The organism is Polynucleobacter sp. MWH-P3-07-1 (assembly GCF_018687555.1).
Lineage (GTDB): Bacteria > Pseudomonadota > Gammaproteobacteria > Burkholderiales > Burkholderiaceae > Polynucleobacter.
Map to the genome: position 1 here is coordinate 226,514 of NZ_CP061296.1, position 908,495 is coordinate 1,135,008.

Genomic DNA, 908,495 nt, shown 5'->3' on the forward strand with positions numbered 1-908,495 from the left:
TGACGGGAACGGATGCCAAGGTGGCGATCAATCCCAAGGATGCCGATCTGATTCTGGAGATTATTAACGATACTTCAGGTGAAGAAATTTTGGCTTACAACTCGAACGGCCAAGTTTCCGCCTATCGCCTGAATATTCGAGCAGGCTTCAGAGCTTACGATACTGCTGGTGGTGAAATCGTCCCCGATTCAGAAATTTATGTGACACGAGACTTGGACTTCTCGGTGTCAACCGTTTTGGCGGTGGACGCTCAAAAGCAGCAATTTCTCGGTGTCATGCGGTCTGATTTAGCAATTCAAATTTTGCGTCGCGTTGCTGCATCTGCTAAAGCCCCACAAGCTAAAAGTTTCTAGAGCATACGAATATCTCGCATGGTTAAAACGGATGCCTTTCAGGCTCATCTCAAGTCATTAACTGCAGCTAGTCATTTTTCTCCGCTATATGTTTTTAGTGGTGATGAGCCCTTATTGATGATGGAAGCAATGGATCAATTGCGCTCCAAGGCAAGACAGCTAGGGTATACCGAGCGTGAGGTGATGTTACAAGAGCGTGGTTTTGATTGGAGCGCACTACTCAATGCAGGCCAAACAATGTCCTTATTTGGCGATCGGCGCTGGATCGAATTGCGGATTCCGACAGGTAAGCCCGGTCGGGATGGCGCAGACGCACTGAAACAATTTGCTGCACAAGTCGCCTCTCAATCCAATCTAGACGGTCCAGAGACCATTGTGTGTATTGTTTTGCCTAGATTGGATATGAAGACTAAATCTTCAACATGGTTCGGTAGTCTCGACGAAGCAGGTATGGCGATTCAAATCGACTCTCTAGATCGTAGTCACTTACCCCATTGGATTGCAGGACGCCTCCAAAAACAGGGGCAAACCACTCAAAGCGGGCCTGAAGGTCAGCGCGCCCTGGAATTTATTGCGGAGCAGGTCGAAGGTAACTTGATTGCTGCCCATCAAGAAATTCAGAAACTAGGGCTTCTGTATCCTGCAGGTCAGTTATCAGAGGAGCAAATTCGTTCAGCGATTTTGAAGGTTGCTCGATATAACGTATTTGAGCTTAGCGAGGCGATGCTGGCAGGAGATTTGCCTCGGATCAATCGGATGCTCGATGGTCTCAAGGGCGAGGGTGAACCTTTGGTGTTGATTCTCTGGAGCGTAACCGAAGAGCTTCGGCTACTATCTAAGTTAAAGGCAGCAAGTGATGCTGGTGAGTCTGTTCAGCAATTATTGCGGGCTAATCGGGTTTGGGGTAATAAAGAAAGGCTTTATCCCGCTGCATTAAAGCGGGTTCAGGCCTCTCGATTACGTCAGGCTATACAGGTTGCGGCTGGCTTAGATCGTCAGTCAAAAGGATTGCATGCTGCCGAACTTCCGGGAGATCCTTGGGATGGTTTGCGTTTAGTCGGTAATTTATTGCGTTAAGAAAATATATGAGTACTTCTATTAAACAGATGATGCAAGAGATGGGTCAAAGAGCTCGAGTGGCATCGAGAGCGATGGCGCGCGCATCAAACGAACAAAAAAATCAAGCCCTTACTCAGATTGCTAAGGTCATACGTGAGAACGCTGCTGAAATTGTGCGCGTCAATTTACTTGACGTTCAGCAAGCAAAAGAAAATGGTCAGGATGCAGCTTTTATTGATCGTTTAACTATGACATCCAAAACGATTGAAAGTATGGCGTTAGGGTTGGAGCAAATTGTTACGCTTGCAGATCCCATTGGTCAGTTGAGCGCAGCAAAAAAGCAGCCTTCTGGAATCGAGATCTCACAAATGCGAGTGCCATTGGGAGTGATTGGCATCATCTACGAATCCCGTCCAAATGTCACGATTGATGCAGCTGCTCTTTGTCTAAAATCTGGCAATGCGGTGATATTACGTGGCGGATCAGAGGCAATTCATTCAAATACCCTTTTGGCAAAAATGATCCAAACCGGCTTAAGTGCCGCTGGTCTGCCGCAAGATGCTGTGCAAGTGGTCGAGACGGTAGACCGAGCTGCGGTTGGTGAAATGATCACCATGACTGCATATATCGATGTCATCGTACCTCGTGGTGGTAAGAGTTTGATTGCGCGTTTAATGTCAGAAGCACGAGTGCCCATGATTAAGCACTTGGATGGTATTTGTCATACCTATATTGATGCTGATGCGGATTTAGCAATGGCTGTGAAGATTTGTGATAACGCTAAAACGCAGCGCTATGCGCCATGTAATGCCATGGAAACTTTATTGGTTAATCAGAATATTGCTTCCCAAGTATTGCCTACCCTTTGCAAGATTTACCAAGATAAGGGCGTAGAGTTACGTGTCGATGCCGCCACCCGCAAGACGCTCGAGTCTGCAGGCTTTAAAGGCTTGGTAGACGCTCAAGAGGAAGATTGGTCAACGGAGTATCTGGCACCCATCTTATCGATTAAAACGGTCGCAAATCTTGATGAGGCTATGGGCCATATCGAGCGTTATGGCAGTAAGCATACCGATGCCATCATTACAAATAATCAAGCTCATGCCAATCGCTTCTTGCGTGAAGTGGATAGTGCGAGCGTGATGGTCAATGCCAGCACACGTTTTGCCGATGGCTTTGAATATGGCCTAGGTGCTGAAATCGGAATATCGAACGACAAGCTGCATGCTCGCGGACCAGTTGGCTTGGAGGGCCTAACTTCATTGAAGTACATCGTGATGGGTCACGGTGAAATTCGCACTTAAGATTAAAGGTTAAGCATGGGTAATGGGTATCTCTGGACTAAGACGATCCATATCGTTTTGATTGCTTCTTGGTTTGCTGGGCTATTTTATTTGCCTCGTATTTATGTCAATTTGGCTGAAGAAAAAAATACTGAAGCCTATGCTCGTCTTTTGGGGATGGCAGAGCGCCTGTTTCGTTTTATGACTATCCTGGCGATTCCTGCACTCTTGTGCGGTTTATTGCTATGGTTGTATTTTGGAATTGGGATGGGCGACGCCTGGTTGCACGCCAAATTATTCTGTGTGATTCTGGTGATTGGCTACCACCATGCTTGCTGGAGTCTATTGCAAAAATTTCGTCAGGGACGTAACACTCGCTCAGGCATTTGGTATCGCTGGTTTAATGAAGTGCCAGTTCTTCTCCTGCTCATCATCACTGCATTGGCAGTGATCAAACCGTAATCACTTTATAGATCGCCAGCCTCATGAGATTTTTTGTTGTTTGTCCTGGAGGCTTAGAAGCCCCACTTGCGCAAGAGTTGGCAGCCATTGCCGCGCGCCCAGATGCAAAAGCGCTAGGCAATTGGGTCATTGATCCAACACCCACCAGCCCAACGGGCGGGGTGGGTTTGGCAGGCCCGATCTCTGCCGCAATGGCTTTAAATCTTCACTCTCGAATTGCCAGTCGGGTGCTTCTACAGCTTGCTGAGGCCCCTTATCGACAGGAAGAGGACTTATACCGCCTTACGCATGGCTTGGCTTGGGAAGATTGGTTTACGCCACAGCAAACCTTGCGAGTGGATGTGACCGCCCACCGTTCTCCGCTCAAGAGTCTGAATTTTGCGACACTCAAAGTGAAAGATGCCATTGTTGATCGATTACGCGAGGTATCAGGCGATCGTCCCAGTATTGATACTGCCTTTCCAGATGTGCGCGTTCAGGTTCATTTGACTGCAAACCAGATGACAATTTACCTTGATACTTCAGGTGAAGCCTTGTTTAAGAGAGGCTGGCGTGATGAAAAAGGCGATGCACCGCTCAAGGAAAATTTAGCGGCAGGGATTTTGTCCATTACGGGATGGCAGCCTTCACAAACTTTGTTTGATCCGATGTGCGGTAGTGGTACTTTCTTGATCGAAGCCGCACAAATTGCCTTAGCCATTCCTTCTGGTGGAATCCGGGCTGGTTTATATGGAGAGGGTGCCAAACCGAGTAAGCTGGCTTATCGACCGTTGGTTACCTCGGAGCACGGCTTTGGTTTTGTGCGCCTCAAGCCATTTCAAGTAGAGGCTGAAGTCAAGAAATGGACCGCACTCAAAGAGGCTTCAAAAGCCGAAATGCTGGAGAAGCGCAAACAATTTCCCACGGCAGAGTCTTTGCAAATCAGTGGTAGCGACATTAATGAAAAACTGGTCGCGATGTTTAAAGGTAATTGGCAACGGGCTCAACTGCCAGATATGCCGATCGTTCGTCAAATTGATGCAATGGCGAGCAAGCCTCCTGCAGGTGCTCAAAAGCCCATCATGTTGCTGAACCCACCCTATGGTGAGCGTCTCGTGATTAAAGGCGGGAGGGGACGATCTGCTGCAGACGAGCAATCAGCAGAGCCAGAGGATCGCTTTAGTCAGAATTTAGAAACGGGTCGACAAATCGCTAAGCGCTCAAGTCGTGAATCCTTAAAACGTTTACAAGCGGAAGAGGAGCAGGATCCTCAGTTTGTCGAGTTCTTGCGCCAATTTGGTCAGCATTTAAAGGATGCTTTTGGAGCTTGGAGTGTTTTTGTTCTCACAGCCGATATGGCTTTACCCGGCCAACTCAGAATCAAAGAGTCTAAGCGCACCCCCTTATTTAATGGCCCCCTAGAATGCCGTCTCTTTAAATTTGAGATGCACGCTAAAAGAGACTCAGTTGCATAGTGAGCCGATTTATTGGCAATAGTGAATAATTAAGCTAAATCAAATACAAAATGGAGTGAGCAATGGAATTTAAGACCTATATGTGCCTCATTTGCGGCTGGGTTTATGACGAAGCAGCGGGATGTCCTGAAGAAGGTATTGCCCCTGGCACGTTATGGAAAGATGTGCCAATCAATTGGACTTGCCCTGAGTGCGGTGCGCGTAAAGAAGATTTTGAAATGATGGCTATTTAAGTCTGCGACAGGAATAGATCGTGGGACAAAACGAGGTTTTATTTGAGCGTGCGCAAAAAGTCATTCCAGGGGGAGTGAACTCTCCTGTTAGGGCATTTCGACAGGTAGGTGGAGTGCCGCGTTTTGTTAGTAAGGCCAATGGCCCTTATTTTTGGGATGCAGACAACAAACGCTATATCGATCTCATTATGTCCTGGGGTCCGATGATTGCAGGACATGCCCATCCTGAAATTGTGGAGGCAGTTCAAAAAGCAGCAACGAGCAGTTTTAGCTTTGGCGCTCCTACTGAAGGTGAGATTGAATTAGCCGAACGGATCTGCGGCTTGATGCCCAGTATCGAGCAGATCCGCATGGTATCGAGCGGCACCGAAGCAACGATGAGTGCCTTGCGATTGGCGCGCGGATATACCGGGCGTGATTTGATTGTGAAGTTTGAGGGTTGCTATCACGGCCATGCCGATAGCTTATTGGTTAAAGCAGGTTCTGGTTTACTCACATTTGCTGACTCTACTCAAAATGCCCCCTCTTCAGGAGGTGTCCCACAAGATGTCGTCAAACACACATTAGTCCTGCCTTATAACGATACATCTGCCATAGAGGCAGTCTTTCAGAAGCAGGGCGATCACATTGCTGCGGTGATTCTGGAGCCGATTGCTGGCAATATGAATTTGATTAAAGCTAAGCCAGAATTCTTAGCTGCGATCAGAAACCTCACCGCCCAGCATGGCGCTGTACTGATTTACGATGAAGTGATGACTGGATTTCGCGTCGCATTAGGTGGGGCGCAGTCACTCCAAGGCATCACTCCTGACCTCACCTGCTTGGGTAAGGTGATGGGGGGTGGTATGCCGATGGCGGCTTTTGGTGGCAAGCAGGAGATCATGTCCAAGCTTGCGCCACTGGGGACGGTATATCAAGCCGGCACACTGTCTGGTAATCCAGTTGCCGTAGCTGCAGGATTAAAAACCTTAGAGATTGTCGCAAGAGAAGGCTTTTATGAGTGCCTTGCTGGGCAGACAGAAAAACTGATGCTGGGATTAAAGACGGCGGCCGATCAAGCAGGAGTCCCTTTTGCAGTCGATAGCGTAGGCGGTATGTTTGGTTTTTACTTCACATCAGCAGTACCAACTTCATTTGCTGAAGTCACTCAATCAAATATTGAAGCATTCAAGCTATTTTTTCATGCGATGCTTGATGAAGGTGTTTACTTGGCGCCTTCAGCCTATGAGGCAGGCTTTACTTCTATTGCGCACGACAATGCGGTTGTGGAGCAAATTATTCAAGCGGCAGAAAAATCTTTTCAGAAGATTCAGTAAGCAGCAACACTGCGATATTTACATCCGCAGCGGGTGATCGTAGCCAGCCACTTGAACGAGTTGGAGTTTTCGTGAACTTGTCCCAGATTCTGGAATTTCTAGAGCGCTGAGTTTTCCGCCCCACACACAGCCCGTATCTAAACCAATGACATTGCCACGCTTGAGCAGTCCGAGCGTGGACCAATGCCCAAAGTAGATTAAGGCATCCTTAGTTTTTCGATTGGGCACCATAAACCAAGGCATATAGCCTTTAGGGCCAGCCTTCAAGCCTTCTTTGCTGACAAATTCCATGCGACCTGTTGGGGTGCAGAAGCGTAAGCGAGTTAAGGCGTTCGTGATGACACGCAGGCGCTCATATCCACTGAGTGAATTACTCCACTTTGTGGGAGTGTTGCCATACATATTGGCCAAGAAATCTTTATATGTTTTTTTGCGCAGCGCTTTTTCTACTTCTTGGGCATATTCAATCGTCTGATCGATGGTCCATTGAGGCAGCACACCAGCATGTACTGCTAAGAACTTTCCTTTATTGAGTGCTAAGGGGCGATTTCGTAACCAATGAATCAATTCTTTACGATCAGGCGCTGTGAGAATTTTGTCTACGGTATCAAGACCTCGGGGTTTGCGAATTCCAGCATCAATTGCCAATAGATGAAGATCATGATTGCCGAGAATGCATTCGATCCGACCCTTCTCTTGAAGCCGTTTGAGCAGACGCAAGCTTCCCAAAGAATCGGGACCACGATTTACCAAGTCTCCCAAGAAAATCATTTTTGATTTTTCAGGCAGCTTGCTAACCAATTTTTTGAGAGAAGGGGCACATCCTTGGACGTCACCCACTGCAAAGATTTTGCTCATGCCAAATTCTAAAGCGGAATCAAAAAATCATCAGACACTAAGCCGCCTTTTTAACGACGTTATAGCGAACCAGAGTCTTTTTACGAGCCTCATCATGATCGACAATCGGCATGGGGTAGTCGCGCCCTAACAGCAGTCCCGCGGCCTCAAGTTCAATATGGCCTGCTAGCCAGGGCGCATGAATCGATTTATTCGAGAGTTTCTCGAGCTGAGGCAGATAGCGTCGAATGAATTTACCCTCGGCATCAAACTTCTCAGATTGCGTGATGGGGTTGAAGATTCTGAAGTAGGGCTGCGCATCACAACCTGAAGAGGAGGCCCACTGCCAGCCACCATTGTTGGAGGACAACTCAAAGTCATTGAGGTGTTCAGCAAAATAAGCTTCACCCCAGCGCCAGTCAATACCAAGATCCTTAGTCAAAAAGCTTGCTACGACCATGCGCAGTCGATTGTGCATGTAGCCACTTTGATTGAGTTGGTGCATTGCTGCGTCCACTAAGGGATAGCCTGTTTTCCCCTCGCACCACGCGGTGAAGAGTTTCTTCGCAGTAGCGCCGCTTTCCCACTCAATCTTGTCATAGTCGGGCTTGAAAGCTTCTCCACTTGCAAGGCGAGGGTGGTTAGCCAGAATCATGAAATAAAAATCACGCCAGATGAGTTCACTGAGCCAAATGGTTGCGCCCATGCTACCTGCCAACATGCGGCGATGAGCCTCTCTAACCAAGCCTCGAATCGAGAGCATGCCAAAGCGAAGGTGCGTTGAGAGATAGCTGACACCTTTGATCGCCGGAAAATCTCGACCCATCTGATATTGATCAATGCGATGTAAAAAATCTTCTAAAAAATGTTCCCCACCTACTGCGCCTGGGGGTAAGTATGTTTCGATACCGGTTTGAGTAAAGCCCATCGATTTCAAAGAAGGAATCCCTCGGTCAAGCTTGGCGGGGATTGAAGCAAGCTGACCTTTCTGAGCAACGCAGTCATAGGGCGCCAGATCTTTTGCTTGCAAAGTTTTCAGCCAGTTATTTTTGTATGGCGTAAAGACTGAAAAAACCGTATTGGAATTGGTTAGAATTTCTTTTTTCTCAAAGATCACCTGATCTTTGAAGCTCTCGAAAGCGATCCCTGACTGAGCAAGAGTCGCCTCAATTTGCTCATCGCGAGAAATGGCTGTTGGTTCGTAGTCATGATTCACAAAAACCGTTTCAACTCCAAGCTCTTGAGCAATTTTCGGAATGCATTCGCTGGGCTTGCCAAATTGAACGATGAGTCCACCGCCTTGTTTACGAAGTGCTTGATCGAGTTGCGCTATACCCTGCCATATGAAATCCACCCGACGGTCTGCTTTGAGGCCTTGCTCATTTAAGCCCTGCTTTAGGAGCGGGGAAAGAATGGTCTGATCAAAGATAAAAGCCACCCAAACCTGTTGACTGTTCTTCAGAGCATGATGGAGGGCTGCATTGTCATACAGGCGAAGGTCACGGCGGAGCCATACAAGAGCTTTTTGCATAGGGAGTATCTTAGGGCTTATTGGTAAAAAGCGCTGAAACAGGGCTGATATTCTGTAAAATGACCCTATATGACTTCGGCCAATCAAGCTACCCCAGCTTCAGACCCAGCGTCTCCGATTTCCTATTCTGCAGACCACTTAGCGAATCAGTTCTTAATTGCAATGCCGGGCATGCTGGATGCCAATTTTGCTGGTTCCGTCATCTATCTTTTTGACCACACCGAACGGGGTGCGATGGGTCTGGTGATTAATCGACCCACTGAAGTTGATTTGGCAAGTCTGTTTGACAGAATCGAGCTTAAGCTTGAAATTACCCCCCTGCTAGAGCAACCTGTTTACTTTGGCGGGCCAGTTCAGGTCGAGCGGGGCTTTGTGCTGCATGAAACCATCCCTGAAGCCGCATACCGTTCCTCGCTAGTAGTGCCGGGAGGCTTGACCATGACTACCTCTAAAGATGTTTTAGAAGATGTCGCAATCGGCAATGGGCCTAAGCGATTTTTGATGACCTTAGGTTATGCTGGCTGGGGCGCAGGTCAACTTGAAGAAGAGATTACTTTGAACGGCTGGATGAATGTCCCTGTATCTCAAGCTCAAATCAGCGACATCATTTTTGACACGCCATCGAGTCAGCGCTACGAGAGAACCATGGGGCATCTGGGTTTTGATATCTCACATCTCTCAGGTGAGGCCGGTCATGCCTAGTCCCCTTACTGTAATGGGATTTGACTATGGCACGCGCAGAATTGGGGTTGCGATCGGAAATACATTGAGTTGTACTACGCAAGCATTAGCGGTCATTGCCAAAGATCATGAAGATGCCCGTTTTGCCGCTATTGCGTCTTTATTAAAAGAGTGGGCCCCTAATCTCTTGGTGGTCGGGCTACCAACCCACCCTGATGGAGCCGCACATGAAATGACGAGTAAAGCCCAGCGTTTTGGCAATCAGCTTGCCGGCCGGTTCAAATTGCCTGTGGCATGGGTCGATGAGCGCTATAGCTCGGTAGTTTTAGAGGGCGATTCCCAGATGCGGGACAATTTGGATGCGCACTCTGCAGCATTGCTCCTGGAGCAGTATTTTGCAGAGCACCCCTTTAACGGAAATTGAATATGACGAATGCTGAAGACTTATATGCCAAGCTACTCAAGCATTTGCGTGAGCGCAAGGCTCCCTATGAACTCGCCGGACTAGCTATGGGCGGCGCGTGGATCGCAGAGCGCTTAGCACGGGATTTGGCTTTGCCACACTACGGCGTGATTAATGTCGCCTTTCATCGCGATGACTACGCAGAGAAGGGGATGACTGCATTACGCACTGCTAGCACAATGCCTACTGACCTGCCATTTGAAGTAGCAGGCGCCCATATTATTTTGCTAGATGATGTTTTGTTGACCGGTAGAACCGTGCGCGCTGCGCTCAACGAATTATTTGATTTTGGCAGACCTGCCAGTGTTGAGCTGATGGTTTTGGCTGATCGAGGTAAGCGTGAGCTGCCAGTGATGGCGGACTTTGTTGGCGAAGCAGTGAGTATTCCGGATCACCAAATTTTGGTCTTAGATAAGAATCCATCCGGACAATTTCGTTTTCAAATTGAGGAGCGCGCTTGATGAGCGAAGCCAGTAAAACCGTGAATCAATTGAATACCGAAGGCAATTTAAGACATCTCTTAACGCTTGAGGGAATGCCAAAAGAGCAGATTATTTACATCCTGGATACCGCAAAACAATTTGTGAGCGTTACTGATCCAGCTAGAGAAGTCAAGAAGGTGCCTTTACTGCGTGGTAAGAGTGTATTTAATCTCTTCTTTGAAAACTCGACTCGCACTCGCACCACTTTTGAGATTGCTGCCAACCGTTTATCCGCAGATGTCATTAATCTCGATATCTCGACCTCATCAACTGCAAAGGGTGAGAGTCTATTGGATACGATTGATAACCTGGTTGCAATGCAGGCCGATATTTTTGTCGTACGCCATAGTGTTTCTAAAGCCCCCATTGAGATCGCTCAACATGTGCCTGATCATGTGCACGTTGTCAATGCAGGTGATGGCAGTCATCAACATCCGACCCAGGGTTTGTTGGACATGTACACGATGCGCCACTTTAAGAAAGAATTCAAAGGCTTGAAGGTTGCCATCATTGGAGACATCGTCCATAGTCGTGTAGCTAAATCCAATATCTTTGCTTTAAGAACATTGGGTTGTGAAGATATCCATGTGATCGGCCCTGAAAGTCTGTTGCCAAAAGATTTGGATATGTTGGGTGTGAAAGTTTTCCACAATATGGAAGAAGGCTTGAAGGGGGTTGATGTTGTGATGACCTTGCGCATCCAGAAGGAGCGCATGGAAGCGGGTCAAGTACCTGAGGGCGATGCCTTCTTTAAACAATATGGTTTAACGCCTGCCAGATTAGCCCTTGCAAAACCAGATGCGATTGTGATGCATCCCGGTCCAATGAATCGCGGGGTCGAGATCGATTCAGCAGTGGCTGACGGTCCTCAATCGGTGATTCTGAATCAAGTTACTTTTGGCATCGCAGTGCGGATGGCGGTCATGTCTATTGTGGCTGGTAACTAACCTGTATTTAGTAAAGCTAGCCTAATCATGTCTGCAGATCAGCGCTGGCTTATTTTGTCACATGGCTTCAACATGGATGGCCGCGCTGCGAGTCAAACCATTACTGACAAAATGCCCTATCTTTTAGAGGCCGGCATCCAGCCAATCGTTTTCAGTGCAATTACTGGTATTCAGGATCAGCGCTTTCCGCATCGACAATTTCTGGCTTGGGGGCCATCTGCTTTTCGCTTTGACTTCCGCCATTGGTTTGCAAATCAATATGGGCGAGGAATTGCATATAAAGTGATTACCGGCGCGATCTCCATCTGCCTGTCGCCCTTGATTGCCTTAGAAAAATTGTTCTTGGGTTACTCGAGCCAGTGGTCATGGGCGATGCCCGCTTTTTTACATGGACTCAAATTCATCAGAGCAGGCCAGATCGATTTGGTCTACAGCACTGGCGGCGCATGGTCTGCACATCTTGCTGCCTTATGGCTTAAGAAAGCCACCGGTGTGAAATGGTTGGCAGAGATTCATGATCCGATGGTCATTCGCAGCAGTCCTGAAGATATTGGTACTGCGATCCCCAAGAATCGGGATGCACGATTTAGACAATATCTAGAGCAGCAGATTGTTGAGCATGCAGATGAGGTTTGGTGGTTTACTGATGGCGCTTTACATTTCGCTAAGCAGCGCAATCCCGCCTTGAATACAGCAAGACATGCACATGGTTTTGTAGTCTTGCCTGGAGCCGAGCCACCCGGGGGTTTAAGTGCCACAAAGCCACACGTTTATTCCAATAAACTCAATCTGTCCCACTCTGGATCCTTGGCAAACGATCGTTCACTATCCATCATCTTGATGGCCTTGGATACTTTGTTGAAAAAATATCCTGAGGCGCGCAATGATATTCGTATTCATGCTTACGGAGCAGCTCTAGATTCACTCAGCCAGGAGGCAATTCAGAAAGGAGACTATCAAGATATTCTGATTGCCCATGGTCGCCTTGAGAGAGATCCTCAAACCGGTAAGTCTGGGCGTGAGCGCGTAGTTGAAAAAATGCAGGAAGCGGATGTTCTGATTCTCTTACATGGCAATGATGAATGGTGCGCAGAATACATTCCCTCGAAGTTCTACGAGTACCTTTGGACGGGAAGGCCGATTTGGGGAATTACGCATCACAATCCTCAGCTCGATGCCATGCTTAATGAGCGTGGCGCATATTTAAGTACAAACGGTGATGCTGATGGTATTGTCAGAACTCTTGAGAAGATCTGGCTAGACTGGAAAAATCAAGGTTTAATAGAGCCTAAATGGCAGCCGATTGGCGTTGACCAAGCAGTTGCTAGAATTTTGTTAGAAACGAAATAGACCCTTAGAGAATCCATTGAAAGAGCTTGTTCTTTACTGTAAAACTTATAGCCGAGATTTTCTCAGGGTAAAGCGCCTTCTTGCCTCTATTGATCAATTCAATGTTGAAAATATTCCCGTCTATATTTCTACATCTGAAGCTGAGCATGAGGAATTAGAGCGGCTATTAGGTGCCGCTACTCAATACCATTGGGTATCTGATGAATCGATTATTGCGGCCAATCCAAAAGTAACACTAGGTATTGAAAAAAGTCGATCGGGTAGTTTGGCTCAACAGGCTATTAAGGCTGAATTCTGGCGCCTGGGTACTTCAGAAAACTATGTTTGTCTGGACTCAGACTGTATTTTTATTAAAGAGTTTAGAAGGTCTGATTTCATTGCGGCAGATGGAAATCCTTTTACTGTCATTTACCAAAATAAAGAATTTTTTCAACTTGCTCAAAATCGAAGACAGAGCAAAGTTGTTGAAAATTTAGTCAGGGAAGGTAACATGGTCAAGGCGCTCTTTTCCCGCATTGGACCAAATTATTATTGCCCTTGCCCACCATTTATTTGGTCGGCTAAAGTATGGGCTTCTTTAGATCAGCAATACTTACAGCCAAGGGGTTTAAGTTTTTGGGATATCTCAACAAAAGATCATCCGGAGACCTTGCTCTATTTGGAAGCGGTATTGAATTACCAAGCAATTCCTTTATATCCAATTGAGCAGCTGTTCAGAATTTACTACTATGACTGGCAGTATTTCTTTCTGAAAAGAGCAGGAGAGCGGGAAAACAATCTGAAAACAAATTATTTGGGAGTGATTTATCAGTCAAACTGGGATTCTGACCTCGATTATGGGCCCCCAGCTAAGTCATTGCCGTCAAGGCTCCTCAGAAAAGCCAAGCGCTTAGCTCGATATCTGCAAAGCTATTTTTAATGACACCAGAAATACAAATTCTAGTAATTTCCTTGCGGCGTTCGCCGGATCGAAGAGAGAAGGTAAGGCAGGAGTTATCAAAAATTAACTTACCCTGGGAATTTTTAGATGCAGTTGATGGATCGCTGCTGTCGCAACCCCCCTTGGAATATAAGCCTTCTAAGGTTAAGCGATTACAGGGTTATTCCCTGACTGCCAATGAAATTGGCTGCTATCTTTCCCATAAAAAGGCTTGGCAACGTTGTGTCGATCAGAATTTACCCACTTTGGTTTTGGAAGATGACTTTACTTTGGCTGCTGACTTTGAGAATCATTTAAAGACTCTATTAGAGAACTCAGATCACTGGGATTTGTTAAGGCTACAGGGGCTCTATGAGGTTCCTTTTAACAAAGTCAGTCAAATTGGAAATATGACCATCGCCAAAAATCAGGGTGATGCTGTTGGTGCAACAGGATATTTAGTTAAGCCAGAAATTGCTCAAACGTTAATAGATGCCTCCCATGAAATTTATGAGCCAGTAGATCATTTCCTGGAACATCATCAAAAACACCACCTAGATTTTTTGGCTATTCGCCCGTATTTAATTGATATCACCAGAGCTAAATCTACGATTGATGATCGCTCTGAGAGAGAGCCGATAAAAGGGCTTACAAAAAGAATTCGCTCTGTCTACCGAGCTTTAGATAGGATATTCAGCAGGGATCCTTGGTTCCCAAGAGGCTAAAGATACAGATTTTATTATGCCCAAATCATTTCATATTCAGTATCGCCCGGACATCGATGGACTTCGTGCAATTGCCATTATTTCAGTGATCCTTTTTCATGGTTTCCCACAGTATTTTCAGGGTGGATTTATTGGAGTCGATGTTTTTTTTGTTATTTCAGGGTACTTAATTTCTACAATTATTTATGCTAACTTGGCAGCGAATCAATTTAGTTTTCAAGAGTTTTATGCTAGAAGGGTTCGTAGAATTTTCCCAGCTCTTTTGGCAGTATTGTTTAGTGTGTTTATTTTTGGATGGTTTTATCTAACTCCCAGAGAATACGAAACGCTGAATCAAGAGATTGCTGGGGGGGCTGCGTTTTTCTCGAATTTCATTTTCTGGCGACAAAGTGGCTATTTCGATATTGCTGCTGATAAGAAGCCGCTGCTCCATTTGTGGTCGTTAGCAGTTGAGGAGCAGTTCTATATATTCTGGCCATTGATTCTATGGGGTGCGAGCAAGTTAAGGGCGAATCTGCTTTACTTAACACTATTTCTTCTGCTTGCTTCTTTTGGCCTGAATATTTTTTATAGTAGTGTTGATCCGGTTGGAGATTTTTATGCTCCCTACACCCGGTTTTGGGAGTTGCTAATAGGCGCAACATTGGCTTATTTCAATTTAATTCTCCTACAAAAAATTAGTATCATTCAATCGGCAAAAGATACGTATTCAATTATCGGAATAGCTTGCATCGTCTGTTCTGCGATAATGTTCAATAAATCTCTGGTATTTCCTGGATGGTTTGCATTGGTGCCCGCATTAGGGGCTGCGCTCCTTATTTTTTCTGGTCCAGATGGCATTGTTAACCGAATGCTTCTCAAAAATAAGCTTGTAGTCTGGGTAGGGCTTATCAGTTATCCGCTGTATCTTTGGCATTGGCCAATATTTTCTCTGGCACGTATTTACTTTAATGCCCCTCTAAATTTTACTGAAACTCTTTTAGCGATCATGACTGCTACTTTTCTAGCATGGGCTACATATCAGTTCATTGAAACGCCAATTAGAAAAAGTCATAGAGGTAGTGCAAAAATCATTTTCTTGGTCTTGCTGATGGGGATAATAGGAGCTGCAGCTTATTTTGTTAAAGAAGATAGCGGATTTGCCTCACGATTTCCTGTTAAGCCATTACAAAGAGTTAGTCAATTAACTGGTTGCGACAACGTTGTGAAAGACGGAGTTCTGTATCCCTGTACATTTGGAAATATCCATTCTGAAAAAACCGTATTAATTTACGGGGATAGTCATGCAGGACATCTTACTAGCGCCCTAAATTACGCTTTGGGCGATCAAGTTAAATTCATTTTTTTGGGATATGGCGATTGTTTGATGTCTGATAAAGAGGGTGCCGATAAAGATAAGTTATGTCAGTTAATGTGGGATCAAGTGAGAAAATTGAGACATGAACAGCTATACGCTGTAATTCATGCGCAGCGTTGGGGTGATATGCAGCCAGATATATTGAAGATACGTATGAAAAAAGTATTTGAAGTTGCAGGCTTGTCGCCTAAAAAAATCGCTATCGTTGGATCAATTCCAAGCATTGATTTAGACTGCTCTATTGCAAACTACTATATCCCTGCTAGAAATAGAAAGTGCTCGGTTTATGAAGATCAGATTCAAGCAAATAAAAACTTTGTTCTTAATACAAAGGGCTTGCCAAAACCAAGCAATCTCATTTTTGTATACCCTTATGAAAAGCTTTGCCCTGAAGGAGTCTGTAAAGTGATTGAGGGGTCAACTTCAAATTACTGGGATGATGCTCACATGAGTCGGGACGGCGCTCTCATGGCAATCCCGGACCTCATTCAGTACTTGAAACAATAGCTTAGGAGTTCACGCCCTGATCAACACTGCTATCGTTTCTCCAGCAGCTGAGGGGGGTGATATTACTCAGTGCAACCGGGAATAGTGCATTCATCCGAAGTTGAAAGTCTCGATCTGAAAAGTGCACAAGTCGTTCAGATTTATCTGGGTAATATCCACCAATAGCTTGCCAAGCAGATTTATAAAAGCAGCTGCCTGAGTGGGTCATATTGATATCGTTATATTTACGATACTGTAGTGCTTTTTCGGCAGGTCTAAAGTCAATTTCAATTCGATCGAGGGGGCAGATTGCCTGAATTACCTTAGGCGTATTGGCTAATTGAGCACTAGAAAAGTGAAGGGAATGCCCCCCAAGCAAGGCGGCTTGAGGATATTTTCCTAAAAGTTGAATAGCAGTCTCAATAGAATCGTGCATTAGGTAGTCATCATCATTCAGAATCATGATGAGATCGCAAGATGAATATTCAATTCCCTTATTAAGGCTTGCGGCTTGACCAAGATTCTTTTCATTGCTGAGAAGAATTAATTCAGCATTGGTTTGGCTTTGGCGCTCCCGAATCAGCTCCTCTAGAATTTTTGCACTTGGATCAGGCGAGCAATCGACCACAAAAATAACTTGATTAGGAGTTAGGGTTTGCTGTTTGATGCTTTCAAACATTTCCTTGAGAAATGGTGCGTGCCCGTAGCAGGGGACAACGATGGCTATTTGTGGGTTGAGCGCGTTGAATAGATGGGGTTTGGGGGTACCTTTTTTACTCTTGATGAAAGCCCGAACTTTTCTTTGGGATATTTCTGGCTTAAGCCGAGCTTTGACAGCTTTTCGTAAGCGCCTATGGATTTGCTTGAGGGATTGATAAATCGAGTTCATTAACGAGATCTTATCTCAGTCGGTGAAGGTAGAATGTCTTCAGTGAGTGAACATGGGGCGGTAAAGGATGATTAATATAATCTATAGGCTATGCGAAGTCGAAATGGCTCCCCCATACAGGGATAAGCGTCTTCCATGGTTTTCTAAGCTTAATTGTCTCCAATCCTTCCTGGAATCGCTTGAGTATTCTAAGGAATACGTATCGAGCGTGACCTTTGTGCATGATGGCCCAGAGGGACTTCTAATTAAGGCGATTCCTGAGCAATTTCCAGTCATCAAGGTTAATGCATGTAGTAATGAAGGCAGTTTATTGGCAACCTATGCTGCCGCTAAATCCATCTCTGGCGATATTTACTATGTCGAGGATGATTACCTTCATTTGCCCCACTCTATTAAATTAATTGCCCTGGCATTACCTAGCTTAGGGTTGGTTACGGGGTATGATCATGAGGATCGCTATGTTCGTGATGATGATTTGAGCTTTGGTAAAGAAAAGATCTGCTTTGAGCTTGCTAGCCAACATCACTGGAGAACTGCTGAGTCAACCACTTGTACATTTGCTATCAGTGAGGCAATGCGTTCCAAGGTGCAGCCATTTGCCGATAAATTCAAGTTAGTTGATCGAGCTTTATTTAGAAAGCTTTACAAAAAAGGGATTCGATTATGGACCCCCATACCAGGTCTTGTTACTCATGTAGATACAGCTTTAGCACCTGGATTTGATTGGGCTGCCTTTAATGAGGAAATGGCCCGGCATCGAAATAAAAAAACTACTAATTAGTACTGGCTTGGAGAATCTCAAGTAAAAATAATTTAAGAGCCTCTAGCGATGGCGAATTCAGAATTAAGGCTTCAGATTGGAATTGGGCAAGCGCTTGCGAGTTGGTCAATATTTCTTTTAGACCTTCAAAGTCTGAGTTAAAAAAGGGTAGAAGATTGATGAATGCGCTGGGATTAAAGTCAGCCTTTACATTTTCATCGACCCAGGCAATGGGCAAGCATCCAGAGTGAAAAGCCTCAGGGACCTTCTCGGTGTAGTAGCCGGGATAAAGACCATTTTCTGGGCAAATATTGAAAGTGAATTGATTCAGAAGATCTTGCTTCAAGAAACCGCTTGAATGGTGATTCTTGATCGATTCATCAAAATGTGCCCCAACACCTTTCACTGAAACTATTTTATTCAGTGCCTTATAAATAGAGGCTCTAGGCTCACGTAAATGGGACGATAGGAGGATACCAGATCCACCCCTTTCTAAAAAATGATTACCTAACGGACTTTTAAGTTTTTCAAGGCGGAGTAGTCCCCCATAACGTGGATTTTGATTACCAGTCAGACCCTCATGCGACCAATCAATCATTTCCATCCAATAAGGAAAACGAAGGTGATTTTTAGAATTAACGCCTAAGTCAAAAGAAATTGAGAAATCAGCTTTTATGAAATCATGGCGCACGTTTTCTTGGGTATGAAAAAGAGTTGCTGCGGAGGATTGAATATTACCTGAGCCAATTGAGTCGTCTATGGCAGAAGCAATAGGTCTCAGAGGTTTTGGGCACCAAGAGTATTTCCTCTTGGTTTCTAGAAATGGACCCAAAATACGTAGGTCTGCTTTTGCTGGCTGCACCCACTCAATGCGATAGCCTAAATGCTGAATCACTAGAGGCAATAGACTCGTCCGGTAATCATGCGGCGTTCCCTGGGTAGAGATTCGAATATTTTTCATGAGAGCATTATCAATGCTGGTTAGTCGGGATACTGCACTAATTGCCAAGGCAATTTTCTGGTAAATGCACTTTTAAGTTTTTTCTTAGCAAGGTGATAGTAAAGTTCACCATGTGATTTTTCATAGAGAACATTTTCTACAAAATGGAGAAAAGAAGTATCAATTGAATGTATCTCCGAAGCATGCTCTACTAACTTAGTCCAGTCGTAAATATTTTGCGTTGCAGGGTAAATTTCAATAACTTTCAAATTCGAGGGATTATCAATCTTGAGTGGGTAAGTGTTATTGCCAGATTCTGTCCTGCAGACCAGCATATAGGCCTGATTGTCTGCATTGAGTTGTTTGAAGAGTTCCTCGGATCTCGGACCCGCTGGCACTGCAGACTTGGTCCAGCGATAGTCAAATGGAATGCCATATTCCTTGTAAAAAGATTCATCAAAACGTTTGATATCAATATTATGAATACCGATAGTTTGGTATGTGGCGTTAAGAAAATTCGCCAATTGTCTTGCCTCGCGACCGCTTGTAACAACGGTTGGAAAAATATTTTTTGAGCTTTCCAGCATCCAAGTAATGGAGTGGAAGTACTGTGGTAAGCAAGCAAGATAGTAGCGAATACCTGGATTATCCTCGGCGATTGCTCTCATCAAACCCAGGCAGATCAGATTATCTCCAAGTCCAAAGTGAGCTTCTATTAGGACAACATTTTTTTGTCGCCTTGAGAATAGATGCTTTAAGGCGCGCTTAAAGTTGGACTGATGAAAAGCGTTAAACATGTCTATTTAGATTCTTATTAAAAAGAGAGGCCAGAGTTATTTTAAAGAAGTAGGGAATAGTAACCTTGGTAAAGTAGGGTTTAGGCCTTTCCCATTTCTCAAAACTAATAAAGTCGTATTGACTTGAGAGCTCTTGTGCCTTCTTGGGGCTTAAAAATGCCACGTGATTCAGTAGGGTATTGCCGAAGCGCCACCATGGCCTATCACTATAAGTCACCTGATCTGCATAGTGATGAGAGATGTAGGTTCCAAGTGTTTCATATTCACTAAAACTATTGGGCTTCTCAAAATCAATTTGACTCAGAACAGCTTCGACCCATGGAAGGTGAAATTTCTCCTCCAGTGATGCGCACAGGTCATTTAGCCAAGCTACCTTCACCGGAAAGCATTGAGCAATAAAAGAGAAAGCTACTTTTTTATTGAGTCCAGTGAGTTTTTGAATTGTCTCAAAGTAAGGCAGATGATTCTCGGCACTCTTGTAGTACATTAATTTGCCATTAGAGTCGATGAAATTGAGTGTATGGATGGGGGCGGTATCGGCATCCCAGATTAAAACAATATCCTCAGGCGCATTGTCTTGAACGGCTAGCAATTTAATAAACTGCTGTAAATACCAGCCGAACTGACTCTTTTTATCCTCAGGCAGTAAATTTCTTAATTGCTGACTAAATAGTTTGGTGTATTTTGATTCGCCGTCTACCTGAAACTGAGAGGGGGATCTTTTAATAAACTCTGGGATTTCCTGATCAGGAACAATGACCCGATATCTCCTCGAAGCAATATTTTGAACAATAAAGCCAGAAGTCACTTCCCAGGCTTCAATATCTTTGAGGCAACAAACGGAGACTAGCTCACTAATTTTAGGGGGTTTTTCAGGCATAATTTGGATGATAAACCTTAATAAATTAGGCTACTAGCAATGATATTAGTGACTGGGGGCGCCGGTTTTATTGGCGGAAATTTTGTTTTAGACTGGTTGGCCAATCCCAGGGCTGAAGGCATTGTGAATCTGGATAAATTGACCTATGCAGGTAATTTAGCCACCGTAGATTCTCTAAAGCATGATTCACGACATCTTTTCATTCATGGGGATATTGGTGATAAAGAGTTGGTTGCTAATTTACTCAAAAAACATCAGCCTCGAGCGATTATCAATTTTGCTGCAGAAAGCCACGTCGACCGCTCAATTCATGGTCCAGCAGAGTTTATTGAAACCAATATCTTAGGAACATTTAATTTATTGGAGTGCGCCAGAGAATACTGGAGCAAGCTAGACAAAACTACTCAAGAACAATTTCGCTTCCATCATGTTTCAACAGATGAAGTCTATGGCTCGCTTTCACTGACAGATCCAGCGTTCACTGAAACCAATCCTTACGAACCCAATAGCCCTTACTCAGCTTCTAAAGCTGCTTCAGATCATTTGGTGCGAGCTTGGTTTCATACCTATGGCTTGCCAGTGATAACGACCAATTGCTCTAATAACTACGGCCCGTATCACTTTCCAGAGAAGTTGATTCCCCTAGTAATTCTCAACGCACTCGCAGGAAAGCCTTTACCGATTTATGGCGATGGTCAACAAATTCGTGACTGGTTGTATGTCGGAGATCATTGTTCAGCAATCCGCCAGGTTTTAGCGAAAGGTAAGTTAGGTGAGACCTATAACATCGGTGGCTGGAACGAAAAACCCAATATCGAAGTGGTGAAGGCGATCTGTCAAATTCTGGATGAGCTGAAGCCTCGCGCCGATGGCAAGTCATATGCTGAACAGATTACCTTTGTTAAAGACCGCCCAGGCCATGATCGTCGTTATGCCATTGATGCCAGTAAAGTGGAGCGAGAGCTAGGCTGGCGCCCGGCGGAAACCTTTGATACCGGTATTCGGAAAACAGTGCAATGGTATTTGAATAATCCAGTATGGGTTGAGGGAGTCGTGAGTGGCTCTTACCGTGACTGGTTGCAAAAACAATATCAATAATCGAATGAAAGTTCTCGTATTCGGAGCGGGCGGCCAGCTGGGTAAAGCTTTTCATGCCTTACTGAGCGCACGTAAAGACTTGGACGTGAAGTATGTTGGTCGCGCTGAATGCGATCTGACTGATCGATTGGCAATGACCCAGGTATTGGAGCAATCGCAAGCGCAGCTCATCATTAATGCGGCGGCTTACACAGCAGTGGATCAGGCTGAAGCTGATGCTGAGTCAGCATATGCTGTCAATGCCCTCGCTCCTGAATTGATGGCTCAGTATGCCGCTAAACATAAGGCGACCTTTCTGCATTACTCAACCGATTATGTATTTGATGGCAGTAAGTCAGGCTTTTATCTCGAAGATGATGTCTGCAATCCTCTGGGGGTCTACGGTAAGAGTAAGCGGGCTGGTGAAGTAGCGATTCAAAAAGTATTTGAGAGTAGTCCAGCAGGGCAGTACGCTATTTTGCGAACCAGCTGGGTATATGGTGATGGTGGTAATTTCATCCGTACTATTTTGCGCTTAGCTAAAGAGCGTGAAGAGCTCAAAGTGATCAATGATCAATATGGTGTACCCACTAGCGCCGCTTGGTTAGCCTGTATTAGCTTAGAGCTTGTTTTAGATGCGCATTCACAGATCAAGACCTTTCCGTCGGGTATTTACCATGCGGTTCCTGCAGGTGAAACAACTTGGTATGGTTTGGCAACTCAAGTCCTTCATAGCGCGATCGAGGCTGGCATGGTCCTGAAGCTGAAACCAGAGGCGGTCATACCGATTCCCGCGATTGAGTACCCACTGCCTGCTCCAAGACCTCAAAATTCGAGGATGGCAACGAACAAACTACGTTCGATCTTGACACACCAAAATACTGATATTGCAAACTCTTATAATGATATGACTACGGGAAACCCTTTTCCGGATTGGAAAAAAATGGTTCAAAAATATGTCAAAAGTTTGTGTGCAAAGTAGTCCAATCGATTTTTAAGGATAGGTAATGAGCTTAAAGCGTAAAGGCATCATTTTGGCTGGAGGTTCGGGTACGCGTTTGTATCCAGTGACTCAAGCAGTATCTAAACAGCTCATGCCGGTTTACGACAAGCCCATGGTTTATTACCCACTCAGCACCCTGATGCTGGCTGGCATTCGAGATATCTTATTGATTTCCACGCCGCACGATACACCCCGCTTTTCTGAGTTATTAGGCGATGGGTCTCAGTGGGGCTTAAACATTGAGTATTGTGTTCAACCCTCACCAGACGGATTGGCGCAAGCCTTTACTTTAGGCAAGCATTTCATTAATGGACATCCCAGCGCTTTAGTGTTGGGCGATAATATTTTCTATGGCCATGAATTAGTGGATCAGTTAGATAGTGCCAATGAGCGCACCAGTGGCGCAACCGTGTTTGCTTATCACGTCAATGACCCTGAGCGTTATGGTGTAGTGGAGTTTGATCAGGCCTACAAAGCCCTCTCGATTGAAGAAAAGCCACTGAAGCCCAGAAGTAATTACGCTGTTACCGGCCTCTATTTTTACGACAATCAAGTCTGCGATATTGCTGCATCTATTAAGCCTAGCGCCCGCGGTGAATTAGAAATCACCGATGTCAATCGCGTCTATTTAGAGAAGCAAGAGTTGAGTGTCGAAATTATGGGGCGTGGGTTTGCTTGGCTCGACACTGGTACGCATGATTCTTTGTTAGATGCAGCAGGATTTATTGCCACCTTACAAAAACGTCAAGGACTCATGGTAGCTTGTCCCGAAGAGATTGCTTATCGTCAGGGCTGGGTTAGTGCAGAAGCTGTTGCAAAGGTGGCGGCGCAACTCAGTAAAAATAGTTATGGTCAATATCTGAGTAAGATTTTGAATGAACTGAATACTGCATCTCAGCCCATCGGCCTATCTGCTAAGAAAGTGCGCTAATGACTGGCAGTGGAAAAATTCAGATTACATCAACTGCGATTCATGATGTTCTTGTGCTAGAGCCTAAAGTGTTCGGCGATGAACGCGGTTGGTTTACTGAGTCCTTTAATGCAGAGGACTTTGCCCAAGCCACTGGCCTTAATCTCGATTTTGTTCAAGATAACCATTCATTCTCTCGGCAGTGGACTTTGCGCGGTCTGCACTATCAACTCGAGAAGACTCAGGGTAAATTGGTCAGAGTGCTTGCAGGTAGCGTATTTGACGTGGCGGTGGATCTTCGTAAAGATTCACCTACCTATGGCAAGTGGGTCGGGCTTGAGCTGAGCGCTGAGAACCATAAGCAACTGTGGATTCCTGCTGGCTTAGCCCATGGCTTTTTGGTGCTCTCTGAAACTGCCGAGTTTTTGTATAAAACGACAGATTATTACCACCCACAAAGCGAAGCCTGCTTGGCTTGGAATGATCCTCAGATTGCCATTGAGTGGCCTCTTCCACAGGGTGTTTCACCCAATATGAATGCCAAGGATAGCGCTGGTTTGGCTTGGGAAGCAGCTCCCAAGTTTTAAGCAGAGCCAAAACCATTAGATAATGCTCTGATGGGCAATCCAAAAATCTTACTCGTGAAGTTATCTTCGCTTGGGGACGTACTCCACAACCTACCGATCGCTTGGGATTTGCGCGCCCGCTTTCCGGATGCACAGATTGATTGGGTAGTTGAGGAAGGGTATGTCAACCTACTTAAACCGCTTCTTTCAAATCAGCACTTTCGAGGTATTGACCGCATTATTCCCTTTGGCTTGCGGGGCTGGAAAAAATCGCTCTTTTCACTGAAAACTTGGCAAGCCTTCTCTGTCTTTAAAAAAGACTTACAAGCACAGACCTACGATATCGTGATTGAGACTCAGGGTTTGCTCAAGTCAGCCCTGGTGTGTGCTCTAGCGAATAAAAGCCCCAATGCAATCATTGCTGGCTTAGCAAACGCAACCGAGTTCTCTGGGTATGAGCCCCTTGCAAGAACTTTCTATAACCAGTCAGTTCAGGTGCCAACCCAATGCCATGCGGTGGATCGCTCGCGTTGGGTAATGTGCTCTGCAATGGATATACCTTTAGTAGTCCGCGAGATTAGCCCTCAGTTTTATCCCCCCGGCTTTGTTGAGCAAATTCCGAATAGCTCAATCTTTGGTTTGCATCGACCATACATCTTGTGTTTTCATTCGACAGCTAGGGCAGCAAAACGCTGGCCTCAAGAAAATTGGGTTGCGCTAGGAAAATCGTTGGCTGCAGAGGGCTATCAGATAGTTTTTCCTTGGGGCAATGCAGAAGAGCGAAGTATTAGTGAGGCCCTGGCGATGCAAGTGAGTCACTCTCTTGTGCCCCCAGCATTCTCAATTGATGAGGCATTTGCATTGATTAAAGGCGCAAGCCTGACGATTGGCGTTGATACAGGCTTAACCCATCTTGCAGCAGTTTTAGACAGACCTACTGTTGAAATCTACTGCGACTCCCCTCGTTGGAAGACTGAGGGCTACTGGTCAAAACAGATCCGGAATGTGGGTGACATTCAATCACCCCCAAGTAGTCAAGAGGTGTTGGCTGCTAGTCTTGAGCTGCTGAAGGGCTAGTGTATTAACGCAGGAGTGTATTAATTGCCATCAGATCTTCATCTGATAGTGTTCCCGCAGTCGACTTCAGTTTGATGGCATTTAAGATTGTGGAATAGCGCGCTTGGGTTAGTTGCGCACGAGTAGTGATTAAGGAATCAAGCGCTACCAAAACATCCAAGTTAATTAAGGTGCCTACTTCAAATCCGAGTTGACTTGATTGCAGAGCAGAAGTGCCTGACTTTTCTGCAGCTTCATAGGCTTTTACGCTGGCTAATCCGCCATAAAATCCGGTAAATGCCTGTCGTACATTCTGAGCAGCAGTGCGGCGCAGATTGTCATAGTCTGATTTCGCCTTATCTAATAAAGCAGCATCTTGGCGGATGACCGAGCTGTTATAGCCGCCCGAATAGATCGGAATATTTAAAGTGAGCCCTACGGTATTGTTATAGATATTGGTTTGGGATGGCTGTGTACTATAGGTTGAACCATTATTGGTGTTATAGCCTGCAGTCGCACCTAGATTTAAGGTGGGGTAGTTCGCTGCAAGTGCACCACGATAGGTTGCTTCTGCAACATTCACATTGAGCTTACCAGCGAGCACGTTGAAGTTGGCGTTTTCAGCTTGGTGAATCCAGTCATCTAGGGTTTGACCAGCAGGTAATTTTGGATTGACGCTATCGGCGACAGCGGGGCTCGGTACAGGATTTTTTAGAGTAGTACGAGGATCTTTGGCCACTCCCTCAAGCTGAGCATTTTTAGCTAGGGGCTTAACGGCGGGGACAGGGTGGCCAACCAGTTGCTCTAAGATGCCACGCTTCACGATTAAATCTGCTTGAGCAATTATCTCTTGAGAATTGGCTAAGTCGTAATTGGCTTGCGCAGTATTGACGTCCACAATCGTGGCCAGACCTGCATCAAATTTAGCCTGAGCTTGATCAAGCTGTCGCTTAATGAGACTCATTTTTTCTTGATAGAGCACAACGTTATCTTGACTGGTCAAGACATCAAAATAGGCTTGAGAAACCCGAATAATAAGATCTTGTTGGGCTTGATAAAATTGAAGGTCAGCAATTTTGGTTGTGAGGTCACCAATCTTATATAGCTCTAAAGAGGCCACATTGATCAAAGGCTGAGTCAAGCTAACGGTGTAATTCTTTTGTCCAAAGACGCGCGCATTTCCGGGATAAGTTGTCAGTGAGGAATTATTTGCAGCATGTTGGTAATAACGCGTCCAGCCCGGAGCAGCATTGACTTGGGGTAGCAAGAGTGATAAACCTTGCCAATATTGTTCTTGGTTTGCAACATACTGAAAGCGAGCACTCGTCATGACGGGGTCGCTGAATGCAGCCTCCTGGTACAGGGTGATCAAGTCCATTGCTTGCCCTGTGACATTGGCATCTTTTGCCCCGGCAATATTCGACAACACCGGCGCCTGTGGAATGGCTGGCTTGGCAATCACCATATTGGGTGGCAAATCGAGTCCAGTAAGACTCTGAGTGCTCACTGGCATCGGTAAGGCGTTCTTGGGAGCAGTCAGACTTGGGGCAGCCTGAGTCACTGTGACTGAGGTTTGTCCCAAGGCGTGCAAAGACCCAAGGGTAGACCCAGTAAACAAAGCAATATGAGCAAATCGGATTAGTAGCTTACGCAATCCGATGTGATCGAAGGTAAAACCAGTCATCTTTTTCCAAAGCGTAAATATGGGCTGAAGTTTAAGCCTAAACACGGTAAAGCAAGTATTTTCCCTCAATCTACTAGCTAAAAAGAGATGCCCTAGGGTAATGGCTTAATATCTCGACTATGGATCTCATTTTACTGACTAAAGCACTCATTTTGGGGGTGGTTGAAGGCCTGACCGAGTTTTTACCGATCTCCAGTACGGGTCACCTGATTTTGGTTGGAGACCTCCTCAACTTCAATGATGAGCGTGGCAAAGCATTTGAGGTGATTATTCAGTTTGGCGCCATCCTCGCGGTATGCTGGGAGTTCAGGGCCAAGCTCTGGAGAGTGGCTTCCACGCTTGGCAGCAGTTCGCTCTCACGTCGTTTTGTACTCAACCTCCTGATCGCTTCTTTTCCGGCGATGAGCTTAGGCCTGGTTTTTGGAAAACAAATTAAATCTGTCTTGTTTGCCCCTATTCCAGTCGCAACAGCATTTATTGTTGGTGCACTCGTTATTTTCTGGGCTGAACGCTTGCAGGCCAAAAGACCGATCCAAACCATTGTGTCCCCCTTGCATTCGGTTGATGAGCTCTCTCATTTAGAAGCCCTGAAGGTCGGTCTTGCTCAATGTGCCGCTTTGATACCGGGCACCTCCCGCTCAGGGGCCACGATTATTGGGGGTATGCTGTTCGGATTGCCGCGCGCAGTAGCTACTGAGTTCTCTTTCTTCTTGGCCATTCCTGTTATTGGCGGAGCTACGGCTTATGAACTTCTCAAATTGTGGAAGTCCCCAGTCTCTTTAAGCGTCGACGGTAGCAGCACGGGAGACTTTACATTAGCGATCATAGTGGGTTTTGTGGCTGCCTTTATTTCAGCATTTGCCTGCGTCCGCTGGTTAATTCATTATGTTGCTGGACATAACTTCATTCCTTTTGCGTGGTATCGCATTGTGTTTGGTTTGCTTGTTCTGATTAGCGCCTACACCGGCCTTGTAGCCTGGTCACATTAAAAGATGGGATATAAGTATGGATAACTCGATTGATGTCATCACGAATAATATTCAGCTGGCGCTAGCGCCCGTTTTTCTACTCACGGCAGTTGCTACTTTATTCAATGCGATTTCCACTCGCTTGGCAAGAACAGTCGATCGGATGCGAGCCATTCACAAAGAGTTGCGAGATGACAATATTTCTGAAGATGGCCTGTATCAACTCATGCTCAAAGAGGCTGATGAATCCAAGTTTCGCGGCCGTCTTTGCACCATCGCAATATTTTTTGACGTCTTAAGTGGCGTACTCATTTCTTTAACGGTTTTAGAGCTCTTCTTCTTTCAGGCTGGGGCCCTCAATACACCAAAAACGGGCTATGTGATGTGGAGCTTTGTATTCGGAATGGCCTCATTTATGACCTCGATGGTAATCATGCTGGGCGAGGTGGTCTACGGCTATCTATCTGCTGGCTGGGAAAACCGCGTCCTCACTAAATAAAATTATTTCAAGATCCATCTATGAACAAAATCCTCATCACTGGCGGCGCCGGCTTCTTGGGCTCTCACTTAACCGAGAAACTCCTTAAAGAAGGTAATGAAGTTTTAGTAGTCGATAACTTCTTTACGGGTACTAAGCAAAACTTAGCCCATTTGTTATCCGATCCTAAGTTGGAAGTGATGCGCCATGATGTGACCTTTCCGCTGTATGTAGAAACCAATCAGATCTACAACTTAGCTTGTCCAGCTTCACCTGTGCACTATCAATATGATCCAGTACAAACGACTAAGACCAGTGTGCATGGCGCAATCAATATGCTGGGCCTGGCTAAAAGAACCCGTGCCAGAATTTTGCAAGCTTCAACTAGCGAAGTCTATGGTGATCCAGAAGTACATCCTCAGCCAGAAGAGTATTGGGGTAGGGTCAATCCGATTGGTATTCGCTCATGCTATGACGAGGGTAAACGCTGTGCTGAGACCCTCTTTTTTGATTACTACCGCCAGCATCAGTTGGACATCAAAGTGGTACGTATCTTTAATACCTATGGCCCACGGATGCATCCCAATGATGGCCGTGTGGTTAGCAACTTTATCGTGCAAGCCTTGCAAGGCAAAGACATTACGATTTATGGCGATGGTCAGCAAACCCGTAGCTTTTGCTATGTCGATGATTTGATTGATGCCATGATCAAGATGATGAACTCAGAAGCGGGCTTTCCTGGCCCGGTCAATATTGGTAATCCTGGCGAATTCACCATGCTTCAATTGGCTGAAACCGTCCTCAAGCTCTCCGGCAGCAAATCTAAGATCGTTCACGAACCCTTGCCTTCTGATGATCCTAAGCAACGCCAACCCAATATTGAATTAGCCAAATCCAAACTAGGCTGGCAGCCCAAGGTCAATCTAGAAGACGGTCTTAAAGAGACCATTGCGTACTTTAAGAAGGTCTTAGCTTAATTTGAGTTCGCAGCCAGAAGGTAAGTTGGATCGTGTTGAGCGGATTCGCTCTTTTGTACTTCGCACCGGAAGAACTACGACAGCCCAGCAACGTGCGATCGACGAGCTCGGTCCTAAATACCGCATCCCTTATCAAGACCAGACCCTTGATCTGATTAAAGTCTTTGATGGATCCACCAATCCCAAAATTCTGGAAATTGGTTTTGGTATGGGCGAGACTACCGCTGCAATCGCTCAACTTCGTAGTCAGGATGATTTTCTGGCTATCGAGGTCCATCCTCCAGGGATTGGCGCCTTACTCAAGCAGATTGGTGAAATGGGTCTCACTAATTTACGATTAATTCAGCATGATGCGGTTGAGGTGCTAGAAAAAATGATCTTGCCTGAGAGTTTGGATGGCATTCATATTTACTTTGCAGATCCTTGGCATAAGAAGCGTCACCATAAGCGTCGCTTGATCCAGGAAGCGTTCGTCAAATTGTTGGTATCTCGTTTAAAGTCGGGTGGCTATCTGCATTTAGCAACCGACTGGCATAACTATGCTGAGCAAATGTTTTTGGTGCTCAATGCCGAACCATCATTGCTGAATACTTCCCAAGAAAAAGTTTCAGTGAAAACCTTCGCGCTTGAAGATGTTGCCAAAGAGGCGGAAGTGGGAAATGAATTCAAACCCAGCTTAGCGCAATTACAGGATCAGCATTTAGCCTATGTTGACCGACCCAGTTATCGGCCGATTACCAAGTTCGAGAATCGGGGCTTAAAGCTGGGGCACGGCGTATGGGACTTGGTTTATAAAAAAAGATAAACCGTTTTTATAGCCCAATACAAAGATATTTCAGTTCCAGGTATTCATCCATCCCGAAGATACTGCCTTCGCGACCTAAGCCAGATTGCTTGACTCCGCCAAAAGGGGCTACTTCATTAGAGATGATGCCGCTATTCACACCAACGATACCGTATTCCAAAGCTTCAGCGACTTTCCAGATCCGTCCGATATCTCGACTGTAGAAATACGACGCCAAACCATACTGGCTTTGGTTTGCAAGTCTTATGACTTCATCATCATTTTCAAAAGTGATGATCGGAGCCACTGGGCCAAAGGTTTCCTCTGTAGTAATCAGCATATCGCCGCTCACATTATCCAAAATGGTGGGTTCGTAATAGGTTCCACCCAAAGAAGAAGGCTTGCCACCTGCCACTAATTTGGCTCCTTTGCTCAGAGCATCGGCAACATGACGTTCTACCTTGGCAAGGGCTGCTTGATCAATCAAAGGACCCTGAAGCACGCCTTCGTCAAGACCATTACCCACCTTGATTGCTTGAATCGCTTTAGCAAACCGTTCTACAAAAAGATCATGAACCTTTTTGTGAACATAAATTCGGTTGGCGCAGACACAGGTTTGGCCAGAGTTGCGGTACTTTGAAGCAATCGCGCCACTGACGGCAGCATCAATATCCGCATCTTCAAACACAATGAAGGGCGCATGGCCACCCAGTTCTAAGGCTAATTTTTTTAATGTTGGGGCGGATTGCGCCATGAGAATACGACCCACTTCAGTGGAGCCTGTGAACGAGAGGTGCCGCACAATAGACGAAGCGCATAAAGTCTTGCCAATTGCGATGGACTGCTCTGCATCAGCCGTAATCACGTTAATGACCCCATGCGGAATTCCGGCGCGGCCGGCAAGTTCAGCTAGCGCTAGGGCAGACAAGGGCGTTTGCTCAGCAGGCTTAATCACAATACTGCAACCAGCAGCCATGGCGGGTGCAATTTTGCGGGTGATCATGGCGATCGGGAAATTCCAAGGGGTTATGGCTGCACAAACTCCAATCGGCTGCTTGAGCACCATGAGGCGCTTGTCGCCCCAAGTGCTTGAGGGGATGGCTCCTGCAACCCGTTTGGCTTCTTCAGCAAACCATTCGACAAATGAGGCCCCGTAGGCCACTTCGCCGCGGGACTCTAGCAAAGGCTTGCCCTGCTCCAAGGTCATGAGTAAGGCTAGATCTTCAGTATTCGCAATGATCAGATCAAACCACTTGCGCATCACATTGGCACGCTCTTTACCGGTCTTGCTCCGCCATGGGGGGAGGGCAGCGTTCGCTGCTGCAATTGCTAACTCAGCATCCGCAGAACCAAGATTGGCGACATGTGCAATCAGTTCGGATGTTGCAGGGTTGTTGACTGAAAAAGTTTGCTTTGCTAAAGACTTGACCCATTGACCATTGATAAAGGCGTCCTCTCGAACGAGGCTAGGATCCTTTAAGAGTTTCCGAATATCTTGGGCTGACATGGCCGAGTAAATTAAGCAGCGGAGATTTCAGCGCTACGGAGTTTTTGGGCTAAAAGGTCTAAGACGCCGTTGACATACTTATGACCATCGGTTCCACCAAAGGTCTTAGCAAGCTCGACTGCTTCGTTGATTGCTACTTTATAAGGCACAGATAGATCGATGGCGAGTTCATAGACACCAATCAGCAGGGCAGCATGCTCTACTGGAGAGAGTTCATTGATGGGTCGATCTAAAGCGGGGGTGATGATGGCTTCGAGTTCATCGGTGCGCTCGAGAACGCCCTCAAAAATACCTTGGAACAATTCCAGCTGACAGCGACGGAAGGCAGGATCTTCTGAGAGTTGTTTAGTAATCGTTACAGAGTTCGGCAGGCTGCCCGCACGGCGCATCACAAGGCTTTGATAAACCCCTTGAAGGGCATATTCGCGGGCACGTCGACGTGGTGTGAGGGAGCGCTTGGGCGTGCTTGATTTGTTCTCTTTATCGGAGCTCGGTAGTTTTGCAGTGGCGATTGTCTTAGACATTATTCTTCCTCGCCAGCTTGAAAATCAATATCTAAATCTGGTGTGAGTGCTAAAGCGAGATTAGCCATTTCAACGACTGCCTTTGCACAATCCGCCCCTTTGATATTGACACGAACTTGCGCTTGCTCATCGTTATCGCAAGTCAGAATGCCATTGGCAATGGGTAAACCAGACTCTAAGCCAACTCGCGTAATCCCTGCGGCAGATTCATTTGAGACTAGTTCAAAATGGTAGGTCTCACCGCGAATCACTGCACCTAAAGCGACTAAGCCATCAAACTCTCCAGTCTCAGCAAGTTTTTGTAGAGCAAAGGGAATTTCGAGCGCGCCAGGAACAGTTACCAACTTAATATCTGACTGCTCAACACCAAGCGCAATCAGTTCCTCTATGCAGGCTTTAGTCAGGGCTTCGCAATGATCTTCATTAAAGCGGGCTTGCACAATAGCAATACGGAGATCTTGACCGTTCAGGTCCGCGGCTAAGACCTGAACGCTAGATTGGGTAGTAGATGAGTTCATCGTGATTACGCTTTTTGATCAGGACTGAAAGGAAGGTAGCCCGTAACCTCTAGTTTATAGCCAGACATGCTAGGGACTGGGTTTGGCTTGGCGAGTAAACGCATTTTGCCAACGCCCAGATCTTTCAGAATTTGGGCGCCGATACCGTAGCTACGGAAATCAGTCTTACGGGTGAGCGCTGGATTGGCTTGGGTATTTGCAGTTTGATTGAGCTTGGTAAATTGTGAGAGCCAGTCAGCAGCTCCAGGTGCAGCGATGCCAGCAGCATTGAGTAAAACAGCTACGCCAGCAGGAGCTTGAGCCAAGGTCTCGAGGGCCTTGCCGAGTGGCCAGGAGTGATTACTATGATTTCCATCCAAGAAATCTAATACCGTCACTGGCTCATGAACCCGCACTAGGGTCTCGACCGATTCAGAGGGCTTGCCCTTCACTAAAGCAATATGCATTGAAGCGCTTGGCGTATCTTGATAAATGATTCCAGTGAATGTGCCCCATGGTGTCACAAACTCACGCTCACCTTGGCGCTTAACAATGCTCTCATGCTGACTACGGTATTGAATCAAATCGGCAATACTGCCAATCTTGAGTTGATGTTCTTTGGCAAACTCGAGCAGATCTGGTAAGCGTGCCATGCTGCCATCATCTTTCATGATCTCGCAAATGACTGCGCTTGGCGAGCAGCCCGCCATGGCAGCAAGATCGCAACCTGCCTCGGTATGGCCTGAACGAATTAATACTCCGCCGGGCTGAGCCATTAATGGAAAAATATGCCCAGGTTGAACCAGATCATTTGGCTTAGCATTTTTCGCTACTGCGGTTCTGATGGTGTGGGCACGATCAGCTGCAGAAATGCCGGTGGTGACACCTGAGGCGGCCTCAATCGAGACCGTAAAGTTTGTTCCCATTGAGGTACCGTTGTCGCGCACCATCAAAGGCAGATTCAGTTGTTGGCAATGTTCGCGCGTCAAGGTTAAGCAAATCAGGCCCCGTCCATGCTTAGCCATGAAATTAACAGCTTCAGCGCTCACATGGTCAGCGGCGAGAACGAGATCGCCTTCATTTTCTCGGTCTTCTTCATCGACCAAGATCACCATCTTGCCAACCCGTAGGTCGGCGACGATTTCGTTTGTAGGAGCAAGCTTTATAGACATAGCCTGCTATTTTAAGCTCAGGGACCCTGGATTGCTTTGTCCCGCAGAAATATCTAAGCTTTCTGACAAGTAGGGCCTCCAATTAGGGTGGCGAGGTGATGCTGTCCTTGACAGAATGGGCCATGATTTCCAAACCGAATGTTCCCAAGCCCAATGGCTTCATTTTATTAGAGGTATTAATCGCCATGAGTCTCATCGCTGGTGCATGGATAGGTCTGATCAATCAATATCAGGTCATGGCGATGCGTTTTGTTCAGTCGCAGGAAAAACATATACAAATTCGAGCGCAAATGAATCAGTTTGAGATCGCCCAAGTCAAACCCAAATGAGTTTGCTGGAATGCCTCATCGGCCTAGCAATCTCACTGATCTTAATTACCCCAGTCATTCAAAGTAGTGGTGTGATGGTGGCGAAACAGGTGCAGTATCAAAAGACCAAAAACTTGAGTAGTGAAGCCGATCGTGCTTTTGAGTTGATCGGCAGAGCCATTCGGATGGCCGGTTATCAAAACTGGGAATCAGCGCAGAATAAAGCCAAGAAAAAAATAAATCCCCAATGGATTGAAATTCACAAAGGGCGTGGCTATAACCGCTCTGATGCCATCATCGTGCGTCATGAGATCGCACATGCACCATCTTCAGGAATTGACTTTGATTGCTTGGGTAATGCCTTGAGTCAGGACCGTACAAAAAATGATTTGGCATTACAAGGCTTCCTGTTAGAGCGACAAGCGAATATTCCAAAGGGCATCAAAGTCAATGGTGGCTCACTCATCTGCCAATCTTTAGATCGTCACGCACGTGTTCAAAATACTACCCTGATGAATGGTGTGCACTATTTCAGCATTGAGGAGCAGGGGTTGGATAAAACTTCTAAAGCAAGCCTCAGCGGGCCGCGCTTATTTAAAGTCCAGTTAGAGATGACCGATGGCCAGACGCTGCATCTAGTATTCGAGCGCTATTTTTCTACTCGTAACCACCCATGATCATTGCCTGGATCCTATCGATCATCTTTTCTTTCTCGGCACTCATTTTCTATTTAGAGAGAATGAATGCCCTTGAGCTCATTCATCTAAATACTCAAGCCCAGACTCAAGAGCAATTTATTCAAGCAGAGCAAATTATTCTCGCTTGCCAATCTGATCTTTTATTAGGTGCTCATTTAGACCACCCCGATTGTGACTTTGATTCCCCTGAAAAGCATCATTGGCTAATTTCCAATCTGAATAAACCCCAGATCGAAGTTTTGGTCTTTTTTGATTCAGAGCTTGACGCGGTCACACGATTGAACTGGCGACAGGTTTTTGATTAAGCCGATACGCTCTCTCAGGAATGCAGAGAGGGGAAGTACTCTGTTAGAGCTGATGGTGGTGACCCTCATCATTGCCATCATGTCGAGCATCAGCATTCCTTTGATTCAGGAATCGCTAGCCACACGCCAGCTCGAGTCAATCTCGCGCAGTTTTATTGAGCAGGCGCACTTTGCGCGGCAACAGGCTTTGTTCTTGGGGGAGTCAGTTCAGATCGTCCCCAGAATAGGGAATGACTGGAATAGTGGCTGGGTCATCCAATCCAGTATTTCGAAAAAGGCTTGGTTTATGCAGGGCTCAATTGAGCCTATTTACTTCAAGCAGGGTGGCAAGCAATTTAGTGATCCCAATGCCTCGCAAAAAGGGATCCTGTTTAATTCTGCTGGTGCAGCAAAGACTGCGCATGGGGGCTTTGTAGCTAATCGCCTGATCTTGGGGCATAGACGCCTCGCAGACCTAGAGCGACACCTGATTTTGGGGAGCGGCGGACGCTGGCGGATTTGTGACCCACGGACTGATTCGAAGGCTTGTCGCTAAATCGGTTTTAATAGAGCCATGAACTCAGGGAATCTCCAAACAGACCAGCATTGGATGAGCGAGGCTTTGGCTGAAGCTCACCAGGCCCTCTACCTGGCTAACCCCAATCCCCGAGTAGGTTGCCTGATCGTCAAAAACGGACAAGAGATTGGACGGGGGCACACACAAGCAGTAGGCGGACCTCACGCTGAAGTCCAGGCATTAGCCGATGCACGTAGCAAGGGCTTTGATCCGACTGATTCCGTCATCTACGTCACCCTAGAGCCCTGCAATCACACCGGAAGAACCCCGCCTTGTGTAGACGCCCTGATTGCTGCTAAGCCTCGCAAAGTCCTTGTAGCAATGATTGACCCGAATCCTTTAGTTGCGGGCAAGGGACTAGAGCGTCTGCAGGCGGCAGGCATCGCAGTAGAAACGGGTTTACTTGGAGCGGAAGCCGCGGCATTGAATCGAGGATTTATTTCTCGGATGACGCGTGGCTTGCCTTGGGTGCGCTTAAAGATTGCCGCCACGCTTGATGGCAAGACTGCTTTACCCAATGGAACGAGTCAATGGATTACTGGGCCACTAGCCCGTGCTGATGGACATCATTGGCGTGCGCAAGCTTGTGCTGTGCTCACGGGCGGTGGTACTGTCAAAGAAGACAATCCCAGTTTAAATGTGCGTGATGTGATTACCCAAAGACAGCCCTGGAAAGTGATTGTGGATTCCAAGCTCGAAACCCCGCTTGATGCCAAGCTATTTGAGGGAATGGATCAGTCGGGAGTGATGATTGTTTGTGCGCGCTTGCAATCACCTGAGCAGCTGACCAATGCCAAAGCGTTTCGTGAGCGTGGAGTAGAAGTGATCGAGATGCCCAATGCACATGGCAAAGTCGATCTCGCTAAGCTATTTGCTTATCTTGCTCAAGAGCGCCATATGAATGAAATCCACGTGGAAGCGGGCGCCAAATTAAATGGATCCTTGCTACGTGAAGATTGCGTTGATGAACTCTTGCTCTATTACGCCCCATTTTTCATGGGAGAGGGTTTAGGAATGACCAGCCTATCTGCCCTGAATGCATTGCAAGATCGACTGACATGGGATTTGATAGACCAAGCTACTTTCGATCCTGATATCCGTTTGCGTTACCAAAAAACCTGAAGTCAATTACTCGAAAGAGAAAAAACAAATATGTTTACCGGAATCATCACTGCAGTGGGTCAGATTAAAGACATCACACCGAAAGGCGATGGCTTGCATTTAAAAGTAGAGCTCCCTGCTACAGAGGCTCACTATTTAGATGATGTTGTACTGGGCGACAGTATTGCATTGCAAGGCGCTTGTATGACCGTCACAGAGAAAACAGAACATTCTTTTAGCTTTGATGTCTCTCGAGAGTCACTCAACAAAACAGTAGGCTTAGATCAAATGGGCCCAGTCAATCTGGAAAAGGCTCTGCGCTTTAATGATCGCTTGGGTGGACATCTGGTGAGTGGACACGTTGACGGCGTTGGGAAAGTGACCCATTTCGCTGCGCTCGCAAACGATACTTATGGTTCTTGGTTATTGAAGATTGCGGCCCCCCTTGAGTTGGCCCCCTTCTTGGCCTACAAAGGATCGATTGTGGTTAACGGCGTGTCTTTGACTGTCAACTTCGTAGAGGATCAGTCGGATGCCTGCATCGTCTCTATCAATATCATTCCCCATACTTTGCAGCACACCACTCTCGGAAGTCTTCAAGAGAGCAGTGAAGTGAATTTAGAAGTCGATTTGATTGCGCGCTATCTTGCACGCATGTTAGAGGTAAAAGCGCTTTAAGTTATTTCTGTTGATAGCGGGTAGGATCAGCTACCTGCGCTTGGGCAAAGCCTGCTTGTCTTAAACGGCAAGATTCACAGACACCACAGGCATGGCCTGCATCATCGGCTTGATAACAAGAGACGGTTTGCGAGTAATCGACTCCTAGTGTAGATCCTAAGCGAATAATTTCTGCTTTACTCATTTGAATAATCGGCGCGTGAACCCGAAAGCGATTGGCATGGTTCAGTGCCTCAACCCCTGCTTTAGTGGCAAGGTTGGCCATGCTTTCAAAAGCAGCAACATACTCCGGACGACAATCTGGATAGCCGGAGTAGTCGACTGCATTGGCGCCATAAAAAATATCTAACCCACCTAAAGCCTCTGCCCAGCTCAGCGCAAGGGAAAGCAAGATCGTGTTGCGAGCAGGCACATAGGTAACGGGGATTTCATCGGCCTTACTCGGGATGGTTGGTAAGGCAATCGAGGCATCAGTTAAGGCAGACCCACCAAAGCGGGTCAGATCGAGCTGCACCACCTCATGCGCAAGCACACCCATCTGCTGAGCGATCTTCTTGGCGGCAGCCACTTCAGAAGAATGGCGTTGTCCATAACTTACCGATAAAACATAGGGTGCATAGCCAAGGTCTTTAGCAAGAGCCAGGATTGTGGTGGAGTCTAAGCCACCTGAAAACAGAATGACTGCTGGTGCATTAGGGGTGCGCGGTGCGAAGGGTTTAAATGCAGCAGAAAGACTAGACATAAATGCTGTTCAGAAATTACTTAGTGGCGCTTAATAACTGTTGCGCATCTTTGGCTGCATCCGTATCGGGATACGAAGCAATGATGTCGCTGAAGGTTTTCTTGGCAGTAGCTTTATTGCCACTCTCAAGCTGACAGTTGCCTAGGGTCAGCATCGCTGCTGGGATACGAGGGTGCTTGGGATATTTTTTAATCAAGGTTTGGAGTTGAGCAGTTGCACCAGCGTAATCCTTGTTAGCGTATTTGCTATTTGCACCCCAATAGAGCGCTAGTGGCAAATAGGGGCTGCTAGGATATTTGCGAATAAAGGCTGAAAAACCATCATCTGCCTTTTTGAGGTTGCCCGCCTGAAAGGCTTTGAGAGACTCGTCGTAAGCTTTTTTCTCACCTGGTTGAACGGTACCAGTAACGCCCTCAATGGTGGTTGAGCGGGGCTCAAAATTACCAAGGCGATTATCTAAATCTTGGTAATAGGTCTTCTGACTATTGCCGATATCTTCAGCCTGCTTCTCAAGCTCTTCCACTTTGCCACGCAGCTCAGCATTATCGGCTTTGAGCTTTTCAATTTGCTCTTGTAAATCGAGTTGTGTAGTTGCGAGTGATTTGCGTAAATCCAAAATCGCCTTACGCGCTTCATCATCGGAGAAGAGTGCCCAAGCACTAGAAGAGACAGTCAAACAAATGACGGCACTACTTAAACAAAACGCTCGTAAGAGCGTTTGTTTGAAGGGCTTATGCAACTTCATCATTAGTTGCTGATATAAACAATGTCAGCGCGGCGGTTTTCTGCCCAAGCGGATTCAGTATCGCCTTCAGCTTTCGGTTTCTCTTTACCAAAACTCACTGCTTCCATCTGGGCATCAGGAACACCCATGAGCGCTAAGGCTTTGCGAACGGCGTCAGAGCGACGTTGACCTAGCGCCAAGTTGTATTCTGCAGTACCGCGATCATCGGTATTACCTTGAATGATGATTTTCTGTTGTGGGTGCGCTTTGAGGTATCCAGCGTGAGCGGAGAGCATGTTTTGGTATTTGGTCTGGACGGTATATTCGTCAAAGCCAAAGTAAACACTTTTCTCAAATAATGGGCTCTTAGGATCATTCCAAGGCTGTGAGCTGAAGTTTCCATTGCTTGAGCCACCATCGACATCATCTAACTTAACGCTGGAGCAGCCTACCAAAAAAGTGGCTGATAGAGCGGCTAAACCGAATAGCAGTGAAGTCGTAAAACGACGTGTAATTGAGATTGTCATGGGGATTTCCTTTTCCTACAAATAAGCTAATACCCCATATTATGCGCCTAAAAAGGGGAATTGCAGCCCGCAATAGCCCCCGAAAGCGTTGGGGCTAGTCCATAAATGGGCCCCAGGATGGCTGACGTACATCCGATCCTGGAATGGTGAGAACCTGCTTAGAGTTGCCGTCTACTGACACTGCAGCCAAGACGCGCTTGCCATTCACCTTGGTGGAGTAAATGATATAGCGACCATTGGCAGCGAAGGAGGGAGACTCATCACTTGTGCCGTCAGTCAGCGCTTGACTATCCCCCGTTGCCAAATTGACGATATAGAGTCGATATGCCCCACCAATGTTGGCGATATAGGCTAAATATTTTCCGTCTGGAGAAATGCGAGGAGAGGTCACAAAGCCTTGCTTGTAGCTAATGCGTTTAGCGCCTTCAACTTGTTCGCCTTCAGCGCTCATCCGATAGATCTGAGGACTGCCGCCTCGATCACTCGTGAAATAAATATAACGTCCGTCCGGCGAATACTGCGGCTCGGTATCAATTGTGTAACCGCGACTCAGACGATGCAAACCTGTCCCATCACTATTGATGCCGTAGATTTGGGTATTGCCATCTTTGGAGAGTGAGATGGCTAACTGCTTACCATCGGGCGTCCATGCAGGGGCGCTGTTATTCCCCTTTTGATTGGAGAGCATGATCCGTTTACCAGTCGCAAGCTCATGAACATAAATCACCGGTTTGCGATCTTCAAAAGACACGTAGGCCACTTTCTTGCCATCTGGTGACCAGGATGGAGAAATAATGGGGTCAGCACTATTGAGTGCATTGCGAATATTTTGACCATCCGCATCGGAAATCACCAAGCGATAGCGCTTGCCGTCTTTAATTACATAGGACAATCTGGTTGAGAAGATGCCACGTTCACCCAGTAATTTATAAACAATGTCATCGGCAATTTTGTGAGCGGCAGCACGCAGATTATCTGCGCTGGAGTTAATATCCAAGCCGCCCAAAGCTTGGCTCTTGCGAATATCAAATAATTTGTAATGAATCTCAAACTGAGTTGGGCCACTTTGCACAACCGAGCCCAGGACTAATGCATCAGCGCCACGCGCTGCCCAAGATTTGTAGTTCGGTGTCCCGGAGGGATTCTCGGTGGCATTGCCGTTCTCGGTATTTTTAAAGTAACCACTGCGGAGTAAATCCTGGCGAACGATTTCAGTAACGCTAGTGGGTAATTTATTTTCATCTTGAAAGCGCATTACTGCGATGGGATACAAGGATTGACCAACACCGGTGATCTCGATATTCATTTGAGCGAACGCGCTGGCAGAGACACCCAGACTGAGGATGGCAATGCTCAATAAGGAGATCCAATTTTTGACAAGCTGCAGCATGTGTTAATCCTTGGGTTTAAATGTCAACTTCACTTGGCGTTGCGGAATTTTGCCACTGTCATCTTTCGGCAGGCTTTGGGCGCGCGAGAGTGCCAAGAGCACAGCACGATCCCAAGCATCGTTACTACTAGAGGTGATGATACTGGTGCTCAGAATAGCGCCATCGGGTGCCAAATCAACCTTGATCACGGCCGCCGGATTACCGCTCACTGACTCCGCATTGAACACAATCAAGGGTTTTACTTTCTTAATGACTTTGTCTGTCCAGCCCGGAGGAGCGTTGCCGCCACCGCCAACACCGCTGCCAGAGCTACCACCGCTACCACCCTCCGCACCCGCAGCTGCCCGTAAGCGGGCGAGTTGATCGGCGCGCACTTTTTCAGCTGCTGCATTGGCTTTGACCTCCGCTGGAGAAGGGGTAGCCACTTTAGGAGGCTCAGTTTTTTTCACTACCGGTTTTTCTGGAGGGGGCGTGGGTTTCGGTTTGACCACTTCCTTCACAGCTTCTTTTTTAGGAGGCTCTTTTTCAAGCTTCTTTTTCTTGATCGCAATATCTGCCGCTTCTTCTTTGGCTTCGGTTATGATCTCTGGCGTAGGTGGTGTGACGACTTGGGGCACAGAGTCCCACAGTTCGACCTCGACACCTGCAGGAGTCGAGCTACGCCACTGAATACCAATCATCAGAAAGGCGAGCAAGCCCAAGTGAGCAATCAGCGAAAACGTGAGTGCCCGCTTAGTGCTCTCAGTTTTACCAAAGCGATAGCGAGAAAACGATTGGCTTGAAAGTGGCGCGCTATTCATGATGAAGGGCGAGGCTTATTGGCTCTTGACTGCTAGGCCAACCCGTTTGACACCATTTTCTTTGAGCTTCGACATTACATCCATCACCACTTCATATTTGACGGATTTATCTGCAGCCAATACCAGGGGTTGATCGGGCGAGCGTTCTGCTTGATTGCGAGCAAAGCTGCCTAACTCCATTTTGTTCAGTGTCTGGGTTGACTCACCATCTTTGCGCACGATGATATTTTCATCAGCATCAATCGTGAGGAAGACTGGAGGCAGTGCTTGCACCTTAGCGCCACCGACAGTCGGTAAATTGACAATCCCGGGATTCACCATGGGTGCCGTGACCATAAAGATCACGAGCAGGACCAGCATCACATCAATATAGGGAACCACATTGATGTCGGACATGGCCCGACGTTTACTAGTGCGAAAAGAAGATTTAGCCATGAGTGGAAATTAGCGACTCGCTACTTGGCGTTGCAAAATGTTAGTGAACTCTTCAATGAAGGTTTCAAAACGAATCGCTAAGCGGTCTACATCAGTGGCGTAACGGTTGTAGGCAATCACCGCTGGAATCGCTGCAAATAAACCAATCGCGGTCGCTACCAAAGCTTCAGCAATACCAGGAGCAACTGCAGAGAGGGTTGCATTTTGCACATTCGCTAAACCCCGAAACGCATGCATGATGCCCCACACGGTGCCAAACAAGCCAATGTAAGGGGACACTGAACCTACGGATGCCAAGAAGGGAAGGTTCGCTTCAAGCATATCCATCTCGCGCTGATAAGTTGCCTTCATGGCGCGACGTGCAGCATCGATCTCTTTGAACTTGAGAAACTCCTGCATGCCTGCCTCGAAAATATGCTCAAGGACAGCATCGCTGCGTGTATTACGCTGAGCCGCTTCCAATAGGGTATTGAGATCGCCGCCAGACCAGAAGTCACGCTCAAAGCGCTCGGTATCGCGTCTAACGCCACCCAAAATGGCCCCTTTTTTGAAAATAATGGTCCAAGAGGCGATTGACATGCCAAGCAATAAGAGCATGACGAGCTGTACTAGTGTGCTGGCATCGAGGACGAGGGATAAAAAGGAGAGGTCTTGAGTAGGGTTCATGGGGGATTTTGTATGATGTAGGGGTAGATTTTACTTAAGCAGTCCAATTACATCAGGATTATCAACATGTTTGACCGTCAAAACACCTTAGCTAAGACCGACCCCGAATTATGGGCCGCCATTACCGATGAGAATCGCCGTCAAGAAGACCATATTGAGCTCATTGCTTCTGAGAACTATACCTCTCCAGCAGTCATGCAGGCGCAAGGCTCCCAATTAACTAATAAGTATGCTGAAGGCTATCCCGGCAAGCGTTATTACGGCGGTTGTGAGTTTGTTGATGTAGCGGAGCAGTTGGCGATTGATCGTGTCAAAAAGTTATTTGGCGCGGAAGCGGCAAACGTGCAACCCCATTGTGGCGCCTCAGCAAACCAAGCAGTCTTTTTAGCCTTTTTAAAGCCCGGCGATACCTTCATGGGAATGAGTTTGGCCGAAGGCGGACATTTGACCCATGGTATGCCTTTAAATATGAGCGGCAAGTGGTTCAATCCCATTGCTTACGGTCTAGATAAAAACGAAGTGATTGACTACGAGCAAATGGAGCGTTTGGCGCGCGAGCACAAACCTAAACTCATTATTGCTGGTGCTTCTGCTTACTCTCTCAAGATTGATTTTGAGCGCTTTGCCAAAATTGCTAAGGAAGTGGGCGCAATCTTTATGGTCGATATGGCCCACTACGCTGGCCTGATTGCTGCTGGTGTGTATCCCAACCCCATACCCCATGCCGATATCGTGACTTCAACGACTCACAAGGGTTTGCGTGGTCCTCGTGGCGGCATCATTTTGATGAAGGCTGAGCACGAGAAGGCGATTAATTCCGCAGTCTTCCCAGGCTTGCAAGGTGGTCCTTTAATGCATGTGATTGCCGGTAAGGCTACTGCTTTCAAAGAGGCTTTAGAGCCGAGCTTTAAGGACTATCAGCAGCAAGTGATTGCCAATGCCCAAGCGATGGCTGAAGCCTTGATTGAGCGCGGACTGCGCATTGTCTCTGGCCGGACAGAATCGCATGTGATGTTGGTGGATCTGCGGGCTAAGAAGATGACGGGCAAAGAAGCGGAGCGCATCTTAGGTGAAGCCCACATCACTTGTAATAAGAACGGGATTCCGAACGATCCTGAAAAGCCAATGGTGACCAGCGGTATTCGTTTGGGTTCACCGGCAATGACAACCCGAGGCTTTAAAGAATCTGAAGCCAAGCAAGTAGGTTATCTCATCGCTGATGTTCTGGACAATCCGCATGATGCGGACAATATTGCGCAGGTGCGCGCTAAGGTCACCGAGTTGACCAAGCGTTTCCCGGTGTATAGCGCAAGCTAAGACGACTTAGTTAACAGAGAACATTCTTGCGCTGCCCTTTTTGCCATAACGACGATACCCAGGTGATGGATACCCGGGTATCGGATGAGGGCGACACCAACCGTCGGCGCCGTCGCTGCGCCAAGTGCGATAAGCGCTTTACAACCTATGAGCGAGTGGAATTAGCTCTGCCAGCCATCGTCAAGAAAAACGGTAGCCGGGTTGACTACAACCACGACAAATTAGTGAGCTCGATTAAGTTGGCACTGCGCAAGCGTCCCGTTTCATCTGATTCAGTTGAAGAGGCGATTACGCGTATTGAAGAAAAGCTCTTAAGCCTTGGTGAAAAAGAAATCCCCAGCGAGCGGGTGGGAGAGTTGGTCATGCGCGAGCTGAAGCGCTTAGACAAGGTGGCTTACATCCGCTTTGCTTCAGTCTATCGCAGCTTTGCGGATATTGAGTCCTTTGAGAGCGCGCTCAAAGAACTGAAGTAAAGCGCTTACTTCAGTTCAGCAAAAATCGCTGCAGTAATCGCCTCAACATCACCGGTACCATTGACCTTGCGATAGGCGGGCGCCTTCACTTTGTCGCTGGCATGGCTTTGCTGAGCCCAAGTAGAGTAGTACTCGACTAAAGGACGGGTCTGGTCGTTATAAACCTGCAAACGTTTGCGTACCGTTTCTTCTTTGTCATCATCGCGCTGAATCAAGGGCTCACCGGTGACATCATCAATGCCTGCCACTTTAGGCGGGTTGTATTTGATGTGATACGTTCTGCCTGAAGCAGGATGAACGCGACGACCGCTCATGCGATCGATGATGGCGTCAAACGGAACATCGATCTCTAAGACGAAATCAATGGGAACGCCTGCGTCTTTCATCGCTTGAGCTTGGGGAATTGTTCTTGGAAAGCCATCAAACAGATAGCCTTTAGCGCAATCGGCTTGGGTCAGGCGATCTTTCACTAAACCAATAATGATGTCGTCTGATACCAGGCCACCGGCATCCATAATTTTCTTAGCGGCAATGCCTAGCTCGGTACCGGCTTTAACGGCTGCGCGCAGCATATCCCCAGTTGAGATTTGTGGAATCCCAAATTGCTTGCAAATAAATTGTGCTTGAGTTCCTTTGCCAGCACCTGGTGCTCCGAGCAGAATTAAGCGCATTGTGTTTTCCCCTTAGTAGAGTTGCATTGTCCCGTATTTTTTCGGGATCATTTATCACTTCTGATTAGGATTATCCCCGAAAAAAATGGGAATTAGCCGTTTAAAAGGCTTGGCGGATTCGCTCTAGGTCTTCAGGGGTGTCCACTCCGGCCGGTGGGGTCTCTGGAGCGATGTACACGGCGATCTGATAGCCATACCAAAGGGCGCGCAGTTGCTCTAGCGCCTCAGCTTGCTCGGCTGGGGCCGGCTTGAGTCGGGCATAAGCATGCAAAAACGCTGCACGATAAGCATAAATGCCAATATGGCGAAGATACCCGCTACCCTCTTGCGAACTGGCATCAGGATCACGCACAAATGGAATCGCCGCTCTGGAGAAGTACAGGGCGTGATTACTACGATTGAGGACCACCTTCACCACATTGGGGTTGGCGATCTCTTGAGGGTCACTAATCGCTACTGCAACCGTGGAGATGGCGCAATCTGGATTGCTGGCAAGGGTGAGTGCTACTTGATTAATCAGCTCTGCTGGAATTGCAGGTTCATCACCTTGTACGTTAACGACCAAGGTCTGTTCTGGTAGTTTGAGTAGATGGGCTACTTCCGCAATGCGATCAGTGCCCGTAGCGTGATCATCCCGCGTCAAAATGCATTCAATCTGATGGGCCTGACATGCCGCAAGAATTTCTGCAGAGTCAGTAGCCACCACCACTTGCTTGGCAAGGGACTGTTTAGCACGCTCGGCAACACGCACCACCATCGGCTTACCACCAATGTCTGCTAAAGGCTTACGAGGTAAGCGAGTGGATCCCAGTCTTGCCGGAATGACGACCAAAAATTCAGGGGCGCTTGCGGAGGTCAAGGTAATAGATTCGAAAGTGATGACTTAGATCACTTCATCGGCCGCAAGAGTGCGGGCCTCATCAATGATCATGACCGGAATATCTTCTCGGATCGGATAAGCCAAGCGATCCGCTTTACAGATGAGCTCACGCTTTTCAGGGTTGAGAGTAAGCGTGCTTTTGCAGAGAGGGCAAACCAAAATTTCGAGCAGACGTTTATCCATGGCGATCTTGAGTGAACAGGCAGATTACAAAGTGTAGCGGTTAGGATCAGGTCTATGCAAAATGGTTTGCAACCACTCCAGTAAACCCTCTGGAATATTGAGATGCATGGGGATTACCCAAATGCGAGCATCGTTAATACCTTTACATTTTACGGCGTCTTTTTCGGTAATCAGAATGCAATCCGCATCGATCCCTTGGAAGAACTCTGGAGTAAAGCTACTGTGATCAGGTAGGCCAATCCCTTTGATCTTGAGACCATGCTTTTCCAGATCACCAAAGAAGCGCTTAGGATTGCCAATGGCTGCAACGGCAGTAATGCGTGTGCGACCTTGTTTGGAGTAGGCAAGAGCGATGTCATCCAAGGTTTTATAGGCTTCCGGATGATTGAGTTGATAAGGTCTGCCAAAGTGTGGTCGCAGGGTAAAGGCGCGGCGACCCAAGAAATACTCATCGGCTTTAGCGCTGAGCGCTGATGGGCTCCCCATCATGAGGGTAGCATCACGCTCGCGTGTCACAGGTTCACGTAAAGGTCCTGCGGGTAAAAGGAAGCCATTCCCTTCGCCACGTTGATCGCGTACCACAAACTCCACGTCACGACCGCCTTCACGTGAGGGCCAGCGCACTAAGTCCGTGTGCTGCAGACCATCATCACTGATGATCACGTCCACTTCAGGGTGTTCTTGCAGCAACACAGCAATACTGTGCTTGCGCTTGGGAAAAACATAGAGCGGAAATTGGTTCTTGGTTCGCTGTGCAATTAGGACAGGTTCATCACCCACGACGCTTGGATCCGAATCGCTAGTCACGAGTAGAGGGGCGGCTTGTGTTTTTGCACCATAACCACGGCTAATGATGCCGGGGTGCCAACCAAGGGCTGCTAAGCGCTCAGCCAGTGAGATGACGATGGGAGTTTTACCAGTGCCGCCAACCCGAATATTGCCCACAATGATGATGGGCACACGAGCTGTTTTTTTATTACTCAGGTCGAGCTCATTGAATAGCTTGCGAGCCCGCAAGAGCTGACCAAATACCAAAGATAAAGGCCAGAGCAAGAGACTGGTGGGACCGCGACGCTCCCAGAAGGTCGGAGCCTTACTGAATAATTTAGGCATGCGCAATCGATTTACTTTTTGGTTTGAGTGCTAAAGATAATATTCGACAGATTAGCATCTCTTGCCGCTTCGAGTGCGCTCATGACGGCTTGATGAGGAGCTCTAGCATCTGCGTCGATACTGACTTGCACCTCTTTATTGGGACTGTTCTGATTGAGAGCGCTGGCTAGCTGACTGCGCTCAGTCACTCGGCCATTAATGGCAAATCGTCCGTCGCTACTCACCGCCACATGAATTTGCTTCACCTCAGGGGCATTGTCACTAACGCTCGCAGTCGGTAGGGTGATGGCCAGTTCCTGATAGTGCGTAAAGGTTGTTGAGATCATCAAAAAAATCAGTACTACCAAGAGCACATCAATAAAAGGAATGAGATTGATCTCCGGTTCGGGGCTTGGCGTGCTCCCCCCTAAGGAAAATCCCCGTTGCTGAGAAGAAGGGTTTGAGAGCCAGCCCATGTAGTCTTAAGCTGGAAACAGTTTTTTAAATAACTGGCGGGTAAATTCTTCGCACTCGCGTTGGCGTTGGTTCGCCATTGCTCGTAGACCGCGCCAGGCTGCTAGTGCAGGAATCGCAATCAGTAGTCCAAATGCTGTGTTGTAGAGCGCAACTGAGATGCCATGTGCAAGTTGTTGCGGGCTCGCTGCGCCACCATTAATTGCACCTTGGCTGCCGAAGATCTCAATCATGCCAACCACGGTGCCAAAAAGTCCCAAGAGCGGTGCAACGGTCGCAATCGTAGCCAAGGCCCCAAGATAACGCTCAAGCTTGTGCCAGGTCGCTTGCGCAATGGCTTGCAATTCTTCTAAGGCTGCCTCATTGGATGCGCCAGAGATTTTCTCTTGTAAAACCCCTGCTAAGAGTGGCATTGCTGGTGAAAGCCGAGCCAGGCGATCTATTTCGGAGGTGGGGACAGTTTTGCCGCTTTCTAGCTGGCTTGCAAGGGTAAAGGCGATTTCAAGCGATCCTGAGGGGAAAACTTGGATTTTGCGCAAATACCAGGTGCGCTCAATGACAATGGCAAGCCCGATAATGGAGATGATGAGTAGAGGCCAGATCGGCCAGCCAGCCGTAAGTAAGATGGTGTACATAGACTGGTACTTTAGCCCAATTGTCTTGCCCCTTTCTGAAAGCTGTCCTGTGGATAACTCTGTGCAAAACTTTTCTAGAGCCTTGATCTAGGTCAAGAGTCGGTCTTGGCTTTGGGGTTTTTACCGATTTGAGCCCGATTTTTGCTTGAATAAAAAGAACATATAAATCAATTACTTACAGATTAACTGTTGGAATAATGAGACGCTCTGGGTCAGCGATTACTTACATCGGACTTTGCCTATTGGCTCTAGTATTGTGCTGTGGATAGTTTATGGCCTGTAAAGCCTCATGGTTTCAGAAATAGCGAGAAAAAATGTCGGAAATATCAAGGGAAGTCCTATCGGTTGGCGATCTGAACCGCGCCATTGCGAGCTCGCTAGAGGCCCAGTTCGATACCGTCTTGGTTAGCGGGGAGATTTCCAACTTCAAAGCATATGACAGCGGGCACTGGTATTTCTCACTAAAAGACGAAGAAGGGCAAATTCGTTGCGTGATGTTTCGTGGTCGCAATGGTCAAGTGGGCTTTATGCCTCAATCAGGGGATTTAGTTGAAGTCAGCGCCAGTTTAGGAATGTACGTACCTCGTGGTGATGTGCAGCTCACCATTCAAAGCTTACGCAAAGCTGGCATGGGTGGACTCTATGAAGCTTTTTTGAAACTCAAAGCCAAACTCGCTAAAGCAGGTTTATTTGATCAAGAGCGCAAACGAGCAATTCCAAGCCACCCGCGTGCGATTGGCATTATTACCTCACCACAAGCCGCTGCACTCAAAGATGTACTGAGCACACTTCAAAGAAGAAGCCCGCATATTCCGATTGTGATTTACCCCACACTCGTGCAAGGTCCCGATGCACCCGCGGGCATTATTGCTGCAATCCAGAATACCAATCAAGAAGCAGCGGTTGATGTCATTTTGTTGGTACGCGGTGGTGGCAGCATCGAAGACCTTTGGGCATTCAATGATGAGCAGCTTGCCTATGCGATTGCGGACTCTGTAATACCGATCGTCAGCGGTGTTGGTCATGAAACCGATGTCACCATTGCCGACTTTGTAGCTGATCTCAGGGCGCCCACACCAACAGGCGCAGCGGAGCTGTCGGCCCCACGTAAAGATCAGTTGCTACAAGAACTCGAAGCAATTGAGCAAGCACTCTATCAGCGCCTAATGCAGCGCGTTGAGCGGGAAGCCCAAACCTTAGATCAATTGGCGCTACGCCTTGCTCACGCTCTTCCAAACCCGGATCGGATGCGCGAGCAAATCACTTCTTGGCAAACCCGTTTGCAACAAGCGTGGTCAGTGCAAATAGATAACTTCAAGCGCAATCAAAATCACTATCAGTTACAACTAGAGATGCTCAACCCACAGCGCACCCTAGAGCGGGGCTATGCCGTGATTCTGAATCCCGAAATGCAAGCGATTCGCAAACCTAAAGACTTAAATACGCAGCAGCCATTTGAAGTGCGCCTGGCAGAAGGTGTCGCGCAAGTGCAGTTTGAAAAAATTAACACTTGAATCTTGAACCTTTGCATTGTAATGGTTATGTTGACATTGTAATTAATTACATTACAATGTTAAAAAAGGGTCAGTATGATCAGTTCGTTTAGCCACAAAGGCTTGGAAGGATTTTTTAAAAGGGGAAGCTATAAAGCCATTCCCGCTCAGTCCGCAGCTAGATTGGAGAGAATGTTAGATAGATTGGATTCAGCCATTTGCCCTGAAGATATGGATATCCCTGGCTATAAGTTTCATCGATTAAGCGGTAAGAAAAAAAATGTTTATGCCGTGTCGATATCTGGAAATTGGCGATTGACCTTTAAGTTTGATGGCGATAACGTGATAGATGTTGATTTAGAGGATTATCACTAATGAAGAAAATAATGAGAAGTTTAAGAAATCCAAACCGCAGACCTACACATCCTGGCGCTATTTTGCGTGAGGATATCTTGCCGCAGCTAGACATTACCCAATCTGTTTTTGCTGAACACCTAGGTGTTAGTCGCTTGACGGTCTCTGAAATTTTGCTTGAAAAGCGGGGTGTGAGTGCCGAGATGGCAGTGAGAATTGCAAAGGTGATTGGCGGTACACCAGAAAGTTGGCTTCATATGCAAGAAGCAGTGGATCTCTGGGAAGTGGAGCAAAAATTCAAAAATAACCCAGCAATTGCGCCTACGGCAATAAAGCCCCTATTGGCAGCCGCTTAGTCCATGGACATAGTCTCTCTTTAGACTCGATTTATCCTCAAAACCATTCTGGTCAAAATTTTTAAAGGATATTTGGCTCAATCTGTAACTGCACGCCAAAGGTTTCATATACCTTATCTTGAATCTGTTTTGCTAGACCAAGAATATCTTGCGCGCTACCGCCACCATAGTTCACTAAGACTAAAGCCTGCTTGTCGTAGACCCCTACAGGCCCTAAACGTTTGCCTTTGAAGCCGCATTGATCTATCAGCCAACCTGCAGCAAGCTTGCGCTGACCGGCTGCATCTGGAAAAGATACTATTGCGGGATATTGCTTTGCAAGCTCGATGTATTGCAGTTCACTCACAATCGGATTCTGAAAAAAGCTGCCTGCGTTGCCTAGGACCTGGGGATCAGGTAATTTACTGGAGCGAATGGCGCAAACGGCATTGAAAATTTCTTGTGGAGTGGGGGTCTGATTAGCAAACTGTTTTGCTAGTTCGGCATAACTGAGTTTGGCTGACCAGACTTTAGGAAGCTTGAAGATGACCTGCGTAATGATGAAGCGACCAGGGTGTTGCTTAAAGTGGCTGTCACGGTAAGCAAACTGACATTCTGATTTGTTCAGGGTCACAAATTTTTGCGTCTGCGTATCAAAGGCCTCAACACACTCAATAAAGTGAGCGACTTCCGAACCATAAGCGCCAATATTCTGAATCGGCGATGCACCCACTGTCCCAGGAATAAGGGCAAGGTTTTCCATTCCGGGAAAACCTTGCGCAAGAGTCCACTGTACAAAATCGTGCCAAGGTTCACCAGCACCTACTCGAATTAATGTCTCTGTCTCGTCGCTAGAAATAACTTCCTTGCCAGCAATATCGATAAGAAGGGTGACTCCAGGTAATGCGCTTGGAAGCACCACATTGCTGCCACCGCCCAAGACTTGCCAAGGCAAACCATGCGCTTTGATATTCTGCAAAAGCGAGGGTATTTGCTCGGATTTCGAAATCACCATTGCTTGCTCAGCGTAAGACTCTATCCCCAGGGTGTTGCGCTGCTTGAGCCCAAGCTTGGGCGTGCAGTTTGCGAGGCTTAGGTCTTTTGAGGCTGAGTTCATGCCACAATCTTATTCGTGTTCGGCTTTTTGGGAAAAAATCCCAGAAAATGCTGAAAAGTGCAAATTAAAAGTATTTATACAGGAGTGAAAAATGCCCTCATTTGATGTGGTTTGTGAACCCGACATGGTTGAGCTCAAAAATGCGATTGAGCAGTCCAATAAAGAAATTGCCAATCGCTTTGACTTCAAAGGCTCTGATAGCCGAGTCGAGCAAAAGGATGAGGCCTTGATTCTTTATGGTGACGATGACTTTAAATTGGGTCAGGTCAGAGATGTACTGGTGGGCAAGATGGCCAAGCGCAACGTCGATGTGCGTTATCTGAAAGACGATAAGACTGAGACTATTGGTGGCGATAAGCGTAAACAAACTATGAAGATCCAAAAAGGAATTACCTCCGACTTGGCTAAAAAAGTGGTGCGCATCATTAAAGATAGCAAGATCAAAGTGCAAGCGAGTATTCAGGGGGATGCCGTGCGCGTCACTGGTGGGAAGCGCGATGATTTGCAAGAAGTGATGACAATGCTCCGCAAAGAAGTCACTGAGGCCCCTCTGGGCTTTAATAATTTCCGTGACTAAGGCATTGGAGGTTTGACCACTTTACTTGGTGGGTTATGTATATTATAGTAATATACATAAATGATTGATTTTGAGCTAATATTAGGGTTCCAGTGGGACGCAGGAAATGCTTATAAAAATAAGGATAAGCATGGTGTATCGCAGGTGGAGGCTGAAGAGATCTTTTTTAATCAGCCGCTATTGATTCAGGATGATGCTAAACACAGTATTGGGGAAAGTCGGTTTCTTGCTCTGGGTATCACTGCAGGCGGTAAACAGTTATCGGTAATTTTTACCTTGAGGGTTCAAAGCAGCTTGATCCGTGTGGATTCGGCAAGGCCGATGAGCAAGAAAGAGAAGGAATTTTATGAAAAAGTCCAATAAAGTAATTCCACAATTTAAGAGCGAGAAAGAGGAGCGCGCATTCTGGGAAAAGAATGATGCTTCGGAATATTTTGATTTATCCAAAGCGGTACGTGTGGTCATGCCCAATCTAAAGCCAACGACAGCCTCAATTTCTTTGCGTTTATCTCAAAGTTTTCTAGAGGGGATTAAATTACAAGCAAATAAAATGGATGTGCCTTATCAGTCGCTTATGAAAATCTGGCTAGCTGAAAAACTAGAAGAGGCAACCAAATAAGGAAGGTTGTTAATCCGCTTTTTAAGGTTGAATACCTTGATTAATCAATCAAGCCAACAAGCCATTGACCAATTTTGTGATGCTTGTTGGTTAGAAGATGGCTTGTCACAAAACAGCCTAGCGGCCTATCGGCGTGATTTACTGCTCTTTGCGCAGTGGCTCTATACCCAAAATGGCGCAATCGATTTATATGCCATTGGTGAAAAAGAGCTCACTGCCTATATTGCTTCCAAGCGAAGTGACAAGGCGACTACGGCTAATCGACGCTTAACCGTCTTTAAAAGGTTTTACCGTCATGCGCTACGCATGAATTTAGTAAAGGCAGATCCTTGCTTGGGATTGCGAGCCGCTAAGCAAGCCTTGCGTTTTCCGAAGACACTCTCTGAGGCGCAAGTCACTGATTTACTCAATGCCCCAGATATTGATACGCCTTTGGGACTGCGGGATCGCACGATGTTAGAACTAATGTATGCCAGTGGCCTGCGCGTCTCCGAAATCGTTTCCTTAAAGACGGTTGCCTTGGGGCTGAATGAAGGCGTTGTGAGGGTGGTAAATGGTAAGGGCGGTAAAGAACGTCTTGTGCCATTTGGTGCAGAAGCCGGACAGTGGTTGCGTCGCTACTTGGCTGAAGCAAGAACACTCATCCTGGAAGGCAAAACTAGTGATGCGGTGTTTATTGGCAGACATACGGGAACAGCACTCACTCGCCAAGCCTTTTGGGCCTTAATTAAACGCTATGCCTTGGTTGCCAATATCTCGGTTGCGCTATCACCGCACACCTTGCGTCATGCCTTTGCTACCCATTTACTAAACCATGGCGCTGATTTGCGGGTCGTCCAACTCCTGTTGGGTCATGCTGATATCTCGACCACCCAGATCTATACGCACGTGGCACGTGAACGCCTCAAATCAATTCATCAGCAACACCATCCGCGTGGTGCTTGAGCATAAGTGGTTAAGATAGGGCTATGAACTTATTGCTCTGGCTATTAATCCCCCTTGCTTACTTGATCGGCTCCATCTCCTTTGCCGTCATTGTGAGTAAAAGCATGCAATTGCCGGATCCCTACTCCTATGGATCGGGTAATCCAGGCGCTACCAATGTATTGCGTACGGGTAATAAAAAAGCAGCTGTCCTCACTCTGGTTGGTGATGGGTCTAAAGGCTTTATTGCCCTAGTGTTAGCACGCTGGATCTTGGGTGATAACTCTTTAGCAGCAACCCTCAACTCTTGGGTGCTCTGTGGCGTTGTCTTGGCGGTCTTTTTAGGACACCTCTTTCCAGTCTTTCATGGATTTAGAGGAGGCAAAGGGGTTGCTACCGCCTGCGGTATTTTGTTTGGCATCAACTGGATATTGGGCTTAGCCACATTAAGCACTTGGTTGATTGTGGCTTTCTTTACCCGTTACTCTTCCTTGGCAGCCATGTGCGCCGCCATTTTTGCACCGGTCTATTGTGTCTTTCTATTCGGAGTTGAGCCAATGGGTCTGACTCTAACCTGCCTGTGTGTATTAATGCTCTGGCGTCATCGGAATAACATCGTCAAATTATTAGATGGATCCGAAACCCGGATTGGTTCAAAGAAAGCCTAAGAGAGAATATCTATGACCATCGCCTATGCTTGCATCCTCTTTATGGGTTTGCTACCTTATGTCGCCGCTGGAATTGCTAAAAAAGGTTTTCAGAACTACGACAACAGCCGGCCCCGTGAGTGGCTCTCAAAACAAGAGGGCTTTCGGGCCAGAGCGAATGCTGCGCAGGCCAATTTGTTTGAATCGCTTCCCCTCTTTTTTGCTGCAGTCATCATTGCGTCCATTGCGCATGCACCGCAAGCCTATTTAGATCTTCTAGCCTTAGCCTTCGTGGCTACCCGCATTATTTATCTTATTTGTTATGTTGGAAATTGGCCTACTGCAAGATCCATTGTGTGGGCCTGCGGTATTGCCTGTATAGTCGCGATCTTTTGTCAAATCTAATTTACTCACCACCTCATCTTTATGCCCACTACACCTATCCCTAAAAAAACGGTTGCAAAGAAGCCAGCTACCAAGCTGGCGCCTGCTAACAAAGTGGGCACTAAGAAAACTGTGGGCGCAGCATCTAAGAGTGATGCTGGTACCCCCTTATCAGTGATTATTCGCCGCCGCATTGAAGCGCAAAAGGCGCGCTTTCATGCCAATGACAATATTTCTGCTTTCATTCAACCTGGTGAGTTAGAGCAACTGGTTGATGAGGTTGCCCAAAAGATGCAAGGCGTTTTGGAGAGCTTGGTGATCGATACTGAGAATGATCACAACACTCAAAAAACGAGTGAGCGGGTTGCCAAGATGTTTGTGCAAGAGGTATTTAATGGACGCTACGTAGATCAGCCCACCTTAACTAAGTTTCCTAATGTCAGCCATCTAAATGAGCTGATGATTATCGGGCCGATTACTGTACGTAGTGCTTGCTCGCACCATCTATGCCCAATCATGGGCCGTATTTGGATTGGCGTTTTACCAAGCAAGACTTCAGCCTTAATTGGCTTATCAAAGTACTCCCGTCTGACTGAGTGGGTAATGTGTCGCCCGCAAATTCAGGAAGAAGCGGTGGTCGAGCTAGCCGACATGCTTGAGAAAAAGATTAAGCCCATTGGCGTCGCAGTGGTGATGGAAGCTGATCACTTTTGCATGCAGTGGCGGGGCGTGAAAGATCGTGACTCCAAAATGATCAATAGCGTGATGCGCGGCTCTTTCTTGAAAGACTCTAATTTGCGTCGTGAGTTCTTGGCATTGATAGACAGGCGATGAGACGACAAATGTCGCTTGTGCACCTTCTGCTTCCATGCGCATTAGCGTTAAGCCTGATCGCTTGTGGAGGACCGCAATTTCCCAAGACTAATGGCGATCCAGCGAAAAATAATCCCAAAACGTTTAATCAAGACCTTAATGATTGCATTGAGGTTTATCCAGAGTCATCTGGCGGTGTACAGATTAAGCAACGCATCTCTTGTATGAACCTTAAGGGTTGGCACTAGGACTGGCAATCCAAGCTCACCGTTTTTTCCTTTGAGAACAATTCTCAAGTAAATAGTCAATGAAATCATGCTCTTAAGCGAGCACTAACAGTTAAAAATCTTCTGTTTTATGATCTGTCCAGTTTCTTGTGTTTTCACTTAATTTTCTGGAGATCGTATGCAAAACAGTCGTCGCCAATTCATGATTCTTTCCGCTGCTGGTGCTGCAACTTTGGCTTTGAATGGCAAAGTACAAGCGCAAGCAATGGTTGCCCCTACCGATCCTCAGGCTGTTGCATTGGGTTATGTGGCTGATGCCTCTAAGGTAGATAAAGCAAAGTACGCTAAATTCGTTGCCGGCTCCCATTGTGGCAACTGTGCCTTGTATCAAGGTGCTGCAGGTTCTGCTGCTGGTGGCTGCGCATTGTTTGCCGGTAAGCAAGTTGCAGGCGCTGGCTGGTGCTCGGCTTACGCTAAAAAGGCTTAAGTTAGACCCTAGAGCAATTGATTTATCACCTTTGATGGTGATGATTGAAAAAGCCACCCCAGGGTGGCTTTTTCTTTGGCAAACCACAACATGCTAAAAAGAAGGCTATGCGCACCCTTAAAGAAGCATTCAAGCACTATTCCTTGTACCTAGGTGGAGACCAGCCTGCTGTGAGTTGGCAGGAGCGCGCCAGAACTGTTTTTGGGGCGTTTATTGGCATAATGTTAGTGCTCACTATCGCTAGGTACCTTGGTGAGACAGTAGGTATTGATGAGTGGCTAATGGCCTCTTTGGGGGCGAGTGCATTGCTGGTTTTTGCACTTCCGCAAAGTCCTCTAGCCCAGCCTTGGGCGGTGATTGCTGGTAATACGCTCTCAGCTTTAGTGGGCATCAGCTGCGCCCACTTTACGGATTTACCCATTTCAGTGACTTTGGCGCTCGCCGTTTCGCTGTCGATTTTAGGGATGTTTATGCTGCGCTGCCTGCACCCACCAGCTGCTGCAGTTGCCCTCATTGCTGTACTTGGGCATGTTTTGCATTACCGTTATGCTTTTTTTCCAGTGATGGTCGATTCGGTACTGCTGATTCTGGCAGGAGCCATTTATAGCAATCTGACGGGCAAACCTTACCCCAACCACCCCAAATAAGGGGTTAGGAATAGGGCAATCAAATTCTATTGGACTTTGCCAGCAGCGATTGAGGCTTTACAGTCTTTAATGCTGTAGTTTTGAAATTTGCCAAAGTTCTCTTTACGAACCGATTGACCGCATTCTGAGACCGAATTGCGTAAATTGATTTTGGGGATATTGCCTGTGCTCATGAAAATCTCCTCTATTTTTTATCAACAGCCTACAAAATTGAAATACCTGCCCCTAAAAGAGTTTGCCCTAAAACGGGATTGACCCCATCAAAATGATGCTATATACTTATGCTATATACAAAGGAGGCGTTCATGGCTATTACTACTTCCACAGTTTTTACCAACAATCGCTCTCAAGCAGTGCGTCTACCCACTGAGGCTCGTTTACCTGATGCGGTGAAAAAGGTCATTGTGCGCACCCGTGGCCACGAGAGGATCATCACCCCTATTGAAAATACCTGGGACCATTTCTTTCTTAGCGGCCCACTAGTGACTGACGACTTTATGAGCGAGCGTGGAGAGCAAAAACCTGCAGTTCGAGAGTCTCTCTGATGATCAAGTATTTACTTGATACCAATATCGTGATTTATGTTCTCAAGCGCAGGCCCATTGAGGCCCTGGAAACCTTTAATAAAAATGCCAATCGTATCGCAATTTCAAGCATCACCCTCTCAGAGCTCATCTATGGCGCTGAAAAGAGCGCCAATGTCGATAAAAATCTTGAGGCTGTTGAGGATTTTGTGAGCCACCTTGATGTTTTTTCCTATGACGCTAAAGCATCCCAGCAGTATGGGCAAATTAAAGCTGGCTTAGAGAAGCGTGGGGAACTTATCGGAGAGAATGACATTCATATTGCTGCCCATGCAATTAGCCAGGGCCTCATTCTAGTCAGTAACAATTTAAGAGAGTTCAAAAGGGTGCCAAACCTTGCGTTAGAGAATTGGGTTTAAAAGCCTATAAAATCGATCCATTCAGAAAATTAGGATTAATCAGCCTTATGACAAGCGTTACCCCCGTTATCCTTTGTGGTGGTTCCGGCACTCGTCTTTGGCCTTTATCACGCTCGGGCTTTCCTAAGCAATTTTTAGTTCTGTCTGGCGGCGACTCAAAACTCAGTTTGTTTCAAGAAGCGATTGAGCGCATTAATGCAATTACCAATCAAGATATTGATTTAGGTCCAACCTTAATCGTGACTAATGAAGAGCATCGCTTTTTGGCTTTAGATCAATTGCGTGAATTGCCCAGTATCAAAGCCACGCTATTACTAGAGCCTATCGGTCGCAATACTGCACCGGCCTTAACTCTAGCAGCCTTTCAGGCGCGCGATGGCGGACCCAATACTGAGCTTGATCCAATTTTGGTGATTACCCCTGCGGATCAAACTGTACAAAACACGGCTGCATTTGTTAAAGCTTTGCAAGAGTGCATTGCAGTAGTTAGTACAGATCAAAGCAAAAAGACGATTGCCATTTTAGGGATCACACCCACAGCGCCTGAGACGGGTTATGGCTATATTGAGCGTATGCAAGAGCAGGGCGCTCATCATGAATACACCGTTGCCAAGTTTGTAGAAAAGCCAGATAGCAAAACTGCGCAGAGTTATTTAGCTGATGGAAACTATCTGTGGAATAGCGGGATGTTTGTCCTGCGCGCGAGTACTTGGTTGGCAGCTTTAAAAGAATTCAGACCCGATATTTTTGGCGCTACAGAAACTGCTTGGCAAGGTAAAACAATCGATCAATCTGGAGATGTGGGTTTTTTTCGTCCTGATAAAGAATTGTTCAACACAATCCCGAGCGAGTCGATTGACTATGCAGTGATTGAAAAATGCCCGGGCACCAGTTTTAGTGTCAAGATGGTAGAGCTCAATGCCGGTTGGAATGACTTGGGTGCTTGGGATGCCGTTTGGCAAGTGGGTAGCCAAGATGGTAATGGTAACGTCACGAGTGGCGATACCTTACTCTCCAATACCAAGAACTCTTTAGTCCACGCCAGTACCCGTTTAGTCAGTACCGTGGGTATTGATAATTTAGTGATTATTGAAACAGCGGATGCCGTATTAGTAGCCGATAGAGCCAACAGCCAGGATGTGAAACACATCGTCTCTCAATTAGATGCGCAAAAGCGGGAAGAGAAGAATCTCCATCGTAAGGTTGCTCGGCCTTGGGGTTGGTATGACAGTGTGGACGAGGGCGAGCGCTTTAAAGTGAAACGTATTCAGGTAAAGCCGGGCGCCAGCCTGTCCTTGCAAATGCATCACCACCGCGCAGAGCATTGGATCGTGGTTAAGGGGATTGCGCAGATTACCAATGGCGATCAGGTAATCACCTTACAAGAAAATCAAAGTACGTTTATTCCCCAGGGGCAGACCCATCGCTTGGCCAACCCTGGCAAAGAGCCTTTAGAAATTATCGAAGTACAGTCGGGTAGTTATTTAGGCGAGGACGACATTGTGCGTTTTGAAGATACCTACGGACGTAGTTAGAAAATACAAGATTACAAGCAAGAGAAATTCATATGACGAACGATAAAACTGCGAAACAAAAAGTCGCCCTAATCACCGGTATTACCGGACAAGACGGATCCTATTTGGCTGAGTTCTTATTGGAAAAAGGCTACATGGTCCACGGTATTAAGCGCCGCGCCTCTTCGTTTAATACCGAGCGCGTCGATCATCTTTATCAAGACCTACATATCAATCATCGTCACTTTGTATTACATTACGGTGACTTGACTGATTCCAGTAACTTGACCCGCATCATCCAACAAACTCAGCCAGATGAGATCTACAACTTGGGTGCCCAAAGCCACGTTGCGGTTTCTTTTGAATCGCCCGAGTACACGGCAGATGTGGATGCGATTGGACCCTTGCGGATTTTGGAAGCTATTCGTATTCTGGGCTTGGAGAAGAAAACCCGTTTTTATCAAGCTTCTACCTCAGAGCTCTATGGCTTAGTGCAAGAGATTCCCCAAAAAGAAACGACACCGTTCTATCCCCGCAGTCCTTATGCCGTAGCCAAGCTCTATGCCTACTGGATTACTGTGAACTACCGCGAAGCCTATGGCATGTATGCCTGTAACGGCATTCTCTTTAACCATGAATCTGAACGCCGTGGTGAAACCTTTGTTACCAGAAAAATCACACGCGGTTTATCCAATATTGCCCAAGGCCTAGAGCAATGCTTATACATGGGCAATATGGACGCCTTGCGTGACTGGGGTCATGCTAAAGACTATGTCCGTATGCAATGGTTGATGTTGCAACAAGAGCAGCCTGACGATTTTGTCATTGCTACGGGTGTGCAATTTAGTGTTCGTGAATTTATTATCCGTAGTGCCAAGCAATTGGGCATCACCATGCGCTTTGAGGGCAAGGCAGAGCAAGAGCAGGGCATCGTTGCTGCTGTTGACGGAGATAAAGCCCCTGCACTCAAAGCCGGTGATGTGATTATCAAAATTGATCCTCGTTACTATCGTCCAACAGAGGTCGAAACTCTTCTGGGCGATCCAAGCAAAGCCAAGGCGAAACTGGGTTGGGTGCCTGAAATTACGATTGATGAGATGATTGTTGAGATGGTAGCGAATGACCTTGATCAAGCTAAACAACATGCGCTTCTAAAGAAGCATGGCTTTAGTGTGGCGATTGGTAAAGAGAATTAAAAATAAGAATAAATTCAAAAGAAAAGCAAAAAGAAAAAACATCGTGCCTACTGATTTAAACCAAAAGATCTATGTTGCTGGCCATCGGGGTATGGTTGGGTCAGCCATTGTGCGTAATTTAGTAGCGCACGGTTATAACAACATTGTTACTCGCACGCATGCTGAACTGGATTTAACCAATCAAGCACAAGTAAAGGTCTTTTTTCAACAAGAAAAGCCTGCCCAGGTTTATTTAGCAGCAGCTAAGGTCGGCGGTATTTATGCAAACAATACCTACCCAGCTGAATTTATTTACCAAAACCTCATGATGGAGGCAAATGTTATTCATCAGGCATTTGCGGCAGGGGTAAAAAAGCTGCTTTTTTTAGGCTCAAGCTGTATTTATCCTAAGCTTGCTCCACAGCCCATGGCTGAAAATGCCCTACTCACTGGAACGTTAGAGCCCACTAATGAGCCTTATGCCATTGCAAAGATTGCAGGTATCAAGTTATGCGAGAGTTATAACCGCCAGTACGGGCAAAGCCATGGGATTGACTACCGCTCGGTCATGCCAACCAATCTCTATGGCCCAGGCGACAACTACCATCCTGAAAATAGTCACGTGATCCCTGCGCTGATTCGACGCTTTCATGAAGCCAAAGAAGCCAATGCTCCAGAGGTACTCATCTGGGGAACGGGCACTCCAAAGCGTGAGTTTCTCTATGTAGATGATATGGCCGCTGCTTGCGTCTTTGTGATGGAACTGTCTAAAGATATTTATGACCAACATACCGAGCCGATGCAAAGTCACATCAATGTAGGCTATGGTGACGATGTGACCATTGCACAATTAGCTGATGCTGTAGCAAAAGCCACTGGCTATGCTGGCAAGATTGGGTTTGATACATCAAAGCCCGATGGCACCCCTAGAAAGTGGATGGATTCAGGTAGATTGAATCGTCTGGGGTGGCAAGCCACAGTAGATTTAGAAGTGGGTCTCAAACAAGCCTATGGCGATTTCTTAAAAATGGATTCAGATGGCCCAGTAGGAAGAGTGTCTTGAGAATTGGCTTTCACACCAATAATTTGTCGTTCCGCGGCGCAGAGATTGCCGTCTTTGATTACGCGCTACACAACCAATCGCTTTTACAAAATGAATCACTGGTGTTTTACAAAAGTAAATTGCCTAGTGAGCCAACCGTCGTTAGTAAGTTTGAGCAGCATTTTAAAATCTTTGCTTACCAAGACACAGAGTATTTAGCACGTCTTGCCGATCAAGAAAAACTCGATTTGCTGTATTTCATTAAATCGGGTGAGCGTGATGGCGACATCATTAGCAATGTGCCTTGTGCAGTGCATGCGGTATTTCCAACCAAGGTAGAGCAGTTTCATGGGGATAAATTAGCCCTTGTATCAGAGTGGCTGTCTAAAGAGTATTCCAATGGCAAAGTACCGTTTGTGCCGCATATGATTGATTTGCCAAATGTAGAAGGCGACCTTCGTAAAGAGCTCAATATTCCAGAGGAAGCTACAGTGCTGGCGAGTTACGGAGGGTCAGATAGCTTTAACTTACCTTTCGTGCACGACACTATTTTGAAGGCGCTGGCTAAACGCACAGATCTGTATTTTGTCTTCATGAACTTTGCGCCTTTTGCAAAACATGAACGCTTGATCTTCTTGCCTGGTAATTCAGACATCCATTACAAGATGCGCTTCATTAACACTGCTGATGGCATGATTCATGCAAGGGGTATTGGTGAGAGTTATGGATTAGCTTGTGGAGAATTCTCTATTAAGAACAAGCCGGTGATGACCTACGCTATGTCTCCACAGCGCAGTCATATTGAAATCTTAGGCGATAAGGCGCTACTCTATAAAGGCAGAAATGATCTAGAAGAGCTCCTCCTAGGGTTTAACCGAAAATGGCAATATGAGAAGAATTGGGATGCCTACAGTTTAGATTTTTCTGCGCAAGCGGTGATGCCAAAATTTGATGAGGTATTTATCAAAGGCGCAAACTTTGATCCTAAGTCGATTAATGCACTGGATAAGCTGGCAATTGAAGGTTATCGCTTTGAGCGAAAAATTCGCAATCTTCTAAAAAAACGCTATTTATAAAATGACTTGTATGCATCTACGATCTCGGTTGACCAGGGCAGACTTTTTGCTACTCGCTCAAGCGATTTTATTTGCCATTTTATTTGCCATTTGGGCATTACCGAAGACGATCTTTATGCGCAATCTCTGTTTAGGGATGGGTGCTTTTATCGGTCTTTATCAGATCTACGCTTGCCGTACCTTTTTGGCTAATAAAAAAATCACACCCCTTTATTTAATCATTGCACTATTTTTCTGGGCTATATTCCATTTACTTTTTCTGAGTAATAACTTTACTTTGCAATGGGGTGAATTTCAAAGCATTTGGAAGCGTAGCTTGATCGGTGTGATCTTTGCTGTAGGCTTTGGTTTAAGTATTCCCGCTGCTTCATTTAAGGTGCGGCAATGGCTTTGGCCTATTTTTTATCTTGGCTTACTATTGCCAACTTTAATATACATACTCAAGTTTGGATTGCTTTATTACGAGAAAAAGAGTGGCTTGAATGTGGGCGCGTACTGGCATATTTATGTTGCAAAGACAGCCTATATGGGTTTTTGCATACCCGTACTTGCGGTAGCACTTGGGCAGATTTATCTCCAAACTACAAATGGAAAATGGTTGACATGGTCAAATTTTGCGTATGCATGCACGATCCCGGCAGTCTTATTTGTTTTTTATGCTGAGAACATTAAAAACGGGGTGCTCTATTCCTTTGTATTTACTTTGGTTTTTATTGGACTGATTATTTACAGATACTTTAAGGCTGCCCCCATCAAGATTTTGGTTTTAGTGGCCACCACCATTTTAGGATTTAGTATTTTTATCGGTAATCACATTAAGCAGAATCATTCTTGGGAGACTTTTTTAGCCGATGCTAAGGTGGCAACCCAAGCTGAAAATAGTGAGTCTTGGAAGTGCCAGGTTCCCGGAAAAAGTTTGCCTATAAATGAACTCGGCGAGCAAGTTTCTGATACTAATTACTCACGAGTTGCTTGGGGTATTAATGCATTGAAGTTAATCCCCCAATACCCCTTGGGTTATGGTCTGGTAGAGCGATCCTTTGGGCATATTGGCAAAGAAGTGTGGCCCGACTCCTGCCTGACTCAAAGTCATAGCGGCTGGTTGGATTTAACATTAGGCATTGGCATACCTGGGATGCTACTTATATTTGGGGCCATATTTACTTGCCTGAAGGGGTTGTTGGAGTTAAAGCCATCCGAAGTTGATCATTTTGGCCAATGGAGATTGATGGCGCTCTGGACGCTAATGAGCTTTGTTTTGATTTGGTGTACTGCTGAGATTAGTCAAAAAGTGTTTTTTGATGAAATGATGTTTTTTATAGCATTATCGGGAGGTCTGCTGGTTGCAATAAGGCAAATCCTGCCATCCCAAAAACAAACAGGAATTGGGCCTTGAATATTTTATTGACAGGTGGTGCTGGGTATATTGGAAGCCATACTGCTGTTGTGTTGATGCAGGAAGGTCATGAAGTAATTATTTTTGATAATTTTTCAAACAGTAAAAGAAGTGTTTTAAATCGACTGGAGAAAATTACCGGTAAGCTAATTGTTTGTATTGACGGAGATATAAGAAATCGATCGCTAGTCAAACAAACATTACAGTATTACAAAATTGATGCTGTTTTACACTTTGCAGGCCTTAAGGCGGTTGGTGAATCATCAGAAGATCCGCTTGCTTACTACGATAACAACGTAGCAGGCACCATTTCTTTGTTAATGGCAATGAAGTCTTGTAGCGTTAAGATTCTTATTTTTAGCTCCAGTGCAACTGTTTACGGAGTGCCACACTACTTGCCAATAGATGAAAAGCATCCAACCGATCCAGAAAGTCCTTATGGAAAAACAAAACTCCAAATTGAACAAATCCTGAGTGATTTAGCTAAGTCAGATAGCAGTTGGAGAATTTTTGCCTTGAGGTACTTTAATCCTGTTGGGGCCCATGAGTCTGGTTTGATCGGCGAGGACCCGAATGGCACGCCTAATAATCTTATGCCCTACATTTCCCAGGTGGCCTATGGCATTTTGGATAAATTAAAAATATATGGGAATGATTACGATACGCCCGATGGGACAGGGGTTAGAGACTATATCCATGTCATGGATTTGGCCGAAGGACACTTGGCAGCCTTGGACTACGTCGGCAATCATAATGAAGCGTTTTCTGTCATGAATTTGGGTACCGGCAACGGCTGCAGTGTTCTTGAATTAGTTAATTTGTATGAGTATGAAGCATCCAAGAAAATACCATATGAGATCAGCGCAAGAAGGACGGGCGATATTGCAGCATGCTATGCCAATCCTGAAATGGCCTTTTTGAAGATGGGCTGGAAGAGTAAAAAAACATTAAGAGAAATGTGCTTCGATTCCTGGCGTTGGGCCTCTACCAGTTTACAGAAGCATAAAGATTAAATTCTTTGATGATTCTGGTGAAGTATTTAGAGTGTTTTAGGTTTCAGTGTTCAGATAGGAGTGAGCTGAAATGCTGTTAAAGCGCCCCCTAACCTGGTTTAATTCTGGGTTTTTAGTATTGGTGTTGTAGGACGGTCTTACAGAGCATTCGTTTGGATGGCGTAACAACATCCAATTGGCATAGGTTTCATATTCAGAAAAACAGGCATGCGAATTTAATGGACGAGTTTTTGCAATTACCTCATGCCATGGGAGGCCATGTAATGACTCTAGTTCTGAGAGCATTTGCAATACATGCTGCCTGTTAAATATCATCATATGCGCTGTTCTAGACCACAGCGCTTTATGCTTCTCATTAAATATTAGAAAGAAGGCCGCGAAGTATGGTGGCCACCATTCTTCGGTTCCAAAAAAAACAAACCTATCCGATTTATCAAAAAAAGAAATAGGCTCTATAAAATGCGTGTCTGCATCAATCACAATATAGTTTTCGGAAGGGGATGTATAGGCCCAGCCTAATTTAAGAAATTGCTGATAAAGCCAACCAGATCTATTTGGTAGTGCTGTAAATTCCAGTGGATATTGGTAGTGATTAACGTTAAAGCCCAAGACCTCTATTTCGCTTATAAAGCTGACTCGATCATCTCTGACAAGACCTTTAAGCATTGTTGCATCATTTGTGATGATAAAAATATTGTTGATGGTGATATTTTTTATGAGCTCTAGACTCTTGATTGATTGAGCCAATGTCCCGGCATCTTTGTTGTGAACAACATAAACTATGTCCACCCCTTTACTCAAGCAAAGATCTGGAAAATGAAAGCCAAGCATAAGTAATTTGCAGAGCTTTAGTAATAGGAAATGACTGTATTTCCAAGGCCCTCGCTCTTGTAATAGCTTAATTTGTTTCATTAACTTATGCATAGGGTAATAATGCCATTAATCAGCTCTCAATTCTCAAAAGTTAATCTAAAATAAGGGCAATATTCTCTTAAAATGTAAATACTGTGCTTTCTATTATTATCCCAACCTATAACAGCGCCGAAACTCTTTTAGAGTCATATTATTCTGTGCTTAATAGCGGAGTAAGAGATCAAGAAATTATTTTTGTCGATGATGGGTCCAAAGATGCAACCTCTCAAATAATTCAAAGCCTTCTTGGTGACAACCCTAATATATCTTTTCTGGCGAATGATCAAAATTTAGGTGGTGGGGCAACGCGTAATAAAGGAGTAGAGTTTGCAAAATATCCACTGGTTTTCATATTGGATAGTGATGATGTGCTTGCTCCTGGCTCCTTAGGGCGCGCAATTGAGGAGCTCAACTTAAACAATGCGGATGGCGTAGCAACTTCGCAGTCAGTATTTTTTTCCTCCGACATTAAAAATCCCTTAAAAATCATTCAATATAAGTCCGGCTTTGCTCGATTTGAAGATTTAGTCTCACATATACCAAGCCCAGTTACGGGAAACCTCCTCTTTACTAAACAAGCTTTTCTCGATGTGGGAGGATATCCCAGTCATCATAGTTTTGATACTCAGGGGTTCGGTTTCAGATTGCTGCAAAATAATAAAAAAATCTTGGTTGGTAGTTCGTTTATGTACTACCAAAGGTTGCCGCTACAGCCATCTTATTATTCTAGAGAGGCGAGGGCTGGCAATATAAATAGAAATTGGTTTTATATTTTCTTTGAAAGCCTTTACAAGTTCACCCCGAATGTCAGGAGGTTAATCTTGGAATTTCCGTGCTCCAACCCTTCAATGCTTGCGAAGGGGCATCATCTTTTTAATGTACTGGCTGACAAATCAAAAAATGAGGGATTCTATTGCGAAGAAGCAGAATTTTTAGATGAGCAGGGCGCTTATCGTGCTTATAAAAATTCAAATGATTATACTTTGAATGCATGGTCTTTTGGCTATGAGCTTAGGCAACAAAATTATGAATCAGCCTTTAGAAGAATTCGAGGCATGGAGATGTCCCCGAAATCCATAAGATTGTTGTATCCGCTAATCGCAGATCTATTTGGACCAAAACTTTTAGAAGAGGATATTCGCGACTTTTCTTATTTTTTTGCTTTTCAAAAAGACTTTACATGGCGTATGAAAATTTTAAAGCAAAAAATTTTAAACAGATTAAATATATTTAGGCATTTTTAATATGAGTCTTATAGAGAAATGCAGGTTAATTAACCTGCCCAAGATTGCTGATGAAAGAGGAAATCTAACTTTCATAGAAGGAAATAAGCAGATTCCTTTTGGTATTGAGAGGGTCTATTATTTATATGATGTTCCTGGGGGTGCTGAGCGAGGTGGGCATGCCCATAAACAACTTGAGCAGTTAATCATTGCCTCATCTGGAAGTTTTGATGTTGTTTTGGATGACGGGAATCAGAAAAAAAGATTTCATTTGAATAGGCCATATTTTGGGCTTTACGTATGCCCCTATATTTGGAGGGAGCTGGACAATTTTTCGTCGGGCTCGGTATGTACCGTTATGGCATCAAGACCATATGAAGAGGATGATTATTTTCGGAACTATAAAGATTATTTGCTAGTAAGGTCTCGGAAATGAACATCCCTTTTTTAGATTTACAAGCGACGTATACCGAGCTAAAGATTGATATAGATGCTGCTGTAAAACGAGTCTTAGATTCTGGATTTTATATTCTTGGACCAGAGGTTGAGACGTTTGAAAGTGAGTTTGCTCATTTCTGTGAAGCTCAATTTTGCGTAGGAGTGGGCAATGGTTTGGATGCAATTTATATTGCCTTGAAATCGCTTGGGATTGGGTCAGGCGATGAGGTTCTAGTTCCTGCAAACACTTATATCGCAACTTGGTTGGCCGTAAGCCAGTGTGGCGCTATTCCGGTTCCAATTGAGCCGAGCATAGATACAAATAACATAGACCCATCTTTATTTTCAAAATCAGTTACCAAAAAAACCAAAGCAATTATCGCCGTTCATTTGTATGGTCAACCAGCTCCGTTAGATGAAATATTAAAATTTGCAAAGGAGTTTAATCTCAAAGTTATTGAGGATGCTGCTCAAGCGCACGGAGCCAGTTATAAGGGTCAAAGAATTGGAGCACATTCTGATATGGTCACCTGGAGCTTCTATCCAGGAAAAAATCTAGGCGCATTTGGTGATGGTGGTGCCATCACTACAAATAATGAGGGGCTGGCTAAAAAAGCTGCGGTAATGCGTAACTATGGCTCTGAGCGTAAATATGTAAACGATGTTAAGGGCTTAAATAGTAGGCTCGACCCACTCCAAGCTGCTATATTGAGGGTAAAGCTTTCAAAACTTGATGAGTGGAATGTGCGGCGCACAGAGATTGCAAAAACTTATGATGATGCGTTTGGGCCCGCCGGATTTTATATCCCTAAACAAGGAAGTGGTTGCAGATCCTCTTGGCATCTCTATGTATTGCGTCATTCAAAGAGAAATGACATTGTCAAAGCATTGGATGATCTTGGTGTAAGCGCTCTCATTCATTACCCAATTCCTCCACACCTACAGAAGGCATATAGCTCTCTTGGATATGTGCGCGGCGATTTTCCGATAGCTGAGAAACTCTCTGATGAGGTATTTAGTTTGCCAATTGGACCACATCTATCTATCGAAAATATGCATAGAGTGGTTGAATCGGTGTTAAAAGTAGCTTCATAAAATTATTCAAGATGAGCTACGTAAATACCAGCCTAGAAAAAATAATCGCCACTATTTGGAGCTTATTGGAGTCAGGTCAAAAAAAGTCAGCAAAACTATTTGTTTGCCTGAGTGTGGTTGCAACCCTTCTTGAAATGATGAGTTTGGGGATGATTATTCCTTTGCTTTATACGTTTACATCCAATACACATTCTCAAGCTACTGGAGTTTTGGGATATCTTTTTGATTCCTCTTTAATTAAAAATTTGAGCCTGATCAGTATTTTGGAATTGATGATCATCCTTTTTGCTATTAAAAATATATTTCTTATTTTTCTAGTACGCTTTCAAGCTAAATTTGTATTTGGAGTTGAGGAGGCACTGTCAAATAAAATTTATAGGCTTTATCTTAACCAGCCTTATCCATTTTTCTTGAAAAATAATTCTGCGCAACTTTTAAGAAATGTAATTCGCGAGCCTAGTCAATTCGCATATAATGCACTTTCTCCCTTGTGCCTTTTGATTACCGAGTTATTTATTTCATCTGGTGTAATTTCTTTATTGATTGCCATAAATCCCTTGGGCGCAATAAGTTCCTTTTTGTTGTTTGGTGGATTAGGCTATATTTTTTATGCTTTTGCCCATCAAAAGATAGCTAAATGGGGAAAGGATCATCAATTCCATGAGGGGAAGCGACTGCAAAACCTCCAAGAGGGGTTTGGGTCAATTAAAGAAATCCTGATTGGTTCTCTTCAAAATAAGTTTGCTGCGGCATATGCCGCACATATGAATGCTGGAGTAGTTGCTGGTGTCAAACAGCAGTCAGTACAGGCAGCCCCGAGGTTATTTATTGAAATCTTTGCGGTAATTGTATTGGCAGGAGTAGTAGGATTTTTTAGTGAAATTGAGCCCACTATGCTGCTGCCAATCATTGGTCTTTATGCGGCCGCTGCCTTTAGGCTCATGCCAAGTGTCAACAGAATTATCAATGCCCTGCAATCGCTTCGGTATTCTGAGTCTAGTGCTCATCTTCTTGCTACCGAGTTAGCTCAAAAAGATATATCACCTTTTGAGGTAAAAAGTGGTGAGGTGACCTTCAATCAATGCATCGAATTGAAAAATATTTCATTCCAATATGAATCTAGCACTAGCCTCCTATTTCAAAATATAAGCTTCTCCATCAGCAAGGGGGAGGTTATATTTTTATCTGGTCCTAGTGGCGCAGGAAAAACAACTTTAGTAGATATTATTTGCGGATTGCAGCGCCCTACAAGCGGACGGTTGCTTGTCGATGGGATTGAGGTGGAAGCTTTTATTAAAGATTGGCAAAAGCATATTGCATATGTTCCGCAAACAACCTTTCTTTTGGATTGAACGATTAGAGAAAATATTGTATTTGGCCAACTCAATCAGGATATCGACGAGCAGCGCCTTGATGAAGTATGTAAAGCTGCCAGGCTAGATGAGGTCATAAATGGACAACCCCAGGGCATTGAGACTAGAGTGGGCGAACGTGGCAGTAGTCTTTCTGGTGGACAACGCCAAAGGGTAGGAATTGCAAGGGCATTGTATCGCGGAGGATCTTTATTGGTTCTCGATGAAGCAACAAATGCGCTTGATGCAAAGCTTGAGGCTGAGATTGTTCTCAATATTCTTGAGTTTACAAAAGGTATAACCAAGATTTGGATTGCACATAATGATGATTTATTGAGAAATGTTAAAAAGGTAGTTGTTAAAAATCAAGGTATTGAAATAGCATGAATGATTCTTTTTTTAAGATGGCGGAATCAAACTATAGATAATTTATCTCTTCATTAGAGAGCATATGAAAAAAATATTATTGGTTGGAACCAGCTTCAGCGCAGCTCCCTTAGCACAATTCATTAAGAGTTTAGGATATGAGTTGGAGGTATGCGGCAATAAGCCAAGTGATCCGTGTGTAAGTTGGGCTGGCAAGTATCATTGCCTGGACTATTCCAATGCTGAATTTCTGTTGGATCTGGTTGAGAGAGAAAGTTATTGCGCGATCCTACCAACATGCAATGATGATTCCTATCTTTCGGTTATCAAAGTCGCAGAGACTTTAGGGCTGCCAGGACTTGATGACCTCGCTACAACACTAAAACTGCATGATAAATTTGAATTCAGAGGGTTTGCTGCAACACATGGAATTCCAGTTCCAAAAATTTGGACTTCCGACCCCGGGGGGGTTATTCCGCGACCTGCTAACTATCCCGTCCTAGTTAAGCCGGTGGATAGTTTTAGCGGAAAGGGAATTACAAAAGTTTCGAATTTAAATGAGCTATCTATGGCGATTGATAACGCTAAATTAAATTCTAGAACTAACAATTATGTTGTCGAAGATTTTTTGGATGGTACATTGCATAGCCATTCGGCATTTCTTAAAAACCAAAAAATTTACCATGATTTTTTTGTGGATGAATTTTGTACTATTTATCCCTACCAAGTTAATTGTTCCAACAGTCCATCTCGGATAAGCCTGTCAATACAAAAGAAGATGCAAGCTTCCGTTGAGAAATTGGCAGCATTGCTGAACTTGTCTGATGGTTTACTTCACACACAATTTATTATTTCTGGTGGAGAGCTATATTTAATAGAATGTATGCGCAGATGTCCAGGAGACCTTTTTTATTACCTGATCAGTTTTTCAACTGGAAATTCATACGTTGGCAATTATCTAAGGCCATTTATAGGTGAAGATTTTGATTTTTCTAAAATAGATGAATCGACTCCATGGTCACGTCATACTATTTCACTTAAAGAAGATGAAGTAATACATGGATACTCAATTGACGTTGCGGCCGAGGAGCTAAGACTTTTTCAGTTGAGTGAATCTGGTGAACATATTAAAAAAGCCCCATTTGGAAAAATTGCCATCTTCTTTATGCGCTATCAATCTACGGCACAATTATTTGAATCCACAGAAAAAATGGCCGATAAAGTGCATTTTTTTACTAACCGGAATATTCCCTTATGAACAAAAATCTTAAAAATGACTCTCATCCTGTCTTGAGAGTTGGCATTGTGGGAGGGGGGATTAATTCTGCTGTTGGGCGGGCGCATATGAGCGCCTTAAATGTAGATGGGCTATTCAAAGTTGTCGCCGGCTCCTTCAGTCGCAATCATGAAACTAATCTAAAATCTGGGATTAATTTTGGGGTGGATCTATCTAGAGTTTATGCAGACCATACCCAACTTATTCGCAGTGAAGCGGGAAATATAGATGTAATAATCGTATTAACTCCAACCTCCTCACATACCTCTCCCGTTATGGATGCCTTAAATGCTGGGATTCCAGTCGTATGTGAGAAAACACTTACAGCAAATATTGATGATGCCGTACTCATACGAGATACCGAGAATAACAAAAATGGATTTTTGGCTGTTACATACAACTATTCTGGTTATCCTGCTGTACGAGAGTTAAAGGAGATTGTTCGCTCAGGGCAGATTGGAAAGGTTCTTCATTTCGCTGCTGAAATGCCTCAAGAGGGGTATTTACGATTAAATGCAAGCGGACGACAGCTTCAACCTCAAAATTGGAGGCAAATGGATGGTGAGGTGCCCATGATTTATCTGGACCTGGGATCGCACCTTCATCAGCTAACTTCTTTTATTCTAGGGGTGAGACCTTTGTCTGTTTTTGCTACCGAGCAAAAATATGGTTTATACCCTGTTATTGACTCAGTATCTGCATTAGTTAACTATGAAAATGGTGTCAATGGCAACTTCATTTTTGGCAAAACAATGCTTGGCTATCGCAATGGCCTTAAAATTAGGATATTTGGCACTAAAGGTGCATTAGAATGGACTCAAACAGATCCAGAGAGAATCCAATTTGCCCATGCTGATGGACGTATTGAATTAAGGGATCGTGGTTATGAGGGCTTGGAATTTTCATCATCAAGATACGCCCGCTTCAAAGTGGGGCATCCTGCTGGTTATGTTGAGGCATTCGCAAACCTATATTTCGATATTCATGCCGCTCTGACACAATACCTTAAACTTGGAACCTGGTCTTCGGAAAATGTTGTTGGTTCTAAATTTTCCTTAGATGGATTGAAATTAATGCTGGAAATGCATCAATCTGCTTTGAAGGGTTGTATTTCTCATTTAGATTAATCCTAAGTCATCCCGCTGAAAGGGTGATTTCGGATGGGTAACTATGTTGAGAACTACAACCATTACTGAGAAATTTAAGATTTCTCTCTACAGAAAATAGGGCTATAAAATGAGTTTTGATGTTGATGGGGTATCTCAAAAACTTGATTGGCCAAAATCATCAATTGAGTTTTGCGAGAATTTTTTTTACTCAAATAGGCCGAAATATATTCTCGGAAGAAATATTTATGCTGAGAGTGTTGCTAAGCTTATCGAGGTAAACGGATTTATTGATGACTTTTCTAGTGAGCAGTCTTTTTTAAAGAAGCCCATCGTTAAATCAGCTCAAGTACCAAAAAACTCCTTAGTTTTAAATGTTGCTGGAGGTCGACCACTATCAGCTCGAGAAAAATTAAACCAATTGAGCCTTCAAAACCTGGATTATTTTGCTTTTTCAAAAATTTCTAAATTTCCTTTTCTTCCTCTGCGTTTTAATGAGGGATTTCAGGATGAGTTTTTATCCAATAAGCAAAAATACAATTGGATCTATCAGCTGCTAAAGGATGAAGAATCAAGGTGGATTTTTGAAAAGCTTGTTGCATTCAGATATGATCACGACATATCTCATCTTGAGGGATTTACTCAGAGAGAGGACGTTCAATACTTTGAGGAATTTTTATTACTAAATAAAGAAAATGAAGTTTTTATAGATGTTGGTGGATTCAATGGTTATACAACCTTAGAGTTTATTAAACGATGCCCCCAATATTCTGCTGTTTATATATTCGAGCCTGATAAAAATAATTATCAATTATGCGTGTCTGCGACTTCTAAATTGCGCGATATTTATTGCTACCCACTCGGCCTTGGAAATAAAAAAGAAACATTGCATTTCAGTACGAATGGATCTTCCTCTACTATTGCGGATGATGGTGATGCAATGATTGATGTAGATCAACTTGATAATTTAAGTCATATTGCCCCCAGTTTTATAAAAATAGATATTGAAGGCGGAGAATTTTCCGCAATCCAGGGGGCGAAAAAAATTATTTTAAGAAATCATCCAAGATTGGCGATATCTGTTTACCATAACTCAGGTGATTTTTGGAGAATTCCAGAGTTAATCTTAGGCATCCGAAATGACTATGAGGTATTAATTAGGCACTACACTGAATCTATTTATGAGACAGTAATGTTTTTCTTGCCACGAAAATGAGCATGAAGTGTAATTTTAGAATGCTTTTCATTAAATGCCTGCCCCTTGATTTTTAATGCGGGCGATAAATAGAATTTGCTATTAAAACATTCAGAAAATTATACATTCGAAATATATTATTATTTATAAATGTTATAGATTATTATGACAAATATAAATAATTTCATGGAGCAATAGATTGAGTTTTTACTTTTACAATCCAGTTAAATTAATTCATGGTAAAGATTCCCTTAAGAGAATGATTCATGAGATACCCGATGGGGCAGTTTTGGCCATAATTCATGGTAATACACTGTCACACCATAAAGATTTGCTGCAATACCTGGAGGGCTTGCCCAAATGTACTTCGGTGGATTTCTATAAATATCCAGAATCCGAGCCTACTGAGGCTATAGTTGATGAATTAATATCGAAGCTTAAATGTGGCACCAATTTCATTATTGGCATAGGCGGCGGTAGTGTAATGGATGCCACCAAAGCGGTTGCGGTAGCATATGGAAATAAAATTGAAGCTGGTACATTAAAAAATAAAAATCCAATGGACTTGGGGTCATCGATAAAGTTTGGATTGGTAGCGACTAAACCGGGTTCTGGATCCGAATTGAATAATGCTTATGTATTGATGGACGAGGGCGATCATTTGAAGCGATCATATTTTGGCCCACATTCTTTTCCTCAGTTTAGCGTTCAAGACCCAGTTTTTTATAAATCTCTGCAAGCTAAGGATTATGCATCTGGGTTAACGGACGCAATGTCACATGTTATTGATCAATATTTAGTAGAGAGACCTGCAGATCTTGTGCAGGATTTAATGAGTTTAAATTTTCTGAAGATCGGCAGCAGTCTAGCTGACTTTTCAGACGCCCCTCGGGAAGAGGATTTTTCTAAATTGGCTTGGTTTGCTTCCATCGTATCTTCCGGTCTTCTCTCTAGGGGGGTTAAGGCTGGATGGGTGGTTCATGAGGTCGCCCACTCCCTTTCTAGTGCCCTAGGGATTGGACATGCTGAAAGCATTGCCCTTTCTTTTGAGAGGGTTATGTTACTTAAAAAAAGTCCATTAGCAAGATTGCGCTTAATTGATCAGGCAATTAATGGAGCTCAAAATCCCTATCTTGGCACCGCGAAAGATCACGTTTTGCGGATAGTTGAGTTTTTTAAAAAAATTGGAATGCAAACGGATATAAATACACTAACAACCAAGCAGCATCAGGTGTGGAGAAGTAAAATAAAGGGGCTATGTCAAAATTTGAATAAAGACGAGCTGGAGGAAATATGCAGTCAAACATAAGCTTTTACCCCAGATCATCAAAAGTAGAAATACGTAAAGACTCTTTGATTGAATCCGCGCCGGTCGGATATGAAGATTTTATCAGTCTGGCAAGAGGAAAGAACATCTATATACTTTCCGTAAACTTAGAGGGGATTGGTTTATCTAAACGTCTCCGCTCCCTTGGACTCAATGTAAAAAGTTTTCTTGATAGTAGGTTTTCTGGGTCTCGACATGGAATACCAGTCATGCATCCAGAAAGCTATTTTCAGTCATGTGACTCATCGTCGGATTTATTGCTGATTTGCACTAAAGATCGAGAATGGAAAGAAAATTTCTTGCATCTTGCCGCTACATCCGGATTTGAAAGATATAAAACTTTATTTACCCCATTGGATATTTGCCGATATTTTCCAACCATCGAGGTAGAAGGTAAATGTAATTTAGTATGCAAAACATGTGATATGGGCTTGCCAAGCGCAAATAAAGGCAGGGGTCATATGGGTATTGATTTGTTTAAAGATGTTCTTGACAAAATGGTTCAAGAGATTCCTTTGATGAATTCGGTTGCGTTATACACCTGGGGTGAGCCGCTCTTAAATCCTGATTTGCCGAAAATAATCAGGGAATGCAAAAGGCAAGGAGTTGCAAGCGAGGTTTCCACGAACCTGGAATACCACAAATATCTAGAGGAATTTTTGCTGGCAGAGCCAGATCAAATAGTTGCGCCTTGTGCTGGCGTTGGAGAGAGATATGAAAGAGGGCGCACCGGTGGAACATGGGATCAATATCTCAAGGGATTGGAAAAAATTGCTGAGTATAAAAATAGGTTTAATTTAGATTACAACGTTCGAATTATGTATCACCTGTATAAGGATAATCTGGATGCTGATCTAGACTATATGAAAGATTTATCGAAAACATTTGGATTTTCTCTGATACCAATAGTCGCTCATATTTTCCCTGGGCAGGTTTATCAATATGCTGTCAATGGCGTTGATATTCCAGATGTAATGCAGGAAGCCTCGGCCAACCTTATTTTCCCTTTAGAAGACCAGCTTCAATTCGCGCGCACAAAGAAGAGTAGTAAGTGTCATATTACAAATGCATTTCCTACTATCACATGGGATGGCAAGGTTCTTCACTGTTGCAACATGCAGAAGCCAACAGTAGGAAGAAGTAATTATCTTGATAAGCCCTTGAATGAATTTATCGAACAAAGAAATTCATCTCCTTTTTGTACAAAATGCATGAATGAGGTCGTCCATAAATTTTTTGACGTTAATATCAGTTTCGAGGAGTTTAATGGCGCTAGAAATGTCATACGCTTATGATGATTGCGAATTATCCAGACCATTTGAATTTGAATGGGTAAATAAATTCAAAAAAAAAATACAAGACAATAAACTAATCCTAGTTGGGAATGGTATAACTGCAGATGAATTTGCGGTAGTTTTTAAAAAAAATAAATTAAATTTTGAGCAGATCACACCGCAGAAATTTCTTGAATTTATAAAAATTGATTTAATAAATCAGAATTGTGGAAATTTTTATTTATTCGCTTCTCCAAGTATGGCGAATGAATTAAGAGGTAGTGCTAATGCAGTGGGATTGGTTTCGGGGGTGGATTATTTCACCTATACCCAGACCATCAGAAATAGATTTATTGTTGATTTAAGGGTCCCATATTCCCTTATTGATCTAGAAGGGTTGACTAGAGCATTCCACTTTATTTCAAAAATTCCCACCATGGCAGGTGTAGATATTATGAGCGCAGACTCCAGATCAGTAGCTGATATTGAATCTGTCCTAAAGTTATTTAGGAACACCCTTCATATAAAGATAATATTATTTCCATTGAACGAAAGTCACATAGATACTTCAATCTTAAAGTCAGCTGAAGTTATTGAATTAAATTGTTCGGCAATAAATATTGAAGAAAAAAAAGCTGCAAAATTGTTAAAAAAATTGAAATATACGCTCAAAGTTGATAGGCGAGTTTTGCTGTTGGCAAGTGCTAGGTTAAAAGCAGTTGCGGATGAGGGTAATTGGGGTGCTGTATTTTATGAAAAAAATCACCCAAAATATTATGATCAGCTTTTGATGAAGTTGGAGTCAGGATCTAATATAGACGGCATTGAATTTAAAATGGGCGATATGTGCTTATCACGTAGAATGTTTCCAGTTATTGATAAGAGGTTAAAACTAAAAACTTGTTCTCTTTATGGTGATATTGCAATGACTGATCATGCTATAGACAATTTAGATGCACCAGATTTCATTGGCAAAAGAGAGGCATTGTGCAATAGATGCATAAATAAAAAATTACACAGAATGATCTAGAAGACTTGATAACTATGGGTATTAATGATATTAGACATAGCATTGTTATAGTTTCTTATAATCAAGAGAAATATATCCTTAATGCTATTAAGTCTATATTTGAGCAAGAAATCCCTCCATATGAGCTAGTCATTTTAGACGATTGCTCAAGTGACTCTACTGCCAAGCTAGCAAGAGAGTATATTGCGGCCAATCCGCATAGCTTCCACTGTCAAGTAATTGTCAATGAGAGCAACTTGGGTATTCCCAGGAATATGCAAAAGGCAGCTGTAGTTTCGTCTGGAAATGTGTTGAGTTTATTGGCTGCGGATGATGTGTGGTTTTCAAATGGCACGCGCTGCGTAAAAAATGGAATTGAGAATAATCAGTTAAATCCAGATAAAGATAATTTTGTCTGTTTTGCTCCAACTTTATCAATGAATCCAGATGGTAGCAATCGGTTTGTTACAAATTATGTAATTTATAAGGACTCTCCATTACGAACAATGATTCGTAAATGTGCACCTTTTGGAAAAATTGGTTTTTCTAGATCGGCTTTGATAGGAGTCGATTATCCGGTTGACATTGGTTTATGGGCCGACTGGGTTTGGGATGTAAGCATTTGTGACAAAGTAAATAAATATTATGAAATAAATGAACTGTGTTTTGTTCATTACGGGCAGATAGGAGTTTCATCAAATACTGATGTAAATGAAATTGATGAGTCCTATTTGAGGGCATGTATCTATCTCCTGGAGAAGTATAAAAAAGAGTTTAATTTTTTTGACCGAATGTATTTGGTTGGAGAGAAATACTATTTACTTTGGAAGATCAAAAAAGAATACCAATTTTTAATCTTGAGTTTATTTCTTATGATATTAAATTCTTTTAACTGTGGCAGTCTCACTTCATTTAAGTCTATGATATCAAGATATATGCCAGAAAAGATCATAGAATTTGTAAGAAAATTGAGTAAAATATTATAGATTTCACATGTATTTAATTTTTTTCTGCTCTTTTTTTGAGGTATTTATTAAAAAAAGATATATCTTCTTTCGTTGCTTGCAACAATATTTACTATAGGCTATTCAAATTTTTATATCAAGAGTTTTCTGGTTTCAACATGATTAGTTCAGCATGTCCAATACTATTAATTTTTTTTAATAGACCAGATATTTTGTCTCGTCAGCTCTTAGCGTTGAGGCAATTTAAGCCAGCCTCTATATATTTAGCCGCTGATGGCCCAAGAGTTTCGAATGAAGAAGATCTGCAGAAATTGAATCTGTGCAAGCAGATGATTGCTACAAAGATTGACTGGGCTTGTAACTTACATTTCAATTATTCTGAAAAAAATTATGGCTGCGATCAATTTGTCCCTAAAGCAATTGACTGGTTTTTTTCTAATGAAGAGGCTGGCATAGTACTTGAGGACGATTGCTTGATTTCAAACGATTTCTATACATTCTCATCTATTTTGCTCGATAAATACGCTTCTGACGATATGGTAATGAGTGTTTCAGCTTCGAACTTTCAGAGTAAAAAGTGGGGAGAGGGTGATTACTATTTCTCTCGCTACCCTGCTAATTGGGCTTGGGCCACTTGGCGGCGCGCGTGGCAACACTTTGATTTCAGCATGCAGGATTTGGATCAATTTACTGCTTCCGATGGTGGATTCAATCGGATTAAATTGTCAAGTGAGGAAAAGCGCTATTGGCTGAAGTTTTTTCGTGGACTTCAGAGTGGTAAATATACGTTTTGGGATGCAAAGTGGTTGTATTCCATATGGAAAAGAAATGGTGTTTCCATTACCCCTAACTTTAATTTATCAACCAATATTGGATTTGGTGAAGCCGCAACCCATACTAAGGAGCGTACCCAAACCCATGTTTTGCCGATCCATCCTCTAAGGTGCGCATTAAAAGATCCCTCCTCTCTTGAGATTCAGACAGCCGCAGATCATTACCTTTACCTTAATTTTTATAAACCAAGTCTCAGTGGTTTATTTAAGTCAGCAATGGTTAAGATGAAGAAATTATTTCTATGAATATCTTGACTATTACTGCAAGCGATAACTCAATGGGCGGTGCGTCAAGAGTAGCTATGGATATTCATCAAGGCCTATTAAAAAGAGGGCATGAATCCTTTGTGTTTTCAGGAAAGTCACAAAACTACGATGTGAGCTCTCGAATACAAGAAATCAAGAGACCTTTTTTAACCAAAGTACTATCAAGAGCTCTATCTAATGACATTGATTTTTTTCAAACCGACTATTTGCTTGATACCCCTGAATTCAAGGCTGCAGATGTAGTGCATTGCCACAATCTTCATGGATGGTATTTTAGTTTAAGAACGTTAAAAAAGATGGCGCAAAAAAAACCAGTGCTATGGACCTTGCATGATATGTGGTCTATAACACCACATGCCGCACATACATCATCTTCCATTATTCGAAATGGCATCTACCAGATTTCAGACAAGAGTTTGTATCCAAGTACCATTTGGGACAACGATAGATATCTAACGCATCGTAAGAGCCAGATCTATAAGGACATGAGGGTTAATTTAGTTAGTCCATCGCATTGGCTGATAGAAAAGCTGAGATTTTCTTGCTTATCATCTAAGCAAACATTTCTCATTCCAAATGGAATTGATTGCAACCAATTTCAAATGGGTTCTCGTAATGAGCTTCGAAAAAAGTATGGTTTTTCAGAGGGCCCTATGATTCTATTTATTGGGGCAGATGCAGAAAACAATATTTACAAGGGGTATCAAGATTTTGTATGGCTTGCATCATCAGATGATGATCCGAAGAATCAGTATGTATGCTTAGGATCTCAAAGCAGTGGCCTGAGAGGCTGCGTTAAGCATTTACAGGCATCTTCTGACAAAAGCTACGTAGCTGAAATCCTTTCTTGTGCGGATGTTTTAGTTGCAACCTCGAAGTATGAAAATTTTCCGCTAGTGCTATTGGAGGCAATGGCGTGCGGTGTTTCGGTAATTACTTATGATGTTGGCGGATCTGCTGAGGCAATCGTTGGAGCGCCAAACTGTGTTGCCACTCCATTAGGTGATCGAAATCTCTTGAAAAATACTCTTAAAAATATAATTGATAATGCCTTGATCGGAGGAAATCATCTAAGGCAAGAGTTGAGGGCGCATGTAAAAAATAACTATGATCTTGAGAAAATGTTAGATTCATATACTGAAGTTTATAAGCAGCTTATTGCCAACCCGAGGTTAGCTTGATTATCGTTAGGATAAATGGGGGCTTGGGAAATCAGCTTTTTCAGTATGCTGCGGCTTGCTCACTTGCGAGCAAAAATAATGATATTTTAAAGATTGATGTTTTAGGTTACCAGCCTGGTAGAAATCAAAAACAAATCTATAGAAATTTAGATATTACTGATTTCTCAATTTCAGCTGCGATTGCAACTTCTGAAGAAGTTAATAAAACTAAAAATCGCTGGGGATTTTTTTCAAAAGTACTTCGCTTATTTAGACAAAAAATACTAAAGCTATATTATGTTGACTGGCACCCGGAAATACTGGATCAAGCGGGAAATATTTATCTAGACGGCTATTTTCAGAGTGAGAAGTATTTTCTAGGGCGAGTTGATCAGATCCTTAGCGAATTTACTTTAAAGCCTGATTTATGTAATGAAATCGAGCCAATTGTGCAGCTTATTAAATGTAAGCCTATTTCGGTAAGTCTGCATATCCGAAGGGGAGACTATGTTGAAAATCCTAAAACGATGCAATATCACCTAGTATGTGACATTGGGTACTATGAGCGCGCAATTGCTTATATGCAGCAAAAGTATTCAAATTTGCACCTATTTATTTTTTCGGACGATCCAGACTGGGTTAGGAAAAACCTTTCTGTCACTCACGCTACATTTATATCCTCTGATAAGGGGGCGGAAAATTCTTTAAAACCATCTCAAGAGTTAGTTTTAATGTCTAAATGTGATCACCATATCCTCTCCAATAGTTCCTTTAGCTGGTGGGGTGCTTACTTAAACCAATCTACCTGCAAAACAGTTCTAGTGCCAGACATTTGGAATAATGGGTACATTTCGCAGCCCAATATAGTTCCCGAGAGTTGGTTGCGATTTCCCGTTTTGAAAGACGCATAGCTTCTCCATGCTCGCTCCTGTCAGCGTTATCATTCCGTGCTATATGGCTTCTGCTTTTTTAGAGCAAGCAGTAGACTCCGTTCTAGACCAAACATTGTTACCAAAAGAATTACTCTTGGTTGATGACGCAAGTTCTGATGGCGGGAAAACTAAAGATCTAATTGAGAGTCTTAAAAAAAAGATCCTTGAAAAAAATAATGGCATTACTGTTCTAACCCTTTATCATGACATCAATACTGGGCCTGGTGGTACTCGAAACAGTGGGTGGAATTTGGCTACTCAGCCGTGGCTTGCATTTTTAGATGCGGATGACGCATGGCATCCGCGCAAATTAGAGATTTCATGTAAGTGGCTCAAGGATCATGTGGATGCAGTTATGTTGGGGCATTTAACTCAAGCCTTAGCCAAAAATGCAGGCATACCTCAGCTTAAGTCTTCCCACTCAATGCAAGGTGAACGGATTTCATTTTTGCAGATGGTGATAGCGAATCGTTTCTTTACCCGTACTGTAATGATTAAACGAGATATTTCACTTCGCTTTAAAGATAAGCTATTCACTGAAGACTATTTACTCTGGTTGGAAGTTGTTTTAGCTGATATGCCTGCTTATGTTTTAAATGAGACACTTGCATTTAGTTTTCGTCCTGAGTTCAGTGCTGGAGGGTATAGTGGACAGCTATGGGCACATGAAAAAAAAGAGCTTCGTACGTGGGTTTATTTATATAGCGCAAATAAAATTTCATTCCCAACTTTGTGTATTGCCATCCCTTGGTCTTGCATTAAATATATACGCCGAGTATTAAATGGGTACTTTAGATGAGTGAGCCTAGAAAGAAAATTTGTATGTTGGTGGCAACTCCGCTAACGATCCATTTTTTTCTTAAGCCACATTTGATGGCATTGTCAAAAAATCATGATGTAACTTTAATGGTTAATTTAAAAAGTGATAGCTATGTTCTTCCATTAGGACTGCCGATTGATATCATTGATATCGGGATTTCTAGAAAGATGGCGCCCATTTCTGATTTGATATGTTTAGTGAAGCTATTTTTTTTATTTCGTAAAGCCAAATACGATTTACTCATCACCGTTGTACCTAAGGCTGGCCTATTGGGAATGTTGGCTGGCGTTGTTGCTAGAATTCCTCAGCGCCTTCATATTTTTCAGGGTGAGGTTTGGGCTCATCTTGATGGCTTTAGTCGCAAATTCTTTAAAACTTGTGATTGGATTACCGCAACCTTAGCAACAGATGTATTAGCTGTAAGTCAATCAGAAAAGCAGTTCTTGATTAGGCAGGGGGTGATACTGCCCGATAAAATTAGTGTAATCGGCAAAGGCTCTATTGGGGGTGTCGATATCGAGCGCTTTTCAAATGGTCTTTCCTTAAGAAAAAAGGTCCGCTCAGATTTGAAAATTCCGGAAGATGCGGTTGCATTAATTTTTCTAGGGCGCCTTGTAAGGGATAAAGGAATTTATCAGCTAGTTACTGCATTTAAGAATATTGCAAAATTTGATCGCCGATTATGGCTTCTTTTGATTGGGCCAGATGAGGAGCTAGAGTTTGATAACTTATGTTTGGGGAATCTTGCTGTTCAATCTGTGAGGGCGCCTTTTACTGCTAACCCAGAAGTGTATTTAGCTGCCAGTGATATATTAGTGCTACCCAGCTTTAGAGAGGGTTTTGGTGTTGTGATTATCGAAGCGGCAGCTATGGGTCTACCTTCTATCGGTTCCAACATTTACGGTATCAGTGATGCAATTATTGATCAAGAGACTGGTTTATTATTCGAGTGTGGTAGCTCAGCGCAACTTCAATATTGCATACAGTCTTTGCTAGATAGTAAAAATTTAAGGGCTAGAATGGGGGCTGCAGCATATAGAAATGCGAAAGAAAATTTTAAAAGTAACGAGGTCGTTGCAGGTTACGTGAGTCATATATCAAATTTATTAAAATGAAGTCTGTAATATAAAATAATGAAACGTAGTATTGACCTAATCATTGCGGGAAGTGCATCAGCAATCCTTTTGCCGATGATTTTATTGATCTGCCTATTGGTAGCATGTACATCCCGCGGTCCAGTAATTTATTGGTCAAGGCGCGTTGGTAGAGCCAATAGAATCTTTATGATGCCAAAGTTTCGAAGTATGAAATGCGATACACCAATTTTGCCGACAGATTTATTGGTGAACCCCAGCATGTATTTGACGCCAGTTGGTAGTTTTATCCGAAATACTAGCTTAGATGAGCTTCCTCAGCTATGGAGTATTCTCAAGGGGGATATGAGCTTTGTAGGTCCAAGGCCGGCATTATTCAATCAACATAATCTAATTAAGCTTCGATCGAATTTTGGTATTGATGGCTTGACTCCTGGTTTGACTGGTTGGGCACAAGTAAATGGACGCGATGAAGTTTCAGATTATGAAAAAGTTAAATTTGATTTGGAGTACCTTCAAAATGCATCGCTATTATTTGATCTTAAGATCATATGGCTTACTTTCTCAAAAGTTTTTTCAGGTAGCGGGGTAAGTCACTAATGATAAGAGAAGGTATAAACCATATTTTAAAATGGCCGCGCTGGCTTAAGAGGTTAGCGGTCATTGGACTCGATATTTTTCTTTGCATTACTACTACTTGGGTCGCATTCTATTTGCGACTAGGTCTGTGGGTTGGCCTTAACAACTTTCAGTTAACCCCTGACATAATATTAAGACCATGGTTAGCAATCCTGCTTGCATTAATCATCGCAATTCCCCTCTTCAAGTCTTTTGGCTTCTATAGAGTAATTTTTAGATATTCTGGATGGTCTGCTGCGCTAATAATTGCTCGTGCAATTGCTTTGTACGGCGTTCTTTACGCAATGATTCTGACGGTAGCGGGGGTGCATGGTATTCCACGGACCGTTGGTTTAATTCAGCCTTTGTTGCTATTTTTGGCTGTGGCAGGCTCGAGATTAGCCATTAGCCATTGGCTTGGGCGTCTACACAAAGAGCGTATTCCATCCCTTAGCATGCCAAGGGTCCTAATTTATGGGGCTGGAGCAGCAGGGAGAGAGTTGGCTGCAGCTATTCGTGACAGTAGAAAAATGCAAGTAGTTGGATTTATTGATGACGACAAACATTTGCAAAACAACGATTTAAACGGCATAAAAATTTACTTCCCAATCGAAATTGATGATGTTATAAATGCTCTCAAGGTCACCGATATACTTCTGGCCATTCCATCTATTAGCCGTACAAAGCGAGCAGACATTATTGAATCTCTCGCTAAATTCAAGGTATCGATTCGTACTCTACCAAGTTTACAGGATTTAGCTAGCGGAAAAATTTCTGTATCGGATATTCATGATCTAGATATTGAAGATCTTTTGGGTCGTGAGCCCGTAATACCCGATTCAATGTTACTTGAAAAAAATATACTGGGTAAGGTAGTTTTAGTTACTGGTGCTGGCGGAACAATAGGATCTGAATTATGTCGGCAAATTGCCCGGCAAAAACCTGAGCATATTATCCTTCTTGAGCAGAGCGAATTCGCACTTTACAAGATTGATCGGGAGCTTAGACAGATCAATCACAATAGTAATTGCGATAATTTTTTAGTTACACCTATATTAGGCTCTGTTCGTAGCGAGAATTTAATCAGAAGTCTTCTCGGCCAACATCGTCCACATATTATTTTTCATGCTGCAGCCTATAAGCATGTACCGCTGGTTGAGGAAAACTCTATCGAAGGCATTCTTAACAATGCTTATGGTACTAAAAATATTGCAAATTTAGCTAGTGAGTTTGGGGTATCAAACTTTGTTTTGATTAGTACAGATAAGGCCGTGAGACCAAAAAATATCATGGGTGCGAGTAAGCGCCTGGCAGAAATGATATTGCAGGCTATGGCAAAAGATTCAGTTCAATCAAAGCGCACAATTTTTTCAATGGTACGTTTTGGAAATGTCCTTAATTCATCCGGGTCCGTCGTGCCACTTTTTCGAAAACAAATTCAAGATGGCGGCCCAGTTACCGTAACGCATCCTGAGGTTACGCGCTATTTTATGATGATTCCAGAAGCTGCACAATTGGTTATTCAGGCCAGTGCAATGGCCAAAGGCGGCGATGTATTTGTTCTTGAGATGGGTGAGCCAATTAAGATTTTTGATTTAGCAAAGAAGATGATTGCATTGTCGGGTCTAAAAATAAAAGATGAAATAAATCCTGATGGTGATATAGCTATTGAAGTGGTTGGACTAAGGCCTGGAGAAAAACTTTACGAGGAATTGCTTATCGGGGGCGAGCCCATCAGAACAGGCCACCCGTCAATATTCAGAGCGCACGAGGAGTTTATATCTATGCAAGAGTTGAGCTATTTTTTAGATGATCTTGAGAAAGTTCTCATATCATCAAGCTCTCTGGAGTCAATAAAAAAATATCTTCAAAAAGTCGTTACAAATTATGATTATCAGAGTATTTAATCTTAATTTGTAAAACTACTACTTTTCCCTGATTTAGAATTAATATATTCATAAAGCCTAATGGATCATGGCTCAAGTAGTGACATATAATAAGATATTATTATGAGCCAAAATAAGAACAATTTTATTTCTTATAGGTATTTGAGGATTTGATATTTTCAACAAGTGAAGTTAAATTTAGGTGAGCGGAAAAAATAATTGAATATTAATGATTTAAGAATTGCTGAAATAATGATTAAGTCCAATCTTAAAATAAGATACAAGAGGACTATTTTGGGTTTATTCTGGTCACTGCTAAATCCACTGCTCTCAGTTTCATTTATATCACTAATATGGTCTGCACTTTTGGGGCAAACCTACTCTACATATTTTTTGCAGCTTTTTCCAGCATACTTGTCTTGGCAGTTATTCTCGAGCTTACTGACGGGGGCAGCAGGTTCCATGACTGGTAATGAAGGTTTAATTAAAAAGGTGCCTATTAATTTAGAAATATTTCTTCTCGTAAATCTTGGAAATCATTTAATAGATTTTTTTGTGTCAATATTCACCTTAACATTATTAGTGGCGATTATTACTTTTGCATCCAGCAGCCTACCTGACCTTGGTTTTTTATTAGCCACATCAAGTTTAGTAATTTTTGCTTACAGTGCTGGCATGATTTTATCCGTCTTAAACGTTTATTACAGAGATGTGGGATATTTGCTTGGCATCGCGCTTCAAATACTTTTTTTTATGACTCCAGTTCTGTATACAAAAAGAATGTTGGTTGGCGATCGCACTGTGGCAGATTTAGTTGTATCACTCAATCCCCTTAGTTATATGGTAGAGTTTATTCGCGATGGTTTTTCAGGAAACACCACGAATTATCCAGTGGTTATTTTAGTATTATTGTGCTGCATATTATTTTATATGTTTTCAAAGTATATATTTTCTGTATACCGAAGCAAAATTCCCCTATATTTATAAAATGTCAAAAATAAATTTCGAAAATGTATCGTTGTGCTTTAACAAGCCAACTAATATTAAAAATACAATAAAAGAAGGTGCTTTGAAATTTATTTTAAATTTTGGAAAAAATTACTATAAATATAATACATATGATGTATTAATGGATATTAATTTTTCACTATCTGACGGTGATCGTGCTGTCATAATCGGAAAAAATGGCGCAGGTAAAAGTACGTTACTTAGACTTATTGCGGGAATATATAAGCCAACAAGTGGGCGAATATCTCATCATGGCTCCATAACCTCTCTAATTGAGGTGGGTGCGGGCATGAACCCTGAGTTAACGGGGCGTGAAAATATTATACTTTCAGGATTGATTTCCGGCTTTGACATCCGGGAACTTCGCTCTCGCGAGAATGAAATAATTGATTTTGCGGATATTGGTGATTTTATTGATGTTCCAATGAAATACTACTCAACTGGCATGTGTTATCGATTATCTTTTTCTCTTGCCTTAATGGTGAGGCCTGATATTTTAGTAGTTGACGAATTATTTGCGGGTGGGGATATAAATTTTATCAGTAAATCAACAAAGCGAATTGAAGAGTTGAAAACTGAATCTTCTATTTTCATTGGGGTAACCCATGATTTAAATTATGAAAAGATTTTTTTTAATAAAATTATATACCTTAAAGATAATAAAATTTCATATGTAGGGGGTGACATTGGGGGCTGTTTAGACCGCTACCAAGATGAATCAAATTTATGAAAGGGTTTGTTGATGGAGAATAAATTATTGAGTCTATATCAGCATTGCCGAAAAAAAATAGTATTTTTAGGCAAAGAAACTTATAGAAATAAGTTTGCAAAGTATAGTTTAGCTAGGATCGTGAGAAATACAATCAAGCTAGAACTTAGAAGAAATTTAAATGAATTTTCAATTCTTTTTCCAAAACTTACGCTTTTTTACAAATTAACTTTTTGCCGTGTCTCAAAACATAAAAAAATTGGTATAAATTCTTTTGTAAGAGTAAAAAATTTATCAGTTAGCACGCTATTTAATGAGTATAAATATGATCCCAGCCCTTTTTGTGCTGAGCCCGCGATCTATGAAGGACTCTATTCAATTGAGCTTGATACTGGTTACTTCCCAAAGGTTGTAGCATTCACTGTCTCATCCGGATTCATTTTAGGCGGATCAGATTTTATCTTTACTGAGCAATACTGCGTTCATTCTGATCTATTGGATTGGAAGAGGGAGGCTCTGTTTGCAGTCACTAATAACGTGGTGATTGATTACGGGGATTCAATCTTAGTGCCTTCTAAAGGGGATATATTGGAGATTGAGAGCGGGATACATCTCGTCAATGGATTGAATGGAAACTTTGCGCATTTTTTGACTGAAACGCTTCCAAAATTGAGCGGTTTTATTCTCTCTGGCTTATATAAGAATCAGCCTATTCTTATAGATGCTGGGCTTCATAAAAATATTTATGAAGCAATTGAATTGTTGGTAGGGCAATCTATTCATATTATCAAAGTAAAAATTGGACAAAAAATTGTTTGCCAGAATTTAACTATAGTGTCGCCTACTGCACATGTTATCTATAATCACTTAGAAGTAGATTTATCTAAACCCCTAGTTTTTTCAGATAGTTATTACAATGTTAATGCTATTAAGGCAATGTCTAACCATCTAATTCAATGTCTTGGAGATTTTGAAAATAAATCAGAAAATCGCAAAATCATTTTTTTTGATAGAACTGTAGAGGGTCGAAAATTAATTAATCGAGAAGATCTCATTAGCACTCTAGTATCAAGGTCGGTTGTCATCATGGACCCCCTTCAGATTTCTTTCCGGGAGCAGATCTTTCTATTAAATAATTGTGAGGTTTTCATAACACAAGTGGGCGCTTCGCTTGTGTCTGTGTTATTTTTAAAGGTTGACGCAAAAGTTTTAACTTATGCGGGTTGGGCGGGAAATGGCGGAAATTGCCATTTCTTTATAAACCTTAGAGATGACCTCAAAAATCCAATTAAATTTTTGATATTTCCCCCACTTGCTGAATCACATTCACACGTTCACAAAGATTTTTACATGGATATTGGTTTATTTAATACTTGTTTTAATGCTTGTGCTGTTGATGAGTTGATTTAGGAAATTTTGTATCTAGAGGCGTTAATAACATTTAATGTTAACGGAGTCCTAAGGTACCAAACTTAAAAACAAATACTCAAAGAAAATAATTAGATGGACCACGCCTTGCAGGAGAGTGGTTCTGCTGTAGTATCCCCATAGATTCGTACATTTAAAAAGTTGAGTTTTCTGTTGTTTATGGCAGTATTTACAACAGGAGAATCAATATGAAGAAGTCATGATTTACAGAGACCCAAATCGTTGGGATTTTGAACTTAAACGCGTTAAGGAGCTAGAACAGCAGCTATCAGAATATAAAACGATGGTTGCTGAGCTGACCCACGATAACCGAGCGCTAAAGAACCTCATTGAAAAAAAGCTCTAGCGCCAACCGGTAAAAGAGATGCAGTCGATTACCTGGTTGGCGAAGAAGCGGTACCCATTACACGGGCTTGCGCTCATTTGGGGCTGGCCAGGTCATCGTATTACGAGCGCCCAAGGAGCAAAGCTAAAGCCGATGAGCATGTTATTGAAATACTTAATCAAGTAGTTGCCAAGAATGGGCGCTGGGGATTTAGATTATGTTTTGATTGGATGCGCAATCAGGGTTACGAGTGGAATCACAAGCGGGTATGGCGTATTTACAAGGAGATGGGCTTGAACTTGCCCAGAAGAACTAAGAAGCGCATCCCCAAGATGCCCAGAGTTCCGCTCATTGCGCCAACCCAGTCCAATACGATGTGGGCCTTAGATTTTATGTACGACACCTTGCATTACGGCAGGCCCTTTAGGACCCTGAACGTCATTGACGAATCCAACCGTGAGATCTTGGCTATTGAAATTGATATTAGTTTGCCAGCAGCCAGAGTAGTCAGAACATTGGAGCATCTGGAAGAGATCCATGGTTTACCTCAGGCGATACGTCTGGACAACGGGAGTGAACTGAGGTCTGCCGTGTTTATGGGTTGGTGCGAAGAAAAAGGGATTGAACTGAAATTTATACAACCGGGTAAGCCTCAACAAAATGCGTTTATTGAACGCTTTAATAAAACCTACCGTCATGAAGTACTCAACGCGTATTTATTTGAAAACCTCAGGGAGGTACGTGAAATTACAGAAAACTGGATCACGATTTACAACGAAGAAAGACCGCACAGCTCTCTTGGCAGAATATCGCCTAGAGACTATCGAGCAAAGGCAGAAAACAACACTTTAGGAATGTCGGCTTGACGGGGGATACTATAGCATCAAGGGCCTATGTTTTAGATTCTATCGGTAGTTGTCGGGAGATTTAAAGGTGATGCTTAGACATCCCATCCCAAAGTCGGTGAAGTTGAAGCTAAAGAGATGGTTTGGTTTGCCTTAGGGAACAACACTCGAAAACAAATACTCAAAAAAGATTGCTAGGTGCACTGCGCCTTGAAGTGCAGTGGTCTTGCCTAGACTTAGGGTAAGTCCCCCAACAAAGATGCTCAAAAAGAGCAGGGTAATATTGAGATTGCTGATACCCAGACTGAGCGGCAAGTGAAACCAGATCGCAATTGCGGCAACGGCTGGAATCGTCAGGCCAATGGTTGCAAGTGCTGATCCAAGAGCAAGATTAAGACTACTTTGCAATCGATTGGCTTTTGCTGCACGTAATGCGGCAAAACTCTCGGGGAGTAAGACCAATAATGCAATCACAATACCTACAATAGTTTTGGGCAGTCCTGCTGCTTTAACTCCGGATTCAATGGCAGGAGAAAGTGCTTTTGCCAGCCCCACAACCACGATTAAGCAAATGACGAGTAGGCCTAGGCTGGTGAAGGTTTTTGCATTGCTAGGCTTTTCAGCATGAATACTTTCATCATGCTGTTGGCTCTTTTCTTGCGGCAAGTAGTAATCGCGATGTGAGACCGATTGAAAGAATAAAAAGCCGCCATACATCACAAAGCTAGCAATACCAGCAAAGGCAAGTTGACTAGTGGTGAAGTCTGGCCCCGGAGTGCTGGTAGTAACAATGGGCATCACCAGTGTAAAGGTTACCAGCGTGGCGAGTACCGATAAAGAGGAAATTGCACCATCACTACGAAAGCCCATTTCATAGTGTTTACGGCCGCCTATAAAAATGCAGACGCCAATCACACCATTAAGAATAATCATCACCGTTGCAAAAACGGCATCTCGGGCAATAAATTCAGAGCCCTCATGACCGGCAAGCATCATCGAAGCAATTAAGGAAACCTCTATTACAGTGACAGCCAAAGCTAAAACTAGAGAGCCATATGGTTCACCTGTCTTATGAGCAATCACTTCAGCATGATGAACGCTTGAGAGCACAGCACCAATGAGGGCTGCAAAGAGAAAGCAGTTAAACCAAGCAGAAGTTAGCAAATTTGCCACTAGTTATATTCCTTTATGGTCAGAGCGCTAGAACTGTTTTGATATTAATCCCATTTTTACTTAGAAAACTTTCGCCATCAAGCGTATTAATCTGAGCGATGGTTGCGGCGCCAGACACCTTTCCACCAGCCTTTTTAATGAGTTTTGCGGCAGCCAAAATCGTGCCACCAGTTGCTAAGATGTCATCTACCATAAGTACCTTGGCTTCTTTTGGTAAGGCTGATTGCTGAATTTGGAGGGAGTCTGATCCATACTCTAGGCCATAGGTTTCGCTATAGGTGGCTAAAGGTAATTTATTGGGTTTACGAATCAGAATAAAAGGCTTTTGGCAGTACAGGGAAAAAGCGGAACCAAAGATAAATCCGCGGGATTCAATACCTGCAATATGTGTAAATTCATGACTGCTAAAAAGTGTACTTAAGCATTCAATGGCATACTTAAATGCAGCTGGATCCGGTAGCAACGGAGAGATGTAGCGAAATAAAATCCCTGGTTTAGGAAAATCTTCAACAATTGGCAGATAATCAAGCAAATTCATAGTTAGATACCTTATGACCTCAGAAATTGTCATTATCACCGCTCTAGATAGCGAATTAGATAAAAACTCTCTTCCCAGTGGCATCGATATTATTTATAGCGGGATTGGAAAAATCAACGCTGCTATAGCTACCTTGAATGCGATCCATGAGTTTAACCCCAAATATATAGTGAATTTTGGAACTGTTGGCACAGTTAGGCCAAGCATCCGGGGACTCATTCAGATAAAAACAGTCTTGCAAAGAGATATGTGCGCAGAGCCTCTAGCTCCTAGAGGTAAAACCCCTTTTTGTACTCGACCAGCGGAATATCATTCAATAGGTGGAAAGTATATTTGTGGCACTGGTGATAGCTTTGTGACGACTAGAGATCCATGGCTTGAAGAGCAAAAGGTTGATGTGGTGGATATGGAACTATTTGCAATTGCAGCCATAGCTCATGAGAGTAAAGTTCCTTGGTATTCATTTAAATACATTACCGATGATGCCAATGAATCTTCTGGAGCCACCTGGAGTGAGGCGGTAAATCATGGAGAGCAGTTATTTTTAGATGTATTGAAGACTAAATTTTTATAAAAATCATTCGAGTTCATAAATGAAAGCCATCATCCTCTTTGGCCACGGTGCCCGTGATACTCGCTGGCGTGAGCCTTTTGACCGCCTAGTTGCCCTCTGGCGTAACCAGCAGGGCCAGACTCCAGTCGAGTTGGCTTTCCTAGAAATGATGCAACCATCCTTATCCGAGGCCATTGCTAAGTTAACTGCTGTAGGAGCTTCTGAAATTATTGTCGTGCCAGTGTTCTTCGGCCAGGGTGGCCATCTGCGTAACGACTTTCCTAAACTACTTGAAGAGTGCCGTAGTCAATATCCCAACATTGCTTTAAGCGCTACGCCTGCCGTTGGAGAGGATGAGGCCGTCCTGCAAGCCATCATCGACTTTGGTGCCAAGGTACTGTAAATTGGCATCTATTGTTTGTACTGCTTTTATCGTTTCTAGAGCTTGGCCAATCAGAATCAATGCAGGCGAGCTAGGATCAAACCAGTGATCGGCTTTACCCTCGGCTAGTGCAATTAAATTACTTTCCCAATGACGCTCTTTTGTAGTGGAAACTGCCTCAAGAATATGGACTGGCGTATCATCTTTGTGATTCGGGTTTGAGTCAATCAATTGCTTGGCAATTTTGGCTGCATCCTTGCGCCCCATGTAATAGACCAAGGTATCGGCACTCGGATTAGGAATCGGTTGCTTCTGCTCCGTCTCCGCGCTCTCGCTAGCTTGCGCCAGAGTTATAAATGCCACACTTCTTGAGACGCCCCGCAGAGTAAGCGATTTACCTAGACTAGCAGCACCTGCTAATGCTGCAGTAATTCCAGGTACGATTTCAAATGAAATACCCGCATTAGATAGAGCAGTGATTTCTTCATCAGCTCTGCCAAAGAGCATAGGATCACCACCTTTAAGTCTGACGATAATTTGATACTTGTGCGCAGCATCGACTAAACGCTTATTGATAAATTCTTGAGCAGAAGACAGTTTTCCGCAACGTTTACCTACGGGAACCTTAATCGCATTTGGGCAAAGAGCTAACATCCCTTCGTCGACCAAAGCATCATGAAACACAATATCGGCTTTAGCCAAAAGCTTGGCGCCTCTAATCGTAATCAGATCAGCCGCTCCAGGGCCAGCACCCACCAGATAAACAGTTCCTAATATAGACATGATTACGAGCTTAGGTGACCATTGAGTCGCTCATTTAGCTGACTGCGCCTATCACGCCAGCTGTTCTGGGACGTTACGGTAAAGAGATCAAATTGCTTGAGGGCCATATCCAAGTTCTGATCAGCACGTAAGGCAAAGCTATCAAAGCCTGAGCGTGCCCCTAAAACCAATTGATCAATCAGCACATCGCCAATAGCGCGGATTTCACCTGACCAATTAAAGCGCTCACGAAGTAAAGCAGCAGTACTAAAGCTCCTACCGTCTCTAAAGATTGGAAAGTCCGCCGCTACTAATGCCCATGCAGGTTTACCTGCCTCAATCACTTCATGATGCTTCAGAATGTCCTCATCGGCAGCAAACCAAACCCCGATAGTCTTCTTTTGAATGCGTTTAGTAACTTCTGAGTCGGGATCTTGCGCTTGAGCTTGACCATGACTTAGCCACCACTGAAAAGGGGCTAAGACCTTTTGGTCTTGGTTAATCTGAGCAAGGCTGGCTTCAGCTTCTATTCCATTCCAGACTTGCCATTCATTGGCAATGATGGAGGGTTTACCACCCTTGGGATAGAGCAAGACGCTGTTGACTTGAATACTAGATTCCTTAATTGATGGGTTCTCACTCATACAACAGCTCCAGTAGTGCTTTCTTTAGATCTATTTAAATAGGCAGCTTCTTTAAAAGGCATTACACCCAAGCGGCGATAGGTCTCGATAAAGGGTTCATCAGCAGTGCGATGCTTCACAAAGGTATCGATGATGTCCGCCATCACATCGGGGATTTGCTCGGCACCAAAAGAAGGACCAATCACCTTACCAATAGATGCATGATTACCTTGCTCGCCACCCAAAGTAATTTGATACCACTCTTTACCGTCTTTATCGACACCCAGTACGCCAATATTGCCTACGTGGTGATGACCACAAGAGTTAATGCACCCTGAGATATTGAGCGAGATCTCGCCTAGATCGTGCAAGTAATCCAGATCATCAAAGCGTTCCTGAATCGCTTTCGCAATGGGGAGTGATTTAGCATTGGCTAGTGAGCAGAAGTCGCCACCAGGGCAAGCAATGATGTCAGTTAGCAGTCCAATATTCGGCAGTACCACATTTTGTGCTTTAGCCTTGTGCCACAGCTCAAGAAGCTTAGCTTGCTCAACATCAGCGAGCACTAAGTTTTGCTCATGCGTGACGCGCAGTTCACCAAAACTATATTGGTCAGCTAAATCAGCAATTGCTAGCATTTGTTCAGTGGTGGCATCTCCCGGTGCTACAGAGCCATGGGGCTTGAGGGAGAAGATTACACTGGCGTAGCCTGGTACTTGATGGGCTTTGACGTTGCGCTCTAACCATCGTGCAAAAGCGGTTCTTTCATTCTCAAGAGCACTTTGGATGAGATCTTCAGTACTAATTTGTTCTGCAGTTTTGTAAGTAGGCTTGGTAAAGTGCTTAGCAACTCGATCCCACTCCGATTGCTGGAAATTGTCATCCCCGTCTTTAATGCTTGCCCATTCACCCTCAACTTGGCGTGCGAATTCTTCTGGACCTAGGGCTTTGACCAAAATCTTAATGCGAGCTTTGTAAATATTGTCGCGTCTGCCAAAGCGGTTGTAAACGCGCAGCAGAGCAGTTAAATAAGATGGCAATACATTCCAAGGCAGATTCTCTTTGATGAGTGAGCCTAGGATGGGGGTGCGGCCCATGCCGCCACCAGCATAGATGTCTGCTACAAGTTCGCCATTCTCATTTTTCTTCAGTGAAATACCCACATCGTGACACAAGAGGATCGTACGATCCTCTTTAGCGCCACACACGGCAAACTTAAATTTTCGTGGCAGAAATGCAAACTCGGGATGCAATGTTGACCATTGGCGGAGTAATTCACAAACGGGGCGAGGATCGACATATTCATCAGCGGCGACTCCAGCAAAAGCATCGCTCGTAATATTCCGAATACAGTTGCCTGAAGTTTGAATGGCGTGCATTTGCACTTTAGCCAGGTCAGCCAAAATCGCTGGCGACTCTTCTAGCTTGATCCAATTAAATTGAATGTTCTGACGGGTCGTAAAGTGACCATAGCCACGATCGTATTTATCGGCAATATGGGCTAAGGTTCGCAGCTGATCTGAGCTAAGTAAACCATAAGGAATGGCAACTCTGAGCATATAAGCATGGCGTTGGTGATACAAGCCATTTTGCAGGCGCAGTGGCCGAAACTCTTCCTCAGGCAAAGTGCCGTTGATGCGGCGGTCCACCTGGTCTTTAAATTGAATAACCCGCTCATTGACCAGGGTTTGGTCGATATAGTCGTATTTGTACATAGCCTATGATTTTCAGGGATTTTTGATATTTCTTCAAATAATCATAAATTCAGTTCATATATGCTTTTTGATATATCAATCCCTGTCCTGATTTGAGTCAAATTAGCTATCGCGATGAGGTATATTTCTTCAATGACTAGCCCTCAACCCCCTCAAAATATTGCCTCTAACCCCTATGATGCGGAGTTTGAAGACTACCAAGCTACCAGAAGTCAGTTTTGGGATCAAATTAATGACAAACGCTCCTTATCTTTGGGCGGCTACTACCAAAAGAGGCTAGCCCACATCTATCAAAATATCGTACCCGCTGACTCTCAGGTGCTAGAGCTTGGCTGCAAAGACGGCAAATTACTCCATGCCCTAAAGCCCTCAATTGGAGTGGGAGTCGATTTTAGTAAGGAGGCTATTAGTCACGCTAAAAAACGTTATCCCACCTTGGAGTTTGTTCAAATCGACGCCCATCAATTACAACTAGGTGCTCTAGGTGGACGCCAGTTCGATTACATCATCGTCTCAGACTTGGTCAATGACTTATGGGATGTGCAAACCGTATTGGATAGCGTGCGCCCGTTTTGTCATCCTCAAACCCGCTTGGTCTTTAATTTCTTTAGTCATGTGTGGAATTTGCCCTTACGAGCTGCTCGCGCACTGGGTTTAGCAACACCCAATCTGCCGCAAAACTGGCTGACCAAGCATGATATGAATAACCTACTAGAGATTGCTCAATACGAGACCCTACGACAGTGGCGTGAAATCATTGCGCCACTCAATATTCCCCTTGTCTCTAATTTCTGTAACCGCTACCTGGCCAAAATTTGGCCTTTTGAATTGCTCGCCATTACTAATTTCATCGTAGCAAGACCCGTCGGTATGCAGCTGATTAAAAAACCTACAGTCTCAGTAGTGATTGCAGCGCGTAATGAGTCTGGCCATATTGCTGAGCTGATTGCACGAGTACCGGAGATGGGTGGCGGAACGCAAATTGTTTTTGTAGAAGGCAATTCAACTGATGACACCTATGATGTGATTGCTAGCGAAATCGCCAAGCATCCCGAACGCAATTGCATGCTACTGAAGCAAACCGGCAAAGGCAAAGGCAATGCAGTACGGAATGGTTTTGATGCGGCAACCGGCGATATTTTGATGATTCTCGATGCTGACATTACTGTGCCACCAGAAGATCTTGAGCGTTGCTATTTAATTATGGCTAGTGGTTTAGGTGAGTTTGTGAACGGCGTCCGCCTGGTCTATCCAATGCAAGATGAAGCGATGCGATTTTTAAATCTACTGGGTAATAAGTTTTTCTCCTGGGCATTTAGTTGGTTAATTGGACAGCCGATCCGCGATACCTTATGCGGTACTAAAGTGCTCTGGAAAACAGACTACCAGCGCATTGCCGATAACCGCAAGTACTTTGGTGACTTTGATCCTTTTGGCGACTTTGACTTACTCTTTGGCGCCGCGCGCTTAAACTTGAAGATTGTCGAAGTACCCATTCGCTATAGAGCTCGTCGTTACGGAGAAACCAATATCTCGCGCTGGAGCCATGGGTGGTTGTTACTCAAAATGGTCGCATTTGCAGCCCGCCGGATTAAGTTTATTTAATTCAGTTTTCTTTATTTTTGGATTAGTGCTCAGGCCCAGGTTGAGCGCATGCCTCAGCAATTCTGGTCTCACTCATTTGCACATGAGTATGCACTACCTCAGAATGGCAGAAGGGGTGACTACCTTTCCGAATCAGCCAATTGTAGTAATGGGTATAAGGCACCAGATTAGCCAGAACGGTCAAAAAGATTAAACCACCCAGCACTTTAAACTGCAAAGTTTTTGTCATTTTGCTGATGAGCAAAAGCGCATAAGTCAGTAAGAAGAACTCGGAGAAGATACGGTACTGTGGCGCATCGAAGTAGCGACTCTTGTTGACCAAATTGACAATATAAAAACTCACAAAACAAAAGATACCAAACCAAAACTCTTTTTTACTGAGTTGATCCCTTTTGAGAAACATCCAAATCGTGCAAAAAATAATCAGCAAGGTGGATGATGAAATTTTGCCAAAGGTCTCGACCAAAGGGCTGAGGAAAAATATGCTAGCAGCCTGCAGCTTATCGCCTAGAGAAGGGCTAGCAATGAGATTACTTTGGGGGTTCAGTATTTGACTACCCCCCGATTTAAACAGGAAGCGACTCATACTCATCGGGTCAGCAATATTGCCAAAAATGGATACACCTTCATTGACCCAGGTGCTCAAAGCATTCGTCAAGTGATAGGCCAGCCAATAGCCAATATTGAAAAGGCTTAACGCTTTATAGCGATTAATCTTCTTGTGGCAAAAGCAGATCAGCAACAAGAGGCCATTAAAGAAAGTGACTAAGGCGCAATTAAATAAAAATCCTTTACCACTTGATTGCAGGCTATAGAAGTAGAGCAATCCCAGGTATGACAAAGGTGCTAGCAATGCATAGAGCCATTGAGGAAGACCTACTACTTGCTTGCTATTCTGATCTGGATTGATGAAATAACTAGCCCAGCAAAAGTAGAAGGGGGCTAAAACCAGAATCTGTGCTTTATTTAAGGCCCCGCAGAAAAAGAAAATCAGCGCAAGCAATAGCTTGAATGGAGCAGGGGCAGGGATTGCCTTAAAGCTCTCAATAAAGAAGTAAATAGCGAGCAATAAGAAAGCAAAAGCAATTGCTTCGGTGCGGGTGGCGGTGAAATGATAAAAAACACCATTGCTCACAAAGACTAAGAAAGCCACCAATAATGACCCGCGTACATTCTGAGTAAGCTTTTGGCTCACGTAATAAGTGAATGAAACTAGCGCAATCGTGGTCACGAGCGCGGCATGCCTTGCAGTGATCACCAAATACCGCATCGAATCAAAAAGGGATTCTGATTGGTTAAAGCCATCGATCGTCTGAAGGTGAGCTAAGCCCAGCCAATTGGCGATCTTCTGTAAAAAAGCAATCAGTTGGATTGAAAAAAATCCCGGGTGATCGATGTACTCTTGATTAAAGCCGGAGTTGATCAGTAAGCCGTTATAACCTAAGGTGAGCTCTTGATCGGCCCAAAATGACCAGTTGCGATCAAAGCCAATACCGTAGAACAAAAGCGTGAGCACGCTGATGATCAGGAGGTAAGGCCAGACCTTGTATAGTTCACCTGAGATTTTGGAAGGCATGATTAAGGCTTTTGATAATGACGGTATAGGTTTGCAATCGCTGAAAAGCCTAGCACCACTATCAAGACTGCGACCAGGTACTCTTGATTGAGGTATTGGAAAACTAGGCCCTGGTAAACCAAAATGCTGGCAATGACGAAAGCACTTAAGCATCCTAAGATAACAAGCCCAAAATTCGTAATAAAAGCACCAAGCGTGATAGCTACAAAGACCAAAATCAGATCAGAGACCAGTTGATCTGCGCTAACAAAAACACTTTGAGTAAATTGCGGATAGGTGCTCTTACCAATTGCGATGAATAGGAGAATGGCTGCTAGAACTGCAAAGTTCAGTTTGGACTTGAGAAGAATGGCTTTCACAACTTACCCTTGCTTAAGCTTGATTGCTAAATACCAAGCTCATACCTAGCCAAAGCACGATGAGCGCGACTAAAGCAGTCAGGCCAATTTTCTTTAAGAAGTATTCCAGACTATCCATATAAGCTTCATCGTTTCTGCCAAAGTACTGATCAAAGCGCTTCCAAACCAGACGGCCTGCCAGGATGGGTAGCAAAATGGCTGCAATGCCAAAGACGATGGTAAGGGTGTTATCCATATTCAATAGTGCTTTCTCAACAATGAACGGTAAGCATACTGTTTTTCTCAGACTCCAAGTGGGAAGAGCCTTAAATACTGGTAAATAGCTAGCGCAAACCCAATTTCAGGGCAATGCCATCTTTTATTGATACAGTTGGGCATGGAAATACTTCATATTAAAACTTTAAGGGGGAATTGAGCATGAGTAATACAACAACCGGTTTATCAATGGATCAGATTGCAGCGATGCGCACACAGGTCCTAGGCGCTGTTGCTAAAGCACCTGGCATGCTAATTGCCTTAGGCATTTTGTTTATTGCGCTGGGCATGATTGGTGTGGCTGGTCAAGTGATGTTCTCTTTTGTCACGATTAATGTATTGGGCGCCTTTTTAATTATTGGCGGCGTTTTGCAAGCCATTCATGCATTTCAATCGAGCGGTTGGAAAAGCGTTGGAATTCAGATCATATTTGCCATTTTGTATATCGTTGCGGGTCTTTACACTTGGCTCTTTCCAATCCCAGCGCTTGAAGTCATTACCTTGTGGCTAGCAGCGATTTTCTTTATCACTGGTTTTCTACGCTTGATCGCCGCTTTTCATCACCGTCCTTTTGGTCAGTGGTTCTGGTTGGTTCTGTCTGCCATCATTTCCATCTTGATGGGCGTATTGATCATGAATAGTTTCCCAGCTTCGAGTTTCTGGTTACCTGGATTGTTGATTGCTATTGAATTGCTCTTGCAGGGTTGGACATTGCTTTTTATCGGTATTGCAGCCAAGTCTCACTCAGCAAGCTAATGGATTACTGAGCAATTACTTGCTTGGTATTACAGTATCGGTATGAAGAAAACAGATTTATACAAGAATCTCGGTTTGGCAGTCTCCCATCGCATGAAAAATGCGAGCAAGGTTGCCAAACCTGTTGCAAATGAAAAAGCCAAGACCAAAAAAGAGCTCGCCAGCAGTAATCCACTGCTGAGCTCTTTGCTGGGCAAAGCAAAATCCAAGTAGTTGTATTCGCAAGGCATGTTCAGGCAATGTCAGCGTGGTTTATTGGCTGTACTTTGCCTGTTTTCGTATAGTGATGTCTTGGCACAAATTGCACCTCCACTGAACTATGAGAAAAATTTAAGTGAGGTCATCGTTACGGCAACGCGATCCGACACCCCGCTTGATCAAGTGCCGCTGAACACCACGATTCTGACTAAAGAGGTACTAGAGAGCTCACCCGATCAAACGATTGATCAGGTACTCAAAAATGTTCCCGGGGTTTTCTTAAATGATGTGCCGTACTATCAAAAAGATCCCACGGGTCAAAGCATTAATGTGCGCGGTCTTGGATATGGTCGCACGCTTGTTCTGATTGATGGCCTGCCTGCTAACGATGCTTTTTATGGCACTGTTCAATGGAGCTTGGTCCCAATGTCTTCGATTGATTCGGTTGAGTTTGTGCGCGGTGGCGTCTCAAGTCTGTATGGCAATTATGGCATGGGTGGGGTCATCAACATCAATACTCGTACGCCGATGAATAGCCAGCAAGAGGTTTCGGCAAGTTATGGCACATTCAATACTAGTAATGTTTCTGCATCCAAGGATCTCATTGCTTCAGATGCTTTGCAGCTACGTTTTTCTGCTGATTCTTTTAATACCGATGGTTATCAGAATTACGCATCGATCTCTCCTGGATCTCCTAGCAATATCAAAAATGGTATGGGAACCGGAACCTCCAGCAGCTCCAATGTCAGGCTACAAAGTTATTTCAAACCCACGCAAGACACCAAAGGCTTTTTCCGTGTGGGCTATAGCAGCATGAGCGATTTGAGTAATAACTACAGCATTGCACCGAACCTAGTTCAAACTACGGATATTGCGGGCGGCACGACCACTAAATTGGCCGAGGACAAGAAAGTTCAGGTCAATGTATTTTTTCAAGATACCAATTTCTTTAAACAGACAGCTAACAACCTGACGGCCAGCCCCTACAAGCCCTATATCAATGCCAACTACACTGATCCCTACACCACCTTAGGCGGATCGGCGCAATATACTCATGATCTCAAAATGGCCGGGGTCGATCAATACATCCTGGGTATCGACGCTCGCAACATTAGTGCATCCAATCAAACCAATAATCTCAGTAGCACCGGTTCAGGCGCAGTAAGTTCCGTGAACTATGCGCAAGGTCAGCAAAATTTTTACGGCTTATTAGGACAAGTTAAGTCAAGCATGACCAGTATTCCTTTGGAGGCGACTCTGGGTGCTCGGGTTGATAACTGGAATAGTCAAACCCCAACCTATTACAACGCGACTGCAGGCGGCACACCTACCTACCAAGCGATCGCCAATCAAAGCAAAACACAGCTCAGTCCTTCATTAGGTCTGATGTACAAAGCCACACAGGATTTGGATTTTCGGACAGCTGCGTATCAGGCATTTCATGCGCCGAGTATGAATAACACTTTGCGTAGTTATGGTAACTCTGTGAGCGGCTACTCATTGGCTAACCCCAATCTAACTCCAGAAACAATGACTGGTTACGAGGTGGGATCTGATTACCGCTGGAGAGGGGGTTTTGCCCAGCTCACGGCCTTTAGTAACTATATTCAAAATGCGATTGCCAGTTACAAGATTACAAATGCCAATGCCGCCTATGCAAGCAGTTTATGTAGTGCTGCAGGGATTTCTGGTTGTGCAGCTGGATCCAGTGGCTACACCAATGTGAGTTATTACACCAATCAACAAAACTTACTGAGTCGCGGACTGGAATTGCAATATCAGCATGAGATCAATCCACATTGGATGCTGGATGGAGGCTATAGCTACACAAGAACGATCCTGACATGGACTGCGACTACCGATCCTACGGGAACTCAGGTGGGGGGCGTACCAATGAATATGGCTAATGCCGGAGTGACTTATTATCCAGTCCCTCAAGCCAGTTTGACTACCACCGTTCGATACGTAGGCAATTCCTGGATGTCAACGGGTTCCTTACCAGTCCCAGCTTATGCGATTGTGGGGCTCAAAGCCAATTACCAAGTGACACCTCAAGCGAGCATTTTTGCCTCAGTCATTAATTTATTGAACCGCCAATATGTGACCTTTAATATTGCCTCTCAGGCTAGTAGCTATCAAGCTGGGATGCCCCAAGCGATTAATTTGGGCGCACGCATCACTTTTTGAGGAATCCTGCCAGCGTTTTCCCTCATTTAACAAAAATGCTTTAGGATTGTGCAGTTAGTAAAGCAGTAAAACCAGACTGATAAAAATAATTCCTAATAGGGAGACAATGAATGAAAAGCAAACTGATTTATTCCTTGATGCTGCTAGCAGGTCTCAATTTGATGAGCCTAGCGAGTGCCCAAACACCTGCACCAGCCGCCGGAGCAACACCTGCCATTCCGCCAACCTGGGCCCAGGGTCGTACCGCAGATGGTATGAATCCTTCCTTGTCACCAAATCCTCCTGGTATTTCTGCATTACCTGCTGATGAGATTCCAGTCAGCAAGTTAAAAGTTCCACCTGGCTTTAAGGTCGAGCTGTGGGCTTCAGGAATGCCAAATGGTCGCTCTATGACTGAGTCCCCCAGTGGCGTTGTGTATGTTGGCACTCGCTTTACTGGAAACGTGTACGCGGTAGTCACCAAAGATGGCAAGCGTGAAGTCAAAACGATTGCCAAGGGTTTGCATCGTCCAAATGGCGTCGCTTTTGCAAATGGCTCTTTGTATGTTGCCGAGCTCTCACGCATCATTCGTTATGACAATATCGAAGCCAACCTGGATAATCCACCAGCGCCAGTAGTGGTATTCGATGCATTGCCCAAGGATGAGCCTCATGGTTGGAAATTCCTGACCCTGAGCCCTGATGGTCAATACCTCTATTTCCAGATCGGTACACCAGCCAATATCGTGGTGCCGCCCTATACTCATGCCGCGATAGTTCGCCTGAACTTGAAAACCAATATTTTGGAGTACGTGGCAACGGGCGTTCGTAATAGTGTTGGTATGGACTTCCAAAAGGGCACTAAAGAACTTTGGTTCACCAATAACGGCCGTGATTGGGCTGATGAAAATTTACCGAATGACACCTTAAACCGCCTGGCACATAAGGGTATGAACTTTGGTTATCCGTTCTGCCACCAAGGTGACTTCTTGGATCCCGAGTTTGGCAAAGGCCGTTCGTGCGATGAGTTTGACAAGCCAGAAATGAAATTGGGCGCTCACGTTGCAGCTTTGGGTATGCGTTTTTACAACGGCAATATGTTCCCTGCCGAATACAAAGGCAATATCTTTATTGCTGAACATGGCTCCTGGAATAAGACTAAAAAGTCTGGCTACCAAGTTGTACGGGTTGTGCTTGATGCAAAGAACAAGCCTGTCAAACTCGAGCCTTTCATTACAGGTTGGCTGGAGGGCGAGAGCTTTTGGGGTCGCCCAGTTGACGTCCAGGTTCTCAAAGATGGATCGATGTTGGTTTCCGATGATGAAACTGGTGCGATTTTCCGTGTGAGCTATAACAAGAAATGATGAAGTTGAAAAATACTAAGGCCATCCTCGGGGTGGCCTTTTTTACTACCTCCGCTTGGCTAAGTATTCAGCTTACCCAAGCGGCACCACCGGATCCGGTGGCTGGGAAAGCGAAGGCAGCCATGTGTTTTGCCTGTCATGGAGAAAACGGGATTGGCAGTTCTCCTGAGATTCCTAATCTAGCAGCACAACCGGCCTTATCTATTACCTATCAATTGATTCAGTATCGAGGTCAACAGCGAAAAGGTGGTGGCATGGACGGCATTGCGCAAGCCTTGAGTGATCAAGATATGCGTGACATTGCGGCTTACTATTCGGCTCTGCCTCCTCCGCCAGCTAAAAGTGGTAACGCACAATTGATTGAGCAGGGTAAGCAGATTGCGAGCGCACAATTTTGTAACTCCTGCCATGGCGCGCAGTTTCAGGGACAAAAACATATTGCTCGATTAGCTGGTCAGTCCGAGACTTACTTGATCACTCAGCTGAAAAATATCCGCTCAGGTGAGCGGGTGGATATGGATGGCACCATGGGTAGTGCTGCCAAAGGCTTAAGTGATGAGGATATTAAAGCTTTAGCTGCTTATGCTGCTGCTCTTAATTAATCCTTTTTTTAGAATTAAGTTAATTGCAAACCAAAACCCACTTTCTGCTGGTTGATTTTTTAAAGACCTTTGCAGCCCTGACGATCATTCTTCACCATCTGTCTAGTTACGGACAGATTGCAGAAGATGCGCGCACTGTTTTGCCCAATGTCATGGCGTGGCTCTTTAGCTATGGCCGTTATGCAGTGCAGATCTTTTTGGTGATGGGTGGCTATCTAGCAGCGCAATCACTGCTTAAGCAAGAGAAGTTGCGCACTGTTCACGCAGTTCTCAAAGTCATCATCAATCGCTATCTGCGTTTGTTTGCACCTTATGTCATTGCTTTATTGCTGACGATCGCCTGCGCATGGGTGGCGCGCTTTTGGGTCAAGGATGAGTTTGTCGGCCAGTCAGAAACACTGGCTCAATTTTTATCGCACCTTTTCTTCTTACAAGGCATTCTGGGCCTTGATTCAATTTCTGCTGGGGTTTGGTATGTCGCGATTGATTGGCAGCTTTATGCCATTCTCGCTTTGATGTTAGGTATGTTCCCCGGCTTTCGTTCGCTGATTTGGATGCTGGCGATTTTCTGCGTTGCATCCCTGTTGTACTTCAATCGTCTTGGCACCTATGAGAACTACTTTATTTATTTCATGGGCCCGTATGGTTTAGGCATATTGGCTCAGTTATCTAAAAACTATGCCGATCCCAAGGTCAACCGTTTAGCCAGAATCTTTTTAGGCATTGTGACGGCAGTGATTGTGCTTTCCAGTTTTCAGCAAATTTGGATGCGCAATATTCTGGCTTTAGTAGTGTCTTTAGCCTTGATTATTTGGGGTGATCGCGCCTACCAAGATCACAAGCATATGAAATACCATAAGCTTGTTAATGCGATTTTATGGAGTAGTCGCCGATCCTATTGCGCCTTCTTACTGCATTTCTCATTCATCCTATTGGCAAACACACTCTACATTGCTTGGGGTGTGGATCGGCGTCACGATGGAATGATGGCCATCGCCCTCATGTTGATTTCGGTATTTATGAGTTGGCTTGCTGCTAATTACTTGTATCGCTGGGTGGAAGTACCATCACGCACTTTGAAACTGAGCTAGAGGACTAAAGCCCTAAGTCTTTGAGAGCCTGAAAGATCTCGCGATAGGATTTCGGTGGTTTATTAGATTCACGCTCTTTTCTGGCATTACGAATGAGTGTGCGCATATTCTGAATATCCATATCTGGAAACTGCTCAATCAATTTGGTGAGCGCATTGTCATCAGCGAGAAGTCGATCGCGGTAGTTCTCGAGCATATGTAGCTTTGCTGTCTCGGCTTTACTGACTCCTTGAATCGCATCCAAACGCTTTTGAATCGCATCAAGTTCAGATTCATCCAAAAAGCGCATGAGTTTGCCAAGGTATTGCTTATGACGCCGAATCCCTTCAAAGCTCTTGATCTTGGGTGTCTCGGCAATGGCATCTTTGATAGCCTCATCCATCGGGATCGATTGCAAAGCATCGCTACTGAGGGCTGCCAACACCTCGGCGAGCTTCTGACGCTCAGTCATTTGGCGCTTGAGCTCAGATTTACTAGGTCCGTCGTCAGGATCCTCTAGTTTGGGGGTACGATTCTTTTCATTAACGTGCATGACTCTATTTTAGAGGGGATTGCCCCTTGGGCACCCCGCATTGTAAACTAGTAAATAATAGAGTCCTAAAGTTATGAAGCCTGAGAGCCATGAACCAAGCCAATTTCTACGACTACATCATCATCGGCGCCGGTAGCGCTGGCTGCATGCTGGCCAATCGCTTGAGCCGGGATTCTCAAAAGCGGGTTCTTTTGATTGAGGCTGGCAAAAAAGATAACTACGTGTGGATTCATATTCCGGTGGGATATCTGTATTGCATTGATAACCCTAGGGCCGATTGGCGTTTTCGTACTAGCAAGGAAGCAGGGTTGAATGGCCGCTCGCTTTTATATCCTCGCGGCAAAGTTTTAGGGGGTTGCTCTTCCATTAACGGCATGATCTATATGCGTGGTCAAGCTGCAGACTATCAGTCTTGGGTTGAGGCTACTGGTGATGCATCATGGTCTTGGGATGAGGCACTGCGTCGCTATAAATCCTTTGAGGACTATCACGGCCCAGCTAATCAATGGCATGGCAAAGGTGGTGAGTGGACGGTTTCGCGTCAGCGTTTACGTTGGCCCATTATGGATATTTTCAAAGCAGCCGCAGTTCAGGCCGGCATTCCGGCATCAGATGACTTTAATCGGGGTGACAACTTTGGCGTGGGCTACTTTGATGTCAGCCAGCGTAAAGGTTGGCGTCTGAATACTGCCAAGGCATTTTTAAAAGATGCGCAGCAACGTCCTAACCTGACCGTCGTCACTGAGGCGATAGTCAGTAAGCTGATCATTGACCCCATTACTAAAAATTGCCTTGGTGTTGAATATATTCAGGGCGGTCATACTCAACAGGCCCATTGTGCGATAGAGCGGGGTGGCGAAGTCTTGCTGTCTGCCGGTGCGATTGGTAGCGTACAAATTTTAGAGCGCTCTGGCATTGGCAGCGCTGAGCGTTTAAGTCCATTGGGCGTTCCGGTAATGAGTGATCTGCCCGGCGTCGGTGAGAATCTACAAGATCACTTGCAGTTAAGAATGGTCTACAAAGTTAACGGGATTGCGACCCTGAATACCAAAGTGCACTCTTGGTTTGGCAAGATCATGATCGGTCTAGAGTATCTCTTCAAACGTTCAGGTCCGATGTCAATGGCGCCATCTCAGCTGGGCGCCTTTGCCTACAGCTCACCAGCACAAGAGCGGGCAAATGTGGAATATCACGTTCAACCTTTATCGCTGGAAAAGTTTGGCGATCAATTGCATCGCTTTAATGCGTTTACAGCGAGTGTCTGTAATTTACGTCCGACCTCACGAGGCAGTGTGCATATCAACACATTAGACGTTAATGCGCCACCGGTGATTAGTCCGAACTACTTATCGACTGATGAAGATCGCCAAATTGCAGCAGAGTCTTTGCGTCTCACAAGAAAGATTGTACAAAGCCCCGCTTTAGCGCCTTACTCACCAGAAGAGTACAAGCCTGGTATGCAATATCAAACTGATGCTGATCTAGTGAAAGCCGCAGGAGATATTGGTACGACGATTTTTCATCCAGTGGGCACTTGTAAGATGGGGCGCACTGATGATTCGATGGCAGTCTTGGATTCAGAATTGCGTGTTAGAGGAATTCATCACTTGCGGGTGGTTGATGCCTCTGCCATGCCGACCATTACCTCTGGAAATACTGCGGCGCCCACCATGATGATTGCGCAGCGTGCGATCGAGTTGATTACTGGTAAGCAAAGTTAAGAGCGGTTACTTAAAACTTTTGTCAAACACCAAAATAACTACCCTGCCATTTACCCACTTATTGGTGGCCTTGGCGATCGTCGCGATTTGGGGTACCAATTTCGTGATCATGAAATATTGCTTGGCAGTTTTGCCACCATTTCTGTTTGCTGCGCTACGCTACACCTTTGCTTTCCTGCCGATGGCCTTATTCATTCCCAGGCCTAGAGTCCCGCTTTGGAATCTTGCACTCTATGGATTATTCATTGGAGTAGGGCAGTTCGGGGTGGTGTATTACGCAGTCAATAGCCAAATCTCACCAGGCTTGGCATCTCTGGTCATTCAGGTGCAAGTCTTCTTTACGATCGGCTTCGCGATGCTTCTGACAAAAGAGCGTTTGCGTCGCTATCAAATGTTCGCATTATTGTTGGCCATTCTCGGCTTACTGCTGATTGCATTGCATACCGATGCGACCACCACCTTACTGGGCTTAGCCCTCATGATATTCGCTGGTTTTTCTTGGGGTGCGGCCAATACCGTGGGTCGCTACGCAGGTATTAGCAATCCAGCTCAATTATTTGCTTATGTAGTGTGGGCCAGCGCATTTTCTGTTCCTCCCTTACTGCTGATATCGGCTGTCTTTGAGGGTGGAGTGGAGCACTTGACCCTCGTTCTAGAGCAAGCGCCACTCGGGGTCTGGTTAGGGGTCTTCTGGCAATCCTGGGCAAACACTCTATTTGGCTATGCAGCCTGGGCTTGGCTCCTCTCAAAACACCCAGCTGCAGTTGTAGCTCCGATGCCTCTCTTAGTACCCATCTTTGGAATGGGGGCTTCTGCGATCTATTTGGGGGAAGGCCTGCCAGCCTGGAAGTTATTTGCCGCTGGCTTGGTCATGGTGGGGCTTTTGATTAATGTGTCTTGGCCAAGGCTAAAGGAACGCTTTGCCAGGGTGATTTAAATACTTGTCAGAACCTGATGAAAACCCCTATAGAAAGCCCTTTTTATGGGTTTGCAAACCCTGTAAGATGAATATTCGATTCAGTTTCACTAAAAAAGATTTTTTAATTTAAAGCTTTATTCACGGAGACATCATGAAAATTCGTCGTCACATTTTTGCAATTACTACCGCTGCAATGTTATCTGCCGGCGCACACGCTGCTGATATCAAAATTGCTGTGCAAGGCCCCTTTACTGGCGGCTCCTCTTCAATGGGCGTGAGCATGCGCGATGGGGTTCGCTTGGCTGCCAAAGAAATTAATGCCGCTGGCGGTATTAATGGCAACAAGATCGTGCTGATTGAGCGTGATGATGAAGCGAAAAATGAGCGTGGTGTACAAATCGCTCAAGAGATGATTAATAACGAGAAAGTGGTTGTAGCCTTGGGTTACGCTAACACTGGCGTTGCTTTGGCATCCACCCGTTTTTACCAAGACGCAAAGATTCCAGTGATTGACAATATTGCCACTGGATCATTGGTTACTCGTCAGTTCCCAAATGCACCTGAGAACTATGTCTTCCGTATTGCGGCTGCCGATAATATCCAGGCTCCAATGATTGCCAAAGAAGCGGTTGAGAAGCGTGGCTTGAAAAAAGTGGCGATTTTGGCTGACTCCACCAACTATGGTCAATTGGGTCGTGAAGACTTAGAGAAGGCCCTGAAGGTTTACGGCGTTACACCAGTTGCTGAAGAGAAATTTAACTTGGGCGACGTCGATATGACTTCCCAGTTACTTAAAGCGAAAAATGCAGGCGCTGAAGTGGTGCTCACTTATGCAATCGGACCCGAGTTGGCGCAAATTGCCAACGGTATGGCTAAGCTGGGTTGGAAGAAGCCGATCATCGGAAGCTGGACTTTATCGATGGCTAGCTTTATTGATACCGCAGGTAAGAATGGTGACGGCGCAGTGATGCCTGAGACTTTTATTCAGCAACCAGCCAATACGCCAAAACGTAAGGCATTTGTGGATAACTATCTGAAGGATTTCAAACCTAAAAATGGCATCATCGCTTCTCCAGTATCTGCAGCCCAAGGTTACGACTCCGTTTACGTCTTAGCCGCAGCGATCAAGCAGGCTAACAGCACAGAAGGGCCAAAAATCTTGGCAGCATTGCAAGATTTGAAGACCCCAGTTGAGGGCGTTGTAATGACCTATAACAAGCCATTTAGCGCTACTGATCACGAGGCTATTAAGGCCAAGGATGTCGTGATGGGCGTAGTTGAAAGCGGCCGCGTTCAGTATTTGAATGCTGAAGACGCTACAGCCAAGAAGAAGTAAGACAGTCCTGGAGCAGCGCTTTTTCTGCGCCGCACCATGAGCTTGACCAAAACGCCGCCCTCCAGCGGCGTTTTGCTTACAATGACGGATTCGACAATTAACCCTTTTTCGGTACTTTTAGGCTAATCACAATGGACATGCTTGCTCAAATCCTCTCAAGCGGTATCGCAGTGGGGATGATTTACGCGGTTATCGCGTTCGGTTTCCAGCTTACCTTTGCCACTTCTGGCACCTTGAACTTCGGTCAAGGTGAGGCCTTAATGTTAGGTGCCTTAGTGGGTCTGACTTGTGTCGACACCTTGGGCATGAACTACTGGGCGATGATTCCGGTGGTTTGTCTGTTTGGTATGTTGCAGGGTAGCTTTGTAGAGTTGATTGGTGTGCGTCCAGCCATCAAGATTAAGTCTGAGTTTGGTTGGATCATGTCCACCATTGCCCTTGGCATTATTTTTAAGAACGTTGCAGAAAACGTTTGGGGTCGTGATGCTTTGCCATTCCCGCCTCCTTTGCCAATGGAGCCAATGTCCTTCTTGGGCGCGAATATTTTGCCAATGGAAATCTTGGTGGTGGTAGGTGCTTTAGTGATGATGTTGTTGGTGGAGTTTTTCAACCGTAAAACGATTTACGGTAAAGCGGTGGTTGCAACCGCGAATGATCGCGATGCGGCTGGCCTGATGGGCATCAACACTAGTATGGTGATTACCTTTTCTTATGCGCTCTCATCATTGACTGCAGCATTTGCTGGTGTACTCATTGCACCTTTGACATTGACGGGTGCCACCATGGGCGGCGCTTTAGGCCTCAAAGCTTTTGCAGTCGCGATCATCGGTGGCCTCTCAAGCGGGATGGGCATTATCGTCGGCGGTTTGATCTTGGGAATTGTAGAAACCGCAACGGGTTTCTATTTTTCGACGGGTTACAAAGATGTACCAGGCTTGATCTTATTGTTGCTGGTGCTCGCATACAAACCCTCTGGCCTCTTCGGCAAATCTGCGATTAAGAAAGTTTAATGATGAAATTGAAGTCCCACCTTCCTCTATTAGCTGCCATAGTTGGCTTAATTGGTTTGCCGCTATTTGTTGAGAATCCATACTACATTCACTTAGCTGAAACGATCCTGATCTACACCATTTTGTTATTCGGTTTAGACATCGTGGTTGGATATGTTGGCCAAGTTTCCTTGGGTCATGCTGGTCTCTTCGGTATTGGTTCATATACCGCAGGCATCTTGTTCTTTCATCTAGGCTGGCCAGTCTGGGCAACCATTCCCGCTTCGATTATTGTGACCGCGATCTTTGGCGGTATTCTGGCCTTGCCAGCACTCAAAGTGATCGGGCCTTATTTGGCGATGGTGACCTTGGCATTTGGCACGATTGCGCAGATTTTGATTAACGAGATGAGCTGGTTAACAGAGGGCCCATTGGGCATCAAGTTAACGCTCCCAGAGCTCATGGGAACAACCATGACGGCATCTGAGTATTTCTGGTTAGTGGCTGCCATTACGATTCTGGCTTTGATCGTAGTTGACCGTTTTGTGAAGTCTCAAATGGGTCGTGCTTTTGAAGCCTTGCGTGATAGTCCTGTGGCCTGTGACTGTATGGGTGTCTCGGTATATCGCTTTAAGGTGATCGCCTTTGTGATCAGCGCTGGCTTTGCTGGCTTGGCAGGTTGCTTGTATGCCTATTCAGAGCAATATATTTCTCCAAACACTTATAACAATGAATTAGCCGTTCTCTTCTTGTTGGCCATCATCATGGGTGGACGTAAATCCCGTCTTGGCGCAGCGATTGGTGCAGCCATCATTGTCTTGTTACCAAAATTACTCGACGACATTAACCTGTTCCGCATCGTTGCATCGATTATTGCAATCGTTGTTACGCTCGGTGCAGTGCTCGCATTGTCTAAAAAGATTACGACGCCTAAACGCGTTGCAATCCCTGTAGCAGGTGTAGTCGGTTTGGCAGCCTTCTCATTCTGGCTCAATAGCATTGCCGATTGGCGCTTGAGTATTTTTGGCTTCATGATTTTGTTGGTGGTGTACTACCTACAAAACGGTATCGTTGGTTTTGCTAAGACCTTCTACTTAGCGGTTACTGGTAAAACTAAAACCACTGTTGGTGAAGCTACTGCTGAAAATACCGACTCTTCAGTCGACTTCATTAGCGCGGTCGGTAATAAAAATGCTGGCGCTGAGTTATTAAAGGTCGAGTCTGTCCTGATGCAGTTTGGTGGACTTAAGGCGCTGAACAACGTAGACCTCAGCATTAAGCGTGGCACCATTCATGGTCTGATCGGACCTAACGGCTCTGGTAAGAGCACGATGATGAACGTGCTCACGGGTATTTATATCCCTACCGCCGGTAATGTGCTTTACGCCGATGAGAGCGTAGTGGGTAAAACCTCATCTGAGATTGCGCTTTCAGGTATTGCTCGAACTTTCCAAAACGTGCAGCTCTTTGGCGAGATGACCGCTCTACAGAATATTTTGGTTGGTCTGCACCACACCTTCAAATCCAATATGTTGGATATCGCTCTGCATTTACCTCGCTACTTAAGAGAAGAGCGTGATGCCCGTAATCGTGCCATGGCCTTGTTAAAGTTTGTAGGTCTCGAAGATTTGGCCAATGAAGAAGCCCGCAATTTGCCTTACGGTAAACAGCGCCTGCTCGAGATTGCGCGTGCCTTAGCACTCGACCCAGAATTGCTCTTGCTCGATGAGCCAGCCGCTGGATTGACTGCTCCTGACATTAAAGAGTTGTTGCGCATCATTCGCAAAATTCGGGATAACGGCATTACCTTTATCTTGATTGAGCACCATATGGATGTGGTGATGTCTGTTTGCGATACGGTTTCAGTACTCGACTTTGGTCAGAAGATTGCGGAAGGTAAGCCGGCTGAAGTGCAGGCGGATGAGAAAGTCATCCACGCTTACTTAGGTGCTTAGTCAACATTCATTATTAAAATTTATTAAATCGGTAAATACCATGTTATCTATTCAGAATCTCGAAGCAGGCTACGGTAAGGTTAAAGTCCTTCATGGCATCAGCATCGATGTACCAAAAGGGCAAGTGATTACCTTGATCGGCTCTAATGGTGCAGGCAAGACCACTACTATGCGTGCCATTACCGGGATGATTAAGCCCACAGCAGGTGAAGTGACCCTGAGCGGCCAAAGAATTGACGGTTCGGATTCACACAAAATCGCCCGTCTAGGTTTGGCTCATAGTCCTGAAGGCCGTCGTGTCTTCACGACGATGTCGGTTACTGATAACTTGCTCTTGGGAGCCTTTCCTCGCTTTACAGGCAGTCGTCCTAAAGGCGATATCCAAAAAGACCTGGAGCATGCCTTAGAAATGTTCCCCCGCCTCAAAGAGCGCCGTAATCAATTGGCAGGCACTTTATCTGGTGGCGAACAGCAGATGTTGGCAATGGCGCGCGCAGTCATGCTCAACCCTGAAATCATCTTGCTGGATGAGCCTTCAATGGGCTTGGCGCCCATTTTGGTGGAAGAGGTCTTCAGAATTATTTCTAATCTGAAGTCACAAGGTGTGACCATGCTATTGGTTGAGCAATTCGCCGCCGCCGCTTTGAACGTAGCAGACTATGGCTACGTGCTTGAGAATGGCAAGATCGCTACTCATGGACCCGCTAGCAAACTCAAGGATGATCCTGCTGTAAAGGCTGCATACTTGGGTGGCAGCGGACACTAATTCAGTCAAAAAATCTGCCTCTCTTGATTCAGCACAAAGCCCTCAACTGAGGGCTTTTTGTTTGCAACTGATATGCAGCATATGACCCAAGAAAAAGCCCAAGAAAATGATACCAATCATCCAATGTGCTGTGATGGCATGCTCTCGAAGCTCTGCTGGTCCGTAATAGAGTAGGGCGGCAGTCAAGATGAGCGCTAACATACATACGAGTTGCCCAAGTCCGCTGACCATTTGCCGCTTTGCCTTCAATCCGGCCTTAAGGTGAACAGTCAAAACGGACCCCAAAGCCATTGAGGCTGCCATCGCAGTAAGGCCATGCCAACTCAAAATGGTGTACGGCCGAAATATCAATGGAGTCAAGTGGAAATCATTCACTAGTAAATACATCAAACCGGTAATTGAGCACAGGCAAATACTGCTAATCACAAAGTATCTCTGCCATGTTGGCATTTTTCCTAAGCGGGAAGCCATAAAGATTCTGCCTGGTAGTTTTTGAAAATCGGGTGGTGGGTATCCTGCGACAAAGCCAGTACTTTAGTAAGTGCATCGGCATAGATACATTCTTGAGCGATGATGGAATACGAACCTTGAATTGGAGTGCTGCCTTTTTGGGGGTGGAAGATCGTGTGATTACTTGAGGTGGCAATCGCCCCCTCCCGTAAGCTGCCAATCTGAATTAGTTCATTGGCTTGCCTGGGGCTGCGCAGTAAGACAGTATGAGATTGTCTGCCAAAGACCCTGAGGTCGCCGCCTGCATTGACAACACCATTTTGGATACCGCAAAGCTTGAGTGCTCGCACTGCCTCATCTACCGCAAAACCCTTAGCGATACCTCCGAGATCAAGGCAAACCGCTTGGGTCAGACGAATGATTTGATTGCCTAAAAATTGGATACTGAGAATACTGCTTTCATTGGAGGGAGCATGGTTTATCTGATGTAGTGGTAATAATTTTTTATTGACGAGTTGTCTCCCCACCCCACAATCAAATAAACCATGCGACTCCTGACAAATGCATTGTGCAGTCTTCAATACTTTTTCCGTCCAAGGATGAATCTCTAGTGACTCATCGGCTCGATAACGATTAATCATCGAAAGCTCGCTATGCCGATCATGAAAACCCATCAAGCTTTGGACTAAGGCAATCGAAGCAAATGCTTCATCTATCGCAAGATGGGTTTGTCTTGAAGTGAGCCCCACCTGCGCTTCATGAATTTGAATCTCGACATAGGTGCCAAGCATCGGTTTACAGCGGATCATTTGCTTACAGAACTCTTGAGTGCCAGCTCATGCAAGACCAAGACGCGTTTTACGCCATCAGTAAGATGTTTTGAAGATAAGGTAGCGCCGCTAATATTCTGAATATCTTGGTTAAGCTTGACGGGATCGCCTACCGTTTTGCCAATAAATTGCTGACGCCATTGGCTGTCTGCGACTTCATAGCCATAGGACTCGACGTATTCGAGGATTTCAAGGCCTTTGACACTGCCATTGGGCGCAATACCAACTGCATAAGTAATCATTTCATGTTTACCCACAACCTCATCAATAATCAGCCAACTCCCATCACTCGTCTTCCAGATACGCTCTCCAGTAAAAGGATAGCGAATGCTAGAAGCTTGTCGCATTCGCTCTTGGAGTGCTTTGCTAATGATGATGGGGTGTTTGACTAAACGCTGATTGGGAAACAAAAGCTGTTGCGCTTGCTCAATCGATACATAAATCTTGGCCTGCGCTAGGATTGGGCTAGCAGTGATTGCAAGCCCAGCGATGCTCAGTAAAGTGGGTTTCCAATACATCATGACTTAGTTCAGCGGAAAGCCAACTTTTACGATGTATTCATTCACGGTATGGCTGTCCCATACGCGGGCATTAGAGCATTCTGCCTCGCCACCGTTCATGCAGTTGCCACCCTTGAGCTGATAGCGCCAAGCCCCAGTAACCCACCAGTCTTTGGCGGCGTAATGGAGATTAGGCCCCAGAAAGGTAGCGCGTTGCACTTGGTTGCGTAAGTTCAACTCAGAGTAATCATTATGAAAGCGCGCCTCTACACCAGCAGACCATTTTGGAGCAAAGCGATAACTTGCCCCCACTAAAAAGTCGAGCATCGATTCAGGGACGTTACCGTTCTCAATAAACTTGAGTCGTTCATTGGCCGCTACGACGTTACCTGCCAAGATCAGGCGATCGTCAATGAAGTTAGATTGCAAGAGCAGTCGCGCTTCTAGCTCATCCTTGTTCCGACCCCAGGTAGGTTCTAAATACAGGCCAAGGCCTACGGGTGAGGTTACAGGATTCGTAATGCGATAAATCGCCTCTAAAGACGCGCCTTCTACTCCGCCCTTGACGTAAGCAGAGTCCGGATTGTGACTAGAGGGAACGCCATAGCCACCAGTGCAAGTGGGGCTCTCACCACAGGCTTCTGGATTGGTGTAGTTTTGATTGGCATTGGTGTAGCCCGAGTTGATGTATCCCGCAATTTGTAAATCATTCGTTAAGCCATACTCGAGCTCAGTGCGTGCAGTCCATTGTTCAAAAGTACCTGCTGCTTGCTGTTGATTGAGTTGCAAGCGCTGTTCAAATTCCCATTTTTCCTTTGGCTGAAGATCGAGTGTATAGATCCACCCAAATACACCCTCACCAGCGTGGGCAAGAGAAAAGTGGAGCGCTGCAGCAATGACGAGAGAAAAAGCAATGAGTCGTTTGATGTTGGATTTCATGATGTTGAGGGGGTTGGTTGAAAATTTCTAATTGAGAAAGGTTCTCAATATAAACCAACAAATAAGAATCATTCTCATTTGAGAAAATGACCTTATACCCTTTAATGAAGTGTTGGAAAGTAAAAATAGATACAAATACCGCTACAAATTACAAACTTGTAAGATGCAATGTATGAATCCCGAATCTTTAGAAAAACTCGTTACGATGAAGATGCCGTTTGGCAAATATGCCGGCCGGCGGATTGCCGAGCTGCCAGGAAATTACTTGGCGTGGTTTGCGCGTGAAGGATTTCCCAAAGGGGAAATAGGTGAGCTGCTCGAGCTGATGCACACTTTGGATCACAACGGCTTAAGTGGACTACTCAATCCCATTAAAGAAAGACTCGGTGTACTTTTGAGAAATTCAGAGAGCTAAGCGCTCACAGATTTTTATTCTGAGTAATTTCGAAAACCATGAAATGATCGCGTTTGATTCCAGCGTTCAGGTCGAGTGTGGATCTGCTTGGTTGATGTTGCTACATTTGCCGGTAAATGAAAGTCAATTCCCGTTTTCAGAGCAAGATCTTGATACGAGATCGGCGCCATCATCGGTGCATCATCGGTATTCTGAATCCAATATGCCCAAGCCAGATTGCGAGAGGGATCGTAGACCAACTTGAAGAGATACTCGGGCACCGTCACATGATTGCTGCCAATACTTCCGGCATGACCAACTGAGCCTGTATAAACATAAATATCGCCACGGATTCTTTTGGCGTACTGACGAGTAGGCCCCTCAATTTCTTTGGCCCAGATCCCCTGATTGTTTTGACGAGCCTGAGGCATCATATTGGCTAAAGAGAAAGATTGAGCCATCGAGCGCTCATCCCCCATGTCACCAGCAGGTGCGTTATGCCCTCGGTCATACCCGCTCCCTCGGTAGTCAGAGAGGGTGGCTCGCTCAGCAGCGGGCAAACGGGCTTCCTCATAAAAGAGATTGGTTCGCGCTTGCTTGGGCTTAGTGAGCCTTTCCCGATTCAGCTTTTCGATCACGTAGATTGGTTTTTTGTCACTGGGGGAGTAATAGACGGCAAAACCATCAAAACAGAGATCCCTGCCAGTCTGAGTCACACTCGGAATCTCCCCTCTGGGAAAATACTCAACGCAGTCATCAAAAATAGCCCATGCCCAGAGCGGGTAGGCAAGGCAAACCAGGATCAAGGCTCGAGCAAGGGATGGCATGGCTGTAAGTGTAGGGTGATGCCTACTGAATTGGGGTTTACCCAGGAACTTGGAGGATTATTTGCTTGGGCAATGCGTCCTCAGATATGAGTTACCAGCTTCCTCGGCGGCGCAGATGGGGACACTATCTGTAGGAATTTGAGGCGATTGAAATACTAAATGTATGGTCTAAACCAACATTTTTTCATTTCAAAATGTAAAAAAAGTGGTTTGATAGAAAATTTCTATTAAATTAAATTAGTGCACCCTAACATTTATAACTTATTGATTTAAATAATATTTTTATCAAAAAGCGAGCCCTAGGGTGAATATGACAGTATTGTCATACTTATAAGTTATTGAATCGACCACCCTTATTCTTGACTTGATATAAGAACCTTCATAGGATTGCCCATGTTCTACAAATATTGCACTGCAACATATCCTGAGCTTCAATTGATTAGGTTCTGTAGCGATGCAAAAACTGAATGAGTAAATGCTTAACTAACAATTCGAATGCTTCACAGCTTGGGCAATCCTTTATTGGGTTAGCCCAAGCAGCTCTGATCCGATTTATGGATCCAGTGTATCGGGGCGTGCACGGTCTGCTGATCGTGGGTGCATTCCTCATCGTGGGTCTATGGCTATCTGGTAATGGTACAAACGCAGGCCCCTTTGATTTAGCCCGCATTCTGGTGCCCGATGAGGCGCGCCAAATGTTCTGGCAGGGCGCAACTGGTAGCAATCAGTCTGGCTTGGCGGCCTTAGATTCTCAAACATCTGAGCAAGATATCGCCCATATTATTTATGGTCGTGCCTCTTTCCCAATGCTCAAGCAGGAAACGATTGCGTTGCTCAATCCTGAGGTTGCCCGGATTCAGGTGAAATCGATCTCCCATTTAGCAGACCAAATCCCGACCTCAAAAATCGATCCTCTGGCTTTGGATAGCAACTTAATGAGCCCTGTGCAAAACCAAAGAGCGGTTGCAGAGTTCTTTGAGAAAAAGTACGGCCTAGATAAAAGCAAGATTGAAGAATATGTTTCGAATGCAGTATTGATCTCGCGCGAAGTCAAAATTGATCCAGTCTTATTGCTAGCAGTGATGTCGGTTGAATCCAATTTCAACCCAATGACTAAGAGTGAAGCTGGAGCCGAAGGCTTAATGCAAGTGATGACCAATGTGCATAAGGAGAAATATGCGCCTTATGGTGGAGTTGCTGGCGCAGTCAAGCCTGAAGTCAATATTCGGATTGGTGCGTATATCCTGAAGTACTTGATCGCGACTTCTGGCTCACTGCGTAATGGCTTGAAGTTCTATGTTGGCGCAGGTAATGCTGATAATGATGGCGGCTATGCCGATAAAGTGATGGCAGAGCGTAATCGCATTATTGAGCTGTGCAAATCTAGCCAGAATAATAAGTTGGCCTTGAACGGAAAAAAAGAGCGCTCATAATTCTCGTAGGATATTAAAAGACTCAGGCCACTTCTGCATCACTGCACAAGTGGCCTGAGTCTTTTTAAAGCAAACCTGTTTAATGCACGCCGTGTAACTCGACCTCAAAGACCAAAGTCGCATTGGGTGGAATGACTCCACCAGCACCGCGCGCACCATAACCCATTTCAGAAGGGATGATTAAGGTCCGTTTCCCACCGATTTTCATGCCCGCAACGCCCTGGTCCCAGCCCTTAATCACATGACCAGCTCCCAAAGGGAAACTAAAGAGTTGGCCTCGATCCAGCGAGCTATCAAACTTTTGCCCTTTGTGATCCGTCGCTTTCTCGTCATATAGCCAGCCGGTGTAATGCACATCAACCTGTTTGCCAGCAGTCGCTTCGACTCCGTCGCCCAGAACGGTATCAATTTTTTGGAGTTCGCTCATCTTTCTATTCCTTTTAGCTTAATCAGCACGACAGTATATGCGTGGCTCTAGATGGATACATTGACTCTGCTGGCTCTCGGTGAAATCCCTTACAAGGGGAGCTTTAGCATCTTTATTGGGCAAAAACGGCCTATTTTTCAATAGGCAATGATTTAAAATCAATGGTTCTGATTCATGACATCAAATCGACATCAGAACGACATCACCAGACGTGAAAATAGCTTCGGATTATCAAAATTGAGGAAATAGTAATGGCTGCAGGGAAATCAAAAATTATCTACACACTGACCGATGAGGCACCATTTTTAGCCACCGGTTCATTTTTACCCATCATTCGCGCTTTTACATCCCCCGCTGGGGTTGAAGTTGCTGAAAGCGATATTTCTGTAGCCGCAAGAATCTTGGCTGAATTTTCTGACTGCTTAACGCCAGAGCAGAAAGTGAATGACAACTTGGCTGAGCTTGGAAAGCTCACCTTATTGCCAGATACCAACATTATTAAATTACCGAACATTAGCGCATCCGTTCCGCAACTATTGGCTGCGATTAAAGAGCTGCAATCCAAGGGCTATGCTTTGCCTAATTTCCCAGAGGATCCTCAGAGCGATGCAGAAAAAGCGATTCGTGCGCGTTATTCAAAATGCTTGGGTAGTGCCGTCAATCCTGTACTGCGTGAGGGTAACTCCGATCGTCGCGCACCGAATGCAGTAAAACAATTTGCCCGTAAGCATCCTCATTCCATGGGAGAGTGGAGTCAAGCCTCCCGCACACACGTTTCTCATATGCATGGCGGTGATTTCTACGCTGGTGAAAAATCCATGACTTTGACCAAGGCATGTGAAGTCACAATGGACTTGGTCACTCAGAGTGGTAAGACCATTTTACTGAAGTCCAAAATGCCTTTACAAGCTGGTGAAATTATCGACAGCATGTTCATGAGCAAAAAAGCCTTATGCGAGTTTTACGAAAAAGAGATCGAAGACGCATACAAAACTGGCATGATGCTCTCCTTGCACGTGAAGGCCACTATGATGAAGGTGTCACACCCCATCGTCTTTGGTCATGCAGTGAAGATTTTCTACAAAGATGCTTTTGCGAAACACGCTAAGTTATTTGAAGAATTGGGTGTGAATGCCAACAACGGCATGAGCAGTCTGTATGACAAGATCAAGACCCTTCCTGAATCCAAGCGTGAAGAAATCATTCAAGATTTGCACGCATGTCATGAGCACCGTCCTGCTTTGGCAATGGTTGACTCCGCCAAGGGTATTACCAACCTGCATTCACCGAGCGATGTGATCGTCGATGCATCGATGCCTGCCATGATTCGTGTCGGCGGTAAGATGTGGGGTGCTGATGGTCGTTTGCATGATACAAAAGCAGTGATTCCAGAAAGTACCTTTGCCCGTATTTATCAAGAGATTATTAATTTCTGTAAGACCCATGGCAATTTTGATCCCACCACGATGGGTACCGTACCTAATGTTGGCTTGATGGCTCAGCAAGCCGAAGAGTATGGGTCACACGACAAGACCTTTGAAATTCCTGAGGCTGGAGTGGCACGCATCGTTACCGAAGACGGCACTGTCTTGCTTGAGCAAAATGTGGAAGAGGGTGATATCTGGCGGATGTGTCAAGTCAAAGACGCCCCCATTCGGGATTGGGTCAAACTGGCTGTTAATCGTGCTCGCCTTTCGAATACTCCTGCTGTCTTCTGGCTCGATGAGTACCGCCCCCATGAGGCTGAGTTGATTAAGAAAGTGAAGACCTATCTCAAAGACTACGACTTGACTGGTTTAGATATTCAGATCATGTCCCAAACACGCGCAATGCGCTACACCTTAGAGCGCGTCATTCGCGGTAAGGACACCATCTCCGTCACTGGCAATATCTTGCGCGATTACTTGACGGATTTATTCCCCATCATGGAGCTCGGCACCAGCGCCAAAATGTTATCTATCGTGCCTTTGATGGCTGGCGGCGGCTTATTTGAGACGGGTGCAGGTGGTTCAGCTCCTAAGCACGTTCAGCAGCTTGTTGAAGAGAATCATTTGCGCTGGGATTCACTGGGTGAGTTTTTGGCCTTAGCGGTATCTCTTGAAGATATCAGCGACAAGACCGGTAATGCGAAAGCAAAACTCTTGGCCAAGACTCTTGATGAGGCGACTGGTAAGTTACTCGATAACAATAAATCACCTTCTCCTCGCACTGGTGAATTAGACAATCGTGGCAGTCAGTTTTATTTAGCTATGTATTGGGCCGAAGCGCTTGCTGCGCAAACCGAAGACAAAGAGCTGCAGGCGCACTTTGCTCCAATTGCAAAAGCATTGGCCGAGCAGGAAAGTAAAATCATTGATGAGCTCAAAGCGTTACAGGGCAAGCCGGTAGATATTGGCGGTTACTACAAGCCAGATCCAGTCAAGTTTGCTGCAGTAATGCGTCCTAGCCCCACTTTGAATGCCATTATTGATCAGGCTATAGCGTAGTTCTCCAGGGAAGATGGATTCCTGTATGAAAAAGGCAAGCCTCTGGTTTGCCTTTTTCTTTATTAGAGAGCCATCCGCTTCATGAAATTCAAAATGGGCGCAAAATAGACCAAAGACTTTTTAAAGGTGCCAGCCATGTCTTACAAAGATCCGCAGATTCTGCCAAGCGATATCACACCCCAAGCCGTTTATGAAAAGCGTCGCCAATTAATACAAGCTGCTGCGGCAGGTAGTTTTGGCTTGGCATTAGCGCCGTGGTTTTCTAGAGAGGCCTTAGCAGCGAATCCACAAAGCTTAGCTGCAACGCCCAATCCACTCTATGCTGGTAAGGATGACTTAACGCCCCTTAAAGATGTGAAGGGCTATAACAATTTTTATGAGTTTGGAACGGACAAGAGAGACCCTGCTGAAAATGCTGGGAGCTTACAGACCAGGCCTTGGACTATTACGATTGATGGCTTGGTTAAAAAACCCATGACCTTTGATATTGATGCGCTCTTAAAGCTCGCGCCTATGGAGCAGCGAGTGTATCGATTGCGCTGTGTTGAGGGATGGTCGATGGTGATTCCTTGGGATGGCTACCCACTTTCCAGTCTGCTCAATAAGGTTGAGCCCTTAGGTTCTGCTAAGTATGTAGAGTTTGTCTCTTTAGCGGATCGCAAACAGATGCCTGGCGTCAATAGTCCCATTTTGGATTGGCCTTATCGAGAAGGTTTACGTCTTGATGAGGCTATGAATCCCTTAACCCTGCTTACTTTTGGTTTGTATGGCGAAGTATTACCTAAGCAGAATGGTGCACCGGTTAGGGTAGTGGTGCCTTGGAAGTATGGCTTTAAGAGTGCTAAGTCCATTGTCAAAATTCGTTTCACAGAAGAGATGCCAGTTACCAGTTGGTATAAATACGCACCAAATGAATATGGTTTTTACTCGAATGTAAATCCCAATGTGGATCATCCCCGCTGGAGTCAGGCAAGCGAGAGACGCATTGGAGATCCCAAAGGGATTTTTGCGCCAAAGATCAAGACGCAAATGTTTAATGGCTATAGCGATCAAGTTGCCAGCATGTATGCCGGCATGGATTTGAAAAAGTTTTACTAAATCGTTTGCAATGAAGTTGGTCATTTTCCTCTTGGCTTTATTGCCACTGGATCGCCTGATCTACCTAGGGTTTACCGACGGCTTGGGTGCTAATCCGATAGAGTTCATCACCAGATCTACCGGCACTTGGGCGCTGGTATTACTTTGTATGACTTTGGCGATGACGCCATTACGATTGATGACGGGATCCAGTCAGCCGATTAAATGTCGAAGGATGTTAGGGCTCTTTTGTTTCTTCTATGCCTGTCTACATTTTATGATCTGGTTATGGCTTGATCAAAACTTTGATGTAGTCGCCATGCTCAAAGATGTGGTGAAGCGACCCTTTATTACGATGGGTTTCTTAAGTTTGGTTTTACTTATGCCGCTTGCTCTGACCTCTACGCATTGGGCGCAAAGAAAGTTGGGGCGACGCTGGGCACTTCTACACAAGCTGATTTATGTGATTGCGATCACGGTCATTTTGCATTACTGGTGGCACAAAGCGGGCAAGAATGATTTACAGACGGTATGGATTTATGCGGGAGTGGTATTGATTTTGCTGAGCTGTCGGATTCCGATGATCAGAAATCAGATCCAATGGCGTAAAGCGAATTAAAATTTAATAATCAGTCTGTATCAATTTGAATTTCAATCAATAAGAGAAGAATATGGAACATACCGTACTAGTGACAGGGGCAACCGCGGGATTTGGTGAGGCTACTGCTAGACGCTTTTTGAAGCATGGTCATAAAGTGATCGCAGCTGGTCGCAGAATCGACCGTCTGGCGGCTCTCAAGAAGTCCCTACCAAGCGAGCAGCAAGACAAATTGCTGACTCTTGTTTTAGATGTCTGTGACAGCGATCAAGTAGATCAATTAGCAGTGAATTTACCTGCCCCTTTTGCACAAGTGAGTATTTTGGTGAATAACGCTGGCTTAGCGCTTGGACTTGAGCCTGCGCACAAGGCTGATTTATCCGACTGGGATCGGATGATTGATACGAATATCAAGGGATTGGTACACATGACCTGCGCTCTTTTGCCTGGCATGGTTGAGCGCAAGTTAGGGCATGTGATTAATTTAGGTTCGGTAGCTGCAAACTATCCTTATCCTGGCGGCAATACCTATGGTGCAACCAAAGCCTTTGTTCAGCAATTCAGTTTGAACTTACGGGCAGATTTGATAGGCACTCCTATCAGGGTCACCTGTATTGAGCCTGGGATGTGCTCTGGTACAGAATTCTCTAATGTGCGTTTCAAGGGTGACGATGCTAAAGCGGGCAATGTGTATGAGGGTGTCCATGCTTTGAGCGCCGATGAAATTGCTGAAACAATTTATTGGTCTGCAACCCTACCTTCGCATATGAATATCAATGTGCTTGAAGTGATGCCCGTTCAGCAAAGCTTCAGTGCATTCCAGATTCATCGCGGCAAGCTGTAAGTTTCAGTAAGATCGTATTGATGGCTAAACCCCTTAGCTTAGAAAAAATTCTGTTTAGTCAGGGCTTTGGCACACGCCGTTACTGCAGTGATTTGGTTTATGCCGAGCTGGTAAAGGTCAATGGTGTCTTGGCCGAGGATCCAGAAGAACGAATTGCTACCGAAGGTCTTGTTCTGAATGTAGAAGGTCAAGATTGGGAATTTCATGAAAAGGCTTACATTGCATTTCATAAGCCTGCCAACTATGAGTGCTCGCATAAAACTACGCATCATCCCAGTGTCTACAGTTTGCTGCCCAGGCCCTTCGTTGAGCGTGGCCTCCAATGCGTGGGTCGTTTAGATTTTGATACAACTGGGCTATTACTGATCTCGGATGACGGTCAATTTATTCACAAGATGACTACACCCAAGAAGAATATTGGTAAGGTTTATGAAATCACTACAGCCGAGCCGATTCAGGGTAAACAACTGGATCATTTACTCAAAGGTGTAGTGTTAGATGACGACCCGAAGCCTTGCTTTGCCAAGGCCTGTGAACAGATAGATGAGCATCATCTAGCGATGACCATCGTTGAAGGGCGTTATCACCAAGTCAAGCGCATGATGGCCGCTGTCGGAAATCACGTAGCACAATTACATCGTACCCAAATTGGCGCGTATTTAATGCCAGACGATTTGGCTGAGGGCCAATGGCGTTGGCTCTATGAATCTGATTTACAGCAACTTGCAAAGAGCGTTGAATGAAAAATAATCTAGACCTTACCCAATTTGATTTCAAGAAAGATTTGCCAGATTGGCAGGTTGATCTCATTACCAAAACCTTGTCACGCAATTTTGTTTTTAAGGATTTTGAAGCTGCTTTTGCTTTCATGACACTCTGTGCAGCATATGCAGAAAAAATCGACCATCACCCCGATTGGTCTAATAGCTGGAATCAGGTGAAGGTCCAATTAAGGACGCATTCAAAGAACGACATCACGCTATTGGATGTTGAGTTGGCAAAAGCAATGGATGCGTTTGCCAATCAAATCCAGAAACCTGCTGAGATTTAGTGCTCTTCTTCGTCGTTATCTTCAGAGGTAATGCTCATCAAGATGGTAGCCAGGAGGCCGTACACAACTTCAGTAGAAATCATGCCATCTTCATCTAGCTCATCAATCAGATCATTGAGACAATCTTCAGTAGGTTCGTTGAGTAAAGTCATGGCGCATTCGCAGCCATAATCAAAATCTTCATCGCCAGGGTTTTGAGTCTCGGTAGTCATGGGGTCCCTAATAGAGTGTTGGATGAGGCTAATTCTTAACCCAGCATAGCAAAAAAAGATGTCTTTAGCGAAGGCTTTTGAGGAATATCTAGCGCTCGCTGGGCCTTAAGGCAAATTTGGGTGCAAAAAATGAACAAAATTGCTAAAATAACTCCGTGATTAAAAAAACTGATACTTCCAATGTTGTAGATTTAGAAGTGGTGAAGTCGACAATCCAGTCTGCTGCAACGCCTGCTACAAAGTCTACCCCCGCCACTAAGAAGGTGCCCCAGCCTCCTGTTGTAGAGACCGAAGCTGAAGAGGTCTATCAGCCTAAATCGGTATTTCAGGATCGTAACTGGAATAAGGGTCTCAAGTAAGTCCTCTTGATCTCCTGATTCTCGCTGGATTGACACAAAATACTCCTACTGGGGTATTAAGATGCACTCATGGATGACTTAATCGAAAACCCCGAAGACGCATCAGCGGATAAATACAGTGCTGGCAAAAAAAGCACGCTGGTTAGCGTAGTTGTTAATCTCACCCTGACAATATCGCAAGTGTTTGCGGGTCTACTCTCGGGCTCGCAGGGCTTGGTTGCAGACGGCATTCATTCTCTAACGGACTTGGTTGCCGACTTTGTAGTCCTCTTTGCAAATCACCATAGTGCTAAAGATGCAGATGAAGACCATCATTACGGACATCAGCGTTATGAGACCGCCGCTTCATTATTTTTGGGAGTCTCCTTACTAGTCGTTGGCCTAGGGATGCTCTGGAGTGCGGGGCATAAGATTGTCAATCCCGTTGGCTCCACTCAAATATCGCTCTTGGCTTTGTATGTTGCATTAGGCGCGCTCGCAGCCAAAGAACTCCTCTTTAGATATATGCTCGCCGTTGCAGAGCGTGTGCGCTCTAGTATGCTGGTAGCGAATGCTTGGCATGCACGATCTGACGCTGCTTCGTCATTGGTTGTTTCAGTTGGCATCGTGGGGGCTCTATTGGGTTACCCCATTCTGGATTCTGTAGGCGCATTAATTGTGGGTTTGATGATTGTGCGGACGGGTTGGTCCTTTAGCTGGGATGCCTTGAATGATTTGATGGATCGAGCGGTATCCGAAGAAGAGCATCAACAAATTGAGCAGATCGTTCTAGCAACCCCTGGTGTTCTGGGTTGTCATGACCTAAGAACCCGCAAGATGGGCGACATGATTTTGGTCGATGTGCATATTGAAGTGGATGCCGATGCAACTGTTCAAGTCGGTCATGATATTGCGCTGACTGCTGCAAATCGGGTAAAGGCGAAGTTACCCGTCCTCAATGTCATGACGCATATTGATCCTGCATGAGCGCTTCTATGTATAACGGACGTCTTACCTCTTTATCCCACGGTGGTGGCTGTGGCTGCAAAATTGCACCTGGTGTATTGAGTGAGATTCTGAAGAGTTCTCCGCTAGGTAATCTTCGGAATATTCCAGCGGCTTTGTTAGCGGGCTCTGACAATAATGAAGATGCGGCCGTCTATCAAATTAATGAGCATCAAGCGATTGTGGCGACAACCGACTTTTTCATGCCGATTGTGGATGACCCTTTTCAGTTTGGACGGATTGCTGCAACAAATGCAATTTCAGATATTTATGCAATGGGTGCGCAACCCCTTTTTGCACTTGCATTATTAGGTATGCCGGTTAATGTGCTGCCCTTAGATGTCATTCAAAAAATTACGGCTGGCGGTGAATCGGTTTGTACCGAAGCAGGCATTATGGTTGCTGGAGGCCACTCCATTGATTCAGTCGAGCCAATCTATGGTCTAGTAGTGATTGGAATCATCGATCCTAAAAATCTCAAGCGCAATACCGGATCTCAAGTTGGCGATAGTATTATTTTGAGTAAGCCCTTAGGCGTCGGAATTTTGTCGGCGGCACTCAAAAAAGAACTGCTATCAGAGCAGGGTTACCAAGAAATGCTTGCACTGACCACCCAACTCAATCGTCCTGGGCAGGCTTTGGCACAAATGCCAACCGTACATGCTTTAACCGATGTGACTGGCTTTGGATTAGCTGGTCACTTACTAGAAATGGCTCGTGGTGCAAAGTTACAAGCCAGGATTGATTGGAGCTCACTACCTATCGTTCCCGAAGCGCTTGAGCTAGTGAAGCAGGATATCTTTACCGGAGCTTCGACTCGCAACTGGGCTAGCTATGGAAATGAAGTGCAGTCAACCAGTCTAGAGCCATGGCAGCGCCATCTCTTGAGTGATCCTCAGACCAGTGGTGGATTATTGATGGCTTGTGCGCCAGATGCTGAAGGGGAAGTTTTGGAGCTTCTGAGCAAATCTGGCTTTAGTGCCGCAAAAAAAATTGGGAGCTTCACTGCAGGAAGTGGCTTGTTAGTCAATACCTAACAACCCAACTGATCCGCTAGATCTAAGAAGTTCTTAGCATGATATGTTGTAAAACTCTCTATAGCGAGATCATTGCGTTGCACCTGTTTCCCAAACTCCAGCGGTCTTTCAACGAATGCGGTTTGTAGGCCACATTTGCTAGCAGACAGTAAATCATCTTTGTGCGCTGCTACCAACATGACTTCTTCTGGAGCAACATCGAAAATACTGGCAACGCCAAGATAGGTTTCGGGATCGGGTTTGTAGTGGCGGAAAACTTCAGCAGACAAGATTAAATCCCAAGGCAGTCCTGCATTCTTTGCCATATTGGCCAGTAAACCCAGGTTGCCGTTGGAGAGGGTTACTAAAGTGAATTGATTCTTTAGACGTAAGAGGCCGGCGATGGTGTCTTCCCAGGGTAGCAGACGATGCCAAACCAGATTGAGATGTCGCTTTTCTGCTTCAGTCAGGTGGTTGATCTCAAACTGCTTTAAGACATCATCCAAGATTAGTCGATGTAAATCATCAATCTTGGTCCAGGGCAGCTCACCTGATCGCACTCTAGCCATAGCGGGGCGGTAGCCATTTCTCCAGGCGGTAGCAAAAGCATCGGAGTCGGCATCAAGGCCAATCCGTTTGACTTCAGCTGCAATCGAGCCATGCCAGTCAACAACAGTTCCGAAAACATCAAAAGCAAGGACTTTAGGGGTGGTATTCATCTTTGGGTCGGCTCTTCTTACGTAATGATTTTGATTAATATACTCCGTGGGTGGTTGGAGCAAGATTTAGTGGTTAAATGGTAGTAAGAAAATCAGTGTAAGAACACAATGGAGTTGATAAATGGGTGAGATGCATCGGGTTGTCATCGTTGGCGGGGGCGCAGGGGGTTTAGAGCTGGCCACCAAGCTAGGTGATCGTTATGCCTCACGCAAGAGCAGCGGCAAAAAAGTGAGTGTGACCCTGATTGATCGGAACCGCACGCATATTTGGAAGCCCAAGCTACATGAGATTGCGGCAGGCAGTATGGATCTGGGTGATCAAGAGCTCGACTATATTGCGCAAGCCCATTGGCATCATTTTTCATTCCGACTAGGAGAGCTAGTCAATATCGATCGTAGTCAGCAGAAAATTCAGATTTCGGCATTCATTGATGAGTCAGGTGAGCTGGTTACTCCGGAGCAATGGATTCCATACGACACCCTCATCATTGCGATTGGTAGTCTCACGAATGATTTTGGTACGCCAGGCGTTGAGCAATACACCATCCGTTTGGAGTCACAGACCGATGCTAAGCGCTTTCATTTAAAGATGATCAATGCCTGCTTGCGTGCTCAAACCCAGACTACACCTTTACTACCCGGTCAGCTCCATGTTGCCATTATTGGCGCAGGGGCTACAGGAGTAGAGTTAGCTGCTGAATTGCATCGCACAACTAGAGCAGTGATCTCTTACGGTTTAGATCGTGTGGATCCTAATAAAGATCTCAAAGTGATTTTGGTTGAAGCCGCCCCCAGAATTTTGCCAGCGCTCTCAGACCGCATTTCTGATGCAGCAGAAAATCTATTGAGTGATCTTGGTGTAGAGGTAATGACCAATGCTAAGGTTGAAAAAATACTGCCCCAGAAAATTTGTCTGACCAATGGCACTGAAATTCCTGCGGAATTGATCGTTTGGGCCGCTGGAGTCAAGGCGCCCGCGTTCTTAAAAGATTTTGGTGGTCTTGAAACCAATAGTAGCAATCAACTACTTGTGCTGCCTACTTTACAAACGACGCGCGATCCTCATATTTTTGCGATGGGCGACTGTGCCGCATGCCCTTGGCCAGAAGCCAAAACAGGTCTTGGTACGATTGTGCCGCCCAGAGCGCAAGCCGCTCATCAACAAGCCTCCCATATTTTTAAAGAGATGGAAAGCATTATTGCTGGCAAGCAGCTGAGAGCCTATCACTACCGTGATTTTGGCTCCCTCGTTTCTTTAGGAGAATATAGCAGTGTGGGTAGCATGATGGGAGGCTTGATCGGAGGCAGCTTGATGGTAGAGGGCCTCTTTGCCAAACTCATGTATTTAAGTCTCTATAAATTACATCAGCTGGCACTCCATGGTTGGGTGAAAGTCACCCTCGATACGATCAGTAGATTAATTCATCGTCGTACCGATTCGATTGTTAAATTACATTAAGTTTAAGGTCGGCATGAAACTCAACTCAGCATATCTTCTTGCAAGCAGTTTTTTAATTTTGGCTACGAATGCGTTTGCACAAACTCCAAAGTACGAGGTGAGTGTTAGTCATCTACGTAATGAACGCTATTGTGAAGTTTTATATGGCAACCGGGATTGGCTGAGCCTGAAGATCAAGGTATTTAGTACCGAGGGTCTCAATGATTGTCCGGAGAAGTTGTGGAAGGGCGTGACAGAAAAAACGATTACAGATATGCACTCGGCCTCATTTGTGAAACTCAATGGCCCGCGTTACTGGACTATCGACGGCATTAAGGCTACAGGTGCCAATACCGTGAATCATGAGCGAGAAAGTTTTGGCGGCATTGAAATGAATTTGCGCGCAGTGATTGACATTAATCTCTGGCAGCTTTTTAGATCAGGTCATTACAAAGCAACGCCGGTTTCTCGAGAGACCAAGTGGGTCTATCAAGCTGGCAAAGAGGTGTATGAACTGGTTTCACCAGAGGGTCAAACCTATGTCATGCAGTCGTATTCTCAAATTGTGAATCCCACGTTGACCATGAAAGACCTTCCCACGCTGGGGGGGCAGTTGAAGCTACCAAAGGGGTGGACTTATCAAGCCCGCTTGCTAAAAGAAGATCTCAATCTCGAAGCGAATGGGACGGCGTATGTTCTTCAGGACAACCTAGAGAATAGCTACCAAAGAGAGTAGGGGCTTCAGGGGACTGCCCAAGTCACATTCAGCAAGTTTTGGAAGGGGGTTGGCTGTATCGCCATTGGCCCTAGGAATGGATGAATGTACAGAACCAAAAAGTACAACACGCCAACAATGGTCAGTCCCAAAAATAGAATGAGCACTGAGTGAATTTCTCGCGACCGCATTTCAAATAAGCAAGAGAAAAACAGAAAGACAAGAGCGCTACTCACTAAACCTACCCAAGCTGGAGGATCTAATGCGAACTTGGCGTTGTAAACACGGCTTCTCCTTAACTCAGCAGAGTCAGTGATTAAGCGAAGCATTTGTTGGTGGGCATTAATTTCACCAGCAGTCTTGGGCTGGAAGCGAACGATATCGCTTTCAATCTTGAGAAACTTGCGATAACTATCGATACTAAATTCATCCTTACTTAGGAGAGGCCAATCTTCCTCTATGACTGAATGTGTGTAGTCACGAATGGCTGCCTTACCTGCTTTATCAATCGCCGGAGGAAATGCTGAGTAGAGACGATAGATATTATTTAAATTACTCGCCTCTTTCGTGACCGCATCATTTACACCGTTATAGTTTTGCCAAACAAGCACGGTAATGAATGCAAAGACTAGGCTAAACACCACGCCCATAGCGTTATAGATATAGCCGGCGTAGGATGAATGATCTCGATTAAATAAATACCTTTTGAAAACAACCTGAAACAGGTAATAGAACGCAAAGCAAACAGAAAGTACCAGTATCACCAAGGCTACTCTGAGGCCTAGGTCAGATAAGCCTAGCAAAAAGCGCAAGAGGGGCAAATTTAGGGATAGATGAGGATCTGGATTCATTTATTACTTGTTCGTATGTTGATTTAGTGTAATGAACATTTTCTAGGGTGGCTAGCGCTATTTAGGTGTTATCTTGGTTTAAGCCCACCCGTTTTTGCTCAGCCAATACATAGGCTTTGCAAGCTTCACCTGCAGGTCTGGCACAGACAATATCTTGGGCGTCTATTCTGTGGTCGATCAGTTTCTGTAAACGCAGGATATCGCCATCGGCGCCAAAGTGGGGTAGCCATGCTCCCCAAAAGAACCCGAGGTCCTCAAGTCCTTCAATCAACTTCACTGAGTCTGGATGATGAATTGGGATATCGATATAGATTACAGGCGCTTGAAGGGATTCGGATTGCTGAATCTGATCCCGAACATCATCAATGACATCGTTGCCATCAACCCGAATATGGAGATATTCAACTGCGCCAGCACGATTGCTAGATGCCGCGATACTACCTTGATTGCTTGGCGCTTTACTGCTACTGGCATCCCCGATTGTTCGTGGCAATCCTAAATTGGCATTGAGAGACTCAAAAAAAGCATGATGATGTTTGGGCAAGAAGACTTCAAGGGGTTTATTTTTGAGCAAAGGTATAAAGAAGGGAATGAGCGAGTGTCTTACTTCGGCAATATTGTTCAAACCTTCCATATGCACGCTACTGGGCTGCCCATTGACCAATAAGCCTGTTTCATAACCACCAGTGGCAATGATTTCATCCTGACTAAAAGGGTGGTTGGTTACACAAGCAGACCAATACCCTGGAATCCCGAGTGCGATTGCTTCCTGATGCCTGACTTTGGATAGCTGGTCTGAAATGTGGTGTCCGCGATAGCTGGGATCTACCAAGAGCTTGCCAGCTTCAGGGACGGGGTCACCAGGCTCATCAAAGCTCAAAGCGCAATGACCGATGAGTTCATTTCCCTTGGGGTCAAGGGCAATTACTGAATGGAGTAGTCCTTGATTGAGGGCGCTACCCAGTTTCTGGGGATCATACAGAATTGGGTTGGGGTAGCTTGACCCGTAGCAACGGTGGACGCATTGGACAAGGCCATCAGCATCCTTGGGCTCCATTTTACGGATTTCAAGCTGAAGGGCTTCAGGACTGGGGTTTGATGGATCATTTGCGCTCATAGAAATATTCTAAGCTAATAAATTTGTTAGTATCAATCAAAGTATGTTGTCATCAACTTGCCCGTAAATAATCCGTTTTCATATTTGAAATGAGATACAAAAGATCTATGTCAGTCCTTGTTCAAAAATTGATTGGGGCGAAGAATCGCTTTCTAGTATTAGTCGGGATTCTCTGCTTAGCTGCTTGCTCTGCACCATCGCCTAATTTTGGAGAGATGTCTGAAAAGTACGCAAGCACTTTGGTGCAATATCAAATGAATATGCAGTTGGCCAATATTGTGCGTGCTTCAACACAGCGGCCAATGAGTTTCTTGGATATCCCTAACATTACTGGAGTGGGTACGATTACGACCACTGTTGGAGCCTCTGGATCTTTTTACACAAACGCAAGAAGTGCAACGAGTTCATTATTTACTCCTTCAGCATCGATAGCCGCTGCCAATCAATTTAACTTTTCGCAATCCTCTTTGGATAACTCTGTTTTTTGGAAATCATTCCTAGAAGAAATTCCACCGAGTTATATGAAGTACTTTATTCATAATCACATTCCCCGTGAATTGATGCTCAGTCTGGTAGTAGATTCCATTGTGATTACTGATCCCGATGGTACAAGACACTTCTACTTTAACAACCCCTTGCTACCAGGCTACCCGGAGTTCCAGAGACGTTTATATAAGCTAATTGACGCCAATTTATCGGTTAAAGAAGTTCCCGAGGAGATTGAAGAGGGCGGTCCCTACTCTAAAGAGCATATGGTGAAAACCTATGGAGCTAACTTTAAGCAGGTCTTATCCAATCAAAACAAAGGTGTTCGTCCAAGCTTAATCGGTAATCAAACGATGTATAGCATCGTTGGCTTTAGTAAAGTATTTAAGCTGTGTATTGATAATGATCACTACGAAAACTTTGTTAAAGAAGAGTTTGGCCCCAAGCTTTACTGTCAAGCGCCACCTGGCCAAGCATCTTTATCCAAGAAAGATCTCAAGGTCAATATTCGTTCAACCAGAAACATCTATGACTTCTTAGGACAGGTGGTCGCTGCCCAGCTAAGTGAACATCCCTATATGGTGACTCTGCCACCTACCGCCTATACCAATAATTTGAAGACGGGGCAGTCTAATCAATATGCTTTATTGGTCGTTGATAAGAATCGCGTGTACTCACCAAATGAGCCCAAGCCTTTTGCCTCTATCGAGTCAGAGGATGATGCGTTCTACTCGATTCCATCCCAAAATAACGGCTACTCTCCGATAGTGATTAACTTACTTTCACAGTTCTTGACCTTGTCTAAATCGCCTGGTGCTATACCGGCATCGCCAGCAGTCTTGATTCATTAATGAGAGCAGGACTTCGGGTATGACTTCCCAATTTTTGGGTTTCAAGCCCGAAGCGCTTCAGTTCTTAGAGGCGCTAACTGAAAATCAAAATCGTGTCTGGTTCGCTGAGCATCGCGAGGAATATGAGCAGTATGTTCGTGAGCCTATGAAAGCATTTACTGTGGCACTTTCTGATGCACTCGCCAAGAAAGATATTCCACTATGGGGGGACCCCAAAAAATCCTTATACCGAATTAACCGTGATGCCAGGTTCTCCAACGCTAAACATCCCTACAATATGCATGCCAGCGGCTTATTTACACGAACTGGTGATAAGCATTCTTCAGGCGTTTTATATTTTCGTCTTGATCCTTTGGGTAGCAGAGTTGCGGCAGGATATCTTCAGCCTGAAAGCCATATTCTCAAAAAATTACGTTTAGGGATTGTGAATCATCCGCAGGCTTGGCTAGCAATTGAGAAGACCTTGAAGAAAAAAGGCTACGCCTTAGATTATTCCCATAGCCTCGCTCGTATTCCTAGAGGTATCGAAGATATTCCAAGTGAAGTGGAAAGTGCTGTCAAGCTTAAAGGCTGGATTGTGCGCAAACAATTACCACGCTCCAGTATTTGTTCCAAAGAGCTCTTACAAGAGGTCACCAGCTTCGCCTCAGATCTGTTACCCCTGCTGAGCTTTGGATGGCATGCTTTAGAGGCCATGCCATAAATCATTTGCGCATTTATGGTCTATTATTTAGATCATGCCTAAGCCTTTAAATCTCCATTTACCGATTCAGCCTGCTGGTTCTGCGACGGATAGTCAGGGGCAAAAACTGGATGTGCCTAAGCAGTTAAGTGCATTGGTTTTGAATATCGCCAATCACATTGAGACTAAGAAGCTGAAGTCTCTTCCGGTTATTTCATTGGCACCCTTGACGGTGCGCCTACCTTCGGCTGGTGCAGCAGTCATTTTTCGCTTTGGCTGTGTCGTATTATTCGCCTCAAGCGAGAGTGATCGAGAGTGGTTGCTTGAACTCCTAAGCCCATTTTGCTCTGGCATGATGGACAACTTCTTAGAAGACTCTGTCAGAATTTTGATTGATTCAGCGCATCCTGAAGGTCCTGATGGGGATGATATTTACTTAAAAACTCCTGATTTGGACCGTATCAAAATTGTGGCGGAGATCTTAGCCAAATCCAATCAAATTGATTTTTTAGAGAGTCGCCTCAGTAGTGAGTTCGATAAGATTGAGCCACTAGCCTTGGATTTGGTGGATGACGGCGCATTCTCAGTCAATACCCGCAATCTCATGAAAACCGTTGGCACGATGTTGCTTGCCGAGCAGCGCATGGCCAATCGTGGGGATGTTACCGATCGCTTTAATTCTTTGCTGACGAATCCAGATCTGGTCTTATTGCATGCCCGTCTCGAAGATGAATATGAGCTGACGGAGCGCTCTTTACTGATTGAGCATAAGTTATCTACGATTGGAAGAACTGCAACTACTCTATTAGAGACAATGCGTTACTCGAGCTCTCATAAGGTGGAGATCTATATTCTGATATTGATCTTTATAGAGCTCTTGCTGTCGGTATACGGTTATTTCTTCCACTAAGATTCCCTTTTCAAGGAGCACTTTATGCACGCTTATCTCTACACTGCATTCATTACTCTTTTAACGGTGGCTTTATTGTTTGCCGTTACTTTTAATGTAGGCCGAGCGCGCGGTAAGTATCGAATTCAAGCTCCCGCCACTGCTGGTCACGAGATGTTTGAGCGAGCCTATCGTATTCAGCTCAATACCATTGAAAATGTACTCATGTTTTTGCCTGCACTTTGGCTCTACGCCATGTTCATTGGCGATAAGGGCGCGGGAGATTCCGGCATGATTTGGTTGGTGGGTCGCATTTGGTATGCAATCGCTTATCAAACGAATCCTGCCAAGCGAGGCTATGGCTTTCTGATTTCGCTCTTGGTGATTGCGGGGCTGTGGCTGGGTGCTGCTTATGGCATCTACGGCGCGTATCTCAAAGCCTAGCCGCTACTTGTAATATGAAAATTTGGCGAATGCAGCGCAACTGCTCACTGACACCAAAGCAGCTCTTCCAGTTTTATGCGGTTCTGGTGTTTTTCTCGCTACTGGTGGGGATCGGTTTTTTGATTGCCGGTGTCTGGGTAATCATCATTTTCACTTGTATTGAGTTGTGCGCTCTGACTTTAGGCTTCTTAATCTACGCACGTCATGCTCTCGACTATGAGGAGATTCAGCTGGATGGCACGGTTCTGAAGATCACTAAATTCATTGGTAGCAAGACAAAGACTTACGAATTCAATAGTCGTTGGACCCAAGTGCTGCTACCTGGGGATAAGCCCAAAATCTTTGTACTGAGTTCTGAGAATATCAATATTGAACTAGGGCAGTTTGTCAGGCAGGATCAAATGCCCCAGTTAATTTCAGAGATTAAATCCCGCCTAGGCTAGACCTCTACTCATGTGTTGCTAGTCTGATTTTTTAATCCGATCACTTTTCGATGTTCTCTGATAAAAAGAATCTGGCTTAGTCTTGACCCAGGCAATAAATCTTTGCATATCGGGATGCTCTTTAAGCGACTCTGCAGTATTCAGTTTCCGGGCCAGTTCAGTTTCATTAAAGAGGGCATGAATTTGTCTATGACAGATACGATGAAGATACTCGGTCGACTTGCCCCCTTTAGATTTTGGGATGAGGTGGTGGGCATCCATCTGGGGCTTCGGGATTACTCTTTCACAAATAGGGCAAACAACGGTCTCGACCTGTTTAATGGGGCCAATCTCAGCCGCGATCATTTTTTTACGAATCTTGCCGAGCATATTTTTCTATTGGAAAGGATTACTCAGTGCTTTCACTCGACGACTGCAAATTGCTTTAAGGTCTCTAGAGACACAGTCTTGAGTGCATTGATATGTGTGCTCTCTAACTTGATTTGCGGAGCGCAGTTGGCTGCTAGAGCTTCTGCCCAGCGATTAATGCACAGACACCATTGATCGCCTGCTACTAGCCCCGGAAACTGATATTCCGGTCTTGGGGTGATCAGATCATTGCCTTTTTCAAGGCTAAATTGCAGGAATGCCTTGGTGACAATCGCGCAGACTAGGTGTCTACCAATATCGTTGTCATCTGTTTTGCAGCAGCCATCCCGAAAGAACCCGGTTAAGGGGTCAAAAGAGCAGGGCACTAGGGGCTCTCCTAGAACATTGAGGGCAACTTCTTTGGTCATGAGGGCTTTCGGTGGATTAAAGCGTCGTTTAGGATGATCTAAGTGTAAGAAAAAATGCCTAAATTTGCTTGAAGTCGGCATTACTGCAAGAATTGTGGGTTCGCTTCATAATTGAGGTAGATATATAAAGCCTCGAGGCTTTCAGGAGAGACGGAATGATTAAGACAATTCGGATTAAATTAGCGCGCTGGATTTTGGGGCATCACTGCCCTTGCTACCAAATGGGCTATCACTCGATGGTCGATTTTCAGCAAAGAAGTGCAGATAAGCTGCAAGAATGCAAAAAGAATAGCCATTAAAGCTAGCTGACCTGCCAATGAGAATAGAAGATACCGACCCAGCAAGACACGCTGCTATTGAATACCCCATGGAAGTAGGGGCACCTGTCTTTGCTCCGATCAAGGTAGTTGAGGAGAAAGATAAGGCAGTCAATGTTGCTCGGCAAAACGCTAAGCTCGAGTACGACCGCATCATGGAGCAGGCAGAGGTATTAATGAAGCAGGCGCGAGCCTTGCAAGCTAGGCTAGATGCCACTGAAATGGTTCACTGTGCCAAGTTTGGTTTTAATCCCATTCATGGCAAAACCTACTACCTTTATTACGATGGCCGCAACGCAGTCAATATGCTGATTCAGAATGCACCCAATAATTGGAGTTGCGGTATTCCCGATAACTGGTCTTATTTGATGGCAGTCAAAAAGTTGGGTGACAGCACCTGGGCTATTGTTGAAGAAGAGCAATAAGAAACTCGTTCTCATCCTTGGGGATCAACTCGATTTAAACGGGGCAGCCCTCCAGGGATTTGATCCGCAGCATGACCAAATCATCATGGTGGAGTCAGCAAATGAGGCGCAGTATGTTTGGTCTCATAAAGCCAAGATTGCTTTATTTTTATCTGCGATGCGGCACTTTGCGCAACAGCTCAAAGATCAAAATTACCCCCTTGCTTATTATTCAGAATCTCCCCATACGATTACCGAGGTATTGCGAGAGCATCTGACAAAACACCAGATTCAACATTTGGTATGCGTTGAGCCTGGCGAGTGGCGTCTCAAAGAAGCTATTCAAGATTTGGCAACGGCACTCCAGATCCACTTAGAAATCCGAGAAGATACCCATTTCTTTTGTTCCCATAGTGAGTTTCGTGAGTGGGTTTCGAATAAAAAAGAATTGCGTCTGGAATACTTCTATCGCTTGATGCGTAAAAAGTATTCCATCTTGGTAGATGCTGATGGTAATCCTGAGGGCGGCCAGTGGAATTTTGATCAAGATAATCGTAAGCCCTATCCCAAGAAGGGTCCGGGGATTACCGATGCCCCTGCTGAATTTAAGCCCGATGCCATTACGCAAGCAGTCATTAAATACGTAAATCAAGCTTATCCAAAGCACCCTGGTTCATTGGAGCAATTCCACTGGCCCGTGACTCGTGAGCAAGCATTAAAAGCACTCGATTATTTTGTTGAGTATCGGCTGCGCAACTTCGGGATTTTTCAAGATGCGATGTGGACAGATACGCCTTTTGGTTGGCACTCCCTGCTATCCAGCGCATTAAATCTGAAGCTGCTCAATCCCCGTGAAGTCATTGATGCAGTACTTGAGGCCTGGAAAAAATACTCCCTAGATCTATCGACCATTGAGGGCTTTATTCGTCAGATTTTGGGCTGGCGTGAGTTTGTAAGGGGTATGTATTACCTTGATATGCCACAGATGGCTCAAGAGAATTTTTATGATCACCAGCGCTCACTGCCTAAGTGGTATTGGACCGGCGATACCCAAATGCAATGCATGAGGGATACGATTGGGCAGACTATGGAGTATGGCTATGCTCATCATATTCAGCGCCTGATGGTTACCGGTAACTTTGGACTCTTAGCGGAGATCTTGCCTTCTGCGGTATGCGATTGGTACCTCGCGGTGTATGTTGACGCGATCGAGTGGGTGGAGTTGCCCAACACCGCGGGCATGGCCTTATTTGCCAATGGTGGGCGCTTTACCAGTAAGCCCTATATTGCCAGTGGTGCATATATCAAGCGCATGAGCAATTACTGCAGCTCTTGTAAATACAAACCGGATGTGCGCTTTGGTGAAACCGCATGCCCGGTAACCAATTTGTACTGGAATTTCTTGATTAAACATCGCAAGCAATTTGATGGCAATCCCCGCACCCGATTGATGACTGCTAATCTAAACAAGATTAGTCCCGAGGATCAACAACAAATTGCCTTGCATGCAGATCAAATTCTCAATCATTTGGATGAACTATAAGACGATCCGATGAGCACATCCTTCAAAGGTAATAAATCATTCCTCCCCAGCAAGCTCTGCGTAGTATGCAAAAGAGAAATGACGTGGAGAAAATCCTGGGCCAAGAATTGGGAAGAGGTGAAGTATTGTTCTGAGGCTTGTAAAAAGAAAAAGCCCAGCAATAGCTAGGCTTCTTCTGAAAGCTTAAACCTAATTTAGTGGATAGCTAACTCAGGCTCTGGAACAGAAGAGCGAATCAGGTAATCAAACGCTCCCAAGGAGGCCTTGGCACCTTCACCCATTGAGATGATGATTTGCTTGTAAGGTACGGTAGTGCAATCACCCGCAGCAAAGACCCCTGGCATCGAGGTCTCGCCCTTATCGCTAATCAAAATCTCACCGCGGGGTGATAAATCAATCGTGCCTTTGAGCCAATCGGTATTCGGTAACAAGCCAATCTGTACAAAGATACCTTCCAACTCAATCACATGCTCGCTCTCATTGGTGCGATCTTTATAGCGCAAGCCATTGATCTTCTTGCCATCACCCAATGCTTCGGTGGTGAGTGCGCTAGTCAAGACGGTGACATTAGGCAGGCTATTGAGCTTGTTTTGTAGAACGGCGTCTGCACGCAATTTGCTATCAAACTCAATCAGGGTCACATGGCTAACAATACCCGCCAAGTCAATCGCAGCTTCTACCCCTGAGTTACCACCACCGATGACCGCGACACGCTTGCCTTTATATAAGGGACCATCGCAGTGAGGGCAATAGGCCACACCTTTATTGCGATACTCATCTTCGCCTGGGACATTCATCGATCTCCAGCGCGCGCCGGTACTAATGATCATGGATTTGCTTTTGAGGACAGCACCATTCTCAAGCTCGACTTCCAATCCTACATCGGTCTTACGCAGCGCCTTCGCACGTTGTAAGTTCATGATGTCGACATCATAGCTTTTGACATTTTGCTCAAGAGCCTGTGTGAGCTTAGGCCCTTCGGTTTCTTTAACCGAGATGAGGTTTTCAATTCCCAGGGTATCCATCAACTGGCCGCCGAAGCGCTCAGCAATAATGCCGGTCCGAATGCCCTTGCGCGCCGAATAGATTGCGGCAGCAGAGCCTGCAGGACCACCACCAACAATCAAGACATCAAATGCATCTTTGGCACTCAACTTCTTTGCAACTTCCTTAGCATTGCCGGTATCCAGTTTGGCTACGATCTCTTCAACAGTCATGCGCCCCTGGCCATACACTTCACCGTTGAGAATCACGGTTGGAACAGCCATGATTTGGTATTGATCGACCAAACCTTGATACAGAGCGCCATCGATCATTTCATGTTCGATATTCGGATTGAGCGCTGCCATCAAATTAAGGGCCTGAACTACGTCTGGGCAGTTGTGGCAAGACAGAGAGATAAAGGTCTGAAAGCGCATCTTCTCTGATAAACCACGGATACTGTTGAGTACCTCTTCTTCCACTTTAGGTGGGTAGCCACTTGCTTGCAAGATGGCCAAGATGAAAGAAGTCATCTCATGACCCATGGGCAAGCCGGCAAAGGTGATACGTGCTGCATCTCCTGCCTTGGCTACGGTAAAACTGGGCTTGTGCTCAGCATTGCCATCAGTATTAACAGTAATTTTGTCTGACTGCTGCGCTACCTCATTCAAGAGCTCGAGCATTTCAGCGGATTTGGGGTCGTCATTCAGGCTCGCTGTCAAAACGATCGGATCGACGATTCTCTCGAAATAGGCCTTTAACTGGGCTTGAATATTGCTATCTAACATGGTGCTTTCCTTACGGTATTGGTGCTGGTGAGTCTATTGGAGAGGACTTTTGATCCTCTCCAATAGACTCTCCGAAGAGAGTCTGACTGGGTAATACAAAAGACAACTAACTACTAGAAACCAATACTTAGATCTTGCCTACGAGATCCAAAGATGGTGTCAAGGTTGCTGCGCCTTCTTTCCATTTCGCTGGGCAAACTTCACCTGGGTGAGCAGCGGTGTACTGAGCAGCTTTCAACTTACGTACTGTCTCGGAAACATCGCGAGCGATTTCGTTAGAGTGAATTTCTGCAGTTTTGATGATGCCTTCTGGATTGATGATGAAGGTGCCACGCAATGCTAGACCAGCTTCTGGAATGTGTACGCCAAATGCATTGGTCAAAGTATGGGTTGGGTCACCAACCAATGGGAACTTGGCTTTACCTACTGCAGGTGAAGTCTCGTGCCACACTTTGTGTGAGAAATGGGTATCAGTAGTGATGATATAAACTTCGGCACCCATTTTTTGGAATTCAGCATAGCTATCAGCAGCATCTTCAATTTCAGTAGGGCAATTGAAAGTAAAAGCAGCTGGCATAAAAATGAATACAGACCACTTGCCTTTGATGCTCTCATCAGAAACGGTAACGAACTTACCGTTGTGGAAAGCTTCAGTCTTAAATGGCTGAACTTGGGTATTAATAATGGACATAGAGTTCCTTTCAGGGTTTACAAATGAGTTACAACGGGATCCATTCTGCGGGAAGGGTGCCAAGCCGTCCAATGAATAATATTTATGGAAGCTATCAGTTATTTATATTGATAGCTAAAAACTATAATTATGACAGATTTGTCATGAGGGAGAAAGCTAAGCCCTTGTTATCAAGGGATTTTTTGGTGGATCTTTAGTCTTGCAGCAGACTTCTGAGCATCCAAGCCGTTTTCTCATGGATGTTCTGGCGCTGAGTTAGCAAGTCTGCGGTGGGCTGATCGCCGGCTTTTTCGACTAAGGGAAAGAGCTTACGGGCTGTTTTAGAGGTCGCTTCCTGAGCCTTGACCAGAAGTTTGACCATTTCCATGGCCTTGGGTACCCCAGAGACCTCTTCAATAGATGTCAGCTTGCTGTATTCCTGATAGGTTGCTGGAGCAGGCTCACCCAATGCCCGGATACGCTCAGCGATGAGATCCAATGCAGCCCACTGCTCGGTGTACTGCCCCATGAACATTAAATGCAAGGTATTGAACATCGGCCCGGTCACATTCCAGTGAAAGTTGTGTGTCATGAGATAGAGGGTATAGCTATCGGCTAACAGTTTTGATAGACCCTCAGCAATCGCTTTGCGATCTTTCTCATCAATACCAATATCAATTTTTGTGCTCATGACAGCTCCAGTTTTTAAGTATCAAGTTTCATTATGAATCATTCTCTTTGACAAATGCAGGATTAAAAATATATAAGCGAATTAGTCAAATTTAGGTCGAATCTAGGAGTAAGCTAGCTATATAAAATAGAATCATCAATAACAAAACAAAAACCAATTCACAAATTACAAAACACTAAAGGGGTAGGTATGTCAGCAAATCACGTCGTCATTTGGGTGGACCATAGAGAAGCCCATATCTTGTACTTTGATGCGAGTTTGAATCAAATGATTAAAACTGATGGCGCTCACCCCCATCTGCATCACAAGGCTAACGAAATCGGTAGCGGTAATGCTCCTGAAGAGCATGCCTTCTTCCATCAAGTGATTAGCGCAGTAAAAGACGCGCATGAAATTTTGATTGTCGGTCCAGGCTCAGCTAAGAATGAATTACAAAAACATGCAGTAGCGCACGATCCTGCGATTGCTCAGAAAATTGTCGGTGTTGAAACAGTAGATCACCCAACCGATGGTCAGGTATTGAATTTTGCTAAGCAGTTTTTTCACAAGGTCGACCAATTACGGGGCATCTAGTCATCTTTCCCTGAATTGTCATTTTGATTTAGTGCACTATGAAACCATTTTTCGCTAAGCTATTTGATGTTTTCACAATCATTGCCACTTTCTCTTTTGTGGCCGGAGTAGTCTTATTTGCGGTAGATGGTAACAACCGAAACGGTAACGGCAACCAATCCACCTTCTTTATAGGGGAAGTCATTTGGTTTGCGGTCATCATTGGCTTGAACTATCTGGCACTGGGGAAGGCTACTTTGTGGAATGGCAAGCAGCGTCAAGATCAGGATCCAAAATAAAAGCCACCCAAGGGTGGCTTTTTACTGACAAACACTGCTTTACTTCATCCAGCGGATAAAGTGATCCTTAGTACGTCTCACTTTTTGGAGTTTGACCAACCAATCTTCATCAGTCTTGCGATAACCCAAAGGCAGCATTACGACGCTGCGTAAGCCTTGGGCCTGGAGATTCAAAATGGCATCTAGCGCCTTGGCATCAAAGCCCTCCATAGGCGTGCTGTCGACTTCTTCATAGGCTGCCGCAATTAAAGCAGTACCCAAACCAATATAAGCTTGCTTGGCGGTATGCGTGAAATTGACTTCTGGATCTCTGGTTGGGTAATTCTTCAGGAGCATCTGGCGATAAGCAGTACCGGATTCCGTTTTCAGATTGCGAATCTCTTCAGTCATATCGAATGCCTGATTGATGCGATCTGCTGTGTAGTTATCCCATGCGGCAAAGACTAATAAATGAGAGCAGTCAGTCACTTGGGATTGGTCATTGGAGATCGCTCTAATTTTGCTGCGGATCTCTGGGTTAGTAATCACGATGATTTCGTAGGGCTGCAGGCCACTTGAGCTCGCAGTCAAGCGAATCGCTTCTAGAATGTGATCCAGCTTCTCTTGAGGAACCACTTTGCTTGCATCCATCTTCTTAGTGGCATAGCGCCACTGTAATTTCTCAATCAGACTCATTTTTTCCTTTGGGTGGGGTTAACGAAGGGAAGGTTTTAGTGTAGAACATCCTCAGGTGTGGTGCTGCAGGTTGCTGAGTGCAAGGTGTGTCAGATAAACCTATAAATCCTGCATTTAAGAGAGGGTTTGCCCTTATGGGGGATTCATAAAAAATAGTTATTCTTATCTCAACCATAAATCATTGTGGAGGAGGCATTTATGAATTCAGAAAACTTTACCAATAGACGTAAAGTCATTACAACTGCCTTAGCTGGTGGGGCTAGCTCTTTATTACCATCTTGGGCTTTGGGCGCCGATAGAACGAATTTGCCAATTGCCTATGGCGAGCGCGAACTCATGGCATTTCCTGAGAAGAAGCCCATGATTGTGCTGACTTCTCGCCCCCCTCAACTAGAGACCCCATTTCAGTATTATGACAATCATGTCATTACGCCAAATGATGAATTCTTTGTGCGCTATCACATGGCTGGTATTCCAACTTCGATTGACCCTGCAACATATAAATTAAGTATCAGTGGCAATGTTGAGAAGCCCTTAGAGATTTCTCTGGAAAGTCTGAAGAAGAATTTTCCTTCCCAAAGAATCGTTGCAGTAAATCAGTGCTCGGGTAATAGTCGCGGTTTATTTGAGCCTAGAGTCAATGGTGGACAGTTAGGTAATGGTGCGATGGGAAATGCCGCATGGGTTGGCGTTTCCTTAAAAGACATTCTCAAGGCCGCCAATCCTGGTCGAGGTGCCAAGCAGGTGACATTTAATGGCTTAGACCAACCTGTTCTCCCAAGTGATTCTGATTTTGTCAAAGGTCTTGATATTGATCACGCCATGGATGGCAATGTGATGGTTGCCTACCAAATGAATGGCACTGATATTCCATTCTTAAATGGTTATCCAATCAAGTTGATTGTCCCTGGTTACTATGGCACCTATTGGGTGAAGCATCTCAGCGAAATTAAAGTAGTTGATGATGTCTATAACGGATACTGGATGAATCCAGCGTATCGAATTCCGGACAATGACTGCAATTGTGTTGAGCCTGGTACAGCACCTTCGAAAACTATTCCCATTAATCAATTCACAATCCGTTCTTTCATTACCAACTTTACGGATAGCAGCGTAGTGACTGTAGGCAAACCCATTCAGGCTCGAGGGATTGCTTTTGATGCGGGTTATGGCATTAAGAAGGTATTGTTCTCACAAGATAACGGCCAAAGCTGGACTGAGGCCAGATTGGGCCAAGATCTGGGACGTTTCTCCTTTAGAGAATGGCGTACTGAATTCACGCCCAAACAGAAAGGCACGCTGAATTTGAGGGTGAGGGCATTTAACCATGCTGGACAAATCCAACCGATGACTGCTTCGTGGATGCCTGCTGGATATATGCGAAATGTGGTCGAAACTGTCAAAGTTACAGCAGTTTAAGGAGAGCCAGATGAAAAAAATGATTTTGCTTCTCGCCCTCTTCGCAATCACATCAATGGCTCAGGCTAAAACAATTGAGCTGCCATCCGATACGGTGTTATGGAGGCCGTCTGATTTGCCTGGCTATGAGTTGACTTTGCAGAAATGTTCTACCTGTCATTCAGCTCACTATGCCGAATATCAGCCGCCCAACACAGGACCGGGGTATTGGAATGCTCAGGTCTTGAGAATGAAGAATGTGTTCAAGGCACCCATTACCGATGAAGAAGTGCCAGTCATTGTGGATTATCTGAATAAGACTTATGGCGCCAATAGGAAGTAAAACTGCAGTCAACCGAAATGGAGAATGAATTGAATATTAATCAAACAATGCTGAAAGCGTTATTTGGAGCATGTATTGGCCTAGCCGCATTAGCGGCATCAGCGCAATCCATGAATGTCACTCTCAATGGGTCACAAGAAGTGCCACCTGTCATGACCTCGGCTTCTGGAGTTGCTGCCATTACCGTTGGTCCTGATGGCTCAGTCAGCGGTACGATCACCACGACTGGCATCGAGGGCACAATGGCGCATATCCATGAAGCGCCAATGGGTCAAAATGGACCGGTCATTGTGCCGTTCACAAAGACGGCAGACAATATTTGGTCTGCTCCTGCTGGCGCTAAATTCACTGACGCACAACTTCAAAGCCTCAAGAGCGGTAATCTTTATCTGAACGTTCATAGCGCGACTAATAAAGCAGGGGAAATCAGGGGGCAACTAAAACCCTAAACCTCTGCTTGCGTAGATTACAAGAAACCACCCTCGGGTGGTTTTTTATTGCCTTCATTCTTGATGAGCTATGAAGTGGGTAGGCTTAAGCAAAATTTAGCGAATAGATTGATAATTTCTAGATCGTGATTATCAAAATAAACAAAGCTGCCCGTAAGTCAATCGACACTCTGATCGATATTGCCGCACACTCATCGCTAATGCAACCGGTGCAGGCAAGTGAAATTAGTAAAAGACTGCAAATTTCTAAAAGTCGTCTCGAGGTCTTCCTTGCGAACCTAAAGTCTGCTGGTTTGGTTCTATCGGTAAAAGGTCGGGGAGGGGGTTACCTGCTCGCAGAAAAGCTTGAAACGCTTTCCATCGATGATTTCATGCAAAGACTGAAAAATCTTAATTATGGGAAGTCAAAGATATCTGAGCTCGCAAATGATGTTTTATTGAACATTGAAAAATATATTCAGGAATGTTTGGCCAGAGTATCTTTCGAGGCCTCTATTCAAAAAGCAGTGCCAGACTTTAACGAAATTACCGAGGCTCCAAAGTTACAAAAGATAGCAGTCGGAAAGCAGAGCAGAACACGCCAATCCAAGCCTAAAGCTCAAGCAATTGGCATTCCCTTAGTGCGTCATGCTGAACCTGAAGTTAGGGGGCCAAACTCTGTCTTTAGTTTTGGTCAATACTTGTTGAATGATCATTGAATTGTGATGGCTAGTAGTAAAGCTTATCCACCGCTAGCCTTTGTTGATATTGAAACGACGGGCTCCAATTTCGAACGAGACCGCATCACTGAGATTGCAGTCAAAACGCTTTATGAAGATCGCGTTGAAGTATGGGAAAGCTTGCTTAATCCACAAGTATTTATACCGAACAATATTCAGCAGCTCACGGGGATTTCTCCGCAGATGGTGCAGAATCAACCAGAGTTTTCGGAACTGGCCAAAGAGATCTATAGTCAGCTAGAGGATAAGGTTTTTGTGGCACACAATGCCCGCTTTGATTATGGCTTCATTAAAGCCTCCTTCAAACGATTAGGGATCGACTTCAAGCCCAGGGTACTCTGCACCGTTAAGCTCTCAAGGCATCTCTTTCCAGAACAAAAAAGACATAATCTAGATACGCTCATTCAGGTTCATGACCTCAAAGTGAGCTCCAGACACAGGGCCTTAGGTGATGCAGAGCTATTGCATCAGTTTTGGCAGGTCTGTGAAGCGAGATTCGGTAAGGAAAAATTACTCAGCGCGATTGATGCATTGACTGCAAATGCGAGTTTGCCAAGCCATATAGACAAAGACTTGATTAATCAAATTCCAGACAAACCTGGCGTCTACATTTTTTATGCTGAAAATAAAGCCCCTCTATATATTGGTAAAAGTATCAATATGCGTACTCGGGTATTGAGTCATTTTCATAGCAACCTTAGCAATCGTAAAGAGATGAAGCTGGCTCTGCAGGTGAAAGATATTGACTGGATTGAAACCAGTGGAGAAATGGGAGCCCTGCTACTGGAGTCTCAACTGATTAAGGAGCGACTACCTGCCCTGAATATTAAATTAAGGCGCTCTAAGGATTTATGCGCTTGGCAATTGCAAGATCATGATGGGGTCATGACCCCCGTCTTAGTCAGCCACCGAGATCTGCAACCAGGGGTTCAAGAAAATCTATATGGACTCTTTTATAGCAAGAGAGAAGCGCATCAATGTCTCCAGTCCTTGGCAAAGCGCCATCGCCTCTGTGAGCTTACGCTGGGGCTAGAAAAGTCTGTCGATAAAAAAGCCTGCTTTGGTTATCACGTGAAGCAATGCAATGGAGTCTGCGTGGGTCAAGAAGAGGTCAAACTGCATAATCTGCGACTCATGACCGCCCTCGAAGCCTTCAAAGTGAAGATTTGGCCTTATCCTGGCCCAATTGCCATTGTCGAGGGAGAGGCTATGCACGTTGTAGATCGTTGGTGCTACCTAGGCTCAGCCATCAATGAGGCTGAGCTCTATGAGCTTGCAACCGAGGGTGAAGCGGAATTTGATTTGGATATCTACAAGATCCTTAAAAAACAGCTGAGCTCTATCCCAAATCATCAGATTGTTGCTTTGGCACGTACGCAATGAAAAAAGTATTCAAGCCACTACTTACTTGGATCTCTCAATTGAAGATATTCTTCGATGACGTATTGAGCTTCATTCGTTCAAATCTGCGCTAAACATGAAATCGATCAATCTAGCCCTCAGTGCTGAAGACTTATCTCGGGTAATAGAAATGGCCTGGGAGGACAGAACTCCTTTTGATGCTATTGAGAAATCCTTCGGTTTATCTGAGTCGCAAGTCATTGCACTCATGCGTAAATCCCTTAAAAGGACTTCATTTAAGATTTGGCGTGAACGTGTTTCGGGACGAGCGACTAAGCATCAGGCTTTGCGCAGCAAGCTCGTTACCAGAGCATATTGCCCCACTCAATACAAGCAAAAGTGAGTCACTAGCAAATGCTACCAGGGAAGTTTTTCACCTGAATAGCTTAAGAAAGAACCGCTATCGCTTTTCTCAAGAGCCAAAAGCACATTCAGCATATCGCTAGCAGCCTCAAGCGCAGGCCTGCCTTTCAGTTCACCACCAAAGGGTTTAGATAATCTGGATTGAACTGTGCCTGGATGCAAAGCAATTAAGGCGGCATTAGGCTTGGTGCGAGCCAGCTCAATTGCTGCTGTCTTGATGATCATATTCAGAGCGGCTTTTGAGGCTCGGTAGCTATACCAGCCACCTAGTCGATTATCTTCAATGCTACCTACCTTAGCTGAGAGTGTCGCCATCACGCTGTGTTGGGGGTCTAACAGTTTGACAAAGTATTTCAGGGTGAGGGCCGGACCAATCGTATTGGTATTGAGTAGAGCGCTGAAGCTATCAGCAGTGAGGTCATCTAATCGTTTTTCTGGGGTGAAGTGCTCACCATGTAAAACACCGATGGTATTAATAATCAATTGAAAGGGACCTTGCGCAGCTAGTGCTTGCGCAGCATCAGCAATCGAATCTACATCCTCATAGTCGATTGATGGGACCGATTGACGGTGGATGCCAATCACTTTTTCGCATAAAGGGTGTTGCTGTAATAGATCCATCAATGCAGTACCAATCGATCCTGAAGAGCCGATGACCAGTGCGTTAAAGGGATGATTGAGTATTGGCATGAATCCTTAATGGTAGCGATGGGGGTGGTCAGCAGGCTTTATTAATAAGCCTTAATATAAGCTCAAATGAATCCACTGGAAAAACTGACCTTATTTTATGACGGCGCCTGCCCACTGTGCCAGGCCGAGATCCTATTTTTAAGTAAACGTAATCAAGCGGGATTATTGGCTTTTGTGGATATCAATTCAGCAAACTATGACGTCAATACCGTGGGGGTTTCATGTAACGAAGCTTTAGCCTCCATGTATGCTCAATATGAGAGTGGGGTACTCATTAATGGTGTTGAAGTGTTCTTGCAGGCTTACAAAAGAGCGAACTTACCTGTACTGGTATGGCTATTCTCGCGACCTTATTTAAGGCCAGCGTTGAATCTGAGTTATCGACTGTTTGCTCGATTTCGTCATCCAATTTCGAGATTGTTGGGGCCTAGCGCTCTGTCCCTGGTTCAAAACTCAAGCAAAGTCCGTTAATGTCCAAGATTCAAAATATCGCCATTATTGGCACTGGGATGGCTGGTATCTCCTGTGCCAAGGTTTTGCAGGCCGCAGGCAAGACAGTAACTTTGTTTGATAAAAGTGCCGGCCCAGGCGGTCGCATGAGCTCAAGGCTATTTGAGCAGTGGGCTGCTGATCATGGAGCGCAATACTTCACTGCAAAAGATGAGCCATTTAATTGTGTTGTTAATTCCTGGCTCGCGCAAGGATTCATAGAGCCCTGGCTAGGAAAAATTGTTTCCATCCATAAAGATAAAATTGAGCAAGTGGAGAACTCTGGCCAACGTTTTGTTGGCGTTCCCAATATGAACTCTCTCGCTAAATATCTAGTTGAAGATTTAACTGTGAAATATTCACACACAATTAATAAAATAGAGCGAGATGGTAATCATTGGAAATTATGTTCTAAAGAGCACGGTCCAACTCAAGATAGTTTTGATTTGCTTGTGATTGCCATTCCGGCGAAGCAAGCTTCAGTCCTGATCCCAAGTAAGCTGACCAGCCTTCAAAAAATCTGCACATCAGCACAAATGCTCCCATGTTGGACGCTGATTGCTTATCAGGACAGCAAAATTGACCTGCCGTTTGATGGCGCATTTATAGATGAAAGTCCATTTTCTTGGATTGCAAGAAACAACTCTAAGCCTGCAAGGTCAAGTTATGAGTCTTGGACTGCGCAAGCAAATTCCGAGTGGTCAAAAGAATATATGGAGTGCAGCAACTATGAGGTTGAACCTCTATTGGTCAGTGCATTTGAAAAGATCACTGGCCAGCCCTGCAAACTGTATCAAAGCCATTTGTGGAGATATGCCAGAGTAGAGCACCCACAAGAACAATCCTTTATCTTGGATCAGAAGCATGGCCTTGGTATCTGCGGCGATTGGTTATTGCATTCCACGGTAGAGGGGGCATGGACTAGCGGGTACCTACTGGCAGAGCAAATTCAAAACCTTGGCACCTTACCACCTACCTACTAAAACATGTTAACTACCAGCAACCAAGCGGAGAAAAAGAATGAGCAATACTGATAAACGTTGCTGTGGATCGGGTGTTTGTATTATTAATCAGCAAGGCGAATGCTGGTGTGGCCAAGCTTGGAATGGCAGTAAGATGGCGCCGCCAAGCTTCATACCACCAGGAATCAACGCTGAGAATAGCGAAGTCACACTATCCAAACAAGATGAGTTAAAGCCTAAAGAATAGGAGTTATCAATGGAAAAAATGCATTTCACCAGAATGGACGAAGGGACTCCGGCTGATTTTGCACTGATGAAAAAGGTTCACGAGCACACATTGGCAGCTTTGCCGGATAAGCTCTATGCACTCTTGGAGAATCTTGCTAAAGACACAGCCTATAACATCACTCGAAAAGAGCATTCTTTACAAGCGGCTACTCGGGCGCTACGTGATGGTAAAGATGAGGAGTATGTTGTTGTGACCTTGTTTCATGATATTGCTGAGCCTTTAGGGCCTTTTAATCATGGTGAAGTGATCGCATCCATATTGCATCCTTTTATTTCTAGAAATAATTATTGGATGTTGGTCCAGCATGGTTTATTCCAAGCCTATTTTTATGGTGACAAGATTGGTGTAGATCCTAATGCGCGAGATCAGTTCAAATCTGATCCGGCATATGATCAAACTGTCGAGTTTTGTGCCAAGTATGATGAGATCTCTTTTGATCCCAATTACAAAAGCGAACCTTTATCGACCTTTGACCCGATGGTTAGGCGGGTGCTGCAGAAGCAATGGGTTGCTCCGTAAACACTGTTGCTAGCTAATTACTTTAGTTCGCCAATTCTTGAACCAGAGCCTCAAATTGCGCTGGATCAAAGTGGAGATTATCAAAGCGATATAGGGCAGGATGATTGGGGGGATCTATTCGTCTTGTAGCGTATTGATCCCAGTGTTCAAGTTTCCACTGATCTCTAGGATCGCCACGTCGTTGCATTCTTCGTTTAGCCTCCTCTTCAATCAGATCAATCCAGGCAATCTGAATGTGCGTTTCTCTTGGGATGCCGAGTTGTTCCGCACTAAACACCTTGCCTGCTTGAATCTCTCTTGAGAAAGGCCCAACCAACAGTACGTTGATGCCTAAGCTTAAGTTCTCCCGAGCTAGATCAAGGAGTCCGGAATACTCCCAATCACGCAGATTTTCCAGATAGAAGGGGCTGTCACGGTCATTGGGGTTATTGGTACACAATTGCATAACGTGTGAACTAAAAGCCCCATAGACAGTATCTTTATCTAAAAAGCAAAAATCTTGACCAGTCTTTTCAATTAAAAGAGGTAATGCTTTTTTAGCCAGTGTCGACTTACCGGTTCCAGCATGGCCGGCAAACACAATTAAGCGTGGTGGATTAGAAAGTATTGGCATTCGCTCAGTCTACGTTCATTAATAACCCGACAACATGAAATTAATGTGGCCCATTTGCACATCCGTTGAGACAAGTTGCACACGAACTTTATTGCCTATGGTGGCATTTTTGGGCAGTTTTAAAAGCATACCCTCTGCTGGAGGATTAAAAATACGAACCCACCCATAGTTAGGAGTGATGCCCGTGATAATCCCATTAAATTCTTTTCCGATATAGGGCTCTAAAAATAGGGCGGCATCTGATTTACGCATTCTGCGCTCCACCTTACGAATCGCATCTTCCTGGGTGGTGCAGTGAAGTGCAAGTGCATAGAGCTCTTGATTGTCATACAGGCTGCGCTGACCAATGAGGGCCTGCTTAATCATGCGTAGCGTAATTAGATCCGGAAAGCGGCGATTGGGCGCTGTGGAGTGCATATAGTCCTGCACCGCTAGGCCAAAGTGGCCAATGGGTTTTTCTCCAGGGTGCTCCAGCACATATTCTCCAGGTCCCATGAGTTTGACTATGACCAAAGAGAGGTCAGGGAAGCGTTCTGGGTCGGCCACATGTCGTTTAGATAAGAATTCAGAAAGTGCTTTTGAATCTGGGGAGCTGGGCAAAAGCGCTCCGTACTGTTTGGCTAATTCCACAATCCGCAGCCAGCGTTCGGGACTGCGGACAACGCGACGTAGGGAGGGAATGCCTTTCTTCAGTAAAAATCGAGCAGTGGATTCATTAGTGGCAATCATGAACTCTTCTATCAGTTGCCGGCCGCGATTTTGAATTTGCTCTGCAATATCAATAATTTTCTCCCCAGCAAAAATCGCCTTGGGTTGGAAGATTTCAAATTGCAATGAGCCTGCTTGGTGGCGCCTCAATCTTAATTTTTGGGCAATGGCATCTTGAGTTTTAATTTGTAGATCCATACCCGGTAAATCAGCAATGGCTTTGGGGGCGTGAGTTTTTCCGTCGATCCAGTCTGAAGTAGCATCGTAAGCGAGTTTGGCTTTATTTCGAACCTTAGCGCGATAGATGGTTGAGCCCAGAATTTCACCGGTAGCCGATACCGCCATTTCAGTGACTAATGCAAGACGGTCTTCATTGAAATTCAAAGAGCTCAGATTGGTTGACAGCTTCTCTGGAAGCATCGGGAAAATACGAGAGGAGGTATAGATTGAGGCTGTGTTGAGTTTGGCGTGTTGATCGATTGGACTATCTTTTTTGATCAGGCCATCAACATCAGCAATGGCAACATAAATTTTGTGCTGACCATTACCAATATCTTCACAAGCACTGAGTTGATCGAGATCGAGGGAATCATCATTGTCTAAGGAGCACCATAGAAGGTGGCGGAGATCTTGAAGGCTGGGATCGCTCTCTTCAGCTGCTGATTGAATTTGAGTGAGCTGATCCTGAACTGCTTCTGAAAAATCAGGCTCGAGCCCATGCTCTTTCATCACTACCACAGCAATTTTGGCTAAATCAGCGCGAGTGAAATGCTGATGATGCATAGAGTATGGGTTTAGATAGGGCGTATTGATGACATGAAATCAGTATATAAGCATTAAACACGCTAGCGGCTATCAAACTGAATAATCAAGTTTAGCGAGGACATAGCCTAGTATTCATCGACTAGTTTCATAGTGAAGGATCCATCATTGCTGTCATCCTTGGACGGGTGGTTAACGGTATCAGCGACAAGGTAAGCGATGCTTCCGGGGTCTACAAAGTTGACAGCGATGCCCAGGTTGTTTGGTGAAATAAGAAATCGATAGGTTTTACCACTTTCGAATTGATAGGCATGAGAAAACGTGCCGAAATTGCCATCCGTAAAGCTGAATACTTTCAGAACATGTCTGCCTGCTGGTATGTTGACCTGACAGCTATCGCCATTTGGAATGACGCATACATCAGTTTCACCGATATAAACCCTTGCTCTATCAATGCTGGTTAGCATCGTATTTTCTCGATTAAAAATGAGAGTAACGTCTCCCCCGGGATTTACTAGCGTTGGGACTTGTATAGATGCACTTTGGCATCCAGCAATCAGTGCGAAAAAACCAACGCACAGTAATATTTTGTATGACATATTTAGCCCGAAAGTGTGTTTCATTACAGGAGAACCTTACCTCAATTATGTCTACATCTTAAAAGTAATCTAAGGTACTTAATGAGCTAAGATAGGAATGCATATAACGATTTACTCCACAATTTAACCATCTAAACTATGAAAATATTGAACCCATTTCCTTTTTTCGTATTTGGTGTCGTGCTCAGCATTTTTTCTGGTGTTGTATGTGCAGAGCCACCAGTCCCTCTTTTTTATGCTTCTGTCATGAAAATGACCCCCGAAGGTAAATTGGGGCAAGTGATCAAGCAAGAGGCAATAGCAACATCCGTCAAGGGTGTGCGGGCTTGGAGGATTGCCTACATCTCTTCAGATATCTCGGGACGCAAAACTATTGCAACTGGTTTAGTGGTTGCGCCAATGGGGCCGGCTCCTGCGGGCGGTCGTCCGGTGATGTCTTGGGCTCATGGCACAACAGGCGCGGCACAAAACTGTGGGCCATCACAAGTGATTGATCCTGCAGTTCCTTTGAATGAATATTTCTTGGTTGGTGGAAATTCCTGGACCGACTATGGCATTCCATCTGTAGAAGAGTTTATTAAAGAGGGTTATGTATTGGTTGCCACAGATTATCAAGGTCTCGGTGGTGGGGGTAGACATCAATATAGTGTTTCAGCAACCAACGGGATGGACACACTCAACGCAGCTCGTGCTGCAGTTTCCATGAAAGAGACTGGAGCCAACAAAAAGACTTTGATTTATGGTTGGTCTCAAGGTGGTGGCGCAGTAATTGCGCTAGCAGGCATGTCTGAATACATAAAACAAACAGGCACTGTAGCTGACAATCTCGATATGATTGGTTTTGTTGCCATGGCTCCTCAAGATCTCTCTATTCTTGCTCCAGCAGGAAAACTGGATCAGGCCGCTGCAGATCAATTCTTCCAAGACTTCCAAAAGCTGTTTTTGGACAATGTCTTTAACTTCACCCATGCAACGATGTATTACTGGGGAACCCAAGCTGCCTTTTCTAACCTCAAGTTATCTGACATCTTTACAGATGAGGGTGTAAAAGTGGCTAATGAGATCTACGGTAATAAATGTATGCATGCATCAAGCGATACATTCAACTTTAACTATGGTGCAAGCTACGCAACTTTACTAAAGCAAACTCCTGCTAATACTTTGGCTTGGGTGCAAGCAGTACAAAAGGGCGGTGTTCCGGTAGCAAAACCCGTTGCACCCGTTCAAATCTACTTTGGAACAAAAGATACTGCTGTTCCGCCAATGATGCATCAGATGTATCAAGATCAAATATGCAAGTTAGGTGGTAACGTTGGCAGAATGCAATTGCCTGGTGAGCAGTCCCACTTCACCACTCCTGGATCATCTAAGCCGTTTTATTTAGCTTGGGTTAAGGATCGCGTCGCAGGTAAGCCGCTGGCAAATGCATGTCCTCAAAAATAGGAAGGTCAACTAGATAATCAAAAAGCCACCCTAGGGTGGCTTTTTGATTGCCGTGATGCGGTTTCGACACAGTTTTATTGGTTTAACTGACAAAGTGCCATAAAACCTTATTTCATTTGAGTTAGTATGTTTTAAACCAAATAAAGGTATTGCCAATCTCACAGAGGAGTAGGGAATGCAGACAACAAAGCCCGAGGTGGTGGATGTTAGTAATGATCCTCAAAACCCTTCTAGACGAAATCTACTTACATCTGGGGCAGCGGCATTAGGCGCTACTTTGTTGCCTGCTGGGATACAAAATGCAGATGCTCAATCGCATTCTGATAAGCCTGATCCAGTTGCACCAAATTCGCCTCCTGCTGGCTACAACATTCTTTTTGTTCTAGTAGATCAAGAGCATTTTTTCCCAAAATGGCCCATGCCTGTTCCGGCTCGCGAAGCGATTAAAAAGAAAGCAATAACTTTTACGAATCACCAAGCGGCAACTATGCAATGTTCATCTGCACGTTCAGTGATTTATACAGGCCAGCATATTCAGCATTCAGGCATTTTTGATAACCTTAATTTTTTATGGCAGCCTGATTTATCGCTCAAGGTAAAGACGATTGGACATCGCCTTCAAGAGCTGGGCTATCACTCTGCCTATCAAGGTAAATGGCACTTATCAGCCAATATGGATACAGTCAAGAAAGCCTATGACGCTCCGATGGATACCTATCGGAAGATCATTAAATCTTATGGCTTTGATGACTTCTTAGGCGTAGGCGATATCGTCGATCAACAGCAGGGTGGTTATACCTTCGATAAGCTAACACTGTCATCGGCGATTGGTTGGCTACGCAATGAGGGGCAAGAGCTCAGAGCAAAGAAGCAACCTTGGTATTTAGCGGTCAATATCGTGAACCCTCATGATGTGACTTACGTGAACTCGGATTTGCCAGGTAAACCTGTGCAAGGTGCCAAGCATGCAATGACTATCTTGCCTCCGCCCACAACTGAGCTTTATCAAGCGACATGGGATAACTATCCTCTACCAGAAAGTCGTCACCAAGCACTAGATGCACCCGGCAGACCAAAAGCGCACAAACTATATCAAGAGATTTGGGATTTGCTCATGGGTTCATGGCCTAATGAGGATCGCCGCTGGAGATTACTCCTTGACTATTACTTTAACTGTATGCGTGATAGCGATGAGAATGTTGCAGCAGTAATGCAGGGCTTAAAAGATAGTGGCATGGAAGATAACACTATTGTGATCTTTACGGCTGACCATGGTGAGTTGGGCGGATCACATCAAATGCGGGGCAAAGGAACCACTGCCTACAAGGAGCAGAACCATATTCCGCTGATGATTATTCATCCAGCATATCCTGGCGGTAAAGAGTGTCAGGCAATCACTTCGCAATTAGACCTGGCTACTACGATATTGGCGATGACAGGTAAGGACTCTAAGAGCGTTGCAAAAGCAGCGGAAGGTCTCAAAGGCAAAGACCTTACTCCACTATTTAAAGAGCCTGAAAAAGCTAAAGTGGATTCAGCAAGACCAGCCTCATTGTTTAATTTTAATATGTTGATGTTTACTAGCTGGTTCTGGGCTGAGAAAACCTATTCTTGGTTAATGTCTGGTAAGTATGACTACAAAGCATCTGCCAAGATACTGGATCAACACCAACCTAACTTTGCCAATCGGGTGGGTATTCGAAGTATCTTTGACGGTAGATACCGTTTTTCACGATACTTCTCTCCACTGCAATTTAATACTCCAACGACAATGGAGGAACTCTTAGCTAAAAATGATTTGGAGCTATTTGATCTACAAAATGATCCAAATGAGATGAATAACTTAGCAATGGATCCCCAAAAGAATGGTGGTTTGATCATGGCTATGAATAAAGTCATGAACGAACGAATCGCCCAAGAGGTTGGAATTGATGATGGTAGCTTTCTGCCAATTCGGAATGGTAGATGGCATATGGCCAAACAAGATCGGCGATGAGAAATTCGCTGTTTTAGGCGCACTGAAAACTGCAAAGGAAAAAGCCACCCAAGGGTGGCTTTGGTATTGCTGGTGGGTCGGACGAGATTGGCTTGGTCTTTGGATTGTTGTGCAAACCGACAAAATATCTTATGCACCAGTCTTGATCATTCTTGCACCAAGATAGTTAAGTGATTTAGTTTTTATTCTGAGTGAAATGTAAGTATTAGTACCTACTTCCTACTTACTTAATCGGAATTTATTAATGTCAAGCAGCGAAATTCAGCTCTCAATTAATGGTATTCACAAGTCTTTCCCGAGCAAAGCGGGCCCTGTTGAGGTGCTTAAGGGTTTGACTTTTGATGTGCATGAGCAAGACTTTATTAGCATCATTGGGCCCAGTGGCTGTGGTAAATCCACCATTTTCAATATCATTGCTGGCCTTTTGGAGGCCGATGATGGCTCCCTTATTTATCGCGGTGAGAAGACCAAAAGTCTGAGGGGGCGGATCGGCTACATGATGCAAAAAGACCTTCTTTTCCCATGGAAAACAGTGTTAGATAACGTGCTGCTGGGTTTAAAGGTGCGCGGCGAAACAGGGCAATATGCAATAGATACTGCTAGAGAATATTTATCCACTTTTGGTTTATCTGGCTTTGAAAAGGCATACCCGCAAACTTTATCTGGCGGCATGCGCCAAAGAGTTGCGCTAATCAGGACGCTTCTGATGGATCCTGATATTTTATTGCTGGATGAGCCATTCTCAGCATTGGATTACCAAACTCGTTTGTATTTAGAGAGTGTCCTACTGGATGCAGTTGCTACCTTCAAGAAGACGGTGATTTTGGTGACTCATGACATCGATGAGGCAGTAGCTCTATCAAAGAGAGTTGTTGCTCTCAGTACGCGTCCAACATTGGTTAAAAATGTGCATGAGATTGAGATTGAACGTACTTCTCCAATTGATGCTCGGGCTCATAAACATTTCTCTGAATATTTCAATTTACTTTGCTCTGAATTAGACATTCAGACTAAAAAGGATGCCTTGGTATGAGTTCGAGCAAGTTAAAAAGCACTGCTTGGCTAGAAAGCCATTCAGGTAAATTTTTTATTCAATTCATTTCGGTGGTTGGATTTTTCGCCATTTGGCAAATCGCCGCCCAAATGGGCCTAGTCTCTGAGTTTTTGATTGGGACCCCATTAGGTATTTGGAAAAAATTTATAGCTAGTGTTCTGGACTACTCGATTTTTATCGATACTGGCTACACGCTTTGGGAGGCTTTATTGGGCTTTGTGATCGGTACAGTTGTAGGTACGATCTTAGGTTTAGCGCTTTGGTATTCTAAATGGGCTGCGCAGATTACCGAACCATTTATTGTGGCGATTAACAGCGTTCCAAAAATTGCACTCGCACCAATCATTTTGCTTTGGTTTGGTACTGGCTTGGGAGCCAAGGTTGTCCTAGTGGTTTCGATGACAGCAATCATTGCTTTGATAGCTGCGCATCAAGCATCAAAAGATGCCGACAAAGATCTTCAGTCCTTGTTGTTCTCTATGGGGGGAACGAAGAACCAGATATTTTTTGAGGCAATTGTTCCTTCATCAATGCCAGCAATCGTCTCTAACTTTCGAATTAATGTGGGTTTTGGCTTAGTCGGTGCAGTTGTTGGGGAATTCATTTCCTCTAAGGCGGGCTTGGGGCACATGATTTACAACGCATCTAGCCTTTATGAGCTCAACTCAGTTTGGGTTGGCTTGTTTACTCTGATGATTGTTGGATTCTGTCTCTATCACTGCATTGATGCATTGGAGAAGTATTTATTTCCTTGGCGTTCGGATGACGGGCGCACTCAGATTCGGATGTAATTCTTATGATGTCTTTTTCTTTCAGCGGAGGTATTTCAAATGCATTCCATTAGTAAAAAACTGGGTAGTTTGTTGATAGCAGCAGGTATTGGCTTTGCGTCGCTGTCTGCGCATGCAGAAGTCAAAACAGTGACCATTTCCCAGGCATTTCAATCTATGCTCTATTTGCCTCTATACATTGCAATCGATAAGGGTTTCTTCCAAGATCAAGGTTTGAGCGTTATTAAAGAAACTGCAGGCTCTCCCACGGCCGCACTATCTTCTGTTTTATCTGGCAGCTCTCAGTTCTCGATTCATGGCCCAGAGTGGACCGCCATTGCAGCTTCTAAAGGGGCCAATGTCGGCATTATTAGTAATGCAGTGAATGGCGCTGCAGTGTGGATTGCTACAGCACCCGATGTCAAATTTAACAACATTAAGGATATCAAGGGGCAAAAAGTAGTTACAGGTTTAATGCCCACCACCAGCACATCGCTTTTTCTGAAATTGTTAAAAGAAAATGGCATGAGTGAAAAGTCAGACATCGACATGATCCAAGTGCCATTGGGTACAGAGCCTGCAACATTATTAGGTGGTCAAGCAAAAGTTGCTGTTTTGTATGAGCCCGGCTTAGATCAAGTGGCCATTAAGGGTATGAAAGTGGTGCTGGGTTTTCCTAAAACATACGGACCTTATGCATTCTCGTCTATTACTGCGATGAAAAACGTCGATCCAGTTTCTGCGCAGCGCATGGTTAATGGTATGGAAATGGCGCTACAGTTCATCGCCAAGGATCCTAAGGGCGCTATTGAGGTAGCCAAGAAAGAGTTTCCATCACAAGACCCTCAAGTTGTTGAGAATGCCGTCAATCGCATGATTAGTGAAAATGTATTTCCAAAGACTGTTCAGATTACTCCACAGGCATTAAAGATTGCGATGGATACTCAAATTGCTTTGGGTAATCTTAAGGAGCAGCCTGTATATGAAAATTTCATTAATGAGACATACATTAAAAATGCTCTAAATATGAAGTAAGCTGTTGCAGTAGCATGGACAGCTTTTTTCTGGGCATCGAAAGATGCCCAGTTTCCTAATAAACTTTAAGTGATGTGAGTAAATATGAGTAAAAGTCTGGGCTTAATTGAAGCCTGCTCTCTAATACAGAGTAAAAAACTTCAACCTAAAGAATTACTTGCTGACTGCTCTAAACAAGCGGATGCTCTGGAGCCCACCTTAAAAGCATTTTTAGTCAGAGATTCTTTAGAGCAAATGAGTCAAAAATCACATACTGGTCCGTTAGAAGGTATTCCAGTTGCAGTCAAAGACATTATTGCTACAAAAGAATTTGTGACCACTAATGGTTCACCAATATATAAAGACCAGATACCGAAAGAAGATGCTCCTATCATTCGCAAAATAAGTGCTTTGGGTGGCGTTATTTTTGGCAAGACCGTCACTACAGAGTTTGCTTGGCGTCATCCAGGCCCAACCACAAATCCCTGGAATAGTGAACATACTCCCGGTGGCTCGTCTAGTGGTTCTGCAGCGGCAGTTGGGGCAGGCATTGTGCCCTTAGCTCTGGGTTCACAGACTCAAGGCTCGATAGTGCGACCAGCTGCATTTTGCGGAGTAGTTGGATTTAAAGCTAGCTTCGGGGCAGTTCCAAGGGATGGGGCACACCCACTTTCAGGCTCTCTTGACCACATTGGTTTTTTTACGCGCTCAGTCGATGATGCTGCTTATGCATTATTGATGCTGAAAAATGATGACTTGGCTGAAGAAGATTCCATTATTCTGCCCGACTTTACGGTGGATATTCATCAAGGTATTTCTGCATATAAAGCCCCAAAGATTGCCGTTCTAAGAACGCCCTTTGATCACATGGTAAGTGGCGAACAAATGGATGCCTTGCAATTGAGCGTTCAAAGACTTCGTGCTGCGGGAGCTACGGTTGAAGAGTTATCCATTCCCCAGGAGTATTGGGACGCAATTGTTGATATGAATTTAATCATGGACTGCGAAGCAGCCGTTATCCATCAAGACCACTTAAAACATCATGATGATCTTTTAAGCACCCATATTAAAGATTTGGCAGATAGAGGATTGAAGCATTCGGCTCCAGCTTATATCAATGCCTTGCAGAAGCAGAAGAAATTGCGCAAAACGATTGCTAGTTTCTTTAAGCAATATGATGCATTTTTATCCGTACCTGCTAGCGGAGAGGCGCCTAAAGGTTTGACATCAACTGGTGATCCTATATTTTGTGCATTATGGAGTTTCTTGGGCGTACCTTCGATTACAGTGCCCTTAACAAAATCGAGTAATGGTCTGCCTTTAGGTATTCAATTAATCGGGGCCTATACAGAGGATGCAAAGCTGCTTAGTGTTGCAAAATTTGCTGAGTCGGCATTCAAAAATTAAAGCCAATTAATCGGCTACCCCAACCCAAAGAAAAAGCCACCCGAGGGTGGCTTTTGTATTACTGGTGGGTCGGGCGAGATTCGAACTCGCGACCAACGGATTAAAAGACTTAAGAATTGTGTCGAACAGTAATCAAAACATTAGCTTAAACCTATCTAGAAAGTTGTGCGGCATAGGCGGGTGGTCATGTGGATCGGATTGGTACGAGGTGGAGGTCAGTTGGTTTCGACGGGGGTGTCACGAGAAGTGACGGTTGAATGTCGGGTTAACCGACAACTTGAATGGCAACTGTCGGCCATAAACAGCCATATCCCAGACGGCACCTAAAAGCATTATTTTCAGGATTTTTATACAAATCCACTCAAATCTTTATAACTTTTTTACACACTTCTTTATAAGATCAAACCATCTAATTGGATAGAGGTGGATATGAGCTTACTGTTTCTCGGCTGCATTTTTATATTTCTTGCGTTGACCATTGGTCTGGCTAAGGGTTGTGCACGATTGAGGGGTGAAAAATGAACTTTATTCAGATCATTAGTGGCTTAGCCGCTGCATTGCTTTTAATTTATTTAGTTGCTGCACTATTAAATCCAGAGGACTTCTCATGAGCACCCATGCAATTTTGACAATTGTTCTGTATGTTGGGGTCTTATTGCTTTTAGCTTATCCCCTTGGAGGCTTCATTAACAATGTGATGAGCGGTCAAGCCATTGCCTCTAAGAAACCTTTTAGATCAATAGAAGGTTTCATATACAAGGTATGTGGCATTGATCCAGATGTTGAAATGAGCTGGTTAAGCTATGCAATTGGTTTAATTGTCTTCAATATCCTGGGTGTTCTATTTGTCTTTGGATTGCAGTTATTTCAGGGAGTCCTGCCGCTAAACCCTCAAGGTTTTGCAAGCGTTTCCCCAGACTCATCCTTTAATACTGCCATTAGTTTTGCCACAAATACTAACTGGCAGGCCTATGTAGGTGAGGGGACAATGAGTTATCTCACGCAAATGCTGGGGCTCACCACACAAAACTTTCTCTCTGCAGCAAGCGGTATCGTGGTTGTAATTGCACTTATTCGCGGCTTTGCTAGAAATAGCATTAAGACAATTGGTAATCTTTGGGTAGATTTAACCCGCATTACCTTATACGTGTTGGTACCCATTGCAGTTGTATATGCAATCTTTCTAGTTGGTCAAGGCTCCATTCAGAACTTTGATGCATACAAGGATGTCAAAACGGTGGAGGTCACTAAGTTTGATGCGCCTAAGCTTGATGCTGATGGTCAAGCGCTCAAAGATGAAAAGGGCGTAGCTTTAACTGAGCCAGCCTCGACAGACCAGCAAACTTTGCCGATGGGGCCGGTGGCTTCTCAAGAGGCAATTAAGATGCTCGGCACTAATGGTGGTGGATTCTTTAATGCTAATTCTGCACATCCATACGAAAACCCAACACCTTTATCTAATTTCATTCAGATTCTTTCTATCTTTTTGATTCCAGCTGCATTGTGTTTTACCTTTGGGCGAATGGTTGGAGATAAACGACAAGGATGGGTAGTTTTAGTAACTATGCTGCTCATTTTCTTAACAGTGACTTTTACCGCCGTTCATTTTGAGTCTCAAGCGAATCCAGTTATTACTAGCTTAGGTGTAGATGGCGCTATGGGAAATATGGAGGGCAAAGAAACTCGCTTTGGAATCGATGACTCCAGTATTTTTGCAAGCATAACAACGCTTGCTTCATGCGGTGCAGTCAATTCAATGCATGATTCTTTTATGCCAATGGGCGGCTTTGTTCCTCTTTGGAACATGATGCTTGGTGAGGTCGTATTTGGTGGTGTAGGGACAGGCCTGTATGGAATGCTGGTCTTTGCGATCCTAGCAGTATTTATTGCGGGTTTAATGATTGGTCGCACCCCCGAATATCTTGGCAAAAAGATTGAGTCCTACGAAATGAAGATGGTTGCAATTGCAATCTTAGTTACTCCTATCTTGGTATTGGTAGGCACAGCAATTGCGGTGATGAGTGCCGATGGGGTTGCGGGAATTGCCAATCCTGGCGCTCATGGTTTTTCTGAGATTTTGTATGCGTTTACCTCGGCCGCTAATAACAACGGTAGTGCCTTTGCAGGTCTCTCGGCTAATACCCCTTTCTATAACAGCTGGTTAGCGATTGCAATGTGGTTTGGTCGTTTCGGAGTCATCGTGCCAGTGCTTGCGTTAGCCGGGGCATTCGCAGCCAAAAAGAAAATAGCGGTGAATGAGGGGACTATGCCTACGCACGGACCACTTTTTATTGTCCTCTTGGCCGGTACTGTGATCTTGGTTGGAGCATTGAACTATGTGCCAGCCCTTGCTCTTGGCCCCATTGTTGAGCAGTTAATGCTCCCAGTGATTCATTAATTAATCTCGGAGATAAAAATGACTAAAAGAAAATTAGGCATGTTTGATGCCGAGTTAGTAAAACCAGCCATTGTGGATAGCTTTAGAAAGTTAAGCCCGTCAATTCAATGGCGAAACCCAGTGATGTTTGTTGTCTATATCGGCAGCATCCTGACCACCTTGTTGTGGATTCAATCTTTAAATGGCGAAGGTGAGGCTTCTTCAAGTTTTATCCTCGGCGTCATGCTTTGGCTTTGGTTCACAGTGCTCTTTGCGAATTTTGCTGAAGCATTAGCAGAGGGTCGTAGTAAGGCTCAAGCAGCATCGCTGAGGGGCTTAAAGAAAGAGACATGGGCTAAGAAGGTAAAAGCGGCCAATATTCCTGAAAATTGGGATAACCGTCCAGCATCAGAGCTTGTTTCTGCAACACAGTTGCGTAAAGGCGATATTTTTATTGCTGAGGCAAATGATGTAATTGCTGCAGATGGTGAAGTGATTGCAGGGGTTGCCTCTGTTGATGAGTCTGCTATTACGGGTGAATCAGCCCCGGTTATTCGTGAGTCTGGAGGAGATTTTTCTTCAGTAACTGGAGGTACTCGCGTTTTATCGGATTGGATTGTGGTTCGTGTAACCGTTAATCCAGGGGAGACCTTCATTGATCGAATGATCTCAATGGTCGAGAATGCAAAACGTCAAAAGACCCCCAATGAAATCGCCTTAACAATTTTATTGGTGGCACTAACGATTGTTTTCTTGGTGGTGGTTGCAACTTTGCTACCGTTTTCTATGTTTAGCGTTGCTGCAAGTGGTAGCGGATCACCAATTCAGATAACAGTACTCATCGCGCTACTGGTTTGCTTGATTCCAACAACTATCGCGGGTTTATTGTCTGCAATTGGCGTCGCCGGAATGAGCCGTATGATGGCCGCCAATGTCATTGCAACGTCTGGCCGCGCCGTGGAAGCTGCAGGTGACGTCGATGTGCTCTTGCTAGATAAAACAGGCACTATCACCTTGGGAAATCGTCAGGCATCCAATTTTGTAGCTACATCTGGAGTAACCGAGGCAGAACTTGCTGATATTGCTCAATTAGCATCATTGGCAGATGAAACTCCCGAGGGCAGAAGCATCGTTGTCCTCGCTAAGCAAAAATTTAATATCAGGGAGCGGGAAATCAACTCTATTGGCGCACAGTTTGTGCCATTTACTGCTCAAACACGTATGAGCGGCGTAGATATAAATGGAGAGCAAATTCGCAAAGGTGCTGCCAGCGCAATTCAAAAGCACATTGAATCATTAGGCGGTCAATTTCCTCAGGAAGTTCTGAAAGCGGTTGATGACGTATCTCGACGTGGCAGCACACCTTTAGTTGTATCGCAAGGTACACGTGTTATGGGCGTAGTTGAGCTCAAAGACATTGTTAAAGGCGGCATCAAGGAGCGCTTTAACGAACTGCGTCAGATGGGTATTCGTACCATCATGATTACTGGTGACAATAAATTGACTGCTGCTGCTATTGCTGCTGAAGCGGGGGTGGATGATTTCCTGGCCGAGGCAACACCAGAAGACAAGCTTGCTTTGATTCGCAAACATCAATCAGAAGGCCGTTTAGTGGCGATGACTGGAGACGGAACAAATGATGCTCCAGCGCTAGCGCAGGCAGACGTAGCTGTGGCGATGAACTCTGGTACTCAAGCTGCTAAAGAAGCGGGCAACATGGTCGATTTGGATTCCAACCCAACAAAGTTAATTGAAGTGGTTGAGACTGGTAAGCAAATGCTGATGACCCGGGGATCATTAACGACATTTAGTATTGCTAACGACGTAGCAAAATACTTTGCCATTATTCCAGCAGCTTTTGTGGCGACATATCCGCAGCTTGAGGCATTAAATGTGATGCATCTCTCTAGTCCGTCATCGGCTATTTTGTCTGCAGTAATCTTTAACGCCTTAATCATTATTTTCTTGATTCCATTGGCGCTAAAGGGAGTTGCTTATAAGCCCTTGGGCGCAGCCGCACTCTTGCGCAGAAATATGACGATTTATGGCTTAGGCGGTCTTATCGCTCCATTTATTGGCATCAAGATCATTGATTTAATTATTTCAATCATTTGATCGCTAGACGTTATATTAAGGATAGAAAATGAAATCCATCATGAGAAGTTGTTTAGGACTATTTGTTTTGTTAACTGTGATTACTGGTGTTATCTATCCAGTATTTGTCACGGGATTAGCGAAGACGCTTTTTCCAAGTAAGGCGGCAGGAAGCATTGTTTATCAAGGCGATCAGGCTATTGGTTCAGAGTTGATTGGGCAAAACTTTACTGATGCTAAGTACTTTTGGGGTAGGCCATCAGCTACTGGGCCCCAACCCTACAATGCCACCGCATCTAGTGGATCAAATCAAGGCCCATTAAATCCAGCCTTGGCAGATGCCGTTAAAGGAAGAATTGAAGCATTGCAGAGCGCTGACCCTGCTAATAAATTACCAATACCAATGGATTTGGTCACAGCATCAGCTAGCGGCTTGGATCCTGAAATCAGTCCCCAGGCTGCACAATACCAGGCATCTCGAGTAGCAAAGGCTCGCAAAATGAGTATTGATCATATCAATCAACTCATAGTAGCAAATACACAAGACCGCCAATGGGGAATTTTCGGAGAACCTCGTGTTAATGTATTAAAGCTTAATCTTGCTTTAGATGGAAATTAAACTGAATGCCTGAGTCACGACCAGACCCCGATCAATTACTTGCTCGTATACAGAGCCAAGAAGTTCAGTCTGGTCGAGGTAAATTAAAGATCTTCTTTGGAGCGAATGCTGGGGTAGGTAAAACCTATGCAATGCTTTCTGCCGCTCATGAGCAAAGCAAAAACAAGCGAGTGATTGCTGGTGTCGTAGAGACACACGGTCGAAAAGACACTATAGCAATGCTTGATGGCATAGAAGTTCTACCCTTAAAGGAAATTGACTATAGGGGCAAGAAACTCAAGGAATTTGATCTTGACCAAGCCCTGATTGAAAAACCTGATCTAATCCTAATAGATGAGCTTGCTCATTCAAATGCGGCTGGCTCGAGGCATCCGAAGCGCTGGCAAGATGTTGAAGAGCTCTTGGCAGCTGGTATCGACGTCTACTCCACAATCAATGTTCAACATATTGAAACTCTGAACGATATTGTTGGTGGGATTACTGGGGTTAGGGTTTGGGAAACGGTACCAGACCATATATTTGACTCTGCAGACGAAGTTGTTTTAGTTGATCTGCCTCCCGACGAGCTGCTTCAAAGGCTTAAAGATGGAAAAGTGTACCTTCCACAGCAAGCTGAAAGAGCAACTCAAAACTTTTTCCGCAAAGGAAATCTAATTGCGCTACGAGAATTAGCGCTACGTCGCTCGGCTGATCGTCTGGATGGCGAAATTATTAAATACCGTAAAGATAATTCGGTATCCAATGTTTGGAAAACGCGTGAGTCTATTTTGGCTTGTATCGGCCCTGGAGATGAGGCAGAAAATGTCATTAGAAGTGCTGCAAGATTTGCTGCACAACTTCAGATTCCATGGCATGCAATTTATGTTGAAACTCCTAAGTTACAAAATCTCTCTCAAAAGTCTAGGGAACGCATTCTAAAAACTATCTCTATGGCAGAGGAGATGGGGGCAAAAGCAGTGACTGTTGGTGGAAATGAAGCGGTTGAGTCCATCATTAATTACGCAAGAGAAAATAACCTTTCCAGGGTCATTGTGGGTACCGGCGCCCTTAGTGGATGGCAAATTTGGAGAAGGGCGTTTTCAGAATCAATTTCTAGACATGCCCCTGATTTAGATGTGCTCAAAATTGCTCAGGGCACAAACTCGACAAGCATTACGCGTGATGGCTTTGATATTGAATCCTTAGTTTGGCAACTAAAAGCTCCTTGGCAATCCTATGCATTGAGCTTGCTAATCTGCGGTATTGCCGGAGTTGTCGCAACACCTCTTAATACCATAGTGGAGTTACCAAATATTGCTATGCTATTTTTGCTGGCAGTCGTTTTGGTATCCGTTAAATTTGGCTTGGGACCATCTTTAATGGCCTCAGTTGTTAATGTACTTGTATTTGACTTCTTCTTCGTGCCGCCACGTTTTTCATTTGCAGTAACCGATGTCCAGTATTTATTTACCTTTGCAGTAATGTTAGTTGTTGGTTTGATTACAGCAAAACTGACTACTGGATTGACTTATCAAGCTAAAGTTGCAAATCGACGCGAACAAAGAGTGAAATCTCTTTACGAGATGTCTAGAGATTTATCGGGTGCCTTGATGCCAGAGCAAGTGGCTGAGATTAGCCAGCATTTTGTTGAAATTGAATTCAAAGCTAAATCTACCTTGTTATTGGCCGACGATGATAATCAGTTGTTAGAGATTGTTATCGATAAGAAAGCCAATATTCAGGCAGATTTATCCATTGCCCAATGGGCTTTTGATAATTCTAAAGAGGCTGGCAATGGCACTGATTCTTTGCCAGGTGCGCCTTTGCTGTACATTCCTTTGCGAGCACCAATGCGTACTCGTGGAATCTTGGTGATTGATGCTCCAAGTTCTACCCGCTTAAAGTCCCCTGAGCAGCGTAGATTACTCGATACATTTGCTCGTTTGCTGGCAATCTCATTAGAGCGAATTCATTATGTTTCAGTCGCCCAAAGCTCGACAGTGCAAATTGAATCAGAACGCTTAAGAAACTCTCTGTTATCGGCTATTTCACATGATTTACGAACTCCACTCACGGCATTGGTTGGGTTGACTGATGCGTTGGAGATGTTAGATGCACCGCTGACTTCCGAGCAAAAAGAGATTGCAGTACTTTTGCGTGAAAAAGCTTTAAAAATGAGTTCACAAGTAAGTAATCTATTAGATATGGCCCGACTTCAGTCTGGTACGGTCCAATTAAATAAACAATGGTTTCTGATTGAAGAGGCAATTGGTGCCGCCATCAAGGCTGTTGAGTCGGCGAGTGAAGGTAGGCATGTCACAGTGACGTTACCTCCTGATTTGCCCCTATTAAATTTTGATGCGGTTCTGATAGAGCGTGTCTTTATTAATCTTCTAGAAAATGCTTATAAATACACCCCTAAAAACAGCAGCGTATCTATAGGTGCTTCAGTCGCTTCTCCACACTCTGTCGAGATTTGGGTGCAGGATAATGGACCTGGTCTTCCCAGGGGGAAAGAAGAAGATATTTTTAGAAAATTTGAGCGAGGCAATAAAGAAGGTGCAATTTCTGGTGTTGGCCTGGGGCTCACTATTTGCAGGGCCATCATTGAGGCGCATGGCGGCAAGATCACTGGAAAGACAATGGAAGGTGGCGGTGCGCGGTTTACCTTTAGCTTGCCCCGGGGTAATCCCCCTAAAATTGATGTAGATGATCAGTAGAAGTTGATAAAGTAGCTAGATGTCACAACCAATTCCCGTCGCAATCGTTATTGAGGATGAGCCAAATATTCGTAGGCTTATCAAGATGGCGTTAGAGGCGGAGCAATTTCAGGTATTTGAGGCAGCCACAGTTTCTCGTGGACTAATAGAGGCGGGCTCACGTCAACCGGATGTAGTGTTAGTTGACTTAGGTCTGCCTGATGGTTCGGGCATTGACTTCATTCGAGATATTAGAACTTGGTCAGACGTGCCAATTATTGTGGTTTCTGCAAGAACCCATGAGGATGACAAAATCGAGGCCCTAAATATTGGCGCCGACGATTACCTATCAAAACCTTTTAGTCCTGGGGAGCTAGTGGCTAGGGTCCGAGCGCAGCTACGTAGGCGTTCGATGGCATCCGATAAGGGTGAGACGGTTTTCAAATTTGGAAATATCAATGTTGATTTGACAACAAGGATCGTAAAGCGGGAAGAGGAAGTTCTTCATTTAACCCCCATTGAGTATCGTTTGCTAGCATTTCTAGTAACGCATCCAAATATTGTATTGACCCATAGACAGCTTTTGCTGGGTGTATGGGGGCCGAACGATGTTGATAATCATCACTACGTGAGAATTTACATGGGGGCGCTTCGTAAAAAAATCGAAGATGATCCTGCGCAGCCAGAGCATGTCATTACTGAAACTGGTGTTGGATATAGGTTTCTCTTCTAGGATGGCTTGCCGTGAGCGTCCGATATGGGTCGTTAGCTGCCCACCAGATATCCACATATAAAATGTCGGTTTACCCGACAAACTAGCGGTCGCCCAAACCCCAATCTGAAGTTAAGCTACAAGTGTCCCCAAACACGACACTTGTATGCAAAATCTGAGCGAGCTTTTCTTTAAATCTAGTACATCCCAATCTGCTGATGTAATTCACCTTCACCGAGGTTTAGTAAGCCTCTTTAAGCGATCAGGCAGCAACCAATGGCAATGTCGTTTTAAGTTGCCTAATGATCAATGGCATTCTATGAGTACGGCACAGGCAGATCTTGAAGAGGCCAAGCAGTCCTCTATTGCGCTATATGAGCAGACCATGGCTAAGATAAGCCAGGAATTAAGTCTCAAATCCAAGTCATTCAAGCAGTTAGCACAAGAAGATCTCGTGGCAATGGATATTGCCAATAAAGAAGGTAATGGCAAAGCTATCTTTAAGGATTACAAGTTTGTTCTCAATAAATACCTCATCCCGTTTTTTGGAAAATTCCAATTAAAGGAAATCACTCCAGAGCTGGTTAAGGATTTTGAATCTTGGCGCTTATCCCAGATGGGTAGAGATCCCCAGGCAAGCACTAAGCGCACCCATGCAACGAGCTATAACCGAGTCATTGCCTTAGCTAGAGAGCAAAACTTGATTGCTGATACTTATCGGGTTCCTTTATTAGATCCCCATGGCTCTCCCAGTCAAGCAAGACCCGCTTTTAGTAAAGAAGAGATCGCTCAATTATTAGCCTATATGCCCAGCTGGGAGAAGGTGGGAAGATCATCTCGCACTAAGGAGATGCGACAGCTATGTCGCTCTTATGTGGAATTCTTACTTTATACAGGGGCTAGGCCGGGAACTGAGCTCAAGCCCATGCGCTGGATGCATCTGCAATGGCACTGGATTGGTGATCAGCGGTATCTCAAGGTCTGGCTTTCCGGTAAAACAGGCCCTAGGTACTTAATTGCCAAACATTTAGTAGTTGATTGTCTGGAAAGATTAATTGCTTGGCATCAATTGCCATATAAAGATCTAAATGCCGTCATAGAGGCTAGGTTAGATCGTCTGATATTTACTTTCCCAAGAGGGGTTCAGCCTTATAACTTTAATCCTCAGTTTGAGAATCTCTTAAAAGAATGTAATTTACTCAAAGATGTAGCGGGGCGTAATCGCAGTCTTTATAGTCTGCGCCATACCTATGCCACATTTGCACTGGCTGAAGGTATAGATATCCACACCCTAGCTAGGCAAATGGGTACTTCTACAATAATGATTGAGCGTCACTACTCAAAACTCACCCCAATGATGGCAGCCGCTAAGTTGGCTTAGATCTCAAATTTTCCAATATGCAATTCTTCACATAAAAAACCTTCAATGTCGGCCCGCAGTTCAACTTGCGTATGTCCATCAATAATGTCGGAAATCAGCTGGGGAAAATCATCGCTTGATATGTGCGTGGAGTCAGATAATGCTTGATAACGATCTCTGGATTTGGTGTAGTAGTAAAGCGCCTCGTTAAATAAGGCTTCCATTTCATGAAGATCAAGCAGGGCACCTAAAGCTGCGCGAATGCTTAAAGCGGAATTCTTATTCATGAGCCAATAGATGGAGCAATCCTTATCTGCTAGGCTAGTGGCTATAAATTCGATATGTTTTAGATTGCTAATGACCATATAAGAGCGATTTGGTCCCGTAAAGTTGAGATACCCATCCAAAATTTTGATGGCATCAAGCTCAGAATCAATTGTCCCGATTGGTTTTGAATGCCCGCGTATATAGATCTTCTGTGAGGATGAGCTGATCTTCTGAAAGTATTCTTGATCTACACCATGGTTAGGGGTATCAAAAACAAAGACTGTTCTAGGGTAGCGCATATTGATTCCTTATAAGTACTAGCCACTAGGGCTAGTACTGGTGTGGTCAAGCAGCCATCAAGGGGTTAATGGGTTCTGATGAAGGTGATATCTCAAGAACCCCGCCAGGATTACTCGGAGGATTGCGAACGGATCTAACAAAGTCCTCAAGACGCTCTAAGAGTTTGCGGTTACTGGAGCTCACTTGCAATTGCGTAGTGAGAATCTTGAGTAATTGATCATCTGGCAGAGCAATACCTTCTTGCTGCAAAATCCACTGCGCTCGGGAAAGCCAGTCTTTTGCTGTTACTGGAGGCACAGCCAAGCAGTTGCTGCGATCACGTAAGGCAATGTCGACTTGATCGATGTAGTTCGTTGTAAAGATGAACTGGGTATGACCGATCATGTCATCGATTACATCTCTAAAAGCTATTGCTGCTTTAGGAGTGAAGTTAATTTCATTAGAAATGATGTAGTTACGTTTTTGATCATTGATCGTAAATACTTGATAAAACATGGTGTGATCTTCAAAAGTCTGCATGACATCATTGATGGAATTAAATTCCACCGCTTTAAGACGGGTAACTTCTGCCTTTTTACTTTCGATGGCATCAGGCAATAAATTGGCAATGGTAGTTTTCCCAGTGCCAACTCCGCCATGAAGTATTAAAGGCTTTAAGTCACGCCCATTAATGTATTCAGCTAGCTTGTTTTTGAGGGTGATGCCGCCTAGAACAACCTCATCGAGAGTTTTAGGTGCATATTTGAGTGCGAAGCTCATGGTATTTCCTTTCTAATTGGGTAAAAGCAGGGGCGGTTGATCAGTCCTTAACCCCTGTCAAATAATGAACAATGACTTATGCCATCTCTTTGAAGTAGGCTTGATTGGCTGCTTCAGTGATCGCTGCTTGCGCTGCGAGTTCTGCCTGGGCTTTGACATGCTCCTCGACCTTATTGAGCAATTCTTGTGCGATCTTGCGAATTGCTTGCTCAATCATGGCGCCAGAAGAGCCTGGAACTACGCTTAATACCTGCGTTTGACCGCTGGCTAACATCTTGCCAATTAAGAGCGTGTATTCGGCAGAGTCAGCTGGATGCGCCAAGGCAGTTTTTGGTACCAAACACAACGGGTGTTGCAACTGGTTAACCAGTAATTGCTTAACCTCGGCAACCTTATTATCCAGCTGACTACGTTTTTTAATGGTCTCATCGGTAATGCCCTTAGTACTGGCAACTTCCTCAATGCCACCAACCTTGGTTACCCATTCAGCGAAATTACCCACTGAAATAGCTTCTTTAGCTGCTACCCGTAATGCCCGGGAATAAGCACTAGCTCTGCGACGCTCAGCATTAAACACGTACTTGACGAGTAAGGTTAGCACTGGAGTGCTGGTTTGTACCTTAATGCCACGTCCTTCTAGGTTGGCTTTAATGCCTTCTAAAACAACTTTTTCAGCAGAGCTGCCTTTAATCTCGTAATACATGCCTAGGCAGTCTGAGAGAAGGGCGTAAAGCGCCTTATTGGATTTATCGTAAAAGTCCCGTTGCCAAACTTGACGACGATTTGCTAATGCATCGAGTTTTACCAACGTTGCGCTAGCGATTTCATGCTTTTGATTTGCTGTGATTCTCATGGTGATGCTCCTTCATTTTTAAAAAATTATCAACACGGTTTTGGCGAGATTGCCGGTGATGCGGTTGTGTTGATAGAAGCAGTCTAATTTTTTTCGTATTTTTCGCGCAAATTTTGCTGTTGTTTTATTTCCTTGACACAAAAATACAAAAAATCAAAGCCCCATGAACAGGGGCTTGTAGGGCGATTTTATTTTTAAGAAAAAATCACCAAAAAAACTCTGTTTGAAAATTTTATGAAAAATAAAAATGTAATTGCGTGATTATTTTTCTTAAATTAATTCAACGGCGTTTCTCTTTTGCTCATCATTTACATCGATATATCTTTGCGTTACGGCAATCGATCGATGACCTGCCAAAGAGGCTAAGATTCGCACGCCAATGCCTTTATTAGCCAAAGTGGTAATGAAAAATTTTCTTCCTGAATGACTACTGCCTCCGCTAATACCGACATTCTTGTATAGCTGATGAAACCATACGCATAAGCCATTGGGACTAAAGCGTAAGCGATGATCGGTATGAAAAAAGGGGATATCAGCGCCTTTGGCATGTCTTGTTGTGAGGTAGTTGGCTAATTCCACCTGTAAGCGCTGAGAAACAAATACAGTTCTGGGGTATTTGCCTTTAGTCTGCGCTGCACTGAGGCGAATTTCATTCTTAATCGATCCATCGGGGTTCACTACATCACCCATGGTTAAGGAGGCAATTTCGGCGACGCGAAGGCCTCCGAGAAAGCTAGTGAGGATGATTGCTCTGTCGCGTAGAGCATACTTTTTGGTGCCGACGTAATTAAGAACTTGATCAAGTTCAGCTTGGGATAAGGTTTTTGCTTGTGCCATTTGGTTTTCCTGTCATAAATAAAATGTGCGTTTTAAGTATGTTTCCTTAAGGAAAAAAGGTCGACCTCAACTTGTTTGCGAAGTGTCACGTAACAGGACAAATTGACAGTACAAATAGCTTCCAAGAATCAATGACTTACAAGTTCGGGTTAAGAAAATGCTACTTTTCTTAACCCTTTTTTCTTATAAGTATTTAGCAAAGATCCCCAAGATCTGTCGTCTTTAGACGACGACCTTAGCTGCTGCTTCAAATCACTGGATAGCGTACTTTTGTAGGTTCTCAAGTGCTTGCTTATGTCCGCCGACAAATACCCCGTTTGTAGACGGTTTTTGAGGGGAATTTAGCTCGGATTGTGTTGTGGCTATCAGTGCTGGGGTGGGTTTACCGGGAATTCTAGCGATACAGCTTCTAACGGGTAGCTCCCAGTATTCATCGATTCCGCGCTCAGAATCTTTAATTTCAATATAAATTCTGCTGTAGTTCATGTCTAGCGCAGCATACCCCTCAACAGCACTCTTAACGCCATTCTCATAGCGATAGATCCAGCTCATTAATACTCCGTCTTCATTTGCTGGGATATTGCTTAGTCGAGCTGCCATTTCAATGTGTATTGGGCTTTTAGGAAAGTGAAACCAAGTTTCAACTTCCTCAAAATCAACTAAATACTTGGCATAAGGACTTGGGATCTCCAATGTGCCGTTGTAGATGGCTTTGCGATATTGACCTTTGCCGAAGGTTGTTCCGTACATTTTGTTTTCCCATAAGCGGGCTGTGATTTCTTTCATTTTTAATCTCCTTTAATGTTGAAAGGAGTCGCGGTGTTGCTTTGAGATGCAAGGAGTAGCAGAGACAAAAGATAGTTGCTGTTGCGTGAGTTGCTGTTCAGAGCTACTCATTTGTCCCAAATACAGCAACTAACTGCATCTCTTACAGCAACTGCAACTTGTTTCTTATTCGCATCTCAATGCAACTCATTACGCGACTCGTAAATATTTAGCCTTTGTTAATAAAAACCATATTTTTTATGTCCAAAATGAGCCGATTTTTCTAATTAGGCAAAAAGAGGTCGACCAAAGCGCTATATCGAAAACACACTTAATGAGCCCATTAACTACATAGGAGAATTCAAATGAGCCAATTAAGTCACTTAAAGCTAGTGGCCGTTAAAAAACCCCGCAATATGCCAGCCATTGTTATTAGGAGAAATAAGCTGGGATCAAAACTCTGGGAGCAGATCCAACTCGCTAAAAGTCAGCTAGAGGGCACCCCATTTGTAGTCATGAAGTACAAAAGCGTGAAAGATAGTGAAACTGGACTGCGCAAGCAAATAGAGGTGCCTAAGCGTATAAAACCATGGTGGTTTCAAAGTGATGAAGGAAAAGTCTGCGTTTCCGTTAAATATGGAAGCTGGACACTAGAGCTAGCCAAAGGCAAACCCAGTGTGGAAGTGGCTAGTGGTGAGGCATTAATTAAAGCCCTTGAATCTATTAAAGCAGCAGTAGAGGCGGGGGAGTTAGATGAGCAGATTGAGACTGCAAGTGCTAGTTTGAGGGGTAGTTTTAGGCGTTAGGTATTGGCTATTTCTTTTTATGTGAACTAAGCTTTCTTTTAGATTCTAGAGAGATTACGCGAGACTTCAAGTTCTCTTTTACTGAATCGCCGGTCCTTAGCGCCAAAGCTAAAGTCCAGTGAAATGCCTTTATTGCTTGATCTACCTCTTTTTTGGTAATTGCTAGATCCTCAATCTTTTTGGGATGAGTAATTCTATTTCTTACTTCGATATTTGCAATTAGCGCATCCCACCCTTTGTTATTAAAACTTTTTTCATGAAGGGACTTGGTGTCTTTATCTACAATTTTCACAATAAGCTTGATACTTGTCTTTAAAGGGATAAGCATAGTTTTTTTCTGGACAACTCCGTTTTCGTTTACCGAGTATGTCTCCTCTTTTAGGGCGGCAACCTCTAAATCAGAATAGAGTTCCGGAAAACTTGTGGCTTGGTTTAATGCAATATTTTTTAGGTGAAAGATGATTCCCTCAATAGCAGCACCAATAGTTCTAATTGTTGATCGTCTTAAATGCTGTTCATCGGCTTTTCTCAAATAACTTAAGCTTGAGGTAACGTCTTTAATCAATACTTCAAAAGCGTGAATGTCTTTTGTATCAGATGCTTTGCTTTGCATGCTTGTTCCCTTAGAGTCGCATGGAAGAATGATATTTGCTAAATATCTATATGAAAAGATATAAGGCAACAGTTAATGCAGCAGGAATGTGGGTTGAAACCATTCTGTATGCCCAAAATCAAGCTCAGGCTTATAAGTTGTTTCAAGCCATCTTTGGATCAAGCAATGTGCCACACCAGCCATTGCAGATTGGATAACTATGAGATTCGACGAAATCACCCCGCAAAAGCCGCTAAGCCCAGAGCAAGCTAGACTTAAATCCATGAAAGACCGTGTAAAGCGAGATCAGCAAGCGGTTAAGGCTGAGCGTGCTAGGCAGAAGATTAAGGCTGGGCAGGCGGAACTTACAAAGATTGACGAGATACTAGACTCAAATTAAGTTGGCTTGCGCATCATCAGATTTTTTAATACGTTTTTTCTTTAATGTTGTGGACGGTAATAGACTCGTCAATTCTTCATATTTTTTAAACAAAAATGCCACTCTGCTTGCATCATCATCTGCGCCTTTATAGCCATAAGCCTTATCTACAGCTTTATCTAATTCTCTGTGCGCCTTAATCAGTTCAACTGGCATAACAATTGTCTTATATGCATCGCCAACATTTGTTCCTGCTAGGCCGTTTCTTATATCTAAAATATTCTGCGAGCAACGCTCAATTTCTGACTTATCTTCATCGTTTAAATCAGTAACCCAAATAAAATTGTTATAAACAATATTGGATGAATATCTATATCTACTTTCTAATCTGCCGGCAATGGCCCTCATCCAGCTGTTATGCATAGAGCTATTTAATACGCCAAAGTGATAAAGACTTGCATTCGGCAAGGCATAAGCAGAGTCCGCACAAATGACATCCTTGGAAACATATGCAATTGGTAAGAATTTCCGATTCTCAGAGGAGTGTCGTGGGATTAGTAAATAGTCAGCATTAGGCTGTCTAATATCGCCAAATAAAGAGGGAACATCTTTTTTGGAGTTAATCGAGGCGGTAGCACTTTCTTGCCTATATTTTCTTACTCTTTCCACCTTATCTTTAATGATCGGCAAGCTCAAAATTTCAGAAGGCGTGGCGTCCTTGAGCCAAATACAATATCTCCAATCATTGGTAAGCATTTCTTTTGCGCCACCATACTTCTTAATAAACTTCGATGCATTCGGCTCTCTTCTTATGATTTCGTTTTTTTCATCTTCTGAGAGTAAAAAATTACCATCATCATAAGGAATACTTCCGCGAACCAATTCTGGCAAGCCGGGACATAGAGCTGATGATCGTTTTTCAATTAATAGATTTTCAGCATCAACCAAATACGCATTAATTTGTTTTGCTTTTATTTCAGTTGGCTCAGTCTCCACCCCGTCTTTGTAGTCATAGACAATGCAGTAAGGCCAATCTTGCTTGCCAAAGCCAACAATTACGCATTGGACTACGGCTGATGCTCTTGCTTCGTTGGTCCATTTAAATGTGCGATGTGCAAATTTAATTTTTATATGGTTTGCAAGTAAAGGTTTCCATAAAATTGGAGGCTGCTCACCCTGTACTATAGAATTGGTGGACACAAATGCAACAACTACATTGGTGTTTTTGGTTATGTATTTTGATGCTATCAAATACCAAGCACATACATAGTCAAGTTTTCCGTAGTTATCAACACTATCGAACAACAACTTCATATCGGCTTGCTGCTCTTTGCTCTTTAGGGCAGCACCAATAAACGGCGGATTGCCAAATATATAACTGCAGTCTTCTGCTTTAACTACATCTTCCCAATCTTTACGCAACGCATTATCACAATGTATATGCGGCGTTGTCACCAGAGGAACTGTTGCACGCGTTTTGCCAAACTTATTAGCCGCTTCTAAGTTAAGTTGATGGTCAGTTATGTATAACGCTACACGTGCAATGTGTGTTGCTGCTTCGTCAATCTCGATTCCGTAGAACTGTCCAATATTTACGCGGCATAACGTCGCAATATCTAATAAACCACCCTGTGCTTGACCCTTAAAAAACAATTCGTTGATAACATCGTTTTCTATCCTACGTATTTCTCGATAAGCTATTACTAAAAAGTTACCACATCCGCAGGCTGGGTCAAAAAACTTTAATGTGGGTAGCTTGTCATATAAGGTAGTTAGCTTAGTTTTATTGCCCTTAGCCTTATTGAATTCTTCGTGCAACTCATCTAAAAATAATGGTTGGATAACTTTGAGAATATTACGTTCACTTGTATAGTGGGCGCCCAATTCTCTACGGCTTTCTTTTCGATGTGCTGTATCACTTGCACCTTCTTCCAGTACAGCCTGAAACATAGCCCCAAAAATAGCCGGGCTAATACCGCTCCAGTCAATTTGTACGCACTTAAGTAGGATTGAGCGTAAGTCAAAATCAAAGTAGGGCGTTTGTATATTTTCAGCAAATAAGCTGCCGTTGACGTATTCAAATGCTTGTAATGCTTCATCTAAATTAGTTTGTCGCTTATCTTTTGGTGTATTTAGAACTTGAAATAACAAGCCAATTGAACTGCCTAAGTCGCTACCATCTTCCTTAGTGGCTTCCACTAAGCGTCTAAATATGCCGTCTTCGCCAAATATTCCCGTGTCATCTGCAAATAAACAAAACAAGAGACGAGTTAAAAAACTTTCTAAATCTTTACCCTTATAGTTAGCCTTAAGCAAGGCATCGTGTAACTTGGCAATCTGTTCTGCGGCTTTGCGATTAACCGGCAATTCTTCACTTACAGCATGAACACGCTTATCAACTAAAAACATAAACCAATCTGCACGTTTATGTAATTCATCTAGCTTGCAAGTTAGAGGTTCTTTAGCGTTATTCTGTAAGTCATAAAGTTGGAAGTTTTGAAAGTCGCAAGTAATTATGTATTGAGGCTTTTCAAATTCATTAGCAATTGCGTGAAAATATGCCTGTGCTTGTACGTATGCATCATCTAAGTTTCTGCCTAAACTCTTTTGTTCTACCAACAAGACCCCGGGTATAAAGCTATCTATATAGCCACGTGCACCGCCAACTTTTAATACACGAGCCTCAAACATGCTTGCTGAACTTTTGCTAAGTCCAAAGCACGTATAGAAATCACGCCAAAATTGCTGTGCATGTTGCTTTTCATCGCTATCTGTAGCATGTTCTTTTGCAAATAGCTGTAAGCGTCTGCGTATTTCGTTAATGGTGATATCTGGCATAGATTTAATTGCTTAGGACTGGGTGTATCAATAATACCCATGTGCTATAAGCCATTGCAATTTTTGGCTTTTGGTGCAAGTGAATGCGAAGGTTTAGGCTATTGAGTATGGTTTGGGGATTGAAGTTGAATTGAAAGTGTCGCGTTTCGCGACACTTGAATACCAGATGTGCGTAAGCAGCTGCTCACCGTGAAACCATTGACTATTAAGGTTCTAAAATTTACGCACCAAAATCACTCTAAATTTAAGCAAAAATACTTATAAATTTTTACTAGAAATGCCTGCAAAAAGCCATGCAAAACACTAAAATCGGGGGTAACGCATCCAAGTATCACTAGATATAGTGTTTTTGGGTTTGGAGGGGCAAGAAAAAAGCGGTATTAGCTCGAACTAACACCGCTTCCTGTGATTAAGCGTACTTAACAGGTATGCGTAGTCTATACCAAAATGATTTGGCGAAAAGGGTCTTGTGATTAATAACCCTTTTTTGGAGTCCATTATGGCCACTAAGAAGACTGTAACTACGGTGAATAAAAGCGCTGTAGATGGAAGGTTCGTGAGTGCTAAAACCGCTAAGAGTAATCCATCTACTACTTTTAAACAAACTGTAGTCAAGCAAACTAAACCTAAGAAGTAATGGGTTGGCAGCCAGAGCAATCTGGCTGTTTTCCCTCAATCAGACCTACATGCATTTACTTTATTGTGATGAGACAAACTATCAAAAAGTTCCTAATGACTTTTTCCTTTATGGCGGAGTAGTCATAAAGGCGGAAAATGCTCTTGCTTTATCAAATGAAATTATCGATATAAGAAAACGATTTGATGTGCCCGATGATTATGTTTTGAAATTTAATCCCGGTCCTAAAGATCTTGAGCATAAGCAATTTATCGAGCTTAAGAAAAATATTATTGCCGCAGCAGTAAAGTATGAGTGCAAACTGCTCGTGAACTTGATTCTTCATGACATAACAACCTCTTCCGAGGATGCCAGAAGAAATAGCGTAGATACTCTATGCCATCACTTCAACGAATATCTTGAGCATCCAGACGGATTCGGATTGGTGATGATTGATAGATTTCAAGATAAGTTAATAGAGGGGGAATTAATCAATAAGTTATCAAGCGGAATTTCAAAGCGATTACCAAATGGGGTTGCTTTCAAAGTGAATCGAATATTGGGCTACCACTTCACCGCCATTGGCCAGTCGCACTTTTGTAGCGTAGTAGATGTTGTTATAGGATCTTTGCGATTTGCTATTAACTCATTTACTCAGCAGGATGATCGGTATGATGTTTCCGCTAAGGCCATTTTTGGCCAGATATCACCATTATTTTTTCGTCACATAACTAATAAAGTTCAACCAAGTAGCCTCTGGTTCAGCCCCGCATTTGTGAAGCATGACCCATATAGGGCTAGATATGCTGAATTAGTGGAGTATTTGATTGACCAGGGGATAGAGCCACAGCAGAAATTTAGGGCTACCTCGTTTGGCTAATGAAGAGACGTTTACGGTCAATCAGTCTGAACCAGCGTCTGCCATCCCCACTCGAAACTTCCAATAGATCATCTATTGTTACCAGCAGTCATCCACATTTGACCAACCCAGAAAGACAAAACCCCCACTATTGCTAGTGAGGGTTTCTTGATACTGGTGGGTCGGGCGAGATTCGAACTCGCGACCAACGGATTAAAAGTCCGCTGCTCTACCGACTGAGCTACCGACCCGGTAAAACGGAAATTATAGCAAGACTTGTGACTTCGTCCTGAGCTCTTGCTGCTCCTGCCTCGTATAGCCCGATGCTTAGGAGTTCACCCGTCTGGCTACTGGCGGATTCTTCGAGAAATACTCTTTAATTCCCTTCAAAATGGCCTCAGCAATTCGGTCCTGATAGGCGTCATCATTGAGTCTGGCTTCCTCTTGGGGATTGCTGATAAAGGCAGTCTCAACCAGGATCGAGGGGATATCTGGGGCCTTGAGAACGGCAAAGCTGGCCTGCTCTACTTTGCCTTTGTGTAAGGCGGCAAAACCACCAATTTGCCTTAAAACCGAGTTGCCGACCTGAAGTGAGTCATTAATTTGCGCCGTGGTCGACATATCCAGTAAGAGATTGGCCACTTGCCGGTCTTGGGTTTTGATATTGATGCCACCAATCAGATCCGAAGCATTCTCTTTATTGGCCATCCATCTGGCAGTCGTGCTCGAAGCCCCCATTTGGGAGAGTGCAAAGACGGAAGCACCCTTGGCATCTCTTTCAATAAAAGCATCTGCATGGATTGAAACAAATAAATCCGCTTGGACTGCGCGGGCTTTTTGCACTCGGACATGTAGGGGTACAAAGTAATCACCGTCTCTGGTTAAAAAAGGGCGCATATAGTCTTCGCTTTCAATCTTTTGATTGAGGCGTTTGGCAATCGAAAGCACTACGTTCTTTTCTCTCGAGCCTGCTGCACCAATTGCACCAGGATCTTCGCCACCATGGCCGGCATCGATAGCAATCGTGATTAGACGTTTATATTTAGCGGCTGCCTTAGGGGTCTTCACATCCGGAATGGCCTGTGCAACTGGTGGACCTTTATCAGGCTTGCTAGCAAACTGGGCAATTTGGTCGATTTCTTCATTGGATTTAACTAGGGCCTGCTCTTTGCGAGCACTACTTTTGACTAACTCCATTAAAGGGTCGGGCGGGGTAGTTGGGTAGAGATCAAATACCATGCGGTATTGGTACTCACCAATTGGGTCAAGGGTAAAGAGCTGCGGCTTAATTGGCTCTTTGAGATCAAAGACTAAGCGCACCACATTGGGTTGATATTGCCCAACCCGAATTTGTGAAACATAAGGATCATTGGGCTTGACCTTGGCAACGATGTCTTTGAGGGTGGAATTGAGTTCCAGGTTTTGGACATCCACTACCAATCGATCTGGGTTAGTTAATACTTGCTGCGTAATGGGTAGCGGAGTATCTGACTCGAGTGTTATGCGGGTGTAGTCTTCAGAGGGCCACATCCTTACACCCAGAATCTTGGCGCCCCAAGCGATCTCAATTTCTCCTAAGAGGAGGACAAAGCCTAGAAGCTTGGCCGAAGTCTTGAGATGCTGTCTTCTTGAGAGATTGGCAGGGCTAGAGTGCTTCATGTGGATGCTAGATTTGGTCGAGTAATTGCTTGCCAGCAGTACTTTTGGCACTCAGGCTAATGACTCTCTCAGCCTCGGTGTCACCGGCGGTCAATGTCATTACGAGATCAAATGACGGTAAAGTATTCTCAGCCTTCTCGGGCCACTCAATTAAACACAATCCTGGTGTATCAAAGTACTCGGCAAAGCCTGCCTCTTGCCACTCGAGCGGAGAGCGCATGCGATAGAGATCAAAGTGATAGATGGTGACGGGGTTTTGATCAATCTGGATTGGATAAGGTTCACAGAGGGTATAGGTGGGACTCTTCACCTTCCCCGTATGTCCTAGCCCTTGAATGAGATAGCGTGCAAAAGTGGTCTTGCCAGCCCCTAGATCACCCTCTAGAGCGAGATTGAGGTGAGCGCTTGGATTGGCTGTCCAGATCTTAGCGATGGCTTTGCCTAGACCCTGACCGAGGGTCGCAGTCTCGCTTTCTTGCCTACAATGCTTTATCTGGGTTTGGCTCTGTGTCATGGTATTTGCCTAGTTTATTCAATTATTGCGCTACATTCTGAATTCATGAGTTCAACTTCATCTACCCCCTCTGCCTTGGATAGCACTCAGCTATCGTCCCTACGCCAATGGCTTGATGGCGAGGCTAAGGCTATTGGTTTTGATGATGTCCGTGTGACCGATACCCATTTGGGGGATGCTACTGAGAAGTTACGAGAGTGGCTCGCTGCAGGGCGCCATGGCCACATGGAGTATATGCAACGGCATGCTGCGCTGCGTTCGGATCCCCAACTGCTCTTGCCTGGGACAACCCGTGTGATTTGTGTGCGCATGAATTATGTGCCACCCGAAGTGAATTTTGATCATGAGTGGCAGCGTCTTGCTCAGTCAGATCAAGCAGTGGTCTCTATCTATGCACGAGGTCGTGACTATCACAAGATCTTGCGCCAACGCTTACAAGAGTTTGCAAAGGCCATTGAGGCCAAGATTGGTTCTTTTGGGTATCGCGTTTTTACTGATTCTGCGCCACTCATGGAAGTCGAGTTAGCTCGCAAAGCAGGATTAGGTTGGCGCGGTAAACATACTTTATTGCTCAACCGAGAAGCGGGCTCAACTTTTTTCTTGGGCGAGATCTTGGTTGATATTCCGCTACCGCTGGATGAAGCAATCGAAGAGCATTGTGGTAGCTGTAGTGCATGTATTGATATCTGTCCGACACAAGCGATTACAGCGCCGTATGCCCTGGATGCAAGACGGTGCATCTCTTATTTGACGATTGAGAACCCCGACGTTATACCGATAGAGTTTCGTAAGGCGATGGGTAATCGCGTCTATGGCTGCGATGACTGCCAACTGATCTGCCCTTGGAATAAATTTGCCCAACGCAGTGCCTTGCCTGATTTTGCTGCGCGCCACGGCTTGGGTAGCGCCTCATTGCTGGAGTTGTGGTCATGGACAGAAGCACAGTTTGAGCAACGCCACGAGGGTAGTGCGATTCGGCGCATTGGCTATACAAAGTGGCGTCGCAATTTAGCAGTTGCCCTTGGTAATGCATTGAGCTCGGGTATATCTGAAGATGAAAAAGAGAATATTCGGGAAGCGTTAATAGAGGCTTTGGATACTGCAGCTCATACTTCCCCGTTGGTGATAGAGCATATCGAATGGGCTCTCGCACAATCTGCAAGCGCTTGTTAAGTCCTCTTACAATAGTCCGATGTCTTCATTAACCCAACACCAGCACTCCGACTCTGCCGACAATGGGCGCGATGGACCAAGTCAGAATCGCTATGTCAATCGTCAGGATGCGTTTTGGTCAGGCATCAAACATGCTGCGGGCGCTCCAGCCATTGTTTTGTTTGCTGGCATGGTGGGTTTTGGAGCCATGGGTAAAACCAATGGCTTTGATGTATGGTTCCCCGCGTTGACTAGCTTGTTGATGTTTGCTTTGCCTGGGCAAGTTGTTCTCATGGAAATGGTGATGACAGGATCCTCCGTCATTGCAATTGCTTTAGCGGTGACCTTAACTTCTACACGCTTCATCACGATGACGGTGACGCTCTTTCCTCAATTGCATGAAAAAGATCGCAATCGTAATTTATACGCATCAGTCCATATGCTTGCAATGACAGTATGGTCCATGACCATGCGCGAGTTTCCTTCGATAGAACGCAAGCATCGACTCAATTATTTCTTGGGATTTGGTTTGGTCTGCTGGTTGATGAGTATTCCGGGAACGATCTTAGGTTACTACCTCGCTGCATGGGTTCCTGCCGCAATCACTCTGGGTCTGATTTTTATTAATCCTCTATTTTTTCTCTTGACTTTCACGGATGTGAAGCCTTGGGTGAATCGGATTGCGATTGCCCTGGGCTGCATACTAGGGCCGATCTTTTATTTTGTTGATCGTGATTCCAGTTTGTTGGCTGCCGGAATTATTGCTGGAACCTTGGCCTATTACATTGATCGTAAGATGATTCGTAAACGTCCAGGAGTCATCGGATGATGCCCAACGTTATTCATGGTTGGCAGCTGGCCCTTGCCTTAGGCGGAGCCTGTTTAGGGACCTACTTCTGTCGCGCAATTGGCGTGCTTTTATCAGGACATATCAACCAAGATACCGAATTTTTCCGCTGGCTTGCCGCAGTGACCTATGCAATGGTAGCGGCCTTGACCATTCGGCTAATTTTGCTGCCCGTCGGAATGCTCCAGAATGTATCGTTGTGGATGCGTATCCTCATATGCATTATTAGCCTCGGGGTCATGGTTTCTAGGCCCCAGCGCCGTTTATCGGCCGCACTGCTGGTAGGAACGGGCCTGATGGTCTTATACGGCGCAACCCACTAGCCCTTATAATTACAGCAATATTTGTTATTAATGACATATCAATAGAACTTGAAAGAAGAACGATGTTAGCTACCAAACCTTATTTGACACAGGCCGACGCACAGAAGATTCTGGATGCAGCAAATCAGTACGCAGCAGAAAATAATTTCGCGGTCACCATTGCGGTTTGTGATGACGGTGGCCACCTATTAGGCTTGATTCGTCGTGATGGCTGCGCGCACATCTCCTCCTACATTGCTCAAGAGAAAGCGCGTACTGCAGCAATGGGCAAACGTGAAACTCGCGTTTACGAAGAGATTATTAATAATGGCCGTACTGCTTTTGCATCGGTTCCCCACAGCATGGGAATGTTAGAAGGCGGAGTCAATATCGAGGTAAATGGTTTTACCATCGGCGCAGTCGGCGTTTCCGGCGTTAAATCGGCCGATGATGCTGCTACTGCAAAAGCAGGCATTGCTGCCATCCTTTAAGTTACCTTGACTAATACCCCTACCGAAATTTCTACTGAAACGACTCCTCAAGCAACAATCACCTTTGCTGATTTTGGCTTAGACCCGCTCATTCAAAAAGCGGTATCTGAACAGGGCTATACCAGCCCAACTCCCATTCAAGCGCAAGCGATCCCCCATGTTTTATTGGGGCAGGATCTGATGGGCGCTGCCCAGACCGGTACTGGCAAAACTGCTGCATTCGTATTGCCTATTATTCAGCGCATTTTGCGTCATGCAAGCAGTAGCGCTTCACCGGCTAGGCATCCCATTCGAGCTTTAGTTTTGACGCCGACTCGCGAGTTAGCAGTGCAGGTTGCAGAGAATGCAGCGAACTATTCTCGTCATACCGATTTACGTTCAGCCGTAGTCTATGGTGGTGTGGATATGAAAGAGCAAGTCGCCACTTTGCGTGGGGGTATTGAGATTTTGATTGCCACGCCTGGTCGTCTCTTGGATCACATTGGCTCTAAAGTGGCCAACCTCTCTCAAGTAGAACTCTTAGTGTTGGATGAAGCGGATCGGATGCTGGATATGGGTTTCTTACCCGATCTACAGCGCATCATCAATTTGATTCCAGCGCAGCGTCAAACTTTATTATTCTCAGCTACTTTCTCGCCAGAGATTAAAAAACTGGCACAGAGTTATTTGCGCAATCCCGTGACGGTTGAAGTTGCGAGACAAAATGCTGCTGCCGATACCGTGCGCCAAGTGATTCATATGGTGCGATCGGGGGATAAAGAAAAAGCGATTGTGAAGATTTTGGCGTCGCGGACAGAACAAGGTTTATCCCGTCAGTGCATTATCTTTACCAATAGCCGGATGGGTTGTGGCAGATTGGCACGGGCTCTAGAGCGTGATGGCATCAAAGCCGGTGCGATTCATGGTGATAAGAGCCAAGGCGAAAGAACTTTAACTCTGGATGCCTTTAAGTCTGGTGCAATTGAAGCCTTGGTTGCAACCGACGTGGCAGCACGTGGCTTAGATATTCCAGCGATGCCGTGTGTGATTAATCACGAATTACCATTCAATGCCGAAGACTTTATTCACCGGATTGGCCGCACTGGACGTGCGGGTAGCACTGGTGATGCGATTGCCTTAGTTGACGAGAGTGAAAAACGCTTGCTCGACGATATCGAGAAGTTAATGAAGCGCAAGTTAGAGATTGTTCCATTGCCTAATATCGATATTCCTGGCGGTCAGGAATCTGACTATGAGCCTAGACATCGGTCGCCTCGATCGACTCGTGAGACTTCTCAGAGATCGTATTCAACACCGAAACCATCGCCAGCTGCTGCTGATCCTTTCTTTTCTATGCCTTATGAATCTTCGAAGACAGTCAATCAAGCAGAAAATACGGATCCTCAGCCAGAAGTCAAAAAAGTGGGCATTGTTCCAGCCAAAGCTCCAGTAGGCGCCTTGCTCGGCGGCTTTAAGAAGAAGTAAATCAGCAGTACCGGTCTTTCCAATTAGCCGTAGCTGCTACTAAGAACGCATGAATGCTGTGAAATCTCTCTTTAGTCACTGCTTGTAAACCCAAATGATTGGCCGCTTGCTCCAGCGCTTTGAGGGCATGAGTAGGGGTACTGGTATCAATGGCACTGGCGAGAGTTTGTTTACTCAGCTTTTCACCAAATTCATCCAGCACCAGGGGTAAATGTAAATATTTTGGGGTCGGGTAGCCCAACGCTTTTTGTAAATAGATTTGCCTTACCGTATTACTGAGCAAATCTGCTCCACGCACCACGTGCGTAATGCCTTGTTCTGCGTCATCAACTACCACAGCCAATTGATAAGTAAATAAGCCATCACTTCTTCGTAAGACAAAGTCGCCTACTTCCTGATTGAGATGCTGGGTCTGATGGCCTAAGGCACGATCCTCAAATGCAATAGTGCAGTGTTCTGGAAGTGCAATTCTCCAAGCAGCGAGGGTATTTTCCTGTTTTAGTCCAAGTTGCGATCGACAGCTTCCTGGGTAGATCAATTCTTGATGGCGCTCGGTCTGAACACCTAGGGCCTTTAAGGCAGCAGTAATCGTTTGGCGGGAACAGTTGCAGGGGTAGAGCTGACCCTCGTTAATGAGCTGAGTGAAGGCCTTTTGATAGGCTTCTTGCCGCTCGGATTGCCATACCGGCTCCTCATCCCATTGCAGGCCACAGGCTAGCAGTTGACCCTGAATTTGCTGGGCTGCCCCAGGAATGCTGCGGGGGGTATCGACATCCTCAATCCGAAGTAGCCACTGACCCTGATGAGCCCGTGCGTCCAGCCAGCTGCCAAGTGCTGCTGCTAGGGAGCCAGCATGCAGAGGACCAGTCGGGGAAGGCGCAAATCGCCCACGATAGGCTCTGGCTGGGGAAGGAGGATTTTGAAGTTTGGACACAGCTAAAATCATCTCATGGCTTCACCACGTTATGTTCATCTTCGTCTCCACTCCGAGTTTTCAATTACGGACGGAATCGTGCGAATTGATGATGCGATTGCCGCAGCTGCCAAAGATGAGATGGGCGCCCTAGCTATCACGGACCTGAGCAATTTATTCGGTTTAGTGCGTTTTTATTCTGGGGCTCGCTCTCAAGGACTTAAGCCGATTGCCGGCGCTGACGTCTGGATTAGCAATCCTCAAGATCCTGATCAACCCCATCGTCTGTTGCTCTTGGTGCAAAACCAATCGGGCTATCGGAATTTATGTCAGTTACTGAGCCGCGCCTCATTGGACAATCAATCACGTGGACGAGCAGAAGTGCATCCTCAGTGGTTTACTGAGCCTGCTGCCAAAGAGGAGGACCGTAAAGCGAAGAAGACCCTTGCTGATGGTCTGATTGCGTTGTCAGGTGCTCGTATCGGTGATGTGGGTACAGCTCTCCTGGGAGGTCAAGCTGATCAAGCGAGAGAACTAGCAAAGCGTTGGAGCAAGATATTCCCTGGTAGTTATTTCATTGAAGTACAGCGTGGTGGTCACCCACAAGACGAGCAACACCTTCAACTCGCTTGCCATTTAGCAAGCGAGTTGGACCTGCCGGTTGTGGCAACCCATCCAGTGCAATTCATGCAAAGAAGTGATTTCACGGCGCATGAGGCGCGAGTATGTATTGCTGAAGGTGAGTTACTCGGTAACCCTCGTCGGCAAAAGAAATTCAATGAGGAGCAGTATTTCCTCAGTCAAGCAGAAATGGAACAGCGCTTTGCGGATTTGCCGGTTGCTTTGGCAAACTCAGTGGAAATTGCGAAGCGTTGCAATCTCTCGCTGACTTTAGGCCAACCGCGTTTACCGAATTTCCCGACACCGCCTGGCATTACGCTTGACGACTATTTACTGCAGCAGTCCGAGATCGGTTTGAAGCGCCACATGGAGCGTAATTTTCCCGATCCAGAAGAGCGCGCTAAGGAAGAGGGTCGTTATCACGATCGCCTCGTCTTTGAAGTCAAGACAATCTCGCAAATGGGTTTCCCTGGCTACTTCCTGATCGTTGCTGACTTTATTAACTGGGCCAAGAACAACGGCGTGCCTGTAGGCCCTGGGCGTGGATCTGGTGCAGGCTCGCTCGTTGCATACTCCTTGGGTATTACGGATCTCGATCCCTTGCGTTACAACTTGCTCTTTGAGCGCTTCCTCAATCCTGAGCGTGTCTCGATGCCCGACTTTGATATTGACTTCTGTCAGCACGGTCGTGACCGTGTAATCCAGTACGTAAAAGACAAGTACGGCAAAGACGCGGTCAGTCAAATTGCCACCTTCGGCACCATGGCGGCTCGAGCCGCGATCCGCGATGTGGGTCGGGTACTTGAGCAAGGCTATAACTTCGTTGACGGCATTGCCAAACTGGTGCCGAATAAGCCGGGTCAATACATGACGATTGATATGGCTAAAAAAGAAGAGAAGCAATTAGCTGAGCGTGAGAAGAATGAAGATGAAGTCCGTCAGCTGCTCTCTCTAGCTGAACAATTAGAGGGCATGACCCGTAACGTGGGTATGCATGCGGGTGGTGTATTGATTGCGCCTGGAAAGTTAACGGATTTTTGCCCCCTCTATACCCAAGAGACAAAAGAGCAAGACAGCAGTTCAGTCATCAGCCAGTTTGATAAAGATGATGTGGAAGCGATTGGTCTAGTGAAGTTTGACTTCCTAGGCTTAACGACACTAACCATTCTGGCAGCAGCCGAGCGCTGGATTAAAACCCTCCATGCGGATCGCAAGGACTGGAGTATTGGTGATATGGCGCTCGATGATCCTGCGGCATTTGAGGCTCTCAAAAAAGCCAATACCGTCGCCGTCTTTCAGTTAGAAAGTCGCGGCATGCAAGGCATGCTCCGTGAAGCCAAGCCGGACCGCTTTGAGGACATCATCGCTTTGGTCGCTTTATATCGTCCAGGCCCAATGGATCTCATTCCAGACTTTATTGAGCGCAAGCATGGCCGACAGAAAGTAGAGTATCCCGATCCCCGTATCGAACCGGTTCTTAAAGAAACCTACGGCATCATGGTCTATCAAGAGCAGGTGATGCAGATGGCGCAGACGATTGGAGGCTACTCACTCGGTGGTGCTGATTTATTGCGTCGCGCGATGGGCAAGAAAAAGCCGGAAGAGATGGCACAGCATCGCAAGATCTTTAGTGAGGGCGCCAAAGCCGGCGGTATCTCTGAAGGCAAGGCCAATGAAATCTATGACCTGATGGAGCGTTTTGCAGGTTACGGTTTTAATAAATCCCACGCTGCTGCCTATGCTTTGCTGGCCTACCAAACCGCTTGGTTAAAAGCCCATTACCCCGCAGAATTTATGGCAGCCAACTTATCGCTCGCCATGGATGACACCGATAAGGTCAAGATTTTGTATGACGATTGCTTAGCCAATCACATCAGGGTGTTTTCTCCAGATATCAATACTGGTGTATATGAGTTCACCCCCTTGAGAAGTCCCGATGCTGCACCGGATGCGCCACTTAGTCACATTCGTTATGGTTTAGGGGCTGTGCGCGGAACGGGTGAGGCGGCAATTGAATCGATTGTCAAAGTACGCGAAGCGGGTGGACCCTTCAGAGATATTTTTGATTTCTGTATGCGAGTCGATCGGCGTCAAGTCAATCGTCGCGCAATTGAAGCCCTAATCAAGGCTGGGGCCTTTGATAGTTTGTATCGAGATCAGCTCCAAACGGGCGGCAATTTATTTGATATCCGCTCTACCTTGCTAGCCTCGCTTGCGCGCGCGATTGAAGCTGCAGAGCAAGCAGAGGCCTCCGTCAATCAGGTCAGCTTATTTAAAGTTGCTGGCGAGGAGGATCGCCATCTTCCAGAGTTGGTTCGTGAACCCATCTGGTCTGAGAAGAAACGCCTCTCCGAAGAAAAAACGGCACTCGGACTTTGCTTAACAGGGCATATGTTTGATGCCTATCGTGAAGAAGCGAGCCATTTTATTCGTCAGCCCTTGGCCAAAGTGACTGAAGGTAAAGATCAATTAATTGCCGGGATCATTACTTCCGCTCGCATGCTCACTGGTCAGCGTGGTCGCATGATGATTGCGACGATCGATGATGGTAGTGCGGCCATTGAGGTGACGCTCTATAGCGAAGTTTATGAGCCCAATCGATCGTGGCTCAAAGAGGATGAGCTGCTGGTTGCTAAGGTGAATGTCACGCCAGATAAGTTTTCAGGTGGTATGCGCGTTGTTGCCGAAGCTGTTATGGATATCACGGGTGCCAGAATGCGCTTTGCTCGCAATGTGCATGTCTGCATTGATTCGGCGATTGATGTGAAGATGCTGCGAAGTCAAATCGGACCTTATTTAATGGCCAATCGGACCCGTGAACCTAAATTTGGCGCTCCTCCTACGACAAGCGCTAATGATGGAGTGAAGGGTTTAATTCTGACGGCGGCGGTCACTACAGCAGGGGGTGCTTGCTTAATTCAGTTTCCAGAAGACTTGCGAGTCTACCCAGATGACGCCTGCTTACATAGCCTGCATCAAGTACTCGCTTCCAAGCAAGCCAATCCCGTACAAGTTCAGTACCACTAAATTTATTGAGGGTTTACTGAAGGCTTTGCTCGATAGCCGCAATCACCTGAGAAGGCTCTAGTAAATCTAAGCATTCACTCAGGCTATTGGGATGATCATCGCAGCCTGCTTTGCGACACGGTACGCATTCTCCAGGACCTTGCAAAATCGTTACATAGTCACTGGTTTGAGTACGGGCGCGAAGTACATAGGGCGCAGTACCGACAAAGCCATTCGGCCATGGTCCAAAATTGGTCGGTGGAGTAGGGCCGAAAAGGGCAATAGTCTTGGTATTACAAGCTGCTGCCAAATGGGTGATCGAAGTATCGACTCCAACATACAGCAGTGCGCCTTTCATTAATCTTGCTGCTTGTGGGATGGAAAGCTGGCCTGCAGTATTAATCACTTTTTGCCGCGTGCCCTCATCTAACAAAGAGAGAATGTCTTGATTGAGCTGCAGATCCTGTTGTGCAGGAGAGGCGCTCAGAACAACTTGCCAACCTTGGGAGGTCAACCAAGTCATTAAAGTCTGCCAATACGATAGTGGCCAGCGTTTGTACGCTGTCAAGGGACCGGGATGCACTACAACATAAGGGGATTGCAGTTGACTGGCAATCACTGGGGTAAGTGCTTCCTCTTTAGGAGGAGTCACCGAAATCGGTTTGCTAAATAGATCTTCGGGATTTTTGTAGAAAGGCTCCAGCAAGCGGAGCTTTTCTACAATGACATGTTGCTGAAAGTAATCTACATTCACCGTGTGCATGCAGATGGCTTTCTTCCACGCATTTTGACGCTCAGCCTTGCGGTCTGTATTGTCCATGCCAGTCTGACCTTGGGGATGCCCGCCCAGAACGCCGACTCTTCTGAACGCAGCCAATAATCCATACAGATAGGCGCGATCACTGGGCTGGGTGACGATTGCCAAATCGTATCGCTGAAACAAACGATTGAAGAGAGATAGATATTCAGGAAGGCGAGGGCGATCTGAGGTTTCAATGATCTCGGCAATATCAGGATTGCCTTTGAGCATATCGAGCTTGCCCCGGTAGCCCAGAAAATGAAACTCTGCCTCAGGCCATAATTCACGGGCTTTGGAGATGAGTGGTGTAGTCACTAGTACATCACCAATTTGTCGTGTGGCAATGAACAAAACCTTCTTGGGTTTAAAGGACGAAAAGTGGGTCATGGTGCTTCTGATTGAGCTTTTGCGAGGATCTTTTCACGCACACGGCGGGCGTTCTCAGCGGCATTGGATTGATCATGAATGTGGTGAAAGAGATGAAACACCTCAGTCGCCCATGCGCCGGATTTCCGAATGATGCCGTTTTGTTGTAGACGGAATATAAAGTCCGCATCTTCATGGCCCCAACCTGTCATGCTTTCATCAAAACCATGGATTGCTAGCGCATCCGTCTTCCAGCAGGCCATATTGCAACCCTTGATGCGTCGCCAAACAAATTTTTTGTAATGACGCCAGCTACCATCACCCAGTTTGATCTTGATGGGTAGGTATTTATTGATCCCCCCGCTCAGGCGATAACTCAGGAGGCTGGCGAAGAAGCGACTTGCATCCCAGTGGAGCCATAACAAAAGTGATTTAGTGAGAGCCTCATTGAGAATGACGCGACTGCCGGTCACCAGATGTCCTGGCTGTGCAAGCTCACGGTGTTTGGCAACAAAGTCGGCTTGCACGATGCAGTCACCGTCTAAAAAAACCAGATAGTCTCCTTTAGCAGCTGCAATCGCTTGATTAAGGATGCGCGTCTTACGAAAGCCAATATCTTCTTGCCAGAGATGGGTAATCGGTACTGAAAAAGCAGTGCTTATAGAATCAATCAGCGCCTTGGTCTCCTGCTTTGAGCCATCATCGGCAATGATGACCTCAAAATCCTGGTCTGTTTGTTGATTCAGGGATTCTAGGCAGAGCTTCAAGGCTTGCGGCCAGTTATAGGTCGCCAGTAACACGGAGATCATTCTTTAGTACCCTGATGATCAGAATGTCGACTGAGCTTATTGAGTTGCCACAGCTTGATGTAACGATAGTAGGTGCCTTGCCCATTGGAAATGGCTAAAGCCAATCCTTGTGGACCATCTAAGAAGCCTGCTCGCAGAATATAGGTGCGCAAGAAGGACCAAGCGCCATGCAAAACCGCTTTCAGAGGACTGCTGGTTTTGCCTTCAGCAAATGCTTGTTCCGCAGAGGCAGTGGAGTAGCGATCAATCTTTTGCAGAACTTGGGAGTAGTTCATAAAGCTATAGTGCAGCATCGGATTTTTCAGGCGGGCTACTTGACCATTTGGGATCAGGCGCTCATGCACCAAATCATCTGAGAAACGGGCGCTACCTCGCTTGAATAAGCGATCAACATAATCTGGACTCCAGCCAGAGTGGCGAATAAATCTCCCGCAGTACCAAGACAGCCTGGGAATGGCAAAACAGTCGACCTGCGCTGAGTGATTGATGGCGGTCACGATCTCGGATCTGAGGGCTGGAGTCAGTCTTTCGTCAGCATCGAGGGACAGCACCCATTCAGAGGTAGCAAGGTCCAAAGCGCGATTCTTTTGGGGGCCAAAACCAGGCCAATCGGCGGGCTCGGCAATGATGGCACCATAGTTTCGGGCGATTTCTAGGGTGCGGTCTTGGCTAGCGGTATCAACCACAACAATCTCACGGGCAATGCCTTCCAGGGAGGCTAAACAATCCCCAAGATTGGCCTCTTCATTGCGGGTTATGACTATGACAGATAAGGTGGGCATAATTCATTATATGAATGCTCAAGACCGTACCGCCCTAAACCGCTTAATTCAGTATCTCAGACCGCATATTCGCTTGATTATGGGTTCCTTATTAGCCATGGCAGTGGTTGCTGGAGCCGAGACTTCGATCCCTGCCTTGATGAAGCCATTGCTCGATCGGGGCTTTACTGGGCAACTCAACTCTAAGCTCTGGCAGGTGCCAATTTTCTTGATTGGTCTAGCTATGGTGAGAAGTCTGGCACAGTTTCTCTCCAACTACTTGCTCACTTGTGTCATTAACTCAGTCTTACTCAAACTACGTGAGCAAATGTTTGAGACTCTATTGCATGCCCGAACAGTTTTTTTCCAGAAGAACTCTGCCTCGATTCTGATCAACGCTGTAGTCTTCGAAGTGAACAATGTACTCTCCGTTATGGGAGGTATGTTAATCAGTCTGGTGAGAGACTCTTTGACCGTGATTGGTTTAATGGGTTATTTGATTTACCTCAACTGGCGCTTGACATTGGTGGTTTTAATTATTTTCCCAATCATTGCTTTGATCATGAGCAAGATTAATCGACGTCTGCGCTCGCTTAACCGTGAGCAGCAAGGCCTAACCAGTGATTTGGCTTATATCGTTGAAGAGTCTGCAGCAGGTTACAAAATCGTTAAGGTACATGGTGCCCATGAGTATGAGATGCGCCGCTTTAAAGAGAAGGCGGAACGCTTGCGCCAATTTGCGCTGAAATCTGCTGTGGCAGGTGGCCTGAATCAACCGATCACGCAACTGATCGCCTCTATGGCGCTCTCGGTCGTATTGGTGATTGCCTTGATGCAATCCGCTACCGAAGGTACTACTGTGGGTGGATTTGCAGCCTTCATTACAGCCATGATGTTGGTGATATCCCCCTTGAAGCATTTGGCTGATATCAATCAGCCTTTACAGCGGGGCTTGACCGCTGCAGAAATGATTTTTGGCATGATGGATGAACCCATTGAAGAAGACGAGTCCCGCAAAGCCAACATGCAGTCATTGGATAAAGCCAAAGGTGCAATTCGGTTTGAGGATGTTGGTTTCTCTTATGAGCAAGAAGTCGGACGCCAAGATGCTTTGCGTCATATCAATTTATCGATTCAGCCAGGAGAGATTGTGGCTTTCGTAGGCCCATCTGGTGGTGGTAAGTCAACCTTAGTCAGCTTGCTGCCTCGATTCTTTAAGCCGACTAGCGGTGAAATTTTCTTAGACAATATCCCGCTGGAAAATATTGCTTTAGCTGATCTTCGTAAGCAGCTCGCCTTTGTGAGTCAGGACGTGATTTTATTTAATGACTCGGTTGCCGCAAACGTTGCTTATGGTGCTGTGGCAAGCGAAGGCATTGACCGTGGCCGTGTGATTGAAGCGCTTGAGGCGGCCAATCTAGGTGCCCTCATGAAAGAGTTGCCAGAAGGCATTGATACCATGATTGGCGATAATGGTAATCGACTCTCTGGTGGTCAGCGCCAACGTCTCGCCATTGCGAGAGCGATCTATAAAAATGCCCCAATTTTGATTTTGGATGAGGCAACTTCTGCCTTAGATTCTGAATCTGAGCGCCAAGTTCAAGATGCATTAGAGCGATTGATGGCTGGCAGAACCACGCTAGTGATTGCTCATCGTCTCTCAACGATTGAACACGCGGATCGTATTGTGGTGCTAGATCAAGGCCAAGTGGTCGAAAATGGTTCGCATGAAGATCTGATCAAGCAAGATGGTTTGTATGCCAATCTGCATCGTATTCAGTTCTCGAATGCCTGAAAGCCCGTTCTCAGTTAACTAAGAACAATATCGTATTGCTCTTGTCGGAAGCTCGCTTCGGCTTGCAGCTTGATGGGCTTAGCCACGAAGTCTCCCAGCCTAGCTAGAAACTGGCTCTCTTCCTCAAGAAAGAGGTCAATCACATCAGGGGCAGCCACAATACGGAACTCTTTGGGATTAAATTGCCGATGCTCGCGCACAATCTCTCTCAGAATCTCATAGCAAATCGTTTGGGGTGTCTTCACCTCACCTTTGCCAGAACAACTGGGGCAAGGCTCGCAAGTAATGTGAGCCAGAGATTCGCGGGTACGCTTGCGGGTCATTTCTACGAGACCTAGACTAGAAAAATCATTTACCGAAGTCCGAGCATGGTCACGCTCTAAATTCCGTTTGAGCTCATGTAAAACAGACTCTTGATGCTCCTTGTTCAGCATGTCAATGAAATCAATGATGATGATGCCGCCAAGGTTGCGGAGGCGTAGTTGACGTGCAATCGATTGCGCTGCTTCTAGATTGGTTTTAAAAACGGTGTCATCGAGATTGCGAGCCCCAACATAGCTACCCGTATTGACATCGATGGTGGTCATGGACTCTGTTTGGTCAATCATCAGATAGCCACCAGATTTGAGGTCTACTCTTCGACCAAGTGCTTTATTGATTTCAGCATCGACATCAAATAGATCAAAGAGGGCGCGCTCGCCACGATGCAGGGTTAGCTTGCCCAAGAGATTTGGCATGTAGCTGCTTGCAAACGTATTGAGCTTCTCAAAATTCTCTGCCGAATCTACCCGAATCTGGGTCGTCTCCTCGCCAGCCAGATCCCTGAGAACGCGCTCTGCGAGACTAAGATCTTGATAGAGCAAGGAGGGCGCTGATTTGATTTTAGCGGCCTCAAGAATATTCTCCCAGGTGGTCCGCAGATAATGCATATCGTGCTGTAGCTCGCTATCGCTAGCCTCTTGTGCACTCGTACGCACAATAATTCCACCCTTTTCGTCGGCGGGCATGAGGCCGGCAAGACGGTTTTTGATTGCCTCACGCTCCTCCGGCTCTTCAATGCGCTGAGAGATGCCAATGTATTTCTCGGTGCTGGGGTCATTGCTATTCGGGGGCAAATAAACCAAGTTACGACCTGCAATACTTAATTGGGTAGTGAGTCTTGCCCCTTTGGTACCCAGCGGGTCTTTAAGGACCTGCACCAACAGGGTTTGGCCTTCAAAAAGAAGTTTTTCGATCTGAGTTTGAGAATGATTTTGCAGAATATCGGCTACATGCATAAATGCAGTACGCTCTAAACCAATTTCAATGAAAGCCGATTGCATGCCAGGTAGAACGCGGGCTACTTTTGCGAGATAAATGTTGCCGACAATCCCGCGCTGACGAGTACGTTCGATTTGAAGTTCTTGCACTGCTCCCTGCTGAATGAGGGCAACCCGCGTTTCTTGCGGAGTAATGTTAATCAGGATTTCTTCATTCATGGCTAGTGCTTAATGAGTATGTCACTTGGGCAAGATTGAATAGCTTAGCGGTTTCAAAAAGAGGTAGGCCCATGATACCGCTATAGCTTCCAGTAATGGATTCAATGAAGGCGCTACCGAGTCCCTGAATCCCATAGGCACCGGCTTTACCAAAGGCTTCACCAGAGGCAATGTATTTGGTGATTTGATCTTCAGATAATGGGGTAAAGGTGACTTCAGAAATTTGGACTGTTGAGACGGGTTCGCTAGTGGGGCTGATTCTCAGGGCAATCGCAGTAAGGACTTGATGGGTTTGACCACTCAGCAGTTTGAGGATGCGTTCTGCATCCACTGCATCAAACGGCTTACCCAGAATTTCTCCACTAATATGGCCTGAGAGACTCACTGTCGTGTCAGCACATAAAATCGGGGCCCAAGGTAGGGCTCTTTCGATATGGCGCTCCAGGGCAGCAGCACTTTTGGCTAAAGTGACACGCTCAACATAGTCGCGGGCTTTTTCATGAGGGCGACTGGCTTCAATGCTTTCACTATCTTCACCTGGCGCGGGCGCGAGCATTTCAAACTTAACACCAATTTGCTTGAGTAGCTCTTGGCGACGAGGGCTTTGAGAGGCGAGGTAGATAAAAGGAAACATGGCAGACCGGGTTAAGAGTGCAAGGTAAATGGATTACTCTCGATGATACGGGTGTCCTTGCAAGATGGTCCAGGCGCGGTATAGCTGTTCAATCAAGATCAGTCTGGCCATGGCATGTGGGAGTGTGAGACTGGACAGTCGCCACATTGCATGAGCACTTTCTTTGAGACTAGGGTCCAGACCGTCAGCACCACCAATCAAAAAAGTCATGTCTAAACCATCTTGGCGCCAACTAGCCAGTTGCTTGGATAGCTGTTGCGTAGTTTGATCTTTGCCACGCTCATCTAATGCAATGATTTTTGAACCCTTTGGTATCGCCCCTAAGATCTTGACAGCTTCTTTAGCAGGACTGAGATCAGGTTTAATCTCTTTGACATCAATCGCACAATCAGCCGGCATCCGTTTGATGTAATCATGGCTTGCCGTGCTGACCCAGTCCGGCATTTTGTGGCCTACTGAAACAATCGTCAGTCGCATATCAATTGCAACTAGGGTGCGATTTAATCAGACTCTTCGTCATCATCGCTAGCCTTCACTAAGCCTTTGCTAGCAGCGAGTTTGACGCGCACAGGTTTTGCGCCCCACATACCTTCGAGTTGATAGTAAGAGCGCAGCATCGGCTGCAAAATATGAACCACAATATCGCCGCAATCGACCAAGACCCATTCACCAGTCTCCAAACCCTCAATGGAGATAACTTCTCCACCTTTGGCGTTCACCTCTTCTTTGACCGACATCGCGAGTGAGCGAGTCTGCCGATTACTTGAGCCAGTGGCGATGATGACGCGATCAAATAGCTCACTCAGCTTAGCAGTGTCATAGACGCGAATATCTTGCGCCTTCACATCTTCTAGAGCATCAATAATGACACGTTGTAATTTACGTAATTCCATAGTTTCTCTTTAGTAATGGGTCAATCTTAGCTTGATTACTTATACAAGCCTAGATTACTGATGATTTCAAGTGCATGTGATGGTATGGATGCTGTGGCTAGATCATACGTTGCGGGATTCTGTAGCTGCTCTCGTAAGGCGGTTGAGGAGACATCTACTGCCAGTGTGTCATCAATAAAAATCTCGCCACAAGGATGATTCTCGAGCTCGGCGGGAGATAGGCATTGGTGCTCCGCTAAAAGCTCTGCTAAGACAGGAGTAAGCTCTGTCTCAATCGAATGCTCAGGGCGACTGGCAACGGCAAAATTCATAAAGCTTAATAAGTCTTGCCAATGCTTCCAGGTTGGTAAATTAGTGAATGCATCGGCACCCATTAACCAAATCAAATTCGCTTCGGCGCCAAAGCGTTGACGCAGTTCTTTGGCAGTATCAATGGCATAGCTTGGGCCCGGACGATCTACTTCAATTTGATCGATGCCAACTCGGGTTGGGATTTGCAGATATAAAAAAGCGCGGGCCAAATCAATCGCTGCTGCTTCAGTTAAACGTAAACGGACGCTCGCTGAGGTAATGACGTTTTCTTTTTGCCAAGGATGACCGCTGGGGATTAGCAATAGCGCATCGAGCTGAAATAATTTCGCAAAGTGGGTGGCGAGCTTTAAATGCCCAAGATGAGGGGGGTCAAAAGTGCCCCCTAGTACCCCAATCTTTTTCAAAGTACCCATTTAGAGTAACCAGTCTCGGGCTTTGAGATAGCGCTCATAGAGGACAGCCTCAGGAGAGCCTGCTTCAGGTTGCCAGTTGTAGTGCCATTGCACGACTGGTGGCATAGACATCAAAATAGATTCTGTGCGACCACCCGAGTGAAGTCCAAAGATGGTGCCGCGATCGTAAATCAGGTTGTACTCGACATAGCGTCCACGACGATATTCTTGGAAAGCTTTTTCAGCTGGCGTGAAGGATGTTTCATAACGACGCTTCAGAATAGGGAGATAGGCTTCAATGAAAGCATCACCCACTGCACGCGTCATGGCAAAGCTCTGCTCAAACGGCAATTCATTAAAGTCATCAAAGAAGACGCCACCAATCCCTCGAGGCTCTTCGCGGTGCTTGAGGTAAAAATACTCATCACACCATTTCTTAAAACGGGGATAGAGGGCTTGCCCAAATGGATCCAACGCGTCTTTGGCGGTCTGGTGAAAGTGTCTGCAGTCCTCATCCACGCCGTAGTAGGGTGTTAGGTCAAAGCCGCCACCAAACCACCAAATTGGCTCCTTGCCTTCAGCACGCGCAATGAAGCAGCGCACATTCATATGGGTAGTTGGTGCATGAGGATTGTGAGGATGAAATACCAAAGAAAGCCCCATGGCTTCAAATTCTCGTCCGGCCAATTCAGGGCGGTGATGGGTTGCTGAGGGCGGCATTTGCTTGCCATGCACATGAGAAAAGCCAACTCCACCTTTTTCTAGGATATGGCCTCCTGCGAGGATGCATGTTCGCCCGTAACCCTGAAGCTTGCTATCGGCAGGTTTTTGCCATTCATCGGTAATGAAGGCTTTGCCATCAAGCTCACCAAAGGTCTTGGTAATGCGATCTTGCAGCCCTAAAAAATACCTTTTGAGGGCCTCAGTATCCATTTGGGTTTGAGTAATGCTCAAGCGTTCGCTTTCTGTTTATTTGATTGCACGATAGCCAATATCTTTGCGATATTGCATGCCATCAAAATGAATCTGATCGATTGCTGCATAGGCTTTTTGCTGAGCGCCACGCACCGTATCGGCGAGTCCAACAACACAAAGAACGCGGCCGCCTGAGGTGACTAATTTGCCATCCTGTAATTTAGTGCCCGCATGAAAAGTCACCTGATCATCACTATCCTCTGGGATACCTTTGATGACATCCCCATTGCGGGGAGTATCGGGGTAGTTATGGGCGGCGAGGACAACACCTAATGCAGTACGACGATCCCACTCGAGCTCTACTTCATTGAGTTTGCCATCTACCGCTTGATTTAAGGTGTGCACCAGATCACTGCGTAAACGCGCCATAATGGGTTGGGTTTCAGGGTCACCCATGCGGCAATTGAATTCTAGAGTCTTGATCTTGCCATCGGGCGTAATCATGAGGCCTGCGTATAGAAATCCAGTGTAGGGAATTCCGTCGGCTTGCATTCCTTTGACGGTAGGCATGATGACTTCACGCAAAGCCCGCGCATGGATTTCTGGGGTAACAACTGGGGCGGGAGAGTAAGCACCCATACCGCCAGTGTTCGGTCCTTGATCCCCATCCAATAAGCGCTTGTGATCTTGGCTAGTAGCCAATGCCAACACATTCTTACCGTCAACCAACACAATGAAGCTGGCTTCTTCGCCAGTCAGAAATTCCTCAATCACAACGCGGGCACCAGCATTACCGAGTTTGTTATCGGCGAGCATCATGTCTACTGCAGCATGTGCTTCAGCAAGGTCCATGGCAACGACCACACCCTTACCAGCGGCCAGACCATCAGCCTTGATGACAATGGGTGCCCCCTTGGCATCAATATAGGCATGCGCTTCTAGTGCGCTACTGAAGGTTTGATAATCTGCAGTCGGAATGCCGTGGCGTTTCATAAACGCCTTCGAGAAATCTTTAGAGGACTCTAGTTGAGCGGCCAGTTGAGTTGGCCCAAAGATGCGTAAACCATTCTGTCTAAAGACATCAACCACTCCAGCTGCTAAAGGGGCTTCTGGACCAACAACCGTTAAACCAATCTGTTCGCGCTTAGCAAAATCCGCCAGTTCCTGCAAACCTGAGATCGGTAGGTTCTCAATTCCGGCAGTAGTTTGTTTGGCTGTTGCAGTGCCACCATTACCTGGAGCCACAAAGACGGTTTGCACTTGTGGGGATTGGGCGAGTTTCCAAGCTAGCGCATGTTCGCGTCCACCAGATCCAATAAGCAAAATTTTCATATGTGAGAAAGATTAAAAGGCAGCGTTAGTAAAGACTTCTTGAACATCATCGAGGTTCTCTAAAACATCAAGCAGTTTTTGCATGCTCTCCGCTTGCTCTCCCTCGAGGGCAATTTCAGTTTCAGGACGCATCGCAATTGTGGCTAACTCCGCCTTCAGGCCTGCCTTTGCAATCGCATCCTGTACTTTGGAAAAATCCGGCACAGGAGTAAGTACTTCGATGGAGCCATCCTCATGGGTAATGACATCTTCGGCGCCAGCATCGAGCGCAAGTTCCATCAGCTGATCTTCATTCACTCCGGGAGCGAAGAGCATTTGACCGCAATGTTTGAATAAGAAAGCCACTGAACCTTCTGTGCCCATATTGCCACCATGCTTGGTAAAAGCGTGACGCACTTCAGCGACGGTACGAGTGCGGTTATCGGTCATGCAATCCACAATCACTGCAGCGCCATTGATGCCGTAGCCTTCGTAACGAATCTCTTCATAGTTGACGCCCTCTAAAGAGCCGGTGCCTCTCTGTATAGCCCTTTGCACATTGTCATTAGGCATATTGGAGTCTTTGGCTTTATCAATCGCCAAGCGTAAGCGGGGATTGGTGGCAATATCACCGCCACCCAGTTTGGCTGCAACAGTGATTTCTTTAATGAGTTTGGTCCAAATCTTGCCGCGTTTTTCGTCTTGTCGACCTTTGCGGTGCTGAATATTGGCCCATTTTGAGTGGCCGGCCATCGAGGTGAGTCCTTTAAGAATTTGGCTATAAGCCCTAATTTTAGGCAAATTCAGGAATGGCAAGCCAAAAGCCAATGAAATCGGGCTAAGAAGGGGTCAAGTATGACTTTTTTGTTACACTCTCACCTCTTAGTTCATTTGCTGCAGAGTTAGTTCACTGCACACACCTGCCTCGGTGATGGAATTGGTAGACGTGCCGGACTCAAAATCCGGTGCCGCAAGGCGTGGCGGTTCGAGTCCGCCCCGAGGCACCACATTCAGTATTAAATCTCGTAGTTCTCAGACTCACTCGACATCGCCTGCTCCACAATCTTGCGGGTGAGGGTTGGCGAGAAGAGTTCAATGAAGGTGTAGACGAAAGATCGCAGGTAAGCGCCTTGCTTAACGCCAAGGTGGGTGACGTTGTTACCAAAAAGATGTCCAACAGGAAGTACCTTGAGATTACGATCTCTATCGGGATCGTAAGCAAGCCCAGCAACAATGCCTACTCCCATGCCAGCCTCAACATAAGTTTTAATCACGTCGGCATCAATGGCTTCGAGCAAGATATCGGGGGTTAAGCTTCTTTGTGCAAAAGCAGCATCAATCTTGCTTCGGCCCGCAAAGGCTTTGTCATAAGTAATGATGGGGTACTTAGCGAGTTCTTCGAGAGTGATGCTGGCTTGATTCAACAGGGGGTGACTGAGTGGCACCATGACTACGTGTTGCCATTGGTAACCGGGTAGGGCGAGAACGCCTGGTGTGTTGGCAATGCCTTCGGTAGCAATGGCAATATCTGCGCGGTCCTGGGTTAATAGTTCAGCGATCTGCCCAGGGTTACCCTGCTGAATGCTCACACGCACTTTCGGGAAACGTTTTGTAAATTCGCTTAAGACTTTGGGTAGGGCATATCGCGCTTGCGTATGGGTAGTCGCAATGACGAGATTGCCTTGATCTTGAGTGGCGAATTCTTTGCCGACCCGTTTCAGGGTTTCTACTTCATCGAGAATGCGTTCGATCGATTGCAGGATTCTTTTGCCTGGCTCGGTGAGTGAGCGAATTCTTTTGCCATGGCGACGAAAGATTTCAACACCAAGTTCATCTTCTAGCTCAATGATGGCTTTTGACACCCCAGGCTGCGAGGTAAATAAAGCCTTCGCCGCTGAAGTGAGGTTGAAATTTTGTCTAACCGCTTCTCGTGCAAAACGAAATTGGTGCAGATTCATAGGGATTCCAATCTTATATATCTACCGAGATATAGGAATCAAATTCTAAATTATTTTTGGGTATTAAGCCCGAGAAACGTAGCGCAGGGCAACAAAGGCTAGCAGGAGATATAACAAAGGGGGAATCAGGGCGGTCAAGAGTGCTGGCCAAGAACCTAATAGCCCGACATTTGAAAAGAGTGAGTTAAATAACTGAAAACTCATACCCAGCATAATGCCGCCGAACACTTTTACGCCAACGCTTCCTGCGCGCGCTCTTAAGTAGGCAAATGGAAGAGCGAGGGCGAGCATCACAAAAATGGTGAAAGGGTAAATCACTTTTTTCCAGAATGCGATTGAATGACGTTGGGCATCTTGTTTGTTTTCTCGCAAATGCGAAATAAATTGCGAGAGACTAAAGATCGACATTTTTTCTGGGCTAATCAGGAGAACGCCCAAAATTTGGGGGGTGACTTCTGACTCCAAAGTGAGCTGAGGAAGACTCAGAATTTGAGTTGAATAAACAGGATTGAGTGGATCTGTTTGCTTGCTTTCTTTAAAGCGTGTTTCAGTGACATTCTCTAAGGCCCACATGCCCCGATCCTCGAAGTGTCCAGACTCAGCGCTACGAATCGATAGCAGCCGATAGTTGGGATCAAACTCATACATCCGAATGTTATGGGCTTGATTGTCTTTATCAACGTTACCGACATTGACATAGCGCACCCCAGGACGAATTGGCCCATTACCATCCTCATCGTGGAGGCGGTCTTTAATCCAAACACCGGTTTTGAGTTCAGAGCCATAGGATGCTCCCAGCGCCTTCATGCGCACTTGCTCCGATATCGCCTCCGTATAAGGGCCCAGCCACTCACTCATGATCAGAGTCAGAACAATTAAGGGTAGTGAAATTTTTGCCAAGGTAATTAAGCCGCGCCGGATATCTAAACCCGCAATACGCAAAATAGTGAACTCGGATTGGCTGGCCAACATGGCGAAGACATAAATACTGCCGATCAGAGCGGCAATCGGAATGATCTCCGAAATTCGTCCTGGCGCTTTAAGCAAGATCCGTAATAGCGCGATTGGCAAAGTGTATTGCGCATTAACAGAGCCCAGCTCGCTCAAGATATCGAAGAATAAGAAGAGGGCAACGAGGGCAAACAAAATAAAGCCAAAAGCAGCATAAATTTGCTTGGCCAAATAGCGCTCGAAGATGTATGGAAAAAGCAGTTTCATGACTTAACCATGCTGGCTGGTAATTGACGTTGCCACCATTTGAGGGAAGGGTTGATACGATTGCGAATCAATGCAGTGGCGATGATCAGGGCCAAAAGATGAATCGGCCACACTCCAATGAACACATTGATCTTGCCTGAGGAAACAAAGTTTTGCGTCAGGTTCAATAGGTTGCTGTAGATCAGATAGATGAGCACTGCGTAGAACATCGCTGTGTAACTACCAAGCCGCGGATTGACATAGGCCAGTGGAATTGCAATCAGTACAAGGCCTAAAGCCATCAGTGGTAAGCCAATGCGCCATAAGAGTTCAGCTCGATTGGCATTCTTGCTGTTGGGATCTTGATCGGTAATGAGCTCAAGAACACTTTTTTCTCGATCGCGGGGCGCGGGTGCAAGTGCTTCTTTGCTGCGAATCTTCGTGCTGTATTCATCAAACTCCAGAATCCGAAAATCAGGCTGAGTCGGAGTTCCTTCGTAGCGCCTACCGTTATTCAGGATGATGGATTTTTCACCACCCCCAGAGTTCTGAATATAGCCAGTTGCCGCAACAGCCACACTCAAGCGACCATTTTTGTTATCAGCAACAAAGACGTTCTTGACTTCACTCTTCTTGAGATCTAATTCTTCTATAAAGAAGACTCGTTGGGCTCTGGCGGATTCTTTAAACTGCCCAGCGGCGATCATCGAAACATCATCTCGTTGCTGAAAACGCTGGCTAATCAGGGTGGTCTCACGATTGGCCCAAGGCCAAACAAAGAGTGCCAATAGGGCAATGATGATGAGTAGGGGGGTGGCAAATTTCAGAATGGGCTTAATCAGATTGGTGATGCTAAGGCCGCTCGCGAACCACACAATCATCTCTGAATCTTTATACCAACGTACCAAGACAATCAGCACTGCCACAAACAAAGACACGGTCAGTAAGACGGCTAGGTAGCTCAGGGTCGCAAGCGTAATGAGAACCAAGACGTCTTCTGGATTGACATTGCCATTGGCCGCCATCCCCAGAACCCGAATCACGAGAGTGGTGATCATGATCGTCACGAGCACCAAGAAGACCGCACCAGTTGTAAAACTGAGCTCGCGGCGAAGGGCTTGTTTGAATATCATGCAGATTGTTCAGGTAAATATGGCATTCCCGCTAGGATAAAGCCTTCGCCTTGGTCTCGGAGGATAATAGGCAAATCACCTAATTCATCTCAACGATCTAACCAAAAAACACCGTAAGACATCATGACCATTCAATTTAGTAGCAAAATTTTTGCCCAAGCCGATTTATCCAGCCCCAAACTGCTCAAAGCAGGCTTAACTACCTTATTGGCTCAAAGCACCGATTGCTTGGTTTTGGGGTATTCCCAAGCGCAATGGGGCGCCTTAGCCAAAAGCGGATTGCTCAAGGAGTTGGACGGTCTACTCGGAGGCGCGATCAAGCTTGCTAAGGAGGCTGGAGATCTGGAAGATAAGCAAAGCGCTTTATGCCTCTTGCGAGCAGATAAGTCTTGGCCTGTGAGCATCAAGGCTAAGCGGGTCTTATTGGTTAGTTTGGGTGAGCTTGCTACAAAAGAAGCCAATACTTTGCTGGCCTATTCCAAGATTGCTCGAGCAGCTTTGAAGGCGCTGAGTAACGGCCCGATTACCAATGCCATTTGGTTTATGCCCAGCTTGGTTGTTGAAGATCATCAATTTAGTGAGCAGGTACGCGTGACCATGCAATTAGCAGGCGATCAAGCCTATCGTTTTGGGGTTCGTCAGCCCGCGATGAAATTTAAGGCTAAAGACAAAGCGGATCCATTTGCCCATTTGAAAATAGCGAGTAATAACGCTTTTGCAAAAGAATTGAAGTTGGCAGTGGCAGAAGGGAGTGCCATGGTCGAAGGAATGAACCTGGCAAAAGATTTAGGAAATCTGCCTCCGAATATTTGTACACCAACCTATTTGGCAAAAACTGCGCAAGGTCTAGTCAAGAAGACCTCTCTGAAAGTAGAAGTATTAGGTCAGAAACAATTAGAGGCTTTAGGAATGGGTTCTTTTCTGTCGGTTGCAAAAGGTTCTGATACGCCACCGCAGTTCATCATCATGCGCCATCAAGGTGGTAAGCCAAATGAGGCGCCAATTGTGTTGGTCGGCAAAGGGATTACCTTTGATACCGGCGGTATTTCACTCAAGCCTGGTGAGGCGATGGATGAGATGAAGTACGACATGTGTGGCGCAGCATCGGTCATCGGTACGCTCTACGCAAGCGCCTTAATGAAGCTGGGTAAGAATGTCATTGGTGTGATTCCGACTTGCGAGAATATGCCATCCGGTCGCGCCTCTAGACCCGGCGATATCGTGAAGAGTATGTCTGGACAAACGATCGAGATTTTGAATACTGATGCAGAGGGTCGCCTCATTCTGTGCGATGCTTTAACTTACGTCGAGCGCTTTAAACCCAAGGCCGTGATTGATGTTGCTACATTAACCGGAGCATGTGTGATTGCCTTAGGTCATGTGCATAGTGGACTTTTCTCAGATGATCAAGGTTTGGTGGATGGTTTAACAAAAGCAGGCTACGCCTCCTTAGATACTGTTTGGCGTTTACCTTTAGACGCAGCGTATCAAGAGCAACTGAAATCCAATTTTGCCGATGTTGCCAATATTGGCGGTAGACCCGCTGGGAGCGTCACAGCAGCCTGCTTCTTGGCGCGCTTTACCGAGAAATACAAATGGGCGCATTTGGATATTGCAGGCACTGCATGGAAGAGTGGTGCAGCAAAAGGCTCTACGGGTCGACCAGTTCCACTCTTAGTGAACTACCTCTTAGAGCAATAAGCCGAGTAAGAGCATAGCTGATATGGCGCGCATTGATTTTCATTTCAACGTGAATGACAAGTTTGACTATGCTTGTCGCTTAACACGCAAAATTTGGAGTGCTAGTGCAGTGGGCGAGCCAGTGCGCAATATTGTGATGGTTGCGAATGCGGCTGATTTGAAAAAACTCGATGCTGTACTGTGGAGTTTTAGTCCAAGTGATTTCTTGCCACATTGCTTCATCGATGATGAATCGGCTGCCGAGACCCCGATCGTGATGACAGAAGATTTTGCTTCCCCGTCTTTAGCACACATTCCACATGCAGATGTCTTGATTCATTTAGGTATGAGCATGCCCAAGGATGTTGCAGCAATGGTTGAGCGCTTTCCTCGTGTTGTGGAATTAGTGACTGTCAATGAGGCAGAGCGGCTAGCTGGGCGAGAGCGTTACAAAGCCTACCGTGATCTAGGGCATGAGTTGCACAACTTTGATCAATCTAAACCCGAGAGCAAGTCTTAATTTCTTTTATGTTGATCCACCCCCAGTTTGACCCAGCCGCCATCCGCATTGGCTCTTTTGCAATTCATTGGTATGGCTTGATGTATCTCATGGCCTTTGTCCAATTTTTACTCTTGGGGCGTTTGCGGATTCGCTCCCCCCAATATCAAGCCTTGGGATGGTCTTACAAAGACTTAGAGGATTTACTGTTCGCTGGGGTGCTTGGTGTCGTTTTAGGTGGTCGTTTGGGCTACACCTTGTTCTATCAGCCCAGCTTTTATCTCGCACATCCTTTCAATATTCTCAAACTATGGGAAGGCGGCATGTCTTTCCACGGCGGTCTCTTGGGGGTGATTCTGGCAATGCTCTGGTTTGCCCATCGCCATAAAACCACCTTCTTTGTGGTGAGTGACTTAGTTGCGCCACTCGTTCCCTTTGGCCTGGCCTTTGGTCGACTCGGCAACTTTATTAATGGCGAACTCTGGGGTAGGCCGACAGATCTGCCGTGGGCCATGATCTTTCCTCAGGTAGATATGCTGCCGCGCCATCCTTCGCAAATTTATCAGTTGTTTGGTGAGGGACTTTTGCTAGGAATCATTCTGTGGATTTTTTCTAGTAAGCCTCGTCCACTGGGTCAAGTTTCAGGCCTGTTTTTGCTTGGATATGGAGTCTGTCGCTTCTTGGCAGAGTTCGCGCGGGAACCCGATGCCTTTTTGGGCTTGCTGGGAATGGGTTTATCGATGGGGCAGTGGCTCTCACTACCCATGATTTTTTTGGGTTTTTACCTTATAGTGAGACCAAATACCCAAAAAGTTGGCTAAAAGCTGCTAAAACCTCAAAGTTTTGCCTAGACTGCCGCAAATTTTTGGATTGAATTGTTGCAAGCGCGTTTAACCATTTATTTATCGATTTAGAGAGACTGCCATGCTGGAAAAGATCGCCAAAGCCCGTAATTTATCCCGAGCGAATAATGCGGTGAAGCGAATGATTTCCGAACGCGGCGAATCAAATGCACTGAGTATGGCCGATGATGTGGTGAACAGTTATCGCAAGCTCACCAAAGATCAGCACGTTGCCTTTTTCACTTTCCTGTTCGAAAAACTCAATCCCGATACTGATCTGGTAATGACTGCAGCACAAAATTTTGCTGCAGACTCCAATGCCCGAAACTACATTCGTTTGCAACGCGTAGTTGAGTCTCCACGCCAAGAATTATTCCGTCGTTTAAATCGTGCGAGCGAAGGCACTGCTGCAGTTGTGCAAATGCGTCGTGACCTCTTGCAAGTGTTGGATAAGAAGCCGGAATTGACCGCAGTCGATTTTGATATGCGGCACTTGTTGTCTTCTTGGTTTAATCCTGGATTTTTGAAGATGCATCGCGTGGATTGGAAGTCTCCGGCCGAGGTGCTAGAGAAGCTCATTCAGCACGAAGCGGTTCATGCGATTGATGGCTGGGATGATTTGCGTCGCCGTTTACAGCCTGATCGTCGTTGTTTTGCATTCTTTCATCCACAGCTGCCGAACGAGCCCCTCATCTTCGTTGAGGTCGCTCTGCTCCCAGAAGTTCCTGCAGTGATTACACCCTTGGTCGATAAGAAGGCTGAGACCAATGATCAGGTATCGCAATTTAAGGTGGCTGCCTTTTATTCCATCAGTAACTGTGAGCCCGGTTTGCGTGGGGTGTCGATGGGTAACTTCTTAATCAAGCGCGTAGCCGAGCAATTGCATGCGGAGTTCCCGGGTTTAAAAACCTTCGTAACCTTGTCGCCGATTCCAGGCTTTATGGATTGGGTAGTGGCAGGCGCCAATCTTGGACAAGGCGTTCCAGAGGATCGTTTGAAGCCAGCCATTAAAGCCACACGTGATCAAGCTTTGGCAACCTTGAAGTTGGATAGCCAATCTTGGGCAGAGCGCCTGAGTGCTGGCTGGCATCCTGATCAGGCCTCCGAGAAAGAAAATGAAGCCCTGATGTCCTTGGCGAGTATCTATTTGGGTCTCGCTTCAACGGGACGTGACGGCAATCCGGTAGCCAAGTTTCACTTGGGGAATGGGGCAAAGCTGCATCAAATTAACTGGGCAGGGGATTTGTCCCGTAAGGGGCTGCGTCAATCGGCTGGCCTCATGGTCAATTACCTTTATGACCTTTCTTCCGTTGAGGACAATCATGAGCGCTTTGCCAATGGCGAGGTGATCTATAGCAGGGCTGTTGGTAAGTTAATGACGGCATAAAGAGGGATTTCAGACCGATTTGGGCTGCTTTAGCTGCAGTAGGTCTGAATTGATCGGATCCCTGGAATCAAGTTTAGAATGACAGAATTATTAAAAGTGGCAAATCACGTTTCATTATTTGATAAAAAACAGGGCTGCTATTAGCAAAGACCCATAGGAGAACAAGATGACAGATTCAAAAGAAATTAGTCAGTTACGCCGCCAGATTCTTTTAGGTGCTGCTGGAGCTTCTTTGGCAGGATATAACTTGCCAACTTGGGCTCAAGGTGCGTCACAGACCCTGAAAATTTCCCATCAATTTCCGAGTGGCACGGATTTCCGTGATCGTCTCTGTAAAAAGTTTGCTGATGAGGTGAGCAAGAGAACGAAGGGCGCGCTGAAGTTTGATGTGTACCCTCAATCATCTTTGATGAAAACCAATGCGCAATTTAGTGCTCTGCGTAAAGGCGCATTAGATTTCACTTTCTATCCCCTTCCTTATGCTGGTGGAGAGGTAGTCGAAGCCAATATTGGCTTAATGCCTGGTCTTGTGACCAGCTACGAGCAGGGCGCCAAATGGAAGAATGCCGAAGTCGGCAAGATTTTGAACAAGGTGATGGAGTCTAAGGGCGTCATCATCGTGAGTTGGGTCTGGCAAGCAGGTGGCGTTGCAACCCGCTCAGGCCCCATCATTGTTCCTGACGATATCAAAGGCGTGAAGTGCCGCGGCGGTAGTCGCGAGTTTGATGCGATGCTCAAGGCGGCCGGTGGCTCTGTGATGACCTCAATTCCTTCGAATGAAGTCTATCAAGCCATGCAAACCGGTTCACTGGATGCAGCCTACACCTCCTCTGCCAGTTTGATGTCATTTAAGTTAGCTGAGTTGTCCAAGAACTTTACGAGCGCCAAGAACAAGTCCTATTGGTATATGTTGGAGCCACTCATGATGTCCAAAATGGTCTTTGATGCATTACCGGCAAACCAGCGTGAAATCATCATGTCGGTTGGAGCGGATATGGAAAAGTTTGGTACTGAGCAAGCCAAGCTAGACGATATTGACGCTTCGATTGCTTTTGCAAAGGCGGGTAATAAAGTATTTGAGCTCGATAATTCGGTGGTGGAGAAATGGAAAGCCGTTGCCAAGTCTTCAGCCTGGAAAGAATTCTCTGAGCGTAATGAAACCTGTGCGGCTATGATGGCCTCTGCAGCAAAAATCAGCGGATAATGTTTAAGCTCCTCGAAATGGCTGACAAAGGCATGTCAGCCCTCAATAAATGCCTAGTCCTGTTGGGGTCAATTGCCTTAATGGCGGCCGCTCTGATTCTGAGTTACAGCGTCATCTCTCGGGGTCTCTTTCACGCAGCGAATGATTGGCAAGATGAAGCTGCTCTTTTTTGTCTAGTAGGGGTCACATTTATGTGTAGCTCCTACGTGCAAGAAAAGCGTGGCCATATTGGGATCTCTGCGATTGAGGGTCTTTTACCCCATAAAGTGAATCAGGTTCGCGCAACAGTAATTGATATCATTTCCTGCTTATTTTTCGTCTTCTTCTCAATGAAGACTTGGGATTTACTGGTTGAAGCTTGGGTAGATGGTCAAGTTACCAACTCCACTTGGGCGCCTTCTCTGTGGATCCCTTACTCAATGATGTTTGCCGGCATGGTACTACTCAGCATCCAACTATTTTTACAAATCTTTGTCAGGAAGCATGTGGCTACTGATGTTCTAAGTAGAGGTCACTAAATATGTCTATTCTGACAATCGGTTTGATCTTCGGCCTGGTCACTCTATTAATTATGTTCTCGGGCATTTCTATTGCTTTTGCTTTGGGAATCGTTGCGATCATCTTTATGTATTTTTTCATGCCTGCATCTTCTTTAGATACGGTGGCACAAAACGTCTATGAAGAAATGTCCAGTATTACCTTAATGTCGATTCCGCTCTTCATTTTGAAGGGCGCGGCAATTGGACGCTCTCGGGCTGGTAAGGATTTATACGACGCATTGCATGTTTGGATGGGTAAGGTCCCAGGTGGTTTAGGTGTTGCTAACGTCTTTGCTTGTGCCTTATTTGCTGCGATGGCGGGTTCTAGTCCTGCAACTTGCTCAGCGATCGGTAGTGCCGGTATTCCAGAAATGCGTAAGCGTGGTTACTCACCTGGCTTTGCTGCAGGCATTATTGCGGCAGGTGGTACCTTGGGTATTTTGTTGCCACCATCGATCACGATGATTTTGTATTCGGTGGCATCCGAACAGTCGCTTGGTCGCTTGTTCCTAGCCGCGATCGGCCCCGGCGTGATGTTGGTCATCTTCTTTTCGATTTACACCATCATGCGTTTCCGTAAGGAATACGCAAGAGCGTATGAGGCGTACAGCCTCAACCCTGCTGCGACTTCACCGATCCTGGATCGTCACACTTACACCATGCAGCAAAAGATCAGCGCCTTACCACGCGTTCTGCCGTTCTTGGTGCTCTTGATTGGCGTGATGGTGGCTTTGTATGGTGGTTATGCGACTCCTGCTGAGACTGCGGGTCTGGGTGCCGTGTTTGCTTTTGTGTTGATTGCCTTGATTTATGGGATGTGGCGTTTTAAAGACTTATATCCATTGCTGGATGTCACTATTCGCGAATCCGCCATGTTGATGTTCATTATTGGCATGTCTTTGCTCTTTGCTAACGTGATGAGTTATTTGCATCTGAGTCAGTCTGCAGCGCAAGCAATTGTGGATCTGCACACCTCCCGCTGGTTGCTCTTGGCCGCGATTTTGTTAATGGTGATTGTGCTCGGTTTCTTCTTGCCACCTGTTTCAATTATTTTGATGACCTCACCCATTTTCTTGCCACCATTGCGTGCGGCTGGATTTGACCTCATTTGGTTTGGTGTGGTGATGACTATCGTGATGGAGACTGGCTTGATTCATCCGCCTGTAGGCCTGAATATTTTTGTGATCAAAAATATTGCGCCTGACATTACTCTGCGAGAGATTATTTATGGTGTGATGCCTTTTGTAGCCATCATGATTTTTTCTGTAGTACTTCTGTGCTTCTTCCCAGAAATTGCTACCGGTCTCTCTGATTGGGTAATGGGACCACCACTGTCTTAATCTCGATTTAAATCCTCAAGGAATTTTCATGAATTTGTATTCGTTGTTAGAAAAAGGCTTTCCGAAAGATAAAAAAGCCTGCGCGATTGAAACGCACGATGGCCTCTATTACTCCTGGGGTGACCTAGAGCGTTCTACCGCCATGATGGCCAATCTCTTGAAGAACCTCAAGCTCCCTAAAGGTTCTAGGATTGCAGTGCAGGTTGAAAAATCTCCTGAAGCACTATTTCTGTATTTGGCAACGATTCGTGCGGGTTATGTTTATCTGCCGCTAAACACGGCTTACCAGGCTGCTGAGATGCAGTACTTTATTGAGAATGCAGAGCCTGCATTGGTGGTTTGTAGTAGTAAGAATTTCGCCTGGGTATCCAAGGTGGCTTTCAAAGCGGGTACCAAGCATGTCTTAACTCTGGATGACAACCGGACCGGTACTTTGCTCGAAAGAGCTGCTGTACAAAGCGATCAATTCAAAACAGTTGCTGCTAAGGATGATGATTTGGCGGCGATTTTGTATACCTCTGGTACCACTGGTCGCAGTAAGGGCGCCATGCTGACCCATCAGAACTTGGGCAGTAACGCTGCAGTGTTACAAAAGTTTTGGGACTGGCAAAAAGGGGATGTCCTCTTGCATGCTCTACCCATTTTCCATGTCCATGGTTTATTTGTGGCAGCCCATGGTGCATTGATCAACGGTAGCAAAATGATTTGGTTGCCCCGTCTGGATGTTTTGCAATTGATTCATCACATGCCACAGGCAACAGTCATGATGGGCGTGCCTACTTTCTACGTACGCTTATTGGCAGACAAGGGTTTTAATAAACACGTTGCTCGTAATATGCGTTTATTTGTTTCAGGTTCAGCACCTTTGCTAACTGAGACATTTAACAGCTTTCATGAGGTGATTGGTCAGCCGATTCTGGAGCGTTATGGCATGAGCGAGACCGTGATGTTGGTCTCCAACCCCTACAAGGGTAAACGCGTGGGCGGTTCTGTCGGATTACCTTTGCCTGGCGTCAAAGTCCGCGTTGTTAATGAAAACAATAAGCCATGTGCTGTTAATGAAATTGGTAGCATTCAGGTAAAAGGCCCGAATATTTTTGCTGGCTACTGGCGTATGCCTGAGAAGACTGCGGAAGAGTTCACCAAGGATGGCTGGTTCAAGACTGGTGACGTAGGTCGCTGGGGTGGACCCGCTAATGGGGGCAATGCTCCTGATAATTATCTCTGTATTGTTGGCCGTAGTAAGGATTTGATTATTTCAGGTGGCTATAACGTCTATCCTAAAGAAATCGAGAGCTTCATTGATGATATGGATGGCGTTGACGAGAGCGCAGTGATCGGCATCCCTCATCCGGATTTTGGGGAGGCGGTAATGGCAGTAGTAGTAGCCAAAGCTGGCGCTAAATTGGATGCCCAGGCCATGATCAACACCTTGAAGACGCAGATTGCCAATTTCAAAGTACCAAAACGCTTAGAGATTGTTTCTGATTTACCTCGCAATGCGATGGGTAAAGTTCAGAAAAACGTTCTGCGTGAGCAGTACACCCAGAAGTAATTGAGCTCTTAGAAACCAAATGCCTTGCGGCTTTCATTAAACATGAAGGCCGCAAGCAAGAGCAAAATAAATCCAAAGATCCGTTTGAGTTGCGCAACGTTGAGTTTGCGTGCCATCTTTGCGCCCCAAGGTGCTGTAAAAACACTCACAATCACAATGCAGGCGACTGCAGGTGTATAAACATATCCGATTGAGCCTGCTGGTAGATTGGGGATACCCCAACTGCCATACATATAGCCCAAGGTTGCCGATAGTGCTACCGGTAAGCCCAACCCAGAAGAGGTGGCCATAGCGGTGTGGGGTTTGACGTTGCACCAGATCATAAATGGCACTGTTACAAAAGCACCGCCGGCGCCCACTAGGCTCGCAAGGGCGCCCACAAAAGTACCAAATGAAAATAATCCCGCCGTGCCAGGCAGCTCGCGACCCGGTTTGGGTTGTTTGTTGCGCAGCATTTGTATGGCGCTATAAACAATAAAGCAGCCAAAGAATAAGGAAAGCCATGAGGTCTTGAGTGCTTCAAATAATTTACTTCCGCCAATCAGGGCACCAAATACCATGCCTGGGCTAAGCAACCCAATCAATTTCCAGTTCACCGAACCATGCTTATGGTGAGCCCAAATCGCCGATGAAGTGGTGAACAAAATGGTGGCCATGCCACTAGCAATCGCCATATGCACAACTAAATCCTGTGGAAACCCCAAGTGATTGAATACCAAAATCATGAAGGGCACCAAGATCATCCCGCCACCAATGCCCAGAAGTCCAGCTAGAAATCCAGAGATGCTTCCACATAGAAGCAGCATGGCAATATCGTTTATGAACATAGAGGATTCCCCGCCTTAGCCGCTAGGCCGTCATCCTGAACCCTAGGGTTCAAGGTGGAACGGCTACTCTGCTTCGGGTGCATTAAGCTCCTCAGGGAGTGAACAGCGCGAGGCTGCCACTGTGAAGTATCAAAACGCTCACGCCCACAAGGTAAAGATCGTTCCGGATGCTTGCGCATCGGTTCAAGGAACTATTGGCCTTGGCGAACCAGGCAGGGAAAGGGTTTGCATCAGTGCATCAACCTGACTCTCTAAAGCATGAATTTCTGCTTGGAGGCGGGATACATCTTCCGATTGAAGACTGCTTGGCGCAGCCGTATTTTGCTGTTCGTTTTGTAGCTTAATGAAGTCACCAGCAATTTTGAGAGCTGCCATCATGCTGGCGCGCTCAATACTGCGATTGCCACCATTAATCGCTAACTGAATTTGTTCGTCAACGAGGGTGCAGGCAGCGCGCAGTAGGGGCTCATGCTCAGCGCTAGTTGCAAGCGCAATCTTTTGACCGGCAATCGTGACTTCAATGCGTTGTTGGCTCATTACCATCCTCGGGTTCTGGGGCGTTGCTCTCACCAAGTAAATTCATTTGACGCCCGTCAGTTTGCTCAGGTAGTCTACTTAAGATGTGTTGAATTCGTTTTTGCGCATCCTCAATCTTCTCTTCCAGCTGAACTCGGTCTGCCGCCAGTTTTTGGACGGCGGTTGCTACTAGGGCAAGCTTTTCAGTAAGTCGCTGAATCGAGGCTTGTAAGGAGCCCAGATCGTCAGAAGAGGAGGGGAGTTGATCACTCATATTGCCATTGTAGCTTTTTGAGACAGAAGTGTGAATTCCCCTCTACCCAGTCATATTCAGCGCTAGGGGGCTAAAAAGAATATTTAGTAGTTAAATAATAGGCTCTGCGATCACTGGGGTAGTAGTAGTAATTATTCACAAAGGAACCGCTAGCAACTTGGGTGGAGGCATAGCCCCCATAGGTTGCATACAAGGAGTTGCCTACATTCTTGACTGTAAATTTGGTATCCCAGCCACTATTCTTGTAATTTAAATAGACATCTCCGACAGTATAGGAAGGCATTAAGGCCAGGGAGTTGTAGATGGTTGTATTGGTCCCTGCATCGTAATGTTGAGTACTAACGTAATTCACAACCCCGCCAAATGACCAATTTTGATCAATTAAATAGTTAGCTCTCGCATTGAGGAGCAAATCAGGTGTCATTGCGATTGACTGACCCATATAGGGTCCGTCCGCATAGTAAGACCGTTGGAATTTGCCACCGCCAGCAATGCTAAGATGGTTCGTAAGGTTAGCGGAGGAATCTAAAACAATTCCTCTTCGATTCACGTTGTATGGAGAGTTGTAGTTTGCTCCAGTTGTGGGGTTGTAAGTAATTTCATTCTGAGACACTGAGGAGAATAGTGAGCCATTTATCCTTAGGGTATTAAGCACCCAGTTACCCCCAGCAGAATAGGTTTGAGCCGTTTGAGGTTTTAGGATGCCATTAAAAACTTGAGCGCCCGTTGTTGGATCGGCACCCCAAAACTCATCAATATTAGGAAAGCGGTAGGACTGATCCCACTTAATGAAAAGATTCTGATTTTTTGCGTAATTGAAATTGAATGCCGCATCTCCAGCGTTAGCAGAAAATGTTTGATTCGCTGTCGTAGCACCATTTATTGATCCTACTGCTGAATAGTAGGTGCTGGCTTGCTGAGTTTGATGTCTTGCCCCACCTGTAAAGCCAACGCCATCAGTCAAGGGTAATTTTAGAATTCCGTAAGCGGACTGATTTAATACATACGCATTTTGAACATTGTTGGTTTGATTGGTTGGATTATCAACATACCCCTGGGGAATCATATAGTCATTAAGTTGATTTGATCCGTACGTGCCAATCGAACCTTGTGATGCTTTATTAAATTCATACCCAATGATTGTTGTGCCTAGAGGGCCAAAGTTAGCCTTTACACGAGGAGAGAGGTTAAATTGCCAGCCCGAAAGAGTGTTGTTGGTATTTGACCAGACTGGGGTTCCGCTAGAAGTATTAATTGCTGCGGTGGTGTCATAAAAAGGGTAGTAGTTAAAAGCAGTTTTATTCGAGTAGGAGCTATCGAGCTCACCAAGAAATCCATCGGCTAACTCCTTGGTGCCGCCAAAACGAAGTCCAGAGTTATTGACTGTATTAGTGGCGCCTATATTTTTGAAGAATGCTGACTGCGGATTTCCGCTTCCTACTTGCCCAATCACGGCGCCAGGCACTCCCTCATTGGTATAACCATAGAAAAAATCGATATAAGCCTTATCAATACTATTGAATTTCTGGGTTACCTTGGCATCGAATGCGTAAGCATTTGCTCCAGAATTTTGACGCCACCCTTGGCTGTTGGATGTGTTTGCAGTGAGTTGATAGGTGGTGTCCTGGTATGTGTCTCGCAGAATGGCATTATTGATGAGCGTGTTATAGCTGCCATAACTGACGCTTGCCTGATTTAGGGCCGAGCTATTGCCATTGGTAATGATGTTAATGACTCCACCCACTGCGCCGTTACCATACTGCACGCTAGCGCCACCCTGAAGAACCTCAATGCGTTCAATAGAGTCGATTGGAACAGATTCCCACATCACAGAAGAAGAATCAATCGGATTGATTCTTTGACCATCTACCAGAACGAGGGTGGTACTTCCTGCAGTCATGCCATAACCGCCCATATCAACCGTGGCATCTAAGTTGAGTTGACCGCCACCATTGATATTGCGGACATTTAGCCCGCCAATTTGTGAAAGTACATCTGGAATATTTTGCGATGTTGAATTTGCTATTTCATCACGCGTAATGACTTTGATATCAGCAGGTACTTCATTGAGATTTTCCTCAAAGCGTGATCCCGTCACAATCACGGTACCACCTGTGGTTTGGGCTTGGACTATCTGATGGTTGCCGATTATTAGTAAAGCTACACCAAAAAATAGGGCGGCTATTTTCTTATTACTCAGCTGCGGATTCATGCTGCACTTTCTGTTGTCGAATACCCGCGCCAACTTCCCCGTTAGCAGGGTCGAACAGAATTTCACGTGCGAGAGATCAGGCGTCAATAAAGATCCAGGCTTTACGGGCGAGGACAATCATCGGCGCGCGAAGGTCCCCGTCCGCAAAATTCCACCTGTCTTGGCCGGTATCCGGGCTGGTAAACATCAGAATCTAGCCTTCCCATGCAATTGACGTGCACAGTGGCTTTTGAGATTCCTTGCCCCAGATTGTGAAATCGGGGGTGCATTTACTTACCGTTGCGGGGGCAGCACACGTTTAGTGTTTCCCGTTTAACTTTATTGCATTGCAATAGAGCACCACGACAAGGGGAATTCTATCTCAAACAGCTTCTAAGGCGCAGAATCTACAGGCTTTAGGGTCATAAAAAGCCTACAATAGAGTGCTTAGGAACCCAGAATTCATGACCGCATTAGATAAGCATCCCGAAAAAAACCTGATACGCCTACAGCTGAGTCAGAACTCCGTTTTGCAGAACCTGGATCCAGGCGCAATGGCCGATTTAGAGGCGCATTTAGAGATTGCAGATCTCAAAAAAGGCGACATTCTGCTGCATCAGGGCGATCACCAAATGGAGCAGTACTTTGTCCTCGATGGGATCTTAAAAAGAATTGTCTCTAGTGCGGATGCCAAAGAGATGATCTTGCGCTTTGCGATCGAGAAAGATATTGAGACCAGTTATGCAGCGTGGCGACTCAAGACGGCTGCTCCTTACAGTATTGCTTCAGTGACTAAGGCTAGGGTTGCGCGGATGCCTCTCAAGGCTTGGGCGGAATTTTTGAATGCCCACCCCGCTCTCAAAGAGGGCTTTGAATTTGAGGTGATGCGTTTGATGAGCGAGATCATGGCGCACACCATTACTTTGCATATGCTCGATGCGCCTGGCAGGGTAGAGCGCTTCTTGCGTAAGTATCAGTATTTGTTCGAATTACTGCCCAAAAAAGAGTTGGCCGCTTATCTCAATCTTTCCCCTGAGACCCTGAGTCGCCTCAAAACCAAGCATAAAGAGCTCTTCGTTTAGGCTCCTACAGGCCCAATAAATTGGGCATTTCAGTGGAAATTGACCCAAGTCAATGATCCATCTTCTCCCCAAGCCTAAGATTCAGTTCTGCTGTGGAGGAGACAAATTTTTACCTCTCGCATTGTTTATAACTTTAATAATCATTTATGACTACAGATACTCAAAACACCCAGTTAACCGATGGCTTTCATTTAGTCATTGATGCCCTCAAGGCAAACGATCTCAACACGATTTTTGGTCTCGTTGGCATTCCAATTACCGACTTGTGCCGTTTAGCTCAAGCTGAAGGAATGCGTTTCATCGGCTTCCGTCATGAGCAACACGCAGGTAATGCTGCTGCAATCGCTGGTTACATGACACAACAGCCTGGTATCTGTATGACCGTTTCCGCTCCCGGATTCTTGAACGGCTTGACTGCTTTAGCAAACGCTACCGTGAACTGCTTCCCAATGATTTTGATCAGCGGTTCAAGCGAGCGTGAGATTGTTGACTTGCAACAGGGCGATTACGAAGAGATGGATCAGCTCAATGCTGCTAAGCCATATGCAAAAGCGGCTTATCGTATTAATCACATCGAAGATATCGGTATCGGCTTTGCTCGTGCGATTCGTGCGGCAGTATCCGGTCGTCCTGGTGGCGTGTATCTGGACTTGCCTGCTCAATTGCTGGCACAAACGATGCCTGCTGCAGAGGCTAAGAAAACCATTTTCAAAGTGATCGATCCAGTTCCTCGCCAAATCCCTGCAGCTGATGCAGTCGAGCGCGCGCTCAATGTCCTGAAGGGCGCAAAGCGTCCATTAATTCTCTTGGGTAAAGGCGCAGCATACGCACAAGCTGATAGCCAGGTTCGTGATTTGATTGAGAAGTCTGGTATTCCATATTTGCCAATGTCGATGGCAAAGGGTTTATTACCTGATAACCATCCACAGTCAGCATCTGCAGCGCGCTCATTTGTTTTGGCTGAAGCAGACGCAGTGTTGTTGGTTGGTGCCCGTTTGAACTGGTTGCTCGCACACGGTAAAGGTAAGACTTGGGGTAAAGAGCCTAAGAAATTTATTCAGATCGATATTCAGGCAAACGAAGTTGATAGCAACGTACAAATTGATGCACCATTGATCGGTGATATTGGTTCATGCGTAGGCGAACTCTTGAAGGGTATTGCTGCAGTTCCTAAGCCAAGCGCTGAATGGATCAATGCCATCAACGAGAAGAAAGACAAGAACATGGCGAAGATGGCAGAAACACTTGCCAAAGAAGCTACGCCAATGAACTTCCATGGCGCATTGCGTGTCATTCGTGATGTTGTAAAAAAGAATCCTGATATCAACTTAGTCAATGAGGGTGCAAATACCCTTGATTACTGCCGTGCGATCGTGGATATGTACAAGCCACGTAAGCGTTTTGACTCAGGTACCTGGGGCATTATGGGTATTGGTATGGGCTATGCTATTGGCGCTGCTGTGACTAGCGGCCTTCCAACTCTGGCGATTGAGGGCGATAGTGCCTTTGGATTTAGCGGTATGGAGCTCGAGACCATTTGTCGTTACAACTTACCCATTACTACCGTAGTATTTAACAACAACGGCGTGTATCGTGGTACAGACGTGAATCCTACTGGTGGCGCCGATGTTGCCCCTACTGTGTTTGTTAAGGATGCACGCTATGACAAGATGATTGAAGCGTTTGGCGGAGTCGGCTATTACGTCACCACCCCTGCTGAATTGGAAGCTGCCTTAACCAAAGCGATTGCCGAGGGTAAGCCTGCTTTGATCAACGCAGTGATTGATGAAACTGCTGGTACCGAAAGCGGACGTTTAACCAATCTCAACCCATCTACTGCGGCTGCTAAGCACTAAGCCAACGGTAATTGATTAGTAATATTGACTAGCTACATTAAGTAATACTTTAAGGAGAAACAAACATGACTAAACCATTAGACGGTATTCGGATTATCGACTTCACCCACGTACAAGCGGGTCCTGCCTGTACTCAATTGTTAGGCTTTTATGGCGCTGACGTGATCAAGGTAGAGCGTCCAGGATCTGGCGACGTAACCCGTAGTCAGTTGCGCGATATTCCTGGTGCTGATGCTCTGTATTTCACCATGCTGAACGGTAACAAGCGTTCTTTAACTTTAGATACTAAGACTCCAGAAGGTAAAGAAGTTTTAGAGAAGATGATTAAGACTTCAGACGTCATGGTTGAGAACTTCGGCCCAGGCGCTTTGGATCGAATGGGTTTCTCTTGGAAGCGAATTCAAGAATTGAATCCAAAGATGATCCTCGCTTCTGTTAAAGGTTTCAGCGATGGTCACTCTTACGAGGACTTGAAGGTCTATGAGAACGTTGCGCAATGTGCTGGCGGCGCTGCTTCTACAACCGGTTTCTGGGATGGTCCTCCTACTGTTTCTGCTGCTGCTTTGGGTGACTCCAATACGGGTATGCACTTGGCGATTGGTATTTTGACTGCATTGATGCAGCGTCAGAAGACCGGCAAGGGTCAAAAAGTTTCTTGCTCAATGCAAGATGCTGTTCTGAATCTGTGCCGTGTGAAGTTGCGCGATCAACAGCGTTTGGACAAGATTGGTTACTTGGAAGAGTATCCACAGTACCCACACGGTTCATTCTCTGATGTTGTTCCACGCGGCGGTAACGCAGGCGGTGGTGGTCAACCAGGTTGGGTCTTAAAGTGTAAAGGTTGGGAAACTGATCCGAATGCGTACATCTATTTCACCATTCAAGGTCATGCATGGGAGCCAATTACCAAAGCTTTGGGCAAACCAGAGTGGGCAACTGATCCAGCGTACATGACTGCTGAAGCACGTCAAGATAAGATTTTTGACATCTTCGCAACGATTGAAGATTGGTTAAAAGACAAAACTAAATACGAAGCAGTGGATATCCTCCGTAAGTTCGATATTCCTTGCGCGCCAGTGCTCTCGATGAAAGAGTTGGCTAACTCACCAGACTTGCGTAAGAGCGGTTCGATTGTTGAAGTCGACCACAAAGTACGCGGTAAGTATTTGACGATTGGTAGCCCAATTAAGTTCTCTGATTTAGAGATCGAAGTGAAGCCATCACCTGTATTGGGTGAGCACACCGATGAGGTATTGGCCGATCTGGGTTACGGTACAGAAGACATTGCCAAACTGCATGCAGCTAAAGCAGTTTAAGTAGAGTCATCTGCTCTTAGAAGGCGCTCCTAGTGGGCGCCTTTTTTTACGTCTAATGGTTCTCCCTGCCTAAAAAATAGGCAATTATTTTTACACTGATTTCTCACTGGTAAAATCGAAATAATTCAAAATTTCAATCTTCCTAGGACTTTAATCATGGCAAAAGCATTAGACGGGGTCAAAATCCTCGACTTTACGCACGTTCAATCCGGCCCAACCTGTACTCAATTGTTAGCGTGGTTTGGTGCCGACGTCATCAAGGTGGAAAAATCGGGTGAGGGTGATGCGACCCGTGGTCAGTTACGCGACATTCCCGATGCGGACAGTTTGTATTTCACGATGCTCAATCACAACAAGCGATCGATCACGGTCAATACCAAAACCCAAAAGGGTAAAGAAATTCTGGAGCGCTTGATTAAAGAGTGTGACGTATTGGTCGAAAACTTTGCACCTGGCGCCTTAGATCGTATGGGTTTTTCTTGGGAGCGGATTCAGGAACTCAACCCACGCATGATCATGGCTTCTGTTAAAGGCTTTGGCCCAGGGCCCTATGAAGACTGCAAAGTCTATGAGAACGTAGCGCAATGCGCTGGTGGTTCAGCTTCCACAACCGGATTTGATGATGGCCCTCCGATGGTGACTGGTGCTCAGATCGGTGATAGTGGTACAGGTCTTCACTTAGCACTTGGTATTGTGACTGCTTTATATCAGCGGACCCAAACCGGTCGAGGACAAAAGGTATTGGCGGCGATGCAAGATGCTGTCCTCAATCTCTGCCGCGTTAAATTACGTGATCAACAACGCCTGGAGCGCAATGGTGAAATGCGTGAGTACCCACAATACCCCAATGGAAAGTTTGGCGACGCTGTGCCGCGCGCCGGTAACGCCTCTGGTGGCGGGCAACCTGGCTGGATTCTGAAATGCAAAGGCTGGGAGACCGATCCCAATTCTTATATCTACGTAGTAGTTCAAGCGCCTGTCTGGGAGGCTATCTGCAAAGTGATTGGTCGCGAGGATTGGATTACGGATCCTAAGTTTGCGTCGCCTGCTGCCCGCTTGCCCCATCTGATGGACATCTTTGCAGGTATCGAGCAATGGACCATGACGAAGACCAAGTTTGAAGCCATGGATATCTTGAATCAATATGATGTTCCTTGTGGCCCGATTCTCTCCATGAAAGAGCTGGCTGAGGAGCCTTCTTTACGCGAAACAGGCACAGTAGTTGAAGTAGATCATCCTGTGCGCGGCAAATATTTAACTGTCGGCAACCCCATTAAGTTATCGGATAGCGAAACTGAAGTAACCCGCTCCCCATTGCTGGGCGAACATACTGATGAGATCTTGAGTGAGCTTGGCTACAGTACCGATGAGCTCATTGAACTTCGTCACGACAAGGTGATCTAATGCGTGTTGCTTTAATTGGGAGCGCGGATTTTGGTAAGGCGGCATTAGAGGCTTTTTTGGATCGAGGTGATGAGCTCGTTGCCGTCTTCTGTCCACCAGATAATCCAAAATCAATTAAACCTGAAGCATTGAAAGAGGCTACCCTAGCAAGAGGCCTTACTCCTTTGCAGTTTGCCTCTCTGAAAAGTCCCGAGGCTGCTCAAGCTATGATCGATAGCAATGCCGATATTTGCGTCATGGCCTATGTTTTGCAGTTTGTGCCGCAAGAACTGGTGAAGATTCCGAAGCACGGCACGATCCAGTACCACCCATCCTTATTACCTAAATACCGTGGCCCCAGTGCGATTAACTGGGCCATTGCATTAGGCGAAGAAAAAACGGGCTTAACGATTTTTCGTCCCTCGGATGGTTTAGATGAAGGCGCGGTGATTTTGCAGAAAGAAGTGGTCATTGGACCAGACGATACTTTGGGTAAAGTCTATTTTGATCATCTTTTTCCATTGGGTGTGAGTGCATTATTAGAGGCTGCGGATCTTGTCGTAGCCGGTAAGTATCAAGAAGTCGTTCAAGATGAATCGCTAGCGAATTACGAGGGTTGGTTTGATGCGAATGCGGCTAAGATTCATTGGACAACCCACATTCATCAGATCTATAACTTGATTAGAGCGGCCAATCCTGCACCAGGTGCATGGACTCGCTTTGGCGAACAAAAAGTACAGATCTACGACGCCCATAAACATATTGCTCCGACCTTTGGCTCTGTCAAAGGTAAGCCCGGGGAAATCATTGAGATTAGCTTGAACTCATTTTCCGTGGCATGTCACGGCGGGCAAATTGAGGTGCTCAAAGCCAAAGGTGCTGCAGGGAAGGTGACGGGCGCTGAGCTTGCCAAGGAGCTCAATCTGGCAGTCGGCCAATTCTTCGAGCTTTAATGATTTTATAGGATCAAATGTGCATCTTTTTATCTTTAACTTATCCGAAATTGCTCTTCTCATTATTTTGCTGTTTGTTTCTATTGGCTCGAGCTTAGCTTGCTTTTTTCTTGTTCAAAAATATTGCACTTGGTTAAGTCTCAGAGATGGTGGAATCTTTGGCACTATTTTCGCTAATACAATGCCAACTTTAGTCGGCTTCATATTTGCTTTTGTAACAGTTGCCGCCTGGCAAAACCATAATGCTATTAACGATAGCGTTTCAAAAGAAGCTCACACATTATTTGATTTGTACCAAACCCTGGGAGCCTACCCAAGTGAAACTCAAAAAATCGGCCAAGAGGAGATTATCAAATACAGTAAATTAGTCATTAATCAAGAGTGGCCAACTCTTGGTCAAACGGGGTTTGATATAGAAACATTTAAACAACTAGACCGCATTAATTCACTATTTCTTAATTACAAGCCAGCGAACGTGTCTGGATTTGCTCTTCACAACGAAGGTTTGCGTTTGCTCTCTAGTTATAGAGATTTACGCAGAACCCGCGTAGAAAATGCTAACTCGTATATTCAAAAGCCTATGTGGGGCGCTCTCGTTGTATCGGCACTATTTTTAATTTTATTTTCAGCCTTTTTTAAAACACGTAACATACGTATTCATGCAGTAATGATGGCCTTGGTTGGGGGATCCCTTGGGGTCATGTTTTTCTTGCTGACGCTTTTAGATAACCCATTTTTAGGGCCCAGTGCAATACAGCCGATTCCATTTGAAAAAACATTGGAATCTATCTTAATCATTCAAAAATAGAAATACTATTTGATTGTCAGCCTTGAGTTCTAGGAGGCTAAATCTCTAGATTATCGATCAAGCGAGTTTTGCCAAGCTTGGCCGCAGTCAGAATGACTAAAGGCTCTTTGGCATCAAGCGCAGTATTGCTGGGGCTAGCCAAATCACTTTGCTGCCGAATCGCAATATAGTCTGGCTGCCAGCCCCTATTTGTGAGAATCTCAAGCGCGCTAGCTTCAATCTTTTTCAATTCCTCAGGGCTCTGTTGCTTGAGCCCCATCACTTGCTCGCGAACCTGTTGCAATAGTTTCTGTAACTCAGGGGCTTCACGACGTTCATCTACTGATAAATAACCATTGCGAGAAGAGAGGGCAAGGCCATCTTCTGCGCGAATAGTTTCTGCTGGAACAATATCGACTGGTAACGCAAACTGTTTTGCCATTTGACGAATAATCATCAACTGCTGGTAGTCCTTCTTACCGAATACGGCAACCTTGGGTTGTACGCAAGAAAAGAGTTTGAGCACTACGGTGCAAACACCTTGGAAGAAACCGGGCCTGAATTCTCCTTCGAGAATATTGCCTAACTGATTGGGGGGTTCTACTCGATACTCTTGAGGCTGGGGATAGAGATCTTTTTCAGTAGGCGCAAATAATACATAGACACCTTCTTTTTCTAGTTTCTCAATATCGGCCTGCATTGTCCTTGGGTAGCTATCGAAATCCTCATTGGGACCAAACTGCAGGCGATTCACAAAGATGCTAGCGACTACGGGGTCGCCGTGCTGGCGCGCTAAGCGCATCAGAGATAAATGCCCCTCATGGAGATTGCCCATGGTGGGCACAAAGGAGGCACGGTTTTGACCGCGCAAGTGGTCGCGCAGCTCTCCAATATCGCTAATGATTTTCATGCGCTGGGGGTATAGGCTAAGCGCACGTAGATGGGAGCGTAGGGCTCGGCTTGGGTAATCTCAATTAAGGCTTCACGAGAGAGCTCAAGCATCGCAATAAAGTTCACAATCACGACAGGTACCCCTTTTCCAGACGCAATAGCATCTTCAAAGAGTTCGCTGAATTCGACAAAACGGGTATTTTGCAGACGACGCAAGATCCGCGTCATGAAATCGCGCACAGACAATTCCTCGCGAGTGATGGTGTGATGTTGATTGAGTTTGGCACGGTGGAGAACATCGCGCCAAGCCATTTGCAGATCTTCTAAGTTGACTTCGGGCCAGGTGACTGCGACGGTAGTATCGACATGGCCATGTGCAATCTGGAAATCACGCCCCTGTTGCGGGATCTGGTCTAGTTCTTGAGCTGCCAGCTTCATACGCTCATATTCCAGCAAGCGACGAACCAGTTCTGCGCGTGGATCTTCTACTTCTTCCTCGCTATCAGCCTTCTTCATAGGCAACAGCATGCGAGATTTAATTTCAATCAACATCGCTGCCATTAATAAGTACTCAGCGGCCAGCTCGAGATTATGGTGACGAATCTGATCGATATAGCTCAGATATTGCTGGGTAACCTGTGCCATCGGAATATCCAGCACATTGAAATTCTGTTTGCGGATGAGGTAGAGCAATAAATCCAGCGGACCTTCGAATGCCTCTAAGAAAACTTCTAAGGCATCTGGTGGAATGTAAAGATCGGTTGGGAGTTTGAAAAGCGGTTCACCGTACAGCTTGGCAAACGCCTCTGACATCCCATCAGTCACTGCAGGAGTGCTATCTAGTAATTCCGATAGGGGTGCTGCGCTCGGTTCAGTCATTCGAATACACGTAAGCGCGCTGTTTCAATTTCGCTGCTTTGGCGCGGCGCATATCTTCCACGCTCTGGGGTTCTTGATCCCAAAGAAGGGCGCGACCCTCTTGCTGAGCTGCCTCAAGATTGGGTTTCTCAGTTTTCATTTCGTTTAAGAACTTGGTGAAATCAGATTCGTAGCGGGCCATGGTATTTCCTAAATTCTCAATTAAATCAATAACTTATAGTTTTATTGGCCAAGGATTTTTGACCACACAAACATCATTATTAACGATTTTTAGTCGCTCTCGACCAATTTCCCACTTCTAGAGATTTGCTGCCAAGAGGCTGTCAATTTGGGTGGGCTCAACCCGAGTCATCAGGTGTTGATAAGGCTGGACTGGGTTCTGGCTGTTCAACGGTGTATTGATATCTTCCCAGTGCATTGGCTTGAGAGATAAAAAGGTTTCTACGCCTTCGGCCACTTTAGGCAATACCGGTTTGAGATACAAACTCAAGGCACGGAATGCTTCTAGGGTAACGCTGCAGACGCGCTGCAGATCCGCTTCGCGTTCTGGATTTTTGGCAATTTCCCAAGGTTTATTCTCATCGACGAAGGCATTCACTTTATCCGCTAGCTCCATCACACTTCGTAAAGCTTTAGCAAATTCACGACCTTCATACAAAGCGGCAATTTTTTCACTCGCTCCTCTAACCTCCGTGAGCAGAGGGTCATTCATCGCCTCATCGGAAACCACTCCAGAAAATCGTTTCACTAAGAAGCCTGCGCTACGACTTGCAATATTGATGTACTTACCCAGCAAGTCGCTATTCACTCTAGCAATAAAGTCTTGCAAGTTCAGATCCAAGTCTTCCATGCTGTCATTGAGCTTGGTCGCAAAGTAATAACGGAACCATTCGGGATTGAAGCCGGATTCAATGACGCTGTGCGCAGAAATCAGAGTGCCACGGGATTTACTCATCTTTTCACCATCGACGGTTAAGAAGCCGTGAGCAAACACATTCGTAGGCGTGCGGTAGCCAGCAAAGTGCAATGTAGCTGGCCAAAAGAGGGTATGGAAATACAGGATATCTTTGCCGATAAAGTGGTACTGCTCGGTTGTGGTGTCAGGCTTAACCCACTCCTCGAAATTCAGACCCTTTTGCTGGCAGTAGTTCAGGAAGCTGGCGTAATAGCCGATGGGGGCATCAAGCCAGACATAGAAATACTTACCAGGGGCATCCGGAATCTCAAAACCAAAGTAAGGCGCATCGCGTGAGATATCCCAGTCACCTAGCTTACTATCGCCCGCTTCGCCAACCCACTCTTTCATTTTGTTGCGCGCTTCTGCTTGAAGGGGAGTCTTGACTTGAGTCCACTCGCGTAAGAAGTTCTCACACCGAGGGTCAGATAGTTTGAAGAAGTAGTGATCGGAAACTTTTTTAATGGGCGTGGCGCCACTGACCACAGAGTAGGGATTCTTTAGATCGGTAGGCGAGTAAGTTGCACCACACTTCTCGCAAGAATCACCATACTGATCTTTAGCACCACACTTAGGACATTCGCCCTTGATGAAGCGATCAGGTAAAAACATTTCTTTGACGGGGTCATACGCTTGCTCAATCGCGCGTTTCTCTATCAGACCGGCATCACGCAGTTTGAGATAAATACTTTGAGAGAGCTTCTCGTTCTCAGGGCTATCAGTGGTGTAGTAGTTGTCAAAGGAGATTAAAAAATCATCGAAGTCGCGCTTATGTTCTTTCCAAACATTGGCAATCAGTTCTTTGGGGGTGAGCCCTTCTTTTTCAGCGCGGAGCATGATGGGGGTGCCATGGGTATCGTCAGCCCCAACGTAATGTACCTCGTGCCCCCGCATTCTCTGGAAGCGGACCCAGATATCGGTTTGAACGTATTCCACCAAATGGCCAATATGAATCTGACCATTGGCATATGGCAGGGCTGAGGTAACAAGAAGGCGACGCGGAAGGCTACTCATGCAAAACAGGCTTGATCAAATAAGAATGAATATACGATTATGCTGGCTTAGGCTGATGGTTCTGCAGTAATTTTAGTCTGCGGTTAAAGTTAAGCCCGATTGTTGACCTAATAGAGAAGGTGTTTTATGGCTGATTCAAGCCCCATTCAGATGTCTAATGCTTCAGTGCCCCTGGTGCACGAGGTCCAGATTGTGGATGAAGCAGGGCGCCTGAAAACCACCTTTATCCCTGGCGAGCGGCCCTTGACTATCTATCTTGATAAGCGCGAGATCGTGACCCTAATGACCTTAGGAAGCGCGCCAGAAGCCCTCGTTTTGGGCTATCTACGCAATCAACGCTTGGTGGAGTCGATCGCTGATATTGAGAGTATTCAGGTGGACTGGGAGACAGATTCAGCGGCAGTTAAAACCTATCGGAGCTCGGTTGATATTGATGCTCTGACGAGTAAACGGGTAGTCACTACTGGCTGCGGACAAGGGACGATGTTTGGGGGCTTGGTAGAGGAGGTTGAGGCAACTCGCTTACCCGATGGCCCTAGCTTGAGCCAGGAGGCGATTGTGGCCCTGATCGATACAATTCGGACCCACGATACGATCTATAAGCAGTCCGGTTCAGTCCACGCCTGCGCAGTCTTTGAGCGCTCGGGCCCAGATCAGGTGCACTTGCTCCATTTCATTGAAGATGTTGGTCGCCATAACGCCGTTGATTCAATCTCGGGTTTGCTGTGGCTAGACGGTAAGCCAGGCAAAGATCTGATCTTTTTCACTACCGGACGCCTCACCTCGGAGATGGTGATTAAAGGGGCGCAGATGGGCATTCCTTTTCTGATGACTCGCTCTGGCATGACCTTAATGGGGCTAGAGGTGGCTCGTAAAACCAATCTCACCCTCCTGGGGCGCTGTTCTGGCAAGCACTTTGAGATCTATAACGCCCCGGAGCGGGTGGTATTGAGCAAAGTGGCCTAAGAGAGGGATAAAAGCCGCCCAAAAGGGTGGGAAATGACTTGCGAAGGTTTTACAATCCCGCCATGACTATTAAATCAGACCACTGGATCCGCCGCATGGGCGCACAAGGCATGATCAGCCCATTTGAACCCGGACAAGTTCGCCAAGATACTGCCGGCCAAAAAATCGTGAGTTATGGCACTTCAAGCTATGGCTACGACATTCGTTGCGCGAATGAGTTCAAGATTTTTACCAACATTAACAGCACTATTGTTGACCCAAAGAACTTTGACGAACAATCGTTTGTTGATTTCAAGGGTGATGTTTGCATCATTCCGCCGAACTCCTTTGCTTTAGCAAGGACAGTAGAGTTTTTCAAGATCCCTCGCAATGTTCTAACCATTTGCGTTGGCAAAAGTACTTACGCGCGATGCGGAATTATCGTGAACGTAACGCCATTCGAGCCTGAGTGGGAAGGCTATGTGACGCTGGAGTTTTCTAACACCACCCCATTGCCAGCCAAAATTTATGCTGGTGAGGGTTGTGCCCAAGTTTTATTCTTTGAAAGCGATGAAGTCTGCGGTACCTCTTACAAAGATCGCGGCGGCAAATACCAAGGTCAAAGCGGCGTTACGCTGCCTAAGACCTAATCTATCCCATTCTCTAATCGCTTGCGAACCTAAAGGGTCCTCATGAAATTCCGTTTCCCTATCATCATCATCGATGAAGACTTTCGTGCTGAGAATATCTCTGGCTCGGGTATCCGCGATTTGGCTGAAGCGATTGAAACCGAGGGCATGGAAGTCATTGGCTTAACCAGTTATGGTGACTTAACTTCTTTTGCTCAACAGGCTTCACGTGCATCGACATTCATCGTGTCGATTGATGATGAAGAGTTTGTCTCGGATTCTGAGGACAATGATTTACCCGCATTGAATAATTTGCGTGCCTTTATTGCCGAAGTACGTAAGCGCAATGAAGATATTCCCATCTTCCTCTATGGCGAGACCAGTACTTCACGCCATATGCCTAACGATATTCTGCGAGAGCTGCATGGCTTCATTCATATGAATGAAGACACTCCTGAGTTTGTGGCACGCCATATCATTCGCGAAGCGAAGGTCTACTTGGATTCTTTGTCCCCCCCATTCTTCAAAGCCTTAACGCATTACGCTTCAGAAGGTTCGTATTCATGGCATTGCCCCGGTCACTCTGGTGGCGTGGCATTTTTAAAGAGTCCTGTCGGCAGAATGTTCCATCAGTTCTTTGGTGAGAATATGCTCCGCGCTGACGTTTGCAATGCGGTTGAAGAGCTAGGTCAGTTGCTTGACCATACCGGCCCAGTGCTGGCGAGTGAACGTAATGCTGCCCGCATCTTCAATGCAGATCATCTGTTCTTTGTTACTAACGGCACTTCGACTTCCAACAAGATTGTTTGGCACTCCACTGTTGCCCCGGGCGATGTGGTCTTAGTGGATCGTAACTGCCATAAGTCCGTGATTCATTCAATCACCATGATGGGCGCGATCCCGGTCTTCTTGATGCCAACCCGAAACCACCTCGGCATTATTGGTCCAATCCCGAAAGAAGAATTCGAGTGGGCCAATATTCAGAAGAAGATTGATGCCAACCCCTTCATTAAGGATAAGAAAGTCATTCCTCGTGTGATGACCTTAACCCAGAGTACATACGACGGCATTATTTATAACGTCGAAATGATTAAAGAGATGCTCGACGGTAAAGTGGATTCTTTGCATTTCGATGAAGCTTGGTTACCTCATGCGGCATTTCATCCTTTCTATAAAGACATGCATGCGATTGGCTCAGAGCAAAAGCGGACTAAAAAGAGTTTGATGTTTGCTACCCAATCGACTCATAAATTGTTGGCTGGTTTATCTCAAGCATCGCAAGTGCTAGTACAGGACGCTGAAGAACGTAAATTGGATCGCGACTGCTTCAATGAATCTTATTTAATGCATACCTCGACTAGCCCACAGTACTCGATCATCGCTTCTTGCGATGTATCAGCAGCCATGATGGAATCCCCAGGTGGTACTACTTTGGTGGAAGAGTCGATTGCAGAGGCAATGGACTTCCGTCGTGCCATGCGTGAAGTCGATGATCAGTTTGGCGCCGATTGGTGGTTCCAGGTTTGGGGTCCTGATCATATTGCTGAAGAAGGTATCGGCGAGCGTTCGGATTGGGTGCTAGAGCCGAATGCACCGTGGCATGACTTTGGCAAGTTGGCTCAAGATTTCAACATGCTGGATCCGATTAAGGCCACGATTGTGACGCCTGGTTTGGATATTGATGGTAAGTTTGGTGAGATGGGTATCCCCGCCAGTATCGTGACTAAGTACTTGGCTGAGCACGGTGTGATTGTCGAGAAGTGCGGTTTATATTCCTTCTTCATCATGTTCACCATTGGCATCACCAAGGGTCGCTGGAATACCCTCGTGACCGAGTTACAGCAATTCAAAGATCATTTTGATAAGAACATGCCGCTCTGGAAGGTGCTTCCTGAATTTGTAGCCAAGCATCCTCGCTATGAGCGGGTTGGTTTAAAAGATATCTGTCAGCAGATTCATGAGTTCTACAAGAGTCGTGATGTGGCGCGCATGACTACTGAGATGTATACCTCAGATATGGTGCCTGCAATGTTGCCAGCAGAAGCTTGGGCTAAGATGGCGCACCGCGAAGTAGATCGTGTGCCAGTCGATAAGCTCGAGGGCAGAATTACTGCCATGCTAGTGACTCCTTATCCACCAGGCATTCCCTTGCTCATTCCAGGTGAGCGTTTTAACAAACGCATCGTTGACTATCTCTACTTTGCACGTGATTTCAACGAGAAGTTCCCTGGCTTCGAGACTGATATCCACGGCTTAGTCAAAACCGAAGCGAACGGACGCACCGAGTACTACGTTGATTGCGTCAGAGCGTAAAGAGCAAACTACTTTAGATCACTACGCGCCTGCTTGATCGCGCGTAGTACTTGCTCAGGAGCAGTGCCACCAGCGTGTTGACGTGATTGCACGGAACCTTCAACCGTTAGTAGCGCAAAGACATCGTCACCCAAAAGCTCTGGACGACTATCTAGGCCACAGGCAAAGCGCAACTCAGCCAGACTAAGATCAGTCAACATGCAATTTCTGCCAACGCAGGCTTTGACTGCATGCGCTACAGCTTCGTGCGCATCACGGAAAGCCAACCCTTTTTTGACTAAATAATCAGCCAAGTCGGTGGCAGTCGCAAAACCTTCTTCAGCAGCCGCTTTCATGATGTCTGCTTTGACTTCGATATGGGGAACCATGTCAGCAAAGATACGGAGAGTGTCTTGCACGGTATCTACCGCATCAAATAATGGCTCTTTATCCTCTTGGTTATCTTTGTTGTAAGCCAAGGGCTGGCTCTTCATTAAAGTTAGGAGAGATATCAGATCACCATAGACGCGACCAGTCTTGCCGCGCGCTAATTCAGGGACATCAGGATTTTTCTTTTGCGGCATGATCGAGCTACCCGTGCAAAAGCGGTCGGGCAAATCAATGAAGCCAAAGCGTGGACTCAACCAGAGCACCAGCTCTTCAGATAAGCGGGAGATATGCATCATGAAAATGGATGCAAAGGCGCAAAACTCAATTGCGAAGTCTCTGTCTGAGACGGCGTCTAGAGAGTTATTGCAAATGCTATCGAAGCCCAGAGAGCGTGCAACATGCTCGCGATCGATTGGATAAGTAGTCCCGGCTAACGCTGCTGCACCTAGGGGTAGGCGGTTCAAACGCGCCCGTAAATCCGCTAGGCGGCCAGCATCACGCGTAAACATCTCGTAATAGGCCATCAAGTGGTGGCCAAATGTAATGGGTTGCGCAACTTGGAGGTGAGTGTGTCCAGGCATGATGGTGCCCGCATGCTGCTCAGCCAAGTTCAAAAACGCAGAACGGAAGAGGGTTAACGAAGTATTAATTTCATCTACGCTGGCCCGCAGCCAGAGACGCAAGTCGGTAGCGACCTGGTCATTACGCGAGCGACCGGTATGCAAACGTTTGCCAGCATCACCAATTAATTCAGTGAGACGAGCTTCAATATTGAGATGGACGTCTTCCAAGGCAAGCTGCCAATGGAATTGACCGGCTTCGATTTCTGCCTTAATTTGCGCCATCCCTTTTTGAATATCAGCCAGATCTTGGGCGCTAATAATCTTTTGCTTTGCCAACATTTCAGCATGGGCGAGGGAGCCCGCAATATCGACTAAAGCGAAGCGCTGGTCAAAGCCAATCGAGGCGGTATACCGCTGCACCAGTTCGGAGACGGGTTCATTAAAACGGGCCGACCAAGCTTGGGCTTTGTTGGCGAGAGAATTTTTAGTTGAGCTCATAAACACAGTATATTGCTGTAGGTCTTTAATTATTTTAAATGTGATGTCCCAAACCCCTCATTCTTCTCCTCAGCCCAGCCGTTTGGTTATAGCTTCCCGCGAAAGTCGCCTGGCCATGTGGCAGGCAGAATATGTCCGGGATTGCCTCAAAAAGTGCTACCCCGACTGTGAAATCATCATTTTGGGCATGACCACCAAGGGCGACCAGATTTTGGATAAGGCGCTTTCCAAGGTTGGCGGTAAAGGTCTTTTTGTCAAAGAGCTGGAAGCCGCTTTAGCTGATGGCCGAGCAGACTTGGCGGTGCACTCCTTAAAAGATGTGCCCATGGTGATGCCGCAAGGTTTCGAGCTTGCTTGTGTGATGACTCGTGAGGATGCGAGAGATGCTTTCGTATCCAATGATTTTGAAGGTTTAGAAGACTTGCCCGAGGGTGCGGTGGTAGGGACGTCTAGTCTGCGCCGTGAATCGATTTTGCGTGCCCGCTTTCCCCATCTGGTGATCGAACCCTTGCGAGGCAATCTAGATACTCGTTTAAGCAGGTTAGATCGAGGCGAGTACCAAGCCATTATTTTGGCTGCAGCCGGTTTAAAACGTCTTGGCCTAGAGCATCGGATTCGGGTATATCTACCAGCCGATATCTACACCCCAGCAGCAGGCCAGGGTGCCTTAGGAATTGAGACCCTTGCGAGTCACCCTCAGATCAAGCAATGGTTAGCGCCCTTAAGTGATTTACCCACTTTGCTGGCAGTTTCTAGCGAACGGATGGTATCTCGTCAATTGGGCGGGTCTTGTGAGGTACCCCTTGCAGCTCATGCTGTCTTTGAGAATCAGCAAATGCAAATTCGCTCATTTGTAGCGAGCGTTGATGGCAAAACGGTCTGTAGAGCGATTGCGAATGCACCAGTGCAAACCGTAGCTGAGGCAGAAGCTTTGGGCTTAGTAGTAGCTCAAGATCTCATATCTCAAGGTGCGGCCGCTTTATTACCCAAGTAAAACTCTGACAATCAAAGTGAATACAAAAACTATTGTTATCACGAGGCCAGTTGGTCAAGCACGTCACTTAATGGAGTTGCTGGGGGCAGCCTTATCCAAGCATGTCACTCCTCAGTCACCGCAAATTCTGTCACTGCCTTTATTGACGATCATTCCTAAGACGGATGATCGGCTGAGTTCCGAGATCATCGGCGCTATGCAAGATACAGATCTCGCCATCTTCGTGAGTCCGAATGCAATTGAATGCACCTTACGATTAATTGAGTGCGCATGGCAAGACTTGGCTAGAGACATTATTCCTATTGGTGTGATGGGTGGTAGTAGTGCGCTGGCTTTGCATCATCACGGTATTGGCTCGGAGGAGACCCTCACACCGATTCTGATGCCTGAGCAAAATGGGCAATGGGATTCAGAGGGGCTATGGCAGGAGTTGCAATCACTTGCTTGGGATTGGTCCAGTAAAAAAGTGGTGATTTTCAAAGGCGAGGGTGGTCGGGACTGGCTTGCAGAAACCCTCCAAACTGCAGGCGCAACAGTAGAAGCGATATCGGTCTATAGCCGCATACCGCTTGCCATTGATAACCCTGCATGGCTACCGATTCATGAAATGAATTTCACTGACTCGCTATGGGTCTTAACTTCGTCAGAAGCAGCTCGGTATTTAGGTAATGTGATCGAGGATCAATTTCGGCAAAGTTTGAACGATGCCAATGCACTTTGCTCTCATGACAATATTGCCGATGCTGCTGGAGCAGCAGGCTTTTCTAAGGTCCTGATGTCTGAGCCCGGCGATGAGGCTTTGATTCGGGCGAGTATTGCTTGGCTCGCTAGTTAGCGATCACCCAACAGCGCAGGTAGGAAGACTTCACAAACTAAGATTGGTTTGCCTTTCAATTGATAGACCGTCCGTCTTGCCCACAATTTTGATGGTAGTTCTGGGTGGACCTTCTTAAATTGCCTCCACAATGGATCACGTTTTGATAAATAGATGATCTCTCGCAAGACTTTGCGTTGGGATGCATGCGGCATCTTGGCAAAGAGAACAGCGCCAAGTGGTTTACTGCCTAGGCGTAATATGCTCTGATTACCACCTTGAGCGCTACTAGTGGGTATGACGCTGCGGGCAATGACTAAAGGGGTATCCCCCTGGCATAGCAAGACTTCCCGAATACGGCAACGTCTTGGACGCAAATGAAAATAGCGACTCTCGTCGCTATTGAGGGTTTGACGGCTATCCCGCAGAACCCGAACTTCGAGTCGCTGCGCAATATGCCTTTCAATTTTTTGAGTTAGTGAGCCAGTGTCACTAAGCCATGCTTGCCATCTGCGAGGCGCAAGATGAACTTCACCAGAATCGACTCGATTCCATTCAGAAAGGAGGCGACGCTGGTGAGGCATTTTTAGCTACCGCTAAAGTTCTTGCGTTGACCGCCAGACTTTGCTTTAGCAAAGCGAGGGCCGGCTGGACGTGAGTCACCTGATCGTGCAGGACGTGAGTCAGCAAATCGGTTGCCGTTACTTGGACGCGAGTCTCCAGAGCGAGAATCCGATTGGCCACCTGAGCGCGCCTCAGAGCGAGCACCGGAGCCATAACGACCACCACCGCCACCACCTGAGCGACCACCACCAGGGCGTCCGCCACCACCACCACCGCCACCACCAGGGCGTCCGCCACCACCACCAAAGCTAGGTTTGGCTTGTGGCTCAAGACCTGCGATGACTGAGGCTGCAATATCTTGCTGTGTAAAACGCTCAATATTACGGATCTTGGCACGATCGCGATGCTCAACTAGGGTAATCGCAACACCGCTGCGGCCAGCGCGACCAGTACGACCGATACGGTGCGTATAGTCTTCTGGTTTCATTGGCAGGCCAAAGTTAATCACATGGGTGATACGGGGTACATCAATACCGCGAGCTGCTACATCGGTTGCTACCAAAATCTTGGTATGCCCTTTGCGCAAAGACTCTAGGCGACGCATCCGCACAGCCTGAGGCATCGCGCCGTGGAGGGCACTTGCTTCATAGCCATTAGCACGTAAAGTGTCAGCAATTTTTTCACTTTCAATTTGAGTGCTTGCAAACACAACGGCTTGATCTAATGTGGCATCCGCCAAAATATGCTCAAGCAATTTATGTTTATGGGACATGCTGTCAGCCCAATGCAACTTCTGTTCGATATTGGCGTGCTTTTCACCTGCATGAGCCAGTTCAATACGCTGAGCATCTGTAGTCAACTCGTTAGCCAAAGACATAATCTTTGGAGCAAAAGTTGCAGAGAACATCAACGTTTGGTTACGACCGGCACAACGCTTATCAATCGCTTCAAGGTCATCGGCAAATCCCATGTCGAGCATGCGATCAGCTTCATCGATCACGAGTTGTTTGACATCATCCAGACGAATAGCTTTGCTGTCGCATAAGTCGAGTAAACGACCTGGAGTCGCAACGACGAGCAATGCACCTTTAAGCGCCTGAATTTGTTTGCCATAAGGCATACCACCCATGACGGTGGCAATGCGGATTCCTTTGAAGCCGCGCACGAGGTTTACGGCATCAGCGGTAACCTGCTGAGCTAGTTCCCGAGTAGGGCAGAGCACCAACACTTTAGGTTGTGCTCGACCTGGTACTGGTGAGCTATTGGGATTGCTCTCGATGAGTTGGTTAATCAATGGCAACAAAAATGCTGCCGTCTTGCCGCTACCGGTTTGGCTACTGACTAACAAATCAACACCAGTTAAGGCCGCAGGAATAACCTGAGCTTGTACTGGAGTTGCGTGAGTAAAGCCTAATTCAGCAACGTTCTTGAGGAGTGGTGCCGCGAGGGCAAAAGACTGAAAAGTACTTTCAGCGTGTTTTGAGTCCGTAGACTCGAGTTTCGTTTCTTTAGAAAAAGTCATGCTATTACACATCCCCTTTAAGGGATGTCTCCGTTTGTGCACCCAATGTTTTTTAGGGGTGCGATGGTCAAGGGCATCGACCATCAGACAAGCGGCAGCGTTGGTATGTTTATGACTTCTAAACGAATCGCTGAAATATAGCTGGGGGGCGATGAATCAAATTGCTTTAAAAAGCCTCCCATTATGGCAGTTTGGGGGCGTTAATACAAGGGTTTCCCCGACTTATTTCATTAAACGCAGTAAAAGCTCGGTTTTCTTGCCATAGGGAGGGCGCGCCATATTCGTGCCTTTGAACATCTTGATCCCTAAAACACTGTGAACTTCTAAAACCGATTTTTGATGACTCAATGCATCAAAGCCGGTTTTACCTCGATAGGCACCCATGCCACTGGCACCGATACCACCGAAAGGTAGTGTCTCGAGTGCAGCGTGTAAGAGTGTATCGTTGATGGTCACTCCACCAGAGCGCGTTTCATTGATCCAGCGCGCTTGATTTTGACGATCGCGTCCAAACCAATACAGGGCTAAAGGGTTGGGTTTGTGATTGACATAAGCAATTGCACTATTGATATCGTCAATCACGACGAGCGGCAGAATAGGCCCAAAGATTTCTTCTTGCATGACTTGCGCATCTTTGCTGACATTGAGTAATGCGACTGGCATGAAGCGCAGATCTATTTCATTCGATAACAAAGGAATCACTTGGGCACCGCGATTGGCAGCATCTTGAACTAAGAATTGCCAACGGGCTAATTGTTCTGCATCGATTGGGCCGGTTAATGGAGTATCGCCAGAATATTGCTTTTGAGCAGCTTGCTTAAGCTCTGCAACAAATGGATCTAGTTGATCTTGTTGTAACAACACATAGTCAGGAGCAATACAAGTTTGACCTGCATTCATCAACTTGCCGTAAACAACGCTGGCAGCAGCATCCGCAAGTTTGGCTGATGGATCAATCACTGCTGGGGATTTACCGCCAAGCTCTAGCGTTACTGGTGTCAGGTTTTCTGAAGCAGCACGCATGACTTTTTTGGCAATCACTTCTGAGCCAGTAAAGAATAAGTGATCAAAAGGGAGTGAAGCAAAAATCTCAGCGACATCGGGGCCGCCAGTGGTGGCACAAAATTCGGTAGGATGAAAATATTCTTGAATGAGTCCTGCCAAGAAACCCGAGGTCCGTGAGCTACGTTCTGAGGTCTTAAGCCAGACCCGATTGCCCGCAGCGATGGCCGCGATGGCGGGCAGCAGGGCTAGTTGAATCGGATAATTCCATGGGCTCAGAATGCCAACCACACCAATAGACTGATTTTCAATCCAGGCCTGTGATGAGCCTAAAAATCCTGGTACCTCGACTTGGCTTGGTTTCATCCACTCTTTAAGATGCTTGCGGGTGTACTTGCAAGCTTGATAAATCATGCCAAATTCAGCTAAACGGGTTTCCATCGGGTGTCTGAAGCCAAAGTCCGCCTCAAGCACCTTGCAGATCTTGTCCTCATTAGCTGCAATCATCTCCTCAATTTTGCGAATTCGCTCTAAACGAATCTCCAAACTGGGATTGGGTTCTGCAGCGTAGGCTGTTTTGATTTCTTCGAGCTGGAGGGTAAAGCGATTCATTGGCTATTGAACTCTGCAAATAATGGAATAAAGCAGTAGGATAAAGCTATGAACGATATTCTGAATCAAAACAGGGCAAAACTAGAGCGGGCAATCTTAGGGGGTGGCTGTTTCTGGTGCTTGGAGGCGGTTTATCAGCAAGTACGAGGTGTAGACCATGTCGTTTCTGGTTACGCGGGTGGGCCTAATCCTAACCCCACCTATGAGGCAGTTTGTTCAGGCACTACCGGCCATGCTGAAATCGTCGATGTCTACTTTGATCCTCTGCAGGTTTCTTATCGAGATCTTTTGGAGATCTTCTTTGTGATTCATGACCCAACGACGCTGAACTATCAGGGCAATGATCACGGTACCCAATATCGCTCAGTCATCTTTACCCATGGAGCTGAACAAAATCGTATTGCTGTAGAGATTGTTGCGGAGCTAGATGAGGCTGCGATCTACTCCGGTCCGGTAGTGACGGAAATCCTTCCTGCCCCAGTGATTTATCCAGCAGAGGACTATCACCAAGATTATTTCAATCAACATCCAGGTCAAGGCTATTGCATGGCAGTAGTCGCGCCTAAATTAGCTAAATTTAGGGCAAAGTTCAAAGCGCTCATAGCGCCCCAATTCTCCTAAGGCGCAAGTCGGCTAATACGCCAAGTCTGATCTTGTCGTTGATAGCGGATGCGATCATGCAGGCGCGAGGGACGCCCTTGCCAAAATTCAATTTCAGAAGGGTTCAGACGATACCCGCCCCAATGGGCTGGGCGCGGTGGGTTGTCACCATGCTCACTCAAGAATTGCTTTTCGGCCTCTTCTAGAAATTCTCGACTCGGGATTTCGGCGCTTTGTGGTGAGGCCCATGCCCCAATGCGAGATGCAGGAGGCCGAGAGTGAAAGTACTGATCGCTCTCAGCAGCATCGACTTTGGTGACGCTACCTTTAATGCGAACCTGACGTTCTAATTCATGCCAGTGAAACAATAGGGCAGCTTCAGGTCGTCCAGCCAACTCTTTACCCTTTTGACTATCGTAGTTAGTAAAGAAGGTGAAGCCGTGATCGTTCGCGCCCTTTAATAGGACAATACGAACTGAAGGATTGCCGGACTGATCTGCGGTTGCCAGTGCCATGGAATTCGGTTCAGGACAATTGGCTTTGACTGCTTGGTCGAACCACAAGTGAAATAGTTCCAGCGGATTGACGGGAACTTGAGTCTCAGAGAGTTGGCCCAAGGTGTAGTTTTTGCGCAGTTCAGCAATCGAGTTCATTTATTCAGTATAAAGAGAAGCTATGGCAGAAGACAACTTAGATGATCGTCGGTTTGGTGGGGTAGCCCGACTGTATGGGGAAGAGCTGCGCGAACGCTTTCTGAAGGCAACCGTCGTTGTCGCTGGTCTAGGAGGGGTGGGGTCTTGGGCGGCGGAAGCATTGGCTAGAACTGGGATTGGGCATTTGGTTCTGGTGGATTTTGATCATATTTCAGAAAGCAATACCAATCGCCAAATTCATGCTTTAGAAGCGAACTATGGCAAGTCCAAAGTGCTCGCAATGTCAGAACGAATTCTACAAATCAATCCCGAGATTGAATTAACAGTATGCGATGAATTCTTAGAGTCAGATAATTTAGAGCGCTTGATTCCTGCCGATGCTTTCGTATTGGATGCAACAGACTCAGTCCCAACGAAAATTGCGTTAGCAGTATGGTCAGTAAAAAATACGCGTGACTTGGTCATGTGTGGTGCTGCTGGTGGCAAGGTAGATCCCACATCAGTGCGTTGCAGTGATCTTTCTAAAACCGAGCAAGATGCTTTGTTGGCGAAAGTTAGATTTGGACTCAGAACAGATCACGGATTCTCAAGAGATCTCAAGAAGAAGATGCATATCCGTGCGGTGTTTTCCCACGAACCTCGTGCCGGTGGTGCCTCGGGAGGTCTGGCCTGCTCAGGCTATGGCTCTACTGTGATGGTTACTGCCGCTGCAGGTTTAACGGCAGCTGCAGAAATTCTGAATCTGATTGCTGCTAAAAAATCGTAAAGAGACAGTTTTATCTCAGAAAGCACTAGGGCTTTCCCTGTCAGAAATTACGGATTCTGTTGTCATCCCTAATTAATTTAATGCAAGCTCAGTTTGCTCTGATGAGTAATTCATCCATTTAATGATTCACTCTTAATACTTCTAGCACTTTAGTTATTTTTTACCTCTAGTGCTTTCGCAGTCTCCTCCCTAGACTTTGCTCGGTTGGCAAATCGCCAATGACAAATCGAAAGGAGGTCTCTTTTGCAGACTGAACACACTGGCTTAAAGCGCCATCTCAAAGTTCGACACATTCGCTTGATGGCTTTAGGCTCAACGATCGGTGTAGGTTTATTTCTAGGGTCAGCGAGTGCAATTCAATTGGCTGGCCCATCTATTCTCTTGGGTTATCTATTAGCGGGCATCGTTGCGTTTATTGTCCTGCGCACCCTTGGTGAAATGGCAGTCCATCAGCCTGTCGCCGGTTCATTTGCAGCTTATGCCAATACCTATGTTGGTCCTGTAGCAGGGTATATGGTGGGTTGGGGATATTGGACCTACTGGATTGTGGTCGGTATAGCAGAAGTCACGGCAGTCGGTATTTACATGGGTATCTGGTTCCCCGAAACGCCTCAGTGGATTTGGGCTTTATCGGCTATTTTGATGATGGGCTTGATCAATTTGATTGCCGTCAAAGTATTTGGAGAGTTTGAGTTCTGGTTTGCTTTGATCAAAGTCGTTGCAATTGTTGCCATGATTGGTTTGGGTGGGGCCGTGATCTTTTTTGGCTTTACGAATGGCTGGCAGCCGATTGGTTTAGGTAATTTGTGGAGTCATGGTGGATTTTTTCCGAATGGCATTTCTGGCATGCTCCTCTCGTTGCAAATGGTCTTATTTGCCTATGTCGGAATTGAGATGATTGGCCTGTCTGCAGGTGAGGCCGAGAACCCTCAGAAGACTATACCAATGGCGATTGATTCTCTAGCCTGGCGTATCTTGATTTTTTACATGGGTGCGATTCTGGTCATCCTCGCCATCTTTCCCTGGAATCAGATTGGACAGCAAGGCAGTCCCTTCGTGGTGATGTTTGAGCGGATTGGTTTGCGTGAGGCAGCTGGCTTAATTAATTTTGTCGTCATCACAGCCGCACTCTCATCTTGTAACGCCGGTCTTTTTAGTGGCGGAAGACTTTTATATTCCTTGTCGATTAACGGCTATGCCCCCGCATCCTTTGCCTGCTTATCAAAGTATGGGGTCCCTGCAAGAGCCGTCGCTGCGACAGTCGCAGTGTGTTTGACTGGTGTGGTACTGAATTATTTTGTACCCGATAAAGCATTTCACTACATCATGGCTGCGGTCACTTTTGTGGGCTTGATGGTTTGGATTGCGATTTTGTTGACGCAAATTCAGTTCCGTCGCTCACTGACGAAAGCCCAGGTTGCTGAACTATCGTATCGCGCACCGTGGTGGCCTTATTCCTCGTGGTTTGCCTTGGCATTCATTGTCTTGGTTGTAGTGCTCATGGGCTTTCATGAGGATGCCAGGGTCGCTTTGATCTTAGGACCTTGTCTATTAGCGGTCTATCTGGCGATGTTTTATATCGCTGGCTTACATCGCAAAACGAAGTCGAATTCCATATCTAAATAAAGGAGATTGATATGATTATTGGCGTACCTCAGGAAGTAAAAAATAATGAGTTTCGGGTTGGTCTTACCCCAGGTAATGTGAGCGGACTCTGTAAGCAAGGGCATTCAGTTTTATTGCAACGGGGAGCTGGAGCGCAAATTGGTTTAACCGATGAGTCTTATCGAATCGCGGGCGCCACCTTGGTCAATAGTGCGGCTGAGGTTTATGGAAAATCAGAAATGATTGTCAAAGTAAAAGAGCCACAGGCGCAAGAGTGTGCAATGTTGCGCGAAGATCAAATTCTATTTACGTATTTACATTTAGCACCAGATCCCAAGCAAACTCAGGCCTTAATTGATTCTGGCGCCACTTGCATTGCCTACGAGACAGTGACATCGCGTTGTGGCGCATTGCCGCTCTTAGCTCCCATGAGCGAAGTTGCAGGGCGGATGTCCATTCAGGCGGCAGCATCTCATCTCGAAAAAACCAACGGCGGTTTGGGGGTCTTGATGGCAGGCGTACCGGGCGTCGCGGCTGCAAAGGTCGTGATCTTGGGTGCTGGCGTTGTCGGCCGCAATGCTTTGCAGATGGCAGTCGGCCTGGGTGCCAATGTGAGTATTTTTGATCGAGATCTTGAGCGCCTAAGGCAAATCGACGCAATCTTTGGTAACCGAGTCAAAACACTGTACTCAGATTCGCTGTTGGTAGCGCAAGAAGTTCATGAGGCGGATGCTGTGATTGGCGCAGTCTTGCTCCCGGGCGCTGCTGCTCCTAAACTCGTTAACCGCGACATGATTCGGAAAATGAAAGCAGGTGCAGTCGTAGTGGATGTGGCGATTGATCAGGGTGGCTGCTTTGAAACTTCGAAACCAACGACGCATGCTGACCCTACCTATGAGATCGACGGTGTCATTCATTATTGCGTAGCCAATATGCCGGGTGCAGTCGCAAGAACTTCTACCTTTGCGCTCACCAATGCCACATATCCTTTTGTTGAAGCCCTTGCCAAGCGGGGAGTGATTGAGGCCTTGAGGAAAGATCAGTACCTACGTCATGGTTTAAGTGTGCATCGCGGAGTGCTGACTTCAGAGCCAGTGGCTGCAGCCCAAAAGCTGGACTTTGTGCCAGCCGAGGAGCTAATAGCAGCCTAAGCCTTGCTCTGCGCGGAGTGGGTGTGGCGCCGATCGGGCCACTACCCACTCTCATTCAATCGCTTGGAGACTTCCTATAAGATGGACACTTATCTCAAAAGGCATTCAATCTGATGGATTTTTCTGTAATCTCCCTGTCTGCTGGTGTCGTTGCTTTAGCGGAAATGGGCGATAAAACCCAACTGCTATCACTCATGTTGGCGGTTCGTTATCCCAAGCAGGCCTGGCCCATTATTGGTGGCATCCTAATAGCCACTTTGGTGAATCATGCTGGAGCTGCTTTTTTAGGTCAGCTCTTGGCAAGCTTTATCCATCCTGAGATCTTGCGCTGGATTTTGGGCGCAAGTTTTATTGTGATTGGCGCTTGGCTATTGGTGCCTGATCAGCTGGAAGATGAGAATCAATCCAAAAAGGTGCACGGTGCTTTAGCCGTCTTCTTGCTGACAATGATGCTCTTCTTCTTGGCCGAGATGGGGGATAAGACTCAAATTGCTACGATCGCACTCGGTGCCCGCTATAACGACGTACTTTCAGTCACAGCAGGAACTACCTTGGGCATGATGTTGGCTAATGCTCCGGCAGTATGGATTGGGCAGAAATTTACCCAACGCGTCCCCTTAAAGTGGGTTCATGCGATTGCTGCAGTTGTTTTTATCGCCATAGGCCTCATTACTCTGATTTGGTCATAAGCTAGCGCCCTGCAGATTCTTGCCGGACGACTAAAATAGTCAAATGAAAACGGATCTACCCCAAAGCTTTCGCCGGCTGGAATACCAGCCCCCAAATTACACTTTTCGTCATGTTGAGCTGGATATTGCATTAGATCCGGCGCGAACCATCGTTAAAAGCCGTATCGAGGTCTTACCTGGCGCCTCACATAAAGCTGGAATGCCCCTTGTGCTTCAGGGTCAGGAGCTGGAATTCGTGAGCTTGCGCATTGATGGTGAGGCGCATAAACATTTTGAGCTGACCCCTGCAACACTGACAATTCATTCTTTACCAGAGGGCGGTAAAAAAGCCTTCATCATTGAGATTATTTCTGTTTTCTGCCCAGAGAAAAATACTAGCTTAATGGGCTTGTATGTGTCGAATGGGAATTTCTTTACTCAGTGTGAAGCAGAGGGTTTTCGAAAGATTACCTATTTCTTAGACCGTCCCGATGTGATGGCGCGTTATAAGGTGGTACTGAGGGCGCGAGAAGCTGAGTGCCCAGTCCTGTTGGCTAACGGCAATCTCATTGCTCAAGAAAAACTCCCAAATGGTTGGCATAGCGCAACCTGGGAAGACCCCTTTCCAAAGCCATCCTATTTATTTGCGCTGGTTGCAGGTAAGTTGGAATGTATTGAAGAAACGATTACCACCAGCAGTGGCGCGAAGAAGTTATTGCAGATCTGGGTAGAGCCCCATGATCTTCCAAAAACGCGACATGCGATGGACTCTCTTGTTGCAGCCATTCATTGGGATGAAAAACGTTTTGGTTTGGAGTTAGATCTCGAACGCTTCATGATTGTGGCGGTGAGTGATTTCAATATGGGTGCGATGGAGAATAAAGGCCTCAATATTTTCAACACCAAATTTGTTCTTGCTCAGCCTGAGACAGCAACAGATGTTGACTTTGCCAACATCGAGAGCGTAGTTGCTCATGAGTATTTCCATAATTGGACTGGTAATCGCGTTACTTGTCGTGATTGGTTCCAGCTTTCTCTTAAAGAGGGATTGACGGTCTTCCGCGATCAAGAATTTTCTGCTGATCAAATGGGTAGCGAATCTGGAAGAGCGGTTAAGCGGATTGAGGATGTCCGTTTATTGCGCCAAGTGCAGTTTCCGGAAGATGCCGGCCCAATGGCTCACCCAATTCGTCCTGATGAATATCAAGAGATCAATAACTTCTACACCGTAACGGTTTACGAGAAGGGTGCCGAAGTAGTCAGGATGTATCAGACCTTGCTTGGTAAAGAGGGCTTTCGGAAAGGGATGGATCTCTATTTCCAGCGCCATGATGGCCAAGCAGTTACTTGCGATGATTTCCTGGCTGCAATGGCGGATGCCAATCAGCGTGATCTGAGTCAGTTTAAGAATTGGTATAGCCAATCCGGTACGCCGCATGTCAGGGTTCAAGAGCGATACGATGCCGAGAAAAAGCAATACCACTTACACCTTTCTCAAAGTTGCGCGCCAACCCCTGGACAGCCTGAGAAAAAGCCTTTCTTGATTCCTCTGAAAATGCGCCTGATTACAGAGACGGACAATCCAGCAGAGATCTTGCTAGAGCTAACACAAGCTGAACAATCTTGGACTTTTGATCACATTGATCAATGTCCAGTGCTGTCGATTAATCGGAATTTCTCAGCCCCGATTCAACTGGACTTTAATCAGAGTCAAGATGATTTGTTGATATTGTTCTCGCATGACGACGATGCGTTCAATCGCTGGGAGGCTGGACAAAAATTAGCAATGCAGATGATTCTAGACAATCGTTTGCCCGATCAGAAGCTCATTGAGGCTTATCGAAGTCTTCTGCTGGATCCACAGTTAGACCCGGCTTTTAAAGAGCTTGCATTAACTTTGCCAGCAGAGAGCTATCTCTATGAGCAAGGTCAAGATGTCGATCCCCAAAAAATCTACCGAGCTCGCACTGCATTTCGTCATGCCATCGCAAGCCAGCTCAGAATGGAATTCGCGGCGATTTATCAGCAAATGCAGACCCCTGGACCATTCAAGTCGGATGGCGTCACAGCGGGTAAGCGGGGTCTGAAAAACTTTGCACTGAATATGTTGCTTGAGGCTGATGTCAATGTCTGGGCTCCCATGGCCGTAAATCAATATCAGCTTGCAGACAATATGAGTGATCGTTATGCAGCCCTAGCTGGTTTAGTCAATCATGATGCTAAGGCCGCCAAAACTTGTTTAGTAGATTTCTATGAACGTTTTAAAGATGACCCATTGGTTATTGATAAATGGTTTGCATTGCAAGCCATGCGCCCACCTTTGGAAAATGCAGGATCTACCTTGAATGAGGTGCGGTATCTGCAACAGCATGAAGCATTTAAGCTCAATAACCCAAACCGAGTGCGCAGCCTATTTCATGCTTTTTGCATGAGCAACCCAGCCAGCTTCCATCAGATTGATGGAAATGCTTATTCCTTCTGGGCAGAAAGTATTTTGGCTTTGGATCCCGTCAATCCTCAAGTGGCAGCCCGTCTTGCGAGAGCTCTAGATCGTTGGCGTTTATTTGCAGAGCCCTATCGCAGCAATATGCATGCCGCACTAGAGCGGGTTGCCCAATGCAATACCCTCTCATCTGATGTGAGAGAGGTCATTACTAAGGCTTTGGGTAACTAAATGCTAATGTGACTTATTCACAAAACTAACTTTGAGTTTAGTTGCTAGTGCCCCCAGTTTTTTATCTAGAGTCCATAACTGGGCGTTTTCAGATAACAGGGTTGATGCAAGTAAAGAGATATCAATTGCCCCACAACCCGTATCGAAGAGTTTGTATTCTTCAATGAAATACAAAATCTCCTCAGTTCCAGCGATAGCTGCTTGACGTAAAAATCCCATTTGTTCAATAGTTTTCGCTCGCGGGTTAGGCGGAGTGCCACAAGCAATTTCTAAAATGACTAATGGGTGACAAATAACCCGATCATTAATTAGCAATGATTCTAATAAGGGGTTATTTTTTCTGAAATGTTGTATCCATATCGATGTATCGGCTAGCACGAAACTCATGATTATTTTTCGGCTCCCGGTTTTCGACGAGGAATATCTTTCATTTGAGGACTTTTACCCCCTAGTGCAGCAAGGCGCTTTGCTACCTGAACCCTGACGAATACCTGTAAAGCCTCTCGAAATAGATCCGATTTATCAATGCTAGGGTCGGCCAGCTCTAGGGCCCTTTGATAAAGGGCATCATCAATGGTTACGGTGGTGCGCATGTTTTCATCCTCATCAAATTTGATGTATATTAGCATCAAATTTAGCATCAATCAATCGTGGCGCATTTTCCTAAAAACTGAGTTTCCTAATCCAGAAAAGGGCAAAATAGAGCACATAAATCAATTTGCTTTATTTCGGAGAATTTTCTTTTGAGCACCCATATTCATTTAGAGCAGTACCTCAAAACCGCTAAGCCAAAAGGCAACTCTATTCCTTCTGGGTTACAAGAGCTCTTGATGGCTGTCGCCAATACCTGTAACACACTCAGTCATGAGGTTGCACAAGGCGCTTTAATTGGTTTGCTGGGCTCAGCAGGGACTGGCAATGTGCAGGGTGAGGTCCAGCAAAAGTTAGACGTCATCGCCAATGACTTATTGATTGAAGGTGTTCAGGAGTGCAAGGCTCTGGCTGGTCTTGCTTCTGAAGAAATGGAATTACCGATGCCTGTTCAAGGAACGGGCGATTACTTGTTGCTCTTTGATCCTTTGGATGGTTCGTCCAATATTGATGTCAATGTATCGATCGGCACTATTTTCTCAATCTTGCATAAACAGAATCCAACGGCACCATTACAAAACAGCGATTTCTTGTTATCTGGCCGTCATCAAGCTGCCGCAGGTTATGTTGTTTATGGCCCGCAAACCACCATGGCGCTTACTTTGGGTGATGGGGTGGTGATGTTTACTTTGGATAAAACGATTGGTCAGTTTGTCCTAATCAAGGATAGCGTCGAGATTGCCCACTCCACGAAAGAATTTGCTATCAATATGTCCAATATGCGTCATTGGGCTCAGCCTGTGCAGCGTTATGTTCAGGAATGCCTCGATGGCGTTACGGGTGCGCGGCAGAAAGACTTTAATATGCGCTGGATCGCCTCAATGGTGGCTGATGTCCATCGTGTCTTATCGCGCGGCGGTGTCTTTATGTATCCATGGGATCAACGAGAGCCCAATAAGCCCGGTAAGTTGCGTTTGATGTATGAGGCTAATCCGATGAGCTTTTTAGTTGAGCAGGCAGGTGGAGCATCAAGCAATGGAACGCAAGTGATTATGGATATCCAGCCTCAAGACTTGCATGAGCGGGTATCTGTGATGCTCGGTTCTAAAGAAGAAGTTGAAAAACTACAGAGCTATCACGCCTGAACTTTTTCTTTTAGATAGGCGAGGGATTCTTCTACTTGGTCGATGAGGATCAAGCAAATATCACCTGGCTCTAAATCATTCAGCGCAGTATCGATGGCCAAGAACTCGCCGTAAATCTCTTTGACTTGCTTGGCTTTCTTGGCACCTGACAAGCCATCTTGCAATAACTTCATCACTTCACCATCAGCACGTCCGCGCTGACATTGGTCTTCGTAGAGGATCACATTATCAAAATGGTTTCCCAAGATGCGGGTGAGGTCGCGAATATCTTCATCGCGTCGATCGCCTGCACCGCTAATGACCACATGGCTCTTCTTGGGCATCATCGCCTCGATGGCACTAGCTAAAGCACGCATAGCATCGGGATTGTGACCATAGTCTGCAATCACGGTAGCGCCACGATGCTGGAATTGATTAAAGCGACCAGGCACCGCGTTGGCTGAACTCTCAAAGCTATTGAGGCCTCGAGCAATCTTCTCGGCATCCAAACCAAGCACCCAAGCAGCACCAATAGCAGCCATGGCGTTTTCAATCTGAAAACCCAGCACTCCATTTTGAGTCAGCGGAATTTCACTAACAGGGAAGCGATAAATCACTTTTGACCCTTTGGTGGCCACGATGTAGGTGCCATCACAAAAGATCACTTTTTTGTTCTTGGCGCGGTGCGCAGCGATCACGGGATGATGTTGATTTTGAGCAAAGAACACGACACGTCCCTTACAGATATCTCCCATTTTGGCGACGATGGGATCCGCAGCATTCAGGACCGCTGCACCAGTGGCGGCCACATTTTGAACCACAACGCGCTTCAAAATAGCCAAGTCTTCTACACTCGAAATAAAGTTCAAACCAAGGTGGTCGCCTTCACCGATATTCGTAACGACTGCGACTTCACAGCAGTCAAATCCCAGACCTTCGCGCAACATACCGCCACGTGCAGTTTCTAAAACAGCAGCATCAACGTCAGGATGCATGAGAACATTGCGGGCGCTCTTGGGTCCGCTACAGTCGCCAGAATCAATTAAGCGATGATTGACATAGACACCATCAGTCGTGGTCATGCCCACGCGCAGACCGGTTTCACTGAGGAGGTGGGCAATCAGACGAACCGTCGTCGTTTTGCCATTAGTGCCCGTTACAGCAACTACTGGAATGCGACCGTCTTCACCTTGGGGGAACATCGTATCAATAATGTATTCACCAACGGGGCGACTTTTTCCGTAAGAGGGCTTGAGGTGCATCCTGAGTCCTGGTGCAGCATTGACTTCAACAATGCCGCCACCTTGAGCTTCCAAGGGCTTATAAATTTCTTCGCACAGGATATCTACACCCGCAATATCGAGACCAATCATTTGTGCAGCAGCAATCGCGCTAGCAGCAACATCGGGGTGAACATCGTCAGTAACATCAGTTGCAGTTCCACCAGTGCTCAGATTGGCGTTATTGCGTAAGAGTACCCGTTCTCCTTTTTTGGGGATATATCCCGGCGTGAGATTAGAGCTGGCTAAGTGCGCTAAAGCAATATCATCAAACCGAATTTTGGTAAGGGCAGTAGCATGGCCATCACCACGCAGCGGATTTTGATTTTCTATCTCAACCAATTGGGCAACGGTATGGCTGCCATCGCCAACCACTTGGGCGGGCTCGCGTCTTGCAGCGGCAGCGAGTCGGTTGCCAACCACCAAGAGACGATAGTCTTGCCCTGGGAGATAACGCTCCACAATCGTTTCATCACCAAAGGCTTGGGTAACCATAAAGCCAGCACGAATTTCTGCTTCAGTTTGAATGTTGGCAACAACACCCTTACCTTGGTTGCCATCTTTGGGCTTCAGGACGACCGGGCCACCAATTTTTTGAGCTACGCGCCAGGCATCATCTGCTGTAGTAACAACATCACCAATCGGAACAGAAACACCAGCAGCTGCCAATAAGTTTTTAGTGAGCTCTTTATCTTGTGCAATCGCTTCAGCAATGGCGCTGGTATCGCTGGTCTCGGCAGCTTGAATACGCTTCTGTTTGCTACCCCAGCCAAACTGCACCATACTGCCTTCCGTCATGCGACGGTAGGGGATATTGCGTTGGATTGCAGCATCGACGATTGAGCCTGTGCTGGGGCCGAGACGGACATCTTCGTAGAGTGCCTCTAGCTCGGCAAGGGCTGCAGTCAGATCAAAAGGTCCATCATTGAGAGTGGCTTGCACTAAAGCAAAAGCGAAGTCGAAAGCCATGCGGGCAACCAACTCTTCGGTGTACTCGACAACCACTTGATAAACATCCGCTTCGATCGTTTGGACTGTTCTGCTAAAAGTTACAGGACAACCCGCCTGGGATTGAAGACCCAATGCAGCGTACTCTAAGACATGAGCTAAAGAGAGCACCTCGCTTTTACCGCCCCTGCGCATATTGCCCAATTGTGGAAAGCGAGAGCGAATCTTGGATTCAAATTGAGGAATGAGATCAATGGAGCGCTCTGCAGGTTCGCAAGAAACGACTGCCTCTAAGGCGGTGTGACGTGACCATAAGTTGGGGCCACGCAGAATACGGATGCGAGTGATTTCCAATTAAGCCTCGATTGGGTGAAGCGCATCAGGTACAAAAGTTTCTGTACCGGCCTCGATGACGTTAAAAGGGATGCCTAAACCCCAGGCGGCTGCAATAGCAGCACCTAAATTCAGTGAATGCCACTGGGGATCGATAGCAACAGGAGAGGGTGGTGGCACAGGAATATTCTTTTGATCCTTCAGCCCCCATTTTAGAGCGATCTGCTGTTGGCCAACGATGACTGCACGCCCACCATTCTCGAGGTGAATATTGACCAATGCGGAGTTGTGATCCTGGGTAAAGAAAATCACTTCACCATCGGATAGCTCTGCCATCTTCGCAACCCACGCATCGTCTGCATTCAGGACCGCAACTCCAGTTGGCAAAACAACATCCACTTGCGTGCGCGTAATGCTGAAGACTTGGTCCTCATCATAGATCGCATATTGTGGAAAGTTAGCCTTGGGGTTGAGGTTAAGAACCACGCCGACCTGACAGCGGTCATAAGCCAATCCCTCTATCAACATAGAGAGCGCATTATTTTCTATCACGGCGGCTTCGACCGCACGATTCAATAATGTTCTTCTCGCATCTTCCCAATTCGCTGAATCCGTTCTTTGTACAGCGCGATTACCAAAATACAAACCTTTGCTACAAGCCAAGCCCACATTGACATTGGTTAGTCGTAAGAAATAGGCAATCATTTCTGCTACAGAGGTTTTGCCTTTTTCGCCGGTGATGCCAACTAAAGGAATGCGGAAGTTCGCACCAGGAGGGAAGAGATGGTCTGTAATAGCTTTGCCAACAGGCTGAGGACTTCCGCTAGCAGGTTTCAGATGCATTAATAGGCCTGGGCCAGCATTGACCTCGACAATCGCAGCACCTTGTTCTGCTAGGGGTTTGCTGATGTCCTGAGCAACCAAGTCGACTCCTGCAATTTCTAGGCCAACAACGCGAGCAGCTAAGGCAACTTGGCTCGCTACATCTGGATGGACTTGATCAGTGACATCAAATGCGACATTGCCATTACTTTGTATCAGCACCTTTTGGTCAAGGTGAGGAATGCTATTGCCTGTGAGCTGTTGACGGGCTAACTCGAGTTCAACGGCAGAGTCTATTCGAACAGGATTCAGAGGACACTCTTCGGCAGTCCCGCGACGGGGATCCGAATTGATTTGAAGTTCAATCAATTCCTTGACCGTGTGTTTGTTATCACCAGTAATCCAGACAGTTTCGCCTTTGGCAGCAGCAACCACCTGATTGCCAACCACGAGTAAGCGATGCTCATCGCCGATGATGTGTTTCTCAACCAGCACTTCGCTACCTTCGTTGATAGCGACTGCATAGGCCGCTTCAATCTCAGCTTGGGTATAAAGGTTAATGAAAACACCGCGACCATGATTGCCATCAATCGGTTTAACAACTACAGGCAGGCCGATATCTTCAGCAGCTTCCCAGGCGTCATCGGGGCTGGTCACGGTTCTACCTTCGGGGGTGGGAACACCAGCACTGGCAAGCAAACTCTTGGTTAAGTCTTTATCACGAGAAATCGTTTCGGCAATGGCGCTGGTTTGATCGGTCTCAGCTGTCCAGATACGACGTTGCTTTGCTCCATAACCAAGTTGTACTAGATTTCCCGAGGACAAACGAATCGATGGAATGCCACGCTCTTCTGCTGCGTTGACGATACACGCTGTGCTGGGGCCCAACAATAGATCATCGCCGAGCTCGCGAAGATTTTGAATAATGGTTTTGACTTCAGCAACGGGATCTTTGGTGTCTTGCGCTAAGGCCAAGTACAAATCACGGGCATATTTCAGGGTAGTGAGCGTCACTTCTTCATTGATTGCACTGACGATCACTTTGTAGACGCTGCGACGATCACCATCACGTGCCTTGCCAAAGCCCCCAGGAATGCCTGCGAGGTTTTGCAGTTCTAGGGTCAGGTGTTCCAAAATATGGCCGGGCCAGGTGCCTTCTTCTACCCTTTTGAGAAAACCACCCGGTTCGCCATAGCTACAGCGATGCTCTTGCAGACTAGGCAGAGCTTTAACGAGGCGATCATAAAAGCCGGGAATGAGATTTGAGGGATAGTCCTCTAAATCTCCAATATCGATCCAAACCTCAATAACGGGGTGGTAGGTCCACATATTGGGACCTTTGAGATGCTTAACGCTCAGAATCTCAATGGATTTATCAAGTAATTGGGGCATCGTGGGGTATGGAGCTGGGCTTGAGAGGCTTAGCCTAGTCCGACTGTCTTCCTGTTTCTAGTTTTAATTAAATCCACAAAATCAGCAAAAATACACAAAACGGCTTAGTTGCCTAATTTAACGGCTTTAGGCTCTCTAAAGTTGACAATTGCCATAAATAGAAAAGACCCACGCTCCACTATACTTTTATAGTTAATGAAACCTGAAAATTCCCCTCAAACCCTGAAACTTCCCAATGATTGGGACGGGGTGCTGGGCGAACTCCCATTTTCGATTGCAGATTTTGGCCAATTACTAGCCTGGGCTGAGCTCGATCTAGACCAACATCTGCGCTTTGAAAAGAGTCTTTTGCTATTGCTGGAAAAAAGTCTAGTTTGGACTAATGGCAAGGAAGCTCTCCAATGGCCCATTACTGCTGAGTGCACTTTGGTCCATGGCGACCATGCTGGGGTAGGGCATCTCAAATTAGAAACTCCCCAACACCTTGAAAAGATTTGGTATTTCACTTTAGCCGTCAATCCGCATGTTCTGCGTTTGCAAGCCAGTTTCAAAAAGATGAATGCAGCGCATCATGTGCATGAAGAACATATTGTCAATGAGTACGACAAACAAATATGCCCCGTTTGTTTAAGTCCAAAACCAGCCAACTCCGATTCATGCCCAACTTGTGATCCTGAAGATGATGCACCACCGTCTACTTGGACCTTATTTAAATTATGGCGCTTTGCTAAACCCTATAAAAACAAACTCCTCTTAGGATTTGTGCTGACGCTATTGTCGACGGGTGCCACTCTAGTGCCACCGTATCTCACGATGCCTTTGATGGATCATATTTTGATCCCTTATGAAAAAGGTCAACCCATTGATTTTCATTTGGCCAGCCTATATTTGCTGGCGCTCTTTGGTGCGGCCCTCTTGGCTTGGGGCTTAGGTTGGTGGAAAACCTATTTGCTGGCCTTGGTCAGCGAACGGATTGGTGCCGATCTCCGCAATACCACTTTCGAGCATTTACTCAAATTGTCCTTAGAGTATTTTGGTGGCAAACGGACTGGCGACTTAATTGCACGGATTGGCGCTGAGACTGATCGTATCTGCGTTTTCTTGTCGCTGTATGCGCTCGATTTTGCAACCGATGTCTTGATGATCACGATGACTGCTGCCATCTTGGTTTCGATTGATCCATTGCTGGCTTTGGTTACTTTAGCGCCCTTGCCTTTCATCGTTTGGATGATTCATGTGGTGCGCGATAGATTGCGCTTTGGTTTTGAGAAGATCGACCGGATTTGGTCTGAGGTGACGAATATTTTGGCAGACACCATCCCGGGTATTCGTGTAGTCAAAGCATTTGCGCAAGAGGATCGTGAACTCAAACGCTTTGTTGACTCGAATAAACACAATCTTCAAATCAATGATCGTGTCAATCGGATTTGGGGGTTATTTTCGCCAACCGTCACTCTGCTCACTGAAACAGGCCTGTTGGTAGTCTGGGGTTTTGGTATCTGGCAAGTTGCCCACCGCCATATCAGTGTGGGCGTCTTAATCGCTTTCTTGGCTTATATCGGCCGCTTTTATATCCGCCTAGATTCAATGAGTCGAATTGTTTCGCATACCCAGAAAGCGGCAGCTGGAGCTAAGCGTATTTTCGATATCTTGGATCACGTCTCGAGTGTTCCAGAGCCAATTAACCCAGCACCGCTTGCAAAGGTTGAGGGCCGCATCAGCCTGAAAGAAGTCGGTTTCCGTTACGGTAATCGCGCAGTGACCAAGGGGATCAACCTAGAAATTGCTCCCGGTGAAATGGTGGGTCTGGTTGGGCATAGTGGCTCAGGCAAAAGCACTCTCGTCAATTTGATTTGCCGTTTCTATGACGTGAGTGCTGGATCGATTGCGCTGGACGGCCGCGATATTCGTAGCATCGGGATTGCAGACTATCGCAAGTGCATTGGCCTAGTGTTACAAGAGCCTTTCTTGTTCTTCGGCACGATTGCCGAAAATATTGCCTACGGCAAACCTGATGCGACTCGTGAGGAAATCATTGAAGCTGCTAGAGCGGCTCATGCCCATGAATTTATTCTCCGTTTACCTCTGGGCTATGACTCCCTGGTAGGTGAACGTGGCCAGTCTTTATCGGGTGGCGAGCGTCAACGAATCTCGATTGCGCGAGCACTGCTCATTAATCCAGCCATTCTGATTTTGGATGAGGCCACCTCTTCGGTTGATACCACTACTGAAAAAGAAATTCAGAAGGCGCTCGATAACTTAGTCAAAGGCCGCACAACGATTGCGATTGCCCATCGTCTCTCTACCTTGCGCAAGGCAGATCGCTTAGTAGTGTTGGATAAAGGTGAGATTGTGGAGATCGGTACTCATGAGTCTTTGATGGATGCACAAGGTAGCTATTACCAACTCTATCAAGCTCAAATTCGTCAGGCTGCGGAGTTAGTGGAGGGTGGCGCCATAGGTGACACTGTTGAGGAAAACAACGATGTCCTCCAAGAAGAGTCTTTGCAAGTGATTGCAAAAAATCTCGGGGCAGGGGTGTGATGATGCATACACAGACGTATCAATTAGAGCGTGATGATCTCGGCAGATTAGTGTTCATAGATCAGTCAGGTAAACGCCATGTGGGAATTTACCCTGTGCGCGCTTTTCCGATTACCGCCATTACGGCAGGAATCAGCCTGATGGATTCCTCTGGTAAGGAGTTGTGCTGGTTTACTGATACTGCATCCATTCCTCAAAACGAACTTGCACTGATTGAAGCGGAATTGGCGACCCGCGAATTTATGCCGGTGATTGAGAAAATTGTGAAGGTCTCTACTTTTGCTACTCCCAGCATCTGGGACATCGAAACTGACCGTGGTCCAACACGCATCCGACTGAAAGGGGAGGAAGATATCCGCCGGATTGCTGGCAATATTCTCTTGATCTCTGATGCTAATGGCTTGCAATTCCTCATCAAGGACTCAACCACCTTGGATAGAGGCAGTAAAAAGCTTTTAGACCGCTTCCGTTAAAATCATCAGTTCAAATCGCCGCTTTAGCTCAGTTGGTAGAGCAGTTCATTCGTAATGAAAAGGTCGCCAGTTCGATTCCGGCAAGCGGCACCACCTAAAATAAGATAAATATTAATTAAATCAAGCACTTAAATGTTTGTGTGCACTCTCTTTTGGGAAATTCCCATGGATTGGCAAGGGAATTTTATTAGGGTTATAATCTAGGTATTAACCCTTAGGAGATTCCAAATGACCCAACTAATCAACATGATTAATCAACTTTTCACAGAAAAGACAGCCGCTGAAAAGCAAGCTCGTCACTATGATTTTGATGGCGCTTATCGCGGCATGTAATTCCTAGTCAAACTAGATTAATTAAAAGCCACCTTCGGGTGGCTTTTTTGTTGCCACTTTCTCGGTTGAGCGATCAAGGGTAATCACTAATCCTGAATTTGGTAATTCTTGATTACTGTCAATACTATCTAGGTTGGATTGATTGAGAATCAATCGAATCTTTTTAATGGCAACTTTAATACGTGAAGCCATTATAAAAATTACAAAATAGTAAAAACATTTTTGGAGGAGACAGTAAGTGACTAAACCTTGGCATAACCGCTGGGCACAGCTTTTTTTCGGCATCATCTGCATGGGCCTTGTCGCTAATTTGCAATACGCCTGGACTTTATTCGTTAACCCCATTCATGTGAAAACGGATTGGGCGCTTTCCGCAATTCAACTTTCATTCTCCATTTTCATTGTGGTTGAAACATGGCTAGTGCCAGTTGAAGGATGGATGGTAGACAAGTTTGGCCCCAAAATTGTGATCATGATTGGCGCAGTTTTTGCTGGCGCTGGTTGGGTCATGGATAGTATGGCAACTTCTTTAGAGATGCTCTATGCCGCTGCAGTGGTTGCAGGTATTGGCGCTGGTTGCGTTTATGGCACCTGCGTTGGTAATGCGCTCAAATGGTTTCCAGATAAGCGCGGTTTAGCTGCTGGTCTTACTGCCGCTGGTTTCGGTGCTGGTGCTGCAATCACTGTTATTCCCATTGGCAATATGATCATTGCTCAGGGATACGAGCAAGCCTTCTTCTTCTTTGGTATCGCTCAAGGTGTATTGATTTTCATCTTGGCTTTATTGATGACTAAGCCTACTCCACCAAAAGGCATTCAGGCTGCGCCACGTGTTGTTACTACTAAAGTAGATTACACCGCGGGTCAGATGATTAAAAAGCCACTGTTCTGGTTGATCTATGTGATCTTTGTGGTGGTTGCAGCTGGTGGATTGATGGCAACAGCCCAAATCGGCCCAATTGCAAAAGACTATGGCTTGGCTACTTTACCAATGATGCTCTTTGGTACAACCTTGCCTTTGCTCACCATGACCTTGTCGATCGACAATCTCTGCAATGGTTTCACACGTCCTCTGTGCGGATTTATCTCTGACAAGATTGGTCGTGAGAACACGATGTTTATCGTGTTCACTGGTGAGGGCTTAGCCATGCTCGGTTTGATGAACTATGGCCATGACCCAGTCCTATTCATGACCTTTGCAGCTCTGATCTTTTTGTTCTGGGGTGAGATTTTCTCCATCTTCCCAGCAATTTGCGCAGATACCTTCGGAGTGAAGAATGCGGCTGGTAATGCCGGCACTCTCTACACCGCCAAGGGAACAGCATCTTTAATCGTGCCGTTTGCTTCAGTACTTTCTGCTGGTGGCAACTGGAACACGGTCTTTATAGCGGGGGCAGTAGTGACTATCACCGCAGCCTTTACTGCCAAGTTCATTTTGGCACCAGCCCGCAAGCGCTTTATTGATGCCGCTAATGCACGTGGAACGCCTTAATTGCTTGATTGAGGGGTAAGTAATCAGCAATCAGGGGCCTACGGGCCCCTGATGCATTTTCGGATAAAATCTTTTCACCATGACATTCCGCAATCGCAAACTTGTTCACTGGATCGCTGCTGCATCGATTCTGATGAGTGCGCTTGCCCCTGCGATTTCTTTGGCGGCAGTCAACGATGTCAACGGATTTGCAATGGAAGTGTGCTCCAGCTCCGGCAGCAAGATGGTACAGATGCCGTCGGATGATTCTGGTAAAGCGGATATCAAAATGCAAGCTTGTCCCTACTGTCTTGCTCATGCCAGTATTACCCCATCATTTGAGAGTCACATCTCCGTTAATGCACCTCAAACTTACGCTGTATTTCCAGCGCTTTTCTATCAATCACCCAAGCCACTCGCGAATTGGGTAAGTCCCCCTTCAGCAGCTCCTCCAGTACAAGCCTAAATTAGTCATTAGGGCATAGCACTTGCTATGCATTGGGTAATTCTTGTTGGAGCAGTAAATGAAATTAAAGAAATTAATATTGGCAATGGCATTTCTTATGCCAGTAGCAGAAGTGTTAGCTTGCGCTAGTTGTGGTTGCAGTCTGAATACCGATATTGGTACTCAGGGAATGGGCATGTCTGGTGGTTGGACTCTAGATGTGCGCTATGACGTACTCAATCAAAACAAGCTTTGGTCTGGGACCAAAAGCATTTCTCAGCAAGCTGTGAACGCTGCCAATCCCAGTGCTGAGGTTGAGAACTTTACTCAGAATAACTATCTAACCGCCTCTCTGGATTACAACGATGGAGAGGCTTGGGGAGTCACCACATCCTTGCCATACATCATGAGAACCCATAGTACTTTTGGCTCTGGTGACGGTTCGCCTGATGGTGCGGCAAATGCAAGTAATCCATCCGGAAATGGTTACCTTTCTCAAGCTTCAGGTTTTGGGGATATGAAAATCATTGGGCGCTACTTTGGGTTTTCTGAAGAAAAAGATTGGGGTTTTCAGTTTGGTGTGAAGCTGCCGACAGGAAGCAATTCCCAAGTCACAACAAATAATGCAGGTCAGACGCAAGCAGTTGATCCAGGACTGCAGCTAGGTACAGGTTCAACCGATTTAATCGGAGGCATTTATAAATTTGGTTTTATCCCCCGGACTGAAAACTGGGGTTACTTTGCCAACCTACAGTATCAAGCAGCGGTTAAGCCGACCAATGTGCCTAGTAGCTTCGCTACGCTTGGTAACCCAAGTTCCGGATCTTATCGGCCAGGCAATGCATTAAATGTAAACATTGGTACTAATTACCAAGGCTTTGAGAAATGGGTGCCCACTGTTCAAATCAATTTCTTAAATAAGAAAGTCGATAGCGGAACTGCCGCGGATACTCTATCAACTGGCGGCACATTGGCATATCTAACACCTGGCGCTTTGTATAACCTAAGTGATAAAACCCAGCTCTATGCAAACGTGCAGCTACCGATTTATCAAAACGTGAACGGCTATCAGTTAGTACCCACCTATATTGCATCAATGGGTGTACGAGTGCGTTTCTAATTATTGGGCGTTTAGTAGTGGGGTAACGAGTTCTTCAAGAAGTTTGGTATCGACAGTAGCATCACCTTTCATACCATTCTTCCTGAGGATGCCATTTTTATCAATAATGAAAGTACTCGGAATACGCCAGATTCGCCCGTAGTCTGAGTAATCCATTTGTTTTTTCTCGGCAAACAGAAAGGAATAATTTCGCGTGATTTGTTTTGCTTGTTCCATATCTGAAGGTTTATCCATTGTGATCGCTAGGACCTCAAATCCTTTGGATTTATTCTTTTTCAGAAAGGCTTCGATAGCGGGCATTTCTTCGCGGCAGGGCTCGCACCAACTTGCCCAAAAATTGACCAAGACCACTTTGCCTTTATTGGCTTGGAGCGAGAAGGGCTTGCCATCAATGAGTGTTCCTTCTATATTGGGTGCGGGCTGGCCGACTTCAATTGCAGCAAGCGCATTTTTCGCTAGAGCAGAAATGAGCAATATAAAAAGAATTTGATAGACGCGTTTCATTTGTATGAGTATTTCATGAAATTCCATTTAAGGAGAAGGTAATGATAAAGAATCAAACAGGCTGGCTATTCAGCATTGCGTTAATGGCTTTGGCTGGGAGCATCCAGGCACAGGAAGCCAAAGTAGGCTCTATCAAGATTGAGAATGCCTATGTTCGTGCTACCGCACCAGGACAACCCGCTGCTGGCGCTTTTATGAAGATTGAAAATAGTGGCACTGCAGATCAATTGGTTTCAGCCAGCTCTCCTGCAGCTGGCGAAGTACAACTGCACCAAATGTCGATGGAAGGTAATGTGATGAAGATGGGACAGGTTAAAGATATCGCTGTCCCAGCTAACGGCTCGGTTGATCTCAAACCCGGCGGCTATCACATCATGCTGATGAATATCAAAGCACCATTGAAGGCGGGTGAAACTGTGCCAGTCAAACTCAAGTTTGCTAAGGCGGGTGAGGTGGAGGTGAAGTTGCCGGTTAATGCAGTTGGCAGTGGCATGAATATGCACTAAGTCATTCAAACCTAGTGATGAAAAAAGCCCCTATTGCTAGGGGCTTTTCTTTTGCTGATCAGGCAATCAACTTAGAGATCTAAATCGAGATCAGTTACCGCACCTTTGCTAGCAGTGCTGGCTAAGCTGGCATATTTCGCCAGCAGGCCACGGGTGTAGCGTGGCTTGGGTTTTTTCCAAGCAGCGCGACGTCTGGCAATTTCTTCTTCACTGACATTGAGCTGAATCAGTAGCTGGTGTGCGTCAATCGTGACTGAATCACCTTCCTCAATCAGAGCAATCGTGCCACCGACGTAAGCCTCAGGAGCAACGTGACCTACGACCATACCCCAGGTGCCACCAGAGAAGCGACCGTCAGTGATGAGGCCCACGGTTTCGCCCAGACCTTGCCCGACAAGAGCGGAGGTGGGAGCAAGCATTTCGCGCATGCCAGGACCACCTTTAGGGCCCTCGTAGCGGATGACAACAACATCACCATCCTTAATCTTCTGCGCCATAATGGCTTTCATCGCATCATCTTCAGAATCAAACACGCGTGCAGGACCAGTAATGGAGGGGTTCTTTAAGCCAGTGATCTTCGCTACGCAACCTTCAGGGGAAATATTTCCTTTTAGGATGGCTAAGTGACCTTGCTTATACATGGGGTTATCTAAAGTACGAATCACTTTTTGATCAGCGCGGGGTACCGAAGGAACATCTTTTAATACTTCTGCAATGGTCTTACCAGTAATCGTCATGCAATCACCATGCAAGAGTCCGCCATCGAGCAAAATCTTCATAACTTGGGGAATGCCACCGGCTTCATGCAAATCGGTAGCCAAATATGTACCAGATGGTTTCATATCGACAATCACTGGTACGCGTTTACGAATTCTTTCAAAGTCATCAATCGACCAATCAATCTCAGCTGCACTGGTGATTGCCAGGTAATGCAGAACGGCATTGGTTGAGCCACCGACTGCCATGATCAAGCTAACCGCATTCTCAATCGATTTTTTGGTGATGATGTCTCGTGGACGCAGATTGTTTTTAATGGCCTCTACCAATACACGCGCAGACTCTGCGGCGCTGACCACCTTCTCTTCATCGACGTTAGACATCGTGGAAGAGTAGGGCAGGCTCATACCCAATGCTTCAAAGGAGGAGCTCATGGTGTTAGCGGTATACATACCACCGCAAGAGCCGCTACCTGGGCAAGCATGCTGCTCTACGCCTTTGAGATCCTCTTCGCTTAAGCGTCCTGATGTAAATTCACCAACGGCCTCGAAAGCAGAAACAATATTGAGTTCCTTGCCTTTGAAATGACCGGGCTTAATCGTTCCGCCATAAACATAAATCGCAGGCACATTGGTACGCGCGATTGCCATCATGCCGCCAGGCATATTTTTATCGCAGCCACCAATGACAACCACGCCATCTTGCCAAAGACCATTTACACAGGTCTCAATGCTATCGGCAATCACTTCGCGCGAGATGAGGGAGTATTTCATACCCTCGGTGCCCATACCAATTCCGTCAGAGACGGTTGGTGTTCCAAATACCTGGGCTTTTGCGCCAGCCTCTTCAAGGGCCATGATGGCAGCGTCTGCCAGTTTTTGGAGGCCGCTATTGCAAGGGGTAATCGTGGAGTGGCCGTTCGCTACGCCTACCATGGGTTTAGAAAAGTCTTTTTCCTGATAACCCATCGCGTAATACATGGAACGGTTCGGAGCACGTGCTACTCCCTCGGTTACGTGGCTTGAGCGTTCGTTAAGACGTTTCATCTGCTAAGTACTCCAAAAGTAATATTTGCTGAATTTGTAAAGGCTCTATTGTGCCGTGATGTGTATAAAGCCTATTATGTTGCACTGCAATATAAAAAGGGGTGGGTCGCATCCTCCCAACGGCTACTTTGAAATGAAACACTTATCGCTTATATTTCAGGGAGTTATCTTTTGATTGCATTTCGAGGAAAAAGAATCTTTAGTGCCCATGTTTAGCAAAGTCCTAGATTGATCTGATTTGATGAATATAACCACAGAATTTTTAGAGCTTGATCAGGCCGCCTTCATTAAGGCGCGGGAAGCGCTTGGCTTAAGTATTCAGGAGTTGGCAGCCAAGGCATGTCTATCTGTGCGGCAAGTTGAGCAAATTGAAAATGGTGGACAAAGTTCTTTCTACAGTTTGAAGATTAAAAATACTGCTGCTAAAAAAATAGCCAATCTCTTAAAGTTGAATGAGGCATTGATTTTTAAAAGCGCCGATATTGCAGGTGATCAAGATTCTCAAATGGAACAGTCAGCTGTTGAGCCTACACCACAAGAAACTATTGAAGCCAGCGAAAAAAGAGAAGCAACTCGCTCTACTCGATACCATAGCTCTCTTTTGCGGCGCGACAAATATACAGCCAGGCTTTAACTAAATGAAAAACGCAGTTGTACCACCGATGATTTGCAAAGAAGCGTTTACTGCTGCAAGGGAGAAGCTTGGTCTGAGTATCAAGGAGTTATCCCAAAAGACTTGCCTATCCGTGCGCCAGATTGAGCAAATTGAAGACGGGGGGCAAAACTCTTTTTATAGTACCAATATTAAATTTACAGCAGCCAAAAAAGTTGCAGAAATTCTGAAGCTCACCCCAGAAGAAGCGTTTGATTTCGGCGATCTGGTCTCTGCTTTACCAGTTACTAAACAGTCCGAGCCTGCAGTTGCAGTGAAGTTGGAGGAAACCCCCGCCCCAACCATAAAAACACCAAAGCTTTCTGACAATCAATCACCCAAAGTGAAACATCGTTTAGCGATGCTTGGCTTAGTTGCGATCGCTGGGTTTGCCTTTGTGAGTTTGCAGTCTAGTTTATTTGGTCTAAATAGCGAGACTACACAAACCCCTGCTCAACAGGTGAAGGCAGAGGTCGCAACCCCTGCTGAATCAGCTTCGCCAGCAGCACCAGAAAAAATGACGGAGACTGTTCCAGCACCTACTACCTCAGCAACTCCGCCCGCAGCTTCATCTGCAGCCCCAAGCACGGCGCTAGCAATTGCTTCTGCAGAATGTCCTGTAGCGGATACCAATGTTGCTAGTTTTAAAACTGATGTGCCCAAGAAATCAGCTGATATGGTTTATCTCGTCGCCAAGACTCCGCAGGTGGTTTGTGTTCTTGATGCTACTGGCAAAAGCCAGCCCAAGCAATTAGAGCCCGGAATTGGGGCTAGTGTTTATGGCAAAGCACCTCTAAAGGTTTTGACTACCGGATTAACACAAGTCGATCTGTATTTTCAGGGTGTGAAAGTTCGCCCTAGCAATCCAATTGCTAACACCGTCATGCTAGAGCCTGCACCACTCAATGTAGTCAAGGGCGAAGCTGATTCAGAGCTGCGTTAAGTAAAGCAACAGTTTTATACTGCCGCTTCACCCGTCTCGCCAGTGCGAATGCGGATAGTGTGATCAATCGGAATCACATAAATCTTGCCATCACCAATTTTGCCGGTATGTGCGGCTTTGGTAATTGCCTCGAGGGTAGCTTCCAATTTATCGCTGGCAACCACCACTTCAATTTTGATCTTGGGTAAAAAATCCACCTGGTACTCTGCACCCCGATAGAGTTCGGTGTGACCTTTTTGACGACCAAAACCTTTGACTTCAGTAGTGGTGATGCCGCTGACGCCGACATCAGCAAGTGCTTCACGAACTTCTTCGAGTTTGAAGGGCTTAATAATGGCAGTAATGAGTTTCATAGATCCTCCGGTGTGATTTCATCATACTCATAAGAGCTGAGATTGCCAATCGTGTTTGACAGTAATAAGTCAGTGCTATTTAGGCTCTAAATTGTGAGGTAATAGGGTAGCGCCAGTCGCGCCCAAATGCACGGGTGGTCACCCGAACCCCTGGCGGCGATTGGCGGCGCTTGTATTCATTAAGCTTGATGAGGCGGGTTACTTTTTCAACGCTTTCTGGATCAAAACCTGCGGCGATGATTTGGGCAATAGATTGGTTTTGCTCCATATAGCGCTCTAGGATCCCATCCAATACTTCATAAGATGGCAGACTATCCTGATCGGTTTGATCAGGACGCAATTCTGCAGAGGGCGCACGAGTCAAAATGCGTTCTGGAATGACTGCCTGAATATGATTGCGATAAGCACATAGACGATAGACCAGAGTCTTGGCAATATCTTTAATCACAGCAAAGCCACCAGCCATATCGCCGTAAAGCGTGCAGTAGCCTACGGCCATTTCACTCTTGTTACCGGTGGTGAGAACAAGCCTACCCGTTTTATTGGAGAGTGCCATCAAGAGAGTGCCGCGGACTCGTGCCTGAATATTTTCTTCGGTTGCATCGGGTTTCATGCCTTTGAATTGGGCAGCAAGTGCATGCTCTAAGGCATCGACGGATCCGCTAATCGGAATTTCATCGTATTGCACGCCCAAGTTCTGAGCAAGCTCACGAGCATCGACCCAGGAGATCTCTGCGGTATAGCGTGAGGGCATCATCACGGCCCGGACTTGATCTGCACCCAAAGCGTCTACTGCAATCGCAAGGACGAGGGCAGAGTCTACGCCGCCTGATAAACCAATGATGGCGCCAGGAAAATGATTCTTGTGAACATAATCTCGTACGCCTAAAACCAGGGCTTGATAGGCTTGTGCTTCGATGCTTAGTGATGGGGTGATCTTGCCTAGCTCTAAATCATGAGCTGCATTCATTTTGACAAAACCTAAACCCGTTTCAAACTGCGGCATGGCCATCACGAGCTCACCCTGAGAGTTAAGTGCAAATGAGCCACCGTCAAAGACCAATTCATCTTGGCCGCCTACTGAGTTCAAATAAATGAGGGGCATGTGGGTCAGCGCAATATGTTGACGCAATACCTTAATCCGTAAAGTTTCCTTATCGAGGTGATAAGGAGAGGCGTTGGCCACCAATAGGATTTGTGCTCCTGCAGCGTGAGCCTGTTGTGCTGGACCAGCATGCCATGCGTCTTCACACAGAATCAGTCCAAAACGAACGCCATCGACTTCAAATACACAAGGCTGATTACCCGGTGTGAAATAACGCACTTCATCAAAGACTTCATGATTGGGTAATTCTTGTTTGGCATAGCATGCTATGACTTTGCCATTACGCAGAACCGATGCCGAGTTTTGTAAGCCCTGCGTAGACTTTTGTGGATGTCCCACAACGACGGTGAGATCAGCAAACTGCGCCAACGATTTTGTAAGCTCTTGCAAAGTCTGCTCACAGGCCTCAATGAAAGCAGGGCGGAGCAATAAATCTTCAGGGGGGTAACCCGTTAGCGAGAGCTCAGGCGTTAGTAATACTGTTGCGCCTTGAGTAAAGGCGTCTTTAGCAGCTTGAAGAATGAGCTCAGTATTCCCCTTCAAATCACCCAAGAGCGGGTTGATTTGGGCGAGGGCGATTGGTCCTGAGCTCACTCCAATGGCAAGTTAGCCTTAGGCTGACTTGTTTTCCTTGTTGTAGCGCTCAATACCTTCAAGAATTTCTTGATGGGCATCAGCAACACCGCCCCAGCCTTGTACCTTGACCCATTTCCCTTTTTCTAAATCTTTATAGTGCTCAAAGAAGTGTTGGATTTGGTTTAAGCGCAGTGGATTGATATCTTCAGGCTTTTGCCAATGGGTATAGATCGGCAGAATCTTATCTTCTGGAACGGCTAATAATTTGGCATCTTGACCGGCCTCATCTTCCATTTTCAGAAGACCAATCGCACGGCAGCTCACGACCACACCAGGAATCAGTGGGAAGGGAGTAATGACGAGAACGTCAACTGGATCTCCGTCACCTGCAATGGTTTTATTGATGTAGCCATAGTTGCATGGATAGTGCATTGCAGTACCCATGAAACGGTCTACAAAAATTGCGCCACTCTCTTTATCGACCTCATATTTAATTGGATCGGCATTCATCGGAATTTCAATAATGACGTTGAAACTCTCAGGGATTTTCTTGCCAGGTTTGACCTTGTCTAAACTCATAAATACTCCAATTAAAGATTAGTAAATACCCTGATCTTATCAAACTAGCAAAGTCATAATTCTGTTAGATACTGATGCAGCTTATTGACTCTGAGCAAAAGCCTTAAAAATCAGGTTCCGATAGGCGCAAGTAACAAAACAAATCAACTTTAGGGAGTTCAAGCATGAGTAATGTCACTTTAGGCTTGTATTTTGCCTTAGCGTGCGGTGTGATAGCCGTGATTTACGGTTTTGTGATGCGCGGCTGGATTTTGCGCCAAAGCACTGGTAATGCCAAGATGGTGGAGATTGCTGAAGCTATTCAACTTGGTGCAGCAGCCTATTTAGCACGTCAATATAAAACCATTGCGATTGTCGGAATTATTCTCACGGCGCTGATTGTCTTCTTCCTTGATATTGCGACTGCCATCGGTTTTGTGGTTGGCGCAGTTCTGTCAGGGGCCTGCGGATTTATTGGTATGAATGTTTCAGTCAAGGCCAATGTCCGGACCGCACAAGCGGCCACTATTGGTATGAATGAAGCGCTCAATGTTGCCTTCAAGGGCGGCGCTATTACCGGTATGTTGGTCGTGGGCCTCGGTTTGCTTGGTGTAGGCCTCTTCTTTATGTTCCTCGTTTCGATTGGAGCAGGTAGAGATCTGAACGCCGTATTGCATCCTCTGATTGGATTAGCCTTCGGTTCTTCTTTGATCTCGATCTTTGCACGTCTAGGCGGCGGCATCTTTACTAAAGGTGCAGACGTTGGCGCTGACTTGGTTGGTAAGGTGGAAGCCGGTATTCCGGAGGATGATCCCCGTAATCCAGCCGTGATTGCGGATAACGTCGGCGATAACGTGGGTGACTGCGCTGGCATGGCGGCTGACTTATTTGAGACCTATGCAGTGACACTCATTGCAACCATGGTACTCGGCGCCTTGATGGTGACTGGCGCTCCGATTGCGGCCATTATTTATCCATTGGTATTAGGCGGAATTTCTATTCTGGCTTCGATCATTGGTTGCTCTTTTGTAAAAGCTTCGCCTGGGATGAAGAATGTCATGCCTGCTTTATATAAAGGCTTGATTATTGCTGGTGTGCTTTCTTTAATTGCCTTCTACTTCGCAACCAACTACATCATGCCGGATGACTCTTTGGGCATTCCTGGTAGTCAGTGGCGTTTGTTTGGCAGCACAGCGGTCGGCTTAGTCTTAACTGCAGCCTTGGTTTGGATTACTGAGTACTACACCGGTACCCAATACAAGCCTGTTCAGCATATTGCTGAAGCCTCTACTAAAGGTCATGGCACCAACATCATCGCTGGTCTTGGTATTTCCATGAAATCTACTGCCTACCCAGTGCTATTTGTATGCGCCGCAATTTTTGCTGCCTACTACCTGGCTGGTATTTATGGCATTGCCGTAGCAGCGACTGCAATGTTATCGATGGCAGGCATCGTGGTTGCACTGGATGCCTATGGTCCGATTACCGATAACGCGGGTGGTATTGCAGAGATGGCAGGCTTGCCACAATCGGTACGCGACATCACCGATCCATTGGATGCGGTTGGTAATACCACTAAAGCAGTGACCAAAGGCTATGCGATTGGATCTGCTGGCTTAGCGGCCTTAGTCCTCTTTGCCGATTACACCCATGCGCTAGAAGCCATTGGTCAACAGGTCTCATTTGATCTTTCCAATCACATGGTGATCATTGGTCTGTTCATTGGCGGCATGATTCCGTACTTGTTTGGCGCGATGGCGATGGAAGCAGTAGGGCGTTGTGCTGGTGCGGTGGTGGAGGAAGTGCGCCGTCAGTTCCGTGATATCCCTGGAATCATGGAGGGCACATCCAAGCCTGAGTACGGCAAAGCAGTTGACATGCTGACCTCTGCAGCCATCAAAGAAATGATCGTGCCATCATTGCTCCCCGTAGTTGCCCCGATTCTGGTGGGCTTGATTCTCGGACCCGCTGCATTAGGTGGGCTCTTGATGGGTACGATTGTGACGGGCCTATTCGTCGCCATCTCCATGTGTACTGGTGGCGGTGCTTGGGATAATGCTAAGAAATATATTGAAGAAGGTCACTTTGGTGGCAAAGGTTCCGAAGCTCACAAAGCTGCGGTGACTGGCGACACGGTTGGTGATCCTTACAAAGATACCGCTGGTCCTGCTGTCAATCCATTAATCAAGATCATCAACATCGTGGCACTGCTCATCGTGCCTTTGTTGCCAATGGTGCATTAATGCAATTCGCTTGACTCACCACTGTGTGAGTGGCAAAAGAAAACGCCTAGCAATGCTAGGCGTTTCTCTTGATAGAATCTGAGTGATTATTCAAGCGTCTCTAGATAGCGCTGCGCATCTAATGCCGCCATACAGCCAGTACCTGCACTGGTAATAGCTTGACGATAAATGTGGTCTTGCACGTCACCTGCAGCAAATACGCCAGGGATATTGGTTGCAGTTGCATTCCCTGTCAAACCTGAGTGGGTCTGGATGTAACCATTATTCATATCCAATTGACCAACAAAGAGTTCGGTATTCGGTTTATGTCCAATCGCAATGAATGCGCCCATCACTGGAATATCTTCAGTGATGCCATCCGCTTTTTTAATTCTGACGCCAGTAACCCCTTTGTCATCGCCCAAGACTTGCTCGAGCGTGGAATTGAGTTTGAGTTCTACTTTGCCCTCAGCAACTTTCGCCATTAAGCGATCATTCAGAATCGGCTCAGCACGGAATTTATCGCGACGATGAATTACGGTGACCTTCTTGGCAATACCAGTGAGATAGAGCGCCTCTTCGACTGCAGTATTGCCGCCACCAACGACGCACACATCTTGATTGCGATAGAAAAAGCCATCACAAGTTGCGCATCCTGATACCCCTTTGCCCATAAATTCTTCTTCGCTGGGTAAGCCAAGATATTGAGCGGAGGCACCGGTACAAATAATCAGGGCGTCGCAGGTATAAGTGCCAGAGTCGCCAACCAGCCGGATGGGTTTCTCGGACAGGGCTGCTGTATGGATATGGTCAAAAATGATCTCGGTATTGAAGTGCTCAGCATGCTTCAAAAAGCGGTCCATCAGCTCTGGGCCCTGGACCCCATTGGGATCGGCTGGCCAGTTCTCGACATCAGTTGTGGTCATCAATTGACCCCCCTGAGCCAGGCCAGTAATGAGGGTAGGCTTGAGATTGGCTCGGGCCGCATAAACCGCTGCGGTATACCCTGCAGGGCCAGATCCGAGAATAAGAACTTTGGAGTGTTTTGGATTATTAGTAGTCATATTCAAATTATAGGTTTGCTTGTTTACAATCGGTAGAACATGGCAAGAACCGCATATCCAAAGCCTCAGAAATCCCTACCCCCAGATAATGTCGGGCCAGGCCGGATGCCCCGCCTCCTGATGGAGGTCCGCTGGTTCATTTCCCTGGGCTTGTGCCTGGGTTTATTGGCCATTTTGATCACCTATTCCAAGGCAGACCCCGCTTGGTCACACGCCAGTTTTGAAACCCCCCGCAATCTGGGAGGCCGCTTTGGTGCCTATATTGCCGATTTAATGCTTTATATCTTTGGTATCTCCGCCTATTGGTGGGTGGTTCTATTTGGTCGGCGCGTCCTAAATGGCTGGAAAGAGCTCTGGAGCATTCCTCTGCCGTCAGATCCAAATGCTAAACCGGATTCGATCCTGATGCGCTGGTTGGGCTTTGGCATCACATTAGTGAGCAGTATGGGCTTGGAATCCATTCGCTTGCATTCGTTGTCCTGGCAGTTGCCAAGACCCCCTGGCGGGATCTTGGGTGAGCTGATTGGTGATCCCTTACAAATGGCGCTGGGCTTTACTGGCGCAACCCTGATTTTGTTGTTTGGACTCTTTGCAGGACTCTCTTTGTTCTTGCATTTCTCATGGTTGGATGTTGCAGAAAAAGTCGGTCGTTTTGCCGAGCTCAGTTACCACCGGATTCGTGAGCGACGCCAAACTCAGGAAGATCGTAAATTGGGTGAAGCTGCTGCTGAAGAGCGCGAAGAATTCGTAGAGGAATTTCGTGGCCGTGTAGTTGAGGCTGCACCCGTCCAGATTGTGCGAGCACCAGTTGAGATTCCCAAAAGCTCCCGGGTGGAGCGTGAGAAACAGCAACCACTCTTTGTGGATATTCCAGATTCAGAGTTGCCACCCTTGGCATTGCTTGATCCTGTTCCTGAGGCAAAAGAAACCATCTCTGCTGATGTGCTGGAATTTACTTCCCGTTTGATCGAGCGCAAGCTGGCAGAATTTAATGTCGAGGTGAAAGTCATTGCTGCTTACCCCGGCCCGGTAGTCACTCGTTACGAGATTGATCCGGGGGTGGGCGTGAAGGGTAGTCAGATCGTCAACCTCTCGCGTGACTTAGCCCGTTCACTCGGCGTAGTGAGTATGCGGGTTGTCGAAACCATTCCAGGTAAAACCTGCATGGCTTTGGAATTACCTAATCCAACACGTCAATCGGTTTACCTGTCTGAGATTCTGACTTCGCAGGTTTATAACGATAACCACTCTTTACTCACCTTGGCTCTCGGTAAAGACATCTCGGGCAGCCCGATGGTGGCTGACCTAGCTAAGATGCCGCACTGTTTGGTAGCCGGTACCACCGGTGCTGGTAAGTCAGTGGGTATCAATGCCATGATTCTGTCCTTGCTCTTCAAGGCAAAGCCTGACGAAGTACGCTTGATCATGATTGATCCCAAGATGTTGGAGATGGCGATGTACGACAAGATTCCACATCTGCTATGCCCAGTAGTCACAGATATGAAACATGCCTACAACGCACTCAATTGGGCGGTGGTGGAGATGGATCGTCGTTACAAACTCATGAGTAAGTTTGGTGTGCGTAATCTCGCAGGCTTTAATAAGAAGATTTCTGAAGCCGAGGAGAAAGGTGAGAAGCTCACTAATCCATTTAGCTTGACCCCAGAAGATCCAGAGCCCATCTATAAAGCACCAGTCATTGTGATTGTGATCGATGAGTTGGCAGACCTCATGATGGTCTCCGGCAAAAAGATTGAAGAATTGATTGCGCGGATTGCTCAAAAGGCGCGTGCGGCAGGTATTCACTTGGTATTAGCAACACAACGTCCTAGCGTCGACGTGATTACGGGCTTGATTAAAGCCAACGTACCAACGCGAATTTCCTATCAAGTGAGCAGCAAGATTGATAGTCGAACCATTTTGGATCAGCAGGGCGCTGAAGCTCTCTTAGGTATGGGCGATATGCTGTATATGGCTCCAGGTACCGGTTTGCCGATTCGGGTCCATGGTGCTTTTGTGTCGGATGATGAAGTGCATCGTGTCGTAGAGTGGCTCAAGGAGAAGGGCGAGCCTAACTATATCGAGGGTGTTCTCGAAGGCGCTGATGAATCTAATATGGATGTCCTTGGCGGTGGCGGTGGTGGAGAAGCCGATCCTTTGTACGACCAAGCCGTTGCTATCGTTCTAGAAAACAAACGTGCTTCGATCTCATTAGTACAACGCCATTTACGCATTGGATACAACCGCGCTGCTCGCCTGCTTGAGGATATGGAAAAAGCCGGCTTGGTATCGAAGATGAGCGGTAGCGGTAACCGTGAAATCCTGATGCGCGCTCCCGAGTAAAGAGATCCCTTGTTCAAAATCATTTCAGCAGTATTTCTTGCGGCAGTATGCGCCTCTGCTAATGTGTATGCAGATGATTCCGCTGCAGATCAACTCCGTCAATTTGTGCGCAACTCCAAAACTGCTGAAGGGGATTTTGTGCAGCAACAACTCCGCACGCCTCGTGGTGATGAGCCCAAAGATAAAGGGTTAAAAGTGGTGCGCCAAACCCAAGGTCATTTTGTATTTCAGCGTCCCGGGCGTTTTATTTGGGATACACAAAAACCCTATGAGCAAAAACTAATTGCTGATGGCAAACAACTTATTTTGTGGGATAAAGATTTAAACCAAGCTACCTTCAGACCGAGCGGTCAGGCACTAGCAACGACTCCAGCAGCTATTCTGTTTGGCGAAACTTCCCTCGATCAACACTTTGATTTAGTCGAAGGGCAAGAACGCCTCGGCATGAAATGGGTCGACCTGCAACCCAAGAAAGATCCCAATACCAAAGGTGGTGACTTGCCGTATACGAAGATTTCTATTGGCATGGTCGATGGTTTGCCAAAGGCGCTAGAGCTGACCGATGGCTTGGGTAGCTTGGTTTTAGTGACCCTGAGCCAAATTCAGCTCAATATCAATATTGCCCCCAGTCGCTTTGTGTTTAAGCCACCCCAAGGCGCTGAGGTCTTGCGCTTAAACTAGAGCCTGATGAGGCTATCAAGACTAATAAGATAAATTCAGTATTTAAAGATCGTAAAAAATGATTGATCCCCAATTACTTCGTAAAGATATTGCTTCGGTAGAGGCGCGCTTACTAGCGCGTAAATTTAAGCTCGATGTTGAGAAATTCAACACCCTAGAAACAGAGCGCAAGTCTTTGCAAACCCGTACCGAAGAATTACAAGCCAAACGCAATCAATTGGCAAAAGCCATTGGTATGAAAAAAGGCAAGGGCGAAGATGCTAGTGCGGAGTTGGCAGAAGCTGGCCAAGTCAATACTGACATGGAAGCAGGCGCTAGCCGCTTAGCTATTCTGCAAGCTGAAATTGCGGACTTCCTCATGGGTATTCCGAACTTACCCGATGAGAGTGTTCCAGCTGGCAAGGACGAAACTGAGAACCAAGAAGTCAAACGTTGGGGACAAGAACCTATTTTTGATTTTGAGATTAAAGACCACGTGGATCTCGGCGCACCTTTAGGTTTGGACTTTGAAGTCGCAGCCAAAATTAGCGGCTCTCGCTTCGCAGTGCTGAAGGGGCCGATTGCGCGATTGCATCGCGCCTTAGCGCAGTTCATGCTCGATACCCATACCTCTCAGCATGGCTACCAAGAGATCTATACACCCTATATGGTCAATGCTGCATCGATGCGTGGTACTGGTCAGTTACCGAAGTTCGAAGAAGATCTCTTCAAAGTTCCCAGAAAAATGGGCGGTGCCCAATCAGCAGAAGGTGGCGAAGAAGAGCGCATTGAAAACTTTTATCTCATTCCGACAGCTGAAGTGCCCGTCACCAATTTAGTCCGCGATGAAATCGTCAATGCTGATCACTTGCCAATGAAGTATGTTGCCCATACCCCATGCTTTAGATCTGAAGCTGGAAGCTATGGTCGAGATGTGCGCGGTATGATTCGGCAACATCAGTTTGACAAAGTGGAGTTGGTGCAAATTGCAAAACCCCAAGATTCAATGCAAGCGCTTGAAGAGCTCACAGGTCATGCCGAGAAAATCCTGGAACTGCTGGAGTTGCCCTACAGAAAAGTATTGCTCTGCACTGGTGATATGGGATTCGGTAGTACGAAGACTTACGATCTGGAAGTATGGGTCCCTTCACAAGGTGCTTATCGAGAAATTAGCTCATGCTCCAATATGGGCGACTTTCAAGCAAGACGTATGCAAGCCCGATTTAAAGATGGTCAAGCAAAACCCGAACTAGTGCACACCCTAAACGGCTCTGGCTTGGCAGTGGGTAGAGCATTAGTGGCTTTGCTCGAGAACAAACAGCAAGTGGATGGCAGTATCGCCATTCCTAAGGCATTGCAGCCGTATTTAGGTAATCAGGCCATTCTGAAGCCAATCTTCTAGAGAATCCCCCAAAAGCTATAATTGCCTTTCGGTTCGGAGAGGTGGCAGAGTGGTCGAATGTACCTGACTCGAAATCAGGCGTAGGGTCAAACCTACCGAGGGTTCGAATCCCTCCCTCTCCGCCAACCAATTGACCCCCTTATTACTTCTAGCTTTTGATAGCAGATAACCCCAAATCCTACTAAAATAGTTTAAAGAGCAGTGTCTGCTTAATTATCCCATTTGGCTGTCATTCTCCAACAACAGCATTTGCTAGCGCTTTGTGAAAAGACGTACTGCATTAGACATATTTAGTCAGCTTCAAAAGTTTTGTACTCAGAATTTATCGTGCTTAAGAAAACTGCACGGCAATCGTGCCTCTTCCTTATTTCTCTTCTTGCCTTAGATGTCGCAATGGCAGGTGGGTCAAATATTGCCCCGAATACCCTGCCAACTGGTGGACAAGTTGCCGCAGGGAGTGCAACGATTGCAAGTACAAGCACTCCACAATCTGCTGTCATGAATGTCAATCAGACCTCACAACGCGCAGTGATTAATTGGAACTCCTTTAACGTGGGTTCTAACGCTACCGTTAACTTTAATCAACCCAATGCACAGGCAGTTATTCTCAATCGAGTCACGAGTGGATCTGCATCAGTCATCAATGGCGCTATTAATGCCAATGGTCAAGTTATCTTAATAAACAGTAGTGGAGTGACATTTGGTAGAGGCGCGGAAGTTAATGCGCCTGGCGTTGTTGCCTCTACTCTAAACCTGGCTGATAAAGAATTCATGGCCGGCAACAACACCTATTTCGGTGACGGTACTGGCAAGATTGTGAACAAAGGTACGATTACCTCTACTGCAGAGGGCGGCTATATCGCGCTCTTGGCTCCAGAGGTGCGTAACCAAGGCTTCTTGATTGCACAAAAAGATTCAACAGTAGCCATTGGTGCCGGTAAACAAATTACTCTGAACTTTCAGGGGCAAGCACTAATCTCACTGAGGGTCGATCAAGGCATTTATAACGCCATGATTCAGAATAAGCATGCGATCGAGGCACCCAGTGGTCTGGTCATTATGGCTGCAGGAGATGCCAATCAACTGATGGCTAGCGTGATTAATAACACTGGCACGATTTCTGCATCGAGTATTGTCAAAAATGGTGGTGTGATTGAGATTGTTGCTGCTACGCTGAATCAAGCAGGCAATATCTCCAGCAATGGTGCGGGTGCTAATAGCACTGGTGGTCAAATCAATTTGGTTGGTAACAACATTACTTTGGCAAGCAACTCCACGACTAGTGCCACTGGAGTGAGGGGCGGTGGCCAAGTCAATATTGGCTTAGGTAATACCGCTGTGACAGGTGGTAGCCAAGTGAACGTTGCTAGCCCTAGCGCTTTAAGTATTGCCCAAGCCCAAGCGGTCTCAGCAAACAATGCTGCGCTGGCAAGCCAGAACAATACGATGGCGCAGACAGTCACCATTCAGAGTGGTGCAGTAGTCAATACCTCTGCAACGCAAGCCGGTAATGGCGGCATCATTTCGATTTGGTCGCAAGTCAAGACCTCCGTTGCAGGTATCTTGCAAGCCATGGGTGGTGCTTTATCTGGTAACGGTGGATTTATTGAAACCAGCTCAAAAGGCGCAGTAGATTTTGCAAGTACTGTACAAATGAATACCAGCGCCCCTAATGGTAAAGCTGGAACGTGGCTGCTTGATCCTACCGATATTTTCATTAATACCCTAGGTGCAGGTACTATCGGGGCTGCTTTAGCTAACAACAACGTTGTGGTTGATGTGAATAGCTCAACAGTCTGCGGCCAAGGGTATGGCGCATGTTCAGGTAGTACAGGTAATCTCACTGTAGGTGCGGATATTATTAAGCTAGGTCAAAACTTGACTACCCTGACATTAACATCCACGGGAATCTTTAACCTAAACGCAAACATTAGTGGACAGAATTTAAATGTAATCATTAATAGCTCTATTGCTTATTTAAATTCTGGATTTAGCATTTCTGCTACTCAGGTTACAGTGCAAGCTGTCACCTCGATTACTGCTTCAGGATCTATTCTGACGACGAGTCAATCTGGTTCGTCACTTCTAAGCCTGATCTCTCTGATGGCTCAAGCAATCTATATTAACGGCACCTTGTCAGCGACCAGCGTTAACTCATCTGGCGGCTCAATTACTTTGAACGCTAATCAAATTACGATTAATAATGGCGGCGTAGTTTCTGCAGACGGTACTGCAACAGGTGGTGCCGTCGGAGCAATTTATATTACTAGCACTGGCTCGTTCGTTGATCAGGGAGTTATCGAAACTAATGGTGTCAATACTGGGGGCGCAATTAATATCACGTCTGCGAGCGACAGTAGCTTTACAAATGCTTCTTTAAAGGCTAATGGTTCTAATGGAATGGGGGGCTCAATATCCGTTACATCCAGTAACGGTAGTATCACTATTCAAAACACGGGTTTACTCGCCATTGGCGCTAACGGAATTGGGGGTAATGTAACCTTGGATGCCTATGGCAACATCACTTCAAACACGGGTACGTTCATAACTGATGGTGTCAGCTTAGGCGGTAGTGTTAACTTGCATGCCCGCACTGGGCTCCTCTGGTTAACAAACTCTGTATTACAGGCTCAAAGTGCGAATAATTCCGCAGGAAGTGGCGGCGGTCACATTAATATTATTGCGGATAGTGGGAATATTCAATTTCATACCTCTGATCTATTGGCTCACGGATACTTGGGTTCGGGAAGCATTTCAATCAACACTCTTACATCAGCTGGTGTATTAACAAATGCTGATTACTTTGGTATTGATGCTTCATCAATTATTGATGCAACTCAGTATGTTGCTGGCAGAGCAAGTCAAGTGACGGGTACCTTAGCTACTCAAGCATCCGCTTATCTCCCTCCAATAACAACTTTAGTTAGCCAAGGTTTGCAGCAGAATCTACCTAACCCAATGACATTAAGCGTGGTTTCATTGAATCCTATGGGACCTCAAGGTCCTCAAGGATCTCAATCAGATCCAACCTCGAACCCTGCAAACAGCTTGATCAGTTTGTTGTTTGGCCCACCCCCTGGGGCTAATGGCCCCGGCACAACACTTGGTCCTCTTGGCCCCAATCTTGGTTTTGCACCGCCTCCAGCCGCTCCTGCGCCAAGCCCGCCCGGCGGCGAGCCTACTTCAATGGCTGGCGGCCCTCCTGGAGCTAGCGGTTCCCAGGGCTCTGCCCCACCACCTCCTGGCTCAACAGTAGTCGCTGCAAATGGGCAGGCTGTGAATGGGCAGCCTGTGAATGGCCAAACCCCTAACGGTCGTCCTCTAGCACCCAATGGACAAAGCAATAGCCAAAACGGACCTAACCCAAATGGATCCAATCCACCACCTCAGGGTCAGCCCAATGCCAATAGCCAAAACGGGGGCAAAGATCAGCAGGGCGCTCCGAAACCAGCCTACGCGGGTAAATATGCCAATGGTCTACCAAGCAGCAATCAAGCCCCTACCAACAAGCCAGCTCCAGCTCAGGTCAATGCTTATCAGGGCAAATATGCTGCTCGGGTCCAGACTGCCACTAAAAATCCAGGATTTCCGGTCAATGCAGCCAATGACCCTCTTGGCGGCATCATGGGTAACGCAGGACCTGCTTTAGCGGTAGTAGGATTGCCCACCTCTGCGTCTGATGGTCTATCCGCGTCCTATGACAGCGTGCCATCTACAACAAATTCAGGGATCAACCACGTAGGCCAATCCCATCTTTCGAATGCTTATAAGGAAAGTCTGGAGTCCACGAACCTTACCGCCACAATGAATATACTGATTGGACTGTAAGATACAGATCTAGTAGGACTTTATTCACTTAAATGGTTCTTTTTGAGCATGATTCAATTTCTGCATTCCGCCTCCAATATTGTTGATGGCTTACTCCTCATCTTGGTCGGCTTGCTGTTCTCAACGGGTATTCCTTGGTACATCCGTTGGAAATATCAACTCAATCCCAGTGAGCATTTTGCAAAGGGTGCAGAGGAGGGCTTTAAGCTCTTCACCTCGATTACTTTACTGTTAATTGCTTTCTCGTTGGTACGAGTCCAAGGGGATCACCGCAACGTAGAAGATTTGGTTTCTAGAGAATCCGCAGTGATTGTGAAGCTTAATCGAGCGCTCGTGAGCTATGGCGGCAGAGATGCTGCAGAACTGCGTAATGATCTAAAAGATTATGCGAATTCATTGGTGGTTGATGAGTGGCCTAAGATGAGTCAGCGTGAGAGAAGTGAAGACTCTTCTAATAAATTAATTGATCTGACTCAGGGCATACGGCTATTGGATCCGAAAACCTCAGTGCAGCAACTGGCTCGCTCTGAAATCTTAAGCTCCTTAACGCAACTATCGGATGTACGAGAAGCGCGTTTATCCGCTAGTCATTTAGAGTTACCCCATTATTTATCGCAAGCCTTAATTGTCTCGATCACGATGCTCATCGTGTTTGGCTGGTTTCAGAATCCCTTACAGAAAATGGTGGCCCATGTTGCTGGAGTGAGTATTGGCGTCTCGCTATTGCTGACTTTATTGATTGCACTAGAGGGGATTTTCTTGGGCGAAAGCCAGGTGACTTCAGAGCCGATTGCACGCATCTTGCCATTGCTGGGGGCCTAGATGACCGACGTCAGCGCCGGCAACGCCATTACGCAATACATTCAGTTACGAGGTTCAACCACCTTGCTCGGCCCCATGCAAGCCGTTGGTTTGCAGTATATGGATGAATATCCCAGTGTCGGTTTACCTTTGTTGGGCGGTGGAACCAGCGCTGGCTATAAGTCTGTCTTGGATGGCACAGCAGACATTGGCATGGCATCAGGCGCTATGCCTGAAGATATGGAAATTTGGGCTAATGCCCATAAGCACGCAGTTCGATCGATCAATATTGCTTATGACGGCATTGCTGTGATTGTGAATGCATCGAATCCCATTACCAATCTGACTTTGGTTCAACTGAGAGATATTTTCACAGGCAGACTGAATAACTGGAATGAACTCTGTAAGTTATCAGGCAAGATTAATGTGTACAGCCATCATCCGCAACGGGGCACCTATGAGCCCTGGAAAAGACTAGTAGTAGGCAAAGAACACATTACCCTGGGCGCGCAAATTGTCAACGACCATAAAGAGTTGTTTGCCAATTTACTGAAAGACCCCTTGGGTATTAGCTATGTCAGTACAACATTCTTAGGTAAAGCGAATCTGAAAGTGCTATCTGTTAATGACTTTCTGCCAAGTTATGAGAACCTCAGTACTAATCAGTATCCGATTCGTAATAATCTGATGTTGATTGCTCCTGAGCAAACCTCGGATCACGTGAAGCAATTTATTGATTACTGCTTGAGTCCTACCAAGGGGCAGGCCTTAATTAAACAAAATGGCCTAGTGCCCATCGTTACTGGATAGGGCTTCAATTTCATGGAACGTAGAGAACTTCTGAAGCGTGTTGGACTGGGATCCTTGATTGCGGTTGCTGGTGTGGGTGGCTTATATTCCTATCCTTTAATCTTCTCTAAGGCACACAAAAGTCTCATGATTGCTGGATCTTCAGCAGTCAGTCGATTTGTATCCTTCTTGGTCGAGTCTTTCTTGAAGCAAGATCCCAATGTAGACATTGCGCTAGAAGGTGGTGATTCTTTAACGGGCTTAGTCAGTCTTGTGAATGGCGGTATTGATATTGCCATGATGTCGAGAGGGCTCACGTTTGATGAGTACAACCCAGACTTGGTAGTGAATCTCTTGGGTTTCGAGGGGGTGGCATTGATTGTGAACCCCAATAATCCTGTGCAAGGATTAAGCATTGAACAAGTCAATGGCATCTTGCGTGGCCAAATTAAGAATTGGTCTGAGCTGGGCGGGATTGCTGGGGAAATTCAGGTATACGGCAGAAACGAAAGCTCGACCACGCGAGGCTTAATTCAATACTTTGTGATGAAGGGCGCTAGCTTTTCTAGTAAGACCAAAAATGTAGAGAGCGCTAAACAAGTGGTTGATGCGGTTGCTGATGATCGAAACGGTTTTGCTTATGTCACTGCAAAATATTTAGATAATCGGATACGCGGTCTTGCTATCGGCGGGGTTGAGGTAAGTAATAAGTCATTATTACTAGGTCTATACCCCTTACGTAGAGAAATCTTCCTGGTGACTAAAGCGCCCAGTACGGCAGTGACAAAACAATTCATTGCTTTCAGTCTTGGCGATACTGCACAAGATATTCTGGAAGATCGTGGCTTAACAAGAATTCATTAAAACCTATGGCCAAAGAAACACTCGATAAAGAATTTGAAGACTATGTTCATGATGGTCTCGAATGGCTTCGTAGTAAACACCATATTCGAAAAGGCTTGGCCTTAATCGCGATTGCGTGTTTGGTTGGAGTTGCTGGCAAGTTTGCTTATGAACTCTATCCCCGCCACCACAAGCTGACGGTCAGTGGCGGTGGCATGCTAACCAAAAGCCATTACCTCACCAAAATCATGGAGGAGGAATCATCCCAGCAACGTTTATCTCTAAAAGTAGTGCCAACACCCGGTTCTTATGAGGCGTTACAAGCACTTGATAACGGCACTTTAGATTTAGCCTTTGTTCAATCGGGTATCGATACATCGAATTACCCTAATGTTCGTTATGTGGCCTCCATTGAGCCTGAGCTGGTCCAGTTCTTGGTTAAACCCAACATCAAACAAATTGCTGACCTCAAGGGTAAGACTATCAACCTTGGCAAAAAGCATGAGGGTGTGAGTGTTATCTCTAATCAGATTTTGCATTTCTCAGGATTTGTCCCTGATGTGGATTTCACTGAGACTGACTTCAGTGATGAAGAGCTTCTGAGCATGAAATCGGATTTGCTGCCTGACGTGATTGTGCAGGTGGCTTACGCTCCCTCACCAGTGGTCGATTTCTTGGTACAAAAGCGCGACTATCGCTTATTAGAAATGCCATTCCCGCCATCTTTGGCTACGCGCTTGGGATGGGTAGCGGACAGCAAAATTTTGGCTTACATGTATCGTATTGTTCCGCCTGTACCCGCAACGGATATCCAAGTGGTTGGGGTCAACTTAAATGTGCTGGCTGGAAAAAATGTCGATCCGAGAGCTATCGTGAAATTCTTAAAAGTTCTTTACAGCCCCTTTACGGCAGCGCGCTTTGGGATTCCGATTCCGGAGGATCGCTTTTTAACCTCATCCGGTTTTCCACTCTCGTCTGGAACTGAAGCCTTCATAGAAGAAAAGCAACCCTTGATTAACAATGCCTTGCTTGATCGCATTAAGGCCACGATTGGTTTAATCATGAGCTTAGGATCTATTCTCTTGGTGGTATTTAAGTGGTTTAAGAGACCCGAGGACGAAGAAGAGGTAGAGGTCGCCAGGGAACCCAATCCAATTGAGCCTGCAACCCAACATGAAGTGGCGGCAACCCCGGTTGCGACTGGGGCGGCTACTTCCTCTGTGACCGATCGCCTTAACACAGCGATTAGTAGTGTGGAAACCATCGATAAGTAATGAGCCTGATGAAGCTGGGTTTAGATCGCTCGCTGAGTAGGCAGATTCAATGCTTGGGTCTTGCGATCCTGCTGATGGGTCTAGCGCCACATGCATTCGCCCAAGTCGATGCAGGCGCCTTGCAGCAAGGACTTGAGAGGCAGCTGCCGTCTACCAGCCCCTTAGCATTGCCGCAGATTGAAACTACTAAGCCAGTGCAGCCAAGCGCCCCTACTGGGAATGAGGTTCGCTTTACACCGACCCGTTTTGTTTTAGAGGGAATTCATTCTCTACCAGAATCCGAAGTGCAGGCTGTGCTGCAACCCTGGCTCAATATTCCTGTTAGCTTTGAAGACTTAAGACGTGCATGCGATGCGATTCAAAATCTCTATCGCGATAAAGGTTTCACCGTTCAAGCAGTCGTTCCACCCCAAAAAGTGCAAGACGGCGTCGTGAAGATTTTGATCACCGAGGCCAAGTTAGGGAAGGTGACCATAGAAACTCCCAAAGGAGAAACCCGCTTTAGTAAAGAGCGTGCGGCAAGCTATATCACTTATGCCAATCCTATCAATGAGCCGCTCAATATGGAGTCGCTCCAAAGAGCGATCATTATTCTGAATGAGACGCCTGGCGTTGCTGCAAACGTGCAGTTACAGAGAGGGGCAAATAAAGGGGATGTTGATGTCAACGTCCAGCTCACTCAGCCTGAACTTTTACAAGGGCGAGTTGAAGTTAATAATTTTGGCAGCCGTACAACCGGAGCTAATCAGGCGGTTGTTTCACTAAATCTCAATGAACCACTGGGTATTGGCGACTTCGCTTCGCTCAACACGATTTCATCACAGGGCTCGCAATATCTGCAGGGATTAATCTCTCTGCCAGTAGATGAGAATGGCTTACGTTTTGGTATATCCGGGACTTACTTGCAATATATTGATGTAAGCAACTATACCGATAACGGAGGGAAGGGCACTGCATGGACAACCGGCTTAAGTGCCGCCTACCCCGTTCTCCGTAGCGCAGGTGCCAATCTCAACGCCAGCCTCAATTACGACATTAAAAGTTATAACAACATTAACTTCCTGACGGATACGGTCACTAGCGCTTACAACATCAATAATCTCTCTGCTGGATTATCTGGCAATGTAGCTGACAATCTATTTGGGTCGCCAGCAGTTAGCGCCGGCACTGTGACATTGGTTTTGGGACACTTACAAATGCTAGCAACTAGCCCGGTCAGTTATGGCGCCTATGATGTTCCGAACTCTTCTCCGACTGCTTACGCGCCGATTACGCCATCTAATTTTGCTAAAGCAACATTCTCCGCTTTACGTAATCAACAGCTCTTTGGTGATGACATCACATCGCTGTACACATCACTCTCAGGCCAACTGGCTTCCGTAAACCTCAACTCTGCTGAGCAGATCTATCTCGGCGGGCCTTATGGCGTGCGTGCCTATCCTCTATCTCAATCGGGAGGTGCGCAAGGCGGGTTATTTTCATTAGAGCTTAGACAAAAGCTGGAAACAAAATTGATGGTGTATGGTTTTTTTGATGCTGGCGTTGTTCAGCAATACAAGGCCCTCTATCCGAGCTGGCAAGGTGAAACCAATGCCAACAATACTTACTCGCTCATGGGGGCGGGGTTTGGGGTGAAATGGGATTATGTTGGTTGGAATCTAGGTGCGATGGTGGCCTGGAAGGTAGGCATCAATCCTTTGTATAGCTCTACTGGACAAGCAGTGAATACCGACGGAACGACAACGCAGCCGCGCGGCTGGGTCACTGCAGCCTACGCTTTCCAATAAAGCCCCCATCAAAATCGTCTAAACTCAATGCCTAGGTTAGGTTCTGGATCTACCCAAAGTGATTTCTGAGGAATAGTTATGAAGCGCATTATGTTGTTGTCCAAAATTCATCGTGCTGTTGTTACTGAGGCTGATCTTCATTACGAAGGTTCTTGTGGTATTGATGAATCTTTGCTGAAGGCAGCGGATATGCACGAGTTTGAAAAAATTGAACTCTACAACATCAATAATGGCGAGCGTTTCTCTACCTACATTATCAAAGCGGCTGCAGGATCTGGCATCATTTCATTGAATGGCGCTGCTGCACGAAGAGCGCATGTTGGCGATCATCTGATCATTTGTACTTATGGTGCCATTGACGACACTGAAGTTGCGCAACATGTGCCTAAGATTGTTCTGGTTGGCGATAAAAATGAGATCACCAAAATCAAGAGTTAATTGCTTTTGATTTAGTTCTCGAGCACTACAATTTCCCCTAGGGAAGTCTTTTCTCGAAACTGCGAGAAAGAGAAAAGCGCTTTGATGCTTGAAGTTTTAATAATCTCAATCATTCCCTCAGGAGTGAGCACCGCAGGGTATTCGCCTGGTGGAAAGATCGTATCTAAAGCCTCAGTAGTTGGCTTCCCTTGAATGCGTAGGATTAAGTTCTTAGTGATTTCAATGCGCATGGCTCATGTTAAGTTCTAAGAATTAGAACAATCGATAGCTCTGCACAATTTCAGTTCAGTCATGCACCAAGATGGGTTCTTTGCGGACCGATTATTTTGAAATTGATTCGATCCCAATTTGATGCACAAAATCAGGGCAATTATTTCATTGACACAAAATCGTCACAATGATTGAATGGGGTTTACTCCACCATTCATCTTCCTACGTCATGAAACTCATTACTGCAATTATTAAACCTTTCAAGTTAGATGAGGTTCAAGAAGGGCTTGCCCATATTGGGGTTGATGGCATGACAACATATGATGTGCGTGGCTTTGGTCGTCAAAAGGGACACACCGAACTCTATCGTGGCGCAGAGTATGTGATTGACTTTATTTTGAAACTCAAAATTGAAGTTGCTGTTGAGGATTCCAAATTAGAAGAGGCGCTCAACATCATTTCTCGTGCGGCCTACACCGGAAAAATTGGTGATGGAAAAATCTTTGTGACGCCCCTCAATGCAGTAGTCCGAATTCGTACAGGAGAGAGCGGACAGACCGCCCTCTAATAAATTCTTAGTTACCTTGCTGAGATTTTTTATCTGCTGCATCCATAAAGCCAATAATGTAAGGTGAGGGCACGAAGAGCACACTTTCACCGCCACGCTGAGCGTGGATGTTGACCTGGAAGCCAGTCTTCGCATGCTGAATTAAGAAGTCTTCTGTGAGGCTGATAGCCATCATTTCTCGCATGAGGCAGCGACCATTGATGCATCCACCATCTTCTCTCGAGACTACGTTAAAAGTGACTTTATCTTGATTGACTAAGCTAGCGGAGTCGTATAAGCGCCAGTTGTTTGGATAGACTAGTAAGACCATGAGCTGATAATTCTTAGTGCCTTGAGCAGTTTTTTGAGCCTGCAGACCAAAAGTTTGATCAGTATTGTTGGCATCCATCGTGTTAATTGTGGGGCCAACATAGCTTTGGGTATTGGAGTTGCCGTTGTTTACTAAGCTAGTGGCGAAATAAACGGCTTGCGCTTCATCCGCTTTAATCTGAGGATCATTATTATGAGAGCAGGCACAAAGTCCTCCAATGAGTACCAAGCAGAGGGCAAATCGTTTCATATTTAAATTCCTTGTAATTGCCAGCAGTATGCGGCGGGGCTCTATCAAGCCAATGCTCTAGAGTATATTAGACGTCAGTGAATGCGCTAATAAAGAGCCCTATGAATAACTACCGAATCATTCGTCTTGCCCTGTTGAGTAGCCTTTTATTTGCTTTGGGGGCCTGTGGCACCCCAGCAAGCGAATTTGGGGTCTATCGGCAATCAGACGGTACGATTGGGGTTCATGCTCCTAAAGATGCCAAAGAATCCGAGGCACAGGCAGCCGCCTTAGAAGAATGTAAAAAGGATGGAAAACGTTTCGTCTCCATCCTTGAACAGCGTAAAACCGTGAATAGTAATTTCCCAACAACCTATCTTTACAGCTGTCGATAGGCCTCTGGTTGCGCTACGTGCTTAGCTAAGCAACCACTTCTTCACTGACTTATCGACGCACATCGCATCAAGGGCAAGACCAAAGAAGGCTGAGCCATTGGTGACCATATTTTCGATAGCCTCAACCTTGCCAGACTTGATGCCACGTAAATACGTAGCAGCACGGTATCTCAAGAAGTGCTCGTTTTCATCATTTTCATTCAGAGTGGAGCAGATTTCGATACTGCCGTAACGGGTCTCTGGATTAATGTTGAGCAGAGCAATGCCTACTGCATTAATGAGATTATCTGGTACTGGAATTGGTACATAGGAGTAGAGCGATACCAGCATCTCTTCTTCATCAACTTCAATAATGTGGTCGATATCCAAAGCGTCTTGTTCGGTAAGCTCAGTCTCTCCTGAGTCACCACCACCAAAAGTCGATTCAAACTGCAACATCGCAGTATTGCTATCTTTAGAAATCTCAATCATGTCAGGGTAGCCCAATAGTCCTTTCCACCAATACATCAATGAGAAAGTGCAAGGCTTGACTTCAACTAAACCTTCATCGGTTGACTTTGCAAAATACAGACCGTAAAACTCATCATCTTGCTCTAGACCATATTGATCTACTTTAGGGGCTTTGACAGCAGCTTTCTTGGAAGCAGGTTTCTTTGCCACTTTCTTTTTGACCGCAGGCTTTTTAGCGGGAGCTTTGCTGACTTTTTTAGCCGCTACTTTTTTCTTGGCTGCTAGCTTTTTAACTGGCTGCTTCACTATCTTTTTAGCCACCAGCTTTTTCTTGGCAACAGCCTTTTTTGGAGCAGCGGATTTTTTAACCACTTTCTTAGCTACTGGTTTTTTCTTGAGCGCTTTCTTTGTAGCCATGATGAATTACCCTTATTTTGGTGGTGAATATGTTTCTTACAGCATTTGATATTACTGCAATTTACAGATCAATTGGATCTCAACTGCTGTGTCAATAGCAATAATATTTGAGCAAGAATATTTGACAGTTTTATGGCTTTGATACACTGGTTCTGATGATGAAGAAAATCCAATTTGGGCTGATTGCCTTGGGCCTACTGATTAGCCTGGCAGGTGCTGGCGCTTATTATCTGGCCCACTTGATTAATCCCGCTCAACTGACTAGTCTGGTGGCTTCGGCTGTGAAGGATGAGACGGGCAGAAATCTTCGTATTGCTGGGCCCATTGAACTCCATTTTTTCCCGAATATCGGTGTAGTGGCCCAGGACGTCTCATTCAGTAATGCGCCATGGGCTAGCGAAGCAGACATGCTCAAGGTTCAAAAAATCGAACTGAACGTCAAACTTCTGCCACTTTTGAGAAGGCAGCTTGAGATTAATCGGGTTCATCTCAGCGGTGTCGAGCTATTTTTGCAGTCTGACTCTCGGGGTCGTGAGAATTGGGATTTGTCTGTGCCCGCAGAAAAAGGACAAACTCCTGCCACCTCGAATGCATCTGATTCAGCAGCGGCGGGTGCTGGGGTTTTCACCACGATCGCCCATTTCAGTTTGATCGATGGGATCATTCACTATCAAGACAGCAGAGGATCGAAAAGTCAGTATTCGATTAAAGATTTTTCTGCCGATAAAGATGGTGGTAAGACGGCTATCAAGTTAGAGGCACGCGATGGCGCATTGCAATTCGGCTTGCAAGGAAAAGTGACCTCACTCAGGGAGATTGCTAGTCAGTGGAATATCGCGCCACTCAAGATTGAAACCGATTTTGAAATTACCCTAGATGGTAAGTCTCTTGATTTGGCAGGCAATATTGATAAGCAACCGGGTCATGAAGCGCAGTGGGATCTGAAGCTGAATTCCAAAGCCTTTGATTTAGCGCCACTGGCTGGTGGTGCAGCTTTAGCGGCTTCAGGAGTGGCTCCAGTAGGGCAAGCGAGTTCAGGCTCAAAAACAAAGTCTGCCTATTTCTTCAGCGATACCCCTTTACCTTTTAGTCAGCTACCTTCAGCTCAAGGCAGCATTCAGATTGATATTGCCAAACTGGGGCTTCCTAGCCTTACCAGTTTGCAAAATGTAAAAGGTAAAGTCGTTTTAAAGGGCGAGCAAATGGATTTATCTGATTTGCATTTTGATTGGGGGGGTGGCCATGCCAAAACTGCGATTCATCTTGCTCAAATCCATTCAAATAATCCACAGCTTCGGATTCAGGGTGAGGGAAGTGGTTTTACCCTGGAGCAATTGATTTCGGCGGGCAATCCTAACTCTAAGGTCAGTGGTGGTGATACCCGCTTTGCTATCAATATTCTGAGTTCTGGAAACAGTTTGCATCAGATTGCCGGTCGTGCAACTGGGCGCGCGCAAATCACGATTGGACCGGCCCGTATTGCGAAGAATTTCCTCAATGCAGGCGGTGATTTCATAGTGAGTCTGCTAGATGCAGTCAATCCCATGCGTAAGCAGTTTGACCAGAGCATTTTGGAATGTGCGGTAGCCTATTTACCGGTTCAAAATGGGTTAGTGAATATTGCAGACTCCATTGGTTTTAGGACTGATCGCTTGGATATCATCCTCGCTGGCACATTAAATCTGAATAATGAAGCCATTAATCTGGACATTCATCCTAAGGAAAAATCAGGCTTGACTACCGGCGTGAACTTAGGGGGGATGGTGAAAATTCAAGGAACGCTAGAGCACCCAGGTTTAGGGGTAAACAAGACTGGCGTCTTAAATAGTGCTGCATTAGTGGGCCTAGGCTTATTAACAGGTGGAGCCTCGATCTTGGCGGAGAATGCTAAATCCATTGCCACCAAGACCGATCCTTGCAAAACCGCTTTTCATCCGTGGGATGAAATTACTCAATAGCAAGCTTAGCGGGAAGCCCGCTTAGAGAATCATTCCGCTAACAAACAAGCTAAAGAGCGAAATAAAGATACTGGCGAAGAAAGCTGTCCAGAAGCTGGAGATGGTGAATCCACTAACAATAGAGGACACCAACATCAATACTAGGGCATTGATCACAAGCAAAAAGAGACCCATCGTTAATACCGTGAGTGGCAGTGTAAAGAGGATCAATAGGGGTTTCACAATCGCATTCGCAAAACCCAATAAGAGCGCAGCAATCAGCAGGGACCCACCATCAGCAAAACGAAGCCCAGAAAAAATATAACTAGCAACCCATAGTGAAAGAGAGGTTAAGCCCCACTGGATTAAAAATGGCATTAGATTCATGATGACCCCCTGTGATGAATATTGATAACTATAGTACTAGTTGATTAGTAGTGGGGCGGGATTTCATCGCGAAGATTGCTGCCGGGGGTGTTATTTGAGCCACCCTGTTCTTTGAGTGATTTCAGTTCACGGTATAAAAACTCAATTTGTTGCTGTTGCTCATAAACCCGATGATTGAGATTTTCGATGAGGTCTTCCGCAAAGCTGAGTTTAATTTCAAGATTAGTAATCCGCTCTTCGCTCATTTCATTTCCTTCTCAGAAATCACGACAAACCGCCCATCTTCCATTTCTGCTTGAGGTCGAATCCAAAAGCTCTGATTTCGTAAGGACTCATAAACATAGGCAGGTTGGAGTGTGGCTTCTATATTGGCTAGCATCACTACCCGATAAAAACCGCCAGACTTGAGGTGCTTTAAGAAATCACCAGGCTTAAATAGTCCGTTATCCGGTGAGAAACAAGAGTTGGTATTCATCAAGAGCTTAATTCCAGGCTGTGTAATCGCTAGTAATCAATATATCCTCTTTGGCTGCCCGAGGGGCAATTTTGAGTAACTCAAGATCCTTGCTCAATAAAATGCATGGTCTTAGGCTATAGGCGAGATCTAAAAACACCTGGTCATCAGGGTCTTGGCACAGCCAGGGTGCTTTTTGGATTTGCGAATCATTCATCATGAGGGCAATGCCTTGCCATTGAGTCAGGATGGATGATTGGGTTACTTCATCTAAAGCAAATAGCGGTCTGGCAATCACATCTGCAAACTCATCTAAGGTTTGCTGGTTAGCGTAGCTAGTCACCTTTTTATCCAATAGGGCTGCTTTGAGATGAAGTGCCTTGACATCATGAAAGACAAAGAGGTCTAGCAAAACGTTGGTATCAAAAATGACGGATTTGCTCATTGCGCAGAACGCCATACCTCTGGAGTAATCGTCACTTGTCCTTGCTCTGAGGAGATATAGACTTCACCATCTTGAATATTGATGTGCAGAACCATGCTGCGTTCGACGATGTCATTGAGTTGCTTGGCTTGCTCAGCCGGAATGGATATCACTGCTAAATTTTTGGCACGAGTCAGCTTGTTGCTGATACCGTCCCACCAGATTTTGCTAGTATGGCCGCCATAGCAATACACGATCACCTGATCTGATCTGCCGCATGCCTTCAAAATGCGCCGCTCATCGGGTTGTCCGATTTCGATCCAAAGTTGGATGGCATCGGTTAAGTCCTTGACCCAGAGATCAGGTTCATCGGTATCGCTAAGACCCTTAGTAAAAGTCAGATTCTCCTGGGCTTGCAGTGCGAAGGCCAGAATGCGAACCATCATCCGCTCCTCGGTCTCCGAGGGGTGCTTGGCAATTGTGAGGGAGTGACTGCCATAGTAGTGGCGGTCAGAATCGGAGACGTGAAGGTCAGCTTTGTGAATAGTTGCGCGAAGAGCCATACCGTATTATCGCCTTGAAGTGCCGTGTCCACTATGATTGGGTCAAATCCTCACCAATGAATGTGTATCCTAGCTCCATGATTCGCCTGACTGAACTTCGTTTACCGATTGACCATACTCCAGAGGCCCTTGAGCTAGCAATCATCAAGCGGCTTCATTTGGAGTCAAAAGACTTAGTCAATTTCTCGGTATTTAAGCGAAGTTATGACGCCCGCAAAAATGTGGCCTTGTCATTGATCTACACCGTTGATATCTCCGTCAAGGATGAAGAGAAAGTCTTGCAGAAGTTTTCAGGTGATCAGCACGTGAGAGTCTCGCCAGATACTCGTTATCACTTTGTGAGCGATGCAGCCCAAGCAAAGCCAGCGGATCGCCCCGTTGTGATTGGCTTTGGACCCTGCGGAATCTTTGCAGCGCTCGTCTTGGCACAAATGGGATTCAAGCCAATCGTTTTGGAGCGCGGCAAGCCTGTTCGAGAGCGCACACAAGATACTTGGGGTTTATGGCGCAAGAAGATCCTCAATCCTGAGTCCAATGTGCAATTTGGTGAAGGGGGTGCGGGTACTTTCTCAGATGGAAAATTATGGACTCAAGTAAAAGATCCTAAGTTTTATGGACGCAAAGTACTCAATGAGTTTGTGAAGGCAGGCGCTCCTGCAGAAATTCTGTATGTTGCCAAACCGCATATCGGCACCTTCCGTTTGGTCGGTGTAGTTGAAAAAATGCGTCAGGAGATTATTGAGTTAGGTGGAGAGATACGATTCGGACAAAAGGTCAACGGTTTTGAAATTGCTCATGATCAAATTCAGGCAGTCAAGATTGAAGGGCAGCCCGATTTACCGGCTTCACATGTGGTGCTGGCCTTAGGGCATAGCGCGCGCGATACTTTTCAAGCCCTGCATGATGCCGGCGTCTATATGGAGGCTAAGCCTTTTTCAGTGGGCTTTCGTATTGAGCATCCCCAATCCTTAATTGATAAAGCGCGTCTAGGCCCTCATGCAGGCAACCCCTTGATTGGTGCTGCAGACTATAAATTAGTGCATCACGCTAAAAATGGCCGCTCAGTCTATAGTTTTTGCATGTGCCCCGGAGGGACAGTCGTCGCAGCCACTTCAGAGCCTAATCGTGTTGTAACGAATGGCATGAGTCAATACTCACGTAATGAGCGCAATGCTAACGCAGGTATCGTGGTGGGTATTACGCCCGACGATTATCCTGGTGGACCAATGGCTGGCATCGAATTTCAACGTGCTCTGGAGTCAAAGGCTTATGAGTTGGGTGGGTCGACTTATGAGGCTCCTGGACAGCTCGTTGGCGACTTCTTAGTGGGCAAAGCTTCAACTGAATTTGCTAGTGTGCTGCCATCTTATAAGCCAGGCGTTCATCTCACTGATCTTGCCAGTAGTTTGCCCGATTACTGTATTGAAGCAATTCGGGAAGCAATTCCGGCTTTTGAAAAACAGATCCCTGGTTTCTCATTTAAAGACGCCGTCCTGACTGGGGTCGAAACGCGTACTTCTTCGCCCTTGAGAATTACCCGTGGCACAAATTATCAAAGCATGAATATCAAAGGCCTTTATCCAGCAGGAGAGGGCGCAGGTTATGCAGGCGGAATTATGTCGGCAGGAATAGATGGCATTAAGGTTGCCGAAGCAGTGGCGCTGGACTATCAGGCCAAATAATTTCAGTAGGCTTTTCAGCTCAACTGAACCTTATTCAAAAAAAGCCAGTTTTTGCGCTCTTGGTAGGCGCTTTAGTTTGGCCTCAGCTTTAGACGCCTCAGATCGATCGGGGTGCTCTTGGGTTGCCAAAAGGATGACAGGTCTTCGAGATCTCGTGTAGCGAGCCCCATCCCCTGAGTTATGAGCCTCTAGGCGATGATCTAGGCGATTTGTAATGCCAGCATAGTAAGTGCCATCAGCGCATTCCAGTAGGTAGACTAGCCAAGACATTAAGCAGTAAAAATCAGGGTTTAGGTGGCCTTGCAGACCTTGAAATATGTCATATAGTCCTTATATTCTATAGATAGAAAAGAGTTCTAAGGAACTCATCACCATTTTCAGATTTAAGCTGAGTTTTAAACCGAGATCAAAAAATGCGAATAGAGAAACTAACCACTAAATTTCAAGAAGCCTTAAGTGAGGCCCAAAGTTTAGCTTTAGCTAAAGACAATCAATACATCGAACCAGCCCATCTTTTATTAGCCATGTTGCGTGATTCCGATGGTGGCGCTAAGAGTCTGTTAAGTCGTGCAGGTGTCAATGTTCCTGGTTTAGAAAAGGGGCTAGATAAGCTCATTAGCAACTTGCCAGAGGTACAGGGAACTAGCGGAGAAGTTCAAGTTGGGCGCGATTTAAGCAATATGCTCAATCTGACTGAGAAAGAGGCGACCAAACGCGGTGATCAATTTATCGCTGGTGAACTTTTTCTATTGGTGGTCGCAGATGACAAAGGCGAACTCGGCAAAGTCGCACGTGAGAGTGGCTTAAATCGGAAATCATTAGAGGCGGCTATTGAATTAGTGCGCGGAGGGGAATCAGTGAATAGTGCAGATGCTGAAGGTCAGCGCGAGGCCTTAAAAAAATATACTGTTGACTTAACTGAGCGTGCGCGTTTAGGTAAGCTAGACCCTGTGATTGGGCGTGATGATGAGATTCGTCGCACGATACAGATTCTGCAACGGCGTGGCAAGAATAATCCGGTTCTTATTGGTGAGCCCGGTGTTGGTAAGACAGCGATTGTCGAAGGCTTGGCTCAGCGCATCGTCAATGGTGAAGTGCCAGAGACACTCAAAGACAAACGTGTACTGGTCTTGGATATGGCTTTGCTCTTGGCGGGTGCTAAATATCGTGGCGAGTTTGAGGAGCGCCTCAAGGCCGTATTGAGCGATGTTGCCAAAGACGAAGGTCGAACCATCATCTTTATTGATGAAATCCATACGATGGTGGGCGCTGGTAAGGGTGATGGCGCCATGGATGCCGGCAATATGCTTAAGCCTGCCCTAGCGCGCGGCGAGTTGCATTGTATTGGTGCGACGACTTTAGATGAATACCGCAAGTACATCGAAAAAGATCCTGCCCTAGAACGCCGCTTCCAAAAAGTGATGGTCGAAGAGCCCAGTGTTGAGGCAACCATTGCGATTTTGCGAGGCTTGCAAGAGCGCTATGAACTCCATCATGGAATTGAGATTACCGATCCTGCTATCGTGGCGGCGGCTGAGTTATCGCATCGTTACATTACGGATCGCTTCTTGCCCGATAAAGCGATTGATTTGATTGATGAGGCGGGCTCACGCATTCGGATGGAGATCGACTCTAAGCCTGAAGTGATGGATAAATTAGATCGTCGCCTGATTCAACTCAAGATTGAGCGTGAGGCGGTTAAAAAAGAAAAGGATGAGGCCTCTCAAAAACGTCTAGCCCTGATTGAGGAAGAGATTCAGCGCTTGGGCGCCGAGTACGCTGACTTAGAAGAGATATGGAAAGCTGAGAAGAGTGCTGTACTCGGTACTGCCAATGTCAAAGAAGAGATTGAGAAAATTAAAGCAGAAATTGTGAAGTATCAGCGTGATGGCAAGTTAGAAAAGGTAGCCGAGTTACAGTACGGAAAATTACCTGAGTTGGAGGCTAAGCTCAAGTCAGCTGCGGCAGCAGAAGCTAAAGGCGGTAAAGATGGTGTGGTGAAGAATAAGCTTTTGCGCACCCAAGTCGGCGCAGAAGAAATTGCTGAAGTGGTCTCACGCGCCACTGGTATCCCTGTATCCAAAATGATGCAAGGTGAGCGCGACAAACTACTGAAGATGGAAGAGCTCTTGCATAAGCGTGTGGTTGGACAGGATGAGGCCATTCGGGCCGTATCTGATGCAATCCGTCGCTCTCGTGCAGGCTTAGCTGAGGAGAATCGACCATACGGCTCTTTCCTATTCCTTGGCCCTACGGGTGTTGGTAAGACTGAGTTATGTAAAGCCTTAGCGGGATTCTTATTCGATAGCGAAGAGCATTTAATTCGGATCGACATGAGTGAGTTTATGGAGAAACATAGCGTGGCTCGCTTAATTGGCGCGCCTCCAGGTTATGTTGGCTACGAAGAGGGTGGTTATTTAACTGAACAAGTCCGTCGTCATCCTTATAGCGTGATCTTGTTTGATGAGATTGAAAAAGCCCATCCTGATGTATTCAATGTACTCTTACAAGTATTGGATGATGGCCGCTTAACGGATGGTCAAGGACGCACTGTTGATTTTAAGAATACGGTGATTGTGATGACCAGCAATATTGGTTCACATCTCATTCAGTCGATGGTTGATAAGAAACAGTCTGAAGTGAAAGAGGCTGTGTTTGGTGAGTTGAAGAATCATTTCCGTCCCGAGTTCTTGAATCGGATTGACGAGATTGTGGTCTTCCATGGTTTGGATAAGAAGAACATTGCCAATATTGCCAAGATCTTGCTCAAGAATTTGTCGGATCGCTTGGCCAAAGTGGATATGCAGCTTGAAGTCAGTGATGCAGCACTCGATAAGATTGCTGAAGTCGGCTTTGATCCTGTGTTTGGTGCTAGACCACTCAAGCGGGCTATTCAACAACATATTGAAAATCCCGTATCGAAGATGATTCTCGAAGGCAAGTTCGGGCCAAAAGATGTTGTGCCTGTAGATATCGATAAGCAGGGGGAGTTTAGCTTTACCCGCCAAGTGCATTAGTCAGCAGCTCTGCGTCTACCGAGAACCCGGTTTTGCTCTGAAGCACTACCGGGTTTTTATTTCATCATATGAAATCACATTTCCATCCATAAAATGTGCCGCAGCAATGAGGGCCAGTTGGTATTTCAATTGCTGATTCACTGTTCCACAATACGGAATATTTAATCTAAGTTATTGAAAATATTGAATTAAATGACTCTATGAATTGATCCAAAAAGTCTTGCAGGTTTCCCCTAGATGCCTAAACTCTTATATAAGACATAAGACTTGAATTACCAGTTCTGATGGTCTCAATCATTGAAGTTTCATTTTTCTTAGGGAGAAGAGCATGACCGATCGCAAAGCTGATATTGCTGCAATTCAAAAAGACTGGGATACCAATCCAAGATGGCATGGCATCAAGCGTGGGTATACCGCGGAAGATGTGGTTCGTTTACGGGGATCTTTGAAGATTGAACACACCTTGGCCAAAACTGGCGCGGAGAAGTTGTGGAACCTGGTGAATAACGAAGCGTATGTGAATTGTCTTGGAGCGCTAACAGGCGGCCAAGCAATGCAACAAGTGAAAGCAGGTATTCAGGCGATTTACTTATCTGGTTGGCAAGTAGCTGCTGACGGTAACTCTTATGCAGCGATGTATCCAGATCAATCCTTGTATCCAGTTGACTCAGTTCCAAAGATGGTTGAGCGGATCAATAACTCCTTCCAGCGTGCCGATGAAATTCAGTGGGCTAAAGGGATTAATCCCGGTGATGCTGGTTACATCGATTACTTCGCACCTATCGTTGCGGATGCGGAAGCAGGCTTCGGTGGTGTATTAAATGCGTTCGAATTGAGCAAGGCCTTAATCAAGCAGGGTGCAGCAGGTGTCCACTTTGAAGATCAACTGTCATCTGTCAAGAAATGCGGTCACTTAGGCGGCAAAGTGCTATTGCCAACCTCTGAATCTGTTCAGAAACTGATCTCAGCTCGTTTAGCCGCTGACGTCATGGGTGTTCCCACAATCATCTTGGCGAGAACCGATGCTGAAGCGGCTGACTTATTGACCTCTGACTATGATGAGAATGACAAACCATTCCTCACAGGCGAGCGCACTCCAGAAGGTTTCTATAAAACCCGCAAAGGTCTTGATCAGGCAATCTCACGGGGCTTAGCTTACGCCGCCTATGCAGATATGGTCTGGTGTGAAACAGGCACTCCAGATCTAGACTTTGCTAGAAAATTTGCTGAAGCCATTCGCGCAAAATTCCCAGGCAAGATGTTGGCTTACAACTGTTCTCCTTCCTTTAACTGGAAGAAGAATTTGGATGATGCAACGATCGCGAAGTTCCAGCGTGAATTGGGTGCAATGGGTTATAAGTATCAGTTCATCACTTTGGCTGGTATTCACTCCATGTGGTACAACATGTTCGACTTGGCGCAAGACTACGCTCAGCGCGGTATGACTGCTTATGTTGAGAAAGTGCAAGAGCCAGAATTTGCTGCTCGCGATCGTGGCTATACCTTCGTATCGCATCAGCAAGAAGTGGGTACTGGATACTTTGACGATGTCACAACCGTGATTCAGGGTGGTAAGTCTTCCGTAACTGCATTAACAGGCTCTACCGAAGAAGAGCAGTTCCACTAAGCGGAATTTCTCAGTAATACCGGCATCTCATTCGCCTCATAAGGGTGACTTAGATGCCGTTTTCGTTTACATTCACTTCATGAGCAATTGCGTACTTTGTAAAGATGTCTTGAGCCCTGAAGAGGGCGAGTTGATTTGGCGTGGTGATGACTGCCGCGTGATTTTGATTCACGATCCTGACTTACCCGGCTTTTGTCGAGTGATTTGGAATCGTCACATGAGTGAGATGTCTGAGCTTACCTATGGCGAGCGCGATCTCTTAATGAATCTTGTCTTTGCAGTCGAGCGTGCCATTCGTCAGACGATGCAGCCCCTCAAAATGAATTTAGCCTCTTTGGGCAATCAAGTACCTCATCTGCATTGGCACGTAATACCCCGTTACGAAGACGATGCCTTTTTTCCGAATACCGCCTGGTCAACAAGAATGAGAGAAGCTTCTCCAGCGGTGATTGCTGAGCGCAAGAAACTGGCTACGGAGTTGCCCAAAGCTATTCGCGCAGCAATCGCTGAGCTCGCCTAGCTCAAACCAGCTTCTTTAGAGCCTCTAGGTATTTTTCTGGGCTCAGCTGAGCGCCTTCTCTTTGGGCCTCCCACATCACTTGTCCTAGGCATTCCATCATCAGGTGTTGGGCTTCATGTGCAGTGCCTAATTTCTTAATGAGGCTGTCGGCAATTTGTCGAATGCCGGGCGGTTGATCGATCGAGATTTGCTCGCTAATCGATAAATGCATTGAGAGATGGAGGAAAGGGTTCGTTTCTCCTCGTTCCGGCGTGTAATCTTGAGCGAGTGCGCCTTCAGGATCTGCAAGCAGGCTATGGTATTCGGGGTGTTGTTCCATCCAGTCACCCGCAATCGTTTCGATAGGAGCAAGAATATGGCCTTCAGTTTTCTTTTTCCAGGTATCACAGAAAAAGCGCCGCACTTCTTCGCGAGTTGGGTTAAAGATCGCCACGCACTTTTCCTTTTCCAGTTTTTTGCTTGAAACGACACAGCGGCTCAACAATACATTCTTGACAGTGTGGATTGCGAGCCGTACAAGTGTATCTACCGTGCAGAATAAGCCAATGATGGGCATCCTGCAGAAATTCCTTTGGGACACGTTTCATGAGCTGCTCTTCTACTTTAACGACATCTTTTCCTGGCGCTAAGCCAGTTCGGTTAGAAACTCTAAAAATATGCGTGTCGACAGCAATGGTAGGCTCTCCAAATGCCGTGTTCAGAATGACGTTAGCGGTTTTTCTGCCAACGCCAGGCAAAGCCTCTAAGGCCTCACGAGTGCGAGGTACTTCACCTTGATGTTGCTCAAGCAAAATTTTGCAGGTCTCTTGAATATGCTTTCCCTTGGTCCTGAATAAGCCAATATGCTGAATATAAGGGCGGACACCTTGCTCACCTAAATCCAACAAAGCCTGAGGAGTATTCGCAATCTTGAATAGTTGTCGCGTCCCTTTATTCACAGAAACATCCGTGGCTTGCGCCGAGAGCAGTACTGCAATCAAGAGTTCAAAAGGGGAGCTGTATTCCAGCTCGGTGGTGGGCTGAGGATTGTTCGCTTGTAGTAACTCAAAAAAGCGGCGGCGCTGCTCAAGATTCATTTGGATTTCTGAGCCCTAGCAATGGCTGCTGCAATGATTTTACGTTTACGCTCCTGTTCGGCAAACTCAACTTCTGATGATGCAGGTTCTGCATTGAGGGCCGATAACTTAGCGCTCGCTTTCTTGGCAAGGCGCTCTTGGTTGTCGCGTTCTTCTCTAGTCAAGCGGCTTTCTCTAGCGTGGTAGCGTGTTCGAGCTTCATTGGCTAAAGAGGGGGTCCAAGCATTCCAGCCAGTCTTTTGATTAGTGACATCTACCATCGTTATGCAGTCCACGGGGCAGGGTGGCAAACATAAATCGCAGCCAGTACACCAATCGTCAAGTACGACATGGAGTTGTTTTGATGCGCCCACAATAGCATCAACGGGACAGGCTTGAATGCATAAAGTACAACCAATACAGCGCTTTGGATCAATCACTGCGACAGGTCTGGGACGTTCTAATCCGCAACTAGCATCGATTGTTGAATTGAGTGCGAAAGCATCTTGAGGAAAGTAGGACTCCAGAATCTGACTGAGCCTCTGAATACCCTCGACACCACCGGGAGGGCAGCGATTAGGTCTAACATCTCCTGTCGCTAAAGCCTCAGCATAGCCTCGGCAATCTGGATAGCCACATTTAGTACATTGGGTTTGAGGAAGCGCATCCTCTAAGCGATCGGTGAGCGCACCCACTTCTATGGAATTCATTACATGCGCCACCAAATTGAAGCTGATTAGTCTGAGCTCTTGCTGCCTAAGGCTGGCGGTCTAGCTTTTGTCTTCTTATGAATTTCTTGGTGATCGCGAATAAAGGATTTGACCTTGGGGTAAACCTTCTCGCGCCAACGGCGACCTGCGAAGATGCCGTAATGGCCAGCACCAGCAACTTCATAGTGATCTTTACGCTCAGTGGGTATACCTTTGCAAAGCTTGTGTGCCGCGCGAGTTTGCCCGCTACCGGAGATATCGTCTAGCTCGCCTTCAATGGTCAACAGAGCAGTATGCGAAATATCTTGAGGTTTAACCAATGCATCGCCAACCTTCCAGGTGCCATTGGGTAGTGCATAGTCTTGGAAAACCGTCTTAATCGTATCTAAGTAAAACTTCGCATCCATATCGAGCACTGCGTTGTACTCATCATAAAAACGAATATGTGCATTAGCGTCATCTTCATCGCCCTGCATCAAGCTCTTGAAGAAATCCCAATGCGATTGCATATGGTTTTGTGGGTTCATGGCCATAAAGCCCGCATGTTGCAAGAAGCCAGGGTAGACCCGTCTGCCTGCGCCAGGATGGGGTGGCGGTACCTTATAGATGACATGGCTTTCGAACCAGTCATAAGATTTTTGATCGGCTAAGTTGTTGACGGCGGTAGGTGATTTGCGCGCATCAATCGGACCACCCATCATGATCATCGATGCTGGTGTTTGCTCACCAGCAGATGCCATCAAAGAGATGGCGCCCAAGGTGGGTACAGTTGGTTGGCAAACAGAGATCACATGAAGATCTTGCGCGCCGATCGTACGGATAAACTCTTGGATGTAGTGAACATAATCATCTAAACCAAAGTCACCGTCTTCTAAGGGAATCAGGCGGGCATCCACCCAGTCCGTAATGTAGACCTTGTGGTCTTGCAATAAAGTGCGCACGGTATCACGTAATAAAGTGGAGTGATGCCCAGACATGGGTGCCACAACTAAAACAACGGGATCTTCCTTCAGCTTGGTAATTACTTCTACATCATCGGAGAAGCGTTTGAACCGAAGCAATTGGCAGAATGGTTTTGCAACCACCACCGTCTCGTGAATAGCAACATCACGGCCATGAGCATGGACTGTCTTAATGCCAAACTCGGGTTTCTTGTATTCTTTACCAAGGCGATGGAGTAACTCATAGCTAGCAGCTAGACGCGAAGAGCCTGGAATCTTTGAGAGCGGATTGGAGGCATTCATGAAGGTTTCGGATGCCGCACGCGCCCAAGCGCTCAGCGGATTTAACAAAGCTTTTTGAAACTCATGTAACTGATATAGCATCCTGCCTCCTAAAAATCAGTTGTACTGCTTAAATCGCCCAATCGTTATGACGCCAAAACCCGAGCAATCGCTTTAGCCACTTTATCAATATTTTTGGTATTAAGGGCAGCGACGCAAATACGACCCGTAGAGAGGGCGTAAATACCGTCTTCCTTCTGCAAGCGCTCAACTTGCTCGGCTGTTAAGCCTGAATAAGAGAACATCCCGCGCTGATTTTCAATGAAGGAAAGATCTTCTTTAACGCCAGCTTCAGCCAATTTAACAACGAAATCGTGACGCATTTGTTTAATGCGGTTACGCATGCCACCAAGCTCTTCTTCCCACATTTTGCGGAGTTCAGGTGTATTCAGAACTGCGGCCACAATGGCTCCACCATGGGTAGGTGGGTTTGAGTAGTTGGTGCGAATGACGCGCTTCAATTGCGAAAGAACTCGGACAGACTCTTCCTTACTTTGGGTGATGATAGATAGAGCGCCGACACGCTCTCCATAGAGAGAAAATGATTTAGAGAATGAGCTTGAAACAAAGAAGGACATACCTGATTCGGCAAACAGACGAACGGCGATACCGTCTTGTTCGATTCCGCCAGCAAAACCTTGATAAGCCATGTCTAAGAAAGGAATGAGTTCCTTAGTCTTACAAATTTCAATGACTTGGCGCCACTGCGCTTCAGTAATGTCGGCGCCAGTAGGGTTGTGGCAGCAAGCATGTAAAACCACGGTGGTGTGCTTTGGATAGGACTCCAAGGATTTCACCATCCCGGCAAAGTCAACACCATGAGTTGCACTGTCAAAATAGGTGTAATCGAGAACCTCAAATCCAGCAGCCTCAAAAATGCCGCGATGGTTTTCCCAGGTTGGATTGCTAATTGCAGCAGGGGCTTTGAAATTCAGACGCTCAATAAAGTCAGCGCCAACGCGCAATGCGCCGGTACCGCCGATACATTCGGCTGTGACAACTCGCCCATCCTTAATGAGGGGGGAGTCAGCACCAAACAATAAATTCTGCACGGCGAGGTTGTAAGGGTTAGGGCCATCAATCGGGATGTAGCCTCTAGGTAAATGCTTGGCAACCAATTCTTCTTCTGCCTTCAAGACTGCTTTTAATAAAGGAATTTTTCCATCATCAGTGAAGTAGACACCCACACCAAGATTGACTTTATCGGGCCGTTGATCGGCAGCATAGGCTTCAGTTAAGCCAAAAATAGGATCTTTAGGGGCTAGCGCAACAGAGGAAAACAGGGTCATTTGGTCGGTGAGGTAGGTTAGTTAGAGGTACTTTTGGGCTTAATTCAGGAATTTTTGCATTTAAGCTGACTATTTTTGAATAAAAACGGCAAAATCATCCTTTGTACAAAATTCTCTGTAATCAATCTTACAGATGAAATGATAGCTGAGATGCCCCCTAAGTCCCCGAAAACCTCCTCCAAAGCCCCTGCGGGCGAGACTCTACCCGTCATCGTTGCAGATCCCTTGGGTCAGGCTGGGCATGAGCTGGATCCAGCGAAGTTTGTGACCTACCCAGATTCACCATATCAGCTTTACCAGCCTTTTCCACCAGCAGGGGATCAACCCCAGGCCATTGAAAAGTTGGTCGAGGGGATTGAGGATGGTTTGGTATTCCAAACGCTCTTGGGGGTCACAGGTTCCGGCAAGACTTTTACGATGGCCAATGTGATTGCCAGAACGGGGCGCCCAGCCATCATTTTCGCCCCAAATAAAACCCTAGCTGCACAGCTTTACAGTGAGTTCCGAGAATTCTTTCCTCGTAATGCGGTGGAATATTTCGTGAGCTACTACGACTACTACCAGCCTGAAGCGTATGTGCCGCAGCGCGATTTATTTATTGAAAAAGATTCCTCGATCAATGAGCATATCGAGCAGATGCGTTTGTCAGCCACCAAGAGTTTGCTCGAGCGACGCGACGTCATCATTGTTGCCACGGTATCGGCGATCTATGGCATCGGCAACCCAGGCGACTATCACAGCATGGTCATGACTCTGCGCCCTGGTGACAAGATGAGTCAGCGCGATATTTTGGTGCGCTTGATTGCCATGCAATACGACCGAAATGAGCTCGATTTCAAGCGTGGCGTCTTTAGGGTTCGTGGCGATACCATTGATATTTTTCCGGCTGAGCATAATGAACTTGCGATCAGGGTAGAGCTCTTTGATGATGTGATTGAGAGTTTGCAATTCTTTGATCCATTAACAGGACGCACTCGTCAAAAGATTCCCCGCTTCACGGTTTACCCAAGCTCGCACTATGTCACTCCGCGCGAGACAGTACTTAAAGCGATTGAAACGATTAAGACGGAGTTACGTGAGCGCCTTGAGGAATTTGTAAAGGATGGCAAGCTGGTTGAGGCGCAACGTCTTGAGCAGCGCACTCGCTTTGATCTCGAGATGCTCAATGAGCTGGGCTTCTGTAAAGGGATTGAGAATTACTCCCGCCATCTCTCTGGAGCTAAGCCTGGCGAGGCTCCGCCGACCTTAGTCGATTATTTGCCTAACGATGCTTTGATGTTCTTGGACGAAAGTCATGTCCTCATTGGACAACTTAATGCGATGTACAACGGGGATAAGTCTCGTAAACATACGCTGGTTGAGTTTGGCTTCCGTTTGCCATCGGCAATGGATAACCGCCCCTTAAAGTTCACCGAATTTGAAACTAAGATGCGTCAAACCATTTTTGTTTCTGCAACACCAGCCGATTACGAGGGTCAACACACCGGACAAGTTGTCGAGCAAGTAGCACGCCCAACCGGATTAGTGGATCCTGAAATTGAAGTCTTACCTGCCAGCTCACAAGTGGATGATCTCTTGGGGCAGATTCATGAGCGGGTGAAGGTCGGTGAGCGTGTTTTGGTAACCGTACTGACTAAACGCATGGCCGAGCAACTCACTGACTACTTATCAGACAATGGTGTGAAGGTACGCTATGTGCACTCTGATATTGATACCGTAGAGCGGGTTGAGATTCTGCGCGACCTGCGTTTGGGTGTGTTCGATGTCTTGGTCGGAATTAATTTATTGCGCGAAGGTCTGGATATTCCTGAGGTATCTTTGGTTGCGATCTTGGATGCTGACAAAGAAGGCTTCTTACGTTCTGAGCGTAGTTTGATTCAGACAATTGGACGAGCTGCCCGCAATGTTCGTGGCAAAGCAATTTTGTATGCTGATCGGATCACCGATTCCATGCGGCGTGCGATGGGGGAGACAGAGCGACGCAGAACGAAGCAAATTGCATTTAACAAAGAGCATGGTATCGAGCCACGTGGAGTCACTAAGCGCATCAAGGACATTATTGATGGTGTTTATGACGTAGGTGAGAAGCGGATTGAGCTCCAGGCGGCCGAAGAGCGCGCCCGCTATGAGGATATGTCTGAAAAAGACCTGGCCGCCGAAATTAAACGCTTAGAGAAGCAAATGAACTCGGAAGCCAAGAACCTTGAATTTGAGAAAGCAGCCAGCACCCGAGATCGTCTCTCCAAAGTCAAAGAAATGGCATTTGGAGCTCTTTCTCATGACTCCCTTGGCTAATCTCCCTACAGCCCAAATATGTATTGGAGGGGCAAAAAACCGCCATTTCTGTTATAGTTGAGTGGATTGGTCGGGTATTACCCATCTGACCAATAGCTGTCCATAACAATCCATTACCAAGGTGACATATGAGACTTACAACTAAAGGTCGTTTCGCAGTAACCGCAATGATAGATTTAGCCCTCCGTGAAGCACATGGGCCTGTAACTTTGGCTGGCATCAGTCAGAGGCAAAAAATTTCCCTTTCCTACCTAGAGCAATTGTTCGGCAAATTGCGCCGTTTCAATATCGTCGAAAGTACCCGCGGTCCAGGTGGGGGATATACCCTTGCACGCAAATCCGATGAGGTGAGCGTTGCAGACATCATTGTGGCGGTCGACGAGCCTTTGGATGCGACTCAGTGCGGCGGCAAAGGCAACTGTCATAGCGAGGAAGATCATCTGGGTCGCTGCATGACTCACGACCTTTGGGCCAATCTGAATTCAAAGATGGTCGAATACCTCAGTTCCGTTACCTTACGCGATTTAGTAGAGCAGCAATCTGGTCGTGGCCTTGTGATTCAGGACATGCGCCACAAGAAGATCAAGATTGATGCTGGCAAACCTGAGAAACAAGTAGCCGCATCTGTGGCTGCTAAGAAGGAGGTGGCGCCTAAGCCACCATTGATTAACTCCGTATTTAATTTAGCTCAGCAGAGCTAAAGCACACCCTAGGGCATTACAAAAAGTACACCATGAACGCACCTCAAGACATTCCTCAACAACCTGTTCCGATGTTTAGTCCTAAGCACTTTCCGGTGTACATGGATTATTCAGCGACAACTCCAATAGATCCGCAAGTGGTCGACAAAATGTTGCCTTATTTGCGTGAACAGTTTGGTAACGCCGCATCACGCAGTCATGCGTATGGTTGGGCTGCTGAGGAAGCCGTTGAGTGGGCGCGTTCAGAGGTGGCGCTACTGGTGAATGCAGATCCAAGAGAGATTGTTTGGACTAGTGGTGCAACAGAAAGTATCAACCTTGCTCTTAAAGGAGCGGCCCATTTCTATCGAGAAAAGGGTAATCACATCATTACTGTCAAAACCGAGCACAAAGCAACTCTGGACACTTGTAGAGATTTGGAGCGCGAAGGCTTTGAGGTCACCTATTTAGATGTGCTGCCAAGCGGCTTAATTGACTTTGCGCAATTAGAGGCAGCAATGAAGCCTGGAACCATCTTGGCTTCCGTGATGTTTGTGAATAATGAAATCGGCGTGATTCAAGATATTCCTCGGATTGGCGAGCTATGCCGCTCACGTGGTGTCATCCTACATGTGGACGCTGCTCAAGCCACCGGCAAAGTAGAGATCGACCTGAAGACTCTCAAAGTCGATCTCATGAGTTTCTCAGCACACAAAACGTATGGTCCTAAAGGAGTTGGCGCTTTGTTTGTGAGCCGCAAACCACGCGTTCGCATTGAAGCCCAGATTCATGGTGGTGGTCATGAGCGCGGTATGCGTTCTGGAACTCTGGCAGTGCATCAAATTGTGGGCATGGGTGAGGCTTTCCGTATTGCCCGTATCAGCATGTCTGAGGGCAATAAACGCATTCGTGCTTTGCGCGATCGCCTCCTGAATGGCTTAAAAGATATTGAAGAGGTCTACGTTAATGGGGATATGGAGCACCGTGTGCCACATAACCTCAACATCAGCTTTAACTATGTTGAAGGCGAGTCGATGTTGATGGCGCTTAAAGAGTTGGCGATTTCGTCTGGCTCTGCTTGTACTTCGGCCTCTTTAGAGCCTTCCTATGTGTTGCGTGCCTTAGGGCGTAATGACGAGTTGGCACACAGCTCCATCCGCTTTACCCTTGGGCGCTTTACTACCGAAGAGGAAGTAGATTTCACAATCAAATTAGTAAAAGAAAAGATTGCCAAGTTGCGTGAGTTGTCACCACTTTGGGAAATGTATAAAGACGGAATTGATTTGAGCACCATTCAGTGGGCTGCTCACTAATTAACCAAGACAGATAGAGAGAAAATACCATGGCATATAGCGACAAAGTAATCGATCATTATGAAAATCCTCGGAACGTGGGTTCATTCGCCAAAGGCGATGACGCAGTCGGTACCGGCATGGTTGGAGCGCCTGCTTGCGGCGACGTGATGAAGCTCCAGATTCGCGTGAACGATCAAGGCGTAATCGAGGATGCGAAATTTAAGACCTATGGTTGCGGTTCTGCGATTGCATCTTCATCACTCGTAACAGAGTGGGTGAAGGGCAAGACTCTGGATCAGGCTTTAGAAATCAAAAACTCTTTGATTGCCGAAGAGTTGGCTTTACCACCTGTGAAAATTCATTGCTCCATCTTGGCTGAAGATGCTATCAAAGCAGCAGTTCAAGACTACCGTGAAAAGCACCCCGCTAAATAAGTATTCATCCTATGTCTATTACTCTTACCGAAAAAGCAGCCGCCCACGTTAACCGCAATCTAGAGAAGCGCGGTAAGGGATGTGGCCTGCGCCTTGGTGTTCGTACTACTGGATGTTCTGGCCTGGCTTATGAACTCGAGTATGTCGATGAGCCAAATGCAGAAGATCAGTTGTTCGAGTCAAATGGCATCAAAGTATTTGTAGATCCCAAAAGCTTGGCTTATCTAGATGGCACTGAGCTAGATTTTGTACGCGAGGGCTTAAACGAAGGCTTTAAGTTTCAGAATCCCAACGTCAAAGATGAGTGTGGTTGTGGTGAATCCTTCCGCGTCTGACGATTACTTTCGTTTCTTTGGCTTAAACGAACAATTCACACTGAATTTGTCTGCCTTAGATCAGGCATACCTTACGATTCAAAAAGAAGTGCATCCCGACCGCCATGCGCGCGGGAGTGATTCTGAGCAGCGTATAGCGATGCAAATGGCAACGCTAGCCAATACGGCATACCAAACCCTCAAGAATCCCGTCCAACGTGGTTTATATATCTGCCAGCTTCACGGCGTTGATGCCAAGCTCGAAACCAATACTGCTATGCCAGCTGCATTCCTAATGCGTCAAATAGATTGGCGTGAAAGTTTAGATGAGAATGAAGAGGACATCGCTGCTCTGGAGGCTCTAACTACAGAGGTTGAGGAAGCTAAAGCTGACGTTATATCTGAAATTGCTCAAGCGATTGATTCTGCGCATCAGTATGAGCGTGCCGCTGAATTACTCAGAGGTTTATTGTTTATTGATAAGTTTGCCATCGAGCTTGATGACGCAATCGCTGCATTGGCGTAAATTCATGGCCCTTTTACAAATTTCCGAACCCGGTAAATCCCTTGCGCCACATCAGCGCCGCATTGCGGTTGGCATTGATTTGGGAACAACAAACTCTTTGGTAGCAGTGGTAAGAGATGCTTTACCAAAGGTTTTGCCTGATGCGCAAGGCCGAGAACTACTACCTTCCGTAATTCGGTATTTACCGAATGGGCGAACACAGGCAGGATTTGAGGCGATTGACAGTATTGCGCTTGATCCTAAAAATACCATCGTCTCTGTTAAACGCTATATGGGTCGCGGTCTAACTGACGTGGAGCATATTGAGAGTGCCCCATATGATTTTGTTGATCAGCCCGGCATGCTCAAGTTGCGCACGGTTGCTGGTGATAAGAGCCCCATTGAAGTATCTGCAGAAATCTTAGCCCGTTTGCGTCAACTTGCAGAGGATTCTCTTGCTGACGATATTGTGGGCGCCGTGATTACTGTGCCCGCTTACTTTGATGATGCACAGCGCCAAGCCACTAAGGATGCGGCCAAGCTAGCGGGCATCGAGGTGCTTCGTTTATTGAATGAGCCTACAGCTGCAGCAATTGCTTATGGTTTAGATAATGCTTCTGAGGGTATCTATGCTGTCTATGATTTGGGCGGCGGCACTTTCGATATCTCCATTCTCCGGATGACTAAGGGTGTCTTCGAGGTGCTCTCCACTGGCGGAGACTCTGCCTTAGGTGGCGATGACTTTGATCATCGTCTCTTCTGCTGGGTGATTGAACAAGCCAAGCTTCCCCCTTTATCAATTCAAGATCAGCGTTCTTTATTGTTGGCATGTAAAGAGGCTAAGGAGCACTTAAGTCATAGTCCTTTGGTGCGAGTTCATCAAAAATTGAGTGACGGTACAACCGTCAATGTCGGCGTGAGTCAGGCTCAGCTCTTCGAGATTACCCAAAACTTGGTTAACAAGACCTTAGTCGCCTGTCGTAAAGCCTTGCGTGATGCAGGACTCAAGGCGGATGAGGTAAAAGGCGTCGTGATGGTAGGCGGTTCAACGCGGATGCCCAATGTCCAAAGAGCGGTGGGTGAGCTGTTTGGTACTGAGCCCCTGAATAACCTGAATCCTGATCAGGTTGTAGCGCTCGGCGCTGCCATGCAGGCAGATTTGCTAGCCGGCAATCAAGGTAAGAATGATGAATGGCTCTTGCTTGATGTCATTCCCTTATCTCTTGGGATTGAAACCATGGGTGGCCTAGTTGAAAAGATCATCCCTCGCAATACGCCAATACCCGTTGCGCGGGCACAAGATTTCACTACTTTCAAGGATGGCCAAACGGCGCTAGCCCTTCAAGTAGTTCAAGGCGAGCGCGAACTTGCTCAAGATTGTCGATCACTTGGTAAGTTTGAACTCAGAGGCATTCCGCCTATGGCTGCGGGCGCCGCACGAATTCGGGTAACTTTCCAAGTGGATGCCGATGGTTTGTTATCTGTCAGCGCAGTAGAGCAGGGCTCTGGAGTGCAAGCTTCAATTAATATAAAGCCATCTTACGGACTTACCGATGGCGAGATTACCAAGATGCTCCAAGATGGATTTGCTTCCGCTAAGATGGATTTGCAAGCCAGATCACTTCGTGAGGAACAGGTCAATGCCCAGCGCTTACTAGATGCTGTCCAAACAGCTCTAGACGCCGATCGCAATTTGCTGAGTAAAGACGAGCAAATCAATATTGAAAAAGAAATGGCTCTCTTGCAGAAAGTCCTTCATCAAGAAACCGATAGCGCCATGCTGCGTAAGGCAGTTGACTATGCGGCTAAAGCAACAGATGATTTTGCTCAAATCCGCATGAATGCCAGTATTCAGAAGGCCTTAGCCGGCAAGAATGTCGCTGAAATTTAACATACTGATAATTAAAGAAGAATATGACCCAGATCGTTGTTTTGCCCCATAGTGAATATTGCCCTGAGGGTGCGGTGGTAGAGGCCTTACCGGGGACTTCAATTTGCGAGGCTCTACTCGAAAACGATATTCCAATCGAGCATGCTTGCGACATGGTCTGCGCTTGTACCACTTGCCATGTACTAGTCAAAGAGGGCTTTAACAGCCTGAACGCCCCCGATGAAAACGAGGAGGACATGTTAGATCGCGCTTGGGGTCTTGGTCCTCAGTCACGCCTATCTTGTCAGGCAATCATTGCGCAAGAGAATTTGGTGATTGAAATACCGAAGTACTCAATCAACCACGCCAAAGAGAATCATTAAAAATTACTGAGCAGAGGTTTGACGAATCATTCCTGCTGCAACAGTATGGTTACTGACCTCATCAATCAGAATGAATGCCCCGGTAGCTTGGGATTCATCAAATAAATCTGCGGCAATGGGTTTTTGCAGAATCAGACTAACTCGACCGATCTCATTGGTATTCAGAGGATGTGTCTCACTAGCATGAGATAGGGTTTGGACATCAAGCACCTCTTCAATGGCTTTGACCTTAGCTCCAACCGTATTGGTAGTGTGACGCAGGGCGTATTTCCGACTCATGGAGAGTGGTTCGCTATCGAGCCAGCATAGATCAGCAGAAATTGCTTTACTCAAACTGGGTGGCGTAATATCGTCAGCGCTAATAAATAAGCAGCCTCTCGAGATATCAATATCCTCATTGAGGCGAATTGCAATCGCATCGCCGGTAGTCGCTGAATCCACTCCATTATTAGAGCCATCGCGAGTTGAGCCATTACCAAGATAGATTTCAGCAACGGTCGCTTCAGTATTGCCAGGCAATACTTTAATCTTCTGACCCTTGCGAATGCTACCAGCCTCAACTTGACCAAGATAACCCCGAAAATCATCCGAGGCACTACCGTCTTGACGAGCGACATATTGCACCGGAAAGCGAAAGCCTGTTTTCTCTGACGCTGGGCTCGTATCTAAACTTTCAAGCCAAGCGAGGAGGGTAGGACCTTTATACCAAGGAGTATTGAGGCTGGTATTCACTACATTAGCACCCAGCAAAGCCGAGATTGGAATCAGCGTTGGTTGAGGTAGACCAATTTTTTGGCACAGATCCTCAATCGCTTGCGTAATGGTGTTGAAGACTTGTTCATCAAAGTGAAACAAGTCCATTTTGTTGACGGCAAATACAACGTGACGCAGGCCGAGTAAGTGAACAATAGCGGCATGACGCTTTGTTTGTGCTAACAAGGTTGCTGGAGACGTTTTAAGATCAACTCTACTGGCATCCACCAAAATAATCGCAACGTCGGATTGGGATGCACCGGTCACTAAGTTACGTGTGTATTGCTCGTGACCGGGAGCGTCTGCCACGATAAATTTACGTTTTGGTGTTGAGAAGTAACGGTAAGCGACGTCGATCGTAATACCTTGTTCACGTTCGGCTTCTAAGCCATCAGTCAGTAAAGCTAAATCAACGCCAGCATCTGATGAAGTGACGCGAGCATGTTTGGTTTTAGAGAGGGACTCAAGTTGGTCCATCAAAATAGACTTGGTGTCATATAAGAGGCGACCAATCAAGGTGCTCTTGCCGTCATCCACGCTCCCGGCCGTAATAAAACGGACCACGTTTTGGTGTTCTGCAGATTGATTCGCTTGGGTCATTAGAAGTAACCTTCTTTCTTGCGGCGCTCCATGGAGGCCTCATTAGTTTGATCATCCATCCGGGTAGCACCACGTTCTGTGATTTCTGTAATTGCAGTTTCGGCAATGATGTCGAGTGGATTAGCAGCAGTACTTAATACTGGGCAGGTGCAGCTAATGTCACCAACGGTTCGGAAACGTACATCAAGAATCTCGCTGATATCACCAGGCGCCTTGGGGGTGATATCCGTGACCGGAACCAGTAAGCTATTTTTTCTGACGACTTCGCGTTGATGGGTGTAGTAAATGCTGGGAAGATCTAAATTTTCACGAGCGATATATTGCCAAATATCGAGCTCAGTCCAGTTGGAGATAGGGAAGACGCGCATATTCTCGCCTTTAGCGATACGGGCGTTATAGAGGTTCCACAGCTCAGGACGTTGCGCTTTTGGATCCCATTGACCAAAGTCATCACGGAAAGAGAAGATGCGCTCTTTAGCGCGGGCTTTTTCTTCGTCACGACGTGCGCCACCCATCAAGGCATCGAATTCATATTCCGCAATGGTTTCAAGTAAGGTTACTGCTTGAGCCGCATTACGGGAGTCAGTTTCCTTGCGCAAACGCACCGTTCCCTTTTTGATAGAGTCTTCTACATGCCCAACAATCAGTTTCACACCAGTCTTTTTGACGACATCATCGCGATACTGGATAACCTCAGGGTAATTGTGACCAGTATCAATATGCAAAATAGGGAAAGGAAGTTTGACAGGACGATCGCCAAACTGAAACGCTTTACGCGCTAGGTGAAACATCACAATCGAATCTTTTCCCCCAGAAAACAGCATGGCAGGATTGGCGCACTGCGCTACGACTTCGCGGATGATGTAAATCGATTCAGCTTCAAGCCAATCGAGATGATCATCTAATAAGGTTTGTTCTTGCATTTAATCAGTCATTCAATTATTGGTTAACGTGCAGGCCACATTCTTTGCTATTGCTTTGGAGCCACCACCAACGACCCGCACGAATATCCTCACCTTGTTTTACTTGGCGGGTACAAGGCTCACACCCAATACTGGGATAGCCTTTTAGATGGAGCGGATGGATCGGGACATTCTCTTGCTTGATATAAGCCCAAACATCGGCTTCAGACCAATCAAAGAGCGGGTTGAACTTTTCGATTCCTCTAGCATCGTCATGCTCCGCGAAATTTAACTCGGTACGCGTAGTGGATTGCTCTCTTCTTTGACCGGTCAACCATGCATCTGCACCAAGCAAGGCTGCATTCAGCGGTTTAATCTTGCGTGCTCCACAACAGGCTTTTTTGGCTGCTTCACCCTCGTAGAAACCATTGATTCCATATTGATCAATAAAGGCTTGTATGTCGGATTCTTCGGGATATGCTTTGGTGATAGCAATTTGATAATGATCTTCAGTAGTCTTGACCATATCTACAGTCTCTTGATGTAGGCGACCTGTTGCAAGAGTAAAAAATTGGATTGGTAGCTTTGCTTGTGCAATTGCATCGGTGATCACCATGTCTTCAGCAGCAAGACTGGTAGCAAAGCGAACATCATTATGAGCCTTGCAAATAGAAACTAAGCGCTCGGTGAGCGCTTGGCTTTTTTCAGCTAATTGGGAGGGACTTAGCTTGCTAGGCGGAATGGTCCAAAATTGTGGGGCATTCATGAGAGCACCAATTTTAGACCAACCAAAAAGAGTGTTGCTGCAAGCGTATTACGAGTGATTTTTTCAGACAGAACACTCGATAATTTTGCTCCTAACCAAATCGCAGGAACAGAGCCAATCAAGAGGCCTGCCAATAGATCAAAGTGCACATTGCCGAGCCACCAGTGGCCAAGGCCTGCTAATGCGGTGAGCGGTACAGCATAGGCAATATCGGTACCTGCAACTTCAGCCGGCCGAAGGGTGGGGTAGAGCACCAAAATCAAGGTAGCGCCGATAGCGCCCGCGCCGATTGAGGAGATGGTCACCAAAACTCCAATCACTGCTCCGACCAATGCCGTAGCCACTTTGAGAGGAGACCCGCTTGGTAAACGTTTGGGGTTAGCGTGAACCCATTTCATAATCTTCGCTCTAAACAGGAGTGAGCCGGCAGTTAATAAAACGGATACACCAATCGAAAGACTAATGATGTGATTCCAATCTTTTGATACTGGACCCACATATTTCAGTGCGATGATCGACAGTATTGCGGTGGTCAGGCTGCCCAAACACAGCAGGCGAACAATGTCCCACCGAACGTTGCCATGTAAGCGATGAGCTGCAGTACCAAAGCCTTTGGTAATGGCAGCAAAAGCCAGATCGGTACCCACTGCTGTAGTGGGAGCAACGCCAAAAATGATCGTTAGCAAGGGCGTCATGAGCGAGCCACCACCTACGCCGGTCATGCCGACTAGGAGTCCAACCAGTGCGCCAGAAATAATAAAGTGTGATGAATCGATGAAGAACTGGGCCATGATTTTTTCTGATTATGAGTATTGGGCTTCTTCAAATTCCTGGAATTTGATCGTGTTCATCAAAAATAAAATACGACGCTGAATTGATTTGCGGTTTTCTACTTGCTCAAGCGGTAATTGGTCATGCTCACGCAGCAGGCTGGTGATGATGGGGTTGTATTGCTCCCGAACTGGTGACATTGCGATTCCTCTATTAATCAAGCGTTAGAGGAGACTTTAGCAATGACGCTATATATCCACAAGGAATATATAGCGATATCTATATTACATACGGATATATAGATTATTTTTCGACGAAGGCACGCTCAAAGACATAGTCGCCCAAATGACCTAGGCTTGGGGAGACTTTGAAGCCCCGACTATCGAGCATTTCACAGGTTTCTTTGAGCATCGATGGGCTGCCGCAAATCATGGCGCGATCTACGGCAGGATCCAAAGGCGGTAAACCAATATCTTTGAAGAGTTGGCCAGTTTCAATAGCAGTGGTGAGGCGACCGGTGTGTTTGAAAGCCTCGCGCGTCACCGTAGGGTAGTAGATGAGTTTTTCACGAATGAGTTCACCCAAATATTCATCTTGAGTCAGTTCGTTCTTGATGTAATCGCCATAAGCGAGTTCACTAACTAGGCGCACACCATGAATCAAAACAACTTTCTCGAATTTGTCATAGGTTTCAGGATCACGAATGATGCTCATAAAGGGCGCCAAGCCAGTGCCAGTGCTAAATAAGTAGAGGTGTTTGCCAGGATTGAGGTCATCAATCACTAAAGTTCCAACCGACTTCTCGCTCACGAGAATGGGGTCTCCAACCTGAATTTTTTGCAGACGGGAAGTGAGGGGTCCGTCTTGAACCTTAATACTCAAGAACTCCAAATGCTCTTCGTAGTTTGGACTTGCCACGCTGTAGGCTCTGAGTAGCGGTTTCCCTTCGACCTCTAAACCAATCATGAGAAAGTGCCCGCTGCGAAAGCGTAAGCCCTTGTTGCGGGTGGTCGTAAAGCTAAATAGGGTGTCATTCCAGTGATGAACTGACAGAACGGTTTCAGTGTTGCAAGTAGCCATAAAGCGGTGTGATTTTCAGTAAAGCCGTCATTATCCCATTCTTGGGCATGTCCCGAGGACTGCGGAGGCAATTAACTTTTTATATACCCTGAACTTTTAGTAATAAGGACTATTGCTCGATAGAGTCCAAGCTTCGCTATTATCTAAGCATGAATCGAACTTTTTACCTCCTAATGGGCTTTCTGAGTCTTGGTCTTGTGATGGTTGCGCTCATCCTCCAGCAATTTGGTTACCAGGGGGTCGCATTCTTGCCATGCCCTTTATGCATCATGCAAAGAGTGGGCTATTTGGGAGTTAGTTTTGCTTGTTTTATCGCGATGGCATTCCAGCCCAGCAGAAAAGCTTTCCATGTATTGGCGACGCTATTTACAGTTTTTGGCTTGGTAGTTGCTGGACGCCATATCTGGGTCTTGTTTCATCCCGATACTTCCTGCGGTATTGACCCCCTCGAAACTTGGATCAATCAGTTTGAGCTGGTTCGCTCCTTGCCATGGCTATTTAAAGCGGATGGCCTTTGCTCTGCTCAACTACCAACTATTCTTGGTTTGCAAGTACCTGAATGGTCCTTTGTTTGGTTTGCGATTATCTTGATCGTACTAGTACAAAGACTTTTTAAAAAGCACTAATTACTCTTCTTCGCGACGCAAGTGCGGGAACAGAATCACATCCCTAATATTGGGTGCGTCAGTTAAGAGCATTACCAAACGATCGATACCGATACCGCAACCACCAGTAGGAGGCATACCGTATTCCAGGGCGCGAATAAAGTCATGATCGAAGTACATTGCCTCTTCATCGCCAGCTTCTTTTTGCTCTACCTGTTTACGAAAGCGATTCGCTTGGTCTTCTGCATCATTCAGCTCTGAGAAGCCATTAGCAATCTCACGACCTGTGATGAATAATTCAAAGCGTTCGGTAACGCCTGGACGAGTATCAGACTCTCGTGCAAGGGGGCTTACTTCAATCGGGTAATCAATAATGTAAGTTGGCTCCCAGAGATGTTCTTCGGCAACCAATTCGAAAAGAGCGAGCTGAAGGGCGCCGATACCCGCATTCTTCAGGGTGGGGGAGTCAGGATTCTCGCCACCTTTCTTCAACTCAGAGCGAATAAAGTCTGCATCCTCGAGTTGCGCAGCTTGATATTGTTTATTGGATTGAGGGCCATATTTCAGAATCGCCTCTGTAATCGTTAAGCGCTGGAAAGGTTTGCTTAAATCCAGCTCGCGACCTTGGTGAGTTAACACTGCAGTGCCTTGAGCATCGATTGCTGCAGCACGAATCAGTCCTTCAGTAAAGTCCATCAGCCAGCGATAGTCAGTATAGGCCGCATAAAACTCCATCATTGTGAACTCAGGGTTATGGCGGGGGCTCACACCTTCATTGCGGAAGTTGCGATTGATTTCAAAGACGCGTTCAAATCCACCCACAATTAAACGCTTGAGATAGAGCTCAGGTGCGATACGCAGGAACATCTGCATATCAAGAGCATTATGGTGAGTTATAAAAGGCTTTGCTGTTGCACCACCAGGAATCGGATGGAGCATGGGTGTCTCTACTTCCATGAAGTCAGCATCAAGCATGTGACGACGTAAGGAAGCAATGGCGTTACTTCTTGCCTTGAACGTATTACGACTTTCAGGATTGACGATCAGGTCAACGTAGCGCTGACGGTATTTAGTCTCTAAATCAGATAGCCCATGGAATTTATCTGGCAGAGGGCGTAATGATTTGCTGAGCAAACGCAGGTTGCTACTCTCAACCGAGAGCTCGCCCTTATTGGTCTTAAAGAGATGGCCCTCAGCAGCAATAAAGTCACCCATATCCCAATGCTTAAAGGCAGCATGCGTATCAGCCCCGCTGATTTCATCGCTGATATAGAACTGAATTTGCCCACTTCGGTCTTGAATGGTTGCAAAGCTAGCTTTACCCATCACACGCTTTAGGACCATGCGACCGGCAACCTTGACATGAACTTTTTTGGCAGCCAATTCTTCTTTAGTCAGGCTATCGTAGTGCGCGTGTAAATCCGCTGATAAATGCGTTGGCACAAAATCATTCGGGAAAGGAACGCCAGCTTCCCGAAGTTTGGCTAATTTTTCACGACGCTCTGCAATGATGTGATTTTCATCAAGGGGTTCTGCGTTAGCTGGTGGGTTGGCTTTATCGTTCATATCAAAATGGGTTGCTGTTAATGGAATTAAACGCCTTGTTTCAGGCTAGCTTCAATAAAAGCATCAAGATCACCATCAAGCACCTTCTGGGTATTGGAAATCTCAACGTTGGTACGTAAGTCTTTAATACGGCTCTGGTCTAGAACATAAGAGCGAATTTGATGACCCCAGCCTACATCGGTTTTACTAGCCTCTAACTTATCTTGCTCAGCACGACGCTTTTGCATCTCATGCTCATAGAGGCGTGACTTGAGCATACTCATTGCCTCAGCACGGTTGCGGTGTTGGCTGCGGTCATTCTGACACTGAACCACGATGCCAGTTGGAATGTGCGTAAGACGCACTGCAGAGTCTGTTTTATTAATATGTTGACCGCCAGCACCTGAAGCGCGGTAGGTATCCGTCCGAATATCCGCTGGATTGACTTCAATTTCGATGGAGTCATCAATCTCAGGATAGACATAGATGCTGGCAAATGAGGTGTGTCGACCATTAGAGGAGTCGAAGGGCGACTTCCGTACTAAGCGATGCACTCCCGTCTCAGAGCGCAGATGACCGTAGGCGTATTCACCATCGACTTTGATGGTCGCGCTCTTGATGCCTGCTACATCGCCATCAGACTCTTCAAGAATTTCGGTTTTGTAACCTTTGCGCTCACAATATTTTAGATATTGACGATAGAGCATGCTTGCCCAATCACAGGCCTCAGTCCCGCCTGCACCGGCTTGAATATCAATGAAGCAGTTGCAAGAATCCATTTCATTGTGGAACATCCTGCGGAACTCCAGATCACCAATCAGCTGACTATAGCTCTCTGTGTCTTTTTCAATTGCGGAGATCGTCTCAAAATCATTTTCCTCTTTAGCCATCTCAAATAACTCGAGTGCACCCGTAATATTGCTATTGAGATTGGTGAGGGTGGCAACAACACCGTCAAGCAATTTCTTTTCTTTGCCAAGAGCTTGAGCTTTTTTTTGATCATCCCAAATTTTGGGATCTTCGAGAATGGAGTTAACTTCAGTGAGGCGGCGCGACTTTACATCAAAGTCAAAGATACCCCCGAAGGGCTTGCTCGCGCTCGAGCAGATCAGAGAGGGTATTGGAGATGGTATTGAGTTGTTCGGCTTCCATCCCCTCATTATAAGGGGGTTATAGCTGGACCTTGACGAAGCCTAATTAGCGGGATTGTCGTCGTGCGCCTCAATCATCAGCTGAATACGAGCCTGCCCTTGATAGCGGTCGGTGACTAGGCGATAGGCCAGCTTGGCGCGGTGGGGCAGGGTTTGGGTTCGATTGAACCAAACTCCAGTGATGGCTCTGCTAGCAGTGCTCCCAATCGGACGTAACTGCAAACGCAAGTGCTTCTCTTTCATGAGGCTTTGTTCTGAGATCTCAAATTCTCCATAGAAAACTGGCTGCGGAAATCCTTGACCCCAGATTTCTTCAGCCAGAAGATCGCCAAGCTCAGGAGTAAATTCATGTGGGGCTAAGCTGCCATCATGGCTATGGCTGCGTTCTAATAAATCATCAGTAAGTAGTTCATCGGCAACTTTTTGAAAAGCAGCATCAAACTGAGCAAAGTCTGCTTTATGAATGGTCAGTCCTGCTGCCATGGCATGACCACCAAACTTCAGAATCAAACCAGGCTCACGTTTAGAAACCAGATCTAGGGCATCACGCAGGTGAAAGCCAGCAATCGACCTACCAGAACCACGCAATTCATTGCTGTCAGCACCATCAGCTGGTGCAAATACTAGGGCGGGGCGATTGAAGCGCTCCTTAAGGCGAGAGGCCACAATTCCAATCACCCCTTGATGCCAAGCCTCGTTCCATAGGCAGATGCTAGGCATATCACGCATGGCATCAGTAAGTTGATCATCGGCCAGTAATGCGAGAGCTTCTTCTTGCATGCCCGTTTCAATCACGCGACGCTCTCGATTGATGCGATCAAGTTCCTGAGCAATCGACAAAGCCTCACCCTGATCATCAGTCAAGAGCAGGCGAATACCCAAACTCATATCAGCAAGCCTACCGGCAGCATTGAGTCTGGGGCCAATAGCAAAACCCAAGTCAAAAGCGTTTGCTTTACGAACATCTCTCACTGCGACCTGGAAGAGGGCTTGAATACCTGCTTGGCAAACGCCATTTCGAATGCGTTTTAATCCATTCGATACCAAGATGCGATTATTGCGATCGAGCTGAGCAACGTCTGCTACTGTACCCAGCGCTACTAGGTCTAGGAGATTTTCAATCTTAGGTTGAGTCTCGGTGGTAAATTTTCCCCGCTGACGCAACTCTGCACGTAATGCCACTAAGAGATAAAACATCACACCAACGCCTGCAAGTGCTTTACTTGGAAATGGACAGCCTACTTGGTTTGGATTCACAATTGCCGCCGCATTGGGAATGATGTCTGCTGGTAGGTGGTGATCGGTCACGATGACATCGATACCAAATTCACGAGCACGCTCAACACCTGCAGCACTTGCGATACCGTTATCAACGGTAATGAGATAGCGCGGCTTGGGTTTGAGCTCTGCCGCGAGCTCCACTACCTCAGGGGTCAGGCCATAACCCATCGTGAACCGATTGGGAACCAGAAACTGTATTGAGGCACTTTCTGCACCGAGTAGCTTGAGGCCACGCATCGCTACCGCACATGCCGTTGCGCCGTCGCAGTCATAGTCGGCAACAATTACGATGGATTCTCTTTTTCCCAGAATGTCTGCCAACAGACTGGCCGTACTTAAACAGTTCTTGAGTTCACTCGGAGAGAGTAGGTTTTTGAGTTCGAGAGATAAATCATCTGGCTTTTCAACACCTCGCGCTGCAAATAATCTAGCAAGCAATGGGTTTAAACCACTTTGCTCTAACCACTTGGCAGCCCTCTCAGAGTAGGGGCGGTGCTGAAAGAGGCTCATGAACCTGTTCCAATCATGTCTTGCCAGGATATTTTTTTAGCTTTTCGCCAGAACATCCAGGACTGCTGATGCAATGATTTGCGAGTAAATGTGCGTTCACGAAAACGACCATTGGGAAAGTCAATCAGGATCACTTCATCGAGTTGTTTATTTTCTAGAGCAGTCGATAGCATTCCCCAAATCGATTCTGGATCATCTGTATAGGCAAATCCCGCTTCCAGTTGGTCTGGATTAATATTAGCCGACTGAGGAATATTCAGAAACTTCGCGAGCCCCATGAGAAGCGGTTTGTTGCTGTAAATGGTTTTGATTTCCTTGAAGCAGTTGGGAGCCTCAACATCGGCTAATTTTCCAATTCCGCTAATCCAAATGGAGTTGATACTGGATTTACCAGATTGTTCACGAACCTGATTGATGGCATCGATATGCCAAAGCATCTGGATTTCATTTTGGAGCTTGCGCCATCTTTTGGATACACCTTCTTCATTGCTGTCACGCGGCATCCACCAGTCAATATTGCGCCCGTGGGATTGATCTAGACTGTGCGTTGCGAGACTGGCGAACGGTCCGGCAGGTATGAAATAAAAAGAGGCATTATGAAAAAGCAGGGGACTTTGAAAATCTTCCTCTAGTAATGGCAGGATCGGCTTAAGTAGTGCGTTAGATTCTTCTTGCGTCAGTCCAAGCTGAGTTTGGTTTAGGAGCACTAGGTGATCTCGTGTCGCATGAAGATGAACTGGCTGTAGGCAAGCAATCGACAGCTGGGGATCTATGACAAGATCAGACTGTCCCAATAAGAGAATCGGGGCAATCGGCACCCGCTTACCCAGGAGAAAACGCTCCTGCGGCAGTCCACAGGGCGGCTGTTCAGCCTGAGGGTCGAGAGCATCCTCCCCGCCGATCATCAGGGTAAACCGGCGGACAGGTTTGGAATTGGTATTGGGTTCGATGGCCATTTCCTTGATTTTAGGTGGGATTTGATTATTCCATCGGTTTAGCTTGGTAATTCACTAAACTGTTGGGATGTTGAAATTTCCCCTTGAGCTCGAAATTGGCTTGCGCTACACCCGTTCTAAGCGCCGCAAGGCGATTGGTAAGCGCGACGGCTTCCTTTCCTTTATCTCGGGCATCTCCACGATTGGGATCGCCTTGGGAGTAGCATCCCTGATTGTGGTGCTCTCGGTCATGAATGGCTTCCAAAAAGAGGTGCGGGATCGGATGCTATCCGTTCTTTCCCATATTGAAATTAGTGCGCCTGATGGCTTGGCGAACTGGCAGCCCTTAGCGCTGACTGTTGCCGCTCAGCCTCATGTTCTTGGGGTTGCTCCGATGGTTGGCTCTCAGGGTTTGTTGAGTCGCGGTGGGGCAATGCGTGGCGTATCGATACGGGGTGTCTCACCCAGCGAAGAGATCAAGGTATCGGATTTACCGAAGCAATTTATTTCTGGAAGTATTGATGATCTCAAGCCGGGGAGTTTTGGGGTTGCCTTAGGCTCACAACTGGCAGCCATTATTGGTGCCAATGTGGGCGATCGAGTGAACTTGATTGTTCCAGAGGCTGATCTCACACCAGCAGGCGCCTTACCGAGAATGCGCACCTTACAAGTCGTGGGTATTGTGGATAGTGGCCATTACGAATTCGATAGCTCATTAGTCATCCTGCATTGGCAAGATGCTGCGGCTTTGTTGCGGATGCGCGATCCCACGGGTTTGCGGGTCAAGGTTGACAATATGCAGCGAGCACCTGAGATTGCCAATCAAATAGCTGCAGTATTGCCTGATTCGGTTTGGATTTCTGACTGGTCCCGCACCAATCGCAATTGGTTTGCAGCAGTTCAAACCGAGAAAAAAATGATGTTCATTATTTTGACTTTGATCATTGCGGTAGCTGCATTCAACTTAGTCTCCACCTTAGTCATGACTGTGAATGAGAAGCAAGCAGACATTGCCATTTTGCGAACCATGGGCGCTAGTCCTGGAATGATTCAGCGCATCTTTTTAGTTCAAGGTTTGGCCATTGGCTTATTGGGTTCTTTGGCTGGGGTTGCCTTTGGATTATTAATTGCGCTCAACATTGATGTCATCGTTCCAGCAATTGAGGCGATCTTTAGGGTGCGCTTCTTACCCCGCGATGTGTATTTCATTAGTGAGCTACCATCGGATGTTCATCTTGCAGATGTTCTGACAGTGGGATTGATGGCTTTTGGTTTATCAGTATTAGCTACCCTATATCCAAGCCGTAGAGCCTCGAAGGTCCAGCCTGCGGAGGCGCTGCGTTATGAGTAATACGAACTCTGTAGTTCTCAGCGCTAACGGCTTAGCGAAAACCTACGGTCAAGGTGATTCTGCGGTTGAGGTTCTCAAGGCAATCGATTTACAGGTTTTTCCCTCAGAGAAACTCGCTATTGTGGGATCTTCTGGATCTGGAAAAAGTACGCTCTTACATCTATTGGGTGGTTTGGATAAGCCCACTAGTGGCACAGTCACTTTGGCTGGAGAAAACCTCAATCAACTTTCGACCAAAAAACTCGATCAGCTCCGCAATCGTAGTCTAGGCTTTGTATATCAGTTTCATCATCTCTTGGATGAATTTACTGCTCTAGAGAATGTAGCTCTGCCACTTCGCATCAGAGGTCTAGGTGGCGACGAGTCTTTAGCCCGTGCGAGCGCCATTCTGAAGCAAGTAGGTTTATCAGCTCGAGAAAAGCATACCCCTGGCGAATTATCAGGAGGAGAGCGCCAACGGGTTGCGGTTGCGAGAGCCTTAGTTGGTAACCCCGCCTGTGTGTTGGCTGACGAACCGACAGGCAATCTCGATACTGAAACCGCTGATGGTGTTTTTGACTTGATGTTAAGTATTGCTCGGGAGCAAGGGACCGCATTCGTGATTGTGACGCACGATCCTATTCGCGCTCAACGTTGCGATCGCATTATGCAACTAGAGCGCGGAGTATTGAGGACCTTTGCTGGATGAGCGTAAGCCCTTCGTGGGTTGATACTCACTGCCATCTAGATGCCCCTGAATTATTTCCCAATCTTCTGACGATCTTGGAGGAGGCCGCTCAAAAAGGTGTCAAGGCGATTTTGATTCCTGCAGTTCAGGCCGGTGACTTTGATCACGTTAAAGCTTTAGCCCATGACTATGCAAAACAAATCCCGGGTTTGGTCTATACCCTAGGAATTCATCCTTTGTATATTCAGAAAGCAAAGGAGAGTGATCTTCTGGTGTTGAAGGAAAAGATTGAGACTAATCTTGAGGATCCTCGCTTTGTTGGGATTGGTGAAATTGGCCTAGATTATTTTGTAGAGGGTTTAGACCCATTAAGGCAAGATTTTTTCTTTCAAGGGCAGTTGGATTTAGCACAGCAGTTTCAATTGCCCGTCGTACTTCATATTCGGCGTTCTCAAGATGCAATACTCAAAGCATTGCGTCAAAGAACTTTACCAGGAGGGATTGCGCATGCCTTCAATGGGAGTTTCCAGCAAGCCGAACAATTGATTGGGATGAACTTTAAGCTTGGTTTTGGTGGCGCAGCTACTTACACGCGAGCACTGCAAATCCGTCGCTTACTAACAGAGTTGCCACTCGATAGCATCGTTACTGAAACTGACGCTCCTGATATTCCTCCAGCATGGCTAAGAGATGAGGGAGCAGAATGTAATTCACCAAGCTATTTGCCCAGAATTGCGTCAGAGTTGGCGGATATTAGGGGCATTAGCCACGATCAGTTTGCACTGGCTGTGAGGCAAAATGCATCACAAGCTTTGCCACGCTGGTCCTCATTCCTCTCCTTCTAAAGATCCTTGCGTTTAGCTATTTCGGCGTTTATCGCCGGGGGATCTCTTCTTCTATTTTTGCCTGCGGTGCCGGCAAACTATCTCTCGATCGCATCAGTGTTGACAGCGCTATTGTTGCTAGCAATCTTTTACCTCGGTCATCCTCAGATCAAGCTTGTATTAGTCATCATTCTGGCTTTTACGCTTGGGTTCTGTTGGAATGCCTACTATGCTGATCAACGGTTAGACCATGTTTTGCCTAACTCATTGGATGGCGCAGAGTTCGAGCTGATCGGCCGGGTAGATGCCTTGCCCCAAGGGAATTCGCAGGGAAGCAGATTTGCGTTTGAAGTAGAGAAAAGTACTTCGCGAGAAAACACAGAAGTATTTACTCCGCGGATTTATCTTAGTTGGAATCCTGCTTGGAAAAATACGAATACCATTCCTGAAATCATTCCGGGGCAGCGTTGGAAATTCAAGGTGAAGTTAAAGCAGCCCTATGGTTTGCTCAATCCCCATACATTTGACTTTGAACGTTGGGCATTTCAACAGGATTACGGTGCTACTGGATCGGTTCGGTCAGGTGAGTTACTGGAGACTAATGCGATTGGCTGGTTCGATTTTCGTTTGGGTATGGAGCGCAAGCGGTGGCAGTTGCGTGAGAAAATTCAGCGTTTACTGCCTAAGGATGCCCGCTACCAAGGAGTGTTAGTGGCTCTGGTGCTAGGTGATCAAAATGCGATCGAACAAGATGATTGGCGAATATTCAATGCAACCGGCATTGGACATTTAATTTCAATCTCGGGCTTGCATGTCACTATGTTAGCTGGGGTGGGGGCAGTGATCGCAGCTAAGGTATGGCGCAGGAGATCATTACCGCTTTATATCCCGGTTGCTAAAGTCGCAGCAATCATCGGCTTTCTCACTGCTTTTATCTACACCTGGTTGGCGGGCTTCCAGATACCAGCACAAAGAACGATGTATATGGTTGGGGTAGTAGCCTTTGCTTTATGGAATGGCCGCAATCCCCGATCGTTTGATATTTGGTGGTGGGCCCTCTTTTTTGTTTTGCTGATTGATCCAATGGCGCCCTACACGCCTGGCTTTTGGCTCTCCTTTGGTGCTGTAGCTGCCATTCTCTATTCCATGAAAGACGCAAAGGGCTTATTGGGTATTCCCACTGGTAAAGAGTTTGATAGTGTTTGGCAAGACCGTATTAGGATGGCCTTATCGGAAGCTTGTCGGGTGCAAGCAGTGGTAACCATTGCCTTGCTCCCGCTTACTTATTATTGGTTCTATCAAACCTCGATTGTGTCGCCCATTGCAAATACTTTGGCGATTCCGGTGGTGAGTTATGTAGTCACTCCTTTTGCTATCGCCGGCGCTCTTTTACCCGAGTGGTTGGGAGAATGGTTTTTAAAACTAGCTCATTTATCAATGGAGTATTTGGGGATCGCATTAACAAAATTTGCTGGTTTATCGTGGGCAGTGCACCGCTCCCACGAGCCTACTATCTGGGCATTAAGTATTGCCAGCCTTGGTGTGATTATGGCGATTCGACCTGGAGATTTGCTGGATAGCTGGAAGTCACGGGTATGCGGAGCTTGCTTATCCAGTGTTTTATTTATTCCACCATTACCCCATCTCAAGCCCGGGCAGTTTAGGGCAACCGTCTTAGACATTGGGCAGGTAACAGCAGTGTTGATTGAGACAGCGACAAAGACGCTGCTCTATGACACCGGCCCAACTCACGGAATGAAGGATGATGCAGGTAGGCGGGTCATTATTCCTTTTTTACTAGGAAGTGGCATTCATGAGATTGATCGCTTGGTAATTAGTCACAGCGATAGCGACCATATTGGTGGAGCTACATCCTTACTCAAGGAGATACGGTTTCGTTCGATGATGGGATCATTACCAGAAAACAATCCCTTATTAAGCAATCTGAATAGAAGATCTATTTCAGCCCTGCCATGTCGTTATGGTCAGCAATGGGAGTGGGATAGGGTGACATTTAAAGTATGGCATCCAGAGGAGGGCACCAACTTTGAGCTTGAGTATCCGATGAAACCCAATGAAATGAGTTGTGTTTTGGAAATCAGTAATGATCGCTATTCTTTATGGATGACTGGAGATGTTGAGAAATATGGCGAAGCGGAAATTGTCAGAAGGTTGGCCAATGAGGGGTATTCGAAAAGTAATGACAAGGAAGTGATTTTCATGGCGCCTCACCATGGGAGCAAAACATCCTCTTCAGTTGGTTTGCTTGAGGCGCTTAATCCAAGTCAAGCATTTGCTCAAAACGGACATTTAAACCGCTATGGACATCCGCATCCAACAGTTACCCAGCGCTATCAGGGCTTGAATATTCCGTTTTATCAAACGCCAAAGACGGGCGCTCAGATTTGGAGTTTCGGATCGAGTGCAATCTCAAAGATCGATTGGCGATTTCAGGAAGCAAGGATATGGCATAGGAAATAAATCCTAAGCCAAAATTCTGATTACTGTTTTGATCGTTTAACCGTCATTGGGCAGGTTGTTCTGAACAATTCTGTTTTAATGAAGATGGGTTTTCCAGTTGCGGCATCAACCCCAATTCGGGTAACCCCATCACTTAAAGAATAATCAGCTGTGTTGTAGAGCAATTGCTCTTTTGTTCTTTGCAAATTGGGATATTCAATTTCTCTATAGCAATTAAGTACCAAGCCATCTTTGACGCAACTCCTCTCAGACATTTGATTGGCATCAATCTCGTAGTGTCGCTTCTGTTGAGTTGTGCGGATGATAGATCCGGAGTCTGATATTTCGGTGTAGGTGCCTTCACAGTCGAGTGAAAAGCTAGTTTGCGAGCCCTTTGAGCAAGCAAGCAATAAAAAGACGGATAACAGTAAATATTTTTTCATCTCAGCCCCTAGTCTGATTGGGTCAAACGGATATTGATTATTCTTTTTGTAATCATATCTTAGACGAGCCCGAGATGAATATCTAGGCTAGGATGCTATATATGCAGGAATAGAAAAGGGATACTTTCGTATCCCTCTGTTCTATATAGCTAATTTGGTTGCGGGGGCAGGATTTGAACCTACGACCTTCGGGTTATGAGCCCGAGAAAGTGGCTCTTTTCAAGTCCTTATAAAACCTCAAATCCCCAGTAAGTATAAGCCTAAACCAAATAAATACATGGCTTATAGGTTATTCCGAATTATTCCCCAATTTTCCCAAATGTTGCTAGAATTTGCCTACACAGTGCCTACACAGCCAAAAAGGTCTAAATTCGATGGAAACCACCCTTAAATTCACTAGAGCCAACATCAAAGGACTTATCTGGCGAGAAGGCACTAAGCAGACCCTTTATTGGGATACCGAGCAAAAGGGGCTTGGTTTGAGGGTTACCAGAAGCAAGCAAGCCTTCATCTATGAACAGCGATTGCATGGCAAAACCATTCGCCTTTCTTTCAAGAATGAACTAGACCTTGATTTGGCTAGGGCATGGGCTACTGAGCAGAGGGCTGAATTTAATAAAGGCAATGACCCTAGAGACATCCTCAAGGAAAAAGAAATCCTTGGACATGAGAAAAGGGCAAAAGCCAAGGTTCAGGCAGATAGAGAAAAGGTCTTGGTCAAAGATGCTTGGGATGATTACATCAAACATCAAAAGTCACTTATGCCACTAAAGGGTTTGGCTAAAGGTAAGAAGTGGGGCGAGAGGCATCTTCAAGACCACCTCAATATGACTCAGGAAGGTGGCATCCCTCACAAGAGGGGGAAAGGGGTCACAGTCCAAGGAGTTCTATATCCATTACTGCAATTAAAGCTGTCTGAAATAACTCCAGAAGTCTTGAAGGATTGGCTCAACACAGAAAGAACCACCAGACCTAACAATGCAAGGCAAGGCTTTCAAATGTTTAGAACTTTTTGGAATTGGTGTGCCAAGGATAAAAATTACAAAGACATTGTGAATAAGGATGCAGTAGCCGAAGATAGTCTCTTGGCTATCCTACCCAGCAAAAACAGCAAGAAGGATGGCGATGTCTTGCGAAAAAATAATATTGCCGACTGGTTTAAGGCAGTTCAAAAAATATCCAATAAGGTTATCTCTGTATATCTCCAATGCCTATTGATTACAGGGGCTAGAAGGGGCGAATTGATTGCCCTTAAATGGGCTGATGTGGACTTCAAAGCCAAGACAGTTTGGCTAAAGGACAAGATTAAGACTGAGGGTCGCTATATTCCATTAAACCGATACATGGAGCAGTTGATTGACTCACTACCAAGGCGAAATGAGTTTGTATTCAGTAGCCTAGAGGCGAAAGATGGATTCATTACCGAGCCAAGAATTGCTCACAATCAAGCCATAAATCTGGCTGGCATCCCCCACTTATCTATTCATGGTCTAAGAAGGTCTTTTGCATCTTTATTTATTTGGGCTGAACAACCTGATGGTGCTGGGGCTAGGATTCAAGGTCATGCTCCACAAAGTATTAGAGATAAGCATTACTTGGAGATTCCAATTGAGTTGCTTGCGAAGTGGCATGATGGTTATGTGAATTGGCTTTTAACTGAGGCTGGTATTCCTTTGCCAACAGAAGTATTACAAGAAGTTAAGCAAACTTAATAAATTATTTTTGAAATAAACATGACCAGACATTGAAAAACTGGAATAGTTGTTTACAATTAACCCATGGCATGAAGTGATATGCCTACATAAGATAAAAGTTTCATCGAAGTAGCACTTCTTTAAGTGCCTTCACACAACAAGACAAGACTAGATTCCCCCATGTGGCGAGGAATCAACTGCTTTATGTGTGGAGTAAATGATGAACACAGAAATTCCAGATGGTTTGCGAAAAATTGCCAATGGTAGAGATTTGCTATTGGCGACAGAGGTCGGACTGGTAACCAATACCCAAGTCCAGACAATTAGAAAGAAGATTTGCCAGACAGGCTCTTTTCATGGTGCAAAGCCAGTAAAGATAGGCGGTAGATTGCAGTTTGCAGTTGAAGATATTGCAAAGTTGCTAAGAGGGGAATCACTATGAGACCCCAAATAAAAAAGCCTAGTGGCGGACTAGGCTTAGTTACTACAACTAACAGTCTCAATTTTAAAGCAAAACTCAAACAAGTAGTAGTGCAATTGGCTTGCTATGGATTGATTCCATTGTGCCTAGCTGACTGGTTAATTTCAGTCGGAGGTTTGAGTGATGAATAACTTCCAAGATTTCATTCGGTCTCATGGGTTTGAACCAAAGTCTGAAATTCATGCTGGCAAATTCATTCGATTTGGTCGCAACAATTCAGTCTCAGCAAAATTATTTGATGATGGTCTTGCTGGCTATCTGCATGATTGGCGAACCAATGAGAAATTCTTTTGGTTTGCAGACCAAGATTCAGCCAACCCAAGTGATTATGCAAAGCGAAAGCAAGAATCAGAAAGGCTTAAACAAGCCCATGATGCGAAACAAAGAATCGCTTATGCCAATGCTTCAAAAGAGGCAGTAGAACTCTTTAGCAAGGCTTTAAATGCCCCTGAGAGTCATCCCTACTTGGTTAAGAAGAAGGTTAAGCCTTATGGAATAAAAGCACTTGATGGATATTTGTTGATTCCTGTTTATTCAGTCTTAGGCGACTTTCAATCTATTCAATTCATTGATGCGAATGGTGGCAAGAAGTTTCTAAGGGGTGGACAGATGCAAGGTGGATGTCACTTTATTGGTGAGATTCGGCAAGGCAAGCCCATTTACATATGCGAGGGATATGCAACTTCTGCCTCTGTTTATGAAGATACCCAATGCCTAACTATTGTGGCTTTCAATGCTGGCAACTTAATTAAGGTCGCAACCGAATTAAGAAAGCAACTTCCACAAGTCCAGATTGTGATTGCTGGAGATGCTGATTCTGTTGGTAGGGAATATGCAGAAAAGGCATCCAAGGCAGTCAATGGCTCAACCCTAATTCCAGAGTTCGGTGAAAACCCACAAGGCTTTACCGATTGGAATGATTACTTCTCTCATGGGGTGACTTTATGAGCCAACTTGAAAAATTACTGGAGCAAAAAGTTGTTTTTCTAAACAGCGACCCATTTAAAGGACTTTTATCCATGGAAGTTACTGAAGAAATTATTCAAAACATTGCCGATGCCAAGTTTGCATGGCGACAACTCATCCCTGAAGGGCATATGGTGGTTATTTGCAGCAAAGCCAATGGGGGTAAAACCACCTTAATGGTTCATATTGCTGGAGAGATGGCAAAGGCTGGTTACAGGGTTATGTATATCAATGCCGATGCCTCAGCCAGTGATATTAAGGATTACAAGTTTCATGCGATGGAATATGGATATAGCCTCATCAATCCAGACCTAACCAATGGGACTGCCGAAAAGGTCACAGAGGAATTGCGACAAATATCACTTGCTGAAGGCGACTTCTCAAAAGTGGTCATTGTCTTGGACACCCTAAAGAAATTTGGGGACATGATGAATAAGACCAAATCTAAGCAATTTAATTCTCTGTTAAGAACATTGACTGCCAAAGGCATCACAGTTATTTGCTTGGCTCATACCAATAAGCATGATGACAAAGAGGGCAAGCCAATATTTGAAGGCACGGGCGACCTTAGGAATGATTTTGATGAGTTGATTTACCTCATCTCTGTTAGAAATCCTGATGGGACTATTACAGTCTCCACCCTCAAAGATAAAACTAGGGCTGATATTCGAGATGAAAGTTTCTTGATTACTTCAGATAGAGAGGTTAAGAGGCTTGACCACCATGTTGATACCTTGGCAATCAATGAGTATCAAAAGAACCTAGCAGATGACCAACAAGTGATTAAGTTCATCTTGGAGCATATAACCCCTATATCCAAGACTGCTACTGAGTTGCGAACCATTGCAATAGATAACAAGGTTGGCTTTAGTCGAAGTCGCATTGATGCAGTTCTTAGAAGATATTGTGCTGGCAAGTCTCCAGACCCAAAGTGGACAGCAAGCCCAGCCTCAACTATTGGCTTTAAGTATGGAGTCATTGACCCAGACTATGCAGAGCAGTTGCGGAAAGAGTGGGGGGTCTAAAAACATGGAACTTCTACAACTTCTAAAACCTCTAAAACTTCTAAAACTATCAGTAGATATAAGGAAGTTTCATAAGTTTCAGGACTTTCAATACTTTCATAAGTTACTGAATATTTATGTTTTGACTACACCCCCATCCATTCAATCACTAATGGCTTGGAAGTTAAAAGACAGGCTAGAAACTAAAAAATATTGGGGCAGTTTCTTAAGCAAGTCGGCTACCAATCTTCTGCAAATGTCCAATTCAAGGAAAAATCATGCGATATAAAACACCCATCGAAATTAGAAAAGCACTCAACATTAGAGTCAAAACCAAGTTAGCTGAAATTCCAGCCGATATGAGAAAGCCTATCCCCAAAGCTGATTGGGTTGATGACCCAAAAGCCTTTAATAAGTTGAAATTTGTAGAAGAAACAATGAATTTCATTGATAGGGTCTATGGTTTTGAACTTCCATCCCACCAATATCAAGTCTATTTCTTGGCTTGTGAGATGCAAACCTACTGCGATGCTATAGCTGGCTTTATTGATGCTGGCTCTGAGATAGTGGTCAATGGCAAGAAGAATCCTTGGCTAAAGGTTGCAGATATAGCAACTCAGAACATTATCAAGTTAAGCAGAGAGCTTGGCTTGACCCCAGCAAGCAGACTGCCAACTACAACCATTCAAATGCCTGAAAAGTCGGTATTCGACATCCTGCCATTCCCATATACAAAAAAAGATAAGACCTAATTAACCCAAGTCCTTGAGCCTTTCTGGGACTTAAATTTAAAGGATTGTTTTATGAAATTAACTCACCTAGAAGAAGTAAGCCTGATGAGAAGAAGTTGTGCCATTCATGGCATTACTGTTGCTGAACTCAAAAGGTTATTGGAATCGAAAAGTAAGGCTGACTCTGCCAAGGCTGATGCAGTAGCCAAGACAAATGCTCAACTCAAATCCATGCAGATGCTTAAAAAGACTGAGATTCGGTCTGACAAGCAATCGAGAACCATAGTCAAAGCCTTATCTAGCAAATTAAATCCTTATGAGGAGTTTGTTGCTCAGACCAAAAGCCCAGAGGAGGTTAAGAAGTATGGATGGGTTAAATCCATTTTTGAAAAAGGGAAGGCAACTCAAGCCGAATCAATAGCCTTGCTAACCCAATCTTGCATCTCATCAATGAAACAACTTGACCCCTATCAAGTTCAAAGAGTTCATCTGCATTGTGATGAGGGAATTAAGAGGGTGGCATTGAACTTCAGCAAAAGGTTCAACTTACTTTAATAACTAGTGCTTGCCTGATGTGCTTTTAGGTTTTTTTGATATTCCTTACCTAAAAAGCCCAAGTGAGTGATTCACAAGGGCAATCGGGCAATAATAACTAATTGGAGAAATTATGAATAAGCAAGAATTTGAAACATTGAAAAAGATTTTTAGTGCTGGTGAATTTGATGGTGTGAAAGTCAATGTAGTGAACACCCCCAGATTCTATGTAAAGGTTGGTGCAAATAATGAAATGTGGCTTGATGGTAAGCATGGTCTGGCTAATAGTCGAGACAACAATAGAGACTGGGTTCTTAAAAAGCTAAAAGCTGCCCTGACTACTTCTCATCACCTTGGCGAATCGTTTGCTTGGGTATGTGCCGACAGGGTTACTTCAGAAACAGAAAATGGTTCTTTGCAACTTGTATTGGGTCACTATGGCGTGGATGAATATAGTGGGACTCTAAAGACTAAAAGGCTTGCAACTCTAGTCGCATTAAATGAGGGCTCTATTGAAAGCGTTGAGGCAACCATTGGGCTTAATCAAAGCCAGAACAATCGACTGGTATTTAATCTGGCTGGTAGTGAAGCTTGCTCTACCAAGACAGGCTACGACAGGGTGAAGAGGGGTAGGTTTGCAATTGTGTATCTCAACTCCAATACTGGTGATTATTGGGCTGAGAAAACCGAGGCTTGCAAAAAGGAATATGCACCTTTAGCCCATCTAAAGGCTTCCGATATATCGGATGAGGATTTGGTTAGGGCAATGGGTTTTGCACCTAGCTCTGAAATCTATCGGGTTTGATTTGTAGACCAAGGGGGGGAGACCCCCTTATTCCAATACTTGTTTTTCAGTTGCCATGATTAGTTTTGATGGCTTGATATTTAGTGCTGATGCAAGTTTGAAAACTACTGAAATTGATGGCTGATTTCTGCCTAATTCAATGAGGCTGACATAGTTTCTTTCAATTCCAGCCTCAAAAGCTAACTCCTCTTGGGTAAAGCCTGCCTTTTTTCGGAATTCCCTCAGGGAAATACCAAAAGCCGTAGTGGGGGAGGATGGTTTATTTTTGCCCAACATAATGGGCAAACTTTGACTTAGTTGATACACTAAGTCTTCACAATATATTGTGAATTAAAGAATTCATTATTAATTAGCCAAGGTTTTCAATATGAAAAAACTTATCTGTTTATTTCTGCTTGCATTGACTATTGGTTGTGCGACTACAGAGCAGAGAATGATGGAGTATCTGACTAGATACAGTAATGAGAATCTTGCCAAAGCCGAAGCAGGGCAAATTCAATGGAGCGATTACTACCAAGGGATGTTAGAAAAGGTTCAAAGACTTCCCGATACTGTCCCAAGCAAATCATTCATGGTGACTACATATTCAGAGGGCATCGTGATGGCTAAGCAGTATGAGTCTGGAAAAATGAGTAAGGCTGATTTTTATACTTGGCGACAAAATGCCAATCAACAAGGAAAAGATAAAGGCTCTCAGATGGCTAGATTTCAAGCTGAGTGCCAGTATGAGGCAGTATCCAGAGCCAATCCAAATAGTTCGGTTGAATACAACGGAGCGAATGTAAATAGACAGTTCAGTTCTGCAATTGTTGGTGGGATTGAGGTGGGTATGCGACAGAATGAAATTTTTAATCTTTGCATTAACTCAAAGATGAAGGCTCTTGATAATGAGGCAAGTGTATCTAAATCAACGGCAAGCTCCAATACTGCAAGCATGGAGCAAGCAAAGGGGAAGTGTATTGAATTAGGATTTAAAGCTGGCACTGAGTCTTTTGGTCAATGTGTTTTAAAGATGGCGAAATGAAATTCAAGCCCTCCTTAATCGGCCTATATATTCTGCTTATGCCAACCCTCTTTCTTGGCAATGCAAATGCCGACTGGAAAAAAGAGACCTCAACCAATTTCAAGGGTGAGAAAAATACCTTCTTAGTTAAAAAGGCAGGCAATGGGGCTGAGATTTGGATTGACCCCCAGCAAGAGCAGATTGTCTTTCGGCATAGAGGAATGGTGCTGAATTCGTTAAAGGGCATTAAGGTCGATGGTAAATACTTTGAGGACTATGTAGGCTCTCAGGGCGACAAAATGGACACCTTAGTGTTTTGTGGTCGTTCTTATATGCCTGATTGCTACGATGCCATCCTAGGGGCTAAAAAAATTGAACTTCAGACCGACTACTTTAGGCGAGGTGAAATTGTGAATACTTTCTTTATAAAGTAACAATATTCCCAAAAAATGCCTACACTGTGCCTACACAATGCCCAAAAATCAAAAAAGGCTTCCAAGTCGATTAACCTAGAAGCCTTATGAATACTGGTTGCGGGGGCAGGATTTGAACCTACGACCTTCGGGTTATGAGACCTGTTATAAATGAAATTCAAATCAATAGAAATCAACCCTGTAATTCCATAAATAACTGATTTATCTGATTATTTTTGAAATAACTGGAATATTTGTATTCCCGTGAATTCCTAAGTTACTCCAATATAAGGTTACTATAGGGTTACTTTTTGGAGTTTAGTATGGCTAATTGGGAAAATTTCACTGCAGGACGAGTAGCAGCATTTGCCTGCCCTGAAGGGAGGGCTGATTGTTTTTATTGGGATGGGAAGGTTCCATCACTGGGAGTGAAGGTTTATGCCTCGGGTCGGAAGTCATTCATCTTTCAAACCAAAGCTTCAGGCAGAACTATCCGCATAACTATTGGCGATGTTCGAGTCTGGTCGATCGGTAAGGCGCAGGCTGAAGCAACTAAATTAAAAACGCTCACGGATCAAGGTTTGGACCCTAGAGAGTTAAATAAAACTAAAAATGCCGAATCAGCTTCAAAGCGTGCCCACGAGAAAGCTAAGACGTTGTTGGTCCAGGATGCTTGGGGGGTGTATTTGGCCTATCAAAAGGACAAAATGTCACGCCCTCACATAGAGCGAGGAAAAAAGTGGGGAGAGCGCCACCTCCAGGATCACGAGAGACTATCCCAAAAAGGTGGTGAATTAAAGATTAGAGGCAAAGGATTAACCAAGCAAGGTGTCCTCTATCCGATTCTGTCTATGAAGATGGGGGATATATCTGCCGATGTTTTGGTGCATTGGCAACAACAAGAGGCAAAGGAGAGGGCGAATAAGGCTCGTCAGGGCTTCGAGATGTTCCGTACTTTTTGGCGGTGGTGCGCCCAAAATCCCGAATACAAGCTCATCATTGATGCTGATGCTATTGATGCTCGGGCTTTGCGTGATGAGGTACCAAGCCGAAAGAGCAGGCGAAATGATTCGCTTGAGCGGGGGCATTTAGCTTTATGGTTTCAGGTTGTTTGTAGTCTTGAGAGCCGAAACTTTAAGAGAGGTGAGGTCGAGCGCCAATCAGGTGGAGCAAGAAATCAAAATAATCAGATTGCTAAAACTTATCTCCAAGCCCTTCTCCTTACCGGTGCGAGAAGAGAGGAAATGGCGCCTTTACGCTGGGAGGATGTCTCCTTTGAGCGTAACTCTTTATGGATTAAAGATAAGGTCGAAGGTGATAATAAGGAGGCGGGAGAGGGTCGTAGGATTCCTCTTACTCCCTACCTCAAGACATTACTGATGGCTTTACCAAAGCGTAATAAATACGTCTTTAGTTCACTCGGTTCGAATTGTGGATATATTACTGAGCCATCAAGTACACACAACCGCGCTCTAGATAAGGCCATAGCAATCTCAGCTGATTTTCCTCGGGTAACCGTGCACGGACTTAGGAGATCATTTATTTCTTTAAGTGAGTGGGTGGAAATTCCTGTGGGGGTTATTGCGCAGATTGTGGGGCATAAACCAAGCGGAACAGCAGAACGACACTATAAGCACCGTCCTCTGGAGTTGCTTGAGGCTTGGCACTCGAAATATGAGAGTTGGTTACTTAAAGAGGCAGGCATTGAATTTAAAAATAATTTAGTTGCGTTGAATGAAATAGGGTCAATTAATAGCGTCGCAATAGATTGAGAAATCCGTAAGAGTAATATTTTCCTAAAAGCGATCCCAGGGAATGCTTAACTTTTCTAGGCCGAATGATTGAGTTCATACTTCAGGCTTGAGCTACAGTCCCTCTACTGAATAAATACTGTCATCCCGTCCTATTCCGGATGGCTAGATGGCAATATCTTAGTAGATCACTAAATTTGGGATTTGAACGAGCGTTGATTGGTAGTGATTGGGATTTCTTTTAATTCACTCGATTAAATATTCTATCCAGCAATATCCCAAAATTGGTATAGCATGCCCCCAAATTTGACCCCCTATTTTTTTTGAATTGCTGGGTAATTGACATTGCTCGGTCTTTTATTGGCAAGACTAAGAATCGAGTGGCAGTAATGGCCATATTGCATTTGGGTCTAATAAAACTAACAATCTTGTATCAATGGTGGGTTCAGCTTTGTACGCACAAGACACTTTTTCGCAACCCCCTTACAACCCCGATGAATAGTCGCAAAGTCGTGGCCACGCTTTTTACGACCGTCTAGAGCCCCTCAATTTCATCATAAAAGATAGGCGATCAAATTATTTTAAGAAATAGTGCAAATTAAATTAAAGTTTTTGGAAATTATGCCGTTAAGGAGAGTATGGAGCTAGGTAAAACTAGCTCCCAAACTTTCATAAACGGGATTGGATAATAAAAAAATGAATCAAGTCATTGGCGATAAAAAAGCAGCCCTATTAACTAAAGGCAACAGTGCTGCTAGCAATTTAACAGCTCCAGAAACGCAAGAGAAGGACTTAGAGTTACCCGAGTTGCTAACTACAAGTAATGCAGCAAAATATCTCAATCGAGCTCCCCAAACTCTTCGAAAGTGGGCGTGCCTCGGAATTGGTCCAATTCAGCCAATTAGAATTTTTGGACGCTTATCTTGGAGAAGATCTGACTTGCTCGCGCTGCTTGGGGGGAACCATGGGGGCTGATGTTAACGAGAGATCCTACAAAAAAGATAAATTCTCGAAGCATAAGCAGAAAAAAAGGACAGATCCGTTCGTCATGATCGGCTCAGAAATATTGAATTCGAGCGCCTACAAGGACTTAAGTTATTCGGGCCGATCAATGTTGGTTGAGTTATTGCATTTCTATTCTGGCACGAATAACGGACAAATTTGGATTGCGCCAACCATGCTTGATGAGAGAGGGTTTTCAAAAAATACGGCCACGCGAGCGCTTAAGGAATTGCGTGTCCATGGATTTATATATATGACAAAACGCGGCGGAAATCTGCGTGGGGGGTGTTCTTGGTTTGCATTAACTTGGCGCCCCATTGACAGGTCTGATGGGCAACATCTAGAAAACTATAGACCTAATGCTTATTTGAAATGGGCTAAAAGTCCAGAAAATCAAATCGGCATTAATGGGAGTAGTGGGTGTATCAAGTAGAGATTTTAGTTGTTTGACTCTGTCGTTGTGGTCTAAGTTACTACTCGCTGATGTCGTTATGGATTACTGCATTTAGAGCGCCGCTTTGGAGTCGATGCAGCATCATCATTTTGAGAGCAAAATTAAATGAATTATTTGGATATGAACTACGAACAAGCAAAAGAGAAAGAAGTATTTTCAATTAACTCGGAAAATAAAATTGAAGTTTGCAGCTTCAAAGACTACTTAATTAACCTGATGCAGGGAAGAAATAGTTTAGTTCCTGTGGTGGAGATAAATGACGATACTTGGTTAGAAGTCAATTATTTTGACGAAAGCAATGATCTCTATAAGGCTCCTGCCCTTTTTATGTGCGCAGACCAAGCAAAAATGAAGGCATTGCAAATTGAGGGAGCCGGCAGTGTTCCCCCTCAAATAACGAAAGTTAGTCGAGTATCCGAATATGACGGCGAGGAACTTATTCTTATAGATATTGAGGAGAAGTTATTTAATTACTTTTCAAATATTTGTAACGCAGAATATTGGGACGAACCTGGATTTTTAAGGTGCACTGAGACAAGAGAAGAGCAATATTCGATGATGCAAGTAGCTTATGCAGAGGATGATTTGCATTACCAAGATTTCATACAAAAAAATAATAGACATCGTAAGAATGCATTCATCCTAGCTTTAATATTAGCTATACAGGCGCCAGATGAAGAAAGAGCTAATCGTGCCGTCGATTTAGCTGAGCAACTAGCGATTGAGTTGTCTACGGCTGAAGTTGAATCAGGAAAGAGCGAAGCCCTTTTGCGCCTAGAAGCCGATGACTGGCCAAAGCTTAGTTAAAAACTAAGGATGGCGACTGAAGGTACTCAGCGCCATCTGACTGCTTTTCAGTTAATTGCAGTCCTTCAAATTAGTCCTTTTAGGGGCTCGTAAAGGTCAAAATTCGGCCAATAAGAGGCGGTAGTGTCACCTCTTTTTTACTTCACGGGTAGCGATAATTTATTTAAGATCCCGCAGTGTGCTGAGTCCTGATTCGCATGACATTGTTTTCTGAGCAGCTTTAATTGTCGCTCAAGTTGGCGTAGCTCATTAATTCGATTGCTTACACCTTCAATATGGGCATCAAGCAATTCATTTACTGCATCACAGTTTTCATCGGGCAAATCTTTTAAGCGAAGTAATTGACGAATTTCACTTAAGGTCATGTCCAGCGAGCGGCAGTGGCGAATAAATGTAAGGCGTTGCAGGTGCTGATCCCCGTAGATTCGGAAGTTACCCTCAGATCGAGCCGGTTTTGCTAACAAACCCTCTTGCTCATAAAACCGAATAGTTTCCACTTGAGTGCCTGTGGCTGTTGCTAGTTCACCAATTCTCATTTGACCTCCAAGTTTTTACATTTTTATTCTAATCCCTTGACTCTATAGTTACTATAGGGTGTTAAATGTTCTATGTCTTCATCATTTAGGTTTCCGCTATGAGCGAATGCAATACCTCCTGTAGTTGTTCTACATCAACCCCTGTGACAAAGGCTTCTGAGATACGGAGCAAGAATAAGGCCATCTATCGCATTGAAAATATGGACTGCCCAACTGAAGAGGCGCTTATTCGCAAAAAGCTAGTTAGTGTAAGCGGCATTGAGTCGCTGGACTTTAACTTAATGCAAAGGATACTCACGGTTGGTCACAATCTCAACTCACTTGACGCTATCGAGTCCGCTTTGGGTTCAATTGGAATGCAGGCGGTGCTACAAAGTGGTCAGACTTCTACAAAGGACAGCTCGATTGAGCCTATACCTAAAACAAATTGGTGGCCATTGGCTGTTGCAGGTATCACTGCAACCTTGGCTGAAATCATGGAATTGCTGCAACTTGGTAATCAGTGGATTGTCATTGCTCTAGTAATCGCCTCAATTGCTTCAGGTGGCCTGACCACCTATAAAAAGGGCTGGATTGCATTAAAGAATGGCAATCTCAATATCAATGCCTTAATGTCAATTGCAGTCACAGGCGCGATGGCGATTGGAAGTTGGCCAGAAGCCGCCATGGTGATGTTCTTATTTACTCTAGCTGAAGTAATTGAAGCCAAGTCATTAGATCGTGCTCGTAATGCGATTCGTGGCTTATTAGACCTCACCCCTGAAACCGCAACCGTTCAGCAAGCCGATGGCTCTTGGGTGCTAACGGATGTAAAGGCTATTGCTTTAGGTGCTTTAGTTCGAGTGCGTCCTGGAGAGCGAATAGCTTTAGACGGCATATTAATAAGTGGTAACTCGGCAGTAAATCAAGCGCCAATCACGGGTGAGAGCCTACCCGTCGATAAGATAGTTGGCGATGAGGTATTTGCAGGAACGATCAATCAGACAGGATCGTTCGAATACAAAGTTACTGCAGAAGCGACTCATTCAACGCTAGCTCGAATTATTCATGCAGTTGAAGCAGCGCAAGGAAGTCGTGCGCCCACCCAGCGTTTTGTTGATCAATTCGCCAAGATCTATACGCCAGCTGTTTTTTTGCTTGCGGTATTAGTCGCTGTTTTGCCTCCATTGTTAATGGCGCAGTCATGGCAAGAGTGGATCTATAAAGCATTAGTCATGTTAGTGATTGCCTGCCCTTGTGCTTTGGTGATCTCAACACCAGTAACGATTGTGAGTGGCTTAGCAGCCGCTGCAAGAAAAGGCATCTTAATTAAAGGAGGCGCTTTTTTAGAAGCAGGACGGAGCATGAAGGTCTTAGCAGTAGATAAGACAGGGACACTAACCTACGGGAAGCCTGCACAAACGGACTTTTTTGCATTAAGTAGCAATGACAAGCATATTCACGAAATTGCCATCAGTCTTGCAGCGCGATCTGATCATCCCGTATCTCTAGCAATTGCCCATGCTAATCAAGAGCAAAAGAATGATTTAAAGACTGTAGATAGCTTTGAGGCGATTCTGGGTCGCGGTGTCAAAGGCGTTATTGAGGGTAATTTGTATTACCTTGGCAATCATCGACTGATTGAAGAATTGGGTTTGTGCTCTGATGATATTGAGAATCGTTTATTACCACTAGAGCAGCAAGGCAAAACGGCCGTATTGCTTACCAACCAAACAGAGGTTTTAGCCATTATTGCGGTGGCCGATACTGTTAGAGAAACAAGCAAGCAGGCTATTGATGAGCTTCACCAATTAGGCGTGACTACCATCATGCTCACTGGTGACAATCAGCACACCGCTAAGGCAATAGGTAAACAGGTGGGTGTCGATGAGATTATGGGTAATTTATTGCCTGAAGATAAGCTCAAAATAATTGACAGTCGCCTAAAAAAGGATCCCAATGTAAAGGTAGGCATGGTTGGAGATGGCATTAATGATGCCCCCGCTTTAGCAAGAGCAAGTATTGGATTTGCGATGGGGGCGGCTGGAACCGATACTGCGATAGAGACTGCTGATGTTGCGCTAATGGATGATGATTTACGCAAGATTGCTACCTTTATTCGGCTATCCAAATCAACCGCTCTAATTCTGACTCAAAACATTGTTCTTGCTCTTGGCATTAAAGCTATTTTCCTTGTGCTTACCTTTACAGGGCAAGCCACGATGTGGATGGCGGTATTTGCGGATATGGGTGCGAGCTTGCTAGTAGTGGCAAATGGATTGCGGTTATTAAGAAGCTAGGTGTTAGTTCATATCAAGCAGTTAACTCAAGGAGTACTAAAATGAAAAAGCTAGGATGGGTTGCGATTTTAAGTTTAGGTGTTTTACTAAGTGCGCCCGTTTTGGCGCAAACAGCAGGGGCGGGCACTAAAGCCTCACAGACACAACAAAAAAATGTTGATGTAGCGGAGTTTGATAAGCAAGCCGCTCAAATTCAAGAGAACTTTAAAAAGATGCAACAGCAGATGGATCAGATCCGTGCAACTCAAGATCCGCAAGAAAGGCAAAAGCTGATGCAGGCTCACTGGAGCACAATGCAGGGCAACATGAATATGATGCAAGGCATGTGGGGTTCGGGAATGATGGGTTGTTGTGGTGGTAACGGCGGCATGATGGGTGGACACATGATGGGTTGGAATGGTATGGGCCCCTATTACTCTAAATTAACACCTGAGCAGTTAAAGCAACGCCAATACATGATGGATCAATACATGGGTATGCAGCAGAACATGATGAACCAAATGATGCAGCAGAACTATATGTGGATGGATCGGTCAAGGTAGTAACACACTAGGGGGATGAGTTACTGGACTTGTCCTCCAAGGTCTCCCTTGGGTCGGATTGAGCCTATCGCTCATTAAGCCGGCAACTGCCCGCTTTTAACGCATAAGCGGACAGTTTCCAGATGGCTCTCTAGGCTAATTCCAGCTTAGACGGTGTTTGCAACGATATGCGCTACAACATGGTCAATTTGCAGAGGGGAGGGGTTAACAAGAATGTATCGGTTTGGTATTAGTGGCGCTGAACCAGGGGCCTCCCAATTAATAATTAAATGACTACTCATCAAAATGAGTAAACGACCTACGAATAATCGAGCTGCTTGTTCGACACCTTTAGTATGGCTTTGAAGGATATCTTTCGAGCCAAAAAAGAATGCTTTTTGTTCCCACTGAACGATATAAGTGGAATAATTCCTAGACTTCATTATCTCGCCATCTATACGAGGTATAGCACGTCTGTAATTCATCCCAAATAATCCTAATTGACCCATCGATGAGTTTTTCTCAAGGTAGTGCATCACCCAGTCTGGATAGCCTTCGAGATTGACTTTGTTTTCAGCGTTGATTGTGGCTAAATAGTTAATAGCATTAGCAAACGATAAGAAGCTAGAGCCCTTACCATTTTTAGAATCGGCAAAATGTGCGCTCATTGGAGATGGAAGTATTCTACGTAACTGCCAAGAGCCATCGGTCGTAAGGCGGCTCAAACCAAGGAGGGTTTCATGTGGCAGAGAAAGTTGCGTTAGGGATGCAGTAGCACTTTGCCCATTAAGCATCAAATCATGGATTTTCTCCAAGTTATCAGCGCTAATGTGAAAACTATCTGATGCCTTTCTAATTAGTTCAGCAGACTGGGTTTGGTACCCATTACTCATTGGTGAGTGATCCTTGCATAGGCGCGCTATTAGAGGGGTGATGAAACATTTGTCATTTACATCCACTTTGCTTAGATGCAGGATGGGGGTTAGCTCTGCTAATGCATCCAGGATAAATTGCCCGAATGATTTTGACCTACCACTAATATTGCTGACTTCTAGTGATAGAAATTTGTCGCCAAACTTTTCAGTTTTAAATAAATCTATCTTTCGTTGACGGCGAGCCAGATAGCTTGGCCTTGCAGATGCAAATCCACCGCCATCCACAAATTGCGAATCAGGGCGAAACGAAAAGACTTCAACCCAAATTGATAGGTCACCCAATTGCACAACAAAATCACAGCTTAGAGGTTGTCTTGCATTGTTAAGTCGCTTATTAAATGGATAGGGCGCTTGGCAGGTAAAACTAGCTCCCTCTGGCAATAGTTCTGTGAGTAGGTTGGCCACGATGAGCTCGTATTTGGACCGGCAAGCATGTCCACCAGAGCTAATGGAGTATGCCGTCATAGGAAATAACTGAAGAATTTGATTCTTCCAGCCCTGGGATGTAATCCATTCATTGAGTTTGCTGGGTAATTTAGCAATACCATCAATGTTGTGCTTTTCAATGAACCCGCATACCTCCTTATAAGTCATGCCATGATAAATAGTTGGCTTGCCATCCGCAATTCCAGATTCAACATAAATTTGTTTTCTGGCATTCTCAATTTCACGCCATGTAGTATTTGGCATGTGCTTATTAAAAAACTCCTTCATCCTAGGATGTAATGAGGGATATTCTTTATTGAGATAACTAACATTAGGTGCAAGTTGATTATTCTCACTCTTGTACTGTGAAACTTTAGAAATTAACTCTCTAATAATGAGTTCACGGTATTCAACCAATGTGAGGTTGGACATATTGTTACTGCAATGGGGTAAGAATGAGGACATATTGTGTTCCTATATAAAGGGACTGCATTAAAAAACATAGAGTTAATACTTGGGTGGGATCTAGTTATCGATCCGTGGAGTCCTCCGAAGTTGCGGCTGCAATACGTATCAATGCAGCCTTCGTTTCTGGATCTTTAAGATTTTGAGAGAGTGACTGAGTCAAGATCATTGAGTCCAACCTTGTTCTAGCTTTTGCGATTAGGCTACGAAGGTCATCTAGAGCTCTTTTTTGGGTAGCTAAAGATGACTGGAGTGGGGGTAGTTCCTTAGTGGCGGTACTAATTGCAGCATCAAGCGCTGCCCACTCCTTGCGTTTAATATTCTCAAAATCAGACAGAATCGATTCTTTGGCCGCTAATTTTTTGTCGATTGACTCAGTCTCGCTATATAGCTCTTTCTGGTTCTTTCTCAATATAGAAACAGCTTGATCATGATGGGTACGAATTTGCACCTCAAGTTTCTTATAGTGCGCCTCTAAGCCATTAAAGATCGCAATGGCAGGCCCGAGGACAAAAACTAGGAGAAGCCAACCAGCGGCAAGTATTGATAGCGCAAGACAAGTCAACACGAATATTTTTAAGCCTAATATTGGCCCGGCTATCGTTGTATTGCCACTCGTAAAGCCCGCACGTTTTGCTGCAATACCTGTAGCCATGACTGAGCTAGGACAGACTGCTAGATATGCCTCACAAGCCTCTAGCTTGGCAACCTCAATCTCCATTTCTGCTCTATAGGCGCGGTCGCGTTCCAGTTGAAGTGTGAGGTATGAGTTTTTAAAGCGATCCTCAGTGTTAGACACCCCCTCGTTGAATCCCTGTTCGTAGGGTGTGAGTGGTTTTGGTGGGTGAGAAGATTGATCGCATCCAGTTAGCGATAGCATGGTTGCCAGCACTAGAGATGTTGTAATTACAGTTTGGATTTGTATACGCATATCAATTTCTCCAGAAGGTGTTTTGGGATTGAGAATGACTGGGCTTTAAGAGTCCAACGCCCTTGTTGGTTTTTGAACCAGAGTGGAACTGAGCCTGAGTTCATGGCCGCGGTATATCTATCGCAAATAGATTGGCGGTCAGTTAGTAATAAAAAACGATCCACTTTTTTATCGATTAGAGCAACGCAAACGTTGTAGATAAATTGGTCAAGAGATCTTCCAAATTTAGGCGTTAATTCAACCTCTAAACCAGTTCGAGTTCCATCCGCATGAATCCAAATGCAATCAGCAATTTTTGTATTTTCTTTGTGCGGCACGGTATTTAGGTGCTCGGGAATGTAATCAGAAATATTTCCGTCACGCAAATTTTCAAATGTGAAGTCTTGTGCAATTAAGTCATGACGTAATTTGTCTTGACGAATTTTTGCCGGGTCAACTAATTTAGAAATAATGGATTCATCAAGGCCACCTTGCTGTAAAAAATCTAAGCCCAATTTTGTGAGAGTGGTAATGAAGCGGGCGGTGCCTCTAACGTAACCACCACTGGCAGTTTTAGTTTTTTTAAGTAACCCCTTCTCGACTAGCTTTTGACAGACGCCTAGACGGGTCGCCCCTGAAACTTTGTCTATCAAAGATGGCGTGCTTACGCCCCAACGCAATACCCAGTAGCACATAGCAAACGCTCTCTTGCGGCTGTATTCCAGCGTAGTTAGCCCATTCAGTGCTTTGGTACGGCTAGCCAATAGCGCCATTTGATTTTCGCTGATGGCCTTGGCTCTATCTACCATAGTCTGACTCCGCAGCAGATTGAGTCGACGCTGCCACTTGGTAAGTCCTTAAGTCATCGAAATCAATTTTGGTTTGCTGATACCAGCTGTCGATAGCTGATGAAAAGCCATTCTTTAGGCTACTCGGTAGCCATAAAGGCCGGGTTTGGTGTCGATCTAATTGCATAAAGGCGCTCCAAGGTTTTATGTAAGAGTTTTCCAAAAGCAGATGCTTCGGAAATCACCCACCGATACTGTCTAGTGGATGCACTTCATAAAAATCCGGGAGGCCGGGTATTACTGCATATTTCTTATTTATGGCTTGGTGACCATAAATTTAAAAATTAGCCACATACTTACTTAACGGCTATTTTTCCGAAAACTTTAATTTATTTTTCATTTATTTTTAATAAGAGATATTTGAGCTAATGTTTTCTGCCCACTTACTTCTAGTGAGTGATCAAAAGCAGGGGAGCCAAAAAGTGTGGTCACGGCCTAGTGGCTCACGACAGGAAAAATCACCCAAGTGATTTAGCAGTCCCAACTGCGATTTTCTGTTTTGGGGGCGCAGCCCGCCGCGCGAGTAAAGCCGCGCAAAGATAAGAACAGAGTCGGATGATCACCCTAAGGTGAGATGGCCAGCGTACTCGTTTGAGGAGTATCCGAAAAGCGAGGCTGATTCTTGTCTTTGCGCGGCTTTAGACGGCGGCCTGCAAGCTGGCTTTTTCAGCGCGCAACTTTGTGAAGCTAAATTGGATGAGCGTCCAGCGTGAAGGGTAATTAAACTCCTTTGGAGCGCGTCCAGCGTGGCACAGCCATTAATTTACCGACCAATTGCCTTTAATGCATCTCTTTAGTGAGTGCAAATTCGATAGCATTTTTTTTTAAGAAGTAATAGCATTTTTGCTAGCATGTCCAAATGCTATGAATATGCCAGGAAATAATCGTGATTTAGAGGAGGAGTTGGCGATAAATTACTCGACTGAGTGATGCAGAATACTTTGCCAAAGTCCCTTTTATAGTAACTAGATTGCGCGCATGGCGTAGATTAAAATCATCCGAAGGGGTGACTCAACCCAATATGACAATTACAAAGGTTATTGCGCTGGCATTTGCAAATAGCGTTTTAAATAGTGTCATCAAATGCTGTCGTGATTATCGTAATAATCACGACACAGAGACGGATAGGAGTAGCATTAACACATGTTAAAACCTAATTCTTATATTCGGTTTCTCAAGTTGGTTGATGCATTAAATACTAAAAGTAGCATCCGCAAATTGGACTCTATTGAGGCCTTGCTTCTAAATTGCATCATGATCGATGACCAGGCCGGCCGTTCTTTTCTTGTCGGGGATCTGATTAATCTAAAATTATTGGGCTCTCAAGCTACTCTGCACAAACGAGTAACGAATCTTCGGTCACTTGGCTACATCAGCCTCATAGCTCAGAGTGATGCTCGCAAGAAGAGGGTGATACCAACAAAACTCTCGTACAAGAGGCTTGAATCTCTTTCAAGTTGTCTGGAGCGAGCTACAAAAGCTCTTACTTCTAGGACTTAAAGCGCTGACGCACTGTTTTTTCGACTGGGATTGCTTGCGCTCTCCCCCTGTTTTCTCTTTGTTGATCTTCTACCGCTTTTGCGAACTCAATCTCAGAAATTGCTTTTTGTTCAGCCTGCTTGCCTAGTTCTGAGGCTGGGATAACTTCGCCTAGGGCTTTAAGCGTATCAACGGTAGGTTTCCCCGTCTTAATTATTCCGGAAGGGGGATTCATCATTTTATGTAGTGTTGTCGCAAGGATCTTGCCATCTGCATCCAGGACTGATTCCTGTACTCCGAACCAGTTGTTGATGACTGTCGCACCTAGAGCCTCAATGCTCTCAAGAGTTCTGTAATAAATCGAATGTTCTTCTTGACCAGTTTTTGGGTTGATTCGTTTCGAAGAGTAGACGCGAATGGTGTTAGCTGGACTATTCATTATTAAAAAAGATCAATAACTAGCGGGCAATAGCTACTTGACCAGCAGCGATTATCTTAAATATTCTATCTAGCTCTGTTCCTATGCCCATTGAGCTTCCATCAGGCTTAGCTAGTGGCCAAGGCTTATTTAGATCCCAGTCAGCGGGCGATAGCCAGTGAGCCTGTTCTCGATCGGATACTGTCATTAACCATGCTTTCTCAGTCTTGCTTAACTTAGCTGCCTCTAATTGCTGCTTGCTTGATAGGCCAACAACCCACGTATTGATATCTTCATCGGAAGGTGCATCTATTGGCCGGCGCAATCGTAGTGAAACATACGCATCTCTTGTTCCAATCCAGACAAATGCATTCTGAGAATATTTATCGGATAAGTGCTCAGCTTGGCTCTCCGTAATGCCGAGAATCAGTACGCTATCTTCTTTTGGCCATTCTTCAGCTACATCCTGTCCGTAACCATCAATATATTTGAAACCAAGAGCAACTACATCGCGAATTAAGCTGGATTGAGCCTTTGCGTTGTCGACATCCGTGAACTTGTCGCTGTAAGGGTTGTGCGCAGTGATAAATGCAGCTGTAGTAACGCCTTGCGCGATAAGCAGTCTAGATAACTCAAGATTACTTTGCCCAACGAATAGGGCTAATGGCTTTGAGTCATTCACTACAAACTTAGCCTCGCGATAAGCGCGAATTAGGAATGGTGGGATACCTGAAATAGGTGAGGTCATACATTTCTCCTGTTTAGCCATTTTGACAAAAGTCTGGGTATGGCAATTCGGAATAACTCCACCCAACGGCTAAATCTTATATGGTGGATTCAACTACGAAGTGCAACTTTGAACAACTAGTTAAGGAGGCTAAGGATGTTTTAGTATCCAAAGCTTCTAGACCTGCAAGTCAAAGTAGCCATGACCTATCAACACCTTAGCCAAACTGAACGATATCAGATTTATATCCTCATGAAAGACGGAAAAACCCAAACTCAAATAGCCCAACTGATGGATCGGCATAAGTCGACCATTAGCCGAGAGCTTGCTCGCAATACGGGGCTCAAAGGTTACCGTCCCAAGCAAGCCTGCCTGTTGGCAGAAGAACGCTCATTAGGCTGCCGTAATGCCGCCCAAATAACAGCCGATCAATGGAATCAGACAGAAGATTGCCTCTTAGCTCAGTGGAGCCTCGTCCAAATTGCCAATCAGGTTGGCATTAGTCATGAGACCATCTACCGCCATGTCTACGCCGATAAAGCCGCTGGCGGCAATCTTTACCAGCAGCTGCGTTGCCAAAAAAAGCGCAAGAAACGCTATGCCAGCGGCCGTGATCGCAGAGGCCAAATAGTAGGTAGGCGGCCGATCAGTGAGCGCCCAGCGCACATTGAGACAAGATCCCAAGTCGGCCACTGGGAAGGCGATACTGTAATTGGAGCGGCCCACAAGCAAGCTGTTGTGACCTTGGTTGAGCGCAAGAGTGGCTATGCCGTTTTGGCTAAGGTCAAGAACAAGACGTCGGATTTAGTCAGTAGCGCCATCATCACTAAATTAAACGCCGTGACCCCACTCGTTAAAACCCTGACTTTTGACAACGGCAAGGAATTTGCCGAGCACGCCAGGATTGATACAGCTCTTCAATCAACGACGTACTTTGCGGATCCGTTTGCTAGTTGGCAACGTGGATCAAATGAAAACTTCAATGGTCTATTGCGGCAATACATCCCCAAAAAGAGACCGCTATCTACTGTGACCGATAAGGAGCTTAGAATGATCCAAGACCGTTTAAACAACCGACCTAGAAAACGATTAGGATTTAAAACCCCCAATGAAGTATTTATGCAGTCCTTAAACCGTGTTGCACTTCGTGTTTGAATCTACGTATCAATACTATTTTCTAATCAATCTAAATAGCTTAAGGACTACGAATACGGCAATGCTCACTACAAAGATAAATAGGAAAGAAAGTGGATACGAAACTCCAGCTACGATTGCGTCTTGATCGGTGTAATTCGGCGGAAGAATTCTATATTGATTCTTAAAGATATACGAGAGAGCGCATAAGATTACAAACAATATTATTGAATAGCGAAGGGATCTATCTGGTTTATTGATCATGAAAAACTCAGTGAGAGATGTTGCAGCGGTATTCGGGTCAAATCTTCTATATTTCGCAGGGCATCATCCTTGCAGTCTAGACGCATCCATAAACTTAGCTCCCTGTGGCTGCGCAATGCAGTAGCGATGCCATTCAAGTACGGCTCACTTTCTACTCGAAGGAAGACGGAGGCTATTAACTCATCTTTACTCCTGGTAAGAGTTAGTTCCTGGCAGCTATTTTTACCAGCAAACTCAGCATGCCCACAGTAAGCAACAATCTTTAAAGGTAGATCACTAAAGAGCTTTGCAGCATTGGGACAACTCTCGTTGGGCGGAGCGATTAATAAATCCGCTATCTCAAGCCAGGCGCCTTGTCTGTCGATCTCTCTAACTGCATTTTTGGCTATAGAGTCAAATACATAGGGGGTTAGTTCTGCTTCAATTAGCAACTTTTTGAAGATGAGACTAGCTTCGTTCATCACCATCCCTTCATTACTGGAGCTTGTGGAGCTTGGCGGGGAGTATTGATCGTGGTATTCGGCATAGCGGGGGCCGGGGTAGCCGTGGCAGTGCCTTGATAGGCGCCAGCGGGTGAGTAGTAGTTAGTCTGTCCGTTATCCACCTGAGAAGACCCAACGCTTTGTCCTTGGGGGGTATAAGTTGTAGTTACGCCACTCGGGGAGGTCTGCTGGTAGCCTTTGTAGGCTCCGTTAGCGTCATAGATTGCTTGTGCGCTGGCAATGACGGGGCTAAATGCAATTAATAAACCAATAACGTATTTCATGGAGGGCTCCAGGTTAGAAGTAGCTACTATCGCTAAAAAAAGATACGTATTTTTAGGTAATGAACTATTTATAGTTATTAGTCTAATCCGTTCCCCCTAAGTTAAACTAAAAACCAATAATTAATACTCAAAAGTGGGCTTATTTAACGCATGGCAATTAATCAGGCAAACATCCTTATCGATTTAGAAAAGCTCGTGAATCCAGTGGATAAGAAGGAGTTTGCTTATGGGTTCTTAACTGCATACGGCTATTCAAAGGCTACGATTACCCGATTACGCAGTTCCGATGGTAGAAACCTAGCAGCAAATCCTGAATTTGGTGAGATTGCCTTTAAAAAAGGCGTTTATTTCAAACCAGTAGAGCCCGGACATAATATTCACGAAATTGTTGACCATCTGAGAGTTAGCGCTGATGTAACAAGAAATAATATTAGATTCGTCATTGCAACAGATTGGATTGATTTTGTTGCCTATGATCTAAAAGCAGATGAGCGCCTAGAGTGCTTGCTGACCACACTCCCAGAGAACTACACGTTCTTTTTACCATTGGCTGGCTTTGAAAAAGCGACTATCTATTCAGAGAATCCAGCAGATGTTAAGGCGGCTGAGCAAATGGGGCGCCTCTTTGATTTAATTAAAGAGAAGAATCAGCCGAAGTCCCCCGAGGAAGTTCATGCTCTAAACGTCTTCTTAACTAGACTCTTATTCTGCTTTTTTGCTGAAGATACGGGGATTTTTGAAAAATCTCAAATGAGTAATTCGGTTGCCTCATTTACCAGCGAAGATGGATCAGACGTTGCGACGTTCTTCAAAGAATTGTTTGAGGTGCTAAATGAAAATGATAGCTCTTCGATTCGTAAATCCAAGCCCGCATATCTGAAAAGTTTTCCATATGTAAATGGCGGATTATTTAAGAGCAAAGTGCCCGTTCCAGAATTTGGCGCAAAAGCTCGCAGGGTTCTCCTAGATTGCAGCACTCTTAAGTGGTCTGAGATTAATCCTGATATTTTCGGCTCGATGTTTCAATCTGTTATCGACGAAGATCAGAGGGGTAACTTAGGACAGCATTACACATCGGTTACCAATATCATGAAGGTTATACAGCCTTTATTTTTAGACAAGCTGGAAGCTGCCTTAGAAGATTCAAAAAAGAGTGAGTCAAAACTAAAGACATTGCTGGATAGAATTTCGAAAATAAAAATATTTGATCCAGCTTGCGGTTCTGGTAACTTTTTGATTATTGCTTATAAAGAGTTGCGCAAAATTGAGATGGCTGTTTTTAAGGCACTTAATGAAGTGAGCGAGCAGGATGTGATGTTCATGAGCAACATTAAGCTATCTCAGTTTTATGGGATAGAAATTGATGACTTTGCTCACGAAATTGCCTTGTTGTCTTTATGGCTAACAGAGCATCAAATGAATCAAGCATTTAAGGGTGAGTTTGGTTATGCCCCCCTTCCTTGCCCCTTAGGGATTCTGGCAACATAGCATGTGACAATAGTCTGAGGTTGGATTGGGATAAGTTCTGTACAAATATTGCATCAGAAGTGTACGTCTGCGGAAACCCGCCGTTCTTGGGCTCTAAGAATCGCTCCGAGGAGCAGAACAATGATATGGATGAAGTCTTTAGTGATTTTGAAAAGCATCGCTATCTTGATTTTGTTGCCTGTTGGTTCTGGAAGGGTGCGCAATATATTGCAGGCACAAATTCTGAGCTTTCATTTGTAGCCACGAATTCTCTATGCCAAGGCGAGCAGGTTGCATTGTTATGGCCAAGGATTTCTACTCTGAATATATCAATGCATATAGCCTACCAATCCTTCCCCTGGAAAAATAATGCAAAAAATAATGCGGGTGTACACGTTGTAATTATTGGCCTCTCGTGTTTTGCAAGGAAAAAATTTATATTTAGCAATCAAAAAGATATTTTTTTATCAAAAGAGGTTTCTGAGATAAGCCCATATTTACTTGAAGGAAATAATAGCTATGTAATTAGCAGGGCTAAACCTTTATGTAGTGTGTCTCAAATGGTTTATGGAAATAAACCTGTTGATGGCGGACACCTGATACTGGATAAAAGACAATACGAGTCTCTTATAGAATCCGAGCCAAGCTCTAGAAGATGGATCAAAAGATTATACGGAGCCGATGATTTTCTTAATGGAAAAGAGCGATATTGTTTATGGCTATTGGGTATATCGTCTGATGAAATCAATTCCATGCCAGAAGTATTACGTAGAGTTGAGCAGGTGAAGTTGACCAGGCTTGCCAGCCCGAAGGCCGCAACCAGAAAGCTCTCAGAGGTTCCCCATTTATTTGGCGAAATTAGACAGCAAATGGGCGGGCACTATATCTTGATACCTAGAGTTTCTTCAGAACGACGAATCTATATGCCAACTGCTTTTCTGGATTCTGAAATTATTTCTACTGATGGAAATCAAACAATTCCCAATGGAACTCTCTATGATTTTGGAATCATAAATTCGTCAATGCATTTAGACTGGATGAGAACAGTTTGCGGACGACTGGAAAGTCGATTTAATTATTCCGCCACAATTGTTTACAACACTTTTCCTTGGCCAAATGCATCATCGATACAAAAGAAGGAAATAGAAAGTCTCTCTGAGAAGATTTTACTGGTACGAGAGAATTTTCCTCAAAAAACTTTAGCTCAATTATATGATCCAGACTTAATGCCTGCCGAATTGCTAGAGGCTCATCAAGCCCTGGATGTTGCGGTTGAAAAGCTCTATCGAGAGAGGCCATTTAAAGGCTCTTCTGAGCGTCTTGAGCACTTATTTAAACTTTATGAGAAATTAACCTCCAACAATTCTGATAATCAAGCTAATGGTGAATTATGGTAGATCTAGTTAGAGTTGAATACGCCCAAACAGGCAAGAGCTCATCGCTTAATCCGATGGGGATGCGTGAAATGCAAGCCCGTGCATACGAGGCTAGATATGCGCAATACTTGCTATTAAAGGCGCCACCAGCATCTGGAAAATCACGAGCCTTAATGTTCCTTGGTTTGGATAAGTTAAAAAATCAAGGGATTAAGAAGGTAATTGTCTCTGTACCTGAAACTTCTATCGGCAGCTCATTCAAAGACGTGAAGTTAACTAACGATGGCTTCTTCTCTGATTGGCATGTTGAGGATAGAAATAATCTATGCGTTGGCGGAGAGTCTGGAAAAGTAAACGCTTTCATAGCATTTCTCAGGCATCCAACAGATGAGATCTTAGTATGCACTCATGCAACATTACGATTCGCATACGAAAAGCTTACCCCGTCCGACTTTAACGATACATTAGTTGCTATTGATGAATTTCACCACGTCTCTGCGGGTGAAGAAAGCAAATTAGGGCAACTCATTGACGGCCTCATTAAGGGCTCAAACGCCCATATCGTAGCGATGACCGGCTCATATTTCCGCGGTGATGCTGTACCTATCTTGCTCCCTGAAGATGAAGCCCTATTCAAGCAAGTTACATATTCTTACTACGAACAATTAAATGGCTATCAATATCTCAAGTCTCTTGGCATTGGTTACCACTTTTATAAAGGGCGTTACCTCGAGGCCTTGCACGAGGTTCTAGATCCGAATAAGAAAACTATTATTCATATTCCCAACGTAAATGCTATTGAGTCTACAAAAGACAAGTATCGGGAAGTTGATGACATCTTAGGTGTCATCGGTACTGATCCAGTTAAGAACTCTCAAACTGGAATAATTACGATTACGGCCCCCAACGGAAAAATACTTAAAGTTGCCGATCTGGTTGATGACAATGAGATGCGACCTGAAGTTCAGAAATACTTAAGAGGTGTTGAGTCAGCAGATGATATTGACATCATCATTGCCCTGGGTATGGCTAAAGAAGGTTTTGATTGGCCGTGGTGCGAGCATGTCTTAACTATTGGCTATCGCAGCTCAATGACGGAAATTGTTCAAATTATTGGACGCGCTACTCGTGATTGTAAAGGCAAGTCTCATGCTCAATTCACGAACCTAATTGCGCAGCCAGACGCTGAAGATGGAGACGTTAAGGTCTCTGTAAACAATATGCTCAAGGCCATAACAGTTTCACTGTTGATGGAAAACGTATTAGCACCAAACATTAACTTCAGGCCACGCTCAAGACTGTTGCCTGACGAGCAATTGCCTCCCGGCACTGTCATCATTGAGGATGTAACAGCCCCTGTCTCCGATAGCGTATTACAAGCCCTAGATAACTTAGATAATATCAGGGCCGCATTGATTCAAAAGCCTGAAGTAGCTGCGGCAGCCGTAGTCCAAACTCCGCCAGAGGTGATTAATGAGTATGAGCTCCCTAAAATCATTGAAACAATGTATCCGGATCTCACCCCTGCCGAAGTGAATACTGTTAAAGAGGCAATTCTTACCCAAATGGTTGTGCAAAATGGCGGAGGTTTATTTGAAGGTGGAGACTTGCCGCCTGGTGCAGAAATATTTGTTCCGCCTGGCACTAAAACACACACAGGCGATCCTGTGGATGTAAATAGCCTGCCCAAAGCTGGTCAGCAGTTCGTAAAAATGGGCAATAAGTTCATCAATATCGAACATCTAAATATTGACCTCATTGGCCAAGTCAACCCTTTCCAAGGAGCCTACGAGATTCTTTCAAAAGCATTTACTGCTGAAATGCTTAAATCCATCCAGGAGGTCGTTGTTGGGATGCGTGCAACGGTTACCGACGAAGAGGCAGTTATTTTTTGGCCGAAGATTGAGGAGTTCTTTAGAGAGCACGGCAAAGAGCCGAGCATTACTTCTAGCAATCTTTTAGAGAAGAGGTATGCAGAAGTATTAGCGTTCATGAGGCGTAAAAAACAAGAGGGTATGAGTAAGAATGGTGATTAAGCATGATGGCGCCAATGGCACTAAAAGGCTGACGCTAGATGAAATATTCGATAGGCCAGATGAGTTTGGTTTATTGATCGTAAAACAAAAATCAAGCTCCTCTCCAAAATCCATTGAAGCTGCTAAGTTCGAAGAGATTAATCAATTTATTGATAAGAACCAAAGACTCCCAGAAGTTGATGCAGACAACATTATGGAGAAGCAGCTTGCACATAGATTCAATAGCTTTAAAAAATCCAATGTATCTGAGGCAATACGAGCCTTAGACAGACACTCAATCCTTCCGCCAATAGCTGAAGCTGCGGTAGAAAGTGAACCAGCACCGATAAAAAAAGAAGTCACTTCTATCTCAGATATATTAAGTTCGGATAGTTTGGGATTACTCAATACACCTGATCTAGGTATCTTTGACTTAAAGCATGTGCCCGCAATACCAAGAGAAATGCCGGATGAAATTGCGGAGAGAAAGAGATGCGAGGATTTTTATAAGTTCCAATCGATTTTTAGGCAGTCTCACGAGAGATTAGATACTCGTCAGGTTGAGGTTATACCGTTCAAGCAGGGCTCCCAAATCAACGAGGGGGATGTGTTTATCCTGCGCGGAATGCTTTGTCTAGTTGATGAAGTAGGTGAATTTAGTAGCTCTAGTGAGCCATACAACCCGCGCTTAAGGGTTATTTTTGAGAATGGTACCGAGTCCAACTTGCTACTTCGATCCCTTGCCGCAGCCCTTTACAAGGATGAGCACGGACGTAGATTGCTAGGTAGTGCAGAAGATGTTGAAAAGAAACTCAACAATATTACCCATAAAGACAAGCGCTCGGGTGTGGTTTATATCGTTAGAACGTTAAGCGAGAATCCGGTTCTAAAGAATGTGCCAAATTTATACAAGATTGGTTATACAGAGCTAACTGTTGAGGAGAGAACCAAGAATGCTGAGCGAGATACGGCATTTCTTGAGTCGCCCATTAAGATTGTTGCCTCTATTGAGTGCTTCAATATGAACCCCCAAAAATTTGAGAGCCTAATTCATGCCTTTTTGGCTGCTCAACGCCTGGTCATGGAGTTGACGGGCAGGGATGGAAGGAAATACCACCCCAAGGAGTGGTTCTCAGTTCCGCTGGATACCGCAAGGGAGGTCATACGACGAATTATTGATGGAACCATCATTCAATATCGTATTGACAATACAACCGGCCAAATAATTCAGAAAAATAACCTGCTACCAAAATAAGCGACGTCTGATCTAAAACGTTTTAACTGCTGGCGAATCGGTGGCTCGAAATAATTTGCCTATCAATAATAAGGACTAGTATCAACAGTATTACCTAGAAAATTGGGTCCACGCATCAGTTTTGACTTGAAAGCGACCCGATCAATGCTTAAATTTCTACTATTAACTCCGTTATTGCTTGTTTTTGGTTGTGCAACACACGTTGTTAGCTCATCCCCGCGCTCTGTAGTTGTTGAATCCCAATCTCTAAATGCAGCTGAGGCTCAGACTCAGGCGGATCAAGAATGCGCAAAGTATAAAAAGTTCGCTCAAATGACTTCAAAAGGGAGTTACTGGGAGCGAAATTACATCTTCACTTGTGTTGATTGATCTACGGCTTTATTTAGGCTGAACTGGCCGGCTCCAGACTCCATAAAAGGGAAAGTAAATGGGATTTATCAATAGGCATCGCAGACCTGCTTCATATTCACTATTTGGCAAGCCGAAAAAATCAAATACCAAGAAAGCTGAAGCGCCAAGCTCAACAGGATCGTCGGGGACGCGTCCGGGGCTTTTGGTTATGGTTGCATTCGCTGTAATTTCCGTCATATTAATAGTCATCTTTAGTGGCAATACTCCGCCCAAGGTTATGCGTGACAAGACTCTGGGGGAAATGTCGGCCTCTGAATATGCCACTTATTTACAGGAAGAAAAGCAGGGAGTAACACTTAGGTTTTCCGATCCGGCAGAAAAGGCACGCTACATCAGAGAATCCAAAGAGGTCATGGGCAACTTAAGGGGTGCGGAATACAGGTTAAATGACATCTCTTCTAATGAATCAACGAAAGCGCGGCAAGAGCGATATGAAAACGCTCTTGAGGCAGTCAAGGAATTTAACAAAACCTATCGGCCTCTAGTTGAGGCGCATTAAGAGCAATAAGAAGCTTTGCATAAAAAGTGCTCTAAATCTGCATAATAGAACTAGTAGCAAACCAATAGAAACAAGGGGTTACGAGCCCCTGATGACTAATTCTATTATGCAAATTAATACTTGTAAGTCATTAATTTATATGAAGAAAGTGTCACTCAAGTACATTGGCTACGAACCAAGGGGTCGTGGGTTCAATTCCTGCCAGCCGCACCATACTACATAAGGGTCTCCCGTCAGGGAGGCCCTTTCTATTTGCATAATAAAATGAATTTTGCATAATAGAATCTACTTTTTAGGTCTCTATTGCCTAATTTACCGCCTGCAGAGCCATATAGAATATGAGCCCTCTATTAATCTTGCTTTAATTGGCTTGCATAATAGAATTAATCTGCATTTTAAATTTCCCACAATTATTTTCTTCAATCTCCCAAGAATTAAGTCCCATGCTTTGGTGATTATTTTTGTTATTTTTAATTGCATCACGACTACATATGGCCGCTTTTGTATCTAGAGCAGTCTTTCAAAGTAGGTGATTTTTAGGGTTCTGACGGGCAGAGAACGGCCAATAACGGCCTGTCGAAACTTTATGGTCTACTCTTAAATAACAAATTTAATGATTCGGAATATTGAGCGGAATCAATTGCTTTTTCATCCATAAATACGCTTTGTACACTAAAGCCGGGTATGACCAATCCAAAGAGGGCTACGGATAGCTGTTGAGTATTTTTATTCTTTTTCATCTTGCCTTTTTTCATTAAGAGAATAATTTTTTGCTCTAAGCCGCTACGAATCTGTTCAAAGTAGATCAACATGGTTTTACGTACCTCAGGTTCAACCATCGACATTGACCATACATGAAACGCAATCCCCTTACCGGGACCTTTGGTAATTTCTTCGGCAAAACTGGCTAACTCTTCAATGATCTCTAATAAGCTCAAATCACGCGCATCGGATTCTTTGAGAATGGTCTCGATACGATCACTGAATCGACCTAGGTTCTGCTCAGTAATAAGTTGAACAATTTCTTCTTTGGCTTTGAAGTGGTGATACAAGTTTCCACGGGAACAGTCTGCGGCCAATTGAATATCTTTCATGGAGGTGCCAGCAAAGCCTTGTTTGGCAAAGCAGGCCCGAGCCGCCATCAAAATCTTCTCTCTGCCTTTGATAAGGTCTTCTTTTGTGGCATTTAGTAGACGCTTTTTAAGCGTGGTGCCTTGACCTGTTCTAGCAACAGGAGAGTTTGATTTATGTAGGGGTTTGGATACTTTTTGCTTACTTGCCATAGTCACTTTCTCTCAAAACCGACCGCTTGATTCAAATTTAGTAATTGTTCCCAGTATTAGCCTTAGTAGCCTTATTCGGCTACCCTTCATGGCTAAACCGCTTAAAAAACCGACCGCTTGATCCTAAAAATTAAATTGACCTTAGTTTATATATATATTTTAATCGCATTAGCTCTAAAGCAAATAGCTTTGAGGCTAATATTTGACATAAATAAACCTAAGGAAAAACATGTCTAAGATATCCAAATATTGTGTTGCTGCTGCAATACTTTTTCCTGTACTTGCTTTTGCTGGTGGTGGTTATGGAGGCGGTGGAAATGTAAAGTCTGCTGCAGTGCAAAATACTGTAGTCACTTCCGCTTCTGGTGGGGGTACAGCGGTAGCTGGGGGTCTTGGTATCGCCTACGCCGGTCGTACGCCAATTGCCGGTAGTATTGGTGCCGCTCAATCTGATACTAGCAAATGCATGAGCCCATGTACTGCAGCTGCAGCCGTTAACACAACCACTGTATCTACTAATGCGTCTGGTCTTCATTCTCTGAGGGGTTTATATCCAGCTAAGATTGTCTCTATTGGCGTTGTAACTAACTTAGCCCCAATTGCACCAAATTAAGCCAACTTATCAAGTGTTGTGCCCAGTAGTCCTCACGGATTAATGCTTAGGTATCTCTTTGCCCTTTTTTGTTTGTTGATTGCACATCATGCAGTTAGTCAAACTGCAAGCACAGTCGGGACAGCCTCTGGGACTGCGAATTCATCTTTGGGGACGCAGGCCTTAAGTAATAGCTTTAGCACTACAACCAATGCATATTCGAGTGGAGCTGTTGCTTATTCCGGCTCATATACTGCTAGGACTACCGGCGCAGCAATGTTGGGTGGTTTTTCAGGCTCATTTAGCTCGGATTATTGTGGTGCAACTGCTCAAGCCGGTGTTGGTGGAATTGGTTTTTCTTTTGGTGCTGGCGGTCCGGTAATCGATAACGGCTGTTTAATGCTTCGCAGTTTTGAGCGAATACAGCAAGCAGCCTCAGCACTTGGCCCCAGCGATCCTGAAGGAGCGGCCTTATTGAGGAGTGCATCTTTAGAGGTATTGGCAGAAGTTGATCCTAGGATTCGTAACATTTTTGTTAACAAAGGTCTCATAGTTTCTCCGGAAGTAAAAGCACTTGCCTCTAACGGCAGTTCGCTTGTTGGAGCGGATCCTCAGTTGGGGAAGGATCTCACGGTAAAACAAATTCGGCCAATTAATCAACCAGCAATTTCCTCGATTAACAAGACTGGGGCTGATGAAAATGAAACTAGCAAAATGAAATCTTCAGCTGCATTTGCAAAATAGTTTAATTATTTGAATAAGTTGGACTTCTTCTGCTACTAATATAAAGACCACTACATGAACTGACCCCTGGGGTCAGTTCATTCGGGTGGTTTTTCTTTGATAGTCTGCTTTGGGTCGGACTCTGCCGATTAGACTTGGATAGGGTGATGGCCTGCTTTGGATTTAAAAGCCGCCCGATGTATTCTTTGCGCGTCCAACATTGAGTGTGAGTCTGAAGGAAAGGGCTAACTCTTACTGCCAATTTAAATGCACTAAAGAAAAGGGAATGCTTGCATAAAAAAGTGCTCTAAATCTGCATAATAGAACTAGTAGCAAACCAATAGAAACAAGGGGTTACGAGCCCCTGAGCGCCAATTCTATTATGCAAATTACTACTTGTAAGTCATTGATTCATATAGATAAAGTGTCACTCAAGAACATTGGCTACGAACCAAGGGGTCGTAAGTTCAAATCCTGATAGCCGCTCCAAATATGAGAACCTCCTGTCCGCATCCTTAATATCTCTTCCTTATTAACCATCGTGCTTATAGCGCCCGGTGGTTCAGTAAACCAAATGCCCCACAGCAAAGAAAAACCAGTCTTACGCCAAGTTATTACAACCTCGAACGGGGTCTTAAGGGTTAAGCTAAGTCCTGAGGGTCCGAATTTGGTCGTCTTTACCTTGGAGTTGATGTGGCAGGAGAGGTTGCGACGGCTGGTTAATCTCTTACTTTCGGCTTACTTAAGCCTAGAAAAGTAAAAAGGCTTTCAAGCCGATTGACCTGAAAGCCTTATATATACTGGTTGCGGGGGCAGGATTTGAACCTACGACCTTCGGGTTATGAGCCCGACGAGCTGCCAGACTGCTCCACCCCGCGTCTGAGCCTTAGATTCTACCATTTTTCCCCGCACCCTGTCCAGCTACCCCGCCGTACTTGGTCTAAGGCTACCCTAAAAGATTGCGTTTTTGACTGGCTAAAGCGCCTTATTTCAGGAGTAATATATCGCCACGCAGCATGATGATCATCAATCTCCTTGGGAAGACCTATGTCAGTTAGCAAACCTGAATTTTCAGAATCTGATCTACTTAATCCAGTAGCAATTGAATATGCCGAAGTAAATAAAAAGAGTGGGCTTGCTACCTTAGCACTGGGTGCAATAGGAGTTGTTTTCGGAGATATCGGTACCAGTCCGCTTTATGCGCTTAAAGCCTGCTTTGACCCCACAACTGGGATTCCGATGACACAAGAATCCATTTTTGGCGTGATCTCGATGGTCTTTTGGGCCTTCATCGTTGTGGTCTCTTTAAAGTACGTGTGGTTTGTGATGCGCGCCAATAACCATGGAGAGGGCGGCATTCTGTCATTGATGGCCCTAGCGATGAGAACCTCCAGAACGGATACTAAGAGAGGCTTTCTTTTAATTCTGATTGGCGTCCTCGGGGCCTGTCTTTTTTACGGCGATGCTGTAATTACACCTGCGATTTCTGTTCTTTCGGCAATTGAAGGGACGGTAGTTGTCTCTAGTGACTTTACCCCTTATGTGCTTCCGATCACGATTGCGATTTTATTTTGCCTATTTTTGATTGAAAAGAAGGGCACCTCGGTGGTTGGCGCTTTATTTGGACCAATCATGTTGGTTTGGTTTTCGATCATCGCCCTAATGGGGCTTTACCAAATTCAAGATGCCCCACAAATTCTGCAGGCATTAAACCCCATATACGCCATTACCTTCATGTCCAAAGACGCCACGATTGCATTTGCTGTTACTGGTTCCATCTTTTTGGTGTTGACTGGAGCGGAGGCACTCTACGCAGATATGGGCCACTTTGGTATTCGCCCCATTAAGCTGGCTTGGTTCGCATTGGTGATGCCATGTTTATTGTTGAACTATCTGGGACAGGGCGCAATGTTATTAACGCATCCTGAGACCATTTCAAACCCTTTCTTCTTGATGGTTCCTGAAGCCTATACCTTTGCATTGGTGATATTGGCTACCATTGCTACTGTCATCGCATCTCAAGCCTGTATTTCTGGGGCTTACTCAATGACGAGCGAGGCGATTTTGTTGGGCTTTTTGCCTAGAATGAAAATTCTATTTACTTCTGCCAAAGAAAAAGGCCAGATCTATGTTCCATTCATTAACTGGATGCTTTGCTTTGTAGTGATCGCTATTGTTTTGTCATTCAAAAAATCTGACAATCTTGCTGCTGCTTACGGAATTGCTGTTTCCACCACGATGTTGATGACGACGATTTTGGTGGCAGTTGTGATGAAGTCGGTTTGGAAATGGAATCCTATTTTCATTGCCCTTGTCATCGGTACATTTCTGATTGTTGATTTCGGCTTCTTCGCAGCCAATCTCGGTAAGGTACTTGAGGGCGGCTGGTTCCCCTTGGTGATTGGTTCAATCTGCTTCTTACTGATGATGACTTGGTATCAAGGGCGTCAAATTGTTCGTAAACGCCTTTTGGATGATGGTATTCGTCTCGATACCTTCATTACTAGCCTGCTAAAAAATCCTCCACATCGTGTTGAAGGCACCGCAGTCTTCTTGACTGCTCATGTGGATTACTTGCCGGTTTCCTTTTTGCACAATCTCAAACATAACCATGTCTTACATGATCGGGTGTTCTTCCTCAAGATCAGCATTTGGGATGTGCCCTATGTTGCTGATGAAAAGAGGCTCACCTTAAAGGAGCTTGGCCCCAATATTTATGTTGTCCGTGCAGTCTACGGCTTCAAAGAGACGCCAGACTCTAACCAAATTCTCGACTTGCTTGAAAGTCATTTCGGTATGAAGATTGATAGGATGAATACCTCTTATTTCTTATCGAGAGATACGATTGTTCCAACCGAGCTACCAGGTATGGCAATTTGGCGCGAAGTGCTCTTTGCTTGGATGTACCAGAATGCTGGCAGACAATCCGACTTCTTCAGAATTCCAGCAAACCGTTTGGTTGAGTTGGGTTCAAAGGTTGAGATTTGACGAAACTGACTGGCCTGCGCTTAAGGGTATTTCTACTCTTTGCTTCTTGCTGCCTTAGTGCTCTGGCATTCGCAACGCCCGAGGAGGAGGCTCAGCTTGACTCTCTCGATAAAATCGATCAGCAGCTTGAGCTGCAGCGTGATTGGGCCAAGTATCGCTGGGAAAAAGCGCAAAACGAATGCTATAAGCATTACTGGGTGAGCTATTGCCTCAGTAGTGCCCGCTCCGATTATCGTAAGGCAATTGATCCTATCGGCACTCAACAAGTTGCCCTGCATGCTGAGCAAAGAAAGATCCGCGAGAGCGTAAAGGATCAACGAGATGCTCAAAAAATCGCTGATCGAGCTTCCCCAGAAAAAGCTGCTGAACGAGCTGAAAACAAGCAGAAGTATGAGCAAAAGCAAAAAGACGCTGCAACGAGGGCAGCAGATTTAGAGCAACGCCGCAAAGATGCACCCAAGCGTTCTCAAGAAAACAAAGCTGGCACTCAGCTTGATTAATCTGTAAATACTTTCATCCTTTTTATTAGGTTATTCCTTGGCTAAAGCTAAAACGATTTATATCTGTCAGTCTTGTGGCGGCACTTCTGCCAAATGGCAAGGGCAGTGTCCTGCTTGTCAGGCTTGGAACACCATGGAGGAGGGGCTTCCAGAGTCCAGCACGCCATCCCGTTTTCAGGGCTTAGCCCAATCCTTGCCCAGACAAAAACTGGCGGCAATTACTGCGGAAGATTTGCCCCGCTTTAGCACGGGAGTTGAGGAGTTTGATCGGGTGCTCGGCGGCGGCTTAGTTCCGGGTGGTGTCGTTTTGTTGGGCGGTGACCCTGGTATCGGTAAGTCAACTCTGTTACTCCAAGCTTTGGCCGAGATGAGTTCGGCCGGCATGCATGTGCTGTATAGCAGTGGAGAAGAATCTGCTGCGCAAATTGCATTGCGGGCTAAACGGATTGCTTTAGATGCGCCTGCGCTTGAAGTGCTGGCTGAGATTCAGTTGGAAAAACTATTATCAATTATGGAAACAGTGAAGCCTCAAGTGCTGGTAGTAGATTCCATTCAAACTCTGTATTCAGAAGCCTTCAGCTCTGCGCCAGGTTCGGTTGCTCAGGTTCGCGAGTGTGCTGCGCAACTTACTAGAGCTGCTAAATCTAGTGGGATCTGCGTTTTGATGGTGGGGCACGTGACGAAAGATGGCCATCTTGCTGGGCCTCGAGTCCTAGAGCACATTGTGGATACGGTTTTGTATTTTGAGGGAGATACCCACTCTTCATTTAGATTGGTGCGCTCGATCAAGAATCGCTTTGGTGCCGTCAATGAACTCGGTGTTTTTGCGATGACTGAAAAGGGTCTGCGGGGCGTATCGAATCCATCAGCGATTTTCTTGTCACAGCACGAGCAGATGGTGCCCGGCGCTTGTGTCTTAGTGACTCAAGAAGGCACAAGACCGCTCTTGGTAGAGATTCAGGCGCTCGTCGATACTGCGCACATTCCTAATCCAAGAAGATTGGCGGTGGGTCTAGAGCAGCATCGTTTGGCGATGTTGCTGGCAGTCTTGCATCGTCATGCTGGAGTCGCTTGTTTTGATCAAGATGTATTTCTGAATGCAGTCGGCGGAGTCAAAATTACTGAGCCTGCTGCTGACTTGGCGGTATTGCTAGCCATTCAATCCTCCATTCGTAATCGCGCACTGCCAAAAGAGTTGATTGTCTTTGGCGAAGTAGGTTTAGCAGGAGAGATTCGTCCTTGTCCTCGTGGTCAGGAGCGACTCAAGGAGGCTGCTAAATTAGGCTTTAAGTTGGCGATTATTCCAAAAGCCAATATGCCCAAGAATAAAATTCCAGGACTCAAGGTGATCCCTGTAGAGAGAATCGATCAGGCAATTGCTGCGGCGAATGAGCTTAGTTAAGCTAGTAGATCTTCTGCCTGAATGAGTAAGACCTGCTGATCACCTGCTGAAACCTCCATCCAAATTACTGGGATTTGCGGAAAGGCATTCTTAAAGTGTTCATATTCATTGCCAATTTCAAGCAGAAGTGCGCCACGATCAGTTAAATAATCTGGAGCGCCAGCAATAATCTTTCTAATTAAATCCATACCGTCTTCACCACCCGCTAGCGCAAGAGCAGGTTCAGCCAAGTATTCTGCGGGGAGCTTACTCATTGAATCAGCATTGACATAAGGAGGGTTGCAAATGATGAGGTCAAAACGATCCTCTTCATTGGGCTCAGGCAATGCTTCCCACAGGTCGCCATTGAGCAAATCAATCTGCTCGCTTAGACCATGACGATCTAGGTTACGTGAAGCTAAAGCCAACGCTGGTAGGCTGATATCGCAAGCGCTTACCTGAATATCGGGACAGGCCAAGGCCAGCAAAATCGCAAGTGAGCCGTTGCCAGTGCAAAGATCAAGAGCCCGGCCATCAGCAGGCAACCAGGGCTCAAGATCTCCATTGACGATCAATTCTGCAATCCACGAGCGCGGCACGATGCTCTGTTCGTTGCTATAAAAAGGGACACCCATTAACCAGGCTTCCCCCAAGAGGTAGGCGAGTGGTTTTTGTGAATCAATTCGGCGTTGTGCCAGCTCAAGGGCTTTTGCATGGCTCTCGGCAGTAATCACTTGCTCAAGTTGATCTAGGGCATCGGTGGGACTGAGATCTAGTTGCTTACTAACAATCCAAAGGGCCTCACTTTGAGCATCGCTGGCTCCATGTCCGTAATGGAGCTTTGCTTTTTCCAGTAACTGAGCGACTTGCTCAATACTGTGATCGACTGTTAGTTGGGGCTGAGGCTCAGGGTCCATGATCGAGAGTGTATTGAAGAGGGAATAGCTTAAGCAACCAATTGCTCAAGTGTGAGACGGTAAATATTTTTGAGTGGCTCCACATCATCCACATTGACGCACTCATCGATCTTATGGCTCGTGGCATTGATAGGGCCGAATTCAACTACTTCTTTGCAGATTTTCGAGATGAAGCGAGCATCGCTGGTTCCACCAGTAGTCGATAGTTCTGTTTCTATATGCACTTCTTTTTGAATAGACGAGCGCAAGGCATTGGCTAGCGCGCCATCGCCAGTCAGAAATGGACTTGCACCGAGATGCCAGTCAAGCGCATAGTCCAGATTCTCCGATTGAAGAATCTGCTCTACTTTTGCCTGCAATTGTTCAGGAGTGCTTTCAGTAGAGAAGCGGAAATTGAAATCAATTTTCAACTCGCCTGGAATGACGTTATTTGCGCCAGTTCCAGCATGAATATTGGAGATCTGAAAACTGGTGGGTTGGAAGAAAGTATTTCCCTGATCCCACTTTGTCTCACTTAACTTTTGAATTGCCCCTGCCGCTAAGTGAATCGGATTTTTACCTAAATGAGGATAAGCAATATGAGCCTGGACCCCTTTGACGGTTAGCTTGCCGGAGAGGGATCCGCGGCGACCATTCTTAATCATGTCACCGAGTTGATCAACGGAAGTTGGTTCGCCTACGATGCAGTAGTCCAAATTTTGTTTATCTCGTTTGAGGCGCTCACACAAAATCACAGTGCCATCATGGCCGGGACCTTCTTCATCGCTAGTGATTAAAAAAGCAATTGAGCCAGCGTGATGAGGATGAGCGGTAATAAATTCTTCGGTAGCAACCACAAAGCTAGCAAGCGAGGTTTTCATATCGGCAGCTCCGCGGCCGTATAAATAACCATCACGAATCGTCGGGGTAAAAGGGTCGTTAGTCCATTTTTCGAGAGGGCCAGTAGGGACTACATCGGTGTGCCCAGCAAAGACAAAGACTTTGCCCTGGTCACCTAACTGCCCTTTTTTGATTGCCCACAAATTGGTGACTCTGAAGTCATCTGGCCCGCTCACAATGCTCTCAGTATGAAAACCAAGCGCTTGCAGACGCTGGGCAATCAGCTCTTGGCAGCCACCATCGGCTGGGGTGACTGATTTGCAGGCGATCAGTGCTTCGGTGAGGTCAAGGGCTGCGCTCATCGTAATTTAGTCGCGGAGCAATTCGTTAATAGCAGTTTTGGCGCGGGTTTGCGCATCCACTTTTTTCACAATGATGGCTGCATAGAGGCTGTACTTTCCATTGCTCGCTGGAATAGAGCCCGGCACCACTACTGAACCGGCTGGCACACGACCGTAATGCACTTCACCCGTCTCGCGATCATAAATTTTGGTGCTTTGACCAATGTAGACGCCCATCGATAAAACGCTATTCTCTTCAATCACTACACCCTCGACTACCTCGGAGCGAGCACCGATAAAGCAGTTGTCTTCAATGATGACGGGGCCGGCTTGAATCGGCTCTAAAACACCGCCAATGCCAACGCCGCCAGAGAGGTGGACATTCTTACCAATTTGCGCGCATGAGCCCACGGTTGCCCAGGTATCGACCATTGTGCCTTCACCAACATAGGCCCCAATATTCACGTAAGAGGGCATTAAAACAGCGTTCTTGCCAATAAAGGAGCCACGGCGAGCTATGGCAGGTGGAACGACTCGAAACCCGCCTGCAGCAAAGTCTGCTTCAGTGTAGTTCTCGAACTTGCTGGGAACCTTGTCATAGAACTGGGTATAGCCGCCAGCAGCCATTGGCTTGTTGTCTTCGAGGCGAAAGGACAATAGGACAGCCTTCTTTACCCACTGATTAACCTCCCACTTACCGACGCTTTGACGTTCAGCAACCCGAATGGTCCCTGAATTAAGGCCTTCAAGCACGGCATTCACAGCCTGGCGGATATCTGCAGAAACGGCCTGTGGAGAGAGGTTGGCGCGGTTTTCCCAGGCTTGTTCGATGGTGTTTTGGATGGATTGGCTCATGCTTTTTAGTTAACTATAGGATTGTTAAGGGATTTTGCCCTGAATGTCGATTTATCATTATATCGATGGGCCAAAAACGGGTGTAAACACCCCCAAGCTTGCTATCATCATCCCACCTTAGCTGTAAATTTTTGACCCTTTATTTAAACCCCTTTTTATCCTGCAAAGTACGCCGTGCATCTGAAATCCATCAAACTTTCCGGCTTTAAGTCATTCGTAGATCCAACCCATTTTGAAATGCCGGGACAGTTAATTGGGGTGGTTGGCCCAAATGGTTGCGGAAAGTCCAACATTATTGATGCGGTTCGTTGGGTTTTAGGTGAGTCTCGTGCGAGTGAGCTGCGTGGCGAATCGATGCAGGACGTTATTTTTAATGGCTCCGGTTTACGTAAGCCAGCTGGTCGTGCCAGTGTCGAACTAATTTTTGATAATTCAGATGGACGCGCACAAGGCCAGTGGGGCGCATTTACTGAGTTATCAGTCAAACGCGTGTTGACCCGCGATGGCAACTCGAGTTACTACATCAACAATCAAGTAGTGCGTCGTAAAGACATTCAAGATATTTTCTTAGGCACCGGCATGGGTCCAAGAGGGTACGCCATTATTGGTCAGGGTACGATCAACCGCATCCTAGAATCCAAGCCTGAAGAGTTGAGAGTCTTCTTGGAGGAGGCTGCAGGGGTTTCTAAATATAAAGAACGCCGCAAAGAAACTGCATCCCGACTGGAAGATACCAAAGAGAACCTTACCCGGGTTGAAGATATCCTGCGTGAACTCGATCAACAACTCACCCGCCTTGAGAAGCAGGCGACTGTAGCTGAACGCCATGCCCAGCTGTCTGGAGAAATGAAATCACAGCAGCAGTTGTTGTGGTTTGTGCGCCAAACTGAAGCTGGTAAAGAGCAGGAGCGTCATGCTAATGCGATTCGAGATACTCAAGTCAGCTTAGAAGAGCAGACAGCTAAGTTAAGGCATGCAGAGACCCAGCTAGAAGTGATGCGCACCGAGCAATACGCATTGCAAGATAAGGTTTCTCAAGCGCAGGGCGATCTTTACCAAACCAATTCAGATATCGCTCAAGTAGAGTCACAAATTCGATATGTGCAAGAAGGTCGTCAACGTCTTGCACAACAAATTCAGGATTTGCAGTCGCAACTTCAGCGTTGGACTGTGCAAGAGACGGATGCTGCACAAGCCCAACGTACCGCTGAACATGAACTCGCTGCGACTTCAGAAAAAGAACAGGCTTTGGTAGCCGATTTGAATGGCTTGCAAACCCAGTTACCTGGGCGCGAAGCGTCATATCAATCAGCGGTTCAAGCGCTGAATGTTGCCAGAGATAGTTTGGCAATAATTGAGCAGCGCTTAGCGAGTTTGGGTGAGCGCACGAAGGCATTGCTAGCAAAACAAGCAGAATTACAGAATCGTACAAGTCGACTAAATGCCGAGTTAGATGGGATGCGCAAGCCTGACCCTGAGGCCTTGCAGATGGCTTTGGATCGTCAAGTGATGGCTCAGCGTAAGGTGGAAGAGTCTAAGCAACGCGCCCTTGAAACTCAACAGCGTGTACCTGCCGCCGATGAAGCGCGTAACGCTGCGCAACAACAAATTCAGACAGCTAATCAAGACCTCGCTCAGACTGAAGCTAAGCTGACTGCGTTGACAGCTTTACAAGCCAGCGTGCAGGCGCAGGGGAAGATTGGACCTTGGTTGGAAAGTAAGGGTCTTAAAGAAAGTAAACGCCTCTGGCAGGAGCTGAAGGTCGAGTCTGGATGGGAAACTGCCTTAGAGTCCGTATTGCGCGAACGTCTTGCAGCAGTGACTGCGAAGAGTGTGCAAGAGACGCTGGCATTAGCAAATGATGCGCCACCAAGTCGCCTCGCAATCTTATTAACTGAAGAGATTGCACCCGCCACCTCTCCAGTTCCGGCTGATTTCATTGCCTTGGTTTCTCGGGTGCAAAGCGCAGGGGCACCTCGTTTATCTACTGTTTTACAAGAATGGCTTGATAAGATTTATATCGCCGATAGTCTTGAAGATGCATTGCGTCGCCGTGAAAAACTCCCAGCGGGTGGGGCATTGGTAACGCAACAAGGCCACCTAGTCAGCCGCGTTGGCGTTCAGTTATACGCAGCAGATTCTGAGCAGGCCGGAATGTTGGCTCGCGCTCAAGAGATGGAAGGTCTTGAGAAACAACTACGTGCTCAAAAATTGATCCAGAGCGAACTCCAGGGTGAGATGGATCAGTGCATTGCAAATTATCAAGCAGCACATCAGGCGGCTGAACAAGCCCGCCTCAATGCTGAGCATGCAGTCAATGAGGCTCATGGCTTTGAAGTGGAGAGGATGCAACTGACTCAAGCTGAAGAGCAATACAGTCAAAGAGCTGCACAGATTCAGAATGATTTAGGCGAGTTGGCCAAGCAGCTTGAGCAGCTCACGGCCGAGCAAAACCAGGCAACTCAAGAGTTGCAGACTTCGGAGAGCGCCAAGCAAGACCTTCAACATAAGCTATCTGAAGCGAATCAACAACTAGAGCTTGCCAGTCAGCAGCGCGATCAACTTCGTGAAGCCTTGCGTGCTGCTGAGATGTCAGCCCAAGAGGCCGCTTTTGCAACACGCTCTCTTCAGCAGCGGATTGCAGACTTACAGCGCGATCAAAGTACTGCGCGTACCCAGATCATGGAGATTCAAGATAAGAATGCTTTAGCAGAGGATGAGCTCAAGGGCTTAAGTGACGAAGCTGCCCAGGAGCAATTACAAGGTCTATTGCTGACACGCAGCGAAAGAGAAGCTTTGTTGGCTGCTGCAAGAACGGAGCAGGATGCTTTGTTGCATACGCTGCGCGAAGCAGATGAGGAGCGTCTCCAGATTGAGCGCACCCTACAGCCAATGCGCGATAAGGTGGTGGATCTGCAGTTACGAGAGCAAGCAGCTCGTTTGAACTTCGAGCAGTTTGCCACCTTATTATCAGACGCTGAAGCGGACTTAATTGCGCTCGAAACCAGTTTTAGTCCAGACCTCAAGGTTGGAGCCCTGCAAACCGAAGTGAATCGCTTAAATACCGAGATTCAGTCGCTGGGCCCAGTCAATATGGCAGCCTTAGATGAGTTAGCAAGCTCTCGCGAGCGTAAATCATTCTTAGATGCGCAGTCAGCAGACTTGAATGAAGCAATGCAAACCTTGACTGATGCGATTGCCAAGATTGATGCTGAAACACGTGATTTATTGCAAGGTACCTTTGATGAGGTGAATAAGCATTTTGGCAGATTGTTCCCAGAGCTATTTGGTGGTGGTCACGCCGAGTTAGTCATGACTGGCGAAGAAATCTTAGATGCTGGCGTTCAGGTTATGGCTCAGCCACCCGGTAAGAAGAACAGCACGATCTATTTATTATCTGGTGGAGAAAAAGCCCTTACTGCAATTGCCTTGGTTTTCTCTCTCTTCTTGCTCAACCCAGCCCCATTCTGTTTACTCGATGAGGTTGACGCGCCATTGGATGATGCGAATACCTTGCGCTATGCTGAAATGGTTGCCAGGATGGCAGATAAGACGCAGTTTGTCTTTATTTCACATAACAAGATCACCATGGAAATTGCCCATCAACTGATTGGTGTCACGATGCAAGAGCAGGGTGTATCCCGCATTGTTGCGGTCGATATCTCTTCTGCGGTGTCGATGGTAGAGGCGGCCTAAGTGTTCCTAGAGCAGATCATGACAAGCTTGGGTTTGTCAGACTTGCAGTTTGCTTTAGCAGTTATTGGTCTAGGTATTTTGATCCTGGTTGCATTGCTCAATTTGCGATATGCGCACCTCCGTAAAAAAGCAAAAACTAAGCATGCGCTAGAAAAACGTTTTGCCCCTGGATTTGCAGATCCCAACTCTACTCCGGTTGAGTTTGAACAAGAGCAGACTCAAGCCCCAATCATGCCGAGCCCGGAGGTGGCATCAATCGACCCGAGAATTGACTGCGTTATTTCTTTGCGTTTTGATGAACCCATTAGCGGCCAAGAAATTCTGAAAGAAATGGATGACTGGCAAAATATTCCAGGTCCAGCAGGGGCTCAATGGATGTGTGAGGGCTTAAATGCGAATGCACATGAGATGGAGACTTGGGAGCCTCTTCAGAGCGAGGCAATGTACTCTGAATTGCAACTAGCGATTCAGCTAGCGAGTCGGCGAGGCCCAATTGGGGTTTTGGAGCTATCGGATTTCTGTTCGCACGTCCAACTGCTTGCCGAAACCTTGGGCTCCCAAATTGATATGCCAACTGTTAGCACGATGCTAGAGAGTGCCGCAGAGCTTGATCGAATGGCGGCGGAGAGTGACATTCAGCTCAGCATTAATGTGGCATTTGATGAGCCCTGCTCTTGGAAAGATTTGGCGATTATTTTGCGTCAAAGAGGCTTTCAATTAAGTCGTAACGGACGATCCTATGAATTTGGCGGGCCTGAAGCCCTATTATTTAAAAGTGCCGAGCTCGTTCCCAATGAATTGGTGAAGCAATTTACTTTATTGTTGGAGTTTCCATTGGTACCTGAGGCCTCGCGCGCATTTGAAAGAATGTTAGCCGAAGGTGTCGCCATCGCTCAAACTGCGCATGGTCGTCTAGTTGACGATAGTGGTATGAATTTGAGTGAAGCAGCGGTAGCGAGTATTCGCCAGCATTTAGATGCTCTCTATATCAAGTTGGATCAGAGTGGCATCCCTGCTGGCTCATCCACTGCTATTAGGTTATTTAGTTAAGGAAGCGCTTTGTCGTCTAATCATCCGATGAATCTTGCGGATCGTTACGCCTTTTTACAAAAAGAGCTTGCGCGACTCGAGCATGCCTACTATGTCCTTGATGCTCCGCTATTGCCGGATATTGAATACGATCGACTGTATCGAGAGCTGCTGGAGATAGAGGCTGCACACCCCGAATGGATCACTCCAGAATCTCTGTCCCAGCGGGTTGGCGGTACTGCACTTAAAGAGTTTGATTCGGTAGAGCATGTTGTCCCAATGCTTTCTCTTAATAATGCCTTTGAGGATGCCGAATTAATTGCGTTTGATCGCCGCTGTAGGGAGGGCTTAAACGTCAAACAGGTCAGCTATGCTGGCGAGTTGAAGTTTGATGGTCTGGCGATCTCTCTGCGTTATGAAAATGGCTCCTTAGTCCGAGCAGCAACTCGAGGCGATGGTGCAAGCGGAGAAGATGTTACTGCGAATATCAAAACCGTTCGCGCCATTCCTCTGCGGCTACTGGGTAAAAATATTCCAGCTGTTTTGGAGGTCCGTGGCGAAGTTTTCATGTATCTGGATGATTTCCAAAAAATGAATCAACAAGCGGCTGCTCAGGGCGAAAAAGAGTTTGCTAATCCGCGTAATGCTGCTGCCGGTAGCTTAAGGCAGCTTGATTCGAAGATTACCGCTAAGCGCCCATTGTCTTTCTTCGCTTATGGCCTAGGCGCCTTAGAGCCCCAAGGATGGCTTCCCGCAACTCATGAAGAGTTGCTCAATCGCTATGCAGATTTAGGCTTGCCGGTTTGCTCAGAACGAAAAGTATTGAAATCAGTAGAAGAGATGCTGGGTTTCTATCATGCGATAGAAGCCAAACGCGATACCTTGCCATACGATATTGATGGCATCGTTTACAAGGTAAATGCTTTTGCAGAACAAAATACCTTGGGCTTTGTTTCAAGAGCCCCCCGTTTTGCTTTGGCTCATAAATTTCCTGCTCAAGAGGCTCTGACTACCGTCTTGGGTATTGACGTTCAGGTGGGTCGAACTGGTGCCATTACACCCGTTGCTCGATTGGCCCCGGTAGTGGTGGGCGGTGTCACAGTCACCAATGCAACCTTGCATAATGAGGATGAAGTTAGGCGCAAGGACGTGCGTATCGGCGATACCGTCACCGTGCGACGGGCTGGTGATGTGATCCCAGAGGTGGTCTCAGTCATTCAGGAGCGCCGCCCTGAGGACGCCACTCAGTTCGTAATGCCTACCCGTTGCCCAATCTGTGATTCCCATATTGAGCGTTTAGAAAATGAAGCAGTGGCACGTTGTAGCGGGGGTTTATTTTGTGGAGCGCAGCGTAAGCAGGCTCTCATCCATTTTGCCCATAGAAGGGCGCTCGATATTGAAGGTCTCGGTGAGAAGATTGTTGATCAATTAGTGGATCAAAATCTTGTTAGAACTCCAGCAGATCTTTACAGGTTGGGACTCGCTGCTCTTGCTAATCTGGAGCGCATGGGCGATAAGTCAGCGGATAACCTCATTCAAGCTATTGATCAATCTAAAAACACTACCTTAGCCAGATTTATCTTTGCTTTGGGCATTCGCCATGTAGGTGAGACGACTGCAAAAGACCTTGCTAATCATTACCAGTCGATGCACGCTCTGATGGATGCTAGGTTAGAAGATCTGCTGACGGTGAAGGATGTTGGGCCTGTAGTCGCAGATTCGATTGTGAGCTTTATGCAAGAGACCCACAACCGCGAAGTGATTGAACAGCTATTGGCTTCGGGCATGCAATTATCCTTGGAAAAGAAGGTCATCAGCGCTGCGGTAGCCGGTAAAACTTTTGTGCTCACAGGAACTTTCCCTAGCCTGAGTCGCGATCAAGCTAAAGACCTTTTGGAGAAGGCGGGTGCCAAGGTGGCAGGCTCAGTTTCTAAGAAGACGGATTATGTTGTTGCCGGTACAGATGCTGGCAGCAAGCTGACTAAAGCAGAAGAGTTGGGCATTACAGTGATTGACGAGCAGGCCATGCTCGCATTACTGGGTTCAAACTAGGTACCCAGCACCTCTAATAATTCAGTTTCTAATTGGATTTGTAATTTCGGATTCTTACTCAAGTTCACGGCATCAAGCAGTAAAACGTCTTCTACTCTTTCGCCTAAGGTATTAATTCGGGCGGTATGAAGAGAAACCTGGTGTTTAGCAAGCACTCGTGAGATGGCATAGAGCAGGCCTGTCCGATCGCTGGCTGAGAGCGAGAGGGCAAAGTATTGGCCACGCTCATCTGGCATTACCCGCACCCGAGGTTGAATCGGGAAGCTACGAGACTGTCTAGATAGGCGACCCATACTGGGGTCTGGCAATGGAGCTTCACTCTGAAGTGCCTCCGTAAGTTCGTATTCAACCAGCTGGATGAGATCCCGATAGCTGCCGCCTTCGGAAACTAAATTACTTCCCGAGATTTGGAAAGTATCCAATGCGTATCCATTGCGAGTGGTATGAATGCGGGCATCCCAAATCGAGAATCCGTGTCGCTCAAAGTAAGCGCAGATACGTGCAAATAAGTCTTCCTGATCTTTGGTATAGACCGCAACTTGCAAGCCATCACCGATGGGAGAGAGTCTGGCTCGCACAATGGGGTCGGGACTATCTACCTTAGTAAACAGTAGGCGTGTTAGCCAAGCAATATCTGCAGCATCTTGCCTAAGGAAGAAGGGGACATCAAGTTGTTTCCAGAAATGAGCATAAGAGGCATCTTCCAGACCGTATAAACGGAGCTTGGCGCGAGACTCTTCTTGATGTTGGGCCAACTCCGATGATGCGTCTGACTTCGAGCCACCGAGCACTCGCAGGGTGGCGCGGTAAAGATCCTCTAGCAATTTACCTTTCCAGGCATTCCATACTTTTGGGCTGGTGCCACGAACATCAGCAACTGTCAACAAATATAGCGCAGTTAAATGACGTTCATCGCCGACATGCTTGGCGAAAGCATTGACGACTTCTGGATCGGTAATGTCTTTCTTTTGCGCGACTTGACTCATATTGAGATGCTCAGCAACCAACCATACAAGCAACTCTGTATCGGTCTTATCGAGACCATGCTCTTTGGCAAATTTGCGCATATCTGCTTTGCCAAGTTGAGAGTGATCACCACCGCGACCTTTAGCAATGTCATGGAAAAGGGCCGCTATGACAAGTAACCAAGGCTTATCAAAATGGGCAATCAGGCTGCTGCAGAAAGGAAATTCGTGGGCATGTTCCACTACCATAAAACGGCGCACATTACGTAAGACCATCAAGATATGCTGATCAACGGTATACACATGAAAGAGGTCATGCTGCATTTGGCCAACGATTCTGCGAAATGCTGGTAGGTAGCGACCCAGCACACTTGTTCGATTCATTAGCTGAAAAGCGCGGCTGACACCCTCTGCTTGCTTCACAATCTCAATAAAGATCTGTCGATTGAGGGGGTCGTTACGCCACTTCTGATCCATTAATTGGCGGGCGTTATAGAGCGCTCTGAAGATCGTGGCAGATAAACCCTTGACGCTGGGAGTCTGCGCAAAAACCAAAAAGGTGCGCAAAATCTGTTCAGGATGCTTTTCATACAGGAGCGGGTCGACAATATCTAAAAGGCCTTGACGCTCAATAAAGTGCTGATTCTCTTCGCCAATAATGGCGTGGGTAGTCTTGGATTCTTGTGGAAACAGTAAGGCCTCAATATTTTGCAGCAAGATATCGTTCAGCTGCGTGACCGCTTTAGCTGCCCAATAATATTGGCGCATGATTGCTTCGCTTCCTAAGCGGGCGGATGCTTCATGGAGTCCCATTGCAGCTGCTAAGGGATTCTGAAGATCAAAAGCCAAAACATCTTGCCTACGACCAGCAAGCAAATGCAAATTAGCGCGTAAGGTTTCTAGAAACTTTTGGTTCCGATTCAGTTCAGTCAATTCCCGCTTGGTGATGAGTCCTTGGGAATTGAGATCCTTGAAGGTCTTTCCAAGTTGAGCCGCCTTACTGACCCAAGAGATGACCTGTAAGTCTCTCAAACCACCGGGACTCTCTTTGCAGTTAGGCTCAAGGGAATAGGGGGTATCTTGATATTTATGGTGGCGTTGGATTTGTTCTGCAAGCTTGGCTTGGAAAAATGTTTTAGGATCCAAAGCTTTCTCAAAAGCAATCGTAAATTCTTTAAAGAGTCCTTTTTGTCCATCTATGAAGCGTGCTTCTAATAGGGAGGTGCGCACCGTAATGTCTTGCTCAGCTTCGCTGACACACTCACTCACAGTTCTCACTGAAGAGCCAATCTCTAGACCAGTATCCCAACAAGAGGCAACAAACTTTTCTACTTTTCTGGAGAGGGTCTCCGGCATCGGATCCTGATTGCCGGGTAGCAAAATTAAGATATCAATATCTGAGTAAGGAAAAAGTGCGCCTCTACCAAATCCGCCAACCGCCACGAGCGCAGCCTCTTTCTCCAGATTGCTCTCTTTCCATAACTGAATGAGCAGTTGGTTACTCAATTTACAAAGCTGCTTAGTCAGCTTATGAATCTGCTGATCACTTTTAAATTGATCGAAAGCATGATCTCGTGCGCTACGAAAGCTGGCTGCATTGGAAACCAGGGCGGCAGGTGCGTTCATGGCCAGAGTCTCAGAAGACTATGCGCTAGCGGTTTCAGGCCTAAACACGAGACCTTTGACGCAATCGGGGGGAGGGTTGCTTCCAGAAGACCAAGTGAGGACCTCAACACCAGTTGCGGTCACTAAGAGTGTGTGCTCCCACTGTGCAGACAAACTACGGTCTTTTGTTTTCACTGTCCACTGATCAGGCATGGTCCGGATTTCACGACGGCCCGCGTTGATCATCGGCTCAATAGTGAAGGTCATACCTTGTTCTAATTTCTCCCCAGTTCCTGGGCGACCGTAATGCAAGATTTGTGGGTCCTGATGAAACACTTTGCCAATGCCGTGGCCACAATATTCCCTAACAACAGAGTAGCCCGCATTTTCAGCATGCGTTTGAATTACGTGGCCAATGTCCCCAAGCGATGCGCCAGGTTTTACTTGCGCAATACCAAGCCACATGCATTCAAAGGTAATTTGGGTCAAGCGTTTTGCCATAACAGACACTTCGCCCACCATAAACATGCGGCTGGTATCGCCGTAGTAACCATCGGGGGTAATCACAGTGATATCTAAATTGACAACGTCGCCAGTTTTAAGGATCTTCTCCCCTGGAATGCCATGACAAATCACATCATTGACTGAAGTACAGATGGATGCCGGAAAAGGCGGGTAGCCAGGAGGCTGGTAATTGAGCGGAGCGGGAATCGTCTTTTGTACATCCCGCATATAGGTATGGCAAATCCGATCAAGTTCAGCAGTGCTGACCCCTGCCTTGACGTGAGGGGCGACGTGGTCTAAGACTTCACTCGCTAAACGGCCTGCTTCCCGCATGCCTTGGATATCTTTTTCTGCTGTAAATACGCTATTCATGCCTTGATTATCAACGACTTGCCTTGCTGTGGTTAAGCGGATTTGCCCAATTTTGAGGCTTAAAGCCGACTCAGCCATCAATGGGAGTGAGCTAAACCTTGCTAGAGGCTTGATATTTAAGCTATAATTTCGTTCTCAGGTCAGTCTGGACTCATTAAAAACAGTCCAAAGTGATCTGAAATAGCGAGTTAAGCCTTCCAGGGTGGCGCTTTTGAGCGCAGCTAGGACTTAACTTAAGAACCAACCCTTAGGAGAATTACATGTCAGTGACTATGCGTCAAATGCTGGAAGCCGGTTGCCATTTTGGTCACCAAACCCGTTTCTGGTCCCCAAAGATGGCCCCTTATATTTTCGGCCATCGCAACAAGATCCACATTATCAACTTGGAAAAAACTTTGCCAATGTTTCAGGACGCCCTGAAATTTGTCAAACAAGTTTCCGCTAATCGTGGCACCATTTTATTTGTTGGCACCAAGCGTCAGTCTCGCGAAATCATTGCTGAAGAAGCAACTCGTGCAGGCATGCCCTACATCGATAGCCGTTGGTTGGGTGGCACACTCACCAATTTCAAAACCGTTAAAGGTTCCCTCAAGCGCTTAAAAGATATGGAAGTTGCTAAAGAGGCAGGTGATTGGGAAAAGCTGTCTAAGAAAGAAGCTTTGACGAATGATCGTGATCTCGATAAGTTGCAAAAAGCTTTGGGTGGTATTAAAGATTTGAATGGCGTACCCGATGCGATTTTTGTAGTTGACGTCGGTTATCACAAGATTGCGATTACTGAAGCGAACAAGCTTGGTATTCCTGTTATTGCAGTTGTGGATACCAATCACTCTCCAGAAGGAATTGATTACATCATTCCTGGCAATGATGACTCCAGCAAAGCGGTCACCTTGTATGCACGTGGCGTTGCTGATGCCATCCTCGAAGGTAGAGCAAATGCAGTTCAAGAAATTTTGATCGCTGCTAAAGAGGGTGAAGAAGAGTTTGTTGAAGAAGGGAAGGCAGACTAATGGCCGCTATTACCGCTGCAATGGTTGGCGAATTACGCGCCAAAACTGACGCACCCATGATGGAGTGCAAGAAGGCTCTGACTGAGGCTGATGGCGATATGGCTAAAGCAGAAGAGATTCTGCGTGTAAAGCTTGGTAGCAAAGCCGGTAAAGCCGCTTCCCGGGTCACTGCTGAGGGTATCGTGGCTTCATTCATCAACGGCACTACTGGTGCCTTGCTTGAAGTGAACTGCGAAACCGATTTCGTTTCTAAAAATGATGATTTCTTAGCCTTTGCTAATGCGTGCGTGAAGTTGATTGCTGAGCACAATCCTGCTGACGTCACTGCTTTATTGGCGTTACCAATGAATGGTTCTACGGTTGATGAAGTACGTAGCGCCTTGATTGGCAAGATTGGTGAAAACATCATGCCACGTCGTTTCAAGCGTTTTGCTGGCAGCAATCAATTGGTTTCTTATCTCCACGGCACCCGCATTGGTGTCATGGTTGAATTTGAAGGTGATGAGACTGCTGCGAAGGATGTAGCAATGCATATTGCTGCCATGAAACCAATCGCTTTATCAATGGCTGACGTTCCTGCTGAATCGATTGCTGTGGAGCGCAGTGTTGCTGTGCAAAAAGCCGCTGAATCAGGCAAACCACCAGAGATCGTTGAAAAGATGGTTGAAGGTTCAATTCAGAAATACCTTAAAGAGGTTTCTTTATTGAATCAGACTTTCGTGAAGAACGATAAGCAAACTGTTGAGCAAATGCTCAAAGCAGCCAACTCGACCATCAAAGGCTTTACGATGTTCGTTGTAGGCGAGGGCATTGAGAAGCGCCAAGATGACTTTGCTGCTGAAGTTGCAGCTCAGGTTGCTGCTGCCAAAGCCACTGCTTAATCTCGGTAATCAGGCTTAGCCCTATCAGGCTTAGCTGTAGTATCCAAAGGGCATAGAAACCGTGTTTCTATGCCCTTTTCTTTGATCCTTGCCAAGCCCTTTATAATCTTTCCGAGATATAAAAAACACTTAAAGATCAATAAGCTAAGTTCAGTACCGACTTAGTTAATACGGAAGATAGAAGAAAATGCCAGCCTACAAAAGAGTACTCTTAAAACTATCTGGTGAAGCCTTGATGGGAGATGATGCCTTTGGTATCAATCCAGCGACGATTGATGCAATGGTTGGTGAAATTGCGCAAGTGGTCAATAGCGGTGTCGAGTTAGCAATCGTGATCGGTGGCGGTAACATCTTCCGCGGCGTAGCGGGCGGTGCTGCTGGCATGGATCGCGCTACTGCAGACTACATGGGAATGCTGGCTACGATGATGAATTCTTTGGCCCTGCAAGATGCCTTGCGTCAAAAAGGGGTCGAGGCTCGCGTGCAATCCGCTTTGAGAATGGACCAAGTTGTTGAGCCTTACATTCGTCCACGAGCGATCCGAGCAATGGGCGAGGGCAAGGTCGTTATTTTTGCCGCTGGTACAGGAAATCCATTCTTTACTACCGATACTGCTGCCGCATTACGAGGCGCTGAAATGGGTGTGGAAGTCATGCTCAAGGCCACTAAGGTTGACGGTATCTACAGCGCTGATCCTATGAAGGATCCTAGTGCAACCCTTTATAAAACGATTACATTTGATGAGGCTCTCATCAAAAATTTACAGGTGATGGATGCTACTGCCTTTGCACTTTGCCGCGATCGCAAGTTGCCTATCAAAGTATTCTCGATTCTCAAACCAGGCGCATTGATGCGGGTGGTTCAAGGTGAGTCAGAGGGTACCTTAGTACACGTTTAACAGGAGGTCGGATGTCTGCAGCAGAAATTAAAACCAATACTGATCAAAAGATGCAAAAGTCTCTCGAGGCTTTAAAAACCAATTTAGCCAAAATCCGATCGGGTCGTGCAAACCCTGGAATTTTGGAGCACATTCAAGTTGACTACTACGGAAACCCCACGCCCTTAAGTCAGGTCGCTAGCTTAGGCTTGGCCGATGCGCGCACGATTAACGTTCAGCCTTTTGAAAAAACGATGGTTGCCGCAATTGAGAAGGCGATTCGTGATTCTGATTTAGGATTAAATCCAGCCTCACAAGGCACGGTGATTCGCGTGCCAATGCCTGCCCTTACTGAAGAGCGCCGTCGTGAGCTCACTAAGGTCGTTAAATCTGAGGGTGAAGAGACTAAGATTGCAGTACGTAATTTACGTCGTGATGCTAACGAACATCTCAAACGCTTAACCAAAGATAAAGAGATTTCTGAGGATGAAGAGCGTCGCGCTACTGATGAAATTCAGAAGATGACGGATAAAGCGGTGGTTGATGTCGATAAGATCATTGCTGATAAAGAAAAAGAGATCATGACGGTTTAAGACCGACTCTTTTCAATCTTCTGATTACTTATAGATGACCCAGTACACGAGCTCTACCCTGGCGATCCCAGAGGTCAGCGCTGTTCCACGTCATGTTGCCATCATTATGGATGGCAATGGGCGCTGGGCTAGCAAGCGACATATGCCCAGAGTAGCAGGGCATTCCGAAGGCCTCACTGCAGTTCGCAAAATTGTTGCAGAGTGCCGTCGTCTCGGCGTGGAGTACTTAACGGTTTTTGCTTTTAGCTCAGAGAACTGGCGTCGACCACCTGAAGAAGTTGGCTTTTTGATGAAACTCTTTTTGAAGTCTTTAAAAGGTGAAGTGACTCGTTTGGCTGAAAACGATATTTGTCTCAAGTTAATAGGGGACTTAGAGCGCTTTGATTCTGACATTCAAAAGATGGTCTCATTTTCTGAGGAAAAAACGGCTCACTGTCAGGCGCTGATATTTACGATTGCTGCTAACTATGGTGGCCGCTGGGATATCTTGCAAGCGATGCGCAAATGTCTTATTGCCCATCCTCACTTAAAGCCAGAGCAGGTGAGTGAAGAGTTGATTCAGCCTTTCCTGTCGATGTCCTATGCCCCTGAGCCGGACTTATTCATTCGTACAGGTGGTGAGCAACGGGTAAGTAATTTTTTGCTATGGCAACTTGCATACACAGAACTGTATTTCACAGACGTTTTATGGCCAGACTTTGACGAAATCGAACTTCAGAAATCTTTCGAATGGTTTAGTCAACGCGAACGGCGCTTTGGCAGGACTAGTGCGCAAGTCATGTCTCAGAGCATGAGTGATGCGGTTTAAAACTTTGCAAACTTTCAAATGCTAAAAACTCGAGTCATTACAGCAATCATTCTGCTCATGATTCTGCTGGTAGTTTTGTTTATGCTACCCCCTGTTTATTTAGGCGGATTTTTCCTATTACTCGTAATGGCCTCCGCATGGGAGTGGAGTCGATTAGTATTTCCTCATCGACCTTGGCTAGCGTATTTGAATGCTGGTGCTTGTCTATTGCTCATTGCTGGCTTAATGATCTTGCATCAACCTTTGGGGCCATTCTCTCTCATGTCTACTGCCGGTATCTTCTGGTTGCTAATCGCCCCCTTGCTCTTATCTAAGGGCCTGAAGATCAATTTCCAAAAATGGTCAGTTCCCTATTTTGTCTTGGGGCTTGTTTTGCTCCCAGCAACTTGGTTTTCAGTCATGTTCCTCCGCGAAATCGGCTTGTTGTTTCTATTATCGACCATGGCGCTGGTTTGGATTGCGGATATTGGTGCTTACTTTTTTGGGAAGGCATTTGGGAAGCGCCGTCTTGCCCCAGAAATTAGTCCTGGTAAATCGATCGAAGGCGCTCTTGGTGGTCTTGCCCTTTGCTATGTTTATGCGGCCCTATGCGCTTTTTATTTAGCACCTACTGTGACTTTGTTTGGTGTTTGGGCATATCGCTTTGGTTGGTTGCCCATGTTTTTAATGGTCACTGCTTTAACTTGCCTCAGCATCTTTGGGGATTTATTTGAATCTCAACTTAAACGGTTGGCTGGAGTCAAAGACAGTAGTCATTTATTGCCAGGACATGGTGGCGTATTAGATCGGGTTGATGCATTAATCCCTGTAATGCCGATTGCAGTTCTGCTGATGGGATTTTTATGAGCAGTAAACAGCGTGTCACTATTTTAGGGTCCACTGGCTCCATTGGTACGAATACTTTGGATGTGATTCGGGCGCATCCCGAGCGCTTCGAAGTCGTTGCCCTCACAGCGGCAAAACAAGTCGAGCGCTTGGCAGAGCAGTGTATTGAGTTCAAACCGCGACTTGCAGTAGTTGGTGATGCCGCATCAGCTATAAAACTTTCTGAACTTCTTTTAGCAAAGCAAATCAGCACTACCGTTTTATATGGATCAGAAGCCTTGATTTCTGCGGTGCTCGAATCGGATTGCGATACCGTAATGGCGGCAATTGTAGGGGCGGCAGGCTTGCTGCCCACTTTGGCTGCCGCTAAGGCCGGCAAAAGAGTCTTGCTTGCGAATAAAGAAGCGCTCGTCATGTCCGGTAAGTTATTTATGGATGCAATGCGCGAAGGTGGCGGAGCATTGCTGCCCATTGATAGTGAACATAATGCGATCTTTCAATGTTTGCCTGTCCATTTTTCAAAAAGTCCAAGCCTGCACCACGGTGTTGAAGAGCTATGGTTAACCGCCTCTGGCGGACCATTCAGAAACACACCTCTCTCTGAGTTGGGCCAAGCAACCCCCGAGCAGGCCTGTGCCCATCCAAATTGGGTCATGGGTAAAAAGATTTCTGTGGACTCGGCAACGATGATGAATAAGGGTCTAGAGGTAATCGAAGCTTATTGGCTATTTGGTTTGCCGATCGAAAAAATTCAGGTCTTGATTCATCCTCAAAGTGTGGTGCACTCGATGGTGCGCTATTGCGACGGCTCAGTGATTGCTCAGATGGGTCAGCCTGATATGCGAACACCTATTGCTTATGGACTTGCCTGGCCCGACCGCATCGTTGCAGGCGTTGAACCATTGAATTTGACTCAATTGACTGCCCTCAATTTTACGGAACCTGATCTTCTGCGTTTCCCTTGTTTGTCGCTGGCATTTCAAGCGGGTAAGCAGGGTGGACTAGCCCCGGCGGTATTGAATGCAGCCAATGAGATTGCGGTCGCAGCATTTTTAGATAATGCGCTCGGATATGTGCAGATATCAGAGGTAGTGGAGCGGGTACTTAATGGGATTGAGCCTACTGTTGCGAGCTCGCTCGAAGATATTCTTGAGGCGGACGCTAAAGCAAGAACCATGGCTATTGATGTGATTCAGCATCTGCACTCCTAATGAGGACATTCCTTTGCAGGCATTGATTACCTTCGCTGCATTTTTGTTAACCCTCTGCATTGTGGTTTGCTTTCATGAGTTCGGCCATTTTTTGGCTGCTCGCCTATGTGGCGTCAAAGTCTTGCGTTTTTCACTCGGTTTTGGCAAACCAATATTGACTTTCAAGTCAAAGCATTCTGCTACAGAGTGGACATTGGCGCCGATTCCTTTGGGCGGCTATGTCAAACTTCTGGATGGCAGGGATCCTCAACAAACCATTAGGGAATCAGAGCAAAGCCAAGCTTTTGATGCCAAGCCACTATGGAAACGATCATTGATTGTCTTCGCAGGCCCCTTAGCGAATTTCATCTTAGCTATCTTTCTATTAACGAGCATTTACGTTGCTGGAGTCGTTCAGTTACCAGCGCGTTTGCAGGCGCCTCCATTGGATTCTGTTGCTGCGAGCTTAGGCATTGTCCAAGGAGATCAAGTTCTAGCTTGGCGTATGCAAGCCGACAACGATTTTGAACCTGTGATCAGTTGGAATGCGCTCCGCTGGAATGTGATGGATGCCATTACCTCAAAAGAGGGCTTTGTATTGAGGGTGCAGGATCCCTCAGGACGGCAATTTACAACTGAATTTTTACCTTCCCAATTACCCTCGATGTCCTCGTCGGGAGACCCTTTTTCCCAGCTTGGCATTCTTCCAGTAATACCGCCAGTTTCTGAATACTGGAACCTTAAATTAGATCCTATGAGTGCCTGTCGATATGCCACCAGGCGGGTTTACTTGATTAGCAAAGTCTCTCTGAGGCTAATGGCGGGTTTATTGACTGGCGAGAGCTCTCTAAAACAGCTCGGGGGACCGCTCAGTATTGCTAATATGGCGGGGAGGACGGCCCAAGTAGGGTGGCAGGCTTACTTGGCATTCTTGTCGATTTTGAGCATTAGTATTGGCCTGCTGAATCTGGTGCCATTGCCAATGCTAGATGGGGGTCAGCTCCTGTATGATGCATGGGAGTTGGTCTCTGGGAAGCGGATTTCGACTTCATTGCAGGAGCAGTTCCAGAAAGTGGGCTTTATCTTGCTGATTTCCATTTCCCTCTTGGCCTTGTTTAATGATTTACAACGCTATTTTTCGCCTTGATCCATCTGAATCCTTTTTTCTCTCGGTTTGCCCGATTTGCCGCACAGGTTGCACTGGTTTTTGCTAGCGTTTGTATCAGCGCTCACGCAGCCGACTCTTTTGTCATTAAAGATATTCGTCTTGAGGGTCTTCAGCGCGTAGAGCCGGGAACGGTTTTTAGTTATTTGCCTGTACAAGTCGGCGATACCTTCACCGATGAAAAGGGCGCTGATGCCATTCGGGCTCTTTATGAAACAGGCTTTTTTAGGGACGTTCAGATACAGGCTCAGGGCGATGTCCTGATTGTGATTGTGGAGGAGCGTCCAACGATTTCCCGCATCGAATTTACCGGCATGAAAGAGTTCGATCAAGAGATCGTTCGCAAATCCCTCAAGTCAGTTGGCGTAGCAGAAGCCCGTTTTTATGACAAAGCACTGATAGATAAGGCTGAGCAAGAGCTCAAACGCCAGTACGTGAGTAAAGGGATGTACGCCGCTGAGGTGGTGGCTACCGTGACACCGGTTGAACGCAATCAAGTGGCTATTTATTTCAATATTGATGAAGGCCCAGTGGCTAAGATTCAAGAGATTAATTTTATTGGTAACAAGGTATTTAGCGAAAGCACCTTAACTGGCATGATGCAGTTGCAAGTTGGAGGCTGGCTTTCTTGGTATACCAAAGACAATCTCTATTCCAAGCAAAAACTCACGGCTGATCTTGAAACCATCCGCTCTTACTATATGAATCGCGGTTATCTGGAGTTTGTCATCGACTCAACCCAGGTTTCGATTACACCAGATAAAAAATCAATTTATCTAACAATTAGCATTAAAGAGGGTCAGAAATTTACGGTGAGTAAAGTCAGCTTTGCAGGCGAACTGCTGGGGAAAGAGGCTGAGTTTATGCAATTGGTTCAACTCAAGCCCGGAGATACTTTTTCTTCAGCAAAATTAACCGAGAGCACTAAGGTGATTGCTGACTTGCTAGGTTCTTATGGCTATGCTTTTGCGACGATTAATCCTCAACCTGATATCCATCGCGAACAAAGCGAAGTAGATTTGACCTTAGTGGTTGATCCTGGACGTAGGGTTTATGTTCGCCAAGTGAATATTTCTGGCAATGCAAAAACCCGAGATGTTGTTATCCGCCGAGAAATGCGTCAGTTCGAAAGTTCTTGGTTCGATGGCGACAAGATTGAGTTATCTAAAAAGCGATTAGGCCGCCTAGGCTACTTTACTGAAAATAACGTAACTACTCAAGATGTGCCTGGCTCCCCAGACCAAGTCGACGTTAACGTCGATGTAAAAGAAAAACCTACCGGCGCTGTCTCTTTGGGTGCCGGTTACTCCAGCACTGAAAAAGTCATTTTAACAGCGGGTATCAATCAGGATAACGCCTTTGGAACTGGGCAGTCGATTGGCTTAAACGCAGCCTTGGGTAAGGTGAACCAAAGTTTAGCCCTCTCCAATTACGACCCTTACTTTACTGAGGATGGAATCAGTCGCTTTAGCGATATCTACTACCGCACTTCGAAGCCTTTGTATTACACGGGCGACCCCTCCTATCAAATAAGATCTGTGGGCACGGACCTCAAGTTTGGGGTGCCTTACAGTGAAGTGGATAGGATCTTTTATGGAACGGCGCTTGAGTACTTCCAAATTAACACTACTTCAAATACTCCGCAGCCATACCTAAACTATGCCCAGTCTTATGGGGTGCCAGCCCCGGGCTATCCTGGAACCTTAAACACTTACAACATTCCTCTGACCGCGGGCTGGTCTCGCGATGGCCGAGATAGCGCCTTAATTCCTTCTGAAGGTTCTTTGCAGCAATTGACTTCGGAGGTGGGAACGCCAGCCGGGAATATGACTTATTACCGTATGTATGGGCAGTATCAAAAATATCACTCTTTTAGCAAGGGAAATATTCTGTCTTTCAATGGTGAGGTAGGTTATGGCCAAGCCTACGGCACTTACCCCTTCCCAATTACTAAAAATTACTATGTCGGCGGTATTGGCTCTGTAAGGGGTTACGCCCCTGGTTCTCTGGGCCCCACCTACTACAACACCACCTATAACTCTTATCAACCCACTGGCGGTCAGTCGAAGATTGTTACAAACGTAGAGTACACGGTGCCAGTACCAGGGTCTGGCACCGATAAAACGCTGCGGATGTTTACTTTCGTTGATGGCGGCAATGCTTTCGGCGAGAATATCAACTTGGTGTTGAGGTATTCTTACGGGGTGGGTATATCATGGATATCACCCCTTGGCCCCTTGAAATTTAGCTATGGTATTCCAATAAATTCTCAGCCAACGGATAATATTCAGCGTTTGCAGTTCCAGATCGGTACCGCGTTTTAATTGTTAAGGAAAGTTTCATGAAGCTCTATCACTCTTCTAAATGGATATTATTAAGTCTTATTGCTCTGGCATCCGTCGCTTGCTTGCCTCAGGCATTTGCCCAAGAGGTTGGCACAAAAGTAGCGGTCGTTAATTCAGAAAAAGTTTTCAATGAATCTAACTTAGCCAAAGCAATGCAGACCCGTTTGCAAAATGAATTCACAAAGCGTCAGAATGATTTACGTGACAGCGCGCAAAAGATTAAATCCGCTGCCGAGAAGCTGGATCGCGATGCTGCCGTGATGTCTGAAGCAGACCGTATTCGTCGTCAGCGTGAGCTTGCTGACCAAGATCGTGAACTGCAGCGTAAGCAACGTGAGTTCACCGAAGATTTAAACCAGCGCACTTTTGAGGAGCGTGCCAAGATTGCTGAAAAGGCTAATCAGGTGCTCAAGCAAATTGCAGAGCAGCGTAAGATTGATGTCATTGTTCAAGAAGCGGCCTATGTTAGCCCTAAGTCCGATATTACCGATGATGTCATCAAGGCTTTAAATAACTCCAAATAAGTTTTATGCCCACCGCCATCGAGCTGGCCAAACAGTTTCAAGTGAGCTTGGTGGGGGAGAGCTCCCTCGTATTTGATAGCCTTGCTCCATTGGAGGGGGCACAATCAACCCAGATTGGTTTTTTATCCAATCCTCTATATCGCCAAGAAGCAATACAGAGCTCTGCTGGCGCATTAATTTTGAGCCAAACGGATTTTGATTTCTTAAAAGATCAGACTCAAAGTCAAAACCCCAATCGGGTTTACTTCATATCCAATAATCCCTACGCGACCTTTGCCAAAATAGCGCAATTCTTTGCTAAGGTGTCGGCAACACAATATCCAGCCGGTATTCACGCTAGTGCTGTGATAGATCCCTCTGCTCAGGTACCAGTCTCTTGCCATATTGGGCCCTTTGTTCAAATTGGTCCAGGGGTGCAGTTGGGTGAGCGGGTTTGTATTTTAGGAAATACCGTGATCGCCGAAAATAGTGTGATTGGCGCAGATAGTCTTGTGTATCCCCAAGTCTCCGTCTATCACAATGTTCACCTTGGCGAGCGTTGCATTATTCATAGTGGCGCAGTCATTGGTTCTGATGGCTTTGGTTTTGCACCGGATTTTTCTGCCAATGGCGGCGAGTGGGTGAAGATCCCCCAAACGGGTGGCGTTCGGATTGGGAGCGATGTTGAAATTGGTGCCTCCACTACGATTGATCGTGGAGCGATGGCAAATACAGAAATTGGCGCGGGCACTAAGATCGATAATCAAGTGCAAATCGCACACAATGTCATTATTGGTAAGGCCTGCGTGATTGCAGGTTGCGCCGCAATCTCAGGTAGCACCAAAATCGGCAACTTTTGTATTATTGGCGGGGCAGCCAATTTTGCTGGACACCTGACCATCGCTGATAGAACAACAGTTTCTGGCAATACTTCTATTATTCGCTCGATCAATGAGCCAGGGCAGCACTTTACAGGGGTTTATCCCTCTATGTTGCATAGCGCCTGGGAGAAAAATGCTGCCATCTTGCGCAGTCTAGATAAAATACGGCAACGCTTGCGTTTCATGGAGCAAAAGAAAAGTGATAACTCAGCTGTAGATTGAATTGTTTTGAATTGGGCAAATTATGAGTAAATCAACTGGAATCGACATCAACAAAATATTAAAGTTGTTGCCGCACCGCTACCCATTTTTATTGGTAGACCGTGTATTAGAAATTACCCCCCGCGTAAGCATTACCGCTCTCAAGAATGTCACCATGAACGAGCCATTCTTTCAGGGGCATTTTCCGGATTTCCCGGTGATGCCTGGGGTGCTGATTATCGAGGCCTTGGCTCAAACAGCAGCGCTACTGACTTTTTCTGAAGAGCGCGCTGAAGATGCAGTCTATTACTTTGCCGGTATCGATGGTGCACGTTTCAAAAAACCCGTATTGCCTGGTGATCAACTCATCATGACAGCAACGTTGGAGCGTGAGCGGGCAGGCATTTATAAGTTTCAGGTTCAAGCCACGGTGGATGGTGAGCTTGCTGCAGAAGCCAATATTACTTGCGCAGTCCGTTCGAAAGGCGCGTAATGAGTTTGATTCATGCGACAGCAATCGTCGACCCAAAAGCTGAGCTGGCTCAGAACGTAGAGCTCGGCCCGTATTGCGTTATTGGCCCAAACGTCAAGATTGGCGCAGGCAGTAAGATCGGATCGCACACCGTGATCGAAGGTCACACGACTATCGGTAAAGACAATCATATTGCTAGCTTTGCGGCAATCGGTGGAGCTCCCCAAGATATGAAGTACCGTGGCGAGCCTACGCAACTCATCATTGGCGATCGCAATACCATCCGTGAGTTCACAACGATTCATACAGGTACAGCGCAAGATGCTGGTATTACCCGTATCGGAAACGATAACTGGATCATGGCTTATGTGCACATTGCACATGATTGTCAAATTGGTAACCACACTATTTTTTCAAGTAACGCTCAGATCGCTGGACATGTACAGGTCAATGATTGGGCCATTATGGGTGGCATGTCTGGGGTACATCAGTTTGTGCGGATAGGCCAGCATGTCATGCTGGGTGGCGCATCTGCCTTGGTTCAGGACATTCCACCGTTTGTGATTGCGGCAGGGGACAAAGCAACTCCACACGGTATTAATGTCGAAGGCCTAAAGCGCCGTGGTTTCTCAAGTGAAACAATTTCTGCATTACGACAAGCTTATAAAACCTTATACAAGGATGGCCTAAGCTTTGAAGAGGCAAAGGTGGAGCTGCAAAAGATGGTGAGCAATCATGCAGCCGACCCAGCGACAGCAGAGAAGCTTTCTGAGTTTCATGACTTTATTGCCGCATCTACCCGCGGCATCATTCGGTAAAGTGACTTGCCCAAATTAGCTTGCGTTGCTGGTGAGCCCTCTGGTGATTTGCTGGCAGCACCAGTGCTGAGTGCTTTAAATCAAATTCCAGATATGGCGGGTCTCGAGATGTATGGAATTGGGGGCCCGCTGATGCAGGCCCAAGGGTTTCGTTCCGATTGGCCAATGGAGACCTTGAGTGTCCGCGGCTATGTCGAAGCCCTTAAACAACTACCAGCGATCTTAAAAATTCGTAAAGCATTGGTTCAATCTTTGCTGACCTCGAATCGGCCCGATATCTTCTTAGGCATTGACGCTCCTGACTTTAATCTGGGTGTTGAAATGCAATTGCGCGAAGCGGGCATTCCGACTCTGCATTTTGTATCACCATCCATCTGGGCATGGCGAGCAGGACGTATTAAAAAAATTGCCAAAGCAGTGGATCGCATGCTGTGCATCTTTCCCTTTGAGGCCGAGATTTATGAGCGTGCTGGTATAGCTGCTACTTATGTTGGGCATCCTTTGGCGAGTGACATTCCTTTACAGCCTGATACATCGGGCGCTAGACAAAAGCTCTCTCAATTGATGCACTTTAGTCCAGATAAACTCGATGGGACTGTAGTCGCCGTGCTTCCTGGCAGTCGTGCATCCGAGATTGAATTAATTGCCCCTGTATTTTTTGAGACTATGGCTGTTTTAGCAAATAAGCTAAAAGGTCAAGCGCTCCATTTTTTAATTCCAGTGGCAACGGCTCGCTTGCGAGCTCCCCTTGAAACTCTCAAATCCCAATTACAAAATCAATATCCTGATGTTCAGATTCATCTGATCGATGGACAGGCTGACCTCATTCTTGAGGCTGCCGACGTTGTCCTGATTGCCAGTGGTACGGCAACCCTGCAAGCGGCGCTCTGGAAAAAACCTATGGTGATTTCATATAAGGTACCTTGGTTGACTGGACAAATAATGAAGCGTCAGGGATATCTTCCTTATGTGGGTTTGCCAAATATCCTCTGTGGTGAGTTTGTTGTGCCTGAACTGTTACAAAATGAGGCAACCCCAGATGCCCTCGCAAAGGCTTTAATGGTTTGGCTAGATCATCCTGCTAAAGTGACTCAACTACAAAGTCGCTTTGCCCAGATGCATGAAACCTTGCGCAGACCAACCGGCCTTTTGGTGGCACAAGCTGTAGCTCAAGAAATTAAATTCAAACAGACCAAAGCAACATCAATATGAGCACAATATGGATTTGTGGCGTTGATGAAGCGGGGCGTGGCCCCTTGGTGGGTTCTGTAGTAGCTGGAGCAGTGATTCTCGATCCGCTTCAACCTATTTTGGGTTTAAAAGATTCTAAGAAACTGTCTCCAACAAGGCGCGAGTCGCTCTACGCAGAAATCATGCTTAAAGCAAAAGCTTGGGGAATTGGTGAAGCCAGTGCCACAGAGATTGATGAAATAAATATTCTGCAAGCTAGTATGCTGGCGATGCAGAGGGCAGTGGAAGATCTTGTGAGGCGGTTTGGTCAGTGGCCAGACAAAGCATTAATTGATGGCAATCGCTGTCCTCAATTGCCGATTGCAGCGGAAGCGATTGTGAAGGGTGATGCAAAAGAGCCCGCAATCTCAGCTGCCTCCATCTTGGCAAAAGTGACTCGCGATCGTCAAATGCAAAGCCTGCATGAGCTTTATCCGCAATATGGATTTGCGCAGCACATGGGCTATCCAACCGAAGTGCACTTTGCAGCCCTCAAGCAGCATGGAGCATGCCACGAACACCGTAAAACCTTCTCTCCAGTACGCGCTGTGCTGGAAGGATCTGCCAAATGAATCTGGAACCGATTAGCTCCAAAGAAAATTCGCTGTTTAAAGAGTTGCGCTTACTGCAGGCTGCTGGTGCCAAGGGGCAAAAAGCAAGACTTGCAAGCGGGCAGGCAATATTAGAAGGGATTCATTTAATCCAGACCTGGGCGGGGGATCCAGCACTGAAGACTCTGTTCACCTCCGAGCAAGGCCTGGTGAATCCTGAAATTGCTGAGGTGCTATCGAACCATCTTGACGCATGTCCAGATACTAAGGTGTATCTATTGGATACCAAGCTATGGGATCTATTGAGTGAATTGGTTAATGCGCCACACTTGGCGGGATTATTGTCCTTGCCGACATCAATACTCAATCCAGGAGCTATCTCAACACTGAGTGGCGATGTGTTGATCTTGGATCGAATTCAGGATGCAGGCAATGTTGGATCGATCTTGCGAACCGCAGCTGCCGCAGGCTTTACTCAGGTGTTAGCCTTATCTGGTACAGCGCATCTTTGGTCTAGTAAGGTATTGAGAGCTGCCATGGGCGCACATCGTTTATTAGATCTTCATGAGGGTTGGTCCAATCAACAAATGTTGAGTGCCATTGAGGCACCACTACTGGCGACGAGTGCAAATGGACAAAGTGACTTGTATCAAATCCATAGCACGCTACAAAAACCAGTCGCATGGGTGATGGGTAGCGAAGGACAGGGGGTTTCAGAAGAAATCTTGGCACAAGCCAAAACGGTATCGATTCCGATCGACCCCAGAGTAGAGTCTTTAAATGTTTCTACTGCGGCAGCAGTTTGCTTGTTTGAAACCCTCAGAATTCGTCGAAGCTGAGTCTTAGCCCAAGATAGTTTTATCGGCCTTAATTGCTTGCAATACTGTAGTGGCGATTTCTTCGATAGATTTGCTGGTGGTGCTGACCCAAGGAATAGACTCTTTCTTGAGCATCGCTGTTGCTTCATTAATTTCATAACGACAATTTTCTAGCTTGGCATAGTTGCTACCTGGACGCCGTTCATTGCGGATTTCCGAAAGACGCTCAGCATCTATCATCAGCCCAAAGATTTTCTGGCGATATGGGAGCAAGTCCTTTGGTAATTGCCCTCGTTCAAAATCCTCCGGAATGAGGGGATAGTTTGCGGCTTTCAGGCCATATTGCATAGCCAAATAGAGGCTGGTTGGGGTCTTGCCCACTCGAGAGATGCCGACCAAGATGACATCAGCCTCGGTGAGCTTGAGATTAGACTGTCCGTCATCGTGCGCCAAGGAATAATTAATTGCCTCAATCCGATTTTTATAAGCCGCTGTGTCCGCATTGTGGTGTAGACGGTTCATGGCATGGGTGGACTTGATGCCTAGGGCTTGTTCAAGGGGTGCCACAAAGGTCTGAAACATATCCAAAATCAGGCCATTGGCTTTTCCGACAATCGCGTTGAGCTCTGGGTTTACTAGGGTAGTAAAAACAATGGGTTGCACGCCATACTTAGACGCCGTCTGATTAATGCTGCTAACCGCCTCATGGGCTTTTTCAGAGTTATCCACAAAAGGTATGCGAACCTGCCTAAAAGTGGCCTCAAATTGAGCCAAAATCGATTGACTGAAGTTCTCGGCGGTAATGCCGGTGCCATCTGAAACAATGAAAACGATGCGGGATTCGGTGGACATGATTTTGGGTCTTAGGGTCGGTGTCAGCACTACAATAATACGTGAATGAAGTATGCCGTACCTTATACGGCCGCTCGACCAGTTTCCTTATCCTTAGAGAGTATTTTATGTCCAACCAACAGTATGAAAATAGCAGTTTGGCGCAAGCCTACGTTTTACCTTTTGAGCAACTCCGCATGACTGACGTTGAATCTGTCGGCGGTAAGAATGCCTCCTTAGGGGAAATGATTTCACAATTGGCAAGTACTGGGGTACGTGTACCCACCGGTTTTGCCACTACTGCACTGGCCTTTCGTGATTTCTTGCAGCATAACAATCTCACCGAGAGAATTCAGCAGCGTTTAGAGCATCTGAATATTGATGATGTTCGTGCTTTAGCTGAAGCGGGTGCAGAGATTCGTCGCTGGATTGAGACTGCCCCTTTTCAGCCTCGTCTAGATGAAGAAATTCGGGTCGCCTTTAAGAAGCTTGATGAATCCGGGAAGGGCTCTTTTGCAGTCCGCTCTTCAGCGACTGCAGAGGATCTGCCAGATGCTTCATTTGCTGGTCAACAAGAAACTTTCTTGAACGTCGAAGGGATTGACGATGTTTTAAAGAAGATTCGTGAAGTCTTCGCTTCGCTTTATAACGATCGTGCGATTTCCTATCGGGTTCACAAAGGCTTTGCCCATGCTGAAGTTGCTTTATCTGCTGGTATTCAGCGGATGGTGCGTTCAGACTTAGGTGCGGCCGGCGTGATGTTTACCTTGGATACCGAATCGGGTTTTGAAGATGTGGTCTTCATTACTTCCAGCTATGGCTTGGGTGAGACCGTTGTTCAAGGCGCTGTAAACCCGGATGAGTTCTATGTCTTCAAGACCACACTTGCTAAAGATAAAAAAGCAATTATCCGTCGCTCATTAGGATCAAAGCTGATCCAGATGCAATTTGCTCCTGCCGGTTCAGCAGAAAAAGTAGTCACTGTCGATGTATCTCCAGAGAAGCGCAATCGTTTTTCTTTGGAAGATGCGGATATCACCGAGTTGGCCAAGTACGCTGTCATCATTGAAAAACACTACGGTCGCCCAATGGATATCGAGTGGGGCAAAGATGGTCAAGATGGTCGTATTTATATTCTGCAAGCTCGTCCTGAGACAGTGAAGAGTCAAGCTGCTGGCCAAGTAGAAATGCGTTACAAGCTCAAAGGTAGCTCTAAGGTTTTGGCTAAGGGTCGTGCGATTGGTCAAAAGATTGGGGCTGGTCCAGTCCGTATCATTCGTGATCCTAGTGAAATGGATCGCGTACAGCCTGGTGATGTATTGGTTGCCGATATGACCGATCCCAATTGGGAGCCAGTCATGAAGCGCGCTTCTGCGATTGTGACCAATCGTGGCGGTCGTACTTGTCACGCTGCGATTATTGCGCGTGAGTTAGGTGTTCCAGCAGTGGTGGGTTGCGGCGATGCTACTGATCAACTCCAAGATGGCATGGTGGTGACGGTATCTTGTGCTGAAGGTGACGAGGGTCATATTTATGATGGTCTGATTGAAACGGAAGTAACTGAAGTTTCTCGTGGCGCTTTGCCTGAGATCCCAGTCAAGATCACGATGAATATCGGTAACCCCCAGTTAGCATTTGATTTCTGCCAAATCCCGAATGCGGGTGTCGGTCTCGCGCGTCTTGAGTTCATTATTAATAACTACATTGGCGTTCATCCCCGTGCAGTCTTGGAATACCCTAATGTCGATCCTGACCTCAAGCGTGCGGTTGAAAGTGTGGCACGGGGTTATGCAAGTCCAAGAGCGTTCTATGAGGACAAACTTGTCGAGGGTGTAGCTACTATCGCTGCTGCTTTCTATCCCAAGCCCGTCATTGTGCGTTTATCCGACTTCAAATCCAATGAGTACAAGAAACTGATTGGCGGATCACGTTATGAGCCTGATGAAGAAAACCCAATGCTCGGTTTCCGAGGTGCCTCGCGTTACGTCTCAGAGGATTTCGGTGAAGCATTCGCCTTAGAGTGTGCTGCGATGAAGCGGGTCCGTGAAGATATGGGTCTCGATAATGTGGAGATCATGGTGCCCTTTGTGCGCACCATCAAACAGGCACAGCGTGTGATTAGCATGATGGAGAAGTTTGGTCTCAAGCGCGGTGTCAATGGCTTGCGCTTAATTATGATGTGCGAGATTCCTTCCAATGCAATTTTGGCTGATGAGTTCCTCGAGTATTTCGACGGTTTCTCTATTGGTTCAAATGATATGACCCAGCTCACACTTGGCTTAGATCGCGACTCTGGCATGGAGTTATTAGCGATTGACTTTGATGAACGCGACCCTGCGGTTGAGTTCATGATTGCGCGCTCCATTGACGCCTGCCGTAAGCAAAACAAATACGTCGGTATTTGTGGTCAAGGACCTTCTGATCACCCAGACTTTGCTCGGTGGTTGGTTGCTAAAGGCATTACTTCTATTTCCCTCAATCCAGATAGCGTTGTAGCTACATGGGAGATGTTGGGCAAGCAGTAAGTCTTACCTTAGAGCCAACAAGGCGACTATCTTAGGCTTTTGCCTTGGTGGTCGCCTTTTTTGCTACCTTCTTCTTTGCTGCTGGCTTTGACTTCTGGATTGGCTTGGCAGGCGACACACTTTTTTGCAGGCGCTTATGCACTGGCACCGGTCCCATTTTTTTGGTTGGGGCAGTAATGGACGGTCCACGGCCTGAATTATTCCAGCTAGGCTCAACAATGGCATTAAAGGCGGCACGAAGTTTTTCGCCCCAGAGCTTATGAATCATCTCGAAATAGGGATTGGCATCATCGATAGTTACAAGCTTGCTGGCCTTCAAAGCGTTCTTTTCGTATACCAATAAATCCAGCGGCAGACCAACCGAGATATTACTTTTCAGGGTGGAGTCCATCGAGATGAGGGCGCACTTCGTTGCCAGATTCAGTGGGGTATCAAACGTAATGACGCGATCCAGAATGGGTTTGCCATACTTGGATTCACCAATTTGGAAGTAAGGTGTCTCAGGTGTTGCCTCGATGAAGTTACCTGCGGAGTAAACATTAAAAAGACGAGGACGCTCACCTTTAACCTGTCCACCAAAGATGAAATTGCAATTAAATTCAATTCCAGCCTTTGTCAGGGCTTCATGATCTCTCTCATACACTTGCTTGACAGCTTCTCCAACCACGACTGCTGCGTCATGACAGCTTTGTGCATTCCATAAATTGATGCCGTCAAATAACTGACCTTGGAGCAAGATTTCTTTTACTGCTTGGCTTATTGCGAGATTACCTGCGCTCATCAATGCAAAAAAACGATTTTGGTCTTTTTGAAAGAGCGCCATTTTGCGGAAGGTGCCAATTTGATCGACACCAGCATTGGTTCTCGTATCAGACAAAAATACTAGACCATCTTTTAAACACAGCCCCACGCAATACGTCATAGCAAAATTCCTAAAATGATTTTTGAGGATTATCGCCTAAGATAGAGAGAGCGGCTCGTAGGTGATCTGCTGTATCGAAATACTGGCACTGAGCTCTTCTCCGCCACCACCAGAACGCACCCCTTTCACGGGGGCAGCAGAGTAATAGTCGCGCCCGATAGCTAAACGGATATGTCTAGCATCGACTAAACAGGCATGCGTGATATCAACGCTTTGCCAGATGCCATGTTCGATATCACTACAAAAATCGATCCAGGCATGGCTGGCAAGATTAGGGGATTCCTCGGCAAAGAAATAGCCGCTGACATAGCGGGCAGGAATGCCGGAAGCTCGGCAAAGACCCAGCATGACATGGGCGTGATCCTGACAAACTCCAGATTTCAAGGCAAAAGATTGGGCCGCAGTGGTAGCAAAATTGGTTTCACCAGGACGATATGCAATCGTATCTTGTACAGCACTCGCTAGTTTAAGAACTGCTTCAGTTGTATTTTTTTTAGGCAGATGCTTCTCGAAGAAAGACAGCATTTCGGGAGTGGGCTCTGTCAAATGGGTTTGCTGAAGCAAGTAGAAAGGGGATACGGCTTTTGGTGTATCAATGAATTCGTAGGCATCCTGGGTATAGATCTCACCCTCAGCCTCAATCATCATTGAGGTATAGGGACTTTCTTGGACAAAGATATTGCAGAGGTTGCCAAAAGCATCTAGTGAATTGCTTGCCTTAATTGGCGTACCAAGCTTCCAGCGCTCAATCTTCTGCCCCGCAGTTTGCGGAGGGGTCAGACGTAGTTCCTGAATGGAGTAGCGTACAGGTGTTTCGTAGCGATACTCAGTGCGATGGCGGATTTTTAAATGCATAGTTTTGTTTAATTCGAGGCCAGTGGAATCAAGTATGCAGTACTGAACTCATCGGCGATATGGTTAATTTTTTCGAGAAAGGATTCAATAAACTCCTCCAGGCCTTGTGAAAATACTTCATCAATATCAGAGTAGTCCATGCTTGCTTTGAGCTTGCCAAGCAGCCGTTCAATTTCTTTGGATTGCTGATTTTTAACTTCAGAAATTAAGGGAATTAATTCATTGACGCAACTGACCAGTGAGCGTGGCATTTGCTTATTAAAGATCAATAATTGAGCCACTTGTTTTGGTACGACTTGGTCAGAGTAAATTTGACGATAGATTTCAAAAGCTGAGACAGAGCGTAATAGAGCTGCCCAGTGGTAGAAATCAAAAAAGCTTCCACTATCTTCGTTGTCGTCACCCGCATTTTGAGCCTTTAACTCCTTTAGGCTGACCTGATCCTCATATTTTGTTTCTAAAATCCGGGCGGTATTATCGGCGCGCTCTAGGAGGGTGCCGATATTAATAAAGTAAAAGGCCTCATTTTTCAGCATCGTACCGTACATGACTCCGCGGAAAAGGTGGCAGCGATGCTTAACCCATTCGAGCAGACGGCTGGGATCCGCTTGGTCTCTAGCCTCTAGGATGCGTTGCAGTTCTAGCCAGGTTGTATTTTGAGTTTCCCAAACCTCAGAGGTAATTTTTCCTCTAATCACTCGAGCATTCTCACGCGCTGCATACAGACAAGAAACGATGCTGGAGGGATTGCTGGTTTCATAAATCATGAAGTCCAGAACATTCTCGCGATTAACGACATCGTATTTACTCAAGAAGTCTGTTTCTAATTTAGAAATCGTGAGTAACTTTTTCCAGCTCTGCTCTAAGAATTCTGCTGGTTGAGGAAGTAAAGAGGTTTGATGATTGACATCGAGCATGCGGGCAGTATTCTCTGCGCGCTCGGTGTAACGAGCCATCCAATATAGGCAGTCAGCTGTGCGGCTTAACATGGTTCGATCTTCCTCATTCTTCCAGGACCCAAGTATCTTTGGTGCCGCCACCTTGAGAGGAGTTCACCACTAGCGAACCTTCTTTTAAAGCAACTCGCGTCAGTCCACCTGGAACCATCTTGATGGTTTTTCCAGATAGAACAAATGGTCTTAAATCAATATGGCGAGGTGCTACGCCTGACTCGACAAAGGTTGGGCAAGTTGAGAGAGCAAGCGTTGGCTGGGCAATATATTTATCCGGATTGGCCACAAGATGTGCTCTAAATTCTTCAATCTCTGCTTTAGTAGAAGCAGGTCCAACCAACATTCCATAACCACCGGCACCATGCGTTAACTTCACCACCAATTGATCCAGGTTGGCTAAGGTGTAGGCCAGATCATCCGGTTTACGACACTGAAAAGTCGGCACATTATTGAGAATGGGCTTTTCACCAAGATAGAACTCAATCATGTCGGGCACATACGGGTAGATAGATTTGTCATCTGCGATACCCGTGCCAATCGCATTGGCTAAAGTGACATTACCAGCTCGATAGGCGGATAAGAGTCCTGCAACTCCGAGCGTGGAATCGGAGCGGAACGATAGTGGGTCTAGGAAATCATCATCAACTCGGCGATAGATCACATCGACTCGTTCTGGGCCCTGGGTGGTGCGCATAAAGACCTGCTCGTTCTTCACAAACAGATCCTTCCCTTCCACTAACTCAACACCCATTTGTTGCGCTAAGTAGCTATGCTCAAAATAGGCTGAGTTATACATGCCGGGAGTCAACACAACTACGTTAGGTTTCTTGACATCGTCAGGCTTAACTGATTTGAGGCACTCCAATAAGAGGTCAGGGTAATGCTCAACTGGGGCGACACGATATTTTTGGAACAGATCAGGGAAAAGACGCATCATCATCTTGCGATCTTCGACCATGTATGAGACCCCCGACGGAACGCGCAAGTTGTCTTCTAAGACGTAGAACTCACCTTCACCTGCGCGCACAATATCGATCCCGGCAATTTGCGCATAGATATCTCTGGGGATATCCACATTCCGCATTTCAGGGCGGTACTGCGCATTGTTGAAGATTTGTTCAGCAGGAATAATTCCAGCTTTGATAATCTCTTCTTCGTGATAGACGTCATAGATAAATCGATTGAGTGCCTTGACGCGTTGACGTAAACCTTTTTCTAATTGCTCCCATTCCTTAGCTGCAAAGATTCGAGGCACTTGATCAAACGGAATGGTTCTTTCAGAACCCAAGTCGTCGCCATAGACAGCAAAGGTAATGCCAACCCGACGGAAAATAAGGTCAGCCTCAGCTCGCTTGAGACCCATGAGGGTATCGCTTTGCTGTCTTAGCCAGTTATGGAATATCTGGTAGTGGGGCCGCGCTTTACCTGCGGCATCGAGCATCTCATCAAAAGGCAATTTCATAGTCACAAACTAACGCCTTCGAGATGACAACAATGTAAAGAGTGGTGCGGCTTGGTGCCTTAATGCACCAATATGGTGAAAATTGCTCTAATTTCCTAGTCTAAGTGATTTCTAGCCATTTAGGTCACCCCGAGCAATACGACCCTTTTGGACTTCCCATTCACGCTCTTTGGTGGCTGCGCGCTTGTCATGCTGTTTCTTGCCCCTTGCCAATCCAATCTCGCATTTCACATTCCCTTTGGAGAAGTGTAGGTTGATTGGGACTAAGGTATACCCCTTTTGCTCGACTTTCCCTATGAGTTTGCGGATTTCAATGGCATTGAGGAGTAGCTTTCGGGTCCGCGTGTTATCGGGAACGATATGAGTTGATGCTGAAAGGAGGGGGGCAATATGCGCACCAATCAGAAAAAGCTCCGCCTGGCGAATGACCACATACGCTTCTTTAATTTGGGCACGACCTGCACGAATAGCCTTGACTTCCCAGCCTTCCAGAACCAGACCTGCCTCGAACCGTTCCTCGATAAAATAATCGAAGAAGGCTTTTTTGTTATCGACGATACTCATATTTTTACCTTCTCACGATCGATTATGGCAGACGTCCACAAGACCGTTTTAATTGGCCAATCTGCTGAGCGCATGTATGGCTTAGTCACTGATGTTGCAAGCTACCCCGAGTTTTTGCCTTGGTGTGGCGGAGTGGAGATTTTTGAGCAAACCGACACTGTCTTGGATGCCAAAATCAATATTCAATTTAAAGGGATTTCCCAGTATTTCCACACCCGTAATACCAATCATCGCCCAGACTCCATTGATATGGTGTTTGTAGATGGCCCCTTCAAGCGTTTTTCTGGTCAATGGAAATTCATTTCTTTGCGGGAGGATGCCTGCAAGGTGGAATTCACTCTGGAATGGGAATTTAAGAATGTCCTCCTAGACAAAGTCATTGGACCTGTTTTTGGTTACATTGCTGGAACTTTTGTCGACTGTTTTGTGAAGCGTGCCGAGGATCTCGATGCTTGAGATTTGGATTTGTGATGCCCGAGGAGAGGCACCCAAGACCACCCTATTTCAATTGGTATTAGCAGCAAATGAGGTCGCTACTGTGGGCTTGGCCTTGCAAAAGGCTGGAATTGCGAATGGACCTGATGACCCTGTTTTAAGCAGAAAGGGCTCCTTTGGGGTCTTTGGCAAGCGCAAGGATTGGGATAGCCCAATTTATGCGGGTGATCGCTTAGAGCTCTATTCCCCCTTGTTAATTGACCCCAAAACCGTCCGTCGAAAAAAGGCCAATCAGAACCAAGATGCCAAATTTCAGGCTGCAGCAGCTAGAAGAAAGGCAAGAAGGCTATAATCTGTTTTTGCGACTAGGGGTTTTGCATGCGACTCATTCAAAAAGCACTCACTTTTGACGATGTGCTCCTCGTGCCGGCTTATTCATCGGTACTCCCACGTGACGCCAGCTTGGCGACTCAACTTACACGAGACATCTCACTCAACACGCCTTTAGTATCCGCAGCAATGGATACGGTTACGGAAGGTCGATTGGCGATTGCCATGGCCAGCGAAGGCGGTATTGGCATTGTTCACAAAAATCTCAGCCCTGTTGATCAGGCGCGTGAAGTGGCTAAAGTCAAACGCTATGAATCTGGTGTCTTACGTGATCCGATTACGATTGCGCCAACAGTGACCGTGCGCCAAGTGATGCAGTTATCTCGTGAGCATGGCTTTTCTGGTTTCCCAGTGCTTGAAGGCAAAACCGTGGTTGGCATTATCACCAACCGTGACCTTCGCTTCGAAGAGGATTTAGATGCTCCCGTTAAATCAAAGATGACTCCTCGCGAGCGCTTAATTACGGTTAAAGAAGGCGCTAGCTTAGAAGAAGCTAAACGCTTGATGAGTAAACATCGCTTGGAGCGCGTACTGGTAGTCAATGATGCGTTTGAATTACGTGGCCTGATCACCGTTAAAGACATTCTCAAGGCTACCGAGCATCCCAATGCCTGTAAAGACAGCGAAGGCAAATTACGCGTTGGCGCCGCAGTGGGTGTTGGACCCGATAACGATGAGCGAGTTGAGCTTTTAGTGCGTGCAGGCGTTGATGTCATCGTGGTCGATACTGCTCATGGCCATAGTCAAGGTGTGCTCGATCGTGTGAAGTGGGTGAAGCAGCATTACCCTCAAGTCCAAGTGATTGGCGGCAATATAGCAACTGGTGAGGCTGCTAAAGCTTTGGCCGATCATGGTGCTGACGGCGTTAAGGTTGGTATTGGGCCTGGATCAATTTGCACAACGCGTATCGTTGCCGGTGTTGGTGTTCCCCAAATTACGGCCATTGTGAATGTATCGAATGCCTTAAAAGGCACCGGCATTCCCCTGATTGCCGATGGAGGTATTCGTTACTCTGGCGATGTTTCTAAAGCATTAGCCGCAGGCGCGAATTCCGTCATGATGGGTGGCATGTTCGCGGGAACAGAAGAGGCGCCTGGCGAAGTATTCCTCTATCAAGGACGCTCTTATAAGAGCTATCGTGGCATGGGCTCATTGGGCGCCATGACGGATGGTTCTGCAGATCGGTATTTCCAAGGTGATATCAGTGCAGCCAATGCTGACAAACTGGTTCCTGAGGGAATTGAAGGTCAAGTTCCATACAAGGGTAGCGTCCTCACGATCTTGCATCAACTGACTGGTGGTATTCGATCTTCCATGGGCTATCTGGGTTGCAAAACCATTGCAGAGCTGCATGAGAAAGCCAATTTTGTGGAAATCACCAGTGCAGGGGTACGCGAGTCGCATGTCCATGATGTGAAGATCACGAAGGAAGCACCGAATTACCACATTGACTAAGACTTCATAAGGCTGTTTTCTCCGTGCACGACAAGATACTGATTCTCGACTTTGGTTCACAAGTTACCCAACTCATTGCTAGGCGTGTACGTGACGGAAAAGTCTATTCTGAAATCCACCCTTACGATTGCGATCCTGAATTTATTCGTCGCTTCGTTCAAGAAGAGGGCTGCAAAGGCATCATCCTCTCGGGCGGTCCAAGCTCTGTAACAGAATCAGGCAGCCCAAGAGCGCCAAAGATTGTTTTTGAATTAGGAATTCCTGTCCTGGGTATTTGCTATGGGATGCAAACCATGGCCACGCAACTGGGCGGCGCAGTAGCATCCGCAGAGTCTTTAGGCAAAGCCCGTGAATTTGGTTACTCGGAAGTCAGGGCCCATGGCCATACAGCTTTGCTGAAAGGTATTCAAGACTTCTCGACGAGTGAAGGCCATGGCATTCTGAAAGTCTGGATGAGTCATGGTGATTCCGTCACCAGCTTGCCAGAGTCTTTCAAGCTCATGGCTTCTACAGATTCCTGCCCGATTGCCGGTATGGCGGATGAAGAGCGTCAGTTCTATGCCTTTCAGTTTCATCCCGAGGTTACTCATACGCTGCAAGGCACCGCAATCATTAACCGCTTTGTGCATGAGATTTGTGGCTGCAAACCAGATTGGGTTATGGGTGATTACATCAGCGAAGCTGTTGAAAAAATCCAGAAGCAGGTTGGGAATGAAGAGGTCATTCTTGGTTTATCCGGCGGCGTAGACTCCAGCGTTGCTGCTGCTTTAATCCATAGAGCGATTGGCGACCAGTTGACTTGTGTATTTGTTGATCACGGTTTGCTGCGGCTCAATGAAGGCGATATGGTGATGGAGATGTTTGCCAGAAATCTGGGCGTTAAAGTCATTCGGGTCGATGCAGCTCCAAAGTTCATGTCTGAGCTTGCTGGAATAGCTGACCCAGAGGCGAAACGCAAAATTATTGGTAAAGAATTTGTGGAAATCTTCCAGAGTGAATCAGCTAAAGTTAAGAATGCGAAATGGTTGGCTCAGGGAACAATTTACCCGGACGTGATTGAGTCTGCAGGTAAGGGCAAGAAGGGCGCGCATACGATTAAGAGTCACCATAATGTGGGCGGTTTACCAGAAGATATGCATCTCAAATTATTAGAGCCCTTGCGCGAATTATTTAAAGATGAAGTCAGAGAGCTTGGCGTTGCGCTTGGCTTACCCAGGGAGATGGTCTATCGGCATCCCTTCCCAGGTCCTGGCCTTGGGGTTCGTATCTTGGGCGAAGTGAAACAAGAGTTTGCCAAATTACTACAACGTGCTGATGCGATCTTTATTGAAGAGTTGCGCAACACCGTGGATGAAGTTAGTGGCAAAAATTGGTATGACTTAACCAGTCAGGCTTTTGCCGTATTTCTCCCCGTCAAGTCTGTTGGTGTAATGGGCGATGGCAGAACCTATGAATATGTTGTTGCATTAAGAGCGGTGCAAACCCAAGACTTTATGACAGCGCATTGGGCTCACCTACCGCATGAGCTCTTGGGCAAAGTTTCGAATCGCATCATTAATGAAGTGCGTGGCATTAATCGAGTCGTCTATGACATCAGCGGCAAGCCGCCAGCTACCATAGAGTGGGAGTAGGAACTCAGGCTGTAACCCGCATAAATGCTGGGTTTCAATGTTACACAAAAGTTTCACAGCTTAAATAAGTGCTTGATTTTATTGGCTACTGAATTTAAAGTTACACACATTCCTACACAGCAATGCAGCTATTCAAAACAGTAGCCACTTGAGCCTAAAAAATGACGCTGAAAAAAAAGATATTTAATGATGGCGAAATATTAATTTACGATGAAGCCATCATTTACAAAAGAGGGGACATTTGGCAATTTAGACTGTGGCTTAAAAAAGAAAATAGATATGCGAGATTGAGTTTAAAAACTCAAAAGGTATCGGTTGCTGTTGATTTGGCAAAAAAACACTTCACAAAAATAAAAGCTCATGTTGATTCGGGTAAAACTTATTACTCACGAACCACAAAAGACGGCGTTGAAATGTACTTGGAATATAGAAAAGGACATATTGACGGGAAGACAACTAAGGGTATCGTTAAAGGTCGATTTAGTACGATCAGAACACACTTAGAGCATTGGCTTGATTACATCGATAAAGACGTAAAGCTAAAAGAGCTAGACCGCATGAGTGGCGAAGGTTACGCTGAAGCAAGAGAAAGACCCGACAGCAAAAACCCTATTAGCCTGTCCACAATCTTAAATGAGCAAAGCACCATTAATGCAATGATGAAATGGCTGCACAAAAAAGGTGAAACTTACATTGATGGCTTTGATTTTGAGACCATCTCGAAAAAGAATAAAACGGAAGAGGATGTAAAGCGTTCATCATTTACTGATGAGGAAGTTGGAGAAATAAGGGATGCAATACCAAAGTACATATTTGAAGCTAAAAAAGATATGACGAATTTAGCTAACCGATCAAAAGTGTTAGCCGGTTATTACTTGTTGATTGCATCAATATCGGGTCTACGTACTGGCGAGCAAAAGCAGCTAAAGTGGAAGGACATACATTTTGAAGAAGTCCAAAAAAATAAAGTAGATATCAGTGTAGTAAAGATAAGTGTTCGCAAGGAAACTTCAAAAGTGCGCAAAGCTCGAAAATTTTATGTGCGCGACAAGGAGTATTTTGATGATCTCTATAAACTGACAATACCAAATCACAAAAAGAAACCATACGCGAACAACTTTGTGTTTAGCTACGATGGGGAAGCGGTCGTTAGCCAACGTGCCATTCTTTATCACTTTAAAGAAATTTTAAAGTTAGCTAAAGTGAATCGCAAGAACCGTGAATTAGTTCCTTATAGCTTTAGACATTACTTCATCACACATCGAATAAAAAGCGGCTTGAGCTATAAAGATATTGCTGATATGTGCGGTACAAGCATTACTCAGATTGAGAAAACCTACTATCACATAGATCGTGAAATCATGCTGACCCAAGCATTAGCTGATTATATTGTTACCGATGATGGAATCATAGTTCCTCAGTAACTCTATCAATTGTCAAATTAATTTACAAATAAATCTAGATCGAAAGATTTGGATGGGCTCTAAGTATTTTTGCTTTTATGTCGTCCCAGTCATAGTAGGGAGTTATCACTTTAGATTGAACTGGAAAGTTGTCAATTGATGCGTGTTCGGCAATGTATTGAGCAGCTCTAATTGCTCTGTTGACATGTGCTGCCAACTCAGATTTCATAAGAGCTACGTTGGGCTTATCTTTAGTTTGGTCTAGTTTTTTGTCGCGGTAAGAACTGCTGAATTCAACCATTTCACCTAGTTGCCATAAGGTTCGTTTGGGGTAAAACGCCTTGCAGATGAGTAATTTTAATTTTTTTACTAATGCATCTGGCCTTTCTCTTTTAACAGCGAGTAATTTCCGCCTTCTGTATTCAGCCCCTTGTACTTTTAATATCATGTCGTAGTGCATTTGAATTAGAAAAGTAGTGTGCTCAATAGCTATTCTTTTAGGCAAACTAGTTGGAACAGCTATCAACACAGTTTTAGGCCAAGCTTGATTGTTGGCAATCATCTTTATGTATTGGAGGGCTTCAGACATTACTTTAGGATCGCTTAGATTTGATATACCAGGATGATTAGATGTCCCTAAAAATTTCACGTCCTCTCTATTTGTCCAATTGTCAAAAATATACCTCCCTTTATCTGCATACCAATCAAAGTAACGGCGATGTATGTCGCCATACTCAGCATGCGTGTTTAGCATTTTTGCAAACACTGCTTCAATGTGCTTTTCATCTTCCTTGCTTAGCTTTTTGGATTTCGGATTAACAAGGCTTCGCTGCTTAATGGTTTCAAGGTTGCGAATGTACAGGCTCTTAAAGCCATCAAACAACTCCTGTTCGGATTGTGATACTTGATCATTTAAGTAGCTAAAAGAGGGGCTTATACGCATGAACTCAATGCGCAGCTGATCCATATCCGCTGCTTCAAGGTCTTTAAGGCTGTAGAACTTTGGAGCCTCAAGTATCAGATCATCTGTTTGATCAAGGTAATTTGCTGCGGAATCAATTTTTTTGTTCATTTTTTATAGTCAAATAAAAACATTGTTTTTTTGGTAAAAGACTATATCACAAATAAATGGCACATTTCACTTCACAGCAATTTCGCTGTTATTTGAAAAAAGGAATTGAAATGAAACACATTGAACTCTATTTAGATGCCATGCCTGCTGATGTTGATGTGGACTTAGTAAATTTATCTATACCCCCTGTAACAACATTTCGTGATTTTTTTGCAGTGCCTGATGTGGTAATTGTTAAACAACCAAGCATGGGGGAGAAAAAGAAAGCACTTGTAGATGAGTTCATTCAGTCTGCAGATAAATTAGCAGCGAGATTTGAAATTATTGATGATCAGCTCTTATCACGTGGAAATAAGGAGTTATATGAGTGGCTGGCAAATATTTATGATTTAGGCTTGGATATTGAACAATCAAAATTGCGTGAAGATATTGTTGACTCACTACGTGAAGCTATTAAAGAAGCTTCAGCAACTGTTGGCAATAAAGGCAAGATGCCATCGAAAAAAACTTCTGTAATGAAACTTGTGCTTAAGCACACTCTCAAAAAAATCGACCGTCAAACAATACATAATTACGGTCGCGTTTTAGACACAGCTTTTAAAGATGATATTCCAGCTGTAAAGTTAGTTAATTACATTGAATCTAAAGGGGGAATTGCAAAAATAAAAAGTAATAACGCAGAATCTGAAAAACATGAGAAATTACGAGAAGAGATGCAAGAGCGGGCAAAATTAATTCGACGTATTTTTTTAGTTGATTGCAAAAAATCAAATAATTGCATTAAGTACGACGATGGGCCTCGTAAATTATCAGTATTCCCTCTCGCTAATAAATCGCCGAGAAGTGTTAAGTCAGAAGATCTTGGCGATTTTCAAGTTTTTATTTCGCAATATGACTCAAAAACTGAGGAATATCGCATTGCCAATTGTTTTCAATTTGGATCAGCTGCTGAAAACTATATTTTCAAATATATAGCAGAGCGTATTAATACGGAAAATAATGAATTACTTGAGTACGCTCAGCTTAAAGAAATTGAAGTTTTTGGCAAATCGCGTGAGCAGGCTATTGAGCAGAATAAAATCGAGGAGCTAAAGCGACAAAAGGCATTTGATGATATTCAAATTGCTCGTTTAGAAGAGCTTGAGAAGCCTGAATTTTATGATACGCAAGAACTTGCGTAACCAATAGGTTCAGTCAAAAAGTCCGCCATTTATTTGGCGGGCTTTTTTAACGTCAAATGATTTGACGTTAGACCAATTCAACAGCGTTACGTAAGACACCTGGGCGCAGGTCAATGTAACGTTGTGTAGTGCTCATGTTTTGATGTCCTGCTAACGCCATCATTACCCGAACGCTAACGCCTTTTTCAGCTAGGTTAGTTAAGAAGCCACGGCGACCACTGTGGCTTGAACATCCGTCAAAGCCAGCGTTTTTGTAAATCCCATTAATAACTTGGGTAAGCGAATTGGCTGAGAAGCCTGCGCTGCGTTGGCTTGGAAATAAGGGCTGCTTTGGGTCACGTACACGCACAGTAAGTAAATAAGCGCCCAGTTCAGCTTGCATGCGCTCATTTAGCAGCACAGTTCGACTTTTATCGCCTTTAGTTTGCGCTGCACTTAATTGCACTTCTTTGCGCACAGTTCCATCGCTAGCCAGTACATCGCACACCCGTGTTGCAGCAACTTCGCCAATTCGCATGCCGGCTAGGTGAGTAAGCAGCAGGATTGCACGGTTGCGTTTTTGGTTTTTGGTTTTGGTAACGAAATCGAGTAAACGTTGCAGTTCGCGCTCATTCAAAGTTTTAGCTTGCTTGGTCATCTTGAAACTCCTTGTCATATGGAAACAGTGCTAATAGTGTGTTTTCATATGATGGAAATTCCTACCCCTAAATTTCCCATTTAATTTCAACTAGTTAGCTGCACTGATAATGTTTTGTGTAAAACATGCGCAGTTGTATTTAGCTCGAGCCTGTGGCGGATCTGCCACATGAATCTATCAACTTGCTAGCTTGCCGTGCAAGCGTTTTTAGGCTACTTGGGCTGGCTTGTGTAGCTGAGCATTGCTGTTTGCAGCTTGTAGGGCTTGTACGCAAGTCTGCAGCTAGCCCAAAATGGGTTCTGTGGCCCTAGTTTTTCAGCTACGCAGTTTTTTTAGCCCAAGTACTTACAGATTTCAGCTGGTGATTTTGCGTCTATACCCACCTGCTGTAGTGTGATAAAGTGGATACACATTGGAGACACGGGAGGCAGCATGAAAGACGCAGGAATGCGAATACGGGTTGAGCAGGACTTGCGAGAAGAGTTCATTGCCGCTTGCCAAACCCAACATACACCAGCAGCACAAGTGCTTCGCCAGTTTATGCGTGGCTTTGTTGAGCAGACTAAGACCAAGGCAACCAAAACTGAAACCAAAACCAAAAAGGCTGCGGCGTAACTATGACTCTTAGTGTTTGCCAAACATGTTTACTACTTCCAGTTGACTTAACACGCAGTGAATGTGCGGCTTGGGTTCAGGCATTTGGTTCAATAGCGGCTATTTTTGCGGCTATTTGGATTGGAAATAGGCAAACTAGGTCTGTAATGCAACAAGCTAAAGATGCTAAGTTTGCAACTGCAGAGGCATTGTGCGAGCTGTCTAAAGCAGCGTTCAACCTCCAAAAACACTTTGAAAAGAATTTGAGTTGTAGGGATGCTGTACACGAAGCTGGAGAAACAGGGTTGGTGTTCGATATGGCAATGCTTGAAGGGCTTGAAAAATCCCTAGCTGCAATTCAGTTTGATCAACTGCCTGCATCACTTGTGCGGCTAGCCCTCATATTGTCATCAAGTGTCACTCAATTACGGATGAAGGTGCAAGTTGCCATTAGGCTACATAGAGAAATGGATGCCGCTGCATTTGATGATTTTTTTGAAACTCTAAAAAAGATAACTGCATCACTTGATTTAACTATTGCAGACATTGAGACTGAAATGAGAAAGATTAAGGGTCCATAACAAACTATGCGCCCGTACTCATCCTATCAGTCGAAGCTATTTGCCACGCAACTTACGTTGAGGCAACCAGCTAACAGCATTGACAAGCTCAGTCATGCAATAGCCTCAGCACGAGTTGACTTGAATCCACATCAAGTTGATGCGGCGTTGTTTGCTGTTCGCAGTCCGCTAAGCAAGGGTGTAATTCTTGCTGATGAAGTTGGCTTGGGAAAAACAATTGAAGCAGGTATTGTCATTTCGCAAAAGTGGGCTGAACGTAAACGCAAGCTGTTAATCATTGCGCCCGCAACATTGCGTAAGCAGTGGCAACAGGAGTTGATGGACAAGTTCAACATTCCAAGCACTATTTTGGAATATGGCACGTACAAGCAATTAAGAAAAGAAGGCACCTTGCTAAGTGGCAACAGCCTACTAATCTGCTCGTACAACTTTGCCGCATCAAAAGCTGATGTGCTTGAAGGTGTTGCTTGGGATTTGGTTGTTGTTGATGAAGCGCACAGGCTGCGTAACGTTTACAAGGTTGGCAACAAAATGGCATCTGCAATTGCAGGTGTTGTAGCTGATGTGCCCAAGTTGCTTCTTACGGCTACGCCATTGCAAAACAGTTTGCTTGAGCTGTATGGATTGGTGAGCATCATCGACCCGCATGTGTTTGGCGACATTACTAGCTTTAAAGAGCAGTACATACGTGGCGTGAATGAAAACTTACGCAACTCAAGGCTGAAAGAGCGCATCAAGCCGTTCTGTCAGCGCACACTCCGCAAGCAAGTGCTTGAGTACATCAAGTTCACACAGCGTGTGGCAATGACAGAAGAATTTGTCCCAAGCGATGACGAACACAAGTTGTATGAGCAAGTGTCAGCGTACTTACAGCGTGAAAAATTAAATGCACTTCCACGTAGCCAGCGCACACTGATGACACTTGTGCTGCGTAAGCTGCTTGCTTCTAGTAGCTACGCTATTGCAGCAACACTACAAAAGCTGGTTGAGCGCCTTGAACAAACTCAAGCTCGTCAAAGTGTTTTAGAGCTACTTGACGGCGAGATTGAAGGGCTTGACGAGTTAGCAGATGAAATTGGTGCTGATGCAGTTGAAGAAGCAAGCGGCAAGTTAACGGCAGAAGAGTTGCAAGACTTGCGCCTTGAGCTAGCTGAGCTAAGAGACTATGCAAAACTTGCAAGCGGCATACGTGACAACGCTAAAGGAGCGGCCTTACAAAAGGTACTAGCTACGGCATTTGAGAAGCTGCAAGGCATTGGTGCAGCAAAGAAGGCAGTAATCTTTACGGAATCAACACGTACACAGCGTTACTTAGCTGAATTGCTTTCGCAGTCTGGTTACGAAGGCAAGATTTGCATGATGAACGGGACAAACACAGACCCGCAATCAAAAGCAATTTACGCTGAATGGGCAAAAAAACATGCAGGAAGTGACAAGCTATCAGGTTCAAAAACAGCTGACATGAAGGCTGCAATTGTTGAACACTTTAGAGACACAGCCACAATTTTGATTGCAACTGAAAGTGCGGCAGAGGGTGTTAACTTGCAGTTCTGCTCACTTGTTGTTAATTTTGATTTGCCGTGGAATCCGCAGCGAGTTGAGCAGCGCATTGGACGTTGTCATCGCTACGGTCAAAAATTTGACGTAGTTGTCGTTAACTTTTTGAATAAGCGCAACGCAGCCGACCAGCGTGTATATCAGTTGCTTGCTGAAAAGTTTAAGTTGTTTGACGGTGTGTTTGGCGCTAGTGATGAAGTACTTGGTGTTATTGAAAACGGTGTGGATATTGAAAAACGAATCGCCAGCGTTTATCAAACATGCCGTACAGAAACCGAAATCCAGTCGGCATTTGACGAAATACAGCAAGAGCTGGATGAGCAAATCAAAGCGGCACTTGAAACAACACGTTTAAAGTTACTTGAGAACTTTGACGAAGAAGTAAATGCACGTTTAAAAGTTAGCCACGACCAAACAAAGGCAATGCTTGATAAACGTAGCAGTCTTATGCTAATGCTTGCTAAAGCAGAGTTAGCTGATGTTGCAGAGTTTGAAGGTAATGGCACTGTGTTTAACTTGCACAGTAGCCCAAATAACAGTGGTGCAGCAGTAGGCATGTACAACTTTGATTGGCGGGCTGCTGACAGCAAGGACCAGCACTTCTTTGCGGAAACAAGCCCTCTTGCAAGTTGGGTTGTGAACAATGCGCTTGGGCGAGACTTTGATAGCAGCGTTACGCTTGAGCTTGACTACAACGCATACCCATTCAAAGTAAGCGCACTTGAGCCTTACATAGGTAATAGTGGTTGGGTGGCTGCTGAGAAGATTACCGTTAGTAGCGTTGAAGATGAAGATTTCTTGGCTATCACTGCGGTTACAGACGCGGGTGAAGTTCTGGATGCTGAGTTATCGGAACGGTTAATGGCGATACATTGCAGAACTGTTTCTGATTGCAACAGTCAAATGCCTAAAGTGCAGCTTGAAAAGACAATCGCTAAGCAACGTGATGCAGTAGCGAGGCAACTGGACGAGCGTAATGCCGTTTACTTTGATGAAGAGACTGGCAAGTTGGATAGCTGGGCAGATGATTTGAAGTTTGGTCTTGAAACTGAAATCAAGCAGCTAGACAAAGACATAAAAGAGGCAAAGAAAGCAGCGTCTGTGTCAATGTCTCTTGCTTCAAAACTAGAACATCAAAAACGATTACGTGAGCTTGAACAGAGTAGGAATGCTAAGCGCAGGAGCTTGTACGAAGCGCAAGACAGTATTGATGAACAACGTGATACGTTGATTAAAAAAGTTGAAAAACAATTGCAATGCACAGTGAGCAACACAAAACTTTTCGCTGTGCGATGGAGCTTGAACTAAATGACAAAAAAACAAAAACTAGAGTTAACTTGGATTGGTAAGGATGATGTTGCCAAATTGGAGCCGCGCATACTTATTGAAGATGCAGAGCTTTCCTATCATGCGTCAAGCGCCGCGCTGATTCAGATTTGTTTGATAACAAGCTGATTTTTGGTGACAACCTGCTGGCTTTAAAGGCTTTGGAGCAAGAGTATGCAGGTAATGTGAAATGTGTCTTTATTGATCCGCCTTATAACACTGGTTCAGCTTTTGAGCACTACGACGATGGTATTGAGCATTCACTTTGGCTTAGCCTAATTCGCGACAGGCTAATCATCATTAAAAATTTGTTAAGTGCTGATGGAACATTGTGGATAACGATTGATGATAACGAGGCTCATTATCTGAAAGTTTTAAGTGATGAAATTTTTGGAAGAAATAATTTCTTGGCTAACGTCATCTGGGAAAAAGCTGACAGCCCAAGAATGGATGCCAAAACCTTCTCAACACGGCATGACCATGTTTTGGTTTACTGTAAAGACATTAATTCAGTCAATCTAAATCGTCTTGAAAATCCTGAAGAAAAGCAAGCCCATTACAACAAGATTGATGAGAGCGGAAGGCGTTACTATTTGAAGCCGTTGAGGGCTATGGGCGGTCAAGGCGACAGCAGGGAAGCTCGTCCATCCCTTTACTATGCATTAATAGCCCCAGATGGTACGGAAGTTTTCCCAAAAAAACAAGATGGAACTGATGGTGCTTGGCGCTGGCAAAAAAGTAAGGTCGAAGTGGAAAAAAGTCGAATCGAATGGATTAAAACAAAAAATGGATGGAGTGCAAATTCACGTTTGTATTTAGATACCTCCAATGGTAGACCTCCAGAAACTATTTGGTTTAATAATGAAGTAGGAACAAATAGAACCTCAAAGGCTGAGATTAAAAATTTGCAGTTAGGTGAGAAATCATTTGATACACCAAAGCCAGAAAAACTTCTGCAAAGAATATTACAAATTTCAACAAATGAAGGTGATTTGATACTTGATTCATTTGCTGGCTCTGGAACCACAGGTGCAGTTGCGCACAAAATGAAGCGACGCTGGATAATGATTGAATTAGGTGAGCACTGCCATACGCATGTAATACCTAGGATGAAAAAGGTAATTGACGGTGATGATGGAGGAGGAATTTCTGATTCTTGTGAATGGAAAGGTGGTGGTGGGTTCCGTTACTACAAACTTGCACCGTCACTGCTTGCTAAAGACAAATGGGACAACTGGGTTATTAACAAAGACTACGATGCCAACATGCTTGCTGCTGCCGTGTGTAAGCATGAAGGCTTTACGTATAGTCCGAGCGAAACTGAATGGTGGGCACATGGATACAGCACTGAAACAGATTTCATTTACGTCACAACTCAAACGTTGACGGAAGAGCAATTGCTTGCATTGAGTGAGGATGTGGGAAATGAACGCACATTACTTGTTTGTTGTGCTGCTTTCAAAGCTAGTGCAGCAATGCTAAGCGACAAGCTATCAAACCTAACGCTCAAAAAGATGCCACATGCACTTCTATCGAAGTGTGAATGGGGCAAAGACGACTACAGCTTGAGCATTTCCAAATTGCCAGTAGCGGTGCAGGATGATGACGAGCAAGAAGCAGCTCCCAAAAAGAAAGCAGCTAAAAAAGAAGCTGACTTGTTTGGCGAAGAATAAAGAGAGCAAACATGACAGCCTTCTACAGCCTTAACGAACAATCCAAACGCAGTGTGAACGCAATCAGTTCACGCCTTAGCCTTCGTCAACCTCAGCGTGATAGCCTTGAAATATTGGCGCACATACTTGAGAAAAATCCACCCGTAAAAGGTGGTGACTTAGTTGCTGAACTTGCCAAGGTGCAAGAAGCGTATCCAAATGTTGCTAGCTTCGACCGTGAGTTTGTTTCACTGTGTTTTGCATTAGCTACGGGTGTTGGTAAAACACGTTTGATGGGTGCATTTATGGCACTGCTGTACACGCAGTACGGGGTGCGTAACTTCTTTGTGCTTGCGCCTAACTTAACCATTTACAACAAGCTGATTACAGACTTTTCGCCTGCATCACCTAAGTACGTGCTGAATGGCTTGCAGGAATTTGCCAACAATCCACCTCTAGTTATTACTGGTGACAACTATGACAGTGGCATTGACGTTGGCAGTGGCAGACTAAACCAAGATGAAGTAACTATTAACGTCTTCAACGTCGCCAAGATTAGTAGTGAAGTGCGTGGTGGCAAAGCGCCTCGTATCAAACGCTTGAGCGAATACATTGGACAGAGCTACTTTGAGTACCTAGCTAGCCTTGAAGACTTGGTAATGATTATGGATGAAAGCCATCGTTACCGCGCTAGCGCAGGCTTCAAAGCGATTAACGAATTAAAGCCAATGCTTGGCTTGGAGTTGACTGCTACGCCTCAAATTGAGAGTAGCACAACACCTGAGCGTTTTAAAAACGTTATTTACGATTACCCCTTAGCCAATGCAATTGCTGATGGCTTTGTAAAAGAACCCGCCGTTGCAACACGCGAAGACTTTAACGCTGACAACTATGGCGAAGAAGAGCTTGAAGACTTGAAAATTCGTGACGGTGTAGTTGTACACGAAGACACAAAGATTGAGCTGGCTACTTTTGCACGTAACCACAACTTGCCAATCGTTAAGCCATTTATGCTTGTTGTGGCTAAAGACACAACACATGCGGACAACATTGTTGAGCGCATTAAACGTGATGACTTTTTTGGTGGGCGCTATAAAGATAAAGTCATTACAGTGCACTCAAACCAAAAAGGCACAGAGAGTGATGAAACCATTGCCCGTTTGCTTGCAGTGGAAGACCCAACCGAGCCAACAGAAATTGTTGTGCACGTGGATAAATTGAAAGAAGGCTGGGACGTTCGTAACCTCTACACCATCGTTCCGCTTCGTGCTGCTAATTCGTCAACGCTTGTTGAGCAAAGTATTGGGCGTGGCTTGCGATTGCCGTACGGTAAACGCATGGGTGTTGCAGCAGTAGACCGCCTAACCATTGTGGCGCACGATAAGTTCGATGCCATCATTAACGAGGCTAACAAGCCAGGTTCAATCATCCGTGCTGTTGTTCGCATTGGCAAGGACATTAATTTGGTTGGGAAGAAGGCTGTAACAGTAACAAATACTGCAATTGAACAGTTAATCGGTCGTCCCACTGTTCAGCCTGTGCCATCGCAGCAGTTTGATTTGGGAGTGCAAGCTAAGCCCGCACTTACAACGCGAGAAGAACAAACTGTTGTGAATTTGATTGTTGAGGCAATTAAGGAAAACGAGCGCAGGGTTACGGATGTTCCAAACCTTGAAGCGTTGATTAAGCCTGACGTTCAAGCTCGCATCGCCAAGAAAGTGACTGAGGCATACGAGACAACGTATCAACCAGCACAAGCTGAGTTTGCTGAAACAAGCACTATGCCTGACATTGCCGCTATTGTTAAAGACAGCTTGAAGCGTTATTTGGACTTGAACATCGGCATTCCCCGTATCAGTGTTCGACCGAAGGGCACAGTACGCACGGGATTTAAAGACTTTGAGCTTGATACCAGCGCAGTCAATCAGCAGCCTGTAGACCAAAACATCCTTATCCAACATCTACGTACTAGTGACAGGTCGAAGATTCATGCCGACTTGGCATACGCAACAGAAGAGCGTTTTGAGGACTACATCGTCCGTAACTTAGTGGACTTTGACGACATCAGCTACGACGAACATGCTGACATTTTGTACAAACTCTCAAGCCAAGTTGTTGCAAAGTTGCGTAGCTACTTGAGTGCAGATGCGGAAGTGCTAAACGTTATCCAATTCAATCAGCGCCAATTTGCAACGTATATCCATTCCCAAATGCAAGCGCATTGGTGGCAAGAAGCTGACGAAGGCTATGAAGTAACAGTTAGCCGTGGCTACCAAACGTTTACTGATACAAGCTATTCAGCAGATGGCAATGAGAAACTGCGTAACGTGCATCAACCCCTTGCAACTGGTGAGCGTGACAGGATTGGCGGAATGTTATTTGGTGGCTTTGAACGCTGTTCGTATCCAGTTCAAAAATTTAGCAGCGATAGCGAGCGTATGTTTGCTAGCTTGCTGGAAAAGGATTTGGACGCAATGAAATGGTTTAAGCCAACCCGCGACCAATTTGCCATTAGCTACCGTGATGCAAGTGGCAGCACTGCAACGTATGAACCAGACTTTGTTGTGGAGACAGCCACGCACAAGTACATAGTCGAGCCTAAGCAAGCAAGTTTAATTAATGATGTAAACGTTCAAGCCAAGAAGCAAGCTGCTGTTACTTGGTGTGAGAACGCTAGTAAACATGAGTTGAGTAATGGCGGTAAAGAGTGGTCATATGTCCTTGTCCCCCATACTGCAATATTGCCTAGTGCAACATTAATTGGATTAGTTAAGCAGTTCGGCGCTTAGTTACCTAGAGTTAATTAGCTCTTCAAACATAAATAAGTTTGGAGAGCTGATATGAAAATAATTAAAATACGACCGAACCCAAACGCCAAACTCAATACCAAAACATCCCCACTGACTAGCCAAAACCCCACGTGGGAAGCTAGTTTATGAGCGCAGTAGAGCGTGATAAAGACTTATGGAAGTTTCTAGTGGTAGCAGCGGATTCCAAGCTAACAATTCGTGATATCAAGCGGCTGACTAAAAGCAAGTCCCTTTTCCAAGTCAAGCAACTAAAAGCCAATCCCAACAAAGACGTTGCAGAAATGCTGAATGTAATTGGCATGGCTTTGGACTGCATTCACATTCAGGGCGACTTTGCACGCAAGTTCAAAGTTTATAGGGTTGATCCCAACGCGATTTCAACCTTTTACTCGGTAGCTGACCCAGCCTTCATCGCTGCACTTGAACTCGACCCCTATCAATATGCCGAGCTAGCTGCTTGTATAGCTGTAATGGTCGGAGTGATGGCTGTATGGGAAAAGACTGACGAAATGCTGGAAGACTTTAGGCGGGTATACACAGAAGCTAATACTGCCAAGATTGAATTGAGCGTATTAAAGCATGAATTTCAACATCTTCACTTGATGCGCAACAAGCTGGGTAATACGGCTTTTAAGGATGCAATGGCAAGTGTTGAGCGTTTGACCAAGTCCAAGTGGTAATGGGCTACAGCGGGGCCTTGGTGGGTCATGAGTCAAAGTGCTCTATTGGTTCAATAGAGCGGTTTGAAACCCTCATAAACGTCAAATCATTTGACATTTACTTTGGCATTTAAGGCATAGCTTTTATAGATTCAGATTGTATTAGTCGCACATGTAATTACTCAGAACTTGAAGTGCTCCACCCACCACAATCATTGCTAATCCTAGCTTTGATAGTAGTAATGTCCTTTTAAATTTTTTGACATCTTCAGGCGTTGGACATGGAATCGTCATACTCCCTTTGCCCTCTAGATATACTTTTTTATCTGCAAAGTTTAATTCAGTCAAATACTTCCAAACTAATAAAGAACCAATTGTTGCAAGTATTATTCCTGCTGAATTTACATGTGTTTTCATAATGTTAAGTGAAGTATTGAATTGATTAATGATTGCACTTCGCGCAATCAACTCGACGCAATCTTCATTTCACTAACGTTCATGAAGATTTACATCTCGTATTTTATTTCAAAAGCATTTAATCCCCATCGCTAGGAAGATCATGCCATGCCCTGTTACGGGCATGACAATTTTTAACTCATCGCTGAGGTTATTTCATTCAATACAACACAACTTGCAATTGCAAGATAAGGTAGGTTTTGCGATCATCCTTTTACGTGCCAGTCTTACGCTGTAGCCCTTCGCTGTATTGATAGCTTCAGGGCACATGTGGGTTTAATTATGGCTTCCCACTCACTTTTCTAGCATTTATTATTTGCTAGCAACCATGTAAAACATCACAAACGTTTCTGCAGCAAAGGTGCGACATTTAAGGCGTCCGGTTAAGGATAGTGTGATGAGTGCGAATAGCAAGAAATTCGTCGAGCGGTTCCGTTACATACACGTAGAGAACGGATTTCGCAGCACCATACAAACGGCGTGCCAACCTTAACCTTGCTTGTATGTTTATTTAGCATTACTGATAATTTAAAGCGGAGATTTAGAGTGAAATCGTATCAATACATATCTTTTTGGTTGTCCATAATATGTCTTGAAAATAAAGTTGTGTTGCCCTGTTAAACACGAAAGGAAACACAATGGCAACTTTAAGTTCACTCAAGCTCGTAGCAGCTAAAAAGCCTACTAGTCAAAATCCAGTTCATCATCGTCGTAAAAAGCTCAGTTTAAAAGTTCTAGAGCAGCTAGCTTTAGCAAAGGCTTTGAAAAGTGGCGAAACGTATTCACCCACCCGCACTAAAATGATTACTAACGCTGATGGCGAGCGTGTGCAAGTAACCCAGCCTAAGCGAATCAAACAGTGGTGGTTTGTTGACGGCAATAAAGTATTGCTACAAGTTCGTTATGGCGCAAAGGTGCTGAGTTTGAATGGCAAAAGCAATGCTATTGAATGCGCTAATGCTGAAGGATTGATTACGGCATTGACTACGGTAAATGAGATTGTCTTAGCAGGAGAGCTTGACGATCAAATTTCAGCTGTATCGGGTCAAATTCGCGGCGCATTTGGAAAATGATCGCCAGTTGGTATGCTAGCCACTTAATTGTGACGGCACACTAACCCGCTCAAAATATTATGAATAAGAACGCATCACAGCTGGTTAATGAACTGGCGCAATTTACAGGTACACAGCACTACTACCAGATTAGTCCTTATGCAATGCTAACTGACGGGACAAAGCATCTGGCTCATGAGGCGGGTGCATATTGGCTAATGGATGCTATTGCTAGCTATTTGCCGCAATTTAATGGACGGGAAGAGTTCATTGTTGCCAAACTATCAGTTGATTATCCCGAAGCTCGCTTAGTGCTAGATAACGGCAATGGGCGACTTCTGGATAGGCAATATTTTGAGTACACCAATTTTCCTATATCCAATTTGCAGTTATATGCCTGTTGGGGCGGAGAGTATTGGGTAATTATGCTGACAAGCGAATATTGATTGGCTTGCATTCATGCTCAATCCAAATCCAAACCAAATAAGTGGAGCCAAGCTCATTAAAATGAACACTTATGAAGCTGTGATCCGTGTTGCTGGTACAGATACGTTCTTGTGGACGCATATTGAGGCTTCAAATGACCAAGATGCATTTTGGTTGTTAAAAGACCTATATGGCTCGAGTAATGTAATTACAGTTCCACACCTTTTTCAATGTAAAAGTATTTGACGTTTCCATTTGTCAAATATTTGACGTTGCAAATGATTTTTAAGGTAACATAACCCGAAATAAGTCACGCAGTGTGTAACTTTTCGATTATGAATCTCAACTAATTCAAGTGGTTACGCAATTCGCCAAGATCTTAAAATGACCTTAAAAACTTACACAAATGTTACACAAAACTACGAATCACCCGGAAAGCCTCATGAATGCTGGGTGTTTTTTAGAGTAACTATTAAGTGGGAATAATGCTCATGCGTCTGATACGGAATCTTTCAGCTATTAGTCTGATATTGTTGCTTACAGCTTGTTGGACCCCCTTAGGCTACGAGAGCGGTAAATCGATATCCACACCCAATCCTTTGCCGACTGTACGTGCTCCTCAAGTGGGTCAAGAATGGGTTTATTCAAAAAAAGATGTCTTTGATAGCAAAGAATTGGCAGTCATTACTGAGCGAGTTTCTAGAATTGGCTCCAGCATTGTTCTTTCTCGTACTGATGCAAATGGATATCAGCTGCCATCTGAAATTCAAGACCCATGGGGAATGATTTCAACAGATCCACACTGGTCAAAATTAATTACTTACAACCCAGCAATTCCCTTGTGGCCGCAAAACCTCTCGGGGGGTTGGAGCAAGCAGATAAGCACCCAATATACAGTCGCTGGATATCCAGGTAACGCATATCAATGGAATTTATTGATGAATTCAATGGGCTGGGAAAGTATTACAGTTCCAGCAGGTACTTTTAATGCTTTGAAATATGAAAATCTGATTCATTTCGATAGCCCTGATCCTGGTAAATCAGATTGCACCAGAAAAGAAACAATTTGGTTTGTTCCTCAGATCGGGCATTGGGTAGCACGTGAGTCAACTGGCTCATGCATCCTCGAGGGTGAAAACAATTCTTTACGTGGAAATACTACCCAGTGGCAACTGCAGAGTTACAAGTAAACCTCCCGCGAAGAGCTTTAATAGTAAGTGCGGCCGGCTTGCCGGTTGCATGCCTCCCATCTTTGCCTTTTCCGCAAGGGGTAAACGAACCCCAGCCGAGCGATGTTCGTATCCGACCTCCGCAAATTGGTCAACAGTGGGTTTACAACATCAAAAATGTTTTTAATAGCCTATCGATTGATACGCTCACCGAAACAGTAGTTTCAGTAAGTGACCATGTTCGTATATCCCGCTTTAGTCAAAAATTTGGTGCTTTACCAGATGAGATTCAGAAACCTTGGGGATATATTTTGCAGGACCCTCATTGGAATCCGCCCCAAAAATTTCAAAAGACGGTACCCCTCTGGCCAGAAGAATTAAGAGTGGGCTGGTCTGGCTTTTATCGAACCCGTTACGAGGTAGTTGGCTATCCTGATAATTCATATTATTTGGGGGTTAATATCAATGCCCAAGCATGGGAAAACATTCAAGTGCCTTCGGGTGACTTCCTCACGCTTAAGTACCATATTAACGAACCCGAATTCCAAAGTAATGATTTTTCTCGTTTAGCTAATTGGCGTGATGAGGATGTATGGCTGTCGCCTAAAATTGGTCGCTGGGTCATTCGAAGAAGCTCCGGCCGATACGTCCTGTCCGGCTCAACAATTGCTACCGCACTTTGGGAAGATTATTTAGAGAGTGAGCTGATCTCTTGGAAATAATCCAACTTCTACTTGTTTGATTATGTATACCGTTAAAGAACTTTTTCCAACTCTGCAAGGCGAGGGTGCTCATACAGGCCGAGCTGCAATCTTTTGTCGCTTTACTGGATGTAATTTATGGAGTGGACGCGAAGAGGACCGTGCCACAGCCCAGTGTCAATTTTGCGATACTGATTTTGTGGGTTTTGATGGTGATGGTGGCGGAAAGTTTGAGACTCCCGAGAGTCTTGCCAATGCAATTGAGCTCGCATGGCTCTCAACCAGTGCTGGACCTCAGCAACGTTATGTTGTCTTTACCGGTGGCGAGCCTTTACTTCAGTTGGACAGAGATCTCATTGATGCGCTTCACCACAAAGGTTTTGAGGTGGCGATTGAGACGAACGGAACACTTAAAGTTCCTGCAGGTGTTGATTGGGTTTGTGTCAGCCCTAAAGCCGGATCCGATTTAGTGGTGTTGCAAGCAGATGAGATTAAGCTGGTCATTCCTCAGTTTGGACATGAAAACTTAGAAAATCTACTCGCCCGCTTTGAGAAGATGGATTACCGCAACCGCTATCTGCAGCCGATGGATGGTCCTCAATTAAGAGAAAATACCCAATTAGCGATTCAACTGTGTCAAAAACGCCCTTTATGGCGCCTGAGTGTGCAAACTCATAAGATAATTGGCATTCGGTAATTATTTCAAGAAAAGTATCTCCTCATGAAGCCAGCACCCATTTCCATCACCCGTCGACTTGAGTTTGATGCGGGTCATCGCATCCCGAATCATGACGGCCAGTGCAAACATCTTCATGGGCATCGCTATGCAATTGAGATTACATTGTCTGGTGAGATTGCTAATCATCCAGGTCAAGCTGATGACGGCATGGTTTTGGACTTTGCTGATATCAAGCGTTTGAGCAATCAGCATGTGGTTGAGCCTTGGGATCATGCATTCTTAGTGGCCAAAGAAGATACAGGCCTTGTGGATTTTCTCAATACTCTACCTAATCACAAAACAGTGGTGATGGAGCATGTCCCGACAGTTGAAAATTTAGCGCAAGCGGCTTTTGATATCTTGTCACCTTTATTTGATCAAGCTTTTGCTGGGCGTTTACATCTCACGGCAATTCGGCTTTATGAGACCCCTAATTGTTGGGCAGACGTCCATCGCTCTTAATGATGTCTACCGAGCTTGATCACCAGTTCATGATGCAAGCTTTAGAGCAGGCTAAGTTGGCTGCTCAGGCTGGAGAAGTTCCGGTGGGGGCCGTCTTAGTCCATGATGGGGTAGTTATCTCTAAGGCATTTAATCGCCCAATCGGTACTCATGATCCCAGTGCCCATGCTGAAATGTTGGCCCTCAGATCTGCCGCTGGAGCGCTGAAAAATTACCGTTTACCGGGTAGTACTCTGTACGTAACCCTAGAGCCCTGTGCGATGTGTGCTGGAGCAATGCTCCATGCTAGAGTGGATAGAGTCGTTTATGGCGCGCGCGACCCAAAAACGGGCGCTGCTGGGAGTGTGGTGGATATTTTCTCGATCAATCAATTGAATCATCAAACCACCGTTGACGGCGGCATATTAGAGTCAGAGTGTGGGCAGGTGCTGAGGGATTTCTTTAGGGAGCGGCGTTGAAAAAAATTCATGTAATTGCCCCTTCTGGCGCAAATCCTGATCAAAAAAGTCCCCTTGGAGCTATTGAGTGGTTCAAGCGACAAGGTTTTGAGGTTCAGAATACCGATTGCATTGAGCGTAGGCATCAACGTTTTTCTGGAGTGGATGCAGAACGTTTAGCTGAAATCAATCAGATTGGTAAACTTTCAGGCGATCACTTAGTGCTAGCGATGCGCGGTGGATATGGTTTGCATCGTTTACTACCCGATATTGAATGGCAGCACATTGCCAATGCCATTCAAAATGGACTTCAGGTATGTGGCCATAGTGACTTCACCGTGTTCCAGCTCGGCTTATTGGCTAAAACAGGAGCAGTCTCTTTGGCTGGCCCAATGCTGAACTATGATTTCGGCTCCAAAGAAGACCAGTCAGATGTTAATCCTGATGGCTTTATGTGGCAACACTTTCAGGCGGCCATTCAAGATCGTGAATTGGATTGCACGGTAGAGGCGCAGCAAGCTTATCTTGGTAGATCTACCGCAGGAGAGCTGACTGGAACCCTCTGGGGTGGCAATTTAACGATTTTGTGTAGCCTGGTGGGAACTCCGTATTTCCCAGCACCAAAGCAAATACAGGGCGGCATTCTCTTTCTGGAGGATGTGAATGAACATCCTTATCGAATCGAGCGCAATCTGATGCAATTGCTCGACGCGGGTATTCTGAGCTCGCAGAGTGCAATCTTAATGGGTGGATTTTCTGCCTATCGTCTTTTCGACCATGATCAGGGTTATGATCTCAATGCGGTCTACGAACATCTGCGTAAGCGTCTGCCAGAAAATATCCCACTCTTAACGGATTTACCGTTTGGACATCAGGCAAACAAAATTACTTTACCTGTTGGAGCCAGCGGTAAATTAAGTTACAAGCCCTCTGGCTTTATCTTGCAGTCCAAATGGTAAGCGAGTCCCAAATGCGTCAAACCATGAAATTACTCCAAACCGGTTTAGTCGGAATGATTTTCTTCTCAGGAGTTGCGATGGCAATTGAAGAGCCAAAATATGCCGTGCTTGAGCAGTCAGGCCCTTTTGAAATTCGAGCCTACGAACCCAAGATCATCGCCGAAGTGAAGGTAAAGGGCGATATGAGTGAGGCTTCTAGTGCAGGCTTCAGACTCATTGCGGCTTATATCTTTGGCAAGAATCAATCCAAAGAAAAAATTGAGATGACTGCTCCGGTAACGGTGCTGCCCCAAGCTGAGTCCCCCGCGATGGGTTCGCCCGTTTTAATTAATGAGGGTACCAATGAATGGTTAGTAAGCTTTGTGATGCCAAGCGCTTTTGAACTCAATACTTTGCCAACCCCTGTTGATGAGCAGGTGCACCTCAAAAAGATCCCTGCTGAGAACAAGGCAGTAATCACTTTTTCTGGGTTTAATACTTATAGCAAGGTGGAGACCAAGACCAGTGAGCTCAAAGAATGGATGGCAAGCAAGCATCTGACACCCATAGGGCCAGCGCAATTTGCGCGATACAACCCACCATGGACTCTGCCCTTCTTGCGCCGTAGTGAGATCATGTTTGACTATCGATCAGAGTCGAAGTGAATCTAGACTGATTTAAATGGCAGTGCTTTAGGCTTCAACGCTTTTTAAGACAAATTCAGCCCCTGAGTTTTGACCCAAGACCTTAACAAGAGCGGGTAGCGTCTCCTTGAGCTTGCCTTCAAGGGTCCATGGCGGGTTCAGAACAAACATCCCGCTGGCTTGCAGACGTCGCTCGCCCGGTGAGTTCTCGACTCTAAGCTCAGCTTGAAGCCAAGACCGTTTATGGACGGTAGCGATTTTTTGTAACCTGTCTGGTAGCGCCGCTGCTTCTCTTCTCGATAATATGGGATACCAAATTGCATAGCAGCCTGTAGCAAAGCGGCTTAGGGCTTCCTCAAGAGTAGATTCAAGATAGCGATAGTCTTGCTTATCTTCATAAGAGGGATCAATCAAGACTAGCCCACGGCGACTAGGAGGAGGTACCAAGCCTTTTAAGCGACTAAAACTATCTGCATGGTAAAGATCAATCTGCTTGTTTTGCGGCAGCTGTTGAACATTGTGTCGGAGCAAGTCAATCTCTTTAGGGTGAAGCTCAAAGAGCTTTAAGCGATCTTGTGGTCGCAACATTTTCGCGATGATAAAAGGAGACCCAGGATAAAAAGCAAGCTCTTCGCTGGGATTTTCGGCAGTAATCGCTGCCATATATTCGCTAATACTGTCAGTGATTTCTATCTCTTGATTATTGTGCCAATAGCGACTTAAGCGAAAGATGCCGCCCTCAGCCTCTTTGCTCACGGCCGCAAAGCCATCACTCAGGCTATAGATACCAGCCCCAGCATGAGTATCAATGATCGTTAGGGCGCCTTCTTTTTCTTGAAGATAGCGAATGAGTTGAATGAGCACAATGTGCTTCAGGATATCTGCATGACTGCCAGCATGAAAAGCATGTCGATAGCTAAACATGGATTAGTGGTTGGATTTGGTGTGCTGCGTTTGCACAAAGAGTGCCAGCGTGAGCGCAATCAGCAGGGCAGAGGCATATTGCAAAGGTTGATTTAGATCAGAATCCATGGTTTGCGTGAGTAATGGGTAGATTGCGAACAAACCACACAGTGCAATACAGCGGGGCCACCATTTATCTAGAGTCAATTGATTATCAGGGATAAAGCTAGCCAGTAATGAGCCCAGCATTCCGCACCATAGACCAATAGCTGCCGCTACAAATTCATCGCTTAACCAGTGAGCACCCACAGCGCTTCGTGATAAGCCAACTAGTCCTGCTAAAACGAATAAGCCAAGCAAAGACTTATGCTTGTTCATACCTACTGCAAAATAAAGCCCGCTTGCTACAGCAAAAGCGGTTAAGGTATGACCTGAGGGCATGGAGTTGTAGAGCAATGCCTCGCCAATTTGATGAAAGTCTCCGCTAGCGAGAATGCTTGCGGGCCTGGGCAAATTCATGAGCGGTTTCAGAATCGCAATGACCATGCCACCCAGTAGCCCAGAAAAAATTCCAGCACTCAGTAAACGAGGGGCTAACAAGAGTAAAGGAAAAGCAAGTGCAAATGTGCCCCAACCATTACCTAAAAAAGTGAGGCCTGCCCAAATGCGGTCTGGAACATGCTGAGTGATTTGATTGATGAATAAAAAACTACTGCTTTGAATTCCGCCAAAGTAAATAAATAAACCCAAAGCTAATGGCAGAATGGGTAAGCAACATAGCAATACAGAGGGGCGTTGATATCCCATGAAATTAGGCTTGTTTGGCGAGATCGGCGCTCTGCAGTTGCAGCTCAACCTTCTCCATCACTTGAGCAACGCTAATAGATTGCATGCAGACGTTATTTTGACAAGGGGTCTTGCGATGGTTAGCCGCACTGACGCAGGGTGAGCAAGCTAAGTTGGCTGTAATGGAGATGGAGTTTCCTAGGGAGCCATACAAAGCAGGGGTTTCAGGGCCAAACAAGACAATCGTTCTCAATGGTGTGACTGCAGAAAAGTGGCCTGGACCAGAATCGTTCGTTACCATCACATCCGATAGGGTGTAGAGAGCGGGCAGCTCCGAGAAGCTGACTTGTCCTGCAAAGTTCAATGCATGCGCAACATTGGCAACAGAACGTACAGTTTCCACATAGGCGATTTCAGCCGGGGAACCAGTAATCAGAATCACATCATTGGGATAGCGTTGAGCGATCCGCTGGATCAATTCTGAGAAACGTGCCTGAGCCCAGCGACGCTGTGGCAGCAAATCACTCGCATTAGGATTGATCAGAATCAGTCGTTGTTTACCATGAACAAAAGGAATACCAGCATCGCGTGCGAGCTTCTCAATTCGTTCAATGACTGTATATTTAACTTCAGGATCGATGATGGCCTGAGCAAGCTGTACTTCAGAATCGGCAATATGAATCTTGCTATAAGGAACTTCAATTTCTTTAGCAAAAGCCGCATGAATCAGCGATAGAAAATTCTTAGTAATATGAATGTGCGGGTTGTAATGCACTTTGCGGGTCAACATCGTGCCACGCCATAGACCTTCGCCATGGAAAATGTGATAACCGACTCGGTGCCGAGCACCACACAGGCCTGTTAACAGGGCGGTAAAGCGGGAGAAGAGTTCGAGATCAATGACGGTATCAATTTTGTGACAGCGGGCGATCCATAGAAAACGCAGCGTGTCCTTAATCAACCCACCCAGACTAGAGGAGTCAATCGTAAAGATATTTTCAGGCTTGACTGTATTGAGAAGGGATAAGCTGGCGCGGTTACTCTTAAAGATCAAGAAAAATAATTCTGCTCCACGAGCTTGCGCATTACGCATCGCTGGATCAACCAAAATGGCACTACCCATTTCTGATAATTCAATAAAGAGTAATTTTTTTGGAGCATCAAGCTTTGGTAAGAAGATGCTTTTAATGCGATCTACTAATGCGATGAAGGGGCTGACTATGGCGCATAAAGGAACCCCGACCCAATGGTCGATGGCACGCATGGTATTGACGCTAATACTCATAATAGGGCTCTAGAGAGAAGACTTTCGTTTGAATAGAATAAATGCACCAGGTAGCACGCACAAAACTGTGAGTGCGCCATAGCTAATTGAGGCGAGTACGGTGATCGATGGGTTAACTGCCCAAAGGGTCAGAACGGAAGAGAGGGTAGCCTCCCTTAGTCCCCAACCAGAAATGCTGATGGGTAGCATTAGCAATAAGCTGAGTGCTGGCAAGCCGATCATCAAGCCGGCTAGCGGTGCTGAAGCGCCGTATGCTTTAAGACAAAAACCGAGCGCCAAGATGGTAAAGAAATGAATGCTCATGGCGACAAGCGCTTGCACAACATTGATGGGCCAAGCAAAAGCAAAACGAATGCCAGGAAGGGCATCGCCCATATTCAATTTCACGAGAAACTTTTGTAAAAGACTGCGCGATGGCGCCCAGGCCAAAATACAGGCAACCAATAAGCCTGAGGCGAGCATGATGGCCATCAGGACATAGCCCAAGGTGGTTCCCCAGCTAGCTAGCGTTGCGCCACCCATGATTAAGCCTAGAGCCCCCAGTAAATTATTGCCAGCAAGGCCTAAGAGTCTATCGACAAAGACCATCGCAAAGCTCAAGCGCAATTTGGGTTTAGCGTGCTCCAAGTCCACTGCATGGTGCAGCTCTTCGTCTAAGACTTTCTGCTCAGTAAAGTGGCCTTGAGCGTCTAGATGACTTGCTGTAATGGCTCTGTAGCTATCTCCACCTAAGGTGCTAGGCAAGCCTTGATTGATCAGTCCGCCTGCAAAATAGAGCGCAACATAATCTTTGAGGCTGGCTCTAAAGCCTGAGCGTTTCATTAAGAGACCCCAGCGCAAACCACCGGAAATAAAAGCCAATACGATAGCTATTCCTGCTGCTACAAACCATAAAGGCTGCATTTGAATCTCGGAATGAATCAAGGCATCCCAGTCAATTCCGCTAGTCGCCTTCCAAAGTAAGGCGACCGAAAGCAAAATCCGGATGGTGGGCCAGGCTTTCTTCAGCAGGGATTTCCACCCAGCAGGAGGATTGGGGGTGGCCACAGATTGAGGATTCATAGGCCTAAGGATAATGCTTTAGACAGCTTAACCCTTGAATTTAAAGAATTACTGCCTTAAACCCGTTTTCTGCCAATTAGTACATAGGCTAAATTCAAAACTGGATAAATGTTGGCCAAATCGCTCAATGGCAATCTGATCCAAGGGCTTGCATTCCGCAAAGGCAAATTGTTCGCCTGCCGGGCCGCTGATGGGTTTATCCCTGGTTGGCTGATGAAATGACATACCAGTCCAGTTCACTAATAGAACCGAGCTACCCAGTGGCAGTTGCCCAAACCAAAGATCAAACTGATCTTGACGTTGATCGAGGATGAATACAGGTAGGGGATGGGCATACCAAGCAATGCGGCTACCTAAGGTCCAATTCTGAACGGCAATGCCTTGAACTTGATTGGCTTTAGCCAGCTCCGTTGCTTTTTGACCGGCTAATTTCCAGCCATAAAGGTCAGCAATCGGATTGCTCTTAATCGCAGCCGTATTGATGCCGCCTGATAGGACATAAGCAAAGCCCAGCAGGCATAGTGTGATCTGAAATATCCATAGCAGCTTAATCCAGAAACGGTGCCGCATGGACCAGGCTTTTGCTAAACCAATGCCGGCAAAAGGCGCCAGACAAAACCATGCGGGGCTGGTCCAGTGCGGTAAGCCCCCGCCACCAGAGAGCGCGGCAAAAATCCCAAAAGGAATGACAAAGAAGCCCAAGAGCGCCAGTATTGAGCGACGACCAGTATGTAAACAATTTTTACAAAATAAAAAAGTCCCGATGATGATGAGAGGACCAAAGCAGAGCACCTGCAGACCTAAGAATGCTGCAACCCGGCGCCAAGCCCATGAAGATCCCCCACCATGAGCGATTTGGTATCTGAAAGAAATCCAGTCATGGCTTCCATTCCAATAGATCACTGGGCTGATGAGGATTAGAGCAAAGACTGCGGCGAACCAAAACCCGCGCTGACCAATCCACGTTTTTCTGGGATGAACCAGAAAGACGATCAATAAAGCCAAGGCAGTGAAGCAGGCTGTGTATTTGCTAAGTCCTGCTAATCCCAAGAGGATGCCCAACACTATCCAATCCCCAGTGCTGAAAGTGTCCTTACGGATCCAGCGTAAGGCCATCAACATAATGCCAAGACTCAAGGGAATTAATAAAGTATCGGGCAGTAAGCCAATCGCTAAAACATGGGGCAGTGGTGCAGCGATGACGCAGAGCACTGCCATCAAGCCGCAGGAATTGGCAGAGGGTAATGCGCTAGTGAGAAAGCCAGCATTGCGACCTTGGATGAGACGGTGAAGCTCTTTGCTGACTAAAAAAACACCGTAGCAAGATAGCACCCACAACAACTCTGGTACCAAGCGAATGATTCCTTCATTCGCGCTGAGGCTAATTAAGGGCCACTGAATCCAACCAACCAAGGGAGGGTGATCAAAATAGCTCAGCGCTAGGTGTCGCGCATACAGGGCGTAATGCGCTTCATCAACTGAAAATTCAATCGCAAATCCCAAGCCAAAGTGAACTAGTGCAGCAATCAAGATGCTGATGATGACCCAGACAGTAGGGGGGTATTGACGCATGAAGTTCGATCCAGATTTAGCTTCATCGATTTTAGACTCACTAGGCGCAATTTTTGGGACAATTCATCAGATGTTGATCACCCCTACCCTCCGGACTGCTTTTGCGATTGCCTTAGTGCTAATCATTCCTGCTTGCTCTACCGTGAATCAGGATTCCTCGAGCTCGTCTCCAGCAGAGGCTTTGCCGCTTCATGAGAACTTACCTCAGTTTTCTAACCAAGGTAGCGGTGGGATTGCAGCATCTGGCTGGAGCTTTTACCGAATCGCACCGTTTAAAAAGAATACGGTTTATCGCTTAGAGAAATATCAAGGTAGAACCGTTCTGAGTGCGAGTGCAAAAACAGCAGCCTCGGGATTGGCGGTCAAACTCGTTCCAAGATCAGCTCAAAACTGGTGGTTGCGTTGGGAGTGGAAAGCAACCGAGGCTATTTCGACGGCCGACAATGCCGATCAACAGAATGACGACGCCCCATTGCGCATCATGGTGGCCTTTGATGGCAATAAATCAACACTCTCTTTAAAAGAAAAAATGAACTTTGAGCTGGCTAACCTCATTAGCGGTCAAGAAATGCCCTATGCCACTCTGATGTACATTTGGTCAGGCAAGACCCCGGTTGATACCATCCTTGATAATGCCCGCACTTCACGGATCAAGATGATCGTGGTGGATTCTGGGCAGGGGCATATTGGGGAATGGCGCTTGCATGAACGCGATTTATCGGCTGATTACCAAAAAGCGTACGGAGAGGCCCCAGGTAAAATCATTGGCGTAGCTTTACTAACGGATACAGACAATACCCACTCTGAAACTCGCGCCTACTATGGCGACATTGAGTTAATACGCAAATAGTGCGCAAGGATTAAGATATCCCCAATAAACTAGTTTGCTCACTCGAGCAAGACCCTCAGGAGAGTATTTTGGCAGTTACAGTAGAAAACGTGCAGACAGTATTAAGCAGCATCATGAATCCAGATACTCAAAGCGATTTAATGGCTTGCGCCTCCATTAAAAACCTGAGTGTCAGCGATAACAATATCCATGTTGATGTAGTGCTGGGTTATCCCGCTAAAAGTCAGTTTCAAGCGATCAAGGATTTGGTAGTTTCGCAATTAAAAAAGATTGCGGACGTAAAAAACATTGAGGTAAATGTCAGTAGCGATATCGTTGCCCACACGGTTCAGCGCGGCGTCAAATTATTACCTGGCGTGAAAAATATCATTGCAGTCGCTAGCGGTAAAGGCGGTGTTGGGAAATCCACAACAGCAGTCAATTTGGCCTTAGCCCTCTCTGCTGAGGGTGCCAGCGTTGGAATTTTGGATGCAGACATCTATGGCCCAAGTCTGCCCATGATGCTCGGCATTAGCGGGCGACCAGAAAGCAAAGCAGAAAATACTATCGAGCCCATGGCAGGTCACGGCTTGCAAGCCAGTTCTATTGGTTTTTTAATTAATGAAGATAGTCCGATGGTATGGCGTGGCCCGATGGTCACTTCTGCCCTTGAACAATTACTGCGTCAAACCCGTTGGCGCGACCTAGATTATTTAATTGTGGACATGCCACCGGGTACGGGGGATATTCAGTTAACGCTCAGTCAAAAAGTGCCTGTCACAGGCGCTGTGATTGTGACGACCCCTCAGGACATTGCCTTATTGGATGCGCGCAAGGGCCTCAAAATGTTTGAGAAGGTTGGTGTGCCGATTATTGGCATTGTGGAAAACATGAGCACCTACATTTGCCCAAGCTGTGGACATGAAGAGCATGTCTTTGGTTCGGGTGGTGGACAAAAAATGTGCAGTGATTACGGAGCTGATTTTCTTGGATCCTTACCCTTGAACATCTCGATTCGTGAGCAATCGGATGCGGGTCGCCCAACCGTCGTTGCTGAGCCAGATGGCCCAATCAGTATGGTCTATCAGCAGATCGCCCGACAAATTGCGATTCGTATTGCAGGACTCGCTAAGGATATGAGCAGTAAGTTTCCGAATATCGTGATCCAGAATACTTAAGATGAAGATCTCAAGTGCGCACTAGCTCTTGAGATAAAAAGCGTTCTGCGGCTGGTGTTTTGGGATTAAGGAAAAACTCGGCAGTTTTTCCAATTTCTTGGATTTGACCTTCAGCAATAAAAACAACCTGTCCTGCCAGTCTTTTCACTTGGGCGAGTTGGTGAGAAGAAAAAATGACCTGAAGAGCATCTTGCTGATATTCCTGCATCATCATCTCCACTTGCTCAGTAGCATGAGGATCGAGATTGGCTGTAGGCTCATCTAGCAATATCAGACTGGGCGACTGTAAAAGTGCGCGAGCCAAACAGAGCCTCTGCCTTTCACCTGCAGATAATTTTTGGGCTGGCGTATCAGCCAAGTGCTGCAGTCCTGCACGCCCCAGAGCTTGTTCGATATCAGCATCCGAGATCTTGGAATCAGTATCTCGAACCAAGGCCAGATTAGTTCTCGCAGATGCCTTAATCATGGCGGTGTGATGCAAGACTAAAGCTTTGCTCAGAGCGGAGTCAGAAAAGCGCAGGCTCCCGCTATCAGGTGCGATCAAACCATGCAGTAGTTTTAGCAGGGTGGTCTTGCCTGCGCCATTTGGACCAATCACGGCAGTCATCTGATCAAGATGAAGGATGGCATGTGGAATATTGAGGATGACTTTATCTCGATCTTTGACCAGAATATGATCAAACTCAACCCACTGCTGCGTATGAGTAGATGGATTAAGCATAGCGACGCTCTGCAATTTGGCGGACCATCAATGTGAGGAGGTTTGCCAATAAGACGACGCCCATCAGCACCATGCCCAGAGCAATAGCTAAAGGCAAATCTCCCTTGCTGGTCTCTAGTGCAATCGCAGTTGTCATTGTGCGAGTAGCGTGATCGATGTTGCCGCCGACAATCATGACAGCGCCCACCTCTGAAATCGCTCTTGCTAAACCAGCCAAGATGACAATAGTGAGGGAGAAGCGGCAGTCCCAGCAAAGCCATTTTAGAGTCGATCGATAAGGTAGTTTCAGTGCCATAAAAGAATCACGATGGGAGCGCCACGCATCTTCCAAAATTTGACGACTGAGAGCGGCAATCAGCGGGGTTGTGAGCAGAATCTGTGCCACGATCATGCCAGGCACAGTAAACAGCCACCCTAAAACACCTAGTGGGCCAGAGCGAGATAGGAGAAGGTAGACTAGGACACCTACGATGACGGTTGGTACCCCCATCAGGGTATTTAACAAGACCACGACGATTTTTTTACCCTTGAATTCTTCAACTGCAAGAATGGCTCCTAAGGGCAGACCAAGCAGCGCTCCCACCAAAAGGGCGGCCAGACTCACTTGCAGGGAAACCCATACGATCCCCATCAGGGCTTGATCCTGGTGGGCGAGAAGGGCGAAAGCCCCTTGAAATGCAGTGAACATAACTCGATTCTATCAAGGGGGTGGCAAAATGGCTTTAATGCGATTGATTCCACAATTCCGGTAAATGGCCCAAATCATTTGTCTATGCAATGAGATCTTGGATCTGGATCTCCGAGACTATCTCGATAGCCACAGCATCAATTCGATTGATGAGTTGCGAGAGGCTGCCTCCATCTGTAATAAATGCATGCAATGCCAGGAATTGGTTGAGTCAGAAATCTATTCTGCCCGCATCCGCCGTCAAAATGCAGAGGCTTCCAAAACGTGAGCTCACCCCAGCGATTTAGCGTACTCAGTATCAATATGCATAAAGGAGTTTCTCCACTGCACCGTCACGCGACGGTACATCAATTACGACAGAAAATTCGGATCCAACATCCTGACCTATTATTTCTCCAAGAATTACAGCAAGAGCATCGCACTCGTGCGAATCGATATCGCCATTGGCCTGAAAACGAATTAACCCATTTTTTGTCAGAAGATTTTTGGCATGATTGGCATTACGGTAAGAATGCAGAATATGCAAACGGTCATCATGGCAACGCCATCCTCTCCAAACATCCTTTGCAAAAGGGTAAAAATTACGATATTTCTGCTTACCGCTTTGAGAAGCGCGGCCTATTGCATAGCGCGATCAAGCTACCCGGGCATCAACAAGCGATTCATTGCTTCTGCGTTCATCTTGCGCTCTTTCAGAAAGGCCGAGAGCGGCAATTGGAGGAAATTATTCATTACATCAGTCAACTGACCCATCATGAGCCTACGATCGTGGCGGGAGACTTTAATGATTGGCGCAAAAGGGTCAGCGCGCCAATGCTAGATGCCGGATTTAGCGAGGTTTTTGAGGTTCTCACTGGATCGCCAGCCAAAACATTCCCGAGCTTTAAGCCCATGTTAGCCATGGATCGAATTTATGTACGCGGTATCAAAATTCATTCAGCACAAATCTTGCATGATTGGTTGCGTTTGTCCGATCACTTGGGCATTACCGCTGAATTGGAGTGTTTATGAATCATCCCTGGAATTACCTGCTGCAATCCATGCTGGGTGTCACCTCGCTTTGGATTACTTTACTTCATGTATTGGTGGTGGGTGTCTTTGCGATCCAATTACTGTTAGTGAGAAGACCGGTTGCCGTTGCTTTTGCTTGGCTCTTTATTGTGGCGACTTTACCACTGTTCGGAATTCTCTTGTTTTTCATGATTGGTGAGCGCCCAGTAGGCCGTAAGCTGCGCAGAAAAATCACGCGCATGGAAGAGCACTATGCACAGATTACCCAAACCATGCGGGAGCGTTATGCAGGAGAGAAGCAGTTTCTGCCTCAGGAAGCCAAAGCCTTAAGCCTGCTCGTCGAGGCGAATAACGGCACTCCAGCTGTTGCCGGCAATCGGGTGACATTGCACACCGACTCCTTGGTGATTTTGCAAGCAATGATCGAGGATATTGAGAGCGCTAAAAAATCACTCCATCTTGAGTTTTATATCTGGGCCGTGGGCGGTCAGGCAGATCGTGTCTGCGAAGCCCTTATTAGAGCCGCAAAACGCGGGGTTGCTTGCCGTGTCTTGCTTGATTCACTGGGTAGTAAGGATTGGTTTAAGTCTGGTTGGCCAGCAAGATTTAAAGCTGCAGGGATTGAATTGACTGAGGCACTACCGATTCAATTGGGGCGCTTTCAATTTCGTCGGGCTGATTTACGTCTACATCGCAAGATCTTCGTGATTGATGGTGCAGTAGTGTGGACCGGTAGTATGAATTTAGTTGACCCCCGTACCTTTAAACAAAATGCGGGAGTGGGTGAGTGGGTTGATGCCATGGTACGAGTAGAAGGCCCTATCGCTTCTCAGTTCGAGTTAACCTTTTTGTTCGACTGGAGTGTGGATAACACTGCCATCTACCAATTTTCTGACCCTGAGCCACTGGGATCACCAGATGTGGGGCATGTATTAGCACAGTGCTGCGCCTCAGGCCCTGTCTATCGTGATGACATCCTGTATCAAATGCTGCTTTCCACCATCATGGATGCACGCGAAGAATTGACTATTACTACGCCGTATTTTGGGCCCGATGAAGGCTTGATTCAGGCGCTTATTGCTGCAGCAAGGCGGGGCGTCAATGTCACCTTAATTGTTCCCAAGCAAAATGACTCAACGCTCGTTGCATTCAGTAGCAGAAGTTTTTATGGGGACCTCATGAATGGTGGCGTCAATATTGCTGAGTTTCATGGAGGCCTTTTGCATACCAAGTCGATGTTGGTAGATCGCCGTATTGCGGTTTTTGGATCGGTCAATTTAGACCAACGCAGCTTGCGCCTCAATTTCGAAATCAGTCTCATTGTTTATAACGAGACCTTCTGTGCCAATCTCCAAAAACTCACCGAGAGCTATTTGCGGCAATCGAATTTGGTTAATCCCGTCATCTGGGCCAAGCGTTCACGCTGGCACCTCATTCTGGAAAACGTAGTGCAGCTGATGTCACCCTTACTCTAATGGAAGATCTTCTTCACTCTTTTTTCCATTGGTTTGGTATGCCTGCAGTTGGACTACCCATGGTCTTTGTTACGGCTTTCGTTTCAGCAACACTCTTGCCGATTGGCTCTGAGCCAGTGCTATTTGCTTACATTGCAGTGAACCCTGAATGGTATTGGCTTGCTATCGGAGTAGCTACTTTGGGGAACTCCTTAGGCGGCTTATTTGACTGGTGGCTTGGGTTAATCAGTCGTAATGGTTTTGAGTCTTTAAAGGGGCCAACCAATAGCCGCGTCCAAAGCTGGCTTGAGGCTCGTGGACCTAAAATGCTCTTGCTGTCTTGGCTGCCAGGGCTTGGTGACCCTCTTTGCATCGCCGCGGGATGGTTACGCCTACCTTGGTTATCTTGCTTGGTATACATGGCAATTGGAAAATTTTTGCGTTATGTGACTATCACTTGGCTGCTGACATTAATCCCGCACGCATTTTGGGAACATTTAGGGCATTTCATTTACCGTATTTAAATGCAATTCCTGTATCCTCGAATTTCCTTCCAGTACATTATTTATTGCGAGAAATAACATGTCCCAATTAAAAGGTAAAACTGCATTAGTAACTGGTTCAACCAGTGGCATTGGTTTAGCAATGGCGATCGGCCTAGCAAAGCAGGGCGCTAACATCATGGTCAATGGTTTTGGTGAAAAAGATGATGCGATTGCCCAAATTCAAGCTTGCGGTGTTGAGGTGGACTACCACGGCGCTGATATGAGTAAGCCAGATGAAATTGCGGATTTAATTCGCCAGACTGAGAAACGATTTGGCTCATTAGATATATTGGTCAATAACGCGGGCATCCAACACACTGCCAATGTTGAAGACTTTCCTGCGGACAAATGGGATGCCATTATCGCGATCAATCTCAGCTCGGCATTTCATACCACGCATCACGCTCTGCCTGGGATGAAAAAACGCAATTGGGGCCGAATCATTAACATTGCTTCGGTACATGGTTTAGTAGGCTCCGCCCAAAAGTCAGCTTATGTAGCGGCCAAGCATGGCATTGTGGGTTTAACTAAAGTGCTTGCGCTCGAGAATGCACATACGGGAATTACTTGCAATGCGATTTGCCCAGGCTGGGTTTTGACGCCCCTAGTTCAAAAACAAGTCGATGCGAGGGCGGAGCGCGAAAAGATTTCGAATGAGCAGGCCAAGCATGATTTGGTGGCCGAGAAACAGCCCTCAGGTAATTTTGTTGCTCCCGAGCAGCTCGCTGCACTAGCGGTATTCCTCTGTGGCCCAGATGCTTCAGAAGTGCGTGGGGTGGCCTGGAATATGGATGGTGGCTGGACTGCCCAGTAAGCTGAGCGCATAGATAAGGCATAAGTACTTGTTTTACATCATAAAAAATGTATTACGAGATGATGACGGCAAGCGCTAATTCCGAGACCATAGAATGGTTTATAGTTAGCACGCATTCAGATTAATAAAGGAGATCCTGACATGGCTTCAATTTTGACTTCTCTTGGGCGCACTGTATTTGCAGGCTGTGTGCTCCTCGTTTTGATCCTCTTGGCACTAGGCGCAAACTTTAGCGCACCCGAGTTGCCATTTGTATTCCGTTGGTTACATGTGATGTGCGGAATTATGTGGATTGGTTTGCTCTGGTACTTCAACTTTGTACAAATTCCATCCATGCCAAAAATTCCTGATGAGCAAAAACCAGCGATTGGCAAAGTCATTGCCCCTGCAGCGTTGTTTTGGTTCCGTTGGGCGGCACTGTTCACTGTGTTGACCGGCATCATCCTGGCTGCGTTGAATGGCTATATCCACCAAGCGTTTACATTGCAGGCTCCATTCCGTGCAATTGGTTTGGGCATGTGGATTGCTTTGGTAATGGCCTTTAACGTTTGGTTCATCATTTGGCCAAATCAGAAACGCGCCCTCGGCATCGTTGCTGTGGAAGCTGATGTCAAAGCAAAATCGGCTCGCGTTGCAATGCTGACATCCCGCATCAATACTTTGCTTTCGATTCCTATGTTGTTCTTGATGGTTGCACAATCCTGGAGCAGAGTCTGGTTAGTCGTAGCTTCCTAATCGCTACTGGTTTCTAGAGAAGGCCCGCACAGCGGGCCTTTTTATTTGTATCGACATCATCCATCAGTAAGTTAAGTTATCTCAGCAAAATTCATCAAAGTTTGCTACTCTCATAGAGTTAGTCAACCTCATCAGAAAGAGTGCAATGTCCGGAAAAGAAATCATGTTCACCCCAACTCAACTTGGTGCTATTGGCATCAAAAATCGTTTGGTGATGGCACCCCTCACCAGAATGCGTGCCGTTGCTGGTGATGTTCCTAACCCCTTAGCAAAGACCTATTACAGCCAAAGAGCGAGTGCGGGACTCATCATTACTGAAGCGACTCAAATTTCTCCCCTGGGTATGGGTTATCCAGCGACTCCTGGTATCTATTCCCCAGCACAAACTTCTGCATGGAAAGAGATTGTGGATGCCGTCCACGCCAAAGGGGGTGCCATCGTGGCGCAACTATGGCACGTAGGACGAATTTCTCACTCTTCCTTGCATCCTCAAGAAGGATTGCCAGAGGCGCCTTCAGCAATTGCTCCTGCAGGCCAAACCTATGGTGCAGATTGGAAGCTGCACGATTATGAGACTCCAAAAGCGATGACCGAGGCAGATATTGCCCGTCTCTTACAAGAATTTAAGCAGGCAGCGCAGAATGCAAAGGCGGCTGGTTTTGACGGCATTGAAATTCACTCTGCTAATGGCTACTTGTTAGATCAATTCTTGCAAGATAAAACCAATCATCGCTCCGACCAATACGGTGGCGCAATTGAAAATCGGATTCGCTTACTCGGTGAAATCATCGAGGCGGTATCGACGGTTTATCCAAGTGATCGTATTGGTGTACGTCTCTCGCCTTATGGCAGCTTCAACGATATTGCAGATAGCGATCCAGTAGCCTTATTCACAGCAGTGATTCATAAACTCAATACTGTTGGACTCGCTTATCTTCATATGATCGAGCCCCGTTCTACCTCTGCTGGCGGTAATGACAAGCACGATGAGGCCGCTCCAGTTACTTCTGAGTTATTTAGAGCTTTATTTAAAGGCAAGTTCATTACTGCTGGTGGGTATGACCAGGCCTTGGGTGAAAAAGTATTGGAAGAGGGTTTGGCAGATGCGGTTGCCTATGGCCGAATTTATATTGCCAACCCGGATTTGGTGGAGCGCTTCAAACAGAATGCCCCACTCAATCCTTATGACCGTAAGACTTTCTACGGCGGTGGTGAGGCAGGGTATACCGATTACCCCAGTCTGTAATTAGCTAAACAGGAAACAATAAGGCCCAGTTTTCTGGGTCTTATTTTTTGGTTTGATCAGTATTGTCTTTGATTAGGCCGTACTGATTGGCAGCAATGATGAGCGCAATAGACACGCATCCCAGTGCAAAAAATTGCCACTGGTGCAGAATGGCTGTGCCGATGACGGTCATCAAAATTGTCCAGCCCATGACGAGCTTGGCTTTGGTATTGAAAGGCTTCATTTTGATCCTTGAGGAGGTTACTCAGACAGTGAAGAATGACGATACAACATGCGCTGCAGTGTATCGTTTTTTAAGACAAAGTGCTGCCAAATGGCACTGAAAGCGTGCAAACCAATCACATAGTAGAGCGCATTGCCCAGCCATTCGTGAGCTGCTTTGAAGGTCTTCTTCACGGCGGGGTTACTTTGAATCAGGTTGGGCAGCTCCCATCCCAGCCAATCAACGGGCTTATTGCCCGCTTGTAAAAAGATTACTCCGAGTATTGGTAGGGTGAGCAGTAGGCAATACAGCAGGGTATGCATGACTTTTCTTAGCAAGGTCATTACACGGTTGGCTGAAATTGATGGGGGGTTGCCAAAATAGTATTTAGCAAAGAGCCTGAGGACAACGCTGATCAAAATGAGTTGCCCTAAATAGCCATGAATCGTTTTACAAAGCTCGCGGGGCGGACTACCTTTAATAAATTGGGCCTTTAATTCAATCGAGGCCAGAGCTAAGACGACTAAAAGAAAAATAAACCAGTGAAAGAAAATCAGGACAGGATGATAGCGTTGAATAGTCATGTGAACACAAAAAAGATAATGTGTGTTCATGATAGTAAAACTCATTGACTATGATTCTTGCATGGTCAATTTACGAACCAGAAACAATTACTAAATAGGCATTCTCATTTTGGCGCTTAAATTGCTGAGAACGCCGAGCTTATCTAGTTGCGATAAACGCAGGGCTTCTGCTTCGAAGTCGAGTTGCGCAGGGTGAAACTCAGTGTTTCCTAGATGAATGACATAGGTCCAGACAAGATCTCGACCTCGATTCTTAAATACATCAACAACTCGCTTCATGTTTACCGCCTATTGGGTAAGGGGTTATAGCAATCAATGGCTAAGGCTTGGGGGAATGCTATTTTGTTGAGCTTGCAGAGATGTTTGAAGAGACAGTAGGTTATGCGCCTTAATTCGAATAATGCCTCGTGTTGGGCTATCAATATCAGCAATCAGAAAAAAAGCTACAGAGACAATCAGTGGGAAGATCAGAAACAGCCCGCGATTTTTCTTAAAGTCATGAGCTCCATAGCCGACTAAGGCATTGGCAAAGACTGCTATAGCAACCATGAGGCACCAGGCTGCGATGGGGATGCGATTCCACCAGGCTGCTTGGGTGTAGCCTTCGGAGTTCAAGACATCATTCATGCCCGAGGCAATCAAGGCAGAAGTGGCACCATTCTGTGTTTTGATAAAGGGAAGAATCTCATTCCAAAGGGCCATTTGGGCAATTTCAGTCTGATTGCGAAGCGCTTCCTTCTGGTCATCACCTCTGGTGGTGTAGAAAGCGATACGTTGGTCAAGGTATTGCATTAATAGCGCCTTGGTATGAACTGCAGATTTTGCCGGCAATAAATCCGCTCGTAAATATTCAGTACCGATGGCGTTGGCTTCTGATTCTTCCAATGTTTGTCTCAGGTCGTAACGAGTGATTGCCATTGAGAAGGTAAAGCCAATAATCAAACCCAAGAGTGTTAGCGTAGCTGTTTGGATTACGCCTAAATCAAACACAGAGTCCGTGTCCTCATCACGGTATTTACTCAGATAACGTGAACCAAGCCATGCCGAAGCACTCAGCAGGATGAAGCTCAGAACAAAAATCAGTGAGGGCCAGTCAAGTAGGTGTATCAATTAGAAGGTCCCTGGGTACAAAATATCTTTAGTCACATTTTGAATGTCTCGATGACCTGTAAATGCCATCGTAATATCCATTTCATTGCGGATAATTTCTAAGCATTTAGTGACACCCGCTTCGCCCATTGCGCCTAAGCCGTACAAGAAGGGGCGACCGATCATCGTGCCGCGAGCACCAAGGGCCCAAGCTTTAAGAACATCTTGACCAGAACGGATGCCGCCATCCATCCAGACTTCAATATCTTGGCCTACTGCATCCACAATCCCTGGCAAAGCTTTAATACTAGAAACAGCGCCATCGAGTTGACGACCACCATGGTTGGAAACGATTAAAGCATCTGCGCCAGAGTCGGCAGCAAGGCGTGCATCTTGCTCATCCAAAATGCCTTTGATGATGAGTTTGCCACCCCATAATTTTTTAATCCATTGCACATCATCCCAATTGAGGCCTGGATCAAATTGCTCGGCAGTCCAGGAGGAGAGGGAGGACATATTGCCCACGCCTGTGGCATGTCCAACGATATTACGAAAAGTTCTGCGAGGCGTCATCGCCATACCCAAGCACCATCGAGGTTTGGTAGCCATGTCGATCATATTGGCGATCGTGAGTTTGGGAGGGGCTGATAAGCCATTCTTCAGGTCTTTATGGCGTTGTCCTAAGATCTGTAGATCTAAGGTGAGCACTAAGGCAGAACATTTAGCTGCCTTCGCCCTTTCAATCAATCGTTCAATAAAGCCACGGTCTTTCATGACATAGAGCTGAAACCAAAATGGCTTAGTGGTTCTCTCAGCAACATCTTCAATGGAGCAGATGCTCATGGTGGATAAGCAGAAGGGCACACCAAACTTTTCAGCAGCTTTGGCAGCCAATATTTCTCCGTCGGCGTGCTGCATGCCAGTGAGTCCAGTGGGAGCCAGCGCCACAGGCATTGTGACCTTTTCGCCAACCATGGTGGTTTCCAGAGTGCGGTTAGTCATGTTGACGGCGACTCTTTGACGTAACTTGATTTTCTGGAAATCAGACTCGTTTGCGCGATAGGTTGATTCGGTCCAAGAGCCAGAATCGGCATAGTCATAAAACATCTTGGGGGTACGCTTTTGATGAAGAACCCGTAGGTCTTCGATATTGGTGATGATTGCCACTGGGCTTCCTCTTGCTAAATTTGGCTCTATCTTAGCAATACCCCAGCTTTCTTTCTACAATCGAGCTTTTCAACGGATTTTCCTGCCTCTAGACCCAGTGATGTCACAGATTCCCTTATCCACCATCTTCTATTTGGTAAGCGCTACCGCACTTTGGGCTGGAAATGCTATAGCGGGCCGTTTATTGGTTGGTAGTGTTTCACCGATTACGCTCAGCGCAGTGCGTTGGTCACTTGCGGCGCTCATCTTGTTGCCACTGGGTTGGAGAGTCTTTAAGCCGGGTAGTGCCTTGTGGCTCAACAAAAAACGTTTTCTGCTTTTGGGATTATTTGGAGTCGGCAGTTATAACGTTCTACTGTATTTGGCTTTACAGACCTCAACCCCAATTAATGTGACTTTGATTGGGGCCAGTATGCCGATTTGGATGTTAATTATTGGCGCACTCTGGTATCAAACGCGACCCAATCCATTACAACTCTTCGGGGCTTTGGTTTCGCTCTTAGGGGTTGCGCTGGTTCTCTCACGGGGAGAGATGGCTATCTTGCTCAATCTTCAGGTGGTGATTGGCGATGTGTTGATCATGCTTGCGACGATCTTATGGGCGCTTTACAGCTGGATGCTCAGTCGCCCTGGTAATAGTACGGAGCGACAGTGGCCCTGGGCTGAGTTTCTGATGGCGCAAGTTTTCTCCGGTCTCTTATGGACCGCTTTGTTCGATAGTGTTGAGGTGATGGCAGGACACGCTTTTATTCACTTCACGCCTTTCAGTGTTTTGCTGATCCTTTTTGTTGCAATCGGTCCATCGTTGATTGCTTACCGTTGTTGGGGTCTTGGCGTGAATGGGGCAGGGCCGACGGTCGCCGCTTTCTTTGCAAATCTGATCCCTTTATTTACTGCACTATTTTCTGCCGCTATGCTGGGTGAACCTCCACACCTCTATCATGGGTTTGCCTTTATCTTGATTGCTTTGGGGATAGCAGTATCATCAAGCTCGAAAAAGAGCTGAAGTTTAAGCCAATACATTTTTAAGAAGATATGAGACTAATTACTTTTACACGACAAGGCAGTACAACACCTGAAATCGGAGCGCGACTTCCTTTGCCCGCCGGCGATCGTATCTTGCCATTTGCCGATGTGGCTAGGCTTGACTGCCAAGCAAGCTTTCCAAGCTCAATGAAAGCGTTTTTAAATGCTGGAGCAGGAGTGATGAACAAGGCTCAGCAATGGGTTTTAAACGCCATCACACAGTACTCTGAATTATTAATTGATGCTGATTCAATTACCTATTTACCACCGATGATGGATGCCGAGAAATTTTTATGCGTTGGCAAAAATTATCGAACCCATTTAGAAGAACTGAAGCGTACTAATTTAATTAAAGAAATTCCACAAGAGCCAACCTCTTTTATTAAATTAAATTCTTGTTTGTCTGGACATAATGCTAAGGTGATTCGACCTAAGGGAATCACGAAACTAGATTACGAGCCTGAACTGGTTTTTGTGATTGGTAAGCGAGCACTTGGGGCAAAAAAAAATGAAGCCATGAGTTATGTTGCAGGTGTCACTATCCTGAATGACCTGACTTGTCGTGATCTGCAACTTAAAGAAGTGGCTTCTGGCTCCCGTTTTTGGACGGGCAAAAATATTCCAGGATTTGGCCCTCTGGGCCCAGAAATTGTGACGATTGATGAAATACCAGACGTATATAACCTTTGGATGACTTGCTCGGTTAATGGTCAAGAGCGGATGCGCGTCAACACTCAAGATCAAATCTGGAAAATATCTGACATTCTTGAGCACTTTTCTAGGTTTATTCCAATTGAGGCTGGGGACATGTTCTCCACCGGAGCGCCAGGTGGGGTTGCAGTCGGAAAAGATAATGCTGATGAGCTTTATCTCAAGCCTGGTGATGTAGTGGAGTGCTCCATTGAGGGTATTACGACCCTAAGAACTACTATTGTTGAGCCAACTTAATTTCCAAGCGTAATGAAACAATATCTATCTCTGCTACTGTGCTTTTTCAGCTTACTTTTCAGCATCAACTCAGTTGCGGAGCTAGCAACAAACTTTCCTGTTAAGCCAGTAAAAATCATTGTGCCTTTTCCTCCAGGCGGGGGTGCCGATACTTTAATTCGCATCATGACACCAGCCCTTTCTGAAAATTGGAAGCAGACCCTGATCATTGAAAACCACCCTGGTGCTAGCGGTCTTATTGGCTCGGATTTAGTAGCTCAATCTCCCGCTGATGGGTATACATTACTAATGGGTTCAACTGCAGCCGTTACTGATAAAAATATCGGGCAATTTACACCCATCGCCTTAGTTTCTGCATCGCCCTACATTGTTACGATAAATCCGAAACTCAACATCACCTCAATACGTGGTTTGATTTCTTATGCAAAAGCGAATCCCGGTAAGTTGCGTTTTGGCTCATCGGGTTTAGGTTCTGCATCACATTTGGCCGGAGAGCTCTTTGCATCTATGGCTGACATTGATATTCTGCATGTCCCTTATAAAGGGACTGGACAGGCCCTGACAGATTTATTGGCCGGCCATATTGATTTGATGTTTGCTCCAGCGCAAACTGTCATATCGCAGATTGAGTCCGGCAAATTGATTTCTTTAGCTCAAACGGGGTCTAAACGTTCTGCAGCTTTGCCCAACATTCCAACAGTCGCAGAATCTGGTCTGCCAGGTTACAGTGCGGTGGGATGGTTTGGACTTTTTGCCCCAGCCAAAACTCCGCTGCCGGTGGTCCAGAAAATTAATCAGTCTGTAATGACCGCACTCTCTGATAAGTCCATTCGGGCTGCAATGATGGAGCGGGGAAGTGATCCAGCTAGCGGCTCCGCATCTGATTTTGCAGCCTTTTTACGCTTAGACCAGGCTAAATGGGCAAAATTGATCAAGCAAAATGGGATTGCAGTGCAATAAAGCCAAGAATCGGTATCATTTAAGGCTATTTACAGAATTGCTAGGAAAAGAAAATGCCAGGTCTATTGCCCAATGTTGATCCTGATGGTCTATTAGAGTTTTCAGTGGTTTATACCGATCGCTCTTTGAACCACATGTCAAATGAGTTTAAAAAGGTGATCGTTGATATCTCGAGTATCTTGAAAGATGCGTACAACGCAAGCTCAGCAGTGATCGTTCCTGGTAGTGGTACTTATGGCATGGAAGCTGTAGCTCGCCAGTTTGCTACCAATCAAAAATGTGTGGTTTTACGAAATGGCTACTTTAGTTATCGCTGGACACAGATTTTTGATTTGGCCAACATCACTAACGACATCACCGTGATCAAAGGTAGGCAGCTAGACAATTCCACTCAAGGTGTATTTGCTCCAGCTCCTATCGAAGAGGTTGTGGCGCAGATTAAAGCGCACAAGCCCGCAGTGGTATTTGCTCCCCATGTAGAAACTTCTGCTGGAATCATTCTTCCGGATGACTACTTAAAAGCAGTAGGTGAAGCGGTGAGATCGGTAGGCGGTTTGTTTGTGCTCGATTGCATCGCCTCTGGTGCAATGTGGGTTGATATGAAAGCCTGTCATGTTGATCTCTTGATTACTGCACCACAAAAAGGGTGGAGTAGTTCACCTTGTTGCGCAATGGTTGCGATGAGTGATCGTGCCCGTGAAAAAATTGAGAGCACTCAGAGCAGTAGTTTTTCGATGGATCTCAAAAAATGGTTGCAGATCATGGAGACCTATGAAAAGGGTGCTCACGTTTATCACACCACCATGCCAACTGACGCGCTCAAAATTCTGCGCAATGTCATGAAAGAAACCCAAGACCTTGGTTTTGATTCGCTAAAAGCCAAGCAGGTCGAATTGGGAACTAAAGTGCGCGCTTTACTCGAGTCAAAAGGTTATCCATCAGTTGCAGCCAAAGGTTTCCAGGCTCCTGGCGTAGTGGTTAGCTACACCAAGGATCCAGAGATTCAATCGGGCAAGAAATTTATTGCACTCGGTTTGCAAACTGCTGCTGGGGTTCCCCTTCAGTGTGACGAGCGTCCCGATTTCCGAACCTTCCGTATCGGCTTGTTTGGTATTGAGAAGTTAGAGCATGTTGATCGTACGGTTCAACACCTTGAGGCCGCTTTAGAGAAGATCGTCGAGACTGAGGCAGTGCCTGCTTAAGTCCAGTTACTAGAAGCAAAAGGGTCATCTTAGGATGGCCCTTTTTCTTTCCTAGACTTTCATTGTCGAAGCCAAACCCTATCCAAAACCCTTAAATTGGCATATTTGTTGATTTATTAGGTATGATTCATTCATCACTGAATGTTTTGGAGATATAAATGACTCGTACTTCCCGCCTTGCTTTAGCCGCTTTGGTTTCCGCCTCAATTGGCTTAAGCCCCATGATGGTCTTGGCTGCAGATCCTGCCCCTGCACCTGTAGCTGCTCCAGCAGCAGCGCCTGCAGCAATGCCTGCAGCAACCACGCCTGCGCAAGATAAGGCTGCTGCTAAGGCAGAAAAGAAAGCTAAGAAAAAGGCAGAAAAGAAAGCTAAGAAAAAGGCCAAGAAGAAAGCGAAAGCTGCAGAAGCCGCTGCTCAGTAATGTTGATTTAGGAGTGATCTCATTTCTAAAATGAGTTCGGAGGGTGTTAGGCCAAGCGGCCCGACATCCTGAGCGACTAAAGCATCAGCAGCGCTCGCATGCAACTCTACTGCTAGGCAGCTTGCATCCCATAAGTCCAATGTATGGCGCACGCCTTGTGCTGCTAAGGCGGCAATGCTTCCCGTCAAGACATCCCCCATCCCGCCTGTCGCCATACCTGCATTGCCTTGTAAACACTGCACGGGCGCATCAATCGGTGAGGCAATCAGTGTATGTTGACCCTTGAGAATCACAATGGACTGAGTTAACTTTACCAAGGCATGAATGGAACCAAGCCGATCTGCTTGGACTTGCGCGCTAGTAGAGTTTAGTAGTCGAGCAGCTTCGCCTGGATGAGGTGTTAATGCTGTTAACAGCGGAAAAGTTTGATTGCGATGACGCAAGAGAGTTAACAAAGATTCATCTTGACTGATGAGGTTAAGGGCATCCGCGTCAATGATGAGCGGAACGGCAGGGTAGCTTAGTGCTGTACTGAGCCACGCCTGTGCAATTGAAGTATTTCCAAGGCCTGGACCAATTGCAATGCAGTCTGGTTTTAACTCTGAGAGTTGAGCGGCTGCATCAGGCTTGGCTAAGCGAACCATCAGTTCAGCTTGCTCAGGTATGCAATGGGCTGAAGCAGGATCTAGCATTTCTAATATGGTCCAGCCTGCACCCAAATGGAGACAGGCTTTTCCGGCTAAGACAATCGCCCCAGCCATACCCGGGGCGCCGCCAATCAGCACCACTTTTCCAGCATCAGATTTGCTTTCTGCTGGATCGCGCTGGAGTCGCTTAATCAGTGCAAAGTAATTTAAAGGCTCGGGGGCTGTAGTGTTGGGCATGAATAGAAATAGATGGCTCTCAATAGATGTTACTACCAAGCCGTCAAATAAAGGCATTAAGATGGAAGCACTGAATATTTTGAAGGCAATCGATGAGCCCTAAGCTCCCCGTTAATAATTCTCAGACCATTACCGAGTTCTTCAATCTTCATAAAGAGGATATTCATGAAGAAACTACTGAAGAATCTTATAAGTTTGCTTTTGCAGACGAAGCCTTCTTGGCTCGCAAAGAAACGATGGGAATTCGGTTTGAGTTGGAATTGCTAAAGCCCGACATCCTATTGCGAGAGCATGGCATTGAACATACCATCACGGTCTTTGGCTCAACGCGTTTTATTAGTCATGATGAAGCAGAAAAACGAGTGGCAGAAGCCAAGACTCCTGAAGAGCAGTTTGAGGCCAAACGGGCAATCGACAATAGTCACTTTTATGAGGAAGCCAGAAAGTTCGGTACTTTAGTGGCCCAATACAATGCGACCCAAACGAGCGCTAATAACAAGTTGCATATTTGTACTGGTGGTGGTCCCGGCATTATGGAAGCAGCTAGCAGAGGTGCTTTTGAGAGTGGCGACCAAACCATTGGCTTTAACATTAGCCTGCCGCGTGAGCAAAGACCCAATCCCTATCTCACTGAAGGCCTCAGTTTTCGCTTTCATTACTTTGCACTGCGCAAGATGCACTTCATGCTGCGTGCGAGAGCCATTGTGGCCTTTCCTGGAGGATTTGGTTCCATGGATGAACTGTTTGAGGTGCTCACATTGATGCAAACGCATAAGGTGGCCCAACTCCCCATCATCCTGGTCGGTAAGTCATTTTGGGAGTCTACGGTGAACTTCGATCTCATGATGGAATATGGAGTGATTGAGCGTTCAGACATGAAGCTACTGCATTTCACCGAAACTGCAGAAGAAACTTGGCAGATTATTCAGCAGTGGTACCAGTTGGCCTAAAACTTCAGATTTTAAGATGATGCAAATACCAACCAATTCCCTCGCAGTGCAGCTTGATATCCCTGCCTATACCTTTGGTATTGCCATATTGATGCTAGTCATGATTTTTCATGGTATTTGCCTACTCCAGACTGCTAAACGCTATGAGGTTAAAGCTTATCTGTATTTAGCAGAGAAAAGGTATGCTGAAGTCACTAAAGTTTTTTACCAGGCTATTCTCCTGCTCTTAATTACACATCTCTTTGAAATTTTGATTTGGGGTTTATTTATTTACAGCTTTGGGTTGATTACACATTGGTCACAAAGTGTTTTATTTAGTGGCAGCGCTTATACGGCAATCGGTTTTATGGATGACACCTTGCCTGAAGGTTGGCGCATGCTTGCAGTGATTATTGCTTTCTCCGGTTTATTCTCTTTTGCCTGGACAGCTTCAGTCATGATTTCAATGACAAGAAGTTTTCGGAAGGCTTATACACGCATGCATATGCATAAACTCAATCTATCCCAAGAGATTATCGATCGGTTTGAATAATTAATGAGTACTCAATGGGACGCCATCATTATTGGTGGAGGTGCAGCTGGCCTTTTTTGCGCAGGGGTAGCAGGGCAACTCAATAAGCGGGTATTGGTGCTTGATCATGCCGAGGTCTTGGGGGAAAAGATTCGGATTAGCGGGGGAGGCCGCTGTAATTTCACAAACCAGCATAGTAGCCCAGCCAATTTCTTATCACTCAATCCCCATTTTGTGAAGAGTGCTCTTGCACGTTACCCTGCAAAAGCCTTTATCAAATTAGTAGAGTCCTATGGCATTGACTATCACGAGAAACATCAGGGCCAACTGTTTTGCGACCACTCTGCGCAAGACATTATTCAAATGCTATTTGCTGAGTGCGCTAAAGGTAAAGTAGTGATCCGCAATCCCGTGTCTGTACTCAATATTGCGCAAGAGTCAGGTAGCTGGGTGGTCAATACCAGTGCAGGATCAGAAAAAACAAAGTCTGTTGTCATGGCAACCGGCGGCTTACCAGTGCCTGCGATTGGTGCCACTGCTTACGCACTGGATATTGCCAAACAATTCAACCTGAGTGTGGTTGAACCTCGTCCAGGTTTAGTACCTCTGTCCTTTACTGCAGACTCATTTCATCATCTCAATGAATTAGCAGGTCTGAGCTTGCCAGTCCGAATTAGTTCAGGATCTAAAGGTGATCGCTATGGTGCCTGCCGCTTTCAGGAAGACTTATTACTGACGCACAAGGGCTTATCTGGACCAGCTGTTTTACAAGCCAGTAGTTATTGGACTGAAGGTGAGGGCATCCACATTGATTGGCTTGGCTCAGTTGAAGTGGCTGGCGGCTTTCATTGCGATACTTTGTTTAATGATGAGGACAATCGCTTAAAAACTGCTGAGACAATTTTGGCTTCCGTGCTTCCGCAGCGTTTGGCAAAAGCCTTTGCGGAACAGAAAAATCTTGGAGGACGCAAGTGGGCAGAAGTTTCTAAAAAAGATCGCCAAGCACTTAAAGAATTAATAACCAACTGGTCGGTGAAGCCTGCGGGTACCCTGGGCTGGAAAAAGGCTGAAGTGATGCTGGGAGGAGTAGATACCAACGATCTAGATGGTCAAACGATGATGGCTAAATCCCATCCTGGTTTGTATTTCATCGGCGAGTGTGTTGATGTTACTGGCCACTTAGGCGGCCATAATTTTCAGTGGGCTTGGGCTAGCGGCTTTGCTTGTGCGCAAGCTGTTTAGCTCGAGCGCGAATATTGAGTAACTCAACCCCCAGAGAAAAAGCCATCGCAACATAGATGTAACCCTTAGGGATATGCAATCCCATCCCTTCGGCAATTAAGACTACACCCACGACGGTCAGAAAAGAGAGCGCCAACACTTTGATGGAAGCATGGCGGCCGACAAAGTCTCCGATCGGTTTAGCAGCCAGTAGCATGATCAAAACCGAAGCGATCACAGCAGCAATCATGATCGCAATCTCATCTACCATGCCTACTGCAGTAATGACACTATCTAAAGAGAAGATCATATCGAGTAGCGCAATTTGCCCTACTGAAGCAATGAATAATTTCTGGATAGATTCTTTGGGGCTGATCTGCTCAGCTTCTGAAGGGGTATTGGAGTCATGATGGAGCTCCACTTCAGAATAGATTTCCTTTGAGGCTTTCCAGATCAGGAAGAAGCCGCCGAGTAATAAGATCAGATCTCGACCAGAGACCGCATGCTGAAAAAAGCTAAAAATGGGTTCTGTTAAGCCCATCACCCATGACAAACTCAGCAACAGTAGGATACGGGTGATGAGTGCAAAAAGGAGGCCAATCCGCCTAACCTGTTCGCGGATACTGACCGGTAAGCGACCTGCAATCACACTTATAAAAATAATGTTATCGATGCCCAGAATAATTTCGAGTGCAGCTAAGGTGAAGAAGGCCACCCAAGCATTAGGGTTTACAAGTAGATCGAGCATGAATGGGGTTTCTTCTAATGAATTTAAAAGGACGATCTCCATTTTAACGATTCAAGGAGTGCTTATTGGCAAGTGTCGAATTTGGGTATAGAGTAGGGTTTATCAGGCAAGCATTCTTAAATTCCGAATTTTCTACCGCACAATTGATTAAAGGAAGGCACCATGAATCCAAAAGATTTTCAGGACTGGCAAAGAGAAAAAGCGAAAGAGCTGTTCACTTTCTCACACAAATTACTCGAAACCGCTAAAGAGATTGGCGATCATCATCTGGCTGAAGTTGAGTACAGCATGAAAAATGCCATGGCTACTGCTAAGTCAGCTGCCAAGAATGACCTTGGTAAATTAAAAGATCTACAAGAAGAAGCAACAAAAGAAGCTGCTAAGCGTGCAGCAACTTACCAAAAGAAGGTTAAATCCTTGCTGAAGGATTTGGGTGAGAATGCTGCTGATGAAACAGAGAAGCATTTAGAGAAGGTGCGCCATTCATTGGTCAGCTGGCTTGAGGATGCAGAAAGCAAAATGCCAGCCCATGCAGACAAGTTATCGAAAGTGGTTCATGAAATGTCGACCACTGGTCAGCAGATGTTTCAGGAGGGCCGTCGCATTGTGAATCAAGTGGCTGATACTGCCGAAAAGAACCTGGATGAGTTGGTCAAGAAAACCTCGGCCGGTAAAGGCAAATCAAAAGCAAAAGAAGCCGGTTCTGAATAAGATCACTTCACTTTAATAACAGCCACCCTAGCGGTGGCTTTTTTACTTCCAACCCTGGAGCCAGACATTACCATCAGTTAGCTCTCGCCAAGGAATGACTCGACTCTTTTTGCTATACACCGCTTCAAGCTCAACTGATTCTGCAAGCAATTCTTGCTCGGGGTCAGAGTAAATCACCTTAGCAACCAAAAAATGTTTCTCTTTGTTTACGGGGTGGACCGCAGTCCATTTGCTTAATAGGAGTTTCTTTGGGCTTAGTGGGTTCATCTGATCGCCAATTAGAGTGCAGAGCATTGATATTCTTTACCAGCGATATTGAGCTTACCTTGGCTGGGTATGAATCGTACTTCAGCATCCTGGGTGAGGGTAGGGCATTGAGTGGCGAAGTAAGTCATCTCTCCCAGAGCGCCACAATGGGTGTACCTGGTGTTTGGCAGAATCATTTGAGCCTGCTTCAGAATCATTGAGAGCTTCTGCCCATCGCCATCTTGACATGTCCAGGTTGTGTAGTCGACCCTGCCGCAGGCATAGAGCAGGACGATGCCTAAAAGGGGAGTGAGCAACTTCAATAGGGTTCGCACACCCCAAGCATAGCGAAATTTTGGGCACTTTGCGTTTGGTATTAAGATTTATCTAGAGTGATATTAAAAAGATAAAAATCTTAAAGGAGACAGTATGGATACAAATCGTCGCGATATTCTCAAGATGGGTAGCAGTGCTGCCTTAAGTAGCTTGCTGCTCTCTGGCACTGCAGAGGCTGCTAGTAGTAGTTCTCCAGTGGTAGTTGAGCCATTGACTGGAAAAGCGGGTTACCGAGTAGCAAACTACCTGCCACGCATGGGCGCTACATCCCGTCTAGGATTGGTTACTAATGATGGCATGGTGATTGATATCCCCGCTGAGGCGGCTCGTCAAAAACTGACCCTATCTTTCGACCCTACTTCCATGATTTCTTTAGCGGGCTCTGGCAATCAAGGGCTCCTGGATTTGGCCAAGCTTTTTAAGAGCCGGGGTCAAGCCACTCAAAACGTGAACCAAATTATCTTGCTCTCACCAATCCCTAAACCTCAGAGCAATATTTACTGTGTTGGTTGGAACTATCTGGATCACTTCGAAGAAGGTTTAAAAAGTCGCGAAGATAAAAATATCAAAGAGTATCCAAAGGTACCCGTAATCTTCACTAAGGGCACTCAGACCATGAATGGCCCCTTTGACAAGATTCCTTACGATGGTGGTATTTCCACCATGATTGATTGGGAAGCTGAGCTTGCCGTCGTGATTGGCAAGAAGGGTAAGAATATTTCCGAAGAGAATGCCATGGAATACGTTTTTGGCTACTCTGCCTATAACGACACGACTGCTCGCGACATTCAGCAGAAGCGACAATCTGGCCAGTGGTTTAAGGGGAAGAGTTTGGACGGTCATGGACCCATGGGTCCTTGGGTGGTGACGGCTGGCGGCGTAGATCTGAAAGACGTGCGTGTGATTTGTCGGGTCAATGGGGTTGAAAAACAAAATGCCAGTTACGCGCAAATGTATTTCAAAATTCCGGCGATCATTGCAGAGTTATCGCGCGGCCTCACTCTGCTGCCAGGCGACATCATTGCGACCGGCACCCCTTCAGGAGTGGGTTACAGCCGGAATCCTCCCGAGTTTTTAAAGCCAGGCGATGTCATGGAGTCTGAGGTGACCGGTATTGGGATCATTCGCAATACCATCGCTTAATTCCCGAAATAAGAAAAAAGCCCATATTTTTCAATAGCTTATATCGATTTAGGGGAAGCAACTCTGTAAGAGTTTTCCCCTATCTAGGCTGTCAATAACTCTACTTTTTATAGAGATATACTTGATCGCGTAGTGGGTATGGAATCATTTTTTGAATATGAGGAGACAAGATGTCACAACACGATACATTGCTAGCCGCTTTCGAGAATTACATCGCTGAAAACGAAAAATTCATTGGTAAGGGCGTTAAGGCATCCGCAGCTCGTGCTCGTAAAGCATTGCAAGAAATTGCTGGTGCCTGCAAAGAGCGTCGCAAAGAAATTACTGCTCATAAAGAAGCAATGGAAGCAAAGAAATAATCTTCTTTAGCTATTTCTGTTGGATTAAAAACCTAGCTCATGAGGCTAGGTTTTTTACTTTTGGGGATCCGCTGAATCGACTAAAGGAAATAGCCAATCTGGAAGACCCTTTGGCTTCAGTGTTTTTGTATCTACTGCAACCAAATGAATCAATGCGCTAGCTAATAAGGTGGGCTCTTCCGCTGGATTCGCTTCGTTGATTTTCTTGGCTGTTTGCTTAATCGCAATTTGAGTGCGACCGCGATGCTCAATGAGTTGATCGATCACCAGTAGGTCATCCAATCGACCTGGACGATAAAAGTTCATAGTGAGCTCTCTCACAGGAAAAAGAATCCCGAATTCTTCTACTAGCCTTAAAGGGCCAATGCCGAGACCATGAAGCCAGGCAGCTCTGCTACGCTCAAAGATTTCAAGATATCGGGCATGGTAAATAAAGCCTGCGGTATCGGTATCGGAATAGCAAACACGAAAGGTATAGGGAGTGGTAGTCATTTATGGCGCAGTAGGGTTCAATACCAACATCATAGAGCGATGTGGAATCCCTGCTTCATCGTAAACGGGGCCATGGGCTTGAAACCCCAATTGCTCATAAAAAGGAATAGCCACCATCTGCGCATTCAGAATAAAACGGCGAATTCCTTGAGCTTTGCCAAAACTGATTAAAGCGCCAAGCAGTTGCCTGCCATAACCCTGTCTTCGATAGGGGCTCAAAATTGCCATACGCCCAATTTTGCCCGCGCCATCCGTTTGGAGAACTAGACGTGCGGTGCCGATACATTGCGAGTCTTGATATAGGAGGGCGTGATGTGCTTGCCCATCATAGAGGTCAAGTTCCATTTCTTCAGGAACGGCCTGCTCTTCAATGAAGACTGCTTTGCGAATTCGATAGGCATCCGGCTCTGCTTCAGCCCAACTCTTTATCAGTATCACTAGATATTCTCCAAAAACTCCACTTACCCTAGTACTACTACCAATATAGAGCATCAATTAAGACTTTTTTGTCTTAAAACGGATAATGATCATGGTTACAATCAAAAAGCGGTTTACACCTGCATCTACAAACCTCATTACTAGGAGTTATCTTGAAGAAATCTGTCTACGCTTTATTCGCCTCAATTGGCCTTGCTTTATCTGCTTCTGCATCGGCTCAAATGCCAGCTAAGATGGTTCCTTTGGCAGCTGACGTCATGGTGTTGACTGCAACGGTTGACTCGGTTGATATGAAAACCCGTGTTGTGACTTTAAAAGATGCGAATGGTAATTTGGCTCAGATGAACGTTGCTAAATCGGTACATGATTTGGGTAAGGTAAAGAAGGGCGATGTTTTTGTGGTTGAGCATGCTCAAGCGATTGCAGTTGGATTGACTGCAGCAGGTAAAGATCAGAAGCCTGGCGCATCTGGAGTTCACTCTGTTGTGATGGCTGGCAAAGGCGCTGCTAAACCTTTTGAAGAAACTCAAGATACTGTTTATGCGACGGTGAAGATTTCTACTATTGATTACAACAGCCGTGTTGTGACTTTTACACTCCCATCTGGCGAGAAGCAAAAAGTGAAAGTGGCTCCAAGCGTTTTAGGTCTTGAGAAATTCAAGGCGGGTGACGATGTGATGGTTGAGTTTGTTGATGACACCATCATCACCTTTGAAACTCCAAAGAAATAATTCAGTTCAGACTGAAGTAATTAGTACTCAGAAAAAAGCCCATCAATTGATGGGCTTTTTCTTTTATCCCTTTCGCTTACTTCCTACTGGGCTTGGCATTCGGGAAAAAGAGTTGCTCTCCATCAATCTTGTAAGAAGCAATAACGGCTTGACCCTCTTTTGAGATAAGCCAGTCAATAAAGTTTTGTCCTAAGGTTTTTTTCACCTGCGGGAATTTCTCGGGATTGACCAGCATCACACCATATTGATTAAATAATTTAGGGTCACCTTGCACGAGGATGATGAGATCACCACGATTCTTAAAGCTAAGCCAAGTCCCCCTATCGGCCAGGATGTAGGCATTCATTGCTGAGGCAGTATTGAGAGCAGGGCCCATGCCAGAACCTGTTTCTTTATACCAAGATCCGTTAGTAGGATTGATGCCAGCACTCTTCCAGTAGCGGAGCTCAGCCGCGTTCGTACCACTCTTATCGCCACGCGAAATAAAGGGTGACTGTGCTGCGGCAATTTTCTGAAAGGCGACATCAATCTCTTTGCCGCCGGCAATCTTGGCTGGATCACCTTTAGGTCCAATCAAAATGAAATCGTTGTACATCACTTCATAGCGCTTGCTTGAGAACCCCTCAGCAACAAATTGCTCCTCAGCAGGTTTGTCATGGACAAAGACCACATCGGCATCACCACGGCGGCCAATATCTAATGCTTGACCAGTGCCTACCGCGACGACTTTGACATCGATGCCGCTTTTGCTTTTGTAGATGGGTAATAAATAGTTAAACAGGCCCGACTGTTCAGTTGAGGTTGTGGATGACACCACAATACTGTTTTCTTGCGCAAAACCAAGACTAGCTAAGCCACTCAGAGTGAGGAGTAAAAATGAATTGATGATGTTGCGTTGCACATAATTCATTTGCGGGATAACCCTTAGTTGTGTTGATGAAGTGTTATTACTAAATGCAAAGTTTTTAAATAAGCATTATAAATGGGGGGTATTGCACAACAAGGAGACAAGATGTTCCATCTATTAGACAAAGAACGAACCATTGCAGGTTCTGGTTTTAATCGTTGGCTGGTTCCACCAGCTGCCCTCGCTATTCACCTCTGTATTGGTATGGCTTACGGCTTCTCTGTTTTCTGGTTGCCACTCTCAAAAGCGCTGGGTGTTTCTCAGGGCGGCACAGAAGCGATTAAGTGTCCAGCAGATGTGGGCTTTATTGGACAACTCTTTACAACCACCTGTGACTGGCAGATTTCCACACTGGGTTGGATGTATACCTTGTTCTTCGTATTCCTTGGTATCTCAGCTGCAATTTGGGGTGGTTGGTTAGAGCGCGCTGGTCCTCGTAAAGCAGGCGTCGTTGCTGCCTTCTGTTGGGGTGGCGGCATGCTCATCTCAGCACTCGGCGTCCACCTGCATCAGTTCTGGATGATGATCATCGGCTCTGGTGTGATTGGTGGTATCGGTTTGGGATTGGGTTATATCTCACCAGTATCCACATTGATTAAGTGGTTCCCAGACCGTCGCGGTATGGCAACCGGCATGGCCATTATGGGCTTTGGTGGTGGTGCCATGATCGGCTCTCCATTAGCGGCGATGTTGATGAAAAACTTTGCCTCTCCAACGAGTGTTGGTGTGGCGCAAACCTTCGTAGTGATGGGTCTGGGCTATTTCGTTTACATGATGTGTGGCGCTTTTGGCTATCGCATCCCAGCCAGCGATTGGAAGCCTGCAGGCTGGACTCCTCCCGTTTCACAGGGCAGCAATGCCATGATTACCAACCGCAGTGTGAGTGTTAAAAAAGTGTGGGGCATTCCTCAGTTCTGGTTGGTGTGGATGGTGCTGTGTATGAACGTCTCGGCAGGTATTGGTGTGATTGGTATGGCATCACCAATGCTACAAGAAGTATTTGCTGGTAGTTTGATTGGTGTTCAACAAACCTTTACCGAACTCGATAAAACACAGCTCACTGCAATTGCTGGAATCGCTGCTGGCTTTACAGCCTTGATTAGCTTGTTCAACATTGGTGGCCGTTTCTTCTGGGCTAGCTTGTCTGATAAGTTAGGTCGCAAGATGACCTATATTGTCTTCTTCGTCTTAGGTGGCGCAATGTACTTTAGCGTGCCAAGTAGTGCTCAAGCAGGCAATCTGGCCTTATTCGTCGGCGCCTTCTGCATCATCTTGAGTATGTATGGTGGTGGCTTCGCGACGGTGCCTGCTTACCTGGCGGATTTGTTTGGTACACAGAACGTGGGTGCGATTCATGGCCGTTTATTAACGGCTTGGTCTACTGCCGGTATCTTGGGTCCAGTCGTTGTTAACTATATGCGTGACTACCAGTTAGGATTAGGCTTGCCACGTGCTCAGGTTTATAACCAAACCATGTACATCCTCACAGGCATGTTGGCAATTGGTTTGATCTGTAACTTGCTGATTCGTCCGGTAGCTGATAAGTGGTTCATGACGGATGCTGAGTTGGCTGAAGAGAAGCGCTTAGCACATGAAAAAGCCTTAAGCTCGGTTGTAACTGGCTCTGGTGGTAATGAACAGACTTCATCATTGACAGTCTTGTTAGCATGGGTTGCTGTAGGTATTCCATTGGCTTGGGGTATTTACAAAACAGTCTTAAGTGCAATGAAACTCTTTGCATAAGCTGTACTGCTCTCAGAAAAACGGCTCCTCGTGAGCCGTTTTTTTATTTCTCTTGCATCAACTTGAGCATCGCCTGCAGATCTTCTAGGGAAGATTGTTTGAGGTTCTGAATCACTCCGCCATATTCAGCGGGGGTGCGATTCTGGCTCAGCTTAAATTTACCAACCAGACTCGAAATCTTGATTTCAATTCCAACAATCGCTTTGAGCATCATTTGGACATAATCTTCGGGGGCATCATCGAGCTTCCAATCGGATTGGTAAGTGGGCTCATGAGTGTCGGTGAGTTGAGAGACATGTTGACGAATCCATTGCGGATCCTCTTTCAGGCTCAGTGTCCCCTGAGCATGCACCACGGCGTAATTCCAAGTGGGAACCACTTTGCCGGTTTCATATTTGGATGGATACCAGGCCGGGGTAATGTAAGCCTCTGGACCATGAAATATAGCGGTCAGTTGGACGTCACCCATTTGGGCTAATTTAGCTAAAGGGTTCATTCTGGCGATATGGCCATGTAAATATTGGCCATCTTTGCTCGCCATCAAAGGGATGTGATTAATTTCTAGCTCACCAGCGGCGTTGGCAATCAGGGTGGCGAGGGGATATTCACCCATGACCTTGAATAAGATCTCACGATCCTCAACTAAAAAATGCTTGGGTAGGTACATAAGTGTCTCGACTGAATTGGTATTTCTCACAGTGTATTACTACCACTCCCCATAGCTTGCTTACTTGCCCCAGATGAGAATTATTCTCACTTTATCGCTATAATGAGAACCATTCCCATTAAATGCCAAAAGTGCCATATTCATGCTTTTAGACCAGGCTTCCTTAGGTACCCTTTTTAGGGTTAAAGGCGTTCTACCTTCGACAAGCACCCCTGAAGTGAAGGGGCAATTGGAAGACATTGGTTTTTTGACTGGCGAGCAGGTCACCGTCTTACGCAAAGGTCTTTTTGGTAAAGGGCCAATTCTGGTGCGGGTGGGCTCTTCCACTTTTGCCTTGCGTGAGAACGAAGCCAAGCTGATTGAGTTAGAAGCGATTGCATCATGACAGAGTCACGGATTCATTTCTTCGCCAAAGAACCTTTAGTTGCGTTATTGGGTAATCCCAATTGCGGTAAGACCGCACTTTTCAATTTATTGACCGGTAGTCGACAAAAGGTCGCTAATTATTCTGGTGTGACAGTGGAGCGCAAAGAGGGTAATTTAACTCTCGCATCTGGCAAGGTCGTTCGGATCTTAGATTTGCCAGGTGCTTACAGTTTGTATCCCCGTTCACTGGATGAGCGTGTGACTTGCGATGTGTTGCATGGGAGAGCCGCTGGGGAAAAAAGACCCGACCTCGTGCTTTGTGTGCTCAATGCCATGAACTTACGCGCCAATCTGCGTTTAGTCTTGGCCGCTAAGCGCTTGGGTTTGCCTTGTGTGGTTGTGCTCAATATGGTCGATATTGCCAAACGTCACGGTTTGCAAATTGATGAGCAGGCCTTAGCAAAAGAGTTAGGTATGCCGGTAATCCCTACGATCGGTATTCAGGCTAGAGGGGCTGATGATCTCAAATCCTATTTAGCGCAATTGGATTGGCGTAATCTCGCTGCGCTCTCTAACACCTCGCTTGATCAAGGTGATGAAACGGTCATTGCACACTCTGAGCATATCGAGTCAGACAATATTCAAGTTCATCGCATTCTCAAAAAACTTAATCTAGATCATGTGATTCCAGACCACTTCAGCGATCGTCTGGATTCTGTCTTGTTGCACCCGATCATCGGCCCAATCATTTTGACGGTCTTACTGTTCTTTATCTTTCAGGCAGTCTTCTCTTGGGCAGTCTTTCCAATGGAGCTCATTAAGCTTGGCCTTGAATACTTGGGCGGCTTGCTTACTCAGTTCCTGCCAGACAATTGGTTCAGAAGTTTATTGATCGATGGCATTTTGGCGGGGGTAGGGGGTGTATTGACCTTCCTGCCACAGATTCTGATTCTATTCTTCTTCATCCTCGCTTTAGAAGAGTCTGGTTATTTACCCAGAGCTGCTTATTTATTAGATCGTTTAATGGGTCGAGCTGGCTTATCAGGCCGATCTTTTATTCCCTTGCTATCAAGTTTTGCCTGCGCAATCCCAGGCATTATGGCGACGCGGAGTATCTCGAATGCCCGCGATCGTTTAATTACCATTCTGATTGCACCGATGATGACCTGTTCAGCGCGTTTGCCGGTTTACGCTTTGCTGATCTCTGCATTTATCCCGCATACCAAGCTCTGGTTTGATCTCGACTTGCAAGGTCTAGTCTTATTTGCCCTTTACCTTGCCGGCATTCTTGGGGCAATGGGGGTAGCTTGGTTGCTTAAGCACTTCACTAGTAAGCAATTCAAAGTGAATGCACTGATGATGGAGTTACCCAGTTATCACTTACCCAGATTGAGCAATCTTGCAATTAGTCTATGGCAACGCGCAGAGATTTTTCTGAGACGTGTTGGCGGAATCATCTTGCTAATGACCGTTGCCTTATGGGCGCTGTCGAGTTTTCCATTACCACCTGAGGGTGCAACAGGAGCACCGATTCAATACAGCATCGCGGGCATGTTAGGCCATGCTTTATCGATTGTGTTTGCGCCGATTGGCTTTAACTGGCAAATCAGTATTGCCTTGGTTCCTGGTATGGCAGCGCGTGAAGTCGTTGTCAGCTCATTGGCAACGGTATACGCCTTATCCAGCACTGGCGCTGATGCAGCCAGTGCGCTCGTGCCTTTAATTTCTTCTACCTGGAGCTTAGCGACTGCACTGTCTTTACTGGCCTGGTTTGTGTTTGCTCCTCAGTGCCTATCGACGATTGCGACTGTCAAACGGGAGACTGGCGGCTGGAAGATTCCCATCATCATGCTCAGCTACCTTTTCGTTCTAGCTTATCTGGCTTCTTTGATTACCTACCGAATTGCCTTGTTCTTCGGTCTAGGTTAAACCCTGATCTACCCGTTTTAAGCCTCTTTTTCCTCTAGTGTGCGGTAAGATATTTGCAGATGTATCGCAGCAAATAATAAAAATACATTACAGGAGATAGTATGAGTTCACGTCGTCAATTTATGAAGACAGTTTCTGCATCCGGTGCAGGAATCGTAGCGGCTTCTACAGTGGGTTTAATGCCAGAAGCCTCAGCACATCCAACTTCCCAATGGGGTGGAGAAATTTATAACGGACCTCATGAAATGGTGAAGAATTGCAAGATTCTCACCATGATGAATGCCGATGGTACTGAGAGTATGGGTGTCGTTACGCCCAAGGGCGTCATCGATGTGCGTGCGGTTGCTAAGAAACTCAAGATTGCAGCCCCAATTACCCTCGATCAATTATTGCAAGAGGGTAATGCCGCTGGCTTTAATAAAGTGGTCGCGGGCGCAGATCGGTCTGGCGTTCCTTATTTAGATGAATCCAAGATCTCTTATGGTCGTCTATTTGTTAATCCAGGCAAGATTGTTTGTGTTGGTCTTAACTATCGTCAGCATGCTGATGAGATTGGTATGGCTCGTCCCCGCGTGCCACCGCTCTTTAATAAATACAACAATAGTCTGACCTCACACAATTGCATCCTCAGAATACCGCCACCAGAAGTCTCTTATAAGCTTGACTACGAGACAGAGCTCTTGATCGTGGTTGGTAAGCGCATGCGCAATGTTCCAGAGGCAGAGACGCTGAACTACGTTGCTGGTTATTGCACTTCGAATGATTTCTCCTCACGCGATCTACAACTTGAGACCCCCAGTGTTCAGTGGATGATTGGTAAGACCTTGGATCAATATGCACCAATTGGACCTTACTTTGTGAGTGCTGATCGAGTAGGCGATCCCAATAAACTACAAGTACAAACCTTTGTGAACGGAGAAATGCGTCAGAACTCGAATACCTCTGACTTTATTCACAATACCCAAAAGATGTTGTCCTATATCAGCACCTATTGGGCATTAGAGCCAGGTGATATTGTCTTTACAGGTACCCCTCAGGGCGTGATCTTGGGTTATCCAAAAGATAAACAAGTGTGGCTCAAGAAAGGCGACGTAGTAGTGAGCGTCGTCGAGAAACTGGGTGAATTGAAGTTCACCTTGGGTTAACTGCTCAGCACTGTAGAGAAGCCACCTTAGGGTGGCTTTTTTATTGCACTGGGTTACTTCAGCACACAAATCGATTCATTGCTAAACTCTCGCATCATGACGATGCGCGCTCGCTTTCTCTCTCAATGTGTAGTTTGTTTGATGGCCTTAGCGCCTCTGGCAAGCTATGCCGTATTGCAAGATGAGATTCAGGTCTATGACGATGAGATCAATGCTAAGGGCGAGCAAAGTCTCGAGCTGCATATCAACAATACCCCCAATGGCTTAGTGACTCCGAGTTACCCAGGTGAGGTGATGAATAATCACAACACCCGCATTACTCCTGAGTATGCCTATGGCCTAGGACACGATCTTGAAGCTGGTTTTTATATCAACTCCGTGGTGAGTGGTGGAACATGGAACTACGCTGGCGCTAAAGTCAGAATGAAATACCTTCCCATCATGGAAGATAAGGGCTACCCCTTTTTTGCTGGCGTTAACGTCGAACTCTCAAACACTCTGCCGCAGTATGAGCAATCTCGCTATAACGGTGAAGCCCGTTTCATTTTGGGCAAGCATGTTGATAAATGGCTATTTGTGATTAACCCGATTTTTGATCAACAACTCTCACAGCCCTATGTTCATCAAGCGCCTGACTTCAATACAGCGATTCGGGTCTCAAGAGAGGTTGCTCCAGATTGGGCAGTGGGTACGGAGTTCTATTCCAATTACAACCAAATTGGTAGCGGTCCGATTGCCAATCCCAATACTCAACAGTTAGTCTTTCTCAAAGTGTATTGCGATGCAGGGCCGATGCCGTTTCAGGCGGGTGTTGGTAGAGGCTTTACCAACAGTAGTGATACTTGGACTGTTATGACGATTCTGTCGATTCCATTGCCATAAACATGCAAATAGAAGCCCACCAAGTTGAATGGATTGGCTACTTAGCTGCTTTTTTAACCACCTGTGCCTTTGTTCCACAAGCGGTTCAGTCCTGGAGGACGCGCGATCTTTCTGGGATTTCTTTGGGGATGTATTCCTTATTTACCCTGGGAGTGGGGCTTTGGCTCGTGTACGGTCTGATTATTGAGAAGTGGCCCTTGATTCTGGCCAATGCGACTACCTTTGCTTTGGCGCTCAGTATTTTGGTTTTAAAGCTGCGTTATTTGCGTAAATAAACCCAAAAAGCGCATTTCACAATCCCGTTAATGATCTGCGCTAGAATCATCGCATGTACATGTTTCTGCCATTTCTGACAGCGTTCTTGGGCTTGCTATTGGCCTGGTTTGAGAAGCGCTTTGCTGCATTAGTATTTCTGGCAATGACCGTCGGAATTCTGATGTATTGGTTCCACTATCACGCAACCGACGCTCTGAATATCAGCCTGTGAGTAAATCGCACTTACCTTCTCTCTCTTTATTAGGCAATCAGCTATCGCTGCTAGCGATTATTGGCATTCTGTCTTATGCCTTTGTAGACCAGCTCTACTTTGGTGAATTGCCTTGCCCACTCTGCCTGATGCAACGCATGGGCTTTGTCTTGATGGGATTTGCAATTGTGCTGAATCTGCGCTTTGGTGCGCATTCCTCTCATTACGGTTGGGCTATCTTTAGCGGCTTAGTTGGCATGATGATTTCATTGCGCCAAATTTTCTTACACATTGCGCCAGGTGACCCTGGTTATGGCAGTCCTTTCCTGGGTCTGCATTTTTATACTTGGGCTTTTGTTGGTGCACTGGGTTTATTGGGTGGACAAGCGATTTTGCTGATGCTGCCGAATGGGGAAGTGCGCTCCCGTTCTTGGTTTAGCAATCTCCTGGTGGCCGTTTTTATCCTCCTCGTTTTTGCTAACCTCACTTCCACTTTGGCTGAGTGCGGCTTTGGTCCTTGTGCAGACAATCCAGTCAACTATGACGGGTGGACTTTGCTGCGTTTCCGTTTCGGTTTCTAAATCCCCGATGCATTACCTGATCAAGGCTGTCAAAAGCCTGTGTTTCCTTTTCTGCTTTGCGTTTCTGATTACAAACGTAGAGGCAGCTAATTGGCCTAAAAATCCCATCCGCATCATAGTGACCTTCACCCCGGGTGGTGCGCCCGATATCTTGGCCAGGGTGCTGGCACAAAGTTGGCAAAAATCCTTAGGCGTCCCAGTATTGGTGGAGAACAAGCCAGGCTATGGCGGCAATATCGGTGCAGAGTTGGTTGCTAAAAGTGAAGCAGATGGCTATACCTTGCTGATTGGTACCGTGGGTATTCATGCGATTAATGGCGCTCTATACGAGAAGATGGCTTTTGATCCGATTAAAGACTTCACGCCCATTAGTTTTTTGGCCAGCACTCCCAATGTGTTGATTGTCAATAAACAGCTTGGCATCACTAATCTGCACCAACTGATTGAGTACGCCAAAGCCAATCCCAATCAACTCACTTATGGTTCTTCAGGAACCGGTACTTCATTGCATATGTCCGGAGAGCTCTTGCAAGAGATGGCGGGTATACAGATGCGGCATATTCCATATAAGGGTAGAGCGCAATCCTTACCCGATTTAGTGAGCGGCCGAATCTCGATGCTGTTTGATAATTTATCTTCCGCTTTGCCCTTGATCCAATCTGGGGATGTGGTCGCGCTAGGAGTCACTACCTTAAAACGCTCACCCGCCGCCCCAGACATTCCGACGCTAGCCGAGCAGGGCTTGCCGGGTTTTGAGGCCACTTCTTGGTTTTGCCTCATGGCCCCAGCCAATCTTCCACCGGCTTTAGTAAAGCGCCTCAATACTCTGACGCGTAGTGCGCTGAATCAGCCAGAAGTCAGACAAAAATTGCTTGCGAGCGCATTAGAGCCTGCGCCGAGCAGCCCCCAAGATTTAACAAAATTGATTCAGTCCGAGTCGGCTAAATGGGGTAAGCTGGTTCATAAGGCGGGTCTTAGATCAGAGCCTTAAGAGCTAAAAATATTCTCAAAAAAGACCTTTTTGTTGTCAGCCTGGATTCATTTGAGGCGTTAATAGGGTAAGGGCTTTAAAAGCCTAGGGGTAGTAAGATAATGATACAGAGACCAAAAATGAAGGGGTCCATCATGAAAAAGATTCAACAATTTCTCGCGCTTGGCGCAACCATCGCTTTGCTTGTTATATCTCCGCTCTCAATTGCTCATGGCGGTTCATATGTCGGCTGGAATGTCTCGGTTGGCAGCGGCTATCGTCCTGCAGCCTATGGTCCCGGTTGGGGTGGTTGGGGTCCAGGTTGGCGCGGCAATTGGGCATACGGCGGACCGTATTATGGCTACCCATATGGTGGCTACTATGGCCCACCAGCAGTCTATGCTCCGCCTGCAGTAGCTTATGCTCAGCCTGCTGAACCTATGGTGCTCGCAGCGCAACCTCAGCCTCCAGTTTGGTATTTCTGCCCAAGTAGTGGCAAGTATTTTCCTTACGCACAAGAGTGTGCAACGGGTTGGCAGACCCATCCCGCAATGCCACCCACTGGCAAAGTAACTACACGGCAAAACTAAACAGCTAACCTAAATAGCAAACCCATTCAGCATATTGATAGAAAGATTTAGTATGAAACGCATTATTTTTTCGCTCACCATCTTGAGCACGTTGGCAGCGTGTACTTCAGCGCCTACTGGACCAACCGTAGCGATCATGCCACGCGAAGGTAAACCCTTTGAAGTATTTCAGGCTGAAGATCAGCAGTGCCGTTTGTACGCTACCAATGCTGTAAAAGATACTTCCGATGCTGCTCTTAAAGAGGGTGTGACTAGTGCAGCTGTCGGTGCGGCTTTAGGTGCTGCGGCCGGTTTAGTGATCGGTGGCGGAAGTCATACTAACGTTGGAACTGGTGCTGGTGTCGGCATGCTCGGCGGCGCTGGTCTAGGTGCGATGAACGCCTCGGGTAAGCAGAACCAAGCTCAAGAGCAATACAACATTGCTTATCAACAATGCATGTACGCTAAGGGCAATCAAGTGCCTAGCTATAAATCACACTAATTGAGTTGCAAAGCTCGGCACTAGACTTCAAGCGGCGGATGCGTTCTTTCATAGCGCGCCGCCGTTTTTCTGAAGAGGTAGAGCAAGAGACAGGCAGCTAAGCCCAGGCTAATGCTATTAGCCGCCCAAAAGCCATTCGCACCCTGTAAGAAGTAGGGGATGTTGCCGAAGATATTAAAGCCCATCAGGTAACCACCACCCAAGCCGACTCCCCACAGTGAGCCTGCATAAATCAGCATGGGCCAGAACGCAATTCGATAAGCACGCAGGATGAATGCGGCAGTCACTTGCAAAGCATCAAACATTTGATAGAAGGCAATAAATAAAAATAGTGGGATGGAGAAAACCTTCACTGCTTCAGGAGGGTTATATAAGTCAAGTAACTCAAGCCGGAAAGCCCATACCGCAACACCAATGGTGATGCATAGGGTGCTGGTAAAAAAGACCGATGACCAACCAATCTCCTCGGCACGTTCTGGTCGATTGGCGCCGATTGATTGAGATACCAGAGTCATGGTTGCAATCGAGAGTGAGAGGGGAACCATATACATCACGGTGCCCATATTGGCGATGATTTGGTGCCCTGCTAGCGCGGTGGTTCCGAGGCGCGCAATAAAAAGAGACATGAAGGTAAATGAGGTTACTTCAATGAGGTAGCTAAAGCCAATGGGTGTCCCGAGTTTGAGAAGAGTCCAGATGCGATGCAGGTCAGGCTTGCTGAATCGACTAAAGATTGCAAAGGGGCGATAAAAGCGATTGAACAGCACATAGCTCAAGGTCAGTAGTACCCAAAACCAATTAACGATCACAGTCGCAACTGCACAACCTGGGCCACCCATCGCAGCAATGCCTAAGCCGCCGTAAATGAAGAGGAGGTTCAGTGGTAGCTTGAGTCCCAAGCCAATAATCTGAATGACGGTAATCACGGCCGGCCTGGAGATGGCATTATGCAAAGCCATCAAGACTCGCATGCCCATGCTGGCCGGTAAACCCAGCGCCAGAATGCTGAGATAGAGGCGAGCTTTATCTTCAATCTCAGGGTTAATATGCGAAATGCTTAAGAGGGCATCAGCATGAGTCAGAATGAGGCAGCCCACAATCGATAAGACGATGGCAAGCCAAGTTGCTTGCCTCACTTCCTCACCGATTTCATTAAATCGTTTTGCGCCAAAGAGTTGTCCAGCAATAGGGGCTAAGGCAGAGACAACCCCAGTTAGACCAACATAGATACTAATAAAAATGGCTGAGGCCATGGCTAAGGCAGCAAGGTCAGCAGCAGAGTAGCGCGCTGTCATTGCAGTATCTAAGACACCAAAGGCAATGACTGCCAACTGTCCCAACAAGATCGGTCCAGCAAGTTTGAGTAGGGCGGGGATATCCTCGCGTAAACGCGATAATTTAAAGTGAATCACGGATTATTTCGGGCTAACTTCGTAAAGGCGCAGACGCTCGTCGCGGTCTGCAGCGCGACGATCTTCCCAAATTAAGATCAATTTCTTGTCATTGAGGCTGGCAAAAGCCTGAGCCTCGGATTGGCTATGGGTCAGCATCCAAGGGCAATTGGGATCATCACGTAAATTTAACTTGGTGAAGTAATCAAATGAAGCCAGTTGTGAGAGACCGAGGCTACTGGTATTGACACAACCCGCATGCGCAGAAACGACTTGAGAAAGACGTGCTGCTACATAGCGATAGGTTTTGGCGTAATCAATCGTGGGAAACCACAAGGTCATCAACAAAACCCACATCAAAGTCGTACCCGAAGCCGAGATGATGAGGCAGCGCCAAATTTCTTTGGGAGCGCGCGAAGTTCTCCAGCGCACAATCGCCAGCCAAAGACCCGTAATCACAATCGCAATCACAAAGGCCAGCCAATTCAATTGAGCCTGAAAGCCCGGTAATAAGCGTGCGAAATTGGCAGCAGTGCTCTCTGGGTAGCCAGTCACCTTAGCAAACCAAATCACCCAAACCGCAATCGCAATCACTGTGAAACTCAGCATCGCAAACCAATCAATAAAACTGATTAAGTTGCGCTTGAGAATCGGCAGACTAAAGGCTGCAATGATTGCGAGACTCGGAGTCAGAATCATCAAGTCGTGCTCATTGGCTTCGACTCTAAACAAGACATAAATGAGAGAGCCGATAAACAAACTCAGAGGAATGGCCAGATGGGGTGCACGCCAAGCGCCTGCCGCCTTATTGCTACCCCAATGCGCAAGAGAGATTGCGGCGAGAGGCCACAATGGCCATGCATAGACCCAAAAGTTCACACTCAAAAAACCAATGGAGTCGAGAGAGACGGTCGAGCGCATCACGGGCATATTGCGCCAACCGACTTCAGCGACATGGCGCATCTCTGGGGAGAGATCAAACCCATACCAAAGGGCGGGCCAAATCGCAAACCCAATGAGTCCCATTACGGTGCTGGTGAGGGTCCAGCGAAAACGCAACTGGGTATTGCTGGCTAAAACAGCAATGATGGTGGAGCTGACCATGATGAGGCTGAGGGTTAAATTGCTCGACAAAATCACAATCATTAAGCCTAGGCCAGTCCATAAGCCGCCTTGCCATGGTTTATCGAGACCGCGCACAGTGCCGTAGAGGACTAGGCCAATACCCATCAGTTGCGCCATCATTGGCGTGGTTTCATGAGCGTTCTGCGCTAGACCAATACACGCTAAGAAGATAAGTAATGCGCCATCAGCCAAGGTCATGCCATAGCTCTTGCGATCGGGTTGACCACCAACTGCTAAAGCCATCGGTTGTACTTCGGGGCGACGACCTAAAAGATAAGTGGCATACCAAATCGCTACCGCAGTTGCAAAGAAGCAAATGGCAGAATACAAACGGGCGGCATTAGCAGCGCCAATCCAAGGGCCAAAAAGATGAATGAGTGTGCCGCCTAACCAATACGGAAAAGGTGCACCTAGCGAAAGTTCACGGCCAGCTAAGTGGGGAACAATCCAGTCGAGCGTATTGCCCCTGAATAAGGTCCACATTCCACCAAAGCCAATGGCATCCTCGTTCTTCCAAGGATCCCGAAAGAATAGACCAGCAAAACCATAGACCAAGGTCAGCGCAAAAATCACGATGCGCGGTATGGAGCGGGTGGCGGCGGCGGTAAGTTTAACCATGCGTTAGTGGATAGAGGTGCTCTAAATACACAAAAACCAAATAAAAAAGGCAGCAAACGCTGCCTTGATTATCTCGCAAGTATTGCGTACTTGAAGAATTAAGCTTTCTTAGCAGCAGGCTTCTTCGCTGGCTTTTCAGCCGCTTTCGCTTCTGCAGCAGCCGCTTTTTTCTCAGCAGTCTTAGCAGCGCCATCACCGGATGCTTTAGCAACGGCTTTGGTACCAAACTTCTGACGGAATTTCTCAACGCGACCTGCGGTATCCATAATCTTCTGGGTACCAGTGTAGAAAGGGTGTGACTCAGAAGAGATCTCGATTTTGGCTAATGGATATTCCTTGCCATCTTCCCACTTGATGGTCTCTTTAGTAGACATAGTGGAGCGAGTCTTAAAGCTGAAGTTATTGGAAACGTCAACGAAGACGATTTCACGATATTCTGGGTGGATGCCTGGTTTCATAATGATTCCTATTAGCGGGTAGCCGTTTAGGTTAAACAACCCAAATACTTGCCCAAGTTAAAAGCGCTTCTGACAGCAGCAAAGGCAAAATTATGCCATGAAATCAATCAGAAAGCGCGGTTCCTAAGGTGGAAAAAGGGTAAAACAGCCCCTTTTTAGCCACCACGACGCATTAAATCGAAGAATTCACTGTTGTTTTTAGTCGATTTGAGCTTATCCACGATGAAGTTCATCGCCTCAATATCGTCCATATCGGCCAACAATTTACGCAATACCCAGATCTTCTGGAGGTTCTCGGCCTTGACCAAGAGCTCTTCACGACGGGTGCCAGACTTATTCAGGTTGATCGCAGGGTAAACACGGCGCTCAGCCAAACGACGCTCAAGGTGGACTTCCATATTGCCAGTACCTTTGAATTCCTCGTAGATCAAGTCATCCATACGGCTACCGGTTTCAATCAGGGCAGTTGCGATGATGGTGAGTGAACCACCTTCTTCAATATTACGAGCCGCACCAAAGAAACGTTTTGGACGTTGCAAAGCATTGGCATCCACACCACCGGAGAGCACCTTGCCTGAGGAAGGTACAACGGTGTTGTAAGCGCGCGCTAAACGGGTAATCGAATCGAGCAAGATAATCACATCTTTACCCATCTCAACTAAACGTTTGGCTTTTTCGATCACCATCTCGGCAACTTGAACGTGGCGCACTGCAGGCTCATCAAAAGTAGAGGCGACAACTTCACCGCGCACCGAGCGTTGCATTTCAGTAACCTCTTCAGGACGCTCATCTACGAGTAGAACGATCAAGATAGCATCGGGATTATTGGCAGAGATCGCATGCGCAATGTGCTGCATCATCACGGTCTTACCAGACTTAGGTGATGCAACTAAAAGGCCACGCTGACCATAACCAATCGGCGAGATCATATCGATGATGCGGCCAGTAAGGTTTTCTTCTGCCTTGATATCGCGCTCTAAAGAGATCACACGATTAGGGTGAAGTGGTGTGAGGTTCTCGAACATGATGCGGTTCTTGAGGGCCTCTGGTGCTAGACCATTGATCTTGTCGACTTTGACTAAAGCAAAGTAACGCTCACCATCTTTAGGGGTCCGTACTTCACCCTCAACGCTATCACCGGTATGCAAGTTAAAGCGGCGGATCTGCGCAGGGGAAATATAGATGTCGTCTGGAGAAGCCATATAAGAGGCTTCTGGAGAGCGTAAGAAACCAAAGCCATCCGGCAATACCTCTAAGGTGCCATCACCGAAGACAGTCTCGCCAGACTTCGCGCGTTTCTTGAGAATGGCAAACATCAATTCTTGTTTGCGCATCCGTTGGGTGTTTTCAATCTCCAGGCTGGCTGCCATTTCAAGCAGGGCGGATACGTGGAGGACTTTAAGTTCAGTTAATTGCATAGCGTTCTTCGGGGGTGATAAATGGGGTATGGATAAAAGGAAAGGGTTTGGCTTGGGTTTTGTCTAGATGAGATCTGACAAGCGCTTGTTACCGGAAAACCAATTTGGGGAATGTGTACTAGAAAGAGATCAAGAAAAGTGGGGGAGATGAATCAGAAAATCGAAGCACAGATGAGTGCTGGATTTGTACTATAGAGAAATACTACACCAAAACAGACCTAAAAACACAAAAAGGGTAAAACACCACCATCACAGGCTCAGTCAGAGAGCCTGTGACCCGGGATGATTAGATATTGCTGTCAATAAAGGCGGATAACTGGGATTTAGCCAGGGCGCCTACTTTTTGAGCAGCAACCGTACCGTTTTTAAACAAAATGAGGGTCGGAATGCCGCGGATATTAAATTGGGCTGGAACACCTTGGTTCTCATCCACATTCATCTTGGCGATTTGCAATTTATCGCCGTATTCACCTGAGAGCTCCTCAAGGATAGGGCCGATCATTTTGCAAGGACCGCACCATTCAGCCCAGAAGTCGAGCAATACAGGTTTATCGGACTTGAGGACGTCTTGCTCAAAAGAAGCGTCTGTTACGTGTTTAATGCCGGCACTCATGAAAATTCCTTATCTAGACTTATTTAGTAATCGAGCTACACCGCTTATATTAGCAATAAGCCACACTTTCTGCCCAAAATACCGATTTAGACCAAAACCGAGCCCTAAAACATCAGCCTAATGCCGCAACCTTTCCCAACCCTCAATGCTGAAAAACAAGTGAACACTTGGGCTATCGAACCCAATGCCAAGGCATTGGAGCAACTGGCCAAGGGCATTTGGGAATGCGCCATCAACACCAATCAAAGACCCTTGGTCGTTCTCAGTACTGCAGGACCGCTCATTGGACTGAGAAAAGTTCTAGAGCAGCAACGACCCAAAGATCTCAATCCCCAGATTGCACTCTTGCCACAAGTAATCAGTATGAGTGACTGGCTAGAGTCAGCACCCGGAGCATGGAAGTTCTCCAAGAAACCATCTGATCTGGAGCGCTGGCTCAGTGTCTATGTCAATCTGCGTAAACACAAAATCTTACAAAGCTGGTTCAAGGCGGAGAGTGAAGCCGGAGCGTGGGGCTTAGCGCAAGCAGTGATTGATGCCTGTGATGCCTTAACGGAAGCCGTCATCCCACAATTGCAAAACGAGCTTAATGCATTAGTGCAAGGGCAATCGATTGATACCGAGCAATGGCTCAAAAAAGTAGAGCTTGTCTTAGATCAAGCCATTGCTAAAGCGTATGTTGGGCTATCGCGTAACGTCGTTGATCAAGAATCTGCAGTGCTGCTGACATTCTGGCGTTATCTCAGCAGCGTGCATGATCCTGTACTTCGTAAACACTTGGCGATGGCAGCACATCTGCAAGCAGCAAAGAATCATGTAAATACAAAAGCGCAGGCCAGACCCCTAGTTTGGGTACAAACCGCTGATCCCAAACCCATTGAACAAGAGCTGATTGCTCGCTATTTGGAGAGCTACGCTCAATATGCACCAGTAGTCAAAATTGATCAGGATTGGCAAACAGTCGCATTGTGGTCTGAGGCGCTTACAGGCGAAGATCAAGAGGGCAATATTGCACCCGCTAATGAAACAATCGATTCACAAATTCGTCAGAACCTAAAAATCCAGCGTCATGATGAGTGGCAACTCTTGGCAGCTAGACGTTTTGAAGAGCTCGCTTGGGCAGCAGCCAAATCCATTGAACAACACTTAATCAATGGCAAACAAAATATTGCATTGGTTGCGCAAGACCGTTTAGCAGCCAGAAGAACACGCGCGCTATTAGGACGCTTCGGAGATGGACTACGCATTCGCGATGAAACCGGTTGGAAGCTATCGACCACGCGAGCCGCGGCAGCCTTGGATAGCTGGTTGGAGTTAATCCGAGCCCCCAAAGAAGGTCCTAGTGCTAGTGCCTTATTGGAGTTCTTGCAAAATCCATACTTTGATTTGGCGCTCACACTCAAACAAGCACCCGAAACCTGTACAGGATTGATTGCTCAACTTGAAGATATTCTGATTGCGAGTCAAGCCAAGTCCGGTTGGGAGACTTTCAAGATGGCGATCGAGCGAGCCAACCTCTACGCCTCTGCTAATGGCGGCTCAGCTAACCAAATACTGTTAGATTTAATTGAAGCCATTCAGAAACGACACCTTGTTTGGCAGCAGCCCCAACTCGAGTGCGCGAGTGCTTATCAACACTTACTCAAAAATCTTGAAGATCTCGGGATGGCACAAGGTCTTCAACACGACTCAGCAGGAGAGCAATTACTCAAAGTACTCGAACAATTTAATTTGAGTAATGGCCCATTCCAAGCAGTGAAGATGAGTTTGTCGGAATGGTTAAGCTTGATCAAAACCGTCATTGAAGACGCATCGTATGAAGAGGCGGGCAAAGAAGCGCTGGCAACACTGAGTATCTTGCCGCTGAGCTCAACTCGACTCAGACAATTTGATGCTGTTGTATTAGTGGGTTGTGATGAGCAACAGCTTCCTGCATTTTCACAGCCACCACTATTTTTCTCGGATACGCTCAATCGCTATTTAAAGTCTTCTACGATCAATGCGCAATACGTTCAGCAAGCCCGAGACCTCTCGAGTCTCTTAGTGTCTTGTCCCAATACCGACTTGCTTTGGCAGAGTAAGAGTAAAAGTGGTGAACCGCTCAGACCTTCAGCCTGGATTCAGCGCTTGCAGGCTCAGATTGATTGGCCAACGCAGGATGTCTGCCCTGAAACCTATGAAGGAAAATCGAATCCGATTCAGATGGCAGTCAGCCCCCCCGATCCGAATTTAGCGATTCCAGTGACTGTTACACCCAGTGCTTATAAAGCCTTGCGGGATTGCCCCTATCGTTATTACGTCAGCAGCCTATTGGGTTTACGTAAAGCCAAAGAATTCGAAGAAGGTTTTGATGCTTCTTTAGCGGGCCAGATCTTGCATGCTTTATTGAAAAACTTCTTCCAAGCACTGAAAACGGAAGAGGGTAAACCCCATTCAATCATTGATCAAGGAACAGATGCTCGTCGCCAGTGGATGGAAACACACTTAAATCGATATTCTGAAAAAGAGTTCGAACGTCTGATTGCTGGTGATGCCAGAGTGTTGGGAACGCTACGCGATTGGCAAAAACAAATCCCAACTTTTGTGGACTGGCAGCTCAAACGTGAAGCTGAGGGCTGGCAGTATCACGACGCTGAATTACCGATTGGCTTTACGATCCGCTTGACTGATCCCGATGGAGTCGAGCGCGATATTCAAATAGCAGGTCGGGCTGATCGATTCGATATCCATATTCATGATAAGACACTAGCTGCTGTCATTGACTACAAGAATCAAGCCATCAAAAAGATTGTTGAGCGCTCCAAAAATGTCTTAGATGATCCTCAGCTCCTGATTTACGCTCGAGCAGCTAATGAAAATCCCTCAGCAGCTCACTTATCTGGAAGAACCGTAGAGCAAGCCGAGTGGGTCACTCTCAAGGTAGATTTAAAGAAGTCTGAAGAGAAGATGGTTAGAGATCATCCAGTAGAAGAACTCCCGCTGAAGATGGAGGAGTTCTCTAAACAACTGAACAAGGATCTTGAAGTGTTGTGGGCGCGTAAACCCATGAAAGCTTTTGCACCCGACAGCGTATGCCAATACTGCGAAGCGCGTGGCATTTGCAGAAAGGGGATGTGGTGAGCGAAGAGTTCAACTACCCAATCGCTTGTGATCCAAATCAATCGGTGATTGTTTCTGCTTGTGCAGGTAGCGGTAAGACCTGGCTCTTGGTCGCTCGCATGATGCGTTTATTGCTAGCCGGCACCAGGCCAGCAGAAATTCTGGCACTGACCTTTACCCGCAAAGCCGCGCAAGAGATGCGCGATCGCCTGTATAAGTTACTTGAAGACTTTTCTCAAGCGGATGATGCCACCCTGACTAAAGAGCTCAGCAAAATGGGCCTTGAAGAGGCTGAGGCTAAAAAGTATTTGGCTCAAGCCAAGGGGCTTTACCTCAAGGTGCTCGCAAGCCCACAAGCGATTGTGATCGATACCTTCCACGGCTGGTTCGGACGTTTACTAGAAGCGGCACCAGTCTCTGCCGACATTCAGCCAGGCTTTAGTCTGCGGGAAGATGCTAAGCGACTCCAAGAAGAGTGTATGCAGGATTGGTGGGGCGATTTACCCCAGCATTTGAGGGAACACTACGACACCTTATTAAATGCATTCGGTGCTCACGAGACCCAGAAATTTCTGATGGGTAATTACAGCCTCTTTAAGCAACGCGGCGCCTGGACCTTCTTCCTAGATGCCTGCCGAGCACAGGGCTTGAGCCCAGTCGACTATCTCAAGACCTGTTTGCCACACTTGGGAAAACCTAACCCTCTCGAGTTGTTCTGGAAAGAGCCACAAACCAAAGCCAATCTCACAATGCTGTATCAGTGCTTTAGTAATGGCACTGCTACACAAAAAGGCAAGGCGGCCCTCATCGAAAAAGCCATGGAACTCCATCAAGCTGGTGGATCCATCATGGACCTTGCTCATGAATGGCAAAGTCTATTCCTGACAAAAGACAAAACGCCATTAGCCGACATTGCCAAGATGAGTGCGCCGATGGCGAGCTATCACACCAAAAATAGTATTGATCCCACGATCATCACTCGGATACGCAATGATTGGGTAGAAGCCTTCCATACCTTCTTTGACTGGGAGAGTGAACATCACATGCATGACATGAATGTGGCCTGGTTTGCGATGAGCGAAGTGATGCTCAGTCACCTAGAAAAAGTCAAAGAGTCGATGCGGGTGCGCGATTTTGATGATTTAGAAATCGGTGTGAGCAAGCTCATGGCCGAATCCACTAATGCAGCTTATCTGCAGGCGCGCTTAGATGCGAAGTACAAACAGATTTTGGTCGATGAGTTCCAAGACACTAATCCATTGCAGTGGCAGATTCTGCGATCATGGCTCGCAGGCTACAGTGCAGGCGACGATAAACCTAAAGTGTTTATCGTGGGCGACCCTAAGCAATCGATTTACCGATTCCGTAGAGCTGACCCCAGACTATTCGATAGTGCCCGTGAGTTTCTGGTGGAGTACCTCGATGCCAAAGCACTCTCGCAAAATAAAACCCGCAGAAATGCACCCGCAGTAAATAAAGCGGTCAATACCGTTTTCTTAGCGGGACCATTGCCAGAGACTTATCAGTTCAGCGAACAAACCACGCTCTGGAAAGCGCCGCCCGCTGAGGCTTCAGCACCTGTATTCGTCACGCAAGGAGAAGCCCAATTACTGCCTTTAATTGAGCGAGTCGAAAAAGAACAGCCCGAGCGTATCGGTACGGCTTTAGATAAACCCATTCAAGATGCTGGACAAACGCTAGGCGTGCAACAGCGCTACGAAGAAGGGAGGCACGTAGCCAAGCTGATTCATCACATCATGGCCACTCGACAAGTCGTTGATAAAAAAGACGGTCAAGAGTATTGGCGGCCAGCCCGTGGCAGTGACTTCATTCTCTTGGTTAAGCGCAGAGAGTATTTGCCGCAATTTGAACAAGCTTTGCGAGAGGCCGGCTTGGCTTATGACAGCTCTCGTCTAGGCGGTCTACTCAATACCCTCGAGATTGATGATTTGATTGCTTTACTCACGGTCTTGGTCTCGCCACGACACGATTTACCATTAGCGCAAGTATTGCGTAGCCCCATCTTTAGCTTTACCGAAGCGCAGATGCAATCACTCAGTATGAGTATGCAAGATACCTACAGCTCATGGTGGGATACATTGCAAGCCAGTCAGGACAAGCAGATTCAGAAAGCAGCGCGCTATTTAGAGCATTGGCGCAGTCTCGGAGAAGTGCTGCCTGTTCATGACTTACTAGACCTGATTTATCAAGAAAGTGATTTACGAATTCACTATGCAGTGGCTGCCCAGAACCTTGCACGGGCTCAGGTCCTAGCCAATCTTGATGCTTTCCTTGAACTTGCGTTAAATCAAGATGGTGGTCGTTACCCGAGTTTGAGTCGCTTCATTGAAGAGATCAATGCGATGCGCCGTGGTGACGATGATGAAACCCCTGATGAGGGCGACGTTGAAGCTGAAGCAGAAATGGATGAGGATATTGGTGAAGTCGATCTCGATAGCGAGATGAGTGAAGAAGAGCGGCATAGAAGAGTGCGCTTGATGACGATTCATGGTGCTAAGGGATTAGAAGCGCCATTTGTGATCATGCTCGATGCTAATAATACGGAGTGGAAAGCACCCCATCGCGGGGTATTGCTGGACTGGTCGCCTGAACACGCTGCCCCCAGTCATCTCTCGCTCTATACCAAGAAGACCTTAACGGGTGAGCGCGAACGCATTCGTCAAAAAGAGAATGAAGTGAGTCAAAATGAAAACTGGAACTTGCTCTATGTTGCCATGACCAGAGCCAAGCAAGGCTTCTGGATGAGTGGCGTGCAATCGAATACCAAAACAGGAATTAATGAACGCTCTTGGTATGGAAGAGCCCTCACTGCTGGTATAGAGGTTCTGGATATCGATACTCTGGACCTACAAGAGAAGATAGAGCATCCAGCCCGGGATAAAGCTCAAATAGAGCTTGGTAGCATGCCATTTAAGATCGACCACTTTGACATCGTTTGGGATCAAGCCAAACAAAGTCATCAAGAGAAGATTGCCCAGATTGAGAATGGGACATTGAATAAACCCAAGCAAACTAAAGCTGAAACCCCCGATCCAGAGCTACTCGATGAAGGCACCTATTTCCATAAACTGCTTGAGTTCCTCACTACCCAAACTGGTACCAATACAAAGCCTGAGATTCCCAATGCTCAAGAGATCATGGCTTGGCTCGGTACTGACCCGGTCATGGCGCAAAAACTGCAAGGGCATGTCCAAACCGTACTCAATACCAATGAACTCAGGCCCTACCTCACGGAAGGCAAGTGGCTACAAGCCTGGAATGAGCTCGATATTATGAGTGAGGAAGGTAGGAGCTATCGTATGGATCGCTTAGTAGAGTTCGATGATCACTTGGCGATCTTGGATTACAAGCTGAGCATCCCAGAGGCGGGTAGCGAGAAGTACAAGCAATACCAAGCTCAGTTGCAGAACTACCAAAAAGAGTTAGAGCGTATTCGGAAAGATAAGCCCAGCAAAGCCTATCTCATCTCAGCGACTGGCCAGATCACACAAGTAGCGTAATCAAGGCGTAGTCAAGTCGGATTACACTTAAAAACTCGTATTTATGTAACAACCACCAGGAGTAATACAAATGGCTTTATCAATGTACCAAGCATCGATCCCCCAATTTAAGGCAATGTTGACCAATCTGTCAGCGATTCTCAAAAAAGCAGAAGAGCACGCCACTGCCCACAAGATTGACCCTAAAGTCTTTATGGAGGCCAGACTCTTTCCTGACATGCTGCCATTGACCAAGCAAGTGCAGATTGCTTGTGATCAGCCTAAGAATGGCTTTGCCCGTTTAGCTGGAATTGAGCCACCCAAGTATGAAGATAAAGAAGCGAGCTTTGCTGAACTCTATGAGCGCATTGCCAAGACGATTGCATTCATTGACACCATCAAGCCAGAGCAAATCGACGGCAGCGAAAAGAAAGAGATTAAGTTCTCCATCTTTGAATGGAACTTCGAGTTTGTAGGCGATCAATATCTTCTAAGCTGGATCATCCCCAATTTCTATTTCCACGTCGCTACGGCACATGACATCTTGCGCCATAACGGGGTACCAATTGGTAAGAACGATTACTTGGGAAGATAAGTTGCCACTCCACCAATTAAAGACTAATTTTTATCTCAGACAATCATCCTAAGGAAAAATATGAATACATTTGATGCAATCCGTGAACGCAGGGCAGTGAAGCACTTTGATCCTAGTCATCAATTGACTCAGCAGGAGGTTGATCAGCTCATTGAATTGGGAATGCAGGCTCCATCCTCTTTTAATATCCAACATTGGCGTTTAGTCAATGTCACTGATAAAGCCCTGAGAGCAAAATTACGCGAAGCGGCGAATGACCAAGCTCAAGTGACTGATGCATCTCTGTTGTTTGTTGTGACAGTAGATATCAAAGCATGGGAAAAGGATCCAGCAAGATATTGGGTTAATGCTCCAAAAGAGGCGCAAGATATTTTGGTGCCTTGGATTCACCCTTTTTATGCTGGCAAAGAGCAACTCCAGCGTGATGAGGCTATGCGCTCAGCCGGCATTATGTTGCAAACCTTGATGTTATCTGCCAAAGCGATGGGCTATGACTCTTGCCCAATGGTAGGTTTTGATTTTGACAAGGTTGCAGAGTTGATTCATTTGCCTAAAGACCATGCCATTGCGGCAATGTTAGTGATTGGCAAGGCTATTAAACCTGCTTGGCCAAAGCCTGGATTTATTCCTAAATCGGAAATGATCATTCAAAATCATTTTTAAAAAAGCCACCTTCGGGTGGTTTTTTATTGCCTAAATATGGGCAAATCAGCAAAAAACCAACAAAAACACCCCCAGTTTTGGAGTTTTTGCCTATACTGTATAAACATACAGTATATTAACGAATATGACGATTCAGAGCCAAACCCAAAAAGTGACCCTCAGCCAAGCCCCGCAAGGCTTAGCAGTCCATTTTGACGACTACGAGCTCAAGCTCCTGAGCCACCGGATTTCGGCTGGATTCCCTAGTCCAGCGGCTGATTACGCTGAAGATGGCCTGGATTTGAACCGCTATCTAGTCCAGAACAAACCCGCCACCTTCATGTTCACCGTGAAGGGGGATTCGATGATGGGGGCAGGCATTTGTGACGGCGATAAGGTTGTCGTCGATAAGGCCCTCAAACCCAAACATAAAGACATCGTGGTAGCTGTAGTCGATGGCGAGTACACCATCAAACGCCTCTACCAAGCTAGAGGTCGTATTGAGCTCCAACCAGAAAACCCCCAATACGAAGCCATTACCTTTAATGAAGGTAGCGAGTTACAGATTTGGGGTGTAGTCGTAGGGGTGGTGCGCAAGTACAGCTACGCTAGCAGCAGGGGCAAGTTATGACCAGCAAGCAACTCTTCGCCCTTGTCGATGTGAATAACTTCTATGTTTCATGCGAGAGGGTCTTTCAGCCTAAGTTAGAAGCTGTACCCATGGTGGTGCTCTCGAACAATGATGGATGTGCTGTAGCGAGAAGTGCCGAAGTCAAAGCACTTGGCGTCAAGATGGGAACGCCTTGGTTCAAGATGAAAGATCTTGCAGAGGAGCACGGCATCCAAGCCTTCTCCTCAAACTACACCCTCTATGGTGATATGAGTGAGCGGGTTGTGCAAACACTGAAACGCTATACCCCCAATCTTGAGGTCTACAGCATTGATGAGAGCTTTCTGCGTATTGAATCCGTACTGCAGAGTTATCCAGATGCAACACACTTAGGCCAAACCATTAAGCAAGACGTGAAAGACACAACCGGCTTACCAGTTTGTGTTGGCATTGGTGCTAGCAAGACCTTGGCTAAGTTTGCGAATTTCTTGGCTAAGAAGCAGTCCCAGTTTGCCGGTGTATGTGATGTCGATAGCATGCCCAAAGAAACCCTCTATCAATGGATGAGTGAGACCCCTGCAGCAGAAGTGTGGGGTATTGGTCAGCAGTTGGCTAAAAAACTCCAGGTCATGAAGATCAATACGGTCTTTGATCTCTTGCAAGTCTCACCCCAAACCATGCGCCAACAGTTTGGTGTCGTGATGGAAAGGCTGTGCTATGAGTTGCGTGGTGTGTCTTGCCTTAAGCTTGAAGAAGTCGCGCCCGCTAAACAACAAATCATTGCCTCACGCAGCTTTGGAAAATTAGTCACTAGCTTAGAAGAGCTTGCTGAATCCGTTGCCACCCATACCGCCAGAGCAGCCGAGAAACTCCGTAGCCAACAATCAGTCACAGGCGCGATCAGTGTCTTCATTAGAACCAATCCACACAAGCAGAACGAGCCCCAATACGCACAGAGCATCACCATCGCTTTAGAGAACCCAAGCGATAACACGCTCAAACTGACTGAAGCCGCGATTGATGGACTCAAGCAAATCTATCAAAAAGGATTTCGGTACAAGAAAGCCGGCATCGTACTCAATCTGCTCTCCGGCAAACCGACCACCCAGCAATCCCTATTTGAAGACATGGAAACCAGAGGCAAGTCGGCCGATCTCATGAAAGCCATGGATGCAATCAACAGTCGATTTGGCAATGGCGTGATACGCAGCGCCACCACCGGCACCAAACAACAGTGGCAAATGAAGTCTAGTAACCGATCACCCAACTACACCACCCAGTGGGACGAATTACCCGTAGCACGATAAATCAACGACACAAAAAGGAGCATCAAATGGAACTACTAAACAACATTAACGGCCTATCACTAGTCATTGTGATGATCCTGTCCTACTTTGCTGTAGCAAAGAACACAAAACATGACGCATATGAAAAGAAACAAGTTGCGATGAATCGCCACTATCAGTAAGAGTAAGCGGGAAGGGAAATCAGGAAATCACGGATTCCTGATTTCCTTGATGGATAACGCATCAGTCAACGCTTTAGGTGGGCCCACTTCTTAAATCCTTTGTATGATGAAGGGAAGTGCTTAAGAATAAAAGTAATGCCCAAAGAAAAAACCTATCTGTGTTTGTGCCTTGATTGCGGGGGACAACGCCAATTAATTGGTAACTGTCGTCTATGCGATAGCACGCAAACTCCAGAGGCGATAACTGAAACACTGATTTTCAATATGGAGCTTGGTTATCCAACCATAGAAGACGCTATTGATAAGTTCGAGACCTATCTTGATGCCGCCTATGAGGCTGGCTTTAAGTCGATGGTCGTCATTCATGGCTATGGATCTAGTGGGTCTGGCGGCGGGATTAAGCAAACTATACGACGCCACCTTGAGGGAAATTACTACATCCCCAAGGTCAGCAACTATTACTTTGGTGAAGACCTCAAAGCAGGGAATGAAGCCTTTGAAGAATTACTCAAGGCCAGAAGCAGTATCAAAAAACAGCAGTCTCACTTTTTAGGTAATGCCGGAACAAGCGTTCTACTCCTCGGATGAAAATCATCGGACCTTTCCTGCACTCTTTTCAACCTTTCACTCTACCAATTCCTAATCCAAGCTAATACGCTGAACCCTTCTAAACAGAGGAGGGTTCATGCAAGTTGCATTGGAATGTACTCACAAGCAGGCGCGGTACTTTAGGGTTGTGCTCGACGGTCGAACCGTCCTGGTCTTAGTTCTTATCTGGATCGTCTGGCAAATCTTAGCCATTCTGCACATCATTTAATTGTTTGTTACTACAAATAAATACTTGATTGCTGAATAATTTGTTACTACAATTAAATAGATTAATTGAGTTTGACCCTATAAAGAGAGCTCAAACATTGGAGTTGCGTGGCTTGGACTTTGCTCGAGCATGGGAAGTCTTAAGTCACACCACTCACACCATTGAAGATCTGCGAAAGAGTTACGGCGAGAGAAGATTTATAGCCATTGGATTTTTGGATGATCGATTAACGGTAGTGGTTTGGACTCCGAGAGGTCGAAAGAGAAGAATCATTTCAATGAGGTATGCAAATGAACGTGAAATTAAAGAATACGCAACAGGAGTCGATTGATCCTGATGATGCTCCAGAAATTAGTGCTGCAGATTTACAGCGTGGTGTATGGAGTGTTGAGGGAAAGATCGTTTCAGAAAAAGAAGGTCGTAAAGCCTTTGCAAAAAGATTGCGTGGAAGACCGGTTGGTAGTGTGAGTAAGTCACCCAAAACACTGACAACCATTCGATTGTCTGCTGAAGTCATTGAACAATTTAAAGCCGCTGGTGCAGGATGGCAGACAAAAATTGATTTAGCACTGAAAGACTGGCTGCTAACCCATCGGCCATAAGATCTTGAAAAGAAGGGTGGATGAGCCAAACCCCCGGCACTGGCAGAAATTGGGTTTGGCTGCTTCGTTCCCGACCTGACCAGGTTATCCAACCCACCATGCGGGGAGGCCCATCCAATTCCATTTTAGCTTGTTAGAATGGAGAATATGACCGCATTAGCCTTAGCCCGTTCGTGGCGCCCTAAAACTTTTTCCGAATTGGTAGGACAAGACCATGTGGTTAAGGCTTTGACCCATGCCTTGGATCAGGGACGTTTACACCACGCATGGCTCTTTACTGGCACTCGCGGTGTGGGTAAAACGACGATTGCCCGCATTATGGCCAAGGCGCTTAATTGCATCGGTGAAGATGGTCAAGGAAAAATGACCTCCACACCGTGTGGCAAATGCTCTGCTTGCACGGCAATCGATCAAGGTCGCTTTGTTGACTATATTGAGATGGACGCAGCGAGTAATCGTGGCGTTGATGAGATGGCTACTCTATTAGAGAAAGCCGCCTACGCACCCAGTAACGCTAGGTATAAGGTCTACATGATTGACGAGGTGCACATGCTCACCAATCATGCCTTTAATGCCATGCTCAAGACCCTTGAAGAACCACCCGAGCACGTCAAGTTCATTCTGGCAACTACCGATCCGCAAAAGATCCCCGTCACTATTCTGTCGCGCTGCTTGCAGTTCAATCTCAAGCAAATGCCAGTACCCCTGATTGTTGAGCACTTAGAGAAAGTGCTTGCCGCAGAAAAAGTCGATTACGAAACCAATGCACTGCGCGTGATTGCCAAAGCTGGGCAAGGCTCGATGCGCGATGCTTTATCCCTAACAGACCAAGCGATTGCCTACGCCGCCGGTAAAGTCACCGAAGAATCGGTCCGCGGCATGCTCGGCACACTCGATGATGCGTATTTGATTCAGATTCTGGATGCACTCGCGAGCAAAGATGGCGTGACCTTACTCAATATCAGTAATGAGATGGGTGAGCGCAGTATGTCTTTCTCATTAGCTCTGCAAGATCTATCGAGCTTGATCCAAAAGATTGCTGCTGCACAAATTGTTCCTGAGTCGGTATTAGAAGATTGGCCAGAGGCAGCAGAAGTGCGCCGTTTAGCCAAAGTCTTTACCAAAGAAGAGATTCAGCTCTTTTATCAAATCAGCATCACTAGCCGACCTGACTTATCGCTTGCCCCTGATGAGCAAACGGGCTTTGCCATGACCTTGCTGCGCATGCTCGCATTTAGACCTGCCGGCTCAGAGCCTCAAGCTCTTAAAGCCAATGGAGCAAATACCACTCCCTCGCGGCCTGCAGCGCCACCAGCCAGAACAGCAATGCCAAGCAATCGTAGTGAACCCAGAGCGGCTGCTCCAGCACCAATCAAAACTGCTGCTCCTGCTGCTTTCACTCCCGCTCCTGCCGCCCCAGCTAGCCCAAAGCCACCGGCCGCATCGAGCGAGCGACCTGACTGGCATACCTTGATGCGTGCCTTACCGATTAAGGGATTAGTGCAGCAGCTCGCTTTTCAGACTGAGTTGCAAGATTGGGCCGATTCCGCGGCAGGGATTAAGGCCACAATTGTGACTCCCACACCTTCGCTCGCATCGGATGCTTCTGTAGCTCGTTTAACGGAAGTGTTGACTGCGCACTTTGGTAAACCCATCAAGCTCACAATTGAAAAAGGTGAAGTCGAAGGTAAGAGTGTGGCCAAGATTGATGCAGCGATTCATCAAGAGAAAAGACAAACTGCCGAACAAATGATTGCAGCCGATCCGTTTATCCAAGCGCTAGAAAAAGAGTTTGGCGCGAAGGTGGTTGGTGGTTCTGTAAAGCCGCTATAAATCAATTGCTACTGATACGTACTAAGGAAGAATACGATGATGAAGGGTGGAATTGCGGGTTTGATGAAACAAGCCCAGCAGATGCAAGAGAAGATGAAAAAAGCGCAAGATCAACTTGCTGCTTTAGAAGTGACTGGCCAAGCCGCGGGTTTAGTCAAAGTGACGGTCTCAGGTAAGAATGAGCTTAAGCGGGTACAGATCGAACCCGGCGCCATGGATGATCGCGAGATGCTTGAAGATCTCATCGTGACTGCCTATGCCGATGCCTTCAAACAAGTTGAAGCAGCGAGTAGTCAATTGATGTCCGGTGCAACGGCAGGGATGCCAATGCCACCCGGATTTAAGTTGCCCTTCTAATTACTCATTGATCAACCCTGATGGCTCGCCCTGAAGTTCCTCAAGACGCATTGCACCGATTAATCGAGGCATTGCGTGTTTTGCCTGGAGTAGGGCCTAAGTCTGCGCAGCGCATGGCCTTCTATTTATTGCAGCATGATCGCAATGGTGCAGCAGTACTGGCTCAATCTCTTGGTGAAGCAGTCGAGACCGTAGGGCACTGCGCGCGCTGCAATACCTTTTCTGAAGACCAGATTTGCTCTACCTGCTCGGATGGACGGCGTGATCCCTCTTTGCTCTGCATTGTGGAGACACCTGCCGATCAAATCATGGTGGAGCAAACCCTGAGCTTTAAGGGAAATTATTTTGTGCTGATGGGTCGCATCTCACCCCTAGATGGCATGGGCCCCAATGAAATTCATTTTGATCGTTTGATGATCCGAATTGAAAACCCCGATGCCGGAGTGCCTGTCAGAGAAGTGGTACTAGCTACCAATTTCACGAGCGAAGGGGAGGCCACTGCCCATTACATCGGTGAAGTACTCAAGGCCAAAGGCATTAAGGTCACCCGCATTGCCAGGGGCATACCGGTGGGTGGTGAGCTCGAGTACGTCGATGCGGGAACACTCGCCCGAGCCATGATGGATCGCCGCACATTAGGCTAAATAGCCCACCAGTAGTGCACTGACAGCCAGTCGATGCCCTTTTTTAATGTAAATTAGGCAACTTTTCACAAATTAGACATATTTTCTCATTTACAATGAGAATCATTCCTATTTACAAGCAAGGTTGTTTTGAAGCGTTTCCACCTCTATCTCATTGCCTGCTTGCTCAGTACGCTTTGCTTTGCTGCTTTTGCCCAAAAAGCAGGGACTGGCGCCGATCAAATATCGAGTATCGAACAGCCAATCAGTTGGTTTCCGACCGAGTATTCCATCGGCAGCATGCCGGTGAATGTTCACGGTCAAACAACCTATATCAACCAGCGCTATAACAATTTCACGGCATCCTATTCTGGACTGAACAGTATGTCGGCCCAAAAGTCGATGAGCTACACCTGGTCTGGCACATTGTTCTTTGGCGCTCGAATCTTGCCGGATACCGATGTGTATTTCAACCCAGAGGTCTTTTCAGGGGTGCCATTTTCAGGATTGGTTGGTTTAGCTGGCTTTACAAACGGTGAAGCCAATAAAGCGGCCGGCTCTCAAGCGAAGTTTTACTCAGCGCGTGCCTTTGTGCGACACACTATTAATCAAGAGGGTGACAAAGTCGAGCTGGCAGATGAAGCTAACCAAATCTCTCAAATTGTCAGTAGCAATCGCGTAGTGCTGACGGGCGGACAGTTTTCTGTTCTCGATATTTTTGATGACAGTACTTACGCCAAGGATCCCCGCATTCAATTCATGAACTGGGGTAATTTGACTTATCTAGCTTATGACTATGCGGCGGATGCCCGAGGCTATAGCTGGGGCTTAGCGGGTGAATGGTATCGAGATAACTGGGTCTTGCGTGCAGCTCGCATGTTAGCGCCTAAAGATCCGAATGGACGCGATTTGAACTGGCAAATCTTCCAATCGTACGGCGATCAGGTGGAGGTCGAGCGTCAGCACAATATTGGCGGTTTGCCCGGCAAGGTGAGTGTTCTAGCTTATCGCAACAAAATGGTCTTGGCACGCTTTCAGGATGCAACGAATTACGTCCTGCAAAACAACGCCCAAGGTAGCCAAGCGATCAACAATGTCCGCACCAATGAGCAATTCAAAACTGGTATCGGTATCAATGGTGAGCAGGCTTTAAGCAATACCGTTGGTATCTATGGGCGCGCCTTTACCTCCGATGGCCATTCGGAAACCATGTCGTTTACAGAAGCTGACAATTCTTTATCGGTAGGCGCCAGCATTAATGGCCTGAACTGGAATCGAGAGAAAGATACGATTGGTATCTCGATGATGCAAAACGGCTTATCAAGCTACCGACGTCAATATCTGCAAGCAGGCGGGGTCTCTTATTTCATTGGCGATTACGCCAGCCCAAGCCAGACCATTACTTATAAGTCTGAGCAAATTGCCGAGCTTTACTACAACGCCTTATTGGTCAAGAACGTCCTGCTTGGAGTGAACTACCAACATGTGAATAACCCTGCCTACAACTCGGCTCGAGGCCCAGTGCAGATCTATTCCTTTCGGGTCCATGCCGAGTTTTAATTATTGTGTTTAGAATCAATAAGTTAAGAATTTACTATTAATCGGAAATACATATTTCTACCTTATAATCCGTGCACTATAGGCCTTAATTGCTGGATTTGATCACTATTACGCAGCTAGAGAGACCATTGAGCTATTTATTAAATAAACAAAACTTGCAAAGTTCGCAAACACTGCGCGCTGGTTTTGTCCTTGCTCTCACCTTTATCTCATTTACTGCTTTTGCTCAAACCGATCCCTTCGCCATCACCACGCCGAGCCCATCGACCAATAATGTCGGCAAGGCATCTGTTGAAGTTCGCTCTGGTGCAAATCTTGCTGCTCCAGCAGCGGAACCCGAACGCAGAGTATTAGCAGACTCAAAAACACTCGATGCCAAACGCAATGCCAGCGAGATGGATTTACGCCAGCTGTGGAATGAGTTGCGTGCCAACAATCCGCAATTAATCGCTGCGCGTGAATCCTACTTTGCTGCTAAAGCCACCGTACCGCAAATCGGTGCACCAGCCAATCCCCAAGTCGGCTTGATTTGGTCAGGCATGCCAGCCGGTTCCCCTTTGGCATTAGGGACCGCAGGTACCAATCCGAACGGACAGAATGGTTACTCCTTTGCCCAGCCGTTTCAGTTTCCAGGCAAGAAGAGCTTAGCGTCTGAGATTGCCGACAAGGGTGCTGAATCGATTCAGGCACAAAACGATAATTTGTATTTACAACTCGGCTCACAGTTAGCCACGATGTATTACAGCACCTTAGCTGCGCAACAACAACTCAAAGTCTTAAGTGATACCGTCATTCGTACTGAACTAATTAAGAATATTGCCAAGGCGCGTTACAGCAATCACGCCGCTGCTTATGTCGAGTATCTCAATGCCCAAGTTGCGCAGAGCTCTGCTGAGTCTGACAAGTTCAATCTTGAGCGTCAATTGAGTGTGGCTTATAAGAGCATCAATGTCATGATCGGGCGCGACCCCCGTCAAAAGATTGCTTTACGCGGTGATGCCGGTGCAGCAATGGGCAAGATTCCTTCACTGCTGGAGCTAGAGTCTTACGCAGAAGGCTTTCATCCCATTTTGAAGAGTACCAATTTGCAGCTCGAAGCAGCGAAGAAGGGCGTTACCCTAGCTAAAGCAGCTTACTTGCCCGACTTTCAGGTGGTGGCTTCTCAGTACACCCCGAATCGTGGGCCGTTTACTTCCAATAATGGTCAGATGTATTACCAGATGGAATTTGATATCGTGATTCCGCTGTATTTCTTCACCAAAGAGAAGTATGGTGTTGAGCAAGCCCTGCGTAACCAAGGTGCTGCCGAAGCGAATGATGTTGCCGCCAAACAGCAAGTGGTTCTGGGGGTCGATTCTGCTTATGCTACCTATGAGCAAGCCAAGAAATATGTTGAGTTCTTAAGAGACCGTCAGGTGCCTCAAGCGGATGCTGCCTATCGGGTCGCGATTACCCAGTACGCCAACAATGGTCAAGGATTCAGTGATTTACTCACAGCCCAAACTCAGTTAAGAACCTTAGAGATTCAATTAGCCCTTGCAAAAAGCAATTTACTGCAAGCTCAGGCAGCTTTATTGGCCTCAGCTGGTAAAGACCCCATCGAATAGGTGAACGCCCATGTTGAAAAAATACCTAGAGAAATTACAACCCTATCTCGATAAGCTCAAACCTTATTGGGAGAAGGCTCGCCCTCATGCTGAAGCAGCTTTAGCGAAAGGCCAAGATTTCTACAAGCATGCTGAAGAAGTTGCTAAACAAAAATGGGCGCAGCCACGCTTTCGATTGATTGCCTCACTAGTTGCCGCTTTAGTGGTGGGCGTCATTATTGGCATGATCTTTGCGCCAAGCAAAGATGACAGCGCTACTGCACATAAAACGATTTCAGTAGATAAGACCGGCATCATTAATCTTTCATTGCCTGGCGTAACGCTCTCACCGGATGTATTTGAGTTTTATCAGACCGGCGAGTCGACTGCCCCCATCATGCTGTCTGTACCAGGACGTTTGGCCTATAACGCCGAGCGGGTTAAAGTCATCTCAGCCCGCGCGCCAGGAAGAGTAGAGCGCATTTACGCCTTTGATGGTGCTGTTGTAAAAGAGGGCAATGCCGTAGCGGACTTCTACAGCCCAGATTACGTATCTGCCCAAACGGAATACATTCTGTCGTCCAAGATGGTGGCAGCACTCAATAAAGCAGATGTTGGCACTTTGTATCAAGATGCTAAAGATACCCAAGAGGCCGCTGCTAATCACCTCCGGATTCTGGGGGGTAGCAATCAAGACATTCAAAGACTCAGAACAACTGGCCTTGCTAGTCCGACATTCCCGATTCGGGCACCGATTCAAGGTGTAGTGATTAAGCGTGCTGTCGATCCCGGTGCTTATCTCAATACAGGCGATGTTCTAGCAACGATTGCTGATCCTAAAAACCTGTGGTTTGTTGGTAATGTTTATGAGCAGGACATCAGCAAGATCCATGTGGGCGATATCTTCCATCTGAAAGTGGAAGCATTTCCTGAGCGGGACTTTGTAGCGAAAGCCAATTATGTGGGCGCATCGATTGACCCAACAACCCATGCCTTAGTGATCCGTTGTGAAATCGAAAATGCGGATGGCTTGCTCAAGCCTGAGATGTTCGCAACCGGCACTTTGGAAGTGGGCACAACGACTGCCGTTGTCATTCCGACTTCTGCTTTGATCCAAGCGCGCAATGCCCGTTTTGTGATTATCAAGACCGGCCCAGAATCCTACAGCCGCTTGCCAGTGTATGGCTTTGAGTTGAATGATCACGAGTTTGCGGTGACCGATGGCTTAACTCCGCACCAAACGCTCTTGATCAAAGGCGCTACTTTGCTTAACCAACGCTTTGCTCGAGAAGAAGATTAAGGCTGAGTCATGAACATCAATAACGTCCTCAAGCGACGCTTACTGATTCTGCTCCTTGCCGTAGGTTTGCTTGCGGCAGGTATCTCGAGCTTTCTGAAGCTCCCACTGCAGGCTTATCCTGGTGTAGCCCCGTTAACGGTGCAATCGATTGCCCAATGGCCTGGTGCCAGTACTGCGCAAATCGAGCAACAAATTACGATCCCGGTTGAGAACAGCCTGGCTGGTATTGCTGGCGTCCAAGTCTTCCGCTCTGTTTCTTTATTTGGCTTATCGGTAGTGACTGTGAAATTTAAAGACGGCGAAGATAGCTTTAAAGCCCGTCAACTGGTCAATAGTGCAATTAATAATTTGACCCTGCCGGCGGGAGCATCGATTGCGATTAGTCCAGATTCTGATGCCACTGGTGAAATCATGCGTTATGTGGTCGAGAGCACCTATGCCTCACCAATGGCGCTCAAGACCTTTCAGGATTACGAGATTTACAAAGAGCTCAAGCATGTGCAGGGCGTGCCTGATATTTCCTCATTTGGCGGTAAGACACGTCAGTATCAAATCATCATTACCCCTGGAGCACTGCTAGCGAAAAATGTGACGCTACAACAGTTGGTGACTGCGGTGACTAACTCCAACGTGAACGTTGGTGGTGGCTTATTGCCGGTAGGTGAGCAGCAGCTCGTGGTGCGTGGGGTTGGTTTGCTGCAATCGATTGACGATATGAAGCGCATTGTGATTGCGGTGAATAACGGAGTAGCAGTGCGGGTTGGTGATGTGGCGGATGTGGTGGTCGGTAACGCATTGCGCCAAGGCATGTTCCAGTATCAAGATAATCCAGATGCCGTAGAGGGGGTGGTGCTACTCAAGCGCGGTGAAAATGCCTCCGAAGTGCTTAAGCGGGTGAAGGAAAAAATTCAGGAGCTCAATACCTCCTTATTGCCACCTGGTATCGATATTTTCCCATTCTATGATCGCCAAGTTCTGTTGGATATCACTTTGAACACGGTAAAACACACCTTGTTCTTTGGTATCTCATTGGTTTTGATCATTCTGTATATCTTCTTGGGTAACTTCAAGGCAGCCGGAGTAGTTGCTGCAGTGATTCCGCTAGCGTTATGCGTTTCTTTCTTCAATATGGATCAATTCCATGTGCCTGCCAACTTAATTTCCTTAGGGGCGATTGACTTCGGCGTGATTGTGGATGCGGCAGTGATCGTGATGGAAAACGTCATGCGCCACTTAGAGGAGCGCCACACCAAGCTCAATCAAAGCATTGTGCTGGGTACCAGCGAAGTGCAGCGCGCCATGGTCTTCTCTACCGGCATCATCATTACCGCGTATTCACCATTGTTCCTCATGGGTGGAGTAGAAGGCATCATCTTCCGTCCAATGGCCTTTACGATGGGCTTCGCACTCTTGGCCTCGATCATCTTGAGCTTGACCTTCGTGCCAGCGATGATCTCGTACATCTTCAAGGAAGGCGAAGAGCATCATCCTCCTCAGTTTGTGGAAAAGATGTTGGGCGTTTACAAACCCTTGCTGCGCCATCTAGTAGATCGCCCTAAACAGGTGTTAATGGCTGCAGTCGGCTTGCTCTTGTTTACGATCATCAGTGCTACCCAATTAGGTACCGAGTTTTTGCCTACCTTGGAAGAGAATAATCTCTGGGTACGTGTCACCTTACCTAACACGGTTGATCTGAAATACTCAGTTGAGCTAGCCAATCAAATTCGTGAAGAGTTTAAGAATCAGCCTGAAGTGAAGTATGTTTCAGTACAGATTGGTCGTCCTGACGACGGTACGGATCCTACGGGTGTGTTTAACCAAGAATTCGGCGTTTACTTTAAGGCGCCTCAAGATATGCCAGCAGGCGCCGGTAAGAAACAGTTGGTCAAGAGATTGGAAAAATATCTCAATGGTTTGCCTGGCGTGGACTACACCTTCTCGCAATACATTCAAGACAACGTCAACGAGGCTCTCTCAGGCGTGAAGGGGGAGAACTCCGTCAAGATTTTCGGTAATGATCTCGAGGTTTTAGATCAACAAGCCCGCGATGTGATTAAGCAATTGCGCAGGGTGAACGGTATTGTGGATGAAGGTATCTTCACCGAGCTGGGTCAACCCACGCTGAACGTTGAGATCGATCGCGCTAAATGCGCTCGCTTTGGTATTAATGTCAGTGATATTCAAAATCTCGTTGCCTATTCCATCGGTGGCACACCCATCACCAATGTTCTGGAAAATGAGAAAACTTTTGGTTTGGCGGTTCGTCTCAACGTCGATAGTCGCAACACCGTTGAGTCAATTCGTTCTCTATTAATTGATACTGCTGATGGCAGTCGGGTTCCTTTAACGATGGTGGCTAATGTTGCTGTCTCAGATGGTCCTTTCTATATCTATCGAGAATCTGGCCGTCGTTATATTGCGATTAAGTTCAGTGTACGTGGTCGCGACTTGGGTAGCGCTGTAAAAGAAGCCCAACATCTTGTTGATGAAAATGTCAGCGTACCGAATGGTTACAGAATTACTTGGGATGGCCAATTTAATCAGATGAAGATTGCTCAGAAAAAGTTAATGATGATTGTTCCATTAACACTGCTTGCGATTGCCTTATTGCTCTATAGCGCCTTCGGTAATTTCCGTGATGCACTCGTTGTGCTCTTGAACGTGCCATTTGCAGCGATTGGCGGTATTTTGATTCTCTTGATTACGGGTGAGACTTTCAGTATTTCAGCGGGCATTGGCTTCTTGTCACTCTTCGGGATTGCGATTCAGGATGGTGTGATCTTGATTTCTTATATTAATAAGCTGTCGCGTTCAGACAGCCATGACATCAAAGATACGATCGTGGAGGGTGCCTCTTTGCGGATGCGCCCCGTCGTCATGACGGCCTTACTTGCTGGCTTGGGTCTCTTGCCTGCTGCGATTTCTCATGCGATTGGTTCAGAGGCGCAGCGCCCACTGGCCTTGGTGATTGTGGGCGGTATGGTCACTACCACCTTGCTGACTTTGCTGGTTCTGCCGGTTCTGTATGCTTGGATTCGTTCCCGCGAGCTCGATAAGCGCCGCCTTGCCTAAGCTTGGCTGGACTCTTCCCCTAGAGCCCAGCTAAATACTTGGCATAATTGACCGATGCATATCTTGATCTCCAACGATGATGGCTATTTGGCCCCAGGCCTATTAGCCCTCGTAAACGCTATTCGCCCTTTGGGCAAAGTTACCGTGATTGCTCCTGAGCAAAATCATAGCGGTGCCTCCAACTCCTTAACCCTCTCTAGACCACTCTCGATTCATCGGGTGGCCGGTGGTGAGCGTGATGGCTTTATCTTCATCAACGGCACTCCAACCGATTGCGTGCATATTGCGATGACCGGTTTCTTAGATGAAAAGCCCGACCTGGTGGTTTCCGGAATTAATCAGGGCGAGAACATGGGTGAAGACGTTTTGTATTCTGGAACTGTTGCCGCTGCAGTGGAAGGGGTGATGTTTGGTGTGCCTGGCATTGCCTTCTCGCAAATTGATCGGGGCTGGGCTCGGATTGATGATGCCGCTAAAGCAGCGCATGACATCGTCGCGCAAATGATTGCTAATCCCTTGAGTAAAGAAGAGGGCAATGCAACCTTGCTCAATGTCAACATTCCCAATCGTTCCTATGCTGATCTCAATCGCTGGCGCGTCACCCGTTTGGGTAATCGTCACCATTCTCAACCGGTGGTGGTGCAACAAAACCCCCGTGGTGAACCGATCTATTGGATCGGTGCTGCTGGTGATGCCAAAGACAGCTCGAGTGGGACAGACTTTCATGCGATTGATGAAGGCTGCATCTCGATTACACCAATGCAGCTCGATTTAACCCATCATGCCCGTTTGGCTGCAATGCGAGCCAATGGCTGGGATCGCGGTTGAAATCAGCGGCTGAACGTTTTGCCGGGCATCGCCAAGCCTTAGCGGCTAAGGTGCACGCTGCAGGTGTCAAGCATGGTAAAACCCTTGAGGCCATTGCCACTGTGCCACGCCATGCTTTTATGGATGCCGGCTTGCATCCTCAGGCCTACGAAGACTCTGCATTACCGATCGGCCATCAACAAACGATTTCTAAGCCATCGGTCGTCGCCCGCATGATTGAGATTCTGCATAAGCCTAAACATCCCCTGGGTAAAGTGCTTGAGATTGGCACCGGCTGTGGCTACCAAGCAGCGGTCTTAAGTCTGCTTGCACAAGAGGTCTATTCCATTGAGCGCATTCGGCCTTTGCACGATCTGGCCCGAGAAAAGCTACGCCCCTTTCGGATTAAAAACTTGCGACTCATCTATGGTGACGGCATTTTGGGCTTGCCCCAAGCGGCACCATTTGACGGAATTATTCTCGCTGCTGCCGGCTTGGGTATCCCAGATGCCTTGCTAGATCAACTCGCTATTGGAGGGCGCTTGGTTGCCCCCGTAGCCAGGAATGAGAAAGAGCAACAATTGGTGATGGTGGAGAGAATGAGTTCCCACCGCTATCAAAGGACTGTGCTGGACGAGGTCTTTTTTGTCCCCTTACAATCAGGGGTAGTATGAAAATATTCCTTTTAAGGCCTTCTTTCATGTCCAGGTCAGTCTTAGCGCTATTGCTCTCATCTGCCATGATCTTCATGGTTGGTTGTTCTGTGCCTCGGACTAAACCTGCTAATGTGGTCGATCGTTCTGGTGGGGCGAGTGAGCCTGCGCCTCCGGGCTATTACCGGGTGAAGAAGGGCGACACCCTAGCGCGCATTGCTTTGGATAACGGCCAAGCGCCTCGTGATGTAGCGCAGTGGAATATTGCAGAAAATCCCAAGTTCAATCCCAATCTGATTGAGGTGGGTGATTTGGTGCGGGTAAAAGCGCCTACAGGATCAAAAATGGCTGCTAAGCCAATGGAGAAGAAAGCCCCAGTCGATAGCTCGAAAGCGGATAGCAGCAAAGCCGAAACTAAGGCTGATGACAGCAAAACCGAAATGGTTGCTGAGCCTGGCATTCGTTTAGCTTGGCCAGCCAAGGGCAAGGTGACACAGGACTTTAGCGAAAGCAATAAAGGGATCAATATCGCTGGTAAGCTCGGCGAGCCAGTGACAGCCGCTGCCGATGGCAAAGTGGTCTACGCTGGGAACAGCTTGCGCGGTTACGGCAATCTCGTGATTGTGAAACACGACAACACCTACTTAACTGCCTATGCTTACAACAAAACCCTCTTGGTTAAAGAGGGGGATATTGTTAAAAAGGGTCAGAAGATTGCTGAGATGGGTGATACCGATACCAATGCAGTGCAGCTCCACTTTGAGCTGCGCGTCAATGGCAAGCCAGTAAACCCTACCCCTTATTTGCAATAAGTCTTGCTGATTCATGGCAACCGTTCTCGTCTTTGATATTGAAACCATTCCGGATGTAGCGGGCTTACGTCGCCTAGATGATTTACCAGCCTCACTATCGGATGCTGAAGTGGCTCAAAAAGCCATGGCTGATCGCTTGGCAAAGACGGGTAGTGATTTTCTGCCCTTGTACTTACAGAAAATCATCGCTATTTCTTGTGTGATTCGTCGCACGACTAAAGAGGGTCTGCCACAAATAAAGGTTGGCACCTTAGGTGCACCACAAGATGATGAGAAGGTATTGGTACAGGCCTTCTTTGATCTGATTGAAAAATACACTCCACAACTGGTCTCTTGGAATGGCAGCGGTTTTGATTTGCCTGTCCTTCATTACCGTGCTCTGGTAAATCACATTCAAGCGTCTCGCTATTGGGAGATGGGTGAGAGCCAAGAGAACGATAGCCGCGACTTTAAGTGGAATAACTACATCAGTCGTTATCACATGCGCCATCTCGACATGATGGATCTCTTGGCTAAATTTAATGGCAGAGCGAACGCACCGCTCGATGGTCTAGCCAAGCTGTGTGGCTTTCCAGGCAAGATGGGGATGGATGGCAGTCAGGTCTGGCCTGCTTATCAAGATGGCAAGATTGATGAGATCCGCGCCTATTGCGAAACCGATGTGGTCAACACTTATCTCATGTATTGCCGCTTTCAACTGATGCGCGGTGGTTTCTCATTGGCTGAGTATCAAGAAGAGATTGCTTTTGTGAAGGCCTATCTCGAAACCCAGTCCAAAGAGCCTCATGGTTCGCAATGGCAAGAATATCTCCAAGGTTTTGCTGGAGATGCCTGATCCAGTTTGGGTCGAGTCACTCGACCTAGAAGCACAAGGCATTGCTCGCCTTGCTCCCACTGAGGAGCAGCTAGCCGAAGGGCAGAGTGGCAAAGTGCTATTTATTCAAGGGGCACTCCCTACCGAGCGAGTTACTTACACCGTCACCCGAGAAAAAGCCCGCTTTAGCAAAGCCAAGGTCGACCAAATACTCAAGCCTGCCGTATTTAGAGCAGAGCCAAAGTGCAAAGCTTTTGGAGTGTGTGGCGGTTGCACCATGCAACACTTAGACATTCAAGCACAGATCGCCATGAAGCAACGGGTGCTTGAAGATGATCTGAAGCACATTGCCAAAACCCAGCCTGAAGAAATTCTGCGGCCTCTGGGTGGCCCGACTTGGGAGTATCGCCATCGTGCTCGATTCAGTGTCGTGAACCGCTCCATCAAAAAAGGCACAGTGCTGGTAGGTTTTCATGAAAACAAGAGTGGCTATGTTGCCGATATGACCGCCTGTGAGATTCTGCCTAAGCGAGTCTCTGAGCTACTCATCCCGCTGCGCAAACTCGTGATGGAACTATCGATCGTGGATGATGTGCCACAGATTGAGTTAGCGGTGGGGGAGGATGACGTTATTGCCTTAGTCTTTCGGATTCTTAAACCGCTCACGCAGTCTGACGAGCAGATTCTGAAAACCTTTGCTGATGAAAACAAAGTCTGGATCTGGCTACAACCCAAAGGCATCGATACCGTCGCGCCGTTCTTTCCCCAAACGGGCAAGCTGTGCTATCGACTCCCTGAGTTTGAGATTGAGATGCCCTTTAAGCCGGCGGATTTTACGCAAGTCAATCACTTGATGAACCGCGCATTGGTCAGCAAAGCCATCAAACTCCTAGAGCCACAACAGGATGAGCGGATTTTGGATCTCTTCTGTGGCATTGGCAATTTCACACTCGCATTAGCGAGAAGAGCCAAGAGTGTGATGGGTATCGAAGGTCTAGCGAGCTTGACTGAAAGAGCGAAAGCCAATGCCATCCACAACGGCCTAGAGCATCAAGTCAGCTTCATGCAAAGTAATTTATTTGAAGTCACGCCAGAGATAATCCAAGCTTGGGGCAAAGCAGATCGCTGGTTAATTGATCCACCCCGTGAAGGCGCAATGGAAATCTGTCAAGCATTGGCGAACATTCATGAGCAGCAGGGCGAAGATATCTCACTCTTGCCGAAGCGGATTGTGTATGTCTCCTGTAATCCCAAAACCTTAGCAAGAGACATCGACATTTTGTGTAATCAAGCTGGCTACACACTTAAGAGTGCGGGCATCGTTAATATGTTCCCTCATACATCTCATGTGGAATCTATTGCTGTGTTTGATAAGAAATAAAGCAAGAGAAAAGGTAATCAAATAGGCAACAAAAAAGGCACCGCAAGGTGCCTTTCTGTTAGATCACTCCATGAAGAGAATCTAATTAACGACGATCACCGCCAAAGATGCCCAGTAAAGCGAGCAAGTTGGTAAAGACGTTGTAGACGTCTAGGTAGATCGCTAAAGTCGCCATGATGTAATTGGTCTCACCACCATTAATCACCCGCTGGACATCCACCAAGATGAAAGCAGAGAAGATGGCGATAGCTAGAACCATGACGGTCAACATCAGAGCAGGCAATTGCAACCAGATATTTGCTAGGGAGGCCACGATCAAGAGCAGTACGCCAACCATCAGCCATTTACCCATACCAGCAAAATCACTCTTGCTGACTGTAGCAATCGTTGCCATCGTGGCAAAAATAGCGGCAGTGCCGCCAAAGGCCAACATGATCAGTGCAGCGCCATTGCTATAGCTGTTGAGCGTAAAGCCCACCAAGCGAGACAACATGACCCCCATGAAGAAGGTAAAGCCAAGGAGGAGTAGAACGCCTACGCCAGTGTCTTTATTTTTCTCAATCGCCCAGAAGAAACCAAAGGCAATCGCCATAAAGACGATGAAGCCCATAAATGGACTACCAGCAAAGAGACTGAGATTGAGGGTAATACCGAGCCATGCGCCAATCACTGTTGGGATCATGGACAGCGCCAAGAGGGCATAGGTATTGCGCAGGACGCGGTTGCGAACTGCGGGGGTGCTAATCGAGCTGGATTGCCCAAAGCCGTAAGAGTTCAGATCACTCATATTGACTCCTTCTTTGTAATAAATACACAAGTTCATCAAGAACTATTGACATTAAGTATAGACAAAGGAGGTGAATTTCAAGCCCTAGAGTAGGAGTACCCCACTAGCCAGTGAGGAATAGGCCCTGATATCCAGTAAATTCAATGGCTTAGCCCTACTAGACTAAGGGTAAATACCCCTTTGGGATGTATAATTCGGGGGTCGTTAAAGCGTCCCTCGCGGAATCTCGCTTTAACCCCAATTTATAAAATTACAAATGGAGTTTTGCATGGCAATTGAGCGCACCCTTTCTATTATCAAACCAGATGCAGTAGCCAAAAACGTGATCGGTAAGATCTATGACCGTTTTGAGCAAGCCGGTTTGAAAATCATCGCTTCCAAAATGGCGCATCTGTCACAGTCTGAAGCTGAGCAGTTTTACTCAGTACATAAAGAGCGTCCTTTCTTCAAAGACCTCGTGAGCTTCATGATTTCCGGTCCAGTGATGATTCAAGTGTTGCAAGGTGAAGGCGCGATTGCAAAGAACCGTGACTTGATGGGCGCTACTGATCCTAAGAAAGCAGAGAAGGGCACCATTCGTGCTGACTTTGCAGATAGCATTGACGCAAATGCCGTACACGGATCTGACGCTCCTGAAACGGCTGCTGTGGAAGTGGCTTTCTTCTTCCCTGGTATGCAAGTATTCAATCGTTAATCCGATTGCATTATTGATATAAAGTTTTTGCATTGACCTCCCCGCGCGTAAATCTCTTGGATTTTGACGCCGACCAAATGGCGGCGTATGTCGCGGGGTTGAACGAAAAGCCCTTTCGGGCAAAGCAACTGATGCAGTGGATACACCAACGCGGTATATCTGACATCAATGAAATGAGTGATCTGGCTAAAAGCTTCAGAGCGACACTCCTCGATAAAGCCGAAGTTGTTTCACTACCCGTTATCAAAGACGAGCACGCGCATGACGGCACCCGTAAGTGGTTGCTGGATGTGGGGGCTGGCAATGCCGTGGAATCGGTTTTCATTCCGGAAGATGACCGCGGAACTCTATGCATCTCTTCGCAAGCAGGCTGTGCGGTCAATTGCCGTTTTTGCTCCACCGGTCATCAAGGCTTCTCTCGTAACCTTACTTCAGGCGAGATCATTGGCCAGCTCTGGTTTGCAGAGCACCTACTGCGCAATGACCCTGAAGCGATTCGTCGCATTGAACTCTACCCAACCCCAGGCTATGAGCATACGGGTAGGGTGATCTCCAATGTGGTCATGATGGGTATGGGCGAGCCTTTGCTCAATTACGACAATGTCGTGAGTGCCTTGCACCTGATGCTCGATGATCGTGCTTATGGTTTATCTCGTCGTCGTGTCACCGTATCGACTTCTGGCGTAGTGCCGATGATTGATCGACTGGCGCAAGATTGCCCAGTAGCCTTGGCAGTTTCCTTGCACGCACCCAACGATGCCTTGCGTGATCAGCTCGTACCTTTGAACCAAAAGTATCCGCTCAAAGAGCTGCTCGATGCCTGTGAGCGTTATCTGCCTTTTGCTCCCAGAGACTTCTTGACCTTCGAGTACTGCATGCTCGATGGTATTAACGATTCAGATATTCAGGCAAAAGAACTCGTGCGCTTGCTCAAAAACATCAAGTGCAAAGTCAATCTCATCCCTTTTAATCCTTTCCCAGAATCTGGACTAAAGCGTTCTACTAATCAACGCATTCATGCCTTTGCCAATATCTTGCTTGAGGCAGGGATGGTTGCTACGGTCCGCAAGACCCGCGGTGATGATATCGCTGCAGCATGTGGTCAATTAGCTGGTGATGTGGTCGATCGCACCAGAGTGCGTGAACGCGCTGTGCACGATAGTGAAATTGTTCCATCCAAGGAACACAAAATTGAATGGCTGGATCGCTTGGATTCTGAGTAATCATGACTGATCCCTATATGCATTGCTTACCCCCATTACCGCTTGGACCTAGTCCCAAGAGGGCGACCCGCCAAGCAACAGTAGCTTGGAAAACCAACCTCATCACCGTCGGTGGCGATGCCCCAGTGCGCGTGCAGTCAATGACCAATACGGATACTGCGGATGCAGTTGGTACGGCCATCCAAGTGAAAGAATTAGCACGTGCTGGTTCTGAGATGGTGCGGATTACCGTGAATACTCCTGAGGCTGCAGCAGCAGTTCCCTATATTCGGGAGCAATTAGACAAGATGGATGTCTTGGTGCCATTAATCGGCGACTTCCATTACAACGGCCATACTTTATTAAAAGACTTCCCAGAGTGCGCGAAAGCCTTATCCAAATACCGTATTAATCCCGGGAATGTCGGTAAGGGCGCTAAGCGCGATCCGCAATTTGCCCAAATGATTGAAGCGGCTTGCCAATACGACAAGCCCATTCGGATTGGTGTGAACTGGGGGAGCTTGGATCAAGAACTCTTGGCCAGCATTATGGATAGCAATGCCGCGCTAGCCAATCCGAAGTCGGCACAAGAGGTGATGATTGAAGCATTGATTCAGTCGGCATTGCAATCGGCCGAGAAAGCAGTTGAGCTTGGGATGAACCCCAATCAAATTATGTTGTCTTGCAAAGTCAGTAATGTGCAAGACCTCGTTGCCGTCTATCGTGATCTCTCACGTCGCTCTGACTATCCTTTGCATCTTGGTTTAACCGAGGCTGGCATGGGTAGCAAAGGGATTGTGTCTTCTACTGCAGCCATGGCGATTCTCTTGCAAGAGGGCATTGGCGATACGATTCGTGTTTCCTTAACTCCAGACCCAGGCGCGCCGCGTGAGAATGAAGTGATCGTGGCTCAAGAGATCTTGCAAACCATGGGATTGCGCAATTTCACACCCATGGTGATTGCTTGCCCCGGTTGTGGCCGCACCACAAGCACTACTTTCCAAGAACTGGCTGCCGATATTCAGTCTTACTTGCGTCAGCAAATGCCGGTTTGGAAAAAGACCCACCCTGGCGTTGAGAATATGAACGTTGCGGTAATGGGCTGTATCGTGAATGGCCCTGGTGAGAGTAAGCACGCCAATATCGGTATCTCCTTGCCGGGCACTGGCGAAACCCCCGCAGCCCCAGTATTTGTGGACGGCGTTAAAGTGAAGACGCTCAGAGGTGACAATATCGCTCAGGACTTCCAAGTGATCGTAGAAGAATACGTGGCACAACACTACGCCACCAAATAGAACTTGCAAAAACATGACCGATTCAAAGACCAATAAGCTCACTAAGATTAATGCCGTACGCGGTATGAATGATTTATTGCCTGCCGATGCTCAGGCTTGGCAACATCTCGATCACGTCTTGCAAGATCTCACCCGTGCCTACGGCTATGAATACCTCCGTACTCCTATTGTCGAAATGACGGCCGTCTTTCAACGAGGTGTAGGCGAGGCAACCGATATTGTTGAAAAAGAAATGTATTCCTTTGAGGATCGCCTTAACGGTGAACAACTGACATTACGTCCTGAGGGAACTGCTGCGATTGTGCGAGCCGTGATTGAAAATAATTTGATCTACGAAGGCCCTAAACGGCTTTGGTATACCGGCCCCATGTTCCGTCATGAGCGCCCACAACGTGGCCGCTATCGTCAGTTCCATCAATTTGGGATCGAAGCGCTGGGTTTTGCCGGCCCCGATATCGATGCTGAAATTATTCTCATGGGTCAACGCCTCTGGGATGAGTTGGGTCTCAAGGGCGTCCGCCTGGAAATTAACTCACTAGGTCAGGCTGATGAAAGAGCGCAACATCGTGCTGCACTGGTCACTTACTTTGAGCAGCATAAAGACAGCTTGGATGAAGATTCACAGCGTCGTCTATTGACTAATCCCTTACGCATTTTGGATTCGAAGAATCCCGAGATGCAGAGTTTGGTTGAGGGCGCTCCTAAATTATTGGATTTCTTAGGCGAGCAATCCTTAAAGCATTTTTCATCAGTACAAGACTTGCTTAAAGCAAACAACATCCCTTGCAAAATTAATCCCCGTTTAGTGCGCGGCTTGGATTATTACAACCTGACCGTATTTGAGTGGGTGACCGATGAGTTGGGTGCGCAGGGCACGATCGCCGGCGGTGGACGTTACGATCCCCTCATTGAACGTATGGGTGGTAAAGCAGCTCCTGCTTGTGGTTGGGCAATGGGCATGGAGCGCGTCCTCGAGTTAATGAAGGTCTCAGGCTCATTACCGGAATCCACCCCTCAATGTGATGTCTACCTATTGCATCAAGGTGGAGAAACCCTGAAGGCCGCATTGGTGATTGCGGAGCGTCTGCGCAATGCGGGTATTGATACGATTTTGTTCTGCCCCCCAGATGGTGAGTCGGCCAGCTTTAAATCGCAGATGAAGAAGGCAGATGCCAGCGGAGCAGCCTATGCCCTGATTATTGGACCCGATGAGCTCGAGAAAAATGAAGCCCAATTGAAGGATTTACGCGGTAGTGGTGAGCAGCAAGCCGTAGGGCTTGAGCAGGCTGTTGAGGCCGTGATTGATGCCTTAGTAGGCTCCACAGAATAGAATAGCTCTTGTACAGAGTATCTTTCTCTTTATTAATGAAATAAATAGTCCGGATTGTTATGCCTTTAGACCTAGAAGAACAAGAACAAGTTGACCAGCTCAAAGCATTCTGGGCCAAATACCGCAATATCATTACGAGCGTATTGACTGCCGTCTTGGTGATCTACGCAGGCTATACCGCTTATGAATGGTGGCGCAATAATCAAGCCGCAGAGGCGTCTAAGCTCTACAACACTCTCGTCACTTCAATTGGCAAAGGCGATAAAGAGCAGACTCTGCGTGCAGCAGATGATCTCGAGAAGCAATACTCTCGGACGACCTATGCGTCGATGGCCAGTCTGGTTGCGGCCAAGGTATCTGCAGATAATGGCAATACGGATAAAGCAATCGACTATTTGCGCTGGACAGCAGACCATGCTTCGAATGATGCTTATGAAGCACTGGGTAAATTGCGCCTCGTTACCCAGTTGATTGAGCGCGGCACTGCAAAAGATTTTGCAGAAGCCGATAGCATCTTGAAAGACAAGCCGGTCAAAGGCTTTGAGGTCCTGTGGTTAGAGCGTCGCGGTGATTGGTATTTGGCTCAGCAGAAAATTGCCGATGCAAAACAGTCTTACGAAGCTGCGTGGAAGCAATTGGATCAAACAAAAGAGTTTCCAGAGGAAGGGCGTCGCCTCCTTAAGGTCAAATTAGATGCGGTTGGAGGAGTAACTCAGTGAGTTCCTTAATGAGATCCAGTATGAAGTTCCTCTCTAGTGCATTGATGCTGGCATTGGCTGTCAGTCTAGTGGCCTGTTCGGGAAATAATCGGGTTCGTAAGCCCGCTGAATTAACTGAAGTCAAGAATCAATTTGAGCTGACTCCGGTATGGACTGCCAAGGTCAGCTCTTCAGATCCCTTTAACTTTCACTTAGCCGTTGCAGGCGATGGTGTCTATGCTGCATCCCATAACGGTGACTTGACTAAGCTGGACGTGATGAGTGGTAAAAAAGTCTGGTCTGTCGATGTTCCTGAAAAACTTTCCATTGGACCTGGTTCAGATGGCAACACGACTGTGGTGGTCAGCGGTAAAGGAACGGTTTACGCATTTGATGACACAGGAAAGCGGATCTGGGATGTCAATATCGGTAGCGAGGTGCTCACCGAGCCAGTAGTTGCAGCGGGAGTCGTTGTCATTCGCGCTTTGGATAATCGCTTTATCGGATTGGATGCGAAGACTGGTAAACAGAGATGGATCTATCAACGTCAACAATCTTCATTGTCATTGCGCGTCGGCTATGGCATGTTGGTGATTAGCGACCAAGTGATCGTGACTGGCTTTGCAGGCGGACGTTTTGGCATGATTGCTTTGGCGAACGGTGGTCTAATTTGGGAAACACCGATTTCCTTTCCGAAGGGATTCTCAGAGATCGAACGTTTAAATGATGTGACTGCGAAGCCCAGCATGGAAGGTGATGTGCTGTGTGCAGTCTCTTATCAAGGCCGCATTGGCTGTGGCCAAGCACGCGGCGGAAATTTACTGTGGTTTAAGGATTTCTCCAGCTTTACTGGCACCGCCCAAAGCCCAGATATGGTTTTCTCGGCCAATGAAAAATCAATCGTGACTGCATTTGCATCTAAGGATGGCAGTCAAATTTGGGAAAACACCAAACTACAAAATCGCGATGTGGGTGAACCACTTGCAATTGGTAGGGTGTTATTAATGGGTGATGCGCAAGGTTACCTGCACGCCTTTGATCAAACCAATGGCGAGGTGGTCTCACGTATTCGTCACGACAGTAGCCCCATTACCGCTGCGCCAATCGCAGTGGGTGGCTTGATCCTGGTGCAATCCCAGAGCGGAAAAATCGCAGCGTATAGCCCTAAATGAACCCAGTCATTACGATCGTCGGTCGCCCCAATGTGGGGAAGTCCACTCTTTTTAATCGCCTCACTCGCTCACGCGATGCGCTGGTTGCGGATTTTTCAGGTTTAACCCGTGACCGCCACTATGGCAAAGGCCGCATTGGCGAACGTGCATTTATCTGCGTTGATACCGGCGGCTTTGAGCCCGTAGCCAAAACCGGCATTGTGGCCGAGATGGCGAAGCAGACCAAACAAGCCGTCGCAGAATCGGACATCGTGATCTTCTTGGTGGATGGTCGCTTAGGCATGGCGCCACAAGATCGGGTGATAGCGGATTTCTTGCGCAAGACGGGTCGCCCCATCATTCTGGCAGTAAACAAAACAGAAGGCATGCAGGCTGGTGTCGTTACCGCTGACTTTCATGAACTGGGATTGGGTGAGCCATTTCCGATTTCATCGGCACATGGTGACGGCGTCAAGGGCTTGATTGATGATGCACTGGACTCGCTCGGCATTGCAGAGCCCGAGCCAGAAGCAGAGGGTGATGCAGCCAATCGCCCAGTGAAGATTGCGGTTGTAGGTCGTCCTAACGTTGGCAAGTCAACCCTCATCAATAAACTGATTGGTGAAGAGCGCGTAATCGCATTTGATATGCCGGGTACTACGCGTGATGCGATTGAAGTACCGTTTGAGCGCAATGGTAAGCCCTTCATCTTGGTCGACACTGCAGGCCTTCGTCGTCGCGGCAAAGTGTTCGAAGCGATTGAAAAGTTCTCAGTGGTGAAAACCTTGCAAGCCATTGCGGATTGCAACGTCGTGATTTTGATGCTCGATGCTCAGCAAGATATTTCAGAGCAAGATGCCCATATCGCCGGTTTTATTGTAGAAGCGGGCAGAGCGTTAGTGGTTGCAGTCAATAAGTGGGACGGGATTGATAGCTATGTCAAAGAACGTGCTCGTTTAGAGATTGCCCAAAAATTGCGTTTCTTGGATTTCGCGAATGTGCACCCCATCTCTGCCAAAAAAGGAACTGGGCTCAAGGAGCTTTTCAAAGATATCGATGCTGCATACGCAGCAGCAATGGCCAAGTTACCAACCCCGCGTTTGACTCGTATTTTGCAAGAAGCAGTCGAGCACCAACAGCCTAAACGAGTGGGTATGGGTCGTCCTAAATTGCGTTATGCACACCAAGGGGGCATGAATCCTCCGATTGTGGTGATTCATGGCACCTCATTGAGCGGTGTGACCGACAGCTATAAGCGCTATCTCGAGGGTCGTTTCCGAGACGTCTTCAAATTGCGGGGCACTCCACTCCGAATTCAGATGAATACCGCCAAAAACCCCTATGTCGATACGGATAAAGGCAAAAAGGGCAATAAACGGTGATGTAAAAAACGCCCAGATAGGCGTAAGATAGATACTCCCGCTGTCGGAAGTAAGCTGGAAAACAGTAGGAAAACAGCAGGAAAAAGCAGTCAATAAAAAAGCAAGACTCCCAAACTAAAAGCAAATCAATAATCGGTAAGGAGCAGTATGAGCACTAAACCCATTCAGTTATTACAAGACCCATTCTTAAATACCTTGCGTAAAGAGCATGTACCGGTATCGATTTATCTCGTGAACGGCATCAAACTCCAAGGCAATATTGAATCATTTGATCAGTATGTTGTGCTATTGCGCAATACTGTGACTCAGATGGTTTACAAGCATGCCATCTCAACCATTGTTCCTGCCCGTGCCGTGGAATTTCGTTTAGAAGAAGGTGGCTCTGTATAACACCGGAGTCGATGCGGCACGCGCCGTTCTGGTTGGAGTCGATACCGGACGCGAAGATTTTGCAGACAGCATGGCCGAGCTCAGTCTTTTGGCTGATAGCGCAGGCTCGATTCCGACCGCTAGTGTCATCGCTCGTAAGGGCAAAACCGATCCTGCTTTATTTATTGGTTCGGGTAAAGTCAATGAGCTCAAGCGCGTCATGGAAGAGCATGATGCTGAGCTGGCCATCTTCAATCATCCTTTATCACCCACCCAGCAGCGCAATCTTGAGCGTCACTTAGGTCGCCATGTGATGGACCGCACGGGTCTGATTCTGGATATCTTTAGTCAACGTGCGCAAAGTCATATTGGTAAGACCCAAGTCGAGTTAGCGCAAGTGCGTTATCGCATGTCACGCCTCGTGCGTGCCTGGAGCCACTTAGAGCGACAGCGCGGTGGTATTGGTGTGCGAGGTGGTCCAGGCGAGACTCAAATGGAGTTGGATCGCCGGATGCTGGCAACCAAAGCCAAGCGACTGGAGAACGAGCTTGAAAAGCTCCAGCGTCAGCAAAGAACCCAAAGACGCGCGCGTAATCGCCAAGCGGTCTTTTCAGTTTCCTTGGTGGGATATACCAATGCGGGTAAATCCACTCTATTTAACGCACTCACGAAGGCAGGGACATACGCTGCCGACCAACTTTTTGCGACTTTGGATACCACCTCCCGTCGAGTTCACCTCGATGGGGTTGGATCGATTGTGGTCTCCGATACCGTTGGATTTATCCGTGAACTACCGCACCAACTGGTGGAGGCCTTTCGGGCCACCTTGGATGAGACGATTCATGCGGATCTGATTCTGCATGTCATAGATGCCTGCAGCCCAGTAATGAAAGAGCAAATTGCCGAAGTGGAGGCTGTTTTGGCTGAAATTGGGGCCGATGAGATCCCCCGGATTGAGATCATGAACAAGATCGATTTAATGCCCCAAACCTTCACGAAAGGCCCTCTTTTAGTGAGGGATGGGCAGGGCATCCCCAGGCAGATTTTCCTATCCGCCCAGTCAGGCATGGGCCTCGATTTGCTGAGATCCGCCCTAGCGGAGTGCTCAGAAATGACTGATAAAATGAGGACAGAACAGAACCGTGCCAAGCAGCAGATGGCCTCGGACGAGTTTTTAGCCCCTTTGCCAGAACGACCAGAAACTGCTGAATTAAATCCTATTCCAAGCATTATTTATTCACCGAATGACGCGTAAATTTCTTAACCTCTTTGCAGTAAACGATTCAGGCGAAAGCCAGGGATCAAAAGAAGCTAAAGATGAGCAGGGGAATGAACAAGCTCTGAAAACTAATCTGCCACCCAGTTCGCCCGATCGCCAGCCTGAAAAACCTGATGGTCCTCCTGATTTAGATGAGTTGTGGCGTGACTTTAATCATCGCCTGAGTGGCTATTTTGGCGCTAAAGAAAATGCTAATCCACTAAGTCGTTATGCAGGATATGTAGTGATCCTGCTAGCCGTAATCATGCTGTGGCTTGGTAGTGGTTTCTATGTCGTCCCAGAAGGTCGTACTGGTGTGATCAAAACCTTTGGTAAAGATGCCACCCCTGCCAGCGAAGGATTGCATTGGCATCAGCCTTGGCCGATTCAGAGCATGGAGCTAGATCCCTTGCCTGCAAGTACTAGCCTGACTCAGTCGGCTGATCAAGCGGTGACTGCACCAACCCCAAGCGAGAACGCTCCCAAGGCGATGACACCGAATAGCCCAACAATAGCAAGCCCTGATGTAAAGCGTGATCTCCTCAGAAGTCGCGATCGTGATTCCCGTTAAGCGCTCGATATAAAACAGAACAAGAACAGAATACATATTATGAATCGTTGGTTACTTCCTGAAGATATTGCTGATGTATTGCCAGCCGAAGCTCGCAAGGTCGAGGCTTTGCGCCGCAATATTTTGGATCTCTACCAATCCTACGGATATGAATTAGTTGCACCTCCAATACTAGAGTTCCTGGATTCTTTATTGACCGGTACTGGTTCTGACCTCAATTTACAAACCTTCAAACTGGTTGATCAGTTATCAGGTCGCACCTTGGGTTTGCGTGCCGACATTACTCCCCAAGTCGCGCGGATTGATGCTCACTTACTTAATCGCGAGGGCGTGACCCGTCTTTGCTATGCCGGTTCTGTTGCGCATGCGCGCACCCCGGTGGGGAGTACCGCTAGAGAAGAGTTGCAGCTCGGTGCGGAGATCTATGGCTGCGCAACCTGGCAGGCTGATTTAGAAGCGATTACCTTACTGCTCAAGACCTTGAGTTTGGCAGGTTTGGATCAGGTTTATCTAGATCTCTCACACGCCGGCATTCTGAATGGCATTCTCGCTCAAGAGAATCTCCCAATCGCTGAGATGGAAACACTGTATGGTTTTCTCCAGAGTAAAGATCGGCCTCGCTTGAGTGGGTGGGCCCAATCGCTCCCAGAGCAAACGGCCAAAGCCTTGCTTGCCCTCACTGAACTCAACGGACCTTGTGCAGAAGTCTTAAGCAATGCGAAGAAAGCCTTGCCGCAAACTCCAGAGGTGAAAGAAGCGCTGGCGCAGTTAGCCCATTTAATTGACTCTGCGAATGATTTATCGCAAGGGCTAGAACTCAGTATTGACCTTGCAGATTTACGCGGTTATCAATATCACAGTGGTGTGATGTTCGCTGCCTATGTCGAGAAACTTCCTCAGCCTATCGCCAGAGGCGGGCGCTATGATCAGGTTGGCAAAGCCTTTGGTCGTGCACGTCCAGCAACGGGTTTCTCATTAGATCTATTAACACTTGCTAGTCTCTCGCCCAATCCAAAGCCAAAGAATGCGATTCTGGCGCCTTGGGATAACGATGCCCAACTGAAACAAAGCATCGATGCTTTACGTCAGGCAGGTGAAGTCGTTATTCAGCAAAATGCTGGTGAGCCAATGCAGTCTGCTGAATACATCTGTGACCGCGAGTTAGTGAAGCAAGGCGGCAAGTGGACAGTGAATCAAAAGTAAACCCCGTTTAAGAAAACCCTATTTATTAATCTCGATTTGGAATGGTTATGTCTGTAAAGCAAGAAGCACATGGTCGTAATGTCGTTGTCATTGGCACACAGTGGGGTGATGAGGGCAAAGGCAAAGTCGTTGATTGGCTGACCGATCATGCGCAAGCAGTGGTGCGCTTCCAGGGCGGTCATAACGCCGGCCATACCCTCATTATTGGCGATAAGAAAACCATTCTGCGTTTGATTCCTTCTGGGATCATGCACAAAGATGTCATTTGCTATATCGGCAATGGCGTAGTGCTTTCCCCAGAGGCCTTATTTAAAGAGATTGGCGAGTTAGAAGCTGCTGGTCTGGATGTGCAATCCCGCTTGAAGATTTCTGAAGCAGCCACTTTAATTCTGCCGTATCACGTTGCCATTGATCAAGCCCGTGAGAAAAAACGCGGTGAGGCGAAAATTGGGACAACCGGTCGCGGCATTGGTCCTGCTTATGAAGATAAAGTAGCGCGTCGTGCACTGCGCGTGCAGGATTTGTTCTACCCAGAAAAATTTGCTGAGCAGCTGCGTGAGAATCTTGAGTTCCATAACTTCATGTTGACTAACTACTATGGCGCTGAGCCAGTAGACTTTCAGAAGACCTTGGATGAGGCGATGACGTACGCCAAGCGCATTGCACCGATGGTGGTAGATGTCTCTAGCGCTTTGTATGCGGCTGAGCAAGCTGGTAAGAACCTATTATTCGAGGGTGCGCAAGGCACTTTGCTCGATATCGACCACGGCACCTATCCTTATGTCACCTCAAGCAACTGCGTAGCGGGTAATGCTGCGGCAGGCTCGGGCGTTGGTCCAGAGTCCTTGCATTACATCCTTGGTATTACTAAAGCCTATTGCACCCGCGTCGGTGCAGGCCCATTCCCGAGTGAGCTGTATGACCATGACAATCCTGCCAAACAAGATCCGATCGGCATTCGTCTGGCAGAGGTTGGTAAAGAATTTGGCTCGGTCACCGGTCGCCCTCGCAGAACCGGCTGGCTTGATGCTGCTGCCCTCAAGCGCTCAATTCAGATTAATGGTTTGACGGGTCTTTGCATTACCAAGTTGGACGTTCTTGATGGCCTAGAGACCATTCGCTTATGCGTTGGTTACAACTTAGATGGCAAGCACCTCGATGTGCTCCCTCGTGGTGCGGAGTCCGTGGCCCGTTGCGAACCGATTTATGAGGACTTTCCGGGTTGGAAGGGCAGCACTTTCGGCATTCGGGAGTGGAAGAATCTTCCTTCTGAAGCCCAAGCATTCTTAAGCCGGATTGAAGCGGTTGCCGGTAAGCCGATTGCGATGGTCTCAACTGGACCAGAGCGCGATGAAACGATTTTGCTCCAGCATCCATTTCAGGATGCATAAAGATTTCTAAAACCATTTTTCATTTTCAATTTCACATTTACTTAGATACATAGGTTTAATCATGACAGCACGTACTACTTGCAATAGCTTACAAGTTGCAACCCCCTTATATCGTTTCATTGAAGACAAAGTCTTGCCTGGAACCGGAATCAATAGTGCCGATTTCTGGAAGGGCTTTGATGAAATCGTACAGGACCTCACTCCCAAAAATGCAGCATTACTCGCTAAACGTGATCGTATTCAGGTGGATTTAGACAAATGGCACCAAGCCAATCGTGGTCCGATTAAAGATATGTCAGCCTATCGCAAGTTCCTCAAAGAGATTGGTTACCTTGACGATGTGCCTGGCAAGGTGGCTGGTACAACCCAAAATGTCGATGATGAGCTAGCGCTGCAAGCCGGTCCTCAACTCGTTGTGCCAGTCCTGAACGCCCGTTATGCCTTAAACGCGGCTAACGCCCGTTGGGGTTCTTTATATGACGCCCTCTATGGCACCGATGTCATCTCTGAGGAAGATGGCGCGACTAAAGCGGGTGGATACAACCCGATTCGTGGTGCTAAGGTCGTAGCTTATGCACGTAACTTCTTGGATCAAGCTGCACCTTTAGCTAAAGGCTCGCATCGGGATGTGACAGCCTACACAGTCAACGGTAATCAGCTTGCGATCAAACTCAAAGACGGTAGCACTACTGCACTTGCAGATGAAAAGCAGTTTGTCGGTTATCAAGGTGATGCTGCAAGTCCATCTTCAATCCTCTTGCGCAATAACGGTATTCATATTGATATCGAAATTGATAAGAGTAAAACCATTGGCTCTAGTGATCCTGCTGGTGTGAATGATGTGGTGCTCGAAGCCGCTTTATCCACCATTTTGGATTTGGAAGACTCGATTGCAGCAGTCGATGCAGACGATAAAGTACTGGCCTATGAAAACTGGTTAGGCATTCTCAAAGGTACCTTGGTTGAAGAGGTGAGTAAGGGCGGCAAGACCTTTACCCGTGCCCTCAATCCAGATCGCCAATACAAAGCGGGCATTGGTGCTGTGAATGCCAAAGATGGCATCGTGACTTTACATGGCCGTTCACTCTTATTCCTGCGTAACGTGGGCCATTTGATGACCAATCCAGCGATTTTGACTGCTGATGGTAAAGAGATCTATGAAGGTATCTTGGATGCGGTGGTGACTGTCTTGATTGCTTTGTATGACATCAAGCGTCCTGCCTCCCAAAAAATCGGTAATACCCGTAAGGGCTCGGTCTACATCGTCAAGCCCAAAATGCATAGCCCTGAAGAAGTTGCTTTTGCTAGCGAACTTTTTGCTCGAGTCGAGAAACTCCTCGGCTTACCAGTAGATACTGTGAAACTGGGCATCATGGATGAAGAGCGCCGCATGAGTGCCAACATCAAAGCAGCGATTGCTGCTGCTGGTGCCCGCGTGGCCTTTATTAATACTGGTTTCTTAGACCGCACTGGCGATGAAATGCACACCTCCATGCATGCCGGCCCAATGATGCGTAAGGGTGATATGAAAACCAGTAAATGGTTATCTGCCTATGAGCGGCGCAACGTCTTTGCTGGCTTGGATTGCGGTCTACGCGGCCGTGCTCAAATTGGTAAAGGGATGTGGGCGATGCCCGATCTCATGAAAGCCATGGTCGAACAAAAGATTGTGCATCCTAAAGCCGGTGCCAATACTGCTTGGGTGCCATCACCTACAGCAGCGACCTTGCACGCTTTGCATTATCACCAAGTCAATGTGGCGCAGATTCAGCAAGAGATGGAAAAACTCGATACTGCTGCTGAAGCCGAAGCGCTCCTCGATGATTTATTAACGATTCCAGTAGATCCTAAGGCCAGCTGGTCTAAAGAAGAGGTTCAGCAAGAGTTAGACAACAATTGCCAAGGTATTCTTGGTTATGTAGTGCGCTGGATCGATCAAGGCGTAGGTTGCTCAAAAGTACCAGATATTCATAATGTGGGCTTGATGGAAGACCGCGCTACCTTGCGTATCTCTAGTCAGCATATTGCTAACTGGTTATTGCATGGCATTGTGACTGAGGCACAAGTGAACGAAACCCTACAAAGAATGGCTAAGGTGGTAGATGGTCAAAATGCTGGCGATCCACTTTATATACCCATGATGCCGAACTATCAAGACTCCTATGCTTACAAAGCGGCCAGTGATTTGATTTTCAAAGGACTCGAGCAACCCAACGGCTATACCGAGCCATTGCTGCATGCTTGGCGTTTGGTGGTGAAGAAAGCACAGGCTTAAGTTACTCCCGAGTAATTGCATTCTTTGTTTGGATTCTTAAAACAGTTTCTGTCGCCACTCCATTCCACTCGCTTTGAGTGGAATGATGGCGGTAGACTAGCTGCAGGATTTCAGGGTGGAGCAGGAGATTGCGTTGTTAGGGCGATCGCGATAGCCGCTGATAAACCCTATCTAGAAGTCTACGAAGATCTGCGTGAGGCCAATGCGTCCTATGCAGCCAATAAAAAGAATCGATTAGCCAGAAGTTTGAACGCTAGGGGCTCATCGCCGCGTAATGGTAATCATCGTGATGTCTTTCATGATTACATCCTCAAGCAGGGGTTTGCTTGGGTGCCTACTATGCAAGTTGGTGGTGGTTGCCAAGTACACCTAAGGGCAGGGAACTCCCCCATGGCAAACTCATTGTGAGATTATCAAAGCACCTCACGGCAGTGATTGATGGTGTGATTCAGGATACGCACGATCCTTCTAGGGGTGGCAAGCGTTGCGTTTACGGCTACTACATCAAGCAATAAACATTTAGAGCAAGAAGAACTTCTTGCCTTCATATTTCTTGCGCCAAGCCGCTTTATAAGTTTGCGTCATATCGATCATCGCTGAAGTGGTCCAGGCCAAGCAAAAGAAACCCGATAAAGCGATATAAAACGCAAGACTCTTTCTGCCATAGGGCAAAACATCCTCAACAAATCCAATGGTGGTGTAGCAACTGCCAGCAAATAAAACCGCTTTGACGACATTGGGTAGAAATCCTAAGACAGCCAGATAAAATCCCCAGACATAAATTTCAAACACATGAACTAGGGCAATACGGATAAAAGAAAGATAAAACTGGACAAAGACCCAGTTATATTTTTTATCCTCTATATGCTCAATAGAATATTGATCAAAACGCATCAATAAGCGATTCACAACGGTGCCATGAATCATCAGAGTGCCAATCACGCCCAGTACACCAATCAAAAGATCGGTGAATATATAGCTTGGCGCAAGGTCGCTAATATCAATAGAAAGATTGAAAAAAGGCATTTTTTGTCTGTCTCAATAAATGAATGGTTTACAGCATTTTTAGCGCTAAAGCCTGATAATAGGGTATTCCATTAGTAGAGTAGCTTATTGTGACCCATCATCCTCATCCTGGCGCTGCCAACAATAAAGAACGCTTCTTTCTTCTTGCCCTAGCTGGAATCCAGTTCACCCATATTCTGGATTTTATGATCATGATGCCCCTGGGCCCGATTTTCATCAAAGTCCTCAATATCAATACCCACCAATTTGGCCTATTGCTCTCTTCATATACTTTTGCTGCAGCTGCCTCTGGGATCTTTGCTACTTACTATATTGACCGTTTTGAAAGACGCCAGTTATTGCTCAGTCTGTATGCCTGCTTCATTGCGGCTACGGTGATTTGTGGCCTTGCCCCCAGCTATTCCATCCTATTTATTGCTCGGGCATTTGCTGGTGCCTTTGGCGGCATTTTGGGATCTTTAGTGCAAACCATTATTGCGGATGCCATTCCATTTGAGCGCAGAGGTAAGGCCTTGGGCACAGTGATGGCCTCATTCTCGGTATCGACAGTTGCAGGAGTGCCGCTGAGCTTGTTCTTGGCAAACCATATCCCTTCATTGGGTTGGCGTGCACCATTCTTTTTTATCGCCATCGTCTCCTGCGTGATCTTATATTTAGCTTATCGCAATATCCCCAAGATCGAAGGACACCTCGCTCACGTTCATGTCGGCAGTCGTTTCCAGCAGATCTATCAAATAGCCTTTGCGCCTAAGCATCTCAAAGCCTTTGGTTTCATGTTCCTCATCATGATGACGGGCTTTACAGTGATCCCGTACATTGCCCTTTATCTCACCACGAATGTGGGAATTGCGAATGACTACATTTCTTTGGTGTATCTGTGTGGGGGAGTGGCAACGCTAATCACCTCACGTTATATTGGCCATCTGGCTGACAAATATGGCAAGGTATCCGTATTTAAAGTTTTGGCCATTGTGAGTTTGGTACCACTGCTGGTGACAACGAACTTAGTGCCAGTTCCACTATGGTTGGTACTCATCAATTCCACTTCATTCTTTATTCTGATTTCTGGTCGGATGATTCCAGCGATGGCCATCATTAGCCAAGTGGTGGATGCCAAGATTAGGGGGACTTTCATGAGTCTGATTGGTTCAGTGCAAATGTTTGCATCAGGAGTTGCATCAGTCGTTGCCGGGGCAGTAGTGACGATTGGGGCGGACGGGAATATGCAACATTACAATCTGGTTGGATTCGGGGCGGCGGCCTGTGGTTTGTTAACCTATTACTTAGTTGGTCGTATTCATTCAGATCAACAACCCGCTCCATCGAGCCATTAAGATTACTTTCTATAGAAGAGTGAAGTCATGATCCAATATCCAAGACCCGATGGTCAGATCGTTAATGCCTATCTCGCTGAACCTGCCAATCCAAGTCATGCGCCTGGAATTGTGGTGATTCAAGAATGGTGGGGCTTAAATGAGCAGATTAAAGGAGTGGCTGATCAATTAGCCCAGGCAGGCTACCGAGCCTTGGTCCCTGATTTATATCGCGGTCAGCTTGCTTTGGAAGCCAATGAGGCAGAGCACTTAATGCAAGGACTGAATTTTGGCGATGCGGCGGGGCAGGATATTCGTGGGGCGGTGCAATACCTCAAAAAAACAGGCAGCCCCAAAGTGGCTGTTACTGGATTTTGTATGGGTGGAGCACTGACTGTTTTATCGGCCTGTAATGTTCCTGAGCTAGACGCAACAGTAGTTTGGTACGGCTATCCACCTCTGGAGTTTGTCAACCCTAAAGCGATTACCAAACCGATGCTTGCGCATTGGGCTCTGCACGATGATGCTTTTGCGATCAGCGGAGTAGATCAACTCGAAAATATGCTCAATGATGCAGGATCACCAATTGAGTTTTATCGCTACGATGCCAAACATGCATTTGCTAATGAAGAAGCAGACGCTCGTAACTTGCCGTATCTGAAATATCATGGCGAGGCAGCCACGCTTGCTTGGGAAAGAACCATGTCCTTTCTCAAGGCCCAATTAAGCGCCTAAAACGAAGATTTTGTATGCATCTCTATTCTGAAAACCTCGCTATCGAAATCGCAGACTATTACCGTAATCTGAGCTTAGGTCATGGCGTCATTCCCAAAGTATTTACATTGGTAAACGGCGATGGTGATCAATACCTCTTTTTCATCGATGATTTGCGCATGGAAAAGCAGGAGGAGACCCAATTCTTATCCTATATTGTTCAGGCCCATGATGCAGTCTCTTATGCACGTGGCACACTCATTATTCTGGATAAAAAACAAGAGCTGATTGAGTTTGCGGTGATCGACCGAGATAGTCCAGAAGCAATCGTTTGTTCGGCTGAGCTCACCCGCGATATGGATGAAAAGCCCATTGGCCTAACTGAGTTTGAAAAGACGCTAGTACCCAAGGGCAGTATTGTATTTAATGGACTTTTTGATCCCATCAAACTATCTGATCGGACAATTGAGGACTATGAGAGCCTCTGGGATGAGATGAAATCCAAAATCTTGCATCGCTCAATGGCAATTTAAGGACTTACATGCTGCTCTTGTATTATGGGCTTATCAACTTACTGTAACCACCAGCAGCATCCAAACACTAAAAACCACATACCTATGAAACATCTCAATCAATTACTGATCCTCATTCTTCTGAGCTTGGCAAGCAACTTTGCCATTGCACAAACTGGAGGAAATACTGTTTTAGTGCTTGTTAATGGTGCCAAGATTACCTCGGGTCAGCTCAATGATTGGGTCAATGTGGCTGTTTCCGAAGGGGCAAAAGATAGTCCTGAACTGCGTCAATCGATTATGAATGACTTGATCTTGCGTGAGGCCGTTTCACAAGATGCCAAAAAAACTGGGCTACTCACTGCTGGGAACAATGCTTTCAAGATTAAAGTGGCAGAGCAAAATGCTGTACTTGAACTATGGTTTGCACAGTACTTCAAGGCGCATCCTCTATCAGAGGCTGATGTCAAAGCGGAATATGAAAAACAAGTTGCTTTGAGTAAAGAACCGCAAAACAACAAAGAGTACAAGCTCTCACAGATTGTGGTGGGTAGCGAGTCGGAGGCAAATCAAATCATTGCACAACTCAATAAAGGCACATCCTTTGCAAGCTTGGCCCAAGAGAAGTCGCTTGATAAAAATTCAGGATCAAGAGGCGGAGTGATGGGCTGGGCCTTGCCAAGCCAATTAGTGCCACCAATTAATGAGATTGTTGTCAGTATGACGAAGGGTCAGTTCACTCTTAAGCCAATTCAGACCAGCAATGGTTGGCATATCGTGATGGTCGACGATGTTAAGCCTTTCGTAATCCCCAGCTTTGACGATGCTAAGGCGGGTATTGCGCAAGCCTTGGTGCAACAAAGACGCCAAGAGGCAGTGGGTGCGCTGATGAAGACGATCAAAATTAGCCAACCCGGTAAGTAAATTGAGAGCAGGGCGAGAATAGGCGAGGCAAGGACGATGTTGGAGACTACCTTAGGTTTAGCTCAAATTATTCGCTATGTCAGCGATGTGATGGATGCTTTAGGGGTTGCCGTTGTTTCCTTGGGAGTTCTTTGGGGCTTATTGGGCTTCATGAGAAACATCGCCCAACGACCTATCGATGATTCCTATAAAGCCTTCCGAGATCAGATCATTCGTGCCTTATTGCTTGGCTTAGAAATTCTGGTAGCCAGCGATATTATCCGTACTGTTGCGATTAACCCGACCTTAATGAGCGTTGCCATTTTGGGCGCCATTATCACTCTGCGGTGTTTCTTGAGTTGGTCTCTGACTCTCGAAATGACTGGCAGGTGGCCTTGGCAGACCACTGAAAAATAGAAGTTTGGTGCCCAGAAAGGGACTCGAACCCCCACAATCTTTCGATCGCCAGCACCTGAAGCTGGTGCGTCTACCAATTTCGCCATCTGGGCGTGCCTCTATTATAGGGGAAGCTGACTTTCTGATGTTTTGAGCCCCTTTGGGGCTTTTCCAAAGAGGACACGCTGATTTGATACAGTTGGTCTAGTAAATAACAAAAATGGCTTTAAATTAGCTGTATACGGCAAGTAATGCCAAAGGAAATCAATGCGTAAAGCAGATCATGTGGTGCCACGCGATGAGAATCGTTTAGGTACCGTTCAAGGCCACAGAGATGGTTTTGGTTTTGTAATCCCCGATGATGGTGGTGAGGATATCTTCCTCTCCGAAAAAGAGATGTCCCGCGTCATGCACGGTGATCGTGTCCATGTCAAAGTTTTAGGGACCGATCGTAGAGGTCGTCCAGAAGGTCAAATTGTTGAAGTTGTAGTGCATGCCAATAAGCTCGTCATTGGTCGTCTATTGAATGAAAACGGAGTACTCATTGTTGCACCCGAAGATAAGCGAATCGGCCATGACATTCTGATACCGCCTAAGGGTCAGGGTATTGCTAAACTCGGTCAAGTGGTTAGCGTTGAAATCATCGACTATCCAGATAGCTATCGCCAAGCGGTAGGGAGAGTTGTTGAAGTATTAGGTGAGATTGACGACCCTGGTATGGAAATTGAGATCGCTGTCCGCAAGTATGGTGTGCCCCATGAGTTTTCTGCTGCTGCCATGAAAGAAGCAGCAGCATTGCCCGATACGGTTCAGCAAGCTGACCTAGAAGGTCGAGTCGATCTGCGTGACGTACCTCTCGTTACGATTGATGGCGCCGATGCCCGTGACTTTGACGATGCGGTCTATGCCGAACCAGTGATGTACGGCAAGAGTAAAGCCTGGCGACTGATTGTGGCTATCGCTGACGTATCGCACTACGTTAAACCTGGCCACCCATTAGATGATGATGGCTTACTACGAGCAACCTCAGTCTATTTCCCAAGACGCGTCATTCCGATGTTGCCTGAGAAGATCTCGAATGGTCTGTGCTCTCTGAACCCTGGAGTTGATCGACTCTGTATGGTTTGCGATTCTGTAGTGGATAACAACGGCATCGTATTGGCTTATCAGTTTTATCCAGCGGTAATGCATTCTGCGCAACGCTTTACCTATGACATCGTCTGGGAGATTCTCTCAAACAGCAAAGGACCCGAGGCGGCGCGCTTTGCTGAGTTCCGACCATTGCTCATGAATTTGTATTCTCTTTATAAGATCTTGTTATCTGCTAGAGAAAAGCGTGGCGCGATTGAATTTGAGACTACCGAAACCCAGATTATCAGTAATGAGCTGGGTAAGATCATGCGCATTGAGCCCCGTACGCGGAACGACGCACATCGCTTGATCGAAGAATGTATGTTGACGGCCAACGTCTGTGCTGCCGACTTTATCGAGAAAAACAAGCACCTGGGTTTATATCGAGTGCACGGGGAGCCTTCTGAAGAGAAGCTCGTGACCCTACGCCAAGTTCTGCGTACTTCTGGCCTTTCATTAGGCGGTGGTGATAAACCTAAGCCACGCGACTTTGCCAAGTTGATTCAGGAAGTCAAAGAGCGCCCCGATGCCAATATGCTGCAGTCAGTGGTTTTGCGCTCGATGCAACAAGCGATGTATCAACCCGATAACGAAGGTCACTTTGGTCTAGCCTATCCTGCGTATTCTCATTTCACGAGCCCGATTCGCCGCTATCCCGATCTATTAACCCATCGGGTGATCAAAGCGATTCTGCAGAAGAAGCCTTACGTTCCAGTCCTGCCACCCAAAGTGCCTCTGAACTTAACCTTGCCTCGTAAAGGTAAAGCACGTCAGAACGCAGTCGATGCTAAAAAATCCCATACGGATGCGAAGACTGCAGCAGAGAAGGGCACTAAGCTACCAAAAGGTGCTAATGCGGCATTACCCATTTGGGGTCAGTTGGGTGTGCACTGCTCATCGAATGAACGCCGAGCTGATGAGGCATCCCGAGACGTAGAAGCATGGCTCAAGTGCTATTACATGCGCGATCATCTAGGTCAAGAGTATGCTGGCACCGTTACTAGTGTGGCTAGCTTTGGTTTATTTATTCAGCTGGAGAACCTCTTTGTTGAGGGCATGGTCCATGTCACAGAATTGGGTGGGGATTATTTCCAATACGATGAAGCGCGCCAAGAATTGCGTGGTGAAAGAACCGGCATTCGCTATCGCTTAGGTGACAGAATGCATGTGTTGGTTAGCCGGGTGGACTTAGACGCCCGCAAAATTGAATTTAGCCTCATGAAGACCGTTGGCGCTGAGCCCGGTAACAATTTCAATCGACGCTCGATGGTCTTAGCAACTGAAACTGGTAGACCAAATAAAAAAGCCGCCTCCAAGAAATCACGGCCTCAGAGTAAAACACCTCAGAAGCCTAGTGGCATTAATACCAACGCAGCGAAAACTGCAGGTAACCTTGGTGCCTCTCAATCTAAAGGGAAGTCAAACCGTAAGAGTGGTAAGGCCAAGCCAGCCGGCACTGGACGGATACCCGGTAAAGCTGCCGGTAGCAAACCCCCAGTGCGCAATACCAAAGCGCGACGTAAATAAGTAGAACCAATATGAAACAAATCTTAGTAGGATTTCATGCGGTGCAAGCTCGCTTGAGAGTGGACCCTGACAGCTTGAAGTCTGTTTATTTTGATCCCAGTCGGCGTGATCGTCGTATGGGGGATTTTCTGAAGCAGGCGGAAGAGATCTTGGGAGAGCGTCTGCATGCTGCAGATGCAGAGCGTTTACATAAGCTGACAGGGCACGATCGCCACCAAGGCGTCGTGGCTTTGGCAGAAAAGATGACAGTTGCTCGGACAATTACCGAAGTTGTTGAGGATGTCGAGGCGCAACAAGAGAAAGCACTCTTCTTAGTATTGGATGGCGTGACTGATCCCCATAACTTTGGTGCCTGCTTGCGTGTCGCTGATGGCGCTGGCGTTGATGCCGTAGTCATTCCAAAAGATCGGTCTGCCTCAATTAATGCCACGGTGAGTAAAGTCTCTAGCGGTGCATCAGAAGTGATGCCCGTCATTACCGTCACCAATCTGGTGCGCAGTATGAAAGAGATGCAAGAGGCCGGTGTTTGGTTGATTGGTACAGACGACGAAGCCGAAAAATCCATCTACGATATTGATCTCACAGGCCCCATTGGGATTGTGATGGGTGCCGAAGGTGAGGGCATGCGCCGACTCACCAAGGAAACCTGTGATGAGTTGGTCCGAATTCCGATGCAAGGCGTTGTGGAAAGCCTCAACGTTTCGGTAGCGAGTGGCGTTTGTCTATACGAGGCCCTGAGGCAGCGCTTAGCTAAGCAAGTTCTCTAGCTTTTCAGTATCAATACAGAAGTTCCGAATACCCTCAGCTAACTTCTCAGTAGCCATCGCATCATTATTGAGTTGCAGTCTAAAACTAGACTCATCTAGCTTCAATTGGACTATCTCGCTTGAGGGATCACTTGAGCTAATCAATTTGCGCTTAACCAGTTGCTCGCTATTTTGCAGTTCTGCCAAGAGCTCAGGGCTGATTGTGAGTAGATCGCAACCCGCTAATTCTAAAATCTGACTGGTATTGCGAAAACTGGCACCCATGATTTCAGTTTGAATGCCGAAGTGTTTGTAGTATTGGTAGATGCGCTTTACAGAGAGCACGCCAGGATCATTAGCGCCGGTATGATTTTCATTCCATTCACTTGCTAATTTTGCTTTGAACCAATCGGTAATACGTCCAACAAATGGAGAGATCAACTGGGCATTGGCGGAGCCACAAGCGGCAGCCTGCACTAAAGAGAAGAGCAAAGTCATATTGCAATGAATGCCTTCCGCTTCTAAAGCTTTTGCTGCCTGGATGCCTTCCCACGTTCCCGCTAATTTAATCAGTACGCGATCACGCTTGATGCCATGGGATTCATAGAGGCTGATGAGATGTTTGGCTTTAGTAATCGTTGCAGCAGTATCAAAAGAGAGGCGTGCATCGACTTCAGTAGAAACTCGTCCAGGAACAATCTTCAGAATTTCCAGACCAAAGGCGACCAAAATATAGTCAACTAAGTCAGCAGGTTTCATACCGGGATGAGCGGCTTTAACCTGGTCGACCAATGCCTGGTAATTGCTCTGTTGGGCAGCCTTCAAAATCAAAGAAGGATTCGTGGTCGCATCTTGTGGCAAAAATTGGCGCATCCGCTCAAAATCCCCGGTATCGGCGACGACGGTTGTAAATGCTTTGAGTTGTTCTAAGGCGGATGGCATATTGGCGACTCCTGTATGGTTTATTGGACTGCTTTATCGATATCATATGATATTAATAATGCATTCCTATGCCATCAGTTAGCCTAACCCAGCAATCACATTACTAAGGACCCTCAGAGTCATGACTCAAGATCAATTAAAGCAATTAGTCGGCGAAGCTGCTCGTGATGAGGTTCTGAAGCTTCCTGCAGGGCAAATTCTGGGTGTGGGTACCGGTTCAACGGTGAACTTCTTTATCGACGCTATCGCACCTCACAAAAGCCATTTCGCTGGTACGGTATCGAGTTCGAATGCCAGTACCGAGCGCCTCTTAAAGCATGGCTTCACGGTGCTTGACCCCAATGATGTTGTCCAATTACCGGTCTATGTAGATGGTGCCGACGAGATTGACCCTCAGGGCAATATGATCAAAGGCGGGGGCGGTGCTTTAACGAGAGAAAAGATCATTGCCTCAATGGCCAATCAGTTCTTGTGTATTTGTGATTCCTCAAAACAAGTCCCGGTATTAGGCCACTTTCCGCTCCCCATTGAGGTGATGCCCATGGCCTGCGCCATCGTGACACGCGAAATGGAAAAGCTGGGTGGCAAGGTTGCCCTGAGATTACAAAAGAGTGTTCGTGAAGATTTAAACCAAACCCCCAGCCAAGCTTTCGTGACCGATAACGGGGGTTGGATACTCGAGGTGAACGGTTTAAGTATTACCAATCCTGCAGCGCTTGAGGCACAGATCAATCAAATCGCTGGTGTATTAACCGTCGGCATTTTTGCCAAAGAAAAGGCCGATGTCTTATTAGTCAGTAATACCACTGGGGTTAGTCGAGTGCTTCTGTAAGTCCTTAATATAAAACCCGACGGGGTATGCCCATCGGGTTCGATTGCCACATTCAATGTGACAAGGAGCAAAGAAGAGTTTGATGTCTCCGATGCCCAATAAGCATAGAGATATGCTTACGTTAGCAGTCTAAATTCACTTAGACCAATGTGGGTCACACACCTGCTGTAACACCACGCTTTCATCCTATGCCTCTAATATTTCTTCGTCAAGCCTAATTTGGAATTTATTCCGATGGTGGAACGAAACCCTGCGCTGCATCAGCACCACCTTCATAAAAGTACTTTTCTACCTGCTTTAGAAGGTACTGGCGAGCACGAGGATCGGCCATATTGAGGCGATTCTCATTAATCAGCATAGTCTGGTGCTTTAACCAGGCAGCCCAAGCTTCTTTTGAAACCTCATTCCAGAGCTTTTTGCCCAATTCACCAGGAAGTGGAGCGAAATCCATGCCCTCAGCTTCTTTATTGAGTTTGATGCATTGAACCATGCGTGCCATGAAATACCTTTCTTATAAATCTTTAGTTAAAACCATGGACTTGCGATCCCAGTTATAGATCTGCTTTCTTTCTTCCGGCAGATCATCGACTGTGGCGCGTTTGAAGCCACGCTTGAGAAACCAGTGTTCCGTTCTCGTTGTGAGAACAAACAGTTTCTTAATATTTTCCTGCTTAGCCCGCATCTCAATGCGTTTGAGGAGACGCTCACCGTCACCAGAGCCTTGGACATCTGGATCAACTGCGAGGCAGGCCAATTCTCCTACGCCATTAGGGAAGGGGAAGAGGGCCGCGCAACCAAATAGCACGCGGTCATGTTCAATAACCGAGAAGCGCTGAATATCCCGCTCAATCACATCTTGGCCGCGCGCTGCCAAGATGCCTTCCTCTTCTAATGGCATGGTTAGTTGCAAAATACCGCCTACATCATCTTGATTGGCTTCTCTGAGGTTCTCAATATCGGAAGAGGCCAGCATCATGCCAATACCGTCGTGCGTAAAGAGCTCTTCCAGGAGCGCGCCATCTTGATTGCAAGGTAAAAAGTGCACACGGCTAACACCGGAGCGTACCGCTCTACCGGAGATATTGAGTAGACCCCTGAGACCGATCTCGAGTTCTTTATGGGCAGACATGTAATCTTGTAGCTGAGGCAAAGAAAGCTCAGTGATCAGCTCACCATCAGCATCTCTTAAGCCGCTATAAGGACTCAAGAAAATCAGCTTGTCTGCTTTAAGTGCTGCAGCAGTAGAAGCCGCTACATCTTCATAAGCCAAATTAAATGCTTGACCGGTTGGCGAGAAGCCTAAAGGTGAGAGCAACACAATCTTATTGCTATCGAGCGAGAGTGTAATTGAGGTGGAGTCAACCTTACGCACTAAGCCAGTATGAATGTAGTCAACCCCATCCACCACACCAACGGGCATCGCTGTAATAAAGTTACCTGAGATCACGGAGATCCGTGAACCCGCCATTGGGGTATTGGGTAAGCCGCGACTGAATGCCGCTTCAATGTCGAGACGCAATTCACCAGCAGCCTCTTTAACGCACTCGAGTGCAGCAGCATCAGTAATACGGTAAGTATTTAATGCGCTGGTGCCAAACTTGCTTTTGATCTTTCTGAGTTTGAGCTGTTCTTCAATCTGAGGACGGATACCGTGCACAAGCACAATCCGCATGCCCATTGCATGGAGCATGGCAATATCTTCAATGATGTTCTCAAGCCCGATTTCTTTGACGAGTTCGCCAGCAAAGGCGATGACAAAGGTCTTTTCACGGAAGCTATGAATGTAGGGCGCAACGTCACGCAGCCAGCCCACGAAGGGAAAGTTTGAGGTCGATTCTTCGTCGCCAGAGGCGGGGTTTGGTGCATTTGTGCTCATAGTGAGAAAATTATAGGGTGCAAGAGCCTAAAAACAAACAAAAACTCCCAGAAAGACCTAAAGTCGAGCCCATCGCTATCCCTGCCCCCAACACTGGCAAGCGCATGGAGATCAGCTTTCCGGAGCAATTACCCGTCTCTGCCCAGCGCCAAGTCATTGCTGAGGCACTGTTAGCCCATCAGGTCGTGATTGTCTGCGGTGAGACAGGTTCGGGCAAAACCACTCAGTTACCCAAAATTTGCCTTGATATTGGTCGAGGTAGCATGAATGGTGGCAAATTGATTGGTCACACGCAACCAAGACGGATTGCAGCAACTGCGACTGCCAAGCGCATTGCTCAAGAGCTGGGAACGCCAATCGGAGTAGATGTAGGCTATCAAGTGCGGTTTGCCGATAAAACCAGCCCAGGGGCATCGATCAAGTTGATGACCGATGGCATCTTGCTCGCAGAAACTCAGCGCGATCCCCAACTGCGCGCTTATGACACCCTCATCATTGACGAAGCCCACGAGCGCAGTCTGAATATTGATTTTCTCTTAGGCTACCTCAGACAGTTATTGCCCAAGCGACCCGATCTCAAACTCATTATTACGTCAGCGACTATTGATGCCAATCGATTTGCTGAGCATTTTGCTTTAGGCGGCAAACCGGCTCCTGTTATTGAGGTTAGCGGCAGACTCTTTCCGGTAGAGCAACGCTATGCGCCTTTAGAAATCAATGAAGGTAAAAAAGAGTCCAAAGAAGTTCTGGATATTCCTGATGCAGTAGCTCAAGCCATTAATCAAGTGTGGCGTGAGGGTGCGTCTGGTGCAGGCGATGTTTTAGTCTTTTTGCCCGGTGAGCGCGAGATTCGGGATTGCGCCGAAGTCTTGCGTAAGGATCATGTTCTACAACAGCGTTTTCATCCAGAGATTTTGAGTTTATTTGCCAGACAGTCAGTCGCAGAGCAAGAGCGGGTCTTTAGTTCGGGTAATGGCAGGCGGATCATATTGACCACCAACGTCGCAGAAACCTCTTTAACGGTGCCCAATATTCGCTATGTCATTGATAGTGGCCTAGCTAGAGTCAAACGCTACTCCTATCGCAATAAAGTAGAGCAACTCCAAGTGGAGCCCATCTCTCAAGCGGCTGCTAATCAACGAGCTGGTCGTTGTGGACGGGTATCGGATGGTATTTGTATTCGTCTCTACAGCGAGCAGGATTTTCAATCTCGCGACCGATTTACGGATCCTGAGATCCTGCGCAGTTCTTTAGCCGCAGTGCTGCTGCGCATGAGTGCCCTGAAGCTCGCGAAGATTAATGAGTTTCCCTTCTTAGATCGTCCCTTGGGCCGAGCAATTGCCGATGGTATCCAACTCTTGGATGAGCTTGGTGCAATTGAGTATGAAGCTAATGAAGATGACCAAACCCGCTTCAAGCTCACTCCGATTGGTAAGCAGCTATCAGACCTACCTCTGGATCCGCGGATTGGCCGAATTTTGCTGGCGGCCAAAGACCAGCAGGCGCTGCGTGAAGTCACAATTATTGCTTCTGCTCTGGCAACCCAAGATCCGCGAGAGCGACCCCTTGAGCAAGCGCAAGCTGCAGATCAAGCACACCTACAGTTTGCTGATGAGCGTTCGGAGTTTCTGAGTTTCATTAAATTGTGGGATTGGTATCAAGATGCGCTAACGCATAAACATAGCAATCGACAGTTGGAAAATTTGTGTCGCAGTAAATTTCTCTCACCACGGCGTTTACGAGAATGGCGCGACGTCTATGGTCAGCTCCACGTCATGTTAGGAGAGAAGGGTTGGAAAGAAAATACGAGTCCGGCAACGTATGAGCAAATCCATCTTGCCTTGCTCACTGGCCTATTGGGTTTTGTTGCCAAAAAAGAAGAAGATGAAAAATCTCAAGAGCGGGGCAGCAAAACCGGCGGCTATTTAGGGGCGCGAGGTATTCGGCCCTTCATTTGGCCAGGCTCAACGATCGGTAAAAAAGCAGGAGCATGGTTCTTGGCTGGCGAGATGCAAGAGACGACGCGGATGTACGCACGCACCATCGCCAAGATTGAACCGCAGTGGATTGAAAAAGTCGCTGCGCATCGCTTAATTAAATCCTTGAGTGACCCCTTTTGGGATAACCGTCAGGGTGAGGTCATGGCCTTTGAGCGAGGCACTTTATATGGCCTACCAATCTATCATGGCCGTCGTGTCCGCTACGAGTCGCATGACCCCGAACTGGCTAGAGAGTTATTTATTCGTCAAGCTTTGGTTCAGGAAGAGCTCTTTGGGCGCATGGAAAGTGCTGCGCTAGAGCGAGAAATTCAGGCAGAGGCCAAGAGAAAATATCCCGATAGCTTTGGCTTCTTTTGGCATAACCACCAACTGATTAAAGAGATAGAGGCTTTAGAGCATCGCTCCCGACGTCCAGATGTATTGGTCGACGATGATTTGCTTTTTGCCTTTTATGATTCGCGACTGCCTAAAACAGTACTCAATCGAGAAGGCATGAGGACTTGGCTTAAAACCCCTGGGGCAGACAGTCAAATGCGTTTGGCTAAAGCAGACTTGATGCGCCATGAGGCAGCGGGCATTACCGTCGATCGCTATCCCAAAAAATGGCTAGTCGGTGGAAGTGAGCTCAGTCTGACCTATCATTTTGAGCCAGGTAGCCCCAAAGACGGCGTCACTTTAGTAGTGCCACTAACTCTACTAAATCAAGTCGATGGGCGTCGCTGCGAATGGCTAGTACCAGGGATGTGCGAAGAGAAAACCCAGCTCTTGCTGAAGTCCTTGCCGCAAAAATTACGCCGTCATTTAGTTCCCCTACCAGCATATGCCCAATCTTTTCTAGAGCGTTGCCTTGACTCAGACCAATTTGGTATCGGAGATTATGTAGAGCAGCTAATACGAGATATTCAGAAAGAGCGGGGCATTGAGATTGCACGGACCGATTTTCGTCCCGAGGCCTTGCCGCAACATTTGTTCATGAACTTCCGATTGATTGATGAGCATGGACGGCAGTTAGAGCTCGATCGCAATCTTGTTAAGTTGCGTGCGGAGTTTGGTGGGATTGCGCGCGACGCATTTCAGGCCCTTGCTCAAGAGGGTGCTGTCACTGCCAAAGTAGAGACTTCCAAATCCGATTCAGAAAAACCCACGATCGAGATTAGTCAAGGCGGATGCCGATCATGGGACTTTGGCGATCTTCCTGAAACGCTGGAGATCAAGAAGGGTAACAAGCTCCTGTTTGGTTATCCCGCTCTAGTCGATCGCGGAGAGTCTTGCGACCTTGAGGTCTTTGATGATTTACAAGAGGCACAAAAAATCCACCATCAAGGATTACGTAAGCTCTTTGCGATTGCCAATAAAGACACGCTCAAATCTCTGCAGAAGCAGTTGCCGGGTATTCGTGAACTAGGCTTGCTATTTATCAATATTGGCTCCGTCGATGCGCTGGTAGAACAAATTCTGAATGTAGCGATCGAGCGGGCTTTCATGAGTGAATCTTTGCCGACAAATGGTCAGCAATTTCAGGAGAGACTGCAGGCTGGTAAACCCAGAATGGCTCTAATAGCCCAAGAGATTGCCAAGCATGCTTTAAATGCCTTACAGGCAAATCTGGATGTGCAGAAAAAAATAGCACAAGCGAAAGCATCATCAGCGAGTGCATATGCCGATATTCAAAATCAATTGCAGGGCCTGATATTTCCCAAGTTTGTTTCTGACATCCCCTATGCGCAGTTGGTGCATTTACCGCGTTATCTCAAAGCCATTCAGATGCGGATTGATAAGCTGAGATCAAATCCCGCTCGTGATGCTCAATGCCAAAAAGATTGGGAGTCTGTTGCAAGACCTTGGCAAAAACTATTACAGGGCTCTAAAGGCTCGGCATCCTATGTCATGGCTGAACATCAAGGCCTTCAAGACTTTCGTTGGCAGTTGGAAGAGCTGAGGGTGGCTCTTTTTGCTCAAGAACTCAGGACACCCAGCCCCATGTCGCTCAAGAGGCTCGAAAAGGTTCTGGCAAGCCTGCGGTAGGTGCTTACAATATAGGGATGCACTTATCTTTGACGAAGACGGTTCACAGTCTTGCACTTCCCTTATTTTTGATTTTTCAGATCCCATTGGGCGTGAGTTCAGTCATGGCAGAACCAGCTCAACCCAAACTGGCCATCATCTTGAATTCAGCCGATGCTAGCGTGAGCTTGATTGATATGAATACCCGTCAAGTGATTAAAACCGTGCCCGTTGGGAAAGAGCCGCATCACTTAATGATGACGCCTGATCAAAAGATCCTAATGATTGCCAATGCTGCTGGTAACGACGTTGTTCTAATGGATCCGACGAGCGGTGAAATTACTGGGCGCATTCCACACATCATTGATCCTTACCAAGTTGGATATTCACCGAACCATAAATGGTTTGTTGCGAATGGTAATCGCCTTAATCGCGTAGATGTCTATGCAGCTGATGGCTCTAATCTCACTTTGGCCAAATCCTATAAGCTTGGTAAAACTCCAAGCCACGTTGCCTTTACATCGGACAGCAAAATTGCTTTTGTGAGCTTGCAAGATTCGAATGAGCTTGCGGCAATGGATCTTGAATCCCAAAAAATCTTATGGAAAATACCGACTGGTAAAACACCTGCTGGATTGTGGATGACCCCGGGAGATCAATATCTGCTGGTTGGTCTAACGGGTGAGGACAATGTGCAAGTGTTCGACTGGAAAACGCAAAAAGAAGTCAAGCGGATTACGACCGGTAAAGGTGCTCATAACTTCCGCCCTTTAGGCGACAAGAAGCATGTGTTTGTGAGTAATCGAGTCGCCTCCAGTATTACTTTGCTGAATATGCAGACCCTAGAAAAAGAGGGTGAAATCACCGGCTTGCCTGCAGGACCAGACGATATGGAAATTACCCCAGATGGAAAAACCATGTGGGTGACCTTTCGTTTTGCCAAGAAGGTTGGTGTGATAGACCTTACCACCATGAAACTGGTCACCGTCATTCCGGTAGGTCGATCGCCACACGGAGTCTTTTTCTATCCTCGTGCGGCTTGGGAATAAAACAGCATGAGCAATCGTTCATTACTTGCTCTGATATTGTTTTCTTTACTGAGTTTTTCAGCGCTGGCTCAAACGAATACAACGGCAGGTTCCTGCAATAAAACGGTTTACCTGACTTTTGATACCGGCAATATGTCAGTCGCAGAAACGGTTGCCGAGATTTTGAAGCGACACAATGTGAAGGCGACTTTCTTTTTGGCCAATGAGAAGACTTTTAGAGGCGATTACGCGCTCGGTGATTCTTGGAAGTCGTTTTGGCAGACGATGGTGCAAGAGGGCCATCACTTTGGCAGTCACACTTACGATCACGACTACTTTGTTAAAGACGGCCCCCGCAATGAGGTATTTATTAAGCCTCAATTTGGTCCTGAGGCCGGTAAGACCATGTTGATGAGTGAGGCCAGTTTTTGTAAAGATATCCGCGAGGTTAATCAGCGCTTTGTTGAATTGACTGGAGAGCCGATACAAAAAATCTGGCGTGCACCGGGTGGCAAGACCTCGCCCCGTCTCATTAGTATGGGTAATTTATGTGGTTATCAGCATATTGCTTGGGCCCCTGCAGGCTTTTTAGGTGACGAGCTCAATTCGGATCGATATCCGAATGCCATGCTTTTAGAAAAAGCGAGTCAGGGCATAAAGGATGGTGATATCACCATGGCCCATTTAGGCATCTGGTCCAGAAAAGACCCTTGGGCTCCTGCGGTTTTAGAGGCTCTGATTGTGAATCTTAAAAAGCGGGGCTTTTGTTTTGCAACCCTGCCCAAGACTGGCTCAAATCAGTCAAAATAGGGCATGGATCTGAGTCTAACCCTCGCCGCTGTTGCTAATGCTATTTCTGCTGCCTATGCCGCTATTCAAGAGCGCATTTTTTCAGGCGTAGTTGAGCCTTTACTCTATCAACTCGATCTGACCGGATGGTCTGAGGACTTCTTTGATGGCATTGATTGGTTCTTATTTGGCTGTATCCAGATCGCGATGATTGTCGTGCTACTACGAACCTGGGAGCGCTTCAACCCTGCAGAGCCTCAGGAGAAATTTTCCAAAGCAAGCAAAGCCGATGTGGTTTATTCCTTATTTCACCGTCTTGGCATTTTCCATGGCTTGTTCTTTATTGCTTTGTCGGGGTTCTTTTTCCAGCTGGATTCTGTATTGCATGATTTTCGCTTCGCTCGACTCAATGTCGAGGATTGGTGGCCTGGCGTGACATCGGTGCCCATCATCAGTTTCTGTATTTATTTGATCTTGCTGGATTTGGTGGAGTATCTATACCATCGAGCAACCCATGCATTTGATTGGTGGTGGCAATTACATGCCTTGCATCATAGCCAAACGGTGATGACTGCATGGTCTGATAATCGCAATCACATCTTGGATGATATTTTGCGAGCAGTTGTTTTCGCTTTCTTCGCACTCTCGTTTGGCGTGTCACCAGGCCAATTTATTTTTCTAGTCGTGATTAGCCAATTTATTCAAAGCTGGCAGCACGCGAATCTCAATATCGATTTAGGAATCGGTAAGTATTTATTGGTATCACCCCTTTTCCACCGCATGCATCACTCCGTAGGCTACGGACATGAGGCGCTTGGTAAGCCAGGGGTATTGGGTGGTTGCAACTTTGGTGTTTTGTTTCCCTGGTGGGACATGCTCTTTAAGACCGCCGTGTTTAGTAAAGCGGTTTACCCTACGGGTGTGCGAGATCTTCAGCTTTCTCACAATATCCTGAGCCAGCAGTGGCAAACACTTCGCTCTTCTGCAAGAGCAATCTTTAAATCATGATTGCTGTCCAGCAGTTGGTCCGCGCATTTGGTTTAGCTTTGGTCGGCAGTATGCATCCCCGTATGTTGTGGTTGAGTTTGCGCCCCTTCCTCATCATTTCTGTTTTTTGGGGTTGCCTAATCTGGCTCACTTGGACTCCTGCATTGGCAATACTCGGATCGTTTCTGACCAATTCTATTTTTACCAATTGGATACAAGATGGGTTGATTTGGGCTGGCTTTGATCATGCGCGCGCTTGGATCGCACCTTTCTTTTTTGTCATGTTGGCAATCCCTTTGATCGCCATTAGCCTCTTGGTTTTAATTGCTTTCTCAACGGTGCCCACCATTGTCAATAATTTATGCAGACATTCGCAATATAGTAGCCTGCAATGCAAGCAAGGTGGTAGCTTGATTGGCAGCTTGGCTTATACCTTTTGGTCTGCTTTCATTTGCTTGGCTCTAGTGATGCTGACCTTGCCAGTCTGGTGGATTCCGCCTCTATTTGCGATCTTGCCCCCTTTGTTATGGGGCTGGTTAACGATGCGCCTAATGGCTTACGATGTGTTGGCTCGTCATGCGAGCAGCCAAGAGCGTGATACTTTGATTCAGCAATATCGCTGGTCTTTATTAGTCATGGGAATCGCTTGCGGAGTGTTAGGGGCAGTGCCAACTTTCTTTTGGGCTAGCTCTGCCTTGGCTTTAGTCCTATTTCCCATTGTGAGTTTTATGGCTTTGTGGATCTATTCTTTAATCTTTGTTTTTGCGGGTTTATGGTTTTCTCATTTCCTATTGGATGCACTTCAGACTTTAAGAGAAGATGAGCTCAATCAAGCCCTTGTTGTAGAGGCTCGTGTAATGGATAGTGGAGAGCAGTGAGATGGCTGATGCTTTAAAAACAGTAGAGATTGATTTGCCAAGCGATGCAGCAAAGAGCTCAAGACGGTTTGGCTTGATTGTGATTGGCGATGAAATTTTGTCAGGTAAGCGTCAAGACAAGCATATGAGCAAAATGATTGAGTTGCTTAGTGAGCGAGGTTTAAGCTTGTCATGGGCTCATTATCTGCCTGATGATCCTGCGCAAATTACCGCATGTCTCAAAGACACTTTTGTGAGTGGTGATGTGGTGTTTAGCACTGGTGGTATTGGGGCAACTCCCGATGACCATACTAGGCAGTGTGCAGCATTAGCACTAGGCACGAAAACGCAATTACACCCAAGCGCCCAAGAACTGATTGCGGGACGCATTCAGGCGATGGCAGAAGGTGATCCCATCAAGGCCGATCTCAATACACCCGAGAACCAACATCGCTTCAAGATGGGCGAGTTCCCGATTGGTAGCGAGATCATCCCTAACCCCTACAACCAGATTCCGGGTTTTCGGATTAAAGAGCATTACTTTGTCCCGGGCTTTCCGGTGATGGCTGCCCCAATGATGGCTTGGTGTCTTGATCACTTTTACAAAGACTTATTTCATCAAGAGAATTGGTCCGAGCGAAGCTTCATAGTCCCTAAGGGGATTGAATCCACCTTGACCCCGCTGATGGAGCGGATTGAGGGGGGTTTTCCTGGGGTAAAGGTCTTTAGCCTTCCCTCTGTAGGTGATCCTGCTAGAGGGGGTGTGTTTGCAGAGCGCCATATCGAACTAGGCATTAAAGGTAATGCCGATTTGCTTGAAAGTGCTTGGCTGGCCCTCAGAACTGGAACTGAATCTCTCGGTTATGAAATTCATGATCTCCATCCTGCATAATTGCACTTATTTGGTGCATTTATAGGCCCTAGAGCCTGATAGAGATCCTTTTTAGCACTTAAATAGTGCAATAATGATGTTCACTAATCGCTTGCTTGAGTAAATTAGCTGCATCAAATGGGTGTTTTTGACCTACTTATTGAGATTCCGAAATTAGATAACACAGGAGAGTTGCATGACCAAGACCGTCGCCGATGTAATGAAGTTAGTTAAAGAAAAAGAATGTACTTTTGTTGATTTCCGTTTTGTTGATACCAAGGGTAAAGAACAGCACGTATCAGTACCTATTTCTGCATTTAACGAAGACAAATTTGAAAGCGGTCATGCATTTGACGGTTCCTCCATCGCAGGTTGGAAGGGGATTGAAGCTTCTGACATGTTGTTGATGCCAGATCCAACCGCTGCATACATCGACCCATTCTATGAAGAGTCCACTTTGGTTTTGACTTGCGACGTGATCGAGCCATCTGATGGCAAAGGTTATGACCGCGATCCACGCTCCATTGCTAAACGCGCTGAAGCTTACTTAAAGAGCAGTGGTTTAGGTGATGCTGCTTACTTTGGTCCTGAGCCAGAGTTCTTTGTATTTGATGGCGTTCAGTGGAATGTCGATATGCAAGGCTGCTCAGTCAAGATCACTTCTGAAGAAGCGCCATGGTCATCTGGTTTAGAGATCGAAGGCGGTAATACTGGTCATCGTCCAGGTAAAAAGGGTGGCTACTTCCCTGTTGCTCCAGTTGATAGCTTCCAAGATATGCGTTCAGAGATGTGTTTGATTCTCGAATCTTTGGGTATTCCAGTTGAAGTGCATCACCATGAAGTTGCTGGCCAAGGCCAAAACGAATTGGGCACCAAGTTCAGCACATTGGTACAACGCGCTGATTGGACCATCTGGCAAAAGTATGTTGTGCAAAACGTTGCTCATGCTTATGGCAAGACAGCAACGTTTATGCCAAAGCCAGTCGTTGGCGATAACGGTTCCGGTATGCACGTTCACCAATCCGTTTGGAAGAATGGTGAGAACTTGTTTGCTGGTAACGGCTACTCAGGTTTGTCTGAGTTTGCTCTGTACTACATCGGCGGCATCATCAAGCACGCTCGTGCTCTGAATGCGATCACCAACCCAGGCACCAACTCCTACAAGCGTTTGGTACCAGGCTTTGAGGCGCCAGTGAAGTTGGCTTACTCAGCTCGCAACCGTTCTGCTTCGATCCGTATTCCTTATGTTTCAAATCCTAAGGGTCGTCGTATTGAAACTCGCTTCCCAGACCCATTGGCTAACCCATACTTGGCGTTCTCCGCCTTGTTGATGGCCGGTTTGGATGGCGTACAGAATAAGATTCACCCAGGTGAAGCGGCTGACAAGAACTTGTATGACTTGCCACCAGAAGAAGATGCAAAGATCCCAACCGTCTGCCATAGCTTAGATCAAGCTTTGGAGTGCTTGGATAAGGATCGCGAATTCTTGACCCGTGGCGGTGTGTTTACCAATTCGATGTTGGATGCCTACATTGCATTGAAGATGGAAGAAGTCACACGTTTCCGTATGACTACGCATCCAGTCGAATTTGAAATGTATTACTCCCTGTAAGAGAAGGAAAGAACTTGAGCGCAGGTTTATTGCGCAATTCGTTCAAGGGAGCAGCTTCGGCTGCTCCTTTTTTTCCGACATTGCTCGATCAAATTCCCAATGCCATCGTGATTTTCGAGGCAGATAGTCAGCAGCTGGTATATGTCAATCCTGCTGCTGAGTCTGCTTTAGATCTTTCACGCAAATCGCTGGAAGGTCACAACTTCCAAGATTTATTTGGCGATAACCTGCAACTCAAGGAAATGATTGATGAGGTCAAGAGTGGCCAAGTGACTGCTCAACGTCAGGAACTTTTGCTCCATTCTTTACCAGGCAGCATTCATCAAGAGACGATACCGGCGCATGTCGTTATCGCTCTGATGGATGACTCTGAATTCATGTTGATGGAGTGGTTTCCAATTGATCAACAGTTGCGAACCGAGAGAGATGAGCGGGTAACGCAACAGGTGGAAGCGAATAAAGAACTCATGCGCAACTTGGCTCATGAAATTAAAAATCCGCTGGGCGGCATTCGAGGGGCTGCTCAGCTTTTGGAGTTCGAGCTGCCTGAAAAAGGCTTGCGTGAATACACCCAAGTCATTATTAAAGAGTCAGATCGCTTGCAGACCTTAGTTGATCGCCTCTTAGCACCGCATCGAAAAGCACATGTCATGGAGTATTTCAATGTTCATGAGGCTTTAGAGCGTGTGCGTAGCCTAGTGTTGGCGGAGTTTCCTAAGGGCTTGAAGATCGTGCGCAATTACGATACCAGTCTGCCAGATCTTCTGGGCGACCGTGAGCAGTTGATTCAGGCTGTACTCAATATTACTCACAATGCGGCTCAAGCACTCAGCGATGAAATTGAGGCGGGGGTTGCGCAAATCGAATTACGCACTCGAGTGGCCCGTTCGGTAACGATTGCTAAACAGCGTTACAAACTGGCTATGGACCTGGATGTGATTGATAACGGTCCTGGGATACCGGCTGATATTCGGGAGCGAATTTTTTTCCCACTCGTTTCTGGGCGAGAGGGTGGCAGTGGCCTAGGACTCACGCTTGCACAAACCTTTGTTCAGCAGCACCAAGGCTCAATTGCTTGTGAGAGTAAGCCAGGCTACACCCATTTTCATATTCAAATACCGTATCGCAGGCAGGAGAAATCAGAATGAAACCAATTTGGATCGTCGATGATGATCAATCTATTCGTTGGGTTCTTGAAAAAGCCCTAACGCGAGAAGATATACCTCACCGCAGCTTTACGAATCCCAATGATGTCCTGAATGCACTTGAGAAGGATACGCCCAGTGTCTTGATTTCAGATATTCGGATGCCGCGAGGGAACGGCTTAGATCTTCTCCAGCATGTGAAGGTGAGTCATCCTCATTTACCTGTCATTATCATGACCGCCTACTCGGACTTAGACTCTGCAGTCTCCGCATTTCAGAGTGGCGCCTTTGAATACCTCACTAAACCCTTTGATTTGGATAAAGCGCTTGAGCTGATTCGACGCGCTATTGAGCAGGGTGATCGCGTACAGTCTGGTAGCAAGGTTGCAGATGATTGGAAGCTTGATCAATCTGAAATCATTGGTCAGGCACCAGCAATGCAAGAGGTATTTAGAGCCATCGGCAGATTGGCACAGTCCCACGCTACTGTATTAATCATGGGTGAATCTGGCACCGGTAAAGAGCTACTAGCCCAGGCCCTGCACAAGCATAGCCCTAGAGCCAAAGGCGCTTTTATCACCTTCAGTAGTACGTCAGTACCTAAAGAATTGCTTGAATCAGAATTATTTGGTCATGAAAGAGGGGCCTTTCCAGGTGCTCAGACTCTAAAACGCGGTCGGTTTGAGCTAGCAGAGGGCGGCACCTTATTCTTAGATGAAATTGGCGACCTCCCTGCTGATTTGCAAACCCGTTTGCTCAGGGCGCTTACTGATGGCCATTTCTATCGCACTGGTGGGCAAGATCCGATTAAAGCAAATGTGCGCATCATTGCCTCGACTCACCAGAATCTCGAGGCAAGAGTGTTAGCTGGACTTTTCCGCGAAGATCTTTTACATCGCTTGAATATTATCCGTTTGCGTATGCCACCCCTGAGAGAACGCACTGAGGATATTCCGTTGTTAGCGCGGCACTTTATGCAAGCTTGTGCAAAGTCACTTGGCGTTGAAGCTAAAAAGTTATCGGATGAAGCCCTACAGCACATGACGAATATGTCTTTCTCGGGCAATGTGCGTCAATTAGAAAACCTCTGTCATTGGCTTACCGTCATGACACCCGCCAGCATAATTGGAGTGGGGGATCTTCCCAGCGATTTATTCACGGCTACTAATGAACCTACCGTGATTGTGCAAGGCGAGTCTACATCACTTGCACCTGTGGTCAATCGTTCCAATACCAGTGATTGGGAAAATGGCCTGAGTCGCCTCGCTGTCAAGATGCTGCAGGATGGTGATCAGTCGGTATTTGATGCCTTGACCTCACGCTTTGAGAGGGCCGTTCTCCAAGCGGCACTTGAAGTAACCCGTGGTCGTCGGGTTGAAGCAGCACAGCGTTTAGGTATCGGTCGTAATACCATTACCCGTAAGTTGCAGGAATTGGGTATCGATGACTAGCTCTGTGCGCATCGCTGCTTGGAATGTCAATTCATTAACGGTGCGCTTACCGCAGGTGATACGTTGGTTGCAAGATCAAGAAAAGGCAAATGCCCCGATTGATGCACTCTGCTTACAAGAGCTCAAGCTTACGGATGAAAAATATCCCCATCGTGCGCTTGAAGATGCGGGCTATCTTAGTTTGGCAGCTGGGCAAAAGACCTATAACGGAGTTGCTATCCTTTTGCGTAAAGCAGCGCTAGCTCCTATTGCTAGTGATATCGATACGGCATTCTTAAAACCGATTCGCAATATTCCAGGTCATGTGGATGAGCAACAACGCATTCTGGCAGCAACCGTCTGCTTCAAAGGGATGCAGCCCATTCGGATGATCTCAGCATATTTTCCGAATGGTCAGGCGCCGGATAGTGAAAAATTTATTTATAAACTCAGCTGGCTGGAAGCACTACAGCAATGGCTAAAAGCAGAACTTGCTCAAAGTGAGCGCTTGGCTTTATTGGGCGACTTCAATATCGCTCCAACTGATGACGATGTCCATGATCCCAAAGCATGGGAAGGGCAGAACTTGGTTTCACCAGCAGAGCGGGGCGCTTTTCAATCTTTACTTAACTTAGGCTTGGTAGATTCATTTCGACTGTTTGCGCAAGCACCGAAGACCTATAGCTGGTGGGACTACCGCATGATGGGTTTCAGAAGAAATGCCGGCATGCGGATCGATCATATTTTGCTCAGCAAAGCCCTAGAGCAAAAATGCAGTGCTAGTAAGGTCGATAAACAACCCCGCGCATGGGAGCAACCCTCAGATCATGCTCCAGTCATTGCAGAAATTCAGGCTTAGTTAAAACCGCTCAGAGTTTTAAGCTAAGCCGCCATGACGCAGTAGAGCATCGATTTGCGGTTCTCGTCCTCGAAACGCCTTAAAGGATTCAGCGGCAGGACGACTGCCGCCCACCTCTAAAATCTCTTGACGGTAGCGGGCTCCAGTCTCTGGATCTAAGACGCTCCCAGTCAGTTTCGCGGCGTCTTCAAACGCAGAATAGGCATCCGCTGAAAGTACTTCAGCCCATTTATAGCTGTAGTAACCAGCAGCATAGCCGCCGGCAAAAATATGGCTGAAGGTATTTGGCCAGCGAGAAATTGCTGGCTGCGGGATAACATTACATTGGTCTGCAATGGTTCTAGAAAGATCTAAGACTGTTTGACCATGAGCGGATTTGGGATCAAAAGTAGAGTGCAATCGCCAATCGAGTAAGGAGAAAGTAATTTGACGTAAGGTTCCCAAGCCATTCTGAAAGTTCTTGGCTGCCAGAAGTTTGTCAAACAGTTCACGCGGAAGTGGTTTGCCAGTTTCTGTATGAGCCGTCATCTTTTCTAAAACCTCCCATTCCCAGCAGAAGTTTTCCATAAACTGACTAGGCAATTCGACGGCATCCCATTCAACACCATTGATGCCTGATACGCCTAAGGCGCCTACTTGAGTCAGGAGGTGATGCAAGCCATGGCCACTCTCATGGAAAAGGGTAATCACATCGTCATGCGCAATAGTGGGCTGACGCAGTTGACCATCTACCGTGACTGGGGGTGGAAAATTACACACTAAATAGGCAACCGGGGTTTGGATTTCACCACTGGGTAATACGCGACGGCCTCGGGCATCATCCATCCATGCGCCACCGCGCTTGCCTGGACGTGCATATGGATCGAGATAAAAGTAGGCTACGATATTTTTTTGCGTATTCCGAATCGCAAAGGATTGCACATCTTGATGCCATGTTGGTAAGTCCGCCGGTTCAATCGTGACCCCAAATAGAGTTTGTATGACCCTGAAAAGTCCTTCTAACACTTTGCTCAAAGGGAAGTATTGCTTTAGTTCATTTTCAGAAAAGGCATAGCGTGCTTGCTTCAGTTTTTCTGAGGCAAACGCAATATCCCAGGGCTGTAGACCGTCATCAAGTTGAAGATGGTCTTTAGCAAACGAGAGCAATTCTTGCCAATCTCTTTCTGCAAAGGGTCTGGCACGTTGAGCAATATCACTCAGAAAGTGGTCTACTTCAGCGACACTGCGCGCCATTTTGGGAGCCAAGCTCAGGGCAGCATAATTTGCAAAGCCCAACATCTTCGCCTCTTCAGAGCGCAAGCGCAACTGATCCAACATATTTTGGGTGTTGTCCCACGCCGTTTGACCCTGACCATACTGAGGGGCTAATTCTGAAGCTCGGGTGATATAGGCTTCATACAAGCGCTTTCGCAAAGCCCGGTTCTCCGCATACTGCATTACTGGGTAATACGATGGAAAGTGCAGCGTAAATGCCCAACCCGTTAAGTGTTTTTGCTTGGCGGTATCTGCCGCAGCAGCGATGGCATCATCAGGAAGGCCAGACAACTCGGCTATATCGGTAATCAGATGTACAAACCCATCTGTCGCGTCTAAGACATGATCCGAAAATGCTTTGCCGAGCTGGGCTTGCTCATCTTGGATTTGAGAGAAGCGGGGCTTATCCGCAGGGCTGAGTTCAGCGCCTCCCAAACGAAAGTCTCTCAAAGCGTTCTCAATCACTTTTTTCTGAGCAAGACTTAAATTGGAAAACTCCTGACTCTTACTCAACAGCTTAAATTTTTCATATAAGGCGAGGTTTTGCCCAAGACTAGACATAAAGGCGGTCACCTTAGGCAACATCTCTCCATAGGCAACACGCAGTTCTGGTGAATCAGCAACACTATTTAAATGTGAGATAGCCCCCCAAGCGCGACTGAGTGACTCGGTTGCATCTTCCAAAGGCTCAGCCAAATCTAACCAAGTGCTAGGAGTCTCTGCAGCTACCGCATGATTTACGGCTAAGTCGGCTTGCTCAAGAAGATGGTGAATGGCTGGAGCAATATGCTCAGCCAAGATTGCCGAGTATTGTGGAATACCAGTACCAAAGGTAATAAGGGGGTTGTCTTGAAGATTTTGCGGGATTGATCGTTTCATCCCTCTAGCTTAATGTAAGCCAAGATTATTTGCCCAAAAATAGGCAGGATATTTAGTGCTTAGGCGCTTTCTCAGCCGCCTCCAAAGTATTCATGAGCAACATCGTAATGGTCATGGGCCCTACGCCTCCGGGAACCGGAGTAATCCAGCCTGCGACATATTTGGCAGTATCAAAGTCAACATCTCCACAAAGCTTGCCATCAGGAAGACGGTTAATGCCAACGTCAATGACAACCGCACCTGTTTTAATCATGTCACCCGATACCATGTGAGGCTTGCCTGTAGCGACCACCAAGATATCAGCATCTTTAGTATGGTGTGCTAAATCTCGAGTTTTGCTATTACAAATCGTGACCGTTGCTCCAGCCTGTAACAGTAGCATTGCCATCGGTTTACCAACAATATTTGAGGCTCCTACGATGACTGCACGCGCACCACGAATAGGATAATCAATACTCTCGAGAATTTTCATGCAACCGTAGGGAGTGCAGGGCTTGAACTCAGGCTTACCAACCATTAAAGCGCCGGCATTCGCGACATGGAAGCCATCGACATCTTTTTCGGGGGCGATTGCCTCGAGTACACGCTCAGCTGCAATATGCTCAGGTAAGGGTAATTGCACTAAGATTCCATGAATTGCTGGGTCTGCATTGAGAGTGGCAATCCGAGCCAGTAATTCTTCTTCTCCCAGTTCGGCAGAGTAACGCTCTAGAACAGAATGAAAACCAACATCTTCGCAGGCCTTCACTTTATTGCGGACATAGACCTGACTTGCAGGGTTATCGCCAATCACGATCACTGCAAGCCCAGGCCGAACACCTTTCGCAGTCAGAATCGCGGCACGTGCAGCAATTTCTGCACGGAGTTTTTTCGAAAGGAGATTTCCGTCTAATAACTGCGCAGGCATTATGTATTTGGCTGAGGATCGGATAAGGCTAGGCGGAGCAAATCAGCAACGGTGTTCACGTTGAGCTTCTCCATGATATTGGCCCGGTGTGCTTCTACGGTTTTAATGGAGATGCTTAAGTCATCCGCAATTTGTTTATTCAAACGACCAGCCACAATCCGCTCAAGCACTTGTCTTTCGCGCCCAGTTAACTTGCTGAGCAAGCTTTGCGTAATTTTGCGGTGATTCGCTTGTGAGTAATCAACGCGTGCTTTAGCAAGCATGCGATCAACTAAGCTGCAAAGATCATTTTCTTTAAATGGTTTTTCGATGAAATCAACGGCACCACGTTTCATAGTAGACACAGCCATAGAGACATCGCCATGACCGGTGATGAAAGCGATTGGCATGGGATAGTTTTCGCTGATCAAGCGCTCTTGTAATTCAAGGCCGGACATACCTGGCATCCGGACATCCAAGATCGCACAAGAAATGGTCGATTTATCGGTGCTTTGTAAAGATTGCATAAAACGCTCTGCACTGGCGTGGCATCTCACCACATAACCATTGCTTTCTAAAAGCCAAGTTAGGGAGTCACGGACAGCTTCATCGTCATCTACGACATAAACCACTTCAGCTTGGTTTGGTTTGGCTATTACGTTCATTTTCAGTTTCCCGACTTTCGGAAGATTCTAAGGGTAAGAGTATTGTAAAGGTGCAGCCCGAGAGCTTGGTCCGCTCGGCATCCATCTGGTTTTTGGCCCAAAGTCGCCCATGGTGGGACTCAATAATCGAGCGGCAAATATTCAGCCCCATGCCCATCCCTTCGGCTTTGGTACTAAAGAAAGGCTCAAACATGCGCTCAATGACCGCCTCTGAGATGCCGCCGCCAGTATCCGAAACCTGAATCCGTAGCATGGCTGGGAAGGTGCTGGTGTCTAAATCAGCCGTAATTTTGACGGGAGGGGCTGACCAGCGGGAAGACGATGGATAAGCTTCACGCATGCTATCAAGGGCATTTTTCAGGAGATTGACCAAGACCTGAAGAACTAATACCGGATCGACAGGGACTTCGGGAAGATTCTCTGCAACTGAGGAGACGATCGATAGGCGATGTCGATTGGCCTCGATTTCTACTAGGCCGACTGCATCATTAATAATGTCAGCAATTGAGCAGAGCTTACGTTGCGGCTCGCTGCGTTTAACAAAGCCACGAATACGTTGAATAATGGTGCCGGCTCGCACTGCTTGCTCAGATGCTTTTTCTAGTGCGGGCAAAATGTCGCGCGGGATATCCACCTCGGTTGAGCCTTGCAACCGTTTCGCAACCCCCATGCAGTAATTCGAGATGGCCGATAGGGGTTGATTTAATTCATGGGCTAAAGACGAGGCCATTTCACCCATCGTAGTCAAACGGCTAGTGAATTGCATCTTCTCTTCTTGCTGGCGAGTTAGCTCATCGGATTCTTTGCGAGCGGTGATGTCTGTGGCAATTAAGAGTTGAGCCAAGTTCTCATCAACCCAGGGAATGAAGCGTCGACGAACTTCATACCATTTCGACGAATCGCCAATGAGTTGGATTTCTTCAGATTCGGATTCCTGGTAGAGGGCGGATGGCGGGATGCCTGGATTCTGATCGGAAGATTCTTCAGTCAGCTCTTGCATTGCATGATGAGCCATTTGCCCACCCACTAGATCAAAGTGTCCCTTCGAGTCATCGCCAAAACGTTCCCGATAGAAGCGATTCGCAAATAGCAGGGCGCCTGTTTCGATTGACACCACTGATACAGCAGCATCTAAACCCTCAAGGACGGTAATAAAGCGCTCTTGAGAGGCGGCTAATTTTTCCCGCACTTTCGTTGACTCAGTAATATCAATGACTGTTGTTACCCAGCCAGTCTGAACACCTTTCTCATTGACCAAAGGAGCAATAAAGGTTCTGGTGTCTATGGGTGATCCATCATGTCGAACAATGATGCCCCGAATTCCCTCTTTCATCTCATGGTAATGCTTGGGATTTAAGGCTAAATTCATCTGCTCCTCTTGAGCATCTTTTTTGTCTTCAGGCCAGAAGGGGAATGGGGGCTTTAAACCAATGAGGTCTTTTTCTTTCCAGCCGGTCATTTCACAAAAGGCTTTATTGACATAGGTGATGCGTCCATCCATAGCATGACCCCGAATTCCTACTGGTGTGGAATCCTCCATTGCATTTCGGAAGTTTGTCTCGGCTTTCAGGTTGGCCTCCGCTTCCTGACGCACTTGCATTTGTTTTAGCACTGACCACAAACTCCAAATCACGAAAGCACTCAGGCCTAAAACAACGCCAACGAGCATGCGGAAGGTGAGATTGGTTGGCGCCGGGTAAGTGTCAATTCGTAAAGTGAGATTAGGGCTGAGCACCCCAATATCAAGACTGGTTTGATTGCTAAATGCCCGTTTGGGTGTATCTCGATCTGAAGAAATGGCGAGCACGCGATCGTTATCCGTCATCAAGGTAAAGCGATACTGGGCCTTTAACTCCGCTGGAATCACATCGAGGATCCCTTGAGTGCTGTAGAGCGCTGCTATCACGCCGAGATTATCAAGACCATTTGAAATGGGCACTACCTGCCAAAAAATAATCCTTTTTTCTCGGACGATAGGATCTACCTGTTTGTCATCAAGCGCTACAAACTGGCTATAAGCAGGTTGGCCGGTTGCTTGACTGATATTGATCGTTTTGCGTAACGACTCTTTGACAAGGTTGACTTGCTCAGCACTTTGCCCGTCACCGAGTCCCAGGTCTTTCTTATTTCGGTTGGCCTGCGCCACCCATTGCACTTCATTATTTTTATTGAGCCAAAATAACTTACGGATTTCATGTTCATCGCCCAATAAAGTCTCGGCTTGTTGCAATGCGTTGGCCCGAACCTTCATTTCATCATTGCTGGCGGCAAGTTCTCGGCTGATGGCCAGAAGGCTATCGGTATTGCTATTAAAGCGCAGTTGTATGCGCTGCTTGGCGAAGACGAGTTCCCGAAATAGGGCTGCCTCTTGCTGATTTTTTTCTTGTAATTGCAATGTTCCTAAGATGACTCCCATCACGGCAGTGAACAACACAATTGCCATGAGGGGGGTGTAGACGAGTCTAAAACCCCGTATTTTTCGGATCCATCGCAGGGGTTTTAATAACCCATTCGAAAGCAGTGCTGGTATTTTCATTAATGACTCATTTTGCCTCATCATCCTGTTGTATTTAATCCAGGATGCATCGCAGCATAATTCCATATTATGAGAAATATTATCATTATGTGGAAAATTACTTGTTCATGAAATAAACCCCTTCTAGAATCCCAAACATAAATAGAGTGTTTAATAGATAAACAAAAAGATATACACAAAACAAAGATTAAAGGGAGACCATCATGGCTGCGATACCAGATCAAATCTTAGGTTCGAGTAAGGCATCTGACCAAGATCCTGTTGAGACTCAAGAGTGGCTCCAAGCGCTGGATGGTGTGATCCGCAATGAAGGTGTTGAACGTGCCGCCTTCTTAATTGATCAGCAAATTGCGCATGCTCGCGTCAATGGCGTTGAGCAAGCATTTCATGCAGAGACTCCCTACATTAATACTATTCCGGTTGAGCAGCAGGCAAGATTACCTGGTGATCAGAACATTGAGCACCGGATTCGTTCTTACACACGCTGGAATGCGATGGCGATGGTGTTACGTGCCAATAAGGACACGAACGTTGGCGGCCATATTTCTTCATTCCAATCCGCGGCAACTTTATATGACATTGGCTTTAACCATTTCTGGCATGCGCCATCCCCAGAGCATGGCGGTGATTTGATTTTTGTTCAAGGTCACTCAGCCCCTGGTGTCTATGCCCGTGCCTATATGTTGGGGCGCTTGACGGATGAACAGTTGAACAACTTCCGCCAAGAGGTAGGCGGCAAAGGGATCTCGAGTTATCCACATCCCTGGTTGATGCCTGATTTTTGGCAGTTCCCAACTGTCTCGATGGGCTTAGGTCCAATCATGGCGATTTATCAAGCCCGCTTCATGCGCTACTTGCGTGATCGTGGTCTGGCCAAAACCGATGGCCGTAAAGTTTGGGCCTTTTTAGGTGATGGTGAAACCGATGAGCCAGAGTCTCTTGGTGCGATTGGGATGGCCGGTCGCGAGAAACTCGACAACTTGATCTTCGTGATCAATTGCAACTTACAACGCTTAGACGGACCTGTTCGAGGGAATGGCAAGATTATTCAGGAGCTCGAGAGTGAGTTCCGTGGTGCAGGTTGGAATGTGATTAAGGTCGTTTGGGGCGGACAGTGGGATGCACTCTTTGCTCGAGATAAAAAGGGCATCTTGATGCAGCGCCTCGGCGAGATCGTGGATGGTCAGTATCAAACCATGAAATCGAAGAATGGTGCTTATGTTCGCGAGATTGTATTTAACACTCCTGAACTGAAAGCATTGGTCAGCGATTGGAGTGATGAAGAAATTTGGCAGCTCAATCGTGGCGGTCACGATCCTCACAAAGTCTATGCTGCCTTCCATGCGGCAGTAAATCACCAAGATGAGCCTACTGTGATCTTGGCGCATACGATTAAGGGTTACGGTATGGGCGGCTCAGGTGAGGCGATGAATATTGCGCACCAAGCCAAGAAAATGAATCCGGATGATGTGCGTCGCTTCCGCGATCGTTTTGAGATTCCAGTCAAGGATGCTGACCTCGAAGAAATTCCGCTGGTGAACTTTGCTGAAGGTAGCCCAGAATTAGAGTACATGAAGGCGCGTCGTCAGGAGTTGGGCGGATATCTGCCACAACGCCGCATGAAAGCAGAAAGTTTGCCAGTACCAAGCCTGGAAGTATTTGCACCTATGCTTGAGGCAACCACTGAAGGTCGAGAAATCTCAACGACCATGGCTTTTGTTCGTATTCTCAATACGATCGTACGCGACAAGACCATCGGCCAGCGAGTGGTTCCAATCGTGCCGGATGAATCTCGTACCTTTGGTATGGAAGGGATGTTCCGTCAGCTCGGTATTTGGAGTCAACTTGGACAACTCTACACCCCCGAAGATCATGATCAATTGATGTTCTATAAGGAACATAAGACTGGCCAGATTTTGCAAGAGGGCATTAATGAAGCGGGCGGCATGTGTGATTGGATTGCTGCAGCGACCTCTTACTCAACCCATGGCGTGCCCATGTTGCCTTTCTATATTTTCTACTCCATGTTTGGTTTCCAGCGAATCGGCGACTTAGCTTGGGCAGCCGGTGATATGCGTAGCCGCGGTTTCTTGCTGGGCGGTACTGCTGGTAGAACAACCCTGAACGGTGAAGGCTTGCAGCATGAAGACGGCCACAGTCAAGTGTGGAGCGCTGCAGTGCCCAACTGTATTAGCTATGACCCTACATTCTCATTCGAGCTTGCAGTCGTCATTCAAGATGGTATGCGTCGCATGCTGGAAGTTCAAGAAGATGTGTATTACTACATCACTTTGATGAATGAAAACTATGCCCATCCTGCAATGCCTCAGGGTGCTGAGCAAGACATCATCAAGGGCATGTACAAACTGAAATCAGTTGGCGAGAGCAATGCAAAGCTACGTGTACAACTTTTAGGTTCTGGCACGATCTTCCGCGAAGTGATCGAAGCAGCAGAAATCTTGCATAAAGAGTGGGGTGTTGCCTCTGATTTATGGGGTTGCCCAAGCTTTACAGAATTAGCCCGTGACTGGAATACGGTACATCGTCATAACTTACTCAATCCAACCACTGAACCATCGCTCTCTCATGTTGAGAAATGTCTCAAGGCAACCTCTGGACCTGTGATTGCCGCTACAGACTATGTTCGTGTATTTGCCGAGCAGATCCGCCCAGCGATTCAGCATATCGGTCGTCAATATGAAGTCTTGGGTACGGATGGCTTTGGCCGTTCCGATACGCGCGAGAACTTACGTGATTTCTTCGAGGTAGATCGCCGTTGGGTTGTATTGACTGCCTTGCGTTCATTAGTCGATGCTGGCCAGCTTGATCGCCAGAAATTAGCCGAAGCTATCAAGAAGTATGGGATTGATAGCGCTAAGCCAAACCCCATGACAGTCTGAACAAGACACTACATTACAGATCAAGACTATGAGCCAATTCATTGAAGTGAAGGTCCCCGATATTGGGGATTACAAAGATGTCCCAGTTATCGAAGTGCTAGTGAAGCCAGGCGATACGATTGAAAAAGAACAATCCATCGTCACTCTGGAGTCTGATAAGGCGACGATGGATGTCCCTTCATCACATGCTGGTGTAGTCAAGGAAGTCAAAGTTAAGGTTGGTGACAGCATTTCTGAAGGGGCAATCGTAGTGCTTCTAGAAGAGAGTGCTGGGACCGCTGTTGCGCAAAGCGCCCCAGCTGCACCTGCAGCGCCAGTTGTGTCGGTACCTCCTGCAAAAGTAGCTGCTGTCGAGCCACCCGTCAAATTGGCGCCACCACCTCCACCTGTGAGCAATATACCTGCGCCCATTGCTGATAATGTTGGCCATGCAAGCCCATCGGTACGTAAGTTTGCTCGTGAGCTTGGCGTCACAGTTACCCAAGTAACGGGTTCTGGTCCAAAGGGACGTATTACCCAAGAAGATGTACAAGCCTTTGTCAAGGCTGCCATGAGTGGTGGAGGAAGTCCTGCAACTGCCTCTGGTGCTAGCTTGGGTGGCCTCAATATTATTCCTTGGCCAAAAGTTGACTTTACAAAGTTTGGTGAAGTCGAGCGTTTACCTCTCAACCGGATCAAGAAGCTGACAGCGGCCAATCTAGCGCGTAATTGGATCATGATTCCAGCGGTGACCTATCACGAGGATGCAGATATTACGGATCTTGAGGCATTTCGCGTAGCAACCAATAAAGATAATGAGAAGCAGGGCCTCAAAATTACGATGTTGGCTTTCTTAATGAAGGCTGCTGTAGCAGCACTCAAGAAATACCCCGAGTTCAATAGCTCCTTAGATGGAGATGAGCTGGTGCTCAAGAAGTATTTCAATATCGCCTTTGCGGCAGATACCCCTCAAGGTTTGGTTGTGCCAGTGATTCGTGATGCAGATCAGAAAGGCATCTTTGAGATCGCACGCGAAACTTCTGAGCTCGCAGCCTTAGCCCGAGATGGCAAACTCAAGCCCGAGCAAATGCAGGGCGCTAGTTTCACCATCTCTTCTTTAGGTGGTATTGGCGGTACTTACTTTGCGCCGATTGTGAATGCCCCAGAAGTCGCCATTTTGGGCGTGAGCAAAGCTGCGATGAAGCCCGTTTGGGATGGCAAGCAATTTGTGCCCCGCTTAATTTGCCCACTTTCGCTCACTGCAGACCATCGCGTGATTGATGGCGCATTAGCCACACGATTCAATGTGTACATGGCTCAGTTACTTTCTGACTTCCGTCGCGCCACTTTGTAAAAGGGAATCATGTCAAAGCAAAACATCACCGTTCCTGATATTGGCGATTATTCCGATGTCCCTGTTATTGAAGTCTTGGTCAAAGTGGGTGACGTAATTGAAAAAGAGCAGGCTCTCTTGGTGTTGGAGTCTGACAAAGCGACTATGGAAGTGCCTGCTGATCAGGCTGGCAAAATTCTGAGTCTTGCAGTGAAGGTCGGCGACAAAGTGAGCAAGGGCAGCGTCATTGCTGAAATCGAGGCAAGTGGGGCAGTCGCCCAAGTATCTTCTGCATCGCCCCCCGCGCCAACCCCAGCCACTCCAGCAAGTGCACCAGTTCCGCAGCAAGCACCACAGCCTGTTCCAGCGGCTGGCCAATACAGCGGTAAGGTGGATCATGAGTGTGAACTTCTGGTGTTAGGGGCAGGACCTGGTGGCTATAGTGCCGCCTTTCGTGCAGCCGACTTAGGTCTGAAAACCATCTTAGTAGAGCGTTATGCAACCCTCGGCGGTGTTTGCTTAAACGTGGGATGTATTCCCTCGAAGGCGCTCTTACATACTGCTGCAGTAATGGATGAAGTAAAGACCATGGCAAAGCATGGCATTACCTTTGGCGAGCCCAAAATTGAAATTGATCAGTTGAGGGCCTATAAAGATTCCGTGATTGGCAAGTTAACAGGTGGCTTAGCTGGTATGGCGAAGGCGCGTAAAGTGCAAGTCGTTCGTGGCTTAGGGCATTTTTTAGATGCCAATCATGTCGAAGTGGATTTAACGGATGGTGCAGGCCAAGATCTCAATGGCAAAAAAGAAGTGATTCGTTTTCAGAAAGCCATCATTGCAGCTGGCAGCCAACCCGTTAGCTTGCCTTTCTTGCCAGTGGATCCCCGAATCGTTGACAGCACAGGTGCTTTGTTGCTCAAGAGTGTGCCAAAACGCATGTTGGTGATTGGCGGCGGCATTATTGGTCTTGAAATGGCGACGGTCTGCAGTACCTTGGGCTCCAAAATTGATATCGCAGAGATGATGGATGGCTTGATGGCTGGCGCTGATCGCGATCTTGAAAAAGTGTGGGAGAAGTTCAACGCAGGGCGCTTTGAGAAGATTATGCTCAAAACGCGTGCCGCCAAAGCGGAAGTGAAGCCGGATGGTATTCAAGTGACATTCGAAGGCGAGAATGCACCAGCAGAGGCTCAGACATACGATTTGGTTTTAGTGGCCGTTGGACGCACTCCGAATGGTAAGAAGATTGATGCTAGCGCGGCGGGAGTGCACGTTGATGAGCGAGGCTTCATCGCTGTCGATAAGCAAATGCGCACGAACGTAGCTAATATTTTTGCGATCGGCGATATCGTGGGTCAGCCGATGTTGGCTCACAAAGCTGTGCATGAGGGTCATGTTGCTGCTGAAGTGGCGGCTGGCCATAAATCCTATTTCGATGCAAAACAAATCCCTTCAGTTGCCTATACCGATCCAGAAGTAGCTTGGGCCGGTTTGACCGAGGAGCAATGTAAAGCTCAAGGCATCGCCTATGAAAAAGGTTTATTCCCTTGGACGGCCAGTGGGCGAGCGATTGCTAATGGCCGTGATGAAGGTTTTACCAAGCTTTTGTTTGATGCCAGCACGCACCGCATTATTGGTGGCGGGATTGTGGGGACACATGCGGGTGATCTGATTGGTGAAGTTTGTCTCGCGATTGAGATGGGAGCCGATGCAGTGGATATTGGTAAAACCATTCACCCCCATCCAACCTTGGGCGAGTCGGTTGGCTTGGCTGCGGAAGCTGCTGAGGGGCACTGCACTGACTTACCGCCGGTTAAGAAAAAGTAGAGCTATTCAGCTTCTTCTTCTGGCTCTTTAAAGTGTTCTGGTAGGCCGGCTAACATGAGCAATATGTTAGCCGCTTTAAAGGTGCGAACTTTGCTATCAACCGGAATGTAAATGGTAGTGATAGGGGAGTACCAGAGATCATGATTTCCTCGGTGTCCAGGCCTGACAAATTGGCAACCAGCAGCCTTCAGTAATTCAATAATCTGCTGAGTATTCGACGCTCCCATGGATTGGGTATATACAGTAGCCATATTATTCGCTCATTGCTTGGGTTTTGACGTACTTGCGAGCGATAATTTCAATGATAATTTCTTCATCAGTTTTGCGCTCATTCAGAAGTAGTAACTCAGGTACCATCGATTGCAATTTAGTGGAAAGTGTTTCGATACTTTCTGCTTCGGCAATAAAGCCGGGGATATCGTTTGAAGAGGCAATCCAAACGTTTTCTTCATAGTCCCACTCTGCATAAACGAAGAGGATGTGCTTCATAGAGACCTATAGTGGTTTAATTTTGACAGTTTCACTCATCACTTTATTATTCTCAATCATGAGTTCATTATGTTTCAGCATGGCGTTATAGCGAGCAAGACTTTGTGCTCGTTCTTTGGCAAAAGCTCCATAGCTTAACTTACCAATGTAGAGTTTCTGAATAGCATCCTCAAAGTTCTGATGCATTTCGTTTGCTGCTGTGACCATCAGCGGAGTAGAGTGCTCTTCACATTTCAATATATGACGATGGAGAGCCCTCTTTTTTGTCAGAGAAACGATGGTTGTCGTTATTCATATAAAGGGGCTACAAATCACAAAAATAGGGGGTTTATTGATCTTTATTCGCTCAGGCATGGTTGGAATCTAAGCATTTTTAGCGATTATGTCAGATTTTTACTTACAAAAAGTACATAAGTTGTCTTATTTAGCTTTTTACTCAAACTGACAAACTACGCATCCGGAATTCTTTTTTATTCCCAAACCGAATCGAGGCCATAAATGCAACTAATTGATAAAGCACAAGAAGTCCTTCTCCAGGAAATTCGAGACGCCAATCTTAATTATTTAATGCTGGCTCAGCAGATGATTCGGGATGATAGGGCGCATGCCATTTTTCGCTTAGGCCTCAGTGCAGACTTGCTAGGCACCTTAAGTAATGCCCAAATTATTAAATTAGCCAGCGCAAATATGATGTTGACTCGCTTCCGCTTTGATGACGCTGTGATGTTGGGTATGTTGACAAGCAATCAAAAGGGGCAATCCCAAGCAATTGCGCATAGCTCAATTTTGATGGCTGGGCAGCAAGTCGAAGCCATTTCTTAATTTATTATTAGCCAGGGCGAATCGCATGAAGGTCAAAAGTATTGTTGATGAATCAGCACAATTACAACTGGCTATCGAGCTCATAAAGTTAGGTGCCCGTTTGCAGTTATTGGAGTCGCAAACGGATTTATCTCGCGAGCGCTTAACTAAGCTATATAAAGAGATGCGTGGTTTTTCCCCTCCTAAAGGGATGTTGCCTTTTTCTACAGATTGGTTTTTAACCTGGCAACCCAATATTCATTCTTCATTATTTTTGAATATCTATAATTTTTTAAAAGAGCACGCAGGCTTAACAGGCATTCAAGCATTGATTAAGTCCTATCAACTCTATTTAGAGCAATATCACAGTATTGAGCAGACCGATGACCATCCTGCAAGCGATGAGCCTGTATTAAGTTTGATTCGTGCATGGACCTTAGTGCGATTTACAGATCAGAAATTGCTAAAAACTGAATCATGTTCTTGCTGTAAAGGTAAATTTATAGTTGATGTGTATGACTTAAATGAAGACTATCTGTGTAATCTTTGCCATGTTCCATCAAGGGCTGGAAAGTATCAAAAGAACAAAAAAGAATTATTAGCAGCCTAAATTAGCAGCCTTGCAATGAAAAACTATGGCTATTGTTTGCTTTTTATAAGCCTGCTGGCAAACGCATCTCAGATGGATGATCTGCTGGGACGAGGTTTTAGCACATCGGATGTATGTAGCCCAATCAATACCTCTGACCCAACAATTTTTCTGAATCGACTCTCAACAGAATCAATCCGGATTGCTAAGGCCCAGCAAGCATGGCAAGCCAAGGCTTATCAATCAACCGGTCAAGCACAACAGTATGCCCAAGAGCAAGTTACTGAGGCATCAAAGTCATTGCGTTACATCGATAATCTTAAAACTTTTTTTAATAGTAATTGTTTACGAAAACATTAGAGAATTACAATCTTAGTAGGTTGTATCTGATCGGTTTTTAGTCGATGCTATTTCTTGGTTTTACTTGCTTTATGAACTTCCGTCATAACGGACTCGGATGCTTTGCTTAAATTGTTTTGCGCAAGCTCTACGGCATGCTTCACCGCTTTTTGACTTGTCTCGTAAACCGTATTAGCAGAGGCAATGGCTTGTTTCATTGCTTGAACTGCAGCTTCTGATCCTGCAGGTGCATTTTTTGTCCAGCCCTCAACTAAAGCATTGATTTTTTGTTGACTAGCCTGAAATTCTTTTTCGGCAGACTGAGTAAATGAAGCTTGGGTCTCATGGGCTAATTCATAGAGGTGACGGCTATAAGCCATCATTTTTTCAGCCATTGGCTTCACAGCTTCAGCTTGGTGAGTGAGTAGTTGTTGGATATCTTTAATTTCCATCGCTTTTTTGGCATTGCTCATGCTGTCGCTCAAACTTTGTTTGGCAATATGCATATTGAGCTCCACTAATTTCTCAATACTTTGAAGGGCTTGATTGGTCAGGCCACTGAGGGTCTCTAAGTTGGCTTTTTGGGCGGCTGCCATTTGTTCTGGTGTTAAGTTCATTTCAATCCCTTTCATTGGATCTTGCAAGGATGACTATGCGTCGATTATTTAAATAAATCAATTGGGTGAAGATCCTATCCATTTATGATGCAATGCAATATTTGTTTGTGAATGCATTGCTCATGGGGTTCTGATATTAAATCAGCCTAAAATTGACACTAATTTCTAATTAACCATTACTTCCCATCTTTTAGGCCGGCATGGATTTCAAGCTCGATAGAGTCATAGCACCTGTTTTTGTCTTTCTCTGGAGTACCGGTTTCATCATTGCCAAACTAGCAATGCCATATGTGGAGCCAGCCACTTTTTTGTTTTGGCGTTTCTGCGGTGTTTTGCTTGTCATGGCGCTATTAAATTGCGTTTGGAGAATAGTTTGGCCTAGCAAAGAGCAAATCAAGCATATTGCAATTGCAGGAGCTTTTTTACAGTTCGGCTATGTATTCGGGGTTTGGTCTGCGGTCAGATTGGGTATGGGCGCAGGTCTGGTTTCGATCATGGTGGGTCTGCAACCCATTCTCACGGCATGGTTTGCCTCTTGGGTTTCAGAAAAGGTTCATCCAAAGCAATGGATCGGTCTTGTATTTGGTTTTTCGGGGGTGGCCTTAGTTGTTGCTGAAAAGATCGGCTTTGCTCATATTCCATTTGCAAGCTATCTCTTTGCTTTAGCTGCCCTGTTTTCAATCACCTTTGGTACTTTGTATCAGAAGAAGCATTGTCCAGTCTTTGATTTGCGGGCTGGATCAGCCATTCAGTTTGGAATCTCTGCCTTTCTAGCATTTTGGGTCATGTATTTCTTTGAGTCTTCTCAGATGGTTTGGAATTTTTCGGTTATCGCAGCCTTATTTTGGGCCGTTATTCCACTCTCGATTGGATCCATTAGTTTGTTATTTATGATGATTCGTAAGGGCGCTGCAACCAAAGTGACCAGTCTTCTATATCTGACCCCACCAACAACTGCAGCGATTGCTTGGCTCATGTTTGATGAGCCATTTAATGTCTTGATGATCTTAGGACTTGCTTTGACAATGACAGGTGTTCTTCTGGTCAATAGCGGTAAAGCAAACGTAGTCCCATCTGTCGCAGAATAGGGCGCAAAAAGTCGAGTTTGGTTGACAGTTTCTTTATCATCATGGTTGTTGACAGTTTAGGAAGGTATTTGGGATGCATTTGAATCAATTTTGGCGAGTGTGCTTGAGCAGCCTGTTTTTGGCTGTCATCACTTGCCATGCGCAAACCGCATCAACGTCTGCTTCTGATAAAAAATCCAAACTGAAGACCAAAACAGTGTCGGCGGCTAGTAGCAAAAATAGTAATCCAGCCCCAACTGCGCCTACAGCCAATGCGAATAAAACTTCTACAAAAACTGCCAAGAAACCTAGGGGCGTTAGGGTAACTGTCACCCGCAATACGGCCCCAGTAGTAGAGGCCAGACCCTCATTTGCTACTGCGATGGGTTTGCGAGGTCAGCGCGATGAACTCAGTCTAAAGTCTAGCGTGGCGATCGTCGTCAATCAAAATACGAAGGAAGTGTATTTCGAGAAGAATCCCAATGTGAGCTTACCAATTGCTTCGATCACTAAGCTGATGACAGCGATGGTGGTATTGGACTCCCAGCTACCATTAGATGAAAACTTAACCATTAATGCTGACGATGCTTATATTTATAGACATTCCCGCTTGGCTGAAGGCACCGTTTTGAGTCGTGAAGATGCCTTGCATCTGGCCTTAATGTCCTCCGAGAACCGCGCTGCTTACACCTTGGGTCGCAATTATCCAGGCGGTATCCCAGCTTTTGTTGATGCCATGAATCGCAAAGCCAAAGAGATTGGGATGGAGCATTCGCACTATGCAGATCCAACCGGCTTGCTTAGTGAGAATGTGTCTTCTGCCGAGGATTTGGTTCGGATGCTCAATGCGGCTTACCAATACAAAATAATTCGTGAGTTCTCCACCTGGCCTGACTTAACGATGACGATTCGTAATCGGCCGCAAAAATTCTTGAACACCAATCGCTTGGTACGCTCTGGAGATATGGATATTGGTTTACAGAAAACCGGCTTCATTAATGCTGCGGGAAAATGTTTAGTCATGCAGGCTCGCGTCAATAACACTCCGTTATTGCTGGTGTTCTTAGATTCCGTCGGGGCTCAGTCCCGCTTTGCTGATGCAGTGCGGGTGCGTGATTGGTACTCTCATATCCCTCCTGGCGAGGTACAGCCAATTCGTCGCTTAATGTGAGACCTAAGCTTCTTTGCTTGCGCCTTTAAAGCCGATCCCTTTTGAGATTTGTAGGGCCGTTTCTTGAAGCGCCTTAAGCCAGTCGGGTTGTATCCGATCAGTAGGCGCACTTAAAGATAGTCCGGCCACCAGTTTGCCTGTGTCATCAACAATTGCTGCTGCGACACAACTCACACCCAGTTCTAACTCTTCATTGTCTTTGGCGCTGCCCAGATCGCGCACACGAGTGAGTTCTGTCTCGAGGGTCTTTAGATCAGTGATGCTGTTTTTAGTATGACCCGATAAACCAGTTCGAGTGACATAGGCTCTGACTTGGCTGGGATCATCATGCGATAGAAAGAGTTTGCCAACCGAGGTGAGGTGTAGCGGAGCACGACCGCCAATCGCTCGTACGACTTGCATACCCGAACGCTCGCTATAGGCACGATCGACATAGACGATTTCATCGCCTTGACGAACAGATAAATTGATGGTTTCGCCAGTCAGTTTATGTAATGCTCGCATCGGTCCTTGAGCTGCTTCCCGGACTGAGAGTCGCGCTTTAACCAGGTTACCGAGCTCCAATAAACGCAGACCCAGCCGATACGTCCCGCCATCGCCCCGTTCAACTAGTCGACAGGCAACCATATCATTCAGGATGCGATGCGCAGTAGAGGGGTGTAAGGCGGTTTTTTCTGCCAGTGCTTTGAGGCTGCTGGATTCTTCGTGCTCAGCTAAGGCATCGAGCAGGTTCATCATGCGTTCTACTACTTGGATCGCCGTTTTACCGACTTCACCAGTTTTCTTGGCGTCCGCTATAGTCTTTTTGGTATCCATGTTGCAATTGTAGCGATTCTCAATCAAATTGCATATTATGAAATATTCATGACAAATCCCTCATGTACGAGGGAAAAAGAGGCCACCAGCAGGGGTTAAATGCCTTTAAGAGCCTTTGCGCACTCAGCAATTAATCCGGGGCCTCGATAGATCAGCCCGGTATAGATTTGAACTAGACTGGCTCCGCCTTGTATTTTCTCGAGCGCATCATCTCCAGACAGAATGCCACCTACGCCAATAATGGGGAGTTCGTCTTGAAGTCTTGCCTTCAGTATTTTGAGTACATGATTGGACGGATTTTTTACTGGTGCACCAGACAAGCCGCCGACCTCTTCGCTCGAGGGTAGACCTTGCACAGCAGAGCGATCAATGGTTGTGTTGGTGGCAATTACGGCATCGATGCCAAATTCCATCAATAGGTCCGCAATCAAATGAATATCGGCCTCGTCTAAATCAGGCGCAATCTTTAAGAAAAGCGGTTTGCGCACACCAAAACGATCGCTTAATCGCTTTCTGGCAAGATCTAAAGTACTAAGCAAATTGCGTAACATTGTCTCGCCTTGTAATTCACGCAGATTTTTAGTGTTCGGAGAGGAGATGTTGACGGTAATGTAGGAGGCAATTTCATAAACGGCATTCATGCCCAAGACATAATCATCAGCGGCTTGATCAATTGGGGTGATGGCATTCTTGCCAATATTTAAGCCAACAATGCCACCACTTTGCCAATATGGGGATTGACGAACACGTTGCACACAAGCCTCTACGCCATCGTTGTTGAAACCCATGCGATTGATGAGCGCGTTGGCCTCACTGAGTCTAAACATGCGGGGTTTGGGATTGCCAGGCTGGGGAAGCGGGGTAACGGTACCGATCTCTAAGAAACCAAAGCCTAAGCTAGCTAGTGCATCAATGTGTCTGCCATCTTTATCAAGACCAGCTGCTAGCCCGATGGGATTGGGTAAATGAAGGCCACAAAATTCACGTGGATCAGGGGCTGGTTTAGTAATGCAGTGTTGCAAAAGCCCCCATTGTTGAGTCTTATCGAGTGAAGCGAGTGTGAGATTATGGGCCAGCTCAGGGTCTAGAGCAAATAAGAAAGGCCGTAGGAGTCGGTAACTATCGAGCATGTAAGCTGATTATCCCTCAGTGATTAACTGCCAATGGTCATCAATTAAACCTTCAATCGGTTTGTAATTGATCTTGTAGGACATTTTTTCACTGTCTTTAATGTAATACCCCAAATAAAGATAAGGCAGCTTGAGATCTACTGCCTGTTGAATCTGCCACAAAATGCTATAGCTTCCATAGCTGGCGCCGGGATCACTCGTATCGTAGAAGGTATAGACCGAAGAGATGCCTTGATCCAGTAGATCGATCATGCTAACCATCCGTAATCGGCCAGGGTGAGCATCATTTGGCCCATCGCGAAATTCAACGATACGAGAATTCACGCGACTCTGAATCAAAAACTGCATGTATTGATCTTGATCCTCACGATCCATCTCACTACCGGCGTGCCTGGTATTTTGATACTGTTGATAGAGTTCGTAATGCTCTGCTTGATAACCTAAGTACAACACATTCGCTTGCAAGCCTTCATGTCTTTTGAGTGCCCGTCGCTGACTGCGATTGGGAGTAAATTGATTCGTTAAGATGCGAGTCGCAATACAGGCCTTGCAGTGATCACAGTAAGGACGATAGGTATATAGACCGCTACGACGAAATCCGGCGTTGACTAACTCGCTGTAAACATCCGCATGAATGAAGTGTGAAGGCGTAGCAACTTGGGAGCGGGCCGTCCGATTGGGAAGATAGCTGCATTCATAGGGGGCAGTGGCATAAAACTGCAAAGTAGTTAAGGGAAGTTCTTTAAGCTGCGTCATAGCCAGTGCTGAAGTATCTGTTTAGTAAAGTTCCAAGATAACGCTATCTTAGATTGATTTAGCGACGTCTGCAGTGATTGTAAAAAGGTCTTCCGTTCGATTGGGGCCGCGCCTAGCGAGCGCAGATGAGCAGTTTCTTGTTGGCAATCGATCATAGGGATGCCATTTTGGACACAAAAAGCGCTTAGGGCAGCTAGAGCAATCTTTGAGCCATCTGCTTGCCTGCTAAACATGGATTCACCAAAGACGGCCTTACCAAAGCAGACGCAGTAGAGACCACCAACCAAGACCCCAGCGTCCATTACAGCAATGCTATGGGCTCGGCCTTGTTCAAATAGGGCGGTATATGCATCCACAATCTCATGGGTGATCCAGGTACCATCTTGGCCTTTACGTTCATTGGTTGCACAAGCGCGCATGATTGCAGAAAAGTCTTGATCAACGACAATGGCCTTTGATTCATCGGCGATGAAGTGACGTAAAGTTTTCTTTAAAGAATCGCTACATTTAAATTGATCTGGGATCAGCACCATGCGGGGGTCGGGCGACCACCACAATACGGGTTGATTATCTGAGTACCAGGGAAATACGCCCACTTGATAAGCAGATTGCAATTGACCGGGGTATATACGCTCGCTAACGGCAAAGAGGCCTGGAACATTGGCATCTGGATCGCTTGTTATTAATGGATCTGGGAATGGCTCGTTTGGGCCCAGCCAAGGAATACGATTCATCAATCAGGAGACTTCAATTTTTTCACCACGGGCAATATCGCGGGTGTGAACCATCATTGCGTCAAGTTGATTTAAGCGTCCTGCAGCTCGATCAGCGAAATACCACTCCAGTGTTTGCTTGACAGTAGGGAAAGCTAATTCTTGCCAAGGAATATCTTTTTCTAAAAATAATGCCACTTCTAAACTTTCAACGCCAGCCTCAAACTCGGGGGTTCTCATTCGAGCCAAATAGAACAGATGAACTTGCTCGGCATGCACAACATCTAATAGAGAAAATAAGGGGCCAATATCTACAGTTGCACCAGCTTCTTCCATGGTTTCTCTGACAGCGCCCGCACTGCAGGTTTCACCGATTTCTAGAAAACCTGCTGGGAGGGTCCAATATCCGTAACGTGGTTCGATAGCTCGTCGACATAATAGGACTTTATCGCCATACACTGGAATGCTACCCACAACGTTGCGGGGATTTTCATAATGGACTATCCCGCATTGTTCGCAAACATAGCGTTCGCGAGAGTCGTCTGCAGGTATACGCAGAATCAGTGGTGAGGCACATTCGGAGCAAAACTTCATGCAGTCTTTCTAAAAATGGGCAGGAACAACGCCGCGCAACGCATTGGTGATGACTATTTTATCTGCCTGGAGTACATCATCGATGGTCAGGTCCATCTCACGGGCATTCCAGCGAGGGTCGCTCAGAATCTGAGCGCGCATTACCCCCGGAAGCAGTCCTGCACTGACTGGAGGGGTAAACCATTCCGTCATATTGGGCTTTTGAATAAAGAGACTACTTCGACCGCCTTCAGTCACAAAGCCGTGTTCATTGAGGAAGAGGGCATCAAATCCGCCTTTTGCTTCGGCCAATTGCCATGCACGGTCGTACCAGGTCCGAGAGTGCGATTTATGTTGGAGCAAGACATTTTGTGATTGCATCACTGCATACCCTGGATCAGGTAGTAAATCACTTGCCCAAAAGAGTTTTACAGAATCAGAGAGAGGGCTCAGTTCCGAAATGCTATGCGATAGCTCACCAGTAGGGCTTAAATCCAATCTGAAGCGGTATAGCTGTGATAACGATGAACCCCACTTGTTTCCGTCGAACATTTTTGCAATGTATTGCTCAACCCCATTACGCTCAAACGGGATGCCTAAGTATTTTGCTGAATGTTGAAGTCGGTCTAGGTGTCGATCTAAAAGCTGTGCTGTGCCATGCTGGATGAGAATGGTTTCAAATAAGCCTACGGTGCTCGTGAGTTCAGTCAGAAAAGCAGATTTAATCTGACATTCTTCCCATTCCTCATCCGCTTTAGACTCAATGGTGATACCAGCACCAACACCCATAGTCAAAGTGGAAGCCTGTTCACGCTCTGAATGTGTAATTTCTAACGTGCGAATCGGTACGCTTAAGGCAAAGCGTTGATCGGGATCCAACCAACCAATTGCTCCGCAATAGTAGCCACGTTCAGGCTCAAGTTGCTGAATCACTTCCATGCTCCGTTTTTTAGGCGCTCCTGTAACAGAGCCACAAGGAAAAACAGCTCGTAGGATTTCTTCGAAAGAGACCCCCTTTTTTAGTGTGGCCTCTACCGTTGAGGTCATTTGCAAGACATCTCCATGTCTTGCTACCTCAAATAATTGAGAGACTTTCACCGAACCCGTTTGTGCTACTCGCCCCATATCGTTGCGGAGCAAATCCACGATCATGACATTCTCAGCTTGATTCTTGGGGTCTTCAGCAAGCTCTGACCCATTGCTATTGAGGGCACTTGCAGTACCTTTCATTGGCATAGCAAGCAAAGTATCACCATTGCGCTGTATGAATAACTCGGGGGAGTGCGACAAAATAGCGTGGTTCTCAGATTGGATGAAGGCACCATACCGCCCCGGTTGTCGTTTGCGCAAGCGATTGTAGAGAGCTAAGTCAGAACCGTATGGCTGCCCCCGAAGACGATAGGTGTGATTGATTTGATAGACATCGCCCGCCAAGATCCATTCTCGAATTTGATCTAAATCAGATGAAAATTGGGCAAAATTAATTGAGGTATTGAGATTTGTAACGCCTGAGTAGGTCTCGTTTTCGGGTAGTCGATTGATCTTCGATACGATGAACTCATCTACGGCTGTCTTAGAAAGCGCTTCATAATTCTCATAGGACCATGCCTCAATCAAGGGATGCTTGCTTACTGGCAGATTGAGTCCTTGAAAATGCAGCCCTAACTCATAGGCTAGGGCGACCACCAGATATTCTCCTCGGGCAGAGGCCTTGGCTAAATCTGTGAAAACGCCTTCAATAGCAGTTTGATTCTCTTCAGCTTGCTCGCTGGGATAAATACACCAATAGTGAAGGGCGTCTTGATAGAGACGACTAGTGGGATTGCTTGCAGTACTTTGCGAATCATCTAGGAGAATCACGGCAAACAATCCCTGGGCGCAATGATCAGTGCGATTATTTCAAGAGGGTTGCGGACTCAATCATTACTGTCTTGCTAGGCACATCACTCATGCGACCCATGCGCGGAGCATTAGCAACCATGGTTGGAATTTGACGAATGGCATCAATCGTTTGAGTGCCTGAGATCACCTTGCCAAATACGGTATAGCCATTACCCATCGCATTGGGATAGTCGAGTCCTTGATTGTCTTTGACGTTGATAAAAAATTGGGCCGTAGCAGAGTCAGGATCTGAAGTGCGGGCCATCGCAATGGTATACGCTTGATTCTTTAAGCCGTTTTGTGCTTCAGAGACAACCGGAGCATTAGTTGGCTTTTGCACGAGATCAGGTGTAAATCCACCGCATTGAATCATGAATCCATCAATCACCCGATGAAAGATCGTGCCATTGTAAAAACCACTTTTTACGTAGCTTAAAAAGTTTGCCGTGGTCTTTGGTGCCTTATCTGCATCCAGCTCAACTACAAAGTTACCCATCGTCGTTTTAAATTCAACCTTAGGCCCCGCTAAAGCGAGTTGGCTTGTGAAACAAGCAATAGTCAAAATAAAGCCAGCTAGTAAATTACGCATCATGTTTCCTTTGGGTGTTGGATGGGTGGATTGATCAATTGAGTTAAGAGTTTATTGTTTCTTTGCGTCAGTATCGAGTTGGCGTAAGAAAGCCATCTTCTCCGCAATTTGACTTTCTAAGCCACGATCAACGGGCTGATACCAATTGGGAGCAGCCATTCCCTCTGGTAGATAGCTTTCACCAGCAGCATAGCCGTGTGCTTCATCATGGGCATAGCGATAGGTTTTCCCGTGGCCGAGTTCTTGCATCAGTTGCGTAGGGGCATTGCGTAAGTGAATCGGTACTGGTCGAGTCGCATCTTTGGCAACAAACGCTTTTGCGGCATTAAAGGCTTTATAACTCGCATTACTTTTCGCAGCCACCGCTAAATACACAATTGCCTGCCCTAAAGCGAGTTCGCCTTCTGGAGAGCCGAGCCGTTCATAGGTGAGGGCGGCATCATTGGCCAACTGAATAGCCCTAGGGTCGGCCAAACCGATATCTTCCCAGGCCATGCGAATAATGCGTCTTGCAAGATAGCGAGGATCGGCGCCACCATCCATCATGCGGCAAAACCAATAGAGTGATGCATCGGGATCGGAGCCGCGAACAGACTTATGTAGGGCAGAGATTTGATCATAGAACTGATCGCCGCCTTTATCGAAGCGTCGAGTCTGCATACTGAGTGCATTGGTGATGAACTCATCATCGATTTTCTGAGTCTCTAAGTTGGATGCCGAGCTTGCATTCCGGATCTGCTCCAGCAAATTGAGCAAACGTCTAGCATCACCATCAGCATGAGCAACCAAGGTATCCAAAGCAGATTCTTCAAAGTCTATCTGCGGCATTGATGTTATCCGGGCTCGCTGAATCAGTTCTTTCAACTCAGAAGGAGATAGCGATTGCAAGACATACACTTGTGCACGAGATAACAGTGCTGAATTCACTTCAAATGAAGGATTCTCCGTTGTAGCGCCGATAAAAGTAAATAGACCTGACTCGACGTGAGGTAGCAATGCATCTTGTTGACTCTTGTTAAAGCGATGAATTTCATCTACAAACAAAATGGTTTGTCTGCCGTACTGCGCCATATTGTGTTCGGCACGTTCAATGGCCTCTCGAATTTCTTTGACACCCGCTAAGACGGCGGATAGGGCAATAAATTCTCGATCAAACGCTTTTGCGGATAAACGGGCTAAAGTGGTTTTGCCTACCCCAGGTGGACCCCATAAAATCATCGAGTGCGGTTTTCCTGAGGCAAAGGCGAGATTAAGTGGTTTACCTGGAGCTAATAAATGTGTCTGGCCAATGACCTCTTCAATACTTTGCGGACGCAATGCCTCAGCTAACGGCGGCGGTGGATTGCTTTCAAAAAGACCGCTCATGAGGATCTAAATCAACCTTGGATAAATAGGATAACTAATGCTGCCCAGGTTAAGCAAGCTGCAGCAACGTAGCTCAGGCGTGTGCGCATAGTCATAAACGCGATACGTGCCGCATCATCATCAAAGTAGTAGGTATACGTATCTTGATCAATATTGCGCTGTATCACTAAAGTTGCAGCCAAAATAATGAGGCTGACAGGAATATAAATATGGAGTGCAACCCAAGCGATCAGAGCGGGGGTGATGCCCCAAATCCAGGCATTACGATCAATCCAGCGGTCACCGCTCGGTGGTTTACCAAGGGCATGTAGATTAGCGCCCCAATGCAATGCCCCCATAAAAGCCACAATGATGGCGCCATAGCTCGCAATCGATTCAGCGCTAAGATAGTTCAGCGGAGTCGGTGCCAATTGCACCATTAAGGCAAGGCCAATAAACGGGATCAAACCTGCATAGGCTAAATAGCGTACGACTGGCGGTAGTGGATTCACAAACTTTCCTTCAGATGTTGATATCAAGCTTACTGCTCATAGTGAAAGACGCCACGCCCGGTCTTGCGCCCAAGATAACCGGCGGCGACCATCTCACGCAGAAGCGGGCAGGGGCGATATTTTGAGTCACTAAAGTTTTCAAAAAAGACTTCCATGACTGCAAGACAAGTATCCAAACCAATGAGATCGGCCAAAGCGAGCGGGCCAATCGGCTGGTTACAGCCTAGCTTCATGCCGGCATCAATATCTTCAGGACTGGCCAAACCCTCTTGCAAAACAAAAAAGGCTTCATTAATCATCGGGATCAAAATGCGATTAACGACAAAGCCAGGAGAATTTTTGACCGTAATCGGTTCTTTGCCAATCTGTTTGGCCATCTCGATGATGGCATGGTGGGTAGCATCGCTCGTTTGAAGTCCGCGTATCACCTCAACTAAAGCCATTAATGGGGGTGGATTAAAAAAGTGCATCCCAATAAATCGCGCAGGATCGGAATTGAGTGCTGCGAGCTTGGTGATTGATAGTGAAGAAGTATTGGTTGCAATGATGGTGTCTTTACCCACGATTGCATCAATCTGTTGCAGAATTTTTTCTTTTACGGCTTGGTTCTCGGTTGCTGCTTCGATCACCAAATTCAGACCCTGAAGATCTGCATACGAGGTGCTACCTTGAATGCGTTTAAGTGCTTTATTTTTATCATCAACACTTAAGGTTTCTTTCTTGATTAATCGATCTAGACTTTTACTGATTTGGCTCAGGCCGCGCTCGACAGCAGCATCGTTCATATCGATCATCACAACATCTAGGCCAGCCATTGCACACACTTGGGCAATGCCGTTACCCATTGTCCCGGCACCAATAATGCCTACGGATTGAATAGTCATCTCACTTCCTTTTTTGATACTGGCTCGCGCCGAATAATAGGTCTCTAGCTTTATCATCTGTCAAAGGCTTGCGCAGATTGGTGAGCACTTCAACACCCCGCCTAACCGCTGGCCTAGCAGAAATCTTTTCGAACCATTTCTTGAAGTGGGGGAACTCATCGATCTCAATCCCTTGATTTTTCCAGTTACGAGTCCATGGAAAGATCGCCATGTCAGCAATGGAATATTCTTTACCAGCAATGAACGGATGTTTGCTCAGTTGTTGATCTAGTACGCCGTATAAACGTTTTGCCTCATTGGTGTAGCGATTGATTGCGTACTCAATTTTTTCTGGGGCATAGATGCGAAAGTGATGGTTCTGTCCCAACATGGGGCCTAGTCCACCCATTTGGAACATTAACCATTGCAAGACCTCATACTTTGCACGCGTACTCTTTGGGAGAAATTTGCCAGTCTTCGCTGCAAGGTAAAGCAAAATTGCACCTGACTCAAAAATGCTGATGGGTTTACCATCGGGACCATTTGGGTCAACCATGGCCGGAATTTTATTGTTAGGGCTAATGTTTAAAAACTCAGGCTTAAACTGATCGCCTGCGCCGATATCAATTGGATGGGCAAGCCAGTCTTTGCCGAGACGGTAGCCACATTCCTCGAGCATGATGTGAACCTTGTGGCCATTTGGAGTGGCCCAACTATAGACATCAATCATTTGCTGGGCTGGTTTTTTACTCATATTGAAATTCCTTGGTTACTTTAAGCTCACGAATAGGGTAGTTTAGGCAGTTACGGGCACTTAGGTTGAGTAATCGCTAGAATGGTATAAATATTCTTAAATTGTGCCATGTTGATCGTCCTTTCCCCAGCAAAATCCCTTGATTACGAGACTCCCGCCAAGGTTAAGTCAAGCACCTTGCCTGAATTTGTTACCGAATCAGCAAAGCTGATTGCCGATCTCAAAAAGCTCTCCCCACAGGAGCTTGCCAAATTAATGGGTGTATCAGACCAACTAGCCGCCCTCAACGTTGGTCGTTACCGGGATTGGTCAAAGAAGTTCACTCCGGAGAACAGTAAGCCTGCGATTTATGCCTTTGATGGGGATGTCTATGATGGTTTTGATGTCAAAACCCTCAGCCCCAAAGCGGTGGAATTTGCACAGGACCATATCCGGATTTTGTCGGGACTATACGGTGCTTTGCGCCCTTTGGATCTCATGCAGCCTTATCGTCTAGAAATGGGCACGAGCTTTCCGAATGCCAGAGGTAAAGACTTATATGCTTTTTGGGGTAAGCGCGTAACTGAGGCACTCAAAAAGCGACTTGAGCAAGAAAAGGAGCCATGCCTACTGAATCTGGCTTCCGAGGAGTACTTCAAGGTGGTGCAGCCAAAGGATTTGGCTTGTAGGGTGATTTCACCGGTCTTTCAAGATGCTAAAGACGGTAAGTACAAAATTATTTCTTTTTATGCCAAGCGAGCACGAGGCTTGATGGCGCGCTATGTTGTCGACAATCGCTTGACCAAGTCGGCTGATCTCAATGGCTTTAATTTGGATGGTTATCAATATTGCGCCAGTGAGTCTAAACCCGATAAACCGGTCTTTCGACGTGCGGAGAAAAAATAAGCATGGCTATTCATCGCAGTAAAAGTTCACAAAGAAGTTCGCCTGAGACTGAACGTTTAGTGGCTGACTCTATTTCTTTAGCTGCCTCAGGGAGCCAAGTAGAAGATCGTTTTTGGGAAAACCGACTCGACGATAGACTGCTACGCTTGCTCAAAAGTCAAAATCAAAATGTGATTGATGCCGCGCTTGACCAAACCTTCCGAATTAACACGATCGCATTTGAGGTTCTGGCAGATACTGCAGAAACTTTAGCCGAGTCCATTAGCATTCAACACGAAGGTCAGCAATGGGATGCCTTATTACTAGCAATTCCCATTGTTGCGCATACGCGTTATCAAATTCCTTCTGGTCCATTACCCGCCACGGTTGTAGAGGCTACCGCTCAGGCACTTCACAATACCGTGATTGCGCCAGACACGCGCTTGGCCATTATTCCTTGGTTGTATAGCATCGATCAAATGCCTCAGTCGCATTGTCAAACACGAGTGCTAACAGAAACGCTCGCCATGGCAGCAGTCACTGGTAGCGAGATCAAGCTTGAGCTGAAAAGCATGTCTGAAACCATTGCTGTGCTGGCTGACCCACGCTTCATTGTGGCGGTGGTTGCCGCCCCAACAGGGTCAGCTTTATTTCGGTGGCAGGCGGAGGCTACTCTGCGGCAAGAGCGGGGCGTAAGTCTCATTGGTTGGCAAAATGCAATGCATGATCCGATCGCCTCTTTATTGCCAGGGTGTGAGTTCGAGCTTTTGTTGCCAGAAGCGTACTTTACCAACTGTCGTTTAGCTGATAAGCATGTTCGTCCCTTAAGTATTCGTGCTGCAGTCAATTTCTTAGAGTCAACCATGGGTGTTTTACCTGCGGGTCTCTCTTCAGTGGTTGGCGCCTTTGGTGAAGAGCAGGCTGATGAATATCGGATCTCTTTCAGCATCAAAGGGTCACCTGAAATCAACTACGGCGTCATCTGGCCTTTATACGATCGTGAGAGTGTTGCTAATGACGCACTCAATGATTTGTCAGATGATGAAAGCCCGATTAAACGTATCTGTGATGCCTTGCGCGATGCTGGTGTAGAAGATGTCTTTCGTCATGCGATGCTTTTCGATCCTGAGCTTTGCGATGATTGCGGTGCACCACTTTTCCCTGACCGCCTTGGTGAGCAGGTTCACGCAGAGATGCCTGAGGACACGCCGTCACAACAACCGCTATTTCATTAAACAAAAGGCCGAGAATGCTCGGCCTTTTGGATTGTATTGCGAGCTTAAAGCTTTACTTCCCCGGTGTGAACGGCTCAGCTCCTGCAAAAAGATGCGGTAGTTGTCCAGTGCGCATCTCTGCTGTCTGACAAGAGTCTGCCAAGCGTGTACCAGAGCGAATATTAAATAACATCGCCTTGTTTGGCAGCACTACTAAATCAAAACCAGAGCTTGTATTTTTGTAACGCAAGCTGCCAGGCAGAGAAGTTTCACGCCTCATCTCATAGCTCTTAGAGTCCCAATTCAACACGAGGTTATCGGTGCCACCAATCGTTTTGAATTGGTGGTTATCACCGCAACTCCAAGTGAAGGTTTCGTCTGCAGCTTGGACGATGCTGCATGATCCAAGAATGGCAAACGCTAGGGAAACTTTGAGTAGTGTGCTTTTCATATTCTGAAAACTTTTTAAGAGAGCAAATGTTTAACGCCAGCCTGTTCCTCAAGAAGCTCATTGAGGGTGTGGTTCATGCGCTCGCGTGAAAACTCATCAATCTCTAAGCCCTCAACGATTTTGTACTCACCATTTTCACAGGTGACTGGAAAGCCATAGATGACATCCTTAGGTATTCCATATTCACCATTGGAAGGAACGCCCATCGTGACCCACTTGCCATGCGTACCGAGCACCCAATCGTGCATGTGATCGATGGCCGCATTGGCTGCAGATGCTGCAGAGGAAAGACCGCGGGCTTCAATGATGGCTGCACCACGTTTACCTACTGTTGGAATATGCACTTCTTTATTCCAAACTGGATCATTGATCAGCTCTTTAACAGACTCGCCGCCAACGGTTGCAAAACGGTGGTCAGGGTACATCGTTGGACTGTGATTACCCCAAACAACCAGTTTCTCAATATCGCCAACAGGCTTGCCCATTTTGGCTGCGAGCTGGGAGAGTGCGCGGTTGTGATCTAAGCGCAACATTGCTGTGAAATTCTTAGCTGGTAAATCAGGTGCGGATTTCATCGCAATGTATGCATTGGTATTGGCTGGATTGCCAACAACCAACACTTTGACTGTGCGTTTCGCAACCGCGTTGAGTGCCTTACCTTGCGCAGTGAAAATCTGGGCGTTGGCTGCAAGCAAATCTTTGCGTTCCATGCCGGGGCCACGAGGACGTGCGCCAACTAAAAAGGCAATATCCACATCTTTAAATGCGGTCATAGGATCAGAGTGCGCTGTCATGCCTACGAGCAATGGAAAGGCGCAATCTTCGAGCTCCATCATGACGCCTTGGAGTGCCTTTTGGGCTTTTTCATCCGGAATTTCAAGTAATTGCAATATCACTGGCTGATCTTTGCCAAGGACGTCGCCATTGGCGATGCGGAATAGAAGGGAATATCCAATTTGACCGGCTGCACCGGTCACGGCGACACGCATTGGGGCTTTTGCCATTACTTTTAACTCCAAAGGAAGGTTAATTGAGGGTTGATATCAATTCGAAAACTTTTCTATTATCCATTCAACTGAATGAAGTTTAGATTTACACTGTCACAGATGTCTTATATAAGACTTCGACATTCTGAGATTTTAGCGAATTCAAGTGTGAAATTGGAGATCTTGTGCCCGAGGCATTAACCGCAAGCGCGTCATTTAGCCCCCTTTATCAGCAGATCAAGGCATTAATTCTGGCCAGTCTGCAGGCTGCAGAATGGTTGCCAGGCTCCCTGATTCCCAGTGAAATGGAGTTAGCTACCCGTTTTTCAGTAAGCCAGGGTACCGTTCGCAAGGCAATTGATGAGTTGGCCGCCCAAAATCTTCTGGTCAGAAGACAGGGTAAGGGTACTTTTGTCGCAACTCACCACGAAGAGGACTGGCAATATCGCTTTCTGCATTTAGTGCCAGATGAAGGTCAAAAGTTCCCCTTAATGAGTCAGTTTCTGGCATGCAAAAAGGTGAGGGCCAATGCAAAAGATGCTCAATTGCTTAAATTAAAGACGGGTGATGCCTTAATAGAAGTTCAACGAGTGCAAAGCTATGTTGGCAAACCCATTGTTTTTGAACACATTTTACTTCCAGCAACACGTTTCAAAGACCTTGATTTAGAAATGCTGACCTTGTGGTCTGGCCCCGTTTATGCCCTGTACGAAACCCGCTTTGCAACCCATATGGTTAGAGCAGAAGAAAAGATTAAGGCCATTGCTGCCGATGAGCTGCTGAGCACCCATCTTCATGTTCCGATTGGACATCCCGTCTTATTGGTTGAACGTCTCGCTTTTACCTATGGAAATAAGCCGGTGGAAATCCGTAGGGCACGTTATGACACAACTCAGCAACATTACCAAAATATGCTTAACTAGTTAACCCATAAAACTTAGTAAAAACCACTAAAACCTTAATTCCACCTAAAATACCTACACTTTCTGTGGTTTCCAATAGAATATGTTGCGACACAGCAAGACTGAACTGAACCTCCACCTAAATATCGAGATTGCCCATGGTTGATGCACAGCAGGACGTTAAAAAAGATAAGCCCGTGTTTCGGAATATTGGCTTAGCCCAACTGATTCATTACCGACTCCCTTGGGCGGGTAAGGTGTCGATTCTTCATCGCATCAGCGGTGCTGTTTTATTTCTATTGCTCCCATTTATTTTGTATTTGCTCGATCAAAGTCTGGCATCTGAGCAAACCTATCAAGCATTTCAGGGTTTAACTAGCAATGTCTTGGTCAAACTCATTTGTTTGGGGCTGATTTGGTGCTTCTTGCATCACTTTTGCGCCGGCATTCGGTATTTGTTGCTGGATCTCGAGATTGGCATCAGTAAAGCTGAATCCAATCGCTCTGCGATCATCGTTTTTTTCCTCGGCTTGGGTCTAACAGCAATCGTTGGCCTCAAAATGTTTGCCATCTACTAAGGAAATCCCATGCCTCAATATCAAATTGGACCTAAGCGCTTAGTCGTTGGTGCGCATTACGGCCTTAAAGAGTGGATCATTCAGCGCATTACGGCGATTGTGATGGTGGTGTTTACCGTCGTCCTTTTAGTTGACTACTGTGTGACTGGTGGCACTGGTTATGCAGCATGGTCAAGCCTCTTAAGCAATCAATTCATGAAGTTGCTCACCCTGTTGGCTTTATTGAGCCTGTTCTATCACGCCTGGATTGGTATTCGGGATATCTGGATGGACTACGTTAAGCCGGTGAGTATTCGTTTGGGCTTACAGGTATTAACCGTCTTGTATTTGGTGGCTTGCGCCGCTTACGCTGTACAAATTTTGTGGAAAGTGTAATTCGATGACCGAGATTAAAAAAGCTTTGCCACGTCGCCGTTTTGATGCAGTCATTGTCGGCGCAGGTGGTTCTGGCATGCGTGCCTCATTGCAACTTGCTGAAGCCGGTTTGAATGTTGCCGTCTTGACTAAAGTATTTCCAACTCGCTCCCATACCGTAGCAGCGCAGGGCGGTATTGGCGCAGCGCTTGGCAATATGAATGAAGACAATTGGCACTATCACTTTTACGACACCATCAAAGGTTCTGACTGGTTGGGCGACCAAGATGTGATCGAATTTATGTGTCGCGAGGCGCCAAAAGTAGTTTATGAGTTAGAGCACTTTGGTATGCCGTTTGACCGTAACCCAGATGGCACGATCTATCAACGTCCCTTTGGTGGACATACTGCGAACTATGGTGAGAAAGCCGTGCAACGCGCTTGTGCAGCGGCAGATCGAACCGGTCATGCCATGTTGCATACCTTGTATCAACGTAACGTGCGTGCCAAAACCAATTTCTTTGTTGAGTGGTTGGCTCTCGATTTGATCCGCAATGACGAGGGCGACGTAGTTGGCGTTACCGCTCTCGAAATGGAAACCGGTCAGGTCTATATCTTGGAAGCTAAGGTAGTGATGCTGGCTACTGGTGGCGCAGGTCGTATTTGGGCAGCCTCAACCAATGCCTTTATTAATACTGGTGATGGTATGGGTCTGGCTGCACGCGCAGGTATTCCATTAGAGGATATGGAGTTTTGGCAATTCCATCCAACTGGTGTAGCGGGCGCTGGTGTTCTATTGACCGAAGGTTGTCGTGGTGAAGGTGCTATTTTGCGTAATAAGCATGGTGAGCGCTTCATGGAGCGTTATGCGCCAACCTATAAAGATTTAGCGCCACGCGATTTCGTATCCCGTTGTATGGATCAAGAAATTAAAGAAGGTCGTGGATGTGGTCCTAATGGTGATTATGTCGAACTCGATTTGACTCACCTTGGTGCAGACACCATCATGAAGCGTTTGCCATCGGTTTATGAGATTGGTATTAACTTTGCTAACGTAGACGTTACCAAACAAAATATTCCTGTGGTGCCAACCATCCACTATCAAATGGGTGGTATTCCAACCAATATTAATGGTCAAGTGGTTGTGCCAAAGAACGGCAAGCCAAACGAGATCGTGCATGGTCTCTACGCGATCGGTGAATGCTCTTGTGTGTCCGTGCATGGCGCGAACCGTCTCGGTACGAACTCATTGTTAGACCTCTTGGTCTTTGGTCGCGCCGCTGGCAACCACATTGTCGCTGCTGATTTGAAAAAACAAGAGTTCAAACCATTGCCTGCTGATGCCGGTGAGCAGACGCTTGCACGGATTGCTAAGTTGGATAACTCCAGCTCTGGTGAGTATGCGCAAGACGTAGCCAACGACATCCGCAAGACTATGCAAACCTACGCTGGTGTTTTCCGTAACCAAGAGTTAATGGATGAAGGTCTGCGTCAGATGGCTCAGCTCACTGAGCGTGCAAACCATCTCTGGTTAAAAGACAAGTCGGAGATTTTTAATACCGCACGTATTGAAGCTCTGGAAGTGGCCAATTTGATTGAAACTGCCAATGCTACGATGACCTCTGCAGCTGCCCGCAAGGAAAGTCGCGGTGCTCATTCCCACGATGACCATCCTCATCGCGATGATGATCACTGGATGAAGCACACCCTCTGGTACAGCGAAGGTAACCGCTTAGATTACAAACCCGTCGTGATGAAGCCCTTAACGGTTGAATCTGTTCCACCCAAAGAACGTACTTTCTAAGTTAGAGATCGATAAGAGAGATAAAAGATGAGTGATACCCGGATTTTTGAAATTTATCGTTACGACCCAGAGGTTGATGCAGCGCCTCGCATGCAACGCTATGAGCTGGAATTAAGCGGCGAGCGCATGTTGTTAGATGCACTGATCTCCCTAAAGAAACAAGATGAGAGTATTTCGTATCGTCGTTCATGCCGCGAGGGTGTTTGCGGATCTGATGCGATGAACATTAACGGCAAGAATGGTTTGGCCTGCTTAACCAATATGTTGACCTTGCCTAAAGTGATTACTCTGCGCCCATTACCTGGCTTGCCAGTGGTGCGTGACTTGATTGTTGATATGACCTTATTCTTTAAGCAATATCTCTCGATCAAGCCTTATTTAGTCAATGACAATCCAGCGCCTGAGAAAGAGCGCTTGCAGAGCCCAGAAGAACGTGAAGAACTGAATGGTTTGTATGAGTGCATTCTGTGCGCCTCTTGCTCTACTTCATGCCCATCTTTCTGGTGGAATCCTGATAAGTTTGTTGGTCCCGCTGGCTTATTACAAGCTTATCGTTTTATTGCCGATAGCCGTGACGAAGATACCGCACAGCGTTTAGACAATTTAGAAGACCCATATCGTTTATTCCGCTGCCATACCATCATGAATTGCGTGGATGTCTGTCCTAAGCATTTGAATCCAACTAAGGCGATTGGTAAGATTAAAGAGTTAATGGTTCGTAGGGCTGTCTAAGCTCATGAATTTGAGTAATGCAGAGTTATATCGGTTAAAGAGCGATGCTCGCCGAGGATTGTTGGAAAACGATTTAATTCTGCAGCGATTTTTTGACCGATATGCTGATGATCTCAATGCAGAAGACGGTCAAGTACTAAAGCAGCTACTGGCATTGGATGACAACGACTTGATGGACTTATTAATTGGTCGCAAGGATGAGTTGGCTGTATTGAAAGAAATTTCTTCAACTACCGCTTATCAAAAGATGATGATGCGTTTGAGAGAAAAGTAGTTTTAATTAAAAAGCAGTACTTTATTTGCTGTACTTCGGAGTTTTGAATCTCAACAGATTGAAAGATTAGAGGCTAGACATGAATGAATCGAATATCAAAGCAAAACTATCATTTTCCGATGGTTCGCCAGACATTGATTTGCCAATTTATCAAGGCAGCGTTGGTCCTGATGTCATTGATATTCGTAAGCTGTATGGTCAGACTGGTAAGTTCACCTATGATTCCGGATTTTTGTCTACAGCCTCTTGTAATAGCAAGATAACTTATATCGATGGCGATAAAGGCGAGCTGCTGTATCGTGGTTACCCCATTGAAGATTTAGCCGGTAAATGTGACTTCATGGAAGTTTGCTATTTGCTGATTAACGGCAACTTGCCAAACAAAGAACAGGACGCCGATTTTAAGGAAATGATCTCGCATCACACCATGGTGCATGAGCAGATGCAATTTTTCTTGCGCGGTTTCCGTCGCGATGCGCATCCAATGGCTGTTTTAACTGGTCTGGTTGGTGCGATGGCTGCTTTCTATCACGATCAGATCGACTACACCGATCCGAAGGCTCGCCAAATTGCTCAGATTCGTCTGATAGCTAAGATGCCGACTTTGGTTGCCATGGCTTATAAGTATTCTGTTGGCCAGCCCTTTATCTATCCTGATAACAGCTTGTCCTACACCGCAAACTTCATGCGTATGATGTTTGCCACTCCTTGTGAAGAATACAAGGTCAATCCCGTGCTGGTTCGCGCTTTAGATCGCATCTTTATTCTGCATGCGGATCATGAACAAAATGCTTCTACTTCAACAGTACGCCTTTGTGGTTCCTCAGGCACCAACCCTTTTGCAGCAATTTCTGCAGGAATCGCCTGTTTGTGGGGCCCAGCACATGGTGGTGCGAATGAAGCTTGCCTACAAATGCTCAATGAGATTCAGGCCAATGGTGGTGTCGAGAAAATTCATGAGTTCATTGCGCAAGTGAAAGATAAGAACTTCGGTGTTCGCTTAATGGGCTTTGGTCACCGTGTTTATAAGAACTTTGATCCCCGTGCAAAACTGATGCGTGAAACTTGTTATGAGGTCTTGAAGGAGATGGGTCTTGAAAATGATCCTTTATTCAAGTTAGCGATGACCTTGGAGAAGATCGCGTTAGAAGACGAATACTTCGTCAGCCGCAAACTGTATCCAAACGTCGATTTCTACTCAGGTATTGTGCAGCGCGCTCTTGGTGTGCCAACTGAAATGTTTACCTGCATCTTTGCATTAGCAAGAACCGTAGGCTGGATTGCCCAATGGGAAGAGATGATTACTGATCCTGAATATAAAATTGGTCGCCCACGTCAGCTCTATACTGGTGAAACATCACGCAAAGTGCCAGCTTTAGCAGATCGTAAATAAGGTTTTTATGTCACGTACGCTTTACGATAAATTATGGGATGACCATGTCATCTACTCCGAAGAGGATGGCACGGCGACGATCTACATCGATCGTCAGTTATTACACGAAGTGACCAGTCCTCAGGCATTTGAAGGCTTGAACTTAGCGGGTCGGCCTGTTTGGCGTATTTCTGCCAACCTTGCGGTATCTGATCACAATGTGCCAACGACTGATCGTTCACAAGGCATTAGCGATCCGATTTCTAAATTGCAGGTCGATACTCTCGATCAAAACTGCGATGCTTTCGGTATTACGCAATACAAAATGAATGACACTCGTCAGGGCATCGTTCATGTGATTGGACCAGAGCAGGGCGCCACCTTGCCTGGCATGACCGTTGTCTGCGGTGATTCTCATACCAGTACTCATGGTGCATTTGGTGCCTTAGCGTTTGGTATCGGCACTTCAGAGGTTGAGCATGTTCTTGCCACTCAAACCTTACTCATGAAAAAGAGCAAGAATATGTTGGTCCGTGTCGACGGACGTTTACAACCCGGCAGCACTGCAAAAGATATCGTATTGGCCGTCATTGGCAAAATTGGAACAGCGGGTGGTACTGGTTACACAATCGAATTTGCTGGCGAAGCTATTCGGAATTTATCGATGGAAGGCCGGATGACCATCTGCAATATGGCGATTGAGGCTGGCGCTCGCGCCGGCTTAGTTGCTGTTGATGAAACGACTATTGACTATCTCCAAGGCCGCCCTTATGCACCAAAGGGCGAGGCTTTACGTCATGCCCTACAGTATTGGCGCACCCTGCATTCTGATCCCGGTGCTCAATTTGATTCAGTGGTTGAGCTGCGTGCAGAAGAAATTGCTCCGCAAGTCACTTGGGGTACTTCGCCAGAAATGGTTTTACCCATCAGTGATCGTGTACCCGATCCCGAGAAAGAACGGGACCCTAATAAGCGTGATGCGATGGAACGGGCTTTGCAGTACATGGACTTGACGCCAAACACACCGCTAAGCAATATTACCGTCGATAAAGTATTCATCGGCTCGTGTACTAATAGTCGCATTGAAGACCTGCGGGCTGCCGCTAAAGTGGTTGATCGAATCGGCAAAAAAATTGCACCGAATATTAAGCTTGCTCTCGTAGTTCCCGGATCCGGTTTGGTAAAAGCTCAAGCGGAGCGCGAGGGACTGGATCGGGTATTCAAAGCTGCTGGCTTTGAATGGCGCGAACCCGGTTGCTCGATGTGTCTTGCTATGAATGCCGATCGCCTTGAACCAGGCGAGCGTTGCGCCTCTACCTCGAATCGCAATTTCGAGGGTCGCCAAGGCAATGGCGGTAGAACCCATTTAGTGAGTCCAGCGATGGCGGCTGCTGCTGCGATTGAAGGCCACTTTGTTGATATTCGGAAAATTTCTTAAGCCTGCTATGCGTAAAACTTCTCTCATTACTAGACTCATCTTGGTTGGCCTATTTGGCATGATCTTGGCAGCTTGTGCAAATACCATGGAAGGTGTTGGCAAAGATCTGCAGAATATGGGGACTTCGATGGACCCCAAATCTTCAAGCAATAATTCTTCCCAAACTAAAGGGAAAGATGTTGTTGTTACACCGGTTAAATAATTATGGATAAGTTCACCGTCTATCAGGGCTTAGTTGCCCCCTTGAATCGCGAGAACGTGGATACCGACGCGATCATTCCGAAGCAATTTCTGAAATCGATTAAGAAAACCGGCTTTGGTCAAAATCTGTTTGATGAGTGGCGCTATCTTGATCATGGCGAACCCGGTCAAGATTGCGCTAACCGTCCAATCAATCCAGACTTCGTTCTAAATCAATCTCGCTATCAAGGCGCTGGAATTTTATTGGCTCGGAAAAACTTTGGCTGCGGAAGCTCGCGCGAACATGCCCCATGGGCTTTGTCTCAATTTGGCTTTAGAGCCATTATCGCCCCTAGTTTTGCAGACATTTTTTACAATAATTGCTTCAAAAACGGTCTATTACCGATTGTTCTCTCTGAAATTCAAGTTGATCATTTATTTAATGAAACCCAGGCTTTTAATGGTTATCAGCTGACAATTGACCTAGACAGTCAGCAAGTCATCCTGCCAGGCGGCACAAGTTATGCATTTGAGGTCGCCCCCTTCAGAAAATATTGCCTTCTCAATGGTTTGGACGATATTGGGCTAACTCTGCGCCATGCAGATAAAATTATGGCTTACGAAGCCGAGCGCATTCTTAAAATGCCTTGGTTAGCCACCCAGTTGCCGTAGTTTTATTGAGTTAAAGGCTTTTCATGAAAATTGCAGTCCTACCGGGTGATGGTATCGGCCCGGAAATCGTTGCTGAAGCTGTTAAGGTTCTCAAGGCGCTAGTCCCCCAATTCACCTTGGAAGAGGCTCCAGTTGGTGGAGCTGCTTATGATCTGCATGGTCATCCATTACCTCCTGCTACCTTAGAGTTGGCCAAACAGGCTGATGCCATTTTGTTTGGAGCGGTTGGTGACTGGAAATATGACACCTTAGCCCGGGAGTTTCGTCCAGAGCAAGCCATTCTGGGTTTGCGCAAACACCTTGAGTTATTTGCCAACTTTCGTCCAGCCATTTGCTATGCAGAACTGACTGCCGCGTCAAGCTTGAAACCCGAAATCGTTGGTGGCTTAGATATCTTGATCGTTCGAGAGCTGAACGGTGATATTTATTTTGGTCAACCGCGCGGCATTCGCAGCTCAGAGTTGCCATTGTTTAAAGGTGCGCGTGAAGGTTTTGACACGATGCACTATAGCGAGCCAGAAGTGGAGCGTATTGGTCGAGTGGCTTTTGAAGCGGCTCGTAAGCGTAGCAAGAAAGTTTGCAGCGTAGATAAAGCCAATGTATTAGAAACATCGCAACTTTGGCGCGATGTCATGATTCGGGTATCTGCAGAATATCCCGATGTAGAGCTATCCCATATGTATGTTGATAACGCAGCAATGCAGTTGGTCAAAGCACCTAAGGCATTTGATGTCGTCGTGACTGGAAACCTCTTCGGAGACATTCTTTCGGATGAGGCTGCAATGTTGACAGGCTCTATTGGCATGTTGCCATCAGCCTCTTTGGATAAGAACAATAAGGGCTTATATGAACCCAGTCATGGTTCTGCGCCCGATATTGCTGGCAAAGGTATCGCTAATCCATTGGCGACCATTCTTTCGGCTGCAATGATGCTGCGCTACTCATTGGGTATGCCTGAGCACGCGAATACGATTGAAGTCGCAGTGCAGAAAGTCCTTTCGCAAGGTCTTCGTACAGCAGATATCTATACCGCTGGAACAACGAAAGTGTCTACGGTTCAGATGGGTGACGCTGTTCTAGCGGCACTCGCTTAATTCATTCATTACTTAATACAGATTTGTGGCTCATATGGGAAATCAAAATACACCAGTTGTTGGACTCGTTGGCTGGCGCGGTATGGTCGGCAGCGTTCTCATGGAGAGAATGCTGGTCGAGAAAGACTTTGATTTGATCGAGCCGGTATTTTTTAGTACCAGTCAAGTTGGCGGTGAAGTGCCTGCCTTCAATGGTCAAAAAGTCACCAAGTCTGAAACCACTTTGCAAGATGCAAATGACATTGCTTCGCTAGCTCGTTGCGACATTATTTTGACCTGCCAGGGTGGCGACTATACCAATGCCATCTTTCCAGAGTTGCGTGCTACTGGTTGGCAAGGACACTGGATTGATGCTGCTAGCGCCTTGCGCATGAAAGAGGATGCCGTGTTGATATTGGATCCTGTCAATCGTCCTGTGATTGATCGTGCTTTAGCTGCCGGTGGTAAAAATTGGATTGGTAGTAACTGCACGGTGAGTTTAATGATGATGGCCATGGGTGGCTTGGTCAAAGCGGATTTGGTCGAGTGGATCAGTGCCATGACTTACCAAGCTGCTTCTGGAGCTGGCGCTCAGAATATGCGTGAGCTTTTGCTTCAAATGGGTGCTTTGCGTGACAGCGTTGCTGCAGAGTTAGCTGATCCTAGCTCTTGGATCTTGGATATTGATCGCAAGGTTACCGCTACTTTACGTTCTACTGATTTTCCCAAGCAGAACTTCCGTAATACCGCTCTAGCAGGTAGTTTAATTCCATGGATTGATGTCCCTGTCGAAAATGGACAGACCAAAGAAGAGTGGAAGGGCGGCGCTGAGTTCAATAAGATTTTAGGTAAACCCGCTTTTCGGACGCCTGGCAGCATTCCCATTGATGGGCTCTGTGTGCGAGTGGGTGCAATGCGTTGCCACTCCCAAGGATTGACCGTCAAACTCAAGAAAGATATTCCCCTCAAAGAAATCGAGAGTATTTTGGCTAACGATAATCAGTGGGTCAAAGTAGTCCCCAATGATCGAGAAATGACTGAGCGCGATCTATCGCCTGCAGCAGTGAGTGGAACCTTAACCGTACCGATTGGAAGACTCCATAAATTAGCCATGGGCCCTGAGTATCTTGGCGCCTTTACTGTTGGTGACCAGCTGTTGTGGGGCGCTGCCGAACCATTGCGTCGTATGTTACGTATCCTCTTAGATCACTAAGGATGGAAGTGCGCTTTAGAAGACTGCTGCTAATCCGCTTTATTTGCGGGTTCTTGTTGAGCTGGTCTGGTGTGGCTGGAGCGATCACTTTGGGTTCCCCCCAAGTCCAGTCTCAAGCTGGGCAACCGCTTCGAGTTGAGATACCTATTCGAGTTTCTGCTCAGGAGCAGGATGTATTAGAGAGTCTCAAGGCGCAGGTCCCCAGCGCTGCTGACTATGCTCGTCTTGGAGTATCTGGCAAGGTACTCAATTTCAATATGCAGTCGATGGTATATCGCACGCGCGACGAAAGGTTAATGGTGTTAGTTGAGACTGTCGACCCCATCCCTGTAAGTGATGACCCCTTCGTCGACGTACTGATTCAGCTTAATTGGGCTAGTGGCAGTCTAAGTAAGACCTTTACATTGCTCTTGGGCGATACACAAAAAGTGATCGTTAAACCAGGGCAAAACTTATCAGAGATTGCAGCTCAAATGGCTCCTTTTTTAGAGGGCGCTAGCTTGGATCAAGCCATGATGGCGCTTTATAAAGCGAACCCTGATGCATTTGCGAGTGGCTCAATCAATTTGCTTGCAGCTGGTGCTGAGCTGAATAAACCCAGTCAAGCTCTTCTCAGATCGATTAGTCCTGTTGAAGCAAGCCGTTTTGTGGCCGAGGCCAATGCGGAATGGTTAGCCAATCATTCTGATGCGGCTGGTGGTGAAAAAGGAAATCAAAAGATTGATTCCAAGCAAACCGTCAAGAGCAAAGAAATTCAAGATCGCTTGAAAATTGGTGCTAGTACTACCGATGCCCAAGAAAAGGCTTATGCAGAAGAACTTGTTGCTAAAGAAAAAGTATTGGAGCAGACCCGCGCTAAGGTTGTGGAGCTTGAAAAGAATATTGCTGAACTACAAAAGCTAGTGGATCAGGCAAAAGGTAAAAAATCCCAAGACCAAAACTATGGTTTAGGTACATTTGGTCCTGCATTAATTGGATTAGGCCTTATTGCCTTGACTGGCACACTACTATGGCTATTCGCTCGCCATGCTCGTCGATCTGAGATACCTACAAACTCCTCACATATGGTTCATCAGGTGTCTCCAGTGATGCCCGTACCTGAGCGTGCAAAGTCTCTCTTTGCGGGCATTAGTCTTGATTTAGAGGCGCCCTCTAAAGTCAAGGCTACTGACCATGTTCTTGTGGATACACTCCGAGTCAAACTCAATTTGGCCAAGGCCTACATGACAATTGAGGACTATTCTGCAGCTAAAAAATCCTTAGAAGAAATCGTGCTCATCAGTAATACAGTAGATCCTTTACTAACCATTGAGGCTCAGGGCTTGTTAGCTGAGCTTGCTCAACGAAACGTTTAGATCGCAATCGTGAGAATTGCATTAGGTGTGCAGTATGAGGGCAGTCAGTTTTGTGGTTGGCAAACCCAAGCACCCCCCATTCGCTCAGTTCAAGCTGAATTAGAAAAAGCCATTGAATCTTTCATTGGTGGCGAGGGCGTTGCCAATAATCCCGTGAAGACAATTACAGCAGGCCGAACTGATACCGGCGTTCATGCCTTGGGTCAAGTGGTTCATTTTGATACTTCAGTCGAACGTTCTGATTGGTCTTGGGTCAGAGGCATCAATTCCTTTTTACCCTCTGATATTGTGATCAATTGGGCTAAGCCAGTTTCAGAAGATTTCAGTGCGAGATTTTCTGCTTATGAAAGAACCTATATTTATGCGCTGCATGCTAGTCCTTGCCGCGCTCCGCTAGTTGCTCACCGGGCTGGCTTTTATATGTTGCCGCCCGCTACTTGGTTTGATATACCCGCGATGAAAAAAGCAGCCGAGTGTTTAATTGGCGAGCATGACTTCAGCTCTTTTCGCTCCGCGGAATGCCAAAGCAAAACCCCCATCAAAACCCTGTACTCGATCGACATTATTTCTGAGCAACCTTGGTTGTATTTCCGGATTCGCGGCAACGCCTTTTTGCATCATATGGTGCGCAATTTGGTTGGGTCATTCTTGATGATTGGCATTGGTAAGCAAGATGCTTCTTGGATGCAGGAAATCTTGGAGGCAAGGGATCGAAAAGTGGCTGCACCCACATTCGCTCCTGATGGTCTATATCTTGCCAAAATTGCCTATCCAGAGGTATTCCAGATCCCCGATCCCTGGCTACAGAATTCTTTACTACCGAGCCAGCTCCTCGACTATTAGGCTTGCCTAGGGCTTATTATTAGGCTTATGGGACTACTTCATTTCACGCCAGGCCATACTAGGGTCAAAATCTGCGGTTTACGTACCGAGGCAGATGTAGATGCGGCAGTCCAAGCAGGGGCAGATGCGGTCGGTTTTGTCTTCTATCCCCCCAGCCCCAGAGCAGTTACCCCAAAAACAGTAGCCCAGCTTATCAAGCGCTTACCAGCTGGAGTAGATGCGGTAGCTTTGCTTGTAAACCCTAGTCAGGCCCAGGTAGATGAGATTCGGTCAACAGCCCCAATTAGCCTCTGGCAATTTCATGGAGATGAGTCTCCATCGGATTGCGCCCTGTTTGCTGAGGGTGAGCCTTGGATCAAAGCAGCCAGAATAGGGCCTAAGTTCGCTTTTGACGAATTTTCTCTACAATATGAGGCTGCAAATGCTTTTCTCCTCGATGCTTTAGTTGAGGGTTATGGAGGAGGGGGCATCCCTTTTGATTGGCAAGGAATTCCGCAAGCATGGCTAAGCGTAAACGGGCCTCGGGTCGTTTTGAGTGGTGGGTTAAATGCGCACAACGTCGGCGAGGCGATTGCGCGTCTGCATCCTTGCGCGGTTGACATCTCAAGCGGTGTCGAAATCAGCAAAGGTGTAAAAGATCCTGCACTGATCAAGCAATTTATTGAAGCGGTTCGTGCAGCAGATGTGAAGCTGTCATCCCCCTAATTGCTGTAATTTGATTTAAGAGGTAGCCATGTACGACAAACCTGATGCAAGAGGACACTTTGGTCCTTATGGTGGTGTGTTTGTATCCGAAACATTGATGTTTGCTTTGGATGAACTTAAGGCCGCTTACGCAAAATATCAAAATGACCCCCAATTTCTTGCTGAGTTTCATAGCGAGCTGAAACATTTTGTTGGTCGTCCATCACCGATTTACCACGCTAAGCGCATGAGTGAGATTCATGGTGGTGCGCAGATCTACTTTAAGCGTGAAGACCTGAACCATACCGGTGCCCACAAGATTAATAACGTCATTGGCCAAGCGATGCTAGCCAAGCGGATGGGTAAGCCCCGCATTATTGCCGAGACAGGAGCAGGGCAGCATGGTGTCGCTACGGCAACGATCTGTGCGCGCTTCGGTCTAGATTGCACTGTGTACCAAGGTTCGGTAGACGTTGCACGACAAGCGCAAAACGTCTATCGCATGAAGCTGCTGGGTGCAAAAGTTGTCCCCGTTGAGTCTGGGACTAAAACTTTAAAAGATGCTCTCAATGAAGCGATGCGCGATTGGGTAACGAATGTGGAAGATACCTTCTACATCATTGGCACTGTTGCTGGACCACATCCTTATCCAATGATGGTGAGGGATTTTCAGAGTGTGATTGGCGAAGAGTGCAAAGTGCAGATGCCAGATCTGACTGGACGTCAGCCAGACTATGTTTTAGCTTGTGTTGGCGGTGGCTCAAATGCAATGGGTATCTTCTACCCCTATATTGATTTTCCAGAAGTGAAGCTGATTGGAGTCGAGGCTGCTGGTCACGGCCTCAATACCGGCCTTCACTCAGCGGCGCTCTGTGTCGGTAAGCCTGGTGTCTTGCACGGTAATCGTACTTATCTTTTACAAGATGAGAACGGACAAATTGCAGAGACCCATTCTGTTTCGGCTGGCATGGATTACCCTGGAGTAGGTCCTGAGCATGCTTGGTTGAAAGACTCTGGTCGGGCTGCTTACGTAGCAATTGATGACAAGGAAGCTTTGCAAGCCTTCCACGATTGCTGCCGTATTGAAGGCATCATTCCTGCACTGGAATCTGCTCATGCGATTGCCTATGCTTGTAAATTGTCGGCTACCCTTGGAAAAGATAAGACCATTCTGGTCAATCTATCCGGACGTGGCGATAAAGATATGCATACCGTGGCTCAAGCAACAGGTTCTGAAGGCTAAAGATTCATGTCTAAAATTACTGCTCTTTTTAATGAACTCCGAGCTACGGGTAAAAAGGGATTAATTCCTTTTATTACTGCTGGCGATCCCCACCCAAATCAAACTGTAGAACTGATGCATGCATTAGTCCGCGGTGGTGCAAACGTGATTGAGTTGGGCGTACCGTTTTCAGACCCCATGGCGGATGGACCGGTGATCCAGCGTTCTTCTGAAAGAGCCCTGTCACATAAAGTTAGTCTGCATCGCTGTATTGAGATGGTGAAGACCTTTCGTGAGAAGGATCAAAAAACGCCTGTTGTTCTGATGGGCTATGCGAATCCTGTAGAGCAAATGGGAGCAGAGCGCTTTGCTCTAGAAGCCAAAGCTGCGGGTGTGGATGGTGTTTTGGTGGTGGACTATCCCCCTGAAGAATGCACCGAATTTGCTGCACTCATGAAAGCGGCTGGTGTCGATCCGATTTTTTTATTAGCCCCAACTTCTTCCCCAGCTCGGATTCAAGAGGCAGCCAAAATAGCATCTGGTTACATTTATTATGTTTCCTTACGCGGTGTCACTGGCGCATCGAATCTCAACACTCAAGATGTAGCCAGCATCATTCCGCAAATTCGTGAAGTAAGTGACATTCCGATTGCGGTAGGTTTTGGTATCCATGACGCCGCAAGTGCCAAAGCAGTTTCACAGACTGCAGATGCCGTTGTGATTGGTAGTCGTATCATTCGCCTCTTAGAAGAAGCCCCTGAAGGCGAGGCAGTACAATCTCTAGAGAAATTTATTCAAGAGATTCGGACAGCCTTAGACAGTTGAGATCAATATGAGTTGGATCGATAAGTTACTGCCACCCCAAATTCAGCAAACAGATCCTGCTAATCGCAAGTCTGTTCCTGAAGGCCTCTGGGTTAAATGCCCGGCATGTGAAACTGTGCTCTACAGCACCGATATCGAAGCCAATCTTTCGGTTTGTCCTAAGTGTAATCACCATATGCGGATTTCCGCTCGCCAGCGCTTGGATAGTCTTTTAGACCCCAAGGGGCGTTATGAAATCGGTGCCGATATCTTTCCAGTAGATGCGCTTAAGTTTAAAGATTCCAAGAAATATCCCGATCGACTTAAAGAAGCGGCTGATGCTTCAGGTGAATCTGAAGCATTAATTGTGCTGGGTGGAAAAATTGAGAATATTCCAGCGGTCGTTGCATGCTTTGAATTTCAATTTATGGGTGGTTCAATGGGCTCGGTAGTGGGTGAGCGATTCACTCGGGGCGCCCAAGAAGCGATTGACAAAAAATGTGCCTTCATTGTGATCACCGCTACGGGTGGCGCACGGATGCAAGAGAGTCTCCTTTCGCTATTTCAAATGGCTAAAACCAACTCAATGCTGACATTGCTCTCTAAAAAGGGTCTGCCTTACATTAGCATTCTGACTGATCCCACCATGGGTGGTATCTCAGCCAGCTTCGCTTTCATGGGGGATGTTGTGATCGCAGAACCCAAGGCCTTAATTGGCTTTGCTGGTCCGCGCGTCATCGAGCAAACCGTGCGCGAGAAACTCCCCGAAGGTTTTCAGCGCTCTGAATTTCTCATGCAAAAGGGTGGCGTCGATATGATCGTCGATCGTCGCCAGCTTCGCTCTGAAGTGGCGCGTCTACTGGCGCTTCTTCAGCAATTGCCTGAGCCCGACAGCACAGATTCTCACTAGCCATTCTCACACCCGCTAATATCGCCGCATTTGTCGAACGTTCAAAATCCATCCTTGTTTACCAGCCTCTCGGCTTGGCTTACTTACCTTGAAACGGCCCATCCTGTCGGCATTGACATGGGGCTTGATCGGATTAATCGGGTTAAAGCTGCTTTAAATCTCCAGTTCAACTGTCCTGTCATTACCGTTGCCGGGACGAACGGTAAAGGCTCAACTTGCGCCTATCTTGAGGCGATTTTATTGGCCGCTGGTTATCGTGTTGGCATGCACACCTCTCCCCATTTATTGCGCTTTAATGAGCGTGCACGAATTAATGGCGCTGAAGTCTCTGATGAACTTTTGTTGGAGTGTTTTACAAAAGTAGAGCAGGCGAGAGCTAGTCTGACTGATGCCCCTTCATTAACCTACTTTGAGTTCACAACTCTGGCCATCCTTATGCTGTTCTCAGAAACCTCTTTAGATGCAGTTATCTTGGAGGTGGGTATGGGAGGGCGTTTAGATGCCGTCAATTGCGTTGATGCCGACTGCGCGATTGTGACCAGCATTGATATTGACCATGCGGATTTCTTGGGCAATACCCGTGATGCGATTGCATTAGAAAAAGCGGGGATATTTCGTCAAGGAATCACAGCCATTTGTGCGGATCCAGTTCCACCCCAAACCCTAATCGACTATGCCGAAAATTTAGGGTGTGACCTGTGGTTGCAGGGCCGCGATTTTCAGTTTCTGGGTGATAAACAGCAATGGGGCTGGAGCGGCAGAGGCAAACGCTTCAGTGGCTTAGGTTATCCAGCCTTGCGTGGCGCCAACCAAATTCTGAATGCCAGCGGAGTTATAGCCGCCTTGATGGCCTTACATCAGCGTTTACTAGTGGGTGCGCAGGATATACGCAATGGATTTGCCTTAGTGGAATTGCCAGGGCGTTTCCAGGTTCTACCAGGGCAACCAACGGTTGTGCTGGATGTGGCTCATAACCCCCATGCTGCTGCCACTTTGGCGCAAGGTCTGGACAAGATGGGCTATCACCCCTATACCTATGCCGTATTTGGGGCGATGGCAGACAAAGATATCGCTGGAGTCATTAAGCCCTTCCTGGGGATTGTGGATTTCTGGTATTGCACCGATTTACCGACCCCCCGTGCTGCAACTGCTCAGGCCTTAGCCAGCCAGCTTGAACTCCTCGGTGTCAAGGAAAAAAATGGTCAAGATGGCGGTATCGAAAGCTTCCAAAACCCTGCTTTAGCCTATCAAAAAGCGCTTTCTGTGGCCGGAGAGGGTGATAGAATTATCATCTTCGGATCCTTCTATACCGTTGCAGGCGTAATGGCTTATCGAAACAACCAGGCGCATTGATCCATGATTCGTTTACCGAAGCTTTTTAAGCGAAACTCGCAGTCTGATGACCTCCAAAGAGGCTCAGTAGGAGTGCGTCGCACCCCTAAAAAATCTACAGCCCGTTCCTTTATTCGGGCCCAAGAAAATGAAGAGCCGGCTTTAACTGAAGATCCTGAAACTCAGCGCGCGCGCCATCGCTTGATCGGCGCCAGTATTTTAGTAATCCTCGCTTTCATCGCCTTGCCACGTATTTTGGATAGCAGGCCCAAGGCAGCTAGTAATGATATTGCTGTGAATATTGTCACAAGCCTTCCTGTTCCAGGTATGAATTCTGAGACACCAGCAAACATTAAATCCAATGTGGCTCCCCAAGCAACTCCACCTGCAGTCGCTCCGGTTGCACCAATTCCAGCTCCAGTGCCAGCACAGAACAATAAAGCCGAACCCAAGCTCGAAGCGAACACAAGCGCATCTCAAAGCCAAACACCCCCCACAGCAAGTGCTGCCGATACCAAATCTAGCCCGCCACCAGCTCCTGCCAAGTCTGCAGCATTGGGCTTAGCAGCTGGCGAAGAAGTGGTCGCTTCTAGCAATAAACCAAAAACCAACGCAGATCCCGCTACCACTAAACTTGGTGCCAATCCTGCGGGTAAATTTGTGATTCAAACTGAAGCGTTTAAGTCAGAAGATCGACTGAATGGCTGGTTAAGCAAGTTGAAGGCTCAAAAGATTCCAACCTATGTGATTAATAAAACCACATCTGATGGCACTAAGCTCTTTGTACTAAGAGCAGGCCCATTCCCGGATAAAGACGCTGCTGAAGCAGCAGAGAAGAAGATCAAGGCGCTGGGACTCAATAGCCGCATTGTGGATGCCGGTAAATCCTAATGGACCTCATATCCACCTTAAAGCTAACAACGGTGGATTACTTCACCCTAGTGGTATTGCTCACATCCGCTTTAATCGGAATCTCTCGCGGTTTATTTAAAGAAGTGCTCGCGCTCGCTTCATGGTTTGTAGCGGCTTGGGTAGCTTACCGTTATAGCAATTACCTATCTACAGAGTGGCTCTCCAGCTTTCATCTAGAAGAGTTGGTTAGCCTCGGTGCAAGCTTCTTGATTCTCTTTGTCCTTACTCTGATTGCCTGTGGACTTTTAGGTGGCATCGTTCAAAAAATTATTCTATCGGTGGGATTGAGTTTGACAGATCGTTTCTTGGGTCTGATTTTTGGTTTGATGCGGGGCATTCTGATTGTTGTGGTCTTAGCAACATTGGCTTTATTAACCCCGATCCCCCAAACCATTGCTTGGCAACAGGCTTTGACAAGACCGGCGATTGAGACCGCAGTGGGTTTTATTAAAGCTTGGTTACCAGAAGACTGGGCGAAGCAATTAAATGATGCAGTACCGAAAATAGTTATTCCATTAACCATAGGGAATTAGGCATATGTGCGGCATAGTCGGAACAGTCTCCCATGCACCAGTAAATCAATTACTGTATGACGCTTTGTTGCTATTGCAGCATCGTGGTCAAGACGCTGCAGGCATTGCAACGATGAATGGCAATTCTTTTACGATGCATAAAGCAAATGGCCTAGTGCGTGATGTTTTCAGAACTCGCAACATGCGTAGCCTGGTTGGTAATGCGGGTATCGGTCAGGTGCGATACCCAACTGCCGGCTCAGCCAGCAGCGAAGAAGAAGCGCAACCTTTTTATGTGAGCGCACCTTACGGCATTATCTTGGCACATAACGGCAATCTGACCAACGCACCAAGCTTGCGGGTTGAAATGGCCTATCGTGATCGTCGTCATATCAATACCAGCTCTGATACTGAGGTTCTGCTCAACGTATTGGCTGATGAACTTCAAAAAGAAACGAATAGTGCTGCTTTAGACGAAGGCGCCATGTTCAATGCCATCACCGCTGTAACCAAGCGTGTGAAAGGTTCTTACGCTGTTGTTGCTTTAATTGCTGGTTATGGCTTGCTAGCATTTCGTGATCCATTTGGGATTCGGCCATTATGTATCGGCCGCAATGATACTCCCAAGGGTCCAGAGTGGATGGTTGCTTCTGAATCCGTTGCCTTAGAGGGTCTAGGATTTACTTTTGTGCGTGACGTGAATCCAGGCGAAGCAATTTACATTGATCTTGATGGAAACTTCTACTCTAAACAATGTGTTACAGAAGCCGTGCTAACACCTTGCATATTTGAGTATGTCTATATGGCGCGTCCTGATTCAACTATTGATGGCGTTACGGTTTATAACGTACGGATGCGAATGGGTGACTACCTAGCAGAGAAGATTCGTAAAGAAACGAATGTCAAAGAGATTGATGTTGTGATGCCTATTCCAGATTCCAGTCGTCCAGCCGCGATGCAAGTGGCTAAGCGTTTAGGAATCGACTATCGGGAAGGCTTCTTTAAGAACCGCTATATCGGTCGCACCTTCATCATGCCAGGCCAAGCGGTACGTAAAAAGTCTGTACGACAAAAGCTGAATGCGATGCGCATTGAGTTCAAAGATAAAACCGTTTTGATTGTGGATGACTCTATTGTGCGTGGCACCACTTCTTATGAGATTGTTCAAATGGCCCGCGAGTCTGGCGCCAAGAAAGTGATCTTTGCTTCGGCAGCGCCGCCAGTCCGTTTTCCCAATGTCTATGGCATTGATATGCCTACTCGTAGCGAGCTCGTGGCTTATGGTCGCACTGATGAAGAGATCAACAAATTGATTGGTGCCGATCAGCTCATTTACCAGAGCGTTGAGGATATGAAACAGGCAGTTCGCGATATCAATCCAGAGATTAAAAACTTTGAGGCATCTTGCTTTGATGGTCATTACATCACTGGTGATATCAACGAGTCATATCTGGATGCGCTAGAGGCAGCGCGCAATACCAGCACCGCGAAGGCAGATCGCGCAGGAGACCCGAGTGACTTTGCCCGCTCACAACTGCACTTGCATCTTGCAACCGAAGACTAAAAACGACAAGAAATGCCTCAAATCGAGGCATTTCTTGTATTTGGTGTCAAAATAGCAGTATGAAAAGTAAACCAAAACGACCCTCAGTTGACCTATCTAAGCTAGCTCTAGAGACTATTGCCGTCCGTGCGGGTACACGTCGCACCGAAGAATTTCATGAGCACTCTGAAGCACTGTTCTTAACCTCCAGTTTTTGCTTTGATAGTGCAGAGCTTGCTGAAGCAGGTTTTGCAAATGCCGATAAAGGATTTATCTACTCGCGCTTCACCAATCCGACCGTGAGTATGTTTCAAGATCGTTTGGCAGCATTAGAGGGTGGAGAAGCTTGTATTGCAACCTCCTCTGGTATGGCCGCTATATTGACCACCGCAATGGCCCATCTTCAAGCAGGCGATCATGTGATTTGCTCTCGCTCGGTATTTGGTGCAACCATTCAGCTATTTAGCAATATCCTTGGTCGTTTTGGCATCACCACAACGTATGTTGATTTAGTAGATACCAAAGCGTGGCAGGCTGCTGTGCAAAGCAACACCAAACTTTTTTATCTTGAAACACCATCCAATCCATTAACTGAGATTGCTGATATTAAAGCGATCGCGGCAATTGCGAAGAAGGCTAAGGCCTTATTTGTGGTGGATAACTGTTTTTGCACACCAGCTTTACAAAAGCCTTTAGCCCTTGGTGCAGATGTCGTGATTCATTCAGCTACGAAGTATCTGGATGGACAAGGTAGGGTCGTCGGTGGTGCGATTGTTGGTAAAAAAGATTTTATTAACGGCAAGGTCTTTCCTTATGTCAGAACCGCGGGCCCGACACTCTCCGCCTTTAATGCATGGGTTTTCCTTAAAGGGCTAGAGACTCTTGAGTTGCGGATGAAGCAACAGAGTCAAAATGCTTTGGCTCTTGCGCAGTGGCTAGAGAAACAGCCTGGGGTTGAGCGCGTTTATCACCCTGGCCTCAAATCCCATCCTCAACATGCATTGGCGAAGCGTCAGCAGAAAGAGGGTGGCGCTATTCTTTCTTTTGTTTTAAAGGGCGGTAAGCGTTCTGCATTTCGGCTGATTAATCAGACCAAACTTTGCTCAATCACCGCAAATTTGGGCGATACCAGAACAACCATCACCCACCCAGCAACCACGACGCATTGCCGAGTTTCTGCTGAGGCAAGAAAAGAGGCTGGAATTGTGGATGGTCTCGTTCGCATTGCCGTCGGCCTTGAAAACGTCAATGACCTGATTAACGATCTGAAGGGTGGCTTTAAAGCGCGCTAGCTTGACTAGGGGCTTTCTTGAAGACGCCTTGGATCGTTGATGGGTCTTAAAGGCATGATGTGAATTTGCTTGGTGTCAAACTCAATGTGGGCTTCACTGCCAAGCTGTATTGATAAGCGCTTGACCTCTGCAGAGGAAGCTTCCCAATTCACAAAAACATCGCTGTCTTTAATCTGAAATTGAATTGATGCAATCTGACCAATGCTGCTGAGCTGATGAACAGTAGTAACTAGCCTGTTAGGCTTTGCTTGTTCGTGAACGCTGATGCCACTTTGGGGAATCACCCACGCAACTTTCTGACCAGCTGGAATTTTTCCTTTATCAAGCACCTGTAAGACTCGGTTGCATCCATCCCAGCTTAATGATCCAGCACTAAAGATACCGGTGTAAATATTATTAATGCCGACTAGTTGCGCTACACGGCTATTGCGTGGTTTTTTAAATAGTACTCTTGGACTAGCGGTTTGTAGACTAATGCCTTGATCAATCACAGTGATACGATCCGCTAATAAGCTAGCCTCTTTCAAATCATGCGTGACAAGCAGGATGGGAATACTCAGCTCTTTTCGAATGCTTGCCAAAGTTTTATACAACTCTTGACGGGTGGGAATATCAATCGCTGAGAAGGGCTCATCGAGAAGCAACACCTGAGGCTCACGTGCCAATGCTCTTGCTAAGGCAACCCGCTGTTGTTGGCCACCCGACAACTCATGTGGCATCCGTTGCGCTAGATCATAGATGCCTAACTTTTCTAGCCATTGCTGAGCAATGACGCGCCTTTCTTTGGTATTTGGGTATGCATTTTGTAGTGCAATGGCAATATTTTCTAAGGCACTGAGATGGGGAAATAAGGCATATTGTTGGAACAGAAATCCACACGAACGTTTGGCTGTTGGGATATTGATTTCTATTTGGGCATGAGCAGCGCTAAACCAATTCATATCAGCACATTGAATGTGGCCTTCATCGGCTTGCATCAATCCAGCTATCACTCTTAGGGTGCTAGTTTTACCGCTGCCAGAGGGACCTACTAATGCGTGGAGCTCACCAGGCAGACATTCCAATTGGATCTGCAGCGGCATTGGATAGGTTTGCTTAATCTGAACCTTCAGCATTAGGGCCTGCCTAACTGATTTTGTCTATAACGCGGATTAAATAAGCCATAAGATAGTGCAATAGCAATGAGTGAGATGGCCAAGAGGAGTAGGGATAGCATTCCAGCGCCAGCAGTATCAAAACTTTGAACCCTATCGTAGATCGCTATCGAAGCAGTTTTTGTTTCTCCAGGAATGGCTCCACCGACCATTAAGACCACGCCGAATTCTCCAAGGGTGTGGGCAAAGGTGAGAGCAGAGGCGCTCAAAATACCGCGCCAGATGAGTGGCAGCTCTATTAAACGAAAAGCTTGCCAGGGTGAAAGGCCGCAGACTTTAGCGGCTTCCCGAATCTGGGGATCGATGGATTCAAAGGCACGTTGAATCGGCTGGATGGCAAAAGGGATATTCACAATCAGGGATGCGATCAGGATTCCGGTGAATGAAAAAACCAGCGAAATACCTAAAACAGTTGTGCCTCCGAAGCCAACTAAAAAGTAGTAACCCAATACCGTTGGGGGCAAAACCAAGGGGAGGGCGAGGCCGGCCTCAAGCCACACTTTGAATGATCCAGCATTTACAAGGCGATATGCACACCAGACCCCAAGGGGGATCATGAGCGCTATCGTCCATAAAGCCAGCTTTAGGGATAAAAAGATTGAGTCAAAATCGATCACCACCTGATTGTATTGCGGTATTTGAGGAATCTCCTCGGTCAAATTAAGCTAATATTAGGTAATAAAATCAATTATTTGGATAACATCCAGTTACTTAGGAAATCAATTGCAATGGGTATTAATCAGCAACGTAGAGCATTAATTAAGTATTCCGCTGTCTTTGGCTTGATGTCTGCAGCGGGTTTGATATCGCTTGCACAGGCTGCGGAATGGAATAAGGCCGCTTTTGAAGGGAAAAGTCTAGATGATGTATTCAAGGCTTTAGGTACTTCAAGTCCTGATAAATCAACAACGGTAGTCTTAAATGCTCCCGATATTGCTGAAAACGGCGCTGTTGTCCCCGTCAGCATCACCAGTACTTTAAAAGCGGAGCAAATGGCTATTTTGGTGGAGAAAAATCCTGCGGTATTGGCTGCGCAATTCTTTATTCCAGCGGGCACCGAATCTTTTGTGACTACGCGCATCAAGATGGGTCAAACCTCAAATGTGTATGCCTTGGTTAAGGCTGATGGCAAATGGGCCATGGCTGTTAAGGAAATCAAAGTCACTTTGGGTGGCTGTGGTGGCTGATCACTTTCAGTGAAGCCACGCTCAAGACCAATCAATTTAAGGAGAACACAGAATGTCTGATCCAATGCGCATCCGAGCCGCCGAAAAAGATGGCATCGTTGACGTGAAGATTTTAATGAAGCACGATATGGAATCAGGGCAGCGTAAAGATGCTAGCGGAAAAATGATTCCTGCCTGGTTTATCAATATGCTCAATGTAAAAGCACAAGGTAAAGATGTATTCAATGCAGAGTTTGGACCTGGCGTCTCAAAAGACCCTTTCCTAAACTTCAAATACAAGGGATCCAAGGGCGATAGGTTGGTAGTCAGCTGGATCGATACCAAGGGTGATAAACGTACTGATGAAGCCACTGTTTCGTAATAGTGATTCTTATGTCTAAGCATGCAGTAACACTGCTCAAATGGATTTCAGTTCCAGTAATGATGGCCTGGAGTGTGCAGGTCTTTTCGCAATCTACTGCCGACGATATCGCCAAATACCGCGAGATGATTGCTGATGGCAATCCATCGGAGTTGTATGAGATGGCTGGTGAAGAGTTGTGGAAAAAACCTTCGGGCCCTAAAAATGCCTCTCTTGAAAAATGCAATTTAGGTTTGGGGCCTGGAGTAGTCGATGGTGCTGCAGCCCAACTCCCCAAGTATTTTAAAGACACCAATCGGGTACAAGATCTCGAGTCTCGCCTGATGACTTGTATGCAAACACTCCAGGGAATTCCTTCACAAAGCATTATTGATGCAAAGTTTGGCGAAGGACCCAAGAAGGATATGGACGCTATTGTGGCCTATGTGGTGACCCATTCTAAGGGGCAAAAAGTCCATGTGAGCACATCTCATCCGCAAGAAAAAGTAATGTACGAGTTAGGCAAGCGGGCTTTTTATTATGAGGCTGGTCCATTTGATTTCTCATGCGCCTCATGCCATGGAAGTGATGGTAAACGGATTCGTTTACAAGACTTGCCGAATCTCACTACCCATGATGGAGCAATAGCAGGGTGGGGTTCATGGCCAGCTTATCGAGTTTCTAGTGGTCAATTTTGGACTATGCAACAGCGTTTAAATGATTGCTTTAGACAGCAGCGTTTCCCCTTCCCGATTTACGGCTCTGAAGTGACTATTGCCTTATCGATGTTCATGGCCAAGAATGCCAACGGCGGCATTATTCAAACCCCAGGCTTGAAGAGATAGCACGATGAAATTATTCCTATCGATTTTGATCGCTGCGCTATTGGGCTCTACAGCTGCCTTAGCCCAGCATTCCTCGGATTTGCAATTTAATCGCATGATGAAAGAGAGTTTTAGGTCTCAGGGTATGGCAGGAGTTGATCGAATCATCCAAGATGCTACGCAGCGTTTTTGCTCAGACCCTAAATTGGTCTCTACTGCTGCCGGGATGAAGAAAGCTGAGGAGATTCAAAAGCTCAATATGGCGTCCATAGCCCCGCCTTCAGATGGCCAATATTTAGGCGACTGGAAGAATGGTGAGGCGATCGCCCAAAGTGGGCGTGGTGATACCTGGTCTGATACTGCATCTACTCCAAATGGAGGAGGTTGTTATAACTGCCATCAGATTAATCAAAAAGAGATTGCGCATGGCAATATCGGCCCCAGCCTCTGGAATTACGGCAAGAACCGAGGCTATTCCCAAGAGGTGCTGGTCTATACCTGGAATCGCATCAGCAACTCAAAAGCCTATAACGCTTGTAGCAATATGCCACGTTTTGCCCATTTCAAAATTTTGGATCAAAAGCAAATTCAGGATCTGATGGCTTTGTTACTAGACCCAGCATCACCAGTAAATCAGTAATTCATGTCGGTTAATCGAAGAGAGTTTTTGCAAACGCTAGCAATTGCATCTGCTGGTGGTTTAGGACTGCATTCCTCTCTTACCGCTGCACAAAAGTCTGCACAGCAATTCTATGAACTGCCTAAGTTCGGCAATGTCCATCTACTGCACTTTACAGATTGTCATGCGCAGTTGCTGCCCATGTATTTCCGTGAGCCCAATGTTAATCTCGGCGTCGGATCCCAAAAAAATACTATGCCGCATTTGGTTGGCGACTTCTTTCTTAACGCCAATCACATGCCTGCCAGCACCCGTGATGCGCATGCTTTTACTTACCTTCACTTTAATGATGCAGCCCATACCTACGGTCAGATGGGTGGCTTTGCTCATCTATCTACCCTCGTTAAACAATTAAAGGCATCAAGACCTGGCGCTTTGCTTCTGGACGGTGGAGATACTTGGCAGGGTTCTGCAACAGCCCTTTGGTCTAATGGCCAGGATATGGCTAGTGCCGCATTGGCTCTGGGGGTTGATGTGATGACTGCCCATTGGGAGATGACCCTAGGCGAGGCTCGGGTAATGGAAATCATCAATACAGACTTCAAAGGGAAAATCGAATTGATTGCTCAGAACGTGACAACGACTGACTTTGCTGATCCTGTCTTCCCATCTTATTCACTGAGAAGTATGAACGGTGTTCAGGTCGCTATCATTGGTCAAGCCTTTCCTTACACCCCAATTGCTAACCCAGCGTATTTCACCCCAAATTGGACCTTTGGCATTCAAGAAGAACGACTTCAAAAGACAATCGATGAAGTGGTGAAAAAGGGTGCCAAAGTCGTTGTCTTGCTGTCACATAATGGCATGGATGTGGATTTAAAACTAGCGTCACGCGTGCGAGGGCTACACGCTATTTTGGGAGGCCATACTCATGATGGTGTGCCTATTCCAGTTAAGGTCAGCAATGCTGGTGGTGTCACCTTGGTGACCAATGCCGGTTCTAATGGAAAATTTTTAGGTGTGCTCGATTTTAATGTCAAGGGCGGAAGGCCCGTTGACTTTAGATATAAGCTGCTACCGATTTTTTCGAATCTGATCCCGGCAGATTCGTCCATGTCAGACCTCATCCATCAGATGCGAAGCCCATATGAACATCGCCTCCAAGAACCATTGGCAAGAACAGATACGCTCTTATACCGACGCGGAAACTTTAACGGCAGTTTTGATCAAGTGATATTGGATAGTTTATTGGCTCAGAAGGATGCGGAGATTGCCTTCTCACCAGGATTTCGGTGGGGAACAACATTACTGCCTGGCCAAACAATCACAATGGAAGAGCTGCTCGATCAAACAGCCATTACCTATCCATACACTACAGTTAACTTGATGACAGGGTCAACAATTAAAACCATCCTCGAGGATGTGGCGGATAACTTATTTAATCCCGATCCGTATTATCAACAGGGCGGTGACATGGTTAGGGTAGGTGGTCTTCAATACACCATTGATCCCAATGCCTCAATGGGCAATCGGATATCAGAGATGTATCTCAATGGACATCGACTCGATGCGGACAAAAAATATAAAGTAGCTGGCTGGGCTCCAGTAAGCGCAGACTCCAGAGAGGTGGGTGGGGAGCCAATATGGGATTTGGTTGCACGTCATCTGAAAGACATCAAGACAGTCAAAGCAGCAAAATTAAACACGCCGACCATCCTGGGAATCCAAGGAAACCGGGGAATTGCTGATATTTAAGCCTATTGCTAAGTAGCCTTAAAATAGGGGCTTTAGTCCAGCCTTGGATCCTTTAGCAATTGAATATCTGATTCCATGAACACACCAGACATTATGTCGCAGAGCCATCTTATTTTATGGCTTACCTTCGCTATCACTTTTGCCCTTGGGGCGGTAATGCAACAGACCTCGTTTTGCACGATGGGGGCTATTGCGGATGTATTTTTGATGGACAGCTGGGATCGATTGAGACAATGGTCTCTCGCGATTGGCGTTGCGATCATCGGCTTTACTGTGATGGCTACTTTGGGAGTAATCGACCCACTTAAAAGTATTTATACCTCTAGCAAATTACTTGTTGTCTCTACTCTGGTTGGGAGCACGCTATTTGGTCTGGGCATGATGCTAGCCTCAGGCTGCGGCAGTAAAACTCTGGTCAGAATTGGTGGGGGCAATCTTAAATCCTTGATTGTATTTTTAACTTTAGGCCTCAGTGCTTACATGTCACTGAAAGGGTTCTTGGGTGTGATTCGAGTCAATACGCTGGATACGATATTCATATCCCTTGCCACCCCACAAGATTTGCCAAGCATAGTCAGCAATCTCACTGGCATTGCTCGTGATGAACTGCATTTAATTCTTGGACTGCTGATTGGTGGCGCTTTTATTTTGTTTGCACTCATTCGTAAATCGTTTTGGACAATCGAAAATGTACTTGCTGGAATATTCGTCGGCCTAGCGATCTGTGCTGTTTGGTGGGTATCTGGACATCTAGGGTATTTGGCTGAAGATCCGAATACCCTCGAGGAAGTATTCCTGGGCACTAATTCCGGAAAAATGGAAAGCCTGTCTTTTGTTGCACCCTATGCATACACGCTGGATTGGTTCATGTTTTATAGTGATATATCCAAAGTGCTCACCATTGGGATTGTTGCTGCATTTGGAATGGTATTAGGATCTGCAAGCTTAGCAATCGCAACCAAGTCCTTCCGCTGGGAATCCTTTCGGAATCCTGAGGATACCGCCAATCACCTGATTGGGGGAGTGCTAATGGGATTTGGAGGGGTAACTGCCTTGGGTTGTACTATTGGTCAGGGGCTCAGCGGAGTTTCCACTCTAGCGCTTGGCTCATTCATTGCTTTACCTGGTTTTGTCTTTGGCGCCTTTTTAGGGCTAAGATATCTTCAATATAGGATGTCGCCAAACCCGTGCGATTAACTTTGAAAGTGAATAATGCATATTGATTGGCTAGCCTTCACTCCGGGACCCTCATTACTAGGGGGAGTTTTATTAGGGATTGCTACCTCAGCATATGTTCTGCTTCATGGTCGCATCTTAGGTATTAGTGGAATCATTGGTGGCTTATTGCGCCCAGTCAAACAAATGTGGATTTGGAGAATCGTGCTTCTCCTTGGCATATTGTCCTCCCCGCTTTTGGCAATCTTTTTATTGGATATGTATCCGGTTCAAATCATTGATGCCGGCTGGCCTGCAGTCATCCTCGCAGGTTTGCTAGTTGGCTTTGGTGCTCAGTATGGATCAGGCTGTACTAGTGGCCATGGAATCTGTGGGCTATCCCGTCTATCACCTCGCTCTTTAGTTGCGATTATTTCATTCATGTTCTCAGGATTCGTCATCGTGTACGTGCTGCGTCATCTTTTGTGAGGCTGTGATGAAAAAACATTTCAGCTTATTAAGTCAATATCTCATTGGCGTTCTCTTTGGCTTTGGCCTGATGATTTCAGGAATGAGCAATCCTCAGAAAATACTCAATTTTTTGGATATCACCGGCGACTGGGATCCATCCTTGCTATTCGTGATGCTGGGCGCTGTCTTAGTTGGTCTTTGTGGCTTTTATGTAGTCTCTAAAAGATCGCAGTCTTTTTTTGGTGGAACTCTTCACTTACCGGCGAAAAAAGAAATTACTCGACCATTAGTCATTGGCAGTCTTATCTTCGGCGCAGGCTGGGGCTTGGCTGGTTTCTGCCCCGGGCCAGCTATCGTCGCTCTCGGTGTTGGGCATCTAAAGGCCTTGGTCTTCATTCTTGCGATGTTGGCTGGGATGGAAATCTGTGAGAGATTCTTTATGAGTAAAGCCGTACAAGACTGATTTAAAATCGATCTTTATTAACTAATTGAGTATATTGAGGTTTTTATGAGTCTCGCAATTGCTTGTCACAATGATGCCTTTGGCACAGCGCCTCAAATTGACCCTACGCAACTTGAAGAAATAGTTGCTCAAGGTTATAAAAGTGTTATCAATAATCGTCCTGATTTTGAAGGCGGCCCAAGCCAACCCTTAAATGAAGTGATCGAAGCCAAGGCGAAGAGTCTGGGTTTGCATTACGCCTATCTTCCCGTAGTCAGTGGTTCAATTACCCCTGAACAGGTTATTGAGATGGCGCGCTTGCTAAAGACGCTGCCTGGTCCAGTTTTGGCCTTCTGCCGCTCTGGTGCGCGCTCTACCAATTTGTACCAGCTAGCCCAACAAGTTCGCTAAGGCTGCTTCGAATGCGGATCGACATCCCTGAAAATAAAAAACTGGTGCATGAAACGGTGATGCCGATTCGTTGGGGCGATATGGACGCCTATCGTCATGTCAACAATACGGTTTACTTTCGTTATATGGAGCAAGCCCGGATTGAATGGATTGCGGCACTAGGATATCCAATGGATACCACCGTGGAGGGCATGCTGATGGTCAATGGTTTCTGTAATTTCATTCAGCAACTGACCTATCCCGGTGATTTATTAGTGAAGACTTATGTTGGCAACATTGGCAAATCCAGTGTGGATGTTTTTAACACCATGGCCCTAAGCTCTGAACCTGAGGTTTTGTGTGCTGCTGGTGGGGCAACTATGGTGTGGGTCGATTTACGGGCCAATAAGTCTATGCCTTGGCCTAAGCATGTTTTAGATAAGCTCTCTTAGGAAAGCGCTTGCAGCCCAAGAATTCACACATTCTGGAAATTGCTCAATTCACAAAAGAGCGCAATCAATTCGACGCCATCATTGATGTCCGCTCACCTGCTGAATTTGCCTTAGACCATATTCCAGGGGCAATCAATTGCCCCGTCTTGAATAATGAAGAGCGCGCTGAGATTGGCACGCTATACAAACAGGTTTCTCCATTTGCCGCCAAGAAATTAGGTGCTGCAATTGTTTCACGTAATATCGCGCTGCACCTAGAGCAATCTTTCCTCGACTTTCCTCGTGAATGGCGTCCTCTCATCTATTGTTGGCGTGGCGGTGAGCGCAGTGGAGCATTGACCCATGTGCTCAATCGGATTGGCTGGAAGGCGATGCAATTAGAAGGGGGTTATCAAGGATTTCGTAGGGTAGTGATTGATGACCTTGAGCATGCTGCGAAACAATTTGATTTTCAGGTGATCTGTGGCATGACTGGCTCTGGTAAGACGCGGATCTTGCAAGAGCTCAAACTGCAAGGTGCACCAGTATTAGACTTAGAAGGCTTGGCCATTCATCGTGGTTCGGTGCTTGGCAATGAACCTGAGATTGAGCAACCATCTCAGAAAGGCTTTGAGACTAGGCTATGGAATGCACTACAAAATCTTGATTCAAGCCATCCCATCTTTATTGAATCTGAGAGCAAGAAGGTGGGGGGTGTCCACATTCCGGACGCTCTGATGGAAAAAATTCGGCATGGGCATTGCATTGAGCTCAGATCAAGTCTCCCCACCCGAGTCTCTTGGCTGCTACATGAATACCCCCATTTTGTACAAAATCCAAATCAATTCAAAGAAAAGTTATCTCTATTAACTTCACGTTACGGCAAAGTACAAATCGCCGAGTGGTGTGAACAGATTGATGCAGGGCGTTTCGAAGAATTGGTGACGGACTTATTGGTTAAGCATTACGATCCCTCTTACCAGTCCTCAATCGCTAGAAATTTTCCAAAATACCGTGCCGATTGCTTTGTAGAGCTTGACAATGAGAGTGATGCTGCATTTACATCTGCAGCAAGTCAAATATTGAAGCAATTTACTCCGGGATAAACCAAGATATGGATCAGATCATGGCAGAAAAGAAACGCCACCACCGCTACTATGATTTGATCTTGGCTGCCTTTGTAGTAGTTTTGCTTTGCTCAAACTTTATTGGAGCGGGTAAAGCAGCCGTCATTCATTTGCCATATTTTGGCGAATTTATTTATGGGGCCGGGATTCTGTTTTTCCCCATTTCCTATTTCTTTGGCGATATTCTCACTGAGGTTTATGGCTATGCTTATGATCGCAGGGTAGTTTGGGCAGGCTTTGCGGCGCTAGCATTTGCTGCCATCATGGCGCAGATTGTCATTGCATTGCCACCTGGACCAGGCGCTTACATGGAAAACTACCAACATGGAATGGAGGCTGTATTTGGTAATTCTTGGCGAGTTGCTTTGGCTTCGATGATGGCTTTTTGGTCAGGAAGTTTTGTAAACAGTTATGTTCTAGCCAAATTGAAGATTAAGACACAAGGGCGTTACCTGTGGATGAGGGCCATTTGCTCTACAGCCGTCGGCGAATTAGTTGATTCATCCTTGTTCTATATGCTGGCTTTTTATGGCTTGTGGCCAACAAGTGAAGTGATTCAGGTGGCTTTTGCGCAATATTTCTTGAAAACTTCTTGGGAGGTATTGGCCACCCCATTGACCTATTTGGTGGTCAATTTCCTCAAGAGGAAAGAAAACGAGGATTATTACGATATCAATACCAACTTCACCCCATTTAGGGTAAAAGTCTAATTTCCATTCAAAATTGCTAGACCCGTTAAAATAGCGGTCTTGTCTGCCCTTAGGGCTAGCAAAGTTAAAAATCCACATTTTGTAAATCGTATCTCTTAAGGTTAGAAACATTCGTGCTTACTGCATCTAATATCACCATGCAATTTGGGGCAAAACCCCTGTTTGAAAACATCTCTGTCAAGTTTGGTGGAGGCAATCGCTATGGTTTGATCGGTGCCAATGGTTGCGGTAAATCTACCTTTATGAAGATCCTGGGTGGCGAGCTTGAGCCTACTAGCGGAAACGTTAGCCTAGACCCAGGCGTTCGTTTAGGCAAATTACGGCAGGACCAATTTGCCTATGAAGATGTCCGGGTTTTAGATGTTGTCATGATGGGGCATGAAGAAATGTGGAAAGCGGCCGCTGAGCGCGACGCAATTTATGCCAACCCTGATGCTAGCGATGAAGATTACATGCGTGCTGCTGAGTTGGAAGGCAAGTATGCAGAGTATGGTGGCTACACTGCAGAAGCCAAGGCAGGGGAGCTCTTATTAGGCATCGGCATTCCGATCGAGCAACATACCGGTCCAATGAGTAATGTGGCGCCTGGTTGGAAGCTGCGCGTTTTGCTGGCTCAAGCTCTGTTCTCAGACCCGGACGTTCTGTTGCTAGACGAGCCAACCAATAACTTAGATATTCATTCGATTCATTGGCTTGAAGATATTCTGAATAATATTAAGAGCACTATTGTCATTATTTCCCACGATCGCCACTTCTTAAATGAAGTCTGTACGCATATGGCGGACATGGATTTCGGCACTCTGAAGGTCTATCCTGGTAACTATGATTCTTATATGCTTGCTTCTGTGCAAGCACGCACACAGCAGCTGAGCTCTAACGTTAAAGCTAAAGAAAAGATTGCTGAATTACAGGCTTTCGTGGCTCGATTTTCTGCCAATGCCTCAAAGGCACGTCAAGCTACTTCACGTCAACGTCAGTTAGAAAAAATCGAGATTGTGGAAGTCAAGCCATCTTCGCGCCAGAACCCATTTATTCGTTTCGATACTGAAAAGAAATTGCACAATATGGCCGTAGAGTGCAATGGGCTGACAAAGGCATACGATCGTGTGATTTTCAAAAACCTCAAGCTAGGTATTCGTGCTGGTGAAAAGATTGCGATTATTGGGCAAAATGGCGCGGGCAAAACAACCCTCCTCAAAACCATTCTCAGCAAACGATTTGAAGGTATTCCTGCAGATAGCGGTGACGTTAAATGGGCTGAAAACGCCAACGTCGGTGTGATGCCTCAAGACAATACTGAGATGTTTGCCAAAGATGAACTGCTCATGGATTGGATGAACAACTGGCGTAACACTGGTGATGATGACCAGTCTATCCGTGGAACTTTGGGTCGCTTACTTTTCTCAGGCGATGATATTGGTAAGTCTGTCAAAGTGCTATCAGGTGGTGAGAAGGGCAGAATGATTTGGGGCAAACTCATGCTGCAAAAATATAACGTCCTTGCCATGGATGAGCCAACCAATCACATGGATATGGAGTCTATTGAAAGTTTGCAAATCGCTCTTGAGAAATTTGATGGCACTCTGATTTTCGTCTCTCATGACCGAGAATTTGTTTCTGCTTTGGCCAATCGCATTCTTGAAGTGAAGATGGATGGCACTGTGAACGACTACTCGGGTACATACGAAGAATATCTGCGCAGCCAAGCGCTAGCGGGTTAATCTAGCTCTTATTTTCTTTAGCTTGGCGCTGAAAGCGCATCGCGGTTCCCTCTGCGCGAATTCTGTTCCAGACCTGTGCTTTTTCATCAGGGTCAAAAAATACCCAATTGCTGACTTCGGCTAGGGTGCGTCCACAGCCTTGGCAAATCTCATCATAGAGAGTGGTGCAGACTCCAATACAAGGAGAATCCGATTCTGCATCGCCTGTTGATAAGGAATTGGCGCTATCGCCCGCATTTTGAATGTAATTATCGTTGCTCACGACAGTACTGTATTCGATTTCAGAGGACTGTGCTCGGAGAGCTCATCTACGTACGCTGCCATTCCGGCACTTTCTCTTGTTAAATAGTGTTTTACAGCTTGTGAAAACTGAGGGTTTGCAAGCCAGTGAGCAGATTTTAAGGTTTTGGGTAAAAAGCCTCTAGCCATCTTGTGCTCGCCCTGAGCTCCTCCTTCAAAGGTCTGAATTCCCTCGGAGATACAGTAGTCAAGGGACTGGTAATAGGCAGTCTCAAAGTGTAGGCAGGGAATGTATTTGAGTGCACCCCAATAGCGTCCATAGACTTTACTTGCCGCTTTATCTACGACCAATAATGAGCTTGCAATCCGTTTGCCTCCTTGGCTAGCGATGATGAGATGCAAATAACTTGGCATGTCTTTAGATAGCTTTAGCAAGAATTCAAGGTTTAAATAGGGACTCGAATGATGCTCTAAATAGGTTTGTGCATAGCACTCATAGAAGAATTCCCAATCTGCTGCAGTAGAGTGTTCGCCAGAAATGTGCTCAAACTCGACTAACTCTTTACCTACTTGAGCTCGTTCATGACGAATATTCTTGCGCCGTTTTTTATTCAAGGCCGCCAGGTATTCCTCAAAGTCTTTATAGGCCTGATTTTTCCAATGAAACTGAACAGAATCTCGCAACATAAAGTCTTCCGCTACCAGCAATTGAACATCATCGTCGCTGGGAAAAAGAATATGAATTGAGGATAGATCATTATCCAGTGCAATCCCTTTTAAACCAGCAACCAATAATTTTTGGATGGCTTTTTGGTCTTTGCCTACCTTAGCCAAGACTCTGGCTCCCTGAACAGGGGTAAAGGGGATCGCACTCAGCAGTTTGGGGTAATAGGATTTACCGAGTTGATGATAAGCCTCAGCCCAAGCCCAATCGAACACAAACTCACCATAAGAGTGTTGTTTTAAATAAAGCGGTATCGCCCCTACAAGCATTCCATGAGGGTCTTTGGCAATGAGGTGCGTAATTTGCCAGCCTGTATCCGACCCAACACATTCCGCTTCTTCCAAGTTCCTCAGAAAGGCATGCTTTAGAAAAGGGCCGGCATGATGAAGCAGCAGGGCATCCCACTGCTCGGGACTCACTTTAGAGAGACTATTGAGAAGTTCGAGACGATAAGGCGTCTCAGTTAATTCCGTTTGCACTTCACTTATTCTTGAATTAACTCAATTTTGTATCCATCAGGATCTGTCACAAAGGCAATGATGGTATCGCCACCCTGAACGGGGCCGGCTTCACGAGTAACCTTACCACCAGCGGCTTTAATCTTTGCGCAGGCTGCATAGGCATCTGGTACCTGAATCGCAATATGTCCATAAGCAGTTCCCATTTGGTAGGAATCAACCCCATAGTTATAGGTGAGCTCAATCTCCGCTTGTCCATCTGCATTGCCTTTGCCAAAGCCAACAAAAGACAATGCGTATTTTTGCTCTGGTCGTTCAGTGGTGCGAATCAGATTCATACCTAAGACCTTAGTGTAAAAATCTACTGAGCGCTGCATATCACCGACTCGAAGCATTGTGTGGAGGATCATCATGTGTTGGCTCACTCTATTAGGATGGAATTTCATCTGGCGCAAATGCATGAATACTCAGCGCATGAATTTCTGAGGGAATGTGATCTTTCAGTGCAGCATAGACCGCACGATGTCTTGCGACTGCATTGAGTTGATTAAATTCAGGGGCCACAATATGAATTCTGAAATGACCACCACCACTGGCTGCCCCAGCATGTCCTGCATGTAGGTGGCTCTCATCTTTTATCTCAAGGTGGGATAGTTTGAAGGCTTTCTGCAAATCATTCGTGAAGCGCTCGATTCTCTGTTGATTCAGCTTCATTCGCTAACGTGCTCCATGTGTTTTGATAGCCATACGCCTTGCAAGATGATGAAGACAATCAGGAGGCCGGTGCTGCCAAAGAGCTTAAAGTTAACCCAGGTATCTTCAGAATATTCAAAGGCAACATATAAGTTAAGAGCACCCATCAAAAAGAAGAAGAGCGCCCAAGCGTAATTTAATTTTTGCCATGCAGACTTTTGACTATGGGCTTTCAGGGTGATTTGCTTACCCATCAAAACTTGGATCCAATTTTTTTGAAAAAATTGCGCACTGATTAATAGAGTGCCTGAAAATAACCAGTAGAGCGCAGTAGGCTTGAGTTGGATAAAGGTTTTGTCATGCAGGAAAATGGTGAGACTACCGAATACCACAATGAGTACTAAGCTAACCCACTGCATGGCATCAATTTTGCGATGACGGTAGTAGACCCAGAGAATTTGACCAATGGTCGCTACCATCGCTACGATCGTTGCCGTATAGATGTTTGCCAGCTTAAAGGCAATAAAAAAGAGGATGATGGGAAAGAGGTCGAATAAGAATTTCATAAGCAGATTATGCCGTTATTAAGGCGCTGCTTTGTGATCTGTCTCTTGCGCTAGATCACTCGGCTCGAAACGGAGTGAAGCAGAATTTATGCAGTATCTTAGGCCAGTAGGGGCAGGGCCATCCTCAAACACATGCCCGAGGTGCGCATTACAGTTTGAGCAACGCACCTCTGTTCGAATCATGCCATGGCTTGTGTCTTTAAGTTCTTGGATGGCCGATGCGTTCTCTGGAGCGCTATAACTTGGCCAGCCACAGCCTGCATCAAATTTGGTGCTAGACATAAATAGAGGGGTATGGCAGCAAACGCATTGATATTGACCTTGATCCCAATGGTCCCAATACTTTCCAGTAAATGGCCTCTCAGTTGCCGCCTCTCGAGTGACTTTATATTCAATCTCGCTTAAAGCAGATTTATATTCGGCATCCGTTTTTTTCATATTCATTCCTGTGATTAAGAGGAGCAACTGACTTCAACAGCACGATGCTCTGCAGTAGGGGGGTTTGCATAGATTTCAGTATGTTCCTGCTCATCATAAGGGCGTTCCAAAATAGCCAACAATTTACTAATCTCTGAAAAGTCCTGCTGTTGAGCCTTTTCAATGGCGTGTTGAGCTAAATGATTGCGCAAAATGAATTTCGGGTTGCAAGTATTCATGAGAATTTTTCTCTCTGCATCTACGCTATTCTCAGATTGAAGTCTCAAACCATACTCTCTAAACCAATCGTCGATTACTGCGAGATGATTAAAAAGATCGCGAGCCTCTTGCGGTGGCTTGAGATGAATAGAATCGTATTCAGCCAGTTTTCTGAAAAAGAAGGTGAAGTCAACCTTCGCATCATGCATGATTTGTAATAATCTTTCGATGAGACTGATATCGTCTTCTTTTGCAGTCTTGAGTCCCAGCTTGGCCCTGAACAGGCGCTGCCAACTGTCAGCGTAGCTTTGCGGGTACTCTTCTAGAGCGGAGCGTAATAATGCTTGTGCTGTTTCGCTTGGGTGATTTATCTCTAGAAGGGGGCACATCGCACTGGCTAAACACGCCATATTCCAATGCATGATTTGGGGTTGGCGATGATACGCATAGCGCCCACTGGTATCGCTATGGTTACAAATATGATCGATTTGAAATTGATCCATAAAACCAAACGGTCCGTAATCAATCGTCAGACCCAAGGCGCTGATATTGTCTGTATTCAATACGCCATGGCAGAAGCCGACAGCTTGCCATTGCGCTACGAGATCGGCGCTTCTTGCGGAGATAGCCTTAAATAGCTCAAGATAGGGATCTTCATTAACTCGGCATGCTGGATAAAAATGATCGATTAAATAATCGGCTAATTCCTGCAATCGTTCTACTTTTTGTAGTGCAGCGTAATGCTCGAAATGTCCTATACGTATAAAGCTAGGGGCAAGCCGAGAGCACACCGCAGCAGTTTCGATGGTTTCTCTTCGGACTGCTTGGTTAGAACCCACCACAGCAAGTGCACGACTGCTTGGAATGCCCAAGCCATGCATTGCTTCGCTACAGAGAAATTCTCTGATTGAGGAGCGCAGTACTGCTCGTCCATCCCCCATTCGGGAATAGCGTGTTTTGCCGGCGCCTTTGAGCTGCAGCTCCTGGCCATTGATTTCACCAAGCAAAATGGCTCTCCCATCACCCAACTGCCCAGCCCAAATGCCAAATTGGTGACCACTATAGGCAGTAGCAATAGGATGGTGGAATGCTTTGTACTCTAAATCTAGTCGGTTTCCAGCAAGCACTTCAAGCCATTTTGGATCGGCTGGGAGTTGAGTCAGCCCCAAAGGAATCTGGATCAGCTTAGCTGCAGAAGGCGAAAAAGCAACCCAATATGGATCGGGTAAGGGGGTGGGATTGACTTGATGCAGAACATCATCGCCTTGCAGTAAAAATGCCATAGTTTTACTATTCTATGGGGTTTCTAGAAACTGGGTTGCCTCTATAAAAACGGGTAGCAATAGGCTTAAAATTAGCTCTATGACATCGCCATTACAAACTCAAACCTCCTCTCAACTAGCTAATTTAGGTGAGGAGTTAAACGTCCCTTTTTTAAAGCTATTGGGTGTTCGTTGTATCAGTGCAGAAATGGGCAAAGGCGAAATCCTACTCGCGCTCAAGCCAGAGCACAAGAATACTTGGGAGGTCGCGCACGGCGGTGTTTTATTGACACTAATGGATGTTGCAATGGCTGTCGCTGCACGCTCAGCTGATCCTGCCGATCGTAGTGTGGTTACGATTGAATTAAAGAATAACTTTATGCAAGCAGCGAACGGCATCTTACGTGTGAAAGCGGAGACTGTTCGTAATACTGCCACGATGGCTTTTTGCGAAGCCAAGCTTTATAACGATCTGGGTGAGACCTGCTGTATGGCAACAGGCACCTTTAAGTACCTAAAGCGCTTACCATCACGCAATGCTGCAGGAGAGCGCGTGATTAACGACGATCTTCGTTGGGAATAGGCTCGATTTATACCGACAAATTGGAGCCGGATGTGTTGCTTAGTGCGCCCGTGATGACATCATGACCAATCGTTCCATTGGCATCAAAGCGGCGCTCCACCATTTCAAAAGCACCGTCTTTGCGAACCCTTAAAAGCGTACTGGATCGCGTGCCATAGGAAGAGGTTTTGATAAAAGCAGGTGAGAGGGCTTTTTCCCAATCCTTACTCACGCCAGTAGAAGGCAATTCATGGTCATTGGCCTCATGAGTGTCAGCCAATAAGCGCAAATACTGATCAGCGTTTTTGAGTCCACCATGATCCATCGCCAATGTTTGAGCAAATGCCGCTATCCGGTGATTGACTTTAGGCCATGGTGTATCCAGCATGGCATTGGAGAGCCCGTAGACTCCCGGGCTTAGAGGGTTTTCAGGAAACACCTTCCGCGGACGAATTTGTTGACCCATCATGAGACGATTGCTAACCCAGTGCATCTCAGCGTTTTCAGGATTGCTGAAATCAGCCATGAGGAGATTAAAGCCGTTGTATTGGTCAAAGCGTTTCCCATGAGTCTGGATAAATTCCTGAGGGCGATCCTTGCCCGCTAAATACATCAGGGATAGTTCGCCACGGGTTCGCGTATCCGGTCTTTTTTCACTGGGGGCTCTGACATTGGTTAAGGCAGCAAAACGACCAGTTTTGGCAAAACCTAACCATGTTCCTGGGCTGCCAAGCACATCGGCTTTATCCCTGCCTGCCAAGACCTCCGGATGCTCCGGCCACCAATGCATCGCTTGGGTATCGCGCTCATAAAACTCATCACGATTTGCAGCGACCACCAAAGGGTAGTCTGGATGCGACTTCCAGGCAAAGAGGATTAGGCACATATACGCAAGCTAAAAGGATTAGATTTCGATCAAAGGGTAAGGCAACGAGTCTATTTTTAACACAGGCCCATCGATACTTCCCAAATGGATATCCCCATTTTCGAGCGCCTCTAGCTTTATCTCTATTTGCAGATCAATCCTGGAGGGTGCAAATGGGTTTTTTGCAGAAAGCACAACCATACCGGCTGGTTGGTTTGGGTCTTGAGATTGAAAAACTTCTGTGCCAGGGGCATAGGCGACAGTGTCTAGATCGTGATCTAGAAGCCGAGCTAAATGAAGACGTCTCTTGATTGCGCCCCGATATTGGCTCCTCGCTACGATTTCTTGTCCTGGATAACAACCCTTTTTGAAATCGATACCTGCAACAGATTCAAAATTGATCATTTGAGGCACAAACTGCTCTTGGGTTGCCATCACAATTCTGGGTATGCCACTTAATACCTCCAGATCATTCCAGAGTTCTAAATTTTTGCTTTGCTTATGGGTATTGAGATCGGGCTGTTTTGGTCGGGCAGAAATAATGCGCTCAAAAATATCTCCATCTACTGTAACCGAAGGTAGTTGCAGGGAAATTTCATCAGGATTACCTTGGTATGGTGTTTTAGCATCGCATATTAGGTGACTCTCTACCTCCCAGCTATCCGAAACATCTTTAACAGTCAGTCTAGATCGCAACACATACATGCTCAGTCGCTTTGCGGTACTTGCCGCAATATCTCTGGAGATCAATAGCCAATACCGCTTAATTTCCTCTCCGCCCTCTGTATTTGCCTGCAAGAGTAACCATGCGCTGGCCAATAAGCGGCCTTTGGGGCTACAGTAGCCCACCAAACGAACTTGAGCACTGCCATGAGCAACTTGACTGCCTTTGGCCGACTCTAAGCCTTGAACGGAATTGGTGAGCTGGTTTTGCAGGAATTGCTCTGAATCAGGTCCCTCGACCAGAATAAGGCCCCAATCGGATAAGGGGGTGCTCTCCCAGAGAGCTGAGTTGTCTGTTTTTGTAGTTGAAATAGGGTTCACGCTTTTATCATAGCGTGATGAGTCAAAAATTTCAGAAAATGAATTTATTAAACCTTAAAAAGCAACCAACATGGGTGTTCTGGTTGTTTGGCACATTGATTGGTTTATTAGTCCTTTTTTATGCCGCGATATTCCTCATTACTGTTGTTCCGGCAAATCCAAATTTTTCAGATGGTTCAGGCTATAAAGTCAAAATTCAACCCAAATCTGGGCTCAATTCCATTGCGATGCAAATGCAAGATCAGGGTCTTGCCGTCAATCCTGTGGCGTTTCACATCAGTGCCCGAGCACTATTTGTCGGCTCAAGGCTCAAACCGGGCACCTATCTTTTTCCTCTAGATGCCGGACTTGGAAAGATTTTGTTACAAATGGCTAGGGGCGATCGGGTGCGTGAGAGCGTTTCAATTATCCCAGGCATGACTATTTGGCAGGTGAGGGCATTAATCGATGCGCATCCTGCTTTGAATCATCAAACCCGGTCAATGAGTTCTAGAGAGTTGCTCGCTCAATTGCATTTAACTTACCCAAGTTTGGAGGGGGCATTTTTTCCCGATACCTATGTGTTCGATCCAGATGAAATGGATCTCATGATTTATCAGCGAGCAGCACAAGCAATGCAAAAACAGCTTTTATCCGCTTGGTCCGAAAAGACTGCAAGTAGCCCACTGAAGACGCCTTATGAGCTCCTCATATTGGCTTCGATTATTGAGAAAGAGACCGGCAGGGCTAGTGATCGCAATTTAATTGCTGCAGTATTTTTAAACCGCCTCAAGCTAGGAATGAAACTGCAGACGGACCCATCGGTGATTTACGGGATTGGCCCTAAATTTGATGGCAATCTGCGTAAAACCGACCTGACCCGAAACAGTCCCTACAATACCTATATGCACAAAGGTCTACCCCCTACGCCGATTTCGATGCCAAGCAAGGAGTCTTTGCTGGCAGCCGTTACACCTTCCAATAGCAAGGCACTTTTCTTCGTGGCGAAAGGGGATGGCAGTAGCCATTTCTCTGCGACGCTCTCTGAACATGAGGCAGCGGTTGATCAATATCAACGCAAAAAATCATTGCAAAACTCGCCACATTAATTGATATGACTACTGCCTCTTATCCAGGATATTTCATTAGCTTCGAAGGTATCGATGGGGCAGGGAAGAGTACGCATATTGATGCCTTTGCCAATCTTCTGAAACAACGTTTTCCTGAGCGCAAAATTGTACTGACTAGGGAGCCTGGTGGAACTGAACTAGGCGAACAATTACGCCAGTTGCTTCTGAATGCTCCAATGAATTTGGAGACTGAAGCTTTGCTGATGTTTGCGGCGCGGCGCGAGCACTTAGTTCAAATCATTGAGCCAGCTTTGTTGGCCGGAAAGATTGTGATCTCCGATCGTTTCACGGATGCTAGCTTTGCCTATCAAGGCGGAGGGCGAGGTCTAAGTATTGATAAATTAAATGCGCTTGAGCAGTGGGTACAAGGTAAACAAAATCAAACCATTTTGCAGCCCAATCTCACCATCTTGTTTGATCTACCAGGATCGATTGCTGAGGCGCGTCGCTCTAAAGTGCGCACACCTGATAAATTTGAGCAAATGGACCTTGATTTCTTTGAGCGTGTTCGTCAAGAGTATCTGCGTCGTGCTAAAGCAGATATGAATCGTTTTCACATTGTTGATGCAACTCAAACTCAGGATGTGATTTGGCAGGGCCTCGAGCTGCTCTCTTTACCAATCTAGTTCATGCTTAATTCATCATCTAAATCGGATGTAACAAGACCTAATATCCCACCTTGGCTCGAGCCACTATGGGGTAGTGTGGATTTAAATCATTTTCCGCATGCGGTTTTATTTCATGGTCAACCCGGTATTGGGAAGTTTGAGTTAGCGATTGAGTTAGCAAAGGCACTACTTTGTGAATCCACCTTAAGCACAAAACCCTGCAATAGCTGCGAGGCGTGCCATTGGTTTGATTCTGGTAATCACCCTGACTTTATCGCCTTAGTGCCCGAAACACATCTGAAAAGATTGCCTAAAGGTGATTTTGATTTTGATGCAGAGGCGCCAAAGAAAAAAATAGCTAGTGCTGATGATGATGAAGCGTCAGATAAAAAAGCAAAGAAAAATGTCACGATTGAAAATACGCGTAAGGCAATCGAAGGGCTCTCCATCGGAGCGCACAGGGGTGGCAATCGAGTGATCTTGATTTATCCATTAGAGTCCCTTCGACCAGACTCTGCTAACACCTTACTCAAGTCTTTGGAAGAGCCGCCTGCTCAGACGATTTTTCTGCTGCTCGCTGATCGCCTAGAAAGGGTGCTTCCCACTATCCGCTCTCGTTGTCGCTTGATCGCTGCCCCAAGACCAGATCGCGAGACTGGTTTGGCTTGGTTAAGAGTTCAAGTACCTTTGGCTACTGGTGCTAAGTTAAATGAAGATGAGCTCGAATCAATCTATGACGAGCAGGGTGGTGCGCCATTCTCTGTATTGAACTCCTTGCTGGCCAGACATCATCAAGACGATAAGGATGAGCTCTCTATTTCTATTCAGGCATCGAGAGTTTTGCTACAGGGTTTATCGCAAGGGGGACGCATTCATTCTTTAGAAATCGCTGAAAAAATTCATAAATCACAAATGGGCCCCTTGCTCACCTCAGCGCAACGTTGGGTTGCCGATTTATTAGCAGTGGTGGAAGGAGGCAATGCGCGCTATTTTCCCAAGCATCAAACGCAGCTTCTCACCCTCAGTAAACAGGCCCGCCTGGATAAATTGCTTCGCTTTTGGAAACTCTTAACAATTACCCGTCGTCATGAAAACCACCCTCTAGCAAATCGGATTCAGCTAGAAGCTTTGCTTTCTAACTACCAGCAGATCTTTGAAGATTAAAATTCAAACCCATGTTTATAGACTCACATTGCCATCTCGATTTTCCTGAGTTTCAGTCTAGATTGCCTGAGGTTCTGGGAAACATGGAAAAAGCCTATGTGAAGCATGCCTTATGTGTTTCAGTCGACCTGCCTGACTTTCCCAAGGTACTTAAGCTGGCTGAAGACTATCCTCATCTCTATGCTTCGGTTGGGGTTCATCCAGACTATGAGGACACTCCAGAGCCTAGTTTTGAATTTTTAGTCGAGACTGCCAAGCATCCTAAGATTGTTGCCATCGGCGAAACTGGCCTAGATTACTACCGAATGGGCGACCGGAGCTATGAGTCAATGGAATGGCAGCGTGAACGTTTTAGAACCCATATACGGGCCGCTATTGCCTCTAGACGCCCACTCATCATTCATACTCGCTCTGCCTCTGAAGACACTCTCAGAATTCTTGAAGAGGAGGGCGCTAGTCAGATTGGCGGGGTAATGCACTGCTTTACAGAGAGCCTGGAAGTAGCTCAAGCAGCTATAAAAATGGGCTTTTTTATCTCTTTTTCAGGCATTGTGACTTTTAAAAGCGCAAAGGATCTACAAGAGACTTGTCGTCAAGTACCCCTTGATAAATTATTGATTGAGACGGATTCACCATATCTAGCCCCAACTCCATATCGTGGAAAAACCAATGAGCCTGCATGGGTTGCCCACGTTGGTGAGTTTGTGGCTGATTTAAAGGGTGTTTCTGTTGATCAATTGGCCAAACAAACTTCTGATAATTTCTTTGAATGTTTTCAGATAGATAGAGAATATTCTTGAAAAATTACTTTAGATTTTTTATCTTCATTATTTATATCGCCTTTTCATTATTTGGGCTTGCAAGAGCTCAAACACCATCCCAGATTACCGATTTCACTAAAGCAGCCAAGTTTGATGACATTTCTGAGGTGAAGTCCCTTGTTAACGCTGGTGTTAGCGTCAATACTGTAGACCCTAAAGGCGAACCCATGTTGGTCTTGGCGGTTAAGGATAAGTCCCTAAAAGTCTTTGATTATTTGCTATCAAACGCGAGTATTGAGGTAAACAAGCCCAATTCCAATGGAGAAACACCGCTAATGATGGCGTCAATTGATGGCGATCTTGAAATGGTGAAGGCGCTGGTTGAGAAAAGTAAGGCTGATGTCAATAAAAGCGGCTGGAATCCCTTGATGTATGCCTGCTCAAAAGGTCAGCTTGAAGTGGCCAAATACCTTGTGCAGCACGGGGCTGAAGTGAATACCACCAGCCCTAATGGTAGTACACCCTTAATGATGGCGGCTATGTCTGGCAATGAATATGTTGTTAAGTACCTGCTCGATCAAGGTGCCGATTTAAAGCTACGTAATTCTTTGGGCTACAGCGCCATTGATATGGCTGTCCAATATGATCATCCATGGATTGTGGAAGGTTTGTCATCACGTTGGCAAAAGCTCTACAAAGAGCCATATCCAGGCGGCCCTAAGCCATATCGTGCTAATTGATCATCCCTTTAATTTGCGTATAATCATTATTATGTCAAACAAGATTAATCTCTATGAATATTGAAATACTCCACTCCTTGGATAGCTTTAAAACAATCTATACCCAAGTCGTACAAGAATCAGGCAACAGCGACATCTGGATTATTGCTCTTGCTACTGCTCTGACACTAGCTATTCATAGTTTCATTGTCTTAGCCATAGCTGCCTTATTTCATACTCTCGATAAAAAAATGAAGAGTCGCCATATTTACGGGGGAAATTTCGTGGCTTATTTTGTAGCGGTCATGCTGATTGTTTTAAGCCACTTATTACAAATAATGACCTGGACTTATATTTGCTTGGTTTTTGAGGTGCTTCCAGATAGCGCTAAAACCTTCTTCTTTGCTGGTGAGATGTACACCACCGTCGGATACGGAAGTTATCATTTGAGTCATAAATGGGAAATACTCCCCATTTTTATCGCATTCACTGGTTTATTTGCAGTATCTACCTCTGGTGCAGCCCTCTACTCGATGATGGGTGCTCTGGTAGATCGCAGCAACAATCAAAACACCTAAGATCTTAAGGGATCTTAATCCCAGTGGATGCCCGGACTTTCAAGGCTTTCAAGTAAGCGGCTATTTTTAGGTAAGTTTGCTGCCAAAAAATCCATTTGATCCGCAAGAATATTGCGGCCCTTCAGAATCATGTCCTCATACAGGCTTGGCATATATGGGGCATAAAGTAAGCTCATCCCCGCATTTTCCGGGGTGCGATTCCCCTTCTTTTGATTACATGGTCTGCAAGAGATGACGAGGTTCATCCAGGAATATTTGCCGCCACGACTATTGGGGACAATGTGCTCAGCTTCAGCATCCCCCTCATGAATGCGCTCACCACAGTAGGCACATAAACCCCTGTCTCGACGAAATAACTTGCGTTTAGTAATGCCGGGAATAACGTCAAAAAGGTTGATTTTGGCAGAACCTTTGACGGCAATAATGGAGTGCAATTCAATAACGGATTGAAGCCCAGTTGCGCGAGAGATGCCACCGCGCATTTTGAGAATGGGGTCACCGAGAGTCCAAAGCACGCTGTTATCAGCGTAATGCTTGGTAGCTTCTTCTGCATTGACCCAGCACTGAGGGATACCCCCAGCATCTAATTTCAAAATGCTCAGCACAACCTCTCCTTTCTAGACCATGGCGTATTAGCCATCTGTCGTTTGATTCATCTTACCGAAGAATCATGACCTAAGCAATAAAACTGCCTGGAGAAAGTTTATGCTGCAATAAACCGAATCACTTCAGGCAAATACTCTGCGTATTCGGAGATGCCATGATCGCTACCCTCAAGAACTAATTGGCTAGCACCGGGATAAAAATTGACCATTTCTCGCCAATCCAAAAGCTCATCGCCCTTCGCTGCAATTAAAAAATATCGATCTGGTCGAGTAATCTGAGCTACTTGCAGAGCTTTCAACTCATCAATATATTCAGGCCGAAAATCAAATGGCTCATCACTATCGTAGGCTGTCATCATTCCGACATGGGGAGCCAGCTCTCTGGGGGCATAGACTGCAGGATTCAGGACAACTGCTTTCGCTTGGTATTTCTCAGCCAGATAATTGGCATAAAAGCCCCCTAAGGATGAACCAATAATGACCAATCGGTCTGCACTACTGTCATCAATATGCTGGGTCACCATCTCCATGCTGAGTTTTGGTGAGGCTAGTAATTGAGGACAGTACCACTCATAGGGGTGTTCAGGGGATGAGATGACTTCAATCCCCTGCCCTGTCATAACGGCCTTACTCGATCTGGGTGATGAGCGAAAGCCATGCAAATACACAACGAGAGTAGATGGCATCACTTATCTAGTAAACAAACCATTACGCTTTTTGACCGATTTCAAAGTTAGCCAGTTTTTCTAAGGCCTTCACCATTGCAGAGTGATCCCAAGCTTTTCCGCCATAGGCTGCGCAGGAATTAAACAAGGCTTGAGCGGTAGCGGTATTTGGCAAAGAAACACCTAACTCTTTAGCGCTATTGAGGGCTAAATTCAAATCCTTTTGATGGAGCTCAATGCGAAAGCCAGGATCAAAGGTTCTCTTAACCATACGTTCGCCATGGACTTCCAAAATTTTGGAGCTAGCAAAACCACCCATCAGAGCTTGGCGAACCTTAGCTGGATCAGCACCTGCTTTTGCTGCAAACAAGAGCGCCTCACCAACGGCCTCAATATTCAGGGCAACAATAATTTGATTGGCGACTTTAGCAGTTTGGCCATCGCCATTCCCGCCAACCAGATTAATATTTTTACCCATGAGTTCAAAAACGGGCTTGATGCGTTCAAATACAGCTTCGTCGCCACCCACCATGATGGACAGGGTTGCATTTTTAGCGCCAAGCTCGCCACCGGAAACAGGTGCATCTAAATAGTCACAGCCAAGCGCATTGATCTTCTTAGCGAATTCTTTAGTCTGAATTGGAGAGATTGAGCTCATGTCTACAACAACCTTGCCTTTAGACAAGCCAGAAGCAATACCGTGATCACCAAACAATACTTTTTCTACATCTGGTGTGTCAGGTACCATCGTAAAAATAATATCGGCATGTTGAGCAACTTCAGCCGGAGTTTTGCATTGAGTTGCATTGGATTGAGCAATGTCTGCTGGTACCTTGCTTCTAGTGCATACAAATACCTCATGCCCAGCTTTAATTAAGTGTCCAGCCATAGGCGCACCCATGATGCCCAAACCAACAAAGCCCAACTTTAATGTATTACTCATTTCTAAAAACCTCTTATAAATTGTGGAGAAAAAATCTGCTCAAGACCCATTATTCTAGTGCCATAGACCAAATAAGCGCATGAAAAAAGCGCAAGATGGTTAGTCTTGCGCCCATGAATCACCAGGTAAGATGGACTTATTGAGATTCGGCTTTCTTTTTGTTTTGGCGATAGATGAATGCTGTCAAAATCGGCGTCAAGACGGCTGTAACAATGACAGATGCTGCCACTTGGATGGTTGCAATTGGAGCAATCGCAGCAAATGTGGGGTCGGCTAGAGCAACGGCTTGAGGCGTACCAGTTGCGTTACCTGCGGTACTTGACGCAGCCGCACCAGCAACTCCAGAGCCACCGAGTAATCGATCAGCTAGGATGCAAACAATCCCCGTAATCACTAATACAGACAAACCTAACAAAATTCCAGGAATGCCAGCTGTGGTTACTGCTGAAAGATTGATGCCCTGACCTAGTGTGAAGGCCATAAAAGGAATGATGATTGGCTCATGCTTGCCGAAGAAATCACGTAAATCTGAGTCAAGATTGCCGAGGATCGCACCAGCAATAATTGGTGCAATAACGGAGAACATGGTTAACCAAGGAATCACAGCTAAGCCTGCGCCAACGAGAACCAACATGGTAAGGAATGGTCCTGTTTCGATACTTTGTGGCACATAGGTTCCAGCATCTTCTTTGTTTCCAAAGGTACTAGTAAGGGCAAGGAACATGCCCCCATTTGTATCATTCATGGCTGCTAATACGGCTAGAGTTGTTAGGCCAATGATGTCGCCATTAAAGAAGTGGGCAATACTGAGTGCTACTGCGATGGCAATACCAACTTTTGCAAACAAGATGCCAAAGCCACGCTTGAGCATGGTTGGCGCTGCGTTTAAAGTCATTTTGGTACCAACAGTAAAGAGGTACATCGCTAAAAAGGTTGGATAACCTTGATTGGTCAGCGCTTGAGTGAAGCCGCCAATCTTCATGGCATTTGGTGCAAACGTATTCAGGAGCATACCGATAAACAATGGTACGACCATCAATCCGCCTGGCACCTTATTAATCGCTTGATAAATTTTCATATAAACAACCCTTTAAATAAATTTGTCCCAGAGGCAATGTGCCTAGTTTTTATTATTCATACTCAGTACTGCAGGGGTTTAATCCCCACTGCAGTTCTATTAAATATGATTTGTACTGGTTTATTTATTGATTTAGGTCAATGCCTAGCGAAAACACCTAGTAAATAACTGGAATATCTATAGTGCACTGCAACAGGTTATGAAGGGATAAAACTACTTCAACTGTTCAGTCATCCAGCTCAGACCGCTTAAGGTGTCACTGGCTGGCTTATATTCGCAACCAACCCAACCTGTGTATCCGATTTTTTCAAGAAAACGAAATAAATAAGGGTAGTTAATTTCACCGGTTCCAGGCTCATTTCGCCCAGGGTTATCTGCTAATTGCATGTGTGCAATGCGATGAAAGTATTTTGTGATGGTATTAGCTAACTCCCCTTCCATGCGTTGAGCATGATAAATATCGTATTGAAGGAAAAGATTATCTGCGCCTACCTCATCCAAAATGCTGATGGCTTGCTGAGTGCTGCACAAGTAAAAGCCAGGGATATCGTATTGATTGATTGGCTCAACGAGTAATTTGAGGTGATGCTTTTTGAGCTCAGCAGCTGCGTAACGAAGATTGCTAACAAAAGTTTGATGTAGCAGGCTGTGGTCAACACCAGCAGGGACTTTACCAGCAAGGCAATTTAACTGCTCCACGCCCAAAATCCCGGCATAGCGAATAGCCTCGGCAACCCCAGTCTTAAATTCCTCGATGCGATCAGGTAAACAAGCAATACCTCTCTCCCCACCATCCCAATTACCAGCGGGTAAGTTATGGAGTACCAGTTTTAAATGGTATTGATCCAGCTTCGCCTTAATTTCCTCTGCAGGTATGCCATAGGGAAACAGGAACTCAACGGCCTTAAATCCTGCTTTTGAAGCTTGCTCAAACCGCTCAATAAAAGGAAATTCAGTAAACAGCATGGTGAGATTAGCGGCAAAGCGGATCATAAGAACCTTTAAAAATAGGCGTTAGAGTAGTCCTGATCTTATCAAATAAAGCCATTCCACTTAAAAAGGTCGGGACTGAAATGCGCTAAGATCTAAATATATCTACATGTTTCCCATAAGGAATTTTATGAAAGCCGATCAACACCCACTTACCCTCTTATTGGCATCGACATGTCTTTTTACGTCCTTGGCATTTAGTCAGCCCCCTGCCCCTGCTGACAAGCCTATGGAGATCGATGCGGCTGTGACCCAAAACCATTATCAATTATTTGAAGGTGATGTCATTGGCGTTAATTCCAAAAGCAGAACGATCACATTTAAAAATAAAGATGGAGTTTCAAAGTTTGTAGCGGGCCCTGATATCAAGAACTTTGATCAGATCAAGAAAGGCGATCACCTGAGTATGACCTATGAATTAGGCGTTGCCATTGATTTAATTAAAACAAAAAGTGATGGCGTTCGCAGCAAAGTAGAAACCACCACCATGTCACAAACTAGTGGCGACAAGCCCTCTGAGAGGCTGACCAATAAAACCACTATCATTGCTGACATTGTTGCAGTAGATCGTGAAAACAAACTCGTGTCGGTAAAAGGGCCAAGTGGGAAAGTAACCACAGTGAGCGTTACGAATCCAGCTTTGCTCAATGATGTCAATGTGGGCGAACAAGTTAAAGTTGTTTATACCGATGCTATGGTTGCTTCAATTACCCAATCCAAGAAATAATTCGTAGTAGATGCAATTAAGGCAATCTCTCATGAGGCTTTTTATAAGCCTCATTTTTATTACATGTCTAATGGCATGCGCCAATACAACTAGACCAGGCGCAGTAGGAATTAATCGCTCACAATTCATGGTGGTCTCTTCTGCTGATGTCAATAAATTGTCGGCCGCCGACTTCGAGGAGCAGAATAAAAAAGCCAAGCAAAAGAATGCCTTGATTACTTCAGGCCCAACCTACGATCGCCTAAAAAATGTTGCTGATAGGTTAATTCCCCAAACAGTAGTATTTCGGGATGACACCCGAACATGGGATTGGCAGCTGAGTTTGATTCAATCCCCCACCCTCAACGCAAGCTGCGCGCCAGGCGGAAAAATTACCTTCTACACGGGCATCATTGAACAGCTTAATTTAAATGATGCTGAAATAGCAGCCATCATGGGACATGAGATGGCGCATGCTCTTCGTGAGCATGGTCGAGAACGCATGTCTGAGGCAATGACGCAAAGTGCACTAACTAACGTCGCTCTTGCGGTCGCAGGCGCAAATTACGCCACAGGGATCAATGCAGCAAATCAGCTCGCGCAATATGCCTTGGTACTGCCTAATTCAAGGCAAAATGAGTCCGAGGCAGACGCGATCGGACTTGAATTAGCAGCGCGGGCAGGATATGACCCACATGCTGCTATTACCGTATGGGAGAAAATGCTCAAAGCTACTCAGGGCAAAAATCCACCAGAGTTTTTATCTACCCATCCATCTGGCGAAACCAGAATTGAACAATTAAACGCATTGATACCCGCAGTAGAGCCTTTATATCTCAGCGCCAACAAAGCACCTAAAACACAGCAAAGCAAAACAAGCGTTAAAACGAATTAATTTTTTGCAGCTGGAGTAGCCGGAATAGCAGGTCCCTGCTTTGATTTCACAGGTTGAGCTCCAGGAGAAACTGGGGCTGTGGGGGCAGGTTTTACAGGCTGACTTGCAGGCCCCGAAGGACGGCTGGTGCTACCTCCGGCAGAAGTCGGCGATTTACCAGCAAAGGGATCATAGCCAAAGCCAGCCGCTTGGGCTGCAATGGACATAGAAATGCCAATCAGGATCGCTAGTAAAGACTTCATCACGATATTCTCCCATAGGAAGCCGGAATTTGCCAAGATTTACCAGATATCGAGGTTTGAACCCCTTTAATCGCGCACTTCCAGCTCGCGTGCTTTCTTGAGGGAGAGGCTGGCTTGAGTCAAAAGGCGAAAGTTACTATCACTCACTTTAGAGATCAGAACAGCCTTGTAGCGCTCTCGCTGGAGCCATTCCACAATCGCAACGGCGATAAACGCGATCAAAATATAAGAAATAAAAACAAAGCCGTCTTGTGGCGTTGGCATGTCATAAGAATCAAATGGCGGCACAAAGAAGAAAAAGGCAATTGGTACAGAAAGAAAAATCGTCAACAGGCTGGGGATGAAGCCATAAAACAAGGCAATGATGATGGTGTTGAGGATAAAAAAGGTCATTGGAATATTGCCCTGCAAGAAGTCATGCAGGCTATACCGTATGCTAAAAGCGACAAAAACGCCGAATATTGCAAAAAAATAGGCTTGAATACCGGAATGGGCCCACCGTTTCGAATTCTTAATCTGCATAAGTAATAATGGCGTAATTAATTAAAAGGCATCTAATTCGACTCAATGACATCCATAGCCGAGCAAACAGACCGATACGAGACATTCTATCAAGGTAATTCAGGCCATGCGGTAGTTTTATTGCCAGGCCTCTGCGGATCAGAACTGGAAATGGGGGCGATTCCCCGACTCTTAAAACAGTCAAATCATACCTATACGGTCCCCAAGATCCATGGTTACTCTGCACACACAGGCCTTTCAAACTATCAAGAGTGGATCGATAGCGTAGACCAATTTATTACTGACCTTGCCCAATCGCATAACTCTGTTTCTGTTGTTGGGCTCAGTATGGGCGCCACACTTGCCCTAGCGGTTGCGGCTCGCAATAGCAAAGTGCATAGTCTAGTTGCGCTCTCGCCCGTTTTTTTATTCGATGGTTGGGCTGTGCCTTGGTATCACCCTTTCCTCGCCCTGGTATTTGCGTTGGGAATCCGTAATTGGCACTACAAAGAAAGAGAGCCGTTTGGCGTCAAAAATCTTGAATTAAGACGCCATATCCGAAAAGCGGTCATGGCTAATAGTGTGAGCGAGCTTGGCGCTGCCCACTTGCCAGCAGTTCACCTCTATCAGTCCTTGGAGCTGATTAAGGCAACTAAAAAAGAACTCAGTTCAATCACGGCCGATACTTTAATCATTCATGCAATTGATGACGAAACTGCATCGCCAAAGAATCCAGAAATGATCCTAAAAGGAATTTCCTCCGAAACCTGCCGCATGATTTGGCTTGGTAATTCTTACCACATGATCACTGTGGATAATGAACGAGAAGTGGTCGCAAATGAGGTCAATAATTTTATTAATCAGGCACTTGAAAAAGAAAAGATCGTTGATAGGCTTGCTGTAGACACGCCTAATCTCGTGATCAAGAATCGCTCTAGAAGTTAATTGAAGATGAAAAAAATTTCTATCTCTATCTATAGCTTTCTATTCGCATCATTTTTTGTAACGGGGGTCCATGCTCAGTCCTTGCCCCCTTTCAAAGCAGGCAATACCCAATATAGAAGCGTCAGTTTGGGCAACTACCTTAGCGAGCTAAACGAAGAAAATGCCAACCTCAAAATACGCAGGCTGAATATTGCCTCTGCCGACGCAAATGCTAAAGATGCTGGGATGCCCTATCTCAGTCCGATTCTGACCTATGCTCGTGGCAGTATGTATACCCAGGCTCCATATGCTGGTTATACCAACCCCGCCTCCAACACTTTGGGCGCCATGGTCACAATAGAGGGCTGGGGAAAGCGCTCTGCACGCGAGGCTCAAGCCCAAGCGGATGCCAAACGCAAATTGGCTGAGATGATTACGGAGGGCAAAGCAATTGAAACTGAAGCGATATTTAACTATATCGACGCACTACGCACCAAACTCTTATGGCAGTCCTACCAAGAGGCTATCGATGCGCTAAATCAATATCGCGCTAGCGGATCTACTCAGGCTGCAGAGTTTATTGCTGCACAAAAGGTTCTTGCAAACGATTTGAAGTACTACTCCTATGGCATGGCCAATTTTGTTGGCAAGACAGGCTCCGAACTGATCATGCCGGTTGGCACCTTAAATATAGAAGCAAAAAACTTTAAAGTGGAAGATTTAATTGCTCGCGCTCAAGAAAATCGAGCCGATATTGCTTCAGGTCAGGCAGCTGTTGAGTCAGCAGCAGCCAATTTGGAGGTAGTCAAAGCAAGCAAAAATATTGATTTTTTACCTGGCGTTTACTATACCCAAACCCCCTCTTATGCATCCAGCGGCATCAACTATGGAACTCAACAAGCCTTTAGCTTTTTATTGAACGTCCCCCTGGGTAATGGTTTTCTGGTGAATTCCGATGTAACCACTGCTGCCAACAGTCAGGCTGAGCTTGAGGTTAGCTTAATGGCAACAAAGGCCAAAATCGTAACCGAGATTAATCAAACTTATCTTCAATACCAGTCTGCAAAAGAGCGTTTGGAGTCAGCCACTAAGGCTTATAACCAAGCCAAAATGAGCAAAAACAACATCCAGGGAATTTTGCGATTTCGCGATGCGGAATATGAGCTTTTTGATGCTCGTACTGTGCATGCCAAAACTCTGATACTCTTGGAAAGACTAAGCGGCAATTTTGAAGTGCCTAATTTGCACTAGGAGCAATCATGAGACCGATTTCATTTATATCTGCGGCATTACTAGTAGCTTCCATTGGAGCAATGGGTTCCAGCGCATTAGCCGTTACAGAGACTGCAGCCCAAAAGGCTGCTGCTGCTGCCTTACTTGCCCAACAACAGGCAGCAGCAAAAACAGCCGCCTTGAATGCCGCTAGTAAAACTACCACTTCTTCTGTATCTAGTTCAGTGGCTAAGCCTGCTTCGGCCACTACTAGCTCGACTGCTAGTAAGACGAGCGCTACTTCTGCAAGCTCTTCAACCAGTGGTTCAACGACCACTTCAAGCGGTACAAGTAAATCTTCAACATCATCTACAACGTCTTTAGCAAGCACTGCCAAGACAAGCCCATCCAATGCAGTTACATCAGGCGGTACAGGCTCCTCTAAAGCCAATGCCTCTTCAGACAGTGCTAGTTCGAACGCAACTGATAGCTCTAATTATTTAAGCGCTTCGCCGACAGACAATAAAAAGTAATTCCTCAGAATTGGAATGTAAAAAAGCCCTTCTAAAAAGGGCTTTTTTATTGAATTTGGCGGAACGGACGGGACTCGAACCCGCGACCCTCTGCGTGACAGGCAGATATTCTAACCAACTGAACTACCGCTCCAAATTACATCAAGTAATACCAATACAGCTTATGCTACAACCAGAAAATCTGGCGTCCCCAGGGGGATTCGAACCCCCGTACTCACCGTGAAAGGGTGATGTCCTAGGCCTCTAGACGATGGGGACCTGGAACACTACGATTATCTCGCAGATTTATTGGTGGAGATAAGCGGGATCGAACCGCTGACCTCTTGCATGCCATGCAAGCGCTCTCCCAGCTGAGCTATACCCCCTAAATCTCGCAAAATAACCACAAGACAATCAAAACAATCCAAGATTTTATCCTATTTTGTCCATGAGAGGCAATTTACCTAGCTGGCAACCTTAGCAAGGCGTTTTAAGCTTTCTTCTTTACCCAAAACGACCAAGACCGAATCAATGGCAGGCGTTTGGGTAGTGGCGAATAAGGCATACCTCACTGGCATGGCAAGTGCCGGCATTTTTAACTGGTGTTTTGCAAGCACCTGTTTGAAGGCGGCTGAATAAGCTTCCTTGCTAGTCTCTGCTTGTTCAATTGCCACTATCAAGTCTTGAATTACGGGCTTAATCGCATTCGGTATATTTTCGGCTATCTGAGCTGCTGTTAGCTCAGGTGCCGGCGAGTAAAACAGTTTTGCACCCTCTGCAATTTCAATTAAGGTATTTGCTCTATCCTTTAACAAGGAAACCACTTGAATAAAGTTTGGACCCTGCTCTATATCGATACCACGTTCATCTGCGAACGGTCTGACAGCCTCCGCTAATAACTTTGGATCAGCCTCTTGAATATAGTGATGATTAAGCCAAAGTAACTTTTCAGGATTATGTTGGGCTGGAGATCTGCCAAGATTAGCAAGATCAAACCAAGCGACAAATTGCTCTTTAGTGAAAACCTCTGCGTCACCGTGCGACCAACCTAAGCGAGCAAGGTAGTTCAAAATAGCTTCAGGTAAATAGCCTTCTTTTTGGTAATCGCGCACACTCATGGCGCCACTGCGTTTGCTCATTTTCTCGCCCTGGTCATTTAAGACGGTCGGTAGATGGGCGTAGATCGGTGGGTTTGCGCCAAGCGCTTTGAGAATATTAATTTGCCTTGGCGTGTTATTCACGTGATCATCACCTCGTATTACATGGGTGATTTTCATATCAAGATCATCAACAACGACACAGAAATTATAGGTTGGCGTCCCATCCGGTCTGGCGATTACGAGATCATCTAGCTCATCATTGCTGATTTCAATTCTGCCTTTGACGGCATCTTCCCAAATGACGGAGCCCCCAATAGGATTTTTAAACCGGATCACTGGAGAAATATCGGGTGGAATAGCGGGAAGTGTTTTGCCGGGCTCTGGACGCCATAAGCCGTTATAGCGGGGCTTCTCTTTATTTGCCATTTGCAGATCACGCAAACGATTGAGCTCGTCCTCACTCATATAACAGGGATAAGCCAAACCACGATCGAGCATTTGCTTAATCACTTCGCGATAACGATCAATGCGCTGCATCTGGTAGATTGGCCCTTCATCAATATCCAAACCTAACCAAGCCATACCTTCGAGAATCACATCGACTGATTCTTGGGTTGACCTCTCTACATCGGTATCCTCAATTCTTAATATGAAGTCACCGTGGTGATGGCGAGCAAAAGCCCAAGGATATAGAGCGCTACGAAGATTACCCAAGTGAATAAAGCCCGTTGGACTAGGGGCGAAACGTGTACGAATTTGCATAATCCCTATTATCTCAGGTCAGGCTTAATCTGAACAATTCTGAAAAACGTGGATACTTTAGGGTATGAATGAACTTCTTGTATTTATGTGTGATGGCGCCCCTGTCCGGGGTGAAATTGTCTCGATTGGCACTGCCTGGCAGGCCATTCTAGAGAGACGCAATGATCCTCCTGCGGTTCGTAAGGTATTGGGTGATTTTGTTGCTGCAGCCACCCTGCTAAGTGCTAGCCTCAAGTTCGATGGAACCCTCATTATTCAAGCCCAAAGTCTTGGACCAATCTCCTTGCTAGTAGTCGAATGCAAATCCGATCTATCCATGCGTGCTACGGTCAAACTGTCCGTAGATCCCTCTGAAATTCCAGATGATGCCAGCCTTGCTCACATGCTAGACGCCAGCAACAGTGGCCGATTGGTCATTACGCTTGATCCAGCTGACCGTCAAGCCGGCAACCCCCCATATCAAGGCATTGTGGCCTTGCAAGACCATCAAGGTGCAGTAATAAGGCCAGTTGAAAGCGTATCGCAGGCCATTAGCCTCTACATGCAAAATTCTGAACAATTGGATACCCGAATTTGGTTGGCCTCCAATGCTTCTCAGGTGGGCGGCCTACTCTTGCAACGTTTACCTGATTCTGGTGGTCACGCTCATTTGGATCCCCATACTGCGTCAGAAGGCTGGACCCGCATTCAGGCACTCGGTGAGACCATTACTGATGAGGAGCTTTTAACACTGCCCCCAGAAACAATCCTACGTCGCCTTTTTTTAGAAGAGTCATCGCACTATGGCGTACGCAGCTTTCCGAGCAGACCCATTCAGTTTGCTTGTCGCTGCTCTCGGACTAAAGTCGCAGATATTCTGAGAATGTTGGGCGAGGATGAAGTGGAGAGCATTTTGACTGAACAAGGCAAGGTAGAAACCGCTTGTGATTTTTGCGGTAAGCAATACGAGTTTGATGCCGTTGACTGTCGCCAAGTGTTCAGTACTAGCTCTCTGAGTGATGCTACCCGTCCACCATCCAGCGGGCATTAAAGACTATTTGCTTTTACTAGCTTTTATGCCATCTGCCGAGTCTTGATTTGGTGTAACTGCCTCTTTTGGCAGAATTTGCACAAAAAACTCGCCTTCCTTGATCATGCCGTGTTCTACACGGGCACGCTCTTCAATTGCCCGAGTACCATCTTTTAAGTCGGCAACATCGCCAGCAAGCTTAGCGTTGCGCAGCGCTAAAGCGCCATTCTTAGCCTGTTGGAGTTGAAGTTGCTTCTCCATCTCATAAACCTTAAGCCAGCCACCCTTACCTAACCATAGCGGATATTGAATTACCAGAAGCAATACCAACATGGAATAAACAATAATGCGCATGGTCGTATCAGGAGACTTATTGAACTATCGCTTGAGATTATAGAAAACAGATTTACCTGGATAGCTGGAAACATCGCCTAAATCTTCTTCAATGCGGAGTAATTGATTGTATTTAGCGATGCGGTCTGAGCGAGAAAGTGATCCCGTCTTAATCTGACCAGCATTGGTACCAACTGCAATATCCGCAATCGTACTATCTTCAGTTTCGCCAGAGCGATGCGAGATGACCGACGTGTAATTGGCACGCTTGGCCATTTCGATGGCAGCAAAGGTTTCAGTTAAAGTGCCGATTTGATTGATCTTAATTAAAATGGAATTGGCAATACCTTTATCGATCCCCTCCTGCAAAATTTTGGTATTGGTAACAAAGAGATCATCGCCCACCAGTTGAATCTTTTTGCCAAGCTTGCGGGTAATGTCTGCCCATCCATCCCAATCGCTTTCATGCATACCATCTTCGATCGACACGATCGGAAATTGATCGGCGAGCTGACCAAGGTAGTCGGAGAACTCGCTTGAGGAAAGCTGCAAACCTTCACCCGCCAATTGATATTTACCATCCTTGTAAAACTCGCTAGCAGCACAATCTAAGGCCAGTAAAACGTCATTGCCAGCTTCATATCCAGCCCCTTCAATCGCTTTGAGAATCGTACTTAAACATTCATGATTGCTTTTGAAGTTTGGGGCAAAGCCGCCCTCATCGCCCACCGAGGTCGGCATGCCTTGGGCGCCGATGATTTTTTTGAGTTCATGAAAGATCTCCGCACCACAGCGCAAGGCTTCTCTAAAACTTTTCGCACCAACCGGCATGATCATGAATTCTTGAATATCTAGACTGTTGTTGGCGTGCGCACCACCATTCACGATATTCATCATGGGTACTGGGAGCTGCATAGAGCCAGAGCCACCAAAATAACGATATAAAGGCAGGCCAGCTTCTTCGGCGGCTGCTCTCGCAACGGCCATAGATACCGCAAGAGTAGCGTTAGCACCCAAGCGCGCCTTATTGGGTGTGCCATCCAATTGAATTAAGGTGTGATCTAGAAAAGCTTGCTCTGAAGCATCAAGGCCCAGAATCGATTCAGCAATTTCGATATTGATGTTCTGAACGGCTTTCAAAACACCTTTACCTAAATAGCGCGTTTTATCACCATCACGCAATTCAATTGCTTCACGTGATCCAGTAGATGCGCCAGAAGGCACTGCTGCGCGACCCATCACGCCAGATTCGAGCAGTACATCACACTCAACGGTGGGGTTACCGCGTGAATCTAAAACTTCCCTGCCGATGATGTCAACGATGGCGCTCATGTAAATCTCCTAAAGACAATGTGAATTATTTAAAGCTATTTTCTAGAAAGGAATTGCCCTTTTTAACCACGGTATCGATTGCAACCAATGATTCCAGAAGCTCTTTCATGCGATTTAAGGGAACGGCATTAGGGCCATCCGAAAGTGCTTTAGCAGGATCGGGATGGGTTTCCATAAAGAGGCCGCTGATGCCAACAGCAACCGCAGCTCTAGCAAGCACGGGCACAAACTCTCGTTGACCGCCACTGCTATTGCCTTGACCGCCAGGTAATTGAACCGAGTGGGTTGCATCGAATACCACTGGGGCATTTGCTTCGCGCATGATAGCGAGGCTACGCATATCAGAAACTAAATTGTTATAACCAAAAGAAGCGCCGCGTTCACAAACCATAAACTGATCAGGTAGGTTAACCTCCTTTGCGGCTGCTCTGGCTTTCTCAATCACGTTCAGCATCTCGTAGGGGGACAAGAACTGACCCTTCTTGAAGTTGACTGGCTTACCGCTTTGAGCGCAAGCGCGAATGAAATCAGTCTGTCTGCACAGGAAGGCTGGAGTCTGGAGCACATCCACTACTTTAGCCACTTCAGCAATTTCGGTAATGTCGTGTACGTCAGTTAGCACTGCTACGCCGATTTCGCGCTTCACCTTGGCTAGAATTTCTAACCCCTTCTCCATGCCCAGGCCACGAAATGATGTGCCAGAAGAACGATTGGCTTTATCAAAAGAAGATTTATAGATAAAAGGAATATTGAGTGAACTCGTGATCGCTTTTAACTCACCGGCAATATCCAAAGCAGATTGTTCTGACTCGATAACACAAGGGCCGGCAATTAAAAAGAAGCGCTGATCTAAACCAACATTAAATCCACAGAGTTTCATGAAAAGTCCTTAGATATTCTGATGTGGCATTAGGCTACTAACTTCTGCGAAGCATCGTGGTGAGCAAGTGCGGCTTTAATATAGGCAAGAAATAGGGGGTGCCCATCACGTGGCGTTGAAGTGAATTCTGGATGGAATTGCACACCAAAGAACCATGGATGCATGGCTTGCGGCAGCTCCATCATTTCAGGCAAGGACTCGCTTGGTGTTCTAGCGGAAATTATCAGGCCGGATTTTTCAAGGCGTGGCACGTAAACGTTATTCACCTCATAGCGATGACGATGTCGTTCATTTACTTCGGCTCCATAGATCTTATGAGCCAAGGTATTGGGTTGGACTGGGCAGCGTTGCGAACCTAAGCGCATTGTGCCGCCAAGATCAGAGTCATTGCCGCGTTTTTCAACTCGACCTTCACGATCTTTCCATTCTGTAATTAAAGCCACAACGGGATGGTCGGTATCAGGATCAAATTCGGTACTGTTTGCTTGCTCGATATTGGCAACATGACGTGCAAACTCAATCACAGCCAATTGCATACCAAGACAGATTCCCAAATAGGGGATTTGATTTTCTCTTGCATAACGAATTGCCGCAATCTTCCCTTCGGTACCCCGTTTACCAAAACCACCAGGCACCAGGATCGCATCTAAATTACTGAGGCAGTCAACACCATTGGTCTCAATCTGCTCTGAGTCGATATAGGTAATATTGACTTTAGTGTGATTGTGGATACCTGCGTGACGCAAGGCCTCTATCAACGACTTATAGGATTCAGTTAGATCAACGTACTTCCCAACCATACCAATCGTCACTTCGTGTTGTGGGTTAGCCATCTCATAAACTAAGTTGGCCCACACGGAAAGGTCTGCAGGTTTAGCCTGGATATCCAGTTCGCGGCAGATTAAATCATCCATTTTTTGTGCATGGAGCATCTCTGGAATCTTATAGATCGTATCTACATCCCAAACAGAAATGACGGCTTCTTCTCGTACGTTAGAGAAGAGTGAAATTTTCGCCCTCTCATCTTCGGGTATGGGCCGATCCGCACGACATAACAACACCGTTGGCATGATGCCGATCTCACGTAACTTTTGTACAGAGTGTTGAGTCGGTTTCGTTTTTAACTCGCCTGCGCTGCTGATATAAGGCACTAGAGTTAAGTGGACGAAAGCGCAACTGTGCGCCGGCAAACGTAAACTCATCTGTCTCGCAGCTTCCAAGAACGGAAGTGATTCGATATCACCCACAGTCCCACCGATCTCGCAAATTGCTACATCGGCCTTTCCATCATGACTAGCAAGGGCACCACGCTCTACAAAGGCCTGAATTTCATTTGTAATATGGGGAATGACTTGAACCGTTTTACCTAGGTACTCACCGCGGCGCTCTTTACGAATCACGGATTCATAAATTTGACCAGTTGTGAAATTATTGCTCTTACGCATCTTTGCTGACACGAAGCGCTCATAGTGACCCAGATCCAGATCTGTTTCCGCGCCATCTTCTGTAACGAAAACTTCGCCATGCTGAAACGGGCTCATGGTGCCTGGATCAACGTTAATGTAGGGGTCTAATTTTAGGAGGGTGACTTTCAGGCCGCGGGATTCGAGAATCGCGGCAAGCGAGGCAGCTGCAATTCCTTTCCCTAGAGAAGAAACCACGCCACCAGTGACAAAAACGTATTTAGTCATCGCTTAAGCTCTGTTGGAAAAAGTAATTATAACGATAGCTGAGGAGCAAGTTGAGATTTTAAGCAGGTTAAGATGACAGAAATGCACCCCAAGGGAACCCTAAAATTCATGAAAAATCTCCTTAACATTGCTGATCCAAACGCTATATTCAAAGCAAGCGCCTTATTCGCCATTAGCGCACTGATCTTGATGAACTCATTAGCCCTAGCCCAAGATACCGGCTCCATCGTCGGACTCTGGAAAACCTTTGATGACGACACCAATCAACCGGCGGCACTAGTCCAGATCAATGAGCAAAATGGTGTTTTTGTAGGCAAAGTGAGCAAAATTTTGGATCCCAGCGGTTTGCCAACCTGCGTCAAATGTAGCGACTACCGCAAAGACAAACCCGTAGTGGGCATGGAAATACTCACTGGTTTAAAAAAGGATGGCGATAACGCCTACTCCGGCGGAAAGATCCTGGATCCAGACGATGGGGAAATCTATAGCGCAAACATCAAATTACTTGAGCAGGGCAATAAACTGGATCTGCGCGCCTACCTAGGCATACCCTTAATTGGAAGAACTCAGACCTGGATTCGTGAAAAGTAAGCAGCTATGCGCCTCTTTTTTGCCATCCTGCTTAGTATTGGCACCCTCTTCTACCTTCTGCCTTTTGCCATTGCCTTCAACAAGCGCCGTGCCAATACTGGGGCTATTTTTGCCTTAAATCTCTTTTTAGGCTGGTCATTATTGGGATGGGTTGCAGCACTCGTTTGGGCGCTGAAAGAAGAGACTGTGATTTAAGCCTTTTTTTGGTGAATTTCCCAAAAAAATCAGTAGTAAAACCCATATTCACGACACATATGTGGATTTACAATGAATGTGTTCAGGTATCGAGTTTGATCGATCCTGCCTGGCTTTTCCAATAGTTCACTTCATTTCATAGGAAATACGATGTTAGATGCCTACAACGCCCAAGTTGCTGAACGTGCAGCCCAAGGGATTCCAGCCCTCCCCCTAACTAAAGACCAAACTGCCAAGCTGGTTGAGTTATTAAAGAACCCCGTAAAAGGCACTGAGTCAGAACTCGTTGAGCTCATTACCCATCGTGTGCCTGCAGGTGTGGATGAGGCTGCCATGGTGAAAGCCGAATTCTTAGATGCCATTGCCAAGGGTACAGAAAAATCCCCCTTAATCTCGCGCATCAAAGCAACTGAATTACTGGGCACCATGCTTGGTGGCTACAACATTAAGCCCTTGGTAGATTTATTGTCTGATTCTGAGTGTGGTGTAACCGCTGCAGAAGCTCTCAAGAAAACCCTCTTGATGTTTGACTACTTTAATGATGTGCATGAACTGGCTGAAAAAGGCAATGCGAATGCCAAAGCTGTCATGAAAAGTTGGGCCGATGCAGAATGGTTTACCAATCGACCAGCAGTGCCAGAGAGCATGAAGCTTACCGTCTTCAAGGTAACCGGCGAAACCAATACCGATGACCTCTCTCCTGCGCCTGATGCTTGGAGCCGCCCTGATATTCCTCTGCATGCCACGGTGATGCTCAAGAATCCACGAGCTGGCATTGAGCCAGATGAGCCTGGTGTTCGTGGACCGATGAAACAAATTGCTGAGCTCCAGAAAAAAGGGAATCTCATTGCTTATGTTGGCGATGTAGTCGGTACCGGATCATCACGCAAGTCTGCTACCAACTCGGTTTTATGGTGGACTGGTCAAGATATTCCATTCGTACCTAACAAACGTTTTGGTGGGGTTTGTTTGGGCGGTAACATCGCTCCAATCTTCTTCAATACTATGGAAGATTCTGGTGCGTTACCGATTGAGCTCGATGTTTCCAAAATGCAAATGGGTGACGTGATTGAATTACGTCCTTATGACGGCAAGGTATTTAAGGATGGTCAGGAGATCACCAGCTTTGCTCTCAAGTCACCAGTAATTTTGGATGAGGTTCGTGCTGGCGGTCGCATTCCCCTTATTATTGGTCGTGGTTTGACAGCAAAAGCACGTGCTGCCTTGGGCCTGCCTGCTTCAACAGAGTTCCGTCTCCCAGTCAGCCCTGCTGATAACAAAAAAGGGTTCACTCTCGCCCAGAAGATGGTTGGTCGGGCTTGTGGCTTACCAGAGGGTCAAGGCGTTCGCCCCGGCACTTATTGCGAGCCACATATGACTACTGTCGGTTCTCAAGATACCACCGGCCCAATGACACGCGATGAGCTGAAAGACTTGGCTTGCTTAGGCTTCTCTTCAGACCTGGTGATGCAAAGCTTCTGTCACACATCGGCCTACCCAAAGCCAGTGGATATCCGCACTCAGCATGAGTTGCCTGCTTTCATGACTAACCGCGGTGGTGTTTCTCTTCGTCCAGGTGACGGCGTGATTCACAGCTGGTTAAATCGTTTGCTGCTACCCGATACCTGCGGCACTGGTGGTGATAGCCATACCCGTTTCCCCATTGGCATCTCCTTCCCCGCTGGTTCTGGTTTAGTGGCCTTTGCTGCTGCGACTGGCGTAATGCCTCTGGATATGCCTGAGTCTGTATTGGTCCGCTTCAAAGGCAAGATGCAGCCTGGAATTACTTTGCGCGATTTAGTAAATGCGATTCCTTTGTACGCGATCAAGCGTGGTTTACTGACCGTAGAAAAACAAGGTAAGAAAAATATTTTCTCAGGCCGCATCTTAGAAATCGAAGGATTGCCAGACCTTAAAGTTGAGCAGGCATTTGAATTATCCGATGCATCAGCGGAACGTTCAGCCGGTGGGTGCACAGTGCACCTAAATAAAGAGCCCATCATTGAGTACATGCGTTCGAACATTACTTTGATGAAGTGGATGATCGCCAATGGCTATGAAGATAAGCGCACTTTATCGCGTCGCATTAAAGCCATGGAAGCCTGGATTGCTAATCCTCAGTTGCTCAAAGCCGATGAGAATGCCGATTACGCTGAGATCATTGAGATTAACGTTGAAGAAATTAAAGAGCCTATTTTGGCCTGCCCTAATGATCCAGACGATGTGAAGTTCCTGTCTGAAGTTGCTGGTGACAAGATCGATGAGGTATTTATCGGCTCTTGCATGACTAATATTGGTCACTTCCGCGCGGCAGGCCAGGTGCTTCAGGGTAAGAAAGATATGCCTACCCGTTTATGGATAGCGCCTCCTACCAAAATGGATGCGATGACGCTGATGGAAGAAGGTTATTACGGCATGCTTGGCAGCACCGGTGCTCGTATGGAAAGCCCAGGTTGCTCTCTTTGCATGGGTAACCAAGCTCAAATTCGTAAAGGCTCAACTGCAGTCTCTACTTCAACACGTAACTTCCCAAACCGTCTTGGTATCGACACACGAGTGTACCTAGCCTCCGCTGAATTGGCTGCTGTTGCCGCATTACTCGGCAAGCTCCCTACCCCTAAAGAATATTTAGAGCAGGTGCAGAATTTGAGCAGTAAAGCGGAAGAGGTTTATCAATATATGAACTTTGACAAGATGAAGTCATTTAGTGATGTAGCTGATACAGTAACTGTCTAGCTTTAATACAGTTGCAATGCAAAAGGCGATCGATTGATCGCCTTTTTCTTTATCAAGATTTCAGTACTTATATTCTGAGATGAGCCTCTTGTCGTACATTCGCCTGGCTTAGTCCTTTTACCCAGATACGTGTTGGTAAGTCTGTTTGCTCTTCTAACAATTGAGCACGTTTCTTCACATCTTGCCATTGGGCTTCTAAAGGCGGGCCTTTAAAGGCGATTGCAACTACATTGCAATCATGTGACTCAGGAAATAATAGAACACGGTTATTAAATGCTTCGCAGATGTTATTTAGATTGATATCGAAACTCTGATGGCGCGAGAATAAGTTCACCGTCATGATGCCGGGAGCTTTTAGTGCTTGATAGCAGTTACGGTAAAACGTTAATGAGCTTGCTGCTGGACCATCACAAATCGCATCATATAAATCAACCTGAAGTGCGTCGAATTGTTGATGATTCTTTGAATCAGCAACAAAGACTTTGGCATCAGTTTGGATTGTCTTCAAACGACGATCATCGTCGGGAGTGCTGAACATCGTTCTTGCAGCAACAATCACCGCCGGATTGAGCTCAACAACGGTATTGATGACAGATGGGCAGTGACGATAGGTAAATTTAGTCAATGCCCCCGTACCCAATCCAAGCTGAGCGACCTGCATCTTCGGTTTGGTTTTAAGAAATAAGAGCCAAGCCATCATTTGCTGGTTGTATTCAAGATAAATCTCATCGGGATCGCGGATGCGCATTGCCCCTTGAATTAGTTCGCTACCAAAATGGAGATAGCGAATACCGCCACTCTCCGAGAAAGTAACGGGTTCCATAGCCAACAACTTAGTTGGCCCAGCGTCGGGCATTGCGGAACAAGCGAAGCCAAGGGCTTGCACCGTCCGGTGTATCCAGCCACTTGGGCGGGCACCAGCTCATTTGCACAGCTCTAAATACGCGCTCAGGATGCGGCATCATGACCGTAAAACGACCATCTGCAGTCGTTACACCCGTTAAGCCACCTGGGGAACCATTCGGATTTAGAGGGTAAGTTTCGGTAGCTTGACCGTAATGATCTACAAAACGTAGCGTGGCCAGATTTTGATTCAAAATCGTTTCAAGATTCCCTTGTTGGCTAAAGTTTGCATAACCTTCACCATGGGCGATTGCAATCGGTAGTTGGCTGCCAGCCATGCCTTGAGTAAAGATACTTGGTGATGGCATGACCTCAGCCATTACCAAGCGCGCCTCGTACTGCTCTGATTGATTGCGAGTAAATTTAGGCCACGCTTGCGCTCCGGGAATAATGCTCGAAAGATTACTCATCATTTGACAGCCATTGCAAACGCCTAACGCAAAGCTATCTTGACGATCGAAGAAAGCCGAAAATTGATCTCGCAGAGCTGCATTAAAGAGGATGGTTTTAGCCCAGCCCTCACCGGCGCCTAATACATCGCCGTAACTGAAGCCACCGCAAGCAATCAGGCCGCGGAAGTCTGCCAATTGCGCTTTTCCAGATAGTAAGTCAGACATATGCACATCATGGCTATCAAAACCAGCTGAGTGCACTGCATAAGCCATTTCTACATGGGAATTGACGCCCTGCTCTCGCAATATAGCAACCTTCGGCCTCAGATTTTTTTGAATGAATGGTGCGGAAACATTGTCTGAAATATCAAAACTCAGTTTGGGGGACATACCTGGATCTGTCAGATCATCTAAGCGCTGAAACTCACTGTCAGCGCACTCGGGGTTATCACGCAATCTGGCAATTTGATAGCTGGTGTTACTCCACATTTTTTGGAGTACTTGACGAGGTTCAGAGAAGATTTTTTTGGCGTCACGCCAAATCTCGATATTGCCATTGTGATTTGGCGTCGCAATCACATGACTATGCGCACTTAGGCCATGATCGCGAAGTGTTGAGAAAACTACGTCACGTTGCTCACGGCGAACCTGAATAACAACGCCTAACTCTTCATTAAATAGAGCTCGCAAAGTTTGTTCATGGCGACGTCCTTCAATTTGTTGTGCCCAATTCTTCGCATCGCCGTAATCAGGCTCGTGATCGCGATCCAGGGTAATCATATCGACATTGATTGAAACGCCGCAGTGACTTGCGAAAGCCATCTCTGATATGCAAGCAAATAGACCGCCATCGGAACGATCGTGGAAGGCCAAGATTTTGCCGTCCTGCTTCAAAATACCGAGAGCTGTTACAAGAGACTTTACATCTTCAGGATGATCTAAATCGGGGGTCAAATTACCGGACTGATTGAGGACTTGAGCCAAAATGCTGCCAGCCATACGATTTTGACCTTTACCGAGGTCGATCAGAATCAATTCACTCTCAATGGGCTTTCCATCAGAATCATTGAGCAATAGTAATGGGGTGAGAGTTTTGCGAACATCGGCCACTGCCGAAAAAGCAGAGATGATTAGTGAGACCGGGGCAGTTACCTTTTTGCTATCTGAGCCATCCTGCCACTCAGTCGACATAGATAGAGAATCTTTGCCAACTGGAATAGAAATTCCGAGCGCTGGGCAAAGCTCCATTCCGATCGCTTTAACTGACTCATACAGTTTGACATCTTCGCCAGGAGAGCCGCAAGCTGCCATCCAGTTTGCGGATAACTTGACACCATGAAGATCTGAAATATCTGCCGCCAATAGATTGGTTAGCGCCTCACCCACTGCCATGCGAGCTGCCGCTGGTGCATTGATGACAGCTACAGGTGTCCGCTCTCCCATGGTCATGGCTTCGCCACGGTATCCCTGGTAATCCATCAAAGTGACAGCACAATCAGACACGGGTACTTGCCATGGACCGACAAAAGGATCGCGAGCATTTAAGCCGCCAACCGTTCGGTCGCCGATCGTAATTAAGAAGGATTTACTCGCTACCGTAGGTTGCTGTAAAACCCAGGCAATACAGTCAGCCAACTTAGCGTCGGTGAGATTGAGGTCGGAAAAATGCTGCTCAACAGTTTTCACTTGGCGATGCATACGGGGTGGTTTACCCAGCAAGACTTCCATCGGCATATCGATTGGTAAAGCAGCCTCAGGATCATCAGATTGTTTGCTATCGCTGAGCTGAAGCTGTCGCTCATCTGTTGCAACCCCAACAATGGCATAGGGACAGCGCTCACGCTCACAAAGCGACTTCAGTAGGTCAATATCGTCTTCTGCAATTGCCAGTACATACCGTTCTTGAGATTCATTGCACCAAATCTCAGCTGGACTCATGCCGCTCTCCTCGAGCAGAATATTCCTAAGCTGGAACTGCGCACCTAAATTAGCGCCATCGGCTAATTCAGGAAATGCGTTTGAGAGACCACCGGCGCCAACATCATGAATCGAGACAATTGGATTATGTTCACCCATGGATCGGCAGGCATTAATCACTTCTTGAGCGCGGCGTTCCATTTCTGGATTGCCACGCTGTACTGAGTCAAAATCCAGATCGGCAGTATTTGTACCAGTGGCTACCGAGCTACCTGTTGCCCCACCCATACCAATCCGCATTCCAGGACCACCTAGTTGCACTAGTAAGTGCCCAGCCTGAATCGGTTTTTTGTGTGTATGAATTGAATCGATCGCCCCAATCCCGCCCGCAATCATGATGGGCTTGTGATAGCCTCGACGCGAACCAGCTAAGGTTTGCTCAAATACGCGGAAATATCCGCCCAAAATTGGTCTACCGAATTCATTATTGAAAGCGGCTCCACCTAAGGGGCCATCAATCATAATTTGCAGAGGGGTCGCGATCCGCTCCGGCTTCCCGTAAATTTCTGCTTCCCAGGGTAAATCTGTTCCTGGGATATTCAGATTCGACACAGAAAAACCGGTTAACCCTGCTTTCGGCCGTCCACCAATTCCCGTGGCACCTTCATCTCGTATCTCGCCACCTGCACCAGTTGATGCACCAGGAAATGGCGCAATTGCCGTTGGGTGGTTATGGGTCTCCACTTTCATCAATGTGTGGACCAAACGAGTCTCTTTTTGATATTGCTGTTGGTGTCCCTGTGGCTGCCATACTTCGGCTTCGCAACCTTCCATAATCGCCGAGTTATCCGAATATGCCACCACCGTACCTTCTGGGTGGAGTTGGTGTGTGTTACGAATCATGGCAAACAAAGAGCGATCTTGTTCTACGCCATCAATTGTCCAGCTAGCATTAAAGATTTTATGGCGACAGTGCTCACTATTGGCTTGAGCAAACATCATTAACTCGACGTCGCTAGGATTACGCTCCAGACGTTGAAAGTTTTCTAAGAGATAAATAATTTCATCCTCAGAAAGCGCTAAACCCAATTCTTGATTAGCTTGATCGAGGGCTCGCTTGCCCTCACTCAGGATGGGGATGCGTTTGAGGGGACGATCTGACAAGCTTTGATACAGAGGATCAACAGCGACAATATCCCGAACCACAGCCTCGGTCATACGGTCATGAAGTGAAGCCAAAATGGCATCAGTTTGTTTGACATCTAACTCTTGACTACTTTGCCAAGAGTACTGAATGCCTCGCTCAATCCGCAGAATGTCCAAGCCACATTGACGGGCTATCTCTGTGGCCTTACTGGCCCATGGAGATACAGTACCAAAGCGCGGTATCGAAATGGCTTGATATTTTTGATTGGAATCTTTGTTGAACCAACTGCCCTGCGCTTTTAAATGACTAACAAAAGGGTCGCCATAAGTTAATAACTGACTTAATAATTGGCGGTTGTTTGGTGATAACTCTGTATCAGTCCAAATGAAATGAATATATTGCGCTTCGATAGCCTCTAACTGGATGGCTTGAGCGGAGAGCGAAGCTAAAAGTCGCTGTTGGCGAAAGGCTGAAAGCGCATCGGCCCCGGGTAGAAAACTGAAAAATGACATGCTTAGATTATAAGGTTAAACTAAGCAATTACCCTCCAGCATTACCGGTATTAACGGGCTTTAAAGGGTTGATGATCTTCACATTAGCCGCATCGCGCCAATAGCTCATAAAGCCAGCAAATTCTTCCTGCGCCGCTAATGCCTGAATTTGTTGCGCCTGAGCTTTATGGAGCGCAGGATCTGCACCACCAGCCTGCCTGACCTGATCAATACGATATAGGGTTGTACCAACGCCCGGATTGGCTACTGAAACTACTGCCGGTAACTGCTTGCTGTCAACCGTCATGATCTGGTCCAAAGCAGTGCCTGCAAGACTTCCTGGCTTATTTCTAGAAATCCAGAAAGCTTTCGTAAATCCGGTTGAATTTTGTGGATCTGCTTTAAGGGCAACTAACTTTTCTGCAGCAGCATTCATAGCCAGCTTTTCTGCTGAACGTTGCGTCACTTGACGCTTGATTTCGCCACTCACCTCATCGAAAGCGAGCGTTTGCGCCGGATGAAAAGCAATCACCCGCGCAGATACATATATGCCAGGAGATACCTGAACCGCTTCAATATTGCGTTTATTTTTTACTGCATCATCGCTAAATAACGATTGAATAACTTTAGGATTTGTTAAAGGATGCCCATAACTTAGACCAGATGCACCGCCACGCGTCAAGCGTTGCTGTTTTTGGATGTCGAGTTTTAACTTATCTGCAGCAGGCTTGAGGCTATCGGGTTGATCGTAAGTCAGGTTAGCAAATTGATCCGCCTTATCGGCTAAGACTTTGGCATCACCCTTTGGGTCTAACTTCAAGACGATGTATTCAACATCAATATATTCAGGACTTTGAAACAGCTGTGTATTGGCAGCATAAAAGTCTTTTAGCTCTTGTGCAGATGGATTTACCTTACTCAAATAATCCTTGGCAGTGAACTCAAGGGTTTGAACTTCTCGCTCTGACTCATACAAAGAAGAAATGATTTCCGATAGCTTAGGGCTCCCAAGTTCAGTCCGTGCAACAGAACCAACCAGTTGCTGAATCTTGAGATCAAAACTTTGGCTGGCATAGAACTGCTCTTCATTCATGCCATTGCTAGAGAGTAATTGCTTAAAACGGACATCATCGAAGCTACCGTCTTGTCGATATAAAGCCCGAATTTGAGGAATACTTTGAAGGCTACGAATGAGCTCTTCCTTGCTAACCTGTAAGCGTAATTTAGTTACAGCAAAACCGAGTAATTGTTGCTGTAGAAGTTCATTCAGAATAGCCTGGCGAAATGGCTGGCTTTGAGCAATTTGAGGGCTGCCACCAATCCGTTGAGCTTGTCGCTTGGCTGCGTTATCTACTTCTTGAGCGGTGATTGGGCGACCGTTCACTTTAATTAGGTCGGTTTCTTTATCGAAGAACCCGGTGTAACTGGAAATCCCGAACATCAAGAATGAAGGGACAATGAACAGCATCAGAACGATTTGCAGAATCTTTTGATGCTTACGAACGGTATCGAACATGAAGGTATCGCCGGTGTACTAGGCTAGGAATGGGGGGCTGGTGGGCGCTGACGGGATCGAACCGCCGACATTCTGCGTGTAAGGCAGACGCTCTACCATCTGAGCTAAGCGCCCCAAATTATTACAGTCGAGATTGTAACCCAGGAGCCCTAACTTCGGTACTTTAGACCGAAATTAGTGCTTGAGGACTTCCCCAACCGTTCCCTTTTCAGCTGCTTTACTCGCCTCACTAGCCTTTTTGGCCAACTCTTCGGGGCTTGGCTCAGGCAATGCCTCAGGTTTACGCTCCAAGGCAAGTTCGAGGACATTGTCGATCCAGCGCACCGGAACAATCTCAATTGCATTCTTGACGTTGTCAGGAATATCAATCAAGTCCTTTACATTTTCTTCTGGTATCAATGCCAACTTGATGCCACCACGATGGGCAGCCAAGAGTTTCTCTTTGAGACCGCCAATGGGCAACACTTCGCCACGCAAAGTAATCTCACCGGTCATTGCCACGTCTGAGCGAACTGGAATGCCAGTCAGAACGGATACCAAAGCAGTAGTAATGGCAATACCAGCCGATGGACCATCTTTGGGAGTAGCACCTTCAGGAAAGTGAATATGGATATCTCTCTTCTCGAAGGATTCATCTGTGATCCCCAAGCGTCGTGAGCGTGAGCGCACCACAGTTCTGGCAGCCTCCACCGACTCTTTCATGACATCACCCAAAGATCCGGTGCGAGTAATAACGCCCTTACCTGGCATGACTGCCGCCTCAATAGTCAAGAGATCGCCACCAACTTCAGTCCAGGCTAAGCCAGTTACTTGACCAATTTGATTCTCTTTTGCGGCTAAGCCAAAGTCATACATGCGTACAGAAAGGAATTTCTCCAAATTATCCGCATTCACAACAACAGGCGCAGACTCTTTTTTAAGCAAGAGAAGCTTAACGACCTTACGGCAGATTTTGCTGATCTCACGCTCTAAAGACCGCACACCAGCTTCACGCGTGTAATAGCGAATCATGCTGCGCACTGCGCTTTCCTCAATCTTCAACTCATCTTTCTTCAAGCCATTATTTTTGACCTGCTTTGGAATGAGATAGTTCACGGCAATACTGGTTTTTTCATCCTCGGTATAACCAGCTAGACGAATAATTTCCAAGCGATCTAATAAAGGACCAGGAATATTTAAAGAGTTTGCGGTAGCAACAAACATCACATCTGAAAGATCAAAGTCCACTTCAACATAATGATCTTGGAAAGTATTGTTTTGTTCTGGATCTAAAACCTCTAGCAAGGCGCTAGCTGGATCACCTCTGAAGTCCATTCCCATCTTGTCTACTTCATCCAGTAAGAACAAAGGATTACGCACGCCAACCTTAGTTAGGCTAGTCAGAATCTTGCCAGGCATCGACCCGATGTAGGTGCGACGATGACCCCGAATCTCAGACTCATCTCGCACACCGCCTAATGCCATCCGCACAAACTTACGATTTGTCGCACGCGCAATTGATTGGCCTAAAGAAGTCTTACCAACGCCAGGAGGGCCTACCAGACAGAGAATAGGCGCTTTGACACGATCAACGCGTTGCTGAACAGCAAGATACTCCAAGATGCGTTCTTTGACCTTATCCAAACCATAGTGATCCTCATCCAAAACCTTCTCGGCATTGGTTAGGTCATTATTGATTTTACTTTTCTTCTTCCAGGGCAAGTTCACCAAGGTGTCGATGAAGTTACGAATGACTGTTGCTTCAGCAGACATGGGTGACATGAGCTTGAGTTTTTTCAACTCGGACTCGGCTTTTTTTAACGCCTCTTTTGGCATGCGAGCAGTTTTGATCTTCTTCTCTAACTCCTCCAGATCAGCGCCCTCTTCTCCTTCGCCCAATTCTTTTTGAATGGCTTTGACTTGCTCGTTCAAGTAGTATTCGCGCTGACTCTTCTCCATCTGACGCTTCACACGTCCACGAATACGTTTTTCAACTTGCAAGATATCAATCTCACTCTCGAGGTCAGCTAAGAGACTTTCGAGGCGTTGAACAACATCATTCATTTCAAGCAAGCGCTGTTTCTGCTCAAGCTTGACTGGTAAATGCGCACAGATCGTATCCGCTAAACGGCTAGGCTCGTCAATCCCCCCTAATGAAGACAAAATTTCTTGAGGAACTTTTTTGTTGAGCTTAACGTACTGATCAAATTGAGCCATGATGGCACGACGTAAGGCTTCTGTTTCATGAGCATCTAGAGCGTTAATCGCTGTTGGTGTTGCCTCACAATTGAAGTAACCAAGACTATCTTCAATTTGACTCACTTCAGCGCGCTGGACGCCTTCAACCAATACTTTGACAGTGCCATCAGGTAACTTGAGCATTTGCAGAATATTGGCGATACAGCCCACTTCATAGAGGTCTTCTACGGAGGGCTCATCTTTAGCTGCCGCTTTTTGGGCAACCAAGAGTACGCTCTTGCCAGTTTCCATAGCTGCCTCAAGGGCCTTAATGGATTTAGGGCGACCCACAAACAATGGGATCACCATATGGGGGAATACAACCACGTCCCTTAAAGGGAGCAATGGGAGTTGAATTGGTTCAGAGGGTAGTAATAAGTGGCCAGGCATGGGGCAAATCCTCCAAAGTAGTCAATTCTCGATAAATACCCAAAATAATATAAACACTATATGGGGTAGGTATTTCTGAATAGGATACTACCTATATGGGTCACACTTTGTGAAAAACAAGGGGAAAATAGCCATAAATGAGCAAAAAAGGCTCAAAAAAGGGCAAAAAGACGAAAAAATTAGGCTTTTTTACTTAAATCAGACTGTTCGGCAGTTTGTTTGTAGACCAAAAGGGGCTTACCGCCCTCTTGAATGCTGCTTTCGTCGATCACCACCTTTTGGACATTCTTTAAAGATGGTAGGTCGTACATCACGTCCATTAATGAACCTTCAAGGATCGATCTAAGGCCACGAGCGCCGGTTTTACGGGCAATGGCCTTCTTGGCAATAGCTGATAGCGCCGCAGGTCTGACCTCAAGTTCAGAGCCTTCCATAGTGAGCAAGGCTTGATATTGCTTTACCAAAGCATTTTTGGGTTCGGTCAGAATCTGGATCAATGCTGCTTCATCCAATTGCGACAGAGTAGCCACCACAGGCAAACGACCAATTAACTCTGGGATCAGACCGAATTTAATCAAGTCCTCAGGCTCAACTTCAACCAATAAATCAGTAATACCGCGATCATCTTTACCAGGAACGCTGGCATTGAAGCCAATGCCAGTCTTAGCAGTGCGTTGTTGGATCACTTTTTCTAAGCCATCAAATGCACCGCCACAAATGAACAAAATATTGGTAGTGTCGACCTGGAGAAAATCTTGATTAGGATGCTTGCGGCCACCTTGAGGTGGGACCGATGCCATCGTACCCTCAACCAATTTCAACAGAGCCTGTTGCACACCCTCGCCTGAAACATCACGAGTAATGGATGGGTTATCTGATTTACGAGAGATCTTGTCAATCTCATCGATATAAACAATGCCGCGTTGCGCCTTTTCTACGTTGTAGTCGCAGGCTTGCAACAGCTTTTGAATAATGTTTTCTACATCCTCACCCACATAGCCCGCTTCAGTCAAAGTAGTCGCATCAGCCATCACGAATGGCACATCAAGCATGCGAGCCAAAGTTTGCGCAAGCAAAGTCTTTCCCGAACCCGTAGGACCAATTAGCAAAATATTACTTTTGGCTAACTCGACGCCATCCACAATGGCTTTACCTGGTTTTGGCGTTTCTTTTTTATCAGTTGCCTCGACGGGTTTGCCATCTTTATCCAGCTTGGGGGTCTTGGGTTTAGGTAAATACTGCAAACGTTTATAGTGGTTATAAACCGCTACAGCCAAAGTTTTCTTAGCGTGATTTTGACCAATTACATATTGGTCTAAATTCTCGCGAATCTCATGGGGTGTTGGTAAAGCCGCTTCGCCATCATCTTTAGGAAGCTTGGCAATCTCTTCTTGAATGATGTCAGTGCAGAGATCAATACATTCATCGCAGATGAAAACAGATGGACCAGCAATCAGCTTCTTGACTTCGTGCTGGCTTTTGCCGCAAAAAGAGCAATACAGGAGTTTTTCTGAATCGCTGTTGGTTTTTTTATCAGTCAAAATCGTAACCTGGCTTAAGGACGCTTTTCAATGACTTTATCAATCAGGCCATAATCTTTTGCCTGTTCTGCAGACATGAAATTATCGCGATCGGTATCCTTTGCAATCGTTTCAATCGACTGACCTGTGCGATCCGCAAGAATTTGATTCAAACGTTCACGCAGATACAGAATCTCACGCGCTTGAATTTCGATATCTGAGGCTTGGCCACGAGCGCCACCCAAAGGCTGATGAATCATGACGCGTGAGTTTGGTAAGGCGTAACGCTTGCCTTTCTCACCAGCACACAATAGGAATGCACCCATGCTTGCAGCCATACCCATACACAAGGTACTGACATGCGGCTTAATAAATTGCATCGTGTCGTAAATCGCCAGCCCAGCAGAGACGGAGCCACCAGGAGAATTAATGTAAAGAGAAATTTCTTTATCCGGATTCTCGCTCTCCAAGAAGAGTAATTGCGCGATCACTAAGTTGGCAGTTTGATCATTCACTTCGCCAACCAAGAATACAACTCGCTCACGTAATAAGCGTGAATAAATGTCATACGCACGCTCACCACGGCCAGAAGTCTCGATCACCATCGGCACTAAACCTAAACCCTGGGGTTCGATATGTTCAGAATGCATTTGATTTTGACTCATGATGATGACCTTAGACATTTGGTGTAATTAGTTCAGTTTACTCAGTTCTTCAAAGCTCACTGGCTTTTCGCTTACCTTGGCAATAGAGGTGAAGTGTTTGATCACATTATTCTCTAAAACCAGATTTTCAATTTCTTTTAAACGAGCGGGATTGCTGTAGAACCAACGTACCACCTCTTTAGGATCTTCATAGGTAGCAGCCTGCTCTTCAATTTCAGCCTTAATTTGATCGGCGGTAGCACTAAGATTCTGCTGCTTAACCAGATCACTCAAAATCAGGCCTAAGCGAACGCGTTTAAGAGCCTGTTCTGCAAACATTTCGACAGGGATTGGCGCATCCTTAGCATTAGGAATACCGCGCTGCATTAGGTCTTGTCTAGCAGACTCTACTAAGCGCTCTTGCTCTGAAGCCACTAAAGATTTAGGCACATCCAATTCGCACAGTGTGTTGAGCTTATCCATCACCTCATTTTTGAGCAAGGAAGTAATGCGACGATTGACTTCACGATCGAGGTTTTCTTTTACTTCAGCACGCATCTTTTCAACGCCACCTTCTGTTACACCCAAAGATAAAGCGAAGGCTTCATCAATCGCTGGAAGATGAGGCCAATTGACTGACTTAACAGTGATTGTGAAGTCGGCGGTTTTGCCTGCAACATCTTTACCATGGTAATCAGCTGGAAATGCTAATGGGAAAGTCTTGCTCTCACCCGCCTTAAGGCCTAAGGTTGCCGCCTCAAATTCGGGGAGCATTCTGCCCTCACCCAAAACATATTCAAAGTTCTCTGCTTTACCACCAGCAAATTCAACACCGTCGATCTTGCCAACAAAATCAATGACGACTTGGTCGCCAGATTGAGCTGCGGTGTTCGCACCGCCATCACCGTGGGCACTTGCGGTGCCTCGTGGGTGGTAATGCACTTGCTGCTTGCGAAGAACGTCCAAGGCGCGATCAATCTCAGCTTCGCCAATGGTAGTGGTGTATTTGCTGACTTCAGCCTTACTGAGATCACCGATTTTGACTTCAGGCAACACTTCGAAGTAAGCATCAAAGACAATCTGGTCTGCATCAAGTTCGCTCTTGGGTTCCAAGCGTGGCTGTCCTGCTAATTTGACTCCCTCTTTTTGACTCAACTCAAAGAAGAGCTCAGAGGCTTTATCAAACTGGATCTCAAAGTCCACTTGCATGCCATATTGTTTTTCAACAATATTTTTAGGTACTTTGCCGGGACGAAAACCAGCCATCTTCATCGTTTTGCCTAGCTTGGCTAAACGCTCATCGCGTGCTTTAGCTAAATCTGCACGGGGGAACTCTAAGGTCATTTTTCGGTCTAACTGACCTAAATTTTCTATTTGCAAAGCCATTCTCGTCTCATCAATGAATTACAGGATATGAAGTCCAAGCCAAGTAACAAACTTGTGGTGCGAGGAGGGGGACTCGAACCCCCACACCATTTCTGGCGTCAGGACCTAAACCTGGTGCGTCTACCAATTTCGCCATCCTCGCGAACTCCGTTGAGCGCTACCGAGCTTAAACTTCACTCTAAAGACCCCAATTCTACAATGCTCAGCCTATTCGAGCCCTACAGAGGGGGTTTAAAGCTTGAAAGAGGCAATTTATGAGGGCTTGTAGAGCAAGGCAACTGCATGAACAGCGATACCCTCGCCTCTCCCCAAATGACCAAGAGCTTCATTCGTCTTGGCTTTTAGGTTGATGTGGCTGGGTGTTACAGCCAGATCAGCCGCAATATGCTCAATCATCTCTGGTAAAAAATCTGCCAATTTAGGCTTTTGACAAATAATCGTTGCATCCACATTGCCGACTTGAAAACCGGCAGCCTGCACTTTTTGTAAAGCAGCTCGCAATAAGATCCGGCTATCCATCCCCTTAAATTGAGGATCAGTATCCGGAAACAGCTGGCCAATATCGTTTAGCCCTGCCCCTCCAAGCAAAGCATCAGTGATGGCGTGGAGCAAAGCGTCTGCATCTGAGTGTCCGAGTAGGCCCTTTTCATAAGGGATATGCACTCCTCCCAAAATGAGCTTGCGATCCGCCACTAAGGCATGAACATCGTAACCTTGTCCAATTCGAAATGGTGGCGGATTCATGTGATTACTCATATTGATCTCAATGTATGGTTAGAGAATCGTTATTGATTAGGTGAGGTACTCAATACTCTTTGCATCAGGTCCCAATCGGCTGGATGGGTTACCTTAAAATTCCGTGTTGCTCCCTCGATCAACAAGGGCCTCTCACCTTGTAGCTCCATCGCGCTTGCTTCATCGGTCACATCAGCATCGTTACGAATAGCATCTTCAAGCGCATCAAAGAGTTTTTTTACACCAAACATTTGTGGAGTTTGCGCTTGCCATAAATGATTACGAGAGACTGTGGCTTCTGCTCGAGTGAACTGATTTGCTACAACTGAACTTAAATCGGCTCGTTTCAGGGTATCGGCAACAGGCAGCGCTAATAGCCCGCCGCAATGATTTTCAACTACCGCAGAAATGAGCTTTTGAATTAAAGCCGACGTAATGCCTGGTCTTGCTGCATCATGAACCAATACCCAATCATCCTCAGAAATTCCACCCTGGAGCATCGCCTCGAGAGTGTTCTTCACAGTCTCTTGTCTAGTGGCGCCTCCCGTAGGCAAAAAAGCCAGTGACTTGGTGTTCTGTTTGAGTTCATTCAAGATCGGGTTATGCGCAAAATGCGGATTAATACCAACCCAAATAGAATGAATCTCAGGTGTATTTTGAAACGCCTCAATAGCATAGGCCAGCATCGGCTTACCCGCTAGGTTTTGGAATTGCTTAGGTAAATCACCCCCAAGACGAGAGCCACTTCCAGCTGTAGGAAGTAAGGCATGGCATTGGCGACCATTTAATGGAATCGGGCTGGCTTTAGGCATACCTGATTCTATAATGAGCCTAGATGTCTGATGCAGTAAAACCAACACCCCCTATCCCCGCCCCGCGGGTTGGGCAGCGCTTTACCTTTTCAGGCCTGGTTGGCTCCTCTGATGCGGCTTTAATTGCCCAAGCAGCCCAACAAAATCGTGGCAAATTTTCAGTGATGGTGATTTTTTGTGCTCAGGCGCAAGAAGCTCAGCGCCTCTTAGAGGAAATCCCTGCCTTTGCCCCTCAACTGAAGACACGCTTATTACCGGATTGGGAAATTCTTCCCTACGATCATTTCTCGCCACATCAAGACTTGGTTTCAGAGAGGTTGGCGACCTTATATGAATTCCTGAATGCGAGCTGCGACATTGTTTTAGTACCTGTAACTACTGCATTACAAAGGATGGGGCCACCTAGTTTCTTGTCAGGTCATACCTTCTTCTTTAGACAAGGCGACCAACTCAATGAAGCAGCGCTGAAATTACAACTGCAGCAGGCTGGCTATGACCCAGTCAGCGCGGTAATGCGACCCGGTGAATACAGTATTCGTGGTGGTCTGATTGATTTATTCCCAATGGGCTCTAGCCTGCCCTATCGCTTGGATCTTTTTGGCGATGAAATTGAGCAGATACGCTCTTTTGATCCCGATACCCAACGCAGCCTATTTCCCGTCAAAGAAATCCGATTACTACCTGGACACGAATTTCCATTTGACGATCACTCAAGAACAGCGGCACGAGGGCGATGGCGAGAGGTCTTTGAGGGCGACCCCACCAGGTGCTCAATTTATAAAGATATCAATCTTGGGATCCCCAGCGCGGGTATTGAATCTTATTTACCCATCTTTTTTGATGAGACTGCCACCCTCTTTGACTACTTCCCTCGCTCGGGAGATCCAGTCTGGTTAGTCAACATTGGCGATATCGAATCCAGCATTCGCAGTTTCTGGAAAGATACCCAGCAGCGTTATGACTTTTTAAAGCATGATTTAGAGCGGCCCATTCTGCCGCCAAAAGCCTTGTTTCTCGATGTAGATCAATTTTTTACCTACGAGAAAGACAATGCAAGACTCGTATTAGAACGAGATCCCAATGAGGCACTCGTCTTTTTACCGACCCCTGATGTGGCCATTCATCGCCGTGATGCAGATCCCATCAGTCGCTTACGTAATCTGGTTGAGCATGGACAATCGCGAGTATTAATTTGTACTGACAGTGCTGGTAGGAAAGAATCGATCCGTCAACTTCTAGAAGAGAGTAATTTCATAGTCGATGGTGCAAGCACCGCCGTCTATCAGTTAAAGCCTGATAGCGTTGAAACCATTCCAGAATTCTTACAAAGCTCATCACGCTTTGGCTTGGTTAGCAGTCCTTTATATGGTGGCTTTGCCTGGCCACAAGAGCAGGTCATCCTCATTACTGAGGCTGAGCTATTTACCACTACCGCTCGCCAAAGACGCAGGAGTAAAGGGAATGAAAACGCTGATCCAGATATGTTGTTTAAGGATCTATCTGAGCTAAAGATTGGCGATCCCGTAGTTCATGCTGAACATGGTATTGGTCGTTACCAGGGCTTAGTTCTTCTGAATCTTGCACCACCAAAGCAGGAGCCCATATTTGAGGAGTTTTTGCATTTGGTTTACGCCAATGAGGCGACCTTGTATGTGCCTGTTCAGCAATTGCAGCTAGTCACTCGTTACGCCGGCTCTGATCCTGATACGGCCCCATTACATCAGCTTGGGTCTGGGCAATGGGATAAGGCCAAACGCAAAGCAGCTAAGCAAATCCGGGATACCGCGGCAGAACTTTTAGGGCTTTATGCTGCTAGAGCGATTCGCAAAGGTCATGCTTTTGAATATTCCCATCATGATTACGCTGCATTTGCTGAGAGCTTTGGTTTTGAGGAAACGCCTGATCAGGCTAGCGCAATTAATGCCGTGATTGGTGATATGACAAGCGGCACGCCAATGGATCGACTCGTCTGTGGCGATGTTGGCTTTGGTAAGACTGAGGTCGCCTTACGAGCCAGCTTCATTGCAGTAATGGGTGGCAAGCAGGTGGCGATCTTAGCACCAACCACCCTTCTTGCTGAGCAGCACGTTAGTACTTGGAAAGAGCGCTTCGCTGATTGGCCAGTCCGCATTGTTGAACTGTCACGTTTTAAAAGTACCAAGGAAATTAATGCTGCTCTGGAAGCGATTGCCAAAGGTGAGGCGGACATTATTATCGGCACGCATAAATTGCTTTCTAAGGAAACCCAGTTTGCCAATTTAGGTTTGGTGATTGTGGATGAGGAGCACCGCTTTGGTGTTCGTCAAAAGGATGCACTCAAAGCCTTGAGGGCCGAAGTCGATATCCTGACATTAACAGCCACCCCGATCCCTAGAACGCTGGGTATGGCCATGGAGGGCCTACGAGAGTTTTCGATTATCGCCACTGCACCACAAAAACGCTTAGCCATCAAAACATTTGTCCGGCGCGAAGGTGATGGAGTTATTCGAGAGGCAGTCTTACGCGAGATTAAACGTGGTGGTCAGGTTTATTTTTTACATAATGAAGTTGAGACGATTGAGAATCGTAAGCATGCATTACAAGAGCTTATCCCTGAAGCACGCATTGGGGTAGCTCATGGGCAAATGCATGAACGTGATCTAGAAGCCGTCATGCGTGACTTTGTGACACAGCGCACCAATATTTTATTGTGCACCACCATTATTGAAACCGGGATTGATGTGCCGACTGCCAACACCATCATCATGCATCGAGCTGACAAGTTCGGCTTAGCGCAATTGCATCAGTTGCGTGGTCGAGTCGGTCGCTCACATCACCAAGCCTATGCTTATTTGATGGTGCCAGATCCTGAAGCGTTGAGTAAACAAGCTCAATTGCGTCTCAATGCTATTCAAGCGATGGAAGAATTGGGCTCCGGTTTCTATTTAGCAATGCATGACCTAGAAATTCGGGGCGCTGGCGAAGTGTTGGGTGATAAGCAATCAGGGGAAATTCATGAGATCGGCTTCCAGTTGTATACCGAAATGCTCAATCGCGCAGTTAAATCTCTACGTAGTGGCAAAGAACCTGATCTCTTGTCACCATTGCAATCCATTACGGATGTGAATTTGGGTGTACCTGCCCTTTTGCCTCAAGATTACTGTCCTGATGTGCACGAGCGCCTCTCCCTCTATAAACGGTTTGCTGCTACCAATGATTTTTCTGAGCTCATGGGTTTGCGTGAAGAATTGGTTGACCGCTTTGGTGATTTGCCAGATCAAGCCAAATCCTTTTACGAGACCCATCGCTTGCGCCTTGAAATGACAGGCTTTGGAATTAAGAAGATTGACGCGTCTGCAAGTGCTATCCAGATACAGTTTGTGCCGAACCCCCCTATTGATCCATTGCGAATTATTCAACTCATACAGAGTTCGAAACATATTCAGCTAAACGGCCAAGATAAGCTCAAAGTTCTTCCTTTAAAGACGGGTGGCTTTGATCGTTTAGAGCAGCGTTTAGATCAAATTCGCCAAATCCTAAAGCGCTTAAATGAGGGCGCCGCTGTAGCGAACGCTTTATGATTTAACTATGGCCGATATTCACGCTACCACTCTAGTTGCTATCTCTAAAGAACCGATTAATCCGGCTTTAGATAGTGCTCTAAAGGATTTCTCCTCAAAGCAAGGCATGGAGATCACCAATACACATCCGAATGAATCCAGCAGTCATTATTTTTCAGAGCGCTGGTCCGTGCCTTTCTTACATGAAATCCATCGTACCGTCCTGAGAAATATTGCCGCTGAACATGGCTCTGATTTAGCTTTTTTATCACCATTATTTGATCCAGCAAACATACGGGTGCTGGCCATGGATATGGATTCCACACTCATCAATATTGAGTGTATTGATGAAATTGCAGACTTCGCAGGAAAAAAAGCGGATGTAGCCAAAATTACCGAAGCCACCATGCGCGGTGAAATCAAAGACTTTAAAGAAAGTCTGCGTAAACGCGTCGCTCTTTTAGAAGGCATCTCAGTCGATGTATTGACATCGGTTTATCAAGAACGCTTACGACCCAACCCAGGCGCAACCGAATTATTAGCTGCGGCTCATCAACGCGGTCTGCACACCCTCTTGGTCTCTGGCGGATTTACTTTTTTTACAGATCAACTTCGCGAGCAAATGGGTTTTACCCAAACCCAATCTAATACTTTAGAAATCGTTAATAACAAGCTGACTGGCAAAGTGCTCGGCAATATCGTCGACGGTGCTGCGAAGGCCTCTTATCTAGAGCAAGCTTGTGCATCATTGGGCGTAAGAAAAGTTCAATCGATTGCCATGGGTGATGGTGCAAACGATTTACTCATGATGGATGGAGCTGGTTTGAGCGTAGCCTATAAAGCAAAACCGCTTGTTAAAGAAAAAGCCGACGCGGCTTTTGACCGAGTCGGCTTAGATGCAACCTTGTTACTGCTGGATTAGATTCGCTCGAATATAGTCGCGATACCTTGGCCACCGCCGATACACATGGTTACCAGAGCGTACTTTCCATTTACACGTTGCAACTCATGCAGGGCTTTGGTTGCAATTGCAGCACCAGAGCAACCGATGGGGTGACCTAAAGCGATTGCGCCACCATTCACATTGGTCTTGGCAGGATCTAGGCCTAACCCCTTGGTCACTGCTAAGGCTTGAGCCGCAAAGGCTTCATTGGATTCAATGACATCGATTTGATCTAACTTCAAGCCTGCTCTAGCCAATGCCAATTTTGATGCGGGGATGGGACCTTCACCCATGATGTGATTTGGAACACCCGCAACTGCATAAGAAACCAATCTTGCGATGGGCTTATGACCTGCTTTCGCTGCAGCGTCGGCTGCTGCTAAAACAAAGAAGGCTGCACCATCATTAATTCCTGAGGCATTACCTGCGGTGACCGAGCCACCCTCTTTTTTGAAAACGGCTTTCATCTTGCCAAGCGTTTCCATAGTGGTTTCCGGTTTACAGTGCTCATCGGTATCAAATACGATGTCGCCTTTGCGAGACTTGACGGTAATCGGTACGATTTGAGATTTGAAGCGCCCCTCTTTAATTGCCACTGCGGCGCGGCGATGAGATTCGCAAGCGAAAGCATCTTGCTCTTCGCGGGTGAGCTGCCATTTCTCAACCAAATTCTCGGCTGTGACACCCATGTGACCAACGCCAAATGGGTCAGTTAATACTGCAACCATCAAATCAATCATTTTGCTATCACCCATACGCGCACCGCTTCGCATCGCAGGAGATCCATACATACCGCGTGACATCACCTCAACGCCGCCACCAATACCGTAATCACAATCATTGAGCATGATTGCTTGTGAGGTGCTCACAATCGCTTGTAAACCTGAACTACACAAACGATTTAAGGCCATCGCTACAGACTCCATCGGCAAGCCGGCCTGAATCGCTGCCACACGAGCAACGTAGGCATAACGGCTGTCGGTCGGAATGGTATTGCCAACGGTCACATAATTGATTAAAGCAGGATCCACTCCAGAGCGCGCAACGGCCTCCTTCATCACGATTCCGCCTAGTTCGGCTGGCTCAAAAGAGCTTAAGGAACCACCAAAGCTGCCAATGGCAGAACGAACTGCGCTTAAAACGACGACATCACGGCTCATATCAATTCCCTTCTCTTACCTCGTTTGAGGCTTCATTAATCAGCAAAATCGTATTTTGATTGACTTAGTCAAGTCTCGGCTATTAGGTCATGCCCTTGGGCCTCAATTACCGTCGCACGGACAAAATCGCCAGCGCGATAACGCTTAGAAGGCTTGCTTGGGGGCAAAACCCTCACCAAACCATCAATTTCAGGGGCATCCCCAGCGGTTCGACCGATTCCGCCTGCTTCATCTACTCGGTCAATCAGGATCTGAATGCGTTTTCCAAGCTTATTTGTTAAACGGCGAATCGAGATTTCTTCGGCTTTTTCCATAAATCGGGCTTGCCGTTCATTGCGGATTGCCTCCGGCACGGGGTTAGCTAAGGCATTCGCAGCGGCACCTGCCACTGGTGAATAGGCAAAACAGCCAGCGCGATCAATCTCGGCCTCATCCAAGAAATCCAATAAATACTGAAACTCTTCCTCAGTTTCACCTGGAAAGCCAGCGATGAAGGTACTGCGAATCACCAAATCAGGACAAGCAGCACGCCATGCCTGAATGCGCTCGAGGTTTTTCTCACCACTAGCAGGTCGCTTCATGCGTTTCAGCACATCAGGATGAGCATGTTGCAAAGGAATATCTAAATAAGGCAAGACACCATAACCATGATCTGAAAACTCTGCCATCAAGGGCAGGATCTCATCAACATGGGGGTATGGGTAAACATAGTGCAGTCTGACCCAGGCTTGATGTTTACGAGCAATCGTATTCAAGGCATTGACTAAATCAAACAAGCGAGTTTTGACTGGCTTGCCATCCCAAAAACCTGTTCGATATTGAATATCGACACCATAGGCACTAGTGTCTTGAGAAACAACGAGCAATTCTTTAACGCCTGACTCAAAAAGTCTATCCGCTTCCAGCAATACCTCACCAATCGGTCGAGAAACTAAATCACCCCGCATGCTCGGAATAATGCAGAAGGTACAGCGATGATTGCACCCTTCTGAGATTTTCAAATACGCGTAGTGCTTTGGGGTTAACTTGACACCGATCGGTGGTAATAGATCAGTAAAGGGATCATGTGGTTTAGGGAGATGCAGATGAATAGCTTGCATGACCTCATCAGTAGCGTGAGGGCCCGTTACTGCAAGAACCTTGGGATGAATACTCTGAATGAGATCTGAACCATCCGCATTCTTACGGGCGCCAAGACAGCCCGTCACAATCACTTTGCCATTCTCAGCAAGGGCTTCACCAATCGCGTTTAAGCTCTCTTCAACGGCAGAGTCAATGAAACCACAGGTATTGACCACAACTAAATCAGCACCAGCATACTCCTTAGCCGTCTCGTACCCTTCGGCGCTTAATTGCGTGAGGATGAGTTCGGAGTCTACTAATGCCTTAGGACAACCTAAGGATACAAAGCCAACTTTTCCTGCCACGTTATTCTTTTTCTGCTGATTTGGTTTGGGGGGTAAAGGGGAAGTTGCCAAATAGGCCCTGCGATCCTTGCATTTGCTCTTGCATCTTCACGAACAAATCTTTACTTTGATCCATATAGGTACCCATTAGGTTCTGCATGAGCGGATTTTGCATACTCAGCAGCTGAGACCAAGCATCGGGAGCGTTAGAGCCCATTCCCTTAGATTGGTCACTGAGCTTGTTATGGATATCAACAAAAGACTGCATGGTCTTTTCGAGGTAATTACCCATAAGACCTTGCATGGAGTTTCCGTAAAAGCGGATGATTTGAGAAAGCGTTTGGCTTGAGAAGACAGGTGCACCACCCGCCTCCTCCTCAAGAATGATCTGTAGCAGAATATTGCGTGTCAGATCTTCCTCAGTTTTAGCATCCAGCACTTTGAAGACTGCATTGGCCATCACCAGACCTTTAATGTCACTTAAGGTCACGTAGGTGCTCGTTTGAGTATCGTAGAGGCGACGATTCGGATACTTCTTGATCAATCGCTCTTCACCAACTCGTTTTGCGCGGGTAGCCATAAATAGTCCTCAGTCTGCTTTGTCTTTACTGCAATGCAATAAAGGGGCTAGTGTAGCCCTAGTTTGGATCAGGGTAAAGAGCCAGGAGCAGCTACTTAGCCAGTATGAATACCGCCATTCAGCGAAAAGTCTGCGCCAGTTGCATAGCCACTATCGCCAGAGGCAATCCAGCAACAAATAGAAGCGATTTCATCTGGGGTGCCCAAACGCTTCACTGGAATGCCAGCTACGATCTTTTCGAGTACATCTTCACGAATGGCCTTAACCATGTCTGTGCCCACATAGCCAGGGGAAACTGTATTGACGGTTACACCTTTAGTGGCAACCTCTTGTGCCAAAGCCATAGTGAAACCATGCAAACCTGCTTTAGCGGTGGAATAGTTACACTGTCCAAACTGACCCTTTTGTCCATTAACAGAAGAGATATTAATAATTCGACCCCAGTTGTTGTCGCACATGCCATCGATCACTTGCTTGGTGACATTAAATAATGAATTGAGGTTGGTATCGATCACGGCCTTCCATGCATCAGGCGTCATCTTACGAAATACACCATCGCGAGTAATGCCAGCGTTGTTGATCAATACATCAACACGGCCGACTTCAGCCTTGACCTTGTCAAAGGCTGCGACAGTACTATCCCAATCAGCTACGTTACCCTCGGACGCAATAAAGTCAAATCCTAAAGCCTTTTGCTCACCGAGCCATCGATCTTTGCGTGGCGAGCTCGGACCACAACCCGCAATCACTTTGAAACCATCCTTGGCCAGTCTTTGGCAAATAGCTGTACCAATTCCACCCATACCACCTGTAACGTAGGCAATTTTTTGTGACATTGTGTTCTCCCTATTTTTTATTTCTGTTCTGATATTTTTTCTTTTACATACTTCCCTGGTGCGGCAATTAATTTTGGATAGCTTTTGTTGCCAAGTATTTTGGATGCCGCTTTTTTCTCACCACCAAATGGCGCCAACCAATTGATGTAATCGGGCCACCAACTACCGCGCTCATCTTTCGCAGCAGCAAACCAGGCATCGGCCGTTTTAACTAATTTCTCATTGACAAAATAATGACGCTTATTTTTACTTGGCGGATTAATCACACCAGCAATATGGCCAGAAGCGCCCAAGACAAAACGGTTTTTGCCCTTCAACAAATGAGTAGACTTATATGCGGACTTCCAAGGAACGATGTGGTCATCGTGTGAAGCATAGATATATGCTGGACAATCAATCGTGCCTAAGTCCACCTTCTCTCCACAAATAGTAAGTTTGTTGGGTTGAATTAGCTCATTCTGAAGATAGGTGTGACGAAGATACCAGCAGTACATCGCTCCAGGTAGATTGGTGGAGTCTCCATTCCAGTAAAGCAAATCGAATGGCGGCGGGGATTTACCTTTTAGGTAATTTTCTACAACGTAATTCCAGACCAAGTCGTTAGGGCGCAAGAAGGAGAAAGTATTACCAAGCTCGAGGCCCGACATCATGCCAAAGTTACCGGACTGACCCCCAATGGTGTTCTCGCGTAACTTAACACTACCCTCATCAATGAAGATATCGAGTATTCCAGTATCACTGAAGTCTAAAAGTGTGGTGAGGAGCGTTAGGCTGGTAATGAATTTCTTTTTGCGTGCTGCAAGCACCGCTAAAGCAGAAGCTGTTAAAGTCCCGCCCACGCAAAAGCCTAAGACATTAATTTGCTCAGTGCCACTGATTGCTTTGGCAACTTCAATTGCTTGGATCACTCCTTCACCAACGTAATCATCCCAGGTGACTTGACTCATTGCATCATCGGGATTTTTCCAGGACACCAAGAAAATCGTATGGCCCTGCTCTACTAAATAACGGACCATAGAATTATCGGGTTGCAAATCCAATATGTAGTACTTGTTAATACAAGGCGGGACCATTAGCAAAGGCCGCTCATAAACAGCTTCAGTCAGTGGCGCATACTGAATCAGTTCAAATAAATTATTGCGAAATACAACCGCACCCTCTGTGGTTGCTAAGTTCTTGCCAATCTCAAAAGCGGTTTCATCGGTCTGTGAGACTTTTCCTTTTTTAAGATCACCTAACAGATTGCTAATGCCATTCTGAATGGATTGGCCTTGCGAACTAATAATATTTTCCAAGACTTCTGGATTGGTTGCAATGAAATTGGCAGGCGACATTGCGTCAATCATTTGCTCAGTGGTGAACACAATGCGATGCTTCGATTTATCGTCGGTCTCGACTGCATGAGCTAAAGCCAATAGATGTTTTGAGTTCAACAAATAACTAGCCGCTATGGTTTTGCTCCAAGTGGAATGCCATGCTTGTCCTGAAAAGCGGCGATCTTTGATTTCAATGGCATCGGGATTGGTAGCTAGATGCGATAACTCTTCAAAATATTGTTTTTGAATTTCAACCAAACGCTCGGGCGGAATGAGGGCCATATGATGAGGGGCCAAGGCAGGTGAGGTAGTTTGATTCATTCCAGAAAGCATGGTGATCTCTTATTAATGAAAACATTCTCCTTCTATAAACACAGAAGGGTTATACGCACTAACCCTAGCACCGAGCGGATTTAAAGGTCAAGGCTCTATCCAGATTAGTGACGCGAAGCGTCCTGAAACCCCATCTCGACGGTGTGAAAAGTATTGACTGGACTGGGTATAGGTACACAAGCCCCCACCATAGACATTCTGTACCCCAGCCCTTTTTAGGGCCTGATGGGCTAGCAGATCCAGATTGGCTAAATACTTCCCCGGCTTTTGGAGGATTGGCTGAAAAGTTTGCAGGTTGATCTCAAAATCCTGTTGGTCAAATGACTCAAGCACCTCTTTACCTACCTCAAAATGGTTTTGACCAATGGCCGGTCCAAGCCAGGCGAGCAATGCTGATGGCGTTAAGCCCACTGACTGCTGAATTAAAGCACTCACAGTATTTTCTAAAATGCCAGCACAAAGACCGCGCCAACCTGCATGCGCTACCCCGATCTGCTTGCCATCTGCACTACAAAAAAATACGGGCAGGCAGTCTGCAGTTAAAACGGCTAATACCTCATTCGCACGGTTGGTCACTGCTGCATCTGCGTCCGGAACCAAGGACTCCCTCACGCCAGATAGAGACATGCTCACTAGAGTGCCATGAGTCTGCCGCATCCAAAGAGGTTCACTGGGCAAAACTGCTCTCAGTAATTGACGGTTGAGTAATACCGCATTCGGATCATCCCCCACATGGTCGCCTAAATTCAATGAATCATATGGACTTAAACTGGTGCCATGGGTCCGCTGCGTGACCATGGTGCGCACCCTCTTGGGGGCCGGCCAATCAGCTGAAATGAAGTCCATTAATTGGCATTACCCATGGAGGAAATCGTAGCCGACTCAGCAGGCAAGTCTGTCTCGCTCAAGTGGAGTTGTGTCAACAATCCCATTAAATCGTCTGGGGGCAACTGAAACCAAGCCATTGCTTGATGCGTTGCGGGGTGCTCTAAGCCCAGAGCGAATGCGTGGAGAGCCTGTCTTTCAAGATCAATGGCCTTCGCAATGCCTGGAATTTTTTTCCGATAGACAGGATCCCCAATTAATGGAAAGCCTAACGATTCTAGGTGCACCCGAATTTGATGTGTCCTGCCTGTCTCCAAGCGACACTCCAATAGTGAAATTGGGTGATCTTGAAAGTGGCCCTGTGCTAAACGACGAAATTGCGTAGCAGCTGGCTTGCCCTGGGAGACACCTGCGGCCATTTTGAGTCGATCTCGTTGATCGCGCCCCACTGATGCAAGTACCTTGCCTTGACTTGGTGTACTGCCCCATACCCAGGCTAAATAGCGACGGCTTACAGTTCTCTCTTGAAGTTGGCGAACTAATGCCGTTTGCGCTTCTGCGGTTCGTGCCACCACCATCAGGCCGGAGGTATCTTTATCCAATCGATGCACTATCCCTGCCCTGGGTAAATGCTTCAGCTCTGGGTAATGAAACAGCAAGGCATTGAGCAAGGTTCCACTCCAATTACCAGCGGCTGGATGAACTACTAAGCCCACTGGTTTATTGATCACAATCATGCTTGGATCTTCATAAACCACATCAAGCGGAATATCCTCTGGAGTAAAAGCAAACTGCTCGGGCATTTCTTGCGGAAACACCTTAATGCTCTCGCCACCACGCAGGATCAATCTTGCCTTAGTAACCTTGTCATCGACCGTAACCGCCCCTGCTTCAACCCAGGACTTCAGTCGATTTCGAGAATATTCAGGCAATAAGGTCGCCAAAGCCTTATCCAGCCGTTCCCCACCACCCTCCATGGGGATTTCTAGGGCAATGAAATCCTCTTCATCGATATAATCAATGGGATTCGATTCAGGAGTTTCCGGCAATGCCACGCTTAAAAGGCCTTTTTGTTATGTCCGACGTAATTTCAGACGCCAGTTTAAGGCTTGCCGCTGCTATTCAGAAAATTGTTTCTACACAACAGGGTCGTCGGTCGCTATCTCTTGTCTTTGTTATTAGCGGCACTTTATTGCTAGGTGCTTGCGCTGGTAGCGATGGTCAAAAAGATGATGCAGATATTTGGTCTGAATCGCGCTTATATTCTGAAGCTACCGACAAACTCAATGATGCCGATTACGCGAAGTGCGGCAAGTATTTCGACAAGCTCGAGGCACGCTTCCCATTTGGGCCATATTCACAACAAGCACAAATTAATGCAGCCTATTGCTACTGGAAAGCTCAAGAGCAAGCCCAAGCATTGGTAGCGATTGATCGATTTATTAAGCTTTATCAAGGCAGCCCTAATTTAGATTACGCCTATTACCTCAAAGGCTTAATTACCTTTAATGATGATTTGGGTTGGCTAGGTAAATTTACTGGTCAAGATCTGAGTGAGCGTGACCCAAAAGCAGCCAAAGAGGCTTTTGAATCTTTTAAAACCGTTGTTGTCCGCTTCCCTGATAGCAAATATGCGCCCGATTCTATCGATCGGATGCGTTACATCGTCAATTCATTGGCGGAAGCTGATGTGATTGTGGCTCGTTATTACTATCAACGTGGTGCTTACTTAGCTGCAGCAAACCGAGCACAACTTGTTATCCGAGACTACGACCGCGCACCTGCTGTTGAAGAAGCCCTGTACATCTTGATTAAGTCCTACAATAAATTGGACATGCCGGATTTAAGTGCGGACGCTGAGCGTGTCTTTAAATTGAATTTCCCAGATAGCCAGATGCTGATTACAGGTCAGCGTGTCAAAAAAGAAAAAAGATGGTGGCAAATCTGGGTTAAAGAGAACGACGGTCAAATTAAATAATCTTGACTGGGACTCTGGGCGCAACTGCACAGATCAGCTCGTACCCAATGGTGCCACTATGATGCGCCAGTACATCAACGGGTACATGCTTACCCCATAGCTCAACGTTTGTCCCTATTTGCGCGTTTGGTACGCCCCTCAAATCGATTGTGAGCATGTCCATTGATATTCTGCCCACGATGGGGCAAATCATTCCGCCATTCTTCATCGTTGGATCGGAGACCCAAACTGGACTACCTTCTTTGGCATGTCGTGGGTAACCATCAGCATAACCACAGGCAACAATACCAATTCGCATTGGCTCAGATGCTTCATAAATTCCACCATAACCAACGCGATCACCAATTGCTAAATCTTGTATAGCAATAATTTCGCTCGCTAAAGACATTACCGGTTTGAGCCCGCTATGCTCTATATCAGAGTAAATGCCCGTAGGTGAAACGCCATACAAAATTACACCCGGCCTGACCCAATCCCCTAAGGTATTGCGATGCCAAAGAACCGTAGCTGAATTACCGTAGGAGGTAGACCCTGGTAAGCCATCAATACCGAGATGAAAAGATTCCAATTGCTCATCTACTGTAGGGGAACGATTTAGTTGATCGGCATTCGCAAAGTGCGTCATGTGATGCATGTGATAGCCAGCAGCATGAAGACGATGAAAAGCAGTTCGATAGGCATCAGGTTTAAAACCCAGACGGTTCATTCCGGTATTCATCTTCAAAAATACATTCATTCTGGAATGTGGCTGCACCTCAAAACCCTCCAGCCAAGTCACTTGATTTTCGCAATGAATCACCACATCACAAGTCAGCTCATGGGCAAGACTGAGCTCATTTTCATGAAAGAGGCCCTCTAACAGCAAAATTCTGCCTTGCCAGCCATGATCCCTAAGAAAGCGGGCATCCTCTAAATCCAGAACGGCAAACCCATCAGTAGAGCCTAGGCCCCTGAGGGCAGCCTCTAGACCGTGGCCGTAGGCCCTGGCCTTAATCACGCACCAAATCTTAGACTCAGGAGCCAAGCCCCTTATTTTGGCCAAATTATGCTCAAATGCAGCAGTATCTATAGCAGCCAAAATAGGTCTGGTCATTAGGCTATTAGCCGAACTGCCCATGTAAAAAGCCCCTTTCGTGTTTTAATTGATGCAATGACTAGATTGTACGAATGAACCGTAGTTTTTACACCATTATGGCGGCGCAATTTTTTTCGTCGCTCGCCGACAATGCCTTGCTCATTGCAGCAATCGCTCTTCTGGTCCAGCTTCAAGCTCCGGCCTGGATGACCCCTTTACTGAAATTATTCTTTGTCTTGTCTTATGTATTGCTGGCCGCTTTTGTTGGCGCCTTCGCTGATTCGAGGCCCAAAGGCAATGTGATGTTCATTACCAACACCATTAAATTTATTGGGTGCGTCTTCATGCTCTGTGGCGCACACCCACTGCTCTCATATGCAATAGTAGGCTTGGGGGCGGCAGCCTACTCACCAGCCAAATATGGAATATTGACTGAACTATTGCCACCAGAAAAACTGGTTGCGGCGAACGGCTGGATTGAAGGCTTAACCGTTAGCTCGATCATTTTGGGCACTGTTTTGGGCGGCATTCTGATTAGCAGCGGCGTCTCCAGCTCACTTCTGAGCTTTGATATGCCCATGATTGATACCGGGATCGATACCCCTGCTGAATCGGCGATCTTGATCACCATGTTTATCTATCTGATTGCAGCACTGATTAATTTACGCATTCCTGATACGGGAGCGCGTTACCTGGCGCAAAAAACCAACCCAATTGAGCTGATTAAAGATTTCGGCCACTGCTTTGTGACACTCTGGAATGACCGTTTAGGACAAATCTCGCTAGCCGTGACAACGCTCTTCTGGGGTGCTGGCGCCACTCTGCAATTTATTGTCATTAAATGGGCAGAAGTTTCTTTGCATATGAATTTATCGCAAGGCGCTATTTTGCAAGCCATCACTGCTGTAGGAGTCGCTGGTGGCGCAGTTTGGGCTGCTTGGCGTGTACCTTTGCGTAAATCTCTAACAGTGTTGCCTTACGGCATCGCCATGGGTGTGGTGGTAAGTACTCTCGCCTTGTATAACTCCGACATGTTGCCTGATCTTGTCTTGGTCAATTTTTACTCCTTGAAGCTTCATCTGAATCTGTTGCCAGCGTATTTCTTGCTCATGCTAGTGGGTTGTTTAGCAGGATATTTTGTCGTGCCAATGAATGCACTGCTACAACATCGAGGTCATGTATTGATGTCGGCCGGACATTCAATTGCAGTCCAGAACTTCAATGAGAATATTTCAGTGCTATTGATGCTGGCAAGCTATTCACTACTAATTTGGCTTGATTTTCCAGTCAAGTACGTCATCATTGGCTTTGGTCTAGTGGTCTGCTTAATCATGTATTTGGTCATGCGCCGACATAAAGCAAACCAAACTGAATACGACTCTCTGCACCTGATTGGTGAGCACAAGCACTAAATCAACAGGAATTCTCTACAGGCTATGTAAAACAGATTTGGCTAGTAAAAGGTCTTGCCATAACAATCTTTTATCTTGCGGCCTAGCGATGAAATGTTCTAGGGTAAAAGAAGGAACCAAGGGAATCTCTTCAAGCCCCTCTCGATTTAACTCTAGGATGGTGTCTCGCAACTCTTCTAGAGGATCTCTTTCTCCAGTCATCGCTTGGACTGCTTGACCGCCAAAGGCAATTGAAATTACGGGTAAGGCTTCATCTGGTCTAGCCAGCTTCGCCTTATTAGCAGGCTCACACCAGAGCCATTCTTTGGAATCTAAACCCAAAACGCGAATGAGGTTCTGAAACAAAATCTCTGCATCACCCTTTGGTTTGATCCCAAAGAACCACCATATACCCCGGGGCTTGGCTTGAGAAGAAACAGGGGTAGGCTCCTCAATCTGAGGAGCTTGAGCAGAGTCTTTGGCAACCCATTCAGAAATACCCATCTCTTTTAAAAGGGCTGAGTTGGAATTGCTTAATGTATTCATTGCGCTAGATTAATCGATTTGGCCATCACCTGGGCATCTTCTCGTTGACCAGTGGTCTGATCGGCCGGATAGTAGGCTTTACGAACCCCAATAGTTTGATAGCCAAGGCTCTCATATAGGGTAATTGCCGGAATATTGGATGGCCTAACTTCCAGGATAATCCGAGGCATTAGGCGACTAGCGGCAATGCCCTCAATAGCATTCATGATTCTTGCCGCTATACCAAGACGTCGTAATTTAGGCGAGACGGTGATATTGAGGAGATGTAGTTCATCTACTGCCGGGTAGAGAACGCAATAAGCCCACAACACCTTGGGATCTAAATAGGTGCCCGGCTGAGCGCCATCTGATTCAGGCCTGATGCAATAAGCCCAATGACCAGCCGCTAATGAATCATTGAAATTGCCTCTAGTCCAAGGATGTGCATGGGAGATTTGCTCGATAGACAAAACCTCATCTAGATCGACGCCTTGCATTGGCAAAAAAGCCAACTCAGCAGTCCTAGCCATTATTTGAGCAGGCCATGATGCAAGCGCTCTTCGGTTGTAAATGCAACTTTGTTACGGACATAGAGAGGCTCTAATTGAGCTACGGGTATTTGCATTCCTTGATCCCACATTGCTTGGGCACAGATGAGCACACCTAAGGCATGCGCACCAATTTGATCTTGCTTGATGATGGTATCTGGTGTTAGCAAACGATCGCCATACTCTAAGATCGCACTCCCTATCACGATATCTGCCTCGCTTAGCTCAACCAATTCTGGTGCGCTAAGGTGCGCATCAGAGATGCGCTCAGCCTGCGCGTTCAGCTGTAATTGATACTGGGCCCAGTAAACCTCATCCATTCGTGCATCAATCGCCACCACCAGATTGGTTGCCTGATGGTTGGATAATCTGCCCTGATGAAATTGGGCTGCGATTGCATCCAAGCTCATTACCGGTATTACTGGCAAGTTTGCGCTGAGCGCTAAACCTTGGGTAACCGCAAGCCCTAAGCGAACGCCTGTAAAGGCACCGGGTCCGATATTTACCGCAATCGCATCTAAATCCTGGAGCTCCAGCTTCGCCTCTTGCAAAAGCGCATCAATCCAGGGCAAGAGATGCTGACTGGCGGCTGACGATAATTTTTCATGACGAAATAATGGCTGTTCAGACCCAGTGCTGAGGGCGACTGAACACCAAGAGGATGAAGTATCAATTGCAAGTAAACGCGACAAGCGAAGCCTATGAATAAATAACTAAGGGCTCAAGCTCTGAATAATCTCTGCTGGAGCCTGTACCAGCTCAATTAGAACACCTTCACCGCCATAGGGAAATTCTTCATTCCCTTTGGGGTGCACGAAGGTAATGTCATGACCCGCAGCCCCTTTACGAATACCGCCTGGAGCAAATCGCATCCCTTGAGCACTGAGCCATTCAACCGCTTTAGGTAAATCATCGACCCAAAGGCCGATATGGTTTAAAGGGGTTTGATGAACGGCAGGCTTTTTATCAATATCAAAGGGTTGCATTAAATCAACTTCCACTTGATGTGCGCCCATTCCGATTGCGCAAATATCTTCGTCCACATTCTCCCGCTCCGAAACAAAAGTGCTGAGATATTCAAATCCGAGCAGGTCAATCCAGAGTTTTCGCAGGCGATCTTTGTTCTCACCACCAATGGCGATCTGCTGAATCCCAAGAATACGAAAGGGCTTTGTCATTTTTACTCTTTACTCGAAACGGATAATCAATTGATCTACTGCCAAGCTATCACCCTCTTTCGCACATATCTCAGCGATGATGCCGTCTTGAGCTGCGCTCAGGGTGTTTTCCATCTTCATTGCTTCGATTGCTGCGAGCTTTTGCCCTGCAGTGACGCTCTCACCTGCTTTAACAAATATTTTTGTTAGTAGACCCGGCATGGGAGATAAAACCAATTTAGAGGTATCGGGTGGAAGCTTGATAGGCATACGACGCTGCATTTCAGCGCCGAAGGAGCTCAGCACCATACAGTCATATTGAGCTCCATCAAGGACCAGATGGTACTTCACACCACGACGCTCTACTTGGGCGGTGATCTTGCTGGTGCCATTGATTCTGGCATGCAAAGTGATGTCACCAGGACGCCAAGCACTCTCGATATCGTAGCGACTCAAGCCGTCGGCGGCATTGATATAAACAGAATAGACACCTTGTTTTAACTCAATGCGGGCTGGAAGCTCATATGGAGCTTCACTTGCGCCGACCCGTTTACCAGTAACAATCACGAATTCTTTTGCAATGACCATCTCGTGCCCAGCTAACTGACCATCAATCAACTTGATGTGTTCAAGATAGCGGTAACGCATGAATGCTGCTAAAGCCGCCAATCTATTGGGGTCGGCGGGTTGAACAGAATCCTTTTTAAAGCCCTGCGGATACTCCTCTGCGATAAAACCAGTTGTGAAGTCACCAGAAACAAAGCGAGGATGTTGCAATAAAGCAGCCTGGAAAGGAACGTTTGAATGAATCCCCCGAATCACAAAGTTGTTCAGGGCATCACGCATCTTTTCGATTGCTGTTGCACGATCCTTGCCATAGACAATCAACTTTGCAATCATTGAGTCGTAATACATGGGGATCTCGCCTCCCTCATACACACCAGTATCGACACGCACGCCATCTTGCTCTTCCGGTGGACGATATTTAACAAGACGGCCCGTGGAGGGCAAGAAGTTTCGGAATGGATCATCCGCATTGATACGGCATTCCATTGACCAGCCATTGAGTTTGATGTCATCTTGCTTAAATGCCAACTTTTCGCCAGCAGCAACCCGAATCATCTGCTCAACTAGATCTAAACCAGTGATTCCCTCTGTAACTGGATGCTCTACTTGCAAGCGTGTATTCATCTCAAGAAAGTAAAAGGACTTGTCTTTGCCAACCACAAACTCGACCGTACCAGCGGATTGATAGTTAACGGCCTTAGCTAAAGCTACCGCTTGTTCGCCCATTGCTTTACGAGTTGCGGGATCAATAAATGGGGATGGTGCTTCTTCGATGACTTTTTGATGACGGCGCTGAATCGAGCAATCGCGCTCCCCTAAATAAACCGTATTACCGAACGCATCACCCAAAACTTGGATTTCAATATGGCGCGGGCCCTCAACAAATTTCTCGATAAAGATCCGATCATCACCAAAACTATTCATCGCCTCAGTTTTGCAAGCTGCAAATCCCTCAGCAGCTTCTTTGTCATTGAATGCAACGCGTAAACCTTTGCCACCACCGCCGGCAGAGGCTTTGATCATGACTGGATATCCAATAACCTGAGCGATCTTTACTGCCTCTTCAGTTGTTGCGATTGCCTCGTTATGACCAGGAATAGTGTTGACTTTAGCTTCGAGTGCTAATTTCTTGGAGGCAATCTTGTCTCCCATCGCTGCAATCGACTGATGCTTTGGTCCAATAAAGACAATGCCCTCTTCTTCACAACGCTTAGCAAACTGTTCGTTTTCGGATAAGAAGCCATAGCCTGGATGAACTGCTTCAGCGCCGGTATCCTTGCAAGCCTGAATAATGCGATCCATTACCAGATAGGATTCACGTGACGGTGCTGGTCCAATCAACACAGCTTCATCCGCCAGTTGTACATGGCGAGCCTCTTTATCAGCCTCCGAATAAACGGCAACTGTTTTGATGCCCATTTTTTGAGCTGTCTTGATGACACGGCAAGCAATTTCGCCGCGATTGGCAATGAGAATTTTCTTAAACATCTTCGTAGTCATGATTGGCCGCCTTACAAAGGAATATTGCCGTGTTTACGGGCGGGGTTCTTTAATTCTTTATCTTTCAACATGGCTAAAGATCTCGCAATCCGTTTACGCGTCTCGTGAGGCAATATCACATCGTCAATATAGCCCCGGCGTCCTGCTACAAAAGGATTGGCAAACTTGGCTTTGTACTCTGCCTCTCTTGCTGCAATTTTGGCGGGGTCGGATTTTTCTTCACGGAAAATAATTTCTACCGCACCTTTTGGACCCATGACAGCAATTTCTGCCGATGGCCATGCAAAATTAACGTCGCCACGCAAGTGTTTGGATGCCATCACATCATATGCACCACCATAAGCCTTGCGAGTGATTAAAGTCACCTTCGGCACTGTGCAATCTGCATAGGCATACAGTAGCTTTGCGCCATGCTTGATAATGCCGCCATATTCTTGTGCAGTCCCAGGCATAAATCCTGGCACGTCAACCAAAGTCACGACAGGAATATTAAAGGCATCGCAAAAGCGCACAAACCGCGCTGCTTTGATGGAAGCTTTGATATCGAGACAACCTGCTAGCACTAAGGGCTGATTCGCAACAATACCAACGGTTGAACCTTCGATACGGGCAAAGCCAATAATGATGTTCTTAGCAAAATCAGGTTGCAGCTCAAAGAACTCGCCATCGTCGACCATCTTATGAATCAGTTCTTTGATGTCATAAGGCTGGTTTGGATTCGATGGCACCAAGGTATCTAATGAATAATCAGGCTCTTCATGCCGATTGGGGATCTTGACAACCGGAGGCTTCTCACGATTTGAGAGTGGTAAGTAGTTAAAGAAGCGTCTGAGCATCATGATTGCTTCAACATCATTCTCAAAAGCAAGATCACAAACTCCGGATACTGTGGAATGGGTCACTGCACCACCCAACTCTTCTGCGCTGACATCCTCATGCGTGACGGTCTTCACCACCTCAGGACCCGTCACAAACATATAAGAGCTATCTTTGACCATAAAGATAAAGTCAGTCAAGGCTGGCGAATAGACTGCGCCACCGGCAGACGGGCCCATAATTAAGGAAATTTGCGGAATGACGCCGGAAGCGGTGACATTACGCTGAAAGATTTCTGCATAGCCGCCCAAAGAGGCAACACCCTCCTGAATTCGTGCACCACCAGAATCATTCAAGCCAATTACTGGGGCGCCAACTTTCATGGCCTGATCCATGATCTTGCAGATCTTTTCTGCATGAGCCTCTGAAAGTGATCCTCCCAATACGGTAAAGTCTTGCGAGAAGACAAACACTAAACGGCCATTAATCATGCCGTAACCCGTTACTACACCATCACCGGGTACCGTTTGTTCATCCATACCAAAATCATGGCAACGATGCTCAACAAACATATCCCACTCTTCAAAAGAGCCCGCGTCGAGCAGTAATTCAATTCGTTCACGAGCGGTTAACTTGCCTTTAGCGTGTTGAGCCTGTATTCGTTTTTGCCCTCCACCTAGTCGTGCTAATTGACGCTGATCTTCGAGCTGTTGGATGATTTCTTTCATAACATTTCCTTAGAAAAATTCATGGCCCATCGCCTCAAGCAAGCGTCGCGCCGCTACCGAGGCAGCCATGGTTCCAGCATTTACCTCAGCACTGAGTCTGGGTAATAGTGCTTGCACTTCAGGATGGCTTCGGAAGGCGTGCTTTAATCCGGCATCGATGCGTTCCCACATCCATGAGCCTGCCTGTTGTTTCCGACGCTCCTCTAACTTGCCATTCGCAGTCTGCAATTTCTGAAAACGCAGAATGTTGTCCCAGAGTTCTGGAACGCCTTGGCCATTGAGAGCACTCAAACTCATGACGATGGGGTGCCAATAATCCGCTTGGTGAGAAGCATGGTCCGGATTGCCCTGAAAGCCAAGTAAGCGCAGTGAGCTCGTAATAAAGGCTTGCGCTCTCATTGCGGCATTCGGATCAATATCTGCTTTATTAATGACAATCAGGTCAGCCAACTCCATCACACCTTTTTTAATAGCCTGGAGATCATCACCAGCATTGGGAAGTTGAAGCAAGAGAAATAGGTCTGTCATGCCCGCTACAGCAATCTCACTTTGTCCTACACCGACAGTTTCAACGATCACCACATCATGACCAGCCGCTTCAGCAACAAGTAGCGCTTCACGGGTTTTTTCTGCAACACCACCTAAAGTCCCTGACGAGGGGCTTGGCCGAATAAAGGCATGCTCATGAACTGACAGGCGCTCCATGCGAGTCTTATCACCCAGAATCGATCCGCCCGAGATGCTGGATGAAGGATCGATTGCTAAGACCGCAACCCGATGTCCTTTGTCGATCAAATAGAGACCCAGGGTTTCAATTAAAGTAGATTTACCAACTCCTGGAACACCTGAAATTCCCAAACGAAAGGACTTTCCGGTCTTGGGCAACAGTGCATTGAGCACTTCGTCTGCGCGCTTACGGTGATCTGAGCGCGTGGATTCCAAAAGAGTAATGATCTTCGCCAGTGCACGACGTTGCGCTGGCGATGGTTGACCAGTGAGATCCTCAATTAAGGATTGATCAGCGGCATTCATCATGGGTTTTGATTCCTAGACTTAGCTAGGATTAACCTGTTTTCGAATTTGCTCAAGCACATCTTTCGCTGAAGCTGGTATCGGTGTACCTGGTCCGTAGATACCCTTCACCCCTGCGTCGTATAAGAATTCATAGTCTTGGCGCGGAATCACACCACCCACAAACACGATGATGTCATCAGCACCCTGTTTTTTGAGCTCTTGAATAATCGCAGGGACTAGTGTTTTATGGCCAGCAGCTAAAGTAGAGATTCCTAAAGCATGCACATCGTTCTCGATTGCTTGACGGGCGCACTCTTCAGGTGTCTGAAATAAGGGGCCAATGTCGACGTCAAAACCCAGATCAGCAAAAGCTGTGGCCACCACCTTGGCACCACGATCATGACCATCCTGACCCAATTTGGCAATCATCACTCTAGGACGCCGACCAAAGTCTTTTGCGAAATCACTAATTTCTAATTTGAGTTTTTCCCAGCCCTCGGCTGAGTCATAGGCAGCTGCATACACTCCGGTCACCTTTTGCGTATCGGCGCGATGGCGCCCGTAAACTTTCTCTAATGCGTCTGAGACTTCACCGACCGTGGCACGCAAACGCATTGCATCCACAGCAAGTCCTAATAAGTTACCAGTGTTTTCTTCTGCGGCTTTGGTTAAAGCATCAAGCGCTACATCGACTTTCTTCTGATCGCGTTTGGCTTTGATATTTTTTAAGCGAGCGATCTGGCTATCACGCACCTTATCGTTGTCGATCATTAATACATCGACCAAATCTTCTTTAGCAAGCTTGTATTTATTCACCCCCACGATAACATCCGAACCAGAGTCAATCTTGGCTTGCTTTTCTGCTGCAGCGGCTTCAATCTTCAGTTTGGCCCAGCCACTTTCTACTGCTTTGGTCATACCACCCATGGCTTCGACTTCTTCGATAATTTCCCATGCTTTGTCAGCCATCTCTTGCGTGAGGTTCTCCATCATGTATGAGCCAGCCCAAGGATCGATCACACTAGTGATATGGGTCTCTTCTTGCAAAATGAGTTGGGTATTGCGAGCAATGCGGCTTGAGGTCTCAGAGGGCAAAGCAATTGCCTCGTCAAAGGAGTTGGTGTGCAGCGACTGCGTTCCGCCGAACACAGCTGCCATAGCCTCAACCGTAGTGCGAACGACATTGTTGTAGGGGTCTTGCTCAGTCAAAGACCAGCCTGAGGTCTGGCAATGCGTCCGAAGCATCAGCGACTTCGGACTCTTAGGCTCGAATGATTTCATGATGCGCCACCATAAAAGCCTTGCTGCGCGTAACTTGGCAACTTCTAAATAGAAGTTCATGCCAATTGCAAAGAAGAAAGACAGACGACCGGCAAATCCGTCAATATCCAAGCCTTTGGCTAGCGCTGTTTTCACATACTCTTGACCATCTGCCAAGGTGAACGCCAATTCCAAGACTTGATTGGCCCCTGCTTCTTGCATGTGGTAACCCGAAATGGATATCGAGTTGAACTTCGGCATGTACTTAGCGGTGTACTCAATGATGTCGCCAATAATGCGCATCGATGGTTCAGGCGGATAAATGTAGGTGTTACGCACCATAAACTCTTTCAGGATGTCATTCTGAATGGTGCCGGAGAGTTGATCTTGCCTTACCCCTTGTTCTTCTCCAGCCACAATATACCCAGCCAAAACCGGTAATACCGCACCGTTCATCGTCATCGAAACAGAGACCTTGTCCAATGGAATGCCATCGAATAGGATTTTCATATCCTCGACCGAATCAATCGCAACACCGGCTTTACCGACATCGCCCGTCACACGCGGATGATCCGAGTCGTAACCACGATGCGTTGCCAAATCAAACGCCACTGAGACGCCTTGGCCACCCGCGTCTAGCGCTTTGCGATAAAAAGTATTCGATTCTTCCGCTGTTGAAAATCCCGCATATTGACGTATGGTCCATGGGCGCACTGAATACATCGTTGCCTGTGGGCCACGCACAAATGGCTCAAACCCAGGTAAGGTATCGGCATAGCTCAACCCCTCAAGATCGGCAGAGGTATACAAAGCCTTTAAGTGAATTCCATCGGGTGTTTGCCAGCCCAATTGATCAACATCGCCATTAGGAGCGGATTTTTGCGCTGAGCCATTCCAATCTTCCAGACTCGCTTTTGGCACATTAGGCCAAGTCGAGGCATTGGTTTTTTTATCGCTAGCCATCAATCGCTCCCATAAGGCTGTATTCATCTCACAAAGTAATTATGGTCATTTTGCTTGACAAATCCTGGTTTGTCTAGATATTGTATACATAATTATGAATACAAAACTAATTAATCGCCCCCTATATGAGGATGTCGCAGACCGCCTCAGAGGGCAAATCTTTGCCCATGAACTGACTCCAGGGAGCTGGCTAGACGAGCAAAGTCTGGCTGTTCAGTTTGGGATTAGCAGGACTCCGATGCGAGAAGCAATCAAATTGCTGGCTGCTGAGGGCCTGGTAACCATCAAACTCCGCAGAGGAGCCTACGTTACCGAGGTGGAACGCTCTGATTTAGAAGAAATCTTTACCGTACTCTCCCTACTTGAGGGTGAAGCAGCAAAAGAGGCCGCCCTAAAGGCAAATGAAGCTCAATTAAATCAACTTGACGATATTCACCACCGGCTAGAAAAAGCGGCAGCAGATCGCGATATTGAGCAATTTTTTGAAATTAATGTGAAATTTCATGAGCTAATCCTCGATATCGCTGGGAATAAATGGTTGAACGGCGTTATTGCTGATTTGAGAAAAGTTCTCAAGCTGCAAAGAAAAGACTCCCTAAATAGAACCGGGCGTTTGCAAAATTCTCTGTTAGAGCACAGGCAAATACTGGAGGCTATCCTGAAAGGAGATGCTAGAGCAGCTGAAATGGCAATGCGCAAACATCTAGCCCAAGGTTTAGAGGCGGCGAGGTAGATTTCGAGCTCAATGCTAAGATATTACCCATAAAAAACAATGGCTTAGGAGATCATCCTAAGCCATTTTGATATGCACTACAGCAATTACTTTTTAATCACCAAAGTACCTGGCAAAGAAGATACATAAGCAGCGATATCTTTTAAGTCCTGTTCTGAGTAGGATTGAACTTGGCCTGCCATGATGGCGTTATTGCGACCGTACTTCGCATTGCTGCCACCAACTTGGTAGGCATGTAAAGCATAGTAGAGGTAATCGGCAGGTTGACCAGCCAAACGAGGATAGACCGGCAGAATTGGCGCATTGAGTCCAGCACCATGACAGGAGGTGCAATTACCCTTCTCTACCAAAGCCTGACCTTTTTCAATATTGGCGGCATTGGCCAAGCCAACGCAACAAAACACAAGAGTTGTGATGAATGCAAATTTCATAGACATATCTCGATTACTTCAATGGGTTGATCGGTGAGCTGGATGTTTGAGCAGCATAGTATTCGCCAATATCAGCCATATCCTGATCGGACAGACTTCCGGCAATCGCTCTCATCGTTGGGTGCTTGCGCTCGCCCTTTTTATATTCAGACAAGGCAACCGCAATATAGCCGGCATTTTGACCGCCCAACATGGGTACGCGATAGACCAAAGGGTAGTCAGCACGATAGTCAGGAATGGAATGGCAACCAGTGCAAAGCCAGACTTTGCCTGCACCAGCTTGAGCAGAACCCTGGACGTCATCGGCTTGCGCTGCAAGTGCGGTAAAAGCCAAACCAGCGCAAAGGGCCAATTGGGAAATCAAGTGTTTTTTCATAGAAATCATCAAGAAGCAGATTGATCAAAAGTTTGAGAGAGTATAGCGGAGACTGCTGGCAAACGGCCTGGAATGCGTATTTTTGGTGAATCGGCGGTACTAGGCAATATTTTTCCCTATACTTTCCGCTATTCCCATTCAACGAGAAGCCCATGACCACCCTAGCCTCAGATCGCCTTAACACTTTAGGCATCGAATTACCCCCAGCCGGCCCTCCCGCCGCCGCTTATGTAATGGCCACTACCTCAGGAAATACCGTCTATCTCTCTGGGCATATTGCAAAACAAGCTGGCAAGGTTTGGGTTGGCAAACTCGGTCAAGATATGGATACCAAAACAGGTCAGAATGCGGCACGCTCGATAGCCATCGATTTACTGGCTACCCTTCAAAATCACCTAGGCTCGATTGATCGAGTCAAACGCATTATTAAAGTGATGGGTTTGGTTAACTCCACTGCAGACTTCACTGAACAACACTTGGTTATCAATGGATGTTCAGAATTGCTATTCGAAGTGTTTGGCGATGCTGGCAAACACGCTCGCAGCGCCTTTGGTGTCGCTCAAATTCCTTTGGGTGCCTGCGTCGAAATTGAACTCATTGCAGAGATTTAAAGCAGCGCTTTAGTTGGCTTTGAGCTTTCCGTCTTTCAGACGAGGCTCAACAAAGTGGCCTTTGCGGGCACGATTACCGACAAATGTCTTGAGCGTCTTGGCATCCAAATTGAGCTCGGTTGGTTTGCCGGCTCGACCCGCACCACTATACGTTGCGCCTTCGGCACCGACTGCAATCGCGGAAGCCAAAGTCTCTTTAGCATCTAAGCCCATCAAGATCACACCTTTACCACCAGCAGGTAAGCGCTTGAGCTCATCCAATGGAAATACCAAGAGCTTTGCACTCTCAGACAAACAAGCAACCTGTTTCATGCCGACTGATACTTTGGCGGCACCAAGCGGAGCATCTCCACCTGGGAACTTAGCATCAACACCCACAAAAGCTTTACCGGCTTTATTGCGGGTCATCATGTCGCTCACATTAGCCAAGAAACCATTACCTGCTCGCGTTGAGATTAAAACCAAATCATCGGCATGGCCTGCGTAATACGCCACCATTTGGGATCCGGCGGCCAGATTCACAAAACTGGTGAGGGGCGATCCATCTCCACGCGCACCCGGGAGCTCGCTCACCGGCACTGTGTAAACGCGACCATCACTACCAAAGCCTTGCATTACATCGACCGTGCGGCATTCGAAAGTGCCATACATGCCATCACCAGCCTTAAATGCAAACTGGCTAGGGTCGTGCTCATGACCTTGACGCACTCGTACCCAACCTTTTTGAGAAACAATCACAGTCACGGGCTCATCAACTACCTTGGTCTCGGCTACAGCACGCTTATCTTCTTGGATGATGGTGCGACGATCATCACCAAAGCCTTTCATATCGGACTCAATCTCTTTGATGATGCGCTTACGTAAATTGCTATCGTTTTGTAAGAGTCCTTCAAGATCATCGCGCTCGGTTTTCAGCTCCTTGAGCTCTTGCTCGATCTTAATGCCCTCTAAGCGAGCCAACTGACGCAAGCGGATGTCCAAAATGTCTTCTGCTTGACGCTCAGTGAGTTTGAAGGCGGTAATCAAATCCGCCTTAGGCTCATCGCTATTACGAATAATCTTGATGACCTTATCAATATTGAGAAGCACCGTTAAACGGCCTTCCAAAATATGCATACGGTCTTTGACTTTACCCAAACGGTACTCAGTACGCCGGGTAACGGTTTGCACCCGGAAACCAATCCACTCAGAAATAATATCTTTGAGGCCTTTTTGACGGGGTCGACCGTCAGTTCCAATCATCACCAAATTCATTGGAGCATTGGATTCTAAAGAGGTATGGGCTAACAAAAGATTGACGAACTCGTTGAGATCGATGTTCTTACTCTTAGGCTCAAACACTAAGCGCACTGCTGCATCTTTACTTGACTCGTCACGCACCCCATCTAATACCGCCAAGATCGTTGACTTCAGGTTGTTTTGATCAGTCGTGAGGGTTTTCTTGCCAATCTTGACTTTAGGGTTGGTAATCTCTTCAATCTCTTGCAAAACCTTTTGGGAAGAAGTTGAAGGCGGTAATTCATTTACTACCACTTGCCACTGACCGCGAGCCAACTCCTCTACAGACCAACGGGCTCGGACTTTTAGGCTCCCGCGACCACCCTCATAGATCTGGGCAATTTCGTTAGCCGGGGAAATAATTTGACCACCGCCAGGGAAATCAGGGCCAGGGATGATCTCCAGCAGTTCAGCGGTCGACATCTTGGGCGACTTCATTAAGGCAATGGCTGCGCTAGCGACTTCACGAAGGTTGTGCGAAGGTATTTCGGTTGCCATACCCACCGCAATGCCTGAAGCCCCATTCAGGAGCACAAAAGGTAAACGTGCGGGTAATAGTTTGGGCTCTTGAAAAGATCCATCATAGTTCGGGGCAAAATCCACCGTACCTTCATCAATCTCACTAAGCAATAAACCAGCAATCTTGGTTAAGCGCGCTTCGGTATAACGCATGGCAGCTGCGCCATCACCATCGCGAGAACCAAAGTTACCCTGACCATCGATTAAGGGATAGCGCAAGGAAAAGCTTTGTGCCAAACGGACCAGCGCGTCATATGCAGATTGATCACCATGTGGATGGAACTTACCCAATACATCACCTACCACCCGCGCACTCTTAACAGGTTTCGCATCAGCACGGAGACCCATCTCGCTCATCGAGAATAAGATCCGGCGTTGAACTGGCTTTTGTCCATCTGCGACATCCGGTAAAGCGCGGCCCTTCACAACGCTAATGGCGTAATCTAAGTAGGCGCGCTCGGCATAGACTGCTAGCGTGAGGCTGTCTTTATCATCCTCATTAAGCTCAACCTTGTTGGGATCATGTGGGGGTGGATTGCCACCTGACTGTAAGGACTTGGGTGAAGCTAGTTCAAGCTCAGTTATCTCAACCTCATCGATATTCGAAAAAAGATCCGCCTGCTCTACTGACTTAGCCGTTTTCCCTGGAACCGTTTTATGAATCGGTTTCTTAGTAGCCATTAGATATCTGCCTCAACTTCATTACCGCGCTCCTCTAACCAATCGCGCCGCGCGCCGGATTCGGATTTACCCATCAACATATCCATAGTTTTAATGGTTTCATCCTGAGTCCACTCACCGAGTGTTACAGGCAGCAAACGTCGAGTGTCGGGGTTTAAAGTGGTATCCCACAATTGCTCTGCACTCATTTCTCCCAAACCTTTAAAGCGGGAGATCTGCCATGCGCCCTCTCGAACGCCGTCCTTGCGTAATTTGTCTTCAATAGCCTGAAGCTCATTCGCATCGAGGGCATAGATTTTTTGAGCAGGCTTCTTGCCGCGGGCTGGAGCATCGACTCTAAATAAAGGTGGCCTTGAAATATAGACATGACCCAAATCAATCAGTTTGGGAAAGTGCTTATAGAACAAAGTGAGCAGCAATACCTGAATATGCGCTCCATCAACGTCCGCATCAGAAAGTATGCATACCTTGCCATAGCGTAGATTCGATAAATCGATCTCATCATTGGGGCCATGAGGATCAACGCCGATCGCTACCGCGATATCGTGTACTTCGTTATTCGCAAAAAGACGATCGCGCTCTGCCTCCCAAGTATTAAGCACCTTACCGCGTAGAGGCAAGATTGCCTGATATTCCTTATTGCGACCCATCTTCGCTGAACCACCTGCTGAATCTCCCTCGACTAGGAAAATTTCATTCATAGCGATATCTTGACTCTCGCAATCGGTTAACTTCCCCGGCAGCACAGCTACGCCAGAAGATTTCTTCTTTTCAACTTTTTGACCGGCACGTGTTCTAGCTTGTGCCTGTTTAATCACGAGATCAGCAAGCTTACGACCATAGTCGACATGCTGGTTTAACCAAAGCTCTAGAGCGGATTTGGAATAGGCCGAGACCAATCGAACGGCGTCGCGTGAATTGAGGCGCTCTTTAATTTGCCCCTGAAACTGGGGGTCTAGCACTTTGGCAGACAGAATAAAGGAAGCTCTCGCAAATACATCCTCAGGCATGAGCTTGACACCTTTAGGTTGTAGGGCATGCATTTCGATAAACCCTTTGACAGCATTAAAGAGGCCTTCGCGTAAACCACTCTCATGAGTTCCTCCTGCTGGAGTAGGAATCAGATTGACGTAGCTCTCACGCACGGGTGCGCCATCTTCAGTCCAAGCCACGACCCAAGCGGCGCCCTCACCTTCAGCAAAACCATCTTCATCACTGTTGCCGGTGGCATATTGCTCACCTTCAAATGGAGGAATGACCTCAGCACCATGACCTGCTTGGGCGATTGCTTCATTGAGATAGCCGCGTAACCCTTGAGCATATTGCCAAGTTTGACTGTCGCCCGTTTTTTCTTGAATGAGAGTGACTTTGACCCCAGGCAGCAATACAGCCTTAGATCTGAGTAAACGAATCAACTCCGGCATCGGAATTGCTGCACTATCAAAGTACTTTGCATCAGGCCAAGCCCGTACTCGCGTGCCGTGTGACTTATCGTCTTTGCTGGATGCTTTGGATTTGAGTTTCTCAATCACCTTGCCATCAGCAAAAGTCAAGGTAGAAACTTGCCCATCACGCCAAACTGTCACTTCCAATCGTTTTGAAAGTGCATTGGTAACCGAGACGCCAACCCCATGTAGACCGCCTGAGAAGGCGTAAGCGCCACCACTGCCCTTTTCAAACTTACCGCCAGCATGCAATTGAGTAAATACGATTTCTACAACGGGAAGTTTTTCGGTAGGATGCATTCCCACTGGAATCCCTCGACCATCATCTTCGACACTCACGCTGCCATCGGTGTGCATGGTCACAATGATGTGTTTGCCAAACCCGCCTAGCGCCTCATCCGATGCGTTATCCAAAACCTCTTGAATGATGTGCAAAGGATTATCGGTACGGGTGTACATACCGGGCCGTTGCCGGACAGGTTCAAGGCCTTTCAGGACCTGAATCGATGATTCGCTGTATTCGGAGGTTTTACGTGTAGCCATTCGCGCAAATTGTAGCCATGTCTGACTGACACCCTCCAATTTCAGTGATTAACCCTGTATTCATGCCAAAATTGGCTCATGGGTGCTTTAAGTCATATTCGTGTTTTAGATCTAAGCCGAGTGCTAGCGGGACCCTGGTGTACCCAAAATCTAGCCGACCTTGGTGCAGACGTGATCAAAGTAGAAAAGCCCGGTGTGGGAGACGATACCCGTCATTGGGGGCCACCCTTTGCAAAAGATGCTCAAGGCATCGATAGCAGTGAGACAGCTTATTTCATCGCTATTAATCGGAATAAACGCTCGATCACGGTTGATATCAGCACCCCGGAGGGGCAAGCCATTATTCGCAAGCTAGTCGAGAAGTCTGATGTTCTGATCGAAAACTACAAAGTCAGTCAGCTGGTGAAATACGGCCTTGACTATGCATCACTCCAAAAAATCAAACCCGATTTAATTTACTGTTCGATTACTGGCTTTGGTCAAACTGGCCCTTATGCCAATCGCCCAGGTTATGACATGATTGTTGAAGGGATGGGTGGCTTTATGAGTGTGACCGGGGAGGCCGAGAATGTGACAGGATCTTCACCTCAAAAAGCAGGCGTTCCGATTGCCGATATTCTGACTGGTATGTATGCCACGAACGCCATCTTGGCAGCCGTCATCCATCGCGATCGCACTGGCGAAGGCCAATCCATCGATATGGCTTTACTCGACACCCAAATTGCGATCATGGCCAATGCATCCAGCGCGTATTTATGCTCAGGAGAAATTCCGAAGCGTTTGGGAAATGCATCGGCAACCATCGTGCCCTATCAAACCTTCCCAACATCCGATAGCTGGATCATTGTTGCCGCGGGTAACAATAGTCAGTTCAAACATTTTGTCACCGTGGGTGGTCAAGCCCACTTAGCAGATGATCCCCGTTTTCATGACAACCCCGAACGGGTTAAGCATCGCGACCAGCTCATTCCCCTCCTAGAGGAAATGACACGCCAAAAGACCAAGGCGGAATGGATCGCACTACTTGAAGAAGCCAAAGTTCCCTGCGGCCCGATTAATAATTTCAAAGAAGTATTCGAAGACCCTCAGGTGAAAGCAAGAGGCATCGAGCTGACCGTGCCACATCCAGCAGTAGGTCAAATGAAATTAGTCGCTAGTCCGATGCATTTATCCAAGACTCCTGTCGATATCAGAATGCCTCCACCAATACTGGGACAACATACTCGAGAAATTTTGCAGGAACAATTGCAGCTGGATGCTGGCACAATTGAGGCGCTAAAACTGAAGGGTGTTGTTTAGCCAATCTCTTGCAGCAAAGGCTTGTATCTATTTAGGCTCTCGTGGTGTAATTTCGCTACCGATTCTTGATAGCCCGCTGTAGCACAATGGATAGTGCAACCGCCTCCTAAGCGGTAGATCCAGGTTCGACTCCTGGCGGAGGGACCATCACTTTTAGCAAAGTTATCCACAGCATCTGTGGATAAATACTGAAATGTTTTGCTAAGTCACCGATTTATATAGACCGAGCTGGCTTGCCTAATATTTGAGCAGAATATCTTGCTTGACATTCCGCATAGTTCACCCGCAATTTCTCTTACACTCTGCTGATGCAAAAAATAAACGACAGTACCTTAGCCGCCTTAGAGGAGATGTTGCAGAACTCCGCTCGCTCTGCACCGCTCGATTTTTTACCGGTCTTCTTCAAAGGTGCACAGGCAGAAAAGCAAGCGATTGGTCATCTCAATCCTGAGTTCCTGCCTTTTATTCAGTCCTCTCTGCAAGAAAAGCGTATTGCTAATATTGAACTGAATCATCACGGCCTGTTTATTGATAATGGCAGTCCATCTCTCATCTCTGCCAGCATGAGTGAGTTAGCCAATCGACTTCGCCAAGGTGGATTTATACCGGGCTGGCGTAATGAAGAGTTTTCTTGGATTGATCACAATGGTCACGCCTACTTTCGCTTAGAAAGAGCCGCTTTTCGGACTTTGGGTTTGCGGAGCACTGCCAGCCACATCAATGGTTTTACTAAAGAAGGAAACTTATGGCTTGGACGCCGCAGTGAGAGCAAAAGGACTGATCCAGGTCTCTTAGACAACTTGGCAGCTGGTGGTATCTCCGCTGATGAGACCCCTTGGGTTTGCGCTATGAGAGAGTTGTGGGAAGAAGCTGGCGTACCGCCACAATTGGCCAATGACATTGCACCCGCTGGTAAGGTTCATATGCGCCGCCCTATTTTAGGGGGTGGTTTTCATGATGAGCAGCTGTTTATCTACGACCTCGCACTACCAAGCCACTTTATTCCTACTAATCATGATGGTGAGGTGAGCGGCTTTATTGAGACCTCGCTAGCAGAGGCGGCGGCCAGAATTTTGGCTGATGAATTCACAACCGATGCCGCCTTTGTCACGGCGGACTTTATATTGCGGAGCAATAAAGGAAGTTTTCTCCCCTGAACACCATTTCATGGTTAAATTAGCACAAGGATGAAACAGGGGTGCCCTTCACATGAAGGCGCTGAGAAAGACCCTCTTACCCGAACCAGGTAATGCTGGCGTGGGGAGTTCCATCAGACCGGCACCCGGTTTCGTCCATCTAAATATGTCAGGAGATGGATATGAGTAGCAGCAACCCAAAAGTAAAACCCGAAATTCCAAGCCTAAAGAGTCTTGAGCGCGACTTTGGTCAAAAGTTTGCCTATCCAGCCTCAAGCAAAACCTATTTAACAGGATCGCGGCCCGATATTAAGGCGCCGGTTCGCATGATTGAACAGTTTCCCACTCGCGTTGGGGAGCAAATGGTATCCAACCCTCCTATTCCTGTCTATGACACCTCAGGCCCTTATAGCGATCCTGAGATTGTCATCAATTTAGAAAAAGGTTTGCCAGCATTACGTGAGACTTGGATTGCTGAGCGCAATGACACCGTACAACTCGCAGGGCCCTCTTCTGACTATGGCGTTGCTCGTTCAAAAGATGCTGGTACACAACATTTACGCTTTGCCCATATTCGCGCACCCCGGGTCGCAAAATGCGGTCAAAATGTGAGTCAAATGTATTACGCCCGCAAAGGGATTGTGACCCCAGAAATGGAATACGTTGCCCTGCGTGAGTCTATGGGTTTAGAGCAACTACGCAAAAATCCAGAGTACACCCAGCTATTAAAACAACATCCTGGTAAGAGTTACGGCGCTAATCTTCCCGAAAACATTACCGGGGAATTTGTCCGTCAAGAGATTGCTGCTGGTCGTGCGATTATTCCAGCCAACATCAATCACCCTGAATTAGAGCCGATGATTATTGGCCGCAATTTCCGCGTCAAGATCAATGGCAATTTGGGTAACTCTGCTGTGACCTCTTCCATCAACGAGGAAGTCGAGAAAATGGTTTGGTCAATCCGTTGGGGTGCTGACACCATCATGGATTTGTCGACTGGAAAACATATTCATGAAACCCGTGAATGGATTATTCGCAACTCTCCTGTACCGATTGGCACAGTGCCAATCTATCAAGCGCTAGATAAAACTGGTGGCATCGCCGAGGATCTCACTTGGGAAATGTTCCGCGATACATTGGTTGAACAAGCCGAACAAGGTGTCGACTATTTCACGATTCATGCTGGCGTATTACTGCGTTATGTCCCACTAACTGCCGACCGCATTACCGGCATTGTGTCGCGTGGTGGTTCGATCATGGCCAAGTGGTGCCTAGCCCACCATAAAGAGAACTTCCTCTACACCAAGTTCGATGAGATCTGCGAGATCATGAAAGCGTACGACGTTTCATTTAGTCTTGGTGATGGCTTGCGCCCAGGCTGTATCGCCGACTCTAATGATGCTGCTCAATTTGGTGAACTACATACTCTCGGTGAGCTCACTGCGAAAGCATGGCAGCACGATGTCCAAGTCATGATTGAAGGTCCTGGCCACGTTCCAATGCAGCGTATTGAAGAGAATATGACCGAAGAGTTGAAGCATTGTTTGGAGGCCCCCTTCTATACTCTGGGACCCTTGATTACCGATATTGCACCTGGCTATGATCACATCACTAGCGGTATTGGTGCAGCTCAAATCGGTTGGTACGGCACCGCAATGCTCTGCTATGTCACACCAAAAGAACACTTAGGCTTGCCAGACAAAGAGGATGTCCGCGAAGGCATTATTACTTATAAGATTGCCGCTCATGGCGCTGATCTTGCTAAAGGTTTGCCGGGCGCCCAGATTCGGGATAACGCCCTTTCGAAGGCCCGCTTTGAGTTCCGCTGGGAGGATCAATTTAATCTGGGTCTGGATCCAGAACGTGCGCGCGAGTATCACGATGCCACTTTGCCAGCCGAGGGAGCCAAAATTGCCCACTTCTGTTCGATGTGTGGACCTAAATTCTGCTCCATGAAGATCACCCAAGAAGTGCGTGACTATGCGGCAAACTTGAAAGCTGAAGGCATTGATCCGAATAAAGGGATGGAGGAGAAATCCATCGAGTTCCGCAAACGCGGTAGCGAGATCTATCAATAAGCGCATTTAAGCTGACGATGTCTTCATTCGGAAGTATGCGCTTTGGGATCATTGGTGCCGGCCTTATGGGCCGGCTCCTCGCCGTCGAGCTCGCCAGAACCGGTGCCCATGTTGATCTTTATGATCAAAGTGGTCCTGATGCGGCATTGTCAGCAGCTCGCGTAGCTGCAGCAATGTTGGCGCCGTTAGCAGAGTCAGCGATCACCGAGCACAATGTGGTGAGTATGGGTGTGCATAGTTTGACGCGCTGGCCAGAGTTACTTGCAAAGCTTGCTAGTCCGGTGTTCTTTCAGAAAAATGGCAGTCTCATTTTGTGGCATCGCCAAGATGCGCATGATGCAGAGCGCTTTATTAAGCATTTGCAGAAGAATCAGCGCAGTAACCCATTGCTGACCGAGCCAGAACTACTGGATTCTGCAAGGCTGATGGAGATTGAACCAAGTGTTACCGATCGATTTAGTCAAGGTCTCTATTTGCCCAATGAGGGTCAACTCGATAATCGGCAATTGTTAAATGCTTTAGTGGTAGAGCTTTCTACCTTGCCCGTCAATTTGCATTGGAATCACGCAATAGAGCCGCAGGCTCTAGAGCAAAGCGGTCGATACGATTGGGTAATCGATTGTCGCGGCCTAGGTGCTAAAGCGGATTGGCCAGAAATCCAAGGAAACTCCCTGCGTGGAGTGCGGGGGGAAGTGATTCGGCTTTACGCCCCAGAGGTTCAGCTTCTAAGGCCCACCCGTTTAATACATCCACGCTACCCCATCTATATTGCGCCAAAGGAGAATCACATTTATGTAGTTGGTGCTACGGAGATTGAGTCGGATGACCATTCAGAAATGAGTGTGCGCTCTGCGATGGAGCTACTCAGTGCGGTCTATACAGTGCATAGCGGTTTTGCTGAAGCTCGGATCTTGGAAATGGCCACCCAATGTCGACCAACCTTAAAAAATAATTTACCTGAAGTTCACATTGATAAAGGTAATAGTCTCACTAAGCATATGTCCATCAATGGACTCTATCGACATGGCTTCATGATTGCCCCAGCCATTTTGGATAGCGTGATTGAGCTACTAGAAAATGACACGAGTAAAACAGCGAATCAATTGGGATTCCAGGTCGTTCAATCATCAGCTGCAAAGGTAGCCGCATGCGCGTAATGATTAATCAAATTGAACATCAACTACCGCAAGGGGCAAAGCTTGAGAATGCTCTAGCAGCTATACAAGCTCAGGCACCATTTGCAGTAGCCATTAATTTGCAATTCATTCCCAAATCCCATTATGGTCAATGCACGCTTGCTGAAAATGATCAAATTGAAGTCATTTCACCGGTAACTGGCGGCTAGTTTTTATGAATACGAACACCCTTAACGAGCAACAAGCCTTGAGCAAAGATGATCTGGTGCTCTATGGAGAGCATTTCTCTAGTCGCCTATTGCTAGGAACATCGCGCTACCCTTCTCCACAAATCCTAGAGGAAGCTGTTCTCGCCTCCAAACCGGCGATGATTACCGTCAGCTTGCGTCGCCAAGGGGCTACAGGTCAAAGTGAAAATGCTTTTTGGGATCTTCTAAAGAAAATGTCAGTGCCTGTTTTGCCAAATACGGCTGGCTGTCATAGCCCTCAAGAGGTCATCACGACAGCACAGATGGCCAGAGAAGTATTTGAAACACACTGGATTAAGCTGGAGTTGATTGGTGATGATTACACCTTGCAACCAGATACTCTGCGCTTAGTGGATACGGCCAAGATCCTCATTAATGATGGTTTCAAGGTACTACCCTATTGCACTGAAGATCTGATTCTTTGTCAGCGTCTCGTCGATGTTGGCTGCCAAGCTGTCATGCCTTGGGCCGCCCCAATTGGAACGGGTCAAGGTCCGCTCAATCCATTTGCCATGAAGCTCCTGCGAGAGCGCCTACAAGTTCCGCTCTTAGTAGATGCTGGTCTTGGTCTGCCATCGCATGCCTGCGCTGTGATGGAATGGGGATTTGATGGCGTTCTCCTCAATACAGCTGTGGCACTGGCTGATCACCCCATCGCCATGGCTAAAGCATTTGCATTGGCGACTCAGGCTGGTCGTGCAGCGTATTTATCGGGAGCCATGCCTGCTCAAGAGTCTGCTCAAGCCAGTACCCCATTGGTGGGTACGCCCTTTTGGCATCAATCCTAAGTGGTTGATCGATTGAGATGAGTTTAGTTCGCGACCTCGCCGATCAAATTGTGGCTGCACATCGAGCCGATGATGTGAGCCTTCCGCAGCCTATCTATAGCCTCAACTCACCACCGCCTCGAATTGATAATGAGCATGCTGTTGATCACTATGAACTCGCTGCTACTGTAGCTGCAGTTTCTATGGGATTTATAGAGGCCGATGCCGCAGTCCTTGGTAAAGCTTGGTCAAGAATGGTTCAACACGATGGCAATTTTGATCCACTGAGATGGCCAAATCGCCCTGAGTACTTTGATTTATTGCCCTGGACCCGCATCATGAATCCCAAAGCCTTTCCAGAATGTCCTAAGCGCTTAGGGCTCTATGGAGTGATGCCAGATGCTGATTGGGTTAATCGCATGGTCGAAGCAGAATTACCAACCGTTCAACTCAGATTAAAGAGTGACGATGCAAATTACATTCGTTCAGAAATCAAAAGATCAATAGCGGCAGTTAAAGGTAGTAAGACTGTGCTCTTTATTAATGACTACTGGCAGGATGCCATTGAGTTAGGCGCTTATGGTGTGCATCTCGGTCAAGAAGACTTAGTCACCGCTGATCTTGATGCCATCAGAAATGCTGGCCTTCGTTTAGGCTTAAGCACCCATGGATATGCTGAGATGGTCTATGCAGATCGCTTCTGCCCCAGCTATATTGCCATGGGAGCGATATTCCCAACAACACTTAAACGCATGCCTACCGCACCTCAAGGCCTGGGGCGCTTATATAAATACGCTCAATTAATGCAAGCCTATTCATTAGTGGCGATTGGTGGCATCGATGAGGGCAGTATTCATGCTGTTGCTCAGAGTGGCGTTGGATCCGTAGCGGTGGTTAGAGCCATTACTGGATCGAATGATCCGCGGGCTGCCGTCAAGCGACTAAAGGAATTAATGCAGGCCTAGCAGTATTGAGAATCTATCGATCCTCTTGAGGCAATGATGTTGGGTAAAACTCAAACATTGGCCAAAGCGGTCCCGACCCTTCTCCGATCGATAGGTAACGCCCCGCCTCAAGCCCTGCTTCAACATAGGCAATAGCTTTTGCTACAGAATGAGCCAAATCATGCCCATCCGCTAGATAAGTTGCAATTGCGGCCGAAAGGGAGCAGCCTGTGCCATGCGTATTTTCTGTATCAATACGACGGTGCTTAAACTCTTTTGATTGAGTAATTTCTAGGCCGTCTTCAATACTGCGCCACATCAAAAAATCGGTGAGTTCATCATGCTTTGCATCCAAATGGCCGCCCTTAATCAAAACCGCCTGAGGACCTAAGGCTAATAATTCATCTGCGGCAGATTTGAAGTCATCAACTTGATAGATATCACGGCCCAGCAGTAAAGAGGCCTCTTCTAAGTTGGGTGTTACTAGGCTAGCCATCGGAAATAATTCACTGATCATCGCCTGCGCAGTATCGTCGCCACCCAAACTTGCCCCAGATGTTGCTCGCAACACAGGATCTAAAATGATTCTGGTAACACCATGTTTTCGCAAGGATTTGGCAACCAGCTGCACAATTTCTGGACTAGCCAACATTCCAATTTTGACTGAATCAGCGCCGATATCACTGAGGACTGCATCAATTTGAGCCTCGATAATCTGCAAATCAATATCCTGAATCGCAGTAACGCCCAATGTATTTTGGGCGGTGATTGCCGTAATCACTGACAAACCATAAGCGCCTAAGGAGGTAATGACCTTGAGGTCCGCCTGGATCCCAGCACCTCCCCCGCTATCGGAGCCAGCAATGGTCAGTACTTTGGGGATCTGGACGGAAGTCGGAAGCAGGGTCTTCATATTGCTATAATATTCGCTTATTCCTCGATAGCTCAGCGGTAGAGCAGCAGACTGTTAATCTGTTGGTCCGTGGTTCGATCCCACGTCGAGGAGCCAAGTTCTTGCAGAAAAGCCACCCTAGGGTGGCTTTTTCTTTTAGCACATTATGTTGGGTTATTTTTGAACGGTAGGTTGAGCTGGCGGGCTAGTCGCCTGCGGATTGTTGGATGCAGGAGCAGTTTGAGCTGGAGACGCATTACCTGCACCCGGAGTTAAATTGGTCACCTGGTCAACGCAATCATTGCTGTCATAAGTCACTTCATAGACCATTAAGTTGCCATCGGCAAGCGATTCAACTGGAGTAGTAACAACCTCACTAACACCTAAAGTAAAGACGTCCGCCGTTCCTTCGGCAAGTGCTCGCGCAGTTTTCGCACCTTCAGTGTAGCCTTGCGTGAATCTATAAATCTCATACTTCTTGCCGTCTTTAACGCCACTGGTTACAGGTACGCCAAATTCTGCGATTAAGGCATCTCGTGGTGTGCCTACTCTAAACAGAGAGACATCTTTTTTGGTTGGTTGATGTGCCGCCATATAGACAGAGCAACCACCTAATAAAAAAAATATGGAGGCGATAGCGCCGATTTTTATAAACTTCATTGAATACCTTATGTTTAACAGTGAGGGAACAACTTAGACTAATTTATTCCATAGCGTTTCATGACTTGGGCTACGTGCTCCCTGAGGTCGTAAAGGAGATTGGTATACGAACTGGGAATTTTTTCTTGTTTAATCAAAGCATCAATCTCAGCGCGCAAGCTTTCCAGTTCCTGCTGCGCTATCTCTCGCTTGCCACCTTGATCAAAGCGCTTCTCAATTTTGACTAACATCAAATAGAAGCGATTCACTCTACGGGTATAGAACCATTGGGTTAATGCTGGGTACGCTTGTGAAAATGGATAAATAATGGCCAAGAGAGGAACGAGCACCAAAAGCAACTTTCCAACAAAGCTGGCTGCCCAGTATGGCAAATGTTTTTGTAAAAATGGTTTGCCGCCCTTGGCGTAATAGTTTTGGGCATCAGAACTTAATGGAAAATCGACATCACGATCGGCCGGAAACTCATTCTCACCATGTAAAAAACTGGGTGGCTGATGAACATCATCCATGATCCCCATCATGAGATAAATTAATGCCGAATGTGTCTCTTTTTGGGCAACCACCGTAAAGGTAGTTGCTAGCAAGTTCATATTATTAGCTGGTTTATTGTGAATGAGATCAATCGTCCCCATCGGCAATGTAAGAACATGAAACTCTCGCATATTGCGTGAGATTCCCTCTGCATCAGGCCAATTAAGGACCTCTATACCTGGGCTATTAAAGAGCTTTTTAATTAAAGGGTCTTCGGCTGGGGCCGAGGTAAACATGGCATCAATCTCATTAGCATCAAGCGCTTTGAGCGCATCTTGGCGACCAAGATCCAAAAATTGGCTATTTTGCGCCGTGATCCCTACTGCTTTGAGGATTTGAGTTGCATTAGCGTGTATCCCCTGGGTAGGAAAGCCAATCGCAATGCGCTTTCCTTTTAGATCATTAATGTCCTGAATTTTTCCCAATTTGCTTTGGTAAAAAACCCAGACAGGGGCATAAACAATGCTACCTAGTGATTCAAGATTCGGATAGTTCGCACTATTAGCCGCACCACCTTCAATAAAACCAAATTCAATGTTTTTAGTATCGTGATTAACTAATGCAATATTTTCAAGGGTGCCGTTCGTTTCAATCACATTGACCTTAACCCCAGCCTTTTCAAACTCTTGGGCATATTTTTGGGCTGTCTCATAGAGAAAGGTTCCCTTTGGCCCTGCCGCAATATCGACAGTATTTGGGGGCAGCAAGAACAACTCCACCACTGCGACAGCGATAGCAATCAGAATGCCTAAACCGGCTATATAGAGGGCTGCTTGTTTTTTAGTCATAATGTCTCATTAAAGCATATGCACCAAGGGGAGATTATTACAAAATGAACAATCTAAAGACTCATAACACTATTGTTCATACTGGCTCTTTCGAAGATAAGTTAAAGAGTGAGTTCAAAAAAGGGGTCTCCCTATCGCTTTACTTTGGTATCTGGTTCTGTGCATTGGCATTTTTGGGAGCCACAACCCTAAGAGAATGGCCTATTCCATGGCGGATGTTTGGTTTTGCCCTGATTAAGGCTGGCTTATGCGCAAAATTTATGCTGATTGGTGAAGCAGCTTTCCCACTAAATCCCAATCGTCGACTAGGCATTGTCCCCTCGCTTTTGGCCCAATCTATTATTTATCTTGCCATTGTTTTATTGCTAAATTTCCTCGAATACGGTATTGATGGCGTCATTCATGGCCGAGACTTTGTGAGCTCTCTGGCGAGTTTTGGCAATGGAGACCCCCTGCATATCGTGGCTCTTTTAATTGTTTACTGGTTAATTGTTTGGCCCTATCTTTTATTTACAGGGATGAGTATTGTTTTAGGAAACACCCATACGATTGCCATCCTGTTTGGACCGCCCAAGAGTCCTCATTAAGCATGACGATCTTGATTTGAGGGGTCCTCTAACTTTCTCACTTCACGACGTAAGATTTTGCCTACGTTTGATTTAGGTAGCTCCTTTACGAACACAATCTTTCTGGGGCGCTTATAACTGGTCATCTGTTCTTTGCAATATTGCAAAACATCTGCACTAGTGAGTTCATGTTTGTCTTTCACAATAAAAGCTTTGACAATTTCCCCAAGCTTGCGATGCGCCACCCCAACTACAGCACATTCGTGAATACCGGGCATCAAGGCCAGCACTTCTTCAACCTCATTGGGAAAGACCTTGAAGCCACCAACCACAATCATGTCTTTGATACGATCAACAATAGTGATATAGCCCTCACTATCCATAAAGCCAATATCACCTGACTTAAAGTAACCGTCTGAGGTAAATGCGGTTAGATTTTCATCGGGCTGATTCCAGTATCCCGCCATGACTTGTGGCCCTTTAATGCAAATCTCTCCCACTTCGCCAAAAGGAAGTCTTTCACCGCCTTCTCCAAGAATGATCAGGTCTGTGCTTGGTAAAGGTAAACCAATATTTCCGGTAAATTGCTTAATCAATGGCGTATTGACACAGACTACTGGAGAGGTTTCAGATAGTCCATAGCCTTGCGCAATCGGATTACCTGTAATTTCCTGCCAATGATCCGCTGTCTTCTTTTGCATTGCCATTCCGCCACCAATCGTGACCAGTAGGTTGGACAAATTGAGTTTTTTAAATTCAGGGCGATGTACCAGTGCATGGAAAAGTGTATTGACGCCTGGGAAGATATTCACATCCGGATGCTTATCCAGTAATTTGATTAGGCCTGTGATGTCCCTCGGGTTAGAAACCAAGAGTAGTAAGCCACCCTTGCGTAAGCCCAATAAGGCACAGGCAGTGAGGGCAAAGATATGGTTTAAGGGTAAAGCACATAAAAATACGAGTTGTTTTTCTTGCTTACCCTGAAGTGCGGGCTCAATCCAAGCTTCTGTTTGCAAAACATTTGCAAGGATATTTCGGTGCAATAAAGTAGCGCCCTTGGATATGCCGGTAGTGCCGCCAGTGTATTGGAGAAAAGCAATCGCATTCGGATTAATCGAGGGTTTTCTAAAAGGATGCCGGTTCCCTAACTTGAGCGAATCCGTAAAACGCACATGCGGAAACGCCCACAGTGGAATCATCTTCTGAATATAGCGAGCAACAAAATTGACGATCCAACCTTTTGGACCCAATAAATCACCCAAACTACTGACGATGACCTGCTTTAAAGTAGTGTGTCCGGCTATTGGTTGATAGATATGAGCAAAGTTTTCAGAAAGAACGAGTACCGATGCTTGACTGTCATTCAGTTGATGCTCTAGCTCTCTGGGTGTATAGAGTGGGTTGATATTAACGACAGCAAAACCTGCTCGCAATACTCCTAGCATTGCAACCAGATATTGCGTTACGTTGGGAAACATAATGGCTACTCGTGAACCCTCAGGCAAGTTCAGTGATTGCAAATAGGATGCAAATTGAAGGGAAAGTCTGTCTAACTCGCCATAGCTAAAAGATTGGCCCATAGACTCAATCGCAGTGCGCTTTGAATACCGCGCAAAGGACTCATCCAATATGTCTACTAAAGAAGCATGAAGAGGAAGAATAATCTCCGTTGGAACCCCTGCTGGGTAATTCTTCAGCCAAGGCTTAGCCATATTCATATGAACAGAGAAGCTTAGAGAATAGACTTAGCAGTTTTGACTAACTTCATTGCACCCCAGCCAAGAGCCAAAACTTTACTAGCCAATTTCGGCTTAAAGTGAGCCAATACCGCAAACGCACTAGTCCACAAAATGGGACTGCTCTTGATAAACTGCACAGCCTCAAGGCCTTTATCAGCCCAAGAAAACGGTTTCTTGAGGACTGTGAAATGGGAGCTGATTTCCTGACGCTCTTTAGCGGCCTGAGCTTGCAGGACGCGCTGACGCGCTAGAAGAGTTTCAAGTGATTGACTCATCAAGAATTAGTCTGATTAATGATGATTAAGAGCGGAGCGATCTTTTTCTAGCTCGGCGATCGACGCAGCAAATAGTGCCGGCATCGTTTTGATGGCACGCATTATCATGAGTCCAAATACTAGACCAGCCAGCAAAAATCCACCGGTTAAGAAAGCTAAGGCAGCCATTCGGTTGGTCTCGGAGCTATAAACCACAATCCAGAGTGCCAGCATGACTAGGCCAAAGAACAAGCAAAATAAGCAAAACAGAATTAATACGAGCAGCTTAATGAACTGAGCCCGAGCAACAGAAACATCACTGGAAAGTAATTCAAGACGAGTTTGGGCAATCGAAGTTGCACTAGATAGTAAGCCCTTCAGAGAGCTTAATAGATGCTCTGTTGCCATGGATTTTTAACGACGACCGATTAAAAGGCCAATCAATAGGCCTGCACCTGCAGCGATACCAACTGCTTGCCAAGGTTTCTCGTGCACAAATACATCCGCTTCTTGGGCCGCTTCTTTTGCTTTTTCAGCAATCACATCCTGAGCCTCAGATAAGCTTTCTTTAGCGGTACTCAAAGTTTGTTGAGCCTTGGCTCGGACAGAGTGCATTGCTTCACCGCCATGCTCTGCACTGGCCTTGATTAAGGCCTCTGCATCTGAAATTAAGGCCTTGAAATCATCCACGAGCTTATGGGAAGCATGCTCAGCAGATAGCGGGGATTGATGATTCGTCATGGTTACTCCAATAAATGGTTATTGCCTATTCTAAGCAATTCTTGTGGCATCACCCATCATGCCACCTTTTCCCTTCCCCGCCACCTTAAGAACAGTATTTACGCTCTAAGGTGCTGATATCCCTTGTTTGGTCATCCACCATGCGATTCATGGCCTTTTGCGCTCTTTCTCTATTTTCTGGCGCTTGAAGATTGGTATTAATCAATCCACTCACGTCCTTGCGGATGGAGGTATTTCCATACTGAAGGCCTTTCAGCATGGCAACGGTTTCTGCCGAAAGCTTGCATTGCTGGCTCACTAACTCCGATGAATCTGGTGAGGAATTCGCAAAAGCAAATGCAAATATGGAGATCGACAGTATTCCTATGATCGTCTTTTTCATTTTATTTCCTTATTTTTTGACCACACGTTGGACAGCAACCTAAATCTTTTGCCTTGAGTTTCCTCAGGGCGGCATAAACACTGGATTCTGAAATCTCCATCTTCCTGGCTGCTTGGGCAGCTGTAAGACCTTTTCCAACCCACTCCACTGCTTGATATGTCTTTGGTATCGCTCTTTTCATATTGCTTTCTCCATAACGTTACTATACTACAGAAGTTGTGAAGTTGTGAACTTTATTTATAAAAATATATTCTGTTGTTTTGAGGCAATAAAAAAGCCCCTAAAAAGGGGCTTTATGCAATTGTGAGATCGTGAATTAAGGAGAAATTTCGGGCTCGGGGTGTTTTTGATCGTGGTGATCAGCGCCGAGGAAGAGGTACATAGAAGGAACCACAAAAAGTGTAAAGAGCGTTCCAATCGATAAGCCAGTGAAGATGACTAAACCCATCGACTTGCGCCCTGCAGCACCCGCTCCCGAAGCAATGACTAGAGGAAAAACTCCCAACACCATTGCAAAAGTAGTCATCAAAATGGGTCTGAGTCGCACTGTGGCAGCTTCAATGATTGCCTCTAACTTTGTTCTGCCAGCAATTTGCAACTCATTCGCAAATTCGACAATCAAAATACCGTGCTTACTAATCAAACCCATCAGAGTTACTAAGCCAACCTGGGTATAAATATTGAGCGTTGTGAAACCAAGATTGATGAAGATCAAGGCGCCAAATAAAGCCAACGGTACTGAAACCAAAATCACAATCGGATCCCTAAAGCTCTCAAACTGAGCTGCTAAGACCAAGAAAACGATCAGAATTGCGAAGAACATGGTTCCCAAGAAACCACCAGACTCATTGGCAAATTGACGGGATGGTCCTGCATAGTCAACTGAGTAACCATTGGGGGCGACTTCTTTTACCGTGTCAGCCAAAAACTTCAGGACCTCCCCTTCAGAAATAAACGGAGTACTGACCCCAGAAATTGTTGCTGAATTCAGTTGCTGAAAGTGATTAATGGACTCAGGCACCACCTGCTTTTGAATGGTTGCAAATGTTCTGACCTGTATCAAATCCCCCTTCGGTGTTCTGATGTAGTAATCCAAGATCTGGTCTGGATTCAAGCGATTGACCTGCTCTACTTGCGGAATGACGCGATACGAACGCCCTGCGATCGAGAAGTAATTCACGTAGCCACCACCCAAGGCTGCCGTTAAAGCACCGCCTACTTGCTGTTGGGTCATGCCGAGGGAAGAAACTTTATCCTTGTCGATCACCAGCATATCCTGAGGTTTGTCGATCTTTAAGTCTGTATCCACAAAGAAAAAATTACCACTTCTCCTGGCTTTATCAAGCACCGCTTGTGAGACTTCATTCAAAGCTTGGTAGGGTTCAGTTGTTTTAATGACAAACTGAACGGGCAAGCCCTGCGAGCCCGGTAAAGCCGGGAACTGGAAGGCCGCAATCCGAACACCGGCAATCGCGTTCCACTTGTTTTGGAGAATCTGCTGCAGAGTCATTGCGCTGCGGCTACGCTGTGAATAGTCTTTTAGATTGATACCGCCAAAGCCAGTACCTGGACTCGTAATTTGAAACGATGCGGCAAACTCAGGCTCCGTTTTAGCCATATCAAAAACTTGGTCTGCATAGAGCTGCATCTGCGCTACGGTGCTGTTGGGCGGACCAGTCAAATTCATCAAGACAATGCCTTGATCCTCTGTGGGAGCCAATTCTGCTTTGGAGGTCGAGTATAGGTAAGCTACGCCACCAAGTAGGATGACACCCATTACGATCACAACCTGCCAGGTTCTCAACAGACTCCGTAAGGCTGTTTCATAGGTGTGATGAACCTTCTCAAACACACGATCAATCTTTAAAGCAAATTCTGTCGTCTCTTGATCCGCTTTAAAGATACGTGAACACATCATGGGCGATAAGGTCAGCGCAATGAGTCCCGAGACGGCTACGGCACTCGCCAACGTAAATGCAAATTCAGTAAACAATGCGCCGGTCAAGCCACCCTGAAAGCCGATTGGGATATAAACCGCGATCAAGACCACGGTCATCGCTAGAATTGGGCTACCAAGTTCTCGTGCAGCAATAATCGCAGCATCAAAAGGTGATTTACCCTCTTTCATATGGCGGTCGACGTTTTCCACCACGATGATGGCATCATCAACCACCAGACCAATGGCGAGCACCAGCGCCAATAAAGTCAGTAAATTAATCGAGTAACCCAGCACCTGCATGAGGAAGAAGGTGCCGATTAGCGACAAGGGCATCGCAATCACTGGAATCGCAACAGCCCGATAGCTTCCTAAGAATAAATAGATCACCACAGTCACAATGATCAGTGCCTCAAACAGTGTTTTGACAACCTCACTAATCGAGCTCGTAATAAATTCAGTAGAGTCATAAACAATCTGACCGGTCATACCAACTGGTAATTGCTTTTGAATACCGGGCAACAGTTTGCGCACTCGGTCAACTACGTTCAATATATTTGCTTGCGGCGCTACTTGAATACCAATAAAAACAGATTGTTTGCCGCTAAAGGCAACGTTAGTGTTGTAATCCTCTGAACCTAAAGTGACAGTAGCAACTTCACCGAGGTGTACTAGATTAATACCATCACTCTTAATCACCAGCCTGCGAAATTCTTCAACTGTATGCAAATCAGTATTGGCCATCAAATCGACCGAGACCATATCACCCTTAGTGGTACCAACGGCCGAGAGATAGTTGTTTGCAGATAAGGCGTTATAGACATCGTCAGCAGCAACTCCAAGGCCCGCCATTTTTTCCCGATTAAGCCAAGCACGTAATGCAAACTTTCTGCCTCCGATTAACTCTGCGTTCTGAACCCCATCTACAGCATCAAACTTCGGTTTGACTTCACGTAGCAAATAGTCGGTGACGCTATTGCTCGGTATGTCCACGCTTGAAAAGCCCATATACATCGCATCGGTGGTTTGACTCATTTGGACTGTAAGCACAGGCTGCAATGCTTGGGGAGGAAGCTGATTTCTAACTGAACTAATTTGTGTCTGTATCTGCGTTAAAGCTGCATTCGAGTCGTAATTCAGCTTTAGATTTGCAGTGATAGTAGAAAGGCCGCTAACGCTGGTGGATGAGAGGTAATCAATACCCTGCACCTGTGCAATCGCCTGCTCCAAAGGTTGAGTAATAAACCCCGCCATGGTTTGTGCATCTGCACCGTAGTAATTCGTTGTGATAGTGACAACCGCATTTTCAGTTTTTGGGTATTGGCTCACTGGTAAAGAACCAATTGCCTTAAAACCAAACACCAAGACCAATGCACTAACCACCAGCGATAAGACTGGCTTATTGATAAAGAGATCAGTCCATTTCATCGTTTACTGCTCTTGTGGCTTAGGATCAGGCAGGTTGGTAGGTTGAACCGTGTTGTTGATATTCAGAGGGCTACCATTTTTCAGCTTAAGCTGCCCGCTGGTAACCACTGTCATACCCTCTTCAATGCCTTTCAAGATTGCTACTTGATCACCGCGAGTTTGTCCGGTAGTGACAAAGACCTGTTGGGCTTCATAAATCGTTTTGCCCTCTTTATCCTTCTTGCCAGAGTCTTTACTGATGAATACAGTTGCTCCATAGGGGTTATAGGTCACCGCAGTTTGTGGAACAGTGATGAGGTTAAGTTGGCTGCCCACTTCAATATTCACATTGGCAAACATTCCTGGGAGAATCTTCTTATCCGGATTATCAATCTGCGCTTCGACTTGAAGATTGCGGGTATTGGTATCCACCTTAGGGCTCACAGCCGTGATCTTGCCCACAAAGGTCGCATTCTTAAATGCATCCGTCGTCACATTAATCGACTGCCCTACCTGAATATTGGCTGCATCACTCTGAGGTAAGTTGAAATCAATAAAGATGGGATCTAAAGTCTGCAAGGTCATCAGCTTGTCACCAGGATTGATATATTGACCTGGGTTAATCGTGACGATGCCAACTCGACCGCTAAACGGTGCTCTAATATTTTTCTTTGCTACTAAGGCAATTTGCGCTTCCACTTGCGCCTGCTTGGACTTTGCATCGGCCTTAGAAGTATCGTACGTATTTTTACTAATGGCTTGAATCGCCAACTGTTGGCGATCCCGCTCATTAATCACTTTAGCCAATTCAGCCAGAGCTTTGAGCGAATTCAATTGGGCAACATCCGAAGCGTCATTCAGCTTCACCAGTAAATCACCCTCTTTGACATCCACTCCAGATTGAACGGGGACATTGACTACCAAGCCCCCGATTTCTGTACTCAAATCAACGCCCCGATAAGCACGAACACTGCCGACGCTGGTCAGTTTAGGTTGCCATATATCTGCTTTAGCGACCATGGTAGAAACTGACTGAGGAGGCATGCCCATGCCAGCGACATACTGCTTAATCATGAACGTCTTCAACTGATTGAAAGCAAAGATGAGTCCGAGTAGTAGGAACACCCCAATCAACATGATGACCATCCGTCTTTCCATCTCAGGTAATGCCATGAGTTTTGCGTAGGCACGGGTGTTCTTGAAACGTTCTTTAAAGCGCCCTATCAGACCTGCCAAGTAAGTCTTGATCTTCAAAAGGTGTTCTTGCATATGCCAAACTGCCCATTGCTGGATCGCCCAAGCTTGTACCTTTTTGGCAGCTTCAATCAGTCTGAGCTTTAATGTATCAAGGCGTGTCATTTTGATTTTCGTTTAGGATTGCTTTAGGTTGAAAGGCCGGCTCTGTCCGATTCCACCAACCACCGCCAAGTGCGGCGAATAAGGCAGCGGTATCTGCAAAGCGGTTAGCTTGTGCTTGAATCGACTTGATCTTTGCTTGCTGATATTGGGTCTGATAATAAAGGACCTGGAAATAACTGGTGGTACCCAGCTTGTACTGAATCTCCGATAACTTTAGCGTTTCATAGGCATAACGTTCAGCATTCGAGGCTGAGCGCAAGGCTCTAGCGCCAGTTTCCAAGGCCTTTAAAGCGTCTGCTACCTGCTGGAAGGCGCTGAGCACTGTAGCTTGGTATTGATAGACGGCTTGTTCATAGTTCGCCACAGCTCCTCTACGTTGCGCTAGCAACTGACCGCCCTGGAATAAGGGCTGAAAGACGCCCCCACCTACAGACCATAGGGCAGCGCCAGGCCCAAACAATGCGCCAGTAGTCAAAGCCTCAGTGCCCATTGCGCCGGTGATATTGAACTGCGGCAATAAGTTTGCTGTGGCTACACCAACCAAGGCATTGGTGGACTTGATATTCGCTTCAGCAGCCTTAACATCGGGGCGTTGACGCACCAGACTCGAGGGTAAAGAGAGAGGAATCTTCTCTGGCAGGTTCAGAGTACTTAAGTTAAATGCAGCAATATTGGCATTGCTAGGCTGTTCTCCAACATACACAGCCAACTGATTACGAATGATGGATAAATTCTTTTCGTAGTTAATTAAGTCAACCTCAGAGGTAGATACCAAGGTTTCTTGTGATGACACATCAATTTTTGATGCCGTACCGATGATTAATTGTTTTTCAGTAATCGCAGCCTGCTTCTTTTGTGCATCCAAAATATCTTGAGTTGCTTGAAGCTGGGCTTCTAAAGCCGCCTCTTTAACAGCAGAGGTCACAATATTCGAAGTGAGCGATAGGTATGCTCCCTCGAGTTGATATTGTTGATACTCAGCTAGCGCTCTGGCGCTTTCGACAGTGCGGCGCGCACCACCAAAGACATCCAATTTATAAGTCACGCCAACGTTGGCGTTGTACAAGTTATAAATACTCGTTGGTCCGCTCTGCCCATAGGCAGCTGGTGGGACTTGTTGTCTTGAGCCTGAACCATTTAGGCTAAATGCAGGAAAGTACTGTCCGCCAATCTGCGCATAGAGATTTTCTTGAGCAGAACGTAAGGCAGCATCTGCTGCGCCAAGCGTGGGATTTTGTTGTAAGGCTTTTTCAATCAGCGCCTCTAACTCGGGTGACTTGTATAAAGCCCACCATTGCGCAGGAATATCGGCATTCTCTTCGAGCACTTGCTCAGTGCCGCCAGGAACATCGGGTGCAGTAGCCAATGTCGTTGGAATGGGCTTTTCGGTATAGCGAGATACTTTTGGAGCTTCGGGCTCTTTAAAGTCTGGGCCTACTGCACAACCATAAAGACTGGCTAGCACAAGTAGCAAAAGACTTAAAAGCCGAAAAAATGAGAAAGAAACAGACATGGAGCTCATTATCAAGGAAAAAAGGGGGACCTTGTAGCTGACGATGCTCTGTAAGCCCGCAAAATGGGCTCAAAGCCTGATTTTCGATTGAAAAGTTGGCGGAGACGAGAGGATTCGAACCTCCGATCAGAGTTTTAGCCCCGATGCTCCCTTAGCAGGGGAGTGCCTTCGACCAGCTCGGCCACGTCTCCGTATTTCTTAAAGCTTACTTCTAAAGCGCCCACAGTTTAACGGATAACCGCTAAATACGGAACTTACTACTGATCTAGCTCAAATGCCTTGTGGAGTGCTCTAACGGCTAGCTCAAGGTATTTCTCATCTAATACGACAGAGATCTTGATCTCGCTGGTTGAGATCATCAATATATTGATGCCCTCTTCCGACAAGGTGCGGAACATTTTGCTGGCAACGCCCACATGGGAACGCATGCCAACCCCCACAACGGAGACTTTGGAAACTTTAGGGTCACCAGTAATCTCTTTAGCCTGAATGTGGGACTGCACTTTGTTTTTCAACAAATCCATGGCTTTTTGATAATCGGCACGAGGGACGGTGAAGGTGAAGTCAGTAATGCCGTCAACCGACTGATTCTGAATAATCACATCAACATCAATATTTGCATCGGCTACCGGACCAAGAATTTGATAAGCGATACCAGGACGATCCGGAACACCCAATACGGTGATCTTGGCTTCGTCGCGTGCAAAAGCAATACCGGAAATAACGGCGGCTTCCATAGTGCTGTCCTCTTCAAAAGTAATTAAGGTGCCTGACTTCATCTCTTGATCAAGCGGCATCAATGGGTCTGTCAAGGAAGACAGAACCCGGGTTTTCACTTTGTACTTGCCGGCAAACTCAACTGAACGAATCTGCAGTACTTTCGATCCCAGACTGGCCATCTCTAGCATCTCTTCAAACGTGATGCGATCAAGGCGTCGCGCATCCTCACACACCCGAGGGTCCGTGGTGTAAACGCCATCAACATCGGTGTAGATCAAGCACTCATCTGCTTTCAGGGCAGCGGCCATTGCAACCGCGGAGGTATCAGAACCACCGCGACCTAGGGTCGTGATATTGCCCTGTGGATCAACCCCCTGAAATCCTGTTACAACAACTGCTCTACCAGCGTTGAGATCTGCCAGGATTTTTTGATCATCAATGCCCATGATGCGGGCTTTTGTAAATGCGGAATCAGTATGAATGGTCACTTGCCAACCGGCATAACTAATGGCATCCACACCTTCCTTCAGCAAGGCCAAGGCGAGCAAGCCAGAGCTCACCTGCTCTCCGGTTGAGGCAATTTGGTCTAACTCTCTTGGATTAGCTTGAGGATTGATTTCTTTTGCTAAGCCCAATAGGCGATTGGTTTCTCCTGACATAGCGGAAGGCACAACCACGACTTGATGGCCCGCACGCATCCACTTGGCTACGCGTTTCGCCACATTCTGAATGCGCTCGACCGAGCCCATTGAGGTACCGCCATATTTGTGAACAATTAAAGCCATAAAACTCTATATAACCGTTTGTATAAAGGGTCTATTTTACTCGGTTTTGAGCTGTATTCGCTGGCTTCCACTCGGGCAAAACCCTTTTGCCGCTGGTCGACAGATGGGGGAAGCTGGTGCCAAGCCCCGCTACGGCAATCAGCTCCCCATGAATAAAGAGTAATGGGGCCTGACGTTGCCATGGTGGGACGTCATTTTCTTGAAAGAGATTTTTGAGCGTTTTGCGAGGGGTATTTGCCCTCAGTTGCAAGCGCTCTGCGCCCGACCGCGGCCTCTCCTCAATCCCTTCAGAAGCGATGGCCTGATTCACATACTCAAGGGACAAACCCAAGGCTTTGCTTCTCACTGGGAGCGGAGTAAAAACCCATTGACCCCAACTTTGATGTGAAGCAGTTTGAAGGACGCTTAGTTGATTGCGCCAAAGCACGATTTCGTGATCATCATGCAACCACTTCAGCTGAGCATGGGCTTCGACTTTTTTAAGATCATTCCACCAAGCCTGCAATCGTTCTTGAGATGGCATTGCCAAGTTTTGCTGCTTAAGCCAATAGCGCACAACATTATTTGCAGCTGCTAAGTCTTGCTTTTCTAATTGCAGTAAAGGTTTCAGTTTGAGATGGTCTTGATTCAGAATGGTTTTGCCATCTGTTTGAGCAAGACGATCGAGCAAGACTTGCGCATCACCGAGCAGCTGCGCACTGCGTGCCAGATTGCTGACTGCTTCTGGCTGAATTTTTCCGAGACGCGGAATAATCTCTTGACGAAGGGCATTGCGTCGATAGCGGGTATGGAGATTGCTGGGATCTTCAATCCATTTCAAACGATGTGTCTTTGCATAAACTTCTAGTGACTCCCTGCTCTCTCCGAGTAAAGGTCGCCAAATCGTAATAGGGCTATGACTTTCTGTCATCAGCCGCTCGCTAGGCATTGCCGATAAACCCGCTACACCGGCCCCACGCAATAGCTGTAGCAGAATGGTTTCCGCTTGATCATTTTGATGGTGAGCAAGCAGCAGATCTTGGATGTGATGTTCTACACATAAATCTGCAAGGGCTTCATAGCGTGCCGCTCTTGCTCTTGCTTCAATATTGCCATTCTGCCCGTCACCTAAATGCAATAGACGAAAGTCAAAGGTAATTGGATATTTTTTCTTTTGATATTGAGCGGTCAGTTTTTCACAAAACTCGAGCCACTGATCGGCAGGTTTTTGCAACCCATGATGAATATGAAATACCCAAATATGCTCGATCTTCTGCGACTGAAATACTTGAGCCTTGCAAACGGTGTCGAGCAAAACCACCGAATCGAGGCCGCCACTTAAAGCAACCGCGATACGCTTACCTGACTTATGGTTTTGGGGTAATTTCCTTGAACTTGCCATAACTCATTAAGCGTTCATGGCGGCGCTCTAGTAAAGCATCCACTTTCATGCCATCAAAGGTTTTTAAAGATTCCGTTAAGGCTTTGCGCATCTGGCTCATCATGCCATCGTAATCCCGATGCGCACCACCAATGGGCTCTGGAACAATCTTATCAATCAAACCAAGCGCTTTCAGTCTCTGGGCGGTCAAGCCAAGCTGCTCTGCAGCTTCAGGCGCTTTATCGGCCGTCTTCCACAAAATGGATGCACAACCCTCAGGAGAAATCACTGAGTAGGTCGAGTTTTGCAGCATCAGCACCAGATCACCCATCGCAATTGCTAAGGCGCCACCGGAGCCACCCTCACCAATGATGGTGCTGATGATCGGCACTTCGAGCTCGGCTTGTACATACAGATTGTGCCCAATCGCCTCTGATTGATTGCGCTCCTCAGCATCAATCCCAGGAAATGCCCCAGGGGTATCCACAAAGGTAAACACCGGTAAAGCAAATTTCTCGGCCAGACGCATGAGGCGCATTGCCTTGCGATATCCCTCTGGACGACTCATGCCAAAGTTTCGCAAAGCACGCTCTTTTGTGTCCCTACCCTTTTGGTGACCAATCACCATGCAAGCTTTGCCATCGAATCTAGCTAGACCACCAATGATGGATTGGTCGTCAGCAAAACTACGGTCGCCATGCAGTTCATGAAAATCGGTGAAGAGCGCTGCGACGTAGTCTAGGGTGTAAGGTCTTTGTGGATGACGAGCTACTTGCGATACCTGCCAAGGGGTGAGATTGGCGTAGACATCTTTAGTGAGTTGAAGACTTTTTTCAGAAAGGGTTTTGATCTCATCGGAGATGTCCACCGAGGATTCGTCTTGAACAAAACGCAGCTCCTCAATCTTGGACTCGAGTTCAGCAATCGACTGCTCAAAATCTAGAAAAGTGGTCTTCATAATGTGATTTTAGTATTCCACGGGGATGGGGTCGATACTTCGCCATAAATACCAGGTTGCCACGGTCCGCCATGGTGCCCAATTGGCCGCTACCTCTCTCGCCTCATGACGGCTCACAGGCTCGCCACTAAAGTAACTGAGGGAAATGGCCTTAATCAGACCAATGTCATCTAAGGGAAGAATATTGGGTCGCGTCAGATTAAAAATCAGGAACATTTCAGCAGTCCAGCGCCCAATTCCCCGAATTTCACTCAATTCCTTAATGACAGATTCGTCATCCATCTCTTGCCATTGATTAGCGTGCAATCGGCCAGAAATAAAATGCTCGGCTAAATCTTGTATATATTCAACCTTACGCCCAGATAATCCGGCAGCACGTAACTCTTCCACTGTAAGAGCCAAAATATTTTTAGGATTCACCTTCTTTTTTGAGGCAAGCACCACGCGATCCCATACAGCCTGCGCTGCTGATACCGAAATCTGTTGACCCACTATCGACCTCGCTAAGGTAACAAATGGATCGCCACGGGTCATTAAAAAACCACTGCCAAACTTCGGAATCAATTTGCGCATGATTCGATCGTTTTTCATTAACTCCGTACAGGCTTGTTCCCAATAGTGTGGCGCAACTGCTTCAAGCACGGTTTGATTCGCATTACTCACTATAGTCTGCGCCATTCAGTAATACCGCCAGGTTTATCTTCCAGAACTACGCCCTGCTCTAATAGCTGTTTGCGAATCTCATCCGCCTTAGCAAAATCCTTTGATTGCTTGGCATTTGTTCTGGCAGTAATTTGCGCTTCGATCTGCTCAGCCCCCAAGCCATTCTCAACATGGCGAGTGCCAGCTTGTAAAAATTGATTGGGGTCGCGCTGCAAAAAGTTCAGGCTTGCAGCCATGGATCTCAAGATGGCAGCGAGTCCTTCTTTTTCTTTGCCTTGGGAACGATTGATTTCGCTAGCCAGTTCAAATAGGACAGCAATCGCCTCAGGCGTATTGAAGTCATCATTCATGGCAGCAGTAAATTGCTTAACCCAAACTGAATCTGAATCGAGCGAGATTGGATTAGTAGGCGTATGAGCTAACGCAGTATAGAGGCGGACTAAGCCTGCATGGGCCTCATCCAATTGGGCGTCACTGTAATTAATTGGGCTGCGGTAATGGGCTCTTAACATGAAAAAACGGAGCACCTCGGGATCATAGGTCTTCAGAACATCGCGAATCAGGAAGAAGTTACCCAAAGACTTGGACATCTTCTCTTGATTGACTCGAATATGGCCGTTATGCATCCAATAGTGAACAAAAGCTTCATCACTGGGAGCGCGGTCTTGGCCATATAAAGCACCTTCACTTTGAGCAATCTCATTTTCATGATGAGGAAACTGTAAGTCTGATCCACCACCATGAATATCAAAATGCTCGCCAAGGAGATCACAGGACATGGCAGAGCATTCAATATGCCAACCAGGTCTACCCTCGCCCCAAGGAGATTGCCAACGCGTATCTGCTGGTTCCTCTGATTTAGCGCTTTTCCAGAGCACAAAATCCAATGGGTCACGTTTACTTCCACCAATCGCTACTCGCTCGCCAGCTTGTAACTCATCCAAACTTTTGCCGGACAATTTACCGTAGCCCGGAAACAAGCGAACTGCAAAGTTCACATCACCATCATCAGCCTGATATGCCAGTTGTTGCTCCATCAGGCGACCAATCATCCCCTGCATTTGCTGAATAAATTGAGTGGCACGGGGTTCTTGATCAGGATGCATTAATCCCAAGCTATCGGAATCCGCATGCATTGCTTGAATAAATCGATTGGTTAATGCGGCAATAGATTCTTTATTTTCAATTGCACGCTGGATAATCTTGTCATCGATATCGGTAATATTGCGCACATACAGTACCTCATAGCCGCTGGCCCGCAACCAGCGCACCACCATATCAAATACGATCATCACTCGCGCATGACCGATATGGCAAAAATCATAGACTGTCATGCCACAGACGTAAATCTTGACCTTGCCAGACTCAATCGGCTTAAAGACCTCTTTTGAGCGACTTAGGGTGTTATAAATTTGCAGCATAGGCAGATAAAAGGCAGGCAATTCACTCGAATTTGTTAGACTGATGAGTATATCGAATGAGCCCGCAGTTTTACCCCCTTCTACTTATGCAAAACGACCCCCCTTTGGTAAACATGTCGCTCTTGGCCCGCATCGGCCAGTCAATTGCGATTGCGCTCGCTTTTTTAGCCCTTGCAGGCTGCAGCACTCCAGGGCAGCAGAGGGCTGATGCTGAAATTCTGGCGGTGAATAAAGCGGAGGTGCAGCAAAGCAGCGCCTCACCTCAGCCCTATTTAGGGTCTTATGGCCCAAGCGACCCTCAAAGACTCAGTACCAATCCTGCCTATGAGCCTTTAATGCCCTCTTTGGCAGATTCAGTTGCAGTGCCCTACCTTTCTTTCTTGATTATTGAACCCGATCCTGTCAACCGCAATGGTGTGCCCTCCGATATTGAGAAGCTCGTCAAGGCCAGGCAGTTTCCAGCAGCCATTGATTTAATTAACGAGCGACTTAGCAAAACACCTAAAAATGTTCAGCTGCGTTATATCAAAGCCAGAATTCAAATTCAGATGCGAGACTTTGCTGCTGCCAAAAAAACCTTGATTGAAATTACCCAACAATTCCCAGAATTACCGGAGCCCTATAACAACCTAGCAGCCCTAGCTGCTAACCAAGGCCAATGGATTGAGGCGCGAGATTACTTAGAGTTAGCACTCAAGCTCAGACCCACTTATGCAATCGCCTCGGCCAACCTCGGTGAAGTCTATGTGCGTTTAGCAGCACAAGCTTATGAAAACGCCGCTCAATCGAATAGCAATCAGCGCTTTTATAGCAATCGCGCTAAGGCGCTGAATGAAATCCTGAAACAAAAACCCCAGAGTACATTGCCTCAAGCCAATATACCGGTACAAAATTTACAACCGACCAACCCTAAAGAAAGCACCTCAAGTAATGGCGAAAGTTCTTCTCAAAACCAATAAGGGTGATATCACCCTCAGTCTCGATGCGGTGAAGGCTCCTAAGACCGTGGCGAATTTTTTACAGTACGTCAAAGCCGGTCATTACGATGGAACCATTTTTCATCGCGTCATCAATAATTTCATGATCCAAGGTGGCGGCATGGGTGTGGGCATGAAAGAAAAATCCACTGGCGCCCCCATTGAAAATGAAGCCAATAACGGACTTAAAAACGAGCGCGGTACTGTTGCCATGGCTCGCACTAGCGACCCCCACTCTGCAACGGCTCAGTTCTTCATTAATGTCAATGACAACGATTTCTTAAACCACACGGCTCCTAATGCGCAAGGCTGGGGTTATGCTGTTTTTGGCAAAGTGACCGATGGTCTCGACGTCGTAGATACGATTCGCAAAGTCAAGACTGGCAATGCAGGCTTTCATCAAGACGTGCCTGCAGAAGATGTCATTATTGAAAAGGCAAGCGTTACTGAAGAATGAGCGTTCAATGTCGTAGCGCCCTGCTGATCTCCGATCTGCACTTAACGCCATCAATGCCTCTGACGGCTCAGCGTTTTTTTGACTTTTGTCTAAAAGAAGCTGGGTCTGTTGAGGCAGTTTTTATTATGGGCGATTTGTTTGAGTACTGGCTCGGAGATGACGCTAATGCGAGCTCCCCTTTTCAGCAAGAGGTACGTAACGCTCTAGCGAATCTATCAAGCAAGGTAAAACTCTTTTACCTGCATGGTAATAGGGATTTTTTACTGGGACCTGACTATCTTAAGAAAACCAGTATGACTGCATTAGCAGATCCCTCAGAGGTCCGCATTGCAGGTCTTGAATATATCTTGAGTCATGGCGATGTTTTATGTACTGCAGACTTGGGTTATCAAGCATTTCGTAAATGGACTCGCAAGCCTTGGGTACAAAAACTGTTTTTACAGCTCCCTTTGCAATGGCGCCGATCCATTGCAAACCAACTGCGTCGTAATAGCGCCCAAAAATATCAAAGAGCAAGTCGCTACACGCCAGCGAGCCGATTGATGCAGATGGATGTCACTACTCATGCTTGCGCTGCACTTGTAAAAAAGCACTCGATTAATCGATTGATTCATGGACATACCCATATGCCAAAGCATCACCAGGAACAACTGGGTGAGCTTCAATGGCAACGCTGGGTTTTATCTGATTGGGACCTCGACCATCCTGAAAGCGTTACCCCAAAAGCCAGCGCCTTACTAATCGATGAACACGGTGTGCGTTATTTAGACTTGGTGAAGTAAAGTCAGTTTGTTGTTTACTGAGAGCGTAACTTAGTACTTGGAATAGCGCGATAAAGTTTGTGCCATTTGAGCAAAGATGCGCGGGTTAGCACACATCACTTCACCACTCTCTAAATAGCCTTCTTCACCGCGGTAATTGCCGATTAAGCCGCCCGCCTCGGTTACTAGCAAGGCTCCAGCAGCCATATCCCAGGGCTTGAGATCGCTCTCAAAGAAACCATCGTAGCGACCCGCTGCAACATAAGCCAAATCCAGCGCAGCTGCACCAGGACGCCGTAAGCCAGCACATTGACGCGACATCTCAGCAAAGATTTTCAAATAGGTTTCGAGGTCTTGATCTTGTCGATACGGAAAGCCTGTGCCTAATAATGTATTTGCTAGTCGATCTTGCGTGGCTACGCGCAAGCGGCGCCGATCTAAATACGCACCAGCACCGCGAGTTGCGGTAAAGAGTTCATCACGGGTGGGGTCATACACAACCGCTTGTTGCGTAACGCCATTCACAGCCAATGCAATCGATACTGCATATTGCGGAAATCCATGAATGAAATTGGTTGTACCGTCCAGTGGGTCAATAATCCAAATATGATCTGAGCCACTATTTTGAGAGCCGGTCTCTTCTGCCAAGAATCCATGTGTAGGATAGGCTTCGCTGAGGGTTTCAATGATGGCTGCTTCTGCAGCTTTGTCCACTTCAGTCACAAAATCATTGTGCTGTTTACGATCCACTTGCAAGCGCTCTAAATTGAGAGAGGCTCGATTAATTACGGTACCGGCACGACGGGCAGCCTTAATGGCCACATTTAACATGGGATGCATAGTGTGTATGGACAAATTAAATAAGAACGGACCCGAAATAGTACGAACTTCAGCAAAAACTGAAGGACAATATCGAGCTAATAGCTTGATTCTAAACGATTGCTCATATTGCTAGCCAACTAAGTCCATGATTTCTCACAATACTGAACTGATTCGCTGGGTACTGGTGGAAACCAGCCACCCGGGTAATGTAGGCTCTGCAGCTCGGGCACTCAAAACCATGGCTTTTGACCAATTGCTCTTGGTCAAGCCTAAAAAGGCGCAGATTGCTCAAGATCCTGAGGCAATTGCACTTGCCAGTGGCGCTACAGATGTCTTGCAATCAAGTCAAGAACTTCAGTCCCTCGATACTGCTGTGCAAGGCTGCGCCCTGGTCTTGGGACTCACGAGTCGAGATCGAGAATTTGGTCCACCAGCTCTCCATTGGCAAGCAGCTAAAGACCTCATCACCGCGACTGTCCAAGCGGGCCAATCGGTGGCTTTGTTGTTTGGCCCCGAGCGGACCGGGCTTGATAACAGCCATTTAGCCTTATGCACTCACCGAGTCTGGTTGGATGCCAACCCTGCCTATCCTTCACTCAATTTAGCCCAAGCGGTGATGGTCTGCGCCTTTAGCCTCAAAGAAGCTTTCAGCAGGCTAGCAGACTCAGGAAATCCCCTATTTTCAGGCTCTCGTGAGGATTTGGCGGACTTTGCAGACCCCGCTGCCATTGCTGCGATGCTGGAGCACTGGCAGAAAGGTCTCATTGCCCTGGGCTATCTTGATCCCCAAAATCCCAAAAAACTGATGCCCCGCTTACAAGCCCTTTTTGCAAGGGCCAGACTCCACAAAGAGGAAATTGATCTGCTGCGTGGCATTGCAAAACAGATGCTCCTGAGGAAATAAGCTCAAACCATTAGAATCAAACTATGCTGAATACCCTTTTTGAGACTGTTGATTCCATCATTACGCGTGACCCTGCGGCCCGCAATCGCTTCGAGGTCATCACCTGCTACCCAGGTCTGCACGCTATTTTCTTATACCGTATCTATCATTTTTTCTGGGTCATTGAGCTCAAGTGGCTGGCTCGCTTTTTGTCTTTGCTTGCACGCATCATTACCGGCATTGAAATACATCCCGGCGCCAAAATTGGACGCCGTGTCTTTCTAGATCATGGCCTTGGGATTGTGATTGGTGAAACCACCGAAATTGGCGACGACTGCACGATCTATCAAGGCGTAACACTTGGCGGCACATCGCTTTCTAAAGGTGTAAAGCGTCACCCTACTTTAGGCAAAGGGGTTGTTATCAGTGCCGGCGCAAAAGTATTGGGTGGCTTTACGGTTGGTGACGGAGCACGCGTTGGTTCGAATGCCGTAGTCTTAAAAGAGATTCCTGCAGGAGCAACTGCAGTTGGTGTGCCTGCTCGCATTCTCCATCCGGATTTACCGCAAACTCATGACACGGAGAGCAAAGCCTATTTCTCAGCCTATGGGATCACACCCAATGTTGACGATCCGGTATCGATGGCGTTAAAAGGTTTAATTGACGCCAGTCTTGAGCAAGAAAGCAAAATTGCAGCCTTGGAAAAAGCCTTAGCTCAATTGAGCAATACTGCTGTTTCCTCTGAAAGCAATCAGACTCAGAGCGATACCAAGCGTGATCTTGGTGCCATCAAAGAATGGCTTAAAGAATAAATTAGTGCAGAGTGCGAGGATTGCTTCTGCCTGTGCCAGAGGCAATCGAAATGAAGTCATCAGTATCAGATTCATCACCGTCCTCTTCATTAGGCATACCAAAGGTAAAGCTTTCGGCACCGGCTGGATGACGATTCGCAATTTCTTCATCACTAGCCGCACGAACATCTTGTACTTGCACCCAGAAGCGAAGAGCCATGCCCGCCAAGGGATGATTGCCGTCCAAAACCACTTGGTTATCAGCAACGTCAGTAACGGTATAAATGAGTGACTCTTCGTCATCCTCATCTTCAGCCGCCAACAGATCAGCATCCTCTTCGCCATCCTCTTCAGGCACACCTTCGAACTGCATGCCGACCTCAAGAGGCTCCGGAAAACGGGTGCGTGGCTCAATCTTTAATAACTCGGGGTTGTACTCACCAAAGGCCTCAGTTGGCTCGAGTTGCACAGTGGTTTCAAAACCAATATTCTGGCCGTCCAAGAGCGCTTCAATTTTCGGAAAAGTCCCTTCGTAACCCCCATGCAGGTATACCATCGGAGAATCAGGTTCTTCAATGACATTATTTTGTGCGTCGGTTAATTTATAACGCAGCGATACAACGGTATTTTTTTCGATCTTCATGCGGACATTTCAGTGCTATTACAGTACTACTTTTGACATAGGAATCATTTTACTTGAGTAAGCCCTACGAACCACCCATCCCCCCAAAACTGCTACCGATTGATCAAAAATGGGCTCTACTGGGCAATAGAAGCCCTCAGGAGTTTATGAAGGAGTTCTGGCATAAAAAACCTTTGCTGGTTCGAGCTGCTATTCCGGCCTTTGGCCTAGCAGCCTTGGATAGCCCCATTTCTGCAGATACCCTCTTCAAACTCGCGCAATCGGAGGATTGTGAGGCCCGTTTAGTCCGCTCCAAGCCCTGGAGCCTTGATACGGGACCATTGGGCAAAAAAAATTTACCCCGCTTGGAAGATCGCAATTGGACCCTCTTACTGCAAGGTATGGAGGCAATGCATCCGGCTTGCGCCAAGGTGTTGTCATGGTTTCGGTTTATTCCCGATGCACGGCTAGATGATTTGATGATTAGCATCGCAGGCCCCGGTGGTGGTGTTGGCCCGCACTTTGATTCCTATGACGTCTTTCTCATTCAAATGTCTGGCAGAAGACGCTGGAAAATTTCACAGCAAACCGATTTAAGTCTGGAACCATCACTACCTTTGAAGATCTTGAAAAACTTCAAAGCGGAATCGGTTTGGGATTTAGAGCCTGGTGATATGCTTTACCTCCCCCCGCACATTGCGCATGAGGGAGTGGCACTTGACCCCGGCTGCCAAACTTGGTCAATCGGGTTTCGCTCCCCCAGCTACAAAGAGCTACTACAAGAAGGCTTGTGGCGTCTTGCTGAGTCTTTGGAAGATCTACCAGAATTAGAAAGCCGTTTCGCCGACCCCTCACAAACAGCAAGTCACGAGGCAGAACAATTACCAATCGAACTTATCAAACAGCTTGAGGCCAAACTCAGTGATCTCCAGCTCCAAGACATCCATACATTTCTACCAGGAATAACGGCCTACTTGAGCGAGCCTAAGCCACAAGCCATTTTTGTGGGCAGGGCTAATATCAGCCCGGCAGCATTTGCTAAAAAACTATCCAAGAATACTCTGCAGCCTCATCCACAAACTCGGATTTTGAGCCTCGGTAAATCTGTGTTTTGTAATGGGGAAAATATGACCCAAAATGAGCCTCAGGAAACTCGAGAGGCCTGGAAAAAACTGAGTAAATTCAAGGCTCTTCCCGCAGGCTTTCCGATTGGCAAAGAAGCTCAGACCAGCCTGCTGCAAGCCTATAGATCCGGCTGGCTAGAATTTACGAAGGAGCAATAAAGAGCTGGCTATAATAAATGCTGGAAAGTACTTAGGGATTTTCCCTGCGTATAGTCCATCACCAATTACCGGTAATTGATGTTTATCTTTTTAAGAGGAAATTACAAATGAAGAAGTCACTCGTATTCGCTGCTATGTTGGCAATCGCTTTAGCTGCTTGCGGCAAAAAAGAAGAACCAGCTCCTGCTCCAGCTCCTGCTGCTGCACCAGCTCCTGCTGATAATGCTGCCGCTCCTGCTGCTGCACCAGCTGCCGCTCCTGCTGCTGCTGACAAGAAGTAATTTCCTTCTTGAAGAAAAAGCCGCTTTCAAGCGGCTTTTTTTTACGTCTGCGTTACCTTGAATTCAAGCCAAGTTCAACGACTCAACTGATCTGTTAATAAAGTTAAGAGTTGAAATCCAGCTGGGGTATTTTCTGGCTTTCCATCAGCGTCCTGCACGTATACGCTACAACTTGCATCACCAGTTGATTTAACGATCACGCGATATTTTTTCGCCTTCAAAGCAGAATCATCCTTGCTACTAAACAAGTTAGAGAAGAAGCCTTTGGTTTCAGTGGTCTCTTTTTGATTCACATAACGCACGAAATAGATTCCATTTGAGCGATCACGGTCCTCAACAGTGAAGTTGGAGCGATCTAAAGCCAAGCCAACATCACGCCAGGCACGATCGAAACTATTGCCTAGGTCAATATGCGCAGCACTCCCCTCTTGAACTAAAGTTGCTTTTGGTGTTTTGACTACTGCAGGAGACGCAATTTGAGCCTTCGCCATTTCTTGGGTCATACCCAAACGTTCCATCAAACGCTGCAAAAATACTGCCTCCAGCTCTGGATCCGTTGGGCGTGTAGTCCAGATGGTGTAAAGGCAGTCACCTGAGCTATCAGAAACGCATTTTTCAATTGCGCCTTTTTGGGTGATGTAGACCTCGGTCTCGTCGGGTTTAACAACCTCCAGGCGAGTTTTGTAGCGATCGCGCTCACCAGTATCCGAAATCGAATCCAGAGCGCTATTTAAGGCTGAACGAATCCAATCCTGCTCTACCTTGGGCCGATTCTCAGCCCAATCGGTTTCCATAATCCCTGTTGAAGGGGAATCTGTGGTCAGCAAAAAGCCATTCTCTTGCCAAAAGTCCTTAATCTGAGGATATAACTCAGCGGCAGGTTTTTCGACCACCAGCCACCGACGCTCACCATCGCGAGCGATGCGCATGCCTGGAATGCCAGTCATGACGCTGGCTCGCAACTGAGCCGTCTTCTTGGTAGCGGCAACATACTCGGACATCGTTGCCGTGCCATCCTGAACAACATAACGCCGATCAGCTTGCGCGGTAATTAAATCAGGCGGATAAGACAAATTCGGCCCACGCACTTCGCCCGAGCTCTTCTTATAGTCAACTGTATCGCTGCTTGTCACGGTCTTGCAGCCGACTAAGGCAGAAAGCATCAGCAGCGCTGCAAGAAAAAACGAAATATTACGATTCAAAAATGGCATAGCGCTCTTCATAGTAAACCGACTTGTTTCAATGCAATCTTTAATGGCTCCCGCAAAGCAAGGCTCAACGGAGTCAAAGGTAAACGAATACCGGGGCCAATCTTGCCCATCTCGTATAAAGCCCACTTCACAGGGATGGGGTTAGCTTCGATGAACATCGCCTTGTGTAATGCGAGCAATTGGTATTGCAACTCACGAGCATGGGTAAGCTCGCCAGCCATAGCAGCCTTACATAATTTGTGCATTAAACGGGGTGCAACATTCGCTGTTACTGAAATATTGCCCTTACCACCCATCAGCATTAATAGGACGGCGCTTAAATCATCACCTGAATAAACAGCAAATTGTTCTTGTCCAGCGCGCTTCAAATCTGCAATCAAAGCCATGCCCCGCTCTAGATTCCCAGTCGCGTCTTTGATACCAATCATGCCAGGCACTTGCGCCAAGCGAACAACGGTCTCGCCCGCTAAGTCTGCAACAGTGCGGCCTGGCACGTTATACAAAATCACTGGCAAATCGACAGACTCTGCAATCTTTTTAAAGTGGGCATACATGCCATCTTGAGTTGGCTTGTTATAGTAAGGCACCACCTGAAGACTGGCATCTGCACCAACCTTCTTAGCATATTGCGTTAGTTCAATAGCCTCACTAGTCGAATTACCACCCGTACCCGCAATCACTGGAATTCGGCCAGCAATGTGCTCGACGCAAACCTGAATCAATTCACAATGCTCTTCAACTGAAACGGTTGGTGACTCACCACTAGTTCCTACAATCACAATGGCATCGGTACCTTCAGCCACATGCCAGTCGAGCAAGGAACGCAAGCCTGGGAAATCAAGACTGCCATCTTCCAGCATGGGTGTAACAATAGCGACCATGCTGCCAGCAATGGGCTTTTTATTGGATGAATTTGAAGTAGTGCTGCTCACTATGTAGATGTCGTATAGATAGGTGTTTAAGCTCGAAATTGTAACGGAATGTGCCCCTGCAAAGCGCCTTTTACGGCGCAAAGCCTCTGAATCATGGCAGGTTTGGGGTAGTCAATATAGAGATCCTCATAAGCCAGAACTTTCAGACCATTCTGAGCAGAAAATGAGAGCAATTCCCCTGTTTTTAAGAGGAAATCGGGGTTGGAAGGCTTCCCAAACTCGCCGTTGCCCTGGGCAAAGGTTTCATAGAGCAAAACCCCTCCATCGGTCAGCATTTTTGGCAATTCCGCTAAGTAAGGTCGATAAAGATAATTAGTCACCACAATGGCTGAAAAAACTTTACCCGTCAGGGGCCAAATCTCACCCTCCAGATCCATGCGTGCTACTTTAAGACTGGGGTACTTTTCTTGGCTGATGGCATCGATATTTTGATCGACCGCGAGAACGGCAAATCCCGCGTTCAATAAAAAATGGGTATGCCGACCGGCGCCACAAGCTAAATCCAAAACGACACCATTTTTTGGGATAGCAGAAACGAAGCGCCTAATCCAGGGTGACGCCTCTTCAAGAGCGGTATGACTATTGCTCAAGCTTAGTCGTACGCCAATCCCATGGCTTCGCGTACTTCGCGCATAGTTTCTTGAGCAACCTTACGCGCTTTATCGGAGCCATCCGCAATAATCGAGCGCAACAAACTGGGATCATCCAAGTATTTCTGGGCACGCTCAAACATTGGCTGTTGCTCAGCCAAGATCGCATCGATCACCGGCTGTTTACATTCTAAGCAGCCAATACCAGCAGTTTTGCAGCCCTTCTCAGCCCATGCTTTAGTGGCTTCATCGGAATACACGGTATGAAATTGCCAAACAGGGCAACGGGCAGGATCGCCCGGATCGGTTCTGCGAACCCGCGCAGGATCAGTTGGCATCGTACGCATGGAACGAATGATCTCTTCCGGTTTCTCGCGAATGCTAATGGTATTGCCATAAGACTTCGACATCTTTTGACCATCAAGACCCGGCATTTTTGAGGCAGCAGTTAATAGCGCTTGTGGCTCTGGAAGAATAATTTTGCGCGCACCCTCCAAAAATCCAAATAATCTCTCACGGTCAGCCATCGATAGGCTTTGTGAATCTTGCAGAAGGGCTTGGGCTTGCTCAAGCGCACTATCATCACCACGCTCTTGATAAGCAGTTCGAAGTTCTGCATACATTTTGGCGCGTTTGCTGCCCAGCTTTTTGACTGCCTCTAAGGCTTTTTCTTCAAAGCCTGCCTCACGGCCGTAAAGGTAGTTAAAGCGACGCGCTACTTCACGCGTCATCTCTACGTGCGGTACCTGATCCTCACCAACAGGAACAAATTGGGCACGGTAGATCAGAATATCGGCAGACTGTAATAAAGGGTAGCCCAAGAAGCCATAGGTCTGCAGATCTTTTTCCTTGAGCTTTTCAATTTGATCCTTGTAGGTGGGCACTCTCTCCAACCAGCCCAATGGGGTTCCCATTGCTAGTAATAAGAATAGCTCTGCATGTTCAGGCACCTTGCTTTGAATGAAGAGCGTCGCCTGATTTGGATCAACACCCGCAGCCAACCAATCAATTACCATATCCCAAACGGACTGCTCAATCACATCTGGGGTTTCATAGTGAGTAGTGAGGGCATGCCAATCTGCAACAAAAAAGAAGCAGGGATACTCTGCTTGCAAGCGGACCCAGTTTTTTAATACGCCGTGATAGTGGCCAAGGTGCAAATTGCCCGTAGGGCGCATGCCAGAGAGAACGCGTTCAGCAAACATGGTGATCTTTATTGATATCGTGAATGATTAGTGAAATACCGACCATACCGGTGTTAGATTACTCGGTAATAATGGTAAAGAGCCCAGATCCATATGGCTCTCACCTGGGTCATGAAAATCTGAACCCCGTGATGCCATGAAACCATATTTCTGGGCAATCTTGCCGTAGGTTTGATACTGGTCTGGAGTATGACTTCCGGTGATGACTTCGATCCCGACTCCGCCAAAATCTTTAAAGCGCTCATAGAGTTGATCCATTTGCATGGCTGTAAAGTCATAGCGGCCTGGGTGCGCTATCACTGCCACACCGCCCGCTTGCTTAATCCATGACACAGTATCTTCAAGGTTAGCCCATTGATGAGGCACAAAGCCTGGCTTACCCTCCACGAGATAATTCTGAAAAACAGTTTCGGTATTGCGACAGATGCCCTGCCCTACCAAAAACCGAGCGAAGTGCGTACGTGAAATCAAATCGTGATTACCTGCAAAATGCAAGGCACCTTCATATGCACCTGCAATGCCAACTTGGGATAAGGCATCTGCAATTTGCTGAGCGCGTTTGCCGCGACCATCACGGGTTTCGCGCAAGCCCTCTACCAAAACGGGATTTTTTGCATCGATACCAAGGCCAACAATATGAATGGTTTGCCCCATCCACGTAACCGAAATCTCAACCCCGCCAACATAGTCCATACCAATCGCCTGAGCCGCAGCGCGAGCCCGCTCTTGACCGCCTAACTCATCATGATCGGTTAAGGACCAGAGGCGCACACCATTAGCATAAGCGCGTTGAGCCAAATCTTCTGGGGTCAAAGTGCCATCTGAGATGACAGAGTGACAATGAAGATCAGCGTTAAGGTCAGATATGTGGGACATCAGTCTATTTTAGGTCAAGGCGCTCGAATGCACTCGTCGTGGCGCATCTAAATAGTCCCTAGACTGCATCTCAAGCAATCTAGAGACCGTTCTTGAGAATTCAGCGGTAATTTGACCCTCGGTATAAAGCTCTGCTGGAGGTACAGCTGCTGAAATAATTAGCTTATTTTTATTGTCATATAGAACGTCAACCAGCCAAATAAAACGACGGGCTTCATTCGTTAAACGCGGTGGCATATAAGGTACGCCAGAGAGAATCACGGTATGAAACTGCTTGGCAAGCTCTAAATAATCGTTTTGAGAACGCGGCCCACAGCAGAGCGTTTGAAAATCAAACCACACCACACCATCACCCATATGCAATGGCAGTAATTCACGGGATTCAATATAGAGAACCGGATTTGGATCTTCAGCTTGATTGCCGATCAAGGCATAAAACATGTTGAGAAGCTTCAGATCAGTTTGCGAATCAATGGGTGTCAAGTAGGCCTCAACTTGCTCCATTTGTACCCGGCGATAATCGTTACCTGCATCGACATTCAAAATATCCAATTTATCTTCTAGCAGACGAATGGCGGGCAGTAGACGATCACGGTGCAAGCCATCGGGATAGAGCTGATCGGGTCGGTAATTCGAAGTCATGACAAACTGAACGCGATCCTCAAATAACGCTTTTAGCAATCGATACAGAATCATGGCATCAGCAATATCGTTGATGTGAAACTCATCAAAACAGATCAAGCGATAGCGCTTAGAGATTCTTTTGGCTAACTCATCCAGTGGATCAGAGAGACCAGATAACTCATGCAATTCACGATGAACTTCTCGCATGAATTCATGAAAATGAATCCGAATCTTTTTTTCTAAAGGGGATGCCGCATAGAAGCAGTCCATCAAAAAGGATTTACCTCGACCAACGCCACCCCACAAGTAGATGCCGCGAGGTAAAGCAGGTCTAAACAGTTTCTTTTTGAGTTGATTACTACGAACCTGCTTATAGTCTACCCACTGATCCTCGCAGGCTTGCAAACGCTCGATTGCACGCAGCTGCGCGGGATCAGTGTGATACCCGCGCGCTTTTAACTCTTGCTGGTAATACTCGATCGCTTTCAATTACATATTTAAGGCGCGTTGATCTGCCGCAAGTGCCGCCTCACGAACCACCTCAGACAAGCTAGGGTGTGGATGGCATATCCGAGCAATATCTTCCGCTGCAGCCTTAAACTCCATGGCGACTGCCGCCTCAGCAATTAAATCCGATGCATTAGGGCCAATGATATGAACGCCCAAGATTTCATCAGTCTTGGCATCGGCCAACACTTTCACAAAACCATCAGAGCGCCCCATGCCTAATGCGCGACCATTGGCAGCAAATGGGAACTGACCTGCTTTATAGGCACGGCCCTCGTCTTTGAGTTGCTGTTCGTTCTTACCAACCCAAGCGATCTCAGGATCGGTATAAATGACCCATGGAATGCAGTTGTAATCAATATGGGGTTTTTGACCAGCTATGATCTCAGCAACCAAAACGCCCTCATCTTCGGCTTTATGAGCCAGCATTGGGCCGCGCACAACATCTCCAACCGCATATACGCCTGGCGCCGAAGTCGCACAAGTATGATCATCAATCGGAATGAAACCACGCTCATCAACCTTCAGGCCGATTTTATCTAGGCCCAACTGATCAGTATTAGGTACGCGTCCAACGGAAACAATTAAACGGTCACAATCCAGCTTTTGCGCTTTACCAGTGTTATCGGCATACTGAATCGATACACCCTTCTTATCAGCCTTCACTTCACCAATCTTCACGCCGGTCTGAATATTTAAACCTTGCTTCGCAAATAACTTCTGGGCTTCTTTGGCGATACCAGGGTCGCATGCGCCTAAGAAAGTTGGCATGGCTTCGAGGATGGTGACCTCAGCACCTAAGCGGCGCCAAACTGAGCCTAACTCAAGGCCAATCACGCCAGCACCAATCACGCCCAATTTCTTGGGAGCGACATCAAACTTGAGAGCGCCTTCGTTATCACAGATCAGTTTGTTATCAACAACGATGCCTGGCAAATGACGGGCTTTAGAACCCGTAGCAATGATCACATGCTTTGCAGTAAAAGTTTCTTGTTCCTTGCCATCAATTTTGACTTGATAGCCATCGGTGCTCTTGCCTTCAAATGAGGCATGGCCTTTTAACAAAGTAATCTTGTTCTTCTTGAACAGATACTGAATACCACCAGTCATCTTGGTCACGATCTCATCTTTACGAGAAATCATTTTCTTGGTATCCATACTGACAGAGCCAACCTGAATGCCGTGATCCGCCGCATGGAGCTCGATCTTCTCAAACTCTTCCGATGAAGCAAGCAATGCCTTGGAAGGAATACAGCCGACATTCAAACAAGTACCGCCTAAACGAGGCTCGCCCTTGGGGTCGTCATAGGCATTGGATTCAGCACAAGCAACATTAAAGCCCAACTGCGCCGCACGAATGGCTGCAATGTATCCACCAGGACCGCCACCAATGACGAGGACATCAAATGATTTACTCATAGAGTCCTCGCTTACAGATCAAGTAAAAGACGTGAAGGATCTTCTAAAGCTTCCTTCATGGCGACTAAGCCAAGTACTGCCTCGCGACCGTCAATAATGCGATGGTCATAAGAGAGCGCCAAGTAGTTAATTGGACGAATCACAATTTGGCCATCCTCAACAACAGCACGATCTTTCGTCGCATGAATCCCCAAAATCGCGGATTGAGGAGGATTAATGATTGGCGTTGAAAGCATTGAACCAAACACACCACCATTGGAGATCGAGAAAGTACCACCAGTAAGCTCTTCGATCGTCAATTTACCTTCGCGTGCTTTAGCACCAAACTCAGCGATCTTCTTCTCAATATCAGCCAGATTCATTTGATCGACATCACGCAAAATCGGCACAACCAAACCTCGTGGCGAGCTCACTGCGATACCAATATCAAAGTAACCGTGATACACAATATCATTGCCATCTACTGAAGCGTTCAATAAGGGGAACTTCTTCAAAGCATGTGTAGCGGCCTTCACGAAAAAGGACATGAAGCCCAATTTCACACCATGGGTCTTTTCAAAAATGTCCTTGTATTTATTGCGCATGGCAATCACCGGCGCCATATTGACTTCATTGAAGGTCGTCAAAATAGCGTTGTTGGCTTGGGACTCGAGTAAGCGCTCCGCAATACGGGCGCGCAAACGGGTCATGGGAACACGCTCTTCAGGACGATCACCCAAAGGAATCGACACTGCTGGCAAAGGGGCTACGCTAGATTTAGCGCCACCAGATACGGCATTAAGAACATCACCCTTAGTAATTCGGCCATCACGACCAGAGCCTGCCACTTGGGCTGCACTCACGTTGTTCTCAGCCATTAACTTGGCTGCAGAAGGTGCTGCCGCGGGAGCAGTAGATGCAGGGACGCTGGATGCGGCAGGCTTCGCAGCTGGTGCAGCAGCTTTTGCTGCCGCGGCTGGAGAAGCACTTGCTACTGCAGTGCTATCAATCTTGCCGATCAATTGCTCGGCAACGACTGTGCCACCATCGCCAACCAAAACTTCCGTCAGCACTCCAGCAGACGGAGCAGGAACTTCTAGTACGACCTTATCGGTTTCAATTTCGATCAAGATTTCATCTTGCGCGACTGCTTCGCCGACTTTCTTTTTCCATTGCAAAAGGGTTGCTTCGGCAACGGACTCAGAGAGTTGGGGGACTTTCACTTCAAATATGGCCATGATGATTCCTAGAAAATATGGGTTGAGATTATGTGGACGATTACTTCGTAATCACATAACCTTTAAGTTTGGCAAATGCTGCATTGATTAATGACTTCTGTTGTTCTTGGTGGAGATGTGCATAACCCACTGCAGGTGAAGCAGAGGCAGGACGTCCGGCATAAGCCAACTTCATACCCTCAGTCATATTCTCCAAAATATTGTGCTGAACAAAGAACCAGGCTCCTTGGTTTTGAGGCTCATCTTGACACCACACCACCTCTGCAAGATTGGGATACTTCTTCAATTCTGCTGTCAGCGCTTTATGTGGGAATGGATAGAGTTGCTCGAGGCGAATAATCGCCACATCACCAATTTTCTTGTCAGTACGCTCTTTAGCCAAGTCATAGTAAACCTTGCCTGAACACATTAAAAGACGCGTCACCTTCTGGGGATCAATACTCTCATCACGTTCGGAGAGAATTGTATGGAACTTGCCTTTTGTAAATTCAATCAGTGGTGAAGAGGCTTCTTTATTCCGCAAGAGCGACTTCGGTGTCATCAATATCAACGGTTTGCGGAACTGACGAATCATCTGACGACGCAAAACATGGAAAATCTGCGCTGCAGTCGTTGGCTGAATCACCTGCATATTGGTATCAGCACACAATTGCATAAAACGCTCAAGACGGGCAGATGAATGCTCAGGGCCTTGACCTTCATAACCATGGGGCAACATCATCACCAAGCCATTGGCACGACCCCACTTCACTTCACCTGAAGCGATAAATTGATCGATCACAACCTGAGCACCATTGGCAAAGTCGCCAAACTGCGCTTCCCAGATGGTTAGAGTATTGGGTTCTGCAGAAGCAAAGCCGTATTCAAATCCAAGCACAGCCTCTTCCGACAGAATGGAATCAATCACAATAAAGGGGGCTTGATCTTTGGTGACATGCTGTAGGGGAACATAAGTTCCGGTATCCCACTTCTCGCGGTTTTGGTTATGCAATACAGCGTGACGGTGCGTGAAGGTACCGCGACCACTATCTTCACCCGATAAGCGCACTGGATAACCGCTCGCTACCAATGAGGCAAAGGCCATGTGTTCGCCCATACCCCAGTCCACATTCACTTCGCCACGACCCATAGCAGCGCGGTCATTCAGCACCTTCTCCACCAAGGGATGTACTTTGAAATCATTTGGCATTGCAGAGATCTTCTCCGCCAAACGCTTCCACTCAGCCAGCGGAATGGCAGTATCAGCTTCGTCAGTCCATTTCTTATTTAGAAATGGTGACCAGTCCACGGCATATTTGCCAACAAAATTACTCAAGACTGGATCTGAGGTTTGCTTACCCTCATCCATCGCAGCACGATACTCTTTGACCATGAGGTCACCGGTACCCGCTGTAAGAACACCCTGCGCTTCTAACTTGTCTGCATACAACTTGCGGGTGCCAGGATGAGCGCCAATAATTTTGTACATCAAAGGCTGAGTCATCGCAGGCGAATCTTGCTCGTTATGACCCAGTTTGCGGAAGCAAACAATATCAATCGCTACATCTTTGTGGAACTGAGTGCGGAAGTCTAAAGCCAACTTGGTCGCTAGTACTACTGCTTCAGGATCATCGCCATTGACGTGCAATACCGGGGCATCGATCACTTTCATGATGTCGGTGCAATAGAGGCTTGAGCGCAAATCACGCGGATCAGAGGTGGTAAAGCCAATCTGGTTATTGATCACAATATGCACTGTGCCGCCCGTGGAATAACCACGTACTTCAGACATCGCGAGCGTCTCTTGCACTACGCCCTGACCGGCTACCGCAGCGTCACCATGCACCAATACAGGCAACACCTGCTTGCCTAGCATGTCGCCACGACGCTCCATACGGGCCCGCGCAGAACCCTCAACCACAGGATTGACGATTTCTAAATGGGAAGGATTGAATGCCAAAGACAAGTGGACGGGACCACTTGGTGTGGAGATGTCGCTGGAGAAACCTTGGTGATACTTCACATCGCCAGCAGGTAGATTTTCTGGGCCAGTATGCTCAAACTCAGCAAACAAATCTTTTGGCATCTTACCCAGTACGTTCACCAAGACATTCAAGCGGCCACGATGCGCCATACCAATCACAATCTCTTGCACGCCCTCTGCACCAGACTGACGAATCAATTGATCCATACATGGGATGAAGCTGTCTCCACCTTCTAGTGAAAACCGTTTTTGCCCGACATATTTTGCCGAGAGATAGCGCTCCAAACCTTCTGCAGCAGTTAAGCGGTCTAAGATTTGGCGCTTCTCATCCACATTAAATTGGGGAGCCGAACGAATGGATTCCAACTGCTCTTGCCACCACTTCTTGATCTTTTGGTCAGCGATGAACATGAACTCAACACCAATGGTGCCGCAGTAGGTTTCCCGCAAAGCCTGCAATAAATTACGCAAAGTCATTTCGGACTTGCCGAAGAAAGTATTGCTGGTATTGAAGACGATATCCATATCGCCATCGGTAAAGCCATAAAACGCTGGGTCTAATTCAGGAATATCTGGACGCTCAGAGCGTTTTAAAGGATCGAGGTCTGCCCAACGATTGCCCACATTGCGATAGGCGGCAATGAGCTGTTGAACTGCGACACGCTTGCGACCCATCTCGGAGTCGGCAGAATCGGAAACCGTTCTAATCGGGCCTTGTTTGGCGCGCTCGGCAAAAGAAGCCACGATAGGAGCATGAGCAATATCCTTCATGGATGAGCCATCAACGGCTGGCACTTGCTTCACGCTGTCGAAATAATTTCGCCAATGATCCTCGACTGAGCCAGGATCTAGCAAATAGGATTCATAGAGTTCTTCTACATAGGGGGCATTCCCCCCGAAGAGATACGAGTTATCTCTTTGGTCCTGCATCATGATGCTCACCTTTCATCGGGTTTCCCGAATAAAAACTGTGGTTATAACCTCTCGTTTTCTGGCTTCACCAGTCCACGAATTGATCTATGCAAATACGTTTACTACTGCGTTAATTTAACACGGATAACCCGTCAATTACTAAGGCTTTTCCCTATTTCTGGCTCGTGAATCAGAACTTTCCTACTCAGTATTCAGGAATGGATGACAGATTCAAATGAAATTGATTTTTATTCTTTAAATCTCCAATTCACACCTTAAATGAAGGAAATATGAAAGAAATCACACCAGGAATGGAATACCTCAGCACCCGTCAGAGCGCAAAAGTCCTCCAAGTCTCCCTAGGAACGGTCCAAAAAATGGTGGAATTAGGCGAGTTAATTGCCTGGAAGACCCGCGGAGGTCATCGTCGCATTCTGGCCAGTTCCTTGGAACAGCAATTGCAACGACGGAAACGGGCAATGCGACAAAAATCCACTCAAAAGTGCATTGCTATGGGGATTTTTAGGCGAACTGAGAACAGCTTGGAGCTTTTAGAAGCACTCCAGACCTGGCAACTCAAAGTTGAAATGGAAATTGCTATCGACAGCTTGGAGGGATTGATGAAATCCGTCTCGCTAGCACCCGATCTCATCTTTCTAGATGCGCTGATACCGCCGGTTGAACAAGTTCATTTAATTCACTATTTAAGTAAAAGCAAAGATACCCAACATACCCCGATCTTAGTCGATGAGGGATTTATCAAACTTCACCCTGGGGTTGTGAGCTTGGCAGAAGAAAATACCGGTGTTAGGGCAGCATTGCACCCTAAAGATACCCAAGATATCCAAAAAGAACTGGAGAGAGGGCTGATTGAGCAAAATCCCTTAATCATCCCCTATCCAGCGACAAATGGGGATCTGGATAATACTTTTACTAATAAATCGAGACTAGAAAACCTAGAAACGGTATTTATTGAAGCTTTAGCGAGAAAATGCCTTAGTTCTTAATTGGCTTTAATAAGCAAAAAGCCATCAACCTTGGGGGTGATGGCTTTTTAAAACATTGCACTAGAAATAAATAGTGCTAATAATTCAATAACTTAGATCAAAAAGCTAGAGCGATCTCTACCTTCGATCCACTTGGGGGCTTTGCCTCTACCAGTCCAGGTTTCACCGTTAGCAGGGTTGCGATACTTTGGGGCCACCTTGCCACCACTGCGGGTACCAGAACCTGCTTTACGACTGAATAGATCCGCTGCACTCAACTGATATTGATCAATAATCGCTTTTGCCTTGGCAATGCCATCTGCTTTTTCATGGGCAATCGCCTCTTTAATCTGTTTATCTAATTGCTCGCGCTGAGCTAATAACTCTTTATATGATGGCATATTTTTGGCTTGCTAGATAATGAATGAAAGCAAGATTATAAGCTAATTATCTGGATAATCAATTATTCGCTATTTAGCGATTAAAACTGTATAAATTATGTGGTTTTATATTACTAATATTTATTATTAATATTATAGATATTAATAAGTCAATTTAGGCCTTTAATCTCAAGTTTACTTAGCCCTGAGCATAAAACTGCCGCTACTTTTTGCTGTGATTTCTCCAGCAGCATTGATCACAACTGCCTCGCAATACTGAATGGATTTGCCGGACTTGAGTACCTTACCTTCCACCAATAACTTGCCGCGACTAGGGCGCAAGAAACTGGTGGTCATATCCACGGTGGTAGCGCCAAGAGGATGATTAAAGGTACTCCTAGCAGCGGCAGACATAGCGAAATCCAAAATAGCCATGATTACCCCACCCTGTGCGACCTGAAAACTATTGAGGTGCTCAGGCTTGAGATCTAAGCTAATGAGCGCCTTACCCTCTTTGGCATATTCTGGAACTACGCCTAAGTGAGCCAGAAATGGAATCTCCAAGCCAAAATAATCAACTGAAGGAATGGAGACTGGTGAGGGTTGTGTGGAGTTCATATCTATGGGTAAGGATCGGTCTTGAATAATGGTCGGGGCGAGAGGATTTGAACCTCCGACCACTTGCACCCCATGCAAGTACGCTACCAGGCTGCGCTACGCCCCGACGAAAGTCAAAATTGTATCAGTTCGGAAACGTCTTAAATGATGCTTATTTAGCCAGAATCTGCAAAACGGCCTGCAACTCTTCGCGAAGTTGTAGCTCGCCACGTGCCTCTTCAAGACGATTCCGGGCGCCACTGATCGTAAAACCTTCTTCGTACAAAAGTGCCCGAATTCTGCGAATCAAAACGACTTCATGGTGCTGGTAATAGCGCCGATTACCGCGGCGCTTTTGTGGGCTTAATTGGGTGAACTCTTGCTCCCAGTAGCGCAATACATGCGAGCGGACTCCACATAGATCAGCAACTTCACCAATGGTGAAATACCGCTTAGCAGGAATCGGGGGCAGCTGCGCGCTAGTTAGCGTTGCGCCGCTGGCGCTAGCATCAAACTCTGTTTTCTCGAGCATGTGACTCCACTACATCCTTGAGCTTTTGACTAGCGTGGAAGGTAACTACACGGCGAGCCGCAATCGGAATCATTTGACCAGTCTTTGGGTTGCGCCCTGGACGCGCAGACTTGTTGCGTAGCTGAAAGTTACCAAAACCCGAAATTTTGACTTCTACACCCGTTTCGAGTGACTGACCAATACGATCAAAAAAGGCGTCGATCATGTCTTTCGCTTCGCGCTTATTGAGACCTACCTGATCAAACAAGGCTTCAGAGAGCTCATTCTTCGTAACGGTGTCATTGCTATTTACGCTGTTCATTGCAAGAATCTTTCGCAATACTTTTATTAAATTTTCAGAATTAGTAATACTATACCTAGCGCAAGCGCGCGGCACATTTTTTTTCTAAGGCAACTAGTAAACCGCTCATTGCAGCCTCAATTTGTACATCCTGTAACGTGTCCTCAGGATTGAGCAATGTAACGCGGAATGCCAAACTCTTTTCATCTTCTGCCATTGATGCCGATCCTGCCTTGGGTCGGAACTCATCAAACAATTGAATTGAGCGAACAAATTGTTGCTTGCTAGCTTGCATTGCATCCAGCAGCGCCTGGGCTGGTATATTTTGCTTCACCACCACAGCCAAGTCACGTTGGACTGCAGGAAATTTACTGAGCTCTTCAGGCTGCGGAAGGCCAATATTACGTAAGGGCTCTAAGTCCAACTCGAATAATACTGGGGCCTGTGGCAACTCATAAGCCTGTTGCAAGCCAGGATGTAATTCGCCGATCCAACCCAGTATGACCGGACCCTCAGTAGTGTGCAGCATGACTTGCGCAGAACGTCCGGGGTGTAATGCAGGATGCTGAGCAGCTCCTGTAAGCAGGTGCAAGGGATCAAAAACCCGCTCGAGATCGCCCTTCACGTCGAAGAAATCCACTAAGCGATTTACATTAGCCCACTGTTCAGGAGCAAAACTGCCATAAGCTAGACCGCCGATGCGTTGCGGCTGATCAAATCCAGCCACTTTGCCGGACTGCTCAGTGACGCTTGCATCCCGCTTAAATACCCTGCCCGTTTCAAATAAACGCACTCTCAATGCACCACGGTTGAGATTGGCTTTGAGGTTGTTTAACAAGCCGCCCCATAAATTACTTCGCATCACCCCAAACTGACTTGCGATGGGGTTGAGGACTTTAATGAGAGCAGCATCGCTTACACCTGTTAAGCGCTTTTCACTTTCAGCATCAATAAAGCCAAAATTCACTGCCTCTTGATAGCCTTGCAGAGCAAAACGCTGACGCAATAAATGGACTGCCCGCCTTGCTTCAGGCTTAGCGCTCATTTTTAAGCTGGCTACTGGCGGATGGTCAGGGATGTTCTCAAAACCGTACATCCGCGCAACTTCTTCGATCAAGTCTTCTTCGATCTCAATATCAAAGCGATAGCTCGGTGGTGTCACAACATAGACATCGCCAGCCTCGAGCTTGTAATCAAAATGTAAGCTCTTAAATACCTCGCCCACAATTTGAGTTGTCAAAGGAATGCCGATGACCTTGGCAGCTCTCTCGAGACGCATCTTGACAGGCTTACGTTCTGGAGTGGCCAGGACTTGATCATGAATTGGTCCAGCTTGTCCGCCGCACACTTCAATAATCAAGCTAGATAGATATTCGAGGCAATCAACGGTAGCTTGTGGATCCACTCCACGCTCAAAACGGTGGGCAGCGTCGGTACTAAAGTTGAAGCGACGTGCACGACCCTGTATTGCGCCAGGCTGCCAGTAGGCTGCTTCTACAAAAATATTGATGGTGTCATCAGTCACGGCGCAATGATTGCCACCCATGATCCCAGCCAACCCAAGTGGGCCATTTTGATCGGCAACAATACCAATGGGCAGCGCTTTGGAGTTATTGACGTCAGTCAGTTGAACTGTCTGACCATTGAGGAGTTCTAATTGTTCGCCGGTTTTGGCCCAGCGCACGATGATATCCCCAGTAACTTTATCTAGATCAAACACATGGGTAGGTTGACCCATTTCAAGCATGACATAGTTAGAGAGATCTACCAAGGCAGAGATACTTCTTTGTCCTGCTCTAGCCAAGCGTTGCACGATCCAATCGGGTGTTTTAGCTTTTGCATTTACACCCTGAATGACGCGACCAGCAAAGCGACCACAGAGATCTGTGTTCTCAACGGTAACTTGACGTTGTTCTTGAATGGAAACGGGGACAGCTTTCCATTCCGGCTTTTTGAGCTCTGCTCCGGTAATCGCCGACACTTCTCTTGCCATGCCTATTAAAGACAAGCAGTCCGCTTTATTAGGAGTGAGCTTGATGACAAAAATCTGGTCGTCTAAATCCAGGTACTGTCGAATATCTTTACCCACTGGAGCATCAGACGGGAGCTCCAAAATACCCTCATGATCCTCGCCTAGGCCAAGCTCTCTTCCAGAACACAACATGCCCTGGCTTTCTACACCACGTAACTTGCCCACCTTAATCTGAAATGGCTTTCCCCCGGCTTCGGCAGGAGGTAATTGCGCTCCAACTAAGGCGCAAGGAATTTTGATTCCAGCTCTTGCATTGGGTGCACCACACACAATTTGTAATTCTTGGCCAGTACCGGCATTCACTTTGCAGACTCTTAAACGATCGGCATCGGGATGTTGTTCAGCAGACAGAATTTCGGCAACCACGATTTGTGTAAATGGCGGTGCTACTGAGTGTTGCTCCTCAACTTCGAGACCAGCCATCGTCATAGCGTGACCAAGGGCTGCGCTATCAAGCTCAGGATTGACGTACTGTCTTAGCCAGGATTCAGAAAATTGCATACTGTGTCCTGTTCTTAAGCGGGGAACTGTTCCAGAAAACGCAAATCGTTTTCAAAGAAGAGGCGTAGGTCATCGATGCCGTAACGCAACATCGTCAGACGCTCTAAACCAGATCCAAAAGCAAAGCCGGTATAGCGCTCTGGGTCAATACCCATATTACGCAATACCTTCGGATGCACTTGTCCTGCACCCGAAATCTCCAACCAGCGTCCGGCAAGCTTGCCGCTTCCAAAGGCCATGTCGATCTCTGCGGAAGGCTCAGTGAATGGGAAATAGGAAGGACGGAAACGCACTTGCAATGCATTGGTTTCAAAGAAGGTTCTCAAGAAATCGGTATAGACACCCTTGAGATCGGCAAAGGAAACGCTTTCGGCAATCCATAAACCTTCAACCTGATGAAACATTGGTGAATGGGTTGCATCACTATCAACGCGATACGTTCTGCCGGGAGCGATTACCTTAATCGGAGGCATCACATCAGCATTAGCATATTTTTTGACATGCTCACTTGCATAACGAACTTGAATTGGACTGGTATGGGTGCGCAATAACAAAGGCTTACCTTGCTCATCTTGCCCATCAATATAAAAGGTATCTTGCATGGAACGTGCAGGATGATTTTCAGGGCTATTGAGAGCGGTGAAATTAAACCAATCGGTTTCAATTTCAGGGCCATCAGCAACATCAAATCCAATCGAACGGAAGATCTCTTCTACCCTTTCCCAGGTTCGCATCACAGGATGCAAGCTACCAACAGCCTGACCGCGACCTGGTAAAGAAACATCAATCGACTCGGCAGCTAAACGTTGTTGCAAAACGCCATCAGCCAATGCTTGGCGTCGCGCCTGCAGGGCTTCCTCTACTTGAGTCTTGATTTGATTAATTTGGGCGCCGGCACTCTTGCGCTCTTCAGGCGACATTCCACCAAGCGCCTTGAGACGCTCAGTGAGAACACCTGATTTACCGAGATACCTGGCTTTCGCGTCCTCTAGAGCTGCCGCATCGGCAGCTCCGAGGAAATCACGTTTGGCATCCTCGACAATGTGGTCGAGAGAAACCATTGCGGCTGAATTCTTTTAGTAAAGAATTAAGCAGCAGCGCTGACTACGGATTTAATCCGAGTAACCAAAGCAGCAAAAGCCGCTTTGTCAGCAATGGCCATATCGGAAAGCACTTTACGATCGAGATCGATAGACGCTTTCTTCATACCATTCATGAATACGCTGTAGTTCATACCATGCTCACGCACAGCCGCATTGATACGAGCAATCCACAAAGCGCGGAATACCCGTTTCTTATTGCGACGGTCACGGTAAGCATATTGACCAGCACGCATAACCGCTTGCTTAGCAATACGGAATACGTTTTTACGACGACCACGATAGCCTGTTGCGGCATCAGTGATTTTTTTATGACGGGCTCTTGCGGTAACCCCACGTTTGACTCTTGGCATTGAATTCTCCTAATTTAGTCTGAGGTTAAGCGTAAGGAAGCATAGAGCGAATGGACTTAACGTCTGCTTTCGCAACTTCAGTAGAACCACGCAAATGACGCTTGCTCTTGGTGGTCTTCTTGGTGAGGATATGGCGTTTGAAAGCCTGTCCTCGTTTAATCGATCCGCCTGCGCGAACCGTGAAGCGCTTTTTAGCGCTACTCTTGCTCTTCATCTTGGGCATAAAGCACCCCTTCTTTTTTTGCGCAACATAGGTGGTAACCGACGGTTACTCTTCCTGTACCCAGAAGCACATTACTGCCTAAACCACAAGTTGCAATAACTTGTTACTTAGCTTTACGAATGGGAGCCAGCACCATCACCATCTGCCGACCCTCCATCTTTGGAAACTGTTCAACTTGACCAAACTCTGCTAGGTCTAACTTCAAACGTTCCAACATTCTGGCTCCGATTTCTTGATGGGCCATTTCACGACCCCGAAACCGCAGCGTAATCTTTGTCTTATCGCCATCTTCCAAAAAGCGGATTAGGTTACGTAGCTTCACACCATAGTCACCATCATCTGTGCCAGGACGGAATTTGACTTCCTTCACCTGAATCACTTTTTGCTTCAGCTTGGCTTCATGCTGTCGCTTGGCTTCCTGGTACTTGAATTTGCCAAAGTCCATGATCCGGACTACTGGGGGTTCAGCTGTCGGAGCAATTTCCACCAAATCGGTTTCTTTCTCTTCTGCTAAAGCCAGGGCTTCACTCAACTTAACTACACCGATGGCTTCACCATCGATTCCAATCAAACGCACTTCAGGAGCAGTTATTTCCCGGTTAATGCGCTGCAATTTTTCAGTAGCGATCTTCTAATTCCTCTAAAAAAACAATAAAAACCGTCTCACCCCTAGCTAGGCTCGGGTCCGACTTTCTGGGATATATCCTGCTGGAGTCGGGCAACGAAGGCATCAAGAGGCATTACACCTAAATCCACTCCGCCACGGGCACGAACGGCCACCGTATTACTTTCACGCTCTTTATCGCCAACAACTAGCAAAAATGGGAGCTTCTGTAATGCGTGCTCGCGTATTTTATACGTAATTTTCTCATTTCGCAAATCCGATTCGACTCTAAACCCTTGTTTTTTCAGAGATTGCTGCACTTCTTTAGCATAAGCAGCCGAATTTTCGGAAATATTGAGGACCACAGCCTGGGTCGGCGCAAGCCAAACTGGCATGTTTCCAGCGTGGTTTTCGATCAAAATCCCGATAAAACGCTCTAAAGAGCCCACAATGGCGCGATGCAACATGACTGGCGTCTTACGACTGTTGTCTTCTGCCACATATTCGGCCCCTAAACGGGCTGGCATCGAGAAATCGACCTGAATCGTGCCACATTGCCAGGTTCTGCCAATCGAGTCTTTGAGGTGATATTCAATCTTAGGGCCATAAAAAGCCCCCTCACCGGGTAATTCTTCCCATACTTGACCTGATGCTTTCAATGCACCGCGCAATGCTGCCTCAGCTTTATCCCAAATAGCATCATCACCCACCCGCTTGGCTGGACGCAATGCCAACTTGACGGCAACCTCAGTAAAGCCAAAATCCTGATACACATGACGCACTGCTCTATCAAAAGCAGCTACTTCTGACTGAATCTGATCTTCGGTACAGAAAATATGACCATCATCTTGGGTAAACCCGCGCACGCGCATCAAGCCATGCAATGCGCCCGATGGTTCATTGCGATGACATTGTCCAAACTCGCCGTATCGTAATGGCAACTCGCGATAGCTATGTAAGCCAGCATTAAAAATTTGGACATGACCAGGACAGTTCATCGGCTTTAATGCATAAGCCCGATTCTCTGACTCGGTGGTGAACATATTCTCTTTGTAGTTATCCCAGTGGCCTGATTTTTCCCAGAGACCACGATCCAAAATTTGAGGTGCTTTGACTTCTTGATAACCTTCTTGCTGATACACGCGACGCATGTATTGTTCGACCTCTTGCCAAATTGACCAACCCTTAGGGTGCCAAAAGATCAGACCTGGCGCCTCTTCTTGGAAATGGAATAAATCGAGCAACTTGCCTAAGCGACGATGATCACGCTTCTCAGCCTCTTCCAACATATGGAGATACTGGTCTTGGTCTTCTTTCTTGAGCCAAGCCGTACCGTAGATCCGCTGCAACATTTCATTCTTGCTATCACCACGCCAGTAAGCGCCGGCGAGCTTCATCAGCTTAAAGACCTTCAATTTGCCAGTCGATGGTACGTGGGGGCCACGACATAAATCAGTGAACTTCCCTTCGGTATAGAGTGAAACATCTTCACCCTGCGGAATGCTGCTAATAATTTCGGCTTTGTAATGCTCGCCCTGATCTTTAAAGAATTTCACTGCTTCATCACGAGGTAAAACTTGACGAACAACCGGCTCATCTTTTTTAGCCAATTCCGTCATCTTCTTCTCTAGTGCAACAAGATCCTCTGGCGTAAATGGACGGTGATAAGAAAAGTCATAGTAGAAACCGTTCTCGACGACGGGGCCAATCGTGACCTGTGCTTCTGGAAATAGTTCTTTAACAGCGTAAGCTAACAAATGGGCGGTCGAATGGCGCACGATCTCAAGGGCCTCGGGACTTTTATCCGTCACGATCGCCAGTTGAGCATCTTGATCAATGAGATGGCTTAAGTCCACCATCTTCCCGTCAACAATTCCGCCTAGTGCTGCTTTGGCGAGACCACTTCCAATACTCTGTGCGACATCAACCACGCGCACTGCGTTCTCAAACTCGCGCTTTGATCCATCAGGAAGAGTAACTACAACCATAACAACTCCGTAACATGTGCTTTATTACAAATGCTTACAGACCAAAAATAAAGCGCGGTCGCTTTTTGGCAACCGCGCTCTGGGTCTAAATTCGTTGGTAGGCTCGATTGGACTCGAACCAACGACCCCCACCATGTCAAGGTGGTGCTCTAACCAGCTGAGCTACGAGCCTAAATAAAACAAGAGTTTATCACCGGCGGCGTACCAGCGTCACTCCTTTGAGCTCTTCTAGGCTGTTTTGCACTAGGCGTAAGGTCTCTGAGTCTTTTACCTCAACGGTAAACAAGATCTGTGCAAGACCTTTTCGCACTGACTTGCGCAAGTCAATGACATGAATACCCTGTCTGGTCAGGACCTCAAATAGCTCACGCATCAGCTCTGGGCGGTCTAAAGCACTCACCGCCAAATCTGCTGGAAAAAGCCGTTTCTCATGATCTTTCCCTTCACCTGTAGCACCAGCATTCCAAGCGGTCTGAATCACGCGCTCAGGAGCACGCTCCAATAGTCCTCGAAAGGTTTTGCATGAACGACGATGAATTGACACCCCTCTGCCCTGCGTCACAAATCCAGCAATCGCATCCGGAGGAACAGGCCGACAGCAACGCGCCAACTGAGTGAGAAGAGAGTCGACACCCACTACTAATACATCGCTAGCATACCCCGATTTGCGAGTGCTTTGGCGCAGAATAATTTCAGCTTCGGGAGCCGCAGGTTTAACTTCCGCTTTATGAGCGTCTGTCTTCTCAGGCGCTTTTTCAGCTTGCTCATCATCCAAGGCATTGAACCAAGCCCTGACTCGAGTGCGAGCCCGTTGTGAACGAAGGTAGTGACGATCCGGGCTAATCCAATCACGTGATGGTCCACCATGTTTGACTGCAATGATTTCAATGGTCTGACCATTTTGTAGTGGAGTATCTAGCGGCACCATCGCGCCATCCACTCTTGCGCCTCGGCAACGATGGCCCAAATCCGTGTGCACAGCATAAGCAAAGTCAATAGGAGATGAACCCTTCTCTAATGAAATCACTTTCCCGAGAGGAGTAAGGACGTAAATATGATCGTCAATTTCATGGTGCTTGAGTTGCTCCCAAGCATCTTCTTTCCATGAAATCAGTTGTCTTGCCCAAGCAATTTGTCTTTCGTACTCAGCTGCAGCGCTATGCGTCCCCGTCTGCTGACCTGCTTGATAAGCGCCCTCTTTATAGCGCCAATGGGCTGCTAAACCATACTCAGCCTGTTGGTGCATCTCATGCGTACGAATCTGAATTTCAAAAGCAGTACCCTCATCGTCCATCACTACCGTGTGTAGAGACTGATAACCGTTGGGCTTAGGGCGTGCAATGTAGTCATCAAATTCTCTAGGCACGGGCTGCCAAATGTTGTGCACCAAGCCTAAGCTGGCGTAGCAGGATTTGACGTCCGGCACCAGAATCCGAAACGCCCGCACGTCATACAGATTGGCAAAGTCAAGTGACTTACCCTGCATCTTTTTCCAGATACTGTAGATGTGCTTAGGGCGTCCATAGACATCCGCCTCAATATGGGATGCACTCAGCTCATCCTGAAGTTGCTTGACGATTTGCGTAATGAAAACCTCTCGCTCATTCCGCTTAGCATCTAACATCTTGGCAATGTCTCGATAAGTATCACCAGAGGAAGCCCTGAAAGCCAGATCTTCCATCTCCCACTTCATTTGCCAAATACCCAGACGATTGGCGAGCGAAGCATCGATATTCAGAATCTCTTGAGCCCAAGCTGCAGGCATAGCGATCTTTTCTTGCGTGACCCAACGGAGAGTTTGCAAACGGGATGCGAGGTATAGCAATACTACTCGCAAGTCATCTCCGAAAGCGAGCAACATCTTGCGCAGCATCTCTTCCTGGCCGGAAATACTTAAGCCGCCATCTGCATTCAATAATTTAGCCTGGGCCTGACGTAGGCCACGATAGCCAATGATTAACTTCGCCGATTCCTCACCGATTAATTTAATCAGCGCCTCTTTGCCATGCGTCCGCCCAATATGGCTAGCAGCAGTTAAGGTGGCCTCGTCTAAATGTAAAGTTTGCAGGATCTGCAAAACACCAGCCGAATGTTGCTCGGTTGGTTCGCCATACCAAGCGTCTATGAATAATGGTTTTTTACTAGGGCTAGGGGCATTTGCCATTCGTACATTTAATCACGAACTGAAAAATTCTTTGGCAAGGGCAATCTGTTCGGGCTTGATAAAGGCTGGCGCATGGCCTACATGCGGTATCTCAATACTTCTCGCGTAAGGATTCACCTTGCACATCTTTGCCACCGTTGCAGCGGATAACAAGTCTGAGTCTCCGCCCCGCACAATTAGCATCGGAATATGAATTTGTTTGAAGGTATGCCACATCGCCATCTCACCCGCTTTAGCCATCATCGAGTTGACTGAGGTGAATGGCACAGCAATATTAGGGTCGTAATGTAAGCCCCAAACCCCATCTTTTTCTTCCAACTGAGGGCCGTTTAATATTTCCCACTCTTCGGGCGTGTGATCCCCAAAGGTTGCACAAATCCGATTCAGCGCTTCTAGAGCTTCTGCGCGACTCTGAAATGCAAAAGGCTTGCCGACATAAGAGCTTAAGCGCTCAATTGCAGCAGGCTCAATGAGCGGTCCTACATCGTTGATGATCATGCGACGAATCGGTGAATTAGGCAAGGCCGCGAAAACAATCCCAATCAGACCCCCCATCGAAGTTCCGATCCAATCGACTTGATTAACGCCTAAATGAGCCACCAAGGCCTTCATATCAGATACATATTGAGGCACTGAATACATAATGGGATTACTCAAGCGATCTGACTCGCCCCTACCAACCACATCAGGACAAACAACATAGTACTGACCACAAAGCGCCTTCGCTAAGCTTGCAAAGTCACTACCCCTGCGGCTCAGGCCATGGGCGCAAATCAAGACGCGCGGATTTTGAGGATCGCCCCAGGCGTGATAAGCCATGCGGTGCTTACCTTCGCCACTACGACAAACCAGATAATGGGTAACAGGATGCATCTCAGTTTCTTTCGGGCTTAATGCATCCACCATCGGAGCAGCTTTGGGCACTTCCTCAGGGTAATGATCGTGACTGTCTTCCTCAAGTAAAGATTGCGACTCTTCGGGTTGCAAGGTCACATGATCAATACCATGTTTCGAATACAACATATCATGAATTCGTGACATTGTTTGCGGCCACTCCTTCATCATGTCTACTTCAATATGGCCGATCAAAGCTGGGAAACTGGGTGTCATTTCCCAAATGTGTAAATCATGCACAGCAACCACACCAGGAACCGCTTTAAGATCACTACCCACTTGCAAGTAATCAATATGGGGTGGCACACCCTCCATTAGAAAGTGATAGGACTCATGCAAGATGGAGAAAGTGGATTTCAGAATTAATAAGGAGACCAAGATCGAGAGTAGCGAGTCAATCGGCATCCAGCCGGTGTACTGGATCACCAGGCCGGCAACCAAGGCAGCAACCGATCCTAATAAATCGCCCATCACATGCAATAGCGCTGCACGGGTATTCACGCTCTTTTGATCTTTAGAAAGCACCCAAGCAACTACAACATTCATCAGCAAGCCTAATGCTGCAACAATGGTGACGGTCATACCGTTCACGATATGCGGTGTGAAGAAACGGGTAATGGCTTCAAAGACGATCCATCCAACCAATGCCAGCATGGCAATGCCATTGACAAAAGCAGCAAGGGCCTCTGCCCTTCCAAAACCAAAGGAATGTTTAGGCGATGGTGGGCGACGCGCAATCATCTGCGCTAAAACAGCTAAGCCCAATGAAGCTGCATCCGTCACCATATGACCAGCATCCGAAATCAGGGCTAAAGAATTCGAGAGATAAGATGCAATCATCTCGACTACGGAAAAGCCGAGGGTCAGAATTAAAGCAACAATGAGTAGATTCTGATTAGAGACTTCTTTGGTATGAGAATGTTTTGCATCACCCTTTTTGTGGGCATGCAACTCATGTGCCTCTCCATCACTCAGATGGCTAGATGAGTGACTGTGCCCGTGATGATGTGAGCGATGATGGTGATGGTGAGAATGGGATCCTGACATAGGTGTCCCATTATTTCATCATCTAGTGTGACAGTCTAAAAACCGTTCGTGTTGACTGGGGCACCCGTTTTAGCGATGACCTCTTCTTTGGTTACACCAGGCGCTAATTCCACCAGGAATAAACCATCTGGAGTAATGTCTAAAACACACAAATCAGTAATGATGCGATTGATGACCTTGACACCGGTTAAGGGTAAGGTGCATTTAGGCAAAATCTTGATCTCTTCAGTACCATCTTTTTTCTTGGCAACGTGCTCCATCAGAACAACAACATGCTTTACACCGGCCACCAGGTCCATTGCACCACCCATGCCCTTGACCATCTTGCCTGGGATCATCCAGTTCGCTAAGTCACCATATTCACTGACTTGCATGGCACCCAAGATCGCAATATTGATCTTGCCACCGCGAATCATTCCGAAAGAATCAGCTGAAGAAAAAATAGATGAGCCCGGCAAAGTCGTAATGGTTTGCTTGCCTGCATTAATCAAATCCGCATCAATTTCTTGTTCGGTTGGGAATGGTCCAATTCCAAGCAGGCCATTTTCAGATTGAAGCCACACTTCCATATCCTTAGGCACATGATTCGCAACCAGGGTTGGCATACCAATACCCAAGTTGACATAGTAGCCATCTCGTAATTCTTGAGCAGCACGGGCTGCCATCTCATCTCTGTTCCAAGCCATTTCGATATTCCTTTGATCTACTGGTCTATTTAGGCCGCACGCAAAGTGCGCTGCTCAATACGTTTCTCGGGCAATCGATTAATCACTAAGCGATGCACATAAATCCCTGGCGTATGAATTTGATCGGGGTCAAGCTCGCCGTTCTCAACAATTTCTTCCACTTCGGCAACCGTGATCTTGCCTGCCATGGCAACTACTGGATTAAAGTTACGCGCGGTATAGCGATAGACCAAGTTACCAGAGCGATCTGCTTTCCAAGCTTTCACAATAGAGATATCAGAAACAATCGAGCGCTCCATGATGTAACGCTCGCCATCAAATACCTTTTCTTCCTTACCATCGGCAACCAAAGTACCGACACCCGTTTTTGTAAAGAAAGCGGGAATACCGCAACCACCTGCGCGAAGTTTTTCTGCCAAGGTGCCCTGCGGAGTAAATTCCAGCTCAAGTTCGCCAGCTAAGTATTGGCGCTCGAATTCTTTATTTTCACCAACATAGGATGCAACCATCTTCTTGACTTGGCGTGACTGTAAGAGAATGCCAAGACCAAATTCATCCACACCCGCATTATTCGAAATCGCCGTGAGGTTTTGCGCACCCAATTCCTTAATCGCCAAGATCAAAGCCTCTGGAATGCCACAAAGGCCAAAACCGCCTACAGCGATTTTTTGACCGTCCTTCAAAATGTCCCGCAAAGCGTCCGCTGCGGATGGGTAGGTTTTGTTCATTAGTTAAGTCCCAAGATTGCTAAAAATGGAGAAAAGCTCATCATAATGCCTCTCCGATCCTGATTGGCTCTGGCTCAAATTGACGGGCTTTCAGCCCAATACCCTGCTTAGAACTAAACTATGGTCTAGATCCCGGAGAGATGGAATGAATTCCCAGCAGTTGCTTGAACAATTTGGCCCTCGAGAATCGATGGACTATGACTTAGTCATCGTCGGCGGCGGTCCTGCTGGCTTATCTGCCGCAATTAAAGCCAAACAACTTGCCCAATCCTCAGGCAAAGATTTCAGTGTTTGCGTCCTCGAGAAAGGCTCTGAGATCGGAGCCCACATTCTGTCTGGCGCCGTTATGGACCCCAAAGCCCTAGGGGAGCTTTTCCCAGACTGGCAAGCGCTGGGTGCACCTTTAGAAACACTAGTTAGCCAAGATCAATTTCTATTTCTGACAGAAGATCGCTCGTATTCTGTTCCAGAATGGGTTTTACCTGAATGTTTTCAGAACAAAGGCAATTACATTGTGAGCTTAGCCAATGTCACGCGTTGGCTAGGTCAGCAAGCAGAAGCGCTTGGTGTTGAAATCTTTCCAGGATTTCCTGCGGCAGACATTTTGTATGACGCACAAGGCGCCGTCTGTGGAGTCGTCACAGGCGCCATGGGCCTGGATAAAGCAGGCAATCCCACTGAACAATTTCAACTGGGAATGGAATTGCGTGCAAAGTACACTCTCTTCGCCGAAGGCTCTCGCGGCCATCTGGGCAAGCAACTCATCAGCCGTTTTGCGCTTGATCACGATTGTGACCCCCAAACCTATGCCATTGGTATTAAAGAACTCTGGGAAGTGGATCCAGCTCAGAGTAAACCTGGCCTCGTTGTTCATACTGCAGGTTGGCCTTTAGAGTCCGATACTTATGGCGGCTCTTTTTTATATCACCTAGGCAATAATTTGGTTGCAGTCGGTCTGGTAGTGGGCCTCGCATACAAAAATCCTTACCTCTCTCCCTTTGAAGAATTCCAACGCTACAAATTGCATCCCAACATTCGGGAAACCTTTGTCGGCGGTAAACGCTTGGCTTATGGCGCACGCTCTCTGACCGCTGGCGGACTCAATAGTTTGCCTAAGACTATTTTCCCCGGTGGTGCATTGATTGGTTGCGATGCTGGCTTTCTGAATGCCTCTCGCATCAAGGGCAGTCACGCCGCAATTAAAACCGGCATGCTAGCTGCAGAAGCTGCAGTGGCCGCCCTATCTGACAATCGCTCGCATGATGTCTTGGCTGCTTATCCGACGGCCTTTCAAAATAGCTGGCTTTATACCGAACTGAAGCAGGCTCGCAACTTCAAACCTTGGATGTCTAAAGGACTTTACCTGGGGACTCTCATGGTGGGTCTAGAGCAAAAAATCTTTGGCGGGAATGTACCTTGGACGATTCACAATCAATACGCTGATCATGAATGCTTAGAGCCTGCGAGCCAACATCAAGAGATTCAATACCCTAAGCCTGATGGCAAGATTAGCTTCGATCGCCTGTCCTCCGTATTTCTATCGAACACGAATCATGCTGAAAATCAACCAGCGCATTTACAGCTACAAGATGCAGCCATTCCAGTCAATCTGAATCTCAAGACTTATGCTGGACCAGAGCAGCGCTACTGCCCTGCTGGCGTTTATGAGTACCTGGAGAAAGACGGGCAGCCCTGCTTACAAATTAATGCCCAAAACTGTGTCCATTGCAAAACCTGCGATATTAAAGACCCGAGTCAAAATATCATCTGGGTCACCCCTGAAGGCGGTGGCGGCCCCAACTACACTTCAATGTGATGTGATGGGCTGTTGATCCAGAGTTTGTGGTCTGAGTTTCTGTATCGCCATACCGGCTAAGCCGCAAGCAAAAGCGGCCATTACGAATACATCGCGGGGTTGCGCTAAGTCCCAAATCCAACCAGAGCACAGTCCCCCGAGGGTACCGCCCAGACCGTATGACACTGTTGCCATCAAGGCCTGACCTCTCGCCTGCAATGGTCCTGTAAACCAACGCTGTAACAACTTGGTTGCCGCACTATGGTGAGCTGCAAAAGTTCCAGCATGCATCACTTGCGCAAGAATCAAAACCCATGTCAAAGGGAAAAAGGCAATCAAAATAAATCGCAATACCCCGACCCCAAATGAGGCTTGCAAAACAATCTCGGGTTGCAAGCGGCTAAGGACCTTACTCTGAAAGTAAAAGAAGATCACTTCAGCAGATACACCAAGCGCCCAAAAAAGGCCGATCTGAAATTTGTTATAGCCAAGCTTGCTGAGATAGAGAGAATAGAAGACGTAGAGCGCTGCATGCGCAAAGATCATGAAAAATCCGGAGAGCAGAAACCAGCGCACATCGGGATTCAGTAATACGGACAGCAATTCTCCCTTCACCATCTTATGACGCTGCACCTTGGGCTCGTGCAAACGAAAGGTGACGATAGCCAAAAGTAGAAGAACCACCGCACCAACGATGGGATAGAGCGCAATACTCTTGCGTTGAAACAGCTCACCTGCAAACAGCACCATCGCAATAAATCCCAAAGATCCCCACAAGCGCAATCTTCCATAACGCTTATCAAAAGAATTGTCTTTAAATAAGGCATGCACTGTCGCTGACTCTCCCAGTGGCATCAAGCTACTGAGAATGGTGTGCAGAATAAACATCCAAACAAAAAAGGCAATGTAGCTGTGAAGATAAAAAATAGCCAAGAAAGCAAGACTTGCTAAGCAAGCGCAAAACCGAATAATGCCAATCCGGTTAGAGAGATAGTCGGACAACCAGCCCCAAGAAAAGGGGCCAATGATGCGGGTGATTTGCAACATCGACATCAAAACCGAGATTTGAATGACGTTAAAGCCTTGGTCAACAAAGAACAAACTCGCGTATGGGGAAACTAAACCAACGTAAGCGAAATATAAAAAGAAAAAGGACCCGAAGGCCCAACGCACTGAAGGTGTCATAGTCTTGTGCGAGACCTACTTTGCGCCAGGTCTGGCTGCGGCTACGGCGGGAACCGATACTTTGACATCACCACACTGTGCGCGATGACGAAGAGCGTGATCCATTAGAACCAGCGCTAACATAGCCTCGGCAATCGGTGTTGCCCGAATACCAACGCAAGGATCGTGACGTCCCTTAGTTTGTACAGTCATGGGTTTGCCTTCTAAGTCCACTGATTGCTTCGGGCTCAGAATGCTTGAAGTAGGCTTGATTGCAATTGAGACTCTGAGATCTTGGCCGGTGCTGATACCACCCAGAGTGCCGCCGGAGTGATTGCTGGCAAAACCATCGGGATGCATTTCATCGCCATGCTCACTACCCTTTTGCACTACCGACTGAAAGCCAGATCCAATTTCAACGCCTTTGACAGCATTAATTCCCATCATCACATGGGCAATGTCCGCATCCAATTTATCAAACAGAGGTTCACCTAAACCCATGGGTACATTTCGTGCGCGCACTTCAATCCGTGCGCCACAAGAGTCCCCCGCCTTACGCAAGGCATCCATATAGGCTTCAAGCTCAGGAATAATCTTGGCATTCGGAGCAAAGAAAGGATTGCTCTCAATCTGCTGCTCATCCTCAAATGGAATGGTGAGCTCGCCCAATTGGCTCATATAAGCAAAGATCTCAGTGCCATACTGTTGACGCAACCATTTCTTAGCAATGGCTGCAGCAGCAACCACTGGCGCTGTCAGGCGCGCAGAAGATCTGCCGCCACCACGCGGATCACGCAAGCCATACTTATAGTGGTACGCATAATCTGCATGGCCTGGTCTAAAGGTTTGCAAAATATCGCCGTAGTCTTGGCTGCGTTGATCGGTATTGCGAATCAATAAAGCAATTGGAGTACCCGTAGTCTTACCTTCAAAGACTCCCGACAGAATTTCAACCTTGTCCTCTTCTTTGCGCTGGGTAACGTGGCGAGAGGTGCCTGGCTTGCGCCGATCGAGATCAGTCTGTAAGTCTGCTTCTGAGAGGGCCATCCCTGGAGGACAGCCATCGACCACCGCACCAATTGCTGGGCCGTGTGACTCACCAAAGGTGGTTACGGTAAAGAGAAGACCTAGAGTATTTCCTGACATAGCAACATTATGGCATCTGTCAGAGAGAGTGTTTAGTTTGTAGCTTTCGTCGTGTCTTCTGGCCAATCCCGAATATAGGCCTTGAGCATGGAGTTTTCAAAATCCTGCGCTTCAACTACCGCATGGGCTACGTCATAGAAAGAAATCACGCCCATCAGCATTTTTTGATCAATGACGGGAAGGTAACGGGCATGCTCAACCAACATCATGCGACGAACTTCATCCATTTCAGTTTCCATATTGCAAGTCAGGGGTTTTGAGTTCATTACTGAACGCACCTCGAGACCACCCAAACTGCCGTGGTGTTTTGCGAGTGCCTGCATCACCTCACGAAAAGTCAAAATACCAGCCAATTGATCGCCTTCCATCACAATCAAGGAGCCAATATCGTGATCACTCATGGTCAGTACAGCTGAACCTAGGGCTGTGTTGGGTGGCACAGTGAATAATGTCCCGCCTTTTACTCGCAAAATATCCCGAACCTTCATACCCATCTCCGTTATTTTTGTTCTCTTATGGGATTCAATATAGTCTGAAGCCACTCTCAAATCAAGGGCAGAGAACGCGGGATCAGTAGCGAATAACCCTAACTAAACCCGCTTTGATAGGGGGAAGATTAGCGACAATCACAGCGCCAGCCAAAGTGATCCACCACGTGAGATAAATCCAAATTAGCGCCAAGGGCAGAATCGCAAAGGCGCCGTAAACCGTTCTATAAAAACGGGCATTAGTCAAAAACAAACCAAAGCCAAATTTCATCAACTCAAAAAAGAATGCGGCAATCAAGGCGCCTGCAATCGCATCGCGCCAAGCCACAGTGGTGTAAGGTAAATATTTATAGGCCACCGTAAATACGGCTACTGCCAATAAGATGGGAGAGATCGTCGCAAAGGTGGCGAAGCCCATGCTCAGGGTATCGATCCAGCCCTCAGCTGCACCTAAGAGCAGACTGCTGAGATAAATTCCAAAGCCCAGCAAAAAAGGGCCAATCAATGTTGCCCCTGAGTAAATCAGGATTTGATTCAACAATGGCCGGCGCCCTGAGAGCTGAAAGATCCGATTAAAAGCCTGCTCTACCCCTGCGATTGCCATCACACTGGTGACGATTAAGCCCAAGGTACTCACCAAGGTCAAACCTTTTGCTTGGCGAGAAAACTGATCTAAGTAAATAAAGACCTGCTGGTTCAAACCACCAGGCATATAGGTATCCAATAGCCAGGACTGAAAAGCCACTTTCATTCTGACAACCTTGGGCAAGGTCCCCAGCAAAAGGGATGCCACCGTAAACATCGGCACTAAAGCCAAGGTAGTGGTGAAAGCCAAATTACCAGCGGCTTGCGATAAATTTTGATGGCGATTACGCTCCCAGATCTCTTTAGCTAGAGCGAGCCATAATTGAGGATTCCGAAACAGGTGCATCGCCTTATCATAAGAGAATATGAGCCAACACGATATTTTAGTTTTGTACTACTCCCGCCACGGCGCGACCCGAGAGCTTGCCCGCCTGATCGCTGAAGGTATTGAGAGCGTGCCCGGCGCAAATGCACGCCTAAGGACAGTCCCTACAGTCTCCGCTGTATGCGAAGCTACTGAAGCAAGCGTCCCCAATGAAGGCGCACCCTATGTGGAATATTCTGATTTACAAGAATGCGTTGGCTTGGCTTTGGGTTCCCCCACCCGCTTTGGCAATATGGCTGCCCCCATGAAATACTTTTGGGACGGCAGTTCTTCACAATGGATGAATGGCGCCCTGATCGGCAAACCAGCCTGCGTCTTTACGAGCACTGGTAGCTTGCATGGCGGTCAAGAGAGCACCCTCTTAACCATGATGATTCCCCTACTGCATCACGGCATGGTGATCATGGGTCTTCCTTATAGCGAGCCTGATCTCATGAGCACCCCCAATGGTGGTGGCCCGTACGGTGTCAGTCATTTAGCCCATGCCGATGGCCGCGCTCCAATCAGCCCAGAAGAGCAACGTCTTGCCAAAGCACAAGGCAAACGCTTGGCTGAATTCGCCCTCAAGCTTGGCAAGAGCTAATACCCAATCCCATGTTTAAATTGCCCGCCAATAAAAACCCCTATCAAATCCTGGCCTTAGCAGCCTTCATCGATTTGTTCATTTTGTGTGTCTGTTGGGAGTGGTTTCTCTCCCCATTGCGCCCAGAAGGTTCATGGCTCATCCTCAAGGCTTTACCTTTGCTGCTGCCCATGCGCGGCATCTGGAAGGGCAATGTTTACACCATGCAATGGGCTTCCATGCTGATCCTGCTTTATATCACCGAAGGTCTCGTCCGTATTAGCGAATCGGGCTGGAATTTCTACCTAGCAATCCTAGAAACCCTCCTTGCGACCATCGCCTTTATATGCCTTTTGATGTACTTGAGGCCGATTAAAGCCGAGGCCAAAGCCAAAAATAAGGCTCAATCTGAGGTCTAAATCCCCTTTTTTGACCATTAGAAGCCCTATTAAAGGAAAAACTGCCCTATTTTGAGGATTTTTTTGTAATTCGTGTCATCTTTGCCCATTTAAGGGGCGTTGTATAGGGCATGGAGGTGACATATATGTCAACAAGACTCAAACGTTGGGCCCGCGCAATTCAACAAATTGATTTAGCTAAGAGAAGCGATCCTGAGACCGCCATTGGCTATCTCGATAGTAAATACCGTGATATCGCTTGGCGCTACATCCGAATTCTGGGCTTCGAGCACACCATTAGCTTTATGGCCAGTAATAATTTCCATCCTGAATAAGCTTTTCCAGGATCCCATCAAACCCTAGAGCTTCTGGTCTAGGGTTTTTTGCTTTATGGATGTCATAAAAGCTTGAAAGCCTATGCAATAAATCGTAGGATTAGCCTAAACCCCGCCCTGCTGTTGTGAGCGCACCCCATTAACAAGGAACATCATGACCAAAAAATCGATTAAGAAGCTCACCAAGAAACTTCATAAATTAGAAGTTGCAAAAGAAAAAGTCGTCAAGAAGCTCAATAAAGCTTCTGTCAAACCCGCTAAAAAAGTAGCGGCTAAGAAGGCTGTCAAGAAAGTGGCAGCCAAAAAAGTAGCCGCTAAGAAAGCGCCTGCTAAAAAGACTGCAGCAAAAAAAACGCCTACCAAGAAAACAGTAGCTAAAAAGGTAGTGAGAAAAGTGGCTGCTAAGAAGAAGACTGTTGCTAAGAAAGCCGCTCCAGTAACTCCTGCAACCACCCCAACTAGCAACACATAGTTTCTTGAAAAAAGCTGCTGCTTTAGCAATCAAGCCACTCAAGATTAGCAAAAAGGAATTAACGTACGAGGCGGAGCTCCGGCTTTTGCAGATTGAGTTAGTCAAACTGCAAAAGCGGATCATCGCTAAAGGTGATCGACTGTTGGTCATCATGGAAGGCAGAGATACAGCCGGAAAAGATGGCACGATCAAGTGCATCACGCAAAACTTAAGTCCGCGCGATACCCATGTCGTCGCTCTTGGTAAGCCGAGTGACCGCGAAGAAGGCGAATGGTATTTCCAACGCTATGTCGCAGAGTTACCTAGCGCAGGCGAATTCGTAATCTTCAATCGGAGTTGGTACAACCGCGCTGGTGTTGAGAAGGTAATGGGATTTTGTACTGATGCCCAGTACAAAGAGTTCATGGCGTCAGTCAATGACTTTGAAAGCCTGTTGGTGACCTCCGGAATCCAGATTTTTAAATACTATCTCGATATTGATAAGGCAGAGCAAGCGCATCGTTTAGCTGATCGCGCCAAGGATCCCCTGAAGCAATGGAAGATCAGCCCTATCGATCAGCAGGCTCAGAAGAAATGGCACGCTTATAGCGTTGCTCGTGATCTCATGCTTGAGAAAACAACCAGTCCTGATGCGCCTTGGACTGTAGTCAATGCCAACGATAAAAAACTCACCCACCTCAATCTCATTCGAGATTTGCTTTCCAGAGTTGACTACCCTGGCAAAAATAAAAAATTACTGATGACTGATCCTCAAATTATCATGCCCTGCCTAGCAACGGCAATCAAGCTCCCTAAACTGGCCCCATAGGCCATTGTAGAAACCGAACAAACCCTTCAATTGACTGACATTGAATGGTGTTATAAACATTAAATATACCCACTGGAGATTTTATGAACCGTCGCAATCTACTCTCACTCTGCTATTTCATTCCGGCGCTTCTTTTAATTGGGGCCTGTAGCAATACTTCGAAATATTTAACGGAGCCAATGCCTGAGTCTGGCTTCTTACCGAATTACAAATTGTTGCAAGCAGTTACAGATACTCCACAAGATATTCGGATGTGGCGCTATCGTGATGCCAATATTGATCCAAACAAATATACCGGCGTTATTTTGGAGCCGATTTACTTAAATCAAACCCAAACACAACAAGTTTCTGCTGAAACCCTCGCGCAAGTAAAGGCGACATTACAAGCCTCGATGGTCAATGCAATTAATGGCAAAAGCAATATCTCGATTGTTCAGAAGCCAGGTCCTGGTGTTGCCCGCGTTGCAGTCGGCATTACTGGTGCAGAGATGTCAGCCAATAGTTTGCAGCCTTGGAACTTCACGCCGATTGGTCTGGCAGTCAATGGCGCAGCCTATGCTGCAGGTATGAATGCCAAGACCCCTGCCTTAGTCATCGAGAACAAAATTACGGATAGCCAAACTAATCAGCTGCTCGGCGAAGGCTTGATTACGATTCAAGGCGAATCTTTCAGAACAGGTTCTGGCTCAGTAGAGGCGTTTACCGAGATGGCTAAAAAAGCAGTTCGTCAGGCTCTACAGTTATCCGCCAAACAGTAAACAAGGTAATTCATGAAAACGCTATTGCATTGTGCTGCTGTGCTAGGTTTTGCTCTTGCGGGCTCGGGAGGTCAAATCACCGCCCAGGCTCAAACGCAAATGAGTGCTGAAGACAAGGAGATCATCGCTAAATTTAAGGCTGCCGATAAGAATCATGATGGCAAGCTCACTTTGGCAGAAGCTCAGGCTGGCATGCCAAGGGTTGCAGCACACTTCAGCTATATCGATAGTCAAGGTCGCGGTTACGTGACTCTTGACCAGATCCTAGCCCTAGCCAACAACTAAAGCCCCTGCAATACCCTCTTACGGATTAGGACAAGGCATCAAGGCACCGGTCTTTTGATGCAAGACACCCTTGCACTCAGGATTAGCTGTAATGCTTGGTGAACTTGGTGCGGTGGCTTTGGCTGGAGACCCAGAATTACTCACGCTGACTTGTGGCGGGTTATTCACCGTGTTTTGTGGCGTATTGAGGGGCCCCGTAGCACTCATACCGCTTGCTGGAGCTTGGGTTACAGCACTGGAAGGCTGAACATTTTTCTGACTTGTCACGGCGGGCTGTGGCTTTGGTGGAGTCGGGCAAGGCATCAGGGTACCCGTCTTGGCATTCATGACCGGCGGGCATTGTGGGTCGGCCTCTAGTCTTGCTTGTAGCTTATCCATGCTCGTGCAGGCGCTTATACCCAGTACAGATGAGATCGTTAGAGCCAAAGCGAGCAGTTTTGTCATAGTGAACCTATTTTACGCAAAGACAACTAAGCACATCTGGAATTCAATCGATCTCATCCGAGAGGGATTGCTCCATTCTTTTAGATGTGGTTTTGGCCTCTTGCTTTGATAAGCCTCCAGCCTGAATGCGATAGCTACAGTCCTTGGCATGATTTTCTAGTAGTCCAAATATCTCAGTCGTCGGAATCTTGCAAAAGGCACATTGATAAGCATGTAGATGCCCCTCGATCTTCTCTTGAGGGTAGTCAATGTAAAAAGGTTTCATCGTTTTATTCCTCTCTTTTGATTCTGAACTGGAATCATTCTGTCGCTTTTGCACATCAATAGCAATCTTTTTTAGTGAATTGATAGACAGGTCATCTGGGCTTGATCACACTGCGCACAACTTATGGATAAACGGAGCGAAATAATTCATCACCACATTAATTAGATTGCTCTGCTAGTCCTTAGGCCACAAACCTAAAGTGAGGAGGTAATGATGAAGATCCACCATTACGTTGCTGAAGCTGATGATTATTTTGATGAGTATGCCGATTCGCTGAAATACCAGTTACTGAAAGACCGTTTGATTTGGCAGCATCAAACTCGCAAAGAGATTCATCTGGAATATCAGATGTTTGATGATGATTGCGACTTTGATTGAGCTAAAACGGGATATTTGTAGCCTGTATTAGCCTCGTGCTTGGGGATTTTTGTATCCCTACAAAAATATGTCATGATCATGAACTTGATCAGTTGACCTATTGCGCAGCCCATGAATACCCAAGATTACGCCTTTGTTAGAGGCAAATTACTCGATAAAGAAGAAATTGCTTTTCTCGATGTGCGTGAGGAAGACCCTCATGCACAAGAACATCCCCTATTTGCGGCTAACTTTCCACTCTCCCGCATCGAAATCGATGCCTATACCAAACTCCCTCGGAGAGATGTTCCGATTGTGACCCTAGATGACGGTGAAGGTGATGCGCAATTAGCGGCTAATCGATTGATGGCTTTAGGCTATTCCGATGTGTCCGTCTTTTTTGGTGGCGTCAAAGAATGGAAACGCTCTGGCGGCGAAGTGTTTCGTGATGTCAATGTTCCCAGTAAATCCTTTGGTGAGCTCGTCGAGTCCAAAGTCCACACCCCTTCCCTATCCGCTCAAGAGGTAAAGCGGCTGATTGATTCAAAGGCAGATGTAGTGGTCGTTGACGTCCGTCGCTTTGATGAATACCAAACCATGAGTATTCCAACGGGTATGAGCGTACCGGGTGCCGAACTGGTGCTGCGACTTCCAGAAATTGCACCAGACCCCAAGACTAAAGTGATTGTCAATTGCGCCGGACGAACCCGCAGCATTATTGGGACTCAGTCTCTCATTAATGCAGGCATTCCAAATCCAGTGCATGCCTTGCGTAATGGCACGATTGGCTGGAAATTAGCTGATCAAGCTTTAGACCACGGTCAATCCCGCAAGTTTTCTGATGTTAGCCCCGCTACAGCCCAAGCCGCTCTCCATAAATCCAGAAAAGTGGCTGATCGAGTACAGGTCAAACGCGCTAGTAAAGCAGATCTAAAGGAGTGGCAACAACAATCCGTTCGCACTACGTATTTCTTCGATACCCGCACTCCCGAAGAATATGCAGCAGGCCATCTCCCAGGATTTCGTTCTGTACCTGGGGGTCAACTTGTTCAAGAAACCGAGATGTACGCGCCAGTTCGAGGCGCCCGTATTGTTCTGGTGGATCCCAGTGGAGTGCGTGCCAATATGCCAGCCTCATGGCTTGCTCAAATGGCTTGGGATGTTTATGTGCTTGACGATATTCAGATCAGTGATCTGACTGAGACAGGTACGCCAGCTTTAGCCCTCCCTCCTCTTCCCAAAACCCAAGAGGTCGATGCTCGCACACTACAACAATGGCTCAGTGAGTCCAATACGGTTGTAGTGGATTTCAGCACTCATAAAAATTATTGCCAAAAGCATATTCCGGGTAGCTGGTTTGCACTGCGTTCTTTACAGAAAGAGGCTCTCACCAAATTACCCAAAGCAGAACGCTATGTTTTGACAAGTAGCCCAGCTGAGTTGGCCAGCTTCACCGTCCCTGAATTTACCGCCCTGACACAAACTCCTGTTTATGTCTTGATTGGTGGCAATAGCGCTTGGCTTGAGTCTGGCTATGCAATGGAATCAGATCGACTGAATTTAGCCTCACCCACCATTGATCGCTATCAACGCCCCTATGAGGGAACCAATGCGACTGCAGCCAGTATGCAAGCCTATCTTGATTGGGAATTCGGACTTGTCGAACAGCTAGGGAGAGATGGGACCCATCATTTTTGGGTGATGGATCCCCATTAGGCCTTATTTCTGACCTAGCCCCAAACTCTCTGCCATCACTTTAAAGACTTTGGTGTTATCCATAAAGCCTTTGAACTTATCTGCATTCGGGCCAGTAGCATTTAGCACCGCATCATCTGCCGTATGCACCCCAGTCTCTTGGTTGACTGGTAGATTGCCTCCCACATGAATCGCATCTTCTTGTTGCTGGAGATATTTAGGATTTGCTACATAAGCACCATCAGGTGATTTGATCGCAGGTACGAAGGTGCCGTCCAATTTAGGGTGCATGGTTTCGTAATGGTCAGGATAGTTGCCATAAAAAAATGCAAGGCGCTTGGAGACATCGATCTGATTGGGATAGCCCTCGACATTGGCTTTTGGGTAATTGGGGTAACCCGCCTCGGCATATGTTCCAACCTTCTCTCTGAGTGGTCCTGGCTTAGCGTCGTTGACTACCCCGCTAATCGAGCCACTGTGTGTATGGTCAGGAGTCACAATAATTAAGGTATCGGGATGGGTTTTGGCAAAGTCCTTTGCAATCTGCACGGCATTACTGAGCATGATGGTGTCAAACGCTGCACGCTCCCAATCCAATGGATGGTTGAACTTATCAATCAATGCAGCCTCAACCATCAAGAAGAAGCCATTCTGGTTTTTGGAAAGCACATCTAATGCCGCTTGAGTCATTTGGGTTAAATCAGGCTGGTTGGGATACTCCATCACGGTATTCTTTTTCAGGAAGAATCGGTCTAGAGATCCATCCATATTGTCTGGATGAAAGACGCCAAAAAGTTTTTTGGTTGCGGGATTTTGTGCCTCGCTCATTAACTCTTGTTTGGTAAACGCCAATTCATAGCCCTTGGATTTAAACTGATCCACAAGATTATTCTCATCTTTACGCTTTGATCCCTTAGATGACTGGGGATAAAAGTAAGCTGAGCCGCCACCAAGAATGACCTCAGCACCGCTAGCCAATAGCTGGTCGGCAATGTATTGCTTATCTGCGCGTCGGCGGGTATGTGATACCACTGCGCCTGGGGTTGCATCCTCTAACTCAGCATCCGACACAATACCGACCGACATTTTGGTCTTACGTTTAATAATTTCAGCAATGGTCTCAACCTTGGGATGAGAGAAATTGTCGCTTGCTCTAGAGACATATAGGCCCATAGCATTGACTGCTGTTTTATGACCAGTCATATAGGCGCTCATCGAGTTGGCTGAGTCTGTAATTAATGAGTCAGAGCCCGATGTACCAATCAACGCAGTATTAGGCATATCGTCAAATGACAATACGTTTTGATATTTACCCTGGGTAATTCCTTTGGAAAGAACCCGAGCAGCAGTTCGATTGGCAATCGTCATACCATCGCCAATAAAGAGAATCACGTTCTTCACCTTGCGTGGGCCACTGGCATACACGTCCCAAGTGACTTTAGCGACTTCGTCACCTGCTTTAGCATCAATCACAAATTGACCTGCCTGCTTCAGCTGAACATCACGATAAATAATCGAGCTGCCCTTCCCGTTTTCGTTGGCAATAAATTCGGGGGCGACAGAAACCACACTCTTTAATGGAGCGCCATTCACAGTTAGAACAATAGCATCCTGTGCGACAACCGTATTGAACTCGACCTTGATATCAAACTTGGAGCCCAACAAAATTGCGGCATCGTTAATGGGATAAATCGTAGCCGCATCAATTGCAAAGGATTGGAAAAGTACCAATGCAGAAACAGCAAACTTCAATACAGATGAAATCTTCATAGGATGGATTCGACTTAAAATGAGAATAGAAATTGATCTAACTTTCAGCTATTAATATGACTGAAAGATGACAGCAGGATATTGGTGGCCTGCATAAGCGGGTTCAACCCAAAGGCCTAGATCTTAGATAGGATTAAGCTCTAATCTTAGACTCAGTCATCACTATCAACTCAGCCTCAGGGAGCTTGGAGCCAACCACATCCCTCATCAGATACACAATCACTTCGCAGGCAAAAGCTCTAAGCCTCTCTCGAGTGGAGAGATTCAATCCACGAGATAGAGAAATCAAAATATCGTTAGGATTAATGTTGCGTAATTTAGGGTGATCCATCTTACACATCTCCATCATGTGGACTAAGGCCTCGCCCGCATTGGCATTCTTGCTGAAATGAGCGTTATAGGCTTGGCTCATGTTTTGAATGAGATTGGCTTCAATGTTGGCGGCCATAAACTATCCTAAAGAGAATTACCGATTTAATTCAATTACGTTCATTTTATCTAAAAGTTGAGTAAAACCTAGAATCGGGGTTTTGGCCTGCCCATGTGGATTCGAACCACAGACCTACGCCTTAGAAGCTTAAAAAATGAGCAAAATCAATAGCTTAGACAATGGTTTAAGCCTTACAAGATCAGGTGTTCGATCGGCACCGAGATCCGTGGAATCATGTGGAACTGACCGTGTGGTGTGTGGCATCCGCAGGTGTGGAGTCGGTCGAACCGACACTAAATAGTGTCGCGTTACGTGACAGTTGAGAAGATCTAAATATCATCCTCATCAGTGACTGGAATCTTAACTTTACAGGTATGGCACTTCATATATTGCTGCTCAGCCTGATCTAATCCTAGTTGATAAAGTCCTCTTGAATCTTTGACATTATTCATAAAGCACTCTGGGCAAGGGATGGGGATGGCCACTAAAGAGCCTGGGTCATCACTACATTCCCACTGATCTACAAATTCAGTAACTTTCTCCATTGGAAAGCCTTTAACCTGACAGTATCGAATCAGATCATCAAGAATTGGGGGTAATGCCATATATGAGACCTTTATAAGTAATCTATGAGTTCAAGATGGTTTAGCGATACTCTCAATCACCTCCACTTTTTGTCGTAAAGTTTTCTTACGTTTTTAATAATGTAACTATTGAGGCCCTGGCCGTTTTTTGCCAACAATTTCATTTGAGCAATATTTGCGCTACCAGCCTTTACGCTTGAATACTGATACAGCCAGCCATCATCAAATAATATGGTGATCGAACCATCCGCAAGCTCAAATGCATCAATACTTGAGTTACAACTCAGATTTTTATACTTTTCCATAGTCCACCCATTGAAATTTGATTTATTAACTATAAGGAATAAATCCTTACTTTGCAGGCTCTTTTACCTAAAATCTGAAAATATTTTTATTGATCCAATATCCCTTAAAAAAGTTCAATACAGGTAGCCTAGAATGCATTAATACCGTTATCACTACAATTCATAAGGAAAGTAAGCATGTTTAATGACATCCTGGAGAAACTCGAAAAACTAGATCTCAAACTTACTCGAGGTTATGAAAATAATCAGGAAGCCACACGCTTACTGATTGCAGAGGCTGAATATTATTTAAATTATGAATATGGGATGATTCCCCCTTGGGAAGCAAAAGAGTTGGAAGCAGCTAAAAACTTTGCAGACTGCAATTGGCTCAAGGCAGCAACTCAAGCAATTGCAATAGCCTTGGTTGTGTCTGAGTATGATGATGAAGAGTACTGGGGTGGCTATACCTACACAAACAAGGATGCCGCTAGAACTGCGCGACGGATTTAATCCAACTCAACTTAACTGAGTTAGGGCTTTCTGCCCTGCCTTAATCTTTTGCCTAGCCCGCTCAGCCTTGACAGCCGTTTGATCACGCTTTACACGATCCTTCATTGATTTAAGCCTAGCTTGTTCTGGGCTTAGTGGCTTTTGCGGAGCAATTTCATCGAATCTCATAGTTAACCAATCTGTAGAGGTTGATGTGGAACATTACCGCTCCCGAAGATTGCCTTGAAGAGTGCATATGCTTGGGCTTGATTCTGTGCATAGAGAATGGTTTCTACCCACATCCCCGCCGCATTGACTGTTGCCTTATATCTTTTCATACAAGTATTTAGCGTCCAGCGTCTAGTAGCTGGACGCTTATGTTGCTATCGCTTAAATCCACTTCGCAAGCTAGCACTTGCAGTTTCTATTTGAGAATCCAATTCACCAGCCTCAACAGCTGACTTAATAGACTCTAAAGCCTTTACTAGTTCCGGGCCACTTGCTACCTCAACGCTCGGCTTACCCTTTGCCAATTCAATTGTCCAGCTTCCATATTTCACAGATACACAGACTTTCCCCTGTTCTGATTGGAACCACCAAGGCTTTAATCGCTTTGGCATTTCTACCTGCTTACGCAACCCCGTCTCTTTGTCTTTAATAGTTTTGAACTTAGTCACAACAAAGGGCGTTCCATCCATCTGACTTTTGGCTAATTGGATCTGCTCCCACAGCTTGCTAGAAAGCTTATTCCTACGAATTACGATTGCAGGCATATGGGTTGGTTTTTTAACTGCTACTAACTTTAAGTTACTTAATGCGCTCATTGTTTTCTCCTATGTAGTTAATGGGCATAAGTAGTGTGTTTTCAATTAAGCATTTTGGTCGACCTCTTTTTGGTTATTAGTGGAAATCGGCTCATTTCGGATAGAAAAAATATGGTTTTTCTGTGGCAGTCATAAATATTTTTGCGAGTTGCTTGGTTACAAAGTAGATGTCGCATAAAGAAAAAGAAGTTGCAAAGTTGAGTTTGAGTAGTTGCTAGTGAGTTACTCGTAGTGGCAAATGAGTAACTACGACTAGGCAACACGACTTCGTAACTCCTCTTTTGAGATCTGCGACTTTTACTGCAACTGATCTCTTCTGATCTCTCTTGTAACCAACCAAGCGACCAGCAACGAGAACTCAAGGAGAAAATAAATGAGAGAAATCGCAATCAGAGGTTTTATTAACGAGAAGTACAACACCCCATTTGGCAAAGGATTATTTCGCAGAGCAATCTACAACGGCTCTGTGGAATTACTCAACCCCAATCAAAAGTACCTGGTGGACTTTTATGAATACGAGCAATTTCAACATAGCGCCAAAACGGATGATCAAATCAGAACACTTAAGAAATTAGATGCCTGCGGTATTGGCAGAACACCAGACTTGGTGATGTCGTGGATTGTGCATTACGAGCCTTTAACCAAATCTAAAGAACTGGTCGATGGATATTGCATCTACCTACAAACAACGGGTGAAGTGCATATTGAGATTGATGATGTTCTAAATGGAACAAAAGATGAATGGGACTTAAAGGCCCATCACTGCAAGGCTATAGGTGCCAATAAGCCTGTATTTGTTGCTACCAATGTGGATTTAAACACCAAGCATTAATTATGCAAAAGCCCTACAAGCGCTGATCTTCGAGCATCACAGCGTCTAGCTGCTGGACGCCAGTCAAATAGCGTGTAGGGCTGATTTGAGCTGCTGCCCAAATTCGTCGTCTAAAGACGACAAAAGACATAAATATTTAAAGCAAAGCAAGGTTAAGAAAATCACACTTTTCTTAACCCTAATTGCTAAGTCATTGATTCTTGGAAGATCTTTATTAAAAAGCTTTCGGTCGCTTTATTTGCAATAAGAAAACACACTTATATGAGCTTTTTTATTTATGAAAGGTAATAACAAATGGCTCAAGCAAAAACCCTAACCCAAGCAGAACTAGATCAAGTACTGCGGTTTGCCAGTACCAAGAAATACCCCGAGCGCAATCGCGCCATCATCCTCACCAGTTTTTTAACTGGAATGCGTGTCGCCGAAATCGCCTCACTAAAGATGGGTGATGTAGTTAACGAGGATGGCACCATCAAAAATGAAGTAAAGCTATCGGCAGCGCAAACCAAAGGCGGGCATCCCCGTACTGTCTTTATCTCTACCAAGCTCAAAGCTGAACTAGAGGCTTATTTACGCACTAGACACATCAAAGACCCAACAATTCACTTCTTCCATACGGGCAATAAGCTCAAATTTACGCCCAATGGCTTGTGCGTCTGGTTCTTTTCACTTTACAAAGGTGCTGGTATCAGTGGTGCCAGCAGCCATTCGGGAAGACGCTCGATGATCACTTCACTCGCGCAAAAAGGAATCGGTGTGAGAGTCTTAGCTGAGATTGCAGGTCATCGTTCGATTGCAGTAACGCAAAAGTATATTGATGCCAACCCTGAAATGTGTCGCAATGCGATGGAATTAATTTGATCTATGGCTAAGAATTAAATCACTATATTTTCTTAATTACAAAAATGTAGTGATTTTTCTGAAAAATTAAAATCGCCTGCAAAGCCTTTATTTATATGGCTTAGATTTTTCGTATTTTTGTGTCAAGGAAATAAAACAACGCTCAAATTTGCGCGAAAAATACGAAAAAAAATATACTGACTCCATCAACAAAGCAAAACCAAGGCACTTTCGCCATTACCGCTAAGTTGATTTTTAAGGAGCTTTAAAAATGGAAAACGCAATTGCAGTGAATAACCAATCCGCTAATAATGTAGTAAGTACTGCGGCAACTGAAGTAGCAATACCTTCTATCGATATTCGTGGCATGAATGCGAATGTGCTGACAGAAGATACTTCCACCTTTGATGAGGTATTTGAAGTAGAGGGTGAAGAAAAACCTGCTCAAGCACCGCAACCTACCCAAGCTGAGCAGGAAAAGGCGGTGCGAGTGCAAGCGATTTTGGATAAAGTGAAGTTGGAAAAATCCAAAGCAAACACTGGATTAGTGCAATATGAGCGCAAGCTCAGCTTAGAGGCTGCCACATCAGATACAACGGCAATCATCCCAAAAGAGCGCAAGGAATATGTTGTTGCCTTTAAAGCTGGAGTTGAAAAAACTGCTCGTAGTACTTTGGAAATGTGCCGCGTTGTCTACGAGGCAGAGCAATCGCTAGATAAGTTTCAATTTAAAACCTTTTGCGAAGAAGTCGGACTTAAGGACTACAGCAGTACGGTTCGAAAATTCTCTGCAATTGGTCGGGTCTATCCACGCTTTATTCAATATGTGGATCAATTGCCGGCAAGCTGGACCAACATCTACTTGATTACCCAAATTCCAGCAGATGCATTTGAGGAATGTCTATCAAAAGGTTATGCGTTAAATAAGCTAACAGGCGCAAAACTGGATGAACTGGTCAAAAGCACCAAGGACATCAACAAGATTGAAGACCCCTTAAGTTTTGATAGCAAAAACTCTGGCTATGTGTTTGCCAAGCTCTTGTTTACCAAAAAACCCGATGACACTGATTGGCGTGCCATGGAAAAAGCGTTGGCGGAGATCTCTGCTCGCTTGCCAATCAAGTTTGTGATCAACAAGGAGGCTGCGGAGTTTGTTAAAGCTCGTCGCGATCAACGCTACGAGCAGATCAAACAAAAGAGCAAAGGCATTGATCTCAAACCTGATCTTTGGGACTTAGGCGCCGAGGCCAATGCCGCTTATAAAGTGGCAGAGCGTACAGTCAATCCAGCTCAAGGCACCGTAATTACTGTTTAAGACGACCGCTACCACTGCAGGGGTAGCCGTTATTTTGTAGTTTGTTCCATTTGGAACAGTTTTAAGCCAACTTCTCAGCATTCATCATAGGAGTGAGCTTTGAGTAATGTTTTTCAATCATTAAAGTCGAAGTACCCATTTGCCTGGCTAAGGTATGTATGTCAATACCTTCAGCTAGAGCAAAGGTTGCATAAGTATGGCGTAGGCTATACAGGGTTCTGTTTTTACCAGTAGCATCCTTTAATAAATTTGATTCAATCATTAGCCGCTCAAAGACATCATCTAGACTATGCGGAGCATCCCCTTCTGGAAATACAAATACTTTCTTATCCAATTTGGCCTCAATCACAGCCTCTAGGTTCTTATAAGGTAGCTTTTGCCAAGCAATCAACCGCTCTAAAGCCTCAATCACAAAATGCCTTGCTATTAGGTATCTAGGCCCCGTTTTGCCTGATACCCAAATTCTTAGGTAACGCTGCTCACCAATCCAATGCCACTGCAGGGCCTTCCAGCGAATTGGCATACTCTCCGTTCCTTGTCTAATGCCTGTTCCTAACAAGAACTCCACATACACACGGCACAACCTTCTCATATGGTTACTGCGTTGATTGCGGCCAAAACGCTCCCAGTCCCGCATGTATTCCTGTAAGTAATTGACCTCCTGTTGACCAAAGGCTGGTCTAATTTCTGCCCTATCGGCAGAGACCTCTAATAATGGAATGGTTCGATGTCGATTGATTAAGCCTTGATCTCTGGCTCGTTCAATTACTCGCTTATAAAGCCCAGCATGACGTCTTTGAGTATAGGTCTTGGGATTCTTGCCCATCCGAGATATGCGCCACGCCACATAGTCATCGACTAGCTCTTGGGTAATGTCATTAATCTGGTAGTTACCAAAGAATGGGATCAAGTACTTGGTATAGATGTGAATGTAGTCAACATGGGTGCGTTTATTGGGATTGGCATGGACTACTCGATCAGCTGCAGCCAGCTCTTGGTTAGCCAATTGCCGAAAGGTCCGAGTCTTAATGGCTAAATCACTGGCCAGCTTGACCTTGACGGTTTCGTAGATAGCAATGGCTTGGGTAGTGGCTTCGGCTAACTGGTCAGATCCAGTGCTAGCGGAATGCCAAGCGCCTGTAGCAAGCTTAAAGCGGCATTGCCACTGGTGACTATGAGGTCTCTTATAGAGAGTCAGATCTCCATCAAGGAGTTTGATGGAATCTTCATTAAGAGTAGTGGTGGCAAATAAAAACGATAGATTATTCATAACAAGCGTCCTTTTAAGTGACGCTTGTAGCTTAGTTTCAGATTTGCGTTTGGGCGACCTGAATTATTTACTGTCGGTTCGACCGACACCACAGCGTCAGGGCTGCGATAGACTGTTGCTGATCACAAAGCTGCCATCACCCTACTTGCTAATGGCAGACTCAAATCGACCCAAAGCAGACTCTCACAGTCAACAAAAAACCCGCTTGCTGCAACTTGCGGGTTCTTGATTTAGTTAGATTAGTTTTTCTTACAAACCAATCGTGTAAGTAAGCATGGTTGTTATGCCGTTACTAGTATTAAGTGATTGCTTATTGTAATAAGCACTTAGGCTAACTCGTTGATTTTTCTCTATCCAATAATCCGCATTGGCACTGACAAAAGGTCTTGTCTTTTGAATGCTGGGCGCAGTCAAGCTAAAGGCGCCTAAGTAATAAATGGATCCGCTGTAGTTGCTGATATTGCTACTGAGATCTTGCTCTACTCCTGCACTGGCACCTACGCTTACTGTTGGAGTGACATAACCCATCACCTTAGCTCCTGCATACGCAGTCGTGGCGGATTGGGTCACAGAGTTATACGTAATCGGAAAAGTGGCTCCCGCAGTTTCGGTGTAGCCGTTGCGAACAACTGAAGTCGCTCTCATACCTACTAATGGTGAAGCAATCCAACTATCTGCAACAGCAAAACCATAAGCCGTCTCTAATTGACCGCCTTGGGTAGTCATGGTAGAAGTTCCCTGACCCGCTTCGGTATTGGCTAAAGTAGTGCGAGTGACATTAACGCCATTGCTGCTGTAGGCGGCTGAGGCTTTGACTTGCACTCCTAAGTTATTACCACTAGGAGCGTAGACTGCAAAAAGTCCTGCTAAAGGTTGAGAGTTTTTGACGGTGTAGTTATTTGGAGTGGCATTACTAATGCCTTGGTCTAAGAACACGCCAGCCCTAAAGCTAGGATCAAAGCGATAGCCTATTTGAATATTGCCCGCTGTTTGACTTGTTGTTGGGCTACTCACATTGGTATACCGACCACCCACTCCAACGCACACATTATTAGCGCCATACACTGTGCAATCACTATTGAGATTTACAGCTAAAGCGGTATTTTGAGCGTTTAGTAACGAGTTCAGTTGATAGCTATTGGTGACTAATGCGCTGTAAGTATTGGGTACATCAACCATCACACCGCCACCACCACTATCAGTAACACCGCCACCACCACTATCAGTAACTCTGTAGACAAAAGCATGGGTTGTGCTATCGCCCGTAATATCGCTATACCCCACAATCACTTTGCCATCAGCAGAGACGCCATTGGCGGAACTATAGGTTCCCCCTAAAGTGCCTAGGTCAGACATCGTAGTGCCAGTGTATTTAAAGGCATGTTCTGCGCTATCGCCCGTAATTTGGCTAGATCCCACAATCACTGAGCCATCAGCAGAGACGCCATTGGCGGAACTATTGGTTCCCCCTAAAGTGCCTAGGTCAGACATGGTACCGCCAGAGTATTTAAAGGCATGGGATGCGTTATTGCCCGTAATATAGCTATACCCCACAATCACTTTGCCATCAGCAGAGACGCCATTGGCGGAACTATTGGTTCCCCCTAAAGTGCCTAGGTCAGACATGGACTGCGCCACGACTCCACCCGATAGGGTGATAGCGAGAGCAGCGAAAAGGCTTAGGCGAGTTTTGTGAAGCTGTAATGGTGGGGTTTTCATTGTGTAAATTTGGTTGTGTTGATTGAACATAATACGCATAATCCACATCAATTTTTTTATACTTACTTCGTGTCAACTACGCTCTAAAGTAGTGCCTATTTCAATAAATAGTGCGGGGGGGGTAAAAGTGGATCTTTATACTCAAAATAGCTGTTTTTTGAGCAAAATGAATTGAGTCGTGATCGTCTCCTATTGGCCGTTCTCTGCCACCCAATCTGCCCTATTTCCGATTTTTCAATGTCCGCATAACCCCTGATAAAAGCCACCCAACTGTCACGCAACAAGACACCTCTGTGTCCTGTCTAACCGACACCACAGGCTCAGCACCTAAATTTCATTAAAGTCGCCGAGTCGCTAATAGTCACACAGGATCCTCCACGCTAGACTCAAGGGCACCCTCACGCTAGCAAAGCTTGACCATGATTGAGTCAATAGACCACAATCGACCAGCCTGAAATAGTATTAAATGGGGCAAATTGGCCTGCCCAGCACGATTCGAACGTGCGACCTACGCCTTAGAAGGGCGTTGCTCTATCCAGCTGAGCTATAGGCAGATTGCTGGTATTAGTTTAGGACTAAATAGAGAAAGTGGTCGGAGTACAAGGATTCGAACCTTGGACCCCCTGCTCCCAAAGCAGGTGCGCTACCAGGCTGCGCTACACTCCGACGGAATCGATATTTTACACGGATATCGATAGTGCAGGCAATTTCCTGAGTTTCAGTAAACCTCTGGGACGTACATCTCAGGCGGGACGGGGCCGCGCAGGTAGTCTGGGTTGTGTACTCGCTCAGGCAAATGAATCTCTGGATGCGGAATTTCGGTATAAGAAATCTGTGAAAGCAAGTGATTGATGCAATTCAGACGCGCTTTTTTCTTATCATTTGCGGCAACCACCCACCATGGTGCTTCAGGAATATGGGTTCTCTCCAACATGGTTTCCTTCGCCTTGGTATAGGCTTCCCACAAACGACGTGACTCCAAGTCCATAGGACTTAACTTCCACTGCTTGAGTGGATCATGAATGCGCATCATGAAGCGGTTGTACTGCTCTTCATCGGAGATTGAGAACCAGTACTTGATCAAAATGGTTCCGGAGTTGATGATCATGCGCTCCAAATCAGGCACCGTTCTTAAGAATTCTTCGTACTCTGCATCTGTACAAAATCCCATTACATGTTCAACACCAGCGCGGTTGTACCAGCTGCGATCGAAGAGGACGATTTCTCCGCCGGCTGGCAGTTGAGAAATGTAGCGCTGGAAATACCACTGGGTTTTCTCACGCTCATTCGGTGCTGGTAATGCAACAACTCGGCAAACGCGCGGGTTGAGTCTTTGGGTAATGCGCTTAATTGCACCGCCCTTACCTGCTGAATCACGCCCCTCAAACAGTATTGCGACCTTCAGCTTATTGGCGACGACATAGTCTTGTAACTTCACCAGCTCGCCCTGAAGACGAAACAGTTCTTTGAAATAGGTTTGTCTTGGAATAGAAGAAGTCGTGCCAGAGTCGGCGGAGAGACGCTCATCGTCCATCTCCATCTCTAGTTCTTCATCCATGCTGTCAAGAATCTCTTCTTGCGCACGTTGATACCACTCAGCCATCTCTTGATGTTTAGCGCTCATTTTTTGCCCTTTGTCCTCTGTGTTTTTATCTGAGGAAAGTGTCAATATTGTTACATACCGCATTTGTATTGCTTATATAGCGGCAGAGATCAGCTGATAGCTGTGCTGGCAGAGGAGCTTTCGATCCAGCACTTGACCTGCCTCGGCTTTTAAGGGTGGCAAGAAATGCAGCGTCACACCCAGATCAGGGCTTTTGAGGATCAAGGCCATCGATTCAACTAGGCCCATATCACCAATAAAGGCAGTTGCCAAACTCCGCTCGCCCGTCTTACGCGAATGGTAAGAAATCGCCAATGACCAAACTGGAGTGTCGGAGATTGCAGCAGGCTCAAACAGATTGGGCTTGAAGGGCAAAACGCTCTCGCCACTAGATGAGGTTCCCTCTGGGAAGATGCAGACCGATTCTGTTTTGAGAACATCAGCCATTTGATCTACGACCTGACGGGCATGCCTAGCGCTATCGCGGCGAATAAACACAGTGCCCAGTTGTTTTGCCATCCAACCGAAGATGGGCCATGAGGCTACTTCAGACTTAGCCACAAAACGCACTGGCTTAAATGCATTAATGACATGGATATCGATCCAAGAGATGTGATTCGAGACCAATAAGTAAGGAGTGCTTGGCAGGAGCTCACCCCCCTCCACCGTCAGATGCAGACCAAATATTTTCAGCAGCCTTTTGCACCATCGGCGGATGTGATGGTCTTTTTGCTGTCGATTCAGAAAAGGAAATAAGATCGAGAGTGTCAGCACTCCCCGAATGGTGTGAAGAACAATCAGCAACCACAATCCCAAGCGCAGGATGTATGGGGTTTGCTTTGTTTGTGTTGTGTAGTTCATGACAGGTATCAATATAAAGCAAGTCACAAAAGTGACATGAAACTGTCACGATCGTTTCATGAAGGGAGGGCTTAATACAACCTCATGATGCATTACCGCGCTATCTGGATTTCAGACGTGCACCTCGGAACAACAGGGTGTCAAGCTAACTACCTCCTCGATTTCTTAAAGCATAACGAAGCAGACCAGTTTTATCTGGTTGGTGACATTATCGACGGTTGGCGCCTTAAGAAATCCTTCTACTGGCCACAAGCCCACAATGACGTAGTTCAAAAACTACTGCGTAAAGCTCGTAAGGGAGCTGAGGTAATCTATGTGCCCGGCAATCATGACGAAAGCGCACGCCAGTTCTTTGGCCTGTCTTTTGGTGATGTCAAAGTCGTTGAGGAAGTGATCCACACTACCCTCGATGGTCGAAAGCTCTGGGTCACCCATGGGGATTTATTCGATGGCGTGATGCAGTACGCCAAATGGCTCGCTTATGTCGGCGATACCCTCTACTCCTTCATTTTGTACGTCAATCGCTATTTCAATATGATTCGGGTCAAGATGGGTCTGCAGTATTGGTCCCTCTCCCAATATTTGAAGCACCAAGTCAAGAATGCAGTCAGCTATATCGCTGACTTCGAACACATCATGGCGCGCGAAGCCCGCTTACGCGGTTGTGATGGTGTCGTGTGTGGCCATATTCATAAAGCAGAGATTCGGGAAATCGATGGCCTGCTGTATTGCAACGATGGCGATTGGGTCGAAAGCCTCACTGCCTTAGTTGAGACACATGAAGGTGAACTCAAGATTGTGCACTGGCCCTTTATTAAAGGCGAGCCGGTAGACAGCTTTGCAGAAACCGACAATGAACCCGCTTTGGGTCAACTGATTCCCAACTTTGCTAAAGAGGCAACACTATGAAAATCATGATCATCACCGATGCATGGGATCCGCAGGTCAATGGTGTTGTGAGAACCCTAAAGCAAACGCGGGCAGAACTGATTGGCATGGGTCACGAAGTCGAAATGATCACCCCCAATGATTTCAAGACTATTCCTTGCCCTACTTACCCCGATATTTCTTTATCTTTATTCCCGGGCAAGACTGTTGCCAGAAAGATTAAAGAATTTGCCCCCGATGCAATGCATATCGCCACTGAAGGCCCCTTAGGTTTATCTGCGCGCGCTTATGCCGTCAAGAACAAGTTGCCCCTCTCTACTGCGTATCACACCCGCTTTCCAGAGTACGTTAAAGCCCGTACCGGTATTCCATTGGCTTTGACCTACGCCTTCTTGCGTTGGTTCCATAAGCCTTCCATGGCAGTGATGGCCCCAACTGTGGTGGTTAAGCAGGATTTAGAAAAGTATGGCTTTCAGAATGTGGTGCTTTGGTCCAGAGGGGTTGATCTGGATATCTTCAAGATGCAAGAGTCTAAGCGGCTCAATTCTGCTCACCCAATCTTTCTGTATGTTGGTCGCGTAGCAGTAGAAAAGAACATCAACGCCTTTTTAGAAATTGATTTGCCTGGCTCCAAATGGGTAGTTGGTGATGGTCCGGCCATGGAAGGGATCAAACACAAGTATCCCGAAGTCAATTATTTGGGTGTTCTCAATCAACATGAGTTAGCCGAAGTCTATGCAGCAGCGGATGTATTTGTTTTCCCTAGTAAAACCGATACCTTTGGTTTGGTCTTGCTGGAGGCAATGGCTTGCGGTACTCCCGTCGCTGCCTACCCAGTGACCGGTCCAATTGATGTCTTGGGTGACTCTCCGGCTGGCGCGATGAACGAGGATTTGCGCGAAGCTTGCATGCAAGCTCTGACGATCCCCCGTGAAGTTGCCCGAGCCCATGCTGAGAAATTCTCCTGGCGCGCTGCCTCTGAGCAATTTGCACGCCACCTTAAGCCGGTGCCCTCTACCGAAGTGCATGTGACCGCGCTTGCCTGAGTGATTCACCTAGCAATTAGTCCAGCACTGTCACACTCTATTTAGGGGATTGCTTTGAGTAGCTATCACATCGACCAAAACCCCCACAAAGGCAATAAGGGGCTGACCAGAGCATGGCATGCCGCCAAGAATTCATGGTGCGGGGTGGTCTATGCCTTTAAAGAAGAAAGTGCATTTAGGCAGGAATTAACACTGCTGATTATTTGCACCCCGATTGCCCTCTTTCTGAACGTCAGCATTCTGGAAAAAGTAGCTCTGATCTGCTCGATCATCATGGTCTTGGTTGTGGAGCTCCTCAATTCCAGCGTGGAAGCAGCGATTGATCGAATCTCCTTTGAACACCACGATTTATCCAAAAGAGCCAAAGATTTTGGCTCAGCAGCTGTCATGCTGGCCCTATTAGTGGCTGTTTTGATCTGGTTAGGGGTCTGCGCGCCCCTTGTCTCAAAACTGTAATAAAACCGTAATACGATCCTATTTACTAAACGATCAAGGTCTACCCTTATGTCCGACATTCCAAATCCACTAGCGGCCTTTGATATCTTCAATTCCAGATTCGAAGATATGCCTAAGAAATTCAGTAAGTTACGCCCTCTAAAGAAGCTATTTTCTAAGAAGATTGCCAAGAAGCTCTTTGGTAAGAAATTTGCCCTCAAGCCCCGCGCCTTGACCCCAGCGACTCAAGATCACGTTGCAGCTAAGCCAGTGAGCAAGCCGAAGCGCCCTGCTTTTCAGATTACTTGGGCTACGACACCCAATGAGGTGAAAGAAGCGCAGAGATTGCGTTATAAGGTGTTTGCTGAGGAAATGGGTGCGAACCTAGCCCAAAACAGCGAAGGTCTTGATGTGGATGAATTCGATGCCTATTGCGACCATTTGTTGATACGTGACCAAGAGACTTTAAAGGTAGTAGGTACCTATCGTGTTCTGCCACCCCATAAGGCCCAGGAAATTGGTCGCCTCTACTCTGATTCTGAGTTTGATCTGTCCCGTTTAAATCACTTACGTCCAAAGATGGTTGAATTGGGACGCTCTTGCGTGCACGCTGACTATCGTTCTGGCGCCGTCATTATGTCCCTGTGGAGTGGTTTGGCGCAGTACATGCAAAAGCATCAATATGAAATCATGCTGGGTTGCGCCAGTATCCCAATGGCAGATGGCGGTCACTTTGCAGCGAGTCTTTATAACTCCCTCTCAGAAGAGCAAATGGCCCCTACCGAGAACCATGCCTTCCCTCGCCTACCGTTGCCATTAGACAAACTCAACGGCGGCTTGGATGTTGAGCCTCCACCATTGATTAAAGGCTATCTGAAGTTGGGCGCCAAGATTTGTAGCGCTCCAGCCTGGGATCCTGATTTCAATACTGCTGACCTCTTGACGATGTTGCGCCTGTCTGAAATCAATCCGCGTTACGCGAAACACTTTCTGAATATCTAATCCAGCTTGACCTGCTTTACTTGAGGTCAAGCTGATATGTGCGGCCGATACGCTCCCATTCGGCCGCTTCTTTTAGTAAGCTAAATTCAGTCAGGGGATGCGCACCTGCCCATTCCCGAGATAAGCTCACTAAATAAGAGCCGTCATTTTCAGAGACTTTTACTTTAGGAAGATTGGCATCACTTCTGCCACGGCAGAGAACTTGGGCTAAGCGCAGACAAAACAGCATGCGCCAATCCTGAAAACTCGCATTGCTAGCAAGCTTACCCAATTTACCGGCGTGGCCAATGAGCAAAGCCGCAAGACGCGCCTGATCATTTTTGGAGAAACCAGGCATATCAGCGTTACCAGCGATATATGCAGAATGCTTGTGATAGCCGTTATGCGAGATGGATAGACCGATCTCATGTAAATTGGCAGCCCACTGTAAGAGAGCAATATTTTCTGCACGACTTTCTAGTTCTGGCTTGGGTAATTGGTCTAAAAATTCAGCCGCTAAATTACCGACTCGGGTGGCCTGCTCACGATCAACGGTATAGCGTTGCATAAACTGCTCTACCGTGACATAGCGCATATCAGAGTGTTGTGAACGGCCCAATAGATCGTATAAGACTCCTACCCTTAGGGCAGCATCAGTCACTTCCATTGTCTCAATGCCGAGCTCATCAAAGACTGCCAGCATGATTGCCAAGCCGCCAGGCCAAACCCCGCGGCGCTCATCTTTAAGACCGCCAAGCTGTATGTCATTTACATGCTCATATTTCAGGAGATGTTTTTTCATGGCACGCAAACCTTCACGCGTAATCAAGCCGCTGCCAGCATTGACTCGACCCATAGTTAGAGCATCGCCCTGCCCATTGAAATTATTTTCTGCAATGATGTCAGCCAGAGCCCGTGCAGTACCTGAAGACCCAATCACTTGCTTCCAGCCACTCTTCAAATAGTTTCCAGAAATGACTTGGAGTTCGCGACGAGCTGCGAGCTCAGCTTCTTTGAAAGCATGAGCATCAATATTTCCTCTGGGGAAAAAACGCATGCTATGCGATACGCAGCCAATATATAAACTCTCCATCAGTTTAGGTTCATACCCTTTACCAATAATGAGTTCGGTTGAGCCGCCGCCGATATCGACTACTAAGCGGTTGCCTTGGACTGCAGAAACCTCGTGTGCGGCACCAATGTAGATCAAGCGCGCCTCTTCAACGCCTGCGATCACCTCAATCGGAAAACCTAGAGCTTCTTGCGCGTCACTGACAAAGTTTTGGGCATTTTTAGCCACCCGCAAGGTATTGGTTGCGACTGCCCTGACTTTACTGGGGTCAAAGCCACGAATCCGCTCGCCAAAGCGACGGATTGCAGAGAGGCCCCGCTGATAGGCATCATTCCCTAATAATTTATTTTCGGTCAGACCCGCTGCCAATCGAACCGACTCCCGCAGGGTGTCGATAGGTCGTAACTGGGTACCCGAAGGCGTATGAACAACTTGGGCTACCAGCATCCGAAAACTATTTGAGCCTAGGTCAACCGCCGCAACAAGATCGTTTGCGCCGGGGATAAGCTCGACTGGGTTAGCTGCCAAAGAGATTCCTTAAAGAAAAAACCAGATGAATGTGACTATTTTATGTAAAAAAATGACACATTCATGAAACTACCGCCAAGTCTACTGCATCAGGACTAGGCTGCGAGGTTTTTCTCGGAACTACTGCAGTCAGTATTGCCAAAGCTGCAGAAGATGCAACAATCCCCCGATTTGGGCTTAAGGATGGTGCTACAAGCTTTACAGCGGTAAAGGTGCATTGATCCATCGGGGATCTCGACAGGCTCTTGAACCAAACAGCTAGGGCAAGTAATAACAGATACAGTTGGGGCAATTAAGGTATTCACGTAGCCATTTTGACCAGCAAATATTGCAGGAATAAGACATCTGATTTACTTCGACTTAGCACCCTGTGCTTTGGGCTGAGCTACTGGTAGGCGCCCTGCTTTAACCGCTTTGCAAAAGAGCTCATAGTCTGCTTGGTTTTGTTTTGCATAAGCCTTAGCAAATCGATACAAAGCTTCATCAAGTTTCTTGGACTGGCCGCAGTAGCCTGAGATGACTGCTGAGTCTCCTGAGCGCGCATGCCCTAATGCTAAAGCCCAACCAAACAGACGAGCGTAATCCGGAAAATTCTTTAGCGACACTCCATCAGGACCAAAGACAATACCGCCCTTCATATCCCGTAACTGTCGTAGATAGAAACCTTGCCTACTGCCAATTTCATATTCAAGGTCTCCGTAGTTCAGAAAGATGTCTGGTGCACCCTGCAACAAGCGCTGGCCAGATACAACCCGTCGACCCATATTTTTATACACAGATTGGCCAAGGTATGGCGTTAGCACTGAATGCTGTGCTTCTTTGTATTGCAAAAACAAAGGATCGTTTGGTGAATCACCTTCAAAATAAATCACCATACAGTTTGTGCCCACACTACCGACTCCAACCACCTTGCGTGCAAAGTCTTTTAATGAGTAACGCTCGAATAGCACTTTCTTATCGGCCAATAAGGTACTGGAGTAATTCATTAAAGCGTTATTCACCAAATCCATCACTGGACGCCCCTTAAACAGCGGAGAAAAGTGCTGAATCAAGGGTGGCTGATTGATGATCTTGCGATCTTTACCCACCAAGGTGGTTAATTTTTGTAGCACCTGAATCTTGGTTTGTCCTTTGGTCTGCTTCAAAAAAGCATCTAAGGTTTTTTGATGAGACTTGCTAAAGTGTTTGCGAATATCCTCTTCACCGATAAATTGCTGAGCAATTTGAATATAGGGCATCTGGGCATATTCAGCCATCCGCTTTTGATACTCAGAAGTAATTCTTTGAACCAGTAACTTGCTGGTTTTTTCATCACCGCCGAGTGTTTCACAAGCAATCACAGCGCTAGCAACTAGGCGCTTCATGTCGTACTCCCAACTTCCAGGCAGTGTTTCATCAAAGTCATTGATGCCGAAAACCAGCCGATGCTCGGTGGTCGCAAACAAGCCAAAGTTAGAGACATGCATATCACCGCAGAGTTGCACGGTCACATTCGTGGTGGGCTGGTTTGCCAAGTCCTGCGCCATGATGGCTGCACCACCTCGAAAAAAGGCAAATGGTGACTGCAACATGCGCTCATATCGAATCGGAATCAACTCTTTAATACGACTTTTGGCTTGCCTCTCAAGAATGATGATGGGATCAAGACGATGCTGCAAAGGCGTATAAATGCCCTGTTGCTCAAAGCTCACTTTTTTGCGGAGCGCCTTACCATCAGAGATGCGTTTTTTAATCGATGGTCGGGGATTTTTGAATGACTCAATCGAATTGAGAATGGCTATCTTAGTTTGGGGGATATGCTCACTAGCCTTCTTTGCAACTGACATGCGGACTCCGATAGATGGATTTTTTCCATCATACCGCTTATTAACAGCCCCAGAATGGTCTTATTGAAATTGCTGATGAATACGATGCAAGTGATCTTTGATCTCAAGGTGGTCGAGCTTATCGACCGGCAGATTGATTAAATGCTCGATGCGGTTACGCAGACCCATTTCCACCTTTCTAAAGGCTTGAAGCTGAGCTTCATAGCCCTCGACTGTTGACGGATCGGGAAATCCCCAATGGGCTGTGGAAGGATGGCCGGGCCAATAGGGGCACTCTTCACCTGCGGCCTCATCACACACTGTAATGATGAAATCCATATGGGGAGCTCCTTCTCTGCCGAACTCATCCCAACTTTTGCTGCGCAGTAAATTTAGGGGATAGCCCATATCCTTTACCAACTGTAGTGCAATCGGATTAACCGTACCCATCGGTTTTGAGCCGGCAGAATATCCGATAAATTGCCCATGACTCAGAGTCGTTGTGAGGGCCTCACCCAAAATAGAGCGTGAGGAATTGCCGGTGCATAAAAATAGGACGTTGTAAGATTTCATGAGTTGTGAGAATTAAATGATTTCGTCAATTTTCAAAGCATAACGACTATCGACCAAAAAAGAAACGAGTCTGTCTTTCAGCAATTGGGAGCGCGCTTGCAACATTTGTTCTTTTACATCTAGGCCAGAGGCGCGCAAAAGGGCATCCCTCTTTTCTGGATCCTGACCCATGATGGTGTCGCTCACATTGTTCATTCCGCCCCCTCAATTTATAGATTTGTGACATCGTACAAAGGGGATATTTCAGAATGGTGAAGCTTTGATGACAAACTTGCTGACGACATTTAATTGCAAGCCAACTGCCCTAGGGCGTCCTTCTTCTGGTAAAAATTGCTCGCCATTGCTTCAAAGCGACTGCGGATATTGTTCTTAATAAAGTATTGCGCCACAAAGGCTGGTACCAGGGTATCAATGGCAAACTCGCTCTGATACAGCACTCTTACCCCATTATTTTCAGGCTGAATTTTCCAGGTTCCCCGGTAGTAATCGACATCCCCTGAAACTTGACGAAAAGTCAGCAAATTAGTGGGAGTCTCTTCGTACTCCACAATGGAGTGGAGATTAATCGGAAATAGCAGGATTCTCTCTTTGACATCCCGCTCAACTTGAACTTTATTACCGTCTCGGCTAATAACCACCGACTTCTTAATGCCCGGAATCTTGGCAGCGCTTTCGTAATCGGTCAGCATCGTATAGGTTTGGCATTCGGTAGCGGGCATCAGGAAGCTGGCTGAAACCTGAAAAGCATCTCCTGCCCTTTTTACTGCGACTTTAAGGTCAAAATCGGGGTTGGCAGTCTCAGCAGAAGCCATTTGCGGGGAGGCAAACGCACTCCACAGACTCAAGCATATGAGCAATATATACAGCAAGCGTTTCATTCGGCTACTTTACGATTCGTACAGATTAAAAAAATGCCCAGATTTCTCTGGGCAAAATTGCATAGGAACAAGCATGTGTCAAGCAGCTGTCTGCCCAACCATTTCAATGTAAATGGCTTGCGTGACAGCTACATGACAAGCCAGACAAATACTGCAAAATCCCTGAGATTGCATTATGGTAATGCTATATCTTAAATAGGATTATTGAATGCCCCGTCTAGCCAATCTCATCCCTCTATCCCTGCTTTTTATAGCCTTTACTGCGTATGGTGAATCGATTCGCTTTGTCGCCCTGGGCGATATGCCCTATTCCTTGCCGAAAGACTTTGTCCGTTATGAGCGCCTGATTAAAGCAATTAACGCCGATAAACCGACGTTCAGTATTTTTGTGGGAGATACCAAGTCGGGCGAAACACCTTGCACAGATGAGTATATGGAGAAGACCACAGGCTACTTTAACTCCTTCGATGCTCCGCTGATCTATAGCATTGGTGATAACGAGTGGACCGATTGCCATCGCACTTTAGCAGGTAGCTATGATCCCATCGAGCGACTGGATCGCATTCGGAAAACTCAGTTCGTGGATCAACACAGTTTTGGCAAGCGTCGTATGACACTCACTCGGCAATCGGATGTCATGCCCCAGTTTGCAAAATTTGTAGAGAACTCACTGTGGGTGAAGGGGAAATTTGTATTTGTGAGTCTGCACATTCCGGGCTCAAATAATAATTACGAGAGAACGCCAGCATCAACCCAAGAGTATCTTGAACGCAATACTGCCAATTTGGCTTGGATTGAATATGCTTTTCAGCTGGCGCAAAAGAAAAGTGCCGCAGGCATTGTGTTTGCATTCCAAGCGGATATGTTTTACTCGCCACCAGGCGTCGTGAACAACCAAAATAGCGGCTTTGTAGACACCTTGAGTCAATTCAGATCTTTGGCAGAGAAAACCACCCTCCCTATTCTGCTCATACATGGTGATAGCCATCGTCTGAGAATCGACCAACCGCTATTGGATAGCAGCAGACGAGTTCTAGAAAATGTATATCGCCTGGAAGTCATGGGGGCAGATGAAGTGCAAGCTGTCGAAGTGACTGTCGACGATAGCAAGTCAAGCCCCTTTAGCTTCAGACCACTCTTAGTTCCAGAAAATCTGAACCCGCAATAGCTGGTGGCCTAGCTACCGAGTTGATGGTGTAAAAACCTATTAGCGTAATGGATGCGGGCCTCATACCAAGCTTGCCAGTACTTCAAGATCATTTTTTTCATCACAATCTCCTGCTGGGTTGAACTGATTCAGAGTTTGACTCACTAGCGTGACATCGGCATGGCGCTTTGATGACTGCTTTGTCTTAATGCTTAAAGCCCTCTGATAACTTAGGCTAAACTCAAATAGAGTTGTATTTAATCTACACCTTGGAAAAGGCAGAAAATGGCACATTGGGATTTTTCATGGGATTTTGCCCTGCGCTTAGGCTTGGCCTTAGTGGTTGGGAGCATTCTTGGACTCAACCGTTGGCTTCACCACAAATCTGCCGGCATGAGAACACACGCATTAGTGTCGGTTGGTGCCGCAACTGCACTGATGCTGAATAGTCAAATCCCGAATTACGATGCCCAGGCTGTGAGCCATGTATTGCAAGGTTTAATTACTGGTTTAGGATTTCTGGGAGCGGGTGTCATCATCCAAGAAGGCACTTCGCAAAAGATTCATGGTCTAACCACTGCAGCTAGCATTTGGTCTTGCGCCTTGATTGGCGCAGCCTTTGGTGCTGGTGAGTTTGCAGTTGGCTTTCTATCCCTTGGCGCTATATTGCTAGCCCTCATCTTAGGCGGCCCCTGTGAACGCTTGGCACGCAAGTTAACGGGTAGCAAACTCGGCTCTGAAATTCCACCAGAGCAATAGGGTTCATGATCCCAAAACCCCTATTTTGAGGCTTTCTAGACCAAAAATAGAGTTTTTGTCATATTAGTTTGGTAGGATCTGCTCATCCTTAATCATGACAGCTTTTGCTTATCCAATTTATGAGCCAATATAAGTACGAAGATGCCGTAAGACAGTTGCAAGAATCTGGGGCTATCAGCCTCGTTGATTTTAAGCAACTCTCCTACGAGGACTTGGTTGAATTACTAGAAGAAATTAAAGTCTGGTGTCTTTACGCCAATGGCAAGCCAGAAAAGCTTGCAAAAGAATCCAAGAAAAAGAAGAAAAAGAAGAAAGACTAAGCCTGAGATTAGGCCTCAATAGCTGAGAATAAGTCAGACTCAGTATTGGCTATCCGCTCCTTAGGGAAGCGCAAAGTAAACGTACTGCCCTTGCCTGGCGTACTCTCAATTAATAGCTGTGCCTGATGTCGATTAGCAATGTGCTTCACAATCGCCAAGCCCAACCCAGTGCCGCCAGTATCCCGTGAGCGACTACGATCCACACGATAGAAACGCTCGGTTAATCTGGGCAAATGCTCTGAAGCAATTCCGGGTCCAGTATCGGTTACCGAAAACTCTCCCTGTCCCTGCTCATTCAATCCCCACCGCGCACTAATCGAACCACCATGCGGCGTGTAACGGATCGCATTAGAAACGAGATTGCTAAATGCAGAGAGCAGCTCGCGCTCATCACCAAAAAGATTCTGGCTGGTTTTTTGTTCAAAGCTAAAACTATGACTACCCTGCGACAGTGCTTCCGCATCGTTTTTAATGAGTGCCATCAAGGTATTAAGCTGCACCACCTGGGTCGATGCAGGAGCGGCATTTGCCTCTAGATTGGCCAAGGTTAAGAGATCCTCTACCAAACTCTTCATGCGTTGCGCCTGCAACATCATCAAATCAAAATAATGATCTTGCTGCGGCTTATCAAGATCAATCGATTGCACAGTCTCTAAAAACCCCATCAATACCGTAATGGGCGTTCTCATCTCATGAGATACATTGGCCACGAAATCACGCCGCATCGCATCTGCTTTTTGCAAATCAGTGACATCTTGTATCAGTAATAGGTGGCGTTTCTCGCCATAAGGAAAGGCCTGAATTAATAAACTTAAATTACTATCCGGCCCCATTCTTTCGATAATGATCGATTCCTCAAACTGCCGCTTACCCAGATATTGAATAAACTCAGGTCTCCTCAGCAGAAAGTTAATCCGTTGACGGGCATCGCGCCGAAAATGAATACCGAAGAATGTCTCTGCTAAAGAGTTGCACCATTCAATTTGATCTTCATCATCGAGCATCACAATGCCATTGGGAGATGCCTGAAAGGCCTCAATAAAGCGATTGTGTTGCTGATCAATTGCTTGAGCGCGCGATTTTAGACCCTGAACCAGACGCTGTAACCTGAAAAAGACATCCTCCCAAAAGCCGGTGGGAAGTGGCATATTTTCAATGTTATCCGCAGCTAGGTATTTACCGAGGCGGCTCAGATTGATATAGGAATAAATCAGGGGAATGGAGAGGACGGCGATTGCTGCTGCGATGCCAAAGTATGCCCCCCAATGAATTAAGGCAAGATAAGCGGCAACAATCGCCACAACCAATAGGAGGCTAAATCGGGATAAGGCAGTTAACATGCTGCCATCTTATTGCATCCCGTAAAAAAGCCCTAAAAAGGACTTCATGGGGGTCAGAAACCGGTTTTAAGTTTCGGTTGGGGTCTTAGTAATACGATAGCCACTACCCCGTACCGTCTCAATAAAGCGGTCGCAGTCCAAAGGGGCTAAAGCAGCCCTTAAGCGCTTGATATGGACGTCTACGGTACGCTCTTCGATGTAGACCTCACTGCCCCAGACCTTATCCAGTAGGTTCGCACGAGAATGCACGCGCTCTGGATTAGCCATAAAGAACTGTAGCAATCGATATTCAGTTGGTCCAAGCGGAATAGGCTTGGACTCTTCATTTGGCCTGAGTGCTAAGACCCGATGGGAAATCGGATCCAGTTTCAAGGGGCCTACACTCAATGGCCCAGTATCTTGAACTGGAGACTGGCGACGCAATAATGCCTTCACGCGAGCAACCAGCTCTTTGGGCGAAAAAGGTTTGGTCACGTAGTCATCTGCACCTGAGTCAAGACCCAAGACCTTGTCGGCCTCTTCACTCTTAGCAGTAAGCATCAAAATGGGTAAAGAACGGGTCCGCTCGTTTGCACGCAACTCCTTTGCAAATTGCACGCCAGATTTACCAGGCAACATCCAATCCAACACGATCAAGCTAGGTAGATTCTCACGCATGGCATTCATGGCGAGATCGGTTTGCATTGCTTTTTCTACTTCATAACCAGCATGTGACAAGTTCACCGCAATCAACTCTGCGATAGAAGGCTCATCCTCAACAATTAGTATGCGGTGAGTCATCAAAGGCTCCGTGTAGTCGCTTGTTTACTCTTTGGTGGCCGCTCGCAATAAATCTGCATGCGGGATATGGCGAACATCATCACCCTTGACGATATAAATTACAAACTCCGCAATGTTCTTAGCATGATCGCCAATCCGCTCAATCGCCTTGGCAATCGTCAGCATATCCAGCCCTGTTGTAATCGTATGGGGATCTTCCATCATATAAGTAATAAGCTTGCGCACAAAGCCTCTGAACTCTTCATCAATTTGACGATCTTCTTCCACTACTTCAGCAGCCGCAATCGTATCGAGGCGCGCGAACGCATCCAAGCTTCGACGCAATAGCGAGATTGCCATTTGACCTGACAGACGAATTTCTGAAACATTAATGTTGTGGCTTGCGCCAGCCTCAATTAATCGTTTGGTACGCTTAGCTACGCGCTCTGCTTCATCACCAGCACGCTCTAGATTGGTAATCGCTTTAGACACTGCCATCACTAGACGCAAGTCGCGGGCAATCGGCTGACGACGGGCAATGAGTTCGGTACAAGCTGAGTCAATCTGAATCTCTAAATCATTGACGAGCTTTTCATTCTCGATCACGACATTACAGGTTTCGAGATCCATCTGAGTAAAAGCACGCATCGCAGTAGCGATTTGGGACTCAACTAAGCCGCCCATTTCGAGGAGGCGACTAGACAAGGAATTTAAATCGGCGTCAAACTGTGACGATAGGTGTTTATCTGGCATATTCATCTCCAATTAACCGAAGCGGCCGGTAATATAGTCTTCTGTTTCTTTGCGCTTAGGTTTAATAAACAACTCATCGGTCTTACCAAACTCAATTAAGCTGCCAAGATACATATAGGCAGTGTAATCCGATACACGCGCTGCCTGCTGCATATTGTGGGTCACAATGGCAATGGTGTAATCGTTTTTCAGCTCAGAAATCAATTCTTCGATCTTGCCGGTAGAAATTGGGTCCAAAGCGGAGGTAGGCTCATCTAAGAGAATGACGGAAGGCTTCACCGCAACACCACGAGCAATACACAGACGCTGTTGCTGACCACCAGAGAGGGACAAACCGCTTTGATTCAGCTTGTCTTTGGCTTCGGTCCACAAGGCCGCCTTATTCAAAGCCCACTCGACGCGCTCATCCATTTCGGAGCGATTGAGGTTTTCATAGAGACGCACACCAAAGGCAATGTTCTCGTAGATGGACATTGGAAATGGGGTAGGTTTTTGGAAAACCATACCAATGCGGGAACGCAATAGATTCAAATCCTGACCAGGATTCAGAATGTTGTTGCCGTAGAAATTAATCTCACCCTCAGCACGTTGACCTGGATAAAGGTCATACATGCGATTCATGGTGCGCAGTAAAGTCGACTTGCCGCAACCAGAAGGTCCAATGAAGGCAGTCACTTTGCCTTCTTCGATATTCATATTGATATCTTTTAGGCCCTTGAAAGAACCGTAATAAAAATTGAGATTCCGGATTTCTAGGGCATTGACTGCTTCACTAGATTGCGAATTATTTTCTGTATTCATATTCACTTTACTCCCTAAGCCTTCACTATCAATCTGATTTAAGTTGAACATTGTTTTCATATCACTCATCCTTGCGCTTTCTCACGGAATACCACACGGGCAAGGATGTTCAAGCCCAACACTGCAAACGTAATGAGTAAAGAGCCGCCCCACGCTAGGTCAACCCAGTTGTCATAAGGGCTCATCGCAAACTGGAAAATCACCACTGGCAAGTTCGCCATCGGCGCATTCATATTGGTAGAGAAAAACTGATTGTTCAATGCAGTAAACAACAATGGCGCTGTTTCACCGCTGACACGGGCCAGAGCCAACAAGATACCAGTCATGATGCCGCTCTTGGCAGCGCGTAGGGTGACGTAAAAGGCCACCTTCCATTTTGGCGTTCCCAAGGCATAGGCGGCTTCACGCAAACTGCCTGGAACCAAACGCAACATATTCTCGGTAGTACGAACTACTACTGGAACCGCAATTAAAGCCAACGCAATCGTTCCCGCCCAACCAGAGAAGTGCTTTACTTGCGCCACAAATAAAGCATAGACGAACAAGCCAATCACAATCGATGGAGCCGACAACATAATATCGGTCACAAAACGGGTTACCGCTGCAATCTTGCTGCGATCACCGTATTCAGAAAGATACAAACCAGCAAGCACGCCCACGGGAGTACTAATCAATGTACAAGACACGATCAACATCAAGCTACCAACGATGGCGTTTGCCAAGCCCCCACCCTCTGAGCCCGGTGCAGGCGTACTCATCGTGAACATGTTGAGATTAACCGCAGCAAAACCTTTAATAAATAGGGTTGCCAAAATCCAAATCAAGAAAATCATGCCCAAAGTCATGGCAAGCATAGACAAAGTAAGACCGATTTTGTTGGTCCGCTGCCGACGAGCAAAAACGGCTTGATTAATATTGGCGATTTGACTCATGATTTGACTCCTTTAGCTTTTTCCATACTGAGCAACATCCACTTAGCTAAAGCCAATACCACGAAGGTAATAAAGAACAGCGCCAAACCTAAGGCAAACAGTGATGAGAAATGCAATCCTGCATCCGCCTCACCAAATTGGTTAGCCAAGGTCGAAGCAATTGAGCTGCCGGGAGCAAATAAAGATGGCGAGATGCGGCTCGCATTACCAATCACGAAGGTAACGGCCATGGTTTCACCCAGGGCTCTACCCAAGCCGAGCATGACACCGCCAACGACACCCGCTTGGGTGTATGGCAAAACAATTCGGGTAACTACTTCCCAGCGCGTACAGCCGATACCATAAGCTGACTCTTTTAAGACTGGGGGGACGATTTCAAATACGTCGCGCATCACGGATGCAATAAATGGCAGGATCATCATGGCCAGAATGAGGCCAGCACACAACATACCAATGCCGTTGGTCGGGCCTGAGAAAAGAATCCCTAAGAGCGGGATCTTTCCGAGCGTGGCCTGAAGTACAGGCTCAACATAGTCGCCAAAGATAGGAGCGAATACGAATAAACCAAACATACCGTAAATAATCGATGGCACAGCGGCCAAGAGCTCTACAGCAGTACCTAAGGGACGCTTCAAAAAATCTGGGCACATCTCTGTCAAAAACACAGCGATGCCAAAACTGAGGGGTACAGCAATTGCCAAAGCAATAATCGATGAAACGAGTGTTCCATAGATCGAAATTAAACCGCCAAACTGATCGTTAACAATATCCCACTCGTCGTCCAAGAAAAATCCAGGGCCGAATGTCTTTAAAGCTGGCCATGCATTGATCAAAAGAGATCCGATGATTCCAGCCAAAACAAATAACACCAACATCGAGAAGAATTGGGTGATGGCATGAAAGAGAAAATCTTGGATACGCTGCCTACGGGCGATCTGAACCGCTTTAGCGCTTGGTAGACCTAGTGTGGAGGATGTCGATTGCATATTGACTTTATATGTATTGCGTGAAGATAAAAATGGCCCCAAATTACTTTGGGGCCGAATTTATTCTATTAAGAATTACTTAACATCAACCTGTGACCAAACACTCTTACGAATGAAGTTGGTTGTTGCTTCAGGCATTGGAACGTAATCGAGTTCAGAAGCCATCTTGCCGCCATCTTTGAAACCAAAATCAAAGAACTTGATCACTTCAGCAGCATTTGCTTTGTTATCAGGCTTTTTGTAAATGACAACGAAAGTTGCGCCAGTAATTGGCCATGAAGCAGCACCAGGAGCGTTGGTAATGAATGTTTCCATACCTGGGAACTTAGACCAATCAGTACCAGCAGAAGCAGCAGCAAATGCAGCAGCGGTAGGCAATACGAACTTCTCGTCCGCATTCTTCATCTGGGTGTAGCTCATGTTGTTTTTCTTAGCGTAAGCAAACTCAACATAACCGATTGAATTCTTGATACGGCTTACGTTAGCTGCAACACCTTCGTTACCTTTACCGCTTACTGTGGAAGCAGCTGGCCATTTAACAGCAGAGCCAAAACCTACAGCATCTTTAAAGCTCTTGTTAACTTTAGAGAGGTAATTTGTAAAGATTGCAGTGGTACCTGAACCATCGGCACGGGTTACAACAGTGATTTCACCAGCAGGAATCTGAACGCCTGGGTTCAACAAAGCGATACGCTTGTCATTCCAGTTAGTCAAAGTGCCCTGGAAAATATCAGAGAGAACGTCGCTAGACAATTTCAATTGACCTGGCTTGATGCCGTCAATGTTGACTACAGGTACTACACCACCAATGATGGCTGGGAACTGAACCATGCCACCAGCTTGGAGTTCTTCAAAGCTCATTGGGGCATCAGTTGCACCAAAATCGACGGTCTTCGCTTTAATTTGCTTGATACCACCGCCAGAACCGATCGATTGATAGTTCAAGCTGTTACCAGTTTTAGCTTTGTAAGCCTCAGCCCATTTGGAGAGTACTGGGTAGATAAAAGAAGAGCCAGCACCGGTCATTTCGGTAGCCATTGCAGCAGAAGATACTGATAATGCTACGGCTCCAGCAACTAAAGCCTGCTTAAAAGAGAGTTTCATTTGAGGACGTCCTTGTAGAGAAATCGAGAGATAACAACACATGGACGATACGATTTACGTATGACGCTTTTATGACATTAGGTCATCAAAAAGGCCTAAATCTGGGATTTTGGGCCTCAGAATGCAGTTTTAGACATTGGGGACTAAATCAGCAATGCTTTTTGCGCTCTTGAGAGCGATAGCCTGATCCTGAGCCTCAACCATGACTCTTAATACAGGTTCGGTACCAGATGGACGAATCAGCACCCTACCGGTACTCAGAAGATTAGCCTCAACTTGAGCAATTTGAGCCTTGAGCTTTTCATCGGCCTTCCAGTCATAACCAGGCTTCATTTTGATATTGAGCAAAACCTGGGGATAAATCTCGACTGAATCCAAGAGTTGTACCAGGGTTTTCTTTTGCTGACTCATTGCAGCCAAAACCTGTAGGGCGGCAATAATGCCATCGCCGGTCGTGTGCTGATCGAGGCAAAGCAAATGCCCAGACCCCTCGCCGCCTAGCTTCCAAGAGTTTTGCTTGAGCAACTCTAGTACATAACGATCACCTACTGCGGCACGCTCAAATTGAATGCCCAATCCCTTAATCGCATTTTCTACGGCTAAATTGGTCATTAAGGTACCCACCACGCCACCCAGTGGTGCTCCGCGATCGAGTCGATCCTTGGCCAGTACATACAACAATTCATCGCCATTAAACAAGCGACCGGTTTGATCCACCATCTGCAAACGGTCCGCATCACCATCTAAGGCAATCCCGAGGTCCGCGCCCACCTCTTTCACCTTGGCTATTAAAGCGCTCGGTGCCGTTGCACCACACTGATCATTAATATTGCGCCCATTGGGCTCTACGCCAATCGCAATCACTTCAGCGCCAAGCTCCCGAAAGACATTGGGGGCAATCTGGTAAGCCGCGCCATTAGCACAATCAAGCACCAACTTCATGCCACGCAAGTTCAGCTCATCTGGAAAAGTCGATTTACAAAATTCAATATAGCGTCCAGCTGGGGCACTCAAACGAGATACCTTGCCTAAATGTTCGGAACTCAGGCAGCCCAATGGTTTTTCCAGCTCAGCCTCAATCGCGAGCTCAAAGTCATCCGAGAGCTTATCGCCCTGTGCGGAGAAAAACTTCACTCCATTATCTTGATACAAATTATGCGAGGCGGAGATCACGACTCCGGCAGATAAACGTAAAGCCTTAGTGAGATAAGCAACACCTGGAGTTGGCATGGGACCACATAAAAGAACATCGACACCAGCAGAGACAAAGCCAGCCTCTAATGCGGACTCCAACAAATAACCAGAGACGCGAGTATCTTTACCAATCAATACCGTACAGCGTTCACCAGGCTTAGCTTGCCGAGTAAGCACAAGGCCAGCAGCATATCCAAGGCGAATCATGAAATCCGGAAGAATCGGAAAATTACCTACTTCTCCACGAATCCCATCAGTACCAAAGTATTGTTTTTTCATATGAAGGAATTATAAGACCGCTTCCCAGAGCTTAAGCGCATCGATGGTCTCGGGTACGTCATGCACTCTCACGATACGTGCACCCCGATCCGCTGCCATGACCACAGCAGCAATACTGCTGGCCAAGCGATCATCCGACTCGCGCCCAGTAAGTTTACCTAGCATCGATTTACGAGAGATTCCTGCGAGCACAGGAAAACCCAATTGTGAAAAATGTTCGAACTGCGAGAGCATTATTAAGTTATGCTCCAAACTTTTACCAAAACCAAAACCGGGATCAAGAGCAATCCGATTCGCTACAACCCCGTTAGCAATTAAAAGATTAGCGCGCTCTATCAGAAATGAACTGACCTGCGCAATGACATCATCGTAATGTGGATCAAACTGCATCGTCTGAGGATCGCGCTGCATGTGCATCAGCACAATGCCACATTGGGGATGATTCGCAACCACCTCAACAGCTCCCTCTTGGCGTAGCCCCCAAATATCATTAACGCAATCAACGCCAGCGTTAAGTGCTGCCTGCATCGTTGCAGATTTATAGGTATCAATCGAGAGTGCCACACCGCAATCGCTCAATAACTCAATCACTGGCATCACGCGATCAAGCTCTTCTTGAAGTGGAACCGGTTCTGCACCAGGCCTAGTAGACTCACCACCAATGTCGATGATGTCCACTCCACTCTTAATCATCTGCTCAGCATGAATCAAGGCAGCTTTAGCTGATTGGAACTGACCACCATCCGAAAAAGAATCCGGCGTCGTGTTCAGGATACCCATGACTAATGGGCGTTTACGAGGCTCAAAAAGAAAACGCCCGCAACGCCATGTTGCGGGCTGAACTACTGACTCAGAATTACGCAGTTGCTGGTGCACTTCCCGACGCTGGTCCGTTACCAAATGCAGTAGAAGATGCACTCTCCACTACTGGTGCAGTGGTCCCCGCTGAATTACCAAAAACCGTTGTTGGAGGTGGTGGCTTTGGTGTGCGTGGTGGACGACCTTCCATGATGTCCGTAATCTGATCTGCATCCAAGGTTTCCCATTCAAGCAGGGCAGCGACCATCGCCTCAACCTTGTCACGATTCTGCTCCAGAATCGAACGAGCCAGAGCGTATTGACTATCAATCAAGGCTCTGATTTCTGCATCGACTTTTTGCTGAGTGAGTTCAGAAACTGTTTTGGAACTGGTGCGACCAAAAATACTTTCAGACTCAGTGTCAACGTAAACCATGGTCCCTAAGCTATCACTCATACCAAAACGGGTCACCATGTCGCGGGCCATTTTGGTAGCACGCTCAAAGTCATTGGATGCGCCTGTACTCATGGAGTGCAAGAAGATTTCTTCTGCAGCTCGACCACCAAACAAAATGGCCAACTCTTCCAACATCCGATCTTTATACAGATTGACGCGATCAAACTCAGGCAATTGCCAAGTAACACCCAATGCCATACCGCGCGGCATGATGGTCACTTTATGAACGGGGTCTGCTTTAGGCAATACCTTGGCGACCACAGCGTGACCGGACTCGTGATATGCCGTATTACGACGCTCTTCTTCACGCATGACTGCAGACTTGCGCTCAGGACCCATGTAGATCTTGTCCTTAGCATCTTCAAAGTCTTTCATATCCACTGCGCGTTTATTGCGACGCGCTGCAAATAGAGCCGCCTCATTAACAAGGTTAGCGAGATCTGCACCAGAGAACCCAGGGGTGCCGCGCGCTAATACGGCAGCATTGACATCTGGATCAATCGGAACCTTGCGCATATGCACTTGCAGAATTTGCTCACGACCCCGAATGTCAGGTAAGCCAACATGCACTTGACGGTCAAAACGACCTGGGCGCAATAAGGCACGATCCAGAACATCGGAACGGTTAGTCGCTGCAACCACGATTACGCCGCTGTTGCTTTCAAAGCCATCCATCTCCACCAACATTTGGTTCAGGGTTTGTTCACGCTCATCATTACCACCACCCATACCAGCGCCACGGTGACGACCTACGGCATCAATCTCATCGATAAAGATGATGCAAGGGGAATTTTTCTTGGCGTTCTCAAACATGTCGCGCACGCGGGATGCGCCCACACCCACAAACATCTCAACAAAGTCTGAGCCTGAGATGGAGAAGAAAGGAACCTTTGCTTCACCAGCAATAGCACGGGCTAATAAGGTTTTACCTGTTCCAGGAGGCCCCACCAGCAATACACCATGCGGAATACGGCCGCCCAACTTCTGAAATTTTTGCGGATCTTTTAAGAAGTCCACCAACTCAAAGACTTCTTCTTTAGCTTCATCGCACCCTGCCACATCAGCAAAGGTAACCGTATTACTGTTTTGATCAATCAGGCGGGCTTTGGATTTACCGAAGGAGAATGCACCGCCTTTACCACCGCCCTGCATCTGGCGCATCATGAAAAACCAAAAGCCAATAATCAGTAGTGTTGGACCAAGGTAGTACAAAGCGGAAACGAACATATTGGGTTCATCGTCAGCTTTACCCGTAACCTGAACGCCGTATTTCATCAAGTCGCCCACCATCCAAATATCGCCTGGAGAAATAATGGAATATTTCGCGCCATCGTTTGGTGTGACTTGTAATGTTCGACCCTGCACGTCAACGCGCTTGATCTTTCCCGCCTTGGAATCTTCCATAAACTGCGAGTAAGTCACTTGCGGCTGATCTTTGGGCTTATCAAATTGCTTGAACACTGTAAATAGGACGAGGCCCACAACGAGCCAGATACCCACTTTTTGGAACATATTGCTATTCAAAACGAGGCCTTTGCCGGATTAATCCGGGAGTAATTGCATTGCTGATACCTAAGTATTTGATTCTACTACCAGGCTTTTTCAAGGGCTTGGAGTGGGTTTATTTAATAAACCCATGTAAATCGGGGGGTTATTGCCCTATTTAGGAGTCTTTAGTGTGCGTCCAAGGAGAAAGGTTTCGGAGGAGCGATCCCGGGAAGCCTTAGGCTTACGGGAGGCTACCGTTTTGAAAACCTTTTTAAAGGTCTCCACAATCTGGCTATAGCCACTGCCATGGAAGCACTTGATTAATAAAGCCCCATCAGGCTTAAGGTGATTTACCGCAAACTCCAAAGCAATTTCAGCCAAGAAAGCCATCCGGGCTGAGTCTGCCACGCCAACACCAGATAGGTTCGGCGCCATATCTGAAAGAACCAAGTCCACTCTGCCATGATCGGCGGCGGGCAACAATGCCTCTAAGGCTTTTAGCCCCTCATCCTCCCGAAAGTCCCCCTGAATAAAGCTCACATCGGCAATATCTTCCATTGGCAATAAATCAATCGCAATGATGGTGCCATCGGGCTTGCCAGATTCAATCGCGGGATTGCTCTTGCCAAGCTCAGTCAGGCGATTACGAGCGTACTGAGACCAACTACCTGGCGCACTGCCAAGGTCAACAATGGTCATGCCAGCCTTGATGAGGTGATCTTGTTCGTCAATTTCAGAGAGCTTGTAAACCGCACGTGCGCGATAACCCTCTTTTTGAGCCATCTTCACATAGGGATCAGTTAGATGATCTTGTAACCAACTTTTATTAAATTTATTTTTTGCCACAGCTTGTCCACTTTCAGAGGGCTATTTTCCTTGTTTATAGGTCACAAGGCAAAGAATCTGTACAAAATCGGCTCAAATAGCCTCATCTAAGCTGAATTCAAGGCTGCATGCTCTATCATCCACACCATGACTGCTCTTACTCTCACCCCCGCCCAACGCAAAGCCCTCAAGGCTGAAGCCCATAGTCTTAGCCCTGTCGTGATGATTGGCAATACCGGCTTAAGTCCTGCCGTCGTTAAAGAAGCCAAATTAGCCATTGCTAGTCATGGCTTGATCAAAGTGCGCGTCTTAGGCGACGATCGTGAAGCACGCATCGCGATGTATGAAACACTTTGCGATCAATTGGATGCGGCTCCAGTTCAACACATCGGCAAACTATTCGTGCTCTGGAAGCCCAAACAAGAAATCGATGAACACCTTTTGCATTTAGGTCGTTCTAGCAAGCAAACTAAAAAGACTTTGCAAGCACCTCGCAAATCTACCGCCGGTAAACGTACGAGCACTTCTGAAAGATCTGACCGTCGCTCAAGCGCCAGTAAATCTCCTTTCGCACGTGCGGCTGTTGTCAAGACAGCGAGTAAAACACCCAAGAAGCGAGTCTTACGTTCAGAAGCTGCTGAATCCAAAATTGGCTGGTCATCGCCCGGCTATCGCAAAGCAGCTGCAGCACCTGCCCCTATCAAGAAACGTAAAGTCAGAATGAGTAGCACCAAGAAAAAACTCTTAGGCTAAACGCTGAATACCGTTATTTGGCGGCATCCCAGACAAGCTTGATACCCAAGAGGCTTTGAATCAGATAAACGATGCTGGAAACACCATGGAGGCGACCAAACATGGTTGCCGCAGGTGATTGCATGACAGGCATCCCTTCAAGCAAGGTCTGATCTCTTAAAGCACTCATCCAAGGTAATAGGACAACACTACCAATCAGGCTGCACATTAGCATTGCCAATAAAAGCCAACGCATGGATTGGTACTGTAATTGCCCCTGCTTCACGAAGCGGTTCGCCATGACCAAGAGCACCAAGCACACTACAAAGCTCAAGTAGGCTTCAATTCTGAAAATATCGCCAGCAATCATGCCGGCCACCTGATGGTCAGTCAGAATGGTGAACAATGCTGGGGCAACGAGATAGCCAGCCGCCAACATGCTGCCAACCCAGAGGCCAGCGACGACAGTAAAAAATCTTGGCGCTTTAGATGCGGACACTGATGACAGGTAGGCTTAGATATAACGAATCGCTAAGATTTCAACTTCCCGATTTCCACCAGGAGCTTGCACTGCAACCACATCACCCTCTTCTTTGCTAATAAGTGCACGTGCGATTGGTGAGCTAATCGAAATCAGGTTACTGGCGATATCTGCTTCATCGTCGCCCACAATTTGATAGGTAAATTGAGTGCCGTCTTCTAAATCTTCAAGATCAACTGTTGCACCAAAGACTACTCGACCGTTGACATCTAATGAGGCGGGATCGATCACTTGGGCGGCGGACAATTTGCTTTCCAATTCCTGAATGCGTCCCTCAATGAAGCCTTGCTTTTCTTTGGCCGCATCATATTCAGCATTCTCAGAGAGGTCGCCTTGTGCACGCGCCTCAGAGATTGCATTGATGACTGCAGGACGCTCAACATGCTTGAGGCGATGCAACTCCTCTTTCAGAAGTTCTGCACCACGCTTAGTAATGGGAATTGTGCTCATACCGCTAACCTAAATAAGAATCGAATACCTTGCGCAAATCGCGCAAGGCCTGATTTTAGATTAATTCAGCAGTAGATGTAAATTCTGTAAGGCGTACACCTCAAGCGACTCATTTCCGCCATGCTGAGATGCCAGCAAGCCATCCATCACCGCACGCGCTGCACTAATCGTGGTGTAGTAGGTAATCCCTTGCGCCTGAGCACTAGTCCGAATCGAACGTGAATCCGCAATAGCAGCACGGGTTTCATCTACCGTAGTGAATACAAGGGAGATTTCACCGTTCTTAATCAAATCCACAATATGCGGACGGCCATCTTTTACTTTATTCACCACTCGAACAGGCAATCCAGCCGCTTCAATTGCCGCTGCAGTGCCTTTGGTAGCAACCATTGGGAAGCCCAGTTGATGTAATAACTTAGCGACTTCAACTGCCTTCGCCTTGTCACTATCTTTAACAGTCAGAGCAACCGTTCCAGTCTTGGGTAATTTTGTTCCAGCACCCAGTTGAGATTTAAAGAGCGCCTCACCAAAGGTTTTACCTACACCCATGACCTCGCCGGTGGAGCGCATCTCTGGTCCTAAGATTGGATCAATTCCTGGGAATTTGTTGAATGGGAAAACCGCTTCCTTGACAGAGAAGTAAGGCGGTTTCACTTCAGCCTCAATACCCTGCTGGTCAAGTGATTGCCCCACCATACAACGGGCAGCAATCTTAGCGAGCTGCAAGCCCGTAGCTTTGGAGACAAAAGGAACGGTCCGTGAGGCGCGAGGATTGACCTCAAGCACGTAAATCACATCCTGACCATTGACATTCTGAATCGCAAACTGGACATTCATGAGACCAACAACATTAAGGCCTTTTGCCATCGCAGCAGTTTGACGCTTGATCTCGCTGACGGTTTCCTCGGAGAGAGAATACGGTGGCAAGGAACATGCAGAGTCACCAGAGTGAACTCCAGCTTGCTCAATATGCTCCATCACTCCGCCGATAAATACCCGCTTACCGTCGCTGATGCAATCCACATCACATTCAATCGCATCATTCAAGAAGCGATCGAAAAGCACAGGAGAATCATTAGATACTTTGACAGCTTCACGCATATAGCGTTCGAGATCTCTGCCATCGTGCACGATTTCCATGGCACGACCACCCAAGACATAAGAGGGACGAACTACTAATGGATAGCCAATTTCTTCAGCAAGCTTGAGCGCCTCATCTTCAGCGCGCGCAGTCCGGTTGGGTGGCTGACGTAAGCCCAAATCTTGCAGGAGCTTTTGGAAACGCTCACGATCTTCAGCCGCATCAATCATGTCAGGCGAAGTACCAATAATCGGCACGCCATTCTTCTCCAGATCCAATGCCAACTTCAATGGGGTTTGACCGCCATACTGAACGATCACCCCTTTAGGCTTTTCTTTAGCCACGATCTCTAAAACATCCTCCAGCGTCAATGGCTCAAAGTAGAGTCGATCTGAGGTGTCGTAGTCGGTAGAAACGGTTTCTGGATTGCAGTTGACCATGATGGTTTCAAAACCATCATCACGCATCGCTAATGCAGCATGGACGCAGCAGTAGTCAAACTCAATACCCTGACCGATGCGATTGGGTCCACCACCGAGCACCATGATCTTGTCGCGATTCGTAGGATTGGACTCGCACTCGCCATGCTCAGCTTCATAGGTCGAATACATATAAGCCGTATTGGTAGCAAATTCTGCTGCGCAAGTATCTACCCGCTTATAAACCGGCGTGACTTTAAGACGATGACGTGCGGAGCGGACGGATGACGCGTCGACGCCGAGTAATTTGGCAAGCCTACGGTCCGAGAACCCTTTCTGTTTCACAAAGCGCAGTTCCGCTGCTGACAGGCTATCAATCTTGCGCTGCTTGAGCTCAACCTCTATGGTAATGAGCTCTTCAATTTGCTCTAAGAACCAAGGGTCCACTTTAGTTTCGGCATAGATCTCATCTAAGCCCATACCCATCCGGAAAGCATCCGCGAGATACCAAATGCGATCTGGGCCAGGTTCACCAATCTCTTGAATGATGTCGTCTAAATCAGTAGACACTTCATCTAAACCATCTACCCCTACCTCAAGACCACGCAGAGCCTTTTGAAAGGACTCTTGGAAAGTACGGCCAATCGCCATGACTTCACCAACGGATTTCATTTGAGTGGTTAAGCGTGAATCTGCTTGGGGGAACTTCTCAAAAGCAAAGCGCGGAATCTTAGTCACGACATAGTCAATTGATGGCTCAAAGGAGGCTGGTGTTGCACCCCCAGTGATGTCATTCTTCAACTCATCGAGGGTATAACCCACCGCCAACTTAGCAGCAATCTTAGCGATCGGGAAACCGGTTGCTTTGGAAGCCAATGCCGATGAACGCGAGACCCGTGGGTTCATCTCAATCACAATCATCCGACCATCAACCGGGTTGATCGAGAACTGCACATTCGAACCGCCTGTATCGACACCAATCTCGCGCAGGACCGCAATCGATGCATTACGCATGATTTGATATTCTTTATCGGTCAATGTTTGAGCAGGCGCAACCGTAATCGAGTCGCCCGTGTGGACGCCCATCGGGTCTAAGTTTTCGATCGAGCAAACGATGATGCAGTTGTCAGCGCGGTCACGCACCACTTCCATCTCAAATTCTTTCCAACCCAAGAGCGACTCTTCAATCAGTAATTCATGGGTCGGCGAGAGATCTAAACCGCGTTTGCAGATTTCTTCAAACTCTTCGCGGTTGTACGCAATACCACCGCCTGATCCACCCATGGTGAATGATGGACGGATCACTACCGGGAAACCGGCGCTACCAGTTTCTTGTTGAATGCGTTGCTGCACTTCATGTGCTTCATCTAGTGAATGGGCAATCCCAGACTTGGCAGAACCTAGACCAATTTTGGTCATCGCCTCTTTGAACTTTTGACGATCTTCTGCCTTATCAATTGCCTCGGGTGAAGCGCCAATCAATTCACAGCCGTATTTTTCTAATACACCGTGGCGATGTAAATCCAGTGCACAGTTCAATGCGGTTTGACCACCCATCGTTGGGAGAATCGCATCTGGCTTCTCGGTAGCGATGATGCGCTCTACCACTTCCCAAGTAATCGGCTCGATATAGGTTACATCCGCCATCTCGGGGTCGGTCATGATGGTCGCAGGGTTGCTATTGACCAAAATCACTTTGTAACCCTCATCGCGCAATGCTTTACAAGCCTGTGCTCCAGAGTAATCAAACTCACAAGCTTGCCCAATCACAATCGGGCCAGCACCAATAATCAAAATGCTCTTAATGTCGCTACGCTTAGGCATTATTTGCCCCCCTTGCTATTACTACTTTGGGTAGCATTCATAAGCTCCACAAAACGATCAAATAAATAGGCAATGTCATGCGGTCCTGGTGATGCTTCTGGGTGCCCCTGGAAGCACAGTGCAGGCTTATCTTTCCAAGCCAGACCCTGTAGTGAACCGTCAAACAATGAAATGTGAGTGACGCGCACGGTATCAGGCAAGGTATTGGGGTCCACTGCAAAGCCATGGTTCTGAGAAGTAATGGCAACGCGCCCGCTGTCTAAATCTTTGACAGGATGGTTGGCACCATGATGACCAAATTTCATTTTCAATGTTTTAGCGCCGGCAGCTAAACCCATTATCTGGTGGCCTAAGCAAATACCGAAGGTAGGCACACCCCTCTCAATGATTTCTTTGGCAGCCGCAATTGCATAATCGCATGGGCCAGGATCGCCAGGACCATTGGAGAAGAACACACCATCGGGATTCATAGCCAATACCTCTGCAGCACTAGTTTGCGCAGGAACTACGGTGAGCTCACAACCGCGCTCGGCAAGCATGCGCAAGATATTGGACTTCACTCCGAAGTCATAGGCCACTACTTTTTTGAGGGCCTTGCTCTGATCTAAGTTGCGATAGGCTGGTTTACCGTTGGGGCCATGAAGCTCCCACTCGGCCTCACGCCACGGATATGCCTGTTTAGTAGTTACGACTTTTGCTAGGTCTAAGCCAGACATGCCAGGGAAAGATTGTGCCAACTGCAAGGCCTTTTTACCTAGGGCCTCAATATCGTCGCCCAACTTGCCAGCCACAATGGCGCCAGATTGAGCGCCCTTATCACGCAAGATGCGGGTGAGCATACGAGTATCAACGCCGGAGATACCCTGTACTTTGGATTTGGTCAGATAGTCCTCGAGACTGCCTTCAGAACGGAAGTTCGAGACACGTCTGGATAAGTCTTTAACGACTAGACCAGCGGCATGAATTTGGGTTGACTCCGCATCTTGAGCATTGACTCCGACATTACCAATATGCGGATAAGTCAGCGTGACAATTTGACGCGAATAACTGGGGTCAGTAATGATTTCTTGATAGCCAGTGAGTGCAGTATTGAAGACTACCTCCCCAACGGTTTCGCCGGGAGCGCCAATACTATGGCCTGGAAATAAAGTGCCATCGGCTAGAGCCAACACGGCGGGAGGAAAAGAAGGAAGCAAGGGTGACAAACCATCTCCAGTCCCTGCTCCATCCGACGCTCAACACCCCACAAAAGACTACCCCGAGGCTGTTTTTGCGGGAGGTGAGTGTCTTTAAGCGCTAGGGTAATTATTGAGTTTCGAACCCTGTAATGATACCAGCTCGGCCACCCTAAAAGCAGAACTGGACTTCGCTCCCCTAGCTACTAGGCTGGCAGGCGCTTAACTTAAGACTTCATGGGATTTTGCTCAATAATTTGCTTGATTTGCGCCAAGACAGTTTGGTCTTCCATCGTGCTGATATCTCCAGGATCACGGCCCTCAGCAACGGCTTGTAGTGCGCGTCGGACTATCTTTCCTGAACGGGTTTTAGGTAAAGCCGTGACGATATAGACCCTGGCTGGACGCGCAATTGCTCCCAATTGCTGATCTACCGTCTTCATCAACTCCGCTTCGAGCGTCGCTACATGAGCAGCATCTTTTGGGATCGCAAAACCAATCGCAACTTGGCCTTTTAGCTTGTCTTCAACACCTACGACTGCCACCTCGGAAATATTTGGATGGCTAGAGAGCGACTCTTCAATCTCACGAGTGCCTAGCCGATGCCCTGCCACATTGATCACGTCATCGGTTCGACCCAAGATAAAGAAATAACCGTCTTTATCTTTGATGCCCCAGTCAAAGGTGGAATAAATTGTCTTACCCGGAATCGTTTCCCAATAGGTACTCACAAAGCGTTTGTCATCACCCCAAACCGTTTGCATGCAACCTGGAGGCAAAGGCCCTTCAATCGCAATCACCCCTTTTTGGTCTGGACCGAGCTCTGCAGAGCTCGCATCATCGAGCAACTTCAGGTTATAGCCAAATGAAGGGACGCCTGGTGAACCAAACTTGTGGGGCATGACTTCGACACCGCGCTGAATTGCCAGCATGGGCCAACCTGTTTCGGTTTGCCAGTAGTTATCCACAATCGGCTTCTGAATTGCATCATGAATCCAGCTCGCGGTTGGCTCATCCAAAGGCTCGCCTGCCAAAAACAGTGCACGCAAACTCGAGAGATCATATTTACTCAAGAATGCAGGGTCTTGCTTCTTCAGCACCCTCACTGCGGTTGGCGCAGAGAACATCACTGAAACTTTGTATTTCTCCACCAACTGCCACCAGATGCCAGCATCAGGACGCAATGGTGTGCCCTCATACAAGATGGTAGCCATGCCATGAATTAGTGGCGCATAAATAATGTAGCTATGCCCTACTACCCAACCAATATCTGAAGTACAGAACATGGTCTCACCGGGCTTGCCACAAAAGATATGGTTCATGGTGGAAGCTAAAGCGACGGTATAACCGCCGGTATCGCGTTGCACGCCTTTCGGTTTACCAGTAGTGCCCGAGGTATACAAAATGTATGAAGGGTGAGTCGAGTCAACCCACTCAACCGGCACGATATCGTTCAAATGGTTTTGACGCTCTGTCGCGTAATCTAAGTCGCGCCCTGTAACGGGGGTGAAATCAACCAAGCCTCGATTCACTATCAAGACTTTTTCAGGTTTGGCGGTTGCTAAGGCAATCGCCTCATCTAGTAATGGCTTGTATGGCACCGCTTTACCACCGCGCATTCCTGCCTCAGCCGTGATGATCATTTTGGGTTTAGCGTCATCAATTCGAGAAGCTAAGCTATGTGAGGCAAAGCCACCAAAGACCACCGAGTGAATTGCACCGATACGAACACAAGCCAGCATTGCAAAGCAAGCTTCGGCAATCATTGGCATGTAAATTAATACACGATCGCCCTTCTTCACACCATTGGCTTTCAGAATCGCGGCGAGCCGATTGACCTCTTCATACAACTCTTGGTAGGTATAGGTTTTTTCGATATTTGTTTCAGTAGACACTGCGACCAAAGCGGTTTGGTCGGCTCGATCTTTTAAGTGACGATCTACGGCGTTGTAGCAAAGATTGGTTAAGCCACCTTCAAACCATTTTGCAAATGGTGGATTAGCGTAATTGAGAACGGACTGAAATGGCTTTTCCCAATGAACTAATTTGGCCTGCTCTCCCCAGAAACCATCTGGATCTTGAATCGAGCGTTCATGATGCGCTTTGTAGGACATGTTTAACCTGACAGTAAAAAAATTCCTGACACTCAGACCAACCAGAGGGTTCTCTTAGTTGCTAGAGGTCTTAATGGGATCTTTTTTCGCAGATTTTGCAAGTCCTGTCGATGCGGATTTATGCTGAGTTGCGGCGTTATTGGAGGAGGAATTACCCTTAGAGGCCGACTTAGACTCTTTGGTTTTACCCGAACCCTTCCCTGCTGCACCTTTCTTGGTCTTTTTAGGGGGTGGTGGCTTCTCCAAGCTCAGGCTAGCGGTCTCAGCTAATGCAACTGAAATATCACCAGGCCGTCGGCTGGTTTTTGGAATGATGACAGTAGACCCCGCCTTAATTCTCATCCCCTTGGGAATGCCATTGATCTCCCGCAAGGTAGCCAAATCCACGCCCAAACTTTGCGCAGTAGCCTCAGCACTTTGGGTTTGCGCCACCTTCACAGCCGTCCATGTGGAGAGGGGCTTGTTGTATTTTTTGAGGTTCTCTTGATAGACCTCTGCATGTCCGAATGGTAAGAGTATTTGCTGATTGGCTGCGCTGAGAATCACGGGCTTATTAAAAGAAGGATTGAGCGTCTTAAATTCATCAACAGACATTTCAGCCAACTTGGCAGCAAGCGCGACATCAATATCGTTATTGACATCAACCGCAATAAAGTAAGGATGATTCTCCAAGTCCGGCAAGGTCACTCCAAATGCAGCAGGATCTAAAACCAGGGCACGGTAAGCCATCAACTTGGGCACGTATGCTCTGGTCTCCAGCGGCATACTTAAACTCCAATAGTCTGTTGGTAAGCCAGCAGCCAGATTTCTTTTTTGAGCCTTGAGAATATTGCCCGCCCCCCAGTTATACGCTGCTAGAGCCAGCTCCCAACTTCCAAATTGAGTATGCAGACGATTTAAGTAATCAAGCGCTGCATCGGTTGATTGCAAAACATCGCGTCGTTCGTCACGGAAGACATTCTGAGTTAACTGAAAATCTTTTCCAGTCTTGGGCATAAATTGCCAGATTCCCATAGCCTTAGCGCCTGACTTGGCTTGTGGATTAAAGGCGCTTTCTACAAATGGGAGTAAGGCCAGTTCAGTCGGCATATTGCGCGCATTCACTTCCTGAACGATATAAAACAAATATGGTGACGAACGCTTCATCGAGCGCTGAACATAATCTGGCCGGCTCGCCAACCAAACCGTTTGATCAACAATGAGTGGTGAATCCACTGGCTCCATTTGGAAGCCATCTCGAATCCGAAGCCAGAGATTATCTGAAGGCGCACCCAAGTCGCTGACGTTTTGTTTATTTAAATTGACGCGCGTTGCGCGGGATAGCTTGGCACTTCCTTTGGTTGGGGTATCGGAGGACCAATCACCCGTCGCGCAACCTGTCAGCACAGCAACCATCACGATCGCCGCATAAGGCCAACGGATCAAAACCGATCCTTCCAAGCCCGAATCACTGCTAATACATGGGCAGGACTGGGCAAACTTGTCTCACCAGAAATCGCCATCGCTGAAGCAACTACCTCAGCCTGGTTACAGCGCATGAAGGGATTGACTTGTAATTCATGGCCAATGGTTGTTGGCAAGGTAGGCAAGCCTTTCGCTCGCAAGGCTTTTGCTCTCTCAGCCCAATCGATCAAGTTGGTATTGTTTGGCTCTACAGCCAAAGCAAAACGGATGTTCGATAAGGTGTACTCATGGGTACAAAACACGAGTGTGTTTTTGGGCAAGGCCGCAAACTTGGCAAGCGACTCACTCATCTGGGTAGGAGTGCCTTCAAACAATCTGCCACAACCCGATGCAAACAAGGTATCACCACAAAACAGCATGGGCTCAAGTACATTGGCCTGCATGTTCGCAAAGTAGGCAATGTGGCTCAAGGTATGTCCTGGCACTTCAAAGACCTTGAGACTTAAGCGTGGATGGGCAATCTCTACCTTATCCCCTTCTAAAAGTCCTTCGGTTCTGCCTGAGATATCAATACTCGCTGGACCATAAACCGGAATTGGATGCGGCTTCATGGCGTCAATTAATTGCAATACACCGCCAGTATGATCAGCATGATGATGGGTAATGAGAATGCCTGTTAAGTGCAATTGCTTTTCAGCCAGGTAATCTAAAACGGGCGCTGCATCACCTGGATCTACTACGAGAGCAGAATGACCATCATGGATACACCAAATATAGTTATCCTCGAAAGCGGGGATGGGCCAAACCTGTAATAAAGTATTCTTGTCCATAGACTCATGATACCAACCCCGATCCCCCCTTCCCAAGCCCCCGCACCACCATGGAGTTCATGGGAAAAATGGCTGGAGTCACCCCCCGGAAAGTATGTCCTGAGCTGGGAGCAGCGCTGCTTTGATCAAATCGTGGCCGACGTTTTTGGTTTTCATGCTGTCCAAATTGGGTTACCGCAGATCAACTCCCTAGCAGAAAATCGCATGCCATTGCATGCTTTATTGATTGGTCGGCATGACACTCAAGAAAACCTGCCTTCAGCGCAATGGCACATCATTGAAGGTGAAAATCATGAACTCCCTTTTGCCAGCGAGAGCATTGATTTATTAATTCTTCCGCATGTTCTGGAATTCGCTGCAGACCCCCATCAAGTTCTGCGTGAAGTGGAGCGTGTTCTTCGCCCTGAGGGTCGTCTGATTATTTCTGGATTTAATCCGGCCAGTATTTGGGGAGTTAGGCAGTATCTCAGTCGCTTAATTGGCAACCCTTACCTTCCTCGAGACGGACAGTTCATTGGGCTGATGCGGATTAAAGACTGGCTGCAATTACTCAATTTCTCATTAGACCGCGGTCACTTTGGCTGCTATAAATGGCCACTCCAGAGTATAAGCGGGATGGCGCGCATGGATTTCTTGGAGTTAATGGGTAACCGATGGTGGCCTATTTTTGGGGCAGTGTTCTTAATCTCGGCGATCAAAAGACAGGCTGGCATGCGTTTGATTGGTCGAATCCCCAGCAAAATTCTGCCAGCAATCCAGCAATTGAGTCCGGCTGCAGAGCGAAATCAGCTAAAGTCCAAATAAACCTCATCAGCTAACCATGTCAGACACTAAACACGCTCACCACATCGTCATTTATACCGACGGAGCCTGCAAAGGCAATCCCGGCCCCGGAGGCTGGGGAGCAGTGCTGCGCTCGGGCGGTCATGAAAAACACTTACATGGCGGCGCAGAGCACACTACCAATAATCGCATGGAAATTAGCGCTGTCATTCATGCTCTCAAAGCCCTGAAGCAGGCTAGCTCGGTAGAGCTCTGGACAGACTCCCAATACGTCCAAAAAGGAGTAACCGAATGGCTAGAGGGATGGAAAAAGCGAGGCTGGAAAACGGCTAGTAAAGAGCCTGTTAAAAACGCTGACCTGTGGCAAGAATTGGATGAATTGCTCCCTAAACATCAAATCTCGTGGCATTGGGTCCGGGGACACAACGGCGACCCCAGCAATGAACTGGCTGATCAGCTCGCGAATCGTGGGGTCGAAGAGTACCTGCCCTAGCTACCCCCTAGCTTGGAAGCCTTTATTAAGGGGTTTATGAGAGAATGGTCGGATTCTGAGAACTACTTAAACTGCCTTCGAGACCGTGTCCAAAATTCAACTATTCGTTAGCAAACTTCCCCCCAAGATTCAGCCCATTGCCCAAAAATGCATTGAGCAGTTGCAAAGACTTCAATCTCAGGTCGAGGAAAAACTGCGCCCCTACTGGGAAAAGTACTCCCCTCAAATCAAGCAACTGGATTACGCTCAAAGCAAGGCTTTTGTGCTCAAGTACAAATGGCGAATCATTGGAATTTTGTTTGTGCTTTATGCCGGCTCGAAGATCGTCAATTATTTCTTCCCCGCTACTGACAAAGTCGGCGGACCAGTCACTGTCACGACGGTCCTAGTGGAGCCCAAAGACGTTCCCTTAGTCATTGAAGCCACCGGCACGATTGTTTCAAACAATATCGTTGATATTCGCCCCATGATCACCAATACGGTTGCGAAAATTTTGGTCAAAGATGGTCAAGAAGTGAAAGCGGGTGACTTGCTGTTTCAATTGGATGATCGCAATGACAAAGCCAACTACGACAAACTCAAAGCACTGGCAGATGACGCTCAAAGCCAGTATTTGCGTGCCAAGGAACTGGTTGCCAAAAACTTTATTTCGAAAGCGGGCTTAGAAACCTCCAATGCGAATGCCAAGTCCGCCCTTGCGGCTGCTAAAGCTGCCGAAGTGCAACTGTCTTTTGATTACATCCGCTCACCGATTGATGGTCGCGCGGGCATTGTGAATGTCTTCCCTGGCTCCTTGGTACAAGCAGGTAATGTGGTTTCCACCGCCACTAATTCAACTGCTACCTCTAGCGTTGGCTCCATGGTCACTATTACCCAACTGAACCCCATCAATGTGCAGTTCATCATTCCGGAAAAAGATATTCCGACCGTTTTAGAAAATCAGCTTGATGGCGACGCGCTTACTGTAAAAGTCACTGTTGGTGATGCTAGCAAACGAGTCTACGCAGGTAAGGTCTTAGTGATTGATAATCAAGTAGACCCCTCCATTGGCGCTGTCCGAGTGAAAGCACAGATTCCCAATGACGAGATGACTTTGCTACCCGGTCAATTTGCGCGTGTCTTCTTAGAAGCCAGCACCCTGAAAGGGGCTCTGCAAGTCCCTTCTCAAGCAGTGATTTTGAGTCCTAATGGCAAACGGGTATACATAGTCGATAAAGACGATAAAGCAGTTGCGAAGGCCGTTAAGGTTCTTTATGAATATCAAGGTCAAGCGGTAATCGATGGCATTTCAGCTGGTGATCGGGTTGTCGTTGAAGGCAAACAAAATCTCCGGCCAGGGAGCAAGATTAAAGAATCCAAGCTTGTTCTCCAACCAGTAAACCCTAGCTAAGTAAAAATCACATGACGCTATCCGAATTATGTATTCGGCGTCCCGTAATGACGGTGCTGCTTTCAGTATCGACCGTCATTGCAGGTGCCGTTGCCTATCTCCATATTCCTGTTGCTGCGCTTCCCAGCTTTAACTCTCCCGTTATCTCGGTTAGCGCCTCACTCCCTGGTGCTTCACCAGAAAACATGGCAGCCTCAGTAGCCCTTCCTCTTGAAAAAGAGTTCTCAACAATTGATGGCATTACGGTAATTAGCTCAAGCAACTTTCTGGGCACAACCAGCATCACTCTCGAATTTAATAACGATCGAGATATCGACAAAGCCGCAGTAGACGTTCAAGCTGCGCTCTTGCGTGCTCAAAAGCGTCTGCCGATTGAGATGACATCTCCACCGTCTTATCGAAAAATTAATCCTGCTGATACACCAGTTCTAGTAGTGCGGATGAGCTCACCCTCCATGAATCTCTCTGACCTCAACGACTACGCAGAGAATTTACTGTCACCCAATCTTTCTACTATCAGCGGTGTTGCACAGGTCATTGTTTATGGCGCCAAACGTTATGCCGTTCGCATCCGCGTCCATCCAGATGCGTTAGCTAACCGTAACCTGACGATGGATGACGTGGCTACTGCTGTGAATAAAGCCAATACCAATAGCCCGGTTGGCGTTCTAGACGGCCCTCGTCAGTCCATCACCATTTATGCCAACCCACAACTGGTCAAGCCTGAAGAATTTGGCAACCTTGTCATTAGTCAAAAAAATGGTTTGCCAATTTATCTGCGTGATATTGCAGAAGTCAGCCAGAGCTATGAGGATGTCAAGACCTGGGCAACCTCTGGTGGCGAACGCTCAATCGCGATTGCTGTATTACGTCAGCCAAATGCCAATACGGTCGATGTCGTCAATTCGATTAAAGCCCTGCTGCCTCAATTGCAAAAGCAGATGCCCACTTCAATCAAATTAAGTCTTTTAAACGACCGTTCACTGTCGATCTTGGATTCGATTCATGACGTCAATATCACCCTAGCATTGACTGTACTCCTAGTAGTGCTGGTGATTTTCCTGTTTCTAAAACATATCTCAGCGACCATCATCCCAACAGTTAGCATGCCGATCTCTTTGATAGGCGCCTTCTTCCTGCTCTACTTTATGGGTTACAGCCTGGATAACATTTCGCTCTTAGGTATTACGCTAGCAGTAGGCTTGGTGGTCGATGATGCGATTGTGGTACTTGAAAATATCATGCGTTATGTCGAAGAAGGCATGGATCCACTCAAGGCATCTCTGAAAGGCAGTAAAGAGGTGGGCTTCACCATCATCTCGATCTCGATTTCATTGGTTGCCATTTTTATCCCCCTCTTCTTCATGGCGGGTCCCATTGGCTTGCTCTTTAGAGAATTTGCAGTAATCGTAACCTTGTCGATTTTGGTATCGGCCGTTGCTTCCCTGACGATCGTCCCCCTGATGTGTAGCCGCTTCCTACCAAAACCGGGTGAACACCCTAAAGAGTTTGAAATTAATAAAAAGTTTGATCGTATTTTTGACTGGATGCTGAAGACCTATATCCACTATCTAGATATGGCTCTTCGCAATCGCAAGAAGGTCCTATGGGGCGCAATTTCCACTTTTGTGATTACGATCGTATTGTTTATCCAAACACCTAAGGGCTTCTTCCCTGAAGAGGATATTGGGCAAATCTCTGCCACTACCGAGGCCTCAGAGGACATCTCCTTTACCGCAATGCTGGCACTCCAGGATCAGGCCGCTGCAATTGTGAATTCCGATCCCAATGTAGATAGCTCCATCTCTGTGATTGGCGGTGGCGCTAGCTCTGGCACAAATACAGGCCGTATGTTTATTATTCTTAAACCAAAGGGTGATCGACAAAAAATGGCGCAGGTCTTAGAGGGCTTACGCGCCAAATTCAAAGAGTTGCCTGGCCTTCAGGTCTATATGCGCCCAACTCAAAACCTTCAGCTGGGAGGTAAAAGCAGTAAGAGTCGCTATCAATTTACCTTGCAAAGCGTTGGCTTTGAAGGTGTTAATGACTGGGCTGAGAAGCTCATGCAAAAAATGAAAGCGGACCCCCTATTCCGTGATGTGACCAGCGACTCGCAACTGAAGGGCTTGGATATTCAGATTGAGATCAATCGAGAAAAGGCCGCTAATGCTGGTGTGACGATTGCTGATATTCGAACTGCGCTCTACTCTTCATTTGGCGAGCGTCAAGTTTCGACTATCTATACACCCGTCAATACCTACTACGCCATCTTGGAAACAGCAGCTGAAGACCGTCAATACGAAACCGATTTGAATAAAGTCTATGTGCGCGGTCGCGCTACCGACAAACTGGTACCACTATCGAGTGTTGCTAGCTTCGTGCGTAAGGTTGGACCCACAGCGGTTAACCATCAAGGCCAGATCCCTGCGGTCACACTCTCCTTTAACCTGGCGCCAGATGTTTTCTTGGGCGATGCCACTAAAAAGATTGAGTCTTACTGCCGCGAAATTGGTTTACCCCCTTCTATCATCACCAGCTACGGCGGCGATGCTGCAGTATTTAAGAGCAATCAATCGGGTCAAATTATTTTGATTCTGGCTGCCTTGGGTGTGATTTACATCATCCTTGGTGTTCTATACGAGAGTTACATTCATCCCTTAACCATTTTGGCAGGATTACCCTCGGCAGCGATTGGTGCCATCCTAGCGCTGCGTCTCTTTGGCTTTGAGCTCACCGTGATCGCATCGATTGGCATCTTGCTCTTGATTGGTATTGTGAAGAAGAATGCGATTTTGATGATCGACTTTGCTCTGCAGGCACAACGGGGTCAAGGCATGACTCCAGAAAAAGCGATTCGCGAAGCCTGTATCTTGCGTTTCCGCCCCATCATGATGACCACCTTCGCTGCCTTGATGGGTGCCCTACCGATCGCTCTGGGTCTGGGTGCAGGTGCTGAACTTAGACAACCGCTGGGCATTACGGTTGCAGGTGGCTTGATCTTCTCTCAATTTGTGACCTTGATTATTACGCCCGTGATCTATCTCTACTTAGATAAATATGCAGGCAACGGGCCCATGGAAATTCCGGAATCTGTCTTAGAGGGAACCTAATATGCGTCAAGTTATTCTCGATACTGAAACAACGGGATTAAACCCCGCTACCGGTGATCGCATTATTGAAATCGGCTGCGTTGAAATGATTGGTCGACGTTTAACAGATCGCACCTTTCATTACTACATTAATCCAGAGCGCGATATTGATGCAGGTGCTTTTGCAGTCCATGGTCTTTCAAGAGAGTTTCTCTCTGACAAGCCAGTCTTTGGCAATATCGTTGACCAATTGATTGAGTTTGTTGATGGCGCCGAGATCGTCATTCACAACGCTGCATTCGACTTGGGCTTTTTGGATAATGAATTTGCCCTCCTCAAAAGACCAGCATTTAGATCTTTAGCTGCCAAGATCACCGATACCCTGCTCGATGCGCGGCAAATGTTTCCGGGTAAACGCAACTCGCTTGATGCTCTGTGTGAACGCTTTTCTATCAGCAATGAGCACCGCACTCTGCACGGCGCTTTATTGGATGCGCAATTACTTGCCGAGGTTTATCTAGCAATGACCCGGGGTCAAGAGGATCTGACGATTGATCTGATTGACTACACAGTCAATAACGATGATGCAGGCCTACCCAAGGCCTTACCTACCAATCTCAAACTCATGACTGCCAGTGCAGATGAATGCAAGCAGCATGAGCAAATTTTGGCAGACATCGCCAAGGCTAGCAAAAAAGATCCCGTCTGGAGCGCTTAAATCGCTGCAGCGATTGCTTTACCTAAATCATCGGTCTTAGCAGTGCCACCCAAGTCTGGGGTCAGAGGTGAGTTCTTGGGTCCACCAGCAAGCACCTTCTCAATTGCAGTAAAGATTGCTTTACCAGCCTCAGGGTATCCGAGATGATCCAACATCATAGAGCCACTCCAAATTTGCCCAATCGGGTTAGCAATCATCTTGCCGTAGATATCGGGTGCTGAACCATGCACAGGCTCAAACAAAGATGGGAATTTCCCTTCGGGATTAATGCTGCCCGATGGCGCAACGGCAATCGTGCCGGTGCAAGCAGGACCCAAATCAGACAAGATATCGCCGAAGAGATTGCTGGCAACGACAACATCAAAACGGTCAGGGTTCATAACAAACTGTGCCGTCAAAATATCGATGTGGTACTTGTCGGTTTTAACATCAGCAAATTGTTTTGCCATGGCTTCAACCCGCTCATCCCAATACGGCATGGTGATGGCAATGCCATTGGATTTGGTAGCTGAAGTTAAATGCTTTTTTGGACGACTCTGCGCCAAATCATATGCGTACTTCAAAATACGATCTACACCGTAACGGGTAAATACAGATTCTTGCACTACAAATTCACGATCGGTATCGGGGAACATCTTGCCACCGACGCTCGAATACTCACCTTCCGTGTTCTCGCGTACGACGAAGAAATCGATATCACCAGGCTTGCGATTTGCCAAAGGACATGGCACGCCAGGCAAAAGACGCACAGGACGCAAGTTCACGTATTGATCAAAACCTCTGCGAAACTGGATCAAACTTCCCCACAACGATACGTGGTCAGGAATGATATTTGGCATGCCAACTGCACCAAAGAAAATCGCATCGTATTGCATTAAGGTTTCAAACCAATTGTCAGGCATCATCTTGCCGTGCTTTTGGTAATAGTCACAGCTAGCAAAATCAAAATGATCAAATTGCATGCCAATGCCGAATTTCTGGTTAGCCACCTCTAAGGCACGAACGCCTTCTGGCATCACTTCTTTACCAATACCGTCACCGGCAATCACAGCGATTTTAGGATTCTTGAAGATCTTTTTTGCGTTCATCAGTTTTGTCTATTAGTTAGTTATGTTGATTTATTTTACTAGCGATAAAGTTTAGCTAATCGCCCGGCGAATATCATCACCGCTGGTCTTGCTACCCCGCTCTACGCTCTCAGTATCGTGCTCGCTTGTATTTTCAATGGTTTCTGGCACGGCCTCTTGCATCCGAATATTATCCTTTGGGCAGATCGGCGCACCATAGCTAGCCCAGCGCTTGAGTAAAGTGACTTCATAGCCACACTGGCTGCACTTTGCCTTACTGCGACTGGCGTTGCTTGGACGAGGGGGCGGGAACACAATCGCCTGATGAGGATAAGGGCCTAATTCTTGACTAATCATGGAGAGCTTGACCATCAACTCCTCAGTCGCATGCGCCATTCGAGCAGGACCCTCAAGCCCTACAGTTTGAGCAATGCCTTTGAAGTCCTCACCATGACCACTAAAACAGTCATCGACTGCGTGGCATAACTCATGTACCAAGGTATCCAACAATTGCACTGGATCATCTAATTTAGGAGAGATGAAAATCTCATTGACGCCACCACCCGATCGCTCGCGAGGCCAGCACTGGCCCAAGGTCGTGCGAGGACTACTCGAGGCCGGAAAACCACAAGAGACTCTCACGGGTGGAATTGCATAACCCGCTTTAGAAAATACCGGCTCTAAATGCCTTACTGCATCTTGGAGCCAAGATTCGCGCACAGCATGCTGCTTTACTTCTGATGTCATGTTTAGCGCTGCCCTACTTTAACGCCACCAAAGATAGCTTGGGCTTCGCGTGGCAAGCAACGCCAATAACGCTCATTCGCAGGAACCGTAGCGCCCAGGGCGGCGGCAGCTTCCCAAGCCCAACGTGGCTTGTAGAGAAATGCTCTAGCCAAAGCAATCAGATCTGCATCACCATCTTGCAGAATTTCTTCAGCTTGATGTGGATCAGTAATTAAACCAACCGCCATCGTTGGCAGGCCGGATTTCTCTTTAACAATCTTTGAAAACGGTATTTGATACTTGGGTCCAATCGCAATCTTTTGCAATGGAGAAATTCCTCCGGAAGAGATGTGAACGTAGTCGCAACCAATCGCTTTGAGTTGCACCGCAAATTCTGCAGTCTCTTCTGGTGTCCAACCACCCTCGACCCAATCATGCGCAGAGATCCGAATGCCTAATACACCTGAGTAGGCAGCTCTGACTGCTTTGAATAGCTCCAAAGGAAAACGAATGCGATTCTCAAACGAGCCGCCGTATTCATCTTTACGCTGATTGGAGATAGGCGATAAAAATTGGTGGAGCAAGTAGCCATGTGCGCCATGCAATTCAATACCTTCAACACCAATACGAGCGGCTCTTTCTGCTGCCGTTACAAATGCGGCAATCATCTTGTTGAGCTCATGTTTAGTAAGCTCATGGGGCAAACGCTCCCCCTCAAGCTGGGGAATGGCTGATGGCGCTTCGGTTTCCCAGCCGCCCTGATCTACTGCCAAGAGTTGGCCACCATCCCATGGTGTTGCACTAGAGGCTTTGCGGCCAGCGTGTGCTAGCTGAATAAATACGGGAGTAGCAGGAGCCAACTTACGGGCTCGACTTAGTTTGTCTTTTAGAGCTGCTTCGGTGCGGTCATCCCACAAACCTAAACAGGCTGGTGTAATTCGCCCCTCTGGAGTGACTCCAGTAGCCTCAATAATGAATAGACCTGCGCCGCTATTTAAGAGGTTGCCCCAATGCATTAAATGCCAGTCTGTTGCCTCACCATTCACTGCAGAGTACTGGCACATGGGTGCAACGACGATGCGATTGGCGAGGCTTACAGGGCCTTTTGGTGAGGGTAAGGAATAACTAGAAAAAAGCAGGCTCATAGGTACCTTTAAGGGCAAAAATGCGGTTATCAGACTAAAAACAGCGAAAGCGATAGAATACCTAAAACAAGAATAGGAGACCCTCTTTCGTGGCCCTCACGATCCTGGAAACCTTCTTTTTGCCGACAAACCCTAGGATCAAAAAATACACATTATGAAGAATGCACCCCAAGCCTTTGAATCTAAAGAAGATGTTGGACACTTCCTTGGTGGCACAGTAGTAAGCCCTAAAGATAGTCGCTTTGCCGACGTCTACAACCCCTCTACCGGCTCAGTAGCCCGTCGGGTTGCCTTGGCCAGCCGCAAGGACGTAGATCAGGCCGTAGCGGTTGCAGAGACCGCATTTCAGACCTGGAGCCAGACCTCGCCATTGCGCCGGGCTCGCATCATGTTTAAGTATCTCGAGCTCCTCAATGCTCACCGCGATGAGTTGGCTGCCATGATTACTGCCGAGCATGGGAAAGTATTTACCGATGCCCAAGGTGAGGTGACCCGCGGTATTGAAATCGTAGAATTTGCTACAGGTATTCCTGAGCTGCTCAAGGGTGATTACACCGAACAAGTTTCGACTGGTATTGATAACTGGGTGATGCGCCAACCTTTGGGTGTTGTAGCCGGCATTACGCCTTTTAACTTCCCCGTCATGGTTCCCATGTGGATGTTCCCAGTCGCGATCGCCTGTGGCAACACCTTTATCCTCAAGCCCAGCCCAACCGACCCTTCCCCTGCCTTATTGATGGCTAAGCTTCTCAAAGAAGCAGGTTTGCCTGATGGGGTATTTAATGTGGTGCAAGGCGACAAAGAAGCCGTTGATGCTTTGATTGAGAACCCAGACGTTAAGGCAGTCAGCTTCGTCGGTTCAACCCCGATTGCTAATTACATTTATGAGCGCTGTGCACATTTTGGCAAACGCTCACAAGCATTGGGTGGCGCCAAGAATCACATGGTGATCATGCCGGATGCCGACATGGACAAAGCAATTGACGCCCTCATTGGTGCGGCCTATGGTTCTGCTGGTGAACGCTGCATGGCGATCTCGGTAGCAGTCTTGGTTGGCACTGCTGCTGACAAGATCATGCCTAAGCTGATTGAGCGTACCAAAACCCTGAAGGTTAAGAATGGTATCGAGCTGGACGCTGAAATGGGTCCAATCGTTACTAAAGCAGCGCTCGACAGAATTACTGGCTACATCGAGAGTGGCGTTGCCTCTGGCGCTAAATTATTGGTGGACGGTCGCGGTCTCAAAGTCCCAGGCCATGAGAATGGCTTCTTCATTGGTGGCACTTTATTTGATAACGTGACGCCCGATATGAAGATTTATCTCGAGGAGATCTTTGGGCCAGTTCTCTCATGCTTACGCGTAGCGAACTTTACCGATGCCTTGAACTTAGTCAACTCCTGCGAATACGGTAACGGCGTAGCCTGCTTCACCAGTGACGGCAATATCGCGCGTGAGTTTGCCCGCCGCGTTCAAGTGGGCATGGTAGGCATCAATGTACCTATTCCTGTGCCGATGGCATGGCATGGCTTTGGTGGTTGGAAAAAATCCCTCTTTGGGGATATGCATGCCTACGGTAAAGAAGGTGTTCGCTTCTATACCAAGCAAAAGAGCGTGATGCAGCGCTGGCCTGAAAGTATCGACAAAGGTGCAGAGTTTGTGATGCCGACTTCCAAATAAGTCGGTCAATACGGTAGTAATCAAAATAGCGATCTTCGGATCGCTATTTTTTTATCCTCAATAAGAGTGCATCCGATCTATTGCAAGGTATCTTTGAATGCAGGTAACAATGGCATCGCCATTACCTCGATACCCTCATCTCGCAAAGCTTCGGCTTCATCCAAGGTGGTTTGACCACGGATGCTCCGCTCAGGTGATTCTTTATAGTGAATTTTTCTCGCTTCTTCTGCAAATGCAGAGCCTACATCCTCAGAGCGCCCCATCAGCTCACGCATACCTTTCAGAAAAGCAGCTTGAACTTGAGCTTCCAGTTGAGAGTGGTCGCTACCAGCTAAAGCAACGACATCACCACTAGGGCTAGCTTGCTGAATTGAAGTCTGAGCCGTATTGGCTAACTCCATGCTCTGGCTTGAGCTTGATTTTGCAATGTGTGGAGCGGATGGCATCCGAGTAATCTCGGTGCTATCGCACAGAGGGCACGCCAAGATACCTTTTGCTTGTTGGGAGAGACAATCTTCTTCAGATGCAAACCAACCCTCGAAGCGATGATCTAAGGGGCAGGATAAATTGTAGACTTTCATAAAACCTAAATGGGGGCAAATATGCCAAATTCAATAGCCCCTATTTTATCGGGTTTATGCAGGGCTAGCTAAGAACCCAGGGCGCTGGGTTTAACGAGATTGCGGCGATAGCGATCTAACCAATAAATCGCAATAGTGGTTTTGACGTCGGTAATGACACCCTGCTCTACCCAGGCCAAGATTTCATCCAAAGGCGCGGCGAAGACATCCAGAAACTCTTCTTCATCTAAGCGGCTCTTACCAGCTTGCAAGCCTTCCGCTAAATAGATATCGATAAACTCAGTGGAATAGGAAATCACGGGATGAATTCGGCGGATATAGCTCCACCTACTTGCCGAGTAACCTGTTTCTTCTTCAAGCTCTCTTTGCGCACAAACTAAAGGATCTTCATTGGGATCCAATTTACCCGCAGGAATTTCCATGCAGACTTTGGCTATTGGGTAACGATACTGGCGCTCCAGAAGAATTCGGCCATCATCGAGTATTGCCAAAATGGCAACCGCACCAGGATGTGTCAAATACTCGCGGACCGCTTCTTGGCCATCGGGCAAGCTAACCCGATCGCGCTTCATATTTAAGAAAATGCCGCCGTAGATATCTTCTCCCGAGATTCTTTCCTCACGAAGATGCTGATCCCCTGGGGGTAAGTCGTGAAGGGATTTTTCGGCCATGGCTGGACCTTAGGGAGCTTAAGAGCCCAGCAAGGTACGACGCATTGCGTCGAGGCAAGTCGCCATCAGGCCACCAGGGAAAATTCCCAAGACCAGCACCAGAATGCAATTGAGACTCAAGAGTCCTTTAGCAAAGGTGGATCCCGATATGGTGGTCTCATGCAAGGGCTCATCAAAGTACATGACCTTCACCACTCGCAAGTAGTAGAAAGCACCGATCAAAGAAGCAATCACCGCGATGATTGCGATGAAAGTATGTTGAGCATCTACCAAAGCCTCAAGGACCGACAGCTTTGCGGCAAAGCCGACTGTTGGCGGAATACCGGCCAAGGAGAACATCATGACCAAACCAATAAAGGCAAACCAAGGGTGCTTCTTGTTGAGACCTTTTAAGCCATCTAAGGTTTCGCAGTCGTAACCCTTACGTGACAGTAGCATTAATAAACCGAAGCTACCTAGCGTAGTTAAGACATAGGTAATAACATAGTATGTCGATGCACTAAATGCGTGGTCATCAAATACAGAAAGCATACCGAGCATCACAAAGCCCATTTGCGCAATAGCTGAGTAGGCTAACATCCGCTTCACATTGGTTTGGGCAATCGCCGTAACGTTACCAACCACCAGCGACAGAATAGATAAGAGCACTAGCATAGGCTGCCAGTCACCCAAAAGTGGCAACAAGGTATTCACTAGCAAGCGGAATAACAATCCAAAAGCAGCAATCTTCGGCGCAGCGGCAATCATTAAGGTCACCGCAGTTGGCGCACCTTGATACACATCCGGCACCCACATGTGGAATGGCACTACACCCAACTTAAAGGCCAAGCCAGCAACAATAAATACCAAGCCAAATGCCATCACCAAATGATTTACACGGGGATCAGCCACTGTTCTGAAGATCTCAATCAGATCGAGTGAGCCAGTTACTCCATAGAGCATCGACATGCCGTAGAGCAAGAAACCGGAGGCCAAGGCCCCCAAAATGAAATACTTAATGGCAGCTTCAACACTCTTCTCACTGTTATGACGCATCGCTACCAAGGCATAGGTAGGGAGAGCCATCAACTCAAGACCCAGGTAAAGGGTCAGTAGATTTGAACCAGAAACTAAAACCAATTGACCTAACAAAGCCAATAAGCTCAAAACAATAAAGTCAGGCCGGAATAGACCGCGATCCATCAGGTATTGCTTAGAGTAGATCAAGCTGACGAGTACAGCTCCGCAAGAGCAGGCTTTTAAGAGATTAGAGAATGGGTCAGACTGAAATAAGCCATTCATCGCCACAAGTGACACATCGCCAATGCGGCTAGCAAAGGCAATGACTAAGTAAGCCAGCAAAATAATCGTGAAGAAATAAACAAATCCAACCCCGCGTGGGGTGTGGAAGATATCTTGCTCTACTCCAGCCTGGGCGGGCTGACGCTCTCGAACATAAACACTGGCAACGAGAAGAGCACAGGTCACTACGAGTAGTACGAGTTCAGGCAGGATGGCGAAAAGGTCAAAGGCTTGCATGTGCTTTTACTCAGATTTTGCTAACAGCAACATGCTGCAGCAGATTAATCACAGCGGGATGAATGATGTCGGTAAACGGCTTGGGATAGACGCCCATACCCAGTACACAGATTGTTAATACAGCCATCATGAAATATTCACGGCCGTTGAGATCTTTAAGATCCTCAACGTGCTTGTTGTGGATTGCGCCGAAGAACACCCGCTTAACCATCCAAAGAGAATACGCTGCACCCAGAATCAAAGCGGTGGCTGCCAAAATACCAATCAAGAAGTCGTAATCGACCGCCGCCAGAATCACCATGAACTCACCCACGAAACCAGAAGTCGCTGGCAAGCCGCAATTGGCCATTGCCATCAACACAGCGAATGCAGTAAAGGCTGGCATCTTGTGCACTACGCCGCCGTAATCCGCGATCTGACGGGTATGCATGCGGTCATACAAGACACCAATGGAGAGGAACATTGCGCCGGATACGAAACCGTGCGAGATCATTTGAACAATACCGCCCTCTACGCCCAGGGGGCTGAAGAGGAAAAAGCCCAGAGTAACAAAGCCCATGTGTGCCACTGATGAATACGCCACCAGTTTTTTCATATCCTTTTGAACCAGGGCCACGGTACCAACATAGATCACTGCCACCAAAGACAGGAAGATCACAAAGGGGCCAAGATACTGACTGGCATCTGGGGCAATGGGTAATGAGAAACGTAAGAAGCCATAAGCACCCAGCTTCAACATGATGGCCGCCAAGACTACGGAACCGCCGGTAGGAGCCTCAACGTGTACATCAGGCAACCAGGTATGCAATGGCCACATTGGCACTTTCACAGCAAAAGCCATGAAGAAGGCAAAGAAAATCAAAACTTGCTCAACAATATCCAATGGCGCTTTTTGCCAAGTCAAAATATCAAAGGTGTTGGTTGCGTTGTACAGGTACAGCATCGCGATCAAGGTCAATAAAGAGCCCAGCAAGGTGTACAGGAAGAACTTGAACGCGGCGTAGATTCGGTTTTGACCACCCCACACACCAATAATGATGTACATCGGAATCAGGGTGGCTTCAAAGAACACATAGAAAAGTAAAGCATCCAGTGCAGCAAAAACCCCGATCATTAATCCAGAGAGGATCAGGAATGATGCCATGTACTGCGAGACCTTCTTATCAATCACTTCCCAAGCAGCAATCACCACAAAGATATTAATGAAAGCAGTCAGAACAATGAACCAAACGGAAATGCCATCAACTCCTAAGTGGTAGTTAATGTCATAACGGGGAATCCAAGAAACATTCTCAACAAACTGCATGCCTGCATTGGCAATATCAAATTGCAAAATTAGCGGCAGAGTTGCAATAAAACCAATGATGGACCCGATCAAGGCAAGCCAACGCACACCAGCGCTGGGATGCTCAGACCCATAGAACAAAATAATGAGTCCAAAGAAAATCGGGATCCAGATGGCGAATGAGAGAATCATGATGGCTACTTAAGTAACAAAGGCCTAGCGAACAAAAGGCAGGTAAGCGTACAAAACCCAAGCGAGCAATACCGCTAAGCCTGCAATCATTGCAAAGGCGTAGTGATAGAGATAACCGGATTGCAAATGGCGAATCACACCGGCAAAGCGCCCAACAGCATGCGCACTGCCATTAACCAAGAAACCATCGATGATCTTTTGATCACCGCGGTGCCATAAGATACCGCCGATCCACAACAAGCCTTTAGCAAAGAAGGCTTGGTTGAAAGCATCGAGGTAGTACTTATTGTCGAGCAGCAACTTGATGGGGGCTAAGGCCTGAGCAAACTTCTCAGGAAGTTTGGTTGCCCATAAATAGCCAATCGCAGCAGAAAGCACTCCAAGCACAACCAATAAGAGCACTGGAGAAGTAAAGGCATGCAAAGCCATGGCAATGGGGCCATGGAACTCTTCAGCCAATTCCATCATCGCTGGGTGCTTGCTGATATCGACAAAAATAGAGTCGCCGAAGAAAGTACCAAACAACATCGGTTCAATGGTGTAGAAGCCAATAATGACTGAAGGGATGGCCAACAAAATCAAGGGCAGTGTCACAACCAGAGGGGACTCATGGGGTATCTCGCCGGGGGCAAGACCATGGTGAGCATGGTCATCGCCCTCTTCTGCGTGATGGTGATCGTGCGCATGTGAATCGTGATGGCCCCAACGCGCCTTGCCATGGAATACATAGAAGTAGAGGCGGAAAGAATATAGAGCAGTAACAAACACACTCGCCATCACCGCGAAGTAAGCAAAACCTGATCCAGGAATGTGGCTCGCCGCTACCGCCTCAATGATGGAATCTTTTGAATAGAAGCCAGAGAAGAATGGAGTACCAATCAATGCCAGATTACCCAAGAGCATCATTAAGCAAGTGATTGGCATGTACTTCCAAAGCCCGCCCATCTTGCGCATATCTTGCTCATGGTGCATGCCCAAAATCACGCTACCCGCTGCAAGGAACAACAGTGCTTTAAAGAAAGCGTGAGTCATCAAATGAAAGATGGCTACTGGATAAGCGGAAACACCCAATGCGACGGTCATATAGCCCAGCTGGGACAATGTGGAATACGCTACTACCCGCTTGATATCGTTCTGGACAATACCCAGAAAGCCCATGAATAGTGCTGTAATCGAACCAATAACCAAGATGAAGCTCAAAGCGGTATCAGACAGCTCAAAGAGGGGCGACATCCGTGCCACCATGAAGATGCCCGCAGTAACCATAGTTGCCGCATGAATCAAAGCAGAAATTGGAGTTGGGCCTTCCATAGAGTCTGGCAGCCAAACATGCAATGGAAACTGGGCTGATTTACCCATCGCACCAATAAACAAGCAAATACAAGCAACTGTCACTAAGTTCCAGCCTGTACCAGGTAAAGTTTGTGCAGCTAAAGCGCTATTTTGCGCAAAGATGACGTCATACTGCATCGATCCTGTGCTGGCCAATAACAAACCAATGCCAAGAATGAAACCAAAGTCACCAACGCGGTTGACCAAAAAGGCCTTCATATTGGCAAACACGGCAGACTGGCGCTCAAAATAGAAGCCGATCAAGAGATAAGACACTACGCCCACCGCTTCCCAACCAAAGAAGAGTTGCAAGAGGTTATTACTCATGACCAGCATCAGCATGGCAAAGGTAAACAAGGAAATGTAAGAGAAGAAACGGTTATAGCCCTCTTCTCCAGCCATGTAGCCAATGGTGTAAATGTGAACCATCAAAGAGACGAAGGTGACCACACACATCATGGTGGCAGTTAATGGATCGATTAAGAAACCAATATCGAGATTGAGCTCACCCAATTGCATCCAGTGGTAAACGGTGCCATTGAAGTAGAAACCATCCATCACCTGCACTAAGACAAAGCAAGATAAAACAAAGGCAATCATCACACCCAAGATGGTGACAAACTGACAGGCCCCGTGACCAATACGATCACCGCCCAATTTAGTACCGAAGAATCCAGCGATGACAGAACCAATCAGCGGAGCTAATGGCACGGCACAGAGAACGGGAAGAGTTAAAGTGAATTGCATGACTAGCCTTTAAGGTGGTCTAAGTCTTCAGCATTGATCGTATCCACCTTACGGAAGAGCACGACCAAGATTGCCAAACCAATCGCTGCTTCAGCAGCGGCCACGGTCAGAATGAAAAATACAAATACTTGACCTGCCATATCACCCAAGTAATGGGAGAAGGCAACAAAGTTCAGATTGACTGAGAGCAGCATGAGTTCGATCGCCATCAATAGCACAATCACGTTCTTGCGATTGAGGAAAATACCAATCACGCTTGTTGCAAATAAAATTGCGCTCAGTACAAGGTAGTGGGCCAGGGTTACAGTCATTTCTTTTCTCCCCGTGCATCTTGCTTGGCAGCCATATCCGTATTCATTTTGACGATCCGCATCCGGTCTGCAGCTTTGACATTAATTTGCTCAGCCACGTTTTGGGGTTTCGCATCCTTACGATTCCGCAGGGTCAATGCAACGGCAGCAATGATGGCAACCAACAAAATGATGCCGGCGACTTCAAAGGCATAGACATAATCAACGAAGATCAACATACCCAGTGCCTTGGTATTGCTCATGGTGGATTCTTCTAACATGGGCTGCACGGGAGAGCTAGTACCAATGAAGCTCCGAATCAAGACAATTGATAGTTCGAGCACAATCACTGCGCCCATCAAGAAGGCGACTGGAAGGTATTTCTTAAAGTCACGGCGCAGATGCTCTAGATCAAGGTCAAGCATCATCACCACGAATAGGAAGAGCACCATCACCGCGCCAACGTAAACCAAGATCAGGGCCAAACTGAGGAACTCGGCTTTGAGCAGCATCCACAAGCCTGAAGCACAAAAGAAGGCTAACACTAGGAACAAAGCCGCATGAACTGGGTTGCGAGCTGTAATGACTCGCAATGCAGAAATGACCAATAAGCCAGCAAAGGCGTAGAAGAAAACTGAAAAGATGGTGGAGGGATCGAATGTCATGGTCTTATAGCTCGATTCGATTAACGATAAGGTGCATCAACTGCACGGTTAGCTGCAATGTCTTTTTCATACTTATCGCCGACTGCTAGCAACATGTCTTTTGTGAAATACAGGTCGCCCCGCTTGTCACCAAAGTATTCAAATATATTGGTCTCGACAATCGCATCTACTGGACAAGCTTCTTCGCAAAAACCGCAGAAGATACATTTAGTCAGATCAATGTCGTAACGGCTCGTGCGACGCGTACCGTCATCACGCTCAGCAGTTTCAATCGTAATAGCATAGGCAGGACAGACTGCTTCACACAGTTTGCAACCAATGCAGCGCTCTTCCCCGTTCTCATAGCGACGCAAAGCGTGCAAGCCACGGAAGCGAGGAGACTGAGGCGTTTTCTCTTCTGGATACTGAATCGTAATCTTGGGCTTAAACAGATAGCGGCCAGTAATCGACATCCCGGTCAAAATATCTTTGAGCATCAAGCTATTGAGAAATTGGTTGATTTTCTTAATCATTGTCTTTACCTATTTCCAAATATTCCATGGGGATACAACCCAAGCACCAATTACCATGACCCAGAATACAGAGATGGGAATAAAAATCTTCCAACCCAAGCGCATGATCTGGTCATAGCGATAGCGCGGCAAAGTGGCACGCAACCAAATGACACAAGACAAAAGGAAGAAGGTCTTAGCAAACAACCAGAAGAAGCCGGGAATATCGCGCAAGATTGGTAAATCCACAATCGGCAACCAGCCGCCTAAGAACATTGTCGATGCCAAGGCAGCGATCAATATCATATTGGCGTATTCAGCTAAGAAGAACATCGCAAAGGCCATACCCGAGTATTCAACCATGTGGCCCGCAACAATTTCTGACTCCCCTTCAACCACGTCGAATGGGTGACGATTAGTCTCAGCCACGCCGGAAATGAAGTAGATCACAAACATTGGTAATAAAGGCAACCAGTTCCAGGAGAGGAAGTTCAAGCCTTTACTTGCGAAATAACCATGCATCTGGGATTCCACAATCGCACTCAGATTTAAAGAGCCTGAAGTTAACAAGACTGTTACCAAGGCAAAACCCATCGCAATCTCATAGGAGATCATCTGGGCTGATGCACGCATCGCGCCAAGGAATGGATATTTTGAATTGGATGACCAACCAGCCAAGATGACGCCATAGACTCCAATGGAAGAAATCGCCATCACATAGAGCAAACCGGCATTAACGTCGGTCAATACCATTTTGGCCTGGAAAGGAATCACAGCCCAAGCAGCAAAAGCCGGCATGATCACCATCACAGGGGCAATGATGTAGAGCACCTTACTTGCTTGCGCAGGAGAAATAATCTCCTTCATCAAGAGCTTAAGTGCATCAGCTATCGGTTGCAGTAAACCCAAGGGACCTACACGATTAGGTCCAAGACGGATATGCATCCAACCAATCAGCTTTCTTTCCCATAAGGTTAGATAAGCCACTGCACCAAACATTGGCAGAACAATAATCACAATCCGTACTAAAGCCCAAACTAATGGCCATAGCGATCCCAATAGGGCTTCGCCTTGGGTATTAATCAGATTTAAGAAATCAGTCATCTCTTAGACCTTGCTCAAAGTAATTGGGCCGAACATGGCGCCTAACTTAGCGCTAGCTTCTGTACCAGCAGAGATGCGCACTGCCCCTGCTGCTAAATTTGCTTCTAGCGTAACAGGCAGTTGTGTCGACAAATTCCCTTGGGTAATGGAAACGACATCACCCTCTTTAAGACTTAGCTCATTCATCGCAGCCTGGTTTAAGCCAATTTGATTGCCACGCTTGGCATCAGCAGTTCTTTGCAAGGCTGGGGCACGACGAACAATGGGATCCACCGAATAGATATTGACATCCGATACGCGCTCAAAGCCGTTTGTGGGAGCAGCATTGCTATTGGATACAGCAGGTGTTGCAGTGAACTGATTGTTGAGTTTGCCAACAAAGCTCTCACCCAAGGCATCGCCCAACACTTCTTCAGGCATATTGAATAAGAAACCATCTAGACCAAGCAAGCCACCAAGCACACGAAGGACCTTCCATGCAGGACGCGAATCACCCAAAGGTTTGACTGCTGGCTGAATGGTTTGTGCGCTGCCTTCTGCATTGATGAAGGTGGCAACGGTTTCGGTAAAGGCGCTAATAGGCAGGATGACATCCGCAGCCTCTAACAAGTCAGGGCTAGTGAATGGTGTCAATGCAATCACCGTATTGGCTTTGGCTAAAGCAGACTTCGCTTGTTCAGGATTAGGTAAATCACGAGTAGGCTCAAGGTTCATGAGAATCACGGCGCGACGCTCACCAGACAATACTGAGTTCACGCCTGCGCCATTGGCATTAACCAAACCTGCGCCGACTGCATTACCACCCACTGGTAAGAAACCAAAAGTAGCGCCAGTTTGCTCAGCAATAAATTGTGCCAAAACATGCAAATCACTTGCATGAGGATGAGCGATAGCAGCAGATCCCAGGAATACTGCACCAGCCTGACCGGAAAGGAGGCTGTCAGCGATTGCTTGAGCCGCTGGGGAAACACTGCCAGCAACTCCGGCTGGAGCTGAGGTGGATTTTGCTTTTGCAACTGCCATAGCAACTTCACCAAGACTATTAACCCAAGCGCTAGGCTTAACATTCAGACTCTTTGGTGCATCAATCAACCAATCATCGCCACCCGCATCGATCCGATGCAGAGCAAGGCCACGTTTAGCAGCTGCGCGCAAACGCACTGCCATCAATGGCAAGTCTTTACGTAAATAACTGCCAATCACGAGCGCGCGATCTAACTGATCAAGCTTGGCGATCGGCATACCGAGCCATGGTGCCTCAGCAGCGCCGTCAATATTGGATTGCAATAAACGGGTTTCAATTTGATCTGAACCCAGTCCACGCACAATCTTTTGCAAGAGATGGAGTTCTTCTGTGCTCGAAATCGGATGGGCCAATGCAGCAATCGCTTGTGGGCCATTCTCTGCCGCAATCGTTTTGAGTGAGCGGGAAACGTAATCTAAGGCAGACTCCCAATCTGTCTCCAGCCACTGACCCCCCTGCTTCACCATTGGCGAAGTCACGCGCTCTGCACTGTTAATACCCTCATAGGAGAAACGATCGCGGTCGCTAATCCAGCATTCATTGATTGCTTCGTTCTCCAAAGCAACGACCCGCATCACTTTATTCGCTTTGGTTTGAATCGTTGTGTTGCTACCCAAACTATCGTGTGGGCTCACAGAACGTTTGCGAGCCAATTCCCAGGTACGAGCAGCATAGCGAAATGGCTTACTGGTCAATGCGCCAACTGGGCAAATATCAATCATATTGCCGGACAGCTCGGAATCTACAGTCTGACCAACAAAGGTGGTGATTTCAGAATGCTCGCCACGGTTAATCATGCCTAACTCCATCACGCCAGCAATCTCTTGACCAAAGCGAACGCAACGGGTGCAATGAATACAGCGGGACATTTCTTCCATTGAAATCAATGGACCGACATTCTTATGAAACACCACGCGTTTTTCTTCTTCGTAACGCGAGTTTGACTTACCGTAGCCTACTGCCAAATCTTGCAACTGGCACTCACCACCTTGATCGCAAATTGGGCAATCCAGGGGGTGATTAATCAGCAAGAACTCCATGACAGAGCGCTGCGCCTCTACTGCTTTAGCAGAGTGAGTGAAGACCTTCATGCCCTGAGTTACCGGTGTGGCGCAAGCGGGTAATGGCTTTGGTGCCTTTTCTACTTCAACCAGGCACATGCGGCAGTTAGCAGCAATCGAGAGCTTCTTGTGATAACAGAAATGCGGAACGTAGGTGCCCAACTTATTCGCGGCATGCATCACCATCGAACCCTGAGGAACCTCAACTGTCTTACCGTCTAATTCGATTTCTACCATGCTCACTTTAAGAAGTCCCGTACTCAATATCTTTTATAAAGGCCGCGCAGATTCTAAGCAGTGCTTATGTTCTACGTGATATGCAAATTCATCCATGTAATGCTTCAACATACCTTTCACAGGCATCGCCGCTGCATCTCCCAATGCACAAATCGTCCGACCTTGAATATTGGCCGCGACATCATTGAGCAAATCCAAATCTTCTGGACGACCTTCACCGTGTTCGATGCGATTCACGATGCGCCATAACCAACCGGTACCTTCACGACATGGGGTGCACTGACCACAAGACTCTTCGTGATAGAAGTAAGAGAGGCGCAGTAAAGCGCGCACCATGCAGCGGGTGTCATTCATCACAATCACAGCGCCTGAACCTAACATTGAGCCGGCTTTTGCAATGCTGTCGTAATCCATTGTGAGATCCATCATCTGCGCACCAGGAATCACTGGGGCAGATGATCCACCCGGAATGACCGCCTTAATCGCCCTGCCATCGCGCATCCCACCAGCCAACTTCAAGAGCTCAGCAAATGGCGTGCCCATGGGGACTTCATAATTTCCGGGATAGGTAACGTCACCAGACACAGAGTAAATTTTTGTACCACCATTATTGGGCTTGCCCATATCCAAATACGCTTGACCGCCAATCGCCATAATGAATGGCACAGCGGCAAACGTTTCCGTATTGTTAATGGTGGTGGGTTTGCCATACAAACCATAGCTTGCTGGGAAAGGTGGCTTATAACGCGGCTGACCTTTTTTACCTTCGAGCGACTCGAGCAAAGCAGTCTCTTCACCACAAATGTAAGCACCCCAACCTGGCGCAGCATGCAGTTGGAAGTTAAAGTCACTGCCCATGATCTTGTCGCCAAGATAGCCAGCGGCACGGGCTTGCTCAAGCGCCTCTTCAAAGCGAGTGTAGTCTTGCCAAATTTCCCCGTGGATGTAGTTGTAACCCACCGAGATCCCCATGGTGTAAGCACCAATGATCATGCCTTCAATCAAGGCATGGGGGTTGTAACGCATGATGTCGCGGTCTTTAAATGTTCCTGGCTCACCCTCATCAGAGTTGCAAACCAAATACTTCTGACCTGGGAACTGGCGGGGCATAAAGCTCCACTTCAACCCTGTTGGGAAGCCTGCACCACCTCGACCCCGAAGGGAGGAAAGCTTTAGCTCGGCGATGATGGAGTCCGGTGTGACTTTATCCGCCAAGATACGACGTAACTGTTGATAGCCGCCACGGCTCTCGTAATCCTTCAGACCCCAATTATTGCCATTGAGACCCGCCAAAATCAGGGGCTTAATGTGACGATCGTGCAAACTGGTCATGCTGACTTCCCTTCTGCACGTAGCTCGGCTAAGAGAGCATCAATCTTTTCATTGCTCATAAAACTACACATCCGCTTGTTGTTCACGAGCATGACTGGGGAATCGCCACAAGCACCCATGCACTCGCCCTCTTTCAGGGTAAAAGTGCCACAAGGTGTGGTCTCGTTATAACCAATGCCGAGTGTTTCTTTTAAGTGAGTTGCTGCAGTTTCACCGTGAGTGAGTTGGCATGGTAAGTTAGTGCAAATCACCAACTTGTATTTGCCGACTGGCTTGGTGTCATACATATTGTAGAAAGTCGCAACCTCTTCTACTGCAATGCGAGGCATGCTCAAGATAGATGCAATTGTTTCAATCACATCAGAAGAAACCCAACCGATTTCAGTTTGAGCTGCAATCAGAGCAGCCATGACGGCAGATTGCTTTTGCTCTGGAGGATATTTGGCGACATTACGCTCAATGTCGGCCATAGTTTGAGGGGATAGTTGAAGAATAGTCATAAGTCAGTGGCACGCTGTTATCAGCGGTCAATCTCTCCGAACACAATATCTTGGGTACCAATAATGGTGACGGCATCAGCAAGCATATGACCGCGAGACATCTCATCCATGGCTGCCAAATGCACAAAACCAGGAGCACGAATCTTCATACGGTAAGGCTTGTTTGCACCATCGGAAATTAAGTAGATACCGAACTCCCCCTTAGGATGCTCAACTGCGGAGTAAGCCTCGCCATCCGGTACGTGAATACCTTCGGTAAAGAGTTTGAAGTGATGAATTAATTCTTCCATATTGGTCTTCATGTCCACACGCTTCGGTGGAGAGACTTTATGGTTATCACTCATTACTGGACCGGGATTGGCTTTTAACCAAGCGATACATTGTTTGATGATGCGATTGGATTGATACATCTCTTCCATGCGCACTAAATAACGATCGTACGAGTCGCCATTCACGCCCACTGGAATATCAAAATCAAGGCGGTCATAGACTTCATAAGGCTGCTTCTTACGCAAATCCCACTCGATGCCAGAACCGCGGAGCATTGGGCCAGTAAAGCCCAGCTGTAATGCACGCTCTGGAGATACAACACCAATGCCTACTAGGCGCTGTTTCCAGATTCGGTTATCCGTTAAGAGATTGCAGTACTCATCGACATTGGCATCAAAGCCATTCGAGAACTCTTCAATGAAATCTAATAAAGAACCACTGCGATCTTCGTTTAATCGCTTAATTGCAGAAGCACTACGCACTTTAGAGGCAGAGTACTTAGCCATCTGCTCAGGCAGATCACGATAGACTCCACCTGGACGATAGTAAGCTGCGTGCATACGGGCACCAGAGACAGCCTCATACATATCAAAGATGGCTTCACGATCTCGGAAGGCATACAAAAAGACGGCCATCGCACCCACGTCTAGCCCGTGACAACCAATCCACAAGAGGTGATTGAGTAAGCGGGTCAGCTCATCAAACATCACCCGAATGTATTGAGCGCGCACTGGCACTTCAACACCTAAGAGTTTCTCGATCGCCATCACATAGGCATGCTCATTGACCATCATCGATACATAGTCCAAACGATCCATATAAGGAACGTTCTGAATCCAAGTACGAGTCTCGGCGAGTTTTTCAGTAGCGCGATGCAATAAACCGATATGGGGGTCAGCACGCTGAATGACTTCGCCATCCAGCTCGAGCACTAAACGTAAAACGCCGTGCGCAGCGGGATGCTGAGGACCAAAGTTGAGGGTGTAGTTCTTAATTTGTGCCATGACTTAAACCGGGCCTCCGTACTGCTCTTCACGCACAATGCGCGGAGTAATCTCACGCGCTTCAATGGTGACAGGTTGATAGACCACACGCTTGAGCTCTGGGTCATAGCGCATTTCCACATTACCGGTAATTGGGAAATCTTTGCGGAATGGGTGGCCAATGAAGCCATAGTCAGTCAGAATGCGACGCAGATCTTCATGACCGTCAAACAAGATCCCATACAGATCAAATGCTTCACGTTCAAACCAATTGGCGCTGGCCCATACAGGTGTAAGTGAAGCAAGTACTGGGTACGAATCATCTGCCGCAAATACCCGCACTCTTAAGCGCCAGTTATGCGCGATCGATAAGAGGTGTGTAACAACCGCAAAGCGCTGGCCTGACCAAGCTCCATCACGGAATTCTTGGTAATCAACGCCACACAAATCAATGAGCTGCTCAAAAGCCAAGGCAGGATCATTACGCAGTAAGAGTGCCGCCTCAGCATACGTATCCGCATTCAGCACTACGGTCACCTCACCCAAAGCAATTTCAATGGATTGGGCACGCCCACCAAGAACGGGTTCAAGATTGGCAGCAAGTTGATTTAAGCGATCTGACATCTTAAGCTTTCCGTGCAATCGTGCTGGTGCGCGCAATCTTCGATTGCAGCTGAATGATGCCGTAGATCAATGCTTCAGCGGTTGGTGGACAGCCCGGTACATAAATATCGACTGGCACAATGCGATCGCAACCGCGCACTACTGAATAGGAGTTGTGATAGTAGCCACCACCATTGGCACAAGAGCCCATGGAGATCACCCAACGAGGCTCGGGCATTTGGTCATAGACCTTACGTAAAGCGGGAGCCATCTTATTGCACAGCGTTCCAGCAACGATCATCAAGTCTGATTGACGTGGTGAAGGACGGAATACGACTCCGAAGCGATCTAAGTCATAACGGGAAGCACCTGCGTGCATCATCTCTACAGCGCAACAGGCCAGACCAAAAGTCATTGGCCAAAGCGAACCATTACGAGTCCAGTTGATTAACTGGTCTGCAGTGGTAGTAACAAATCCTTCTTTGAGAACGCCTTCTAGTGCCATATTGATTACTCCCAGTCGAGAGCGCCCTTCTTCCAGATATATACAAATCCCACAATGAATTCCAATAAGAAGGTCACCATGGAGGCATAACCAAACCACCCAATATCCCGCAGAGCAACGCCCCAAGGGAACAAAAAGGCAGTTTCTAGGTCAAATAAGATAAATAGGATTGCGATGAGGTAATAGCGCACATCGAACTTCATACGCGCATCTTCAAAAGCTTCGAAACCGCACTCGTAAGGAGACAGTTTTTCAGCGTCCGGCTTTGAAGGAGCCAAAATTTTTCCGAGGAACATGGGGACTAAACCCACCCCAATACCTACAAGGATGAACAGCAGAACAGGAAAGTAATTAGCGAGATTCAAAGTAATCCTGAGTTGTTTCTGAGTCGATTAGCCAGTAAAACCTATAAGAGTTACAAATTATCAATTATTCCTAAAACAAAGACATTTTTACTGCTTTTTTGGTGCCGACGGCGAGACTCGAACTCGCACAGCCTAAGCCACTACCCCCTCAAGATAGCGTGTCTACCAATTTCACCACGTCGGCATCTTGTAAAACTTGTCAATTCTACTGCATTGCACCCATTATCTGCTGAGCACAAAGCACTCAAATGGGCCCAAAAACACCCTTTTGAGATTACTTTGGTACTGCAGGTTTGCTAGGATCTTGCGCTGGCGCGACCGGAGTCGCTGGAGCTACCTGAGCAGGCGCGACGGTGCCAGATAAAACGCTTTGGGGCGCCGCCTTGTGACTACCAATCCAGGTAATACCCAGAGTACAAATGAAGAAGACTGCGGCAAATACAGCAGTTGTGTGGGATAGGAAATTAGCAGAGCCACTAGCGCCAAATAGGCTGCCAGAAGCACCTGATCCAAACGCAGCACCCATATCGGCGCCCTTACCCTGCTGGAGTAGCACCAATAAGATGACACCCAAAGCAGAAACTACCTGCAATACCACCAATAAAGTCTTTAGCCATTCCATGACTTATCTCCAAATAAAAATTTATGCCTGACAAATAGCCAGGAATTGCTGGGGATCCAATGAAGCACCCCCAATTAAGCCGCCATCAATATCCGGCATCGCAAAAAGTTCAACCGCATTATCCGGCTTGACACTGCCCCCGTACAAAATGCCAACATGAGATGCAACGTCTTCATCAAACTCAGCCAACTGAAATCGAATCGCACGATGCATATCTTGGGCAATTTGAGCACTCGCCACTTTGCCAGTGCCAATTGCCCAAACAGGCTCGTAAGCAATCAAGCAATCCGCTAACCGGTCTTGCAAAACCGCTACCAGCTTGGCAACTTGGGCACGGACGACCTCAACCTCTCTGCCTGAATTGCGTTCATCGGCAGTCTCACCGACACAAATAACAGGGGTCATACCATGATCTAAGGCTTGTAGCGCCTTCTCTGCAATCACGGCATCACTTTCACCGTGCATCTGACGACGCTCAGAATGGCCTACGATCACATAAGCACAGCCAAATTCTTTGAGCATGGCCGCACCAACTTCACCAGTAAATGCACCAGCCTCATGACGCGATACATCTTGTGCACCCAGACTCAGAAAGGCTCCAGAGCAATCCTGAATCAAATCAGCGCATTGAGCCAAATAGGGAAACGGTGGACATACGACATACTTGCGACCTGCAGGCATCCCCTTTTCCATGCCACGGCAAACCAATTGCACCCAATCTTGATTACTCTTCAGACTGCCGTTTAATTTCCAATTGGCGATAACGATCAATGGACGCATATCTTTAGCTCATTAAACCGTTAACACAATCTTGCCGACATGCTCCGAAGACTCCATCAAGCGATGGGCATCAGCCGCCTCTTCCAATGAAAAGGTTTTATAAATCACTGGCTTGAGTTTGCCTGCATTTAACAGTGGCCAAATGCGCTCATGTAATTGATGGGTAATTTGCTTCTTAAATGACACTGGGCGAGGACGCAATGTAGAACCCGTAATGGTGAGACGACGACGCAAAATCTGCCCCGTGTTCACTTCCGCTTTCGAGCCACCCATAATGGCAATAATCACAATCCGACCATCATCAGCCAAACATTCCAGCTCACGCTGCACATAAGTGCCGGTCACCATATCGAGGACAACATTAACGCCTTTGCCGTCCGTCGCTTTTTTGATCTCTTCAACAAAGTCTTGGGTTTTGTAATTGATCGCTAAGTCAGCACCCAACTGCAAGCATGCAGCGCACTTCTCATCTGAGCCCGCAGTTACAAACACCTTATGACCGAGTGCCTTCGCAATCAAAATGGCAGTCACACCAATACCACTAGAGCCACCCTGCACTAGCAAAGTTTCACCTTCAGAAAGTTCACCGCGCATGAAAACATTGCTCCATACGGTATAAAACGTTTCAGGCAAAGCGGCTGCTTCTAAATCAGTAAATCCTATGGGATAAGGCAAGCACTGCGCAATTGGGGCGGTACATAACTCGGCATAACCACCACCTTGTACCAAGGCACAAACCTTATCGCCGACTTTCAATCCAAGTGCGTTATCGGCATGCGCTAAGTCACCGCCAATAATTTCACCCGCAACTTCAAGTCCAGGAATATCGGATGCACCTGCAGGCACTGGGTAATGGCCCTTACGCTGCAATACATCCGGACGATTAATGCCAGCAGCAAGAACCCGAATTAAGACCTCACCCGAGCCCGCAGCGGGAGCTGCAGGATCTGGGCGAGCGGCTGACACCAGCATTTCTGGTGCGCCAAACTCTTTGATTTCCATTACGCGCATGACAAACCCCGAATGAAAAAAGACTTATTTAGACTCTTCCGAGATTGGAGCGGCTTCTGCACCTTCAGCAGCAGTGCTACCAGCTAAGGGCTCGATCGTACCGCCCTCATCTGCCATGGCCGCTTTGAGTGAGAGACGTAAACGACCACGCTCATCTGCAGCCAACAGTTTCACGCGAACCACCTGGCCTTCTTGTAAATAGTCTTTCACTTCTTTTACACGCTCGGTAGAGATCTCAGAGATGTGGAGCAAGCCATCTTTACCAGGAAGAATATTGACCAAGGCGCCAAACTCGAGCAACTTCACTACTGGGCCTTCATAGATCTTACCTACTTCAGCTTCAGCCGTAATGCCTTCGATGCGGGCTTTTGCTTCAGCCATGCCTTCAGCACTGGTAGAGGCGATCGTTACAGTACCGTCATCTTTAATGTCGATGCTGCAGCCAGTCTCTTTGGTCAATGCCTGAATGGTTGCGCCACCCTTGCCGATGACTTCACGAATCTTATCTGGATGAATCTTGAAGCTAACCATCCGTGGTGCGTGTGCTGATAATTCAGTGCGAACTGAACCCATCGCTTCTTGCATCTTGCTCAAAATATGCAAACGGCCCTCTTGGGCTTGCGCCAACGCAACTTGCATGATCTCTTTGGTAATGCCTTGTACTTTGATATCCATCTGCAAAGCAGTAATGCCGTTAGCGGTACCCGCTACTTTAAAGTCCATATCGCCTAAGTGATCTTCGTCACCGAGAATGTCGGTCAAGACTGCAAAACGATTACCGTCAAGGATCAAGCCCATTGCTACGCCAGCAACGTGCGCCTTCACTGGAACACCAGCATCCATCATGGCCAAACAACCGCCACAAACAGAAGCCATGGAGGAAGAACCATTGGACTCAGTAATTTCTGAAACCACACGAATACTGTATGCAAAGTCTTCTGGACTTGGCAATACTGGAATCAATGCGCGCTTCGCTAAACGGCCGTGACCGATTTCGCGACGCTTGGGACTGCCAACGCGACCGGTTTCACCAGTAGCAAATGGAGGCATGTTGTAGTGGAACATAAAGCGATCACGGTACTCACCTTCGAGCGCATCAATGATCTGCTCATCACGCGCCGTACCTAATGTTGCAACAACGAGCGCTTGGGTTTCACCACGGGTAAACAATGCTGAACCGTGAGTGCGTGGCAATACGCCATTCCGAATTTCGATTGGGCGAACAGTGCGAGTGTCGCGACCATCGATACGTGGCTCACCATTCAAAATCTGGCTGCGCACAATCTTGGCTTCGATTTCGAACATGATGTTACCAACCGCAACCTCGTCCACTTCACCATCTTGCGCCAACTTCGCCAATACTTCTTTGGTAGTGGCTTTAAGCTTCTCAGAACGAGCGCTCTTTTGACGAATCTGATATGCCTCGCGCAACGGACCTTCAGCCAAGGCAGTGATCTTTGCGATCAAGGGCTCATCTTTAGGTGCAGGCTGCCAATCCCACTCAGGTTTGCCAGCTTCGCGCACTAAATCGTTAATTGCATTGATGGCAGTTTGCATTTGCTCATGGCCAAACACTACCGCGCCCAACATGATCTCTTCAGACAATTGATTGGCTTCTGATTCCACCATCAAAACTGCAGCTTGAGTACCGGCAACGATCAAATCGAGTTCGCTCGTGGTTTGCTCAGTACGAGTTGGGTTCAATAAATATTGACCATTGGTGTAACCCACGCGAGCTGCGCCAACTGGACCGCTGAAAGGAATGCCAGATACCGCCAAGGCTGCAGAAGCAGCGATCAAAGCGGGAATATCCGATGGCACTTCAGGATTAATCGAGAGTACGTGAATAACAACTTGTACTTCGTTGTAGAAGCCCTCTGGGAATAATGGACGAATCGGACGATCGATCAAGCGGGAGATCAACGTCTCACCTTCTGAAGGACGGCCTTCGCGACGGAAGAAACCACCAGGGATCTTGCCTGCTGCGTAAGTCTTCTCTAAGTAATCTACCGTGAGTGGGAAAAAGTCTTGGCCTGGCTTAGCGGTCTTAGAAGCAACCACAGTACCCATCACCACCGTGTCATCTACGTTAACGATCACGGCACCACCAGCTTGGCGAGCAATCTCACCAGTCTCCATAGTGACTTGATGGTTGCCCCATTGAAAACTCTTTACTGCTTTTTTAAACATCGTCATTCTGATCTTCTCCAAATTGTTCACGCCATACTCACATGAGCATGACGCTTGTCGCGGGATAAAGCAGTGTCACGACAACACTGGAGCGTTTGCAGATTACAAGGGATGCCATTCCAGGGAGACTCTAAATACGGTACTCAGAAACTCATTGGAATGACACGATCCCCTACACAAATAATCTTGAAGCGCTCAAAAACATGCCATCTGCTTAAGACCGAATCTAGAAAGAAACAATCCCAAGGAAGATGGCATAGCAATACTAATAAGAATTACTTACGGAGACCTAATTTCTCAATCAATGCGCGATAGCGTCCCAAATCTTTGCCCTTGAGGTAATCCAAAAGGCGACGGCGACGTGAAACCATCTTCAACAAGCCACGACGGCTATGATGGTCTTTAGCGTTAGCCTTGAAATGGGGAGTTAATTCATTGATGCGGGCTGTGAGCAAAGAAACTTGCACTTCAGGACTACCCGTATCGTTTGCGCTGCGCGCATTGTCTTTGACGATTTCCGCCGTCTTGATATCAGCAACTGCCATTTTTCATACTCCTTACTTGCGATCACCTGAGCTTTCACCCATCTGGTGTCGTGCGATTAAAAAACAAAAAAGCTTTAAAAATCAAAGCCATCGAATTGTAGCAGAGCCTAGAGCTCTAAAACTAGCGCCATGATGAAAAGAAAGATTGGTATTCTGATGTCATTAAACCCAATAAATAATAAATATTTCAATTTAATCAAGGACTTATAAATGATCCCTCTGCGCACACTCCTTCAGAAACTGGTTTTGGTAGGGTTTTTGGGCCTTTTAATGACTAACACCCCTGCTTTTGCCCAGTTTTCCTCTATTTTGGGCAGCGATAAGACCGTAGCCCAGCAACGAGATGAGATTCTGAAGAAGAACCAAGAGATCCTGAATCGGCTCTACAAAACTGAGCCGAGCGCCAAGAGCGCCATTGAGAGTGCGGTTGCCTATGCGACTTTTAGTAACTTTGGCATGAAGATCCTCATTGCTGGCGGTGGCTCTGGCAGTGGCGTTGTTATCAGCAAAAACGGGGCCAAGCCCATTTATATGAAGATGGCTGAAGTCCAAGCGGGGGTTGGCCTAGGAGTGAAATCTTTCCAAAACATCTTTGTGTTTCAAACTCAAGCGGCTTTAAATAACTTCATTAATTCAGGTTGGACTTTCGGGGGACAAACCACGGTAGCCGCTAAGTACGATCAAGATGGCGCCGCTTATGCTGGTGCAGTAGTAGCTGCTCCAGGCTTGCTAATGTATCAATTGACTGATTCAGGCCTTGCCGCTGAAATCACCGGCAAGGGCACCAAGTATTACAAAGACTCTAACCTGAATTAAGGCGTCATCTGAGCATTGAGTTTGGCCTGACTTGGATCGTGCAATTTATTCAAAGCGGATAAGTAGGCCTTGGCTGAAGCTGCGATGATGTCAGGGTCAGTGCCCACGCCATTGACGATCCGTCCACCTTTGGACAAGCGCACTGTGACCTCGCCCTGTGACTGTGTCCCGGAGGTAATAGCATTGACGGAGTAGAGCAACTGCTCTGCTCCACTCTGCGCTTTTGCTTCTATGGCATTCAGGCTCGCATCAACTGGTCCATTGCCTTCCGCTTCAGAGCTTACTTCTTGATCGCCCATTCGGAAAGTAATGGTTGATTTAGGCCGAGCACCTGTTTCAGAATGCTGACTCAAAGAAATGAATTGGTAGTGTTCTGCTTTATCTGCTGCAGCAGAGTCAGACATGATGGCAATAATGTCTTCATCAAAAATATCTACCTTCTGATCAGCCAAAGCTTTGAAGCGCACAAAAGCTTCATTCATTGCTTCTTCGGACTCAACCGTAATACCCAAATCTTGCAAGCGTTGCTTAAAGGCATTACGCCCAGACAACTTACCCAAAACAATCTTGTTTGCAGACCAACCCACATCTTCTGCACGCATGATTTCATAGGTCTCGCGGGCTTTTAAGATTCCATCCTGATGAATGCCTGAGGCATGCGCAAAGGCGTTCGCACCCACTACGGCTTTATTAGGCTGCACCACAAAGCCAGTAATTTGTGAAACCAATTTAGAGGCAGGCACAATTTGCGTCGCATCGATACCGCAAGTCAAATCAAAGTAATCCTTGCGGGTACGCAATGACATCACGACTTCTTCTAAAGCCGTGTTGCCGGCACGCTCACCCAAACCATTAATGGTGCACTCGACCTGACGTGCCCCGCCGATCTTCACACCAGCCAAAGAGTTGGCAACAGCCATCCCTAAATCATTATGGCAATGCACAGACCAAATCGCTTTGTCAGAGTTCGGGACTTTAGTGCGCAAGGTGTGAATAAAGTTGCCATACAACTCAGGAATTGCGTAGCCTACGGTATCAGGAATATTAATGGTGGTAGCGCCTTCATTAATCACGGCCTCCACTACCCTTGCCAAGAAATCTATCTCGGAGCGATAACCATCCTCAGCAGAGAACTCCACATCGCTTGCTAAGTTTCTGGCAAAACGAATCGAGCGTTTGGCTTGCTCTAATACTTCTTCAGGTGATAAACGCAACTTGACTGCCATATGCAAAGGACTGGTAGCGATAAAGGCGTGAATTCGTTTGGCCTTGGCTTGCTTCAAAGCATCTGATGCACGGGTGATATCTTTTTCATTAGCGCGAGCGAGTGAGCAGACAATCGAATCTTTCACAGCAGCTGCAACAGCAGCAATCGCTGCGAAGTCGCCCTCTGAGCTGGCAGCAAAACCGGCCTCGATGACATCGACCTTGAGTCGCTCTAATTGACGGGCAATCCGCACCTTTTCATCTTTGGTCATGGAGGCGCCAGGCGATTGCTCGCCATCACGCAAGGTGGTGTCAAAAATGATTACTTTGTCATTCATCGCTACTCTCCGGTTCAAAACTACGCTCTTAAAAATAAAAAACCCCAGCAAATTGCTGGGGCTGGTATGTCGTGGTTAATGAATGTTTAGTGTCTCATCAACTCAGGCCTTACCCGCCCCAAGCTTTAGGCTTAGTGCTAGAAGGAGACCAGTTAAAAGTGAGAAATTCATCAACATGGAATTACTATAACCCAAAATTTGGGGATTAGCCAAATCGTTTGGGATTCATCATTTCCCAAGCCCAGATCACATAACCTGAGATGGAGTAAATGACGAAGAAGCCAAATAGGGTCAGCGGTGGGTTTGTGGAGATCAAAACAAATCCCAAAATCATCAAAACCATCACACCAAAGGGCACTCGATAGCGCACGTCCAAGGCCTTCCCGCTATAAAACTTGGCATTAGAAACCATGGTTAAGCCGGCATAAACCGTAATTAAAAAAGTAACCCAAGGAATTGCGTAATCCTGGACTGGGATCTTATTGTCATCAGCCAACCAAATGAAACCGGCTAAGAGCGATCCAGCAGCTGGGCTTGGCAAACCCTGAAAGAAACGCTTATCTACTACATGAGTGTTGACGTTAAACCGAGCCAGACGCAAGGCGGCACCAGCACAGTATGTAAAGGCAGCCAACCAGCCCCACTTACCCAAGTCTTTTAAAACCCATTCATACGCCACTAAAGCAGGCGCCACACCAAACGAGACCATGTCCGCCAAAGAATCGTATTGCTCGCCAAAGGCGCTTTGGGTATTGGTCATGCGAGCGATTCGACCATCCATCCCATCTAATACTAAGGAAGCAAAAATCGCAATTGCCGCAATACCAAATTCATGATTCATCGCATTCACAATCGCAAAGAAACCACTGAATAAAGCTGCAGTAGTAAATGCGTTTGGCAATAAATAAATCCCTTTATTACGTGGGCGCCGGTGCTCTGGATGCACCTCTTCAACTTCGTAATCGAGGGGATCACCAAGCTCTGCTGCTAAGCGGTCTTCGGGATGCCTAAAATGGGAACGCGAAGTGCGACTGCGCTCGATTCGGCCACGACGTCTAAAGGTAGGCATTCTCAAGTCTTTAATCTAAGCCTGGTAAGCGAGCCAAGGCAGTATTGGTAGCAAAAACCCGATCACCTACGCTCACCATCGGTACCGCTGTTAAAGGCAGATACACATCGACCCGCGAGCCAAAGCGAATAAAGCCGTAGCGCTCACCCGCCTTCAGGCGATCACCCACGTGTACATAACAAAGTATGCGACGTGCAATTAATCCAGCCACTTGAACCAAAGTCACCGTCTGCCCATTGGCATCAATCACCATGGCATTGCGTTCATTCTCTAAGGAAGCCTTATCAAGATCCGCATTCACGAACTTACCAGGGAAATATTGAATCTCCTTCACAAGACCGTGAACGGCGCTGCGGTTCGAGTGCACATTAAACACATTCATGAAGACGCTAATCTTCAAGGCCTCGCGTTTAGCGTAAGGATCTTGAGTGACTTCAACCACCACGATACGACCATCGGCAGGAGAAAGCACAAGATCACGCCCAAGGGGAGCGATCCGTTGTGGATCACGAAAGAACTGTAGAACAAAGAAAAACAAAATCCAGAGGGGCCAAGACCAAGTAAAGCCACCTAGAGAGTGGACTAATAATGTCACGACTCCCAAGACTGCCAAATAGGGCCAACCTTCTTTAGCAATCAGGGGGTGTGGATACATCATCTTTAAATAGTCTCTTTAGTGATCTGGTGACTTAGTTCTTGGATTGGTCAACTAATTTGTTCTTGGCAATCCAAGGCATCATGGCACGCAGTTTAGCGCCCACAATTTCAATATCGTGCTCGGCATTCAAACGACGACGAGAAATCAAAGTAGGTGCGCCCGCTTTATTTTCCAAGATGAAGCTCTTAGCGTACTCACCGGTCTGAATATCTTTCAAACACTGACGCATGGCGTTCTTGGTATCTTCGGTCACAACCCGAGGACCAGTGACATACTCGCCATACTCTGCGTTATTAGAGATGGAGTAGTTCATATTGGCAATACCGCCTTCATAGATCAAATCCACGATCAACTTAAGTTCATGCAAGCACTCAAAGTAAGCCATTTCAGGAGCGTAACCCGCCTCTACTAAAGTCTCAAAGCCTGCTTTGATCAACTCAACAGCACCACCACACAGAACAGCCTGCTCACCAAACAAATCCGTTTCAGTTTCTTCGCGGAAATTGGTTTCAATGATGCCGGCGCGACCACCGCCATTGGCAGCTGCATATGACAAAGCGATATCGCGAGCAGAACCTGATTTATCTTGGTACACGGCGATCAAATGGGGTACACCACCGCCCTGAGCATAAGTTCCGCGCACAGTATGGCCAGGTGCCTTAGGAGCAATCATGATCACATCCAAATCAGCGCGGGGTTGTACTTGACCGTAATGCACGTTGAAGCCGTGGGCAAATGCCAAAGCAGCACCCTGCTTGATGTTGGCATGCACTTCTTTGTTGTACACATCGGCAATTTGCTCATCTGGCAACAGCATCATGACGATATCTGCATCTTTAACCGCTTCAGCCACTTCTTTAACAGTTAAACCAGCATTTGCTGCCTTTTTCCAAGAGGCACCGTCTTTACGTAAGCCCACTGTAACTTTGACGCCAGAATCATTCAGGTTCAATGCGTGTGCATGACCTTGTGAACCATAACCAATGATGGTGACGTTCTTGCCTTTAATCAGGGACAAATCAGCGTCTTTATCGTAAAAAACTTTCATGCTATTTCCTTGTGTGAAAAATATGGACTACTTTGTAATGAATCAGTTAAAAAAATTAGACCTTCAAAATTCGTTCGCCACGACCGATACCAGAACCGCCCGAGCGAACAGTTTCCAGAATCGATGCACGATCAATCGAATCAATAAATGCATCAAGTTTCATGCCATCACCCGTAAGCTCAATCGTGTAACTCTTATCGGTGACATCAATAATGCGGCCACGGAAGATGTCAGTTGTCCGCTTGAGCTCTTCACGCTCCTTACCAACTGCGCGCACTTTGATCATCATCAGCTCACGCTCGATATGAGGACCTTCGGTCAAATCAAAGACCTTTACCACTTCAACTAAGCGGTTCAGATGCTTTGTGATTTGCTCGATGATGTCTTCAGAACCAACTGTCACAATCGTCATACGCGACAAAGAAGAATCCTCGGTTGGCGCAACACTCAGTGTCTCAATGTTGTAGCCCCGTGCCGAGAATAAGCCAACCACACGCGATAAAGCGCCTGGTTCGTTCTCTAATAAAACCGAAATAATGTGTCGCATTAGAGATCCTCGCTACCCAAGAGCATCTCACTAATGCCCTTACCGGCCTGCACCATAGGCCAAACGTTTTCTTCCGGATCGGTCTGGAAATCCATAAATACGGTGCGGTCCTTCAAACGAATGGCTTCCTTGAGTGCGCCCTCAACATCAGACTTCTTCTCAATGCGCATGCCAACGTGACCAAAGGCTTCAGCCAATTTCACGAAGTCTGGTAAAGAATCCATATATGAACTGGAGTAGCGCTTGTTATAGGTCAGCTCTTGCCATTGACGAACCATACCCAAGTAGCGGTTGTTCAAAGACACAATCTTCACCGGCGTGTTGTATTGCTTACAGGTGGACAGCTCCTGAATACACATCTGAATCGAACCCTCACCAGTCACCGTGAAAACGTCTTTATCTGGGAAGGCTTTCTTGATGCCCATAGCGTATGGCAAGCCAACGCCCATGGTGCCAAGACCCCCTGAGTTAATCCAGCGGCGGGGTTTATCAAACTTGTAGAACTGGGCAGCCCACATTTGATGCTGACCAACGTCAGAGCAAATAAAGGCGTCGCCACCAGTAAGCTCCCAGAGCTTCTGGATCACATACTGTGGCTTCACAATTTGGGACTGCTCGTCATACTTCAAGCAATCTTTTTTGCGCCATTCATTAATCTGCGCCCACCACGCTGCCAGCTTGGCATCATTCTTGAGCGGCCCTGCTGCTTTAAGCTGCGCAGTCATCTCTTGCAACACTTCTTTGAGGTTGCCAACAATGGGCACATCCACCTTCACCCGTTTTGAAATCACAGACGGGTCGATATCAATATGGATGATCTTGCGGGGATGGCTTGCGAAGTGTTCGGTATTACCGATCACACGATCGTCAAAGCGCGCACCAATCGCAATCAACACATCGCTGTGCTGCATTGCCATGTTGGCCTCGTAAGTACCGTGCATACCCAGCATGCCTAAAAACTGTGGGCTGGTTCCAGGAAAACCGCCCAAGCCCATCAAGGTATTGGTGACGGGATAACCTAGGAGGTCAGCGAATTCTTTTAACTCTGGCGCAGCATCGGCCAAGATGATGCCGCCACCGGTATAGATATAGGGACGCTCAGCCTCTTGCAATAAAGCAACGGCTTTGCGGATCTGTCCGCTGTGGCCCTTCACTACCGGGTTATACGAACGCATCTCTAGGGTTTCGGGGTAAACAAAAGGTCCCTTGGTTGCTGAGATATCTTTGGGAATATCGACCAAGACTGGGCCAGGTCTTCCAGTGCGTGCAATATGAAAAGCCTTCTTTAACACCAGAGGCAAATCTTTAATGTCTTTGACCAAGAAGTTGTGCTTTACGATTGGACGCGTAATACCAACGGTATCTGCTTCTTGGAAAGCATCTTCACCAATCGCATAAGTGGGGACGTTACCGCTAATGATCACCATCGGGATCGAGTCGGTATACGCGGTCGCAATTCCGGTAACAGCATTCGTTACGCCAGGACCGGATGTGACTAAAGCAACGCCAACCTTGCCGGTTGCGCGTGCATAGCCATCAGCCGCATGCACTGCTGCTTGCTCATGGCGAACCAGGATATGTTCAAACTTATCCTGTTTAAAAATTTCGTCGTAGATAAAAAGCACTGCTCCACCGGGATATCCCCAGACAAATTCAACGCCTTCTGCGTGCAAAGCATGCACAAGCATTTCGGCACCGATCATTTCTGGTGGAGGGGTTTTGGAGCTGGCTGAGTCTGGATTAGCTGTTTTAGCTAAAAATTCTGCGCTGCTTGTATTCATTTTCTTTCGTCCTTTGCAATTTTCGGCAAAAAATTGTTTGGTCTGTTCTGTCCCTGGCTTATGACCGGGGTTCGAACGGCGCTGCTACCAAAGAAAGCCACTTCTTGAATGATTTTCTCGGCAGTAAGCCCTCTATTCTATAGCAATCCCCTAAAATGACTCAATCCTTACCGACTCAGGTCTAAATCTTTGCATGGCATCAGCCCAAGAACTATCTGATTTTCTGAGCAGTGTTGAGCAGCGCGCTTTTAAACAAGCGGTCTACGCTGTGCGAGACGACGATGCTGCGCTGGACATTGTTCAAGATGCGATGATCAAATTGGCTGAAAAATACGGCGATCGGCCAGCCGCCGAACTCCCCCTGGTCTTTACTCGTATCCTCCAAAACCGGATTCATGACTGGTTTAGAAGGCAAAAGGTCAGAAATGCTTGGGTGACCCTATTTTCTAGTATGGGTAAAAAATCCGAGGAAAACGATGATTTTGACCCTTTAGAGCAACTTTCTGCCCCAGATGACAGCCAAATTCATCAGGATGGGTCTCAACGGCTGGAACAAAGTCAGCTTTTACAGGCCCTGGAGTCAGAAATATCTAAATTACCCGTCCGTCAACGAGAAGCCTTCCTCATGCGTTATTGGGATGAGCTCAGCATTTCTGATACCGCAAAAGCAATGAATTGTAGTGAAGGTAGTGTAAAAACACATTGTTCAAGAGCAACTCAGTCTTTGGCTAAAGCATTGAAATTAAAAGGAATTACCCTGTGAACCACAGCAAAATTGACAATTTGACCCCACTAGAAGCCGATCGCTTTGGTCAGGCCAGCGCTGCTCTTTTGCGTCAGGGAACCCAAAACTTACCTGCAAACATTAAAGACCGTCTTTATGCAGCACGCATGAAGGCGCTGTCACTGAGCAGAGCTAAAGTGCATGCTCGCTCTAACGTATTAGCCACTAATGCTGGTAACTGGTCATCACACTCGAGCACGCTCTGGGATGGCTTCAGATGGGCTGCACCCGTCGCCTTTTTGGTTCTGGGTCTTTATGGTATTGCTCAGTGGCAGCAAGATTCACGAATTAATGACATTGCCCAAGTCGATGCGGCCTTATTAACGGACGATGTTCCACCTGATGCCTATGCAGATAGCGGCTTTTTGAGCTTCTTAAAGAATGGCCCCCTATCAGACTCGGACTCTGATAGCGTAGATCCTTCGACTCACTAAGCCCATACTGGCTAAGCCAGCTTAATTCTGCGTATGCCCCACTCCCTCAAAAACCATCTTGCCAGTAGCCTAGTCCTGCTGGCTCTATGCTTTCTGGGGCCCGTTGGCTTAAGCAGCGCACAAGCCCAAAGCGCTGGAGCTGCCGGTGGTGCTCATGCAAAAGCAACTGGCGTTCCCGAGAAAACACCAGATGGCACTTGGGAAAACTTAAAACCGAGTCAACAATCAATGCTGGCCCCGCTAGAGGAAGACTGGGATTACCTCAACCCTGAAAGTCGCAAACGCTGGATTCAGGTTTCCAATCTTTACCCAAAGATGAGTGAATCAGAGCAACAGCGCCTGCAATCTAGGATGAAGAGTTGGTCAAATTTATCGCAAAAAGATCGTCGTACTGCCCGCGAGAACTACCTTGCCAGCCTGAAGTTTCCTGCAGACAAAAAAGCAGAGGCCTGGAGTGCCTATCAAAAACTGAGTGAGGAACAAAAAAAGAAATTAGCCAAGCTCGAAGAGGGGAAAAAGAAACCCAATGCCGTGAGCTCTCCAACCCTGACACAACATCCGGTAACTCAAAAGTCCGACATTGTCATCAAAGCTCCGCACAATCCGGCTAGCACGAGCACCGCCCCCGCTGAATCTAACAGCGAAAGCTCCTCAAACTCAAATCCCTATTGAGCTATTTGCATGACCCCTTCTGAGTTGAATGCATTACCTGCACCCCAGTTTTGGCGCAGAGTGTTTTGCAGCCTTTATGAACAGCTCGTTTTATTGGGCGTTGTGGCTTTGACTTTTTTATTGCCGAACCTAGCCCTAGGCATTTTGTTCGGAATTTCTTTGCCGAGCTGGCTGACTTTTTTATATCTGTATCTCGTGCTTGGGTTTTACTTTGTTTGGTACTGGACCAAGACGGGACAAACTTTAGCGATGCAAACCTGGCGCATCAGACTGATTGCTCTCAATGGAATGGCGCCGACCCGCATTCAAGCAATACGGCGTTACATTTATGGATCACTATGGCTTGCGCCTTGTATTGGTATCCAATACTGCTTTGATTTACATCGCTGGCAAATTATTGAGATGCTATTTTTTGTGGCGCTCTTTTTGTGGCCACTCAGCATCTTCTTGGATCGAGTAAGTCCATTACAGCGTCAAGGACTTCCCGATCGGTTGGCAGGTACGCGTCAAGTCGTTCTACCAACAAATCGGGTCACACTGATCTGACTTACTGCCCCAAAGGCTTTGGCAATTTCGCAGCGTACTTATTCAGCTCTACTTCGTATAGCTTCAAGATCTGCGCCAAGGCTTCTTGCTGACCCTGAACAAGTGCTTCTGGGGTGTTATTCGTCAAAGCAACTCGCTTGGTATAGCGATTATTTCCAATCACCGGCTTTTCATTACCTGCTGTTGTTACGGTGAGGAAGAACTCGACTGTTACAACAGCCTCTGGTCGAACTCGGTAGTCACCATAAAACTCTTCTACGCTAGCCTGCAAGGTATAAAAAGGAAAGAAGCTGGTGTTCTGCCCCACTGTCATTGCAAACATATTGGCCTGGTTCATCCACTGACGAGTAGCATTGGAGACCATCTCATTTGGTAATGTGGCATAGACGTTATAGAAGTCTTTCTCATAACGGTTATCACCCAAGCGATAGACCAGAGATTTACCATCAAATGGTGGCGTTACTGAAACTGTGCCCATCCGTAACCAAATATCCGTACGAGCTTGATAAGTAGGGCCCGTTCTCACAGGGGCCACTAACCAGCTATTGGTCTCGATGGGTGGGCGATTTGGTAAAGAGCAGGCCAATAATGTGCAGGCCGATGCAGCACAGAGGATGAACTTCAACGTATTGGCACTCATGATGTGATTGAATCTCATTTTTGACCTCCCGCAGCGCTACCGCTTTGTGTTCCATTCATGGGCAGAATAATTTTTGGTGGAGGCTCCCCCCAAATAAGGGTGGCAGGCGAGCGACTGGCAATCCGCGACAACTCATTGAGTTGTTCGGTCGTTTGACGAATATTTTCCATGGAGATTTCTGTATTGCCTTGAACACTCGTGAGAGTCTGACGCAAAGAGACCATTGAGCCAATCAGCTCTCTGGTTAAGACTTCTAGCTCACCTTTATCTGTCACCTTAGCAATCCGTTCCAGGACGACATTGAGTTCTTGCACCGACTTCACAACACCCTGATTTCCTTTGCCATCGCCAGCCATCAGCACGTTGAGGTTGGTCAATAAGGCGTTAAATTTTTGCTGGGTTTCTTGTATGTCGGCTTTGCTCAATGAATCCACAATCTTCTGTAGCCCAGAAAGAATTTCATCAGCCTGACTTGGCAATGAAGGGATCTCAAAATACTCCGGTTTCCATGGAAATTTTAGCGGTGGATACATTTCTGCAGAAGAGTGCGATGCAAAGTCAAACTCAACATAGTTCACACCCGTAATCCCCATCGACTTCACGCGAGTACGAAGACGATCCTGTACAAAGGTATTCAGACTTTCTTGATCGATCTTATCGCCAAAGATTTGCATCCGGATCACCACATATTCTTTGCGCTCCGTAATCGGAGTTTCTTTCTCATACATATCGCCAGATAAGCCGACTAAAGTAACTTGTCCAATCTTGACCCCCCGAAAACGAACGGGAGCACCAACATCCAAGCCAGTGACAGACTGTTTGACGTAGGTTTCCACCATGAAGGAGGGTTTGAACAAGCGCCCGCCGCCAAAGATCAGAATAATGGCAATCAAAACAGCGATGGCACTGAGTACAAACGCACCTAAGCGAAAATAATTGGGATTGGCATTGTTAGTCATGCGACTTCCTTACTCATAATGCGGTTAAAGAATTGATGGACGCGAGGGTCGGGGCTGGAATCTCGTAATACCTTGGGATCACCCTCGGCAATAATACTTTTGGTCTTTTTATCTAGCATGATGACTTTATCGGCAATGGCGTAGATGCTCGCCAACTCATGAGAAACAATCACAAAGGTAAAACCGAGATTTTTAGATAAATCCAAGATGGTACTGTCCAGATCTGCTGAGGTAATTGGATCAAGACCTGCAGAAGGCTCATCCAAGAACAGAATCTTCGGATCCAATGCCATCGCACGCGCAATGGCAGCGCGCTTTTGCATACCACCACTAATCTCGTTTGGCATATAGCTTTCATAGGGCAGCAAACCAACTAAATCGAGCTTACAACGTGCCAAGAGCTTCATTTGGTCTTGCGTCAACTGGGTGTACTCTTCCATAAAGAGTGTCACGTTATCCAAGAGATTCATTGAGCCAAATAAAGCGCCTTGCTGGTACATCATGCCAAAGCTCGTCATAATTTTTTGTCGCTCGGCACCGACTGCAGTCGTAATGTTCTGCCCTTCAATCAAGACATCACCAGCCAAGGGTTGATGTAGGCCGTTGAGATTGGTTAATAGGCTCGATTTTCCACAACCCGAGCCGCCGAGAATCACAAAGATTTCGCCAGCGTTCACGGAGAAATTGAGGTTCTGGAGCAAAATATTTGAGCCATAACCTACGGTCAGGTTCTGCACATCAATGGCTGGTGTGTTTGTCATCAGAAGCCCGTCTTATAAGAAATGAAGGCAAAGATGCCATCCACCAACACGATTAACACAATACTGCTCACGACTGCCCGCGTTGCAGAGATACCCACCGCTGCAGCGCCAGTGCCCGTTTGCATGCCGCGCAGACAGCCGACCGCTGAAACGACCACACCAAACAGCGTCGCCTTAATCAAGCCAGAGAAGATATCTTCTATACCAACTACCTGCAGCATGCCGTTATAGAAATTCACCATGGGTACGCCATAAATAACGAGGGTGAGCGCTGAAGAAAAGACGCTCACAAGATCAGCAAATAAAGTCAGAATTGGTGTTACCAAAATACCCGCCAACACCCGGGGTACGATCAAGAAACGGACTGGGCTTAGACCGCCGGTCACTAGAGCATCCACTTCATTGTTCACCGTCATCGTGCCGATCTCGGCAGCAAACGCAGCAGAGGAACGGCCAGCCAATAAGATCGCGGTGATCAATGGTCCGAGTTCGCGGAAAATGCCGAGAGAAACTAAGGGCCCCACAAAAGAGATGGCGCCAAACTGTTGCATACCAATGGCGGATTGAAAGGACAAAATCACGCCAATCAGAAAGGCCACTAAACCTACAATCGGCAAGGCCGCAATACCAGCTTGAACAGCGGCATTCACAAAATCGCCCCAACGGACTTTAGCGGGATTGCATACCGACCACACTAAGTCTGATGCGAGGTGTCCAGTAAAAGAAATTAAGCCTACTGAATCATCCAAAAGATTTTGGGTCGCCATTCCGGTGCTGACTACAAAACTTCTTTTTGGCTTTACAGCTGCAGGGGGGAACAAATTACCAATCGGCTCAAATTCTTTGAGGAGCGGTTGATAGCGCGCATCCAGTCCAATGATCTCAAATTGACCACTGGCATTTTTTTGCGCCTGCTCAAGATCGATCAAAAAAGCAAATCCGGAGCCATCCAATGAAGTGACTTGGCTGGCATCAAATGAGAGTGCAGGATTTTTAGCCTTGGTCTGTGCTAACCAGAGATCCTGCTTTTGGCGAATGTCTGTCCAAGTGTGCGCCAAGGTGTAGACATTGACCTGCCCTTTCAGGGCCACTTTGGCATGCAGGGGGTCGAGTAAAGTCCATTCAGCTACTGGTGAATCGAGGTTTTGTTCTAATGGGCCGGGAATGGTCTGAGAAACGCTCATGGCCTAACTATAAGGGATCTCGATGACTCCCATAAGGAAAAGGGCCCAGTTTTTACACTAGGCCCTTGATATTTTGGTGCGGCTGGCAGGAATTGAACCCACGACCCCTTGGTTCGTAGCCAAGTACTCTATCCAGCTGAGCTACAGCCGCAACAGCCATAATTATGCCATGGAAGAGAAGAACTACATCACACCCACTGGTCACGAACGGATCAAAACTGAGCTTTTGCAGCTTTTAGACGTCGAACGTCCCGAGATTGTGAAGGTAGTCCATTGGGCAGCCTCCAACGGAGATCGCTCTGAAAATGGCGACTACATCTATGGAAAAAAACGTTTACGGGAAATTGATCGCCGAATTCGCTTCCTGAATCAACGACTAGAATTCGCCGTGGTGGTAGATAACGCTGCCCGCAAATCGGGAGAAGCTGATGCAGAGCAGATCTTCTTTGGCGCCACTGTGAGCTATGCTGCACTCGAAGGAAAAGATGCTGGGAAAGAAACCCGCATCACGATTGTCGGAGTAGATGAAGTCGATTTAGATAGAGGCAATGTGAGCTGGGTCTCACCGATTGCAAAAGCACTGATCAAAGCCAGATTGGGTGACTGCGTCAAGATTCAGACACCTACTGGTCTGACTGAGATTGAAATCTTAGATGTGCAGTATCTTTGACACTGCCTATTTATTCTGAGCGTGTCCGTATTACGCGCATGACATCGTGATTAGAGCGCAAGTTGCGCATCACCTTAGATAGGTGCAAACGGTCAGATACTTGAATCGTAAAGCGGATCACTACAGAATCTTCTTTATAACGATCGTCCATCGAGACATTCAAAATATTGGAATCGGCTGAGGTAATGCTACTGGCCACTCGAGCGAGTACGCCCTTGCCTTGGTGAGTATCGACCGCCAGATCGACTTCGAATTCGCGATGAATATCCTTACCCCACTCCACCTCAACCCATTTATCGCCATCTTTCGAGAGCATACGCAAGGCATGGGGGCAATCATTAGTATGAATGCGCAGACCCTCGCCTTTACCGAGGTAGCCAATAATGTTGTCACCGGGGATGGGATGACAACAGCTCTGGAAGCTAATGGAATTGCCTTCGCGGCCATCCACAATGATGGCTTGACGCTGATGAGAATAGGAAGGCTCAATCTGGGTAGCAGCCCAATCGGCAGCATCTAAACGCATTTGCTCGCCCACACCCTCCTCATCGAGCAGAATCTTCAAACGAATCGCAAGCTCTTGGGGTGAGCGTCGTCCGAGTGCGATATTGACGCAGGCCTCTTCGCGAGTTTTATCACCCGTCCAATGGAGTAATTTTTCCCAAACCTCGGCAGTCAATAAAGCAGCATCCACTCCTTGCTGGCGTAAGGCGCTCATCAAAAGCCGCTCGCCCAATTGCAGGGATTCAGAATAATGTTTGGTTTTTAAGGAATGACGAATGGCTGCGCGTGCTTTACCCGTGCGGACAAAGGCTAGCCAGCCAGGGTTAGGTTGTGAGCTAGCGGAAGTCACCACCTCAATAATATCGCCGTTCTTAAGCTCACTGCGCAGCGGTAATTGCAGACCGTTAATCTTGACTGCGACACAGGTATTACCAAGATCGCTATGAATCGAGTAAGCAAAGTCAAGCGCAGTGGCACCACGCGGTAAGGCACGGATATGCCCCTTAGGCGTAAAGACATATACCGCATCGGGGAACAAATCAATCTTGACATGCTCCAGGAACTCTTGCGGGTCGCCACTGCTATCCTGAATATCAATCAGCGATTGCAACCATTGGTGGGCTCGGTTCTGCACCTCACTCATATCAGGTGCGCCATCTTTATAGGCCCAGTGGGCTGCGACGCCAGCCTCGGCTACCGCATGCATATCACTCGTACGAATCTGAAACTCTACAGGAACACCTGAGGGTCCAATCAGGGTCGTATGCAAGGATTGATAGCCATTGAGTTTTGGGATGGCAATGTAATCTTTGAACTTCCCTGGCATGGGCTTAAAGAGTGCATGCAAAATACCGAGAGCGCGGTAACACTCGTCGATGGAGCTGACAGTGACGCGGAATGCATAGACATCCAGCACTTGAGAAAAATTCACATGCTTTGCGCGCATTTTGGAATAAATACTGAACAGGGTTTTCTCGCGCCCCTGTAAGTCGACTACTAAATCGGATTTGGCAAACGCCATACGCGTGGATTGCAGAATTTTTTCCACCATCTCTTTGCGATTACCACGCGCCCGTTTAACGGCCTTCTCAATAACTCGGAAACGCATCGGCATTGAGTAGCGGAAACTGAGATCTTGTAATTCACGATAGATGAGGTTGAGGCCCAGGCGATGGGCAATCGGCGCATAAATTTCAATTGTCTCGGCAGCAACTCGGCGGCGCTTTTCCATCGGCACTGCATCCAAGGTCCGCATATTGTGAGTGCGGTCCGCTAGCTTGACCAAAATGACCCGCACGTCCCTAGCCATCGCCATGAACATTTTGCGAAAGCTCTCTGCTTGCGCTTCTGCATGACTTTGGAACTCGAGTTTGTCGAGCTTAGTTAAGCCTTCAACGAGTTCCGCAACCTTCGCCCCAAAACGCTCAACCAATTCCGCTTTGGTTGAACCGGTATCCTCAATGACATCGTGCATTAACGCAGCCATGATCGAGGCTGCGTCTAATTTCCACGAGGCACATAACTCAGCAACAGCAACTGGATGGGTAATATAGGGTTCACCGCTATGACGGTATTGACCTAAGTGGGCTGCATCAGAATACTGAAATGCCTTTTTGATTTGGCTAATCTCATCAGGCTTGAGATAGGTCAACTTATTGAGAAGGCTCTCAATGGAAACAACTTGGTGCTTGAGTGGCAGAGCAGGCGCAGAAGTCGGGCCAAATAAATGGCGACTCGATTGCGCCAACAGAGTCGCAATAATCGATTTCTTACCTGCCTGTGCTTCTAATGAATTTTGGGGATCAAGCAATTCTGCTTGCCCAGAAACTACGCCGGAGGATTCCGAGGCGCTTGAGGCCCTGCTTTTAAGACTGAGAGGGAGCTCCACACCGGAACTCCTAATTTATAGAGGTACTTTGGTCAACATGTCACGGTCGGTTACACCAGCGGCAACTTCGCGTAATGCAACTACGGTTGCTTTATCTCTGGACTCAACGCGTGGGGAGTGACCTTGAACCAATTGGCGAGCACGATAGGTGGCAGCCAGAACCAGTTCAAAACGGTTAGGAATGGTTTTAAGACAATCTTCTACAGTAATACGGGCCATGCTGAACTCACTTCGTTTTTAGCTTCAATACCGATAGGATAACTGATTACACCCCAAGGCGCCTTAAAAGCACGGGGTTGCGCGCCATCACAGGGCCTGAGCGTAAGCGACTCGCTGCCAGAATATGGCGTAAATCGGCCAAGGCTTGCTCAAAGGCATCATTGATCACAATGAAATTGGCTTCATGGGCGTGCTGGAGCTCGATATGGGCGGCAGCCAAGCGTCTTTCAATGGTCGCCTCATCATCCTGCCCTCTTTTACGCAAACGCTCCTCAAGGGCTTCGATGGAGGGGGGAAAAATAAAGATCCACTGCACTGCTGGAATTAACTTGCGTATTTGCTGCGCACCTTGCCAATCAATTTCCAAGATCACATCACTACCGGCTTGCATTTGGTTTTCAATCCAAGTTTTGGAAGTGCCGTAGAAATGGCCATGAACTTCAGCCCATTCCAGAAACTGCGCCTGATCCCGCTCCTGCTTAAATACTTCAGGAGTCACAAAGCGGTAATCCCTGCCATCCACTTCACCAGGTCGGGGTGAGCGCGTAGTGGTCGATAGCGAGAGGGTTAAGCCGGGCTCACTCTGCAATAGCGCATTGACCAAAGAGGATTTACCGGCGCCCGAAGGAGCCACAATCATGAGCATGCTGCCTTGGTAAGCGTTATTTAAGGTCATCACTTAATTGTATGCAAAGGTTTTGCTTATTCTAAATTCTGGACTTGCTCGCGCATTTGCTCTATCAAGAGCTTCAGCTCAAGCGCTGCTTGGGTGCACTCTTCAGCTACCGATTTGGAGCTCAGGGTATTGGCTTCCCGATTAAGTTCTTGCATCAAGAAATCCAAACGTTTACCAACGGGTCCCTTGCCTGCTAATGCTGCATCGACTGCTTGTAGATGGGTTTTCAAACGCGCAAACTCTTCGGCCACATCAATCCGAACGGCGTACAAGACGACCTCCTGCCGAATCCGCTCCATCAGCTCTACGCCACTTTTAGCTTGGGCTTGAGCAGCCAAGGCTTCTGATAAGCGCTCTGTGAGCTTTGCTTGATACTGGGCTACATAGCCTGGAATCAGGGGCTCAATTTTGGCAACAATCTCGCGCATCTTTTGGGTGATATTCAGGAGCACCTGAACTAGGGCTTGACCCTCAGCAGCTCGACTCTCCATGAGGGCAGTTAATGCAGCCCTGCCAGCTTCAGTGGTTGCGGCTAACCAGCCATCTTCATCCCCGCGTGGCTCAGATAGCACCCCTGACCAGCGCAAGACTTCAGCAACGCTCATCGGTTCGGCTTGCGGAAAGCCAGCTTGGACTTTTTCTTGGAGACTGTATAAGGCATCTAGGGCAGCTTGATTGATGGCACCTAAGGCATGGGGGTTTGATTTACTCGCAGTTGTCCCATTCGAGTTAATGCGCCATGCTGCCCTAAATTCGACCTTACCCCGACCCAGGCTTTGGGTCACCATTTCTCTGAGGGCTGGCTCGGCAGCCCTGCATTCGTCTGGCAAACGAAATCCGAGGTCTAAAAAACGGCTATTGACCGCCCGACACTCCATTTGCAGATCAGCAACTACCCCTGCGCCCAAGGAAACTTGGCGAGAAGCGCTGCCATAACCGGTCATGCTCGATATCATATGAACATTGTAGATTGATCCACCCCTCAGGACTAAAGAATATGAATACCAAAAACCAGACCCCTATCAGCCGCCCCAGCGGTCGCGCGCCTAAGCAATTGCGTGAGGTATCCATTACTCGCTCATTTACCAAGCATGCTGAGGGATCAGTCCTCATTGCTTTTGGGGATACCAAAGTCCTTTGTACTGCTAGCGTCTTAGAGCGAGTGCCCCCACATAAAAAAGGGTCTGGTGAGGGTTGGGTTACCGCTGAATACGGCATGCTGCCCCGCTCCACCCATACCCGCAGCGATCGAGAGGCTGCTAGAGGTAAGCAAACGGGGCGTACTCAAGAAATTCAGCGTTTGATTGGGCGTGCCATGCGCAGCGTTTTCAATCTCGAAATTTTGGGCGAGCGCACGATTCATTTAGATTGCGATGTTTTGCAAGCCGATGGCGGCACACGCACCGCAGCGATTACTGGCGCCTATGTTGCAGCCCGTGATGCTGTCAACCATCTTTTAAGAGCTGACATCCTCAAGCAAGACCCCATCATTGATAGCGTGGCAGCAATTTCGGTTGGCATCTATCAAGGTCAACCAGTACTAGATCTTGATTACCCAGAAGACTCTTCCTGCGATACCGATATGAATGTGGTGATGACTGGTAAAGGCGGCATGATTGAGATTCAGGGGACTGCCGAAGGAGCGGCTTTCTCACGCGCCGAACTGATTGAGCTATTGGATTTAGCCGAGCAAGGTATTCAGGAATTAAGCAAACTGCAATCCCAAGCCCTCAAGTAATTTATTCGTAATGCATAAACTGGTTCTTGCCTCAAATAATCCCGGAAAGCTCAAAGAGTTTTCAGAATTATTGGCGCCCTTCAAGTTTGAAGTAATCCCACAGGGGCAATTGGATATTCCAGCTGCAGAAGAACCCTTTCATACCTTTCTGGAAAATGCCCTAGCCAAAGCCCGTAATGCGAGTCAACTCAGTGGGCTACCTGCTTTAGCAGATGACTCCGGTATTTGTGTGAATGCATTGCATGGCGCTCCAGGAGTGCATTCTGCGCGTTATGCAGGTGAGCATGCTAACGATGCAGACAATAACCAAAAATTGCTAGCAGCTCTTGCCAATCAAACTGATCGCAGTGCTTATTACATCTGCGCTCTCGTACTGCTGCAAAGTGCCGATGATTCAAACCCCATCACAGTAGAGGCCCGTTGGGATGGTGAGTTCATCGACATTCCCAGAGGGGAGCACGGTTTTGGCTATGACCCCTACTTTTATATTCCTGAGTTAGGCAAAACCGCGGCAGAGCTCTCACCCAATGAGAAGAATGCATTTAGTCATCGCGGTCAAGCATTACGAACCCTCATCACTGAGTTAATCAAGCTGGATCAGCGTGTCTAGCTCAATCCTATTGCGCCCGCAGTTCACAGCGCTCCCTCCCCTGGCTTTGTATATTCACTTTCCTTGGTGCGAGCGAAAGTGTCCTTACTGCGACTTTAATTCTCATCAGATTAAAGCAGGGAAAACCGGCTTCGATGAAGCCCGTTACATCAAAGCCCTTATTGCAGATTTAGAAACTGAACTTCCACGCATTTGGGGTAGACAAGTTCACAGCATCTTTATCGGTGGCGGGACGCCCAGTCTACTTTCTGGATCAGGCATGCAAGAGCTGCTCTCGGATGTGCGCGCCCGCATCAAGCTTGAGCCCGATGCAGAAATTACGATGGAAGCCAATCCAGGCTCAGTCGAAACAGAAAAGTTTGCCGCCTTTGCGCAAGCGGGTATCAATCGGGTTTCTTTAGGCATCCAGAGCTTTGGTGATGAGCAGCTCAAAGCTTTGGGCCGGATTCATAGTGGGAAAGAAGCTAAGGCTGCAATTGAAATTGCCTTACAGCACTTTAAGTCTGTCAATCTGGATTTGATGTATGGCTTACCAAAGCAAACGCTCGAGCAAGCCCATGAAGATATCGCAACTGCACTTTCATTTAATACTCCACATTTATCGCTGTATAACCTCACACTGGAACCCAATACCTACTTCGCTAGCTTTCCACCGCAGCTCCCAAGTGAAGAAATCATTGACGCCATCTTCGAGCAAAATGTTGCCTTACTGACAAAGGCGGGGTATCAACGCTACGAAGTGTCAGCGTACGCCAAGCAGGGTCAAGAATGCAAACACAACCTCAACTACTGGCGCTTTGGTGATTACATTGGGATTGGTGCTGGGGCGCATGGAAAAATCTCCTTCCCAGATAAGGTCACACGTCAATTAAGAGAAAAGCATCCCGAGCAATATATGAAAACAATGGAGACCCAAGGTCATGCATTGATTGAAGCGCGGGAGATTGCTGCAGAGGACCTGCCTTTTGAATTCATGCTCAATGTATTGCGTTTAAGTGAAGGCGTGCAAACCATCACCTTCAGTGAGCGCACCGGCCTACCGCTCAGTATCATTTCTAGAGAGCTCAGCCAGGCAAGTAATCAGGGCTTACTCGATCCCAACCCCGCACTCCTCAAAGCCAGCGAACAAGGGTATCGCTACTTAAATAACTTACAAGAAATCTTTTTGGCTTAGAAGCTTTTGGTGATCTGGGGGCTCAGCGGAACACTTCCGCCCCCCTCTAATTCTTCAGCCTCTTTTTCTCCAGCAGACTGGGCGCCCGAAGGTGCCTGCATTTTCTGATTCATACGCCCATTGCGAGTAGGGCCGGTTTCAGTGCCATCCAACTCAGGCACTGAAATCTTTGGTGATAAAGGTTGAGAGTTAAATTGTTTTAATTCCTCAGGCGATAAAGCAGGCATTACGGTATTTTGAGCGATGCTTGGTAAGGCCATAATTATCAGACCAGCAAATAAAGACAATTTTGCAAGCTGCTGAGTCAATCGATTCATGTGATCCTAAAGACGCTATTGAAGATGATGCAGATGTTGGCGGAAGAGGTGAGATTCGAACTCACGGAGGACTTTCATCCTCGCCAGTTTTCAAGACTGGTGCATTCAACCGCTCTGCCACTCTTCCTACGCAGTGAAGTGGCAAATTATAAAGAACTTTTACCCAATCTTGCCTAAATCTGCGTATTTTCAGACATTTAGGGCTTTGGTCACCCCGTATTGATAAAATCGATTTATGCCCCTTAAAGACGCTTCAAATACCATCCATACTGCCGTTGATGTCATTTTAGATACTGCTTATCAGGGCATTGATGATCAGGCATGGGTAGGCCTATTTGCACAATCTCGTAAAGCTGGTTTAGAGCAATTTATCGCCGATCTCTTTGCTGGCAAGCATGTCAATGCTAGCGAAGATCGCGCCGCTCTGCACTCCGCCCTACGTAATGTATCAAAAACTCCTGTTCTATTGGATGGGCAAGATGTCATGCCCGCAGTCAATGATGTCTGGCGTCGTATTGATAGTCTCTGCAATCAATGGGTTGGTGTTACCGATGTGATTCATATTGGTATTGGTGGCTCCGACTTCGGACCCCGCTTGGCAATTGAGGCCCTCTCTCACGTGCCGGGACTTCAAAGCCGCGGCATGCGTATGCATTTCTTATCGAATATCGATACTGCAGAATTGGCTCGTATTTTGCAACGTGCCCAACCAAATAGCACCCGGGTCATTATTGTTTCGAAGTCCTTCACGACTCTGGAAACTACTATGAATGCCAAAGCAGTGGTTGCATGGCTCAAAGATAGCAATTGCACTAGCGGACAAATTGCACACTCCTTGTATGCAGTTACCGCTAACGTTGCTGCCGCTAAAGCTTTCGGGGTTGAGGAAGACAATATCTACCCATTTTGGGATTGGGTGGGTGGTCGCTATTCCGTTTGGTCTGCAGTAGGCTTACCAATTGCCTTGCAATACGGATTTAAGACCTTTCAAGATTTCTTATCTGGCGCACATGCAATGGATTTGCATTTTAAGAATACGCCACTAGAAGAAAACCTCCCTGTCATCATGGCGCTCGCACTATTGCATCAGCAAGAGAAGCACGATATCAAAGCCTTTGCTGCGATTCCGTATGCCGATGCGCTAGATTGGTTTCCGAAGTGGCTACAACAATTGGATATGGAAAGTAATGGCAAGAGCGTTGGGCGTGATGGTAAGCCAGTCAAGTTTTCATCGCCAGTGGTATTCGGTAGTTCGGGCAGCAATGCGCAGCACTCCTACTTTCAACTCTTTCACCAGGGCACGGAAACCATTCCAATTGACTTCATTGCGGTTCGCAAACCCATGAGTGATCGTCCTGAGGCGGTGGCGCATCACCGCATCCTGCTCTCCAATTGTTTAGCACAAGCGCAAGCCTTGGCACACGGCAAGGATGCTCAAAATCCAAATGATGTGTATCCAGGCAAGCGTCCGAGTAATCTCCTAATACTTCCAGAACTTAATGCCTTCTATCTTGGTGCGCTACTTGCTCTATATGAAAATCGCACCGTCACTCTAGGCGCTCTTTGGAATATCAACAGTTTTGACCAGCCTGGGGTTGAGTTTGGCAAGGTCTTAGCTAAGCCGATAGAGCAAGCGCTAGCTAGTGGTTCAAATACATTAACCGCAGGCGATAGTATTGACGCTGTGACTGCGACACGGATTAATTTTCTAAATTCTTAAGCCTTGAGGGTCAAATACCCAATTGCATTGACTTTCGAATTGACTTTATTTACGCTATTGTTTAAACTTGTATAAACATTATTTTAGGAGTAAATATGGCTCCAGCTCTCAAAGTTGAGCAAACTGTTCAAGAGTGGGGTAACGGCCTAGGCGTTAGGATTACCTCCCCAGTAGCTAAGGCTGCTCATTTGTCCCAAGGTGTTCCAATTTCCGTAGAGGTAGTCAAGAACGGAGTGCTGCTGCGTATTGTTGGCAAACCTAAACTCAATCTTAATCAAAAGCTCAAAGCATTTGACCCTGAGCAACATGGTGGTGAAGTAATGACCTCAAAACCAATTGGGAAAGAAATCATTTGATGGTAGAAAAATTAAAAGCCTGGGTGCCTGAACGTAGAGAAATGATTTGGATCAACTTTAATCCCCAATCAGGCAAGGAAATGAAAGATGAACACCCAATGCTTGTTATTTCACCAAAAGCATTTAATGAAAAAACTGGCATTGTTATTGGCCTGCCAATGACGCATGCAAAATCCAATGAAACCAATCCGTTTGCCATTAAGTATTCTGTTGGCCGTAGCGAGCCAGTCTATATTTTGACTCACCAACCTAAATCCTTTGATTGGCGTCAACGCTCTGCAAGACCCCACCCTTTGAAAGCTTTGCCTCCCGCCCTTTTTCATGAGGCTTGCGAAGGACTCAATTCGATCATTGAGATCTCTCACTAATATCACTAGGAATACAAGTGCAACTCTCCCCTTCTATTTTTAAAGCCTATGACATTCGCGGCATCATTGATGAGACGCTAGATCCATCGATTGCCAAACTCATTGGTCAGGCACTTGGTACTGAGATGCGCGAGCTGGGCGAGACTGAAGTCGTGATTGGTCGTGATGGCCGCTTATCTGGCCCTAGCTTAATTAGCGCCTTAACCGAAGGCCTGCTTTCGACCGGCATGAATGTGATTGATCTTGGAATGGTGGCCACCCCAATGGTCTACTTTGCCGCTAACCAGACGCTCAATGGCAAGAAACCCAAGTCTGGGGTGATGATTACGGGTAGCCATAACCCACCGAATTACAACGGCTTCAAGATGGTACTTGGTGGTGCGGCGATTTATGGCGAGCAGATTCAGAAACTGCGTAAGCGAATTGAAGATAAACAGTTTGTAGCTGGCCAAGGGACTCGCAGTGAATTTGATATTTTCCCAATGTACTTAGAGCGTATTACCAGCGATGTCAAACTCACTCGCCCCATGAAGATTGCTGTTGACTGCGGTAATGGGGTTGGTGGTGCGTTCGCTGGCAAACTATTTCGCACTTTGGGCTGCGAAGTCCAAGAACTCTTTTGTGAGGTTGATGGCAAGTTTCCCAATCACCATCCTGACCCTGCACATATTGAGAACCTGCAAGACCTTATCCAGAACTTACAGACTACAGATAATGAAATCGGTCTAGCCTTTGATGGCGATGCCGATCGTTTAGGGGTGGTCACTAAAGATGGTCAAGTGATTTTCCCTGACCGTCAGATGATGCTCTTTGCAAAGGATGTTCTTAGCCGCAATGCAGGCGCTCAGATTATTTATGATGTGAAATGCACGCGTAATCTAGGCAAGTGGGTCAAGCAGCATGGTGGTGAGCCCCTAATGTGGAAAACGGGTCACTCCTTAGTGAAAGCCAAGCTCAAGGAAACTGGCGCCCCACTCGCTGGTGAGATGAGCGGTCATATTTTCTTCAAAGACCGTTGGTTTGGATTTGATGATGGTCTTTACACTGGCGCGCGTCTTCTGGAGATTCTGTCTAAGGAACAAGATCCGAACAAAACCTTGAATGATCTTCCCAACGCGATTTGTACCCCTGAATTACAACTCGCTTGCGCTGAGGGTGAACCATTTGAATTACTCGAAGTGATTAAGGCCAATGCCAAGTTCCCCACCTCAGAAACAATCAATACCATTGACGGTGTCAGAGTTGAATACCCAGATGGCTTTGGTTTAGCAAGGCCATCAAACACTACTCCAGTCGTGGTGATGCGTTTTGAGGCAGATACTGAGGAAGCAATTGCCCGCATTCAGGCGGAGTTTAAGGCAGTACTACTGGCTGCCAAGCCTGATGCCAAGTTGCCGTTTTAAGGACTCTTAAAATACCCCTATCATTTATGCGCATATTGATTGTGTATTAATTATGCATATAATTGAGCCATGATGACCTTAGACTCTACCCAAACCCAGGGCCGCACAACTAAAAAAGCGACCAATCTCACTCTGAATATTGAAGTTTTGGCTGAAGCCAAGAAGCTCGGCATCAATATTTCTAAGGCTTGCGATGCATTCTTGGAGTCTCTAGTGAAACAAGAAAAAGAGCGCCGCTGGAACGCAGAGAATATCGAGTTTATTAATGAATACAATCAAATCACTGAATCCGAGGGTCTGCCACTTGAGAAGTGGAGAACTTTCTAATGGCAAGATTTAGCATTTACGAAAACTCTGAAGATCCCACTAAAACAACGCCATTCGTTCTAGATGTTCAAACTGACTTACTTAGCGGCCTCAATACTCGAGTAGTGATTCCTCTTCGAAAAGGCGGAGTCTATAAAAATATAAGGTCTACTCAGGATCTAATGCCTAGCTTCTTTATTAAAGGCAAGGAATTCACATTGGATACCCCGCGAATGGCTGCCGTACCAACGAAATTTCTTAAAAAAGAAGTTGGCACCCTAAAGGATCAGCAGCACATCGTAATCAATGCTATTGATCGTTTATTTCATGGCTTTTAGGAATTGTTAGTGCATTAAGGGCGTATTGGCCTTTGGAGCATCTGTTTCGGAGTTTGAATAAGGTTTTATTTAGAAGTAGCATATCAATTTTATGAATTAATGCTTGCGATACATGAGGGTCAAAAGTGAGAGCATTTTAATCATTTTGGCTACTTTCTACTGAATTTATGGGTCAGGTTAAGATTGCTGCATGCCCAATGTGATTGACACCCCAATTTCCTTTGATTACCCCCAGCAGGATGCCTCTGGAGCAACCTGTATTGCTCAAGCTTGGGCAAAGACCCCTCCCCAACTAGAGGGTGTCCAAAAAGCGACTGTGATTGAAAAGATTAAGCAACTTTTGGTGGAAAAAGATGCTGCTTTGGTAGCTCACTATTACGTTGATGGCGATATTCAAGATCTGGCGCTAGCCACCGGTGGTTATGTAGCCGATTCCTTAGAGATGGCCCGCTTTGGTAAGAACCATTCTGCCAAGAATTTGATTGTGGCAGGCGTACGCTTTATGGGTGAGACTGCAAAAATTCTCAGCCCTGAGAAACGTATCTTCATGCCCGACCTAGAGGCCACTTGCTCTCTCGACTTGGGCTGCCCCGCTGATGAGTTTGCTGCTTTTCGAGCCAAACATCCTGATCGAGTAGTCGTGGTCTATGCCAATACCAGTGCTGCAGTCAAAGCCCAAGCCGATTGGATGGTCACCAGTTCTTGCGCCTTAGCAATCGTGCACCAACTCAAGTTGGAAGGTAAGAAGATTCTGTGGGCACCGGATCGCCATTTGGGCAGATACATTCAAGAGCAAACTGATGCAGATATGTTGCTATGGAATGGCGCCTGCATCGTCCATGATGAGTTCCGAGCAGAAGAGTTGGCAACCCTAAAAGCCAAACATCCTAATGCCATGGTTCTGGTTCATCCTGAGTCACCTCAGGCTGTCGTGGACTTAGCGGATGTCGTAGGCTCAACTTCTGCCATGATTAAAGCGGTTGTTGAAGGAAGCGCCTCTGAATACATTGTGGCTACGGATAATGGGATCTTACATCGCATGCGTCAACTGGCGCCCCATAAGAAACTGATTGAAGCCCCAACTGCGGGTAATAGCGCCACTTGTAAGAGTTGTGCTCACTGCCCTTGGATGGCCATGAATGGTCTTCAGGGGATTCTGAATTGCTTAGAGAACTATTCTGGTGAGATTCTGGTTCCAGAGCCTACTCGCTCAGAGGCCCTAGCCTGTATTGAACGCATGCTCGCCTTTACTCAGAACCATCCTGATCTACTTGCTAAAGCCCAGCATGGCTTTGTCAAAAACATTGGCGCAGCTTAATCAGCATGTTTGATCACAACGAAACCTTAGAACAAGCACGTCAACGCAATATTGCCGATGCATTGATGGAAGACATTGGTGTTTGTGACTGGACGGCCAAACTCGTTCCCCATAAAAAGGTGCATGCACAGTTGCTCGTTCGTGAGCAGGCGGTGCTGTGTGGGGTCGATTGGTTTGAAGGTGCACTCAAGAGATTAGATCCTGCAGCAAAGATCACTTGGCATTATCTTGAAGGCGACGAAATGGCGCCCGATACTTTGGTGTGCGATATCGAAGCAGATGCTCAAGCCTTGCTGTCTGCTGAACGCCCCTGCATTAATTTCTTACAAACTTTGTCAGCTACTGCTACCCTCACCCGTGAATACGTCAATGCGATTGCGGGTGTTAGCCCCAACCCAAATGGCTGCGCAGTGCTGGATACCCGTAAGACCATCCCCGGTCTACGTCAGGCCCAGAAATACGCAGTTCGGGTTGGCGGCGGTCAAAATCAACGACTGGCTTTATGGCATGGCATTTTGATCAAAGAAAATCATATCGCTGCGGCAGGTAGCATCACTGCGGCCCTTCAGGCTGCTACCGCTCTGAATGCGGATGTGGATATCCAGATTGAGGTAGAGAACTTGGCTGAGCTCGATGAAGCGCTTGCCGCTGGAGCCAAAAGTATTCTGCTAGATAACTTCAACCCGATTCAGATGAAATTGGCCGTCTCGATTAATCATGGCCGCGCATTACTAGAGGCCTCAGGCGGCATTGATTTAGAACAGATTCGGGAAATTGCTGCTACTGGTGTAGACCGCATCTCTTTAGGAAAGCTAACGAAAGATATTGCTGCGGTCGATTTCTCGATGAGAATTCTCTAGGTTTTTTCAGTAAGCTCCTATCTAAATTACAGACATTCCTGACAGATTTAATGTATCCTATAGGCTACATTAATGCATGCTCGAAATAAGGAAAACGGAAGAATTTAAAGCCTGACTAGACTCCCTTCATGATTTGATGGGAAGAGCAAAAATTCAAGCCAGAATTAAACGTTTAGTCGAAGGAAACCCAGGAAATACAAAATCCGTTGGCGGTAAAGTTTTTGAGATGAAGATTGATTTTGGGCCTGGCTACAGGATTTATTACACAAAATATGAGGATGTGATGTATCTATTACTGATCGGAGGCAATAAAAGAACTCAGAGTAAAGATATTCAGATTGCAAAATATTTAGCCAAAAACATACAGGCAATGAGATGAAAAAGACAATTATTAGTCCTTATGATGTAGTGGAGCACTTACGTACCCCAAAGGAAATGGCGCTTTATCTACAAGCATGTATTGAAGAATCCGATGGGGATGCGGCGTTTATAGCAAAAGCACTTGGTGATATAGCGCGCGCAAAAGGAATGGCTCAGGTAGCCAAGGAATCCGGGCTCTCAAGAGAAAGTCTTTATAAAGCTTTGTCTGGCGATCGAATACCGGGGTTTGATACTGTATTAAAGGTGCTGGCAGCTCTTGGTCTGAGCCTCCATACAAAACCCACTAGTAAAGCTCGTGCTTAACTTTACTTAATCTACTCAGAGTCATTGGATACGAAACCGCCCAAGTACCTTGGCTACATCTATTCACTCAGTTCTGATTTACGGTCTGCACTCAAGCTTTGGTAGATCATTTCCTTTTGAATTGCATCCCGAATAAATTGAATATTATTTCTGAGGGTATAGCAGTCAGCCGTAGCAATCTTGCTAGCCTTTGACTGTAAAGCCTTCAACTCAATCTCATTGAGCTTCTCTAAATACTCTTGGCGTTTAAGGGGATCAAACTCGCTGAGGGTTTGATGCTCGAAAGCATCCAACTCTTTGTACATTCCACCAATTTGCTTGCGTGCCAAATTGAGTCGATAGTTTGGAATCGTACGAATGACAGGATAAGCAAAAGCTGCAAATGGCAATAACAGTAGGAACATTCTCTCGAAGAATTCTGCTAACCAGAAAGGCAGGTAACGCATCAATGTAGGCGGGCCTTTATCGAAGAAATAGCGAGCTTCTTTGCTCAGGTGTAATTCACTATTTAAGTACGCAGGGAAATCACCCGCCTTTGAGAAATAAGTGCGGGCCCCATTGATCTCAGTAGCAGCTTCTAAGAGTAAGAGTTGAATTGCTGGATGTAAATTTTTATCAATAACTAAATTAGTTGTGGTTGAAATCAAATCAATCTGATGGTCTGGAGAGTTAGTCTCGATATTAAAGCCGCCCATCGGAATCGAGAGCTTCTCAAAGTACGGCAGCAGATGGACATAAGCATCAGCCCGCTTGAAAGACACCAGATGAATATCTGGATGATGAATCAAGCGCTGCACAATCGCAGACTCATAACCATCCACTACCAGTAATGCCTCAAGCTCACCTCGGTACAGTTTTTGCTCCCCCTCAAGGTTTGAGCTAATAAGATAATTAGGACTCAAGCGGGGTAAGCCATTGAGCTGTAAGACATTGAACGCCTCGGTGTCTGGCCCAAGACCAATCCGAGCATTTTCTAATTTTTTCTTATCAATTAAACGGTTATCACTAAAAGCGTCATTTCGGTAAAAGAACCAGACAGGCTCGTAGTCAATACTCCCAAGGGTTTGTAATCCTTTTTTCTGATCATCCGCAATCATTCCGCCTTGGACAAAAGCAACCTGAATGGGATCATTTTTATCTAGCAGGCGGTTGAGATTTTCTTTCGAGCCACTGGTTGGAACTAGTTGAAGATCAATACCTTTTCTTTTGAAGTACTCACGGTACTTTTCCCCGAGGGTTCGATACGAACCCTCGCCTGTTGCCATATAAACAGTGTTGGGCGGAGCAGGCTTAGCGAACCAAATTAAAGCAATGAGAGCAATCAGCAAAAGGAGTAGAAAAGGCCAAATTTCCTTAGCATGCTCACACCAACTTTTGAGCTCGTCAACTACTGTTTGATAAGCTGCTGATAGATGCTCTGCGATGTCTTCTTGAATACTGGACATTGTGGTCTCCGCTGGAAGAGTCCAAGCTTATCACCAAAGACTAGGCCTCAGGGGTATTCTCTAGGCCTTCGGCTTGGGGAGTCAGAATAGTTGGATAAGAAACCGCCCAAGTGCCCGGGTAATCGCGGCTGTAATGCAGACCCCTGCTCTCTTTTCTCATGAGGGCGGATCTCACAATCAGTTCTGCACATTCGAGCAGATTACGGAGCTCGATTAAGTCTCGCGATACTTTGAAGTTAGCGTAATACTCCTGCACTTCATAGCGCAATAGTTTGATCCGATGCAATGCACGCTCTAAGCGACGATTGGTTCTCACAATACCGACATAGTTCCACATCAATGAGCGTAACTCATCCCAGTTATGAGCAATGACTACTTGCTCATCAGCATCATCTACCTGGCTCTCATCCCATAACGGCAGATTGGGTAAAGTGACATTCTTCATCTCTGAAATATCTTGTGCAGCGGCCTTACCAATTACCACGCACTCGAGGAGCGAGTTACTGGCTAGGCGATTAGCGCCATGCAGGCCGGTGTAAGTAGCTTCACCCACCGCATAGAGTCCGGGCAAATCAGTGCGCCCTTTGAGATCGGTCACTACGCCACCACAGGTGTAGTGGGCTGCTGGCACTACTGGGATCGGCTCCTTGGTGATGTCTAGGCCCAGGGTTAAGCAACGGGCATAGATCATCGGAAAGTGTTCTTTAATGAAATCTGCGCCCAGATGCGTTGCATCAAGATGCACATAATCGAGGCCGTGCTTTTTCATCTCAAAGTCGATGGCACGGGCAACAATGTCGCGCGGAGCTAGCTCATTACGCTCATCGTGTTCCGACATAAAGCGCTCGCCACCTGGAATCTTGAGAAGACCACCCTCACCACGCATTGCTTCCGTAATCAGGAAAGTACGATCACTGGGGTGATACAAGCAGGTTGGATGAAACTGAATAAATTCCATATTACCTACCCGGCAACCGGCGCGCCATGCCATGGCAATACCATCACCGGTAGCAGTATCTGGGTTGCTGGTGTAACGGTAGACCTTACCTACTCCACCAGTTGCTAAGACCACTGATTTAGCAGGAATCGTTTCTACACGATTATTTTTGATATCTAGTGCATAGACGCCATAACAACGATTCGGCTTATTGCGAACCGTCTTGGGGTCTAGCTGACGATTAGTAATTAAATCCAACGCAATCCAATGCTCTAGTAATTGAATATTCGGATGTGCTCGCGCTTTATCCAGCAAAACTTCATGAATCGCCTTACCCGTGGCATCTGCTGCATGCGCAATCCGACGATGGCTGTGACCACCCTCGCGAGTGAGATGCAAACCCATGGGACCAGTTTCATCAGCAGTGAAGGGAACGCCCTGCTCGACTAACCACTCAATTGCTTTAGAGCTTTCTTCTGCAATATAGCGTGCGGTGGATTCCACTACCAAGCCGGCGCCTGCATCTAAAGTATCAGCTACGTGCGAATCAATACTGTCGTGTTCTTTATCCACTACACCCACGATACCGCCCTGCGCCCATGCCGTTGCCGCCTCACCTAAGCCGCGCTTTGCCATCACAATCACGGGCTGAGACTCAGCCATATGTAAAGCTACTGTTAAGCCTGCAAGACCTGCTCCGATAATCAGAACAGGTAACTCAGCTTGGGAAGGATTTTTTGAGGAGGGTTGAGCGCTGGCCATAAGGGCTTAATTCTATAGGTCTATTCGAAAGTGCGTTTGAGTATGAAGGGATGTAAATGAAAAAACCGCCCGTAGGCGGTTCTTTCAATGTAGTGGCTATTAAGCCGTCGCCACTACTGTCTGACGCTCAGGGTCGTTAGTGCCGTAACCTAGAACGACTGCAGCCTTACCGCCTTTAACCAGCTTGACAGCGCAGTACTTGAACTCTGGAATCTTACCTACAGGATCCAAAGCCGGATTGGTCATCATATTCGCAGCTGCTTCATAGTAAGCAAATGGAATGAAGACTACGCCACGTGGTGTGCCATCGTCTCTACGAACGTGAATACCGACTTCACCACGACGTGACTGCACAGTGATCACATCACCTGCAGAAACGCCAAGCTGAGTCATATCTTCACCATTCATGGAGACGGTAGCCATAGGCTCAATCGCATCCAATACCGTCGCACGGCGCGTCATACTGCCGGTATGCCAATGCTCTAACTGACGACCGGTAATCAACACAAATGGATAGTCGGCATCAGGACGCTCGTTCGCAGGAATGATATCTGCAGGGACAAGCTTCACTTTTCCATCAGCGGTTGCAAAGGCGTCATCAAATACGATTGGACGACCTGGATCTTCTGGAGTTAAGCATGGGTAAGTCACGCTGGACTCACGCTCCAAACGATCCCAAGTAATGCCACTAATCGCTGCGTGCATTGCTTGACGCATTTCTTCATAGACTTCAGCCACACCAGCATCAGGACCTTGATAGTTCCAGTTCAAACCCATGCCTTTAGCAATTTCCTGAATGATCCACAAATCAGGCTTAGCATCGCCGGGAGGATTGATTGCTTTTTTACCCATCTGCACCATACGGTCAGTATTGCTAACCGTACCCACCTTCTCAGGCCAAGCGCTAGCTGGCAAAACTACGTCCGCAAGCAAGGCTGTCTCAGTCATGAAAATATCTTGAACAACTAAATGCTCCAAGGAAGCCAAAGCATGACGGGCGTGATTCAAGTCAGGGTCGCTCATCGCAGGGTTCTCACCCTCGACATACATACCGCGAATCTTATCTGGGTCGCTATCCGGCGCAGTAATCTTGTGCATGATCTCAACCACGGTGTAACCAGGTTTCTTATCTAATGGGGTGTCCCAGAACTTCTCGAACCAAGTGTGCGCGGCTTCGTTATCAACACGCTGATAGTTCGGGAACATCATTGGGATCAAGCCAGCATCACTTGCGCCCTGCACGTTATTTTGACCACGCAGTGGATGCAAGCCAGAGCCTGGCTTACCAATTTGACCGGTGATACTGACCAAAGCAATTAAGCAGCGCGCATTATCGGTGCCATGTACGTGCTGGCTAATGCCCATGCCCCACAAAATCATCGCTGACTTAGTGGTTGCAAATTCTCGAGCTACTTCACGCAAGAGCTCGGGTGGGATGCCACAAATCGGCGCCATGGCTTCTGGGCTGTAACCCTTGATATTTTCTTTGAGGGCCTCGTAGTTGTTAGCACGATCATTCAAGAACTTTTGATCGACTAAGCCTTCTTCAATGATCGTATAGATCATGGCATTGAGCATGGCCACATCAGTATCAGGCTTAAATTGCAACTTACGCCAAGCGTGTTTGCTGATCTCAGTCATACGGGGATCAGCAAGAACAATCTTAGCCCCGCGTTTAGCAGCATTCTTAAACCAAGTTGCTGCCACTGGGTGGTTTGCAGTTGGGTTTGAGCCAATCAATAAAATCATGGTGGAATGCTCAACGTCGTTCACCTGGTTACTTACTGCACCAGAACCAACGCCTTCTAGCAAGGCAGCCACTGAGGATGCATGGCAAAGGCGTGTGCAATGGTCGACGTTATTGCTACCAAATCCAGTACGGACTAATTTTTGGAAAAGGTAAGCCTCTTCGTTGCTGCCCTTGGCAGAACCAAAGCCTGCCAATACCTTATTGCCGTATTGGTCTTTGAGCTTCTTCAGACCGCCGGATGCAAATGCTAAGGCTTCTTCCCAGGTGGCTTCGCGGAAGATCTCTGACCAGTTCTGTGGATCTTGAGTCGCAGTTTCGTCTTTAGGTACGCCTGCTTTACGAATCAGTGGCTTGGTTAAACGCTGAGGACTATGAATGTAGTCCATACCAAAGCGTCCTTTAACGCAAAGACGCTCGTGGTTTGCTGGGCCATCACGACCCTCTACGCTGACAATCTTGTCATCTTTAACGTTATAGGTAATCTGGCAACCGACGCCGCAGAATGGACAGACTGAATCCACCTTCGCATCGACAGTTTGTGAGCCAATCAAACCCTTAGGCATCAATGCACCAGTTGGGCAAGCCTGGACACACTCTCCACAACCCACGCAGGTACTGTCACCCATAGGGTCATTCAAGTCAAATACGATCTCACTATGGTGACCACGATTGGCATAACCAATCACATCATTAACCTGCTCTTCGCGACAAGCACGCACGCAACGATTACATTGAATACATGCATCCAAATTGACTGCCATCGCGGGGTGAGATAAGTCCGCACCCACCTGCTCACGGCGGATCGCCTTGAGTTCAGGACGTACTGTCACGTCCATACGGGTAGCCCAAGTACTGAGTTCACCGTGCTGCTGCTTTTGCTCCTCTGCGGGAGTGTCTCCTACCCATTTAAATCCTTCGTCCGGCATATCGGAGAGCAACATCTCCAAAACCAGTTTTTGACTCTTGATTGCGCGCTCGCTTTTGGCTTTCACTTCCATGCCAGCAGTCGCACTGCGGCAGCAGCTAGGGGCCAAGGTGCGCTCGCCATTAATTTCGACAACGCATGCTCGGCAGTTACCATCTGCGCGATAGCCATCTTTAAAGCACAGATGGGGAATATCAATGCCGTGACGTTTAGCCGCTTTGAGAATGGTCTCACCCTCATATGAAACGATGGTTTGGCCGTCAAGCTTGAACTCGACGGTTTGCAGTTGGAGTTCTTTTGGATTAGTTGGTGCGTTCATATTCTGTCTCTTCCCGTTCTTTAAGCAACTTCTTGTGGGAAATATTTATTAGTGCAACGAATTGGATTGGGAGCCGCCTGACCTAAACCACAGATCGAGGCATCGACCATCACTGTCGCAAGATCCTCTAAGGTGGCGTGGTCCCAAGACTTCGCTTCCATGAGTTGGGCTGCTTTACCAGTTCCAACACGACAAGGGGTGCATTGACCGCAGCTCTCGTGTTCGAAGAAGCGCATCACATTGAGAGCAACATCGCGTGCGCGATCTTTATCACTAAATACGACTACTGCAGCAGAACCAATGAAGCATCCATAGGGTTGCAAAGTATCAAAGTCGAGCGGAATGTCATTCATACTGGCTGGCAAGATGCCGCCTGAAGCGCCTCCAGGAAGGTAACCATAGAAGGTGTGGCCTTCTTGCATGCCGCCACAGTAATCATCAATCAATTGCTGAATCGTGATGCCGGCTGGCGCCAACTTGACGCCAGGGTAGTTCACGCGACCGCTGACGCTAAAGCTACGTAAACCCTTACGGCCATTTAAACCAAAGGCACTAAACCAATCAGGGCCACGTTGCACGATATCGCGCACCCAATAAAGGGTTTCCATATTGTGCTCAAGGGTTGGACGACCAAATAAACCAATTTGTGCAATGTAAGGAGGACGCATCCGTGGCTCACCACGTTTGCCCTCGATACTCTCGATCATGGCGGATTCTTCACCGCAGATATAAGCACCTGCACCACGACGCAATTCAATTAAAGGCAACTTGCAAGGCGGATTGGCTTTCAGCTTCTCCAGCTCGGCTTCGAGCAACTCTCTGCAACCATGATATTCATCGCGCAGGTAAATGTAGCAAGCATCAATTCCAACTATTTGTGCAGCGACTAATAAACCTTCTAAGAAACGATGGGGATCGCGCTCTAAATAAGTGCGGTCCTTAAATGTTCCAGGCTCACCTTCGTCGATGTTTACTGCCATCAATCTTGGGGCTGGATAATCTTTCACAATGCGCCATTTGCGACCCGCTGGGAAACCAGCGCCACCAAGACCGCGCAGCCCTGAGTTTTCCATCGCCTTAATCACACTCTCCGTGCTGTGCTTACCTTCCGCTACTTCTTTAGCTAATACATAACCACCTTTAGCTTTGTAGGCCTCAAAGCCTACATAGTTTGGCGACAGTAATTGATCAGTGCCTTTTGGAGAAACGCTCTTCTCCGCCAAGGCTGCAGGATCAAATTGAGCATCATCACGCGCCATTGGCTGAGTGACCATATCGTTTTTGACAGCCGCAGTGATTTTATCCAGCGTCGCAAATAAGACAGGATGCTGATGCACCACTGCGATGGGGGCTTGCTCACAACGACCAACGCAGGGCGCTGGAATGACCTTCACCTTAGGATTACCTAACAGTGCAGGCAATTTTTCAAGGAGATGTTTAGCTCCTGCTAACTCACATGAAACACCATCACAAACGCGGACGGTGATATCTGCTACAGGATCATCGCCACGCACCACTTCAAAGTGGTGATAGAAAGTCGCAACTTCGTAGACTTCCGACATGGGGATATTCATCTCTTTAGCAAGAGCAGTCAAATGACGATCATGCAAGGCACGATATTCATCATTCAGTTTGTGGAGATACTCGATTAAAAGATCGCGGCGATGTGGTGCATTACCAATCAACATCCGCACCTCTTGCAATGAACTATCGTCGGCTTGACGGCCCTTCAATTTACTTTTGCGACGAATGGTTTCTCTTAGATCATCGGCCGTTGCAATGGCGACGGCTTTGACTGCGTCAGAGGGCTTTGGATGATTCATATTGTGCGGTCTTTAAATAAATTAATTTGTGGCGCTATTTTCGTGATTTTTCACAAAAATTGCTGTGCATATGCGAATTATTGCCGATATGTGACAGTTTTGTCAGAATCGGTATTTTTGGGGACCCTTATCCCCTTCCGCCATCAAAACAGCGAGGGCTATATTTAGGGTTAACCCTTATAAAAGAGAAGGTCTTGGCTGATCGCCCGGGGGATTGGAATAGTCCATATTGCGCTCATTCACCCGATCCTTGAAACAACGGTCATAGCCAGGAGTTCCAACTTGCCAACCAATCGAAGTGCAATCGTCTTTTGCGGCGGATTCTACGGTGCCACAAGCACTTAAGCAGCAGCCCAGAGATGCTAGGGCGAGGATCAGGGGGAATTTCGTAATGTTCTTCATGTCAGCAGTCTACTCGATTCTGAAGGCGAAATAGTGCCGGCCAAACCTAGCGTAAAGCCTAGTTGTCTTCAGTCCAAAAGCTCAGGAACATGGGTTAGCTAAAGAAACAAACATAACCATTAAAAAATCGGAGACTTTGATGTTCGCCAACACCACTAAATTATTGGGCGCCCTCGCCTTTTGCACGCTAACTGCATTTAGCAGCATCACACTCGCACAGACTGACAAAGACGGTTTTATCAATCTCATTGATGGACAAAGCTTAAATGGTTGGAGCATTATCGGCAACGGGAGCTGGGTAGTTGGAAATGGCATTGTGGAGGGCAATAAAGCGATGGGCTTCTTGGTCAGCGATCAATCCTATAAAAACTTTGTCATTCGAGCTGAGTTTTGGGCGAATGAAGACGCGAATAGTGGCATCTTTTTACGTTGCCAAGATCGCACTAAGGTAACTTCGGATAACGCTTATGAAGTCAATATTTTTGATAAGCGCCCCGATCAAAAACTATGCGACTGGCGCCATTGTGGATGTTGCCAAAGTAAATCCTGTACCAAAGGCAGCTGGCAAGTGGAATACTTTTGAGATCACCGCAAATGGCTCTCACTTCAAGGTTGTGATGAACGGGGTGGTAACCGTAGCCGATGGGCAAGACTCTAAATTTACTGAGGGACCCATTGCCCTGCAATCCGCTGGTGGGATTGTGAAATTTAGAAAACTACAGATTAAACCCCTTAATTAGTCTTCCTTCATATTGGAGCGCTTGACGATCGGCTCGAGCCGGGCTTTCTCATCAGCCAGAAACTTGGCAAAAACTGCACGACTTCCTGGAGCAGGCTCGATACCCTGAGGAATCAGGCGACTTTGGACTGCTGTTGTTTTTAGCGCTGCGTTAATCGCTTGATTCATTTTTTCCAAGATGGCATCGGGCGTTCCTTTGGGCGCAAACACCCCAGCCCAGTGACCGATGAAAATCTCAGGGTAACCCTGCTCTTTAGCAGTTGCCACATTCGGTAAAGCCGTAATCCGCTTATTCCAGGTTGAGGCAATCGGCTTTAGTTTGCCACCCTGAATTTGCGGAATGACCACTACACTCGCCTCAGAAGTCGCATCCACTTGGTTGGAGATCACAGCCACCATCCCTTCTGAGCCACTCTTGTACGGAATGATTTCATACTTACCGCCACCCTTGATCGATAGCATTTCAGCTACAAAGTGGGGTGTACTTCCAGTGCCGGCGGTAGAGAAATTAATACCCTTAGGTGTCTTAGCTTGAGCAAAGAGATCCTTGATGCTATTGATCTTTGAATCGCTAGACACCACGATGATCGAAGGACTGATCGTGAGCAAACCTACCGGCACCAAGTCACCCTCTTTGTAAGGCATCGAAGACTTGATCATGGGATTGGTGATGATGCCACCAGCACTTACAAAAAAGGTATAGCCATCTGGCGCACTCTTCGCCACGATATCGGCACCTAAAGTAGATCCTGCTCCTGGCTTGTTCTCAACAATCACCGTTTGATTCAGTTGTTTGGATACCCCTTCAGCGACAACTCGAGCCACCAGATCATTTGCACCGCCCGGCCCAAACCCTACGATAAATTTCACAGGGTGATTAGGCCATGCTTCCTCAGCTTGAACTGGCAAAAAAGCGAGACTTGCCAAAATAGCAAAAAACGGTTTTTTCAGAAATCTCATAACAACTCCTTTGCATAACTCACTTGTGAGGACTCGGGTAGCTTCACCCCATTCTTGACTGCCAATATTTCAGCCATGACACTCACGGCTACCTCTGGGGGCGTCTTGCTCCCAATGTAAATTCCCACTGGGCCTTTGAGTTTAGCGATGGACTCTTCAGTATGACCAAAATGCTCAATCATTCTCTGGCGTCTGGCATCACTATTTCTGCGTGAACCAATCGCGCCCACATAGAAGGCTTCAGTTTGCAAAGCGTCTAATAAGGCAAGGTCATCTAACTTGGGGTCATGGGTTAGCGCAACTACACAACTACGACTGTCAAGCTTCATCTCTTGCACTAGATCATCAGGCATCTTTGAGCTGAGGGTAACACCAGAGAGCTTCCAGCTGCCACGGTATTCTTCACGAGGATCACAGATGGTCACACTAAAGCCATTGAATAAGGCCATGGTTGCCAGATACTCCGATAGCTGACCGGCACCGATAATGAGCATGCGGTATTCAGGTCCAAAGGTGTTACTGAGTACCGTCTCATTAATTGACAGCGCCGCAGGCTGAGCAATCACCTGCAAAGTGACTGTCCCTGTTTTGAGTTCTGTCTCACGCGCAACCAGCTTGCCATCCATTAACTCGTTGATGAGTTTTTCTAGTGGTTCTATATCCACATTGAACTCAAGCAGGATTTCTAGAGTGCCGCCACAAGGTAAACCAAAACGATGGGCCTCATCTGCTGTCACACCATATTTAAGAAATTGGGGTGCACTTTGCTGGTCGAGCGGAAAATCCTTCAGCCCGCTGTAGTTCCGAATCAGATCATCCTCAATGCAACCACCTGAGACACTACCAACCACGCTTCCGTCTTCGCATAAGGCCATGATTGATCCCACGGGCCGAGGGGATGAACCCCAGGTTCTCACTACGGTTGCTAGCAGCACTTTTTTACCAGCGCATCTCCAATCAAGCAGTGCTCTCAGTACGATGAGGTCTAGATTTTCCATAGCAAGAAATAATAATCCGATTCCTAGAGGCTGCCGGAATTTGGAAGACTAAAGATCAAGCCCGTATTTTTAGAAAGTGCTTTCAGATCTTCGGGTGTATCAACATCCACCACATAGTGGTCGTTTTGAGTTTGCCATTGATGAACCAACTCAGGATGTTGATCCATGAAATTACGGCATACCATTTTTGCTCCGGATGCCAAAATGGTTTTGATAACTGAGCCACTCAAAATAATGGGATTGCCTCTTTGTCCATTAAACATTGGCAAAATAATCTCGCCAACAGTTCTTTTCTTGAAAGTGGCAATCAGTGCTTTGATGTCATGAGAGTCAATGAAGGGCTGATCAGATAGCGCCATGATCACTGCATCAAAATCACTCCCCAAGGTTTCTATACCTAGTCGCACTGATGTAGCTTGCCCCTCATTCGCATGCGCATTTCGTATCACTCGCATTGGGTTTAGTGATTTCAATGCCGCCAGCTCGCGCTCTACAGCCAGATGATGATGACCACTCACGACCACCACCTCATCAACACCGGCCTCTGATAACGCAATCAGTTGTCTTTGCAACAGTGTCAGGCCATCAAGCTGAATAAGGCACTTCGGGATATTGCCCATCCGACTACCCTCGCCTGCAGCCAGCAATACGGCGCCGACTCGAATCTGGGTATAAGGCTTACTTTGGGTCATGAGGTCTGAGTGGATAACAAAACAGCCCAAAGTGGGCTGTTATTGGATGCTTACTTAGGCTGCTTCACAATTCGTAAATAAGGCTTTGGTGCTTTCCATCCCTCAGGAAACAGGGTCTTCGCATCCTCATCTGAAACAGAGCCCGCGATGATGACATCATCACCATGATTCCAATTTACAGGGGTAGCCACTTTATGTTTGGCAGTCAACTGAATGGAATCGAGTGCACGCAAGATCTCATTGAAATTACGACCTGTCGTCATTGGGTAAGTCATGGTCAATTTAATTTTTTTATCTGGACCAACAATGAATACCGAGCGTACGGTAGCATTGGTTGCAGCAGTTCTTCCATCAGAGGCCACTTCACCCGCAGGCAGCATGTTGTACAACTTCGCAACCGCCAAATCCGTATCACCAATCATGGGGTACTTGACTGCATGGCCTTGCGTCTCTTCAATATCTTTTGCCCAGCCACTGTGATTTTCTACTGGATCAATCGACAAACCAATCAGCTTGGTATTGCGCTTAGTGAACTCTTCTTCGATCTTCGCCATATAACCCAACTCAGTGGTACAAACGGGTGTGAAATCCTTGGGATGCGAGAACAAAATCGCATAAGAATCGCCAATCCATTGATGAAAGTCGATTTCGCCATGGGTGGTCTTGGCCTTAAAGTTTGGGGCAATATCATTAATTCTGAGGGACATACGATCTCCAGGTAACAAATCCTAAAAATTGACTTTACTATAAATTGATAAGCGCTTCATGCCGCTTTACATATACCCTTAGAACAATAAATCATGCAAGGTTTAGCGAGGCCTATTGCTGATTACTAGGCAGGCTATAGCCGGATTGGAGCAAAATCTGCCTTGCTTTAGTAGATTGCATGAATTGATAAAGATCGCTGACCTCTGGCGGCGCGCCCTTGATGAGAACCATGCGTTGCTTAATAGGCTCGTACAGGCTCTCATCAAGCAAAAGGTAACTCGTCTCTTTTACAAGCTCAGGTGACTTGGCGAGCGATAAGGCGGTAAAACCCAGATCAGCGGCACCAGTCGAGACAAACATCGTTGCCATGCCAATATTGTCTGCATAGACCAGTTTATCTTTCGCAACATCCCATAGACCTACTGCCTTGAGATATTCCACCGCCGCTCTGCCATAAGGTGCAAGCTCGGGCTTAGCAATCGCAATCTTATTGGCCTTAGCAATGACTCTTGCTAGCTCAGTTTTATCTGTATTGAGTTTGATGCCACTAGAGCTCTTGGTCAACATCACTAACTTACCAATTGCATAGACTTTGCCTGCATCGACTGTCTTGCCATTTCTATAAAGCTCAAGTGGATAACTTTCATCTGCAGAGATGAATAGATTAAATGGAGCGCCATTCATGATTTGAGAGGCAAAGTTGCCAGATGAGCCATAGACGATTCGCATCTCCGGTTTACCGCTAGCAATGAATGCACTGTTAATCGCAGTAAAAGCATCTTTCATATTGGCAGCGACAGCTACAGATGCAGTTTGTGCTGAGACGGGATTACTTAGCAGTAAACAAAAAGACAAAACCCCCAAGTACTTGCCGATCGAAAAAGATTTCATGGAAGCTTAGGGGTCTGATTAATTAAATATGGCGGAAGGGGCGGGATTCGAACCCGCGGTAGGCTATTAACCTACGCACGCTTTCCAGGCGTGTGACTTAAACCGCTCATCCACCCTTCCGGAACCCACGATTATACGGTTCCCGAAAGGGTGTGTCTGAGAAAGACTTATAAAGACTGCTTGAGCTGGTCCAAAATCGCTGGATTCTCAAGGGTAGAAGTGTCTTGAGTGACCTCTTCGCCTTTAGCGATCACACGTAAGAGACGGCGCATGATCTTGCCAGAACGGGTCTTAGGCAAGTTATCACCGAAGCGCACATCCTTGGGTTTAGCAATTGGCCCAATCTCTTTACCAACCCAATTACGCAACTCGGTTGCAATCTTCTTGGCTTCATCGCCAGTGGGTCTGCCACCTTTCAGAACCACGAAAGCACAAATCGCTTCGCCAGTCATATCGTCAGGACGGCCCACTACCGCTGCTTCAGCAACCAACGGATTAGCCACTAGGCAAGATTCGATTTCCATCGTACCCATGCGGTGTCCAGAAACGTTCAAGACATCATCGATACGACCAGTAATCGTGAAGTAGCCCGTCTCTTTATTACGGATCGCACCGTCACCAGCGAGATACAAAGTACCGCCCAACTCTTCTGGGAAGTAAGACTTCACAAAACGATCGGCATCATTCCAAATCGTGCGAATCATCGAAGGCCATGGACGCTTCACAACCAAGATACCGCCACTTCCGTTTGGCACATCATGCCCAGCTTCATCGACGATCGCCGCCATAATGCCAGGCAGTGGCAAGGTGCACGAACCTGGAATCATTGGAGTTGCACCAGGCATTGGAGAAATCATATGACCACCAGTTTCGGTTTGCCAGAAAGTATCGGCAATCGGACAACGTGATCCGCCAACATGCTCGTAGTACCACATCCATGCTTCAGGATTAATTGGTTCACCCACTGAACCTAGAAGACGGAGTGAAGACAAATCGTAGTTCTTAGGATGAACAGACTCATCTCCGCTAGCGGCCTTGATTAAAGAACGAATTGCGGTTGGTGCGGTGTAGAAAATGGTTGCTTGGTGTTTGGCAATCATGTCCCAGAAGCGACCTGCGTTGGGATAGGTTGGCACACCTTCGAACACAATCTCAGTACAGCCTACCGCTAATGGGCCATAGGTAATGTAAGAGTGGCCGGTAACCCAACCAATATCGGCAGTACACCAGAAGATGTCACTAGGTTTAATGTCAAAGGTCCACTTCATTGTGAGAATCGCCCACAATAAGTAACCGCCAGTGGAGTGTTGTACGCCCTTGGGCTTGCCAGTTGAGCCTGAGGTGTAGAGCACAAACAAGGGATGTTCAGCGCTCACCCACTCTGGTTCGCAAGTGGTAGATTCGTTGGCAACCACGTCATGCATCCAAGCGTCGCGCCCAGCGGTCATCGGAATATTGCCACCGGTACGTTTGTAAACGATGACGTTCTTCACTTTCTCGCACTCGCCTAAGGCCAATGCTTCGTCCACGATCACTTTGAGTGGCAGTGCTTTACCACCACGCAATTGTTCGTCAGCAGTAATCACCGCAACTGCGCCAACGTCAACAATACGCTCTTGCAAGGATTTGGCGGAGAAGCCGCCGAAGACTACCGAGTGGGTTGCACCAATACGGGCGCAGGCCTGCATCGCCACAATGCCTTCAATCGACATCGACATATAAATAATGACGCGATCGCCAGACTTGATACCCATCTTGCGCAAAGCATTTGCCATTTTGCAAACACGATCGAGTAAGTCTTGATAAGTGGCCTCGGTTACGGTGCCATCATCGGCTTCAAAAATGATGGCCTTTTTGGCGCCATTTCCTTTTTGAATATTGATATCTAAACAGTTATAAGAGGCATTCGTTAGGCCATCTTCGAACCACTTATAGAACGGTGGCTGGGATTCATCTAGAACCTTAGTAAAGGGCTTTTTCCAGTAAATATTCTCTTTAGCCAGGCGCCCCCAAAAACCTTCGTAGTCTTTCTCGGCCTCAGCGCATAACTTGTTATAGGCCTCCATTCCAGGAATGGCGGCACCCTTTACAAAGTCCTCGGGTGGGTGAAAAACACGGTTTTCGTGCATTAATGGTTCCATGCTGACTGCCCTCTATGAATTAACACTAATTAGCCACTGGGGAGATGTATCCTCTAGACCCTAGAAGATAAGTGAAAAAACGGGGGATTTGCTCTATGGCAAACCCTTAAAATATGGCAAACATGACAAATTTGGGTAGAAAACCATGACCAAGATCAAACAAAACGACCTCATTCAAAGCATCGCCGATGCCTTCCAATTCATTTCTTATTACCACCCTAAAGACTTTATTCAAGCTATGGGTCGCGCCTATGAGCTAGAGCAAGGAGCTGCCGCTAAAGACGCGATTGCTCAGATTTTGACTAATAGCCGTATGTGTGCAGAAGGTCATCGTCCGATGTGCCAGGACACTGGTATTGCCGTAGTCTTTCTCAAAATTGGCATGAACGTGCAATGGGAAGATGCCAAGATGAGTGTGAGCGATATGGTCAACGAGGGTGTACGCCGTGCTTACCTTAATCCCGACAACATGTTGCGCGCTTCTGTTCTGCAAGATCCTGCGGGCAAACGTCGCAACACGGGTGATAACACCCCAGCAGTCATTCATTATGAAATCGTACCGGGTGACGGCGTTGAAGTCATTTGCGCTGCCAAAGGGGGCGGCTCTGAAAACAAAGCCAAGATGGTGATGCTTAACCCTTCGGACTCCATCGTCGACTGGGTGCTCAAAACGGTCCCAACAATGGGTGCTGGTTGGTGCCCTCCTGGAATCCTAGGAATTGGTATTGGCGGCACACCTGAGAAGGCGATGCTGCTCGCTAAAGAATCTTTAATGGGTCCAGTTGATATTCAGCAACTGATTGCTGAAGGCCCTAAAAATCGTGTTGATGAATTGCGTCTGGAGTTATACGAGAAGGTCAACAAATTGGGTATTGGTGCACAAGGCCTGGGCGGTCTCGCAACAGTGCTCGATGTGAAGATCTTGGATTACCCAACCCATGCGGCTTCTTTACCCGTAGCAATGATTCCGAACTGTGCCGCAACACGACACATTCATTTTCACTTACATGGCGATGGCCCTGCAGTATTTGAGAAACCGTCACTTTCAGATTGGCCGGATGTGACTTGGACGCCCGATGTTCAAAAATCCAAACGCATCAATCTTGACACCCTCACTCCTGAGGAAGTTGCAGCTTGGAAGCCTGGCGATACCCTATTGCTGAACGGCAAAATATTGACAGGCCGCGATGCTGCCCATAAACGTATTCAGGACATGCTAGCCAAGGGTGAAGAGTTACCGGTGAGCTTTAAGAATCGGGTGATCTACTATGTTGGTCCAGTGGATCCTGTCCGCGATGAAGTCGTTGGCCCAGCAGGCCCAACCACCTCCACCCGCATGGATAAATTTACCGAGATGATGCTAGCCAAGACGGGCTTGATTGCCATGATCGGTAAAGCTGAGCGTGGCCCAGTTGCGATTGAAGCGATTAAGAAACATCACTCTGCTTATCTGATGGCCGTTGGTGGCGCAGCTTATCTCGTCTCTAAAGCAATTCAGAAGTCACGCGTGCTTGCCTTTGCGGACTTAGGGATGGAAGCAATTTATGAGTTCGACGTCAAAGATATGCCAGTGACTGTTGCAGTCGATTCTCAGGGCGTATCAATGCACATTGAAGGGCCCAAAGAGTGGTCAGCAAAGATCGGCAATATTCCGGTCACGATTGCTTAAGCCTGTAACTTCTTTGGATCAATCATTTGGCACTCATCGGCGTATTTGATTCTGGTGTAGGGGGCTTATCCATTCTGGATGAAGCCCTCCATCAATTGCCCGAGCATGACTATATCTATTTAGCTGATTCGCTTAACGCCCCTTATGGTGAAAAATCCAGCGAGTGGATTAGCGCAAGAAGCCTGGCCCTTTGTCATCATTTAGCAAAGCAAGGTTGCGATGCCATTGTGGTGGCTTGTAATACCGCTACTGCTGAGGCTATTGCACAGATTCGGGCCGAGTTAAGTGAGATTCCCATCATTGGGGTTGAGCCAGGCATCAAACCTGCTGCGATGCAAAGCCAAAATGGTGTTGTTGGAGTCTTAGCAACCGAGGCCACCCTCAATAGCGATAAATTCAATGCCTTGCTTGCCACCTTACCTGCTCACTGCCGAATCATCAAACAAGCCGGTGCTGGATTAGTGCCCTTGATTGAAGCGGGTGCCGCAAATGATTCTGAAACCCTAGAACTATTGGCAACTCACTTGCTACCGATACAGGAAGCAGGAGCAGATACCCTTGTCTTGGGATGTACTCACTACCCTTTTTTAAGGCAGTCGATCCGCAAACTCTTGGGTGACTCCATGACAATCATTGATACCAGCGAAGCGGTAGTTCGTCAGCTTAAAAGACAGTTAGAGGCAAGATACCCTGCAAAGGAAAATGAGAGTAGCAGATCTACCCTCGGAGCCGTCTGTTTTATTAGCAGTAAAGATGAAGCCAAGCTGCAGCAAATGGCTCAAGAATTGATGAATGCAGACCTAGCGGGTCATGCGCTTAGTGCCGCTCGATTAACAGCGCTGGAATCCTGATGGCATCTCTACTAAATCGACTCGATGCCCATCTGCCGTTTAATAAAACGGAGCGCACCATTATTGTCATCGTGCTCTTATTACACTGCTTGCCCTTCCTCGGTTTGCTTCATTTTCATTTTGCTGCCGATACCCCAAATGAAGAGCGGGTTGCGATTAGCTTGACCTCGCCTGAAGCTGCACCACCTGCCGCCTCCAAAGCAACGACCCCGCCACCTAAGCCAGTCACCCCGCCAACGCCACCAACCCCCAAGCCCCAGCCCAAAGAAAAAACGACTCAGGACAAATCCAGTAAAGCGCCTAAGCCCCCAGAGACCCAACAACAAAGTTCGCCACCCACACCGCAAAGTAGTCAGCAGGCTCCTAGCAATAGCCCTCCCAATGCGGCAGTTGCCCCCGCCTCCTCGGCAGGTGCGGGCGGCACCCCCATTCAAACTGACATTGGTAAACTGGAAGTCATCTACGAGCCTGATGCCGACGCTTACTATCCATCCTTCTCGAAGCGCTCTGGAGAGCAAGGTGCAGTGGTTGTGCGACTGATCATTGATCAAGCTGGTAATGTGGAGAATGTGGCCTTATTGAGGTCTAGCACTTTTCCGCGTTTAGATCGTGCTGCAATGGAAATTGGTCAGCGCTATCGTTTCAAACCGTATTTAGTCAATGGTGTACCGAACAAAATTTCTACCAACCTTTTAATTAAATTTAATCTCAAGAATTAATCTTATGCATACTCCATTCGGCATCGCAAATCTTTGGATCACAGGTGACTTCGCTACCCGCTTTGTCGGCATTATTCTGTTGACGTGCTCAATCATCACTTGGGTCATCCTCTTCAATCACCTCTGGGATCTTCGTAAATTACGCAAACTGATGCCCGAAGTAGAACGCTTTTGGCGCGCCACTTCCTATGAAGATGGCCTACATAGCTTTAGCAATGACAGCTTTAATCCCTATTACAAGATTGCAAAAGAAGCCTCATCAGCATCAAACCATCACCAAAGCCAATCCACCAATCATCGCGAGTTATTGCAAACCCTCAACTACTCTGAGTGGATGGCTCGTAGCATTAAAAATAGTATTGATGGTGTGGCAGCCCAATTTCAGAAAGGTTTAACTTTTCTGGGATCAACTGGCTCCATCGCTCCTTTTATAGGCTTATTCGGCACCGTATGGGGCATCTATCACGCACTGATTTCGATCAGCAGCTCCGGTAGCGCACAGATCGATCAAGTTGCAGGGCCGATTGGTGAGGCTCTCATCATGACTGCCCTCGGCTTATCTGTAGCAATTCCAGCAGTACTGAGTTTTAACGCAATCAATCGTGCCAATAAATTACTGATTGCCGATCTCAATCGCTTTGGCAATGATCTGCTGGCGTATTTTGTGACTGGTGCGCGCGTGAAGTCCGGAGAATAAATATGTCGTTTAATATTCAAAACGATCAAAACGAAGACAGCATCATGTCGGAAATCAATATGACGCCGATGGTGGACGTCATGCTGGTGCTCTTGATCATTTTCATTATTACCCTCCCCGTCATTCAGCAAGCTGTAAAAGTAGAGTTGCCTAAGGCCAGTAGTGCGCGTAATGAAGTAAAGCCGGAGTCAGTGCAAGTGTCTATTGATGCAAAGGGTCAAATCTATTGGAATAGCACTCCAGTAAGTCTCAAAACCTACAATGAGAATGCGGATAAAGCCTCACAAGAGGATCCGCAACCTGAAATTAATCTGCGCGCAGATAAATCCGTGCAATATGATTATGTGGCCAAGGTCTTAGCTGCTTCTAAACGAGCTGGTTTAACGAAGTTGGGGTTTATTACGGAGCCGGATTAAGCACTGCTTGACACTGTTCGGTATAAACCTTGGTGCCCTCGCCCAAGGTTTTTGCCAAGATACCACCCGTAACCGTTTCCACTTTTTTGAGTTGTCCAGTATCTCGCTGGATGCTTGTGATAGCGACCACTGTTCCGGACGCATACTTCACACCATCTAATATCTCTGGCTCAAAGAAAGTGTCCGTCATAAATGACACAGCACTTTTAGTGATTTGAACGTTCTTGATCTCCTGATAGCCTTGTGCATCATGTTGATCTAAATCACGACCATCCAAGAAGACCTTCGCTTTATCTTTGGGGTTTTTGGGATTAGCTGAAACGATCTTGAGATCGTATTCCTCAGAGTAAGCCCCATTCGATCGCACGCATGTGAATGCCATGGTCTCAGCTTTGGCAATTCCAAAGCCCAATACCAAGCCAATCAAGCTCATCTGTATTGCGAGGGGAGGAATGCGCTTTTGTAAACTCATATCGAATGGTGGTGCCCGAGGCCGGAATCGAACCGGCACGACTTTTTTGAGTCGGCAGATTTTAAATCTGCTGTGTCTACCGATTTCACCACTCGGGCTCGCACTAGCAGAAACTGCAGCGCTAAATAAATCAAGACCATCGAATTTTAGCATGCAGGAGGGGTTTTCTCCTGTAGAGCCCCGTCTAGAGGGCTTCCTGCAAGGGAGAAGAGTTCTAAAACCACTAAACTAAGGACATGAAACGCTTTTTAGAATTCAAAGGAATTACCCCCATCATCAGGATCATGCTCTTGGCGGTGGGAGCCCTGCTAGCAATCGCTGCTTTTGCGATTGTCTTTTATCTAGTCTCGGCTCAGTCTAACGTTTCTGGCAAACGGACCCTCAGGGGTTTAGGTGACGATGTTGTCATTAGCTTTGATCAGGCCGACATTCCTCATATCAAAGCCAATAACTCTGCCGATGCCTTATTTGCACTTGGCTATTTGCATGCCACTGAGCGCTCATGGCAAATGGAAATGAATCGCCGTATTGCGAGTGGTCGCCTCTCTGAAATTCTGGGAAGTGAAACCGTTCCCGTCGATCGATTTTTAAGAACCCTTGGCATTAAACATGCTGCTGAAAGACAGTACGATCGATACCCTGTTGCAGCCAAGCGTTTGTTACAAGCCTATGCCGATGGTGTTAATACGGGGAATGCCCAATTGGGCTGGGCTTTACCCATTGAATATTTTCTCACTGGATCTAAACCGGGTTACTGGACTCCCAGCGATAGTTTAGCTTGGATGCTCATGATGAGTTTGGATCTTGGAGGCAATTGGCAACGTGAAGTGGAGCGCTTCGAGCTTGCACAATATCTCAGCACCAAAGAGGTCTGGGATGTCATGCCGCCCTACGACTCTGGTGAGCAAGTTACTAAGATGGACTTTGCTAAGTTGTATCAAGACCTGGGCATCTATAAGCAAGCGAAACAAGATCAGCAAAGCAAAGTCCCCATGAGTTCTGCCATGAAGATGGCAATGGAATATTTTCCAGGGGGTCAAGAAGGCATCGGTTCAAATAACTGGGCGATTGCCGGCAAACATACCGATACCGGAAAACCTTTATTAGCAAATGACCCACACCTGGGCTTATCAGCGCCATCCGTCTGGTACTTTGCTCATCTCGATGCGCCTGGACTGAATGTCATGGGCGGCACACTACCAGGCATTCCGGCGGTGATTCTGGGTAGAACTGACAAACTGGCGTGGAGCTTTACCAACACCAATCCCGATGTACAAGATCTTTATATCGAGCAGATTGATGCGAAAAATCCCGTGATGTATCGGGGCCCAGATAAACAACTTCCCTTTAGAGTTCGTCAAGAGATCATTGATGTTAAAGATTCTGAGCCCGTGCGCTTCTTAGTCAAAGAGACTCGTCATGGTCCAGTCATTTCGGATAGCTTCTCCAAACTCAAAAACATTATTAATACCGACAAGTTTGCAATGGCCTTACGCTGGACTGCGCTTGATGAAGAAAATCAATCCGTTGCTGGTCTGCTAGAAATGAATCGTGCTGGCAGTATCGATGAGTTCAAAAAAGCCTTGCGCCAAAATTACGCTCCAATGCAAAACGTCGTCCTAGCAGACCTTGAAGGCAATATTGCTTATCAGGCTGCCGGCGTGGCACCCAAAAGAATTCTGAATCAAGGTCTGTACGGTGTGGCTCCAGCGCCTGGCTGGGACAAGCAATATGACTGGACTGGCTATATTCCATTTGATCAACTGCCTGCTAGCACCAATCCTGAGCAAGGTTGGATTGCTACAGCCAACCAAGAGATTATTGCAAGCAACAACCCTAATCCACTAACAGCAGACTGGGATTTTCCAGCGCGCTATGACCGAATTGTTCAGCTAATTAAGGCCAAAGACATTCACAATATGGATAGCATGAAAGCCATGCAGAGTGATACACTCTCCTTGGGCAATACGCCAATGCTGGGGCTCTTTAAGTCGATTCAATCCAATCATCCTCTGGCTGCACAAGCGCAAGCTCTCAGTAAAGATTTTGATGGTGACATGAAGAAAGATAGTGTTGGAGCGCTCGTCTTCAGCGCCTGGGCAGATCAACTCACGCGTCAACTCTTTGGGCGCTTAGGTAATTTGTTTACTGAATATTACGGTCCACGCAGCTTTAGACAATCTCTACTCGTGCAACTGAGAAACCCCGATAGCCCATGGTGTGATAACTCAAAAACAGCCAATGTCGAAACTTGCGCCGACGCTGCCAATATTGCTTTTGATAAGGCCTTAGATCAACTGAGCAACCAATTTGGCAATGATCCCAAAAATTGGATCTATGGCAAGGCGCATATTGCAATCTCAGAGCATCGCCCTTTTAGTCAAGTACCATTTCTGGCGAAGATCTTTGATCTAGAGATCCCTGTGCCTGGCGATAACTACACTATTAATGTCGGGCGTCTAGAGTTAATGAACTCTTCCAATCCATTTGAAACCAAACAGGCGCCTAGCTTGAGGGCCATTTATGATTTATCGGACCTAGAAAAGTCTCTTTTTATTTACCAGACCGGCCAATCAGGCTGGGTCCAAAGTCAACGATATCGCAATATGCAGCCGCTCTGGGCCAATGGGGAGTACCTACCCTTGCAGATGAAACCAGAGAAGATCGATCGTCAGCTTGAACTGAATCACCGCTAAAAATTGGCGATGCGTCATTTAAGCTGTTTAGAATAAGATCATCACACTAATAACAGAAATTACCATGAAAAAATTGTCATACCTCACTACCTTTGCCGTTCTCTCAATGCTCCCAATCATGAGTGCTGTTGCCGCTTGGCAAGAGCTGGGTTACAACGAGCTCATGAGCGTGTCAGTAGATGTCGAAACACTCCAACGCACTGGTGATAAAGCCCAAATCATGTCGCTGTTGAATTTCAAGAAACCTGGTGAAAATCAGCAGACTAAAGCGCCTGTGAATTCCATCATTGGCTTAAATGAATTCAATTGCTCCAACGCAACTTATCGACCAATTGAGTTCAAAGAATTCGGTGGTAAGAATGGTGGCGGCAAACTGGTTTCTACCAACCCTACTCCTGACAGTCCTTACGAAGCTGTACCTCAAAACTCTTGGCAAGCTGGAGTCTTTAACGTTGCCTGCCGCAGCAAGTAACAACTGCTTCGTTCGCGTCCTGGTCATCAGGCTATGGGTCCCTCTGCTATGTATCGCTCTCCTCAATGGCTGTGCTGCCCCACTTGCCGCTATTGGTAGCTCTGCTGGAAGCACCGTCACTGCAACAGCGGCAGCCTACCCAGTAACAACTGCCAGTGCAGCAACCTCAGTGGCTACTGGTAAGTCGCCGCTAGAGCATGCTGTCTCTGCAGCAACTAAAAAGGAATGCAATTTTTTCAATGTCGTGGACTCAAAGCCCATTTGTATTGATAAAGCATTCCCGCCTATTACCGATAAAAGCGAGCTTTACTTGGGGCCAGCAGACACTAGCTCAAGCGCAAATTCTCAATAAGCCCTGCCCAAATTACCTACCTAGGTCTAAAATCATCCTATGACATCTGAAAACTACTACCTCACACTCACCTGCCCCAATAAACCTGGCATCGTTGCCGCTGTTTCTACCTATATCTTTCAAGCTGGTGGCGATATTGAAGAAGCGCAGCAGTTTGATGACAAGGCTTCCAAGCGTTTCTTCATGCGCGTGAGCTTTAGTTGTCCTGTAGATGCCGCTACTTTAAGGGCTGGTTTTGTTGAGATTGCCAAGCGCTTCGAGCTGACTTGGAATTTGCGTGCCGTTAAAGACCTCAAGCGCGTCTTAATCATGGCCTCCAAACTCGACCACTGCCTAGTTGATCTGCTTTATCGTTGGCGCATTGGTGAACTCCCCATGATTATTTGCGGCATCGTCTCTAACCATCCGCGCGAGGTGTATTCCAGTATTGATTTCTTTGATATTCCCTTTTATCACCTGCCCGTCACCCCAGAAAACAAGCCCGAGCAAGAGGGCAAGCTACTCGATATCATCGCCAAAGAAAAAGTCGATATGGTGATTCTGGCGCGCTATATGCAAATTTTGTCCGATCATCTTTCTAAAGAATTAACGGGTCGTTGTATTAACGTGCATCACTCATTCCTGCCTAGCTTCAAAGGGGCTAAGCCCTATCACCAAGCCCACGCGCGAGGCATCAAGCTGATCGGGGCGACCGCTCACTTTGTCACCAGTGATCTTGATGAGGGCCCTATCATTGAACAGGACGTCACACGCGTCACCCATGGTGATACTCCAGATGATTTAGTGCGCAAAGGTCGCGATCTAGAGCGCACAGTTTTGTCTCGTGCTCTGCGCTATTACTTGCATGACCGCGTCTTGAATAACGGAGCTACTTCAGTGGTTTTCTCAGACTAAGGCCGGACTGCGGGCGTTTCGAGCGGCATACCTCTCGCCCGCAACATCAGAAACAGCTCTAGCTGAGCCATTTCAGTAGAACCGTATTCAAAGGGCTGAGCACGAACTCCATTCATACAGTTCCGCAAGCGCCGCTCTAGTGAGCCAAGACTTTGCCATTCAATGCGGTAGATGGGGTATCCAGTGGGATGGGCTTGTGGAATGATGCTCCCTCCCAGCTTCAAACCAGCACGCTCTTCATGGCACTGAGCGCAAGAGAGATTGAGCTGACCCATGCGTTGATAGAACCAGTCATGCCCCTTTTTAAGATCGACCCGATTAACAGCCGTCTCATCAACGGCGATCGGCAATCCTTTGGACTGGGTTGCCACAAAAGCGGTAAGCGCTAAGAGCTCCTTGCTTTCGTAAGCAAACTTCGGTAGACCTTGATTGAATGCACGGCATTGATTGATTTGCCCCTCAAGGGTTTGCAATTTTCCAATGATCACCTTCGGGTAGTGGGTTGCTACTCCCTTCATGGATTGCGCAGATTCACCATGACATGAAGCGCAAGACTTTTGTTTAGGCCCAAGAACTTCCTTCCAAAGCGTTTGACCATCCATCAACCAGAAGAGCGCAGGATTGGCACTAGGATCATCCTGTAAGGCTTTATTTTCTGCAGACATAGATTCATAGCCCGATTGTCTGGCTGGAGTTTGCGCATCGGCAGTCACTAGGTAAGCGCTAGCAATCCCAATACAGCAGGCAATGATGCGGATGATTCTCACGTAACCGTAATCTGAGCTTGATTCAGCGCTTCATAACCATCATCACCGGTCCATTCGAACTGGAGGGTTCCACTTTCGGTGGCGATCGTAGTGAAGATCACCATCGGGTTAGCACCAACGCCTGGATAAAAATCGGATTTGAATACCTCAACGCCGCCATAGGAGCAGGTGAAATTTCTGATGATGTCCCGCGGAATACGTTTACCGGTTTGGTCGTAACGAAAGCCGGTCTCCATATCATGTTGTGCAATTGCCCGAATCTCAATAATCTCACCCCGCTTGGCTTTATCAGGCATGGTGATGACGGTACGAGAGGTTTTGCTCATGGCTCCTCCGTACAAGCAGAAGTAGTGACCATGGTTTGCACAGAGCTCTGCCAAAAACTACCATCGCTTAACTGAGCAATTGCCCAAACTTTCTGTGACTCAGCCAAGCGGACCCGAGTCGTAATATTGGCAGTACCTGAGCGAGGCGTTAGATAGGCGCTAAACACATTGGGTAGTGGATTACCCTCGGCAATGATATGAATCGCCTTAACGTAGTTTTGCTCGGTCATCGGGTTATCCACACCCACCTTCAGAACGACCAGATTGCCATTCTCTATCAATGGGGGAAGAACAAGTTTGACCTTGCCCTCATTTAAAGCATTCGATCCAATGATTTTTTGAATGGCCTCTAGCGCTTCAGGCTTTTTTGCTAGAACCAATGATGGCTGTAAGCAGAAGGAAACACCAAGCAGCAATGCTTGAGTGAGCCAATCACGCCTTCCTACATTTTTTTTAGTCTGTATTGCACTCATGTTTTTACTCAGTAGCTTTGGTTTTCAGGGTTTGTAAAAAGGCGATTACGTCTTCGATCTCTTGTCCTGATAGTATCGTCTGACCTGCATATTTTGGTGCGACACGAGTGAATCCCTCGCTTCGGTAATACGCAGGCATGATGGTATTGGGATTGAAATAAGCTGGATTAACCAAGCGCGCCCTTAGTTGAGCTGCACTATAGTGGGCCACACTTGCCCCAAGCTCGGGAGCCAAATTTCCCTGAAATTGCTCCTCCGGAAACGGGCCGTTATGACACAAGATGCATAAGCCACTTTGTCTACTTAATACAATGGCGCGCCCTCGAGCGGGATCGCCTGCTTGACTTGAAAGGGGTTCGCTAATCGCGCCATTCACAATCGTGACTGCAGATACCAACTCTGCATAACCAAAGAAAAAGAGCGTGACTAGTAAATAGATTACTAATACACGCCCTGTTCTCATACCAACTTCTAAAAAATGGCTAAGCTAAATTAAACCAACTTAATGCCGCTATTTTTCAGAGGAACATCCCGATACCGTTTGCCAGTAGCACGATACAGCGCATTTAATACTGCTGGGGCAGCAACTGCAATCGTAGGCTCACCTACTCCGCCCCACTCGCTTCCACCACCCTGAATCAAGATGGTTTCTACTTTAGGCATCTGCCCTAAACGAATCGAGTTAAAGGTATCGAAGTTCTTTTGAACCACAGCACCATTCTCGATGGTGATTTCTTCTTCGAAAAGTGCAGATAAGCCAAACACGAATGAACCGGCCACTTGACGCTCAATCTGCGCAGGGTTCACGGCATAGCTTGGATCAGTTGCTGCCACAATGCGATGAATCTTCACTTCATTGCCATTCTTCACAGAGAGCTCACAGGCTGCAGCGACATAGCTACCGTAGGCCTTAATCTGTGCAATTCCGCGATGTACACCAGGAGCCGCAGGCTTAGTCCAGCCGATACCGTCTGCAGCCGCTTGGAGTACCGCCATATTACGGGGATACTTTTGCATGTGCTTCAGGCGGAATTGAACTGCATCCATACCGACTGCTTCAGCCAACTCATCCATAAAAGTTTCGATATAGATAGCGTTCTGATTGACGTTCACACCACGCCAGAAGCCTGGGGGAACATGGGTATTGCGCATCGCGTGGTCGACGTTCAAGTTATCAAAGCTATAACCAAAACCGTGCTCACCTTGTGGGTCGTAGCCTTGGAATACTGCTGGGTCTTTTCCTTGGTTGGCTTCCAAAATAAATGGGCGCACTGCTGCCAGAATCGACTGACCTGAGATACGGATGTTCAGCGCAGTGACATTCTTCTTATCATCAATCGCTGCAGTTAATTTGGCCATCGTTGCAGGGTGATAACGACCTTGGGTCATATCTTCCTCACGAGTCCAGATCAATTTAATAGGCGTACCTGGCATCTGCTTGGCAATCGTTACCGCCTGTACCGCATAGTCCTGGAATGCACCACGACGACCAAAGCCGCCACCAATATTGACCTTATAGACTTCGCATTTTTCAGCAGGAAGGCCAGATGCCGCAATCACTGCCGCCAAGGAGGCTTCGCCATCCTGGGTTGGAACCCATGCCTCACAAAGCTCAGGCGTCCACTTCGCAGTGGCATTCATAGGCTCTAGGGTTGCGTGGTTTAAGAATGGGTAAGAGTACGTTGCCTGAATCACTTTGCTGGCACCAGCAATAGCAGACTTCGCGTCGCCATTACTGTTGTGCACAAAGGCATCGTTTGCATTTAAACCTTCTTCGAAGATTTTTTTGATCGATGCGCTGGAGACATTGGCGTTAGCGCCGTTGTCCCAAACGATCGTCACTGCATCCATCGCGGTTTTTGCTTGCCAGAAAGTATCAGCAACTACAGCCACAGCTGAATCACCAACTGGAACAACCTTCTTGACGCCCTTCATGCTCATCGCTTTAGTAGCGTCGTAGCTTTTGACCTTGCCACCAAAGACAGGCGATTGCCGAATATTAGCAACCAACATGCCTGGCATCTTCAAATCAATGGCATAGACCTGGCGGCCGGTTACCTTATCAGCTACACCGTCGATACGATTGACAGGTTTGCCGATCAAAGTCCAATCCTTAGGATCTTTTAAAGGAATATCCGCTGGAACTGGGAGCTGTGAAGCAGCTACTGAGACCTTACCAAAAGTTGTCTTACGACCAGATGGCGTATGGGTAATCACGCCGTTCAAAGCAAGGCACTCAGAAGCGGGGACACCCCACTGATTTGCAGCCGCCTGTACTAACATCATGCGCGCTGCTGCACCACCCTTACGAACATACTGTTCGGAAGTACGGATACCACGGCTACCACCGGTTGAGAAACTACCCCAAGCTTGTTTACGACGCAAACTTTCGCTTGGTGATGGATATTCGTAGCTGACTTTGCTCCAATCACATTGCAACTCTTCAGCAACCATCTGCGCTAAACCGGTGATGGTGCCCTGGCCCATTTCTGAACGAACCACACGAACGACGACATCATCATTGGGCTTGACTACAACCCAGACTCCAATCTCTGGTGATGAGAGTGGCGCCATGGAGGTCATGCCAGAGCCCTCAGCAGCAGATGCTGAAGACATGAAATTCAAATCGAAGCCAATAGCCAGGCCAGTCGCAATGGCTGCTGAACCGACAATAAAACTTCTACGGGAAGGGTTTGTTGTATTGATAGTCATCGTTTTCCCCTTAAGCCTTAATCACTGCGTGAATAGCATCACGAACTTGTTGGAAAGTGCCGCAGCGGCAAATATTGGATACCGATGCGCTAATTTCTTCATCGCTTGGCCTGGGGTTGTTCCGCAGTAATGCGGTAGTTGCCATCACCATGCCGGACTGACAATAGCCACACTGGGGCACTTGCTTTTCTACCCATGCTTTCTGAATCTTCGAAAGCTGGCCGCTCTTCTCCAAGCTCTCAATCGTTTCAATCTTCTTGCCTTCAGCAGCAGAGACTGGCAAAGAGCAACTGCGCATCGCCTGACCTTCGAACAGCACTGTACAGGCGCCGCAGGCACCGATACCGCAACCGTATTTCGTTCCGGTCAAACCCACTTGTTCACGAATGACCCATAGCAAGGGGGTATCTGGATCGACATCCACCGCATATTTTTTGCCGTTGATATTTAAATTAGCCATTCGTTATCTCCTGTGGATTGACCCTAATTGAATACAGTGTTTTTATAAAAGCGCTTCTCGCAGAACTCTATAGAAGCCCTACTTTAAGTGGTCTTATCTTAATCAATAAAAATGATATTGCGGTGCAACAATCATCGACCTGTAAGATCTCAACATGATCTGGGGTCTAGTACAAATTCTGCTGTTTCAAGGTATCGGTGAGCTGATTTCGCAGTTCGCCTTGCCCACCCTGCCTGGGCCGGTGATTGGCCTGGTTTTACTGATCCTTTGGCTAGTCTTGCGCAAGGGCATTAATGCCGATTTAGCCATGGTCGCGGATGGCTTCAGTCAATATTTTGGCCTCCTATTTGTCCCCGCTGCGGTTGGAGTAGTCTTATTTTTGCCTCAATTGAAGGCCAATGCCTTAGCGATTATTTGCGCCTTAGTGGGTAGCGTGATTCTGACGATTGCCTCTGCGGCTGTTGTGGTTCGCTTTCTGAGTTCAGAGAAATCATCCCATGACTGAGAAACACTCCATCGTCGAGATTTGGGTCTATCTCTCAGGTAGCCCCCTCTTTGCTTTATTCATTACTTTGGCGGCCTATCAAGTAGGTCTATGGATTTATCACCACTTCAAAAATAATCCTTTGGCTAATCCCGTAGCCATTGCCATTCTCGTGGTGTGTTGCGTGATTCAGGCAATCGATATGCCTTACTCAAGTTACTTTGAGGGCGCCCAATTTATTCACTTCTTATTGGGCTCGGCAACAGTGTCTTTGGCAATACCGATTTACCGAGGGCTTCATAGTCTCAAGGGAAGGTCCCTGCCACTGGTCGCTTCTTTACTGACTGGTGGATTAGTCTCGATCATCAGTGCAGTCGGTATCGCAAAGCTACTCGGAGCTGGATCAGAGATCACGGGGGCGATGTATCCCAAGTCGGTCACCGCACCGATTGCCATGGGTATTGCTGAGCGTATTGGTGTATCGCCAACCTTGACTGCGATCTTCGCTGTTGCTACCGGAATTTTAGGAGCGATCTTGGCGCCCTTTGTGCTCAATACTTTGGGTATGAAAGCCTGGTGGCAAAGAGGCTTTGCAATTGGCATTGGTGCGCACGGCATTGGTACCTCACGCGCTTTCAGCATTCATCCAGAAGCAGGAACTTACGCCAGTCTAGCAATGGGCATGAATGGTGTGATCAGCGCGATTGCCATTCCGATTCTGTATCACTTACTCAATCGCTAGACTAAAAATTCACTGTGGCAGAAAGTTGAGGTCCTGCATTGGTCCAGTTAGAAGACCCAGTGTTGTCCTTTAAGTGAAAGCCCATTGCACGATAAGCCAATGTCACATCACCCCAAGAAAAAGCATCGCCCACTCCAATCAAAGCCTGCCAAGTACCATTATTTGAACCAGGGCCCTTGCCACCATCAACATAAAAGGGAATAAACCAACTACTATCCATCACTCTCATGCGTCCTTTGAAGCCAATCACTGGATCAGTAGTTTGATTAACATAGGATGGGTTGCCAGCGTGAGCACGAACCACCCTTCCATCACGATCGACAGAAACAGCATCTGAGATAGTAGTTGTAGATGAAATATATCTGGCACCCAATAAACCATCAATGTACAAAGATGAAGATTTAATGGCGGTATAGGTGACCGCAGAGGTCAAGTCTGAGTGACTGCAGCGTTGTACCCATAATCCAGCGTGTTATCCCTACCCCTAAGAGTGCGTAAGGTATTGCTACTCCCCGTGGATTGCCAGTACACCAAATCTTCCATTAGGCCCCAATCTCCCTTATGCGCCTCCAAAGTAAACATAGCCATTCCACCAGATCCGCTAATGTTTTGATTAATAGAGGAATCAGATATAGCAGAACGATTACCCATTGTGTCAGTAGTCCAGCTTGCTGGTGCCCAAGCACTGACGGTGGCAGAGAAACGCCAATCATCGGTGACTGTTGGAATTGGATTCACAGTTTGCGCCTGCCCTGAGGCTATAAAACTCACCATGAATGATGTAACCAGTAGCAACGCAGTTTGGAGTTTCATAATCAACCAATAAAAAGTTAGGGAAAATTAAACAATACAAAATTATATCGATTAGGAAAAGCTTTCATGCAGGCAATTTGCCCTAATTTAAACAATTTAGATAAAAACGTTTGATTTCTTCATCACAGCTCACATCTTTGGCTTGAATAGGTCTTTGTAAAGTGATGCCCTCAATTGATCTGCAACGACTCAAAGCGACGTATACTTGACCAGAAGCAAAGGTTCCAGACGATAAGTCCACTTTGACTTTATCCAAAGTTTTGCCTTGACTCTTGTGAATGGTGACTGCCCATGCCAACATCAGCGGAATTTGTTCATAGGTGCCAATAATCTGAGGAGAAATCTTCCCTGACATCATGTCGTGCTCATAACGATAGGATTCCCATTGGTGGGTCGTGACCTCAACCGTATTGCTATAAGGGCCCTTCTGTACCAGTACCTTCACTTTGTCGGGTAGCAATTCACGCACCACTCCTACCGTGCCATTCACCCAGCGTTTTGGAAAAGTAGGATCAGTGGCCGTAAACATCACCCGCGCGCCGACCTTTAATCCGAGCTTTGCTGCTGAAGGAAGATTACGCTCATCTACATTGAACTTACCCGTCGACTTACTGGCATAGGTTTTGATTTCAGTCTCTAGAGCTCTCAGTCCTGCCCCATTAATTTGATCTGCTCGTGCATTGGTGGTCGTCAGCGTAATGGTTTGATCATCGATCTCTTTGGCATTAGTAAAACACTCATGATTGAGAATATCTAAAGCTTCATCGATGTCTTGGTTAATCCGAATGCGATTGAGCAATTCAGCAAAGCGTTCATCTTTTTGCCGAAAGATCTTGCTCAACTCAATCATGGTGACATCTTTCCGATGGAGGGCCATGGCATAGAAGAAATAAGGACCTTCGTAACCGCGCTGCGAGAGCACTTCCATATCGCCACTGGAGACTACTGGCGGCAACTGAAATAAGTCACCCACAAAGAGTACTTGTATGCCCCCAAACGGTTTACCTTTATGGGGACCGTTTTCTCGTAAGAAGAGATCCATGGCATCCACTAAATCAGCCCGCACCATGGAGATTTCATCAATGATGAGTAAACGGATATCTTTATAGAGTCGTTTATCGCGCAATGGCTTGATATCTTCCTCAGGAAAGATCAAGCGCGGAGGGAGTCTAAAGAAGGAATGAATCGTGACGCCCTTCACTTGCAAGGCAGCTACACCTGTTGGGGCAACCACGACAACATTGCCAGGGATATGCTCCCTGAGATAGCCAATCAAGGTCGTCTTGCCGGTACCGGCTTTGCCGCTCACAAAGATATAAGGATCTTGCCGCTCAATCGCATCAATCACGGCCTGGTAGTCAGGGGTGATCTCAATTTCGGATGAATCGGGGGTGCTAGGTAAGGACATGCCCTATTGTTTCACGCTCGAGCAACCCTAGAGCCCATTTGATAGCGCGCACTGATTTCTGCCTGCTGTTTTAGCCTGATACATAGCTTGATCACAGCCTTGATAGTATTGTCTAAGGATATTTGCAGCAAATTCATCATGCTTCTGTTCGGGGTCGAACACCGCAATTCCAATGCTGATGGAAATGTGAATTTCAACGCCGGCAACATTGGCAATCGCTTCTTTAGCTATATGTTTGCGAAGGCGTTCTGCAACTTCGAAAGCGTGAACTTGGTCGGTGTCTGGAAGTGTTACCAAGAATTCTTCACCACCTACTCGGCCAAAAATATCAATTGCCCTCAATTCCGCTTGACAACATTTTGTGAGGTTTAGTAGTACGGTATCACCAACCCAATGCCCATGGGCGTCATTAATCAGCTTGAAGTGATCAATATCAATCATCAAAAAAGCTAATGGATGTTTAGTTCGAATACTTCTTTCAATCTCTAATAAGGTTCTTGAAAATGTCTCTGGACGACTGAGTGCACCAGTTAAAGAGTCTGTCTTATTAATTTGCGCAAGCGTTAGATTGGTATTTTCTAAATCATTTAGCAAGCGCTTAATATAGAGAGTGCCTAACAAAATGAGTGAGGAAATCACTGTAGCAAGCGCTGCGTCTAATAAATTCAGATTGCCATCATTCAAGAAGTCAAATAATGGGGTAACGCGTCTTCCCAGCATCAGAGTGTATGCAATAGAAAGACATGCAAAAGTTTTACGGTAAGACTGGGTTTTTAACAGCAAGTAAATTGAAAATCCAACCGCCATCAATTGGGCAATGAACGCTAAGAGATAGAGTCCAATACCCGTCATCATGATTTATTTACCCTCAAGAATTTTTTGCAAGACTTGCTCACCCTCAAGCACAAATGCTGCATCAACTACAGAGGCGTCTAATTTGCTACCGGCTTCTGCACGAATCTCTTTCATGGCTGCATCCAAGCCCAAGCCTGGTCGATAAGGTCGATGTGAGGACATTGCCTCAATGGTGTCTGCCACCGCCAGAATTCTGCCCTCAATACTAATCTCATCCCCCTTCAAGCCTTGTGGGTACCCACTGCCATCTAAACGTTCGTGATGCTGTCGGACCATATCAGCAATGGGCCATGGAAATGGAATGTCTTTTAAGATTTGATAACCAGAGTCTACGTGCCCCTGAACCAATTGCATCTCGATACTTGTCAAGCGGGATGGCTTAGTCAAGATCTCGGAGGGCACTGACATCTTGCCAATGTCATGCACCATAGCCGCCATGTACAAAGCCTGCACCCGCTCTTCAGACCAGTGCAATTGACGAGCAATCGCCATCGAAATTTCTGCAACTCGTTTTTGATGGCCTGCAGTGTAGGGGTCTCTCCACTCCATTGTCCTGGACATTGCCTCAATAGTGGCTCGCAACGATGTAGCAAGACGCTCTTGAATCAACTCTTTTTCATGAATCTGATCGTCTAATTGATGTTGACGCTCAATCGCCCTGAGACCAAATCCAATTTCCTTTGCCAGACTTTCAAAAAGAATGACATCCGTGGGAGCAAAAGCGCTGGGAATTTTTGAGTAGACCAGCAAGACTCCGAATGGATGATCGCCCCCATCGGGAATGGGTGCGCCCAGTGCGGAGCGGATGCCGAATTTTTCACTGAGTTTGCGCCAAGCTAAAAAATTGTCATCTGTTTGTGTATCTTCAATAATGCAAGACTGCCCAGTGCGAATGACCACTCCCGCTGGACCAAGGCCGCTTGCCTGCTGATCTGACCAGCTCACTTGAATTTCATTGGTATAGGCAATGGCCTCACCAGCGGCGCCTAAAAATCTGACTGTCTTATTTTCATCATCCTCTGCCTTGCCAACCCAAGCCAAGACATACGGTCCTTGCGCTGCAATCGCAGAGCAAACTTCCTGAATCAGTAAATTGGTTGACTCTGCCCTCGCCAATGCTGCCGCAGCTTCCGCAAAAGCCGATAAAGCCCACCGTTGTTTCTGCAAATCAAATGCAGGAATACTCGGGGCTGGGCTAGGTGCGATATCTTTTAAATTGCTCATTTATTCATTATGAATCTAAAAAAGCACTATTAATATTTATTTAAATTCAAGGTATATATTTGATCTAGAACGAGTAAATGCCTTGTAAGTTCAATTAAAAAGGCTAGATACTGAGAGAGCCAACAAAGCGAGAACAAAAATGACTAGCGAAATTGAAAAAATTTATACCAAATTACTGAGCCTAGAAGCTGAAGTAAGCAATCTGCGTCAGGGATATATTGTTGTGAATCAACGATATACAGAGGCTGTTGGCGCACTAAAAACCCTCACTAACAGCGCCTTAGAGGCTGCCAAACGTGCCGCCATTGCAGCTGAAAAGGCATTAATCGCCGCACAAAAATCGTCGGATGCGGCCAATTTAGCCGCCTCAAAGCAAGCGATTGACGCTGCTGAGGCAGCAGCAGATGCAGCAGCAGCATCAGCCCAGGCAGCAATTGAAGCAGCAGCAGCAGCGGCGGCAGCAGCAGCGGCTGCGGCTGCGGCGGTCGCTCATCAAGCCGAGGAATCCTCTATCCAGGCTTCTGCCGAAGCTGCCGAGGCAACCAAAAGAGCTGCTGAGGCTGCAGCCGAGGCTGTCAGAATTTCCAACACGACTTTTGAAAGTATTCGTTCGGCCCGCAACAAAATTTAAATAAAGTGATAGTCGTTATCGATATAATCCTTTAAGTCTTTGTTCTATATGATTTATTTTGATTAATTACTAAATGGAATTACGGGCCAATACCGAAATACTCTTTGGTCCAACACCCTTTGCCACAATATGCCGAAGATCCTCATTGTTTGTGGCACCCGACCTGAAATTATTAAATTAGCTCCGGTCTACCATTACTTAAAAAAACAGTCTTGGGCTGATGTCCTTTGGTTGCATACGGGGCAACATGACGAGATGTCGAAAAAGATCTTGGCCTGCTTCGATATTAGTCCCGACATTACTTTAGTGCGAGAGGGAGAAAACCTTTCTGACTTCACTATTGGTCTGCGCAGACAACTCGACAAAGCACTACAAGAATTGCATTGCGATATGGTGATCGTGCAAGGTGATACCGAGAGCGCATTCGTTGGCGCCCTTGCCGCTTTCTATCAAAGAATTCCAGTGGCTCACGTTGAGGCCGGTCTGCGCACCTATAACCTCGACCGCCCCTTCCCCGAAGAGGGTCTCCGCCAGATGATCACCAGAATTACCGCCTTGAATTTTGCGCCCACCCCAGGAGCAGAAGCAGCACTCCTGAAAGAAGACATTAAGCCCTCCGCCATCTTTTTGACCGGCAATACGGTGATCGATGCGCAACACTGGATTATTGAGCACCACCATATTCAAGCCCGGAAACTAGAGCAGAAACAAATATTAATCACGATGCATCGTCGTGAAAATTGGGGCGATGAAATTGAGCAAGCCTGTCGTGCGATTGCCCATTTAGCCAGGCAGCATTCTGCAATGCAATTCCTGTTTCCGGTCCATCTCAACCCCCTTGTGAAAGACCAGGTTTATCCCATACTCGGAGAGTTAGCCAATGTGCGCCTGGTTGCTCCATTGGATTACTTGGTGATGCAACAAGCGATTGCGAATGCTTGGCTCATTCTGACTGACTCTGGTGGCATCCAAGAGGAGGCCCCCACCTTTGGCGTGCCTGTACTGGTTCTCAGAAAAGAGACTGAACGGCCTGAGGCAATTGATGCTGGTTGCGCCAAAATTATTGGCACCAATCAATCGAACATCATCACTGAAGTCGAGACGCTGTGGAATAACAGTGAGCTCTATAGCTCAATGCAAGCTAAGCAAAATCCTTTTGGCGATGGTAAGGCGAGCGAACGAATTGCAGACACAATTCGTCAATACCCATTTAAAAAACCGATCTAAAAGCAAGCATTGATTTCTGATATCCAAATTTGGCTAGTCGATCTTGTATCGATCTATATGTATGGCTTGAAGTATCTTGCCATGACAATAGCCGTCATCATTTTTTTTAGTAGCATTGATGATGTATTCATTGATATCACCTATTGGATCAGGCGAGCCTGGCGTTCACAAACCATTTATAAGAAAAATGAGCGTCTTCAGTACACCGCACTCAATGAGGTCCCTGAAAAACCCCTAGCCATCATGGTTCCTGCCTGGAACGAAACTGGCGTAATTGGCAAGATGGCTGAGTTAGCAGCTACCACTATGGAGTATGAGAACTATCACGTCTTTGTGGGTACCTACCCCAACGATCCCGATACCCAAAAAGATGTGGATCGCGCTTGTGCCATCTTCCCCAATGTGCATAAAGTCATTTGTGCACGACCAGGTCCAACCAGCAAGGCAGATTGCCTCAATAATGTCTTGGATGCCATATTGCAGTTTGAGCGTCAAACCAACCTCGAATTCGCTGGATTTATTCTGCATGATGCAGAAGATGTTATTTCTAGTATGGAGCTCAAGCTCTTTAATTATCTAGTGAATAAAAATGATCTGATTCAGGTTCCTGTTTATCCATTTGAACGCAAATGGAATAACTTCACCAGCATGCACTACTTAGACGAATTCACTGAGCTGCATGGTAAAGACATTCCCATTCGTGAAGCGGTAGCCGGACAAGTCCCCAGCGCAGGGGTTGGAACCTGCTTTAGTCGTCGTGCAGTGCTAGCCTTACTGGCTGATGGCGATGGCATTGCCTTTGATATCAAGAGTCTGACGGAGGACTACGACATTGGCATTCGTCTGAAAGAAAAAGGACTGAAAGAAATCTTTGTACGCTTTCCCGTCCTGAAACCAGAAGAATTGGAAGATGAAACATCTAAACCATTTGGACAAGACATTACGGATGCCAATGTGATTTGTGTCCGAGAATATTTTCCCGATACGATTGAAACAGCTGTGAGGCAAAAAGCTCGCTGGATTACTGGTATTGTTTACCAAGGCTATAAAACGCATGGCTGGACTAAGAATTGGTTACTGAACTATTTTTTGTGGCGTGATCGCAAAGGCGCAGTTACCAACTTCATTAGCTTTGCAGCTACATTGATTTTGATTCAGCTCACCTTTCTCTGGCTCTACCAGCACCTATGGCCAGATGCTTATCACTTCCTCTCCATATTCTCGGGTGACAAGTGGTTTGTTGCTGTGTTGATGATCAATCTCTATCTCATGATCAATCGTATGCTGCAGCGAATTTATTTTGTCTCCAGCTATTACGGCTTAAGAGAAGGGCTAATGTCTATTCCTCGTCTATTTTGGGGAAACTACATTAACTTTGTTGCCAATTGGCGGGCGCTCAGAGCCATCATCAAACAAGGGGACCCCCATCGAGTAGCGTGGGATAAAACCATGCATGACTTCCCTTCCCTAGGACAAGAAAATCACGAACGCCAGATGTTGGGTCAAATATTGATTGAGCAAGGTGCCATTAGTGAAGCAGAATTAAATACTGCGCTACTCAAGAAAACAAGGGGTCTTAAGATTGGTAACTGGTTGATTCATACCGGTAAGATTAATTCTGAAGAATTAGCCAAAGCCCTATCTACTCAATCTGGCGTGAGCTCTGAATCGGTCGATGCGTATGCTATTCCTCCAAATATCATCAAACTACTACCCCAAGCACTCGCCTTGCACTACGCAGCTTTACCGGTTCGCAAAGAGGGCAGTAAATTAGTCTTGGCCTCGGAGTCGAATATCGATCCCGTTTCCCTAGCTGCGATCGCTCGCAAGCTCAAGATGCCAGTCAAAAATGTACTAGCAAGGCATGGTGAAATTACCGTCGGCCTCAGACACTGGTACGCCAATATTAAAACGGAGGATCCCAAGCAACTGCTTGAAAATGCGATTAGCGCTGGAAAAATTACCAGAGCCCAAGCAGATAAAATCTGGGATTATTTTGTCCCGCGTCAATTTTTGTTTGCTGAAATCTTAATGTCTCTTGGACGCATTGACAAAGCCTCATTAAATGCCCTACTTCTTCAGCATGAAAATAGCGCGGAAAACTTAAGTCAATTCTTGGTTGGAAACAATATTATTTCTGACGAGACTCTAAAAGAAGCGCTAGATCTCCAAAAAGAGTTGCAGCCTAACATCAAGGACTTGATTGAAAAAGAGGCCGGAGCCAGATGAAGCTCGATCTTAAAGTCCTTGTTCTTCTCTCTCTCATCGCCTTGCCAAGTGTTTTTCACCTAGCAAGTGCAGAGAGCGCTTCGGAAGAGCCCCGCTCTTTTCAAGAGTTCCTCACTTACCCGCATGTGGAAAAAGGCTTATCTGCTATTGCGAATCATGATTACGTTAGAGCAGTAGCAGAATTCAAGCAAGCTAGGTCTTGGTCAACCGAGAGTCCTGAGTCTGCGCTGTATTTGGCAAATGCCTATAACTTGGATGGTCAGTATCAAAATGCAGTCGAAGTCCTGGAAGCGCAATTGATTTATACCCCCAAAAATGCTGCCATCGTAAGCGTGCTTAGCAATAATCGCAAAGCCTACGATCTCCAAATACTCGAAAAGGGTCGCGCACTAGAAAACCATATTTCCGAACTTCAGGCCTATCTCACTGATACCAAGCCTTATTTCTATGATGCTTTCGACGAACATGGCTGGGTTGATCTATTCGCCAAAGCTTTCGCCAGAGAACCTGAACGCATATTGAGTTTCACTCCACGCTTTACCTCTAACCAAGCATATCAGGACCAGATCGTATTAGAAGCTGCTGTCGCCACTGGAAATACAGTCTTTGCCTCTGCTTACATCAAAGAACTTGCTTCAAAACTCAATCAAGATCCTCAGCTTGTTGAATTTCTGAGTTATCAGCTTGCTAAGGATGGAGGAAGCGCGCAAGCCTTTCAAATTTTGATGCAGGCTTATCCTTTTGCTGATGCTAGCCCCCTACTACAAAAGAAGTTGGTTCTCCGTTTAGCAACTCTGATTGAACAAAATCCCAAACTGGTGAGCGTCACCGAGCTGGGTATTCTAGCTAAGCCGATCAATTCCTCTGACCTAAGAGGCATACAAGCCAATTTATTTGCTGCACTCAAAAACTGTAGCGTAGTCCGGTCTCTCTTAAGCGATTATTCAACTCCGCACAGTGAAACTGAATGGCGCCTACTTGGACAATGCTATCAAGCCAACCAACCGGGATTGGCTGAATATGCCTTCCAAAAAGCAATGGCGATGAACCCCAATATCGTCAATACTCGTGCTTATGCCTATCAAGCATTTGCGGTTAAAAATTATTCTCAATCACTTTCGGCATGGCGCTCAATGGATACCAAAGAAATGTCCAATCGAGATCTTGAAAGTGCCGCCCTCACTGCAATCAGCGCACAAGAACCGCAATACGCTTCCGACTATCTTGGTCAACTCGATCAACGCAATGCTCCAAAAGATGCGCTCTATTGGTGGCTTGAGGCACAACTTGAACTCAAAGAGCATCCCAGTATTGCCGCTGAAGATCTAAAAAAAGCGATTGCGCTTAATCCTACGGTGACCTATTACAGTCAACTCGCCTCAATTCAGCAAGAATTAAATCAAACTGCTGAAGCCACCAGCTCCTTGGAGGCTGCCCTCAAGCTTGATCCCAGCAATACCAATACCCAAGCGTCTTTAGCTTATGCTTATTATCAAAATGGGCAGATGGCTCAGGCACGCACACTCTTTCTGTCGGCAAACCAAGCTCAGCCTGACGACTCTCGAACTATTAAGCAACTCGCTTATACCGATCAAAAGCTAGGCCTCAATGAGGAGGCGCTCAAGTACACCGAACTTGCGATTGATGATTACCATCTCCAAGCGCCAGGGGATTTAACTGCTGATAACCAAAATCAGCTATTTGGCTTGCAGCGCATGCATGAAGATCTGACTCGCCGCTGGACATTCTCAGTAGATGCTACAGGTGGAAATCAAGTAACTACCGTTCCCAACTCTGGTCAGCCAGGCCTCACGTCTCGGAGCTACTCACAAGCTGAGGCTGCCTATCGACTAGGAGATCCTGCCATTGATGATGGCAAAACCATTTCGGCATATTCCAGAGTATTTGCAGGAAGTGGAACTTTAGATACTGCGCTTCCCCTATATGCACCAATGGCTGCTGCAGGCCTGCGATGGAAACCGATCGGCAGTCAAAACATCAATCTTGCTGTTGAAGAGCAAACTCCGCTAGATCACGTAGCAGGTAATCAAACTCAGGCCATGCTGAGAGCAAGCGCCTCTTTCTTCAACAGTGGCGCCTATAGCGATGATTGGCATCCAACTGGACCAGGCTGGATTGCTCAAAACCTCTATCTCGATGCAGCTCACTATGTTACTAGCGGCCTGACATCCCTCACCTCAGATTACCGAATTAGCTACCACGACAAAATTGAAATAGGGCAAACGATTGAGCCTTATACCCACCTACAATTAAACACACTCAATAATCAAGTGAATCATGATTTACGAGCTGGACTAGGGGTACGCTGGAACTACTGGAGCGGGAATACCCAATACAACGCATACCCCAGCAAGGTGTATATTGGACTTGAGGCTCAGCATGCTTTCACTACCTACTTAAATGAAAAGAATGTGATCTTTCTATCTTTAGGGGGTAGATGGTGAAAAAGTTCAGCGTACAAATCCTATTACTATTTGCCCTCCTCTTACCACTCAGCACGATGGCTGTTACAGCCATTTTTTACCAACCCCAAGAGTCTGATAAACAGATTGCCCCTCAAGAATGGCAGAGTATCTTTCATCTCTTGAAGAAAAAGGGATTTGATACTTTAGTCATCCAGTGGACGCAATACGGAGACTTTCTCAAAAGCGCAGAAAATCAAACTTGGCTTAAAGAGCGCGCAGATCAAGCAGCTGCAGAAAAATTGCAATTGATTATTGGCCTCTCAGGTGATCCAGAAATGTTTAATCGCTTAAAAGAGCCCTCCGCTGCGAGTGAAGACTATTTGATGAGGCTCAGAAGAGCTGATCTTCTCTTAGTGGAAAATTGGAAGAAGAATGTCGCACAAGACAAAATAGTAGGCTGGTATCTGCCACTAGAAATTGATGACCGTGCTTGGCGCGATCCAAAAGCATTTGATATTCTTAGAAAACATCTTCGAGAAGAGATTCAAAGAATTCGGATGCAATCAGAAAAGCCGATTTATATTTCGAGCTTTTTTACCGGGAATATGTCGCCTGATGATTACAGCAAGATGATTGCAAGCCTTCATGAAATCACAGGTCTGCATATTTGGATCCAAGACGGCGCTGGTACGGGCAAGCTGAACCTTTCTGAGAGGGCTTTATATTTGACACCGCTCACGAAATGCAACGCACCAATTGCTTCAGGATTAATTTTTGAAACCTTTAAACAAACACAACATGACCAGACCTTTGCGGCTGAGTCTCTACCGCCACAATTACTGGCGCAAAGATTAAAGCTCAGAGCACCTTGCCAGCTTGATAGCGCTTTCTTTGAATTACGCTATCTATTCGAGGACAGCTTTAAAGCGAGGAATTAATTGACTTAGATCCGCTATAGATTTGAATATTATTCTTGCCAGTATTCTTAGCGAGATACATTGCGGCATCGGCATTCTTCATCAGTTCAGCATCATCCAAGGCATGATCAGGGAAAAGTGCTATCCCGATGCTGACCGAAGTATGCAACACTAAATCATCCAATGTAATCGGCATCGATATTGCAGAGCGAATTTTTTCAGCAACAATATAGGCGTCTTTTTCGGACTCAACCTTTGGCAAGAGGACAACAAACTCATCTCCCCCTACTCGACCGATGATATCCGCATCACGTATAGAGCCCATCATGCGCTTTGCGACTGTAATCAATAGGCTATCGCCAACGCTATGGCTGTAGACATCATTCGTTGCTTTAAGGTTATCTAAATCAATAAATAAGAGTGCAAGTTTTTCATTATTTTTTCTGGCCTGATCCAAAGCTTGCTCAAGGCGATCAGAGAAAAACAATCGGTTAGGTAACTTAGTTAGAACATCATGATGCGCGAAATACTGTGCTTTTGCATTACGTTTATAGCCCCGAATTAGCAAGTAAGCACCCAAGCAAATAATGGCGATACTGAAAAGTGTTGTGTAGGCCAAACTAATGAGCGCGCTATACCAACGCGCTAAATAAATCTTCTTGCTGACAATAGCTCCAACAATGAGTGGGTAGCCCTCAACCTTACGGTAAGAGAGCATCCGCTCACCCGGATTGCTACCCCGCGTAAATCCCGGCAAATCAGTAATGATGACTCCATCATCGATATTGTCTTGGGACAATGAGGACTGAATCAGACCTCCCGTATTAAGCCCCCCAATCAGGTTATCCACTAATGGCCATCTAGTCAGAAGGCGATGGTCATCTCGATATAGCACAACTGATGAACCCTCCCCAAGACTCATGCCAATCTTTTCATAGAGAGAAGAAAAAATTTCTACAGAAACACCAACCAATATCAAACCCAAAAACTCATCTCTTGCACCATTCACTCGTTTAGCAAGATAAAAAACCCATTTGCCAGTTCCCTTATTTCTGACGGGTAGACTGAAAAATGTGGCTTGGTCATCGTGCTTGCTTAACCATTGAAAGTAATCTCGATCGGCGAGATTGATGTCTGGGGGCGGGAATGATCTTGAGAAATTGAGAATCTTGCCGTTTTTATCGACAAAAGTTGCCACATCAAGTACTGGGTTTGATTTCACCTTACTCAATAGCAAGGTGTATTGCTGCTTTTGAGAAGCAAAGTGTATAAATTCTTTCTCGGTAGAGATCTCCGAAAACCTTTCAATTTCATCCAAACTTTGCAATGCAGTATTCGCCGAATAAATCGTTTGCGTTGTGTGGGCAGACAAAATTTCAGTCAAGTTGGCCATTTGCTCAATGCGGCCCTTGATGATGTTATCGCGCAAAATCAGAGCAGAAATTAACGCATTGAGGATAAATATGGAGATGAGAACAGCACCCACTAGGGTGATGAGCTTAATGTTTCTGCGTACCTTTTCTTGTGTAGCGTAATCCATTGCCAATTGCTCTGCCATTACTACTTACCCCTCAGCATACTGCTGGGCAATGCGATGAAAAAATGGCTTTTCCAAAATAAAGGCTTCCACCACAGCTGGGTCGAAAATCTTCCCTTTATGGCGCGCGATTTCTTCGCACGCCGCTTCATGCGTCCATTTTTCCTTATAAACACGCTCACTGACTAATGCATCGTACATATCTGCGAGACACATAATGCGAGCTGCCAAGGGAATGCTTTCACCAGCGAGGCCGCGAGGATAACCGCTGCCGTCCCACTTTTCGTGATGACCCCCAGCAATATCAATTGCCATCTCTAAAACCTTCAAGCTTTTGTCGCTATCTGCATTGGCGGCTTTTAATACTCTCTCACCCAGAGCGGCATGGGTCTTCATCACTTCCCACTCTTCGGGATTGAGCGAGCCATTTTTTTTCAAAATGTTATCGGGGATACCGACCTTGCCAATATCATGCAGGGGAGCTGCGTTAACCATATGCTCGATATCAGACGGGGTAAGTTGGTCTTCGTATATCCCCATACTTTTTAGTCGCTCCGCCAATCTTTGCACGTAAGCTTGTGTCCTGAGGATA

At 46.5% G+C, this 908,495-nt stretch carries 913 protein-coding genes, 23 tRNA genes, 2 other RNA genes, 6 pseudogenes and 2 riboswitches (2 of these 946 running past the window's edge); of the genes and pseudogenes, 521 read left to right on the plus strand and 423 right to left on the minus strand.

Features of this window, described 5'->3' with window-relative positions:
* The 7 genes from lptE to hemL all read left to right on the plus strand — a co-directional run.
* On the plus strand, positions 1-353 hold the 3' portion of the coding sequence (gene lptE, locus ICU98_RS01215; RefSeq protein ID WP_215352335.1) for an LPS assembly lipoprotein LptE. Its footprint begins 208 nt before the window's first position; only the last 353 of its 561 coding nucleotides appear in the window; its start codon lies beyond the left edge, outside the window; its stop codon occupies positions 351-353.
* A gap of 18 nt (positions 354-371) precedes the next feature.
* A complete protein-coding gene (gene holA, locus ICU98_RS01220; RefSeq protein ID WP_215352336.1) occupies positions 372-1,430 on the plus strand; it encodes a DNA polymerase III subunit delta in 1,059 nt (352 codons plus the stop codon).
* 8 nt (positions 1,431-1,438) lie between these two features.
* Positions 1,439-2,716, plus strand: a complete 1,278-nt coding sequence (locus ICU98_RS01225; RefSeq protein ID WP_215352337.1) for a glutamate-5-semialdehyde dehydrogenase — start codon at positions 1,439-1,441, stop codon at positions 2,714-2,716.
* 15 nt (positions 2,717-2,731) lie between these two features.
* Complete coding sequence (locus ICU98_RS01230) at positions 2,732-3,157, plus strand: CopD family protein (RefSeq protein ID WP_215336939.1); 426 nt, start codon at positions 2,732-2,734, stop codon at positions 3,155-3,157.
* Positions 3,158-3,180: 23 nt separating this feature from the next.
* Positions 3,181-4,611, plus strand: a complete 1,431-nt coding sequence (locus ICU98_RS01235; protein ID WP_215352338.1) for a class I SAM-dependent RNA methyltransferase — start codon at positions 3,181-3,183, stop codon at positions 4,609-4,611.
* 62 nt (positions 4,612-4,673) lie between these two features.
* Positions 4,674-4,844: a rubredoxin gene (locus tag ICU98_RS01240; protein ID WP_215352339.1), complete on the plus strand. Its 171-nt coding sequence runs from the start codon at positions 4,674-4,676 to the stop codon at positions 4,842-4,844.
* A 20-nt stretch (positions 4,845-4,864) separates the two neighbouring features.
* Positions 4,865-6,160, plus strand: a complete 1,296-nt coding sequence (hemL, locus tag ICU98_RS01245; protein ID WP_215352340.1) for a glutamate-1-semialdehyde 2,1-aminomutase — start codon at positions 4,865-4,867, stop codon at positions 6,158-6,160.
* An 18-nt stretch (positions 6,161-6,178) separates the two neighbouring features.
* Here the strand turns inward: hemL and ICU98_RS01250 are convergent, their stop codons facing one another.
* Both ICU98_RS01250 and ICU98_RS01255 read right to left on the minus strand, forming a co-directional pair.
* Positions 6,179-7,018, minus strand: coding sequence for a symmetrical bis(5'-nucleosyl)-tetraphosphatase (locus ICU98_RS01250; RefSeq protein WP_215334851.1), 840 nt, complete (start codon positions 7,016-7,018; stop codon positions 6,179-6,181).
* A gap of 37 nt (positions 7,019-7,055) precedes the next feature.
* Positions 7,056-8,528 carry a deoxyribodipyrimidine photo-lyase gene (locus ICU98_RS01255; protein ID WP_215352341.1) on the minus strand — a complete coding sequence of 491 codons (1,473 nt, stop codon included), beginning with the start codon at positions 8,526-8,528 and terminating at the stop codon, positions 7,056-7,058.
* Between the two features lie 117 nt (positions 8,529-8,645).
* Between ICU98_RS01255 and ICU98_RS01260 the strand changes: the two genes are divergently transcribed.
* Genes ICU98_RS01260 through ICU98_RS01295 form a run of 8 tightly spaced genes read left to right on the plus strand, consistent with a single transcriptional unit; the run spans position 8,646 to position 15,959 of the window.
* On the plus strand, positions 8,646-9,230 hold the full coding sequence (locus ICU98_RS01260) for a YqgE/AlgH family protein (protein ID WP_215353039.1): 585 nt from the start codon (positions 8,646-8,648) through the stop codon (positions 9,228-9,230).
* Positions 9,223-9,633: a Holliday junction resolvase RuvX gene (gene ruvX / locus ICU98_RS01265; RefSeq protein ID WP_215352342.1), complete on the plus strand. Its 411-nt coding sequence runs from the start codon at positions 9,223-9,225 to the stop codon at positions 9,631-9,633. The genes ICU98_RS01260 and ruvX overlap by 8 nt, the downstream gene beginning before the upstream one ends.
* On the plus strand, positions 9,630-10,133 hold the full coding sequence (gene pyrR / locus ICU98_RS01270) for a bifunctional pyr operon transcriptional regulator/uracil phosphoribosyltransferase PyrR (protein WP_215334857.1): 504 nt from the start codon (positions 9,630-9,632) through the stop codon (positions 10,131-10,133). The genes ruvX and pyrR overlap by 4 nt, the downstream gene beginning before the upstream one ends.
* Entirely contained in the window at positions 10,133-11,101 is a 969-nt protein-coding gene (locus ICU98_RS01275) for an aspartate carbamoyltransferase catalytic subunit (protein ID WP_215334859.1), read from the plus strand. The genes pyrR and ICU98_RS01275 overlap by 1 nt, the downstream gene beginning before the upstream one ends.
* Before the next feature lie 27 nt (positions 11,102-11,128).
* Entirely contained in the window at positions 11,129-12,451 is a 1,323-nt protein-coding gene (locus tag ICU98_RS01280; protein WP_215352343.1) for a glycosyltransferase, read from the plus strand.
* A 16-nt stretch (positions 12,452-12,467) separates the two neighbouring features.
* On the plus strand, positions 12,468-13,370 hold the full coding sequence (locus ICU98_RS01285; protein ID WP_215352344.1) for a DUF6492 family protein: 903 nt from the start codon (positions 12,468-12,470) through the stop codon (positions 13,368-13,370).
* On the plus strand, positions 13,370-14,095 hold the full coding sequence (locus tag ICU98_RS01290; protein WP_215352345.1) for a glycosyltransferase family 25 protein: 726 nt from the start codon (positions 13,370-13,372) through the stop codon (positions 14,093-14,095). The genes ICU98_RS01285 and ICU98_RS01290 overlap by 1 nt, the downstream gene beginning before the upstream one ends.
* Positions 14,096-14,111: 16 nt before the next feature.
* Entirely contained in the window at positions 14,112-15,959 is a 1,848-nt protein-coding gene (locus ICU98_RS01295) for an acyltransferase family protein (protein WP_215352346.1), read from the plus strand.
* A gap of 1 nt (position 15,960) precedes the next feature.
* On the opposite strand, the gene ICU98_RS01300 is transcribed toward ICU98_RS01295, so the two are convergent.
* On the minus strand, positions 15,961-16,617 hold the full coding sequence (locus ICU98_RS01300) for a glycosyltransferase family A protein (protein ID WP_251365360.1): 657 nt from the start codon (positions 16,615-16,617) through the stop codon (positions 15,961-15,963).
* Between the two features lie 418 nt (positions 16,618-17,035).
* Between ICU98_RS01300 and ICU98_RS01305 the strand changes: the two genes are divergently transcribed.
* Positions 17,036-17,608, plus strand: a complete 573-nt coding sequence (locus tag ICU98_RS01305) for a hypothetical protein (RefSeq protein ID WP_215334871.1) — start codon at positions 17,036-17,038, stop codon at positions 17,606-17,608.
* Here the strand turns inward: ICU98_RS01305 and ICU98_RS01310 are convergent.
* The 3 genes from ICU98_RS01310 to ICU98_RS01320 are packed head-to-tail and all read right to left on the minus strand — an operon-like array spanning position 17,601 to position 20,204.
* A complete protein-coding gene (locus ICU98_RS01310; RefSeq protein WP_215352348.1) occupies positions 17,601-18,548 on the minus strand; it encodes a glycosyltransferase family 10 domain-containing protein in 948 nt (315 codons plus the stop codon). The genes ICU98_RS01305 and ICU98_RS01310 overlap by 8 nt on opposite strands.
* Before the next feature lie 20 nt (positions 18,549-18,568).
* Positions 18,569-19,324 carry a hypothetical protein gene (locus ICU98_RS01315; protein WP_215352349.1) on the minus strand — a complete coding sequence of 252 codons (756 nt, stop codon included), beginning with the start codon at positions 19,322-19,324 and terminating at the stop codon, positions 18,569-18,571.
* Positions 19,317-20,204, minus strand: a complete 888-nt coding sequence (locus ICU98_RS01320) for a DUF6492 family protein (protein ID WP_215352350.1) — start codon at positions 20,202-20,204, stop codon at positions 19,317-19,319. Before ICU98_RS01320 ends, ICU98_RS01315 begins: the two co-directional genes overlap by 8 nt.
* A 39-nt stretch (positions 20,205-20,243) precedes the next feature.
* Here ICU98_RS01320 and rfbB point away from each other — a divergent pair, with 39 nt between their 5' ends.
* From rfbB to waaC, 5 genes are read left to right on the plus strand one after another with little or no spacing between them, the layout of a single operon-like run.
* Positions 20,244-21,302 (plus strand): dTDP-glucose 4,6-dehydratase, encoded by a 1,059-nt coding sequence (gene rfbB / locus ICU98_RS01325; protein ID WP_215352351.1) that lies wholly within the window; start codon positions 20,244-20,246, stop codon positions 21,300-21,302.
* 4 nt (positions 21,303-21,306) lie between these two features.
* Positions 21,307-22,263, plus strand: coding sequence for a dTDP-4-dehydrorhamnose reductase (gene rfbD, locus ICU98_RS01330; protein ID WP_215352352.1), 957 nt, complete (start codon positions 21,307-21,309; stop codon positions 22,261-22,263).
* 25 nt (positions 22,264-22,288) lie between these two features.
* On the plus strand, positions 22,289-23,215 hold the full coding sequence (gene rfbA, locus ICU98_RS01335) for a glucose-1-phosphate thymidylyltransferase RfbA (protein WP_215352353.1): 927 nt from the start codon (positions 22,289-22,291) through the stop codon (positions 23,213-23,215).
* Positions 23,215-23,781, plus strand: a complete 567-nt coding sequence (rfbC, locus tag ICU98_RS01340; RefSeq protein ID WP_215352354.1) for a dTDP-4-dehydrorhamnose 3,5-epimerase — start codon at positions 23,215-23,217, stop codon at positions 23,779-23,781. The genes rfbA and rfbC overlap by 1 nt, the downstream gene beginning before the upstream one ends.
* Positions 23,782-23,811: 30 nt before the next feature.
* A complete protein-coding gene (gene waaC, locus ICU98_RS01345) occupies positions 23,812-24,837 on the plus strand; it encodes a lipopolysaccharide heptosyltransferase I (RefSeq protein ID WP_215352355.1) in 1,026 nt (341 codons plus the stop codon).
* A 4-nt stretch (positions 24,838-24,841) separates the two neighbouring features.
* Here the strand turns inward: waaC and ICU98_RS01350 are convergent, their stop codons facing one another.
* Positions 24,842-26,500 (minus strand): TolC family protein, encoded by a 1,659-nt coding sequence (locus ICU98_RS01350; RefSeq protein ID WP_215352356.1) that lies wholly within the window; start codon positions 26,498-26,500, stop codon positions 24,842-24,844.
* Positions 26,501-26,619: 119 nt separating this feature from the next.
* Here ICU98_RS01350 and ICU98_RS01355 point away from each other — a divergent pair, with 119 nt between their 5' ends.
* Genes ICU98_RS01355 through trmB form a run of 4 tightly spaced genes read left to right on the plus strand, consistent with a single transcriptional unit; the run spans position 26,620 to position 29,728 of the window.
* A complete protein-coding gene (locus ICU98_RS01355; RefSeq protein ID WP_215352357.1) occupies positions 26,620-27,489 on the plus strand; it encodes an undecaprenyl-diphosphate phosphatase in 870 nt (289 codons plus the stop codon).
* A 16-nt stretch (positions 27,490-27,505) separates the two neighbouring features.
* The gene (locus ICU98_RS01360; RefSeq protein ID WP_215352358.1) at positions 27,506-27,967 is read left to right on the plus strand and encodes a DUF2721 domain-containing protein; all 462 of its coding nucleotides are present in this window, start codon (positions 27,506-27,508) and stop codon (positions 27,965-27,967) included.
* 20 nt (positions 27,968-27,987) lie between these two features.
* Positions 27,988-28,923 carry a UDP-glucuronic acid decarboxylase family protein gene (locus ICU98_RS01365; RefSeq protein WP_215352359.1) on the plus strand — a complete coding sequence of 312 codons (936 nt, stop codon included), beginning with the start codon at positions 27,988-27,990 and terminating at the stop codon, positions 28,921-28,923.
* Position 28,924: 1 nt separating this feature from the next.
* Positions 28,925-29,728 carry a tRNA (guanosine(46)-N7)-methyltransferase TrmB gene (trmB, locus tag ICU98_RS01370; RefSeq protein WP_215352360.1) on the plus strand — a complete coding sequence of 268 codons (804 nt, stop codon included), beginning with the start codon at positions 28,925-28,927 and terminating at the stop codon, positions 29,726-29,728.
* 7 nt (positions 29,729-29,735) lie between these two features.
* Here trmB and ICU98_RS01375 read toward each other — a convergent pair whose 3' ends face one another.
* Genes ICU98_RS01375 through ribBA form a run of 4 tightly spaced genes read right to left on the minus strand, consistent with a single transcriptional unit; the run spans position 29,736 to position 33,407 of the window.
* Positions 29,736-31,214 carry an NAD-dependent succinate-semialdehyde dehydrogenase gene (locus tag ICU98_RS01375; protein ID WP_215352361.1) on the minus strand — a complete coding sequence of 493 codons (1,479 nt, stop codon included), beginning with the start codon at positions 31,212-31,214 and terminating at the stop codon, positions 29,736-29,738.
* Between the two features lie 11 nt (positions 31,215-31,225).
* The gene (gene nusB / locus ICU98_RS01380; RefSeq protein ID WP_215352362.1) at positions 31,226-31,738 is read right to left on the minus strand and encodes a transcription antitermination factor NusB; all 513 of its coding nucleotides are present in this window, start codon (positions 31,736-31,738) and stop codon (positions 31,226-31,228) included.
* On the minus strand, positions 31,738-32,256 hold the full coding sequence (ribH, locus tag ICU98_RS01385) for a 6,7-dimethyl-8-ribityllumazine synthase (protein WP_215352363.1): 519 nt from the start codon (positions 32,254-32,256) through the stop codon (positions 31,738-31,740). The genes nusB and ribH overlap by 1 nt, the downstream gene beginning before the upstream one ends.
* A gap of 5 nt (positions 32,257-32,261) precedes the next feature.
* Positions 32,262-33,407, minus strand: a complete 1,146-nt coding sequence (gene ribBA, locus ICU98_RS01390; RefSeq protein WP_371818428.1) for a bifunctional 3,4-dihydroxy-2-butanone-4-phosphate synthase/GTP cyclohydrolase II — start codon at positions 33,405-33,407, stop codon at positions 32,262-32,264.
* Positions 33,408-33,505: 98 nt separating this feature from the next.
* On the opposite strand from ribBA, the gene ICU98_RS01395 reads away from it, so the two are divergent.
* Genes ICU98_RS01395 through ICU98_RS01420 form a run of 6 tightly spaced genes read left to right on the plus strand, consistent with a single transcriptional unit; the run spans position 33,506 to position 37,053 of the window.
* Positions 33,506-33,736, plus strand: a complete 231-nt coding sequence (locus tag ICU98_RS01395; protein WP_215352364.1) for a hypothetical protein — start codon at positions 33,506-33,508, stop codon at positions 33,734-33,736.
* Positions 33,733-34,392 carry a PilW family protein gene (locus ICU98_RS01400; RefSeq protein WP_215352366.1) on the plus strand — a complete coding sequence of 220 codons (660 nt, stop codon included), beginning with the start codon at positions 33,733-33,735 and terminating at the stop codon, positions 34,390-34,392. The genes ICU98_RS01395 and ICU98_RS01400 overlap by 4 nt, the downstream gene beginning before the upstream one ends.
* Entirely contained in the window at positions 34,389-34,718 is a 330-nt protein-coding gene (locus ICU98_RS01405; RefSeq protein WP_215352368.1) for a hypothetical protein, read from the plus strand. Before ICU98_RS01400 ends, ICU98_RS01405 begins: the two co-directional genes overlap by 4 nt.
* The gene (locus tag ICU98_RS01410) at positions 34,711-35,253 is read left to right on the plus strand and encodes a Tfp pilus assembly protein FimT/FimU (protein ID WP_251365361.1); all 543 of its coding nucleotides are present in this window, start codon (positions 34,711-34,713) and stop codon (positions 35,251-35,253) included. The genes ICU98_RS01405 and ICU98_RS01410 overlap by 8 nt, the downstream gene beginning before the upstream one ends.
* A gap of 18 nt (positions 35,254-35,271) precedes the next feature.
* Positions 35,272-36,396, plus strand: coding sequence for a bifunctional diaminohydroxyphosphoribosylaminopyrimidine deaminase/5-amino-6-(5-phosphoribosylamino)uracil reductase RibD (ribD, locus tag ICU98_RS01415; RefSeq protein WP_251365362.1), 1,125 nt, complete (start codon positions 35,272-35,274; stop codon positions 36,394-36,396).
* A gap of 30 nt (positions 36,397-36,426) precedes the next feature.
* Complete coding sequence (locus ICU98_RS01420) at positions 36,427-37,053, plus strand: riboflavin synthase (RefSeq protein WP_215352370.1); 627 nt, start codon at positions 36,427-36,429, stop codon at positions 37,051-37,053.
* A gap of 1 nt (position 37,054) precedes the next feature.
* On the opposite strand, the gene queC is transcribed toward ICU98_RS01420, so the two are convergent.
* From queC to tolQ, 7 genes are all read right to left on the minus strand, one after another.
* A complete protein-coding gene (gene queC, locus ICU98_RS01425) occupies positions 37,055-37,795 on the minus strand; it encodes a 7-cyano-7-deazaguanine synthase QueC (RefSeq protein WP_215352371.1) in 741 nt (246 codons plus the stop codon).
* Between the two features lie 16 nt (positions 37,796-37,811).
* Complete coding sequence (gene ybgF, locus ICU98_RS01430) at positions 37,812-38,543, minus strand: tol-pal system protein YbgF (protein ID WP_215352372.1); 732 nt, start codon at positions 38,541-38,543, stop codon at positions 37,812-37,814.
* Positions 38,543-39,046, minus strand: a complete 504-nt coding sequence (gene pal / locus ICU98_RS01435; protein ID WP_215352373.1) for a peptidoglycan-associated lipoprotein Pal — start codon at positions 39,044-39,046, stop codon at positions 38,543-38,545. Before pal ends, ybgF begins: the two co-directional genes overlap by 1 nt.
* A gap of 94 nt (positions 39,047-39,140) precedes the next feature.
* A complete protein-coding gene (gene tolB / locus ICU98_RS01440) occupies positions 39,141-40,436 on the minus strand; it encodes a Tol-Pal system beta propeller repeat protein TolB (RefSeq protein WP_215352374.1) in 1,296 nt (431 codons plus the stop codon).
* Positions 40,437-40,439: 3 nt separating this feature from the next.
* Positions 40,440-41,237 carry a TonB family protein gene (locus ICU98_RS01445; protein WP_215352376.1) on the minus strand — a complete coding sequence of 266 codons (798 nt, stop codon included), beginning with the start codon at positions 41,235-41,237 and terminating at the stop codon, positions 40,440-40,442.
* Between the two features lie 15 nt (positions 41,238-41,252).
* Entirely contained in the window at positions 41,253-41,672 is a 420-nt protein-coding gene (gene tolR / locus ICU98_RS01450; RefSeq protein ID WP_215334927.1) for a protein TolR, read from the minus strand.
* Between the two features lie 9 nt (positions 41,673-41,681).
* A complete protein-coding gene (tolQ, locus tag ICU98_RS01455) occupies positions 41,682-42,338 on the minus strand; it encodes a protein TolQ (RefSeq protein WP_215334929.1) in 657 nt (218 codons plus the stop codon).
* A gap of 66 nt (positions 42,339-42,404) precedes the next feature.
* On the opposite strand from tolQ, the gene glyA reads away from it, so the two are divergent.
* Both glyA and nrdR read left to right on the plus strand, forming a co-directional pair.
* Positions 42,405-43,655: a serine hydroxymethyltransferase gene (glyA, locus tag ICU98_RS01460; protein ID WP_215352378.1), complete on the plus strand. Its 1,251-nt coding sequence runs from the start codon at positions 42,405-42,407 to the stop codon at positions 43,653-43,655.
* A gap of 26 nt (positions 43,656-43,681) precedes the next feature.
* Complete coding sequence (nrdR, locus tag ICU98_RS01465; protein ID WP_215334933.1) at positions 43,682-44,128, plus strand: transcriptional regulator NrdR; 447 nt, start codon at positions 43,682-43,684, stop codon at positions 44,126-44,128.
* Between the two features lie 5 nt (positions 44,129-44,133).
* Here nrdR and adk read toward each other — a convergent pair whose 3' ends face one another.
* From adk to ICU98_RS01495, 6 genes are all read right to left on the minus strand, one after another.
* Positions 44,134-44,799 (minus strand): adenylate kinase, encoded by a 666-nt coding sequence (gene adk, locus ICU98_RS01470; RefSeq protein WP_215352380.1) that lies wholly within the window; start codon positions 44,797-44,799, stop codon positions 44,134-44,136.
* A gap of 100 nt (positions 44,800-44,899) precedes the next feature.
* Positions 44,900-45,658: a 3-deoxy-manno-octulosonate cytidylyltransferase gene (gene kdsB, locus ICU98_RS01475; protein ID WP_215352381.1), complete on the minus strand. Its 759-nt coding sequence runs from the start codon at positions 45,656-45,658 to the stop codon at positions 44,900-44,902.
* A gap of 24 nt (positions 45,659-45,682) precedes the next feature.
* The gene (locus tag ICU98_RS01480) at positions 45,683-45,862 is read right to left on the minus strand and encodes a Trm112 family protein (protein WP_215352383.1); all 180 of its coding nucleotides are present in this window, start codon (positions 45,860-45,862) and stop codon (positions 45,683-45,685) included.
* 24 nt (positions 45,863-45,886) lie between these two features.
* Entirely contained in the window at positions 45,887-46,975 is a 1,089-nt protein-coding gene (gene lpxK / locus ICU98_RS01485) for a tetraacyldisaccharide 4'-kinase (RefSeq protein WP_215352385.1), read from the minus strand.
* Between the two features lie 11 nt (positions 46,976-46,986).
* The gene (locus ICU98_RS01490; RefSeq protein ID WP_215352386.1) at positions 46,987-47,430 is read right to left on the minus strand and encodes a biopolymer transporter ExbD; all 444 of its coding nucleotides are present in this window, start codon (positions 47,428-47,430) and stop codon (positions 46,987-46,989) included.
* Between the two features lie 6 nt (positions 47,431-47,436).
* Entirely contained in the window at positions 47,437-48,063 is a 627-nt protein-coding gene (locus tag ICU98_RS01495) for a MotA/TolQ/ExbB proton channel family protein (protein WP_215352387.1), read from the minus strand.
* A 314-nt stretch (positions 48,064-48,377) separates the two neighbouring features.
* Between ICU98_RS01495 and xseA the strand changes: the two genes are divergently transcribed.
* The 3 genes from xseA to ICU98_RS01510 all read left to right on the plus strand — a co-directional run bounded on the left by xseA (position 48,378) and on the right by ICU98_RS01510 (position 50,266).
* Positions 48,378-49,577, plus strand: a complete 1,200-nt coding sequence (gene xseA / locus ICU98_RS01500) for an exodeoxyribonuclease VII large subunit (RefSeq protein WP_215352388.1) — start codon at positions 48,378-48,380, stop codon at positions 49,575-49,577.
* 75 nt (positions 49,578-49,652) lie between these two features.
* Complete coding sequence (locus ICU98_RS01505; protein ID WP_215352389.1) at positions 49,653-49,931, plus strand: type II toxin-antitoxin system RelE/ParE family toxin; 279 nt, start codon at positions 49,653-49,655, stop codon at positions 49,929-49,931.
* An 11-nt stretch (positions 49,932-49,942) separates the two neighbouring features.
* Positions 49,943-50,266 carry a HigA family addiction module antitoxin gene (locus ICU98_RS01510; RefSeq protein ID WP_215352390.1) on the plus strand — a complete coding sequence of 108 codons (324 nt, stop codon included), beginning with the start codon at positions 49,943-49,945 and terminating at the stop codon, positions 50,264-50,266.
* A gap of 61 nt (positions 50,267-50,327) precedes the next feature.
* Here ICU98_RS01510 and murB read toward each other — a convergent pair whose 3' ends face one another.
* A complete protein-coding gene (gene murB, locus ICU98_RS01515) occupies positions 50,328-51,362 on the minus strand; it encodes a UDP-N-acetylmuramate dehydrogenase (RefSeq protein WP_215352392.1) in 1,035 nt (344 codons plus the stop codon).
* A 91-nt stretch (positions 51,363-51,453) separates the two neighbouring features.
* Here murB and ICU98_RS01520 point away from each other — a divergent pair, with 91 nt between their 5' ends.
* The 10 genes from ICU98_RS01520 (at position 51,454) to ICU98_RS01565 (ending at position 56,687) form a co-directional block, all read left to right on the plus strand.
* Positions 51,454-51,939, plus strand: coding sequence for a YajQ family cyclic di-GMP-binding protein (locus ICU98_RS01520; RefSeq protein ID WP_112208823.1), 486 nt, complete (start codon positions 51,454-51,456; stop codon positions 51,937-51,939).
* A gap of 60 nt (positions 51,940-51,999) precedes the next feature.
* Complete coding sequence (locus tag ICU98_RS01525; RefSeq protein ID WP_215284412.1) at positions 52,000-52,302, plus strand: BrnT family toxin; 303 nt, start codon at positions 52,000-52,002, stop codon at positions 52,300-52,302.
* On the plus strand, positions 52,286-52,558 hold the full coding sequence (locus tag ICU98_RS01530; protein WP_215272107.1) for a BrnA antitoxin family protein: 273 nt from the start codon (positions 52,286-52,288) through the stop codon (positions 52,556-52,558). Before ICU98_RS01525 ends, ICU98_RS01530 begins: the two co-directional genes overlap by 17 nt.
* 39 nt (positions 52,559-52,597) lie before the next feature.
* Positions 52,598-53,503 carry a site-specific tyrosine recombinase XerD gene (xerD, locus tag ICU98_RS01535; RefSeq protein ID WP_371818442.1) on the plus strand — a complete coding sequence of 302 codons (906 nt, stop codon included), beginning with the start codon at positions 52,598-52,600 and terminating at the stop codon, positions 53,501-53,503.
* Between the two features lie 23 nt (positions 53,504-53,526).
* A complete protein-coding gene (gene plsY / locus ICU98_RS01540) occupies positions 53,527-54,150 on the plus strand; it encodes a glycerol-3-phosphate 1-O-acyltransferase PlsY (protein WP_215352394.1) in 624 nt (207 codons plus the stop codon).
* A 12-nt stretch (positions 54,151-54,162) separates the two neighbouring features.
* Positions 54,163-54,534 (plus strand): MAPEG family protein, encoded by a 372-nt coding sequence (locus tag ICU98_RS01545; protein WP_215352395.1) that lies wholly within the window; start codon positions 54,163-54,165, stop codon positions 54,532-54,534.
* Between the two features lie 21 nt (positions 54,535-54,555).
* Positions 54,556-55,347: a GTP cyclohydrolase I gene (gene folE, locus ICU98_RS01550; protein WP_215352396.1), complete on the plus strand. Its 792-nt coding sequence runs from the start codon at positions 54,556-54,558 to the stop codon at positions 55,345-55,347.
* An 8-nt stretch (positions 55,348-55,355) separates the two neighbouring features.
* The gene (locus ICU98_RS01555) at positions 55,356-55,574 is read left to right on the plus strand and encodes a hypothetical protein (protein WP_215352397.1); all 219 of its coding nucleotides are present in this window, start codon (positions 55,356-55,358) and stop codon (positions 55,572-55,574) included.
* A 157-nt stretch (positions 55,575-55,731) separates the two neighbouring features.
* Positions 55,732-56,040 (plus strand): high-potential iron-sulfur protein, encoded by a 309-nt coding sequence (locus tag ICU98_RS01560; protein ID WP_215332538.1) that lies wholly within the window; start codon positions 55,732-55,734, stop codon positions 56,038-56,040.
* Between the two features lie 44 nt (positions 56,041-56,084).
* Positions 56,085-56,687: an HPP family protein gene (locus tag ICU98_RS01565; RefSeq protein ID WP_251365364.1), complete on the plus strand. Its 603-nt coding sequence runs from the start codon at positions 56,085-56,087 to the stop codon at positions 56,685-56,687.
* Between the two features lie 26 nt (positions 56,688-56,713).
* Here ICU98_RS01565 and ICU98_RS01570 read toward each other — a convergent pair whose 3' ends face one another.
* The gene (locus tag ICU98_RS01570) at positions 56,714-56,860 is read right to left on the minus strand and encodes a hypothetical protein (RefSeq protein WP_158526005.1); all 147 of its coding nucleotides are present in this window, start codon (positions 56,858-56,860) and stop codon (positions 56,714-56,716) included.
* Between the two features lie 132 nt (positions 56,861-56,992).
* On the opposite strand from ICU98_RS01570, the gene vapB reads away from it, so the two are divergent.
* The 8 genes from vapB to galE are packed head-to-tail and all read left to right on the plus strand — an operon-like array spanning position 56,993 to position 64,846.
* On the plus strand, positions 56,993-57,232 hold the full coding sequence (vapB, locus tag ICU98_RS01575; protein ID WP_193441908.1) for a type II toxin-antitoxin system VapB family antitoxin: 240 nt from the start codon (positions 56,993-56,995) through the stop codon (positions 57,230-57,232).
* A complete protein-coding gene (locus tag ICU98_RS01580) occupies positions 57,232-57,630 on the plus strand; it encodes a type II toxin-antitoxin system VapC family toxin (RefSeq protein WP_215352398.1) in 399 nt (132 codons plus the stop codon). Before vapB ends, ICU98_RS01580 begins: the two co-directional genes overlap by 1 nt.
* 47 nt (positions 57,631-57,677) lie before the next feature.
* A complete protein-coding gene (locus ICU98_RS01585) occupies positions 57,678-59,165 on the plus strand; it encodes a mannose-1-phosphate guanylyltransferase/mannose-6-phosphate isomerase (protein WP_215352399.1) in 1,488 nt (495 codons plus the stop codon).
* A 32-nt stretch (positions 59,166-59,197) separates the two neighbouring features.
* Positions 59,198-60,340 (plus strand): GDP-mannose 4,6-dehydratase, encoded by a 1,143-nt coding sequence (gmd, locus tag ICU98_RS01590; RefSeq protein ID WP_215352400.1) that lies wholly within the window; start codon positions 59,198-59,200, stop codon positions 60,338-60,340.
* Between the two features lie 43 nt (positions 60,341-60,383).
* Positions 60,384-61,382, plus strand: a complete 999-nt coding sequence (locus tag ICU98_RS01595) for a GDP-L-fucose synthase family protein (RefSeq protein ID WP_371818429.1) — start codon at positions 60,384-60,386, stop codon at positions 61,380-61,382.
* Positions 61,383-61,405: 23 nt separating this feature from the next.
* Positions 61,406-62,437, plus strand: a complete 1,032-nt coding sequence (locus ICU98_RS01600) for a hypothetical protein (RefSeq protein WP_251365365.1) — start codon at positions 61,406-61,408, stop codon at positions 62,435-62,437.
* A gap of 10 nt (positions 62,438-62,447) precedes the next feature.
* Positions 62,448-63,833: an O-antigen ligase family protein gene (locus tag ICU98_RS01605; protein ID WP_215352406.1), complete on the plus strand. Its 1,386-nt coding sequence runs from the start codon at positions 62,448-62,450 to the stop codon at positions 63,831-63,833.
* Entirely contained in the window at positions 63,830-64,846 is a 1,017-nt protein-coding gene (gene galE / locus ICU98_RS01610) for a UDP-glucose 4-epimerase GalE (protein ID WP_215352408.1), read from the plus strand. The genes ICU98_RS01605 and galE overlap by 4 nt, the downstream gene beginning before the upstream one ends.
* 36 nt (positions 64,847-64,882) lie before the next feature.
* On the opposite strand, the gene ICU98_RS01615 is transcribed toward galE, so the two are convergent.
* Positions 64,883-65,758: a DUF6492 family protein gene (locus tag ICU98_RS01615; protein WP_215352409.1), complete on the minus strand. Its 876-nt coding sequence runs from the start codon at positions 65,756-65,758 to the stop codon at positions 64,883-64,885.
* A 95-nt stretch (positions 65,759-65,853) separates the two neighbouring features.
* On the opposite strand from ICU98_RS01615, the gene ICU98_RS01620 reads away from it, so the two are divergent.
* From ICU98_RS01620 to ICU98_RS01730, 22 genes and pseudogenes are all read left to right on the plus strand, one after another.
* Positions 65,854-67,002 (plus strand): glycosyltransferase family 2 protein, encoded by a 1,149-nt coding sequence (locus tag ICU98_RS01620; protein ID WP_215352410.1) that lies wholly within the window; start codon positions 65,854-65,856, stop codon positions 67,000-67,002.
* Between the two features lies 1 nt (position 67,003).
* Positions 67,004-67,417 (plus strand): FdtA/QdtA family cupin domain-containing protein, encoded by a 414-nt coding sequence (locus ICU98_RS01625; RefSeq protein ID WP_215352411.1) that lies wholly within the window; start codon positions 67,004-67,006, stop codon positions 67,415-67,417.
* Complete coding sequence (locus ICU98_RS01630; protein WP_215352412.1) at positions 67,414-68,514, plus strand: DegT/DnrJ/EryC1/StrS aminotransferase family protein; 1,101 nt, start codon at positions 67,414-67,416, stop codon at positions 68,512-68,514. Before ICU98_RS01625 ends, ICU98_RS01630 begins: the two co-directional genes overlap by 4 nt.
* A 272-nt stretch (positions 68,515-68,786) precedes the next feature.
* Positions 68,787-70,253: pseudogene (locus ICU98_RS08960) on the plus strand (ABC transporter ATP-binding protein).
* Positions 70,254-70,317: 64 nt separating this feature from the next.
* Positions 70,318-71,490 (plus strand): acetyl-CoA carboxylase biotin carboxylase subunit family protein, encoded by a 1,173-nt coding sequence (locus ICU98_RS01645; RefSeq protein WP_215352414.1) that lies wholly within the window; start codon positions 70,318-70,320, stop codon positions 71,488-71,490.
* Positions 71,487-72,635 (plus strand): Gfo/Idh/MocA family protein, encoded by a 1,149-nt coding sequence (locus tag ICU98_RS01650; RefSeq protein ID WP_215352416.1) that lies wholly within the window; start codon positions 71,487-71,489, stop codon positions 72,633-72,635. Before ICU98_RS01645 ends, ICU98_RS01650 begins: the two co-directional genes overlap by 4 nt.
* A gap of 109 nt (positions 72,636-72,744) precedes the next feature.
* The gene (locus ICU98_RS01655) at positions 72,745-73,830 is read left to right on the plus strand and encodes an FkbM family methyltransferase (protein ID WP_215352417.1); all 1,086 of its coding nucleotides are present in this window, start codon (positions 72,745-72,747) and stop codon (positions 73,828-73,830) included.
* A gap of 178 nt (positions 73,831-74,008) precedes the next feature.
* Positions 74,009-75,118, plus strand: a complete 1,110-nt coding sequence (locus ICU98_RS01660) for an iron-containing alcohol dehydrogenase (protein ID WP_215352419.1) — start codon at positions 74,009-74,011, stop codon at positions 75,116-75,118.
* On the plus strand, positions 75,103-76,431 hold the full coding sequence (locus ICU98_RS01665) for a radical SAM protein (RefSeq protein ID WP_215352420.1): 1,329 nt from the start codon (positions 75,103-75,105) through the stop codon (positions 76,429-76,431). The genes ICU98_RS01660 and ICU98_RS01665 overlap by 16 nt, the downstream gene beginning before the upstream one ends.
* Positions 76,403-77,440 (plus strand): hypothetical protein, encoded by a 1,038-nt coding sequence (locus ICU98_RS01670; RefSeq protein ID WP_215352421.1) that lies wholly within the window; start codon positions 76,403-76,405, stop codon positions 77,438-77,440. Before ICU98_RS01665 ends, ICU98_RS01670 begins: the two co-directional genes overlap by 29 nt.
* Before the next feature lie 14 nt (positions 77,441-77,454).
* Complete coding sequence (locus tag ICU98_RS01675; RefSeq protein WP_215352422.1) at positions 77,455-78,405, plus strand: glycosyltransferase; 951 nt, start codon at positions 77,455-77,457, stop codon at positions 78,403-78,405.
* 137 nt (positions 78,406-78,542) lie between these two features.
* Positions 78,543-79,463, plus strand: a complete 921-nt coding sequence (locus ICU98_RS01680) for a hypothetical protein (RefSeq protein ID WP_215352423.1) — start codon at positions 78,543-78,545, stop codon at positions 79,461-79,463.
* Positions 79,460-80,665, plus strand: coding sequence for a glycosyltransferase (locus tag ICU98_RS01685; RefSeq protein WP_215352424.1), 1,206 nt, complete (start codon positions 79,460-79,462; stop codon positions 80,663-80,665). The genes ICU98_RS01680 and ICU98_RS01685 overlap by 4 nt, the downstream gene beginning before the upstream one ends.
* A gap of 23 nt (positions 80,666-80,688) precedes the next feature.
* A complete protein-coding gene (locus ICU98_RS01690) occupies positions 80,689-81,555 on the plus strand; it encodes an alpha-1,2-fucosyltransferase (RefSeq protein WP_215352425.1) in 867 nt (288 codons plus the stop codon).
* 43 nt (positions 81,556-81,598) lie between these two features.
* Positions 81,599-82,375, plus strand: a complete 777-nt coding sequence (locus ICU98_RS01695; RefSeq protein WP_215352427.1) for a glycosyltransferase family 2 protein — start codon at positions 81,599-81,601, stop codon at positions 82,373-82,375.
* A complete protein-coding gene (locus ICU98_RS01700) occupies positions 82,372-83,511 on the plus strand; it encodes a glycosyltransferase (RefSeq protein ID WP_215352429.1) in 1,140 nt (379 codons plus the stop codon). Before ICU98_RS01695 ends, ICU98_RS01700 begins: the two co-directional genes overlap by 4 nt.
* Before the next feature lie 18 nt (positions 83,512-83,529).
* Complete coding sequence (locus ICU98_RS01705) at positions 83,530-84,090, plus strand: sugar transferase (protein ID WP_215352430.1); 561 nt, start codon at positions 83,530-83,532, stop codon at positions 84,088-84,090.
* Entirely contained in the window at positions 84,090-86,015 is a 1,926-nt protein-coding gene (locus ICU98_RS01710; RefSeq protein WP_215352431.1) for a nucleoside-diphosphate sugar epimerase/dehydratase, read from the plus strand. The genes ICU98_RS01705 and ICU98_RS01710 overlap by 1 nt, the downstream gene beginning before the upstream one ends.
* A 198-nt stretch (positions 86,016-86,213) precedes the next feature.
* Positions 86,214-86,981 (plus strand): ABC transporter permease, encoded by a 768-nt coding sequence (locus ICU98_RS01715; protein ID WP_215352432.1) that lies wholly within the window; start codon positions 86,214-86,216, stop codon positions 86,979-86,981.
* A gap of 1 nt (position 86,982) precedes the next feature.
* Positions 86,983-87,732, plus strand: coding sequence for an ABC transporter ATP-binding protein (locus tag ICU98_RS01720; protein WP_215352433.1), 750 nt, complete (start codon positions 86,983-86,985; stop codon positions 87,730-87,732).
* Between the two features lie 12 nt (positions 87,733-87,744).
* Positions 87,745-89,121 carry a DUF563 domain-containing protein gene (locus ICU98_RS01725; RefSeq protein WP_215352434.1) on the plus strand — a complete coding sequence of 459 codons (1,377 nt, stop codon included), beginning with the start codon at positions 87,745-87,747 and terminating at the stop codon, positions 89,119-89,121.
* 441 nt (positions 89,122-89,562) lie between these two features.
* Positions 89,563-90,330 (plus strand): IS3 family transposase, encoded by a 768-nt coding sequence (locus ICU98_RS01730; protein WP_371818430.1) that lies wholly within the window; start codon positions 89,563-89,565, stop codon positions 90,328-90,330.
* Positions 90,331-90,462: 132 nt separating this feature from the next.
* Here the strand turns inward: ICU98_RS01730 and ICU98_RS01735 are convergent, their stop codons facing one another.
* Both ICU98_RS01735 and ICU98_RS01740 read right to left on the minus strand, forming a co-directional pair.
* Positions 90,463-91,482, minus strand: a complete 1,020-nt coding sequence (locus ICU98_RS01735) for a calcium:proton antiporter (RefSeq protein ID WP_215352435.1) — start codon at positions 91,480-91,482, stop codon at positions 90,463-90,465.
* A gap of 19 nt (positions 91,483-91,501) precedes the next feature.
* The gene (locus tag ICU98_RS01740; RefSeq protein WP_215352436.1) at positions 91,502-92,020 is read right to left on the minus strand and encodes an adenine phosphoribosyltransferase; all 519 of its coding nucleotides are present in this window, start codon (positions 92,018-92,020) and stop codon (positions 91,502-91,504) included.
* Positions 92,021-92,033: 13 nt separating this feature from the next.
* Between ICU98_RS01740 and ICU98_RS01745 the strand changes: the two genes are divergently transcribed.
* Together ICU98_RS01745 and ICU98_RS01750 are read left to right on the plus strand one after the other, a co-directional pair.
* A complete protein-coding gene (locus tag ICU98_RS01745; RefSeq protein WP_215352437.1) occupies positions 92,034-92,594 on the plus strand; it encodes a 5'-methylthioadenosine nucleosidase in 561 nt (186 codons plus the stop codon).
* A 19-nt stretch (positions 92,595-92,613) separates the two neighbouring features.
* Entirely contained in the window at positions 92,614-92,976 is a 363-nt protein-coding gene (locus tag ICU98_RS01750) for a sirohydrochlorin chelatase (RefSeq protein ID WP_215352439.1), read from the plus strand.
* Here ICU98_RS01750 and cobA read toward each other — a convergent pair.
* From cobA to ICU98_RS01765, 3 genes are read right to left on the minus strand one after another with little or no spacing between them, the layout of a single operon-like run.
* Positions 92,899-93,738 carry a uroporphyrinogen-III C-methyltransferase gene (cobA, locus tag ICU98_RS01755; RefSeq protein WP_215352440.1) on the minus strand — a complete coding sequence of 280 codons (840 nt, stop codon included), beginning with the start codon at positions 93,736-93,738 and terminating at the stop codon, positions 92,899-92,901. The genes ICU98_RS01750 and cobA overlap by 78 nt on opposite strands.
* 2 nt (positions 93,739-93,740) lie before the next feature.
* The gene (locus ICU98_RS01760; RefSeq protein ID WP_215352441.1) at positions 93,741-94,361 is read right to left on the minus strand and encodes a DUF934 domain-containing protein; all 621 of its coding nucleotides are present in this window, start codon (positions 94,359-94,361) and stop codon (positions 93,741-93,743) included.
* On the minus strand, positions 94,358-96,055 hold the full coding sequence (locus tag ICU98_RS01765) for a nitrite/sulfite reductase (protein WP_215352442.1): 1,698 nt from the start codon (positions 96,053-96,055) through the stop codon (positions 94,358-94,360). The genes ICU98_RS01760 and ICU98_RS01765 overlap by 4 nt, the downstream gene beginning before the upstream one ends.
* A 132-nt stretch (positions 96,056-96,187) precedes the next feature.
* Here ICU98_RS01765 and ICU98_RS01770 point away from each other — a divergent pair, with 132 nt between their 5' ends.
* Positions 96,188-97,660: a glycosyltransferase gene (locus ICU98_RS01770; protein WP_215352443.1), complete on the plus strand. Its 1,473-nt coding sequence runs from the start codon at positions 96,188-96,190 to the stop codon at positions 97,658-97,660.
* Positions 97,661-97,682: 22 nt separating this feature from the next.
* On the opposite strand, the gene ICU98_RS01775 is transcribed toward ICU98_RS01770, so the two are convergent.
* From ICU98_RS01775 to ICU98_RS01785, 3 genes are read right to left on the minus strand one after another with little or no spacing between them, the layout of a single operon-like run.
* A complete protein-coding gene (locus ICU98_RS01775; protein WP_215352444.1) occupies positions 97,683-99,236 on the minus strand; it encodes a hypothetical protein in 1,554 nt (517 codons plus the stop codon).
* A 2-nt stretch (positions 99,237-99,238) separates the two neighbouring features.
* A complete protein-coding gene (locus ICU98_RS01780) occupies positions 99,239-99,595 on the minus strand; it encodes a hypothetical protein (RefSeq protein ID WP_112238545.1) in 357 nt (118 codons plus the stop codon).
* A gap of 13 nt (positions 99,596-99,608) precedes the next feature.
* Positions 99,609-99,830 carry a hypothetical protein gene (locus tag ICU98_RS01785; RefSeq protein WP_112313704.1) on the minus strand — a complete coding sequence of 74 codons (222 nt, stop codon included), beginning with the start codon at positions 99,828-99,830 and terminating at the stop codon, positions 99,609-99,611.
* A gap of 182 nt (positions 99,831-100,012) precedes the next feature.
* On the opposite strand from ICU98_RS01785, the gene ICU98_RS01790 reads away from it, so the two are divergent.
* The 6 genes from ICU98_RS01790 to ICU98_RS01815 all read left to right on the plus strand — a co-directional run bounded on the left by ICU98_RS01790 (position 100,013) and on the right by ICU98_RS01815 (position 106,027).
* Complete coding sequence (locus tag ICU98_RS01790) at positions 100,013-100,606, plus strand: HdeD family acid-resistance protein (protein ID WP_215272995.1); 594 nt, start codon at positions 100,013-100,015, stop codon at positions 100,604-100,606.
* 42 nt (positions 100,607-100,648) lie between these two features.
* A complete protein-coding gene (locus ICU98_RS01795) occupies positions 100,649-100,819 on the plus strand; it encodes a hypothetical protein (protein WP_158525527.1) in 171 nt (56 codons plus the stop codon).
* 78 nt (positions 100,820-100,897) lie between these two features.
* Positions 100,898-102,991: a TonB-dependent receptor gene (locus tag ICU98_RS01800; RefSeq protein WP_215352445.1), complete on the plus strand. Its 2,094-nt coding sequence runs from the start codon at positions 100,898-100,900 to the stop codon at positions 102,989-102,991.
* A 110-nt stretch (positions 102,992-103,101) separates the two neighbouring features.
* Positions 103,102-104,334: a sorbosone dehydrogenase family protein gene (locus tag ICU98_RS01805; protein WP_251365366.1), complete on the plus strand. Its 1,233-nt coding sequence runs from the start codon at positions 103,102-103,104 to the stop codon at positions 104,332-104,334.
* Positions 104,331-104,936, plus strand: a complete 606-nt coding sequence (locus ICU98_RS01810) for a cytochrome c (RefSeq protein WP_215352447.1) — start codon at positions 104,331-104,333, stop codon at positions 104,934-104,936. Before ICU98_RS01805 ends, ICU98_RS01810 begins: the two co-directional genes overlap by 4 nt.
* Positions 104,937-104,959: 23 nt before the next feature.
* Positions 104,960-106,027 carry an acyltransferase gene (locus ICU98_RS01815; RefSeq protein ID WP_215352448.1) on the plus strand — a complete coding sequence of 356 codons (1,068 nt, stop codon included), beginning with the start codon at positions 104,960-104,962 and terminating at the stop codon, positions 106,025-106,027.
* 4 nt (positions 106,028-106,031) lie between these two features.
* Here ICU98_RS01815 and yjgA read toward each other — a convergent pair whose 3' ends face one another.
* Entirely contained in the window at positions 106,032-106,559 is a 528-nt protein-coding gene (gene yjgA, locus ICU98_RS01820; RefSeq protein WP_215288953.1) for a ribosome biogenesis factor YjgA, read from the minus strand.
* Between the two features lie 89 nt (positions 106,560-106,648).
* Between yjgA and ICU98_RS01825 the strand changes: the two genes are divergently transcribed.
* The 6 genes from ICU98_RS01825 (at position 106,649) to ICU98_RS01850 (ending at position 114,245) form a co-directional block, all read left to right on the plus strand.
* Positions 106,649-108,280, plus strand: coding sequence for a GMC family oxidoreductase (locus ICU98_RS01825; protein WP_215352450.1), 1,632 nt, complete (start codon positions 106,649-106,651; stop codon positions 108,278-108,280).
* Between the two features lie 43 nt (positions 108,281-108,323).
* Positions 108,324-109,217 carry an EamA family transporter gene (locus tag ICU98_RS01830; protein WP_215289128.1) on the plus strand — a complete coding sequence of 298 codons (894 nt, stop codon included), beginning with the start codon at positions 108,324-108,326 and terminating at the stop codon, positions 109,215-109,217.
* A 133-nt stretch (positions 109,218-109,350) separates the two neighbouring features.
* Positions 109,351-110,535, plus strand: coding sequence for an ABC transporter substrate-binding protein (locus tag ICU98_RS01835; RefSeq protein ID WP_215288957.1), 1,185 nt, complete (start codon positions 109,351-109,353; stop codon positions 110,533-110,535).
* A 131-nt stretch (positions 110,536-110,666) separates the two neighbouring features.
* Positions 110,667-111,545, plus strand: coding sequence for a branched-chain amino acid ABC transporter permease (locus ICU98_RS01840; RefSeq protein ID WP_215335091.1), 879 nt, complete (start codon positions 110,667-110,669; stop codon positions 111,543-111,545).
* 2 nt (positions 111,546-111,547) lie between these two features.
* Entirely contained in the window at positions 111,548-113,479 is a 1,932-nt protein-coding gene (locus ICU98_RS01845) for an ATP-binding cassette domain-containing protein (protein ID WP_215353046.1), read from the plus strand.
* Positions 113,480-113,519: 40 nt separating this feature from the next.
* Entirely contained in the window at positions 113,520-114,245 is a 726-nt protein-coding gene (locus tag ICU98_RS01850) for an ABC transporter ATP-binding protein (protein WP_215352452.1), read from the plus strand.
* Between the two features lie 42 nt (positions 114,246-114,287).
* On the opposite strand, the gene ICU98_RS01855 is transcribed toward ICU98_RS01850, so the two are convergent.
* The 4 genes from ICU98_RS01855 to ICU98_RS01870 are packed head-to-tail and all read right to left on the minus strand — an operon-like array spanning position 114,288 to position 116,964.
* Positions 114,288-114,716: a hypothetical protein gene (locus ICU98_RS01855; protein ID WP_215352453.1), complete on the minus strand. Its 429-nt coding sequence runs from the start codon at positions 114,714-114,716 to the stop codon at positions 114,288-114,290.
* Positions 114,701-115,504, minus strand: a complete 804-nt coding sequence (locus tag ICU98_RS01860) for an FAD:protein FMN transferase (RefSeq protein ID WP_215352455.1) — start codon at positions 115,502-115,504, stop codon at positions 114,701-114,703. Before ICU98_RS01860 ends, ICU98_RS01855 begins: the two co-directional genes overlap by 16 nt.
* The gene (locus tag ICU98_RS01865; protein ID WP_251365367.1) at positions 115,501-116,046 is read right to left on the minus strand and encodes an FMN-binding protein; all 546 of its coding nucleotides are present in this window, start codon (positions 116,044-116,046) and stop codon (positions 115,501-115,503) included. The genes ICU98_RS01860 and ICU98_RS01865 overlap by 4 nt, the downstream gene beginning before the upstream one ends.
* 3 nt (positions 116,047-116,049) lie before the next feature.
* Complete coding sequence (locus ICU98_RS01870) at positions 116,050-116,964, minus strand: DUF6662 family protein (RefSeq protein WP_215352457.1); 915 nt, start codon at positions 116,962-116,964, stop codon at positions 116,050-116,052.
* Positions 116,965-117,136: 172 nt separating this feature from the next.
* Here ICU98_RS01870 and ICU98_RS01875 point away from each other — a divergent pair, with 172 nt between their 5' ends.
* On the plus strand, positions 117,137-117,379 hold the full coding sequence (locus tag ICU98_RS01875; protein WP_215352459.1) for a DUF3820 family protein: 243 nt from the start codon (positions 117,137-117,139) through the stop codon (positions 117,377-117,379).
* 14 nt (positions 117,380-117,393) lie between these two features.
* On the opposite strand, the gene ICU98_RS01880 is transcribed toward ICU98_RS01875, so the two are convergent.
* A complete protein-coding gene (locus tag ICU98_RS01880) occupies positions 117,394-118,185 on the minus strand; it encodes a DNA/RNA non-specific endonuclease (protein ID WP_215352461.1) in 792 nt (263 codons plus the stop codon).
* Between the two features lie 467 nt (positions 118,186-118,652).
* Here ICU98_RS01880 and ICU98_RS01885 point away from each other — a divergent pair, with 467 nt between their 5' ends.
* Positions 118,653-119,618 (plus strand): transglycosylase SLT domain-containing protein, encoded by a 966-nt coding sequence (locus ICU98_RS01885; RefSeq protein ID WP_215352463.1) that lies wholly within the window; start codon positions 118,653-118,655, stop codon positions 119,616-119,618.
* Positions 119,619-119,697: 79 nt separating this feature from the next.
* Here ICU98_RS01885 and ICU98_RS01890 read toward each other — a convergent pair whose 3' ends face one another.
* Positions 119,698-120,045: an FKBP-type peptidyl-prolyl cis-trans isomerase gene (locus ICU98_RS01890; RefSeq protein WP_215352465.1), complete on the minus strand. Its 348-nt coding sequence runs from the start codon at positions 120,043-120,045 to the stop codon at positions 119,698-119,700.
* Between the two features lie 251 nt (positions 120,046-120,296).
* Here ICU98_RS01890 and ICU98_RS01895 point away from each other — a divergent pair, with 251 nt between their 5' ends.
* The 6 genes from ICU98_RS01895 to ICU98_RS01920 all read left to right on the plus strand — a co-directional run bounded on the left by ICU98_RS01895 (position 120,297) and on the right by ICU98_RS01920 (position 126,101).
* Positions 120,297-122,531, plus strand: a complete 2,235-nt coding sequence (locus ICU98_RS01895; RefSeq protein WP_215352466.1) for an NADP-dependent isocitrate dehydrogenase — start codon at positions 120,297-120,299, stop codon at positions 122,529-122,531.
* 135 nt (positions 122,532-122,666) lie between these two features.
* Positions 122,667-123,629: a protein-methionine-sulfoxide reductase catalytic subunit MsrP gene (gene msrP, locus ICU98_RS01900; protein ID WP_215352467.1), complete on the plus strand. Its 963-nt coding sequence runs from the start codon at positions 122,667-122,669 to the stop codon at positions 123,627-123,629.
* Between the two features lie 10 nt (positions 123,630-123,639).
* Positions 123,640-124,227 carry a protein-methionine-sulfoxide reductase heme-binding subunit MsrQ gene (gene msrQ / locus ICU98_RS01905; protein WP_215352468.1) on the plus strand — a complete coding sequence of 196 codons (588 nt, stop codon included), beginning with the start codon at positions 123,640-123,642 and terminating at the stop codon, positions 124,225-124,227.
* 52 nt (positions 124,228-124,279) lie between these two features.
* On the plus strand, positions 124,280-125,050 hold the full coding sequence (locus ICU98_RS01910; protein WP_215352469.1) for an SDR family oxidoreductase: 771 nt from the start codon (positions 124,280-124,282) through the stop codon (positions 125,048-125,050).
* A gap of 20 nt (positions 125,051-125,070) precedes the next feature.
* Positions 125,071-125,793 (plus strand): pseudouridine synthase, encoded by a 723-nt coding sequence (locus ICU98_RS01915; RefSeq protein ID WP_215352470.1) that lies wholly within the window; start codon positions 125,071-125,073, stop codon positions 125,791-125,793.
* On the plus strand, positions 125,790-126,101 hold the full coding sequence (locus tag ICU98_RS01920; RefSeq protein WP_215335120.1) for a 4a-hydroxytetrahydrobiopterin dehydratase: 312 nt from the start codon (positions 125,790-125,792) through the stop codon (positions 126,099-126,101). Before ICU98_RS01915 ends, ICU98_RS01920 begins: the two co-directional genes overlap by 4 nt.
* Here the strand turns inward: ICU98_RS01920 and ICU98_RS01925 are convergent.
* Positions 126,098-126,313 carry a hypothetical protein gene (locus ICU98_RS01925; RefSeq protein ID WP_215335122.1) on the minus strand — a complete coding sequence of 72 codons (216 nt, stop codon included), beginning with the start codon at positions 126,311-126,313 and terminating at the stop codon, positions 126,098-126,100. The two genes, ICU98_RS01920 and ICU98_RS01925, sit on opposite strands and share 4 nt — an antisense overlap.
* A 155-nt stretch (positions 126,314-126,468) precedes the next feature.
* Between ICU98_RS01925 and ICU98_RS01930 the strand changes: the two genes are divergently transcribed.
* From ICU98_RS01930 to selD, 3 genes are all read left to right on the plus strand, one after another.
* Entirely contained in the window at positions 126,469-126,672 is a 204-nt protein-coding gene (locus ICU98_RS01930) for a hypothetical protein (RefSeq protein WP_215352471.1), read from the plus strand.
* A gap of 69 nt (positions 126,673-126,741) precedes the next feature.
* Positions 126,742-127,638: a cation diffusion facilitator family transporter gene (locus ICU98_RS01935; RefSeq protein ID WP_215352472.1), complete on the plus strand. Its 897-nt coding sequence runs from the start codon at positions 126,742-126,744 to the stop codon at positions 127,636-127,638.
* On the plus strand, positions 127,635-128,693 hold the full coding sequence (gene selD / locus ICU98_RS01940) for a selenide, water dikinase SelD (RefSeq protein ID WP_215352474.1): 1,059 nt from the start codon (positions 127,635-127,637) through the stop codon (positions 128,691-128,693). Before ICU98_RS01935 ends, selD begins: the two co-directional genes overlap by 4 nt.
* On the opposite strand, the gene ICU98_RS01945 is transcribed toward selD, so the two are convergent.
* Positions 128,690-129,391 carry a haloacid dehalogenase type II gene (locus ICU98_RS01945; RefSeq protein ID WP_215352475.1) on the minus strand — a complete coding sequence of 234 codons (702 nt, stop codon included), beginning with the start codon at positions 129,389-129,391 and terminating at the stop codon, positions 128,690-128,692. The two genes, selD and ICU98_RS01945, sit on opposite strands and share 4 nt — an antisense overlap.
* Before the next feature lie 121 nt (positions 129,392-129,512).
* Between ICU98_RS01945 and ICU98_RS01950 the strand changes: the two genes are divergently transcribed.
* Both ICU98_RS01950 and ICU98_RS01955 read left to right on the plus strand, forming a co-directional pair.
* A complete protein-coding gene (locus ICU98_RS01950) occupies positions 129,513-130,850 on the plus strand; it encodes an NAD(P)/FAD-dependent oxidoreductase (RefSeq protein WP_251365368.1) in 1,338 nt (445 codons plus the stop codon).
* A gap of 13 nt (positions 130,851-130,863) precedes the next feature.
* The gene (locus ICU98_RS01955; protein ID WP_215352476.1) at positions 130,864-131,565 is read left to right on the plus strand and encodes a hypothetical protein; all 702 of its coding nucleotides are present in this window, start codon (positions 130,864-130,866) and stop codon (positions 131,563-131,565) included.
* A 5-nt stretch (positions 131,566-131,570) separates the two neighbouring features.
* Here the strand turns inward: ICU98_RS01955 and ICU98_RS01960 are convergent, their stop codons facing one another.
* Together ICU98_RS01960 and ICU98_RS01965 are read right to left on the minus strand one after the other, a co-directional pair.
* Positions 131,571-132,395: a DUF4239 domain-containing protein gene (locus ICU98_RS01960; protein WP_215352477.1), complete on the minus strand. Its 825-nt coding sequence runs from the start codon at positions 132,393-132,395 to the stop codon at positions 131,571-131,573.
* 61 nt (positions 132,396-132,456) lie between these two features.
* A complete protein-coding gene (locus tag ICU98_RS01965; protein ID WP_215352478.1) occupies positions 132,457-133,512 on the minus strand; it encodes a GNAT family N-acetyltransferase in 1,056 nt (351 codons plus the stop codon).
* 107 nt (positions 133,513-133,619) lie between these two features.
* Between ICU98_RS01965 and ICU98_RS01970 the strand changes: the two genes are divergently transcribed.
* Genes ICU98_RS01970 through ICU98_RS01990 form a run of 5 tightly spaced genes read left to right on the plus strand, consistent with a single transcriptional unit; the run spans position 133,620 to position 137,307 of the window.
* Entirely contained in the window at positions 133,620-134,849 is a 1,230-nt protein-coding gene (locus ICU98_RS01970; protein WP_215352479.1) for a hypothetical protein, read from the plus strand.
* A 19-nt stretch (positions 134,850-134,868) separates the two neighbouring features.
* On the plus strand, positions 134,869-135,552 hold the full coding sequence (locus ICU98_RS01975) for a DUF2461 domain-containing protein (RefSeq protein ID WP_215352480.1): 684 nt from the start codon (positions 134,869-134,871) through the stop codon (positions 135,550-135,552).
* A 34-nt stretch (positions 135,553-135,586) separates the two neighbouring features.
* Complete coding sequence (locus ICU98_RS01980; RefSeq protein WP_215335146.1) at positions 135,587-136,441, plus strand: RMD1 family protein; 855 nt, start codon at positions 135,587-135,589, stop codon at positions 136,439-136,441.
* Between the two features lie 24 nt (positions 136,442-136,465).
* On the plus strand, positions 136,466-136,864 hold the full coding sequence (locus ICU98_RS01985) for an MAPEG family protein (protein ID WP_215352481.1): 399 nt from the start codon (positions 136,466-136,468) through the stop codon (positions 136,862-136,864).
* Between the two features lie 14 nt (positions 136,865-136,878).
* Positions 136,879-137,307 carry a DUF2244 domain-containing protein gene (locus tag ICU98_RS01990; protein WP_215352482.1) on the plus strand — a complete coding sequence of 143 codons (429 nt, stop codon included), beginning with the start codon at positions 136,879-136,881 and terminating at the stop codon, positions 137,305-137,307.
* An 18-nt stretch (positions 137,308-137,325) separates the two neighbouring features.
* Here ICU98_RS01990 and ICU98_RS01995 read toward each other — a convergent pair whose 3' ends face one another.
* On the minus strand, positions 137,326-137,676 hold the full coding sequence (locus ICU98_RS01995; protein ID WP_215335152.1) for an HNH endonuclease: 351 nt from the start codon (positions 137,674-137,676) through the stop codon (positions 137,326-137,328).
* 32 nt (positions 137,677-137,708) lie between these two features.
* Positions 137,709-138,083, minus strand: a complete 375-nt coding sequence (locus tag ICU98_RS02000; protein ID WP_215352483.1) for a DUF2237 family protein — start codon at positions 138,081-138,083, stop codon at positions 137,709-137,711.
* Between the two features lie 155 nt (positions 138,084-138,238).
* Between ICU98_RS02000 and ICU98_RS02005 the strand changes: the two genes are divergently transcribed.
* From ICU98_RS02005 to ICU98_RS02020, 4 genes are read left to right on the plus strand one after another with little or no spacing between them, the layout of a single operon-like run.
* On the plus strand, positions 138,239-138,382 hold the full coding sequence (locus ICU98_RS02005) for a hypothetical protein (RefSeq protein WP_215335156.1): 144 nt from the start codon (positions 138,239-138,241) through the stop codon (positions 138,380-138,382).
* Between the two features lie 17 nt (positions 138,383-138,399).
* Positions 138,400-138,825: a DUF2452 domain-containing protein gene (locus ICU98_RS02010; protein WP_112208888.1), complete on the plus strand. Its 426-nt coding sequence runs from the start codon at positions 138,400-138,402 to the stop codon at positions 138,823-138,825.
* On the plus strand, positions 138,809-140,347 hold the full coding sequence (locus ICU98_RS02015; protein WP_215352484.1) for a cryptochrome/photolyase family protein: 1,539 nt from the start codon (positions 138,809-138,811) through the stop codon (positions 140,345-140,347). The genes ICU98_RS02010 and ICU98_RS02015 overlap by 17 nt, the downstream gene beginning before the upstream one ends.
* 9 nt (positions 140,348-140,356) lie before the next feature.
* On the plus strand, positions 140,357-140,515 hold the full coding sequence (locus ICU98_RS02020) for a DUF2256 domain-containing protein (protein WP_215352485.1): 159 nt from the start codon (positions 140,357-140,359) through the stop codon (positions 140,513-140,515).
* Positions 140,516-140,541: 26 nt separating this feature from the next.
* Here ICU98_RS02020 and ahpF read toward each other — a convergent pair whose 3' ends face one another.
* The 3 genes from ahpF to ICU98_RS02035 all read right to left on the minus strand — a co-directional run bounded on the left by ahpF (position 140,542) and on the right by ICU98_RS02035 (position 143,477).
* Positions 140,542-142,116 carry an alkyl hydroperoxide reductase subunit F gene (ahpF, locus tag ICU98_RS02025; protein WP_215352486.1) on the minus strand — a complete coding sequence of 525 codons (1,575 nt, stop codon included), beginning with the start codon at positions 142,114-142,116 and terminating at the stop codon, positions 140,542-140,544.
* A 127-nt stretch (positions 142,117-142,243) separates the two neighbouring features.
* The gene (gene ahpC, locus ICU98_RS02030; RefSeq protein WP_215335167.1) at positions 142,244-142,807 is read right to left on the minus strand and encodes an alkyl hydroperoxide reductase subunit C; all 564 of its coding nucleotides are present in this window, start codon (positions 142,805-142,807) and stop codon (positions 142,244-142,246) included.
* A 193-nt stretch (positions 142,808-143,000) separates the two neighbouring features.
* Positions 143,001-143,477 carry a Dps family protein gene (locus ICU98_RS02035; RefSeq protein ID WP_215335169.1) on the minus strand — a complete coding sequence of 159 codons (477 nt, stop codon included), beginning with the start codon at positions 143,475-143,477 and terminating at the stop codon, positions 143,001-143,003.
* Positions 143,478-143,666: 189 nt separating this feature from the next.
* Here ICU98_RS02035 and ICU98_RS02040 point away from each other — a divergent pair, with 189 nt between their 5' ends.
* Both ICU98_RS02040 and ICU98_RS02045 read left to right on the plus strand, forming a co-directional pair.
* Entirely contained in the window at positions 143,667-144,050 is a 384-nt protein-coding gene (locus tag ICU98_RS02040; protein ID WP_215352487.1) for a translational machinery protein, read from the plus strand.
* 38 nt (positions 144,051-144,088) lie between these two features.
* On the plus strand, positions 144,089-144,328 hold the full coding sequence (locus ICU98_RS02045; RefSeq protein ID WP_215352488.1) for a hypothetical protein: 240 nt from the start codon (positions 144,089-144,091) through the stop codon (positions 144,326-144,328).
* A gap of 39 nt (positions 144,329-144,367) precedes the next feature.
* Here ICU98_RS02045 and ICU98_RS02050 read toward each other — a convergent pair whose 3' ends face one another.
* Positions 144,368-145,003 (minus strand): NAD(P)H-dependent oxidoreductase, encoded by a 636-nt coding sequence (locus ICU98_RS02050; RefSeq protein WP_215352490.1) that lies wholly within the window; start codon positions 145,001-145,003, stop codon positions 144,368-144,370.
* 198 nt (positions 145,004-145,201) lie between these two features.
* Here ICU98_RS02050 and ICU98_RS02055 point away from each other — a divergent pair, with 198 nt between their 5' ends.
* The 6 genes from ICU98_RS02055 (at position 145,202) to ICU98_RS02080 (ending at position 149,656) form a co-directional block, all read left to right on the plus strand.
* Positions 145,202-146,422: a molybdopterin-dependent oxidoreductase gene (locus tag ICU98_RS02055; protein WP_215352492.1), complete on the plus strand. Its 1,221-nt coding sequence runs from the start codon at positions 145,202-145,204 to the stop codon at positions 146,420-146,422.
* Between the two features lie 10 nt (positions 146,423-146,432).
* On the plus strand, positions 146,433-146,744 hold the full coding sequence (locus tag ICU98_RS02060; RefSeq protein ID WP_215352493.1) for a cytochrome c, class I: 312 nt from the start codon (positions 146,433-146,435) through the stop codon (positions 146,742-146,744).
* Positions 146,745-146,773: 29 nt separating this feature from the next.
* On the plus strand, positions 146,774-147,193 hold the full coding sequence (locus ICU98_RS02065) for a CHRD domain-containing protein (protein ID WP_251365369.1): 420 nt from the start codon (positions 146,774-146,776) through the stop codon (positions 147,191-147,193).
* A gap of 125 nt (positions 147,194-147,318) precedes the next feature.
* Entirely contained in the window at positions 147,319-147,891 is a 573-nt protein-coding gene (locus ICU98_RS02070; protein WP_215352495.1) for an Rrf2 family transcriptional regulator, read from the plus strand.
* 6 nt (positions 147,892-147,897) lie between these two features.
* Positions 147,898-149,295, plus strand: a complete 1,398-nt coding sequence (locus ICU98_RS02075) for a 3'-5' exonuclease family protein (protein WP_215352496.1) — start codon at positions 147,898-147,900, stop codon at positions 149,293-149,295.
* Positions 149,296-149,389: 94 nt separating this feature from the next.
* Complete coding sequence (locus ICU98_RS02080) at positions 149,390-149,656, plus strand: TIGR03643 family protein (RefSeq protein ID WP_215352497.1); 267 nt, start codon at positions 149,390-149,392, stop codon at positions 149,654-149,656.
* Positions 149,657-149,670: 14 nt separating this feature from the next.
* Here the strand turns inward: ICU98_RS02080 and ICU98_RS02085 are convergent, their stop codons facing one another.
* Positions 149,671-150,366 carry an SDR family NAD(P)-dependent oxidoreductase gene (locus ICU98_RS02085; RefSeq protein ID WP_215352498.1) on the minus strand — a complete coding sequence of 232 codons (696 nt, stop codon included), beginning with the start codon at positions 150,364-150,366 and terminating at the stop codon, positions 149,671-149,673.
* 66 nt (positions 150,367-150,432) lie between these two features.
* On the opposite strand from ICU98_RS02085, the gene ICU98_RS02090 reads away from it, so the two are divergent.
* From ICU98_RS02090 to ICU98_RS02105, 4 genes are read left to right on the plus strand one after another with little or no spacing between them, the layout of a single operon-like run.
* Positions 150,433-150,837 (plus strand): thiol-disulfide oxidoreductase DCC family protein, encoded by a 405-nt coding sequence (locus ICU98_RS02090; protein WP_215352499.1) that lies wholly within the window; start codon positions 150,433-150,435, stop codon positions 150,835-150,837.
* Positions 150,837-151,838, plus strand: coding sequence for an NAD(P)/FAD-dependent oxidoreductase (locus ICU98_RS02095; RefSeq protein ID WP_215352501.1), 1,002 nt, complete (start codon positions 150,837-150,839; stop codon positions 151,836-151,838). The genes ICU98_RS02090 and ICU98_RS02095 overlap by 1 nt, the downstream gene beginning before the upstream one ends.
* A gap of 37 nt (positions 151,839-151,875) precedes the next feature.
* Positions 151,876-152,064, plus strand: a complete 189-nt coding sequence (locus tag ICU98_RS02100; protein WP_215352503.1) for a hypothetical protein — start codon at positions 151,876-151,878, stop codon at positions 152,062-152,064.
* 9 nt (positions 152,065-152,073) lie between these two features.
* Positions 152,074-152,625 carry a hypothetical protein gene (locus ICU98_RS02105; protein WP_215352505.1) on the plus strand — a complete coding sequence of 184 codons (552 nt, stop codon included), beginning with the start codon at positions 152,074-152,076 and terminating at the stop codon, positions 152,623-152,625.
* Positions 152,626-152,647: 22 nt separating this feature from the next.
* Here ICU98_RS02105 and ICU98_RS02110 read toward each other — a convergent pair whose 3' ends face one another.
* The 3 genes from ICU98_RS02110 to ICU98_RS02120 form a co-directional block, all read right to left on the minus strand.
* Positions 152,648-153,238, minus strand: a complete 591-nt coding sequence (locus tag ICU98_RS02110) for an ATP-binding protein (protein ID WP_215352508.1) — start codon at positions 153,236-153,238, stop codon at positions 152,648-152,650.
* An 18-nt stretch (positions 153,239-153,256) separates the two neighbouring features.
* Positions 153,257-154,729: a ribonuclease catalytic domain-containing protein gene (locus ICU98_RS02115; RefSeq protein WP_215352511.1), complete on the minus strand. Its 1,473-nt coding sequence runs from the start codon at positions 154,727-154,729 to the stop codon at positions 153,257-153,259.
* Between the two features lie 107 nt (positions 154,730-154,836).
* On the minus strand, positions 154,837-155,307 hold the full coding sequence (locus ICU98_RS02120) for a hypothetical protein (protein ID WP_215352512.1): 471 nt from the start codon (positions 155,305-155,307) through the stop codon (positions 154,837-154,839).
* Between the two features lie 138 nt (positions 155,308-155,445).
* On the opposite strand from ICU98_RS02120, the gene ICU98_RS02125 reads away from it, so the two are divergent.
* From ICU98_RS02125 to ICU98_RS02185, 13 genes are all read left to right on the plus strand, one after another.
* Positions 155,446-156,750 carry a lipase family protein gene (locus tag ICU98_RS02125; protein WP_215352513.1) on the plus strand — a complete coding sequence of 435 codons (1,305 nt, stop codon included), beginning with the start codon at positions 155,446-155,448 and terminating at the stop codon, positions 156,748-156,750.
* A 175-nt stretch (positions 156,751-156,925) separates the two neighbouring features.
* On the plus strand, positions 156,926-158,746 hold the full coding sequence (locus ICU98_RS02130; RefSeq protein ID WP_215352514.1) for a sulfatase-like hydrolase/transferase: 1,821 nt from the start codon (positions 156,926-156,928) through the stop codon (positions 158,744-158,746).
* Between the two features lie 244 nt (positions 158,747-158,990).
* On the plus strand, positions 158,991-159,779 hold the full coding sequence (locus ICU98_RS02135) for an ABC transporter ATP-binding protein (protein WP_215352515.1): 789 nt from the start codon (positions 158,991-158,993) through the stop codon (positions 159,777-159,779).
* Positions 159,776-160,591: an ABC transporter permease gene (locus tag ICU98_RS02140; protein ID WP_215352517.1), complete on the plus strand. Its 816-nt coding sequence runs from the start codon at positions 159,776-159,778 to the stop codon at positions 160,589-160,591. The genes ICU98_RS02135 and ICU98_RS02140 overlap by 4 nt, the downstream gene beginning before the upstream one ends.
* 39 nt (positions 160,592-160,630) lie before the next feature.
* Positions 160,631-161,605 (plus strand): ABC transporter substrate-binding protein, encoded by a 975-nt coding sequence (locus tag ICU98_RS02145; protein ID WP_215335189.1) that lies wholly within the window; start codon positions 160,631-160,633, stop codon positions 161,603-161,605.
* 84 nt (positions 161,606-161,689) lie between these two features.
* Positions 161,690-162,991 carry an amidase gene (locus tag ICU98_RS02150; protein ID WP_215352518.1) on the plus strand — a complete coding sequence of 434 codons (1,302 nt, stop codon included), beginning with the start codon at positions 161,690-161,692 and terminating at the stop codon, positions 162,989-162,991.
* Positions 162,992-163,509: 518 nt separating this feature from the next.
* A complete protein-coding gene (kdpF, locus tag ICU98_RS02155) occupies positions 163,510-163,602 on the plus strand; it encodes a K(+)-transporting ATPase subunit F (RefSeq protein ID WP_215280693.1) in 93 nt (30 codons plus the stop codon).
* Complete coding sequence (gene kdpA / locus ICU98_RS02160) at positions 163,599-165,389, plus strand: potassium-transporting ATPase subunit KdpA (protein ID WP_215280692.1); 1,791 nt, start codon at positions 163,599-163,601, stop codon at positions 165,387-165,389. The genes kdpF and kdpA overlap by 4 nt, the downstream gene beginning before the upstream one ends.
* Positions 165,390-165,407: 18 nt before the next feature.
* On the plus strand, positions 165,408-167,483 hold the full coding sequence (gene kdpB / locus ICU98_RS02165; protein WP_215352519.1) for a potassium-transporting ATPase subunit KdpB: 2,076 nt from the start codon (positions 165,408-165,410) through the stop codon (positions 167,481-167,483).
* Between the two features lie 28 nt (positions 167,484-167,511).
* The gene (gene kdpC, locus ICU98_RS02170) at positions 167,512-168,081 is read left to right on the plus strand and encodes a potassium-transporting ATPase subunit KdpC (RefSeq protein WP_215280690.1); all 570 of its coding nucleotides are present in this window, start codon (positions 167,512-167,514) and stop codon (positions 168,079-168,081) included.
* A 5-nt stretch (positions 168,082-168,086) separates the two neighbouring features.
* The gene (locus tag ICU98_RS02175; RefSeq protein WP_215352521.1) at positions 168,087-170,780 is read left to right on the plus strand and encodes a DUF4118 domain-containing protein; all 2,694 of its coding nucleotides are present in this window, start codon (positions 168,087-168,089) and stop codon (positions 170,778-170,780) included.
* Positions 170,781-170,799: 19 nt separating this feature from the next.
* A complete protein-coding gene (locus ICU98_RS02180; RefSeq protein ID WP_215280688.1) occupies positions 170,800-171,492 on the plus strand; it encodes a response regulator in 693 nt (230 codons plus the stop codon).
* A 298-nt stretch (positions 171,493-171,790) separates the two neighbouring features.
* Positions 171,791-172,852 (plus strand): site-specific integrase, encoded by a 1,062-nt coding sequence (locus tag ICU98_RS02185; RefSeq protein WP_215352523.1) that lies wholly within the window; start codon positions 171,791-171,793, stop codon positions 172,850-172,852.
* Here the strand turns inward: ICU98_RS02185 and ICU98_RS02190 are convergent.
* The 5 genes from ICU98_RS02190 to ICU98_RS02210 form a co-directional block, all read right to left on the minus strand.
* Positions 172,849-173,397 (minus strand): hypothetical protein, encoded by a 549-nt coding sequence (locus tag ICU98_RS02190; protein WP_215352525.1) that lies wholly within the window; start codon positions 173,395-173,397, stop codon positions 172,849-172,851. The two genes, ICU98_RS02185 and ICU98_RS02190, sit on opposite strands and share 4 nt — an antisense overlap.
* Before the next feature lie 46 nt (positions 173,398-173,443).
* The gene (locus tag ICU98_RS02195; RefSeq protein WP_215352527.1) at positions 173,444-174,157 is read right to left on the minus strand and encodes an AAA family ATPase; all 714 of its coding nucleotides are present in this window, start codon (positions 174,155-174,157) and stop codon (positions 173,444-173,446) included.
* A gap of 76 nt (positions 174,158-174,233) precedes the next feature.
* The gene (locus tag ICU98_RS02200; protein WP_215352529.1) at positions 174,234-175,010 is read right to left on the minus strand and encodes a hypothetical protein; all 777 of its coding nucleotides are present in this window, start codon (positions 175,008-175,010) and stop codon (positions 174,234-174,236) included.
* Positions 175,011-175,280: 270 nt separating this feature from the next.
* Positions 175,281-175,847: a site-specific integrase gene (locus ICU98_RS02205; RefSeq protein ID WP_215352531.1), complete on the minus strand. Its 567-nt coding sequence runs from the start codon at positions 175,845-175,847 to the stop codon at positions 175,281-175,283.
* Between the two features lie 252 nt (positions 175,848-176,099).
* Positions 176,100-176,633 carry a hypothetical protein gene (locus tag ICU98_RS02210; RefSeq protein WP_215352533.1) on the minus strand — a complete coding sequence of 178 codons (534 nt, stop codon included), beginning with the start codon at positions 176,631-176,633 and terminating at the stop codon, positions 176,100-176,102.
* A 344-nt stretch (positions 176,634-176,977) separates the two neighbouring features.
* Between ICU98_RS02210 and ICU98_RS02215 the strand changes: the two genes are divergently transcribed.
* Complete coding sequence (locus ICU98_RS02215; RefSeq protein WP_215352534.1) at positions 176,978-177,418, plus strand: DUF6641 family protein; 441 nt, start codon at positions 176,978-176,980, stop codon at positions 177,416-177,418.
* Positions 177,419-177,425: 7 nt separating this feature from the next.
* Here ICU98_RS02215 and ICU98_RS02220 read toward each other — a convergent pair whose 3' ends face one another.
* Entirely contained in the window at positions 177,426-178,031 is a 606-nt protein-coding gene (locus tag ICU98_RS02220) for a hypothetical protein (RefSeq protein WP_215352535.1), read from the minus strand.
* A gap of 50 nt (positions 178,032-178,081) precedes the next feature.
* On the opposite strand from ICU98_RS02220, the gene ICU98_RS02225 reads away from it, so the two are divergent.
* Positions 178,082-178,228 carry a hypothetical protein gene (locus ICU98_RS02225; RefSeq protein ID WP_215302268.1) on the plus strand — a complete coding sequence of 49 codons (147 nt, stop codon included), beginning with the start codon at positions 178,082-178,084 and terminating at the stop codon, positions 178,226-178,228.
* A 2-nt stretch (positions 178,229-178,230) separates the two neighbouring features.
* Entirely contained in the window at positions 178,231-178,410 is a 180-nt protein-coding gene (locus tag ICU98_RS02230; RefSeq protein WP_215352536.1) for a hypothetical protein, read from the plus strand.
* Here the strand turns inward: ICU98_RS02230 and ICU98_RS02235 are convergent.
* Positions 178,402-181,227, minus strand: a complete 2,826-nt coding sequence (locus ICU98_RS02235) for a DNA methyltransferase (RefSeq protein ID WP_215352537.1) — start codon at positions 181,225-181,227, stop codon at positions 178,402-178,404. The genes ICU98_RS02230 and ICU98_RS02235 overlap by 9 nt on opposite strands.
* A 499-nt stretch (positions 181,228-181,726) precedes the next feature.
* Here ICU98_RS02235 and ICU98_RS02240 point away from each other — a divergent pair, with 499 nt between their 5' ends.
* Together ICU98_RS02240 and ICU98_RS02245 are read left to right on the plus strand one after the other, a co-directional pair.
* Positions 181,727-181,864, plus strand: coding sequence for a hypothetical protein (locus ICU98_RS02240; RefSeq protein WP_156471309.1), 138 nt, complete (start codon positions 181,727-181,729; stop codon positions 181,862-181,864).
* Between the two features lie 4 nt (positions 181,865-181,868).
* Entirely contained in the window at positions 181,869-182,723 is an 855-nt protein-coding gene (locus ICU98_RS02245) for a DUF3800 domain-containing protein (RefSeq protein WP_251365370.1), read from the plus strand.
* Positions 182,724-182,877: 154 nt separating this feature from the next.
* Here the strand turns inward: ICU98_RS02245 and ICU98_RS02250 are convergent.
* From ICU98_RS02250 to tsaE, 3 genes are all read right to left on the minus strand, one after another.
* Positions 182,878-182,953, minus strand: a tRNA-Lys gene (locus ICU98_RS02250).
* A gap of 76 nt (positions 182,954-183,029) precedes the next feature.
* Complete coding sequence (locus tag ICU98_RS02255; protein WP_215352539.1) at positions 183,030-184,361, minus strand: N-acetylmuramoyl-L-alanine amidase; 1,332 nt, start codon at positions 184,359-184,361, stop codon at positions 183,030-183,032.
* Positions 184,362-184,368: 7 nt separating this feature from the next.
* The gene (gene tsaE, locus ICU98_RS02260) at positions 184,369-184,875 is read right to left on the minus strand and encodes a tRNA (adenosine(37)-N6)-threonylcarbamoyltransferase complex ATPase subunit type 1 TsaE (RefSeq protein WP_215352541.1); all 507 of its coding nucleotides are present in this window, start codon (positions 184,873-184,875) and stop codon (positions 184,369-184,371) included.
* A gap of 45 nt (positions 184,876-184,920) precedes the next feature.
* Between tsaE and queG the strand changes: the two genes are divergently transcribed.
* The 5 genes from queG to ICU98_RS02285 all read left to right on the plus strand — a co-directional run bounded on the left by queG (position 184,921) and on the right by ICU98_RS02285 (position 189,131).
* Complete coding sequence (gene queG, locus ICU98_RS02265) at positions 184,921-186,048, plus strand: tRNA epoxyqueuosine(34) reductase QueG (RefSeq protein ID WP_215352543.1); 1,128 nt, start codon at positions 184,921-184,923, stop codon at positions 186,046-186,048.
* A gap of 19 nt (positions 186,049-186,067) precedes the next feature.
* Complete coding sequence (locus ICU98_RS02270; protein WP_215352544.1) at positions 186,068-186,856, plus strand: AzlC family ABC transporter permease; 789 nt, start codon at positions 186,068-186,070, stop codon at positions 186,854-186,856.
* Complete coding sequence (locus ICU98_RS02275; RefSeq protein WP_215352545.1) at positions 186,853-187,197, plus strand: AzlD domain-containing protein; 345 nt, start codon at positions 186,853-186,855, stop codon at positions 187,195-187,197. The genes ICU98_RS02270 and ICU98_RS02275 overlap by 4 nt, the downstream gene beginning before the upstream one ends.
* Before the next feature lie 62 nt (positions 187,198-187,259).
* Positions 187,260-187,667 carry a heme-binding protein gene (locus tag ICU98_RS02280; protein ID WP_215352546.1) on the plus strand — a complete coding sequence of 136 codons (408 nt, stop codon included), beginning with the start codon at positions 187,260-187,262 and terminating at the stop codon, positions 187,665-187,667.
* 6 nt (positions 187,668-187,673) lie between these two features.
* Positions 187,674-189,131 carry a DEAD/DEAH box helicase gene (locus ICU98_RS02285; protein WP_371818432.1) on the plus strand — a complete coding sequence of 486 codons (1,458 nt, stop codon included), beginning with the start codon at positions 187,674-187,676 and terminating at the stop codon, positions 189,129-189,131.
* Between the two features lies 1 nt (position 189,132).
* On the opposite strand, the gene gluQRS is transcribed toward ICU98_RS02285, so the two are convergent.
* Positions 189,133-190,077: a tRNA glutamyl-Q(34) synthetase GluQRS gene (gene gluQRS, locus ICU98_RS02290; protein ID WP_215352547.1), complete on the minus strand. Its 945-nt coding sequence runs from the start codon at positions 190,075-190,077 to the stop codon at positions 189,133-189,135.
* 3 nt (positions 190,078-190,080) lie between these two features.
* On the opposite strand from gluQRS, the gene dnaE reads away from it, so the two are divergent.
* Positions 190,081-193,692: a DNA polymerase III subunit alpha gene (gene dnaE / locus ICU98_RS02295; RefSeq protein ID WP_215352548.1), complete on the plus strand. Its 3,612-nt coding sequence runs from the start codon at positions 190,081-190,083 to the stop codon at positions 193,690-193,692.
* Positions 193,693-193,705: 13 nt separating this feature from the next.
* Here the strand turns inward: dnaE and ICU98_RS02300 are convergent, their stop codons facing one another.
* Genes ICU98_RS02300 through ICU98_RS02310 form a run of 3 tightly spaced genes read right to left on the minus strand, consistent with a single transcriptional unit; the run spans position 193,706 to position 196,427 of the window.
* Positions 193,706-194,857, minus strand: coding sequence for a glycosyltransferase family 9 protein (locus tag ICU98_RS02300; protein ID WP_215352551.1), 1,152 nt, complete (start codon positions 194,855-194,857; stop codon positions 193,706-193,708).
* Positions 194,854-195,645 (minus strand): glycosyltransferase family 2 protein, encoded by a 792-nt coding sequence (locus ICU98_RS02305; protein ID WP_215352555.1) that lies wholly within the window; start codon positions 195,643-195,645, stop codon positions 194,854-194,856. The genes ICU98_RS02300 and ICU98_RS02305 overlap by 4 nt, the downstream gene beginning before the upstream one ends.
* Positions 195,642-196,427: a glycosyltransferase family 2 protein gene (locus ICU98_RS02310; protein ID WP_215335253.1), complete on the minus strand. Its 786-nt coding sequence runs from the start codon at positions 196,425-196,427 to the stop codon at positions 195,642-195,644. Before ICU98_RS02310 ends, ICU98_RS02305 begins: the two co-directional genes overlap by 4 nt.
* A 10-nt stretch (positions 196,428-196,437) precedes the next feature.
* On the opposite strand from ICU98_RS02310, the gene msbA reads away from it, so the two are divergent.
* Positions 196,438-198,201 carry a lipid A export permease/ATP-binding protein MsbA gene (gene msbA / locus ICU98_RS02315; protein WP_215352557.1) on the plus strand — a complete coding sequence of 588 codons (1,764 nt, stop codon included), beginning with the start codon at positions 196,438-196,440 and terminating at the stop codon, positions 198,199-198,201.
* A gap of 14 nt (positions 198,202-198,215) precedes the next feature.
* On the opposite strand, the gene rng is transcribed toward msbA, so the two are convergent.
* The 8 genes and pseudogenes from rng to ICU98_RS02355 all read right to left on the minus strand — a co-directional run bounded on the left by rng (position 198,216) and on the right by ICU98_RS02355 (position 204,889).
* Entirely contained in the window at positions 198,216-199,679 is a 1,464-nt protein-coding gene (rng, locus tag ICU98_RS02320; RefSeq protein ID WP_215352558.1) for a ribonuclease G, read from the minus strand.
* Positions 199,672-200,313, minus strand: a complete 642-nt coding sequence (locus tag ICU98_RS02325; protein ID WP_215352560.1) for a nucleoside triphosphate pyrophosphatase — start codon at positions 200,311-200,313, stop codon at positions 199,672-199,674. The genes rng and ICU98_RS02325 overlap by 8 nt, the downstream gene beginning before the upstream one ends.
* Before the next feature lie 33 nt (positions 200,314-200,346).
* Positions 200,347-200,790 (minus strand): 23S rRNA (pseudouridine(1915)-N(3))-methyltransferase RlmH, encoded by a 444-nt coding sequence (gene rlmH, locus ICU98_RS02330; RefSeq protein WP_215335261.1) that lies wholly within the window; start codon positions 200,788-200,790, stop codon positions 200,347-200,349.
* A gap of 26 nt (positions 200,791-200,816) precedes the next feature.
* Positions 200,817-201,206, minus strand: a pseudogene (rsfS, locus tag ICU98_RS02335) (ribosome silencing factor); the annotation flags it as partial.
* 35 nt (positions 201,207-201,241) lie between these two features.
* Positions 201,242-201,931 carry a nicotinate (nicotinamide) nucleotide adenylyltransferase gene (gene nadD / locus ICU98_RS02340; RefSeq protein ID WP_215352562.1) on the minus strand — a complete coding sequence of 230 codons (690 nt, stop codon included), beginning with the start codon at positions 201,929-201,931 and terminating at the stop codon, positions 201,242-201,244.
* Positions 201,932-202,843 (minus strand): oxygen-dependent coproporphyrinogen oxidase, encoded by a 912-nt coding sequence (gene hemF / locus ICU98_RS02345; protein ID WP_215353051.1) that lies wholly within the window; start codon positions 202,841-202,843, stop codon positions 201,932-201,934.
* Between the two features lie 36 nt (positions 202,844-202,879).
* Positions 202,880-204,157: a phosphoribosylamine--glycine ligase gene (purD, locus tag ICU98_RS02350; RefSeq protein WP_215352564.1), complete on the minus strand. Its 1,278-nt coding sequence runs from the start codon at positions 204,155-204,157 to the stop codon at positions 202,880-202,882.
* 12 nt (positions 204,158-204,169) lie between these two features.
* A complete protein-coding gene (locus ICU98_RS02355) occupies positions 204,170-204,889 on the minus strand; it encodes a YebC/PmpR family DNA-binding transcriptional regulator (protein ID WP_215335269.1) in 720 nt (239 codons plus the stop codon).
* 169 nt (positions 204,890-205,058) lie between these two features.
* On the opposite strand from ICU98_RS02355, the gene ICU98_RS02360 reads away from it, so the two are divergent.
* Positions 205,059-205,143: transfer RNA gene (locus tag ICU98_RS02360), tRNA-Leu, on the plus strand.
* A gap of 9 nt (positions 205,144-205,152) precedes the next feature.
* Here ICU98_RS02360 and ICU98_RS02365 read toward each other — a convergent pair.
* From ICU98_RS02365 to lptF, 3 genes are all read right to left on the minus strand, one after another.
* A complete protein-coding gene (locus tag ICU98_RS02365; RefSeq protein WP_215352567.1) occupies positions 205,153-206,094 on the minus strand; it encodes a CysB family HTH-type transcriptional regulator in 942 nt (313 codons plus the stop codon).
* 63 nt (positions 206,095-206,157) lie between these two features.
* Positions 206,158-207,312 (minus strand): LPS export ABC transporter permease LptG, encoded by a 1,155-nt coding sequence (gene lptG, locus ICU98_RS02370; RefSeq protein WP_215352569.1) that lies wholly within the window; start codon positions 207,310-207,312, stop codon positions 206,158-206,160.
* The gene (gene lptF, locus ICU98_RS02375) at positions 207,309-208,424 is read right to left on the minus strand and encodes an LPS export ABC transporter permease LptF (protein WP_215352570.1); all 1,116 of its coding nucleotides are present in this window, start codon (positions 208,422-208,424) and stop codon (positions 207,309-207,311) included. The genes lptG and lptF overlap by 4 nt, the downstream gene beginning before the upstream one ends.
* Positions 208,425-208,553: 129 nt before the next feature.
* Here lptF and ICU98_RS02380 point away from each other — a divergent pair, with 129 nt between their 5' ends.
* The 8 genes from ICU98_RS02380 to ICU98_RS02415 all read left to right on the plus strand — a co-directional run bounded on the left by ICU98_RS02380 (position 208,554) and on the right by ICU98_RS02415 (position 217,470).
* Positions 208,554-210,125, plus strand: coding sequence for a leucyl aminopeptidase (locus ICU98_RS02380; protein WP_371818443.1), 1,572 nt, complete (start codon positions 208,554-208,556; stop codon positions 210,123-210,125).
* Between the two features lie 22 nt (positions 210,126-210,147).
* Positions 210,148-210,624, plus strand: a complete 477-nt coding sequence (locus ICU98_RS02385) for a DNA polymerase III subunit chi (RefSeq protein ID WP_215352572.1) — start codon at positions 210,148-210,150, stop codon at positions 210,622-210,624.
* An 8-nt stretch (positions 210,625-210,632) separates the two neighbouring features.
* Entirely contained in the window at positions 210,633-211,424 is a 792-nt protein-coding gene (gene lgt, locus ICU98_RS02390; RefSeq protein WP_215352573.1) for a prolipoprotein diacylglyceryl transferase, read from the plus strand.
* A 103-nt stretch (positions 211,425-211,527) separates the two neighbouring features.
* Complete coding sequence (locus ICU98_RS02395; RefSeq protein WP_215352574.1) at positions 211,528-212,832, plus strand: malonyl-CoA decarboxylase; 1,305 nt, start codon at positions 211,528-211,530, stop codon at positions 212,830-212,832.
* A 166-nt stretch (positions 212,833-212,998) separates the two neighbouring features.
* Complete coding sequence (gene dctP / locus ICU98_RS02400; RefSeq protein WP_215352575.1) at positions 212,999-214,036, plus strand: TRAP transporter substrate-binding protein DctP; 1,038 nt, start codon at positions 212,999-213,001, stop codon at positions 214,034-214,036.
* Complete coding sequence (locus ICU98_RS02405) at positions 214,036-214,554, plus strand: TRAP transporter small permease (protein ID WP_251365371.1); 519 nt, start codon at positions 214,036-214,038, stop codon at positions 214,552-214,554. The genes dctP and ICU98_RS02405 overlap by 1 nt, the downstream gene beginning before the upstream one ends.
* 2 nt (positions 214,555-214,556) lie before the next feature.
* Positions 214,557-215,915, plus strand: coding sequence for a TRAP transporter large permease (locus ICU98_RS02410; RefSeq protein WP_215352577.1), 1,359 nt, complete (start codon positions 214,557-214,559; stop codon positions 215,913-215,915).
* Between the two features lie 28 nt (positions 215,916-215,943).
* On the plus strand, positions 215,944-217,470 hold the full coding sequence (locus tag ICU98_RS02415; protein ID WP_371818433.1) for a malonyl-CoA synthase: 1,527 nt from the start codon (positions 215,944-215,946) through the stop codon (positions 217,468-217,470).
* Between the two features lie 8 nt (positions 217,471-217,478).
* Here ICU98_RS02415 and ICU98_RS02420 read toward each other — a convergent pair whose 3' ends face one another.
* The 5 genes and pseudogenes from ICU98_RS02420 to ICU98_RS02440 form a co-directional block, all read right to left on the minus strand.
* Positions 217,479-218,297, minus strand: a complete 819-nt coding sequence (locus tag ICU98_RS02420) for a sulfite exporter TauE/SafE family protein (RefSeq protein ID WP_215335289.1) — start codon at positions 218,295-218,297, stop codon at positions 217,479-217,481.
* A gap of 3 nt (positions 218,298-218,300) precedes the next feature.
* A non-coding RNA gene (gene ssrS, locus ICU98_RS02425) (6S RNA) lies at positions 218,301-218,519 on the minus strand.
* 99 nt (positions 218,520-218,618) lie between these two features.
* Positions 218,619-218,840 (minus strand): annotated as a pseudogene (locus ICU98_RS08965) (cell division protein ZapA); the annotation flags it as partial.
* Positions 218,815-219,087, minus strand: a complete 273-nt coding sequence (locus ICU98_RS02435; RefSeq protein ID WP_215352579.1) for a hypothetical protein — start codon at positions 219,085-219,087, stop codon at positions 218,815-218,817. The pseudogene ICU98_RS08965 and the gene ICU98_RS02435, both read right to left, overlap by 26 nt.
* Before the next feature lie 70 nt (positions 219,088-219,157).
* Positions 219,158-221,299: a TonB-dependent receptor gene (locus ICU98_RS02440; protein ID WP_215352582.1), complete on the minus strand. Its 2,142-nt coding sequence runs from the start codon at positions 221,297-221,299 to the stop codon at positions 219,158-219,160.
* Between the two features lie 144 nt (positions 221,300-221,443).
* Positions 221,444-221,658: riboswitch (cobalamin riboswitch) on the minus strand.
* Positions 221,659-221,742: 84 nt separating this feature from the next.
* On the opposite strand from ICU98_RS02440, the gene ICU98_RS02445 reads away from it, so the two are divergent.
* The 6 genes from ICU98_RS02445 (at position 221,743) to ICU98_RS02470 (ending at position 228,676) form a co-directional block, all read left to right on the plus strand.
* Entirely contained in the window at positions 221,743-222,360 is a 618-nt protein-coding gene (locus ICU98_RS02445) for a Crp/Fnr family transcriptional regulator (protein WP_215335295.1), read from the plus strand.
* 146 nt (positions 222,361-222,506) lie between these two features.
* Positions 222,507-224,216, plus strand: a complete 1,710-nt coding sequence (gene oxc / locus ICU98_RS02450) for an oxalyl-CoA decarboxylase (protein WP_215335297.1) — start codon at positions 222,507-222,509, stop codon at positions 224,214-224,216.
* A gap of 65 nt (positions 224,217-224,281) precedes the next feature.
* Positions 224,282-225,532 carry a formyl-CoA transferase gene (gene frc / locus ICU98_RS02455; protein WP_215335299.1) on the plus strand — a complete coding sequence of 417 codons (1,251 nt, stop codon included), beginning with the start codon at positions 224,282-224,284 and terminating at the stop codon, positions 225,530-225,532.
* A gap of 156 nt (positions 225,533-225,688) precedes the next feature.
* Positions 225,689-226,936 carry a formyl-CoA transferase gene (gene frc, locus ICU98_RS02460; protein WP_215352584.1) on the plus strand — a complete coding sequence of 416 codons (1,248 nt, stop codon included), beginning with the start codon at positions 225,689-225,691 and terminating at the stop codon, positions 226,934-226,936.
* Positions 226,936-227,868, plus strand: a complete 933-nt coding sequence (locus ICU98_RS02465; RefSeq protein ID WP_215352586.1) for a methionyl-tRNA formyltransferase — start codon at positions 226,936-226,938, stop codon at positions 227,866-227,868. Before frc (ICU98_RS02460) ends, ICU98_RS02465 begins: the two co-directional genes overlap by 1 nt.
* A 19-nt stretch (positions 227,869-227,887) precedes the next feature.
* A complete protein-coding gene (locus ICU98_RS02470) occupies positions 227,888-228,676 on the plus strand; it encodes a DUF4239 domain-containing protein (RefSeq protein ID WP_215352587.1) in 789 nt (262 codons plus the stop codon).
* Positions 228,677-228,713: 37 nt separating this feature from the next.
* Here the strand turns inward: ICU98_RS02470 and panC are convergent, their stop codons facing one another.
* The 4 genes from panC to metG all read right to left on the minus strand — a co-directional run bounded on the left by panC (position 228,714) and on the right by metG (position 232,394).
* The gene (panC, locus tag ICU98_RS02475; protein ID WP_215352589.1) at positions 228,714-229,565 is read right to left on the minus strand and encodes a pantoate--beta-alanine ligase; all 852 of its coding nucleotides are present in this window, start codon (positions 229,563-229,565) and stop codon (positions 228,714-228,716) included.
* A complete protein-coding gene (locus ICU98_RS02480; protein ID WP_215352590.1) occupies positions 229,562-230,425 on the minus strand; it encodes a ScpA family protein in 864 nt (287 codons plus the stop codon). The genes panC and ICU98_RS02480 overlap by 4 nt, the downstream gene beginning before the upstream one ends.
* Positions 230,418-230,606, minus strand: coding sequence for a DUF3460 family protein (locus tag ICU98_RS02485; RefSeq protein ID WP_215352593.1), 189 nt, complete (start codon positions 230,604-230,606; stop codon positions 230,418-230,420). The genes ICU98_RS02480 and ICU98_RS02485 overlap by 8 nt, the downstream gene beginning before the upstream one ends.
* Positions 230,607-230,723: 117 nt before the next feature.
* Positions 230,724-232,394 carry a methionine--tRNA ligase gene (gene metG, locus ICU98_RS02490; RefSeq protein ID WP_215352596.1) on the minus strand — a complete coding sequence of 557 codons (1,671 nt, stop codon included), beginning with the start codon at positions 232,392-232,394 and terminating at the stop codon, positions 230,724-230,726.
* Positions 232,395-232,520: 126 nt separating this feature from the next.
* Here metG and ICU98_RS02495 point away from each other — a divergent pair, with 126 nt between their 5' ends.
* The 3 genes from ICU98_RS02495 to ICU98_RS02505 all read left to right on the plus strand — a co-directional run bounded on the left by ICU98_RS02495 (position 232,521) and on the right by ICU98_RS02505 (position 236,281).
* Positions 232,521-233,360 (plus strand): formate dehydrogenase accessory sulfurtransferase FdhD, encoded by an 840-nt coding sequence (locus ICU98_RS02495; RefSeq protein ID WP_215352597.1) that lies wholly within the window; start codon positions 232,521-232,523, stop codon positions 233,358-233,360.
* A gap of 62 nt (positions 233,361-233,422) precedes the next feature.
* Positions 233,423-233,989, plus strand: coding sequence for a dCTP deaminase (gene dcd / locus ICU98_RS02500; RefSeq protein WP_215352600.1), 567 nt, complete (start codon positions 233,423-233,425; stop codon positions 233,987-233,989).
* A gap of 42 nt (positions 233,990-234,031) precedes the next feature.
* Positions 234,032-236,281, plus strand: coding sequence for an arginine/lysine/ornithine decarboxylase (locus ICU98_RS02505; RefSeq protein WP_215335314.1), 2,250 nt, complete (start codon positions 234,032-234,034; stop codon positions 236,279-236,281).
* 8 nt (positions 236,282-236,289) lie between these two features.
* On the opposite strand, the gene argH is transcribed toward ICU98_RS02505, so the two are convergent.
* Positions 236,290-237,711: an argininosuccinate lyase gene (argH, locus tag ICU98_RS02510; RefSeq protein WP_215352602.1), complete on the minus strand. Its 1,422-nt coding sequence runs from the start codon at positions 237,709-237,711 to the stop codon at positions 236,290-236,292.
* A gap of 43 nt (positions 237,712-237,754) precedes the next feature.
* Here argH and hemC point away from each other — a divergent pair, with 43 nt between their 5' ends.
* Positions 237,755-238,705 (plus strand): hydroxymethylbilane synthase, encoded by a 951-nt coding sequence (gene hemC, locus ICU98_RS02515; RefSeq protein WP_215335318.1) that lies wholly within the window; start codon positions 237,755-237,757, stop codon positions 238,703-238,705.
* 16 nt (positions 238,706-238,721) lie between these two features.
* Positions 238,722-239,540 carry a uroporphyrinogen-III synthase gene (locus ICU98_RS02520; RefSeq protein WP_215352604.1) on the plus strand — a complete coding sequence of 273 codons (819 nt, stop codon included), beginning with the start codon at positions 238,722-238,724 and terminating at the stop codon, positions 239,538-239,540.
* Here ICU98_RS02520 and ICU98_RS02525 read toward each other — a convergent pair.
* The 3 genes from ICU98_RS02525 to ICU98_RS02535 all read right to left on the minus strand — a co-directional run bounded on the left by ICU98_RS02525 (position 239,537) and on the right by ICU98_RS02535 (position 243,219).
* The gene (locus tag ICU98_RS02525) at positions 239,537-240,103 is read right to left on the minus strand and encodes a chorismate lyase (RefSeq protein WP_215352605.1); all 567 of its coding nucleotides are present in this window, start codon (positions 240,101-240,103) and stop codon (positions 239,537-239,539) included. The two genes, ICU98_RS02520 and ICU98_RS02525, sit on opposite strands and share 4 nt — an antisense overlap.
* Before the next feature lie 2 nt (positions 240,104-240,105).
* Positions 240,106-241,605 carry a DEAD/DEAH box helicase gene (locus ICU98_RS02530; RefSeq protein WP_215352606.1) on the minus strand — a complete coding sequence of 500 codons (1,500 nt, stop codon included), beginning with the start codon at positions 241,603-241,605 and terminating at the stop codon, positions 240,106-240,108.
* Between the two features lie 222 nt (positions 241,606-241,827).
* Positions 241,828-243,219: an aldehyde dehydrogenase family protein gene (locus ICU98_RS02535; protein ID WP_215352607.1), complete on the minus strand. Its 1,392-nt coding sequence runs from the start codon at positions 243,217-243,219 to the stop codon at positions 241,828-241,830.
* Between the two features lie 48 nt (positions 243,220-243,267).
* Between ICU98_RS02535 and msrA the strand changes: the two genes are divergently transcribed.
* Entirely contained in the window at positions 243,268-243,840 is a 573-nt protein-coding gene (gene msrA / locus ICU98_RS02540) for a peptide-methionine (S)-S-oxide reductase MsrA (protein ID WP_215352608.1), read from the plus strand.
* On the opposite strand, the gene pdxH is transcribed toward msrA, so the two are convergent.
* Complete coding sequence (gene pdxH, locus ICU98_RS02545) at positions 243,837-244,472, minus strand: pyridoxamine 5'-phosphate oxidase (RefSeq protein ID WP_215352609.1); 636 nt, start codon at positions 244,470-244,472, stop codon at positions 243,837-243,839. The two genes, msrA and pdxH, sit on opposite strands and share 4 nt — an antisense overlap.
* Before the next feature lie 22 nt (positions 244,473-244,494).
* On the opposite strand from pdxH, the gene ICU98_RS02550 reads away from it, so the two are divergent.
* The 5 genes from ICU98_RS02550 to pepN all read left to right on the plus strand — a co-directional run bounded on the left by ICU98_RS02550 (position 244,495) and on the right by pepN (position 251,336).
* Complete coding sequence (locus ICU98_RS02550; RefSeq protein ID WP_215352610.1) at positions 244,495-245,238, plus strand: ThiF family adenylyltransferase; 744 nt, start codon at positions 244,495-244,497, stop codon at positions 245,236-245,238.
* Between the two features lie 243 nt (positions 245,239-245,481).
* Positions 245,482-246,864 carry an amino acid permease gene (locus ICU98_RS02555; protein ID WP_215352611.1) on the plus strand — a complete coding sequence of 461 codons (1,383 nt, stop codon included), beginning with the start codon at positions 245,482-245,484 and terminating at the stop codon, positions 246,862-246,864.
* 11 nt (positions 246,865-246,875) lie between these two features.
* Positions 246,876-247,994 carry an alanine dehydrogenase gene (gene ald, locus ICU98_RS02560; protein WP_215352612.1) on the plus strand — a complete coding sequence of 373 codons (1,119 nt, stop codon included), beginning with the start codon at positions 246,876-246,878 and terminating at the stop codon, positions 247,992-247,994.
* Positions 247,995-248,107: 113 nt separating this feature from the next.
* A complete protein-coding gene (locus tag ICU98_RS02565) occupies positions 248,108-248,683 on the plus strand; it encodes a TMEM165/GDT1 family protein (RefSeq protein ID WP_215352613.1) in 576 nt (191 codons plus the stop codon).
* A 43-nt stretch (positions 248,684-248,726) separates the two neighbouring features.
* Positions 248,727-251,336 carry an aminopeptidase N gene (gene pepN / locus ICU98_RS02570; RefSeq protein WP_215352614.1) on the plus strand — a complete coding sequence of 870 codons (2,610 nt, stop codon included), beginning with the start codon at positions 248,727-248,729 and terminating at the stop codon, positions 251,334-251,336.
* A 3-nt stretch (positions 251,337-251,339) separates the two neighbouring features.
* Here pepN and ICU98_RS02575 read toward each other — a convergent pair whose 3' ends face one another.
* Both ICU98_RS02575 and ICU98_RS02580 read right to left on the minus strand, forming a co-directional pair.
* Positions 251,340-251,723, minus strand: a complete 384-nt coding sequence (locus tag ICU98_RS02575; RefSeq protein WP_215352615.1) for a type II toxin-antitoxin system VapC family toxin — start codon at positions 251,721-251,723, stop codon at positions 251,340-251,342.
* Positions 251,724-251,725: 2 nt separating this feature from the next.
* Positions 251,726-251,929, minus strand: a complete 204-nt coding sequence (locus ICU98_RS02580) for a type II toxin-antitoxin system VapB family antitoxin (RefSeq protein ID WP_215352616.1) — start codon at positions 251,927-251,929, stop codon at positions 251,726-251,728.
* 150 nt (positions 251,930-252,079) lie between these two features.
* Between ICU98_RS02580 and ICU98_RS02585 the strand changes: the two genes are divergently transcribed.
* A complete protein-coding gene (locus ICU98_RS02585; protein WP_215352617.1) occupies positions 252,080-253,072 on the plus strand; it encodes a class 1 fructose-bisphosphatase in 993 nt (330 codons plus the stop codon).
* Here the strand turns inward: ICU98_RS02585 and cphA (ICU98_RS02590) are convergent.
* Complete coding sequence (gene cphA / locus ICU98_RS02590; RefSeq protein WP_215352618.1) at positions 253,063-255,633, minus strand: cyanophycin synthetase; 2,571 nt, start codon at positions 255,631-255,633, stop codon at positions 253,063-253,065. The two genes, ICU98_RS02585 and cphA (ICU98_RS02590), sit on opposite strands and share 10 nt — an antisense overlap.
* Positions 255,634-257,826 carry a cyanophycin synthetase gene (cphA, locus tag ICU98_RS02595; RefSeq protein ID WP_215352619.1) on the minus strand — a complete coding sequence of 731 codons (2,193 nt, stop codon included), beginning with the start codon at positions 257,824-257,826 and terminating at the stop codon, positions 255,634-255,636.
* A gap of 195 nt (positions 257,827-258,021) precedes the next feature.
* On the opposite strand from cphA (ICU98_RS02595), the gene ICU98_RS02600 reads away from it, so the two are divergent.
* The 3 genes from ICU98_RS02600 to ICU98_RS02610 all read left to right on the plus strand — a co-directional run bounded on the left by ICU98_RS02600 (position 258,022) and on the right by ICU98_RS02610 (position 260,936).
* The gene (locus ICU98_RS02600) at positions 258,022-260,370 is read left to right on the plus strand and encodes an ABC transporter ATP-binding protein (protein WP_215352620.1); all 2,349 of its coding nucleotides are present in this window, start codon (positions 258,022-258,024) and stop codon (positions 260,368-260,370) included.
* A gap of 2 nt (positions 260,371-260,372) precedes the next feature.
* The gene (locus ICU98_RS02605) at positions 260,373-260,843 is read left to right on the plus strand and encodes a DUF1854 domain-containing protein (RefSeq protein WP_215353053.1); all 471 of its coding nucleotides are present in this window, start codon (positions 260,373-260,375) and stop codon (positions 260,841-260,843) included.
* 17 nt (positions 260,844-260,860) lie between these two features.
* Positions 260,861-260,936, plus strand: a tRNA-Thr gene (locus ICU98_RS02610).
* A 261-nt stretch (positions 260,937-261,197) separates the two neighbouring features.
* Here the strand turns inward: ICU98_RS02610 and ICU98_RS02615 are convergent.
* Positions 261,198-261,368, minus strand: coding sequence for a hypothetical protein (locus ICU98_RS02615; protein WP_215352621.1), 171 nt, complete (start codon positions 261,366-261,368; stop codon positions 261,198-261,200).
* A gap of 100 nt (positions 261,369-261,468) precedes the next feature.
* Between ICU98_RS02615 and oxlT the strand changes: the two genes are divergently transcribed.
* The 3 genes from oxlT (at position 261,469) to ICU98_RS02630 (ending at position 264,212) form a co-directional block, all read left to right on the plus strand.
* Positions 261,469-262,668 (plus strand): oxalate/formate MFS antiporter, encoded by a 1,200-nt coding sequence (gene oxlT / locus ICU98_RS02620; protein WP_251365403.1) that lies wholly within the window; start codon positions 261,469-261,471, stop codon positions 262,666-262,668.
* Between the two features lie 79 nt (positions 262,669-262,747).
* Positions 262,748-263,113, plus strand: a complete 366-nt coding sequence (locus ICU98_RS02625) for a DUF2946 domain-containing protein (RefSeq protein WP_215352622.1) — start codon at positions 262,748-262,750, stop codon at positions 263,111-263,113.
* A 58-nt stretch (positions 263,114-263,171) separates the two neighbouring features.
* Positions 263,172-264,212, plus strand: coding sequence for a TonB-dependent receptor (locus tag ICU98_RS02630; protein WP_215352623.1), 1,041 nt, complete (start codon positions 263,172-263,174; stop codon positions 264,210-264,212).
* Here the strand turns inward: ICU98_RS02630 and ICU98_RS02635 are convergent, their stop codons facing one another.
* Entirely contained in the window at positions 264,213-264,716 is a 504-nt protein-coding gene (locus tag ICU98_RS02635) for a peroxiredoxin (RefSeq protein WP_215352624.1), read from the minus strand.
* Positions 264,717-264,757: 41 nt separating this feature from the next.
* Between ICU98_RS02635 and ICU98_RS02640 the strand changes: the two genes are divergently transcribed.
* On the plus strand, positions 264,758-265,222 hold the full coding sequence (locus ICU98_RS02640; protein ID WP_215352625.1) for a copper chaperone PCu(A)C: 465 nt from the start codon (positions 264,758-264,760) through the stop codon (positions 265,220-265,222).
* Between the two features lie 71 nt (positions 265,223-265,293).
* Here ICU98_RS02640 and ilvD read toward each other — a convergent pair whose 3' ends face one another.
* Positions 265,294-266,985 carry a dihydroxy-acid dehydratase gene (gene ilvD, locus ICU98_RS02645; protein ID WP_215352626.1) on the minus strand — a complete coding sequence of 564 codons (1,692 nt, stop codon included), beginning with the start codon at positions 266,983-266,985 and terminating at the stop codon, positions 265,294-265,296.
* Between the two features lie 241 nt (positions 266,986-267,226).
* On the opposite strand from ilvD, the gene ICU98_RS02650 reads away from it, so the two are divergent.
* Positions 267,227-267,619: a RodZ family helix-turn-helix domain-containing protein gene (locus ICU98_RS02650; protein ID WP_215352628.1), complete on the plus strand. Its 393-nt coding sequence runs from the start codon at positions 267,227-267,229 to the stop codon at positions 267,617-267,619.
* Positions 267,620-267,623: 4 nt separating this feature from the next.
* A complete protein-coding gene (locus ICU98_RS02655) occupies positions 267,624-268,580 on the plus strand; it encodes a RodZ family helix-turn-helix domain-containing protein (RefSeq protein ID WP_215352630.1) in 957 nt (318 codons plus the stop codon).
* Between the two features lie 14 nt (positions 268,581-268,594).
* Here the strand turns inward: ICU98_RS02655 and ICU98_RS02660 are convergent, their stop codons facing one another.
* The 3 genes from ICU98_RS02660 to ppa all read right to left on the minus strand — a co-directional run bounded on the left by ICU98_RS02660 (position 268,595) and on the right by ppa (position 271,193).
* Positions 268,595-268,933 (minus strand): P-II family nitrogen regulator, encoded by a 339-nt coding sequence (locus ICU98_RS02660; RefSeq protein WP_215352631.1) that lies wholly within the window; start codon positions 268,931-268,933, stop codon positions 268,595-268,597.
* 79 nt (positions 268,934-269,012) lie between these two features.
* Positions 269,013-270,632: an NAD+ synthase gene (locus tag ICU98_RS02665; RefSeq protein WP_215352633.1), complete on the minus strand. Its 1,620-nt coding sequence runs from the start codon at positions 270,630-270,632 to the stop codon at positions 269,013-269,015.
* 18 nt (positions 270,633-270,650) lie between these two features.
* The gene (gene ppa, locus ICU98_RS02670) at positions 270,651-271,193 is read right to left on the minus strand and encodes an inorganic diphosphatase (protein ID WP_215352634.1); all 543 of its coding nucleotides are present in this window, start codon (positions 271,191-271,193) and stop codon (positions 270,651-270,653) included.
* Positions 271,194-271,357: 164 nt separating this feature from the next.
* Here ppa and ICU98_RS02675 point away from each other — a divergent pair, with 164 nt between their 5' ends.
* Positions 271,358-273,415: a sodium-translocating pyrophosphatase gene (locus ICU98_RS02675; RefSeq protein WP_215335368.1), complete on the plus strand. Its 2,058-nt coding sequence runs from the start codon at positions 271,358-271,360 to the stop codon at positions 273,413-273,415.
* Positions 273,416-273,501: 86 nt separating this feature from the next.
* Here the strand turns inward: ICU98_RS02675 and trxB are convergent, their stop codons facing one another.
* Positions 273,502-274,458: a thioredoxin-disulfide reductase gene (gene trxB, locus ICU98_RS02680; protein WP_215352635.1), complete on the minus strand. Its 957-nt coding sequence runs from the start codon at positions 274,456-274,458 to the stop codon at positions 273,502-273,504.
* 39 nt (positions 274,459-274,497) lie between these two features.
* Here trxB and ICU98_RS02685 point away from each other — a divergent pair, with 39 nt between their 5' ends.
* The 11 genes from ICU98_RS02685 (at position 274,498) to panD (ending at position 288,623) form a co-directional block, all read left to right on the plus strand.
* Entirely contained in the window at positions 274,498-276,801 is a 2,304-nt protein-coding gene (locus ICU98_RS02685; protein WP_215352636.1) for a DNA translocase FtsK, read from the plus strand.
* A gap of 9 nt (positions 276,802-276,810) precedes the next feature.
* On the plus strand, positions 276,811-277,482 hold the full coding sequence (locus tag ICU98_RS02690) for an outer membrane lipoprotein carrier protein LolA (protein WP_215352637.1): 672 nt from the start codon (positions 276,811-276,813) through the stop codon (positions 277,480-277,482).
* A 58-nt stretch (positions 277,483-277,540) separates the two neighbouring features.
* Positions 277,541-278,863 carry a serine--tRNA ligase gene (gene serS, locus ICU98_RS02695; RefSeq protein ID WP_215352638.1) on the plus strand — a complete coding sequence of 441 codons (1,323 nt, stop codon included), beginning with the start codon at positions 277,541-277,543 and terminating at the stop codon, positions 278,861-278,863.
* Positions 278,864-278,898: 35 nt separating this feature from the next.
* Positions 278,899-278,988, plus strand: a tRNA-Ser gene (locus tag ICU98_RS02700).
* 268 nt (positions 278,989-279,256) lie between these two features.
* Positions 279,257-282,691 (plus strand): S-layer family protein, encoded by a 3,435-nt coding sequence (locus tag ICU98_RS02705; RefSeq protein ID WP_215352639.1) that lies wholly within the window; start codon positions 279,257-279,259, stop codon positions 282,689-282,691.
* A 48-nt stretch (positions 282,692-282,739) separates the two neighbouring features.
* Positions 282,740-283,513 carry a DUF4239 domain-containing protein gene (locus ICU98_RS02710; RefSeq protein WP_215272233.1) on the plus strand — a complete coding sequence of 258 codons (774 nt, stop codon included), beginning with the start codon at positions 282,740-282,742 and terminating at the stop codon, positions 283,511-283,513.
* Complete coding sequence (locus tag ICU98_RS02715) at positions 283,514-284,302, plus strand: phosphate ABC transporter substrate-binding protein (RefSeq protein WP_215352641.1); 789 nt, start codon at positions 283,514-283,516, stop codon at positions 284,300-284,302.
* 12 nt (positions 284,303-284,314) lie between these two features.
* Positions 284,315-285,145 carry a phosphate ABC transporter substrate-binding protein gene (locus ICU98_RS02720; RefSeq protein WP_215352642.1) on the plus strand — a complete coding sequence of 277 codons (831 nt, stop codon included), beginning with the start codon at positions 284,315-284,317 and terminating at the stop codon, positions 285,143-285,145.
* A 5-nt stretch (positions 285,146-285,150) separates the two neighbouring features.
* A complete protein-coding gene (locus tag ICU98_RS02725; RefSeq protein ID WP_215352644.1) occupies positions 285,151-286,398 on the plus strand; it encodes a TAXI family TRAP transporter solute-binding subunit in 1,248 nt (415 codons plus the stop codon).
* Complete coding sequence (locus ICU98_RS02730) at positions 286,398-288,185, plus strand: ShlB/FhaC/HecB family hemolysin secretion/activation protein (RefSeq protein ID WP_215352645.1); 1,788 nt, start codon at positions 286,398-286,400, stop codon at positions 288,183-288,185. Before ICU98_RS02725 ends, ICU98_RS02730 begins: the two co-directional genes overlap by 1 nt.
* 78 nt (positions 288,186-288,263) lie before the next feature.
* Complete coding sequence (gene panD, locus ICU98_RS02735) at positions 288,264-288,623, plus strand: aspartate 1-decarboxylase (protein WP_215352646.1); 360 nt, start codon at positions 288,264-288,266, stop codon at positions 288,621-288,623.
* Positions 288,624-288,634: 11 nt separating this feature from the next.
* Here panD and ICU98_RS02740 read toward each other — a convergent pair whose 3' ends face one another.
* The gene (locus tag ICU98_RS02740; RefSeq protein ID WP_112294813.1) at positions 288,635-288,853 is read right to left on the minus strand and encodes a hypothetical protein; all 219 of its coding nucleotides are present in this window, start codon (positions 288,851-288,853) and stop codon (positions 288,635-288,637) included.
* Positions 288,854-289,062: 209 nt separating this feature from the next.
* On the opposite strand from ICU98_RS02740, the gene ICU98_RS02745 reads away from it, so the two are divergent.
* Positions 289,063-289,401 (plus strand): P-II family nitrogen regulator, encoded by a 339-nt coding sequence (locus ICU98_RS02745; RefSeq protein ID WP_215352647.1) that lies wholly within the window; start codon positions 289,063-289,065, stop codon positions 289,399-289,401.
* Between the two features lie 7 nt (positions 289,402-289,408).
* Here ICU98_RS02745 and ICU98_RS02750 read toward each other — a convergent pair whose 3' ends face one another.
* Positions 289,409-289,960 (minus strand): hypothetical protein, encoded by a 552-nt coding sequence (locus ICU98_RS02750; protein ID WP_215352648.1) that lies wholly within the window; start codon positions 289,958-289,960, stop codon positions 289,409-289,411.
* A gap of 101 nt (positions 289,961-290,061) precedes the next feature.
* Here ICU98_RS02750 and ICU98_RS02755 point away from each other — a divergent pair, with 101 nt between their 5' ends.
* Positions 290,062-290,334, plus strand: coding sequence for a hypothetical protein (locus tag ICU98_RS02755; RefSeq protein ID WP_251365372.1), 273 nt, complete (start codon positions 290,062-290,064; stop codon positions 290,332-290,334).
* 21 nt (positions 290,335-290,355) lie between these two features.
* Here the strand turns inward: ICU98_RS02755 and ICU98_RS02760 are convergent, their stop codons facing one another.
* A complete protein-coding gene (locus tag ICU98_RS02760; protein ID WP_215352649.1) occupies positions 290,356-291,201 on the minus strand; it encodes a hypothetical protein in 846 nt (281 codons plus the stop codon).
* A gap of 155 nt (positions 291,202-291,356) precedes the next feature.
* On the opposite strand from ICU98_RS02760, the gene ICU98_RS02765 reads away from it, so the two are divergent.
* A complete protein-coding gene (locus ICU98_RS02765) occupies positions 291,357-293,159 on the plus strand; it encodes an AsmA family protein (protein WP_215352651.1) in 1,803 nt (600 codons plus the stop codon).
* A gap of 21 nt (positions 293,160-293,180) precedes the next feature.
* Here ICU98_RS02765 and ICU98_RS02770 read toward each other — a convergent pair whose 3' ends face one another.
* The 5 genes from ICU98_RS02770 to ICU98_RS02790 are packed head-to-tail and all read right to left on the minus strand — an operon-like array spanning position 293,181 to position 294,966.
* Positions 293,181-293,525, minus strand: coding sequence for a phage holin family protein (locus ICU98_RS02770; protein ID WP_215335378.1), 345 nt, complete (start codon positions 293,523-293,525; stop codon positions 293,181-293,183).
* 44 nt (positions 293,526-293,569) lie between these two features.
* Positions 293,570-293,770 (minus strand): SlyX family protein, encoded by a 201-nt coding sequence (locus tag ICU98_RS02775; RefSeq protein WP_215335379.1) that lies wholly within the window; start codon positions 293,768-293,770, stop codon positions 293,570-293,572.
* Positions 293,767-294,000, minus strand: coding sequence for a hypothetical protein (locus ICU98_RS02780; protein ID WP_215352653.1), 234 nt, complete (start codon positions 293,998-294,000; stop codon positions 293,767-293,769). The genes ICU98_RS02775 and ICU98_RS02780 overlap by 4 nt, the downstream gene beginning before the upstream one ends.
* Before the next feature lie 7 nt (positions 294,001-294,007).
* Positions 294,008-294,424, minus strand: a complete 417-nt coding sequence (locus ICU98_RS02785) for a putative toxin-antitoxin system toxin component, PIN family (RefSeq protein ID WP_215352654.1) — start codon at positions 294,422-294,424, stop codon at positions 294,008-294,010.
* Positions 294,421-294,966 carry a YaeQ family protein gene (locus ICU98_RS02790; protein WP_215335382.1) on the minus strand — a complete coding sequence of 182 codons (546 nt, stop codon included), beginning with the start codon at positions 294,964-294,966 and terminating at the stop codon, positions 294,421-294,423. Before ICU98_RS02790 ends, ICU98_RS02785 begins: the two co-directional genes overlap by 4 nt.
* Positions 294,967-295,043: 77 nt before the next feature.
* Here ICU98_RS02790 and ICU98_RS02795 point away from each other — a divergent pair, with 77 nt between their 5' ends.
* Entirely contained in the window at positions 295,044-296,648 is a 1,605-nt protein-coding gene (locus ICU98_RS02795; RefSeq protein ID WP_215353055.1) for an NAD(P)/FAD-dependent oxidoreductase, read from the plus strand.
* 30 nt (positions 296,649-296,678) lie between these two features.
* On the opposite strand, the gene ICU98_RS02800 is transcribed toward ICU98_RS02795, so the two are convergent.
* Positions 296,679-296,918 carry a GIY-YIG nuclease family protein gene (locus ICU98_RS02800; protein ID WP_215335383.1) on the minus strand — a complete coding sequence of 80 codons (240 nt, stop codon included), beginning with the start codon at positions 296,916-296,918 and terminating at the stop codon, positions 296,679-296,681.
* A gap of 143 nt (positions 296,919-297,061) precedes the next feature.
* On the opposite strand from ICU98_RS02800, the gene clpB reads away from it, so the two are divergent.
* The 3 genes from clpB to ICU98_RS02815 all read left to right on the plus strand — a co-directional run bounded on the left by clpB (position 297,062) and on the right by ICU98_RS02815 (position 301,812).
* Complete coding sequence (gene clpB, locus ICU98_RS02805) at positions 297,062-299,665, plus strand: ATP-dependent chaperone ClpB (protein WP_215352656.1); 2,604 nt, start codon at positions 297,062-297,064, stop codon at positions 299,663-299,665.
* Positions 299,666-299,993: 328 nt separating this feature from the next.
* Entirely contained in the window at positions 299,994-301,292 is a 1,299-nt protein-coding gene (aceA, locus tag ICU98_RS02810; RefSeq protein ID WP_215352658.1) for an isocitrate lyase, read from the plus strand.
* Between the two features lie 79 nt (positions 301,293-301,371).
* On the plus strand, positions 301,372-301,812 hold the full coding sequence (locus ICU98_RS02815; RefSeq protein WP_215352659.1) for an HIT family protein: 441 nt from the start codon (positions 301,372-301,374) through the stop codon (positions 301,810-301,812).
* Position 301,813: 1 nt separating this feature from the next.
* On the opposite strand, the gene ICU98_RS02820 is transcribed toward ICU98_RS02815, so the two are convergent.
* From ICU98_RS02820 to ICU98_RS02840, 5 genes are read right to left on the minus strand one after another with little or no spacing between them, the layout of a single operon-like run.
* On the minus strand, positions 301,814-302,239 hold the full coding sequence (locus ICU98_RS02820; protein ID WP_215353056.1) for a DUF1841 family protein: 426 nt from the start codon (positions 302,237-302,239) through the stop codon (positions 301,814-301,816).
* Positions 302,232-302,888 (minus strand): endonuclease III, encoded by a 657-nt coding sequence (gene nth, locus ICU98_RS02825; protein WP_215352661.1) that lies wholly within the window; start codon positions 302,886-302,888, stop codon positions 302,232-302,234. The genes ICU98_RS02820 and nth overlap by 8 nt, the downstream gene beginning before the upstream one ends.
* Positions 302,885-303,577: an electron transport complex subunit RsxB gene (gene rsxB, locus ICU98_RS02830; protein ID WP_215352662.1), complete on the minus strand. Its 693-nt coding sequence runs from the start codon at positions 303,575-303,577 to the stop codon at positions 302,885-302,887. Before rsxB ends, nth begins: the two co-directional genes overlap by 4 nt.
* 26 nt (positions 303,578-303,603) lie before the next feature.
* A complete protein-coding gene (locus tag ICU98_RS02835) occupies positions 303,604-304,902 on the minus strand; it encodes a polyhydroxyalkanoate depolymerase (protein ID WP_215352664.1) in 1,299 nt (432 codons plus the stop codon).
* Positions 304,903-304,946: 44 nt separating this feature from the next.
* Positions 304,947-306,149, minus strand: a complete 1,203-nt coding sequence (locus ICU98_RS02840; RefSeq protein WP_215352666.1) for an amino acid aminotransferase — start codon at positions 306,147-306,149, stop codon at positions 304,947-304,949.
* Positions 306,150-306,287: 138 nt separating this feature from the next.
* Here ICU98_RS02840 and uvrB point away from each other — a divergent pair, with 138 nt between their 5' ends.
* The 8 genes from uvrB (at position 306,288) to fdx (ending at position 313,925) form a co-directional block, all read left to right on the plus strand.
* A complete protein-coding gene (uvrB, locus tag ICU98_RS02845) occupies positions 306,288-308,444 on the plus strand; it encodes an excinuclease ABC subunit UvrB (protein WP_251365373.1) in 2,157 nt (718 codons plus the stop codon).
* Between the two features lie 128 nt (positions 308,445-308,572).
* On the plus strand, positions 308,573-309,145 hold the full coding sequence (locus tag ICU98_RS02850; protein ID WP_215335391.1) for a Fe-S cluster assembly transcription factor: 573 nt from the start codon (positions 308,573-308,575) through the stop codon (positions 309,143-309,145).
* Between the two features lie 32 nt (positions 309,146-309,177).
* Positions 309,178-310,437, plus strand: a complete 1,260-nt coding sequence (locus tag ICU98_RS02855) for an IscS subfamily cysteine desulfurase (protein WP_371818435.1) — start codon at positions 309,178-309,180, stop codon at positions 310,435-310,437.
* A gap of 29 nt (positions 310,438-310,466) precedes the next feature.
* The gene (gene iscU, locus ICU98_RS02860) at positions 310,467-310,853 is read left to right on the plus strand and encodes a Fe-S cluster assembly scaffold IscU (RefSeq protein WP_112203458.1); all 387 of its coding nucleotides are present in this window, start codon (positions 310,467-310,469) and stop codon (positions 310,851-310,853) included.
* 11 nt (positions 310,854-310,864) lie between these two features.
* A complete protein-coding gene (gene iscA / locus ICU98_RS02865; protein WP_215335392.1) occupies positions 310,865-311,188 on the plus strand; it encodes an iron-sulfur cluster assembly protein IscA in 324 nt (107 codons plus the stop codon).
* A complete protein-coding gene (gene hscB / locus ICU98_RS02870; protein WP_251365374.1) occupies positions 311,169-311,693 on the plus strand; it encodes a Fe-S protein assembly co-chaperone HscB in 525 nt (174 codons plus the stop codon). The genes iscA and hscB overlap by 20 nt, the downstream gene beginning before the upstream one ends.
* 4 nt (positions 311,694-311,697) lie before the next feature.
* A complete protein-coding gene (hscA, locus tag ICU98_RS02875) occupies positions 311,698-313,563 on the plus strand; it encodes a Fe-S protein assembly chaperone HscA (RefSeq protein ID WP_215353059.1) in 1,866 nt (621 codons plus the stop codon).
* Positions 313,564-313,586: 23 nt separating this feature from the next.
* The gene (gene fdx / locus ICU98_RS02880; RefSeq protein ID WP_215272248.1) at positions 313,587-313,925 is read left to right on the plus strand and encodes an ISC system 2Fe-2S type ferredoxin; all 339 of its coding nucleotides are present in this window, start codon (positions 313,587-313,589) and stop codon (positions 313,923-313,925) included.
* 3 nt (positions 313,926-313,928) lie between these two features.
* Here fdx and ICU98_RS02885 read toward each other — a convergent pair whose 3' ends face one another.
* The 6 genes from ICU98_RS02885 to ICU98_RS02910 form a co-directional block, all read right to left on the minus strand.
* On the minus strand, positions 313,929-315,278 hold the full coding sequence (locus tag ICU98_RS02885) for a sulfate adenylyltransferase subunit 1 (protein WP_215352670.1): 1,350 nt from the start codon (positions 315,276-315,278) through the stop codon (positions 313,929-313,931).
* Complete coding sequence (gene cysD, locus ICU98_RS02890) at positions 315,278-316,201, minus strand: sulfate adenylyltransferase subunit CysD (protein WP_215352671.1); 924 nt, start codon at positions 316,199-316,201, stop codon at positions 315,278-315,280. The genes ICU98_RS02885 and cysD overlap by 1 nt, the downstream gene beginning before the upstream one ends.
* A gap of 16 nt (positions 316,202-316,217) precedes the next feature.
* Entirely contained in the window at positions 316,218-316,946 is a 729-nt protein-coding gene (locus ICU98_RS02895; protein ID WP_215352672.1) for a phosphoadenylyl-sulfate reductase, read from the minus strand.
* Positions 316,943-317,737, minus strand: a complete 795-nt coding sequence (locus ICU98_RS02900) for a sulfite exporter TauE/SafE family protein (RefSeq protein ID WP_215352673.1) — start codon at positions 317,735-317,737, stop codon at positions 316,943-316,945. Before ICU98_RS02900 ends, ICU98_RS02895 begins: the two co-directional genes overlap by 4 nt.
* 12 nt (positions 317,738-317,749) lie before the next feature.
* Positions 317,750-317,917, minus strand: a complete 168-nt coding sequence (locus ICU98_RS02905; protein ID WP_215353278.1) for a hypothetical protein — start codon at positions 317,915-317,917, stop codon at positions 317,750-317,752.
* A gap of 103 nt (positions 317,918-318,020) precedes the next feature.
* Positions 318,021-318,797: a ferredoxin--NADP reductase gene (locus ICU98_RS02910; RefSeq protein WP_215352674.1), complete on the minus strand. Its 777-nt coding sequence runs from the start codon at positions 318,795-318,797 to the stop codon at positions 318,021-318,023.
* A gap of 149 nt (positions 318,798-318,946) precedes the next feature.
* Between ICU98_RS02910 and ICU98_RS02915 the strand changes: the two genes are divergently transcribed.
* Positions 318,947-319,423 (plus strand): disulfide bond formation protein B, encoded by a 477-nt coding sequence (locus tag ICU98_RS02915; RefSeq protein WP_215352675.1) that lies wholly within the window; start codon positions 318,947-318,949, stop codon positions 319,421-319,423.
* Here the strand turns inward: ICU98_RS02915 and lysS are convergent, their stop codons facing one another.
* From lysS to ICU98_RS02935, 4 genes are all read right to left on the minus strand, one after another.
* Positions 319,424-320,968 (minus strand): lysine--tRNA ligase, encoded by a 1,545-nt coding sequence (gene lysS / locus ICU98_RS02920; protein WP_215335400.1) that lies wholly within the window; start codon positions 320,966-320,968, stop codon positions 319,424-319,426.
* A 26-nt stretch (positions 320,969-320,994) separates the two neighbouring features.
* Positions 320,995-322,099, minus strand: a protein-coding gene (prfB, locus tag ICU98_RS02925) for a peptide chain release factor 2 (RefSeq protein ID WP_215352676.1) whose coding sequence is annotated in 2 segments (ribosomal slippage) — positions 320,995-322,026 and positions 322,028-322,099 — 1,104 coding nt in all. Because the reading frame shifts where the segments join, the coding sequence is not laid out codon by codon here.
* Between the two features lie 41 nt (positions 322,100-322,140).
* Positions 322,141-323,889 (minus strand): single-stranded-DNA-specific exonuclease RecJ, encoded by a 1,749-nt coding sequence (gene recJ, locus ICU98_RS02930; protein WP_215352677.1) that lies wholly within the window; start codon positions 323,887-323,889, stop codon positions 322,141-322,143.
* Complete coding sequence (locus ICU98_RS02935) at positions 323,886-324,845, minus strand: hypothetical protein (RefSeq protein WP_215352679.1); 960 nt, start codon at positions 324,843-324,845, stop codon at positions 323,886-323,888. Before ICU98_RS02935 ends, recJ begins: the two co-directional genes overlap by 4 nt.
* Positions 324,846-324,915: 70 nt before the next feature.
* Between ICU98_RS02935 and ICU98_RS02940 the strand changes: the two genes are divergently transcribed.
* The 4 genes from ICU98_RS02940 to ICU98_RS02955 all read left to right on the plus strand — a co-directional run bounded on the left by ICU98_RS02940 (position 324,916) and on the right by ICU98_RS02955 (position 330,147).
* Positions 324,916-326,175, plus strand: coding sequence for a lipoprotein-releasing ABC transporter permease subunit (locus ICU98_RS02940; protein WP_215337088.1), 1,260 nt, complete (start codon positions 324,916-324,918; stop codon positions 326,173-326,175).
* Positions 326,168-326,863: an ABC transporter ATP-binding protein gene (locus ICU98_RS02945; protein WP_215352681.1), complete on the plus strand. Its 696-nt coding sequence runs from the start codon at positions 326,168-326,170 to the stop codon at positions 326,861-326,863. Before ICU98_RS02940 ends, ICU98_RS02945 begins: the two co-directional genes overlap by 8 nt.
* On the plus strand, positions 326,860-327,687 hold the full coding sequence (locus ICU98_RS02950; RefSeq protein WP_215352682.1) for a TatD family hydrolase: 828 nt from the start codon (positions 326,860-326,862) through the stop codon (positions 327,685-327,687). Before ICU98_RS02945 ends, ICU98_RS02950 begins: the two co-directional genes overlap by 4 nt.
* Before the next feature lie 96 nt (positions 327,688-327,783).
* Positions 327,784-330,147 (plus strand): DNA internalization-related competence protein ComEC/Rec2, encoded by a 2,364-nt coding sequence (locus tag ICU98_RS02955; protein ID WP_251365375.1) that lies wholly within the window; start codon positions 327,784-327,786, stop codon positions 330,145-330,147.
* A gap of 20 nt (positions 330,148-330,167) precedes the next feature.
* Here the strand turns inward: ICU98_RS02955 and ICU98_RS02960 are convergent, their stop codons facing one another.
* Positions 330,168-330,569, minus strand: a complete 402-nt coding sequence (locus ICU98_RS02960; protein WP_215352683.1) for a hypothetical protein — start codon at positions 330,567-330,569, stop codon at positions 330,168-330,170.
* Positions 330,570-330,943: 374 nt separating this feature from the next.
* Between ICU98_RS02960 and ICU98_RS02965 the strand changes: the two genes are divergently transcribed.
* The 8 genes from ICU98_RS02965 (at position 330,944) to ICU98_RS03000 (ending at position 336,784) form a co-directional block, all read left to right on the plus strand.
* Positions 330,944-332,281 (plus strand): tyrosine-type recombinase/integrase, encoded by a 1,338-nt coding sequence (locus ICU98_RS02965; protein WP_215352684.1) that lies wholly within the window; start codon positions 330,944-330,946, stop codon positions 332,279-332,281.
* 199 nt (positions 332,282-332,480) lie between these two features.
* Positions 332,481-332,705, plus strand: coding sequence for a hypothetical protein (locus ICU98_RS02970; RefSeq protein WP_215352685.1), 225 nt, complete (start codon positions 332,481-332,483; stop codon positions 332,703-332,705).
* Positions 332,702-332,875, plus strand: a complete 174-nt coding sequence (locus tag ICU98_RS02975) for a hypothetical protein (RefSeq protein ID WP_215352686.1) — start codon at positions 332,702-332,704, stop codon at positions 332,873-332,875. Before ICU98_RS02970 ends, ICU98_RS02975 begins: the two co-directional genes overlap by 4 nt.
* On the plus strand, positions 332,868-333,692 hold the full coding sequence (locus ICU98_RS02980) for a toprim domain-containing protein (RefSeq protein WP_215352687.1): 825 nt from the start codon (positions 332,868-332,870) through the stop codon (positions 333,690-333,692). Before ICU98_RS02975 ends, ICU98_RS02980 begins: the two co-directional genes overlap by 8 nt.
* The gene (locus ICU98_RS02985) at positions 333,689-334,735 is read left to right on the plus strand and encodes an AAA family ATPase (protein ID WP_215352689.1); all 1,047 of its coding nucleotides are present in this window, start codon (positions 333,689-333,691) and stop codon (positions 334,733-334,735) included. The genes ICU98_RS02980 and ICU98_RS02985 overlap by 4 nt, the downstream gene beginning before the upstream one ends.
* 257 nt (positions 334,736-334,992) lie before the next feature.
* On the plus strand, positions 334,993-335,466 hold the full coding sequence (locus ICU98_RS02990; RefSeq protein WP_215308832.1) for a P27 family phage terminase small subunit: 474 nt from the start codon (positions 334,993-334,995) through the stop codon (positions 335,464-335,466).
* Positions 335,467-335,517: 51 nt separating this feature from the next.
* Complete coding sequence (locus ICU98_RS02995) at positions 335,518-336,000, plus strand: hypothetical protein (RefSeq protein ID WP_215352690.1); 483 nt, start codon at positions 335,518-335,520, stop codon at positions 335,998-336,000.
* A gap of 112 nt (positions 336,001-336,112) precedes the next feature.
* Entirely contained in the window at positions 336,113-336,784 is a 672-nt protein-coding gene (locus ICU98_RS03000; protein WP_215308836.1) for a hypothetical protein, read from the plus strand.
* A 27-nt stretch (positions 336,785-336,811) separates the two neighbouring features.
* Here ICU98_RS03000 and ICU98_RS03005 read toward each other — a convergent pair whose 3' ends face one another.
* Positions 336,812-337,060 carry a helix-turn-helix domain-containing protein gene (locus ICU98_RS03005; protein ID WP_215308838.1) on the minus strand — a complete coding sequence of 83 codons (249 nt, stop codon included), beginning with the start codon at positions 337,058-337,060 and terminating at the stop codon, positions 336,812-336,814.
* Between the two features lie 91 nt (positions 337,061-337,151).
* On the opposite strand from ICU98_RS03005, the gene ICU98_RS03010 reads away from it, so the two are divergent.
* The 5 genes from ICU98_RS03010 to ICU98_RS03030 all read left to right on the plus strand — a co-directional run bounded on the left by ICU98_RS03010 (position 337,152) and on the right by ICU98_RS03030 (position 342,214).
* Complete coding sequence (locus tag ICU98_RS03010; protein WP_215308840.1) at positions 337,152-337,808, plus strand: hypothetical protein; 657 nt, start codon at positions 337,152-337,154, stop codon at positions 337,806-337,808.
* Between the two features lie 38 nt (positions 337,809-337,846).
* Positions 337,847-338,221, plus strand: a complete 375-nt coding sequence (locus tag ICU98_RS03015; RefSeq protein WP_215352692.1) for a hypothetical protein — start codon at positions 337,847-337,849, stop codon at positions 338,219-338,221.
* A 302-nt stretch (positions 338,222-338,523) separates the two neighbouring features.
* A complete protein-coding gene (locus ICU98_RS03020; protein ID WP_215352693.1) occupies positions 338,524-339,972 on the plus strand; it encodes an integrase family protein in 1,449 nt (482 codons plus the stop codon).
* An 802-nt stretch (positions 339,973-340,774) separates the two neighbouring features.
* Entirely contained in the window at positions 340,775-341,386 is a 612-nt protein-coding gene (locus ICU98_RS03025) for a hypothetical protein (protein WP_215352694.1), read from the plus strand.
* A 141-nt stretch (positions 341,387-341,527) separates the two neighbouring features.
* Positions 341,528-342,214, plus strand: a complete 687-nt coding sequence (locus ICU98_RS03030; RefSeq protein ID WP_215352695.1) for a hypothetical protein — start codon at positions 341,528-341,530, stop codon at positions 342,212-342,214.
* 137 nt (positions 342,215-342,351) lie between these two features.
* Here ICU98_RS03030 and cadR read toward each other — a convergent pair whose 3' ends face one another.
* Positions 342,352-342,750, minus strand: a complete 399-nt coding sequence (gene cadR, locus ICU98_RS03035; protein WP_068949421.1) for a Cd(II)/Pb(II)-responsive transcriptional regulator — start codon at positions 342,748-342,750, stop codon at positions 342,352-342,354.
* Positions 342,751-342,848: 98 nt separating this feature from the next.
* Between cadR and ICU98_RS03040 the strand changes: the two genes are divergently transcribed.
* Positions 342,849-345,029, plus strand: a complete 2,181-nt coding sequence (locus ICU98_RS03040; protein WP_215340413.1) for a heavy metal translocating P-type ATPase — start codon at positions 342,849-342,851, stop codon at positions 345,027-345,029.
* A gap of 41 nt (positions 345,030-345,070) precedes the next feature.
* Positions 345,071-345,571 carry a hypothetical protein gene (locus ICU98_RS03045; protein WP_068949419.1) on the plus strand — a complete coding sequence of 167 codons (501 nt, stop codon included), beginning with the start codon at positions 345,071-345,073 and terminating at the stop codon, positions 345,569-345,571.
* A gap of 146 nt (positions 345,572-345,717) precedes the next feature.
* Here ICU98_RS03045 and ICU98_RS03050 read toward each other — a convergent pair whose 3' ends face one another.
* The 5 genes from ICU98_RS03050 to ICU98_RS03070 all read right to left on the minus strand — a co-directional run bounded on the left by ICU98_RS03050 (position 345,718) and on the right by ICU98_RS03070 (position 351,779).
* Positions 345,718-347,343 (minus strand): hypothetical protein, encoded by a 1,626-nt coding sequence (locus tag ICU98_RS03050; protein ID WP_215352696.1) that lies wholly within the window; start codon positions 347,341-347,343, stop codon positions 345,718-345,720.
* Positions 347,344-347,440: 97 nt separating this feature from the next.
* Positions 347,441-348,307, minus strand: a complete 867-nt coding sequence (locus ICU98_RS03055; RefSeq protein ID WP_215352697.1) for a hypothetical protein — start codon at positions 348,305-348,307, stop codon at positions 347,441-347,443.
* A complete protein-coding gene (locus ICU98_RS03060) occupies positions 348,283-349,095 on the minus strand; it encodes a hypothetical protein (protein ID WP_215352699.1) in 813 nt (270 codons plus the stop codon). The genes ICU98_RS03055 and ICU98_RS03060 overlap by 25 nt, the downstream gene beginning before the upstream one ends.
* Positions 349,096-350,623: 1,528 nt before the next feature.
* Positions 350,624-351,052 carry a hypothetical protein gene (locus ICU98_RS03065; protein ID WP_215352700.1) on the minus strand — a complete coding sequence of 143 codons (429 nt, stop codon included), beginning with the start codon at positions 351,050-351,052 and terminating at the stop codon, positions 350,624-350,626.
* Positions 351,053-351,071: 19 nt separating this feature from the next.
* The gene (locus ICU98_RS03070) at positions 351,072-351,779 is read right to left on the minus strand and encodes a DUF3293 domain-containing protein (protein ID WP_215352701.1); all 708 of its coding nucleotides are present in this window, start codon (positions 351,777-351,779) and stop codon (positions 351,072-351,074) included.
* Positions 351,780-351,959: 180 nt separating this feature from the next.
* Between ICU98_RS03070 and ICU98_RS03075 the strand changes: the two genes are divergently transcribed.
* Positions 351,960-352,913 carry an IS30 family transposase gene (locus ICU98_RS03075; protein ID WP_215352702.1) on the plus strand — a complete coding sequence of 318 codons (954 nt, stop codon included), beginning with the start codon at positions 351,960-351,962 and terminating at the stop codon, positions 352,911-352,913.
* A 239-nt stretch (positions 352,914-353,152) separates the two neighbouring features.
* On the opposite strand, the gene ICU98_RS03080 is transcribed toward ICU98_RS03075, so the two are convergent.
* A complete protein-coding gene (locus ICU98_RS03080) occupies positions 353,153-353,617 on the minus strand; it encodes a hypothetical protein (RefSeq protein WP_215352703.1) in 465 nt (154 codons plus the stop codon).
* Positions 353,617-353,922 (minus strand): hypothetical protein, encoded by a 306-nt coding sequence (locus ICU98_RS03085; RefSeq protein WP_215352704.1) that lies wholly within the window; start codon positions 353,920-353,922, stop codon positions 353,617-353,619. The genes ICU98_RS03080 and ICU98_RS03085 overlap by 1 nt, the downstream gene beginning before the upstream one ends.
* A 264-nt stretch (positions 353,923-354,186) precedes the next feature.
* Here ICU98_RS03085 and ICU98_RS08970 point away from each other — a divergent pair.
* The 5 genes and pseudogenes from ICU98_RS08970 to ICU98_RS03110 all read left to right on the plus strand — a co-directional run.
* A pseudogene (locus tag ICU98_RS08970) lies at positions 354,187-356,447 on the plus strand (type IIL restriction-modification enzyme MmeI); the annotation flags it as partial.
* Positions 356,427-356,786 (plus strand): type IIL restriction-modification enzyme MmeI, encoded by a 360-nt coding sequence (locus tag ICU98_RS08975; RefSeq protein ID WP_371818444.1) that lies wholly within the window; start codon positions 356,427-356,429, stop codon positions 356,784-356,786. The pseudogene ICU98_RS08970 and the gene ICU98_RS08975, both read left to right, overlap by 21 nt.
* Positions 356,780-358,801 carry a DEAD/DEAH box helicase gene (locus tag ICU98_RS03100; RefSeq protein WP_215352707.1) on the plus strand — a complete coding sequence of 674 codons (2,022 nt, stop codon included), beginning with the start codon at positions 356,780-356,782 and terminating at the stop codon, positions 358,799-358,801. Before ICU98_RS08975 ends, ICU98_RS03100 begins: the two co-directional genes overlap by 7 nt.
* Entirely contained in the window at positions 358,791-360,035 is a 1,245-nt protein-coding gene (locus ICU98_RS03105; RefSeq protein ID WP_215352709.1) for a GIY-YIG nuclease family protein, read from the plus strand. The genes ICU98_RS03100 and ICU98_RS03105 overlap by 11 nt, the downstream gene beginning before the upstream one ends.
* A 427-nt stretch (positions 360,036-360,462) precedes the next feature.
* Positions 360,463-360,945: a hypothetical protein gene (locus tag ICU98_RS03110; protein WP_215352710.1), complete on the plus strand. Its 483-nt coding sequence runs from the start codon at positions 360,463-360,465 to the stop codon at positions 360,943-360,945.
* A 584-nt stretch (positions 360,946-361,529) separates the two neighbouring features.
* Here ICU98_RS03110 and ICU98_RS03115 read toward each other — a convergent pair.
* Positions 361,530-362,228, minus strand: a complete 699-nt coding sequence (locus ICU98_RS03115) for a TetR/AcrR family transcriptional regulator (RefSeq protein ID WP_215352712.1) — start codon at positions 362,226-362,228, stop codon at positions 361,530-361,532.
* Between the two features lie 229 nt (positions 362,229-362,457).
* Between ICU98_RS03115 and ICU98_RS03120 the strand changes: the two genes are divergently transcribed.
* Together ICU98_RS03120 and ICU98_RS03125 are read left to right on the plus strand one after the other, a co-directional pair.
* Positions 362,458-362,841: a hypothetical protein gene (locus ICU98_RS03120; protein WP_215352714.1), complete on the plus strand. Its 384-nt coding sequence runs from the start codon at positions 362,458-362,460 to the stop codon at positions 362,839-362,841.
* Between the two features lie 42 nt (positions 362,842-362,883).
* On the plus strand, positions 362,884-363,564 hold the full coding sequence (locus tag ICU98_RS03125; protein WP_215352715.1) for a hypothetical protein: 681 nt from the start codon (positions 362,884-362,886) through the stop codon (positions 363,562-363,564).
* Between the two features lie 780 nt (positions 363,565-364,344).
* On the opposite strand, the gene ICU98_RS03130 is transcribed toward ICU98_RS03125, so the two are convergent.
* A tRNA-Met gene (locus ICU98_RS03130) sits at positions 364,345-364,421 on the minus strand.
* Between the two features lie 169 nt (positions 364,422-364,590).
* Here ICU98_RS03130 and ICU98_RS03135 point away from each other — a divergent pair.
* From ICU98_RS03135 to radA, 3 genes are read left to right on the plus strand one after another with little or no spacing between them, the layout of a single operon-like run.
* Complete coding sequence (locus ICU98_RS03135) at positions 364,591-366,531, plus strand: potassium transporter Kup (protein WP_215335406.1); 1,941 nt, start codon at positions 364,591-364,593, stop codon at positions 366,529-366,531.
* Entirely contained in the window at positions 366,528-367,031 is a 504-nt protein-coding gene (locus ICU98_RS03140; RefSeq protein ID WP_215352717.1) for a hypothetical protein, read from the plus strand. The genes ICU98_RS03135 and ICU98_RS03140 overlap by 4 nt, the downstream gene beginning before the upstream one ends.
* Before the next feature lie 37 nt (positions 367,032-367,068).
* Complete coding sequence (gene radA / locus ICU98_RS03145) at positions 367,069-368,433, plus strand: DNA repair protein RadA (RefSeq protein WP_215352718.1); 1,365 nt, start codon at positions 367,069-367,071, stop codon at positions 368,431-368,433.
* Here radA and prmB read toward each other — a convergent pair.
* From prmB to dapD, 3 genes are read right to left on the minus strand one after another with little or no spacing between them, the layout of a single operon-like run.
* Complete coding sequence (prmB, locus tag ICU98_RS03150) at positions 368,430-369,329, minus strand: 50S ribosomal protein L3 N(5)-glutamine methyltransferase (protein WP_215352720.1); 900 nt, start codon at positions 369,327-369,329, stop codon at positions 368,430-368,432. The genes radA and prmB overlap by 4 nt on opposite strands.
* A gap of 29 nt (positions 369,330-369,358) precedes the next feature.
* Entirely contained in the window at positions 369,359-370,510 is a 1,152-nt protein-coding gene (gene dapE, locus ICU98_RS03155) for a succinyl-diaminopimelate desuccinylase (protein WP_215352721.1), read from the minus strand.
* Between the two features lie 6 nt (positions 370,511-370,516).
* A complete protein-coding gene (gene dapD, locus ICU98_RS03160; protein ID WP_215352722.1) occupies positions 370,517-371,344 on the minus strand; it encodes a 2,3,4,5-tetrahydropyridine-2,6-dicarboxylate N-succinyltransferase in 828 nt (275 codons plus the stop codon).
* Between the two features lie 174 nt (positions 371,345-371,518).
* Here dapD and smc point away from each other — a divergent pair, with 174 nt between their 5' ends.
* Genes smc through ligA form a run of 3 tightly spaced genes read left to right on the plus strand, consistent with a single transcriptional unit; the run spans position 371,519 to position 378,121 of the window.
* Positions 371,519-375,040: a chromosome segregation protein SMC gene (gene smc / locus ICU98_RS03165; protein WP_215352723.1), complete on the plus strand. Its 3,522-nt coding sequence runs from the start codon at positions 371,519-371,521 to the stop codon at positions 375,038-375,040.
* Positions 375,041-376,090 carry a cell division protein ZipA C-terminal FtsZ-binding domain-containing protein gene (locus ICU98_RS03170; RefSeq protein WP_251365376.1) on the plus strand — a complete coding sequence of 350 codons (1,050 nt, stop codon included), beginning with the start codon at positions 375,041-375,043 and terminating at the stop codon, positions 376,088-376,090. It abuts the gene before it with no gap.
* A 27-nt stretch (positions 376,091-376,117) separates the two neighbouring features.
* Complete coding sequence (gene ligA, locus ICU98_RS03175; RefSeq protein WP_215352724.1) at positions 376,118-378,121, plus strand: NAD-dependent DNA ligase LigA; 2,004 nt, start codon at positions 376,118-376,120, stop codon at positions 378,119-378,121.
* On the opposite strand, the gene ICU98_RS03180 is transcribed toward ligA, so the two are convergent.
* Together ICU98_RS03180 and map are read right to left on the minus strand one after the other, a co-directional pair.
* Positions 378,118-380,712 carry a [protein-PII] uridylyltransferase gene (locus ICU98_RS03180; protein WP_215352725.1) on the minus strand — a complete coding sequence of 865 codons (2,595 nt, stop codon included), beginning with the start codon at positions 380,710-380,712 and terminating at the stop codon, positions 378,118-378,120. The two genes, ligA and ICU98_RS03180, sit on opposite strands and share 4 nt — an antisense overlap.
* Positions 380,713-380,730: 18 nt before the next feature.
* Positions 380,731-381,567: a type I methionyl aminopeptidase gene (gene map, locus ICU98_RS03185; RefSeq protein ID WP_215353062.1), complete on the minus strand. Its 837-nt coding sequence runs from the start codon at positions 381,565-381,567 to the stop codon at positions 380,731-380,733.
* 260 nt (positions 381,568-381,827) lie between these two features.
* Here map and rpsB point away from each other — a divergent pair, with 260 nt between their 5' ends.
* The 16 genes from rpsB (at position 381,828) to ICU98_RS03265 (ending at position 396,756) form a co-directional block, all read left to right on the plus strand.
* Positions 381,828-382,577, plus strand: a complete 750-nt coding sequence (rpsB, locus tag ICU98_RS03190; RefSeq protein ID WP_215335414.1) for a 30S ribosomal protein S2 — start codon at positions 381,828-381,830, stop codon at positions 382,575-382,577.
* Positions 382,577-383,458 carry a translation elongation factor Ts gene (tsf, locus tag ICU98_RS03195; RefSeq protein ID WP_215352726.1) on the plus strand — a complete coding sequence of 294 codons (882 nt, stop codon included), beginning with the start codon at positions 382,577-382,579 and terminating at the stop codon, positions 383,456-383,458. The genes rpsB and tsf overlap by 1 nt, the downstream gene beginning before the upstream one ends.
* 187 nt (positions 383,459-383,645) lie before the next feature.
* Positions 383,646-384,356, plus strand: coding sequence for a UMP kinase (gene pyrH / locus ICU98_RS03200; protein WP_215335416.1), 711 nt, complete (start codon positions 383,646-383,648; stop codon positions 384,354-384,356).
* Positions 384,357-384,367: 11 nt separating this feature from the next.
* Complete coding sequence (frr, locus tag ICU98_RS03205) at positions 384,368-384,928, plus strand: ribosome recycling factor (RefSeq protein WP_215335417.1); 561 nt, start codon at positions 384,368-384,370, stop codon at positions 384,926-384,928.
* A 34-nt stretch (positions 384,929-384,962) separates the two neighbouring features.
* Positions 384,963-385,736: a polyprenyl diphosphate synthase gene (uppS, locus tag ICU98_RS03210; RefSeq protein ID WP_215352728.1), complete on the plus strand. Its 774-nt coding sequence runs from the start codon at positions 384,963-384,965 to the stop codon at positions 385,734-385,736.
* 18 nt (positions 385,737-385,754) lie between these two features.
* Positions 385,755-386,582, plus strand: coding sequence for a phosphatidate cytidylyltransferase (locus tag ICU98_RS03215; RefSeq protein ID WP_215352729.1), 828 nt, complete (start codon positions 385,755-385,757; stop codon positions 386,580-386,582).
* Complete coding sequence (gene ispC / locus ICU98_RS03220; RefSeq protein ID WP_215352730.1) at positions 386,579-387,772, plus strand: 1-deoxy-D-xylulose-5-phosphate reductoisomerase; 1,194 nt, start codon at positions 386,579-386,581, stop codon at positions 387,770-387,772. The genes ICU98_RS03215 and ispC overlap by 4 nt, the downstream gene beginning before the upstream one ends.
* 13 nt (positions 387,773-387,785) lie before the next feature.
* Positions 387,786-388,898, plus strand: a complete 1,113-nt coding sequence (locus ICU98_RS03225; protein ID WP_215352731.1) for an RIP metalloprotease — start codon at positions 387,786-387,788, stop codon at positions 388,896-388,898.
* Complete coding sequence (gene bamA, locus ICU98_RS03230) at positions 388,898-391,240, plus strand: outer membrane protein assembly factor BamA (RefSeq protein ID WP_371818445.1); 2,343 nt, start codon at positions 388,898-388,900, stop codon at positions 391,238-391,240. The genes ICU98_RS03225 and bamA overlap by 1 nt, the downstream gene beginning before the upstream one ends.
* 17 nt (positions 391,241-391,257) lie before the next feature.
* On the plus strand, positions 391,258-391,785 hold the full coding sequence (locus ICU98_RS03235; RefSeq protein WP_215352732.1) for an OmpH family outer membrane protein: 528 nt from the start codon (positions 391,258-391,260) through the stop codon (positions 391,783-391,785).
* 5 nt (positions 391,786-391,790) lie between these two features.
* A complete protein-coding gene (lpxD, locus tag ICU98_RS03240) occupies positions 391,791-392,867 on the plus strand; it encodes a UDP-3-O-(3-hydroxymyristoyl)glucosamine N-acyltransferase (protein WP_215352733.1) in 1,077 nt (358 codons plus the stop codon).
* A gap of 22 nt (positions 392,868-392,889) precedes the next feature.
* A complete protein-coding gene (gene fabZ, locus ICU98_RS03245) occupies positions 392,890-393,339 on the plus strand; it encodes a 3-hydroxyacyl-ACP dehydratase FabZ (RefSeq protein WP_112203565.1) in 450 nt (149 codons plus the stop codon).
* Positions 393,339-394,136, plus strand: coding sequence for an acyl-ACP--UDP-N-acetylglucosamine O-acyltransferase (gene lpxA / locus ICU98_RS03250; protein ID WP_215352735.1), 798 nt, complete (start codon positions 393,339-393,341; stop codon positions 394,134-394,136). Before fabZ ends, lpxA begins: the two co-directional genes overlap by 1 nt.
* 6 nt (positions 394,137-394,142) lie before the next feature.
* Positions 394,143-395,348, plus strand: a complete 1,206-nt coding sequence (gene lpxB, locus ICU98_RS03255) for a lipid-A-disaccharide synthase (protein ID WP_215352737.1) — start codon at positions 394,143-394,145, stop codon at positions 395,346-395,348.
* Positions 395,345-395,938: a ribonuclease HII gene (gene rnhB / locus ICU98_RS03260; RefSeq protein WP_215352739.1), complete on the plus strand. Its 594-nt coding sequence runs from the start codon at positions 395,345-395,347 to the stop codon at positions 395,936-395,938. The genes lpxB and rnhB overlap by 4 nt, the downstream gene beginning before the upstream one ends.
* The gene (locus ICU98_RS03265; RefSeq protein WP_215352741.1) at positions 395,935-396,756 is read left to right on the plus strand and encodes an RNA methyltransferase; all 822 of its coding nucleotides are present in this window, start codon (positions 395,935-395,937) and stop codon (positions 396,754-396,756) included. Before rnhB ends, ICU98_RS03265 begins: the two co-directional genes overlap by 4 nt.
* Positions 396,757-396,759: 3 nt before the next feature.
* Here the strand turns inward: ICU98_RS03265 and ICU98_RS03270 are convergent, their stop codons facing one another.
* On the minus strand, positions 396,760-397,587 hold the full coding sequence (locus ICU98_RS03270) for a pyruvate, water dikinase regulatory protein (RefSeq protein ID WP_215335428.1): 828 nt from the start codon (positions 397,585-397,587) through the stop codon (positions 396,760-396,762).
* A 107-nt stretch (positions 397,588-397,694) separates the two neighbouring features.
* Between ICU98_RS03270 and ppsA the strand changes: the two genes are divergently transcribed.
* On the plus strand, positions 397,695-400,091 hold the full coding sequence (gene ppsA / locus ICU98_RS03275) for a phosphoenolpyruvate synthase (protein WP_215352743.1): 2,397 nt from the start codon (positions 397,695-397,697) through the stop codon (positions 400,089-400,091).
* 31 nt (positions 400,092-400,122) lie between these two features.
* On the opposite strand, the gene ICU98_RS03280 is transcribed toward ppsA, so the two are convergent.
* From ICU98_RS03280 to smpB, 5 genes are all read right to left on the minus strand, one after another.
* Entirely contained in the window at positions 400,123-401,013 is an 891-nt protein-coding gene (locus tag ICU98_RS03280) for a peptidase (RefSeq protein WP_215352745.1), read from the minus strand.
* A gap of 36 nt (positions 401,014-401,049) precedes the next feature.
* On the minus strand, positions 401,050-401,868 hold the full coding sequence (locus ICU98_RS03285) for a transglutaminase family protein (RefSeq protein ID WP_215352746.1): 819 nt from the start codon (positions 401,866-401,868) through the stop codon (positions 401,050-401,052).
* 8 nt (positions 401,869-401,876) lie between these two features.
* The gene (locus ICU98_RS03290) at positions 401,877-402,857 is read right to left on the minus strand and encodes an alpha-E domain-containing protein (RefSeq protein WP_215335432.1); all 981 of its coding nucleotides are present in this window, start codon (positions 402,855-402,857) and stop codon (positions 401,877-401,879) included.
* 13 nt (positions 402,858-402,870) lie between these two features.
* Positions 402,871-404,283: a circularly permuted type 2 ATP-grasp protein gene (locus tag ICU98_RS03295; protein WP_215352748.1), complete on the minus strand. Its 1,413-nt coding sequence runs from the start codon at positions 404,281-404,283 to the stop codon at positions 402,871-402,873.
* A 111-nt stretch (positions 404,284-404,394) separates the two neighbouring features.
* Entirely contained in the window at positions 404,395-404,847 is a 453-nt protein-coding gene (gene smpB / locus ICU98_RS03300; protein ID WP_215306293.1) for an SsrA-binding protein SmpB, read from the minus strand.
* 24 nt (positions 404,848-404,871) lie between these two features.
* On the opposite strand from smpB, the gene ICU98_RS03305 reads away from it, so the two are divergent.
* From ICU98_RS03305 to ICU98_RS03325, 5 genes are all read left to right on the plus strand, one after another.
* Positions 404,872-405,303, plus strand: coding sequence for a type II toxin-antitoxin system RatA family toxin (locus ICU98_RS03305; RefSeq protein WP_215352750.1), 432 nt, complete (start codon positions 404,872-404,874; stop codon positions 405,301-405,303).
* Entirely contained in the window at positions 405,296-405,634 is a 339-nt protein-coding gene (locus ICU98_RS03310) for an RnfH family protein (protein ID WP_215352752.1), read from the plus strand. The genes ICU98_RS03305 and ICU98_RS03310 overlap by 8 nt, the downstream gene beginning before the upstream one ends.
* Before the next feature lie 26 nt (positions 405,635-405,660).
* On the plus strand, positions 405,661-407,127 hold the full coding sequence (gene guaB, locus ICU98_RS03315; protein ID WP_215335436.1) for an IMP dehydrogenase: 1,467 nt from the start codon (positions 405,661-405,663) through the stop codon (positions 407,125-407,127).
* Positions 407,128-407,150: 23 nt separating this feature from the next.
* On the plus strand, positions 407,151-408,758 hold the full coding sequence (gene guaA / locus ICU98_RS03320; RefSeq protein WP_215352753.1) for a glutamine-hydrolyzing GMP synthase: 1,608 nt from the start codon (positions 407,151-407,153) through the stop codon (positions 408,756-408,758).
* A gap of 161 nt (positions 408,759-408,919) precedes the next feature.
* Positions 408,920-410,182: a tyrosine-type recombinase/integrase gene (locus tag ICU98_RS03325; protein ID WP_215352754.1), complete on the plus strand. Its 1,263-nt coding sequence runs from the start codon at positions 408,920-408,922 to the stop codon at positions 410,180-410,182.
* 34 nt (positions 410,183-410,216) lie between these two features.
* On the opposite strand, the gene ICU98_RS03330 is transcribed toward ICU98_RS03325, so the two are convergent.
* Complete coding sequence (locus tag ICU98_RS03330) at positions 410,217-411,233, minus strand: hypothetical protein (RefSeq protein ID WP_215352755.1); 1,017 nt, start codon at positions 411,231-411,233, stop codon at positions 410,217-410,219.
* Positions 411,234-411,343: 110 nt separating this feature from the next.
* Here ICU98_RS03330 and ICU98_RS03335 point away from each other — a divergent pair, with 110 nt between their 5' ends.
* On the plus strand, positions 411,344-412,414 hold the full coding sequence (locus ICU98_RS03335; protein ID WP_215352756.1) for a hypothetical protein: 1,071 nt from the start codon (positions 411,344-411,346) through the stop codon (positions 412,412-412,414).
* Positions 412,415-412,481: 67 nt separating this feature from the next.
* Here the strand turns inward: ICU98_RS03335 and ICU98_RS03340 are convergent, their stop codons facing one another.
* Positions 412,482-413,051: a site-specific integrase gene (locus ICU98_RS03340; RefSeq protein ID WP_215352757.1), complete on the minus strand. Its 570-nt coding sequence runs from the start codon at positions 413,049-413,051 to the stop codon at positions 412,482-412,484.
* 432 nt (positions 413,052-413,483) lie between these two features.
* Between ICU98_RS03340 and ICU98_RS03345 the strand changes: the two genes are divergently transcribed.
* The 6 genes from ICU98_RS03345 (at position 413,484) to ICU98_RS03370 (ending at position 422,251) form a co-directional block, all read left to right on the plus strand.
* Entirely contained in the window at positions 413,484-413,666 is a 183-nt protein-coding gene (locus tag ICU98_RS03345) for a hypothetical protein (RefSeq protein ID WP_215352758.1), read from the plus strand.
* A gap of 146 nt (positions 413,667-413,812) precedes the next feature.
* Positions 413,813-414,226 (plus strand): hypothetical protein, encoded by a 414-nt coding sequence (locus ICU98_RS03350; protein ID WP_215352759.1) that lies wholly within the window; start codon positions 413,813-413,815, stop codon positions 414,224-414,226.
* A gap of 120 nt (positions 414,227-414,346) precedes the next feature.
* Positions 414,347-417,091: an SNF2-related protein gene (locus tag ICU98_RS03355; protein ID WP_371818438.1), complete on the plus strand. Its 2,745-nt coding sequence runs from the start codon at positions 414,347-414,349 to the stop codon at positions 417,089-417,091.
* Positions 417,092-417,219: 128 nt separating this feature from the next.
* Positions 417,220-418,782, plus strand: coding sequence for a site-specific DNA-methyltransferase (locus ICU98_RS03360; protein ID WP_251365377.1), 1,563 nt, complete (start codon positions 417,220-417,222; stop codon positions 418,780-418,782).
* 11 nt (positions 418,783-418,793) lie between these two features.
* Positions 418,794-421,550 carry a DEAD/DEAH box helicase gene (locus tag ICU98_RS03365; RefSeq protein ID WP_215352763.1) on the plus strand — a complete coding sequence of 919 codons (2,757 nt, stop codon included), beginning with the start codon at positions 418,794-418,796 and terminating at the stop codon, positions 421,548-421,550.
* Positions 421,551-421,696: 146 nt separating this feature from the next.
* Positions 421,697-422,251 carry a hypothetical protein gene (locus tag ICU98_RS03370; protein ID WP_215352765.1) on the plus strand — a complete coding sequence of 185 codons (555 nt, stop codon included), beginning with the start codon at positions 421,697-421,699 and terminating at the stop codon, positions 422,249-422,251.
* Between the two features lie 141 nt (positions 422,252-422,392).
* Here ICU98_RS03370 and ICU98_RS03375 read toward each other — a convergent pair whose 3' ends face one another.
* The gene (locus tag ICU98_RS03375) at positions 422,393-422,647 is read right to left on the minus strand and encodes a hypothetical protein (RefSeq protein ID WP_215352766.1); all 255 of its coding nucleotides are present in this window, start codon (positions 422,645-422,647) and stop codon (positions 422,393-422,395) included.
* Positions 422,648-423,324: 677 nt separating this feature from the next.
* On the opposite strand from ICU98_RS03375, the gene ICU98_RS03380 reads away from it, so the two are divergent.
* From ICU98_RS03380 to ICU98_RS03420, 9 genes are all read left to right on the plus strand, one after another.
* Positions 423,325-423,759 (plus strand): DUF6641 family protein, encoded by a 435-nt coding sequence (locus ICU98_RS03380; RefSeq protein WP_215352767.1) that lies wholly within the window; start codon positions 423,325-423,327, stop codon positions 423,757-423,759.
* Positions 423,760-423,818: 59 nt separating this feature from the next.
* The gene (locus tag ICU98_RS03385; protein WP_215352768.1) at positions 423,819-424,184 is read left to right on the plus strand and encodes a DUF6876 family protein; all 366 of its coding nucleotides are present in this window, start codon (positions 423,819-423,821) and stop codon (positions 424,182-424,184) included.
* A 471-nt stretch (positions 424,185-424,655) separates the two neighbouring features.
* The gene (locus ICU98_RS03390; RefSeq protein WP_215352769.1) at positions 424,656-425,354 is read left to right on the plus strand and encodes a hypothetical protein; all 699 of its coding nucleotides are present in this window, start codon (positions 424,656-424,658) and stop codon (positions 425,352-425,354) included.
* Between the two features lie 62 nt (positions 425,355-425,416).
* On the plus strand, positions 425,417-426,055 hold the full coding sequence (locus ICU98_RS03395; protein WP_251365378.1) for a hypothetical protein: 639 nt from the start codon (positions 425,417-425,419) through the stop codon (positions 426,053-426,055).
* Between the two features lie 19 nt (positions 426,056-426,074).
* The gene (gene queE, locus ICU98_RS03400) at positions 426,075-426,731 is read left to right on the plus strand and encodes a 7-carboxy-7-deazaguanine synthase (RefSeq protein ID WP_215353064.1); all 657 of its coding nucleotides are present in this window, start codon (positions 426,075-426,077) and stop codon (positions 426,729-426,731) included.
* Positions 426,732-426,755: 24 nt separating this feature from the next.
* A complete protein-coding gene (gene queD / locus ICU98_RS03405; protein ID WP_215352771.1) occupies positions 426,756-427,214 on the plus strand; it encodes a 6-carboxytetrahydropterin synthase QueD in 459 nt (152 codons plus the stop codon).
* Complete coding sequence (gene tadA, locus ICU98_RS03410) at positions 427,187-427,672, plus strand: tRNA adenosine(34) deaminase TadA (RefSeq protein ID WP_251365379.1); 486 nt, start codon at positions 427,187-427,189, stop codon at positions 427,670-427,672. Before queD ends, tadA begins: the two co-directional genes overlap by 28 nt.
* Complete coding sequence (locus ICU98_RS03415; protein ID WP_215352772.1) at positions 427,669-428,610, plus strand: LD-carboxypeptidase; 942 nt, start codon at positions 427,669-427,671, stop codon at positions 428,608-428,610. The genes tadA and ICU98_RS03415 overlap by 4 nt, the downstream gene beginning before the upstream one ends.
* Positions 428,604-429,254 carry a heme-binding protein gene (locus ICU98_RS03420; RefSeq protein WP_251365380.1) on the plus strand — a complete coding sequence of 217 codons (651 nt, stop codon included), beginning with the start codon at positions 428,604-428,606 and terminating at the stop codon, positions 429,252-429,254. The genes ICU98_RS03415 and ICU98_RS03420 overlap by 7 nt, the downstream gene beginning before the upstream one ends.
* A 27-nt stretch (positions 429,255-429,281) precedes the next feature.
* On the opposite strand, the gene ICU98_RS03425 is transcribed toward ICU98_RS03420, so the two are convergent.
* Genes ICU98_RS03425 through ICU98_RS03445 form a run of 5 tightly spaced genes read right to left on the minus strand, consistent with a single transcriptional unit; the run spans position 429,282 to position 434,841 of the window.
* Positions 429,282-430,157, minus strand: coding sequence for a 23S rRNA (adenine(2030)-N(6))-methyltransferase RlmJ (locus ICU98_RS03425; protein WP_215352773.1), 876 nt, complete (start codon positions 430,155-430,157; stop codon positions 429,282-429,284).
* A gap of 3 nt (positions 430,158-430,160) precedes the next feature.
* Entirely contained in the window at positions 430,161-430,943 is a 783-nt protein-coding gene (locus ICU98_RS03430) for a phosphatase PAP2 family protein (RefSeq protein WP_215352774.1), read from the minus strand.
* A gap of 4 nt (positions 430,944-430,947) precedes the next feature.
* Entirely contained in the window at positions 430,948-432,207 is a 1,260-nt protein-coding gene (locus ICU98_RS03435) for a glycosyltransferase family 9 protein (RefSeq protein ID WP_215352776.1), read from the minus strand.
* A gap of 9 nt (positions 432,208-432,216) precedes the next feature.
* Positions 432,217-433,269, minus strand: coding sequence for a lysylphosphatidylglycerol synthase transmembrane domain-containing protein (locus ICU98_RS03440; RefSeq protein ID WP_215352778.1), 1,053 nt, complete (start codon positions 433,267-433,269; stop codon positions 432,217-432,219).
* Positions 433,270-433,317: 48 nt separating this feature from the next.
* Positions 433,318-434,841: a glycosyltransferase family 39 protein gene (locus tag ICU98_RS03445; protein ID WP_215352779.1), complete on the minus strand. Its 1,524-nt coding sequence runs from the start codon at positions 434,839-434,841 to the stop codon at positions 433,318-433,320.
* Between ICU98_RS03445 and ICU98_RS03450 the strand changes: the two genes are divergently transcribed.
* The gene (locus ICU98_RS03450) at positions 434,840-435,691 is read left to right on the plus strand and encodes a DUF3047 domain-containing protein (protein WP_251365381.1); all 852 of its coding nucleotides are present in this window, start codon (positions 434,840-434,842) and stop codon (positions 435,689-435,691) included. The genes ICU98_RS03445 and ICU98_RS03450 overlap by 2 nt on opposite strands.
* Positions 435,692-435,759: 68 nt before the next feature.
* Positions 435,760-436,848 (plus strand): iron-sulfur cluster carrier protein ApbC, encoded by a 1,089-nt coding sequence (gene apbC / locus ICU98_RS03455; protein WP_215352780.1) that lies wholly within the window; start codon positions 435,760-435,762, stop codon positions 436,846-436,848.
* Positions 436,849-436,858: 10 nt separating this feature from the next.
* On the opposite strand, the gene ICU98_RS03460 is transcribed toward apbC, so the two are convergent.
* Both ICU98_RS03460 and ICU98_RS03465 read right to left on the minus strand, forming a co-directional pair.
* On the minus strand, positions 436,859-437,569 hold the full coding sequence (locus ICU98_RS03460) for an ATP-binding cassette domain-containing protein (RefSeq protein ID WP_215352781.1): 711 nt from the start codon (positions 437,567-437,569) through the stop codon (positions 436,859-436,861).
* Positions 437,562-438,257: an ABC transporter permease gene (locus tag ICU98_RS03465; protein WP_215352782.1), complete on the minus strand. Its 696-nt coding sequence runs from the start codon at positions 438,255-438,257 to the stop codon at positions 437,562-437,564. Before ICU98_RS03465 ends, ICU98_RS03460 begins: the two co-directional genes overlap by 8 nt.
* 64 nt (positions 438,258-438,321) lie before the next feature.
* On the opposite strand from ICU98_RS03465, the gene ICU98_RS03470 reads away from it, so the two are divergent.
* From ICU98_RS03470 to ICU98_RS03500, 7 genes are all read left to right on the plus strand, one after another.
* Entirely contained in the window at positions 438,322-438,525 is a 204-nt protein-coding gene (locus ICU98_RS03470; RefSeq protein WP_215335458.1) for a (2Fe-2S)-binding protein, read from the plus strand.
* 35 nt (positions 438,526-438,560) lie between these two features.
* On the plus strand, positions 438,561-439,268 hold the full coding sequence (locus tag ICU98_RS03475) for an endonuclease/exonuclease/phosphatase family protein (RefSeq protein ID WP_215335459.1): 708 nt from the start codon (positions 438,561-438,563) through the stop codon (positions 439,266-439,268).
* Positions 439,265-440,743, plus strand: a complete 1,479-nt coding sequence (gene cls, locus ICU98_RS03480; protein WP_215352783.1) for a cardiolipin synthase — start codon at positions 439,265-439,267, stop codon at positions 440,741-440,743. Before ICU98_RS03475 ends, cls begins: the two co-directional genes overlap by 4 nt.
* Positions 440,743-441,246 carry a YqaA family protein gene (locus tag ICU98_RS03485; protein WP_215352784.1) on the plus strand — a complete coding sequence of 168 codons (504 nt, stop codon included), beginning with the start codon at positions 440,743-440,745 and terminating at the stop codon, positions 441,244-441,246. Before cls ends, ICU98_RS03485 begins: the two co-directional genes overlap by 1 nt.
* Positions 441,247-441,304: 58 nt before the next feature.
* Positions 441,305-442,081, plus strand: a complete 777-nt coding sequence (locus ICU98_RS03490) for a 3-hydroxybutyrate dehydrogenase (RefSeq protein WP_215335462.1) — start codon at positions 441,305-441,307, stop codon at positions 442,079-442,081.
* A 141-nt stretch (positions 442,082-442,222) separates the two neighbouring features.
* The gene (locus tag ICU98_RS03495) at positions 442,223-442,816 is read left to right on the plus strand and encodes a urate hydroxylase PuuD (protein ID WP_215352785.1); all 594 of its coding nucleotides are present in this window, start codon (positions 442,223-442,225) and stop codon (positions 442,814-442,816) included.
* A gap of 145 nt (positions 442,817-442,961) precedes the next feature.
* Entirely contained in the window at positions 442,962-444,062 is a 1,101-nt protein-coding gene (locus ICU98_RS03500) for an alkene reductase (protein WP_215352786.1), read from the plus strand.
* 40 nt (positions 444,063-444,102) lie between these two features.
* Here ICU98_RS03500 and ICU98_RS03505 read toward each other — a convergent pair whose 3' ends face one another.
* The 5 genes from ICU98_RS03505 to ICU98_RS03525 are packed head-to-tail and all read right to left on the minus strand — an operon-like array spanning position 444,103 to position 447,104.
* A complete protein-coding gene (locus tag ICU98_RS03505; protein WP_215352787.1) occupies positions 444,103-444,285 on the minus strand; it encodes a hypothetical protein in 183 nt (60 codons plus the stop codon).
* A gap of 17 nt (positions 444,286-444,302) precedes the next feature.
* A complete protein-coding gene (locus ICU98_RS03510) occupies positions 444,303-444,878 on the minus strand; it encodes a cytochrome b (RefSeq protein ID WP_215352788.1) in 576 nt (191 codons plus the stop codon).
* Positions 444,879-444,938: 60 nt separating this feature from the next.
* Complete coding sequence (locus tag ICU98_RS03515; RefSeq protein WP_215335467.1) at positions 444,939-445,127, minus strand: hypothetical protein; 189 nt, start codon at positions 445,125-445,127, stop codon at positions 444,939-444,941.
* A 33-nt stretch (positions 445,128-445,160) separates the two neighbouring features.
* On the minus strand, positions 445,161-445,958 hold the full coding sequence (locus ICU98_RS03520; protein ID WP_215352789.1) for a hypothetical protein: 798 nt from the start codon (positions 445,956-445,958) through the stop codon (positions 445,161-445,163).
* Complete coding sequence (locus ICU98_RS03525) at positions 445,959-447,104, minus strand: alpha-hydroxy acid oxidase (protein WP_215335469.1); 1,146 nt, start codon at positions 447,102-447,104, stop codon at positions 445,959-445,961. It lies immediately after the preceding gene.
* A gap of 100 nt (positions 447,105-447,204) precedes the next feature.
* On the opposite strand from ICU98_RS03525, the gene ICU98_RS03530 reads away from it, so the two are divergent.
* From ICU98_RS03530 to ICU98_RS03550, 5 genes are all read left to right on the plus strand, one after another.
* Positions 447,205-448,110, plus strand: coding sequence for a DMT family transporter (locus tag ICU98_RS03530; RefSeq protein ID WP_215352790.1), 906 nt, complete (start codon positions 447,205-447,207; stop codon positions 448,108-448,110).
* 29 nt (positions 448,111-448,139) lie between these two features.
* Entirely contained in the window at positions 448,140-449,078 is a 939-nt protein-coding gene (locus ICU98_RS03535; RefSeq protein ID WP_215352791.1) for a fumarylacetoacetate hydrolase family protein, read from the plus strand.
* A gap of 12 nt (positions 449,079-449,090) precedes the next feature.
* Positions 449,091-450,038 (plus strand): tripartite tricarboxylate transporter substrate binding protein, encoded by a 948-nt coding sequence (locus tag ICU98_RS03540; protein ID WP_215335472.1) that lies wholly within the window; start codon positions 449,091-449,093, stop codon positions 450,036-450,038.
* Between the two features lie 53 nt (positions 450,039-450,091).
* Positions 450,092-451,240, plus strand: a complete 1,149-nt coding sequence (locus tag ICU98_RS03545; RefSeq protein WP_215335473.1) for an aminotransferase class V-fold PLP-dependent enzyme — start codon at positions 450,092-450,094, stop codon at positions 451,238-451,240.
* 158 nt (positions 451,241-451,398) lie between these two features.
* Positions 451,399-451,662 (plus strand): hypothetical protein, encoded by a 264-nt coding sequence (locus ICU98_RS03550; protein WP_215352792.1) that lies wholly within the window; start codon positions 451,399-451,401, stop codon positions 451,660-451,662.
* On the opposite strand, the gene ICU98_RS03555 is transcribed toward ICU98_RS03550, so the two are convergent.
* A complete protein-coding gene (locus ICU98_RS03555; protein ID WP_215352793.1) occupies positions 451,656-452,546 on the minus strand; it encodes an NAD(P)H-hydrate dehydratase in 891 nt (296 codons plus the stop codon). The genes ICU98_RS03550 and ICU98_RS03555 overlap by 7 nt on opposite strands.
* A gap of 92 nt (positions 452,547-452,638) precedes the next feature.
* Here ICU98_RS03555 and ICU98_RS03560 point away from each other — a divergent pair, with 92 nt between their 5' ends.
* Genes ICU98_RS03560 through ICU98_RS03570 form a run of 3 tightly spaced genes read left to right on the plus strand, consistent with a single transcriptional unit; the run spans position 452,639 to position 455,249 of the window.
* Positions 452,639-453,496 (plus strand): LOG family protein, encoded by an 858-nt coding sequence (locus ICU98_RS03560; RefSeq protein WP_215352794.1) that lies wholly within the window; start codon positions 452,639-452,641, stop codon positions 453,494-453,496.
* A gap of 16 nt (positions 453,497-453,512) precedes the next feature.
* Entirely contained in the window at positions 453,513-454,028 is a 516-nt protein-coding gene (locus tag ICU98_RS03565; protein ID WP_215352795.1) for an ion channel, read from the plus strand.
* 3 nt (positions 454,029-454,031) lie between these two features.
* Positions 454,032-455,249: an aminoacetone oxidase family FAD-binding enzyme gene (locus ICU98_RS03570; RefSeq protein WP_215352796.1), complete on the plus strand. Its 1,218-nt coding sequence runs from the start codon at positions 454,032-454,034 to the stop codon at positions 455,247-455,249.
* On the opposite strand, the gene ICU98_RS03575 is transcribed toward ICU98_RS03570, so the two are convergent.
* Complete coding sequence (locus ICU98_RS03575; RefSeq protein WP_215337106.1) at positions 455,218-455,976, minus strand: TerC family protein; 759 nt, start codon at positions 455,974-455,976, stop codon at positions 455,218-455,220. The two genes, ICU98_RS03570 and ICU98_RS03575, sit on opposite strands and share 32 nt — an antisense overlap.
* A 162-nt stretch (positions 455,977-456,138) precedes the next feature.
* Here ICU98_RS03575 and ICU98_RS03580 point away from each other — a divergent pair, with 162 nt between their 5' ends.
* Complete coding sequence (locus ICU98_RS03580) at positions 456,139-456,687, plus strand: phasin family protein (RefSeq protein WP_215335478.1); 549 nt, start codon at positions 456,139-456,141, stop codon at positions 456,685-456,687.
* Positions 456,688-456,729: 42 nt separating this feature from the next.
* Here the strand turns inward: ICU98_RS03580 and ICU98_RS03585 are convergent, their stop codons facing one another.
* Positions 456,730-456,981, minus strand: a complete 252-nt coding sequence (locus ICU98_RS03585) for a TIGR02450 family Trp-rich protein (protein WP_371818439.1) — start codon at positions 456,979-456,981, stop codon at positions 456,730-456,732.
* Positions 456,966-457,268, minus strand: a complete 303-nt coding sequence (locus ICU98_RS03590) for a hypothetical protein (RefSeq protein ID WP_215352797.1) — start codon at positions 457,266-457,268, stop codon at positions 456,966-456,968. The genes ICU98_RS03585 and ICU98_RS03590 overlap by 16 nt, the downstream gene beginning before the upstream one ends.
* Positions 457,269-457,362: 94 nt before the next feature.
* On the opposite strand from ICU98_RS03590, the gene ICU98_RS03595 reads away from it, so the two are divergent.
* Positions 457,363-458,412, plus strand: a complete 1,050-nt coding sequence (locus ICU98_RS03595) for a fumarylacetoacetate hydrolase family protein (protein WP_215352798.1) — start codon at positions 457,363-457,365, stop codon at positions 458,410-458,412.
* Positions 458,413-458,582: 170 nt separating this feature from the next.
* Positions 458,583-458,771: a hypothetical protein gene (locus ICU98_RS03600; RefSeq protein ID WP_112203691.1), complete on the plus strand. Its 189-nt coding sequence runs from the start codon at positions 458,583-458,585 to the stop codon at positions 458,769-458,771.
* 54 nt (positions 458,772-458,825) lie between these two features.
* Here ICU98_RS03600 and ICU98_RS03605 read toward each other — a convergent pair whose 3' ends face one another.
* On the minus strand, positions 458,826-459,263 hold the full coding sequence (locus tag ICU98_RS03605) for a hotdog domain-containing protein (protein WP_215352799.1): 438 nt from the start codon (positions 459,261-459,263) through the stop codon (positions 458,826-458,828).
* Entirely contained in the window at positions 459,264-459,701 is a 438-nt protein-coding gene (locus ICU98_RS03610; protein WP_251365382.1) for a GNAT family N-acetyltransferase, read from the minus strand.
* A 152-nt stretch (positions 459,702-459,853) separates the two neighbouring features.
* On the opposite strand from ICU98_RS03610, the gene ICU98_RS03615 reads away from it, so the two are divergent.
* Positions 459,854-460,432: a hypothetical protein gene (locus ICU98_RS03615; RefSeq protein WP_251365383.1), complete on the plus strand. Its 579-nt coding sequence runs from the start codon at positions 459,854-459,856 to the stop codon at positions 460,430-460,432.
* Positions 460,433-460,508: 76 nt separating this feature from the next.
* Here the strand turns inward: ICU98_RS03615 and ICU98_RS03620 are convergent, their stop codons facing one another.
* Positions 460,509-461,342 (minus strand): substrate-binding domain-containing protein, encoded by an 834-nt coding sequence (locus tag ICU98_RS03620; protein WP_215352800.1) that lies wholly within the window; start codon positions 461,340-461,342, stop codon positions 460,509-460,511.
* 102 nt (positions 461,343-461,444) lie between these two features.
* On the opposite strand from ICU98_RS03620, the gene ICU98_RS03625 reads away from it, so the two are divergent.
* Positions 461,445-463,082 (plus strand): OFA family MFS transporter, encoded by a 1,638-nt coding sequence (locus ICU98_RS03625; RefSeq protein WP_215352801.1) that lies wholly within the window; start codon positions 461,445-461,447, stop codon positions 463,080-463,082.
* 43 nt (positions 463,083-463,125) lie between these two features.
* On the opposite strand, the gene ICU98_RS03630 is transcribed toward ICU98_RS03625, so the two are convergent.
* Positions 463,126-463,779, minus strand: a complete 654-nt coding sequence (locus tag ICU98_RS03630) for an FMN-binding negative transcriptional regulator (protein ID WP_215352803.1) — start codon at positions 463,777-463,779, stop codon at positions 463,126-463,128.
* A gap of 112 nt (positions 463,780-463,891) precedes the next feature.
* On the opposite strand from ICU98_RS03630, the gene ICU98_RS03635 reads away from it, so the two are divergent.
* The 10 genes from ICU98_RS03635 (at position 463,892) to ICU98_RS03680 (ending at position 471,159) form a co-directional block, all read left to right on the plus strand.
* Positions 463,892-464,134 (plus strand): FeoA family protein, encoded by a 243-nt coding sequence (locus ICU98_RS03635; RefSeq protein WP_215352804.1) that lies wholly within the window; start codon positions 463,892-463,894, stop codon positions 464,132-464,134.
* Entirely contained in the window at positions 464,131-466,044 is a 1,914-nt protein-coding gene (locus ICU98_RS03640; protein ID WP_215352806.1) for a ferrous iron transporter B, read from the plus strand. The genes ICU98_RS03635 and ICU98_RS03640 overlap by 4 nt, the downstream gene beginning before the upstream one ends.
* A 101-nt stretch (positions 466,045-466,145) precedes the next feature.
* On the plus strand, positions 466,146-467,189 hold the full coding sequence (locus tag ICU98_RS03645; protein ID WP_215352808.1) for a fumarylacetoacetate hydrolase family protein: 1,044 nt from the start codon (positions 466,146-466,148) through the stop codon (positions 467,187-467,189).
* 96 nt (positions 467,190-467,285) lie between these two features.
* Entirely contained in the window at positions 467,286-468,071 is a 786-nt protein-coding gene (locus tag ICU98_RS03650) for a hypothetical protein (RefSeq protein WP_215352809.1), read from the plus strand.
* Between the two features lie 2 nt (positions 468,072-468,073).
* Complete coding sequence (locus ICU98_RS03655) at positions 468,074-468,346, plus strand: SemiSWEET transporter (RefSeq protein WP_215352810.1); 273 nt, start codon at positions 468,074-468,076, stop codon at positions 468,344-468,346.
* Positions 468,347-468,399: 53 nt separating this feature from the next.
* On the plus strand, positions 468,400-468,558 hold the full coding sequence (locus ICU98_RS03660) for a DUF5993 family protein (RefSeq protein WP_215335491.1): 159 nt from the start codon (positions 468,400-468,402) through the stop codon (positions 468,556-468,558).
* A complete protein-coding gene (locus tag ICU98_RS03665) occupies positions 468,555-469,118 on the plus strand; it encodes a disulfide bond formation protein B (RefSeq protein WP_215352811.1) in 564 nt (187 codons plus the stop codon). Before ICU98_RS03660 ends, ICU98_RS03665 begins: the two co-directional genes overlap by 4 nt.
* Positions 469,119-469,125: 7 nt before the next feature.
* Positions 469,126-470,109 (plus strand): tripartite tricarboxylate transporter substrate binding protein, encoded by a 984-nt coding sequence (locus ICU98_RS03670; RefSeq protein WP_215352812.1) that lies wholly within the window; start codon positions 469,126-469,128, stop codon positions 470,107-470,109.
* 134 nt (positions 470,110-470,243) lie between these two features.
* Entirely contained in the window at positions 470,244-470,678 is a 435-nt protein-coding gene (locus tag ICU98_RS03675) for a hypothetical protein (RefSeq protein ID WP_215352813.1), read from the plus strand.
* A gap of 52 nt (positions 470,679-470,730) precedes the next feature.
* Positions 470,731-471,159: a glycine zipper family protein gene (locus tag ICU98_RS03680; RefSeq protein ID WP_215352815.1), complete on the plus strand. Its 429-nt coding sequence runs from the start codon at positions 470,731-470,733 to the stop codon at positions 471,157-471,159.
* Between the two features lie 20 nt (positions 471,160-471,179).
* Here ICU98_RS03680 and ICU98_RS03685 read toward each other — a convergent pair whose 3' ends face one another.
* The 5 genes from ICU98_RS03685 to trxA all read right to left on the minus strand — a co-directional run bounded on the left by ICU98_RS03685 (position 471,180) and on the right by trxA (position 476,782).
* Complete coding sequence (locus ICU98_RS03685; protein ID WP_215352816.1) at positions 471,180-472,571, minus strand: MATE family efflux transporter; 1,392 nt, start codon at positions 472,569-472,571, stop codon at positions 471,180-471,182.
* Positions 472,572-472,574: 3 nt separating this feature from the next.
* Positions 472,575-474,293: a glycosyltransferase family 39 protein gene (locus ICU98_RS03690; protein ID WP_215352817.1), complete on the minus strand. Its 1,719-nt coding sequence runs from the start codon at positions 474,291-474,293 to the stop codon at positions 472,575-472,577.
* A 98-nt stretch (positions 474,294-474,391) separates the two neighbouring features.
* A complete protein-coding gene (locus ICU98_RS03695) occupies positions 474,392-474,751 on the minus strand; it encodes a type B 50S ribosomal protein L31 (RefSeq protein ID WP_215352818.1) in 360 nt (119 codons plus the stop codon).
* A gap of 155 nt (positions 474,752-474,906) precedes the next feature.
* A complete protein-coding gene (gene rho / locus ICU98_RS03700; protein ID WP_215352819.1) occupies positions 474,907-476,169 on the minus strand; it encodes a transcription termination factor Rho in 1,263 nt (420 codons plus the stop codon).
* Positions 476,170-476,455: 286 nt separating this feature from the next.
* Positions 476,456-476,782 carry a thioredoxin TrxA gene (gene trxA, locus ICU98_RS03705; RefSeq protein WP_112294739.1) on the minus strand — a complete coding sequence of 109 codons (327 nt, stop codon included), beginning with the start codon at positions 476,780-476,782 and terminating at the stop codon, positions 476,456-476,458.
* Positions 476,783-476,902: 120 nt separating this feature from the next.
* Between trxA and ICU98_RS03710 the strand changes: the two genes are divergently transcribed.
* The 11 genes from ICU98_RS03710 to ICU98_RS03750 all read left to right on the plus strand — a co-directional run bounded on the left by ICU98_RS03710 (position 476,903) and on the right by ICU98_RS03750 (position 488,115).
* Positions 476,903-479,902, plus strand: a complete 3,000-nt coding sequence (locus tag ICU98_RS03710) for a PD-(D/E)XK nuclease family protein (RefSeq protein WP_215352820.1) — start codon at positions 476,903-476,905, stop codon at positions 479,900-479,902.
* Positions 479,899-483,402: an exodeoxyribonuclease V subunit beta gene (locus ICU98_RS03715; RefSeq protein ID WP_251365384.1), complete on the plus strand. Its 3,504-nt coding sequence runs from the start codon at positions 479,899-479,901 to the stop codon at positions 483,400-483,402. Before ICU98_RS03710 ends, ICU98_RS03715 begins: the two co-directional genes overlap by 4 nt.
* A 70-nt stretch (positions 483,403-483,472) precedes the next feature.
* Positions 483,473-483,976 (plus strand): DUF1993 family protein, encoded by a 504-nt coding sequence (locus ICU98_RS03720; RefSeq protein WP_215352824.1) that lies wholly within the window; start codon positions 483,473-483,475, stop codon positions 483,974-483,976.
* A 60-nt stretch (positions 483,977-484,036) separates the two neighbouring features.
* Complete coding sequence (locus ICU98_RS03725; RefSeq protein ID WP_215352825.1) at positions 484,037-484,639, plus strand: nitroreductase family protein; 603 nt, start codon at positions 484,037-484,039, stop codon at positions 484,637-484,639.
* Between the two features lie 124 nt (positions 484,640-484,763).
* Entirely contained in the window at positions 484,764-485,249 is a 486-nt protein-coding gene (locus ICU98_RS03730; RefSeq protein ID WP_215352826.1) for a LexA family transcriptional regulator, read from the plus strand.
* Positions 485,246-486,535 (plus strand): Y-family DNA polymerase, encoded by a 1,290-nt coding sequence (locus ICU98_RS03735; protein ID WP_215352827.1) that lies wholly within the window; start codon positions 485,246-485,248, stop codon positions 486,533-486,535. The genes ICU98_RS03730 and ICU98_RS03735 overlap by 4 nt, the downstream gene beginning before the upstream one ends.
* Before the next feature lie 26 nt (positions 486,536-486,561).
* Positions 486,562-486,696, plus strand: a complete 135-nt coding sequence (locus tag ICU98_RS08940) for a hypothetical protein (protein WP_255880031.1) — start codon at positions 486,562-486,564, stop codon at positions 486,694-486,696.
* A 135-nt stretch (positions 486,697-486,831) separates the two neighbouring features.
* A complete protein-coding gene (locus ICU98_RS03740) occupies positions 486,832-487,284 on the plus strand; it encodes a Smr/MutS family protein (RefSeq protein WP_215352828.1) in 453 nt (150 codons plus the stop codon).
* A gap of 97 nt (positions 487,285-487,381) precedes the next feature.
* Entirely contained in the window at positions 487,382-487,513 is a 132-nt protein-coding gene (locus tag ICU98_RS08945; RefSeq protein WP_256441007.1) for a hypothetical protein, read from the plus strand.
* 112 nt (positions 487,514-487,625) lie between these two features.
* Entirely contained in the window at positions 487,626-487,844 is a 219-nt protein-coding gene (locus ICU98_RS03745; protein ID WP_371818446.1) for a BrnT family toxin, read from the plus strand.
* A complete protein-coding gene (locus tag ICU98_RS03750; RefSeq protein WP_215352829.1) occupies positions 487,804-488,115 on the plus strand; it encodes a BrnA antitoxin family protein in 312 nt (103 codons plus the stop codon). The genes ICU98_RS03745 and ICU98_RS03750 overlap by 41 nt, the downstream gene beginning before the upstream one ends.
* Positions 488,116-488,131: 16 nt before the next feature.
* Here ICU98_RS03750 and ffs read toward each other — a convergent pair.
* An RNA gene (ffs, locus tag ICU98_RS03755) (signal recognition particle sRNA small type) lies at positions 488,132-488,230 on the minus strand.
* A 32-nt stretch (positions 488,231-488,262) separates the two neighbouring features.
* Here ffs and dnaX point away from each other — a divergent pair.
* The 12 genes and pseudogenes from dnaX to rlmD all read left to right on the plus strand — a co-directional run bounded on the left by dnaX (position 488,263) and on the right by rlmD (position 502,913).
* Positions 488,263-489,948, plus strand: a complete 1,686-nt coding sequence (gene dnaX, locus ICU98_RS03760; RefSeq protein WP_215352830.1) for a DNA polymerase III subunit gamma/tau — start codon at positions 488,263-488,265, stop codon at positions 489,946-489,948.
* Positions 489,949-489,984: 36 nt separating this feature from the next.
* Complete coding sequence (locus ICU98_RS03765) at positions 489,985-490,305, plus strand: YbaB/EbfC family nucleoid-associated protein (RefSeq protein ID WP_215352831.1); 321 nt, start codon at positions 489,985-489,987, stop codon at positions 490,303-490,305.
* Positions 490,306-490,325: 20 nt separating this feature from the next.
* Positions 490,326-490,949 (plus strand): recombination mediator RecR, encoded by a 624-nt coding sequence (recR, locus tag ICU98_RS03770; protein WP_215352833.1) that lies wholly within the window; start codon positions 490,326-490,328, stop codon positions 490,947-490,949.
* A 129-nt stretch (positions 490,950-491,078) separates the two neighbouring features.
* A complete protein-coding gene (locus ICU98_RS03775; protein WP_251365385.1) occupies positions 491,079-492,488 on the plus strand; it encodes a carbohydrate porin in 1,410 nt (469 codons plus the stop codon).
* A 155-nt stretch (positions 492,489-492,643) separates the two neighbouring features.
* Positions 492,644-494,095, plus strand: coding sequence for a TolC family protein (locus ICU98_RS03780; RefSeq protein ID WP_251365386.1), 1,452 nt, complete (start codon positions 492,644-492,646; stop codon positions 494,093-494,095).
* Positions 494,096-494,105: 10 nt separating this feature from the next.
* Complete coding sequence (locus ICU98_RS03785; protein ID WP_215352834.1) at positions 494,106-495,374, plus strand: efflux RND transporter periplasmic adaptor subunit; 1,269 nt, start codon at positions 494,106-494,108, stop codon at positions 495,372-495,374.
* A gap of 9 nt (positions 495,375-495,383) precedes the next feature.
* Positions 495,384-498,446: an efflux RND transporter permease subunit gene (locus ICU98_RS03790; protein WP_215352835.1), complete on the plus strand. Its 3,063-nt coding sequence runs from the start codon at positions 495,384-495,386 to the stop codon at positions 498,444-498,446.
* 54 nt (positions 498,447-498,500) lie between these two features.
* Positions 498,501-499,274, plus strand: coding sequence for a 5'/3'-nucleotidase SurE (gene surE, locus ICU98_RS03795; protein WP_215335513.1), 774 nt, complete (start codon positions 498,501-498,503; stop codon positions 499,272-499,274).
* Positions 499,275-499,303: 29 nt separating this feature from the next.
* Positions 499,304-499,927, plus strand: a pseudogene (locus ICU98_RS03800) (protein-L-isoaspartate(D-aspartate) O-methyltransferase); the annotation flags it as partial.
* A 26-nt stretch (positions 499,928-499,953) separates the two neighbouring features.
* Complete coding sequence (locus ICU98_RS03805; protein WP_215352836.1) at positions 499,954-500,718, plus strand: peptidoglycan DD-metalloendopeptidase family protein; 765 nt, start codon at positions 499,954-499,956, stop codon at positions 500,716-500,718.
* Positions 500,719-500,731: 13 nt separating this feature from the next.
* Positions 500,732-501,553, plus strand: a complete 822-nt coding sequence (locus tag ICU98_RS03810) for a 3'-5' exonuclease (RefSeq protein WP_215352837.1) — start codon at positions 500,732-500,734, stop codon at positions 501,551-501,553.
* Positions 501,504-502,913 (plus strand): 23S rRNA (uracil(1939)-C(5))-methyltransferase RlmD, encoded by a 1,410-nt coding sequence (gene rlmD / locus ICU98_RS03815; protein ID WP_215352838.1) that lies wholly within the window; start codon positions 501,504-501,506, stop codon positions 502,911-502,913. Before ICU98_RS03810 ends, rlmD begins: the two co-directional genes overlap by 50 nt.
* 85 nt (positions 502,914-502,998) lie before the next feature.
* Here the strand turns inward: rlmD and ICU98_RS03820 are convergent, their stop codons facing one another.
* The gene (locus ICU98_RS03820; protein ID WP_215335518.1) at positions 502,999-503,700 is read right to left on the minus strand and encodes a Bax inhibitor-1 family protein; all 702 of its coding nucleotides are present in this window, start codon (positions 503,698-503,700) and stop codon (positions 502,999-503,001) included.
* 268 nt (positions 503,701-503,968) lie between these two features.
* On the opposite strand from ICU98_RS03820, the gene ndk reads away from it, so the two are divergent.
* The 14 genes from ndk to ICU98_RS03890 all read left to right on the plus strand — a co-directional run bounded on the left by ndk (position 503,969) and on the right by ICU98_RS03890 (position 518,927).
* Positions 503,969-504,394 carry a nucleoside-diphosphate kinase gene (gene ndk / locus ICU98_RS03825; RefSeq protein WP_112203774.1) on the plus strand — a complete coding sequence of 142 codons (426 nt, stop codon included), beginning with the start codon at positions 503,969-503,971 and terminating at the stop codon, positions 504,392-504,394.
* Between the two features lie 77 nt (positions 504,395-504,471).
* Complete coding sequence (gene rlmN, locus ICU98_RS03830) at positions 504,472-505,617, plus strand: 23S rRNA (adenine(2503)-C(2))-methyltransferase RlmN (RefSeq protein ID WP_251365405.1); 1,146 nt, start codon at positions 504,472-504,474, stop codon at positions 505,615-505,617.
* 2 nt (positions 505,618-505,619) lie between these two features.
* The gene (ispG, locus tag ICU98_RS03835; protein ID WP_371818440.1) at positions 505,620-506,891 is read left to right on the plus strand and encodes a flavodoxin-dependent (E)-4-hydroxy-3-methylbut-2-enyl-diphosphate synthase; all 1,272 of its coding nucleotides are present in this window, start codon (positions 505,620-505,622) and stop codon (positions 506,889-506,891) included.
* A gap of 13 nt (positions 506,892-506,904) precedes the next feature.
* Positions 506,905-508,221 (plus strand): histidine--tRNA ligase, encoded by a 1,317-nt coding sequence (gene hisS, locus ICU98_RS03840; protein WP_215352839.1) that lies wholly within the window; start codon positions 506,905-506,907, stop codon positions 508,219-508,221.
* 59 nt (positions 508,222-508,280) lie between these two features.
* Complete coding sequence (locus tag ICU98_RS03845; RefSeq protein WP_215352840.1) at positions 508,281-508,940, plus strand: tetratricopeptide repeat protein; 660 nt, start codon at positions 508,281-508,283, stop codon at positions 508,938-508,940.
* A gap of 20 nt (positions 508,941-508,960) precedes the next feature.
* Entirely contained in the window at positions 508,961-510,091 is a 1,131-nt protein-coding gene (gene bamB, locus ICU98_RS03850; RefSeq protein WP_251365387.1) for an outer membrane protein assembly factor BamB, read from the plus strand.
* Entirely contained in the window at positions 510,088-511,452 is a 1,365-nt protein-coding gene (der, locus tag ICU98_RS03855) for a ribosome biogenesis GTPase Der (protein WP_215335522.1), read from the plus strand. The genes bamB and der overlap by 4 nt, the downstream gene beginning before the upstream one ends.
* Before the next feature lie 147 nt (positions 511,453-511,599).
* Positions 511,600-511,842 carry an RNA chaperone Hfq gene (gene hfq, locus ICU98_RS03860; RefSeq protein ID WP_112203785.1) on the plus strand — a complete coding sequence of 81 codons (243 nt, stop codon included), beginning with the start codon at positions 511,600-511,602 and terminating at the stop codon, positions 511,840-511,842.
* A gap of 70 nt (positions 511,843-511,912) precedes the next feature.
* Positions 511,913-513,076 (plus strand): GTPase HflX, encoded by a 1,164-nt coding sequence (gene hflX / locus ICU98_RS03865; protein WP_251365406.1) that lies wholly within the window; start codon positions 511,913-511,915, stop codon positions 513,074-513,076.
* Positions 513,066-513,650: a protease modulator HflK N-terminal domain-containing protein gene (locus ICU98_RS03870; RefSeq protein WP_215352842.1), complete on the plus strand. Its 585-nt coding sequence runs from the start codon at positions 513,066-513,068 to the stop codon at positions 513,648-513,650. The genes hflX and ICU98_RS03870 overlap by 11 nt, the downstream gene beginning before the upstream one ends.
* A gap of 39 nt (positions 513,651-513,689) precedes the next feature.
* Positions 513,690-514,853: an ATP phosphoribosyltransferase regulatory subunit gene (locus ICU98_RS03875; RefSeq protein ID WP_215352843.1), complete on the plus strand. Its 1,164-nt coding sequence runs from the start codon at positions 513,690-513,692 to the stop codon at positions 514,851-514,853.
* A 47-nt stretch (positions 514,854-514,900) separates the two neighbouring features.
* Positions 514,901-516,244, plus strand: a complete 1,344-nt coding sequence (locus ICU98_RS03880; RefSeq protein ID WP_215352844.1) for an adenylosuccinate synthase — start codon at positions 514,901-514,903, stop codon at positions 516,242-516,244.
* A 61-nt stretch (positions 516,245-516,305) separates the two neighbouring features.
* Positions 516,306-518,519: a malate synthase G gene (locus ICU98_RS03885; protein ID WP_215352846.1), complete on the plus strand. Its 2,214-nt coding sequence runs from the start codon at positions 516,306-516,308 to the stop codon at positions 518,517-518,519.
* Positions 518,520-518,534: 15 nt separating this feature from the next.
* Entirely contained in the window at positions 518,535-518,927 is a 393-nt protein-coding gene (locus ICU98_RS03890; protein ID WP_251365388.1) for a hypothetical protein, read from the plus strand.
* A gap of 111 nt (positions 518,928-519,038) precedes the next feature.
* On the opposite strand, the gene ICU98_RS03895 is transcribed toward ICU98_RS03890, so the two are convergent.
* On the minus strand, positions 519,039-519,545 hold the full coding sequence (locus ICU98_RS03895; protein WP_215352847.1) for a hypothetical protein: 507 nt from the start codon (positions 519,543-519,545) through the stop codon (positions 519,039-519,041).
* Between the two features lie 89 nt (positions 519,546-519,634).
* Here ICU98_RS03895 and ICU98_RS03900 point away from each other — a divergent pair, with 89 nt between their 5' ends.
* From ICU98_RS03900 to ICU98_RS03920, 5 genes are all read left to right on the plus strand, one after another.
* Positions 519,635-520,879: an MFS transporter gene (locus ICU98_RS03900; RefSeq protein WP_251365389.1), complete on the plus strand. Its 1,245-nt coding sequence runs from the start codon at positions 519,635-519,637 to the stop codon at positions 520,877-520,879.
* Positions 520,880-520,906: 27 nt separating this feature from the next.
* Positions 520,907-521,593 carry a dienelactone hydrolase family protein gene (locus ICU98_RS03905; RefSeq protein ID WP_215352849.1) on the plus strand — a complete coding sequence of 229 codons (687 nt, stop codon included), beginning with the start codon at positions 520,907-520,909 and terminating at the stop codon, positions 521,591-521,593.
* Between the two features lie 14 nt (positions 521,594-521,607).
* Positions 521,608-522,105, plus strand: a complete 498-nt coding sequence (locus tag ICU98_RS03910; protein WP_215352851.1) for a hypothetical protein — start codon at positions 521,608-521,610, stop codon at positions 522,103-522,105.
* Between the two features lie 84 nt (positions 522,106-522,189).
* Positions 522,190-523,008 (plus strand): peptidylprolyl isomerase, encoded by an 819-nt coding sequence (locus tag ICU98_RS03915; RefSeq protein WP_215352853.1) that lies wholly within the window; start codon positions 522,190-522,192, stop codon positions 523,006-523,008.
* A gap of 36 nt (positions 523,009-523,044) precedes the next feature.
* Positions 523,045-523,404 (plus strand): DUF1622 domain-containing protein, encoded by a 360-nt coding sequence (locus ICU98_RS03920; protein WP_215335532.1) that lies wholly within the window; start codon positions 523,045-523,047, stop codon positions 523,402-523,404.
* Positions 523,405-523,409: 5 nt separating this feature from the next.
* On the opposite strand, the gene ICU98_RS03925 is transcribed toward ICU98_RS03920, so the two are convergent.
* A tRNA-Leu gene (locus ICU98_RS03925) sits at positions 523,410-523,496 on the minus strand.
* 154 nt (positions 523,497-523,650) lie between these two features.
* Between ICU98_RS03925 and rnr the strand changes: the two genes are divergently transcribed.
* Both rnr and rlmB read left to right on the plus strand, forming a co-directional pair.
* Positions 523,651-526,041 (plus strand): ribonuclease R, encoded by a 2,391-nt coding sequence (rnr, locus tag ICU98_RS03930; RefSeq protein WP_215352855.1) that lies wholly within the window; start codon positions 523,651-523,653, stop codon positions 526,039-526,041.
* 11 nt (positions 526,042-526,052) lie between these two features.
* On the plus strand, positions 526,053-526,808 hold the full coding sequence (gene rlmB / locus ICU98_RS03935) for a 23S rRNA (guanosine(2251)-2'-O)-methyltransferase RlmB (protein WP_215352856.1): 756 nt from the start codon (positions 526,053-526,055) through the stop codon (positions 526,806-526,808).
* On the opposite strand, the gene tal is transcribed toward rlmB, so the two are convergent.
* On the minus strand, positions 526,788-527,729 hold the full coding sequence (gene tal / locus ICU98_RS03940) for a transaldolase (protein WP_215352857.1): 942 nt from the start codon (positions 527,727-527,729) through the stop codon (positions 526,788-526,790). The genes rlmB and tal overlap by 21 nt on opposite strands.
* Positions 527,730-527,850: 121 nt before the next feature.
* On the opposite strand from tal, the gene rpiA reads away from it, so the two are divergent.
* Positions 527,851-528,561: a ribose-5-phosphate isomerase RpiA gene (gene rpiA / locus ICU98_RS03945; protein ID WP_215352858.1), complete on the plus strand. Its 711-nt coding sequence runs from the start codon at positions 527,851-527,853 to the stop codon at positions 528,559-528,561.
* 226 nt (positions 528,562-528,787) lie between these two features.
* Here the strand turns inward: rpiA and ICU98_RS03950 are convergent, their stop codons facing one another.
* Positions 528,788-529,060: an oxidative damage protection protein gene (locus ICU98_RS03950; protein ID WP_215335537.1), complete on the minus strand. Its 273-nt coding sequence runs from the start codon at positions 529,058-529,060 to the stop codon at positions 528,788-528,790.
* A 12-nt stretch (positions 529,061-529,072) separates the two neighbouring features.
* Positions 529,073-530,437: an amino-acid N-acetyltransferase gene (gene argA / locus ICU98_RS03955; protein WP_215352859.1), complete on the minus strand. Its 1,365-nt coding sequence runs from the start codon at positions 530,435-530,437 to the stop codon at positions 529,073-529,075.
* A 104-nt stretch (positions 530,438-530,541) separates the two neighbouring features.
* On the opposite strand from argA, the gene hrpA reads away from it, so the two are divergent.
* The 10 genes from hrpA to xth all read left to right on the plus strand — a co-directional run bounded on the left by hrpA (position 530,542) and on the right by xth (position 544,019).
* Entirely contained in the window at positions 530,542-534,462 is a 3,921-nt protein-coding gene (gene hrpA / locus ICU98_RS03960; RefSeq protein ID WP_251365407.1) for an ATP-dependent RNA helicase HrpA, read from the plus strand.
* Between the two features lie 17 nt (positions 534,463-534,479).
* Positions 534,480-535,490 carry a cytochrome D1 domain-containing protein gene (locus ICU98_RS03965; RefSeq protein WP_215352860.1) on the plus strand — a complete coding sequence of 337 codons (1,011 nt, stop codon included), beginning with the start codon at positions 534,480-534,482 and terminating at the stop codon, positions 535,488-535,490.
* 6 nt (positions 535,491-535,496) lie between these two features.
* Entirely contained in the window at positions 535,497-536,279 is a 783-nt protein-coding gene (locus tag ICU98_RS03970; RefSeq protein WP_215352862.1) for a polysaccharide deacetylase family protein, read from the plus strand.
* A 3-nt stretch (positions 536,280-536,282) separates the two neighbouring features.
* Positions 536,283-537,266: a sterol desaturase family protein gene (locus ICU98_RS03975; protein WP_215352863.1), complete on the plus strand. Its 984-nt coding sequence runs from the start codon at positions 536,283-536,285 to the stop codon at positions 537,264-537,266.
* On the plus strand, positions 537,263-538,123 hold the full coding sequence (locus tag ICU98_RS03980) for an EI24 domain-containing protein (RefSeq protein ID WP_215352865.1): 861 nt from the start codon (positions 537,263-537,265) through the stop codon (positions 538,121-538,123). The genes ICU98_RS03975 and ICU98_RS03980 overlap by 4 nt, the downstream gene beginning before the upstream one ends.
* A 124-nt stretch (positions 538,124-538,247) precedes the next feature.
* On the plus strand, positions 538,248-538,994 hold the full coding sequence (locus ICU98_RS03985) for a molybdopterin-binding protein (protein ID WP_251365409.1): 747 nt from the start codon (positions 538,248-538,250) through the stop codon (positions 538,992-538,994).
* Positions 538,995-539,169: 175 nt separating this feature from the next.
* Positions 539,170-540,585 carry a type I glutamate--ammonia ligase gene (gene glnA, locus ICU98_RS03990; protein WP_215352869.1) on the plus strand — a complete coding sequence of 472 codons (1,416 nt, stop codon included), beginning with the start codon at positions 539,170-539,172 and terminating at the stop codon, positions 540,583-540,585.
* Between the two features lie 29 nt (positions 540,586-540,614).
* On the plus strand, positions 540,615-541,733 hold the full coding sequence (glnL, locus tag ICU98_RS03995; protein WP_371818447.1) for a nitrogen regulation protein NR(II): 1,119 nt from the start codon (positions 540,615-540,617) through the stop codon (positions 541,731-541,733).
* Complete coding sequence (gene ntrC / locus ICU98_RS04000; protein WP_215352873.1) at positions 541,730-543,181, plus strand: nitrogen regulation protein NR(I); 1,452 nt, start codon at positions 541,730-541,732, stop codon at positions 543,179-543,181. Before glnL ends, ntrC begins: the two co-directional genes overlap by 4 nt.
* Positions 543,174-544,019, plus strand: a complete 846-nt coding sequence (gene xth, locus ICU98_RS04005) for an exodeoxyribonuclease III (RefSeq protein ID WP_215352874.1) — start codon at positions 543,174-543,176, stop codon at positions 544,017-544,019. Before ntrC ends, xth begins: the two co-directional genes overlap by 8 nt.
* Before the next feature lie 18 nt (positions 544,020-544,037).
* On the opposite strand, the gene ICU98_RS04010 is transcribed toward xth, so the two are convergent.
* The 4 genes from ICU98_RS04010 to ICU98_RS04025 are packed head-to-tail and all read right to left on the minus strand — an operon-like array spanning position 544,038 to position 550,146.
* Positions 544,038-546,152 carry a M3 family metallopeptidase gene (locus tag ICU98_RS04010; RefSeq protein WP_215352876.1) on the minus strand — a complete coding sequence of 705 codons (2,115 nt, stop codon included), beginning with the start codon at positions 546,150-546,152 and terminating at the stop codon, positions 544,038-544,040.
* A 52-nt stretch (positions 546,153-546,204) separates the two neighbouring features.
* The gene (gene folD / locus ICU98_RS04015; RefSeq protein ID WP_215335549.1) at positions 546,205-547,059 is read right to left on the minus strand and encodes a bifunctional methylenetetrahydrofolate dehydrogenase/methenyltetrahydrofolate cyclohydrolase FolD; all 855 of its coding nucleotides are present in this window, start codon (positions 547,057-547,059) and stop codon (positions 546,205-546,207) included.
* On the minus strand, positions 547,059-547,703 hold the full coding sequence (locus ICU98_RS04020; protein ID WP_215272349.1) for a response regulator transcription factor: 645 nt from the start codon (positions 547,701-547,703) through the stop codon (positions 547,059-547,061). Before ICU98_RS04020 ends, folD begins: the two co-directional genes overlap by 1 nt.
* The gene (locus ICU98_RS04025) at positions 547,672-550,146 is read right to left on the minus strand and encodes a PAS domain S-box protein (protein WP_251365390.1); all 2,475 of its coding nucleotides are present in this window, start codon (positions 550,144-550,146) and stop codon (positions 547,672-547,674) included. The genes ICU98_RS04020 and ICU98_RS04025 overlap by 32 nt, the downstream gene beginning before the upstream one ends.
* A 296-nt stretch (positions 550,147-550,442) precedes the next feature.
* Between ICU98_RS04025 and aceE the strand changes: the two genes are divergently transcribed.
* From aceE to lpdA (ICU98_RS04040), 3 genes are read left to right on the plus strand one after another with little or no spacing between them, the layout of a single operon-like run.
* Positions 550,443-553,139, plus strand: coding sequence for a pyruvate dehydrogenase (acetyl-transferring), homodimeric type (gene aceE, locus ICU98_RS04030; protein ID WP_215352879.1), 2,697 nt, complete (start codon positions 550,443-550,445; stop codon positions 553,137-553,139).
* Between the two features lie 28 nt (positions 553,140-553,167).
* Positions 553,168-554,472: a dihydrolipoyllysine-residue acetyltransferase gene (aceF, locus tag ICU98_RS04035; RefSeq protein ID WP_215352880.1), complete on the plus strand. Its 1,305-nt coding sequence runs from the start codon at positions 553,168-553,170 to the stop codon at positions 554,470-554,472.
* 9 nt (positions 554,473-554,481) lie between these two features.
* Positions 554,482-556,278: a dihydrolipoyl dehydrogenase gene (gene lpdA, locus ICU98_RS04040; protein WP_215352881.1), complete on the plus strand. Its 1,797-nt coding sequence runs from the start codon at positions 554,482-554,484 to the stop codon at positions 556,276-556,278.
* A gap of 2 nt (positions 556,279-556,280) precedes the next feature.
* Here the strand turns inward: lpdA (ICU98_RS04040) and ICU98_RS04045 are convergent, their stop codons facing one another.
* Genes ICU98_RS04045 through ICU98_RS04055 form a run of 3 tightly spaced genes read right to left on the minus strand, consistent with a single transcriptional unit; the run spans position 556,281 to position 556,974 of the window.
* The gene (locus tag ICU98_RS04045; protein ID WP_215352882.1) at positions 556,281-556,529 is read right to left on the minus strand and encodes a type II toxin-antitoxin system HicA family toxin; all 249 of its coding nucleotides are present in this window, start codon (positions 556,527-556,529) and stop codon (positions 556,281-556,283) included.
* Between the two features lies 1 nt (position 556,530).
* Positions 556,531-556,767 (minus strand): DUF1902 domain-containing protein, encoded by a 237-nt coding sequence (locus ICU98_RS04050; RefSeq protein WP_215352883.1) that lies wholly within the window; start codon positions 556,765-556,767, stop codon positions 556,531-556,533.
* 6 nt (positions 556,768-556,773) lie between these two features.
* Positions 556,774-556,974: a hypothetical protein gene (locus ICU98_RS04055; protein ID WP_215352885.1), complete on the minus strand. Its 201-nt coding sequence runs from the start codon at positions 556,972-556,974 to the stop codon at positions 556,774-556,776.
* A gap of 291 nt (positions 556,975-557,265) precedes the next feature.
* On the opposite strand from ICU98_RS04055, the gene flhD reads away from it, so the two are divergent.
* The 3 genes from flhD to ICU98_RS04070 are packed head-to-tail and all read left to right on the plus strand — an operon-like array spanning position 557,266 to position 558,517.
* Positions 557,266-557,589 carry a flagellar transcriptional regulator FlhD gene (gene flhD, locus ICU98_RS04060; protein WP_215352887.1) on the plus strand — a complete coding sequence of 108 codons (324 nt, stop codon included), beginning with the start codon at positions 557,266-557,268 and terminating at the stop codon, positions 557,587-557,589.
* Positions 557,590-557,614: 25 nt separating this feature from the next.
* Positions 557,615-558,178, plus strand: a complete 564-nt coding sequence (gene flhC, locus ICU98_RS04065; protein WP_215352888.1) for a flagellar transcriptional regulator FlhC — start codon at positions 557,615-557,617, stop codon at positions 558,176-558,178.
* A 15-nt stretch (positions 558,179-558,193) separates the two neighbouring features.
* The gene (locus ICU98_RS04070) at positions 558,194-558,517 is read left to right on the plus strand and encodes a hypothetical protein (RefSeq protein WP_215352889.1); all 324 of its coding nucleotides are present in this window, start codon (positions 558,194-558,196) and stop codon (positions 558,515-558,517) included.
* Between the two features lie 47 nt (positions 558,518-558,564).
* Here the strand turns inward: ICU98_RS04070 and ICU98_RS04075 are convergent, their stop codons facing one another.
* Complete coding sequence (locus ICU98_RS04075) at positions 558,565-559,113, minus strand: phasin family protein (RefSeq protein WP_215352890.1); 549 nt, start codon at positions 559,111-559,113, stop codon at positions 558,565-558,567.
* Positions 559,114-559,313: 200 nt separating this feature from the next.
* On the opposite strand from ICU98_RS04075, the gene ICU98_RS04080 reads away from it, so the two are divergent.
* Both ICU98_RS04080 and ICU98_RS04085 read left to right on the plus strand, forming a co-directional pair.
* Positions 559,314-560,201 carry a DMT family transporter gene (locus tag ICU98_RS04080; RefSeq protein ID WP_215352891.1) on the plus strand — a complete coding sequence of 296 codons (888 nt, stop codon included), beginning with the start codon at positions 559,314-559,316 and terminating at the stop codon, positions 560,199-560,201.
* Between the two features lie 103 nt (positions 560,202-560,304).
* Positions 560,305-561,351 (plus strand): serine hydrolase, encoded by a 1,047-nt coding sequence (locus ICU98_RS04085; RefSeq protein WP_251365391.1) that lies wholly within the window; start codon positions 560,305-560,307, stop codon positions 561,349-561,351.
* 3 nt (positions 561,352-561,354) lie between these two features.
* Here the strand turns inward: ICU98_RS04085 and ICU98_RS04090 are convergent, their stop codons facing one another.
* From ICU98_RS04090 to ICU98_RS04140, 11 genes are all read right to left on the minus strand, one after another.
* Positions 561,355-562,149, minus strand: a complete 795-nt coding sequence (locus tag ICU98_RS04090; RefSeq protein WP_215353087.1) for an IclR family transcriptional regulator — start codon at positions 562,147-562,149, stop codon at positions 561,355-561,357.
* A gap of 113 nt (positions 562,150-562,262) precedes the next feature.
* A complete protein-coding gene (locus ICU98_RS04095) occupies positions 562,263-563,297 on the minus strand; it encodes a quinone-dependent dihydroorotate dehydrogenase (protein WP_215352893.1) in 1,035 nt (344 codons plus the stop codon).
* Positions 563,298-563,306: 9 nt separating this feature from the next.
* A complete protein-coding gene (locus ICU98_RS04100; RefSeq protein WP_215352894.1) occupies positions 563,307-564,053 on the minus strand; it encodes an arginyltransferase in 747 nt (248 codons plus the stop codon).
* Positions 564,050-564,787, minus strand: coding sequence for a leucyl/phenylalanyl-tRNA--protein transferase (aat, locus tag ICU98_RS04105; protein ID WP_215352895.1), 738 nt, complete (start codon positions 564,785-564,787; stop codon positions 564,050-564,052). The genes ICU98_RS04100 and aat overlap by 4 nt, the downstream gene beginning before the upstream one ends.
* A 3-nt stretch (positions 564,788-564,790) precedes the next feature.
* Positions 564,791-565,360: an NUDIX hydrolase gene (locus ICU98_RS04110; protein WP_215352896.1), complete on the minus strand. Its 570-nt coding sequence runs from the start codon at positions 565,358-565,360 to the stop codon at positions 564,791-564,793.
* Positions 565,361-565,369: 9 nt separating this feature from the next.
* Complete coding sequence (locus ICU98_RS04115; RefSeq protein ID WP_215352897.1) at positions 565,370-567,199, minus strand: bifunctional chorismate-binding protein/class IV aminotransferase; 1,830 nt, start codon at positions 567,197-567,199, stop codon at positions 565,370-565,372.
* 34 nt (positions 567,200-567,233) lie between these two features.
* Positions 567,234-567,809 carry a peptidylprolyl isomerase gene (locus tag ICU98_RS04120; RefSeq protein ID WP_371818448.1) on the minus strand — a complete coding sequence of 192 codons (576 nt, stop codon included), beginning with the start codon at positions 567,807-567,809 and terminating at the stop codon, positions 567,234-567,236.
* A gap of 51 nt (positions 567,810-567,860) precedes the next feature.
* Positions 567,861-569,174, minus strand: a complete 1,314-nt coding sequence (locus ICU98_RS04125; protein WP_215352899.1) for a replication-associated recombination protein A — start codon at positions 569,172-569,174, stop codon at positions 567,861-567,863.
* An 11-nt stretch (positions 569,175-569,185) separates the two neighbouring features.
* Positions 569,186-569,665 carry a DUF3429 domain-containing protein gene (locus ICU98_RS04130; RefSeq protein WP_215352900.1) on the minus strand — a complete coding sequence of 160 codons (480 nt, stop codon included), beginning with the start codon at positions 569,663-569,665 and terminating at the stop codon, positions 569,186-569,188.
* A gap of 29 nt (positions 569,666-569,694) precedes the next feature.
* The gene (locus ICU98_RS04135) at positions 569,695-570,549 is read right to left on the minus strand and encodes a 3-hydroxybutyryl-CoA dehydrogenase (protein ID WP_215352901.1); all 855 of its coding nucleotides are present in this window, start codon (positions 570,547-570,549) and stop codon (positions 569,695-569,697) included.
* Position 570,550: 1 nt separating this feature from the next.
* Positions 570,551-571,258, minus strand: a complete 708-nt coding sequence (locus tag ICU98_RS04140) for a glutathione binding-like protein (protein WP_215353089.1) — start codon at positions 571,256-571,258, stop codon at positions 570,551-570,553.
* A gap of 132 nt (positions 571,259-571,390) precedes the next feature.
* Between ICU98_RS04140 and yaaA the strand changes: the two genes are divergently transcribed.
* Entirely contained in the window at positions 571,391-572,167 is a 777-nt protein-coding gene (gene yaaA / locus ICU98_RS04145) for a peroxide stress protein YaaA (protein WP_215352902.1), read from the plus strand.
* A 2-nt stretch (positions 572,168-572,169) separates the two neighbouring features.
* Positions 572,170-573,381, plus strand: a complete 1,212-nt coding sequence (locus ICU98_RS04150) for a DUF2863 family protein (RefSeq protein ID WP_215352903.1) — start codon at positions 572,170-572,172, stop codon at positions 573,379-573,381.
* A gap of 52 nt (positions 573,382-573,433) precedes the next feature.
* Here ICU98_RS04150 and ICU98_RS04155 read toward each other — a convergent pair whose 3' ends face one another.
* Together ICU98_RS04155 and ICU98_RS04160 are read right to left on the minus strand one after the other, a co-directional pair.
* Positions 573,434-573,811, minus strand: coding sequence for a hypothetical protein (locus ICU98_RS04155; RefSeq protein WP_215352904.1), 378 nt, complete (start codon positions 573,809-573,811; stop codon positions 573,434-573,436).
* A gap of 14 nt (positions 573,812-573,825) precedes the next feature.
* Entirely contained in the window at positions 573,826-574,815 is a 990-nt protein-coding gene (locus tag ICU98_RS04160) for a malate dehydrogenase (RefSeq protein WP_215352905.1), read from the minus strand.
* A gap of 167 nt (positions 574,816-574,982) precedes the next feature.
* On the opposite strand from ICU98_RS04160, the gene ICU98_RS04165 reads away from it, so the two are divergent.
* The 23 genes from ICU98_RS04165 (at position 574,983) to ICU98_RS04275 (ending at position 596,798) form a co-directional block, all read left to right on the plus strand.
* The gene (locus ICU98_RS04165) at positions 574,983-575,720 is read left to right on the plus strand and encodes a GntR family transcriptional regulator (RefSeq protein WP_215352910.1); all 738 of its coding nucleotides are present in this window, start codon (positions 574,983-574,985) and stop codon (positions 575,718-575,720) included.
* Between the two features lie 137 nt (positions 575,721-575,857).
* Positions 575,858-576,277, plus strand: a complete 420-nt coding sequence (gene sdhC, locus ICU98_RS04170; protein ID WP_215335570.1) for a succinate dehydrogenase, cytochrome b556 subunit — start codon at positions 575,858-575,860, stop codon at positions 576,275-576,277.
* A gap of 9 nt (positions 576,278-576,286) precedes the next feature.
* Positions 576,287-576,652: a succinate dehydrogenase, hydrophobic membrane anchor protein gene (sdhD, locus tag ICU98_RS04175; protein ID WP_215352913.1), complete on the plus strand. Its 366-nt coding sequence runs from the start codon at positions 576,287-576,289 to the stop codon at positions 576,650-576,652.
* A 4-nt stretch (positions 576,653-576,656) separates the two neighbouring features.
* Positions 576,657-578,435 (plus strand): succinate dehydrogenase flavoprotein subunit, encoded by a 1,779-nt coding sequence (gene sdhA / locus ICU98_RS04180; RefSeq protein WP_215352915.1) that lies wholly within the window; start codon positions 576,657-576,659, stop codon positions 578,433-578,435.
* A 27-nt stretch (positions 578,436-578,462) separates the two neighbouring features.
* Positions 578,463-579,167 (plus strand): succinate dehydrogenase iron-sulfur subunit, encoded by a 705-nt coding sequence (locus ICU98_RS04185; protein WP_215352917.1) that lies wholly within the window; start codon positions 578,463-578,465, stop codon positions 579,165-579,167.
* A 4-nt stretch (positions 579,168-579,171) separates the two neighbouring features.
* Complete coding sequence (locus tag ICU98_RS04190) at positions 579,172-579,441, plus strand: succinate dehydrogenase assembly factor 2 (protein WP_215352918.1); 270 nt, start codon at positions 579,172-579,174, stop codon at positions 579,439-579,441.
* A gap of 79 nt (positions 579,442-579,520) precedes the next feature.
* Positions 579,521-580,834 carry a citrate synthase gene (gltA, locus tag ICU98_RS04195; protein ID WP_215352920.1) on the plus strand — a complete coding sequence of 438 codons (1,314 nt, stop codon included), beginning with the start codon at positions 579,521-579,523 and terminating at the stop codon, positions 580,832-580,834.
* A gap of 7 nt (positions 580,835-580,841) precedes the next feature.
* The gene (gene leuC / locus ICU98_RS04200; protein ID WP_215335575.1) at positions 580,842-582,251 is read left to right on the plus strand and encodes a 3-isopropylmalate dehydratase large subunit; all 1,410 of its coding nucleotides are present in this window, start codon (positions 580,842-580,844) and stop codon (positions 582,249-582,251) included.
* A 7-nt stretch (positions 582,252-582,258) separates the two neighbouring features.
* Positions 582,259-582,453, plus strand: a complete 195-nt coding sequence (locus ICU98_RS04205) for a hypothetical protein (RefSeq protein ID WP_215335576.1) — start codon at positions 582,259-582,261, stop codon at positions 582,451-582,453.
* A gap of 2 nt (positions 582,454-582,455) precedes the next feature.
* Positions 582,456-583,103: a 3-isopropylmalate dehydratase small subunit gene (leuD, locus tag ICU98_RS04210; RefSeq protein WP_215352922.1), complete on the plus strand. Its 648-nt coding sequence runs from the start codon at positions 582,456-582,458 to the stop codon at positions 583,101-583,103.
* A gap of 23 nt (positions 583,104-583,126) precedes the next feature.
* Positions 583,127-584,197 (plus strand): 3-isopropylmalate dehydrogenase, encoded by a 1,071-nt coding sequence (leuB, locus tag ICU98_RS04215; RefSeq protein ID WP_215352923.1) that lies wholly within the window; start codon positions 583,127-583,129, stop codon positions 584,195-584,197.
* A gap of 34 nt (positions 584,198-584,231) precedes the next feature.
* Positions 584,232-585,389 carry an aspartate-semialdehyde dehydrogenase gene (gene asd / locus ICU98_RS04220; RefSeq protein WP_215352928.1) on the plus strand — a complete coding sequence of 386 codons (1,158 nt, stop codon included), beginning with the start codon at positions 584,232-584,234 and terminating at the stop codon, positions 585,387-585,389.
* A gap of 2 nt (positions 585,390-585,391) precedes the next feature.
* Entirely contained in the window at positions 585,392-586,744 is a 1,353-nt protein-coding gene (locus ICU98_RS04225) for a FimV/HubP family polar landmark protein (protein WP_215352930.1), read from the plus strand.
* A gap of 6 nt (positions 586,745-586,750) precedes the next feature.
* The gene (gene truA / locus ICU98_RS04230; RefSeq protein WP_215353091.1) at positions 586,751-587,587 is read left to right on the plus strand and encodes a tRNA pseudouridine(38-40) synthase TruA; all 837 of its coding nucleotides are present in this window, start codon (positions 586,751-586,753) and stop codon (positions 587,585-587,587) included.
* Positions 587,588-587,614: 27 nt separating this feature from the next.
* Positions 587,615-588,292, plus strand: coding sequence for a phosphoribosylanthranilate isomerase (locus ICU98_RS04235; RefSeq protein ID WP_215352935.1), 678 nt, complete (start codon positions 587,615-587,617; stop codon positions 588,290-588,292).
* Between the two features lie 28 nt (positions 588,293-588,320).
* The gene (gene trpB, locus ICU98_RS04240; protein ID WP_215352939.1) at positions 588,321-589,514 is read left to right on the plus strand and encodes a tryptophan synthase subunit beta; all 1,194 of its coding nucleotides are present in this window, start codon (positions 588,321-588,323) and stop codon (positions 589,512-589,514) included.
* A gap of 6 nt (positions 589,515-589,520) precedes the next feature.
* Complete coding sequence (gene trpA, locus ICU98_RS04245; protein ID WP_215352941.1) at positions 589,521-590,318, plus strand: tryptophan synthase subunit alpha; 798 nt, start codon at positions 589,521-589,523, stop codon at positions 590,316-590,318.
* Positions 590,319-590,325: 7 nt separating this feature from the next.
* Positions 590,326-591,207 carry an acetyl-CoA carboxylase, carboxyltransferase subunit beta gene (gene accD, locus ICU98_RS04250; RefSeq protein ID WP_215352943.1) on the plus strand — a complete coding sequence of 294 codons (882 nt, stop codon included), beginning with the start codon at positions 590,326-590,328 and terminating at the stop codon, positions 591,205-591,207.
* Positions 591,208-591,237: 30 nt separating this feature from the next.
* Complete coding sequence (folC, locus tag ICU98_RS04255) at positions 591,238-592,560, plus strand: bifunctional tetrahydrofolate synthase/dihydrofolate synthase (RefSeq protein ID WP_251365393.1); 1,323 nt, start codon at positions 591,238-591,240, stop codon at positions 592,558-592,560.
* A gap of 3 nt (positions 592,561-592,563) precedes the next feature.
* Positions 592,564-593,430 carry an SPOR domain-containing protein gene (locus tag ICU98_RS04260; protein ID WP_215352945.1) on the plus strand — a complete coding sequence of 289 codons (867 nt, stop codon included), beginning with the start codon at positions 592,564-592,566 and terminating at the stop codon, positions 593,428-593,430.
* A complete protein-coding gene (locus ICU98_RS04265) occupies positions 593,430-593,984 on the plus strand; it encodes a CvpA family protein (protein WP_215352947.1) in 555 nt (184 codons plus the stop codon). The genes ICU98_RS04260 and ICU98_RS04265 overlap by 1 nt, the downstream gene beginning before the upstream one ends.
* Before the next feature lie 4 nt (positions 593,985-593,988).
* Complete coding sequence (gene purF, locus ICU98_RS04270) at positions 593,989-595,527, plus strand: amidophosphoribosyltransferase (RefSeq protein ID WP_215352949.1); 1,539 nt, start codon at positions 593,989-593,991, stop codon at positions 595,525-595,527.
* Between the two features lie 59 nt (positions 595,528-595,586).
* On the plus strand, positions 595,587-596,798 hold the full coding sequence (locus tag ICU98_RS04275) for an O-succinylhomoserine sulfhydrylase (RefSeq protein WP_215352951.1): 1,212 nt from the start codon (positions 595,587-595,589) through the stop codon (positions 596,796-596,798).
* A gap of 5 nt (positions 596,799-596,803) precedes the next feature.
* Here ICU98_RS04275 and ICU98_RS04280 read toward each other — a convergent pair whose 3' ends face one another.
* Together ICU98_RS04280 and modB are read right to left on the minus strand one after the other, a co-directional pair.
* The gene (locus tag ICU98_RS04280) at positions 596,804-597,913 is read right to left on the minus strand and encodes an ABC transporter ATP-binding protein (protein WP_215352952.1); all 1,110 of its coding nucleotides are present in this window, start codon (positions 597,911-597,913) and stop codon (positions 596,804-596,806) included.
* Positions 597,913-598,569, minus strand: coding sequence for a molybdate ABC transporter permease subunit (modB, locus tag ICU98_RS04285; RefSeq protein ID WP_251365394.1), 657 nt, complete (start codon positions 598,567-598,569; stop codon positions 597,913-597,915). Before modB ends, ICU98_RS04280 begins: the two co-directional genes overlap by 1 nt.
* A gap of 117 nt (positions 598,570-598,686) precedes the next feature.
* On the opposite strand from modB, the gene soxY reads away from it, so the two are divergent.
* The 13 genes from soxY (at position 598,687) to ICU98_RS04350 (ending at position 609,124) form a co-directional block, all read left to right on the plus strand.
* Positions 598,687-599,139: a thiosulfate oxidation carrier protein SoxY gene (gene soxY, locus ICU98_RS04290; protein ID WP_215353095.1), complete on the plus strand. Its 453-nt coding sequence runs from the start codon at positions 598,687-598,689 to the stop codon at positions 599,137-599,139.
* A gap of 52 nt (positions 599,140-599,191) precedes the next feature.
* Positions 599,192-599,500 carry a thiosulfate oxidation carrier complex protein SoxZ gene (soxZ, locus tag ICU98_RS04295; RefSeq protein WP_215352954.1) on the plus strand — a complete coding sequence of 103 codons (309 nt, stop codon included), beginning with the start codon at positions 599,192-599,194 and terminating at the stop codon, positions 599,498-599,500.
* 59 nt (positions 599,501-599,559) lie between these two features.
* Entirely contained in the window at positions 599,560-600,324 is a 765-nt protein-coding gene (soxA, locus tag ICU98_RS04300) for a sulfur oxidation c-type cytochrome SoxA (RefSeq protein ID WP_215353096.1), read from the plus strand.
* A gap of 4 nt (positions 600,325-600,328) precedes the next feature.
* A complete protein-coding gene (gene soxX / locus ICU98_RS04305) occupies positions 600,329-600,943 on the plus strand; it encodes a sulfur oxidation c-type cytochrome SoxX (protein ID WP_215352955.1) in 615 nt (204 codons plus the stop codon).
* Between the two features lie 3 nt (positions 600,944-600,946).
* A complete protein-coding gene (gene soxB / locus ICU98_RS04310; protein ID WP_215352956.1) occupies positions 600,947-602,677 on the plus strand; it encodes a thiosulfohydrolase SoxB in 1,731 nt (576 codons plus the stop codon).
* A 75-nt stretch (positions 602,678-602,752) separates the two neighbouring features.
* Positions 602,753-603,874 (plus strand): YeeE/YedE family protein, encoded by a 1,122-nt coding sequence (locus tag ICU98_RS04315; RefSeq protein WP_215352957.1) that lies wholly within the window; start codon positions 602,753-602,755, stop codon positions 603,872-603,874.
* Between the two features lie 15 nt (positions 603,875-603,889).
* A complete protein-coding gene (locus ICU98_RS04320; RefSeq protein ID WP_215352962.1) occupies positions 603,890-604,321 on the plus strand; it encodes a YeeE/YedE family protein in 432 nt (143 codons plus the stop codon).
* Positions 604,322-604,328: 7 nt separating this feature from the next.
* Positions 604,329-604,766, plus strand: a complete 438-nt coding sequence (locus ICU98_RS04325) for a YeeE/YedE family protein (RefSeq protein WP_215352964.1) — start codon at positions 604,329-604,331, stop codon at positions 604,764-604,766.
* Between the two features lie 45 nt (positions 604,767-604,811).
* Positions 604,812-605,156 (plus strand): TIGR01244 family sulfur transferase, encoded by a 345-nt coding sequence (locus ICU98_RS04330; RefSeq protein WP_215352966.1) that lies wholly within the window; start codon positions 604,812-604,814, stop codon positions 605,154-605,156.
* 11 nt (positions 605,157-605,167) lie between these two features.
* Positions 605,168-605,587, plus strand: a complete 420-nt coding sequence (locus ICU98_RS04335) for a thioesterase family protein (protein ID WP_215352968.1) — start codon at positions 605,168-605,170, stop codon at positions 605,585-605,587.
* Positions 605,588-605,595: 8 nt separating this feature from the next.
* Positions 605,596-606,672, plus strand: a complete 1,077-nt coding sequence (gene mnmH / locus ICU98_RS04340) for a tRNA 2-selenouridine(34) synthase MnmH (protein WP_215352970.1) — start codon at positions 605,596-605,598, stop codon at positions 606,670-606,672.
* Between the two features lie 20 nt (positions 606,673-606,692).
* Complete coding sequence (locus ICU98_RS04345) at positions 606,693-607,403, plus strand: queuosine precursor transporter (protein WP_215352973.1); 711 nt, start codon at positions 606,693-606,695, stop codon at positions 607,401-607,403.
* A 113-nt stretch (positions 607,404-607,516) separates the two neighbouring features.
* Positions 607,517-609,124: an ABC-F family ATPase gene (locus ICU98_RS04350; protein ID WP_215352974.1), complete on the plus strand. Its 1,608-nt coding sequence runs from the start codon at positions 607,517-607,519 to the stop codon at positions 609,122-609,124.
* 1 nt (position 609,125) lies between these two features.
* Here ICU98_RS04350 and ICU98_RS04355 read toward each other — a convergent pair whose 3' ends face one another.
* From ICU98_RS04355 to ICU98_RS04385, 7 genes are read right to left on the minus strand one after another with little or no spacing between them, the layout of a single operon-like run.
* On the minus strand, positions 609,126-609,368 hold the full coding sequence (locus ICU98_RS04355; RefSeq protein WP_251365411.1) for a DUF1289 domain-containing protein: 243 nt from the start codon (positions 609,366-609,368) through the stop codon (positions 609,126-609,128).
* A 14-nt stretch (positions 609,369-609,382) separates the two neighbouring features.
* The gene (locus tag ICU98_RS04360; RefSeq protein ID WP_251365395.1) at positions 609,383-610,567 is read right to left on the minus strand and encodes a GNAT family N-acetyltransferase; all 1,185 of its coding nucleotides are present in this window, start codon (positions 610,565-610,567) and stop codon (positions 609,383-609,385) included.
* Between the two features lie 5 nt (positions 610,568-610,572).
* Positions 610,573-610,959, minus strand: coding sequence for a lactoylglutathione lyase (gene gloA / locus ICU98_RS04365; protein ID WP_215352978.1), 387 nt, complete (start codon positions 610,957-610,959; stop codon positions 610,573-610,575).
* Positions 610,960-610,975: 16 nt separating this feature from the next.
* Positions 610,976-611,260, minus strand: a complete 285-nt coding sequence (locus tag ICU98_RS04370; protein ID WP_215352980.1) for a BolA family transcriptional regulator — start codon at positions 611,258-611,260, stop codon at positions 610,976-610,978.
* Positions 611,257-611,805, minus strand: coding sequence for a septation protein A (locus tag ICU98_RS04375; protein ID WP_215352982.1), 549 nt, complete (start codon positions 611,803-611,805; stop codon positions 611,257-611,259). The genes ICU98_RS04370 and ICU98_RS04375 overlap by 4 nt, the downstream gene beginning before the upstream one ends.
* A gap of 18 nt (positions 611,806-611,823) precedes the next feature.
* The gene (gene msrB / locus ICU98_RS04380) at positions 611,824-612,249 is read right to left on the minus strand and encodes a peptide-methionine (R)-S-oxide reductase MsrB (protein WP_215335613.1); all 426 of its coding nucleotides are present in this window, start codon (positions 612,247-612,249) and stop codon (positions 611,824-611,826) included.
* 8 nt (positions 612,250-612,257) lie between these two features.
* The gene (locus ICU98_RS04385) at positions 612,258-613,724 is read right to left on the minus strand and encodes a YdiU family protein (RefSeq protein WP_215352984.1); all 1,467 of its coding nucleotides are present in this window, start codon (positions 613,722-613,724) and stop codon (positions 612,258-612,260) included.
* Positions 613,725-613,803: 79 nt separating this feature from the next.
* On the opposite strand from ICU98_RS04385, the gene ICU98_RS04390 reads away from it, so the two are divergent.
* Entirely contained in the window at positions 613,804-614,286 is a 483-nt protein-coding gene (locus ICU98_RS04390) for a PaaI family thioesterase (RefSeq protein ID WP_215335615.1), read from the plus strand.
* 7 nt (positions 614,287-614,293) lie between these two features.
* On the opposite strand, the gene ICU98_RS04395 is transcribed toward ICU98_RS04390, so the two are convergent.
* Together ICU98_RS04395 and ICU98_RS04400 are read right to left on the minus strand one after the other, a co-directional pair.
* Positions 614,294-615,151, minus strand: coding sequence for an NRDE family protein (locus ICU98_RS04395; protein ID WP_215352985.1), 858 nt, complete (start codon positions 615,149-615,151; stop codon positions 614,294-614,296).
* Positions 615,152-615,169: 18 nt separating this feature from the next.
* Positions 615,170-616,174: a folate-binding protein YgfZ gene (locus ICU98_RS04400; protein WP_215352986.1), complete on the minus strand. Its 1,005-nt coding sequence runs from the start codon at positions 616,172-616,174 to the stop codon at positions 615,170-615,172.
* 17 nt (positions 616,175-616,191) lie between these two features.
* Between ICU98_RS04400 and mltG the strand changes: the two genes are divergently transcribed.
* From mltG to ICU98_RS04430, 6 genes are read left to right on the plus strand one after another with little or no spacing between them, the layout of a single operon-like run.
* Entirely contained in the window at positions 616,192-617,262 is a 1,071-nt protein-coding gene (mltG, locus tag ICU98_RS04405) for an endolytic transglycosylase MltG (protein ID WP_215352992.1), read from the plus strand.
* 5 nt (positions 617,263-617,267) lie between these two features.
* A complete protein-coding gene (gene tmk, locus ICU98_RS04410) occupies positions 617,268-617,909 on the plus strand; it encodes a dTMP kinase (RefSeq protein ID WP_215352993.1) in 642 nt (213 codons plus the stop codon).
* Positions 617,910-617,912: 3 nt separating this feature from the next.
* Entirely contained in the window at positions 617,913-619,055 is a 1,143-nt protein-coding gene (locus ICU98_RS04415) for a DNA polymerase III subunit delta' (RefSeq protein WP_215352994.1), read from the plus strand.
* A gap of 11 nt (positions 619,056-619,066) precedes the next feature.
* Complete coding sequence (locus tag ICU98_RS04420) at positions 619,067-619,855, plus strand: TatD family hydrolase (RefSeq protein WP_215352995.1); 789 nt, start codon at positions 619,067-619,069, stop codon at positions 619,853-619,855.
* Positions 619,852-620,556, plus strand: a complete 705-nt coding sequence (locus tag ICU98_RS04425; protein ID WP_251365396.1) for an ankyrin repeat domain-containing protein — start codon at positions 619,852-619,854, stop codon at positions 620,554-620,556. The genes ICU98_RS04420 and ICU98_RS04425 overlap by 4 nt, the downstream gene beginning before the upstream one ends.
* Before the next feature lie 53 nt (positions 620,557-620,609).
* Positions 620,610-621,113, plus strand: coding sequence for a transporter (locus tag ICU98_RS04430; RefSeq protein ID WP_215352997.1), 504 nt, complete (start codon positions 620,610-620,612; stop codon positions 621,111-621,113).
* A 14-nt stretch (positions 621,114-621,127) separates the two neighbouring features.
* Here ICU98_RS04430 and ICU98_RS04435 read toward each other — a convergent pair whose 3' ends face one another.
* The 5 genes from ICU98_RS04435 to hyi form a co-directional block, all read right to left on the minus strand.
* On the minus strand, positions 621,128-621,718 hold the full coding sequence (locus ICU98_RS04435) for an HNH endonuclease (RefSeq protein ID WP_371818441.1): 591 nt from the start codon (positions 621,716-621,718) through the stop codon (positions 621,128-621,130).
* Between the two features lie 98 nt (positions 621,719-621,816).
* Entirely contained in the window at positions 621,817-622,404 is a 588-nt protein-coding gene (locus ICU98_RS04440; RefSeq protein WP_215353101.1) for a YqiA/YcfP family alpha/beta fold hydrolase, read from the minus strand.
* A gap of 22 nt (positions 622,405-622,426) precedes the next feature.
* On the minus strand, positions 622,427-623,326 hold the full coding sequence (glxR, locus tag ICU98_RS04445) for a 2-hydroxy-3-oxopropionate reductase (protein ID WP_215352999.1): 900 nt from the start codon (positions 623,324-623,326) through the stop codon (positions 622,427-622,429).
* Between the two features lie 136 nt (positions 623,327-623,462).
* A complete protein-coding gene (locus ICU98_RS04450; RefSeq protein WP_215353001.1) occupies positions 623,463-624,404 on the minus strand; it encodes a 2-keto-3-deoxygluconate permease in 942 nt (313 codons plus the stop codon).
* A gap of 213 nt (positions 624,405-624,617) precedes the next feature.
* Complete coding sequence (hyi, locus tag ICU98_RS04455) at positions 624,618-625,397, minus strand: hydroxypyruvate isomerase (protein WP_215353003.1); 780 nt, start codon at positions 625,395-625,397, stop codon at positions 624,618-624,620.
* Between the two features lie 127 nt (positions 625,398-625,524).
* Between hyi and ICU98_RS04460 the strand changes: the two genes are divergently transcribed.
* A complete protein-coding gene (locus tag ICU98_RS04460; RefSeq protein WP_215353005.1) occupies positions 625,525-626,121 on the plus strand; it encodes a hypothetical protein in 597 nt (198 codons plus the stop codon).
* A gap of 70 nt (positions 626,122-626,191) precedes the next feature.
* Positions 626,192-626,995, plus strand: a complete 804-nt coding sequence (locus tag ICU98_RS04465) for a M48 family metallopeptidase (protein ID WP_251365397.1) — start codon at positions 626,192-626,194, stop codon at positions 626,993-626,995.
* On the opposite strand, the gene ICU98_RS04470 is transcribed toward ICU98_RS04465, so the two are convergent.
* Together ICU98_RS04470 and ICU98_RS04475 are read right to left on the minus strand one after the other, a co-directional pair.
* Positions 626,992-627,237, minus strand: coding sequence for a hypothetical protein (locus ICU98_RS04470; RefSeq protein WP_215353007.1), 246 nt, complete (start codon positions 627,235-627,237; stop codon positions 626,992-626,994). The two genes, ICU98_RS04465 and ICU98_RS04470, sit on opposite strands and share 4 nt — an antisense overlap.
* A 66-nt stretch (positions 627,238-627,303) precedes the next feature.
* Positions 627,304-627,759: a DUF4118 domain-containing protein gene (locus ICU98_RS04475; RefSeq protein ID WP_215353009.1), complete on the minus strand. Its 456-nt coding sequence runs from the start codon at positions 627,757-627,759 to the stop codon at positions 627,304-627,306.
* A 45-nt stretch (positions 627,760-627,804) separates the two neighbouring features.
* On the opposite strand from ICU98_RS04475, the gene ICU98_RS04480 reads away from it, so the two are divergent.
* Both ICU98_RS04480 and ICU98_RS04485 read left to right on the plus strand, forming a co-directional pair.
* Positions 627,805-628,683 carry a carboxylesterase gene (locus ICU98_RS04480; RefSeq protein WP_215353011.1) on the plus strand — a complete coding sequence of 293 codons (879 nt, stop codon included), beginning with the start codon at positions 627,805-627,807 and terminating at the stop codon, positions 628,681-628,683.
* 6 nt (positions 628,684-628,689) lie between these two features.
* On the plus strand, positions 628,690-629,913 hold the full coding sequence (locus tag ICU98_RS04485) for a TolC family protein (protein WP_215353013.1): 1,224 nt from the start codon (positions 628,690-628,692) through the stop codon (positions 629,911-629,913).
* Here the strand turns inward: ICU98_RS04485 and ICU98_RS04490 are convergent.
* From ICU98_RS04490 to gltX, 5 genes are all read right to left on the minus strand, one after another.
* Positions 629,900-630,325, minus strand: a complete 426-nt coding sequence (locus ICU98_RS04490; protein WP_215350799.1) for a hypothetical protein — start codon at positions 630,323-630,325, stop codon at positions 629,900-629,902. The genes ICU98_RS04485 and ICU98_RS04490 overlap by 14 nt on opposite strands.
* Before the next feature lie 138 nt (positions 630,326-630,463).
* Positions 630,464-630,540 (minus strand) — tRNA-Asp (locus ICU98_RS04495).
* A gap of 49 nt (positions 630,541-630,589) precedes the next feature.
* A tRNA-Glu gene (locus ICU98_RS04500) sits at positions 630,590-630,665 on the minus strand.
* Between the two features lie 31 nt (positions 630,666-630,696).
* Positions 630,697-630,772, minus strand: a tRNA-Ala gene (locus tag ICU98_RS04505).
* Positions 630,773-630,850: 78 nt separating this feature from the next.
* Entirely contained in the window at positions 630,851-632,248 is a 1,398-nt protein-coding gene (gltX, locus tag ICU98_RS04510) for a glutamate--tRNA ligase (protein ID WP_215350802.1), read from the minus strand.
* A gap of 64 nt (positions 632,249-632,312) precedes the next feature.
* Between gltX and ICU98_RS04515 the strand changes: the two genes are divergently transcribed.
* A complete protein-coding gene (locus ICU98_RS04515) occupies positions 632,313-633,278 on the plus strand; it encodes an Hsp33 family molecular chaperone HslO (RefSeq protein WP_215350805.1) in 966 nt (321 codons plus the stop codon).
* Between the two features lie 3 nt (positions 633,279-633,281).
* Here ICU98_RS04515 and ftsB read toward each other — a convergent pair whose 3' ends face one another.
* The 4 genes from ftsB to ICU98_RS04535 are packed head-to-tail and all read right to left on the minus strand — an operon-like array spanning position 633,282 to position 637,493.
* Entirely contained in the window at positions 633,282-633,611 is a 330-nt protein-coding gene (gene ftsB / locus ICU98_RS04520; RefSeq protein WP_215335634.1) for a cell division protein FtsB, read from the minus strand.
* Positions 633,612-633,635: 24 nt separating this feature from the next.
* Entirely contained in the window at positions 633,636-634,922 is a 1,287-nt protein-coding gene (gene eno, locus ICU98_RS04525; RefSeq protein ID WP_215350808.1) for a phosphopyruvate hydratase, read from the minus strand.
* A gap of 25 nt (positions 634,923-634,947) precedes the next feature.
* Positions 634,948-635,802 (minus strand): 3-deoxy-8-phosphooctulonate synthase, encoded by an 855-nt coding sequence (gene kdsA, locus ICU98_RS04530; RefSeq protein ID WP_215350811.1) that lies wholly within the window; start codon positions 635,800-635,802, stop codon positions 634,948-634,950.
* 29 nt (positions 635,803-635,831) lie between these two features.
* The gene (locus ICU98_RS04535; RefSeq protein WP_215350814.1) at positions 635,832-637,493 is read right to left on the minus strand and encodes a CTP synthase; all 1,662 of its coding nucleotides are present in this window, start codon (positions 637,491-637,493) and stop codon (positions 635,832-635,834) included.
* A 108-nt stretch (positions 637,494-637,601) separates the two neighbouring features.
* On the opposite strand from ICU98_RS04535, the gene ICU98_RS04540 reads away from it, so the two are divergent.
* From ICU98_RS04540 to ICU98_RS04550, 3 genes are all read left to right on the plus strand, one after another.
* Positions 637,602-638,084 (plus strand): DUF2147 domain-containing protein, encoded by a 483-nt coding sequence (locus tag ICU98_RS04540; protein ID WP_215350817.1) that lies wholly within the window; start codon positions 637,602-637,604, stop codon positions 638,082-638,084.
* A 6-nt stretch (positions 638,085-638,090) separates the two neighbouring features.
* Positions 638,091-638,279 carry a superinfection immunity protein gene (locus ICU98_RS04545; RefSeq protein ID WP_215350820.1) on the plus strand — a complete coding sequence of 63 codons (189 nt, stop codon included), beginning with the start codon at positions 638,091-638,093 and terminating at the stop codon, positions 638,277-638,279.
* Positions 638,280-638,429: 150 nt separating this feature from the next.
* A complete protein-coding gene (locus ICU98_RS04550) occupies positions 638,430-641,015 on the plus strand; it encodes a bifunctional aconitate hydratase 2/2-methylisocitrate dehydratase (RefSeq protein WP_215350823.1) in 2,586 nt (861 codons plus the stop codon).
* A 67-nt stretch (positions 641,016-641,082) separates the two neighbouring features.
* Here the strand turns inward: ICU98_RS04550 and ICU98_RS04555 are convergent, their stop codons facing one another.
* The 11 genes from ICU98_RS04555 to ispD all read right to left on the minus strand — a co-directional run bounded on the left by ICU98_RS04555 (position 641,083) and on the right by ispD (position 655,085).
* Entirely contained in the window at positions 641,083-641,838 is a 756-nt protein-coding gene (locus ICU98_RS04555; protein ID WP_215350826.1) for a spermidine synthase, read from the minus strand.
* Between the two features lie 10 nt (positions 641,839-641,848).
* Positions 641,849-645,886, minus strand: coding sequence for a phosphoribosylformylglycinamidine synthase (purL, locus tag ICU98_RS04560; RefSeq protein ID WP_215350829.1), 4,038 nt, complete (start codon positions 645,884-645,886; stop codon positions 641,849-641,851).
* Positions 645,887-645,914: 28 nt separating this feature from the next.
* Positions 645,915-647,381, minus strand: coding sequence for a peptidylprolyl isomerase (locus tag ICU98_RS04565; RefSeq protein ID WP_215350831.1), 1,467 nt, complete (start codon positions 647,379-647,381; stop codon positions 645,915-645,917).
* Between the two features lie 38 nt (positions 647,382-647,419).
* Positions 647,420-647,495 (minus strand) — tRNA-Val (locus ICU98_RS04570).
* Positions 647,496-647,555: 60 nt separating this feature from the next.
* The gene (gene lon, locus ICU98_RS04575; protein ID WP_215350834.1) at positions 647,556-649,988 is read right to left on the minus strand and encodes an endopeptidase La; all 2,433 of its coding nucleotides are present in this window, start codon (positions 649,986-649,988) and stop codon (positions 647,556-647,558) included.
* 179 nt (positions 649,989-650,167) lie between these two features.
* Entirely contained in the window at positions 650,168-651,529 is a 1,362-nt protein-coding gene (gene clpX, locus ICU98_RS04580) for an ATP-dependent Clp protease ATP-binding subunit ClpX (RefSeq protein WP_215335645.1), read from the minus strand.
* Between the two features lie 14 nt (positions 651,530-651,543).
* Positions 651,544-652,173 carry an ATP-dependent Clp endopeptidase proteolytic subunit ClpP gene (gene clpP, locus ICU98_RS04585; protein ID WP_112204018.1) on the minus strand — a complete coding sequence of 210 codons (630 nt, stop codon included), beginning with the start codon at positions 652,171-652,173 and terminating at the stop codon, positions 651,544-651,546.
* 27 nt (positions 652,174-652,200) lie between these two features.
* Complete coding sequence (tig, locus tag ICU98_RS04590; protein ID WP_215335646.1) at positions 652,201-653,538, minus strand: trigger factor; 1,338 nt, start codon at positions 653,536-653,538, stop codon at positions 652,201-652,203.
* Positions 653,539-653,593: 55 nt separating this feature from the next.
* Positions 653,594-653,680, minus strand: a tRNA-Leu gene (locus tag ICU98_RS04595).
* Between the two features lie 110 nt (positions 653,681-653,790).
* Positions 653,791-654,282: a 2-C-methyl-D-erythritol 2,4-cyclodiphosphate synthase gene (ispF, locus tag ICU98_RS04600; protein ID WP_215353103.1), complete on the minus strand. Its 492-nt coding sequence runs from the start codon at positions 654,280-654,282 to the stop codon at positions 653,791-653,793.
* 41 nt (positions 654,283-654,323) lie between these two features.
* Complete coding sequence (gene ispD, locus ICU98_RS04605; protein WP_215350836.1) at positions 654,324-655,085, minus strand: 2-C-methyl-D-erythritol 4-phosphate cytidylyltransferase; 762 nt, start codon at positions 655,083-655,085, stop codon at positions 654,324-654,326.
* 23 nt (positions 655,086-655,108) lie between these two features.
* On the opposite strand from ispD, the gene mfd reads away from it, so the two are divergent.
* Together mfd and serB are read left to right on the plus strand one after the other, a co-directional pair.
* Positions 655,109-658,645 carry a transcription-repair coupling factor gene (gene mfd, locus ICU98_RS04610; RefSeq protein ID WP_215350839.1) on the plus strand — a complete coding sequence of 1,179 codons (3,537 nt, stop codon included), beginning with the start codon at positions 655,109-655,111 and terminating at the stop codon, positions 658,643-658,645.
* Positions 658,646-658,652: 7 nt separating this feature from the next.
* A complete protein-coding gene (gene serB, locus ICU98_RS04615) occupies positions 658,653-659,546 on the plus strand; it encodes a phosphoserine phosphatase SerB (RefSeq protein WP_251365292.1) in 894 nt (297 codons plus the stop codon).
* Here serB and ICU98_RS04620 read toward each other — a convergent pair.
* The 7 genes from ICU98_RS04620 to ICU98_RS04650 form a co-directional block, all read right to left on the minus strand.
* Positions 659,543-660,727: an acetyl-CoA C-acyltransferase family protein gene (locus tag ICU98_RS04620; protein WP_215350842.1), complete on the minus strand. Its 1,185-nt coding sequence runs from the start codon at positions 660,725-660,727 to the stop codon at positions 659,543-659,545. The two genes, serB and ICU98_RS04620, sit on opposite strands and share 4 nt — an antisense overlap.
* 68 nt (positions 660,728-660,795) lie before the next feature.
* On the minus strand, positions 660,796-662,154 hold the full coding sequence (rimO, locus tag ICU98_RS04625; RefSeq protein ID WP_215350845.1) for a 30S ribosomal protein S12 methylthiotransferase RimO: 1,359 nt from the start codon (positions 662,152-662,154) through the stop codon (positions 660,796-660,798).
* Between the two features lies 1 nt (position 662,155).
* Complete coding sequence (phaR, locus tag ICU98_RS04630) at positions 662,156-662,713, minus strand: polyhydroxyalkanoate synthesis repressor PhaR (protein ID WP_215335651.1); 558 nt, start codon at positions 662,711-662,713, stop codon at positions 662,156-662,158.
* A gap of 95 nt (positions 662,714-662,808) precedes the next feature.
* Positions 662,809-663,549, minus strand: coding sequence for a 3-ketoacyl-ACP reductase (locus ICU98_RS04635; RefSeq protein ID WP_215350848.1), 741 nt, complete (start codon positions 663,547-663,549; stop codon positions 662,809-662,811).
* Between the two features lie 17 nt (positions 663,550-663,566).
* The gene (gene phaC / locus ICU98_RS04640; protein ID WP_251365293.1) at positions 663,567-665,186 is read right to left on the minus strand and encodes a class I poly(R)-hydroxyalkanoic acid synthase; all 1,620 of its coding nucleotides are present in this window, start codon (positions 665,184-665,186) and stop codon (positions 663,567-663,569) included.
* 99 nt (positions 665,187-665,285) lie between these two features.
* Positions 665,286-666,044 (minus strand): peptidoglycan editing factor PgeF, encoded by a 759-nt coding sequence (gene pgeF / locus ICU98_RS04645; protein ID WP_215350854.1) that lies wholly within the window; start codon positions 666,042-666,044, stop codon positions 665,286-665,288.
* Positions 666,044-667,078 (minus strand): RluA family pseudouridine synthase, encoded by a 1,035-nt coding sequence (locus ICU98_RS04650; protein ID WP_251365294.1) that lies wholly within the window; start codon positions 667,076-667,078, stop codon positions 666,044-666,046. Before ICU98_RS04650 ends, pgeF begins: the two co-directional genes overlap by 1 nt.
* A 20-nt stretch (positions 667,079-667,098) precedes the next feature.
* On the opposite strand from ICU98_RS04650, the gene ICU98_RS04655 reads away from it, so the two are divergent.
* A complete protein-coding gene (locus tag ICU98_RS04655; protein WP_215350857.1) occupies positions 667,099-668,001 on the plus strand; it encodes an outer membrane protein assembly factor BamD in 903 nt (300 codons plus the stop codon).
* Here the strand turns inward: ICU98_RS04655 and alr are convergent.
* Entirely contained in the window at positions 667,994-669,094 is a 1,101-nt protein-coding gene (gene alr, locus ICU98_RS04660) for an alanine racemase (RefSeq protein WP_215350859.1), read from the minus strand. The genes ICU98_RS04655 and alr overlap by 8 nt on opposite strands.
* A gap of 74 nt (positions 669,095-669,168) precedes the next feature.
* On the opposite strand from alr, the gene lplT reads away from it, so the two are divergent.
* A complete protein-coding gene (gene lplT, locus ICU98_RS04665) occupies positions 669,169-670,488 on the plus strand; it encodes a lysophospholipid transporter LplT (protein WP_215350862.1) in 1,320 nt (439 codons plus the stop codon).
* A 15-nt stretch (positions 670,489-670,503) separates the two neighbouring features.
* On the opposite strand, the gene ICU98_RS04670 is transcribed toward lplT, so the two are convergent.
* The 8 genes from ICU98_RS04670 to scpA are packed head-to-tail and all read right to left on the minus strand — an operon-like array spanning position 670,504 to position 679,545.
* Positions 670,504-671,013: a DNA polymerase III subunit psi gene (locus ICU98_RS04670; RefSeq protein ID WP_215350865.1), complete on the minus strand. Its 510-nt coding sequence runs from the start codon at positions 671,011-671,013 to the stop codon at positions 670,504-670,506.
* Positions 671,010-671,522 carry a ribosomal protein S18-alanine N-acetyltransferase gene (gene rimI, locus ICU98_RS04675; RefSeq protein WP_215350868.1) on the minus strand — a complete coding sequence of 171 codons (513 nt, stop codon included), beginning with the start codon at positions 671,520-671,522 and terminating at the stop codon, positions 671,010-671,012. The genes ICU98_RS04670 and rimI overlap by 4 nt, the downstream gene beginning before the upstream one ends.
* The gene (gene tsaB, locus ICU98_RS04680) at positions 671,522-672,232 is read right to left on the minus strand and encodes a tRNA (adenosine(37)-N6)-threonylcarbamoyltransferase complex dimerization subunit type 1 TsaB (protein ID WP_251365295.1); all 711 of its coding nucleotides are present in this window, start codon (positions 672,230-672,232) and stop codon (positions 671,522-671,524) included. The genes rimI and tsaB overlap by 1 nt, the downstream gene beginning before the upstream one ends.
* A gap of 21 nt (positions 672,233-672,253) precedes the next feature.
* Complete coding sequence (locus ICU98_RS04685) at positions 672,254-672,718, minus strand: VOC family protein (protein WP_215350871.1); 465 nt, start codon at positions 672,716-672,718, stop codon at positions 672,254-672,256.
* Between the two features lie 9 nt (positions 672,719-672,727).
* On the minus strand, positions 672,728-674,752 hold the full coding sequence (gene accC, locus ICU98_RS04690) for an acetyl-CoA carboxylase biotin carboxylase subunit (RefSeq protein ID WP_215353107.1): 2,025 nt from the start codon (positions 674,750-674,752) through the stop codon (positions 672,728-672,730).
* Between the two features lie 23 nt (positions 674,753-674,775).
* Positions 674,776-676,308 (minus strand): acyl-CoA carboxylase subunit beta, encoded by a 1,533-nt coding sequence (locus ICU98_RS04695; protein ID WP_215350874.1) that lies wholly within the window; start codon positions 676,306-676,308, stop codon positions 674,776-674,778.
* A 9-nt stretch (positions 676,309-676,317) separates the two neighbouring features.
* Positions 676,318-677,343, minus strand: coding sequence for a methylmalonyl Co-A mutase-associated GTPase MeaB (gene meaB / locus ICU98_RS04700; protein ID WP_215350877.1), 1,026 nt, complete (start codon positions 677,341-677,343; stop codon positions 676,318-676,320).
* 18 nt (positions 677,344-677,361) lie between these two features.
* Positions 677,362-679,545 carry a methylmalonyl-CoA mutase gene (scpA, locus tag ICU98_RS04705; protein ID WP_215353109.1) on the minus strand — a complete coding sequence of 728 codons (2,184 nt, stop codon included), beginning with the start codon at positions 679,543-679,545 and terminating at the stop codon, positions 677,362-677,364.
* 94 nt (positions 679,546-679,639) lie between these two features.
* Here scpA and ICU98_RS04710 point away from each other — a divergent pair, with 94 nt between their 5' ends.
* Positions 679,640-680,278 carry a GntR family transcriptional regulator gene (locus tag ICU98_RS04710; protein ID WP_215350880.1) on the plus strand — a complete coding sequence of 213 codons (639 nt, stop codon included), beginning with the start codon at positions 679,640-679,642 and terminating at the stop codon, positions 680,276-680,278.
* Between the two features lie 86 nt (positions 680,279-680,364).
* Here ICU98_RS04710 and ICU98_RS04715 read toward each other — a convergent pair whose 3' ends face one another.
* Positions 680,365-680,709: a cytochrome c gene (locus tag ICU98_RS04715; protein ID WP_215337157.1), complete on the minus strand. Its 345-nt coding sequence runs from the start codon at positions 680,707-680,709 to the stop codon at positions 680,365-680,367.
* A 13-nt stretch (positions 680,710-680,722) separates the two neighbouring features.
* Complete coding sequence (locus tag ICU98_RS04720; protein ID WP_215335662.1) at positions 680,723-681,085, minus strand: cytochrome c; 363 nt, start codon at positions 681,083-681,085, stop codon at positions 680,723-680,725.
* A gap of 152 nt (positions 681,086-681,237) precedes the next feature.
* Between ICU98_RS04720 and ICU98_RS04725 the strand changes: the two genes are divergently transcribed.
* The gene (locus ICU98_RS04725) at positions 681,238-681,696 is read left to right on the plus strand and encodes a RidA family protein (protein WP_215350883.1); all 459 of its coding nucleotides are present in this window, start codon (positions 681,238-681,240) and stop codon (positions 681,694-681,696) included.
* A 9-nt stretch (positions 681,697-681,705) separates the two neighbouring features.
* Here ICU98_RS04725 and parC read toward each other — a convergent pair whose 3' ends face one another.
* The gene (parC, locus tag ICU98_RS04730; RefSeq protein ID WP_251365297.1) at positions 681,706-684,174 is read right to left on the minus strand and encodes a DNA topoisomerase IV subunit A; all 2,469 of its coding nucleotides are present in this window, start codon (positions 684,172-684,174) and stop codon (positions 681,706-681,708) included.
* Positions 684,174-686,162, minus strand: a complete 1,989-nt coding sequence (locus ICU98_RS04735) for a DNA topoisomerase IV subunit B (protein ID WP_215335664.1) — start codon at positions 686,160-686,162, stop codon at positions 684,174-684,176. Before ICU98_RS04735 ends, parC begins: the two co-directional genes overlap by 1 nt.
* A gap of 78 nt (positions 686,163-686,240) precedes the next feature.
* Between ICU98_RS04735 and ICU98_RS04740 the strand changes: the two genes are divergently transcribed.
* The 8 genes from ICU98_RS04740 (at position 686,241) to ICU98_RS04775 (ending at position 693,791) form a co-directional block, all read left to right on the plus strand.
* Positions 686,241-687,461 carry a CaiB/BaiF CoA-transferase family protein gene (locus ICU98_RS04740; RefSeq protein ID WP_215350886.1) on the plus strand — a complete coding sequence of 407 codons (1,221 nt, stop codon included), beginning with the start codon at positions 686,241-686,243 and terminating at the stop codon, positions 687,459-687,461.
* Between the two features lie 72 nt (positions 687,462-687,533).
* Positions 687,534-687,608: transfer RNA gene (locus ICU98_RS04745), tRNA-Arg, on the plus strand.
* A gap of 161 nt (positions 687,609-687,769) precedes the next feature.
* Entirely contained in the window at positions 687,770-688,618 is an 849-nt protein-coding gene (locus tag ICU98_RS04750) for an NUDIX hydrolase family protein (protein WP_215350889.1), read from the plus strand.
* A 27-nt stretch (positions 688,619-688,645) separates the two neighbouring features.
* A riboswitch (TPP riboswitch) is annotated at positions 688,646-688,742 on the plus strand.
* Positions 688,743-688,779: 37 nt separating this feature from the next.
* Positions 688,780-690,675 (plus strand): phosphomethylpyrimidine synthase ThiC, encoded by a 1,896-nt coding sequence (gene thiC, locus ICU98_RS04755; RefSeq protein ID WP_251365298.1) that lies wholly within the window; start codon positions 688,780-688,782, stop codon positions 690,673-690,675.
* Positions 690,676-690,740: 65 nt separating this feature from the next.
* The gene (locus ICU98_RS04760) at positions 690,741-691,832 is read left to right on the plus strand and encodes an FAD-dependent oxidoreductase (RefSeq protein ID WP_251365412.1); all 1,092 of its coding nucleotides are present in this window, start codon (positions 690,741-690,743) and stop codon (positions 691,830-691,832) included.
* Positions 691,823-692,020 (plus strand): sulfur carrier protein ThiS, encoded by a 198-nt coding sequence (thiS, locus tag ICU98_RS04765; protein WP_215350891.1) that lies wholly within the window; start codon positions 691,823-691,825, stop codon positions 692,018-692,020. Before ICU98_RS04760 ends, thiS begins: the two co-directional genes overlap by 10 nt.
* Before the next feature lie 5 nt (positions 692,021-692,025).
* A complete protein-coding gene (locus ICU98_RS04770; RefSeq protein WP_215350894.1) occupies positions 692,026-692,847 on the plus strand; it encodes a thiazole synthase in 822 nt (273 codons plus the stop codon).
* Between the two features lie 17 nt (positions 692,848-692,864).
* Positions 692,865-693,791, plus strand: coding sequence for a thiamine phosphate synthase (locus ICU98_RS04775; protein ID WP_215350897.1), 927 nt, complete (start codon positions 692,865-692,867; stop codon positions 693,789-693,791).
* 13 nt (positions 693,792-693,804) lie between these two features.
* Here ICU98_RS04775 and thiD read toward each other — a convergent pair whose 3' ends face one another.
* Positions 693,805-694,683, minus strand: a complete 879-nt coding sequence (thiD, locus tag ICU98_RS04780) for a bifunctional hydroxymethylpyrimidine kinase/phosphomethylpyrimidine kinase (RefSeq protein ID WP_215350900.1) — start codon at positions 694,681-694,683, stop codon at positions 693,805-693,807.
* Positions 694,684-694,704: 21 nt separating this feature from the next.
* Here thiD and ICU98_RS04785 point away from each other — a divergent pair.
* Positions 694,705-694,779 (plus strand) — tRNA-Asn (locus ICU98_RS04785).
* A gap of 57 nt (positions 694,780-694,836) precedes the next feature.
* Here the strand turns inward: ICU98_RS04785 and ICU98_RS04790 are convergent.
* Positions 694,837-695,322: a hypothetical protein gene (locus ICU98_RS04790; RefSeq protein ID WP_215350903.1), complete on the minus strand. Its 486-nt coding sequence runs from the start codon at positions 695,320-695,322 to the stop codon at positions 694,837-694,839.
* A 38-nt stretch (positions 695,323-695,360) separates the two neighbouring features.
* A complete protein-coding gene (locus tag ICU98_RS04795; RefSeq protein ID WP_215350906.1) occupies positions 695,361-696,641 on the minus strand; it encodes a TAXI family TRAP transporter solute-binding subunit in 1,281 nt (426 codons plus the stop codon).
* A 44-nt stretch (positions 696,642-696,685) separates the two neighbouring features.
* On the opposite strand from ICU98_RS04795, the gene ICU98_RS04800 reads away from it, so the two are divergent.
* On the plus strand, positions 696,686-697,228 hold the full coding sequence (locus tag ICU98_RS04800; RefSeq protein ID WP_251365299.1) for a hypothetical protein: 543 nt from the start codon (positions 696,686-696,688) through the stop codon (positions 697,226-697,228).
* Here the strand turns inward: ICU98_RS04800 and ICU98_RS04805 are convergent.
* The 14 genes from ICU98_RS04805 to cysS form a co-directional block, all read right to left on the minus strand.
* A complete protein-coding gene (locus ICU98_RS04805; RefSeq protein ID WP_215350909.1) occupies positions 697,225-698,919 on the minus strand; it encodes an AMP-binding protein in 1,695 nt (564 codons plus the stop codon). The genes ICU98_RS04800 and ICU98_RS04805 overlap by 4 nt on opposite strands.
* Positions 698,920-698,939: 20 nt before the next feature.
* On the minus strand, positions 698,940-699,221 hold the full coding sequence (locus ICU98_RS04810) for a YqjK-like family protein (protein WP_215335676.1): 282 nt from the start codon (positions 699,219-699,221) through the stop codon (positions 698,940-698,942).
* A 15-nt stretch (positions 699,222-699,236) separates the two neighbouring features.
* The gene (locus ICU98_RS04815) at positions 699,237-699,608 is read right to left on the minus strand and encodes a phage holin family protein (protein ID WP_215350912.1); all 372 of its coding nucleotides are present in this window, start codon (positions 699,606-699,608) and stop codon (positions 699,237-699,239) included.
* Positions 699,609-699,614: 6 nt separating this feature from the next.
* Positions 699,615-699,941, minus strand: coding sequence for a YqjD family protein (locus ICU98_RS04820; RefSeq protein ID WP_215350914.1), 327 nt, complete (start codon positions 699,939-699,941; stop codon positions 699,615-699,617).
* 85 nt (positions 699,942-700,026) lie between these two features.
* Positions 700,027-700,323, minus strand: coding sequence for a hypothetical protein (locus ICU98_RS04825; RefSeq protein ID WP_215335679.1), 297 nt, complete (start codon positions 700,321-700,323; stop codon positions 700,027-700,029).
* A 316-nt stretch (positions 700,324-700,639) separates the two neighbouring features.
* On the minus strand, positions 700,640-703,687 hold the full coding sequence (locus ICU98_RS04830; protein ID WP_215350917.1) for an efflux RND transporter permease subunit: 3,048 nt from the start codon (positions 703,685-703,687) through the stop codon (positions 700,640-700,642).
* Positions 703,688-703,690: 3 nt separating this feature from the next.
* Positions 703,691-704,824: an efflux RND transporter periplasmic adaptor subunit gene (locus tag ICU98_RS04835; RefSeq protein WP_215337164.1), complete on the minus strand. Its 1,134-nt coding sequence runs from the start codon at positions 704,822-704,824 to the stop codon at positions 703,691-703,693.
* A 187-nt stretch (positions 704,825-705,011) separates the two neighbouring features.
* Positions 705,012-706,538: an efflux transporter outer membrane subunit gene (locus tag ICU98_RS04840; RefSeq protein ID WP_215350920.1), complete on the minus strand. Its 1,527-nt coding sequence runs from the start codon at positions 706,536-706,538 to the stop codon at positions 705,012-705,014.
* A gap of 96 nt (positions 706,539-706,634) precedes the next feature.
* Positions 706,635-706,729: transfer RNA gene (locus ICU98_RS04845), tRNA-Ser, on the minus strand.
* Positions 706,730-706,795: 66 nt separating this feature from the next.
* Positions 706,796-708,043, minus strand: coding sequence for an aspartate kinase (locus ICU98_RS04850; protein WP_215350923.1), 1,248 nt, complete (start codon positions 708,041-708,043; stop codon positions 706,796-706,798).
* 31 nt (positions 708,044-708,074) lie between these two features.
* On the minus strand, positions 708,075-709,424 hold the full coding sequence (tilS, locus tag ICU98_RS04855; RefSeq protein WP_215350925.1) for a tRNA lysidine(34) synthetase TilS: 1,350 nt from the start codon (positions 709,422-709,424) through the stop codon (positions 708,075-708,077).
* Positions 709,390-710,361, minus strand: a complete 972-nt coding sequence (locus ICU98_RS04860; protein WP_215350928.1) for an acetyl-CoA carboxylase carboxyltransferase subunit alpha — start codon at positions 710,359-710,361, stop codon at positions 709,390-709,392. Before ICU98_RS04860 ends, tilS begins: the two co-directional genes overlap by 35 nt.
* Positions 710,362-710,370: 9 nt before the next feature.
* Positions 710,371-711,039 carry a DNA-3-methyladenine glycosylase gene (locus ICU98_RS04865; RefSeq protein ID WP_215350931.1) on the minus strand — a complete coding sequence of 223 codons (669 nt, stop codon included), beginning with the start codon at positions 711,037-711,039 and terminating at the stop codon, positions 710,371-710,373.
* Positions 711,024-712,445: a cysteine--tRNA ligase gene (gene cysS / locus ICU98_RS04870; RefSeq protein ID WP_215350933.1), complete on the minus strand. Its 1,422-nt coding sequence runs from the start codon at positions 712,443-712,445 to the stop codon at positions 711,024-711,026. Before cysS ends, ICU98_RS04865 begins: the two co-directional genes overlap by 16 nt.
* Positions 712,446-712,531: 86 nt before the next feature.
* Here cysS and ICU98_RS04875 point away from each other — a divergent pair, with 86 nt between their 5' ends.
* From ICU98_RS04875 to ICU98_RS04885, 3 genes are read left to right on the plus strand one after another with little or no spacing between them, the layout of a single operon-like run.
* The gene (locus ICU98_RS04875) at positions 712,532-713,404 is read left to right on the plus strand and encodes a tetratricopeptide repeat protein (RefSeq protein WP_251365300.1); all 873 of its coding nucleotides are present in this window, start codon (positions 712,532-712,534) and stop codon (positions 713,402-713,404) included.
* A complete protein-coding gene (locus tag ICU98_RS04880) occupies positions 713,376-713,879 on the plus strand; it encodes a peptidylprolyl isomerase (protein ID WP_215335689.1) in 504 nt (167 codons plus the stop codon). The genes ICU98_RS04875 and ICU98_RS04880 overlap by 29 nt, the downstream gene beginning before the upstream one ends.
* Positions 713,876-714,661 (plus strand): UDP-2,3-diacylglucosamine diphosphatase, encoded by a 786-nt coding sequence (locus ICU98_RS04885; protein ID WP_215350936.1) that lies wholly within the window; start codon positions 713,876-713,878, stop codon positions 714,659-714,661. Before ICU98_RS04880 ends, ICU98_RS04885 begins: the two co-directional genes overlap by 4 nt.
* Positions 714,662-714,691: 30 nt before the next feature.
* On the opposite strand, the gene ICU98_RS04890 is transcribed toward ICU98_RS04885, so the two are convergent.
* On the minus strand, positions 714,692-715,480 hold the full coding sequence (locus tag ICU98_RS04890; protein ID WP_215335691.1) for an inositol monophosphatase family protein: 789 nt from the start codon (positions 715,478-715,480) through the stop codon (positions 714,692-714,694).
* A gap of 127 nt (positions 715,481-715,607) precedes the next feature.
* On the opposite strand from ICU98_RS04890, the gene ICU98_RS04895 reads away from it, so the two are divergent.
* Together ICU98_RS04895 and cysE are read left to right on the plus strand one after the other, a co-directional pair.
* Positions 715,608-716,366 (plus strand): RNA methyltransferase, encoded by a 759-nt coding sequence (locus ICU98_RS04895; protein ID WP_215350939.1) that lies wholly within the window; start codon positions 715,608-715,610, stop codon positions 716,364-716,366.
* A 23-nt stretch (positions 716,367-716,389) separates the two neighbouring features.
* Positions 716,390-717,157, plus strand: a complete 768-nt coding sequence (gene cysE / locus ICU98_RS04900; RefSeq protein WP_215350942.1) for a serine O-acetyltransferase — start codon at positions 716,390-716,392, stop codon at positions 717,155-717,157.
* 1 nt (position 717,158) lies between these two features.
* Here cysE and ICU98_RS04905 read toward each other — a convergent pair whose 3' ends face one another.
* The gene (locus ICU98_RS04905; protein ID WP_215350945.1) at positions 717,159-717,779 is read right to left on the minus strand and encodes a peptidylprolyl isomerase; all 621 of its coding nucleotides are present in this window, start codon (positions 717,777-717,779) and stop codon (positions 717,159-717,161) included.
* A 53-nt stretch (positions 717,780-717,832) separates the two neighbouring features.
* Here ICU98_RS04905 and ICU98_RS04910 point away from each other — a divergent pair, with 53 nt between their 5' ends.
* Together ICU98_RS04910 and ICU98_RS04915 are read left to right on the plus strand one after the other, a co-directional pair.
* Positions 717,833-719,041, plus strand: a complete 1,209-nt coding sequence (locus tag ICU98_RS04910) for a cupin domain-containing protein (RefSeq protein ID WP_215350948.1) — start codon at positions 717,833-717,835, stop codon at positions 719,039-719,041.
* A gap of 107 nt (positions 719,042-719,148) precedes the next feature.
* Positions 719,149-719,322, plus strand: coding sequence for a hypothetical protein (locus ICU98_RS04915; protein ID WP_215350951.1), 174 nt, complete (start codon positions 719,149-719,151; stop codon positions 719,320-719,322).
* 74 nt (positions 719,323-719,396) lie between these two features.
* Here ICU98_RS04915 and bamC read toward each other — a convergent pair whose 3' ends face one another.
* The 9 genes from bamC to ICU98_RS04960 form a co-directional block, all read right to left on the minus strand.
* Complete coding sequence (bamC, locus tag ICU98_RS04920) at positions 719,397-720,533, minus strand: outer membrane protein assembly factor BamC (protein ID WP_215350954.1); 1,137 nt, start codon at positions 720,531-720,533, stop codon at positions 719,397-719,399.
* Between the two features lie 8 nt (positions 720,534-720,541).
* The gene (gene dapA / locus ICU98_RS04925) at positions 720,542-721,414 is read right to left on the minus strand and encodes a 4-hydroxy-tetrahydrodipicolinate synthase (RefSeq protein ID WP_215353122.1); all 873 of its coding nucleotides are present in this window, start codon (positions 721,412-721,414) and stop codon (positions 720,542-720,544) included.
* Positions 721,415-721,491: 77 nt separating this feature from the next.
* Positions 721,492-722,055 carry a bifunctional 2-polyprenyl-6-hydroxyphenol methylase/3-demethylubiquinol 3-O-methyltransferase UbiG gene (locus ICU98_RS04930; RefSeq protein ID WP_251365301.1) on the minus strand — a complete coding sequence of 188 codons (564 nt, stop codon included), beginning with the start codon at positions 722,053-722,055 and terminating at the stop codon, positions 721,492-721,494.
* A gap of 2 nt (positions 722,056-722,057) precedes the next feature.
* Complete coding sequence (locus tag ICU98_RS04935; protein WP_215350957.1) at positions 722,058-723,260, minus strand: tryptophan--tRNA ligase; 1,203 nt, start codon at positions 723,258-723,260, stop codon at positions 722,058-722,060.
* Between the two features lie 27 nt (positions 723,261-723,287).
* Positions 723,288-724,136, minus strand: a complete 849-nt coding sequence (locus ICU98_RS04940) for a 3',5'-nucleoside bisphosphate phosphatase (protein WP_215350961.1) — start codon at positions 724,134-724,136, stop codon at positions 723,288-723,290.
* 9 nt (positions 724,137-724,145) lie between these two features.
* Positions 724,146-725,249, minus strand: a complete 1,104-nt coding sequence (gene zapE, locus ICU98_RS04945) for a cell division protein ZapE (protein WP_215350964.1) — start codon at positions 725,247-725,249, stop codon at positions 724,146-724,148.
* Positions 725,250-726,686: a dihydrolipoyl dehydrogenase gene (lpdA, locus tag ICU98_RS04950; RefSeq protein WP_215350967.1), complete on the minus strand. Its 1,437-nt coding sequence runs from the start codon at positions 726,684-726,686 to the stop codon at positions 725,250-725,252. It abuts the gene before it with no gap.
* A gap of 11 nt (positions 726,687-726,697) precedes the next feature.
* Positions 726,698-727,903 (minus strand): 2-oxoglutarate dehydrogenase complex dihydrolipoyllysine-residue succinyltransferase, encoded by a 1,206-nt coding sequence (gene odhB, locus ICU98_RS04955; RefSeq protein WP_215350969.1) that lies wholly within the window; start codon positions 727,901-727,903, stop codon positions 726,698-726,700.
* Positions 727,904-727,943: 40 nt separating this feature from the next.
* A complete protein-coding gene (locus ICU98_RS04960; protein WP_215350972.1) occupies positions 727,944-730,799 on the minus strand; it encodes a 2-oxoglutarate dehydrogenase E1 component in 2,856 nt (951 codons plus the stop codon).
* A gap of 269 nt (positions 730,800-731,068) precedes the next feature.
* On the opposite strand from ICU98_RS04960, the gene ICU98_RS04965 reads away from it, so the two are divergent.
* Positions 731,069-731,785, plus strand: a complete 717-nt coding sequence (locus tag ICU98_RS04965; RefSeq protein ID WP_215335704.1) for an excisionase family DNA-binding protein — start codon at positions 731,069-731,071, stop codon at positions 731,783-731,785.
* 92 nt (positions 731,786-731,877) lie between these two features.
* On the opposite strand, the gene ICU98_RS04970 is transcribed toward ICU98_RS04965, so the two are convergent.
* From ICU98_RS04970 to ICU98_RS05045, 16 genes are all read right to left on the minus strand, one after another.
* Positions 731,878-732,165: an H-NS family nucleoid-associated regulatory protein gene (locus ICU98_RS04970; RefSeq protein WP_215350975.1), complete on the minus strand. Its 288-nt coding sequence runs from the start codon at positions 732,163-732,165 to the stop codon at positions 731,878-731,880.
* 174 nt (positions 732,166-732,339) lie between these two features.
* On the minus strand, positions 732,340-732,762 hold the full coding sequence (locus ICU98_RS04975; RefSeq protein WP_215350977.1) for a PaaI family thioesterase: 423 nt from the start codon (positions 732,760-732,762) through the stop codon (positions 732,340-732,342).
* A gap of 29 nt (positions 732,763-732,791) precedes the next feature.
* A tRNA-Pro gene (locus ICU98_RS04980) sits at positions 732,792-732,868 on the minus strand.
* Positions 732,869-732,913: 45 nt separating this feature from the next.
* Positions 732,914-733,273 carry a MerR family transcriptional regulator gene (locus ICU98_RS04985; protein ID WP_215335707.1) on the minus strand — a complete coding sequence of 120 codons (360 nt, stop codon included), beginning with the start codon at positions 733,271-733,273 and terminating at the stop codon, positions 732,914-732,916.
* Positions 733,251-733,574: an integration host factor subunit alpha gene (locus tag ICU98_RS04990; RefSeq protein WP_112204171.1), complete on the minus strand. Its 324-nt coding sequence runs from the start codon at positions 733,572-733,574 to the stop codon at positions 733,251-733,253. Before ICU98_RS04990 ends, ICU98_RS04985 begins: the two co-directional genes overlap by 23 nt.
* A 55-nt stretch (positions 733,575-733,629) precedes the next feature.
* Positions 733,630-736,086 carry a phenylalanine--tRNA ligase subunit beta gene (gene pheT, locus ICU98_RS04995; protein WP_215350980.1) on the minus strand — a complete coding sequence of 819 codons (2,457 nt, stop codon included), beginning with the start codon at positions 736,084-736,086 and terminating at the stop codon, positions 733,630-733,632.
* A 14-nt stretch (positions 736,087-736,100) separates the two neighbouring features.
* Complete coding sequence (gene pheS / locus ICU98_RS05000; protein ID WP_215350983.1) at positions 736,101-737,147, minus strand: phenylalanine--tRNA ligase subunit alpha; 1,047 nt, start codon at positions 737,145-737,147, stop codon at positions 736,101-736,103.
* 26 nt (positions 737,148-737,173) lie between these two features.
* Positions 737,174-737,539: a 50S ribosomal protein L20 gene (rplT, locus tag ICU98_RS05005; protein ID WP_112204177.1), complete on the minus strand. Its 366-nt coding sequence runs from the start codon at positions 737,537-737,539 to the stop codon at positions 737,174-737,176.
* A gap of 25 nt (positions 737,540-737,564) precedes the next feature.
* Positions 737,565-737,762, minus strand: a complete 198-nt coding sequence (rpmI, locus tag ICU98_RS05010; RefSeq protein ID WP_215335710.1) for a 50S ribosomal protein L35 — start codon at positions 737,760-737,762, stop codon at positions 737,565-737,567.
* Between the two features lie 103 nt (positions 737,763-737,865).
* The gene (gene infC / locus ICU98_RS05015; RefSeq protein ID WP_215337172.1) at positions 737,866-738,390 is read right to left on the minus strand and encodes a translation initiation factor IF-3; all 525 of its coding nucleotides are present in this window, start codon (positions 738,388-738,390) and stop codon (positions 737,866-737,868) included.
* Between the two features lie 41 nt (positions 738,391-738,431).
* Positions 738,432-740,354: a threonine--tRNA ligase gene (gene thrS / locus ICU98_RS05020; RefSeq protein ID WP_215350986.1), complete on the minus strand. Its 1,923-nt coding sequence runs from the start codon at positions 740,352-740,354 to the stop codon at positions 738,432-738,434.
* Between the two features lie 95 nt (positions 740,355-740,449).
* Positions 740,450-740,526 (minus strand) — tRNA-Val (locus ICU98_RS05025).
* 18 nt (positions 740,527-740,544) lie between these two features.
* Positions 740,545-742,518 carry a bifunctional (p)ppGpp synthetase/guanosine-3',5'-bis(diphosphate) 3'-pyrophosphohydrolase gene (locus tag ICU98_RS05030; protein ID WP_215350988.1) on the minus strand — a complete coding sequence of 658 codons (1,974 nt, stop codon included), beginning with the start codon at positions 742,516-742,518 and terminating at the stop codon, positions 740,545-740,547.
* A 12-nt stretch (positions 742,519-742,530) separates the two neighbouring features.
* Positions 742,531-744,459: an alpha/beta fold hydrolase gene (locus ICU98_RS08980; protein WP_215350991.1), complete on the minus strand. Its 1,929-nt coding sequence runs from the start codon at positions 744,457-744,459 to the stop codon at positions 742,531-742,533.
* 35 nt (positions 744,460-744,494) lie between these two features.
* The gene (locus tag ICU98_RS05040; protein WP_215335714.1) at positions 744,495-745,145 is read right to left on the minus strand and encodes a CoA transferase subunit B; all 651 of its coding nucleotides are present in this window, start codon (positions 745,143-745,145) and stop codon (positions 744,495-744,497) included.
* Between the two features lie 29 nt (positions 745,146-745,174).
* Positions 745,175-745,873 carry a CoA transferase subunit A gene (locus ICU98_RS05045; RefSeq protein ID WP_215335715.1) on the minus strand — a complete coding sequence of 233 codons (699 nt, stop codon included), beginning with the start codon at positions 745,871-745,873 and terminating at the stop codon, positions 745,175-745,177.
* Positions 745,874-746,018: 145 nt separating this feature from the next.
* On the opposite strand from ICU98_RS05045, the gene ICU98_RS05050 reads away from it, so the two are divergent.
* The gene (locus ICU98_RS05050) at positions 746,019-747,689 is read left to right on the plus strand and encodes an electron transfer flavoprotein-ubiquinone oxidoreductase (RefSeq protein ID WP_215350993.1); all 1,671 of its coding nucleotides are present in this window, start codon (positions 746,019-746,021) and stop codon (positions 747,687-747,689) included.
* Here ICU98_RS05050 and ICU98_RS05055 read toward each other — a convergent pair.
* The 4 genes from ICU98_RS05055 to ICU98_RS05070 all read right to left on the minus strand — a co-directional run bounded on the left by ICU98_RS05055 (position 747,681) and on the right by ICU98_RS05070 (position 751,397).
* Positions 747,681-748,853, minus strand: coding sequence for an MFS transporter (locus ICU98_RS05055; protein WP_215350996.1), 1,173 nt, complete (start codon positions 748,851-748,853; stop codon positions 747,681-747,683). The genes ICU98_RS05050 and ICU98_RS05055 overlap by 9 nt on opposite strands.
* Before the next feature lie 15 nt (positions 748,854-748,868).
* Positions 748,869-749,978, minus strand: coding sequence for a chorismate synthase (gene aroC, locus ICU98_RS05060; RefSeq protein WP_215350999.1), 1,110 nt, complete (start codon positions 749,976-749,978; stop codon positions 748,869-748,871).
* A 32-nt stretch (positions 749,979-750,010) separates the two neighbouring features.
* Positions 750,011-750,466 (minus strand): CBS domain-containing protein, encoded by a 456-nt coding sequence (locus ICU98_RS05065; RefSeq protein WP_215353132.1) that lies wholly within the window; start codon positions 750,464-750,466, stop codon positions 750,011-750,013.
* A gap of 82 nt (positions 750,467-750,548) precedes the next feature.
* Positions 750,549-751,397: a YhjD/YihY/BrkB family envelope integrity protein gene (locus ICU98_RS05070; RefSeq protein ID WP_215351002.1), complete on the minus strand. Its 849-nt coding sequence runs from the start codon at positions 751,395-751,397 to the stop codon at positions 750,549-750,551.
* A gap of 19 nt (positions 751,398-751,416) precedes the next feature.
* On the opposite strand from ICU98_RS05070, the gene wrbA reads away from it, so the two are divergent.
* From wrbA to ICU98_RS05105, 7 genes are all read left to right on the plus strand, one after another.
* Positions 751,417-752,019 carry an NAD(P)H:quinone oxidoreductase gene (gene wrbA, locus ICU98_RS05075; protein ID WP_215351005.1) on the plus strand — a complete coding sequence of 201 codons (603 nt, stop codon included), beginning with the start codon at positions 751,417-751,419 and terminating at the stop codon, positions 752,017-752,019.
* Positions 752,020-752,030: 11 nt separating this feature from the next.
* Positions 752,031-752,417: a DUF2069 domain-containing protein gene (locus ICU98_RS05080; RefSeq protein ID WP_215351008.1), complete on the plus strand. Its 387-nt coding sequence runs from the start codon at positions 752,031-752,033 to the stop codon at positions 752,415-752,417.
* Positions 752,418-752,542: 125 nt separating this feature from the next.
* Entirely contained in the window at positions 752,543-752,731 is a 189-nt protein-coding gene (locus tag ICU98_RS05085; RefSeq protein WP_112204208.1) for a hypothetical protein, read from the plus strand.
* A 154-nt stretch (positions 752,732-752,885) separates the two neighbouring features.
* A complete protein-coding gene (locus ICU98_RS05090) occupies positions 752,886-753,203 on the plus strand; it encodes a hypothetical protein (protein ID WP_215351011.1) in 318 nt (105 codons plus the stop codon).
* Positions 753,204-753,207: 4 nt separating this feature from the next.
* Complete coding sequence (gene ppk2, locus ICU98_RS05095; protein WP_251365302.1) at positions 753,208-754,011, plus strand: polyphosphate kinase 2; 804 nt, start codon at positions 753,208-753,210, stop codon at positions 754,009-754,011.
* Positions 754,012-754,094: 83 nt separating this feature from the next.
* Positions 754,095-754,769 carry a DUF3313 domain-containing protein gene (locus tag ICU98_RS05100; protein WP_215351014.1) on the plus strand — a complete coding sequence of 225 codons (675 nt, stop codon included), beginning with the start codon at positions 754,095-754,097 and terminating at the stop codon, positions 754,767-754,769.
* A 12-nt stretch (positions 754,770-754,781) separates the two neighbouring features.
* Complete coding sequence (locus ICU98_RS05105; RefSeq protein ID WP_215351017.1) at positions 754,782-755,054, plus strand: EF-hand domain-containing protein; 273 nt, start codon at positions 754,782-754,784, stop codon at positions 755,052-755,054.
* Between the two features lie 18 nt (positions 755,055-755,072).
* On the opposite strand, the gene ICU98_RS05110 is transcribed toward ICU98_RS05105, so the two are convergent.
* Both ICU98_RS05110 and ICU98_RS05115 read right to left on the minus strand, forming a co-directional pair.
* Positions 755,073-755,498: a hypothetical protein gene (locus ICU98_RS05110; protein ID WP_215351019.1), complete on the minus strand. Its 426-nt coding sequence runs from the start codon at positions 755,496-755,498 to the stop codon at positions 755,073-755,075.
* A gap of 43 nt (positions 755,499-755,541) precedes the next feature.
* Complete coding sequence (locus tag ICU98_RS05115) at positions 755,542-755,763, minus strand: hypothetical protein (RefSeq protein WP_215351022.1); 222 nt, start codon at positions 755,761-755,763, stop codon at positions 755,542-755,544.
* Positions 755,764-755,973: 210 nt separating this feature from the next.
* On the opposite strand from ICU98_RS05115, the gene ICU98_RS05120 reads away from it, so the two are divergent.
* Positions 755,974-756,141 (plus strand): hypothetical protein, encoded by a 168-nt coding sequence (locus ICU98_RS05120; RefSeq protein ID WP_215332145.1) that lies wholly within the window; start codon positions 755,974-755,976, stop codon positions 756,139-756,141.
* Positions 756,142-756,252: 111 nt separating this feature from the next.
* Entirely contained in the window at positions 756,253-757,836 is a 1,584-nt protein-coding gene (locus ICU98_RS05125) for a rhodanese homology domain-containing protein (RefSeq protein WP_215351024.1), read from the plus strand.
* A 3-nt stretch (positions 757,837-757,839) separates the two neighbouring features.
* Here ICU98_RS05125 and ICU98_RS05130 read toward each other — a convergent pair whose 3' ends face one another.
* The 4 genes from ICU98_RS05130 to ICU98_RS05145 all read right to left on the minus strand — a co-directional run bounded on the left by ICU98_RS05130 (position 757,840) and on the right by ICU98_RS05145 (position 760,904).
* Positions 757,840-759,585 (minus strand): alkaline phosphatase, encoded by a 1,746-nt coding sequence (locus tag ICU98_RS05130; protein WP_215351027.1) that lies wholly within the window; start codon positions 759,583-759,585, stop codon positions 757,840-757,842.
* A 133-nt stretch (positions 759,586-759,718) separates the two neighbouring features.
* Complete coding sequence (locus ICU98_RS05135; RefSeq protein ID WP_215351030.1) at positions 759,719-760,033, minus strand: hypothetical protein; 315 nt, start codon at positions 760,031-760,033, stop codon at positions 759,719-759,721.
* 311 nt (positions 760,034-760,344) lie between these two features.
* Positions 760,345-760,620, minus strand: coding sequence for a hypothetical protein (locus ICU98_RS05140; RefSeq protein ID WP_071467233.1), 276 nt, complete (start codon positions 760,618-760,620; stop codon positions 760,345-760,347).
* 56 nt (positions 760,621-760,676) lie between these two features.
* Positions 760,677-760,904: a hypothetical protein gene (locus ICU98_RS05145; protein WP_071467234.1), complete on the minus strand. Its 228-nt coding sequence runs from the start codon at positions 760,902-760,904 to the stop codon at positions 760,677-760,679.
* Between the two features lie 177 nt (positions 760,905-761,081).
* Here ICU98_RS05145 and ICU98_RS05150 point away from each other — a divergent pair, with 177 nt between their 5' ends.
* A complete protein-coding gene (locus ICU98_RS05150) occupies positions 761,082-761,396 on the plus strand; it encodes a hypothetical protein (protein ID WP_071467235.1) in 315 nt (104 codons plus the stop codon).
* A 6-nt stretch (positions 761,397-761,402) separates the two neighbouring features.
* Here ICU98_RS05150 and ICU98_RS05155 read toward each other — a convergent pair whose 3' ends face one another.
* The 3 genes from ICU98_RS05155 to ICU98_RS05165 are packed head-to-tail and all read right to left on the minus strand — an operon-like array spanning position 761,403 to position 762,199.
* Positions 761,403-761,564, minus strand: coding sequence for a hypothetical protein (locus ICU98_RS05155; RefSeq protein WP_189241312.1), 162 nt, complete (start codon positions 761,562-761,564; stop codon positions 761,403-761,405).
* A 2-nt stretch (positions 761,565-761,566) separates the two neighbouring features.
* Positions 761,567-761,713, minus strand: coding sequence for a hypothetical protein (locus ICU98_RS05160; RefSeq protein WP_189241313.1), 147 nt, complete (start codon positions 761,711-761,713; stop codon positions 761,567-761,569).
* A 45-nt stretch (positions 761,714-761,758) separates the two neighbouring features.
* Complete coding sequence (locus ICU98_RS05165; protein WP_071467236.1) at positions 761,759-762,199, minus strand: DUF6641 family protein; 441 nt, start codon at positions 762,197-762,199, stop codon at positions 761,759-761,761.
* A gap of 373 nt (positions 762,200-762,572) precedes the next feature.
* Between ICU98_RS05165 and ICU98_RS08925 the strand changes: the two genes are divergently transcribed.
* From ICU98_RS08925 to ICU98_RS05180, 3 genes are all read left to right on the plus strand, one after another.
* On the plus strand, positions 762,573-763,031 hold the full coding sequence (locus tag ICU98_RS08925; protein ID WP_071467237.1) for a hypothetical protein: 459 nt from the start codon (positions 762,573-762,575) through the stop codon (positions 763,029-763,031).
* Between the two features lie 294 nt (positions 763,032-763,325).
* On the plus strand, positions 763,326-763,892 hold the full coding sequence (locus tag ICU98_RS05175; RefSeq protein ID WP_071467238.1) for a site-specific integrase: 567 nt from the start codon (positions 763,326-763,328) through the stop codon (positions 763,890-763,892).
* Between the two features lie 250 nt (positions 763,893-764,142).
* Positions 764,143-765,186 carry a hypothetical protein gene (locus tag ICU98_RS05180; RefSeq protein ID WP_071467239.1) on the plus strand — a complete coding sequence of 348 codons (1,044 nt, stop codon included), beginning with the start codon at positions 764,143-764,145 and terminating at the stop codon, positions 765,184-765,186.
* Between the two features lie 61 nt (positions 765,187-765,247).
* On the opposite strand, the gene ICU98_RS05185 is transcribed toward ICU98_RS05180, so the two are convergent.
* The 6 genes from ICU98_RS05185 to ICU98_RS05210 all read right to left on the minus strand — a co-directional run bounded on the left by ICU98_RS05185 (position 765,248) and on the right by ICU98_RS05210 (position 770,639).
* Positions 765,248-766,456, minus strand: a complete 1,209-nt coding sequence (locus ICU98_RS05185) for a tyrosine-type recombinase/integrase (RefSeq protein ID WP_081353564.1) — start codon at positions 766,454-766,456, stop codon at positions 765,248-765,250.
* Between the two features lie 249 nt (positions 766,457-766,705).
* On the minus strand, positions 766,706-768,175 hold the full coding sequence (locus ICU98_RS05190) for an autotransporter domain-containing protein (protein WP_215351033.1): 1,470 nt from the start codon (positions 768,173-768,175) through the stop codon (positions 766,706-766,708).
* Between the two features lie 477 nt (positions 768,176-768,652).
* A tRNA-Arg gene (locus ICU98_RS05195) sits at positions 768,653-768,729 on the minus strand.
* Between the two features lie 35 nt (positions 768,730-768,764).
* A tRNA-Pro gene (locus ICU98_RS05200) sits at positions 768,765-768,841 on the minus strand.
* Positions 768,842-768,893: 52 nt separating this feature from the next.
* Positions 768,894-769,799, minus strand: coding sequence for a polyphosphate kinase 2 (gene ppk2 / locus ICU98_RS05205; RefSeq protein ID WP_215335734.1), 906 nt, complete (start codon positions 769,797-769,799; stop codon positions 768,894-768,896).
* A gap of 72 nt (positions 769,800-769,871) precedes the next feature.
* Positions 769,872-770,639, minus strand: a complete 768-nt coding sequence (locus tag ICU98_RS05210) for a 1-acyl-sn-glycerol-3-phosphate acyltransferase (RefSeq protein WP_215351036.1) — start codon at positions 770,637-770,639, stop codon at positions 769,872-769,874.
* Positions 770,640-770,723: 84 nt separating this feature from the next.
* Here ICU98_RS05210 and ICU98_RS05215 point away from each other — a divergent pair, with 84 nt between their 5' ends.
* The 4 genes from ICU98_RS05215 to ICU98_RS05230 are packed head-to-tail and all read left to right on the plus strand — an operon-like array spanning position 770,724 to position 774,010.
* Positions 770,724-771,548, plus strand: a complete 825-nt coding sequence (locus ICU98_RS05215; RefSeq protein ID WP_371818420.1) for a UDP-2,3-diacylglucosamine diphosphatase — start codon at positions 770,724-770,726, stop codon at positions 771,546-771,548.
* Positions 771,545-772,573 (plus strand): glycosyltransferase family 1 protein, encoded by a 1,029-nt coding sequence (locus ICU98_RS05220; RefSeq protein WP_215351038.1) that lies wholly within the window; start codon positions 771,545-771,547, stop codon positions 772,571-772,573. Before ICU98_RS05215 ends, ICU98_RS05220 begins: the two co-directional genes overlap by 4 nt.
* 54 nt (positions 772,574-772,627) lie before the next feature.
* The gene (locus ICU98_RS05225) at positions 772,628-773,029 is read left to right on the plus strand and encodes a diacylglycerol kinase (RefSeq protein ID WP_215379211.1); all 402 of its coding nucleotides are present in this window, start codon (positions 772,628-772,630) and stop codon (positions 773,027-773,029) included.
* A gap of 48 nt (positions 773,030-773,077) precedes the next feature.
* Positions 773,078-774,010 (plus strand): GNAT family N-acyltransferase, encoded by a 933-nt coding sequence (locus ICU98_RS05230; RefSeq protein ID WP_215351041.1) that lies wholly within the window; start codon positions 773,078-773,080, stop codon positions 774,008-774,010.
* A gap of 16 nt (positions 774,011-774,026) precedes the next feature.
* Here the strand turns inward: ICU98_RS05230 and ICU98_RS05235 are convergent, their stop codons facing one another.
* From ICU98_RS05235 to ICU98_RS05260, 6 genes are all read right to left on the minus strand, one after another.
* On the minus strand, positions 774,027-775,508 hold the full coding sequence (locus ICU98_RS05235) for a Ppx/GppA phosphatase family protein (RefSeq protein WP_215353136.1): 1,482 nt from the start codon (positions 775,506-775,508) through the stop codon (positions 774,027-774,029).
* 176 nt (positions 775,509-775,684) lie between these two features.
* Positions 775,685-775,807 carry a GDCCVxC domain-containing (seleno)protein gene (locus tag ICU98_RS05240; RefSeq protein ID WP_305120694.1) on the minus strand — a complete coding sequence of 41 codons (123 nt, stop codon included), beginning with the start codon at positions 775,805-775,807 and terminating at the stop codon, positions 775,685-775,687.
* 132 nt (positions 775,808-775,939) lie between these two features.
* The gene (locus tag ICU98_RS05245) at positions 775,940-777,415 is read right to left on the minus strand and encodes a DUF2252 domain-containing protein (protein ID WP_215351046.1); all 1,476 of its coding nucleotides are present in this window, start codon (positions 777,413-777,415) and stop codon (positions 775,940-775,942) included.
* A gap of 60 nt (positions 777,416-777,475) precedes the next feature.
* Positions 777,476-777,967, minus strand: a complete 492-nt coding sequence (locus ICU98_RS05250; protein WP_215351049.1) for an arsenate reductase ArsC — start codon at positions 777,965-777,967, stop codon at positions 777,476-777,478.
* A gap of 12 nt (positions 777,968-777,979) precedes the next feature.
* A complete protein-coding gene (locus ICU98_RS05255) occupies positions 777,980-778,162 on the minus strand; it encodes a hypothetical protein (protein ID WP_215351052.1) in 183 nt (60 codons plus the stop codon).
* Positions 778,163-778,251: 89 nt separating this feature from the next.
* Positions 778,252-778,845, minus strand: coding sequence for an SRPBCC family protein (locus ICU98_RS05260; protein ID WP_215351055.1), 594 nt, complete (start codon positions 778,843-778,845; stop codon positions 778,252-778,254).
* A gap of 208 nt (positions 778,846-779,053) precedes the next feature.
* Here ICU98_RS05260 and ICU98_RS05265 point away from each other — a divergent pair, with 208 nt between their 5' ends.
* From ICU98_RS05265 to ICU98_RS05275, 3 genes are all read left to right on the plus strand, one after another.
* Positions 779,054-780,013 carry a hypothetical protein gene (locus ICU98_RS05265; protein WP_215351058.1) on the plus strand — a complete coding sequence of 320 codons (960 nt, stop codon included), beginning with the start codon at positions 779,054-779,056 and terminating at the stop codon, positions 780,011-780,013.
* Positions 780,014-780,277: 264 nt separating this feature from the next.
* Entirely contained in the window at positions 780,278-780,751 is a 474-nt protein-coding gene (locus ICU98_RS05270) for an MgtC/SapB family protein (RefSeq protein WP_215335742.1), read from the plus strand.
* Between the two features lie 119 nt (positions 780,752-780,870).
* Entirely contained in the window at positions 780,871-781,071 is a 201-nt protein-coding gene (locus ICU98_RS05275) for a hypothetical protein (RefSeq protein WP_112204274.1), read from the plus strand.
* Between the two features lie 8 nt (positions 781,072-781,079).
* Here the strand turns inward: ICU98_RS05275 and phoR are convergent, their stop codons facing one another.
* The 11 genes from phoR to ICU98_RS05330 all read right to left on the minus strand — a co-directional run bounded on the left by phoR (position 781,080) and on the right by ICU98_RS05330 (position 792,808).
* The gene (gene phoR / locus ICU98_RS05280; protein ID WP_215351061.1) at positions 781,080-782,411 is read right to left on the minus strand and encodes a phosphate regulon sensor histidine kinase PhoR; all 1,332 of its coding nucleotides are present in this window, start codon (positions 782,409-782,411) and stop codon (positions 781,080-781,082) included.
* 66 nt (positions 782,412-782,477) lie between these two features.
* Positions 782,478-783,191, minus strand: coding sequence for a phosphate regulon transcriptional regulator PhoB (gene phoB, locus ICU98_RS05285; protein WP_215335744.1), 714 nt, complete (start codon positions 783,189-783,191; stop codon positions 782,478-782,480).
* Positions 783,192-783,215: 24 nt separating this feature from the next.
* The gene (phoU, locus tag ICU98_RS05290; RefSeq protein WP_215335745.1) at positions 783,216-783,923 is read right to left on the minus strand and encodes a phosphate signaling complex protein PhoU; all 708 of its coding nucleotides are present in this window, start codon (positions 783,921-783,923) and stop codon (positions 783,216-783,218) included.
* 12 nt (positions 783,924-783,935) lie between these two features.
* The gene (gene pstB / locus ICU98_RS05295; RefSeq protein WP_215353137.1) at positions 783,936-784,724 is read right to left on the minus strand and encodes a phosphate ABC transporter ATP-binding protein PstB; all 789 of its coding nucleotides are present in this window, start codon (positions 784,722-784,724) and stop codon (positions 783,936-783,938) included.
* A gap of 65 nt (positions 784,725-784,789) precedes the next feature.
* A complete protein-coding gene (gene pstA / locus ICU98_RS05300; protein WP_215335747.1) occupies positions 784,790-785,656 on the minus strand; it encodes a phosphate ABC transporter permease PstA in 867 nt (288 codons plus the stop codon).
* Positions 785,653-786,642 (minus strand): phosphate ABC transporter permease subunit PstC, encoded by a 990-nt coding sequence (gene pstC, locus ICU98_RS05305; RefSeq protein ID WP_215335748.1) that lies wholly within the window; start codon positions 786,640-786,642, stop codon positions 785,653-785,655. Before pstC ends, pstA begins: the two co-directional genes overlap by 4 nt.
* A 75-nt stretch (positions 786,643-786,717) precedes the next feature.
* Positions 786,718-787,746 (minus strand): phosphate ABC transporter substrate-binding protein PstS, encoded by a 1,029-nt coding sequence (pstS, locus tag ICU98_RS05310; RefSeq protein ID WP_215335749.1) that lies wholly within the window; start codon positions 787,744-787,746, stop codon positions 786,718-786,720.
* Positions 787,747-787,875: 129 nt separating this feature from the next.
* The gene (gene glmM, locus ICU98_RS05315; protein ID WP_215351064.1) at positions 787,876-789,219 is read right to left on the minus strand and encodes a phosphoglucosamine mutase; all 1,344 of its coding nucleotides are present in this window, start codon (positions 789,217-789,219) and stop codon (positions 787,876-787,878) included.
* Between the two features lie 9 nt (positions 789,220-789,228).
* Complete coding sequence (gene folP, locus ICU98_RS05320) at positions 789,229-790,095, minus strand: dihydropteroate synthase (RefSeq protein WP_251365303.1); 867 nt, start codon at positions 790,093-790,095, stop codon at positions 789,229-789,231.
* Entirely contained in the window at positions 790,076-791,998 is a 1,923-nt protein-coding gene (gene ftsH / locus ICU98_RS05325; RefSeq protein ID WP_251365304.1) for an ATP-dependent zinc metalloprotease FtsH, read from the minus strand. The genes folP and ftsH overlap by 20 nt, the downstream gene beginning before the upstream one ends.
* Positions 791,999-792,133: 135 nt before the next feature.
* Positions 792,134-792,808: an RlmE family RNA methyltransferase gene (locus ICU98_RS05330; protein WP_215335751.1), complete on the minus strand. Its 675-nt coding sequence runs from the start codon at positions 792,806-792,808 to the stop codon at positions 792,134-792,136.
* Positions 792,809-792,934: 126 nt separating this feature from the next.
* On the opposite strand from ICU98_RS05330, the gene ICU98_RS05335 reads away from it, so the two are divergent.
* Entirely contained in the window at positions 792,935-793,540 is a 606-nt protein-coding gene (locus ICU98_RS05335) for a YhbY family RNA-binding protein (RefSeq protein ID WP_215351067.1), read from the plus strand.
* Between the two features lie 13 nt (positions 793,541-793,553).
* Here ICU98_RS05335 and ICU98_RS05340 read toward each other — a convergent pair whose 3' ends face one another.
* The 7 genes from ICU98_RS05340 to gloB form a co-directional block, all read right to left on the minus strand.
* On the minus strand, positions 793,554-794,018 hold the full coding sequence (locus ICU98_RS05340; protein WP_251365305.1) for a DUF4149 domain-containing protein: 465 nt from the start codon (positions 794,016-794,018) through the stop codon (positions 793,554-793,556).
* Positions 794,019-794,033: 15 nt separating this feature from the next.
* Positions 794,034-794,510, minus strand: a complete 477-nt coding sequence (gene greA, locus ICU98_RS05345) for a transcription elongation factor GreA (protein WP_215335753.1) — start codon at positions 794,508-794,510, stop codon at positions 794,034-794,036.
* 60 nt (positions 794,511-794,570) lie between these two features.
* Positions 794,571-797,834, minus strand: a complete 3,264-nt coding sequence (carB, locus tag ICU98_RS05350; RefSeq protein ID WP_215351070.1) for a carbamoyl-phosphate synthase large subunit — start codon at positions 797,832-797,834, stop codon at positions 794,571-794,573.
* On the minus strand, positions 797,834-799,030 hold the full coding sequence (gene carA / locus ICU98_RS05355; RefSeq protein ID WP_215353153.1) for a glutamine-hydrolyzing carbamoyl-phosphate synthase small subunit: 1,197 nt from the start codon (positions 799,028-799,030) through the stop codon (positions 797,834-797,836). The genes carB and carA overlap by 1 nt, the downstream gene beginning before the upstream one ends.
* Positions 799,031-799,236: 206 nt before the next feature.
* Complete coding sequence (locus ICU98_RS05360; protein ID WP_215351073.1) at positions 799,237-801,123, minus strand: propionate--CoA ligase; 1,887 nt, start codon at positions 801,121-801,123, stop codon at positions 799,237-799,239.
* Between the two features lie 54 nt (positions 801,124-801,177).
* Positions 801,178-802,548 (minus strand): transglycosylase SLT domain-containing protein, encoded by a 1,371-nt coding sequence (locus ICU98_RS05365; protein ID WP_251365306.1) that lies wholly within the window; start codon positions 802,546-802,548, stop codon positions 801,178-801,180.
* Complete coding sequence (gene gloB / locus ICU98_RS05370; RefSeq protein ID WP_215335757.1) at positions 802,545-803,357, minus strand: hydroxyacylglutathione hydrolase; 813 nt, start codon at positions 803,355-803,357, stop codon at positions 802,545-802,547. The genes ICU98_RS05365 and gloB overlap by 4 nt, the downstream gene beginning before the upstream one ends.
* Positions 803,358-803,363: 6 nt before the next feature.
* On the opposite strand from gloB, the gene ICU98_RS05375 reads away from it, so the two are divergent.
* The 5 genes from ICU98_RS05375 to dnaQ all read left to right on the plus strand — a co-directional run bounded on the left by ICU98_RS05375 (position 803,364) and on the right by dnaQ (position 809,830).
* Complete coding sequence (locus ICU98_RS05375; protein WP_215351076.1) at positions 803,364-804,161, plus strand: class I SAM-dependent methyltransferase; 798 nt, start codon at positions 803,364-803,366, stop codon at positions 804,159-804,161.
* Positions 804,162-804,177: 16 nt separating this feature from the next.
* Positions 804,178-804,633, plus strand: coding sequence for a ribonuclease HI (gene rnhA, locus ICU98_RS05380; protein ID WP_215351078.1), 456 nt, complete (start codon positions 804,178-804,180; stop codon positions 804,631-804,633).
* 85 nt (positions 804,634-804,718) lie between these two features.
* The gene (locus ICU98_RS05385; protein ID WP_251365307.1) at positions 804,719-806,023 is read left to right on the plus strand and encodes an efflux RND transporter periplasmic adaptor subunit; all 1,305 of its coding nucleotides are present in this window, start codon (positions 804,719-804,721) and stop codon (positions 806,021-806,023) included.
* An 11-nt stretch (positions 806,024-806,034) separates the two neighbouring features.
* Positions 806,035-809,133, plus strand: a complete 3,099-nt coding sequence (locus ICU98_RS05390; RefSeq protein ID WP_215351081.1) for an efflux RND transporter permease subunit — start codon at positions 806,035-806,037, stop codon at positions 809,131-809,133.
* Position 809,134: 1 nt separating this feature from the next.
* Positions 809,135-809,830: a DNA polymerase III subunit epsilon gene (dnaQ, locus tag ICU98_RS05395; RefSeq protein ID WP_215351084.1), complete on the plus strand. Its 696-nt coding sequence runs from the start codon at positions 809,135-809,137 to the stop codon at positions 809,828-809,830.
* On the opposite strand, the gene ICU98_RS05400 is transcribed toward dnaQ, so the two are convergent.
* From ICU98_RS05400 to ICU98_RS05410, 3 genes are read right to left on the minus strand one after another with little or no spacing between them, the layout of a single operon-like run.
* The gene (locus tag ICU98_RS05400; protein WP_305120657.1) at positions 809,827-810,918 is read right to left on the minus strand and encodes a tartrate dehydrogenase; all 1,092 of its coding nucleotides are present in this window, start codon (positions 810,916-810,918) and stop codon (positions 809,827-809,829) included. The genes dnaQ and ICU98_RS05400 overlap by 4 nt on opposite strands.
* 51 nt (positions 810,919-810,969) lie before the next feature.
* Complete coding sequence (locus ICU98_RS05405; protein WP_215335762.1) at positions 810,970-811,644, minus strand: SprT family zinc-dependent metalloprotease; 675 nt, start codon at positions 811,642-811,644, stop codon at positions 810,970-810,972.
* Between the two features lie 2 nt (positions 811,645-811,646).
* Complete coding sequence (locus ICU98_RS05410; RefSeq protein ID WP_215351089.1) at positions 811,647-812,768, minus strand: NADH:flavin oxidoreductase/NADH oxidase; 1,122 nt, start codon at positions 812,766-812,768, stop codon at positions 811,647-811,649.
* A gap of 154 nt (positions 812,769-812,922) precedes the next feature.
* On the opposite strand from ICU98_RS05410, the gene ICU98_RS05415 reads away from it, so the two are divergent.
* A complete protein-coding gene (locus tag ICU98_RS05415) occupies positions 812,923-814,446 on the plus strand; it encodes a CoA-acylating methylmalonate-semialdehyde dehydrogenase (RefSeq protein ID WP_215335764.1) in 1,524 nt (507 codons plus the stop codon).
* 77 nt (positions 814,447-814,523) lie between these two features.
* On the opposite strand, the gene ICU98_RS05420 is transcribed toward ICU98_RS05415, so the two are convergent.
* The 22 genes from ICU98_RS05420 to rpsO form a co-directional block, all read right to left on the minus strand.
* Complete coding sequence (locus ICU98_RS05420) at positions 814,524-815,027, minus strand: DUF1178 family protein (RefSeq protein WP_215335765.1); 504 nt, start codon at positions 815,025-815,027, stop codon at positions 814,524-814,526.
* Between the two features lie 68 nt (positions 815,028-815,095).
* A complete protein-coding gene (locus tag ICU98_RS05425; protein ID WP_215351092.1) occupies positions 815,096-815,698 on the minus strand; it encodes an NUDIX domain-containing protein in 603 nt (200 codons plus the stop codon).
* Positions 815,699-815,716: 18 nt separating this feature from the next.
* Complete coding sequence (gene nuoN / locus ICU98_RS05430; protein ID WP_215351095.1) at positions 815,717-817,216, minus strand: NADH-quinone oxidoreductase subunit NuoN; 1,500 nt, start codon at positions 817,214-817,216, stop codon at positions 815,717-815,719.
* A gap of 10 nt (positions 817,217-817,226) precedes the next feature.
* Positions 817,227-818,693: an NADH-quinone oxidoreductase subunit M gene (locus tag ICU98_RS05435; protein ID WP_215351098.1), complete on the minus strand. Its 1,467-nt coding sequence runs from the start codon at positions 818,691-818,693 to the stop codon at positions 817,227-817,229.
* Positions 818,694-818,717: 24 nt separating this feature from the next.
* Positions 818,718-820,772 carry an NADH-quinone oxidoreductase subunit L gene (gene nuoL / locus ICU98_RS05440; protein ID WP_215351100.1) on the minus strand — a complete coding sequence of 685 codons (2,055 nt, stop codon included), beginning with the start codon at positions 820,770-820,772 and terminating at the stop codon, positions 818,718-818,720.
* A gap of 2 nt (positions 820,773-820,774) precedes the next feature.
* A complete protein-coding gene (gene nuoK / locus ICU98_RS05445; protein WP_112204328.1) occupies positions 820,775-821,083 on the minus strand; it encodes an NADH-quinone oxidoreductase subunit NuoK in 309 nt (102 codons plus the stop codon).
* Positions 821,080-821,727, minus strand: a complete 648-nt coding sequence (locus ICU98_RS05450) for an NADH-quinone oxidoreductase subunit J (protein ID WP_215351103.1) — start codon at positions 821,725-821,727, stop codon at positions 821,080-821,082. The genes nuoK and ICU98_RS05450 overlap by 4 nt, the downstream gene beginning before the upstream one ends.
* Before the next feature lie 20 nt (positions 821,728-821,747).
* Positions 821,748-822,239, minus strand: coding sequence for an NADH-quinone oxidoreductase subunit NuoI (gene nuoI / locus ICU98_RS05455; RefSeq protein WP_215335771.1), 492 nt, complete (start codon positions 822,237-822,239; stop codon positions 821,748-821,750).
* Positions 822,240-822,248: 9 nt separating this feature from the next.
* A complete protein-coding gene (gene nuoH / locus ICU98_RS05460; RefSeq protein ID WP_215335772.1) occupies positions 822,249-823,322 on the minus strand; it encodes an NADH-quinone oxidoreductase subunit NuoH in 1,074 nt (357 codons plus the stop codon).
* Positions 823,323-823,325: 3 nt separating this feature from the next.
* Complete coding sequence (gene nuoG, locus ICU98_RS05465; protein WP_215351105.1) at positions 823,326-825,644, minus strand: NADH-quinone oxidoreductase subunit NuoG; 2,319 nt, start codon at positions 825,642-825,644, stop codon at positions 823,326-823,328.
* Between the two features lie 33 nt (positions 825,645-825,677).
* Complete coding sequence (nuoF, locus tag ICU98_RS05470) at positions 825,678-826,976, minus strand: NADH-quinone oxidoreductase subunit NuoF (protein WP_215351108.1); 1,299 nt, start codon at positions 826,974-826,976, stop codon at positions 825,678-825,680.
* Positions 826,973-827,476 carry an NADH-quinone oxidoreductase subunit NuoE gene (nuoE, locus tag ICU98_RS05475; RefSeq protein ID WP_215335775.1) on the minus strand — a complete coding sequence of 168 codons (504 nt, stop codon included), beginning with the start codon at positions 827,474-827,476 and terminating at the stop codon, positions 826,973-826,975. Before nuoE ends, nuoF begins: the two co-directional genes overlap by 4 nt.
* A gap of 20 nt (positions 827,477-827,496) precedes the next feature.
* Positions 827,497-828,750, minus strand: coding sequence for an NADH-quinone oxidoreductase subunit D (locus ICU98_RS05480; RefSeq protein WP_215335776.1), 1,254 nt, complete (start codon positions 828,748-828,750; stop codon positions 827,497-827,499).
* 3 nt (positions 828,751-828,753) lie between these two features.
* Positions 828,754-829,353, minus strand: coding sequence for an NADH-quinone oxidoreductase subunit C (locus ICU98_RS05485; protein ID WP_215351110.1), 600 nt, complete (start codon positions 829,351-829,353; stop codon positions 828,754-828,756).
* A gap of 1 nt (position 829,354) precedes the next feature.
* Positions 829,355-829,837 carry an NADH-quinone oxidoreductase subunit B family protein gene (locus ICU98_RS05490; protein WP_011902891.1) on the minus strand — a complete coding sequence of 161 codons (483 nt, stop codon included), beginning with the start codon at positions 829,835-829,837 and terminating at the stop codon, positions 829,355-829,357.
* A 5-nt stretch (positions 829,838-829,842) separates the two neighbouring features.
* Entirely contained in the window at positions 829,843-830,202 is a 360-nt protein-coding gene (locus ICU98_RS05495; RefSeq protein WP_215335778.1) for an NADH-quinone oxidoreductase subunit A, read from the minus strand.
* Between the two features lie 99 nt (positions 830,203-830,301).
* Positions 830,302-830,386 (minus strand) — tRNA-Leu (locus ICU98_RS05500).
* A 90-nt stretch (positions 830,387-830,476) separates the two neighbouring features.
* Entirely contained in the window at positions 830,477-830,824 is a 348-nt protein-coding gene (gene secG / locus ICU98_RS05505) for a preprotein translocase subunit SecG (RefSeq protein WP_215335779.1), read from the minus strand.
* A 21-nt stretch (positions 830,825-830,845) separates the two neighbouring features.
* A complete protein-coding gene (gene tpiA, locus ICU98_RS05510) occupies positions 830,846-831,604 on the minus strand; it encodes a triose-phosphate isomerase (protein WP_215335780.1) in 759 nt (252 codons plus the stop codon).
* A 12-nt stretch (positions 831,605-831,616) separates the two neighbouring features.
* Complete coding sequence (locus ICU98_RS05515; protein WP_215351113.1) at positions 831,617-832,615, minus strand: NAD(P)H-quinone oxidoreductase; 999 nt, start codon at positions 832,613-832,615, stop codon at positions 831,617-831,619.
* Between the two features lie 24 nt (positions 832,616-832,639).
* Entirely contained in the window at positions 832,640-834,811 is a 2,172-nt protein-coding gene (gene pnp, locus ICU98_RS05520) for a polyribonucleotide nucleotidyltransferase (protein WP_215351116.1), read from the minus strand.
* A 269-nt stretch (positions 834,812-835,080) separates the two neighbouring features.
* Positions 835,081-835,350 (minus strand): 30S ribosomal protein S15, encoded by a 270-nt coding sequence (gene rpsO / locus ICU98_RS05525; RefSeq protein WP_112204355.1) that lies wholly within the window; start codon positions 835,348-835,350, stop codon positions 835,081-835,083.
* A gap of 270 nt (positions 835,351-835,620) precedes the next feature.
* On the opposite strand from rpsO, the gene ICU98_RS05530 reads away from it, so the two are divergent.
* The gene (locus ICU98_RS05530) at positions 835,621-836,166 is read left to right on the plus strand and encodes a YSC84-related protein (RefSeq protein WP_215351119.1); all 546 of its coding nucleotides are present in this window, start codon (positions 835,621-835,623) and stop codon (positions 836,164-836,166) included.
* Here ICU98_RS05530 and ICU98_RS05535 read toward each other — a convergent pair.
* The 6 genes from ICU98_RS05535 to ICU98_RS05560 form a co-directional block, all read right to left on the minus strand.
* Positions 836,163-837,710 (minus strand): 2-isopropylmalate synthase, encoded by a 1,548-nt coding sequence (locus tag ICU98_RS05535; protein ID WP_215335784.1) that lies wholly within the window; start codon positions 837,708-837,710, stop codon positions 836,163-836,165. The genes ICU98_RS05530 and ICU98_RS05535 overlap by 4 nt on opposite strands.
* 205 nt (positions 837,711-837,915) lie before the next feature.
* Positions 837,916-838,779: a CDP-diacylglycerol--serine O-phosphatidyltransferase gene (pssA, locus tag ICU98_RS05540; protein ID WP_215335785.1), complete on the minus strand. Its 864-nt coding sequence runs from the start codon at positions 838,777-838,779 to the stop codon at positions 837,916-837,918.
* A gap of 10 nt (positions 838,780-838,789) precedes the next feature.
* A complete protein-coding gene (locus tag ICU98_RS05545) occupies positions 838,790-839,437 on the minus strand; it encodes a phosphatidylserine decarboxylase (protein ID WP_215351122.1) in 648 nt (215 codons plus the stop codon).
* Positions 839,438-839,468: 31 nt separating this feature from the next.
* Complete coding sequence (gene ilvC / locus ICU98_RS05550; RefSeq protein WP_215335787.1) at positions 839,469-840,485, minus strand: ketol-acid reductoisomerase; 1,017 nt, start codon at positions 840,483-840,485, stop codon at positions 839,469-839,471.
* Between the two features lie 55 nt (positions 840,486-840,540).
* Positions 840,541-841,032, minus strand: a complete 492-nt coding sequence (gene ilvN / locus ICU98_RS05555) for an acetolactate synthase small subunit (RefSeq protein ID WP_112204366.1) — start codon at positions 841,030-841,032, stop codon at positions 840,541-840,543.
* A complete protein-coding gene (locus ICU98_RS05560) occupies positions 841,032-842,813 on the minus strand; it encodes an acetolactate synthase 3 catalytic subunit (protein WP_215335788.1) in 1,782 nt (593 codons plus the stop codon). Before ICU98_RS05560 ends, ilvN begins: the two co-directional genes overlap by 1 nt.
* 193 nt (positions 842,814-843,006) lie before the next feature.
* On the opposite strand from ICU98_RS05560, the gene ICU98_RS05565 reads away from it, so the two are divergent.
* The 4 genes from ICU98_RS05565 to ICU98_RS05580 are packed head-to-tail and all read left to right on the plus strand — an operon-like array spanning position 843,007 to position 845,249.
* On the plus strand, positions 843,007-843,576 hold the full coding sequence (locus ICU98_RS05565) for an RNA polymerase sigma factor (RefSeq protein ID WP_215351125.1): 570 nt from the start codon (positions 843,007-843,009) through the stop codon (positions 843,574-843,576).
* A complete protein-coding gene (locus tag ICU98_RS05570; protein ID WP_251365308.1) occupies positions 843,573-844,031 on the plus strand; it encodes a DUF3619 family protein in 459 nt (152 codons plus the stop codon). The genes ICU98_RS05565 and ICU98_RS05570 overlap by 4 nt, the downstream gene beginning before the upstream one ends.
* A gap of 33 nt (positions 844,032-844,064) precedes the next feature.
* On the plus strand, positions 844,065-844,703 hold the full coding sequence (locus ICU98_RS05575) for a DUF3106 domain-containing protein (protein WP_215351128.1): 639 nt from the start codon (positions 844,065-844,067) through the stop codon (positions 844,701-844,703).
* A 9-nt stretch (positions 844,704-844,712) separates the two neighbouring features.
* Complete coding sequence (locus tag ICU98_RS05580; RefSeq protein ID WP_215351131.1) at positions 844,713-845,249, plus strand: RDD family protein; 537 nt, start codon at positions 844,713-844,715, stop codon at positions 845,247-845,249.
* 1 nt (position 845,250) lies between these two features.
* Here ICU98_RS05580 and ICU98_RS05585 read toward each other — a convergent pair whose 3' ends face one another.
* The 5 genes from ICU98_RS05585 to ICU98_RS05605 form a co-directional block, all read right to left on the minus strand.
* The gene (locus tag ICU98_RS05585) at positions 845,251-845,907 is read right to left on the minus strand and encodes a membrane integrity-associated transporter subunit PqiC (protein ID WP_251365309.1); all 657 of its coding nucleotides are present in this window, start codon (positions 845,905-845,907) and stop codon (positions 845,251-845,253) included.
* On the minus strand, positions 845,904-846,848 hold the full coding sequence (locus ICU98_RS05590; protein WP_215351134.1) for an MlaD family protein: 945 nt from the start codon (positions 846,846-846,848) through the stop codon (positions 845,904-845,906). The genes ICU98_RS05585 and ICU98_RS05590 overlap by 4 nt, the downstream gene beginning before the upstream one ends.
* Positions 846,845-847,609 (minus strand): ABC transporter ATP-binding protein, encoded by a 765-nt coding sequence (locus ICU98_RS05595; protein WP_215285430.1) that lies wholly within the window; start codon positions 847,607-847,609, stop codon positions 846,845-846,847. Before ICU98_RS05595 ends, ICU98_RS05590 begins: the two co-directional genes overlap by 4 nt.
* Positions 847,609-848,793, minus strand: a complete 1,185-nt coding sequence (locus ICU98_RS05600; protein ID WP_215351137.1) for an ABC transporter permease — start codon at positions 848,791-848,793, stop codon at positions 847,609-847,611. Before ICU98_RS05600 ends, ICU98_RS05595 begins: the two co-directional genes overlap by 1 nt.
* A 74-nt stretch (positions 848,794-848,867) precedes the next feature.
* Positions 848,868-848,944: transfer RNA gene (locus ICU98_RS05605), tRNA-Arg, on the minus strand.
* 18 nt (positions 848,945-848,962) lie between these two features.
* On the opposite strand from ICU98_RS05605, the gene greB reads away from it, so the two are divergent.
* The gene (gene greB, locus ICU98_RS05610; RefSeq protein WP_215351140.1) at positions 848,963-849,463 is read left to right on the plus strand and encodes a transcription elongation factor GreB; all 501 of its coding nucleotides are present in this window, start codon (positions 848,963-848,965) and stop codon (positions 849,461-849,463) included.
* Positions 849,464-849,473: 10 nt separating this feature from the next.
* On the opposite strand, the gene ICU98_RS05615 is transcribed toward greB, so the two are convergent.
* From ICU98_RS05615 to ICU98_RS05630, 4 genes are all read right to left on the minus strand, one after another.
* Positions 849,474-851,777 (minus strand): bifunctional (p)ppGpp synthetase/guanosine-3',5'-bis(diphosphate) 3'-pyrophosphohydrolase, encoded by a 2,304-nt coding sequence (locus ICU98_RS05615; protein ID WP_251365416.1) that lies wholly within the window; start codon positions 851,775-851,777, stop codon positions 849,474-849,476.
* A gap of 93 nt (positions 851,778-851,870) precedes the next feature.
* Complete coding sequence (gene rpoZ / locus ICU98_RS05620; protein ID WP_011902918.1) at positions 851,871-852,074, minus strand: DNA-directed RNA polymerase subunit omega; 204 nt, start codon at positions 852,072-852,074, stop codon at positions 851,871-851,873.
* 46 nt (positions 852,075-852,120) lie between these two features.
* A complete protein-coding gene (gene gmk / locus ICU98_RS05625; RefSeq protein ID WP_215351146.1) occupies positions 852,121-852,750 on the minus strand; it encodes a guanylate kinase in 630 nt (209 codons plus the stop codon).
* Between the two features lie 26 nt (positions 852,751-852,776).
* Positions 852,777-853,706, minus strand: a complete 930-nt coding sequence (locus tag ICU98_RS05630) for a YicC/YloC family endoribonuclease (RefSeq protein ID WP_215351148.1) — start codon at positions 853,704-853,706, stop codon at positions 852,777-852,779.
* A 41-nt stretch (positions 853,707-853,747) separates the two neighbouring features.
* Between ICU98_RS05630 and rph the strand changes: the two genes are divergently transcribed.
* The 3 genes from rph to hemW are packed head-to-tail and all read left to right on the plus strand — an operon-like array spanning position 853,748 to position 856,272.
* Positions 853,748-854,488: a ribonuclease PH gene (rph, locus tag ICU98_RS05635; protein ID WP_215351150.1), complete on the plus strand. Its 741-nt coding sequence runs from the start codon at positions 853,748-853,750 to the stop codon at positions 854,486-854,488.
* A 10-nt stretch (positions 854,489-854,498) separates the two neighbouring features.
* Positions 854,499-855,098, plus strand: a complete 600-nt coding sequence (gene rdgB / locus ICU98_RS05640) for an RdgB/HAM1 family non-canonical purine NTP pyrophosphatase (protein ID WP_215351153.1) — start codon at positions 854,499-854,501, stop codon at positions 855,096-855,098.
* Complete coding sequence (gene hemW, locus ICU98_RS05645; RefSeq protein WP_215351156.1) at positions 855,091-856,272, plus strand: radical SAM family heme chaperone HemW; 1,182 nt, start codon at positions 855,091-855,093, stop codon at positions 856,270-856,272. The genes rdgB and hemW overlap by 8 nt, the downstream gene beginning before the upstream one ends.
* Here the strand turns inward: hemW and ICU98_RS05650 are convergent.
* Both ICU98_RS05650 and ICU98_RS05655 read right to left on the minus strand, forming a co-directional pair.
* A complete protein-coding gene (locus tag ICU98_RS05650) occupies positions 856,269-856,589 on the minus strand; it encodes a hypothetical protein (protein WP_215351159.1) in 321 nt (106 codons plus the stop codon). The two genes, hemW and ICU98_RS05650, sit on opposite strands and share 4 nt — an antisense overlap.
* A gap of 37 nt (positions 856,590-856,626) precedes the next feature.
* A tRNA-Ser gene (locus ICU98_RS05655) sits at positions 856,627-856,716 on the minus strand.
* A 108-nt stretch (positions 856,717-856,824) separates the two neighbouring features.
* Between ICU98_RS05655 and pgi the strand changes: the two genes are divergently transcribed.
* The 10 genes from pgi (at position 856,825) to ICU98_RS05705 (ending at position 863,942) form a co-directional block, all read left to right on the plus strand.
* Complete coding sequence (gene pgi, locus ICU98_RS05660; RefSeq protein ID WP_215351162.1) at positions 856,825-858,309, plus strand: glucose-6-phosphate isomerase; 1,485 nt, start codon at positions 856,825-856,827, stop codon at positions 858,307-858,309.
* A 95-nt stretch (positions 858,310-858,404) separates the two neighbouring features.
* The gene (locus ICU98_RS05665) at positions 858,405-858,665 is read left to right on the plus strand and encodes a PbsX family transcriptional regulator (protein WP_215351165.1); all 261 of its coding nucleotides are present in this window, start codon (positions 858,405-858,407) and stop codon (positions 858,663-858,665) included.
* Positions 858,665-859,033, plus strand: coding sequence for a type II toxin-antitoxin system PemK/MazF family toxin (locus ICU98_RS05670; protein ID WP_215351168.1), 369 nt, complete (start codon positions 858,665-858,667; stop codon positions 859,031-859,033). The genes ICU98_RS05665 and ICU98_RS05670 overlap by 1 nt, the downstream gene beginning before the upstream one ends.
* 17 nt (positions 859,034-859,050) lie before the next feature.
* On the plus strand, positions 859,051-860,436 hold the full coding sequence (locus ICU98_RS05675; protein ID WP_215351171.1) for a phosphomannomutase/phosphoglucomutase: 1,386 nt from the start codon (positions 859,051-859,053) through the stop codon (positions 860,434-860,436).
* 69 nt (positions 860,437-860,505) lie between these two features.
* Positions 860,506-860,763 (plus strand): type II toxin-antitoxin system CcdA family antitoxin, encoded by a 258-nt coding sequence (locus ICU98_RS05680; RefSeq protein ID WP_251365310.1) that lies wholly within the window; start codon positions 860,506-860,508, stop codon positions 860,761-860,763.
* On the plus strand, positions 860,763-861,080 hold the full coding sequence (locus ICU98_RS05685; RefSeq protein ID WP_215351173.1) for a CcdB family protein: 318 nt from the start codon (positions 860,763-860,765) through the stop codon (positions 861,078-861,080). The genes ICU98_RS05680 and ICU98_RS05685 overlap by 1 nt, the downstream gene beginning before the upstream one ends.
* Before the next feature lie 190 nt (positions 861,081-861,270).
* Positions 861,271-862,398, plus strand: a complete 1,128-nt coding sequence (gene nadA, locus ICU98_RS05690; RefSeq protein WP_215351176.1) for a quinolinate synthase NadA — start codon at positions 861,271-861,273, stop codon at positions 862,396-862,398.
* A gap of 5 nt (positions 862,399-862,403) precedes the next feature.
* Positions 862,404-863,258 (plus strand): carboxylating nicotinate-nucleotide diphosphorylase, encoded by an 855-nt coding sequence (gene nadC / locus ICU98_RS05695; protein WP_215351179.1) that lies wholly within the window; start codon positions 862,404-862,406, stop codon positions 863,256-863,258.
* A 136-nt stretch (positions 863,259-863,394) separates the two neighbouring features.
* Positions 863,395-863,637: a type II toxin-antitoxin system RelE/ParE family toxin gene (locus tag ICU98_RS05700; RefSeq protein WP_251365311.1), complete on the plus strand. Its 243-nt coding sequence runs from the start codon at positions 863,395-863,397 to the stop codon at positions 863,635-863,637.
* Entirely contained in the window at positions 863,634-863,942 is a 309-nt protein-coding gene (locus ICU98_RS05705) for an addiction module antidote protein (RefSeq protein WP_215335826.1), read from the plus strand. The genes ICU98_RS05700 and ICU98_RS05705 overlap by 4 nt, the downstream gene beginning before the upstream one ends.
* A 59-nt stretch (positions 863,943-864,001) precedes the next feature.
* Here the strand turns inward: ICU98_RS05705 and ICU98_RS05710 are convergent, their stop codons facing one another.
* The 5 genes from ICU98_RS05710 to ICU98_RS05730 form a co-directional block, all read right to left on the minus strand.
* Positions 864,002-865,387: a hypothetical protein gene (locus ICU98_RS05710; RefSeq protein WP_215351181.1), complete on the minus strand. Its 1,386-nt coding sequence runs from the start codon at positions 865,385-865,387 to the stop codon at positions 864,002-864,004.
* Between the two features lie 40 nt (positions 865,388-865,427).
* Positions 865,428-867,086: an L-aspartate oxidase gene (nadB, locus tag ICU98_RS05715; protein ID WP_215351183.1), complete on the minus strand. Its 1,659-nt coding sequence runs from the start codon at positions 867,084-867,086 to the stop codon at positions 865,428-865,430.
* Between the two features lie 99 nt (positions 867,087-867,185).
* Positions 867,186-870,080 (minus strand): formate dehydrogenase subunit alpha, encoded by a 2,895-nt coding sequence (fdhF, locus tag ICU98_RS05720; protein ID WP_215351187.1) that lies wholly within the window; start codon positions 870,078-870,080, stop codon positions 867,186-867,188.
* A 20-nt stretch (positions 870,081-870,100) separates the two neighbouring features.
* Complete coding sequence (locus ICU98_RS05725; RefSeq protein ID WP_215351190.1) at positions 870,101-871,903, minus strand: NAD(P)H-dependent oxidoreductase subunit E; 1,803 nt, start codon at positions 871,901-871,903, stop codon at positions 870,101-870,103.
* Positions 871,904-872,080: 177 nt separating this feature from the next.
* Complete coding sequence (locus tag ICU98_RS05730; protein WP_215351193.1) at positions 872,081-872,305, minus strand: hypothetical protein; 225 nt, start codon at positions 872,303-872,305, stop codon at positions 872,081-872,083.
* A 139-nt stretch (positions 872,306-872,444) separates the two neighbouring features.
* Here ICU98_RS05730 and ICU98_RS05735 point away from each other — a divergent pair.
* Positions 872,445-873,045, plus strand: a pseudogene (locus ICU98_RS05735) (DUF1080 domain-containing protein).
* Here the strand turns inward: ICU98_RS05735 and ICU98_RS05740 are convergent.
* The 7 genes from ICU98_RS05740 to acs form a co-directional block, all read right to left on the minus strand.
* A complete protein-coding gene (locus tag ICU98_RS05740) occupies positions 873,042-874,004 on the minus strand; it encodes a tripartite tricarboxylate transporter substrate binding protein (RefSeq protein WP_215351195.1) in 963 nt (320 codons plus the stop codon). The pseudogene ICU98_RS05735 and the gene ICU98_RS05740 overlap by 4 nt on opposite strands.
* On the minus strand, positions 874,001-875,002 hold the full coding sequence (locus ICU98_RS05745; protein ID WP_215351198.1) for an XdhC family protein: 1,002 nt from the start codon (positions 875,000-875,002) through the stop codon (positions 874,001-874,003). The genes ICU98_RS05740 and ICU98_RS05745 overlap by 4 nt, the downstream gene beginning before the upstream one ends.
* 23 nt (positions 875,003-875,025) lie before the next feature.
* Complete coding sequence (locus ICU98_RS05750) at positions 875,026-875,694, minus strand: NTP transferase domain-containing protein (protein WP_215351201.1); 669 nt, start codon at positions 875,692-875,694, stop codon at positions 875,026-875,028.
* Positions 875,695-875,744: 50 nt separating this feature from the next.
* Positions 875,745-876,401, minus strand: coding sequence for a peroxiredoxin (locus tag ICU98_RS05755; RefSeq protein ID WP_215351204.1), 657 nt, complete (start codon positions 876,399-876,401; stop codon positions 875,745-875,747).
* 112 nt (positions 876,402-876,513) lie between these two features.
* The gene (gene modA, locus ICU98_RS05760; RefSeq protein WP_215351207.1) at positions 876,514-877,293 is read right to left on the minus strand and encodes a molybdate ABC transporter substrate-binding protein; all 780 of its coding nucleotides are present in this window, start codon (positions 877,291-877,293) and stop codon (positions 876,514-876,516) included.
* A 29-nt stretch (positions 877,294-877,322) separates the two neighbouring features.
* Positions 877,323-877,413 (minus strand) — tRNA-Ser (locus ICU98_RS05765).
* Positions 877,414-877,460: 47 nt separating this feature from the next.
* Positions 877,461-879,434 (minus strand): acetate--CoA ligase, encoded by a 1,974-nt coding sequence (gene acs, locus ICU98_RS05770; RefSeq protein WP_215351210.1) that lies wholly within the window; start codon positions 879,432-879,434, stop codon positions 877,461-877,463.
* Between the two features lie 145 nt (positions 879,435-879,579).
* Here acs and ICU98_RS05775 point away from each other — a divergent pair, with 145 nt between their 5' ends.
* From ICU98_RS05775 to ICU98_RS05795, 5 genes are read left to right on the plus strand one after another with little or no spacing between them, the layout of a single operon-like run.
* Complete coding sequence (locus ICU98_RS05775) at positions 879,580-881,103, plus strand: fumarate hydratase (RefSeq protein WP_215351213.1); 1,524 nt, start codon at positions 879,580-879,582, stop codon at positions 881,101-881,103.
* A gap of 26 nt (positions 881,104-881,129) precedes the next feature.
* Positions 881,130-881,954, plus strand: coding sequence for a glutamate racemase (gene murI, locus ICU98_RS05780; RefSeq protein WP_215351215.1), 825 nt, complete (start codon positions 881,130-881,132; stop codon positions 881,952-881,954).
* The gene (locus ICU98_RS05785) at positions 881,954-882,673 is read left to right on the plus strand and encodes an energy transducer TonB (protein ID WP_215351218.1); all 720 of its coding nucleotides are present in this window, start codon (positions 881,954-881,956) and stop codon (positions 882,671-882,673) included. Before murI ends, ICU98_RS05785 begins: the two co-directional genes overlap by 1 nt.
* A 4-nt stretch (positions 882,674-882,677) precedes the next feature.
* Positions 882,678-883,370, plus strand: coding sequence for a MotA/TolQ/ExbB proton channel family protein (locus ICU98_RS05790; RefSeq protein ID WP_215335842.1), 693 nt, complete (start codon positions 882,678-882,680; stop codon positions 883,368-883,370).
* 2 nt (positions 883,371-883,372) lie between these two features.
* Positions 883,373-883,786: a biopolymer transporter ExbD gene (locus tag ICU98_RS05795; protein ID WP_215351221.1), complete on the plus strand. Its 414-nt coding sequence runs from the start codon at positions 883,373-883,375 to the stop codon at positions 883,784-883,786.
* Here the strand turns inward: ICU98_RS05795 and ICU98_RS05800 are convergent.
* Both ICU98_RS05800 and ICU98_RS05805 read right to left on the minus strand, forming a co-directional pair.
* The gene (locus ICU98_RS05800) at positions 883,770-884,258 is read right to left on the minus strand and encodes a hypothetical protein (RefSeq protein ID WP_215351224.1); all 489 of its coding nucleotides are present in this window, start codon (positions 884,256-884,258) and stop codon (positions 883,770-883,772) included. The genes ICU98_RS05795 and ICU98_RS05800 overlap by 17 nt on opposite strands.
* Positions 884,259-884,267: 9 nt before the next feature.
* Positions 884,268-884,356, minus strand: a tRNA-Leu gene (locus tag ICU98_RS05805).
* A gap of 138 nt (positions 884,357-884,494) precedes the next feature.
* On the opposite strand from ICU98_RS05805, the gene ICU98_RS05810 reads away from it, so the two are divergent.
* From ICU98_RS05810 to purU, 4 genes are all read left to right on the plus strand, one after another.
* Positions 884,495-886,954, plus strand: a complete 2,460-nt coding sequence (locus ICU98_RS05810; protein ID WP_215351227.1) for a penicillin acylase family protein — start codon at positions 884,495-884,497, stop codon at positions 886,952-886,954.
* Between the two features lie 64 nt (positions 886,955-887,018).
* Positions 887,019-887,426 carry a surface-adhesin E family protein gene (locus ICU98_RS05815; RefSeq protein ID WP_215351229.1) on the plus strand — a complete coding sequence of 136 codons (408 nt, stop codon included), beginning with the start codon at positions 887,019-887,021 and terminating at the stop codon, positions 887,424-887,426.
* Positions 887,407-887,778: a hypothetical protein gene (locus ICU98_RS05820; protein ID WP_215351232.1), complete on the plus strand. Its 372-nt coding sequence runs from the start codon at positions 887,407-887,409 to the stop codon at positions 887,776-887,778. The genes ICU98_RS05815 and ICU98_RS05820 overlap by 20 nt, the downstream gene beginning before the upstream one ends.
* Before the next feature lie 39 nt (positions 887,779-887,817).
* Positions 887,818-888,672, plus strand: coding sequence for a formyltetrahydrofolate deformylase (purU, locus tag ICU98_RS05825; protein ID WP_215335848.1), 855 nt, complete (start codon positions 887,818-887,820; stop codon positions 888,670-888,672).
* Here the strand turns inward: purU and soxA (ICU98_RS05830) are convergent.
* From soxA (ICU98_RS05830) to ICU98_RS05855, 6 genes are read right to left on the minus strand one after another with little or no spacing between them, the layout of a single operon-like run.
* Positions 888,669-889,439, minus strand: a complete 771-nt coding sequence (gene soxA, locus ICU98_RS05830) for a sulfur oxidation c-type cytochrome SoxA (RefSeq protein WP_251365313.1) — start codon at positions 889,437-889,439, stop codon at positions 888,669-888,671. The two genes, purU and soxA (ICU98_RS05830), sit on opposite strands and share 4 nt — an antisense overlap.
* Entirely contained in the window at positions 889,436-889,765 is a 330-nt protein-coding gene (locus tag ICU98_RS05835) for a thiosulfate oxidation carrier complex protein SoxZ (RefSeq protein ID WP_215351235.1), read from the minus strand. Before ICU98_RS05835 ends, soxA (ICU98_RS05830) begins: the two co-directional genes overlap by 4 nt.
* Positions 889,762-890,238 carry a SoxY-related AACIE arm protein gene (locus ICU98_RS05840; protein ID WP_215351237.1) on the minus strand — a complete coding sequence of 159 codons (477 nt, stop codon included), beginning with the start codon at positions 890,236-890,238 and terminating at the stop codon, positions 889,762-889,764. The genes ICU98_RS05835 and ICU98_RS05840 overlap by 4 nt, the downstream gene beginning before the upstream one ends.
* 4 nt (positions 890,239-890,242) lie before the next feature.
* Positions 890,243-890,701, minus strand: a complete 459-nt coding sequence (gene soxX / locus ICU98_RS05845; RefSeq protein ID WP_215351240.1) for a sulfur oxidation c-type cytochrome SoxX — start codon at positions 890,699-890,701, stop codon at positions 890,243-890,245.
* A gap of 29 nt (positions 890,702-890,730) precedes the next feature.
* On the minus strand, positions 890,731-892,950 hold the full coding sequence (locus ICU98_RS05850; protein ID WP_215351243.1) for a xanthine dehydrogenase family protein molybdopterin-binding subunit: 2,220 nt from the start codon (positions 892,948-892,950) through the stop codon (positions 890,731-890,733).
* 10 nt (positions 892,951-892,960) lie between these two features.
* Entirely contained in the window at positions 892,961-893,410 is a 450-nt protein-coding gene (locus tag ICU98_RS05855) for a (2Fe-2S)-binding protein (RefSeq protein ID WP_215351245.1), read from the minus strand.
* Positions 893,411-893,564: 154 nt separating this feature from the next.
* Between ICU98_RS05855 and ICU98_RS05860 the strand changes: the two genes are divergently transcribed.
* Positions 893,565-893,915: a CidA/LrgA family protein gene (locus tag ICU98_RS05860; RefSeq protein ID WP_215335852.1), complete on the plus strand. Its 351-nt coding sequence runs from the start codon at positions 893,565-893,567 to the stop codon at positions 893,913-893,915.
* A complete protein-coding gene (locus ICU98_RS05865) occupies positions 893,908-894,636 on the plus strand; it encodes an LrgB family protein (RefSeq protein ID WP_215351248.1) in 729 nt (242 codons plus the stop codon). Before ICU98_RS05860 ends, ICU98_RS05865 begins: the two co-directional genes overlap by 8 nt.
* Position 894,637: 1 nt before the next feature.
* Here the strand turns inward: ICU98_RS05865 and ICU98_RS05870 are convergent, their stop codons facing one another.
* The 5 genes from ICU98_RS05870 to ICU98_RS05890 all read right to left on the minus strand — a co-directional run bounded on the left by ICU98_RS05870 (position 894,638) and on the right by ICU98_RS05890 (position 898,936).
* Positions 894,638-895,069, minus strand: a complete 432-nt coding sequence (locus ICU98_RS05870) for a hypothetical protein (protein ID WP_215351249.1) — start codon at positions 895,067-895,069, stop codon at positions 894,638-894,640.
* The gene (locus tag ICU98_RS05875) at positions 895,066-895,449 is read right to left on the minus strand and encodes a hypothetical protein (protein WP_215351252.1); all 384 of its coding nucleotides are present in this window, start codon (positions 895,447-895,449) and stop codon (positions 895,066-895,068) included. The genes ICU98_RS05870 and ICU98_RS05875 overlap by 4 nt, the downstream gene beginning before the upstream one ends.
* Before the next feature lie 82 nt (positions 895,450-895,531).
* Complete coding sequence (locus ICU98_RS05880; protein ID WP_215351255.1) at positions 895,532-896,857, minus strand: ATP-dependent RecD-like DNA helicase; 1,326 nt, start codon at positions 896,855-896,857, stop codon at positions 895,532-895,534.
* Between the two features lie 27 nt (positions 896,858-896,884).
* Complete coding sequence (locus ICU98_RS05885; protein ID WP_215351258.1) at positions 896,885-897,712, minus strand: GGDEF domain-containing protein; 828 nt, start codon at positions 897,710-897,712, stop codon at positions 896,885-896,887.
* Positions 897,713-897,715: 3 nt separating this feature from the next.
* Entirely contained in the window at positions 897,716-898,936 is a 1,221-nt protein-coding gene (locus tag ICU98_RS05890; protein WP_251365314.1) for an HD domain-containing phosphohydrolase, read from the minus strand.
* Positions 898,937-899,075: 139 nt separating this feature from the next.
* Here ICU98_RS05890 and ICU98_RS05895 point away from each other — a divergent pair, with 139 nt between their 5' ends.
* From ICU98_RS05895 to ICU98_RS05915, 5 genes are all read left to right on the plus strand, one after another.
* Positions 899,076-899,567: a hypothetical protein gene (locus ICU98_RS05895; RefSeq protein WP_215335856.1), complete on the plus strand. Its 492-nt coding sequence runs from the start codon at positions 899,076-899,078 to the stop codon at positions 899,565-899,567.
* Between the two features lie 129 nt (positions 899,568-899,696).
* Positions 899,697-900,794, plus strand: coding sequence for a non-hydrolyzing UDP-N-acetylglucosamine 2-epimerase (gene wecB / locus ICU98_RS05900; RefSeq protein ID WP_215351260.1), 1,098 nt, complete (start codon positions 899,697-899,699; stop codon positions 900,792-900,794).
* A 9-nt stretch (positions 900,795-900,803) separates the two neighbouring features.
* On the plus strand, positions 900,804-903,023 hold the full coding sequence (locus ICU98_RS05905; protein ID WP_251365315.1) for a glycosyl transferase family protein: 2,220 nt from the start codon (positions 900,804-900,806) through the stop codon (positions 903,021-903,023).
* Positions 903,020-905,488: a tetratricopeptide repeat protein gene (locus ICU98_RS05910; RefSeq protein WP_215351263.1), complete on the plus strand. Its 2,469-nt coding sequence runs from the start codon at positions 903,020-903,022 to the stop codon at positions 905,486-905,488. Before ICU98_RS05905 ends, ICU98_RS05910 begins: the two co-directional genes overlap by 4 nt.
* Positions 905,482-906,387, plus strand: a complete 906-nt coding sequence (locus ICU98_RS05915) for a DUF4434 domain-containing protein (RefSeq protein WP_215351266.1) — start codon at positions 905,482-905,484, stop codon at positions 906,385-906,387. Before ICU98_RS05910 ends, ICU98_RS05915 begins: the two co-directional genes overlap by 7 nt.
* Here the strand turns inward: ICU98_RS05915 and ICU98_RS05920 are convergent.
* Both ICU98_RS05920 and ICU98_RS05925 read right to left on the minus strand, forming a co-directional pair.
* Positions 906,371-907,924, minus strand: coding sequence for a sensor domain-containing diguanylate cyclase (locus tag ICU98_RS05920; protein WP_251365316.1), 1,554 nt, complete (start codon positions 907,922-907,924; stop codon positions 906,371-906,373). The two genes, ICU98_RS05915 and ICU98_RS05920, sit on opposite strands and share 17 nt — an antisense overlap.
* A 6-nt stretch (positions 907,925-907,930) precedes the next feature.
* On the minus strand, positions 907,931-908,495 hold the 3' end of the coding sequence (locus tag ICU98_RS05925; RefSeq protein ID WP_215351269.1) for an HD-GYP domain-containing protein. It continues 746 nt past the right edge of the window; 565 of the gene's 1,311 nt are visible here — the last part of the coding sequence; the start codon falls outside the window, past its right edge; its stop codon occupies positions 907,931-907,933.

What these genes read in the sequence shown, in the direction of transcription:
- ICU98_RS03025 (WP_215352694.1), top strand. Translation starts at nt 340,775, where the DNA reads ATGCAGCAAAATATCTCAATCGAGCTCCCCAAACTCTTCGAAAGTGGG.
- gltX (WP_215350802.1), bottom strand. Translation starts at nt 632,248, where the DNA reads ATGCAAATTCGTACACGTTTCGCCCCTAGTCCAACGGGCTTTATTCAC.
- ICU98_RS02235 (WP_215352537.1), bottom strand. Translation starts at nt 181,227, where the DNA reads ATGCCAGATATCACCATTAACGAAATACGCAGACGCTTACAGCTATTT.
- ICU98_RS03645 (WP_215352808.1), top strand. Translation starts at nt 466,146, where the DNA reads ATGAGTTCACGTCGTCAATTTATGAAGACAGTTTCTGCATCCGGTGCA.
- ICU98_RS04790 (WP_215350903.1), bottom strand. Translation starts at nt 695,322, where the DNA reads ATGAAGTTTATAAAAATCGGCGCTATCGCCTCCATATTTTTTTTATTA.
- ICU98_RS05180 (WP_071467239.1), top strand. Translation starts at nt 764,143, where the DNA reads ATGGAAAACGCAATTGCAGTGAATAACCAATCCGCTAATAATGTAGTA.
- ICU98_RS03180 (WP_215352725.1), bottom strand. Translation starts at nt 380,712, where the DNA reads ATGAACGCACCTGCCGCCCTGGTTTCCAATGCAGCCAGCTTTCGTAGC.
- ICU98_RS02975 (WP_215352686.1), top strand. Translation starts at nt 332,702, where the DNA reads ATGAGACCCCAAATAAAAAAGCCTAGTGGCGGACTAGGCTTAGTTACT.
- ICU98_RS04555 (WP_215350826.1), bottom strand. Translation starts at nt 641,838, where the DNA reads ATGGAACCCGTTACTTTCTCGGAGAGTGGCGGTATTCGCTATCTCCAT.
- tig (WP_215335646.1), bottom strand. Translation starts at nt 653,538, where the DNA reads ATGGCTTTGCAAATAGAAAATTTAGGTCAGTTAGACCGAAAAATGACC.
- fdx (WP_215272248.1), top strand. Translation starts at nt 313,587, where the DNA reads ATGACCCAGATCGTTGTTTTGCCCCATAGTGAATATTGCCCTGAGGGT.
- ICU98_RS03620 (WP_215352800.1), bottom strand. Translation starts at nt 461,342, where the DNA reads ATGAATTATGTGCAACGCAACATCATCAATTCATTTTTACTCCTCACT.
- ICU98_RS04635 (WP_215350848.1), bottom strand. Translation starts at nt 663,549, where the DNA reads ATGTCACAAAAAATTGCCTACGTTACAGGTGGTATGGGTGGAATTGGT.
- recR (WP_215352833.1), top strand. Translation starts at nt 490,326, where the DNA reads ATGGCTCGCCCTGAAGTTCCTCAAGACGCATTGCACCGATTAATCGAG.
- kdpF (WP_215280693.1), top strand. Translation starts at nt 163,510, where the DNA reads ATGAACTTTATTCAGATCATTAGTGGCTTAGCCGCTGCATTGCTTTTA.
- dapD (WP_215352722.1), bottom strand. Translation starts at nt 371,344, where the DNA reads ATGAGCCAATCCATCCAAAACACCATCGAACAAGCCTGGGAAAACCGC.
- rnhA (WP_215351078.1), top strand. Translation starts at nt 804,178, where the DNA reads ATGTCAGACACTAAACACGCTCACCACATCGTCATTTATACCGACGGA.
- ICU98_RS04940 (WP_215350961.1), bottom strand. Translation starts at nt 724,136, where the DNA reads ATGTCCCACATATCTGACCTTAACGCTGATCTTCATTGTCACTCTGTC.
- tsaE (WP_215352541.1), bottom strand. Translation starts at nt 184,875, where the DNA reads ATGACACAGAGCCAAACCCAGATAAAGCATTGTAGGCAAGAAAGCGAG.
- lpdA (WP_215350967.1), bottom strand. Translation starts at nt 726,686, where the DNA reads ATGAGTAAATCATTTGATGTCCTCGTCATTGGTGGCGGTCCTGGTGGA.
- ICU98_RS04770 (WP_215350894.1), top strand. Translation starts at nt 692,026, where the DNA reads ATGAATACGAACACCCTTAACGAGCAACAAGCCTTGAGCAAAGATGAT.
- ICU98_RS05650 (WP_215351159.1), bottom strand. Translation starts at nt 856,589, where the DNA reads ATGAATCGATTGACTCAGCAGCTTGCAAAATTGTCTTTATTTGCTGGT.
- ICU98_RS05685 (WP_215351173.1), top strand. Translation starts at nt 860,763, where the DNA reads ATGGCAAGATTTAGCATTTACGAAAACTCTGAAGATCCCACTAAAACA.
- ICU98_RS03750 (WP_215352829.1), top strand. Translation starts at nt 487,804, where the DNA reads ATGAACGTGAAATTAAAGAATACGCAACAGGAGTCGATTGATCCTGAT.
- pstS (WP_215335749.1), bottom strand. Translation starts at nt 787,746, where the DNA reads ATGAAACTCTCTTTTAAGCAGGCTTTAGTTGCTGGAGCCGTAGCATTA.
- ligA (WP_215352724.1), top strand. Translation starts at nt 376,118, where the DNA reads ATGAATCTTGCGGATCGTTACGCCTTTTTACAAAAAGAGCTTGCGCGA.
- ICU98_RS03340 (WP_215352757.1), bottom strand. Translation starts at nt 413,051, where the DNA reads ATGACCAAGCAAGCTAAAACTTTGAATGAGCGCGAACTGCAACGTTTA.
- ICU98_RS04185 (WP_215352917.1), top strand. Translation starts at nt 578,463, where the DNA reads ATGAGTGATACCCGGATTTTTGAAATTTATCGTTACGACCCAGAGGTT.
- mfd (WP_215350839.1), top strand. Translation starts at nt 655,109, where the DNA reads ATGTCTGATGCAGTAAAACCAACACCCCCTATCCCCGCCCCGCGGGTT.
- argA (WP_215352859.1), bottom strand. Translation starts at nt 530,437, where the DNA reads ATGAGCACAAATGCACCAAACCCCGCCTCTGGCGACGAAGAATCGACC.
- ICU98_RS02495 (WP_215352597.1), top strand. Translation starts at nt 232,521, where the DNA reads ATGGCTGATTCAAGCCCCATTCAGATGTCTAATGCTTCAGTGCCCCTG.
- ICU98_RS03660 (WP_215335491.1), top strand. Translation starts at nt 468,400, where the DNA reads ATGTACATGTTTCTGCCATTTCTGACAGCGTTCTTGGGCTTGCTATTG.
- tolB (WP_215352374.1), bottom strand. Translation starts at nt 40,436, where the DNA reads ATGCTGCAGCTTGTCAAAAATTGGATCTCCTTATTGAGCATTGCCATC.
- ICU98_RS02970 (WP_215352685.1), top strand. Translation starts at nt 332,481, where the DNA reads ATGATGAACACAGAAATTCCAGATGGTTTGCGAAAAATTGCCAATGGT.
- ICU98_RS04805 (WP_215350909.1), bottom strand. Translation starts at nt 698,919, where the DNA reads ATGGCTAAGCCTTGGCTGAAGAATTACCCAGCAGGGGTTCCAACGGAG.
- ICU98_RS05390 (WP_215351081.1), top strand. Translation starts at nt 806,035, where the DNA reads ATGACGCTATCCGAATTATGTATTCGGCGTCCCGTAATGACGGTGCTG.
- ICU98_RS03920 (WP_215335532.1), top strand. Translation starts at nt 523,045, where the DNA reads ATGTTGGAGACTACCTTAGGTTTAGCTCAAATTATTCGCTATGTCAGC.
- ICU98_RS04710 (WP_215350880.1), top strand. Translation starts at nt 679,640, where the DNA reads ATGAATACAAAACTAATTAATCGCCCCCTATATGAGGATGTCGCAGAC.
- ICU98_RS01750 (WP_215352439.1), top strand. Translation starts at nt 92,614, where the DNA reads ATGAAAGCCATCATCCTCTTTGGCCACGGTGCCCGTGATACTCGCTGG.
- ICU98_RS04390 (WP_215335615.1), top strand. Translation starts at nt 613,804, where the DNA reads ATGACATCGCCATTACAAACTCAAACCTCCTCTCAACTAGCTAATTTA.
- lgt (WP_215352573.1), top strand. Translation starts at nt 210,633, where the DNA reads ATGTTGATCCACCCCCAGTTTGACCCAGCCGCCATCCGCATTGGCTCT.
- ICU98_RS05145 (WP_071467234.1), bottom strand. Translation starts at nt 760,904, where the DNA reads ATGGAAAAGTATAAAAATCTGAGTTGTAACTCAAGTATTGATGCATTT.
- ICU98_RS03875 (WP_215352843.1), top strand. Translation starts at nt 513,690, where the DNA reads ATGAATCGTTGGTTACTTCCTGAAGATATTGCTGATGTATTGCCAGCC.
- ICU98_RS02995 (WP_215352690.1), top strand. Translation starts at nt 335,518, where the DNA reads ATGAAATTAACTCACCTAGAAGAAGTAAGCCTGATGAGAAGAAGTTGT.
- metG (WP_215352596.1), bottom strand. Translation starts at nt 232,394, where the DNA reads ATGAGTAGCCTTCCGCGTCGCCTTCTTGTTACCTCAGCCCTGCCATAT.
- ICU98_RS03290 (WP_215335432.1), bottom strand. Translation starts at nt 402,857, where the DNA reads ATGTTAAGCCGCACAGCTGACTGCCTATATTGGATGGCTCGTTACACC.
- ICU98_RS03105 (WP_215352709.1), top strand. Translation starts at nt 358,791, where the DNA reads ATGGTGATTAAGCATGATGGCGCCAATGGCACTAAAAGGCTGACGCTA.
- ICU98_RS02780 (WP_215352653.1), bottom strand. Translation starts at nt 294,000, where the DNA reads ATGAATACCAACTCTTGTTTCTCACCGGATAACGGACTATTTAAGCCT.
- ICU98_RS04225 (WP_215352930.1), top strand. Translation starts at nt 585,392, where the DNA reads ATGGAAGTGCGCTTTAGAAGACTGCTGCTAATCCGCTTTATTTGCGGG.
- ICU98_RS05375 (WP_215351076.1), top strand. Translation starts at nt 803,364, where the DNA reads ATGATACCAACCCCGATCCCCCCTTCCCAAGCCCCCGCACCACCATGG.
- kdsA (WP_215350811.1), bottom strand. Translation starts at nt 635,802, where the DNA reads ATGAAACTCTGTGGATTTAATGTTGGTTTAGATCAGCGCTTCTTTTTA.
- ICU98_RS04485 (WP_215353013.1), top strand. Translation starts at nt 628,690, where the DNA reads ATGAAAAAAATTTCTATCTCTATCTATAGCTTTCTATTCGCATCATTT.
- ICU98_RS05775 (WP_215351213.1), top strand. Translation starts at nt 879,580, where the DNA reads ATGACCAAGATCAAACAAAACGACCTCATTCAAAGCATCGCCGATGCC.
- nadD (WP_215352562.1), bottom strand. Translation starts at nt 201,931, where the DNA reads ATGGGTACTTTGAAAAAGATTGGGGTACTAGGGGGCACTTTTGACCCC.
- holA (WP_215352336.1), top strand. Translation starts at nt 372, where the DNA reads ATGGTTAAAACGGATGCCTTTCAGGCTCATCTCAAGTCATTAACTGCA.
- ICU98_RS02575 (WP_215352615.1), bottom strand. Translation starts at nt 251,723, where the DNA reads ATGAGTTTCGTGCTAGCCGATACATCGATATGGATACAACATTTCAGA.
- yaaA (WP_215352902.1), top strand. Translation starts at nt 571,391, where the DNA reads ATGTTGATCGTCCTTTCCCCAGCAAAATCCCTTGATTACGAGACTCCC.
- ICU98_RS04740 (WP_215350886.1), top strand. Translation starts at nt 686,241, where the DNA reads ATGGGTGCTTTAAGTCATATTCGTGTTTTAGATCTAAGCCGAGTGCTA.
- lptG (WP_215352569.1), bottom strand. Translation starts at nt 207,312, where the DNA reads ATGAAACTGCTTTTTCCATACATCTTCGAGCGCTATTTGGCCAAGCAA.
- ICU98_RS03965 (WP_215352860.1), top strand. Translation starts at nt 534,480, where the DNA reads ATGCACTTATCTTTGACGAAGACGGTTCACAGTCTTGCACTTCCCTTA.
- ICU98_RS05435 (WP_215351098.1), bottom strand. Translation starts at nt 818,693, where the DNA reads ATGATTCTCTCATTCGCCATCTGGATCCCGATTTTCTTTGGACTCATT.
- ICU98_RS02465 (WP_215352586.1), top strand. Translation starts at nt 226,936, where the DNA reads ATGCGTGTTGCTTTAATTGGGAGCGCGGATTTTGGTAAGGCGGCATTA.
- ICU98_RS03640 (WP_215352806.1), top strand. Translation starts at nt 464,131, where the DNA reads ATGACAGAGTCACGGATTCATTTCTTCGCCAAAGAACCTTTAGTTGCG.
- ICU98_RS03000 (WP_215308836.1), top strand. Translation starts at nt 336,113, where the DNA reads ATGAATAAGCAAGAATTTGAAACATTGAAAAAGATTTTTAGTGCTGGT.
- nadB (WP_215351183.1), bottom strand. Translation starts at nt 867,086, where the DNA reads ATGGCCAGCGCTCAACCCTCCTCAAAAAATCCTTCCCAAGCTGAGTTA.
- ICU98_RS01420 (WP_215352370.1), top strand. Translation starts at nt 36,427, where the DNA reads ATGTTTACCGGAATCATCACTGCAGTGGGTCAGATTAAAGACATCACA.
- ICU98_RS05565 (WP_215351125.1), top strand. Translation starts at nt 843,007, where the DNA reads ATGGCATCAGCCCAAGAACTATCTGATTTTCTGAGCAGTGTTGAGCAG.
- ICU98_RS01950 (WP_251365368.1), top strand. Translation starts at nt 129,513, where the DNA reads ATGGGTGAGATGCATCGGGTTGTCATCGTTGGCGGGGGCGCAGGGGGT.
- phaR (WP_215335651.1), bottom strand. Translation starts at nt 662,713, where the DNA reads ATGGCTACCCGCGCAAAACGAGTTGGTGAAGAGCGATTGATCAAGAAG.
- ICU98_RS05415 (WP_215335764.1), top strand. Translation starts at nt 812,923, where the DNA reads ATGAAGAATGCACCCCAAGCCTTTGAATCTAAAGAAGATGTTGGACAC.
- soxB (WP_215352956.1), top strand. Translation starts at nt 600,947, where the DNA reads ATGTCGGTTAATCGAAGAGAGTTTTTGCAAACGCTAGCAATTGCATCT.
- ICU98_RS01505 (WP_215352389.1), top strand. Translation starts at nt 49,653, where the DNA reads ATGATCAGTTCGTTTAGCCACAAAGGCTTGGAAGGATTTTTTAAAAGG.
- nadC (WP_215351179.1), top strand. Translation starts at nt 862,404, where the DNA reads ATGTTTGATCACAACGAAACCTTAGAACAAGCACGTCAACGCAATATT.
- ICU98_RS05260 (WP_215351055.1), bottom strand. Translation starts at nt 778,845, where the DNA reads ATGAAACGCTTGCTGTATATATTGCTCATATGCTTGAGTCTGTGGAGT.
- ICU98_RS04685 (WP_215350871.1), bottom strand. Translation starts at nt 672,718, where the DNA reads ATGACAAAGCCCTTTCGTATTCTTGGGATTCAGCAGATCGCCATTGGT.
- ICU98_RS04535 (WP_215350814.1), bottom strand. Translation starts at nt 637,493, where the DNA reads ATGACTAAATACGTTTTTGTCACTGGTGGCGTGGTTTCTTCTCTAGGG.
- ICU98_RS02300 (WP_215352551.1), bottom strand. Translation starts at nt 194,857, where the DNA reads ATGACCCACTTTTCGTCCTTTAAACCCAAGAAGGTTTTGTTCATTGCC.
- ICU98_RS02180 (WP_215280688.1), top strand. Translation starts at nt 170,800, where the DNA reads ATGTCACAACCAATTCCCGTCGCAATCGTTATTGAGGATGAGCCAAAT.
- ICU98_RS02215 (WP_215352534.1), top strand. Translation starts at nt 176,978, where the DNA reads ATGAGCCAATTAAGTCACTTAAAGCTAGTGGCCGTTAAAAAACCCCGC.
- rfbC (WP_215352354.1), top strand. Translation starts at nt 23,215, where the DNA reads ATGACTGGCAGTGGAAAAATTCAGATTACATCAACTGCGATTCATGAT.
- oxc (WP_215335297.1), top strand. Translation starts at nt 222,507, where the DNA reads ATGACTACAGATACTCAAAACACCCAGTTAACCGATGGCTTTCATTTA.
- rpsO (WP_112204355.1), bottom strand. Translation starts at nt 835,350, where the DNA reads ATGGCAGTTGCTGATATCAAGACGGCGGAAATCGTCAAAGACAATGCG.
- ICU98_RS04020 (WP_215272349.1), bottom strand. Translation starts at nt 547,703, where the DNA reads ATGAACGTAATAGCCAAACCAAACCAAGCTGAAGTGGTTTATGTCGTA.
- ICU98_RS01860 (WP_215352455.1), bottom strand. Translation starts at nt 115,504, where the DNA reads ATGATCCGCTGTAAACCGATGCTTGGCACCTATGTCGAGATTCAAATT.
- ICU98_RS02185 (WP_215352523.1), top strand. Translation starts at nt 171,791, where the DNA reads ATGAGTACGGCACAGGCAGATCTTGAAGAGGCCAAGCAGTCCTCTATT.
- thiS (WP_215350891.1), top strand. Translation starts at nt 691,823, where the DNA reads ATGCGCGTAATGATTAATCAAATTGAACATCAACTACCGCAAGGGGCA.
- ICU98_RS05255 (WP_215351052.1), bottom strand. Translation starts at nt 778,162, where the DNA reads ATGAACAATGTGAGCGACACCATCATGGGTCAGGATCCAGAAAAGAGG.
- ICU98_RS02535 (WP_215352607.1), bottom strand. Translation starts at nt 243,219, where the DNA reads ATGAATCGCTTTACCCTCCAGCTCGAAGAAATCAAAACAGCCTACGCT.
- ICU98_RS05125 (WP_215351024.1), top strand. Translation starts at nt 756,253, where the DNA reads ATGAATACCCAAGATTACGCCTTTGTTAGAGGCAAATTACTCGATAAA.
- ICU98_RS04315 (WP_215352957.1), top strand. Translation starts at nt 602,753, where the DNA reads ATGAACACACCAGACATTATGTCGCAGAGCCATCTTATTTTATGGCTT.
- ICU98_RS02055 (WP_215352492.1), top strand. Translation starts at nt 145,202, where the DNA reads ATGAATTCAGAAAACTTTACCAATAGACGTAAAGTCATTACAACTGCC.
- folD (WP_215335549.1), bottom strand. Translation starts at nt 547,059, where the DNA reads ATGCCTGCGCAGTTATTAGACGGAAATCTCCTTTCGAAAAAACTCCGT.
- lplT (WP_215350862.1), top strand. Translation starts at nt 669,169, where the DNA reads ATGAACCGTAGTTTTTACACCATTATGGCGGCGCAATTTTTTTCGTCG.
- ICU98_RS01255 (WP_215352341.1), bottom strand. Translation starts at nt 8,528, where the DNA reads ATGCAAAAAGCTCTTGTATGGCTCCGCCGTGACCTTCGCCTGTATGAC.
- ICU98_RS05175 (WP_071467238.1), top strand. Translation starts at nt 763,326, where the DNA reads ATGGCTCAAGCAAAAACCCTAACCCAAGCAGAACTAGATCAAGTACTG.
- ICU98_RS05880 (WP_215351255.1), bottom strand. Translation starts at nt 896,857, where the DNA reads ATGTCCTTACCTAGCACCCCCGATTCATCCGAAATTGAGATCACCCCT.
- ICU98_RS02035 (WP_215335169.1), bottom strand. Translation starts at nt 143,477, where the DNA reads ATGAGCACAAAAATTGATATTGGTATTGATGAGAAAGATCGCAAAGCG.
- ICU98_RS04990 (WP_112204171.1), bottom strand. Translation starts at nt 733,574, where the DNA reads ATGAACAGCGTAAATAGCAATGACACCGTTACGAAGAATGAGCTCTCT.
- ICU98_RS04750 (WP_215350889.1), top strand. Translation starts at nt 687,770, where the DNA reads ATGCAAAAAATAAACGACAGTACCTTAGCCGCCTTAGAGGAGATGTTG.
- ICU98_RS02000 (WP_215352483.1), bottom strand. Translation starts at nt 138,083, where the DNA reads ATGACCAAAGAAGTTGCCCTCAATGTTCTAGGAGAGCCCCTAGTGCCC.
- ICU98_RS01235 (WP_215352338.1), top strand. Translation starts at nt 3,181, where the DNA reads ATGAGATTTTTTGTTGTTTGTCCTGGAGGCTTAGAAGCCCCACTTGCG.
- ppsA (WP_215352743.1), top strand. Translation starts at nt 397,695, where the DNA reads ATGTCCAACCAACAGTATGAAAATAGCAGTTTGGCGCAAGCCTACGTT.
- ICU98_RS04720 (WP_215335662.1), bottom strand. Translation starts at nt 681,085, where the DNA reads ATGAAAAAACACTTGATTTCCCAATTGGCCCTTTGCGCTGGTTTGGCT.
- ICU98_RS05105 (WP_215351017.1), top strand. Translation starts at nt 754,782, where the DNA reads ATGAAAACGCTATTGCATTGTGCTGCTGTGCTAGGTTTTGCTCTTGCG.
- ICU98_RS02910 (WP_215352674.1), bottom strand. Translation starts at nt 318,797, where the DNA reads ATGGCTACTTGCAACACTGAAACCGTTCTGTCAGTTCATCACTGGAAT.
- ICU98_RS02760 (WP_215352649.1), bottom strand. Translation starts at nt 291,201, where the DNA reads ATGGCTACAAAGAAAGCGCTCAAGAAAAAACCAGTAGCTAAGAAAGTG.
- fabZ (WP_112203565.1), top strand. Translation starts at nt 392,890, where the DNA reads ATGAGTAAATCAACTGGAATCGACATCAACAAAATATTAAAGTTGTTG.
- ICU98_RS03725 (WP_215352825.1), top strand. Translation starts at nt 484,037, where the DNA reads ATGAATACATTTGATGCAATCCGTGAACGCAGGGCAGTGAAGCACTTT.
- ICU98_RS02655 (WP_215352630.1), top strand. Translation starts at nt 267,624, where the DNA reads ATGAAAAACGCAGTTGTACCACCGATGATTTGCAAAGAAGCGTTTACT.
- ICU98_RS04160 (WP_215352905.1), bottom strand. Translation starts at nt 574,815, where the DNA reads ATGGCAAAAGCCCCAATGCGTGTCGCCGTGACCGGTGCAGCCGGTCAA.
- ICU98_RS03495 (WP_215352785.1), top strand. Translation starts at nt 442,223, where the DNA reads ATGGCTTCAATTTTGACTTCTCTTGGGCGCACTGTATTTGCAGGCTGT.
- ICU98_RS03605 (WP_215352799.1), bottom strand. Translation starts at nt 459,263, where the DNA reads ATGACTACCACTCCCTATACCTTTCGTGTTTGCTATTCCGATACCGAT.
- ICU98_RS02050 (WP_215352490.1), bottom strand. Translation starts at nt 145,003, where the DNA reads ATGAGTCTGATTGAGAAATTACAGTGGCGCTATGCCACTAAGAAGATG.
- dnaE (WP_215352548.1), top strand. Translation starts at nt 190,081, where the DNA reads ATGGCTTCACCACGTTATGTTCATCTTCGTCTCCACTCCGAGTTTTCA.
- ICU98_RS01705 (WP_215352430.1), top strand. Translation starts at nt 83,530, where the DNA reads ATGAAACGTAGTATTGACCTAATCATTGCGGGAAGTGCATCAGCAATC.
- ICU98_RS01630 (WP_215352412.1), top strand. Translation starts at nt 67,414, where the DNA reads ATGAACATCCCTTTTTTAGATTTACAAGCGACGTATACCGAGCTAAAG.
- ICU98_RS03545 (WP_215335473.1), top strand. Translation starts at nt 450,092, where the DNA reads ATGCCAGGTCTATTGCCCAATGTTGATCCTGATGGTCTATTAGAGTTT.
- ICU98_RS04450 (WP_215353001.1), bottom strand. Translation starts at nt 624,404, where the DNA reads ATGAAAATTTATCAAGCGATTAATAAGGTGCCAGGCGGATTGATGGTC.
- ICU98_RS02685 (WP_215352636.1), top strand. Translation starts at nt 274,498, where the DNA reads ATGGCAAGAACCGCATATCCAAAGCCTCAGAAATCCCTACCCCCAGAT.
- ICU98_RS01895 (WP_215352466.1), top strand. Translation starts at nt 120,297, where the DNA reads ATGGCTGCAGGGAAATCAAAAATTATCTACACACTGACCGATGAGGCA.
- queG (WP_215352543.1), top strand. Translation starts at nt 184,921, where the DNA reads ATGAGTTCAACTTCATCTACCCCCTCTGCCTTGGATAGCACTCAGCTA.
- ICU98_RS02125 (WP_215352513.1), top strand. Translation starts at nt 155,446, where the DNA reads ATGAAAATATTGAACCCATTTCCTTTTTTCGTATTTGGTGTCGTGCTC.
- ICU98_RS03060 (WP_215352699.1), bottom strand. Translation starts at nt 349,095, where the DNA reads ATGGTAGATAGAGCCAAGGCCATCAGCGAAAATCAAATGGCGCTATTG.
- ICU98_RS05335 (WP_215351067.1), top strand. Translation starts at nt 792,935, where the DNA reads ATGACTGCTCTTACTCTCACCCCCGCCCAACGCAAAGCCCTCAAGGCT.
- ICU98_RS01865 (WP_251365367.1), bottom strand. Translation starts at nt 116,046, where the DNA reads ATGATGTATTGGAAACCCACTTTACTGAGCATCGCTGGGCTTGCAATC.
- ICU98_RS03015 (WP_215352692.1), top strand. Translation starts at nt 337,847, where the DNA reads ATGCCAACCCTCTTTCTTGGCAATGCAAATGCCGACTGGAAAAAAGAG.
- trxA (WP_112294739.1), bottom strand. Translation starts at nt 476,782, where the DNA reads ATGAGTGCCGGCATTAAACACGTAACAGACGCTTCTTTTGAGCAAGAC.
- ispF (WP_215353103.1), bottom strand. Translation starts at nt 654,282, where the DNA reads ATGAATCCGCCACCATTTCGAATTGGACAAGGTTACGATGTTCATGCC.
- phoU (WP_215335745.1), bottom strand. Translation starts at nt 783,923, where the DNA reads ATGCCAGATAAACACCTATCGTCACAGTTTGACGCCGATTTAAATTCC.
- ICU98_RS05810 (WP_215351227.1), top strand. Translation starts at nt 884,495, where the DNA reads ATGAAACGCTTTTTAGAATTCAAAGGAATTACCCCCATCATCAGGATC.
- ICU98_RS03585 (WP_371818439.1), bottom strand. Translation starts at nt 456,981, where the DNA reads ATGCTCTGCACTCTAATTGGCGATCAGATGAACCCACTAAGCCCAAAG.
- ICU98_RS04070 (WP_215352889.1), top strand. Translation starts at nt 558,194, where the DNA reads ATGAAAAACTATGGCTATTGTTTGCTTTTTATAAGCCTGCTGGCAAAC.
- purF (WP_215352949.1), top strand. Translation starts at nt 593,989, where the DNA reads ATGTGCGGCATAGTCGGAACAGTCTCCCATGCACCAGTAAATCAATTA.
- cadR (WP_068949421.1), bottom strand. Translation starts at nt 342,750, where the DNA reads ATGAGAATTGGTGAACTAGCAACAGCCACAGGCACTCAAGTGGAAACT.
- greA (WP_215335753.1), bottom strand. Translation starts at nt 794,510, where the DNA reads ATGAGCACAATTCCCATTACTAAGCGTGGTGCAGAACTTCTGAAAGAG.
- rimI (WP_215350868.1), bottom strand. Translation starts at nt 671,522, where the DNA reads ATGGCTAGGACTGCTGAGTTGGCTTTTTTGCCAATGCAAGGCGTCGAT.
- ICU98_RS02150 (WP_215352518.1), top strand. Translation starts at nt 161,690, where the DNA reads ATGAGTAAAAGTCTGGGCTTAATTGAAGCCTGCTCTCTAATACAGAGT.
- ICU98_RS05865 (WP_215351248.1), top strand. Translation starts at nt 893,908, where the DNA reads ATGACTGAGAAACACTCCATCGTCGAGATTTGGGTCTATCTCTCAGGT.
- ICU98_RS05040 (WP_215335714.1), bottom strand. Translation starts at nt 745,145, where the DNA reads ATGGCTTGGAACAGAGATGAGATGGCAGCCCGTGCTGCTCAAGAATTA.
- ICU98_RS02905 (WP_215353278.1), bottom strand. Translation starts at nt 317,917, where the DNA reads ATGTCACCAGTTCGGGAGCAATACAACCCCATCATCACCAGCCTGCTG.
- ICU98_RS01615 (WP_215352409.1), bottom strand. Translation starts at nt 65,758, where the DNA reads ATGAAACAAATTAAGCTATTACAAGAGCGAGGGCCTTGGAAATACAGT.
- ICU98_RS03135 (WP_215335406.1), top strand. Translation starts at nt 364,591, where the DNA reads ATGTCAGTTAGCAAACCTGAATTTTCAGAATCTGATCTACTTAATCCA.
- soxX (WP_215351240.1), bottom strand. Translation starts at nt 890,701, where the DNA reads ATGAGAACAGGGCGTGTATTAGTAATCTATTTACTAGTCACGCTCTTT.
- ICU98_RS03070 (WP_215352701.1), bottom strand. Translation starts at nt 351,779, where the DNA reads ATGACCTCACCTATTTCAGGTATCCCACCATTCCTAATTCGCGCTTAT.
- ICU98_RS05915 (WP_215351266.1), top strand. Translation starts at nt 905,482, where the DNA reads ATGGTGAAAAAGTTCAGCGTACAAATCCTATTACTATTTGCCCTCCTC.
- ICU98_RS02190 (WP_215352525.1), bottom strand. Translation starts at nt 173,397, where the DNA reads ATGCGCTACCCTAGAACAGTCTTTGTTTTTGATACCCCTAACCATGGT.
- waaC (WP_215352355.1), top strand. Translation starts at nt 23,812, where the DNA reads ATGGGCAATCCAAAAATCTTACTCGTGAAGTTATCTTCGCTTGGGGAC.
- cysD (WP_215352671.1), bottom strand. Translation starts at nt 316,201, where the DNA reads ATGCAAGAACAAACCTTATTAGATGATCATCTCGATTGGCTTGAAGCT.
- dapE (WP_215352721.1), bottom strand. Translation starts at nt 370,510, where the DNA reads ATGAGCGCAGCCCTTGACCTCACCGAAGCACTGATCGCCTGCAAATCA.
- ICU98_RS03950 (WP_215335537.1), bottom strand. Translation starts at nt 529,060, where the DNA reads ATGGCACGCATGGTTCAATGCATCAAACTCAATAAAGAAGCTGAGGGC.
- aceA (WP_215352658.1), top strand. Translation starts at nt 299,994, where the DNA reads ATGACCGATCGCAAAGCTGATATTGCTGCAATTCAAAAAGACTGGGAT.
- ICU98_RS05875 (WP_215351252.1), bottom strand. Translation starts at nt 895,449, where the DNA reads ATGAAACTCCAAACTGCGTTGCTACTGGTTACATCATTCATGGTGAGT.
- ICU98_RS03335 (WP_215352756.1), top strand. Translation starts at nt 411,344, where the DNA reads ATGAAACACATTGAACTCTATTTAGATGCCATGCCTGCTGATGTTGAT.
- ICU98_RS04515 (WP_215350805.1), top strand. Translation starts at nt 632,313, where the DNA reads ATGAATGAACTTCTTGTATTTATGTGTGATGGCGCCCCTGTCCGGGGT.
- ICU98_RS04325 (WP_215352964.1), top strand. Translation starts at nt 604,329, where the DNA reads ATGAAAAAACATTTCAGCTTATTAAGTCAATATCTCATTGGCGTTCTC.
- ICU98_RS04810 (WP_215335676.1), bottom strand. Translation starts at nt 699,221, where the DNA reads ATGAGTCAATCACTTGAAACTCTTCTAGCGCGTCAGCGCGTCCTGCAA.
- ICU98_RS03285 (WP_215352746.1), bottom strand. Translation starts at nt 401,868, where the DNA reads ATGCATTTAAAAATCCGCCATCGCACTGAGTATCGCTACGAAACACCT.
- ICU98_RS01810 (WP_215352447.1), top strand. Translation starts at nt 104,331, where the DNA reads ATGATGAAGTTGAAAAATACTAAGGCCATCCTCGGGGTGGCCTTTTTT.
- ICU98_RS02720 (WP_215352642.1), top strand. Translation starts at nt 284,315, where the DNA reads ATGGAACGTAGAGAACTTCTGAAGCGTGTTGGACTGGGATCCTTGATT.
- rho (WP_215352819.1), bottom strand. Translation starts at nt 476,169, where the DNA reads ATGCAATTAACTGAACTTAAAGTCCTCCACGTATCCGCCCTGCTTGAA.
- ribD (WP_251365362.1), top strand. Translation starts at nt 35,272, where the DNA reads ATGAACTCAGGGAATCTCCAAACAGACCAGCATTGGATGAGCGAGGCT.
- ICU98_RS02085 (WP_215352498.1), bottom strand. Translation starts at nt 150,366, where the DNA reads ATGCCAATACTCAATCATCCCTTTAACGCACTGGTCATCGGCTCTTCA.
- kdpA (WP_215280692.1), top strand. Translation starts at nt 163,599, where the DNA reads ATGAGCACCCATGCAATTTTGACAATTGTTCTGTATGTTGGGGTCTTA.
- ICU98_RS04860 (WP_215350928.1), bottom strand. Translation starts at nt 710,361, where the DNA reads ATGAAGACCACTTTTCTAGATTTTGAGCAGTCGATTGCTGAACTCGAG.
- ICU98_RS04775 (WP_215350897.1), top strand. Translation starts at nt 692,865, where the DNA reads ATGAGTTTAGTTCGCGACCTCGCCGATCAAATTGTGGCTGCACATCGA.
- ICU98_RS03735 (WP_215352827.1), top strand. Translation starts at nt 485,246, where the DNA reads ATGACCAGCAAGCAACTCTTCGCCCTTGTCGATGTGAATAACTTCTAT.
- eno (WP_215350808.1), bottom strand. Translation starts at nt 634,922, where the DNA reads ATGAGCGCCATCGTTGACATCATCGGCAGGGAAGTTTTAGATTCACGC.
- ICU98_RS04385 (WP_215352984.1), bottom strand. Translation starts at nt 613,724, where the DNA reads ATGGCATTTTTACTGCAAGGCGATGATGTTCTGCATCAAGTCAATCCC.
- ICU98_RS04725 (WP_215350883.1), top strand. Translation starts at nt 681,238, where the DNA reads ATGACCACCCTAGCCTCAGATCGCCTTAACACTTTAGGCATCGAATTA.
- ICU98_RS03045 (WP_068949419.1), top strand. Translation starts at nt 345,071, where the DNA reads ATGAAAAAGCTAGGATGGGTTGCGATTTTAAGTTTAGGTGTTTTACTA.
- lon (WP_215350834.1), bottom strand. Translation starts at nt 649,988, where the DNA reads ATGCCTGGCCACTTATTACTACCCTCTGAACCAATTCAACTCCCATTG.
- ICU98_RS03030 (WP_215352695.1), top strand. Translation starts at nt 341,528, where the DNA reads ATGAACTACGAACAAGCAAAAGAGAAAGAAGTATTTTCAATTAACTCG.
- ICU98_RS03445 (WP_215352779.1), bottom strand. Translation starts at nt 434,841, where the DNA reads ATGCGTCAATACCCCCCTACTGTCTGGGTCATCATCAGCATCTTGATT.
- ICU98_RS03575 (WP_215337106.1), bottom strand. Translation starts at nt 455,976, where the DNA reads ATGCTCGATCTACTTGTAAACCCTAATGCTTGGGTGGCCTTCTTCACC.
- ICU98_RS02480 (WP_215352590.1), bottom strand. Translation starts at nt 230,425, where the DNA reads ATGACTGAACCGAGCGCAGCACCCCTATCGGAATTACTAGATAGCACT.
- ICU98_RS02960 (WP_215352683.1), bottom strand. Translation starts at nt 330,569, where the DNA reads ATGAAAAAATATTTACTGTTATCCGTCTTTTTATTGCTTGCTTGCTCA.
- ICU98_RS01315 (WP_215352349.1), bottom strand. Translation starts at nt 19,324, where the DNA reads ATGTTTAACGCTTTTCATCAGTCCAACTTTAAGCGCGCCTTAAAGCAT.
- ICU98_RS02625 (WP_215352622.1), top strand. Translation starts at nt 262,748, where the DNA reads ATGACATTCCGCAATCGCAAACTTGTTCACTGGATCGCTGCTGCATCG.
- rsxB (WP_215352662.1), bottom strand. Translation starts at nt 303,577, where the DNA reads ATGAATTCCATAGAAGTGGGTGCGCTCACCGATCGCTTAGAGGATGCG.
- ICU98_RS02635 (WP_215352624.1), bottom strand. Translation starts at nt 264,716, where the DNA reads ATGAAACGCGTCTATCAAATTCTTTTTATATTGCTCATTTCTGCTCTA.
- iscA (WP_215335392.1), top strand. Translation starts at nt 310,865, where the DNA reads ATGTCTATTACTCTTACCGAAAAAGCAGCCGCCCACGTTAACCGCAAT.
- ICU98_RS03510 (WP_215352788.1), bottom strand. Translation starts at nt 444,878, where the DNA reads ATGAACACACATTATCTTTTTTGTGTTCACATGACTATTCAACGCTAT.
- ICU98_RS03505 (WP_215352787.1), bottom strand. Translation starts at nt 444,285, where the DNA reads ATGAAGCCTTTCAATACCAAAGCCAAGCTCGTCATGGGCTGGACAATT.
- tilS (WP_215350925.1), bottom strand. Translation starts at nt 709,424, where the DNA reads ATGGCAAGTTCAAGGAAATTACCCCAAAACCATAAGTCAGGTAAGCGT.
- ICU98_RS02385 (WP_215352572.1), top strand. Translation starts at nt 210,148, where the DNA reads ATGGCGCGCATTGATTTTCATTTCAACGTGAATGACAAGTTTGACTAT.
- ICU98_RS05835 (WP_215351235.1), bottom strand. Translation starts at nt 889,765, where the DNA reads ATGAGCAAAACCTCTCGTACCGTCATCACCATGCCTGATAAAGCCAAG.
- pheS (WP_215350983.1), bottom strand. Translation starts at nt 737,147, where the DNA reads ATGGTTTCTCTCGACCACATTGTCGAGGATGCCAAACGTGATTTCCTC.
- ICU98_RS02915 (WP_215352675.1), top strand. Translation starts at nt 318,947, where the DNA reads ATGAATCGAACTTTTTACCTCCTAATGGGCTTTCTGAGTCTTGGTCTT.
- ICU98_RS05210 (WP_215351036.1), bottom strand. Translation starts at nt 770,639, where the DNA reads ATGAACTACACAACACAAACAAAGCAAACCCCATACATCCTGCGCTTG.
- aat (WP_215352895.1), bottom strand. Translation starts at nt 564,787, where the DNA reads ATGAATCGTATTCCTTGGCTGGGCCCAAACGAGCCATTCCCAGATCCA.
- ICU98_RS01915 (WP_215352470.1), top strand. Translation starts at nt 125,071, where the DNA reads ATGGCTAAACCCCTTAGCTTAGAAAAAATTCTGTTTAGTCAGGGCTTT.
- ICU98_RS05425 (WP_215351092.1), bottom strand. Translation starts at nt 815,698, where the DNA reads ATGGCCGAAAAATCCCTTCACGACTTACCCCCAGGGGATCAGCATCTT.
- ppk2 (WP_215335734.1), bottom strand. Translation starts at nt 769,799, where the DNA reads ATGAGCGCTAAACATCAAGAGATGGCTGAGTGGTATCAACGTGCGCAA.
- ICU98_RS01230 (WP_215336939.1), top strand. Translation starts at nt 2,732, where the DNA reads ATGGGTAATGGGTATCTCTGGACTAAGACGATCCATATCGTTTTGATT.
- ICU98_RS01840 (WP_215335091.1), top strand. Translation starts at nt 110,667, where the DNA reads ATGGACATGCTTGCTCAAATCCTCTCAAGCGGTATCGCAGTGGGGATG.
- rfbB (WP_215352351.1), top strand. Translation starts at nt 20,244, where the DNA reads ATGATATTAGTGACTGGGGGCGCCGGTTTTATTGGCGGAAATTTTGTT.
- ICU98_RS03880 (WP_215352844.1), top strand. Translation starts at nt 514,901, where the DNA reads ATGTCTGTAAAGCAAGAAGCACATGGTCGTAATGTCGTTGTCATTGGC.
- ICU98_RS04820 (WP_215350914.1), bottom strand. Translation starts at nt 699,941, where the DNA reads ATGACGAATCATCAATCCCCGCTATCTGCTGAGCATGCTTCCCATAAG.
- sdhC (WP_215335570.1), top strand. Translation starts at nt 575,858, where the DNA reads ATGGTTGATGCACAGCAGGACGTTAAAAAAGATAAGCCCGTGTTTCGG.
- ICU98_RS01400 (WP_215352366.1), top strand. Translation starts at nt 33,733, where the DNA reads ATGAGTTTGCTGGAATGCCTCATCGGCCTAGCAATCTCACTGATCTTA.
- ICU98_RS04545 (WP_215350820.1), top strand. Translation starts at nt 638,091, where the DNA reads ATGCGCCTCTTTTTTGCCATCCTGCTTAGTATTGGCACCCTCTTCTAC.
- ICU98_RS03465 (WP_215352782.1), bottom strand. Translation starts at nt 438,257, where the DNA reads ATGTTCACTGCATTTCAAGGGGCTTTCGCCCTTCTCGCCCACCAGGAT.
- ICU98_RS02090 (WP_215352499.1), top strand. Translation starts at nt 150,433, where the DNA reads ATGAATCCACTGGAAAAACTGACCTTATTTTATGACGGCGCCTGCCCA.
- ICU98_RS05215 (WP_371818420.1), top strand. Translation starts at nt 770,724, where the DNA reads ATGATGCATTACCGCGCTATCTGGATTTCAGACGTGCACCTCGGAACA.
- ICU98_RS01580 (WP_215352398.1), top strand. Translation starts at nt 57,232, where the DNA reads ATGATCAAGTATTTACTTGATACCAATATCGTGATTTATGTTCTCAAG.
- ICU98_RS02550 (WP_215352610.1), top strand. Translation starts at nt 244,495, where the DNA reads ATGGCAGAAGACAACTTAGATGATCGTCGGTTTGGTGGGGTAGCCCGA.
- ICU98_RS02605 (WP_215353053.1), top strand. Translation starts at nt 260,373, where the DNA reads ATGCATACACAGACGTATCAATTAGAGCGTGATGATCTCGGCAGATTA.
- ICU98_RS03065 (WP_215352700.1), bottom strand. Translation starts at nt 351,052, where the DNA reads ATGAATAGTCCAGCTAACACCATTCGCGTCTACTCTTCGAAACGAATC.
- ICU98_RS02060 (WP_215352493.1), top strand. Translation starts at nt 146,433, where the DNA reads ATGAAAAAAATGATTTTGCTTCTCGCCCTCTTCGCAATCACATCAATG.
- hemC (WP_215335318.1), top strand. Translation starts at nt 237,755, where the DNA reads ATGTCCCAAACCCCTCATTCTTCTCCTCAGCCCAGCCGTTTGGTTATA.
- ICU98_RS04475 (WP_215353009.1), bottom strand. Translation starts at nt 627,759, where the DNA reads ATGCAGATTAAGAATTCGAAACGGTGGGCCCATTCCGGTATTCAAGCC.
- ICU98_RS03085 (WP_215352704.1), bottom strand. Translation starts at nt 353,922, where the DNA reads ATGAAATACGTTATTGGTTTATTAATTGCATTTAGCCCCGTCATTGCC.
- rng (WP_215352558.1), bottom strand. Translation starts at nt 199,679, where the DNA reads ATGAATGAAGAAATCCTGATTAACATTACTCCGCAAGAAACGCGGGTT.
- ICU98_RS03555 (WP_215352793.1), bottom strand. Translation starts at nt 452,546, where the DNA reads ATGCCCAACACTACAGCCCCCGAGCCTTTAAATTACTTTGCACTGATT.
- ICU98_RS03710 (WP_215352820.1), top strand. Translation starts at nt 476,903, where the DNA reads ATGCCGCAACCTTTCCCAACCCTCAATGCTGAAAAACAAGTGAACACT.
- ICU98_RS08975 (WP_371818444.1), top strand. Translation starts at nt 356,427, where the DNA reads ATGAGAACAGTTTGCGGACGACTGGAAAGTCGATTTAATTATTCCGCC.
- ICU98_RS03425 (WP_215352773.1), bottom strand. Translation starts at nt 430,157, where the DNA reads ATGTTTAGCTATCGACATGCTTTTCATGCTGGCAGTCATGCAGATATC.
- ICU98_RS05265 (WP_215351058.1), top strand. Translation starts at nt 779,054, where the DNA reads ATGCCCCGTCTAGCCAATCTCATCCCTCTATCCCTGCTTTTTATAGCC.
- asd (WP_215352928.1), top strand. Translation starts at nt 584,232, where the DNA reads ATGGGAAATCAAAATACACCAGTTGTTGGACTCGTTGGCTGGCGCGGT.
- ICU98_RS03740 (WP_215352828.1), top strand. Translation starts at nt 486,832, where the DNA reads ATGCCCAAAGAAAAAACCTATCTGTGTTTGTGCCTTGATTGCGGGGGA.
- pepN (WP_215352614.1), top strand. Translation starts at nt 248,727, where the DNA reads ATGAAAACGGATCTACCCCAAAGCTTTCGCCGGCTGGAATACCAGCCC.
- ICU98_RS01795 (WP_158525527.1), top strand. Translation starts at nt 100,649, where the DNA reads ATGAAGAAAACAGATTTATACAAGAATCTCGGTTTGGCAGTCTCCCAT.
- ICU98_RS05185 (WP_081353564.1), bottom strand. Translation starts at nt 766,456, where the DNA reads ATGAATAATCTATCGTTTTTATTTGCCACCACTACTCTTAATGAAGAT.
- cysS (WP_215350933.1), bottom strand. Translation starts at nt 712,445, where the DNA reads ATGCTGCAAATTTATAACACCCTAAGTCGCTCAAAAGAGGTCTTTAAG.
- modA (WP_215351207.1), bottom strand. Translation starts at nt 877,293, where the DNA reads ATGAAATCTTTTTCGATCGGCAAGTACTTGGGGGTTTTGTCTTTTTGT.
- pgeF (WP_215350854.1), bottom strand. Translation starts at nt 666,044, where the DNA reads ATGGACTTCATTTCAGCTGATTGGCCGGCCCCCAAGAGGGTGCGCACC.
- ICU98_RS03475 (WP_215335459.1), top strand. Translation starts at nt 438,561, where the DNA reads ATGCATAAAGGAGTTTCTCCACTGCACCGTCACGCGACGGTACATCAA.
- ald (WP_215352612.1), top strand. Translation starts at nt 246,876, where the DNA reads ATGATTATTGGCGTACCTCAGGAAGTAAAAAATAATGAGTTTCGGGTT.
- ICU98_RS02405 (WP_251365371.1), top strand. Translation starts at nt 214,036, where the DNA reads ATGTTTAAGCTCCTCGAAATGGCTGACAAAGGCATGTCAGCCCTCAAT.
- ICU98_RS03380 (WP_215352767.1), top strand. Translation starts at nt 423,325, where the DNA reads ATGGCAACTTTAAGTTCACTCAAGCTCGTAGCAGCTAAAAAGCCTACT.
- ICU98_RS01685 (WP_215352424.1), top strand. Translation starts at nt 79,460, where the DNA reads ATGAATATCTTGACTATTACTGCAAGCGATAACTCAATGGGCGGTGCG.
- ICU98_RS03440 (WP_215352778.1), bottom strand. Translation starts at nt 433,269, where the DNA reads ATGAATCCTCAATCTGTGGCCACCCCCAATCCTCCTGCTGGGTGGAAA.
- ICU98_RS01980 (WP_215335146.1), top strand. Translation starts at nt 135,587, where the DNA reads ATGCCTAAGCCTTTAAATCTCCATTTACCGATTCAGCCTGCTGGTTCT.
- ICU98_RS02650 (WP_215352628.1), top strand. Translation starts at nt 267,227, where the DNA reads ATGAATATAACCACAGAATTTTTAGAGCTTGATCAGGCCGCCTTCATT.
- rdgB (WP_215351153.1), top strand. Translation starts at nt 854,499, where the DNA reads ATGCATAAACTGGTTCTTGCCTCAAATAATCCCGGAAAGCTCAAAGAG.
- ICU98_RS02850 (WP_215335391.1), top strand. Translation starts at nt 308,573, where the DNA reads ATGAGACTTACAACTAAAGGTCGTTTCGCAGTAACCGCAATGATAGAT.
- ICU98_RS05030 (WP_215350988.1), bottom strand. Translation starts at nt 742,518, where the DNA reads ATGGCAAATGCCCCTAGCCCTAGTAAAAAACCATTATTCATAGACGCT.
- ICU98_RS04965 (WP_215335704.1), top strand. Translation starts at nt 731,069, where the DNA reads ATGAAAGAAATCACACCAGGAATGGAATACCTCAGCACCCGTCAGAGC.
- hrpA (WP_251365407.1), top strand. Translation starts at nt 530,542, where the DNA reads ATGGAGATCAGCTTTCCGGAGCAATTACCCGTCTCTGCCCAGCGCCAA.
- ICU98_RS03635 (WP_215352804.1), top strand. Translation starts at nt 463,892, where the DNA reads ATGCTTTTAGACCAGGCTTCCTTAGGTACCCTTTTTAGGGTTAAAGGC.
- ICU98_RS03265 (WP_215352741.1), top strand. Translation starts at nt 395,935, where the DNA reads ATGAATCTGGAACCGATTAGCTCCAAAGAAAATTCGCTGTTTAAAGAG.
- ICU98_RS05515 (WP_215351113.1), bottom strand. Translation starts at nt 832,615, where the DNA reads ATGCGCGTAATGGAAATCAAAGAGTTTGGCGCACCAGAAATGCTGGTG.
- mltG (WP_215352992.1), top strand. Translation starts at nt 616,192, where the DNA reads ATGAGTCAAAAATTTCAGAAAATGAATTTATTAAACCTTAAAAAGCAA.
- ICU98_RS05160 (WP_189241313.1), bottom strand. Translation starts at nt 761,713, where the DNA reads ATGAAAAGATATAAGGCAACAGTCAATGCGGCGGGGATGTGGGTAGAA.
- ICU98_RS02485 (WP_215352593.1), bottom strand. Translation starts at nt 230,606, where the DNA reads ATGGCCCGCTACGAATCTGATTTCACCAAGTTCTTAAACGAAATGAAA.
- ICU98_RS02240 (WP_156471309.1), top strand. Translation starts at nt 181,727, where the DNA reads ATGGCCACTAAGAAGACTGTAACTACGGTGAATAAAAGCGCTGTAGAT.
- ICU98_RS02440 (WP_215352582.1), bottom strand. Translation starts at nt 221,299, where the DNA reads ATGAATCCGCAGCTGAGTAATAAGAAAATAGCCGCCCTATTTTTTGGT.
- ICU98_RS02435 (WP_215352579.1), bottom strand. Translation starts at nt 219,087, where the DNA reads ATGAGTGATCAACTCCCCTCCTCTTCTGACGATCTGGGCTCCTTACAA.
- ICU98_RS01520 (WP_112208823.1), top strand. Translation starts at nt 51,454, where the DNA reads ATGCCCTCATTTGATGTGGTTTGTGAACCCGACATGGTTGAGCTCAAA.
- kdpC (WP_215280690.1), top strand. Translation starts at nt 167,512, where the DNA reads ATGAAATCCATCATGAGAAGTTGTTTAGGACTATTTGTTTTGTTAACT.
- ICU98_RS01560 (WP_215332538.1), top strand. Translation starts at nt 55,732, where the DNA reads ATGCAAAACAGTCGTCGCCAATTCATGATTCTTTCCGCTGCTGGTGCT.
- ICU98_RS03330 (WP_215352755.1), bottom strand. Translation starts at nt 411,233, where the DNA reads ATGAACAAAAAAATTGATTCCGCAGCAAATTACCTTGATCAAACAGAT.
- rpoZ (WP_011902918.1), bottom strand. Translation starts at nt 852,074, where the DNA reads ATGGCCCGTATTACTGTAGAAGATTGTCTTAAAACCATTCCTAACCGT.
- ICU98_RS04905 (WP_215350945.1), bottom strand. Translation starts at nt 717,779, where the DNA reads ATGAAGATCGAAAAAAATACCGTTGTATCGCTGCGTTATAAATTAACC.
- ICU98_RS03730 (WP_215352826.1), top strand. Translation starts at nt 484,764, where the DNA reads ATGACGATTCAGAGCCAAACCCAAAAAGTGACCCTCAGCCAAGCCCCG.
- ICU98_RS02790 (WP_215335382.1), bottom strand. Translation starts at nt 294,966, where the DNA reads ATGGCTCTTCGCGCAACTATTCACAAAGCTGACCTTCACGTCTCCGAT.
- soxX (WP_215352955.1), top strand. Translation starts at nt 600,329, where the DNA reads ATGAAATTATTCCTATCGATTTTGATCGCTGCGCTATTGGGCTCTACA.
- pdxH (WP_215352609.1), bottom strand. Translation starts at nt 244,472, where the DNA reads ATGAACTCGATTGCTGAACTGCGCAAAAACTACACCTTGGGCCAACTC.
- uppS (WP_215352728.1), top strand. Translation starts at nt 384,963, where the DNA reads ATGACCCAGTACACGAGCTCTACCCTGGCGATCCCAGAGGTCAGCGCT.
- ICU98_RS05400 (WP_305120657.1), bottom strand. Translation starts at nt 810,918, where the DNA reads ATGAACGCAAAAAAGATCTTCAAGAATCCTAAAATCGCTGTGATTGCC.
- ICU98_RS05730 (WP_215351193.1), bottom strand. Translation starts at nt 872,305, where the DNA reads ATGAAGAACATTACGAAATTCCCCCTGATCCTCGCCCTAGCATCTCTG.
- ICU98_RS01825 (WP_215352450.1), top strand. Translation starts at nt 106,649, where the DNA reads ATGAACCAAGCCAATTTCTACGACTACATCATCATCGGCGCCGGTAGC.
- ICU98_RS04080 (WP_215352891.1), top strand. Translation starts at nt 559,314, where the DNA reads ATGGATTTCAAGCTCGATAGAGTCATAGCACCTGTTTTTGTCTTTCTC.
- ICU98_RS03515 (WP_215335467.1), bottom strand. Translation starts at nt 445,127, where the DNA reads ATGAAGCGAGTTGTTGATGTATTTAAGAATCGAGGTCGAGATCTTGTC.
- ICU98_RS04375 (WP_215352982.1), bottom strand. Translation starts at nt 611,805, where the DNA reads ATGAAATTCTTATTCGACCTCTTTCCCATCATCCTCTTTTTTATTGCC.
- ICU98_RS01605 (WP_215352406.1), top strand. Translation starts at nt 62,448, where the DNA reads ATGCATCTACGATCTCGGTTGACCAGGGCAGACTTTTTGCTACTCGCT.
- ICU98_RS05480 (WP_215335776.1), bottom strand. Translation starts at nt 828,750, where the DNA reads ATGGCACAAATTAAGAACTACACCCTCAACTTTGGTCCTCAGCATCCC.
- ICU98_RS05150 (WP_071467235.1), top strand. Translation starts at nt 761,082, where the DNA reads ATGTTTAATGACATCCTGGAGAAACTCGAAAAACTAGATCTCAAACTT.
- ICU98_RS01845 (WP_215353046.1), top strand. Translation starts at nt 111,548, where the DNA reads ATGAAATTGAAGTCCCACCTTCCTCTATTAGCTGCCATAGTTGGCTTA.
- ICU98_RS03310 (WP_215352752.1), top strand. Translation starts at nt 405,296, where the DNA reads ATGCTTGAGATTTGGATTTGTGATGCCCGAGGAGAGGCACCCAAGACC.
- ICU98_RS02715 (WP_215352641.1), top strand. Translation starts at nt 283,514, where the DNA reads ATGACCGACGTCAGCGCCGGCAACGCCATTACGCAATACATTCAGTTA.
- ICU98_RS02175 (WP_215352521.1), top strand. Translation starts at nt 168,087, where the DNA reads ATGCCTGAGTCACGACCAGACCCCGATCAATTACTTGCTCGTATACAG.
- ICU98_RS04880 (WP_215335689.1), top strand. Translation starts at nt 713,376, where the DNA reads ATGGCGAAAGTTCTTCTCAAAACCAATAAGGGTGATATCACCCTCAGT.
- ICU98_RS01375 (WP_215352361.1), bottom strand. Translation starts at nt 31,214, where the DNA reads ATGTCAGCCCAAGATATTCGGAAACTCTTAAAGGATCCTAGCCTCGTT.
- ICU98_RS02725 (WP_215352644.1), top strand. Translation starts at nt 285,151, where the DNA reads ATGGCCAAAGAAACACTCGATAAAGAATTTGAAGACTATGTTCATGAT.
- ICU98_RS02730 (WP_215352645.1), top strand. Translation starts at nt 286,398, where the DNA reads ATGAGCCTGATGAAGCTGGGTTTAGATCGCTCGCTGAGTAGGCAGATT.
- leuC (WP_215335575.1), top strand. Translation starts at nt 580,842, where the DNA reads ATGTCACGTACGCTTTACGATAAATTATGGGATGACCATGTCATCTAC.
- ICU98_RS03430 (WP_215352774.1), bottom strand. Translation starts at nt 430,943, where the DNA reads ATGGGATATCAACGCCCCTCTGTATTGCTATGTTGCTTACCCATTCTG.
- ICU98_RS04430 (WP_215352997.1), top strand. Translation starts at nt 620,610, where the DNA reads ATGAATATTGAAATACTCCACTCCTTGGATAGCTTTAAAACAATCTAT.
- ICU98_RS01880 (WP_215352461.1), bottom strand. Translation starts at nt 118,185, where the DNA reads ATGCCATCCCTTGCTCGAGCCTTGATCCTGGTTTGCCTTGCCTACCCG.
- ICU98_RS02110 (WP_215352508.1), bottom strand. Translation starts at nt 153,238, where the DNA reads ATGCCAATACTTTCTAATCCACCACGCTTAATTGTGTTTGCCGGCCAT.
- ICU98_RS02130 (WP_215352514.1), top strand. Translation starts at nt 156,926, where the DNA reads ATGCAGACAACAAAGCCCGAGGTGGTGGATGTTAGTAATGATCCTCAA.
- ICU98_RS01920 (WP_215335120.1), top strand. Translation starts at nt 125,790, where the DNA reads ATGAAAAATAATCTAGACCTTACCCAATTTGATTTCAAGAAAGATTTG.
- ICU98_RS01490 (WP_215352386.1), bottom strand. Translation starts at nt 47,430, where the DNA reads ATGGGCTGGCTCTCAAACCCTTCTTCTCAGCAACGGGGATTTTCCTTA.
- wecB (WP_215351260.1), top strand. Translation starts at nt 899,697, where the DNA reads ATGCCGAAGATCCTCATTGTTTGTGGCACCCGACCTGAAATTATTAAA.
- ICU98_RS01250 (WP_215334851.1), bottom strand. Translation starts at nt 7,018, where the DNA reads ATGAGCAAAATCTTTGCAGTGGGTGACGTCCAAGGATGTGCCCCTTCT.
- gltA (WP_215352920.1), top strand. Translation starts at nt 579,521, where the DNA reads ATGAATGAATCGAATATCAAAGCAAAACTATCATTTTCCGATGGTTCG.
- serS (WP_215352638.1), top strand. Translation starts at nt 277,541, where the DNA reads ATGATTGATCCCCAATTACTTCGTAAAGATATTGCTTCGGTAGAGGCG.
- ICU98_RS01570 (WP_158526005.1), bottom strand. Translation starts at nt 56,860, where the DNA reads ATGAGCACAGGCAATATCCCCAAAATCAATTTACGCAATTCGGTCTCA.
- ICU98_RS05595 (WP_215285430.1), bottom strand. Translation starts at nt 847,609, where the DNA reads ATGACAAACACACCAGCCATTGATGTGCAGAACCTGACCGTAGGTTAT.
- ICU98_RS05920 (WP_251365316.1), bottom strand. Translation starts at nt 907,924, where the DNA reads ATGGCAGAGCAATTGGCAATGGATTACGCTACACAAGAAAAGGTACGC.
- ICU98_RS05135 (WP_215351030.1), bottom strand. Translation starts at nt 760,033, where the DNA reads ATGGCCGCCAACATTGAAGCCAATCTCATTCAAAACATGAGCCAAGCC.
- ICU98_RS02755 (WP_251365372.1), top strand. Translation starts at nt 290,062, where the DNA reads ATGAATAACTACCGAATCATTCGTCTTGCCCTGTTGAGTAGCCTTTTA.
- wrbA (WP_215351005.1), top strand. Translation starts at nt 751,417, where the DNA reads ATGAGCCAACACGATATTTTAGTTTTGTACTACTCCCGCCACGGCGCG.
- ICU98_RS01360 (WP_215352358.1), top strand. Translation starts at nt 27,506, where the DNA reads ATGGATAACTCGATTGATGTCATCACGAATAATATTCAGCTGGCGCTA.
- frc (WP_215335299.1), top strand. Translation starts at nt 224,282, where the DNA reads ATGACTAAACCATTAGACGGTATTCGGATTATCGACTTCACCCACGTA.
- tpiA (WP_215335780.1), bottom strand. Translation starts at nt 831,604, where the DNA reads ATGCGTCCATTGATCGTTATCGCCAATTGGAAATTAAACGGCAGTCTG.
- ICU98_RS02785 (WP_215352654.1), bottom strand. Translation starts at nt 294,424, where the DNA reads ATGAGCAAATCCGTCATTTTTGATACCAACGTTTTGCTAGACCTCTTT.
- cobA (WP_215352440.1), bottom strand. Translation starts at nt 93,738, where the DNA reads ATGTCTATATTAGGAACTGTTTATCTGGTGGGTGCTGGCCCTGGAGCG.
- ICU98_RS08980 (WP_215350991.1), bottom strand. Translation starts at nt 744,459, where the DNA reads ATGTCAGGATCCCATTCTCACCATCACCATCATCGCTCACATCATCAC.
- tsf (WP_215352726.1), top strand. Translation starts at nt 382,577, where the DNA reads ATGGCCGCTATTACCGCTGCAATGGTTGGCGAATTACGCGCCAAAACT.
- ICU98_RS01365 (WP_215352359.1), top strand. Translation starts at nt 27,988, where the DNA reads ATGAACAAAATCCTCATCACTGGCGGCGCCGGCTTCTTGGGCTCTCAC.
- ICU98_RS02800 (WP_215335383.1), bottom strand. Translation starts at nt 296,918, where the DNA reads ATGTCTTGGCTAGTCTACCTACTGGAATGCGCTGATGGCACTTACTAT.
- glyA (WP_215352378.1), top strand. Translation starts at nt 42,405, where the DNA reads ATGTTTGACCGTCAAAACACCTTAGCTAAGACCGACCCCGAATTATGG.
- ilvD (WP_215352626.1), bottom strand. Translation starts at nt 266,985, where the DNA reads ATGAAACGTCTTAACGAACGCTCAAGCCACGTAACCGAGGGAGTAGCA.
- ICU98_RS01870 (WP_215352457.1), bottom strand. Translation starts at nt 116,964, where the DNA reads ATGAAATCCAACATCAAACGACTCATTGCTTTTTCTCTCGTCATTGCT.
- hfq (WP_112203785.1), top strand. Translation starts at nt 511,600, where the DNA reads ATGAGCACTAAACCCATTCAGTTATTACAAGACCCATTCTTAAATACC.
- tolQ (WP_215334929.1), bottom strand. Translation starts at nt 42,338, where the DNA reads ATGAACCCTACTCAAGACCTCTCCTTTTTATCCCTCGTCCTCGATGCC.
- flhC (WP_215352888.1), top strand. Translation starts at nt 557,615, where the DNA reads ATGAAGGTCAAAAGTATTGTTGATGAATCAGCACAATTACAACTGGCT.
- ICU98_RS05710 (WP_215351181.1), bottom strand. Translation starts at nt 865,387, where the DNA reads ATGTCCAGTATTCAAGAAGACATCGCAGAGCATCTATCAGCAGCTTAT.
- hflX (WP_251365406.1), top strand. Translation starts at nt 511,913, where the DNA reads ATGGCCGAGCTCAGTCTTTTGGCTGATAGCGCAGGCTCGATTCCGACC.
- ICU98_RS04985 (WP_215335707.1), bottom strand. Translation starts at nt 733,273, where the DNA reads ATGCTCGAGAAAACAGAGTTTGATGCTAGCGCCAGCGGCGCAACGCTA.
- secG (WP_215335779.1), bottom strand. Translation starts at nt 830,824, where the DNA reads ATGGAATGGCTAAAGACTTTATTGGTGGTATTGCAGGTAGTTTCTGCT.
- glxR (WP_215352999.1), bottom strand. Translation starts at nt 623,326, where the DNA reads ATGAGTAATACATTAAAGTTGGGCTTTGTTGGTTTGGGCATCATGGGT.
- ICU98_RS04975 (WP_215350977.1), bottom strand. Translation starts at nt 732,762, where the DNA reads ATGAACTCCACACAACCCTCACCAGTCTCCATTCCTTCAGTTGATTAT.
- ICU98_RS01555 (WP_215352397.1), top strand. Translation starts at nt 55,356, where the DNA reads ATGTCGCTTGTGCACCTTCTGCTTCCATGCGCATTAGCGTTAAGCCTG.
- map (WP_215353062.1), bottom strand. Translation starts at nt 381,567, where the DNA reads ATGAATAGCGTATTTACAGCAGAAAAAGATATCCAAGGCATGCGGGAA.
- ICU98_RS03460 (WP_215352781.1), bottom strand. Translation starts at nt 437,569, where the DNA reads ATGCTTAATCCATCTACTCATACGCAGCAGTGGGTTGAGTTTGATCAT.
- ICU98_RS02270 (WP_215352544.1), top strand. Translation starts at nt 186,068, where the DNA reads ATGTCTTCATTAACCCAACACCAGCACTCCGACTCTGCCGACAATGGG.
- ICU98_RS02045 (WP_215352488.1), top strand. Translation starts at nt 144,089, where the DNA reads ATGAAACCATTTTTCGCTAAGCTATTTGATGTTTTCACAATCATTGCC.
- ICU98_RS03490 (WP_215335462.1), top strand. Translation starts at nt 441,305, where the DNA reads ATGTCCCAATTAAAAGGTAAAACTGCATTAGTAACTGGTTCAACCAGT.
- carB (WP_215351070.1), bottom strand. Translation starts at nt 797,834, where the DNA reads ATGCCTAAGCGTAGCGACATTAAGAGCATTTTGATTATTGGTGCTGGC.
- ICU98_RS05120 (WP_215332145.1), top strand. Translation starts at nt 755,974, where the DNA reads ATGATGAAGATCCACCATTACGTTGCTGAAGCTGATGATTATTTTGAT.
- ribBA (WP_371818428.1), bottom strand. Translation starts at nt 33,407, where the DNA reads ATGTCTATAAAGCTTGCTCCTACAAACGAAATCGTCGCCGACCTACGG.
- ICU98_RS04235 (WP_215352935.1), top strand. Translation starts at nt 587,615, where the DNA reads ATGGGACTACTTCATTTCACGCCAGGCCATACTAGGGTCAAAATCTGC.
- ruvX (WP_215352342.1), top strand. Translation starts at nt 9,223, where the DNA reads ATGCCTAGTCCCCTTACTGTAATGGGATTTGACTATGGCACGCGCAGA.
- rnhB (WP_215352739.1), top strand. Translation starts at nt 395,345, where the DNA reads ATGAGCACAATATGGATTTGTGGCGTTGATGAAGCGGGGCGTGGCCCC.
- ICU98_RS05535 (WP_215335784.1), bottom strand. Translation starts at nt 837,710, where the DNA reads ATGAATGACAAAGTAATCATTTTTGACACCACCTTGCGTGATGGCGAG.
- ICU98_RS03390 (WP_215352769.1), top strand. Translation starts at nt 424,656, where the DNA reads ATGCGTCTGATACGGAATCTTTCAGCTATTAGTCTGATATTGTTGCTT.
- ICU98_RS03975 (WP_215352863.1), top strand. Translation starts at nt 536,283, where the DNA reads ATGGATCTGAGTCTAACCCTCGCCGCTGTTGCTAATGCTATTTCTGCT.
- ICU98_RS02305 (WP_215352555.1), bottom strand. Translation starts at nt 195,645, where the DNA reads ATGATCTCCGTGTTACTGGCGACCTATAACTGGCCGCAAGCCTTGAAG.
- ICU98_RS05585 (WP_251365309.1), bottom strand. Translation starts at nt 845,907, where the DNA reads ATGAGATTCAATCACATCATGAGTGCCAATACGTTGAAGTTCATCCTC.
- clpP (WP_112204018.1), bottom strand. Translation starts at nt 652,173, where the DNA reads ATGAGTCAAAATCAAATGCATTCTGAACATATCGAACCCCAGGGTTTA.
- ICU98_RS04715 (WP_215337157.1), bottom strand. Translation starts at nt 680,709, where the DNA reads ATGAAATTTGCATTCATCACAACTCTTGTGTTTTGTTGCGTTGGCTTG.
- ICU98_RS04865 (WP_215350931.1), bottom strand. Translation starts at nt 711,039, where the DNA reads ATGGCGCAGACTATAGTGAGTAATGCGAATCAAACCGTGCTTGAAGCA.
- ICU98_RS05420 (WP_215335765.1), bottom strand. Translation starts at nt 815,027, where the DNA reads ATGAAAGTCTACAATTTATCCTGCCCCTTAGATCATCGCTTCGAGGGT.
- sdhA (WP_215352915.1), top strand. Translation starts at nt 576,657, where the DNA reads ATGACCGAGATTAAAAAAGCTTTGCCACGTCGCCGTTTTGATGCAGTC.
- ICU98_RS01925 (WP_215335122.1), bottom strand. Translation starts at nt 126,313, where the DNA reads ATGACTACCGAGACTCAAAACCCTGGCGATGAAGATTTTGATTATGGC.
- ICU98_RS01225 (WP_215352337.1), top strand. Translation starts at nt 1,439, where the DNA reads ATGAGTACTTCTATTAAACAGATGATGCAAGAGATGGGTCAAAGAGCT.
- rplT (WP_112204177.1), bottom strand. Translation starts at nt 737,539, where the DNA reads ATGCCAAGAGTCAAACGTGGGGTTACCGCAAGAGCCCGTCATAAAAAA.
- ICU98_RS02105 (WP_215352505.1), top strand. Translation starts at nt 152,074, where the DNA reads ATGGAAAAAATGCATTTCACCAGAATGGACGAAGGGACTCCGGCTGAT.
- ICU98_RS01300 (WP_251365360.1), bottom strand. Translation starts at nt 16,617, where the DNA reads ATGTTTGAAAGCATCAAACAGCAAACCCTAACTCCTAATCAAGTTATT.
- ICU98_RS03125 (WP_215352715.1), top strand. Translation starts at nt 362,884, where the DNA reads ATGCTTAGGTATCTCTTTGCCCTTTTTTGTTTGTTGATTGCACATCAT.
- ICU98_RS01935 (WP_215352472.1), top strand. Translation starts at nt 126,742, where the DNA reads ATGGATGACTTAATCGAAAACCCCGAAGACGCATCAGCGGATAAATAC.
- ICU98_RS01985 (WP_215352481.1), top strand. Translation starts at nt 136,466, where the DNA reads ATGCACGCTTATCTCTACACTGCATTCATTACTCTTTTAACGGTGGCT.
- frc (WP_215352584.1), top strand. Translation starts at nt 225,689, where the DNA reads ATGGCAAAAGCATTAGACGGGGTCAAAATCCTCGACTTTACGCACGTT.
- ICU98_RS02395 (WP_215352574.1), top strand. Translation starts at nt 211,528, where the DNA reads ATGCTGGAAAAGATCGCCAAAGCCCGTAATTTATCCCGAGCGAATAAT.
- ICU98_RS04460 (WP_215353005.1), top strand. Translation starts at nt 625,525, where the DNA reads ATGAAAGCCGATCAACACCCACTTACCCTCTTATTGGCATCGACATGT.
- queD (WP_215352771.1), top strand. Translation starts at nt 426,756, where the DNA reads ATGAAGCCAGCACCCATTTCCATCACCCGTCGACTTGAGTTTGATGCG.
- ICU98_RS05725 (WP_215351190.1), bottom strand. Translation starts at nt 871,903, where the DNA reads ATGAATCATCCAAAGCCCTCTGACGCAGTCAAAGCCGTCGCCATTGCA.
- ICU98_RS04045 (WP_215352882.1), bottom strand. Translation starts at nt 556,529, where the DNA reads ATGGCTACTGTATATACCCAATCCATGGGAGCGTCGAATACTCAGCAG.
- ndk (WP_112203774.1), top strand. Translation starts at nt 503,969, where the DNA reads ATGGCAATTGAGCGCACCCTTTCTATTATCAAACCAGATGCAGTAGCC.
- fdhF (WP_215351187.1), bottom strand. Translation starts at nt 870,080, where the DNA reads ATGAACGCACCAACTAATCCAAAAGAACTCCAACTGCAAACCGTCGAG.
- ICU98_RS03570 (WP_215352796.1), top strand. Translation starts at nt 454,032, where the DNA reads ATGAGTACTCAATGGGACGCCATCATTATTGGTGGAGGTGCAGCTGGC.
- ICU98_RS03810 (WP_215352837.1), top strand. Translation starts at nt 500,732, where the DNA reads ATGGCAACCGTTCTCGTCTTTGATATTGAAACCATTCCGGATGTAGCG.
- ICU98_RS04330 (WP_215352966.1), top strand. Translation starts at nt 604,812, where the DNA reads ATGAGTCTCGCAATTGCTTGTCACAATGATGCCTTTGGCACAGCGCCT.
- ICU98_RS05165 (WP_071467236.1), bottom strand. Translation starts at nt 762,199, where the DNA reads ATGAGCGCATTAAGTAACTTAAAGTTAGTAGCAGTTAAAAAACCAACC.
- ICU98_RS05575 (WP_215351128.1), top strand. Translation starts at nt 844,065, where the DNA reads ATGCCCCACTCCCTCAAAAACCATCTTGCCAGTAGCCTAGTCCTGCTG.
- ICU98_RS02135 (WP_215352515.1), top strand. Translation starts at nt 158,991, where the DNA reads ATGTCAAGCAGCGAAATTCAGCTCTCAATTAATGGTATTCACAAGTCT.
- kdpB (WP_215352519.1), top strand. Translation starts at nt 165,408, where the DNA reads ATGACTAAAAGAAAATTAGGCATGTTTGATGCCGAGTTAGTAAAACCA.
- lpxA (WP_215352735.1), top strand. Translation starts at nt 393,339, where the DNA reads ATGAGTTTGATTCATGCGACAGCAATCGTCGACCCAAAAGCTGAGCTG.
- ICU98_RS02600 (WP_215352620.1), top strand. Translation starts at nt 258,022, where the DNA reads ATGAAACCTGAAAATTCCCCTCAAACCCTGAAACTTCCCAATGATTGG.
- trxB (WP_215352635.1), bottom strand. Translation starts at nt 274,458, where the DNA reads ATGACTACTAATAATCCAAAACACTCCAAAGTTCTTATTCTCGGATCT.
- ICU98_RS03695 (WP_215352818.1), bottom strand. Translation starts at nt 474,751, where the DNA reads ATGAAACCAGGCATCCACCCAGAATATCGTGAAATCGTCTTCGTTGAC.
- parC (WP_251365297.1), bottom strand. Translation starts at nt 684,174, where the DNA reads ATGGCTACTAAGAAACCGATTCATAAAACGGTTCCAGGGAAAACGGCT.
- surE (WP_215335513.1), top strand. Translation starts at nt 498,501, where the DNA reads ATGCATATCTTGATCTCCAACGATGATGGCTATTTGGCCCCAGGCCTA.
- ICU98_RS05750 (WP_215351201.1), bottom strand. Translation starts at nt 875,694, where the DNA reads ATGACCCAAAGTAAGCCTTATACCCAGATTCGAGTCGGCGCCGTATTG.
- ICU98_RS05705 (WP_215335826.1), top strand. Translation starts at nt 863,634, where the DNA reads ATGAAAAAGACAATTATTAGTCCTTATGATGTAGTGGAGCACTTACGT.
- sdhD (WP_215352913.1), top strand. Translation starts at nt 576,287, where the DNA reads ATGCCTCAATATCAAATTGGACCTAAGCGCTTAGTCGTTGGTGCGCAT.
- ICU98_RS01875 (WP_215352459.1), top strand. Translation starts at nt 117,137, where the DNA reads ATGAATCCCGAATCTTTAGAAAAACTCGTTACGATGAAGATGCCGTTT.
- ICU98_RS02445 (WP_215335295.1), top strand. Translation starts at nt 221,743, where the DNA reads ATGACCGCATTAGATAAGCATCCCGAAAAAAACCTGATACGCCTACAG.
- ICU98_RS02530 (WP_215352606.1), bottom strand. Translation starts at nt 241,605, where the DNA reads ATGACTTTTTCTAAAGAAACGAAACTCGAGTCTACGGACTCAAAACAC.
- ICU98_RS03115 (WP_215352712.1), bottom strand. Translation starts at nt 362,228, where the DNA reads ATGGCAAGTAAGCAAAAAGTATCCAAACCCCTACATAAATCAAACTCT.
- nth (WP_215352661.1), bottom strand. Translation starts at nt 302,888, where the DNA reads ATGAATCTTGAGCAGCGCCGCCGCTTTTTTGAGTTACTACAAGCGAAC.
- ICU98_RS03915 (WP_215352853.1), top strand. Translation starts at nt 522,190, where the DNA reads ATGAAACATCTCAATCAATTACTGATCCTCATTCTTCTGAGCTTGGCA.
- nuoG (WP_215351105.1), bottom strand. Translation starts at nt 825,644, where the DNA reads ATGGTAGAAATCGAATTAGACGGTAAGACAGTTGAGGTTCCTCAGGGT.
- phoB (WP_215335744.1), bottom strand. Translation starts at nt 783,191, where the DNA reads ATGACTCACCGCATACTAATTGTTGAGGATGAGCCTTCTATCGCAGAG.
- lptF (WP_215352570.1), bottom strand. Translation starts at nt 208,424, where the DNA reads ATGATATTCAAACAAGCCCTTCGCCGCGAGCTCAGTTTTACAACTGGT.
- ICU98_RS05230 (WP_215351041.1), top strand. Translation starts at nt 773,078, where the DNA reads ATGTCCGACATTCCAAATCCACTAGCGGCCTTTGATATCTTCAATTCC.
- pnp (WP_215351116.1), bottom strand. Translation starts at nt 834,811, where the DNA reads ATGACGATGTTTAAAAAAGCAGTAAAGAGTTTTCAATGGGGCAACCAT.
- ICU98_RS01975 (WP_215352480.1), top strand. Translation starts at nt 134,869, where the DNA reads ATGACTTCCCAATTTTTGGGTTTCAAGCCCGAAGCGCTTCAGTTCTTA.
- gloB (WP_215335757.1), bottom strand. Translation starts at nt 803,357, where the DNA reads ATGGACAAGAATACTTTATTACAGGTTTGGCCCATCCCCGCTTTCGAG.
- ICU98_RS02310 (WP_215335253.1), bottom strand. Translation starts at nt 196,427, where the DNA reads ATGCCCACCTTATCTGTCATAGTCATAACCCGCAATGAAGAGGCCAAT.
- ICU98_RS02945 (WP_215352681.1), top strand. Translation starts at nt 326,168, where the DNA reads ATGAGTAATACGAACTCTGTAGTTCTCAGCGCTAACGGCTTAGCGAAA.
- uvrB (WP_251365373.1), top strand. Translation starts at nt 306,288, where the DNA reads ATGATAGCTGAGATGCCCCCTAAGTCCCCGAAAACCTCCTCCAAAGCC.
- ICU98_RS03690 (WP_215352817.1), bottom strand. Translation starts at nt 474,293, where the DNA reads ATGGTTAAACTTACCGCCGCCGCCACCCGCTCCATACCGCGCATCGTG.
- ICU98_RS01545 (WP_215352395.1), top strand. Translation starts at nt 54,163, where the DNA reads ATGACCATCGCCTATGCTTGCATCCTCTTTATGGGTTTGCTACCTTAT.
- rlmB (WP_215352856.1), top strand. Translation starts at nt 526,053, where the DNA reads ATGAAACAAATCTTAGTAGGATTTCATGCGGTGCAAGCTCGCTTGAGA.
- ICU98_RS03450 (WP_251365381.1), top strand. Translation starts at nt 434,840, where the DNA reads ATGAAGTTCGATCCAGATTTAGCTTCATCGATTTTAGACTCACTAGGC.
- ICU98_RS01745 (WP_215352437.1), top strand. Translation starts at nt 92,034, where the DNA reads ATGACCTCAGAAATTGTCATTATCACCGCTCTAGATAGCGAATTAGAT.
- ICU98_RS03805 (WP_215352836.1), top strand. Translation starts at nt 499,954, where the DNA reads ATGTCCAGGTCAGTCTTAGCGCTATTGCTCTCATCTGCCATGATCTTC.
- ICU98_RS03500 (WP_215352786.1), top strand. Translation starts at nt 442,962, where the DNA reads ATGTCCGGAAAAGAAATCATGTTCACCCCAACTCAACTTGGTGCTATT.
- gmk (WP_215351146.1), bottom strand. Translation starts at nt 852,750, where the DNA reads ATGACCTTAAATAACGCTTACCAAGGCAGCATGCTCATGATTGTGGCT.
- iscU (WP_112203458.1), top strand. Translation starts at nt 310,467, where the DNA reads ATGGCATATAGCGACAAAGTAATCGATCATTATGAAAATCCTCGGAAC.
- ICU98_RS01405 (WP_215352368.1), top strand. Translation starts at nt 34,389, where the DNA reads ATGATCATTGCCTGGATCCTATCGATCATCTTTTCTTTCTCGGCACTC.
- ICU98_RS05560 (WP_215335788.1), bottom strand. Translation starts at nt 842,813, where the DNA reads ATGAATACAAGCAGCGCAGAATTTTTAGCTAAAACAGCTAATCCAGAC.
- ICU98_RS03120 (WP_215352714.1), top strand. Translation starts at nt 362,458, where the DNA reads ATGTCTAAGATATCCAAATATTGTGTTGCTGCTGCAATACTTTTTCCT.
- aceF (WP_215352880.1), top strand. Translation starts at nt 553,168, where the DNA reads ATGAGCCAATTCATTGAAGTGAAGGTCCCCGATATTGGGGATTACAAA.
- ICU98_RS02765 (WP_215352651.1), top strand. Translation starts at nt 291,357, where the DNA reads ATGATGAAGAAAATCCAATTTGGGCTGATTGCCTTGGGCCTACTGATT.
- ICU98_RS03420 (WP_251365380.1), top strand. Translation starts at nt 428,604, where the DNA reads ATGGTAAGCGAGTCCCAAATGCGTCAAACCATGAAATTACTCCAAACC.
- ICU98_RS02325 (WP_215352560.1), bottom strand. Translation starts at nt 200,313, where the DNA reads ATGTTTCCTTTTATCTACCTCGCCTCTCAAAGCCCTCGTCGCCAAGAG.
- tolR (WP_215334927.1), bottom strand. Translation starts at nt 41,672, where the DNA reads ATGGCTAAATCTTCTTTTCGCACTAGTAAACGTCGGGCCATGTCCGAC.
- ICU98_RS01675 (WP_215352422.1), top strand. Translation starts at nt 77,455, where the DNA reads ATGGGTATTAATGATATTAGACATAGCATTGTTATAGTTTCTTATAAT.
- der (WP_215335522.1), top strand. Translation starts at nt 510,088, where the DNA reads ATGAACCCAGTCATTACGATCGTCGGTCGCCCCAATGTGGGGAAGTCC.
- rph (WP_215351150.1), top strand. Translation starts at nt 853,748, where the DNA reads ATGAATACCAAAAACCAGACCCCTATCAGCCGCCCCAGCGGTCGCGCG.
- ICU98_RS01695 (WP_215352427.1), top strand. Translation starts at nt 81,599, where the DNA reads ATGGCTTCTGCTTTTTTAGAGCAAGCAGTAGACTCCGTTCTAGACCAA.
- ICU98_RS03325 (WP_215352754.1), top strand. Translation starts at nt 408,920, where the DNA reads ATGACGCTGAAAAAAAAGATATTTAATGATGGCGAAATATTAATTTAC.
- ICU98_RS01310 (WP_215352348.1), bottom strand. Translation starts at nt 18,548, where the DNA reads ATGAAAAATATTCGAATCTCTACCCAGGGAACGCCGCATGATTACCGG.
- ICU98_RS02040 (WP_215352487.1), top strand. Translation starts at nt 143,667, where the DNA reads ATGTCAGCAAATCACGTCGTCATTTGGGTGGACCATAGAGAAGCCCAT.
- ICU98_RS02205 (WP_215352531.1), bottom strand. Translation starts at nt 175,847, where the DNA reads ATGGCACAAGCAAAAACCTTATCCCAAGCTGAACTTGATCAAGTTCTT.
- ahpF (WP_215352486.1), bottom strand. Translation starts at nt 142,116, where the DNA reads ATGTTAGATAGCAATATTCAAGCCCAGTTAAAGGCCTATTTCGAGAGA.
- ICU98_RS05485 (WP_215351110.1), bottom strand. Translation starts at nt 829,353, where the DNA reads ATGTCAGATCGCTTAAATCAACTTGCTGCCAATCTTGAACCCGTTCTT.
- ICU98_RS08925 (WP_071467237.1), top strand. Translation starts at nt 762,573, where the DNA reads ATGAGAGAAATCGCAATCAGAGGTTTTATTAACGAGAAGTACAACACC.
- hemF (WP_215353051.1), bottom strand. Translation starts at nt 202,843, where the DNA reads ATGGATACTGAGGCCCTCAAAAGGTATTTTTTAGGGCTGCAAGATCGC.
- ICU98_RS01855 (WP_215352453.1), bottom strand. Translation starts at nt 114,716, where the DNA reads ATGGCTTCCCGCTTAGGAAAAATGCCAACATGGCAGAGATACTTTGTG.
- dnaQ (WP_215351084.1), top strand. Translation starts at nt 809,135, where the DNA reads ATGCGTCAAGTTATTCTCGATACTGAAACAACGGGATTAAACCCCGCT.
- ispD (WP_215350836.1), bottom strand. Translation starts at nt 655,085, where the DNA reads ATGCCTAAAGCCAGCCCGATTCCATTAAATGGTCGCCAATGCCATGCC.
- ICU98_RS02950 (WP_215352682.1), top strand. Translation starts at nt 326,860, where the DNA reads ATGAGCGTAAGCCCTTCGTGGGTTGATACTCACTGCCATCTAGATGCC.
- dnaX (WP_215352830.1), top strand. Translation starts at nt 488,263, where the DNA reads ATGACCGCATTAGCCTTAGCCCGTTCGTGGCGCCCTAAAACTTTTTCC.
- ICU98_RS02525 (WP_215352605.1), bottom strand. Translation starts at nt 240,103, where the DNA reads ATGCCTCACCAGCGTCGCCTCCTTTCTGAATGGAATCGAGTCGATTCT.
- alr (WP_215350859.1), bottom strand. Translation starts at nt 669,094, where the DNA reads ATGACCAGACCTATTTTGGCTGCTATAGATACTGCTGCATTTGAGCAT.
- ICU98_RS03720 (WP_215352824.1), top strand. Translation starts at nt 483,473, where the DNA reads ATGGCTTTATCAATGTACCAAGCATCGATCCCCCAATTTAAGGCAATG.
- ICU98_RS04155 (WP_215352904.1), bottom strand. Translation starts at nt 573,811, where the DNA reads ATGAAAAGCACACTACTCAAAGTTTCCCTAGCGTTTGCCATTCTTGGA.
- ICU98_RS01510 (WP_215352390.1), top strand. Translation starts at nt 49,943, where the DNA reads ATGAGAAGTTTAAGAAATCCAAACCGCAGACCTACACATCCTGGCGCT.
- ICU98_RS08940 (WP_255880031.1), top strand. Translation starts at nt 486,562, where the DNA reads ATGGAACTACTAAACAACATTAACGGCCTATCACTAGTCATTGTGATG.
- lpdA (WP_215352881.1), top strand. Translation starts at nt 554,482, where the DNA reads ATGTCAAAGCAAAACATCACCGTTCCTGATATTGGCGATTATTCCGAT.
- ICU98_RS05755 (WP_215351204.1), bottom strand. Translation starts at nt 876,401, where the DNA reads ATGTCCCTCAGAATTAATGATATTGCCCCAAACTTTAAGGCCAAGACC.
- ICU98_RS02710 (WP_215272233.1), top strand. Translation starts at nt 282,740, where the DNA reads ATGATTCAATTTCTGCATTCCGCCTCCAATATTGTTGATGGCTTACTC.
- ICU98_RS01995 (WP_215335152.1), bottom strand. Translation starts at nt 137,676, where the DNA reads ATGCTCGGCAAGATTCGTAAAAAAATGATCGCGGCTGAGATTGGCCCC.
- ICU98_RS05490 (WP_011902891.1), bottom strand. Translation starts at nt 829,837, where the DNA reads ATGGCACTAGAAGGCGTTCTCAAAGAAGGATTTGTTACTACCACTGCA.
- ICU98_RS01785 (WP_112313704.1), bottom strand. Translation starts at nt 99,830, where the DNA reads ATGGATAACACCCTTACCATCGTCTTTGGCATTGCAGCCATTTTGCTA.
- rpsB (WP_215335414.1), top strand. Translation starts at nt 381,828, where the DNA reads ATGTCAGTGACTATGCGTCAAATGCTGGAAGCCGGTTGCCATTTTGGT.
- ICU98_RS05630 (WP_215351148.1), bottom strand. Translation starts at nt 853,706, where the DNA reads ATGATATCGAGCATGACCGGTTATGGCAGCGCTTCTCGCCAAGTTTCC.
- ICU98_RS03375 (WP_215352766.1), bottom strand. Translation starts at nt 422,647, where the DNA reads ATGAAAACACATGTAAATTCAGCAGGAATAATACTTGCAACAATTGGT.
- ICU98_RS01350 (WP_215352356.1), bottom strand. Translation starts at nt 26,500, where the DNA reads ATGACTGGTTTTACCTTCGATCACATCGGATTGCGTAAGCTACTAATC.
- ICU98_RS05240 (WP_305120694.1), bottom strand. Translation starts at nt 775,807, where the DNA reads ATGCACCTTTACCGCTGTAAAGCTTGTAGCACCATCCTTAAGCCCAAA.
- gloA (WP_215352978.1), bottom strand. Translation starts at nt 610,959, where the DNA reads ATGATGATCCTCCACACAATGCTTCGAGTCGGTGATATGCAGCGCTCA.
- thrS (WP_215350986.1), bottom strand. Translation starts at nt 740,354, where the DNA reads ATGGTTGTAGTTACTCTTCCTGATGGATCAAAGCGCGAGTTTGAGAAC.
- ICU98_RS03350 (WP_215352759.1), top strand. Translation starts at nt 413,813, where the DNA reads ATGCAACAAGCTAAAGATGCTAAGTTTGCAACTGCAGAGGCATTGTGC.
- ICU98_RS03765 (WP_215352831.1), top strand. Translation starts at nt 489,985, where the DNA reads ATGATGAAGGGTGGAATTGCGGGTTTGATGAAACAAGCCCAGCAGATG.
- ICU98_RS05785 (WP_215351218.1), top strand. Translation starts at nt 881,954, where the DNA reads ATGGCATCTCTACTAAATCGACTCGATGCCCATCTGCCGTTTAATAAA.
- ICU98_RS04150 (WP_215352903.1), top strand. Translation starts at nt 572,170, where the DNA reads ATGGCTATTCATCGCAGTAAAAGTTCACAAAGAAGTTCGCCTGAGACT.
- ICU98_RS02740 (WP_112294813.1), bottom strand. Translation starts at nt 288,853, where the DNA reads ATGCGCATTGAAATCACTAAGAACTTAATCCTACGCATTCAAGGGAAG.
- ICU98_RS02565 (WP_215352613.1), top strand. Translation starts at nt 248,108, where the DNA reads ATGGATTTTTCTGTAATCTCCCTGTCTGCTGGTGTCGTTGCTTTAGCG.
- ICU98_RS05850 (WP_215351243.1), bottom strand. Translation starts at nt 892,950, where the DNA reads ATGACTATCAATACAACAAACCCTTCCCGTAGAAGTTTTATTGTCGGT.
- ilvC (WP_215335787.1), bottom strand. Translation starts at nt 840,485, where the DNA reads ATGAAAGTTTTTTACGATAAAGACGCTGATTTGTCCCTGATTAAAGGC.
- cysE (WP_215350942.1), top strand. Translation starts at nt 716,390, where the DNA reads ATGCTGAATACCCTTTTTGAGACTGTTGATTCCATCATTACGCGTGAC.
- ICU98_RS01945 (WP_215352475.1), bottom strand. Translation starts at nt 129,391, where the DNA reads ATGAATACCACCCCTAAAGTCCTTGCTTTTGATGTTTTCGGAACTGTT.
- ICU98_RS02010 (WP_112208888.1), top strand. Translation starts at nt 138,400, where the DNA reads ATGAGAATAGAAGATACCGACCCAGCAAGACACGCTGCTATTGAATAC.
- ICU98_RS04120 (WP_371818448.1), bottom strand. Translation starts at nt 567,809, where the DNA reads ATGCGTAATTTACTAGCTGGCTTTATTTTGACTATTGCTTGTTTCACA.
- tal (WP_215352857.1), bottom strand. Translation starts at nt 527,729, where the DNA reads ATGCCATCCGCCTTAGAACAACTCAAAGCATTTACAACCGTCGTCGCC.
- ICU98_RS03470 (WP_215335458.1), top strand. Translation starts at nt 438,322, where the DNA reads ATGGCCCAAATCATTTGTCTATGCAATGAGATCTTGGATCTGGATCTC.
- oxlT (WP_251365403.1), top strand. Translation starts at nt 261,469, where the DNA reads ATGGGCCTTGTCGCTAATTTGCAATACGCCTGGACTTTATTCGTTAAC.
- accD (WP_215352943.1), top strand. Translation starts at nt 590,326, where the DNA reads ATGAGTTGGATCGATAAGTTACTGCCACCCCAAATTCAGCAAACAGAT.
- ICU98_RS03050 (WP_215352696.1), bottom strand. Translation starts at nt 347,343, where the DNA reads ATGTCCAACCTCACATTGGTTGAATACCGTGAACTCATTATTAGAGAG.
- ICU98_RS01650 (WP_215352416.1), top strand. Translation starts at nt 71,487, where the DNA reads ATGAACAAAAATCTTAAAAATGACTCTCATCCTGTCTTGAGAGTTGGC.
- ICU98_RS04760 (WP_251365412.1), top strand. Translation starts at nt 690,741, where the DNA reads ATGGGCCGGCTCCTCGCCGTCGAGCTCGCCAGAACCGGTGCCCATGTT.
- nuoL (WP_215351100.1), bottom strand. Translation starts at nt 820,772, where the DNA reads ATGCAATTCACTTTAACTCTTCCCGTTCTCTGTGCCGTGCCATTAGCT.
- ICU98_RS03280 (WP_215352745.1), bottom strand. Translation starts at nt 401,013, where the DNA reads ATGACGTATTGCGTGGGGCTGTGTTTAAAAGATGGTCTAGTATTTTTG.
- ICU98_RS04550 (WP_215350823.1), top strand. Translation starts at nt 638,430, where the DNA reads ATGTTAGATGCCTACAACGCCCAAGTTGCTGAACGTGCAGCCCAAGGG.
- ICU98_RS03385 (WP_215352768.1), top strand. Translation starts at nt 423,819, where the DNA reads ATGAATAAGAACGCATCACAGCTGGTTAATGAACTGGCGCAATTTACA.
- ICU98_RS03010 (WP_215308840.1), top strand. Translation starts at nt 337,152, where the DNA reads ATGAAAAAACTTATCTGTTTATTTCTGCTTGCATTGACTATTGGTTGT.
- nuoE (WP_215335775.1), bottom strand. Translation starts at nt 827,476, where the DNA reads ATGACTATTCTTCAACTATCCCCTCAAACTATGGCCGACATTGAGCGT.
- ICU98_RS02980 (WP_215352687.1), top strand. Translation starts at nt 332,868, where the DNA reads ATGAATAACTTCCAAGATTTCATTCGGTCTCATGGGTTTGAACCAAAG.
- nusB (WP_215352362.1), bottom strand. Translation starts at nt 31,738, where the DNA reads ATGTCTAAGACAATCGCCACTGCAAAACTACCGAGCTCCGATAAAGAG.
- ICU98_RS04670 (WP_215350865.1), bottom strand. Translation starts at nt 671,013, where the DNA reads ATGAATACATTAAGCAATTCCAACTCAGCCCTTTTAAAAGAGATGGGT.
- ICU98_RS01395 (WP_215352364.1), top strand. Translation starts at nt 33,506, where the DNA reads ATGCTGTCCTTGACAGAATGGGCCATGATTTCCAAACCGAATGTTCCC.
- ICU98_RS05855 (WP_215351245.1), bottom strand. Translation starts at nt 893,410, where the DNA reads ATGGCTAATTTAAATATCAACGGCAAAAAATATGCGGTGGATGTCGAT.
- ICU98_RS04840 (WP_215350920.1), bottom strand. Translation starts at nt 706,538, where the DNA reads ATGTCTGTTTCTTTCTCATTTTTTCGGCTTTTAAGTCTTTTGCTACTT.
- ICU98_RS04825 (WP_215335679.1), bottom strand. Translation starts at nt 700,323, where the DNA reads ATGAAAAAGACGATCATAGGAATACTGTCGATCTCCATATTTGCATTT.
- ICU98_RS03005 (WP_215308838.1), bottom strand. Translation starts at nt 337,060, where the DNA reads ATGTTGGGCAAAAATAAACCATCCTCCCCCACTACGGCTTTTGGTATT.
- ICU98_RS05885 (WP_215351258.1), bottom strand. Translation starts at nt 897,712, where the DNA reads ATGATGACGGGTATTGGACTCTATCTCTTAGCGTTCATTGCCCAATTG.
- ICU98_RS02225 (WP_215302268.1), top strand. Translation starts at nt 178,082, where the DNA reads ATGAAAAGATATAAGGCAACAGTTAATGCAGCAGGAATGTGGGTTGAA.
- pstA (WP_215335747.1), bottom strand. Translation starts at nt 785,656, where the DNA reads ATGAGTCAAATCGCCAATATTAATCAAGCCGTTTTTGCTCGTCGGCAG.
- ICU98_RS03080 (WP_215352703.1), bottom strand. Translation starts at nt 353,617, where the DNA reads ATGAACGAAGCTAGTCTCATCTTCAAAAAGTTGCTAATTGAAGCAGAA.
- ICU98_RS02580 (WP_215352616.1), bottom strand. Translation starts at nt 251,929, where the DNA reads ATGCGCACCACCGTAACCATTGATGATGCCCTTTATCAAAGGGCCCTA.
- ICU98_RS05245 (WP_215351046.1), bottom strand. Translation starts at nt 777,415, where the DNA reads ATGTCAGTTGCAAAGAAGGCTAGTGAGCATATCCCCCAAACTAAGATA.
- ICU98_RS05670 (WP_215351168.1), top strand. Translation starts at nt 858,665, where the DNA reads ATGGTAGAAAAATTAAAAGCCTGGGTGCCTGAACGTAGAGAAATGATT.
- ICU98_RS04420 (WP_215352995.1), top strand. Translation starts at nt 619,067, where the DNA reads ATGTTTATAGACTCACATTGCCATCTCGATTTTCCTGAGTTTCAGTCT.
- ICU98_RS04470 (WP_215353007.1), bottom strand. Translation starts at nt 627,237, where the DNA reads ATGAAGTCTTTACTAGCGATCCTGATTGGCATTTCTATGTCCATTGCA.
- ICU98_RS01320 (WP_215352350.1), bottom strand. Translation starts at nt 20,204, where the DNA reads ATGCCTGAAAAACCCCCTAAAATTAGTGAGCTAGTCTCCGTTTGTTGC.
- ICU98_RS02815 (WP_215352659.1), top strand. Translation starts at nt 301,372, where the DNA reads ATGAGCAATTGCGTACTTTGTAAAGATGTCTTGAGCCCTGAAGAGGGC.
- ICU98_RS03530 (WP_215352790.1), top strand. Translation starts at nt 447,205, where the DNA reads ATGTCACAGATTCCCTTATCCACCATCTTCTATTTGGTAAGCGCTACC.
- ICU98_RS03580 (WP_215335478.1), top strand. Translation starts at nt 456,139, where the DNA reads ATGAATCCAAAAGATTTTCAGGACTGGCAAAGAGAAAAAGCGAAAGAG.
- ICU98_RS03905 (WP_215352849.1), top strand. Translation starts at nt 520,907, where the DNA reads ATGATCCAATATCCAAGACCCGATGGTCAGATCGTTAATGCCTATCTC.
- ICU98_RS05895 (WP_215335856.1), top strand. Translation starts at nt 899,076, where the DNA reads ATGACTAGCGAAATTGAAAAAATTTATACCAAATTACTGAGCCTAGAA.
- ICU98_RS02775 (WP_215335379.1), bottom strand. Translation starts at nt 293,770, where the DNA reads ATGAGCGAAGAGCGGATTACTAATCTTGAAATTAAACTCAGCTTTGCG.
- ICU98_RS03820 (WP_215335518.1), bottom strand. Translation starts at nt 503,700, where the DNA reads ATGAGTGATCTGAACTCTTACGGCTTTGGGCAATCCAGCTCGATTAGC.
- ICU98_RS02505 (WP_215335314.1), top strand. Translation starts at nt 234,032, where the DNA reads ATGAAATTCCGTTTCCCTATCATCATCATCGATGAAGACTTTCGTGCT.
- ICU98_RS05740 (WP_215351195.1), bottom strand. Translation starts at nt 874,004, where the DNA reads ATGAGATTTCTGAAAAAACCGTTTTTTGCTATTTTGGCAAGTCTCGCT.
- ICU98_RS02230 (WP_215352536.1), top strand. Translation starts at nt 178,231, where the DNA reads ATGAGATTCGACGAAATCACCCCGCAAAAGCCGCTAAGCCCAGAGCAA.
- ICU98_RS02275 (WP_215352545.1), top strand. Translation starts at nt 186,853, where the DNA reads ATGATGCCCAACGTTATTCATGGTTGGCAGCTGGCCCTTGCCTTAGGC.
- ICU98_RS01295 (WP_215352346.1), top strand. Translation starts at nt 14,112, where the DNA reads ATGCCCAAATCATTTCATATTCAGTATCGCCCGGACATCGATGGACTT.
- ICU98_RS04620 (WP_215350842.1), bottom strand. Translation starts at nt 660,727, where the DNA reads ATGAGCCGTGATGTCGTCGTTTTAAGCGCAGTTCGTTCTGCCATTGGC.
- rnr (WP_215352855.1), top strand. Translation starts at nt 523,651, where the DNA reads ATGCGTAAAGCAGATCATGTGGTGCCACGCGATGAGAATCGTTTAGGT.
- ICU98_RS05130 (WP_215351027.1), bottom strand. Translation starts at nt 759,585, where the DNA reads ATGAAGATTTCATCTGTATTGAAGTTTGCTGTTTCTGCATTGGTACTT.
- ICU98_RS04100 (WP_215352894.1), bottom strand. Translation starts at nt 564,053, where the DNA reads ATGACGCAGCTTAAAGAACTTCCCTTAACTACTTTGCAGTTTTATGCC.
- rlmD (WP_215352838.1), top strand. Translation starts at nt 501,504, where the DNA reads ATGGTTCGCAATGGCAAGAATATCTCCAAGGTTTTGCTGGAGATGCCT.
- msrQ (WP_215352468.1), top strand. Translation starts at nt 123,640, where the DNA reads ATGAAGTTGGTCATTTTCCTCTTGGCTTTATTGCCACTGGATCGCCTG.
- ICU98_RS01885 (WP_215352463.1), top strand. Translation starts at nt 118,653, where the DNA reads ATGAGTAAATGCTTAACTAACAATTCGAATGCTTCACAGCTTGGGCAA.
- ICU98_RS03435 (WP_215352776.1), bottom strand. Translation starts at nt 432,207, where the DNA reads ATGAGTATTAGCGTCAATACCATGCGTGCCATCGACCATTGGGTCGGG.
- ICU98_RS02705 (WP_215352639.1), top strand. Translation starts at nt 279,257, where the DNA reads ATGGCAGGTGGGTCAAATATTGCCCCGAATACCCTGCCAACTGGTGGA.
- ICU98_RS04190 (WP_215352918.1), top strand. Translation starts at nt 579,172, where the DNA reads ATGAATTTGAGTAATGCAGAGTTATATCGGTTAAAGAGCGATGCTCGC.
- purL (WP_215350829.1), bottom strand. Translation starts at nt 645,886, where the DNA reads ATGTCATTTTTCAGTTTTCTACCCGGGGCCGATGCGCTTTCAGCCTTT.
- ICU98_RS04335 (WP_215352968.1), top strand. Translation starts at nt 605,168, where the DNA reads ATGCGGATCGACATCCCTGAAAATAAAAAACTGGTGCATGAAACGGTG.
- ICU98_RS01850 (WP_215352452.1), top strand. Translation starts at nt 113,520, where the DNA reads ATGTTATCTATTCAGAATCTCGAAGCAGGCTACGGTAAGGTTAAAGTC.
- ICU98_RS03595 (WP_215352798.1), top strand. Translation starts at nt 457,363, where the DNA reads ATGGATACAAATCGTCGCGATATTCTCAAGATGGGTAGCAGTGCTGCC.
- nuoF (WP_215351108.1), bottom strand. Translation starts at nt 826,976, where the DNA reads ATGACCAGTTTGCACGATCGTCACATTAAGCCCCTGATTTTGGCGGGT.
- ICU98_RS03985 (WP_251365409.1), top strand. Translation starts at nt 538,248, where the DNA reads ATGAGCAAAATGATTGAGTTGCTTAGTGAGCGAGGTTTAAGCTTGTCA.
- nadA (WP_215351176.1), top strand. Translation starts at nt 861,271, where the DNA reads ATGCCCAATGTGATTGACACCCCAATTTCCTTTGATTACCCCCAGCAG.
- ICU98_RS01445 (WP_215352376.1), bottom strand. Translation starts at nt 41,237, where the DNA reads ATGAATAGCGCGCCACTTTCAAGCCAATCGTTTTCTCGCTATCGCTTT.
- ICU98_RS04970 (WP_215350975.1), bottom strand. Translation starts at nt 732,165, where the DNA reads ATGCCATCATATAAAGAGTTATTAGCTCAGCGCGAGCAATTAGATAAA.
- ICU98_RS03540 (WP_215335472.1), top strand. Translation starts at nt 449,091, where the DNA reads ATGAAACAATATCTATCTCTGCTACTGTGCTTTTTCAGCTTACTTTTC.
- purD (WP_215352564.1), bottom strand. Translation starts at nt 204,157, where the DNA reads ATGAAAATTTTGCTTATTGGATCTGGTGGACGCGAACATGCGCTAGCT.
- ICU98_RS04875 (WP_251365300.1), top strand. Translation starts at nt 712,532, where the DNA reads ATGCAAAACGACCCCCCTTTGGTAAACATGTCGCTCTTGGCCCGCATC.
- nuoH (WP_215335772.1), bottom strand. Translation starts at nt 823,322, where the DNA reads ATGACTGATTTCTTAAATCTGATTAATACCCAAGGCGAAGCCCTATTG.
- ICU98_RS04075 (WP_215352890.1), bottom strand. Translation starts at nt 559,113, where the DNA reads ATGAACTTAACACCAGAACAAATGGCAGCCGCCCAAAAAGCCAACTTA.
- ftsB (WP_215335634.1), bottom strand. Translation starts at nt 633,611, where the DNA reads ATGCGCATTATTGTTTATTCCATGTTGGTATTGCTTCTGGTAATTCAA.
- ICU98_RS05700 (WP_251365311.1), top strand. Translation starts at nt 863,395, where the DNA reads ATGGGAAGAGCAAAAATTCAAGCCAGAATTAAACGTTTAGTCGAAGGA.
- ICU98_RS05530 (WP_215351119.1), top strand. Translation starts at nt 835,621, where the DNA reads ATGACTAACACCCCTGCTTTTGCCCAGTTTTCCTCTATTTTGGGCAGC.
- odhB (WP_215350969.1), bottom strand. Translation starts at nt 727,903, where the DNA reads ATGGCCATATTTGAAGTGAAAGTCCCCCAACTCTCTGAGTCCGTTGCC.
- ICU98_RS03055 (WP_215352697.1), bottom strand. Translation starts at nt 348,307, where the DNA reads ATGCGTATACAAATCCAAACTGTAATTACAACATCTCTAGTGCTGGCA.
- ICU98_RS05155 (WP_189241312.1), bottom strand. Translation starts at nt 761,564, where the DNA reads ATGAGATTCGATGAAATTGCTCCGCAAAAGCCACTAAGCCCAGAACAA.
- thiC (WP_251365298.1), top strand. Translation starts at nt 688,780, where the DNA reads ATGAGTAGCAGCAACCCAAAAGTAAAACCCGAAATTCCAAGCCTAAAG.
- ICU98_RS02835 (WP_215352664.1), bottom strand. Translation starts at nt 304,902, where the DNA reads ATGCTATATCAGTTACATGAGTTTCAAAAAGCTTTGTTAAATCCGCTG.
- ICU98_RS03675 (WP_215352813.1), top strand. Translation starts at nt 470,244, where the DNA reads ATGAAAAAGATTCAACAATTTCTCGCGCTTGGCGCAACCATCGCTTTG.
- ICU98_RS02075 (WP_215352496.1), top strand. Translation starts at nt 147,898, where the DNA reads ATGGCTAGTAGTAAAGCTTATCCACCGCTAGCCTTTGTTGATATTGAA.
- leuB (WP_215352923.1), top strand. Translation starts at nt 583,127, where the DNA reads ATGAAAATTGCAGTCCTACCGGGTGATGGTATCGGCCCGGAAATCGTT.
- ICU98_RS03100 (WP_215352707.1), top strand. Translation starts at nt 356,780, where the DNA reads ATGGTAGATCTAGTTAGAGTTGAATACGCCCAAACAGGCAAGAGCTCA.
- ICU98_RS02885 (WP_215352670.1), bottom strand. Translation starts at nt 315,278, where the DNA reads ATGACCCAAGCGAATCAATCTGCAGAACACCAAAACGTGGTCCGTTTT.
- ICU98_RS02745 (WP_215352647.1), top strand. Translation starts at nt 289,063, where the DNA reads ATGAAACTCATTACTGCAATTATTAAACCTTTCAAGTTAGATGAGGTT.
- ICU98_RS04345 (WP_215352973.1), top strand. Translation starts at nt 606,693, where the DNA reads ATGGCAGAAAAGAAACGCCACCACCGCTACTATGATTTGATCTTGGCT.
- hscA (WP_215353059.1), top strand. Translation starts at nt 311,698, where the DNA reads ATGGCCCTTTTACAAATTTCCGAACCCGGTAAATCCCTTGCGCCACAT.
- ICU98_RS01625 (WP_215352411.1), top strand. Translation starts at nt 67,004, where the DNA reads ATGAGTCTTATAGAGAAATGCAGGTTAATTAACCTGCCCAAGATTGCT.
- pal (WP_215352373.1), bottom strand. Translation starts at nt 39,046, where the DNA reads ATGACAATCTCAATTACACGTCGTTTTACGACTTCACTGCTATTCGGT.
- ICU98_RS04280 (WP_215352952.1), bottom strand. Translation starts at nt 597,913, where the DNA reads ATGCTGAAGGTTCAGATTAAGCAAACCTATCCAATGCCGCTGCAGATC.
- ICU98_RS04540 (WP_215350817.1), top strand. Translation starts at nt 637,602, where the DNA reads ATGAAAAATCTCCTTAACATTGCTGATCCAAACGCTATATTCAAAGCA.
- rpmI (WP_215335710.1), bottom strand. Translation starts at nt 737,762, where the DNA reads ATGCCCAAGATGAAGAGCAAGAGTAGCGCTAAAAAGCGCTTCACGGTT.
- ICU98_RS05800 (WP_215351224.1), bottom strand. Translation starts at nt 884,258, where the DNA reads ATGAGTTTACAAAAGCGCATTCCTCCCCTCGCAATACAGATGAGCTTG.
- ICU98_RS02750 (WP_215352648.1), bottom strand. Translation starts at nt 289,960, where the DNA reads ATGAAACGATTTGCCCTCTGCTTGGTACTCATTGGAGGACTTTGTGCC.
- ICU98_RS04275 (WP_215352951.1), top strand. Translation starts at nt 595,587, where the DNA reads ATGAAAAGTAAACCAAAACGACCCTCAGTTGACCTATCTAAGCTAGCT.
- nuoN (WP_215351095.1), bottom strand. Translation starts at nt 817,216, where the DNA reads ATGCAAGCCTTTGACCTTTTCGCCATCCTGCCTGAACTCGTACTACTC.
- ICU98_RS04440 (WP_215353101.1), bottom strand. Translation starts at nt 622,404, where the DNA reads ATGCCATCTACTCTCGTTGTGTATTTGCATGGCTTTCGCTCATCACCC.
- ICU98_RS04465 (WP_251365397.1), top strand. Translation starts at nt 626,192, where the DNA reads ATGGCATGCGCCAATACAACTAGACCAGGCGCAGTAGGAATTAATCGC.
- ICU98_RS03485 (WP_215352784.1), top strand. Translation starts at nt 440,743, where the DNA reads ATGGAAGATCTTCTTCACTCTTTTTTCCATTGGTTTGGTATGCCTGCA.
- ICU98_RS01480 (WP_215352383.1), bottom strand. Translation starts at nt 45,862, where the DNA reads ATGGATAAACGTCTGCTCGAAATTTTGGTTTGCCCTCTCTGCAAAAGC.
- ICU98_RS05070 (WP_215351002.1), bottom strand. Translation starts at nt 751,397, where the DNA reads ATGCACCTGTTTCGGAATCCTCAATTATGGCTCGCTCTAGCTAAAGAG.
- ICU98_RS04110 (WP_215352896.1), bottom strand. Translation starts at nt 565,360, where the DNA reads ATGAAGTTTTGCTCCGAATGTGCCTCACCACTGATTCTGCGTATACCT.
- aroC (WP_215350999.1), bottom strand. Translation starts at nt 749,978, where the DNA reads ATGTCAGGAAATACTCTAGGTCTTCTCTTTACCGTAACCACCTTTGGT.
- ICU98_RS01525 (WP_215284412.1), top strand. Translation starts at nt 52,000, where the DNA reads ATGATTGATTTTGAGCTAATATTAGGGTTCCAGTGGGACGCAGGAAAT.
- xth (WP_215352874.1), top strand. Translation starts at nt 543,174, where the DNA reads ATGACTAGCTCTGTGCGCATCGCTGCTTGGAATGTCAATTCATTAACG.
- ICU98_RS02095 (WP_215352501.1), top strand. Translation starts at nt 150,837, where the DNA reads ATGTCCAAGATTCAAAATATCGCCATTATTGGCACTGGGATGGCTGGT.
- tmk (WP_215352993.1), top strand. Translation starts at nt 617,268, where the DNA reads ATGACTACTGCCTCTTATCCAGGATATTTCATTAGCTTCGAAGGTATC.
- ICU98_RS04140 (WP_215353089.1), bottom strand. Translation starts at nt 571,258, where the DNA reads ATGATTGATGTCTATAGTTGGGCCACTCCAAATGGCCACAAGGTTCAC.
- acs (WP_215351210.1), bottom strand. Translation starts at nt 879,434, where the DNA reads ATGGAACCATTAATGCACGAAAACCGTGTTTTTCACCCACCCGAGGAC.
- ICU98_RS01665 (WP_215352420.1), top strand. Translation starts at nt 75,103, where the DNA reads ATGCAGTCAAACATAAGCTTTTACCCCAGATCATCAAAAGTAGAAATA.
- lpxD (WP_215352733.1), top strand. Translation starts at nt 391,791, where the DNA reads ATGCCCACCGCCATCGAGCTGGCCAAACAGTTTCAAGTGAGCTTGGTG.
- ICU98_RS08945 (WP_256441007.1), top strand. Translation starts at nt 487,382, where the DNA reads ATGCAAGTTGCATTGGAATGTACTCACAAGCAGGCGCGGTACTTTAGG.
- ICU98_RS03370 (WP_215352765.1), top strand. Translation starts at nt 421,697, where the DNA reads ATGAGCGCAGTAGAGCGTGATAAAGACTTATGGAAGTTTCTAGTGGTA.
- ICU98_RS03365 (WP_215352763.1), top strand. Translation starts at nt 418,794, where the DNA reads ATGACAGCCTTCTACAGCCTTAACGAACAATCCAAACGCAGTGTGAAC.
- ICU98_RS04480 (WP_215353011.1), top strand. Translation starts at nt 627,805, where the DNA reads ATGACATCCATAGCCGAGCAAACAGACCGATACGAGACATTCTATCAA.
- ICU98_RS03790 (WP_215352835.1), top strand. Translation starts at nt 495,384, where the DNA reads ATGAACATCAATAACGTCCTCAAGCGACGCTTACTGATTCTGCTCCTT.
- aceE (WP_215352879.1), top strand. Translation starts at nt 550,443, where the DNA reads ATGGCTGCGATACCAGATCAAATCTTAGGTTCGAGTAAGGCATCTGAC.
- ICU98_RS02615 (WP_215352621.1), bottom strand. Translation starts at nt 261,368, where the DNA reads ATGGCTTCACGTATTAAAGTTGCCATTAAAAAGATTCGATTGATTCTC.
- ICU98_RS01495 (WP_215352387.1), bottom strand. Translation starts at nt 48,063, where the DNA reads ATGTACACCATCTTACTTACGGCTGGCTGGCCGATCTGGCCTCTACTC.
- ICU98_RS04320 (WP_215352962.1), top strand. Translation starts at nt 603,890, where the DNA reads ATGCATATTGATTGGCTAGCCTTCACTCCGGGACCCTCATTACTAGGG.
- ybgF (WP_215352372.1), bottom strand. Translation starts at nt 38,543, where the DNA reads ATGATGAAGTTGCATAAGCCCTTCAAACAAACGCTCTTACGAGCGTTT.
- ICU98_RS02840 (WP_215352666.1), bottom strand. Translation starts at nt 306,149, where the DNA reads ATGACCCTGTTTTCCTCTGTTGCGCTAGCCCCTAAAGATCCTATTTTT.
- ICU98_RS04125 (WP_215352899.1), bottom strand. Translation starts at nt 569,174, where the DNA reads ATGAGCGGTCTTTTTGAAAGCAATCCACCGCCGCCGTTAGCTGAGGCA.
- ICU98_RS02100 (WP_215352503.1), top strand. Translation starts at nt 151,876, where the DNA reads ATGAGCAATACTGATAAACGTTGCTGTGGATCGGGTGTTTGTATTATT.
- ICU98_RS03550 (WP_215352792.1), top strand. Translation starts at nt 451,399, where the DNA reads ATGACTCGTACTTCCCGCCTTGCTTTAGCCGCTTTGGTTTCCGCCTCA.
- ICU98_RS02985 (WP_215352689.1), top strand. Translation starts at nt 333,689, where the DNA reads ATGAGCCAACTTGAAAAATTACTGGAGCAAAAAGTTGTTTTTCTAAAC.
- murB (WP_215352392.1), bottom strand. Translation starts at nt 51,362, where the DNA reads ATGAACTCAGCCTCAAAAGACCTAAGCCTCGCAAACTGCACGCCCAAG.
- ICU98_RS02115 (WP_215352511.1), bottom strand. Translation starts at nt 154,729, where the DNA reads ATGCATCATCAGCATTTCACTCGCGCTGATTTAGCCAAAATTGCTGTG.
- ICU98_RS05115 (WP_215351022.1), bottom strand. Translation starts at nt 755,763, where the DNA reads ATGAAACCTTTTTACATTGACTACCCTCAAGAGAAGATCGAGGGGCAT.
- panD (WP_215352646.1), top strand. Translation starts at nt 288,264, where the DNA reads ATGAAGCGCATTATGTTGTTGTCCAAAATTCATCGTGCTGTTGTTACT.
- prmB (WP_215352720.1), bottom strand. Translation starts at nt 369,329, where the DNA reads ATGGACCCTGAGCCTCAGCCCCAACTAACAGTCGATCACAGTATTGAG.
- ICU98_RS05410 (WP_215351089.1), bottom strand. Translation starts at nt 812,768, where the DNA reads ATGAGCCTGCTTTTTTCTAGTTATTCCTTACCCTCACCAAAAGGCCCT.
- xseA (WP_215352388.1), top strand. Translation starts at nt 48,378, where the DNA reads ATGTCGGAAATATCAAGGGAAGTCCTATCGGTTGGCGATCTGAACCGC.
- greB (WP_215351140.1), top strand. Translation starts at nt 848,963, where the DNA reads ATGGAAGAGAAGAACTACATCACACCCACTGGTCACGAACGGATCAAA.
- ICU98_RS05065 (WP_215353132.1), bottom strand. Translation starts at nt 750,466, where the DNA reads ATGAAGGTTCGGGATATTTTGCGAGTAAAAGGCGGGACATTATTCACT.
- ICU98_RS01290 (WP_215352345.1), top strand. Translation starts at nt 13,370, where the DNA reads ATGACACCAGAAATACAAATTCTAGTAATTTCCTTGCGGCGTTCGCCG.
- pstC (WP_215335748.1), bottom strand. Translation starts at nt 786,642, where the DNA reads ATGCAATCGACATCCTCCACACTAGGTCTACCAAGCGCTAAAGCGGTT.
- pheT (WP_215350980.1), bottom strand. Translation starts at nt 736,086, where the DNA reads ATGCAATTTTCTGAATCCTGGCTAAGACAGTACGTCAATCCTGAGCTT.
- soxA (WP_215353096.1), top strand. Translation starts at nt 599,560, where the DNA reads ATGATGGCCTGGAGTGTGCAGGTCTTTTCGCAATCTACTGCCGACGAT.
- serB (WP_251365292.1), top strand. Translation starts at nt 658,653, where the DNA reads ATGGCCGATATTCACGCTACCACTCTAGTTGCTATCTCTAAAGAACCG.
- gluQRS (WP_215352547.1), bottom strand. Translation starts at nt 190,077, where the DNA reads ATGATTTTAGCTGTGTCCAAACTTCAAAATCCTCCTTCCCCAGCCAGA.
- ICU98_RS02660 (WP_215352631.1), bottom strand. Translation starts at nt 268,933, where the DNA reads ATGAAACTCATTACTGCCATTATTAAGCCCTTCAAACTCGAAGAAGTT.
- pyrH (WP_215335416.1), top strand. Translation starts at nt 383,646, where the DNA reads ATGCCAGCCTACAAAAGAGTACTCTTAAAACTATCTGGTGAAGCCTTG.
- ICU98_RS01740 (WP_215352436.1), bottom strand. Translation starts at nt 92,020, where the DNA reads ATGAATTTGCTTGATTATCTGCCAATTGTTGAAGATTTTCCTAAACCA.
- ICU98_RS04885 (WP_215350936.1), top strand. Translation starts at nt 713,876, where the DNA reads ATGAGCGTTCAATGTCGTAGCGCCCTGCTGATCTCCGATCTGCACTTA.
- ICU98_RS01835 (WP_215288957.1), top strand. Translation starts at nt 109,351, where the DNA reads ATGAAAATTCGTCGTCACATTTTTGCAATTACTACCGCTGCAATGTTA.
- ICU98_RS04890 (WP_215335691.1), bottom strand. Translation starts at nt 715,480, where the DNA reads ATGCATCCCATGTTAAATGTGGCCATTAAGGCTGCCCGTCGTGCCGGT.
- queC (WP_215352371.1), bottom strand. Translation starts at nt 37,795, where the DNA reads ATGTCTAGTCTTTCTGCTGCATTTAAACCCTTCGCACCGCGCACCCCT.
- ICU98_RS03600 (WP_112203691.1), top strand. Translation starts at nt 458,583, where the DNA reads ATGTCACAACACGATACATTGCTAGCCGCTTTCGAGAATTACATCGCT.
- ICU98_RS01275 (WP_215334859.1), top strand. Translation starts at nt 10,133, where the DNA reads ATGAGCGAAGCCAGTAAAACCGTGAATCAATTGAATACCGAAGGCAAT.
- ICU98_RS01720 (WP_215352433.1), top strand. Translation starts at nt 86,983, where the DNA reads ATGTCAAAAATAAATTTCGAAAATGTATCGTTGTGCTTTAACAAGCCA.
- ICU98_RS01960 (WP_215352477.1), bottom strand. Translation starts at nt 132,395, where the DNA reads ATGAATCCAGATCCTCATCTATCCCTAAATTTGCCCCTCTTGCGCTTT.
- ICU98_RS02990 (WP_215308832.1), top strand. Translation starts at nt 334,993, where the DNA reads ATGCGATATAAAACACCCATCGAAATTAGAAAAGCACTCAACATTAGA.
- ICU98_RS03305 (WP_215352750.1), top strand. Translation starts at nt 404,872, where the DNA reads ATGGCAGACGTCCACAAGACCGTTTTAATTGGCCAATCTGCTGAGCGC.
- ICU98_RS05680 (WP_251365310.1), top strand. Translation starts at nt 860,506, where the DNA reads ATGATGACCTTAGACTCTACCCAAACCCAGGGCCGCACAACTAAAAAA.
- ICU98_RS03655 (WP_215352810.1), top strand. Translation starts at nt 468,074, where the DNA reads ATGCAAATAGAAGCCCACCAAGTTGAATGGATTGGCTACTTAGCTGCT.
- folE (WP_215352396.1), top strand. Translation starts at nt 54,556, where the DNA reads ATGCCCACTACACCTATCCCTAAAAAAACGGTTGCAAAGAAGCCAGCT.
- ICU98_RS03110 (WP_215352710.1), top strand. Translation starts at nt 360,463, where the DNA reads ATGGGATTTATCAATAGGCATCGCAGACCTGCTTCATATTCACTATTT.
- ICU98_RS01790 (WP_215272995.1), top strand. Translation starts at nt 100,013, where the DNA reads ATGAGTAATACAACAACCGGTTTATCAATGGATCAGATTGCAGCGATG.
- ICU98_RS05110 (WP_215351019.1), bottom strand. Translation starts at nt 755,498, where the DNA reads ATGACAAAACTGCTCGCTTTGGCTCTAACGATCTCATCTGTACTGGGT.
- pstB (WP_215353137.1), bottom strand. Translation starts at nt 784,724, where the DNA reads ATGAATACAGAAAATAATTCGCAATCTAGTGAAGCAGTCAATGCCCTA.
- ICU98_RS03785 (WP_215352834.1), top strand. Translation starts at nt 494,106, where the DNA reads ATGTTGAAAAAATACCTAGAGAAATTACAACCCTATCTCGATAAGCTC.
- ICU98_RS05100 (WP_215351014.1), top strand. Translation starts at nt 754,095, where the DNA reads ATGAACCGTCGCAATCTACTCTCACTCTGCTATTTCATTCCGGCGCTT.
- ICU98_RS01585 (WP_215352399.1), top strand. Translation starts at nt 57,678, where the DNA reads ATGACAAGCGTTACCCCCGTTATCCTTTGTGGTGGTTCCGGCACTCGT.
- ICU98_RS01805 (WP_251365366.1), top strand. Translation starts at nt 103,102, where the DNA reads ATGAAAAGCAAACTGATTTATTCCTTGATGCTGCTAGCAGGTCTCAAT.
- ICU98_RS03345 (WP_215352758.1), top strand. Translation starts at nt 413,484, where the DNA reads ATGAAAGACGCAGGAATGCGAATACGGGTTGAGCAGGACTTGCGAGAA.
- ICU98_RS02420 (WP_215335289.1), bottom strand. Translation starts at nt 218,297, where the DNA reads ATGTTCATAAACGATATTGCCATGCTGCTTCTATGTGGAAGCATCTCT.
- ICU98_RS02795 (WP_215353055.1), top strand. Translation starts at nt 295,044, where the DNA reads ATGATTCGCCTGACTGAACTTCGTTTACCGATTGACCATACTCCAGAG.
- ICU98_RS04265 (WP_215352947.1), top strand. Translation starts at nt 593,430, where the DNA reads ATGGACCTCATATCCACCTTAAAGCTAACAACGGTGGATTACTTCACC.
- ICU98_RS02120 (WP_215352512.1), bottom strand. Translation starts at nt 155,307, where the DNA reads ATGTCATACAAAATATTACTGTGCGTTGGTTTTTTCGCACTGATTGCT.
- cls (WP_215352783.1), top strand. Translation starts at nt 439,265, where the DNA reads ATGAATCATCCCTGGAATTACCTGCTGCAATCCATGCTGGGTGTCACC.
- ICU98_RS04010 (WP_215352876.1), bottom strand. Translation starts at nt 546,152, where the DNA reads ATGAAACGATCAATCCCGCAAAATCTTCAAGACAACCCCCTTATTACC.
- bamB (WP_251365387.1), top strand. Translation starts at nt 508,961, where the DNA reads ATGAAGTTCCTCTCTAGTGCATTGATGCTGGCATTGGCTGTCAGTCTA.
- ICU98_RS04260 (WP_215352945.1), top strand. Translation starts at nt 592,564, where the DNA reads ATGATTCGTTTACCGAAGCTTTTTAAGCGAAACTCGCAGTCTGATGAC.
- ICU98_RS03670 (WP_215352812.1), top strand. Translation starts at nt 469,126, where the DNA reads ATGCATTACCTGATCAAGGCTGTCAAAAGCCTGTGTTTCCTTTTCTGC.
- ICU98_RS05910 (WP_215351263.1), top strand. Translation starts at nt 903,020, where the DNA reads ATGAAGCTCGATCTTAAAGTCCTTGTTCTTCTCTCTCTCATCGCCTTG.
- ICU98_RS03845 (WP_215352840.1), top strand. Translation starts at nt 508,281, where the DNA reads ATGCCTTTAGACCTAGAAGAACAAGAACAAGTTGACCAGCTCAAAGCA.
- ppa (WP_215352634.1), bottom strand. Translation starts at nt 271,193, where the DNA reads ATGAGTTTAGACAAGGTCAAACCTGGCAAGAAAATCCCTGAGAGTTTC.
- cphA (WP_215352619.1), bottom strand. Translation starts at nt 257,826, where the DNA reads ATGCCCCAATTACTTGATAAATCCATTGAGATTCTGAGCGTTAAGCAT.
- ICU98_RS03040 (WP_215340413.1), top strand. Translation starts at nt 342,849, where the DNA reads ATGAGCGAATGCAATACCTCCTGTAGTTGTTCTACATCAACCCCTGTG.
- ICU98_RS05745 (WP_215351198.1), bottom strand. Translation starts at nt 875,002, where the DNA reads ATGGAAAATCTAGACCTCATCGTACTGAGAGCACTGCTTGATTGGAGA.
- rfbA (WP_215352353.1), top strand. Translation starts at nt 22,289, where the DNA reads ATGAGCTTAAAGCGTAAAGGCATCATTTTGGCTGGAGGTTCGGGTACG.
- ICU98_RS03565 (WP_215352795.1), top strand. Translation starts at nt 453,513, where the DNA reads ATGATGCAAATACCAACCAATTCCCTCGCAGTGCAGCTTGATATCCCT.
- ntrC (WP_215352873.1), top strand. Translation starts at nt 541,730, where the DNA reads ATGAAACCAATTTGGATCGTCGATGATGATCAATCTATTCGTTGGGTT.
- ICU98_RS05045 (WP_215335715.1), bottom strand. Translation starts at nt 745,873, where the DNA reads ATGAACAAAACCTACCCATCCGCAGCGGACGCTTTGCGGGACATTTTG.
- argH (WP_215352602.1), bottom strand. Translation starts at nt 237,711, where the DNA reads ATGAGCTCAACTAAAAATTCTCTCGCCAACAAAGCCCAAGCTTGGTCG.
- rlmH (WP_215335261.1), bottom strand. Translation starts at nt 200,790, where the DNA reads ATGCGACTGACGATTGTTTCAGTAGGCCACAAAATGCCGGACTGGGTC.
- frr (WP_215335417.1), top strand. Translation starts at nt 384,368, where the DNA reads ATGTCTGCAGCAGAAATTAAAACCAATACTGATCAAAAGATGCAAAAG.
- ICU98_RS01770 (WP_215352443.1), top strand. Translation starts at nt 96,188, where the DNA reads ATGACTAGCCCTCAACCCCCTCAAAATATTGCCTCTAACCCCTATGAT.
- ICU98_RS01970 (WP_215352479.1), top strand. Translation starts at nt 133,620, where the DNA reads ATGTCAGTCCTTGTTCAAAAATTGATTGGGGCGAAGAATCGCTTTCTA.
- gmd (WP_215352400.1), top strand. Translation starts at nt 59,198, where the DNA reads ATGACGAACGATAAAACTGCGAAACAAAAAGTCGCCCTAATCACCGGT.
- msrA (WP_215352608.1), top strand. Translation starts at nt 243,268, where the DNA reads ATGAACGATATTCTGAATCAAAACAGGGCAAAACTAGAGCGGGCAATC.
- ICU98_RS05140 (WP_071467233.1), bottom strand. Translation starts at nt 760,620, where the DNA reads ATGGCATTACCCCCAATTCTTGATGATCTGATTCGATACTGTCAGGTT.
- ICU98_RS02080 (WP_215352497.1), top strand. Translation starts at nt 149,390, where the DNA reads ATGAAATCGATCAATCTAGCCCTCAGTGCTGAAGACTTATCTCGGGTA.
- ICU98_RS01910 (WP_215352469.1), top strand. Translation starts at nt 124,280, where the DNA reads ATGGAACATACCGTACTAGTGACAGGGGCAACCGCGGGATTTGGTGAG.
- leuD (WP_215352922.1), top strand. Translation starts at nt 582,456, where the DNA reads ATGGATAAGTTCACCGTCTATCAGGGCTTAGTTGCCCCCTTGAATCGC.
- ICU98_RS03215 (WP_215352729.1), top strand. Translation starts at nt 385,755, where the DNA reads ATGCTAAAAACTCGAGTCATTACAGCAATCATTCTGCTCATGATTCTG.
- ICU98_RS02640 (WP_215352625.1), top strand. Translation starts at nt 264,758, where the DNA reads ATGATAAAGAATCAAACAGGCTGGCTATTCAGCATTGCGTTAATGGCT.
- ispG (WP_371818440.1), top strand. Translation starts at nt 505,620, where the DNA reads ATGACTGATCCCTATATGCATTGCTTACCCCCATTACCGCTTGGACCT.
- rpiA (WP_215352858.1), top strand. Translation starts at nt 527,851, where the DNA reads ATGACTCAAGATCAATTAAAGCAATTAGTCGGCGAAGCTGCTCGTGAT.
- ICU98_RS01280 (WP_215352343.1), top strand. Translation starts at nt 11,129, where the DNA reads ATGTCTGCAGATCAGCGCTGGCTTATTTTGTCACATGGCTTCAACATG.
- ICU98_RS05220 (WP_215351038.1), top strand. Translation starts at nt 771,545, where the DNA reads ATGAAAATCATGATCATCACCGATGCATGGGATCCGCAGGTCAATGGT.
- ICU98_RS04960 (WP_215350972.1), bottom strand. Translation starts at nt 730,799, where the DNA reads ATGATGCAGGACCAAAGAGATAACTCGTATCTCTTCGGGGGGAATGCC.
- ICU98_RS01775 (WP_215352444.1), bottom strand. Translation starts at nt 99,236, where the DNA reads ATGCCTTCCAAAATCTCAGGTGAACTATACAAGGTCTGGCCTTACCTC.
- ICU98_RS04935 (WP_215350957.1), bottom strand. Translation starts at nt 723,260, where the DNA reads ATGTTTGCTGAACGCGTTCTCTCTGGCATGCGCCCTACGGGCAATTTG.
- ICU98_RS05795 (WP_215351221.1), top strand. Translation starts at nt 883,373, where the DNA reads ATGTCGTTTAATATTCAAAACGATCAAAACGAAGACAGCATCATGTCG.
- dctP (WP_215352575.1), top strand. Translation starts at nt 212,999, where the DNA reads ATGACAGATTCAAAAGAAATTAGTCAGTTACGCCGCCAGATTCTTTTA.
- panC (WP_215352589.1), bottom strand. Translation starts at nt 229,565, where the DNA reads ATGAAAATCATTAGCGATATTGGAGAGCTGCGCGACCACTTGCGCGGT.
- thiD (WP_215350900.1), bottom strand. Translation starts at nt 694,683, where the DNA reads ATGAAGACCCTGCTTCCGACTTCCGTCCAGATCCCCAAAGTACTGACC.
- ICU98_RS05270 (WP_215335742.1), top strand. Translation starts at nt 780,278, where the DNA reads ATGGCACATTGGGATTTTTCATGGGATTTTGCCCTGCGCTTAGGCTTG.
- ICU98_RS02415 (WP_371818433.1), top strand. Translation starts at nt 215,944, where the DNA reads ATGAATTTGTATTCGTTGTTAGAAAAAGGCTTTCCGAAAGATAAAAAA.
- ICU98_RS01680 (WP_215352423.1), top strand. Translation starts at nt 78,543, where the DNA reads ATGATTAGTTCAGCATGTCCAATACTATTAATTTTTTTTAATAGACCA.
- ICU98_RS03295 (WP_215352748.1), bottom strand. Translation starts at nt 404,283, where the DNA reads ATGAAATTGCCTTTTGATGAGATGCTCGATGCCGCAGGTAAAGCGCGG.
- ahpC (WP_215335167.1), bottom strand. Translation starts at nt 142,807, where the DNA reads ATGTCCATTATTAATACCCAAGTTCAGCCATTTAAGACTGAAGCTTTC.
- ICU98_RS02140 (WP_215352517.1), top strand. Translation starts at nt 159,776, where the DNA reads ATGAGTTCGAGCAAGTTAAAAAGCACTGCTTGGCTAGAAAGCCATTCA.
- ICU98_RS02855 (WP_371818435.1), top strand. Translation starts at nt 309,178, where the DNA reads ATGAACGCACCTCAAGACATTCCTCAACAACCTGTTCCGATGTTTAGT.
- pssA (WP_215335785.1), bottom strand. Translation starts at nt 838,779, where the DNA reads ATGCCTACCTTTAGACGTCGTGGCCGAATCGAGCGCAGTCGCACTTCG.
- ICU98_RS02200 (WP_215352529.1), bottom strand. Translation starts at nt 175,010, where the DNA reads ATGAGAATCACAGCAAATCAAAAGCATGAAATCGCTAGCGCAACGTTG.
- ICU98_RS01530 (WP_215272107.1), top strand. Translation starts at nt 52,286, where the DNA reads ATGAAAAAGTCCAATAAAGTAATTCCACAATTTAAGAGCGAGAAAGAG.
- ICU98_RS03625 (WP_215352801.1), top strand. Translation starts at nt 461,445, where the DNA reads ATGTTCCATCTATTAGACAAAGAACGAACCATTGCAGGTTCTGGTTTT.
- ICU98_RS03535 (WP_215352791.1), top strand. Translation starts at nt 448,140, where the DNA reads ATGAGACTAATTACTTTTACACGACAAGGCAGTACAACACCTGAAATC.
- flhD (WP_215352887.1), top strand. Translation starts at nt 557,266, where the DNA reads ATGCAACTAATTGATAAAGCACAAGAAGTCCTTCTCCAGGAAATTCGA.
- ICU98_RS05050 (WP_215350993.1), top strand. Translation starts at nt 746,019, where the DNA reads ATGAATTCCCAGCAGTTGCTTGAACAATTTGGCCCTCGAGAATCGATG.
- ICU98_RS03980 (WP_215352865.1), top strand. Translation starts at nt 537,263, where the DNA reads ATGATTGCTGTCCAGCAGTTGGTCCGCGCATTTGGTTTAGCTTTGGTC.
- clpB (WP_215352656.1), top strand. Translation starts at nt 297,062, where the DNA reads ATGCGAATAGAGAAACTAACCACTAAATTTCAAGAAGCCTTAAGTGAG.
- ICU98_RS03020 (WP_215352693.1), top strand. Translation starts at nt 338,524, where the DNA reads ATGGCTAATTGGGAAAATTTCACTGCAGGACGAGTAGCAGCATTTGCC.
- ICU98_RS02255 (WP_215352539.1), bottom strand. Translation starts at nt 184,361, where the DNA reads ATGAAGCACTCTAGCCCTGCCAATCTCTCAAGAAGACAGCATCTCAAG.
- ICU98_RS03650 (WP_215352809.1), top strand. Translation starts at nt 467,286, where the DNA reads ATGACGATGCGCGCTCGCTTTCTCTCTCAATGTGTAGTTTGTTTGATG.
- ilvN (WP_112204366.1), bottom strand. Translation starts at nt 841,032, where the DNA reads ATGCGACACATTATTTCGGTTTTATTAGAGAACGAACCAGGCGCTTTA.
- ICU98_RS02965 (WP_215352684.1), top strand. Translation starts at nt 330,944, where the DNA reads ATGGAAACCACCCTTAAATTCACTAGAGCCAACATCAAAGGACTTATC.
- ICU98_RS01700 (WP_215352429.1), top strand. Translation starts at nt 82,372, where the DNA reads ATGAGTGAGCCTAGAAAGAAAATTTGTATGTTGGTGGCAACTCCGCTA.
- phoR (WP_215351061.1), bottom strand. Translation starts at nt 782,411, where the DNA reads ATGTTAACTGCCTTATCCCGATTTAGCCTCCTATTGGTTGTGGCGATT.
- trpA (WP_215352941.1), top strand. Translation starts at nt 589,521, where the DNA reads ATGTCTAAAATTACTGCTCTTTTTAATGAACTCCGAGCTACGGGTAAA.
- ICU98_RS02005 (WP_215335156.1), top strand. Translation starts at nt 138,239, where the DNA reads ATGATTAAGACAATTCGGATTAAATTAGCGCGCTGGATTTTGGGGCAT.
- ICU98_RS05450 (WP_215351103.1), bottom strand. Translation starts at nt 821,727, where the DNA reads ATGACATTCGATCCCTCCACCATCTTTTCAGTTTTCTTCTACGCCTTT.
- ICU98_RS04025 (WP_251365390.1), bottom strand. Translation starts at nt 550,146, where the DNA reads ATGGCAATTGTGTTGTTCACTGCCGTGATGGGAGTCATCTTAGGAACA.
- ICU98_RS02365 (WP_215352567.1), bottom strand. Translation starts at nt 206,094, where the DNA reads ATGAATCTGCACCAATTTCGTTTTGCACGAGAAGCGGTTAGACAAAAT.
- ICU98_RS03885 (WP_215352846.1), top strand. Translation starts at nt 516,306, where the DNA reads ATGACAGCACGTACTACTTGCAATAGCTTACAAGTTGCAACCCCCTTA.
- ICU98_RS03235 (WP_215352732.1), top strand. Translation starts at nt 391,258, where the DNA reads ATGAAGCTCTATCACTCTTCTAAATGGATATTATTAAGTCTTATTGCT.
- ICU98_RS04800 (WP_251365299.1), top strand. Translation starts at nt 696,686, where the DNA reads ATGAACAATCTAAAGACTCATAACACTATTGTTCATACTGGCTCTTTC.
- ICU98_RS02220 (WP_215352535.1), bottom strand. Translation starts at nt 178,031, where the DNA reads ATGCAAAGCAAAGCATCTGATACAAAAGACATTCACGCTTTTGAAGTA.
- ICU98_RS05580 (WP_215351131.1), top strand. Translation starts at nt 844,713, where the DNA reads ATGACCCCTTCTGAGTTGAATGCATTACCTGCACCCCAGTTTTGGCGC.
- rfbD (WP_215352352.1), top strand. Translation starts at nt 21,307, where the DNA reads ATGAAAGTTCTCGTATTCGGAGCGGGCGGCCAGCTGGGTAAAGCTTTT.
- nuoI (WP_215335771.1), bottom strand. Translation starts at nt 822,239, where the DNA reads ATGATTAAGAAAATCAACCAATTTCTCAATAGCTTGATGCTCAAAGAT.
- ICU98_RS02210 (WP_215352533.1), bottom strand. Translation starts at nt 176,633, where the DNA reads ATGAAAGAAATCACAGCCCGCTTATGGGAAAACAAAATGTACGGAACA.
- ICU98_RS01965 (WP_215352478.1), bottom strand. Translation starts at nt 133,512, where the DNA reads ATGAGCGCAAATGATCCATCAAACCCCAGTCCTGAAGCCCTTCAGCTT.
- ICU98_RS05665 (WP_215351165.1), top strand. Translation starts at nt 858,405, where the DNA reads ATGGCTCCAGCTCTCAAAGTTGAGCAAACTGTTCAAGAGTGGGGTAAC.
- purU (WP_215335848.1), top strand. Translation starts at nt 887,818, where the DNA reads ATGACATCTGAAAACTACTACCTCACACTCACCTGCCCCAATAAACCT.
- ICU98_RS05790 (WP_215335842.1), top strand. Translation starts at nt 882,678, where the DNA reads ATGCATACTCCATTCGGCATCGCAAATCTTTGGATCACAGGTGACTTC.
- ICU98_RS01955 (WP_215352476.1), top strand. Translation starts at nt 130,864, where the DNA reads ATGAAACTCAACTCAGCATATCTTCTTGCAAGCAGTTTTTTAATTTTG.
- ICU98_RS05545 (WP_215351122.1), bottom strand. Translation starts at nt 839,437, where the DNA reads ATGATGTATCCACACCCCCTGATTGCTAAAGAAGGTTGGCCCTATTTG.
- ICU98_RS02630 (WP_215352623.1), top strand. Translation starts at nt 263,172, where the DNA reads ATGAAATTAAAGAAATTAATATTGGCAATGGCATTTCTTATGCCAGTA.
- msrP (WP_215352467.1), top strand. Translation starts at nt 122,667, where the DNA reads ATGTCTTACAAAGATCCGCAGATTCTGCCAAGCGATATCACACCCCAA.
- vapB (WP_193441908.1), top strand. Translation starts at nt 56,993, where the DNA reads ATGGCTATTACTACTTCCACAGTTTTTACCAACAATCGCTCTCAAGCA.
- ICU98_RS05250 (WP_215351049.1), bottom strand. Translation starts at nt 777,967, where the DNA reads ATGAAATCTTACAACGTCCTATTTTTATGCACCGGCAATTCCTCACGC.
- meaB (WP_215350877.1), bottom strand. Translation starts at nt 677,343, where the DNA reads ATGATGAATGCCGCTGATCAATCCTTAATTGAGGATCTCACTGGTCAA.
- soxZ (WP_215352954.1), top strand. Translation starts at nt 599,192, where the DNA reads ATGTCTGATCCAATGCGCATCCGAGCCGCCGAAAAAGATGGCATCGTT.
- ICU98_RS05275 (WP_112204274.1), top strand. Translation starts at nt 780,871, where the DNA reads ATGAGCCAATATAAGTACGAAGATGCCGTAAGACAGTTGCAAGAATCT.
- ICU98_RS02410 (WP_215352577.1), top strand. Translation starts at nt 214,557, where the DNA reads ATGTCTATTCTGACAATCGGTTTGATCTTCGGCCTGGTCACTCTATTA.
- ICU98_RS05080 (WP_215351008.1), top strand. Translation starts at nt 752,031, where the DNA reads ATGTTTAAATTGCCCGCCAATAAAAACCCCTATCAAATCCTGGCCTTA.
- ICU98_RS05235 (WP_215353136.1), bottom strand. Translation starts at nt 775,508, where the DNA reads ATGCTGGTAGCCCAAGTTGTTCATACGCCTTCGGGTACCCAGTTACGA.
- pgi (WP_215351162.1), top strand. Translation starts at nt 856,825, where the DNA reads ATGCCCCTTAAAGACGCTTCAAATACCATCCATACTGCCGTTGATGTC.
- ICU98_RS04735 (WP_215335664.1), bottom strand. Translation starts at nt 686,162, where the DNA reads ATGGCTACACGTAAAACCTCCGAATACAGCGAATCATCGATTCAGGTC.
- ICU98_RS04095 (WP_215352893.1), bottom strand. Translation starts at nt 563,297, where the DNA reads ATGCTCGATAGTTACCGACTCCTACGGCCTTTCTTATTTGCTCTAGAC.
- ICU98_RS05190 (WP_215351033.1), bottom strand. Translation starts at nt 768,175, where the DNA reads ATGAAAACCCCACCATTACAGCTTCACAAAACTCGCCTAAGCCTTTTC.
- ICU98_RS05360 (WP_215351073.1), bottom strand. Translation starts at nt 801,123, where the DNA reads ATGTCCTACAAAGCGCATCATGAACGCTCGATTCAAGATCCAGATGGT.
- ICU98_RS04415 (WP_215352994.1), top strand. Translation starts at nt 617,913, where the DNA reads ATGCTTAATTCATCATCTAAATCGGATGTAACAAGACCTAATATCCCA.
- ICU98_RS05890 (WP_251365314.1), bottom strand. Translation starts at nt 898,936, where the DNA reads ATGAGCAATTTAAAAGATATCGCACCTAGCCCAGCCCCGAGTATTCCT.
- ICU98_RS02675 (WP_215335368.1), top strand. Translation starts at nt 271,358, where the DNA reads ATGAGTAATGTCACTTTAGGCTTGTATTTTGCCTTAGCGTGCGGTGTG.
- ICU98_RS01645 (WP_215352414.1), top strand. Translation starts at nt 70,318, where the DNA reads ATGAAAAAAATATTATTGGTTGGAACCAGCTTCAGCGCAGCTCCCTTA.
- ICU98_RS03560 (WP_215352794.1), top strand. Translation starts at nt 452,639, where the DNA reads ATGAGCCCTAAGCTCCCCGTTAATAATTCTCAGACCATTACCGAGTTC.
- ICU98_RS05600 (WP_215351137.1), bottom strand. Translation starts at nt 848,793, where the DNA reads ATGAGCGTTTCTCAGACCATTCCCGGCCCATTAGAACAAAACCTCGAT.
- ICU98_RS04135 (WP_215352901.1), bottom strand. Translation starts at nt 570,549, where the DNA reads ATGACTATTCAATCCGTAGGCATTATTGGTGCCGGGACAATGGGTAAC.
- ICU98_RS02020 (WP_215352485.1), top strand. Translation starts at nt 140,357, where the DNA reads ATGAGCACATCCTTCAAAGGTAATAAATCATTCCTCCCCAGCAAGCTC.
- ICU98_RS01760 (WP_215352441.1), bottom strand. Translation starts at nt 94,361, where the DNA reads ATGAGTGAGAACCCATCAATTAAGGAATCTAGTATTCAAGTCAACAGC.
- ICU98_RS05090 (WP_215351011.1), top strand. Translation starts at nt 752,886, where the DNA reads ATGACCAAAAAATCGATTAAGAAGCTCACCAAGAAACTTCATAAATTA.
- recJ (WP_215352677.1), bottom strand. Translation starts at nt 323,889, where the DNA reads ATGAGCCTCTTTCAGCACCGCCCCTACTCTGAGAGGGCTGCCAAGTGG.
- ICU98_RS04695 (WP_215350874.1), bottom strand. Translation starts at nt 676,308, where the DNA reads ATGAAAGAAATCATCCAACAGCTCGAAGATCAGCGTCAATTAGCACGA.
- ICU98_RS04915 (WP_215350951.1), top strand. Translation starts at nt 719,149, where the DNA reads ATGAAGAAGTCACTCGTATTCGCTGCTATGTTGGCAATCGCTTTAGCT.
- ICU98_RS01655 (WP_215352417.1), top strand. Translation starts at nt 72,745, where the DNA reads ATGAGTTTTGATGTTGATGGGGTATCTCAAAAACTTGATTGGCCAAAA.
- phaC (WP_251365293.1), bottom strand. Translation starts at nt 665,186, where the DNA reads ATGAATCAAACTACCTCACCTGCCTTGGCCCCTCATCATATGGCCCTC.
- scpA (WP_215353109.1), bottom strand. Translation starts at nt 679,545, where the DNA reads ATGGCTAGCGATAAAAAAACCAATGCCTCGACTTGGCCTAATGTGCCA.
- ICU98_RS01890 (WP_215352465.1), bottom strand. Translation starts at nt 120,045, where the DNA reads ATGAGCGAACTCCAAAAAATTGATACCGTTCTGGGCGACGGAGTCGAA.
- ispC (WP_215352730.1), top strand. Translation starts at nt 386,579, where the DNA reads ATGAGCAGTAAACAGCGTGTCACTATTTTAGGGTCCACTGGCTCCATT.
- ICU98_RS02195 (WP_215352527.1), bottom strand. Translation starts at nt 174,157, where the DNA reads ATGAGCTTCGCACTCAAATATGCACCTAAAACTCTCGATGAGGTTGTT.
- ICU98_RS04815 (WP_215350912.1), bottom strand. Translation starts at nt 699,608, where the DNA reads ATGGCAACAGAGCATCTATTAAGCTCTCTGAAGGGCTTACTATCTAGT.
- lpxK (WP_215352385.1), bottom strand. Translation starts at nt 46,975, where the DNA reads ATGCCTAAATTATTCAGTAAGGCTCCGACCTTCTGGGAGCGTCGCGGT.
- ICU98_RS05840 (WP_215351237.1), bottom strand. Translation starts at nt 890,238, where the DNA reads ATGAGTGCAATACAGACTAAAAAAAATGTAGGAAGGCGTGATTGGCTC.
- ICU98_RS05055 (WP_215350996.1), bottom strand. Translation starts at nt 748,853, where the DNA reads ATGACACCTTCAGTGCGTTGGGCCTTCGGGTCCTTTTTCTTTTTATAT.
- ICU98_RS05085 (WP_112204208.1), top strand. Translation starts at nt 752,543, where the DNA reads ATGTCAACAAGACTCAAACGTTGGGCCCGCGCAATTCAACAAATTGAT.
- ICU98_RS04565 (WP_215350831.1), bottom strand. Translation starts at nt 647,381, where the DNA reads ATGTTCGATACCGTTCGTAAGCATCAAAAGATTCTGCAAATCGTTCTG.
- ICU98_RS01765 (WP_215352442.1), bottom strand. Translation starts at nt 96,055, where the DNA reads ATGTACAAATACGACTATATCGACCAAACCCTGGTCAATGAGCGGGTT.
- ICU98_RS04370 (WP_215352980.1), bottom strand. Translation starts at nt 611,260, where the DNA reads ATGAAGCTGAATCAACAGAGAATCGAGCGCTTCACGAATGATTTGCAG.
- adk (WP_215352380.1), bottom strand. Translation starts at nt 44,799, where the DNA reads ATGCGCTTAATTCTGCTCGGAGCACCAGGTGCTGGCAAAGGAACTCAA.
- smpB (WP_215306293.1), bottom strand. Translation starts at nt 404,847, where the DNA reads ATGAGTATCGTCGATAACAAAAAAGCCTTCTTCGATTATTTTATCGAG.
- ICU98_RS03870 (WP_215352842.1), top strand. Translation starts at nt 513,066, where the DNA reads ATGACGCGTAAATTTCTTAACCTCTTTGCAGTAAACGATTCAGGCGAA.
- ICU98_RS01725 (WP_215352434.1), top strand. Translation starts at nt 87,745, where the DNA reads ATGGAGAATAAATTATTGAGTCTATATCAGCATTGCCGAAAAAAAATA.
- ribH (WP_215352363.1), bottom strand. Translation starts at nt 32,256, where the DNA reads ATGAACTCATCTACTACCCAATCTAGCGTTCAGGTCTTAGCCGCGGAC.
- ICU98_RS05860 (WP_215335852.1), top strand. Translation starts at nt 893,565, where the DNA reads ATGATCTGGGGTCTAGTACAAATTCTGCTGTTTCAAGGTATCGGTGAG.
- ICU98_RS04395 (WP_215352985.1), bottom strand. Translation starts at nt 615,151, where the DNA reads ATGTGCCTAATCCTCTTTGCCTGGAAGTCGCATCCAGACTACCCTTTG.
- lysS (WP_215335400.1), bottom strand. Translation starts at nt 320,968, where the DNA reads ATGAACGATAAAGCCAACCCACCAGCTAACGCAGAACCCCTTGATGAA.
- ICU98_RS02895 (WP_215352672.1), bottom strand. Translation starts at nt 316,946, where the DNA reads ATGAATGCCCCACAATTTTGGACCATTCCGCCTAGCAAGCTAAGTCCC.
- ICU98_RS02900 (WP_215352673.1), bottom strand. Translation starts at nt 317,737, where the DNA reads ATGGCCCAGTTCTTCATCGATTCATCACACTTTATTATTTCTGGCGCA.
- ICU98_RS04895 (WP_215350939.1), top strand. Translation starts at nt 715,608, where the DNA reads ATGATTTCTCACAATACTGAACTGATTCGCTGGGTACTGGTGGAAACC.
- ICU98_RS04205 (WP_215335576.1), top strand. Translation starts at nt 582,259, where the DNA reads ATGCGTAAAACTTCTCTCATTACTAGACTCATCTTGGTTGGCCTATTT.
- ICU98_RS01240 (WP_215352339.1), top strand. Translation starts at nt 4,674, where the DNA reads ATGGAATTTAAGACCTATATGTGCCTCATTTGCGGCTGGGTTTATGAC.
- hyi (WP_215353003.1), bottom strand. Translation starts at nt 625,397, where the DNA reads ATGATCCGCTTTGCCGCTAATCTCACCATGCTGTTTACTGAATTTCCT.
- msrB (WP_215335613.1), bottom strand. Translation starts at nt 612,249, where the DNA reads ATGAATATGAAAAAAACGGATGCCGAATATAAATCTGCTTTAAGCGAG.
- ICU98_RS04050 (WP_215352883.1), bottom strand. Translation starts at nt 556,767, where the DNA reads ATGAAGCACATCCTCTTCGTTTATGCAGAGTGGGACTATGAAGAAAAC.
- rlmN (WP_251365405.1), top strand. Translation starts at nt 504,472, where the DNA reads ATGGCGGCGTATGTCGCGGGGTTGAACGAAAAGCCCTTTCGGGCAAAG.
- glmM (WP_215351064.1), bottom strand. Translation starts at nt 789,219, where the DNA reads ATGAAAAAACAATACTTTGGTACTGATGGGATTCGTGGAGAAGTAGGT.
- nuoK (WP_112204328.1), bottom strand. Translation starts at nt 821,083, where the DNA reads ATGACTGTAACCCTGGCCCACTACCTTGTACTGAGCGCAATTTTATTT.
- ICU98_RS02935 (WP_215352679.1), bottom strand. Translation starts at nt 324,845, where the DNA reads ATGGCCATCGAACCCAATACCAATTCCAAACCTGTCCGCCGGTTTACC.
- dcd (WP_215352600.1), top strand. Translation starts at nt 233,423, where the DNA reads ATGACTATTAAATCAGACCACTGGATCCGCCGCATGGGCGCACAAGGC.
- ICU98_RS05405 (WP_215335762.1), bottom strand. Translation starts at nt 811,644, where the DNA reads ATGACATCAGAAGTAAAGCAGCATGCTGTGCGCGAATCTTGGCTCCAA.
- ICU98_RS04830 (WP_215350917.1), bottom strand. Translation starts at nt 703,687, where the DNA reads ATGAAATGGACTGATCTCTTTATCAATAAGCCAGTCTTATCGCTGGTG.
- ICU98_RS05815 (WP_215351229.1), top strand. Translation starts at nt 887,019, where the DNA reads ATGAAAAAATTGTCATACCTCACTACCTTTGCCGTTCTCTCAATGCTC.
- ICU98_RS03075 (WP_215352702.1), top strand. Translation starts at nt 351,960, where the DNA reads ATGACCTATCAACACCTTAGCCAAACTGAACGATATCAGATTTATATC.
- ICU98_RS04055 (WP_215352885.1), bottom strand. Translation starts at nt 556,974, where the DNA reads ATGGTCACAGCAGCAAACGAAATGCATCAGAACTTTGAGGATGCTATT.
- dapA (WP_215353122.1), bottom strand. Translation starts at nt 721,414, where the DNA reads ATGGTCGCTATTGTTACACCCATGCTGGAAGATGGCAGTCTTGATTTC.
- ICU98_RS02280 (WP_215352546.1), top strand. Translation starts at nt 187,260, where the DNA reads ATGTTAGCTACCAAACCTTATTTGACACAGGCCGACGCACAGAAGATT.
- ICU98_RS01355 (WP_215352357.1), top strand. Translation starts at nt 26,620, where the DNA reads ATGGATCTCATTTTACTGACTAAAGCACTCATTTTGGGGGTGGTTGAA.
- ICU98_RS04850 (WP_215350923.1), bottom strand. Translation starts at nt 708,043, where the DNA reads ATGGCTTTAATTGTTCACAAATATGGCGGTACCTCAATGGGCTCGGTC.
- ICU98_RS03680 (WP_215352815.1), top strand. Translation starts at nt 470,731, where the DNA reads ATGAAACGCATTATTTTTTCGCTCACCATCTTGAGCACGTTGGCAGCG.
- msbA (WP_215352557.1), top strand. Translation starts at nt 196,438, where the DNA reads ATGAATGCTCAAGACCGTACCGCCCTAAACCGCTTAATTCAGTATCTC.
- ICU98_RS04655 (WP_215350857.1), top strand. Translation starts at nt 667,099, where the DNA reads ATGTCCGACGTAATTTCAGACGCCAGTTTAAGGCTTGCCGCTGCTATT.
- ICU98_RS03910 (WP_215352851.1), top strand. Translation starts at nt 521,608, where the DNA reads ATGCATCTCTATTCTGAAAACCTCGCTATCGAAATCGCAGACTATTAC.
- ICU98_RS03970 (WP_215352862.1), top strand. Translation starts at nt 535,497, where the DNA reads ATGAGCAATCGTTCATTACTTGCTCTGATATTGTTTTCTTTACTGAGT.
- trpB (WP_215352939.1), top strand. Translation starts at nt 588,321, where the DNA reads ATGTACGACAAACCTGATGCAAGAGGACACTTTGGTCCTTATGGTGGT.
- ICU98_RS04835 (WP_215337164.1), bottom strand. Translation starts at nt 704,824, where the DNA reads ATGGAAAGACGGATGGTCATCATGTTGATTGGGGTGTTCCTACTACTC.
- hisS (WP_215352839.1), top strand. Translation starts at nt 506,905, where the DNA reads ATGACCGATTCAAAGACCAATAAGCTCACTAAGATTAATGCCGTACGC.
- ICU98_RS03270 (WP_215335428.1), bottom strand. Translation starts at nt 397,587, where the DNA reads ATGTCCACCGAATCCCGCATCGTTTTCATTGTTTCAGATGGCACCGGC.
- ICU98_RS02355 (WP_215335269.1), bottom strand. Translation starts at nt 204,889, where the DNA reads ATGGCCGGCCACTCAAAATGGGCCAATATTCAGCACCGCAAAGGTCGA.
- guaB (WP_215335436.1), top strand. Translation starts at nt 405,661, where the DNA reads ATGCGACTCATTCAAAAAGCACTCACTTTTGACGATGTGCTCCTCGTG.
- ICU98_RS03895 (WP_215352847.1), bottom strand. Translation starts at nt 519,545, where the DNA reads ATGCCTTTTTTCAATCTTTCTATTGATATTAGCGACCTTGCGCCAAGC.
- glnA (WP_215352869.1), top strand. Translation starts at nt 539,170, where the DNA reads ATGACCAAGACCGTCGCCGATGTAATGAAGTTAGTTAAAGAAAAAGAA.
- selD (WP_215352474.1), top strand. Translation starts at nt 127,635, where the DNA reads ATGAGCGCTTCTATGTATAACGGACGTCTTACCTCTTTATCCCACGGT.
- ICU98_RS01670 (WP_215352421.1), top strand. Translation starts at nt 76,403, where the DNA reads ATGGCGCTAGAAATGTCATACGCTTATGATGATTGCGAATTATCCAGA.
- ICU98_RS05590 (WP_215351134.1), bottom strand. Translation starts at nt 846,848, where the DNA reads ATGACTAACAATGCCAATCCCAATTATTTTCGCTTAGGTGCGTTTGTA.
- plsY (WP_215352394.1), top strand. Translation starts at nt 53,527, where the DNA reads ATGAACTTATTGCTCTGGCTATTAATCCCCCTTGCTTACTTGATCGGC.
- ICU98_RS01710 (WP_215352431.1), top strand. Translation starts at nt 84,090, where the DNA reads ATGATAAGAGAAGGTATAAACCATATTTTAAAATGGCCGCGCTGGCTT.
- ICU98_RS02770 (WP_215335378.1), bottom strand. Translation starts at nt 293,525, where the DNA reads ATGAATCTAATGCCATTTTTAATCCAGTGGGGCTTAACCTCTCTTTCA.
- yjgA (WP_215288953.1), bottom strand. Translation starts at nt 106,559, where the DNA reads ATGCACGTTAATGAAAAGAATCGTACCCCCAAACTAGAGGATCCTGAC.
- ICU98_RS02145 (WP_215335189.1), top strand. Translation starts at nt 160,631, where the DNA reads ATGCATTCCATTAGTAAAAAACTGGGTAGTTTGTTGATAGCAGCAGGT.
- ICU98_RS04795 (WP_215350906.1), bottom strand. Translation starts at nt 696,641, where the DNA reads ATGACTAAAAAACAAGCAGCCCTCTATATAGCCGGTTTAGGCATTCTG.
- bamC (WP_215350954.1), bottom strand. Translation starts at nt 720,533, where the DNA reads ATGCCATTTTTGAATCGTAATATTTCGTTTTTTCTTGCAGCGCTGCTG.
- ICU98_RS01990 (WP_215352482.1), top strand. Translation starts at nt 136,879, where the DNA reads ATGAAAATTTGGCGAATGCAGCGCAACTGCTCACTGACACCAAAGCAG.
- accC (WP_215353107.1), bottom strand. Translation starts at nt 674,752, where the DNA reads ATGTTTAAGAAAATTCTCATTGCCAATCGCGGCGAAATTGCTTGCCGT.